Origin of the sequence: Methanobrevibacter sp. YE315 (assembly GCF_001548675.1) — an archaeon.
Lineage (GTDB): Archaea > Methanobacteriota > Methanobacteria > Methanobacteriales > Methanobacteriaceae > Methanocatella.
Genome location: NZ_CP010834.1, coordinates 1,005,858 through 1,928,603, shown reverse-complemented (window position 1 = coordinate 1,928,603; position 922,746 = coordinate 1,005,858). Strand labels below are relative to the sequence as shown.

924 protein-coding genes, 14 tRNA genes, 1 other RNA gene and 2 pseudogenes (2 of these 941 running past the window's edge) are annotated in these 922,746 nt (G+C 33.9%); 592 read left to right on the top strand and 349 right to left on the bottom strand.

The window, feature by feature from the left end; all coding sequences use genetic code 11:
* Positions 1-87: the beginning of a hydrogenase formation protein HypD gene (gene hypD / locus TL18_RS08940; RefSeq protein WP_067045492.1), read on the bottom strand. The gene continues 960 nt to the left of window position 1, outside the view; 87 of the gene's 1,047 nt are visible here — the first part of the coding sequence; the start codon lies at positions 85-87; its stop codon lies off the left edge, out of view.
* 91 nt (positions 88-178) lie between these two features.
* Between hypD and TL18_RS08935 the strand changes: the two genes are divergently transcribed.
* Genes TL18_RS08935 through TL18_RS08920 form a run of 4 tightly spaced genes read left to right on the top strand, consistent with a single transcriptional unit; the run spans position 179 to position 5,769 of the window.
* Positions 179-1,843 (top strand): cytidylyltransferase domain-containing protein, encoded by a 1,665-nt coding sequence (locus tag TL18_RS08935; RefSeq protein WP_067044445.1) that lies wholly within the window; start codon positions 179-181, stop codon positions 1,841-1,843.
* An 11-nt stretch (positions 1,844-1,854) separates the two neighbouring features.
* Positions 1,855-2,907, top strand: coding sequence for an N-acetylneuraminate synthase family protein (locus TL18_RS08930; protein WP_067044442.1), 1,053 nt, complete (start codon positions 1,855-1,857; stop codon positions 2,905-2,907).
* Positions 2,908-2,918: 11 nt separating this feature from the next.
* Entirely contained in the window at positions 2,919-4,340 is a 1,422-nt protein-coding gene (locus TL18_RS08925; RefSeq protein ID WP_067044438.1) for a sialyltransferase, read from the top strand.
* Complete coding sequence (locus TL18_RS08920) at positions 4,333-5,769, top strand: lipopolysaccharide biosynthesis protein (protein WP_067044436.1); 1,437 nt, start codon at positions 4,333-4,335, stop codon at positions 5,767-5,769. Before TL18_RS08925 ends, TL18_RS08920 begins: the two co-directional genes overlap by 8 nt.
* Here TL18_RS08920 and TL18_RS08915 read toward each other — a convergent pair.
* The 6 genes from TL18_RS08915 to TL18_RS08890 all read right to left on the bottom strand — a co-directional run bounded on the left by TL18_RS08915 (position 5,766) and on the right by TL18_RS08890 (position 12,765).
* Positions 5,766-6,257: a DapH/DapD/GlmU-related protein gene (locus tag TL18_RS08915; RefSeq protein ID WP_067044433.1), complete on the bottom strand. Its 492-nt coding sequence runs from the start codon at positions 6,255-6,257 to the stop codon at positions 5,766-5,768. The two genes, TL18_RS08920 and TL18_RS08915, sit on opposite strands and share 4 nt — an antisense overlap.
* Before the next feature lie 26 nt (positions 6,258-6,283).
* Complete coding sequence (locus TL18_RS08910) at positions 6,284-7,819, bottom strand: hypothetical protein (RefSeq protein ID WP_067044432.1); 1,536 nt, start codon at positions 7,817-7,819, stop codon at positions 6,284-6,286.
* Positions 7,820-7,887: 68 nt separating this feature from the next.
* Positions 7,888-9,054, bottom strand: a complete 1,167-nt coding sequence (locus TL18_RS08905) for a glycosyltransferase (protein ID WP_067044431.1) — start codon at positions 9,052-9,054, stop codon at positions 7,888-7,890.
* A gap of 1 nt (position 9,055) precedes the next feature.
* On the bottom strand, positions 9,056-10,528 hold the full coding sequence (locus TL18_RS08900; protein ID WP_231483607.1) for a glycosyltransferase family 39 protein: 1,473 nt from the start codon (positions 10,526-10,528) through the stop codon (positions 9,056-9,058).
* Between the two features lie 150 nt (positions 10,529-10,678).
* Positions 10,679-11,521, bottom strand: coding sequence for a UbiA family prenyltransferase (locus TL18_RS08895; RefSeq protein ID WP_067044429.1), 843 nt, complete (start codon positions 11,519-11,521; stop codon positions 10,679-10,681).
* Positions 11,518-12,765: a glycosyltransferase gene (locus TL18_RS08890; RefSeq protein ID WP_067044422.1), complete on the bottom strand. Its 1,248-nt coding sequence runs from the start codon at positions 12,763-12,765 to the stop codon at positions 11,518-11,520. Before TL18_RS08890 ends, TL18_RS08895 begins: the two co-directional genes overlap by 4 nt.
* 106 nt (positions 12,766-12,871) lie before the next feature.
* Here TL18_RS08890 and TL18_RS08885 point away from each other — a divergent pair, with 106 nt between their 5' ends.
* From TL18_RS08885 to TL18_RS08875, 3 genes are all read left to right on the top strand, one after another.
* On the top strand, positions 12,872-13,966 hold the full coding sequence (locus TL18_RS08885) for an inositol-3-phosphate synthase (protein WP_067044421.1): 1,095 nt from the start codon (positions 12,872-12,874) through the stop codon (positions 13,964-13,966).
* A 189-nt stretch (positions 13,967-14,155) separates the two neighbouring features.
* Positions 14,156-15,868 carry a sodium-extruding oxaloacetate decarboxylase subunit alpha gene (gene oadA / locus TL18_RS08880; RefSeq protein ID WP_067044420.1) on the top strand — a complete coding sequence of 571 codons (1,713 nt, stop codon included), beginning with the start codon at positions 14,156-14,158 and terminating at the stop codon, positions 15,866-15,868.
* A gap of 167 nt (positions 15,869-16,035) precedes the next feature.
* Positions 16,036-17,034 (top strand): NADH-dependent flavin oxidoreductase, encoded by a 999-nt coding sequence (locus TL18_RS08875; protein ID WP_067044419.1) that lies wholly within the window; start codon positions 16,036-16,038, stop codon positions 17,032-17,034.
* Positions 17,035-17,064: 30 nt separating this feature from the next.
* Here TL18_RS08875 and TL18_RS08870 read toward each other — a convergent pair whose 3' ends face one another.
* The gene (locus TL18_RS08870; RefSeq protein WP_067044417.1) at positions 17,065-17,736 is read right to left on the bottom strand and encodes an isoprenylcysteine carboxylmethyltransferase family protein; all 672 of its coding nucleotides are present in this window, start codon (positions 17,734-17,736) and stop codon (positions 17,065-17,067) included.
* Positions 17,737-17,896: 160 nt separating this feature from the next.
* Positions 17,897-18,613, bottom strand: a complete 717-nt coding sequence (locus tag TL18_RS08865; protein ID WP_067044415.1) for a DUF4012 domain-containing protein — start codon at positions 18,611-18,613, stop codon at positions 17,897-17,899.
* Between the two features lie 280 nt (positions 18,614-18,893).
* Here TL18_RS08865 and TL18_RS08860 point away from each other — a divergent pair, with 280 nt between their 5' ends.
* Both TL18_RS08860 and TL18_RS08855 read left to right on the top strand, forming a co-directional pair.
* Positions 18,894-19,898, top strand: coding sequence for a M48 family metallopeptidase (locus TL18_RS08860; protein WP_067044413.1), 1,005 nt, complete (start codon positions 18,894-18,896; stop codon positions 19,896-19,898).
* 10 nt (positions 19,899-19,908) lie between these two features.
* Entirely contained in the window at positions 19,909-20,166 is a 258-nt protein-coding gene (locus TL18_RS08855; protein ID WP_067044410.1) for a hypothetical protein, read from the top strand.
* On the opposite strand, the gene queC is transcribed toward TL18_RS08855, so the two are convergent.
* Together queC and larC are read right to left on the bottom strand one after the other, a co-directional pair.
* On the bottom strand, positions 20,163-20,840 hold the full coding sequence (queC, locus tag TL18_RS08850) for a 7-cyano-7-deazaguanine synthase QueC (RefSeq protein WP_067044409.1): 678 nt from the start codon (positions 20,838-20,840) through the stop codon (positions 20,163-20,165). The two genes, TL18_RS08855 and queC, sit on opposite strands and share 4 nt — an antisense overlap.
* Positions 20,837-22,006 carry a nickel pincer cofactor biosynthesis protein LarC gene (gene larC / locus TL18_RS08845; protein WP_067044408.1) on the bottom strand — a complete coding sequence of 390 codons (1,170 nt, stop codon included), beginning with the start codon at positions 22,004-22,006 and terminating at the stop codon, positions 20,837-20,839. The genes queC and larC overlap by 4 nt, the downstream gene beginning before the upstream one ends.
* Positions 22,007-22,070: 64 nt before the next feature.
* Here larC and TL18_RS08840 point away from each other — a divergent pair, with 64 nt between their 5' ends.
* From TL18_RS08840 to TL18_RS08830, 3 genes are all read left to right on the top strand, one after another.
* Positions 22,071-23,147, top strand: coding sequence for a phosphatidylglycerophosphatase A (locus TL18_RS08840; RefSeq protein WP_067044406.1), 1,077 nt, complete (start codon positions 22,071-22,073; stop codon positions 23,145-23,147).
* 2 nt (positions 23,148-23,149) lie between these two features.
* Positions 23,150-23,932 carry an adenosylcobinamide-GDP ribazoletransferase gene (cobS, locus tag TL18_RS08835; protein ID WP_067044404.1) on the top strand — a complete coding sequence of 261 codons (783 nt, stop codon included), beginning with the start codon at positions 23,150-23,152 and terminating at the stop codon, positions 23,930-23,932.
* 245 nt (positions 23,933-24,177) lie between these two features.
* Positions 24,178-24,717: a tRNA (cytidine(56)-2'-O)-methyltransferase gene (locus TL18_RS08830; protein ID WP_067044402.1), complete on the top strand. Its 540-nt coding sequence runs from the start codon at positions 24,178-24,180 to the stop codon at positions 24,715-24,717.
* On the opposite strand, the gene TL18_RS08825 is transcribed toward TL18_RS08830, so the two are convergent.
* Complete coding sequence (locus tag TL18_RS08825) at positions 24,714-25,808, bottom strand: DUF763 domain-containing protein (protein ID WP_067044399.1); 1,095 nt, start codon at positions 25,806-25,808, stop codon at positions 24,714-24,716. The two genes, TL18_RS08830 and TL18_RS08825, sit on opposite strands and share 4 nt — an antisense overlap.
* Positions 25,809-25,966: 158 nt before the next feature.
* Between TL18_RS08825 and TL18_RS08820 the strand changes: the two genes are divergently transcribed.
* A complete protein-coding gene (locus tag TL18_RS08820) occupies positions 25,967-26,701 on the top strand; it encodes a peptidylprolyl isomerase (protein WP_067044396.1) in 735 nt (244 codons plus the stop codon).
* Between the two features lie 9 nt (positions 26,702-26,710).
* Here TL18_RS08820 and TL18_RS08815 read toward each other — a convergent pair whose 3' ends face one another.
* Positions 26,711-27,202 carry a fumarate hydratase C-terminal domain-containing protein gene (locus TL18_RS08815; RefSeq protein ID WP_067044393.1) on the bottom strand — a complete coding sequence of 164 codons (492 nt, stop codon included), beginning with the start codon at positions 27,200-27,202 and terminating at the stop codon, positions 26,711-26,713.
* 135 nt (positions 27,203-27,337) lie between these two features.
* On the opposite strand from TL18_RS08815, the gene TL18_RS08810 reads away from it, so the two are divergent.
* Genes TL18_RS08810 through TL18_RS08785 form a run of 6 tightly spaced genes read left to right on the top strand, consistent with a single transcriptional unit; the run spans position 27,338 to position 31,943 of the window.
* Positions 27,338-27,604 carry a ferredoxin family protein gene (locus TL18_RS08810; protein WP_082706485.1) on the top strand — a complete coding sequence of 89 codons (267 nt, stop codon included), beginning with the start codon at positions 27,338-27,340 and terminating at the stop codon, positions 27,602-27,604.
* Positions 27,605-27,612: 8 nt separating this feature from the next.
* A complete protein-coding gene (locus TL18_RS08805; protein WP_067044390.1) occupies positions 27,613-28,731 on the top strand; it encodes a 2-oxoacid:acceptor oxidoreductase subunit alpha in 1,119 nt (372 codons plus the stop codon).
* A 1-nt stretch (position 28,732) separates the two neighbouring features.
* Entirely contained in the window at positions 28,733-29,596 is an 864-nt protein-coding gene (locus TL18_RS08800) for a 2-oxoacid:ferredoxin oxidoreductase subunit beta (protein ID WP_067044387.1), read from the top strand.
* 9 nt (positions 29,597-29,605) lie between these two features.
* The gene (locus TL18_RS08795) at positions 29,606-30,154 is read left to right on the top strand and encodes a 2-oxoacid:ferredoxin oxidoreductase subunit gamma (protein WP_067044383.1); all 549 of its coding nucleotides are present in this window, start codon (positions 29,606-29,608) and stop codon (positions 30,152-30,154) included.
* An 8-nt stretch (positions 30,155-30,162) separates the two neighbouring features.
* Positions 30,163-31,281 carry an ADP-forming succinate--CoA ligase subunit beta gene (sucC, locus tag TL18_RS08790; protein WP_067044381.1) on the top strand — a complete coding sequence of 373 codons (1,119 nt, stop codon included), beginning with the start codon at positions 30,163-30,165 and terminating at the stop codon, positions 31,279-31,281.
* Positions 31,281-31,943 carry a flavodoxin family protein gene (locus tag TL18_RS08785; RefSeq protein WP_067044378.1) on the top strand — a complete coding sequence of 221 codons (663 nt, stop codon included), beginning with the start codon at positions 31,281-31,283 and terminating at the stop codon, positions 31,941-31,943. The genes sucC and TL18_RS08785 overlap by 1 nt, the downstream gene beginning before the upstream one ends.
* On the opposite strand, the gene twy1 is transcribed toward TL18_RS08785, so the two are convergent.
* The gene (twy1, locus tag TL18_RS08780; protein WP_067044375.1) at positions 31,918-32,835 is read right to left on the bottom strand and encodes a 4-demethylwyosine synthase TYW1; all 918 of its coding nucleotides are present in this window, start codon (positions 32,833-32,835) and stop codon (positions 31,918-31,920) included. The genes TL18_RS08785 and twy1 overlap by 26 nt on opposite strands.
* Positions 32,836-32,986: 151 nt before the next feature.
* Here twy1 and tpiA point away from each other — a divergent pair, with 151 nt between their 5' ends.
* On the top strand, positions 32,987-33,655 hold the full coding sequence (gene tpiA, locus TL18_RS08775) for a triose-phosphate isomerase (RefSeq protein WP_067044371.1): 669 nt from the start codon (positions 32,987-32,989) through the stop codon (positions 33,653-33,655).
* A gap of 18 nt (positions 33,656-33,673) precedes the next feature.
* Positions 33,674-34,888, top strand: coding sequence for a phosphoglycerate kinase (locus tag TL18_RS08770; RefSeq protein ID WP_067044367.1), 1,215 nt, complete (start codon positions 33,674-33,676; stop codon positions 34,886-34,888).
* Positions 34,889-34,932: 44 nt separating this feature from the next.
* On the opposite strand, the gene thiE is transcribed toward TL18_RS08770, so the two are convergent.
* Both thiE and thiM read right to left on the bottom strand, forming a co-directional pair.
* Positions 34,933-35,553 (bottom strand): thiamine phosphate synthase, encoded by a 621-nt coding sequence (gene thiE, locus TL18_RS08765; protein WP_067044364.1) that lies wholly within the window; start codon positions 35,551-35,553, stop codon positions 34,933-34,935.
* The gene (gene thiM, locus TL18_RS08760) at positions 35,550-36,416 is read right to left on the bottom strand and encodes a hydroxyethylthiazole kinase (protein WP_067044361.1); all 867 of its coding nucleotides are present in this window, start codon (positions 36,414-36,416) and stop codon (positions 35,550-35,552) included. Before thiM ends, thiE begins: the two co-directional genes overlap by 4 nt.
* Positions 36,417-36,532: 116 nt before the next feature.
* Between thiM and TL18_RS08755 the strand changes: the two genes are divergently transcribed.
* The 19 genes from TL18_RS08755 (at position 36,533) to TL18_RS08665 (ending at position 52,832) form a co-directional block, all read left to right on the top strand.
* Positions 36,533-36,606, top strand: a tRNA-Thr gene (locus TL18_RS08755).
* A 115-nt stretch (positions 36,607-36,721) separates the two neighbouring features.
* Positions 36,722-36,796, top strand: a tRNA-Pro gene (locus TL18_RS08750).
* A 4-nt stretch (positions 36,797-36,800) separates the two neighbouring features.
* Positions 36,801-36,874: transfer RNA gene (locus tag TL18_RS08745), tRNA-Tyr, on the top strand.
* 118 nt (positions 36,875-36,992) lie between these two features.
* Positions 36,993-37,064 (top strand) — tRNA-Asp (locus tag TL18_RS08740).
* Between the two features lie 28 nt (positions 37,065-37,092).
* Positions 37,093-37,166, top strand: a tRNA-Lys gene (locus TL18_RS08735).
* Positions 37,167-37,208: 42 nt separating this feature from the next.
* A complete protein-coding gene (locus TL18_RS08730; RefSeq protein WP_067044358.1) occupies positions 37,209-37,442 on the top strand; it encodes a DNA-directed RNA polymerase subunit H in 234 nt (77 codons plus the stop codon).
* 244 nt (positions 37,443-37,686) lie between these two features.
* Positions 37,687-39,231: a DNA-directed RNA polymerase subunit B'' gene (locus TL18_RS08725; RefSeq protein ID WP_067044354.1), complete on the top strand. Its 1,545-nt coding sequence runs from the start codon at positions 37,687-37,689 to the stop codon at positions 39,229-39,231.
* 20 nt (positions 39,232-39,251) lie between these two features.
* Positions 39,252-41,057 (top strand): DNA-directed RNA polymerase subunit B, encoded by a 1,806-nt coding sequence (gene rpoB / locus TL18_RS08720; RefSeq protein ID WP_067044351.1) that lies wholly within the window; start codon positions 39,252-39,254, stop codon positions 41,055-41,057.
* Positions 41,058-41,083: 26 nt separating this feature from the next.
* On the top strand, positions 41,084-43,849 hold the full coding sequence (locus TL18_RS08715) for a DNA-directed RNA polymerase subunit A' (RefSeq protein WP_067044349.1): 2,766 nt from the start codon (positions 41,084-41,086) through the stop codon (positions 43,847-43,849).
* A gap of 8 nt (positions 43,850-43,857) precedes the next feature.
* A complete protein-coding gene (rpoA2, locus tag TL18_RS08710) occupies positions 43,858-45,051 on the top strand; it encodes a DNA-directed RNA polymerase subunit A'' (protein WP_082706452.1) in 1,194 nt (397 codons plus the stop codon).
* A gap of 8 nt (positions 45,052-45,059) precedes the next feature.
* Positions 45,060-45,359: a 50S ribosomal protein L30e gene (locus tag TL18_RS08705; protein WP_156064668.1), complete on the top strand. Its 300-nt coding sequence runs from the start codon at positions 45,060-45,062 to the stop codon at positions 45,357-45,359.
* A gap of 6 nt (positions 45,360-45,365) precedes the next feature.
* Positions 45,366-45,797, top strand: a complete 432-nt coding sequence (locus TL18_RS08700; protein ID WP_067044346.1) for a NusA-like transcription termination signal-binding factor — start codon at positions 45,366-45,368, stop codon at positions 45,795-45,797.
* A gap of 165 nt (positions 45,798-45,962) precedes the next feature.
* On the top strand, positions 45,963-47,432 hold the full coding sequence (locus TL18_RS08695) for an MFS transporter (RefSeq protein ID WP_067044344.1): 1,470 nt from the start codon (positions 45,963-45,965) through the stop codon (positions 47,430-47,432).
* A 288-nt stretch (positions 47,433-47,720) separates the two neighbouring features.
* Positions 47,721-48,146 (top strand): 30S ribosomal protein S12, encoded by a 426-nt coding sequence (locus TL18_RS08690; protein WP_067044341.1) that lies wholly within the window; start codon positions 47,721-47,723, stop codon positions 48,144-48,146.
* Between the two features lie 13 nt (positions 48,147-48,159).
* Positions 48,160-48,720, top strand: a complete 561-nt coding sequence (locus tag TL18_RS08685; protein WP_067044337.1) for a 30S ribosomal protein S7 — start codon at positions 48,160-48,162, stop codon at positions 48,718-48,720.
* 28 nt (positions 48,721-48,748) lie between these two features.
* Entirely contained in the window at positions 48,749-50,947 is a 2,199-nt protein-coding gene (locus tag TL18_RS08680) for an elongation factor EF-2 (protein ID WP_067044334.1), read from the top strand.
* 147 nt (positions 50,948-51,094) lie between these two features.
* A complete protein-coding gene (gene tuf / locus TL18_RS08675) occupies positions 51,095-52,336 on the top strand; it encodes a translation elongation factor EF-1 subunit alpha (RefSeq protein ID WP_067044331.1) in 1,242 nt (413 codons plus the stop codon).
* Between the two features lie 67 nt (positions 52,337-52,403).
* A complete protein-coding gene (rpsJ, locus tag TL18_RS08670) occupies positions 52,404-52,712 on the top strand; it encodes a 30S ribosomal protein S10 (protein ID WP_042691424.1) in 309 nt (102 codons plus the stop codon).
* Between the two features lie 36 nt (positions 52,713-52,748).
* A tRNA-Ser gene (locus TL18_RS08665) sits at positions 52,749-52,832 on the top strand.
* Positions 52,833-52,848: 16 nt separating this feature from the next.
* Here TL18_RS08665 and cobK read toward each other — a convergent pair.
* Genes cobK through TL18_RS08650 form a run of 3 tightly spaced genes read right to left on the bottom strand, consistent with a single transcriptional unit; the run spans position 52,849 to position 56,454 of the window.
* Entirely contained in the window at positions 52,849-53,634 is a 786-nt protein-coding gene (cobK, locus tag TL18_RS08660; RefSeq protein ID WP_067044328.1) for a precorrin-6A reductase, read from the bottom strand.
* Positions 53,631-56,060, bottom strand: a complete 2,430-nt coding sequence (locus TL18_RS08655; RefSeq protein WP_067044325.1) for a cation-translocating P-type ATPase — start codon at positions 56,058-56,060, stop codon at positions 53,631-53,633. The genes cobK and TL18_RS08655 overlap by 4 nt, the downstream gene beginning before the upstream one ends.
* A gap of 4 nt (positions 56,061-56,064) precedes the next feature.
* Positions 56,065-56,454, bottom strand: coding sequence for a UPF0146 family protein (locus TL18_RS08650; protein ID WP_067044323.1), 390 nt, complete (start codon positions 56,452-56,454; stop codon positions 56,065-56,067).
* Positions 56,455-56,522: 68 nt separating this feature from the next.
* Here TL18_RS08650 and rimI point away from each other — a divergent pair, with 68 nt between their 5' ends.
* On the top strand, positions 56,523-56,975 hold the full coding sequence (gene rimI, locus TL18_RS08645; protein WP_067044320.1) for a ribosomal protein S18-alanine N-acetyltransferase: 453 nt from the start codon (positions 56,523-56,525) through the stop codon (positions 56,973-56,975).
* Here the strand turns inward: rimI and TL18_RS08640 are convergent.
* Complete coding sequence (locus TL18_RS08640; RefSeq protein WP_067044317.1) at positions 56,949-57,452, bottom strand: zinc ribbon domain-containing protein; 504 nt, start codon at positions 57,450-57,452, stop codon at positions 56,949-56,951. The two genes, rimI and TL18_RS08640, sit on opposite strands and share 27 nt — an antisense overlap.
* Before the next feature lie 283 nt (positions 57,453-57,735).
* Here TL18_RS08640 and TL18_RS08635 point away from each other — a divergent pair, with 283 nt between their 5' ends.
* The gene (locus TL18_RS08635; protein WP_156064665.1) at positions 57,736-58,617 is read left to right on the top strand and encodes a hypothetical protein; all 882 of its coding nucleotides are present in this window, start codon (positions 57,736-57,738) and stop codon (positions 58,615-58,617) included.
* Between the two features lie 79 nt (positions 58,618-58,696).
* Entirely contained in the window at positions 58,697-59,941 is a 1,245-nt protein-coding gene (gene prf1 / locus TL18_RS08630) for a peptide chain release factor aRF-1 (RefSeq protein WP_067044311.1), read from the top strand.
* Here the strand turns inward: prf1 and TL18_RS08625 are convergent.
* Positions 59,938-60,189 carry a hypothetical protein gene (locus TL18_RS08625; protein WP_067044307.1) on the bottom strand — a complete coding sequence of 84 codons (252 nt, stop codon included), beginning with the start codon at positions 60,187-60,189 and terminating at the stop codon, positions 59,938-59,940. The two genes, prf1 and TL18_RS08625, sit on opposite strands and share 4 nt — an antisense overlap.
* A 519-nt stretch (positions 60,190-60,708) precedes the next feature.
* Here TL18_RS08625 and gdhA point away from each other — a divergent pair.
* The 4 genes from gdhA (at position 60,709) to TL18_RS08605 (ending at position 64,942) form a co-directional block, all read left to right on the top strand.
* Positions 60,709-62,043 carry an NADP-specific glutamate dehydrogenase gene (gene gdhA, locus TL18_RS08620; protein ID WP_067044304.1) on the top strand — a complete coding sequence of 445 codons (1,335 nt, stop codon included), beginning with the start codon at positions 60,709-60,711 and terminating at the stop codon, positions 62,041-62,043.
* A gap of 279 nt (positions 62,044-62,322) precedes the next feature.
* A complete protein-coding gene (locus tag TL18_RS08615) occupies positions 62,323-63,738 on the top strand; it encodes a sodium:alanine symporter family protein (protein ID WP_067044302.1) in 1,416 nt (471 codons plus the stop codon).
* A gap of 129 nt (positions 63,739-63,867) precedes the next feature.
* Positions 63,868-64,422, top strand: coding sequence for a hypothetical protein (locus TL18_RS08610; protein WP_067044299.1), 555 nt, complete (start codon positions 63,868-63,870; stop codon positions 64,420-64,422).
* Between the two features lie 121 nt (positions 64,423-64,543).
* On the top strand, positions 64,544-64,942 hold the full coding sequence (locus TL18_RS08605; RefSeq protein ID WP_067044297.1) for a PaaI family thioesterase: 399 nt from the start codon (positions 64,544-64,546) through the stop codon (positions 64,940-64,942).
* A gap of 338 nt (positions 64,943-65,280) precedes the next feature.
* On the opposite strand, the gene TL18_RS08600 is transcribed toward TL18_RS08605, so the two are convergent.
* A complete protein-coding gene (locus TL18_RS08600; protein WP_067044294.1) occupies positions 65,281-66,084 on the bottom strand; it encodes a hypothetical protein in 804 nt (267 codons plus the stop codon).
* Positions 66,085-66,261: 177 nt separating this feature from the next.
* Entirely contained in the window at positions 66,262-67,176 is a 915-nt protein-coding gene (locus TL18_RS08595; protein WP_067044292.1) for a hypothetical protein, read from the bottom strand.
* 402 nt (positions 67,177-67,578) lie between these two features.
* On the opposite strand from TL18_RS08595, the gene TL18_RS08590 reads away from it, so the two are divergent.
* The 10 genes from TL18_RS08590 to TL18_RS08545 all read left to right on the top strand — a co-directional run bounded on the left by TL18_RS08590 (position 67,579) and on the right by TL18_RS08545 (position 80,443).
* On the top strand, positions 67,579-68,349 hold the full coding sequence (locus TL18_RS08590) for an ABC transporter permease (RefSeq protein ID WP_067044289.1): 771 nt from the start codon (positions 67,579-67,581) through the stop codon (positions 68,347-68,349).
* 10 nt (positions 68,350-68,359) lie between these two features.
* Entirely contained in the window at positions 68,360-69,985 is a 1,626-nt protein-coding gene (locus tag TL18_RS10780) for an ATP-binding cassette domain-containing protein (protein ID WP_231483605.1), read from the top strand.
* Between the two features lie 212 nt (positions 69,986-70,197).
* On the top strand, positions 70,198-72,909 hold the full coding sequence (locus TL18_RS08580; protein WP_067044287.1) for a CDP-glycerol glycerophosphotransferase family protein: 2,712 nt from the start codon (positions 70,198-70,200) through the stop codon (positions 72,907-72,909).
* A 46-nt stretch (positions 72,910-72,955) separates the two neighbouring features.
* A complete protein-coding gene (locus TL18_RS08575; protein ID WP_067044284.1) occupies positions 72,956-74,245 on the top strand; it encodes a nucleotide sugar dehydrogenase in 1,290 nt (429 codons plus the stop codon).
* Between the two features lie 21 nt (positions 74,246-74,266).
* Complete coding sequence (locus tag TL18_RS08570) at positions 74,267-75,136, top strand: hypothetical protein (protein ID WP_067044281.1); 870 nt, start codon at positions 74,267-74,269, stop codon at positions 75,134-75,136.
* Between the two features lie 4 nt (positions 75,137-75,140).
* Positions 75,141-76,202 (top strand): SGNH/GDSL hydrolase family protein, encoded by a 1,062-nt coding sequence (locus TL18_RS08565; protein ID WP_067044277.1) that lies wholly within the window; start codon positions 75,141-75,143, stop codon positions 76,200-76,202.
* Positions 76,203-76,281: 79 nt separating this feature from the next.
* A complete protein-coding gene (locus TL18_RS08560) occupies positions 76,282-76,725 on the top strand; it encodes a hypothetical protein (RefSeq protein ID WP_067044274.1) in 444 nt (147 codons plus the stop codon).
* A gap of 102 nt (positions 76,726-76,827) precedes the next feature.
* Complete coding sequence (locus TL18_RS08555) at positions 76,828-79,500, top strand: CDP-glycerol glycerophosphotransferase family protein (protein WP_067044271.1); 2,673 nt, start codon at positions 76,828-76,830, stop codon at positions 79,498-79,500.
* Between the two features lie 45 nt (positions 79,501-79,545).
* Positions 79,546-80,064 (top strand): nitroreductase family protein, encoded by a 519-nt coding sequence (locus TL18_RS08550; RefSeq protein WP_067044268.1) that lies wholly within the window; start codon positions 79,546-79,548, stop codon positions 80,062-80,064.
* Between the two features lie 88 nt (positions 80,065-80,152).
* Positions 80,153-80,443 (top strand): hypothetical protein, encoded by a 291-nt coding sequence (locus TL18_RS08545; protein WP_067044264.1) that lies wholly within the window; start codon positions 80,153-80,155, stop codon positions 80,441-80,443.
* On the opposite strand, the gene TL18_RS08540 is transcribed toward TL18_RS08545, so the two are convergent.
* Positions 80,432-81,001: a phosphatase PAP2 family protein gene (locus tag TL18_RS08540; RefSeq protein ID WP_082706451.1), complete on the bottom strand. Its 570-nt coding sequence runs from the start codon at positions 80,999-81,001 to the stop codon at positions 80,432-80,434. The genes TL18_RS08545 and TL18_RS08540 overlap by 12 nt on opposite strands.
* A gap of 73 nt (positions 81,002-81,074) precedes the next feature.
* On the opposite strand from TL18_RS08540, the pseudogene mtrA reads away from it, so the two are divergent.
* Positions 81,075-81,620, top strand: a pseudogene (mtrA, locus tag TL18_RS08535) (tetrahydromethanopterin S-methyltransferase subunit A); the annotation flags it as partial.
* Between the two features lie 317 nt (positions 81,621-81,937).
* On the opposite strand, the gene TL18_RS08530 reads toward mtrA, so the two are convergent.
* The 7 genes from TL18_RS08530 to TL18_RS08500 form a co-directional block, all read right to left on the bottom strand.
* Positions 81,938-82,549 (bottom strand): orotate phosphoribosyltransferase-like protein, encoded by a 612-nt coding sequence (locus TL18_RS08530; RefSeq protein WP_067044256.1) that lies wholly within the window; start codon positions 82,547-82,549, stop codon positions 81,938-81,940.
* Between the two features lie 12 nt (positions 82,550-82,561).
* On the bottom strand, positions 82,562-83,518 hold the full coding sequence (locus TL18_RS08525) for a Gfo/Idh/MocA family protein (protein ID WP_067044253.1): 957 nt from the start codon (positions 83,516-83,518) through the stop codon (positions 82,562-82,564).
* Between the two features lie 14 nt (positions 83,519-83,532).
* Positions 83,533-84,402: a hydroxymethylbilane synthase gene (gene hemC, locus TL18_RS08520; RefSeq protein WP_067044250.1), complete on the bottom strand. Its 870-nt coding sequence runs from the start codon at positions 84,400-84,402 to the stop codon at positions 83,533-83,535.
* A 348-nt stretch (positions 84,403-84,750) separates the two neighbouring features.
* A complete protein-coding gene (locus tag TL18_RS08515) occupies positions 84,751-85,542 on the bottom strand; it encodes a hypothetical protein (protein ID WP_067044248.1) in 792 nt (263 codons plus the stop codon).
* A 144-nt stretch (positions 85,543-85,686) separates the two neighbouring features.
* The gene (gene cfbE, locus TL18_RS08510; RefSeq protein WP_067044246.1) at positions 85,687-87,105 is read right to left on the bottom strand and encodes a coenzyme F430 synthase; all 1,419 of its coding nucleotides are present in this window, start codon (positions 87,103-87,105) and stop codon (positions 85,687-85,689) included.
* A complete protein-coding gene (locus TL18_RS08505; RefSeq protein ID WP_067044243.1) occupies positions 87,098-88,957 on the bottom strand; it encodes a bifunctional NADP phosphatase/NAD kinase in 1,860 nt (619 codons plus the stop codon). The genes cfbE and TL18_RS08505 overlap by 8 nt, the downstream gene beginning before the upstream one ends.
* A gap of 2 nt (positions 88,958-88,959) precedes the next feature.
* On the bottom strand, positions 88,960-89,421 hold the full coding sequence (locus TL18_RS08500; protein ID WP_067044240.1) for a pyruvoyl-dependent arginine decarboxylase: 462 nt from the start codon (positions 89,419-89,421) through the stop codon (positions 88,960-88,962).
* An 83-nt stretch (positions 89,422-89,504) separates the two neighbouring features.
* Between TL18_RS08500 and TL18_RS08495 the strand changes: the two genes are divergently transcribed.
* The 4 genes from TL18_RS08495 (at position 89,505) to TL18_RS08480 (ending at position 93,077) form a co-directional block, all read left to right on the top strand.
* Positions 89,505-89,858: a hypothetical protein gene (locus TL18_RS08495; RefSeq protein WP_067044238.1), complete on the top strand. Its 354-nt coding sequence runs from the start codon at positions 89,505-89,507 to the stop codon at positions 89,856-89,858.
* A gap of 166 nt (positions 89,859-90,024) precedes the next feature.
* Entirely contained in the window at positions 90,025-90,423 is a 399-nt protein-coding gene (locus TL18_RS08490) for a translation initiation factor IF-5A (RefSeq protein ID WP_067044235.1), read from the top strand.
* A 38-nt stretch (positions 90,424-90,461) separates the two neighbouring features.
* The gene (gene speB / locus TL18_RS08485; RefSeq protein ID WP_067044232.1) at positions 90,462-91,328 is read left to right on the top strand and encodes an agmatinase; all 867 of its coding nucleotides are present in this window, start codon (positions 90,462-90,464) and stop codon (positions 91,326-91,328) included.
* A 411-nt stretch (positions 91,329-91,739) separates the two neighbouring features.
* Positions 91,740-93,077 (top strand): NCS2 family permease, encoded by a 1,338-nt coding sequence (locus TL18_RS08480; protein ID WP_067044229.1) that lies wholly within the window; start codon positions 91,740-91,742, stop codon positions 93,075-93,077.
* A gap of 44 nt (positions 93,078-93,121) precedes the next feature.
* Here TL18_RS08480 and TL18_RS08475 read toward each other — a convergent pair whose 3' ends face one another.
* On the bottom strand, positions 93,122-93,400 hold the full coding sequence (locus TL18_RS08475) for a helix-turn-helix transcriptional regulator (RefSeq protein ID WP_082706450.1): 279 nt from the start codon (positions 93,398-93,400) through the stop codon (positions 93,122-93,124).
* Between the two features lie 135 nt (positions 93,401-93,535).
* Here TL18_RS08475 and TL18_RS08470 point away from each other — a divergent pair, with 135 nt between their 5' ends.
* The 6 genes from TL18_RS08470 (at position 93,536) to ade (ending at position 99,325) form a co-directional block, all read left to right on the top strand.
* Positions 93,536-94,006 (top strand): hypothetical protein, encoded by a 471-nt coding sequence (locus tag TL18_RS08470; protein ID WP_067044226.1) that lies wholly within the window; start codon positions 93,536-93,538, stop codon positions 94,004-94,006.
* 8 nt (positions 94,007-94,014) lie between these two features.
* Positions 94,015-94,569 carry a hypothetical protein gene (locus tag TL18_RS08465; protein ID WP_067044223.1) on the top strand — a complete coding sequence of 185 codons (555 nt, stop codon included), beginning with the start codon at positions 94,015-94,017 and terminating at the stop codon, positions 94,567-94,569.
* Between the two features lie 3 nt (positions 94,570-94,572).
* Positions 94,573-95,532: an SHOCT domain-containing protein gene (locus TL18_RS08460; RefSeq protein WP_067044220.1), complete on the top strand. Its 960-nt coding sequence runs from the start codon at positions 94,573-94,575 to the stop codon at positions 95,530-95,532.
* 13 nt (positions 95,533-95,545) lie between these two features.
* Positions 95,546-96,295 (top strand): zinc ribbon domain-containing protein, encoded by a 750-nt coding sequence (locus TL18_RS08455; RefSeq protein WP_067044217.1) that lies wholly within the window; start codon positions 95,546-95,548, stop codon positions 96,293-96,295.
* Positions 96,296-96,383: 88 nt separating this feature from the next.
* Entirely contained in the window at positions 96,384-97,604 is a 1,221-nt protein-coding gene (locus TL18_RS08450; RefSeq protein WP_067044214.1) for a TIGR00300 family protein, read from the top strand.
* A 2-nt stretch (positions 97,605-97,606) separates the two neighbouring features.
* Positions 97,607-99,325: an adenine deaminase gene (ade, locus tag TL18_RS08445; protein WP_067044211.1), complete on the top strand. Its 1,719-nt coding sequence runs from the start codon at positions 97,607-97,609 to the stop codon at positions 99,323-99,325.
* On the opposite strand, the gene TL18_RS08440 is transcribed toward ade, so the two are convergent.
* Positions 99,322-99,948, bottom strand: a complete 627-nt coding sequence (locus tag TL18_RS08440) for a DUF447 domain-containing protein (protein WP_067044208.1) — start codon at positions 99,946-99,948, stop codon at positions 99,322-99,324. The two genes, ade and TL18_RS08440, sit on opposite strands and share 4 nt — an antisense overlap.
* A gap of 91 nt (positions 99,949-100,039) precedes the next feature.
* Between TL18_RS08440 and TL18_RS08435 the strand changes: the two genes are divergently transcribed.
* Entirely contained in the window at positions 100,040-101,050 is a 1,011-nt protein-coding gene (locus tag TL18_RS08435) for an SIS domain-containing protein (protein WP_067044205.1), read from the top strand.
* Positions 101,051-101,084: 34 nt separating this feature from the next.
* On the opposite strand, the gene TL18_RS08430 is transcribed toward TL18_RS08435, so the two are convergent.
* On the bottom strand, positions 101,085-101,687 hold the full coding sequence (locus TL18_RS08430) for an Hsp20/alpha crystallin family protein (RefSeq protein ID WP_067044202.1): 603 nt from the start codon (positions 101,685-101,687) through the stop codon (positions 101,085-101,087).
* A gap of 278 nt (positions 101,688-101,965) precedes the next feature.
* On the opposite strand from TL18_RS08430, the gene TL18_RS08425 reads away from it, so the two are divergent.
* The 3 genes from TL18_RS08425 to TL18_RS08415 all read left to right on the top strand — a co-directional run bounded on the left by TL18_RS08425 (position 101,966) and on the right by TL18_RS08415 (position 106,080).
* The gene (locus TL18_RS08425) at positions 101,966-103,276 is read left to right on the top strand and encodes a hypothetical protein (RefSeq protein WP_156064659.1); all 1,311 of its coding nucleotides are present in this window, start codon (positions 101,966-101,968) and stop codon (positions 103,274-103,276) included.
* A gap of 64 nt (positions 103,277-103,340) precedes the next feature.
* Positions 103,341-104,309, top strand: a complete 969-nt coding sequence (locus TL18_RS08420; RefSeq protein ID WP_067044196.1) for a hypothetical protein — start codon at positions 103,341-103,343, stop codon at positions 104,307-104,309.
* A 796-nt stretch (positions 104,310-105,105) separates the two neighbouring features.
* Positions 105,106-106,080, top strand: a complete 975-nt coding sequence (locus TL18_RS08415; RefSeq protein WP_067044193.1) for a hypothetical protein — start codon at positions 105,106-105,108, stop codon at positions 106,078-106,080.
* A 69-nt stretch (positions 106,081-106,149) separates the two neighbouring features.
* On the opposite strand, the gene TL18_RS08410 is transcribed toward TL18_RS08415, so the two are convergent.
* The 4 genes from TL18_RS08410 to TL18_RS08395 are packed head-to-tail and all read right to left on the bottom strand — an operon-like array spanning position 106,150 to position 112,378.
* Positions 106,150-107,499, bottom strand: coding sequence for a tetratricopeptide repeat protein (locus TL18_RS08410; protein WP_067044190.1), 1,350 nt, complete (start codon positions 107,497-107,499; stop codon positions 106,150-106,152).
* Positions 107,496-110,846: a UvrD-helicase domain-containing protein gene (locus TL18_RS08405; RefSeq protein ID WP_067044187.1), complete on the bottom strand. Its 3,351-nt coding sequence runs from the start codon at positions 110,844-110,846 to the stop codon at positions 107,496-107,498. The genes TL18_RS08410 and TL18_RS08405 overlap by 4 nt, the downstream gene beginning before the upstream one ends.
* Before the next feature lie 9 nt (positions 110,847-110,855).
* Positions 110,856-111,125 carry a zinc ribbon domain-containing protein gene (locus TL18_RS08400; RefSeq protein ID WP_067044184.1) on the bottom strand — a complete coding sequence of 90 codons (270 nt, stop codon included), beginning with the start codon at positions 111,123-111,125 and terminating at the stop codon, positions 110,856-110,858.
* Between the two features lie 56 nt (positions 111,126-111,181).
* Positions 111,182-112,378, bottom strand: a complete 1,197-nt coding sequence (locus tag TL18_RS08395) for a tetratricopeptide repeat protein (protein WP_067044181.1) — start codon at positions 112,376-112,378, stop codon at positions 111,182-111,184.
* 179 nt (positions 112,379-112,557) lie between these two features.
* Between TL18_RS08395 and TL18_RS11040 the strand changes: the two genes are divergently transcribed.
* The 13 genes from TL18_RS11040 (at position 112,558) to TL18_RS08330 (ending at position 121,121) form a co-directional block, all read left to right on the top strand.
* Positions 112,558-113,748, top strand: a complete 1,191-nt coding sequence (locus tag TL18_RS11040; protein ID WP_156064656.1) for a hypothetical protein — start codon at positions 112,558-112,560, stop codon at positions 113,746-113,748.
* A 1-nt stretch (position 113,749) separates the two neighbouring features.
* Positions 113,750-114,526 (top strand): hypothetical protein, encoded by a 777-nt coding sequence (locus tag TL18_RS08380; RefSeq protein WP_067044175.1) that lies wholly within the window; start codon positions 113,750-113,752, stop codon positions 114,524-114,526.
* 66 nt (positions 114,527-114,592) lie between these two features.
* A complete protein-coding gene (locus TL18_RS08375) occupies positions 114,593-114,784 on the top strand; it encodes a hypothetical protein (protein WP_067044172.1) in 192 nt (63 codons plus the stop codon).
* Positions 114,781-114,951: a hypothetical protein gene (locus tag TL18_RS11035; RefSeq protein WP_156064653.1), complete on the top strand. Its 171-nt coding sequence runs from the start codon at positions 114,781-114,783 to the stop codon at positions 114,949-114,951. Before TL18_RS08375 ends, TL18_RS11035 begins: the two co-directional genes overlap by 4 nt.
* Positions 114,941-115,192, top strand: a complete 252-nt coding sequence (locus tag TL18_RS08370; RefSeq protein WP_067044167.1) for a hypothetical protein — start codon at positions 114,941-114,943, stop codon at positions 115,190-115,192. The genes TL18_RS11035 and TL18_RS08370 overlap by 11 nt, the downstream gene beginning before the upstream one ends.
* Positions 115,193-115,216: 24 nt before the next feature.
* Positions 115,217-115,480 (top strand): hypothetical protein, encoded by a 264-nt coding sequence (locus TL18_RS08365; protein ID WP_067044162.1) that lies wholly within the window; start codon positions 115,217-115,219, stop codon positions 115,478-115,480.
* On the top strand, positions 115,470-116,066 hold the full coding sequence (locus TL18_RS08360) for a hypothetical protein (protein ID WP_067044160.1): 597 nt from the start codon (positions 115,470-115,472) through the stop codon (positions 116,064-116,066). The genes TL18_RS08365 and TL18_RS08360 overlap by 11 nt, the downstream gene beginning before the upstream one ends.
* Positions 116,066-116,710 (top strand): hypothetical protein, encoded by a 645-nt coding sequence (locus TL18_RS08355; protein WP_067044157.1) that lies wholly within the window; start codon positions 116,066-116,068, stop codon positions 116,708-116,710. The genes TL18_RS08360 and TL18_RS08355 overlap by 1 nt, the downstream gene beginning before the upstream one ends.
* A 3-nt stretch (positions 116,711-116,713) precedes the next feature.
* A complete protein-coding gene (locus tag TL18_RS08350) occupies positions 116,714-117,694 on the top strand; it encodes a collagen-like protein (protein WP_067044153.1) in 981 nt (326 codons plus the stop codon).
* A 5-nt stretch (positions 117,695-117,699) separates the two neighbouring features.
* A complete protein-coding gene (locus TL18_RS08345) occupies positions 117,700-118,836 on the top strand; it encodes a hypothetical protein (protein ID WP_067044150.1) in 1,137 nt (378 codons plus the stop codon).
* Positions 118,836-119,882 (top strand): Ig-like domain-containing protein, encoded by a 1,047-nt coding sequence (locus TL18_RS11140; RefSeq protein ID WP_197031823.1) that lies wholly within the window; start codon positions 118,836-118,838, stop codon positions 119,880-119,882. Before TL18_RS08345 ends, TL18_RS11140 begins: the two co-directional genes overlap by 1 nt.
* Positions 119,883-119,886: 4 nt before the next feature.
* Positions 119,887-120,846: a collagen-like protein gene (locus TL18_RS11135; protein WP_197031822.1), complete on the top strand. Its 960-nt coding sequence runs from the start codon at positions 119,887-119,889 to the stop codon at positions 120,844-120,846.
* An 8-nt stretch (positions 120,847-120,854) separates the two neighbouring features.
* Complete coding sequence (locus TL18_RS08330) at positions 120,855-121,121, top strand: transcriptional regulator (protein ID WP_067044147.1); 267 nt, start codon at positions 120,855-120,857, stop codon at positions 121,119-121,121.
* Between the two features lie 6 nt (positions 121,122-121,127).
* Here the strand turns inward: TL18_RS08330 and TL18_RS08325 are convergent, their stop codons facing one another.
* The 3 genes from TL18_RS08325 to TL18_RS08315 form a co-directional block, all read right to left on the bottom strand.
* On the bottom strand, positions 121,128-121,367 hold the full coding sequence (locus TL18_RS08325) for a hypothetical protein (protein WP_067044144.1): 240 nt from the start codon (positions 121,365-121,367) through the stop codon (positions 121,128-121,130).
* A 117-nt stretch (positions 121,368-121,484) separates the two neighbouring features.
* Positions 121,485-121,997, bottom strand: coding sequence for a DUF1802 family protein (locus tag TL18_RS08320; RefSeq protein ID WP_067044141.1), 513 nt, complete (start codon positions 121,995-121,997; stop codon positions 121,485-121,487).
* A gap of 35 nt (positions 121,998-122,032) precedes the next feature.
* Positions 122,033-122,593, bottom strand: coding sequence for a hypothetical protein (locus tag TL18_RS08315; RefSeq protein ID WP_231483604.1), 561 nt, complete (start codon positions 122,591-122,593; stop codon positions 122,033-122,035).
* A 124-nt stretch (positions 122,594-122,717) separates the two neighbouring features.
* On the opposite strand from TL18_RS08315, the gene TL18_RS08310 reads away from it, so the two are divergent.
* Complete coding sequence (locus tag TL18_RS08310; protein ID WP_067044138.1) at positions 122,718-124,121, top strand: hypothetical protein; 1,404 nt, start codon at positions 122,718-122,720, stop codon at positions 124,119-124,121.
* Here the strand turns inward: TL18_RS08310 and TL18_RS08305 are convergent.
* The 5 genes from TL18_RS08305 to TL18_RS08285 form a co-directional block, all read right to left on the bottom strand.
* Positions 124,095-125,066, bottom strand: coding sequence for a Dam family site-specific DNA-(adenine-N6)-methyltransferase (locus TL18_RS08305; protein WP_067044135.1), 972 nt, complete (start codon positions 125,064-125,066; stop codon positions 124,095-124,097). The genes TL18_RS08310 and TL18_RS08305 overlap by 27 nt on opposite strands.
* Positions 125,067-125,070: 4 nt before the next feature.
* A complete protein-coding gene (locus TL18_RS08300) occupies positions 125,071-126,210 on the bottom strand; it encodes a DNA adenine methylase (RefSeq protein ID WP_067044132.1) in 1,140 nt (379 codons plus the stop codon).
* Between the two features lie 5 nt (positions 126,211-126,215).
* Positions 126,216-126,482, bottom strand: a complete 267-nt coding sequence (locus TL18_RS08295) for a MarR family transcriptional regulator (RefSeq protein ID WP_067044129.1) — start codon at positions 126,480-126,482, stop codon at positions 126,216-126,218.
* A gap of 236 nt (positions 126,483-126,718) precedes the next feature.
* Complete coding sequence (locus TL18_RS08290) at positions 126,719-126,979, bottom strand: hypothetical protein (protein ID WP_067044125.1); 261 nt, start codon at positions 126,977-126,979, stop codon at positions 126,719-126,721.
* 209 nt (positions 126,980-127,188) lie between these two features.
* A complete protein-coding gene (locus TL18_RS08285; RefSeq protein WP_067044122.1) occupies positions 127,189-127,599 on the bottom strand; it encodes a hypothetical protein in 411 nt (136 codons plus the stop codon).
* A 262-nt stretch (positions 127,600-127,861) separates the two neighbouring features.
* Between TL18_RS08285 and TL18_RS08280 the strand changes: the two genes are divergently transcribed.
* Positions 127,862-128,260, top strand: a complete 399-nt coding sequence (locus tag TL18_RS08280; protein WP_067044119.1) for a hypothetical protein — start codon at positions 127,862-127,864, stop codon at positions 128,258-128,260.
* Positions 128,261-128,324: 64 nt separating this feature from the next.
* On the opposite strand, the gene TL18_RS08275 is transcribed toward TL18_RS08280, so the two are convergent.
* Positions 128,325-131,201 (bottom strand): DEAD/DEAH box helicase family protein, encoded by a 2,877-nt coding sequence (locus TL18_RS08275; RefSeq protein WP_067044116.1) that lies wholly within the window; start codon positions 131,199-131,201, stop codon positions 128,325-128,327.
* A 4-nt stretch (positions 131,202-131,205) separates the two neighbouring features.
* Positions 131,206-133,068: a site-specific DNA-methyltransferase gene (locus TL18_RS08270; protein ID WP_067044113.1), complete on the bottom strand. Its 1,863-nt coding sequence runs from the start codon at positions 133,066-133,068 to the stop codon at positions 131,206-131,208.
* 218 nt (positions 133,069-133,286) lie between these two features.
* Between TL18_RS08270 and TL18_RS11235 the strand changes: the two genes are divergently transcribed.
* Genes TL18_RS11235 through TL18_RS08235 form a run of 3 tightly spaced genes read left to right on the top strand, consistent with a single transcriptional unit; the run spans position 133,287 to position 135,672 of the window.
* Positions 133,287-133,781, top strand: a complete 495-nt coding sequence (locus TL18_RS11235) for a hypothetical protein (RefSeq protein WP_231483603.1) — start codon at positions 133,287-133,289, stop codon at positions 133,779-133,781.
* 11 nt (positions 133,782-133,792) lie between these two features.
* Positions 133,793-134,731, top strand: coding sequence for a hypothetical protein (locus TL18_RS11230; protein ID WP_231483602.1), 939 nt, complete (start codon positions 133,793-133,795; stop codon positions 134,729-134,731).
* Positions 134,732-134,745: 14 nt separating this feature from the next.
* Entirely contained in the window at positions 134,746-135,672 is a 927-nt protein-coding gene (locus tag TL18_RS08235; RefSeq protein WP_231483601.1) for a hypothetical protein, read from the top strand.
* A 236-nt stretch (positions 135,673-135,908) separates the two neighbouring features.
* Here TL18_RS08235 and TL18_RS08230 read toward each other — a convergent pair whose 3' ends face one another.
* Positions 135,909-137,372 (bottom strand): zinc ribbon domain-containing protein, encoded by a 1,464-nt coding sequence (locus TL18_RS08230; RefSeq protein WP_067044110.1) that lies wholly within the window; start codon positions 137,370-137,372, stop codon positions 135,909-135,911.
* 119 nt (positions 137,373-137,491) lie between these two features.
* Here TL18_RS08230 and TL18_RS08225 point away from each other — a divergent pair, with 119 nt between their 5' ends.
* From TL18_RS08225 to TL18_RS11225, 3 genes are all read left to right on the top strand, one after another.
* Positions 137,492-137,890, top strand: coding sequence for a hypothetical protein (locus TL18_RS08225; protein WP_067044107.1), 399 nt, complete (start codon positions 137,492-137,494; stop codon positions 137,888-137,890).
* Positions 137,891-138,321: 431 nt separating this feature from the next.
* A complete protein-coding gene (locus TL18_RS08220; RefSeq protein ID WP_067044104.1) occupies positions 138,322-138,867 on the top strand; it encodes a hypothetical protein in 546 nt (181 codons plus the stop codon).
* 119 nt (positions 138,868-138,986) lie between these two features.
* Entirely contained in the window at positions 138,987-139,799 is an 813-nt protein-coding gene (locus TL18_RS11225; protein ID WP_231483600.1) for a pseudomurein-binding repeat-containing protein, read from the top strand.
* A 48-nt stretch (positions 139,800-139,847) separates the two neighbouring features.
* On the opposite strand, the gene TL18_RS11030 is transcribed toward TL18_RS11225, so the two are convergent.
* Complete coding sequence (locus TL18_RS11030; RefSeq protein ID WP_156064650.1) at positions 139,848-140,006, bottom strand: hypothetical protein; 159 nt, start codon at positions 140,004-140,006, stop codon at positions 139,848-139,850.
* 273 nt (positions 140,007-140,279) lie between these two features.
* On the opposite strand from TL18_RS11030, the gene TL18_RS08210 reads away from it, so the two are divergent.
* Positions 140,280-141,494 carry a tetratricopeptide repeat protein gene (locus TL18_RS08210; protein ID WP_067044101.1) on the top strand — a complete coding sequence of 405 codons (1,215 nt, stop codon included), beginning with the start codon at positions 140,280-140,282 and terminating at the stop codon, positions 141,492-141,494.
* Positions 141,495-141,500: 6 nt separating this feature from the next.
* On the opposite strand, the gene TL18_RS08205 is transcribed toward TL18_RS08210, so the two are convergent.
* Positions 141,501-142,037, bottom strand: a complete 537-nt coding sequence (locus tag TL18_RS08205) for a hypothetical protein (protein ID WP_067044098.1) — start codon at positions 142,035-142,037, stop codon at positions 141,501-141,503.
* 383 nt (positions 142,038-142,420) lie between these two features.
* Between TL18_RS08205 and TL18_RS08200 the strand changes: the two genes are divergently transcribed.
* The 5 genes from TL18_RS08200 to TL18_RS08180 all read left to right on the top strand — a co-directional run bounded on the left by TL18_RS08200 (position 142,421) and on the right by TL18_RS08180 (position 146,080).
* Positions 142,421-142,618 (top strand): hypothetical protein, encoded by a 198-nt coding sequence (locus TL18_RS08200; protein ID WP_067044095.1) that lies wholly within the window; start codon positions 142,421-142,423, stop codon positions 142,616-142,618.
* A gap of 134 nt (positions 142,619-142,752) precedes the next feature.
* Complete coding sequence (locus TL18_RS08195; protein ID WP_067044092.1) at positions 142,753-143,001, top strand: hypothetical protein; 249 nt, start codon at positions 142,753-142,755, stop codon at positions 142,999-143,001.
* Positions 143,002-143,014: 13 nt separating this feature from the next.
* On the top strand, positions 143,015-143,827 hold the full coding sequence (locus tag TL18_RS08190) for a hypothetical protein (RefSeq protein WP_067044089.1): 813 nt from the start codon (positions 143,015-143,017) through the stop codon (positions 143,825-143,827).
* The gene (locus tag TL18_RS08185) at positions 143,817-145,226 is read left to right on the top strand and encodes a phage terminase large subunit (RefSeq protein ID WP_067044086.1); all 1,410 of its coding nucleotides are present in this window, start codon (positions 143,817-143,819) and stop codon (positions 145,224-145,226) included. The genes TL18_RS08190 and TL18_RS08185 overlap by 11 nt, the downstream gene beginning before the upstream one ends.
* Before the next feature lie 56 nt (positions 145,227-145,282).
* Positions 145,283-146,080, top strand: coding sequence for a zinc ribbon domain-containing protein (locus TL18_RS08180; protein ID WP_067044083.1), 798 nt, complete (start codon positions 145,283-145,285; stop codon positions 146,078-146,080).
* Positions 146,081-146,213: 133 nt separating this feature from the next.
* Here TL18_RS08180 and TL18_RS08175 read toward each other — a convergent pair whose 3' ends face one another.
* The 10 genes from TL18_RS08175 to TL18_RS08135 all read right to left on the bottom strand — a co-directional run bounded on the left by TL18_RS08175 (position 146,214) and on the right by TL18_RS08135 (position 154,525).
* A complete protein-coding gene (locus TL18_RS08175; protein WP_067044080.1) occupies positions 146,214-146,624 on the bottom strand; it encodes a hypothetical protein in 411 nt (136 codons plus the stop codon).
* 276 nt (positions 146,625-146,900) lie between these two features.
* Positions 146,901-148,916 carry a hypothetical protein gene (locus TL18_RS08170; RefSeq protein WP_067044077.1) on the bottom strand — a complete coding sequence of 672 codons (2,016 nt, stop codon included), beginning with the start codon at positions 148,914-148,916 and terminating at the stop codon, positions 146,901-146,903.
* 9 nt (positions 148,917-148,925) lie between these two features.
* The gene (locus TL18_RS08165; protein WP_067044076.1) at positions 148,926-149,426 is read right to left on the bottom strand and encodes a hypothetical protein; all 501 of its coding nucleotides are present in this window, start codon (positions 149,424-149,426) and stop codon (positions 148,926-148,928) included.
* 32 nt (positions 149,427-149,458) lie between these two features.
* Positions 149,459-150,022, bottom strand: a complete 564-nt coding sequence (locus TL18_RS08160; RefSeq protein WP_067044075.1) for a hypothetical protein — start codon at positions 150,020-150,022, stop codon at positions 149,459-149,461.
* A gap of 11 nt (positions 150,023-150,033) precedes the next feature.
* Positions 150,034-150,171, bottom strand: a complete 138-nt coding sequence (locus tag TL18_RS11025; protein ID WP_156064647.1) for a hypothetical protein — start codon at positions 150,169-150,171, stop codon at positions 150,034-150,036.
* Positions 150,172-150,390 carry a hypothetical protein gene (locus TL18_RS08155; protein ID WP_067044074.1) on the bottom strand — a complete coding sequence of 73 codons (219 nt, stop codon included), beginning with the start codon at positions 150,388-150,390 and terminating at the stop codon, positions 150,172-150,174.
* A complete protein-coding gene (locus TL18_RS08150) occupies positions 150,371-150,673 on the bottom strand; it encodes a hypothetical protein (protein WP_067044073.1) in 303 nt (100 codons plus the stop codon). The genes TL18_RS08155 and TL18_RS08150 overlap by 20 nt, the downstream gene beginning before the upstream one ends.
* A 98-nt stretch (positions 150,674-150,771) precedes the next feature.
* Complete coding sequence (locus TL18_RS08145) at positions 150,772-151,146, bottom strand: hypothetical protein (protein ID WP_067044072.1); 375 nt, start codon at positions 151,144-151,146, stop codon at positions 150,772-150,774.
* A 601-nt stretch (positions 151,147-151,747) separates the two neighbouring features.
* Complete coding sequence (locus TL18_RS08140; protein WP_067044071.1) at positions 151,748-152,926, bottom strand: site-specific integrase; 1,179 nt, start codon at positions 152,924-152,926, stop codon at positions 151,748-151,750.
* A 750-nt stretch (positions 152,927-153,676) separates the two neighbouring features.
* On the bottom strand, positions 153,677-154,525 hold the full coding sequence (locus tag TL18_RS08135; RefSeq protein WP_067044069.1) for an alpha/beta hydrolase fold domain-containing protein: 849 nt from the start codon (positions 154,523-154,525) through the stop codon (positions 153,677-153,679).
* A gap of 412 nt (positions 154,526-154,937) precedes the next feature.
* Here TL18_RS08135 and TL18_RS11275 point away from each other — a divergent pair, with 412 nt between their 5' ends.
* Positions 154,938-155,069, top strand: coding sequence for a hypothetical protein (locus tag TL18_RS11275; protein WP_255354673.1), 132 nt, complete (start codon positions 154,938-154,940; stop codon positions 155,067-155,069).
* Positions 155,070-155,367: 298 nt separating this feature from the next.
* Here TL18_RS11275 and TL18_RS08130 read toward each other — a convergent pair whose 3' ends face one another.
* Both TL18_RS08130 and TL18_RS08125 read right to left on the bottom strand, forming a co-directional pair.
* Complete coding sequence (locus TL18_RS08130; protein WP_067044067.1) at positions 155,368-156,171, bottom strand: alpha/beta fold hydrolase; 804 nt, start codon at positions 156,169-156,171, stop codon at positions 155,368-155,370.
* Between the two features lie 139 nt (positions 156,172-156,310).
* The gene (locus TL18_RS08125) at positions 156,311-156,823 is read right to left on the bottom strand and encodes a hypothetical protein (RefSeq protein ID WP_067044064.1); all 513 of its coding nucleotides are present in this window, start codon (positions 156,821-156,823) and stop codon (positions 156,311-156,313) included.
* A gap of 251 nt (positions 156,824-157,074) precedes the next feature.
* Here TL18_RS08125 and TL18_RS11020 point away from each other — a divergent pair, with 251 nt between their 5' ends.
* Positions 157,075-157,224, top strand: coding sequence for a hypothetical protein (locus TL18_RS11020; protein WP_156064644.1), 150 nt, complete (start codon positions 157,075-157,077; stop codon positions 157,222-157,224).
* A gap of 182 nt (positions 157,225-157,406) precedes the next feature.
* On the opposite strand, the gene TL18_RS08120 is transcribed toward TL18_RS11020, so the two are convergent.
* The 3 genes from TL18_RS08120 to TL18_RS08110 are packed head-to-tail and all read right to left on the bottom strand — an operon-like array spanning position 157,407 to position 160,365.
* Positions 157,407-158,429: an NOG1 family protein gene (locus tag TL18_RS08120; protein ID WP_067044061.1), complete on the bottom strand. Its 1,023-nt coding sequence runs from the start codon at positions 158,427-158,429 to the stop codon at positions 157,407-157,409.
* An 8-nt stretch (positions 158,430-158,437) separates the two neighbouring features.
* Positions 158,438-158,995, bottom strand: a complete 558-nt coding sequence (locus TL18_RS08115; protein ID WP_067044058.1) for a TIGR00296 family protein — start codon at positions 158,993-158,995, stop codon at positions 158,438-158,440.
* Positions 158,995-160,365, bottom strand: coding sequence for a TldD/PmbA family protein (locus TL18_RS08110; RefSeq protein ID WP_082706446.1), 1,371 nt, complete (start codon positions 160,363-160,365; stop codon positions 158,995-158,997). Before TL18_RS08110 ends, TL18_RS08115 begins: the two co-directional genes overlap by 1 nt.
* 170 nt (positions 160,366-160,535) lie before the next feature.
* Here TL18_RS08110 and TL18_RS08105 point away from each other — a divergent pair, with 170 nt between their 5' ends.
* Entirely contained in the window at positions 160,536-161,744 is a 1,209-nt protein-coding gene (locus TL18_RS08105) for a GMC family oxidoreductase N-terminal domain-containing protein (protein WP_067044052.1), read from the top strand.
* Between the two features lie 4 nt (positions 161,745-161,748).
* Here TL18_RS08105 and pyrI read toward each other — a convergent pair whose 3' ends face one another.
* From pyrI to hisA, 5 genes are read right to left on the bottom strand one after another with little or no spacing between them, the layout of a single operon-like run.
* Positions 161,749-162,228: an aspartate carbamoyltransferase regulatory subunit gene (gene pyrI, locus TL18_RS08100; RefSeq protein ID WP_067044049.1), complete on the bottom strand. Its 480-nt coding sequence runs from the start codon at positions 162,226-162,228 to the stop codon at positions 161,749-161,751.
* Between the two features lie 6 nt (positions 162,229-162,234).
* Positions 162,235-162,729: a flavodoxin gene (locus TL18_RS08095; protein ID WP_067044046.1), complete on the bottom strand. Its 495-nt coding sequence runs from the start codon at positions 162,727-162,729 to the stop codon at positions 162,235-162,237.
* A gap of 21 nt (positions 162,730-162,750) precedes the next feature.
* Entirely contained in the window at positions 162,751-163,773 is a 1,023-nt protein-coding gene (argC, locus tag TL18_RS08090) for an N-acetyl-gamma-glutamyl-phosphate reductase (protein WP_067044043.1), read from the bottom strand.
* A gap of 12 nt (positions 163,774-163,785) precedes the next feature.
* Positions 163,786-164,250: an adenylyltransferase/cytidyltransferase family protein gene (locus TL18_RS08085; RefSeq protein WP_082706444.1), complete on the bottom strand. Its 465-nt coding sequence runs from the start codon at positions 164,248-164,250 to the stop codon at positions 163,786-163,788.
* A 4-nt stretch (positions 164,251-164,254) separates the two neighbouring features.
* Positions 164,255-164,992 (bottom strand): 1-(5-phosphoribosyl)-5-[(5-phosphoribosylamino)methylideneamino]imidazole-4-carboxamide isomerase, encoded by a 738-nt coding sequence (hisA, locus tag TL18_RS08080; protein WP_067044040.1) that lies wholly within the window; start codon positions 164,990-164,992, stop codon positions 164,255-164,257.
* A 152-nt stretch (positions 164,993-165,144) separates the two neighbouring features.
* Here hisA and TL18_RS08075 point away from each other — a divergent pair, with 152 nt between their 5' ends.
* The 12 genes from TL18_RS08075 (at position 165,145) to TL18_RS08020 (ending at position 179,380) form a co-directional block, all read left to right on the top strand.
* Entirely contained in the window at positions 165,145-165,849 is a 705-nt protein-coding gene (locus tag TL18_RS08075) for an ABC transporter ATP-binding protein (protein ID WP_067044037.1), read from the top strand.
* Positions 165,850-165,853: 4 nt separating this feature from the next.
* Positions 165,854-168,124, top strand: coding sequence for an ABC transporter permease (locus TL18_RS08070; protein WP_067044034.1), 2,271 nt, complete (start codon positions 165,854-165,856; stop codon positions 168,122-168,124).
* Between the two features lie 76 nt (positions 168,125-168,200).
* Positions 168,201-168,422, top strand: a complete 222-nt coding sequence (locus TL18_RS08065) for a hypothetical protein (RefSeq protein WP_067044031.1) — start codon at positions 168,201-168,203, stop codon at positions 168,420-168,422.
* Between the two features lie 156 nt (positions 168,423-168,578).
* Complete coding sequence (locus tag TL18_RS08060) at positions 168,579-170,276, top strand: ATP-grasp domain-containing protein (protein WP_067044028.1); 1,698 nt, start codon at positions 168,579-168,581, stop codon at positions 170,274-170,276.
* A 270-nt stretch (positions 170,277-170,546) separates the two neighbouring features.
* Positions 170,547-172,805 (top strand): ABC transporter permease, encoded by a 2,259-nt coding sequence (locus tag TL18_RS08055; RefSeq protein ID WP_067044025.1) that lies wholly within the window; start codon positions 170,547-170,549, stop codon positions 172,803-172,805.
* A gap of 74 nt (positions 172,806-172,879) precedes the next feature.
* Positions 172,880-173,365, top strand: a complete 486-nt coding sequence (locus TL18_RS08050; protein WP_067044023.1) for an isoprenylcysteine carboxylmethyltransferase family protein — start codon at positions 172,880-172,882, stop codon at positions 173,363-173,365.
* Between the two features lie 10 nt (positions 173,366-173,375).
* Positions 173,376-173,825: a hypothetical protein gene (locus tag TL18_RS08045; protein ID WP_067044021.1), complete on the top strand. Its 450-nt coding sequence runs from the start codon at positions 173,376-173,378 to the stop codon at positions 173,823-173,825.
* A 17-nt stretch (positions 173,826-173,842) separates the two neighbouring features.
* Positions 173,843-174,307: a DUF2124 domain-containing protein gene (locus TL18_RS08040; RefSeq protein ID WP_067044018.1), complete on the top strand. Its 465-nt coding sequence runs from the start codon at positions 173,843-173,845 to the stop codon at positions 174,305-174,307.
* Between the two features lie 19 nt (positions 174,308-174,326).
* On the top strand, positions 174,327-174,776 hold the full coding sequence (locus TL18_RS08035) for a hypothetical protein (RefSeq protein WP_067044015.1): 450 nt from the start codon (positions 174,327-174,329) through the stop codon (positions 174,774-174,776).
* 114 nt (positions 174,777-174,890) lie between these two features.
* Positions 174,891-175,265, top strand: coding sequence for a helix-turn-helix transcriptional regulator (locus tag TL18_RS08030; RefSeq protein ID WP_067044012.1), 375 nt, complete (start codon positions 174,891-174,893; stop codon positions 175,263-175,265).
* A gap of 18 nt (positions 175,266-175,283) precedes the next feature.
* Complete coding sequence (locus TL18_RS08025) at positions 175,284-177,923, top strand: cation-translocating P-type ATPase (protein WP_067044009.1); 2,640 nt, start codon at positions 175,284-175,286, stop codon at positions 177,921-177,923.
* An 89-nt stretch (positions 177,924-178,012) separates the two neighbouring features.
* A complete protein-coding gene (locus tag TL18_RS08020; RefSeq protein WP_067044006.1) occupies positions 178,013-179,380 on the top strand; it encodes an MATE family efflux transporter in 1,368 nt (455 codons plus the stop codon).
* On the opposite strand, the gene TL18_RS08015 is transcribed toward TL18_RS08020, so the two are convergent.
* The 7 genes from TL18_RS08015 to TL18_RS07985 form a co-directional block, all read right to left on the bottom strand.
* On the bottom strand, positions 179,377-179,991 hold the full coding sequence (locus TL18_RS08015; RefSeq protein WP_067044004.1) for an ABC transporter ATP-binding protein: 615 nt from the start codon (positions 179,989-179,991) through the stop codon (positions 179,377-179,379). The two genes, TL18_RS08020 and TL18_RS08015, sit on opposite strands and share 4 nt — an antisense overlap.
* Position 179,992: 1 nt before the next feature.
* Positions 179,993-180,940 (bottom strand): ABC transporter ATP-binding protein, encoded by a 948-nt coding sequence (locus TL18_RS08010; protein ID WP_067044000.1) that lies wholly within the window; start codon positions 180,938-180,940, stop codon positions 179,993-179,995.
* A gap of 9 nt (positions 180,941-180,949) precedes the next feature.
* Entirely contained in the window at positions 180,950-181,804 is an 855-nt protein-coding gene (locus TL18_RS08005; RefSeq protein WP_067043997.1) for an ABC transporter permease, read from the bottom strand.
* The gene (locus TL18_RS08000) at positions 181,797-182,789 is read right to left on the bottom strand and encodes an ABC transporter permease (RefSeq protein ID WP_067043994.1); all 993 of its coding nucleotides are present in this window, start codon (positions 182,787-182,789) and stop codon (positions 181,797-181,799) included. The genes TL18_RS08005 and TL18_RS08000 overlap by 8 nt, the downstream gene beginning before the upstream one ends.
* A 69-nt stretch (positions 182,790-182,858) precedes the next feature.
* Positions 182,859-184,478 (bottom strand): ABC transporter substrate-binding protein, encoded by a 1,620-nt coding sequence (locus tag TL18_RS07995; protein ID WP_067043991.1) that lies wholly within the window; start codon positions 184,476-184,478, stop codon positions 182,859-182,861.
* Between the two features lie 276 nt (positions 184,479-184,754).
* Positions 184,755-185,369: an ABC transporter ATP-binding protein gene (locus tag TL18_RS07990; protein ID WP_067043988.1), complete on the bottom strand. Its 615-nt coding sequence runs from the start codon at positions 185,367-185,369 to the stop codon at positions 184,755-184,757.
* A 1-nt stretch (position 185,370) separates the two neighbouring features.
* A complete protein-coding gene (locus TL18_RS07985) occupies positions 185,371-186,318 on the bottom strand; it encodes an ABC transporter ATP-binding protein (protein ID WP_067043985.1) in 948 nt (315 codons plus the stop codon).
* A gap of 148 nt (positions 186,319-186,466) precedes the next feature.
* On the opposite strand from TL18_RS07985, the gene TL18_RS07980 reads away from it, so the two are divergent.
* Entirely contained in the window at positions 186,467-187,030 is a 564-nt protein-coding gene (locus TL18_RS07980) for a GNAT family N-acetyltransferase (RefSeq protein ID WP_067043982.1), read from the top strand.
* Here TL18_RS07980 and TL18_RS07975 read toward each other — a convergent pair.
* Positions 187,025-187,741: a 4Fe-4S double cluster binding domain-containing protein gene (locus TL18_RS07975; protein ID WP_156064641.1), complete on the bottom strand. Its 717-nt coding sequence runs from the start codon at positions 187,739-187,741 to the stop codon at positions 187,025-187,027. The two genes, TL18_RS07980 and TL18_RS07975, sit on opposite strands and share 6 nt — an antisense overlap.
* A gap of 316 nt (positions 187,742-188,057) precedes the next feature.
* Between TL18_RS07975 and TL18_RS07970 the strand changes: the two genes are divergently transcribed.
* The 9 genes from TL18_RS07970 to TL18_RS07930 all read left to right on the top strand — a co-directional run bounded on the left by TL18_RS07970 (position 188,058) and on the right by TL18_RS07930 (position 198,249).
* The gene (locus TL18_RS07970) at positions 188,058-189,683 is read left to right on the top strand and encodes an ABC transporter substrate-binding protein (RefSeq protein WP_067043976.1); all 1,626 of its coding nucleotides are present in this window, start codon (positions 188,058-188,060) and stop codon (positions 189,681-189,683) included.
* Between the two features lie 54 nt (positions 189,684-189,737).
* Positions 189,738-190,727 (top strand): ABC transporter permease, encoded by a 990-nt coding sequence (locus TL18_RS07965; protein ID WP_067043973.1) that lies wholly within the window; start codon positions 189,738-189,740, stop codon positions 190,725-190,727.
* Complete coding sequence (locus tag TL18_RS07960) at positions 190,720-191,577, top strand: ABC transporter permease (RefSeq protein WP_067043969.1); 858 nt, start codon at positions 190,720-190,722, stop codon at positions 191,575-191,577. The genes TL18_RS07965 and TL18_RS07960 overlap by 8 nt, the downstream gene beginning before the upstream one ends.
* 56 nt (positions 191,578-191,633) lie before the next feature.
* Positions 191,634-192,140, top strand: a complete 507-nt coding sequence (locus tag TL18_RS07955) for a GNAT family N-acetyltransferase (protein WP_067043966.1) — start codon at positions 191,634-191,636, stop codon at positions 192,138-192,140.
* 588 nt (positions 192,141-192,728) lie between these two features.
* Positions 192,729-193,598 (top strand): tRNA pseudouridine(38-40) synthase TruA, encoded by an 870-nt coding sequence (gene truA / locus TL18_RS07950; protein WP_067043963.1) that lies wholly within the window; start codon positions 192,729-192,731, stop codon positions 193,596-193,598.
* Positions 193,598-194,791, top strand: coding sequence for an MFS transporter (locus TL18_RS07945; protein WP_067043961.1), 1,194 nt, complete (start codon positions 193,598-193,600; stop codon positions 194,789-194,791). The genes truA and TL18_RS07945 overlap by 1 nt, the downstream gene beginning before the upstream one ends.
* 39 nt (positions 194,792-194,830) lie before the next feature.
* Positions 194,831-196,153 carry a non-hydrolyzing UDP-N-acetylglucosamine 2-epimerase gene (wecB, locus tag TL18_RS07940; RefSeq protein WP_067043958.1) on the top strand — a complete coding sequence of 441 codons (1,323 nt, stop codon included), beginning with the start codon at positions 194,831-194,833 and terminating at the stop codon, positions 196,151-196,153.
* Positions 196,137-197,225: an ATP-grasp domain-containing protein gene (locus tag TL18_RS07935; RefSeq protein WP_067043955.1), complete on the top strand. Its 1,089-nt coding sequence runs from the start codon at positions 196,137-196,139 to the stop codon at positions 197,223-197,225. The genes wecB (TL18_RS07940) and TL18_RS07935 overlap by 17 nt, the downstream gene beginning before the upstream one ends.
* A 1-nt stretch (position 197,226) precedes the next feature.
* Positions 197,227-198,249 carry a hydantoinase/oxoprolinase family protein gene (locus tag TL18_RS07930; protein WP_067043953.1) on the top strand — a complete coding sequence of 341 codons (1,023 nt, stop codon included), beginning with the start codon at positions 197,227-197,229 and terminating at the stop codon, positions 198,247-198,249.
* 33 nt (positions 198,250-198,282) lie between these two features.
* On the opposite strand, the gene TL18_RS07925 is transcribed toward TL18_RS07930, so the two are convergent.
* Positions 198,283-198,849: a CDP-2,3-bis-(O-geranylgeranyl)-sn-glycerol synthase gene (locus TL18_RS07925; protein WP_067043951.1), complete on the bottom strand. Its 567-nt coding sequence runs from the start codon at positions 198,847-198,849 to the stop codon at positions 198,283-198,285.
* Between the two features lie 144 nt (positions 198,850-198,993).
* Here TL18_RS07925 and tes point away from each other — a divergent pair, with 144 nt between their 5' ends.
* The 7 genes from tes to TL18_RS07890 all read left to right on the top strand — a co-directional run bounded on the left by tes (position 198,994) and on the right by TL18_RS07890 (position 203,702).
* On the top strand, positions 198,994-200,499 hold the full coding sequence (gene tes / locus TL18_RS07920) for a tetraether lipid synthase Tes (protein WP_067043948.1): 1,506 nt from the start codon (positions 198,994-198,996) through the stop codon (positions 200,497-200,499).
* A 90-nt stretch (positions 200,500-200,589) separates the two neighbouring features.
* Positions 200,590-201,072: a homoaconitase small subunit gene (gene hacB, locus TL18_RS07915; RefSeq protein ID WP_067043945.1), complete on the top strand. Its 483-nt coding sequence runs from the start codon at positions 200,590-200,592 to the stop codon at positions 201,070-201,072.
* Positions 201,073-201,084: 12 nt separating this feature from the next.
* A complete protein-coding gene (locus TL18_RS07910) occupies positions 201,085-201,705 on the top strand; it encodes an HVO_0476 family zinc finger protein (protein WP_067043942.1) in 621 nt (206 codons plus the stop codon).
* A 10-nt stretch (positions 201,706-201,715) separates the two neighbouring features.
* On the top strand, positions 201,716-202,996 hold the full coding sequence (locus tag TL18_RS07905) for a tRNA (N(6)-L-threonylcarbamoyladenosine(37)-C(2))-methylthiotransferase (RefSeq protein ID WP_067043939.1): 1,281 nt from the start codon (positions 201,716-201,718) through the stop codon (positions 202,994-202,996).
* Positions 202,997-203,195: 199 nt separating this feature from the next.
* Positions 203,196-203,396, top strand: coding sequence for a histone family protein (locus TL18_RS07900; protein WP_042691314.1), 201 nt, complete (start codon positions 203,196-203,198; stop codon positions 203,394-203,396).
* A 158-nt stretch (positions 203,397-203,554) separates the two neighbouring features.
* Positions 203,555-203,626: transfer RNA gene (locus TL18_RS07895), tRNA-Val, on the top strand.
* A gap of 3 nt (positions 203,627-203,629) precedes the next feature.
* Positions 203,630-203,702 (top strand) — tRNA-Phe (locus TL18_RS07890).
* A 90-nt stretch (positions 203,703-203,792) separates the two neighbouring features.
* Here TL18_RS07890 and deoC read toward each other — a convergent pair.
* Positions 203,793-204,521 (bottom strand): deoxyribose-phosphate aldolase, encoded by a 729-nt coding sequence (gene deoC / locus TL18_RS07885; RefSeq protein WP_067043936.1) that lies wholly within the window; start codon positions 204,519-204,521, stop codon positions 203,793-203,795.
* Positions 204,522-204,576: 55 nt separating this feature from the next.
* On the bottom strand, positions 204,577-206,241 hold the full coding sequence (locus tag TL18_RS07880; RefSeq protein WP_067043933.1) for a tRNA uridine(34) 5-carboxymethylaminomethyl modification radical SAM/GNAT enzyme Elp3: 1,665 nt from the start codon (positions 206,239-206,241) through the stop codon (positions 204,577-204,579).
* A 101-nt stretch (positions 206,242-206,342) separates the two neighbouring features.
* Between TL18_RS07880 and TL18_RS07875 the strand changes: the two genes are divergently transcribed.
* Both TL18_RS07875 and TL18_RS07870 read left to right on the top strand, forming a co-directional pair.
* Positions 206,343-206,609 (top strand): PRC-barrel domain-containing protein, encoded by a 267-nt coding sequence (locus TL18_RS07875; protein WP_067043929.1) that lies wholly within the window; start codon positions 206,343-206,345, stop codon positions 206,607-206,609.
* Between the two features lie 16 nt (positions 206,610-206,625).
* Positions 206,626-206,931 (top strand): DUF2098 domain-containing protein, encoded by a 306-nt coding sequence (locus TL18_RS07870; protein ID WP_067043927.1) that lies wholly within the window; start codon positions 206,626-206,628, stop codon positions 206,929-206,931.
* 13 nt (positions 206,932-206,944) lie between these two features.
* Here the strand turns inward: TL18_RS07870 and TL18_RS07865 are convergent, their stop codons facing one another.
* Complete coding sequence (locus tag TL18_RS07865) at positions 206,945-209,020, bottom strand: DEAD/DEAH box helicase (protein WP_067043924.1); 2,076 nt, start codon at positions 209,018-209,020, stop codon at positions 206,945-206,947.
* A 122-nt stretch (positions 209,021-209,142) separates the two neighbouring features.
* Between TL18_RS07865 and TL18_RS07860 the strand changes: the two genes are divergently transcribed.
* From TL18_RS07860 to TL18_RS07785, 16 genes are all read left to right on the top strand, one after another.
* A complete protein-coding gene (locus TL18_RS07860) occupies positions 209,143-209,406 on the top strand; it encodes a thioredoxin family protein (RefSeq protein ID WP_067043921.1) in 264 nt (87 codons plus the stop codon).
* A 32-nt stretch (positions 209,407-209,438) separates the two neighbouring features.
* Entirely contained in the window at positions 209,439-210,515 is a 1,077-nt protein-coding gene (gene cbiD, locus TL18_RS07855) for a cobalt-precorrin-5B (C(1))-methyltransferase CbiD (protein ID WP_067043918.1), read from the top strand.
* A gap of 18 nt (positions 210,516-210,533) precedes the next feature.
* Complete coding sequence (locus TL18_RS07850) at positions 210,534-211,619, top strand: glycosyltransferase family 4 protein (protein WP_067043915.1); 1,086 nt, start codon at positions 210,534-210,536, stop codon at positions 211,617-211,619.
* On the top strand, positions 211,616-212,482 hold the full coding sequence (locus tag TL18_RS07845; protein ID WP_067043912.1) for a shikimate kinase: 867 nt from the start codon (positions 211,616-211,618) through the stop codon (positions 212,480-212,482). The genes TL18_RS07850 and TL18_RS07845 overlap by 4 nt, the downstream gene beginning before the upstream one ends.
* A 177-nt stretch (positions 212,483-212,659) precedes the next feature.
* A complete protein-coding gene (locus tag TL18_RS07840; RefSeq protein ID WP_231483598.1) occupies positions 212,660-212,947 on the top strand; it encodes a chorismate mutase in 288 nt (95 codons plus the stop codon).
* Positions 212,940-213,137 (top strand): 30S ribosomal protein S17e, encoded by a 198-nt coding sequence (locus tag TL18_RS07835; RefSeq protein WP_067043908.1) that lies wholly within the window; start codon positions 212,940-212,942, stop codon positions 213,135-213,137. The genes TL18_RS07840 and TL18_RS07835 overlap by 8 nt, the downstream gene beginning before the upstream one ends.
* Positions 213,138-213,326: 189 nt before the next feature.
* On the top strand, positions 213,327-214,547 hold the full coding sequence (locus tag TL18_RS07830) for an aspartate kinase (protein ID WP_067043907.1): 1,221 nt from the start codon (positions 213,327-213,329) through the stop codon (positions 214,545-214,547).
* A complete protein-coding gene (gene dapA / locus TL18_RS07825; protein WP_067043906.1) occupies positions 214,544-215,437 on the top strand; it encodes a 4-hydroxy-tetrahydrodipicolinate synthase in 894 nt (297 codons plus the stop codon). The genes TL18_RS07830 and dapA overlap by 4 nt, the downstream gene beginning before the upstream one ends.
* 12 nt (positions 215,438-215,449) lie before the next feature.
* Positions 215,450-216,271, top strand: coding sequence for a 4-hydroxy-tetrahydrodipicolinate reductase (gene dapB, locus TL18_RS07820; RefSeq protein ID WP_067043905.1), 822 nt, complete (start codon positions 215,450-215,452; stop codon positions 216,269-216,271).
* A gap of 9 nt (positions 216,272-216,280) precedes the next feature.
* Positions 216,281-217,330: an aspartate-semialdehyde dehydrogenase gene (gene asd / locus TL18_RS07815; RefSeq protein WP_067043904.1), complete on the top strand. Its 1,050-nt coding sequence runs from the start codon at positions 216,281-216,283 to the stop codon at positions 217,328-217,330.
* Positions 217,331-217,560: 230 nt separating this feature from the next.
* Complete coding sequence (locus TL18_RS07810; RefSeq protein WP_067043903.1) at positions 217,561-218,901, top strand: hypothetical protein; 1,341 nt, start codon at positions 217,561-217,563, stop codon at positions 218,899-218,901.
* Positions 218,902-219,353: 452 nt separating this feature from the next.
* Complete coding sequence (locus tag TL18_RS07805; RefSeq protein ID WP_067043902.1) at positions 219,354-220,124, top strand: SDR family NAD(P)-dependent oxidoreductase; 771 nt, start codon at positions 219,354-219,356, stop codon at positions 220,122-220,124.
* 205 nt (positions 220,125-220,329) lie between these two features.
* Positions 220,330-221,139: a winged helix-turn-helix domain-containing protein gene (locus TL18_RS07800; RefSeq protein WP_067043899.1), complete on the top strand. Its 810-nt coding sequence runs from the start codon at positions 220,330-220,332 to the stop codon at positions 221,137-221,139.
* Positions 221,136-221,906 (top strand): winged helix-turn-helix domain-containing protein, encoded by a 771-nt coding sequence (locus TL18_RS07795; protein WP_067043894.1) that lies wholly within the window; start codon positions 221,136-221,138, stop codon positions 221,904-221,906. Before TL18_RS07800 ends, TL18_RS07795 begins: the two co-directional genes overlap by 4 nt.
* Before the next feature lie 161 nt (positions 221,907-222,067).
* The gene (gene thsA, locus TL18_RS07790) at positions 222,068-223,678 is read left to right on the top strand and encodes a thermosome subunit alpha (RefSeq protein WP_067043891.1); all 1,611 of its coding nucleotides are present in this window, start codon (positions 222,068-222,070) and stop codon (positions 223,676-223,678) included.
* 46 nt (positions 223,679-223,724) lie between these two features.
* Positions 223,725-224,729, top strand: coding sequence for an adenosylcobinamide amidohydrolase (locus TL18_RS07785; RefSeq protein ID WP_067043888.1), 1,005 nt, complete (start codon positions 223,725-223,727; stop codon positions 224,727-224,729).
* A gap of 32 nt (positions 224,730-224,761) precedes the next feature.
* Here TL18_RS07785 and TL18_RS07780 read toward each other — a convergent pair whose 3' ends face one another.
* The 3 genes from TL18_RS07780 to xseA all read right to left on the bottom strand — a co-directional run bounded on the left by TL18_RS07780 (position 224,762) and on the right by xseA (position 227,543).
* Positions 224,762-225,919 (bottom strand): KamA family radical SAM protein, encoded by a 1,158-nt coding sequence (locus TL18_RS07780; protein ID WP_082706440.1) that lies wholly within the window; start codon positions 225,917-225,919, stop codon positions 224,762-224,764.
* Positions 225,920-226,068: 149 nt separating this feature from the next.
* Complete coding sequence (gene xseB / locus TL18_RS07775) at positions 226,069-226,287, bottom strand: exodeoxyribonuclease VII small subunit (RefSeq protein WP_231483596.1); 219 nt, start codon at positions 226,285-226,287, stop codon at positions 226,069-226,071.
* Positions 226,287-227,543 carry an exodeoxyribonuclease VII large subunit gene (gene xseA, locus TL18_RS07770; RefSeq protein ID WP_067043879.1) on the bottom strand — a complete coding sequence of 419 codons (1,257 nt, stop codon included), beginning with the start codon at positions 227,541-227,543 and terminating at the stop codon, positions 226,287-226,289. The genes xseB and xseA overlap by 1 nt, the downstream gene beginning before the upstream one ends.
* A gap of 128 nt (positions 227,544-227,671) precedes the next feature.
* Between xseA and TL18_RS07765 the strand changes: the two genes are divergently transcribed.
* Both TL18_RS07765 and pyrE read left to right on the top strand, forming a co-directional pair.
* Positions 227,672-227,902 carry a PRC-barrel domain-containing protein gene (locus tag TL18_RS07765; RefSeq protein ID WP_067043876.1) on the top strand — a complete coding sequence of 77 codons (231 nt, stop codon included), beginning with the start codon at positions 227,672-227,674 and terminating at the stop codon, positions 227,900-227,902.
* Positions 227,903-227,911: 9 nt separating this feature from the next.
* A complete protein-coding gene (gene pyrE, locus TL18_RS07760) occupies positions 227,912-228,436 on the top strand; it encodes an orotate phosphoribosyltransferase (protein WP_067045462.1) in 525 nt (174 codons plus the stop codon).
* Positions 228,437-228,469: 33 nt separating this feature from the next.
* Here pyrE and TL18_RS07755 read toward each other — a convergent pair whose 3' ends face one another.
* The 4 genes from TL18_RS07755 to TL18_RS07740 are packed head-to-tail and all read right to left on the bottom strand — an operon-like array spanning position 228,470 to position 230,907.
* Positions 228,470-228,976 (bottom strand): molybdenum cofactor biosynthesis protein B, encoded by a 507-nt coding sequence (locus TL18_RS07755; protein ID WP_067043873.1) that lies wholly within the window; start codon positions 228,974-228,976, stop codon positions 228,470-228,472.
* A gap of 14 nt (positions 228,977-228,990) precedes the next feature.
* Entirely contained in the window at positions 228,991-229,314 is a 324-nt protein-coding gene (locus TL18_RS07750) for a winged helix-turn-helix domain-containing protein (protein ID WP_067043870.1), read from the bottom strand.
* Positions 229,315-229,327: 13 nt separating this feature from the next.
* Positions 229,328-230,119, bottom strand: a complete 792-nt coding sequence (locus TL18_RS07745) for a winged helix-turn-helix domain-containing protein (protein WP_067043866.1) — start codon at positions 230,117-230,119, stop codon at positions 229,328-229,330.
* Positions 230,116-230,907 (bottom strand): winged helix-turn-helix domain-containing protein, encoded by a 792-nt coding sequence (locus TL18_RS07740; protein WP_156064638.1) that lies wholly within the window; start codon positions 230,905-230,907, stop codon positions 230,116-230,118. Before TL18_RS07740 ends, TL18_RS07745 begins: the two co-directional genes overlap by 4 nt.
* A 241-nt stretch (positions 230,908-231,148) precedes the next feature.
* Between TL18_RS07740 and TL18_RS07735 the strand changes: the two genes are divergently transcribed.
* The 4 genes from TL18_RS07735 (at position 231,149) to TL18_RS07720 (ending at position 234,686) form a co-directional block, all read left to right on the top strand.
* Entirely contained in the window at positions 231,149-231,655 is a 507-nt protein-coding gene (locus TL18_RS07735) for a ribonuclease VapC (RefSeq protein ID WP_067043863.1), read from the top strand.
* Positions 231,652-232,767, top strand: coding sequence for a DUF2117 domain-containing protein (locus TL18_RS07730; protein ID WP_067043860.1), 1,116 nt, complete (start codon positions 231,652-231,654; stop codon positions 232,765-232,767). Before TL18_RS07735 ends, TL18_RS07730 begins: the two co-directional genes overlap by 4 nt.
* A 16-nt stretch (positions 232,768-232,783) precedes the next feature.
* Positions 232,784-233,758, top strand: a complete 975-nt coding sequence (locus TL18_RS07725) for a methanogenesis marker 2 protein (RefSeq protein WP_067043858.1) — start codon at positions 232,784-232,786, stop codon at positions 233,756-233,758.
* A 463-nt stretch (positions 233,759-234,221) separates the two neighbouring features.
* Positions 234,222-234,686 (top strand): hypothetical protein, encoded by a 465-nt coding sequence (locus TL18_RS07720; RefSeq protein ID WP_067043855.1) that lies wholly within the window; start codon positions 234,222-234,224, stop codon positions 234,684-234,686.
* Positions 234,687-234,753: 67 nt separating this feature from the next.
* Here the strand turns inward: TL18_RS07720 and TL18_RS07715 are convergent, their stop codons facing one another.
* Entirely contained in the window at positions 234,754-235,491 is a 738-nt protein-coding gene (locus tag TL18_RS07715) for a thermonuclease family protein (RefSeq protein ID WP_067043852.1), read from the bottom strand.
* Between the two features lie 125 nt (positions 235,492-235,616).
* Between TL18_RS07715 and TL18_RS07710 the strand changes: the two genes are divergently transcribed.
* The 11 genes from TL18_RS07710 to TL18_RS07665 all read left to right on the top strand — a co-directional run bounded on the left by TL18_RS07710 (position 235,617) and on the right by TL18_RS07665 (position 245,254).
* Entirely contained in the window at positions 235,617-237,164 is a 1,548-nt protein-coding gene (locus tag TL18_RS07710; RefSeq protein ID WP_067043849.1) for a methanogenesis marker 3 protein, read from the top strand.
* The gene (locus tag TL18_RS07705; protein ID WP_067043846.1) at positions 237,136-237,606 is read left to right on the top strand and encodes a methanogenesis marker 6 protein; all 471 of its coding nucleotides are present in this window, start codon (positions 237,136-237,138) and stop codon (positions 237,604-237,606) included. Before TL18_RS07710 ends, TL18_RS07705 begins: the two co-directional genes overlap by 29 nt.
* An 8-nt stretch (positions 237,607-237,614) precedes the next feature.
* The gene (locus TL18_RS07700) at positions 237,615-238,070 is read left to right on the top strand and encodes a methanogenesis marker 5 protein (protein ID WP_067043843.1); all 456 of its coding nucleotides are present in this window, start codon (positions 237,615-237,617) and stop codon (positions 238,068-238,070) included.
* A gap of 4 nt (positions 238,071-238,074) precedes the next feature.
* Positions 238,075-239,316 (top strand): methanogenesis marker 15 protein, encoded by a 1,242-nt coding sequence (locus TL18_RS07695; protein ID WP_067043840.1) that lies wholly within the window; start codon positions 238,075-238,077, stop codon positions 239,314-239,316.
* Positions 239,317-239,338: 22 nt separating this feature from the next.
* The gene (locus TL18_RS07690; protein ID WP_067043838.1) at positions 239,339-239,899 is read left to right on the top strand and encodes a methanogenesis marker 17 protein; all 561 of its coding nucleotides are present in this window, start codon (positions 239,339-239,341) and stop codon (positions 239,897-239,899) included.
* 67 nt (positions 239,900-239,966) lie between these two features.
* On the top strand, positions 239,967-240,833 hold the full coding sequence (locus TL18_RS07685) for a radical SAM protein (RefSeq protein WP_067043835.1): 867 nt from the start codon (positions 239,967-239,969) through the stop codon (positions 240,831-240,833).
* A gap of 292 nt (positions 240,834-241,125) precedes the next feature.
* Positions 241,126-241,278, top strand: a complete 153-nt coding sequence (locus tag TL18_RS11015; protein ID WP_156064636.1) for a hypothetical protein — start codon at positions 241,126-241,128, stop codon at positions 241,276-241,278.
* A gap of 230 nt (positions 241,279-241,508) precedes the next feature.
* Positions 241,509-242,429, top strand: a complete 921-nt coding sequence (locus TL18_RS07680) for a manganese-dependent inorganic pyrophosphatase (RefSeq protein ID WP_067043833.1) — start codon at positions 241,509-241,511, stop codon at positions 242,427-242,429.
* Between the two features lie 251 nt (positions 242,430-242,680).
* On the top strand, positions 242,681-243,610 hold the full coding sequence (gene mtnA / locus TL18_RS07675; protein ID WP_067043830.1) for an S-methyl-5-thioribose-1-phosphate isomerase: 930 nt from the start codon (positions 242,681-242,683) through the stop codon (positions 243,608-243,610).
* Between the two features lie 523 nt (positions 243,611-244,133).
* On the top strand, positions 244,134-244,562 hold the full coding sequence (locus TL18_RS07670) for a hypothetical protein (protein WP_067043826.1): 429 nt from the start codon (positions 244,134-244,136) through the stop codon (positions 244,560-244,562).
* Between the two features lie 368 nt (positions 244,563-244,930).
* Entirely contained in the window at positions 244,931-245,254 is a 324-nt protein-coding gene (locus tag TL18_RS07665) for a hypothetical protein (RefSeq protein WP_067043824.1), read from the top strand.
* Between the two features lie 14 nt (positions 245,255-245,268).
* Here the strand turns inward: TL18_RS07665 and TL18_RS07660 are convergent, their stop codons facing one another.
* Positions 245,269-246,273, bottom strand: a complete 1,005-nt coding sequence (locus tag TL18_RS07660; RefSeq protein ID WP_067043821.1) for a class I SAM-dependent methyltransferase family protein — start codon at positions 246,271-246,273, stop codon at positions 245,269-245,271.
* 36 nt (positions 246,274-246,309) lie between these two features.
* Between TL18_RS07660 and dph5 the strand changes: the two genes are divergently transcribed.
* Positions 246,310-247,101: a diphthine synthase gene (gene dph5 / locus TL18_RS07655; RefSeq protein WP_067043818.1), complete on the top strand. Its 792-nt coding sequence runs from the start codon at positions 246,310-246,312 to the stop codon at positions 247,099-247,101.
* Between the two features lie 171 nt (positions 247,102-247,272).
* On the opposite strand, the gene TL18_RS11010 is transcribed toward dph5, so the two are convergent.
* Positions 247,273-247,422, bottom strand: a complete 150-nt coding sequence (locus tag TL18_RS11010; protein ID WP_156064633.1) for a hypothetical protein — start codon at positions 247,420-247,422, stop codon at positions 247,273-247,275.
* A gap of 137 nt (positions 247,423-247,559) precedes the next feature.
* Positions 247,560-248,495: a 3-hydroxyacyl-CoA dehydrogenase gene (locus TL18_RS07650; protein WP_067043815.1), complete on the bottom strand. Its 936-nt coding sequence runs from the start codon at positions 248,493-248,495 to the stop codon at positions 247,560-247,562.
* A gap of 93 nt (positions 248,496-248,588) precedes the next feature.
* On the opposite strand from TL18_RS07650, the gene TL18_RS07645 reads away from it, so the two are divergent.
* The 4 genes from TL18_RS07645 (at position 248,589) to TL18_RS07635 (ending at position 250,774) form a co-directional block, all read left to right on the top strand.
* The gene (locus TL18_RS07645; RefSeq protein ID WP_067043812.1) at positions 248,589-249,047 is read left to right on the top strand and encodes a hypothetical protein; all 459 of its coding nucleotides are present in this window, start codon (positions 248,589-248,591) and stop codon (positions 249,045-249,047) included.
* Positions 249,048-249,184: 137 nt separating this feature from the next.
* Positions 249,185-249,343 carry a hypothetical protein gene (locus tag TL18_RS11125; protein ID WP_197031821.1) on the top strand — a complete coding sequence of 53 codons (159 nt, stop codon included), beginning with the start codon at positions 249,185-249,187 and terminating at the stop codon, positions 249,341-249,343.
* Between the two features lie 84 nt (positions 249,344-249,427).
* Positions 249,428-250,348, top strand: a complete 921-nt coding sequence (locus tag TL18_RS07640; protein WP_067043809.1) for a hypothetical protein — start codon at positions 249,428-249,430, stop codon at positions 250,346-250,348.
* Between the two features lie 3 nt (positions 250,349-250,351).
* Positions 250,352-250,774 (top strand): hypothetical protein, encoded by a 423-nt coding sequence (locus tag TL18_RS07635; RefSeq protein WP_067043806.1) that lies wholly within the window; start codon positions 250,352-250,354, stop codon positions 250,772-250,774.
* On the opposite strand, the gene TL18_RS07630 is transcribed toward TL18_RS07635, so the two are convergent.
* Positions 250,766-251,509: an archaeosine tRNA-ribosyltransferase gene (locus TL18_RS07630; protein WP_067043803.1), complete on the bottom strand. Its 744-nt coding sequence runs from the start codon at positions 251,507-251,509 to the stop codon at positions 250,766-250,768. The genes TL18_RS07635 and TL18_RS07630 overlap by 9 nt on opposite strands.
* Positions 251,510-251,693: 184 nt before the next feature.
* Between TL18_RS07630 and hdrC (TL18_RS07625) the strand changes: the two genes are divergently transcribed.
* The 9 genes from hdrC (TL18_RS07625) to TL18_RS07585 all read left to right on the top strand — a co-directional run bounded on the left by hdrC (TL18_RS07625) (position 251,694) and on the right by TL18_RS07585 (position 257,279).
* Complete coding sequence (gene hdrC, locus TL18_RS07625; RefSeq protein ID WP_067043800.1) at positions 251,694-252,662, top strand: CoB--CoM heterodisulfide reductase subunit C; 969 nt, start codon at positions 251,694-251,696, stop codon at positions 252,660-252,662.
* A 21-nt stretch (positions 252,663-252,683) separates the two neighbouring features.
* Positions 252,684-253,571, top strand: coding sequence for a CoB--CoM heterodisulfide reductase subunit B (gene hdrB / locus TL18_RS07620; RefSeq protein ID WP_067043797.1), 888 nt, complete (start codon positions 252,684-252,686; stop codon positions 253,569-253,571).
* Between the two features lie 191 nt (positions 253,572-253,762).
* Positions 253,763-254,029, top strand: a complete 267-nt coding sequence (locus tag TL18_RS07615; RefSeq protein ID WP_067043794.1) for a DUF749 domain-containing protein — start codon at positions 253,763-253,765, stop codon at positions 254,027-254,029.
* A complete protein-coding gene (locus TL18_RS07610) occupies positions 254,026-254,553 on the top strand; it encodes a DUF2096 domain-containing protein (RefSeq protein WP_067043792.1) in 528 nt (175 codons plus the stop codon). The genes TL18_RS07615 and TL18_RS07610 overlap by 4 nt, the downstream gene beginning before the upstream one ends.
* Positions 254,554-254,562: 9 nt before the next feature.
* Positions 254,563-255,252, top strand: coding sequence for a metallophosphoesterase (locus TL18_RS07605; protein ID WP_067043789.1), 690 nt, complete (start codon positions 254,563-254,565; stop codon positions 255,250-255,252).
* Between the two features lie 109 nt (positions 255,253-255,361).
* Positions 255,362-256,273: a 2-phosphoglycerate kinase gene (locus TL18_RS07600; protein WP_067043786.1), complete on the top strand. Its 912-nt coding sequence runs from the start codon at positions 255,362-255,364 to the stop codon at positions 256,271-256,273.
* A complete protein-coding gene (locus TL18_RS07595) occupies positions 256,254-256,643 on the top strand; it encodes a CBS domain-containing protein (protein ID WP_067043783.1) in 390 nt (129 codons plus the stop codon). The genes TL18_RS07600 and TL18_RS07595 overlap by 20 nt, the downstream gene beginning before the upstream one ends.
* A gap of 174 nt (positions 256,644-256,817) precedes the next feature.
* Positions 256,818-257,134, top strand: an RNA gene (gene ffs, locus TL18_RS07590) — signal recognition particle sRNA.
* 61 nt (positions 257,135-257,195) lie between these two features.
* Positions 257,196-257,279, top strand: a tRNA-Ser gene (locus TL18_RS07585).
* Positions 257,280-257,281: 2 nt separating this feature from the next.
* On the opposite strand, the gene TL18_RS07580 is transcribed toward TL18_RS07585, so the two are convergent.
* From TL18_RS07580 to TL18_RS07570, 3 genes are read right to left on the bottom strand one after another with little or no spacing between them, the layout of a single operon-like run.
* Positions 257,282-258,196: a cation diffusion facilitator family transporter gene (locus TL18_RS07580; protein ID WP_067043781.1), complete on the bottom strand. Its 915-nt coding sequence runs from the start codon at positions 258,194-258,196 to the stop codon at positions 257,282-257,284.
* Positions 258,189-259,307, bottom strand: a complete 1,119-nt coding sequence (locus tag TL18_RS07575) for a pyridoxal phosphate-dependent aminotransferase (protein ID WP_067043778.1) — start codon at positions 259,305-259,307, stop codon at positions 258,189-258,191. Before TL18_RS07575 ends, TL18_RS07580 begins: the two co-directional genes overlap by 8 nt.
* A 53-nt stretch (positions 259,308-259,360) precedes the next feature.
* On the bottom strand, positions 259,361-260,920 hold the full coding sequence (locus TL18_RS07570; protein ID WP_067043775.1) for a radical SAM protein: 1,560 nt from the start codon (positions 260,918-260,920) through the stop codon (positions 259,361-259,363).
* 505 nt (positions 260,921-261,425) lie between these two features.
* Between TL18_RS07570 and TL18_RS07565 the strand changes: the two genes are divergently transcribed.
* From TL18_RS07565 to fwdF, 4 genes are all read left to right on the top strand, one after another.
* A complete protein-coding gene (locus TL18_RS07565; protein ID WP_156064630.1) occupies positions 261,426-264,317 on the top strand; it encodes an Ig-like domain-containing protein in 2,892 nt (963 codons plus the stop codon).
* Positions 264,318-264,437: 120 nt separating this feature from the next.
* Positions 264,438-264,896 (top strand): phosphopantetheine adenylyltransferase, encoded by a 459-nt coding sequence (locus tag TL18_RS07560; RefSeq protein ID WP_067043769.1) that lies wholly within the window; start codon positions 264,438-264,440, stop codon positions 264,894-264,896.
* Between the two features lie 82 nt (positions 264,897-264,978).
* Entirely contained in the window at positions 264,979-265,170 is a 192-nt protein-coding gene (locus TL18_RS07555; RefSeq protein ID WP_067043766.1) for a 4Fe-4S binding protein, read from the top strand.
* A 9-nt stretch (positions 265,171-265,179) separates the two neighbouring features.
* Positions 265,180-266,190 carry a tungsten-dependent formylmethanofuran dehydrogenase subunit FwdF gene (fwdF, locus tag TL18_RS07550; protein ID WP_067043763.1) on the top strand — a complete coding sequence of 337 codons (1,011 nt, stop codon included), beginning with the start codon at positions 265,180-265,182 and terminating at the stop codon, positions 266,188-266,190.
* Between the two features lie 19 nt (positions 266,191-266,209).
* Here the strand turns inward: fwdF and TL18_RS07545 are convergent, their stop codons facing one another.
* Together TL18_RS07545 and TL18_RS07540 are read right to left on the bottom strand one after the other, a co-directional pair.
* Entirely contained in the window at positions 266,210-266,392 is a 183-nt protein-coding gene (locus TL18_RS07545) for a class III signal peptide-containing protein (protein ID WP_067043760.1), read from the bottom strand.
* Positions 266,385-266,591 carry a class III signal peptide-containing protein gene (locus tag TL18_RS07540; protein WP_067043757.1) on the bottom strand — a complete coding sequence of 69 codons (207 nt, stop codon included), beginning with the start codon at positions 266,589-266,591 and terminating at the stop codon, positions 266,385-266,387. Before TL18_RS07540 ends, TL18_RS07545 begins: the two co-directional genes overlap by 8 nt.
* 185 nt (positions 266,592-266,776) lie before the next feature.
* Here TL18_RS07540 and TL18_RS07535 point away from each other — a divergent pair, with 185 nt between their 5' ends.
* A complete protein-coding gene (locus tag TL18_RS07535) occupies positions 266,777-267,943 on the top strand; it encodes a hypothetical protein (protein ID WP_067043754.1) in 1,167 nt (388 codons plus the stop codon).
* A complete protein-coding gene (locus tag TL18_RS07530; RefSeq protein ID WP_067043751.1) occupies positions 267,943-268,659 on the top strand; it encodes a metal-dependent hydrolase in 717 nt (238 codons plus the stop codon). Before TL18_RS07535 ends, TL18_RS07530 begins: the two co-directional genes overlap by 1 nt.
* On the opposite strand, the gene rqcH is transcribed toward TL18_RS07530, so the two are convergent.
* Positions 268,656-270,662, bottom strand: a complete 2,007-nt coding sequence (rqcH, locus tag TL18_RS07525) for a ribosome rescue protein RqcH (protein WP_067043748.1) — start codon at positions 270,660-270,662, stop codon at positions 268,656-268,658. The two genes, TL18_RS07530 and rqcH, sit on opposite strands and share 4 nt — an antisense overlap.
* Before the next feature lie 84 nt (positions 270,663-270,746).
* Here rqcH and TL18_RS07520 point away from each other — a divergent pair, with 84 nt between their 5' ends.
* Entirely contained in the window at positions 270,747-271,019 is a 273-nt protein-coding gene (locus TL18_RS07520; RefSeq protein ID WP_067043745.1) for a hypothetical protein, read from the top strand.
* Here TL18_RS07520 and TL18_RS07515 read toward each other — a convergent pair.
* Positions 271,014-272,831, bottom strand: a complete 1,818-nt coding sequence (locus TL18_RS07515) for a DUF2070 family protein (protein ID WP_067043742.1) — start codon at positions 272,829-272,831, stop codon at positions 271,014-271,016. The genes TL18_RS07520 and TL18_RS07515 overlap by 6 nt on opposite strands.
* A gap of 110 nt (positions 272,832-272,941) precedes the next feature.
* On the opposite strand from TL18_RS07515, the gene TL18_RS07510 reads away from it, so the two are divergent.
* From TL18_RS07510 to TL18_RS07500, 3 genes are all read left to right on the top strand, one after another.
* On the top strand, positions 272,942-273,463 hold the full coding sequence (locus tag TL18_RS07510) for a FumA C-terminus/TtdB family hydratase beta subunit (RefSeq protein ID WP_067043739.1): 522 nt from the start codon (positions 272,942-272,944) through the stop codon (positions 273,461-273,463).
* A 95-nt stretch (positions 273,464-273,558) separates the two neighbouring features.
* Positions 273,559-273,888 (top strand): hypothetical protein, encoded by a 330-nt coding sequence (locus tag TL18_RS07505; RefSeq protein WP_067043738.1) that lies wholly within the window; start codon positions 273,559-273,561, stop codon positions 273,886-273,888.
* Positions 273,889-275,043: a TIGR03576 family pyridoxal phosphate-dependent enzyme gene (locus tag TL18_RS07500; protein ID WP_067043735.1), complete on the top strand. Its 1,155-nt coding sequence runs from the start codon at positions 273,889-273,891 to the stop codon at positions 275,041-275,043.
* On the opposite strand, the gene TL18_RS07495 is transcribed toward TL18_RS07500, so the two are convergent.
* Both TL18_RS07495 and TL18_RS07490 read right to left on the bottom strand, forming a co-directional pair.
* A complete protein-coding gene (locus TL18_RS07495) occupies positions 275,033-275,950 on the bottom strand; it encodes a biotin--[acetyl-CoA-carboxylase] ligase (protein ID WP_067043732.1) in 918 nt (305 codons plus the stop codon). The two genes, TL18_RS07500 and TL18_RS07495, sit on opposite strands and share 11 nt — an antisense overlap.
* Before the next feature lie 17 nt (positions 275,951-275,967).
* On the bottom strand, positions 275,968-277,461 hold the full coding sequence (locus TL18_RS07490; RefSeq protein ID WP_067043729.1) for an acetyl-CoA carboxylase biotin carboxylase subunit: 1,494 nt from the start codon (positions 277,459-277,461) through the stop codon (positions 275,968-275,970).
* A 71-nt stretch (positions 277,462-277,532) separates the two neighbouring features.
* Between TL18_RS07490 and TL18_RS07485 the strand changes: the two genes are divergently transcribed.
* From TL18_RS07485 to TL18_RS07325, 34 genes are all read left to right on the top strand, one after another.
* Positions 277,533-278,162 (top strand): METTL5 family protein, encoded by a 630-nt coding sequence (locus TL18_RS07485; protein ID WP_067043726.1) that lies wholly within the window; start codon positions 277,533-277,535, stop codon positions 278,160-278,162.
* Positions 278,163-278,393: 231 nt separating this feature from the next.
* A complete protein-coding gene (locus tag TL18_RS07480) occupies positions 278,394-279,266 on the top strand; it encodes a cation diffusion facilitator family transporter (protein WP_067043724.1) in 873 nt (290 codons plus the stop codon).
* A gap of 250 nt (positions 279,267-279,516) precedes the next feature.
* On the top strand, positions 279,517-280,344 hold the full coding sequence (locus tag TL18_RS07475) for a putative RNA uridine N3 methyltransferase (protein WP_067043721.1): 828 nt from the start codon (positions 279,517-279,519) through the stop codon (positions 280,342-280,344).
* Positions 280,345-280,689: 345 nt separating this feature from the next.
* Entirely contained in the window at positions 280,690-281,700 is a 1,011-nt protein-coding gene (gene rpl3p / locus TL18_RS07470) for a 50S ribosomal protein L3 (RefSeq protein WP_067043718.1), read from the top strand.
* A 2-nt stretch (positions 281,701-281,702) separates the two neighbouring features.
* Complete coding sequence (gene rpl4p, locus TL18_RS07465) at positions 281,703-282,467, top strand: 50S ribosomal protein L4 (protein ID WP_067043714.1); 765 nt, start codon at positions 281,703-281,705, stop codon at positions 282,465-282,467.
* A gap of 21 nt (positions 282,468-282,488) precedes the next feature.
* Positions 282,489-282,749 (top strand): 50S ribosomal protein L23, encoded by a 261-nt coding sequence (locus TL18_RS07460; protein WP_067043712.1) that lies wholly within the window; start codon positions 282,489-282,491, stop codon positions 282,747-282,749.
* A gap of 12 nt (positions 282,750-282,761) precedes the next feature.
* The gene (locus TL18_RS07455) at positions 282,762-283,487 is read left to right on the top strand and encodes a 50S ribosomal protein L2 (protein ID WP_067043709.1); all 726 of its coding nucleotides are present in this window, start codon (positions 282,762-282,764) and stop codon (positions 283,485-283,487) included.
* Between the two features lie 15 nt (positions 283,488-283,502).
* Positions 283,503-283,913 carry a 30S ribosomal protein S19 gene (gene rpsS / locus TL18_RS07450; RefSeq protein ID WP_067043707.1) on the top strand — a complete coding sequence of 137 codons (411 nt, stop codon included), beginning with the start codon at positions 283,503-283,505 and terminating at the stop codon, positions 283,911-283,913.
* Between the two features lie 12 nt (positions 283,914-283,925).
* Positions 283,926-284,390, top strand: a complete 465-nt coding sequence (locus TL18_RS07445) for a 50S ribosomal protein L22 (protein ID WP_067043704.1) — start codon at positions 283,926-283,928, stop codon at positions 284,388-284,390.
* Entirely contained in the window at positions 284,390-285,148 is a 759-nt protein-coding gene (locus tag TL18_RS07440; protein ID WP_067043700.1) for a 30S ribosomal protein S3, read from the top strand. The genes TL18_RS07445 and TL18_RS07440 overlap by 1 nt, the downstream gene beginning before the upstream one ends.
* Before the next feature lie 34 nt (positions 285,149-285,182).
* On the top strand, positions 285,183-285,389 hold the full coding sequence (gene rpmC, locus TL18_RS07435; RefSeq protein WP_067043697.1) for a 50S ribosomal protein L29: 207 nt from the start codon (positions 285,183-285,185) through the stop codon (positions 285,387-285,389).
* Positions 285,390-285,728, top strand: a complete 339-nt coding sequence (yciH, locus tag TL18_RS07430; protein WP_067043694.1) for a stress response translation initiation inhibitor YciH — start codon at positions 285,390-285,392, stop codon at positions 285,726-285,728.
* A gap of 84 nt (positions 285,729-285,812) precedes the next feature.
* Complete coding sequence (gene rnp1, locus TL18_RS07425) at positions 285,813-286,091, top strand: ribonuclease P protein component 1 (RefSeq protein ID WP_067043691.1); 279 nt, start codon at positions 285,813-285,815, stop codon at positions 286,089-286,091.
* Positions 286,092-286,102: 11 nt separating this feature from the next.
* Positions 286,103-286,420, top strand: coding sequence for a 30S ribosomal protein S17 (locus tag TL18_RS07420; protein WP_067043688.1), 318 nt, complete (start codon positions 286,103-286,105; stop codon positions 286,418-286,420).
* A gap of 5 nt (positions 286,421-286,425) precedes the next feature.
* Positions 286,426-286,824, top strand: a complete 399-nt coding sequence (locus tag TL18_RS07415; protein WP_067043685.1) for a 50S ribosomal protein L14 — start codon at positions 286,426-286,428, stop codon at positions 286,822-286,824.
* Between the two features lie 9 nt (positions 286,825-286,833).
* Entirely contained in the window at positions 286,834-287,184 is a 351-nt protein-coding gene (rplX, locus tag TL18_RS07410; protein WP_067043682.1) for a 50S ribosomal protein L24, read from the top strand.
* Position 287,185: 1 nt separating this feature from the next.
* Positions 287,186-287,914: a 30S ribosomal protein S4e gene (locus tag TL18_RS07405; RefSeq protein WP_067043679.1), complete on the top strand. Its 729-nt coding sequence runs from the start codon at positions 287,186-287,188 to the stop codon at positions 287,912-287,914.
* Complete coding sequence (locus TL18_RS07400) at positions 287,911-288,423, top strand: 50S ribosomal protein L5 (RefSeq protein ID WP_067043677.1); 513 nt, start codon at positions 287,911-287,913, stop codon at positions 288,421-288,423. The genes TL18_RS07405 and TL18_RS07400 overlap by 4 nt, the downstream gene beginning before the upstream one ends.
* A 9-nt stretch (positions 288,424-288,432) precedes the next feature.
* The gene (locus TL18_RS10770) at positions 288,433-288,576 is read left to right on the top strand and encodes a 30S ribosomal protein S14 (protein ID WP_069574686.1); all 144 of its coding nucleotides are present in this window, start codon (positions 288,433-288,435) and stop codon (positions 288,574-288,576) included.
* A gap of 11 nt (positions 288,577-288,587) precedes the next feature.
* Positions 288,588-288,980 carry a 30S ribosomal protein S8 gene (locus TL18_RS07395; protein WP_067043675.1) on the top strand — a complete coding sequence of 131 codons (393 nt, stop codon included), beginning with the start codon at positions 288,588-288,590 and terminating at the stop codon, positions 288,978-288,980.
* 8 nt (positions 288,981-288,988) lie between these two features.
* Entirely contained in the window at positions 288,989-289,525 is a 537-nt protein-coding gene (locus TL18_RS07390; RefSeq protein WP_067043673.1) for a 50S ribosomal protein L6, read from the top strand.
* Positions 289,526-289,539: 14 nt separating this feature from the next.
* On the top strand, positions 289,540-289,869 hold the full coding sequence (locus tag TL18_RS07385; RefSeq protein ID WP_067043671.1) for a 50S ribosomal protein L32e: 330 nt from the start codon (positions 289,540-289,542) through the stop codon (positions 289,867-289,869).
* A gap of 131 nt (positions 289,870-290,000) precedes the next feature.
* Positions 290,001-290,456 carry a 50S ribosomal protein L19e gene (locus TL18_RS07380; RefSeq protein WP_067043669.1) on the top strand — a complete coding sequence of 152 codons (456 nt, stop codon included), beginning with the start codon at positions 290,001-290,003 and terminating at the stop codon, positions 290,454-290,456.
* A gap of 2 nt (positions 290,457-290,458) precedes the next feature.
* The gene (locus TL18_RS07375; protein WP_067043667.1) at positions 290,459-291,040 is read left to right on the top strand and encodes a 50S ribosomal protein L18; all 582 of its coding nucleotides are present in this window, start codon (positions 290,459-290,461) and stop codon (positions 291,038-291,040) included.
* A 2-nt stretch (positions 291,041-291,042) separates the two neighbouring features.
* Positions 291,043-291,684, top strand: coding sequence for a 30S ribosomal protein S5 (rpsE, locus tag TL18_RS07370; RefSeq protein ID WP_067043665.1), 642 nt, complete (start codon positions 291,043-291,045; stop codon positions 291,682-291,684).
* Positions 291,685-291,696: 12 nt separating this feature from the next.
* The gene (locus TL18_RS07365; RefSeq protein WP_067043664.1) at positions 291,697-292,155 is read left to right on the top strand and encodes a 50S ribosomal protein L30; all 459 of its coding nucleotides are present in this window, start codon (positions 291,697-291,699) and stop codon (positions 292,153-292,155) included.
* Positions 292,156-292,170: 15 nt separating this feature from the next.
* The gene (locus TL18_RS07360) at positions 292,171-292,608 is read left to right on the top strand and encodes an uL15m family ribosomal protein (protein WP_067043662.1); all 438 of its coding nucleotides are present in this window, start codon (positions 292,171-292,173) and stop codon (positions 292,606-292,608) included.
* Positions 292,609-292,649: 41 nt separating this feature from the next.
* Positions 292,650-294,008, top strand: coding sequence for a preprotein translocase subunit SecY (gene secY, locus TL18_RS07355; protein WP_067043660.1), 1,359 nt, complete (start codon positions 292,650-292,652; stop codon positions 294,006-294,008).
* A gap of 44 nt (positions 294,009-294,052) precedes the next feature.
* Positions 294,053-294,613 carry an adenylate kinase gene (locus TL18_RS07350; RefSeq protein WP_067043657.1) on the top strand — a complete coding sequence of 187 codons (561 nt, stop codon included), beginning with the start codon at positions 294,053-294,055 and terminating at the stop codon, positions 294,611-294,613.
* Between the two features lie 10 nt (positions 294,614-294,623).
* Complete coding sequence (locus TL18_RS07345; RefSeq protein ID WP_067043654.1) at positions 294,624-295,202, top strand: DUF106 domain-containing protein; 579 nt, start codon at positions 294,624-294,626, stop codon at positions 295,200-295,202.
* A gap of 117 nt (positions 295,203-295,319) precedes the next feature.
* Positions 295,320-295,586, top strand: coding sequence for a 50S ribosomal protein L34e (locus TL18_RS07340; protein ID WP_067043651.1), 267 nt, complete (start codon positions 295,320-295,322; stop codon positions 295,584-295,586).
* Positions 295,586-296,107, top strand: coding sequence for a (d)CMP kinase (gene cmk / locus TL18_RS07335; protein WP_067043648.1), 522 nt, complete (start codon positions 295,586-295,588; stop codon positions 296,105-296,107). Before TL18_RS07340 ends, cmk begins: the two co-directional genes overlap by 1 nt.
* Positions 296,108-296,329 carry a 50S ribosomal protein L14e gene (locus tag TL18_RS07330; RefSeq protein ID WP_067043645.1) on the top strand — a complete coding sequence of 74 codons (222 nt, stop codon included), beginning with the start codon at positions 296,108-296,110 and terminating at the stop codon, positions 296,327-296,329. It begins immediately after the preceding gene.
* A 73-nt stretch (positions 296,330-296,402) separates the two neighbouring features.
* Positions 296,403-297,368: an RNA-guided pseudouridylation complex pseudouridine synthase subunit Cbf5 gene (locus tag TL18_RS07325; RefSeq protein WP_067043642.1), complete on the top strand. Its 966-nt coding sequence runs from the start codon at positions 296,403-296,405 to the stop codon at positions 297,366-297,368.
* A gap of 88 nt (positions 297,369-297,456) precedes the next feature.
* On the opposite strand, the gene TL18_RS07320 is transcribed toward TL18_RS07325, so the two are convergent.
* Both TL18_RS07320 and TL18_RS07315 read right to left on the bottom strand, forming a co-directional pair.
* Complete coding sequence (locus tag TL18_RS07320; protein WP_067043639.1) at positions 297,457-299,232, bottom strand: DUF2207 domain-containing protein; 1,776 nt, start codon at positions 299,230-299,232, stop codon at positions 297,457-297,459.
* A 14-nt stretch (positions 299,233-299,246) separates the two neighbouring features.
* A complete protein-coding gene (locus TL18_RS07315; protein ID WP_067043636.1) occupies positions 299,247-299,804 on the bottom strand; it encodes a LemA family protein in 558 nt (185 codons plus the stop codon).
* 211 nt (positions 299,805-300,015) lie between these two features.
* Here TL18_RS07315 and TL18_RS07310 point away from each other — a divergent pair.
* From TL18_RS07310 to TL18_RS07210, 21 genes are all read left to right on the top strand, one after another.
* Positions 300,016-300,100: transfer RNA gene (locus TL18_RS07310), tRNA-Ser, on the top strand.
* Between the two features lie 183 nt (positions 300,101-300,283).
* Positions 300,284-300,733, top strand: a complete 450-nt coding sequence (locus TL18_RS07305) for a 30S ribosomal protein S13 (RefSeq protein WP_067043632.1) — start codon at positions 300,284-300,286, stop codon at positions 300,731-300,733.
* Between the two features lie 62 nt (positions 300,734-300,795).
* Positions 300,796-301,335, top strand: a complete 540-nt coding sequence (locus TL18_RS07300; RefSeq protein ID WP_067043629.1) for a 30S ribosomal protein S4 — start codon at positions 300,796-300,798, stop codon at positions 301,333-301,335.
* Positions 301,336-301,346: 11 nt separating this feature from the next.
* Positions 301,347-301,739 (top strand): 30S ribosomal protein S11, encoded by a 393-nt coding sequence (locus tag TL18_RS07295; RefSeq protein ID WP_067043626.1) that lies wholly within the window; start codon positions 301,347-301,349, stop codon positions 301,737-301,739.
* 15 nt (positions 301,740-301,754) lie between these two features.
* Positions 301,755-302,558: a DNA-directed RNA polymerase subunit D gene (locus TL18_RS07290; protein ID WP_067043623.1), complete on the top strand. Its 804-nt coding sequence runs from the start codon at positions 301,755-301,757 to the stop codon at positions 302,556-302,558.
* Entirely contained in the window at positions 302,558-302,923 is a 366-nt protein-coding gene (locus TL18_RS07285) for a 50S ribosomal protein L18e (RefSeq protein ID WP_067043620.1), read from the top strand. The genes TL18_RS07290 and TL18_RS07285 overlap by 1 nt, the downstream gene beginning before the upstream one ends.
* 13 nt (positions 302,924-302,936) lie before the next feature.
* On the top strand, positions 302,937-303,359 hold the full coding sequence (locus tag TL18_RS07280) for a 50S ribosomal protein L13 (protein ID WP_082706436.1): 423 nt from the start codon (positions 302,937-302,939) through the stop codon (positions 303,357-303,359).
* Positions 303,360-303,377: 18 nt separating this feature from the next.
* Complete coding sequence (locus TL18_RS07275) at positions 303,378-303,779, top strand: 30S ribosomal protein S9 (RefSeq protein ID WP_067043602.1); 402 nt, start codon at positions 303,378-303,380, stop codon at positions 303,777-303,779.
* A 48-nt stretch (positions 303,780-303,827) separates the two neighbouring features.
* Positions 303,828-303,998 (top strand): DNA-directed RNA polymerase subunit N, encoded by a 171-nt coding sequence (locus tag TL18_RS07270; RefSeq protein WP_067043599.1) that lies wholly within the window; start codon positions 303,828-303,830, stop codon positions 303,996-303,998.
* An 81-nt stretch (positions 303,999-304,079) separates the two neighbouring features.
* A complete protein-coding gene (locus TL18_RS07265) occupies positions 304,080-304,262 on the top strand; it encodes a DNA-directed RNA polymerase subunit K (protein ID WP_067043597.1) in 183 nt (60 codons plus the stop codon).
* A 137-nt stretch (positions 304,263-304,399) separates the two neighbouring features.
* A complete protein-coding gene (gene eno, locus TL18_RS07260) occupies positions 304,400-305,644 on the top strand; it encodes a phosphopyruvate hydratase (protein WP_067043594.1) in 1,245 nt (414 codons plus the stop codon).
* Positions 305,645-305,665: 21 nt separating this feature from the next.
* Positions 305,666-305,860, top strand: a complete 195-nt coding sequence (locus TL18_RS07255; RefSeq protein ID WP_067043591.1) for a 4Fe-4S dicluster domain-containing protein — start codon at positions 305,666-305,668, stop codon at positions 305,858-305,860.
* A gap of 12 nt (positions 305,861-305,872) precedes the next feature.
* Entirely contained in the window at positions 305,873-306,475 is a 603-nt protein-coding gene (gene rpsB / locus TL18_RS07250) for a 30S ribosomal protein S2 (protein WP_067043587.1), read from the top strand.
* A gap of 9 nt (positions 306,476-306,484) precedes the next feature.
* Positions 306,485-307,333, top strand: a complete 849-nt coding sequence (locus TL18_RS07245; RefSeq protein WP_067043584.1) for an MEMO1 family protein — start codon at positions 306,485-306,487, stop codon at positions 307,331-307,333.
* A gap of 9 nt (positions 307,334-307,342) precedes the next feature.
* On the top strand, positions 307,343-308,305 hold the full coding sequence (gene mvk / locus TL18_RS07240) for a mevalonate kinase (RefSeq protein ID WP_067043581.1): 963 nt from the start codon (positions 307,343-307,345) through the stop codon (positions 308,303-308,305).
* Positions 308,306-308,309: 4 nt separating this feature from the next.
* Positions 308,310-309,110, top strand: a complete 801-nt coding sequence (locus tag TL18_RS07235; protein WP_067043578.1) for an isopentenyl phosphate kinase — start codon at positions 308,310-308,312, stop codon at positions 309,108-309,110.
* A gap of 3 nt (positions 309,111-309,113) precedes the next feature.
* On the top strand, positions 309,114-310,160 hold the full coding sequence (gene fni, locus TL18_RS07230; RefSeq protein WP_067043575.1) for a type 2 isopentenyl-diphosphate Delta-isomerase: 1,047 nt from the start codon (positions 309,114-309,116) through the stop codon (positions 310,158-310,160).
* 3 nt (positions 310,161-310,163) lie between these two features.
* Positions 310,164-311,507, top strand: a complete 1,344-nt coding sequence (locus tag TL18_RS07225; protein ID WP_067043572.1) for an RNase J family beta-CASP ribonuclease — start codon at positions 310,164-310,166, stop codon at positions 311,505-311,507.
* A gap of 14 nt (positions 311,508-311,521) precedes the next feature.
* Positions 311,522-312,502: a short chain isoprenyl diphosphate synthase IdsA gene (idsA, locus tag TL18_RS07220; RefSeq protein WP_067043569.1), complete on the top strand. Its 981-nt coding sequence runs from the start codon at positions 311,522-311,524 to the stop codon at positions 312,500-312,502.
* Between the two features lie 165 nt (positions 312,503-312,667).
* On the top strand, positions 312,668-313,489 hold the full coding sequence (locus TL18_RS07215; RefSeq protein ID WP_067043566.1) for a nicotianamine synthase family protein: 822 nt from the start codon (positions 312,668-312,670) through the stop codon (positions 313,487-313,489).
* Between the two features lie 299 nt (positions 313,490-313,788).
* A complete protein-coding gene (locus tag TL18_RS07210) occupies positions 313,789-314,574 on the top strand; it encodes an ADP-ribosylglycohydrolase family protein (protein WP_067043563.1) in 786 nt (261 codons plus the stop codon).
* Between the two features lie 10 nt (positions 314,575-314,584).
* On the opposite strand, the gene TL18_RS07205 is transcribed toward TL18_RS07210, so the two are convergent.
* Both TL18_RS07205 and TL18_RS07200 read right to left on the bottom strand, forming a co-directional pair.
* A complete protein-coding gene (locus TL18_RS07205; RefSeq protein WP_067043559.1) occupies positions 314,585-315,973 on the bottom strand; it encodes a carbon starvation protein A in 1,389 nt (462 codons plus the stop codon).
* 77 nt (positions 315,974-316,050) lie between these two features.
* Entirely contained in the window at positions 316,051-316,839 is a 789-nt protein-coding gene (locus TL18_RS07200) for a TrmB family transcriptional regulator (RefSeq protein ID WP_067043557.1), read from the bottom strand.
* Positions 316,840-316,960: 121 nt separating this feature from the next.
* Between TL18_RS07200 and hcp the strand changes: the two genes are divergently transcribed.
* Complete coding sequence (hcp, locus tag TL18_RS07195; RefSeq protein WP_067043554.1) at positions 316,961-318,268, top strand: hydroxylamine reductase; 1,308 nt, start codon at positions 316,961-316,963, stop codon at positions 318,266-318,268.
* A 3-nt stretch (positions 318,269-318,271) separates the two neighbouring features.
* Positions 318,272-318,601, top strand: a complete 330-nt coding sequence (locus TL18_RS07190; protein ID WP_067043551.1) for a cupin domain-containing protein — start codon at positions 318,272-318,274, stop codon at positions 318,599-318,601.
* A gap of 84 nt (positions 318,602-318,685) precedes the next feature.
* On the opposite strand, the gene TL18_RS07185 is transcribed toward TL18_RS07190, so the two are convergent.
* From TL18_RS07185 to TL18_RS07170, 4 genes are all read right to left on the bottom strand, one after another.
* On the bottom strand, positions 318,686-319,498 hold the full coding sequence (locus TL18_RS07185) for a class I SAM-dependent methyltransferase (RefSeq protein ID WP_067043548.1): 813 nt from the start codon (positions 319,496-319,498) through the stop codon (positions 318,686-318,688).
* A 2-nt stretch (positions 319,499-319,500) separates the two neighbouring features.
* Entirely contained in the window at positions 319,501-320,508 is a 1,008-nt protein-coding gene (locus tag TL18_RS07180; protein ID WP_067043545.1) for an aldo/keto reductase, read from the bottom strand.
* A 162-nt stretch (positions 320,509-320,670) separates the two neighbouring features.
* A complete protein-coding gene (locus tag TL18_RS07175) occupies positions 320,671-328,131 on the bottom strand; it encodes an Ig-like domain repeat protein (protein WP_067043541.1) in 7,461 nt (2,486 codons plus the stop codon).
* Positions 328,132-328,418: 287 nt separating this feature from the next.
* The gene (locus TL18_RS07170; RefSeq protein WP_067043538.1) at positions 328,419-329,423 is read right to left on the bottom strand and encodes a lipopolysaccharide assembly protein LapB; all 1,005 of its coding nucleotides are present in this window, start codon (positions 329,421-329,423) and stop codon (positions 328,419-328,421) included.
* Between the two features lie 119 nt (positions 329,424-329,542).
* On the opposite strand from TL18_RS07170, the gene TL18_RS07165 reads away from it, so the two are divergent.
* Positions 329,543-331,213, top strand: coding sequence for a glutamate--tRNA ligase (locus tag TL18_RS07165; RefSeq protein WP_067043535.1), 1,671 nt, complete (start codon positions 329,543-329,545; stop codon positions 331,211-331,213).
* Between the two features lie 8 nt (positions 331,214-331,221).
* Positions 331,222-331,686: a hypothetical protein gene (locus TL18_RS07160; protein WP_067043532.1), complete on the top strand. Its 465-nt coding sequence runs from the start codon at positions 331,222-331,224 to the stop codon at positions 331,684-331,686.
* A gap of 95 nt (positions 331,687-331,781) precedes the next feature.
* On the opposite strand, the gene TL18_RS07155 is transcribed toward TL18_RS07160, so the two are convergent.
* The gene (locus TL18_RS07155; protein ID WP_067043529.1) at positions 331,782-332,111 is read right to left on the bottom strand and encodes a HEAT repeat domain-containing protein; all 330 of its coding nucleotides are present in this window, start codon (positions 332,109-332,111) and stop codon (positions 331,782-331,784) included.
* 82 nt (positions 332,112-332,193) lie between these two features.
* A complete protein-coding gene (locus TL18_RS07150) occupies positions 332,194-333,708 on the bottom strand; it encodes a hypothetical protein (protein WP_067043526.1) in 1,515 nt (504 codons plus the stop codon).
* Positions 333,709-333,960: 252 nt separating this feature from the next.
* On the opposite strand from TL18_RS07150, the gene TL18_RS07145 reads away from it, so the two are divergent.
* The 5 genes from TL18_RS07145 to TL18_RS07125 all read left to right on the top strand — a co-directional run bounded on the left by TL18_RS07145 (position 333,961) and on the right by TL18_RS07125 (position 338,211).
* Positions 333,961-335,196: an LL-diaminopimelate aminotransferase gene (locus tag TL18_RS07145; protein ID WP_067043524.1), complete on the top strand. Its 1,236-nt coding sequence runs from the start codon at positions 333,961-333,963 to the stop codon at positions 335,194-335,196.
* Positions 335,197-335,895: a DUF6882 domain-containing protein gene (locus TL18_RS07140; protein WP_231483594.1), complete on the top strand. Its 699-nt coding sequence runs from the start codon at positions 335,197-335,199 to the stop codon at positions 335,893-335,895.
* Between the two features lie 7 nt (positions 335,896-335,902).
* The gene (locus tag TL18_RS07135) at positions 335,903-336,493 is read left to right on the top strand and encodes a DUF6891 domain-containing protein (RefSeq protein ID WP_067043516.1); all 591 of its coding nucleotides are present in this window, start codon (positions 335,903-335,905) and stop codon (positions 336,491-336,493) included.
* A 1-nt stretch (position 336,494) separates the two neighbouring features.
* A complete protein-coding gene (locus TL18_RS07130) occupies positions 336,495-337,088 on the top strand; it encodes a hypothetical protein (protein WP_067043512.1) in 594 nt (197 codons plus the stop codon).
* Positions 337,089-337,191: 103 nt separating this feature from the next.
* Positions 337,192-338,211 (top strand): adenylosuccinate synthetase, encoded by a 1,020-nt coding sequence (locus TL18_RS07125; RefSeq protein WP_067043509.1) that lies wholly within the window; start codon positions 337,192-337,194, stop codon positions 338,209-338,211.
* A gap of 41 nt (positions 338,212-338,252) precedes the next feature.
* On the opposite strand, the gene pyk is transcribed toward TL18_RS07125, so the two are convergent.
* Positions 338,253-339,656 (bottom strand): pyruvate kinase, encoded by a 1,404-nt coding sequence (gene pyk, locus TL18_RS07120; RefSeq protein WP_067043506.1) that lies wholly within the window; start codon positions 339,654-339,656, stop codon positions 338,253-338,255.
* Positions 339,657-339,866: 210 nt separating this feature from the next.
* On the bottom strand, positions 339,867-341,051 hold the full coding sequence (locus TL18_RS07115; protein ID WP_067043502.1) for a coenzyme F420-0:L-glutamate ligase: 1,185 nt from the start codon (positions 341,049-341,051) through the stop codon (positions 339,867-339,869).
* Between the two features lie 179 nt (positions 341,052-341,230).
* On the opposite strand from TL18_RS07115, the gene TL18_RS07110 reads away from it, so the two are divergent.
* From TL18_RS07110 to TL18_RS07075, 8 genes are all read left to right on the top strand, one after another.
* Entirely contained in the window at positions 341,231-341,443 is a 213-nt protein-coding gene (locus TL18_RS07110) for a hypothetical protein (protein ID WP_067043499.1), read from the top strand.
* Between the two features lie 172 nt (positions 341,444-341,615).
* Positions 341,616-344,636 (top strand): non-ribosomal peptide synthetase, encoded by a 3,021-nt coding sequence (locus TL18_RS07105; protein ID WP_197031820.1) that lies wholly within the window; start codon positions 341,616-341,618, stop codon positions 344,634-344,636.
* A 1-nt stretch (position 344,637) separates the two neighbouring features.
* Positions 344,638-349,674: a non-ribosomal peptide synthetase gene (locus tag TL18_RS07100; RefSeq protein WP_067043493.1), complete on the top strand. Its 5,037-nt coding sequence runs from the start codon at positions 344,638-344,640 to the stop codon at positions 349,672-349,674.
* 5 nt (positions 349,675-349,679) lie between these two features.
* Positions 349,680-350,963, top strand: coding sequence for an ATP-grasp domain-containing protein (locus tag TL18_RS07095; protein WP_067043490.1), 1,284 nt, complete (start codon positions 349,680-349,682; stop codon positions 350,961-350,963).
* 18 nt (positions 350,964-350,981) lie between these two features.
* Positions 350,982-352,256, top strand: a complete 1,275-nt coding sequence (locus TL18_RS07090) for an ATP-grasp domain-containing protein (protein ID WP_067043487.1) — start codon at positions 350,982-350,984, stop codon at positions 352,254-352,256.
* 12 nt (positions 352,257-352,268) lie between these two features.
* Complete coding sequence (locus TL18_RS07085; protein ID WP_067043484.1) at positions 352,269-353,543, top strand: ATP-grasp domain-containing protein; 1,275 nt, start codon at positions 352,269-352,271, stop codon at positions 353,541-353,543.
* Entirely contained in the window at positions 353,543-355,213 is a 1,671-nt protein-coding gene (locus TL18_RS07080; RefSeq protein WP_197031819.1) for an MATE family efflux transporter, read from the top strand. The genes TL18_RS07085 and TL18_RS07080 overlap by 1 nt, the downstream gene beginning before the upstream one ends.
* 16 nt (positions 355,214-355,229) lie before the next feature.
* Positions 355,230-356,087, top strand: coding sequence for an HIRAN domain-containing protein (locus TL18_RS07075; protein WP_067043478.1), 858 nt, complete (start codon positions 355,230-355,232; stop codon positions 356,085-356,087).
* A gap of 11 nt (positions 356,088-356,098) precedes the next feature.
* Here TL18_RS07075 and TL18_RS07070 read toward each other — a convergent pair whose 3' ends face one another.
* Entirely contained in the window at positions 356,099-356,713 is a 615-nt protein-coding gene (locus TL18_RS07070; protein WP_067043473.1) for a class I SAM-dependent methyltransferase, read from the bottom strand.
* A 49-nt stretch (positions 356,714-356,762) separates the two neighbouring features.
* Here TL18_RS07070 and TL18_RS07065 point away from each other — a divergent pair, with 49 nt between their 5' ends.
* A complete protein-coding gene (locus TL18_RS07065; RefSeq protein ID WP_067043469.1) occupies positions 356,763-357,701 on the top strand; it encodes an ABC transporter substrate-binding protein in 939 nt (312 codons plus the stop codon).
* A 73-nt stretch (positions 357,702-357,774) separates the two neighbouring features.
* Entirely contained in the window at positions 357,775-358,605 is an 831-nt protein-coding gene (gene fdhD, locus TL18_RS07060) for a formate dehydrogenase accessory sulfurtransferase FdhD (RefSeq protein WP_067043466.1), read from the top strand.
* A 17-nt stretch (positions 358,606-358,622) separates the two neighbouring features.
* Here fdhD and TL18_RS07055 read toward each other — a convergent pair whose 3' ends face one another.
* Positions 358,623-359,375, bottom strand: a complete 753-nt coding sequence (locus tag TL18_RS07055; RefSeq protein ID WP_067043462.1) for a HesA/MoeB/ThiF family protein — start codon at positions 359,373-359,375, stop codon at positions 358,623-358,625.
* Between the two features lie 249 nt (positions 359,376-359,624).
* On the opposite strand from TL18_RS07055, the gene TL18_RS07050 reads away from it, so the two are divergent.
* From TL18_RS07050 to TL18_RS07030, 5 genes are all read left to right on the top strand, one after another.
* Entirely contained in the window at positions 359,625-360,425 is an 801-nt protein-coding gene (locus TL18_RS07050; protein WP_067043459.1) for a class II glutamine amidotransferase, read from the top strand.
* Entirely contained in the window at positions 360,418-361,821 is a 1,404-nt protein-coding gene (locus tag TL18_RS07045; protein ID WP_067043456.1) for a hypothetical protein, read from the top strand. Before TL18_RS07050 ends, TL18_RS07045 begins: the two co-directional genes overlap by 8 nt.
* Before the next feature lie 14 nt (positions 361,822-361,835).
* Positions 361,836-363,224: a glutamate--cysteine ligase gene (locus tag TL18_RS07040; RefSeq protein WP_067043453.1), complete on the top strand. Its 1,389-nt coding sequence runs from the start codon at positions 361,836-361,838 to the stop codon at positions 363,222-363,224.
* Between the two features lie 18 nt (positions 363,225-363,242).
* Positions 363,243-363,443 (top strand): MoaD/ThiS family protein, encoded by a 201-nt coding sequence (locus TL18_RS07035; RefSeq protein WP_067043450.1) that lies wholly within the window; start codon positions 363,243-363,245, stop codon positions 363,441-363,443.
* A gap of 157 nt (positions 363,444-363,600) precedes the next feature.
* Entirely contained in the window at positions 363,601-364,572 is a 972-nt protein-coding gene (locus TL18_RS07030) for an ABC transporter substrate-binding protein (protein ID WP_067043447.1), read from the top strand.
* Positions 364,573-364,611: 39 nt separating this feature from the next.
* Here TL18_RS07030 and TL18_RS07025 read toward each other — a convergent pair whose 3' ends face one another.
* Positions 364,612-365,238, bottom strand: coding sequence for a DUF447 domain-containing protein (locus TL18_RS07025; RefSeq protein WP_067043444.1), 627 nt, complete (start codon positions 365,236-365,238; stop codon positions 364,612-364,614).
* Positions 365,239-365,323: 85 nt separating this feature from the next.
* On the bottom strand, positions 365,324-367,420 hold the full coding sequence (acs, locus tag TL18_RS07020) for an acetate--CoA ligase alpha subunit (RefSeq protein WP_067043441.1): 2,097 nt from the start codon (positions 367,418-367,420) through the stop codon (positions 365,324-365,326).
* 329 nt (positions 367,421-367,749) lie between these two features.
* On the opposite strand from acs, the gene TL18_RS07015 reads away from it, so the two are divergent.
* Positions 367,750-368,670: a DUF2121 domain-containing protein gene (locus TL18_RS07015; protein ID WP_067043438.1), complete on the top strand. Its 921-nt coding sequence runs from the start codon at positions 367,750-367,752 to the stop codon at positions 368,668-368,670.
* 12 nt (positions 368,671-368,682) lie between these two features.
* The gene (locus TL18_RS07010; RefSeq protein WP_067043435.1) at positions 368,683-369,606 is read left to right on the top strand and encodes an MBL fold metallo-hydrolase; all 924 of its coding nucleotides are present in this window, start codon (positions 368,683-368,685) and stop codon (positions 369,604-369,606) included.
* Here TL18_RS07010 and aroC read toward each other — a convergent pair.
* Positions 369,603-370,697: a chorismate synthase gene (gene aroC, locus TL18_RS07005; RefSeq protein ID WP_067043432.1), complete on the bottom strand. Its 1,095-nt coding sequence runs from the start codon at positions 370,695-370,697 to the stop codon at positions 369,603-369,605. The two genes, TL18_RS07010 and aroC, sit on opposite strands and share 4 nt — an antisense overlap.
* A gap of 114 nt (positions 370,698-370,811) precedes the next feature.
* Between aroC and hemB the strand changes: the two genes are divergently transcribed.
* The 4 genes from hemB to TL18_RS06985 all read left to right on the top strand — a co-directional run bounded on the left by hemB (position 370,812) and on the right by TL18_RS06985 (position 375,285).
* Complete coding sequence (gene hemB, locus TL18_RS07000; protein ID WP_067043429.1) at positions 370,812-371,813, top strand: porphobilinogen synthase; 1,002 nt, start codon at positions 370,812-370,814, stop codon at positions 371,811-371,813.
* Positions 371,814-372,692, top strand: a complete 879-nt coding sequence (locus TL18_RS06995) for a triphosphoribosyl-dephospho-CoA synthase (RefSeq protein ID WP_067043425.1) — start codon at positions 371,814-371,816, stop codon at positions 372,690-372,692. It abuts the gene before it with no gap.
* Positions 372,693-372,967: 275 nt separating this feature from the next.
* A complete protein-coding gene (locus TL18_RS06990; RefSeq protein WP_067043422.1) occupies positions 372,968-374,512 on the top strand; it encodes a phenylalanine--tRNA ligase subunit alpha in 1,545 nt (514 codons plus the stop codon).
* On the top strand, positions 374,512-375,285 hold the full coding sequence (locus TL18_RS06985; protein WP_067043420.1) for an exodeoxyribonuclease III: 774 nt from the start codon (positions 374,512-374,514) through the stop codon (positions 375,283-375,285). Before TL18_RS06990 ends, TL18_RS06985 begins: the two co-directional genes overlap by 1 nt.
* A 21-nt stretch (positions 375,286-375,306) precedes the next feature.
* On the opposite strand, the gene TL18_RS06980 is transcribed toward TL18_RS06985, so the two are convergent.
* Both TL18_RS06980 and TL18_RS06975 read right to left on the bottom strand, forming a co-directional pair.
* On the bottom strand, positions 375,307-375,999 hold the full coding sequence (locus TL18_RS06980; RefSeq protein ID WP_067043417.1) for a TIGR02253 family HAD-type hydrolase: 693 nt from the start codon (positions 375,997-375,999) through the stop codon (positions 375,307-375,309).
* A gap of 36 nt (positions 376,000-376,035) precedes the next feature.
* Positions 376,036-376,719: a DNA polymerase domain-containing protein gene (locus tag TL18_RS06975; protein WP_067043414.1), complete on the bottom strand. Its 684-nt coding sequence runs from the start codon at positions 376,717-376,719 to the stop codon at positions 376,036-376,038.
* A 200-nt stretch (positions 376,720-376,919) separates the two neighbouring features.
* Between TL18_RS06975 and TL18_RS06970 the strand changes: the two genes are divergently transcribed.
* From TL18_RS06970 to TL18_RS06940, 7 genes are all read left to right on the top strand, one after another.
* Positions 376,920-377,264 carry a hypothetical protein gene (locus TL18_RS06970; RefSeq protein ID WP_067043411.1) on the top strand — a complete coding sequence of 115 codons (345 nt, stop codon included), beginning with the start codon at positions 376,920-376,922 and terminating at the stop codon, positions 377,262-377,264.
* A 62-nt stretch (positions 377,265-377,326) separates the two neighbouring features.
* The gene (locus TL18_RS06965) at positions 377,327-377,791 is read left to right on the top strand and encodes a hypothetical protein (protein ID WP_067043407.1); all 465 of its coding nucleotides are present in this window, start codon (positions 377,327-377,329) and stop codon (positions 377,789-377,791) included.
* A gap of 10 nt (positions 377,792-377,801) precedes the next feature.
* The gene (locus tag TL18_RS06960) at positions 377,802-378,041 is read left to right on the top strand and encodes a hypothetical protein (RefSeq protein WP_067043404.1); all 240 of its coding nucleotides are present in this window, start codon (positions 377,802-377,804) and stop codon (positions 378,039-378,041) included.
* A gap of 193 nt (positions 378,042-378,234) precedes the next feature.
* Positions 378,235-378,609: a 30S ribosomal protein S8e gene (locus tag TL18_RS06955; RefSeq protein ID WP_067043401.1), complete on the top strand. Its 375-nt coding sequence runs from the start codon at positions 378,235-378,237 to the stop codon at positions 378,607-378,609.
* Between the two features lie 129 nt (positions 378,610-378,738).
* A complete protein-coding gene (hypE, locus tag TL18_RS06950) occupies positions 378,739-379,758 on the top strand; it encodes a hydrogenase expression/formation protein HypE (protein ID WP_067043398.1) in 1,020 nt (339 codons plus the stop codon).
* 10 nt (positions 379,759-379,768) lie between these two features.
* Positions 379,769-380,167 carry an RDD family protein gene (locus TL18_RS06945; protein ID WP_067043395.1) on the top strand — a complete coding sequence of 133 codons (399 nt, stop codon included), beginning with the start codon at positions 379,769-379,771 and terminating at the stop codon, positions 380,165-380,167.
* Between the two features lie 27 nt (positions 380,168-380,194).
* A complete protein-coding gene (locus TL18_RS06940) occupies positions 380,195-380,833 on the top strand; it encodes a hypothetical protein (protein WP_067043392.1) in 639 nt (212 codons plus the stop codon).
* On the opposite strand, the gene TL18_RS06935 is transcribed toward TL18_RS06940, so the two are convergent.
* Both TL18_RS06935 and cas4 read right to left on the bottom strand, forming a co-directional pair.
* Complete coding sequence (locus tag TL18_RS06935) at positions 380,834-381,298, bottom strand: thermonuclease family protein (RefSeq protein WP_067043389.1); 465 nt, start codon at positions 381,296-381,298, stop codon at positions 380,834-380,836.
* A gap of 6 nt (positions 381,299-381,304) precedes the next feature.
* Positions 381,305-381,991: a CRISPR-associated protein Cas4 gene (cas4, locus tag TL18_RS06930; protein ID WP_067043386.1), complete on the bottom strand. Its 687-nt coding sequence runs from the start codon at positions 381,989-381,991 to the stop codon at positions 381,305-381,307.
* A 59-nt stretch (positions 381,992-382,050) separates the two neighbouring features.
* Between cas4 and TL18_RS06925 the strand changes: the two genes are divergently transcribed.
* Positions 382,051-382,911 (top strand): radical SAM protein, encoded by an 861-nt coding sequence (locus TL18_RS06925; RefSeq protein WP_067043383.1) that lies wholly within the window; start codon positions 382,051-382,053, stop codon positions 382,909-382,911.
* Between the two features lie 32 nt (positions 382,912-382,943).
* The gene (locus TL18_RS06920; protein ID WP_067043380.1) at positions 382,944-384,227 is read left to right on the top strand and encodes a DEAD/DEAH box helicase; all 1,284 of its coding nucleotides are present in this window, start codon (positions 382,944-382,946) and stop codon (positions 384,225-384,227) included.
* Here TL18_RS06920 and TL18_RS06915 read toward each other — a convergent pair whose 3' ends face one another.
* From TL18_RS06915 to TL18_RS06900, 4 genes are read right to left on the bottom strand one after another with little or no spacing between them, the layout of a single operon-like run.
* Positions 384,228-385,031: a winged helix-turn-helix transcriptional regulator gene (locus tag TL18_RS06915; protein ID WP_067045456.1), complete on the bottom strand. Its 804-nt coding sequence runs from the start codon at positions 385,029-385,031 to the stop codon at positions 384,228-384,230.
* A 59-nt stretch (positions 385,032-385,090) separates the two neighbouring features.
* Positions 385,091-386,497 (bottom strand): single-stranded-DNA-specific exonuclease RecJ, encoded by a 1,407-nt coding sequence (recJ, locus tag TL18_RS06910; protein WP_067043377.1) that lies wholly within the window; start codon positions 386,495-386,497, stop codon positions 385,091-385,093.
* Positions 386,498-386,502: 5 nt separating this feature from the next.
* Positions 386,503-386,772 (bottom strand): signal recognition particle subunit SRP19/SEC65 family protein, encoded by a 270-nt coding sequence (locus TL18_RS06905; RefSeq protein ID WP_067043375.1) that lies wholly within the window; start codon positions 386,770-386,772, stop codon positions 386,503-386,505.
* Between the two features lie 9 nt (positions 386,773-386,781).
* Complete coding sequence (locus TL18_RS06900) at positions 386,782-387,546, bottom strand: uroporphyrinogen-III synthase (RefSeq protein ID WP_067043372.1); 765 nt, start codon at positions 387,544-387,546, stop codon at positions 386,782-386,784.
* Positions 387,547-387,709: 163 nt separating this feature from the next.
* Here TL18_RS06900 and TL18_RS06895 point away from each other — a divergent pair, with 163 nt between their 5' ends.
* The 5 genes from TL18_RS06895 to TL18_RS06875 all read left to right on the top strand — a co-directional run bounded on the left by TL18_RS06895 (position 387,710) and on the right by TL18_RS06875 (position 389,675).
* A complete protein-coding gene (locus tag TL18_RS06895) occupies positions 387,710-388,174 on the top strand; it encodes a flavodoxin (protein WP_067043369.1) in 465 nt (154 codons plus the stop codon).
* A gap of 26 nt (positions 388,175-388,200) precedes the next feature.
* Positions 388,201-388,716, top strand: coding sequence for a flavodoxin family protein (locus TL18_RS06890; protein ID WP_067043365.1), 516 nt, complete (start codon positions 388,201-388,203; stop codon positions 388,714-388,716).
* Between the two features lie 97 nt (positions 388,717-388,813).
* On the top strand, positions 388,814-389,050 hold the full coding sequence (locus TL18_RS06885; protein ID WP_067043362.1) for a hypothetical protein: 237 nt from the start codon (positions 388,814-388,816) through the stop codon (positions 389,048-389,050).
* 53 nt (positions 389,051-389,103) lie between these two features.
* Complete coding sequence (locus TL18_RS06880; protein ID WP_067043359.1) at positions 389,104-389,289, top strand: hypothetical protein; 186 nt, start codon at positions 389,104-389,106, stop codon at positions 389,287-389,289.
* Complete coding sequence (locus TL18_RS06875; protein WP_067043356.1) at positions 389,289-389,675, top strand: type II toxin-antitoxin system VapC family toxin; 387 nt, start codon at positions 389,289-389,291, stop codon at positions 389,673-389,675. Before TL18_RS06880 ends, TL18_RS06875 begins: the two co-directional genes overlap by 1 nt.
* A 31-nt stretch (positions 389,676-389,706) precedes the next feature.
* Here TL18_RS06875 and TL18_RS06870 read toward each other — a convergent pair whose 3' ends face one another.
* From TL18_RS06870 to TL18_RS06860, 3 genes are all read right to left on the bottom strand, one after another.
* The gene (locus TL18_RS06870) at positions 389,707-391,233 is read right to left on the bottom strand and encodes a hypothetical protein (protein ID WP_067043353.1); all 1,527 of its coding nucleotides are present in this window, start codon (positions 391,231-391,233) and stop codon (positions 389,707-389,709) included.
* 124 nt (positions 391,234-391,357) lie between these two features.
* Entirely contained in the window at positions 391,358-392,686 is a 1,329-nt protein-coding gene (gene wecB, locus TL18_RS06865) for a non-hydrolyzing UDP-N-acetylglucosamine 2-epimerase (protein WP_067043350.1), read from the bottom strand.
* A gap of 185 nt (positions 392,687-392,871) precedes the next feature.
* Positions 392,872-394,302: a flippase gene (locus tag TL18_RS06860; protein WP_067043347.1), complete on the bottom strand. Its 1,431-nt coding sequence runs from the start codon at positions 394,300-394,302 to the stop codon at positions 392,872-392,874.
* A gap of 302 nt (positions 394,303-394,604) precedes the next feature.
* Between TL18_RS06860 and TL18_RS06855 the strand changes: the two genes are divergently transcribed.
* Positions 394,605-395,639, top strand: coding sequence for a glycosyltransferase family 2 protein (locus TL18_RS06855; protein WP_067043344.1), 1,035 nt, complete (start codon positions 394,605-394,607; stop codon positions 395,637-395,639).
* A 99-nt stretch (positions 395,640-395,738) separates the two neighbouring features.
* Here the strand turns inward: TL18_RS06855 and TL18_RS06850 are convergent, their stop codons facing one another.
* The 3 genes from TL18_RS06850 to TL18_RS06840 all read right to left on the bottom strand — a co-directional run bounded on the left by TL18_RS06850 (position 395,739) and on the right by TL18_RS06840 (position 398,510).
* Positions 395,739-396,794, bottom strand: coding sequence for an NAD(P)-dependent oxidoreductase (locus TL18_RS06850; RefSeq protein ID WP_067043341.1), 1,056 nt, complete (start codon positions 396,792-396,794; stop codon positions 395,739-395,741).
* A 30-nt stretch (positions 396,795-396,824) separates the two neighbouring features.
* Complete coding sequence (locus tag TL18_RS06845; protein WP_067043338.1) at positions 396,825-397,532, bottom strand: IspD/TarI family cytidylyltransferase; 708 nt, start codon at positions 397,530-397,532, stop codon at positions 396,825-396,827.
* A 144-nt stretch (positions 397,533-397,676) separates the two neighbouring features.
* The gene (locus TL18_RS06840) at positions 397,677-398,510 is read right to left on the bottom strand and encodes a phosphorylcholine transferase LicD (RefSeq protein WP_067043335.1); all 834 of its coding nucleotides are present in this window, start codon (positions 398,508-398,510) and stop codon (positions 397,677-397,679) included.
* A gap of 310 nt (positions 398,511-398,820) precedes the next feature.
* Between TL18_RS06840 and TL18_RS06835 the strand changes: the two genes are divergently transcribed.
* The 5 genes from TL18_RS06835 (at position 398,821) to TL18_RS06815 (ending at position 404,465) form a co-directional block, all read left to right on the top strand.
* Positions 398,821-399,528 carry a class I SAM-dependent methyltransferase gene (locus TL18_RS06835; RefSeq protein ID WP_067043331.1) on the top strand — a complete coding sequence of 236 codons (708 nt, stop codon included), beginning with the start codon at positions 398,821-398,823 and terminating at the stop codon, positions 399,526-399,528.
* Positions 399,529-399,547: 19 nt separating this feature from the next.
* Entirely contained in the window at positions 399,548-400,624 is a 1,077-nt protein-coding gene (locus tag TL18_RS06830) for an alanine--glyoxylate aminotransferase family protein (protein ID WP_067043328.1), read from the top strand.
* Positions 400,624-401,952 carry an adenylyltransferase/cytidyltransferase family protein gene (locus tag TL18_RS06825; protein WP_067043325.1) on the top strand — a complete coding sequence of 443 codons (1,329 nt, stop codon included), beginning with the start codon at positions 400,624-400,626 and terminating at the stop codon, positions 401,950-401,952. The genes TL18_RS06830 and TL18_RS06825 overlap by 1 nt, the downstream gene beginning before the upstream one ends.
* A 12-nt stretch (positions 401,953-401,964) precedes the next feature.
* Positions 401,965-402,786: a phosphorylcholine transferase LicD gene (locus tag TL18_RS06820; RefSeq protein WP_067043322.1), complete on the top strand. Its 822-nt coding sequence runs from the start codon at positions 401,965-401,967 to the stop codon at positions 402,784-402,786.
* Positions 402,787-402,977: 191 nt separating this feature from the next.
* Positions 402,978-404,465: a sodium-dependent transporter gene (locus tag TL18_RS06815; RefSeq protein WP_067043319.1), complete on the top strand. Its 1,488-nt coding sequence runs from the start codon at positions 402,978-402,980 to the stop codon at positions 404,463-404,465.
* A gap of 73 nt (positions 404,466-404,538) precedes the next feature.
* Here TL18_RS06815 and TL18_RS06810 read toward each other — a convergent pair whose 3' ends face one another.
* The gene (locus tag TL18_RS06810) at positions 404,539-404,739 is read right to left on the bottom strand and encodes a hypothetical protein (RefSeq protein WP_156064621.1); all 201 of its coding nucleotides are present in this window, start codon (positions 404,737-404,739) and stop codon (positions 404,539-404,541) included.
* A gap of 131 nt (positions 404,740-404,870) precedes the next feature.
* Between TL18_RS06810 and TL18_RS06805 the strand changes: the two genes are divergently transcribed.
* From TL18_RS06805 to TL18_RS06770, 8 genes are all read left to right on the top strand, one after another.
* Positions 404,871-405,185: a flagellar protein, FliL gene (locus TL18_RS06805; protein WP_231483593.1), complete on the top strand. Its 315-nt coding sequence runs from the start codon at positions 404,871-404,873 to the stop codon at positions 405,183-405,185.
* Between the two features lie 6 nt (positions 405,186-405,191).
* Positions 405,192-405,476, top strand: a complete 285-nt coding sequence (locus TL18_RS06800) for a hypothetical protein (protein ID WP_067043310.1) — start codon at positions 405,192-405,194, stop codon at positions 405,474-405,476.
* Positions 405,477-405,561: 85 nt separating this feature from the next.
* Positions 405,562-406,290, top strand: a complete 729-nt coding sequence (gene purC / locus TL18_RS06795) for a phosphoribosylaminoimidazolesuccinocarboxamide synthase (RefSeq protein ID WP_067043306.1) — start codon at positions 405,562-405,564, stop codon at positions 406,288-406,290.
* On the top strand, positions 406,291-406,557 hold the full coding sequence (gene purS / locus TL18_RS06790) for a phosphoribosylformylglycinamidine synthase subunit PurS (protein ID WP_067043304.1): 267 nt from the start codon (positions 406,291-406,293) through the stop codon (positions 406,555-406,557). It abuts the gene before it with no gap.
* An 8-nt stretch (positions 406,558-406,565) separates the two neighbouring features.
* Entirely contained in the window at positions 406,566-407,210 is a 645-nt protein-coding gene (gene purQ, locus TL18_RS06785) for a phosphoribosylformylglycinamidine synthase subunit PurQ (protein ID WP_067043300.1), read from the top strand.
* 7 nt (positions 407,211-407,217) lie between these two features.
* Positions 407,218-407,934: a uroporphyrinogen-III C-methyltransferase gene (cobA, locus tag TL18_RS06780; protein ID WP_067043297.1), complete on the top strand. Its 717-nt coding sequence runs from the start codon at positions 407,218-407,220 to the stop codon at positions 407,932-407,934.
* Positions 407,935-407,938: 4 nt separating this feature from the next.
* Positions 407,939-409,723 (top strand): glutamine--fructose-6-phosphate transaminase (isomerizing), encoded by a 1,785-nt coding sequence (gene glmS, locus TL18_RS06775; protein ID WP_067043294.1) that lies wholly within the window; start codon positions 407,939-407,941, stop codon positions 409,721-409,723.
* A gap of 394 nt (positions 409,724-410,117) precedes the next feature.
* Positions 410,118-412,241: an Ig-like domain-containing protein gene (locus TL18_RS06770; protein ID WP_067043291.1), complete on the top strand. Its 2,124-nt coding sequence runs from the start codon at positions 410,118-410,120 to the stop codon at positions 412,239-412,241.
* On the opposite strand, the gene TL18_RS06765 is transcribed toward TL18_RS06770, so the two are convergent.
* Positions 412,238-413,449, bottom strand: coding sequence for an MnmC family methyltransferase (locus TL18_RS06765; RefSeq protein WP_067043289.1), 1,212 nt, complete (start codon positions 413,447-413,449; stop codon positions 412,238-412,240). The genes TL18_RS06770 and TL18_RS06765 overlap by 4 nt on opposite strands.
* A 267-nt stretch (positions 413,450-413,716) precedes the next feature.
* Here TL18_RS06765 and tgtA point away from each other — a divergent pair, with 267 nt between their 5' ends.
* The 8 genes from tgtA to TL18_RS06725 all read left to right on the top strand — a co-directional run bounded on the left by tgtA (position 413,717) and on the right by TL18_RS06725 (position 421,745).
* On the top strand, positions 413,717-415,696 hold the full coding sequence (gene tgtA, locus TL18_RS06760; protein WP_067043286.1) for a tRNA guanosine(15) transglycosylase TgtA: 1,980 nt from the start codon (positions 413,717-413,719) through the stop codon (positions 415,694-415,696).
* A gap of 4 nt (positions 415,697-415,700) precedes the next feature.
* Positions 415,701-416,369 carry a class I SAM-dependent methyltransferase gene (locus TL18_RS06755; RefSeq protein WP_067043283.1) on the top strand — a complete coding sequence of 223 codons (669 nt, stop codon included), beginning with the start codon at positions 415,701-415,703 and terminating at the stop codon, positions 416,367-416,369.
* A gap of 292 nt (positions 416,370-416,661) precedes the next feature.
* A tRNA-Gly gene (locus tag TL18_RS06750) sits at positions 416,662-416,735 on the top strand.
* Between the two features lie 9 nt (positions 416,736-416,744).
* Positions 416,745-416,818: transfer RNA gene (locus tag TL18_RS06745), tRNA-Gly, on the top strand.
* A gap of 143 nt (positions 416,819-416,961) precedes the next feature.
* Complete coding sequence (locus tag TL18_RS06740; protein ID WP_067043280.1) at positions 416,962-417,999, top strand: hydroxymethylglutaryl-CoA synthase; 1,038 nt, start codon at positions 416,962-416,964, stop codon at positions 417,997-417,999.
* A gap of 12 nt (positions 418,000-418,011) precedes the next feature.
* The gene (locus TL18_RS06735; protein ID WP_067043277.1) at positions 418,012-419,169 is read left to right on the top strand and encodes a thiolase domain-containing protein; all 1,158 of its coding nucleotides are present in this window, start codon (positions 418,012-418,014) and stop codon (positions 419,167-419,169) included.
* Positions 419,170-419,503: 334 nt separating this feature from the next.
* Positions 419,504-420,820, top strand: a complete 1,317-nt coding sequence (locus TL18_RS06730; protein ID WP_067043273.1) for a hypothetical protein — start codon at positions 419,504-419,506, stop codon at positions 420,818-420,820.
* 310 nt (positions 420,821-421,130) lie between these two features.
* Positions 421,131-421,745 (top strand): hypothetical protein, encoded by a 615-nt coding sequence (locus tag TL18_RS06725; RefSeq protein ID WP_067043270.1) that lies wholly within the window; start codon positions 421,131-421,133, stop codon positions 421,743-421,745.
* Positions 421,746-422,133: 388 nt separating this feature from the next.
* Here TL18_RS06725 and TL18_RS06720 read toward each other — a convergent pair whose 3' ends face one another.
* The 4 genes from TL18_RS06720 to TL18_RS06705 form a co-directional block, all read right to left on the bottom strand.
* On the bottom strand, positions 422,134-423,420 hold the full coding sequence (locus tag TL18_RS06720; RefSeq protein WP_231483592.1) for a DUF3100 domain-containing protein: 1,287 nt from the start codon (positions 423,418-423,420) through the stop codon (positions 422,134-422,136).
* A 123-nt stretch (positions 423,421-423,543) separates the two neighbouring features.
* Positions 423,544-424,437 (bottom strand): phosphate uptake regulator PhoU, encoded by an 894-nt coding sequence (locus tag TL18_RS06715; RefSeq protein WP_067043264.1) that lies wholly within the window; start codon positions 424,435-424,437, stop codon positions 423,544-423,546.
* A gap of 561 nt (positions 424,438-424,998) precedes the next feature.
* Positions 424,999-425,532: a flavodoxin family protein gene (locus TL18_RS06710; RefSeq protein ID WP_067043261.1), complete on the bottom strand. Its 534-nt coding sequence runs from the start codon at positions 425,530-425,532 to the stop codon at positions 424,999-425,001.
* Positions 425,533-425,581: 49 nt separating this feature from the next.
* Entirely contained in the window at positions 425,582-426,556 is a 975-nt protein-coding gene (locus TL18_RS06705) for an alpha/beta hydrolase (RefSeq protein ID WP_067043259.1), read from the bottom strand.
* A 106-nt stretch (positions 426,557-426,662) separates the two neighbouring features.
* Between TL18_RS06705 and TL18_RS06700 the strand changes: the two genes are divergently transcribed.
* Positions 426,663-427,103 carry a cyclophilin-like fold protein gene (locus TL18_RS06700; protein WP_197031818.1) on the top strand — a complete coding sequence of 147 codons (441 nt, stop codon included), beginning with the start codon at positions 426,663-426,665 and terminating at the stop codon, positions 427,101-427,103.
* Between the two features lie 94 nt (positions 427,104-427,197).
* On the top strand, positions 427,198-428,235 hold the full coding sequence (locus TL18_RS06695; RefSeq protein WP_067043256.1) for an aldo/keto reductase: 1,038 nt from the start codon (positions 427,198-427,200) through the stop codon (positions 428,233-428,235).
* Positions 428,236-428,259: 24 nt separating this feature from the next.
* On the opposite strand, the gene TL18_RS06690 is transcribed toward TL18_RS06695, so the two are convergent.
* On the bottom strand, positions 428,260-428,661 hold the full coding sequence (locus TL18_RS06690) for a pyridoxamine 5'-phosphate oxidase family protein (RefSeq protein WP_067043253.1): 402 nt from the start codon (positions 428,659-428,661) through the stop codon (positions 428,260-428,262).
* A 215-nt stretch (positions 428,662-428,876) separates the two neighbouring features.
* Between TL18_RS06690 and TL18_RS06685 the strand changes: the two genes are divergently transcribed.
* From TL18_RS06685 to TL18_RS06670, 4 genes are all read left to right on the top strand, one after another.
* The gene (locus TL18_RS06685; RefSeq protein WP_067043250.1) at positions 428,877-429,251 is read left to right on the top strand and encodes a helix-turn-helix domain-containing protein; all 375 of its coding nucleotides are present in this window, start codon (positions 428,877-428,879) and stop codon (positions 429,249-429,251) included.
* Positions 429,252-429,389: 138 nt separating this feature from the next.
* A complete protein-coding gene (locus TL18_RS06680) occupies positions 429,390-430,760 on the top strand; it encodes an MATE family efflux transporter (protein WP_067043247.1) in 1,371 nt (456 codons plus the stop codon).
* Positions 430,750-431,166, top strand: coding sequence for a MarR family winged helix-turn-helix transcriptional regulator (locus TL18_RS06675; protein WP_067043244.1), 417 nt, complete (start codon positions 430,750-430,752; stop codon positions 431,164-431,166). Before TL18_RS06680 ends, TL18_RS06675 begins: the two co-directional genes overlap by 11 nt.
* A 90-nt stretch (positions 431,167-431,256) precedes the next feature.
* The gene (locus tag TL18_RS06670; protein ID WP_067043241.1) at positions 431,257-431,811 is read left to right on the top strand and encodes a flavodoxin family protein; all 555 of its coding nucleotides are present in this window, start codon (positions 431,257-431,259) and stop codon (positions 431,809-431,811) included.
* 24 nt (positions 431,812-431,835) lie between these two features.
* Here TL18_RS06670 and TL18_RS06665 read toward each other — a convergent pair whose 3' ends face one another.
* Positions 431,836-433,044 carry an MFS transporter gene (locus TL18_RS06665; protein WP_067043238.1) on the bottom strand — a complete coding sequence of 403 codons (1,209 nt, stop codon included), beginning with the start codon at positions 433,042-433,044 and terminating at the stop codon, positions 431,836-431,838.
* A 105-nt stretch (positions 433,045-433,149) separates the two neighbouring features.
* Between TL18_RS06665 and TL18_RS06660 the strand changes: the two genes are divergently transcribed.
* The 4 genes from TL18_RS06660 to TL18_RS06645 all read left to right on the top strand — a co-directional run bounded on the left by TL18_RS06660 (position 433,150) and on the right by TL18_RS06645 (position 435,898).
* Positions 433,150-433,563, top strand: coding sequence for a helix-turn-helix domain-containing protein (locus TL18_RS06660; RefSeq protein ID WP_067043234.1), 414 nt, complete (start codon positions 433,150-433,152; stop codon positions 433,561-433,563).
* 70 nt (positions 433,564-433,633) lie between these two features.
* Positions 433,634-434,200 carry a flavin reductase family protein gene (locus tag TL18_RS06655; protein WP_231483591.1) on the top strand — a complete coding sequence of 189 codons (567 nt, stop codon included), beginning with the start codon at positions 433,634-433,636 and terminating at the stop codon, positions 434,198-434,200.
* A gap of 32 nt (positions 434,201-434,232) precedes the next feature.
* Entirely contained in the window at positions 434,233-435,123 is an 891-nt protein-coding gene (locus TL18_RS06650; protein ID WP_067043228.1) for an ABC transporter ATP-binding protein, read from the top strand.
* Entirely contained in the window at positions 435,116-435,898 is a 783-nt protein-coding gene (locus TL18_RS06645; RefSeq protein WP_067043225.1) for an ABC transporter permease subunit, read from the top strand. Before TL18_RS06650 ends, TL18_RS06645 begins: the two co-directional genes overlap by 8 nt.
* A 130-nt stretch (positions 435,899-436,028) precedes the next feature.
* Here TL18_RS06645 and TL18_RS06640 read toward each other — a convergent pair whose 3' ends face one another.
* The 5 genes from TL18_RS06640 to TL18_RS06620 are packed head-to-tail and all read right to left on the bottom strand — an operon-like array spanning position 436,029 to position 439,195.
* Positions 436,029-436,469, bottom strand: a complete 441-nt coding sequence (locus TL18_RS06640; RefSeq protein WP_067043222.1) for a cupin domain-containing protein — start codon at positions 436,467-436,469, stop codon at positions 436,029-436,031.
* Positions 436,470-436,510: 41 nt separating this feature from the next.
* On the bottom strand, positions 436,511-437,368 hold the full coding sequence (locus TL18_RS06635; RefSeq protein ID WP_067043219.1) for an aldo/keto reductase: 858 nt from the start codon (positions 437,366-437,368) through the stop codon (positions 436,511-436,513).
* A 21-nt stretch (positions 437,369-437,389) separates the two neighbouring features.
* Entirely contained in the window at positions 437,390-437,896 is a 507-nt protein-coding gene (locus TL18_RS06630; protein WP_082706424.1) for a flavodoxin, read from the bottom strand.
* A 14-nt stretch (positions 437,897-437,910) separates the two neighbouring features.
* On the bottom strand, positions 437,911-438,762 hold the full coding sequence (locus TL18_RS06625) for an SDR family oxidoreductase (RefSeq protein WP_067043216.1): 852 nt from the start codon (positions 438,760-438,762) through the stop codon (positions 437,911-437,913).
* 4 nt (positions 438,763-438,766) lie between these two features.
* Positions 438,767-439,195 carry a MarR family winged helix-turn-helix transcriptional regulator gene (locus TL18_RS06620; protein WP_067043214.1) on the bottom strand — a complete coding sequence of 143 codons (429 nt, stop codon included), beginning with the start codon at positions 439,193-439,195 and terminating at the stop codon, positions 438,767-438,769.
* Positions 439,196-439,306: 111 nt separating this feature from the next.
* On the opposite strand from TL18_RS06620, the gene TL18_RS06615 reads away from it, so the two are divergent.
* The 3 genes from TL18_RS06615 to TL18_RS06605 are packed head-to-tail and all read left to right on the top strand — an operon-like array spanning position 439,307 to position 440,880.
* Positions 439,307-439,915, top strand: coding sequence for a flavodoxin family protein (locus tag TL18_RS06615; RefSeq protein ID WP_067043212.1), 609 nt, complete (start codon positions 439,307-439,309; stop codon positions 439,913-439,915).
* A gap of 19 nt (positions 439,916-439,934) precedes the next feature.
* On the top strand, positions 439,935-440,474 hold the full coding sequence (locus TL18_RS06610; protein ID WP_067043209.1) for a DapH/DapD/GlmU-related protein: 540 nt from the start codon (positions 439,935-439,937) through the stop codon (positions 440,472-440,474).
* Positions 440,475-440,484: 10 nt separating this feature from the next.
* On the top strand, positions 440,485-440,880 hold the full coding sequence (locus tag TL18_RS06605) for a nuclear transport factor 2 family protein (protein WP_067043206.1): 396 nt from the start codon (positions 440,485-440,487) through the stop codon (positions 440,878-440,880).
* A gap of 417 nt (positions 440,881-441,297) precedes the next feature.
* Here the strand turns inward: TL18_RS06605 and TL18_RS06595 are convergent, their stop codons facing one another.
* Positions 441,298-443,049, bottom strand: a complete 1,752-nt coding sequence (locus tag TL18_RS06595; protein WP_067043200.1) for an MATE family efflux transporter — start codon at positions 443,047-443,049, stop codon at positions 441,298-441,300.
* A gap of 562 nt (positions 443,050-443,611) precedes the next feature.
* Here TL18_RS06595 and TL18_RS06590 point away from each other — a divergent pair.
* Entirely contained in the window at positions 443,612-445,381 is a 1,770-nt protein-coding gene (locus tag TL18_RS06590) for an FUSC family protein (protein ID WP_067043197.1), read from the top strand.
* A gap of 246 nt (positions 445,382-445,627) precedes the next feature.
* On the opposite strand, the gene TL18_RS06585 is transcribed toward TL18_RS06590, so the two are convergent.
* Positions 445,628-446,074 (bottom strand): GNAT family N-acetyltransferase, encoded by a 447-nt coding sequence (locus TL18_RS06585; protein ID WP_067043194.1) that lies wholly within the window; start codon positions 446,072-446,074, stop codon positions 445,628-445,630.
* 96 nt (positions 446,075-446,170) lie between these two features.
* Entirely contained in the window at positions 446,171-447,181 is a 1,011-nt protein-coding gene (locus tag TL18_RS06580) for a 7-cyano-7-deazaguanine synthase (RefSeq protein ID WP_067043191.1), read from the bottom strand.
* Between the two features lie 383 nt (positions 447,182-447,564).
* Here TL18_RS06580 and TL18_RS06575 point away from each other — a divergent pair, with 383 nt between their 5' ends.
* The 9 genes from TL18_RS06575 (at position 447,565) to TL18_RS06535 (ending at position 481,235) form a co-directional block, all read left to right on the top strand.
* Positions 447,565-448,878, top strand: a complete 1,314-nt coding sequence (locus TL18_RS06575; protein WP_067043187.1) for a GMC family oxidoreductase N-terminal domain-containing protein — start codon at positions 447,565-447,567, stop codon at positions 448,876-448,878.
* Positions 448,879-448,886: 8 nt separating this feature from the next.
* Complete coding sequence (gene thiS, locus TL18_RS06570) at positions 448,887-449,087, top strand: sulfur carrier protein ThiS (protein ID WP_067043184.1); 201 nt, start codon at positions 448,887-448,889, stop codon at positions 449,085-449,087.
* Positions 449,088-449,119: 32 nt separating this feature from the next.
* The gene (gene thiI / locus TL18_RS06565; RefSeq protein WP_067043181.1) at positions 449,120-450,271 is read left to right on the top strand and encodes a tRNA uracil 4-sulfurtransferase ThiI; all 1,152 of its coding nucleotides are present in this window, start codon (positions 449,120-449,122) and stop codon (positions 450,269-450,271) included.
* Positions 450,272-450,302: 31 nt separating this feature from the next.
* Complete coding sequence (locus tag TL18_RS06560; protein WP_067043178.1) at positions 450,303-450,731, top strand: hypothetical protein; 429 nt, start codon at positions 450,303-450,305, stop codon at positions 450,729-450,731.
* Positions 450,732-450,961: 230 nt separating this feature from the next.
* Positions 450,962-452,449 carry a sodium-dependent transporter gene (locus TL18_RS06555; RefSeq protein WP_067043175.1) on the top strand — a complete coding sequence of 496 codons (1,488 nt, stop codon included), beginning with the start codon at positions 450,962-450,964 and terminating at the stop codon, positions 452,447-452,449.
* A 23-nt stretch (positions 452,450-452,472) separates the two neighbouring features.
* A complete protein-coding gene (locus TL18_RS06550; RefSeq protein WP_067043172.1) occupies positions 452,473-453,330 on the top strand; it encodes a methanogenesis marker 8 protein in 858 nt (285 codons plus the stop codon).
* 556 nt (positions 453,331-453,886) lie between these two features.
* Positions 453,887-454,729 carry an aldo/keto reductase gene (locus TL18_RS06545; protein WP_067043169.1) on the top strand — a complete coding sequence of 281 codons (843 nt, stop codon included), beginning with the start codon at positions 453,887-453,889 and terminating at the stop codon, positions 454,727-454,729.
* A gap of 190 nt (positions 454,730-454,919) precedes the next feature.
* Positions 454,920-479,540 (top strand): non-ribosomal peptide synthetase, encoded by a 24,621-nt coding sequence (locus tag TL18_RS06540; protein WP_067043166.1) that lies wholly within the window; start codon positions 454,920-454,922, stop codon positions 479,538-479,540.
* Between the two features lie 12 nt (positions 479,541-479,552).
* Positions 479,553-481,235: an MATE family efflux transporter gene (locus TL18_RS06535; protein ID WP_067043163.1), complete on the top strand. Its 1,683-nt coding sequence runs from the start codon at positions 479,553-479,555 to the stop codon at positions 481,233-481,235.
* A 166-nt stretch (positions 481,236-481,401) separates the two neighbouring features.
* Here the strand turns inward: TL18_RS06535 and TL18_RS06530 are convergent, their stop codons facing one another.
* Positions 481,402-481,698 (bottom strand): STAS domain-containing protein, encoded by a 297-nt coding sequence (locus tag TL18_RS06530; protein ID WP_067043159.1) that lies wholly within the window; start codon positions 481,696-481,698, stop codon positions 481,402-481,404.
* 260 nt (positions 481,699-481,958) lie between these two features.
* Positions 481,959-483,782 (bottom strand): PP2C family protein-serine/threonine phosphatase, encoded by a 1,824-nt coding sequence (locus TL18_RS06525; protein ID WP_197031817.1) that lies wholly within the window; start codon positions 483,780-483,782, stop codon positions 481,959-481,961.
* 462 nt (positions 483,783-484,244) lie between these two features.
* Here TL18_RS06525 and TL18_RS06520 point away from each other — a divergent pair, with 462 nt between their 5' ends.
* From TL18_RS06520 to TL18_RS06500, 3 genes are read left to right on the top strand one after another with little or no spacing between them, the layout of a single operon-like run.
* Positions 484,245-484,646 (top strand): hypothetical protein, encoded by a 402-nt coding sequence (locus tag TL18_RS06520; RefSeq protein WP_067043153.1) that lies wholly within the window; start codon positions 484,245-484,247, stop codon positions 484,644-484,646.
* 3 nt (positions 484,647-484,649) lie between these two features.
* Positions 484,650-485,816, top strand: coding sequence for a hypothetical protein (locus TL18_RS11305; protein WP_369814545.1), 1,167 nt, complete (start codon positions 484,650-484,652; stop codon positions 485,814-485,816).
* Positions 485,817-485,873: 57 nt separating this feature from the next.
* Positions 485,874-486,812, top strand: a complete 939-nt coding sequence (locus TL18_RS06500; RefSeq protein ID WP_067043140.1) for a DUF1848 domain-containing protein — start codon at positions 485,874-485,876, stop codon at positions 486,810-486,812.
* A gap of 63 nt (positions 486,813-486,875) precedes the next feature.
* Here TL18_RS06500 and TL18_RS06495 read toward each other — a convergent pair whose 3' ends face one another.
* Positions 486,876-487,208 carry a multidrug efflux SMR transporter gene (locus TL18_RS06495; protein WP_067043138.1) on the bottom strand — a complete coding sequence of 111 codons (333 nt, stop codon included), beginning with the start codon at positions 487,206-487,208 and terminating at the stop codon, positions 486,876-486,878.
* A gap of 116 nt (positions 487,209-487,324) precedes the next feature.
* Positions 487,325-488,293 (bottom strand): LytS/YhcK type 5TM receptor domain-containing protein, encoded by a 969-nt coding sequence (locus tag TL18_RS06490; protein WP_231483588.1) that lies wholly within the window; start codon positions 488,291-488,293, stop codon positions 487,325-487,327.
* Between the two features lie 451 nt (positions 488,294-488,744).
* Here TL18_RS06490 and TL18_RS06485 point away from each other — a divergent pair, with 451 nt between their 5' ends.
* From TL18_RS06485 to TL18_RS10755, 4 genes are all read left to right on the top strand, one after another.
* Complete coding sequence (locus tag TL18_RS06485; RefSeq protein ID WP_067043132.1) at positions 488,745-489,194, top strand: MarR family transcriptional regulator; 450 nt, start codon at positions 488,745-488,747, stop codon at positions 489,192-489,194.
* Positions 489,195-489,273: 79 nt separating this feature from the next.
* Positions 489,274-489,753 (top strand): bacterioferritin, encoded by a 480-nt coding sequence (locus TL18_RS06480; protein WP_067043129.1) that lies wholly within the window; start codon positions 489,274-489,276, stop codon positions 489,751-489,753.
* Entirely contained in the window at positions 489,743-490,519 is a 777-nt protein-coding gene (locus TL18_RS06475) for an MBL fold metallo-hydrolase (protein WP_067043126.1), read from the top strand. Before TL18_RS06480 ends, TL18_RS06475 begins: the two co-directional genes overlap by 11 nt.
* Before the next feature lie 525 nt (positions 490,520-491,044).
* A complete protein-coding gene (locus TL18_RS10755; RefSeq protein WP_082706420.1) occupies positions 491,045-492,160 on the top strand; it encodes a TMEM175 family protein in 1,116 nt (371 codons plus the stop codon).
* Between the two features lie 17 nt (positions 492,161-492,177).
* On the opposite strand, the gene TL18_RS06465 is transcribed toward TL18_RS10755, so the two are convergent.
* Both TL18_RS06465 and TL18_RS06460 read right to left on the bottom strand, forming a co-directional pair.
* Entirely contained in the window at positions 492,178-492,690 is a 513-nt protein-coding gene (locus TL18_RS06465; protein ID WP_067043123.1) for a nitroreductase family protein, read from the bottom strand.
* Positions 492,691-492,699: 9 nt separating this feature from the next.
* Positions 492,700-493,206, bottom strand: coding sequence for a flavodoxin family protein (locus TL18_RS06460; protein WP_067043121.1), 507 nt, complete (start codon positions 493,204-493,206; stop codon positions 492,700-492,702).
* 105 nt (positions 493,207-493,311) lie between these two features.
* On the opposite strand from TL18_RS06460, the gene TL18_RS06455 reads away from it, so the two are divergent.
* The 3 genes from TL18_RS06455 to TL18_RS06445 all read left to right on the top strand — a co-directional run bounded on the left by TL18_RS06455 (position 493,312) and on the right by TL18_RS06445 (position 494,883).
* On the top strand, positions 493,312-493,683 hold the full coding sequence (locus TL18_RS06455; RefSeq protein ID WP_067043117.1) for a helix-turn-helix domain-containing protein: 372 nt from the start codon (positions 493,312-493,314) through the stop codon (positions 493,681-493,683).
* A gap of 32 nt (positions 493,684-493,715) precedes the next feature.
* The gene (locus TL18_RS06450; protein WP_067043114.1) at positions 493,716-494,465 is read left to right on the top strand and encodes an NADPH-dependent F420 reductase; all 750 of its coding nucleotides are present in this window, start codon (positions 493,716-493,718) and stop codon (positions 494,463-494,465) included.
* A gap of 67 nt (positions 494,466-494,532) precedes the next feature.
* The gene (locus TL18_RS06445) at positions 494,533-494,883 is read left to right on the top strand and encodes a carboxymuconolactone decarboxylase family protein (RefSeq protein ID WP_067043111.1); all 351 of its coding nucleotides are present in this window, start codon (positions 494,533-494,535) and stop codon (positions 494,881-494,883) included.
* Between the two features lie 18 nt (positions 494,884-494,901).
* Here TL18_RS06445 and TL18_RS06440 read toward each other — a convergent pair whose 3' ends face one another.
* A complete protein-coding gene (locus TL18_RS06440) occupies positions 494,902-495,816 on the bottom strand; it encodes a CPBP family intramembrane glutamic endopeptidase (RefSeq protein ID WP_082706418.1) in 915 nt (304 codons plus the stop codon).
* 176 nt (positions 495,817-495,992) lie between these two features.
* Here TL18_RS06440 and TL18_RS06435 point away from each other — a divergent pair, with 176 nt between their 5' ends.
* The 4 genes from TL18_RS06435 to TL18_RS06420 all read left to right on the top strand — a co-directional run bounded on the left by TL18_RS06435 (position 495,993) and on the right by TL18_RS06420 (position 500,026).
* On the top strand, positions 495,993-496,259 hold the full coding sequence (locus TL18_RS06435; RefSeq protein WP_067043108.1) for a DUF6110 family protein: 267 nt from the start codon (positions 495,993-495,995) through the stop codon (positions 496,257-496,259).
* 21 nt (positions 496,260-496,280) lie between these two features.
* On the top strand, positions 496,281-498,428 hold the full coding sequence (locus tag TL18_RS06430) for a heavy metal translocating P-type ATPase (RefSeq protein ID WP_067043105.1): 2,148 nt from the start codon (positions 496,281-496,283) through the stop codon (positions 498,426-498,428).
* Between the two features lie 86 nt (positions 498,429-498,514).
* Positions 498,515-499,264 carry an ABC transporter permease gene (locus TL18_RS06425; RefSeq protein WP_067043102.1) on the top strand — a complete coding sequence of 250 codons (750 nt, stop codon included), beginning with the start codon at positions 498,515-498,517 and terminating at the stop codon, positions 499,262-499,264.
* A gap of 9 nt (positions 499,265-499,273) precedes the next feature.
* Complete coding sequence (locus tag TL18_RS06420) at positions 499,274-500,026, top strand: ABC transporter ATP-binding protein (protein WP_067043099.1); 753 nt, start codon at positions 499,274-499,276, stop codon at positions 500,024-500,026.
* Between the two features lie 3 nt (positions 500,027-500,029).
* On the opposite strand, the gene thiD is transcribed toward TL18_RS06420, so the two are convergent.
* The 3 genes from thiD to proS are packed head-to-tail and all read right to left on the bottom strand — an operon-like array spanning position 500,030 to position 502,852.
* Entirely contained in the window at positions 500,030-500,764 is a 735-nt protein-coding gene (gene thiD / locus TL18_RS06415; RefSeq protein ID WP_067043096.1) for a bifunctional hydroxymethylpyrimidine kinase/phosphomethylpyrimidine kinase, read from the bottom strand.
* 3 nt (positions 500,765-500,767) lie between these two features.
* Positions 500,768-501,439, bottom strand: a complete 672-nt coding sequence (gene cofC / locus TL18_RS06410) for a 2-phospho-L-lactate guanylyltransferase (RefSeq protein WP_067043093.1) — start codon at positions 501,437-501,439, stop codon at positions 500,768-500,770.
* Positions 501,440-501,448: 9 nt separating this feature from the next.
* Positions 501,449-502,852, bottom strand: coding sequence for a proline--tRNA ligase (gene proS / locus TL18_RS06405; protein WP_067043092.1), 1,404 nt, complete (start codon positions 502,850-502,852; stop codon positions 501,449-501,451).
* 127 nt (positions 502,853-502,979) lie between these two features.
* On the opposite strand from proS, the gene TL18_RS06400 reads away from it, so the two are divergent.
* The 4 genes from TL18_RS06400 to TL18_RS06385 are packed head-to-tail and all read left to right on the top strand — an operon-like array spanning position 502,980 to position 505,379.
* Positions 502,980-504,023: an NAD(P)-dependent glycerol-1-phosphate dehydrogenase gene (locus TL18_RS06400; RefSeq protein WP_067043089.1), complete on the top strand. Its 1,044-nt coding sequence runs from the start codon at positions 502,980-502,982 to the stop codon at positions 504,021-504,023.
* Positions 504,023-504,460, top strand: coding sequence for a UPF0179 family protein (locus tag TL18_RS06395; RefSeq protein ID WP_067043086.1), 438 nt, complete (start codon positions 504,023-504,025; stop codon positions 504,458-504,460). Before TL18_RS06400 ends, TL18_RS06395 begins: the two co-directional genes overlap by 1 nt.
* Positions 504,460-505,146 (top strand): ribose-5-phosphate isomerase RpiA, encoded by a 687-nt coding sequence (gene rpiA, locus TL18_RS06390; RefSeq protein ID WP_067043083.1) that lies wholly within the window; start codon positions 504,460-504,462, stop codon positions 505,144-505,146. The genes TL18_RS06395 and rpiA overlap by 1 nt, the downstream gene beginning before the upstream one ends.
* A gap of 8 nt (positions 505,147-505,154) precedes the next feature.
* The gene (locus TL18_RS06385; RefSeq protein ID WP_067043081.1) at positions 505,155-505,379 is read left to right on the top strand and encodes a hypothetical protein; all 225 of its coding nucleotides are present in this window, start codon (positions 505,155-505,157) and stop codon (positions 505,377-505,379) included.
* 46 nt (positions 505,380-505,425) lie between these two features.
* Here the strand turns inward: TL18_RS06385 and TL18_RS06380 are convergent, their stop codons facing one another.
* Positions 505,426-508,137 (bottom strand): right-handed parallel beta-helix repeat-containing protein, encoded by a 2,712-nt coding sequence (locus tag TL18_RS06380; protein WP_067043078.1) that lies wholly within the window; start codon positions 508,135-508,137, stop codon positions 505,426-505,428.
* A gap of 398 nt (positions 508,138-508,535) precedes the next feature.
* Between TL18_RS06380 and TL18_RS06375 the strand changes: the two genes are divergently transcribed.
* Positions 508,536-510,284 carry a right-handed parallel beta-helix repeat-containing protein gene (locus TL18_RS06375; RefSeq protein WP_067043075.1) on the top strand — a complete coding sequence of 583 codons (1,749 nt, stop codon included), beginning with the start codon at positions 508,536-508,538 and terminating at the stop codon, positions 510,282-510,284.
* 58 nt (positions 510,285-510,342) lie between these two features.
* The gene (locus tag TL18_RS06370; RefSeq protein WP_067043072.1) at positions 510,343-510,747 is read left to right on the top strand and encodes a secondary thiamine-phosphate synthase enzyme YjbQ; all 405 of its coding nucleotides are present in this window, start codon (positions 510,343-510,345) and stop codon (positions 510,745-510,747) included.
* Between the two features lie 158 nt (positions 510,748-510,905).
* Here the strand turns inward: TL18_RS06370 and pheT are convergent, their stop codons facing one another.
* On the bottom strand, positions 510,906-512,564 hold the full coding sequence (pheT, locus tag TL18_RS06365; protein WP_067043069.1) for a phenylalanine--tRNA ligase subunit beta: 1,659 nt from the start codon (positions 512,562-512,564) through the stop codon (positions 510,906-510,908).
* 22 nt (positions 512,565-512,586) lie between these two features.
* The gene (locus TL18_RS06360) at positions 512,587-512,943 is read right to left on the bottom strand and encodes a hypothetical protein (RefSeq protein ID WP_067043066.1); all 357 of its coding nucleotides are present in this window, start codon (positions 512,941-512,943) and stop codon (positions 512,587-512,589) included.
* A 146-nt stretch (positions 512,944-513,089) separates the two neighbouring features.
* Here TL18_RS06360 and TL18_RS06355 point away from each other — a divergent pair, with 146 nt between their 5' ends.
* Positions 513,090-515,804 (top strand): valine--tRNA ligase, encoded by a 2,715-nt coding sequence (locus tag TL18_RS06355; protein ID WP_067043063.1) that lies wholly within the window; start codon positions 513,090-513,092, stop codon positions 515,802-515,804.
* A gap of 62 nt (positions 515,805-515,866) precedes the next feature.
* Here TL18_RS06355 and TL18_RS11270 read toward each other — a convergent pair whose 3' ends face one another.
* The gene (locus TL18_RS11270) at positions 515,867-516,430 is read right to left on the bottom strand and encodes a sugar O-acetyltransferase (protein ID WP_067043060.1); all 564 of its coding nucleotides are present in this window, start codon (positions 516,428-516,430) and stop codon (positions 515,867-515,869) included.
* Between the two features lie 494 nt (positions 516,431-516,924).
* Between TL18_RS11270 and TL18_RS06345 the strand changes: the two genes are divergently transcribed.
* The 17 genes from TL18_RS06345 to TL18_RS06265 all read left to right on the top strand — a co-directional run bounded on the left by TL18_RS06345 (position 516,925) and on the right by TL18_RS06265 (position 535,863).
* A complete protein-coding gene (locus tag TL18_RS06345; RefSeq protein WP_067043058.1) occupies positions 516,925-518,235 on the top strand; it encodes a hypothetical protein in 1,311 nt (436 codons plus the stop codon).
* 46 nt (positions 518,236-518,281) lie between these two features.
* A complete protein-coding gene (locus tag TL18_RS06340; protein ID WP_156064618.1) occupies positions 518,282-521,233 on the top strand; it encodes a hypothetical protein in 2,952 nt (983 codons plus the stop codon).
* A gap of 329 nt (positions 521,234-521,562) precedes the next feature.
* Positions 521,563-522,882 (top strand): 3-phosphoshikimate 1-carboxyvinyltransferase, encoded by a 1,320-nt coding sequence (gene aroA, locus TL18_RS06335; RefSeq protein ID WP_067043052.1) that lies wholly within the window; start codon positions 521,563-521,565, stop codon positions 522,880-522,882.
* Positions 522,879-523,508 (top strand): endonuclease III, encoded by a 630-nt coding sequence (gene nth / locus TL18_RS06330; RefSeq protein ID WP_369814520.1) that lies wholly within the window; start codon positions 522,879-522,881, stop codon positions 523,506-523,508. The genes aroA and nth overlap by 4 nt, the downstream gene beginning before the upstream one ends.
* A 141-nt stretch (positions 523,509-523,649) precedes the next feature.
* Positions 523,650-524,597 carry a cysteine synthase A gene (gene cysK / locus TL18_RS06325; protein ID WP_067043046.1) on the top strand — a complete coding sequence of 316 codons (948 nt, stop codon included), beginning with the start codon at positions 523,650-523,652 and terminating at the stop codon, positions 524,595-524,597.
* 59 nt (positions 524,598-524,656) lie between these two features.
* Entirely contained in the window at positions 524,657-525,376 is a 720-nt protein-coding gene (gene cysE / locus TL18_RS06320) for a serine O-acetyltransferase (protein WP_067043044.1), read from the top strand.
* Positions 525,373-525,747, top strand: coding sequence for a transcriptional regulator (locus TL18_RS06315; RefSeq protein WP_067043041.1), 375 nt, complete (start codon positions 525,373-525,375; stop codon positions 525,745-525,747). Before cysE ends, TL18_RS06315 begins: the two co-directional genes overlap by 4 nt.
* 73 nt (positions 525,748-525,820) lie before the next feature.
* Positions 525,821-525,892 (top strand) — tRNA-Cys (locus TL18_RS06310).
* A 31-nt stretch (positions 525,893-525,923) separates the two neighbouring features.
* Positions 525,924-527,270, top strand: coding sequence for a cysteine--tRNA ligase (gene cysS, locus TL18_RS06305; RefSeq protein ID WP_067043038.1), 1,347 nt, complete (start codon positions 525,924-525,926; stop codon positions 527,268-527,270).
* Positions 527,271-527,531: 261 nt separating this feature from the next.
* On the top strand, positions 527,532-528,830 hold the full coding sequence (locus TL18_RS06300) for an O-acetylhomoserine aminocarboxypropyltransferase/cysteine synthase family protein (protein ID WP_067043034.1): 1,299 nt from the start codon (positions 527,532-527,534) through the stop codon (positions 528,828-528,830).
* Between the two features lie 66 nt (positions 528,831-528,896).
* A complete protein-coding gene (locus TL18_RS06295) occupies positions 528,897-530,105 on the top strand; it encodes a cysteine desulfurase family protein (RefSeq protein WP_067043030.1) in 1,209 nt (402 codons plus the stop codon).
* Positions 530,106-530,107: 2 nt separating this feature from the next.
* Entirely contained in the window at positions 530,108-530,482 is a 375-nt protein-coding gene (nifU, locus tag TL18_RS06290) for a Fe-S cluster assembly scaffold protein NifU (RefSeq protein ID WP_067043027.1), read from the top strand.
* A 55-nt stretch (positions 530,483-530,537) separates the two neighbouring features.
* Positions 530,538-530,903, top strand: coding sequence for a desulfoferrodoxin family protein (locus tag TL18_RS06285; protein ID WP_067043024.1), 366 nt, complete (start codon positions 530,538-530,540; stop codon positions 530,901-530,903).
* 282 nt (positions 530,904-531,185) lie between these two features.
* Positions 531,186-531,701 (top strand): hypothetical protein, encoded by a 516-nt coding sequence (locus tag TL18_RS06280; RefSeq protein ID WP_067043021.1) that lies wholly within the window; start codon positions 531,186-531,188, stop codon positions 531,699-531,701.
* Between the two features lie 16 nt (positions 531,702-531,717).
* Positions 531,718-533,979 (top strand): DHH family phosphoesterase, encoded by a 2,262-nt coding sequence (locus tag TL18_RS06275; RefSeq protein ID WP_067043018.1) that lies wholly within the window; start codon positions 531,718-531,720, stop codon positions 533,977-533,979.
* A gap of 13 nt (positions 533,980-533,992) precedes the next feature.
* Positions 533,993-534,877 carry a zinc ribbon domain-containing protein gene (locus TL18_RS06270; RefSeq protein ID WP_067043015.1) on the top strand — a complete coding sequence of 295 codons (885 nt, stop codon included), beginning with the start codon at positions 533,993-533,995 and terminating at the stop codon, positions 534,875-534,877.
* An 8-nt stretch (positions 534,878-534,885) separates the two neighbouring features.
* Positions 534,886-535,863: a zinc ribbon domain-containing protein gene (locus TL18_RS06265; protein WP_067043012.1), complete on the top strand. Its 978-nt coding sequence runs from the start codon at positions 534,886-534,888 to the stop codon at positions 535,861-535,863.
* On the opposite strand, the gene TL18_RS06260 is transcribed toward TL18_RS06265, so the two are convergent.
* Complete coding sequence (locus TL18_RS06260; RefSeq protein ID WP_067043010.1) at positions 535,860-536,156, bottom strand: winged helix-turn-helix domain-containing protein; 297 nt, start codon at positions 536,154-536,156, stop codon at positions 535,860-535,862. The two genes, TL18_RS06265 and TL18_RS06260, sit on opposite strands and share 4 nt — an antisense overlap.
* 221 nt (positions 536,157-536,377) lie before the next feature.
* Between TL18_RS06260 and TL18_RS06255 the strand changes: the two genes are divergently transcribed.
* The 8 genes from TL18_RS06255 (at position 536,378) to rrp42 (ending at position 542,239) form a co-directional block, all read left to right on the top strand.
* Positions 536,378-536,923: a zinc ribbon domain-containing protein gene (locus TL18_RS06255; protein WP_394326519.1), complete on the top strand. Its 546-nt coding sequence runs from the start codon at positions 536,378-536,380 to the stop codon at positions 536,921-536,923.
* Positions 536,924-536,993: 70 nt separating this feature from the next.
* On the top strand, positions 536,994-537,704 hold the full coding sequence (gene rnp3 / locus TL18_RS06250; RefSeq protein ID WP_067043004.1) for a ribonuclease P protein component 3: 711 nt from the start codon (positions 536,994-536,996) through the stop codon (positions 537,702-537,704).
* Entirely contained in the window at positions 537,694-538,050 is a 357-nt protein-coding gene (locus TL18_RS06245) for an Rpp14/Pop5 family protein (RefSeq protein WP_067043001.1), read from the top strand. Before rnp3 ends, TL18_RS06245 begins: the two co-directional genes overlap by 11 nt.
* Positions 538,051-538,266: 216 nt before the next feature.
* Positions 538,267-539,046, top strand: a complete 780-nt coding sequence (psmA, locus tag TL18_RS06240) for an archaeal proteasome endopeptidase complex subunit alpha (RefSeq protein WP_067042998.1) — start codon at positions 538,267-538,269, stop codon at positions 539,044-539,046.
* Positions 539,047-539,079: 33 nt separating this feature from the next.
* Positions 539,080-539,781 carry a ribosome assembly factor SBDS gene (locus TL18_RS06235; RefSeq protein ID WP_067042995.1) on the top strand — a complete coding sequence of 234 codons (702 nt, stop codon included), beginning with the start codon at positions 539,080-539,082 and terminating at the stop codon, positions 539,779-539,781.
* A gap of 20 nt (positions 539,782-539,801) precedes the next feature.
* Positions 539,802-540,722, top strand: coding sequence for an exosome complex RNA-binding protein Rrp4 (gene rrp4, locus TL18_RS06230; protein ID WP_067042991.1), 921 nt, complete (start codon positions 539,802-539,804; stop codon positions 540,720-540,722).
* Positions 540,723-540,745: 23 nt separating this feature from the next.
* Positions 540,746-541,441 carry an exosome complex exonuclease Rrp41 gene (gene rrp41, locus TL18_RS06225; RefSeq protein ID WP_067042989.1) on the top strand — a complete coding sequence of 232 codons (696 nt, stop codon included), beginning with the start codon at positions 540,746-540,748 and terminating at the stop codon, positions 541,439-541,441.
* Positions 541,442-541,453: 12 nt separating this feature from the next.
* Complete coding sequence (gene rrp42 / locus TL18_RS06220; RefSeq protein ID WP_067042986.1) at positions 541,454-542,239, top strand: exosome complex protein Rrp42; 786 nt, start codon at positions 541,454-541,456, stop codon at positions 542,237-542,239.
* Here rrp42 and TL18_RS06215 read toward each other — a convergent pair.
* Genes TL18_RS06215 through TL18_RS06190 form a run of 6 tightly spaced genes read right to left on the bottom strand, consistent with a single transcriptional unit; the run spans position 542,236 to position 546,311 of the window.
* Entirely contained in the window at positions 542,236-542,865 is a 630-nt protein-coding gene (locus TL18_RS06215; RefSeq protein WP_067042982.1) for a molybdenum cofactor guanylyltransferase, read from the bottom strand. The genes rrp42 and TL18_RS06215 overlap by 4 nt on opposite strands.
* Positions 542,866-542,883: 18 nt before the next feature.
* Positions 542,884-543,645 carry a hypothetical protein gene (locus TL18_RS06210; RefSeq protein ID WP_067042979.1) on the bottom strand — a complete coding sequence of 254 codons (762 nt, stop codon included), beginning with the start codon at positions 543,643-543,645 and terminating at the stop codon, positions 542,884-542,886.
* Between the two features lie 16 nt (positions 543,646-543,661).
* Entirely contained in the window at positions 543,662-544,225 is a 564-nt protein-coding gene (gene cbiT / locus TL18_RS06205) for a precorrin-6Y C5,15-methyltransferase (decarboxylating) subunit CbiT (RefSeq protein WP_067042976.1), read from the bottom strand.
* Positions 544,226-544,774, bottom strand: a complete 549-nt coding sequence (locus TL18_RS06200; protein WP_067042973.1) for a UbiX family flavin prenyltransferase — start codon at positions 544,772-544,774, stop codon at positions 544,226-544,228.
* 9 nt (positions 544,775-544,783) lie between these two features.
* The gene (locus tag TL18_RS06195) at positions 544,784-546,010 is read right to left on the bottom strand and encodes an HD domain-containing protein (protein WP_067042970.1); all 1,227 of its coding nucleotides are present in this window, start codon (positions 546,008-546,010) and stop codon (positions 544,784-544,786) included.
* A gap of 1 nt (position 546,011) precedes the next feature.
* Entirely contained in the window at positions 546,012-546,311 is a 300-nt protein-coding gene (locus TL18_RS06190; RefSeq protein ID WP_067042967.1) for a hypothetical protein, read from the bottom strand.
* A gap of 200 nt (positions 546,312-546,511) precedes the next feature.
* On the opposite strand from TL18_RS06190, the gene TL18_RS06185 reads away from it, so the two are divergent.
* Together TL18_RS06185 and TL18_RS06180 are read left to right on the top strand one after the other, a co-directional pair.
* Complete coding sequence (locus tag TL18_RS06185) at positions 546,512-547,729, top strand: ammonium transporter (RefSeq protein WP_067042964.1); 1,218 nt, start codon at positions 546,512-546,514, stop codon at positions 547,727-547,729.
* A gap of 12 nt (positions 547,730-547,741) precedes the next feature.
* Entirely contained in the window at positions 547,742-548,080 is a 339-nt protein-coding gene (locus TL18_RS06180) for a P-II family nitrogen regulator (RefSeq protein ID WP_067042961.1), read from the top strand.
* 127 nt (positions 548,081-548,207) lie between these two features.
* Here the strand turns inward: TL18_RS06180 and TL18_RS06175 are convergent, their stop codons facing one another.
* Positions 548,208-548,816 (bottom strand): S24/S26 family peptidase, encoded by a 609-nt coding sequence (locus TL18_RS06175; protein ID WP_067042958.1) that lies wholly within the window; start codon positions 548,814-548,816, stop codon positions 548,208-548,210.
* Positions 548,817-548,825: 9 nt separating this feature from the next.
* A complete protein-coding gene (gene aroD / locus TL18_RS06170) occupies positions 548,826-549,500 on the bottom strand; it encodes a type I 3-dehydroquinate dehydratase (protein WP_067042955.1) in 675 nt (224 codons plus the stop codon).
* Positions 549,501-549,637: 137 nt separating this feature from the next.
* Here aroD and TL18_RS06165 point away from each other — a divergent pair, with 137 nt between their 5' ends.
* Genes TL18_RS06165 through TL18_RS06150 form a run of 4 tightly spaced genes read left to right on the top strand, consistent with a single transcriptional unit; the run spans position 549,638 to position 552,649 of the window.
* Entirely contained in the window at positions 549,638-550,363 is a 726-nt protein-coding gene (locus TL18_RS06165) for a hypothetical protein (protein ID WP_067042952.1), read from the top strand.
* A 12-nt stretch (positions 550,364-550,375) separates the two neighbouring features.
* Positions 550,376-551,239, top strand: coding sequence for a succinate--CoA ligase subunit alpha (sucD, locus tag TL18_RS06160; protein ID WP_082706414.1), 864 nt, complete (start codon positions 550,376-550,378; stop codon positions 551,237-551,239).
* On the top strand, positions 551,239-552,441 hold the full coding sequence (hmgA, locus tag TL18_RS06155) for a hydroxymethylglutaryl-CoA reductase (NADPH) (RefSeq protein ID WP_067042947.1): 1,203 nt from the start codon (positions 551,239-551,241) through the stop codon (positions 552,439-552,441). Before sucD ends, hmgA begins: the two co-directional genes overlap by 1 nt.
* A 1-nt stretch (position 552,442) precedes the next feature.
* The gene (locus TL18_RS06150) at positions 552,443-552,649 is read left to right on the top strand and encodes a hypothetical protein (RefSeq protein ID WP_067042944.1); all 207 of its coding nucleotides are present in this window, start codon (positions 552,443-552,445) and stop codon (positions 552,647-552,649) included.
* On the opposite strand, the gene TL18_RS06145 is transcribed toward TL18_RS06150, so the two are convergent.
* Genes TL18_RS06145 through TL18_RS06135 form a run of 4 tightly spaced genes read right to left on the bottom strand, consistent with a single transcriptional unit; the run spans position 552,646 to position 554,995 of the window.
* Positions 552,646-553,284: a DUF116 domain-containing protein gene (locus TL18_RS06145; RefSeq protein WP_067042939.1), complete on the bottom strand. Its 639-nt coding sequence runs from the start codon at positions 553,282-553,284 to the stop codon at positions 552,646-552,648. The two genes, TL18_RS06150 and TL18_RS06145, sit on opposite strands and share 4 nt — an antisense overlap.
* An 8-nt stretch (positions 553,285-553,292) precedes the next feature.
* On the bottom strand, positions 553,293-553,745 hold the full coding sequence (locus TL18_RS06140; RefSeq protein ID WP_067042936.1) for a hypothetical protein: 453 nt from the start codon (positions 553,743-553,745) through the stop codon (positions 553,293-553,295).
* Between the two features lie 37 nt (positions 553,746-553,782).
* Positions 553,783-553,938, bottom strand: a complete 156-nt coding sequence (locus TL18_RS11115) for a hypothetical protein (RefSeq protein WP_197031816.1) — start codon at positions 553,936-553,938, stop codon at positions 553,783-553,785.
* A gap of 40 nt (positions 553,939-553,978) precedes the next feature.
* Complete coding sequence (locus TL18_RS06135; RefSeq protein WP_067042933.1) at positions 553,979-554,995, bottom strand: hypothetical protein; 1,017 nt, start codon at positions 554,993-554,995, stop codon at positions 553,979-553,981.
* A 120-nt stretch (positions 554,996-555,115) separates the two neighbouring features.
* Here TL18_RS06135 and thsA (TL18_RS06130) point away from each other — a divergent pair, with 120 nt between their 5' ends.
* The 22 genes from thsA (TL18_RS06130) to argH all read left to right on the top strand — a co-directional run bounded on the left by thsA (TL18_RS06130) (position 555,116) and on the right by argH (position 575,757).
* A complete protein-coding gene (gene thsA, locus TL18_RS06130) occupies positions 555,116-556,756 on the top strand; it encodes a thermosome subunit alpha (RefSeq protein WP_067042930.1) in 1,641 nt (546 codons plus the stop codon).
* Between the two features lie 578 nt (positions 556,757-557,334).
* Entirely contained in the window at positions 557,335-561,852 is a 4,518-nt protein-coding gene (locus tag TL18_RS06125; RefSeq protein WP_067042927.1) for a transglutaminase domain-containing protein, read from the top strand.
* Positions 561,853-561,995: 143 nt separating this feature from the next.
* Entirely contained in the window at positions 561,996-562,709 is a 714-nt protein-coding gene (locus TL18_RS06120) for a metal-dependent transcriptional regulator (RefSeq protein WP_067042924.1), read from the top strand.
* A gap of 93 nt (positions 562,710-562,802) precedes the next feature.
* Complete coding sequence (endA, locus tag TL18_RS06115) at positions 562,803-563,318, top strand: tRNA-intron lyase (protein WP_067042921.1); 516 nt, start codon at positions 562,803-562,805, stop codon at positions 563,316-563,318.
* A gap of 98 nt (positions 563,319-563,416) precedes the next feature.
* On the top strand, positions 563,417-564,514 hold the full coding sequence (locus tag TL18_RS06110; protein ID WP_067042918.1) for a tryptophan--tRNA ligase: 1,098 nt from the start codon (positions 563,417-563,419) through the stop codon (positions 564,512-564,514).
* Positions 564,514-565,131 (top strand): stage II sporulation protein M, encoded by a 618-nt coding sequence (locus TL18_RS06105; protein WP_067042915.1) that lies wholly within the window; start codon positions 564,514-564,516, stop codon positions 565,129-565,131. Before TL18_RS06110 ends, TL18_RS06105 begins: the two co-directional genes overlap by 1 nt.
* Before the next feature lie 41 nt (positions 565,132-565,172).
* Positions 565,173-566,369, top strand: a complete 1,197-nt coding sequence (thrC, locus tag TL18_RS06100) for a threonine synthase (RefSeq protein ID WP_067042912.1) — start codon at positions 565,173-565,175, stop codon at positions 566,367-566,369.
* 249 nt (positions 566,370-566,618) lie between these two features.
* Positions 566,619-566,819, top strand: coding sequence for a histone family protein (locus TL18_RS06095; protein WP_067042909.1), 201 nt, complete (start codon positions 566,619-566,621; stop codon positions 566,817-566,819).
* Positions 566,820-567,291: 472 nt separating this feature from the next.
* Entirely contained in the window at positions 567,292-567,660 is a 369-nt protein-coding gene (gene rpl7ae / locus TL18_RS06090; protein ID WP_067042906.1) for a 50S ribosomal protein L7Ae, read from the top strand.
* Between the two features lie 32 nt (positions 567,661-567,692).
* Positions 567,693-567,899 carry a 30S ribosomal protein S28e gene (locus TL18_RS06085; RefSeq protein ID WP_042692817.1) on the top strand — a complete coding sequence of 69 codons (207 nt, stop codon included), beginning with the start codon at positions 567,693-567,695 and terminating at the stop codon, positions 567,897-567,899.
* A 14-nt stretch (positions 567,900-567,913) separates the two neighbouring features.
* A complete protein-coding gene (locus TL18_RS06080; protein ID WP_067042904.1) occupies positions 567,914-568,075 on the top strand; it encodes a 50S ribosomal protein L24e in 162 nt (53 codons plus the stop codon).
* Positions 568,072-568,524, top strand: coding sequence for a nucleoside-diphosphate kinase (gene ndk / locus TL18_RS06075; protein WP_067042901.1), 453 nt, complete (start codon positions 568,072-568,074; stop codon positions 568,522-568,524). The genes TL18_RS06080 and ndk overlap by 4 nt, the downstream gene beginning before the upstream one ends.
* Positions 568,525-568,561: 37 nt before the next feature.
* Positions 568,562-570,352, top strand: coding sequence for a translation initiation factor IF-2 (gene infB, locus TL18_RS06070; RefSeq protein ID WP_067042898.1), 1,791 nt, complete (start codon positions 568,562-568,564; stop codon positions 570,350-570,352).
* Positions 570,353-570,387: 35 nt separating this feature from the next.
* A complete protein-coding gene (locus tag TL18_RS06065) occupies positions 570,388-570,771 on the top strand; it encodes a 30S ribosomal protein S6e (protein ID WP_067042895.1) in 384 nt (127 codons plus the stop codon).
* 62 nt (positions 570,772-570,833) lie between these two features.
* Positions 570,834-572,048: a translation initiation factor IF-2 subunit gamma gene (locus tag TL18_RS06060; RefSeq protein WP_067042893.1), complete on the top strand. Its 1,215-nt coding sequence runs from the start codon at positions 570,834-570,836 to the stop codon at positions 572,046-572,048.
* Between the two features lie 11 nt (positions 572,049-572,059).
* The gene (locus TL18_RS06055) at positions 572,060-572,452 is read left to right on the top strand and encodes a PIN domain-containing protein (protein WP_067042890.1); all 393 of its coding nucleotides are present in this window, start codon (positions 572,060-572,062) and stop codon (positions 572,450-572,452) included.
* Positions 572,453-572,488: 36 nt separating this feature from the next.
* Entirely contained in the window at positions 572,489-573,067 is a 579-nt protein-coding gene (locus TL18_RS06050) for a DNA-directed RNA polymerase (protein WP_067042887.1), read from the top strand.
* Between the two features lie 2 nt (positions 573,068-573,069).
* A complete protein-coding gene (gene spt4, locus TL18_RS06045) occupies positions 573,070-573,246 on the top strand; it encodes a transcription elongation factor subunit Spt4 (RefSeq protein WP_067042884.1) in 177 nt (58 codons plus the stop codon).
* Between the two features lie 10 nt (positions 573,247-573,256).
* Positions 573,257-573,766, top strand: coding sequence for a GTP-dependent dephospho-CoA kinase family protein (locus TL18_RS06040; protein WP_067042881.1), 510 nt, complete (start codon positions 573,257-573,259; stop codon positions 573,764-573,766).
* Positions 573,767-573,784: 18 nt separating this feature from the next.
* Positions 573,785-574,105 carry a 30S ribosomal protein S24e gene (locus TL18_RS06035; protein ID WP_067042878.1) on the top strand — a complete coding sequence of 107 codons (321 nt, stop codon included), beginning with the start codon at positions 573,785-573,787 and terminating at the stop codon, positions 574,103-574,105.
* Between the two features lie 9 nt (positions 574,106-574,114).
* Positions 574,115-574,267 (top strand): 30S ribosomal protein S27ae, encoded by a 153-nt coding sequence (locus tag TL18_RS06030; RefSeq protein WP_067042875.1) that lies wholly within the window; start codon positions 574,115-574,117, stop codon positions 574,265-574,267.
* Positions 574,268-574,335: 68 nt separating this feature from the next.
* Complete coding sequence (argH, locus tag TL18_RS06025; protein WP_255354666.1) at positions 574,336-575,757, top strand: argininosuccinate lyase; 1,422 nt, start codon at positions 574,336-574,338, stop codon at positions 575,755-575,757.
* A 248-nt stretch (positions 575,758-576,005) separates the two neighbouring features.
* Here argH and TL18_RS06020 read toward each other — a convergent pair whose 3' ends face one another.
* From TL18_RS06020 to TL18_RS06010, 3 genes are read right to left on the bottom strand one after another with little or no spacing between them, the layout of a single operon-like run.
* A complete protein-coding gene (locus tag TL18_RS06020; protein WP_067042873.1) occupies positions 576,006-576,194 on the bottom strand; it encodes a hypothetical protein in 189 nt (62 codons plus the stop codon).
* 30 nt (positions 576,195-576,224) lie between these two features.
* Positions 576,225-577,244, bottom strand: coding sequence for a 7-cyano-7-deazaguanine synthase (locus TL18_RS06015; RefSeq protein ID WP_067042870.1), 1,020 nt, complete (start codon positions 577,242-577,244; stop codon positions 576,225-576,227).
* Positions 577,245-577,841, bottom strand: coding sequence for an NAD(P)H-binding protein (locus TL18_RS06010; RefSeq protein WP_067042867.1), 597 nt, complete (start codon positions 577,839-577,841; stop codon positions 577,245-577,247).
* 95 nt (positions 577,842-577,936) lie between these two features.
* Here TL18_RS06010 and TL18_RS06005 point away from each other — a divergent pair, with 95 nt between their 5' ends.
* From TL18_RS06005 to TL18_RS05955, 11 genes are all read left to right on the top strand, one after another.
* Complete coding sequence (locus TL18_RS06005; protein ID WP_067042864.1) at positions 577,937-579,085, top strand: aldo/keto reductase; 1,149 nt, start codon at positions 577,937-577,939, stop codon at positions 579,083-579,085.
* A 43-nt stretch (positions 579,086-579,128) separates the two neighbouring features.
* Positions 579,129-580,415, top strand: a complete 1,287-nt coding sequence (locus tag TL18_RS06000; RefSeq protein WP_067042861.1) for an O-acetylhomoserine aminocarboxypropyltransferase/cysteine synthase family protein — start codon at positions 579,129-579,131, stop codon at positions 580,413-580,415.
* A gap of 87 nt (positions 580,416-580,502) precedes the next feature.
* On the top strand, positions 580,503-581,333 hold the full coding sequence (locus TL18_RS05995) for a hypothetical protein (RefSeq protein ID WP_067042858.1): 831 nt from the start codon (positions 580,503-580,505) through the stop codon (positions 581,331-581,333).
* 255 nt (positions 581,334-581,588) lie between these two features.
* The gene (locus tag TL18_RS05990) at positions 581,589-581,780 is read left to right on the top strand and encodes a hypothetical protein (protein ID WP_067042855.1); all 192 of its coding nucleotides are present in this window, start codon (positions 581,589-581,591) and stop codon (positions 581,778-581,780) included.
* Positions 581,777-582,280 (top strand): hypothetical protein, encoded by a 504-nt coding sequence (locus TL18_RS05985; protein WP_067042852.1) that lies wholly within the window; start codon positions 581,777-581,779, stop codon positions 582,278-582,280. Before TL18_RS05990 ends, TL18_RS05985 begins: the two co-directional genes overlap by 4 nt.
* A 720-nt stretch (positions 582,281-583,000) precedes the next feature.
* On the top strand, positions 583,001-583,744 hold the full coding sequence (locus tag TL18_RS05980) for an SDR family NAD(P)-dependent oxidoreductase (RefSeq protein ID WP_067042849.1): 744 nt from the start codon (positions 583,001-583,003) through the stop codon (positions 583,742-583,744).
* A 124-nt stretch (positions 583,745-583,868) separates the two neighbouring features.
* Positions 583,869-584,663, top strand: coding sequence for a tetratricopeptide repeat protein (locus TL18_RS05975; protein WP_067042846.1), 795 nt, complete (start codon positions 583,869-583,871; stop codon positions 584,661-584,663).
* 163 nt (positions 584,664-584,826) lie between these two features.
* Positions 584,827-585,567, top strand: coding sequence for an SDR family NAD(P)-dependent oxidoreductase (locus TL18_RS05970; protein ID WP_067042842.1), 741 nt, complete (start codon positions 584,827-584,829; stop codon positions 585,565-585,567).
* Between the two features lie 66 nt (positions 585,568-585,633).
* The gene (locus TL18_RS05965; protein WP_067042838.1) at positions 585,634-586,677 is read left to right on the top strand and encodes an NAD(P)-dependent alcohol dehydrogenase; all 1,044 of its coding nucleotides are present in this window, start codon (positions 585,634-585,636) and stop codon (positions 586,675-586,677) included.
* A gap of 144 nt (positions 586,678-586,821) precedes the next feature.
* Positions 586,822-588,627: an ABC transporter ATP-binding protein gene (locus TL18_RS05960; protein WP_067042835.1), complete on the top strand. Its 1,806-nt coding sequence runs from the start codon at positions 586,822-586,824 to the stop codon at positions 588,625-588,627.
* A gap of 1 nt (position 588,628) precedes the next feature.
* Positions 588,629-590,422 (top strand): ABC transporter ATP-binding protein, encoded by a 1,794-nt coding sequence (locus tag TL18_RS05955; protein WP_067042832.1) that lies wholly within the window; start codon positions 588,629-588,631, stop codon positions 590,420-590,422.
* A 107-nt stretch (positions 590,423-590,529) separates the two neighbouring features.
* Here the strand turns inward: TL18_RS05955 and TL18_RS05950 are convergent, their stop codons facing one another.
* Positions 590,530-591,330: a DUF169 domain-containing protein gene (locus TL18_RS05950; protein WP_067042829.1), complete on the bottom strand. Its 801-nt coding sequence runs from the start codon at positions 591,328-591,330 to the stop codon at positions 590,530-590,532.
* 148 nt (positions 591,331-591,478) lie between these two features.
* Between TL18_RS05950 and TL18_RS05945 the strand changes: the two genes are divergently transcribed.
* From TL18_RS05945 to TL18_RS05925, 5 genes are all read left to right on the top strand, one after another.
* Positions 591,479-591,919, top strand: a complete 441-nt coding sequence (locus tag TL18_RS05945) for a hypothetical protein (RefSeq protein ID WP_067042825.1) — start codon at positions 591,479-591,481, stop codon at positions 591,917-591,919.
* Positions 591,920-592,183: 264 nt separating this feature from the next.
* A complete protein-coding gene (locus tag TL18_RS05940) occupies positions 592,184-592,618 on the top strand; it encodes a hypothetical protein (RefSeq protein ID WP_067042823.1) in 435 nt (144 codons plus the stop codon).
* Between the two features lie 280 nt (positions 592,619-592,898).
* Entirely contained in the window at positions 592,899-593,756 is an 858-nt protein-coding gene (locus TL18_RS05935; RefSeq protein ID WP_067042819.1) for a DUF1002 domain-containing protein, read from the top strand.
* Positions 593,757-593,946: 190 nt separating this feature from the next.
* Entirely contained in the window at positions 593,947-594,351 is a 405-nt protein-coding gene (locus TL18_RS05930) for a hypothetical protein (protein ID WP_156064615.1), read from the top strand.
* 34 nt (positions 594,352-594,385) lie between these two features.
* On the top strand, positions 594,386-595,054 hold the full coding sequence (locus tag TL18_RS05925) for a zinc ribbon domain-containing protein (RefSeq protein ID WP_067042813.1): 669 nt from the start codon (positions 594,386-594,388) through the stop codon (positions 595,052-595,054).
* A gap of 131 nt (positions 595,055-595,185) precedes the next feature.
* Here the strand turns inward: TL18_RS05925 and TL18_RS05920 are convergent, their stop codons facing one another.
* Positions 595,186-595,575 (bottom strand): hypothetical protein, encoded by a 390-nt coding sequence (locus TL18_RS05920; RefSeq protein ID WP_067042810.1) that lies wholly within the window; start codon positions 595,573-595,575, stop codon positions 595,186-595,188.
* An 890-nt stretch (positions 595,576-596,465) separates the two neighbouring features.
* Between TL18_RS05920 and TL18_RS05915 the strand changes: the two genes are divergently transcribed.
* The 4 genes from TL18_RS05915 to TL18_RS05905 all read left to right on the top strand — a co-directional run bounded on the left by TL18_RS05915 (position 596,466) and on the right by TL18_RS05905 (position 597,545).
* Entirely contained in the window at positions 596,466-597,053 is a 588-nt protein-coding gene (locus tag TL18_RS05915; RefSeq protein ID WP_369814544.1) for an acyltransferase, read from the top strand.
* 16 nt (positions 597,054-597,069) lie between these two features.
* Positions 597,070-597,231 carry a rubredoxin gene (locus tag TL18_RS05910; protein WP_067042807.1) on the top strand — a complete coding sequence of 54 codons (162 nt, stop codon included), beginning with the start codon at positions 597,070-597,072 and terminating at the stop codon, positions 597,229-597,231.
* A gap of 74 nt (positions 597,232-597,305) precedes the next feature.
* A complete protein-coding gene (locus tag TL18_RS10750; protein ID WP_082706412.1) occupies positions 597,306-597,425 on the top strand; it encodes a rubredoxin in 120 nt (39 codons plus the stop codon).
* Between the two features lie 9 nt (positions 597,426-597,434).
* The gene (locus TL18_RS05905) at positions 597,435-597,545 is read left to right on the top strand and encodes a rubredoxin-like domain-containing protein (RefSeq protein WP_067042804.1); all 111 of its coding nucleotides are present in this window, start codon (positions 597,435-597,437) and stop codon (positions 597,543-597,545) included.
* A gap of 13 nt (positions 597,546-597,558) precedes the next feature.
* Here the strand turns inward: TL18_RS05905 and TL18_RS05900 are convergent, their stop codons facing one another.
* Positions 597,559-598,155, bottom strand: coding sequence for a YigZ family protein (locus TL18_RS05900; RefSeq protein ID WP_067042801.1), 597 nt, complete (start codon positions 598,153-598,155; stop codon positions 597,559-597,561).
* Between the two features lie 67 nt (positions 598,156-598,222).
* On the opposite strand from TL18_RS05900, the gene TL18_RS05895 reads away from it, so the two are divergent.
* A complete protein-coding gene (locus TL18_RS05895; RefSeq protein ID WP_067042799.1) occupies positions 598,223-598,528 on the top strand; it encodes a hypothetical protein in 306 nt (101 codons plus the stop codon).
* 20 nt (positions 598,529-598,548) lie between these two features.
* Here the strand turns inward: TL18_RS05895 and arfB are convergent, their stop codons facing one another.
* Genes arfB through TL18_RS05880 form a run of 3 tightly spaced genes read right to left on the bottom strand, consistent with a single transcriptional unit; the run spans position 598,549 to position 600,336 of the window.
* Positions 598,549-599,241, bottom strand: coding sequence for a 2-amino-5-formylamino-6-ribosylaminopyrimidin-4(3H)-one 5'-monophosphate deformylase (gene arfB / locus TL18_RS05890; protein WP_067042796.1), 693 nt, complete (start codon positions 599,239-599,241; stop codon positions 598,549-598,551).
* 9 nt (positions 599,242-599,250) lie between these two features.
* Positions 599,251-599,733, bottom strand: a complete 483-nt coding sequence (locus TL18_RS05885; protein ID WP_067042794.1) for an RNA-binding protein — start codon at positions 599,731-599,733, stop codon at positions 599,251-599,253.
* A gap of 54 nt (positions 599,734-599,787) precedes the next feature.
* The gene (locus TL18_RS05880) at positions 599,788-600,336 is read right to left on the bottom strand and encodes a type II toxin-antitoxin system antitoxin SocA domain-containing protein (RefSeq protein WP_067042790.1); all 549 of its coding nucleotides are present in this window, start codon (positions 600,334-600,336) and stop codon (positions 599,788-599,790) included.
* 260 nt (positions 600,337-600,596) lie between these two features.
* Here TL18_RS05880 and TL18_RS05875 point away from each other — a divergent pair, with 260 nt between their 5' ends.
* From TL18_RS05875 to TL18_RS05860, 4 genes are all read left to right on the top strand, one after another.
* Positions 600,597-600,827 (top strand): LSm family protein, encoded by a 231-nt coding sequence (locus TL18_RS05875; protein ID WP_067042787.1) that lies wholly within the window; start codon positions 600,597-600,599, stop codon positions 600,825-600,827.
* Between the two features lie 60 nt (positions 600,828-600,887).
* A complete protein-coding gene (locus TL18_RS05870) occupies positions 600,888-601,076 on the top strand; it encodes a 50S ribosomal protein L37e (RefSeq protein ID WP_067042784.1) in 189 nt (62 codons plus the stop codon).
* 153 nt (positions 601,077-601,229) lie between these two features.
* Complete coding sequence (locus TL18_RS05865; protein ID WP_067042781.1) at positions 601,230-601,640, top strand: hypothetical protein; 411 nt, start codon at positions 601,230-601,232, stop codon at positions 601,638-601,640.
* 6 nt (positions 601,641-601,646) lie between these two features.
* Entirely contained in the window at positions 601,647-602,036 is a 390-nt protein-coding gene (locus tag TL18_RS05860; RefSeq protein WP_067042778.1) for a hypothetical protein, read from the top strand.
* Positions 602,037-602,043: 7 nt separating this feature from the next.
* Here the strand turns inward: TL18_RS05860 and TL18_RS05855 are convergent, their stop codons facing one another.
* Positions 602,044-602,379, bottom strand: coding sequence for a hypothetical protein (locus tag TL18_RS05855; RefSeq protein ID WP_067042775.1), 336 nt, complete (start codon positions 602,377-602,379; stop codon positions 602,044-602,046).
* Positions 602,380-602,524: 145 nt separating this feature from the next.
* Between TL18_RS05855 and rnc the strand changes: the two genes are divergently transcribed.
* The 9 genes from rnc to TL18_RS05810 all read left to right on the top strand — a co-directional run bounded on the left by rnc (position 602,525) and on the right by TL18_RS05810 (position 610,548).
* On the top strand, positions 602,525-603,196 hold the full coding sequence (gene rnc / locus TL18_RS05850) for a ribonuclease III (protein WP_067042771.1): 672 nt from the start codon (positions 602,525-602,527) through the stop codon (positions 603,194-603,196).
* Positions 603,197-604,663, top strand: a complete 1,467-nt coding sequence (locus TL18_RS05845; protein WP_067042768.1) for a homoserine O-acetyltransferase — start codon at positions 603,197-603,199, stop codon at positions 604,661-604,663. It begins immediately after the preceding gene.
* Between the two features lie 496 nt (positions 604,664-605,159).
* A complete protein-coding gene (locus tag TL18_RS05840) occupies positions 605,160-605,393 on the top strand; it encodes a helix-turn-helix transcriptional regulator (protein ID WP_067042765.1) in 234 nt (77 codons plus the stop codon).
* 9 nt (positions 605,394-605,402) lie between these two features.
* On the top strand, positions 605,403-606,134 hold the full coding sequence (locus TL18_RS05835; RefSeq protein WP_067042762.1) for a DUF4013 domain-containing protein: 732 nt from the start codon (positions 605,403-605,405) through the stop codon (positions 606,132-606,134).
* Positions 606,135-606,143: 9 nt separating this feature from the next.
* A complete protein-coding gene (locus tag TL18_RS05830; protein WP_067042760.1) occupies positions 606,144-606,977 on the top strand; it encodes a DUF4013 domain-containing protein in 834 nt (277 codons plus the stop codon).
* Positions 606,978-607,042: 65 nt separating this feature from the next.
* On the top strand, positions 607,043-607,960 hold the full coding sequence (locus tag TL18_RS05825; RefSeq protein ID WP_067042757.1) for an ABC transporter ATP-binding protein: 918 nt from the start codon (positions 607,043-607,045) through the stop codon (positions 607,958-607,960).
* Positions 607,961-607,969: 9 nt separating this feature from the next.
* A complete protein-coding gene (locus tag TL18_RS05820) occupies positions 607,970-608,695 on the top strand; it encodes an ABC transporter permease (protein WP_067042752.1) in 726 nt (241 codons plus the stop codon).
* A gap of 70 nt (positions 608,696-608,765) precedes the next feature.
* Complete coding sequence (locus TL18_RS05815; protein WP_067042749.1) at positions 608,766-609,038, top strand: zinc ribbon domain-containing protein; 273 nt, start codon at positions 608,766-608,768, stop codon at positions 609,036-609,038.
* A 64-nt stretch (positions 609,039-609,102) separates the two neighbouring features.
* A complete protein-coding gene (locus tag TL18_RS05810; RefSeq protein ID WP_067042747.1) occupies positions 609,103-610,548 on the top strand; it encodes an asparagine synthase-related protein in 1,446 nt (481 codons plus the stop codon).
* A 28-nt stretch (positions 610,549-610,576) separates the two neighbouring features.
* Here the strand turns inward: TL18_RS05810 and TL18_RS05805 are convergent, their stop codons facing one another.
* Entirely contained in the window at positions 610,577-610,996 is a 420-nt protein-coding gene (locus TL18_RS05805) for a hypothetical protein (RefSeq protein ID WP_067042743.1), read from the bottom strand.
* A 134-nt stretch (positions 610,997-611,130) separates the two neighbouring features.
* On the opposite strand from TL18_RS05805, the gene gatC reads away from it, so the two are divergent.
* The 15 genes and pseudogenes from gatC to TL18_RS05730 all read left to right on the top strand — a co-directional run bounded on the left by gatC (position 611,131) and on the right by TL18_RS05730 (position 622,959).
* Positions 611,131-611,346 carry an Asp-tRNA(Asn) amidotransferase subunit GatC gene (gene gatC / locus TL18_RS05800; RefSeq protein WP_067042740.1) on the top strand — a complete coding sequence of 72 codons (216 nt, stop codon included), beginning with the start codon at positions 611,131-611,133 and terminating at the stop codon, positions 611,344-611,346.
* Between the two features lie 11 nt (positions 611,347-611,357).
* Positions 611,358-611,843 (top strand): amino acid-binding protein, encoded by a 486-nt coding sequence (locus TL18_RS05795; protein ID WP_067042737.1) that lies wholly within the window; start codon positions 611,358-611,360, stop codon positions 611,841-611,843.
* Positions 611,844-611,852: 9 nt separating this feature from the next.
* Entirely contained in the window at positions 611,853-612,872 is a 1,020-nt protein-coding gene (locus tag TL18_RS05790) for a homoserine dehydrogenase (RefSeq protein ID WP_067042733.1), read from the top strand.
* A gap of 29 nt (positions 612,873-612,901) precedes the next feature.
* The gene (locus tag TL18_RS05785; protein ID WP_067042730.1) at positions 612,902-614,113 is read left to right on the top strand and encodes a cofactor-independent phosphoglycerate mutase; all 1,212 of its coding nucleotides are present in this window, start codon (positions 612,902-612,904) and stop codon (positions 614,111-614,113) included.
* Complete coding sequence (locus TL18_RS05780) at positions 614,113-614,745, top strand: flavodoxin family protein (RefSeq protein WP_067042727.1); 633 nt, start codon at positions 614,113-614,115, stop codon at positions 614,743-614,745. Before TL18_RS05785 ends, TL18_RS05780 begins: the two co-directional genes overlap by 1 nt.
* Before the next feature lie 614 nt (positions 614,746-615,359).
* On the top strand, positions 615,360-616,718 hold the full coding sequence (locus TL18_RS05775) for an MATE family efflux transporter (RefSeq protein ID WP_067045436.1): 1,359 nt from the start codon (positions 615,360-615,362) through the stop codon (positions 616,716-616,718).
* Positions 616,718-617,125, top strand: a complete 408-nt coding sequence (locus TL18_RS05770) for a GNAT family N-acetyltransferase (protein WP_197031815.1) — start codon at positions 616,718-616,720, stop codon at positions 617,123-617,125. The genes TL18_RS05775 and TL18_RS05770 overlap by 1 nt, the downstream gene beginning before the upstream one ends.
* Positions 617,126-617,135: 10 nt before the next feature.
* Positions 617,136-617,915 carry an alpha/beta hydrolase family protein gene (locus TL18_RS05765; RefSeq protein ID WP_067042721.1) on the top strand — a complete coding sequence of 260 codons (780 nt, stop codon included), beginning with the start codon at positions 617,136-617,138 and terminating at the stop codon, positions 617,913-617,915.
* 43 nt (positions 617,916-617,958) lie between these two features.
* Positions 617,959-618,318: a hypothetical protein gene (locus TL18_RS05760; RefSeq protein WP_067042718.1), complete on the top strand. Its 360-nt coding sequence runs from the start codon at positions 617,959-617,961 to the stop codon at positions 618,316-618,318.
* Positions 618,319-618,387: 69 nt separating this feature from the next.
* Entirely contained in the window at positions 618,388-620,004 is a 1,617-nt protein-coding gene (locus TL18_RS05755) for a glutamine hydrolyzing CTP synthase (protein ID WP_067042715.1), read from the top strand.
* 94 nt (positions 620,005-620,098) lie between these two features.
* Positions 620,099-620,347, top strand: a pseudogene (locus TL18_RS11210) (prepilin peptidase); the annotation flags it as partial.
* Positions 620,348-620,563: 216 nt separating this feature from the next.
* Positions 620,564-620,965 carry a peptidase A24 gene (locus tag TL18_RS11205; RefSeq protein ID WP_231483707.1) on the top strand — a complete coding sequence of 134 codons (402 nt, stop codon included), beginning with the start codon at positions 620,564-620,566 and terminating at the stop codon, positions 620,963-620,965.
* Complete coding sequence (locus tag TL18_RS10740) at positions 620,966-621,400, top strand: class III signal peptide-containing protein (protein WP_082706408.1); 435 nt, start codon at positions 620,966-620,968, stop codon at positions 621,398-621,400.
* A 154-nt stretch (positions 621,401-621,554) separates the two neighbouring features.
* Positions 621,555-622,274 (top strand): hypothetical protein, encoded by a 720-nt coding sequence (locus TL18_RS05735; protein WP_231483580.1) that lies wholly within the window; start codon positions 621,555-621,557, stop codon positions 622,272-622,274.
* 4 nt (positions 622,275-622,278) lie between these two features.
* Positions 622,279-622,959: a TIGR00289 family protein gene (locus TL18_RS05730; RefSeq protein ID WP_067045431.1), complete on the top strand. Its 681-nt coding sequence runs from the start codon at positions 622,279-622,281 to the stop codon at positions 622,957-622,959.
* Position 622,960: 1 nt separating this feature from the next.
* On the opposite strand, the gene TL18_RS05725 is transcribed toward TL18_RS05730, so the two are convergent.
* From TL18_RS05725 to TL18_RS05715, 3 genes are read right to left on the bottom strand one after another with little or no spacing between them, the layout of a single operon-like run.
* On the bottom strand, positions 622,961-623,500 hold the full coding sequence (locus TL18_RS05725) for a nucleoside monophosphate kinase (protein ID WP_067042704.1): 540 nt from the start codon (positions 623,498-623,500) through the stop codon (positions 622,961-622,963).
* Positions 623,501-623,506: 6 nt separating this feature from the next.
* Entirely contained in the window at positions 623,507-624,244 is a 738-nt protein-coding gene (locus TL18_RS05720) for a phosphopantothenate/pantothenate synthetase (RefSeq protein WP_067042701.1), read from the bottom strand.
* A gap of 12 nt (positions 624,245-624,256) precedes the next feature.
* Positions 624,257-624,637 (bottom strand): hypothetical protein, encoded by a 381-nt coding sequence (locus TL18_RS05715; RefSeq protein ID WP_067042698.1) that lies wholly within the window; start codon positions 624,635-624,637, stop codon positions 624,257-624,259.
* Positions 624,638-624,972: 335 nt separating this feature from the next.
* Between TL18_RS05715 and TL18_RS05710 the strand changes: the two genes are divergently transcribed.
* The gene (locus tag TL18_RS05710) at positions 624,973-626,019 is read left to right on the top strand and encodes a ribonuclease H-like domain-containing protein (protein ID WP_067042695.1); all 1,047 of its coding nucleotides are present in this window, start codon (positions 624,973-624,975) and stop codon (positions 626,017-626,019) included.
* A gap of 1 nt (position 626,020) precedes the next feature.
* Positions 626,021-627,523, top strand: a complete 1,503-nt coding sequence (locus tag TL18_RS05705; RefSeq protein ID WP_067042692.1) for a HEAT repeat domain-containing protein — start codon at positions 626,021-626,023, stop codon at positions 627,521-627,523.
* On the opposite strand, the gene TL18_RS05700 is transcribed toward TL18_RS05705, so the two are convergent.
* Positions 627,518-628,276 (bottom strand): flavodoxin domain-containing protein, encoded by a 759-nt coding sequence (locus TL18_RS05700; RefSeq protein WP_067042690.1) that lies wholly within the window; start codon positions 628,274-628,276, stop codon positions 627,518-627,520. The two genes, TL18_RS05705 and TL18_RS05700, sit on opposite strands and share 6 nt — an antisense overlap.
* Positions 628,277-628,413: 137 nt before the next feature.
* Between TL18_RS05700 and TL18_RS05695 the strand changes: the two genes are divergently transcribed.
* Positions 628,414-629,445 carry a M42 family metallopeptidase gene (locus tag TL18_RS05695; protein WP_067042687.1) on the top strand — a complete coding sequence of 344 codons (1,032 nt, stop codon included), beginning with the start codon at positions 628,414-628,416 and terminating at the stop codon, positions 629,443-629,445.
* A 43-nt stretch (positions 629,446-629,488) separates the two neighbouring features.
* Here the strand turns inward: TL18_RS05695 and tsaA are convergent, their stop codons facing one another.
* Positions 629,489-629,974, bottom strand: coding sequence for a tRNA (N6-threonylcarbamoyladenosine(37)-N6)-methyltransferase TrmO (gene tsaA / locus TL18_RS05690; protein ID WP_067042684.1), 486 nt, complete (start codon positions 629,972-629,974; stop codon positions 629,489-629,491).
* A gap of 346 nt (positions 629,975-630,320) precedes the next feature.
* Here tsaA and TL18_RS05685 point away from each other — a divergent pair, with 346 nt between their 5' ends.
* Genes TL18_RS05685 through TL18_RS05670 form a run of 4 tightly spaced genes read left to right on the top strand, consistent with a single transcriptional unit; the run spans position 630,321 to position 631,246 of the window.
* Positions 630,321-630,527: a molybdopterin-binding protein gene (locus tag TL18_RS05685; RefSeq protein ID WP_067042681.1), complete on the top strand. Its 207-nt coding sequence runs from the start codon at positions 630,321-630,323 to the stop codon at positions 630,525-630,527.
* A gap of 48 nt (positions 630,528-630,575) precedes the next feature.
* Positions 630,576-630,782, top strand: coding sequence for a molybdopterin-binding protein (locus tag TL18_RS05680; RefSeq protein WP_067042678.1), 207 nt, complete (start codon positions 630,576-630,578; stop codon positions 630,780-630,782).
* 25 nt (positions 630,783-630,807) lie between these two features.
* Entirely contained in the window at positions 630,808-631,014 is a 207-nt protein-coding gene (locus TL18_RS05675; RefSeq protein WP_067042675.1) for a molybdopterin-binding protein, read from the top strand.
* A gap of 25 nt (positions 631,015-631,039) precedes the next feature.
* The gene (locus tag TL18_RS05670; RefSeq protein ID WP_067042672.1) at positions 631,040-631,246 is read left to right on the top strand and encodes a molybdopterin-binding protein; all 207 of its coding nucleotides are present in this window, start codon (positions 631,040-631,042) and stop codon (positions 631,244-631,246) included.
* A 156-nt stretch (positions 631,247-631,402) separates the two neighbouring features.
* Here the strand turns inward: TL18_RS05670 and TL18_RS05665 are convergent, their stop codons facing one another.
* Genes TL18_RS05665 through TL18_RS05655 form a run of 3 tightly spaced genes read right to left on the bottom strand, consistent with a single transcriptional unit; the run spans position 631,403 to position 633,141 of the window.
* A complete protein-coding gene (locus TL18_RS05665) occupies positions 631,403-631,840 on the bottom strand; it encodes a molybdenum cofactor biosynthesis protein MoaE (RefSeq protein ID WP_067042669.1) in 438 nt (145 codons plus the stop codon).
* Between the two features lie 48 nt (positions 631,841-631,888).
* Positions 631,889-632,422 (bottom strand): nicotinamide-nucleotide adenylyltransferase, encoded by a 534-nt coding sequence (locus tag TL18_RS05660; RefSeq protein ID WP_067042666.1) that lies wholly within the window; start codon positions 632,420-632,422, stop codon positions 631,889-631,891.
* 11 nt (positions 632,423-632,433) lie between these two features.
* Complete coding sequence (locus tag TL18_RS05655) at positions 632,434-633,141, bottom strand: hypothetical protein (RefSeq protein ID WP_067042663.1); 708 nt, start codon at positions 633,139-633,141, stop codon at positions 632,434-632,436.
* Positions 633,142-633,268: 127 nt separating this feature from the next.
* On the opposite strand from TL18_RS05655, the gene TL18_RS05650 reads away from it, so the two are divergent.
* The 8 genes from TL18_RS05650 to TL18_RS05615 all read left to right on the top strand — a co-directional run bounded on the left by TL18_RS05650 (position 633,269) and on the right by TL18_RS05615 (position 642,480).
* Positions 633,269-633,931: a hypothetical protein gene (locus TL18_RS05650; protein WP_067042659.1), complete on the top strand. Its 663-nt coding sequence runs from the start codon at positions 633,269-633,271 to the stop codon at positions 633,929-633,931.
* Complete coding sequence (locus TL18_RS05645; protein ID WP_067042656.1) at positions 633,932-634,465, top strand: DUF367 family protein; 534 nt, start codon at positions 633,932-633,934, stop codon at positions 634,463-634,465.
* Positions 634,466-634,649: 184 nt separating this feature from the next.
* Positions 634,650-634,796 (top strand): 50S ribosomal protein L40e, encoded by a 147-nt coding sequence (locus tag TL18_RS05640; RefSeq protein ID WP_067042653.1) that lies wholly within the window; start codon positions 634,650-634,652, stop codon positions 634,794-634,796.
* Positions 634,797-634,900: 104 nt separating this feature from the next.
* A complete protein-coding gene (locus TL18_RS05635) occupies positions 634,901-635,653 on the top strand; it encodes a geranylgeranylglyceryl/heptaprenylglyceryl phosphate synthase (protein ID WP_067042650.1) in 753 nt (250 codons plus the stop codon).
* 64 nt (positions 635,654-635,717) lie between these two features.
* Positions 635,718-636,791, top strand: coding sequence for a DNA double-strand break repair nuclease NurA (locus TL18_RS05630; RefSeq protein WP_067042647.1), 1,074 nt, complete (start codon positions 635,718-635,720; stop codon positions 636,789-636,791).
* Positions 636,785-638,287, top strand: a complete 1,503-nt coding sequence (locus TL18_RS05625) for an ATP-binding protein (RefSeq protein WP_067042644.1) — start codon at positions 636,785-636,787, stop codon at positions 638,285-638,287. The genes TL18_RS05630 and TL18_RS05625 overlap by 7 nt, the downstream gene beginning before the upstream one ends.
* A gap of 202 nt (positions 638,288-638,489) precedes the next feature.
* Positions 638,490-639,731: a DNA repair exonuclease gene (locus tag TL18_RS05620; protein WP_067042641.1), complete on the top strand. Its 1,242-nt coding sequence runs from the start codon at positions 638,490-638,492 to the stop codon at positions 639,729-639,731.
* 1 nt (position 639,732) lies between these two features.
* Positions 639,733-642,480, top strand: a complete 2,748-nt coding sequence (locus tag TL18_RS05615) for an AAA family ATPase (protein ID WP_067042638.1) — start codon at positions 639,733-639,735, stop codon at positions 642,478-642,480.
* A 21-nt stretch (positions 642,481-642,501) separates the two neighbouring features.
* Here TL18_RS05615 and TL18_RS05610 read toward each other — a convergent pair whose 3' ends face one another.
* On the bottom strand, positions 642,502-642,897 hold the full coding sequence (locus TL18_RS05610; protein ID WP_067042635.1) for a nuclease: 396 nt from the start codon (positions 642,895-642,897) through the stop codon (positions 642,502-642,504).
* 120 nt (positions 642,898-643,017) lie between these two features.
* On the opposite strand from TL18_RS05610, the gene TL18_RS05605 reads away from it, so the two are divergent.
* The 3 genes from TL18_RS05605 to TL18_RS05595 all read left to right on the top strand — a co-directional run bounded on the left by TL18_RS05605 (position 643,018) and on the right by TL18_RS05595 (position 646,237).
* A complete protein-coding gene (locus tag TL18_RS05605) occupies positions 643,018-644,304 on the top strand; it encodes a Mur ligase family protein (RefSeq protein ID WP_067042633.1) in 1,287 nt (428 codons plus the stop codon).
* Between the two features lie 64 nt (positions 644,305-644,368).
* Complete coding sequence (locus TL18_RS05600; RefSeq protein ID WP_067042629.1) at positions 644,369-645,559, top strand: hypothetical protein; 1,191 nt, start codon at positions 644,369-644,371, stop codon at positions 645,557-645,559.
* Between the two features lie 24 nt (positions 645,560-645,583).
* Positions 645,584-646,237, top strand: coding sequence for an NTP transferase domain-containing protein (locus TL18_RS05595; RefSeq protein ID WP_067042626.1), 654 nt, complete (start codon positions 645,584-645,586; stop codon positions 646,235-646,237).
* Here TL18_RS05595 and TL18_RS05590 read toward each other — a convergent pair.
* From TL18_RS05590 to TL18_RS05580, 3 genes are read right to left on the bottom strand one after another with little or no spacing between them, the layout of a single operon-like run.
* Positions 646,229-646,903, bottom strand: coding sequence for a DUF169 domain-containing protein (locus TL18_RS05590; RefSeq protein WP_067042622.1), 675 nt, complete (start codon positions 646,901-646,903; stop codon positions 646,229-646,231). The genes TL18_RS05595 and TL18_RS05590 overlap by 9 nt on opposite strands.
* Before the next feature lie 24 nt (positions 646,904-646,927).
* On the bottom strand, positions 646,928-648,163 hold the full coding sequence (locus TL18_RS05585) for a PD-(D/E)XK nuclease family protein (RefSeq protein ID WP_067042619.1): 1,236 nt from the start codon (positions 648,161-648,163) through the stop codon (positions 646,928-646,930).
* Positions 648,164-648,174: 11 nt separating this feature from the next.
* A complete protein-coding gene (locus TL18_RS05580) occupies positions 648,175-650,619 on the bottom strand; it encodes a DEAD/DEAH box helicase (protein WP_067042616.1) in 2,445 nt (814 codons plus the stop codon).
* 379 nt (positions 650,620-650,998) lie between these two features.
* Between TL18_RS05580 and TL18_RS05575 the strand changes: the two genes are divergently transcribed.
* Complete coding sequence (locus TL18_RS05575; protein ID WP_082706406.1) at positions 650,999-653,863, top strand: DEAD/DEAH box helicase; 2,865 nt, start codon at positions 650,999-651,001, stop codon at positions 653,861-653,863.
* A gap of 5 nt (positions 653,864-653,868) precedes the next feature.
* On the opposite strand, the gene TL18_RS05570 is transcribed toward TL18_RS05575, so the two are convergent.
* A complete protein-coding gene (locus tag TL18_RS05570; protein ID WP_067042614.1) occupies positions 653,869-655,008 on the bottom strand; it encodes an aldo/keto reductase in 1,140 nt (379 codons plus the stop codon).
* A gap of 434 nt (positions 655,009-655,442) precedes the next feature.
* On the opposite strand from TL18_RS05570, the gene TL18_RS05565 reads away from it, so the two are divergent.
* The 11 genes from TL18_RS05565 to TL18_RS05515 all read left to right on the top strand — a co-directional run bounded on the left by TL18_RS05565 (position 655,443) and on the right by TL18_RS05515 (position 662,932).
* The gene (locus TL18_RS05565) at positions 655,443-656,519 is read left to right on the top strand and encodes an NAD(P)-dependent alcohol dehydrogenase (protein WP_067042610.1); all 1,077 of its coding nucleotides are present in this window, start codon (positions 655,443-655,445) and stop codon (positions 656,517-656,519) included.
* Between the two features lie 63 nt (positions 656,520-656,582).
* Positions 656,583-657,257, top strand: coding sequence for an NADPH-dependent F420 reductase (npdG, locus tag TL18_RS05560; RefSeq protein WP_067042606.1), 675 nt, complete (start codon positions 656,583-656,585; stop codon positions 657,255-657,257).
* 159 nt (positions 657,258-657,416) lie between these two features.
* Positions 657,417-657,713 (top strand): putative quinol monooxygenase, encoded by a 297-nt coding sequence (locus tag TL18_RS05555; RefSeq protein WP_067042603.1) that lies wholly within the window; start codon positions 657,417-657,419, stop codon positions 657,711-657,713.
* A gap of 140 nt (positions 657,714-657,853) precedes the next feature.
* On the top strand, positions 657,854-658,231 hold the full coding sequence (gene hypA, locus TL18_RS05550) for a hydrogenase maturation nickel metallochaperone HypA (RefSeq protein WP_067042601.1): 378 nt from the start codon (positions 657,854-657,856) through the stop codon (positions 658,229-658,231).
* A gap of 18 nt (positions 658,232-658,249) precedes the next feature.
* Positions 658,250-658,903 (top strand): hydrogenase nickel incorporation protein HypB, encoded by a 654-nt coding sequence (hypB, locus tag TL18_RS05545; RefSeq protein WP_067042598.1) that lies wholly within the window; start codon positions 658,250-658,252, stop codon positions 658,901-658,903.
* Positions 658,904-658,927: 24 nt separating this feature from the next.
* Positions 658,928-659,959, top strand: coding sequence for a DUF354 domain-containing protein (locus TL18_RS05540; protein WP_369814519.1), 1,032 nt, complete (start codon positions 658,928-658,930; stop codon positions 659,957-659,959).
* 54 nt (positions 659,960-660,013) lie between these two features.
* Positions 660,014-660,086: transfer RNA gene (locus TL18_RS05535), tRNA-Ala, on the top strand.
* A 38-nt stretch (positions 660,087-660,124) separates the two neighbouring features.
* A complete protein-coding gene (locus TL18_RS05530; RefSeq protein WP_067042596.1) occupies positions 660,125-661,207 on the top strand; it encodes a hypothetical protein in 1,083 nt (360 codons plus the stop codon).
* 10 nt (positions 661,208-661,217) lie between these two features.
* Positions 661,218-661,676, top strand: coding sequence for a DUF1890 domain-containing protein (locus TL18_RS05525; RefSeq protein WP_067042593.1), 459 nt, complete (start codon positions 661,218-661,220; stop codon positions 661,674-661,676).
* On the top strand, positions 661,677-661,991 hold the full coding sequence (locus TL18_RS05520) for a DUF1894 domain-containing protein (protein ID WP_067042590.1): 315 nt from the start codon (positions 661,677-661,679) through the stop codon (positions 661,989-661,991).
* Positions 661,988-662,932 (top strand): methionine synthase, encoded by a 945-nt coding sequence (locus tag TL18_RS05515; RefSeq protein WP_067042587.1) that lies wholly within the window; start codon positions 661,988-661,990, stop codon positions 662,930-662,932. Before TL18_RS05520 ends, TL18_RS05515 begins: the two co-directional genes overlap by 4 nt.
* Before the next feature lie 4 nt (positions 662,933-662,936).
* Here TL18_RS05515 and TL18_RS05510 read toward each other — a convergent pair whose 3' ends face one another.
* Together TL18_RS05510 and cobM are read right to left on the bottom strand one after the other, a co-directional pair.
* The gene (locus tag TL18_RS05510; RefSeq protein WP_067042583.1) at positions 662,937-664,517 is read right to left on the bottom strand and encodes a hypothetical protein; all 1,581 of its coding nucleotides are present in this window, start codon (positions 664,515-664,517) and stop codon (positions 662,937-662,939) included.
* 83 nt (positions 664,518-664,600) lie between these two features.
* Positions 664,601-665,353: a precorrin-4 C(11)-methyltransferase gene (gene cobM / locus TL18_RS05505; RefSeq protein WP_067042580.1), complete on the bottom strand. Its 753-nt coding sequence runs from the start codon at positions 665,351-665,353 to the stop codon at positions 664,601-664,603.
* Between the two features lie 98 nt (positions 665,354-665,451).
* Between cobM and TL18_RS10735 the strand changes: the two genes are divergently transcribed.
* From TL18_RS10735 to TL18_RS11110, 4 genes are read left to right on the top strand one after another with little or no spacing between them, the layout of a single operon-like run.
* Positions 665,452-665,847: a hypothetical protein gene (locus TL18_RS10735; protein ID WP_082706404.1), complete on the top strand. Its 396-nt coding sequence runs from the start codon at positions 665,452-665,454 to the stop codon at positions 665,845-665,847.
* Positions 665,844-666,341, top strand: coding sequence for a class III signal peptide-containing protein (locus tag TL18_RS05500; RefSeq protein ID WP_067042577.1), 498 nt, complete (start codon positions 665,844-665,846; stop codon positions 666,339-666,341). Before TL18_RS10735 ends, TL18_RS05500 begins: the two co-directional genes overlap by 4 nt.
* Positions 666,342-666,356: 15 nt before the next feature.
* Complete coding sequence (locus TL18_RS05495; protein WP_067042573.1) at positions 666,357-666,734, top strand: carboxymuconolactone decarboxylase family protein; 378 nt, start codon at positions 666,357-666,359, stop codon at positions 666,732-666,734.
* Positions 666,735-667,103: a hypothetical protein gene (locus TL18_RS11110; RefSeq protein WP_067042570.1), complete on the top strand. Its 369-nt coding sequence runs from the start codon at positions 666,735-666,737 to the stop codon at positions 667,101-667,103.
* On the opposite strand, the gene TL18_RS05485 is transcribed toward TL18_RS11110, so the two are convergent.
* The 4 genes from TL18_RS05485 to TL18_RS05470 all read right to left on the bottom strand — a co-directional run bounded on the left by TL18_RS05485 (position 667,100) and on the right by TL18_RS05470 (position 670,850).
* The gene (locus TL18_RS05485; RefSeq protein WP_067042565.1) at positions 667,100-667,861 is read right to left on the bottom strand and encodes a TatD family hydrolase; all 762 of its coding nucleotides are present in this window, start codon (positions 667,859-667,861) and stop codon (positions 667,100-667,102) included. The genes TL18_RS11110 and TL18_RS05485 overlap by 4 nt on opposite strands.
* A gap of 1 nt (position 667,862) precedes the next feature.
* A complete protein-coding gene (gene uppS / locus TL18_RS05480) occupies positions 667,863-668,627 on the bottom strand; it encodes a polyprenyl diphosphate synthase (RefSeq protein ID WP_067042561.1) in 765 nt (254 codons plus the stop codon).
* A gap of 17 nt (positions 668,628-668,644) precedes the next feature.
* The gene (gene mtxX / locus TL18_RS05475; RefSeq protein ID WP_067042557.1) at positions 668,645-669,361 is read right to left on the bottom strand and encodes a methanogenesis marker protein Mmp4/MtxX; all 717 of its coding nucleotides are present in this window, start codon (positions 669,359-669,361) and stop codon (positions 668,645-668,647) included.
* Positions 669,362-669,470: 109 nt separating this feature from the next.
* Positions 669,471-670,850: a 2,3-diphosphoglycerate synthetase gene (locus TL18_RS05470; protein ID WP_067042553.1), complete on the bottom strand. Its 1,380-nt coding sequence runs from the start codon at positions 670,848-670,850 to the stop codon at positions 669,471-669,473.
* 55 nt (positions 670,851-670,905) lie between these two features.
* Here TL18_RS05470 and TL18_RS05465 point away from each other — a divergent pair, with 55 nt between their 5' ends.
* The 7 genes from TL18_RS05465 to hdrA all read left to right on the top strand — a co-directional run bounded on the left by TL18_RS05465 (position 670,906) and on the right by hdrA (position 678,180).
* On the top strand, positions 670,906-671,619 hold the full coding sequence (locus TL18_RS05465) for a UPF0280 family protein (RefSeq protein WP_067042550.1): 714 nt from the start codon (positions 670,906-670,908) through the stop codon (positions 671,617-671,619).
* A 224-nt stretch (positions 671,620-671,843) separates the two neighbouring features.
* Positions 671,844-672,131, top strand: coding sequence for a UPF0058 family protein (locus tag TL18_RS05460; protein WP_067042547.1), 288 nt, complete (start codon positions 671,844-671,846; stop codon positions 672,129-672,131).
* A 147-nt stretch (positions 672,132-672,278) separates the two neighbouring features.
* On the top strand, positions 672,279-673,049 hold the full coding sequence (gene comA / locus TL18_RS05455; protein ID WP_067042544.1) for a phosphosulfolactate synthase: 771 nt from the start codon (positions 672,279-672,281) through the stop codon (positions 673,047-673,049).
* Positions 673,050-673,081: 32 nt separating this feature from the next.
* Complete coding sequence (locus tag TL18_RS05450) at positions 673,082-674,335, top strand: methanogenesis marker 16 metalloprotein (protein WP_067042540.1); 1,254 nt, start codon at positions 673,082-673,084, stop codon at positions 674,333-674,335.
* An 8-nt stretch (positions 674,336-674,343) separates the two neighbouring features.
* Complete coding sequence (gene hdrC / locus TL18_RS05445; RefSeq protein ID WP_067042538.1) at positions 674,344-674,949, top strand: ferredoxin:CoB-CoM heterodisulfide reductase subunit HdrC; 606 nt, start codon at positions 674,344-674,346, stop codon at positions 674,947-674,949.
* Positions 674,930-675,874, top strand: a complete 945-nt coding sequence (gene hdrB / locus TL18_RS05440) for a ferredoxin:CoB-CoM heterodisulfide reductase subunit HdrB (protein ID WP_067042535.1) — start codon at positions 674,930-674,932, stop codon at positions 675,872-675,874. The genes hdrC (TL18_RS05445) and hdrB (TL18_RS05440) overlap by 20 nt, the downstream gene beginning before the upstream one ends.
* Positions 675,871-678,180, top strand: coding sequence for a ferredoxin:CoB-CoM heterodisulfide reductase subunit HdrA (gene hdrA / locus TL18_RS05435; protein WP_067042532.1), 2,310 nt, complete (start codon positions 675,871-675,873; stop codon positions 678,178-678,180). Before hdrB (TL18_RS05440) ends, hdrA begins: the two co-directional genes overlap by 4 nt.
* A 22-nt stretch (positions 678,181-678,202) precedes the next feature.
* Here the strand turns inward: hdrA and TL18_RS05430 are convergent, their stop codons facing one another.
* The 3 genes from TL18_RS05430 to comD all read right to left on the bottom strand — a co-directional run bounded on the left by TL18_RS05430 (position 678,203) and on the right by comD (position 679,615).
* Complete coding sequence (locus tag TL18_RS05430; RefSeq protein WP_067042529.1) at positions 678,203-678,463, bottom strand: winged helix-turn-helix domain-containing protein; 261 nt, start codon at positions 678,461-678,463, stop codon at positions 678,203-678,205.
* 119 nt (positions 678,464-678,582) lie between these two features.
* Positions 678,583-679,119, bottom strand: coding sequence for a sulfopyruvate decarboxylase subunit beta (comE, locus tag TL18_RS05425; protein ID WP_067042526.1), 537 nt, complete (start codon positions 679,117-679,119; stop codon positions 678,583-678,585).
* 4 nt (positions 679,120-679,123) lie between these two features.
* Positions 679,124-679,615 (bottom strand): sulfopyruvate decarboxylase subunit alpha, encoded by a 492-nt coding sequence (gene comD / locus TL18_RS05420; RefSeq protein ID WP_067042522.1) that lies wholly within the window; start codon positions 679,613-679,615, stop codon positions 679,124-679,126.
* Between the two features lie 156 nt (positions 679,616-679,771).
* Between comD and cofH the strand changes: the two genes are divergently transcribed.
* Both cofH and TL18_RS05410 read left to right on the top strand, forming a co-directional pair.
* A complete protein-coding gene (gene cofH / locus TL18_RS05415; protein WP_067042519.1) occupies positions 679,772-680,890 on the top strand; it encodes a 5-amino-6-(D-ribitylamino)uracil--L-tyrosine 4-hydroxyphenyl transferase CofH in 1,119 nt (372 codons plus the stop codon).
* A 15-nt stretch (positions 680,891-680,905) separates the two neighbouring features.
* The gene (locus TL18_RS05410) at positions 680,906-681,493 is read left to right on the top strand and encodes a thymidylate kinase (protein WP_067042515.1); all 588 of its coding nucleotides are present in this window, start codon (positions 680,906-680,908) and stop codon (positions 681,491-681,493) included.
* 53 nt (positions 681,494-681,546) lie between these two features.
* Here the strand turns inward: TL18_RS05410 and priS are convergent, their stop codons facing one another.
* A complete protein-coding gene (gene priS, locus TL18_RS05405) occupies positions 681,547-682,524 on the bottom strand; it encodes a DNA primase catalytic subunit PriS (protein ID WP_067042512.1) in 978 nt (325 codons plus the stop codon).
* A 121-nt stretch (positions 682,525-682,645) separates the two neighbouring features.
* On the opposite strand from priS, the gene TL18_RS05400 reads away from it, so the two are divergent.
* Complete coding sequence (locus tag TL18_RS05400) at positions 682,646-683,161, top strand: hypothetical protein (RefSeq protein ID WP_067042509.1); 516 nt, start codon at positions 682,646-682,648, stop codon at positions 683,159-683,161.
* On the opposite strand, the gene priL is transcribed toward TL18_RS05400, so the two are convergent.
* On the bottom strand, positions 683,162-684,490 hold the full coding sequence (priL, locus tag TL18_RS05395; protein WP_067042506.1) for a DNA primase large subunit PriL: 1,329 nt from the start codon (positions 684,488-684,490) through the stop codon (positions 683,162-683,164).
* A 136-nt stretch (positions 684,491-684,626) separates the two neighbouring features.
* Positions 684,627-685,691 carry an NAD(P)-dependent alcohol dehydrogenase gene (locus TL18_RS05390; protein ID WP_067042503.1) on the bottom strand — a complete coding sequence of 355 codons (1,065 nt, stop codon included), beginning with the start codon at positions 685,689-685,691 and terminating at the stop codon, positions 684,627-684,629.
* 445 nt (positions 685,692-686,136) lie between these two features.
* Here TL18_RS05390 and metG point away from each other — a divergent pair, with 445 nt between their 5' ends.
* From metG to TL18_RS05365, 5 genes are read left to right on the top strand one after another with little or no spacing between them, the layout of a single operon-like run.
* The gene (gene metG / locus TL18_RS05385; protein ID WP_067042500.1) at positions 686,137-688,128 is read left to right on the top strand and encodes a methionine--tRNA ligase; all 1,992 of its coding nucleotides are present in this window, start codon (positions 686,137-686,139) and stop codon (positions 688,126-688,128) included.
* Positions 688,129-688,139: 11 nt separating this feature from the next.
* Complete coding sequence (locus TL18_RS05380; RefSeq protein ID WP_067042497.1) at positions 688,140-689,717, top strand: DUF530 domain-containing protein; 1,578 nt, start codon at positions 688,140-688,142, stop codon at positions 689,715-689,717.
* A 7-nt stretch (positions 689,718-689,724) separates the two neighbouring features.
* Positions 689,725-690,189, top strand: coding sequence for a hypothetical protein (locus TL18_RS05375; RefSeq protein ID WP_067042494.1), 465 nt, complete (start codon positions 689,725-689,727; stop codon positions 690,187-690,189).
* A 36-nt stretch (positions 690,190-690,225) separates the two neighbouring features.
* The gene (locus tag TL18_RS05370; RefSeq protein ID WP_067042492.1) at positions 690,226-691,239 is read left to right on the top strand and encodes a glycosyltransferase 4 family protein; all 1,014 of its coding nucleotides are present in this window, start codon (positions 690,226-690,228) and stop codon (positions 691,237-691,239) included.
* Positions 691,240-691,247: 8 nt separating this feature from the next.
* Positions 691,248-691,919, top strand: a complete 672-nt coding sequence (locus TL18_RS05365; RefSeq protein WP_067042489.1) for a 2,5-diamino-6-(ribosylamino)-4(3H)-pyrimidinone 5'-phosphate reductase — start codon at positions 691,248-691,250, stop codon at positions 691,917-691,919.
* A gap of 143 nt (positions 691,920-692,062) precedes the next feature.
* On the opposite strand, the gene TL18_RS05360 is transcribed toward TL18_RS05365, so the two are convergent.
* On the bottom strand, positions 692,063-692,527 hold the full coding sequence (locus TL18_RS05360) for a DUF2115 family protein (protein ID WP_067042484.1): 465 nt from the start codon (positions 692,525-692,527) through the stop codon (positions 692,063-692,065).
* Entirely contained in the window at positions 692,524-693,189 is a 666-nt protein-coding gene (locus TL18_RS05355; RefSeq protein WP_067042480.1) for a histidinol phosphate phosphatase domain-containing protein, read from the bottom strand. Before TL18_RS05355 ends, TL18_RS05360 begins: the two co-directional genes overlap by 4 nt.
* An 89-nt stretch (positions 693,190-693,278) precedes the next feature.
* Here TL18_RS05355 and TL18_RS05350 point away from each other — a divergent pair, with 89 nt between their 5' ends.
* The 5 genes from TL18_RS05350 to TL18_RS11105 all read left to right on the top strand — a co-directional run bounded on the left by TL18_RS05350 (position 693,279) and on the right by TL18_RS11105 (position 696,753).
* On the top strand, positions 693,279-694,502 hold the full coding sequence (locus tag TL18_RS05350) for an FprA family A-type flavoprotein (protein ID WP_067042477.1): 1,224 nt from the start codon (positions 693,279-693,281) through the stop codon (positions 694,500-694,502).
* A 41-nt stretch (positions 694,503-694,543) separates the two neighbouring features.
* Positions 694,544-695,050, top strand: coding sequence for a flavodoxin (locus TL18_RS05345; RefSeq protein WP_067042474.1), 507 nt, complete (start codon positions 694,544-694,546; stop codon positions 695,048-695,050).
* A gap of 59 nt (positions 695,051-695,109) precedes the next feature.
* Positions 695,110-695,952 (top strand): pantoate kinase, encoded by an 843-nt coding sequence (locus TL18_RS05340; protein WP_231483576.1) that lies wholly within the window; start codon positions 695,110-695,112, stop codon positions 695,950-695,952.
* Positions 695,945-696,457, top strand: coding sequence for a class I SAM-dependent methyltransferase (locus tag TL18_RS05335; protein ID WP_067042467.1), 513 nt, complete (start codon positions 695,945-695,947; stop codon positions 696,455-696,457). The genes TL18_RS05340 and TL18_RS05335 overlap by 8 nt, the downstream gene beginning before the upstream one ends.
* Before the next feature lie 131 nt (positions 696,458-696,588).
* The gene (locus TL18_RS11105; RefSeq protein ID WP_197031814.1) at positions 696,589-696,753 is read left to right on the top strand and encodes a hypothetical protein; all 165 of its coding nucleotides are present in this window, start codon (positions 696,589-696,591) and stop codon (positions 696,751-696,753) included.
* A gap of 9 nt (positions 696,754-696,762) precedes the next feature.
* Here TL18_RS11105 and TL18_RS05330 read toward each other — a convergent pair whose 3' ends face one another.
* Positions 696,763-697,338 carry an N-acetyltransferase gene (locus TL18_RS05330; protein WP_067042464.1) on the bottom strand — a complete coding sequence of 192 codons (576 nt, stop codon included), beginning with the start codon at positions 697,336-697,338 and terminating at the stop codon, positions 696,763-696,765.
* A 229-nt stretch (positions 697,339-697,567) separates the two neighbouring features.
* Between TL18_RS05330 and TL18_RS05325 the strand changes: the two genes are divergently transcribed.
* From TL18_RS05325 to TL18_RS05290, 8 genes are all read left to right on the top strand, one after another.
* Positions 697,568-698,362: a 2-amino-3,7-dideoxy-D-threo-hept-6-ulosonate synthase gene (locus tag TL18_RS05325; RefSeq protein ID WP_082706402.1), complete on the top strand. Its 795-nt coding sequence runs from the start codon at positions 697,568-697,570 to the stop codon at positions 698,360-698,362.
* Positions 698,363-698,370: 8 nt separating this feature from the next.
* A complete protein-coding gene (locus tag TL18_RS05320) occupies positions 698,371-699,501 on the top strand; it encodes a 3-dehydroquinate synthase II (protein ID WP_067042458.1) in 1,131 nt (376 codons plus the stop codon).
* A gap of 9 nt (positions 699,502-699,510) precedes the next feature.
* Positions 699,511-700,068 (top strand): RNA 2',3'-cyclic phosphodiesterase, encoded by a 558-nt coding sequence (gene thpR, locus TL18_RS05315; protein ID WP_067042455.1) that lies wholly within the window; start codon positions 699,511-699,513, stop codon positions 700,066-700,068.
* Positions 700,069-700,072: 4 nt separating this feature from the next.
* Entirely contained in the window at positions 700,073-701,437 is a 1,365-nt protein-coding gene (gene cca / locus TL18_RS05310) for a CCA tRNA nucleotidyltransferase (protein ID WP_067042452.1), read from the top strand.
* A gap of 4 nt (positions 701,438-701,441) precedes the next feature.
* Positions 701,442-702,809, top strand: coding sequence for an MATE family efflux transporter (locus TL18_RS05305; RefSeq protein ID WP_067042449.1), 1,368 nt, complete (start codon positions 701,442-701,444; stop codon positions 702,807-702,809).
* 214 nt (positions 702,810-703,023) lie between these two features.
* On the top strand, positions 703,024-703,575 hold the full coding sequence (locus TL18_RS05300) for a DUF2284 domain-containing protein (protein WP_067042446.1): 552 nt from the start codon (positions 703,024-703,026) through the stop codon (positions 703,573-703,575).
* An 8-nt stretch (positions 703,576-703,583) separates the two neighbouring features.
* A complete protein-coding gene (npdG, locus tag TL18_RS05295) occupies positions 703,584-704,270 on the top strand; it encodes an NADPH-dependent F420 reductase (RefSeq protein ID WP_067042443.1) in 687 nt (228 codons plus the stop codon).
* Positions 704,271-704,280: 10 nt separating this feature from the next.
* Positions 704,281-704,766, top strand: a complete 486-nt coding sequence (locus tag TL18_RS05290) for a hypothetical protein (RefSeq protein ID WP_067042440.1) — start codon at positions 704,281-704,283, stop codon at positions 704,764-704,766.
* 135 nt (positions 704,767-704,901) lie between these two features.
* On the opposite strand, the gene TL18_RS05285 is transcribed toward TL18_RS05290, so the two are convergent.
* Positions 704,902-705,525, bottom strand: a complete 624-nt coding sequence (locus TL18_RS05285; protein WP_067042437.1) for a CatA-like O-acetyltransferase — start codon at positions 705,523-705,525, stop codon at positions 704,902-704,904.
* A 74-nt stretch (positions 705,526-705,599) separates the two neighbouring features.
* Between TL18_RS05285 and TL18_RS05280 the strand changes: the two genes are divergently transcribed.
* The gene (locus TL18_RS05280) at positions 705,600-706,934 is read left to right on the top strand and encodes an FAD-dependent oxidoreductase (protein ID WP_067042434.1); all 1,335 of its coding nucleotides are present in this window, start codon (positions 705,600-705,602) and stop codon (positions 706,932-706,934) included.
* Between the two features lie 20 nt (positions 706,935-706,954).
* Positions 706,955-707,932 carry an Mrp/NBP35 family ATP-binding protein gene (locus TL18_RS05275; RefSeq protein WP_067042431.1) on the top strand — a complete coding sequence of 326 codons (978 nt, stop codon included), beginning with the start codon at positions 706,955-706,957 and terminating at the stop codon, positions 707,930-707,932.
* Here TL18_RS05275 and TL18_RS05270 read toward each other — a convergent pair.
* Both TL18_RS05270 and msrA read right to left on the bottom strand, forming a co-directional pair.
* Positions 707,919-708,314 (bottom strand): hypothetical protein, encoded by a 396-nt coding sequence (locus TL18_RS05270; RefSeq protein WP_067042428.1) that lies wholly within the window; start codon positions 708,312-708,314, stop codon positions 707,919-707,921. The two genes, TL18_RS05275 and TL18_RS05270, sit on opposite strands and share 14 nt — an antisense overlap.
* 5 nt (positions 708,315-708,319) lie before the next feature.
* Positions 708,320-709,228 carry a peptide-methionine (S)-S-oxide reductase MsrA gene (gene msrA, locus TL18_RS05265; protein ID WP_082706400.1) on the bottom strand — a complete coding sequence of 303 codons (909 nt, stop codon included), beginning with the start codon at positions 709,226-709,228 and terminating at the stop codon, positions 708,320-708,322.
* Positions 709,229-709,339: 111 nt separating this feature from the next.
* On the opposite strand from msrA, the gene TL18_RS05260 reads away from it, so the two are divergent.
* Together TL18_RS05260 and TL18_RS05255 are read left to right on the top strand one after the other, a co-directional pair.
* Positions 709,340-709,540: a hypothetical protein gene (locus TL18_RS05260; protein WP_067042425.1), complete on the top strand. Its 201-nt coding sequence runs from the start codon at positions 709,340-709,342 to the stop codon at positions 709,538-709,540.
* Between the two features lie 5 nt (positions 709,541-709,545).
* Positions 709,546-709,812 (top strand): hypothetical protein, encoded by a 267-nt coding sequence (locus tag TL18_RS05255; protein WP_067042422.1) that lies wholly within the window; start codon positions 709,546-709,548, stop codon positions 709,810-709,812.
* Here the strand turns inward: TL18_RS05255 and TL18_RS05250 are convergent.
* The 4 genes from TL18_RS05250 to TL18_RS05235 form a co-directional block, all read right to left on the bottom strand.
* Entirely contained in the window at positions 709,804-710,082 is a 279-nt protein-coding gene (locus tag TL18_RS05250) for a hypothetical protein (RefSeq protein ID WP_067042419.1), read from the bottom strand. The two genes, TL18_RS05255 and TL18_RS05250, sit on opposite strands and share 9 nt — an antisense overlap.
* On the bottom strand, positions 710,083-710,526 hold the full coding sequence (locus tag TL18_RS05245) for a hypothetical protein (protein ID WP_067042416.1): 444 nt from the start codon (positions 710,524-710,526) through the stop codon (positions 710,083-710,085).
* A gap of 2 nt (positions 710,527-710,528) precedes the next feature.
* Positions 710,529-711,017: a hypothetical protein gene (locus TL18_RS05240; protein ID WP_067042413.1), complete on the bottom strand. Its 489-nt coding sequence runs from the start codon at positions 711,015-711,017 to the stop codon at positions 710,529-710,531.
* Between the two features lie 197 nt (positions 711,018-711,214).
* The gene (locus TL18_RS05235) at positions 711,215-712,159 is read right to left on the bottom strand and encodes a ketopantoate reductase family protein (protein ID WP_067042410.1); all 945 of its coding nucleotides are present in this window, start codon (positions 712,157-712,159) and stop codon (positions 711,215-711,217) included.
* Between the two features lie 203 nt (positions 712,160-712,362).
* Between TL18_RS05235 and TL18_RS05230 the strand changes: the two genes are divergently transcribed.
* From TL18_RS05230 to TL18_RS05220, 3 genes are all read left to right on the top strand, one after another.
* On the top strand, positions 712,363-713,799 hold the full coding sequence (locus TL18_RS05230) for a GNAT family N-acetyltransferase (protein WP_067042407.1): 1,437 nt from the start codon (positions 712,363-712,365) through the stop codon (positions 713,797-713,799).
* A gap of 258 nt (positions 713,800-714,057) precedes the next feature.
* Positions 714,058-715,791 (top strand): Na+/H+ antiporter NhaC family protein, encoded by a 1,734-nt coding sequence (locus tag TL18_RS05225; RefSeq protein ID WP_067042404.1) that lies wholly within the window; start codon positions 714,058-714,060, stop codon positions 715,789-715,791.
* 211 nt (positions 715,792-716,002) lie between these two features.
* Entirely contained in the window at positions 716,003-717,565 is a 1,563-nt protein-coding gene (locus tag TL18_RS05220) for a DUF11 domain-containing protein (RefSeq protein WP_067042401.1), read from the top strand.
* Between the two features lie 50 nt (positions 717,566-717,615).
* On the opposite strand, the gene TL18_RS05215 is transcribed toward TL18_RS05220, so the two are convergent.
* Positions 717,616-718,323 (bottom strand): PD-(D/E)XK nuclease family protein, encoded by a 708-nt coding sequence (locus TL18_RS05215; protein ID WP_067042398.1) that lies wholly within the window; start codon positions 718,321-718,323, stop codon positions 717,616-717,618.
* Positions 718,324-718,391: 68 nt separating this feature from the next.
* On the opposite strand from TL18_RS05215, the gene TL18_RS05210 reads away from it, so the two are divergent.
* The 3 genes from TL18_RS05210 to TL18_RS05200 are packed head-to-tail and all read left to right on the top strand — an operon-like array spanning position 718,392 to position 719,738.
* Complete coding sequence (locus TL18_RS05210; protein ID WP_067042395.1) at positions 718,392-718,892, top strand: hypothetical protein; 501 nt, start codon at positions 718,392-718,394, stop codon at positions 718,890-718,892.
* A 27-nt stretch (positions 718,893-718,919) separates the two neighbouring features.
* Positions 718,920-719,462, top strand: coding sequence for a flavodoxin family protein (locus tag TL18_RS05205; protein WP_067042392.1), 543 nt, complete (start codon positions 718,920-718,922; stop codon positions 719,460-719,462).
* A gap of 33 nt (positions 719,463-719,495) precedes the next feature.
* Positions 719,496-719,738: a 4Fe-4S binding protein gene (locus TL18_RS05200; protein ID WP_067042389.1), complete on the top strand. Its 243-nt coding sequence runs from the start codon at positions 719,496-719,498 to the stop codon at positions 719,736-719,738.
* A gap of 41 nt (positions 719,739-719,779) precedes the next feature.
* Here TL18_RS05200 and TL18_RS05195 read toward each other — a convergent pair whose 3' ends face one another.
* Together TL18_RS05195 and TL18_RS05190 are read right to left on the bottom strand one after the other, a co-directional pair.
* Entirely contained in the window at positions 719,780-720,583 is an 804-nt protein-coding gene (locus TL18_RS05195; protein ID WP_067042386.1) for an NAD(+)/NADH kinase, read from the bottom strand.
* 165 nt (positions 720,584-720,748) lie between these two features.
* Positions 720,749-721,045, bottom strand: coding sequence for a putative quinol monooxygenase (locus TL18_RS05190; protein ID WP_067042383.1), 297 nt, complete (start codon positions 721,043-721,045; stop codon positions 720,749-720,751).
* Positions 721,046-721,381: 336 nt separating this feature from the next.
* On the opposite strand from TL18_RS05190, the gene TL18_RS05185 reads away from it, so the two are divergent.
* The 3 genes from TL18_RS05185 to TL18_RS05175 are packed head-to-tail and all read left to right on the top strand — an operon-like array spanning position 721,382 to position 723,538.
* The gene (locus tag TL18_RS05185; RefSeq protein WP_067042380.1) at positions 721,382-722,074 is read left to right on the top strand and encodes an iron-sulfur cluster assembly scaffold protein; all 693 of its coding nucleotides are present in this window, start codon (positions 721,382-721,384) and stop codon (positions 722,072-722,074) included.
* Between the two features lies 1 nt (position 722,075).
* On the top strand, positions 722,076-723,077 hold the full coding sequence (locus TL18_RS05180) for a GGGtGRT protein (RefSeq protein WP_067042377.1): 1,002 nt from the start codon (positions 722,076-722,078) through the stop codon (positions 723,075-723,077).
* A 41-nt stretch (positions 723,078-723,118) separates the two neighbouring features.
* On the top strand, positions 723,119-723,538 hold the full coding sequence (locus TL18_RS05175; protein WP_067042374.1) for an NUDIX domain-containing protein: 420 nt from the start codon (positions 723,119-723,121) through the stop codon (positions 723,536-723,538).
* 92 nt (positions 723,539-723,630) lie between these two features.
* On the opposite strand, the gene TL18_RS05170 is transcribed toward TL18_RS05175, so the two are convergent.
* Entirely contained in the window at positions 723,631-724,428 is a 798-nt protein-coding gene (locus tag TL18_RS05170) for an amidohydrolase family protein (protein ID WP_067042371.1), read from the bottom strand.
* Positions 724,429-724,537: 109 nt separating this feature from the next.
* Between TL18_RS05170 and TL18_RS05165 the strand changes: the two genes are divergently transcribed.
* Positions 724,538-724,927, top strand: a complete 390-nt coding sequence (locus TL18_RS05165; protein WP_067042368.1) for a zinc-ribbon domain-containing protein — start codon at positions 724,538-724,540, stop codon at positions 724,925-724,927.
* Here the strand turns inward: TL18_RS05165 and TL18_RS05160 are convergent, their stop codons facing one another.
* Positions 724,928-725,578, bottom strand: a complete 651-nt coding sequence (locus tag TL18_RS05160; RefSeq protein ID WP_067042365.1) for a hypothetical protein — start codon at positions 725,576-725,578, stop codon at positions 724,928-724,930.
* A gap of 245 nt (positions 725,579-725,823) precedes the next feature.
* Here TL18_RS05160 and TL18_RS05155 point away from each other — a divergent pair, with 245 nt between their 5' ends.
* The 9 genes from TL18_RS05155 (at position 725,824) to TL18_RS05115 (ending at position 735,947) form a co-directional block, all read left to right on the top strand.
* Positions 725,824-728,403, top strand: a complete 2,580-nt coding sequence (locus TL18_RS05155; protein ID WP_067042362.1) for an Ig-like domain-containing protein — start codon at positions 725,824-725,826, stop codon at positions 728,401-728,403.
* A 217-nt stretch (positions 728,404-728,620) separates the two neighbouring features.
* On the top strand, positions 728,621-730,519 hold the full coding sequence (locus TL18_RS05150) for an Ig-like domain repeat protein (protein ID WP_067042359.1): 1,899 nt from the start codon (positions 728,621-728,623) through the stop codon (positions 730,517-730,519).
* An 83-nt stretch (positions 730,520-730,602) separates the two neighbouring features.
* Positions 730,603-731,574 carry a malate dehydrogenase gene (locus tag TL18_RS05145; RefSeq protein ID WP_067042356.1) on the top strand — a complete coding sequence of 324 codons (972 nt, stop codon included), beginning with the start codon at positions 730,603-730,605 and terminating at the stop codon, positions 731,572-731,574.
* On the top strand, positions 731,571-732,014 hold the full coding sequence (gene dtd, locus TL18_RS05140) for a D-aminoacyl-tRNA deacylase (RefSeq protein WP_067042353.1): 444 nt from the start codon (positions 731,571-731,573) through the stop codon (positions 732,012-732,014). Before TL18_RS05145 ends, dtd begins: the two co-directional genes overlap by 4 nt.
* A 74-nt stretch (positions 732,015-732,088) precedes the next feature.
* A complete protein-coding gene (locus tag TL18_RS05135; RefSeq protein ID WP_067042351.1) occupies positions 732,089-732,982 on the top strand; it encodes a hypothetical protein in 894 nt (297 codons plus the stop codon).
* Positions 732,983-732,991: 9 nt separating this feature from the next.
* Positions 732,992-733,573, top strand: coding sequence for a zinc ribbon domain-containing protein (locus TL18_RS05130; RefSeq protein WP_067042348.1), 582 nt, complete (start codon positions 732,992-732,994; stop codon positions 733,571-733,573).
* A 9-nt stretch (positions 733,574-733,582) separates the two neighbouring features.
* A complete protein-coding gene (locus TL18_RS05125; RefSeq protein WP_067042346.1) occupies positions 733,583-734,725 on the top strand; it encodes a toxic anion resistance protein in 1,143 nt (380 codons plus the stop codon).
* A gap of 39 nt (positions 734,726-734,764) precedes the next feature.
* The gene (locus tag TL18_RS05120; protein ID WP_067042343.1) at positions 734,765-735,184 is read left to right on the top strand and encodes a hypothetical protein; all 420 of its coding nucleotides are present in this window, start codon (positions 734,765-734,767) and stop codon (positions 735,182-735,184) included.
* Between the two features lie 49 nt (positions 735,185-735,233).
* Positions 735,234-735,947, top strand: a complete 714-nt coding sequence (locus tag TL18_RS05115; RefSeq protein WP_067042340.1) for an alpha/beta hydrolase — start codon at positions 735,234-735,236, stop codon at positions 735,945-735,947.
* Here the strand turns inward: TL18_RS05115 and TL18_RS05110 are convergent.
* Entirely contained in the window at positions 735,937-736,413 is a 477-nt protein-coding gene (locus tag TL18_RS05110) for a GNAT family N-acetyltransferase (RefSeq protein ID WP_067042337.1), read from the bottom strand. The two genes, TL18_RS05115 and TL18_RS05110, sit on opposite strands and share 11 nt — an antisense overlap.
* Positions 736,414-736,462: 49 nt before the next feature.
* Here TL18_RS05110 and TL18_RS05105 point away from each other — a divergent pair, with 49 nt between their 5' ends.
* From TL18_RS05105 to ung, 3 genes are read left to right on the top strand one after another with little or no spacing between them, the layout of a single operon-like run.
* Positions 736,463-736,933 carry a pyridoxamine 5'-phosphate oxidase family protein gene (locus tag TL18_RS05105; RefSeq protein ID WP_067042335.1) on the top strand — a complete coding sequence of 157 codons (471 nt, stop codon included), beginning with the start codon at positions 736,463-736,465 and terminating at the stop codon, positions 736,931-736,933.
* 19 nt (positions 736,934-736,952) lie between these two features.
* Entirely contained in the window at positions 736,953-738,032 is a 1,080-nt protein-coding gene (locus TL18_RS05100; RefSeq protein WP_067042332.1) for an acyltransferase, read from the top strand.
* Between the two features lie 22 nt (positions 738,033-738,054).
* Positions 738,055-740,160 carry a uracil-DNA glycosylase gene (gene ung / locus TL18_RS10725; RefSeq protein WP_082706398.1) on the top strand — a complete coding sequence of 702 codons (2,106 nt, stop codon included), beginning with the start codon at positions 738,055-738,057 and terminating at the stop codon, positions 740,158-740,160.
* 84 nt (positions 740,161-740,244) lie between these two features.
* Here the strand turns inward: ung and TL18_RS05090 are convergent, their stop codons facing one another.
* Together TL18_RS05090 and TL18_RS05085 are read right to left on the bottom strand one after the other, a co-directional pair.
* Positions 740,245-740,841 carry a hypothetical protein gene (locus TL18_RS05090; RefSeq protein WP_067042329.1) on the bottom strand — a complete coding sequence of 199 codons (597 nt, stop codon included), beginning with the start codon at positions 740,839-740,841 and terminating at the stop codon, positions 740,245-740,247.
* A 25-nt stretch (positions 740,842-740,866) separates the two neighbouring features.
* Positions 740,867-741,433 carry a hypothetical protein gene (locus TL18_RS05085; protein ID WP_067042326.1) on the bottom strand — a complete coding sequence of 189 codons (567 nt, stop codon included), beginning with the start codon at positions 741,431-741,433 and terminating at the stop codon, positions 740,867-740,869.
* A 119-nt stretch (positions 741,434-741,552) separates the two neighbouring features.
* Between TL18_RS05085 and TL18_RS05080 the strand changes: the two genes are divergently transcribed.
* From TL18_RS05080 to TL18_RS05050, 7 genes are all read left to right on the top strand, one after another.
* Positions 741,553-742,170, top strand: coding sequence for a TetR/AcrR family transcriptional regulator (locus tag TL18_RS05080; protein WP_067042323.1), 618 nt, complete (start codon positions 741,553-741,555; stop codon positions 742,168-742,170).
* A gap of 1 nt (position 742,171) precedes the next feature.
* Positions 742,172-742,783 carry a GNAT family N-acetyltransferase gene (locus tag TL18_RS05075; protein WP_067042320.1) on the top strand — a complete coding sequence of 204 codons (612 nt, stop codon included), beginning with the start codon at positions 742,172-742,174 and terminating at the stop codon, positions 742,781-742,783.
* Entirely contained in the window at positions 742,784-743,515 is a 732-nt protein-coding gene (locus TL18_RS05070) for a flavodoxin family protein (protein WP_067042317.1), read from the top strand.
* A 104-nt stretch (positions 743,516-743,619) separates the two neighbouring features.
* Complete coding sequence (locus TL18_RS05065) at positions 743,620-744,069, top strand: MarR family winged helix-turn-helix transcriptional regulator (RefSeq protein ID WP_067042314.1); 450 nt, start codon at positions 743,620-743,622, stop codon at positions 744,067-744,069.
* Positions 744,070-744,088: 19 nt separating this feature from the next.
* Positions 744,089-745,480, top strand: a complete 1,392-nt coding sequence (locus TL18_RS05060) for an MFS transporter (RefSeq protein ID WP_067042311.1) — start codon at positions 744,089-744,091, stop codon at positions 745,478-745,480.
* 35 nt (positions 745,481-745,515) lie between these two features.
* Complete coding sequence (locus tag TL18_RS05055) at positions 745,516-746,907, top strand: MFS transporter (protein ID WP_067042308.1); 1,392 nt, start codon at positions 745,516-745,518, stop codon at positions 746,905-746,907.
* A gap of 111 nt (positions 746,908-747,018) precedes the next feature.
* A complete protein-coding gene (locus tag TL18_RS05050) occupies positions 747,019-747,348 on the top strand; it encodes a hypothetical protein (RefSeq protein ID WP_067042305.1) in 330 nt (109 codons plus the stop codon).
* An 86-nt stretch (positions 747,349-747,434) separates the two neighbouring features.
* Here the strand turns inward: TL18_RS05050 and TL18_RS05045 are convergent, their stop codons facing one another.
* Positions 747,435-747,941 (bottom strand): YgjV family protein, encoded by a 507-nt coding sequence (locus TL18_RS05045; RefSeq protein ID WP_067042302.1) that lies wholly within the window; start codon positions 747,939-747,941, stop codon positions 747,435-747,437.
* Between the two features lie 94 nt (positions 747,942-748,035).
* Between TL18_RS05045 and TL18_RS05040 the strand changes: the two genes are divergently transcribed.
* Positions 748,036-749,490 (top strand): NAD(P)/FAD-dependent oxidoreductase, encoded by a 1,455-nt coding sequence (locus TL18_RS05040; protein ID WP_067042299.1) that lies wholly within the window; start codon positions 748,036-748,038, stop codon positions 749,488-749,490.
* A gap of 24 nt (positions 749,491-749,514) precedes the next feature.
* Complete coding sequence (locus TL18_RS05035) at positions 749,515-749,847, top strand: hypothetical protein (protein WP_067042297.1); 333 nt, start codon at positions 749,515-749,517, stop codon at positions 749,845-749,847.
* Between the two features lie 30 nt (positions 749,848-749,877).
* Here TL18_RS05035 and TL18_RS05030 read toward each other — a convergent pair whose 3' ends face one another.
* Positions 749,878-750,498: a hypothetical protein gene (locus TL18_RS05030; protein ID WP_067042294.1), complete on the bottom strand. Its 621-nt coding sequence runs from the start codon at positions 750,496-750,498 to the stop codon at positions 749,878-749,880.
* A 148-nt stretch (positions 750,499-750,646) separates the two neighbouring features.
* A complete protein-coding gene (locus tag TL18_RS05025; protein ID WP_197031813.1) occupies positions 750,647-751,135 on the bottom strand; it encodes a hypothetical protein in 489 nt (162 codons plus the stop codon).
* A gap of 157 nt (positions 751,136-751,292) precedes the next feature.
* Here TL18_RS05025 and TL18_RS05020 point away from each other — a divergent pair, with 157 nt between their 5' ends.
* Positions 751,293-752,702, top strand: coding sequence for a peptide MFS transporter (locus TL18_RS05020; protein ID WP_067042291.1), 1,410 nt, complete (start codon positions 751,293-751,295; stop codon positions 752,700-752,702).
* A 309-nt stretch (positions 752,703-753,011) separates the two neighbouring features.
* Here TL18_RS05020 and TL18_RS05015 read toward each other — a convergent pair whose 3' ends face one another.
* The 8 genes from TL18_RS05015 to TL18_RS04980 all read right to left on the bottom strand — a co-directional run bounded on the left by TL18_RS05015 (position 753,012) and on the right by TL18_RS04980 (position 761,457).
* Positions 753,012-754,397: a DHA2 family efflux MFS transporter permease subunit gene (locus TL18_RS05015; RefSeq protein ID WP_067042288.1), complete on the bottom strand. Its 1,386-nt coding sequence runs from the start codon at positions 754,395-754,397 to the stop codon at positions 753,012-753,014.
* Between the two features lie 65 nt (positions 754,398-754,462).
* Complete coding sequence (locus TL18_RS05010; RefSeq protein ID WP_067042285.1) at positions 754,463-754,996, bottom strand: MarR family winged helix-turn-helix transcriptional regulator; 534 nt, start codon at positions 754,994-754,996, stop codon at positions 754,463-754,465.
* A 144-nt stretch (positions 754,997-755,140) separates the two neighbouring features.
* The gene (locus tag TL18_RS05005) at positions 755,141-756,100 is read right to left on the bottom strand and encodes a PLP-dependent cysteine synthase family protein (RefSeq protein WP_067042282.1); all 960 of its coding nucleotides are present in this window, start codon (positions 756,098-756,100) and stop codon (positions 755,141-755,143) included.
* A 594-nt stretch (positions 756,101-756,694) separates the two neighbouring features.
* Entirely contained in the window at positions 756,695-757,315 is a 621-nt protein-coding gene (locus tag TL18_RS05000) for a cytochrome c biogenesis CcdA family protein (protein ID WP_067042278.1), read from the bottom strand.
* Complete coding sequence (locus tag TL18_RS04995) at positions 757,316-757,741, bottom strand: thioredoxin family protein (RefSeq protein WP_067042275.1); 426 nt, start codon at positions 757,739-757,741, stop codon at positions 757,316-757,318.
* A 51-nt stretch (positions 757,742-757,792) separates the two neighbouring features.
* Positions 757,793-759,181 carry an MFS transporter gene (locus TL18_RS04990; RefSeq protein WP_067042272.1) on the bottom strand — a complete coding sequence of 463 codons (1,389 nt, stop codon included), beginning with the start codon at positions 759,179-759,181 and terminating at the stop codon, positions 757,793-757,795.
* 117 nt (positions 759,182-759,298) lie between these two features.
* Positions 759,299-760,450, bottom strand: coding sequence for an MFS transporter (locus TL18_RS04985; RefSeq protein WP_082706394.1), 1,152 nt, complete (start codon positions 760,448-760,450; stop codon positions 759,299-759,301).
* A 47-nt stretch (positions 760,451-760,497) separates the two neighbouring features.
* Positions 760,498-761,457 (bottom strand): phosphatase PAP2 family protein, encoded by a 960-nt coding sequence (locus tag TL18_RS04980; protein WP_082706392.1) that lies wholly within the window; start codon positions 761,455-761,457, stop codon positions 760,498-760,500.
* A 129-nt stretch (positions 761,458-761,586) separates the two neighbouring features.
* On the opposite strand from TL18_RS04980, the gene surE reads away from it, so the two are divergent.
* Positions 761,587-762,402, top strand: a complete 816-nt coding sequence (gene surE, locus TL18_RS04975; protein ID WP_067042263.1) for a 5'/3'-nucleotidase SurE — start codon at positions 761,587-761,589, stop codon at positions 762,400-762,402.
* 90 nt (positions 762,403-762,492) lie between these two features.
* Positions 762,493-765,360: a carboxypeptidase-like regulatory domain-containing protein gene (locus TL18_RS04970; RefSeq protein ID WP_067042260.1), complete on the top strand. Its 2,868-nt coding sequence runs from the start codon at positions 762,493-762,495 to the stop codon at positions 765,358-765,360.
* A 21-nt stretch (positions 765,361-765,381) separates the two neighbouring features.
* On the opposite strand, the gene TL18_RS04965 is transcribed toward TL18_RS04970, so the two are convergent.
* From TL18_RS04965 to TL18_RS11100, 3 genes are all read right to left on the bottom strand, one after another.
* The gene (locus TL18_RS04965; RefSeq protein WP_067042256.1) at positions 765,382-766,050 is read right to left on the bottom strand and encodes a class I SAM-dependent methyltransferase; all 669 of its coding nucleotides are present in this window, start codon (positions 766,048-766,050) and stop codon (positions 765,382-765,384) included.
* Between the two features lie 91 nt (positions 766,051-766,141).
* Positions 766,142-767,269: an MFS transporter gene (locus TL18_RS04960; protein WP_082706390.1), complete on the bottom strand. Its 1,128-nt coding sequence runs from the start codon at positions 767,267-767,269 to the stop codon at positions 766,142-766,144.
* Positions 767,270-767,431: 162 nt separating this feature from the next.
* On the bottom strand, positions 767,432-767,932 hold the full coding sequence (locus TL18_RS11100) for a hypothetical protein (RefSeq protein ID WP_197031812.1): 501 nt from the start codon (positions 767,930-767,932) through the stop codon (positions 767,432-767,434).
* 713 nt (positions 767,933-768,645) lie between these two features.
* Here TL18_RS11100 and TL18_RS04950 point away from each other — a divergent pair.
* Positions 768,646-769,491 (top strand): hypothetical protein, encoded by an 846-nt coding sequence (locus TL18_RS04950; RefSeq protein ID WP_067042246.1) that lies wholly within the window; start codon positions 768,646-768,648, stop codon positions 769,489-769,491.
* Positions 769,492-769,775: 284 nt separating this feature from the next.
* Here TL18_RS04950 and TL18_RS04945 read toward each other — a convergent pair whose 3' ends face one another.
* From TL18_RS04945 to TL18_RS04935, 3 genes are all read right to left on the bottom strand, one after another.
* Complete coding sequence (locus tag TL18_RS04945) at positions 769,776-770,192, bottom strand: hypothetical protein (protein WP_067042243.1); 417 nt, start codon at positions 770,190-770,192, stop codon at positions 769,776-769,778.
* A 116-nt stretch (positions 770,193-770,308) separates the two neighbouring features.
* Positions 770,309-770,512, bottom strand: a complete 204-nt coding sequence (locus TL18_RS04940; protein WP_067042240.1) for a hypothetical protein — start codon at positions 770,510-770,512, stop codon at positions 770,309-770,311.
* A 131-nt stretch (positions 770,513-770,643) separates the two neighbouring features.
* Positions 770,644-771,444 (bottom strand): DUF4013 domain-containing protein, encoded by an 801-nt coding sequence (locus TL18_RS04935; RefSeq protein WP_067042237.1) that lies wholly within the window; start codon positions 771,442-771,444, stop codon positions 770,644-770,646.
* Positions 771,445-772,046: 602 nt separating this feature from the next.
* Here TL18_RS04935 and TL18_RS04930 point away from each other — a divergent pair.
* The 3 genes from TL18_RS04930 to TL18_RS10990 all read left to right on the top strand — a co-directional run bounded on the left by TL18_RS04930 (position 772,047) and on the right by TL18_RS10990 (position 772,924).
* Positions 772,047-772,304: a HEAT repeat domain-containing protein gene (locus TL18_RS04930; RefSeq protein ID WP_067042234.1), complete on the top strand. Its 258-nt coding sequence runs from the start codon at positions 772,047-772,049 to the stop codon at positions 772,302-772,304.
* 93 nt (positions 772,305-772,397) lie between these two features.
* On the top strand, positions 772,398-772,784 hold the full coding sequence (locus TL18_RS04925; RefSeq protein ID WP_067042230.1) for a hypothetical protein: 387 nt from the start codon (positions 772,398-772,400) through the stop codon (positions 772,782-772,784).
* A complete protein-coding gene (locus TL18_RS10990; protein WP_156064609.1) occupies positions 772,781-772,924 on the top strand; it encodes a hypothetical protein in 144 nt (47 codons plus the stop codon). The genes TL18_RS04925 and TL18_RS10990 overlap by 4 nt, the downstream gene beginning before the upstream one ends.
* Before the next feature lie 214 nt (positions 772,925-773,138).
* Here the strand turns inward: TL18_RS10990 and TL18_RS11265 are convergent, their stop codons facing one another.
* From TL18_RS11265 to TL18_RS04915, 3 genes are all read right to left on the bottom strand, one after another.
* On the bottom strand, positions 773,139-773,261 hold the full coding sequence (locus tag TL18_RS11265; RefSeq protein ID WP_255354665.1) for a hypothetical protein: 123 nt from the start codon (positions 773,259-773,261) through the stop codon (positions 773,139-773,141).
* Between the two features lie 154 nt (positions 773,262-773,415).
* Positions 773,416-773,652: a hypothetical protein gene (locus TL18_RS04920; protein ID WP_067042227.1), complete on the bottom strand. Its 237-nt coding sequence runs from the start codon at positions 773,650-773,652 to the stop codon at positions 773,416-773,418.
* Between the two features lie 90 nt (positions 773,653-773,742).
* Positions 773,743-773,922, bottom strand: coding sequence for a hypothetical protein (locus TL18_RS04915; RefSeq protein WP_067042224.1), 180 nt, complete (start codon positions 773,920-773,922; stop codon positions 773,743-773,745).
* A gap of 61 nt (positions 773,923-773,983) precedes the next feature.
* Here TL18_RS04915 and TL18_RS04910 point away from each other — a divergent pair, with 61 nt between their 5' ends.
* The 3 genes from TL18_RS04910 to TL18_RS10985 all read left to right on the top strand — a co-directional run bounded on the left by TL18_RS04910 (position 773,984) and on the right by TL18_RS10985 (position 774,943).
* The gene (locus TL18_RS04910) at positions 773,984-774,232 is read left to right on the top strand and encodes a hypothetical protein (protein ID WP_067042221.1); all 249 of its coding nucleotides are present in this window, start codon (positions 773,984-773,986) and stop codon (positions 774,230-774,232) included.
* 50 nt (positions 774,233-774,282) lie between these two features.
* A complete protein-coding gene (locus tag TL18_RS04905) occupies positions 774,283-774,663 on the top strand; it encodes a hypothetical protein (RefSeq protein ID WP_067042218.1) in 381 nt (126 codons plus the stop codon).
* 115 nt (positions 774,664-774,778) lie between these two features.
* Complete coding sequence (locus TL18_RS10985; RefSeq protein WP_156064606.1) at positions 774,779-774,943, top strand: hypothetical protein; 165 nt, start codon at positions 774,779-774,781, stop codon at positions 774,941-774,943.
* Positions 774,944-775,207: 264 nt separating this feature from the next.
* On the opposite strand, the gene cas1 is transcribed toward TL18_RS10985, so the two are convergent.
* Together cas1 and cas2 are read right to left on the bottom strand one after the other, a co-directional pair.
* Positions 775,208-776,203 (bottom strand): CRISPR-associated endonuclease Cas1, encoded by a 996-nt coding sequence (cas1, locus tag TL18_RS04900; protein ID WP_082706388.1) that lies wholly within the window; start codon positions 776,201-776,203, stop codon positions 775,208-775,210.
* A 1-nt stretch (position 776,204) separates the two neighbouring features.
* Complete coding sequence (cas2, locus tag TL18_RS04895) at positions 776,205-776,480, bottom strand: CRISPR-associated endonuclease Cas2 (RefSeq protein WP_082706386.1); 276 nt, start codon at positions 776,478-776,480, stop codon at positions 776,205-776,207.
* 299 nt (positions 776,481-776,779) lie between these two features.
* Between cas2 and TL18_RS04890 the strand changes: the two genes are divergently transcribed.
* From TL18_RS04890 to TL18_RS04875, 5 genes are all read left to right on the top strand, one after another.
* Positions 776,780-777,115, top strand: coding sequence for a hypothetical protein (locus tag TL18_RS04890; protein WP_067042212.1), 336 nt, complete (start codon positions 776,780-776,782; stop codon positions 777,113-777,115).
* Entirely contained in the window at positions 777,112-777,273 is a 162-nt protein-coding gene (locus tag TL18_RS10980; protein ID WP_156064603.1) for a hypothetical protein, read from the top strand. The genes TL18_RS04890 and TL18_RS10980 overlap by 4 nt, the downstream gene beginning before the upstream one ends.
* A gap of 91 nt (positions 777,274-777,364) precedes the next feature.
* On the top strand, positions 777,365-778,819 hold the full coding sequence (locus TL18_RS04885; RefSeq protein WP_067042209.1) for an ATP-binding protein: 1,455 nt from the start codon (positions 777,365-777,367) through the stop codon (positions 778,817-778,819).
* Between the two features lie 538 nt (positions 778,820-779,357).
* Complete coding sequence (locus TL18_RS04880; protein ID WP_067042205.1) at positions 779,358-780,440, top strand: tyrosine-type recombinase/integrase; 1,083 nt, start codon at positions 779,358-779,360, stop codon at positions 780,438-780,440.
* A 117-nt stretch (positions 780,441-780,557) separates the two neighbouring features.
* On the top strand, positions 780,558-781,586 hold the full coding sequence (locus TL18_RS04875) for a hypothetical protein (RefSeq protein ID WP_067042203.1): 1,029 nt from the start codon (positions 780,558-780,560) through the stop codon (positions 781,584-781,586).
* A 700-nt stretch (positions 781,587-782,286) separates the two neighbouring features.
* Here the strand turns inward: TL18_RS04875 and TL18_RS04870 are convergent.
* On the bottom strand, positions 782,287-782,841 hold the full coding sequence (locus tag TL18_RS04870) for a manganese efflux pump MntP family protein (RefSeq protein WP_067042201.1): 555 nt from the start codon (positions 782,839-782,841) through the stop codon (positions 782,287-782,289).
* 166 nt (positions 782,842-783,007) lie between these two features.
* Between TL18_RS04870 and TL18_RS04865 the strand changes: the two genes are divergently transcribed.
* A complete protein-coding gene (locus TL18_RS04865; protein WP_067042195.1) occupies positions 783,008-784,255 on the top strand; it encodes a hypothetical protein in 1,248 nt (415 codons plus the stop codon).
* A gap of 86 nt (positions 784,256-784,341) precedes the next feature.
* The gene (locus TL18_RS04860) at positions 784,342-785,373 is read left to right on the top strand and encodes a hypothetical protein (protein WP_067042193.1); all 1,032 of its coding nucleotides are present in this window, start codon (positions 784,342-784,344) and stop codon (positions 785,371-785,373) included.
* 22 nt (positions 785,374-785,395) lie between these two features.
* Here TL18_RS04860 and TL18_RS04855 read toward each other — a convergent pair whose 3' ends face one another.
* The 5 genes from TL18_RS04855 to TL18_RS04835 form a co-directional block, all read right to left on the bottom strand.
* Positions 785,396-786,040, bottom strand: coding sequence for a zinc ribbon domain-containing protein (locus tag TL18_RS04855; RefSeq protein WP_067042191.1), 645 nt, complete (start codon positions 786,038-786,040; stop codon positions 785,396-785,398).
* Between the two features lie 61 nt (positions 786,041-786,101).
* Complete coding sequence (locus tag TL18_RS04850; protein WP_067042188.1) at positions 786,102-786,542, bottom strand: hypothetical protein; 441 nt, start codon at positions 786,540-786,542, stop codon at positions 786,102-786,104.
* A 47-nt stretch (positions 786,543-786,589) separates the two neighbouring features.
* A complete protein-coding gene (locus TL18_RS04845; RefSeq protein ID WP_067042187.1) occupies positions 786,590-787,978 on the bottom strand; it encodes an MATE family efflux transporter in 1,389 nt (462 codons plus the stop codon).
* A 1-nt stretch (position 787,979) separates the two neighbouring features.
* On the bottom strand, positions 787,980-788,444 hold the full coding sequence (locus TL18_RS04840) for a MarR family winged helix-turn-helix transcriptional regulator (protein ID WP_067042184.1): 465 nt from the start codon (positions 788,442-788,444) through the stop codon (positions 787,980-787,982).
* A gap of 1 nt (position 788,445) precedes the next feature.
* Complete coding sequence (locus TL18_RS04835; protein ID WP_067042182.1) at positions 788,446-788,895, bottom strand: flavodoxin; 450 nt, start codon at positions 788,893-788,895, stop codon at positions 788,446-788,448.
* 101 nt (positions 788,896-788,996) lie between these two features.
* Between TL18_RS04835 and TL18_RS04830 the strand changes: the two genes are divergently transcribed.
* Positions 788,997-789,869: a hypothetical protein gene (locus TL18_RS04830; RefSeq protein WP_067042179.1), complete on the top strand. Its 873-nt coding sequence runs from the start codon at positions 788,997-788,999 to the stop codon at positions 789,867-789,869.
* On the opposite strand, the gene TL18_RS04825 is transcribed toward TL18_RS04830, so the two are convergent.
* From TL18_RS04825 to TL18_RS04725, 21 genes are all read right to left on the bottom strand, one after another.
* Positions 789,839-790,822, bottom strand: coding sequence for a glycosyltransferase family 2 protein (locus TL18_RS04825; RefSeq protein ID WP_067042177.1), 984 nt, complete (start codon positions 790,820-790,822; stop codon positions 789,839-789,841). The two genes, TL18_RS04830 and TL18_RS04825, sit on opposite strands and share 31 nt — an antisense overlap.
* Before the next feature lie 16 nt (positions 790,823-790,838).
* Positions 790,839-792,638 carry a glycosyltransferase family 39 protein gene (locus TL18_RS04820; protein WP_067042167.1) on the bottom strand — a complete coding sequence of 600 codons (1,800 nt, stop codon included), beginning with the start codon at positions 792,636-792,638 and terminating at the stop codon, positions 790,839-790,841.
* Between the two features lie 98 nt (positions 792,639-792,736).
* Entirely contained in the window at positions 792,737-793,420 is a 684-nt protein-coding gene (locus TL18_RS04815) for an amino acid ABC transporter ATP-binding protein (protein ID WP_067042164.1), read from the bottom strand.
* 9 nt (positions 793,421-793,429) lie between these two features.
* The gene (locus tag TL18_RS04810; RefSeq protein ID WP_067042161.1) at positions 793,430-794,080 is read right to left on the bottom strand and encodes an amino acid ABC transporter permease; all 651 of its coding nucleotides are present in this window, start codon (positions 794,078-794,080) and stop codon (positions 793,430-793,432) included.
* A 31-nt stretch (positions 794,081-794,111) separates the two neighbouring features.
* Entirely contained in the window at positions 794,112-794,936 is an 825-nt protein-coding gene (locus tag TL18_RS04805; RefSeq protein WP_067042158.1) for an amino acid ABC transporter substrate-binding protein, read from the bottom strand.
* Between the two features lie 130 nt (positions 794,937-795,066).
* Positions 795,067-797,292: a CDP-glycerol glycerophosphotransferase family protein gene (locus TL18_RS04800; protein WP_067042155.1), complete on the bottom strand. Its 2,226-nt coding sequence runs from the start codon at positions 797,290-797,292 to the stop codon at positions 795,067-795,069.
* A gap of 20 nt (positions 797,293-797,312) precedes the next feature.
* A complete protein-coding gene (locus tag TL18_RS04795; protein ID WP_067042153.1) occupies positions 797,313-799,925 on the bottom strand; it encodes a CDP-glycerol glycerophosphotransferase family protein in 2,613 nt (870 codons plus the stop codon).
* 166 nt (positions 799,926-800,091) lie between these two features.
* Positions 800,092-801,195: an acyltransferase gene (locus TL18_RS04790; RefSeq protein WP_067042151.1), complete on the bottom strand. Its 1,104-nt coding sequence runs from the start codon at positions 801,193-801,195 to the stop codon at positions 800,092-800,094.
* An 86-nt stretch (positions 801,196-801,281) separates the two neighbouring features.
* Positions 801,282-802,877, bottom strand: coding sequence for a DUF2142 domain-containing protein (locus TL18_RS04785; protein WP_197031851.1), 1,596 nt, complete (start codon positions 802,875-802,877; stop codon positions 801,282-801,284).
* 10 nt (positions 802,878-802,887) lie between these two features.
* Positions 802,888-803,310, bottom strand: coding sequence for a GtrA family protein (locus TL18_RS04780; protein WP_067042139.1), 423 nt, complete (start codon positions 803,308-803,310; stop codon positions 802,888-802,890).
* A 3-nt stretch (positions 803,311-803,313) separates the two neighbouring features.
* Positions 803,314-804,243, bottom strand: coding sequence for a glycosyltransferase family 2 protein (locus TL18_RS04775; RefSeq protein WP_067042136.1), 930 nt, complete (start codon positions 804,241-804,243; stop codon positions 803,314-803,316).
* Positions 804,244-804,343: 100 nt separating this feature from the next.
* Positions 804,344-806,728, bottom strand: coding sequence for a glycosyltransferase (locus TL18_RS04770; RefSeq protein WP_067042132.1), 2,385 nt, complete (start codon positions 806,726-806,728; stop codon positions 804,344-804,346).
* Positions 806,729-806,737: 9 nt separating this feature from the next.
* The gene (locus TL18_RS04765; RefSeq protein ID WP_067042129.1) at positions 806,738-809,125 is read right to left on the bottom strand and encodes a CDP-glycerol glycerophosphotransferase family protein; all 2,388 of its coding nucleotides are present in this window, start codon (positions 809,123-809,125) and stop codon (positions 806,738-806,740) included.
* Between the two features lie 93 nt (positions 809,126-809,218).
* Positions 809,219-809,986: a sugar phosphate nucleotidyltransferase gene (locus TL18_RS04760; protein WP_067042126.1), complete on the bottom strand. Its 768-nt coding sequence runs from the start codon at positions 809,984-809,986 to the stop codon at positions 809,219-809,221.
* Between the two features lie 13 nt (positions 809,987-809,999).
* Positions 810,000-810,968 carry an NAD(P)H-dependent glycerol-3-phosphate dehydrogenase gene (locus TL18_RS04755; protein WP_067042122.1) on the bottom strand — a complete coding sequence of 323 codons (969 nt, stop codon included), beginning with the start codon at positions 810,966-810,968 and terminating at the stop codon, positions 810,000-810,002.
* Between the two features lie 60 nt (positions 810,969-811,028).
* On the bottom strand, positions 811,029-811,421 hold the full coding sequence (locus TL18_RS04750) for a hypothetical protein (protein WP_067042120.1): 393 nt from the start codon (positions 811,419-811,421) through the stop codon (positions 811,029-811,031).
* A gap of 16 nt (positions 811,422-811,437) precedes the next feature.
* Complete coding sequence (locus TL18_RS04745; RefSeq protein WP_067042118.1) at positions 811,438-811,863, bottom strand: universal stress protein; 426 nt, start codon at positions 811,861-811,863, stop codon at positions 811,438-811,440.
* 125 nt (positions 811,864-811,988) lie between these two features.
* Positions 811,989-812,756: a DUF4013 domain-containing protein gene (locus TL18_RS04740; protein ID WP_067042114.1), complete on the bottom strand. Its 768-nt coding sequence runs from the start codon at positions 812,754-812,756 to the stop codon at positions 811,989-811,991.
* Between the two features lie 490 nt (positions 812,757-813,246).
* On the bottom strand, positions 813,247-814,089 hold the full coding sequence (locus TL18_RS04735) for a CPBP family intramembrane glutamic endopeptidase (RefSeq protein ID WP_067042111.1): 843 nt from the start codon (positions 814,087-814,089) through the stop codon (positions 813,247-813,249).
* Positions 814,086-814,763, bottom strand: coding sequence for a TetR/AcrR family transcriptional regulator (locus TL18_RS04730; RefSeq protein ID WP_231483674.1), 678 nt, complete (start codon positions 814,761-814,763; stop codon positions 814,086-814,088). The genes TL18_RS04735 and TL18_RS04730 overlap by 4 nt, the downstream gene beginning before the upstream one ends.
* 220 nt (positions 814,764-814,983) lie before the next feature.
* Positions 814,984-815,523, bottom strand: a complete 540-nt coding sequence (locus TL18_RS04725; RefSeq protein ID WP_067042098.1) for a glutathione peroxidase — start codon at positions 815,521-815,523, stop codon at positions 814,984-814,986.
* Between the two features lie 102 nt (positions 815,524-815,625).
* Here TL18_RS04725 and TL18_RS04720 point away from each other — a divergent pair, with 102 nt between their 5' ends.
* Entirely contained in the window at positions 815,626-816,717 is a 1,092-nt protein-coding gene (locus TL18_RS04720; protein WP_067042095.1) for a cation diffusion facilitator family transporter, read from the top strand.
* Positions 816,718-816,756: 39 nt separating this feature from the next.
* Positions 816,757-817,128 carry a hypothetical protein gene (locus TL18_RS04715; protein WP_067042092.1) on the top strand — a complete coding sequence of 124 codons (372 nt, stop codon included), beginning with the start codon at positions 816,757-816,759 and terminating at the stop codon, positions 817,126-817,128.
* 19 nt (positions 817,129-817,147) lie between these two features.
* Here the strand turns inward: TL18_RS04715 and TL18_RS04710 are convergent, their stop codons facing one another.
* The 22 genes from TL18_RS04710 to TL18_RS04605 all read right to left on the bottom strand — a co-directional run bounded on the left by TL18_RS04710 (position 817,148) and on the right by TL18_RS04605 (position 838,698).
* Positions 817,148-817,438 (bottom strand): hypothetical protein, encoded by a 291-nt coding sequence (locus TL18_RS04710; RefSeq protein WP_067042089.1) that lies wholly within the window; start codon positions 817,436-817,438, stop codon positions 817,148-817,150.
* A complete protein-coding gene (locus TL18_RS04705; RefSeq protein ID WP_067042086.1) occupies positions 817,435-817,725 on the bottom strand; it encodes a hypothetical protein in 291 nt (96 codons plus the stop codon). Before TL18_RS04705 ends, TL18_RS04710 begins: the two co-directional genes overlap by 4 nt.
* A 25-nt stretch (positions 817,726-817,750) precedes the next feature.
* On the bottom strand, positions 817,751-818,878 hold the full coding sequence (locus TL18_RS04700) for a hypothetical protein (RefSeq protein ID WP_067042083.1): 1,128 nt from the start codon (positions 818,876-818,878) through the stop codon (positions 817,751-817,753).
* A gap of 19 nt (positions 818,879-818,897) precedes the next feature.
* Positions 818,898-819,242, bottom strand: coding sequence for a zinc-ribbon domain-containing protein (locus tag TL18_RS04695; RefSeq protein ID WP_067042080.1), 345 nt, complete (start codon positions 819,240-819,242; stop codon positions 818,898-818,900).
* 199 nt (positions 819,243-819,441) lie between these two features.
* Entirely contained in the window at positions 819,442-820,335 is an 894-nt protein-coding gene (locus TL18_RS04690) for an SseB family protein (protein WP_067042071.1), read from the bottom strand.
* 18 nt (positions 820,336-820,353) lie between these two features.
* Positions 820,354-820,962, bottom strand: a complete 609-nt coding sequence (locus TL18_RS04685) for a hypothetical protein (protein WP_067042066.1) — start codon at positions 820,960-820,962, stop codon at positions 820,354-820,356.
* A gap of 9 nt (positions 820,963-820,971) precedes the next feature.
* Entirely contained in the window at positions 820,972-822,024 is a 1,053-nt protein-coding gene (locus TL18_RS04680; RefSeq protein WP_067042064.1) for a zinc ribbon domain-containing protein, read from the bottom strand.
* Positions 822,017-823,471: an AAA family ATPase gene (locus TL18_RS04675; protein ID WP_231483672.1), complete on the bottom strand. Its 1,455-nt coding sequence runs from the start codon at positions 823,469-823,471 to the stop codon at positions 822,017-822,019. The genes TL18_RS04680 and TL18_RS04675 overlap by 8 nt, the downstream gene beginning before the upstream one ends.
* Before the next feature lie 70 nt (positions 823,472-823,541).
* On the bottom strand, positions 823,542-825,449 hold the full coding sequence (locus TL18_RS04670) for a helicase C-terminal domain-containing protein (protein WP_067042059.1): 1,908 nt from the start codon (positions 825,447-825,449) through the stop codon (positions 823,542-823,544).
* A 211-nt stretch (positions 825,450-825,660) separates the two neighbouring features.
* Positions 825,661-825,987 (bottom strand): hypothetical protein, encoded by a 327-nt coding sequence (locus tag TL18_RS04665; protein ID WP_067042056.1) that lies wholly within the window; start codon positions 825,985-825,987, stop codon positions 825,661-825,663.
* Between the two features lie 11 nt (positions 825,988-825,998).
* Entirely contained in the window at positions 825,999-826,283 is a 285-nt protein-coding gene (locus TL18_RS04660) for a hypothetical protein (RefSeq protein WP_067042053.1), read from the bottom strand.
* A 248-nt stretch (positions 826,284-826,531) separates the two neighbouring features.
* Complete coding sequence (locus TL18_RS04655; RefSeq protein ID WP_067042047.1) at positions 826,532-829,669, bottom strand: C1 family peptidase; 3,138 nt, start codon at positions 829,667-829,669, stop codon at positions 826,532-826,534.
* 127 nt (positions 829,670-829,796) lie between these two features.
* The gene (locus tag TL18_RS04650; RefSeq protein WP_067042039.1) at positions 829,797-830,195 is read right to left on the bottom strand and encodes a zinc ribbon domain-containing protein; all 399 of its coding nucleotides are present in this window, start codon (positions 830,193-830,195) and stop codon (positions 829,797-829,799) included.
* 11 nt (positions 830,196-830,206) lie between these two features.
* Entirely contained in the window at positions 830,207-831,034 is an 828-nt protein-coding gene (locus TL18_RS10720) for a tetratricopeptide repeat protein (RefSeq protein ID WP_197031850.1), read from the bottom strand.
* 323 nt (positions 831,035-831,357) lie between these two features.
* Positions 831,358-831,792: a hypothetical protein gene (locus tag TL18_RS04640; RefSeq protein WP_067042037.1), complete on the bottom strand. Its 435-nt coding sequence runs from the start codon at positions 831,790-831,792 to the stop codon at positions 831,358-831,360.
* A 24-nt stretch (positions 831,793-831,816) separates the two neighbouring features.
* A complete protein-coding gene (locus TL18_RS04635; protein WP_156064601.1) occupies positions 831,817-832,209 on the bottom strand; it encodes a hypothetical protein in 393 nt (130 codons plus the stop codon).
* 50 nt (positions 832,210-832,259) lie between these two features.
* Entirely contained in the window at positions 832,260-832,685 is a 426-nt protein-coding gene (locus tag TL18_RS04630; RefSeq protein WP_067042025.1) for a hypothetical protein, read from the bottom strand.
* 20 nt (positions 832,686-832,705) lie between these two features.
* Positions 832,706-833,302 (bottom strand): hypothetical protein, encoded by a 597-nt coding sequence (locus TL18_RS04625; protein WP_067042023.1) that lies wholly within the window; start codon positions 833,300-833,302, stop codon positions 832,706-832,708.
* Positions 833,303-833,319: 17 nt separating this feature from the next.
* Positions 833,320-833,874, bottom strand: a complete 555-nt coding sequence (locus TL18_RS04620; RefSeq protein WP_067042018.1) for a zinc ribbon domain-containing protein — start codon at positions 833,872-833,874, stop codon at positions 833,320-833,322.
* A gap of 176 nt (positions 833,875-834,050) precedes the next feature.
* Positions 834,051-834,872, bottom strand: a complete 822-nt coding sequence (locus tag TL18_RS04615; RefSeq protein WP_067042009.1) for a hypothetical protein — start codon at positions 834,870-834,872, stop codon at positions 834,051-834,053.
* Positions 834,873-834,876: 4 nt separating this feature from the next.
* On the bottom strand, positions 834,877-835,680 hold the full coding sequence (locus TL18_RS04610; RefSeq protein WP_067042007.1) for an AAA family ATPase: 804 nt from the start codon (positions 835,678-835,680) through the stop codon (positions 834,877-834,879).
* Between the two features lie 9 nt (positions 835,681-835,689).
* Positions 835,690-838,698 carry an ATP-dependent DNA helicase gene (locus TL18_RS04605; RefSeq protein WP_067042005.1) on the bottom strand — a complete coding sequence of 1,003 codons (3,009 nt, stop codon included), beginning with the start codon at positions 838,696-838,698 and terminating at the stop codon, positions 835,690-835,692.
* Between the two features lie 365 nt (positions 838,699-839,063).
* Between TL18_RS04605 and TL18_RS04600 the strand changes: the two genes are divergently transcribed.
* Positions 839,064-840,269, top strand: coding sequence for a restriction endonuclease (locus TL18_RS04600; RefSeq protein ID WP_067042003.1), 1,206 nt, complete (start codon positions 839,064-839,066; stop codon positions 840,267-840,269).
* 30 nt (positions 840,270-840,299) lie between these two features.
* Here the strand turns inward: TL18_RS04600 and TL18_RS04595 are convergent, their stop codons facing one another.
* Genes TL18_RS04595 through TL18_RS04575 form a run of 5 tightly spaced genes read right to left on the bottom strand, consistent with a single transcriptional unit; the run spans position 840,300 to position 850,574 of the window.
* Positions 840,300-842,909, bottom strand: a complete 2,610-nt coding sequence (locus TL18_RS04595; RefSeq protein WP_067042000.1) for a hypothetical protein — start codon at positions 842,907-842,909, stop codon at positions 840,300-840,302.
* 15 nt (positions 842,910-842,924) lie between these two features.
* Entirely contained in the window at positions 842,925-844,778 is a 1,854-nt protein-coding gene (gene drmB, locus TL18_RS04590) for a DUF1998 domain-containing protein (RefSeq protein ID WP_067041998.1), read from the bottom strand.
* Positions 844,779-844,780: 2 nt separating this feature from the next.
* Positions 844,781-848,656 (bottom strand): DISARM system helicase DrmA, encoded by a 3,876-nt coding sequence (gene drmA / locus TL18_RS04585; protein WP_067041995.1) that lies wholly within the window; start codon positions 848,654-848,656, stop codon positions 844,781-844,783.
* On the bottom strand, positions 848,657-848,944 hold the full coding sequence (locus TL18_RS04580) for a hypothetical protein (protein ID WP_067041994.1): 288 nt from the start codon (positions 848,942-848,944) through the stop codon (positions 848,657-848,659).
* On the bottom strand, positions 848,931-850,574 hold the full coding sequence (locus tag TL18_RS04575; protein ID WP_156064598.1) for a hypothetical protein: 1,644 nt from the start codon (positions 850,572-850,574) through the stop codon (positions 848,931-848,933). The genes TL18_RS04580 and TL18_RS04575 overlap by 14 nt, the downstream gene beginning before the upstream one ends.
* 214 nt (positions 850,575-850,788) lie before the next feature.
* Here TL18_RS04575 and TL18_RS04570 point away from each other — a divergent pair, with 214 nt between their 5' ends.
* Positions 850,789-851,517, top strand: coding sequence for an Eco47II family restriction endonuclease (locus tag TL18_RS04570; RefSeq protein ID WP_067041989.1), 729 nt, complete (start codon positions 850,789-850,791; stop codon positions 851,515-851,517).
* Here TL18_RS04570 and TL18_RS04565 read toward each other — a convergent pair.
* Positions 851,514-852,512, bottom strand: a complete 999-nt coding sequence (locus TL18_RS04565) for a DNA cytosine methyltransferase (protein ID WP_067041986.1) — start codon at positions 852,510-852,512, stop codon at positions 851,514-851,516. The two genes, TL18_RS04570 and TL18_RS04565, sit on opposite strands and share 4 nt — an antisense overlap.
* A 139-nt stretch (positions 852,513-852,651) precedes the next feature.
* Here TL18_RS04565 and TL18_RS04560 point away from each other — a divergent pair, with 139 nt between their 5' ends.
* From TL18_RS04560 to TL18_RS04540, 5 genes are all read left to right on the top strand, one after another.
* Positions 852,652-852,819, top strand: coding sequence for an AbrB/MazE/SpoVT family DNA-binding domain-containing protein (locus tag TL18_RS04560; RefSeq protein ID WP_156064595.1), 168 nt, complete (start codon positions 852,652-852,654; stop codon positions 852,817-852,819).
* A 1-nt stretch (position 852,820) separates the two neighbouring features.
* Entirely contained in the window at positions 852,821-853,969 is a 1,149-nt protein-coding gene (locus tag TL18_RS04555) for a Ger(x)C family spore germination C-terminal domain-containing protein (RefSeq protein ID WP_067041980.1), read from the top strand.
* A gap of 9 nt (positions 853,970-853,978) precedes the next feature.
* Positions 853,979-854,548, top strand: a complete 570-nt coding sequence (locus TL18_RS04550; RefSeq protein ID WP_067041977.1) for a hypothetical protein — start codon at positions 853,979-853,981, stop codon at positions 854,546-854,548.
* Between the two features lie 56 nt (positions 854,549-854,604).
* Positions 854,605-855,015 (top strand): hypothetical protein, encoded by a 411-nt coding sequence (locus TL18_RS04545; RefSeq protein WP_156064592.1) that lies wholly within the window; start codon positions 854,605-854,607, stop codon positions 855,013-855,015.
* Between the two features lie 281 nt (positions 855,016-855,296).
* Entirely contained in the window at positions 855,297-855,623 is a 327-nt protein-coding gene (locus TL18_RS04540; RefSeq protein ID WP_067041973.1) for a hypothetical protein, read from the top strand.
* A gap of 388 nt (positions 855,624-856,011) precedes the next feature.
* On the opposite strand, the gene TL18_RS04535 is transcribed toward TL18_RS04540, so the two are convergent.
* The 8 genes from TL18_RS04535 to TL18_RS04500 all read right to left on the bottom strand — a co-directional run bounded on the left by TL18_RS04535 (position 856,012) and on the right by TL18_RS04500 (position 862,774).
* On the bottom strand, positions 856,012-857,877 hold the full coding sequence (locus tag TL18_RS04535) for a DUF2075 domain-containing protein (RefSeq protein ID WP_082706380.1): 1,866 nt from the start codon (positions 857,875-857,877) through the stop codon (positions 856,012-856,014).
* A gap of 1 nt (position 857,878) precedes the next feature.
* Positions 857,879-858,193 carry a nucleotide pyrophosphohydrolase gene (locus tag TL18_RS04530; RefSeq protein ID WP_067041971.1) on the bottom strand — a complete coding sequence of 105 codons (315 nt, stop codon included), beginning with the start codon at positions 858,191-858,193 and terminating at the stop codon, positions 857,879-857,881.
* A gap of 379 nt (positions 858,194-858,572) precedes the next feature.
* On the bottom strand, positions 858,573-858,740 hold the full coding sequence (locus TL18_RS04525; protein ID WP_231483670.1) for a hypothetical protein: 168 nt from the start codon (positions 858,738-858,740) through the stop codon (positions 858,573-858,575).
* 145 nt (positions 858,741-858,885) lie between these two features.
* Complete coding sequence (locus tag TL18_RS04520) at positions 858,886-859,776, bottom strand: zinc ribbon domain-containing protein (protein WP_067041966.1); 891 nt, start codon at positions 859,774-859,776, stop codon at positions 858,886-858,888.
* A 41-nt stretch (positions 859,777-859,817) separates the two neighbouring features.
* A complete protein-coding gene (locus tag TL18_RS04515) occupies positions 859,818-860,396 on the bottom strand; it encodes a 4Fe-4S single cluster domain-containing protein (RefSeq protein ID WP_067041963.1) in 579 nt (192 codons plus the stop codon).
* 26 nt (positions 860,397-860,422) lie between these two features.
* The gene (locus TL18_RS04510) at positions 860,423-860,653 is read right to left on the bottom strand and encodes a DUF2997 domain-containing protein (RefSeq protein ID WP_067041960.1); all 231 of its coding nucleotides are present in this window, start codon (positions 860,651-860,653) and stop codon (positions 860,423-860,425) included.
* A gap of 8 nt (positions 860,654-860,661) precedes the next feature.
* A complete protein-coding gene (locus tag TL18_RS04505; protein ID WP_156064589.1) occupies positions 860,662-861,126 on the bottom strand; it encodes a hypothetical protein in 465 nt (154 codons plus the stop codon).
* 40 nt (positions 861,127-861,166) lie between these two features.
* Positions 861,167-862,774 carry an AAA family ATPase gene (locus TL18_RS04500; protein ID WP_067041955.1) on the bottom strand — a complete coding sequence of 536 codons (1,608 nt, stop codon included), beginning with the start codon at positions 862,772-862,774 and terminating at the stop codon, positions 861,167-861,169.
* 342 nt (positions 862,775-863,116) lie between these two features.
* Here TL18_RS04500 and TL18_RS10715 point away from each other — a divergent pair, with 342 nt between their 5' ends.
* Both TL18_RS10715 and TL18_RS10710 read left to right on the top strand, forming a co-directional pair.
* The gene (locus TL18_RS10715; protein WP_082706376.1) at positions 863,117-863,779 is read left to right on the top strand and encodes a zinc ribbon domain-containing protein; all 663 of its coding nucleotides are present in this window, start codon (positions 863,117-863,119) and stop codon (positions 863,777-863,779) included.
* A gap of 84 nt (positions 863,780-863,863) precedes the next feature.
* Positions 863,864-864,448, top strand: coding sequence for a zinc-ribbon domain-containing protein (locus TL18_RS10710; RefSeq protein WP_156064586.1), 585 nt, complete (start codon positions 863,864-863,866; stop codon positions 864,446-864,448).
* A gap of 260 nt (positions 864,449-864,708) precedes the next feature.
* On the opposite strand, the gene TL18_RS04485 is transcribed toward TL18_RS10710, so the two are convergent.
* Positions 864,709-865,119: a hypothetical protein gene (locus tag TL18_RS04485; RefSeq protein WP_067041952.1), complete on the bottom strand. Its 411-nt coding sequence runs from the start codon at positions 865,117-865,119 to the stop codon at positions 864,709-864,711.
* 130 nt (positions 865,120-865,249) lie between these two features.
* Between TL18_RS04485 and TL18_RS04480 the strand changes: the two genes are divergently transcribed.
* Complete coding sequence (locus tag TL18_RS04480; RefSeq protein ID WP_067041949.1) at positions 865,250-865,894, top strand: Ada metal-binding domain-containing protein; 645 nt, start codon at positions 865,250-865,252, stop codon at positions 865,892-865,894.
* A gap of 100 nt (positions 865,895-865,994) precedes the next feature.
* Here the strand turns inward: TL18_RS04480 and TL18_RS04475 are convergent, their stop codons facing one another.
* Complete coding sequence (locus TL18_RS04475; RefSeq protein WP_067041948.1) at positions 865,995-866,687, bottom strand: endonuclease/exonuclease/phosphatase family protein; 693 nt, start codon at positions 866,685-866,687, stop codon at positions 865,995-865,997.
* A gap of 67 nt (positions 866,688-866,754) precedes the next feature.
* On the bottom strand, positions 866,755-867,417 hold the full coding sequence (locus TL18_RS04470) for an ion transporter (protein ID WP_369814543.1): 663 nt from the start codon (positions 867,415-867,417) through the stop codon (positions 866,755-866,757).
* Between TL18_RS04470 and TL18_RS11260 the strand changes: the two genes are divergently transcribed.
* Positions 867,353-867,484 carry a hypothetical protein gene (locus tag TL18_RS11260; protein ID WP_255354686.1) on the top strand — a complete coding sequence of 44 codons (132 nt, stop codon included), beginning with the start codon at positions 867,353-867,355 and terminating at the stop codon, positions 867,482-867,484. The two genes, TL18_RS04470 and TL18_RS11260, sit on opposite strands and share 65 nt — an antisense overlap.
* Before the next feature lie 202 nt (positions 867,485-867,686).
* Here TL18_RS11260 and TL18_RS04465 read toward each other — a convergent pair whose 3' ends face one another.
* The 4 genes from TL18_RS04465 to TL18_RS04450 form a co-directional block, all read right to left on the bottom strand.
* Positions 867,687-868,022 carry a hypothetical protein gene (locus TL18_RS04465; RefSeq protein ID WP_067041945.1) on the bottom strand — a complete coding sequence of 112 codons (336 nt, stop codon included), beginning with the start codon at positions 868,020-868,022 and terminating at the stop codon, positions 867,687-867,689.
* A complete protein-coding gene (locus TL18_RS10975) occupies positions 868,009-868,182 on the bottom strand; it encodes a hypothetical protein (protein ID WP_156064583.1) in 174 nt (57 codons plus the stop codon). The genes TL18_RS04465 and TL18_RS10975 overlap by 14 nt, the downstream gene beginning before the upstream one ends.
* A 492-nt stretch (positions 868,183-868,674) precedes the next feature.
* On the bottom strand, positions 868,675-868,842 hold the full coding sequence (locus TL18_RS11300) for a hypothetical protein (protein WP_369814541.1): 168 nt from the start codon (positions 868,840-868,842) through the stop codon (positions 868,675-868,677).
* 178 nt (positions 868,843-869,020) lie between these two features.
* Positions 869,021-869,395, bottom strand: coding sequence for a hypothetical protein (locus TL18_RS04450; protein ID WP_067041938.1), 375 nt, complete (start codon positions 869,393-869,395; stop codon positions 869,021-869,023).
* A 393-nt stretch (positions 869,396-869,788) separates the two neighbouring features.
* Between TL18_RS04450 and TL18_RS04445 the strand changes: the two genes are divergently transcribed.
* Positions 869,789-870,013, top strand: coding sequence for a hypothetical protein (locus tag TL18_RS04445; protein ID WP_156064580.1), 225 nt, complete (start codon positions 869,789-869,791; stop codon positions 870,011-870,013).
* Here TL18_RS04445 and TL18_RS04440 read toward each other — a convergent pair whose 3' ends face one another.
* The 9 genes from TL18_RS04440 to TL18_RS04405 all read right to left on the bottom strand — a co-directional run bounded on the left by TL18_RS04440 (position 870,014) and on the right by TL18_RS04405 (position 895,835).
* Entirely contained in the window at positions 870,014-870,964 is a 951-nt protein-coding gene (locus TL18_RS04440) for a lipopolysaccharide assembly protein LapB (RefSeq protein ID WP_067041933.1), read from the bottom strand.
* 272 nt (positions 870,965-871,236) lie between these two features.
* Positions 871,237-878,586 carry a Cna B-type domain-containing protein gene (locus tag TL18_RS10970; RefSeq protein WP_067041931.1) on the bottom strand — a complete coding sequence of 2,450 codons (7,350 nt, stop codon included), beginning with the start codon at positions 878,584-878,586 and terminating at the stop codon, positions 871,237-871,239.
* The gene (locus TL18_RS04430) at positions 878,576-878,899 is read right to left on the bottom strand and encodes a Cna B-type domain-containing protein (protein ID WP_067041929.1); all 324 of its coding nucleotides are present in this window, start codon (positions 878,897-878,899) and stop codon (positions 878,576-878,578) included. Before TL18_RS04430 ends, TL18_RS10970 begins: the two co-directional genes overlap by 11 nt.
* Positions 878,900-878,950: 51 nt before the next feature.
* Positions 878,951-879,463: a Cna B-type domain-containing protein gene (locus tag TL18_RS04425; RefSeq protein ID WP_067041925.1), complete on the bottom strand. Its 513-nt coding sequence runs from the start codon at positions 879,461-879,463 to the stop codon at positions 878,951-878,953.
* 42 nt (positions 879,464-879,505) lie between these two features.
* Entirely contained in the window at positions 879,506-891,622 is a 12,117-nt protein-coding gene (locus tag TL18_RS04420; RefSeq protein ID WP_082706372.1) for a Cna B-type domain-containing protein, read from the bottom strand.
* A gap of 847 nt (positions 891,623-892,469) precedes the next feature.
* Positions 892,470-894,134, bottom strand: coding sequence for an AMP-binding protein (locus TL18_RS04415; protein WP_067041919.1), 1,665 nt, complete (start codon positions 894,132-894,134; stop codon positions 892,470-892,472).
* Positions 894,131-894,286 (bottom strand): hypothetical protein, encoded by a 156-nt coding sequence (locus TL18_RS10965; RefSeq protein ID WP_156064572.1) that lies wholly within the window; start codon positions 894,284-894,286, stop codon positions 894,131-894,133. Before TL18_RS10965 ends, TL18_RS04415 begins: the two co-directional genes overlap by 4 nt.
* 28 nt (positions 894,287-894,314) lie before the next feature.
* Positions 894,315-894,887, bottom strand: coding sequence for an XRE family transcriptional regulator (locus tag TL18_RS04410; protein WP_067041914.1), 573 nt, complete (start codon positions 894,885-894,887; stop codon positions 894,315-894,317).
* Between the two features lie 156 nt (positions 894,888-895,043).
* Positions 895,044-895,835 carry an ion channel gene (locus TL18_RS04405; protein ID WP_067041912.1) on the bottom strand — a complete coding sequence of 264 codons (792 nt, stop codon included), beginning with the start codon at positions 895,833-895,835 and terminating at the stop codon, positions 895,044-895,046.
* Between the two features lie 103 nt (positions 895,836-895,938).
* On the opposite strand from TL18_RS04405, the gene TL18_RS04400 reads away from it, so the two are divergent.
* From TL18_RS04400 to TL18_RS04390, 3 genes are read left to right on the top strand one after another with little or no spacing between them, the layout of a single operon-like run.
* Positions 895,939-896,628, top strand: a complete 690-nt coding sequence (locus TL18_RS04400; protein ID WP_067041909.1) for a hypothetical protein — start codon at positions 895,939-895,941, stop codon at positions 896,626-896,628.
* Between the two features lie 9 nt (positions 896,629-896,637).
* On the top strand, positions 896,638-897,210 hold the full coding sequence (locus TL18_RS11285) for a sugar O-acetyltransferase (RefSeq protein WP_067041902.1): 573 nt from the start codon (positions 896,638-896,640) through the stop codon (positions 897,208-897,210).
* Positions 897,211-897,270: 60 nt separating this feature from the next.
* Positions 897,271-897,981: a thymidylate synthase gene (locus TL18_RS04390; protein WP_067041896.1), complete on the top strand. Its 711-nt coding sequence runs from the start codon at positions 897,271-897,273 to the stop codon at positions 897,979-897,981.
* Between the two features lie 17 nt (positions 897,982-897,998).
* On the opposite strand, the gene TL18_RS04385 is transcribed toward TL18_RS04390, so the two are convergent.
* The 12 genes from TL18_RS04385 to TL18_RS04330 form a co-directional block, all read right to left on the bottom strand.
* Positions 897,999-901,949: a C1 family peptidase gene (locus TL18_RS04385; protein WP_067041893.1), complete on the bottom strand. Its 3,951-nt coding sequence runs from the start codon at positions 901,947-901,949 to the stop codon at positions 897,999-898,001.
* Between the two features lie 133 nt (positions 901,950-902,082).
* Positions 902,083-903,063, bottom strand: a complete 981-nt coding sequence (bsh, locus tag TL18_RS04380) for a choloylglycine hydrolase (protein ID WP_067041890.1) — start codon at positions 903,061-903,063, stop codon at positions 902,083-902,085.
* Between the two features lie 9 nt (positions 903,064-903,072).
* Positions 903,073-904,482: a nicotinate phosphoribosyltransferase gene (locus TL18_RS04375; RefSeq protein WP_067041888.1), complete on the bottom strand. Its 1,410-nt coding sequence runs from the start codon at positions 904,480-904,482 to the stop codon at positions 903,073-903,075.
* Positions 904,483-904,560: 78 nt separating this feature from the next.
* Positions 904,561-905,106 (bottom strand): rubrerythrin, encoded by a 546-nt coding sequence (rbr, locus tag TL18_RS04370; RefSeq protein WP_067041871.1) that lies wholly within the window; start codon positions 905,104-905,106, stop codon positions 904,561-904,563.
* A 95-nt stretch (positions 905,107-905,201) separates the two neighbouring features.
* Positions 905,202-905,747, bottom strand: coding sequence for a rubrerythrin (gene rbr, locus TL18_RS04365; protein ID WP_067041868.1), 546 nt, complete (start codon positions 905,745-905,747; stop codon positions 905,202-905,204).
* A gap of 140 nt (positions 905,748-905,887) precedes the next feature.
* On the bottom strand, positions 905,888-906,724 hold the full coding sequence (locus tag TL18_RS04360) for a DUF4013 domain-containing protein (protein WP_067041865.1): 837 nt from the start codon (positions 906,722-906,724) through the stop codon (positions 905,888-905,890).
* 121 nt (positions 906,725-906,845) lie between these two features.
* Entirely contained in the window at positions 906,846-907,562 is a 717-nt protein-coding gene (locus TL18_RS04355) for a DUF4013 domain-containing protein (protein ID WP_067041862.1), read from the bottom strand.
* Positions 907,563-907,690: 128 nt separating this feature from the next.
* Positions 907,691-908,662, bottom strand: a complete 972-nt coding sequence (gene mch / locus TL18_RS04350) for a methenyltetrahydromethanopterin cyclohydrolase (RefSeq protein ID WP_067041858.1) — start codon at positions 908,660-908,662, stop codon at positions 907,691-907,693.
* A 171-nt stretch (positions 908,663-908,833) separates the two neighbouring features.
* A complete protein-coding gene (locus TL18_RS04345; protein ID WP_067041855.1) occupies positions 908,834-909,568 on the bottom strand; it encodes a Cna B-type domain-containing protein in 735 nt (244 codons plus the stop codon).
* Positions 909,569-909,655: 87 nt separating this feature from the next.
* Positions 909,656-910,156 (bottom strand): nitroreductase family protein, encoded by a 501-nt coding sequence (locus tag TL18_RS04340; RefSeq protein WP_067041852.1) that lies wholly within the window; start codon positions 910,154-910,156, stop codon positions 909,656-909,658.
* Positions 910,157-911,713: a ClC family H(+)/Cl(-) exchange transporter gene (locus tag TL18_RS04335; protein ID WP_067041850.1), complete on the bottom strand. Its 1,557-nt coding sequence runs from the start codon at positions 911,711-911,713 to the stop codon at positions 910,157-910,159.
* A 2-nt stretch (positions 911,714-911,715) separates the two neighbouring features.
* Positions 911,716-912,195, bottom strand: coding sequence for an MGMT family protein (locus tag TL18_RS04330; RefSeq protein ID WP_067041848.1), 480 nt, complete (start codon positions 912,193-912,195; stop codon positions 911,716-911,718).
* A gap of 101 nt (positions 912,196-912,296) precedes the next feature.
* On the opposite strand from TL18_RS04330, the gene TL18_RS04325 reads away from it, so the two are divergent.
* Both TL18_RS04325 and TL18_RS04320 read left to right on the top strand, forming a co-directional pair.
* A complete protein-coding gene (locus tag TL18_RS04325) occupies positions 912,297-914,009 on the top strand; it encodes an ATP-grasp domain-containing protein (RefSeq protein ID WP_067041846.1) in 1,713 nt (570 codons plus the stop codon).
* 163 nt (positions 914,010-914,172) lie between these two features.
* Positions 914,173-915,882 carry an ATP-grasp domain-containing protein gene (locus TL18_RS04320; protein ID WP_067041844.1) on the top strand — a complete coding sequence of 570 codons (1,710 nt, stop codon included), beginning with the start codon at positions 914,173-914,175 and terminating at the stop codon, positions 915,880-915,882.
* 42 nt (positions 915,883-915,924) lie between these two features.
* On the opposite strand, the gene TL18_RS04315 is transcribed toward TL18_RS04320, so the two are convergent.
* A complete protein-coding gene (locus tag TL18_RS04315; protein WP_067041839.1) occupies positions 915,925-917,616 on the bottom strand; it encodes an ATP-grasp domain-containing protein in 1,692 nt (563 codons plus the stop codon).
* A gap of 66 nt (positions 917,617-917,682) precedes the next feature.
* Entirely contained in the window at positions 917,683-919,374 is a 1,692-nt protein-coding gene (locus TL18_RS04310) for an ATP-grasp domain-containing protein (RefSeq protein ID WP_067041835.1), read from the bottom strand.
* A 485-nt stretch (positions 919,375-919,859) separates the two neighbouring features.
* On the opposite strand from TL18_RS04310, the gene sstT reads away from it, so the two are divergent.
* Complete coding sequence (gene sstT / locus TL18_RS04305) at positions 919,860-921,110, top strand: serine/threonine transporter SstT (protein ID WP_067041832.1); 1,251 nt, start codon at positions 919,860-919,862, stop codon at positions 921,108-921,110.
* Between the two features lie 146 nt (positions 921,111-921,256).
* On the opposite strand, the gene TL18_RS10960 is transcribed toward sstT, so the two are convergent.
* Together TL18_RS10960 and TL18_RS04300 are read right to left on the bottom strand one after the other, a co-directional pair.
* Positions 921,257-921,409, bottom strand: coding sequence for a zinc-ribbon domain-containing protein (locus TL18_RS10960; RefSeq protein ID WP_156064569.1), 153 nt, complete (start codon positions 921,407-921,409; stop codon positions 921,257-921,259).
* Positions 921,410-921,492: 83 nt separating this feature from the next.
* Positions 921,493-922,746 carry the 3' portion of an Ig-like domain repeat protein gene (locus tag TL18_RS04300; RefSeq protein ID WP_156064566.1) on the bottom strand. The gene runs 1,245 nt beyond the window's last position, so 1,254 of the gene's 2,499 nt are visible here — the last part of the coding sequence; the start codon falls outside the window, past its right edge; its stop codon occupies positions 921,493-921,495.

Here is a 922,746-nt window from a genome sequence, read left to right as displayed (position 1 = left end):
TTCATGGGAGCCACATACGTGCATTATCTTTACAGGAGTGGCTAAATCGTTTATTCTTCTTAATAACTCTTGTGACATATTTTTCATATCCATATTAACACCGAAGATTTAATATTATATTATAAATATATTTAGTATTGGATTAATTAAATTTTATTGTAATTTTCAAGGGATAAATATGTTGGATAATAATAAAATTTTAGTAGTTATTCCTGCAAGAGGAGGTTCAAAGGGGATTCCTCGTAAGAATATCCGTTTATTGAATAATAAACCTTTAATCTCTTATGCGATTGGAATTGCAAAATCATCCCAATATGTGGATGATATTGTGGTAACTACTGATGATTCTGAGATTGCATTAATTTCCGAAAAATTTGGAGCGGGTGTTATAAGACGTTCCGAAGAATTGGCCAGTGATGAAATACCGCTTGACCCGGTGGTTTATGATGCAATGATTCAAAAAGAAAAACTTGCTTTTGATGAATATGATATTGTAATTACTTTACAACCTACTTCTCCATTAATCAAATCTTCCACGTTAGATAAGGCTATTGAAAAATTTGAAGACTTTTCCATTGATAGCGTAATTTCTGTCGTTGATGATAGGCATTTAAGTTGGGGATATGATGAGGCTAATGAAAGATATTTCCCAAATTATATAGAAAGAGTCAACAGACAGTATTTGCCAAAATCTTTTAAAGAAACTGGGGCAATCCTAGCTACACGTAGGAATTTTGTGCATGAAGATTCTCGTTTGGGTACAAATTTGGATTTGGTTGAAGTATCCCGTGAGGAAAGTGTTGACATTGATAATTATGAAGATTGGTGGGTTGCGGAAAACTATCTTCAAAAGAAAAAAATAGCAATTGTTGTTAATGCATATAATGAAATCGGCACAGGTCATGTCTACAGGTGCTTGTCAATTGCATCAAAATTGGTATTTCATGAAGTTTTATTCTTATTGGATGAAAAACATGAGTTGGGTATTAATCTTATTAAGAATAATAATTACTCCTTTAAAACTTATGAGGATGAAGAGGACTTGTTGAATATATTAAAGGAATATTCTCCTCAAATTGTTATTAATGATATCTTGGATACAAGTTATGAGTATATGTCATTATTAAAAAGTGACGGATATTTTGTTGTTAATTTTGAAGATTTGGGTGTTGGCACTGATTTGGCCGATGTTGTCTTTGATGCATTGTATGAACATGATGCAGGCGAACCGAACATTTTCACAGGCCATAAGTATTATATCCTGAAGGATGAATTTTATTTCCAGCCTGAAAAGATTATTTCCCAAGAGGTCAAAAATGTTTTAATTACATTTGGAGGAACTGATCCGAATAATTTCACAGAATTTGCTTTGGATTCAATTTTAGCAACTAATTATGAAGGCCGTATTAATGTTGTAGTAGGATTGGGTTATTCTGATTTGGATAAACTTATTTCAAAATATGAGTCAAATCCTTTAGTTCAAATTTATAAAAATGTTTCAAACATTAGCGAATTCATGTTTAAAGCGGATATAGTGTTTACTTCTGCAGGAAGAACCATGTATGAGATATGTTCTTTAGGTATTCCGACAATATGCTTGTGCCAAAATGACCGTGAAAAATCTCACGTATTTGGAAACTCAAGCAATGGATTTATAAATATGGGCTATGGTGTTGATGTAACCCAACAGGAACTGATTGATGAATTCGTGAACCTTGTCAATGATTATCATTTAAGAGTTGAAATGAGCGAAAAGATGTTGTCTATTGACTTGAAAAACGGATTTGAAAATATATGGGCAATAATTCGTGAAGAGTATAGGAAATTTGAATTAAATGGATAGTAGGTTTTACTATGGATATATTTATCAAAAAACCATTTTTAATTGGTGAAATTGGTGTAAACTTTTATGACATTGCTGAAAAAGAAGGAATTTCAGATATGGATGCTGCAAAGCTCATGATTGATGAAGCAAAATCCTGCGGTATTGATGCAGTTAAATTTCAAACATATAAAGCCGAAACAATTGCTTCCCGTAATTCTCCGGCATATTGGGATTTATCTGAAGAGCCAACTACCTCTCAATTTGAATTATTCAAAAAATTTGATAAATTTGGTGTTGAAGAGTACAGGCAGCTCGCACAATACTGTAATGAAGTTGGAATTACTTTTTTATCCACACCTTTCGATTTTGAGTCTGTAGATTATCTTGATGAATTTCTTGATGTCTATAAGATTTCTTCTTCTGATTTAACAAATATTCCTTTTATTAAATATATTGCAGGTAAAAACAAACCAATCATGATTTCAACTGGAGCATCTACTCTAAAAGAGATAAAAAATGCAGTTGCTGCAATTGAAGAGGTTTCTGAAGTGGATATAGCTATAATGCATTGTGTTTTGTCTTACCCTACATCTTTTGAAGATGCTAATCTGTTAATGATTAAGGATTTGGCTGAACATTTTCCAGATTATGAAATAGGATATTCTGATCACACAAAACCTGATGAAAATATGATGGTTTTAACTACCGCTTATAATTATGGGGCAAACATAATTGAAAAGCATTTTACTTTAGATAAAACCTTGAAAGGTAATGACCATTATCATGCAATGGACCCAAGTGATGTAATCAAATTCAAAAATAATGTTAAATTCATATCTAAAATTAATGGCCGTAAAAATAAACAGCCTCTGATTTGTGAATCTTCCGCAAGAAAAGAAGCAAGAAGATCTGTTGTTGCATTAAGGGATATTAAAAAAGGTGAATTAATTTCCATGGAGAATGTTACATTTAAAAGGCCGGGCACAGGTATTTCTCCAGCGGATATAGATAATGTCCGGGGTAGAAAAGCTATTGAAGATATTTCGGAAGATACGTTAATTTCTTATGAAATGCTATCATAATTGGTGTTTTGATGTCGTTTAGTGTTAGTGATGTCTGCAATGTGTTTTTCAATTTGGAAGAAAAATACAATTTAAACTATCAGGAAATTCAGGGATGTTTTCCTTGGCAGTTAATCAGAATGTACCTCTATTATGACATCACTAGACGGACTAATACCTTTGGTGCACCTCAACAGCAATCGTTATCCCTTTTTGATAAGATAAAATCATTTGTTCCGTTTGTTAAAAATAGTTTATTCCATAATCCTTTCAGTGGCTCTCAACAGAAGGACATATTAATTTTTGACCATCCGCGAAAAGTGCTTTTTAACGGAGAGTATAAAGACATATATAGTTATTTTTTGGTTGATTTTTTAAAGGATTCTCGCTCCTTTGAAGTGTTGGAATCACCATATCTGAATGAGCATTTCACAAATAAGCAAAATTATATAAAGTATACTGATAGGATTCAATTGGGTTCATATATCTATAAAAAGTTTCATAAAATCGAATTTTCATCTGATGAAAAAGAATTAATTTCCAATATTGAAAATGATTTGGAAAATGAATTCAACATAAAAATAAATCTCTCAGATATTTTAAAAATGCATATATTGAATTTTCAATATGACTATAAAAAATACACAGAATTGTTTAAAAAGAGAAAACCCAAAAAGATTTTCGTTGTTGTAGCTTACGAAAATCAGGCTATAGTTGCAGCCGCAAAAGATTTAAAAATCGAAGTAATCGAGTTGCAACATGGAACAATATCAAAATATCATCTAGGTTATTCTTATCCATTAAAAACAAGATCCGATGATGAAATCAAGTATTTTCCAAATAAAATTTTAACATTTGGTGATTATTGGATTAATGATGAATATTCTCCAATTTCTAAAAAAAATATAATTCCAATCGGATTTCCATATTTTGAAGAACAATCAAGGGAGTATATGGATATCAAATCAAATCCGAACCAAATATTGTTTATCTCTCAAGGAGTTATCGGAAGATACATGGCAAATCTTGCATATGAAAGTGCAAAAAAACTAGAAAATTTTAAAATCATCTATAAGCTGCATCCCGGTGAATATGAAAACTGGAAGCAAAATTATCCTGACCTTGTTAAAGCCAGCAATTTAGGAAATTTCGATGTAATCGATAATAGCCAAACCCCATTGTATAAGTTATTTGCAGAATCCAACTATCAGGTCGGAGCATTCTCAACAGCCATTTATGAAGGATTGATGTTTAATTGCAAAACATTCATCTTAAACGTTCCGGGCATTGAATATTTGGATGATTTAATCGAAAGGGGATATGTCTTTAAAATCAATGATGTTTCTGATTTAGTTGATAATTTAAATGAATTTGAACCAAGCAAATACGATAAGGATTTCTTTTTTAAGAATTTGGATAAAGAATTATTGAAAGGTGTGATTGATAATGGATGAATATGTCCAGTTTATTAAAAGGATTGGGATTGTAGGTATTGCAAATATCCTGATTTCCCTTAGTGGATTAATATTTATTCCAATTATCACAAAAAACTTCTCCACAGCGGATTATGGGGTGTGGGCTCAGGTCAATACTCTTGTAGCGCTGGTTCCAAACATCGTGAATTTGGGGCTTCCATATACTATGGTTAGATTTTTAGCCGCTGAAAAAGATAAGGAGATAATTAAACAGTCCTTCTATTCCATGATGCTGCTGGTGTTATGTTCAACAATGATAATGATTTTGATATTTTCAATTTTCTCAAATCAAATTGCTAATGCGCTGTTTGACGGAAATATGCAGATAATGGCAATTGTTACAGCCATATCATTTTTTGCATGTATCAATTTGATGTTATTAAGCTATTTCAGAACTTTTCAAAAGATCAGTTTTTATTCAGCATTTTTAGTGTTGCAAACTTATATAGGTGTAGGGTTATGTATTGTGCTTACTCTAATGAACTATCCTCTTGAAGTTGTTGTTTTGGGTTTGTTGTCCGGTTATTTATTGGTGTTTATAGCTATGGCAATTTTGATTATTCGTGAATTGGGCTTTACAACCAAATTCAAAAGCCTGTCCGATGAATTGAAATTTGCAATACCGACCATTCCAAATAATGTTTCTTCATGGGTTGTTGATTCAAGCGATAAATTTGTCATTGGTATTGTGATTGGTTCTGCTGCAGTTGGATGCTATTCTCCAGGATATGCATTGGGAAGCATTCTTTTAATGTTTTTAACCCCATTTGCAGTTTTGCTTCCTGCTGTATTGCCAGAATATTTCGAAAAAGGGGACATGGGTAAAGTCAATACATTTTTAACCTATTCCATGAAGTATTTTTTGTTGATTACAATTCCTGCTGCTGTTGGAATGAGTTTGCTTTCAAAGCCTTTGCTTTATGTTTTAACAACAGAAATTATTGCCAATCAAGGTTACATGATTACTCCTTTGGTTGCTTTGGGAGCAATATTTATGGGAATTTATGGTATTGTCAATAACATCATCATTTTGGAGAAAAAAACAACAATTTTGGGTTATATTTGGATTAGTGTAGCTATTTTAAACATTATTTTAAATATTATTGCTGTTCCTTATATTGGAATCTATGGTGCAGGTATTTCCACATTTGTCTGTTATTTCTTTGCATTTGCCGTAACTTTAATATATTCTAAAAAATATGCTGATCTGCCATTTGACTTAAAATCTTTAGTTAAAATTTTAATTGCCTCAACCATAATGGGAATTTTTGTAAAATTGGCAAATCCTAATGGAATAATTAATATTTTAATCGTAATTGTTATTGCAGTCATAATCTATTTTGCAGCATTGCTGCTGCTAAAAGGAATTGATAAAAAAGAGATTAATCTAGTCAAAAGCATGATTTAATGGAATTTTTTTTCCTTTTTTAATTTTTCATAGTGTTCTATGTCACGGTACTTGAAGGTTTTAGCGGGATGGCCCCCAACTATTGCACATTTTTCGATATCATTTACAACAACACTTCCGGCTTGAATAATTGCTCCTTCGCTAATTTTTACTCCAGGCAAAATGATGACCCTATTTCCAAGCCAGACATTGTCTTCGATTATCACATCTTTTGAAATTACTGTGTCATCATAAGGTATGGCGTTTCCATTATCATAGTTGTGGATGCTTGTTATTATCATGCAATCAATGCCTGAGTGGAAATTGTCTCCAATAACTACGTTGCCGAATCCTTGTATTTTCATTCCATTAAAATTAACATTGTTGCCTAAAATAGTATTCGGTGTAACATAGCTTTCACCATTTACTTTGAGGTTATCGCCACATTGTTTAGCAACTCTTTTACATCTATGGAGATATAATTTTTTCTTAATATTGTTGATAATCATGATATCTAAAAAAATAAAAAAAGAAATTAAATTTCTGAAGAACAATCTGCAGCGTAGTTGTTAAGTAAAACAGCACATTTGTCGATTGTTTCAGAATCTAATTTAATTGTAGTAGTTTGGATCTTGTTTAATAATTCTTCAATGAATAAATCTTCATCAGTCAATGGTAGATTTATAACAACAACTTCATTGTTTATGAAGCCAACTAAAGGTTCTACAAAACAGTTCCTGATATTGTTGTCATTGAGGAAGTTTATTAAATCCTCACCTAAACTTAAAGCTTTTTGCTTGATTTTGTTGTCCTGTGAAAATTTAGCTTGTTTGGTTGTGTATCTAAATCTCCTGCTATTTCCAGAGACTGGTACTTCTTCAATTTTATCTTCATCTAATTCACTAGACCCGATTAGATTCAAGTTTTCATTTTCTGACTCTAATCTAAGTTTAGGATTATATTTTTGAGAAAGTAATGCATAAATTCCAGTTGGACCTACAACAACGTGATTAATACCAGAATTGGAAGTAGGAGTTTTAACATTATAGAATACGTAATACTCTTCAGGAAGTGTTAACAAGTGTTCTCTGATAATTCTTGTTCTTTCTTCACTTTCTTTGAAGTCTTTAGTTTTATAAATTCCATAACATAAGATAATTACTCCTATAAATAAAGCAACAACACCGACACCACTATTAATGACTAAAATTTCAATTATACTTAAAACAAAAATAATTACTCCTATGATGATAACAGCATTATTTGTGTTTAGATTTTGGAAATCAAAGTTGAAATCTTCACCAATAACCGCATAATCATTAGGTACTACTGGTCTTTCATTAGGTTCTTTAAAACTAATTCTTTCAAGCAAACTTTCTTTAGTTGAAGCTTTTTGATTTTCAGGATAATATACTTTCATTCCTTTTAAGAATTCATCTTTAAGGAAATTCTTTAGGATATTATAGTCATTAGTTTTTGGAACAGCAAATTCTTTACCAAATCTTGATAAAACGGGTTCTGGAATAGTGGTTCTTGCAGTTTTAGTGGCTGCTTCCTCTTCTTCTTGCAGTTCTTTTTCTCTTTTCTCATCATCAGCTATTTTTAGCATTTGATCTTCTGAAAAGAAATTTTCAAGTCTATTAGTAATTGATTTAAAGGAGCGTCTGTTATCTTCTGTTTTTAATTCTTCAGATGTTGGTTCATTAGATTGGGTTTCATTTCTAATGGTCTGAATCTCTTTACGTCTTTCTTCAAGATAGTTATCTAATTCTTTATTTAATTCATCATCTAAATATCTTAAAGATCCGCCACAGCTATCGCATTCATAATCAAGTATGCTATCGCTACTTTTGATTTTGTATTTTAGTCCGCAATCTTGACATTGTACAATATATGAATTGTCATACTTGAATGAATCGATAAATGATGATTTGGACTCAGTTTCTTCATTAGAATACTCTTCCAGGTATTCTAAGTCCCCTGCACATGAAGAACACTCGAAGGTGGTGATATCATCATCATCGTCGAGTTGGTATTTTGCACCACAGTTCTTACAGCATACAACTTTCATTTTATCCTCTTTAATTACTTTATTATGTTATATATTTTTAAGTTTTTTTTATTATATATGTTTCTAAATTATTGTAAAAATTTTTTGTAGATTGATTCTATTTGCTGTTCGATTATATCCCAATTATATTTTTTTTGGATTAATTGCACACCGTTGTATCCGAATTTTTCACATAAGCCTTCATCTTTAATTAATCTGGAAATGCAGTCAGATAAATTATTTTCATCAAAATCACATACGAGCCCCACATTATCATCTACCCAATCAGAAATGTGGTTGTTTTTTGTTAGAATTAATGGCTTTTTACATGCCATTGCCTCAAGACCGCTGGTTGTAAATGATTCATATCTGGAAGGCATAACAAATATGTCACAGTCAACCAACGCTTCTTTTTTAGCTTCACCAACCAGGACTCCAGGAAATATTACTTTATCTTTTAGATTGTATTCCTCTATCAAATTTTCGAGATGATTTAAAAAGCCATAATCTCCGCCAACAATTGCTAATTTAATCTTTTCGTTAGGAATTTTGTTAAAACTCTTGATTAGCAAATCCAATCCCTTTATTTCATGGATTCTTCCTAAAAACAGTATTATCTTTTCATCATCTTTGATGCCATATTTGGTTTTGAATGCTCCTTTTTGGGGCAGCGCTTTATACTCATCAAGGTTTATTCCAAGAGGCACAATTTCAATTTTTGATTCTTCAACGCCCATCTGCAAATATTGCTGTTTTTCCACATCAGTTAATGCAAAGACTTTATTTGCATCATATAAAATATCAAAACCCCAGATTTTATCAAATATTTCCTTTAATTTTTCTTTTTGAAAAAAAGGCAGAACAGAACCATGAGCCTGCAAAACATATGGGATATCATTTTTTTTAGCATATCTGTGTGTTGCAATCGCAAGTGAATGCCTATGCTCATGGATATGGATAATATCAAAGTTATTTATGGTTTTTCTTAGATAATTTGGCAAATTAATCGGAGTATCAATGGTTAAGTTATTTTTTATGTTATTTGATGCATTTTTAAAATAAAAAACATTTATTCCATCAACATTGACATTATAGTTGTCCTTAAACTTCAATCTTTCCTGACAACTATCTGTGGTATATACGCTAACATTATGTCCCTTTTCAACTTGTTTTTTCGCAATTTGATAAGAAGCATTTACCACTCCTCCTGCTGAAAAACAAGGGGCAAATGATGGCACTACATGCAATATATTCATTTTAAACACTTGTTTTATTATATAGGTAGAATTTGTCAATATTTGTTATTTCAGTGTAATTTGTTAAATTATCTAATTTTTGATTAGAGATATAATAACTGACATTACTTGAATCAATCGTTTTTTGGCTTCCGCTCGGTATTCCAACAGTGTTTTCTCCTAACCACCAGCTATATGGTCTAATATTGTATACCCCAATTAACTTGTCTTTATAATCAGGGTCATGATCTATAATATACTGTGAAATTTCTTCTGTAGCGGAATACTGGTTTGTTGGTTCAAATGTCGCTGTAAAAGCAAATCCTTGTATTATGAATAATGCAATTAATAAAATTGGAATAATATTTTTATTGATTTTAACATGTTTGTGAATAAGATTTATTGCACTGAGAACAAAGAAAATCAGTGCTGGAAATGTTGGGATTATGTACCTGTTTACCTTAATTTCATAATAGCTAAGGAAAATAAGATTTGAAAATATCCAGGCCAACATGAAATATCCGTCTTTATGCGGGGAATCTTTACCAATCAGATATAATGAGATAAGAATTAATAATGTTGTTATCACTGAGCTTATCCTGGTATATGTGATAATGGCTATTAAAACCAATACTGCAGGGATAATATCTTTTTTCTCTAATTTGAATTCCCGCTCATATAACCATAATCCTGCACCAATGATTAATATTACAAATATGGTCCATGAAAGTATGGTTGGATTTTCCAAAACAGGATTTCCATCAAATACCGTATGTGAATTTGAAATAAAGTTTGGCAGATTCACTACATAATAACCTACTTCAGGATTATATGCCGGGTCTCCGTCTGATCCTTTTTTACCGATAATTCCATTTGAAATCTGACTTCCAGCCGCAAACTGGCCATGGCCCATGATTAAAAGTATTCCTAAGATGATTATGCCCAACAACACAGCAAATATAATTCCTTTTTTAATGTATTTTAGATCTTCAGAATCAATTGTAAATCCCTTTTCCAAAACATAATAAAGTAAAAATGCAGGTATTGTTAAAATTACAGTGTATCTTGTAAAAAATCCAATCATTATTAAAGGAATTACATATGCGTAAAATTTAGGATTTTCCTTAATAGCAATCACTGTAAATAAGGCAATCCATATTATTATTCCTGTTGCGGGAATATCTAATGTACCATTTGCAAGCCATGTCAAATAAAGTGAAAATGTTGAATAGAGTATAGTTCCTGTTAAGCTTAATGTATCATCAAAATACTTTTTAAACAGTAGATAACAACCAATGTTTCCGATTATTGCAAAAACTCCAGTCACAATAAATATTGATAACTTATCTACAAAACCGAACATGAAAAATATTGAAGTCAAAAAGCAAATCAATGGGGATAAATATATGTTTCCGGTGGAATGTATGTTAGTTCCAGTATAGTAAAGTGCATTCAGCAGGTAAACATAAACATCAGAACAGGAAACACCAATCATATTATTGAAATTGATGTAATATCCAACTAGTATTGTACTAAAAATTGCTATAAATATTAAATAATATTTATCTCTTTGTTTTATATCAAAATCTTCAAACATTATTTATATTTCTTTAATATATTGTATAAATATTAAATGGTATTTTGACTAGAAGGACCCGAATACAAATGCCACAAATGCTATCAACATACCTATTTTTAAATTTTTAGAGGCTTTTGCAGCAGTCTGTCTGTCTTGTGATTTTAAAATGGAAATTCCAGAATAAAGGAATAAAATTACTGCAATAATTATCACAAATAAGTAATAAACCCCAAAAATATGATTGTAATATAGGATAGGACATAATGCACAGTCAACAATAATTAAAATTGTAGCTATTACTGCAGGAATCCTTTCACCTATTAGAATAGGCAAGGTTTTTGCACCTTCAGCCCGGTCTCCTTCAATATCCTCAATATCTTTTATGATTTCACGGGCTGTTGTCATTACGAATGCAAAGAATCCCAAGTATATTGAAGTTAATATGATGTCGGAGGTATTCAATGAAAATCCACCAAATACAAATCCAAAACCTGTCATAAATCCTACAGCCAAGTTTCCAATTAGAGGTGTGGATTTTAGTTTGTAGGCATATAGATAAAGAATAACGTCTGCAATAAGCACAATAACAAAAGGAATCCAATTATTTGTTAAATAGCTTATGAGAAATCCACATATTGTCCCGGCTAAAAATAAGAGATAACCATAATTTCTTCCATTCTTCAAAGAAATCCTTCCGGAAGGAAGGGGTCTTTCAGGTTTATTAATTAAATCAATGTTATAATCAAAATAATCATTGATTACATTTCCCGCAGCAGTTTCGAAAAACACGGTAATCATTGCAAGTATTATGGGGATGCTTATTGTCCTATCAATAATTGCTATTAGAATAATTGATATTGCACCCATTATTGCATTTCCAGGTCTTAAAATTTCAATATATGGATTCATGTTATTTCCTCTAAGATATCGGAAAATTTCTTTGCAGTGTTCTCCATCGAGTATTCTTCTACAAATTCATTTCCAGTATATTCCAATTCATTATTAATATATTTTTGATAGTAATCATAAATAATTTTTTTACTTTCTTCAACTGTGGATACGTGGTAACCAATATTTGTTCTTTCAATCAGTTCCTTAAGAGAGCCTTCTTTATATCCCAGTGATAGCACGGGCTTTTTAGATGCCATATATTCATAGATTTTTCCAGGAATAAACATTTCTTCATTCTTATTTATCCAAGAAATTAATAAAAGAACATCTGAGTTTGCTTGGTTTTTCAACACTTCTTCGTGGCTAATCTTTCCATTGATTTTTATATTTGAAGGAATATTATATTTTTCAGATAATTCCTTGAGGTTTGTTGTGTCTCCATAGAAATTGATGATTATTTTATCTTGAGGAATTTTATTTTCACTGATTAATTGGCTAATCGCTTCAAATAGTATTGAAGGATCTCTTTTGCCACCATAAAGTGAACCTGCATACATTAGTGTTAATTCATTGGTTTTATGGGTTTGTGTTATATTTTTAAAGTCTTCTGGATCATATCCTGAAACAATTGGAACAATCCTTTTTGAGGGATGCAAGGTTTGCAGGACTTTTTTTGCAAGGGGTGTTGTGGTTGTTAACACATCAACATTCTTGAATGTATTCATTTCCAGTCTTTTTTCAAAATGATTTCTAATGAAAGTATGGTTGATATATGGATTCAGATTCCATAGGTCCCTTAAATCCGCAATCCAGGGAATATCATATTTTTCTTTTAAATCATGTGCGATTAAGTGTGATGTAATCGGAAATGATGATGAGATTATTCCGGATATGTTTTCTTTTTCAATTATTTCACAACAGGCATTAAATGCAGGGGTTTTCCAGTATTTCATGCCATCAGGATAAGCGAACACTTCTCCCGCGATTGAAATGGCTTTGGACATGAGTTTATTTTCTTTATTATCTGATGTGGTTTCCCCATCTCCTTTTTTACTAGGCATGAATTTTGAAAGCATATTTTCGTATTCTGTTTCAATAACTTGAACATTATCGAATTTCACAGTGGAATGAGATGTTTTTGGAACAATAACTATAGGTTCAAATCCGTATTTCGGTAAATATTTTGAAATTCCCCTCAGTCTTTTTGAGGCTATTTCATTTGTATAGTTGTAATAAAATGCAATAAATAAGATTTTCTTCATTTTAATTATTTCCTTAAACAATAATTATATAAAGTATATTAAATAACATAGTATTAGTATTTTATTTATATTAAATTTATTTTAGTATTATGAAGCTGGTGTTATTGTGAACAAAATAAAAATAGCTATTGTTGGAATAGGAAACTGTGCTAGTTCTCTTATTCAAGGAATTCATTATTATGATGGTAAAAAACCAGAAGATGCAATTGGGCTTATGCATTGGGATATTGGAGGTTACAAACCTAGTGACATAGAAGTGGTTGCAGCTTTTGATGTTGATGCAAGGAAGGTTGGAAAGACTATTGATGAGGCAATTTTTGCTAAACCGAATTGTACAACTGTTTTCCAGAAAGATATTCCTAAATATGATGTTAAAGTAAGTATGGGTCATGTTTTAGATGGTGTTGCTGAACATATGGCTAATTATGATGATGATTATACTTTTGTTGTAAGTGATGAAGACCCTGTTGATGTAGTTGAAGTTTTAAAAGAAAGCGGCGCTGAAATATTAGTAAATTATTTGCCTGTAGGTTCCGAAGAGGCTGCAAGATACTATGCTCAATGTGCTCTTGATGCTGAAGTTGCATATGTGAACTGTATGCCTGTTTTCATTGTAAGCGATGATGAATGGGATGCAAAATTCAAAGAAAAAGGAATTCCTATTGTTGGTGATGATATTAAAGCGCAAATTGGTGCTACTATTACACATAGAACACTAGCTAGTTTATTTATGGATAGGGGTGTAAAATTAGACAGGACCTATCAAATTAATACAGGTGGTAACACTGATTTCTTAAATATGCTCAATCGTGAAAGATTGGATTCCAAAAAAGAATCTAAAACCGAAGCTGTTCAATCAGTTTTGAATGAAAGAATGGATGACAGGGATATCCATATCGGACCTAGTGATTATGTCCCATGGCAAAATGACAATAAATTATGTTTCCTCAGAATGGAAGGTCGTACATTTGGTGATGTTCCAATGAACATTGAACTCAGGTTAAGCGTTGAAGATTCTCCAAACTCTGCAGGTTGTGTAATTGATGCTGTCAGATGTTGTAAAATTGGTTTAGAAAGGGGTATTGGTGGACAATTAACTTCTATTTCTTCATATACTATGAAACACCCTCCAATCCAATTTGATGATGATGAAGCATATGAAAATGTTGAAAAATTCATTTCTGGCGAATTAGAAAGATAATTTTTCAATTTTTTTTACTTTTTTTTATTTCAATTTTCTGTATTTTTTTAATATTTTTTTTAAGTTCTTTTTGAATATGTTTGATATTTGATAATTTGGTAATAATTTATATAATACAAAAAACATATATTAAAGTTGGATAATTTATGATTATTATTTAAATAAAATTTAAGAGAGGTGTAATATCAAATGGCAAAAGTAAGAATTACAGAAACAGCACTTCGTGATGCTCACCAATCATTACTTGCAACTAGGATGAGAACAAGAGATATGGTTCCTATTGCAGAAGAAATGGATAAAGTTGGGTATTTCTCAGTAGAAGCCTGGGGTGGAGCTACTTTTGATACTTGTATAAGATATTTAAATGAAGATCCATGGGAAAGATTAAGGCAATTAAAATCAGAATTTAATAAGACTCCAATCCAAATGCTTTTAAGAGGACAGAATTTAGTTGGCTATAAACATTATCCTGATGATATTGTAACAAAATTCGTAGAGAAGTCATATGAAAATGGTGTGGATATTTTTAGAGTTTTTGATGCTTTAAATGATATAAGAAACATGGAAAAAGCTATTAAAGTTGCTAAAGATCAAGGCGCCCATGTACAAGGAACCATTAGTTATACTATAAGCCCAGTCCATACTTTAGATGATTTTGTTGATTTAGCTAAGAATCTTGAAGCTCTCGATTGTGATTCAGTTGCCATTAAAGACATGGCCGGTTTAATTACACCTACAGCAGCTTATGATTTAGTTTCAGCATTAAAAGAAGAAACTGATTTGCTTGTAGATTTGCATTGTCATTGTACTAGTGGTATGACTCCTATTAGTTATTATGCAGCATGTCAGGCTGGAGTAGATATTCTAGACACTGCAATTTCACCTTTAGCATGGGGAACAAGTCAACCACCAACAGAAAGTATGGTAGCTGCTTTACAAGGAACTGACTTCGACACAGGACTTGACTTAAAATTATTGGCTCATATTAAAAAATACTTCGATGACATTAAAGAGAAATACTTAGGTATTCTTGACCCAATTTCTGAAAGTATCGATGCAGATGTTTTATTATACCAAATTCCTGGAGGAATGCTATCAAATCTTATCTCTCAACTCAAAGAGCAAAATGCACTTGATAGGTATAATGATGTTTTAGAAGAGATGCCTCGTGTTAGAAAAGATATGGGATACCCGCCTCTTGTAACTCCAACAAGTCAGATTGTTGGTATTCAGTCTGTAATGAACGTATTGGGTGGAGAAAGATACAAAACAGTGTCAAATGAAGTAAAAGAATACATGAAAGGAATGTATGGTAAACCACCATCACCTGTAGATGAGGAAATTTCCAAAAAAATCATTGGTGATGAGGAAGTTATTACCTGCAGACCTGCAGACTTGTTAGAACCTGAATTCGACAAATTCAAATCTGAAGGTATGGAAAAAGGTTTTGTCAAATCTGATGAGGACGCATTAACCTATGCTTTATATCCTCCTATCGCTCCAAAATTCCTTAAAGGTGAAGCTGAAGAGGAAGAACTTAAACCGCCTCATGCATTCAGTGATGATGATGCTATTGGAATTCCAACCCAATACAATGTTGAAGTTGATGGGGACATGTATGAAGTTAAAATCATGCCTACCGGGTTCATGGAAATCGAAGAAACTGCTGGAGGCAATTTCCAGCCTGTTGAAGGTGGAGTAACATCATCAATGCAAGGTATGGTTATTAAACTCAACGTTAATGTTGGAGACAAAGTTACAAAAGGATCTACTATCTGTGTTATTGAAGCTATGAAGATGGAAAACGATATCCAGTCAGAAGTTGATGGTGTTGTTAAAGAAATCTTTATAGAACCTGGTGATGCAGTCAGTGCAGGTGATACTTTAATGGTAATCAAATAGATTACCTCTATTTTTTCTTTTTTTCAATATTTTAAAACTAGGCTTTCAAAAAAATAAATAATAAAAAAATTTAATTCTTTTTCTTATTGTGCCATATTTAATTTCCTTAAATTTTATTAATGTGTTCGTTTTAAATAAGTATAAGAGTTGTTATTTGCTGTGGTAATATGAAGGATATTTTTGATGAAGTTCAATTTGGTAATTTAAAACTTAATAGTCGTATTGTAAGAACAGGTACTTGGGAAACTGAAACTGCAGAAGGGGGATTTTTAACTCCGGATATTTATGACAGATATGAAAAGATTGCAAGTAGCGGAACAGGTTTAATCGTATCTGAAATATTTGCATTGGACCATAAGGATAGGTTTTTCCCTTATTCCACAAATATGAACTACAGGGGTTTTATTAAAGATTATCAGATGGTAACAGACATTGTTCATAAATACGATGTTCCTATTTTAGGCCAGCTTGCATTCTTTTATTATGATGATGGCGTAAATCAAAAAGTTGAAGCAAATGACATCACTCCGGAAGGGATAAGAAAATTGCAGGCTGAAGTAATAATGGCTGCTAAAAAATTCTCATTTTCAGGTTTTGATGGAATTCAGATAAACATGGGCAATAATTTTTATCTTGCAAGATTCATGAATCCGTATTTCAATCAAAGAGATGATAAGTATGGGGGAAATACTGAAAACCGTGTGAGGATTTCATCAGAAATAATCAAAGTAATTAAAAAAACAATGGATATGCATGTAAGTTGCAGAATTAATCCATGGGATGTTAGGAAAGGGGGAATAACTGCTGATGAAAGCATTAACATAGCTTGTGAACTTGAAAAAGCCGGTGCAGACAGCATCCAATTAACTGCACGTACAATATCCCAAATTTATGACAAAGGAGTAAAACATCCATTTTTAGTTTATGTTGATGATTTGATTGATGCTGTAGACATTCCCGTTGTGTTAGGAGGATCTCTTAGGGATATGGACTCTATCAATGATGTTTTAAATAATTCTAACGTTGAATTCATATCCATGTCAAAACCATTCGTGGCCCAAGCGGACTTTTTAGCAGACTGGAAAGCAAATGGTGAAGGGGTGGCAATTTGTCAAAGCTGCAATAATTGTTATTCTAAAAAGACCAGTACTTGCTTCAAATATTAAAATAATGTTTTTAGTTAGATGGGAATTTTTTTACCATATGAAAGGGATGATTTTATATTTTACCTTTTCTTTATATTCAGAATATCCCTCTAATTCATTTTCCAATACTTTTTCTTCATTTCTTATTCTAAAAAAGATGATTATCGGATAAGTTAGCATAATAATAAATGAAAAAAGTGAATCCAATACCAATGGCATTGATAAAAATAAAAAGATTGTGGAGGTATACATTGGATGTCTGACAAGTCCGTATAATCCGCTGTCAATTACTTTTTGATTTTCAGTTACTTCAACTGTACGTGAAAGATACATATTTTCCCTTAATACTTCGCCATACATGATATAGCTTAATAAAAAGATTATTGAAGCTATCATGATTATTGTTTGGGGAAGCTTTATCCATCCAAATCTAAAATTTAATCCGGCCACAATAAATGCAAATAAAAATATTGCTCCACTAATTAAAATCACAATTTTCTGTTCATTTTCTTCTTCTTTGGCATTTAATCTTCTTTTTAAAAGGGCTGGTGATTTAATAAACATGATAATTCCTGCAATAAACATTGGAATAAATAATAAAGCTATGAATAACCACCCGTTTGGATAATTTAAAGTTCCTGCGGGTATAAATAACAGCAAAATGATTATTATTAAACCTAAAAAGAATTTAGATATGGCTTGAAAAAATAATTCTTTATCCATTATATCACTAGAGTTTCCTTTGCTATTATTTTATATTTTAATTTTTTTAAATTTTAAGCAATGTTTTAAACATTAAAATAAGCATGAAATAATTCTTGAAATTGAATAGTTGTAGTTAAAATAATAAAAAAAGTCTTTAAAGAATAAATTCTTTAAAGAGTTATGAAATGTTTTCAAATCCTTTAGTAGCAAGCAGTCTTGTAAATGAACCTTCTGGTTTCATGATAATGTTTCCATTGGAATATTCTTTTAAAGCAGCTTCTACCATGGTGCTCTTTTTGATTGGATCTTTACTTGCATTAGAAAGAGCTTTTACTAATACCATAACTGCATCTGCTCTAGACATATTTCCTTGAACATGTTCATTTCCAGGGTAACCATTATATGCATCGTTTTCACGAATGATGTCTGTTGCACTAAGGTTTTTCACAACACCATCTACTTTTAGTGGTCTTATTGAGTCAATAATATGATCTAATCCTTCATCATAAACAAGAACCACTGCATCAGCATGTAAATGTGTATTTGCTTCCAGAATTTCTTCTGCATTCTGCATTCCACCATCTACTCCGTCCCATAGACAATCGTGGAACATCATACGCCCACTCAGTCCTCCGGGTGCCGATTTTGTAGGGTGTGACATCTCACCAGGATAGATTGGTGTGTAATTTTTTAGGGTTCCATTTTCTAAATGAACCAAATATGCCATATCCACTCCACCATTTGGTTGTTCATATTTATCCGAAGCCAAGACTAATATGTCCTTGTTTTCTTTTGTTAAATCAGGACCTCCAAACAGTGTGCCAAAAATCACGGCCAGTAATCCGATAATAATTACAATAAGGATGGCAATTATTAGTTTTTTTGATCTTTTCATTTTTAATTCACTCGCCCAAATTTAAAAATCATTTTCAGAAATTTTAATTATTTATTATTAAATATAATTTAAGATTGAACAGGTAAAAATTAAACTGTCATATCATATATTTGAAACTTAATGTTATATATATCTTTAACAATTTTACGTATTTGCTTTAAAAGCATATGGTTATGAATCTGATATCAATATTTTTAATCTAGTTGCTCTAGTTTATTTTTCAGTCAAAAAAGGTTTTTAAACACAATTTTAATATACGGTTTGAAATATATAATTTATCATGGCAAAAAATGACAGAAGTGGTGTTAATCCATTTACGGGAAAAAAGCATTTCGATATTGTTAATGACGATAAATTCCTCCAACAATCATATAATGAATATTATGCAGTTATTAATAAATCGCAATTATTGGATAATACTCCCGAAGGGCAATTGGTGAGAAACGTTGCAGTGAATCTGATTAATGCAGTTCAAAATTATTTGGCCAATATTGGGAGATTGGATTATATAGAGAATTATTATGACTGGGATTTCCATTTGGTTGCAGATAAAACAGTAAATGCTTTTTGTATGCCTGGGGGTAAAATTGTAATGTTTTCAGGCATTTTATCAGTGGCGAATACCGAAGAAAAAGTTGCTTTTATTTTAGGTCATGAAATGGCTCATGCACTTTTAGACCATTCAAGAACAAGAGCTAGTGCACAAACTGCTCATAATGCAATTACTTCTGCTGCATGGGTTGGAAGTATTGCTATGGACCTGTTTGGTCTGGGTGCTATCGGTAATTTAACAAGAGCAGCTACAAATCTTGCCAGTATGGGATCACATTATCTATTGTTGAATCCATGGGGCAGAGACCAGGAGCTTGAAGCGGATAGATTGGGAATGTTGATAATCCATTGGGCAGGTTATGATATTTCACATATTCCGGCATTTTGGGAGTCAATGTCAGCTAAAAATTCTAATGAGCACGACTTTTTTTCAACTCACCCGTCAGATTCCAAAAGAATAGCTGCTATGAATGATTTGATAGTTGAAATTGAAAATCAAAAAGACTTTTATTCATCTCCTGTAATTGATAACAGTTTAAAACCTAAAAATGATGATAATAAACCTCAAGGAAATGTTAAACGCTGTCAAAAATGTGGAACACCCTGTGAAAGCGATGCAAAATTCTGCACAAATTGCGGATCGGAATTTGTGGATGAATTAAGATGTCCTAACTGCGGAGCTTCCATTGAAAAAGACAGTTCCTTTTGTATAAATTGTGGATTTAAACTTTAAGGGTTTTATCATGGAAAATGATGTTTATAAATATGTTAATCGATCTTCATACAGGGTTAAGGTTTTAAAATCTTTAGGTGAAGATGCAAAAATGCCAAATGAAATAGCCTCTGATAGTGGAATATTGCCTAACCACATATCTAATGTATTGAGACAATTGAAAGAAAAGGATGTTGTCGAATGCATTAATCCAGAAGTCAGAAAAGGCCGCCTTTATAGGTTGTCTGATGAGGGATTGGATATTCTAAAAGAATTGGAACAGGATTAGATTTCATATTCACTTTTGTCTTTTATACCCATGTTCTCGAAAGCCCGTTTCCTTCTCATACAGCTTTCGCAGACACCACATTGTTTATCTGTCCCTTTATAGCATGAATAGCTCAATTCCATTGGAGAATCAAATTCGATTCCTAGTTTCACTATTTCCTCTTTATTCAAATCAATGGCAGGTGCTTCAATTTTAATATTGTCAGGTGAACCGGCATCAATCAGTTCATTGAATTTTTCTAAAAATTCCTTTGAGTTGTCAGGGAATGTTGTTCCTTCTTCACCATTCCATCCGACAATAATGATTTCGGCCCCGATACTTTCTGCATATGACAATGCGATTGATGTAAAAACAGTATTTCTTGCAGGAACCCAAACGCTAGATGCGCTTTCCTTACTTTTTTCTAAATTGTCCAAATCTTCAACATTTAATTCAGGAATGTCTTCATCAGTAGTTAAACTTGAATTGCTAATTTTTGCCAACCAAGGAAGGTCAATAACTTCATGTTTCCAATTCATCTTATTGCAAATCTCTTTTGAAGCTTTTAACTCTCTTTTGAAACTTTTTTGACCATAATTAAAGGTTATTGCATGAATCTCATATTTATTATGGAATATGGATGTTGCAACAGTACAATCCAAGCCCCCTGAAAAGACTGAAATGGCTTTTTTCATTTAATCAACTCTTTGATTTTTCTCAAAGGCAAATCCAAATCTTCAGCTATTTTTTTCAAATCTTCGTATTCGGGTCTTTTTGATATTATCTCACCATTCACATATCCGATCTTATAGGTGACTTCATATTCTTTGCCTTCAATATTAACAATATTTTTTTCAAATTCCCGTTTAGCTATTCCTCTATGCAAGTTTGGCGAAATTCTTATTCCAAGGCTTCCTGTTTCCTTAAAAATGCAATCGATGATTTGCTCTCTTTTTTGCCTTTTTGAAATTACTGTTAAAAGGCTGCCTTGGCGATTTTTCTTCATTATTATGGGGGTGATTGAAACATCGCTTGCTCCCTTTTCCAGAAGTTTTTCAAATAAATATCCGATTTCTTCCCCTGTTAGATGATCTATGTTTGTTTCAATAACATCGACACTATCTGTTTCATCAATATCCGAACTTTCCATTATTCTTAAAACGTTAGGGTGATTGAAATCTTTTTTTCCAGCGCCATAGCCTACGTTGCAAGGTTTTATAGTTGGAATGAATTCCTTTATTTCATCACATATTTCCATATAGATTGCAGCGCCGGTTGGTGTTGCAAGTTCACTGTCAACAGGTCCGCCAACCATTTTCGCACCTTTTAGAATTTCCACAACCGCAGGCACAGGAACAGGCAAAACTCCGTGATCCGTTTCAACTCTTCCACCTCCAACAGCTATTGGAAGCCCTATTATTTTTTGTTCATTCAGGCATAAATCATAATATGCATAAATGGCACCTATTACATCTGCCACTGCATCACTAGCGCCCACTTCATGAAAATGAATATCATTCAATGTTTTCCCGTGAACTTTACTTTCCGCTTTTGCAATTCTTTCAAATACTTTAAGGGATTTTTCCTTAACTTTATCATCTATGTTTAATGATTGGATTTTTTCAACAAATTCGGGGTAGTTTATAGGGTCTTTATTTTCAAGCATTTCAACTTGACAAAGTGTGGATGAAACTCCTTTCTTTGTTATTTTTTCAAATTTGACATTAACTTTTCCAAATTCAATAGCTGATTTTTCCATGATTTCTTTCAATTTATCTGCATCCGCCCCCAAATCGACTAATGCACCGATTAACATGTTTCCAGCTATTCCACTTCCTTGTGGGTCAATAATTATTGTCATAATGTTAAGTCCTTTTAATCTTTTAATATAAAATTTAAATTAAATAATTAATATATATTATCACATGAAATTCAATATCATCAAAAAAGATTATGGGATTTGCATTAATAACCCAAATCATTTTTTGGCATTTAGTGATTTCACTGTAAGTGATGGAATTGACATTATTGAGAATGTCAATATATTAAAGGCAAAAAACGAATTCAAATCACTTGCAAAAAAGGCAGAAACATTCAATCAATCTGAAGGCTCTTATATAGCACAGGCAAATGTTTCTTTGAATTATTTTAAAAATTCCTATGATGACTTAACCATTTTTACGTTTATGGATAATGATGTCGTCATAGAAGAGTTTACAGAGCACTTGAAGGTTGCTAATTCCCATAAGAGTTTCATGGATGCAAGAATAAACATAAGCCATGTTGTCTACATCGACAAGGTATTGTCTCCAAAAGATTTGCTTAAAATATTCAAGATAGTGACTAATATTAAAGCAAAAACTCTTGCAAATTGGGCTTTGCCCATTCATATTCAAAATATTTTGAATACCGATGATTTTTTAGCTGTTCTGTCAAATGTTCCACAATCTGTGGGTGACAGCTTGGATATCAATAATGCGGAGTATGATGATATTGACTTTGATGAATTAAAAATTAGGATTGAAGAAGCCATTGAAATAAGTTTGGAAGATGCGTTTAAAAAATTGGAATTGACATTCGGGATTTTAGACTATTTTGTGGCTGAAGGAATTCTAATCGGTGATTTGGTCGAGGCTGGAATGGAGCTTGTAGAAGGCACTGAAGTTACCCAAGAGCTAAAAGATAAGATGAAAGCCCAGATTCTTAAATCACTAACAGATATTAATGTTATCACGCTTTTAGTTGCAGCAATGAGAACCGAGCATGATTTGTCAGGCAATAGGATTAGGGAAGTTGATGTAAGCGATGATCCCGCCCATCTTTACACTGATGAAGTGTTGGGATTGGCTATTGCAAATCAAATTGCAGGAACTAAAGCGACATTTAATTTCAAAAGATATGATGAGGCAAAACCTGGAATCATATACGGTTTGCCGCCGATGCTTGATGATATTTTCGCAGGTTTAATTGCAGGATGCATGTCAAAGATATTCGAGGAATGATTATGGAAGATGATAGTTACTTTGAAGATGAAGAATTTTCACCGATTAGATCTATTTTAGGTCTTTTGACCTTTTCAACAATATTGCCGATTAATGTTTTCACATCAATTGAGTATATGACCAAGTTGACCTGGTGCTGGCCGTTTTTACATCTGTTCATCGGTATTTTGGCAGCTGTTTGCGGTTATGTATCATTGGATTTACTTCATCTTAATCCATTTTTCACAGCAGCAATTGTTTATGCCTTTTTAATGATAATTACAGGTTACAATCATTTGGATGGCGTAATGGATATGGCTGATGGCGTGATGGTTCACGGAGAACCTGAACGTAAAATTGAAGTGATGAAAGACTCTTCAGTTGGTGCAGGCGGTGTTGCAACTTTGTTTTTAGTTGCAAGCTTGACTATTGCAGGGTTATGCAACATTTTAGATTATCATTTCATATATGGGATTATCGTCTGTGAAATGGCTGCAAAGACTTCATTGTTAACTACTGCGCTTCTTTCAAAACCATTAACTCCTGGAATTGGAAGCTATTTTATTAAAGAAACTACTTTATCTAATTATATAGCTTCAACATTCATTGTTGCTTGCATAGCTTATCTATTGGGAGGTCTTGTCGGTGTCGTTGGTGTTTTGGGAGCCATCGTTAGCGGAATTATGATAGCCAGCATAGCAAGAAGGAACTTTGTTTTAGCAAATGGTGATGTTTTAGGAATGAGCAATGAGGTAGGTCGTTTGTTTTCATTGTTATTCATGGCGGTTGCATTATACTTTATTTAGATTAATTAATGTTATAAAATCAATATTGGGCTTTTAAAAAGCATTAGTTTAAATAGTTTGATTTCTAAAGTAGCATTGATGAGATTTACCACATTTTTAAGATTTTTTGAAATCTTTTTTAGTGTTTCATTTCATATTTTTGATTTATGATGGTATAATTCACCTCCTTTGATATTTTTCATGTGGTTTCTCATCATTTTGAGAAATTATTATATATTTTGTAGTTTAATTTAATAACTGATAATATGAATGTAAATGTTTTAAGATTAGACCACAGATTAAAAAGGGATACTCGTATCACAACTCATGTATGTTTAACTGCTCGCGCATTTGGAGCTAGTAAGATTTACCTTGCAGGCGAAAGGGACAATAAATTAATGGATAATGTAAGGGATACCGCTTCAAGGTTTGGAGGGGATTTTGAAATTGAGTACAGTGAAAGTTACATGGGTGTTATTAATAAATGGAAATCTGATGGTGGAAAAGTAGTGCACTTAACAATGTATGGATCTCAGGCTCATGAAGTAGCTCCTGAAATAAGGGAAGATGGTTCTGATATCTTGATTATTGTTGGCGGTTCTAAAGTTCCTGGAAAAGTTTATAAAGCTGCTGATTGGAATGTGTCCGTTACAACACAACCCCATTCTGAAGTATCATCATTGGCAGTATTTCAACATTTGTTGATGGATGGCAAGGAATTTGATTTGGTATTTGAAAATCCTGTGCTTGAAGTAATTCCAACTGCTCATGGAAAAACCGTTAATATTCATAATGAAAATCGTTAGGAAATAAAGTCATCCAACCTTTTTATGGCTTTTAATTTTTCATCTTTTTTTATACGTGCCTGGTCAAGGGCATCTCTGATTGTTTGGATTGAATTATCATAAACTTCCCTATCAACGGGATACGGAAAACCGTCTTTTCCCCCATGGGTGAAACTATATTTTACAGGGTCTTGCCAGCTTGCAGGTTCGCCATACACCAAATCGGATATCAATGCAAGAGCTCTTATTTTTTTAGGACCAATTCCTTTAAGCAAAATCAATTCTTCATAATTTTCAGGTTGTATCTCATATGCTTTTGTCAGGATTTCAAACTCTTTATCGGAAATATCCATATCTAAAACAGGGTGGTGTTGGGGCATTGTGAAATCCTCTAAAAGAAGTTGGTTGTCTTTTCTTTTGAAATATTGTCTTAAATGGTTTGGATTATCATTAATCAAATCAACGCTGATTTTTTGAGCCTCTTCACTATCTTTTGAAGACATGTTTAATGTGTTTGGTGTTTTCTTATCGCAGGATATTCCGCTATGTGGGTCGTTCAATAAGTTTTCCACTTCACATCCAAGCCAGTGATATCTTCGGGCATACTTGTTTTCAGTGTTCAGTCCTTGTTGGACAACAGCCCAGTCCCCCTTTTCACTTATAAAGAAATTATGCTGGTATAATGTATATCCGTCCTGAATACATGAGTTGTCAATTTTTGCCGATAATTTGCTTGTTTCAACCAGTTTTTCGGTTGTTTTGGTTTTTAAATTAAAGATGTCTCCTGCATGTTGTATCCCTTCGGGAGTTTTCCTGGATTTCGCACCTTTGCCTCCAGTTAAATAGATTCCGTGTTCTTCGGGGTTTAATGATGCTTTTAAGGCTCCAAGTGTTGTTGTTGTAGTTCCTGATGAATGCCAATCGAAACCCAAAACGCAAGAAAATGCCTGAAACCAGTAAGGATTTGAAATTCTATTTAAGAATTCCTCTAAACTATACTCTTCAATAATAACTGATGCTAAAGCCCCTGATAAGTCAACCATTCTTGTAAATAACCATTTTGGAGGGTGTCCTCCATGGAGCGGTAAATTTACTACTCCTTTTCTTTTCATGTTTTATATGTTTATTTTTAATTAATATTATTTTTTCACTGAGAGCATTTGAAAAGTATTTATAAACAAAACTTTAATAAGTAATGGTTACTATAAATTATTAATGTTATATTTATTAACAAATTATTTAATCAAAATTATTAAGGAGCGTAATTATTATGGCTATAGATAACGGAGATTTTGTAAGAGTAAATTTTACTGGTAAAATTAAAGAAACTGATGAAGTATTCGATACTACTTATGATGAAATTGCACAAGAAGCTGGAATTTTCGATGAAAACAAAACTTACAAACCAATCCCTATTGTTGTAGGTGGAAACCATTTATTGCCTGCTATTGAAGAAGCTATCACCGGTTTAGAAGAAGGTGAAACCAAACATGTTGAAGTGGACTCAGATAATGCATTCGGTCCAAGAAATCCAAAAATGATTCAATTAGTGCCTATGAAAGAATTCAAAAAACAAGGCATGACTCCTTTCCCTGGTATGAAAATCACTGCTGAAGGCCAAACAGGTAAAATCTTAACCGTAAACGGTGGAAGAGTAAAAGTAGATTTCAATCATGAATTAGCAGGAAAAGACTTAGTCTATGATGTTGAAGTAACTGAAATTATCGAAGATGAAGCAGATAAAATCAAAAGTATGATTGAGTTACATTATTCTAATCCAAATGTTGATATAGAAAAGACTGAAATTGATATTGCTGATGGTGTTGCAAACATTAAATTAGATGAAATGTCCAAATTCGACCAACAATCTTACATGGACATTACCTTTGCAAGATTCAGAATAGCTAAAGACATTTGGGATAACATTGATGAAATTACTAAAGTCAATTTCGTTGATGAATTCGAAAAAAGAGAAGAATCTGCTGATGAAGAAGATGAAGAATAATTCTTCTTCTTAAATTTTTTTTCCTCTGTGGATTGCAACAATCCCAGGGATATTTTCTACTTTTAATTCAAACATGGCTTCCATGCCTTCATGCTCAAATAAAACACACTTTTTTTCTAAAACTTTGCTTGTGAGTAATGCTGCAACGGGCGGTGTTATAACAAAAATAGAATTGTTTTCATTTAAGGACTGTGCGGTTTCATCACTCAACATTCCTTTTCCAATATGAATCTTAACGCCGGACTTGCTCAGTTCAGGTATTGTTGACTCAATTTCTTCTTTGTTGCTTGTTGTCGGGGCTATTCCAGCTTCGCTGAAAGCAGTATGCATAATCACTGCACCTTTCAAATCAAAGGGAACTTCATTTTTCTCAATCAGGTTAACAAGTTGTGGAAGTGCCGCATCGCGACCGGTATATATTGTTCCCGAAATTGTGATTTGATCTCCTACATCGATGTCGGATAAATCATCATCATGGATGGGTGTAGTTAAATGCTTCATGAGTTATTATTTCTTTTTAATAATTTTAAAATTTTTTGAATTTGTCAAGATTTTTAATAAGATATTTAAATGTTTATTAACAAATATACTACACATTCTAGCTTAATTTATCAAGAAGTATTAGGAGATTATAAATTGATTATTATTGATGAAAATTTGTGTAAAGGATGTCATCTTTGCTTATTTATGTGTTACAAGAATGTATATGCTATATCTCCTGAAATTAACAAAAAAGGAGTACAATTGCCTTTCACTAAATTCGAGGAAAGATGTACTAAATGCGGCACTTGCGAAATCGCATGTCCGGATCAAGCGATTACTGTTGATTTGCCTGAAAACTGGTGGATGAACAATGAGAAAGATATTAACTTTAATCCTAATTTCACAAAAGGGGAAAAGTAGGTGTTAAAATGGCTGAAGAATTATTTATTCAAGGAAATGAAGCATGTGCTAAAGGAGCAATAGCTGCAGGTTGCAGATTCTTTGCAGGTTATCCAATCACCCCATCTACAGAAGTTGCAGAAACTTTAGCTCGTGAATTACCGAAAGTTGGAGGGTCATTTGTTCAAATGGAAGATGAAATTGCTTCTGCCGGAGCTATTATTGGAGCTTCATGGGGTGGAGCTAAAGCAATGACAGCAACCTCCGGCCCAGGTATATCATTAATGCAAGAAAATATAGGTTATGCATTCATGAGTGAAACTCCAATAGTTGTCGTAGATGTTCAAAGAGGTTCCCCTTCTACCGCTCAACCAACTATGGCTGCGCAAGGTGATATGATGCAAGCCCGTTGGGGTTCACACGGGGATTATGAGCCAATAGCATTATCTCCTTCAAGTGTCCAAGAGTTCTTTGATTTTACAGTTAAGGCATTTAATTTAGCTGAAGAATATAGAGTTCCTGTTTTCGTCATGGCTGACGAGGTTATAGGTCATATGAGAGAAAAAATAGTCATTGAGGACAATATTGATATTGTTGCAAGAAAAAGACCTGAAAAAAATGATGATTACTTGCCGTTTGAAAATATCGAAAATGGAACTACTCCAATGCCAGCATTTGGTGATGGATTCAATATACATGTAACCGGGTTAACTCACGATGAAAGAGGTTATCCTGACACTAACAACCCTGAAACTCATCATAATCTTGTTCAAAGAATTTGCGATAAAGTCTTAAACAATAAAGATAAAATCTGTTCTCTCAGAAGTGAAAACTGTGAAGATGCAGATATCATAATTGTCTCTTACGGCGCTCCGGTCAGATCTGTTGTTGAAGCAGTGAACAAAACAGATAAGAAAGTGGGTTATATCAAAATTGATACTCCATGGCCTTTCCCAGATGAACAAATCCAAGAATTAACCGCAAATGCAAGCGATGTGCTTGTTGTAGAAATGAATCTGGGCCAAATGTATTATGAAGTTGACCGTGTAGTTAAAGATAAAAATGTTCATTTATTAGGGGTTATTGGAGGATTATTACCAACTCCTGATGAGATTTTAGAAAAAATTGATGAAATAGGAGGAAACTAAAATGTCTGATGCTAAACAAAATAGATTTCTCCCTTATTTAAGAGAAGACAGATTGCCTCATATTTTCTGTCCAGGTTGTGGGAATGGTGCAATAATCAATGCATTCTTGGCAGCTATGGAAAAAGCGGAAATGGATTTCGATAATATTGCAATGGTTTCTGGAATCGGCTGTTCTTCAAGAATTCCGGGTTATCTGAAATGTGACTCATTGCACACCACTCACGGAAGGGCATTAAGTTTTGCAACCGGTCTTAAAACAGCCAATAAAGATTTGGATGTTGTTGTGTTTACTGGTGACGGTGATGCGGCTTCTATTGGGGGCAATCATTTAATTCATGCAGCTAGAAGAAATATTAATCTTACTGTAATCTGTATCAATAATAATATTTATGGTATGACTGGTGGTCAGATAAGCCCTACATCTCCTAAGGGCAGTTTCGGAACAACCGCCCCATATGGTAATCTTGATAATCCATTTAACTTGGCCGAACTCGTTGCGGCTGCAGGTGCAACTTACTCCGCAAGATGGACCACAGTCCAAATTGAAAATTTAGTGCTTTCAATCAAAGCAGGATTGCAAAACCCTGGATTTTCATTTATTGAGGTTGCAACCCAATGTCCAACTTACTTTGGTCGTAAAAACAAGCTTAAAACTCCTACTGCAATGGCAGCTGTCATGAAAGCAAATACAGTGTTCAAATCCGCTGCAGATAGGATGAAACCAAAAGAATTAGAAGGAAAAATTGTAGTTGGCGAATTTGCCAATACTCAAAAAGATGAATTCACAGAAAATATTGACAAAATAAGTGTGGAAAAATTCGGTAAGAAAACTCTTATCAATTCTGCATATGAAACAGAGCTATAGGTGGATAAAATGAGAACTGAAATTAGAATTTGTGGATTTGGAGGTCAGGGAATTATTCTTGCAGGTATTATTTTAGGTAAATCTGCAAGCCTTTTTGACGGTAAAGAAGCTGTTCAAACCCAATCTTATGGTCCTGAAGCTCGTGGTGGAGCTTCTAAATGTGAAGTTGTTATTAGTGATACACAAGTTGATTATCCAAAAGTTCAAAGTCCAGATATTTTAGTTGCTATGTCTAATGAGGCTCTAATTAAATATATTGTGGATTTAAAGGACAATGGAACTTTAATTGTTGATCCCGGAACAACTGATGTGGAAGATGTTAGGGAATTTATAGATGAACACAATATTAAGGTTTATGAAGCTCCTGCAACCAAAACAGCTATTGAGGAAATTGGTCTTAAAATTGTAGCGAATATTGTTATGGTTGGAGCTATTACAAAAATTACTGGTGTCATATCCAAAGAAGCAGCTGTCAAAGCTATTGAAGTCAGCGTTCCTAAAGGAACTGAAGAGAAAAACATCAGCGCTTTTGAAGCAGGATATGCTCTAGGGGAATAGGTGTTAAAATGAGATTTTTTGAAAATGTAGCAAAAACAATTTTTCATGATGAAGGAATTCCAATTTTAGAAGGTCACGTTGCTAATTATCCTGAAGAAGCAATGGCGATTTCTTCAGAAATGGGCGTCCCTGTCGTTATTAAAGCACAGGTTTTAACCGGTGGAAGAGGTAAAGCAGGTGGTGTAAAATTCGCAAACAACCCTGGTGAAGCATTGAAAGTTTCTGAAGAAATTTTAGGAATGGAAATTAAAGGCGAAAAAGTAAAACACTTGTTGGTTGAAGAAAAAGCCGAAATCTTGCATGAATTTTTCATAACCGTTTCTGTTGATAGAGGCGCTAGAAGACCGGTTATTATTGCAAGTAAAGAGGGTGGAGTTGAAATTGAAAACCTAGCTAAAACCAACCCGGAAAAGATTATTAAATATTATCCAAATCCTTTACTTGAATTCTTACCTTATGAAGCACGTGAAGTTGCACGTAAAATGGAAGTGCCGTCTGAATTGATTTCTCCAATGGGAGACATTATCTGGAAATTATATAACGTATTTACCAAATATGATGCTGATACCGCGGAGATAAACCCATTGGTTTTAACTCCAAAAGGATTAATTGCGGCTGATGCTAAAATGGTTGTTGAAAACGATTCATTATTCAGACATCAGGAATTAGTTGAAAGAATGCACTATAAGAAAAAAGCAGTGGACTTTGTTCAATTGGACGGTGATATTGCTGTTATCGGTAATGGTGCAGGTTTGACTCTAACTGCTATGGACATGATTAAACTTAATGGTGGCGAACCAGCAACATTCCTAGATATCGGTGGTGGAGCTTCCGAGCATATCATTAACCAAGCTTTAAGTATCGTATTGAACTATGAACGTGTTAAAGTGGTTTTCCTAAACGTTTTAGGAGGAATCACTAAAGCAGATGACGTTGCTCGTGGTGTTATTAAAGCTTTAGAAAACGTTGAACGTGATGTTCCTATTGTAATCAGATTAACTGGTACTAATGAAGCGGAAGGCCAAAGAATATTGGAAGAAGCTGGAATCCCATATGAAACTTCCATGGAAAAAGCCGCTAAAAAGGCAGTTGATCTTTGTAATGAATTAAAAGCAGCAGGTAAATAATGAAATTTTTTGCTATTAATGGTTCTCCAAGACCTAAATGTAATACAGCACAGCTTTTGGATAAAGCTTTGGAAGGCGTTAAATCAGTATTTCCCGATGCAGATGCAGAAAGGATTAACCTATATGATTTTCCGTTTCATGGCTGTAAGAGTTGCTTTGCATGTAAAATAGTCAACGGGAAGCATTATGGCAGATGTGTTCAAAATGATGATTTAAAACCTATTCTAGATGAAATTGTTGAAGCTGATGGCGTTATATTAGGTTCACCAATTTACTTTAGTGATGTAACTGGAAATATGAGATGCTTTTTGGAAAGATTCATGTTTCCATTTGTTGCTTATAGTAAAATTGAAACTGTTGAACATAAGAAAATGCCGATAGCTTACATTTACACCATGAATGCATCTGAAGAAGTTTCACATCAAATTGGTTATCATGACCTTCATAATCACTTTGAAATGGGTTTAAGCATGGTATTTACCAAACCCGAACATTTATATGTTTATGAGACTTATCAATTCAAGGACTATTCAAAATATGTTTCAGATGCTTTCGATGAAAAAGAAAGAAGACAAATTCGAAAAACTCGTTTTCCTAAAGATTTAGAAAGTGCATTTGAAATTGGTAAAAAAATAGCTATTCAAGCAGAACAACACGACTGATTTCAGATTCATTGACTATTTCTTTGCCACACCCTTCACCTATTTTTTTTGCAAATTCCTTAACCTCATCAAATAAAGGCATATTGTCCATAGTTAGCCTTTCGCGAGATGAACCAACGCACATATATGCTTTAACTTCTACAAAATCAGGGTCTGCTTTTTCAATTAATTTGGCATAACCTTCGGGATTTTCCATATTCTTTCCACGAACACAGGTATTCCTTATACATGTGCGGGAGTTAAAACTAGCTAATGTTTCAAGTGATTCGTTTAAATTGTTCCAGGCATTGTCTATTCTTGGCCTGCATACATTATTAAATATTTTCTCACTTGGAGCATCCAAGGAAAGATATAACTGGTATGGATCATTTTCAAGGTTTCTTAGCCTGTCCACACATTGGCCATTGCTCACCACGAATGTTGTAAAATCCCTTCTGTTAAATTCCCCAATCAGTTCATCGATTTTAGGATAAAGGGTAGGTTCTCCAGCAAGCGAAATAGCGGCATTGGTCGGGTTTTTAAGTTCCTCCAATTTCTTTCTGTTTGCTTTGCTGTTTCCATAAAAACCACATAACAAATTGTTTTGAGCTTTAATGGCTTCGTCGACTATGGTTTTTGGGTCATCATATTCCTCATCTTCCCATGTTGTTTGGGTATATGTCAAATCCCTCCAACAGAATTCGCATTCCTGTTGGCAATTTGGGACTGCAGGGGACATCTGGAGACATCTATGTGATTGAATACCATAGAATTTTTCTTTATAGCAAACTCCCTTGTCTACAATACTTTGCCGAGTCCAATGGCAGGTTTTAACTGCAGCATGACCGTGTTTGCCCACAAACCTATATCCGCTTTTTTCCAGTTTTGCTATTTGATTTTTATTGAATGACATAAAACCATTTAAAATTTTGATTTTGATGATATATACATATTTTTATCAGAAATGTATTAGGCAAAAATCGAGTTCTTATCAGTTTTAATCAAAAATTTATTTAATAATGTTATTCAAATAATATAATTAAAGAGTGATTTGTGGGATTATTATGGACACACCAATTGTGATATTGAATTATAAAACTTATTTAGAATCAAGTGGTATAAACGCTTTAGAACTTGCACATGACTTGGAAAGTGCTGCTAGCGAATCTGGAATTACAATGGTTGCAGCTCCTCAGGCAGCAGATATTTATAGAATTAGCGAAGAAACATCTCTTCCTATTTTTGCACAGCATATTGATCCAATCTCTCCAGGAGGACATACAGGTTCTAACCTAATTAATACATTAATCGATGCAGGAATAAGCGGTTCATTAATTAATCATTCAGAAAATAGAATGAAATTGGCCGATATTGATGAAGTGATTAAACAATGCAAGGCAAATGAAATCGAATCTTGCGTATGTACAAATAATATTGAAACTTCAAAAGCGGTCGCCACTCTTGCACCTACTGCAGTGGCAGTTGAACCTCCTGAACTTATTGGTACAGGAATACCAGTATCCCAAGCTCAACCGGAAGTTGTTGAAGACACTGTTAAAGAAGTTAAGGAAATCAGTAAAAAAGTTAAAGTTTTATGCGGTGCGGGAATTACAACTGGTGATGATATGAAAGCTGCTATGGATTTGGGTGCTGATGGAGTGTTGCTTGCATCCGGAATCATTAAGGCAGAAAGTCCAAAAGACGCATTACTTGATTTAGTAAGCAAATTATAAACGTTTCTGAGTGAGAATATGGCGGAATTTAATACAATTGATGATTTTGATGTTGAAAATAAAACAGTGCTTGTTAGAGTTGATATTAACTCACCGGTAGATCCTAGTTCTGGACTTATTTTAGATGATACCAGATTAAAGTTACATGCTCAAACAATTAAAGAATTATCTGTTAAAGGGGCTAAAGTAGTTCTTCTTGCGCATCAAAGCCGTCCTGGAAAAAATGATTTTACAACTTTATCACAACATGCCGAAGCATTATCAGATATTTTAAATTTAAGAGTGAAATATATTGATTCACTATTTTCTAATTCTGCAAAAGAGGCAATCCAATCCTTAAAACCACATGAAATTCTTTTACTCGAAAATGCACGTTTCTTTTCAGAAGAATCACTTTCCAGAACTCCGGAAGAGCAATCTAAAACATTGCTTGTAAGAAACTTGTCTCCATTTGTTGATTACTTTGTTAATGATGCATTTGCAGCGGCCCACAGGTCTCAGGCTTCCTTAGTGGGTTTTACAGTAGATACTCCTTCCGCCGCCGGCCGTGTCATGGAAAAAGAATTGACAGTTATTCAAAGTGCATTGGATGATGTTGAACATCCTTGCGTATTTTTGCTTGGTGGAATGAAACCTGATGATTCAATTGATGTAATGGAAAATGTTTTAAGCAATGGAACTGCAGATTCTATTTTAACCACAGGTATTGTTGGAAACATTGTTTTATGGGCTTCAGGTGCAGATATAGGTGAAGTCAATCGTGAATTCATTACCAATAAGGGTTATGCAGACATGGTTGAAAAATCAAAAGATCTCATTGAAAGATTTGGAGACAAGGTTAAATATCCTATTGATGTTGCATGTGAAATCGACGGTGAACGTGTAGATATTGATGTTGGTGAAATTCCTAATGAAGCTATTTTTGATATTGGTGTCAATACAATTGCAATGTATGCAAATGAGATTAGGGATGCTAAATACATATTTGCCAATGGTCCTGCCGGAGTATTTGAAGATCCTAAATTTGCAATGGGAACAGAAGATTTAATCAATGCAATGGCAAACTCCGAAGGTTTTACATTAATCGGAGGAGGGCATATTGCTGCTGCTACCGCCGGTCTTGGCCTAGAAGATCAAATGGGACATTTAAGTAGTGGTGGTGGAGCTTGTATTAGCATGCTTGCCGGTAAAAAGTTAGCTGCTGTAGAAGCTTTGAAAAATAGTAAAAAGTAATTTCTTACTTTTTTATCTTTTTTTTTATTTTAAAAAAATAATAATTAGCTATTAAATATTTTTAATAGCTCTTCGGATGATTTTTTCGGATTATCGGAACTCATTATTGCACTTACAACAGATAATCCTGCAATTCCAGTATCCAGTAATTCAGAAGCATTATCCAATGTAATTCCCCCGATTGCCACAACTGGAATTTCAATTGAATCAACAATTTCTTTTAGATCTTTTTTTGTAATTTTAGGAGCATCATCTTTAGTTGCAGTTGGAAATACTGCTCCAGTTCCTATATAGTCAGCCCCATCTTCCTGAGCTTTTTTAGCTTCTTTGATGGTGGCTGCAGAAACGCCTAAAATTTTATCATGCCCTATTAATTTTCTTGTAACGTCGCATGGCATGTCGGACTGTCCGACATGGACTCCATCTGCATCGATTGCTAATGCCACATCAACCCTGTCATTGATTATTAACGGGACATCATATTTTGTTGTAATTTCTTTTACCTTTAATGCTAAATTATAAAAGTCTAAAGTCTCCGCTGTCTTTTCTCTGATTTGTACAACGCTTACTCCGCCTTTTATTGCTTCTTCAATTGTTTTTAAGAATTTGTCTACATCGTCACTTTTGTCAGTAACGAGATAAAGGGATAAATCTATGTCTTTCATAATATCATAATGTTTGATTCATTTATTAAAGTTTCACTGTCGGTTTTGTAAAGATAATCAATTAGGTAAGTTCTGAATGAACCTGTTCCTTCGTCATTTTCTTCCACTTTCGCTCTTGCTTTTTCACCAGCAATGGTCATTGCCAAAATTGCCACAAGAGTTCCTTCTAATGGTGTTGAACCCCCAATGCAGCTTCCGACTATTGATGATAGCATACAGCCGCTGCCAGTTATTAAAGGCATCATATCATCTCCGTTATCGATAGCTATTGTAGTTTCGCCATCTGTTAAGATATCAATAGGGCCGCTGGCTAATATCACTGTATTTAATTTGGAGGCTAATTTGCAGATTAATTCTCCATTTGCTTTTAGATTTTCTTTTGTAATGAGGTCATCTGCATTGACATCTACACCTTTAGCGGTGTTGCTTTCATCTAGAACTCCCACTAATTTGGCGATAGCTTTAATTTCACTTATATTTCCTCGAATTGCAGTAATATTATACTTATTAATTAAATCTAATGTTGTGTTATTTCTAAGTTTTGTTACTCCGACTCCAACAGGATCTAAAACAATAGGGGTGTTTGTTTCATCTGCTTTTTTACAGCTTATTTTCATGGCGTTGATTTGTTCCTTACTTAATTTTCCTATGTTTATTACTAATGCATCCGCTATTGTTACAACTTCTTCAAGTTCTTCTGCATCCTCTGCCATGAAGGGAGATCCTCCAATTGCAAGAACTGCATTTGCACAATCGTTGATAGTAACGGAATTTGTTATACAATGAGTTAATGCATTCTTTTCTTTGATGTTTTTTAGAGTTTCATTGATTTTTCCAAGTAATTCATCTTCAGCATTTGTCATGATTATTAATTATAAAATTGTTGATATTTATATTTTAATATTGATTTCCTTTATTTATAGTAAAGTATTTAAGTGACTTGTAACATATTTAATTTTGTTCTATAATATCAACTTTTGCCTCGGTGGCTCAGTCTGGTAGAGCGCGAGACTTGTAATCTCGTGGTCGCGGGTTCAATTCCCGTCCGGGGCTTTTAATTTGTATTTTTAATATGAATTTTTTTTAATATTGTCTGAATTATAGTAACATTTATATATTGGTTAAGACATATTTCTATTAGTATGTTATCTACATACTTTTTGTATGTGGGTCCGTAGGGTAGCTTGGTCGATCCTTTGGGCTTTGGGAGCCTGAGACTCCGGTTCAAATCCGGGCGGACCCATTTTCCCGCCTTAGCTCAATTTGGCAGAGCGTTGGACTGTAGATCCAAATGTTGCTGGTTCAAGTCCGGCAGGCGGGATTTCAATTTATTTATTTGAAATCATATGTATTTTCTGAAAATATGCCAATTTTCCAAAACATTTATATATGATTAAAATTATAGTAATTGATAGTGTATATTTATTTAAGTGTTCCTTGCCCTGGTGGTGTAGGGGCTATCATGTGGGCCTGTCGAGCCCGCGACTCGGGTTCAAATCCCGGCCAGGGCGCTTAAATGCTTAAATGTTTATATCGTATAGGCCTGTAGCTCAGTCTGGCAGAGCGCTTGGCTTTTAACCAAGCGGCCGCGGGTTCAATTCCCGTCAGGCCTGTTTCTAATTTTATATTTTAACTTTTCTATCGGAGGAAAAAATTTGAAAATTGATATTCAAGACCATATGCTTGTACCAAAGCATGAAATCATGACTGAAGAAGAAATTTCTGAAGAATTTAGTGATGTTGATTATGATTTTAAAGATCTTCCTAAAATCAAATCTTATGACCCTGTTGTAAAGGCCATAGGTGCTGAAGTGGGTAACGTATTAAGAATTACTCGTGAAAGTCAAACTGCAGGAGTATTTGTAACTTATAGGATTGTAGAAGACTGATATTTAAATATAATTTTAGAGTAGTGAAATTTATATTATAGTATAATTTCTGTATTTTTTTCTTTTTAGAAATTCATTATAATATTTGAACTTAGTTTGAGAGGAATTATCTTAAAGGAGATAGTTAGGAGTAAATTAAGAATAATGATTAAATGAATTGGTTAATATTAGGGTTATCCTAATTATTTTATATTATTTTTATTTAGTTAATTATTTTTATTGCGTACGTAATTGGAGGATGTCCATGACAGAGAATAACTGGAAATTAGTTGATGCATTTTTTGATAAATATGATTTAGTGGATCACCATATTAAATCATACAATGATTTTGTAAATAATAGGATTCAAAATATCATAGATATTACTGAACCTATTACTTTAGATGATGGTAAATACACTTTAAAAACTGGTAAAGTACGTATTGAAAAACCATCAAATAAAGAAGCAGACGGTTCTAGTAGTGAAATTGACCCGACTGAAGCTAGACTTAGAAATTTAAATTATTCTGCGGACATGTATCTTGAAATGGCATTAAATGAAGAAGGAGAAGAAAATCCTTTAGAAGAAGTTTATATTGGTGAATTGCCAGTAATGCTCAAATCTGATATTTGCCATCTCAACGGCCTTAGTCCAGAAGAATTAATTGAAAAACATGAAGACCCTCAAGATTTAGGTGGTTACTTTATTGTCAACGGTTCTGAAAGGGCTGTAGTGACAATGGAAGAAATTGCTCCGAATAAAATCATTCTTGAGCGTATTGATAATGTTGAAGACAGACATGCAAAAGCAGTCGTTACTTCTATCAAAAGTGGTTTCAGAGCTAGAATTACTTTAGAATATAAAAAACCTCGTAAAAACGGTGTGTTTTTAAGAATTTCTTTCCCATACCTTCCAGGTGAAATTCCATTAGTTATTTTATTAAGGGCTCTTGGTTTATGTACAGATGAAGAAATTATTACTGCAATTTCCGATGATAATAATTTCCAAATGATGGTTGCAGACGACCTTCAGGTTTCATCCGAGTCTTTAAAACTAGACCAAAATGAAATGGACGGTATGACCTTTGAAGAAAGAAGGGAATACATGCAAATTGCTGCTATTAAATATATAGGAAATAGAGTAGCTAAAAACATGCCTAAAGATTATCGTTTAAAACGTGCTAAAGATGTTATTAATCGTTATTTATTACCTCATATGGGTACTGATGAGGACAGATGTTACGATAAAGCGATTTATTTAGCAGAAATGACCGAAATGTTATTAGAAGTTATTGAACAAAAAAGAGAACCTCACGATAAGGACCACTACACTAATAAAAGACTTAGAGTATCCGGAGACTTAATGGAAGATTTATTCAGAGTAGCTTTCACTAACTTGACAAGAGATATGAGCTATCAACTTGAAAGAAGTCTTTCACGTGGTAAAGAACTTTCCATTAAACAAGCTGTTCGTAGTGATGTTTTAACTGAAAATATCAAACATGCTATCGCTACTGGAAACTGGGTTGGTGGAAGAGCTGGTGTAAGCCAATTATTAGATAGGACTAGTTACATGGGAACCCTTTCTCATTTAAGACGTGTTGTATCTCCATTGACTAGAAGCCAACCTCACTTTGAAGCAAGAGATTTGCACCCAACTCAATTTGGTAAAATATGTCCAAACGAAACTCCTGAGGGACCTAACTGTGGTTTGGTAAAGAACTTAGCTTTATTGTGTAATATTTCCGAAGGTTCTGATGAACAAGAAATTAAAGATGTTATTGAAAGCATGGGTGTATTAGTTGATTAGTTACTTAGGAGGGAAATTTTTTGCAGAAATCTAAAATTTATATAAACGGTGAACTTTTAGGGTCTTGTGAAGATCCTGTATCTTTTACCCAAGAAATGAGAGAAAAAAGAAGAAACGGTGAAATCTCTCATGAAATGAATATTACTTATTACGAAGATAATAATGAGATTTACATATTTAACGATCCTGGTAGAGCAAGAAGGCCATTAATCATTGTTAAAGATGGAGTTCCTCTCCTTAAGGAAGAACATTTAAATAAAATAGCTAATGGCAAATATAAATGGGATGATTTAATTAACAACGGTCTCATTGAATATTTGGATGCTGAAGAAGAAGAAAATTCATATATCGCAATGTCCTTAGCTGAAGTAAATGAGGAACATACTCATTTAGAAATTGACCCTGCTACTATGCTTGGAATTTGTGCCGGAATTATTCCATTCTCTGACCACAACTCTTCTCCAAGGAATACCATGGAAGCAGGTATGACAAAACAAGCTTTAGGATTATATGTTTCCAATTATGCATTACGTACTGATACCAGAGCTCATTTATTACATCATCCTCAAACTCCAATCGTTAAAACACGTATTATCGATTCAACTAATTATGATTTAAGACCATCTGGTCAAAACTTTGTAGTTGCGTTAATGTCTTATGAAGGATATAACATGGAAGACGCAATGGTTATTAACAAAGCAGCATTAGAAAGAGGATTGGCAAGATCATCTTTCTTCAGAGCTTACGACACTTCAGAAAAAAGATATGCTGGAGGTCAAGTTGATAAGTTTGAAGTGCCTGATAAGAACATTAAAGGGTACAGATCAGAAGAAGCTTACAGAAACTTAGACGATGATGGTGTTGTAAATCCGGAATCCTATGTGGAATCTGGTGATGTATTGATTGGTAAAACTTCACCACCAAGATTCTTAGAAGAAGATTTCGGTACTGTTGCTGATAGAAGAAGAGAAACTTCTGTAACCGTAAGACACGGAGAAAAAGGTATTGTTGATGCAGTACTTTTATCCGAAACTGTGGAAGGTTCAAGATTGGCTAAAATCAGAGTAAGAGATACCAGACAACCTGAATTTGGTGACAAATTCGCATCAAGACACGGTCAGAAAGGGGTTGTCGGTTTAATATTATCTCCTGAAGATGTTCCATTCACAGAATTTGGTGTAGTTCCAGATTTAATAGTTAATCCTCATGCGATTCCATCCAGGATGTCTATTGGTCAGGTGCTTGAAATGGTTGCAGGTAAAGCAGGTTGTCTTGAAGGGGAACGTGTTGACGCAACTCCATTCAACCAAGATCTTGAAGATGAAATCAAACAGCAACTTCTTGACAATGGATTTGAATCTGCAGGATGTGAATCCTTATATAGTGGTGTAACCGGTGAAAGGTTAGATGCTGAGATTTTCATTGGTGTTGCATATTATCAAAAATTACACCACATGACTACTGATAAAGTTTACGCTCGTTCAAGAGGTCCTGTACAAGTGCTTACTCGTCAACCTACTGAAGGTAGGGCACGTGAAGGTGGTTTAAGATTCGGAGAAATGGAAAGAGACTGCCTTATTGCACATGGTGCTGCTTTAACCTTAAAAGAAAGACTTCTTGATGAGTCTGACAAGTATGAAGCAATTGTATGTGAAAATTGTGGTATGTTAGCTGTATATGATAAGAATAGAAATAAAAGATACTGTCCAATTTGTGGAGATGTAGAAACATATCCAGTTGAAATATCATACGCATTTAAATTATTATTAGACGAACTTAAGAGTTTATGTATTTTCCCTAAATTAATTTTAGGAGACAAAGCATAATTACAGTTATTAAAGGAGCCAATACATTGAAAGGATTTATCAAAAAAATTAATCAAATTAACTTTGGGCTAATGTCTCCTGAAGATATTCGTGCTATGTCTGTTGTGACTGTTGAAACTCCAGATACCTATGAGGATGATGGTTTCCCTATTGAAAAAGGTTTAATGGATCCTCGTTTAGGTGTTATTGACCCAAGTTTAGTATGTAGAACTTGTGGTTTCAGAGGTGGGGACTGTCAAGGACATTTTGGTAGTATTGAACTCGCAAGGCCTGTTATTCATATTGGTTTTGGTGATGTTATTCACAAGATTTTACGTTCCACTTGTAATGATTGTGGTCGTGTTCTTTTAAATGATGACCAAATAGCATATTTCACTGAAAAAATCAACGAAGCTATGGATAACAAAGAAAGCCTTAATAATATCTTAAAAGAAGTTTACAGAGTTGCTAAAAGGGAATTAAAAACAATGCCTGAAGAGGATGAAGAAGTTGATATGAAATACTGCTGTCCTCATTGTGGTGCACCTCAAGAAGCTATTAGTTTAGATAAACCAGTTACTATCCGTCAAGGAGATTACAAATTAACAGCTTCTGAAGTTCGTGAAAGACTTGAAAGAATCACTGATGAAGATTCTTTTGTTTTAGGTGTAAACCCTAAAGTGGCAAGACCAGAATGGTTAGTATTAACAGTATTGCCTGTTCCTCCAGTAACTGTAAGACCATCCATTACATTGGATACTGGTGAAAGATCTGAAGACGATTTAACTCACAAATTAGTTGATATTTTACGTATCAACCAAAGATTGTTAGAAAACATGGAAGCTGGAGCTCCTCAATTAATCGTTGAAGACTTATGGGAATTATTACAATATCACGTTACAACTTACTTTGATAATGAGGCAAGTGGTGTTCCACCTGCAAGACACAGATCAGGAAGACCACTCAAAACCTTAACCCAAAGGTTAAAAGGAAAAGAAGGAAGGTTCCGTTCTAACCTTTCAGGTAAAAGGGTTAACTTTTCAGCTCGTACAGTAATTTCTCCTGACCCGAACATTAGTATTAATGAGGTCGGAGTTCCTGAAATGATTGCAAAAGAAGTAACCGTGCCGGTTTATGTAAATGAATGGAACATCGAGGAAATGAAACAATATATCATCAATGGTCCTGATGTTCACCCTGGTGCAAACTATGTAATCAGAAAAGACGGAAGAAAAATCAGAGTACGCACTGAAGAAACTAAAGAGTTAATCTTAGAACAGTTAGAACCTGGTTTCATCATCGAAAGACATTTAAAAGATGGAGATATGGTTCTATTCAATCGTCAACCTTCTCTTCACAGAATGAGTATGATGGCACACGAAGTAAGAGTTTTACCTTACAAAACTTTCAGATTAAACTTATGTGTATGTCCTCCATACAATGCGGATTTCGATGGAGACGAAATGAACATGCACGTATTCCAAACTGACGAATCTCGTGCAGAAGCTAAATCATTAATGCGTGTTCAAGAACACATCTTATCCCCAAGGTTCGGTGGACCAATTATCGGTGCTATTCACGACCACATTTCAGGTGCATACCTTTTAACCCGTGACGGTGTTGAATTCACTGAAGAACAAGCTTTACAGATTATCAGAAAATCTCACTTAAAAATACCAACATTCAAATCAGGCCAATGGATTTTAAAAGATGACCCTGATTATGGTGAAGAAACTTATATTTATAAAGAAAAAGGTGAGAAATGGACTGGTAAAGAATTGTTCTCTTTATTATTACCTAATGACTTAAACTTATCTTACAGTGCTGAAATTTCTAAATGTCCTGTTGTATATCCTGAAGAAGATGCTACTGTTGTTATTAAAAACGGTATTCTTGTGCAAGGGGTAATTGATGAATCTGCTTATGGTTCATTCTCAGGTAAAATTTTAGATAAAATTGTTAAAGAATACGGTCCTGGAAGAGCAAAAGAATTCTTAGACCGTTCCACTGATTTAGCTATCTGTGGAATCATGAAAACCGGAATTACTACTTCTTTAAATGATGAAGAAATTCCGGAAGAAGCTCAAGCCCGTATTAATGAGCACTTAGAAAAGAAAATGGATGAAGTAGATAAACTTGTAGAATCTTATGAAGAAGGATATCTCCAAGCTTTACCTGGTAGAAGTCTCGAAGAGACTTTAGAGATGAGAATCATGCAAGTTCTCGGGGAAGCTAGGGACATGTCTGGTAGTATTGCAGAAAACTACCTTACCATGGGTAAACAATCTCCTGACGATCCATATGACCATGTGATGGCTGTTGAAAACCACTCTGTAGTAATGGCACGTACAGGTGCAAGAGCATCCATGTTGAACCTTACTCAGATTACTGCTTGTGTAGGACAACAAGCGGTTAGGGGTGGACGTATCGAAAGAGGATACCTTGGTAGAACTTTACCTCACTTCAAGAAAGGTGAGTTAGGGGCTAAAGCGAAAGGATTTGTACACTCAAGTTATAAATCTGGTCTTGACCCTATTGAGTTCTTCTTCCACGCAATGGGTGGAAGAGAAGGTCTTGTAGATACCGCGATTCGTACAGCACAATCAGGTTACATGCAAAGAAGATTAGTTAATGCATTACAAGATTTACAGGTTAAACCATCCGGACTTGTAACTGATAACCAAGGCAATGTTATCCAAACCATGTTTGGAGAAGATGGAGTTGATCCAGCTAAATCTGACTTTGGTAAACCAGCTAACTTAGACAAGCTTATCAGTGAAATAAGAATGGAAAGTGGAATGGAAGGTAAGTAGGTGTAACTATGGAAGATGTTATTATTAAAGTAAAAGAGGTTATTGCTCAACTTAACGAAGAAGAAAATCTTGATATAGCTTTTCCAGATAGTTATATCGACGAATTAGCTGAAAAATATATTCAAAGAGAGTTAACCGATGATGAATTAAAAGAACTCATTAGGAAGCTCAAACAGGCCTATGACCGAGCTCACGTTGAAGCTGGCGAGGCTGTTGGAACAGTAGCTGCTCAATCTGTAGGAGAACCTGGTACTCAGATGACTATGCGTACTTTTCACTACGCGGGGGTAACTGAGTTAAACGTAACTTTAGGTCTTCCAAGACTTATTGAGATTGTTGATGCTAGAAAAGAAATTGCTACTCCAACAATGGATATTTACTTTGATGAAGAAAGACGTAACGATGAAGAATTTGTTAGAACTTTAGCAAACAAGATTGGTAAAAGTACTATAAATGATATTCTTTCAGACTTTAACTTAAACTATGGGACCATGGAAGTTGAAGCAGTTTTAGATTCTAAAAAAATTGAAGAAAAAAGGCTTGATAGGGAAGAAATCAATGCAATCATTGAAAAAACTTTCAAGAAAGCTACAATCAATGGAGATGAAATAATTATACCATCTCAAAAATCCGATTCTAAATCTGATTCTAAGTTTGTGATTCGTGAACTTCGTCTTTTAGCAGACAAAGTACGTGACTTGCAAATTAGTGGTATAAAAGGTATAGGAAAAGTTATCATTCGTAAAGATGATACAGAATGGATTATACATACTGAAGGGTCAAACCTCAAAGAGATTCTTGACATGGAAGGTATTGACCATGTAAGAACTACCACTAACAACATTCATGAAATTGGTGAAGTTTTAGGTATTGAAGCTGCTCGTCAATCTATTATTAACGAAGCTCAAAATACTCTTTCAGAACAAGGTTTAAGTGTTGATGTAAGACACATTATGTTAGTTGCAGATATTATGACTTCCGAAGGTGTTGTTAAATCTATTGGAAGACATGGTATTAGTGGTGAAAAATCAAGTGTTTTAGCCCGTGCAGCTTTTGAAGAAACTGGTAAACATTTACTCCGTGCAAGTATTCGTGGGGAAGTAGATGATTTAACAGGTATCATCGAAAATATTATTATTGGACAACCAATACCTCTTGGTACCGGTTCAGTCGGTGTCAAAATGGATTATAAAAATGAATAGGAGGCTAGATGATGGACGTAGATAGAGGAATCAGGGTTGCTGTTGACACTGGTGATGTAACATTAGGCTCTGAAAAATCAATTCAATCTTTAAAATTAGGAAAAGGACAACTTGTTGTTGTTGCTGCTAACGCTCCTAAAGAAATTCTTGAAGATGTTGAATATTATGCAAATCTTTCCGAAATTCCATCCATTGTATATGATGGAACTAGTGTAGATTTGGGTTCTGTTTGTGGTAAACCATTTACTGTTGCTACATTAATCGTAAACGATCCAGGAGATTCTACAATATTAGACGATTTGAGGTAGATTTAAGTGTCTATTAAATTTAGTGCAAATGAAATTAGATACATAGCTCTTTTCGAAAATATGACTGGAGCAATGGTTAAAGATTGCATTATCGATGATGAACATGGTAAAGTTACCTTTGTTGTAAAAAATGGTGACATGGGACTTGCTATAGGAAAAGGCGGAAGTTCCGTATCTAAAGTTCAAAGAGCTGTAGATAAAGGTGTTGAGATTATCGAATTGGATGATGATCCAATACAATTTATTAAAAATTGTTTATCCCCTGCAAAGTTACAATCTGTTAAAGTAAGTCAAAAGCAGTCTGGCGAAAAAATTGCTATTGTTACAGCAGACAATACCAACAAGCGTATTGCTATCGGTAAAAATGGGATTAATATTGAAAGAGCTAAATTATTAGCAGATAGACAACATAATATCGACAATATTATATTAAAATAGCTTTCGAGCTATTTTTTTAATTTATTTTTTTTATTTTTAACTGTAAGATATCATTTTTTTAGATTAACTATTAATGTTTAAATATTTTTACTCCACATATGATATAAATAAGGATTACGGGATGAGTTTATTCTTAATTGATTTTCTAGTGGATTGGTTTGTTTTATGAATTTGGATTTTAAAAGTGTTGATTGGAAATCACAGGTATTTATTCTTGTTATTTTAGCTGCTCTAAATCAACTATCCACAAGTATGGTTACTAATGTGAGTACTGTTTTATTGCCTGAGATATCTTTAGAATTGGGAATTACGGTTTCAACATTAAATTGGATTACCATAATCTTTTTTATTTCATCAATTTCTGTAAGCATCCCCCTTAGTAAAATCATAAGTCAGTATGGGGTTAAAAGATATACAAAATTAGCTATTTGCGGTTTGATTTTAGGTTTGGTGATTTCTGCATTTACTGTAAATACTGAAATCTTTCTTCTATCTAGAGTTATTCAAGGAATTAACTGTGCAATTTTGTACTTCAGTATTTACATGATGATTATTTTAGAGATACCTGAAGATAAAACGGGTTATGTATTGGGTATCGTCGGATCTGCAGGATATATTGGTATGACCATCGCACCGTCACTTGCGGGGATAGTTTCATATTATCTTTCTTGGAGATTCGCATTTTTAATGATTGTTCCCTTATTGGTTTTGCAATTGTTTTTAGCTCACTATCTTACAGATGAATGGACAACCGAGAAAAAGCCAGTTGATAATGCAGGTTCAATTCTTTATGTATTATTGATTATTTTCCTGATTTATGGCCTTTCAAATATTTTTAGTGGAGGGGCGATGTTCATGATAGTGGCAGTTGTTTTATTGGTAATTTTTGTCATGTTCGAGAAAAAAAGGTCGCATCCTGTTTATAATCTAAAGCTTTTAAGAAATGTTCAATATGTAATCGGCAACTATTCTGCGGCAGTAGGGTATTTTGTCACTTTCATTGCAACTTATGTTTTAAGCTTGCATTTACAGATAGTTATGGGAATTGATTCCAGAGCTACCGGTTTGATATTGTTTATTACTCCCGTTTTAATGGTATTTGCTGCACCTTATGCAGGTAAATTGTCTGATAAGTATGATTCACGTGTGATTTCAGCTATAGCCATGGTTGTAATTTCTTGTTCTTTAATTATTTTCGCATTTCTAGAATATGTCCCGTCCTATATGATAATTTTGGGCGTTATTCTTCAGGGTATTGGTCATGGACTGTTTTCATCACCAAACAACAGATATGTTCTCACATCAGTTGATGTTGAGGATTTGCCTGATGCAGCTTCCTTTTTATCAACTGTAAAAGAAATGGGTAAACTTTTCAGTACAACAATATTTAATGTTATTTGCGTATTGTTTGTTGGTCAGATGGAAGTCTCACATAATGTTCTGGGCTTAATCGAATCTTCCAGATGCATGATGTTTGTTTGTTTGATAATGTCTGTATCTTGCATAATATTATTGGGCATTAGCAAATATTACTTTGAAAGAGCTGAAAATCCAGAAATTATTAATATAATGAAGAGGTTTCTTCCTGCTTGGATTTTAAAGAACTTTAAAATTGACTCTAATAAAAATTCATAATCTTGAATTTTTGCGCATGTTTATATTAAAAATAAATACCTTTATAAAGGGGTATGTATATAAATTATCATAAGATATCTGTACTTTTTTATAACATGACTATGTGTGCTTTTTGTCATTGTTTTTAATAATTATTTCAAGATATCTTCATTTAGATAAATTATTTTATCTAATTAATTATTATTACTGATTTATATCTTTGAATTTAGATTGTACTATAGCTTATAGTATAAATCGCAGCGGTGGATTCTTAGATATGTTTTTAACAAAAAATTCGAGGAAAAAATTATGCCAGGACTTTTTGCTGCAAAAAAACTTAAAAAAAATAGACAAAATTTTAAGTGGAAAGATGTAGATTACAAAAGAAGAGCTTTAAGATTAGACGTTAAAGCGGATCCTCTTGAAGGAGCTCCTCAAGCTAGAGGTATTGTAATCGAAAAAGTAGGGATAGAAGCAAAACAACCTAACTCTGCTATTCGTAAATGTGTACGTGTTCAATTAATTAAAAACGGAAAACAATTAACTGCTTTCGCACCAGGTGACGGAGCTATCGGTTTTATTGATGAGCACGATGAAGTAATGATTGAAGGAATTGGTGGACCATCTGGAAGATCCATGGGAGATATTCCTGGAGTCCGTTGGAAAGTTTCCAAAGTTAATAACGTAGCTTTATCAGAAATGGTAAGTGGAAAAATAGAAAAACCTGTAAGATAAGGTGGTTATGTTTATGAGTAAATTATTTGACAAATGGGATCTCGATGAAGTAAAAGTTGAGGACTTAGGTTTAGTAAAATATATCTGCTTAGATGAAACTTTAGTTCCACATACTTCTGGTAGACATGTAAAAAGACAATTCGCAAAATCTAAAGTATCTATTGTTGAAAGATTAATGAATAAAATCATGAGAACCCATCTCAACTCCGGTAAGAAAAATAAAGCTTACAATATTGTAAGAGAAGCTTTAGAAATCATTAACAAAAGAACTAAAAAGAATCCAGTTCAAGTTTTAGTTACTGCAGTTGAAAACACTGCACCTCGTGAAGAAACTACCCGTATTAAATACGGTGGTATTGGATACCAAGTTGCTGTTGATATTTCTCCACAAAGAAGAGTTGACCTTTCCTTAGGTTTCTTAACTAGAGGTACTTTACAATCATCATTCAAAAACAGGAAATCTGTTGCTGAATGTTTAGCTGATGAATTAATTCTTGCATCCGAAGAAGATTCAAGAAGTTTTGCTTTAAGAAAAGCTGAAGAGAAAGAAAGAGTTGCTAAAGCAGCACACTAATCATATTTATGTTTTTTAGGTGGTTATTTTGAGTAGAAGAGACAAAATGATTGCAAAAATCAAAGAATTAATGTATGAACCTGATCAAATCAGAAACATTGGTATCTGTGCTCACATCGATCACGGTAAAACCACTTTATCTGATAACTTACTTGCAGGTGCAGGAATGATTTCCGAAGAACTTGCTGGTGATCAAAGATTCTTAGATTTTGACGAACAAGAACAAGCACGTGGTATTACTATCGATGCAGCTAACGTATCTATGGTGCACGATTACAAAGACAGTGAATACTTAATTAACTTAATCGATACTCCAGGTCACGTTGACTTCGGTGGGGACGTAACCCGTGCTATGAGAGCTGTAGATGGTGCAGTAGTTGTAGTTTGTGCTGTAGAAGGTATCATGCCACAAACCGAAACTGTATTCAGACAAGCATTAAAAGAAAACGTAAAACCAGTTTTATTCATTAACAAAGTTGACAGATTAATCAACGAGTTAAAATTAGAACCTGAAGAGTTACAAAACAGATTCTTGAAAATCTTCATGGAAGCTAACAAATTAATCAAAAACATGGCTCCTGAAGACAAAAAAGATGAATGGAAATTAGATTTCACTGATGGTAGTGTAGCATTCGGTTCAGCATACCACAATTGGGCTATCAATGTTCCAACCATGCAAGAAACTGGTATCAACTTTAAAGATATTATTGATTATTGTAATGCTGACAATGAAAAAGAATTAGCTAAAAAAGTACCGTTATCCGATGTATTATTAGGTATGGTAGTAGAACACTTGCCTTCCCCTAAAGAAGCTCAAGTTTACAGAGTACCTAACATCTGGGATGGAGACATTGAATCTCCTGCTGGTGACGGTATGGTCAAAACTTCCCCTGACGGACCTTTAGCAGTAATGGTTACCAACGTATCTGTAGATAAACACGCTGGTGAAATCGCTACTGGTAGGGTATACGGTGGAGCTATTGAAAAAGGTACTGAAGTTTACATGGTAGGATCCCACGGTAAATCCAGAGTACAACAAGTAGGTGTATACTTCGGACCTGAAAGAGTTAACACTGACAAAGTTCCTGCTGGTAACATTGTATATGTAGCTGGTGCAAAAGGAGCTATTGCTGGTGAAACCTTATGTTCTCCTGAACACAAAATCAAAGAGTTCGAAGGATTAGAACACATCTCTGAACCTGTAGTTACTGTTGCTGTAGAAGCTAAAAATACTAAAGATTTACCAAAATTAATTGAAGTATTAAGACAAACCGGTAAAGAAGACCCTACTGTCAGAATCGATATTAACGAAGAAACTGGTGAACACTTAGTTTCCGGTATGGGTGAGCTTCACTTAGAAGTTATCGGTTACAGAATCAAAGATAAAGGTGTAGATATCACAACTTCTGAACCTATTGTTGTATACAGAGAAACTGTAAGACAATTATCTCCACAAGTTGAAGGTAAATCTCCTAACAAACACAACAGATTCTACATTACTGTTGAACCTATTGAACCTGAACTCTTTAATGCAATCCAAGAAGGAGACATTAAAGAAGGTAGAGTAAAAGGTAAAGAATCAGCTAACGACTTCATGGAACATGGTTTAGATAAAGAAGAAGCTAGAAGAGTATGGGCTGTTCACAACAGAAGCATATTCCTTAACATGACTCGTGGTATTCAATACTTGGATGAAGTAAAAGAACTATTACTTGAAGGATTTGAAAATACCTTAAAAACCGGTCCTTTAGGTGAAGAAATTTGTATGGGATTAAAATTCAAACTCCATGATGCAAAACTTCACGAAGACGCAGTTCACAGAGGACCTGCACAAGTATTGCCTGCAATCAGAAACGCTATTTTAGGTTCCATGATGCTTGCAGAACCTTCATTACTCGAACCTATGCAAAAAGTAGTTATTGACACTCCTAATGATTACATGGGTTCATGTACTCGTGAAATCCAAAACAGAAGAGGTCAAATTGTAAACATGGGTCAAGAAGGAGACATGGCAAGAATTGAATCTAAAGTGCCTGTAGCTGAAATGTTCGGTTTCGCTGGAGACATCAGATCTGCTGCTGAAGGTAGATGTTTATGGTCTACCGAGATTGCTGGATTTGAACCGCTCCCACGTGAGATGCAAAATCAAATCGTAAGAGAAATCAGACAAAGAAAAGGCTTATCCGCAGAACCATTCCCTGCAAGCCACTACTTAGGTGATTTATAAAATTAAAATTTTTTAATTTTTATATTTTTTTATTAAAATTTATAAAAAAACATTATCTATTTATATGTTAAAGTATAAAAGTAACATTTAAGCTATCATTTAAGCTTATAGATATTGTTTGTTAATATTACAAAAGAGGTTATTATAATGGCAAAAGAAAAAGAACATCTTAACTTAGCATTTATTGGACACGTTGACCACGGAAAATCCACTTTAGTTGGACACTTATTATTAAAAGCTGGTGCAATCGCTGAACAACAATTAGATGACGGTGAAAACAAATTCAGATTTGTTATGGACAAATTAGGAGAAGAAAGAGAAAGAGGAGTAACTATCGATTTAGCTCACCAAAAATTCTCCACTAACAAATACGATTACACTGTTGTAGATTGTCCAGGACACAGAGACTTCGTTAAAAACATGATTACTGGTGCATCCCAAGCTGACGCTGCTGTATTAGTAGTAGATGCAAAAGATGGTGTAATGCCACAAACCAAAGAACACATGTTCTTATCCATGACTTTAGGTATTAAACAAATCATCATTGCAATCAACAAAATGGATATGGTTGATTACAGTGAAGAAAGATTCAACGAAGTTAAAGAAGAAGTTGGAGTTTTACTCAAATCTATTGGTAGAGATCCTGCTACCGTACCTTTCATCCCTCTTTCCGCATTTGAAGGAGACAACATTAAAGAAAAAAGTGACAACATGACCTGGTACAAAGGCGGAACTCTCATGGAAGAATTAGACAAATTAACTCCACCTGAAAAACCTGTAGACTTACCATTAAGAATTCCTATTCAAGACGTTTATTCCATTACTGGTGTAGGAACTGTACCTGTAGGAAGAGTAGAAACCGGTATCATGAAAAAAGGTGAAAACGTTATCTTTGAACCAGCTGGAGCTTCCGGTGAAGTAAAATCTATCGAAATGCACCACGAAGTATTCGAAGTAGCTGAACCTGGTGACAACATCGGTTTCAACGTAAGAGGTGTTGGTAAAAACGATATCAGAAGAGGAGACGTAGCTGGACACACTGCTGATGCTCCTACTGTAGCTAAAGAATTTACCGCACAAGTTGTTGTATTACAACACCCTGGTGTAATTACCGTTGGATACACTCCTGTATTCCACTGTCACACTTCCCAAACTGCATGTACTTTCTTAGAATTAACTTCTAAATTAGACCCTGCTACTGGTCAACCTCAAGCTGAAAAACCAGACTTCATTAAAACTGGTGACGCAGCTATTGTACAAATCAAACCTACCAAACCTATGGTTATGGAAGAAGCTAAAAACATTCCTCCAATGGGTAGATTTGCTATCAGAGATATGGGTCAAACTGTTGCTGCAGGATTATGTCTTAAAGTTACCCCAGCAAAATAAGTTTGTAAACAATAACTAGAAAGTAATTTTTTACTTTCTTTCTTTTTGTTTTTTTGGAGGATAATACATGAATCAAGCAAGAATTAAGCTTACAGGAACCGACCCAGAAAAATTAGCATATGTATGTGACCAACTTAAAAAAATTGCTGAAAGAACTGGTGTTGACTTATCTGGTCCTATTCCATTACCTACTAAAAAATTAGTTGTACCTACAAGGAAATCTCCTGATGGAGAAGGTAAAGCTTCTTGGGAAAAATGGGAACTCAGAATTCATAAACGTTTAATCGGTATTGGAGCTGATGAACGTGCTATGAGACAAGTTATGAAAGTTAACGTTCCTGATAATGTAAGTATTGAAATTGAACTTAAAGGTTAAATATTTAGATTCCTTTCTAAATATTCCTTTTCATCTGCCGAGATAGTCTAGTCTGGTAAGGCGCAGGACTTGAAATCCTGTGAGGTCATCCTCGCCTGGGTTCAAATCCCAGTCTCGGCGTTATTTAATCTATTTTTTAAAAAAAGTTTTTTAATTTGAAATCTAATTCATCTAAATTAGATACTATATCTTTTTTATTCACTTCTTTTATTTGTGGTCTTTGTATCATGATTATTGAGATATCTTTTTTATTGGCCGCTTCTATTTTATCGATTACACCGCCAATTTCACCGCTTTCCTTTGTAATCATAACGGATGCATCATATTTTTCAATCAATTCGATATTCTCTTCTGTACTTGCGGCGCCGGTCATTGGAATTATATGGCTCGGATCAATATTCAATGATTCGCATTTCTCAAGTGAGCTTTCTACTTTTAAAATTCTTGGGTAGAACCTTTCAACCGGAACGTTTTTAAGCACGTCTTCCATGGTGTTGGCTCCTGCAAAATGCAATACATTTCCTTGATTGAATTCATGGGCTATTAATTTTCCTGCATCAATAAAAGAATTTACATAATGGATGCGTGATGTATCCATATCCTCAAGGTTGGTGGTGGGTCTCTCAAAGCGAATATATGGCATTTTTAACTCATTTGCTATGCTGGCGCTGGTTTGGGTAATATGTTCTGCAAAAGGATGTGTTGCATCGATTAAAATATCAATGTCACAATCTCTTATTATTTGCATAATTTCCTCTTTTGGAAGTGGACGGGCTATTGTCTTGTCACTTCCACCCTCACGAGCTAATTTAGCACCATATTCTGTTGTTGTGGTTGTTAGAATATATGCATCATAATTATCTTTAACATGTTGAATTATATTGATAGAGTCTTTAGTGCCGCCTAATAGTAATATTCTCATTTTATCACTTTATCTAATATTTTTTGGGCTATCAATATTGTTGAAGCCACAATTAGGATTATTATCCAATCAAACAATCCAATAGCTGAAGTTCTGAATATTATTTGTAGTTGTGGAATGTATATTATTAACAATTGAAGTATGAATGACAGTATGATTCCTAAATATAGGTATTTGCTTGATTTTTCTGAATTTGCCCTTCCATTAAATGCATTTAATAGTTGATAAACTACAAATAATGTAAATGCAACTGTCATTGCTGTTTTAATAGGAGCTCCTTTTTGTATCTCATAACTGAATACACAAATTGTTCCAATTGCCATTACAAGACCTAGGATGAATATTTGAAGCAATGTGTTTTTGGTTAGGATGTCGCCAACTTCCGGAGGTCTTTTCATGATGTCCTTTTCAGCCCCTTCAATACCCAGCATCTGTGCCGGAGGTCCGTCCATTACAATGTTTAACCATAATAATTGTGCCGGATTAAATGGAAGCGGCAGATTTAAAAGGGAAGTTCCAATAATTGTTAATATTGCTCCAACATTGGTGGAAACTTGGTATTTTACAAATCTTTTGATATTGTCATAGATTTTACGGCCGCCTTCAATGGCCTTTACGATAGTTGCAAAATCATTATTTTGCAAAATCATATCTGATGCTTCTTTTGCAACATCGGTCCCGTTTCCCATTGCAACCCCAATTGATGCTTTTTTAAGTGCAGGAGCATCGTTTACTCCATCACCGGTCATTGCAACAATATTTCCTAATTTTTTAAGAGTTTCAACAATTCTCATCTTTTGATTAGGTTTCACTCTTGCATAAACTTGGATGTCTTTTACAATATCCAGATATTCCTCATCGCTAAGTTTGTCCAGTTCATCTCCGGTTATTATTTCACCGGTTGTAAGGATTCCTAAATTTTTAGCTATTGCACAGGCTGTTTTTTCATGGTCTCCTGTAATCATGATAATGTCAATTCCTGCATTAATGCAGTCATGCACGGATTGTTTTGCATCTTTTTTTGGAGGATCTATTAAACCCAATAGTCCTGTGAATGTTAAGTCTGATTCGGCATTTTCACAATCATTTATTTTATATGCAAATCCGATTACTCTTAGTGCACGCCCACTCATTTCACTAATTTTTTCAACTAGCGTTTCCTTTGTTTCAGTATCAATAATTTCAATAGTTCCATCTCTATCTATGTATTTGCATTTATCTAGAATTATTTCTGGTGCACCTTTTGTTAAAGCAATATAATTTTCACCATCTAATCTATGTATAGTAGTCATCATTTTACGATTACTGTCAAGTGGGATTTCACCTACCCTTTCAAGTGATGAATTATTTTCTACGCAATACCTTAAAATTGCACCATCGGTCTGGTTTCCAATAATGTTATCGTTGTTTATAGTGGCATTGTTACATAATTTGCCGATTAAGTGTGTTTTATCCTTATTTGTATAAAAACTCTCGACTACGGTCATTTTATTTTCAGTCAAGGTGCCTGTTTTATCACTGCAAATGATTGTGCATGAACCTAAAGTTTCAACAGATAAAAGTTTTCTCACAATTGCTTGGGATTTTGCCATTTCAGACATTCCTAAAGCAAGGGTCAATGTTAAAACAGCAGGAAGCCCCTCAGGAATTGCCGCAACAGCTAGTGAAACTGCAGTCATAAATGTTTCGACAATTTCAACGCCCTTAAAAAGTTCCAAAATAAAAATAGCTATACACACAACAATTGCTATTGCAGATAGGGTTTTTCCAAGTTTTCCAACACGTTTTGCAAGAGGAGTCTCTTCATCGTCTTCTTGGATGATGTCGGCGATTTTACCAATTTCTGTCCTCATTCCAATATTTTCTACAATACCAATTGCGTTTCCAGAAATAATATTGGAATCCATAAAAATTTTGTCGTTTATTTGTTTTTCAACCGCTTCTGACTCTCCAGTAAGTTGGGATTCATCACAGCTTAAACGATGGGTTTCAATTAAAATTGAATCAGCAGGCACTTTGCAACCTTCTTCTAAGATTACAACATCCCCTATTGTTAAGTATTTGGCATCAATTTCTTTAATTTCATTGTCTCTTTTTACAATAGCCTTTTTAGTAATCAATCCTTTAAGACTTTCAATTGCCTTTTGTGATCTGTATTCTTGGATAAATCCCATAATGGCATTTAACAATACTGCAAGGATAATTACTCCTGCATCAATGTAGTCTCCAATTGCAAAAGCAGCAATAGCTGCAATAATTAAAAGTCCAAGCAGGATATCTATGAATTGGGATAGAAATAGTATTATCAGTGGTGTAGGCTTCTTTTCGGCTATTTCATTTAAACCGTATTTTTGCTGCCTTTTTTGGACTTCATTTTCGTTAAGCCCGTTAAGAGATGTGTTGTATCTAGATAATATTTCGCCCATCATGTCACCTTAAAACATAGAAGCTTGCCTTATTGAAATTTTTTAATTTCATTTTAACTTTACCCGTATTTAAATCTTCGTTTGTTAATGGCTTAATAATAAGCTGGCAGTTTATTTTTTCAGCCAATTTTACTAAGTATGGTTGAAGTTCACTTGGAGGTCTAATGGAATAAATAATATCCATATCCTCGTATAATTCTAAATTAGGATTTGTAATATCATCTTTAATTACAGTGGCGTCTGCAGGTTGAATATCGGTTTTGATAAGTGTGATATTGTCTTCTTTTTGTAAAATTTCTGAAATCGCATTGAATTTTCCAACACCAATCTCAGCTATTTTCACGTTTTGATTTTTTGTTTCATTTATGATGTAATCTGCGAAATCTTGCCACATAGTTTTCCTCAAATTAATATTAATTATCCAAACTATTAAATACATTGTTTTGTATAATATTTTTTTGTATGAAAGTTAGAAAGTTTGTTCCAACAGATTTAAAAAGGGTTTTTGAAATAGAAAACATGTCATTTAACCAATCTTATGGAATAAACATGTTTCAACAGTTATATGAGATGGGCATTGGTTTTTTAGTTGCTGAAGAGGACAACTATGTAATTGGTTATGTGATGTTTTGGATAAAATATGAAAACCAGGGACATATTATTTCAATAGCCGTCGATAAAAATTATAGGCGTTTGGGTGCCGGAACTCATCTTTTAGTTAAGGCTATCGCTATTTTATCATTACTGAACCTAGAAACCATATATCTTGAAGTCAATGAGAATAATGTCGGTGCTGTTGAATTCTATAAAAATTTTAATTTTAAAATAGATAGGACTGTTCCAGGCTATTACGAAAATGGCGACGGGGCAATAATAATGTATCTGAAATTAAGGGAAGGTAAAGTTTCCCGCTAACATTTGTGAATAGTTTGTAAACGCTTCTGCAGGTATATTTCCAGTAGCAAATAATATTCCAATTAGAATAATATAAAATCCAAAGATTGCCAATTGTATGTGGCCATGTTTTTTGGTTGTAGGATCTTTTCTTGTTGAAAGGTAAATTGCAATGATTAATCCTAAAATTCCACCTAGAATTGAGAATATGTATCCGAATAATATTAACCAAGTGTTCATGCGGGATGGTTTTTCAAGTGAGGAATTATTAATACTCTCTTTTCTGATTATGACTGGATTTATCCCCTTCTGATTTTTGAAAATTAACGGAGTGCCGCATTTAACGCAAAAGTCCGCTTCATCTGGATTTGAAAATCCGCATAAGGGGCATGCGTTTTTAGCCGCTTCGATTTTTGTAAATTCATATCCGCATTTTATACAAAAACCATAAATGTCGTCACTTGTTGAGCCGCATTGAGGGCATCTTCTTAAAACCATATTATCACTTAATTATAATTAATTAAAAATAATTAATAAAGTTTTGTTTTACAAGTTCGTATTTCTCCATTGATTTTGAATTTTTTAAGATATTTTTTACATTGAAATGAGATAATTCCCGATAATTATATTAGACTGGGCTAATATATATTCAAATTAGATAGCACGGATTATTTGAGAATTAATGATATTTATGATTGAAAAAATTGAAATTACCCAAAGATTTAATTTTAAACGCCTTAACCGTCATTATGAATGTTTTACTATAGATTTTGGTAGCAATATGGCTTATTATAAGATTTCTGAGCGGGGTAGTGGCGATAAGTTTCTTGAAGAGAGTTCACTGTGTGATGATTCATGGATTGATATTCTGGTTGGCCTAAGGCGCAATATGACCAGCAAAATTCATAATTTCAGCAATGAAAAAGCTGATGAATTTCTTTATAAATTCGAAAAACTGAACTTATTTGATGATTTTGAATCTGAAGAGTTCACATATTTTGAAAAATTGGAGCTGATTTATTCATGTAATGTTATCATTTATTCTACAAACGAATTTGTTGAATACAGCTTTAAAAATAATTTTCCTAAAGATTGGATTGAATTTGGACAGCTCTTAAAAGAATTCTTTGAATTTGATGTACTGCATTTAAACTATCAAAAGCAATTTGCCACACCACTGTATCATGATATTAGAAAAGACGGTGTTTATGATGGTGATGTTAAATTAAATCTTAAAGCAATCGAATTTGGTCATTATAAAGCATATCCTTATGACATACCGAGACCTAGGATAATAATTAACTTTTCAGATAAAACCATTAAGGGATATATTGATAAGGATTTGTCTGAGGATGATGAAAACTTAATTTTGGAACTGTTGGAGAAGTATCATGTTTATTTGTGGATTTTTGATGAGTATCACTGCAAATCCAATGCTCGTGATCCGGATGATCTGGAAGGATATGACTGGTATTTAGAAATGGTTTTCAATGGGGATGTTATTTGGCATTTATTTGGCTATAATGAGTATCCTGACACTTATGTTCATTTGGCTCGTGAAATAATTGAAATAACCGGAATGGATTTGCTTGAGATAAACACTATTTCCGATGAGGATATGAAATTATTTAATAAATTTGGAGATAATATTTTATCCAAATAGCTATTTTTTTCATTAATTATTTATATTTGTATTTATAAAACTATATCTATTATATTAATTTAATTTTTATAGGGATAACATGGCTGAAGTATCATCAAAAGAATTATATGAATTTAAAAAAACATTAAAAGAATTATCAAATAAAAGAGGTAGAGGTACAGAGCTTGTTTCCGTTTATATTCCACCAACTAAACAATTGAGTGATGTTGGAAAGCACATGAGAGATGAAATGGGTCAGAGTGCTAACATTAAGAGTAAACAAACAAGGAAAAATGTGCAATCTGCTATAGCAGTAATACTGGAAAGTATTAAGTTATACAAACAACCTCCAGAAACTGGTTTGGTATTGTTTGTTGGTATGATTCCTAAAGGAGGTCCGGGAACTGAGAAAATGGAAAAATACATTATAGAACCTCCTGAACCTGTCACAACATACTGGTATAAATGTAATAATGAGTTTTTCCTTGAACCTTTGGAATTCATGATTGAAGAACGTGATGTTTATGGTGTTGCCGTTATTGATAGGAATGAAGCAACTTATGCTACTTTAAAAGGTAAAAAGGAAACTATTCTTGGTCATCTAACCAGTGGTGTTCCTGGTAAGCATAAGGCCGGTGGACAATCACAAAGAAGGTTTGACCGTGTAATCGAAGACCTCGCTCACCAATTCTTAAAACGTATTGGGGACCATATGAATGAAACATTTCTGCCTTTAAAAGATGATTTGAAAGGAATTATTATTGGAGGTCCTGGTTTTACAAAAAAAGATTTCTATGATGGGGATTATCTTCAATATGAACTTAAAAATAAGGTTATATCTATTGTAGATACTTCTTATACTGGTGAAGAGGGTATCCGTGAAGTTATTGCCAGAGCTGCTGATGATTTGGAAAACCTTGATGTGATGCATGAGAAAAAACTGGTTCAGCAATTTATTCAGGAACTAAGAAAAGAAAAGGGATTATGTTCCTATGGTGAAAGCCAAGTTAGGAATAACTTGATTATGGGTGCTGTTGATACTTTACTTTTATCTGAAGATTTGACAAGCATGCGCAAGACATTCACTTGTTCTAATTGTGGTTATGAAACAGATATAACTGTTAAAACTCAAGCTGAAGCAGATAATCTTAATGAAAAATGCCCTAAATGTAATGAGATTTTAAAAGAATCTTCTTCTATGGATCTGGCCGATGAGTTTGTTGAACTTGCCGAAGAAATGAATACTGATGTTGAATTTATTTCTACCGAAACTGAAGAAGGAACTCAAATTTACAGGGCGTTCGGTGGAATTGCCGCAATTTTAAGATATTATGTCGATTACTAATTATAGTGATTTGGAGATTTGTCCAGATTTTCTATAATACTATTTTTCTTTTTTTGTTTTCCTAAGGAGTAATAATCATTTAATCCTTCTTCTTGTCTGATTTTATTAATCAATTCAAAAAATAGGTGTTTGCTAATTCTAATTTCTTTGTTTATTTCAACATATAATGAGTGCATGGTTCTATTTTTATTCAAATAGCTGTTCTTTAAATCGTCATATTGGGTTTGTGTTATCTTGTTGGCGATCATTTAACTCATCCTATTTTATTATTTTGTATATTAAAATTTAAAATTTGATAAATTTTGTATTCTACTTTGTTAATTATAGTATATAAAAAGATATGCTTTTTCAAAATGTATATAATTTTGTTTATTTATTATGGCCCAATATATGTTTTTGTTCTAAATTTCTTTCTCAAATGGAGCATTTTCTTGACAATTTTAGTTTTCCATATTCGGAATATTTTAGTTGGAAGGTGTTTTCCGATTTGTACATTAATTAATTATTTTAGTTAGACATTTTGGATTAATATTTAAAAAGCATTATTAATTTGATTAGTTTTAATTGAATATTTTATAATTTGTTTAGGATAAATTTATTATTTTATGAAAAATATTCGAATATTTATGTAAAAATTGAAAAATATTTAAATATTATAAGATGCATATAATTAATTATATTGTTAAATATTACTGAAAAGTCAGTAAAAAATTTGAAAATTTAATGATATCAAAAAATAAATCTAAATGCAATTTGGAGGAATATTTTTGTCATACGTAGATGAAGTAATTGAAACCATTATTGAACAAAACCCTTCAGAACCAGAATTCCATCAAGCAATTCGCGAAGTATTGGAATCTTTAAGGGTTGTAATTGAAGAAAACGAAGATGAATACAGAAAAAATGCACTTCTTGAAAGATTAACTAATCCGGAAAGACAAATTAAATTCCGTGTCCCTTGGGTAGATGACAACGGACAAGTACAAGTTAACACCGGATACCGTGTACAATTCAACAGTGCAATTGGACCTTACAAAGGCGGATTACGTTTCCACCCATCCGTTAATTTAGGTATTATCAAATTTTTAGGTTTCGAACAAATTTTCAAAAACTCCTTAACAGGTCTTCCAATTGGTGGAGGAAAAGGTGGATCTGACTTTGATCCTAAAGGAAAATCCGACAGAGAAATCATGGCATTCTGTCAAAGTTTCATGACTGAATTATGCAAATACATTGGAGCTGATACTGATGTGCCTGCAGGAGATATTGGTGTAGGCGGTCGCGAAATCGGTTTCTTATTCGGTCAATACAAAAGAATTAGAGGTTTATACGAAGGTGTATTAACTGGTAAAGGATTATCCTTCGGAGGTTCTCTTGCAAGAACTGAAGCAACTGGATACGGATTATTATACTTCACTAATGCAATGTTAAAAGCAAATGATGTTGATATTGCTGGAAAAACCATTGTTGTATCCGGTGCAGGTAATGTAGCAATCTATGCAATTCAAAAAGCTCAACAATTAGGCGGTAATGTAGTAACCTGTTCCGATTCATCAGGTTGGATTTACGATCCTGAAGGAATCGATGTTGAGTTATTAAAAGAAGTAAAAGAAGTAAAACGTGAAAGATTAACTGCATATGCTGAAGCAAGAGAAAGCGCTGAATACCATGAAGGTAAAGGTGTATGGACAATTAAATGTGACATTGCATTACCATGTGCTACTCAAAACGAATTACAATTAGAAGATGCTAAAATCTTAGTTGAAAATGGCGTAATTGCTGTTGCTGAAGGAGCAAACATGCCAACCACTATCGAAGCTACCGAATACTTACAAGAAAATGGAGTATTATTCTCACCTGGTAAAGCTTCAAACGCTGGTGGAGTAGCTACTTCCGCACTTGAAATGACCCAAAACTCAGAAAGATTATCCTGGTCATTTGAAGAAGTTGATGAAAGACTTCAAAGAATCATGGAAGAAATCTTTGCAAATGTTGCAGATGCTGCTGAAGAATATGGCATGGATAAAAACTATGTTGCAGGAGCAAACATTGCAGGATTCAAAAAAGTAGTTGACGCTATGAACGCACAAGGAATCGTATAGATTTCCTTGTTTTCTTTTTTCTTTTTTTATTATCATCGTTTCTTTTTTGTTATTTATTAATTTGATTTTTGATGTTTTTTTAGAGTTTAAGACAATACAAAACTTTATTTTCTTGAAATTAAAGATTTAAAAAGTCTGATTTATTGTTATAATTATTAATAATATGAAAATTAAATCATTAACTGTATGGTTTAAGTTACAACTTCCCATATTATTCATTATTAAATATTATATTTGGAAAAAGGTTGTTGAGTATAAGAATTTTCAAACTGAGATGCCATGATAGATGTAGTTAATATTTTAAATCAAATGGATAGTTTTATGTACTACCCTTACCTGATAGTCTTCTTGATATTGGTAGGTTTCTTTTTTACTGTTCTGACAAAAGGAGTACAGATTAGATTGTTTGTTGAATCTCTCAGAATCCTTCTGGAACCTCCTGAAGAGGAGGGTAGTGTATCTTCCTTTCAGGCAATGTTGGTATCTACCGCTTCACGGGTGGGAACCGCTAATATTGTAGGAGTGTCGACAGCAATCTGTCTTGGCGGCCCTGGAGCTGTTTTTTGGATGTGGTTTATCGCTATTAGCACAGCATCCTCTGCATTTATAGAAAGTACTTTAGCCCAGATTTATAAAAGGAGAGATTCTGAAGGCCGATTCTTTGGGGGTCCGGCATATTATATTGAAAATGCTTTGCAAAAACATAGAGTGGCTGTTTTGTTTTCCATATTTCTAATCATTACATATGCCGTTGGATTTAATATGTTATGTTCTTTTAACCTGCAATCAACATTTATGGATTATCCCTTTTATAATCCGTCTGTAACTCCGGCTATTGTAGGCGCATTGCTTGCTATTTCGACTGGATATTGTATAATTGGTGGTGGTGAAAGAATAGTCAGTTTTACTAGTGTAATCGTACCGTTTATGGGTATTGCTTATGTAGCTATTTGTTTAATTGTAATTCTATTCAATTTTAAAAATATACCTTCAATGTTTTTCATGATTTTTCAAGATGCATTTGATTTCAATTCTATATTTGGTGGTGTGACTGGATCATGTATGGTTTACGGAATCAAACGAAGTGTATTCTCTAATGAAGCGGGAATCGGTTCGGCACCGAATGCCGCTGCTTCTGCGAATGTTTCCCATCCTGTAAAGCAGGGTTTGGCTCAAATTTTATCCGTGTATATTGATACATTGTTTTTATCCACGGCTACTGCATTAATGTGCCTGTCCACTGGGGTGGTGCGAAGTTCAACTGTTGCAGGCGCACCATATGTACAAAATTCGATTCAAACGATTTTTGGTAGTGCCGGCCCCATATTTATCATAATTGCGATGGTGCTGTTTGCATTCACGACATTGATAGGAAATCTTTATTATGTTGACAGTGCTTTGTTTTTTTTGAATAAGGAAAAGGAACCTTCAAAAAGAGTCATGAGTATAGTTCATTTGGCATGTGTTTTAGTTATTTTTATTGGGGCTACTCTTCCAATGGATGCTGCTTGGGCAATGGCTGATATTAGTATGGGTGGCATGATAGTAATCAACCTGCCGGTATGCATACTTCTCAGTAAAATTGCTATTGGCTGCATGAAAGATTATGAAAAGCAGAAAAAGGCCGGAAAAAACCCGGTTTTTAAAGCAAAATCAATAGGCCTTAATGAAGACACGCTGGACTATTGGAAGTGAGATTTCATCCCATCTGATTTATTATTAAAGAATATAATAAAAGTTTTTTTTTATAAGATACTATTAATTTCAGACGATTTTTTTTAAAAGCATAAATAAGTTATTGATTATAAATTAATATGATTTAAAATGTTTACATATCCTAAAGTATTAAGACCCAAAGATTTAAAAAAGATTTCCAAATACCCTTGTGATGACCAGATTAAAGAAGCATACATTAAATATTTGACAAATTACTCTTTTAATGAATTTGTCAGTTTCTGTGAGGATAATGATGGGGATTTGGAAGAGTTGATTTTCAAATTCACGGATTTGCAGTTGGAAAAATTCGAGCCGAATTCCTTGGTTTGGATTTCTCATGTATTAATCAACTTTCTGATTTACTTCAACGTCAATTTGGATTACGGGAATTATTATGATGCCTATGCTTCAGTCCTTCAGTTTTCCGTTCTGTATTTTGCCATGAACATGCTGGTTGAAAAGATATCCTTTGAGGAAGTTGAATTTCCGGAATATTCCAGAATCTGTTTTGAGAAATTTTTTAACGAATGCCCTGATTTTAGATTTAATCTGAAAAATGATTGTTACTTGGCCCATAAATCATTCAATAATGATTTTGATTTTACTGCTGACGAATTCTACGTTAAAGTTAAAGAGCATTTTGATGAATGTAATTATCAATAAGTTTGGAATAGTCTTTTGAGCTATCTTTTAATATCTGATTGATTTATTATGTGCAAGTTATTGCAAAATCAATATAAAATATTTTATTCAATGAACGCCAATAAATTATTAGGTAGGTATTATGTCTAATTTTAATTCATTAGAAGAAGCAAGAGATTTTTTTTATAAAGACAAATTCGCAGTAACCACAGGTATAACATTAGATGAGCTTACAAATGAAGAGGCTGTTTGTAGTTTAGAATTAACTGAAGATCATAAAAATGCATATGGTGGAGTAATGGGTGGTGTAATATTCACTTTAGCCGATTTTGCATTTGCAGTAATGACAAATCAAATTCATCAGCCAACCGTTGCTCAGCAGGTAAGTATTAATTATCTTTCTGCTCCAAAAGGCAATAAATTGATTGCAAGAGCAAAATGCCGAAAAAGCGGGCGCACTTCTTCAATAGTTAATATCGATGTAAGTGATGATACTGGAAGGGATATTGCTCAATTTATAGGGACTGGTTTTAAGTTGTAATTGGGGTTTCATTCCTTAAATTCCCATATTTTATTTATTAATCTTTTTTTTGGGATTTAAGTTTTATTTTAGTCTTTTTTCATGATTCATATTTGATTTTTCACAGCAGATATAATCAAAACCATTTAATTTATATTGTATGAAAGGATAATATATAAATGACTAATTAACAAGTCGTGAAAAATCTTGATTTCAGAGTTGCTGCCGTGGCTCTGAAATTTTTTTATAAAATGTTGATAGTTGTGATTGCAAACATTATATAAAATTAGGTCTTTTTTTGAATAGTTTTTTTAAAATAGGAATATTGGTGAAGGTTGTTTTAACGGGATATTTGTAATTTAATAGAAAAATCTGTTTTTACGTTTATTTTTTATAAATAATTTGTTAATGAAATCTAATTTTTCAATAACAGTTAAATTATTTAATATTTCATCAATTTTATTAAATGATAAAGTTTCATTCTGCACGTATTCATATTTGAATATATTGCTTTTATATGTTGAATAATTAAGAGTATCTTCCTCAGTATAAGATCCTAAAAAGTCTTTTGTAAAGAATACATTATTTCTAATTGTTCTAATCGGATTTCCTTGTACATGAGTATTTGAATGGATTATTGAAGCTGGAGGTATATAACTATGTGAACCAATTATCGCTCCAGAACCAATTTGTGTACCTTTAGAAATGAATACTTGATTACCTATCCAGACATGATCTCCAATAAGGACGCTTTTTGAAAAATTAACCCTATTTTTACTGTCTAAATCATATTCAGGGTATAATTCACTAGTTTTAATAGTCACTGCGCTTCCAATAAGACAATCATCGCCAATAATGAGATTTTGGTGTTCTTCAACATATAATTCAGAAACACCAAATTTATTGTTTTTGCCTATAAATAATGTTGAGTTGTTTCTTATGACTATGGTTATACGATAATGAAGTTGAGAATATGATAAATAAATGATAGAATTACTTCCACTGAATGAAATATTTGCATTTGTAAGATTAATATCTCCTTCACATACTAAAATATTATTCACACCACCAAATTTGATGGTAGTGTTAGTTAAATTGGGTTCACCGAATATTTTATTATCTTTTAAATTTACAATATCTTCCTGACTTCTAACAAATTCCATATAATCATATCCCTTCTTAATTTAATTAATTTTTATTAATTTCATACCAAATAACTTTATTTCAATATTTATTTAGTTTTTTATATTTATTAAACTATTGATAATAATTGTTTATAACTTCTTACTGTAAATATGGTTATAAAAATTAAGATAAGAAAAATTTGTATTTTTTTTAATTTATTTTAATAAATTATTTTTGAGTTGATTGTCTTCTGATTCTTCATTATTATTTAAATATTGCTTTGCATACTCTTTTATTATTCTTACAGATTCAGCTGTTGAAATAGGTCCATGTGGTGAGCTTTTAACTTCTCTGTACGCATGAATTATAAGATTATCTTTGAAATAAGGTAATTTTTTAATATCATTGATAAATGGTATGCAATGATTGTAAAGATCATCATCAGATTCAACATTCAAATAATAGGTAATTGGCGGAATGTATTTTTCTTTTTTGAATAATTTAATCATATCTATTCTATAACCTATTTTTTTTATGATTTGAGATTTTGTCAAACCTGGAAACTCCTTGTATAATATTCTAAATAGATGATTAATGTGGAATTCATGATAATTTAAAATATTCATTTGAGGATTATTCACTAGCACCTTTGATCCTTTTATAAGGGTTCCAAGCCCAGTTGATGTAAATCCTCCTCCTGAACTGCTGTAAAATAAAATATTGCTATGATAAATTCCCTGATTTTTACATATTTTTTTAATAATTTCCGAAACAGTTTCAAGATACCATTGGTTTTTATCACCTACTAACCATCCTAAGGTTATCCGTTCATCATAAAAGAAGATTGGATCAGCATAAGCGATAAATGATTCTTCAAAATATTTGTACCAAGACCATCTCTGGATAAATGGTGGTTTTTTATATGTTCCATCTGATGTCTGCACATTTCTTCCATGTGCACCAGGTCCACAACAGATTAAATTTTTATTAGTTGAAGATAACCTCATAACAAGGCAGTATCTAATGCCTTTGTAATTAATGTCTAATCCAAAAGGTTCATCTAATGGGAAATCATATGTTTCAATTTCATCAAAATCTACTTCAATAACATTTTTGACTAAATTTTTCATTGTTTATCACGGTATTAATTTAATTCACTATTTAGTTAATAATTAAATGGTGTTTTCATGTGAAAATCCCTTTTAGCATTAATAAATTTAATATTTTAAGAATATATATGTCGATTATTCTATATAATCAATTCGGAAACTATTTTTAAATATTATAAAATTTGTTTGTTTATTTTTGTTTTCATTCTTTTTCACAAATTTTAAATTATTTTTTCATGAATTTTTTTTGATTTAAATATTTGTAAATAGATTTTTCAATTTAAAACTTTAGTAATGTAATAAGTATATTTGTGTGTTTTTGAAGGAATTAGTATAAAATTAGACAAATATTTAAATATTTAATTTAAGATAATTATTGATATACAAAATTTTTATTTATTAAATATTTAATAGTGGGCTTTTATGAGTTTAAGTAATAAAGTTAATTTTTTTCTATTTGAAGAAATAGTTAAAAAGAATTTCGCATCAAAATATAAAGATTCTGTTTTAGGAATTATGTGGAGTGTATTAAAGCCATTATTGGTAATGACTATATTAACTATAATTTTCTCTACAGTTTTTAGCCGTAAAATTGAGAACTTTCCTGTATACTACTTATCTGGTAAATGTTTATTTGATTTCTTTACTTCTGGTGTTGGTGTATCTATGAATGCTATTAGAGGTAATAAAAATATTTTAGAAAGAACTGCAGCGCCAATGAACGTTTTTGTTTTGGGGGGAGTTATTTCAGAATTTTTAAATTTCATTATCTCATTGATTATTCTTATTGCTGTTATGATTGTTACTAAAGCACCTTTCCACTTCAATACAATTCCTTTATCAATCATACCAGTCATTTCATTAATCATGATGACAATTGGTATTGGATTTATATTATCTATTTTATATGTTTATTATACAGATGTTAAACATTTATGGAGTGTAGTAACCATGATTTTAATGTATGCATCTGCATTGTTTTACCCAATGGAAATTATTGGAGAACCATATCATCAATATATGATTCTTAATCCGCTCTTTTGGGTTATAGATCAATTTAGGCATTTTGCTGTTTGGGGAACTATTCCTGACTTATTAAACATATTTAATTCATTATTGCTTTCCTCAATAATTTTAGTATTGGGAATTATTGTCTTTAAAACACATAAAAACAAAGTTGCAATGAAATTTTAGAGGGTTTTAAATGAATAAAGATGATAAAAATATAACTTTTAGGAAATCAATTAATCAAGATTCTATTAATAATCAAGACAGTCAAAGACAAAGAATTAAAAAAAAATTAATGGATAAATATAACATCAATGATAAAGAAGCTGAAGCGGTATTAGTGCGTCTTGAAAAAATGGAAGAAAATAAGCGTAATGAAGAAATTCAAAAACCGCCTCTTGAAGTTGAAGATAAGAAAATTGAAACTAAAAAACAGAATGCTCCAAAATTGAATAAGCCAATTAATGATGATGTTGATGTAATCGTTCCTCAACATGTTTTAGATAGGGAAAAACAAAAAGAAGAACAAAAGAGTAAAGTTTCTGATTCTAGGAAAATTAGGAAGTCAGGTCCCGAAATATCTAATGGAAAACCTAATAATGATGTTGTTTCTGATGGGGATGTTCCTAAGAAATCTGTTCCTAAGAAAGTTGTTTCTGATGGGGATGTTCCTAAGAAATCTGTTCCTAAGAAAGTTGTTTCTGATGGGGATGTTCCTAAGAAATCTGTTCCTAAGAAAGTTGTTTCTGATGGGGATGTTCCTAAGAAGGCTGTTCCTAAGAAAGTTGTTTCTGAGGATGTTGTTTCTGAAGATGAAGTTGCTAAGGATGTTAGTTCCAAGGATATTGTGAGTGATGACCCGGTTCCTCCTAAAAGAGGGTTAAAAAAGAAACTTGGCAATCTTTTACATTCTAAAGATGATGCTCCAAAATCTAAAGAAGTTTTACAAAATATTGATGATGATAATGTTAATTCGTTAGATGAAAGTAAAGATAGTGAAAATGATGTTGATTCCATAGTTTCAGGTATTGTTCCGGGTTATAGTTCTGATGTTTCCATTGAAGTGAGTCATGTTGATTTAAGTTTTGATGTTGCTACAGATAATATTGATACATTAAAGGAAAGTTTTATTCGTACAATTAAAAGAAATAAATCTAAAAAATTCAAATTTAAAGCCTTAAATGATATTTCTTTTAAGATATATCAAGGTGAAAAAATTGGTATTATCGGATATAATGGTGCGGGTAAATCTACTTTATTAAGGGTTATTACTGGAATTTATACTCCTGATAACGGTGAAGTTGTAACTAGAGGTAATATTTCACCATTACTATCTTTAGGTGCAGGTTTTGATAGGAATTATTCCGGACGAAAAAATATTTATTTAAATGGTGCTGTTTTGGGTTATAGCAAAAAATTCTTGCAAGAAAAAGAAGCAGAAATAATTGAATTTTCTGAATTAGGAGAATTTATTGATCTTCCAATAAGAAACTATTCATCTGGTATGATTGCAAAACTTGGGTTTTCTATTGCTACTATGGTGAATCCTGATATTTTAATCATTGATGAAATCTTATCTGTTGGGGATGTGAATTTTAAAAGGAAAAGTAGTGATAAAATCAGATCTTTAATGGATGGAAAAACTACAGTTGTACTTGTTTCTCACTCTATTCCACAAATTAGGTCATTATGTAGCAGAGCAATTTGGATTGACAAGGGGGAGATTAGAGAAATTGGCGATGCAAATGAAGTATGTAACCATTATCTTAAAGATTCCGAAAAAGCAAGCAAAGAACAATTAAGAAATATTCAATTTAGATAATTTTTTATTTTTGAATATTTTTTTATTTTGTGAATGTTAAAAATATTCGTCTTTAATTAATTCTAATTATATCTTTTCCATCTTTGTTTATTTTTTTTCAATATTTTTTAAAATAAATGTTAATAATTTAATTTTTTATTAAATTTATTTTTTTTTATTAAAATTGCTCGATATACAAATTTTTATATATTATATTCATTAAATATCTTTATATGGACGATAATGATAATTCTTTTATTTTTTCAATTGTGATGGCGATTTACAATACGCAGGAATATTTAAAAGAAGCAATTGACTCTATTATTTATCAATCTTTAGATTTTAAAGAAAATACTCAGTTAGTACTTGTCAATGATGGGAGCGAAGATGATTCTTTGGATATTGCTTTAGAGTATCAGAAAAAATTCCCCAATAATATTGTGGTTTTATCTCAAGAGAATCAAGGTCAGGCTAGTGCTCGTAATAATGGTTTAGATTATGTTAAAGGTAAATATGTAAATTTTTTCGATAGTGACGACAAATTATCTGAAACCACATTGGAAGAAGTAAATAATTTTTTCAAACTCCATGAAGAATCTATTGATGTGGTTACAGTTAAAATCATTGAGTTTGAAAGAAGCACTAAGGCTCACCCTTTAAATTTCAGATTTAAATGTGATCGTGTCATTGATTTAGTAAAAGAACCTGGGAATCCGCAGTTATCCGTTTCAAGTTCATTTATTAAAAATTCTGCGATTAATAATCAGAGATTTAAAACCAATCTTGTAGGTTCTGAAGATACTAATTTTATTAATAGGATTTTATTAGAAAAGAAAGCATATGGTGTTTTGGAAAATCCTACTTATTACTATAGAAAACGTATGGATAATTCTTCTTCAGTTGATTCATACATTGATATGGTAGGTTTTTATACTGATAGATTAAAGTACCATTTTATGGATTTAATTCAATATTGTTTGGATAAAGAAGGTGAAGTTCCAGAATTTATTAAATATACTTTAGCTTATAATATACAATGGATGGTAACTCCTGAAGTACCTAACTTTGATTATAAATATCAAGCTGACGTATTTATGCAGTATTTCAAAAAAGTTTTAAGTTATTTGTCTATCGATGCGTTAAACTCCAAATTGATTAGGGGTCCTGCTCTTCGTAATTACTTAATTTCTAAATATAATGATGATATACATTGTGATTTTGATTTAAAAAGGCACGATGTGTTCATTCGAAGTAAAAATAGACAATTAGATAGATTGGGTGCTCATCAATTTTGGATTGATATTGTTGAATTAAAGGACAATCATCTTAATATATCTGGTGCCTTAAATTCATTATTTGACTCAGATCATATTTCTATTAAAGCTGTTAGAAAGGATAAAAATGGAAATACGTTTATTTATGGTGCAAAGAAAGTTGACTATACTGCTAGATCAAATCTTTTATTTTTATCTGAAACTATTCAATATAAGTATAATTTCGATCTTTCTGTTCCATTAGATGAGGATATAGAATATGAAATTGGAATTAAAGTCATGTATTATAAAAATGGTAATACTCTTGATTTTAAAAAAGGAAATGTGGTGACTAAATTTTTAAGCATTGGATTTAGAAGACATTCACCTATCTCAAAATACTGTAATTATTTCGTAAAAGATTCAAAAATTGTCTATTTTGAAGATAATAAGTTCTATGTTGAGAATTATAAATATTCTAAAATGATTAGTCATGAAAAGAATACTTTGAAAACAATAAAAGAAGCCAATATTCCAAATTTTATGAATATTTTATGGATAAGGGGCCTAGCATTACTGCTATATCCAATTTTCAAATATAAAAATAGGAATAAAAAGACTTATTTATTCATGGATCGTGTTGATAAAGCGGATGATAATGCGGAACATTTGTTTAGATACGCTCTTAATCAAAATGATAATATAAATAAATATTATATAATATCTGAAGATTGCAGTGATTATTCTCGTGTGAATAAAGAGTTAAAGAATGTTGTTAAGTTTGCTTCATTAAAACATAAGTTACTATTCTTATTTGCAGATAAGGTTATTTCATCTAATCCCGATGATGGTGTTGTAAACCCATTTGTTGTTGAAGGGAAAACTTTAGTTTATTCTAATTCTAGTGAAATTCCAAAATATTACATTAGGCATGGTGTAACTCAAGGAAATATGTCTACTTGGTTAAAAAAATATGATAAAAATATATCCTTGTTATTAACATCTTCATCATTGGAACGTGATTCATTCTTTGATGCAGGTTATGGTTATGATAAGGATAGGATTCAAGTTTTAGGTCTTCCAAGATTTGATAATTTGAGAAATGATAATGTTAAAAAACAAATTCTCATCATTCCAACATGGAGAAATTATTTGGTGGGAAGTAAAGATATATTTTTAAAATCTCCTTACTTTAATTCTTTAAATGAGTTATTGAATGATGATGATTTGATTGATTTTGTTGAAAAACAGGGATATGAAATTGTATTGAAGCCTCATCCTAATTTAGAAAGAACAATAAAAAATACAAATGAACGATTCATTGATTTATTCGATATTCATGATAAAATTAGGGTATCTAACGAGGGCGATTATCAAAAACTATTTAGGGAATCAGCTATTATGATTACTGACTTTTCATCTGTTTTCTTTGATTTCGGATACTTGAAAAAGCCAATTATATATTATCAACCGAATGATGATCATCCATTTAAAGGTGGTTATTTTGATTATAATACTATGGGATTCGGTGAAGTTACTAAAAATTTATTAGATTTAAAATCAAAAATTAAATATTATATTGAATCTGATTGTAAAATTGAACAAATTTATGAAGATAGGATCAATAACTTTTTTGATAATATTGACAGAAATAATTGTAAAAGAGTATACGATTGGATAGATAGTCATTAAGTTTGTTAAAAATAGGATATTAAATTATTTGAAGCGGAGTTATAAAATGTTCAGCGATTTAATCAATAAGAATAAAAAAATTGCGGTTGTGGGACTAGGATATGTTGGTTTGCCACTAGCTAAATTATTATCTTCAAAATACGATGTAATCGGTTTTGATATTAGCGAATTTAAAATCGAAAGTTATAAAAATGGAATTGACATGATTGAAGGTGATGATTTAAACGATTTTGATATCCACTTCACTAGTGATGAAAAAGAGTTGTCTAATGCCAATTTTTTCATAGTTACAGTTCCAACACCAATTAAGGAAGATAATGAACCTGATTTAAGTTTCATCAGATCATCTACCGAAACTGTTGCTAGGAATATGCCTAAAAATTCAATTGTTGTATATGAATCAACTGTTTATCCTGGTGTAACAGAAGATGTTTGCATTCCAATCCTTGAAGAGGGTTCCGGATTTAAATGTGGTGAAGACTTTAAAGTCGGATATTCACCTGAAAGAGTAAACCCTGGTAAAAATAATCAGAAAATAGAAGATATCACTAAAATCGTATCTGGAATGGACGAGGAATCTTTAGATATCATTGCTAATGTTTATGATTCTGTTTTAAATAATGGAATATTTAGGGCTAAATCTATTAAAATTGCCGAAGCCGCTAAAATAACTGAAAATATCCAACGTGATGTCAATATTGCATTGGTAAATGAGCTTGCTAAAATATATAATTCAATGGGAATTAATATTAATGATGTAATTGAAGCGGCAGGAACTAAATGGAATTTCGTTAAATATCAACCAGGTCTTGTTGGAGGCCATTGCATTGGTATTGACCCTTATTATTTGATATATCAATCTGATAAATTGAATTGTGATACTGATTTAATGAAAACCAGTAGAAAAATCAACGAATCCATGATTGATTATGTTCATGACAATATTGTCAATACCTTGGCGGAAAATAATATCGACATTAACGAAGCCGACATATTAGTATGTGGTGTCACATTTAAGGAGAATTGTAATGATATTCGTAATAGTAAGATAATTGAAATTATCAAAAAATTAGAAGAGAGTGGTGCGAATATTGAATTGAATGATCCTAATGCGATTCCTGAAGAGTTAGAGAGAATACATAACCTAACTTTATCCGATGAGTTTAATAATAAGTTTGACGCGATTGTAATTGGTGTAGCACATTCAGAATATCAAAATTTGGCTGTAAATGATTTGGAAAATATATCTAAAAATAATATCATATTATTTGATTTAAAAGAGACTGTTCGTGAAGAATTTGATAATAAAGATAATATTGTATATTGGTCTTTATAGATTCTAAAATGGGGTGGAGAAATGAGAGTAGATATTCTTTACAAGTCGGTTAATGATAAGAGTCCGTATGTATATAAATTGAGAACAAATGCACCTACACTGAAAATATTTTATGGATTGGAACATGTGGTTAAGGGTTCTTTCCCACATGTGGGGGTTACTGCTAGAGAGGGCCTTTTAGTCATGTATAAAAGGGTTGAAGATAAATCTTGGATGCCCGTAAATGCTTATTCTCGAAGTTCTCCAGCAGTACTTAACATGAAGTATCTTGTTGGTGACAATGTGTATTATGATTTGTTGATTTATGCACCAATTTTGGGAACTTTATCTGATTTGTATTTGGATGTTCCAGAGGGTTCTTCAATAGTGAGCATTGAAGAAAATAATATAGATAAAATAATGATTGCTGGAGGAATTCATAGTTTTGGTATTGGTTGTACAACATCTAGCATGTTATTTTCAAATATTATTGGTAGAAAGACAAATTCTCTAGTTAATAATTATTCATTTAATAAAAGTGATTTTCTTAAAGCATATCATTCAAATTATTTTAAAGCAGATAAAAAGTTTCGAAAGCATGATATTTGCATTTTAGAAGTTGATTCTTATTCTCAAAAAAAAGAAGATGTTGAAAAATATTTGGTTGATGTTGTAAATTTCTTCAAGACAAAGGTTAATAAATTAATTTGTTGGTATGCATTACCCCCAAATAGGCAATCAAGAAAAGATTTGATTAGAAAACTATTAAAAGAATATGAAGGGGAAATCATAATTGAAGATATTTCCTGCATCTATAGTGATAAATACTCTGACATGTGTGTTTACAGTAATAGATTTATTAATGACACAGCAAATGTGTTTATTTATAAAAAATTAAGCAAATGGTTGTAATTTTATGGAATATTTAACATCAATTCATGATAAATTAGAAAAAATTAATGAGGATTCTATTGATTATATTGATATCTTCGAGCACCCGGAATATATTTATGGAACTATTAATTTTGCTTCATCAAGAACAGATTTTTCAAAATTTCCAATTAAAACACATATGGAAATTAAAAAATTTGGTAATTCAGCCATTAAAGAGATGGCCGATTTCCATAATAGTGCTTCAGGGACTAGGTTACGTTTTAAGACAAATTCTAATTGGTTAACTTTTAAAATTCAGTTGCGTAGGAAATGGGGATATAAAAAGTTAGTTAATTGGAATGCAATGGGTTTTGATATTTATGAAGTAAGTGATGATGGGAAGTATAATCATGTTGGAGTGTTTGGTCCTAACGATGGGGAAAATATTTTTGTAGAAAGAATTAGAGCTCCAAAAAGCGGTCAAGTTTGTGTCTTTTTACCAAATTATAATACTATCGAAGAATTTTTCTTAGGAATAGATGAAAATTCTTCTATAGAACCTTTTGATTATCCTGATGAAAAAAGATTACCCGTAGTATTTTATGGAAATTCTGTAACTCAAGGTGCAGCAGCATCCAGAAGTTCGAATTCATTTCCAAATGTTGTAAGTAAAAGGTTAAATAGGGATATAATTAATTTGTCTATCTCTTCAGCTTGTCGAGGAAATGAAAATGTTGCAGACACAATTGGGAAAATTAATTGTCATAGTATTGTAATTGATTATACCAGAAACGCAAGTAGTTTGAAAGAATTTAAAGAAATGTATGAACCATTTTATAAAAGAATTCGTAGTCATCATCCGGATAAAAGAATTGTGCTCATGACTTCAACATCATTTAATAAGAAAAAACTTTATTTTGCTTTGGATAAGCATGTTTGTGAAGTTTATGAAAAAGCAGTTGAACGCGGTGAAAATACTAAGTTGTTATATCAGACTGAATTATTCGATGAAGAAGATTATGACTGCGTATCAGTAGATGAATCTCATTATATTGATTGGTCAATGTATAGAATTGCTGATAAAATTTGTGAACTTATTGATTAATTGATAAATTTTTGATGAAGGTTTATAAAATAGATATCTATTTAATAGATTAAATATAAAATAATATTTGGTGCATTTTATGTCAAAAAAATATATTTATTTAATAATTTTATTATGTTTGATAGCGGTAGCGGGTGTAGCTGCCTATACTTTTACCACATCTAATTATTTTACTGTGGGATCTAGCCAGGTCAAAGTGCCTAACGGTTATGCTATATTAAAACAATCTGAACATGGTGTTAAATTAGTAAATGGTGACTCTAAAATTACTATTTATCAAACTAATAATGATACTGACAAATCTATCAAGGAGTATACTCAAAGATATAAAAAAAATGAATTAAGTATAAAAGAGGAAAAGGTGGGTAATGCTAAAGTAACAAAAATAATACTAAAAGATCCAAAGACTAATAAAACAAAGATTACTCATTTCTTCTTTGATAAAGATAATAAACCATATCATATCTTCATAAGAGGAAAGTATAATGATGATGTTGTTAAATCAATAATAAATGATTTATGATAACTTTTAATTTTTTTAAAAGTTATTATTTTATTTTTTATAAATTTTTTATGACTTCTTTTAATTTTTATATGGGTTCTCAATTTAGGGGGTTATGTTAATTTGGATTTCAAATTTTCTGTTGTGATGGCAGCATATAACTCTGAAAATGAAATTGGTGAAGCTTTAGATTCAATTATAAATCAGAGTTTGGATTTTAAAGATAATATCCAAATCATTGTTGTAAATGATGCAAGTCAAGATGCAACAAGTGATGTTGTGCAAATCTATCAAGAAAAATACCCTCAAAATATAATTTTAATCAATAATGAGACTAATCAAGGAGCTGCAGGTTCTAGGAATATTGGTTTATCCAAAGTTCAAGGGGAATACGTTAATTTTTTAGATAGTGATGATACCCTCTCAAAAAATACATTTAAAACATTATACGATTTTCTAACAGAGCATGATGATGTCGATATTGCATCCATTCCTATCTACTTTTTCGGTGATAAGAGTGGAGGGCATGTTTTAAATTATAAATATGAAGAAACTCAGGTTATAGACTTATTGGAAAATCCGGATTATATTCAGCTTTCCGGTGCTTCATCTTTCTTTAGGGCATCGAAAATTAAAAATCATAAATTTGATGATATTTTAGAAATTTCTGAAGATCCATTATTTATTAATCAAATCCTTCTAAAAAATCCTAAATTGGGCGTTATATCTGGTTGTAAGTATAACTATAGGAAAAACAATGTTAAAACTTCTCTTGTTTCATCTTCTATTTACAGAAAGTCGTATTTTACTTCAAGAATGGATAACTATTTTTTAAGAATCATTAAGGATTCATTGGAACTTTATGATGAAGTTCCTAAGTTCATTCAACATTTGGTTGCTTATGATATGTATTGGATGTTCAATATTAAGTCTATTGATGATTTGTTAAGCGAAGAAGAGTTCAATATACTATTCGATAAATTAATTGAAATTTTATCCTATGTTGATGATGATGTTATTTATAATATGAGATTTGGTCTTGATTTACTTAAAACACACATGTTGATGGTTAAGCATTATAAATGGGATTATCTGAATAAGAATTTCTCCAATTTTGTCATAGGGGACTCTTTACGTGATGAAATTTTGGAACATTTCGCCTTAAATCAAATCAGAATAGACTTCTTTGAGTTTAGAAGTGAAAATGAGATATATATTTCAGGAATCTACAAAACATTTTTCCATACTGAAACTGATATTTTCGCTGTTTTAGATGATAAAGAAGAGATTCCTGTTTCTGAAGTTGAATTCCCTCAAAGAGATTCAGTTTCTCTTAATAGAACTTATGCTCATAATCATAGTTTTGAAGTTACAATCCCTGTTGCAAATAGAATATCTTTCAAAACAAATGAAACAGATTTAACTATAGGTTTTAATCGTACTTCTAGAATTTCACATATTTCAAGATATAAATTATCAAAAGATTATTTGGCTATAGACTGTGAAGACCATATTCAAGTAATCAATAAAACAACAGGAGCTGTTTTAAAAAATGAATTTGCTACCTTAAAATCAATGTGGAACCATAAATGGAGAGGGTGGAGAACCGCAATTCCATTAAGGATATTATACTTTTTAGCATATCCTTTTTTTAAAAATAAGAGGATTTGGATTTTCGGTGACTTGCCTAGAAGTGCAGATGACAACGGACTGAAATTATTTAAGTATGTCATAGATAATGATGATTCGGATGTTAAAAAGTATTTTGTTGTTCAAAAAACAGATGAGGAATATAATTACTTATCTGATTTTGGCAAAATTAAAAGATTGCTAGGATTTGGAAAAGCAGTGCCGGAATATGAAAAAGTTGAAAAGATAGGGCCGGTTATTCCTTATGCATCTTTAAAACACAGATTGTATTCATTATATGCGGAGCTGATTATCACTTCACATCCAGATAATTTTATTATTTATCCATTTTGGGGTAATTTCACACATTTGGCAGGTTTTGTTAGATCAAAAACCGTATTTTTACAGCATGGTGTAACTTTGCATGATGTTTCCCATTGGCTTAATAGGTTTGATAAACATTTAGAAATGTTGGTAACTGTTTCTAGAAAAGAGCGAGAATCATTTTTCAATGGAAATTACGGTTATTCTGAAGATGTTGTTAAACTATGCGGGTTCCCAAGATTTGATTATTTGGAGAGATTGGAAGATAAAAAAGAAATTGTAATCATGCCTACCTGGAGGCGTAAGTATAATGCAGTTTCCGAAAGCGAATTTATGGAGTCCGAACTCTTTGAAAACTTCAACAGCCTTTTAAATGATGAAAGCTTAATCAATTTCCTGGATTCAAAAGGTTATAAATTGGCATTTAAACCTCATCCAAATTTAAAAAAATTCATTGATACCTTTACAAAGCATCCTTTGGTAGAATTCACTGATAAGTCATATGCAGATATCTTTAATCATTCTTCAATGTTAATCACTGATTTTTCATCAGTAGCATTTGATTTTGCTTATCTTAAAAAGCCTTTGATTTATTATCACTATGATATAGATGAGTTTCATTTTGATCTTGACAAGGCATATTTCAAATATGATACTATGGGCTTTGGACCAATAACAGTTACTCCCGATGAATTGAAAAGCAAAATAATGGATTTGGTCAATAAAGATTGTGAAATGGACGATTTGTATAAAGCTCGCGTTGATGACTTTTTCGAATATACTGACAGAAATAACTGTAAACGTACATTGGATGAAATTAAGAAAATTGATAATTATTACTAATTTACAAATCAATCTTTTTATATAAGGAGATTCTTATTTTTAATCATGACATTAATAGATTTAATGCTTAAAAGAAGAAGCACTAGAAAATTTAGTGATGAACCGGTAACTAAAGATGAATTGGATAATATATTGCAGGCTGCTCTTCTTGCACCAACCAGTATGAATAGAAAACCTTGCAATTTCATGGTTGTTGAAAGGAAAGAAACCTTAAAGGAATTGTCAAAATGTAAAAATCATGGTGCTGATTTAATTGATGGTGCCGATAAGGCCATTGTTGTTATTGCGGATACTCTAATTGCGGATACTTGGATTGAAGACTCTTCAATTGCATTGACATATATGCATTTGATGGCAACTGAACTTGATTTGGGCAGTTGTTGGGTTCAAGTTCATTTAAGGGATAAGGATGGTGAAAATTCTGAAGAGGTTGTTAGGGATATCTTAAAAATAGATTCACATTATAGGATTGTTGGTATTTTGGCAATCGGTCATTCAGAAAATATTCCACAGCCTCATTCATTAGCCGAATTGGACAAGTCCAAAATTCATTTTTTAGTTTAGCTACTTTTAACCCTTGAAAAGTTACAATAACTTTAAATATATTTTTTTATAGACTAGATTTAATAATAGATTCAAGGAGATTTTTAAGATGCACGTAAAAGATTTATTGGATGATTTGGGATTAAGGCTTAAATTACCTCAGCATTGGTATTCCACAGACATCAGTAACGAATTCGAAGATGCTGAATTAATTCAAAATGATGACATTGTTAAAATTCAAGTGGAAGGCGAAAAAAATACAAAAGTAATTGTCATTGATGTAAATGATGGCATGAGTGTTGTTACAAAATTCCCTGATGGAAAGGTTATTGGAGTAAAATATCTTGACAATAAGGATGATTTTGAATATATCGGCCATCCTTCCGAATTATACTTTTAATTTCAAAATGACAACACCACTTAAAATACCCACCATCATTCCAGTCAATACATCTAATGGGTAATGAACACCACAGTATACTCTTGAAAATGCAATTAATATACTAAAAATAACTAAACCTGCAACTATCAATTTATTTTTCCGGAATTCATAAATCAAAACTGTGGCAACGCTTAATGTTGATGATGCATGGCCTGAAGGAAATGAATTTGGTTCTGTTGGTGTAACGAGTTGATGAACATTGCTTAATGTTAAAAAAGGTCTTTGTTCAACAATTGCTAATTTTAAACATAATGTAATAATTCCAGATAATATGAGGGAATATAAACATAATTTTGCTATTTTTAAGTATTTTTCTTTTTTATAATATTTGGTTAATATTATTGCAATGATACATAATACCAATAGGCCAGCAAATCCTCCGATATTGGTAAGATGAGGCATTATAAAATCAAATAACGGATTTTGTAAATTATTGTTTATCAAATAAAAAAATTGATAGTTTAAATTCATAATTATAATATATTTTTTGAAATTTAAATAGTATGCTGCTATCACAATTACAGTTTCAAAATATTTAAATATACTTAAAATATATTTTTAATCAACAAAATTTTAGGAGGATTTACTCATGGCTGACAAAAAAGCTCCTGCAGATGGCTGGCCAGTTATTAGTGGAGATTACATTGTGGGGGATCCTGAAAGTCCAGTAGCTGTAACAACCCTTGCATCACATATCGAAGCTGAATTAAGCGGTGCAGCAATTGCAGGACCATGTAAAACTGAAAACTTAGGTATTGAAAAAGTTGTTGCAAATATCATTTCTAATCCAAATATTAGATTTTTAATTTTAGCCGGTGCTGAAGTACAAGGCCACATTACAGGTCAAAGTATTCAAGCATTGTATGACAATGGTGCAGACCCGGACAAAAAGAAAATCATCGGTGCTACTGGAGCTATTCCATTTGTTGAAAATGTTCCTCTTGAAGGTATTGAAAGATTCCAACAACAACTTGAAATTGTTGATTTAATCGATACTGAAGATATTGGTGCAATTCAATCCAAAATCAACGAATGTGTTGAAAAAGATCCTGGTGCTTTAGAAGAAGACCCAATTGTAATGGAAGTCGATGAAGAAAACGAAAAAATGGTAATTGTTGACCAAGAAGCTGAAGAAGAAGCTGAAGATTAATTTCAGCTTTTTTTAATTTTTCATTTTTTACAAATTAACTTTTTTTCTACTTTTTAATATACTAACTTATAATCCTTGTTTTTGATGTTTTTAGCAATAATTTATATTAATGTCTTTATCCATGTGTATTTCAATACATGGATTATTGATTTTATCATTATGCGTTAATATAATTAAAGTAAAATTAAATTTAATCATGTTTTTCAATAAAACTTTTATTTTAAATAATGCATGATTTTATTTAATTGATGGTGTCAGGTTTACTTGAAATGGTTAAAAATAAAAAAATAGAATGTAGTAGATTATAATCTACTAACTTTGATTAAAGATTCGACAGGCACTCCTTCAATTTCAGAGAGTCCTGCTTTATCGATTAATACAGTAACACAGGTTGGTTCTCCGCCCAGGTCTTTAACTGTATGAATTACTTCTTTCACGGTTTTTCCACTGGTGATAACATCATCAACTATGACAACTTTTTTGCCTTCAACAGTTCCGAAGTTAGTACTGATTGTACCTTCGTCATCTGTTTCGTCATTGTCTTTTCTGTGTTTATTTGGGTGGAATATAGCTAAAGATGTGTCAAGTCCAGTCATGTCTTCCATAAAGTCGGCCATAACGGTTGCAAATGGAACGCCGCTAACAGCGATACCAACAACAGTATCTGCATCTCCATGTGATAATGCCATATCACTTAATGCACCTGAAACATAACTTAAACGAGTGGAATTTCCACCAATACTTTTCCAATTAATTGCAAAGTCAACTGGGGCGTCAATTTTTTCTTCAGTTGCTTTTTGGAGTGTTAACCATCTAGCAGTATCCATACTCACATTAAGTTCATCAGCGATTTCACCAGTTGTGAATCCGTGTTGTCTTAATTCTTGTGCTTTTGCGATTAATTTTTCTTTCACATTATCACCTAGTTATAATAATTCTTCAAAACTAATTGGTTTATGTTCTTTGGATGATCTATTTGCAGCAATAACCATTTTAAGAGCTTTAAGTCCATCTTCACCAGTAATTTCTGGTTCCATATTATTAACTACTGCATTTAGGAAGGATTTTAATTCACCTTTGAGAGGTTCTTCATGTTTAATTTGGATATCTTGAGCAAATTTACCATAAACTTCTATGCTCTGCTTGATGTAGTCTACAGAAATGATTCCTGCAGTACCTGTAAGCTCTAATTCTCTTCTTTTATATGGAGTTAACCAGTTCACTTCAATTATTCCAGTAGATTCATTATCAAAACTAACCATTATTTCAGCATGGTCCTCAAATTCACTGTCATCAAAGCTGGAATTCATTGTTCCGTAAACTTGTGTAACTTCCTCTTCAAATAAATAATTCATTATATCTAAATCGTGAATAGCTAAATCTATTGAAACACCAACATCCTTTATTCTTGGTGGGAGAGGTCCTACTCTTTTTGCGAATGCTGATACAATGTCGCCTATTACTCCATCATCAATAAGTTCTTTAGCTTTTTGAACAGCAGGATTGAATCTTTCAACATGTCCAGTTGCAAGAAGAACATTTGCTTCTTTAGCAGCTGCAATCATTTCTTCAGCTTCTTTCAATGTGAATGCTATTGGTTTTTCAACTAAAACGTGTTTGCCATATTTTATTGCTTCCATTACTACTGCATGGTGGAATGTAGTTGGAACACACACGCTTACAGCGTCAATTTCTTCATTTTCAAGTAATTCACTGTATTCGGTATAACCTTTAGCACCATATTTTTTCTCAATTTTTTTAAGTGCTCTTTCGCTTACATCGCTTACAGCAACTAAATTTGCTTCTTCCATTTTGTGATAGACACGAACGTGGTTTTCACCCATCGCACCTACCCCAATAACTCCTACGTTAACAGTCTTCAATTAAATTCCTCCGTCTAAACATAATCCTGGAAAAGCTCTCCAATACGTCTGCCAAGTTCAACCGCATCTCTTATAGAGCCTTTTTCCGTTTGTTTTTTAAGGATTTCTCCTTCTTTAGTTAATAATATTGAATAAATATTGAATTCTTTGTCTTTCATTTGAGCTATGGATCCAATTGGCCATTGGCAACCAATACCAAGCTCTTCCAAGACCTTTTTTTCTGCAAAAACTTCTTGCATTGAGATGTAATCATTTAATTTTTTGATAATTTCTTTTTTATCAGAGTCTTTTCTTGTAATAATAGCTAATGCACCTTGTCCTGCTGGAGGAGTGATATAATCTAATGGAAATACATTTTTGATGTATTTTGTAAGATTTAATCTTTTAAGGCCCGCTTCAGCCATTATTGTCGCATCCAAATCCTCTTCCAATGCTTTTTTGATTCTGGTTTCGATATTTCCCCTGATGGGTTTGAGTTCAAAACCTTTATCGTAATGATTACAGAATGCTTCTCTTCTAAGGCTGCTAGTGCCTAATTTTGAATCAGGTCCAAGTTCATCCCATGATTTTGAAGAGATAAGCACTTCATGAGGAGATTCACGTTTTGGAACCGCTACAACTTCTAAATCTTCATCCAATTCAGTTGGCAAATCCTTAAAACTGTGTACTGTAAAATCAACTTCTTCTTCTAAAAGAGCAATATCAAGTTCTTTGGTAAATAATCCTTTTGAATCCATATTGTATAATTGAGAAGTAGTGATTTTATCTCCTTTAGTTTTAATAATTTGCACATCAATGTTTTCGCCGGTTATTTTGCTTAAATCAGCACATACCTGATTTGTTTGGGCTAAAGCTAATCGACTTCCACGTGTTCCAACAATCATTTATTATCTCCAATTTTTGAAATTTTTTTATAAGATTTGACTTATAAATTTTGTTACATTATTAACTTTTGAATTAATGTTTATTAAATGTTTCAATTTTTGGTCTTTTTCAATTATTTGTGGGAGTTTTTCCTTTTCATGCTAATGTTTAAGTAAGTTGACATTAATTAAATTCATAGAATTTACATAAATGATTAACCAAAAAAATCAACATTTCAATTGTTAGATTTTATAAATTAAGCAGGCGCTTAATTTAAGTATTTTTCAATAATGTATAAATCAGAGTTACAATCATTTAAATTAAAAAATAGAATGGACAATCAATAGATTTTAAAAATAGGTGAATATTTATTCTATATAGAACCTATTATGGGATTTATTGTTTCGAATACTTTGGATAAGCTCTATTTTATCATCAATATCAGTCATTGAAGCTAATTTTTCATCAATTTCATCAAAACTAAGGACCTCTCCTTCATTTGAATAAATCCATTTTTCATCTTCAGATTTCATATATTTTTCAGTATGTTTTTTTGTAAAATTGTTTGCTGTAAGTTTATCAAAGAATATTCCTTTTTTGATTTCTTTTACAGGATTTCCTCCCCAAATGGAATTTGATGAAATCTTTTTATTTGAAACAACAGATTTGGCTGCGACAATACTTCCAGAACCAATTTGGGTTCCTTTTAATAGCATTGCATCCTGGCCAATCCAGACATGGTCTCCCAGGTAAACACTTTTTGAAACATTAATCCTTTCTTTATTTTCAATATCAAAAATCAAATGAGGATCTGCAAGCCTAACCCAAATTCCAAATGAAAATAAACAATCTTTACCGATTATGATGTTCTTTTCTTCACTTAGAAGGAGATTTAGTTTACCATTCATAGAGACACCCTCATCGATGAAAAAAACAGAATTATTAAATAAAGAAATATTCAAAAAATAACCGGACCGTTGGGGAGCTAAATAGATTAATGAGTTATTTCCATGGAATTTTAAGTTTGAATTTCTTAATGAAACATTTTTTTCGCATATTAACACATTATTCCGTCCATTGAAAATGATATTGCTGTTTTTCATTGCTGGTTCATGGCCTAATATACGATTGTAATTTTCATCAATTTTTATTATATTCATGATATCCTCATTAAAATTGTTATTAAAAAGTATGTTGATAAAACTATTTATATCTTTTTTAGAAAAAGGCTTTTTTTAATTCTCTTCAATGTTTTGAACTGCGGTAAGCTTGTGATTTCAAAAATTTTAAATTAATATTTAAATTTATCTTTGTGAAAGTTTTCTGTAATCTGACCGATATATAAAAAGAAGGTTTTTATTATTCTCCAAAGCAATATCATAGACATCTTCATAATTCCTGATGAGTTTGCATTTCTTGGAAATCTTTTCAGAAATGGAGCGGCCAACATCTCCAGTGAGTATAATGTCACAGGTTAATGTGTCTATGAATTCACTTAATTGCTTTTCATCAATTTCTTCACAGGTAATCCCATAATCCCCTCCAATAGCGACGTAATAGTCATCCAGATTATTAATCATATTAATTGACTCTTTTATGGCGGTGACATTTATACCTGGATTGATCTCCTCGATAATTATGGAATTGCCGATTAACTTTTTATTGGTTCTGCCGGGAATCCCCTTGTAGTTTTTAATTCCATTCATTATGGTATCGGCATCAATTTCCAAACTTAATGCAGTCAGGATTACTCCCAATACATTGCTAACGTTATGCTTTCCGGGTGCAAATGTTTTTAAAGTTAATTTTCCATTAATGATATTGTCATTTATTGTTTTAACGCCATTGTAGGTGATGTCAATGGTTGTTTCATCTAAAGTGTAGTTTGCATTGTTCAAATAAAGATTTGCAGTTTCATCACTTAAAGAGAATGTATTTGTCTTTTCATGTTTTACGTCTGAATAGTATTTGTCATATGCTTCTTTTTCACAAACAACTACATTGCATCGGAATACTTGTTTTTTGGCCTGGGATGCGCTGCTTCTACCTTTTGCTATCGGATAGTCTTCTACAATATTGAGTAGGAGTCCGACATCCCCAATACCGCTCACGCCTAAGGATGATTCAAATATTGCACTGTCGTATTTCCTTAGATTTTCACTTTTCACGATTCCCTCTGAAATCTGACAAACTGGATTGGCGATTTTATATGCCAAATCAATGGTTTCCTTAATGTTTGCAGGTGTTATTGAGATATTGCGTTTTAAAATGTATCTGTTTTCATTTTCAAACAATAGTGCGCCAAGGCTTGAGAGTATCAGCGGATTTTTTTCAATTAAAACCTCTTTAAGCATAAAAACAGAGGAGGTTTTTCCCTTCACTCCCGTAATTTCAACTTTTAATATGTCATCCCCCCAATCTGAAAGCAATTCCTTAATTATTTCATGATGGGTTTGGAAAGTGTAATTCAAATCAGGGTTATATGATTTGATTTCTTCAAAGGTTAGGGGCATGTGTATAGGGTAGATAACGTTCATATCTCCTTTGAAATTAGATAAGTCTTCTAATTTAACTAATTCAACATTATAAATTTCCAGCATCCTTGCATCAATTGAATTTAAGGTATTGTAGATGTCGTATGCAAGGACATTTTTTCCTTTTTTTGCTAGACTTATAGCTATTTTCACTCCGCCATGGGTTAAATCGATTACTAGGTTATTCATTGTTGCACCCAGTGTTGTGCTGTATTCCACCTTCATTTAATTTGTCTTTAACTTTTTCGTAGAAGTATTTGGTAGAGGTTCTTATGAAATAAGCATCCTTATCAGATTTTTTGAATTTAATCTCTTCTTCATATTCTGCCACTTCGTTGATTTGACCATCCATTACAAATGCCGCACGTTTACCTTTTTTAAGTAATTTTACAGTTATTTCACTATTGTCGGATACGACAAACGGTCTTGCTCCAAGTTTGTATGGACAAATTGGAATAATGACGAATCCTGCAACTTTCGGATCAACAATCGGTCCTCCTGCAGACATCGCATATGCTGTAGAACCGCTAGGTGTTGAAACAATCAGTCCGTCTGCCCTTACTTCTTCAATAATCTCTCCATCTACTTGAATTTCAAAATGAAGCATTTTTGCAGGTTTGTCAGTCATAACAACTACTTCATTCATTGCAGTATATCGATGGTTTTCATGTGATACAACAAGTCTGGTCCTTTTTTCTTTATAGTAGTCTCCTTTCAAAATATCATTCAATGCATCGAATGTGTGTGCAACTTCAATTTCTGTTAAAAATCCTACTGTTCCCATGTTAATTCCAAATATCGGGATTTCAGGCTTCATTTTTGATTGTGCTCTAAGGAGTGTTCCATCTCCACCTAAAATCACTGCCATGTCACAGTCGAAGTCGAAAAGGTTTTCACAAAGTTGGCTGTAGTCTATATTTAAGTTAATGTCATCAAGCAATTCCGCAGTTTCAGGATAGTCCTCTTTAATTTTAAGAATGATACTGTCCAAGTCAGGGTTTTCCTTTAATTTAACTAATTCATATGCTAATTGCTTTTCTATTATCACTTCGCGGCCGCTTGTCAAAAGATATTCGATTACTTTTGCAGCCAATAAGATTGGTCTTTTCTGGTCAATTCTTGAAATGACTCCGATTTTTCCGATAATATCAGTCTGGTTGTCATTTAGAATATCAATCATTTGTTTATGTAATATTTTATTGTTGGCTGCAACCACGATAGTTTTTTCATAAATGCTTAGTGTATTGTTAAGCTTTTGACCGTATTTGTTGGTGATTATTCCTCCGGCTTCTTCCAGGATTAATTTTGATGCTGCAATATCTATTATTCTACTGCCCCTCAAATCTAGAAATGCATCATATTTTCCGCTTGCAACATATGAAAGCTCCAGCACTACACTTCCAAGAACTCTCATACGTCTTGCATTATCAACTAATTTTGAGGCTTGGCTTGTTCCGCTTTTTGTAAATCCTCCCAATGTCATATCGCTGATGTTGATAGTGTTACTTGGAGATACTTTTTCATTATTCAACCAGCACCCTTTTCCTTTTTCTGCTTCAAAAAAGTTACCGTTAGCAAAATTGCTTATAAATCCTAATTCCACATCATTTAAAGTGGCTAATCTTCCTTGTGTCACGCCTGCAACAGCAATTGAAATACCGTAAGCCGGAATTTCTTTGATTGCATTATTTGTTCCATCAATAGGATCAACTAAAAATAGGAATTTCGGAATTTCATCTTCCTCCAGATCTTCACGTCTTAATTCCTGTGTAAGTGTAATGCTTCTTTTGGTTCCGCGACCTAGTTTCAACTCCCCAATCTCTTCACTGACAATGTATGAGAGTACTGGGGCATTTTTCAAAATATTTATAAGTTTGTCTTCAGCTATTGTATCAATTAATGAGGTTGGAGTACCATCTGCACCCATTTTTATCTTTTCGCCAGATTCAGGTTTTCCAACATAGGGTCTGATATCTCTACTTACTTCACGAATCATTTCATAAGCCAAATCTGTTGCTATTTGTTTGTCTTTTGCATCCATTTTTATCCCTCAATAATTTCATCATTCAAATAAACTACTGATGCAACAACTGATGCTATTTTTTCTACAGTAGTTGTGGCTGATTCAATAATTAAATCTTTTATTTCAACGCCACGTTTATTCATCATATATTCAACCATCATTTTCGCTTCATCGATTAAATCATCAGGGTTTTCATTAATTCCGTTTGTTTCTACAACACAACCTAATTTTTCACCAATAGCTACTGCAATAACTGCGGTTATATTGTCTCCAGGGTTATCTGAAGTGATTTCTGATAAAACACAATTTACCATGGCTCCAGATTTTAATTCAGGTAATTCATTTATTTCTGTATTGCCTGCAAGCATGCTGGATACTTTTATTAAATTAACGTCTCCGATTCCGGCATCTGTAAGGGCATTATCAAATGCATTTAATTTTGTGGGCCCTTCATCTTTCCCAGTTACAATAGCTATTTTCATTTTATCACTAAATTTAAATTTGTAATTAATCTTTTAAAAAGATATTTAAATAATAAAAATGTAAATTAATTTAGGTGTGCCTAATGATTTTTAATAAAACTTTATCTATCTTTATTTCCGCATGTTTTTTCATGTTATTGATGCTTATAATATCCTCAATTACTGCAATGTTTTTTAATGGGGGTTCAATTCCATATATAGGATTGGTATTTGTTGTAATATTCTATTTCATTGCACGTGCTTTTTATAATTATCTAAGAAATGATGATTATTATACAAACACCCGCAATCATTCAAGCGACAAGCCCGGTGAAAGTTATATTATGAAAGGTGAAAGAGATAATAAAAAAATGTTTGTCGTTGTTTGGGTTATTTTCATTTTAATATTGGCGGCCATTTCATTATGGTTATATTCATTTAACAAGGGATTAGTGTGATTTTCCCGTTCATCTAATTTTTTTTAAAATTAATTTTAAATTTATATTGATAATTCTTATTTTAAACGAATACTTTATATAAAATGGAAAAGATAATTTATATTAATCTAATAATATTCCTTATTATCAGATTAAAAACCGGTTTTTATATTATGGAGGAAAATTAATGTCAACAAAAGTTGTAGAAATTAAAACATTAAAAGTTGGAAAATATATTGTTTTAGGAGGAGAAGCTTGTAAAATCGTAAGTTACTCTACTTCATCTCCTGGTAAACACGGAGCTGCAAAAGCAAGAATTGAAGCTATCGGTGTTTTCGATGGTCAAAAAAGAAGCCTTGTAAAACCTGTAGACAGTAAAGTAGATACTCCAATCATTGATAAAAGATTAGGACAAGTTATTTCTATCCAAGGCGACACTGTTCAATTAATGGATATGGAAAATTACGATACTATTGACTTACCAATGCCTGAAGATTTAAAAGACTCAATTGTTGAAGGTATTGAAGTAGAATATATTGTCGCTTTAGGAAACATGAAAATAATGAGAACTAGAGGATCTAACTAGAGATTCTATTTCTCTTATATTTTCCTTTAAGATGAATTATGCTATTAAATACATATGAACCATGGAAATTTGCATTTTCTCAAGAAACTGAGAATTTAAAAGAAAATTCATTTGGAATAATCGGAGTTCCATTTGATAGTACTACTTCTTATCACTCCGGTGCACGTTTAGGACCAATTGTTGTAAGGGAAGCATCATTTGGTTTTGAAAAATACAATACTGTTTTTAATAAAGATTTAAACGCTACTTTTTATGATTTTGGGGATATTAATGTAGTTCCTGGAAATTGTGAAAAAACATGTGAAATTGTTGAAGAAACTGTCAATGAATTAATCAACTTAAATATTAATCCAATCATTATTGGCGGAGAACATTCCGCATCAATTGGAGCTATCAAAGCATTGTCCGAAAAGTATGGCAAATTAACCGTAATTCACTTGGATGCCCATAGGGATCTTGCTTTTGAATTTATCGGTGAAAAATATTCTCATGCATCTGTAATGAGGAGAGCTCATGAAATTGGTGCTGATTTGGTTCAGATTGGAATAAGGTCATCTTCTAAAGATGAAGAGGAGTTTGTAAAATCAACTTATAACATTCAGACATTCAAAAACAAGGATGTTCATAAGCATATGGATGCAATCGAGTATTATTTGACAAATATCGAAGGTCCAATATATATTTCAATCGATATGGATGTTGTTGACCCGGCTTTCGCCCCAAATGTGGGAAACCCTACTCCTGGAGGATTGTTCATATCCGAACTTGAAACCATTCTTGAAAATTTGACTCGTAAAGATGTCGTTGGTTTTGACGTTGTTGAAACAGCTAGCGATAGATTGGGTGATTCCACTGCAGTTGTTGCCGCTAAACTCATATATGATTTTTTAACATTGATTGAATAATTTTTTAAATTCATATCTGATTTAGATTTTAGGTATTTAATTTTAATGGATTATTTTTGTTTTAGGTTTAACTAAATAATATTGCTTTTTTTAGTTTAAACTAACTTTTTATCCGTTAATTTTATATATAACCTGTTATTTATTAATATTTAAAGGTAAAATCATGATTGGTGGCAAATAAATATAATATTTAAATCCAATATTGTCGATTTGTTAAAGCATGCTTTGACAATATAATCGAATTTATTTTACTTTATGTTTTGTTGCCATTTTTTAAAGGAATAATGTAAATTAAATTTTACATTATTTCTTTGTTTTTGAGTAATATTAAATTGTGTAGTTAAATTTAATACTGTTTTCTTTTATAAATAATACTATCAGATATATAGGTTTTTTCTGATGAGGTGTTATATGTTGGATAATATTTTCAAATTTAAGGAAAATGGTACAGATGTAAAAACTGAAGTTATTGCAGGTATCACAACATTCCTTGCTATGGCTTATATTTTAGGTGTAAACCCAACAATGCTAGCTGATGGGGGAATGCCTGCTACTGGCGTATTCTTTGCTACTGCTATTTCTTCAGGTATCGCTTGTATAATTATGGGGCTAGTTGCTAAATATCCAGTTGGATTAGCTCCAGGTATGGGACTTAACGCATTGTTTACATATACTATTATATTGGCAATGGGTAATCCTTGGGAAACTGCACTTGCAGCAGTATTTGTTTCAAGTATAATCTTTTTATTAATCACTATTTCTGGTTTAAGGGAAGCTATTTTAAATATCATACCAGTTGACTTAAAACTTGGTATCGGTGCAGCTATAGGATTCTTCCTCGCATTCCTTGGTCTTAAAGGTGCGGGAATTATTATTGATGATCCCTCAACCTTAGTTGCAATGGGTAACTTACTTTCCGCTCCTGCGCTTTTAGCTTTAATAGGCATCTTGATTACATTGATTTTCTATGTTCAAAAAGTGCCTGCAGCTGTATTCTTCGGTATGGTAATAACTGCTTTCATTGGATTGGTAATGTCATTATTTGGTTTTGGAGCTGGAGACATGTTAATGCCAGCAATTCCTCAACAAATAATTACAACTAATTTCGATTGGTCCTTATTCGGAGGATTTTTAAGAGGATTCGGACATTTGTTCTCGAATATACCGAATTTAATCATGATGGTATTCTCATTGGTATTTGTAACATTCTTTGATACTACTGGAACATTGATTTCCTTAGGAAGACAATGTGGATTTATCGATGAAAACGGTCAGGCTGTAGGTATCGAAAAAGCATTCTTAAGTGATGCGGTTGGTGGAATCATCGGTTCTGTCGTTGGTACAAGTACTGTAACTGCTTATGTAGAAAGTGCAACAGGTATTGGAATGGGTGCTAAAACCGGTTTGGCAGCAGTTGTAACTGGTATATTATTTATACTTTCAATTTTCTTTGCTCCAATTGTATTATCTTTATTTACATCATCTGTAACAGCAGCAGCTTTAGTGATTGTTGGTATTTTGATGATCGGTCAATTAAAAGATGTACAATGGGACAGTATAGTAATTGCATCCGCAGTTTTCATGACAATTATCATGATGATTTTATCCTATTCAATCTCATTAGGTATTGCATGGGGATTCGTAATATATGCTGTTGCAACAATCGCTACAGGTAAATATAAAGAAATGAGCTGGGGTATTTGGGTACTGGCTATTGTATTTATTATATACCTGTTCTTTGGACTTTAGACTCACTAATGTGAGTTTAAACCCTTTTTTTTATTTTTTTAAAATTAGTCGTTATAATCTTTTTCTACTTTGTCAAGGTAATATTTGCCTTTATCTGTAATGCTATAGAATCTGTATCGTTTATCTTTTTCATTAAGACATTCCACTAGTTCCGCATCTTTCAATGTCTTTAAATATTTTGATACATGATTGCTATTGTCATCAATATCCTTACTGATTTTGGATGGAATCTTATTTTCTTTTTCTAAAGACTTTAAAACTTTTATCCTTTTTTTGGAACGTGCAAGTAGGGAAATGATGCTCATATCATCTTTTTTCTCCATGTTCTTGAATTTAAATTTTAGCTATTTAATAGATATCTATATGATATTAGCATGCTAATAGCAATGTTTATATTATGTGTCTAACATATTTATCAATACGATTGAGGTGATAAAATCAACAAAAAGATAATTGTCTTGTTTCTCATTTTGGTGGCTGTTGCATTAATTTTTATAATGCCCATTAATTCAACCTACGATTTTGAGGGCATATTTGAAATCGATTTGCCTCCTGGCCGGGAGTATTGGAATGTGGCGTGGTGTCATGATAATGGAGCATTGGGCTGTAAAAACGAATACTGGGAAAAGGATGCAGGTTGTGAAATTAATGGGGATGAGGTCGTTGTTTATTATTATAATAATTCATTAATTGATGAGACTGAATCAAATGCATACCAGCATGCAATCAATGTTTTAACAAAAACGTATTTGTATTATGTATATCAAAATGATGGAAATTTAATCATATTAAAAAATGATCTTGGGATGAATGCTGTTCCTCCTTATCTTGTTGGTAAAGTAAGCGAGGATGGGAATGAGGTTGTTTTTGTTGGTGGACATCAGCTCGATGATTTAAAAAAATATGCGGATTCCGTTGAATTCAGATAGGTGATAAAATGTTAGTTCGTAATTTAGATTTTTTATCAATACCAAAAGAGTTTTCTAAAGTGGAAATTGAAATTTATGACAATAAATCAATCGCTTTAGTTTATATTGAAAATAAAGGATATTCTCTAGTATTAAAAGAAAATGGGGAAGTCGATTCAGTATTTTTACTTAAAACAGATATTCTTCCACATAATGTTAATAATCATGCAGATAGGGAAGATTTTATTAATGTAATTAAAATGTTGCTCGATAAAATTTACAGCGTGTCTGACATTAAGGAATATGAAAAACAACACCAAGAACATGTATTTTTAAGGTTAATGGACATGTTAACCGAAGGGGATAGCGTAGAAAAGATTAATGAAGACAATTCCGAAACATATAAAGATATTGAAAAAGGGTTCATGAAGTTGGAAATTGATATTATGGATAATAAAATCAATGCACTTAACTCATCAATAGCTAATGTTTCTAATAATTTACAGGCTGCCGTTGATGATATTGAAGAGAATAAATGGGGAAATAAGATTAGAAAGTCAATTGACCAAAACAACTGGGGGTAAATTATGGTTAAATGTCAAAAATGCGGAGCAGAAGTTATTGGTTCTGATTTTTGCTTCAGCTGCGGTGAAAAAGTGGAGAAATATGAAAGCGATTCTAGCATTTGTCCAAAATGCGGTACTAAAAATGGTCAAAATACTGTTTTTTGTAAAGAATGTGGTTATCAATTAAATAATGGCGGGGGTGCAGGAGTATCCTATAAACAAAAAGAATGGCAAGCCAGGCATGATGAAATTATTAAAAGATATGATAAGCTTGCTGAAGAATTCGGAATTAAAGATGAAGATTACTTTTTGACAAGTGTAAAAAGATTTAACAAATTAGAACAGACAACAACAAAACACCAGTTAACAAACGATGTGGTCGATACTGCTTTATTCGGCATTCCAGTAAATAGATTACTTAGAAGAGATTTAGGTAATGAAACAATTATTGATGGATTTTTCTTAATTAAGGAAGATAAATTTGTCTTTATGGAAATTGATAATCGTGATTGGGAAAAAGTAAATGCAGGAATAAACAATTTTTACTTTGATAAAATTGTATCAATGAGAGTGACAAAAAGACTTGGTGATGAAAGTAGATACGAAGATATTACCAAAAGAGCTTGGACATCCCCAAATGACATTAGAAGAGCTATTCAAAATGATATCCAATCACTTAAAGCAACACGTTTCAAGGACATGATTACAAACAATGATAGTGCAGACATGTTTGATAGATTATTAATAAAATTGGTTGATAATACTTCATATGAAATCAGACTTCCAAGTTATAAATTTGGTCAAAACTTAATTGATCTATTTGAAACTTTAAGGGGAAAACCACAAACTGTTGTAGTTCAGAATCAGACTTCTGAACCATCAAAAGCACAACAATTAAAAGAATTCCAAGAATTACTTGATTCTGGGGTAATTACTCAAGATGAATTTAATCAATTAAAACAAAATTTGCTATTTAATTAAGGGGTGTTTTCGCATGGTTAAATGTGATAAATGTGGAGTTGAAGTTGATGACTCTTTTGAATTATGTCCTAATTGTGGAAATAATCTGAAAATTTCAAAAGAGGATGAAGAATCACAATCACAGAATGTGGTTTATGGGAAATGTGAAAAATGTAATTCAGATTTGCCTGAAAATGTTATATTTTGCCCATCTTGTGGTTCAAAAGTGATTCAACCTTCCAAACCTAAAGAATCTGATTTAAAAGTTTGTAAAAATTGTGGTCATGTCGTTGAAGATGAGACTACATTCTGCACAGAATGTGGGGCAAATATTTTCACAGGTAAAATTGGTGAATATAAGCAAGGTGCTGAAGCCAATAATAATTTTAAAGAAAAAATTAATTTCAATGCAATAATTTTACCAACAATCGTATCATTGGTTGCTGCAATAATTTTGTCCTTGATAGGTTTATTAATTGGATTTTCATGGTTTTCATTTATTTTAGCTACTATTCTGAGTGTAGGATTTTTTGCTGGAACAATTGATAATGAAGCCAATGCTTGTATTTCAGGTTTAATTGTAGGTCTCATTTTGGGAATAATCGAAAATCCTTTAGTTGAATTGATGTTCGGTGCATTTGTCGCCGGTTTTTATGAAGGATTCTTCGGCGGTCATTTTCTGATTTTAATTTTAATTGGTGCAATCATTGCATATGTTTCAAATGTGTTTTTTAAAGAGTATATCATGGATATTGCTATGAAAATTGGCATTCCTTGGATATAACTTTTTTCTCTTTTTTTATCATAACAATATCATTAAATATCACCGAAACCAAAATTATAATATTAACTAAAAAATGGAGCATAGTGTTATGAACAAAAGAATTATTGAGCTTTCAGGCCATATTATTGACTCATTGACTTTAACTAAAACAATGGGCATAATTATGGACAAAGGCGGGGAATTTGATATATTGGAAATCGATGTTGGACGTAAGAAATCAGATATAAGCCATGCAAAAATCGAAGTTTCAGCCAGTTCTCCCGAATTATTAGAGTCTATTCTAGATGAATTATCAGTACTTGGTGCATCAATTGATGATATTAAAGAAGTAAAACTTGTTGCATCAACAAAAGATAAAGTTGCTCCTGAAGGTTTTTATTCATCATCTAATCACACTACTCATATTTTCTATGATGGGGATTGGATTCCTGTTGAAGAAATTGAGATGGATTGTTTGGTCGTTGTTGATGAAGATGAAAGAAGAGCTTTTGTTAAACCAATAGCTGATGTTAAAGCAGGCGATAAAATAGTTGTCGGGCTTGAAGGTGTAAAAGTTACACCACCTCACAGATCAAGAGAGGAACAGCAAGTATTTGAGTTCATGAACAGTGAGGTATCCTCTGAAAAACCTTTAATGAATTTGATTAATGGTATTGCTAAGGAAATGAAGGAAATCAAGGCAAAAGGAGGAAAAATTGGAATTGTTGGTGGGCCGGCTATTGTGCATACAGGTTCTGGCAAATTCTTGGCATCACTTGTTAGGGAAGGTTACATTGATGTAATCCTGGCTGGAAATGCTCTTGCTACTCATGATATCGAGTCAGATTTGTTCGGAACTTCTTTAGGTATTGAAGTTGAAACAGGTAAGATTGTAGCTCATGGCCATACTCACCATATGAGGGCAATTAACAGAATCAATCAATCAGGTTCAATCAAAAATGCAGTTGAAGATGGCACATTGACTGGCGGAATCATGTATGAATGTATTAAAAAAGATGTTCCATTTGTTCTTGCAGGTTCCATTCGTGATGATGGACCACTTCCGGATGTTATAACCGACACTGCAGAAGCTCAAAAGTTAATGAGACATTATGCTCAAGAAGTTGACATGGTAATTATGATTGCAACAATGCTTCACTCAATTGCAATGGGTAATTTGCTCCCTTCAAGAGTTAAAAGTATTTGTGTAGATATTAATCCATCCACAGTAACTAAATTATCTGATAGGGGAAGCGCTCAAGTTGTAGGTATTGTTACTGATATTGGAACATTTTTACCACTTCTTTATAATGCTTTACATGGGGAATGAAAATGAAGGAATTTACAGCTTATATCTATGATGTTGTCTCTAGCACAATTCGTCCTGTTAGAATCAAAATAGAAAACGGAATCTTTACGGAAGTAGCTCCAATTACAGTTAATGAGGAAACACTAGTTGATGTTAAGGGATTGCTGCTTCCAGGTTTCATAGATTCTCATATTCATATAGAAAGTAGTATGGTTTCACCAGCACAATTCGCTAAGATTGCCGTACGTTACGGTACTACTTCTGTTGTATGCGACCCTCATGAAATAGCTAATGTTTTGGGAATTGAGGGTATTGAAGCAATGATTGAAAATGCAAATGCCGTTCCTTTTAATTTCTATTTCACTGCACCTTCTTGTGTGCCTGCTACTTCATTTGAAACTTCCGGTGCTATTTTAGATTCCTCTGATGTTGAGTATTTACTTAAAAAAGATGAGATTGTTGCATTAGGGGAAATGATGAATTTTCCGGGTGTTATAAATGGGGATGAAGAAGTTCTAAAGAAATTGGAATTGGCGAAAAAGTATGAAAAGCCGATTGATGGTCATGCACCATTGCTTTCTCGTGAAGATTTGGATAAATACATTGCACATGGTATAAGTACTGACCACGAATGCAGCAATGTTTTGGAAGCTCTCGAGAAAAAGATTAAAGGTATGAAAATTATGGTTCGTGACGGTTCATCCGCTATGGATATGGAAGGCCTTTTCAATATAGATGAAGGCAAATTACTCATTGAAAATCCGGATGCTTTGGGTAGGATTTTCAAAGATATATTTGAAAGAAAAATATATTCTCCAATCTTTGATTTTATAGTTAGTGATGATAAACATCCAAACGATTTAATCAACGGTCATTTGGATTTATCCATCAAAAAAGCAGTTAATTTAGGAATTGATATCTTAAAAGCCATTGATATGGTAACAATCAACCCTGCATATCATTATAATTTAAATTGCGGTATTATAAGGGAAGGTAGACAAGCAGATTTTATAATTGTAGACAGCATATATGATTGCAATGTCTTAAAAACATATGTTGGCGGCGAATGTGTGTTTGATGGGGAAAATGTTCTGTTTGATGTTCCTGAAATCGAAGCTTCCAATTCAATAAATGCATCTAAAAAGCTTCCTAGTGACTTTGATGTGCATTATGATGGAGATGAATGTGAAGTCAATGTTATTGTGTGTTCCGATGGTGATTTATTAACTAAAAAAGCGACTGCAAAATTATATGTTAAGGATGGTATTGTCCAACCTGATATCTTTCAGGATGTTTTAAAGATATCTGTTGTAGAGCGTTATGGTGGAAACACAGTTTCTAATGCATTCATTAGAGGATTTGGTCTTAAAAAAGGAGCTATTGCATCATCTGTTGCTCACGATTCCCATAATATCATAGTTGTTGGTTATAGTTCTGACATGATGGCAAAAGCAGTCAATCAAATTATTGATGATAAAGGAGGCATTGCCGTTGTGAGCGAAGACTTCAGTGATTCATTACCTCTTCCGATTGCAGGACTCATGAGTAATGAGGACGTATATGATGTTGCTCATAAATTAGGTGTTTTACATCAAATGACTAACGCTTTAGGTTGCGAACTCCAATCTCCATTTATGACAATGGCATTTATGGCATTACTAGTTATTCCATCAATTAAGATTTCAGATAAAGGTTTATTTGATGGAGATTCATTTGAATTTATTGATGTTATTAAAAACTAAGGTTCATAACCTTTTTTTATTAACTCTTTTTTTATTTCTTTCATGGCCTGTATATCCTGTTTGTAGCCAACTTTTTTTACCACGCGATTAGCTTCTCTAAATCTGTTAAGATAATATTCCTTTTGTTCTTCGCCGACCATATCAAAACGTGTTAAGTTGGATAAGGATTCGATAACATAGCCAAACCCTCTGTTCATAGCTTTAGTAGGTTTATTAATTATAATCTCATTAACCTTTGATTTAATGACGATTGCTTCATCTTTCTTTTTAATGGGATCGCTTTGTTTAACGGCTTCAATAAACTTGATTGATTCACATTTAAAATAAGCTTCAGCACATTTTAAAGAGTTGTCTTCATTGAAATATTCGGGAGGCAAATTTCCAAGAGTGGATTTGGTAAATATTTCAGGATCATGGGTAATATTAACAATGAACTCTTTTTGAAGGAGAATGTTGTCCAGAGTGTGGCTTCCCTTGAAAATCCTGTTCAATATCATGTTTTTATCTAAGCATATCACACCCATTGGCGCCGCATTTTTCACATTTTCAGAATTAATAGTTGTAATTACGGTTTCGTACTGCCTTCCTTTTTCCATTCCTAATGAAGCTAAATCTATTTCCATGTTATCATTTTTAAGCCTTTTGTTTAAATAACATTTTTATATATTTTATTACATAAATATAATTGTTTATAAATGTTAAGGAGTTTTAATCATGAACTATAAAATGTATGATGAAATGATGGAGCAACCAGAATCACTTAAGAGAACTTTTGAAAGTGAGCTTCCAAAAATGGATGATGTTTCGAAGTTGGTTATCGGTGCGGATAAAGTTTATCTAATTGGTTGTGGCAGTTCTATTTCAACTTGTTATAGTGTTAGGGATGCAATTAGAATGTCAAGTACAAATCTTGATATTGAAGTTTATGCAGGTTATGAGTTTTATTATAATAAAAAATTGGTTGAAAATGAAAATTCCATAGCAATTTTCACATCACAATCCGGTGAAACTGCAGATACTTTAGCATCTTTAAGAAAAGCAAATGAATATGGATTGCATACAGTTTCAATCTCAAATGAACCGGATAGTTCCATGATTAAAGAAGCAAAAACTCCTATTATAACAAGAGGTGGAACTGAAACAGCAATTTTAGGTACAAAAACTTATGTAACACAATTGGCTTGCCTTTATCAGATTCTATTTTCAGCCAGTGATTATGAAAATAAAACAGAGCTGTTATCCCAGTTATCCGAAATGTATAAGATGTTGGAAAAACTTCTTGTCATAACCGAAGATGAAAATAAAAAATTGGCTTATGAGTTTAAAGATGAGGATATCTTTTATTGTTTAGGCAGCGGACCTAATTTCGGTCTTGCGTATAAATTGGCCATGACCATGCTTATGGAAGGTGCAATTAAGCATGCTTGTCCTGAATATTCCGCGGAATTCAGGCACGGTTTAATCGAAAGAGCAGAAAAAGATGTTCCAATAATATTTTTAAGGTCCGGTTTTGAATCAGATGAAATCACTGATAAGGCCATCGAATTTTCAGCAAATCTAGAGCTAAAATCTATTATTTATGAATTAAAAGATTTTGCTGATGTGGATAAATTATTATCCCCATTCATTTTTGTAATTCCTCTAGAATGGTTTGTATATTATTTAGCACACTATAATGGTGAAGATCCAGGTGCAACAAGGCACATTGGTAAAGTTAGATATTAATTTTTTTAAAATAAAAAAAGATGAAATGTAGAATTTATTCTACATTTACTTTATGTTTTGGTATAATTAATTTTGGAATGGTTATGGTAACAATTCCACTTGAGAATTTTGCAGTAATGTTTTCAAGGTCAATACTGTTCTCAAATCTTACAGTTTTACTGCATTTACCGGATTTGATAGCAGATACAATTGATTCAGCTTCGTCTTCTTCTTCAAATTCATCAATGAATGCTTTGAAAGTGGTTTCGATAGTGATGTCGTTGTCACCTGCTTCGATTAAAACATCTTCTTTTTCTACACCAGGTACTGCAGCTTTGATGTGGTAGAAGTCTTTGGTTTCTACTAAATCAATGTCGATTGTTTGTACTGTTGCTTGTTTGTAATCACTATATTTTTGATCTGCGGTTTTTTGCATGTTTTTGATGTTTTCTTTGAATTCATCTATGTTTTTGTATAATTCATTAATAACATTGTCCGCAAAAGCTTTTCCTTTTTCTTTTCTTTCATCGAACTTTTCTTTAGTTTCTTCTTTCTTTTCATCAAATTTTGTTTTTTCTTCGTTGATTTTTTCGTCAACTTCAACTTCTTCTTCTTCTTTTTCAGTGAATTCGGTATCAATAGTTTCTTCGTCTACCATATTTTTCACACTCCTACTTGATGAATATCAGTAAGTATGTTTTATTTACTTTTTGTAAGTATATAAATTTTTGTATAGTTACTACTTTTCTCGCTGTATTTTTACAACTAATAATCTGAACTTTTTGGCAAATAAATGTTACAATTGTTCGTATGAAAACGAATGAACTGGTTTTGTATAGTTACCAATCGAAAATATTTATTTTAAAATAATGTACCAAATAATTTATTACTTATTTTATATAAAAAATATAATAAATAATATAATAAAAAATATGAATGATTATTATGGGAATTACTGATTATATTAAAACTAGACTATTGAATAATCGTGTAGAGCAGTACAATACAAAACGTAGCTATTGGGGGGAGGATGAAAGGCAGCCTAAAACTGATGGGATAAATACTGGTCTTGACTTGCCTGATGCACTTCCACCTGTAATTAATAAGACAATAGCTAATGCACGTTATGCTGTAAAGCTTGACGGTTATACTTCAGGAATTTTGAAAAATAGGATTGATAAAGCTAATGTTAATATGGTTCTTGTGGATAAGGAAAATAAGTTATCTCAAGAGCAGAAATTAACTTTAATCTTATGGGCAAGAAAAATTGACATCAGCCAAATTGCTAAAAATATTCTGCAAGGTGGAATGGTTGATGGGGAAGGTCTAATTAAACCTGTGCAACGTTGGGATAAATCTATAGGTAAATATATTAAACCTATATTTTTGGAAATCGGTGCTAAAGGTTATGGATTAAAGAAAGAATTTAATGATGATAATGAAGTACAGTTATATCTACATAAGATGCCCGAAGATGTTGTTGCGGGATCTCCTGAAGAGTTCGCTAATTATGTTAGTGTTGAAGAAGGAACATTAACGGTCAAGTACGAACCTGAAGAGGTTATTAACTTCATGTATAATGAGATTTATTGTGAAGCTCAAAGTATTATCCTAAATTGCCTTGATGATATATATCACAAATGTAATTTGGAGAGAAACCAAGTAGAGAGAATTAATAAGGATAATATTATTGAAGTTAAGCCTGCAATGGATGCGAATGGCCAGCCTTATATTACTGAACTTTCATCCACTGCTAAGGAAAATCTTTATGCTGATTATGGAACTACTGCTGGGAGTAATGTAGCTATTGTGCCTCCTGGAATAGAATCTAAAATCTTAGGGGGTAACAACTACCAATCTGACTATACGAGGCAAACTGAAATCTTTAGAAATAATATTTTAAGAACTTTTGTAACTCCTCAGTCTCAGGCAGGTAATGAAAAGTCTAATCAGAATGTGGCCGAGTACATTAACGATTCAGCTATCACTGGGTTTATTGTTAATGTGGCCAACGACCAGAAATGGGTGTTAAAGTATTGCAATCAGCTATTGAATATGCAATTGGAGTTAATGGGTATTAGTGAAACTTTAGATATTTATTTCAGCTATTCAAGAGATGATGTTTTAAGATACATTATGGAACTGTCTTCTGAAGGTGATGAGATTTATAAGAACTATCTAAGTAACTTTGAAGAGGAACAGCCTGTTGGTGAAAGGATTGTAACTGAAAGTGGTGTTGAAGTATAATAAAGATTTATATAAAATAAGTAATAAAATATATAATAAATAATATAATAAAAATGTGATAATAATGAGGCATGAACTTTTTGAAGTCGGATCCTATGACTATTCCGACCTGGACGATAGACTCGACAAACCTGTTGAATGGACTGAAGATGATCTTAAGCTAATAGCTGAAAACTACCGTGGAGGAATTCCACTAACTTCAGAGCATGACAATATCTACGTTGGTATTGGAAATAATATTGAATATGAAGAAGGTAAGCTATTCATTGAAGTTCCGGACGAATTGGATATGGAAGGAAAAGGTCTATCTCCTAAAGTTGATGTCTTATTAAAAGATAAAGGAGATTCATTTGGAATTGATACTATGAGCTTAATAGATGTTGGTGTAACTAAAAGTCCAAGAAAAATTACCTTGTTAAATTCAGATATTGCTGGTGATGGAAGTGCAACTGGAAATCCTAATCCTGAACCGCCTGCTCCACAGCCACAACCTCAAACACCTACTAAAGATACAAATGTAGCTACAACTTTATTATTGGAAAAGCTGCAAGGTAAGGATGCTGAGATTGGAAAGCTTCAGGATGAAATTAATAATTTGAAAGAAGAATCTAAGAAGTATGATGAGATTAAAAAAGCTATTGAAGAAAATAAGGAATTTATAGATTCTAAAGATGATATTCTAAAAGAATTATCTGAATTAAGAAAAGCTGAAAATGAAAGGAAAATAAAAGAGTACGAAACTAAATATAACTTTAATTATAATGAAAACGCTCAGGATAAAGAGATAATTGATAAGCTATTATCTGGTGATGTTGATATGGAATTAATGGAAAAACTGGCTGAAAGAAGAATTAAAATTGAAGCTAGTAATGATGGTTCAACTCCTGGAGGAAGAAATCCTGAAAACTCTGGTGATGTAGAAGAAACTGGATTTACGGGCAGCACTGGAGATGAGGATGCGCCTTCCTTCACGACACGTGAGGAATATAATAAAATTCTAAAGGATATGGGATTCAACCGAACTAGAATATAGCTATGATGGTGTTTTCTTACTTTTTCACCGGAGCTATACTTTCATTGAATCGCTCGTTATATAATTAAGGGGGAAGTGTTTTGTGTGTTTTCACTCTCCCTTAAAAATCTTGCATTGAAACCCTTAATGCCTAATTAAGGGGGGACAAGCCCCCCTTTAATTACCCACGAATGCCAATGCAAGGACGAATGATGTTAACAAAACTTAACCCACGAACCGACCGCTAAAGGGTCGGTTCTTAAATTTGATAAATTCATCTATGCCAAATCCATGAACTCGGAATGGGGGACAAGCCCCCATTCCTCGGAGTCGACAAACTAATATTTTCAAATCCATAAACTCGGAACAGGGGACAAGCCCCTGTTCCTCGGAACCTGACATGGCTATTATTGTTAGGTCTATAGTATTGGCCTTTCGCTTCGCTCAAGGCGTCCAGTCCGACCTTCGGTCGGACGGAACATAATGAAAATCTTGATTATTTTAAAAATGGTTTTTACATTGTTTGCCTTACGGAACCGACCGGCGAGGGTCGGTTCCTCCATACAGTATATGCTCGCCAATCCTATTCACCCAGGCCTCCCACACACGCCTCCCTTCGGTCGGCGTGGGGTCGGCCTGGGCGAATTGGCTCGCTTAAAACGTGGGCATGTCTGTTTGAATTAATCCAAATAATTAATTATTTTGCCAATTTTCATAGAAATTTTTATTATCTGAGAATAATAAAATGTAAATATATTGTTAATAAATATGTTGGTTTTAATTACAAATCAATAAACATAGGTGAGAAGGGATTTCAATGTTTTTAAATGACAAAGAAAGAGTGATAAATGAAGGTGAAGTTTATATTAATCCTATGAATATTATTTTAAGTACTTTAGAAAAAAAGGGCAGTCTTTTTATTACTTGTTTACAATTAGGATTTGAAATTAATGATATTGAAGAAATGTATGAATTAGGTCAACAATCTTCAAATGAAGATTATGAATATTTTTATAATAAAGTTAATGCTATTGAAAAAAAGTTTGGTTTTGAAATTTTACAATATGATACTAACACTCCTGCAATAATAGATAGTTTCCAAGGGTATAATCATTTAGATTTAACTAAATTTAATTTTAATCCAAATTCTGTAATTTATATTCAGCAAAATAGGAAGGAATATAAAGTTACAAATATTTTTAAGTCTCATGATTCTAAAAAAATATTTTTATCAATTAATCAAGAAAATAATTTTAATAGAGGAAATTCAAGATCTAACTTTAGAAGTAGCTCAATACCTCTCACTTTTAGGAATGAATCAAATACTCCAAATGAAATATCAATTCCAAGGCCTTTGTCAAGAAAATATGATTTTACTGTGGGTGAATTTAAAACAATAATTAATAATTTGGATCCTGATACTCAAATATATGTATTAAAAGAGGGTAAGGCTTATGCTTTTGGTGTAGTTATGCATTATGATTATAATGCATTTGATTTATTTGGAAGGGATAATCCACAAGAAAAATTAATAATTGAAATTGATATGATGGGTGATGAAAGTAGATATAATCAAATTAAAATTGGCAATAGTTATTTCATTGATTTAGGTAATTTTGAATTATCTGATATTGCTGACAAATTAAAAAGACGAGGAATAATTGATGATGGTTTTTTTGAAGCAGGTAATTTTTACTATATTGGTCAAAACGAGTATGAAACTGTGAAATATTATTTAATGGAATTAGTAGAACGTGCAGTTGATAGTTATTATGCGAGTGATTGCTATTAGGAATGATTAAGTTCTGGATGATACAATACATTCAGACAATTTAAACTATTATTATTTACTATTAAATAATTAAAGGCGCATAATATTTATTTTATCCTGTTCCACAAATGGGGCTGTTGGATCAATTCTTAAGATTTCGTCATAACATTTTAAGGCGTCTCTTTTTCTACCCAATTGAGCCAATGTTACTGCCTTTTCACGAATTAAATAGATATTTCTAGGGTCACGTGAAATTTCATCTTCTAAAAATATATACATTTGTTTTAAACAATTTTCAGCTTCTTGTATGCGTCCTAGTTCAAGTAATGAACGACCTTTGTAACCTAATACTCTGAAATCTGGATCTTTTGTTTTTAGGACTGCATCAAAGCATTCAACTGCTTTATCATGAAAACCTAATCTTCCGTAAATGTCACCTTTCATTTTTAAAACAATTGTGTTTTGACTTCTAAGTTTTACATATTCATCTGTTATGTCTTGTAAACTATGTGCTACTTTTATTCCAAATCCAGTATGGAAATCTACAAAGAAGTAATTGTTTTGAACTAAGTAATTTAACACTAATGGAATCAAATCAAGGCTAAAATTAAGGAAAACGAATTCTTTATTCTTGTTATAATGTGCTGAAAATATTTTATATCCTTCTTGTGAGTCTTTTACTGCTTGCGAAAGCATTGGTAGTATATTTTGATTATTTCTTTCCAAAAATTCATTCATCATTCCGATGAAGTTATATGTTCTAAAAAAGTAAATTGCTGGATATTCTTCACTTGATATGTCTAAGTATTTTAATGCTTGTTCAAATGATTCATTTGATATTTTAAAATTTTCTTTAGCAGCATTTGCACAACCTTTATAAAAATGTCCGAGTCCATTATTAGAATCAATACTCAATGATTTATCAGCTGCTTTAATCGCCTGATTATAATCAGAGGTTATGTAATATAAGCTTGCCAATTTAGCATAATATTCGGCATTACCATTATAATTGCTTTCAGCATCCCTATATAATTCAATAGCAAGTTTATCTTCACCCATAGCCAATCCAAATGCAATCATGTATCTTGCTTCAAGATTTTCTTTTATTTTTAATGATTTATCAACCATTTTTGCATGTTCATCAAAGCGATGCAACTGTTTTAAGATTAATGCCTTTAAATTATAATAATTGTAGTTTTCCGGATCTTCTTCAATTGCATCATCAATGTATGTTAATGCAAGTTCATATTCATTAATTTGGTATAATCTCTGAGCTTCTCGGAAACTATTAGTAATAGTTACATTAACATTGCCTGTTCCTCCAACAGTCCGTGTTGGTGTTGGTGTTTGTTTTCCATCATCTAATTTTATTCCACATTCGCTGCAGAATTGGGGATTTGTTCCCCTTAATTCTGCTCCGCAACTCCAACAGAATTTCATAATTTTTGACCACACTCTGGACAGAATTTCATACCTGCCTCTAATTTATTTCCACAATTAAAACAAAACTTGGCTCCACTTTCTTGTTTAGGAGGTAATTTTATATCTGGTTTTTTCCCTTTACAAATCATGGCATATTGACATTGATCACAATGTTTATCTTTTGCTGATGAAAAATTACAATCTCCAATATTTTGAGCGGTGGTTTTAATGTCTTGTGCAAGTTCGTCTATTTCAATTTGATTGATTGGAATAGGTTTCGCTTCTTTGGATTTAATTGCATAAATTTTTAATTCCCCAATATCTAAACCAGCATATCTATGATTTTCATCACTTAACCCTAAAATATAGGTATATAATTGTTTGGTATACTTTTCAAGATACTTGTTAGCAGATTTAGTGTTTTTGTAATCTAAAATTCCAATTTTTCCATCCTTGGTTTTATATATTAAATCAATTACTCCATTTAAACTATAATTATCTTTTTTAATGTAAAATGGAACTTCACAATCAATGATTTCTAAATCTTTTCCTTCGTTGTGGTAGTAATATAGAATATCTTCTGTGATTCTAGCTAATTTCTGAGAATCATTTTCATTAGGAGTTTCTTCTAATTTAGATTTGTTAAATAAATTAGTTACAGTTGATATTACCTTTTCATCACCAATATAAACATTGTCATTTTCTTTAATGAGTTTGTTAATTACTTCAAATGCTTTATGTATGAATATACCATCACTCATACGGCGAGTGTCAGTTGTTTTAAGACCAAAATCATTTGCAAGCCTATATTTTAAAGGACATGTTTGATAATTCATTAAAGATGTGAAACTTAATTGCACGGGTTCTTCTTCAACTTCATCTTTTTCACACACGGTAGGTTCAATGATTTCAAAATTATTTCTTAACGGTTTACAATAATCATTGGAGTCAATGAAATGTTGTATTTTTTCATTACCCTTTGGAACTAAGTCAAAGTATTGTTTTTTAGTTTTAATATCTAAATTAGAATCAAGATATTTAAATGCTTTATCGAATAAATCCTCAGATCCCTCAGGAGAAATGTTTGATAAGATTAAAGTGTCTTTTGCTCTTGTTATTGCAACATAAACAATACGTTCTTCTTCTTCATCATGAGCCATTTGTTCATGTGTCTTTTCATCAATTAAAACACCATTCTCATCTAATGTTTTCCCAAATGGTTTATATTCAAGACAAGGATTCGGGGAATAATAAACCGGTCTTATTTTACCACCAATAAATGCATAACCACTTGGAGGATTAGGATCTTTAAACTTCATTGGAAACTTGCCCTCACTTAAAGATGCGACAATGACGACTGGGAATTCTAAACCTTTAGATTTATGAACTGTCATTATTTGAACCCCTTCACCTTCAGCATATGCACCATATTCATCAATATTATGATATAAGAACCAGAATGCACCTGCTAAATCTTTAGGATTTCTAACTTGTTCATAATTAAATAATGTATTGCTTAAAAGAGCAATATTTTCAACTTGATGTTTATTTTCATCAGCATTAATAAATTCTTCATCCAAATAATCAGTAATTGTTAGAAGTTGCAGATATAAATTTAAAATACTTGGTTTCTCTTCCCATGGAATATCTTCATTCAGGTAGTCATTTTTAATATTTTCCAAAAGATAAAAGAATGTTAAATCATCAGTATTTGTAACTCCCCATTTTAAGAGATTTTGATGATTTATCATAGGTCTTGAAACACGTCTAAATATTTCCGCTTTAATATCATCATCTCTATTTAGTACTCCTGTAAACTTAGAAACTCTGCTTTTTTTACCAGTCATTTCTAAATAAACTTCTTTTTCTGTAGCAATAACTTCTGCTTCAAAATTATCATGGACAGAGTTTAAAATGTCTTTTGTTTCATCGGAAAGGTTAACTAATGTTTGATTGAAGTTTTCACCAGTAAATGCTTTTAGATTTAACCAATCAAGTTCCCAACCATTAAAAATAGGACTATGTTCATCATCATCTTGGATAATGTAATATAATAAAGTTAATATTGATTTAATCTCATCTCTTTCAAGTAAATCACTTCTACCTTTAACTTGATATGGGATATTATTTTCCTTAAGTTTTTCAATTAATGGATTAATACAGTTATTTTCACTTGTAACTGATCTGGCTAAAATTCCAATTTCAGAATAATCATCAATTTTATTAGTGTTTTTTAAATTTAAAATTAAGCTAACAAGTTGTTCTGCTTCTGAGTTGTTATCATCACTTATCATATAGTAAATATCTCTTGAAACATTTCTCGCACCATCAGCATCACTTTTACTGGAATGCTTAATCTTTTGGTCGTAAATATATTTTTCTGAAAAATCAATAATCTCATTAGTTGAACGATAATTGGTTGATAAATCCATTTTCTCAACATTATCTCCGTGATCGTCATATAATTTCTTAAAGTAGTTTTCAATTGAACCTCTAAATCCATAAATACTTTGTTCAACATCTCCCACTACCATAAATGAATCTGCATTCTCCATTAATGTGGCAAATATTTTCATCTGTACAGGGTCAGTATCCTGGAACTCGTCAATTAAAACATTTGTAAATTGAGTTTTTGGATTTAACTCTAAATGTTTCAATGTATTTACTTGCATTAAAGAAAAATCAGTCAAATTCTCTTCTTCAAGAAGTTGTAGATATTTAGGATAAGATTCAGCTATTTTTAAATATTTTGCATTATAATATGATTTTTTAAGCTCCTTATCATCATGTATTTCATTAAATGGAAATTTTCCATCGTTCTCTTCCATATAATTTTTTACAAAAGTAAGATACTCAACACTCATTGGCCTAGTTTCTTTAATGTATTCAGTTAAACATCTTGTATCAACTTTAAAAGTTGTGTATTCATTATATTTTCTAACAATATCTCTAACATCACGTGGTTTAACAGTAAATTCATCAACAAAACCTAAATCTTTCAGGTGCTTTGAAATAAACATGTTATTTTTCTCATTTAAATCATCATCAATAACATCAAAACCAATAGCTCCACTTTCTTGTAGGATTCTTGAACAGAATCCGTGGATGGTTGAAATTTGCATTAAATCAATGTCACTTTTTGCAATATCATCTTTTGACAGCCTATCTTTAAGTTCATCAGCTGCTTTTCTTGTAAAAGTGATTACTAGCATACTTTCAGGAGCAACTTTTTTCTCATTTAAAAGATATTTTACTCTTTCAATAATTACTCTAGTTTTTCCAGCACCGGGTCCTGCTTCAACACTTAATGGATTAGGACCATCATAGTATACAATTTTTTCTTGTTTTGGACTTAATTTCACCATTGAATCACCCTATAATACATTACCGCATTTAATACAGAATTTTGAAGTTTTTTCATTTTCATAACCGCATTTATTGCATTTACTTTTTTTTAAATCATTTCCACATCTTATACAAAATTTAGATCCCAAAGGAATTCTTTTTCCACATTTTGGACATCTTTTATTTAATTCATTGAATAAATCATAATTGCAATTTGGACATTTAGTTGAACCTTTTTGAAGTTTAACCCCGCATGCAGGACATTCATCAGGAATCCATAATATCTTTTCAATTTCCATATTTATCACGTTTATTAAATATAAAAATTTATCATTCCGTATTTATACTTTTTTAATTATAATGCAGCTAATGGATTAGATTTAAAAAATTCTAATACTCCTTTAGCAGTTAAATCATTTTTATCATAGTTTAATGCTTTTTTAGCACAATATTTAGAATCACGATATTTCTCAATTGCAAGTAGTGATGCGGCTTTTAATGCCCAAGCTTTAGAAGCACGTTCATTTATTCCAATTGTTTTTTCCATACAGGATATTGCTTGTTCATATTGTTGCAGATGATAATGGATCAATCCTTTATTAAACCAAACATCAGAAAAGCAGTCAAAAAGCAATATACATTTATCATATTTAGCTAGTGCTCCTTGCAAGTTATTATTAGCTAATAGAGTTTCAGCATCATCACATAGAGAGTCCATTTCAGAAATAGAAATTGAATATTTTTTATAATGCTCGTTTAAATAAGAAATGTTGTCAAGATCAAATTCCAATCCTAACATGTTAAACAATTCTGGAAGATATTTATGATCAACATTTTGTGTATTAATTGCTATGGCGCCACATTCTAATGCTTTATCATAATTTTTAAGAATTAAATAGACTCTAGTTTTGTTAAACCATAACCAAAAATCATCATATTTCATTATGCCTGATTGATTATAATAGTTTAATGCAAGTTCATAATCATATGTTCTAAAGTATAATTCCGCCATCACATTTAAATAGTCTGTTTTATTTCCATCCCTTTTTAACAGCAAATCACAACATCTAAGGGCATCTTCTTCAAAGTTGGGGGATTGTATATATAATTGTGCAGCTTCAAATAATTCATCTTCATTGTCTAAATTGCGCTTATGAATGCCGGTGTTTAAAAACAATAAAGTTTTAGCTTTTAAAATTTCTAATCTACATACAATATCGTCAGGAACATCTTCATTTATGAGAATATTATCAATGTGGTTTGGAATAATAGAAGGAGCTTCTAAAACAAATAAATTTTCACACATCTCTGTTGCTTCTTTATATCTATATAAATTAACTAAAATGCCAATCTTTTCATTAATTAAATCCAAATCTAAACCAGAACCAATTGCTAAATTTCTATTAATTTCATTTAATCTATTTACATCTTCTACAATGGTATTAAAATTAAATACAAATAATTCTAAATCACAATCTGGACAAAATATTAATTGAGGCCCAATAACTTTTACATCTGTGTTTTCACAACGTGGACAAAAGTAATCAACCATCTTTCTCACCTTTTTTAAAAATTACTGCTAAGATAAATGTGATTATAATATAATTTGTATAAATCATATGTATATAACATTTCCCAAAATAATTTTCAAATCTCAAATAACTATCATTAATGTCAATATTACTTTTTTTATTATATAATTTATATAAAAAGGATAATAAAATATTAATCATGACATTACAGAAAAAATTACAAATCAATATTATCATGAGCAATTACAACCAACGGAGCGGTAGCTATTCATCCAGTTATGATTATATCTTTTTGGATAATTTAGCCAGCAGTGCATACTCCAATTATTTCAGAAGTGATTTGAAAAATCTGAAAATCAAAACCACTAATGGTACTGAATGTCAGGTATTATATATTTCTGCTTATGAATCACAAGGCGCAGCGATACTTGCAAGAGTTCCTGTTGGCCAAATCTCACAAACCACAAAGCTATTGCTGGATGTTTATGACACATCAACAACCTTCAGTAGCACATTATCAACTGGTAATGAAGTGTTAATGTTTGATGCAAACTCTGATACATACTCACAATTTTTCATGAACTACTCAGGTTTAAGTATCAACAATGACTCAACAGATGGAGGTCATTTTTTAAGAGCTAGATTCGTCCCTAACCTTGACGGAACCTCTCCAACTGATTTAATCACAACATTTGCTTCAGGTCAATCTTTAAGCAACAATAGGGTTACTGTTGCTAGATTTAAACGCATTGGTGGTAATGTTGATGTTAATGATAATGCAACATATCATGGTTCAACTTTTGGAAATGTCATGATGCAAGTTGATGGCAGTCTCACAACTTATGGAGTAGATACGAAAGGCACAATATGCTACTGGGCCGATGAGGAAAAGGACTATTGTATGTTTAATGGTGCTAAGACTTTAGTAATGGCCAGTTCATTTGATGCTTATGCTTCAGGAAGTGATGAGGAAGGAAATTATAAACAATATCATCGTCACGGCCGTGTAGGTACTGGAACCTCAAACAGCTCAGATTATCTGGAAGGATTCAGCAGAAACAATACTGGTAAGATTTATGAAACTGATTATGCTGAAATTCAGATCTCACCAACGTTTTATGCTACAACTGATTTCGAAGATTTCAATTATGTTGATCTAAAATGGTTGTTAGTATTTCCATCTCCATTGTTTGCAGCCAATTGCATTCCAACAGTAACAGTAACAAAAAGAGATAAAACTGGCATTCGCCTATATAAAGGAAGTCATGAATACACTAAGGCCTACAAAGGCTCAATGTTAATGTGGAACGCTAATGATAATGACATGGACGATACTGGACTTCATATTCCAGATAAAATAATTAACCATAATTGGGATTGGGTGTTTTAAAATGATTATTGATTATGATGTAAATTCAACAATTGGACATGGTCGTGGATATCCAACAGGCCTAGAACATACAGAGAAAATGGATATAATAGCTTGCCTTCTTGATGAGGGCGAAAGAACATATGTTAATGATGAACATACTGCTTGGATTTGTTCAAATCAATGTGCAGTCGGAGATATGGTAACTTTAGATATGTCTTCGACTATGGAGCATACAATAGTTAGGAAAGCTCAGGCAGGTGAATTGGCTTTCGGTTATCTTTTAGGTAAAGTCCAGGTTAAGACTTCAGGATTAACATTGGTTGCTGTGGCCGTGTTAGGTGATGTTTTCAGATTGAAACTCAAAAGGCCAGTGGCTGAAGATATATTGCCTAATACAAGAATTTACATTGACAGTGACGGTGAATGTAATCCTATTGAAGGCCATGACTTAAGGCTATTGTCAATCGTTAATCTAACGGAAAATGAACATACGGATTATATTAGGGTCTATAGACAAATGTCTGAGGTTGAAATGTATCCTGAATCTCAGAACTGTATTGATCTTGGAGATTGCAGTTTCGAACAGGATGAGATAACTCATGTTGTTAATATGATTGTACCATCAGAATCCAACATTATGGCGCAGGCCAATTATGTTAAAGATGCAGATGGGGTTACTTATTGTGAGCTTCCGGATGTAGCTATTGTTAATAATGTAAGGTTCGTTTGGGAAGACAACAAGTTATACATGGAATGGGAAGGTTGTGATGATGGCCAAAATGTATATTTTATATAAAATAAATAATAATTTATATAATAAAATATATAATAAAAAATATAATATTATTGGTGGGGGAATAACATGACTATAAGGAAACTCGTAGGAACTTTGGAAAATAAAGGACCATACATTGACGCTTCAACAGGCCATTGGTTTTACTGGAATGGAACTAGATACGTCGATAGTGGTTATCCTTATGCTGTTAAACCCATAATATCATTTAAAATCGAAGATGGGATCTTATACTACTCAATAACTTGGGAGGCACAATGAAATACATCAAATACTTTGAAACGTTGGAAGAATACGAATCCTGGATAAACATAGAAGAAAACGCTGAAGAAGTTTACAGAACTGAAGAAAAGATTTGCGTTGATGGCGTTATTCTAAGCCATACATACAAAGATTATGAAGAGGAGGTAAATGAGAATGATTTATGAATTCTTAGAAAAGAATAGAAAGGACATTGACATATTGACATCATTTCTGGTCACAATAATTCCAATCGTCATGTTATATTCAGAAGCATTAGGTATTAACGAGAATACCATTCCTTACTGTATCCTTATGATAATATTGGGTGTAGCTAGCCATTATGCAAGCAGGATAAGAGGCGAAGGAGATGTTGAAGACGCAAAACAGAAAGCTAAAAGAGTTTTGGGTTATCCTGAAAAACAATAGGCTTCTCTGGAGGATATTGTTATCATGAACAAAATAAAAAAGAAGATATTTATTTGCAACTTTACCAAAACAATTTCAAGTGCCGTTTTAACAGCGATAGCTATCAACATCATAATGACCAACGCCACAAAGTATAGTTTAATCGAAGGACTATTGCCATTTGCATTAGCCATTGTCATTGTTGCATTAATTGACATTTATGAATATAGATGTGAGCGTGAAGACCAGATAAATTTGAACGAACTTGAAGATAGAATCAAGAAATTGGAGGGCAATGATGAAAGGTAAAATTCTGATTGCCGTTCCAACATTCGAGAATATCAAACCAGAATGCTTTAAAAGTATTTATGGATTGAGAAATCCGGAAAAGTATAATCTCTTCTTTGATTATATGAACGGTTATGACTGCGCACGTGCAAGAAACGAAATAGCAAAGCTGGCAATTAAATATGACTTTGACTATGTGTTAATGATAGATTCAGATGTCAGTGTACCTAAAGATACAGTAGTTAAGCTATTGGAATGTGAAACTGACATTGCTTTAGGCTGGTACTACAAGAAAAGAACAACAACAGATCAAACTGTCATCTTTGATTTTGGCAAGGACTACACTGACAAAAACATGATCTATGGCGAAACATTATGGAAAGCTAACGATCCATTCGACGTTAAAGGTGGTGGCCTTGGAATCGCTCTCGTTAATGTTAATGTCTTCAAGAAAATGCCATATCCATATTTCAAATATGTAATCTACGGCAATGACACAGTACTGTCAGAGGACTTGTATTTCTGCACAGAAGCTAGAAAATACGGAATGAATATCAAATGCAATCCGCACGTTAAAGGCAATCACATATATGAGGTGAGTGTTTAATGCAAGACCAAATAGTTTTATTGGAACAAAGAAAAGAAGTCACAACATTTTTACTCGATGATGGAGATGTAACATCAAAAGATGTCGTTACAGAAACAGGCCAAAGCATAGGCTATGACTATACAAACAAATTATATCCTGAAGACACTGTTACAATCTCAGACAAATCAGAAATCGGAAAAGAAATGGTCAAGAAATTCACTGGCGATAATGATGAAATACCGATAGGCATTATCGTTAATGATCCGACAGTAATGGATAATGGCCAAAGAAAAGCTAGTGTGTTAGTGTTAGGCCAACTATACAGACTCAAACTAGCCAGTGGTGTTACAGATATTTCACCAGCAGATAAAATCAAACTAGGTGAAAACGGAGCAGTTAAAGATTCTTCCGGTGAATATTTAGCATTACATCCGGTGGACGATTCTGATGAATACAAGTATGTTAATTGTTTTAAATTAGCTAGTGGTGCTAAAGGAGAAAAAGGAGACACTGGCGATACGGGAGTCACTGGTCCTGCAGGAATATCAACAATAATCAAAGGCTCATACAGTAGTCTTGAAGAATTGGAAGAGCATGTTCCAAATCCTCAAGTAGGTGATGCTTACTTAATTGATGGTGAACTTTATGTATGGGAGGAATAAGAAATGACTTGGAGAGATGTTGGAAACTTAAGAGGTGAAATGGGAGCAACAGGGCCTCAAGGAGCTACTGGTGATACTGGCCCTGCTGGAGCACCATTCACAATTTTTAAAACATACGCAACAATAGCATTAATGGAAGCTGACTTTGCTAACGTTCCAGACGGAAGCTTTGTTGCAATCCAATCTAACGTTGAAGACCCCGATAACGCTAAATTATATCTCAGAGGAAATTCTGAATTCACATTCATAACAGACATGTCCGGAGCTACAGGTATTCACGGAGATACTGGAGAAACTGGTCCAGCAGGTAAAGCAGGCGCTCAAATATTCATGTATCATAGTGGTAGAAATAGCAGCTTATCTTCAGCAGAGTGTCCAGCTCAACCAACATTGTATGGTGGGTTTTATGTATCTGATTTATTGGCAGATAATCCTTGGGCAACAGAAGTAAACCTTGGAGATTGGGTTATAACAAGGAGTGAATATAATATATGTCACATTGCATGTATAAGTGACGGTAAAGCATTAGTTGACCAATACTTTGATTTGAAAGGACCTAAGGGAGCTACTGGCGATACAGGCGCATCCGGTGCTAAAGGTGATACTGGAGCTAGTGGTCAAAAAGGAGACACCGGAGATACTGGACCTGCAGGGCCAAAAGGTGATACTGGTGATGCATTCACATATCAAGATTTCACACCGCAGCAACTTGCGGGATTGAAAGGTGATACTGGTGATACAGGACCACAAGGAGTTAAAGGAGATACCGGAGACTCTGGTGCTAAAGGTGATACTGGAGCTAGTGGTCAAAAAGGAGACACGGGGGACACTGGCCCTGTTAATCTTGCAAGCTCACTAGATACAACAGACACTACCAATGCCATTAAAAACGCACCGGTAGCCATAGCTATTGAAAATATCCAAACTGCTATTGGAACAATAACATCCACCCAAACTTCAAACTTGAATTTACTCGGGAGCTGATTAACATGACTTTCACCCCTCCCGACCTTTCTGAGGTCATGACTAATGAACAGACAATGAATTCAAGATTAACAATATGCAGAAACGATTTAAGAGCTATTCTAACAAAAGAAGAAATTGGATATACAGAAGGCGACGGTGTAATTCCATTGATTAGGAAATTGCCGGTTCCACAATTGGCAAGCATTAAAGTAAACCTTGTGGATAAATTCTCAACAGGCAATAGCTTAACAGCTACTGTTTCAGCTACAGACAATCATGGAGACCCTATGCCAAATGCAGTTATTACTGTATATAGACTTGATCCAGATGAGTTTACTTATCCAAATCCCGTTTCTTTAGGAACAGTAACAACAGGCAGTAATGGTAGTGTTAATGTCAATGTGCCAATGCCTAATGATAAAGGATATTTCTATGTTCAGGCCAGAAACGGAAACATTTCTGGAGGCGACTATGGAGTATACTGTACAACGGCAATTAACAGTTCTGATTTAAGCTCGTCATCTCTACGAAGTAACTTATTTAGTGCTAATGGAGTAGGGGCCAGTTCTGGTTTTGACATAATGGAATTTGATGATGATGAGCCAGGACAAGTTGATATAATACTGGAAGCTCACAGCGGATATTCAGGAAACTATTTTGGAATTACATTGCCCGGGCTTGGAAGCTATACTAAATCCTCATTAGACGGCCATAAGTTTTTTATGATAGCGTCTGACTTAGGTAATGATACTAAAACCAGATTCATCGCTCTTGGAATGGCCTTCAATATTGATTCATGGGCTAATTTTGGATTGGGTGGTGCAGGTAAGTATTGGTATGGAGACGGAAGTGGAAGTGCAGGCTATGTCCAGTGTTTTGAAAATACTTCATACATGTCAACACAAACCAATGGAAATCCTGAGTCTCCAAATAAAAAATTATATATTGTAGATTGTTCTTGGGCATTCCATCCATGTGTTATTGATGAATACACGGATGATCCAACGGTGGAGTATCCTACACAATTTGTAAGGCATGGGGACTGGAACTGTTCAAGGGATGGCTTTCCTTCAGGAACCTGCTATCCTTCAATAGTATTCAACATGCCAGACCAATATTCATACAGAAACTTTAGATTCTACGGTGCGGGAGTGATATAGTGAGCATAGCTAGTAATGTCATTGAGGAAAATAACAGACTTGGAACAGCAAGAACATTGATGAGAGAGAAATTAGCTGCCAATAGAATTTACTACAGCAATTCAGACAGTGTAATACAATTGGTGAGAAGATGGAATCTGATATATGCTGATGTCAGTTTCAATACGCCTTCATCCGGCGATATTTATCAGGGGGCGCAAGTCAGTGTTGGGGCAACAATAACAGATCCGTCAAATGATAATCCTATTTCCGGAATGCCTGTAACAATAGTTTCCGGAGGACAAACATATAATGTCGTAAGCGGTAATGACGGCGTAGCTGCAGTAACATTAACGGTTGGGGAAGTGGGTTCAACATTTTCCGGAACAGTATATGCTGGTAGAGGCAGCGACAGCTGGAGCTTTGAAGTTCCGCCCTTCCCATCATTTTCAGATTATTCCTGGGATGGTAACACTGGCGCTTATGATATAGTCAAATATCCTTCAGACATTTCCCATACCTTCGAAGTCGTGGAAGTGGATTACAGTGAATATTATAACTTAGCAAAGCAGACAGTGGCAGCTAGTGTGGTAATGGCAATACCTAAAGTATACTCTAACGGTATTGATGCAACCAATGGAATACATATCGAAGTAGGCCTTATTCAGAAAAAGGACAGCAATCAAGGATGGGGAGATGTAATAGCCTTAGTTAATTCAAAGTCATTAAGCCATTATAGGGATACAAAGATCTTAGAACTGGGAGCTTATGCTGGAAAGCATGGGTCAAAATATTCCAACTCTGATCATGTAGTGCGTGATTTGGATGTTAAATCATCTCAACTAACATTAGATTCCGTACAGTACTATTTCGACTTGTACTATGATAACGGATATTTCAAAGCTACAATAAGAAGAGGAGTTAATACGACCTATTCATATGAAGCAGACATTAGCGATAAAATAACATTCGATACTTTTTATCCGGCCATAATGATTTATGAAGCTGGAGGACACGTCCAATGGGAAAGCACATATATTGAACCATGGACACATGAGGAGGAATAAAAAAATGCCAGATACAGAATGGATTGCACTTGGAAGAGTTGTAGGAGATACAGGAGAAAAAGGCGACACTGGTGATGCATTCACATATGAAGACTTCACACCAGAACAATTAGCTAGTTTGAAAGGTGAAACTGGAGATGCTGGACCGGCAGGGCCAAAAGGTGATACAGGTGATAAGGGAGATACTGGTGCGAAAGGTGATAAAGGCGACACTGGTGAGACTGGAGCAAGTGGACAAAAAGGAGAACAAGGACTTAAGGGAGATACTGGAGACACAGGACCTGCTGGAGATACTGGACCGGCCGGGGCGACTGGGGACACTGGAGCTACTGGTGCTGCTACTACTATTAAAGGCTCGTATAATACTTACCAGGAATTAATCAATGCACATCCAACCGGTAATGATGGCGATAGCTATATAGTAGACGGCTCTCTTTATGTATGGTTTAACAATGCTTGGGAAAACGTAGGAAACATAAAAGGAGATACAGGAGCTACCGGCCCTAAAGGTGATACCGGAAATAGCGGAGCTAAAGGCGACACAGGAAATTCTGGAGCCAAAGGTGATAAAGGAGATACCGGACCTCAAGGCCCTAAAGGTGATACAGGTGAGGGTAGTGATGAGGAAGCTGGATGGAAACTGCCAGTCGATCAGATATTAACAACAACCACATTACCAACAGGCGTTAGTGCAGGTTATCGTGTAGCTATTGTCACAAGCTCTGTCATGACCATAAAAGAATATAACGGAAGTTCCTGGGATACTGAATCTCTTGATTCATATTCAGTGATACCATTAAAACATTCAGGAAGTATACAAATGTATTTGGCCAAATCAACAGGGCCAGTATATATGGGTGTTGAATATGGAGTCTTCGGTAAATTCAGATTCATGACACAGGCAGCATATGATGCATTAAGTAGCTATGATAACGATACAATTTATTTTGTAAGAAGTTCATAAGTGATAGTATGGAATTATCAGATGAAATGTTAAAAGAAATTAGTTATGTAAAAATTTCTACTTATAGAACAAAAGTAATGAAATCTTTAGATGGTGATGTTAAAATACCAACGGCCATTGCTAAAGATTCAGGGATTATGACAAATCATATTTCAAAAGTATTATCTGAACTAAAAGCACATGAATTGGTTGAATGCATTAATCCAGAAGTTAGAAAAGGAAGATTGTATAGGCATACAGATAAAGGTGAGCAAGTAGTTAAAAATTTAGAATAAAAATATTTAATTCTTTTTTAGAATTAATCTTGCATCTTGCCCATCACCATAAACAGTTTTAAGTTGGTATTCATCAGAACAACTTTCTTCAATCTTCTTTTGGATTTCTCCAAGTTTTTCAAATGAATCCATTAACTCACCATTAATAACCACATCAAAAGTGTAATCGTCTATTTTAGAAATATCAATTCGTGGGTCTTCTGCAATTGTGTTTATTGTATCATAGATATTTTCTAAATTTTCCATAATATTTCACTCCTATTATATACATATTGAATTTTAAGTTAATAAATACTTTTTAAATAATCTAATTAAGGGAGTATATGTTAAAATAAAGTATGGGTGATGGTTCAAATAATATATTTAAATTGAATCTTCAATAGCTTTAAATTCTTTATCTGAAATAACTGGTGTTCCTTTTAATTCAACATCTTCATTAACAGTTGCCCATACCATGCCTCTGCTTCTTTTTAACATGATTGGAGTATCTAATTTATATACACGTAATAACCAAACATATGGTTTTTTGTTGTCCATATGAGATACGACATGTTCTCTAGTCCAAATATGGAATTTATTTAAGGCACCAATTCTTGATTTAGATTTCTCAGAAGTTTTTACTACTTTAGCATAATACTTAACAAGAGTTTTTTCACCGTCACGTTCAGGTAATAAATTTTCATCTACGAATTCTTTACATTCATCTCTAAAACAATCAGGCACTATTTTCTTGTTAGCATAGCTATGGGTAGGATATAACAAGAATTCTGAATCTTCATATGTATTATATGATCTAATTAATATAGATTGTTTTCCAGATCCTAATGCTTCGACTGTTGCGTTCCATTCATTTAAACATTTTTTTGTAGTTGTCATATTTTATACTTATTATTTTCTAAGTATAATTAATTTTAGGATGTGGATTTAAATTTAGTGAGTATTTTTTCAAAATCTTCCATAGGTCTCAAATCAGAATCATACATTACATAATTATCTAAATAACCAAGATTTTCAATTTGATTCTTTTCAATCATGTCTTTAAAAGTGAACCAGCCCAATAATTCAACTGTGTTAGTTTCACGATATAATCTAACAGAAATAAATATGTCTTTAGGATGAGATTTTGCTTGTTCAACCATTTCTAAGGTTCTAATATGGAAATCCTCAGTTCTTGTTTTAACATCTATCTTTAAAGAAATTGTATTGTTTTCTAAAAGAAAATCATAGTCGTCACGTTCATCAAAATTGGTTGAATCTTCTTTATAGTTAATGTTATTGTCATTAAAAAACATTTTAACGGCTTTTTCACCTAATTTGCCTTCAAACATTTTTTGACGTTTATTACTCAAACCACCTTTATGAAAATCATGTCTATTAGATGTATATCTTTTTGATTTATTTGCATAATCATATGCTTCATCAAATAAGTCTTTAGGAATTTCATATTTGTCTTTTAAAATTATTTTAATCACCTTATAATCATATATTTTTACTGTTTTATTTATTAAATCTTATTAATTGCATATTAAAAACATACTAATCGCTTATTATTATTGTCTTATCATTATTTTGATTATTTTTAAAAGAATTAATAGTATGACTAATTTGTACATACTTACAGAAGAAAGGGCAAAACCAAATGTATTAATCAGAATCCTAGAAATTTATTCTAATAAATTTGGTAAACAACTAAAAAAGGGTCAATTAAAAATAATTCCAAATATTAACTCTGGAAGTGTTTTTAATGAGGAATATTTAATTGAAAATGTTGAAATTGGAGGTATTGATAAAGTTATCTTAAAAATAGCTTCAGGTAATTCAAGCTTTGTAGATTTTTTAGTTTTTGAACAATCTTCAGCACCAAAAGAATGTTCTGTTAATAATGAAAATGATGGTAATAATTTGAAGTTACTTATAGAAGAAACAAAAACTAGTGATAAAGAATCTAGGAATACTGGAGTTTATCAGAGAATGAGTAAATTTGTTTATGCAGATTATTTTTATCCTAACACTCCAAAAATCATGTTATACAATATTGCGGAACGTGATGATGAAAAAATACCTTCTGACACAAGTGTTTTTGGAACAAATATGTTATTAACACAAAATGTTGAAATTATAGGTAAATCATTAAAACATTTTAATAAATTCAATAGCATCGACGAATTAATTAATTATAAAAATGGTATGCGTCGCCCTCCAAAAGGTAATGTTCCAATTCTCATAACTAAAACAAATGATTCAATTAAAATATCTGGACGATTGTCAAAACCAGCAGATGCTGGAAATATTGGGCATGACCCAAATATTGGAGCATTAACTGCTATTAGTAAAACATTGAGATGTTTGGGTTGGAATAAAGATATTATTATTACTGATCATGGAGTTAAACAGGATTATGTTGATAGAGCAAGATCAAATAAATTCTTTAATATTGCATCAATTTTAGACCTTCAACTTGAAGGAATCAATTTAAGTAAAAATAAAGTAAGCTTAAAACAATATTGGCATTATGAAAGAAATTCCGAAAAGAATGGAACAATCTTACTCCATTTAATTGGAATTACTGACGCTCCTCGCACTGAAGCAATATATGAGAATCATGCAGGTTGTGAAAGAGGATACTTCTATACACCTGATAGAAAAGCTATTGCATTACCTAAAAAAGATAAAAATGGAGTTAATCTTTATTTACCAGATTTAATTTTAAAGAATGATGAAAATAAAGAAATATTATTGATTGAAGGAAAACAATCCGGCACATTAAATCAAGGTTTAGAAGAGATTAAACACTTTGAATCAATAGAAGATGAATTTATTAAGAAGTATTATCCAAGCTATTCAATTACTAGATGGGTTAGCACATTCGGAGAAAACATTTATCAAAATGGATTAAATCCAAAAGTATTATTCCATTTAAATAAAAATGGAACTTATCTTTTAAATGATAATGCTCCGAAATGGTTAGTCGACCTATTCAAAAGGGTAATTAATCACTAATACTTCTGTATTTTTTTCTTTTTCTCTATTTTTTTTATGATAATTTGAATTACTATAATCAGAATTGATATCTAATGCAGTAAACTCATTTACTTCAATCCAATCTAATAACAATTCATTTTGTTTTCCATCGTGTACTGTAACATTGGATAATGCAAAATTAATTCCATTATTGTCCAGTTGGGACAATACTTTTAATAAATTTTTTTCCTCTTTAATTGTCCAGTTTTTAAATCCTCTGTTCCCGTCATTGTATGAACCTGTTGTTATTAAATAAGGCGGATCACAATAAACAAAACTGTTTTCTGTTAAAATAGAATAATCTAGTTTTGTAAAATCTTTATTTAAAAAACAGATGTCTTTTTCATGAATTACGTTAATGTACTGTATTAATCTGTCTTTCATGTTTTTAGTAAATGCGCTACGATTAGTTCCATGAGGATTATTGTATTCTCCACTATTATTGAATCTAAACTGATAATTAAATGAGAATGAAATTAATACATATAAATCTAGAGGGAATTTTTCTTCAGATTGATTATATTTGTCTCTAAATTTAAGGAAACCCTCTTTTTCATCTTTTCTGATATTATTATCTTTAATTGTAGTTTCAATATAATTTATAATGTCATCACATGAATTGTCTTGAAGATATTTAAATAAGTCAACTAAAGGAGTTAGCTGATCATTGTAGATGATTTTAGAAGCATCACTATTTATTCCAACATTAAATCCTCCTCCAAACATGTCTAGGAAAATATCATTGTTTGTAGGAAATGCTGTGAATAATTGTGGAAGTATTTTATGTTTTCCACCAATATAATTAAAAGGACATTTTAAGAAATCCTTCTGTTTGAATTTCACATCTCCAATTGGAGTTAATTTATTTTTAGGTTTTTTTAAAGAATTATTTTCTAAATCAAATGATGATTGAACGGTTTTCATAATTTCACCCTAAAGTAGTTTGAATATCTTTTTTACGCCTAAATTTATTCTTATCATTAATTCTAGGATTTTCAACATCTTTTTCTACAAAAAACAATAATTCATGCAAATCTTTTTTTAATTGTTTTTTCTGACTTTTAAATTTACGGTACTCAATAGGTTTAGCTAATTTATAGGTTTCTGATTTACCATGCTTTCTGAATATTTCTTCTATTTCTTCAATAGTTAATATTCCATCAGTACTATAACTCATTATAATGTATTGGAAGTCAGCATTTTCAATTATGTCATCTAGAGCATCATACACGTTTCTTTTACGGCAGAACATTGAAATTTGATCTTTATAATTTCGCATTCCAGAAACACCCTTAATTTCAGGATAATCATATTTAGCAATGGTTTCTAAAACATGGTAGTTTGGAGGATATTGTCTTGTATTATATGGAGGATCAAGATATAGGATATCTCCTTTAATTTCTCTTATTAAATCATGAGCATTTAGGTTATAAGATTTATTATCTCTCTTGTTATCTAAAATGTTTAGATTTTGTATTTTAAAGGGATTATATGTTCGTTTATCCCATGTTTTCAGATAAGCTCCATAAACTCCGGCAATATTGGAATAATAAGGAACGGTTTCAATTAATACTGCTAATAAATAATAATATTCGTCTTCAGTAATAATTTTATTTTCAAACCATTTATTTAACAATATTCTGATTAAATCAATTCGTTTTCCAGTTTCAGGTTTGAAATACATTCTATCACAATTATCAGATGATGGAGTGTAATTGTTATAAATGAATAATTCCTCATCTTTGATATTATGTTCTTTTTGAAGAATGTCCGTAGGAGTATTTTCTAGATAATTAATAATATCGTCATAATTATTTAAATTAAGTTCATTTTTAAGATTATCGAATGTAGGAAAGCTATTATTGTCAATTGTTGCTCTTTGTAAAACATATGAAAAGAATAATAAATCATTGGAAATTATTTGATAATCTTTTTTAAAATACCTTGCTACTGATGCGGTTCCTGAGAAGATATCACAAAAAACCATATCCTCATAATAAGGTATATTCTCATTGATAAAATCTTCAATGTTCTCTAACAGCGCAGTTTTATTACCTATGAATCTCATTATATCTAATCCTTACGTAAAATGTTTATAACTTCTTTTCCAGTTTCAGTTATAACGTACATTCTACCTTTTGCATCATCTTCATTTAGACATAAAACAAAATCATTTTCTTTTAAATCTTTTAATAAAGCACTGACGTGATTTAATCGTATATCTGTTTCTTTAGATATTTCAGAAGGAAGTTTAAAATCATCATATAATGTTTCTAATACTTTATATCTGTTTTTTGAAGATTTAATATATGCGACTTTTCCAATAATTTCTTTTTTCATGTCTAATATTTTTATAATACATTATTATATAATTCATAGTATATAATTACTATGTTTTTAATACATTATTATTATGAAGACATTAATATTTTCTTAATGAGAACAAGATTTCGATGTGGTCCAAATATTATTTTAAGCTAGAAATGATGTATTAAACTTATGAAATTAAAATTAAAAAAAGTAGAGGATTCAGAAAATGAAACTATTATATGATTATGCTAGTTATCAATTTTGTATTAATCTCCATAATATATGCTCTCCATTTCAAGAATATAATTCTCAAATTCTTCAATTTCAGGTTCTTCATCATCAGCCATGTATAACCAGTCTTTAAAGTCCCCTTCAGTATTAAAGTTTTCAATTAACTCTTGGTATCTTTTGTAGTTAGTTGTATTTTTTTCATAAGGGTTTGGTGGGAGTTCATGTTTCCATTCGCCATTTTCGTGCTGATAATGAATTGGATTTTCAACACCTTCATAAAAATCTGTTGCTTCCATCATGCCTCTAAAATAAATATCTTTATCTAATTTATGAATAACATAAAATACACAAAGTCTATTATCATCTTCAATATATCTTATATTTGATTCTGCACTAATAGTACCAAACCTCTTTAAGTTTTGTTTAAAATAAGGTTGAAAGAAATAATAATCATATTTATGGGAAAGAAGTTATGCTCTTTGTTATATGATTAATTCAGGATTATTTAATCATTATATTTAATTGTTGATAAATAATTGAGAATTAATTCTTCAGCATCTAATTCTTCAAATGCTATTTCACAATATTGGCCTGATGAAAAACTACCAAAATGTCTTTTTGCAAAATGCATATTGAAATCTTTATCGATAGTAATGCCATAATCACCTAATCCATCTTCACCAAAAGCAATAGCAAGATATAATCCATTATCATTTAAAGCTTCTTCAATTCTCTTTTCAAATATGTAATCATCGTCCTCATCGTCATCTGTTTCGTTTTCGTAAAAAAGTTCATAACAATCAATAAATCCATCTTTGTCCTTTCTACCTAGACCTACAACAGCGTCATCACTGTCATAAGGACATTCACGCATTACATTATCGATTGTTTCATATATATTAATCTTTTTTGACATTAGAATACCTCGAGTCTTTGATATAATATTTAATTGCGAATTAATCTCATGTTATATATTGTTCCTCTCAACTTTAAAGTAAGCTAAGAGTGATATTAATTATAGGTTTTGGTGTAATAGGTTATAATGGTTATTATTTGTGTTCATGTTAAATGCAATATTGTTATAAAATCATAAAATTACAAGTTGAAAGCAATAATGCCTCAGATTTATATCAAAAAGCTTTTATGTCTCTTTAATCAACTATTAACTAGTGATTATTATGACTAGCGAAAAAATAAGAACATATGATGAACTTGATGTTGATGAAAAAGAAGTGATTGACAGTTTCAGACAAATGAAGTTATTGTATGATCATGCAAGATTCAAATATCATAGAATTCAGGTTGAAGATTTAATTAATGATTATGAAACATTGATTAAATTACGTGAAGAGATTCAAGCAAAATATTTTTCAATCTATGAAGATTTAATCAAAGAAGAGTTAATTGAAGGTGAACTGGACGCTAGTGTCTGGGGAATCACAAGAGAACATGAAAATGAAACTTGGGGTTCTGAATTAAGGTTAATGAGTGATATTAAAATTAATTTTGATATGGCTATTAAAATGATTGAAAGTGGTGAAGCGGAACAATCTATTATTGATGCTGAAAATTGGTAATGATGAATTAATAGATATAACTCTGAAAAAATAAAAATAAATGAATAAAAATTATTTATTCATTTTAAAAATTATCTAATGTTGAATATCCTTTTGCTTTTTGCTCAGTTACAATTGTATATTCAAGAATTTCTTTAACGGAAGCTCCATTAATGCTATGGGTGTAGAAAGTGTTTTCACCTAACAGAACATATTTCCATTCAGAATACATACGATTTTCTGGTGATAATAAATTAATTTTTTCTATCATATCCAGTGTAGCTATTCTCTTCCTTTGAACATTTGGCGAATTTTTATCTTTATCTGCTTTGGTTTCAACAATATAAATCACGTCCCCAATTTTTACAATGAAATCTGGATAATATCTTGCAAGTAGGCCATCGTCTCGAATATATGTAAAAGTTGCAAAAGTATGGTAATATTCATTAATCTTTGTAAAAGCTTCAACTTCACCGTCAATATCAAGTGTTTCAATGAAAGCTTTTTCTAATCCGCCACCGTGTGAAGGGAAGGATAATCTTTTATAAATACACTTAGTAACATCTATAGAATAATTTTCTCGCATACGAAGTTCATCAACACTAGAAAATTTAATCTCTTGCACAATAGCTTTTGTAACATCAACATTTTGATGAATCTCTTGGATACATTTACTAATTTGTTTTATGATGTGACTAATTATACTGTTTTCAGACATCAATAAAATACGCCAGTTTTCATTTTCCATTGGATTAAAAGGTTCATTAAATAATTTATTTCTAATGTAATTATCAATCAATCCCATTAATTCTGCTTGGTTTATTTGCAACATAGGAAAAGCTTTGTTTTTCTTACCAATATTCTGGAACATGGAAGTAACATTAGATATTATTTTAGATAAAAATTCATTATAATTTTCTACAGTAAAAATATCAGCACTAACCCTATATTGTCCAAATTTTGTTCTTACGGTAATCTCTTGTGATTTAAATTTCTCTCCACCTTCACCTTTAATAATTTGCAGTTCAGATAGGGGCACATCATATGGTTCTAGATTGTTTAGTGATAATTTATCATTAGTTAAGATTTCTTCACTTTCTTGGATGATTATTGGCCAATTAAAGTCATACTCTTCATAATTTTCTCTTAGGCCAACAGTAATCATGTCCCCTAATACTCTTGGTTTACCCTCTCTTCCAGTATCTTGAACAACAAGTCCTTCTAATTTATCATAATATTCTATAAATCTTGGATGTTCAACAATACTTAATAAATCCAAGTAATTATCAGGTTCTCTATGTTCCTTTAAAAGTTTATGCCTACTTTCAGCTTTGATGTCTTCATATTCTCTACCTCTCCACATTAATCTTAAACCTCTGCCAATAGTTTGTTCAAGTAAAATGTCTGACTCAGTTGATCTCAAAGGTACAATAACACAAATGTTGTTCACATCAAAACCTTCTTTAAGCATCAAAACAGATATTATTATTTTTGGTGTTTGGTAACTATCTATATTGAATAATCTTTGTTTTATTCTTTCCCATTCATCTTCTGAAACTTCTCCTTGTTTATTAGAATGTATTTCAAGAATATCTTCCTCTTTTAATCCTTCATTTATAAAGAATTGGGTAACAAAGGGGGCTACATTAGTGTCTTCACAGACAACTAACATTTTAGGATATTTGTCTTTATCAAACCCAACAAATTCATTTTCTAATATTTTCAATTTTGTATATCCTGCTCTAAGCATCAATCTTTGACCATTTGAAAGTCCTATTACTTTTTTATTAGCATCTCTTTCAGCTTTGAAGTCTAATTCTTTTATAGTTGCAACTTCTTCACGTTTATCAATTGCAATCATCTTAACTAAACCATTATGAATTGCTGTTTTTAAATCAAAATCTACAATAACATGTGGGAAGTAATGTTGTGTTCCACGATTTGTTTTGTAAGGAGTTGCAGTAAAATCAATTTGAATGAATTTTTGACCTTTAGACTTAGAAATTCTTTTTAAACTTCTTTGCCATTGTTTTTCTTTTTCTTTTTTAGAATTATAAATATGATGTGCTTCATCATTAAAAACAACTAGATTATCTAATGCAGACAAGTATTCTAATTCTCCACCTTTAATAAAATTATTGTCCAATACAGTTAAGTCATTTCCACTAGTTTTCCCAGGGGAAACAGGTAATACATTTTGTATAACTTGTGTGGGATTTTCTAAGGGATTATCAACTATTATATCATCTTTTTCATCTCTTAAAAACAAATGCCAATTGGTTATAGCTATCATTCCATCGCCAGTGACTTTGCTAGATATTTCTTCTTTTTTAAGAACGGAAGATTGTAAAAAACCAAATATTTTGTTTCTATATGCTTCAGGTATGAATAACTCTTGAAATCTTTTAAAATCAGATGTTTCAAATTCTCGAATCCCATTTTCATTTTCTTTACCGAGAAATGCATCCAATAATCTATTATAAACAATTAATCCTGGTGCTACGAGTAAAAAGTTTTTAGAAAAATTTCCTTCATTCAAATAATCACTTGCATTTAAATATTGCCAAATCAATAATGCATGCATTACCCAAGTTTTACCAGTTCCAGTTGCCATTTTCACTGCATACATGGGATGTTGGTATTTATCGTCCCCTAATTCATCTAAATCTAGTTCTTGAAGTAATTCTTCATCAGTGCTAAAATATAAATCTTTTACATTTTTAACACATAACACTTCATGAAGATAAATAACATTTAAAATAGCTTGTTTTTGCCCTTCATGAAAATTAATATCTCTAATATCACAGAATGTGGGGAAAAACCAATATCTTAATAAATCTTGTGTTACAGGTGATACTTTTTCATAAAAAGTACCATTTTTCCAAGCTTCATTAACCTCTTCACTTAATGACTTTGCCATTTTTAAAGGTGTTCTTCCTGTTCCTTTTGATTTTTTAGCCATTGAATTACTCTCCTATTCTAATTGTAGTGGCACTTTCAAATCCAAACACATCAACAGCTTTTACACATATTGTCCTTTTTGCATTTATTTTAGGAACATTAATTCTTGCACGTCTAATAACTCTATAAGGATCATTATCATTAGCTGTATTTTCACGGTAATCTTGCCATTTGCTCCTAAATACTTTTCCATCATAATCCGGATCAATACTCCAATATTCAATTAATGCTAATGGATCATTACCTATTATTTCTGATAGTTTCTTTTTATTTGAATCATCTAAAGGTAATGCTTCAGGGGACAACAACACATAATTATCTAATTCAACAGTTAATATTTCTAATTCATCATTATAATGTTCAACTACTGGTTCTTTAACAGTTAGATATTGTAATGATGAAAATCTCAAATTACCAGTTTTAATTAACTGTTTGGCTTTTGTTTTAGTTTTTAATTGTTCTAATAAATCAGGAGGAATGACTAAAACATTTAATTTTTTATCATTCAAATCAGATATTATTTGGCCGATGTTTTGAACAAAATTCCACCCTAAAACAACAACATTATCCCATCCACCTTGATAAGTATTTCTTAATTTTTGAGCTTTAATGAGAGTATTATAACCAGTTAATTTAGATGGTGAATCAACAAGGACTAATGTTTTCTTATCTTTAATATAACCTAAATTAGTTCGAGATTCATTATCATTAAATGGTAAAGCACCATATAAACTCATAACTACATGTGATAAATCACGTATAGTTCTAAATTCTGATTGTTCATATTGCTCTTTTTGATAATCACCAATAGATTGGTATAGGAATGGATTTGCTTCTTGGTCAATCAATCTTTTACGAGTAATCATTGTTGCAGGTTTGCCTAAATCAGACATAATCCATCTTCTATTATTTTTTTCAGCAACAGCACCAGTAGTCCCAGTTCCCATGAAAAAATCAGCGATTATATCTCCTTCATTACTATGTCCTAGTATGATTCTTTTCAATAAACTTTCGGGTTTTTGTGTAGCATATTTAAGATTTTCATATGCAGTGGGGCTTAAAATTTTTTGAACGCTGCTATCTGTCCACCAATCATCTAGACCTGCTCCTTCGTCACTAAGTGAATAAGAATCACCTTTAACTGCAGTTAATCCTCTTTGTAATGTTTTTTCAGAATAAGGTCTATATTGTTTATTAAAAGTCCATTTATCTCCATTAACATACCATAAAATATTATCGTGCTTTCTTGGATAATGGGATTTAGGAGCTCCTCCTCCGCCATACCCCCATATAATTTCATTTTTAAAATGATCTTTACCAAATATATCATCTAATAGTAATTTAACATAATGTGAAACGTGCCAATCAACATGAACCATGAGGGAACCAGTTGGACTTAATAATTCTTTCATTAATAATAATCTAGGATAAATCATTTCCAAATAACTAGCAGTTCCATTTTTCCATGTATCTTTATATGCAAATTGCTCAATAACAGTTGGTTTTTGTTCAATTTCTGTATTTGGGAGTTGTACTTTTGTCCTATAATCCGCTTTGGAGTCATAGGGTGGGTCTATATAAATCAAGTCTACTTTTCCTCGCATTGAAGGAGTTGTTTCATCGCCTGCTAGTAATGCTTGCATGGCTAATAAGTTATCTCCATAAATTAATTTATTAAACCATTGGTCTTCATTAATTTCTTTTATTTCTTCTTTAAAATATCCACTTTGGTCTTTTGATGGCAACACTAACTCATTAGTTTGTAAAGTTAATCTACTATCATCGGACAATCCTTCTAATATTTTATTTGCTTCTTTTCTACCTTTTTTAATAATCTTCGGTAGTTCTTCAATTAAAGAATTTGCCATTCTATCACCCTTAGTTTAGAAGTAAATTTTCTTAATATATTACTATTTATAAGTTATGCACTATTTATGTTTATTTTTATTTGAATTGTAATTTAATGATGAAATTTTTAAGTTAGGGAATATTGTTGTTATTAAATTTTTAAAAAAGTAGCTATTATATATAAATATTTATATATTATAAATAATAAATTATATAATAAATTAAGTGGAGGACATTTATGCCAGATTCAATTGTTTTACTTGAAGAAAGAAAAGAAGTCACAACTTTCCTTCTAGATGAAGGTACAATCACTGCAACCACCGTAACAACCCCGACTGGGGAAACTCCTGGTTATGAATATGCAGGAACTAAAATTAAAGTTGACGATGCAGTTACATTATCTGCAAACTCAGACATCGGAAAACCTACCGTTAAAAAATTCTCCGGAGGAGAAGGTGAAATTATTTTAGGTATTGCAGTTAACGATCCAGTTACAATGACTGGTGGAAAAAGAAAAACAGCTATTCTTGTATTAGGTCATTTATTCAGATTAAAATTAGCTAGTGGATTATCCAACATTGCTGTTAATGATAGAATAGCTTTAACATCTACTGGAGCTATCAAATCCGATGATGGGGAATATATTGCAATGCATCCAGTAACAAGCTCAGATGATTACAAATACATTGAAGTATTCAGGCCATACGATATTGGAACCACAGGTTCAACTTAAGGTGATAATTAATGATTACAAAAGGAAATAATACTAAAGTGCAAAACGAGGTAATAGCTCAAACCATTACTGATGAAACCGCAAAAAGATTGAAGTTAGCTAGATTGTTTCCTAAACAAGAAATCAAAGAGAACTCCGATTACTACACATATTTCAGACAAAACATCAATCTTGATGAAGCTATCAAAAAAGGATTGCTCGGCGAGGCCAAAGACATTGCTCCAGGTGCATCCCTGCAAGAATTAAACATTAGAAAACCAGTAACAGACACTATCAGTATTGATACTGTTGGTGGTGTCCTTAATGTTAATAAAGACGTGTTTGATTCTGATATTGTTTCATTTGAAGATTTATTAGGTGATGTAGCTACCGTTATTGCAAATCGTATTGAATATAACATTTACGATACAATAATTAGCTCTCCAAATGTTCCGCAATATAATACTACTCAAACTGATGATACTATGGATGCTTTCGGTAACTTTGTCATTAAAGCACAAGAAGCATTCAAAGGCAACGCAGGGGCTGGTGCTGATTTAACAATAATGGCAGAGTCTTACAAAACATTATCATACGTTAAACAATTAGCATACAGTTCTAACAAGTTAGTTCGACCTGTTGAAGACATTAAAGAATACTACGGTATTGATAACATTGATCTTTTAGGAACTACACAAGCTGACGGTGGATCATTAATAGGTGAAAAACAATATATTGGTTTTGATCTTAGAAATGCTCCATTAACAGTATTGTATTCCAAATCCTCTGGAACTACTGTTGCACCTATTACAAGTGATGAGAACATTGCAGACTTTTATCCTATTATTGAAATCATGCGTAAAGACATCTATGATGAGTTACCTCAATATACCAAATTATTTATACAAAGTAAAGTGGGAATATTATTAAATAAACCTGGACTTGCTTTGAAAGGTACTTGCAGACCATAAGGAGGAAATGTTAAATGTTAACCAAAGGAAATGATGCAAAAGTACAAAATGAAGTAATGGCACAAATTGTTGCTGATACTTCTGCTAAATGGATGAAATTCACCAGATTGCTCCCAAAGCAAGAAATTCAAGAGAACTCACAATATTACACTTACATGTCTCAAAGAGTCAATATAGAAGAAGCTATTCAAAGTGGTGTACTTGGAGAGGCTAAAGATATTGCTCCTGGCGCAACACTTCAGGAATTAAACGTCAGAAAACCAATCAGTGAAACTATCAGTATCGACACTATAGGTGGAGTATTGAACGTTTCAGCCCAAATGCTTGATTCCAATTTAATAAGCGTTAATGACATGTTACAAGACGTAGGAATTCTTATAGGTAGGAGTATTGAAAAGGCAGCTATTGACATGATTATGAATTCATCTAAAGTAGCTACCTACAACTTTGAAAGTGGTGATGATACTGGTATGACTATCTTGAAAGCCCAAGAGAAATTCAAAGAGTCAGCAGGTAGTTATGCTAACTTAAACAGTATGGCAGTAAGCTACAAATCATTAACAACCTTGAAATCAGACATATTCTCAAGCAACAGAAAAGTCGAACCGGTAGAATTAATCCAAAGCTATTATGGAGTAGACAACATTGATATCCTTGGAACTGCTGTATGTGATGGAGGTTCTGAAATGGGTGACAAAACCTACATCGGTATGGATTATATCAATCCTGGAATGAAATTATTATACTCCAGAACTACTGGGACAACCGTTGCACCTTTAGGTCCTGATGGTGAGATGTATGATTTCTATCCCTTGATTGAATTCATGAGAAAGGATATTCGTGATGAATTGCCAATGTATACAAAGCTATTCATACTTTCAAGTGTGGGGGTGTTAATGAATGCGCCTAACAGAATCATCAAAGGTAATTTCAGAGCATAAAAACCATATTTAATCTCCTAAATATTGCCCTTTCGTAGGAGGTGCGTGTAGGGATAAAAGAATATAAAATCTCAAAGGACTATGATTAGTGGAGTTTTAATTGCTTTTCTTCACTAACATCTTCTGCTAAGAGTTTTTAACTCAAAATTCCTTGGCAAGCTGGGATTTTGACCCTCTCCCAGCTTCAAACTATTTTTATATGTTATAATAATTCCTATACTCTTTTAATAAACTAATTAATAAATCATAAAATTTTTGTATTCTAACATGTCCATTTCGAATTTTGTGACTAATTCTGTTCCACAATCAGGACATGATTCTTCACCATTATGATAATCTTCTCCACAATCTGGACAATACATCACACCTTCATCCAATAAAGGATCTTCAAAAACAATTGTATTCATCAAAATTTCAACAACAAAAGCATTTAGAGGTTCTGATAAATCACGTATTCTCCTTACTCCTCCAAACATACCTCCCGTATTTTCACATAAGTAAACTGTACCATCATCATCAACCTCAATTCCATAATCTCCAGCTTCATCTCCAGTGTAACATTGTGGACTTAATCTTAAATTATAATCCCCTAAACCAGATTGTATTCCAACAGTTACAAAGTCATCGTCATCGATTTCATATTCATAAATCGCACCGCCAACAGACCCTTTATGTGCATATACAGTGTGTATGTATATACCATCATATTCACTCTCAACAGTGGGTCCAGCGTAAAAATCAGGCATACTCACACGAGCCATAGTGCTATCTAAGTTTATTTTTTTATCTTTAAGTTCTAGATTGACATCATCCATACTGGTATATTTTGGTTTGAATTCAAGAGTATTAATGTAAATGTCTTCATCACTTTCTTTATCAAGTAAAACTTCTCCGTCCTCAGGAGAGTATATTCCAACTTGTGAAACATCTTTATCAGGATTCTTTCTAATAACAAAAATACCTTCATCTTCTTCTAATTCAAAATATAATTTTCCTCCATTATTCAAAACCATATTTAAAATGCTATAAATTCGCCTCCAATAAGGAGTTCTTTCTTTATTTAATTCCTTTAAAATTTCCTTTTCTTGTCTGATATCAAAACATTTGTCATTTACGAAACATAATATCTCAGTTTTAAGATCAACTAATTTTGTCAAACTCACTTCTTTATCATATCCTTCGCTTACACTACTTGTTCGAATATCTGCATTATCTATTAATGAAAATATATGTTCTTTAATTATATCTCCATCAATTGCATCTTTAAAATCATGATGTGTTAAATAAATCCTATCGTCAGATGTTTGAGTTTTTAATGTATATGCATAGTCTACATTTAAATCCTTATCAAGATAAATTCCATATCCTCCCATATAACCTTTATATCTGTCATAATATTCATCATTCAAATTTTGTGATGCAACTGATGTTGGCGGAGTTGCATTTGGGTTTCTACCTACAATTCCTTTGATAAAACTCGGATCATCAAATATAAAACAGGGTTCATCAGAATCAGCATTATAGACAAAAAATCCAAGTTGAAAATATGATTTACAATATTTATTCAATGCTTCTTTAATATAATATAAATTATCAGTTATTGGCCATGTAGATCCATCATTATTAAATCCTACATTAAAGTGGATATAAGTATTATTTATCCTTTTAACAAGTTTTCTCAAGTCAATCTGTTTTTCCATACTGTCACCTAATTAACATATATTACATACAATTCATAAAACTTTTGTTATTGCATAACACCATGATTTTAAAAAAAATATTTAACAAAGTAGCTATAATATATAAATGAGGCTATAAAATGAAATTATTTCTAGATAATGAAAATTCATATGTAACAACAATAACAGTCAAAGGTAAAGAAATAAACCTGCTGTTAATTGAATCCAGCGTATTAATTGATTCATCACAGATAGCTATGATATTTGACAAAAAAGAAAAGACAGTAGCAAGTAAAGTTCAGAAAGCTAAGCTGGAGAAATACGAAACAGATAATATAAAGATATTAAAGAATTACGGATTGATGAATCCTAATGCGGTTAAACCTAGGCCATTCTATGATTTAAGACAAATGTTGGAAGGGCCAGCTTATTATTATTTCAAACAGACTGATGAAGTGGATCTCATTGATGTTATTGTTAGTGTAGCTATTGGAAAACACCGTGAGTGGATTCACAACAGAGACATTGATAAATATTAACTGACATTAACGGTAACCATTAGCTATTAAAAACCTATTTTTAAAAACTATTTCATATATATCACAGTTTAAAATCAGAATTGAATTGTGAAAACCCTTCCGTTAATGTTAATGTGAGTTCATTAAATTAATAGCTATTGATTGGACTTTAAAATTATTTAACCTGAAACATAGAATCCACCAACTTTTAAAATATTATAATTTCATTAACGGAGATGCAATTGTTAATATTAATGTAGAAATAAACGAAACTACAACTTATTTTCTCCCTATATACCTATTGCGACTCACTTCGTTCGTCGCAACATGTCCAAGAGAGTTGGACGGCATATTTTTAATTCAATGATAATGTTTATATACTTATAAAAACATACTATATGTAAGTACATATAAAATGTAATTACATAATTAGTTAAGAAGGAGGTATTAAAATGACAGATGATAAATTTGATGAGTTAATTCAAAAGCAAGTGGAACGTGAAAACAAAATGAGACAAGTGCGTGAAGATTTCCTTGATGAAATGGGGGAGCTTCCTAAAAAGCAAATAACAGTCAAGATATTCCCGAATACTCATAGGGCATTAAAGGTAATAGCTGCATCAAAAGACACTACTATAGAAAAAGTAGCTACAGCAATCATAGGTGATAAAATATCTGATTTGGACATTGTTAAATATGTTAAAATGTCATTTGATAATTCCGAAAAAATATATGGGTGGCTAAAACGAGTAGACATTGACAATACCGCTTATGATATCAACGATAAGCTTTTGGATAAAGGAAATCCAAGAAAAAGAATTAATGTTAAAGTAGATTTTGAAACTCACAAAAAATTAAGAGTCGTATCCGCTATTCAAGACAGATCACTGGATAAAATAGTTGGCTCTATTATTGAATATGAAGTGGGTGCTGAAAATAATATTGACACTGTTAAATTGATGAATGAAATACTAGAATCCGTGGAAGATAAAGAATAGATATTATAAAAGTTTCTGTAGTGTTTTTCCACCACTATTTTCATTATACTCTGCAGATTCTTTATCTTTCACCATACATTCCAACAAATTTATTATCTTGTTTATATAAATAATATAATATGTCAGATAATAAATCTATTAGTTGGACAAACTTCTGCCAAGCTATGAATTCCATAGCATACTGGCTACTCCAAAACAAAAAGAAATATAAGAAACGTGACCATTACCAAATATTAACATTAAAAGGTAGTTGTAACGATATAGAAAAGAAAGCAAAGAAATTAGGAAACGATAAACTGGTATCAATGTATACAATGGCCTTAATCAAAGATAACAAGTCATTAGATTTCCTTCCAAACTATGTAACATTAAAGAACGGAGAACAAATTGATAAAGCTGAATATGTAGATATGGCCATAAGGACAGAAGCCTACATTAGAGCAAATAAAAGACTTCCAGCTATTGTATACAGGATGTCCAAACTTCCAGATTACAAAGATTCCACAATGAAGTTGTTTATCAATGTATTTAACTTCAAAGGAAATACAATAGATGAAGCATTAGCTATTATAGCAAAGAAGAAATTATATAGTAAATACTTTGATTCACAAAAAACAGACAAGAAAACAATCAATGATGCCAAAGCCGGAAAAGGTTCCAATTGTGTAGACTGGGGACAAGTCTATTATAGAATAGCTAAATCATTAGGATATGATGTACAATTTGTCCACGTTAAATGCCGGGTAAGTGGAACAGGCCATATCAGATTAAGATTAAAGCATAAAAAACATACTGGAGGTAATTGGATTAATCGTGATCCTGCAGCAGTAGCAGATACAACTTCAGGAAATGTTAGATCAATTTGGTGTGAAGATGGATATCTTATAGCTTATGATCCATCCTGGATATTCACAGATTTGTATAGTAGTTAACGTTAATGTTAACTCTTTTTCTTTTTTATTTAAAAATTAACAAATATTTTAGTATGTTCTCAATACTAATTTCTTTTCAGATATTTTAACATTAATATCATCAGATACAGTAACAGTAGAACCGTTTCTATCTTTAAATTCAACTATAAAATCATTAGGTAATTTTTCAACAATTTCTTTTAAAACTTCAATATTCAACTCTGACATACATAATTGTTATATCTAAACTAATATTAAAATATGTATAATAGTATGTTATTTCTGTGTTAATTCATTTTTATTTTGATGTCGAGGGTTAGTTATTAAAAACTAACTTTCTGAACTCCTTGCATATATATCGCAGGGTAAAGCAAGATTGATTCATGAAACCGTTGGCGTTAATGTTAATGTCTAATGTATTAAATTAAAATAAGAACAATTCACATATGTTTAATACAGATTATAATCAAATATTTAAATACTAATTACAAGGGTGTTATTATGGGATTATTTAGTAAAAGTCCTGAAGAAAAAAAACTAAAATTTATTAAAAAAGCATTGTCTAGTTCTAATAGTGGAAATCATTTTAAAGCAATACAAGAGTATAAAAAAGCTTTAGAAATCGATCCAGATGACCCGGAATTGTTAAAAAGTATTGCTCTGGAATATTCATGCATGAACAATTATAGAGAGACATATGAATATTTAGACAAATATACAACAATTACAAATGATAAAGAAATGTTGGAGTTTAAATTTTCAACAGCAGTGATAATGGAAGACAATGAAAAGATTATTAAAACTACTGATGAACTATTTGTTTTTGAACCTGAAAATATTGATTATTGGTATAACAGAGGACTTTCATTCATGGCTTTAAAAAATTATAATGAAGCTAAAAAATGTGGTGAGGCAATAAGGAATATAGATTCAAAAAATCCACAAGCATATAAATTATTAGGTTGGGGAGATCAAGGTTTAGGAAATATAGAAGAATCAAAAGAACATTTTTGTAAACTGCTTGAAATAGAGAATAATGATGCTGAAACAATAAAACGTATAGCTAATGATTATCAATTAGATGAAGAATATGAAACCGCATTGTATTTTTATGAAAAAGGAATAGAGTCAAATCCTAATGATGATGAATTATGGACAAAAAAATCTTATATGTGTTTTATTTTAAAGGATTACGACGAATCAATAAAATGTTTGGATAAGGTAATGGAAATTAAACCAGAATATACTTTAGACATGTTAATAACTAAAGGAAATGTTTATATTGACAAAGAAGAATATGAAAATGCTATTGAATGCTATGATAAAGCATTAGCAATAAATCCAAATGATTTTGATGCTTGGAAAATGAAAGGAAAATGTTCTATGGAATTATGTTTTGCTGCTGAAGATGGTTCTGTTGAACAAGATAACTATCATAATGCTGCATTAACTTATTTCGAAAAAGCAAGCAGTATAAATCCATATGATATAGAACTATTAAATGATAAAGCATTTATCTATGGAAGAATGGGTAATTGTCAAATGGCAATAATGACTTTTGAGCAAGTTTTATCTATTGATGAGAATAATATGTTCGCATGGTATTGGATGGGTAAGAACTATGACCTTATAGGTGACCATGTTCAAGCGGAACAATGTAGGAATATAGCAAGGTCTATTGATCCAGAATTATATATTCAACTAACACAAATGTAAAATTAATTAATAACATTGAATACTATTCGCAATAACTTTTAAATCATTAATACAATCATAATCTACTTGTTTTAATGTATTTAAAGTTATTCGAATATCTTTTTTTAAATTAAAATCAAAATATATTGTTGATTTAATTATCCCCATCGGCGAATTATTTAATGCCTGTAGACACACTTTTTTTGGTCCAAAACCATCAATATATTTCACAGCGTAAAAACCTAATCCTCTAATATACTCTGCATATGTTCTTTCAAAAATATCTTTTTGATAATTAATTCTACTGTAATGTGTAACTTCAATCATTATGTCACATAAACCATCATCTTTAGCAAGTGCAACAACACAATCAGGAGCATTAGGAGGTATATTTGCAATTAAATAACCCTCAGGATAATTTAATGAAATTCCTCCTCTTTCAATATAGTTTTTAGAACTAAATTGATTATGATGGATATTTGAGTTATTAATGTTATTATTTGGTTTTTTACTGCCTGCACTAGCTTTAATTAATGCTTTTGCGAGTTTATTTAATTTTGACATAGAATACTCCTGAAATTGTCTTTATAATTTTATACACTTATCTATTAATTATGACTTGGCAATGATATATAATTTGTTAATAAAACAATCTATCTAATATTAACATTTAACTATTCGAAATTTACTTTTTTAAACTCTCGCATATATATCGCAGTCTAAAATCAGATTTAATTTCCAATATGGCGTTCGTTAATGTTAATAGCATCACATTTAATTAAAAGAAAAAAGTAGCTATTAATTTTATGGACTACAGTATTCATTATTCTATGGGTGGTTATGGTAATGAAAAATTAATAATTTTTCTATGAATTTAATAGTGATAATTTTATATAATTGAAATAATAAAATATTATATTAATTATTATATACAGGTTGTAATAGCTATGGCCAATATAAATAATACATCATCCTACATGGATGAAGATAAAAAGCAAATTATCAAAGAGTCCAATTATACCTTTAGAGATGCTCTTGAAGTTTCATCTTATCTTATTGAAGTAGGCAAGTTCGAAAGATTCTACAAAGAAATGCAAATCCATGACTTGCAAAAGGAACTTGATGAAATGGGCGATGATGAATAACTTCAAAAAATAAATCTCACGTATATAACTCTTAAAAGAAAACTATTTTTCATAAGCAAAAGTAATATTTATTATTACTTTTATATTTTTTTTATAATAAAATTTTATATATAATACATAATATATTATTTATTATGTTACCAGAAAAAACCAACATCAGTGCAAGAGTTGAAATAACACTCAAAAAAATAGTAGAAGAATCTAGTTTTACACACAAAGATGCATACGAACTTGGAGCCATGCTAATAGCCATCGGTGATGCACAGGAAACAATAACACTAATACATAACAATCCTAATTATCAAAAGATTATGAAACAAACAGAGTACAGATTAATTGAAGCTAGAAAACAAGAGCTTGAAAAAGAATTAAAAGATTTATAGGAGAACCGTCACCATGGGGAGAGGAAATTCAGATGTCATTTTCTTTTTAGAACAGCACGAACGGGAAATAATAAACTGCTGCAAGAAGGCAATGAGCAACAAGGAAATCATAGAAATGTTAAAAACAAAATATGATTTTGAAGTTCCGGAAACTACCTTTAGAAGATTCAAAGCAGGATTAAAACTAACTAAAGTGGATTTCCTGGAAACACTTCTGGATGAAATCCAAGTAATGAAAACTCAAGGGGCTACTGATGAAAGCGTCAGAAGGTGGTTGGACGATGAACACAACTTTGAAGTAAGTAGGGCAACATTCTCCAGATTCAAAAAGAAATATCATCTAACAGATAATGAAAAAGACCCAAGAGCAAAAAACAAGGAAGCATTAACGGACAGAGCTATTACTCAAAGACAAATTACTGACAATAACGTTCATCAGGACAATATTGATTTAGCTATTGATACAATACTTCAGCAACAAGTCACTGACATCAAAACAGGACTTGACAATCTTGACAAGATTACCAAAAATGCTGTAGGTATTGAAATTGACTTTGCAAAACTGGATCAGGAAGTAAGACATAATGCCAATGAAAAAAGTTTGGCCAGATACTTAATTGATCTTACAGAATTAAAAATCAGATATCTGGAATTGTCAGTCAAAGCATTTGAAGCTAAAAACAGATTATTCAAAGATGAAATGGACAGACTATTCAAAAACCGTGTGTTAGAGTTAGAGGATAAAAAAATTGAAATCTCACAGAAGGACATCATGAATGAAATAGAAATCCTTGCTAAACAAATTGATGATAACAATGTACAATGAAAATGATGAATTCTATTTAGATGCTAGAGATAAAGCTATTCTTCAGAAATGCGTATATGAAAATCCATACATACCATTCAATCCATTTCCAAAGCAGGCTGAGATGATACTGGCCACAGAAAAAGAAGTCTTGATTGGGGGTGCTGCAGGAGGTTCCAAATCAACAAGTCTGTTAATGAGAGCATTGTTCTATGTTCAGGATGATGCCAATGAATACCATGCGTTAATCTTGAGACGTACATTATCTGACTTGAAGCGTAAAGGAGCTTTAATTCACAAAGCTAGTCAATGGCTTAACAGAAAAGAGATTCAAAGAGACCCAGCTATTAGGCCAAAGTGGGATGGAACAGAACATTCATGGACATTTCCAAACGGTAATTCATTAACATTTGGATATTTACGTAACATTAATGACTTGGATACATATCAAGGTTCAGAATATCAATTCATTGGAATTGATGAGCTAACACAACTTGAAAGATTCAAATATATCTATATGAGGTCAAGGGTAAGGAAAACTAAGGACAATAAACTTCCTACACAGTTAATGTGCTCTAGTAATCCTGGTAAGCGTGGAAACAAATGGGTACGTGAAAGATTCATAGAAAAAATAGACACTGACATTCAGGACAAATCACAAATAAGATTCATCAGTTCCAGCTATTTGGATAATATCTATTTGGATAGAAAAGACTATGAAGAATACTTAATGGGATTGGATAGAGTCACAAGAGAACAGTTAATGAACGGTAACTGGTATGCTTCAGTTAAAGGTCAGCTATTTGATGAATCAGACTTCCACATAATCTCTCATGATGAATACATGAAAATACCAATCATAAGAATTATTAGGTATTGGGATCTTGCTGCAACTGAAGTGCTGAATGATGATAAACTGAGAGGAAGTGACCCAGATTATACTGCGGGAGTATTGCTAGCTAAAGATCTATCTGGAAATATTTACATCTTAGATTCATATGAATTTCAGCTTGAGTCACGAAATTTGATCAATGAAATTCTCAATACTGCAGCACGTGACAAGTCAGATGTGCAATATATTGAACTCGATGGAAGTACGGGTAAAAACTTTGGATTACTGATAATTGATGAGTTAAACCGAAGAGGGTTCACTACAGGTGCTGGTAACTCAAGAGAAAATAAAATTGATAGGGCAAGAAGAGTTTCGGCCGATATTCAAAAGAATGGAATTTTCCTGGTTGGAAAGGATAGGACAGGGTTTACGAAAAAGTGGGCGATGGAATTTTTAGAAAAAATTACAGCTTATCCTAATGAAGCTATTCATGATGATTGTGTGGTAGCGTTTACAGGAGGATATGAAAAAATAGTTTCTGAAGTTCAAACTCAAAGAGTTAATGTTGATAGGTGGTATTCCACATGACATTCAAACCCAAAGAATTTATGAAATAAACACAATATAAATATTTAGGTGATGATATGCAAAAATCAATAAATCTAATGGAATACTTAGATGAAATCATTGGCGATATTGATGAAACTTTATTATCTACTTCTACGGTATTTGATAATGATGAACCTACAGAATCAGTAAATAATGATTTAAATTCTCTTAAAGAAGCATTAGAAGAACATGATAAAATATTTTTAGCAATGGGTGATTTTGGATATGATGACTATTATGAGGACGAACCATCTTTTATATTTGGTGAAGATGATGTTCTTGAGACTTCTGAATTTGCTGATGAATACTACGATAAATATAAATTCAGTGTTGCAGGATATGGAATTTATCTTGATAAGGATTTAAATATAGAATATGGTTATTTTACAATATCACCTCCCCCATCTGGTCATGGACCTGGTGATACAACATTCCACGATTTTAAAGATGCAAAAGATGAAGATATAATTAAAGCAAAAATATATTATGAATTACGAGGGTATGATAATGGGGAAACAGATTATGCTCCTAATATAGATTTAAGTAAATACGATCCTAGAAACAATCCTTTTAACCTAAAAATTCAAGAACTTACAATTCCCATATTTTGGTTAGTACAGGATAAATCCTTTGATAATGAAGAAAAAAATATTATTTTAGATGCAGTAATTGAATATGCACAACGTCTTAAAGGATTATGCATTGAAGAAAATTCTACTGTAGCCAATGAAATTGTTGGAGAATGTCCTAATTGTGGAAATGAAATAAGTAAAGGGACTAAAAACATGGTTGCTATAAAATGTTCTCAATGTGGACATACTTTTTGGTTCTGATTAGTCTATTGGGATTATAATCTAATTCTGTATTTCTATGAATACATATTCAATGAAGCTATTCATGATGATTGTGTAGTGGCATTCGCAGGAGGATATGAAAGTTAATGTGGATAAATGGTACTCCACATAACTATTCGTATTTTTTTGCTCGTTTCTTTAATATTTTTAATATATTGTTTTCTCTAATTTTTAATTCATGAATTATTGTTTCTGTGTCAGTTATCTCTTTAGATATTACATTAAAATCCAATCCAACCTGCACATCTTCAGGATTTAATATAGGTTCACCTCTTGCATTCTTTTTTGGCACTCTTTTTAATCTTCTGTCAATAGCTATTATTTCAGTATATCTTTCCTGTTGTATTTCAGACAGTATCTTGAAGTAGTCTCTTTTTCTTTGATTTAGACTTTCTAATGTATTCAACTCATAAGATATCTGTTGATTTAATTGTTTGAGTTTTTGATTTAATGGTATCCAGAACTCGCATGTGTTTTTGTTTTTGCAGATTTCATGATTTGGATAACAATCACATCTAAACATTTTTATCAGCTCGTTATTCTAAAGTAACTTAGTAACCTAGTAACTTATCAAAATATAGTAACTTTGTAACCTTGTAACTTAACAATCCCAACTACTTTTCACTACCATAGGCCCTCTCACCTAGAGGGTCAAGTTACTTCAAAATGTAAAAAAATAAAATGAATTTTAATAGCTTTAATTTAAAAATAAAGAGCTATAAATCCTTGGAATTTTTTCACTGAAGTAACTTGGGGTCTCAGGTTACATTTTTTTGCAAAAGTTACATCACACGTTACTTTATTGATTGACCTCCTTTTCACTTAAATTAGGATATAGGAAATTTAAAAACTTATCAAACCTAACAACCATCACCTTTGTGGATTCGGGTATTCTGACAGTTTTATATTCCCAACCCAGCAATTCAGCAATACTCTTTATGTTATAGCACACTTCATTGGCATTTTCCAATGCCTTTCTAAGACCGCTTGTAAAGCAGACATAGTCAAGGCCGTCCCGTCCATGATGTAACACCATATAAGGTATTAGACGCTCATTGATAATGTTAAAAACACGTTCGTAAAAGTCATTTGAGTCTTTAACGGAATCAGTGAAGTAGTCATGATATTTTATCGGATATCCGTCTTCTGCTGAATATACTTTAATGCTTTTGTTGTGTTTGTTAATCTCTTCAATGAAAAACATTCTTAGATATTCAATTTCTTCTTCATCCAATCCTTCAGGAGTTACTGATTCTGTGAATGTCAATAGCCAGTCCGGACATTCACGGCCACAGGTTGTGTATGCTCTTAAGATTAATTTATTGCTTAGTTCTTGCCACGGTAGTCTCAACAATTCTATATCCTCATTTATTTCATTCACTACAAAGTCCGCAAGATACTTCAAATGATGAAACAGACAATCTTTAGGAGAGTCCATTTGGAAATGTGCCATGAATTCCTTTTTTTCATCATCTGTTTTTTTCTCACTGTGAGTATACATTAGTTGAACAAATCTTCTTGTTAACCCTTCAACATTTGGAAGTGGGCTATTGGATGTGAATGACAAGGTAGATAAGGCAAGGATAATAGCTAAGTTCCTTCCTTCATATCTGCGTCTTGCATTTGTCCTTTCCACACATGTTTTCAATGTTTCTGTGCAGCTTTTGCAATTGAACACACCAACAGGTTCGTTGATGATCTTTCCAAAAGTGGATTTGGATATTTGAGCACCAATTCTTGGAACGGTATCGAATTCAGATCCTCCAATATCGGTTTCACTATCCGGTTCACCATAAAAGTAAGTCCCAATACGGGCAAGAGTTGTTTTACCACTTCCGCCCTTTCCAAAATGAAACATATAAGGAATCAGGTTCTCTAATGGTAACCCCATCTGTTTTTTGGCAAATCCGAAAGGAACTATCATTGCATGCTTTAAAGTTGTTGCTAGCTTTCCTTCTTGACCTATGAAATAATTTCTTAAATCTTCAATCAAATCCAATGCCATATTCATTTTGTTAATGTCAGTGTCATTCAATTCAAATTCAACTATTGTCAGGCTTTTGGTTTCGTTGTTATAGTAGAAACCTGGTGTTTCTATTTCGTTTTTGATTATTGCCAAATCGTTTTCAATAGCTATTTGAATTATTCCTGGAAGTACTTCCTTGAATTGGTAACGTGAGAGAACATAACCATGTTCCACTAAGTATTGTTCCATTTCAACAATGTTCATGTCTTTAGTGTGGAAATGCCCTCCTTCTATTGTTCTCCATTCAATGCTGAATGTTCTTCCAGCTTCACTTATAGGATTGTCATGTATGATAATCTGCAACGGATAACAAAGCAATACCCTTGTATAATCAGCCACTTCATTTCCTTTTTTCCATTCTATAGTCTGTGTAGTGACTTCATTCTTTCTGTAGTCCATAACGATATATTTGTTGGAGCCAGTTTGGAGTTTGTAAATCTTATTGGTATCATATGGTATGATTGCCCTGTTCAATTCACGTCCTACCAATATGCTGGTCTTTTTGTCATAGTTATCTGATATGAATCTCTCAATGCCTTTAATTCCACTGTTTGGATTTTCTTCACCAAGATAAATGTCCTCGAAGAGTTTAATGATTTCATCCAATGTTTTCTCATGAGAAGGAAGGTGGTTGTATAATTCTCTAAGAATCTTTTCAACCACATCGGGGTCTGTACCCTGCAAATAGAAAGCACTGATTATGTTTTTAAAGTATGTAAACTCATAATCTGGTTTATAAACATTACCAATGGCTTTTTTGATTTGTATAGCTGAACTTCCTTCACTCATTTTAATTACCTATACTTTAACGTCCCTCACAATGAAACTGTAGAATGTGTAGGTTCCAGATCTTTCTTTTACTTGGATTGTCATCTCACTTAATCTGTTTACGAATTCACGGTATTCGGAAAGATCAACATTTCTTAGAATATTGGATCTGCCAACTGAACCTGCATTTTCCAATTCAAGAATGCTGGTTAAGAAATCAAATAACACACTTCCTTTTCTAACGTTTTTGTGAATGTCTCCATCATTTTTAAGATTAACATTGATTTCAACATATAATTGGTCAGCATCTTGGAAGATGTATAGTTTGAATCTGTTAACTGTTTTTTCTTCACCGTCATCATCGAAAGTGAATGATGAAACTGAAGCCATTTCAGGTCTGCCGGTGATTAATGTTCCATCTTCGAAATCTTTCAATTCTGCTTTTTCATATCCGTCTGGAATATCTACAATTTCCTCATAATCTAGTTCTGTACCTGTAAATATAGTTTGTTTAGTGTTTTCGAAACTCATTTTAATTATCTCCTAAAAATATTAAAGAGGATTTAGCTATTATCCTCTTTTAAAAATTTTGACTGGGTTGGTGCTATCACTTTCTCAGCTGACATTTCCTCTGCTGACACTTCTCCGGCTCCTATCAGTTCAGCTATTGCACGGTTGGTTGCACGTGTTTTTGCTGTGGACATGATAGTGTGGTCTGAGACTTTGTCTTTTCCTTTTTCAGACCTTGAGCATAATGCATCTGATTCTACGCTACGACCGTTTGGTAATGTTGCTCTAATGCAGTAGTAGGCTTCTTTTATTCTACCTGTTTTTGTTCTTTCAATGTCACGGTCAACTATTTCGGTATCAACATTGAACGCTCTTGAGAGTTTCTGCCATGCTGACTTTTTCTTGAAGTGTCTTTTCACTTTAACGTAGTTTCCACTTTCATCTTTTTCTTTAACAATTATTTCTTGGTAATCTGTGTCATTTAATAATCCTTTACATAGTTTTTGATAAGCGTCCCATTGTTCAATAGCTACATCGACATTAGGGACATTGTCTTGGGTTATTAATCCAGTTTCTTTAGGAACTTCTGGATTTTCTATAAGTTCTGCTTTTACCATTTTATCACCTTTTATAATACTCCGAAGCTTGCGGTTATAATTCCAATCCATCCAATAGCTATGGCAAATATAATGCTTCCGATGAAAATCATTTTTGGATTAGGGTTAATAGGTTCTTCTTTTGGATATAGTCTTGCTGGTTTGGACATTTAAATCAATCCTCGCCTTATACTGATGTCAACAATCCAATTCAAGTTGATTATTGAATGTCTTCCGCTTTTTCTACGTATGACTACTGTTTTATCATCTAGGAATTTGAGTTCATCAGATTTGGTCAGTGAATAATAACATTCTTCATCAATAGATGCAAATGCAATGAATAATCCATCAACAAGATTTTGCTGCATCTCAAGAATTGTTTGTTCCATATTTTTTCTCCCTTTTGTTTTTCCTGAATCCAACAATGTATGATTCACCTTTTATGAATTTGATGAATGCAGTATCTCCTTCAGTTGCATATTGGATTAATGACAATAGCTTGTCGTGTATTAGTGTTTGGTATGCTTTTTTTCCACCATCCACTAATACGATACCGTCATCGTCAATATAGAGGATTTCATGTTCAACATCTCCTTTGGCAACTTTAATCTCACCATTGTGAGTTAGGATGCCATGGTAATTTTCTTTGAATTGATTTTGAGATTCAAACATACTATACCACATCGTCTATACAGTATCCATGAAAATTGCAGTCAAAGGTGCAGTTTTCACAGTTATTCAAATCAGCTTCAGGATAAAAAATGGAAATATCAGAGATTCCCATATTTCTCACCTAATACATCAATTCTTCTAAGAAGTCTCCACATCATTTCCCAATCTTCTCTTGGGATTATTACATGAGGTTTACCGTTTATTTCTTTTTCTATCATGTTTTGGTCAACTCGTTTTGTATTGTTATTTGAAATTCGACAGTCTAAGGAATTAAAAATTATATTTACTTCTTTATTTTTCAATCCCGTTTCTAATTCTTCGATTTCATACATCTCGAAGAAATCTTTTTCATTGCTGATGTTGTCCTGTTCACATACTTCAACGATGACTTCACTCAGTTTTTCAAAACTCATCGGGGAGTAGATGGTTTCCTTCAGCAATGGTTTTGATATCCATTTTCTTAATTCGTACATGCTTTGATCAACTCTTTTTTTCAAAGTCCATGCAAAAATCAAAGGGGGTTGAAATGTTATAAAATTAAATAATAAAAATAGAATTCTGTCCAATTACCAGAATATTTAATGTAAAATAAATATTGCCCAATTTGTGGTAATATTTATATATTTATTGAAATATATTAAATAACTGGGTTAAGTTTTGAACAGTAATTATTTTAAACATGTTTTGGTCGACTCGTTTACTATTTTTATTATTCATTACTAACCCCTATAATTGATGCTTATAGACTACTATTTTTTTTGACTTTTCAATCACATCCTTTTAGACACCATTTTTTTTATAATGCCTATGTTTGATCCTTACCTAAAAAAATTTTCTTCGCAATGAGAACAATTTTACGAAGTGGGGTCAATTTTCTTAGGTGAAGGCAATTATTAGTTTTGGTATTTTGAATATATAAACATTACTATTCTTATTTCAATGAATAACATTCAGAAAAAAGAGTTAAAGTATATTAAATTGTACACCATCAAAAATAAAACACCGATGTTTTTAAAATTGGTGTTTAGAAAAAAATAAGAAAAATTGTTGAATGTATAAAATTCAACAAAAAAATCATGATGAGCCTTCCTCATATTTCCTTTTAAGGAAGTCCAGGTCGGCTCTCATATCTGTCAATTCGTTTCTTAATTCATTGTTTTCCTCTTCCATTTGAACATATTCGGGTGAATAGATATTGTACTCTCTAACGTCAGTCATTATCAAAACACCTTCAATAGCTTCAATGTACTCTCGGAATAATGCATCTTCATCCTCAAAAAAGTAAACATCATTGACAGCACCGTTACTTTTGCCCTGCATTACATTGATTGAATATGTATCCATTCCATGCTTTTTAAGATTGGTTGCATGGTACTTACGAAGCATGTGTCCTCTTAAACGGTTATATCCCTTAATGCCTTCCTCAGGTCTTCCGCCAACAGTGCCTAAATTTAAAGCATCATTCAATTGGCCGAATTTCATTGTAAAGTAATGTGTAGATATTTTAAATAGCTTATCATGAGGTTTTAATTCTGTTTGGCCATTTTCAGGGTTATCTTTTAGCTTTTCATTTCTAAGTTCAAGATATGCCATGATGTATCGTGTTGCTTCATCGGTATTGAAGGTAATGAAGAATTTTTTTGTTTTGCTTCTTCTGCTGTTCCATGTAGGAATCAGCTGTCCTTCAAATTCTTTCATTTTGGCTATTGCGGTCATTATATCATCATCTTCGTCATGATATCTTTTTGTTGCATCAAGGAAATTCTGTATGGTAAGATTTCTTGCATCTACTTTACTCATGCCGCTGCTTACTAAAAATAATATTAAAGCTTTCATCAATGGTTCAGCTATTTCAACAGCTTGTTGTAATATTTCACGTGTTGGAAGATCTTTAGCTGTAATAGGTTCTCTCATTAATGCATTCTTGTCATTGAAAGGTGGCAGCTTATGTATTTCTATATCGTTGTGATGATAGAATTGTTTAACCAGTTTAAGGTAATGTTTAGCGCTGTTTAATGTTAGTGTTTCTTTGCAGTAGTTCATGTAGGCTGTTAATCTTTTTTTGAGTTTTGTTTTTTTCCAACGAACGCCTGCTTCTTCTTCAGCATCTGCTTCATCCAGTAGCTCTTGTAGATTTTTGCCTTGAAATCTGCAATAATGAGCTAATGTGTATTTCATGCCATGGTATGAACTCTGTGAGAGTCCACGGGTGGCTACATACTCTCTTATTAAAATTTCATTTATATCTGTCATTTTTGGTCAACTCGCTATACAGTAAGTATATTATATATTTCTGTATTTTATATAGTAAAAACTTCTAGCGAGAGCATTTGGTAAGTATTCAAAATTTTGTATATTCACCGATTGTAAGTAAATTTTTAAAAATATACTTACTTGCAACATGAAATTTTGTAGTACCTAACTAACCAAAAAATAGTTACTATACAATTTTTCGATGACCTACTTTTTGTTACTATATAAAGGTTTCGATTAAATTCACTAAAAGTTATTAAAAAGTAATTTTGTTTAATCTTTCAATTTTCATAGTTATGATGCTTTATTTTTTTGAATTCCTAAATTATTTTATTGATGTTGTAAATAATGGTTGTTGAATAGTTAAAATTGGATTATATTTATTTTAATCGGTTGTTGATGTTTGGTGATAAATTATGTTTTTCATATTTTTCTGTTAAAATTGCTTTAAAATAGGGTAAGTTATATTTTTTGAATATTTCTTTTGAAAAAATTAATGGTTAAAGTGTTACATGATGTAATACTTATGTTGTAATAGGTTTTAAATCATTGGTTTTGTTGAATTTATCCAACTTCTTTTAAGCGCATTTGAATCCTTAGGATTAATGTTGCGATTAATATTTTAATTACTGTTTTAATGATTTTTACCCGTTTTTTCTAATAGTCTGCCATTAATGTTGTGAGTGTAACGTTAAGTAATGCAGTGACTATTTTTTTCAATGAATTTTTAAAAGTTCATTTAAGTGATATTCATTCATTCAAATATTCCTGTATTTCCTTCACAACCTGATTTGATTCAGAAATTGGAAATACGGGATAGATGTGGAACATTTCTTCGCCGATGCTCAATTTCGCATCGATGCCGTCTTTTTTCAGTTTCTCGGCAAATTTTTTAATGTCATCTAAAAACAGTTCTGCACCACCTACAAAAATCAATGTGTCTGGCAAACCAGTATTGTCTCCAAAAATTGGGCTTACCCTATAGTCCTGAGTATCCCAATCTCCTGCCCAAGTTTTGCCGATTTCACGAAGCCCGACATCTCCTAAAGTCGCATCCTCTTCGCTGTTATAGGGGGTATTGGACATTGAAATATCAACCCAGGGGGAATATGTTATAATCCTATGTGGTTGAGGAAGATCCGTGTTTTTAATATACTGGCAAAATGAGTAGGCAAAGCCGCCTCCTGCAGAGTCACCCATCAATATCAAATTCTTTCTTGAACTCAGCTTTTCATATAATGGAGTTAAGAGGTCATAAGTTTGGTTTGCCTTATTGTGTGGAGCAAGAGGATAAACTGGTGCAACTACATATGCATTAAGCTTCTTTGCAAGTTTCCTGCAGTGTAACAGTTGGAAAATGTTTATTTCAAGCACATACGCACCGCCATGGATGTATAGTATAGTGTTTTCAGCGTTTTCATCTCCAAAAGTGAAAACTTCACATCCTTCCATGTCTTTGCTTTTGAATGGGCGTTTTGGTACTTTTGTTTCCGGAGGATTTTCTATAAACTTATCTGCTTCTTCTTTTGAATCCATATATTTCAGTTTGGTTGCCCTTAAAACGGCTTCTAGTATTTTTGCAAGCAATGATTTTGACATCTTGTTTCACTCCAATAATATATTCTATAACGTGTCATTTTTCCTGTTTGAATATTTTTTTGAAATGAATTATATATAAATATGTTGATTTTATTATACATTTAATCAAAATAATTATAAAATATAATTCAATAATTATAAAAATTAGTAAATTTCTTTAAAATATATAATATTTTAGCAAATAATTCGATTAAACATTTTTTAGAATAATAAATAATCTTTAAAAATTGTTGATACTTTTATAAATAAATTCAAAAATTTTCAACTGATAAAATTCTATCAAAAAAATTTTCATAAAATATATGGACTGATATGAAAAATTCCGAAAAATACGACTCTGTAAAATTATAATAATTTAAAAAGATTAAAATTTAAAAAAATAATGAATTGTTAAACAATTAACTTATTTTAAATGCTTTTAAGGTTTGACAATATTTGGTTCTGCTCAGCAGCTCATTCAATGTGGAACTATGTTCAAGGATGTATTTTTGGCTTTGAAGTAAGTGGACACACCGGAATGCCTGCTTTATTCTCATTTACCTAAACAAAATATTCACTATTTTCCGGAAACGCTTTTGGACCCGAATCAGGTTTAATAACTACAATAGTCTTTTCAGCGGCAATTCTAATATTTTTCTTTTATCCAAAGATAACAAAATCTAAAAATTAGTATTAGCATATTTGATTTATTATGAAAACATTCATCAGTCTAACCAATCGGTCATTGTGATATTATGCTAATAAATTTTTTTCATTTTAATTAGTGGCGTATCATTGACAAGTAATGCCAAAATCTCGTTGAAGTGAATGTTTCAGTACAAACATTCGTTTTAAACATCAATCTATTGATTTAGGAAGTCTTTAATAACCTTTTGGAATTCTTCACTCTGTTCTGCAAAAGCCAAATGGCCCGCATCTTTAATCAATTCGAATTCAGCACCATCTATTCCATCTGCCACTTCACGACCTAATTCAGGAGGATTAATGCCATCATATTCGCCACCAATAACCAATGTCTTGCATTTTACCTTATCATAATCATTTGAATTGTCAAAGTCGGCCAAAGATGCATCTTCTGCAGCCTTTTCCTCTTCATTCAATTCATAGCTTTCTTCACCATTTAATATTTCATCAATATTAAATTCGCCATTAAGAGCTTTTTCATATGATTGTGGTGCAAGACTGGCCTTTAATATGACGCCCATCATTTCTTCCTGGCTAACTTGGGTGATGTCAAGATTTGCTTCCTTTAAAAGTCTTGCAACAGAGGAAGTTTTGCCGTTTGGCTTAGTGCATGCCAAAACCAAATGATCTATATCATCACATTTTACTTCAGCTGCTCTAAGGGCAATGTATGACCCCATGGAATAGCCTAAGACATCAGCTTTTTCCAAGTTCAATTCACTGATGATTTCATGAATGTCATCTGCATGGTCATCAATTGTATATTCCTTAGGACGTGTTGATTCACCATGGCCTCTTGTATCGATTGTAATTACCCGATAATCATCTTTAAACATGTCTCTTATTGGGTACATAGTAGTTTTATCACCTGTAAGTCCATGAATCAGCAATAATGCATTTTCACCCTCTTCTGTATCATCTACACAAATTTCAATACCATTTATGCTTAAAAACTTTTTCATAGTAAAAACTCCTTTTTTAAAATGATTATTTAATAAAGTACCTAATGAAATGGTTTGTCGGTTTAACTTTAAATATTATAAAAATAAGGAAAGAAAATCATTGAAATAAAATTTCAACAATATTTCCTTTGAAAATTAATTATTCTTTAGCTTTTATGTCTAAAGTTTCTTTTTCAATGTCAATTCTTTCATCTAAAAGAGCTGAAACTTCATCCATTTCATCTTTAACAACTGCAAGATCTTCTTCAATTGTTATTAATTCAGCTACTTTTTCCATATCTTTTTCAAGATTTTTGATTAACTCGTTTTTAGCCTTTTGCATTTTTAATTCGGTGTTTAATAAGATTTCTTCGAATTTATTTTCTGCTTTGAATAAGATGAGTTCAATAGGTTTTTCTTCATCTTCTACAATTTCTTTATCTACTGCATCTAATAATCTAATAATGTCCTTATCTGCTTTATCTTCAGCTTTATAGATTTTTTTAATGGCTTTTTCAATATGGGATGATATTTTTTTATCAGTATATGCTTCTTTTAAGTTTAGTTTTCTTTCTTCACGGTTAATTCTTGCTTGTGCTTTTTTTTCTTCGAATTTTACTTTTCTTTCATCATGTTTTACTACAAGTTTTTCTTTTGTTTCTTCTAAACTCATAATTTCACCATTAGTTTATTAGACAATTGGGTTTTTATGTATGGTAGTTTATAAATCTTTTCATTTTAGTCGCGTTTCAATGATTAGCATTCATCAATATTGTCTTGAAGTGATAAAATGTATTGTTAATCATGATTGTGCTTTTTATTTAGTTTTATTTCTTTATTTGGTGTTAGATTGTAACATTAAGGTTTGAATATTAAATTATTTATATTAAATGTAATAAATATAATACATAGGAGGTACGTGGCATGTTTTTATTTTTATTGAAAATAATTAATCTTTTAGTCATCGTTTCAATATTGGGATTAGTAATTAAAAATATTGAAGCACACAGAAGAATAATAATGGGGCTTGTTGGAGTTGCATTAATATTTGCTATTTTGAGCTTCATATTCTAGCTGTTCTCGAATAATTTGAAATAAATTTAATGTTTAATATTAGACTTTAATGTCATTGTTAGCCTATTGTATGGATGGTTACATGACATTAATCTCATACTGTTTTTTATGGTAATGGTTAAAATTTAGATTCAAAGTCATTATTTAAATCTTTAAAAAAAGAAAGTGAAAATGATAATTTTTTAGTAGTAATCATCATCTTCTTCTTCAATGCTGCGGTCTATTTTTTTTATAGTATCAATCTTTTTGTTGATTTCCTCAATACCTTCGCCTTCGATTGCAGAAATGAAAATTGAGTTTTCTTCATCGTCAATATATTGGTTAAGGTATTCCCTATCTTCAACTAGGTCCATTTTGTTAAATAAGTATATTACAGGAATTTCTGAAAATATCTTTTCAATTTGTTTTAAAAGATTGTACTGGTTGTCCAAGTGGAATCCACATGTTTCAGATGCATCAAAAATGAATAGAATTGCATCAGCCAGATGTTCAAGAGCTACAATAGCATTCATTTCAATATCATTCATTTCTAAAACAGGCCTATCAAGCAATCCTGGTGTATCGATGATTTGGATATGCTTCCAGTGTCTTTCTGTGTGGCCAATTTGTATACCTTTTGTTGTGAATGGATAGTTTGCAACTTGAGGATCTGCACTGCTGAGTTGTCTGAGCAATGTTGATTTTCCCACATTCGGAAAACCTGCAATAACTATTGTAGTGGCATCAAAGTCTATTGTCGGCATGTTTCTTAAGTTTTGTTTTGCAAAGTCCAGGAAATCCAAATCCTTTTTGATTTTATTCACAACAGATGCAATCCTTCCATAAGCCTGTTTTTGTATTGCTGTTGCTTTCTCAGATGGATTTTTCCTAATCTTTGCACCATATTCTTTTTCAAGTTGTGTCAATATGCCATAAGCCCAATTAAGTGCTCCAAGAGCTTGTTTCATATCATCTACGCCTACAGTAATATCAATATAATCCTGATAGAAAGGATGCAATTCTTCGATTTCCGGAACAGCATCTATAATTGATTTTAATTTATCTTTGATAACCTGACAGGAGGTCACTACTCTTCTCTCTTCAATTCTTTTACCTTTCAAGTGTTTAGGTATTTTTTGACTCCTGATTAAGTCAGCCTGTTTTTTACCTCTGCTGAATCCCTTGTCAAGCAATTCCTGTGGAGTGGGTATTGTTGGTATCATCATTTTAATCACTATTTGAAAATTTGTCCTTGGAATTTATACACATCACAGCTTTCATCCATCCAACTGTCTGCACTTATTCCTGCTTTCATGCATGTATGTTCTAAAAACTCTTCAATACCGAATTTGTTTTCAGTTGCTACTTGTGGGAGCAATAAACCTCTTGAATACCCTTTTTGAATTATTAGTCCGTCACGGCCTATTTCAATTTCTTCAAAGTATTGGTCTGGAACGGCTACTATAATCAGCTCGGGTTTTGTCAGTACGGTAACTTCAAAATCAAGGCTTTCAAATTCATCCATTGTTACTTGAGGAAATCTTGGATCGTTTACTGCAGCGGCAATTGCGACTTCCATTGTAGCATCAATTGCAGGCAAAATAGGTTCGGGATATCCAATGCACCCCCTTAGGTAATTGTTTTTATTCAATGTTACAAAAACGCCTAAGTTTTCGTCAAGTTCTATCGGATAATCTTTAGGCTTTTCCATTTTCTCTCCATTTTCCAAATAATATTTAATTGATTGTTTAGCTAAATCTAACAAATAATTTCCAGCGTTATCACTTATCATTATCCCATTCCTCCAACTAATGCATTTAAGATTCTGGTATGTGGTCCGCCATCACCTACTGGTGCGGTTTGCCCATCCTTACCGCAAAATCCGACACTTAATTTAAAATCATTTCCAATAGCGTCAATGTTTTTAAGAGTTTCTAAGATATTTCCAGATAAAGAAACATCTCTTAATGGTGTTTTTATTTCACCTTTTTCGATTATATAACCTTCAGCAGCGTTAAATTGGAAAATTCCTTTACCTGTATCAACTTGGCCCCCTCTTGAACCTTTAAGGTAAATTCCATCCTGAATGTCTTCGATTAGTTCTTCAAAAGTATTGTCTCCAGGCTGTAAATATGTATTGCTCATTCTTACAATAGGTTGGTCAGCTATTAGTGACCTTGCATTTCCAGAGGATTTCATACCTAATTTGGATGCAGTTTCTCTGGAATTTAGAAGGGAGACTAATTTGCCTTCTTTTACTAATTGGTTTGGGGCAGTTTTAACTCCTTCCACATCATAAGGGTAGTATCCGAATCCATCTTTTAAGCTTGCATCATCGAAGATATTTACGATGTCTGATGCGATTTGTTCTCCCATTTTGTCTTTTAGGATTGAATCGTTTTGCAATATCAAATCTCCTTCTACGGCATGCCCTAGTGCTTCATGTATTAGGACGCCTGTTAATTCGGGATCGGCTATGACTGGGAAGTTTCCTGAAGGTGCAGGTTTTGCATCAAGTAATCTAACGGCTTTTTCACCTATTTTTCTTCCAAATTCTTCAATGTCTGTATCTGCAATCACTTCAAATCCTTTTACTCCACCAATGCTTCCATGTCCAAATTGTATGATTTCTCCATTTGTTGCAGATGCATTTAAAGCCATTCTTACTCTACTTTTTTTTACTTGAATCTCACTGCCTTCGCTGTTCATAAACAATTCATTTATCTCACTATCTCCATAGCTCACGGTAGTGCTGTTTACTTTTTCGATAGCTGCTGAATCATTTGCTTGTTTCATCATGTCTTTTTTCTCTTCGATAGAAATATCTTTAAACGGTATTTTCACGTCCACTGCAACTTTATCTTTAATTGGTTCTGTTTCACTTAATTTAACATCTCCTTTAAGTGAGTTTGAAAATTTAATGGCAGTATCGGTAATTTCATTTATTTTAGATAAGTCTGTGGTATATGCAAAGCCCCATGCTCCATTGTTTAGCACTCTTACTCTGGCTGCTAAGCTCATTCCGGTGTTGATTTCATCTACATCACCATCTTTCATTAGTATGGAAGTGTTTTCTCCAATTCCGGTTCTGATATCGATGTAATCTACTTTTGGGCTGGTTTGTGCAATAACTCTTTCGAATAAATCAATATATTCTTCCATTTTATCACTCATAAGATTAATATAATATTATATTTTTGAATTACATATGTAATAAAAGTTTTTTAATTTATCAATTCAACTAGTTTTATGTGTTAGTTTTGTGAAAAATAATAGTAGATTTTTATAATAGGAAGTATAATATAACACATGTTAATATTTTTGGTGATTGAATGATTGTTATTGTGGGCAGTGGTGCTGGCGGTTCAATATTGGCTCGTGAGCTTGCATTGGATGGAAAGCCAGTTACAATTTTAGAAAAAGGACCTTATATAAACTCAAAAGACGCTTTTAATTATTATGACAAATACTCAGAAGATGTTGATTTGCTAACAACTACCTGTATTGGCGGTTCAACAATAGTATCGATGTCAAATATGGTACGTGCTCTTGATGATGAATTGCTTGACTATGATATTGATTTGAGTGAAGCATATGAATATGTTGAAGATTTGGTGGGTGTACATCAACTGGATGATTCCCATATTGGAAAAGGCACTCAAGCATTTCTGGATGCGGGCTATGAACTGGGTCTCAATACTTTAAAAATGCCAAAAGCTATTCGCGAAGAGGATTGTATCCAATGCGGAAAATGTGCTTTCGGTTGTCCTGCAGATGCAAAATGGTCTGGAAAAGACTATGTGGATGAAGCAGTTGAAGCGGGTGCAACATTGATATGTGAAGCGGATGTAAAGGAAGTGCTGATTGAAAATGGAAAAGCCGTTGCCGTAAAATATGTCAAAGATAATAAAGAAGAAATCATTAATGCTGAAAAAGTAGTATTGTCTGCCGGAGCAATAAACTCTGCATTAATATTAAGGAATTCTGGAATTGATGAAGCGGGTAGGGAATTATTCTTCGATCCGTTTGTAACTGTTGGAGGATACATAAAAGACATCAACTTTAACACAGAAGTTCAAATGGCAGGTCTTGTAATCGGTGAAAACTTCGTATTGTCCCCTCATTTTTCATCATTCATCCGTGCAAATATCCCCGATGATGATGTAACCGATAAGGACATACTTTCAATAATGGTTAAGACTCCAGATGAATGCAAAGGATATGTGACCGATGACGGGGATGTCGTTAAAATTAATACTATTCAAGATATCAGATATCTTGCTGAAGGAACAGCTACTGCAGGTTTTATTCTAGAAAAAGCAGGTGTTGACCCAAAAACTATCGGTTCAACAGTTTATAGGGGAGCACATCCCGGTGGATCAGCAAAGATTGGTGAAATCGTAGACAGTAATCTGGAAACAGAAATAAATGATTTATTTGTCTGTGATGCAAGCGTATTGCCGATATCTCCTGGAAAACCACCAATATTAACAATACTTGCATTATCTAAAAGATTGGCGGATTACTTAAAAAAAGAATAGAAGATTATTCGAATTGTTTATCGATATCTTCTGTTTTTATTAATTTTTCACAATAATGGCATCTAACAACTGGGGGATATTTGTTAACCACATTGAAAATTGGTGTAATAGGTTCACTTTCATAATTTGTAATGCATTTTGGGTTTGTACACTTGATAATTGAGGAAATTTTTTCAGGAAGTATAATCTTATCCTTTTTGACGGTTTCATAATTCCTAATAATGTTGATTGTAGCTTTTGGTGCAATTAATGCTACCTGATTAAGTTCCTTATGGTCCAATTCCCTGTTTTCAATTTTTAAAATGTCCTTTCTACCAAGTTCTTTGGAAGATACATTCATGGCTATTGTAACATTTATAGTTTCGGAATCTGGAAGACCTAAAATTTTAAGGATATGTAGAGATTTGTTTGCAGTGATATGATCGATTACTGTTCCATTTTCAATAGCTTTAATTTTTAATTCTGATTTGTTGGTTTTAGTCAATTTAATCTACCTTGTGTACATTTTTAAATCTTTCATTTCTATAATTGCTTCTGTATCGTTAACTAACTTTTCAGGGCTTTTATTTTTAGTTGCAATTGTGAATGTTTCTATGACTCTTGCTCCACGCATTTTAACTTTTTCTTCAAGTCTTTCGATGTTTGAATCTCCACGATTGCTGTCCATAGTAGCAAATAGGATTACATCTTTTCCAGTTAAATTGCATCTGTCGATAATTGTCAAAATTGCTGGAGTTGGATTTCCAGTCCAGGTTGGTGTTCCAAAGATTATTGTATCATAATCTGTTATATCAACTTTTGCAGGAACAATGTCTGTTTTACTTTCTCTAAATGCACTAATTGATGCTAAAAATTTATTTTTTAACCCTTCACGATTTTTTAAGTCATGAATTTTCACTAGGCTGGCTTTTAAATTTTTTGCTAATGTTTTAGCTACTAATTCAGTAGTTCCACCCTGTGAGTAATAAATTATTAATGTAGGCATTTTTTATTCCCCCTATCTTTTTTAAGGATGTAGGCCGAAGTGTGTCAATCCCGCGCGTTCATCTATGCCAAGAAGGATATTCATGTTTTGAATAGCTTGACCAGATGCACCTTTAACGAGATTATCTATTGCTGAAAGCATAACAAGTCTTCCAGTTTCATCAATTTCAAATCCTCCAATGTGTACAAAGTTGGATCCTCTAACTGAGCTTAAATGTGGAATTTCTCCTTCATCCATAAGTTTAATGAAGTATTCGTCACCGAATTCTTTTTCGTATATTTCTCTAATTTCTTCCGGAGTAATGTTTAAATATTCTTCTTTTAAGAAACTATGGCTTGTGGTTTGGATTCCTCTGTTAACTGGAACTAAATGTGGGGTAAATGAAACTTTCACATCATCAAATCCATGTAATTCCTGTTGTATTTCAGACATATGTCTGTGTGAAGAGATTTTATATGGATTTACATTATCTGCAATGTTTGGATAATGGGTTGTGCTTGATGGGTTTACTCCTGCTCCGCTTACACCGGTTTTTGAATCGATAATGATTCTGTCAACCAAATCATTTTTAACTAACGGGTATGAAGATAGGATTGCTCCGGTTGGGAAACATCCTGGGTTGGCTACCAGTCTGGACTTTTTAATTTCATCTCTGTATAGTTCAGGAAGTCCGAATGCACCTTTGTTCTCTTTGTCAGTATGTTCCATTCCATACCACTTTTCGTAGACTTCTATATCTCTGTACCTGTAGTCTCCGCTTAAGTCAACTACTTTTGCACCAGTTTCTAAAATATCTGGAACAATTTTCATTGATGCTCCATGAGGAGTTGCAGTAAATACAACATCTGCATCAAGTTCTGATGGACTTTTGTTTTTAAATACAAGTCCTGAATCTCTAATGTGTGGATGTATTTTGTGTGCTGGAGTACCATCATATTGTCTTGAAGTGATATCGGTTATTTCTACTTCAGGGTGGTTTAATAACATTCTCAATAGTTCTCCACCAGTATATCCACTTGCTCCTATAATAGCTACTTTAAACATTTTATAATCTCCTTAATCTTCACAGTTGTCCAATACTTTTCCTTCAAAGTTGGTTTTTTTAATTTTTTTAATAATTTTACAGCTGCTGTCAAGTTCATCTTTATGGTAAACTTTAACACGTTGGACACGAGCCTTAAGACCTCTTTTATCTACTGCTTTTTGTAGTTTTTCAACATTATGGGTTTGGTCTGGTCCAATTGCTATAATGTCAGGGTCGATTTCTTCTACAATCTTAAAGATATCCCCTTCTTCGTTACCAAGATAAGCTTCATCAACGGGTTTTAACATTTTAATTAATTCTAAACGTTGGTTTTCTCCAATAATTGGGACTCTTTTTCTTTTTTCTACGGTGGAGTCTCGTGCGACAACAACATAAAGTTTAGAATTGTATCCTCCAAGATTTTTTGCTTCTTCCAAGTACACTCCATGTCCCGGATGGAGCAAATCAAAAGTTCCGCTCGCCATTACTTTTTTCATTCAATTACCTCTTTTGGTATTTTAAAGCTTCTGTTAAATCAATTTTATCTTTATAAAGTGCAGAGCCTATTACAATACCTTCCACACCACTTTCATTTAATTTTTTAATATCATCTATTGTTGTAATTCCGCCGGAATAGACAATAGGCAAATCAACAGATTTTTTAAGCTCTTCTACAGGTTCTGTGTAAAATCCACCCAAAAGCCCTTCAACATCCACGTTTGTAAATAAGATGCTTCCTGCACCGTGCTCCTTGAACTCCTGTGAGAGTTCAGCGGGACTTTTATCAATCTTTTCCTGCCATCCTTTAATGACTACTCTGTTGTCCTTGCTGTCAAGTGAAATCATAATCCTATCGGATCCATATTCATTTGAGAGTTCTTCGATGGTTTCAGGATGTTGAATTCCCATTGTCCCGATTATCAGCCTTTCAATGTCCAGGTCCAATAGTTCGCGTGCGTATTCAACACTCCTTATTCCGCCGCCAAGCTGAATTGGAACAGAAACTTCTTTTAATATTTTCTTAATGATATCGAAGCTGGCAACACCATTGATTGTTCCGTCAAGGTCAATTACATGGATGTTTTTTGCTCCCAAATCTTCCCAGTGTTTTGCAACAAGTTCAGGGTTTTCTATTTCTACCATTTCGCTTCCCGGTTCGCCTTGAACAAGCTGAACACATTTTCCGTTCTTGATGTCAACTGCAGGCATTATTAACATTTCATCTTTTTTAAATGACATTTGGATTTTTCCTGTAAAATTTCATTATAATATACTTTTTGTTTTGAGATGTTTTATATGTATTGGATTAAAATATTTAGGCATACCTAAATTTTATATACTTTAATTAATATATTAGTAAGTGGATAATTAAATATAAGAAGGCAATATTAATGAGTACAATAATTGAATTTAAAAATGTGAATAAGGAGTATAGGTCCGGAGATCACATTTTGAAAGCTATGGATAATGTGAATTTTACAATAGATGAGGGAGAATTTGTTGTAATATTAGGACCGTCCGGTGCGGGTAAATCCACACTTTTAAACCTTTTAGGCGGTCTTGATAGTGTTACCTCTGGTCAGATTATTGTAAATGGAAGTCATGTTGAATCATTCAATGACAATCAGCTAACTGAGTATAGGGCAAAGAATGTTGGTTTTATTTTCCAGTTTTATAATTTGATTCCAAATTTGACCTCTCTAGAAAATGTTGAATTGATGAAAGACATTGTGGATGTGGATATTGACGGTTTGAATGTTTTGGATTCCGTTGGCCTGAAAGACCATGCAAGTCAGTTTCCAGCACAGTTATCTGGTGGGGAACAGCAAAGGGTGTCTATTGCAAGAGCCGTTGCTAAACAGCCTACAATGCTTTTATGTGATGAGCCAACAGGAGCTTTAGATTCAAAAACAGGTGTTTTAATCTTAAATCTGCTTCAGGATATGAGCAATAACAATGATACTACAGTAGTCATTGTTACACACAACGCAATTTTAGCCGAAGCAGCAGATAAAGTAATCAGGATTAAAAACGGCCAAATTGAAAGTATTGCTGTAAATGAAAATCCAAAAAAGGTCACTGATTTAGAATGGTGAGCTTATGCTTTTCAAAAAGATGTTGAGAGACATCAGGAAGCATAAAACACAATTCATATCTATTTTTTTAATGGCATTTTTAGGCGTATTTGTGTTTGCTGGTGTCGGCGGAGAATCAGTTGGTCTTGAAGTAAATGTGAATGATTATTACAATGAAACAAACTTAGCGGATGGTTGGATTTACTCAGCTAATTTGGATGATGATTTTGTAGATAAGGTAAATAATCTGAGTCCGACTACCCAAAGTGAAAGGCAATTAGTTCTGGATTCGGTTGCAGACTTCTCAAATGATCCGGAAATAAAGCTGCATTTTGTCGAAAACAACACTATATCAAAATTCTATTTAATGGATGGTGAACCGTTAAACATTAGTGATGATGATGGTGTATGGTTGGATAAAAGTTTTGCAGATGCAAAAGATTTGAAAGTGGGAGACAATATCACTTTTGAGTTTAATGGGTTTGAAATTGAAAAGGAAATTAAAGGGGTAGGTTACTCTCCGGAATATGTTTATCATGCTTCAACTTCATCAGTTATTCCTGATTTTTCTAAAATCGGTTTTGCTTATATGTCTTATAAGGCATTTCCGATGAGTGATGTTCCATATAATGTTTTAAATGTAAAATTCAGTGGAACTCCGGATGATTACAGTGATTTATTATCTGAAAAATTAGATGGGGATTACAATTCATTTGTTGAAAAATCAGAACATACCAGTGTTAGTCAGTTTTCAGAAGAAATGGATCAGCATCAGATGATGGCGGGCATTTTCCCTGTTGTGTTTATTTTAATTGCAATGTTAATCCTTTTAACAACAATGACAAGAATCATTGCTCATCAAAGAACTCAAATCGGTATCTTAAAGGCTTGCGGTTTCACTGACAAATCAATAATGATTCATTATATTTCATATGGATTCTGGTTAGTTTTAATCGGTTCCATTCTAGGATTGGTTATCGGCCCAATGACACTGCCTAAGCTATTCTATCCATCAATGAGTTCAACATATATTCTGCCATCATGGAAACCTGCATGGAGCATGGATTTTGTTTATGTTGCAGCGGCAATGGTTATAATGTCACTTTTAGTGTCATATTTTGCAGTTAAAAGCATTTTCAATGAAAATCCTGCGGATACAATAAGGCCAAAAGCACCTAAAGTTTCATCTTCAGGCTTTGTTGAAAAGTTAGGGTTTTGGAAACATCTTTCATTTAATGCACGTTGGAATTATCGTGATGCAAAAAGAAATAAGTTTAGGGCATTAATGACCATTATAGGCGTTATTGGATGTACTGCACTCTTAATATCCGCATTTGGTATGTATGATGGGATGAATGATTTAAAGGAATGGGAATTTAACCAGATTAATCATTATGACTCTAAATTGGTTATTGATGAGGAAGCCACCATGTCTGAAATTGATGATGTTGCCAGTGAAGTAAACGGTGATAAGCTAATGGAATCTGCTATTGAAATAGAATCGGATTCAGCAAAGAAATCAGGTTCGCTTTTGGTTTTAAACCATACTGATTTGGTAACTCCTACAGATTATAATTGGAATAAGATTGAGATAGCCGATGATGAGGTTTCAATTTCACAAAAAATGGCTGACTTGTTGGATGTAGGCGTTGGTGATACTGTTAAATGGCATATAATGGGTTCGGATAAATGGATAAAAACAAAAATAGATAAGATACATGCCGATCCAACATCACAGGGATTCATAATGTCTAAAGATAAATTGGAAGATTTGGACTTGAATTATACTCCAACAAGCATTGTAACTGAAGAGCATATCGATGAGAACTATTCGGCTATTAAAAGTGCTAACTCCATGAAGGATATGACTTCTAGTTGGGATGAGCTAACAGAAGCAATGTGGTTGCTGATATACATTCTGATATTCTTCGCATCCCTTTTGGCGGTCGTTGTTCTTTATAATCTAGGATTATTATCATTTACAGAAATTGAACGGGAAATAGCAACATTAAAGGTTTTAGGTTTTAAGACAGGGTCTTTGAGAAGGCTATTGTTGACCCAAAATTTGTGGTTCACAGCGATTGGGTTTATATTGGGTGTTCCTATTGGTTATTACATATTAAAGATAATGTGGGAGTCTTCAGGCGATTCATTTTATGTTTTGCCTTCAGTCACTGTTACAAACCTAATTTTGACTGCTGCAATAACATTCACTTTGTCAATACTTGTTAACCTGATGTTTTCACGTAAAATCAAGAATCTGGACATGGTGGAGTCATTAAAAGGTGTTGAATAAGATTTCTTATTCACCCTTAATTAGTGACAAAATCTTTAAAAATGCATGATTTCAATTTATTAATGAAGGTGATTTGATGGTTGAAATTACTGCTGATTCAAAATATATGGATCTCTTAAACACTTATCCTCTGCTTAAACGGGATTTGGCTAGAAAGAATTGGAAGTTTGAGTTTTTGGTAACTCCAATGGGCAAAATTTCTCTATGGGAAGCCAATCTTGCTGAAGTTAGTAAACATGCTGAAATGAGTGTTGAGGAAACGGTTTCTTTATTTTCCGAGTTGATTAACTCTTATTAAAAGATAAAATGATTCATTTTAAGTTTTTTGGATAAAATTGGCCATTCGAATATAATAAATAAAAAAAATCGTCAATTGAGAAATTATTGTTTAATTTAATTAAATTTATTTATATCTTTATATAAACTTAATTTTATAATACAGTTAGGTGTTAATATGAGAAATATTATTGTCGTTGATTGTATATCTACAGGAATTAATTTTATTGGAGATATTATTAATAGGGGTTTTAATCCAATTGTTTTAGAACTGAAGTCCGCTGCTGATCCGGAATTATATCAAGCAATGCTTAAACATAATTATGATGAAATAAATGAAAAATTTGACATGATTTATGAAAAGGATACTTATGAAGAAACGCTTGAAGAGGTTCGAAAAGCAGATCCTGTATTGGTATTGCCGGGCAATGAACATGGTGTTATATTAGCATCCAAATTGTCTAATGATTTGGGCCTTTTATGCAATCCTATTGAAAATCTGGATGCAATGACATTAAAAAATGAAATGCATAATAGATTGGCTGAAAAGGGACTTCGTTATATTAGGGGAAAACCTGTTCGTTCTGTAGATGAGGCTATCAAATTTTATGATGATGAATCTTTAAGTGAAGTGGTTATCAAACCAGTATACAGTGCGGGTTCTGACGGTGTGCGCATTTGTACAAATAGGCAGGAAATGATAGACTCCCTAGATGATGTATTCAACAGGAAGAATTATTATGGTGATGACATCGATGAAATCTTAATTCAGGAACGTATTAAGGGTGAGGAGTATATTGTGAACACTGTTTCTTGTCAGGGATTTCATCGCGTAACTTTAATCTGGAAATATCATAAAGTAAAAACCAATGAAGGGGCCATAATCTATGATACTGTAGAAACCATTAATGAATTGGGTATTGCTGAAGCTGAAATGGTTGAATATGCTTATAAGGTGGCAGATGCACTTGGTATTGAATATGGGCCAATTCATGGTGAATATATGATTGATGAGGAGGGTCCTGTACTTATTGAAGTTAATTGCCGCCCATGTGGTGGACATATGCCTGCTAAATTTTTAGATAGGATTTCAGGTCAACATGAGACTGACAGTATTCTCGATTCCTATTTGAAACCTGTTCGTTTCTTTGAAAAGGTAAAACAAAGATATAGGCTGCAGGCTCATGGGGCATTAAAAATGTTCATTGTTCCAGAAGACATTATAGCCAAATCTGCACCTATGGTAAGTATTAGTCCTAACCTAAAAAGTTTCTTCAAAGCCGATTTTGCTGAAATGGCCAAAGAAGGAATATTTTATGTTAAAACTGAGGATTTGGATTCAAATTGCGGCATCATTTACTTGGTTAATGAAGATAAAAGTTTGCTAAAAGATGATATCAGTTTTTTAAGAAGCTTGGAGAAATATGCTTTTGCATTGGTTTTAAGTCCTGAATTAGAAAAAATTAAAGATTTGGATGAAGACAAATTAAAGAATGACCTTAAAAATGTGGCAGATTCCATTGAAGATTATGGAACCGGACTTTTAATAACAGACCAATTTTTAGATACTGATAGTATCCATCAAGTTGCTATAGAAGACCTTGCTAATGTTAATGATGAATTTGATTATGTAATAGTTAATTTAAATAAAAGTATAGTTGAAAAACGGGATGATCTTACTGTGGAAGTTCTTTTGGGTATTTTAAAACGTATTAAAGTTGGGGGAATCGTTTTTGTTCCTGAAACCACATATGAATATGTTCCAGGTCAAAGAAAAGGTATTGAAGCATTAATGTTGGATTTGGATTTGAGAATTGAGGTCCCTCCTTATGGAATTGATGCTGGCGTTATTGCTTCAAAAAATGTAATTAGTTAATGCTGCAATTGTATTAACTACTTATTAATTTTAGAAAAAGAGTTTCTTTATTTTGGGAATAATTAAACTCTTATTAATTTCTTTTTTTTATTTTTTAATGACAGTTTCATGTATATTCTTATTTTAAATGAGTTTAGTTTAATCTTATGTGTGATGTTAATGTAATTTAGCTATGGTTATCTTCAATCATTTTATCATGATGCTGATTTAATGAATCGCCTTATAAATTAAAAAGAGGTTTTTTATATTTCATTTTTCTAATATTATATCATGTCATTATCTAAAAAAATGCTGAGAGATATTAAGCTCAACAAAACACAGTTTATTGCAATATTCATGATGGCATTTTTAGGTATTTTCGCTTTCACTGGCATTTGTAGTGAATACTATGGATTAGAACAGACCAGTGATAGTTTTTATGATGAAACAAACCTTGCTGACGGTTGGATTTACGATATTGATTTTGATGATGCTGATTTGGATGAAATAAGAAACATCACTACCGAAGCTGAAAGGGTGTTTGTAGTTCAATCGGTTGGTGATTTTGATAATGACCCGGATATTACTCTGCATTTTGTTGAAAACAACACGATTTCCAAGTTTTATCCAAGTGAAGGTTCCGATTTTGATATAGATGATGAAGACGGTGTTTGGCTAGATAAGCGATTTGCCGATGCTAAGGATTTAGGAATTGGAGATAACATAACTTTCGAAATAAATGGGATGGAACTGGAAAAGGAGATTAAAGGAATTGGTTATTCTCCGGAATATGTTTATGAAGCATCACCTACTTCAATAATACCTGATTTTGGAGATTTAGGATTTGCATACTTGTCTTACAAGGCATTTCCAACTGATGTTAAGTACAATACATTGCTTGTTAAATATAACCAATCAGATAGTGACTTTAAAGAAAAATTGAATGATTCAATCGAATATCTGTCATTTACAAAAAAGGAAGACCATTCTAGTGTAGCTCAGTTTCATGAAGAAATGACTCAGCATAAAATGATGGGAGATATTTTCCCGATTTTATTTATTCTAATTACATTCTTAACACTTTTAACAACAATGACACGGATTGTAACTCTTCAGCGCACTCAAATAGGTATTCTGAAGGCTGTTGGATTTAGGGATAATATAATAATATTGCATTACATATTATATGGATTCATACCAGTTTTGATAGGATCCGTTCTGGGTTTGATTACCGGACCTATGGTAATTCCACAAATGTTTTATCCAACAATGAGTTCACGTTATACGTTGCCTTTTTGGGAACCCGGTTTTGACATGAGTTTTGTATATATTGTCATATTGCTTGTTGTTTCATCCGTTATTGTAACATATTTGACTTGTAGAAATATTTCAAAGGAAAATCCTGCAAATACAATGAGGCCAAAGGCTCCTAAAACTGCATCAGCGGGGTTAATTGAAAAATCAAAGCTTTGGAAACGTTTAAGTTTTAATTTCAGATGGAACTGGAGAGATGCAAAAAGAAATAAGTTCAGGGCATTGATGGCAATAATTGGTGTTATGGGCTGTGTAGCATTGTTAATTGCGGCATTTGGTATGAATGACAGTATGAATGATATCAAAACCTGGGAATATGAGGATATAAGTCATTTTGAATCAAAATTGGTAATAGCCAACAATCCCTCCTTAAGCGAGTTGGATGATATTTTGGATGATACAAACGGCAGTTTTATCATGCAGATGCCGATTGAAATTAAGGCAAATGATATGGAAGACACGGTTTTGGTTTTAGCATCGAATAACACGGATTTAATATCTTACACGGACAGCAATAAAAATCCTATTGAAATTAAGGAAGGCAAGGTTTCTATCTCAATTAAACTTGCAAATAAGTTTAATCTGAGCGTTGGTGATGAGATCAAATGGCATATTGTTGGAAGTGATGATTGGATATCTTCAAAAATCGGCCAGATTCATGCAGAACCTGTTTCACAAGGTTTAATAATGTCTCCGGATACTCTTGAGGATGAAGGTTTGAATTTCACACCAACAAGTATTTTAACCACTGAAAAATTTGACAACGATTCTGATTCAATCAAATCAGTTACAACCCTGGAGTCAATGGAGGACAGCTGGACTGAAATGACCTCTTCAGTCATGATGATGGTTTCTGTTGTAACTGTCGTTGCGGCCGTTTTAGCTATTCTAGTTCTTTATAATTTGGGAATCCTATCATTCACAGAAATGGAGAGGGAAGTTGCAACCTTAAAAGTATTGGGCTTTAAAACCAACTTCCTTAGAAGATTGTTATTAACTCAAAACTTGGTATTTACAGCCATTGGATTTGTATTGGGAATTCCATTGGGATTCTACTTCATGACTCTAATGATGGATGCTGCAGGCGAATCCCTATATTATGTTCCGACATTAACTTGGGGAAATATTCTTTTAACCGCTGCAATAACTTTTTCAATTTCAATTATTGTTAATCTGATGTTTTCAGGCAGGATTAAGGATTTGGATATGGTTGAAGCACTTAAAGATGTTGAATAGTGGTTGCGTCAAGAACAAATAGTATTAATTTTTATATAACTTATTTTAATATTAAAGTCATAGAAGGTGATAACATGATTAGGGATATCATCGGATATGTACTTGGATTAATTATTTTCATAATTGGAATTCCTTTTGTTATGTATTTAGCTTCAGGAAGTCCAAGTTTAGCACAAATTACTTCAATCCAATGGATTTTATTTATTTTATTAGCTATTTTTGGAATTGGATTAAGTATTTGGTCAATTGTTTACATGAAAAATGTGGGTAATGGCAATCCGTTTGATGCATTTAATCATGAAGTGGCGCCAAGGACTACTTCTTTGATGATTGATGGGCCTTATGGAATCTGCAGAAACCCAATGCTTTTAGGAGTATTTGTTTATCATATTGGTGTTTTGATTGCATTGTTTTCTTTCGGAGCTTTATTAATTTTCGTAATCGAAATTATAATAATGAATGTTCAAGTTAAGAGGGAAGAGCAACGCCTAATGAAAGATTTTGGAAAACAATATGATGATTATATGAAAAAGGTTAATAGATTCTTGCCAAGATTATGAGGTGGTTATAATGAACAAAAAAATATTGATTGCAATTTTAATTGTAGCTGTAGCTTTTTTAGGATTTATTTCAGTATATGCGGATAATAACTCTTCTGGTGATGCGAACAGAACAACTTTGAATGTTTCTTCAGAAGGACCTATTAAACTTTCCAAGCTTGTAAATGAGATTAGAACTCATGAATATTACAAAGGTTATGACAACGAAACACTTGCATGGATGGAATCCTTGGGGGAAAAATATGTATGGGTTTCTAATGATGGATTTGTAATCATGGATAACGTATGGGATTCCAATAAGATTCCTTCAGCTTATGTCTGCGATGCATATTTCCGGGAAATATTCTCATGCAAAGTATTGGAAAATCATACATTAGTTAAGGGCAATCATTCCAAAGATGTGGTGCTTGTAAATAATGTTGAATTCATCAAACAGGAAGATTATTATTATGAGGTTTAATTTATTGAGGTGAAAAAATGGAAGATGTATATGAATGGAAAGGATTAAACGGACAGCTTGTAACATTTAAAAAAGAGGTTGGGGATGCTCAAAAAATTACTTATATTGGATCTCCAGGAGTCTGCACTCCATTTGCAGAGTTTCTATCTTATGCAGTGAGAGATAAAGAAAACCATTTCATTCCTTTATTGGATATTGATGAATGCCATGAATTTGAATCCAAGCCATATGCTATGGTGCTTAAAGATGAAGTATCTGACCCTCACGACTCTGATGTTGTTGTCTTGTTGGGAGGCCTGTCAATGCCTAAATATGATGTGGATACTGAAGAGTTAACTGCATTAGTCAAAGACATTTTAAAGGAAGATGGCATGCTTATGGGTGTTTGTTTCATGGACATGTTTACTAAAGCGGGCTGGCTGGAGAAGGTCGATTTTGATTGTGTCATCGATGGGACATTAATAGGTGTGGTTAAAAAATAGTCATTGTGAGGTTTTTGAAATGAAAAATAAAAGTATTATTGCAATCGTAATTTTACTTTTAGCTATTTTATCATTAGTTTTAGTCTATTCGATTGATGATACTAATGGTTCTGAAAATAGAACAGATTTGGAAGTCTCATCTGAAGGCCCATATCCTTTATCCAGGGTTATTGAAGACATCAAAACTGGATCTTATTATGAAGGATATGATAATGAAACACTTGCATGGATGGAGTCATTGGGAAACAAGCAGGTCTTTACGGGTAATGGCACAATTGTTGTAATGAATAGCTATGATGCGGGTAAAATTCCATCAAAGTTTGTTACCGATGCATACATAACGGTCTCTATTAAATGCACAGTATTGGAAAACCATTCTTTAGGTGATGTCAAGTATCCTAAGGATGTTCTGCTTGTTAAAAACGTAGATTATCTTGGTGAAGAGATTCATTACCTTCAAGGTAGCTAATTTAAGCTTTTTCACCATTTATTTTTTTACAATAACATATCACAATATCATGATATGACAACATTTAAATACATAAACATATCATAATATCATTATATAATATATGTGATGACTATGGAAAATAATAATCTTGAAAACAACAATGAGGATATGTGTGAAATATTCGACTCTCATGAAGATGTTGTCAGTCGTGTAAAAGAGCGCATACCTGACGAAACTGAATTCGCTGATTTATCAGAATTCTTCAAAATATTCGGAAACCCTACAAGATTAAAAATTATTTCTCTACTTTGCATAGAAGATTTATGTGTTTGCGATATTTGCGAAGCGCTTGATTTGAATCAAACCACAGTTTCAAATCAATTAAGAATATTGCGCGCAAATAATATTGTCAAATATCAAAAAGAAGGTAAAATGGCAAGATATTCACTTACCGACCTTCATATTGAAATGATTTACAAAGTAGGTTTGGAACATATATTAGAATAATTTTTAATTGGTGATAATATGGTAGAGAATAGATGTTATGATGCGGATTGTACAGATGAAAACTGCCACAATCCAGAACACTTCAATTACATCTGTTTGGATCCAAACTGTGATGAAATTCACTGTGAAAACCCAGATCATTATGATAAACAATTATTAAGAGATTATCAAAAAAGCACTGATTTAAGCGTTTATGACCACAGAGAAGAAATTGATTACGATGAAGACGTGGATATAAATCTATGTGCTTGTCCAGATTGCGCAGATGATGACGATCATGACCATGTTCACGACCATGGACATTCTCATGACCACCATCATGACCATGAGCATGAGCATCATCATGATCACGAGCATGAGCATTCTCATGACCACCATCATGACCATGAGCATGAGCATCATCATGACCATGAGCATGAGCATCATCATGACCATGAGCATGAGCATCATCATGACCATGAGCATGAGCATCATCATGACCATGAGCATGAGCATCATCATGATCACGAGCATGAGCATTCTCATGACCACCATCATGACCATGAGCATGAGCATCATCATGATCACGAGCATGAGCATTCTCATGACCACCATCATGACCATGTTAAAGAGGATGTTTGCCATGATGATGATTGTGGCTGTCATGACCATGACCATGACGATGATGTTGAATTTAGTTTATGCGCTTGTCCAGATTGTGCAGATGACGATGACCATGGGCATGACCACGGTCACGAACATGCACACGGTGATGGGGAATTGTTAGCTGAAGGAAAACCATTGATTGCAAACAGACCGATCCAAATCATCGTTGCAAGCGGTATTTTATTTGTTCTAGGCCATATCTTTGAATGGTTATCATTTGACCCTACAATCGTAACTATAACATATATGATTGGTGCAGTAATTGCAGGCTATGAAATAGCTATTTTAGCATATAAATCATTAGTTAACAGACATACTATTGGTCCTGCAATGTTAATGTGTATCGCTTGTGTCGCATCATTCATTATTGGACATCCTGAAGAGGGTGCTGCGGTTACTTTCCTTTATTATATTGCAGAATTTTTAGAAGACTATGCCGAACATAGAGCCAAACGTTCAATTAAGTCATTAGTTGAAATCGCTCCAGATACTGCAAGAGTAAAAGTAGGGGATAAGGAAGAGATTAGGAATGTTGACGAAGTGGATATCGGCGACATTGTCATTGTAAAACCTGGTGATAAGGTTCCTTTAGATGGTGAAGTTATTTTGGGTTCCTCTTCAATTAACCAGGCTTCCATTACTGGTGAAAGTGTTCCAGTTTTAAAAGAAGTCGGGGATGAAGTATTTTCAGGAACTGTAAACGAAGACGGATATCTGGAAATTAAGGTAACCAAGGCGGCAAAAGATTCAGTTATCTCAAAAATCGTAACTTTGGTTAAAAGGTCACAACTCAACAGATCTGAAACAGAAACTTTAGTCGAAAAAGTGGCTAAATATTATACTCCAATCATGATGGTTGCAGCAGCATGCGTTGCATTTATTCCGCCATTTTTATTTGGTCAAAATCTGGTTGATTGGGTTTATAAAGCTCTTTCACTGCTTGTAATTTCATGTCCATGTGCATTTTTAATTTCAACACCTGTCGGAATGGTGTCTGCAATTACTTCCGCCACAAGGAATGGTGTCATTATTAAAGGAAGTACTTATGTTGAAGAAATGCGTAATGTTAAAGCAGTAATCTTTGATAAAACAGGTACTTTAACTGAAGGAAAATTAGTATTTAGTGAAGTTAAAGTTTTAGATGAAAATTATTCAGAGGATGAAATCGTCAAAATCGCATCTGCTTTGGAATTCCAATCTTCCCACCCAATCGCTCAGGCAATTGTAAACTACGCTGATGAAAACAACATCATTTTTGATGCTATCGAAGACTTTAAAAATGTTCCTGGTAAGGGAATTGTTGCTAATATCAATGGCGAACAGTTCTATGCCGCCAATGAGTCCTTGATTGAAGGAAGCTCCTTTGACATTTCAAGAGAGGATATAAATAGATATTCTGCTGAAGGAAAAACTGTTGTTTTCATTGGAAATGCTGAAAAGGTTATTGGTTTGATTACAGTATCCGATAAGATTAGGGCTAATGCTTCTGAAGTCATTGCCGATTTAAAGGATAAGGGTGTTGAAACCGTAATGCTTACCGGGGATAATAAGATGGCGGCCAGAAAAGTCGCAAATGAAATTGGCATTCAGCATGTTTTCTCCGATCTGCTTCCTGAAGACAAACTGAATATATTGGACACTATTAGAAATAAATTTGGAGATGTCGCTATGGTTGGTGATGGTATCAACGATGCGCCGGCTTTAGCACGTGCAAATATTGGTATTGCAATGGGTGCTGCAGGTTCTGATGTAGCTATCGAAACTGCAGATATCGCATTGATGCAAGACGATATTTCTAAACTACCATATCTATTTGCTTTAAGCCATAAGACAATGGGTATTATTAAACAGAACATCACTGCAGCTATTGCAGTTAAATTATTATGTGTTGTACTTGCAATTTTGGGTATTATCACATTGATGATGTCTGTTGGTTTCGGAGACTTAGGTTTAACATTGCTTGTTATCTTAAACTCCTTTAGAATTGGAATGGTGAAAGATCCACTATTCTAATCTTTTTCTTTTTTTATATTTTTGAGTAATTAAAATCTTGAATTTTTTAATAATTAACTTTATATTTTAATAGTTTTTAATTATAATCTATGTTAAGCAATGATTCATCAAATGTAGATATAATGTTGGGTAATCCTAAAAAAGCATTGATAAAAATGTCTATACCATTGATTATTTCACTGCTTATCACTAGTTTTTATAATTTAATTGATGCTGCATGGGTGTCTGGACTTGGAGCCGATGCACTTGCGGGTGTTGGATTTTTCACACCAATATTCATGATTCTAGTTGGTTTTGGAAATGGTTTGGGCTCAGGTGCGGCTTTTGCAATTTCAAAATATGTCGGCGAAGAAAATAAATTAAAAGCGGACAATGCATCTGTTCATTCTATTATTATAGATATTATCGTTTCATTAATCGTAACTATTTTATTGCTTGTTTTTTTAAATCCAATTTTAAATGCAATGGGTGCAGGCCAAACAATCGGATACGCTACAGATTATGGGATTGTAATTCTTTTAGGGTCTGTTTTTATAATTCTTTCTAATGCATTATACGGTATTTTTAGAGGTGAAGGTGATACTACTCGTCCGATGTATGCAATGATTGCATCAGCTATTTTAAACATGATTTTAGACCCAATTTTTATCTATACTTTAAATCTAGGTGTTAAAGGTGCAGCTATTGCGACAATCATTTCAGCAATATTTGTGATTTTTATTCTGATTTATTGGTTTTATATTAAAAAAGATACATATTTGAAGCCTAATTTAGCTAATTTCGATTTTAAAAAAGATATTTCAATAGATGTCATTAAAGTCGGCATTCCTGCAAGCATCCAACTTTTAAATAATGCATTTTTTGCAGCTGTCTTTTCCGCGCTTTTGGCTTATGTCGGTTCAACCGATTCGGTGGCGGTTTATTCAACTGGCTGGAGAATCGTGACTATTGGAACAACACCCCTATTAGCTATCGGAACAGCTTTGATTAGTGTCATTGCCGCCAATTATGGTGCCAAAAACTATAAGAATATCCAAATAGTCCATAGATATGCCATGAAAGTATCTATAATAATCGCAATATTTGTAGCTATTTTGACTAATGTCTTTGCAGGGGATATTGCTTCTATTTTTGCTTCATCAGGGAGTAGTGCCAGGATTTTAGGAGAACTTACCAGTTTTCTCTCATGGATTGTAATATATTATCCAACAATGGCAGTTGGTGTTGCTTCAACTTATGTTTTTCAAGGTATTGGAAAAGGAATTACTGCGATGTTTCAAACAATAATGAGGGAGACAGGTTTTACAATATTTTTCGCGGTTTTATTAGGTGTTGTTTTAGGTTATGGTGTATGGGGAGCTTGGATGGGTATTGTTTTGGGTGAAGTTGTTTCAAATAACATTACGATGATTTGGGCGGATTGGCAAATTAAAAAATTAATGAATATTAATGGTTAAACACCATTAATATCTTTTAAATAAATTACTTCATCACAGATTGTATCTACAAGAGGCATATCGTGACTTACAAGTAGCATTCCCATATTTCTTTTTTTCACAATATCAATAACTGAAGTTATGATTTGTACTTGTGTGATTGCGTCAAGCATTGTTGTCATTTCATCAGCTATTATAAATTGTGTTTTTGGGTTAAGGGCTCTTAATACGGAAAATCTTTGAAGTTCTCCTCCAGATAGTTCTTGTGGAAATCTGGTAAGCCAACTTTTTTGAATACCAAATTCTTCTAAAAGAGCATCATCAGGCATCCAGGATTCTTCTAGAACAGCAGACATTTTCCATTTCGGATTCATTACTTTCTCAGGATGTTGAAAAATTAACTGAACTGGACAATACTCTTTTAAAGGCAATTCTTTACCATCTAATGTAACGTTTCCTTCATACTTAGTAACATAACCGGAAAGTATTTTACATAATGTAGATTTCCCACTGCCGCTGTCGCCAACCAAACCTGTAATTTTAGTGTTGTCTAGCTGTATGTCAATATCCTTTAATATGTATTCTTTAGATGAAGGATATTTGAATGAAATGTTTGTTGCTTTAAGTTCCATTTTATATTCCTCCTTCATATTTAAAGCATCTGACTTTTTTGTTACCCAAGTCAATTAATTCAGGTCTTTCTTGTTTGCATCTGTCAAATCTCATTTCGCATCTGTCGTAGTATGGGCACCCAACTGGGATTTCTCCGTGTAGTGGCTGGTGTCCTTTTGTTAGTTCGAATCCGTTTGCTGGTAGTGCCTTATAAAGTGCTTTTGTGTATGGATGTAGCAGGTTTTCTCCGTCTCCAGTGAAGTCTTCTTTTAGTGCGATTTCGATTACGTATCCTGAGTAGAATATTCCTATTCTGTCAGCTACTTCTAGTGCTGCGTGGATGTCGTGTGTGATGAGTAGTACTCCTATTCCGTCTTCTTTCATGTGTTTGAAGTGGTTTAGTGTTTCTTCGACTGTTTTTTGGTCGAGTCCTGGTGTTGGCTCGTCTGCTACAACTAGTCTAGGGTCGGATAGTAGTGCTGTTGAAACAAGTACTCTTCTTGCCATCCCTCCTGATAGTTGGAATGGGTACATGTCATCTACTTCTGATCCTAGGTTGTAGTGCTCGAAGATTTCTCTTTGTTTTTGTTTTTTTGCTTTTTTCTCTTCGTCACTTTCGGTGTGTCCGATTGCTTGGTCTGATATTTTCATTAGGGGATCTAGGAAGTTCACGGATTGTGGCACGAGTACTATGTCTTTTCCTCTGATTTCTTCTTTGTCTTCTTGTGATAGTTCTTTGCCTTTGTATTTGATTTTCCCGTTTAAGTTAGCGTTTTCTGGTAGAATTCCGAATATTGCATGTGCGAGTAAGCTTTTTCCTGATCCGCTTGAACCCAATACTGCCAATATTTCACCTTCAGATATATCCAGGGTTAAATCGGTGATAACTTTTAAATCCCTTTGATTTAAACCTTGAGTATATTGAATAAATGAAATTGAAACATTTTCCACATCTAATAATTTCTCCATTTTATCACCTTATTCATTAGCGCTTGTTGGGTCTAATAATTTTTTAATGTTTTCTCCAGCGATATCGAATAATAATACTAAGATTAACAATGCTAATCCTGGGAACAATGCCAACCACCAGTCACCGGTTGCAAGGTATTTCATTGATTCTGATAAGATAATACCAATTGCAGGTTCATGAGGTGATAAACCGAATCCTAAGAAGGTTACACTTGCTTCGTGCATGATTGCATGAGGGAAAATTAAAATTGTTCCGACAATAATCTGTGTAATAACTAATGGCAATATATGCTTTCTTGCAATCCACAATTTTGATTTTCCAAACCTTTGAGATAGTTTCACATAATCAGAAGTATTAATCTGTTTAATTTCAGCTCTTAATACTCTTGCAAGGCTAGTCCAGTGAGTTACTGCAACACCCATTGTGACACCGAATGCTCCACCACCTAAAGCAATTGAGATTAATATAATTAATAGAATATGTGGAATTGATAAGAACAAATCAATTAACCAAGACATTAATGAGTCTAAATATTTGTTTATACTTCCCATAAGTGCCATTGCAATTGCAATAATACTGCTTAATATTGATGCGCCTGTTCCAATTTGAACACTTAATCCTAAACCTTTTAAAGTACGGGTAAACATGTCTCTACCCATCCAATCAGTTCCAAATAAATGTTCAAAACTTGGTGGTTGATTCATTATTCTGAAATTTGTTGTTATATCATTAGAATTGATGAATAAACTTGAAATTACTACTAATAGTAATATTAAGACTGTTAAAGCAATGGTTAATAGTGTTTTTTGCCTCAAATTCATTCTTGAAAGGGGATTATAACTTTTTCTATTAGGATTAACCATCATCTTCACCTTCCTTAATTCTTGGATCAACAAAGTTGTAAACAATATCTGCTATTAAATTACCGCAGTAAACAAATATTGCACTAAAAATTACAATTCCCAAAAGTAATGGCACATCACTTCTAAGACCTGCGGACACCGCTGCTTGTCCAATTCCAGGATATGTAAATATCTGTTCAACCAATACGGCTCCACCAAATAATTCTGAAAATCCTAAAAATTGTAATGTGATTGCAGGAAGTAATATATTTCGTATTCCATGTCTTTTTATAATATCCCAACCCCTCTCACCTCTTGCTTTTGCAAATAGGAAGTAATCGCTGTTCATTACTTCAATTAATTTATCACGAGTATATAAAGTAATTGAAGCCACTCCAACAATACTTAATGTGACCATTGGCAATATTAGACGGTTTAACCATTCCCAAAATGTAACATGTTCACTTAAAGTTCCTATTGGAACACCTAATCCACTTGGGAACCATCCTAGATATATACTAAATACCATAAGCATTATTAATGCTATCCAAAATGCAGGTGCGGATTGTAATATGTAACAATATACTTTTATTGCTTTGTCAATTATTGTATCTTTTTTAAATCCTGCTACAACTCCTAATAAAAATCCTAAAACTCCAGAAAATATCCAAGAAGTTATCATTAATACTAAAGATGCAGTAAATCGTTCTTTAATCACATCAATTACAGGTATTCTAAAAATTAATGAAGTCCCTAAATTTCCTTGAAGAACATTCCCTAACCAATTAAACATTTTAGTTGTAATTGGTTCATTCACTCCCCAGTAGGCTTCTAATTTTGCGATTTGATCTGCAGATATGATTACATTACTGATATATGTTTTTACAGGATTGATAGGAGAAAAATCAATTAGTATGAAACTTAATAAAATGACAAAAACAAGTAATATAAAAAATCTCACGATTTTTTTTCCTAAAAATTTTAACAATTTTTCATAATTAATCATATAATAACTCCTAAAAAGGGAAAAAGAGAATGAGTTAAATATGAATTCAACTCATTTTAATTTAAATTTTTATTTTTCAATAGATGATACACGATGCCAATCACAGATGTTGGAGAAGATGTCTCCACCGTGTGGTTGGATAAGTGCAGTGTCTTCGGATATGTCTAAACTTTTATCTACGAAGTATCCGTATTTGATTTCGCCAACCCATAACCATGCTGCATCACCTTTAGGTGAAATACCAGTGTTTCCATCCCAAGATACTGCAGACCATTCAGCGAATGAAGCATTACGTTCCATTCCCATTGCTGTATCAATGTGTTTATCAACAACACTGTTATTGTAGTGTCCAGGGTTACCAACACCATCTACGAAACTTTGACTGTAGTATTTACCTTTCATATCTGATGGGTCAGTGGAACCGTATCCCCATACAACAAGGTCACTGTATTCATGCTTATAGATTTCATCCCATTCAGCACCGGTTGCATTAACTTCAATTCCAAACTGTTTTGCTTGTTCAGCAACCATAACTGCAATTGCTTGTCTTTCTGGTGCAGATGCGGAGTAGTATACGTTAATAGATGCTTTTGTACCATTTTTTTCTACAATTCCATCGCCGTCGGTATCTTTCCATCCAGCATCACTTAGGATTTGTTTAGCTTTTTCAACATCACCGTCTTGGATTGTTGCGTCTTTATTAGCCCATGGTAATGTATGTGCAATACCATCATAGTTAGGTACTCCAATACCATTTAATGCTCCTTGAGCAATTTGAGTTCTGTTGATACCATAATTCAATGCTTCTCTTATGGCTTTATCAGCAGTAATATTGTTTCCAACTGGTGCATCATCTATTTTTTCACCAGTATTGTTAGTGATAGGGAATGACATACCTCTTACGTCAATAGTATCGAGTAATTTCATGTCATATCCATCAACGGTTTCGTTAGCGAATGCTAAAGGTACAGCAGCTACATCAACTTCTTTATTTTTAGCAGCATTAAATGCAGCTTCGTTTTGTTCAAATAAAATTGTTAACTTATTAAATTCAGGTTGTTTTCCATAGTAATCAGGATTTTTCTCTAAGATTACTTGTTGACCTTTATCCCATTGTACAAATTTATATGGTCCTGAACCAACAGGATTTGATCCATAAGTTTCATTGTTGTATGAATCGGAAGGTACAATACCTAAATATGCAAGTTTATCGACAAATGTTGAATCAGGAGTATTTAATTTAAATTTAACAGTATTTTTATCAACTGCAGTTGCATTTTCAAATGAACCAAAGTCTAATTCACTTGTTCCATTATTTTTAGCCATATTATATGTAAATGCAACATCTTCAGCATCTAATGTTGTGTTATCAGTAAATTTAACGCCATCTCTGATTTTGACGGTATATTCTGTAAAGTTGGCATTTGATTCCCAACTTGTTGCCAAATCATTTTTATAGGTCATATCTGGTGTCATTTTTAACAGTGTTGATTGTATCAAAGGTTCTGCTAAGTAGTTCCACCCAAGAATCGGATCAAAACCAGATTCAGGTTCTCCTCCGTGACTATAAGCAGCAACTACAAGTTCATCGTCAGCTCTTTGTGTAGAAGAACCGCCCATAAGGACGGCTCCAGCAACAATAGCTATTATGGCTACTGCTGCAATCCCAATTAAAATCTTTTTATCCATTTTTTGTCTCCATTAAATAAAAATTAATTGTCATAATTATTTGTTTATTTTTATTACTATAATTAATAACAATTGATAATAATTTATTATTTTATAACTATTTAAATATTCCTAAAAAAAGTATTACTATTTCATTAAATCTATAAAAAAAGTATTAAATGTATAATTTTTCATGATTTTTTAGAACATATTTTATTACTAATTTTAAATTTAGTTAATTATATGTATTAAAATTTAATTTTGGTGTGGTTGTTTGTTTAATAAAAAAGATAAATTTTAAATATTGTTGATATCCTTTAGATATATTCTATCATCACAGATAGTGTCAACTAAATCCATGTCGTGACTTACAAGTAAAAATCCCATTTTTCTTTCTTTTACTATTTTTAATACGGAATCTAAGATTTGTACTTGAGTAATTGCATCAAGCATTGTTGTCATTTCATCAGCTATTAAGAATTTTGTATTTGGATTTAATGATCTCATCACTGAGAATCTTTGAAGCTCTCCACCGGATAACTCCTGTGGAAATCTGGTAAGCCAACTTTTTTGAATACCGAACTCCTTTAAAAAATCATCCGGCACATCCCAGGATTCTTTTAATACTTGATCCATTTTCCATTTCGGATTCATTACTTTTTCAGGGTGTTGATATATTAGTTGGACCGGTTTAAATCCTTTTGTAGGGAGAGGATTTCCATCAAATGTTACACTACCTTCATATTTTGTAACATATCCTGAAAGTATTTTGCATAATGTTGATTTCCCGCTTCCACTGTCTCCAATTAATCCAATTATTTTATTATTGTCCAATTCTAAGTTAATGTCTTTCAGCAAATATTTTTTTGCAGAAGGATATTTGAATGAAATGTTTGTTGCTTTAAGTTCCATTTTATATTCCTCCTTCATATTTAAAGCATCTGACTTTTTTGTTACCCAAGTCAATTAATTCAGGTCTTTCTTGTTTGCATCTGTCAAATCTCATTTCGCATCTGTCGTAGTATGGGCAACCTTCAGGGATTTCTCCGTGTAGTGGCTGGTGTCCTTTTGTTAGTTCGAATCCGTTTGCAGGCAGTGCTTTGTAAAGTGCTTTTGTGTATGGATGTAGTAGGTTTTCTCCGTCTCCTGAGAAGTCTTCGGCAAGTGCGATTTCAATTACATATCCTGAGTAGAATATTCCGATTCTGTCAGCTACTTCTAGTGCTGCGTGAATGTCGTGTGTGATGAGAAGTACTCCTATTCCATCATCTTTCATGTGTTTAAAGTGGTTTAGTGTTTCTTCGACTGTTTTTTGGTCGAGTCCCGGAGTCGGTTCGTCTGCAACTACTAGTTTGGGATCGGATAGTAGTGCTGTTGAAACAAGTACCCTTCTTGCCATTCCTCCGGAAAGTTGGAATGGATACATGTCATCAACTTCAGGTCCTAGGTTATAGTGTTCAAAGATTTCCCTTTGCTTTATTTTTTTCTGCTTTCTTTCTTCGTCACTTTCGGTGTGTCCGATTGCTTGGTCTGATATTTTCATTAATGGGTCAAGGAAGTTCACGGATTGTGGCACGAGCACTATGTCTTTTCCTCTGATTTCTTCTTTGTCTTCTTGTGATAGTTCTTTGCCTTTGTATTTGATTTTCCCGTTTAAGTTAGCGTTTTCTGGTAGAATTCCGAATATTGCATGTGCGAGTAAGCTTTTTCCTGATCCGCTTGAACCCAATACTGCCAATATTTCACCTTCAGATATATCTAGGGTTAAATCGGTGATAACTTTTAAATCCCTTTGATTTAAACCTTGGGTATATTGAATAAATGAAATTGAAACATTCTCCACATCTAATAATTTTTCCATTAAATCACCTAATGAATTTCAAATGATAAGTTTTAAATATTAATTTGTATCTTATTAATATTAAAGTTATTCAAAATTTACAAAAAAGTATTACTAATTGGATAAATTTTTTTACATAAGTAATACTTTTTTCTGATTGGTGTTTGCCATGAATGTTACTATTAAAGAATTAAGTAAAAATTCAGAACAGATTAAAGATGTTCAAGAATTTTTATTTAAAATGATAAAGAAAGAATTTGGCTATGATTATGTTCCGGAGTGGCATCAGGACATTATAGAAATTGATGAATATTATATCAATCCCGAAAGGAACAATTTTTATGTTGCATATTTTGAAGAAACTGGTGAAATCATAGCTACAATTGGTATAAGATCTTATGATAAGGATTTTCCAGAATTCAGACATCTTTACTCAAAAGACACTACTTCCAGTATTTGGAGGTTATTTGTTGATGAGAGATGTAGGCGTTGTGGTTTAGCTTCTAAAATGTTTAGTGTGGCTGAAAATTTTGCAAATCAGGTAGGTTACAATGACATTTATTTGCATACTCACAAAAATTTAGATGGAGCTCTTGAATTTTGGACAAAGATGGGTTTTGTTGTTGCATTGGATGCAAATGATGAATTGGAAACAGTCCATATGGATAAAAAAATTCAAGGTTTGGAAATTAATCCTTCAGATAATACTATGTCTTATGCTGTAAAATTATAGTTTTTTTATATATTTTTGTGTATGTGGACATGCAAAGATACATTTTCCACATACGGTATCTGCTTTTCCTAGATTTTCTTCTGAAATTTTCAGAGCATATTTTTCACATTTCTTATCATCATAAAAGTCATTTCTCTTAAGGTTATAATTCCAGTTTAATCCGCTTATGGCTCCTCCAAAGCATGCGTCCTTACATTCCATGCATTTTCCGCATTTTGATTTTAAAATTGGTTTTCCGATATCTAAGGGAGCATCTGTCAGAACTGATGATAATCTTAGGGCTGATCCGTAATTTTTTGTGGTAAATAATGCCGATTTGCCAATCCATCCAAGGCCCGCACGTGTTGCTATTGTTTTATGGGGCAATTCAAATGAATTAAACTCACCAAAATCACTTCCCAATCTCTTTTTTGTTTGTGCATAAGCATTAAATCCTTCATCGATTAAAAATTCTTCACATTTCATCCCAAGTTCATCTAATCTAGAATTCAAACTAATCAATTCTTTAAGATATTCCGGAGTGGGGGCATTTTGCATATTTCTTATTATCTCTTTTGGATAGGTTATATAAAAAACAACTCCATTGTTTAATCCATTTTTCGGTGTAAAATTTGTTATATCAGCAAAACCTACTTCCGTTGCACCGTTATTCAAAAGATAGTTTTTAAGTTCAAGAGATAGATTCATGGCCGAATATTTGCGATTAATCATATTTATAGTTAATTAAGTATTACTTTTTAGTGTGTCATTTATTTTAGTTTTGTATTATTTTAAAGTTTTATCATATAATATTTTCTTAAAATGGCATTTAATAATTTAAGGGTTCATTCATATTTTTAGTTATTTTTTATTATTTTTTTCATATTAAAATCAAATTTTAAAAGTAATAAATATCTTTTTATATTTATGTGTGTAATATATTACATAATATTAAAATAATTATAAATAGTATTACTAATCACTTATTATTATGTAAAAAAGTAATACTTTTATTTTAATAGGGTATTTAATTTTATGGTGAAAAGTTATGGATAAAAAAACAATGATGATTATTGGTGGTATTGCTGCTGTTCTTGTTGTTGTTGGTTGCGCTTTAGCATTTATGGGAGGTTCACATGATGAGGATCCTACCCATTTGACTGTAGCGGCACACAGTAACATTAAAGAACCTGAAGCAGGTTTCAGCCCTCTTGTTGGATGGGGTTGCGGACACCAAAACTACAATCCTTTAGTACAAAGCTGTTTATTTAAAACAGATAAGAATGGAAGTATTGTTCCAGACCTCGCTACTGGATATTCAATCAGTGGTGATGGGAAAACATGGACAGTAAATGTTAGAGATGACGTTAAATTTTCAGATAATTCCACTTTTGATGCAGAAGATGTAGCATTTACATTCAACACTGCAAAAACTACTGAATCTGAATTGGATTTAACAAATATTGCAAACGTTACTGCAGTAAATAAAACTACTGTTAAATTTGATTTAGTTGAACCTAGATCAACATTCATTTATGATTTAAGATATGTTGGTATTGTTCCTTCTGATTCATATGACAATACCACTTATGGTGAAAACCCAATCGGTACCGGACCATATGTATTGGACCACTGGGATAAAGGTCAACAAGCAATATTCAAAATAAACGATAATTATTATGACCAAAAACCTTACTTTACTCAAATTACCTTATTATTCCCTGAAGAAGCAACTTGGTTAGAATTGGCAAAATCCGGTGATGTGGATGTAGTTCCTGTAGCAACTTCCGCATTGAACCAAACTGTTGATGGATACCAATTTGTTGAAAAATCAGCTGGTAGAGCACAAGGTATATCCTTCCCTTATCAAAATGACACTGGAGAAACTTGGAACGGAACTGTCAAAATCGGTAATAATGTAACTGCTGATAAAGCAATCAGAGAAGCATTAAATGTCGGTGTAAATCGTCAAACTATGTGTGATGACATATTTGCAGGTCACGCTAGTCCAGAATATACCAGTGTAGATACAAGAGCTTACGCAAACCCTGATGCTAAAGTCAAAGATGGGGATGTCGCTCAAGCTAAACAAATTTTAGCAGATGGTGGATGGAATGATACTGATGGTGATGGAATCGTTGAAAAAGACGGTGTAAAAGCATCATTTGATTTATACTACCCACCAGATTACCTTGACAGACAATCTCTAGCAACAGTATTTGCTGAACAAGCAAAAGACATTGGAATTGAAGTAAACTTAGTTGGTGCTGACTGGGATACTATTTATAATAACATGTACTCTTCAGCAGCAGTAATGCAACAAACTTCTCCAGACCCATATAAATCCATCTATCAACAATATCACAGTAAAGACGCTGATGGATTCTACATGAACCCAGGCTTATACAACAATACTGCTTCCGATAAATTGATGGATGATGCAATGCACTCCAGTGACCTAAATGCAGCTAACACATTATGGTCTCAATCCGCTCTCGCTAACGGCGGAGGTTGGGGTCCTGCTGGAGATGCTCCATTTGCATGGTTAGTAAACTATGACTACAACTACTTCATTAAAGATGGAATTGACATTGGTCAGCAACCTGACGGTTTAGGAAATGATATATTAATTAACATCTGTGAATGGACTAGAACCAATTCCACAGCCAATTAAATATTTCTTTTCCTTTTTTATTTTTTTTAAAAATTTTCAAGGGGGTTTATTTGTTTGAACAAAAATCAATTATTAAAGTTTTTCGGCTACAAGTTGGTACGTTTTATAATATTAATAATTGTAGTTGCAATTTTTAGTTTTATACTATTAGATTTATCCCCTATCGATCCAGTTAATGCTTATTTAAGACAAGCTGCAGTATCAGAAGCACAAAGGCAAATTCTTCAGGAATATTTCGGTACTAATGTTCCGTTAACCACTAAAATTTTCCATTGGTTAGTTGACCTTGTACATTTTGATTTAGGAACTTCCTTAATATATCGTGCACCTGTTATTGATATTATAATTGACAAGGCTTCCGCTTCCATTGTATTGATGGCTATTTCATGGTTATTAAGTGGAATCATCGGTTTTGCAATGGGTGTTGTTGCCGGTAAGAATAAAGGATCATGGATTGATAAAGCGGTGAAAGTTTACTGTTATGCAATTCAATCCGCACCATCTTTTTGGGTTGGAATGCTTGTTTTAATGGTATTCGCTGTTTATTTAGGATGGTTCCCAATAGGATTTGGTGTTCCAATTGGTGTAAAGAGTACTGACGCCACATTTATGGAGTGGGCATCAAGATTGGTATTGCCTACACTAACATTGAGTCTAGTTGGTTTAGCGCCGATTGCAATGTATACACGTAATGAACTGATCCAAGTGTTATCCTCTGATTATGTATTGTTTGCAAAATCAAGAGGTGAAAAAGGTTGGGATTTAGTAAAAAATCATGGAATAAGAAATATTCTGTTACCTGCTGTAACATTACAATTTTTATCTTTCAGTGAATTATTTGGAGGGGCAGTGCTTGTAGAACAGGTATTCTCATATCCTGGTGTTGGGCAAACTGCAGTAGCCGCTGGTCTTAACAGTGATGTGCCTCTATTTTTAGGAATTGTAATATTCAGTGCAATATTTGTATTTGTGGGTAACTTGCTTGCGGATTTATCTTACTATCTAATCGATCCAAGAATCAAGGAGAGTGAATTTAATGATTAAGAAAAGGCAAACTGATGATAAAAAACAGTGGTTTTTATACCCTGCAAATCTCAGGACTAAAACCCTTGTCATTATCGCTCTTTCAGCATTAGTTATTCTAGTAATATTTATTTGCGGTTTTTTTATTAGAGATATTCCGACAAGTTTCATTAGTGCTAATCAAATGCCTTCATTTGAGCATATTTTCGGTACCGATTGGATGGGACGGGATATGTTTCAAAGAACCGTTGCAGGTCTTGGATTAAGTATTATGGTAGGTTTCATTGCATCAGTAATAAGTACATTTATTTCTATTATTCTCGGATTATTCTCAAGTTTCAATAAATTTGCAGATGAAGTTGTTGCAGGTATCATTGACTTGTTCGGTTCAATACCTCACATCCTTTTAATCATTCTTGTTTCCATCATGTTTGGTGGAGGAGTTATTGGTGTTGTTATGGGTGTTGGACTAACACATTGGACACCGCTTGCAAGAGTTTTAAGATCCGAAGTAAAGGAAATCAGAACAAAGGAATATATTCATTTAGCAGAAAATCTAGGTAAATCAAAGGTGTGGATTGCAACTAAACACATTCTCCCATTAATCGTTTCCCAGATTATAGTTGGGGTGATTTTAATGTTCCCTCACGCGATTATGCACGAAGCAGCAATTACATTTTTAGGATTTGGTTTACCTCCTCATGAACCTGCTATTGGTGTTATTCTGTCTGAGTCTATGCATTATCTATCTTCTGGATATTGGTGGTTGGCATTCTTCCCTGGTATGTCATTATTAATTGTTGTGTTATTATTTGATTTCATTGGGGAAAATGTTGAGAAATTGCTTAACCCGGAAACTGCTCAAGAATAAGGGAAATTTTAATAATTTCTCTATTTTATTTTTTTTTAAAATTTTTAAGTGATATTATGGATTTTACAATCAAAGAACTAAATGATGATCCTTTAGAAATTGAAAATGTAAAGGATTTCCTATATGGTCAAATAAGAAAGGTATATGATATCGGGCCCACTCCCGAATTTCATTATGATATCGATGGGATAGATGAGTATTATATTAAACCTTCTCGCAATGCATTTTTTGTAGTTTATTACGAGGATAAAATTGTTGCAACGGCAGCTATCCGTGCTTATGATAAGGATTATGAGTTTTTTAGAGGGATTTATTCAAAAGAGGATACTGCAAGTGTTTGGCGTTTAATGGTTGATGAAGAATATAAAAGACGTGGAATAGCCAGGAGTCTTGTAAATGCAATGGAAGAATTTGCAAAAAAAGTAGGTTATACTAGAATATATCTGAATACTCATAGGTATCTCGATGCTGCATTGGCTTTTTGGGAATCAATGGGTTATGAGATAACTGTCGAGGAAGATGACTATGATGAAACAAATCATATGGTGAAGGTTTTGAATTAAAATCAGTCTCTTTTAATGTTTAGTAGTATTATTTTATAAAAAAGTATTACTTATTATATAATTCACTTATTTTCTTCTATTTCTTAATTTATCATTAATTAATTCTTAAAAATTAATTTTAAGATTAAATAAGTCTTTAATCAATTGTAACTTTTTAATTTAGATTTTTTAAAAAATTCTAATTACTTTTAATCAATAATGAAAAGTATTACCGTATTCAAATAAACGGATTTTAATCAGTGAGTGTCAGTTTAATGTAATATTTGACTTTAATTCCACATGATAATCATGTTTATTTGCCTATTTTAGATTAAAACTATTGTTTGAAAAAAATTGTATTAAAAATATTTATATAGTTATTACTATTAATTATAAATTGGATTATACAATTTTCTTTGAATAATTCAGAAAAATGAAATTAACATTAATATAGCTACTCCATATCTATTAAATTATTATTTAATTGTATAATTTGTATAAATAAAGTCATATAACCATAAATAGCTATTCTTTAATAGCTATTTACCCTCCTCTTTTTCAAGTCAATTTCTTAAACTTTATTTGATATTATTTTAAAATATTATAGTGATGAAAAGAACAGCACTAAAAATCGGATATATCGGGACTAATTTTCATGGTTTTCAAAGACAACCCAACTTAAGAACAGTCGAAGAAGAGTTAATCTATCATTTGCGTAAACTTGACTACATTGATGACTTAAAAAAGTCCAGATTCAGAATAGCTGGAAGAACTGATGCTGGCGTTCACAGTTTAGGTAATGTCATTAGCTTTCAGTCTGAAAAGGAAGTTAGGGTCAATGAAATCAATAATTCCCTTCCTGATGATATTCAAATATTAGCAAAGGCGCCTGTACGTTATGCATTTAAGCCTAGATATGCCCAAATGAGACAGTATAGATACATGCTATTCCAAGATTTGGATATTGACAAACTCCAAGAGTGTGCTGAAATATTTAAGGGAACTCACAATTTCACGAATTTTACCAAGAGGTTCCAAAAAACCACCACAAGGACAATCGATGACATTAAAATCACAAAAGTTGATTTGAACGATTATCACAAAAAGGAATTCCCTAACCTTCATGATACCCTTTCTCCGATATTTGTGGATATTTATGGCGAATCATTTTTATGGAATATGGTAAGAAAAATGATGAGGGTATTTGTTGATGTGGCTATTGGAAAAATGGATTTGGATGATGTGGAAAGATTATTAAATCCTGGAGAAGATGAGCCAAGAGCCTACATCAAAGTCATGGAAGCCGAATATCTAATTTTGATGGATATTCAATATGATGGAATCAGATTCACTTATGATGATTATGCATGCGAAAGATTCAGACGTAATCTTGTCGATTCATTGTCCGATTTACAAAAAAGATATGCTATTAGAGAATCAATGGTAAAAAGTTTACAGGATTTGCATAAGGGGAAATAATGAATACTTTGGAAGATAATCAAGATAGGATATTTACAAAACCTTTTTTCTTAGTTTTTGGAGCATTGCTGTTTACAGCCTTGGTAATGTATGCTCTAATGTCTACTGTTGCTGAATATGCTACTGCAATGGGATCAACTGCAACTATTGCAGGTCTTGTTTCCGGAATATATATTTTTGGAGGACTTTGTTCAAGAATATATTCCGGAAATGCTCTGGAGAGAGTCGGATGGAAAAAGACTGCACTGATTTTCATGAGCATTCATTTTTTAGCTTGTCTTTTGTATTTTGTTGTAAGCGATGTCACATTGCTTTTGATTGTCAGGTTCATTCATGGGATAGGTTTCGGAGCATCGGCTAATGCAATTGTCACAATCGCTACTGCAGTACTTCCTAAAAAGCGTTTTAGTGAAGCTTTCGGTTATTTCATGCTGGGAACAACAATTGCTGTTGGATTAGGTCCATTCATCTCAGGATTTCTCTATGATACTGTGGGAGCTCAAGGCTGCTTTTTGGTAGCAAGCATATTCTGTGCTCTGGCATTGATTTTCATTTATTTTGTGGATGTCAGCAAAAAGGATCCAGGTGTCAACCGCCAAAGACAAGTTGAAAAAACTGAAGAAAAAAATTATAAAGGCATTGAAAAGGTCTTGGAAATCAAGGCAATACCTGTTTCACTTTTCACCGCCCTGACAAGTTTGGGGTATATTTCAATTTTATCATTCAACAGGCTTTATGCTGCTCAGATTAATTTGATAACTGCATTTTCATGGTTTTTCATAATATATTCAGTAGTTTTGGTTCTATCAAGACCTATTGCGGGTAAAATCCAGGATAATCATGGCGATAAGTTAATTTGTATTGTTGGAATAATCGCCCAATCAATTGGCCTTTTATTGATTGCATGGATTCCTTCTTATCTTACAGTTTATATTTGTGCAGTATGCTGCGCTCTTGGATTCGGTACATTGAATTCAGCATGTACTACTATCGTAACACGTAACGTGTCTGAAAGCCGCCGTTCATATGCAGTATCAACATTTTTCATTTTCTGTGATGCAACAATGGGTTTTGGCCCGGCATTGCTTGGAAGCTTTGTATCCGCTAGTTCCGGCTATGCACCAGTATTTTTCATATCTTCATTTATCACATTACTTGCATTGCCGATTTGTTTATATGCGCTGAAAAATTAAAAAAAATTTTTAAGTTATTTTGATAAATATATTAACATTATGAAAATAGCAACTGTTTTAGGAACTAGACCCGAAATTATAAAGATGGCGCCTATTATTGATGAAATTTCTAAACGAGGCATTGACCAGATTATTTTACATACCGGTCAGCATTATGATAAGGAAATGTCCGATAATTTCTTTAAAGATTTAGAGATTCCAACTCCTGATTATAATATTCATGTAGGTTCTGGGACCCATGGAAAGCAAACTGGACTGATGATGCAAGGCATTGAAGAAGTTCTTTTAGATGAAAAGCCAGATATCGTATTAGTGCAAGGTGATACCAATGCTGTTCTGGCTGGAGCGCTTGTTGCAGCTAAATTGCATATTGCAATAGGTCATGTGGAAGCTGGATTAAGGTCTTTTGACATGACAATGCCCGAAGAGGTAAATCGCAGAGCTGCAGATGTATGTTCAACAATGTATTTTGTTCCAACAAATGAATCAGCCATTAATCTTTTGGCCGAAGGTTTTTCAAGAAAAAATCTTTTTGTTGTAGGAAACCCTGTTGTTGATGCTTGTTTTAGACATTTGGAAATTGCTCAAAAAAGAGGATTTGAAGAGGAATCACTCAAAAAGTTAGATATTGAAAATATGGATAACATTTTAACTTTAACAATGCACAGGGCGGAAAATGTCGATGACAAAACAAGAGTTACCAATATCATTGATGCACTTAAGGAATTGGATGATATGAATATCATTTTCCCGATTCATCCAAGAACAAAAAATACACTAGAAAACTTTGGCTTATTTGATGAGTTAAATGATTTACATCACGTTCATATTATAAAACCTTTAGGCTATCTTGATTTTTTACTTTTAACTTCAAATTCGACTTTAATATTAACTGATTCTGGAGGTCTTCAGGAAGAGGCAATAACATTGGATGTTCCTGCATTGACTTTAAGGTATAATACTGAAAGGCCAGAAACTGTAACTGCAGGGGGAAATATTCTCGTAGGTTCTGATAAACAGGCTATTGTTGATAATGCCAGAAAAATCCTTGATGATAAGGATTTTGCAGATAAGATGAGGAATGCTGTCAATCCATATGGTCAGGGAAATTCAGCAGAGCTGACTGTAGATGCAATGGAGAAATATTATGCTGAGGGTTTATTGGATATTAAAGCTCCCGAAGACATAATGACTTCATTTACAAGGAAAATGATAAAGATTACTGAGGATATATCAGTTGAAGAATTTGAAAATAGGGAAAATGCGCTTGTTCACATGGCCTTTGATGGGGATAAAATGCAGTTTCCTAATGATGAATTAAATTTAAATGGTATGATGATTACTTATGACAAAAGAGAATGATTCAATTTTAGTATTTGAGTATTTTACTGCTTCAGGAGAAAAAGACAAATGTATTATTTCAGAAGCTGAAGCATTAATATTTGCACTTTTAGAAGATTTAAAAGAATTTAATGTTGATTTAGTTATCAATGAATCTTATGATGGCATTGTGAAAGATTATGCTAATGTCAATCCGATTCTAATCAATCAGGACATCATTTCCTGGCTTGAAGAAAATGCGGCACAATTTGATAAAGCCATTTTCATATCTGCCGAAAATAATAACAACCTTTACAATATCACTAAAATATTTGAAGAAAATAACGTAAAAATATATAATTCTTCAGCTGAAGCTTGCTTAAAAGCATCTGACAAATCTGAAACTTATGAGGCATTATACAATATTGTTCCCCAACCAAGATCATTCAGATTTAAAATAGACCCAAAGGGATATTGGAAAAGGGCAATTGAAAATTTGCATGAAAAATGGCAAGCAGAAGATCCATTAACACCTCTCAAACTAATCATAAAACCATTGATTGGTGTTGACTGTGAGGATATTGTCGTGATTGAAAGGATTGAAGATTTAACTTTGGATTTGGATAAGATTTTCGAACCGGGCTCCCGTATTCTTGTTCAGGAATATATTGAAGGAACCGATGTTAGCGTTAGCTTAATATCAGATGGTAAAAAAGCGATTCCTATAAGTTTGAATGAACAGTTTGTAGAACTAAAAGATGATAAGGGAACCTATCTTGGTGGAAAAATTCCTTATGAAAGCAAATACAAAGATGAAGCATTTGAAATTGCAACAAAAGCCGTTGAAGCCATTGACGGAATGAAAGGATTTGTCGGTGTTGACTTGTTGATTAATGCCGATGAAAAAGACATCTATTCAGTTTATTTATTGGAAATCAACTCAAGATTCACAACACCATATGTTGGTTTAAATAAGATTGCTAATTTTAACATTGGAAAAACCGTCATTGATTTGATTGACGGAAATGTGGATATTGATGATTTGGATATTTCTCTAGATGGTGAAGTGGAGTTTAGAAAATCTGGAGATTCCTTGGAAATCAGGAGAATATAATATGAAGGTAGCAGGATTTGATATTGGCGGTGCAAACACTGATTTGGCAGTCATCGACTTTGATGGTGATAATATTAAGAGCATTGAAGTTGATTTTGCATATCTTCCTATGTGGTGCAAAAATGATGATTTATCAAGAGTATTAATTGAGTTAATTGAAAATATCTGCCCAATGTCTGAAATAGATGCTGTTGGCATTTCCATGACTGCAGAGCTTGTTGATGCATATGACACAAAAAAAGATGGAGTTTTGGATGTAGTTAAAAAATGTGAAGAAACTTTTGATTGTCCTATTGCCTATGTCGGAATCGACGGAATGTTGTCTAAAGAAGAAATTGAACAGACTCCTTTAAAGGCAGCAGCCGCAAATTGGATTGCAACAGCCCAAATCGCAACTTTGATATCAGATAATTGTATTTTTATTGATACTGGAAGCACTACAACAGACATTATACCAATTAAGGATGGAAAGGAATGTGCAATCGGTAAATCCGACTTTGACAGGTCGGCTACCGGTGAGTTGGTATATACTGGAACATTAAGGACCAATCTGGCAACTTTCCTTGATAAAATTGAACTTAATGGAAAAGAATATCGTGTGGCCAGTGAACTTTTTGCACAAACTGCTGATGTATATACTGTTTTAGACTTGATAAGCGAAGAAGATTATGTCTGTGATACATTTGATGGTGAAGGCAAATCCAAAATGGATTGTGCTAAAAGGATAGCTCGTGTAGTATGTGCTGATTTGGAAATGATAACCATGGATGACGTTGTTGAGATATCTAAATTCATTCATCAAAAGCAAGTTGAACAGATTGCAGATGGTTTAAAACAAGTTGTTGAAACTCAAAATTTAGATTTAATTGTCACAACAGGCCTTGGAAAAGATATTCTTGATAAAAAAGCAGCAGAACTTTTAGGTTTGAATGTTAAATCCATGGGGGATATCTTAACGGATGAAGAATGTGTTGTAGCTCCTGCAGTTGGAACTGCAGTAATGATGAACAGATATTTAAATTAAAAGATATTCTCTTTTAATTACTTTTTTTTAAAATCAGTACCAAACGTCTTTCAAACCAAGTAGATAAGCGCCAGTATTGGCTAATAAGTGAATGATTAAGGTTAATACGATTGCTATTACTACAAATGAAAGACTAAGTTTTACAACGAATGAGACTAGGATAAGTGCAACTATCAGAAAGTCAAGCTGATCTAAAATTGGAGCAGGTTTTCCACGACCAATTCCAAGTCTTCTTTTTAAGAAACTACCTATTGCATCACCTAATAATGCTCCAAAACCAAGTAAGAATCCAATCAATATTCCATTGGGGATGCTTGTTACAATTGGGGTAGTGATATACTGTCCAAATTCTGCAATTATCTGAGGGGCAAGGAATCCTTGAATGGCTCCGGTTATGATTCCGATGATGGTTCCTCCAATTAACCCTTTCCAAGTTACTCCATCTCCAATCCAGCGAACGCCATGACTATCACTTTTTCCAAGGTCAACTGGCAGGCCTCCACCGAATAGTAATCCAGCACCATTTGAAAAATATGCCGGAAGAATAAAGTAAAGTACTGCAATACAGGTAATTAATATCATTCCCAAATCATTAGCCATTTAATTTTTCCCCAATTTATTTTACTACTATTTTGTTAAAACTAGTATATATTAATTAAGTTTAAATATTACATTAATTTAAATATATAATATTATGTAAGTTTGTACTAATGATGAAAACATTATTAGTAAAAGGTGATTTTTTTGAAAATTAAAGGTACAAAAAGTTTATGCCCAGAGTGTGGCAAACCTATCGAAGCGGAAGTTTATGATGAGGATGGTAAGATTTTCATCAAAAAAACTTGTGATGAACATGGGGAATTTGTTAACACTTACTGGAGTGATGAGGAATTGTATAATAATGTAAAACAATATGTTCCATCCGTTACTCCTGTTGAAAATCCCTGTGTTGATAATTTGGGAACTTGTCCAAGCAATTGTGGGTTATGTTCTAAACACGAAACATCCACAGTTTTAGGATTGATTGATGTAACTAATAGGTGTAATTTAAGATGTCCTGTTTGTTTTGCTAATGCGGCTGCTGCAGGGTACCTATATGAACCTACTAAAGAAGAAATAAGGCAAATGCTTAAGAATTTAAGAAATCTAAAGCCTAATCCATGTCCTGCTATTCAGTATGCAGGTGGTGAACCTACCGTTAGAAAAGACATTGTAGAACTTATTGAAATGGCTAAAGAAGAAGGTTTTACTCATGTTCAAATAGCTACTAATGGTATTAGACTGGCTAAAAGGGAAAATTTGGCTAAACAATTAAAGGATGCTGGTCTAAACACTGTTTATCTCTCTTTTGAAGGTGTAACTCCAGAACCTTATATTGCAAATAAAGGTAGGGATTTGCTTCCAGATAAGCTTCAAGCTATTGAAAACTGTAGAAAAGCAGGTTTAGGTGTAGTGCTTGTTCCTACATTAGTTAAAGGAGTAAATGACAATCAAGTCGGAGAAATTATTAAATTCGCATTTGACAATAATGATATTATTTATGGAGTCAATTTCCAACCAGTATCATTTTCAGGAAGAACCCCTGCCGATCAGGTAGAAGAACAAAGAATTACAATTCCTGACTTCATAAAAATTATTGAAGATGAGACAGATGGTCAAGTACCGACTAGTGCTTTTTACCCACCATCCTGTGTTGAACCAATTGCAGAATTCATATCCCTGCTTGATGGTGAAGATTCCGCTAAAGTTACCTTGAATTGTCATGAGCATTGTGGAATTGCTACTTACGTATTCAGAGAAAAAACCGAAGGGGAGGGTAAAGATAAATTAATCCCTATTACAGATTTCATTGATGTTGATGATTTATTTGCTAAATTAGATGAATATAATGATAAGCTTAAAAAAGGCAAGTTCGGTTCCCATAAAAGAGTTCTTGCAGGATTAACTGGAAATCTCCCTAAATTAGTTCATCCAAGCAGATCACCTAAAGATTTGGATATTACCAAAATCTTATTAAACGTGTTTGCTAAAAGGGATTATGAGGCTTTAGGAGAATTTTCCAAAGATGCAATGCTTATCTCATGTATGCATTTCATGGATCCTTTCAACTTTGATGAGGATAGAGTTAAAAAATGCGTTATTCATTATGCAACACCGGATGGTAGGATTATACCATTCTGTACAATGAATTCAATTTATCGTGAAAGTGTTGAAAGAGAATTTTCAACACCATTTAACAAGAAAGATTAAATTATTTATAAAAATCACCTTAACTTAATTTTGTATTTGGGTTTATCCCAAATACTCGTTTTTTTAAAAATCAATTTTACAGTGATAATAATGGATATTATTAAAGGAAAAACATGGACTTTTGGGGAAAATATCGATACTGATGTTATTATTCCCGGAAGATATTTGAGGACATTTAATCCTCAAGATTTGGCTGATCATGTACTGGAAGGCGAACGTCCGGATTTCACGGAAAACGTTCAAAAGGGAGATATTATCGTTGCTGATGAAAACTTCGGCTGCGGTTCATCAAGAGAACAGGCTCCAGTAGCTATCAAAACAGCAGGGGTCAGTGCAATTGTCGCCAAATCGTTTGCAAGAATTTTTTATAGAAATGCGATTAATATTGGTTTGCCGGTTATCGTAAGTGATATTGAAGCTAAAGATGGAGATATTATAAGCATTGATTTATCCCAAGGAACTTTAATTAATGAAACTACTGGTGAAACTAAAACTTTCGAACCATTTAAGGAGTTCATGTTAAGCATTTTGGAAGATGGCGGATTAGTAAACCATTATTTAAAAGATGATTAGGGAGGCACGAAAATGGAATGTCCAATTTGTGGTTCTGATGATATTGAAATTTTAAATTCGAAACAGAAATCCTCTAAGAAAAAATTAATTGAGGAATATTTATTGAAATGTGAAGACTGCGGTCATGTTTTTAAAGACATTATCTCTTTAAAAAAGCCTAAACCTTATAGGTTAATTATTTCAGAGCAGGATAAATCTCATAAGACAACTATTAATTTATCACCTAGTGATGAATTGGAATGTGGAGATATTTTGCTTTCTGATTTGGGGCAAGTCGAAGTAACTGGTATTGAAGTTGGCGATAAAAGAGTTAAAAAAGCCAAAATTGAAGATATAAATACCATATGGTCTACTTCAGTTGAAATTCCTGCACGCATAGGTTTTTCTGTTGATTTGCATGGTGAAGTGGATTCATATAAACTTGATTTGGAAAGGGACTTCGAAATCGCTCCGGGGGATATTGTTAAAATTGATAAGCATATTGTGAAAGTGCATGTTATCAAAACACAGGAAAGAAAATTAACTTCCGGTTTTGCAAAAGCATCAGTCATCAGAAGAGTTTATTCCAAACCGGTTAAATTCAACAATTATGACTATGATTTAACCAAGGATATTGTTAAAAAAACATCATAGAGTGAAATTAATGAAAGTATTTATTGAGTCATATGGCTGTACATTCAATAAGGCTGATGGACAAATCATAGCGGGTATTTTGCAGGAAGGAGACATTGACATTGTTGATTCTGTTGAGGAAGCAGATGTTATTATAGTGAATACATGTTATGTTAAATTGCCTACTGAAAATAAGGTCACTTATAGAATCCAGAAGCTCCAAGAGGATTTTCCAAATAAAAAAATCATTATTGGAGGATGTATGGTTGAAATTGATCCTGAAAAATTGGATATGATTGGACCTAACTGTTCATGGATAGGGCCTCATCAATTAAATAAGGCTGCAGAAATAGTTAATGCAACTTATTGTGGTGAAGTTATTCGTGAATGCGGATTTTCAAAGGAATCCAAAGTGGGTGTTCCTAAATTAACTGACGATAGTCTTATTCATATTATTCAGATTTGTGAAGGTTGTTTTGGTGCATGTACTTTTTGCTGTACTCGTTTTGCTCGCGGACCATTGAATAGTTACCCTATAGCCGATATTAAGGAAGAAGCAAAAAAGGCAATTGAAAATGGGGCTTGTGAAATTCAGCTCACTGCACAGGATACTGCGGCATTTGGTCGGGACAGTGGTGAAAAACTATCAGATTTAATCAAAGAAGTGGCCAATTTAGATGGAGATTTCCGTGTTCGTGTTGGAATGATGCATCCTAAAAACATTTTAAATGATGTTGATGATATAATCGATGCTATGAAACATCCGAAGGTATATAATTTCATACATTTACCTGTTCAAAGTGGAAGCGATAAAGTTTTGGCTGACATGAGGAGGGGCCATACAATAGACCAGTATCGTGATATTGTATCAAAGTTCAAAAATGAAATTCCAGGCATCGCCTTGGCTGTAGACATTATTGTTGGTTATCCAACAGAAAGTGATGATGATTTTGATTTAACTGTTAAATTGCTTGAAGAGATAAAACCTAGTTTAATTCATTTATCAAAGTATCAACATCGTAAAGGGGCAATCTCATCTTCACTTAAGGAAATTCCGCATGAAGTTATGAAAAAAAGATCAAAATTTTTATCTGAAATTAAATCAAAAATAACTGAAGATGAAAACAGAGAATTGATTGGTTCCGTCCAAAATGTGCTGGTTGTTGAAAAAGGTTCTAAAGGTGGATTTATTGCTAAAACTGATTCATATATTCCTGTAATTATTGGTGATGTTGAGTTAGGTACTTTTGTTAAAGTTAAAATAACTGAAGCAACCGCCACTTATCTTAAAAGTGAATTATATGAAGAATAAATTTTTATTTTTATCTATATTCTTATTTTTATTTCATTGTTAATTTTTATCCTTTAAAGTTTAATAATTCTGATATTTTTTTCCAAATTTCGAAAGCATATTCTAACAGGTGATAAGTAATAATATAAGCGATTAATAAGCATTTTTACCGATACCTTTATATACTATTGCATACTATCTTTTAATTGGAGGTGTAATAATGAGTGAATTACCAATCGCACCAGTCGGTCGTATCTTAAAAAATGCTGGCGCACAAAGAATTAGTGACGATGCAAAAATTGCATTAGCTGAAGCATTAGAAGAAAAAGGTGACGAAATCGCACAAAAAGCTGTTAATTTCGCACGCCACGCTGGTAGAAAAACTGTAAAAGCTGAAGATATCAAATTAGCAATCAAATAGATTTTCTAATTAGTTATTTTCTAAAAAAAGCTTAAATAATAAAAATCTATTGGCCATTTTCTTGGTCAATTTTTTTTATTTTTAAAATTACCCAACTTGTTCTGTTCAACTAAGAAAAATTTATATATTACTTTTACCTAATTATAGTATGTTGTATAGGACCGGTGGTCTAGGGGTATGATTCCTCTTTGACGTGGAGGAGATCACGAGTTCGAATCTCGTTCGGTCCATATGCCATGGTAGTTCAGATGGGAGAACGCTAGACTGAAGATCTAGATGTCGCTGGTTCAAGTCCGGCCCATGGCATTTATTTTCTAACTATTTTTCCATGATTTTTTTAAAATTAGAGTTTTTAATTATATTCAGACGTGTTTTTAATGGTGATGGAGTTTTTATCTATTTTTTAGTTAGTGTAATAGGTTTTGGTGTTACTTGTGTATTTTCCCTCAACTCTTTATACCTTTTGACAATTTCGTAACCTTCGTTACTTCCTATAATGTCTGCACCAGCAGTTAATATTTCATTTGCGTATTTATAATTGTTTATGCCGCCATAAACTTCTATTTTGATTTTCGGTGCATGTTTCTGGATTATGTTGATATCGTTAACATTTTCGAAAAGGTGGTTTGGTGATACGAATCCGGAAGCAGTTTTAACGTAATCTGCCCCTCCATTTTCTGCCACTTTAGCGGCGTTTGCTTTTTCATAGTCTTCTAATGCTTTTGTTTCTATGATGACTTTCAGGATTTTATCGCCGATTGCTTCTTTAATCTTTCTGATTTCATCTTCAAGCAAGCTGTATTTTTCATCTTTCAAATAGCTTAAATTAATGACTACTTCAAATTCGTCAGCACCTTTTTCAAGCAGTTCTTTAGCTTCATCTACTTTGCTGTTTGTGTCCTCGAAACCTAATGGGAATCCAATGACACTTCCAACTTTAATGTTGGTGTCTTTTAAAGTTTCTTTTGCTAATTTAACGTATGTTGGTGAAACAACCACTGAATTGAAGTTCAATTCCATTGCTTTTTCAAGGAATTCTCTCATTTCATTTTCAGTGATGATGTTGTTTAAATTAGTATAGTTGATGAGTTTTGCCAATTCTTTTGAATTTTTTATATTGTACATAGTAACCACTCTCTTAATTAGTTAGTATTTATACGAACATTATATTTAAATATTTTTATATTATCTCTTTTTTCATATATGGTCCTACCTTCTCATAACCGAATTTGCGATAATAGTTTCTAGAACCGATTCCACTTATTATGGCAATTTCTTCTTTACCATTATCAATAGCTAGGTTTTCAGCTTCTTTAAGGAGCCTTTCTCCAAATCCTGTATGTTGGCCGATTTTAGGATTTTTATCTCCAATTTTAATCATGTTTCCATAAACATGCAATTCCCTTACAAGTGCGGTTTTGTCACTGATTTCTTCTCTAAAGTGATTTTTTGAAGGGAATCTCAGCCTTAAAAATCCCGCAATGCTTTCTTCGTTATAATCTTCAATAGATAAGAAATTCTCCACACCTTCACAGGCAACATATGTTTCCCTGAATAGTTGGAAGTCATCCAAATCATAGTCCTGGGTTGTTTTTTTGTGGCCGATTTCACGGCAGCGTATGCATTGGCAGCTGATTTTTTCTTCATCTAACCTGTTGTAAACAAGTTCTCCCAAGTTTGATTTTTTGACGCCAGCTTCTATTAAGGTTGATGGTATGTCTCTTTGGATTCTCATAGTTCTGACCCATTTTGGGAGTATCTTCTTGATTTTAACAATCAAATCCACAGCCTCTTCATCGGTATATGGAGCATATTTGCCATCAAGCCAAAGATCATATAATTCACTTCCCTTTGTAACGAGGCAAGGGTATATTTTAAGCATGTCCGGTTTATAGTTATCATCGCTGAATAGCTGTTTGAACATTTTCAAATCCTGCTTTTCATCAGAAAACAAACCCGGCATCATATGCATTGCAACTTTAATTGCAGAATCTCTCAAAAGTTGGTTTGCTTCAATTACATCTGCAAGAGTATGTCCTCTTTTGATTTTAGTGTACAGTTCATCAGATAATGTTTGAACTCCAAGTTCAACTCTTGTGACTCCAAAATTAAGCATTCTATTGATATGGTCTTTTTTACAGTAGTCAGGGCGTGTTTCAAAAGTCATTCCAACACATCTGACTTTTGAGTTTTCATTTGCGGTTTGAACATCATCGATTAATACATAATCGCTTGGAGGATATGTTTTCAAAATTCCCTTTTCAAATGACCTTATTTCATCATAATCTAGGTTATATTCATAGTTTGTTGGTTTGTTTTCAAGTATTAAGCCGAAATCTGTCATTGCTTTTAGGCATTGTGATACAAACCATTCTTGATAACATAAATCCCTTGAAGGAAATGTTCCGCCCATTATAATCAATTCGACTTTGTCTATTGGATGGCCAATCTTTTTCAATTGCTTTAACCTATTGAAACATTGTATATATGGGTGAAATTCGTACATTCTACCTCTAAGCGCTGCTGGCTCTTCACCAGTGTAGCTAGGAGGTGCAATATCACTTTCAGGACAATAAAAGCATCTTCCATGAGGGCATTTATGTGGATGGCACATAACTGCAACAATCGCAACGCCGGACATTGTTCTTGTAGGCTTTTTCTTTAGAATTCCAGAAACAATCTCCTTTTCTTCAGGTTTCGCATATTCCAAAATATCTGCATTGCTCATAAATTTGGATAATTTTAAGTCACGGCAAAGCTGCCTTTTTTCAACTTCAAGGTCACGTCGAGTAGATATCTTTCCATTTATGATGTTATCTATAATTATTCGACATGCTTTTTCCATTAGTTTCACCATTGATAATTAATAGTTAATCTTTTATCATTCGTTTTATTTAAATACTTAATTATTTATATATAATTACATAACTTATTAAAGGTGAAATTATGCAAATTAGAGAATTTTTAGGTTCTACTGTTTTAGATAAAAATGCATATGAAGTAGGTAAAGTTGATAATTTGGATTTTGATCCAGAAACCGGTAAAATTGGTAAAATATCATTAACTTTACAAAAAAATATATTTTCTAAAGACGAATTAGAAATAGATTTTGAAGATGTTGCTACTATCGGAGCATATGTTATTTTAAACAAAGAAATTCCAAAAGAAGCTGAAGCAGAAACTGTTGAAGTTGAAATCGAAGAAGAAGAATAATTAAATAGGTTTTAAAATGGTTTTAGATGCAAGAGACATAGAAATTCCTCTCGAATCCCATGTTCGTTATGTCGAAACAGGAACTATTGGAAAGGTAATCGATGTAAGGACTAAAGACGGTGTAGAGTGGGTCATGTTAGATAAAACCAATTTATGGTATCGCTCAAAATTAGTCGAATTGCTTGATGAAAAGGATATTAAAAAATCCACTTTTTATGATAAAGAAAGCGATGGTGAAGTTGATATTGAAGCGATGAAAGAAAAAGCTAGAGCTTTAGAGGACTTGGAATTAGATTCTAAAGTTGCAGAGGGTGGAGGTTAATTCCACCTTTTAATTATTTATAAAATAGACTAATTTTTTCGGCAAGTTTAGGTCCAATGCCCTCGACTTTTTGCAATTCACTTTCAGAAACACCACTCAAATCATTTCCAAATACATTTACCAGAGTTCTTGCTCTTTTTCTACCGAGTCTTTTAACGCCAACAACCAGTGGGATAATATCTTTTTTTACACCATAATACAATCTTGCGGATAGGAAATCAAAGTCCTGCAAGTTTGAATAATTTCCCAATACTTCTGATGTATTTTTGGCGAATTTGACAAGGCGTGATGCTTCATAAGCAGACCTTCTTGTTGATGCTGAATAAACGTGATACTTGTTTTCAATTTCATATTCACTTCTTTCATTAATCCATTCAATCAATGAAACTGTGGTCGCTTCAGGATTTCCAATGTCTACGGCAAACAGTCCTGATTCGGATAATTTATCTCGCACAGGATCTTTTGATTTTCTTCCTTTAAATGTTATCAATGGCAAATCAGGTGTCTCGGATAAAGCATAAATGAACTCTTCAACATTTATTTCATTAATGCTTGAAATATATTCTTTGATTTTAACTGCTGTTTCAACAGTATAATTGGATTTAGCTATCAAATTACCGAAATCAGTTGTTTTAAGACCTTCGGGTGTTGCTCTGATTATTCCGTTTTGCAGCAGGAATTCCAATGCGCTTTCCAATTCATATCTTAAGCTATCTTCAGCAAACATGGACATTGACGGGTTATTCTTCATCTGATATCCGTATAATGTCCTTCCGAAGAAATCTGTTAAGTCATCAAGATTTTTGGAAAGTGATGATGCAATCTGGGCTATAATCTGCCTGTATATCGCATCCTTATTGTCAACCAATTTTGAATTTGTCTTCTCAATTTCCCCTTCAACATAATAATCCTGCAGGTTGAAAGCTTCATCCATGGTTTTTGCAATAAGATAGGAATATCCCACATCATCGTATTGGGGTCTGCCTGCCCTACCGGACATCTGTTCATAATCGAAAACAGGGATTGGCTGCGGTCCATTATTGGTCCAGCGGGTATGGTCTCTAATAATGACAGTTTTTGAAGGTAAATTAACACCATACATTAAGCTAGGTGTTGCAGTAATCATTAAAATATTCCCTTTTCTGAATTCATCTTCAATAATTTCTTTCTGTTCATTGAAAAGCCCTGCATGGTGGAATGCTACACCTTTTTCAGCAGCTTCAGCCAATTTTACACAGGTGCTTGTTGGAAGGGATCCTTTCTTTTTTGGAACTTCCAAGAGCTTGTCTGCAACTTCCTTGAACCTTTCCCTTTGCTCCTTGTTGATTTTTTTATTAATCTTTTTAGCGACGTATGTGGCCAAACTTTCTGTAAATCTTCTTGTGGATACGAAAGCCAATGCTTGGGATTTGTCTTTAATGGCCTTTTCAATTACTTTTACAATCACATCATTTTTATTCTTTGTATTGAACATTTCTGCATCCAATACTTCTTTATTCAGTGGAACTGGCCTGTAATCGTGTTCAACGCAGGTTCCTTCAAGCCAACCTTCAATCTCATCTATATTTCTTAATGTGGCTGAAAGTGCAATAATTCTCATGCCGGGATTTATGATTTTGGCTCTTGTTATTGCTGCTTCAAGTGTTGGACCTCTTGTAAATTCCCCGATCATGTGAAATTCATCGATGATTAATGTATCAACATCCCTGAGGGTATTCCATGAAAACCTTGTTAGGGCATCGAAAGACTCAAAAACCATCACTGATAAATCGGAATTAGATGGATGTTTTCCTACATTAATCCCATGTTCCTCAAATGCCTTGAACTCTTTTACTTTTTCATTTTGAATTGATAGGAGGGGTGCTGCATAAACAGCCTTTCCACCATTTAAAACTGTTTTAAGAGCTGGTAAAATTCCCAGAACTGTTTTTCCACTTGCAGTTGGGATGCAGATTATGTAATTTGAAGTATCATCCAAATATCCAGATTCAATGACTGCTTTTTGAGCCGGATTAAATTCTTTAATGTAGGGATAAGCGCTATTAATTATTGTTTTTATATCATCATCTAAATTTTCCATTTCAATCATTTAATTTTTATTTTTTTTATTCATATTAAATATTTCCGAGAGCATTTGTAACCTATTTCATAAGTAAAAATTATATATGACAAAATTATAAAATAGTTACAAATATTATAAGGAGATATATCATGGCAATTAAAGTAGAAGTATTTTCAACTAATTCATGTCCTCATTGTCCTGCAGCTATCGATGCTGCTCTAAAAGCAAAAGATAAACTAGGCGATGCAATCGATGTCGAAGTGCTCAAAATCGATGAAAGCAAAGAAAATTATCAAAAAGCTATCGACTATCAAATCATGGCAGTTCCTACTATTGTTATTGATGGCGATGTGGTTTTTGTCGGCGCACCTAGTGATTTTGAATTGATTGAAAAATTAGAATCTATGTTATAGATTCGCTCTTTTTTTATTATTTTTAAATTAAAATGACTAATGATAATTATATTGGCGTTACAACTGGTACTGTAGCTACCGCATGTTCTCTTGCAGCTTTAGATGCAATTTTAGATAGTCCGGATATTGCATGTGTTAAAGTTGAAACTCCAAAAAAGACATTAGATATTATCATTGATGAATGCAAAGCGATTTCTTCTTCTAAAGCATATGCAATAGCTCATAAGAATCCTTATAATGATCCTGACGTTACTGTGGATTTGGCTATTGTTTCCACTGTTGAATTGTTGGATAAGACTGATGAAGAGTCCAAAATCATTATAACCGGAGGTAAGGGAGTTGGTTTAATAACAAAACCGGGTCTTCAGATTCCGGTTGGGGATTATGCAATCAATCCGGTTCCTCGCCGTATGATAGTTAAAAATCTGGAGGATAAAATTCCTGAAGGGAAAGTTGCCCGCGTTGTTATTTCAATTCCTGAAGGTGAAGAAATTGCTAAAAAAACCATGAACCCTAAATTAGGAATAATCGGGGGAATATCCATTCTTGGAACTACCGGAATTGCAAGGTCAATGTCCAGTGAAGCATATAAAAATTCGATTGTTACACAAATTGATGTGGCACTTGCATCAGGATTTGAAGATTTGGTATTTGTTCCAGGTAATATTGGAGAAAAATTGGCCTTAAAAAAATTAGATATTTCAAAAGAACAGATTATTCAAACAGGAAACTATGTGGGGTTCATGTTTGAAGAAGCTGAAAAACGTGGAATCAGGAAATTCACTTTCTTTGGTCATATCGGCAAACTGATTAAAGTTGCTGGAGGAATATTTAACACAAAACATGCTGTAGCTGATGGAAGGCGCGAAATTATGGTTGCTCATGCTGCATTGTGTGGTGTTGATAGGGATAATCTCCAGAGATTATTTGATTCAAAGACAACTGATGACATGATGTCTATTTTGTATGAACTTAATGTTTCAACTGAAGTTTCTAACAGTATTGCTCAAGCAATCCGTGAAAGATGCAAGCAACGCTTTGATTTGGATTTAAATGTTATTTTGGTTGACATGGAAGGAACTTATTTAAATAATAATTTCATTAAATAAGTATAGAGGTTTAATTTTATGAAAATAGCTATGGTTGGTCAATTCCCACCTCATTTTGGAGGTGTGGGGGTTCATATTCACACTTTATCTAAGGAATTAGTTAAACAGGGGCATGAAGTTTACGTAATTACCTATCCTCACAAGGAGATTAAGGACATTGATGGGATTCATGTCATTGGAACTTCAGGATTGAATGTTCCGGGTATTCGAGGATTATTGTTTAAGATAAATGCTAAGAAAGCTTTAAAAAATCTTTTAGAGGAAGTTGACATTGATATTATTCATGGACATTATCTGTTCCCGGCAGGTGCTGCAGCTGTAGAAGTTGGAAAGGAATATGGGATTAAAACATATGTTACAGCACATGGTTCAGACATGTTTGAATTATACAAGTCACATCCTATAGTAAGGCCAACTTTACATAAGGTATTGCGTGATGCGGATGTTGTTCTTGCAGTCAGTAATGCATTGAGGCATGAAATCATTGCAACCGGCGTTGAAGGTATATCCGCCAAGACCAGACTTTCATGGAACTCCGTTGACATTGAAAAATTCTCAACAAATGGGGATGATTCATTTAAAAAAGAAAATAAACTTGAAGGTAAGCCTATTGTTCTTTTTGTCGGTAATTTAATCAAAAGAAAAAATGTTGATTCTCTTTTGGAAGCTAAAAAAATCTCAAACAGCGATTATTATCTTGTTGTTGTTGGCGATGGGCCTTTATATAAAAAATTGACTCGAAAGGTTGAGGAGGAACATATTCGTGATGTGATATTTACAGGTTCCAGAACCGATGTTGAGGATATCATTCCAAGCTGTGATGTTTTGATTCTGCCGTCCTTTTCAGAAAGTTTCGGTTTGGTCTTGATTGAGGCATTGGCCTGCGGAAAACCAGTAATCGGAAGTAATGTTGGTGGAATCACTGAAATAATTACCGATGATGTTGGATTGCTTGTAGATCCTAATAATATTCCATCTATAGCTGATGCAATCGATAGAATTGTAAATAACGATGATTTCAGATTGGCATTATCTCTTAATGCAAGGGATAGGGCTATCGATTTTTCAAAAGTCAATATTCCTTATGATGAGGTCAAACCATGAAAATGAATGTCAGGTCACCGGGATCTGCAACAATAATCAACGCTATTGCAACAGGTTTCGGTTCAGCTTTCGGAATAGGATTGGACATTAAATGCGAAGCTAAAACAATAGATAATGGCATAGAGTGCTTTAATGATGTTGGCGCGGATAATACGTTAATGGAATTGTGCGTAGAAAAGGTCTTTTCTCATTATGATATTGACAAATCAGAATTTGGTGTTAATATAAAAACTGAATCCAGTTTGCCTATGGCATCAGGATTGTCCAGTAGCAGCGCTTCATCAAATGCTATCGTTAAAGTTGTATCTTCAATTGTTTGCGAAGAATTCGATTTCAAACCTCTTGATGATTTGCAGATTATTAACATGGCGATTGATGCTTCATTAGATGCAGGTGTTACAATAACAGGCTCTTTTGATGATGCAACCGCTTCATATTTCGGAGGAGTTGTTATAACTGATAATAAGAATAGGGAATTCATCATAAAAGAGAAAATGGAGGATTATCCTATTTTAGTGTATATGCCTAATTATTATTCAAAATCCGGTGATTCAAATCCTGAAAGAATGAAATTGTTGGCTCCTCTAGTCGAAACTGCATTCTCTTTTGCAGTTGAAAAAGATTATTTCAAGGCCTTAAATTTAAATGGATTAATATATTCGGCCACTTTAGGTTTCGATTCATCAATTGCGATTGACGCATTGGAAGCTGGAGCTATTGCATCGGGGTTATCTGGTACAGGTTCTTCTTTTGTTGCCGTTGTTGGTGAAGAATCAATTGATGATGTAAAGGATTCCTGGAGCAAATATGAAGGCAGAGTCATTGAAACCAATGTGGACAATATCGGTTGTAGTTTAATATAATTGGATTGTTTTAGCCAGTTTCATCAGGAATAAATTAATTTACTATTTCTATCACTATTAAACATATAGTTTATATACTAGGATTAATAATAAATTATATTATTATCATTATTATCAATTGGTGATTTTTTGAAAAGTGATTATGAAATGTACTCTTTTAAAAATAAAAAAGAAGCTATGGAACTTCTCGAAGAATCCAGAAATCGTATTGATGAAATCGATAATGAATTGTTTGATTTAATTTCTCAGAGAACCTCTCTTGCAACTGGGATAGTTCTTTCTAAGGAATATCTTGGAATGCCAATTTATGATAAATCTCGGGAAGAAGAAATTCACAAAAAGATTGAGAGATTAGCTGAAGAAAATGGTCTTGATGTTGATATTACTAATCAAATCGTAGATATGCTAACTATTTTAAGTAAGAATAAGCAAAAAGAAATTTTAAGGAGGAATGTTAATGGGTAATATTAGAACTTCATTTGTTAAACGTTTAGCAAAAGAACTTATTGAAACTCATAAAGGTGTTTTCACTACTGATTTTGAAGAAAATAAAAAATTAGTACAAGAATACTCTACTGTAAGTACTAAACATTTAAGAAATAAAATTGCAGGATATGTTACAAGGCTTGTAAGGTTAGAACAAACCCAAGAATAAGCTTTTTTCATATTTTCTTACTCTTTTTTTATTTAATATTTTTTTAATTATTTGAAATTTTCAACTTTTTTTAAATCATGTTCATGTTATAAAGTTTATTAATATGGTTGTATAAAAATATATATGTATAATTTGTTTATTCAATATTTAAACAAATTTTCATGAATTTTTAAGAAATAGGTGAACTTAATGGATTTAATAGTAGTAAAATTTGGCGGAACCTCGGTTGGTGATGGTTCTAGAATTAAAAAAGCGGCGCAGTCCGTGGTAAATGAGTATATGAAAGGCAGTCAGGTAGTAGTTGTAGTTTCAGCTGTTAACAAGGCTACTGATGAGCTCATTGGATTATCTAATGAAGCTATTGGCAGTAGTTTAACAGACAAGCAGAAGGCAGAAATTATGGCTATGGGTGAATTAACTAGTGCTAGATTATTCTCAGCAACTATTGAATCTTTAGGTGTAAAGTCAGAATTTATTGACCCATACAATGAATTATGGCCTATTGTTACCGATTCAAATTCTTTAGAAGCAAAGATTGATTTAAATACAACCCATAAAAAAATCGAAGGAATCAGACATTTGATTAATCAAGGTGTTATTCCTGTCGTTTGCGGATTTTTAGGAAAAGGGCCTAGCGGTGAAATCACAACCTTGGGAAGAGGTGGAAGTGATATTACTGCATTTTTAATTGGGCACTGTTTAGATGCTAATGAGGTGATAATTGTCACTGATGTGGATGGTGTGATGTCTACTGATCCTAATAAAATTGAAGATGCGAAATTATTAGAAACTATTTCTGTTGAAGAATTGAGGGATTTGGCAACTCATGGGGCACAAGTATTGCATCCACATGCATTAAAATATAAAGATCCATTAATAAGTGCAAAAATAATCAATTTCGCCCATGGGGACTTAACTTCAAAGGGAACTCGTATTGTAGGACCTTTTGAGGGTGAAATGTTAAAATGTGTCACTCTTTATAAAAATCCTATTTCACTTATAGCTATTGTTGGAGAAGCAATGCTTAAACATGTTGGTTTAATGGCTAGTTTAACTGGCGCTCTTGCTGACGAAGGAATTAATATTTTTGGTATCTCCGCGGGCCAAAATTCAATCACTGTTTTTGTAGATAAAACAGATTCTAACAAAGCATATCATTTATTACATCAATTAGTTGTTGACATTGATGCGTTAAGTTCCTTATCACTTGGAAGAGACACAGCAATGATAACTTTTGTTAGTCCGGATATTATTGAAACCCCGGGTATCATATCAGATATTACAGAACCACTTAGAAAAAGTAACATTAACATTTTAGAGATTACTTCATCACAAACTGCAGTTGTTTTATTTGTCGACTGGGAAGATGGTGAAAAAGCACATGAATTAATTAGCGAGGTTTTAGAATGAATTTTGAAGGAACATATGTTGCAATGGTCACCCCTTTTACAAAAGAGGGAACTTTAGATGAGGAAGGATTTAGATCAAATATAAACTATTTAATCGATAAAGGTGTTAACGGATTGGTTGGTGCTGGAACCACCGGTGAATCAGCTACCATGACTCATGAAGAACACCACCGTGTTATTGAAATTTTAGTTGACGAAGTTGACGGAAGAGTTCAAACTGTAGCTGGAACAGGCAGCAATGCTACTTCAGAAGCAGTATCTCTTACTAAATTTGCTTGTGATGTAGGTGCTGATTCAGCATTGTTAATCACCCCGTACTATAATAAACCACAACAACATGCTTTGATTGACCATTACGGCACTGTAGCTGAATCTTGTGACATTCCAATTATTGCATATAATGTGCCATCACGTACCGGAATCAATATTGATGTGGACACAGTTGTGGAGTTAGCCAAAATCGATGGTCTTGGAGCAATTAAAGAAGCTAGCGGTAGTGTTGATAAAGTTTCTGATATTTACAAAGCCCTTTCACATGAAGGTCTTGAAGACGATTTTAAAATTCTTTCAGGAGAAGACTCTTTAACATTACCAATCATGGCAGTGGGTGGAACAGGTGTAATCAGTGCATCTGCAAACATCGACACAAGAAGGATGGTTTTAATGGTTGACAGTATTTTAAACGATGACTATACAAGAGCAATGGAGCTTCACTATGAAATGGTTGAATTAATAAGAGCTCTCTTTATTGAAAGTAATCCAGTTCCTGTAAAAACTGCAATGAATTTAATGGGACTTCCTTCCGGACCTTTAAGAAAACCTTTATGTGACATGAAAGAGGAAAACTTAGAAGTTCTTAAAAAAGCATTAAAAGATTCTGGATTAATTTAAGTAGGTATTATTATGATTAAAGTAGCAGTAACCGGGGCAGCTGGGAGAATGGGCTCCGGTATTATTAGAAAAATCACTGAACAGGATGACATGGAAGTAGTTGCGGCTATTGAAATGCCAAATACTCCTCTTGCCGGTAAAGATGCAGGTCTTCAGGCAGGTATTGATGAACTTGGTGTTAAAATTGTTGGTTCTGAAGATTTAGAAGAAGCTTTAAAATCATCTGGTGCTGAAGTGTTGGTTGATTTTACGATAGCTCCTGCAGCTGTTGAAACAATTAAAACAGCCACTGCTTGTGGTGTGGATATTGTTGTTGGAACTACAGGATTTACTGATGAACAAATGGCATCTAACGTTAAAAATGTTGAAGATAATAATGTAGGTGCAGTTATTTCATCAAACATGGCTATTGGAGTAAATGTATTTTTCAACACATTAAAGAAATTGGCTCCTCTTTTATATGATTTTGATATTGAAATTATTGAAGCGCATCACAATCAGAAAAAGGATGCACCATCCGGAACTGCAATGACTGCATTTGAAGTAATTGCGGCTGAACTTGAACGTGACCCTGAAGAAGTAGGTATATTTGGAAGAAAAGGTCTCGTCGGCAAAAGAACTTCAGAAGAGATTGGAGTTCATGCTATCCGTGGTGGAGATATTGTTGGTGACCACATAGTAATGTTTGTAGGCGATGGTGAAAGATTAGAAGTTAAACATCAGGCTCATACTAGAGAAGTTTTCATAGCTGGTGTAATCAGAGCTATCAGATATGTTCCTACTGCTCAAAAAGGTGTTGTAAGCAGTATGAATGATGTTTTAGGATTAGAATAGGTGAGATTTATGGTAAACGTTGGTGTACTTGGTGCAACTGGTATGGTTGGTCAAAGATTTATTCAGTTACTTGATAACCATCCAGATTTTGAGGTTACAGCATTAGCAGCATCATCTAGATCTGCAGGTAAAAGATATGAGGATGCTACTACTTGGTATTTGGATAGTAAAATGCCTGAGTCTGTTAGAGACATTAAAGTCATTGATACTAATCCGGAAGAAATGGATAATGATGTAGATATTGTATTTTCATCCCTTCCAACTGAATTTGCAGCAGATGTTGAAAAGAAATTCGCTAAGGATTATGTTGTTGCAAGTAATGCTAGTGCTCATCGTATGAAAAAAAATATTCCATTAGTGATTCCTGAAGTAAATCCTGAGTATTTAGACATGATTGATGCTCAACAAAAGGAAAATGATTGGGATGGATTCATTGTAACCAATCCTAATTGTTCAACTATTGCGTTAACTTTAACATTAAAACCTATTGTGGATAATTTTAATGTTCAATCTGTTAGAGTCTCAACCATGCAAGCTGTGTCCGGTGCAGGTTATAATGGTGTTCCTTCTATGGCTATTGTTGATAATTTGGTCCCATACATTGGCAGTGAAGAAGAAAAAATGGAGAGCGAAACCCTTCATTTGTTAGGTTCTTTTGATGGCGATACCGTAAACAATGCAGATTTCAAATTAAGTGCATCTTGTCATAGGGTGCCTGTTATTGATGGTCATACTGAAGCGGTATTTATTGAGTTGGATGATGACTTTGACATTGAAGATGTGAAAAGTAGTATGGCGAACTTTAAAGCATTGCCACAAGAACTCAATTTATTCTCAGCTCCTGAAAATCCTGTAATTGTCAAAGAGGAAAATGACAGGCCACAACCTAGAATGGACAGAAATGCAAGTAATGGTATGGCTGTTACTGTTGGTAGGTTGAGAAAAGACCAAGCATTTGATAATAGTTTCAAATATGTATTAGTTGGACATAATACTATTCGTGGTGCTGCTGGAGCATCTATATTGAATGCTGAATTAATTAATGATAAAATACTCTAATTTTATCAATTTATTTTTTTTATTTTTATTAATTTTTTTTATTTTTTCTATCTGTTTTCTAATTCTTTCTAATTTTATTTTTAGATTAATTTAAGGGTTTAATTTAAATAGTATGAAATAAATAATTTATATCAAGGAATTATATTGTACAATATATCGGAGTTTTCAAATTCATAATTTTTTAATAATTTGAAATCGATATTGGGAAAAAATTTTAACTAAGGGATAGAATGGAAATAGGAATTGATGCTGAAAAAGATACTTTACAATCTTTAATTCGCTCTTGCCTATTGGAGTTAAATAAATTAAAATTAGATTTGACAGAGCTTGAAGTAGAGCGGGCTAACGATAATACTCCGTTAAGGATAAAAGAGCTTGAAAAAGACATTGTAGAGAAAGAGAAAGAAGTTTCTGTGATTAAATTTAAAGCAGAAGACGAAATTAACCTTTTGAAACGACAACTTGATGAAAAAGACATTTTGATCAAGAATCAAGAGGACAGAATTTATGAATTAGATTATGTTAACAATTCTCTTGATGAAATTAAAGAATATTTTGCAGAACAGTTAAGGGATTACAAAAAAAAAGAATTGGCTGATGTCAATGAAAGATTAAACGAATCCTTTAGAAGCATGGCTGAAAAAGATGCTGAAATTAACTCTCTTTCAAGAACCATTGACGATTATAAAATCAAAGTTATTAAACTTGAAAATAATGTAGAATCTCAAACACAAATTTTAGAACTTGAAAAACAACTTGAATTTAAAAATAAGGAGATTCTTATTAAGGAAAATGAACTTTCCAAAAAAGACACCGAGATAGATATATTAAAAGAGCAAACAATCCCTAAAGATGAATATATCTCTCTACAGACTCAATTCGAGTCAGAAATTAATGCTATGGACGCAGAAATTTTTAACTTAAAACAAGATTCCATCCCTAAAAAAGAATATGATGCTCTTCAAATCAAATTCGATGAGGAAATTAAAGATTTAGGTAATCAGATTACTACCCTTAAAGAAAATTCTATCCCTAAAGATGAATACCTTTCTCTTAAAAATCAATTTGAAACTGAAATTTCCGCACGTAATAGTGAACTTGAATATATCAAAGAAAAATCTGTTCCTAAGGAAGACTACATTTCTCTTCAAACCAAATTAGAAAATGAGATTTCTGCCCGTAATAGTGAGCTCGAGTATATCAAGGAAAGATCCATTCCTAAAGAAGATTATATCTCTCTTCAGAATAAATTTGAAACTGAGATTTCTGCCCGTAATAGTGAGCTCGAGTATATCAAGGAAAGGTCCATTCCTAAGGATGAATACATTTCTCTTAAAACTCAATTACAAAGTGAAATCACTGAAAAAGATAATGAACTTCGCTATTTAAGAGAGCAAACTGTTCCTCGTGAAGATTATATTACTCTTGAAAACGAGTTAAACAGGAAAAATGATAAGATTAAAAGGTTAGAAGAAATTAACACTTTCTTTAATGAGCTTCAAGAAGAACAAGAAGCTTATGAAACCTTAGAATCAACTCCTCCATTCAGGTTGGAGAAAAAATCAAGGTAGATTATTCTACCTCTCTTAACTTTTTTTATTTTTCATTTTTTTCTTGTCATATCTATATGCCATATCTGATTTTAATATTTTTTTAATAAACCTTTAAGATAACTTATGGGCCATCACATTATTCTCATGGAAATATAAATTTCCATTAAAATTATTGGGGCATACATTAATAATTTGTGATACTATTTGTCATTACATTTTTTCATTTATTATGCAACGGGGTTTAAAATTTTTAACAGGATTTAAAATTATTATCATTAATTTAAATTTTTTACATTTTTTAAAAATTTTGTTATTATATTTATTTTTTTTTAAATAATTGTCGTGTTTATTCATTAAAAAAAGAAAATTATATATCTATTGTTTAATATAATTTATTTCAACGAATTAGAAGTTATATTTTTAAAATTTTTTGACGGTATGACTTGTAATTTTATTAGGATGTGTTATAAATGAAAAATTATTTCGACATAAAAGATAAAGTAGCTGTAATTACTGGTGGATCTTCTGGTTTAGGATTTCAAATAGGTAAAGCATATGCTGACCAAGGTGCAAAAGTTGTTCTTTTAGCAAGAAGAGAAGACAGATTAAAAGAAAATGTTGAAGAAATTAAAGAAACTTATGGTGTAGATGCATCTTATGAAGTTGTTGATGTAACCGACTATGCAAATGTTGAAGCAGCAGCTAAAAACATTATTGATGAGTATGGAAGAGTTGATATTCTTGTAAACTGTGCAGGAAGAGGATTCATGGCTCCTGTCATTGAACAACCTGTTGAAGAATGGGATAAGGATATAGCAATCGACTTAACCGGAGTATTCTACTGCTGCAAAGCATTTGGGGAATACATGGTTAAACAAAACTACGGTAAAATCATTAACATGGGTTCCATCCACTCCAGAGTGGCATTGACCGGCGGATTAATTACAGGTTATGTTGCTGCAAAAGGAGGAGTATTCAACCTTACAAAAACATTAGCAGCTGAATGGGCTCCATATAACATTACTGTAAATGCAATCGGACCAGCATACTTCGAATCAGAATTAACCGCTGATGTTGTCGGCGATGAACAATTTGACATGTTAATTAAAGCATTCTGTCCTATGGGCAGATGGGGAAAAGAAGGAGAATTAGATGGAATTGCAATATATTTAGCATCTGATGCATCTAGTTTCTGTACTGGTCAATTAATTAATATTGATGGTGGATGGACTGCAATTTAAGCCCAGTTTCCAATTTGTCACCTCGGGTATTTAAGTTGTTACTATATTTTAAAACAAGTCTTTTCATCTATATTCCAATATTTTAGGAGGATTATCTTATTGATAATTCTTCTTGAATATTCTTTTTTTTAAAAAATTTTTTATATCTTTATTTTTAATAAATATTATTATAATTAATTTTTTTTACATTTATTGAGTGATAAAATTGTGTGATGAAAAAGGCTGCATTTCGAAGGATATTCAAAAACAGATTAAATTTTTAATTAATTCAGAAATCCGTTTAAAAATTTTAGAATGTTTATTCTCATCATCACAGACTATAAAGTCTATTCAAACCCAAACCAACTTAAATTTAAGTTCCATTTCAATTAATGTAAATGATTTAGAAAAGAATGGATTTATAACAATTAAAAACGATGTTATAAGTCTGACAAATAACTGTAAACTCTTATTGATTAACATCTATAATCTAAATGATACAATTAACTTAATCGATGATAATAAGGATTTTCTGAATACACATATCGTTAAAAACTATCAATTTAGAGGTTTATCTAACTTATCACAATTAAAAGGATGTAAATTAATTGAATCAACAACATATGATGTATTCAAAACTACTAGAATAATAAAGGATCTTGCATTGTCTTCTAAATCCAGCAAAACAATCTTTCCTTATATGCATCCACAACTAATTGAAATGCTCGATTATTGGGCTGAAAATGACGTGGATGTTAAACTAATTTTGGATGAAAAGGTATCACATCTATTCCGCGATGCGATTAAGGAATACGGTTCTCTAAAAGGGAACATTTCCGTTAAAACAATCTCAAGAAAAATAGAATTCGCCTTAGCGGTCACAGAAAATAAGATGTTTTTGGGATTATACAAAGATGATGGAAAATTCGATTATAATGCAGTGTATATCTCTGAGGATTTGGAAGCCATTAACTGGGCAAATGATGTATTCAGAGAATATGAATATATGAGTGAAGACTATGAGGTTATTAAATGACTTTTGATTTGATGAGATTTATATTGACATCGGATATGCGTTTAAGTCTATTGCTTGAATTATTCGATAGTGAACAAAATGTTGAAAGTCTTAAAGCTAATTTAAATAAGAGTCATGGCTCTGTTTTAAGAGGATTGAAGGAGTTAATAGAAAAAGATCTTGTTTACAAGTCTGAAAAATCATTTTTCTTGTCTTCAACTGGATTCTTAATAACTTTAAATATAATTTCCATGTTTGATAATGCTTGTTCTATTGAAAATAATGCCGATTTTTTTAAAAAGCATTGTATTGATAATTTGGGAAATCCTTTTTTTAAAAGCTTATACATATGGAAAAATGGGGTGTTAATAGAATCTACCCGTGCGGAATTTGTCAAGACAGTTAATGTATACTCTGAAAAAGTATCCCAGTCCAACAATATTAATGTTATTTTGCCGGTATACTCAAAAGTTTTTATTAATATATTCATTAAATCATTAATTAAAAATGATGGAACCTTAAATTTAATAACAAATGAAATTATTTTGGATTTGATTAAAGAAAACGATGTTGAAGGCATATTTCAAAAATTGGTAAGTGAAGAAAAAATTAATATTTTCATATCTGAAAATGATTTTAAGGTGTTTTTCACAGCTACTGATGTATTTTCGTCTTTATTTTTGTTTTTTGATGAGAATCACTTTGATGATGGGGAAATGCTTTTGATTGAAGATAATATTGAAAATTCATTGGCGCTTTTTGATTCTTACAGGGACTTGATTAAATAATCTTTTTCTTACTTGAATTTACTTTATACCATAAAGTATTTATATAACCTTAAACTCATGTATTAAGTAGAAAGGTTTAGTCAACACTATAACTCATTTTCTCATGTTGATATTTAAACTGATCTAATTATTTTATGAAAAACTAAAAAAGGTGATTATTAATGGCACAAGGACAACCAATTTTTATTTTACCTGAAGGTACTAACAGGTCTGTCGGTAGAGATGCACAAAGAAATAACATTTTAGCTGGTAAAGTATTAGCTGAAACTGTAAGAACTACTTTAGGTCCAAAAGGAATGGACAAAATGTTAGTTGACGGACTTGGAGATATTGTAGTAACCAACGATGGTGTTACTATTTTAAAAGAAATGGATATTGAACACCCAGCAGCAAAAATGCTCGTAGAAGTAGCAAAAACCCAAGAAGATGAAGTTGGAGATGGAACTACTACTGCAGTTATCATTGCTGGTGAATTATTAAAAAAATCCGAAACTTTACTTGACTCTGACATTCACCCAACTATCATAGCTATGGGATACAGAAAAGCAGCTGAAAAAGCACAAGAAATCTTAGATGAAATCGCAATTGAAGATGTCGATTCTGAAACTTTAATGAAAGTAGCTATGACTGCTATGACTGGTAAAGGAACTGAAGCAGCACGTGAACCATTAGCAAAATTAATCGTAGAAGCTGTAGAAGCTATTGCTGATGAAGATGGTGTTGACACTGATAACATTAAAATCGAGAAAAAAGATGGTGCTGTTGTCGAAGAATCCAGCTTAGTTGAAGGTGTAATTGTAGACAAAGAAAGAGTACACCCAGGTATGCCAACTGAAATCAAAGACGCAAAAATCGCATTAATCAATGCTCCTTTAGAAGTTAAAGAAACTGAAATGGATGCAGAAATTACTATTACTGACCCTGCTCAAATGCAAGCTTTCATTGAACAAGAAGAAAAAATGGTTAAAGATATGGTAAACAAAATCGTTGATGCTGGTGCAAACGTATTATTCGCACAAAAAGGTATCGATGATTTAGCACAACACTACTTATCCAAAGCTGGCGTTTTAGCTGTAAGAAGAGTTAAAAAATCAGATATTCAAAAATTATCCAGAGCAACCGGCGCAAGTGTCATCACTAACTTAGATGACTTAACCGAAGAAGATTTAGGTATTGCTGGAACTGTAGAAGAAAGAAAAATCTCCGGCGAAGAAATGATCTTTGTAGAAGAATGCAGTGGTGCAAAATCCGTAACCTTATTCGTAAGAGGAAGTACCAAACACATTGTTGCAGAAATCGTAAGAGCAATCGAAGACGCAATCGGTGTAGTAGCAGCTACTGTTGAAGATGATAAAGTTGTTGCTGGTGGAGGAGCTCCTGAAATCGCAATGGCTAAAAAACTCAAAGATTACGCAGAATCTATTTCTGGAAGAGAACAATTAGCTGTAAACGCATTTGCAGAAGCTTTAGAAATCGTACCAAAAACCTTAGCTGAAAATGCAGGTTTAGACAGCATTGACTCCTTAGTAGATTTAAGAGCTGCACAAGAAAACTCTTTCTACATGGGATTAGATGTATTCACTGGTGAAGTTACAGACATGAAAGAAGCTGGAGTAATTGAACCTAAACGTGTCAAAAAACAAGCTATTCAATCTGCATCTGAAGCAGCTGAAATGATTTTAAGAATCGATGACGTAATTGCATCCACTAAAGGCCCTGAAGACATGGGTATGGACCCATCCATGGCTGGCGGAATGCCTCCAATGATGTAGATATAAAGAAATTTTTATAATTTCTTTTATTCTTTTTTTATTTTTTATGTATTCAAATAGACTTATTTTTAAGACATCCCTAGATGATGAAGTATTTTATTTAAATGACACTATTTTTGTTAAATTCAATGTTAAGCGTAATGGAATTTCCACATCCAAGTTGAACGGTGGGTTTTCTTCAGATTTTCAAAGTGTTTTTAACCATCATTTGTCACAGGAAAGTATTGATTATTTGGAAAATCATGATTTGAAAGATTACTTGATTCAACATTGCCTTCAAGTAAATATTGACCCTACTTTCTCTACAGGTTTGACCACATTGGCCGAAATGGAAAATGTAAGCATTGTAACTAAAACATATAAAAATCTTGATGTCACTGCAATAACTACAGCAGGCGTTAGAACTAATGCTGCAAGAGCAGGTGATCCTGCAGCTTATTATGAAGAAAACGGGAAATTCGGCACAATAAATACAATAATTCTTATTAATGCTAATTTGGCGTATGAAACATTGCTTGATGCATTTATGAGCGCAACTGAAGCAAAAACAGTTGCATTGAATGACTTGAAAATTCCTTCACAATACTCAAATGGATATGCCACAGGAACAGGAACAGATGGTTTATGCGTTTTTTCCAATTTGGAATCTGACAACTTTTTGACAAATGCTGGAAAGCATTCTAAACTGGGTGAAATGATTGGACAATGTGTAGCTGAATCAGTTAAAAAAGCTATTAAAAAACAAGTTTGGATTAGCTCAAAATCACAGTCAAATGCATTGGTCAGATTAAATAGGTATACATTAGACATCAATGAATTCTATGATAATTTAAACTGCGATAAAGAGGAATTTATTAGGCTTCTGCAAAAAGAGATGAAAAAACAGGATAATGTAGCCATTACCAGTTCAGTTTTAAATCTAATCGATGAAGTCGAATGCGGTTTGATTAAAAAAGAGGATGCTTTAATGTTGGCGGGCAAAATTATTGAAAATTGCAACAGTTATCCGATAAAAAAATTATTGGAGCATTGGATTAATAATTTTGTTTAAACTCATTTCTGTGAAATCCAATTTCCTTTTGATTATTTGAAATCTTTTGTAAATGTTTTATTTTCCCATGTTGTGAATTTATATCCGTTTTCATCATATTCGATATTCTCTATTGGAACTAAAGGCACTTTACCAAGACCTCCGGGTGAGTTGTATACATAGGTGGGTTTACACATTCCGCTTGTTCTGCCTTCTAAATGTTTCATAATCTCCAGACCTTTTGAGATATCAACTTGGAAGTGTTTAGTACTTCTAACCTCTTTTGGATGGAACAGATAATATGGGATTACGCGACAGTTTTGCAGTTCCTCATTGGTCTTTTGAATGCAATACTTGTCGTCATTGATATTGTGCAACAGCACCATTTGGTTTCTTACAAGCACTCCATGGTCGACCAATGTGTCGATTGCCCTGACTGCTTCAGGAGTAATCTCGCAAGCATGGTTGAAGTGTGTTGAAAGTTGAACTTTATATTTTCTAAGTAGGGTAGCTAGTTCATCATCAATTCTAAATGGAAGTGTCACCACTGTCCTTGTACCGACCCTTATTACTTCAACATGGTCGATTTGAGATAACTTATTGAATATGTATTCTAATCGATTATTAGATAACATCAATGCGTCTCCTCCAGTGACCAATACTTCTCTGATTGTTTGATGCTCTCTTATGAAGTCTATTGATTCGTCAATGTATTCTTTAGAAGTGTTCTTATCAGATTTGCCTATTAGTCTGCGGCGTTGGCAGTGCCTGCAGTACATCGGACAAGCGTTAGTGACATTAATAATTAATTTGTTAGGATATCTTCTGGTGATTTTTCCTGATGGATTTGACTGCTCTTCGTTCATTGGATCTAATTGACCGTCTTCGTCTAATTCTCTAATATCCGGAATGGATTGTAATTTTATCGGACAATTCGGATTATTGAAATCAATCAATGAAAAGTAATATGGGGTTATTGCAAATCTATGCTTTTCGCTAACCTTTTTTATGTTCTCGAATTCTTCCTGTGTAAGATCAGCATATTTCAAAATCTCTTCAGCATCACTAATACGATTTTTTAGTTGCCATTTCGGATTATTCCAGTCATCCTCGCTTGCATTTAATTCTTTTAAAATCTTATTTTTATTATTTTCATATAACTTTCTAGAAAACTCACTAAATCCAGTTCTGACTTTTGATTTATGCTTCATATCATCAATAGCTATCTCATCAAGTTCATCTGATCGAATTAATGATTTTTTTCTATTTGTGTTTATGATACCTACCCCGTTTTTATAGTTTTTTTATTGCTATTTTCATATTTTTGTTCATTTTAAAATATATTATTTTTCATGATGTTTCATTCATTAAGATTGAAATTTTCTATTTCCCCACTATCCTGAACAATTTTAGCAATAGCTTCTTCGGCATTATTTAGTTTTGTGTTGCATATTTTGACCAGCTGCATCGCTTTTGTAAATTCATCAATGGCATCGTCTAACGGCACATCACCATTTTCTAATCTGTTTACAATTTCTTCTAGCTTTTCCAAACTTTCTTCAAAACTTAATTCCTGCATCATATCACCTTTGTATTAACGGTTCCGTCATCAAATTCAATATCCAATTCATCTCCAGTTTTAACATCTTTTGCACTTGAAACAACCTTATTGTCAACTTTAGCTATTGAATAACCTCTTTTCAATGTCAAGAGAGGATCTAAAATTTTCAGTTTATCCACATTTCTGAAAAATATTTCTCGTTTAGCTTTAGTTACCTCTTCAGGGTCTCTCAAAACGGACCTTGACTCGATTTTAATCAATTTGTTTCTATTTTCAGAAATGATGTCCTTGGATGTAAAGTTTAGTTTACCTATTAGGTTGTCCAAATGCATTTGCTTAATTTCATAAATCGATTCTGGGTTTTTAAAAATCTGCTTTTGTGAGATATTGTCGATTTTTCTTTTATTTTCAATAAATTTATCATTAATGCTTTTATTAACTCTTTGGGATAATTGATTAACTTTATATTTGACTTCACTTATTTCAGGCACAGCGATTTCAGCGGCCGCTGTTGGTGTTGCAGCTCTTTTATCCGCCACATAATCTGATATTGTCCAGTCAATTTCATGTCCAACTGCACTTATGATAGGTATTTTACAATCATATATTTCACGAGCCACAATTTCCTCATTGAAAGCCCATAAATCCTCAATGCTGCCTCCGCCTCTGCCGACAATCAGAATGTCCAAGTCAAAGTTTTGCGCATACCTTATTTTATGCACAATTTGGGGTGCGGCGTTTTCTCCCTGCACTAGCGTTGAAAAAACATAGATTTCACATATTGGATATCTGCGCTTGATGGTTGTGATAATATCACGTATTGCAGCACCGGTTTGCGCTGTAACGACTCCGATTTTTTTAGGATATTTAGGTATTTCCTTTTTATGAGCATTATCAAATAATCCTTCTCTTTCAAGCTTTTTCTTTAGTTGTTCATAAGCAATATGCAGATTTCCAATTCCATCTTCGGTAATTTTAGTGGCATATAATTGATATTTCCCGTCCCTTTCATAGACTTCAATCTTTCCTTTAATAATTACTTTCATGCCGTTTTCAGGTTCAAACTTAAGGAATCTGTCTTTCATGCTTTTAAACATTACACCAGGAATTTGGGATTTTTCATCCTTCAGGGTAAAATAACTATGTCCGTTGCTATATGTTTTGTAATTAGAAATTTCTCCTTTAATAAGAATATTTTTCAAATTAAAATCCATTTTCAACTTTTTATTAATATAGGCATTAATTTGAGATACCGTGAATGTTTCCTCTCCCATATATTCACCTTAAAATCAATAATGTTATTATATTGTTTATATTTAATACAGTTTTTCATCAGTTTAAAAGTTTTTCTAAGGAAAATATTTTTAAATTGAAGATACAATATAAAAAATAGGTGTTTTTTATGAGAATCAAAGATGAATTATTTGGTAAAGAAGTTCTCGATAGTGAAATTCAAATTGTTGGAAAAGTCGCCGATGTTATTATGGATAAGGAAAGTTATGAAATTACTGATTTGGTAATTAAAAAATCCGGTTTTTCCGAACAGATTAAAGCTAGCGAAAATATTGTCCCAATGGAACTTGTAAAAGCTATCGGTGATAAGATTTTACTTAAAGGCGAAGATGATATTTAATTGATAAATATGCTTTCAAAGGAATATTTAATTGATTTATTAAAGGAAAATGAAGTATTTTTAGAGGGTGATTTTACATTATCTTCTGGAAAGAAAAGCAATTACTATATTAACATGAAAAAGGCCATTACAGAGCCTGAAATTTTATCTACAATTTCTAAACTGATTACTGAAAAAATCAAGGATGACGAAATTGACAAAGTTGCAGGTCCTGCTTTAGGTGCTGTTCCTATTGCTACTGCAGTTTCTCTTGAATCTGGATTGCCATTATTAATGATTCGTAAAGAAAAGAAAGGATATGGTACTTCCAAACTGATTGAAGGTGAACTTTTAGAAGGTGATGATGTCATCGTAGTTGAGGATGTTTCAACTACTGGAGGATCTCTTTTAAAGGCCATTAAAGCTATTAAGGATAATGGCGGTAATGTAAAAAGGGCTTTTGTGGTCGTTGATAGGGAAGAAGGTGCCATTGAAGAGTTCAAAAAAGAAGGAATAGTATTGGAACCTTTGATTTCTGTCAGTGAATTTTTTTAATTTTAAAAAAAAGATGATGAAAAATTAATTTCATCATTTTTTAACATGATGGACAAAATGAGGAAGTTCGTCAATAATTATGCCAAGTGCTGTTTTAACAGCATTCGGAGAACCGGGCATGGAAAAAATAACAGTTTTTTTATAAATTCCAGCGGTAGCTCTTGAAAGTAATGCTGCAGCACCAATTTCCTCATATGATTTTGCCCTAAACATTTCTCCAAAGCCATCTAATTTTTTTTCAAAAAGTGATTCAACTGTTTCAACAGTTATGTCGCGAGGATCAAGGCCTGTTCCTCCTGTTGTTAAGATAACATCAATATCCTCTAGAATCATGTTTTCAATAGAATTCACTAATTCGTCTTTTTCATCAGGAATCAAATCTCTAGATTTTAAAGTGTATCTTGATTCTAATTCTTCTGCCATGTATTGGCCTGACAAATCGGCCTTTTTAGATTTTCTACTATCACTGAGAGTGATTATTCCACATGTAATATCTTTAGAGGATTCTTTTTGATGTTGTTGAGATGATTCACTTTTCATTTTTTCTACCTTGTCTATTCGTTTTCAATAAATTCTTTAATTAATTTATATTCGTCTAAACAATTAAATAATTTTTTACTTGGATAGTATAGTGTACAATTTTTAAACTCCTCCTTTTCCACATATTTGTGTTCGTAGATTATTTCAATGTGGTATGTTATTGTTTTGTAATCTAAGTTCAACATATTTGACAATTGGTTAATATTATATGGTTTAGTGAGAATTTGATCAATTATTTTTGTTGTAGTTTTGCCGCCTTTTCTACCAACTATCAAATTAATTAGTTCCTTATTTTTTATTTTCCATATGCCCATATTTTTGGTCGTTATAGTCTTCATATTAATTTCATCCTCAAATATTTGAATATAGATTAAATGCCCATTTTAGAGCATTTTCATCTCTGGCAATTAATATTTGAGAGTCATCGTAGTGCCCATCCTTAAAAAACAGGGTCAATGACATAAAATCATCAGAATATGTTAAAAATATTTTTATGTTCTTTTTAATGGACCTGACAGTTACCTTTTTGTTTTTTAACAATGATTTGTTGAATGTTGCATTGTTTTTGATTGAATGCAGAATTTCTTCACTGATGATTAATTCCAAACTTTTCAACGTGTTTTCATTTAGCAATCCGATTATGTGTTCGAAATGGTTTTCGGAATATATGGGAAGAATTATCCTTAATTTCGATGCATCTGAAATCAATTCAATGTACTTGTTAAATGCATTAGACAAATCGCTTGTGGTTGAATTAACATATGTTGCATCCTTTAAAAGATAGATGTTTTTTAACATTTCTTCAGGTATATCCGATAAATCATGGTTGTTCCAGAACATTTTACTTTTGTTAATAGAATTCCAGTTTTCTATCAGTTTTATCAGGTTTGTAGTTAGCAGATATCCATTGGAAGTCAATTCGTAATATTTTTGAACTTTTTTAACTAGATTTATGTTTTCCAGTTCTTTAAGTCCATGCAATATTGTTGCTGATGGTTTTTTCAGTTCATTTCGCAGTTTTTCTAAATTTTTTGAATTCTCATAAAGCGTTAATAATAATTTGGTTCTCATTTCAGAGGTTAAAATGTACTTCACATGTTTATATTCTTTGTTTAATTCATTTCGGGTCTCTAGATTAGTCATTCTGTCACCTCGTTTTTTATGTCTTCAAATAAATTCAAGGCCCAATCCTGAGATTTTTCATTGTCTGAAATTAGAATCCTATTTTGATCAAAGCTGCCGTCATTTTTAAATAGGCCCAGGCTCATCGATTCATCACAAATGGTCAGATACAATTGCGGATTTTTTTTAACAATATCCACTTCCAGTCTGTTTTGCCTTAGGGCGTCTCTTCTCACTTGTCGGGTAATATGTGTCATTATGGCCCGGTAAATGTCTTTTGGCATTATTAATTCCACATGCCCCTCATTTTTTAGGATATTTTCAATCAATTGTGGATAGTCTGGGTGCATATATGGAAATATCGCTTTTAGGGAGTTTGTTTCAATCAATTGTTTTTTAATGGTATTGTGGGTTTTGTATATGTCAATCGGTGTTGTTTCAATTAGTTTTGAATCTTTCAAATCATTGATGTTGTTTATTGATTCGATGTTCAACTGATTAATGTTGTGCTTTCCCCAAAATGATTCGTAATCACTTATCAAATCAGCACTGTTTTTAAAATCCATCAGTGTTTTAAAGTAAATCTCGCTCATTGGATTGATGTAGTACTTGTTTTTAATCTTTTTAATGTGGTTGTTCTGCTCTAATTTGCTGATGTTGCTTGATACGGAACTATATGTGATTTTCGTATTTTTCACTATTCCTCGCACATTGTTTGGGTGATTGTTCAGTTCACTTAGAATTTTTAGTCTAATTTCTGATTTTGCAAGAAATTTGATATCCTTATTAAATTCAGTATGAATATTCATTTTTCAGCTTCCTCCATTTTTTTAATTCATCAAAAATATTAAATTTTTCAATGAATTTTGTATAATATCAGATTATTTCAACTAAATTTAAATAGATTTTTCCAAATATGTCCCAAATCTTGCCAATATCTGTTCTAAATCTCTTTCAAAGTTATTCAGTAAATATCCAAGAGTTTTTCCATATTTTACCCAGATAAAAAAATAACTAAAATTTATTAGTTTATAAAATTAATATATGAATATGGAAATTTGTTATGTATTGGATGCATCAGCGTTTATTAATGGATTTAAATTAAATTCATATAATAATTTCACAGTTCCCGAAATCACCGCTGAAATCAAGGATTTTGAATCCAGGCTGGTTTTTGACATGGCCCTTGAAGACGGCAAACTGGTCATACAAGAAGTACCATCAAAGTATATAACTTGTGTCAATGATATTATATCTGATTCTGGTGATATTTTAAGGTTATCATTGCCTGACAAAAAACTGATTTCACTTGCCTACATGTTCAAACAGGAAGGTAAAAACGTTAAGGTAATCAGTGACGATTACACTATTCAAAATACTTTAAAAATCATGGAAATTCCATATTCAGGAATTATAACCGACGGCATCAAAGAGATTTACAACTGGAAAAAGGTTTGTGAGGGTTGCAAAAAGGAATTTGATGAGGACTATCCCTTTGATGATTGTGAAATTTGTGGATCTAAAATATTTAAAAAGAGAATCAGGGTGAACAGATGAGGATTGGTATTGTAGTTCATGGTCCAAACATTATTGACTCAGGATATGCGTTAAAGTTAATCGAATTGCTTAAAGAGTATGGTGATGTCTCAGTCAGGCTTGGGGGAACAATGGGAAGAACTGCTGTCATTGATGCAAGTCTAGAAAATGTAATTGACATTTCAAAGAAACTGGTTCCAAGTGATTCCCTGAAAATATTTCATGATGATAATGTTGATATGATTTTTCTTTTGAATTATGGAAAATCCGATGTTACTGGCCAAGTGTTCGGTTATAAGGTGTATAATCATTATGCTGAAAAGATAACTGACAATGACATTCCAGTAATCCAAATAGAAAGGCCAGGTGAGGAAGACGGCAGCATCATTCCTTGGAATAATGATTCGAAAATAGTTAAGGAATTGTCTCAAAAATTGAATCTAGCCATTGTCACACCTGAAGAGGTATATGATAATCATATAAGGCAGGATAATCCTGGCTTCAATCAAAGAATTGTTCATGGCGTAAGTCCTGGTGAGAATATAATGGTTAACAGTGTTGTCATCGGAAAAACAAATTCGGACAGGCTCACCTTAATTGCAAAGGACAATCGCATTGTTGATATTGTTGGCGGTGAACTTAAGGTTCATGGCCTTGAAAAGCTAGGTGATGTTGATCTTGATTCGGCAATTATTAAAACTGGTCTTTTAAGGAAATCCAAAGTCACACCAAGGGTTATTTCAACCGATAAGCCACGTGATTTTAAAATTACATTTTTGGATCATGCCGGTGAAGACGTCTACAGATTTAGAGATTCTAGTGTGGTAATCACTGTTGGCGATGATACAACTCTAATATCTTCAGACATTCTATACAGATTTGATATACCTATAATTGGAATAACTGATGGGGATTTGGACAAGGTCGTTGAAGATGGATTTAAGGTTAAAAATTCTATCATCTTTGAGGTTGAAAGCGGTTTTGATGACATCGTTGGCCAAGATATTAAAAGAATAATCTTTGAGGGCAAACGGGAATCATGCAGTTACTCAAACATCGATGAAGTTAAAGACAAAATTGTTGAAATAATAAATAATATTAATTGCAAATACAAAATTAGTTATATTGAATAAGTGGGATGTGTAATCTTTGGATTTTAAAAATCTTGTTCGTGAAATTCAGGAATTTAAAGGAGTATCACGCAAAAGCTCCATTGACAATGTGATTTCCCTTTTAAAGGAATCATATAATGTTTCAGGCAATGTCGTCATAGACATTGGTGATGATGCTTCAGCTATTGACATTGGAAATAATCAGGTAATGCTTATCGCCGCAGATGGAATCTGGGGAGACATCATGAATGTAAACCCTTACTGGGCAGGATACTGCTCTGTTCTTGTAAATGTAAATGATATTGCGGCAATGGGTGGAAAACCATTAGCAATGGTAAATATAATGTCAATAAGCAATGACGATATTTATGAAGATTTATTAAACGGAATCAAAGACGGATGTTTGAAATTCGGCGTTCCGATGGTTGGGGGACATCTGCATCCGGATGCTGAAGTCGATTCTTTGGGTGTGGCCATTGTTGGAATAGCCCAAAAGGACAAAATCATAACTAGCTTCGGGGCGGAAGTTGGAGACAAAGTCATTGTAGCTATTGATTTGGATGGAAAACCTCATGAGATGTTCAGCCTGAATTGGGATACAACATATGATAAAGATGCACAAATCGTACGCGACCAGATTACTGCAGTCCAATACCTTGCAGAACATGATTATATAAAATCCGGAAAGGACATTTCAAATCCGGGAATTTTAGGAACATTGGAAATGCTGCTTGAAACATCTAACAAAGGTGCGGTAGTTAATCTTGAGGATATTCCAAGAAATGAAAATGTTGAATGGGTTGATTGGCTTAGATCTTATCCGGGCTCAGGTTTTGTTTTCACAGCTTCAGAAGAATACTGTGATTACATTAAGGAATACCTTTCAAGATATTCAATTGAGGCCAATGTTGTCGGAGAGGTAACAGATTCCAATTCACTTTTATTAAATTATAAAGATGAACAGGCGGAAGTATTCAATCAAGACAGAAATCCGGTATTTATCTTTAGATAAATTAAAGTTCGATTTGTTTTTTGGATTGATTACTTGTTTAAACGTGCTTAGGTTGATGGTAAGGTATAGTCTTTTGAAACCTTATGATTTTTGCTGAAAATATAATTTCAAAACAATATTTTTCCATATAACCTAAATAAATTATTTTTGAAAACTACCTGAATTTTCACTTGTCCTGTGGAGAATAGGGATTTAATTTAATTTTTTTTATAATGGTGTGCAATAACGATAAGAATTTTATATAATTTTTATCATTAAACTATTTTAAAAACACCTTAATTATCAAATAATTCTTTTATATTTTTTATTTTTTTATTTAACTTGCTTATTTTTGGTATTTTTGTGTTTATAGGTGCAAGTGGGCACTTACACTCGAAAAACTTTATATACTACTGTTTTTATATAATTAAACTGTACGAGGACAGTTAATTTCCCTGTATCCAAAAAATTCGGAGGAATCAAAATGAAATTCAACAGCAAAATTCTATCAATAATGGCAATATTTTTAGTACTTATCTCAGCAGGTGCTGTATGTGCAGCTGACCATGCTGGACAAACAATCGGAAACGACAAAATAGTAATAAGCGCAAACAATCTCAACAACGTAACAAACACAACAAACACAACTGACCTTATGAACGGAACAAACTCCACCCATGATAAATTCATCATCCCACCTGATGCAAATCATGACGAACAACACCCATACAAAAACGAATCAGCTCCTGCAAGATACATCATCCCACCTGATGCAAATCACGATGAACGCCACCCATACATGGGAAACGTATCTCATAACACAACCCACAAAACTGTTAATGCAACTGTACAACACAGTCCAGTCCACCAACACGCTACTGGAAACCCAATCTTAGCATTATTAGCAGTATCCGCAGTCTTAGGAGCATGCTCTCTCAAAAGAAGATAGGTAACTTCCCCTACCTATCTTTTTTTATTTACTTTTTTTTTAAAAAATTTATTTGATGAATCTTATTTTATGGATTGCAGACTTTGCACGGCTGATATCCTTGGCTTATCGCATCATTTCTGCTGTTAAAGTATACTCTGTTGTGCTCCGCTGTTTTTTGACCCCATTTGCATGTGTTCTTATGGAATTTTCCAGAGTTGGAGTTGCCGATATAACTTCCTGAATCGCCGGATCCAGAATCGCTGTCGGTTTGAGTATTTGAATAAGTGGTATGTGAGTTTGGGATGTGGGTTGAATCGCCTGCCCAGTTAAATGGATAGAATTCGCTTGGAGGTATGTACATTACTTCTGCAAGGCCCTCTTTTAAAAGCATCTCATTTAGGTTTTTTCCATCAACAATAACGACAGCCAATGTTCGTCCGTATTTGTCGCTGTGTTTTGAATCATCAACATCCAATCCGATTTTTTTATTTAAGCAGAATTTCTGAACAAAGTTTTTTGAAGCGATATATCCTTCAACTCCCCGTTCAGGTGTATTCACTCCAACAAAACGTACTTTTTCACCACTATCCAGATAGATTGTATCTCCGTCAACAACTTGTGTGCAAACGCCGTATCTTTCAATATGGCAGTCCGTATCTTCGTATTTGTTTAAGATTTCTGAATTGGACAAATCATGGTATTTTGAAAATGGAATGTTGTGTGAAAAGCCGGTTCCTGTATATGCACTGGCTATGGATATCACTCCAAGTCCTATAATCAGAATAATTAGTAAAGAAATAATATGTTTTTTATTAAATTCCATGATTTTCACCATTACTTAATTGTTATTAGTATGTGTTAATAAATCTTTTCCAAATCAAATAAATAATTTTAATATATAATAAACTAATAAATATATAATATTAAAAATTCTTATTAGGAGATTGTATGTTAATTAAAATTAATGGAGAAGAAATGGATGTAGCAGATGCTTCAACAATCCAAGACGTGATTGATGAAACTGATGCTCCATATACTCCTGGCAGTATTGTCTGTCTAATTAAGGGTAAAAAGGAACTGGAGAAAAATATTAGCAAATATAAAATCAAAACTAATAAAGGTTCCATTATTATCCAATTAGATGAATCTGAGGAAGCAAAGCCGCTTATTGATGTTTGGAAAAATCAATATAGTCAATTCATTGATTTGGACATCAGGTGGTCTACTCCTACTGAGGTCGCTATTGGTCCAATAGTGACTGATTTGGAACCAACTTCCGACGAATACAAATACTATGAAGGAGATGTAGTTTTAAGTTTGTCTAGTTTTAGTAATGAGTCTACTCATTTAATAATGCTTAAAGGGAATACAACTAATGTTTATAGTGTGCCTCCTTATAATAAGGGTATTTTTGCCCGTGTCATTGGTGGTAGGAAAACTTTAGAGAACTTAACTGATGATGATAAGGTTACGGGCATTGAGCCAATCATCGAAAGAAGCACAACAACAGACAGTTATTCAGTATCCGATTTAAGCACTGTTCTGGAAGAAGGAAATGAGCTGTACACTTATATTTCCTTTGAAATAGATGAAAGTTCACCTGTCTGTGTTGAACACTTATTCTCACTTGTAAAGGATAGGAGAATTAAAGTCTCTTTTGATAGCGAATCATTTATAGGCTTTTATGACCTGCAGGGTATTGATAAGCCAAAAGAACACACCACTCAAAGGACTAGGGGAACAATAACCGTAAGAAACGATGGTGTGGGTGTTGGAAAACTGTTTATCTATCGTGAAAATAGAGTATTGTCTCCGAATCACACTACTGTAGGTAGAATTGTCAACGGTATGGAAATAATTGATATTGCAAAAGAAAATGACTTTGTAACAGTAAAATCCGAACAGCAAAGATTAATGTTGTTAAATAAAACTCAAAAAGAAGCTACTGAAATGTTGTCAGCAGTTGGTGTTGAACATCTCATCGATGGATTGATTGATGATGATGCGATAATCGTTGAACAGAATCCTAAACATACAATTGATATCCTAAAAGAAGGAAATGTAATTACTAAAGCTGTTAAGAAAGAGGAGTTATGTACAATTAAGTTTGTCGATAACGCACCTAGATCTGTAAGGTACTTTAAATTTTTATCAGGTCTTTTAGAAAATCCTGTTGGCAAAATTAAAGTTCATTTTGCAGTTCCTGGAATGCACATTGTTATTTTTGAAGGGGATAAGAAGTTAGCTAAAGGTTTAATTCCTGAAAATAACCCAGTTGATAATGTTATTAGAGGTCAAATTGGTATTACAAATATGGCTTCAAAAAGCGCTGGTCTGATTGGTATTAGATTTGAGGATAATACAGAATTTGGACCAACTGCTGAAAGTTTTGAAGCAACAAATATTATTGGGGATATCACTTCTGATTATGACCATCTTGAAAAATTAAAAGAGGGAGTTGTAGTATATGTCACAGAATCTAACCATGAGTCCTGATTTGGGTAAAGAAGATTGGGATCCTGATGTAATTACTCGTATGATTTTTATTGGGCCGGGAGCTCATGTAAGTGAACAGCAAATAGTCAGTGAGTTTCATATGCTTGGCTTACCGCTTACCATTAAAAATACTTGCTATGGTTCTATGATTAGCGGCAAAAGCGAGCATGTTTACAAAGCTATTGAGGAGATTAGAAAACTAGATCCAAATCACATTTTCACTAAAGAAAGAGGATTTGCTCCAGGTGACCCTAGGAGATGTAGAGGTCATAGGTTTGGTCCTAGAGAAGGTTTCCATCAAATGGAAAAGGAATATAGAATACTTGGTTTTGTTTCTGAGGCTTTAGAGAATCCTAAAGAAGTCGAATTGGAAGAGAAAAAACCAGTTAGCGTTGACGAATTTAAAAAAATCATGAATGAATGTTTAGAAAATAAAGAGTAGGTGAAAATATGGTTAAAATAGCTATTTATCCTCCAAATTCATTAATATTGGCAGATTTACTTGAGAGAAAAGGTCATACTCCTTTAGTTCTTCAAAAACAAATTAGACAAAAGATTAAAGATCCGGAGATTGATTCTCCTCCAATGAATATTACAGAAGATGATCCAATTAAAGGACTTAAATATGCAGCTATTGAGGTTCCTTCTGGTGTTCGTGGTAGAATGGCAATTATTGGCCCTCTTATAGACGAAGCAGAAGCAGCAATCCTTGTTGATGGTGCACCATATGGTTTTGGTTGTATCGGTTGTGCAAGAACTAATGAACTATCAATATTTTTGCTTAGAACAAAAGGCATCCCTGTTTTGGAGCTTAATTATCCTACCAATCAGGATGAAACTTATGTCATGTTAAATGATATTAACGAATTTGTAGATTCTCTTGAAGAAACTGGCGAGGAGGAATAATAATATGGTTAAAATTGCTTTAGTTTCATGTGGAACAGAATATAGTGGAATTCAAAAGGAAATTGAAAAAGCGGCAAATAAGTTCGGTGCTGAAATTGTTCTTCCTGAAATTGATTTGGATTACATTGATGAGTCTTATGAGAAATTTGGATTTTCAGCTCAAAGTTCAAGTTTGAAATTAATGATTGCAAGAGCTATGGCTATTGTTGAAGGCAGATCCAAACCGGATGCAGTATTTATTGCAACCTGTTTTAGATGTGCTGAAGCAGCATTAGTTAGAAATGAAGTCAGGAGATTTATCCAAAACAATACACGTATTCCTGTAGTTACTTATTCATTTACTGAAAGAACAAAAGCAGATGAACTGTTCATCCGTATGGAAGCATTGGCTACTACTGTAACTCGTAGAAACATTCTTGCTCGTGAAAAACAAGAAGGACTTACTCTTGGTTTAGACTCAGGTTCAACCACTACAAAAGCTGTACTTATGGAAAACAACCAAGTTATTGGTACCGGATGGACAGCTACTAAGGACATCATTGAATCTGCAAAAACAGCTGCTGCTGAAGCATTTTCAAATACTGATTATGGATGGGATGATGTAGACGGTATTGGAACTACTGGTTATGGTAGATTCACTATGGGTCAGGAATTTAATGCAGAACTCATTCAGGAAGAATTGTCCGTTAACGCAAAAGGTGCAGTATATTTGGCTGATTGCCAAAAAGGCGAAGCTACAGTATTGGATATTGGTGGTATGGATAACAAGGTTATTACCGTTAACAACGGTATTCCGGATAACTTTACCATGGGTGGTATCTGTGCAGGTGCATCCGGAAGATTCTTGGATATGACTTCCCGCAGATTGGATGTGGATATTACAGAACTCGGTCCGTTAGCTGTGCAAGGTGACTGGAGAAAAGCTATGTTGAATTCATACTGTATCGTATTTGGTATTCAAGACCTCGTTACCACACTTGCGGCAGGGGGTTCTAAAGCTGATGTTGCTGCTGCAGCATGTCACTCCGTTTCTGAACAAGTTTATGAACAACAATTGCAAGAAATTGACATTCGTGAACCTTTAATCCAAGTGGGAGGAACTAGTTTAATTTCAGGTCTTGTAGAAGCAGTAAGTGAAACTTTAGGTGGAATTGAAGTTATTGTTCCTGAATATTCCCAACACATTGGTGCTGTAGGAGCAGCCCTTTTGGTTTCTGGAATGGGACACAGACAAGATAATAAATAAATATTTTTAAAGGGTTGATTTGATGTTAGTTGAATGCTATGATGAAAGAGGTGCAGAAGTTTATGAAATCATCATCAAACAGATCTTTCAGGATTTAGTTTTGGGAGCTTCCGTTGATGATTTGAAAGCTTATGTTAATCCAGATGACCCTGTATTTGTTTTAGCTATTAAAATGAGAAAGACTTCTACTGCAGTTAAATTTGAGGATGTAGCTAATTTGTCCTATGATAAGGCCAACGATAAAACTATGATTTTGATTGATAATGAGAACTATCTTCCAAACATCCTAAAGATATTATGGATGGAATTTTCAAGGGATGAAATCTATCAGCCTAATAGGTATCAGCTTGAACTTAATGGGGACCATACAGATTTAAAATCAGTCGTTGTTGATGACCCTCATTCTAATTTGCAAAGGCGTATTTACGATGCAATCTTTAGAATATTGCCGGAAGGCTTTAAAATTATTAAAGATTTGTCTACTGAAGATATTGTAACTGTTGTAGCTACTGACGAGTTAATTAAAGATGAATGGATTGAAAAAGCTCATGAGTATATTGACGAATTGAACAACGGCAAATAGAAAGGTTTATATATTTGTTCGTATCAATACAAAATAACAGGAGTTATATTTTAGGAGTAGTGGTATTATGAATGAACATAAAGGTTCAAGATTCGCACATATTACAAGAGCACATCCATGTTTTAATGAAAAAATGCATGATAAAGTCGGAAGAGCACACGTACCAGTTGCACCAAAATGTAATATCTTTTGTAACTTCTGTACAAGGGATATTAACAATGAAGAAGACAGACCTGGTGTTACAAGCTGCATAATGAAACCTGATGATGCAATTACTCACATTAATGATGTTACTGCAGATGGTCCTATTGCCGTTGTAGGAGTAGCCGGTCCCGGTGATTCACTTGCCAATGAAGAAACATTTGAATTCTTTGAAAAATTAGCCACTGAACAGCCGGATTTAATAAAATGTATGAGTACTAATGGTCTTTTACTACCAAAGTATGCTGATAAGCTTGCAGAACTTGGAGTAAATTCCGTTACCGTAACCATCAATGCAGTTGATCCTGCAATCGCTGAAAATATCTATTCTTTCATCAAATACGAAGGAAAAGTTTACAAAGGCAGGGAAGCTGTTGAAATCTTAATCAAAAATCAATTGGAAGGTGTTGAAAAGGCAGCTGCTAATGGTCTGGTTGTTAAAGTTAACTCAGTTTTAATTCCGGGCGTAAACGATGAGCATATTGTTGAAATTGCCCGTGAAGTTGAAAAACGTGGAGCGGCCATGATGAATGTATTGCCTTTAATTCCATTGGGAAAAATGAAAGACTTGGAAAGGCCTGACTGTATGATGATGGAAAAGGTCAGGGAAGAAGTTGAAGAGATTATTCCAGTATTCAGGGCATGCACCCAATGCAGGGCGGACGCTTACGGAATACCTGGTAAAAAAAGCGAAGATCATCATTTAGGAATGACACCACAAAGTCATTACTAAACATTCTTGATATTTTCTATTTTTTGCGTCTGTAAATTTTTACAGACTCATTCTTTTAATATTTTTTTTTCATTTTTGTTATTTAATTTTTAATTTAGGATTTTATTAGTTCTTATCTTCAGAATATTGCATTATTTTTCGTTTTTTTATTATTTAAAGATGTAAGTGGGCACTTGCACTCGAAAAACTATTTATATGTCTTTTAATAAACTAAATTGTAAGTGTGGTATGTTGCAATAAAGTTTAAAGCAACATATGTAATATTTATTAAATTATGATTTGAGGTGTAATTATGATAAACTTAATAAAAATACATGGAAACTGTGAATATTATAAGTTTGATGAAAATTTTTCCGACAATGGAAGATGTTCCAATTGTCCAGTAATAGATGGCCTATCTCCTGTTGATGTAGGATGTGAATGCTTCACAAGCAGGATGATGTAGGTACAATATTTCATATAAAATGATTGGAGGTGAAATAATGTATATTTAAATAATAATGTTTGAAAGCGAATGTTTATTGATATTTGCTAAGTTCTTTTTTTCTAGTTTTTTATACTAATCTAATTTTTTATACTAATCTAATTTTTCATAGTAATATTAAATAGAGATGAAAATTAAATAATTAACTGATATTAATTTTATTTTTATCAATTTTTTGAGGAAACGATAATATGGTTAAAACTTATGTTTTTGGACATAAAAGTCCCGATAGTGATTCAATTACTTCTAGTTTAGTAATGGCTAACTTGGAAAATGAATTAGGAAATACTGATGCTAAAGCCTATAGGTTAGGAGGCATCAATAAGGAAACTGAATTTATTTTAAATTATTTGGATATTGAAGCACCAGAACTTTTAGATGCTGTTGAAGATGATGCAAATGTTATTTTGGTAGACCACAATTCCCCTGCAGAATCTGTGGATAACCTAGAGAATGCAAAAATATTGAAAGTCGTAGATCACCATAAACTAGCTTTAGAAACTTCATATCCTTTATTTTTAAGATTTGAACCGGTAGGCTGTACTGAAACTATTTTATGCAAATTATATGAAGAAAACGGTGTAGAAATTACAAAAGAAATAGCTACATTAATGTTATCTGCTATTATCTCTGACACTTTGCTTTTGAAATCTCCAACTACCACTGAAGACGACAAAGTTGCAGTTGAAAAACTTGCAAAAATCGCAGAAATTGACTATGAGGAATATGGTCTGGAAATGCTTAAGGCAGGAACAGATTTAAGTGATTTCTCAATTGAAGAAATTCTATCTCTTGATGCAAAACAAATTGACTTTAAAGATGTGAAATCAATTGTAAATCAAGTCAATACTGCTGACATCGATGAAGTCATGGAAATGAAAGAAGAACTTGAAGAAGAGATGAATAGGATAATTGATGAGGAAAATTTAGATTTATTCATGCTTTTGATAACTGATATTGTTAACAGCAATTCCCAGGTAATTGTACTTGGGGAACAATCAAGTCTTGTTGAAAAAGCATATGACGTCGAATTAGAAGATAACACTGTTTTACTTGTAGGTGTTGTTTCACGTAAAAAACAAGTAGTCCCTATTATGACAGATAATGCATAATTATTTTAGTATTACTAAATAATGAGGGTTTCTTACATTTTTAAGTAAGATTTATAAATGATTAGTTTATAAATAATAAGTAGATGTATTTTTAATACATCTCTAATCAATCCATTTCGGATATTAAATTAGACGGGAAAGCATAATTATAAAACCTTTAATTGTATTTTTATACATTAAAAAAATTAGAAACTAACGTTAATTATGCTTTCAAACTTTTTAAACTTTTTTTTAATAGATTAGGTGTTATTATGAAAACACTTGAATGGGAAGATAACAAATTAAAGCTTATTGATCAAACAAAACTTCCTGATGAATTGACCTATGTTTATTGTGATAATTATCAGGATGTTATTACTGCAATTAAGGACATGATTGTTCGTGGCGCTCCAGCTATTGGAGTATCTGCTGGCTTTGCAATGGCATTAGCAGATATGGAAGGTGTTGACTTGGAAAAAGCAGCTGAAGAAATTAAGGCTGCAAGGCCAACTGCCGTAAACCTATTTTGGGCAGTGGATAGGGTTCTTAATAGTGAAAATGCTTTAACTGAAGCCTTAAAAATGTATGAAGAAGATATGGCCACCAATAGGGCTATTGGAAAATTCGGTGCTGAAGTCATTGATGAAGGCGATACTATCCTAACCCACTGCAATGCAGGCGCTCTTGCATGCGTTGACTATGGAACCGCATTGGGTGTAATCAGGGCAGCACATGAACAAGGCAAAAACATTAATGTAATCTGTGATGAAACCCGTCCGCGCGGACAGGGAGCCAGCCTAAGCGTTTGGGAAATGCAGCAGGAAAACATTCCAGTTAAATTGATACCTGATGTTGCATCAGGATTTTTAATGTCACAGGGCAAGATTGACAAGGTTGTCATCGGTGCTGATAGAATCGCCCGAGGCGGTGTTGTAAATAAGGTCGGATCTTTCATGGTTGCTTTAGCCGCTAAATATCATGATATTCCATTTTATGTAGCAGCTCCATACTCCACTTTTGACAATGAAATCGATATTTATGATACTGTCATAGAAGAAAGGGATGGTGATGAAGTAAGGTATTATGGAGGGGCAAGAATCTGTCCTGAAGGAACCGAAGTCATAAATCCTGCATTTGATATAACTCCAAAAGAGCTGATTACAGGAATTATTACTGAAAAGGGAATAATTGATCCGATTTAGACAATAATTCTTATTTTTTTTTCTTTAAAATGAATGTTTGATTGTGAAAGTTTCACTTCAAACCAAAAACCCAGTAAAGATTAAATTGCGCATGTTTTTAAAAGAGACCAATTTCCAACAATGTTTTTCAAAAACATGAAAATTATATGTTTTAGTTGTATTTCTAGTTGTATTTATCCTAGTTTTCATATTATCTAAATATTTCAGTTTATAGTTTTTAATAAGTTTATTGGGAGTATTTCCAATCGAATAACTGATTTTAGCATATAATTAATATGTGGCATATATTATTTTGTTGTAATGCGAACAATTATTCTTAAAGTTTTATTTGATTAAAAACATTCAATTTAAACTTTAAACTTAAAAAATAGTTATTATAGTCTTTATTTAGCTATTTAAGAATGCAAGTAAGCACTTACATGCGAAAAACTTTATATATGGTCTTTTAGATAATAATAAGTAGATGATGAAATGTGGAAAAAATATTTCACAGTCATTATACTAAATAAAAGGGATTATTATTATGAGAAAGATTATATTTACTTTACTTTTGATTTCTATTGCCTTAGCAGGCTTTAGTTTTGTTTGTGCTAGCGATGTGGATGCTGGCACTTCTGACGTACTTATCATTCAAGATGACCAACCTATTGTACCGGATGTTCAACCTATCGTTCAAGACCCTCAACCTATCGTTCAAGACTCTCCAGCTGTACTCCAATCAACTAAAAAACCTGATTTATGGAGTTACCTTAAAGACTTAAGTTGGACTCATCATGAAAGAAACCCTAGAGGATTATGCGATGATATTTCCTTAAGACCAACCCTCTATGGTGGAAGTGGTTTCCACAGCACTCTTGGCGGAAGCATTGGTGGTGGAAGTGCAAATAACTTCTACACTACTTTTGGCGGAAGCCTTGGTGGCGGTGGATACGAACACTACTACTTATGTTAGATATTTAATATCTAACTTTTTTCCTATTTTTTTTATTTATTTCGCTTTTTTTTTTAAAGAAACTACTTTTTATGGTTCAATTATTTTTTAAAGTTCAAATCAATTCTTAATTTTAAGGGTTTGTAAAAAATTTGTTCCGTTTATACTTTTTTTTAAGATTATATTGTTGTTATAACTTTGTTTGTCTAATTTATTAGATGTTCGATGGCCAATAAGTATCATTGGATTAGATATTGAGAAAATAAGATATTATTAATTTAAATCTATCAATCTATAACTATTTAAGGAATTACTTTTAAATCATATAATAACATTGGGGATTTCTACTAAAATTGAAATTCTTAAATTGGGAATTAGGGGACATTATTATGGAAATTAAATATGATAAAGATTCAAAGTTACCTCCTTTGATAGAAGATCTAGTTGATGAATTATTAAAAGACGATTTTGTACATTTCAAAATATTATGTGCTAACGAGGTCCATCATTTTCATAAGGAAGATGATACCATTATCCAGTTTGAAGTGACATATATGAAAGAAACCAGAAGTAATGGTGACATGCTATATATTGCTTATCCTGATATTTTCAGAGCAAAATTATACAGGGATGCGGCACAATATCTTGAAGATGAAAAGAAAGCTGATGCTTTCGATAATGTTGATTGGACCGGAAATAGGATTATCTTCTAAATTTAATCCTATTCTTATTTGTTTGTAATTTTCCCGTCAATGGCTACATGCCATTCATCCGGTGAAATTGATTTTACTTTACGGCAGTTAAGTATTTCTACTTTTTTATTTTGCTTTTCACATTCTTTTTCCAGGCGTTTTATTCCCTGTTCATATGAATCGGAGAATTCATAATAGTTTATTGTCCCGCCATCTTCAATTAGATTTATTGCAACATCAAGGAAAGTATAGGCGAGGCCTGGAAGATTCATTATTATTCTATCAAACTTGGTTTTAAACCCTTCGCTAACTTCCCTTACATCTCCGCAATAGGTTTTGATAGAACCTTTTAATTTGTTTAGACCGATATTTTCATTTAGATATCCAATGGCCGCTTCGTTGATGTCAACTGCGGTAATTTCCACATTTTTGTTTTTTGCAATTACAATTGGAAATGGCCCTATTCCGCAGAACATGTCAAGAATCTTTTCACCATCTTTAACGCTTTCCATCACTCTTTTTCTTTCAGTTGCAAGCCTTGGTGAAAAATAGACTTCACGAACATCCAATTTTAAGCGGGCTCCATGCTCTTTGTGAATAGTAAAGGAGTCATCCTCTCCTGCCAAGAATTCCAAATCACGAATGCGTATTGTTCCTTTAATCGCACTTCTTTTCATATAAACCGCTTTTCTTTTTGTAAATTTGAATGCGGCATCTCCGATTATTTGCCTTTTTTCGTATAAATCATCTGGAATCTCTAGAATAACGATATCTCCGATTGTGTCAAATGATGTTTTCAGGTTTTCGATTTCTGAAGGGGTTAATTCATCTTCGAGCAATTCAGAAAAGCTGTGGGCAACTTTTTTCATCGGTTCCAGTTCAATATCTACAATTTCATAATCGTCAATATCTTCGTTTATTGGAATATATCCGAAATCATCACAGGCTTTAATCCTATATTCCATATTCATTATACCCTTTTCCATTAATTTTATGCGAGTATCATTTAACTGTTTTAATGGAACTTTTACACATTTCATAAAGTTTTTTATGTTTAAATTATTATATAATAATATATGTTTTATTTAGTGGGTTTGGGATTATTTGATGAGAAAGACATATCCCTTAAAGGATTGGAATGTTTAAAAAACGTTGATAAGATTTATGCTGAATTTTTCACTTCAAGGTTGTTCGGTTCAAGTTTCGATGCTATCGAAGAACTGATTGGACAAAAAATTGAGGTTCTGGTTAGAAATGAAGTGGAAGAAGAAAGCAAGTTTATCGATGAGGCTAAAACTTCTGATGTTGCTTTGATTACTGGTGGAGATCCTTTAATTGCAACCACCCATAGTGATTTTCTAGTTCAATGTTCTAAAAAAGGAATAGATTATGAAGTTATTCACGGATCATCAATATTGTCTTCAGCGCCTGCCATTTCCGGTCTTCAAGGCTATAAATTCGGTAAGGTAACTACAATTCCCTTCCCAGATTATAACTTTTATCCAAAATCTCCTTATGAAGCGATTGAAGAGAACTTGAAGATGGACATGCATACTCTTGTTTTGCTTGATATTCAAGCTCATAAAGACCGGTACATGACTGTTAATCAGGGATTGGAATATTTGATGAATATACATGATACCTTGGAGCGTGAAGGGTTGATTAGTGAAGATACATTGGCTATGGGCATTGCACGTGTAGGTTCAAAAGATGTCTGTGTAAAAGCAGGTAAAATCAAAGAATTGCTTGGTTTTGATTTTGGAGGGCCCCTACATTGTATTGTAATTCCATCCAAACTTCACATTGTTGAAGCGGAGTATCTTGTAGAAATCGCTGGTGCAGACTCAAGCATTCTTGATGATGTTTAATTTTTAAAAATAAGGGGAGAGTGGAAGTAGTATTTTTGATACTACTTCATGAGTTCATTTTTTAAATTTTTACCATTTAAAAAAGGCCGAGTGATTTTTAGTTTAGATATGTATATTAATTCACATCGTATATTATTTTTATTTTAAATATTTATAAATCTTTCTATTTTTTTAAAAATTAGTAATGATAACAATCTTATTGTCGAGTTTTCGTAAAATAAAGGGGGGAGTGGAAGTAGTTGTGTTTTTCCTACTTCCGTAATGAAACATATTCCACATTTTGGAGATTATAAAATGGTTGATGTCTTCATTATCAGACATGAAATTTTCTTCACATCGTATAATACTTATATTTTAATATTATATAAATGTTTTTATTTGATAATTTCAAATTTCAATAAAATTAGTTGAAAAAGGAATTGTATTGGATTTTGGTAAAAAAAGAATAAAAAAGGATTTTAATATTCGTAAAACCCTTTTCCAGCATTGATACCGGTTTCGCCAGCATCGATTTTTTCTTTAAGTTTTAAAGCAATTTTTCCCTGGGTTGTCTCAGGGTCTTTAGACCTAGGATCCATAATGATAATGTTGTAGGCAGTTACGAGTCCCACAATATCAAGAATCTGGAACGGTCCATTTGGAGAACCGGTAGCAAGTCTCCAAGTCAAGTCAATTGTTTCAGGGTCTGCAACTTCTTCAGCCCATAAGGCCTGTCCTGCGGATAGGAACGGAACAAGCAATGAATTAAGCACATATCCTGGCTGTTCTTTCAATACTTTTATAGGGACCATGTTGATGTCTTCTGCAAATTGGACGATTGCATCAAAGTATTCCTGTTCGGTTCCAGGGTGTGGCATTACTTCAGCAGTGTTTTGAGCCCATATGTTATTTGCAAAGTGGAATGCAAGATATTTCTCAGGCCTTCCTGTGTGTTCTGCAAATTGGCTTGGAAGTAAGGTGGATGAGTTTGTCACAACTATTGTTTTTTCTGGAAGATATTTTGCTAATTCTTCGTAGAATGCAATTTTTTGAGCAGGGTCTTCTGCTATTGCTTCAATTACAAGATCTGCATCATCTGCTGCTTCTTCATAACTTGTAGTTAGGGTTAAACTATCAAATGCTTTTTGAGCTTGCTCTTTTAGGGCATCTATTTCTTCTTCACTTAAGTCAGCTTTTTTACTGAATCCTCTGCAGTATGCAGATTTGTCAGTTTTCATTTGTTCGAGGCTGCCTAAATAGATGTTTAGCAATCTTTCAAATTTCGGTTTGGCTCTTTCAATTGAACCTTCACTTCTTAACCAAACAGTTACATCAAATCCGCAAAATGCAGACTGGTAAGCGATTTGACTTCCGAGTACGCCTCCTCCGGCGACAACGACTTTTTTGATACTCATTTTTATACCTCTTTTTAGTTGTATATTTGGCTTTGTATTTTTTAATATATAAAATGATAATCTTATTAAAGGGGAAATACATAAATAGTACTGATGAATGTATTAAATAATTTACAAAAAAGAAATAATTCTTTAAAATCAAAATTAAGGCATGAACAATTAAAATATGGAAATTATTCTTTTAAAGTATCCAATAAAGAATTATTACTTGTTTTAGATGCTTATAAAACTGAAAAATCCCTTATTAAAGCGGCATCAAGTGTGGGTGTTGATAAGAATATTGCCTTAAATTCATACATTCAGGGAAGGGATGGAAATCCCAAATTCCGGCCTTTTTATCTGGCAATAAATGATATTAATGGAGTCGAAGTTTCAACTCATAAGGATATTATATCACAGGTTGAGGAAATTGAAAACTCTTATAATCTTATCGCATTTGATGATGCATGGGTTTATACAACACATCTTGACGGTGAAAAGATTTCCATTATCTCAAGTGATTTGGACAGTTTAAAGAAAAAAGTTAAGGATAGAAATCTTCCCTTAGTGTAGAAAATCATTTATCAACTTATTTTATATATCTAATTTTTGCAGTGTTTTTTCAAATAGTTCAATATTAAAATTCAGACATCAAACTGCTCTAAAAATGCACTAAAACATTTATTAACCAGTATGCACAATCTAATTGTATGTCTAAAAACAAACGTGTAACCATCAGCATCAATAATGACGTTGATTTGAATTTTCGCAAAATTGCCTCCAGTAAGATGTTATTCAAAACAGGATGGTATTCAAAAGCTGTTGAGGAAGCAATGTTGTTATGGATTGAAAAAGAGGATATTAAATAATTTTTTTTCTCTTTTTTTCTTTTTTTAATCATTAACTATTTAAATTAAGCCAATCTATTTATTATTATAGAGTGGGTGTCAATAATGGAAAGTGATGAATTTAGAACTGTTAGAGTTTATACCAAAAAATACACTAGTAAGGATAAAGAGGGTAACACTGTTGAAAAGGAATCTCAACAAAAGCAAGTCAGTCTTAAAAAAGAGGACCCTTTTGAAGATGATGATTTGGTAAAAGTGTTGTCTCAAGAAGATTATGAAAAATTACTTGACAATCAATTTTCCGATGCTAAACTTGATGAATTTTACCATACCATTGAAGCGAAAGATGCGGAAATTGCAAATCTACAAGACCAAATTCAAACTCTTAAAGTTTCATTTTTTGATGATGTAGGTTCCCTTAAAGAACAAATCAGCGATAAGGATGAACTTATCAGGGCTAAAGATGAAATTCATGAGTTAAACAAAAAAATCACCAAAATTGATGATGAAAGAGTTGCTATTTTTAAAGAACTTGATTATAAAAACAAGATGATTTTAGCATATAATGTAGAGCTAAACAAATCCATTTTGAATGCCATTAATGTTGTCATCGATGAGGCCAGGGATAATATCAACAGAAGAAATGCTGAGCTTGTTGAAGGTTTGGAGAGATCCATTGAAAAATCCAAACATGAGGTAAACGAGAAGAATAGAGCTATAGCCTATGATATAAAAACCACTGTCGAAGACATGAATGAACAGATTAGGAACACCAGCACTCTTAAAATGGTATTAAATAAAAGAAAAATCAATTTAAGGGTGCCAGTTGATGATTTGCTGAAACCTTTCGAGTTCGACTTTGACGTTGAACAGTTGCTTGCAGGACAGGCATTGGAACTTGATGCCGCTGAAATTTTAAAGGAAGTAATGCCAAAGCTTCCAGAACCTTTCTCTAAATATATTGACACTATGGAAGATGAAGAAGTGCCTGAAACAATTGAAATCAAACCTAAAGATGAGGATTAATTCATGAAAACCTTTAATACGGGCAAAATCACTTTCGAATATCCGATTGAATGGGATGTGGAAAAAGCAGATATCTTATCCAATCCAGATTGCATTGCAACTCTATCTAAAGGCCAGGATAATTTAATAAATGCAGTCATGTTTCCGACCGCCACAAACCTTGATGACTATAAGATTTTCATGGAAGATGCCATTACTGATGATGGCGGCGTGATAATCGCTTCGGATTTTATCCAAATTGCAGGCAAGGATGCCATTAAGCTCCATGCAAATATGGACACGCCTGAAATAAATTTTGACATCCATACTTATGTGTTCATAGAAAAAGGAGACATTTATATTTTTGAACTTCGAACTTTAGACATCTCAGGTGAATCTGAAAGGGAGTTCAAGAACATAGTTTCAACATTTGAAATCTTAAAATAGCTGAGTGTATTCAAGCAGGTAATCCATGTAGTTCCTATCGAGTATTTTTAAGGTAGAGATGTTTTGCGGTGTAGTGCCGGAACGTTCCTCTACAAGATTTCTCAAAGATCTGTTTTTCATATGGGCATGGATTTCACGGATTACGAATTCCATATTTTCAAGATTTTTTTCTTCAAGTTCCTTTTGGGAAATGTTTTCATAAATCGGATAAGCGTTCAAATCATAGGATTTTGTCGGTGTTTGAAGGACATTTAAATGACTGTAGTAATTGGCGCTGTCTGCTAAAAACCCGTCGATTCCCATGTAGGTCAAGATTGGCATAAATGAAACTTCAGTAAATGAAAAAATGAAATAGTCGGTTTTTTTGGCTTCTTTTTTAAGGGATACAATCACATCAACCAACTCTTTTGGATTTGTAAGTAATGCATCACAGTTAGCTATTATAAATCCGTTGTATCCGATTTCTTCCAGTTCCTTTAAACATTTAACTCTTAAATCAATATATTTGGAACCTTGGATTACAGCAATATCATAGGAATCAACGTTTTCTCGGGCCAATCGCAAGGTTTCATTCACGTTGAATTCTGCAATTTCACGGTCAATGTTATGTGCTGAACCTTCGCTTGGGGCTATTTTTAATTCATCCTTAAAAAATATTTTAGGTGTAAGCTCACCATCAATTTTCCCAATTCTTCCAGGTCCGTCATGTGATTTGATTTCGAATTTTTTTATCATTTATGTCTACCTATTTTAATGTTTATTTTACTTTTTGTTTTTTAGGTTAATAAAAATTTTTCATTTAGTGTAATCTTTTAGGTTACACAAGCTAAAATTTTAGTAACCTTTATATATAGTCTTTTAAAGAATATTATTAAGGATTTGAGGAAATAGTCCAATGATTATCCGAGGTGTGTTTTCAATGTCTATAATAAATCGTCTTAAATCCTTATTTAAAGGAGATAATGAACAAGAAGAGCAAGACATCAGCAATGATGTATCAAACACATCTAATGATGTCGAAGTTACATCTTCCGAAATTGTAAATGATGATGTTGTCTCCACTACTGAAGCTGCCATTCCTGATGAACCTGTAGCTGAAGAAGAACCTGCAGACGACAAAAAAGATTTAACTTTCAAAAAAGACGTCGAAACTTTAGTGGAAGAAGTTGATGAAAAAATCCACGAAATAAAGGAAACACCTTTAGAAGAAAAAGTTGAAAAACTTCATGAAGTCGAAGAACATATCAAAGAGGATGTTAAGACCATTGAAGAAGATGTTAAAGAGAAAGTTGAAGAAAAATTAAACAAAAAAGAAACAGAGAGAGATACTATGACTTTATTGACTGATAAAGAATTATTGACTGATAGTAATCGTGATCCAGATTTCACTGCTGAATTCATTGATTCTGGAATTGAAACTGTAAAACATTGTTTCCAATGTGGTACCTGTAGTGGTAGTTGCCCATCTGGAAGAAGAACTCCATACAAAGTAAGACAAATTGTCAGAAAATGTTTATTAGGTTTAAAAGAAGAAGTTATCACTGATGACGCTTTATGGATGTGTACTACCTGTTACACCTGCCAAGAAAGATGTCTCAGAAGTGTTAAAATTGTGGAAATCATCAAAAAAGCACGTAACATCGCTGCACATGCAGGTTACATGGCAAAACCACACAAAATGACTGGTGTATTTGTAATGAATACTGGTCACGGTGTACCAATTAACGATGCTACTAAAGCTTTAAGAACCAAAATTGGTCTTCCAGAAATTCCACCAACAACACATGCTTTCCCAGAAGCATTAGATGAAATTAAAACAATTTGTAAACTTACCGGTTTCGATGAATTAATTGGTTACGACGAAGCAACCGGTGGATTAAAAGAATAGATTTATGAGGAGAGTTATATTATGGAAATTGCATACTTCTTAGGTTGTATCATGAACAACCGTTATCCTGGTATTGAAAAAGCTACCAGAAAATTATTTGAAGCATTAGATATTGAATTAAAAGATATGGAAGGAGCATCTTGTTGTCCTGCTCCTGGTGTATTCGGTTCTTTTGATGAAGAAACCTGGGCTACTATTGCTGCTCGTAACTTAACTATTGCTGAAGACATGGGTGCTGACATCATGACTGAATGTAATGGATGTTTCGGTTCATTATTCGAATGTAACCACATGTTAAAAGAAAGTGAAGAGAAAAAAGCTGAAATTAACAAAAACTTAGCTGAAATCGGCAGAGAATACAAAGGTACTGTTGATGTAAAACACTTCGCTCAAATTTTAAGAGACGATGTTGGTTTCGAAAAATTAGCTTCATTAATCGAAAAACCTTTAGACTTAAATGTTGCTGTACACTATGGTTGCCACTTCTTAAAACCAACTAAAACTATTGGTATTGAAGAAAACGCAGAAGACCCAGATATCTTAGATGACCTTGTAGAAATCACTGGTGCAAAATCCATTGACTACAAAGACAAAATGATGTGCTGTGGTGCTGGTGGAGGTTTAAGATCCAGAGATTTAGATGTAACTACTAGTTTCACTAAAGAAAAACTCGATCACATGACCGAAGCTGGAGTAGACGCAATTGTTAACGTATGTCCTTTCTGTCACTTACAATTCGACCAAGGTCAAATTGAAGTTAACGAAAGATACGGAACTGACTTTGCAATTCCTGTTTTCCACTTAGCTCAATTATACGGATTAGCAATGGGATTATCTGCTGATGAGTTAACTTTCGATGCTCAAAGAATTGACGCAACCCCTGCTATTAAAAAAGCTTTAGGTGAATAAATTTAAGGATTTTTAATCCTTTTATTTTTTTTTATTTTAGGCACTGAAAACACATTTCGGTTATAGTTATCATTTGATAACTATTTTTTTTATGATTGATTTTTTTTGTTTGTTAATATACGAATAATTTGTAATCATATTTATATATCATTAGTTTAATAAAATAAATTATAAATTATAGAGGTGTATTTATGTTTGTAGCGACATTAGATGGAATATTTAAATATTCTGACCTTCCAGAAGAATATGAACCTTATGTACAATTCAAAGCAACAATTGATAAAAGAGAACTTAAAGCTAGTGATGAAGTGGCTATTTTAAATATTGCCGGTACTTCAACTCATCATGTTTTATTCTTAGATTCATACGAAAATACTGCTGAAATTGAACAGGAATTAAAAGAAGCAGATGCAAAAATAAACCATACTACTTTAAAAATAATAGGTGGACATTTATGAGCTTACCCTCTGAACAGAATTGGTTAGTTCTACACCATCTTATCAAAGATTTAACTGAAAAGGGATATAAAATCCCTGATGGAATTAACCCTGAGATGGGATTAATCAGATCTTCAATTAGCTCATATAAAAGAGATCCTTCTCATCCAGATTTAATCAATGGTTTAGCGAATGCTGAAATGTCTTTAAATAATATTCAAAGAAATCTTCTAATCATTGCAGAACAAGAAGGCGATGAATATGTTGACCATTGGCTTGACTTATTGAAAAGAGTCATGCATGGAGAAGAAGTATTTGATTTTGCAAAATCAAGGTCAAAATTTCTTGTTAACTCCCCTCCAGGTTTAATAACCGGAAGAATTAATTTAAGAGTTCCTCTAGCTGAAGAAAGAGTTCAAGAAATTGCAGAATGGAACGGTCTTATCATTGAATTTGATGATGATGTGACTGTCCAATTGCATGGTGATAAAGAAGACCTTCAGGTAGGTTTAAAAGAAATGGGATCATTCTTTTTAGAAGATTAAGGTGATTTTATGACAAAAATTTTAGCGATTAGTGATGCACACGGCGAAGAAAATGAAAATTTGTATGCATATTTGAATAATAATGATGTTGATTTAGTTTTAATTCTTGGGGATTTAACTAATTTCGGTCCTTTAGATTTTGTTGAAACCTTTATTAACAAGATTGCAGATTGTGGCGTTGACGTAATAGCTATTCCAGGTAATTGCGACCCTAACGGAATTTGCAATGCCATTAATGATGTGGCATTCTGTCTCCATAACAATATTGTTGCATATGGGGATGCAATATTATTTGGATTTGGCGGTTCCAATCCCACCCCATTTGACACACCCGGTGAAATGGATGACGACAAAATTTATAGGGCAGTCTATGATTTGTTAGCTAATTATGATTATGTTTACAATACTGAAATTCCTAAAGTAAGGATTTTAGTTACTCATGCTCCACCTTTCAACACTGATGCTGACAGAGTTTCAGACGGAGAACATGTGGGCAGTCCTGGAATTTTAAAATCCATTCATGAATTTGAACCGGAAATCAATCTTTGCGGCCATATACATGAAGCAAAATCTCTTTCAAAAATCGGAACTACTACCGATGTAGCAAATCCTGGTATGCTTAAAGATAATGGTGCTGTTTTAATAGATATTCAAGATGGCTCAAATTATGATATAAATATCATTTCATTAGATGAATAATCATCTATTATCCTTTTTTTCTTTTTTTTCTTAATTTAAATTAAATAACAACTTTTATAAAATATTAATTTTATATACTAAACCATATCCATACTAAACGGGGATTATTATGATTTGGGTTACTGGAGAAGTTGATGGCAAAAAATACAAGGAACCATTTTCTAAAGGGATAATGTCTCGTTCATTAAACGTTGCAGATATTGGATCTCAAAGAGCATATGAAATAGCTAGTGATATTGAAAATGAATTAATCATGAATGATATTAGTGAAATTCCTAGCTATGAATTAGCTGGTGTTGTTTTAAATCATCTAAAAAAAGTCGATTCTAGAGTTGCAGATAAATATGAAAATTGGAGGTCCCTTAGAATTTCTAAAGAACCACTTATCATATTAATCGGGGGAGCCTCAGGAGTAGGTACCTCTTCCATGGCGTTTGAATTGGCTAACAGGCTTAGATTAAAGAATCTTATCAGTACGGATATGATTCGTGAAGTAATGCGTAAGATAGTTTCTAAGGAATTAAGTCCTGTTATTCATAAATCTAGTTTTGATGCTTATGAAAGCATGAGAACACCATCAATTAGGATAGATTCTGTCATAGAAGGTTTTATTAGTCATGTTGATGTTGTTAATGTTGGCATAGAAGCTATTATTGAAAGATCAGTAAAGGAAGGGATAAGTACCATTATTGAAGGTGTGCATATTGTTCCAGGATTCATTAGAAAGGATTTAATCGAAAATAATAATATAATTATGTTCACCTTAACTGTTGATGATGAGGAATCTCATAAGCAGAGATTCTATTCAAGATGTAGGCAACCTTGGGTTAAACGACCACTCGAAAGATATATGGATAATTTCGATTCAATAAGAAAAACTCAAAAATTTTTAGTTGAACAAGCTAAAATTCATGATACTCGCATAATTGATAATGTGGAAATGAATGAAACAATAGATATCATGGTAAATGATATTCTCGAAAAATTCGGAGGCAAAGACAATGTTGAACAAGAAAGTTAAAGAAATAATGACTTCTGATGTGATTACAACAACACCTGATGTTGATGTTATATGCGCATTTGAAAAATTGATGAAACATAAAATCAGCTCTCTTCCAGTAGTGGAAGACGATAAGCTTGTGGGCATTATTACTGCAACAGATGTGGGCCATAATTTGATATTGGATAAGTATGAATTAGGCACAAGTGTTAAAGAAATAATGATTAAACCTGTAGTTACAGTTTCTCCAGAAGATTCTCTTGAAGAAGCTGTTAAGATAATGAAGGAAGGTGTTTCCTCTTCAGGCATATTAAATCAACTCCCTGTTTTAGAAAATGATAAATTAGTAGGTATTATTTCTGATGGAGATATAATACAAGAGATTTTATAATTTAATTTATTATTTTTCTCTTTTTTTTAATTTAAAGGTTTTATAATTAGTTACTATAATAATATTTTTTTCTAGAAAATCTTGATTTTTAATTTTTAATTTATTTACTGTAATTATTTTTATTTCCAAGATTAGTTTTTTGATAACATTTATATAATATTAAATCCAAAAATTAGATTGGCTAGACTGGAGGGTTAGGGGTCCTCTGTAAGCACACACCCCCTTTGGTGCAGTCGAAGTTCAAAAGGCGGCTTTTCAAGAGGATATAAGCCTAGAAAAAACAGCATAGAAACCTCGTCCTGCAGGATTGGTGGTGGTGAGATTTTTACTGGAGGGTAAAAATAAGTCATCTTCGATATAGGAACGGGTCAGGCCCGGAAGGGAGCAGCTTTACTATTAACATTTCAATGCTTGTAGAATCCCGGGGTGGAGTTGAGTTTTTTAGATCACTTATATTTTTAAGATTAGTCCACTTTTGAACATGCCATTTATATAAATAATTAAGTTTATAAATAAGTTTTAACATATAATTTATTATACTGTTTTTTAATTGTCGGGATGGCCCAGCCAGGTACGGCGTCGGACTGCTAATCCGATGATCTTATGATCACCCGGGTTCAAATCCCGGTCCCGGCGTTTTAATTATATGATTCATCTATTTCTTGGGCATGGTTATATTCTAATCCGATTGGACATGCATGAACTGTAGCTGATTTTATGATTGGTATTTTGTTTACAATATTGTTCTGTACTATGTGAATGATTTTATGAGCTTCATCAACAGTCATGTTCCCGTCAACTTCAATATGCAGTGTCACTGTTGCATAAGAACCTAAATAATCCACTTTAATGTTGTGGGCATTATGTGCATTTGGAGTTGAATTGGCTATTCTTTCAATTTTTCTGATTAATTTTTCTGATGGGATTTTGCCCATGATATTATCAATATTTTCTTTTCCTATTTCATAGGCAGTTTTTAAAATCAATAATCCAATTATCAATCCTACAATCGGATCAAGTATTGGAAATCCTATATTGGAGACTATTACACCAACCAAAACGGCAATTGATGAGAAAATATCAGTCTTTTGATGTTTTCCATCAGCTATTATGGCGGGGCTATTAATTTCCTTTCCAATACTTATAATATAATTACTGATTGCATAATTTACGAAAATTCCAAAAACGGCCATTATTGCGGCATAAACATCGGGAATGGTGATAAGTGATGGATTGATTATTTTAACTATTGCTCCGGTAATTATTTCATAGGAAACCATTGCTAAAAATAATACAATAACCAAACCGCTTATGGCTTCTGCACGGCCATGGCCAAGAGGATGCTCTTTATCTGCAGGTTTTTGACCTATTTTAAAGCCAATAAATGCAATGATTGAAGTTGCAACATCGGATAAGGTATGGGCTCCTTCAGAAACCAATGCATAACTTCCAGACATTAATCCAACAAGTATATTAAAAAAGGTCAAAAAGCAATTTGCAACAATGGCTACTATCGCCGCTTTTCTCCCGCCTTTATATCTCAATTCATCCATTAACTACACGCTCTTCTAAAATGTCCATGGCTTTTTCAATGTTTTCATAGGAATTTGCATAAGACATACGTACATGATTCTTACCGTTTGATCCAAATGCTATTCCCGGAACAGTGATTACGCCTTCTTTTGCTGCTTTCAATACGAAGTTCTCATCTTCAATTTTTGGGAATACGTAAAATGCACCTTCAGCATTCACAGTTTCATATCCCATGTCGTTTAAACGGGTAACTATTAAATCACGTCTTCTTTGGAATTCATCAACCATCTTATTCACTTCATCTTGAGGGCCGATTAATGCTTCGTAAGCGCCCCTTTGTGAAGTTGTACTTGCACATGCAATGTTGTATTGGTGTATCTTGAGCATTTCTTCGATATAATTCTCATTAGCGGTCAAATATCCTATTCTAAGACCAGTCATTGCATATGTTTTTGAAAATCCGTTTAATGTAATTACATTATCACTGTATTTTGCAGGTGAATAATGCTTTTTATCATAAATTATCTTTTCGTAAATCTCATCGGATATGATTAAGAAATTTTTATCCATTGATAAGTCAGCTATTGCCTTCACATCTTCTTTTTCCATAACTGCTCCAGTTGGATTTGATGGTGAATTTAAAACGATTGCTTTTGTCTTATCGGTTATTTTTTCTTCAACATCTTCTGCTTTTATTTTAAATTCATTTTCCATTGTGCAGTCAACGGGAACGATTGTTCCATCAGCTATTTTTACACAAGCTTCATATGACAGAAAACCTGGATCTGGAAGAAGTACTTCATCACCTTTTTCTATGAATGCTTGGGCACATAGGAATAATCCTTCACTAGCACCTGCAGTTACAATGATGTTGTCCGGATTTGTATTGATTCCATTATCATTTTTAAATTTCTTAACTATCTCTTCTCTTAATTCAATGTATCCTTTGTTAGGAGTATAATGTGTATCATTTTCATCGATTGAATTTTTCATAGCTTGCTTAATGTTTTTAGGGACATCAAAATCAGGTTCGCCAATTCCTAAGTTGATTGCGTTAGGATTTGTCACTTCAAACATTTTTCTTATCAATGATAATTCAATTGTTTTTGTTCTATTTGCTGGATTAATCATAAATTTTGCCTCTTGTATATTATATATAATTATTATAGTAAATTTATTTTTTTCTAGAAATTATTTTCACATGCACCACAGTTATAGCATGGACCGATTTCACACCATGGTGTTTGCTTCAAATTTCTCAATCGTCTGTTTTCTATTTTTAGAAATCTTTCATTCACGCCCACATCAATATTGTTCCAAGGTAGTGTATCATCAATATTATATTTGGGCATATGTTCTTTCCATTCTTTCAATGTAGGCTGTTTTGTTAAAGATTTCTCAATAATTGCACCAATGTCCCTATTTCCACAAGACAATATATACTGAACCAATCCTTTTTTAGGACTTTCGCACTTTATGTTATATTTTTTCATTTCCTTCTTAATATATCGGGTTTTGTTTTTTATATCTTTAAAATCATAAGGCTCCCATTGTAGAGGAGTGTGGGGTTTTGGAATAACAGGATTGATGCTAAATTTCACATTCCGAATGTTAGTGTGCATATTAGCTATCTTTTTCATGTACCTGCAAAGTTCCTCAATGTCCTCTTTAGTTTCTCCAGGTATGCCAATTAAAAAATATAATTTAATTTTAAAATCCAATTCAATTGCATTTTTTATTACTGTAAAAATTTGCTCTTCCAGTATCTCCTTATTTATGACTTTTCTCAATCGGCCGATTGATTCTGGTGCAAGGGTAATTGTTTTGAGTCCACTTCTCTTGAGTGATTCTAATGTTTCTTTTGTAATAGATTCAATTCTTAAAGATGGTGTTGAAATCTGAAAGCCTTCATTTTCCAAACCTTGTATTAACTTTTCCAAATCACCATAATCTGAAACCGCAGCACCTATTAATGTAACCTTATTCAGTCCGGTATTTTCACGGTTCTTTATTGCGAGGTCAATTAGTTTTTTATAGTCTGTCTGCCTCATGGGTCTGTAAAGATAACTTGACATGCAGAATCTGCAACCTCGTGTACATCCCCTTGAAACATTTAGCATTATTGAGTTGTTGAAAATTGTTTGATATTCCTCGTCATCGCTTTGGCTGATTATTGGTTCAGTGATATGGTAGGCATTGTTCATGTCGTCCACAATATTTATTTTTGTCTTGTTGTTATATTCGGGAATATAAATTCCGGGCAAGTCCAAAAATTCTTCAAGGCTTCCGGCTTCTGTTTCAAGATATGTGTCTAAAAATTTATCCAAAATATATTCACCCTCACCTATTATGAAAATATCAATATAATCTGAAAGTGGCATGGGGTTTGCGGTTGCGCATGGACCTCCTGCAATAATGAGAGGATCATCTTTTGTTCGGTCTTTTCTTTTCAATGGTATTTCTGCCCTTTTAAGCATGTCTAATACGTTAAAATAGTCTTCTTCAAATTGAAGAGAAAAGCTTAATATGTCGAAATATTTGCTTGGAGTATTTGATTCAATTGATTTTGTGCTAGGAAAAATTATCCGTTCACATAAAGTGTTTTCCCGTTCATTAATCTGATTATACAATATATTGTAACCTAACGAGGACATTGCTGTGCGGTAAATATTTGGATAGGCTAATCCTAGCTTAATATCGATTTTTTTATGATTTTTTTTATAAATATTTTTTTCATACAGCATTGAATCAACTTTTTTTGCTTTTTTTACTTTTTTTATTTTTTTGAATTTAATTGGTTATTTTTAATTTTATATTCTTGAATCGAGTTATTTTTTCTAATTGACTTAAAAATTCATCTATTTTTATTATTGAAAGAGAATTTTCATTTATTTCAATTATAAAAGCTCATTAAATTTAAATTTTATTTTTTATTTGATTGTTCTTTATTTTGATTAAATTCAAGCTATTTTATCTTATATAATTGAATTTCAATATAATTTTTCTTTTAATTTAAATTAATACATGGTTTTAGCTTATTTTGATTAATTTGATTGTTTTTAAACTCTTTTTTAAATTTTAAAGTTTTAAAAACATTTATATAAGATAAAATTATATATCTTTATCCACTCATTATGAATTACTATATTTTAGTATATATCATATTTTACTATAAAATTTTCGTAATGAGAACCAAGAGGTGGAAAAATTTCGATAAAAAATAGGGCATTATTTATTTCTGCTGTTGTTTTGGTAATTGTCTGTTTAATGGGAGTTGTTGCTGCAGCGGATTTGGGTAATGTTTCAAATACAGAAGATTCAAATTTAATATCAGGTGATGCTCAGGCATTGTCTGCCGAAAATAAATTAGAAGTTTCTAGCGAGGATTCTATCTCAGAGACTATTTTAGTTAATTCTCATGATGATGATTTAAATAGTTATTCTAATACTGCTGTTTTAAAAAGCTGTTATGAGGATAATTGCGGGCAAGTTCAATCTTCCAATAATAGTGTAGGCTCTGATAAAATTAGTGTTTCTAGCGGAAAAAATGTTTTATCCGCTTCATCAAGCAAAGATAGTTCTCTTGCAGCTACTGCAAAAGTACCAACAAATTTAACAGTATCTGATACTCATTATGGAAAATCAGCTACATCTTTCAAAGTAACTTTGAAAGATGAGAAAGGTAATGCGGTTAAAAATCAAAATATCTCTTTGACAGTTAAGGCGCATACCTATTATGCTGTTACAAATAGTGCTGGTGTTGCATTAATAAAAACTGCTGCATTGCCTATTGGAGCTTATAATGTTGCAATAACTTATAAAGGTAATTCTAACTACAGAAACTCTTATCTTGCAACAAAAGTTAATGTTTTATCATCTGTTATTGGTAATGATATTAAAAAATACTACGGATATGTGTCTGTTTATAAGGTACAATATTGGAAAGATAATGATCCATTAGCAAATACTAATGTTTCATTAACCATTCACGGTGTAACATATACAAAAACCACTGATGCGAATGGTAGGACTACATTAAATGTAAATTTAGCTCCAGGTACTTATTCCATTGATACAGTTAACCCGTATTCATTGGAAAAAGCATCTAATACTGTTATATCTAAAAAAGATGGTTCAGTTCTAGAACATGCTGCTGATACCTATCTAACCCCTAACACTCAGTCTAAATATACTGTACTCTTAAAATCAAACCACAACACCATACTTACAGGCAAAACCGTTATTTTCACATTCAACAATAAACAAGTAGTCACTAAGACTGATAATGAAGGAAAAGCAAGATTTTCCATTCCTAATCTTTCTATAGGCACTTATAAAATTAGTTATAAATTTGAAGGGGATCATTTATTTGGTCCGGGTTCTGGATCCGGAACACTACATGTTAGGAATCCAACAACAAAACTCCAGTCTTCAGCTTTGAAAATGGAATATGGTGATGGATCCAAATTTGCAGTTACAGTGAAAGATAAGAACGACAAACCTTTAACTAACCTTGATGTGAAATTTACACTTAACGGAAAAACATATGCTCAAAAGACCAACTCCAAAGGGGTTGCCTATTTGACTGTAGGTAATTTAAAACCTGGTACTTACACTGTTAAATTCCAGGCAGGTGTTTATGGTAATGATAATTATAATAGTGGTTCAAACACTATCACTATTTCTAAACAAACTGTGTTAATATCCGCGGGTAACTTATTCATGAACTATAAAGATGGTTCTTCTTATAATGTCACAGTTAAAACCAAAGACGGTAAGCCTCTTAAAGGAGCTACTGTTAAATTTACAATTCATACAGTGACTTATCCTAAGGTAACTGATGCAAACGGTAAAATCATATATAATATCGGTCTTGTAATCGGTTATTACCCGACTGTTGCAGTTGTTGATGATGATTATCATACTTCTGCTACATTAAAGGAATATGTAATAGTTAATGGAACTAAATTTGTAGCTCAAAATACTTATGTAGCTTCTGGAAGCAGTGCCACTTATTCAGTTCAGTTGTTGAATTATAATGACAAGCCAATTCAAAATGCAAATGTTGTATTTAAAATGGACGGAAAAACTTATAATGCAAAAACTGATTCAAATGGTAATGCTAAAGTTAATTTAGGTGTTTTATCTAAAGGCGTGCATAGTATTACTTATACTCATGAAAAATATAGTGGTACATCTAAAATTGAAGTTTTAGATACCGTTACAATTAGCCAATTGATTGCCGCATCTAAAACAGTTAAATCCTATATTGAAGCAAATTACAAATTGCCTACTTCAGTTAAAGTAGGAACAAATACCTTAACTACTGCACAGTATTTATACTTGGCTTCAAAAGCAATTATAAATTTAAAAGCAGGTAAAACTACTGCAATTCCTATTATAAAGGTTGGTAATCCTAAAAATCCGATAGTCGCATATTCTTTAGGTAATCTTTATAATTATCTTGCTGTTGCTAATAGTGTTGTGAAAACTGCTGATTCTACAGGTGTGATGCCTAATTCAGTACCTTCCAGTCTTGGAACAATTGGTTATGAAGGTGTTGTATATGCTTTCGCACGTGTTGTTGCATTTTATGGTAATGAAAAAGTAATGCCATCATATGTTGCTATTAAGGCTTTATATGGTGACAGTTCAGCGGTTTCAGGAATTCCAAACACAATCTCTAATTTAGCACCGTACTTAGCAGCGTCCACTAACTGTCAAGTTAATAATGCTCAAATTAAAGCGTTAGCTAATAAATTAACTAGTGGATTAACTAGTGATGCAGCTAAAGCCAGAGCAATTTATAACTATGTCAGGGATTATATTTCATATAGTTTCTATTATGATACCAAATATGGTGCCGCAGGTACATTAAGTGCAAAAACTGGAAATTGTGTAGATCAAGCACACTTGTCAGTAGCATTGTATAGGGCAGCTAAGCTCCCTGCTAGATATGCGCACGGTACATGTACATTCAGTAGTGGAAGTACCTATGGTCACGTATGGGCCCAAGTATTGGTCGGAAACTATTGGATTGTAAGTGATACAACTAGTAATAGAAATTCGTTAGGAACTATAGCTAATTGGAATACGAACTCTTATAGTCTTCACGGCTATTATTCAAGTCTTTCATTCTAATTAACTATTTTTTATTTTTTTAAAATTTTTTTTTAAATTATTTATTTTTCTCTTTTTTATAGCTAATATTTTATAATAGTTTTAATAAATGTTTAATTAGCAAACTATTAGGACAATATTATGAATTCTAAGAAATATAATAAAGTTGCTGTTGGTGGAACTTTTGACAAATTCCATGATGGTCACAAAAAATTATTATCAACCGCTTTTGAACTTGGTAATAAAATTGAGATTGGTGTAACTTCTGATGAATTTGGAGGGTTAAAAGGAGATATAGATTCCTGTAAAGAAAGAATGAGTAATTTAAAAGCTTTTTTTTCAGATAAATCTAATTTTGAAGTTATTCCATTAAATGATCCATATGGGACCACTATTTTCGATAGCGATTTTGAAGCTATTGTTGTTAGTGAGGAGACAGAACCTACGGCAGTTGAAATTAATGAGATTAGAATTTCAAAAGGTATGAAACCCCTTGATATTGTTGTTGTTAGTTTTGTTTTGGCCTATGATGGTAATCCTATATCTTCAACACGCATTAGGCGTGGAGAAATTAATCAAAGTGGGAATATCATTGAATAATCGGAAAAAATAATTTATATGTTCATTAAAGCATTTAATTGGCATAAAATTATTTTTTTCAGGTAAATTTTGAGGTGGTTATATGGCAGTTAAAATTGACTCTAACCTATGTGGACATATTAATGACTGTCCTGTACAAGGGTTATGTATTAAACTTTGTGAACAAGGTGCAATTATTGAGGAGAATGGGGATGTAGCTATTGTCCCTGAAAATTGTGATGATTGCGATCTTTGTATACAAAATTGTCCAAATCAAGCCATATCTAAAGCATGAGGGAGTACAATGTTTAATATAGAGAGAGATGGTGATGAATACCGTAATTTACGTTATAAAGATGTAAATTGTGTTGGTTGTGGAATTTGTGTTGATGTTTGCCCAACTTCTTCTTTAAAGTTAGGACCTATTGTTCCTATAGCTCGTGGGTTAATTGAGATGGATTTAGTTTCCGTCAACCAGGATTCTTGTGTATTTTGCGGGTTATGTTCAGTTGCTTGCCCATTTGATGCTTTATCTTTATCTATTGACGGTGAAGATATTAAAGAAAACAAATCTTATCCATTATGGGAAACTGAAACAGATGTAGATGATGAAGAGTGTATGTACTGTGGCAGATGTTATTCAATTTGCCCTAGGGATTCAATATTATTCGAAAGAAGACTTCCGAACCCTGCCGATTTGGTTAGAGGGGAAATAGATATTGATGAAGAAAAATGTATTTACTGTTCATTCTGTGCAGATTTATGTCCTGCTGGAGCAATTTCAATTAAGAATATTCCAACATCAACTGTGGATGTTTTAAATAATTCTATTGAAGTTGATTTGTCTAAATGTATTTTCTGTGGAGTTTGTAAGAGAGTATGCCCTGAAGATGCAATTAAACAAGTCTGTTCTACATGCATGTTAAAAGATGAAATCGAAATTCCAGAAATTACTGGTAAAACATTCATTTCTGATGAAACCTGTGTAAAATGTTCATGGTGTTCTGAAATTTGCCCTGTTGATGCAATTACAGTAACTAAACCATTTACCGGTACACTTGAATTAGTTGAAACTGAAGAAAAAGTATGTAAGGGCGATTCTTGTCATGCTTGTATGGATGTTTGTCCATGTAATGCAGTAAGTATTGTTGATGGAAAATCTGTTACTAATCTTGATTTCTGTAACTTATGTGGTGCTTGTGTTACTGCTTGTCCACAGGATATCAGAAGTTTAACTAGGGACAGCATGAAATTAACCAATATTAATTCTGAATCATGGACTGAGATTTTAAATTCTAGTTTAATTGGAAAATAGAGAGTTATTCTCTCCATTTTCATATTTTATTTATTAAATTTTCTTTTTCGATTTTTAACAAATTTTCAATGTTTTTCTGTGTATTTTCAGTTATATTTGATATATAACTTCCTACAAGGAGCACTACGACGATTATCCCTCCGATAATCAATATTAATTCAGCACTTCCCTGCCCTTTGTTGTCTGTTTTTATTTTAAACATGAGTCCTATTGTCGAGTATGGTATTTCTAACATCTATTATGTCATCCTTGGCTTTTAGGCTAACGTCACTTGTCTCCATATATGATCTGTATATGGTTAAAGCTAATAGTGCTATAACTAGTACTCCTCCAAACAGCAAAATGTACTCTGCGGCGCCCTGGCCAGATTTTTCTTTGATGATTTTGGGAATGTTTTTCATGATTTTTCACCAGTTATAAATTGGATTTTTTACTATATTAATATTACTATTTTAATAAAAAGTATTACTTTTTGACTTTTTTCATCGTATTTTCGTGTTTTTTTCCATTAGGTTTATAAATAGTGAGTTAGATATAATATAATAGTTAAATAATTGAGTGATAATAAATTTATTAGGGTGAAATCGTGGGAAATACAATAAAATTAGTTTCAGGTTTTATTTTATTTGTAATTGGTGTTCTCATTGCATATGAGACAAGTGTATATAACTTATTAGATATCTTGTTAATAGTTGGTTTAATCATCTCTATCGTTGGAGTTATATTGATTGTCAGCTATTTCGTTGATAGTAACGCAGATAAGACTACTAATATGATTAAAGAATTTTTAGAATCTGGTGAGATTAGTTCTCCTTCATTTGGTGGTTTTGAAAGGAAAAATGATAATAAATCTAACGGACCTTTAAAAGTTCGCAGAGATTTTAATGAATATGATGATGTGAATTATGAGGATTTAGTTATTGAAGAATATCCTGATGCAGCTCCTAAGGAATATTATGATGATGTTTTTGAAGATAATCCTAAAGCTGTCTTAAACGTTGTTCAAAGGGAAGAAAGAGACGTTGATTTTGATAAACAATTAGTTTTCACCCCTCACTATGGAAAACCTTTAAAAGTAACTAGATCTCCTAAAAGACGTCAAACTGATTATTTTGTTGAAGAAATTCCACCATTCGTTGTTGAAAATGACAAATCTGATGAGATTAGACGTGCTTTATCAGAAGAACCTGTAATCGAAGAACCTGTTAGTATTAGGCCGGAGGTTGTTGCTGAAAGTGTTCCGGATAGAGATATTAAAATTGATATTAATAACCCTGAAAGTTTACCGGTTCCAAGTTCACTTAAAAGTTTTGTAATTTCCGATAGCGGATTACTCACTTCTCAAGAAGCTTTTGAACAATTAGCAAACACTGTCAGAAAAGAAATCATGTTGGAAATTCCTTCATTAAATGATTTATCTGATAAATTCTTATCCCATGTTCCAACAAGTTATTCTAGAGTAATCATTGATGAATTTGATGTTTCAGACATGTCATACATGTTTTTAATATCATCTCTTTTAAAACAAGGAGTTCATATTAGAACAGTTCCTAAGGTGCACAGTGTTAACTTAATCACTGACGATTCACATGCTATGATTATCTCTGACGGAGCAAGCGACGTGGAATATGGTGCAGTTTACGATGATAGGAATTCCATTTCTAGCATCAGAGCTAACTTTGAGAAAACTTGGAATATCGCATCTAATTTAGATGAAAATATTATCATGGGCGTTTCCGGGGGCTCAGCTTAATGGAAATCAGATGGTTAGGTCATTCCGCATTTGAAATAATTAGTGATGAAGTAAAAATTTTGATTGACCCGTTTATTAGTAATAATCCTAATTGTCAGGTTCCAGTTGAGGATTTAAATCCAGATATCATATTGCTTACCCATGGTCATTCAGACCATTTTGGTGATGCTTTGGAAATATCAAACAGAACTAATGCTCCTATTGCATGTATTCACGAAATTTCACTCTTTTTAGCTAAACAAGGGATTAGGAACATTAGTGCTAATATTGGAGGTTCTTTCATTTTCAGAAATGTTAAGTTCACTATGCTTGATGCAAAACACTCTTCAGACATTGATGTGGTCGAAGAAACAGTTCCTGGGGGAAGCGCAGCAAGCTTTTTAATAACATTTGAAGATGGAACTAAGATATTCCATGCGGGTGATACTGGATTATTTGGTGATATGAAAGATATTATCGGTGCAATTTATAAACCTGATGTCGTCATGGTTCCTATTGGTGATAAATTTACCATGGGTCCTTTTGAAGCGGCATTAGCTACAATGTGGTTAAATCCAAAAGTGGTTATCCCGATGCATTACAATACATTCCCACCAATAGAACAGGATCCTGCAATTTTTGCAAATTTTGTCGGTCAATTCAATCCTAACATTGATGTTGTGGTAATGAATCCTGATGAATATTTTGAATTTAATCCTGAAGAGTATCAGGATTAATTTTTTTCATATTTTTTTCTTTGGTGATATTCTTCGTCAATGTCACATTTTCCAGATGGCAAAACTCTGATAATGTCATCAAGAGTCAATAAGTCATTTTCATTAATCTTATTCAATATTTTTTTAGCTATCGCTTCTTTTTTTGTAAAACCAGGTTTTAATACAACATAATTTTCACAATGTGCATCAACAGCATCGATTGGCCCTACCATTACTCGTTTTCCTTCATAATCAACGATTCCAATAGCTAATTTTACTCTTGCACCCCTTATGAAATTACGGTGGCCCCTTATAACAAAAGATCCTTTAGCCAAATATTCTCCTGCTTCAGGTGTTTTGGAAACTTGGTCAGGATGCACCCAGAATACGTCTTGAGATGTGAAACCCATTGACCAAGCAGATGAAAAAGATGCCGCAAACTCCCCTGATTCTTTTAGGAGATTGTCATTTAATTTAGCTCCGTTTAATTTTATGGCCGTGGAACTTGCACCATGTATATCTGCATGCAAATAAATATCATTTGGTTCTAGATATTTTTTGACAATGCTTTCATTGCTGTTTGCATCTCTACCTCCAACCACAAGAACATTGTCTGAACTTAAGAACCATCTTAATTTTTCATACCATTTGAGATTCTTTTTAACTCTCTTTTTAGGCACGGATATGTGTTCCATTGCAATATCCTTTTTAGCCTTAATGTCTTCTAATTGTTTTTTTGTATTTTCAATAGCTATTAAGGCGCCTTTGCTTTTACGTTTGGCTTTTTTAGCTTTTTCGTAGTAAATTTCAGCATTTTCAGGAATTGTCAGTTTGGGATCGATAATCAACTTTGTATTGTCTATATCCAGGGTTAACACGCCCATCTTGTCGATTGATTCATAGATTTGGGCTTCATTCATCCCGTCTTCCTTAGCTTTTTTTAATATTTTTCCAATTTCTTTGTAAGAATAGTCCTTTCCTCTTGCTGAGTTTACAACATTTATGATGTTTTCTATAGTGGTGTAATTAGAATAGATAACTTCCCCTTTATGTTGACTATCTTCGATTGTCTTTTCAAAATTATCAAGTGTTTCTTGTTGTAAACGCAATCGTTTTTCAAATTTATTTACTTTCTTATTCCAGGCTGCTTCTTTAATATCCTTGATGTCAGTATTTACCTTTTTTGAATAATACTCATCGCATGCTTCATTGAAATTATCATAATAAGTTTTCTCAAAATCCTGATACTTTATTAAATCTAGAGGAACAACATCTTCTTTTCTATCGTTTTTGGCAATTTGGGGTTTAATGGATCCTTCTTTCAAATCGCTGAACAGTGATTTAAGGCTATTGTAAATTTCAGATGTCTGCTCTTTAGTCAATTCGCAAGTCTGCGTATTTTTGTCTAACTCAATTTTTTCATTTGCCCTTTCAATGATTTCTTCAGCATACAAGCTTCCAAGCCCGTTCATTGCAAGTGTTCTGACTACGTCCATATCGGAAGTTTCAAATAGTTCTTCAAGTTCCTCTTCGGTGATTGTGATAGGATTAATTCCTCTTTCTTCGGGAAATGCATATTCTCTTTTTGAACTGATGTCTCTGTCAGACCATTTTTTACGTTTCAACGGCAATATGATATTGTTTTCATCATCCAAAAGGATTATGTTTCCCTTATCAAACAATTCGACAATGATTGTGTAATGTTTGTCTTTTTTAACCTTTATTACAACAACCCTATCGAAGTTATGCTGGGTAATGCTTTCAACATGAGCTCCTTTAATTCTTTTTCTTAAAAGCATAGGAAATGTAGGTGGTGTAGTCGGATTTTCAAGCGGATATTGGCTTATATGTATTCTGGAGCCGCATTGCATTACCAAATCAACTCTTCCGGTCCCCGGAACATGGAACCTCATTACTACAATATCTTTTGTAGGTTGGAATGATTTGTCAACTCTTGCTCCACTTAATAATCTATTTAATTCATCACTTATTGTATAGATGTCAACATTTGACATGGATTTCATAATTTACCACCTTTTTTTCAATACCTTAATATATTATAACTAACTAAAATTATATTAATATATTTAATTTAATGGAGGATATCAATGGACATTACTATTAAAGTTACAACTATTCATATTATTGCAGCCCTTATATCTGCTCTTTTATCAGCCGGTTTGACTCTTGGTTGGTTTGGATTTAAAAATGATATATTTGCTTTTTTCATTGCAGTAATTATATTGTATTTTGTTGGCCAATTCTGTCAAAAGATAGCTGGCGATGAAATTTCCGGATTTTCCCAATGGTTATGGGATGGAATTTCACCATTCTACTTTACATGGGTTATTGCGTATACATTATTTGTAATGTATTTATAATCCGCCAAAGAATATCCATATAAATACTATTAATAATGCGGTTATTAATAAAACTGGAGCTATAATTTTACTTACAGCCACAACGGAACTTATTGTTGAGATTAATTCTGTTGAATTTTTTGGTCCGAATGTGTTGAGGTTTTTAATTTTTTCAGTTCCAGTTCCAACTTCTACTTTTTCTAAATCTTTTATTGCTTCTACAATACTTAATCTAACGTATTCTATAATTTCTGGTCTTTTTGCAATTCCAATAGGATTGTATCCTCTTGAAAGTGTATTAACAGTATGAGTATCAGTTGTCATCACTTCTATTTCATCAATATCCAGGTCATTAACGGAATCGATAATCTGTTGTCTGAATCCGATTTCCATGTTATTTGAATCAAAAAGGACATATGCGGTTCTTTGGTTTCCTACTTCAATAACCATTGTTTTCAAGCCGCTTTCACCGATTCCTTCATGTTTGCCTAGTGTTTTCATGTTATCTTCGTAGCAGCCTACTTTGATATCAAATTTGTCCTGATTAGGATTGATGGTATCGATTACGTCAATTAATTGGAATACTTCAGAATTTCCAGGAAGGACTTCCCCACTTTCAGGGGTAAATGAGTTATGACAGTCCACAATGATTGAATTTTCAACATTGCATTTGCTTCTGCTTTGGGCCATCATTGTGAGTCCTACACCAAATTCGATGTCATCGACGGCTTCAGGTGCAAAAGTGGATAATATTACCATTCCATCATTAAAGAATTGAACGCCAATATTCGCTTTTTCAGAGTTATACCTTACAAAACGGCTGGCAATTGGGGAGTATTCAACTTGTTCCAAACCATTTCTTACGGATTGTTCTATTTTATCAATTTCAGAAACCGCAATAGGATTGAAATCGTGGGTAGATGGTCCATGTGCAACCATTGTAAAGTGGTCAAACTTGTTTGCAAGAATTGTTGGCATATTGGAACCTCCAAGGTCACCTAATGGTCCCGGATGGACTGACGGTGAAATAAACAATGCCTTAATCCCATTTTCAGTTTTAAAGCTTACAAATGTAACAATGGTATCTATGGCTTCACTCATATTTTCGAATAACCCTTCAAGGGAATTTGATCCTTCATTCATATGTGCAATGAATAAACTTAATAGGTCTAAAACACCGATTCCAAGATTTTTGCTGAATGGTGATGCAATAATTTTAATGAATGCATAAATTGCCATGACAAAAATTATCGCAGCAACGATTGCTTTAAATGTAATCTGCAAAATTTCAGATCCGATGAAACTGGTATCTATAAATAGGAATGTAATTAAGGTCAGCATTGCCAAAATAAGTGCAGGTTGTATTAATCCCGCTGTTGCAGCTATTGTAAATCTTACTTTTGAGGTGGCCCAGAAAACTAAAGTATTAAATCCGTAGATAATTACGCAACCGAACAAGATGGAATTTAAATAAATATCGAATTTGAAAATTTGGGTGATTACGCATCCCAAAATAATTATAATTCCCAATATGGTCATTGAAAGACCGGACAGGAACATTGAATGTTTAATCTTTAAGTTAATTCCATGAAGGCTACTAATTACCTGCTGGTTTAAAGCCCCACTCATGATTGATGTTATCCCAAGAACCAAAAATCCATATATTCCTCCGTAGAATATTTCTTCCAAAATGCCTATAGGATTCAAATCGATTAAATAGATAGTTGAACCAATAAGAAAACTTAATATGGACATTCCGATTATGGAATATTTAGTTTCGGGCAATGTAGTAATATATTTTGATAAGCCTGCAACGCTACTCATGCTTGACATGTTTTTCCTCTTAATTATTTTTTAGCCATTAAATTTATTAAATCTAAAAATTTTATATATTTATAATTATATTTTTTTTAATAAATAATTATTACTAATAAGGTGTGTAAATGGAAAGAAAATTAAATGTTCCAATAACTAGTGAAAGTTTAAATGAGTTAAATGCAGGTGATGTTGTTTATTTAACAGGAAATATCTTAACTGCAAGAGATCAGGCACATAAAAGGATTATAGAAGAAGGCGCTCCATTAGATATTGGGGGTGCAGCTATTTTTCATGCAGGTCCAATTATAAAAGAAAATGAAGATGGCTATGAAATGGTAGCTATCGGTCCAACCACATCCATGAGAATGAATCCCTATGAAAGTGATGTTCTGGACATGGGTCCTAAAATAATTATAGGTAAAGGTGGAATGGATGATACTGTTAGGGAAGCATTAGTCAGGAATAAAGCCATTTATGTGGTTGCTACTGGAGGATGTGCTGCCTTATATGTTGATGCTGTTGAAGAAATCGAAAGTGTGGACTGGTTAGATTTAGGAATGCCTGAAGCGATGTGGAATTTAAAAGTAAAGGATTTTGGCCCGCTTATAGTGGCAATGGACAGTAACGGAAAAAGTTTATATGATTAATTTCCCACATTAAAAAGGAATACTTATATATAATTTATTTCATACTATATTTTATTCAAAAAATTTTTTAGAGGTAATATGAGGAAGTGTTTATTATGGCTGATATTAATGAACTAGCTGAGAAAAAATTAAAATCAAGAATGACAAAAATCAGAAAATGCAATAGGGATCCTGCTGAAAAAGAGAAGTTTTCAGAAAAATTCGGAACTTCTTTTGAAATTGAATTCCAAAATAAGAATCCCGACAAACTTACCGATGGTTTAACCATTATCACAAATCCAAAAGGTAAAGTTTTATTTGCAGATTATTTCTATCAAATTCCTGAAGATGAGGAATATACTAGCATACCAGTTACTGATAAACAGTTAAAAGCTATTTTAGAATTCTTTGACGATTATAAATTAGAATTGGATAATCTTGATTAAATGATAGTTGATAGCTCATTAGATGAAGTCAAAAAGAGGGAAAATGCCCTTTCAATAATTAAAAATATTGTTGAAACTGAAGGCAGATCTTCTTTATTTGATTTAACCGGATTATCTGGAGGATTTATTGCAAGTCCTTCTGAAATTAGCTTATTGGAAACATATGTTGGCCCGGCTATTTTTGAAGAAGCTCTTCAAGAAGCAGGAATTCAGCATATGGGTGGTGAAAAAGTCATTGCTTTAAATAGGACTTCTTCCGGTATTTTGGCAACAATTTTGACATTAGTTAACAAAGGTTCAAATGTTGTGCATTATCTGGCTGAACTGCCTGCACATCCATCTATTCCAAGAAGTTGTAAGTTGGTTGGAGCTGATTACTCAGAAACTGACGTCTTTGATGAATTTTCAATTCCTGAAAATACTTCTTTAGTTGTTGTCACCGGTTCTACAATGGATCATAAGGTGATTGATGAAGAAGAATTTAAGAAAGTTATTGAAATGGCTCATGAAAGGGATATTCCAGTAATGGTTGATGATGCATCAGGTGCAAGGCTTAGAACAGTGATATTTAATCAGGCTAAAGCCTGTGATTTGGGTGCAGATATTTCCATCACAAGCACCGATAAATTAATGCCAGGTCCTAGAGGAGGGCTTATGGCAGGTAGACAGGAGTTAATCGACAAAATCAAAGTTAAAGTTAATCAATTCGGTCTTGAAGCTCAGCCTCCTGCGGTTCTTGCAATGTTGAATGGTATAAAAAATTTTAATGAAGATAATCTGATAAATAGTTTCTCCAGAAAAGAAGAGTTATATGAATTATTGTCTAAAAAATTTGATAATTTTGAAAAAACACCTACAGGAGTCATGATTTCTCCTGAAGGGTTATGCAATGAAATTGACGCAAAACATGATTTGTCCGATACAGATTTGGCATTTGTGTTTTCATTCATTTTATTGAAAGATTATGGAATTATTACAATTCCTCCGGTTTCAATGCCGGGTGCATCTGCAACAATAAGATTTGATTTATCTACAAAAGATGCTTTTAATTTAGATTTAAATGATTTAAATAAAAAAATAGAATCTTCATTTGATAAATTACAGTCAGTAATTGCAAATGAAGAAAAATGTAGGGAGATTGTATTTACTTCTTGATTATACATTCTCCAGAAATTACTTTTGCTAAGCTTCCGTCGATTTTTTCAACGACCAATGCTCCTTCTTTACTAATGCCCAATACGTAGGCATCGTAATATTGGTTGAACGGTTCTCTAACTTCCACAATTTTTCCAATAGAGTATGAACGTTTTCTCCATTCTTTCAATATTTCCTCGTATCCTTCATGGTCGAAGAGTTCACTAATTTTTTCGAATTCTTCCAGGAATATTTGAATTAGAAGATTTTCATCTCCAGTTCTTCCAAGCTCCTCTTTAAGTGTTGTTGTTCCGCTTTGCAAATCTTCAGGGAACTGGTCAACATCGAGGTTGGCATCAATACCGACACCAATAATCACGTTTTCAATAGTGTTGAATTTGGCTATTGCTTCTGTTAAAATTCCACAAACCTTTCTATCCTTAATCATAATGTCATTAGGCCATTTGATTTCAGGATTTTCAATACCAATTTTCTCGAGGGTTTTTGCCACTGCAACTCCGGTCGCTAAAGTTATAAGAGGGAGTTTTGAATGGTCAACATGAGGATTTAAGATAATGGATAACCATATACCACCTAAAGGTGATTCCCATGATTTTCCGGATCTGCCTCTTGCACGGGTTTGTTTTTCTGAAATAACAACGCTGCCGTCTTCAATTTCATTCATTGATAGGAATTTCGCTACAGTATTTGTTGAACTTACTTCATTGAAAACATATAAGTTTCTTCCAATGTATTCGGTTTTAAGATTTTTTGTAATTTCTGAGGCTTTAATATATTCTGTTTCTTGTTGTCCAATTTCCTTTACCAAGTTTGCAAAGTCATGGATGTCAACTTCTTTTATTTCATCAATAGCTTCACTAGAAAGTTTCCCTTCTTTTTTTATTAAGTTGATTATTTCTTGTCTCATTGACGAATCTCCAAAATTTATTTCTTTTGAATTTTTTTATGTTTAGCCATATTTTGATAAGATCCAACTGCAGCAGAAATTGCTGCTATTTTTTTGCTAGGCATGAATGTGGATTTTAATCTGTTTACATAGTCTAAATCTTCAGCCATTACATTTTCCATTTCAGCTTCAATACCTTTTTTATAGGTATCAATAAAGTGGGTGTTCAAATCACCAGAAAGGAAATTAGGATTTCTTAAAATCGCTTTATGGAATGGTATTGTTGTTTTCACACCTAATATGATATATTCGCTTAATGCTCTTTTCATTCTATTAATTGCATCGTTTCTGTCTCTTCCGTAGGTGATTAATTTTGAAATCATTGAATCGTAGAATGTTGGAATGGTATAATTCATATAGACACCACTGTCTAAACGTACACCCGGACCTCCAGGGGATCTGTAACCTGTAATTTTACCAGGATTCGGTGCAAAGTCGTTAAGTGGGTCTTCTGCATTAATACGGCATTCAATTGCATGACCGTTTATTTGAATATCCTTTTGTTCGTAGCTTAACTCATCACCATTTGCAATTTTTATCTGTTCTTTAATCAAATCTGTATTGGTGATTAATTCAGTGATTGGGTGTTCTACTTGAATACGGGTATTCATTTCAAGGAAGTAGTATTGGCCGTCATCATACAGGAATTCAACAGTACCTGCACTTTTATATCCTATGTATTCTGCAGCCCTAACAGCACTTCCACCCATTTGTTCTCTCAATTCTTCGGTCATAATTGGGGAAGGTGCTTCTTCTAAAAGTTTTTGGTGCCTTCTTTGAATTGAACATTCCCTGTCGCCTACATGAATCACATTTCCATGTTCATCTGCCAATAATTGGAATTCAATGTGGCGTGGCTTTTCAAGATATTTTTCAATGAATACTGTGGAATCACCGAAATTTGTTGAAGCTACTGATTGTGTGGATTCAATTGCACGTACTAGTTCATCTTCTTCGTAAACTGCACGCATACCAATTCCCCCACCTCCTGCAGAAGCTTTTACAATTACAGGATAACCAATTTGAGCGGCAATATCTTTTGCTTCTTCAATATCTGTTACGCCTTCGGGAGTACCTTCAATTACAGGGACGCCCGCTTTTTTCATTAAAGCTTTTGATGTAATTTTATCTCCCATTTTATTAATTACATCTCCGCTCGGTCCAATAAGTTTAATTCCATTTTTTTCACATTCTTCTCCGAATTTGGAGTTTTCAGCTAGAAATCCGTAACCTGGGTGAATAGCATCAGCACCAGATTCAATTGCAATATCTATGATTTTTTCAATATTCAAATAAGATTTGGCTGGTGAAGGATTTCCTAATGGATAACTTTCATCTGCATAATTTGTATAAAGAGAAGTGGAATCTGCATCAGAATAGATTGCTACGCTTTTGATGTCAAGTTCACGGCAAGCTCGCATAACTCTAATTGCAATTTCTCCTCTATTTGCAATTAATACTTTTTCAAACATTTGAAAACCTCGAGAAATTTTTTCTTAATAATATAATTATATATTAAATGATATATTAAATATTTGATTAGATGAAAAAAATTACTCGTAAAAAACATTTAGAAATGAGGCTTCAAAACATTCCGTCTCATCCAAAACCGAAAGTTGGTCTTGAACAGTATACCACTCCATCCATCATAGCCTCCGATTTGATTTGGAATGCCTTTGGCTTAGGGGATATTGAAGGTAAGGATGTTTTGGATTTGGGTTGCGGTACCGGTGTATTCGCAATTGGTTCTGCATTAATGGGTGCCCATTCATCAATTGGTGTGGATATTGATGGTGATTCTATTGATTTGGCTATCGATGTTTCAGGAAAATTGAAATTGGATAACGTAGATTTCATTGTCAGCGACATCTGTGATTTTAATAATGGTTCAAATGTAGATACTGTGTTTCAAAATCCCCCTTTCGGGTCTCAAAAAAAAGCGGATAAGGGTCAGGATCTGAAATTTGTAAAAAAAGCAATAGAATTAGGGCCTGATGTTTTATATTCATTTCATATGGCGTCTACAGAGGATTTTTTAATTAAGTTCTATGAGGATAATGCTTTGGAGATTTCTCATATTTTCAGATATGATTTTCCAATTCCTAAAATCTATGATTTTCATTCAAGGGAAAATCAAAATGTGAGTGTAATCGTGTTGCGGGCAGAATTGTAATTTTGTATAATACATTTTTTTAGAATTATCCATGTAATGAATTATTGTCATTCTTTTAAACTATATTAATAATAAATTTTAAAAATTATTATAAGTTAGTGAGAAATATATCAAATTTTGTATATGAATGGAATATCTTGTTAAAGTTGAATATTGTTTTTGCATATAATGTAAAATATTACATATATTCTATAGGAATCTTATTACAGTTATATATTATGGGGTTATTCAGTGGAAAAAGATCGTAGTAAAGCGGGAAAAAAGGCATCAACGGTTGCAATAGTTTCAAATTGTTTATTGACGGTTCTGAATATCGTTGTGGGATTGATGGGTGGAAGTTACGCATTAGTTGCTGAAGGGATGCATACATTCACAGACGTTATAACTTCCATTATTGCATATATTGGGTTTAAAGTAAGCCAAAGGCCTGCTGACGAAAGATTTCCTATAGGTTACGGTCGTGCGGATGCAATAGCGGGACTTGTCATTGTAATCTTCTTAACATTCATTAGTTTTGAAATTATGGATATGGCATACCATAAACTGGTGGATCCAAGTATGATTACGGTGCCGGATAACTATGTGGTTATAATGGCTATTCTAGGCATAATTCTAAACTTTGTTGTCAGCAGATATATCATTAAAATCGGAAGAGAAATTAATAGCCCTGCGATTGAAGCTGATGGGCAACATCAAAGAGTAGATATATATACGTCAATAGCCATTCTGATTGGTGTTGTTGTTGCAAGAATGAGTTTTCCAATACTCGATCCAATTATTGGTTTTCTTATTGGAGTTTTAATCTTAATAACAGTATATGTCATTGGTAAAAAAAATTTATTGAGAATAATGGGTGCTGTTCCGGAAAATAAAGAATTAGTTTCAAAAATCAAAAGCATAGTTGATGACACAACAGGTGCAAGAAATGCTCATAATATCAAAATGGATAACTTCGCATCATATATAATCGTTGCATTGGATGTGGAAGTCGATGCTGATTTGACGGTTAAGGAAGCGTATGAAATTTCATGCCAGGTTGAACAAAAAATTCTGGAGTTGCCTGAAGTAAGAGATGTCAGCGTTAAAACTTGTCCGAGCAATTAAAATCATGATTGAATAAATTTTTTAAAGATCATTTTTCCTAGTTTTTACTCAAAAAAACAATACATTTATATAGTGGGTAACCTATACTTTATATTAATATATTCTCTGAGTATAAAAAAGTTGGTAGCATGAAAAGAAGCTACGGATATTATAAGTGATATAATATTTTGTAAATGTGTAAGTCTATTTAGTGATAGCTATATAAATGTAGGGTAATCTTTATATACTTTATTTTATATAATGTAAGGTAATGTATAAAGATGAGCTATCTATATTTATTCCAAATTCATTTCTTTCTGAGTCTAAAGACCTTAAAATTCGTACTTATAAGGTGGGTATTTTAGGAAGAGCTTTAGCTATTTTTCAAGCAGATAATGTGGTTATTTATAATGATGACCATATGAAAAATGAAGAAGGAGAGATGGATGAATCTTTTATTGCTGAAATTTTGAGTTATATGAATACTCCTCAATATTTGAGGAAACAAGCATTTCCTATAAGGCCAGAATTAAAGCATGTAGGTATTCTTCCACCGCTTAGGACTCCTCATCATCCTGTTAATAGTCAGCCAGACGTGGGTGATTATAGACAAGGTTTCACTGTTAAGAGAAATAAGAAAGGAACTTTTGTTGACATAGGTATGGATAAACTTGCATTCTGTAAAGAGCAACTTTCAGTCAAAAGAATTTTTGACTTTAAGATTACTAAGATTGCTAAGAAAGAAGTAATAGTCACACCTGATAAACCAGATGACGTTTACTGGGGATATAATGTAATGTCCTCTAATAAGAGTCTTAAAAATAGCTTAAAATTAATTAAACCTGATCTTGTTGTTGAAACTACAAGATATGGAGATTATATTGATTCTATTTTTGATGAATTAAAACCTAAAGTAGATGAATGTAAAAGTATTGCTATTTTATTTGGTGGCCCTTATTCTTCAATTCAAGAAGATGTTTCAAATCCAAATTGGGAGTTATTTAAAGTAAATACTATTCCTAATCAGGGTACTGAAACCGTTAGGACTGAAGAGGCTGTTGTCGCTACACTTTCTTTATTTAACTTTATGAGATTTTAATTCTCTTGATTTATTAGTTTTTATCACTGCTAATAGATAACTTGCTCAACTTTTTATACATTGATATTTTTAGGACTCACCTAAAAATTATCTTAGCGCAGAATGATTTATACATTAAATATGTTCTCAATTGTGCTTCAATTAGATTAAACTCAATGGAATATATTGAAATTTAATATTTATCTAGTTATAAGTCTTCTTATAGCTATTTATTAATTCGATGGAATTATATTTATTATAATTTTATCAAACTTCGTTAATAGTTATTTAATTAGCTATTAATCTGAAAAAATTAAATTGATTTAAAAAAATAAGGAAAAAATATTAATTAGGAGGTTAAATTAAATGGTAAGACATCACCAGCCAAGAAAAGGGTCTGTTGCTTTTAGTCCAAGGAAAAGGGCAGCAAAAGAAACCCCTAGAGTAAAATCTTGGCCTCAAATTGATGAACCAAAATTACTCGGCCTCGCAGGTTATAAAGTCGGTATGACTCACGCTTTAGTCACTGATACTGATAAAAACTCTCCAACCAACGGTATGGACATTTTCACTCCAGTTACTGTATTGGAAGTACCTCCGGTCGTAGTAATGGGAATTAGAGCTTATGAAAAAACTTCTCGTGGTTTGAAAGTAATCACCGAAGTTCTTGCAGATAATTTAGATGAAGAACTTTCTAGGAAAATTTCCCTTCCTAAAGAGTACAATAAATCTGAAGCTATTGCAAAAATACAAGGTGCATTAGAAAACACAGAAGAAATTAGAGTCTTAGTACACACAAATCCAAAAGTAACTAGCGTGCCTAAGAAAAAACCGGATATATTTGAATGTGGTATCGGAGGAGCAAATCCTGAAGAAAAATTAAACACCGCATTAGAATTATTAGGTAATGAAGTTAAAGCTAGTGAAATCTTCAATGAAGGCGAATTTGTTGATGCGATTGCAACTACAAAAGGAAAAGGATTCCAAGGTGTAGTCAAAAGATGGGGAATCAGAATTCAATACGGTAAAGCAGTAAGAGCAGGTAAAGGTAGACACGTTGGTTCTATCGGTCCTTGGACACCTAGAAGAACTATGTGGACTGTTGCACAAGCAGGTCAAATGGGATACCACAAAAGAACTGAATTCAATAAAAAAATCTTAAAAATTGCATCAGCTGATGAAGTTGATCAAATTAACCCAGACGGTGGATTTGTAAAATACGGTCTTGTTAAAAATGATTATGTTTTAGTTAAAGGTTCTCTTCCAGGACCATCTAAAAGATTAGTAATCTTAAGACAACCTATTAGACCTAATAATAAAGCTGAGGATATACCTCAAATTAATTACATAAGTACAAAATCTAAACAAGGGGTATAATCATGAAAGTTAATGTTTATTCTATTAATGGGGAAGTAAAAGAAGAAATCGAACTTCCAGCTATTTTTGATGAAGTTTACAGACCAGATTTAATCAAAAGAGCTGTACTTTCTGCACAATCTGCTAGGGTACAACCATGGGGTAATGACCCAATGGCAGGTAAAAGAACTTCCGCTAAAGGATGGGGTTCAGGTAGAGGTACCGCAAGAGTACCAAGGATTAAAAATGGTTCAAAAGCAGCTTTCGTACCAATGGCTATTGGTGGTAGGCAAGCACATCCTACTAGAGCTGAAAAAAATCATCACGAAAAAATCAACATAAAAGAAAGAAGATTTGCAATCAGATCTGCTGTTGCAGCAACCACTGATAAAGAGATTGTTGAAAACAGAGGCCACAAAGTTGCAGAATTAGAACAAGTTCCTATTATTGTTGAAGATGAGATTGAAGCAGTTAAAACTACTAAACAAACTCGTGAAATCTTCCAAAACTTAGGAGTTTATGATGATATCATTCGTGCTAAAGAAGGTAAAAGGATAAGAGCTGGTAGAGGTAAAACTAGAGGAAGAAAATACAAAAAAGTAAAAGGACCTCTCGTAGTTGTTGGTGAAGATAATGGTATTTCTTTAGGTGCTAGAAACCACGCTGGTGTAGATGTTGTGGTTGCAGAAAACTTAAATGCTGAATTATTAGCACCTGGTACTCACGCTGGAAGGCTTACTATTTACACTAAATCAGCTGTTGAAAAGTTAGGAGGTTTATTCCAATAATTTGGAAAATAGGTGATTATCATGGACGCATATTCAATTATTCTTAAACCTCATGTTACTGAAAAAACCATGAACTTAATTGATCAGAATAACGAAATTACTTTTATCGTACGTCGTAGCGCTAACAAAAAGCAAATCAAAAGAGCTTTTGAAGAGTTATACGAAGAAAAAGTAGCTAAAGTTAATACTCATATCAATACTAAAGGTCAAAAAGTAGCATATATAACACTTGTTGAAGAAGAAATGGCAGAAGAACTCGCTGTCAGAATAGGAGTATTCTAAGGAGGAATTTGAATGGGAAAACGATTAATTCATCAAAGAAGAGGAAGAGGAACTCCTGCTCACCGTGTTGCTTCTCATCGTTTTAAAGATAAAATCAAATACAGATCTTACGATGCATTAGAAAAAGAAGGTAGTATTAAAGGTAAAGTCATCGACATTGTACATGACCCAGCAAGGACCGCTCCTATTGCAGAAGTAAAATTCGAAAATGGTGAAAAGAAATTCATATTAGCACCTGAAAGCATTCAAGTCAACGATGAAATTGAATGTGGTATTTCTGCTCCAATCAAATTCGGTAATACATTACCGCTTGCTGAAATTCCTGAAGGTACTCCAATTTATGATATTGAAAACACTCCTGGAGACGGAGGTCGTTTTGTAAGATCTTCTGGAACTTATGCTAATGTTGTTACTCATGATGCTAACCAAACTGTTGTTGAATTACCATCAGGGGAATTAAAATACTTAAATCCTAACTGCCGTGCTAGTATTGGTGTAGTAGCTGGTGGAGGAAGAAAAGATAAACCATTCCTTAAAGCTGGTAAAAAATGGCATGCTTATAAAGCTAAAGGTAAGAAATTCATGACTGTAAGAGGAGTAGCAATGAATGCTGTTGATCACCCTCACGGGGGAGGTAACAGACAACATCCTGGTCGTCCTACAACTGTTTCAAGACATGCACCACCAGGAAGAAAAGTTGGTTCAATTGCAGCTAAGAGAACAGGTTTAAAAAGATAGATAGAGGGTGTTTCATTGGCAAGAAAAGTATTTAAATATAAAGGTTATACTCTTGAAGAATTACAAGCAATGTCTTTAGAGGAAGTAATGGAATTACTCCCTGCAAGACAAAGAAGATCTTTAAAGAGAGGATTCTTACCAAGACAACAAATTGTTTTGGATAAAATGAGAAAATTAAATAAAGAAGGAACTAAAGATGGCCGTCCTGTTGTAGTTAGGACCCATTGTAGAGACATGATTGTTATACCTGAAATGGTTGGAACCACTTTCGGTATTTATGATGGTCAAAATTTTGTAGAAGTAACTATTGAACCTGAAATGATTGGTCATTATTTCGGTGAATATGCACCAACCAGAAAAAGAGTTCAACACGGAGACCCAGGTATGGGTGCTACTAGATCATCCATGTTTGTACCACTTAAATAAGGAGATTAGAACATGGCTAACAAATATGCTTATAATAAAGAAGTTGATGAAGCAAAAACTGCACGTGCTATGGCAAAATCTCTTAAGATTTCTCCAAAACACTGTGTTGAAATTTGCAGCGCAATCAGAGGAATGGAAGTAGAAAAAGCAAAAGCTTACTTAGAAGATGTTATTGAAATGAAAAAATCAGTTCCTTTCAAAAGACACAATAAAAAAGTTGGTCACAGAAAAGGTCAAGAAGGTTGGCCTTCCGGTAGATACCCTGTAAAAGCTGCTGAACAAATTTTAAAAGTCTTAGAAAATGCAGAAGCTAATGCAGAGTACAAAGGTATGGACACTGAAAAATTATTCATTGAACACATTTCTAGTCACAGAGGTGTTGTTATCCCTGGTTACATCCCAAGGGCATTCGGTAGAATGACTCCATTTAACACACCAACTACTCATATTCAAATTGTATTACAGGAGGCTAACTAATGATAGAAAAAGATTTTGTCACAGAGGGCCTTAGAAGAACCAGAATTGACGAATATTTAGAAAAAGAACTTGAAAGAGCCGGATACGGTGGTATGGAAGTTCAAATTACCCCTTTAGGTACCATGGTTGTTGTATATGCTGAAAGACCGGGTATGGTTATTGGTAGAGGTGGTAAAAACGTAAGGACTATTACCAACACTCTTAAAACTGAATTTGGTTTAGACAATCCTCAAATTGAAGTTAAAGAGGTTGAAGTTCCTGAACTTAACCCTAAAATCATGGCTTACAAAATTTCTAACATGTTACAAAGAGGTATGCACTTTAGAAGAGTTGCTTATTCAACTATTCGTAGAATTATGGGTGCTGGTGCTCAAGGTGTAGAAGTAACTATTTCTGGTAAAATCAGAGGTTCTAGATCTGCTGTAGCTAAATTCGTTGAAGGATACATTAAAAAATGTGGTGAACCTTCAACCAGATTAGTAGAAGAAGGTTTTGCTACTGCACAATTAAAACCTGGTGTATTAGGTATTTATGTTAGAATTATGCCTCCGGAAACTGTATTACCTGATTCTGTCGAAATCCTTCCTCCAAAAGTCATCATTGAAGAAGATGGTGAAATTGTTGAAGAAGAAATCGATGTTGAAACTGAAGAAATCATCGAAGAAGAAGAAATCATTGAGGAAGTTGAAGACCTCGACGAATTAGAAGAAGTTGTTGAAGAAAAGTCTACTGAAGAAGTAGAAAAAGACGATAGTTAAATTTCAATTTAATTATCTTAAAAGAGTTGGAACAATGGCGATTTTAAGAAGTAAAGAAATTTGGGACATGGAAGTTGATGAGATTCAAGAAAAATTAGTTGAACTCAGAACTGAATTATCCAAAAACGTTTCTAAAAGTGCAGCTGCTGGGGTAAATGAAAACCCAGGTAAAATTAGAGAATTAAGAAGAACAATTGCTCGTGTTCTTACAATATTGAATGAAAAACAAAAGGAGAATTAAATGTCAAAAATTTGTGATGTATGTGGGCTTCCAGAAGAACTTTGTGTATGTGAAGAGATTGCTCGTGAAGTTCAATCTCTAAAAGTTTTTACAGTTAGAAGAAGATTCGGAAAACTCATGACTATTATCGAAGGTATAGATGAACACGATATAGATATCAAGGAACTCACTAAAACTCTTAAGGCAAAATGTGCTTGTGGAGGAACTGCTAAAAATGGTCAAATTGAACTTCAAGGAGATCATAAAGTTAAGGTAAAAGAAGTTTTATCTGATATGGGTTTCTCTTCTGATACTATTGAAATTCGTGAATCTAAGAAGAATAATAAAAAAAGGAGATAATTCATCTATTCGATATGTTTTTCAATAAAATTTTGTAATTTTCTGCATTATTTATTGTAAATGTTATATTAAGAGATTGGGAAAATGATTACTTCAGATAACTTAGTTCATCATGAATTCATTGGATTGAAGGTTCATGCCACTAATGTGAAGAATAAGTCTCTTAATTTAAAAGGAACAATTATTGATGAGACAAAGAATACCATTAAAATTGAAGGAGAGGACAATACTGAGAAAATGATTCCTAAAAATGGAACATTATTCGTATTTGAACTTCCTGACGGGGAAAAAGTTGAAATTGATGGTAACATTTTGTCAATTCGTCCTGAAGATAGAATAAAAAAAAGGTTTAAAAAAATATAAATGGTGATAATATGGTTGGGCTTAACGTTCAAGAACCAGAAACTACATGTGATGATCCTAACTGCCCTTTCCACGGTACTTTGCCTGTAAGAGGTCAAGTCCTTGAAGGTGTTGTTGTCAGTAACAAAGCAGAAAGGACCATTACTGTTGAACGTAGTTACTATAAATTCATTAAAAAATATGAAAGATATGAAAAGAGGAAATCTAAAATCAACGTTCACAAACCAGATTGTTTAAGTGTGAATGTTGGTGATTCTGTAAAAGTTGCAGAATGCAGACCATTAAGTAAGACTAAACATTTTGTTTTAGTTGAAGTTAAAGGAGAGTAATTATTATGAAACCATTAACCTCAAGTGTTACTAAAGCATTACCAATTGGAGCAACCCTCCAATGTGTTGACAATACCGGTGCACGTGAAATCGAAATCATTTCCGTAAAAGGATTCAAAGGTGTAAGAAGGAGACTCGACGTTGCTGGTGTTGGAGATTTAGTTGTTGCTTCTGTTAAAAAAGGAACTGCTGACATGAGAAGAGAAGTTGTCAATGCAGTAGTAGTTAGACAAAAAAAGGAATATAGACGTGCTGACGGTCTTCGTGTTAAATTCGAAGATAATGCAGCTGTTATTATTACTCCTGAAGGAATTTTAAAAGGATCTGAAATTAGAGGTCCTGTTGCTAAAGAAGCAGCTGACAGATGGCCTAGTGTAGGTAGTGCAGCAAATATTTTAGTATAAGGTGAAAAAATGTCAAAACAACCAAGAAAACAAAGAAAAGCTCTTTATAATGCTCCTGCTCACGCTCGTGGAAAACATTTGAGTGCTTCTTTAAGTAAAGATTTAAAAGAAAAATTAGGAAAAAAATCTTTACCAGTCAGATCAGGAGACAAAGTTAGAGTTGTCCGTGGAGATTTCAAAGGACATGAAGGAGAAGTTCTTAGTGTAGATTATGGTTCATACAAAGTAACCATCGAAGAAGTTACTTTATCCAAACCTGATGGAACTGCTACTTTTCTCCCAGTTGACCCATCTAACTTAATTATTATTGATGCAGATTTAAAAGACGATAGAAGAATTAAAAATAAAGGAGATAATTAATATGGCTAAAATGGGATCTAGAAAACATCTTAAAAGATATAAAGCACCAAAATCTTGGCCTATTCATCCTAAAGAAGATACTTGGACTGTAAAACCTTCCGCAGGTTCACATTCCATTAATGATTCTATTCCATTAACATTAGTTATTAGAGATGTTTTAAAATTAGCTGACAATGCTAGAGAAGCAAAAAGAATTATTAACTCTGGTAATGTCTTAGTTGATGGAAGAGTTGTTAAAGATTATAAATTCCCAGTTGGATTTATGGACATTGTCGAAATTCCAAAAACTGAGGAAGCTTATAGAGTTCTTTTAGATAGAAAAGGAAGATTACAATTAGACTTAATTGATGATAGTAGTGCTAAATTATCTAAGGTTGTTAATAAATCTACCATTAAAGGTGGAAAAACTCAATTAAACCTTCATGATGGTAAAAATGTTATCATTGATGAAGATGACTACTCTGTTGGAGATGTTATTTGTTTAAAAGTACCTGAACAAGAAATTGTTGAAGCATATCCTTTACAAGAAGGAGCTACCGTTCTTGTTACTGGTGGTAAACACACTGGTGAATTAGGTACCATATCTGAAATTATTGAAAACAAATCTTCCAATCCAAATACTATTATTATTGAGAATAGTTCTAAAGATGAATTCTTAACTTTAAAAGATTATGCATTTGTAGTTGGTAACGATGCACCAGCAATATCTTTATTGGAGGTTAATAAATGAACCCAATGAATGAAGTACGTATCGAAAAAGCTACTGTAAGTATTGGTGTTGGTGAAGCAGGTGAAAAATTATCCCGTGCTATTACCCTTTTAGAACAAATGTTCGATCAAACCCCAGTTAAAACTTACTCTAAAGTAACTAATCCTGAATGGGGTATTAGGAAAAAACAACCAATCGCATGTAAATTAACTTTACGTGGAGAAAAAGCAGATAAAGCTATTGATATGGTATTAGAAGGTATTAGTAGAAATATTAAACCTACTCAATTTGATGCTCAAGGAAACCTTTCTTTTGGTATTAGAGAACATATTGATATTCCAGGTATGAGATATAATCCTGATATTGGTATTTTTGGTATGAATGTTTCTGTTACTTTTGAAAAACCAGGTTACAGAATTTCTAAAAGAAAAATCCAACAAAAGAAAGTTCCTCAAAAACATAGAATTTCTAAAGAAGAAACTATGAAATTTATGGAAGAAAACTTCAAAGTTAATTATGTAACAGAATAAGGTGATATTTTGCCAAGAAAATACGGAAAAGCTGCTAAAAAATGTAGTCGTTGCGGAGACCATTCTGCTATGATTAGTAGATATGGATTAAACTTATGCAGACAATGTTTTAGGGAAATTGCCCCTAAAATAGGATTTAAAAAATATAATTAGAGGTTATAAATATGAGTCTTATGGATCCTCTTGCTGATGCTTTAACTAATATCAGAAATAACGAATTACAAGTTAATGACTCTTGTGTTATTTCTCCTGCGTCTAAATTAATTGGACAAGTGTTAAGCACTATGCAAAAAGAGAATTATATTGGTAATTTTGAATATATTGATGACAACAGGGCAGGAAAATTCATAGTAGAATTAGAAGGTAACATTAACAAATGTGGTGTTATCAAACCTCGTCATGCTGTTAAGAAAGATGAATTTGAGAAATTTGAAAAAAGATATTTGCCAGCAAAAAACTTTGGTATTTTAATCGTCACAACTCCTGAAGGAATTATGACTCACTATGAGGCTAAGGAAAGAGGAATTGGCGGACGTTTGTTGGCTTACATGTATTAGGTGATAAAATGGTAGTAGCTGCAGCTATAAGGGAAGAAATTGAAATCCCTGAAGGCGTTGAAGTTATAATTGAAAATAATGAGGTTTCTGTAAAAGGACCTAATGGAGAAGACTCCAGAAAATTTACTTATCCTAATGTAAGTATTAAGGAAGAAGATGATGTAGTTGTTTTAGAAACTGCATTCCCAAAAAAGAAAGACAAAGCAATGATTGGAACCACTAGAGCACACATTAACAATATGATTACCGGTGTAACTGATGGTTTCACATACCACATGAAAATCGTTTTTGCTCACTTTCCAATGACTGTGAAAGTTCAAAATGATGTAGTAGTAATTGATAATTTCCTCGGGGAAAGACACCCAAGAACTGCTAAAATCGTCGGCAGTGCTGAAGTAGCAGTAAAAGGTGATGAGGTAACAATTACAGGTATTAATAAGGAACATGTTGGTCAAACTATGGCTAACTTAGAACAAGCGACCAAAATTAAAGGAAGAGATCCTAGAGTATTCCAAGACGGAATATATTTAACTAGCAAGGAATAAGTTTGGTGATTTAAATGGCTAATAAAAGATTTAAAAGACAAGAATATGCTCGTTATAAAAAACTTGGAATCAAATGGAGACGCCCTAGAGGTAAAACCAGTAAAATGAGAAGATATGAAGCAGGAAAACCTGACATGCCAGCTATTGGTTACAGAACCCCTAGAGCTATTAGGTATTTACACCCTTCAGGATATAATGATGTTCTTGTTCATAATATGAAAGAATTAGAAGACTTAGACCCAGCTACTGATGCTGCAAGAATAAGCGCTTCTATCGGAAAAAGGAAAAAAGATTTGATGTTACAAAAAGCATCAGAACTCGGAATTAAAGTTTTAAATAAATAAATTAATCATATTTATAAGTCAATCGATTCCGGGGTTTTTAATGAATTGTATTGACTGTAAAATAAAATTAAAAAGGGAATTTAGATTTTATCTAAATTAATCAGCTAGGCTGAATATGGAGGATTATATATATGAATCTTACAACTCAAAGAAGATTAGCTGCTAGTATACTCAAAGTAGGGCTTAATCGTGTATGGATCGATCCGGAAAGATTAGAAGAAGTATCCATGGCGATTACTAGAGAAGGAGTAAAGCAGTTAATTAACGACGGAGCTATTAAAGCAAAACCTGAAAAAGGTATTAGTAGCTATAGATCTAAAAAAATTAAAGAACAAAAAGCAAAAGGTAAAAGAAAAGGTAGAGGTAGTGTAAAAGGAGCTAAAAAAGCACGTACCCCTAAGAAAAAAGCTTGGATGACTACTATAAGGGCTTTAAGAAAAGATCTTAAAGAAATGCGTGAAGAAGAAATTATCGATGCTACTACCTATCGTAAATTATACAAAATGGCTAAGGGTGGCGCATTCAGAAGTAAATCTTACATGAGAAACTACGCCCGTGACCATGATATGATTAAAGGAGATGAATAAACATGGCACATGGAACTAATTATAAAGTAGCATTCAGAAGAAGAAGAGAAGGTAAAACTGATTATGCAGCTAGAATGAAATTAGTTGATTATGACAAATCTCGTTTAGTTGTTAGAGTTTCAAATTCTCATGCAACCGTTCAAGTTATTGATTATGCTCCTGAAGGAGATATCACTGTTGCTTCTGCTGTAAGTAAACAATTAGCTAGTTTCGGTTACTTAGGTCACACTAATAACATTTCAGCATTTTACTTAACCGCTTATCTCTGTGCTAAAAGAGCTTTAGCTAAAGGTGTTGAAAGTGCGATTTTAGATATTGGTTTAAAATCTCCAATTAAAGGATCTAAAGTATTTGCAGCTCTTAAAGGTGCTGTTGATGCAGGTTTAGATATCCCTCACGGCGATTTCATTTTCCCTGAAGATGAACGTATCAGAGGAGAACATGTTGCAAATTATGCTGAATCCTTAGATGCAGAAGAAGTTGCTGAAAAATTCTCAAAGTATTTTGAAAGAGGACTTAATCCTAAAGATTTACCGGAAAACTTTGATGAAACTATTAAGAATATTGATGAGGCAGAGGTATAACTATGAGTTTTAATATTGATGAATGGGAACCTAAAACTAAAATGGGTAAATTAGTTAAAGATGGAACCATTACTGATATCGATGAAATCTTTGAAAAAGGTCTTCCAATTATGGAATTAGAAATAGTTGATGCCTTAATTCCAGATTTAGAAGAAGAAGTAATGGATGTTAACTTAGTTCAAAGGATGCATAAATCTGGTAGAAAAGTTAATTTCAGAGTAATTGTTGCTGTTGGTAACAAAGACGGATACGTAGGATTAGGCCAAGGTAAAGCTAAAGAGGTTGGTCCTGCTATTAGAAAAGCTGTAGACAACGCTAAATACAACATTATTAAAGTAAGAAGAGGTTGTGGAGATTGGGGTTGTGTTTGTGGAAGAGAACACACAGTTCCTTTCAAAGTACAAGGTAAAACCAGTAGTGTAAGCGTTACCTTAATGCCAGCTCCTGCAGGAGTCGGTTTAGTAATCGGTGATGTTGGTAAAACTATCTTAAAACTTGCTGGTATTCACGATGTATGGTCACAATCTTTCGGACAAACCCAAACTACTGTTAACTTTGCTAATGCAGTATTCGATGCTTTAAAAGAATTAAGTAATGTTAAAGCTACCAAAGAAGACCTCAAAAAAATGGGAGTTAACTACTAGATGGTGATTACTATGTTTTTGGTTATTAGAGTTAGAGGAACTACCGGTGTCATTAAAAATATTGCTGACACATTAGACATGTTAAGACTTAACAGAATCAGCCACGCAGTAATCGTTGAAGAAAATCCTAGTTATGAAGGTATGCTTCAAAAAGCTAAGGATTACATCACCTGGGGTGAAATTGATGCAGAAACTTTAGCTGCTATCATTGCTAAAAGAGGTAGACTCCCAGGAAATGTAAAAGTCACTGATGAATACGTTGCTGAAAATACTGATTACAAAGACATTGCTGATTTAGCTGAAGCTTTAATCGATTCTAAAGTTAAATTAGCTGATGTTGGAATTAAACCTGTATTCCGTTTACACCCTCCAAGAAAAGGATATGAAGACATCCGTTTATCTGTAAAAGAAGGTGGATCTTTAGGTTACAGGGGAGAAGAAATTAAAGATCTTGCAAAAAGAATGCTTTAAATCAGGTGTATATTTATGATTAGAACAAAACGTAAAATTAACAAACAAAGAGGTTCTAGATCCAACGGTGGAGGATGTACCAAAAAACGTAGAGGTGCAGGTAACAAAGGTGGAAAAGGAAAAGCCGGTATGGGTAAACAACACTGGACTTGGACTGTAATCCACGACCCTGATCACTTTGGTAAACATGGTTTCAAAAGACCTCAAAAAATGATTAAAAAAGTTAATGCTGTTAATTTAAGTTACTTAGAAGAACAAGCTGATGATTTAATTGCACAAGGAAAAGCATCCAAAGATGGAGATGCAATTGTCATTGATGTAACTGAATTAGGTTTTGATAAAGTTTTATCTAAAGGTAAAATTTCCAAAACTTTCATAATTTCAGCTCCTAAGTTTTCCGCAGCTGCTATTGAAAAAATTGAAGAATTAGGAGGAGAAGCTATAGAATTATAGCTTTTTTCTCTATTAATAATTAATTATTATAGGGGAATAAAATGTCCGCGCTAGAAGTTTTAGAGCCAATATTTAAAGTTGTCCCGGAAGTTAAATCTCCTGTTCACAGAGAAGATTTTAACGAAAAACTTAAATGGACAGCTCTTGTTTTAGTTTTATACTTTATATTAACTCAAATTCCATTATATGGTTTAATTCCGGGAGCTATTGATTCATTTGCTCAATTAAGAGCAGTTATGGCTGGAAGTTTCGGTTCAATCCTTACATTAGGTATTGGTCCGATTGTTACAGCATCCATTGTTTTACAATTATTAGTGGGTTCAAATCTTTTAGAATTGGATTTGTCATCCCATAAAGATAAATCTCATTTCCAAGCTACTCAAAAAATACTTTCTATTGTTTTCACTGTATTTGAAGCAAGTGTTTTGGTATTAACAGGTAACTTAACACCTATTGACAGTTCATACACATTTATTTTGATTCTTCAACTTGTTATTGGTGCATTAGTTATTATTTACCTTGATGAAGTTGTTTCAAAATGGGGATTCGGTAGTGGTATCGGGTTATTCATTGCTGCAGGTGTATGTCAACAAATTATTGTTGGTACTTTCAGTATTTTGAATGGTTCTGATGGTTTATTTGCAGGTATTCTTCCTAAATTTATCCAACTATGTGCTGCAGGTCGTCCTGACTTCAGTATATTGATTCCATTAATCGCAACTATTATTGTATTCCTGGTTGTTCTTTATGGAGAGGCCATGAGAGTTGAAATTCCTATTTCCCATGGTAGCGTTAGAGGTCATGGAAGAATTAGAGGATCTGTCGGTAAATATCCTTTGAAATTTGTTTATTCAAGTAACATGCCAGTTATCTTAACAAGTGCTTTACTCGTTAACGTAACATTGTTTGCAAACATTTTCCAAAAAATTGGTTTCCCAATTTTAGGACGCACAGAGAACGGTAAAGCGGTGGATGGTATTGCTTGGTTATTATCCACTCCTAAGTTACAAATGTTTGTAACTGAACCGCTTCATGTACTTGTATATGCAATATTTTTCATTGTATGTTGTATTTTATTCTCATACTTGTGGGTAGAAATCAGTGGATTAAATGCTAAAAAGATTTCTGAACAACTTTATAACTCAGGTATTCAGATTCCTGGTTTCAGAAGTAGTAAACGTCAATTATATAAAATTTTAAAGAAATATATTCCTGCACTCACTATTATCAGTGGGGTCTATGTAGGACTTATTGCATTCCTTGCAGATTTAACCAGTGCTTTAGGTGGAGGTACTGGTGTATTGCTTACTGTAGGTATTCTTCATAAGCTTTATGAAGAAATGGCAGAGGAACAACTCATGTCAGCAAATCCACTTCTTAGAAAATTCTTAGGAGATTAAATATCTTCTATTTTTTTCTTTTTAACAAATAAAGAGGGATTAAATTGAAATTAGTAGTATTAACAGGTATTCCAGGTTCTGGAAGTACAACATTACTCAAAAAAGCACTTGAAGAAGTTGATTATGTACACTTAAATTATGGTGACATAATGACTGAAATTGCTATTAAAGAGGGTCTTGTTGAAGACAGGGATTCTTTAAGAAAATTACCAGCTGAAACACAAAAAGAAATTCAAGCTAAAGCTGCTAAGGAAATTAAAGAAAGATCTGAAAATGATAATGTTATTGTGGATACTCATTGTACAATCAATACTCCGGCCGGATTCTTACCGGGCTTGCCAATTTGGGTTTTAGAACAATTGCAGCCGGATCTTTTCATATTGATTGAAGCAAACCCTGATGAAATTATTTACAGAAGATTAAATGACGAAACTCGTCAAAGAGATGTTCAAAAAGCTAAGGATATCAAGTTACATCAAGAAATGAACAGAGCTACTTCAATGGCTTATGCAACTTTAACTGGAGCTACTGTTAAAATTGTCGAAAATCATGATAATCATTTAAATTCTTCAGTTTCCAAATTAGTGAATGTATTAAATTTATAGAGGTATGATTATGGCTGATTTATTGGGACCAGTTTATGGTGTATTGAATTCCATTTTCAATCCGATATTAGCGATGGATCCGAATCCAACTAACCCTGCTTTAACTGTTTTGATTATTGCGTTCATCGTTTCTTTGATAACTACTGTTGCTAATAAATATTTAGTTGATCAAGATGAATTAAATGAAAGACAGGCAAGTATGAAAGAGTTTAATAAAAGATTAAGAGATGCTCAAAAAAGAGGGGACGGGAAAGAAATTGCAAAACTTCAGGCTGAACAGGCTGAAATGATGAAAGATCAAACAGCTATGATGACTGAACAGTTCAAACCGATGTTTGTAACTTTCGTTCCGATTATTTTGATATTCTTTTGGATGAGATCTTCTGCAATAAATGATTTAGTTATTATATTGCCTCAAACCGTATATTGGATTACTTTAACTCCAATTTGGCACGCATTAGGAAGTGTAATGTACGGTGGTAAAGCTACTATCCCTTATGGAATTGGTTGGTTATTATGGTATATGATTTGTACCTTTGGTATGAGTCAGATTTTAAGAAAATATTTAGGATTCAAACAAGGGTTCTAAATTTGCCTAAAAACTATACATTTATTAATAATGAGAAAAATATATTATAGTATTCTATTTTGAATACGCTATTACACAATTATTAAATATTTTATTAAAAATTATTAAGGTGATTAAATGCCTGCAAATAGGTTTAGATCAAGATCATATAAAAGAATTCATAAAAACACTCCTGGCGGAGCTAATGTTTTAAGATATAAAAAGAAAAAACCATCTAAGCATGTTTGTGCTGAGTGTGGTGCAGTATTACATGGAGTTCCTCGTGGACGTCCATATGAAATTGGAAAATTATCAAAAACAGCAAAAAGACCTAACCGTCCATTTGGTGGGTACTTATGCTCAAGTTGTGCTCGTAAATATTTCAAAAACGAGGCTAGAAAATAATGATAATTACAATCGGCGGATTAGCGGGAACCGGAACTACAACACTTGCTGAAGTGTTGAGTGACGAATTAAACATTCCGTATATTTCTGCAGGTTTCATTTTTAGGGAAATGGCTGCTGAAATGGGAATGAGTGTTCTTGAATTCAGCGAATTTGCCGAAGGTAATGATGATATTGATAAAGAAATTGATAAAAGGCAAGCTGAAAAAGCTAAATCTTCAGATAATCTAATAATCGAAGGAAGATTATCAGCCTTCTTTGTTGAAAATGCTGATTTAAGAGTTTGGTTAATGACTCCATTTGATGTTCGTTCTAAAAGAATAGCTCAAAGGGAAAACAAGTCTGTTGAGATAGCTAAAGGAGAAATTATTCTCCGTGAAAAAAGTGAGGCTTTAAGATATAAACTTATCCATGACATTGACATTAAAAACATGGATATTTATGATTTAATTATAAATACTGATAGCTTTGACCCTGAAAGCATATCAGAAATCATTACAACAACATTAAAGGTGATATAAATGGCATCAATCGAAGTAGGTAGAGTATGTGTTAAAACTGCTGGTAGAGAAGCAGGCGAAAAATGTGCAATCGTTGAAATTATCGATGAAAACTTTGTAGAAGTAATTGGTGAAGCTGTTAAAAACAGAAGATGTAATATTGCTCACTTAGAACCAACTGCAGATTCTATTGATGTTTCTGGCGATGCTGAATCTATCAAAGCAGCTTTAGCTGACTTATAAATGAATAATTAAAACTATTATTCATATCTTTTTTTATTTAACTATTTTTTTATTAATATTCAAGGTTTTTTTCATGAAGTTTGATATGGTAACTAAATCAAAAAGTTTTACTTCATCTGATTTTGGATGTAAGCCTGAAGAAAGGGAAATGTCTGAATATATTTCTAAAGGTGTTATCAATTTGGATAAGCCATCCGGTCCGACTTCTCATGAAATCGACTCTTGGATTAAAAGAATTTTACCGGTTGAGAAATCTGGACATGGCGGAACATTGGATCCTAAGGTTACCGGAATTTTGCCTGTGGGATTGGATGATGCAACAAGGGCTATTCAGTTATTGTTAACTGCTCCTAAGGAGTATGTTTGTCTTTTAACTTTCCACCAGGATGTTCCAGAAGAAAGGATACGTGAAGTATTTGCCGAATTCACTGGTAAGATATTCCAACTTCCACCTGTAAAATCTGCTGTAAAACGTGAATTGAGAACACGTAACATTTATTATTCAACAATTTATGAAATTGAAGGCCGTGATGTTTTATTCAGGATAGGATGTGAAGCTGGAACTTATGTTAGAACTTATTGTCACAATATTGGTGAAGCATTAGGCGTTGGAGCCCATATGGCAGAACTTAGAAGAACCCAAGTAGGTTCTTTCAATGAAAAGAATAATCTCGTTACACTTCAGGATGTAACTGACGCATACCATTTCTGGATAGAGGATGGTGATGAATCATTCTTGCGTAAAGCCATCATGCCGATGGAACGGGCTGCTGATTATTTGCCTAAAATCGTTATTAAAGACTCCGCAGTTGATGCAATATGCCATGGTGCGGACCTTGCATGCGGAGGTATTGCAGAATTGGCGGATAATATTCAAAAAAATGATATCGTTGCAATTGAAACTCTTAAGGGAGAATTAGTTGGAGCAGGTCATTCATTATTGAATTCCAATGAAATTTTAGAATCAGATTCCGGTTTTGCTGTTAATGTTTCTAAAGTGTTCATGAAACCTGATACATATCCAAGATTCTGGAAATGATATTGTTATTTCTAATCAGTTAACTATTTGTTAATGTAATTGCTATTTTTTTGTTAAGTTTTAAAAAAAAGAAAAGGGAATGGAAAAGCTAGAAAGCTCCTCCACCTCCACCACCTGATCCTCCTCCGAGACCACCGAATCCACTGGAGTCGGATGATGGGTTAAGTGTAGTTTCACTAGTATGGTAAGCGCTATCCATCAGACCATATCCTCCGTAATAATGGTACATGAATATTCCATCGTCATAATCGGATATGTTCGGCACTTGAAGTTTCATGGATTCGTAGACTTCATCAGCTACTCCAAGCGCGGTACCATAAATCAAGTACTTTTTCCATACAACGATTGATTCTGGAGGGTGTTCTTCAATTAAACTGTTGTCCTCTAAGAATTTCTTGAAATTATCCCATTTGAGGTAGAAGACTCTACCCTTTTCAGTCCATCTTCCAAAGATGTCTTCATTAAGAAACATCATTGCCACTGAGAATATTATTAGAAATATTCCGGCGATGATACAGTAAAATCCGTTTAAAAGATTGGTTATGAAACCTAATATAAGGATAATTATTCCAAATATCAATCCTCCGAACATTATAAAACTGCTGATAGTCGAACCGGTATCATCAAAGTAGTACGGTGCATTCGCTTTTTTTTCAACTGAATTTTCCCATTTTTCGATTTGATTGACAAACCATTGCGCTTCAGATTCTGAAGATAACCTGTCATTTAATCTGGAAAGATTCAATGAATTATCGTATGCGAAATGTGACAATGTATTAAATACGATTTTCTCGCTGCGACTCAATTCATTTTCCTTTTCATGATTAAATGTTAATATCAAATCTTTTGTTTCAGTGTTAGGGTCAACTTCAGTATATAGTTTTAGGATTTTCCTGTCAATCAGGTTCATGATGGATGATTCAAATCCTTTCATATTTGGTTTTCCAATATTGACTTTATTTTCAATAAGTGCATTAATTACCTCTGGAGGATCATTTGTAGGCAATTCTCTTTCATAGATTCCATCATAATCCACTTTTGGCTCTCTACCGTATTTTAGGTATGTAAATGCTGCGCCAATCGGGCTGAGAATTGACAGTAATGCCAAGCCTAAATATGTTGTGTTCCAGAAATTTCTCCCGTTCACACTATCGTTTAGGTTTTTCATTGCCATTTCCCTACCGTTTTGATTAACATGCTTTGCATAAGGCGCATTATCATCAAAATCTTCAATTGGCATTAAAAGAAGCAATTCATAGAATTCTCCTTTAGGAATGGATGTGGATATGGCAGTTATTCTATCTCCAGTTATTCTGCTTGTATAGTTATATTCCTGTGGATTTAGGAAATATTCATTACCTTCTTTTCCCGGTACGAAAATTGTGGCGTCTACAGATCCGACACCGACATCCCAATCTTCTCCCCATAGTTTGTATTGGAGTCCTCCAACATCATTAAAAAGAGTAACGACATTTTTCAAATCATAGCTGATAAAAACAGATACGGAGCAATCCCTTATTTTTTTAGTATGGGCTGCATCAGAATATAAATAGATTTTCAGACGTTTTTTACCGTCCTGGTCAATTTCCTTCAAAACAGGATAAGCGCCCTCTGCTTCTACATGGATATTCCCTATACTCTCTCCTGATTTTAAAGGAATATCCCTATAGACTCCATTGAATTCCCCATCAAATGTATAATCCAGCTGTTCTTCTACATGTAGAAGGCCGTTTTTTTCAACAGTCAACTCGATAAATGCTTTCTCTATGCTGTAACTCTTATCATCATCAGCTGAGACTATGGTCAATGTTGAAAATAATATCAGGAGGAATATGATTATACAAAATGTCTTTTTAACATTCATGTGGTATCCTCAATTTAAAATTTAACTTCAGGGACTGCTTTTTCTGCTTCAGGTGCTTCAAAGAATGATTCTTCTTTAAAACCAAACAAACGTGCAATGATGCTGCTTGGGAATTGTTGACAAGCATTGTTGTATTTTAAAACCACATCATTATAGAACTGTCTTGCATATGAAATTTTATCTTCGGTTTCAGTTAATTCGGATTGTAACTGTTGGAAATTACTATTTGCTTTAAGTTCCGGATAATTTTCAGCAACAGCAAACAATGATTTTAAAGCGCCAGTCAATTGGTTGTCTGCAGCACTTGCTTCTTCTATAGATGAAGCGTTCATTACGCTGGTTCTTGCTTTTGTCACTTCTTCAAGAACGCCTTTTTCATGAGCTGCATAACCTTTAACGGTTTCTACAAGGTTTGGTATTAAATCGTTTCTTCTTTTAAGTTGAACATCGATTTGTGCGTAACTGTTTTTCACGCGGTTTCTAAGTCCAACGAGGTTGTTGTACATGTGAATTAGTGTCACGACAACAAATATTATTAATATAATGACTACTATTATAATAATCCAATTCATTTTTTCACCTATTAATAAATATAATGATAATTTAAAATATACTTTGCTTTTTTATGTTTAATGTCCGGCAAATTATAATTATATTTGCAAAATAATTAATTTTTTAAAAATAGGGCTTTTAAACAATACCTTTATATATGTGTAACTAAATATATTATGTTATCATATTATTCTAGACAATATGATGTGCAAGTATTGCTAACTATTTTATGCCGAGATAGTCTAGCCTGGTAAGGCGCGAGACTGGAAATCTCGTGGGCGTTCAGCCCTCCTGGGTTCAAATCCCAGTCTCGGCGTTTATTAGTTTTTAACTATATTTTTTTATATCATTAAAAATACTTGTTAAACTGATATTTTTGCACTCTTAGCTTAATAAGCTAAGTTTATGATTTGTTGAAAGAACTGTGTTTTGCTAGTCAAAACATTCGAATCTATAATTTTACGTCTCGTAGGTTCGCTCTATAAATGGAGGTTATTTAATGGAAGACGATTTTAAGCATTTAGTGCGTATTTCAAGAAAGGATGTAAATGGTAATAAAACCATTGAACAAGCTTTAACCGAAATTAAAGGTGTTGGAATATCTTTATCTAAAACTATGTGCCGTACTTTAGACTTAGATTTAGACTCTAAAATTGGATACATTGCTGACGAAGATGTTTTAAGAATTGAAGAAATTTTAGAAAACCCACAGAAATTTGACATTCCTAGCTGGATGTTAAACCGTAGGGAAGACTATGAAACTGGTGACGACATTCACTTAATCGAATCTGATCTTGACATGACTTTAAGAGATGATTTGAACAGAATGAAAAAGACCAGAAGTTACAAAGGTAGAAGACACGAAGTTGGTTTACCTGTTAGAGGACAAAGAACCAAATCTACTTTCAGAAAAAGTTCTTCAGTTGGTGTAAAACGTTCACGCGGATAGACATGAACTTTTTTTTAAAAAAATTAAATATTTAAATTCAATTTTATTAAGGAGATGTTTTAATGGGACAACCTAGAAAAGCAAGGAAAAAGTATAATACACCACCACATCCTTGGAACGCGGAAAGAATTAAAAATGAAAATAAATTAATGACTAAATACGGTTTAAAAAACAAAAAAGAAATTTGGAAAGCTGATACTTTAGTCAGAAGATACAGTAGGGAAGCAAGATACTTACTCGGTTTTTCTGCTGATCAAATGCAAGAAGAAAAATTACAATTATTAGGACACTTAGCTAGAACCGGTGTTTTGCCTGAAGGTGCTGCTCTTGAAGAAATCTTAGATTTAAACGTTGAAGATATCTTAAGAAGAAGATTACAAACTATTGTATACAAAAAAGGTTTAGCTCGTACTCCTAAAGAAGCAAGAATGTTTGTTGTACATGGACACATTGCTTTAGCTGGTAAAAAAATCAACTCACCAAGTTATGTGGTTTTAAAAGGTCAAGAAGATGAAATCGGTTTCTACCGTTCTTCACCTGTAGCTAAACAAATTGAAGAATACAACAATAGCAAAGCTAATAAAGCTAATACTGAGGAATAAAGGGTGTAACTATGGCAAAAGATGAAAAATGGGGTATAGCTAATATTTACTCATCATTCAATAACACTATTATTACTGTAACAGATATTACTGGTGCTGAGACTATTTCTCAATGGTCTGGTGGAAGAGTTGTTCGTGCAGACAGACAACAAGCTTCACCTTTCGCAGCTATGGCTGCAGCAACCAGAATAGCTGATGATGCTAAAGAAAAAGGATTTGTTGGCTTACATATTAAAGTAAGAGCTCCTGGTGGAAATGGACCTAGAAGTCCTGGACCTGGTGCACAAGCTACTATTCGTGCTTTAGCAAGAGCTGGAATTAAAATAGGAAAAATAGAAGATATTACTCCTATTCCTCACGATGGTACTGGAAGACCTGGTGGTAAAAGAGGAAGAAGAGTCTAAGCGGAAGGGTTTAATATGGAGATAGAATTAAAGAGTCAAAGCAATGATGAAATTGTATTCATTGTTCGCGATGCAGAAGTGCCTTTTATCAATGCTATAAGAAGATGTGCTATGGTAAACGTACCTAAAATAGCTATCGAAGATGTGAATATTATCAGAAATGATTCTGCAATGTTTAATGAGGTACTCGCTCATAGACTTGGTTTAACTCCTTTAGTTTCTGATCTTGATGCTCTTGAAGGTTTATCTTTACCTGAAGATGATGACTGGGAAGAGTTTTCAAATGGTATCATGTTCAGTTTAAATGAAGTGGGACCTAAAGTAGTTTATTCTAAGGATTTAATATCTTCAGACTCAAAAATTAAACCAGTATACGATACCATTCCTTTAGTTAAACTTAAAGAAGGCGAAGAACTCAATATTGAAGCTGTTGCAAAAGTAGGTTACGGAAAAGAACATGCTAAATGGATGCCAACTACTGTTTGTGCATACAAGCAATATCCGGAAATCACTTTCAATGATGATATTGAAATTGATTATGATTGTGCTCAAGCATGTCCTAGAGGTGTTTTAAAATCTGACAGAAGGTCTAAAAAGATTAAGATTTTGGACATTGAAAACTGTACCATGTGTAAAAGCTGTGTTAGAGCTTCAACTAATGGATACATTAATGTAGGGTATCGTGAAAATGATTTCATATTTAGAATTGAAACTGATGGATCAATGCCTCCTAAAGAAGTTTTATTAAAAGCTTGTGAAGTATTAGGTGAAAAAGCAGATAAGTTTATCAGATTTAGTGATGAAGGAGGAAGTAAATAATGGTTAAAAAAGTTATAAAAACAAATCCTAACCTTATTGAACTTATTAATAAACTTTATGAACAATCAAGAAGTGAAGATGCAGCTATCTGGAAGGATGTTGCAGAAAGACTTTCCAGGTCTAACAGAAGAACCGCTGAAGTCAATTTGTCTGACATTGCAAGACATGCTGAAGCTGGTGAAACTATTTTAGTACCGGGTAAAGTTTTATCAAACGGTGATTTAACAGAAAAAGTAGATGTAGTAGCATTAAAATTCTCAGCTAAAGCACAAGAAAAAATCGAAAGTGCTGGTGGAGAATGCATCTCAATTGACGAGATAATCGAATCAAATCCTAAAGGGTCAAACATTAGGATCATGGAATAGATAGGGTGTTATTATGATTATTGATGGAGAAGGATGCGTTTTAGGAAGATTAGCTAGTATTACTAGTAAAAATCTTTTAGAAGGCGAAGAAGTAGTTATTCTTAATGCTGAAAAAATTATGTTAACTGGTAACAAGGATTGGGCTTATGCTAAATACAAACAAAGAGTTGACAGGGCAAGTATTTCTAACCCTCGTGACTTAGGTCCTAAATATCCTAGAAGACCAGATGATATATTTAGAAGAACTGTAAGAGGAATGTTACCTTTCAAAAAAGCTAAAGGTAAAACTGCATTCAAAGGTTTAAAAGCATTTGTTGGTGTACCAGCAGAATATGCAGATGCAGAACTCACTTCAGTTCCGGAAGCAGAATACAAAGATCTTAAAAAAGGTATTGAATTAGGAGAAATCTCCAAACTTTTAGGAGCTACCTTTTAGATAAATGGATGTGTAATTATGGTTAAAGTTATTCATACTAGTGGAAAACGTAAAACAGCTATCGCAAGAGGTACTGTTCGTGAAGGAACCGGTAAAGTTAGAATTAACAGAGTTCCTTTAGAACTTTATTCTCCAGAGCTTGCTAACTTGAAATTACAAGAACCATTAATCTTAGCTGGTGACTTAGCTAATGAAGTGGATATTAATATCCGCGTTTTTGGTGGAGGAGTAATGGGTCAAGCTGAAGCTGCACGTATGGTAATTGCAAAAGGACTCGTCCAATGGTCACAAGATATGGATTTAAAAGAAAAATTCATACAATATGACAGAACCATGTTAGTAGGTGACCCAAGACGTTCAGAACCTAAAAAATACGGTGGTCCTGGTGCAAGAGCACGTAAACAAAAAAGTTACAGATAATTCTTCTGTAATTTTATATTTTAATTAAAATTAAAAAAGATGATATAAATGATTCCTATTAGATGCTTAAGTTGTGGAAAACCTGTTTCAGCTCTTTTCGATGAATACAATAAAAGAATTGCAGCTGGTGAAAAGTCAAAAGATGTTTTGGATGACTTAGGGTTAACTAGATACTGTTGTAGAAGAATGTTAATTTCTCATGTCGAAACATGGGAATGAATTTTTCAATTCGTAGGGATATTTTTTAATTAAAAAATATAATCTTGGTAAAATATATGCCTAAAAAATGGAGTAATATTCATGAATGTTGAAAAAAAATTGACAAGGTTTGAAAGAGCTAGACTTCTTGGAGCTAGAGCAATCCAAATATCTATGGGTGCTAAGCCTTTAGTCGAAATTAAAGATTCTTTAGATCCGATTGATATAGCTTATGAAGAACTTAAAGCTGGAGTTTTACCATTAGATGTTATTAGAGATGAATAAATAGTTTTTTCTATTTATTCCTAATATTTATTTAAAAAAAATAAAAAATACCAACATAACTCTATAAAGAAACTTACTGATTTTTTAAAGAGTATAGATTATATGGTAATAAATTAAATGGCACTGAGGTGTTTTTTTTGGTTAGTATAATAGAAGACGTCCAAGTTCGAAAGATTTTGGACAGCAGAGGAAACCCGACTATCGAAGTAGATGTCGTTACTTGGAATAGTTCAGGTAGAGCTGCTGCGCCTAGTGGAGCAAGTACTGGTTCAAGAGAAGTAGTACCATTCCCTAAAGGTGGAATTGATGAAGTTGTAAGTGAAATGGAAGATATGATCGCTTCTGAACTCATCGGTATGGATGCTGAAGATTTGGCAACCATCGATGAAGTATTGAGGGAAGTTGATGGAACTGATAATCTGTCTGCTATCGGCGGTAACACTACTGTTGCAATCTCAATGGCAGCGGCCAAAGCTGCAGCTGCATCTTACAATATGCCATTATATAAATACATTGGTGGAAATTTAGTAAACGAATTGCCTTTCCCTCTTGGAAACATGATGAATGGCGGAGCGCATGCGGGCATTAATGCACCGGATATTCAGGAATTTTTGGTTGTTCCTGTTGGTGCCAGCAATGTCATGGATGCAATTTTTGCAAACGCTTCAGTTCATAAAAAACTAAAAGAACTGATTCAAACCAAGGATTCAAATTTCACTGGAGGCAAAGGTGATGAAGGAGGTTGGGTTCCTAATATCACTAATGATACCGCTTTGGAAATTCAAGCTAAAGCTTGTGAAGAGGTTGGTGATGAATTAGGTATTGAAATCAGACCTTCTTTAGATATGGCTGCATCCGAATTATGGGATGCAAAAGAGCAAAAATATATTTATGCTCAAGATGGTATTAAAAGAGATACCGGTGATCAAATCGATTTCGTAAAAGATATTATTGATACTTATAATATATTTTATGTAGAAGACCCATTTGATGAGTCTGACTTCGATGGATTTGCTCAATTAACTGCAAAAGTCGGTGATAAATGCCTTGTTTGTGGAGACGATTTGTTTGTAACAAATAAGGAACTCCTATCAAAAGGTATTGAAATGAATGCTGCTAATGCAATCATCATTAAACCGAATCAGATCGGTTCATTATCCGAGACTTATGCAACTGTAAAATTAGCTAAGGAAAATAACATAGTTCCCGTAGTATCTCACAGATCCGGTGAAACTACCGATGAAACCATTGCTCATTTGGCAGTAGGATTTTCATCCCCTATGATTAAAACCGGAGCTATTGGTGGGGAAAGAATTGCTAAACTAAACGAGCTTATTCGTATTGAAGAGGAACTCCCAAATCCTCAGATGGGAAAATTTTAAAATTGTTTTGGGGAAAATAAAATGGCTAAAGTAACTATTGATTATGATAAATGTGATGGTGCTGACTGCGCAGAATGCGCTGATGTCTGCCCAATGGAAGTATTAGTTCTTGAAGGGGACAAAATAGTAATTACTGACCCTTCAGAATGTAGTTATTGTGAAGTATGTATGGATGTATGTCCTAACGAATGCGTTAAAATTGAAGATGAAGATTAAATAGGTGAAAAAATGGCAAATGACGAACTTTTAATAGATTTAGATAATTATTTAGCAGCAGGTTTACACATTGGAACTCAACAAAAAACCAGTGATATGGAAAAATACATATTCAGAGTAAGATCCGATGGTTTATATGTATTAGATATTCAAAAAACCGATGAAAGAATCAGACAAATTGCAAAACTTTTAGCAAAATATGACCCAGATGATATTTTAGTAGTAGCTACCAGACAATACGGTCAAGCTCCTGTTAAAAAATTCGGTGAAATTACCGGTGCAAAAACCATTCCTGGTAGATTCATTCCTGGTACTTTAACAAACCCAAATTATGCTAAATTTATTGAACCAAAAATTATTGTCGTAACTGACCCAAGATCAGATGCACAAGCAATTCTCGAATCCAAACAAAACGGTATTCCTGTAATTGCATTATGTGATACTGAAAACTTGCTCAGTTTTGTTGATATTGCTGTACCTGTAAACAACAAAGGTAGAAAAGCTATTGCTTTAGTTTACTGGTTACTTGCAAGACAAATCTTAAGAGAAAGAGGAGACATTCCTGAAGACGGTGACTTGGATATTGATTCAACTGATTTCGAACTTAAATTTTAAGTGAGTTAAATGTTAAGAAAACCTGCTGTAGCCGGATTATTCTATCCGGAGGATGCTTCAAATCTAAAAAGGCTTATTGAAAGTTGTTTTTTAGATGAATCCGGTGTTGGTTTCATACCGGAATTGAACAGTTTTGATGGGAAAGATTACCCTATAAACGTTATGGTCCCTCATGCAGGTTATCAATACTCTGGCGCAATAGCTTCTCATGGCTATTGCAAAATCGTTCAAAATGGTTTTCCTGAAGTTTTCATAATATTAAGTCCAAATCATACTGGTTTAGGTAGTGAAGTTTCTGTTTTCAATGAGGGGGAATGGATTACTCCTCTGGGAAATGTTGAGGTGGACAAAGAGTTTGCAGATGAAATAATATCCTCTTCGGATTTTGCATCTGCCGATTTTTCTGCTCACATTCGTGAACACAGTATTGAAGTTCAGCTACCGTTTCTTCAGTATTTTTCTTCTGATTTTAAAATTGTTCCCATAACTATGGGTTCCCAAAGCTTTCTAGCTTCAAACGATTTAGCAAAATCCATATTCGAAGCAGGAAACAAATTGGGCAAATCATATGCAGTTATTGCAAGTACGGATTTGTCCCATTTCAATAATCAGGAAAAAGCAAATAAGGTCGACGGCTTTGTTTTAGAGGATATTGAAGAGATGAATGAATTCAAATTATTCGAAGAAGTGATTCAATACAATATTACCATGTGTGGTTACGGGCCTGTAATGACTACAATTGTCATCTCTAAAATGGCAGATAAAAACGAATCTGAAATTCTTGCATACCAAACAAGCGGTGATGTGACTGGCGATTTTAGTTCGGTTGTAGGTTATGCTTCAGGTATTTTTAAGTAAGGTGTATTCATGATAGCTAAAGCTTCTGCTCCGGCAAAAACAATTCTATTCGGTGAACATTCAGTCGTTTATGATGAACCTGCAATTGCGGGAGCGGTAAATAAAAGAGCTTATATTACAATTAGAGAATCAAACAATGAAAAATCCATTTTCAAAGCACCTGATATAGGATTTGAAGCTGAATTACTCTCACGTCAGAAAAAATACATTTTAACAAAAGGAAAACCAGGTATTATTAGATATATTTTAGAATCTCTTTATAGAGCACATGACCACAGTCCAATAGAGGTCACGTTATCTTCAAATGTTCCTATTGGTTCTGGATTAGGTTCATCAGCAGCGGTTACAGTGGCTATGCTGGCTGCATTATACAGATATCATAACGTTCGTTTCAATAAAAAGTCTTTAGCCCATGATGCCCATATGGTTGAACAGGCTGTTCAGGGAGTGGCCAGTCCTTTGGATACATTGGTATCCACCTATGGAGGATTGGTTTATCTGTCTAGAAACAAGAAAGTTGAACATTTTAAAGTCAATTTCAACGCTCCTTTTGTTGTTGGATATACAACAAAGCATGGAAATACAGGCAAAATGGTTAAAGATGTTAGAAATCTGAAAAACAGGAATCCTAAAATCATAAATCCTGTCATTACAGCTATGGGAAATCTTACCAATTATGCTAAGCAGGCTATTTTGAAGAAAGATTTCAACAAGGTTGGAGAATTGATGAATATCAATCATGGATTTTTGGATGTTTTGGGAGTAAACACTTTAGAACTTTCACGTATGGTATATAATGCAAGGGAAGCAGGAGCTATTGGATCCAAAACCACTGGCGCTGGTGGTGGAGGTAGTATTATTGCACTTTGTCCTGGAAGAGTTGATGAAGTGGCAAGTGCTATTGCTCGTGATGATAACATTTTAAAAATTAGATTTACTAAAAGAGGGGTTTCTTCAAGGGTTTACAAGTGATTTTATGATTATTTTAAAAATTGGCGGGAGCATTCTGACAAACAAGGATTCCTCAGAAAGTGAAGTTGATGCTGGGAGTCTTGAAAGAATCGCTCGTGAGATAAAATCCTCCCTGGACAATTCTTTTAAAGAGTTAATAATAGTCCATGGTGCCGGTTCATTCGGACATCCTCCTGCTAAGAAATATAAAATTGGTGAGGCATTCGACAAATCTGAGTTTCCAGAAAAAAGAATCGGTTTTTGCGAAACTCAAAATGCCGTTAAGAAATTAAATATGCATGTCTGTGAAGCATTTATCAAGGAAGGTCTGCCTGTTGTGGCAATTCCTGCTTCAAGTTTCATGACAGCAACCAATAAAAGAATTACTCACGGCAACTTGGATTCATTTAAAAGATATCTTGATAAAGGATTTATTCCCGTAATCTATGGGGATGTTGTTTTAGATGATGAGTTGGAAATCTGCGTTATTTCAGGCGATCAGCTCATTCAATATCTGGCAGTGAATCTTAGCCCTGATGAAGTCATTCTCGGAACTGATGTGGATGGCGTTTATAATAAGAACCCTAAAACACATGATGATGCTATATTCTTTGATAAGTTTTCATCCCTCGAAGATCTGGATACCTTGGAGGGCACAACCAATGTCGATGTTACCGGTGGAATGGTTGGAAAAATCAAAGAATTGTTATATTTAGCAGATTTAGGAATTGAATCTAAAATAATAAATGCTGAAGTCGAAAATAATATTTTTAAAGTATTGGAAAACGAAAAGGTCAAAGGAACTATAATTTCAAGGGGAAATTAATTTATGATTTCAGATAGAAAATTAGAGCATTTATTAATTTGTGAAAATTATGATGTTGAATTTAAGGATAAAACCAATGGATTTGAAGATATTGAATTGATCCATAATGTGTTGCCTGAAATTGACAAGCAGGAAATTGATTTATCAACTTCCGTTTTTGGTAAAAAATTAGATTCACCTTTATTCATAACAGCTATTACAGGAGGCCATCCTTCTGCAAAAGCAATCAATAGACAGTTGGCAATTGCTGCTGAAAATAATAATATTGCTTTAGGTGTCGGATCTCAAAGAGCAGCTTGTGAACACCCTGAATTGGAAGATACTTATACTGTTGTTCGTGAAAATGCGCCTAATTGTTTATTAGTTGGTAATATTGGAGCACCTCAATTGAACTTGGCTGAAAAAGCGGTTGAGATTTTGGATGCTGATATATTGGCCATTCATCTAAATCCTCTTCAAGAATCAATACAGCCTGAAGGTGATTTGGATGCAAGAGGATACACTGACTTGATTGCTCAAATTACTGATGCAGTTGACATTCCGGTGCTTGCCAAAGAAACAGGTTGCGGCATTTCAGCCGAATCAGCTAAGATATTGGTTGAAGCGGGTGTTGACTTTATTGACATCGAAGGTGCTGGAGGAACCAGCTGGGCGGCCGTTGAAACATACAGATCTGATGACAAATATCTTGGGGAGATATTCTGGGATTGGGGTATTCCAACTGCAATCAGTACAGTTGAAGTAACTAATGCAGTGGATGTTCCTGTTATTTCTTCTGGAGGTATCAGAACAGGTCTTGAAGCGGCTAAAGCTATTGCTCTTGGAGCTGATGCTGTTGGTATGGCATTACCATTCTTAAAAAATTCTGATTCACAGGAAAAATTAAACAAATTTATTCAAAGATTTAATGATTCATTAAGGATTGCAATGTTTTTAGTTGGAGCTAGCAACATTGAAGAATTGAAACAATCTAATTTAGTTATTCGAGGAAAAACAAGGGAATGGCTAAACGAAAGAGGTATTAACACAAAAAATTATTCAAGGAGATGAAACATGAGCGTTGAAGTAATCGCTATTGGTGGATACCAGGAAGTTGGGAAAAACATGACAGCGGTCAAAATTGGTGAGGACGTCATCATTTTTGATATGGGTATTCACTTGGACAGGATTAGTATGCATGAAGATACTGATATCGATAGAATGCATAGTTTAGATTTAATTGAACGGGGGGTTATTCCGGACGATACATTAATGAAGGATGTTGATGGTAAAGTAAAAGGAATAGTCTTTTCACACGGTCATTTAGACCATATTGGTGCTGTTGCTAAATTGGCACATAGATATGACGCACCATTAATTGGAACACCATATACTGCTGCGTTAATTGAAAAGCAAATAAAAGGAGAACGTAAATTCAAGGTAACTAATCCGATTAGGCCTTTGAATCCTGGAAACAAATTAAAGCTTTCAAAAGACATTACATTGGAATTTGTCCAATCAACTCACAGTATTCCACAAGCAGTATTTCCGGTATTGCATACTCCGGAAGGAATTATTATTTATGCTTTAGACTTTAAATTTGATAATCATCAAAAGGTGTCACCTCCTCCTGATTATAAAAGATTAAAGGAATTGGGCAGGAAAGGTGTGCTTGCTTTAATTGTAGAAACAACTAATGCTAAAAATTACAATGAGGTAAAGACTCATTCTGAGCGTATTGCACGTAATATTCTTGAAGATGTGATGAAAGGACCATTGCAAGAGAAAAATGGTATGATTGTTACAACATTTTCATCTCACGTAGAACGTGTTCAGGCTATTGCGGATATTGCTAAAAAAAGCCATAGGGAAATATTTTTCCTTGGAAGGTCAATGGAAAGGTTCTGCGGTATTGCGCAAAAATTAGGAATTCTAAAGCTTCCTAAAAATGCCTGCATTTATGGATCTCCAAAAGCTGTAAATAAGGCATTAATAAGGGCTGATGAAGATAGGGCAAACTATTTGCTTGTTACTACAGGACACCAAGGAGAGCCTGATGCATTGCTTCCAAGAATTGCCAATGGAAGAACTCCTTTTAATATCAAGAAAGGAGACAACATAATTATCTCCGCACCGATTATTCCAAACCCGACAAATGCTGCAAATAGGCATATTATGGAGAGAAGGTTAAAGGTTAAGGGTGCAAGAATTTATCCAAATGCTCACGTTTCCGGACACGCTGGAAGAGAAGACCATCGTGAATTCTTGCGTATGGTAAAGCCACAGCATATTATTCCAGCACACGGAGATTTATCAATGCTTGCAGCTTATGCTGAACTGGCTGAAGAAGAAGGATATAGAATAGGTTACGATATTCATATTTTAAGAAATGCACAAGCACAAGTTTTTAAAAGTTAGAGAGGTGAATGAATATGAGTGATGTAAAAGAAGTATTAGGGAATTATTCAACAGAAATTACTAAAACAATCGAAGAAGAGCTAGCAACAATTACTCCCGATAATCTTGCAGAAGCATCAGTTTACCTTACTAGAGCAGGAGGTAAAATGTTAAGGCCTGCTTTAACATTAATAACTGCTGATGCTGTTGGCGGTACTCAGGAATCTGCATTAAAGTCTGCTGCAGCCATTGAATTGATTCACACATTTTCTCTTATCCATGATGACATTATGGATCAGGATGACATGAGAAGAGGAATGCCTTCAGTTCATAAGGTCTGGGGTGATGATGTAGCTATATTGGCAGGGGACACCTTATTCTCAAAAGCTTTTGAAATAATTATTGGTACTGAAGGAACTAGTTCAGATCAAAATAACAAAGCTTTGGCTACTGTTGCGGATGCATGTGTGAAAATTTGTGAAGGTCAAGCGTTAGACATGGGATTTGAAGACAGGTTTGATGTTACTGAAGATGAATATATGGAAATGATTTTCAAAAAGACTGGTGCATTGATTGCCGCTGCAACCAAAGCTGGAGCCATTATGGGTGGAGCATCAGATGAAGTCATTGATGCAATGTATGAATATGGTCGTTTAATTGGTCTTGCTTTCCAGATTCAGGACGATTACCTTGATTTGGCTTCAGACGAAGAGACTTTAGGAAAACCGATTGGTTCCGATATTGGTAAAGGTAAGATGACCATTATTGCAATTAAAGGTTTGGCCAGTGATGATTCGGGAAGATTGCTTGAAATCTTAAAAGCTGAAAATAATTCTCAAGATGAGATAGATGAAGCAATTGAAATTTTAACAAATTGTGGTGCTATTGAATATGCTCGAAATCTTGCACTAGAATCTGTAGATAAATCCAAAGAAGTACTCGAAATATTGGATGATTCTTCATCTAAACAGATACTTATTGACATTGCAGATTTTGTACTTGAGAGAAGTGCATAAATTTTCTCTCACTTTTTTTATTTATTGATTCAATCGCTAATGTAAATTAATTTTTACTTTATTTTTTTAATAAAATTTTCAGATATTAACATGTTATTTTTGCTTGAAATTAAATAAAGTTAATAAGAATAAATATCAAAGATTTAATTATCAAATGGTGATTCTATGAGTTGTTATAAATATTGGGGAAAACTTGAAGAAATCGCAAACAAATTATCTAGTTACGGTGATTTGGATAAATACGGCGATTCTGCCCTAGATGACGTTGACATTAATGAAATAATCGAGATATTGGATGATGTTGAAATCATTGCACATGATAAAACAATTGATTTTGACTCAGCAAAACATATTCTTGATGACGAAAAGATGAACAGGGCCTTAAAGCTGATTAGAAAGTTTTATGTTTATGTCGGTGCCAGACTTGAAACGGAAAATGCATTGAAAATTTTAGAATCCGACAATCCAACAGAAACATTGGATTCCTTCCATTTCTATGACCGTTACATTGGTCTGATTGAAAATGAATCACAATTGGCTAAATTCAATCAAGAAAAAACATTTGTATTTTTAGGCTCAGGTCCTTTGCCATTAACACTGATAATGTTCAATAAGGTTTTCGGCTGCAAATGCATTGGAATCGAACAGCTTGAAGACGTTGCTGAATTGTCCCGTAAGGTTTTAAAAAGATTGGATCTCGATAAGGACATTGAGATAGTTGTTGGTGATGAAAAGGTCATTGAAAAATTGGATTATGATATCTTGATGGTTGCAGCTCTTGCTGAGCCAAAAGAAAGGGTATTTTCAAACATCTGGGAATTTGTTGACGAACAGACTCCAGTTATCTACAGGACCTATACCGGTATGAGAGCTATTCTATATGCTCCTGTTCTTGATAAGGACACTAGAGGTTTCCACAAGGAGGTAATGGTTCTTCCAACAGGAAATACTAATAACACTTCAGTTTTAATTAGAAAAATAGTTTAAATTTTAATTTCGGATTCCATGTCAAAACATGGAACCCATTTGTATATTTAGATTTTTGTGAAGTAATCGACTGGAATTCTATAGTTTAAACTAACAATTAAATTTGTGCCGGATGTTCACACTAGATATGCGTCCTAGAAATCCCAGTATTTTGATAATTGTTCTAATTATCATTCCTTATTCTATTTTAGGTAATATTTATCTTTTTTCTTTCATTTCAAAGCAATTTTTAAGTTTAAAATTAATTTTTATAAATTAAAACAATAATTTTATTAAGTATTTTAACACAATATATTATCATGAAAGGAATTATAGGAGCTATTTGCGGAGATATAATCGGATCAACTCATGAGTTCAATCCAGGTAAAACAAAAGATTTTAGTCTATATAACAGAAAATCAATATTCACTGATGATACTGTAATGACTCTGGCAATTGCAAATTGGTTGGTTGAAGACAAACGTTCTAAAGATGTTCTAATCAGGAATTTGCAGTATTTTGGCAATTTGTATCCTAATGCCGGATATGGCGGAATGTTTATGCAGTGGATACAGGAGGAAGACCCCGAGCCTTATGGCAGTTGGGCAAACGGTTCTGCTATGAGAGTGTCCCCTTGTGCATGGGTGGCGGAATCCTTAAAAGAAGCTCAGGATTTGGCATATATGTCTGCGGCTGTAACTCATGACCATCCGGAAGGCATTAAAGGTGCTCTTGCCACATCAGATGCGATCTATCTGGCAAGGTGTGGTGCCGATAAGGATGAAATCAAAACTCATATCGAAGTAAGATATGAATATGACTTAAACCGCACGGTGGATGAAATAAGGCCTTATTACAGCTTTGATGTATCATGTGCAGGAAGCGTTCCCGAATCAATCATCTGCTTTTTGGAAGGGGATTCGTTTGAAGATGTAATCAGAAATGCGGTTTCACTTGGAGGAGATGCCGATACGCAGGCAGCAATAGCTGGAAGCATAGCATCCGCTTATTATGATGTTCCTAAAAAAATTGCATACAAGGCTATTCATCGCCTGGATTATACTCTATTAAACGTTTTCATTGATTTTGAAGAAAAGTTCATGTAGGAACTTTCTTCTATTTTTTATATTTTTTCATAAAGACAATGGTTATAACCAATGTTGCAATGACTGAAATCACATTGGCGATCATTGAAGGCAATCCCAAACCTTCAGGAGCTTGCAATATGTATCCAAAAGTAATTAATGTACATACTATTGCAGGGGCTAATGTAATGATGTAAGGTTTTTCTTTTTGAATCAGATAAATTGTGCCCGCAAACAATACTGCTGTCGCGATTATTAATTGGGCCCATGCAAAGTATCTCCAGATTAATGTAAAGTCAACAAAAGTCAATGCGAATGACGCAATGAATAAGGGCACCGCTAATTTTAACCTTGACTTAATGTTTTCCTGGTTAATATTGAACACGTCGGCAAAAGTTATTCTTGAACTTCTAAGTGAAGTATCACCGGTAGTGATTGGACAGATTACCACACCGATAACCGCTAGAATCACTCCAAGCGGACCGAGCAGGGCCAATGCCATTTCATGTACGGCTACGGATGGTGTTGCACCATAGATTACCGCAAGCTGTGGTTGGCCGTGGAAAAATGCCATTGCAACGGCTGCCCAGATTAAAGCTGTTATACCTTCCAGAACCATTGCGCCAAAAAATACAGGTCTTGCATCATTTTCATTTTTCATGCATCTGGCAACAATAGGGGATTGGGATGCGTGGAAACCGGAAATGGCTCCGCATGCAATTGTAACGAATAAATATGGGAAAATTGTTTTATCAGTAAGGTATAGTCCTTGTGTTGTGAATTCCGGAATGGTGTATGCAGGATTGAGAAGTAAAGCTCCTATCATAAACACAGCCATAAGCAGGAATAATGCTCCAAAGATAGGGTAGATTTTCCCGATAATCTTATCGACCGGAAATACTGTTGCGATTAAGAAATAGATAAAGATTATTACAATCCATATGAATGCATCCACATTTGTTAGTTTTGCAAGCAAATCTGCAGATCCTGTAGCAAAAGTGGCTGCAACAAGAACGCCTGTAATGATAATGATAAATGCGATAAATTTCTGAACTGTGTTTCCAAGATATTTGGCAATAATGTTTGGCATTGTTAACCCGTCATTTCTCAAGGACATGAATCCTGAGAAGAAGTCATGTACGGCTCCAATGAATATTGTTCCAAGTACAATCCATAAAAATGCGGCTGGACCGAATAATGCACCTTGTATAGCTCCAAAAATAGGACCCAGTCCGGCAATATTTAAGAAATGAATCAGAAAATTCTTCAAACGGGATAGTGGTACGTAATCAACGCCGTCATTTATCTCATATGCTGGTGTTGTATTATTCTCATCAACGCCAACAACTTTTTCAATAAGTTTACCATATAAAAAATATGAACCGATCAGTGCTAAAAAACAAATTAAGAAACTATACATGTAACATAATTTTAGAGGTTAAATTATTTAAATTTTAAGCAAGACTTTGGAATCCTATCCTTTTTTTGAACTTATGTTTAATCTCTTTTATTATTCTGCTTTTTGGATTTCATCTTATTCAGCTGATTCATGAACCTTTCATCATAGTTTCTTGCAACGTCCTCGTATTTGTTCCAGATTCCAATAGCTGTCTGGGGGATAACGTTTCTCTTGTCCTCTGTAAATTTGGTGTAGGTGTGCATCATCTCTTTTGAATCTGAAATCAGCACTTTTACAAATGGAATGTCGGCTTTTTGGATGGGGATGTCGTTTTCCTTAAAGAATTCAATGATGTCAAATTCTTCATTGTTGATGTAGCATGTCGGTGAAGCCAGTATGTTCACATTCAATTTTCGCCTTTTTTTAAATGCTTTAACCAGGGCTTCCCCTTCGCCTTCGAAAAGGAATCCTATTCTCATGTTGATTGAACTTTTTGCACGGCTGATGATTTCTATTTCCTGTGAGATGATTTTGTCAACGCCGTATATTCTCCAGATTGGTGCTTGAACCTGGCTCATACCGTTCTCATATATGTAGGTTAATCTTGTTATTGTGTCATCTATTTCCGAGTTTATTTTTTCTTTTTCTCGGCTTAGCACTTCGACGGGGGATTTGACGTTATATGTCAGTGGTCTTCCGTCTTCGACTTCAATAAAATTCTTTTTAACCAATCCTTTAAGCACATCATATATTTTGCTTCTTGGAATATCTGATTTTTCAGCTATTTCGGCTGCATTTGATGATATCAATGAAGTGAGTGTTACGTATGCCTGTGCTTCATACATTGTAAGTCCGATTCCTTTAAGTATTTTGATATTTTCGTCCATGTTTAATGTTTTGTTGTAGATAATATATAAATTTGTTACTTTTCACCCTTGAAAAGTGACAAAATACTTATATACTAACTGACTGAAATCTATAATTAACAATAATTAAGAGGTAATTAAAATGGCAGACGGCTTAGATATGTTTTGTTATCAATGTTCCCAAACCGCTAAAGGTACTGGTTGTACTGTAAAAGGTGTTTGTGGTAAAAATGCAACTGTAGCAAGATTACAAGATAATTTAATCTTTACTATGAAAGGAATTAGTGCTTATAACTACAATGCAAATGTTTTAGGAAAATTCGACCCTGAAATTGATGCATTTTTAACCAAAGGTTTATACACCACTTTAACCAACGTCAACTTCGACACTAACGACTTAGTTGCATTAGCTCTTGAAGCAGGTAAAGTCAGCGTAGATGTAATGAGATTGCTAAAAGATGCTCACATTGAAGCTTACGGCGAACCACAACCTGTAGAAGTGAAAGTGGGTGCACAAGAAGGACCAGCTATCATTGTAACCGGTCACGACTTGAAGGCATTAGAAGAATTATTAAAACAAGTGGAAGGGACTGACATTAAAGTTTACACTCACTCTGAAATGTTGCCGGCTCACGGATACCCTGGACTCAACAAATACGAAAACCTGGCAGGTCAACTAGGTGGAGCATGGCATGACCAAAGAACAATCTTTAAAAAATACAATGCAGCAATCGTTGGAACCAGCAACTGCGTATTGCCTGCACTCGATGCATACAAAGAAAGAATGTTCACAATGGATGTGGCAAAACTTGAAGGCGTAAAAACAATAGAAGATTATGACTTTTCAGAAGTTATCGAATGTGCAAAATCCTTAGGATCTTTAGAAGCTGAAGAATTAACCACAATCACAACCGGTTGGAGTGCAGGAGCTATCGTAGAGCATGCAGATGCAATCAAAAAATTAGTTGAAGAAGGCAAAATCAGAAGATTCTTCGTTGTAGGAGGATGTGACAAAGCAGCAAAACACAATGACTACTACAGAGAATTCGTTCAAAACTTGCCTGAAGACACTGTTATCTTAACCTTGGCATGCGGAAAATACAAGTTCAATGATTTGGATTTAGGAGATATTGAAGGCATCCCAAGATTATTGGATGTAGGTCAATGCAATGACACTATTGTTGCAGTTGATGTGGCAGTAGCATTATGTGAATTGTTCGACATGGAATTGAATGAATTGCCATTGACTATTGTCCTCAGTTGGATGGAACAGAAAGCGGCCGCAGTACTCTGGGCTTTACTCTACTTGGGCAAAACCGACATGTGGATCGGACCGGTACTTCCTGCTTGGGCAAATGAAGACATATTAAATGTCCTGGTTGAAAACTACAACTTAACTCCAACAACCGGCGATGCAATAGCCGACATAAAAACCATAATGGGGGAATAGTTCATGAACGAGGATATTAAGGCTAAAGCTTTAAATATCCAATCCTTATTGGATTATCAAAAGGACAGTGTAGTAAGCCGTGAAGTAATCAAAAAAGAGTTGGGTACAGTCACATTCTTTGCCTTTGACCAAGGTCAGGGATTGTCTGAACATTCAGCTCCCTTTGATGCAATGGTTCAGGTCATTGACGGTGAAGCGGAAATCACAATTTCAGGTGTAAAAAATACCGTAAAAGCAGGTGAAATTATTATCATGCCAGCTAATGACCCACATGCACTTCAAGCTGAAAACAGTCCATTTAAAATGATTTTAACCATGATAAAAAGTGATTAATTTCATTTTTATATTTTTTTTATTTAATTTAATACTATTTTTTAACAAATCTCTCTTAAAAATTAGAAACATGGATTGTGGTGGTTATTTTTTCCACCATATTAAAATCCAATCCGCTTTGTCTTTGACATTATAATATTTTTTTGTTTCCTCATCATAGGAAAGTATTCTTTTTAAATAACTCTTTAGAAGTTCCTTTTCTTCATCATCATATAAATCCAGCCTGAATTTGCCATTGTCCATAGCTTCTTCAATGCTGTCATATTCACGGTAATTATTCAGGTCAAACCTTTCGACATTTGCGTAAATCCCCAAATTAAATAGGATATTGAAGAAATAGTTGTAATCCGGGAAATCTTCTGTTTTAATTCCTAGTTCCTTGTCGAAATCCTTTTCGATTTTCTTGTTTTCCGGTCCGAAAACAGTTATGAAGACGTATTTGTTGGCTATTTTATCCAATTCAAGCAACACTTCATCAATCGGTATGATTCCATTTAGAGATCTTGAGCAGATTACGACATCAACATCTCCGATATCTTCATATCGTATTTCCTCAATAGGCTTTAGAATGGTTTCAATATTGTCAATGTCATTGTCACTAGCCCTTTTTTCCAGATATTCCAACATTTTGGTTGATGAATCAAGTCCAATTACCTTTTTTACCCTTTTGGCTATTGGGATGGTAACTGACCCTTCACCGCAGCCCACATCCAAAACGGTATCGTTTTCATCTAAAATCAGGCTGTCAAATAACGCATCCTGATAATCATCTTTACGGGTTCTTTTGTAAAATCCGGGTGCAGCCTTGTCCCAATCTTTATTCTTTTTGTTTGCCAATCTTTCAGCCCAGAAACTCACCCAATCGACATCATTGGGGTTTTCAATGTATTGCTTCATATTCACACCTTTGTCTTTCCGGTCAGGACGTTCTGGTAGTCTTCATAGTTTTCCTTTAAGAGTTCAGGGATATCCAGTTCATATGGGCACTTGTCTACACAGGAATAGCATTCTGTACAGTCCAGTGTATGTTTCATCATTTCCTGGGTTTTTTCATCTAAATTTGGTTCGGTCGGAAATCTTCTAATCCAAAGTGACATTCTTCCGCATAGGCTGATGTTTATTCCTTCAGGGCATGGCATGCAGTATCCGCAGCCTCTGCAGAAATTAGTTCCGAGTTCCTTTTTGTCCTTTTCAATGAGGGCTCTTAAATCATCATCCAAAACGGTGTTTTCATCGTATGATAAAAATTCATTGAGCTCTTCTAGCTTTTGGATTCCCCAAATCGGCAGGACATTGTCGAATTGGTTTAGGAATGCGTAGCTTGCTTTTGAGTTTTTAATCAGTCCTCCGCCCATTGCCTTCATGGCAATGAATCCTACATCCAATTGTTTGCATTTTTCAACTAGTTGTATTTCCTCTTCACCGCTCAAATAGGAGAAAGGATATTGGAGTGTTTCGTATAGTCCTGAATCGAGCGCTTCATGGGCATGTGTGATTTTGTGTGTAGTTATTCCGATATGTTTTACCAGACCTTGCTCTTTTGCATCAAGCATTGCCTTGTATAAATCGTCATCTTCCTTTGGGCAGAAGGAGATGTTGTGGAACTGATGCAGGTCAAGATAATCGGTCTTCATGTTTTTAAGTGATGTTTCCAGATCGCTCCAGAAGTCTTCCACAGTTTCGGCTCCGCTTTTTGTTGCAAGATAGATGTTTTCCCGAACATCGCTCAATGCACGTCCAATCTTTTCTTCGCTGTCTGTGTAGAAATGTGCAGTATCGTAGAAATTTATCCCGTTTTCATATGCGGTTTGAAGAATTTCGATTGAATCGGCCATGTTTCGTCTCTGAATCGGCAGTGCGCCGAATCCGTTTTTGTTTACTTCAAGATTAGTTTTTCCAAGCCTCATTTTAAACCATCCCAAACTTCACTCTTTTTGGATTCATGCTAAATCCCATAATATTTGGTATGTTAAAATGAGATAATAAAATTATTTGATTTATTGGAATTTTTGTAAAAAAAGAATAGGATTAGAAGATGAATATGCATCTTCTAACTTAAATTTTAAAATTTATTTTCTGTTTTTTCTGCAAGGGGCAAATCCAACTGCAAGCAATGCCAGAAGCAATGCCAATATAGGATTTCCTGTTGCAGTTGTCTTTTCAACATTTGAAGATTCAATAGTTCTGTTGTGTTCATCAGTGCCGTTGCCTTCTACAGTAATGGTCAACTCAAATTCCATCGCTTCGTATTTGTCGTCACCTGAGTAGTATACTTTGATGTCGTGTTTTCCTGGGGATAACCTTTGAATATCAAAGATCGCTTTGCCGTTTTCTACCGGTGCAGTGTAGTTTTCACCGTCAACGGTAATTGTAACTGTACCTGTTGCATCTTCAGGAAGAGAAATGACAATCTTGCCGCTGTCATCACTTGAAACATTCTGAGCGGATACGTCAGGTTTGACTTTGCTCACTGTAAACGAAATGGTGGTCTCGGATGGACCGTAGTTATCGTCACCTGAATAATTGATCTTGGCTGTTTTATCGCCCGCACTCAAATCAGGAATGTCAAAGACCGCTTTGCCGTTTTCTACCGGTGCAGTGTAATTGGCACCATCCAGTTCTACGGTGACTGTGCCTGTCGCATCTTCCGGCAGGGTTACGGTAATTGTCTCATCTTCGCCCACTTTAATGTCACTTGAATCGACATCAATGGTTGCGTTTTTGGAACTGACTGTAAACTCGTCTGATTTGGTGACGCTTTCATAGTTATCATCACCGTTATAGGCAACAGTTACAGGATATTTTCCAGCCTTCAGATTGTCGAGGCTTAAGGTTGCCCTGTTATCTGATTTTAAAACGTTTGAAAACGCAGCAAAGAGTATCTCTTTGGACTCACCATTGAGCTCAAGTGTCTCGGTAATGCCGTTGACAGTGACATTGACAGTTCCCGGAACGTCGCTTTTAATGGTTATGACTTCCACCTCACCACAAGTGATGTCGGATACCTCCAAGGAAAGGCTTGGTGAGAACTTGGAAACAGTAAACATGGCAGAATCATCAGACTCTTTGGTCTTATCGTCTGCATAGTTGATTATAGTGATTGTGTAGTTTCCGGCATCCAAACCACTAATTGTAACCTCATCGTCAGCAATTATTATGTTATCTTCAGATACTGGAGTTCCATCGCTATTCTCAACAATGACACCGACATTGCCTGTTCTGTTTTCGATTGAGTATCTGACAGTGACATCCTCGCCGTAGTTTGCATTGTCGATAGGCTCGATTGTAACTTTTGATCCGGCTTTGGAAACAGTGACAGTGACAGTGGTATTGGATGCAGCATATTTTTCATTTCCTGAGAAATTGATGTTTATGACTGCTGAGCCTTCGCCGCAAGCCACTATTACACCATCAGAATCAACAGTTACTGCATCAGGATTGTTGCTTGTGAAAGTCACATTTCCTTTGGCATCGCTAGGATTTAAGGAATAGTCTACTTTGGACTCATCAGCAACATACATCTCTGAAGCGGCGCTTGCACTGATTTCTGTAGGTATTTTGGTCACTGTTATTGTTACTGTGGTGGAGTTTGGTGCATATACTCCATCTCCGCCAACACTGACGGTTATGGTTGCATTGCCTTCGCCAACGGCAGTAACCTGGCCATCATCCACTTTGACGATGGACTCATCGCTGGAAGCAAATGTGACATCTAAGCCCTCAGGGGTTGTTGTAGCAGTTATTGTGCTGCTTTCACCAACCATCAACTCTAAGGATGAATTGTCAACAACAACTTTGGCATCGTTTAGTGTTACTGTAACTGTGATTGTCTTGCTTTGCGCTGCCGCATACTTCTCATCACCTGCAAATGAAACGGTGACTGTAGCATTGCCTTCGGTTATGGCAATGATATTGCCGTTTTCAACCTTGACAATGTTTTCATCACTGGAAACGAAGGTTAGATTGCCTGCATCTGCAGGAGTCAGATTCGCCACATCGCTGACCATTTCATTCACTTTCAAATCGAGAGTGTCATTGGTTAAGTTAATTTCTGTAGCGATTTTACTTACTTTTACAGTGACATTGGTGGAATTGACAGCGAAGGTAATGTTATTGCCGACAGTTAATGTAATGACGCAGGTACCTTCACCGACAGCAGTGACAATACCGTAATCAGTGACAGTAGCAACAGACTCATCACTTGAGACATATTCAATATTCAAGAAACGAGGAACTGCTGTAGCGTTAAGGTCATACCGGTCATCAACCTTCAAGTCAACGGTATCATTCTCAACGCTAACTCTGGCATCCCTTAATGAAACATTAACAGTAATTGTTTTGTTTAAGGCAGCCGCATACTTATCATTACCCTCAAATGAGACGGTAACAGTAGCAGTACCTTTACCTTGAGCAAAAATCATGCCCTCGGAAGCTAAGACAATGCTTTCATCACTGGAAACAAAGGTTAAATTGCCTGCTTCAGCAGGTATCAATTTCGCAACATCATCAACCCACTCATTTACTTTCAAATCGAGAGTGTCATTGGTTAAGTTAATTTCTGTAGCGATTTTACTTACTTTTACAGTGACATTGGTGGAATTGACAGCGAAGGTAATGTTATTGCCGACAGTTAATGTAATGACGCATGTGCCTTCACCGACAGCAGTGACAATGCCGTAGTCAGTGACGGTAGCAACAGACTCATTACTTGAGACATATTCAATATTCAAGAAACGAGGAACTGCTGTAGCGTTAAGGTCATACCGGTCATCAACCTTCAAGTCAATGGTATCATTCTCAACGCTAACTCTGGCGTCCCTTAATGAAACATTAACGGTTATTGTTTTGTTTAAGGCAGCCACATACTTATCATTACCCGCGAATGAGACGGTAACAGTAGCAGTACCTTTACCTTGAGCAAAAATCATGCCCTCGGAAGCTAAGACAATGCTTTCATCACTAGAAACATAGGTTAGATTGCCTGCCTCGGAAGGTGATAATTTCGCAACATCACTAATCCACTCATTCACTTTCAAATCGAGAGTGTCATTAGTTAATGTAATCTCGGTAGGTATTTTGGATACTGCGACTTTTACGGAAGTTGAGTTTTCTGCGTATACGCCATCTCCGCCGACACTGATGGTTATGGTTGCATTACCTTCACCAACAGCAGTGACTTGGCCGTTGTCCACTTTGACGATTGACTCATCACTAGATGTGTAGGTTACATTTAAACCATCAGGTGTTGTTGTAGCAACTATTGTACTGTTTTGGCCAACCAATAAGTCCAATGAGGACTGATCAACATCAACTTTAGCATCATTAAGTGTCACGGTAACTGCGATTGTCTTGCTTTGCGCTGCCGCATATTTCTTGTCACCGGCAAATGAAACTGTGACAGTGGCATTGCCTTCAGCAACGGCAATAATCTTGCCGTTTTCAACCTTGACAATGCTTTCGTCGCTTGATGCGTATGTCAAGTTGTCAACTGGTGCGTCGGCAGGTGTTAATGTTGCGCCTGCAGGGGTTTCCCCCTTGACTTTTAACGCTACGGTTTCATTGGCGATATTGATTTCGGTAGGTATCTTTGTAACTGTCACATCTACAGTGGTTGAGTTTTTGACGTATGCCATGTCATCACCAACGCTGACTGTAATCACGGCAGTTCCTGCACTGACTGCTACAACTGTACCATTTTCATCAACAGTTGCAACGGATTCGTTGCTGGAAGCAAATGTCACATTCAAGCCCTCAGGAGTGGTAGTTGCAATGATTGTATCATTGGAACCGATATTCAGCTCCATGGTGTCATTGGCAACGCTTACGGATGCATCCTTAGGCCCTACGATAATGAGAACCTCAGTGGAAGCGTTGTTGTAATTGTCATCGCCGAAATACTTGATTGTGGCTGTGGTATTTTCGATTACTCCCGGAACATTGAAAGTGGCAACGCCGCTCACAATAGTTGCGCAGTACAGACCATCACCAACATAGGCCCTGGCTTCACCGGTAGCGTTTGCAAAACCTGTGACAATAATAGTAGCATTATCACCAAAACATATAGGATCGCAGGTGGCCTGAAGGGTTAAATTGTCCTTAACCTTAATTTCAATAGTTTGATGAACGTTTTCTATTGATGCAGTCACTCTGGCGGTTCCTACCTTATCTGGAGCGTATGTGATTGTCTCTCCGAATTGTGTGACGTTTTTGTTAACGTTTCCGTTGGTTGCAGTGACTGTCAGGTTGACAGGCATGAGAAGGGAAGTGTTTGTGTACTTGCCTTCGGTTGTGCCTGCATTGTTGTTATAGACAAACAGGTCAAAGGTAATGTCGGTTGGGTCTAGGCTTGTGAGGACATCTGGGTTGGCAGTGGCATTCAGATACAGCCAGTTATTAGGGTTTATATTAACTGTGTTGGGCTGCACTGCATAGTCGGTTGCATTATTTCCAAACCAATTGAAATCGATATTGGAAGCATCATCATTTTTAACGAAATAAATTTCACTATTACAATCATTATCTAAAAAGATATTATTATTAATAGTCAAATTGTAATTTCTACCGTCGTTGTAAAAATAGATAAGACTATGACCTGCATTGTTATTTACAAAAATGTTGTTGGAAATCTGACCATTAGAACAATCAGTATCCCAACAAATAGCACCACCAATATCACTTGCAGTGTTATCCACAAAAATACAACCAGAAACACTACCATAATCACTAGCTCCCCAACCAATAGCACCAGCGTTATACCTAGCACTGTTATTCACAAAACTACAACCAGAAACATGTGCATTATTACAAAATGTCATTAAAAGAGCAGCAGTATTACTTGCATTATTGTTAACAAAACTACAATTCGAAACATTCGCATTAGCACTATTATCCCAATAAATTGCACCAGCGTTATACCTAGCACTGTTATTCACAAAACTACACTCAGAAACAACACCATCCGCACTACCTTCCCAATAAATAGCACCACCATAATTACTTATGTGGCCATTTTTGAATGTAATATTCTTTATTATTACACTTTGAGAGCCTTCAATCTTGAATATTCTTGATTGGCCTTTTGCATCGATTGCATATCCGTTACCGTTGATTGTGACATTCCTGTTTCTTATAACTACACCTTCAGTGATTGTGTCCAGATCGTTGTAGGTGTAGTTGCGTGTCAGATTGATGACTGAATTTGCACTGGAATTGTCTATTAGTTCCTGCAATAGGTCGAAGTCCCCTTTTAGAGAAAGTTCAACTGTCTGTTTTGCATTCGCTATTTGTGCGGTTACGCTACCGGTTCCGGAACTTGCTGGAGTGTATGTGATTGTTTCACAGAATGTTGTGACGTTTTTGCTAACTTTTCCTTTGGTTGCTGTGACTGTCAGGTTGACCGGCAGGAGAAGAGAAGAATCATACTTGTCTTCAGGCATTTGTGAAGTATTGTTGTAAACAAACAAATCAAAGGTAATGTTTGATGAGTCCAAAATTGAAAGTTCATTTGGACTGGCAGTGGCATTCAGATACAGCCAGTTGTTAGGCTCAATAGTATCTGTTTTTGGATGTGCTGCATAGTCGGTTGCGTTGTTTCCAAACCAATTGAAATCGATATTGGAATCAGCAACAGTTTGATAGGAAGAAATTTCACTAGGACAATCATTATCTAAAAAGATATTGTTGTTAATAGTTATTTTTTTACCATCATAAACATTGCGGAAATAAATAACATTTTCCCATGCATAGTTACTTACAAAACTACAACCGGAAATACTACAATTATCAGCATCATTCAAATAAATAGCACCCCCATCACCATAAGATGCAGTGTTGTTCACAAAACTACAACCGGAAATACTACAACTATCAGCATCATTCAAATAAATAGCACCACCACCAACTAAACGTCCATTGGCGTGGCCGTTTTTGAATGTAATGTTCCGTATTGTTATATTTGTGGATTGGAAAAGGGCGAATATTCTTGATTTGCCTTTTGCATCGATTGTATATCCGTTACCGTTGATTGTGACATTGCTGTTATTTATCAGTACACCATCATCCATGTTGTCCAAATCATTGTAAGTGTAGTTGCGTGTCAGATTGATAACTGAATTTGCACCGGCATTATCTATTAGGTCCTGCAATAGGCCGAAGTCCCCTAGGGGAATTTCAAAGGTCTGTTTTGCATTCGCTATCTGTGCTGTTACGCTAGATTTTCCATGACCTGTTGGAATGTATGTGATTGTTTCACCGAATGTTGTAACGTTTTTGTTAACGTTTCCGTTGGTTGCAGTGACTGTCAGCTTGACAGGCATGAGAAGGGAAGTGTTAGCGTACTTGCCTTCGGTTATGCCTGCAGTGTTGTTATAGACAAACAGGTCAAAGGTAATGTCGCTTGGGTCTATGCCGGCAATTCCGCCATGGCTAGCAGTATCATTCATATACAGCCAGTTATTAGGGACAATATTAACCGTGTTTGGCTGTGCTGCATAGTCTGTTGCATTGTTTCCAAACCAATTGAAATCGATATTGGAAGCATCATCCATACGATAGAAAGAGATTTCACTAGCACAACTGTTATTTAAGAAAATATTGTTGTTAATAGTCAAATTAGAACCAGTCCAGTCGAAAAAATATATAATAGAATCACTTGCATTGTTGTTTACAAAAATGCTGTTGGAAATCTTGCCATTAGAAACCATGTTCCATCGAATAGTATTACCATTACTTGCAGTGTTGTTCACAAAACTACAACCAGAAACCTGACCATTAGTACCATCCCAATAAATAGCAGCACCATCACGTGTATGTGCAGTGTTGTTCACAAAACTACAATCAGAAACCTGACCATTATCACCATTCCAATAAATAGCACCACTATCATAAGCAGTATTGTTCTCAAAACTACAATCAGAAACCTGACCATTATCGCCATGCCAATAAATAGCACCACCATCATGAGATTCATGGCCGTTTTTGAATTTAATATTCTGTATTGTTACATTATCTGAGTTTTGAATCAAGAATATTCTTGATTGGCCTTGTGCGTCCAAAATTGCGGAATTACCGATGATTGTAATATCCGTCTTATCGATTTTAATCTCACGATTCCAGTCATTGTAGTAGGTGCCCGGTTTGAGATAGATGGTGTCGCCGGAATGGGCTTGATAAATAGCATCTTGAATAACGCTGAATCTGTAATCACTGACAGGAATAATGTCTCCAAGCGGTTCTTTGCCGTTTGTAGCACCCAACTTATCTTGAGAAACATTCTTTTCATCAGATGCGGAGTTGATTGCCGAACCATTTCCTTTTGAAGTCGAATCGAAAGCTGATTCCTCAATTTCAGCCTCCAGGGGTTCGCTTTGATAGTCTCCGCTGGCCTGTGAAACCTCATCACTGTAATCCTGCGTTAGGTTGGCATCTAAAGTATCCTGAGCTGCAACAGAAGTCAAACAGATGAAAACACTTAATACAATTAAAATGCTGATAAACAGCTTTTTCTTGTTAATCGTTTTATTCACATCCATTTAAAAAATTAAAGTTCAACAACAAATTACATTTTTAAGTTCGACTACAAATTTCTAGATTATATAAAATATTCAAACCTATCGGCCGGAAAGGATTTAATCATATTGCAAAATCTGGACCGAACATGAAGACTTTTCAGATATCCAACGATTAAAACTTTGCCTCTTGACCAAATTATCCAAGTCAATTAGATTTAAACTTTATATCAATTTTATTTCTGTTATATAAAATATAAAAATTTTATAGATTTCTAAAAAAGTTTTGATGAAATCATCAGGCGACACTTTCAGTATCCATTCATTTTCAATATGGCATAAAGAATCAGTATGACCGCCAAAATCATAATCGAGGTTTTCGCAGAGAAGAACATTGTCCTTCTAAATTCCTCATCTTTGACTTCTCCCTTTTTCATTATCCTTTCCTTTTCAAAGGAGCATTTCTGATAGATGGATTCAATGTCTTTCGGAAGCCTTCCATGTTCATTCAGCATGTTGATGGTTTTGTTCAGGTATTTGACGGCTTCGGCATCATCGCCGAGATTCACGCAACAGAATGCTGCCTTGTAGTTGAAATTGGTGACCAGTTCAAGGTCATCCTCGACTTTGCTTTCGTAGCTTAAACAGTTTTTATAATTTTTCAATGCTTCCTTGTACTCTCCAAGCTCAAAAAGTGCATCTCCCTTTGCATTAAACCCGACTAATGTATCTTCTTCCTGCAAAGACTTGTTTAAATATTCAAGGGCTTCTTCATTCCTTCCGTTCTTCTGAAGCATTTGGCCTTTGTACAAGTCAGACTTCTGGTTGCTTCCAAACTGATTTTCATAATTGTTTAAAAGTCTCAATGCATCCTCATAGCGTTTGGCCTGTATCAGCAGTTCAATTTTACTCATTAAGACTTCCTTTTTAGAAATGCGCGGCTCTTCAATTTTGGAATAATTCGCATAGTTTTTATATGCTTTATCTATGAATTCCAATGATTCATCTATGTTTCCCTTGTTGAACCTTGACATTGCCTTGTCACATAACACATTAACAGATTTTGGCTGCCTTTCCAGATACGCATCAAAGTACTTTTCACCGTAATCTCCGCTGTCATGGCTTTCATCATAATATTGATAGTATAATCCTTTCTCTTCAAGTGCAGGCAGATGGTCTGCATCTATCAATAAATCTAAAATAAGTAAGTATGATTCGACATCATCTTTTCCATGTCTTTTTCTGGCTATTTTAAGAGCTTCACTAAAGTTATCATCTTCAATATATTGCTTTGCTTGGCTAACGGCATCACTCATCTTATCAACCTAAGTTTCTTTTATCTACTCCTAATAGCTACTCTCGTTAATATTATATATCTTCAATTAAATAAATAATATTGCTTATTTTTATTAAATTAATTAAATGTGATGATTAAATGAATGATTTAGAAAAGATTATTTATAAACATGCCCTGTTGAATGCAGCCAAACATAAGGGAAGTGCAAATCCCGGTGCTGTAATGGGTTCAATCATGTCAAACGAACCGGAACTTAGAAGCAAGGCAAAAGAGATAGGTCCAATGTCAGGCAAAATTGTAGCAATGGTAAATGCGTTAAGCCCAGAAGAGCAAGCCTCAGAAATGGAAAAGTTAGGTGTGGAAGTTCAAGACAAAAAGCCTAAAGCTAAAGAAGTCGGCTTGCAGGAGCTTCCTGGAACTCATGAAAACATCGTCTTGAGATTTGCTCCGAACCCAAGCGGGCCGCTTCATATCGGACACTCAAGAGCTGCAGTTCCAAATGCGGAATATGTAAAAAGACACAATGGTAAATTGATTTTAAGAATTGAGGACACAGATCCGAAAAGAGTCTATGAACCAGCATATGAAATGATTCCTGAGGATTTGGAATGGCTTGGAATCAACGCAGATGAAGTGATTTACCAGTCTGACAGGTTTGAAATCTATTATGACTATGCCCGCCAATTGATTGAAAGCGGCGCAGCCTACATGTGTACCTGTGACGGTGCAACTTTTAAGGAGCTTAAGGATAACTGCAAAGCTTGCCCATGCCGTGACAACAGCGTGGAGGAAAACCTTGAATTATGGGAAAAGTTCGATACAATGGAAGCCGGCGAAGCGGTTTTAAGGGTAAAGACAGATATCAACCACAAAAATCCCGCCATTCGTGACTGGGTTGCAATGAGATTGGTCGATGAAGAGCACCCTCGCTTAGGCACCAAATACAGAATATATCCGATGATGAACTTCTCTGTTGCAGTTGACGACCACTTGATGGGATTGACTCATGTTTTAAGGGGAAAGGACCATCTGGCAAATACTGAAAAGCAGAAATACCTGTATGATGCTATGGAATGGGATACCCCTGAATACATCCATTATGGAAGGCTTAAAATGGAGGATATTGCATTGAGCACATCCAAAGCCATGGCAGGAATTGAAGACGGAACCTACTCAGGATGGGATGATCCAAGGCTTGGAACATTAAGGGCCATTGCAAGACGTGGAATTGACCCAAGAACAATCTATAACCTAATCACAGAAATCGGTGTTAAAATGGCGGATTCAGCAATCAGCTGGAAAAAGATTTATGGATTAAACCGCAACTTCCTGGAGCCAATAGCCAACAGATACTTCTTCTGTGAGGACCCTGTGGAAATTGAAGTCGAAAACTATGAAGACGGTGAAGTCATAATCGAAAGGCCGTTGCACGCTGACCATCTGGACAGGGGAAACAGGCTATTGCCTTTCAATGGAACCGCTTATCTGGCGGCTTCAGACATCAATGACGGAATTTTCAGATTGATGGATGCAGTCAATGTTGAAATCAGCGGAGATAATATTGCTTATCATTCCACATCATTTGAAGATGCAAGAGCGGTTAAAGCAAGAATCATCCAATGGGTTCCAACCGAAGACAATGTGAATGTAAAAATAGTCATGGATGATGCATCCATTAAGGAAGGTTTAGGTGAAAGCGCACTTAAGGATTTGAGTGTCGGTGATGTTGTCCAGTTTGAAAGGGTTGGATTTGCACGTTTGGATGAAGTTAAAGATGATGAATTAATATTTTACTATGCACATAAATAGGTGATCAGATGACAATGTTTTCAAATGGTTTTTCTACATTAGTAATGCCGAAGGATTTTGAGCCTATTGCAACTAAAGATGAATTTAATGACATGTATCTGGTAAATACTAAAATCCCAATGTCCATTAAATTCTCAACAACCCCCACCCTGGTTGGCCTTCCGGCTATAAAGGATGACATTGAAAAAAACATAAAGACCAATGAAAAGATCAATTTGATAGCATCTGATTTTCTCCCGATTGACGATAAGATTTACTATATGGTCGTATCTTCATTTTCTGATGGTGAAAATGAGGTGCGCCGCAACGAATTCCTATATGTGGAAGACAACAATCTCTATATTTTCGAATACACCTATCCTTATGCTGACAGGGAGTTGGATGACTTCTATTTGGGTGTAATCCGTTCATTGAAGATAGTCGTTCCAAAATACATAGTTGAAAACGGAAGCTATAGGATTAACAAGGAATGAATGATTAATGAATTTTGGGGATTTTTTGGCTAAAAATCCATCCCCCTAAAATTCTTTATATGTTAATATTATTTTTAAGTGTAGTTTTTGAGGCATTATTCAAAATCAGATATTCTTTTACCGGCAGCTGACCGGATTGTTTTGTTTGAGTCGTTTTTTGCAAGGTCTGTTAAAACAGTCTTGTCGCTTATTTTTTCGATTGCCGCCAATCGGACTGTTTTGTTTGAGTCGTTTTTTGCAAGGTCTGTTAAGACAGATTTGTCGCTTATTTTTTCGATGGCTGCCAATCTTACTTTTTTATTGGTGTCGTTTTTGGCAATTTCAGCTAATTTTTCAGGATTATCCAATTTTTGAACTTCCAGCATTCTCTCTTTCCAGTCTCCATGCTGCCATTTTGATTTTTTAAATCTGTCAAAAAATCCCATAAAATCACACTAGCTTCATGATAAAAAAAGTATTGTTAAATGATTGTCAAGATGAAATTAAAAAAAGGTAGTAAAAAGATATTTAGTATATCTTTTTAACATCTTCCGGTTTGATGGTTATGTTTTTACGTCTGTACCTGACAGAGATGTCATCTCCATTGATGGCATAAACTTGGCTTGAATAGGTTTCGCCTAAATGGTTAAATATGATTTCATCTCCTCTTTTGAGTACAACTTCATTATTGTTTAGATTAATTTTTATATTGTCCTTTGAAGGTTTGTTTTTGATAGCTCCGATTTTTTCTTCAGCAAGTTCAGGTTCTGGAGCAGGAGTTTTTGCCATATTGAAGACTTTGCGGGTGTTTTCTTCTCTTAATCTTTGCTCATCGTCAAAGCTAGGAATGTCATCGAATGTATCATCATAATCAATATGGGTTTCATTGATGATAGGTTCAAATTCATCGAATTCATTCACATTTCTGATGTAGGACTCTTCGACTTCTCCAAATCCTTCAGTTTCAGGGGTTTCTTCCTGTTCAAAGACCAATTTTTCTTTAACTTCCTTGAATATTTTAGAACCTTTAATCTTATTGGCAAGTTTATCTAAATCTTTTCTGTAATCTAGATCCATGTCTTTTTCTTCTTCGTTATAAAGGGTTGAATCTTCAATTGGAGCTCCAAATGAATTATCTTTGCTTTCTCCAATTTTGCTTGGACTTTTAAGGGTTGGTTCTTTGATTTCCTCATTTGGAATGTCTATTTCATCATCTTCAGCGTCCAATAACACGTCTGTAATGTTTGTTTCTTCAGAAATGCTTTCGATTTCTTCTTCACTTTCTTGGGAAGCTGAGGTGATCGCTTCTTCAATATCCTTTTGGGTGGTAATTGGAGTTTCTATTTCAGGGGTCTCTTCGATGATTTCACTGGATGGTTCTTCACTGATGATTTCTGAAATCTCTTCTGGAGTTTCATTGAGCAGTTCTTCGATAGTGTCATTTTCATCGATGATTTCTTCGATTAGTGGTTCATCAATCTTATTTTCTTGTTTTTGTTTAATGCTTTCCTTAATTTCAGTTAAATCGTCATCTTCAGTGATTTTTTGTGATTCTTTTTCTCTTTCATTATCTTTTCTTTTGGATTCTTTAATCAATTCATCGATAGTGAATAAATCTTTTAATTCGGTTTTATCTTCTTTATTTTGAGTCATAATATCCATCTGGCTTTGTTTAATTGGTTCTTGAAATTTTTTTACTTCATTTCCATAATTGATAAGGACTTGATTTTCAGATTCGTATTCAAATCTTTTAAATTGTTCGTTGTTTGCTTCTGGAACAATGTAAGCATCATCTTTTGGTATGGAAGTTCTGTTTCCATATAATGATTTGTTTGCTGAATGTTGGGATGAATTTCTACTTAAAATATTATTGCTTTTTTCTTTCCTTGATGAAATGATGCCGCTAAGGCCTTTAGTACTTGAAATGATAGGATTTTCGCTAGTTTCCAGTTCGTCATCTTTATAGTGTAATTTAACCAGTATTATCGCAATCATACCGATTAACGCAATTGTTATCCAAATTAATATAGTAATTCCGTTCATAGTTTCCCAACATTTTATAGTTTATATGTATATGTATGTAATATTCCTTAATTTAAATATTTTTATAATTCCCATTATTTTGAGTAAAATTGTTTATTTTATAAATGGAATTATCAAATTCATATTATAAAATCGGATAAAATTAATATGCTAAAATGAAGTTTTTTTTAGTAAAATTTGAATAATGAGATATTTTATATATTGTTAAAATAAAATATAAATTAGATTAATAATTTATTATGAGGATTAATCATGGTTGTTAAAATTAATGAAAACTATCTTAAATTAAAAAGTAGCTATCTTTTTGTTGAAGTGGCTAGAAGAGAATCTGAATTCGTAAAAGCAAATCCTGATGCAAATGTAATTAAAATGGGTATCGGGGACGTAACAAAACCTTTAGTCCCTGCTGTTGTTGAAGCTTTCCGCGATGCCGTTGATGAGATGGGGGATGCCGAAACATTCATGGGATACGGTCCAGAACAAGGTTATGAATTTTTAGCTGAAGCGATTATAAAAAATGATTATGAAAAATATGGAATTTCCTTAGACACATCAGAAGTATTCATAAGCGATGGAGCTAAGTGTGATACAGGTAACATTCAGGAAATATTCGGCATTGACAATAAGATTGCCGTAACCGATCCTGTTTATACAGTTTATGTTGACACCAATGTAATGGCCGGAAGAACAGGAGAAATGGGTGACGATGGAATGTATGAAGGATTGACATATCTCAAATGTAATTCTGAAAATAACTTTGTCCCTGAATTGCCGTCCGAACCGGTGGATATTATTTACTTATGCTATCCGAACAACCCGACAGGTACTACATTAACCAAAGACCAATTAAAAGTATTCATCGATTATGCAAAGGAAAACAAAGCAATTATTTTATTCGATGCAGCTTATGAAGCATTCATAAATGAAGATAATGTTCCTCACACTATTTATGAAATTGAAGGTGCAAAAGAGGTAGCTATCGAATTTAAGAGCTTTTCAAAAACTGCAGGTTTTACAGGAACTCGTTGCGCATACACTGTTGTGCCTAAGGAATTGATGGGATATGACAGCCAAGGCAATGAGGTTGAAATCAATCCGTTATGGAACAGAAGACAAACCACTAAATTCAATGGATGCTCTTACCCAGTGCAAAAAGCTGCTGAAGCAACCTACACTGAAGAAGGTCAAAAACAAATCAGGGATGTTGTAGACTATTACATGGAAAATGCAAAAGTGATTCGTGAAAGCTTATCTGATTTAGGTTTAGAGGTCTACGGTGGGGTAAGTTCTCCATATATTTGGGTAAAAGCACCTAATAACATGGATTCCTGGGCTTTCTTTGACTTATTATTAAACGAAGCTAATGTAATCGGAACTCCAGGTTCCGGATTTGGTCCAAGCGGGGAAGGTTATTTAAGACTCACTGCATTCAATACATTGGAAAATACTAAAGAAGCAATGGATAGGATTTCAAAATTAGAATTTTAGGTGTTAACATTGAAAGTTATAGAAAAGGAAATAACTATTGAAGAAGGCGATTCATTTAAAATGGTATTATCCAAATATGGTGCTTTAGGTCTTGACAAACAGGAAAATCTCTCAGATTTAATCGGAGATACTAAAGGCGAGTTGGATTTAGAAAACGGCTTTGTAACCTTCGGCGATATTAAGATGCCTGTTCAGATTTTAGGATTCTATTCCGATGAATTGAACCAATGGTCCTGGGCATGGGACAATGAGGACATCTTCGGTGAAAACTTAATTAAAGCGGCAAGCAAAATTAAAGCTGTTGGGGATGAATTCGAAATTGTAGAGTTTAGCGCACCCATAATCCAATTAGATTATGATGCATGCCATTCAATAGCAATGACCGCAACCGCCTTTTTGAATTATGATGCTTATTATGCCGTTTCAGAAGATGGATTGGATATCTTTGTAGCTGTTGAATCTGAAGACATCAAGGAAGACAATTCCCTTTTAAAATTCAGAAATACCTTTTACAATTTCCAGAAAAATTTCAAGATTTATCCTAAAATCGCTTTTGAGGCATATACCAAACTCAAAGGGTACATATATAAGCCTCATGACGATTTTGCAGTAGCAAAAATTGGTGAAAGTAGGATAATTGTTGGTTTCACCGAAAGAGGAAATATCACACGTATATTGATGTATGATGAAGAGGAATAGTGGTAAAATGAATCCGGATTTAGTTGAAGAAATCGAATATATGAAGGATTTGCTTGCTAAATCTGGTTTTTTCTCATCCGATGAAATAATTGAGATATTGGAAGACCAATTTATTGAGGAAGATATTGACTTTACCGATTGTGAAGTTTCTCCAAATGATTATTCCTGTGAGAATTTTTCCAGATTGGAGAAGGTTTTTAACGGATTGGTATCTGAAAACATTGTAGCTATTCACAATTGCGGCTATGATATTGAGGAAGGTGTCGGAGATGCATTTGAACTTTTCGTCCATTTGAATAATAATAAGTTCAATGCAGAAGGCTTCTGTTTTTACACCTTCGAGGATATTGAAGAAGCAGTCTTTGAAAATAAGTTAAGAATTACCTTCGGTGATTTTGAAAACAGTGAAGAAAAGGCATTGGAAATTGGAAAAATTGTTGCTGAACATTTGAAAAATGAAGAGTTTAATATTAATTGGGACGAAACTGTTAACAACCAAATTGAGATTAATCCGTTTATATGGGACAAATCATACGATGATGAAAAAGAATATGAAATTGAAGGAGCTTATGAGGTTTTTGTAAATAATAGGTGTTAAAATGAATACGGAATCTTTAAATTTAATTCGTGATGTGATTATTAATTCAGGTAAATTTACTTCAATCGAAATATCCCAGGATTCTATTTATTTAGGATTCAAGGATGTTGAACTAGGAATTCCTAAGGCTGACGAAGGATTCTCATTGACTGTTCGTTTTGCTGAAGATTCTTTTATAACAGCATTCTATAACAATATTTGGGATATTGAGTTTCTATCCAAGTATAATTATAAAAGCCAATTATTAAGCGAAGACGTCCTTTTCAATATTAAAGATGTCAAATTCATTGATTTTGAATATCTCAATACATTTTTCTACAATTTCAAAAAGGAAAAGACAATTACCGTCATGGACGATTTTGATATTCACAATATTCGCAATGACTTTTTCATGTTAGTTGAAACTAATGAAATAGCCCTTGTCGTTGGTGGAAATCAAATGGATTTCTTTTCACCATTCGAGAGGTTGGATGATTCTTCACTGCGTGAACTTTCAAACCAATGGGTTCTTTATCTTTTGAAATATCATCAAAAAAGGAATATCATTAAAGATCCGATGTGTGAAGACCATCCGTTGTTGTTTGATGAAAAATAATTTTTCCATCATTGGAAAAAGCTTTTTAATTATGAATTATATAGTTAATATGGTTGGAAATTTTACTGATTTCCAAAAAAATTGATGTTTAAGGAGTTATTAAATGACTTGTAGTATTCTAGTTGGCGGAGCATGGGGTGATGAAGGTAAAGGAAAATGTATTACTTACCTTTGCGATGCTGATAAACCAGATATAATTGCTCGTGCAGGAGTAGGACCAAATGCAGGGCACTCTGTTGAATTCAACGGAGAAAAATATGGTTTAAGATTAACCCCCTCCGGTTTTGTACATACTGGCGCTAAACTCATGATTGGTGCAGGAGTTTTAGTGAATCCGGATGTATTATATAAGGAATTTGAAGATTTAAAAAAATATAATGTAAAAGAAAGAATGTGTATTGACCCTAGATGTGCTATTATTAATGAAGATCACTTATCCAGGGATAAGAACTCTGAATATCTGTCTAAAAAGATAGGAAGTACCGGTTCAGGTTGCGGACCTGCAAATTCTGACAGGGTAATGAGAACTATTGAGATAGCTCGCGATATTCCGGAATTGGAGGAATACCTTACTGATGTGTCTTTAGCATGTAATGAAGCTATTGATAATGGTGAGGAAGTATTTATTGAAGGTTCTCAAGGATTTGCTTTATCTCTTTATTATGGATCTTATCCATTCGTAACTAGTAAGGATACCACTGCTTCAACCTTTGCTGCAGATGTAGGTGTTGGACCAACTAAAATAGATGAAGTCATTAATGTATTCAAATCTTACATTTCCCGTGTTGGAAGCGGACCATTCCCGACAGAAATGACTCAAGAGGAAGCTGAAAGACAAGGTCTTGAAGAATATGGTGTTGTAACCGGTCGTCGTAGAAGAATTGGTTACTTTGACATGGAGCTTGCAAAAGAATCCTGCAGAATCAATGGTGCAACTCAAATTGCTTTAACTTGCGTTGACAAATTGTTTGACTGTGCCCGTGTTCAAGACTACGGTGAATTATCCGCTGAAACTAAAGCATTCATAGAAGATATTCAAACTGAAACCGGTGTGCCGGTTACTATTATTTCAACAGGTCCTGATTTAAAGGACACTATTGATTTAAGAAAAGAGTTGTTATAACTTCTTTTTTTTCTTTTTTTATTTCATACACTAAACAAGGATTATATTTCTTCAATTCTTAGATAATTAGTTTTTTTCGCCTCGCCTAATGGAAATCCTCCAGTAACCACTATCAAATCTCCTTTGTTTAGGCCTAAGTGTTTTTGAGCAATTATTTTCGCATTCTCAACCATCTCATCAGTGCTTTCATATATTTCTGTAACGACTGGTTTAACGCCAAAGTTTAAAACAACTTTCTCTGCAATGTGGTTGGAAGGACAACATGCCAGAATTATTGTGTTTGGTCTAAAATTGCTGATGCTTCGAGCTGTAAAACCGGTCATGGTGGTTGTGACTATCGCTTTAATGTCAGAAAATTCAACGGCACCTACAACTAGTTTGGCAATTGTATCGCTAACGCCGATTGTTCCTTTGTAAGCGACATGTTTTGTATAATCAATAGTGGATTCTACATATTTGCATATTCTATTCATTATTTCAACTGATTCAATCGGATGTTTTCCAATGGTGGTTTCTCCGGAAAGCATAACGCAATCAGTTCCATCTAATATTGCATTAGCCACATCCGATACCTCTGCTCTTGTAGGTCTTGGATTTTCATACATGGAAGCCAACATTTCAGTGGCGACAATAGCAAACTTGCCCTTTTCACGACATTTCTTAATAATGCTCTTTTGAAGCATCGGCAGCTTTTCCATTGGAACTTCCACTCCCAAATCTCCTCTGGCCACCATAATGCCGTCAGATTCATCAATTATGTCATCTATATTTCCGATGCCCTTGTGGCTTTCAATTTTTGAAATAATAAGTGCATCTCCTCCGGATTCCTCGATGATTTTACGGGCTTCAATCACGTCTTCTTTAGTGGTCACAAATGATAATGCCAGATAATCACAGGAGTGCTGTGCTGCAAAGGCGATATCCTTTTTGTCTACTTCACTTATAAAATTTAATTTCAAATCAACTCCAGGAACATTGACTGTTTTATTATCCTGAATCTTGCCATTGCCTAAGGCTTTCAATACAACAAAATCATCCTTCTTATCAATGACTTCCAATTCAAGCAAAGCGTTATCTATCAGCACTTTGTTTCCTATGTTTATAAAGTCTATGGCCTCGCTATGATTGACTCCGAATTCCTTTTCATCACCATGTATGCAGGTCTTACTCATCTTGATGGTATCGCCTTCATGAATGGTAATGCCCCCATCGTTAAATTTCAGTGTTCTGAACTCAGGTCCTTTAGTATCATACATAATGGCGACAGGAACGTTGGTTTCTTTACGTACTCTCCTAATAACGTCAATTGTTTTCAGTATATCTTCTTCGGTGGCATGGCTAAGATTAATACGTGCACAGTCCATACCATTTTTAACCATTTCACTCATAACCTCAACAGAATCAGATGCCGGACCTATACTACATATAATTTTTGTTTTTTTCATATTATCATCTTAAAATAACTTTCTTTTAATTATACACTAATCTGAAAAGGATGGAGATTATCACATCTCTAACTAATTAATAGTTAAAATGATGAAAGTTATATAGTTTGTGAAATGTGGCCGTAGATGAATTAGAATGAGTATTAATTCTTTATTTGTATCTTTTTGAAAAATAGTTTTAAAAATAAAAAAAGGGAAAGGTTTCGAAATTTAGTCATTTGCTAAATTATCGAAGTAACCTTGGATAAATATAACTGGTGTTCCTTTATCTCCGGAACCGCTGGTCAAGTCACATAATGAGCCGATTAAATCGGTCAATACTCTTGGTGTGGTTCCTTCAGTAATCATTTGTCCAGTCAAGTCTTTATCTTTGTGTCTTATTTCTTCTTTAATAGCTTCTTTTAATTCATCGCCTTTCAAGTCAGCGAATTTATTGTCAGAAACATATTTTAATTTGATTTCATTTGGATATCCTACTAATCCGTCAGTATGTGCTGGTGAGACAACAGGGTCTGCCAATTCCCAAATCTTTCCAACAGGATCTTTGAATGCACCATCACCGTAAACCATCACTTCTATCTGTTTGCCGGTAAGGTCTATTAATCTTTTTTGCACTTCTCTGACTAATGTGTCGCCTGTTTTTGGGAATAGTTTTAATTTTTCTTCTGTTGCTTTGTTGGAACCAAGCAATCCGTAGTCAGGATTACAACCGGAATCTCCGATAGGTTCAGTTAAGACCTCGTGCAATCCGTATACATGTGCTCCTTTTTCTTTGAGTAATTTTGTGGTTTTTTCTCTTGTATGGATATCACAAGTTAAAACATCAGTGTTATAATCAAGAATTGTTTTTACATCATTGGAGAAGACAAATTCAACTTCACAGTCTTCGCTTTCGATTAATTCTCTGTAGAAGTCAATCATGTTTATTCCAGTGAATGGATGTTTCCATGAACCGAAGGTTTCATAGTATTCCTCTTCAGTTATGACACTTCCTAAATTGTATTCACTTTTATCTAGAATATTTTCATCTAAAATACCGTTTCCCACTTCATCTGCAGGGAAAGATGTTAAAAGAGTAATCTTGTCCATTCCTCTTGCAATACCTTTTAGAATAATGGAGAATCTGTTTCTACTTAAAATAGGGTTTGTTACTCCAATGTTTTTAGATGGGAATTTTTTTTGTAAATCTTGTGCAACATCATCCACGGTTACGTAATTTCCTTCTGATATACCTACAACCGCTTCTGTAATTGCAACGATATCTTTGTCTTTGAATTCAAATCCTTCACTTTCTTTTGCTTCCATTAATGAATCTACAACTATTGTGGCTAAATCATCGTTTTCTTTAATGATAGGTGTTCTTATTCCACGTACAACTGTACCAACACATCTCATGTTTTATAACTCCTATATGACTATAAGTGTTGTTGAATAAATTTCAACCTATATACTTTATATTTTTTATAATTATATAAATGTTAAGATTTCCTTTCATTTTTGACCTAATAAATCAAATCATATATATTAAAGTTTATGCAAATATTAATATATCAAAGTTAAATGGAGGGAAAAATATGAATTCTATTATTGCAGCTATATTATCCTTTTTCATTCCTGGTTTAGGTCAAGCTATCTCCGGGGATTTAAAGAAAGGTATAATCCTGTTTGTTGCAGCAATTGTTGTAGGTGCTCTTGCAGCTTTAGTATTCAGAAGTTGGTTTGTTAGCATTATCAACTTGCTAATTTCATTGTATGCTGCTTATGACGCATATCTGATGAATCAATAGGAAAATTGGATAAATTTTCTTTTTTTAATTTTTTTTATTAATTTTTTTTGAATTGTAAAATATTAGGGCATAAACAATCAATTCTTTCATAATCAACTATTTTTTCTAGTTTATGTTTCAATCAATAAATTTAATATATTTGTTAAATAGACTTTTTTATAAGGTGTTTATCATGGAATCAGTAGTAAATCTATTTAGTAATATGGTGCGTATGTATCCTGATAAAATTGCTTTAAAAGATAAATATGGTTCTTATTCTTATCATGAGCTTGACATGATTTCTAATGGTATAGCTCATTTCATTGTTAATGAATGCAATAATCAAGGAATTGACCTTGAAGCCAATATTGAAGCGGGAAAGGATGGTGAAAGGATTGGTATATTGCTTCCACGTAAAAAATTATTTGTCGCTACTTTATTGGGTATTATTAAAGCAGGATGCTGTGTTGTTAATGTTAATCCTGAATTTCCTAATCAGAGGAAAAATTACATTATCCATGATTCTAATTGCAGATGCATAATCTCCTCTTTGGATATTGATAAAACAGGCATTGAGGGCAATATTTTCGATATTGAGGATATTATCGGAAAGGATGAAAATTATATTAAAGATCCTATAAACTTATCAAATCTGGAAAATGAGGGGATGATTGCATATACTTCAGGGTCCACTGGAGTATCCAAAGGGGTTGTTCATAGACAGAAATTCTTTTCCATTTCAAATCTTAATTGTTGGCAGGACTTTTATGAATATACAAAAGATGATAATTTCGCATGCATGACAGGATTCTCTTTTACAATAGTATACTCTGAGTTATTAACACCAATCATCAACGGATCAACTTCATATATTCTGGATGAAGAAGAAAAATTGGATATTCCGAAAATTGTCAATATCATTCAAAACCATGGCATTACAGTCATGTCCATGCCTTCAAAGGTCTTGAGATACATTTCAAAAACATATCCTGATTTGAGCATTAAATTTGTTTATAGTGGAGGTGAAAAACTCCAGAACATTGAAACAAACAACTTTTTAGTTCTTGAGAATTATGGCTGCTCTGAGTGCGGATATGTGCTTAGTAATCTGATGAAAGAGGATGATTCACCGAGAGTTTTAGGCAAACCTGGTCCGTTTTGGAAGACATATCTGGTTGATGAAGACGGAAATGAAATCACTGAAAGCGGTGTTGTAGGAGAATTGTGTGTCTCTGGTGAGGGAGTATCCAAGGGATATCTGAACCTTCCGGAAGCGACCGAAGAGAAATATGTTGACTGTCCGTTTAGCGATGATGATATAATGTTCAAGACAGGAGACCTGATGTCCTTGGATGAAAATGGTCTTTTTGAGTATCACGGTAGAAATGACTTCATGGTTAACATTAATGGAATACGTGTGGAATTGGCTGAAGTTGAAATAGTAATTCAGGAGGATAAAGCTATTTCAGAAGTTGTCTGCACCCTTGAAAACATCCATGGTGGAGATAATTTAGTTTGCTATTTCGCCACAGAACACCCGATTGATGATGAAAAGGAATTTGTTTCAGCTATTAAAGATAGAATCGCTGAAAAATTACCTGATTATATGATTCCATCCATTTTTGTAAAATTGGATAAACTGCCAAGAAACATCAACGGAAAAATTGACCGAAGCAATCTTCCGGAAATTGATGTGTCCGCACATAAGGAAGAATTTGAAAAACCTACTTCAGAATTCGAAATTTTATTGGCAAATGCATTTTCCAAGATTTTAAGCATTGATGTCGAAGATATCAGTATTAATGATAACTTTTATGACCTGGGAGGTAATTCTGTACTTACTATGGAGTTATTGGATTATTTGAAAATGCATGAAATCTCTTCAATGGATATCTTTAAAGGACAATCCATTAAAGGCATTGTAAATCTTGTCGAATCAAAAACTTCAAAAAATAAGGAAAATCTATCAGCAAGGGAAAAAGAAGAAATGGCAAAATCTCATGATTTAACTCCATTCCAAAGACGTTTGCTTATAGATCAATCCTGTGAGTTCAATTCAACAGTCTGGAATATTCCTTTCCTGTTTTCATTAGATGAAGAGGTTGATGCAGAAAGGCTCAGGGAAGCATTACAAAAAACAATAGACAATCACCAAGTACTGTCCACAACTCTTGAAATTGATGGGGAAGCCCATATCAAGCAACGTTATATTGAAAATTTATTGCCTAAAGTTGCAATAGAAGAAATGACAGAAAAAGAGCTGGAAGACATTCTTCCTGATTTGGTAGTTCCGTTTAATATTTTTGGAGGTCCTTTAGCCAGATTCAGAATATTCAAAACAGAAAAAACCTGTTATCTATTCATGGATATCCATCACTTGATAGGCGACGGAACATCCTCAAACATTTTCTATAAAGACATTGTCTCTGCATACAGAGGTGAGGAACTGCCTGAGGATTATTATTTCTCATTTATTAAAGACATGGAGATTATTCATGAATCTTCCGACTATGAAAAGGCGGAAAAATATTACTTGGGCAAATATGGTGACCTGTCTAGTTGGGCATTATCTCCTAGCCATGATTTATCTGATGAAGGTTATGGTGTTGAAATTACAGGAATATGGCCTGCCGGATTGAGCGTTGAGGATATTGAAAAGGCAGAAGAAAGATTCAAAACTTCTAGAAACGTGCTTGCTGTTGTTGCAAGCCTTAAAGCATTAAGTGCTCAATCAGGTAACAGCAAAGTCCTTGTTAACTGGGTATACAATAACCGTAATAACCATGACTATGACAATACCATGGGATGTTTAATCAAGAGCCTGCCGGTAGGTTTGGACTTGAATGATTATGAAAATGATGAAGAAATCTTAAAAGAAATTAAAAATCAGGTTATTAACGGTATTGCCAACAGCAGTTATGAATATTTGTCTATAAACTATGAATCATTTACCACTGATACATTATTTGTAAATTACCTTGGAAAATTGCGTAATTCCGAAGGATTCCAATATTTCAAACCTGAATTGATGGAAGTGCCTAGAGAACGTGATATAGCTAAGATGAGAGTAGCTATTGCAGTAATGGAAGATGAAAACGATGAGATTCTCACGGGTGTTGAATATTGTTCCAGCATGTACTCTAAGGAAAATGCAGTTGAATTCCATGAATTGTTGAATAAAGAGTTTATTTCTTTAGTCAAAGAAGGTGGATAATATGGAAGAATATTTGTTGCTCCAATCCCAATTAGGAATCATGGCCTATTGTAATCTGTATCCTGATTCAACATATTACAATTTGCCTTTTATTGTGGAATTGTCTTCAGACATTGACCTTGAAAGATTATCTGAAGCCTGGAAAAAATTGTTTTTGTTAAGACCGGTATTCAGAACAAGATTCAGGATTAATGATGATGGCCGTTTTCTGCAGTTTGTTGATGATGAAATGGATATGCCTGTTAAAATCAGGCAGTCTAGCCATGAGGAATTAATGGATTACATTGAAAATGACTTTGTTCGCCCCTTTGACTTGTTGGGGAGCGAACCTTTAACCAGAGTTGAATTGGTAAATACGGAAAAGGGACCTTATTTATTATGGGATATCCATCATATTATTTCAGATTATACGGTTATAAATAAAGTAATACTGCAGGAAGACCTTTCACAATTGTATGAGACAATGACCCTGCCGGAAGAGGAGTACACATTATATGATGCAGTAAATGATGAACAGGAATCATTCTTAACCGAGGAATATAAGTCATCAAAGGATTATCTTTTAAAGAAATTTGAAAAATCCAATTTCATTACATTGGGAAATGAACTTGCCGATAATTTTGGGGAAATGATATGGGCGCACTCATATATTGACATTGAGCAATGCGATAATTGGTGTAAGGAAAACGGCATCAAACCAATAATGTTGTTTCAGGCCGCTTTTTCCCATGTAATGTCTGTAGTTACTAGAAATGAGGATTTTGCTTATTGGACAATTTATCATGGGCGTTTTGATCCGAAATTATGGCGCTGTTATGGAATGCATGCAAAAAGCATTCCTATAAAGAATGTCAATTCAAAAAATGTTAAAGTCATCGATTATTTAAAAGATTCCTACAATGAAATGAAATCTGCCATGGTGCACAGCAATTATCCGTTTACCCATTTTTGTGGAGAGATGGGGGTAAGGCCTAAATTATTCTTTAATTTTGTGGCTAAAAAGGATGTGAATTATGATGTTTTAATCGGAAATCATAAATTTCAGTTAATACATCTTAAACGAAATGATGCTAACGATGCGATTACAGTTCAAATTGGTTTAAGGGATTCCAACTATGAAATAAGGGTTGAATCTGGAGAAAATGTTTTGCCTATAAGAGGGCTTAATTTGTTAAGTGAATCAATTGCCAATGTAATTCATAATATGATGATGTTGCCTAATGCGGAATTAAGCGAGATACCTCTGATTCCATTAGATAACAAGGATGTGCTAAAAGAAATTATTGAATTGGGCAAAGGAAAAGAGATGCCTATTGATAAGGATGATAATATAGTTTCTGCATTTCAGCAAAATGCAATAAAACAACCGGATGCTGTTGCAGTCAATTACGATTCCAATGAATTCACATATTCTCAGATTGACAATATTTCCAATGCGGTTTCTTCTGTTTTGGCTGAAAAGGCCAATATCAAAAAAGGGGACGTGGTTGGAGTTTATATCTCACGAAGTGAGAGGATGATAACTTACCCGCTTGGAATAATGAAGCTTGGTGCAATATTCTTGCCTCTTGATATTAATTTGCCTCAAAAACGTATCGAGACAATGTGTAAAGATGCGGGTGTTAAAGCCATAATAGCCGATTCGGATATCGAAAGGAAAAATATTGGAGAGTTTAATGATATTATTTTAGATGAAAATGATTTTGAATTTGATAAAGCCGTTGAGGAATTCACTCCGGACATTCAACATGAAGACGGAGCAGTTATCCTATACACTTCAGGGTCAACCGGTAAGCCTAAAGGCGTAAAACTGATACATAAAGGTCTTATTAACTATTTCAGATGGATCACGGATGAGTTTGAATTAAATGCCAATGATAGATTATCCGCTTTTGCTTCATTTGGTTTTGATGCTCATTTAATTGATATCTATGCTGCGTTAACTAGCGGAGCATCAGTTTATGTAATGCCTGATGAAATAAGGAAAGACATAAATCTAATCCTTGAATTTTTGAATGAAAATAAGATTACTGTTGGCTTTTTCACAACAAGAATAGCTTATCTGCTTAATGGTTTGGACCATAATCTTAGGGTTGTTCTTTCTGGCGGTGAAAAGTTGCATCCACTTAAAGTTGAAAACTATAGGTTTATAAATGGATACGGTCCGACAGAATGCAGTATCTTTTCCACATGTTATGATGTTGTTGGTGAATCTGACGGCAGTATAATCGGAAAACCGTTATCAAATTATCAGCTGTTTGTTGTAGATAAGAATTACAATCTTCTGCTCCCTGGTCTGGTTGGTGAACTGTTGATTGGGGGAAATGGCGTATCTGCAGGTTATATAAATGTGCCTGAAGTTAATAAAGAACGATTCATTAATTTCAATCCTAATGATGAGATTAATTTGAAAGTATATAAAAGTGGAGATTTAGTATACCTGAATGAAGATGGTGATATCGTTTTCATTGGAAGGGATGACAAACAGGTTAAATTGAGAGGATTCAGAATTGAGCTTGATGAGATTGAAGAGACTGCATCAATGTTTGCGGGTATTGATGATGTTGTAGCCGATGTTAAAAATGATGTATTGTGTATTTATTATTGTTCTCAATTCCATATTTCCAAAGAATCATTTAAGAAATATCTATCTGAAAATCTGCCGGAGTACATGGTTCCTAGTTACTTTAAGCAACTTGAAGAATTGCCTTTGAATATTAATTCCAAAGTTAATCGGGATTTGTTGCCGAACCCTTCATTTGAACAGAATAAAGAATTTGAACCGCCTGAAGGATTATTTGAAAAAGCGGTTGCTTATGCATTTTCAAAAGTATTGAATATTACTAACCCTATTGACCGTAATGATGAATTTTCAAAATTAGGTGGGGATTCAATCAGTGTAATGATGCTGATAGTATCATTGAGGGCAATGAATATTGACATTACTGTTAAGGAAGTTTTAGACAGTCAAAAAGTCTGGAAAATCGCTGATAATGCCAGATATAAGGTATCTGCTCAAAGGATATCACAAGAACGATATGTGGGGGATGTTGATTTAACCCCTATTGTTAAGTATTTCTGGGATTTGGAACTTGAAAATCCTTCTTATTTCAATCAGGCAATGCTGTTTTCTGCATCACAGAGGATTGATGTTGATATTCTTGAAGAGGCAATGCGGACTATTGTTGATCATCATGACATTTTAAGGACAGTAATCAGAGATGGAAAAATGGTCATTGATGATGTTGATGAACATGAGTATTTCACAATAGAAATTTGTGAGTCCCTTGATTATCCTAGTGAAACAGAAAGGATTAATCGTGAAATAGACCTATTCAATGGACCTTTAATAAAATTGGCAATATTCAGGCAAGAAGATGAAGATAGATTGTACATTGCCATGCACCACCTTCTTGTTGACGGCATTTCCTGGAGGATAATTACTGAAGATTTGAACTTAGTTTATGCACAGATATTATACGATGAAAAAATCAGATTACCGATTAAGACAGGCTCTTATCAGGATTACGCTTTAGCTATTAACAGATATGCTTCCAATGAAGATTTGATTAAACAGGAAAGTTATTGGGATAATGTGATAAGTCAAATTAAAAAAGGAAGATATACTGACACCACATCAAAGAGAGTCATGAAAAAATTAGCTCTGAAATTCAACAAACAGAAAAGTTTAATGATTTTGTCCGATTGTTCCAGACAGTTCAATACTTCAATAAATGCAATATTTATTTCAGCTATTTTCAAAGCATGGAAAAAAGTCATGGGCGAAAACGAACTTTCATTTAGAGTTGAAGGGCATGGAAGGGAATACTTTGATGATGATTTGCTGATTGATAGGACTGTCGGCTGGTTTACAACATGTTATCCTGTATTCCTAAAATCCGATGCTGAAGATATGGAGGACATTATTAATTATGTTGGGGATAATCTATCGAACATTCCGCAAAATGGATTTGGTTTTCCTATTTTAAAGGGCATCAGAACCAAAAAAATACCTTTATTCACTTTCAATTATCTTGGTGAAATGAATAAGGTCAGTACCGGTGAAATGTTCGTTCCTAATTATCAACAGAATCTGGCAGGTTTTATCGGATCAGAAAATAATTACGGTTCAGATGTTAATCTGAATGGTTATTCTCTAAACCATGAAACTCATTTTGAATTGGAGTACAATAGTCAAAGATTCAGCGACCAGACCATGCTTGAATTCAAAAAGGAATTCACTAATGCTTTGGATGAAATCATATATTATAAAAAAGACATTATTTATGAAAATGACATACATTCTTTCTCAAATCATCCGGATAAAAAGAATTTATTCTTTATCCATCCAGCTAGTTATGGAAGCGAATTCTTCTATCATATGTCCGAGAAAATCAAGGATGACTATTCATTTTTCGTAATAGAACACTATAATATCACTCATAAGGAAGATAAAATCACCACTCTTGAAGAGCTGGCTAAGAAATATATTGATATTATGAAAAGTGTTCAACCAGAAGGGCCTTATTATTTAGGAGGGGTCTGTTTTGGAGGTGCAGTATCTTATGAAATGGCGATTCAACTTACAGAGCAAGGTGAAAAAGTTGAAAAGCTCATCATAATGGATGCCCATAATATAGCTGATGAGAATCTTCAGAAGTTAATAATTCAAGACCAAGTTCTACATGCAAGGGAATATCTAAATGATGAATTCGTGAGCGATGATGAGAACATGGAAGATATTGTTTATAATGTCAGATTGACTACAAAAATATGGCTTGATTATAAGCCGGGCTATTATTATGGCGGTGAAGTTCTCTATTTCAGAGCTAATAAAAAACCTGAAGAGGATTTATCGATTGCAGCCGATAAAATGTACGATTATGTATTAGCAAGAAGGGCAGGAGGTTATGACGGAAGAATACCGGAGGATAAACTATCAATAATTCAAATACCAGTAGAACACAATGACATTATATCTCAGGACGCATTGGAATATATCGTTCCCGCTATGAAAAAATTTATTTATGGGGGTTAGGACTCATGAAAAAGGAAAATATCGTTGTAATTGAAGCCACTTCATCAAGCATTAATTATATTCATGAAATAGAGAAGTTAGGATATCATCCTGTTTGCGTTGAATTATACTGCGATGAAGAAGAAAGGGAAATGCAAAGGGGTTTACATGATCTGCAATATGCGCTGATAACCGATAATCCAGATATTCTTTTAGCCGATGAAAGCTATGAAAAGACATTTGAAATGATAAAAGAATTGGATCCAATATTAATAATTCCCGGTTCTGATTCAGGCATTGTTTGGGCGAATAAAATGTCTTATGAATTAGGATTGCCATGCAATAATCCAGCAATCCTTCAAAAAATGATGAATAAAAGATGTATGCAGGAATCACTTAAAAAATCAAACTTAAGATACATAAAAAGTAAAGCAGTAACTTCACTTAAAGAGGTTGAGGAATTTATTTCAGAAACAGACTCCTCTAAATACGTTATAAAATCTGGAATAGGTCAGGCTTCAATTGGTGTTTGCATATGTAAGAATATGGATGAAATAATTGAAGCTATGAAGGTCAACAAAGATTTGGATGTATTGGATAACGATGAAATGATTATACAGGAATATATCGGTGGTGATGAATATATTGTCGATTCTGTCTCATGCAATGGTGTGAATAGAATCACTGCCGGATATAAATATGAAAAAATCCAAATTGAAGGTGGAGCTGCAATTTATGATTATTCGATTTCAGTAGATGAAAGCGATCCTTTGTTTAATGAAATTATTGAGTATCACAAGAAAGTTATTCCCGCAATTGGAATTGAATATGGTGCAATACATGGGGAATACAAAGTCGACGACAAGGGACCGGTACTCATGGAAGTAAACTGCAGGGTATCCGGAGGTTTACAGCTTTATTCAGTGGAAAATAAGGCTTGGGGAGAAAACCATGCCGGCGCTGCTCTGGAGGCATACTTGAATTTGGATGAATTCCAGGAAAAATTAAATAATGAATTGGAAATTTATCAGTATTATGTCAATAAAGATTTAATCATGCCGGAGGAATGTTTTGTTCTGGAATCTCATGTAGAAACTGTTTTTGAAGAGTTAGATTCATTTAATTATTCTGTATCCTTTGGAGAAAATAAAGTTTATCCAAAAACTGTGGATTTGTCCACTGCTGCAGGTTTAGTTCACTTAACTAATAAGGATTGGAATAAATTAATGGACGATGTTAATTTTGTTCGGAAAATGGAAAAAGAGGAAATTGATAAAATCTTCACTATAAAGACGGAAAATAATGCATAATGAAATAGAGGGTTATAATTGGCAAAGAAGAATATTGTGGTAATTGAAGCCACTTCATCCGGTATTAATTATATTCATGAAATAGAGAAGTTAGGATATCATCCGGTTTGCGTTGAATTATATCGTGGTGAAGAGGAAAAAGAGATGCAAAGGTTTTTGCATGATGTGCAGTATGCACTGGTAACTGATAAGAATCCTGATATTCTTTCAGCCGATGAAAGCTATGAAAAGACATTTGAAATGATAAAAGAATTGGATCCAATATTAATAATTCCAGGTTCTGATGCAGGTCTTGTTTGGGCAAATAAGATGGCATATGAATTGGGATTGCCTGGAAACAAGCCAGAACTTTTAATTAAAATGACTAATAAGCGATGCATGCAGGAATCACTTAAAAAATCAAACTTGAGATACATAAAAAGCAAAGCCATCACATCATTTGAGGAAGCTAAGGAATTCATGTCTGAAAATGATTTTTCTAAAGTCATCATAAAGCCTAGCATCGGTCAGGCTTCGGTTGGAGTTTGCTTATGCGAAAATGACGATGAGTTAAAACATGCAATAGATTTAAACAAGGACATTGAACTGTTTGATAATGATGAAATGATTATACAGGAATATATTGAGGGTGAAGAATACGTTGTTGATTCAGTCTCATGCAAGGGCATCAACAGAACCATTGCAAGATATAAGTATAAAAATGTCCCAAATGTAAGTGAGGCTGCAACACGGGATTATTTAATAAGCGTTGATGAAGATGACCCTAATATTAAAGAGATTATGGAATATCACAAAAAGGTAATCCCAGCTATTGGAATTGAATATGGGGCGATACATGCCGAATACAAATTTGACAGCAAAGGGCCTGTGCTCATGGAAGTAAACTGCAGGGTGAATGGCGGAATGCAGATATATTCGGTTGAAGATAAGGCTTGGGGAGAAAGTCACGCGTGTGCGGCTCTTGAAGCGTATTTGGATTCAGATAGATTCCATGAAAAATTAAATAAAGAATTAAAGATTAATAATTATTATGTAAGAAAATATCTAATCATGCCAAAAGAATGCTTTGTTCTTGAATCTCATGTAAATGATGTTTTTAAGGATTTGGAATCATTTAATGTGGCTATAGAATTTGGAGGCAATAGGTTTTATCCAAAAACTGTAAATTTATCTACCATCGGAGGCATAATTCACCTAACACATGGAAACAAGGATAAATTGATGGAAGATGTTGCTTTTATCCAGAGAATGGAAAAAGAAGAAATTGAAAAAATATTCACGATTGAAAAATAAGAGGTTTATATTATGGAAAAGGGAAATATTGTGGTTATAGAAGCCGTTTCATCTGGAGTCAATTATATTCATGAAATTAGGGAGCTTGGCTATAATCCGGTTTGTGTTGAATTATACCAGCCGGAAGAAGAAAGGGAACTGCAAAGGTTTTTGCATGATGCACAGTATGAATTAGTGACTGATAAAAAACCTGATATTCTTTTTGCTGATGAAAGCTATGAAAAGACATTTGAAATGATAAAAAAACTCAATCCAATATTGATAATACCTGGCTGTGATGTAGGTCTCATTTGGGCGAATAAAATGTCTTATGAATTAGGATTGCCATGCAATAATCCAAACCTCTTTAAAAAAATGATGAACAAGAGATGCATGCAGGAATCACTTAAAAAGGCAAACATACGATACATAAAAAGCAGAGCAATTAAAACATTCGAAGAAGCAAAGGAATTCATGCTGGAAGCCGACTGTTCCAAGGTAGTCATAAGGCCTAGTGTTGGTCAGGCTTCAGTTGGAGTTTGCATATGTGAAACCGACGAAGAAATAGCTGAAGCAGTAAACCTCAACAAAGACATACACATGCTGGATAACGATGAGATTCTTATACAAGAATATATCGGCGGTGAAGAGTATGGTCTTGACTCCGTATCATGCAAGGGTGTAAACAGAATCGTTACTGGATATATAGAAAAGAAAATCGAACTTGAAGGCGGAGCTCCAATATATGAATACATAATAACTGTTGATAATGATGACCCTGTGTTTAAGGAAATTATGGAATATCACAAAAAGGTAATATCCGCCATTGGAATTGAATATGGAGCAATACATGCAGAATACAAAGTGGATGAGAAAGGACCTGCCCTCATGGAAGTAAACGGCAGGGTAAATGGTGGAATGCAGGTCTATTCTGTGGAACGTAAGGCATGGGGAGACAGTCATGCAAGTGCTGCTCTTGAAGCATACCTTGACTTAGATGAATTCCATGAAAAACTCAATAAAGAATTTAAAAGGGATTACTATTATATCAAAAAAGATTTGATTGTACCTAAAGACTGCTTTGTCATTGAAAACCACATGGAAGAAGTTTTGGGCCAATTGGAATCAGCAGATATAATCATTGATTTTGGAAAAAATAGATTTTACCCAAAAACTGTTGATTTATCTACATCAGGAGGCATAATTCACCTGACAAACAGAAACAAGGATAAAATAATGGAAGATCTTAAGGTTATCCGGAAAATTGAAGAAGAGGATATAGAAAAAGTATTTACAATTAAAAAATGATGAGCAAAAATAAAAATCTAAATAATATATTTCTGAAGTTTTTAATTCCTTCAATATTGACCGCCGTTGCAATTTCACTCAACGAATTTGTAGATGGGATTGTAGTGGCGAATCTTTTAGGAAATGATGCATTGGGATTGCTTAATCTAGCAATGCCCATATTGCTTTTATATGCAATGTTTGCAATTGTAGTTGGAATTGGGGGCAGTGTTAAATATGCATCATTTATCGGTGAATTAAAAAAGGAAAATGCCGGCGGAGTTTTTTCTCTTGCTTTAGTTTATTCTGTTGTTGTCTCTTTAATCTTCATTATATTGGCAGTTTTTTTTAATACGGAAGTTTCTAACTTTTTAAGCAGCAACGTCAATTATGGAGGGCATTATTATTTGTTAGTCAAGATAATGCTTTTAAGTGCGCCCATTATAATTATAACTCAATCAATCATCTATTTCCTGCCGGTTGCGGGAAAACCGGAATATGCTACATTGATTATTGCCGTTTCCAACATCATAAACCTAATGTTTGATTTCATATTTATTCGTGGGTTTTCAATGGGTGTTGAAGGCTCTGCCCTTGCTACAACTGTTGGATATATTATAGGTGCTATAATAATCATCTTGTTAATCAAAATGAAAAAAGCATCCATCATAACATCTAAAGTTTCCAATATTGACTGGGGTCTGTTTATTCCAATATTCCTGATTGGGTTGCCTTCTGCAATCGGACAACTGTCATTTGTAGTTAAGACATTTTTTGGTAATTATATTTCTTCATTTTTTGCAGGAATTAGTGGTGTAACTGCTTTTTCTGTCTGTATTCAAACAATGTCAATGACTGGGATTATAGTTTCTGGATTAGTAAGTACTATAATACCTATTGTAGGATTTTTATATGGGCAAAAGGATTTTCATGCTATTAAAACAATTTTGGATATGGGAATGAAAATTCAAATAGTCTTTTCAATACTTTTCTTTTTATTATTAGAACTATTTCCGCAAGCAGTATTGGCAATGTTCAATGTTTATGAACCAAATTTAGCTGCCATGACCGTTAATGGGCTTAGAATATTTTCTGCATTATACCTGTTTAGAGGAACAATCGTATTGTTCATTTCATATGCTCAAATTATAGGAAGAAAGATTTATAGTATTTCACTTAGTATACTGGATGGTTTTGCTGTGCTGATTATTCTGACATACATATTGGCTCCATTCATGGGTCTTAATGCATTATGGGTCTCATTTGCACTTAGCGAACTCCTGATATTAATTGGAATAATTGCCGTTAACTGGTATATTGATAGAAAATCCCCTAATTTGGAAGGGTTCTTTTTGGTTGAAAAAGTTGAAGATGAAGTAAATAAAATAGTGAATTTCGATGAGACATACAGTAAAGATGATTTAGGTGAAATGGCTAAGTTTATTGAGGAAAATAATTTAGATCAGTCTGTAATTGATGATTTGGATGTTATCATCAAAGACATGTTGGAATTCATTAATGGTTCTGGAGAGAATAAGAAGGGCTGTCTTGAAATACAAATCAAAAAGGATGATGATTTCGTTGCTAGAATCAGAAGCATTGCAGAACAGCCTACTATTGAAAAGGATAATGTTAAACAGGATAATTTGATGGGAATGTATTATACATGGTTGCAATCACCTTCAAATTAATATTTTTGGTGATATGATGGGAAATCAGCCCAATAAGGATCTGAACTATTTGGATTATTCGCAGGATGCAATCGAAGGCAATACCGTTCAGACCACGTTCAGGTTACAGGAAATCTCAAAGTCTGATAAGGCCTTGAAATTAAAGGAAGAAGGTAAGTTAAAAGAGGCATTAAGCCTTATTGATGATGCTCTTAAAGATGATTCCAAGAATTTTGAGAATTGGAATGTCAAAGGACTTATTTTAAACGGCTTATCCGATTTTGAACAATCCGTAAAATGTTTTGATAATGCTTTAAGGCTCAATGATTCTGATTTTATAAGGAAAAATAAAGCGAATGCCTTATACAATTTTGCCAAAATCACATTTTTCCCGGATATGGATTACGAAAAGGCTATGGGTCTAATTGATGAAGCTTTGGAGTGTCTGCCTGATGATGAGGATGCATCCGAGTACTGGTTTTTGAAAGCGGAAATATTTGAAAGCCTGGGCCAGCCCATTGAAACAAGAATATATTACCTGAAGGCTGAAGGCGAATTTGAAAAGGCTGATGAGATATCCACCCAGAGGGAATTTTTAAAAGATAATGAGGATGTATTGATAACTGTTTCAGGAACTAATTTTTTTAAGGGATTGGAACCATTTGAAAAAGGAGTTATAGTGAATTTAGTTAAGCAGCCGGACAATGAGCACGATAGTGATGCAATAGGTGTCTTTTTGGCTGATGAGCAGATAGGTTATGTTGCAAATAGTCCATATACATTGATTGACGGGGTTAAAAGCGCCAGTGAAATCAAATTCATTGAGGACAATCAGAAAGCCGAAGTATTGTTTATTTTCTTAGAAAGATATGTAATTTTAAAACTCATTGATTGATCTTTCAATACCTATTTTTGTGCAATTACGGCCATGATGTAGTCATTTTCTTTAACGTTGCTTTCAACGCTTTTAAAACCTGCATCGAGAAGATATTTCTCCAGTTCGGGTGCTGTATAAACGCTCATTCCTTCAACTGTTGCCAGCCATTTTTCATCGTCGGGATGGTTTCCGTCTGTTCCCTGTCCAATCAGGAACTGTCCGCCAGGCCTTATTATGCGATATACTTCTTTGAATGTTTCGCCAATCTCTGGCCAGAAATAGATTGTTTCAAAAGCGCTAACCAGGTCATAGCTTTCATCTTCAATTGGCATATCGCTGACATCCGCTTGAATGACTTTGCATCTTCCGCTTTCAACTGCAGACTTGTTTCTTTTGATGCTTTCACCCACTGAAACTTCAGAGTAGTCGAGGCCGTCCACATTTTTGGAGGTCAGCTTAAGGAATTTTTCAATATTGACTCCTCCTCCGCAGCCGATATCCAATATTTCATCGTCATTGTTAACATTCACTAAGCTGAAAGCGAATTCAGAGATTTCCTTGTGGTTTTCATTCATGTTTTCAATTGTTTGAATTCCTTCATCGCCATGGGGTTTCATACATTGGTCAATCTTTTCAGCTACCATAATCAAAACCTTTAATTAATTTTGTAATATATAATTAATTGGTGATTTAATGGATAATAAAATTATTGGAATTATTATTGCAGTTATAGCTATTGTTGCTGTTGGAGCATTTTTCCTTATGGGAGGGGGAAGCGATACTGTAACAATAGGTTATTTGCCGTCAGATCATGATGCAGCACTTTTTGTTGCTGATGCACAAGGCAAATTTCAAGAAAACGGCATTAACACTAAGTTAGTCCAATTCAACAACGGTGGTGACTTGATGACTGCCATGGCTAGTGGTGATGTTGATGTTGGTTATGTTGGAATCACACCGGTGTTATCATCAATCGAAAAAGGTGTTCCTGTAAAGGTAATTTCAGCTGCTCAAACTGAAGGCAGTGGAATTGTTGTTGCTAAAAACTCAGACATCAGTTCTGTCAGCGATTTAGCGGGTAAAAAAATAGCTACACCTGGTGAAGCTTCAATTCAGCACATGTTGCTTACTTATTACTTGAAACAGAATGGAATGGATATTAAGGATGTAAAAGTTTCAGCCATGAAAGTTCCTTCAATGAATGATGCTTTAAAAACTGATAAGATTGATGGAATGATTACTTTTGAGCCTTATGTATCAATTGCTGAGAAAAACGGGGCTAATGTTTTAGTTGATTCTTCTGAAATCTTGCCAAATCATCCATGTTGTGTAGTGGTGGCTTCTGATAAGTTTATAAATGAGCATACAAATGAAACCAAGACTATTTTGGAAATCCATAAAAATGCAACAGATTATATCAACAATAATACTGATGAGGCTGCAGGCCTTTTGCCTAAGGATATAGTTTCTGATGTGGAAGTTGAGAAAAAGGCTTTATCCGGATTTTCATTGATATCCGGTTTAGATGATAAATATAAACAGGATGTTATGGACTTTATGAATTTGGAAGTCGATTTGGGCGTCTTGAAGAAACCGATTTCTCAAGATAAAATATTCTGGGAAGGTAGTTAAATCTATTTTAACTACTATTTTTTTTAAAATTTAAATATAACAATTGTTAATATTTTTTATTGAGGTTGTAAAAATGGATTTTTTAAGACAAACTGAAGTGATTCAATGGAAGGATGGTAAATATTTCACAATAAAGGAAAATAGCGTTGATGATGAGTATACATATTTGTTCATTGATTATTTGCCTCCCCGTAAGTTTTCGACTTATCCTAAGGATTTGGAGGATTTTGCCATAGGATACTGTTTGGGTGAAGGATTAATTAAAGATTATTCTGATATTGAATCCATAAGTCTTGATGGTACGAATGTATTAGTTTCAACAAGACTTACACACAATCCTGAAGAGGATAGGGAACAGGAGGGCATTGTTCAGGAGAGAAAAGGAAACTGTGAACATGCCTGTGTATGTAGATTACTTGAATATCAGGGAGTGAACTCAGACAATGCTGGAGGGATAAGATCCGAGTTAAAAAGCATTGAACCAAATGTGTCTGATTTTACAATCAATGCAACACAGATAATCAAGGATATCAAACATCTAACCGACGAAGCAAGGATATGGCAGAAAACAGCTGGAGTCCACGTTGCCCAATTGAAATATGAGGATAAAATTATAATCCGTGAGGATGTAAGTCGTCATGTTGCTGTCGATAAGGTGATTGGTGCAGCTTCAAAAGAGGGGTATGATTTTTCCAGATGTTATATTTCATATAGTGGCAGGATGCCCGCTGACATGCTGATTAAAGTAATCCGCGTTGGAATTCCGATAATCATATCAAATGCGGCACCGGCATCGTCAGGCATTGATGTGGCGCGAATGGGCAACATCACAATGGTTGGTTTTGTTCGGGATAACAGGTTTACGATTTTTACTGCTCCCGAAAGGATAAATTTGGATAAATAATTAAATTTATCCACTTTTTAGATTTCATCAAAACTGAAGGTGGATAAGTCTAACAAATCAAAAGTCAGAATCTTCGGTGCTACGGTGACTTTTCCAATTCCAGTTATAATTTTATAAGCTTCAAAAGCTTCAAGACATCCAATTAAGTTAGGTGTTGGTCCGATTACTGGTGGAACGCCTGAAGTGACATTTTTTAATTCTTCGATTGTTTCATCGTTTAACTCTTTTCCAAGTGAAGGTAAATTAAACATTTCTTCATAACTTGGAGTATTTGGTAAAAATACGCTAATTTGCCCTAAGGTTCCGTGAATTGCACCATGGATATATGGGATTCTTTTTTCTTCTGCTTTTCTTGATACAATCACTCTGGTTAAAACATTATCTAGTGCATCTATTACAATATCAGAATCTTTGATGACTTTTTCAATGTTTCTTTGATCTATATGCTCATTGAATGTAGTTGTTTTGACATAGGGATTGATTAATCTTACTTTTTCTGCCGCTACGCTACTTTTGTCAAGGCCCAATTCTGTTATTGACGCTAATGTCTGTCTATTTAAGTTTGATAAATCGAATGCATCTTGGTCTACTAAAACTAGTTCTCCCACACCCATTCTGGCAAGCATTTCTATTGTTTCTCCACCGATTCCGCCACAGCCGATAACTGTAATTTTTGCATTTTTAAATTTCTCTTGTTCTTCTCTTGTTACAATACTCATTTGACGTGAAGCTATTTCCCAATAGCCGTCTCCAATATATCTTGTTGGCATTTTTTCACCATTTGCGTTTGTTTAATCAATTATATAACAATAGTTATTTTTTTCTATAAATACAATTAGTATGGTTAAATATATAAATTTTTTCAAAATTCCATTGAATTTTTATTAAATTAGGATTTTTTTGTTAGTTGAAATTTAGGAAGATGTTCATTTTAGAAATATTTATATAACAATAGTTATATATTTTTAATAGTTACAAGTAACATTGTAATGTATTAAATATGAATGGGAGGATAATCAATGTGTGAGATTTTTTGTTTTAATTCAAATAAGCCAAAACAATTAAATACATGTCTTGAATGCTTTTATAATCACTCTGAACAACATCCGGACGGATGGGGTTTAGCAAATATGCAATCCAATGGATTTGTCATAGATAAAGAACCTGTTAAAGCCACATGTAGTCAGCACTTAAAAAACATATTGTCCAATCCTGTTGTAAGTAAAAATGTTTTTGCCCATATCAGATTAGCCACAATGGGCGAAATTGTATCTCCCAATTGCCATCCATTTATTGAGATGGATGATAGCAATAGGTCATGGATGTTAATCCATAACGGGACAATATTCGATTATCCTCCATTAGATAAATATAAAGAATTCGAAAGTGGGGATACTGACTCTGAAAGAATATTATTGTATATAATCGATAAAGTTAATGAATTTGAAAAGGATAAGGGAGCTCCATCAACAATTAAAGAAAGATTCAATCTGCTGTCAGACCTTATTGCAGATTTATCAAAGAATAACAAGCTCAATTTGATGATTTATGATGGGGATTTAACTTATATTCATTCCAACATGAAGGAGTCTCTTTATTATTTAAAAAGCGATGACAGTTTTCTGGTTGCGTCCACGCCGGTAAATGACGAAGAGGGATGGATGCAGGTGGAACTCAATAAATTATTCGGATTAATTGACGGGAATATAATTTTTGAAAGTGAAGAACATGAAAATGAGTATATTTTAACTAAAGAGCATGAGGAATACATACAAAATTTCATGGATTCGCTTAAAAAAGGGGATAAATTTTATGGTTGAAGAGATTACTCAAAAGATGATAAGAGACAGATTGCATAGTCAATTTATTAAACCAACATATCAAAAGAAAAATTTCATAGGAATTGAAATTGAAATTCCAATAATCAATCTTGACAAAAAGGCTGTGGATTTTGATATTGTCCACAAGGTCACTTCTAAATTTCAAAAACAATATTCTGATTTTAAAGAAGATGGGGTAGATTATGACGGGAATGTATTTTCCCTAAAAAACGATAAAACAGATGATATTGTTTGCTATGACTGTTCATATAATAATATTGAATTTGCTATGGGTCGTGAAAGGGACTTGTTTAGCATTAATGAGCGGTTTATAGATTATTATTCTTTTGTAAAGGAATCATTTGAAGAATATAATCATACATTAACTGGAATGGGAATAAATCCTTATAGAAAATACAATCAGGATAAGCCAATTCCTTCCGAAAGATATCTGATGCTTTATCATCACTTAAAGTCATTTACAAGATATAAAAATCTTCCAATGCACTTCCATAACTACCCTGAATATGGAATGTTCTCATCAGCATCACAGGTGCAATTGGACGTCTACAAGGATGATTTGGTAAAAACGATTAATGTATTTTCAAAAATTGAACCAATCAAGGCATTACTGTTTTCAAATTCCGTATTGTTCGATGAAAATAAGCATGTAACCTGCTTTAGGGATGCATTGTGGGAATACTCAACTCATGGAATTAACCCTCACAATATTGGAATGTATGATGTTGATTTCAAGGATATTGATGATCTGGAAGCATACTTGGAATCATTAAACATCTATTGTGTGATTAGAAATGGATCTTACATTAATTTTCCGACAATGAACTTGCAGGAATATTTTAAAAAGGAATCGGTCCGCGGGGAAATATATCTGGACGGCAAGTATGAACAAATTGACATAAAGCCATCTATTGATGATGTTGAATACTTAAGGCCATTTAAATTTATCAATTTAACGTTTAGAGGAACCGTTGAGTTTAGAAGTGTATGTACTCAGCCAATTAGGGATTCTATGACTGTGGCCGCATTTCATTTAGGTCTTAAAAATAGGCTAGATGAATTGGATGAGCTGATTAGCAATGATAATGTGATTTATCACAAAGGGTATACTGCAACGGAACTTAGAAAATTGTTGATTCAAGAAGAAATACCTGCATTTATCAATAAGCAGGATTTATGTGGATTGTCAAAGGATATTGTTGATTTGGCAAATGACGGTTTGATTGAAAGGGGAATTGGTGAAGAACTATTCTTAAAACCATTATATGGTCGTATTAAAGAGCATACGAATCCTGGAAAAACTGTCATTGAATCATTGCACAAAGGAGAAAAATTAGAGAAAATAATTGAAGATTATGGAAGTATCAATATTTAAATCAAGGGATGAAAATGGATTTAAAAAATTTAATTAGGTTATCAGATGATGAAATATTGGAAGGATCATTCGGTATTGAATGGGAAAGTTTAAGGGTTAAATCCGATGGCAGATTAGCGTTAAGTCCTCACCCTTCTGTTTTTGGCGATAAATTGACTAATCCTTTTATTACCACAGATTTTTCAGAAAGCCAAATTGAAATAATAACTCCCACTTTTGATAGCATTGAAGAAGCCTTTGATACATTTTCATTATTATCAGATATTGTGAATTCATACCTTCCTGATGATGAATATCTATGGTTTCAATCAATTCCATGTATTCTTCCTTATGCCAATCAGATTCCGATAGCTCAATATTCAAAAGAAGGTGCAAATTCTCAAAAATATAGGGAAAACCTTGCCTGCAAATATGGTGTTAAAAAACAAATGATTTCAGGCGTTCATTTTAATTTTTCATTCAGTGATGAATTCATTGAGAAGTTATATGGAGCATCTGATTCAAATCTATCATTTAGGCTGTTTAAAGATGAAATCTATTTGAAAATAACTAGAAACTATCTTAGATATTGTTGGCTGATTATTTATCTGACTGGTTGTTCCATCGGCTCACACAAATCTTTTTCAGCTGACTGTATTCACTTGATGGATGCAAAGGATGAGTATGGAAGCTTTTATTCTACACAGGGTCCTTCATTTAGAAATGCATCATGTGGCTATAAAAATTTGAAGGATTTGTATCCAAGCTACACCACTGTGGATGAATTTGCTCGTGATGTTAATGATTTCATCGAAAATGGTGATTTGTCAGAAGCTAAGGAATTATATACTCAGATAAGACTAAAACCTAAAAATCCACAGGATTTATTGAATTCTCTTAAAGAGGATGGGATTGAATATATTGAGGTCAGAACTTTAGATATCAATCCATTTTATAAATGTGGCCTTGTAGAGCATGATATGAAATTTTTGCATTTGTTTTTAATTTATATGCTTGTTAAAGGTGAATCTAATTATGTTGACTGGCAAAAAGAAGCCAATATCAATGTAGAAAGGACTGCTGAAAAGGCATATGATGAAAATATGAGATTATTGAAGGATGGTGAGGAAATCACTCTTAAACAATGGGCATCTGATTTGATCAATGAAATGTATGGGATGTGTGAAGTTTTAGAAATTAGCGGATTTGATACATTGAAATTAATGCATGACCGTATTTTAGATGATGAACTGACCTATGGAAAAAGGATGTTGAAATTAATAGAAAAAGAAGGCTACATCAATGCTCATATGAAGTTGTCTATTAATAATAAAGAGACTAGTAAGGCGTTAATGGATGAAATTGACATAGATGAGTGCAGTAAACTTAAAAAGTATTTGCCTATAGCTTTAGTGGGTAATTAAATTATTTATGGGGATAATATGGAATTTACATTAAAATTTAAGCAAATCGATGAACAAAGAGATTTAAAAGAGAATTATACTATTAAAGATTTATTGGATGATTTGGAGTTATCTGCTCAAACCATTGTTGCAAAACAGAATGGGGATTTGACTATTGAAGATAGTGTTATTGAAGATGGTGATGAAATAAATTTAGTTCAAATCATTTATGGTGGATAGCTCTTTTACGGATAAATCAAAAGGTTTATAAATAATCTATTTAAATAAAAAAGTAAGGGATTCAAAATATAACAATTGTTAATTAATGTAATATATTTATATTAATACTCGAATAATTAATAATTGTAATTAATTTAATTACTTAACGGTGAAAATAATGAATAAAAAGATTACATTTATTTTAGTGTTAGCACTCGCTGCATTTTTAGTAATGGGTTCAGCTAGTGCAGGTCTTTTTGACTTTTTAGGTGGGGGAGACGACACTGTAAAGATAGGTTACTTACCTTCAGACCATGATGCAGCATTATTCGTTGCAGATGCTAAAGGTATGTATAAAGACAATAACATCACTGTAGAACTAGTTCAATTCAACAATGGTGGTGACTTGATGACTGCTATGGCTAGTGGAGAAGTTGATGTTGGATATGTAGGTATTACTCCGGTTTTATCTTCAATTGCAAAAGATGTGCCGGTTAAAGTTATTTCTTCAGCTCAAACTGAAGGATCAGGTATTGTTGTAACCGATGCATCAGGAATTCATTCTGCACAGGATTTAAAAGGAAAATCAATTGCTACTCCTGGTGAAGCATCAATTCAACATGCTTTGCTTTCATACTACCTGACCAAAAACGGTTTAACAATTGATGATGTTAATGTGTCAGCTATGAAAGTTCCTTCAATGAATGATGCATTGAAAACAGGCCAAATTGATGGTATTTGTACTTTCCAACCATATGTAAGTATTGCTTCAAGTCAAAACAATACTCATGTATTGGCTGATTCAGCTCAAATCTTGCCTAACCACCCATGTTGTGTAGTTGCAGCTTCCGATGATTTCATCAAAAATCATAAAGACGAAGCAAAACTCATTGTGGAAATCCACGAAAATTCAACCAACTACATCAATGAGAATGTCAAAAACGGTAATGCTAGTGAAATAGTTAAACTCTTACCTGAAGACATCGTTTCAGACCCTGCGTTAGAAGCAAGATCTTTAGCTACTTTCCCATTCATTTCAGGTATTGATGACAGCTTTAAAGCAAATGTTGATGCATTCCAAAAACTTGAAGTAGATATTGGGCTTTTAGATAAAGTTATTACTCACGATAAAATCTACTGGGAAGCATAGTTAAGTTAAACTATGCTTTAATTTTTTCTTTTTTTAAAATCAGTTTTTTTCATATTCAGATTTCAAATAATCCATTGCTCTTTTGGTTTTTTCATCTGAAACCTTATTGATTACTCTTTGATTTTCAATTAACTGGTCCATGTAGGCTTTTCTTAGATTTTCATCCACAATCTTGTACCTTGCGAAGTTTACTAAAGATTCAATTAGTGCTGACATTCCCCTGTTGAACGGCTGGACGTATTCGTCGTTTATGACGACTTTCCTGATTTTCCCGGTTATGAAATAGATTTTGTTGTCGCCTTTGATTGGGAAATTTTCAGGGGTTTTAATCTCCACATCCACAACATCAACAATAATGTAAGCGGGGGTGTTTTTAATGATAGCTATTGCATCATCATTGGTATAATATTCATCGTCTAAACAATCTAGTGTGGCATAGGTGAAAACCAATGGATCTTGTGTGATGTTAACTACATATTCATTAGTATCTAGGATGTTTTTCAATGTTTTTGACCCTTCAAAGATGTGGCAGTGAACCTTGTCATCTCCCAAGTACTGAAATGCAAAGGCACCGGCATTCTTAACACCGTCCTTATTGATTGTAGTTGTTATGCATTCATATTGCAGATCTTTTTCAATTCCAAGTTTGGATAAATCGTAATTCATTCAAATCCCTTTTTTTTAAAATAAGTACAGTAAATAAGTTTTATAATCAAAAAAAGAAAAAAGAGATAATTTCTCATGCGAGAAATTATAATTTGATTTTAATATCGAGTGCACTTGAGCCTTCTTCGTAAACGAAGATAGGGTTGATGTCAAGCTCGGATATTTCTGGGAAGTCTAAAGTTAATCTGGCTACTCTTTTAATAGCTTCTTTAACTTCTTCAACATCGCAAGGTGCTTCACCTCTGTATCCTGCAAGTAATTTGGATACTTTGGTCTTTTCGATTTGTTCATCAATTTCTTGTGAACTCATTCCTTTTGCGAGATTGAATTCTACGTCTTCAATAAGGTTAACGTAGATTCCACCCATACCGAATGCAATCATTGGTCCAAATTGTTTGTCACGAATCATACCAACAATAACTTCTTCACCGGAATCCATCATTTTTTGCACTTCCACACCATCAGGCACAATATCAGGGTGTGCTGCTTTTGCATTTGCCATGATTTCATCGAATGTTGCTTTTGCTTCTTCAGCGCTGTTGATTCCAACTTTTACACCACCAATATCTGATTTGTGTAAAATTTTGTCTGATGCGATTTTAAGCACAACTGGGAATTCCATTTCTTCTGCAAGTTCTGCTGCTTCATCGGCACTGGTTGATAATTTGATTGGTGCTGCTGAAATTCCGTAAGCTTCAGCTACTGCATATGCTTCACTACCAAGCAAGGTGTCTCTTCCATCGGCTTTCACTTTATCAAAGATTGCAGCTACTGCATCCTTATCAACATCTGCCACGTTATCAACGACATCGTCATATACTCTGTCTTCTAATTTCGCATATCTTGTCATTGCTTCAAGAGCGGTTACTGCAGTTTCAGGGAATACGTATGTTGGTACACCGTTTTCTCTTAATGCTTCATTTGCAGCTTCAAATGAAGGACCACCCATGTTCACTACAATAATTGGTTTGTTGAATTCTTTTCTTTCTTCTAAAATTGCCTGTGCAATTCCGTCAGGGTCTGCTGATGCAGTTGGACAAACCATAACAATTAAACTGTCAACTTCATCCTGGCTCAATACGATTTCTAATGATTCTTTGTATCTGCTTACCGGTGCGTCTCCCAATACGTCAATAGGGTTTTTAGCACTTCCTTCTTCAGTTACACATTCTTTTAATCTGGCAGTGGTTTCTTCATCGAATTGGACAAGTTGCAATCCCACTTTTTCCATTGCGTCTACGGTAAGCACTCCTCCACCACCTGCGTTGGTAATGATAGCCACATTGTCTCCTCTTGGGAGTGGTGCTTTGGAGAATGCTAAACCTAAGTCGAATAATTCTGCCATGGTTTCTACACGCATAATTCCGGATTGGCGGAATGCTGTATCAAATGCAAGGTCACTTCCTGCAAGCGCTCCTGTGTGGGAGGATGCTGCTGCAGCTCCTGCTGAACTTGAACCGGATTTGAGTACGATAATTGGTTTTTTGTGTGCAGTTTCTCTCATGGTTCTTACAAAGTCCTCGTCATCGGAAATGGATTCTAAGTAACAGATAATTACATTGGTTTCGTCATCTTCAGCCAGATATTGTAATAATTCGATTTCGCTTACTCCAGCTTTGTTTCCTAAACTAATAACTTTACTGAATCCGATTCCAGAAGTTACACTCCAATCGATGATAGCTACCATCATAGCTCCACTTTGTGAAATAAATGCCATGTTTCCGGTTGGTGGCATCATTTGTGAAAATGATCCGTTTAATGGTGTGTGTGAATCAGTAATTCCTAAACTGTTTGGTCCAATAATGTTTATACCGTATTCTTCACCAAGCGCTGTTAATTCAGCTTCTAATTTAGCACCTTCTTCACCTACTTCTTTAAAACCAGCGGTAATAACTACCATGTTCTCTACACCTGCTTCACCACATTCTTTAACGGTTGGGTTTACAAATGCTACTGGAATGGTAATAATTGCTAAGTCTACTTTTTCAGGTATGTCTTTTATATTTGCGTATGCTTTTTTACCAAGAATCTCTCCACCTTTAGGGTTGACAGGATATATTTTGCCTTCAAAACCGTCGTTTATAAGGTTGTCGACAATGATGTATCCTACTTTTCCAGGGGTGTTGGATGCTCCAATAACAGCCACAGATTCGGGTTTAAACATTCTATTGAGATCGATCATAAGTTTTTCTCCTTATAATTTTTGTTTTTATTATCATCATTTATAATGATAAATAATTAACAATTATTATAATATAATATATGTTATGTTATTATTTAAATATATTGTTTATATTTTCAATTATAGTATATTAAATTGGTCAATTCATTAAAAAAATAGTTTCTGTTACTTTAATAGGTTATTAATAATGAATTAAAAAAAATCTTTAAATTTAAATTTTTTTCTATGATTTAATTTTTGCTTCTTAAACTATATAATGTAGGATAAACAAAAATATATATCAATTAATAAATAGTTGATATTTTTAAATATCAAATTCAGGAGATATTATGAGCTTAATTATTGCTTACATAGGAAAAAAAGGATGTGTAATGGCTAGTGATAAAAGAAAGATAGGTTATTTCGGTGATAAACAAAATTTAAAGACATTGGAAGAGGAACTTTACAGTGGAGCTATTGACAACGATGAAGATTTTCTAAATAGGGCATCTGAACTAGGGATTTCAATTAAGATTACGGATGATGCGAATAAATTAAAAGTTGTTGGAAATACTATCCGTGGTGAAGTGAGTACTAAAGGAACTTTTGAAACTAGAAGAAGAAGGATTTATGGAACAACTAACGGTTATCAGATTATTGAGTTATTAGGTTCTGAAACTGAATCACGTAAGGCTGGCGAGAAAGGCATTGTCATTTTCGGTAATGTCTATGCAAAACAGCTTGCAGAACCTTTGATTAAAAGAAAAGTGAAAGCATCACAAAGCTTAAGGTATATGGGCGAAGTGTTCGAATCCATATTGGCTGAAGTCGCTTCAAAAACACCTACTGTTGGTGATAAATTTGATGTTTTAATGCAACAGCCGGTATTTTCTGTATCAGAGGCTCAAAAGCACTTAAACATTACTATTGATAATGATATTAAGGTATTGACCAAATTCAGACAAGAATTGACAGAACAATTGGTTCAACAGAGCTTGGCTATTGACATGGCAAGTAAAATCATCAGTAAAGGTGATGTAGGTCGTGTTGTCTCCATTGATGGAAACATGTTGCATGTTCAGCTAAATGACAAAACCCAGGCTATGGATGGGAATTGGAAACAATTGGCTGCTCCCGGCCAAAACGTTTTGATGTTTACTGAAAGTGATAATGTCAAGATCGGAGACAAAGTCGTTATTGAAAATGAAGATTTGTGCCTTAAAAAAGATAAATCCTCTCTAAAATGTGATATAATTTTATGTTCATTATGAGAGGGGATTTAAATGAAGATTACATTTTTAGGTAGTGGTGGCGGACGCTTTTCTGCCATTTCTCAAAGAAGAATGACTGGAGGGTTCAGGCTTGATAATGTAGGTGGTAAGAATTATCATGTTGACCCTGGTCCAGGAGCGCTTATCAGAACTTATCAATTCGGATTTGATCCCCGTAATTTAAGTGGAATTTTTGTTTCTCATGCACACACAGACCATTATAATGATGCGGAAATCCTCATTGAGGCAATGACCCGAGGAATGACTAAATATAATGGGACCATTATTGGAAGTGAAAGTGTTTTGGAAGGCTATGATAAATGGGGGCCATGCATTTCATCATACCATCAGTCCAAATCAGATAAGGTTGTTTTAAAGCCGGATGTTGTAAATGAAGTCGATGCTATTAAAATCAAAGGTACCAAAACAGAACATGGCGACCCTGCAGGTGCCGGTTTTCAAATAGATTACAACGGATTCAAATTGTCTTATACTTCTGATACAGGTTATTTTGATGAATTGGCCGATTATCATGAAGGCGCAGACATTCTGATTGCTAGTGTGTTAAGACCGGGCAACCGGCCTATTCATGGACACATGTGCTCCCGCAATTTCATCGATTTGATTAATGAGGTCAAGCCAAAAGTGGCCGTCATGACACATTTGGGTCTTAAGATGATTTCCAACAATCCTGTAGTTGAAGCCAAAAAGATTTCCAAACAGACTGGCGTTAAGACAATAGCTGCATTTGATGGTTTGTCATTCAATGTTAATTATAACAATCCGAAGAAATTCAGGCTAATTTCACTTAAGGATGTTGAATCCTCAATGCACAGCACCAGCCATGCATTGTTTAATAGCGGAAGAAAAAACTCATATCAAACTTCTTTTAAAAATAAGGAGTTTGACGAGCTTTCAATAATAAAAAAAAGTTAAATTTCAAGATTTGTCGGATGGATGAATCCTGAGCGGATCATGTGGTCTGCAAGAATGATTGCAGTGCTTGATTCGGCCACAACTGTCACTCTTGGACAGATGCAGGGATCATGCCTTCCCTTAATTTCTATTTTTTCATTTTCCATTTTTTCTAAATTGATTGAATCCTGGCATTTTGAAATGGATGGAGTAGGCTTAACGGCTATTCGTGTGATTATTGGCATTCCATTGCTCATTCCACCAATAATTCCGCCTGAATTATTAGTTTTTGTTGTGATTTTAACATCTTCAATTTGGTATTCATCATTGATTTCAGAGCCAGTTTTTTTGGCCACATCAAATCCAAGGCCGATTTCAACACCCTTGACAGCGCCGATGTTCATAAGGATTCTTGCCAAATCGCCATCTAACCTTTCGAAAACAGGTTCACCAAGACCTGCAGGCATGCCTACAGCTATTGTTTCGACAATGCCTCCGACAGAATCTCCTTCCTGTTTTTCGGATAGAATCAGTTCTTCCATTTCTTTGGCTGCTTTAGGGTCTGCACATCTGACCGGATTCTTTTCGATGTTTTCCTTTATTGCATTAAAATCTTGAGGCTCTGCTTTAATGTCTCCAATTTGTGTCACGTGGGAAATGATTTCAATGTTTTGGGTTTCAAGAAGCTTTTTAGCTATTGCACCACCGATGACATGTCCGATAGTAACCCTGCCGCTTCCACGGCCTCCGCCGTTGTAGTCGTAGTTTCCGTATTTCATCATCCAGCCGTAGTCCCCATGGGACGGACGAGGGGTGTTTTTGAACATGGAATAGTCTTTGGAATGTTGGTTTTTGTTAAAAATCACTCCAGTAATCGGTGTTCCATCGGTCTTTCCTTCAAAAATTCCTGAAAGAATTTGAACTTCATCAGCTTCTTTTCTTGGAGTTGTTACGCTGCTGGTTCCAGGTTTTCTTTTATCAAGCTCTTTTTGAATATCTTCAGCTGTTAGTTCAAGGTTTGCGGGGCATCCATCAACAATAGCGCCGACTGCTATGCCATGGCTTGACCCGAAACTTGTTATTCTAAATTTTTCCCCAATTGAATTTGACATTTTTAGCCTCTTTTTTATATCTATTGTTAATATTATTTTTTAAATCATTTTTAAGTTTTTTTGATTAACATCAATTTAAATATTTTTAAGTCAAATATTTAATTAGTGATTATTATGGAATTTCCAACTACAAGAATGAGAAGACTTAGAAAAAATGCTAAGATTAGAGATATAGTTCGTGAAACTAAACTTCAAAAAGAAGACCTGATTTATCCAATCTATTTTAAGGAAGAGCTTCAAGGTGATGAGAAAGAAGAAATCTCTTCTCTTCCTGGTGAATTCAGATATTCTCTAGACAGCGGAGTAGAATTTGCAAAACAGCTTGAAGAAAAAGGATTGAAGTCTATAATTGTATTTGGAATACCAAAAGAAGAAACCAAGGATGAAATCGCATCTCCTGATTATTCAGCAACCGGAATTGTTCAAAAGGCAATCAGGAGACTTAAGAAAGAAACTGATTTGGTGGTTATCAGCGATGTCTGTTTATGCCAATACACTTCCCACGGTCATTGCGGAATGATAAGGCAAAACGATGATACCGATGATGGAATTGAAATTCTAAACGATGAATCCCTGCCTTACATTGCTAAAGTTGCATTGTCCCATGCTGAAGCGGGTGCAGATATTGTAGCTCCATCAGACATGATGGACGGAAGGGTAGGTGCAATTCGTGAAACATTGGATGAAAACGGCTATTATAATGTAATGATAATGTCATATTCAGCCAAATACGCTTCCGCGTTCTATGAACCGTTCAGGGTTGCAGCATGTTCATCACCTCATGCAGGAGATAGGAAATCCTATCAGATGGATCCCGGCAATGCTGTGGAGGCAATCCGCGAATGTGAACTTGACGTTATCGAAGGATGTGACTTTTTGATGGTAAAACCTGCACTTCCATACCTTGATGTGGTTCGCATGGTAAAAGATGAGTTCATGCTGCCGTTGGTAGCATATAATGTAAGCGGAGAGTATTCAATGTTGATGGCAGCAATCGAAAAGGGATATTTGACAGAACGTGCCATTTTAGAATCTTTGCTTTCAATTAAAAGGGCTGGAGCCGACTTGATAATCACTAATTTTGCACCATATCTACTATTGAATGAGTTGATATAAATGGAAGCATCAGAAATAGCAAAAATCGCACAAATCGCCTCTGCTTTGGAGGTAAGCGGATATCCAAAACCTGGAAATGTTCACAGAACCCGTGATTATGATGACATGGTCTTTGAAGACTTTGTAATAAGTGGAATTGTAATCGGAGATACAATCCGTGAAGCATGTACTGATGTCGATATTGAAAATCCTCAACTTGGCAGATACATCCTCCAGGCCGTTGCCGAAACTGATAGGTGGATTAAAAACAACACAAACCTTGGAATCGTCATGATGACAACACCGATTGCCGTTGCTGCTGCAATAAGCGATTCATTTGATGAAATCCGTGAAAACGTTAAGGTATTGATGGCAAATACCTCAGTTGATGATGCATGTGACCTCTATGATGCAATCAACATCGCAGATGCCGGAGGTATGGGAGATCAGGACGAGTATGATGTTGCAAGTGACAATGCCAAAAACGAGCTTAGAGAAAACAACCAGACAATGTATGATGTTTTAAAGATTTCCGCTCCATGGGACATGCTGGCACGTGAGATGACTTCAGACATGCCTGCAGTATTTGAAATTGGATATCCCACATATCATGAATTGGTTCGCGATAAATCCAAAAATGATGCTTGCGTATTGACATTCCTGACAATTTTATCTCAGGTTCCGGATACTTTGATTTCAAGAAAATACGGTTCAGATGAGGCCTTGAAGATATCCATGATGACTAGGGATTTGCTTAATTTGAAAGATGAGCCTGATTTTGCAGAAAAACTCAGTGAATTTGATGATTATCTGTTTAAAAACAAGTACAATCCTGGAACAACTGCAGATTTGACTGCAGCTTCAATATTCGTAAGCTATCTGAAATCTAATTTTGAATAGATTTTAAGCGTTAAATGTCCAAAATGCCACCGGGCTAGAGTAGGAAATTATAGGATAATCTTTTTTGTCTCTGAAAAGAATCATAAAATCGAAATAATTGATATCATTCCTCGTAAAAATAATTATATCATGTTTTGATGTAAATTAGCATTTGAAGTATCATAATATTATTCTAATTAGATTTTTTTCTATTTTTTTTTAAATTTTACACTACTTTTATAAATCACTTAAAACATATATTATTATATTATTAATCTATAATTTATGGTGTTTAAATGAGTGAGGATATTAAAAAAACCATTAATGAATTGCATATTTATGAAAAGAAAGTTTTAAAAGAGCTTGAGGCAAATCCGGATGTAACTCCGGAGGAAATAGCTGAAAATCAGAATATGGACATCAAGGCTGTCATGAGTGCGGCAGGATCTCTTGCCTCAAAGGACATAATCGAAGTTGAAAAGGATGTTGAAGAGGAGATTTCCCTATCAGATGCAGGTTTGAAATTTGCTCAAGAAAAGCTTCCTGAACGCAGAATACTTGATGTATTGGTCGATAAAAAAGAGATACACATGAAAGATTTGTCCGATGAAACAGGCGTTGACAAAAAAGAAGCCAACATTGCCATCGGATGGTTGCGCCGTAAAAATTGGGCTCAAATCGATAAGGGCGTAGTCAAAGTAACAGATGTCGGAGCAGACAGCAAAGACAAGTTAGGCGAAGACGAAGAATTGCTGAACCACCTGACTGAAGCTGGAAAAATCATCAAAGACAGATTATCCGACGAGTTGTTGGACGGATTCAAAAAACTGAATGACAGAAAGAATATTATAAATATTAAAAAGAACACCTCACATTCTTTTAAACTTTTAGATAAAGGTGAAGCTATTCTTAAAGAAGGCTTTACAATTAAAGAGCAAGCTACTCAATTAACACACCAGCAATTAAAAGACGGCGAATGGAAAGACTTACAGTACCGTCCTTATGATATTAATGCAGAAGCCCCAGTTATTTTTGCAGGTAAGAAACATCCTTTGAGAGTCATCATTGACGAAATCAGGGAGATATTCTTGAACATGGGATTTTCAGAAGACAACGGGGAATTTGTGGAATCTGCATTCTGGAACTTCGACTCACTTTTCCAGCCACAGGACCACGCAGCCCGTGAAATGCAGGACACATTCTACCTCAAAAATCCGTTGACTTGCGATTTGCCTGATATGGATCTTGTAAAGCTCACTGCCGAAACCCATGAAACAGGTGCGGATACAGGTTCTATCGGATGGCAATATGACTGGAGCGAGGATATTGCAAGACAAAGCGTTTTAAGAACACATACAACCGGAATATCCACCAAACATTTATACAATCATGAACCTCCAATCAAGATGTTTTCCGTTGGAAGGGTATTCAGAAGAGAAACCTTTGACTACAAGCATTTGCCTGAATTCCATCAGGTCGAAGGTCTTGTATGTGATGAAGGAATCAGCTATCAGAACCTTTTAGGTACCTTAAAGGAATTTTATAAGAAGTTAGGATTTGAAGTAAGGTTCAGACCGGCTTATTTCCCTTACACTTATCTATCCACAGAAACTGAAATCTATCTGGAAGAAAAGGAATCATGGATCGAGCTTGGAGGGGCTGGAATGTTCAGGCCTGAAGTATTGAAACCTTTAGGCATCAACCAACCTGCACTGGCTTTCGGTTTAGGTATTGAAAGATTGGCCATGATTAGATATGATGTGGAAGACATCCGTATGCTTTACAAAAGCGATATCAAATGGCTTCGTGAATTGCCTATTGACAGAGGAGTCAGGTTATAATGTCAATCAAGCTGGTTTCTTGGAATGTGAACGGCATCAGGGCAGTTTCCAAAAAGGAAGAATTTTGGGACTGGTTTGAAAATACTGATGCAGACATCATTAACTTTCAGGAAGTAAGGGCAACCCAGGATAAGATTCCAAAGAAATTAGCTGACGTCGATGGATTTCACAAATGCCATAACGAGGCTGAAAAGAAAGGATACAGCGGCGTTTCCACATATTCCAAAATCGAACCTGTTGAAGTCGTTAAAGGTTTGGGCGTTGATGAATTGGATTTGGAAGGAAGGGTTTTAAGAATCGAGTATCCTGATTTCATCTTATACAACATTTATTTCCCAAACAGCGGTATGGAAGCCAAAAGGCTTGATTTTAAGGTTGCCTTCTGCGATGCATTGTTGGAACAGCTTGTAGAGCTTAAAAATGATGGCAAAAATCTGGTTATTACAGGCGATTACAATATTGCACACAATCCGATTGATGTTTACAATCCTAAAAACTGCGAAGGAAAATCCGGGTATTTGCCTGAAGAGCGTGCATGGCTTGACCAGCTTGAGGAAGCGGGCTTTGTCGATACCTTCAGGATGTTTGATGAGGGTGAAAACAACTTTACATGGTGGAGCTACAGAACCCGTGCACGCGAAAGGAATGCCGGCTGGAGACTGGATTATTTCTATGTAAACGAAGAAATTAGGGATAATGTAAAGTCAGCTGAAATATTATCTGACATTTTCGGTTCTGATCACTGTCCAGTTACTTTGGAACTTGAATTTTAAAAAAATAGTGGTTATTGATGATTATAATATAGTATTAACATCACCAATGTCGTCAACAACTGTAATATCTAACTGTTCTCTTTTAATGTATTCCCTGTCTTCTTCAGTAACGTCGGAATTGACGAGAATCGCACTTAATCCAGCATTTACTGCACCCAGTGCATCTGCTTTGAATTTGTTTCCAATCATCACTGACTTTTCAGGGTTTCCTTTCATTTTTCTAAGCGCAACATCAAAAATCAGTTTGTCAGGTTTTTCCTTACCGACCTCTTCTGATGTGATTACTGCCTCAAAAAATGAGTGTACGTTTAGCCTTACTAGTTTTTCCCATTGCTTGATGGTAATTCCATTGGATATGACTGCTAGACGATATCCTTGGCTTTTGAGGTAAATCAATGTATCGATTGTTTCTGCATAAGGTCTTAAAAGCGCCATCTTAACGTTGTGGTAGGTAATCATTCCAAGTGCCACAAGCATAGGGTCTTCATGGCCTAAAACAACTTGTGTCAAAACATTGAAGTGTTTTCCATAATTGGATCCTTTTTCACGGATAATTGTTTTTAAAACACCATATGCCTCATCCTTATCCAAAGGTAATCCGTTATCTACCATCAATCCAATAGCTGCTTTTCTTGCAGTTTCAGCAAAATCTGAAGTATCTAGTAATGTGCCATCTATATCAAAGAAAACAACACGGTCATCATGGTCTATCATATACTATTTATTATTACTTTAAAATTATTTAAATTTTTAGAAAAAAGCATCCAAACTTTGCTGGACTTCACCGCGTGCCATGTCTTCCAGGTCCTTTTTTGTATATCCGAAGGAATACATTATCCTTTCAATGGCGGGAATCAGCTGATTGTTGATGTAATAGTCCTTGTCATATGTATATCCTTCGCTGTATTCGTAAGGTACTGCACGTTGACTGATAGACCCTTTTCCTTTGACGATTATATATTGGATGATGGTTCCGCGTGTCACTTTAATGCCGTGCTCCTCTATTTTCCTTGCAGCCACTACATGGGGCCCTACCTGCTTGTACTGGTCAAGGGGCTTGGTGATTTGGGTGTGTATAATCAGTTCCTTTCGCTCGACATCGCCTTTTTTGATTCTTTTCAACACCTTTTTAACTTCTTCAATAGCTTTATCAGAATCCCCTTCTCTTAGAATAGCCATTAAAACTGCTTCCTGTGTCTTTTTGACGATTGGAGCCCAATCTCTTCTAACCAGTTCCAATCCTTTAGCTATAATCTCTCCGTCTTCGATTACGGCATATCTTTTTTTGCTTACAAAGAATCCTCTTCTGTAAAACCCTTCATATTCCAATTCCATGCTTTCCGGAAGTGTGGAGTTAAGGTATTTTAAGAATTTTTGGGCTTGGCTTTTGATTTCAGCTTCAAGTTCCAGTTGTTCGGTTGTTTCTTCAATCAATTTTGACACCTGAATGTGGTTATGAATATTTTGTTTTTGTTAGTTATAATATTTTACCAAATCACTTTTTCAAATCAAATCCAATTTTATTGCTTTGATATTGCTTTAATTACATTATAACCATTTTTAATTACTTTTCAAACGCTCTTGGGGCTTATATATCTAGTAGATAAAATATACTATGTGTGAGGTTTGATATCATGAAAAAGACATTGATTTCAAGTTATGATGAGATAAATGACATTTTTAAAGGAAAAGTTGAAAATGAAAACGGCATATCTGCTGATTTCAGCATAGCTGATGGAATATTTTTGGGAATCGACAAGAATCATTTTCCAAATTCAATATATGTCAATGAGGCATCTAAGGTCTTTGACATTCCAAAGGAAATCCTGGAAAATTCCAATGTTAAGATTTTCATTGACTGCGACAGCATCTTTTTGGATTTTAACATGTTCATCGAGGATTTGAAGATCTTTTCGGTAAAATGTAAAAACAGGTTTGGAATTCCCAACATTAATTTTGTGATTGATAGTAACTACTGATGTTACTATCTTTATATAGGACTTATTAATAATATTATAATACTAATTGTTGAGGTTATAGAATGGTTAGAATTAATTATTGTCCATCTTGTGGGAATGAATTATCCGGAGGAAGCTTCATCTGTCCGGCATGCAGCTTGGATATTGAGGAGTTATTCGGCAGAAACCATTTGCTTGTAAGCAATAGGAAGGATAATTCCATAGAAATGCATGATACAGACATTAATGATATCATGGATGGTGCAGAAATCATATTGGAAGATAACGATATGGAATCCGGTGATGAAATAGTGATTGTTGTTCCTGAAAATAATGATGAAGATGAAATAGTAATTGATTTGAATGAACTGGGAATTGACTTTGAAAGTTTGGATGAGGATGTCAATATCATAGTTCAGGTTGAAGGGGTTCATGATGCAAATGATTTTTTTGTAAACGGGGAAATGGTCATCGATGAAGCTAATGAATGGCATTTTGATGATGATCCCTATGGTATTGTTTATTATGAATTTCCAAAATTAGATTAGGTGTTTTTTAATGAATAAGGAAGTTCCATATTATACTTTGGATGAAGAGGGCAATGTTGAGTATAGCGCTTCAAACGGGCAAGCCTATATCGATGATGATGATTTGAAGGAATTATTGATTGACCTTTTGGGCGATGATGTTTCACAGGAGGACATCCAGAAAATTTTGGATGCCGCTTCAGATGAGAATATCACCGAAGAGGATTTTGATAAGTTGATTGATGAATTTATTTTGAAAAATAAAAGGTAAAATCCCCATTTTTATCTTTAAAAATAAAACATTTATATATAATGATAAATTAATATTTTATTATCATTATTCTTTAAGACTCTTTTTTGCTCTCAAGAATTAAGCTATTATAAATCTTGCAAATAGTTTAATTGAAAAGGGCCTTATTGACAGCGATTATTAATTTATTAATTTATATTTATTAGGTGAAATAATGGCAATTTCTCAAGGAAAATCAACTAGAAGTCCATCCGGTGCAAGAAATGTTGCAAACCGTGGAAAAAGGAAAGCTGAATTAGGAAGAGACCCAGCTGAAACTAGATTAGATGAAAAAAAATTAAGAAAAATCAGAACCCGTGGCGGAAACGAAAAACTCAGATTAGCTACCGGTAATAAAATCAACGTAACCGACGCTAACGGCAAAACCCAAGTTGTAGAAATTCTCAACGTAATTGAAAACACCGCTAACCCTAACTACGTAAGAAGGAACATCATTACCAAAGGTGCTATTGTGGAAACTCCTGAAGGTAATGCAAAAGTAACATCCAGACCGGGTCAAGATGGTGTTATCAACGGAATTTTAATTTAAAGAATTTTTCTTTAAATTCTCTTTTTTTATCTATTTTTTTAAACACTTTTTATCACTTTTTTCATTATTATTAAATACTTGTTATTACATAAATTATCTTGTTATATATTATTGAAATTAGGAGATAAAATGTCAGAAGATAAAATTAATATGAATCATGGAGCTGGCGGAGAAGTCATGGCTAACCTTATTGCTAGCACAGTTTTAGATAATATTACTAAAAAAAGTGTGAATGGAGGTATTAGCTTAGATGACTTGGATGATGGAGCATCAATCCCTTTAGGGGATTATGAAATTATTTTTACAACTGATGGTCACACAATAGATCCATTGTTTTTCCCAGGTGGAGATATTGGTAGAATTTCAGCAGCGGGAACAATTAATGACGTTTCCGTAATGGGTGCTCAGCCTTTAGCTATCTCAAATGCAATTATCATGCAGGAAGGATTTCCGATTGAAGATTTGGATAAAATCATGAAATCCTTAAATGAAGCTTGCGAAGAAGTGGGAGTTGCGGTAATTACCGGAGACACCAAAGTAATGCCTCAGGATAAGCTTGAAGGCATTGTCATGGTCACAACAGGTATAGGAATAGCTAAAAAAGGCGAAGTGGTTCGTGATTCCGGTCTTGAAGTGGGTGATAAGATTATTATCACCGGTAGCCTTGGAGACCATGGAATGAGTCTGATGTCATTTAGGGAAGGATTTGGTTTTGAAACCGATTTGAAATCAGATGTTGCTCCTATGTGGAATATAATCAAAAGAGCTTTGGAAATTGGCGGAGTTACAGCCATGAAAGATCCTACACGAGGCGGTTTTGCAAACGCCATTAATGAAATGGCATCCAAAGCAGGTGTAGGGGTTGTGCTTGAACAGGATGCGATTCCGATTCGAGAGGAAGTTCATGCTGTATCTGAAATGTTAGGTATTGATCCATTTGAAGTAGCTAATGAAGGTAAGGTTGTTATGGGAGTTAAAGCCGATAAGGCTGAGGAAATCCTTGAAGCAATTAAAGGCGAAAAATATGGTGAAAATGCGGCTATTATTGGTGAAGTTGTTGAAGGAGATTATGTTGTTGTTAACACTCCAATAGGTGGTGAAAGAATTTTAGAAGCACCTATTGCCGATCCTGTTCCTAGAGTTTGTTAGGGTGATGAAAGTGGTAAGTATATTTACAAGAAGAGTTATTGCGTATGTAATGGATTTCTTTGTTGTTTCAGCAGTAATGTGGATAATATCATTTTTATTGAATTTTGCATTGTCTAGTTATGCTTTCACAATATTCCAGGTATTCACCTATGTTGTCCCAATTTTAATATTCGTGTACTTTGTCATGTGTGAAAAAATCTATGGCGCTACCGTTGGTAAATCTATAATGTATCTGCAGGTTAGATCCAGAAACGGAGCTTGGATTTCATGGCCTCAAGCTATTGTGCGTAATATTACAAAGATATATTGGTTCCCAATTATTTTTGACTGGGCAATTGGTAAAATATTGAATACTGACAGATTATTAAACACTATTACTAAAACTGTTGTTATTGATGAGCTTAGATAAGCTCACAATTAACATTTTTTGATTAAGATGATTAAGAAAGTTCAAGTGCTTTGGTATTTAAACAAAGAGGATTTGGAAAACTATTGCATAGATTTTAAGGAATATAAGTCACATAAGCTGGAAGGCTATGAGATAGTTGATGTGGACGAGGATTTAATCTACGATTTATGCGATAGGGATCCTGATAGATTGGAGCCTGTCGGTTATTTCAAAAACAAAAAAGAGATTGAGAATTTTGTATCTGATTATATAACCAATAATGAATTCGAATTGGAAATAGGCTCTAGCGAACTTAATGATAAGATTAAAGATGCTTTAGAAAATACTGATTTTTCCGGTGAGGACTATTACATCTCCATCGGCGAGGGCATCGGATGTGAAGGAAATAGGATTGCATGCTGGTTCGATTCACTTAAAAAAGAGTATAGCAGTTCTTCAAAAGATAATGTTTGGGTTCTGGCGGTTACCGGCTATGACCCTTATGATCTGCCTTTGACAGGCAGGGCGCTGTCATTTGTCTTGGCGGATATTTTAAATTTAAACGAATCTTCACTTGATAACCTAATTCCAAATAAGGGCCATATAAGTGTTGACGAATGGAATGAGATACTTGAAAAAGTATATAAGAAAAACAAAATCTATTTGGGTTTGAATAGAGTTGTCTGATTAAACTTCTCCTTTTTTAAATTCGCTTGGTTCAAAGTAGGATATGTTGGCCAGGTTGTTTGCTATTAGTTCCTTATTTATGTCTGCGTTTTCTGTGTATACTATAGCTATTGTGCGCCCATATTTGTCTTGCGGCTGCTTGTCGTCGATGTCCAGGTAAACTGTTTTTCCAAGACATTTGTCTTCAACGAATTTTTTTGCCTGGCTGAATCCGGGGTCGCTGTTTGTTATGTTGACTTGTGTCAGCTGAACCTTTCCGATGCCGTAAACCTCAATCGTATTGCCGTCGATTACCCTTAGGCATTTTCCTGCCTTTTCATAGTGGACTGTCCTGTTGTCGATTGTCAATGTTCCGGTTTGGTTTTCCTGTGTGTTTGAATCTTCTAAAAAGAGATTTGCCACTGTCAGTATGCTTGTTATTATAAAAGCTATTAGCAGTATTATTGAAATGGTTTTTTTGTTCATTTTAATCTACTTTGCATGTTCACAGTCATCATTAAATCTGCATGATTTGCATTTTCTCGGATTTTTGGTTGGTATGAATGGTTTTGTCCCGTCGAATAGCCCTTGCATTCTTTCTATTGTGAATCTGATTTCCTTTTCTATTTCCGGTGTGAATATTTCAATCCAAAACAGGTTTTCAGTTCCTCTTTCTCTTAAGGCACCTTTGATTTTTCGCTCATCGCCGGTCATGTCCTTGTATGCAAGGCAGTATGCTCTTACCTGATTCATTGTTGAATTGTATGGTGTTCTTCCAGGCTTGTCATCGATTATTACAATTTCATCAGGTTTCATCCAGATTTCATCAATATAACCTCTTATTCCGTAACTTGGAGATATTACAAAGCATTCCCGAGACATTGATGCCTTTTCCTTTGACGCTTCAACGGCTTCCTCAAATGTTGCAGGTGTGGCATCCTGCTTGAAGATGTCTTCCAGCTGCTGGTGGATTTCGCTTCCATGTGTCATTGCCACTGTAGGCGCGGTTTCAATGCCTTTCATGTATTCGAGATATAGCTGGTACTCGCAATATCCTTGCTGGTTCAGCCAGCTAATCGGGAAATTGTTTTTCCCTTCAATTATTTGAAGACCTTTTATTGAAGGGTGCTGTTTAATGTCATATTCCTTTTCAAATCCGGTTATATTTTTTTGTTCCATATTCTATTCTTTGTTTGTTAAACTATAATTACTTATCTTTAAAGATACAATATCCAATTATGCATTATGTCACATCTAAAAGTCTGCTGTCTGCTAAAAATGGAATGAATCTGTATAGGGGTTGCACTCATGGTTGCATATACTGCGATTCAAGAAGCGACATCTACAATATGGGCCATAGCTTTGAGGACATTGAAGTTAAGGAAAATGCCCTTGAGCTGCTTAAAAAGGAACTCATAAAACGCCCAAAATCCATGATAGGAACAGGTTCAATGACAGACCCGTATGTTCCGCTTGAAAAAAATTTGGAGTATGTAAGAAAATCCCTGGAGCTGATTTATAGATACGGATTTGGATTTACATGCATCACAAAGTCCGATTTGATTTTAAGGGATTTGGACCTGCTTAAAAAAATAAATGAAAAATCGAAAGTTGTTGTACAGATGACAATAACAACGGCCGATGATGGGCTGTGCAGGATTCTGGAGCCCAATGTCTGTCCGACATCAAGAAGGGTTGAAGTTCTAAAAAGGTTTGACGAGGCCGATATTCCAACTGTCGTCTGGCTTTCCCCGATTCTTCCACATATCAATGATGATGAGGAAAACATCAGCAGGATCTTGGACTATTGCATAGAGACCAATGTTTATGGAATAATCTGTTTTGGAATGGGCATGACTTTAAGGCAAGGCAACCGCGAGTACTTTTATGAAAGGCTGGATGAAAGTTTTCCAGGCTTGAAGGATGAATATATCCGGAGATATGGTGACAGCTATTCAATTTCGTCTCCAAACAACGATAAGCTGATGAGAATCTTTCAAAAGAGAACCGAGGAAAATGGGATTTTAAACAATCACAATGAGATTTTCGATTATCTGCATGATTTTCCTCAGGATTCCGTCCAATCCACGCTGATGTAAATTTTTAAATATCTAGTTTTTTAAATATTAACATGATGAATTTCAGTGATTTGAACATTTCAGATGATATCAGGAAAGCTATTGACAAAATGGGATTTGACAAGGCAACCCCAATTCAGGAAAAGGCAATACCTGTGGCTTTAAAAGGCATTGATATAACTGCACAGGCACAGACCGGTTCCGGTAAAACAATAGCTTTTGCAGTTCCTGTGCTTGAAAAGATCTTTATTCCGGACAAGTCTCCCCAAGCCATTATCCTGTGTCCGACAAGGGAATTGTGCATGCAGGTGGCTGATGAAATGACAAAGCTTGGAGCAAATATTAAAAAACTTAAGATATTGGCAGTGTATGGGGGCCAGCCAATCGGAAAGCAAACAAGAGTATTGAAAAAGGGAGTTCACATTGTTGTTGGAACCCCCGGCCGTGTAATCGACCATATTCAAAGAGGCAACCTGGATTTGATTGGTGTTGAAAGTGTCGTTCTGGATGAAGCGGATGAAATGCTTGAAATGGGTTTTAGGGAGGATATTGAAGAGATTTTGGAAACTACTCCTCGCCAGAGACAGACCTTGCTTTTTTCAGCAACCATACCCAAAGAGATAAGAAAAATCGCTGAAAAATATCAGAAGAATCCCAAATTCATTAAGATAGCCAATAAAAAGCAGAATATTCCAAAAATCACCCAATATTCATATAGGTGTGATGCTAAGGATAAGTTTGAAAACCTGACCCGATTGATTGAGGCATATGACATTAAATTGGGATTAATATTCTGCAATACTAAAAAAAGCGTTGATTTTGTAAAAAAACACCTGAAAAAAGAGGAGTATTCCGTTGATGCCCTTCATGGGGACATGACCCAAAAGACAAGGGACAAGGTGATGAACAAGTTCAGGAACGGCAACATAAACATTCTGGTTGCCACAGACGTTGCAGCACGGGGCCTTGATGTTGATAATGTGGGATTTGTTGTAAACTATGACGTTCCACAAAACCTTGATGACTATATCCACAGGATAGGAAGAACCGCACGTGCCGGAAAAACAGGCTATGCGTTTACATTGGTTGCTCCAGACGAAATGTCAAGATTTAAGAATATCCAGAAGTCAGACAAGACAAATATTGTTGAAAAGGAAGTCCCCACGCTTAGGCAAATAGACGACATTAAAAATAAACTGATAATTGAGGAAGTCAAGAAGTCCATAAAGAATGATGATTTGGACAATTATGTTGAAATAATAAAAAACAGCGCAACTAATGATTCTAGTGTTGAAGAATTAGCTGCGGGATTATTAAAAAAGATAAGGGAAAATTAATTATTTTCCACCATCAATAATGTTGTATTTGATTTTTTCAGCTTCAAGTTCGCGGGTAAATGCTTTGCTCATATCACCGACGCAAATGGCAAGAACATTCAATCCTTTACGGGCCGCATTAGCTGTTGCTTGTGGCGCTGCGTATTCGATATCTATCGGCAAGCCTAATTTTTTGACTACAGCACGTGAAACTGTACCTGCTACAGCAATCTTATCGATTTTTTCTCCGCTGTTGGTTCCTTTGTCATAGACATTTTTAATCAGTTCCAAATCACATGCTTTGGATCCGCCGTTTTTGATGGTTGGAACATTGATGACTGTAACTTCGCCAACGCTCATATCGATAATTCCGGTAAGATTGGTCAATGAGACATCCATTTCCGCTTCAGCATCCTCTAAAACGATACCTGTTGCATTTTCCTCTTTTTTATGAGCGTATAATACACCATCTTCCATAAAAAGACCAACGACATCATCTTTTTTGAGGTCTTCTTTTGCAATTGCGGGCCAGATGGTTTTATAATGGTTCATTGTTTCCAGAACTGCATCTGAATATTTCCTTAAGCTTATAGCATCTTTTTTAACTTTATCAATACCTGCTTGAGTGATTTTATAAGGGGACCTGCCGTCCTTTGAAGTGATGTAACCCAACTCGATTAGTGTTTTGATGTTTTCGGATACTGCTTGAATAGTAATTCCTAGTTTGTTAGCCAAATCTTTTTGTTTAAGGTGAGGGTCTTGTTTTGATATTTCACTCAAAATTTGAAAGTGAGTTAATGCGCCTCTCTTTTTAAATGCCTTCATCATATTCATTCCTCAATGTATATTGATTATTATTATATTTTATCTTTATATTATATATATTAATTTGTTATTTTTCCTTCTAATTCATTGTTAAAACGTTCAAGGAAATCTGATTTTTTATCAATTGGTATGTATGCTCCGCAAGCCATTGCGTGCCCTCCGCCGGTTCCTCCAACTTCTCCGGCAATTTTACGGATTATATTTCCGAAATGAATTCCGTCATAGGAAAGCAATCTTGAACATCTAAGCGAAACCTTAATCCCGTCGCTGTCGGTTTGTGTAAATCCTATGATAGGTTTTTTCCAGTCGCAATAGCCCAGAATCATTCCGGTTATTGTTCCAACGATTTCAGGTTTGATTCCATCACCGTCGAAGTACTGCAGATTGTCCATCTCAACAATGTTGGTTTCATCGCCTTCAGCCACTTTGGCAATTGCTTGGGCTAAATTGCGCCTATGGTCAAGGCTTACAGCTTCAAGTTCATCAAGGGACTCGAATCTGTCCCCTTTCAGGACTTCCATTGCAATCTTTTCCTCATGGTTTCTTCCGCACGCATTCATTGCAGTCGAAAATTCTGAACCGTCCCTTAAAAAGCTGTGTTCATCTTCTTTTAGGAAAGTATATGAATCGCCGATGATTAGTTGGGGAACGTATCTGACATACCTTCCGGGAACAACTTTTGAAATCATTTCAACAAGGCGTTGGTAAAGTCTGGCCTTTTCTTCCATTGTCAATTCATTCAAGGTTTTCCTGTTGTGTTTTTCATCAATTTCCAGCTCTTCTAAAATAGCCATGGTTTCTGTGGTGTTGTTTGTAATAGGCAATCTGACATCGCTGAAGTATGAAAGCGCAACAAATAACGGTCGGGTATTTCTTCCGTAAATGTTGATGTCGCTTTTGATTACTCCAAGATATCCTCCATCGATTGCATCCTGCTGGATGATTTTATTCAAGCCTTCGAAATGTCCGGTTTTTGTATTCTGCATATCTCCAATTGCGGATAGAACTCCAATCCAGCTCAAGTCAGTATATCCGAATTCCTTTGCAAGGAAATAGCATAATCCTCCGCCGCAGACATAATATGATCCGTCAATGCCGTGGTGCATCGGATTGATTTCCAGGTAGGTATAATCCTTGTCATTCTTGTAATCCAGATCCCTTAATGGAGGGTGGTGGTCTAGGACAATTATCTTCTGGCCTTTTTTGGCTTTTCCGGTAATGTTTTGACCTGAACCCAAATCGGAAAATATTGTCAGGTCATGGTCAAGCTCGATATCGTCCAGAACATCCAGGTTCACGAATTCTATGTCATGCTCTTTGTTCTGTCTGTCTAGTATGGTTGATAGTATTGCACCTGAACAGATACCGTCACAGTCGATATGTGAGTAAATCTTGATGTCGTCACTGTTTTCGATAATCTCTTTTGCCTGGAGGTATTGTTCGTGCATCAATTGTGGTATTTGCATATTAATCAGTTTCTTATTTCCTTAATTTTTGAACTAACTTCTCTTATTAATTCCAGTTTTGTTCCTTCCCATTCGACAAGCACTCTTCCTGATTTTTCATACCATTTTCCAGGGTATGCACGTTCTTTGTCGATATTATAGGAAAGGCCAAGCCTTTTCAATGCTTTTTCAATTTCATTTAAGGTGGGGTCTTTCACGGCATCTGCCTTTGAGATTTTACGACCTTCACTTAAGGATAACTTCTCGTTTAAATATTGTGGCCATATGGTAATCATATCTAACACCTACTTTGATTTTAAAGTTTCAAATAATAGTTCCATCATGTCCGGAACAGTATAAGTATCTGGGTAAATGTGGTCAATGTCATATTTTTCCAAAGCTCTTGCAGTAATCGGACCTATGCAGACTGTCAATAGGTTTTCTGAAAGCAGTTTGGCTATCTTTTCTTTGTCGTCAACGATTTCGAAAAAGTTTTCAACAGTTAAAGGGCTTGTGAATGTGATTGCATCGATTTTTTTATTTTCGATTTTGGAAATCAAATCCTTTACTGCATCATCATCCATCGGGAACAGGGATTTGTATGCTTCAGCCAGGATGACCTCATTTCCAAGCTTTTCAAGTTCTTCCGGAAGGACAGGTCTTGCGGAAGCGGTTCTTGGAATTCCGATTACCTGATTAGTGATTTTCCTTTTTTTGAACTCTTCAATAAGGCCCTCGGCTGTGAAATCCTCAGGCATCAAATCAACGGTCAGGCCGTTTTTTTCAGCAAGCTTTCCTGTTTTGTTTCCGATAACAGCCAATTTGCAATCCAGGCTTTTTAGAAAATCAGGATAGAACTTGTTCAGTGAAACTATGGTTGTTGGGGATGTGAATATAATCCAGTCAAGTTCATCTTTTCTTTTGACTAACTCTTTTAAGGATTCGCTGTTTACAGGCTCCAAATCAAGTGTTGGTGCCAAAACAGGTATTCCTCCCAATTTTTCTACAATTTCACAAGCCTTTCGAGCCCTATCCTTCGGCCTTGTTATTGCAACGACAGGTTTTGACATTTTATATTACCCTCATTAATTTATAATGTTTTATATTTTGTTTTAATTCGTTTATATTATTTGTCAATTTGATTTTTTTTATAAAATTGGTTGGAATTTTTGATATGTTTGAAACTATAAACAATTATATGATATTAAAATCTACCTTTAAATAGGTGATATTATGAGTAATGTTTTAGTCGCATATTTTTCAGCCAGCGGGGTTACAAAAGGAGTAGCGGAAAAGATAGCTGATGAAAACGGATATGACATATTTGAAATTGTTCCGGAAGAAATCTACACACCTCAGGACCTGGATTGGACAGACAAAAATTCCAGGTCAACCATTGAAATGAACGACAAGGAATTCAGGCCACCAATCATCGAATCATGTGACGTAAGCGGATATGACACAGTAGTCATCGGTTTTCCGGTATGGTGGTATACTGCACCTTCAATCATAAATACCTTCATTGAAAGTGTAGATTTAAGTGGAAAAACAATCAAGGCCTTCTGCACTTCAGGAGGATCCGGAATCGACAAATGCGTAAGTGATCTGCAAGCCACATATCCTGAACTAAATTTTGAAAAAGGAATGAGGTTCAGGGGTGACACTTCAAAAGCAAAAGAATGGATTGAAAACCAATAAATAATACTAAAAAGAAAGTGTTAAACATGTCTAAAAAAGTTATTGTGTTAAGTTCATCACCAAGAATTGGGGGAAACTCAGATACATTATGCGATGAGTTTGTAAGAGGAGCGCTTGATGCGGATAATGCGGTTGTAAAATACAACCTTGAAGAAATCAGATTCCACGCATGCAAGGCATGCATGAAATGCAAAACCCCTGAAATGAAGTGTTTCCAGGAAGACGGCCTTGCAGAAGTCCTCGACAAGATGATGGAAGCGGACGTAATCGTATATGCAACTCCAATATACTATTATTCAATGTGCGGAACCCTTAAAAGGTTCTTCGACAGATGCTATCCGATATTCAACCATCTTGAAAACAAGGATTATTATATCATAACCGCTGCAGGTTCTTCAAACGGAAATGCGTTGACCGGAATCAGGGATTTCATCAGCTTTTCCAAAAATCCAACAGAAAAGGCAGTCTTTACAGTAATCGGTGATGCAAAATCCCAACCTGAACTGCTAAAAGAAGTTTATGAAGCAGGATTTGACTGCTGAACTTTTTTTCTTTTTTTTATTTTCAATGATATTTTTTCAGATCATATCACTATTTTTATTAAGTTAGGAAATTATATTATAGTTAGGAAGTGTTTCAATGGTTAGTATAACAAAGATTTATGACAAATTTCAAACTGTTATTCCTCTTGAAATCCGAAATGAATTTAATCTGGACAAATCATATAAGGTTGAATGGAGAATAAATGATAATGGAAAAGTCGAATTGGATTTTATTAAGGATTTAACATTGGATGAAATGATTGGTAAATATTCTGCAGTGGAGGATATTGATTCTGTTAAATTGAAACATGAGTTTAAAAATAACAGATTCTGATTTCATGAAAACATTTATGTGGTTAGGTGTTCAATATAAAGTTAGGTGATACTATGAATGTTTTTAATTATAAAAAAAGAAAAATATCTTCACCTAAAATTACAGGAAAACATAAAATGTATCGTAAAAAAACACCACAAAATAAAACATGCCTGGACGATTTTGTTGGAAAATTCAAGGCAAATGAGAAAATAAATAGTGTAGATTTAAAAAAAGACTTTAAAAGGGGAGTGTTTTAATGATTTTTTTAGACACTACTTTTGTTGTGGGGTTATTTGTATCAAATGATGATTGGCATGAATCTGCAGTTAAGGTCTATGATGAGATAAAGAATGAAAAACTGGTAATATCTAATTTAGTCATTGCCGAAACAGTCACAATATTAAAAAATAAACTCAAAACAAAAGATATTTTAGAAATCTACAGAAATCTTCCAAATTTTTTTTATGTAGTTGATGATAGTTCGTTATATGATGAAGCAATGAATGAATTTGTAAGATATGATTCTACGATTTCATTTTTTGATGCAATGTATGTAGCAATAATGAAAAAAGAAGATATTCTTAAGATTGCTAGTTTTGATAGTGATTTTGATAAAGTGGATAATCTGATTAGATTATCATAAAAATAGAAAATTAGGAAAGAATTAATCTTTCCTATCCTTTAAAAGGGTTTGACTTATCGTATTTTTGGCCATTGACTGTTAGGGTATGGTCACCATAATCGATGTTTCCTGAAACTTTTAGGTTGGAAACGGCACTGTCGCCGGTCAATGTCCAGGTTGAGCCGTCAGCAACATTTACTGTTGTGTTTCCGGTTGAGTTGATGACACCTTTAAATTCAGTGTTTTTCATGGTCCAGTTAAGGGAGCTTATTGCATCAACAATAACGTTTCCGCTTATTTTTTCGTTGTTTGTGTTGACTTCAGCCACACCGCCATTTGATCCTTCATTTCCCCATTGGTTCTGGCCGGTTATCTCTAAAAATACTCCGCTGCCAAAGCTCAATTCGGTATTGTCCAGATCAATAACGCAAGCGGTGTTTGTTACATGAAACATAGGTGCTTCACTGTTAACTGATGATTCATTAGGGATTGTCAATTTGGAGTTTGAAGCTTTAAAGTGGCTTGTTCCAACACTAGCATCTCCACTCATACTTTGATAGATGAATACTCCACCCAAGTCAACGTATGCATCTCCATCCTGACGGTTTCCTTCTCCGTATCCTTTAAGGTCACAATCTTCGAGTTCAATGGAGTTTTTACCTTCAATACAGGCTATCTGGGATACATAAGATGTACCTTTGGTATTTTCCAGGGTAATGTTTCCTGTTGAGTAGATTAAAGGTGAACCCCTTCCGCTTGATTTGCTGACTCCTGTGTTTATGTCTGAGTTTTTGACATGCACTTGGCCTTCACCCCTGTCTGTTGCAAGAGCGGCACAGCTTTGGCCGTCGGTGTTGATAATGACATTTTCCGCATTGATTATTCCGTTATAGGTTGCATCCAGGCCTCTTGATTTATCGGAATGTGTTGTGATTTTAACATTCTTAATTGTAGCCTGTGTGTTTCCTGCAACTGTAGCTTCACCAGGGCCTCCGCCGTTTCCGTCAGGTTTTTCAGGTGGTTGTCCGCCGTCTCCGCCTTGGCCTTCTGCGCCGTTGCCCATTGCTTCAGGTGGTTGTCCGCCGTCTCCGCCTTGGCCTTCTGCGCCGTTGCCCATTGCTTCAGGTGGTTGGCCTCCTTCACCGCCTTGTGATGAACCGCTGCTTGCATTGGCATTGGTTACAAAAATACCGTTGGATCCTTTTGAGTTTGTATTGATTTCAACATTTGAAATGTCTAAAGTACCGTTGGTATTGACCAGAATGGCCGAATTGATTCCGTAAAAGTCCGCGTCATCGCCTGTGGATGCAGTGTCTCCTGTTTTGTTTATTATAGAATTAGCAAGTTTTAATGTTCCACTATTTTTAACAAGAATGGCATTTAAATCAGCACTGTCTGTGTGATATAAGCCATTATTTTCATCTAAGCTTTCAGAGTCAACAACAAGGTTTCCTCTGTCCTCCAGTGCATTTGCATCAATGCTTGTTGAAGCATTGCTGGATGAATTTGTGAGTGCGAAAGCGCCAGCACAAACTATTAATAGGATTGCAATAATTGCAATGAGGTATTTTTTGTTCATGAAAATAATAACTCTAATATTGTATTTAAGGATATCTATGTTTAAATTGTATTGTTAGTTTTCTATCTAGATTAATTTTTCCAATCATTTAATTGAGTTATTTCTAGAAAAATGTTATGATAACTTAGTTATCATCATATTTATCATAAATTATTATCATTCCATTTAAGTTTAATTCATCTAGCGGAAATCTCATTTTATCTCCATCAAATACCATATGGATTAATGCATTTTCATTTAATTCAAATTCATTTACAGTAATATCTTCATTTATTTGAGTCATTTTTCTTGTAAATGAAGTCATTATTTCTTCTGGTGCAGTAATATTTAAAACACCTTCATCATAGTAGTTTTTAATAGCTAAAACAGTTTTTTTAGCAGCATCTCCTTGACCATATGGGTTCACGGCATTTTTCATTTTTTCCGCAAAATCTTTGTCATTTAAAATTTTATTTGCATTCTCTAAGATTACTTTTTTATCTGACCCAACTAGGATATTTCCTCCAGCAGTCACTGTTTCGGGTCTTTCAGTGTTATATCGCAATGTTAATGCAGGTACATTTAATGTTATTGCTTCTTCTTGTAGACCTCCAGAGTCAGTTAATATTAATGTTGATTTAGAAATTAAAAGTAAGAAATCAAGATATCCAATGGGTTTTACAATATGGATATGTTCTAAATTTTTCAAATCATCAAATAACCCAAATTTTTCTAGCATATTTTTTGTTCTTGGATGAATTGGAAAAATAACATTCATATCAGTTAATTCTTTTAAAGCTGCAATGATTTCAGCCACTCTTTCTTTAAAGTCTACATTTTCTGCTCGGTGCATTGTTAGTGTTAAAATATTTTCCATATTTTCCATATCTAAGTTTTTAAGAGATTCCTCTTCAAATCCTCTCTTTTTAGCAATTTCTAGATGTCTAAAACATGCATCTACAACTGTATTCCCAGTTATGATTAAGTTTTTCCTGGAAAAACCTTCAGATAATAAGTTAATTGCAGAATTTTCTGTTGGAATAAAATACATTGTTGAGCAGATGTCAGCAACTTTTCTATTAATTTCTTCAGGCATTGTCATATCAAATGATCTTAATCCCGCTTCAACATGACCTACTGCAATATGTAATTTACCGCAAACAAGAGCGCCTGCAAGAACTGCATTTGTATCGCCTTGAACAAGGACAATATCTGGTTTTTCTTTCAACAATATTTCTTCAATACCTTCCATCATACGCCCAGTTTGTCTACCATGAGTGCCAGATCCAACATGGATATTATAATCAGGAGTTTGAATTTCCAAATCTCTAAAAAAATTATCTGACATTTCTTTATCATAATGTTGGCCAGTATGTATAATTATTTGTTCAATGCCGTTCTTATTAATCTCATCGATGATTGGAGCCATTTTAATTATTTCTGGTCGTGTCCCTAATATTGTTGCAATTTTCATAATTATCACTTCAGGTATTATTGGTTAAAACAATTCTTTGATATATCTTAATGTTATAATTTAATTTAGATAATTTAATTTTATATATGTATCTAGTTTAAAATTAAAGAAACAGTAAAATTTTTAGGATTTTTTATGATATTGCTGTCCCCCCATGTAATATAAGGGGTGAATGTTTTTTATTTTTAATTTTTTCCTAAAATTTCGTTTATTATATATTTATCACTATCATCAAAGAGTCTTAATAGATAAACAACTGCAAAATAAATTATTATACCAACAGGGATTGCAACCCACATATTTAAGTTTAACATGTAAAGTGCAATTCCTAAAATGCCTGATCCAATAATGATTTTAATTAAATCAGAATATAATTTCTTGTTAGGTCTGTGTCCAAGTTTATAAATTGCATATGCTTGCATAATAACGATTAAGACATCACTTAAGACAGTAGTAATGGCTGCCCCATTATATGATAAATATGGAATCATAAAGAAGTTTAAGACTATATTGAATACTGCAGCAATTGCATAAATTTTAGTTACTGTTACCTCTTTATGGGATGCATTTAAAAGTGTGTTTGCTGCGCCACTGATAAATAATAAACATACTGTCCAAATTAAAATGGATAAAACGGATGAAGCAGCATCATATTTATTTCCATAAATCAAATTTATAATATCGGTTGAGTAAAATACAGTTCCAACAGCGAGTGGAATAATTATAAGCATTAAATATTTTATTGATTTTTCAAAGCTTATTAAAAGCATTGATTCATCGTTTTTAAAGAACTTACTCATAACTGGGAAAATTACTGCTATATAAACTGAGTAAAATAAGTTCAAAACTGCGATTAATTTATATGTTGCATTGTAAATTCCTGTAGCATAACTTCCCACCATGTTTGTTAGCATTACTACATCTATAGAGTAATATATTGTGTATAATAAACCTGTGATTGCAAATGGTATTGAAATTAATGTAATACTTTTACAAAATGTTCTATCTAATTCAAATTTTGGTTTTACAATGTGTTTATTTAGAACATAATATTCATATAATAATGCAACAAAATTTGCAATAATATATGAAATAGCAATTCCAATAAGCCCTAAATCACCAAATATTGAGATTAAAATAAATATTAATGTTAATAGAGTTACTATGGTATTTCCAATTCCTTGATATTTTCCTTCTTCAAATGCTTGAAAAGATCCATTTAGTAGACCAATGTATGATTTAATAATCATTTCAATTGTAAAAAGCAAGGTAACAGTTATAACAAGTTCATCAGATTTCATTAAAATTAATATTACTAATGTCAATATCATACATCCAATTGAAAAAATACTTTTCAAAGGAATTGCATTTCCAAGATATTTTGGAGCAGAGTCATAATCTGTCGAGATATGTCGGACAACCTGAGTGTTGATTCCTAAATCTACTGTGATTGCTAAAATCCCAGTAAATGAAGTAGCAAATCCAAAAATACCATAATTACTAACTCCCAAGTATCTTGCCATCAAAATTGTCCAAATAAAACCACAAATACTTGCAATAATTTGTGAAATTAGCAACCAACTCATATTTTTGAATATTGTTTGTACTTGACTCATGTAATCCTCTTTTAAAAATAGTATCAATTTTAATATTTATTTTTATTTTATATAATGGTTTCATAGTCATTCTTAAATCTAAAGATTTTTAGGGAAACAGTTATTTAATTAATTCCATTATCATTATACTATTATTTTTGAGCATGTTTTGATTTTCGTATGGTTTTTAACATAATTTATGAACAAAAATCTGATAAATTATCAAAAACTTAAATCTAAATTTTTAAGAATTCTTTCTAATAGAAAAAAATAAATTATTCATAAGACAAATATAAAATAAATAATGATATAAAAGGTGTATTATGTATTATTTAACAATGATTATTCCAGTGTTTAATAGTGATGATTGTATAAGCGATGCAATCAATTCAGTTATTAATCAAACAATTGGTTTTGAAAATATTGAGTTAATTGTTGTTGATGATTGTTCTACTGACAATACTAGAGACGTAATAAACGATTATGAAAAAAGATATCCTAATGTTAAAGGAATTTTTTTAGATAAAAATAATGGCGGTGCAGGCATTCCTAGGAACATTGGAATAAAAAACGCTTCTTCTAAATATTTAATGTTTATGGATGCTGATGATGAATATGAAAAAGATGCTTGTGAAGTATTCTACAATAAAATTGTTGAAACAAATGCTGATTTTGTATATTCTAATTGGACATGGGTAGCAGGCGATAAAACTTCAAAAACGTCTCATCAATGTTTAAGTGAAACACAGGAATTTACTTTTGAAAATGGGGAGAATATTAAAGAATATTATAAATATTATAGGGGCGGTATGTGTGCTGCCATATATAATAAAGAATTTGTTATAAGTAACGATATTAAATGTCATAAAGAACTTGGTGAAGATGGTTATTTTTCATTAAACTCATTTTTTCATGCTAAAAAAGTTGTTTTTTTAGATTATTTTGGATATTATAATAAATTACGTGAAAGTGATGAAAAACCATCAATCACTAATGTTAGAGATGAAAAAATGTTTTGGTCAAGAGTGAGATCAATACATTTATTTAATGATTTATTAGAGGAGTATGGTGCGCATAATAAACAATTTCTATTAAAAAGAGAAATTAAGGTCATCTTATATCAGGTTTATATGATTAGGCCGGGTGTAACTAATAAAAAAAGAAAAGAATTTTTTAAAGTAATTAATAATTTAGAAAAAGAGTTTAATATAAATAAGTTTAATAATTTTATTTTCGATTTTTTAAATTATTTTGTTATTAATGAACATTACACTGTTGCTATATTAATGTCAAGAACTTTAGGATATATGTTTAGTAAACCTAAAATCCGTAAAATTTTACGAAAAATTAATATGTGAACTCTTAAATTTTTATTTTTTGAAGTTTACCTTTAATTGTTTTTCACATGGAATTAGTTAAAAAGTGAATAGTAGGAGCGAACAAAATTAACTTTTAAGTTAGTGTGCAACATCACTATTTAGATAGTTAATTGTTCTTTCAAATCCTTCTTTAATAGAATATTTAGGATTCCATCCCAGTTCATCTCTAATTTTTTCTGAGGTTATTAAACAAAATTTAAAAGTTTTATAATCGTATCCTTCTTTTTCTTCTTCAATATCAAACACTAATTTTGATTTTTTTTCGGGACATAAAGTTATAAGTGTCTCAGCTAATTCTTTAATTGAAATTTCATTTTTGTTATTTACAGCATTATAAACAATGTCTTTACTTTCTAGAATGATTTTAAACATTGCACTTATGGCATCACTGATATAAGTATAGGTTCTTAGTGAAGATCCATCACTAAGCAATACAATATCTTCGTTATTGAGTAGCATTTTTAGAAATTCCGTGTGAACCATTCCTCCGTTAATGTTCATTCCGGGACCGAATGTTTGCCCTAGTCTTACAATTTTTGTATCTAGTCCATATTCCTCATTGAATCCTAAACACATATTTTCAGCAGCTTTCTTACTTTCAGCATATGAATTTCTAGGTATTAATTGATTAATTAGTCCAATATCATCTTCTTTAAAATATTTTTGATTTGAAATATTTTGACCATAAACTTCACGTGAGGATATGAATAAAAATTTTTTTGTTTTATGTTCTTTTGCAAATGTTAATGCATTTGCTGTTCCCACAGTATTTGCAAGATTTGTTTCTACAGGTTTTTCTCTCATAAGGGGTGGGCTTGCAGGACTTGCTGCATGAATTATATAATCTACATCTCCATCATATTTTATTGGTTTAAGGATATCTTGAACAATTGGATTGATATACTCTTTATTAACTATTTCCTTGTTTAACCTATTCAAATTTCGAATCAGTGGGATTATTTTGATATTAGCTCCATATTCTTCATTTAATTTTATTAAGGTGTTTAGAAAGTAACTTCCAATTAATCCAGAAGCTCCAGTAATCATAACTGTTTGGTTATATAATTTTCTTAATCCATTATTTTCTTCAATGATTTGATTTAAATCTTCATCAATTATTTTATTAAATATCATTTTCCCACAGCATTTTTAGTTATTTAAGAATTAGAATTCCATATCCTTTAATAATAATTCAGCTATTTTTAAATCAGCATCTGTTGTTATTTTAAAATTCAAATTACTTCCCTTAATCATTTTAATTGGAACATCATAGAATAAGCATATATCTGATGTTCCAGTAATTTTTCTCTTTTGTTCTTCATTAAGACCATAAAGCATTTTTATAAATTTTTTTAAGTTAAATGCATCTGGGGATTGTCCACAAAAGAGTGTACTTCTAACTGGAATATTGTCTACAGTATCCCCATCTTCAGATTGGAATATTGTATCATTAACGGGGCTAGATGTAGCGCAAGTGCCATATTTTTTAGCACATTTAATGCTATTTAGGATTATTTCATCGCTTACAAATGGCCTAACACCATCTTGAACAACAACTATATCGTCATCTGAGATGTTATTCTCCTCAATTTGTTTAATAGCATTACAAATAGAATCGATACGTTCTTTTCCACCTTCAACTAATTTAATTTGTTCATAATCATCAATATGTTTTTTTAAAAGTTGAATCATTAAATCTTTGTAACTATCATCTACAGTAAGGTAAATATGATCAAAACAATTCACATCTATAAATTTTTTAATGGTATACATGATTATGGGGATTCCATTTATTTCATAATATTGCTTTGGAATTGTTAGATTCTTGATTCTTGTTCCAAATCCTGCTGCCAAAATTATAACATAATTCATAAAATCACACATTAATTTGCAATTATTTGTTTCTTAAATCTATATTTAAAATTATTTAAATATTATTAATAACATATGAATTCACTATTCAAAAGACTTTTTATCTTTTCTTTATCATTTATTAATTTAAGTTATAAATTAAGTTTAATATTTTCCAAAATCAATTTTTTCAGGGGCTGGACGGAATCTTTTTTCTTCTGGAGGTAATTCCATATAATCATTATAGAGTCTTGTTAATATTTTATCATAATCGTTTGGAATATTAACTTCAATGTCTTCAAATTTTGCTTTTTTTGGAGGTAAAAAATCTTTTGATTCATAAATTGGCATGAAGTGCATTGATGGAAAATCGCAATATTCGTTGCATTCAATATTTTCATATTTTCTATATGTTTTTATGCATCTTTTTTTAAGTGTCATGGAAGAAATGGGGATAATTTTTAAGATATAATGAGCTATTTGTTGTATAATCTCTTTTATTTTAGATTCATTTTTATATTTAATTATTGAATAAATAACCATTTGGTTAAGTGTAAATGAGATCCATCTGTGAATGAATCGTTTAATTTTATTTTCTGGGATATTATCCATAATAAAAATATCAATATAAATATTTGGAGTATAATCTACTTGGTCCCCCCACCAATCTATAAAAGCAGTACCTTTAAGTATAAATTGAGGCCAAGTATGATGATAATTTTTTTCATTTAAAACATTAAAAATCCCATATTTATCATTTTTTTTGTTTTGCATTATGTTATCTAATCTTTCGAAGTCTCTTCTATACATTATAACATCAATGTCATCATCCCAAGGAATAAATCCACCATGTCTGACCGCTCCTAATAAAGAACCTCCAATTAAAAAGTACATTATTTTGTTTTCTTCACATATTTTAACAAAGTCTTTTAACATCATTATTTGAACTTTTTGTAAATGTTTAAGCGTTTCATCATCATATCTTTTTGATTTGAACATGAAATTTCTCCATCTATTAAATTTATAGTTTACAAGCTATTTTTCTTGTTTAAATTTTTTATCATAGTTATTTAAATTATTTAAATTATTAATATATAAATAATTGGAACTGTCAACATGATGGATATTATTGATTTTCATCTAAGAATAACAAATATTGAATTAAAAAATTGCAGAAATGAATAAGATAACTATTTATTTTAGAAGATTGTGATAATAATTTTTTTGAATTTTATTTAATTTCATGATAATTTATTTAAATTATTTCAGAGATATATTATAATAATTATTTAATTTGTGAGTTGTTATTATGTCTAGATTATATGGAAATAATGAAGATATTAGTCCTAATAAAGTAAAAGATTTTTTCAATGATAGGGCTAATCGTGATTTGGAAAGTGAATTTTCAATTGTTTTGTTTCAAGATAAAGAAAATTCCGCACAAAGGCACGAAGAAGAAAAAAAGTTATTTTATGAACATATTGACTCTTCTGGTAAAAAAATTTTAGAAATTGGATGTGGAGTTGGCCGTTGGGTTGAAGCATTACATGACAAATGTGAATCATATTTAGGTTTAGATTTTTCAGAAGAACTTTTAAAAATAGCTGAAGAATCTTATGATTATGAAAATTGTAAATTTCAATTAATGTCTGCTACCGATATTAAAGTAGATGAGCTAGTTATTCAACCGCCATTTGATATAGTTATCTTCAGCGGATTTTTAATGTATATTAATGATTCTGATTTGGAAATTATCATGGATGAAGTGAACTCTGTTTGTGGAGAGGATAAAAAAGTTTTTGCAATGGAGCCGATTTCTTGCATGGAATCAAGATTAACTCTTAAAGATTTTTATTCCGAAGGTTTAGAAGCGGATTATAATGCTATTTATCGTACTGAACAAGAATATCGAGAAATATTTAATAAATTAAATTGTGATAATATCTTTTCAGATTACCTTTTTGATGATTTAAGTGACCATACTGAAACTAAATACATGTTTTTTGTAATTGAATAGGGTTAAAGGAGATTTTTACATGTTAAATTTTGCATTAGGTCCAGTTATGAGCAGTGATTTAATTCTTAATATAGGAGCTCAACAAACTCCTTATTTTAGAACACCTGAATTTTCTAAAATTAATCTGGAAAATGAACAATTGATGAAAGAATTAGTTTTTGCTGATGAAGATGCGAGAGCTATTTTTTTAACAGGATCTGGGACTTCAGGTATGGAATCCACTGTGATGAATGTCTTCAATGAAAATGATAAGGTTTTAATTGTAAATGGTGGTGGATTTGGCCAAAGATTTGTTGATTTATGCGAACTCCACAATATACCTTGTGATGACATTAAAGTTGATTTTGGATCTTGCCTTACAAAAGAGATGTTATATGAATATGATAATGAGGATTACACTGCTTTTATAGTTAATATTTGTGAGACAAGTTCTGGTGTTCATTATGATATTGACATGATAAGTGATTTCTGTGAGAAGAACAATCTTTTATTAGTAGTTGATGCAGTTAGTTCTTTTTTAGCAGATTATATCAATATGGTTGACCATAAGGTTGATGTGATTATAACTGGTTCTCAAAAAGCTCTTGCATGCCCTCCAGGTATTGCAATTATAGTTCTATCACCTAAAGCAATTGAAAGAGTTAATAATAATACTTGTAAATCAATGTATTTTGATTTTGAAGACATGTTGATTAATGGTGTAAGGGGTCAAACACCATACACTCCTGCAATTACAATTATATTACAACTTAATGCCAGATTAAAACAGATTAAAGATGATGGTGGATCAGAAGCAGAAATAAAAAGAATATCTGATTTAGCTTGTGATTTTAGAACAAAAATAGAACAATTTCCATTTGAAGTTAGATGTAAATGTTTATCAAATGCAGTCACTACCGTTCATTCAAAGGAAATTCTTGATGTTAATCTTGTTGAAATATTAAAAAATGAATATGATATTTGGGTTAGTACCGCACGTGATGACCTTTCAAAAGATATGATATTTAGAGTAGGTCATATGGGCGATTTAACAAGTGAAGACAATGATAAACTAATCGATGCACTTAAAGATATACAAAAAAGAGGCTTATTTTAATGATTAAAGTAATTACTTATGGGACTTATGATTTATTCCATTATGGTCATCAAAGACTCTTAGAACGAGCAAAGGATTTAGGAGATTATCTTATTGTAGGTGTTACTGCAGATGATTTTGATAAACAAAGAGGGAAAATTAATGTTCACCAGTCCTTGATGGAAAGAATAGAATCTGTACGTGCAACTGGCCTGGCTGACGAGATAATTATTGAAGAATACGAAGGTCAGAAAATTGATGATATAAAAAGGTTTGATGTAGATATTTTTACAGTAGGCTCTGATTGGGTTGGTCATTTCGATTATCTAAAAGAATATTGTGATGTGGTTTATTTACCAAGGACTGAAGGTGTTTCAAGTTCAGATATCCGATCTCAAAAAAGAAACATTAGTTTGGGTTTAGTTGGAGATGGAACAGTATTAAAAAAATTTTATGACGAGTCAAAATATGTTAATGGGATTGAAGTAACTGAAATTTGTATTTATAACGATGAAGAGAAGAAATGTTATGAAAATGAAGATGTGAGTATAATTGATGATTATGATAGATTATTAGGAAATGTTGATGCAGTTTTTATTGTTTCACATCCTTCAATGCATTATCAGCATATTAAAAAAGCTTTGGTAAATGATGTCCATGTTCTCTGTGAATCTCCAATTACACTGGATGAAAATCAATTTTCAGAACTTCTGGGTTTATCTCAGAAAAATAATTTAATTTTAATGGAATCAATTAAAACTGCTTATTCTACCGCTTATGATAGGTTATTATTATTAATTAAAGGTGGAAATATTGGTGATGTTTATTCTGTTGATTCAACTTGTACTAGTATAAGACAATTTAATGAAAATTCTTGGAATAGTATTTCTGCATGGGGTCCAGTTGCGTTATTACCAGTATTTCAGATTCTTGGGACAGATTATGATGAAAAACATATAAATTCATTACTTTTAGAAGGAAAAGATAATTTTGATTTGTTTACTAAAATTGATTTTAAATATAAAAATGCTGTTGCATCTATTAAAGTGGGGAATAGTGTTAAATCAGAAGGTGAGTTGATAATTTCTGGAAGTGAAGGATATGCCTATGTGCCAGCACCATGGTGGAAAACTGATTATTTTGAGTTAAGATATGAAAATCAGGAGGAAAATAAGAAATATTTCTATCAGTTAGATGGTGAAGGTATCAGATATGAGCTTGTGGCTTTTGCAAAATCCATTGAACTTGGAAAATTAATTGGTTATGTATCTCCAGAGGTGTCAAAGGCCATCTGTAAAATAATGGAAGATTTTGAAAATAAAGAATTAAATATCATTAAAAAATATTGATTTGGTGATTTAATGGAAGCTCATGATGATGAAACACTCCAACATATCAAAGATGTAACCCTTTTAATTTTAAAAGATTTTAAGGAAATTTGCGAAGAAAATAACTTAAAATATTATTTATGGTTTGGAACAGAGATTGGAGCTGTCAGACATCAAGGTTTTATTCCATGGGATGATGATATTGATATTGTAATGTTTAGAGAAGATTATGAAAAATTCTTAAAAATAATGGAAGAAAAAAACTGTGAAAAATACACGGTTTTAGATTCTAGATATAATGAAGAATATTTCTTCCAATTTGGTAGATTGTCTTTAAATGGGACTCATTGGGTTGAATTCTGGGATAAATTTGTATCATTTGATTTGGGCATGCATATAGATTTATTCATTCTCGATAAACTTCCTAATAATAATATCAAAAGATTTTTCTTCATGCGTATATGTTTAATATTATGTAAATTTTATGCAATTTCCACAATCAAATTTGATGAAGGATCTAAGATTGTTCAGTTGATTGTCAATACATTGCATCCAATCTTTAATGTTATTGGTTTAACACCGAGTTATTTCCAAAAAAAATTGCCTAAATTATTCAGGAAATATGAAAATAAAGATTGTAAATATTATGCGGATTTAACATTGAATTACTTATCTTATTTCAAATTATCTGATTTTGAACCTTCTAAAGTAGTTCAATTTGAAGATATTCAAGCAACAATTCCGAATAATCAAGATGCTACATTGGGCCAGATATATGGAGATTATATGACTTTACCTCCAGAAGAAGATCGCTTTTGGCATAATTTACATGATATTGATTTTGGTGAGTATTAGAAAATATTCTATTTTACAATCATTATAGTATAGTGCAATTTTATTTTAGTGAAGAGGAATATAATATTGTTTTTTAAAATGAAATTTTTAAAACTTTTTTTTTAATTAATATTTCATATTTTCTAAAAAGTAACATTTTTAATATTTAAAGTACAAAAATCTCTACTATAATTTATAGGAAAATTGAAATTATGGCAGATAAAAACGAATGGGGCAGTAACCTTTCATTTATTTTAGCAATGATTGGTTCTGCAGTTGGTCTTGGAAACATTTGGAGATATCCATATGTGCTTTATTCTAACGGTGGGGGAGCATTCTACATCCCTTATATTGTTGCAATTCTCTTAATGGGAATGCCTTTCCTGATTTTGGAGTATGGTGTTGGATATAATTTCAAATCTTCTTTTGCAAAGGCAATCAGAAAGATCAATTCCAAATGCGAATATTTGGGATGGTTTTTACCGGTTGCAGTATTTATGATTATGATTTATTACTCAGCTATTCTCGGTTGGGATGGAATCTATATGCTTTTGAGTTTCACTAAAGGTTGGGGAGCAGATCCGAACACTTTCTTTGCGACTACTCTTTTGCAATCTTCCGAATCTTATATGGGATTGCTCAATTTCATTCCTCTCATTGCTGTTGCAATGCTTGTCGGTTGGGTCATTATTTGGTTTATTTCTCACAGGGACCTTGAAGAGGGTTTAGGAAAAGTATCAAAACTCCTGGTTCCTCTGCTTTTTATCATCATGGTTGTCATTGTTGGATTTTCAATTACATTGCCTGGTGCTTCAATAGGTTTGGCGGAGCTATTCAACCCCGATTGGTCACTTTTAGGCCATTTTGAAATATGGATGGCTGCTTTTGGTCAAATCGTATTTTCCCTAAGTTTGGGAATGTCAATCGCATTTACCTATGCAAGCTACACCAAGGACGATGCCGATTTGATTACAAATACCATTTCAATTGCGCTTGCAAATTCATTGTTTGAAAACTTCGCGGCATTAGGAGTGTTCTCCATTTTAGGTTACATGTCATTGCAATCAGGAACTGCAGTATCCGAACTGGTAACTCAGGGAACAGGTCTGGTATTTGTTGCTTATCCTACTGTGTTTAATGTATTGGGCCAATGGGCCGTCGTTTTAGGACCATTATTCTTCCTGACAGTCTATCTTGCAGGCCTTACAAGTATATTATCTACTGTTGAACCGTTGTCCTTTTCAATTCAAAATAAGTTCGGTCTTTCAAGGTCAAAAACAATGACAATATTGTGTGCTGTCGGTGCAGCCATTTCAATGATTTATGCAACATCATTCGGAGGGTCACTGCTTGGTTTTGTGGATACATTCATCAACCAGATTGCATTGTTGTTCGGTGTTATTGTTGAGTGTATTGTTTTTGCCTGGATATTTAAAGCCGAAAAATTGGTCAATTTCTTGAACAGTAAAAGCAAAACCATTAAACTTGGTAAATGGTGGCTTATTATCGTAAAATATGTTTTACCAATCGTTGTAACTATCATATGGATTGGCGGAATGATTGATGTTTTCAATAATGGGACTATGGATCAATTGAACTTCACAATTGTCTCTGCAATTCTTTTATTGGTGGCTTCTTTGATATTCACTATTCTTCCGGCTAAAAATCCAGATTGGGATAAAACTGAGGATAGGATATGAGTGTTATAGTTTAATCTATAACATTTTCTTCTTTTTGATAATTGCTTTGATATATAAAAAGTTAATTAATTTATTAAGTTAAACTTTTGTTATCATTTCTTTCTTTTGGCTCTAAATTGATGGTTATTACATTGTCTGAGTCTTCATCAATTGTTTCATTACTATTTTTTGTAATCTTCTCATTAGATTCTGCTTCAGTATAGTAAACGCCAATGATTAAACCCAAAACAGCTAGTGAAAATATTAAGATAATCATGATGTTTTTCATTTCCATAAATATAATATTAATTTAGGGCATATATAAACGTAATAGAAAAGTATTTTAAGGGCCATATTCATAAGTTTAATGAAAGTTTAGAGAGGTGAAATATGAAAAACTCTATTAAAATTTTGTTAGGAGTAATCGTGGCATTATTAATTGTTGGCGGTGCTTTTGCATTAAATTCAATGAATAATGGTCCGGACATACAAAAAGACAATAGTTCAACAGATGTTGGTAGAGGTGATAATATGACATCTTCAAATAATGCAAACGCTTCACTAGATAATGATAGTGATATTGTAAGCGAGGAAATTAAATTTAACGCACAAAACGGCGAAGGATACTACCGTGAAGTAACTTACAGAGACGGGGGATTTCGCCAATTTGATGTGGAAACCGGTGAGCTTATCGGTTCTTCATACAGTTCCGACCAAAGCAAACTTCCGAGCTTGGAATGATTTAAAATGATTTTAAAGGACATATTGGATCATTTTGAAATCACCGAATCATTTCCCGATTATCTTTTGGAACAATCCTTCAATAAAGTGTTTTTAGATGGGGATTTTTCAAAGGAAGGAAATAACTATAAAATTGTAGCTAAAACAAGAAAGAAAGTCACTCATATAATGGTTCTAAAACCTGATGATGAATTTCCATTAACTGTCATATCCGAACTTCCTAACGGATTGTTAAATGGGATGAAATTCGGTTTAAATGAAGGTGATGTGACTTATATCAGTGAATTGTAGCTACATTCTTTTTTTTATTTTTAAGTATTTTTATATAATATTAAAAACTAAAATTATATTATAATAATTTAATTTTGTTGATATCATGGACAAAAAAGAGTTAATTAATTGCGGTAAAGTAAAAAGCGTATATAATTCTACAAATGATGATGAGGTCATTATTGAGTTTAGAGATGATATGACTGCTGGTGACGGTGAACGTAAAGAAGTAATGAACAACAAGGGGGCATATAATGCAATTATCTCTTCTAAAATCTTTAAGGTATTGGAAGAAAACGGCATTGAAACCCAATTCATCGATTTGCCAGAACCTAATGTCATGATTGCAAAGAAACTTGAAATGATTCCTATTGAAGTCATTGTCAGAAACATTGCTACAGGAAGTTTAATCCGTAAATATCCTATTGCAGATGGTAAAAGATTAAACCCGCCTATTGTCCAAATGGACTATAAGGATGATGAGTACCATGACCCTATGCTTAATGATTCCATAATCAAAGCTTTAGGAATTGCTACACAGGAAGAAATCGACATCCTAACTGAAAAGGCATTGAAAATCAATGAGGTTCTAACAGCTTTCCTGAAAGATGCTGGCATTATTTTAGTTGATTTTAAAGTCGAATTCGGTAAGGATAAAGACGGTAACATCCTTTTAGGTGATGAAATTTCTCCTGATGGATGCAGATTATGGGACAGTCAAACTTTAGACATGTTGGATAAAGAATTATTTAGAAAAGGAAAAGACAGCGAAGTTATGGATGCTTATATAGAAGTTTATAATAGAATTATTCCTGATGATGAAAAGGTGATTTAGATGTTATTCGATATTGAAGTGAAAATATCTTTAAAAAGTGGTATGTTAAACCCTGAAGCTACTACAATTGAAAGGTCTCTTGAATTGCTTGGTTATGATGTAAATAATGTTAAAACTGTTGAAATCATCAAATTCCAAATGGAAGGCGAAGACCGTGAAGCAATAAGGGAAAATGTAGTTGACATGTGTGAAAGATTACTTTGTAATCCGGTTATTCATGATTATAAGATTAATGTTATTCCACAGAATATGGCTTGTGGCAAATAGGTGTAAAAATGAAAATTGGAGTAATAAGATTTCCGGGAACCAATTGTGACAGGGATGTTGCACAGGCTATTGAATTGGCCGGTCTTACACCTGAGTATATTTGGTGGAGTGAGGAAAAATTAACAGATTATGATGGTATTGTTATTCCTGGAGGTTTTTCATACGGGGATTACTTAAGAGCAGGTGCAATGGCATCCATCACCCCTGTAATCGATGGAATCAAAGAATTGGTAAAAGAGGAAAAACCTGTTTTAGGAATCTGTAACGGCGCTCAAATTTTAGGAGAAATTGGTCTCGTTCCAGGAATTTTCATAACAAATGAAAATCCTAAATTCAATTGTGAGTGGGTTGACTTGAAAGTTTCAACCAATAGGACTCCTTTTACAAAAGCATTCAATAATAATCAGACCATTGCTCTTCCTATTGCTCATGCTGAAGGCAGATTTTATACAGAAAATATTGATTTGTTGAAGGATCAGGATCAAATTGTATTGCAGTTCGAAGGCAAAAACCCTAACGGGTCCATGGAAGCTATTACAAGCGTATGTGACGAATCAGGGCTTGTATGTGCCATGATGCCTCACCCTGAAAGGGCTTGTGAAAAGATTTTCGGTTCTGATGATGGTTTAAATTTCTTTAAAGGATTTTTATAGTGATATAATGGTAGTTTATTTGATTGGTGCAGGACCTGGAGATGCTGATTTAATAACTCTTAAAGCTGTAAAAGCTTTAAATAAAGCTGATGTTGTATTATATGATTATTTGGCTAATGAAGAAATATTGGCTCATGCTCCTGATACTGCAGAAAGAATATATGTCGGTAAAAAAGCAGGAGAACATTACAAGACCCAAGATGAGATAAATGAGTTGATTATCCAACAGGCTAAAAAACATGAAAATGTTGTAAGGCTTAAAGGAGGAGACCCATTTGTTTTTGGTCGTGGAGGAGAAGAAATATTGGCTTTAATGGAACATGATATCAAATTTGTAGTTATTCCAGGTGTAACTTCAGCTATTGGAGCACCAACTTCTCTAGGACTACCTGTAACTCACAGAGCGGTTGCAACTTCAGTTACTGTTGTAACAGGTCATGAAGACCCAACAAAAGAGGAAAGTCAAGTTCATTGGGATTATACAGCTGATACTTTAGTAATTTTAATGGGAATAGGAAATATTAAAGAAAACACAGCTGAAATTATGAAATATCGTTCAAAAGACACTCCCGTTTGTGCAATTGAAAGTGGTACATTGCCTGATGAGAATATTGTATTCGGAACTTTGGAAGATATTTCAGATAAAAAAATCAACACTCCTGCAATTTTGATTATTGGAGATGTTGTAAAACTTTATAAGGATATTTATGAGTATCAAAGGTGATTAGATGTGTGGAATTGTTGGTTGTATTTTGAAGGATGAAGAAGATGTAGCGCCAATCCTTTTTGACTGTATTTCAAAGCTGGAATATAGGGGCTATGACTCAATTGGATTAGCTACTTTTTTCGATGGTAAAATCCATATTAAAAAGGATAAGGGAAAAATTGAAGAAGTGGATAAGAAATTAAATCTCACTGATATGCCTGGAAACTTTGGTATAGCACATGTTCGCTGGGCAACACATGGAGACCCGTCCAAATTAAATTCACACCCTCATGTTGATGAAGACAAAACCGTTGCAGTCGTTCACAACGGTATTATCGAAAATTATTTGGAAATTAAGGAAAAACTGATTCTTGAAGGTCATGTCTTCAAATCTGACACTGACACTGAAGTCATCCCCCATTTGATTAAGAAATTCATGGATGAAAAGTTTGATTTGGAGCATGCCGTTAGAAAAACAATTGAAGTGATTGAAGGAGCATATGCGATTGCAGCAATTTCCATAAATGAACCTGATAAAATTGTTGCAACACGTAAGGATTCCCCGCTGATTGTTGGAATTGGGGAAAAAGGATATTATCTCGCTTCAGATTCACCGGCTATCTTGAAATATGCCCGTGATATAATATATCCGGAAAGAGGTGAAATCGTCATCATAGACAGGGACGGTGTTGTTGTTCATGATGAATTCGATAATGTGGTCAACAAAGAAATTGACACAATCAACTGGACTCCTGAAATGGCTGAAAAAGAAGGCTATGATCATTTCATGATTAAGGAGATTAATGAACAGGCAATTGCCGTTAGGAACACTCTAACTCAAAAGGATAACATTCAAAACATCATTGACGATGTTGGTGACATTCAAAGGATATGCTTTGTAGCTTGCGGAACATCATATCATGCATCATTAACAGGCAAATATCTTATTGAATCCCTTGCAGGAGTTCCTACTGATGTGATTTTGGCTTCAGAATTCAAATATTCAGCAAATACCTTAAATGATAATACTTTAGTTATTTTCATTTCTCAATCAGGTGAAACAGCAGATTCACTTAAGGCATTGGATGTTGCAAATCAGACATCAAAAACTTTAGGTATTGTAAATGTGGCAGGTTCTTCCATTACCAGAAGGGCCCAATATGTAATTCAAACTCAGGCAGGTCCTGAAATTGGAGTTGCGGCAACAAAGACCTATGTGGCCCAGTTAACATCAATCTATCTGTTTGCGGCATTGCTTGCTAAAAACAATGAACTGCTTAAGGAGCTTGACAAGGTGCCTGATTTCATTGATGAGTCTCTTGAAAATGTCGAATTTATTAAAGACATTTCAAAAAGATACAATTACGCACGTGACTTTTTCTATTTGGGAAGAGGCTATTCATACCCGACAGCACTTGAAGGTGCATTGAAACTTAAGGAAATCACTTATATTCATGGTGAAGGTTATGCTGCCGGTGAATTGAAACACGGTCCTTTAGCTTTAATTGATGAAGGAATCCCTGTTGTTGTTATCATTCCACCGGGAGACAATTATAGAAAGACCATGAGTAATTTAGAGGAAGTAAAATCCCGTGGAGCTAATGTGCTGGCTATTGGGGCTGATGATGATGAATCCCTCAGGGCAAAATCCAATGATGTTATTGCAATAAATTCAGAAGTCAAAGAAATTATTGCACCGTTGGTATACATCGTACCTTTACAGTTAATCGCATATTACATTACTCTTGAGAAAGGTCACGACCCTGATAAACCTAAAAATTTAGCAAAATGTGTAACTGTTGAATAAGGGTTTTTTTAACCTTATTTAATTTTTTCTTTTTTTAAGTATTATTCCTCAGTTTTTTAAATAAGGATTTGTTTTATCTTATTTTTTCGATTTTAAGCAGTTTAATTTTGTTTTATTTTATTTTGCTGTTTTTTCAATAATATTACTTGAAATGCTTTTTCATCTGTTTTTAAGACTTTTTAATGGTTTTATTGAATTTGAAATTTTTGATTTCAATGGATTTTTTTCTTTTAATAATAATTTCAATTAATTTAACATATTTATTATATTTTTTAACCTATAATTGCTTATTTTTACTTATTTAACATTATTTGAGCTTTTTTTCAAAATAAAAAGCTTTTTATACAAAAAGCTTGATACCATTAAATAAGAATGTTAGATGGAGTTAACGTTTATGTTTAATAAAAAATTAAAGATTGTGTTATTATTACTAGTTTTCATATTATCTATTTCTGCAGTTTCAGCTGCAGACAACAATGGAACTGATGATGTGATTGCTAGCGATTTGGATGATGAACCACCATCGATGGTTCCTCAAGATAGTTCAACAAATGAACAAGTTTCGTCAGAAGAATCCTCTTATTCTATGCAAGCTAATAATGTTACAATGTATTATAAGGGAACTAATAAATATTCAGGCGTTTTGACTAAAAACGGAAATCCTTTAGTTGGGGCTCCTGTTAATTTCTGGGTAAACGGCACTACCTATACAAAAAATACTGATTCAAACGGTAAAGTCACATTTGCTTTGTATAACTTAAAGCCGGGCACCTATATGGTTTCAATGGCTTATGGTCATTCAGCTACTTCTAAAAATACTATTACAGTAAAACATGTAGTTTCAGCAAGTAATGTTGTTGCATATTATAAGGCAGGTTCTACATTCACTGCTAAATTTTTAGATAGCACAGGAAAGGCTTTAGCCAATACTGACATTACATTCAAGTTTGTTGGATCTAACAGTTATACCAGAAAAACCAATTCCAATGGTGTTGCTTCAATAGCCCTTAATATGCTTGTTGGAACTTATACTATTAATTCCATACATCCTAATGGGGATATGGTAACCAATACAATCAACGTCAAGCATGCGGTTACAGCAAAGGATATGACTGTATGTAAGGGCGCTGAGTTCACCGCTAAATTTTTAGACGGTACAGGTAAGGCTTTGGCCAATAAGGATATCACATTCAAATTTGTTGGGTCAAATTCTTATACCAAAACAACCGATTCCAATGGTGTTGCTTCAATAACTCTTAATATGGCACCTGGAACCTATACCATTAAGTCAATACATCCGGGCGGAGATACAATTTCCAATAAAATCACTGTTAAGGATTCAATTGTTTCAAGTGATTTTGAAAAGCATTATTTGAGTGCCAAAGTATTCACCGCCAGATTCTATGGTACAGACGCCAAACCATTGGCAAATTCAAATGTTAGATATTACACTAATCAGGACTATACCATAAAAACCGATGCAAACGGTTATGCTAAAATTTCTGTAAATTCATTTCCGGGGACTTATTCCATTCAATTGATTAATCCGGTCACTGGAGAGAAAAAAACAAACAAAATCAAGGTATTGTCTCCTATAGATGCTCCTGCAACAATAACCACTTTTGCGGGAACAAATACAAAGTATAAGCTTACCTTGTACGTCAGCGAATCTTTAGCCAAAAACAAAAAGATGAATATTTATGTTGATGGAGTTAAAAAGACGGTTACAACTGATGACAATGGTGTTGCAACTTTAACTTTCAAATTTGATAAGAAAGGAACCTATTATATTAAACCTGTCGATCCAAGGACAGGCTATCAGTTCAGTACAAAAGTTACAGTCAATCGTGCTACCATTGTTGCTTCAGACGTTGTGGCCATTGAAGGCATTACTACTAAATTCACTGCCACCCTTTTGAATCTAGACGGCAGTGTTGCAAAAAACACTAAAATGAAGATAACAATCAATAATGTGGCAAAGACTCTTACAACAAACACCGATGGTGTTGCTACTTATAGCTTCAAGCTCAATGAAGGCACATATAATGCAGTATGTGAAGATTTGAAAACGGGTTATAAGTTAACCAAAAAGGTCTATGTTTTAGGTAAGGGGACCAATGTTTATGATGAAAATGGTGTTTCTCTTGATGGAAAAACTATTTTAGCTATTGGTAGGCCGTCAACAGCAAGTGAAGAGTCAAAATATGGTTATACTTTCTATAAGGTACAGTTAACAAGAACATGTTCATACTGTGGAAGCCATAATCTTTATTGGAGCATTTTCTTTGCAGGTAATGAATATGATAACTGGGGCCGTTTCCCTGCAACCGGTAACATGGAAGGGGGAAGTGCCGAAGGTATTATAATCTGCGCTGACTGTGACTCTGACTGGTCCATTTATGGACATAACCACGGTGGTGGCGGTGGAGATTTAACTGCTTTGACTACTCCGGTAAAAACTACAAAACAGGACGCTTATGACCTTTTAGCAGGAGATTATGTTTATATAAAAGATTAATAATTTCCTGATTTAACTTTTTTTAATCTTTTTTTCATATCCAGAATTCTGTTTCTGGAGTTGTTTTTTTCATCCTGTATTTTAGAGTAATTATTTTCGCATTCAATAATATAATAAGCTTCTTTTGATGTTGTTGATGGAATGTTCATTTTTTCCAAGTTACGCTCAACGCGTCTTTTCAGTTTTTCATCATCCATTTCGTCGCCTAAAAATATTGGTGTCTTGACGGCCGAGGATATTTTTGTGTTGTGGCGTGCAGCATGCCTTTCTTCTGTTCTGTTATTCAAAATAGTTTCACTGCTGCTGTTTAAATTAGGGTCTCTGAATGGTATTCCGACATCGGAAAGCGCAATCCTAATCTCATCATTCTTTGGAAGGGCGGTATCCAACATTAGTGGATTGGGACTGGCCAGTGTTCCGCCTTGTTTTCTTCCAAAAATAGGGCCTTGGCCAATGTAAAAGTCAGCTTCAATGAATCCTGCTCTAACTGGTGCTGATGAGGTATAGGTTGCAACGATTCCATCGTCCTTTATTACCCGTCTGAATTCCTTAAAAAATTCAATTGAAAACAGTTCCGGAGCCATATTTTGACTGAACGGATCCAGAAATATTGCATCATATGAATCGTCTTTTAGTTTCTGCACGGTCTGTCTTGCATCCTCAATATAGACGTTGATGCTGATGTTTTGTGGAATTTCGCCTTTTTCCAATTCCAATGTCGCATAACCTTGTTTTATCAATTCATTTTCAATGGCCTTTTTTGTAATATCATGTTCCTTAATGGGGGATGGGACCAACAGGCCGCATGCAAGTGTTGCTTTTGAGATTTCCACCATGTCTATGGTTAGATTTTTATCGGAGTTCTTTAAAAAATCGGATATTGCGGCAGATGTGTTGTATCCCAGTCCTGCGCAGATGTCCAAAATCGCAATATCATCTTCATAGTTGAACTTCATCGGCTTGATAAATTTCTCAAATGACTCACTTATTGCACCTGTAGATGTATGAAGTGTTTCAATTTTGTTATTTATTTCTTTTGAATTAATAGAATAAGATCCATCATCAGTTAAAACAAAATAATCGTTGTAAGTATCAAAAAAATTAAGCCTACTTTCATTATTTCGACTACTTCTTTCTTTACTAAAATATTCATTCACCAAATCAAAAATATCATCGTTAATAATTCTGGCACTATTTTCGTAACTCATCTTATCTATAATAAATTTAGTTTTTTTAATATTTATTGATTATTTTTAATTTGCCACAATTTTCGACTCTCAGCTATTTTTAATGATTTGATTTATTTTTTTAATTGTCATATGAGCAAAATTTATATAATTTCTAATTAAAATTTAATTTAGATAAGTAGTAACTCCATTTTTTGGAGATGATTTTTTTTAAAAAAGAATTATTTTTGCCTTTAATATTTTATTTTAGGCATATTTATTATTAATAATACAATTAAGGTTATATAAATGTTTGAAATTAAAGCAAAAGATAATATGGGTCGTGTTGGAGTTTTAAAAACCAAACATGGTGATGTAAGGACTCCCGCATTGATGCCGGTTATTCATCCGCGAAAGCAAGCAATAGAAGTCGGCAAATATGGTGCTGATATTGTTATTACAAATGCATATCTAATTTATAAAGATGAAGAACTGAAGCAGAAAGCCATTGATGAAGGTTTACATAAGTTAATCAACTTCGATGGCCCAATAATGACCGATTCAGGTTCATTTCAGTTATCTGTTTATGGTGATGTGGAAATAACAAACAAGGAAGTAATAGAATTTCAGGAATTAATCAAAACTGACATCGGAACTAGCCTGGACATTCCGACAGCTCCTTTTGTTGAAAGGCAAAAAGCTGAAAGCGATTTGGAAATAACTCTGGAAAGGGCAAGGGAAGCAGTCGAATTCAAAAAGGAACAGAATATGGAAATGCTTTTGAATTCCGTTGTTCAAGGTTCAACTTTCCTTGATTTAAGACGTGAATGTGCACGTGAATTGTCCAAACTCGATGCTGATTTGTATCCAATTGGAGCGGTTGTTCCTTTAATGGAATCATATCACTATAAGGATCTTGTTGATGTTGTAATGAATTCAATGAAGGAACTGCCTGACAATACCGCACGCCATTTGATGGGTGCCGGCCATCCGATGATATTTGCATTGTGCGTTGCAATGGGATGCGACCTGTTTGACTCAGCAGCCTATATCCTATATGCTGAAGATGATAGGCTTTTATCAACAAGAGGCACATTCAAACTGGAAAACTTGCAGGAAATGCCATGCTCTTGTGAAGTGTGCGCCAAATACACTCCTGATGATTTAAGGGCAATGCCTAAGGAACAGAGAAGGGATCTGATTGCCAAACATAATCTATATGTTTCATTTGCAGAGTTAAGATTAATCAGGCAAGCCATATATGATGGCAACTTGATGGAACTCGTTGAAGAAAGATGCAGAGCACACCCTGCACTGTTGGAGGCTGTAAGACAGCTTGGAAACTATTCAAGTGATTTAGAAAAATATGACCCTAGAAGCAAAAAATCAGCATTCTTCTACACAGGCCCTGAATCCTTGTGCAGAAGCGAAGTGTTAAGGCACATGCAGAAATTGCGTGAAATGCCTAAAAAACGAGATTTGATAATACTTCCTCCAACAAGAAAGCCTTACTCAAAATTCATCTCCGGAAAACTGGGGGAATTTTATATTTATGGAGCTGAACAGGAAATAGATTTGGATAATACTGACTTTATGGTTTTGGATGTTCCGTTCGGATTGATTCCACTGGAAATTGATGAAGTCTATCCTTTAAGTCAAAATGATGCGCCAAAAACACGTGATGTTGACAGCATAGAATTTGTAGAGGATTTCATATCTGAATTTGTAGAATATTATGAGCAGGTATTGATTCATTCAAAAATAATTAAGGATCTTGATGTTGGCCTTTACAACAAATGCACTGATTCAAATGAAATAAGATACAAAAAGGATGATGTCAAAAAGATAAAGGCCATTGCAGATTATCAATTTGGAGTTGGTGCCGGAGAAGCACTCTTTACAGGAAACATCAACATTGAAAAAAGTAAAAAAACAGGAAAAATCAGACATATCTATGACGGCAAAACATTGATTGTAAATATGAGGGCTTCAGATTCATATTTGATTTTGTCAAAAGAAGGTGCAAAAAGGCTTCACAATGCAATGCCATATCCTAAAAATAGGGTTGTTGTAAATAAGGATTCAGAACCGTTTGCACTTGACGGTAAAAGCGTATTTTCCAAATTCGTTGTCGAATGCGATGAAAATATCAGGGCAAAGGATGAAGTATTGATTGTAAATGAAGAGGATAAATTACTTGCTTATGGAAAATCACTGTTAGGAGCCTGTGAAATTGAATCATTCAATACAGGACAGGCCATTAAGACACGTAAAGGAATGAAAAAGTGATAATATGAAAGATAATGATAAAGTTAACACAGGCCACAATATTGAAGATAAGGAATTAATAATAAATGCAAGAAAACCCGTCGGTGAATTGGGCCATCAGATATTGGACAGAATGAATAAATCCCATGAATCAATGGCACAATGGGGAGTCAGTCACTTTCAAATTAACGAAGACAGCAAAATATTGGACATCGGATGCGGCGGCGGAAGAAACATTGAACGTTTCGCAGAACAAATCTCTGAAAACGGAAGGGTTGTTGGAATCGACTATTCAGAGGTAAGTGTTGACAAATCAATTGCATTGAATAAGAAGTTTATTGATGAGGGAATCGTAAACGTTTTGCAGGGTTCCGTTTCTCAAATGCCTTTTTACGATGAGACTTTCGATATTGCAACCGCTTTTGAAACTATTTATTTCTGGCCAGATTTCATAAATGATTTAAAAGAAGTAAATAGGGTTCTTAAAAAAGGTGGATTCATATTCATTTGTAATGAAGCAGTATATAGGGAAGGTGAAATGGATAAATATGATGATCTTGTTGAATTATTAGACATGAAAATCTATTCAGAAGATGTTTTGGAAGAATCCCTTAAGACTGCGGGCTTTGATGATTTCAAGGCTTATATCAATGATGAAAACGATTGGATTTGCGTGACAGCTAAAAAGATCTAATGTAAAAATTCGGATAATAATGTAAACAGTATTTGAAATATGGGTTTGTCGATTTCACTGATGCTTGTTAGTATTTGTGCTTTCTTTTGGACAATCTTAACTGTCCAATATATGGATCCATATAAAATCTATGTCTAGCCATGTCCGTTTCGATTATAGTGTACTTTGCTGTAATCATTTTGGTTAGAACAGTTGATTCTGAGGATAAACTTATTATTAAACAAATAACCGGTAAATAATGCAAAGATTTATATATTATTAAAACATAAGTTTATTTGTTGTTACTTTTCATGCGGTGTTAGTCCAGCCTGGTTAAGACTCTAGCCTGCCACGTTAGAGACCCGGGTTCAAATCCCGGACGCCGCATTTTTTTATGCAGTCGTGGTATAGTCTGGTTATTACTTGGGCCTTCCAAGCCTACAACCCGGGTTCGAATCCCGGCGACTGCATCTTGGATAATTACTTTTTTAAAAATTCTTATTTTGTTTAAATAATCCTTTTTTTTAGTTAATTTTATATAATAATAAATATAAAATATAAATAATTAAATTAATTTTTAATTTGGTTAAGATTATTATTTTATGGTGATTTAATGGTAGGAATAGTAGGATATGGGGCGCATGTTCCCTCATATAGGATTAAGGTAGAAGAAATTGCAAAGGTATGGGGTGATGACCCTGTAGCTTTATCAAATGGATTGGTTGTTAATGAAAAATCCGTACCTTCTGCCGATGAAGACACTGCAACCATTGCAGTTACTGCTGCTAGATACGCTCTAGCAAGAGCTCAAATTGACCCAAGCAAGATTGGTGCTGTTTATGTAGGTTCAGAATCACATCCATATGCAGTAAAACCGACTGCTTCCATTGTAGCTGAAGCGGTTTGTGCAACTCCAAAGTTGACTGCAGCTGATTTGGAATTTGCATGTAAAGCAGGTACTGCTGGTATTCAAATGTCTATGGGTCTTGTAAAATCAGGAATGGTAGAATATGCACTTGCTATTGGTGCTGATACATCACAAGGAGCTCCTGGAGATGCTTTGGAATACACTGCATCTGCTGGTGGAGCAGCTTATATCATCGGTGAAAAGGATACTCTTGCAGACATCAATCACACATGCAGTTTCACAACCGATACACCTGATTTCTACAGAAGAGAAGGCCAAGACTACCCATCTCACGGTGGTCGTTTTACAGGAGAACCAGCTTACTTCAAGCATGTATTAAGCGCTGCAAAGATGCTATTCGAAGAAACTGATTCCAAACCTGAAGATTATGATTATGCTTGTTTCCATCAACCTAACGGTAAGTTCTACTTAAGAGCAGGTAAAAAGTTAGGTTTCACATCAGAACAAATCAAACAAGGATTATTAACTCCAAACATTGGAAACACTTATTCTGGTGCTGTACCTTTAGCATTGTCCAATATTTTGGATGTTGCAGAACCTGGAGATAATATTTTCGTTATCTCTTATGGATCAGGTGCAGGAAGTGATGGTTTTACAATAACTGTTAAAGATGAAATTGTTGAAAGAAGAGAATTAGCTCCAAAAACACAGGAAATCATTAATGATAAAACATACGTTGATTATGCTGTTTATGCTAAATTCAAAGGTAAAATTAAAATGTAAGGGGGCTTAAATATGAGAGATGTTGCGATTATAGGAGTTTCACAGACAAAATTTGGTGAATTATGGGATTCCTCTTTTAGAGACTTGATTGCTGAAGCCGGTGTAAAGGCACTGGTTGACGCAGGTATTGATGGTGATGATATTGAAGCAATGTTTGTTGGAAACATGTCCTCAGGACTTTTCGTAGAACAGGAACACATTGCAGCTCTTATTTCCGATCACGTAGGTCTTAATCCAATTCCAGCAACAAGAGTTGAAGCTGCTTGTGCTTCTGGAGGATTGGCTTTAAGACAAGGTATTATGGCAGTTGCATCTGGTTATCATGATGTCGTAATTTCTGCAGGTGTTGAAAAGATGACTGATGTGGTTGACGCCACTCCAGCTATTGCTACTGCATCTGACCAGGAATGGGAAGCACAGCAAGGAGCTACATTCCCATCATTATATGCAATGATTGCAAAAAGACACATGTACGAATACGGCACTACTCGTGAACAATTGGCACAATTTTCAGTAGTCAACCATAAGAATGCGGCTAAAAATCCAAATGCCCAGTTCCCATTTGAAATCACCGTAGATAAGGTAATAAACTCCACTATGGTGGCAGATCCATTAACACTTCTTGACTGTTCCCCTGTAAGTGACGGAGCAGCAGCTGTTGTAATGGTGCCTGCTGAAATGGCAAAGAAATACACTGACACTCCGATTTATGTAAAGGCTTCTGCACAAGCTTCCGGAACATTAACATTACACGACAGAAAAGATATCACTACCATTGAATCTACTAAAGTGGCTTCCAGAAAAGCTTATGAAATGGCAGGAGTTACTGTAAAGGACATTGACGTGACTGAAGTGCATGATTGTTTCTCAATCAACGGACTTTTAGCTGTTGAAGACTTAGGATTTGCCGAAAAAGGTAAAGGTGGAATAGCTATTGAAGAAGGACAAACTGAAATTGATGGTGATTTCCCAATCAACTCTTCAGGTGGTCTTAAGGCACGTGGACACCCATTAGGTGCTACAGGTATTGCTCAAGCTGCTGAAATCGTATGGCAACTTAGAGGAGAAGCAGGCGGACGCCAAGTTGAAGGTGCAGAAATCGGTATGACCCACAACATTGGAGGAACCGGTGGTACTGCAGCCGTACATATTTTCGGAAGAGATTTATAAATCTCTTTTACTTTTCTTTTTTTTATAATAATTAATACTCCCGCTTTGATGCTAAGCTGGGGATGGACAACTTCTGCAAAAGTTCAGGGAGACATTACTGAATCTGGGCATTTGCATCAATATTATCTTTGTAAACCTCATTTGCAAAAGCCACAGGCGTTTTATATAATCTTTCAGAGAATCATGTTCAAAAACTCCAATTGAAATATTTCTATTCAGAAGACAAGTGAAACACTTTGAACACATTTTATTATGGTGTCGTATATTTTATACAAATATATACTTTAATGTTTATTTTTTTTGATTTCAATGTGAAAAGTATAAAAGGTACTAAATGAATAATATTATTATGGAATCAAGAAAATTTGGCATATTGATAATTTTTATACTCTCTATTTTAACAATTTCTTGTGTCAGTGCGGAGGATTTAAACAATACTGATTCAGTAATGTTAAGCCAGGATTTGAATCAAAGTGTAATGCTGCATAATTCAGATATGGATAATGAAACAATCCTTGCTTCAGGTTCAAACGTTAGTGAAACGCTTTCAGAGCCTCCTTCAGCACAGAACAATAAACCAGAGGGGATATATGGAATTGTTGATTTCGGTTCAAATGTAATCGGATTGAATATATATGATGTGCATAATAATGAAGTAACAAAAAAGATTTCTCTGGCAGAATCTTCTGTTGTCTCTTCCTACACTCAAAACAACAAGTTAACTCCCGAGGGCATTGAAAAGCTAATTTCCATACTTGAATATTACAGTGAAGTAATGCAATCAAATGGGGTAATAAAGGATTACGTTTTTGCAACAGCAAGCTTAAGGAAAATAGATAATCCTGACGAAGTGGTAACCGCTGTAAAAAATAGATTGGGCATTGATATTCATGTTATAAGTGGTGAAAAGGAAGCAGAACTTGGTTTTAAGGCAGTTAAAGAAATGGACCTTACTAATGATAATGGATTGTATATAGATTTGGGTGGGGGAAGTTGTGAAATTATTTATTTTGTAAACAGGAATCCCTCAATAGTGGCCAGTATGCCTTTCGGGTCAAACTCAGCCTATAATGAATTTGTCAACGGAACTTTTCCAAATGAAACAGAAAGACTCAATATTCAAAACATGACATTAAGCGAGTTAAAAAAATTGGACATCAAAAATACAAATCCAATTAATGATTTATATGGTACTGGAGGCACTGTTTATGCCACCAAGCTGATGTTGAATTCACTTGGCTTCATAAATGAGGATGAAACTGTCATTCCTGTTTCAATGTTGGATGAACTGTTGGATAATATCAAGGATGATACAGAAGAAAACCGTCAAAAAATAATTGATGTTGTTCCTAGTAGGCTTAATACCCTAATACCTGGAATCATTATTGTCAAAACGATTTTGGAGTATTATAATATGGAAAATCTACATTACTGTACTGGGCAGATTGATGATGCGGTCTTATTTGAGCTCCTTGAAAATGAAAGTTCTAAGGATGTGCCTGTTGATCCGTCTTCAGAAAATGTGTCTTCCAACAGCAGTTCTGAAATAGTAAAGGTTTCATCTAAAATTATTGCCAATCCAACAGGAAACCCTATTGCAATGTTGGTGCTGGTGCTGTTTTCACTTGTTATTTCATGCCGTAAAAGATGAACTTTAACTTTCAATCGGAAATGTTAAAGAGGTAATGTTATAAAAGAAGTTTCAGATTCATCATATATTAACAATAAGTGGATAGGGCCTAACAACCCTATAATTTATTTTTTCTTCTATTGCTTTCTAGCTAAATTCTTATTTGAGATATTTGTTAATTTTACTAAGTCATGCTATTCTTGCACTATTGGATAAAGATTATAATGCTGGCGTAGTGAAATTAAAGTATATTTAAATAATTGTATGAAATTCTTTACATATTCTAAAAAAACTTTATATATTAAAAATATATAATAATGGGGGCAATATTATGAACAGAAAGATAATATTATTGGTTTTAAGTGTTTTCATTGTTGCTTTTGCAGCTGGAAGCGTAATTGCTGCCGATGCAAAGGAAAACACTGAAATAAAAATGTTGAATGAAAAAACATTGAAGAATGGAGACAATATTGAATTACAACTTGTAGATGCACAAGGCAATCCAATTGCATCTCAAAAACTAAACATCAGCTTTGAAGCAAACGGAAAATTTGAAAACTACTCAGTGGTCACTGATAAGGATGGAAATGCGTACCTGGTTTTATATAATGAAGAACTGGGTGTTCATAAAGTAATTGTCAATTACACAGGCAACGAAAAATATAATCCATGCAAACTAGAAGAAAATATTACAATAGTTGAAGGTTCCTCCACTAGTGAAGACACTGAATCCAATTCAACTGCCAGCACAGTGCAATATGATAATGCAACTGCTAAAAATTCCACTTTAAAAGATAATGAAACATTATTCTATTGTGCTGAATACAACTTCTATTACAATTCCGATGGAGTTATTGTAGGCGGTCAAAATGACGGTGCCGATGCATATGAAATTTATACTTCATATAAGGAAGCTGAAAGAAAAGGAAGCTTCTTTTTAGAATAACTTCATTTTTTTAGAGCTATTTAAATAGCTCTTTTCTTGTTTTTTTTAATATTATAGAGTTATAGAGATCATTTTGACAACTGATTTTGTTTAATAGTTAATGAATAAATTTCACAATAATTGCGTATAATCTCGGATATATTATGCAAATTACTCCACAAAACTTGTTAAAAGGAATTTCAAGCTTCACGACCCTGATTCTCCATTAGTGATTGGTAAGGTTAAATGATGAAGTGGTAAAAGAGGTCAGGGAGCCTAGTTATATTGAAACTTATGAAAAAGTCGTACCACTTACACATACTTTTCAATCAGTTTTGTTTTAAAATTGTATCTGAAGATGTTTATTGAAAAATAGGAAAACTAACCGGATTAGAATAATGAAAATAGATTAAATCATGCCTGTTGCAAATAAAACCAGATTTGCAATACTTGCAGAACCAAGGTAAGTTCCAGAAATTACAATTATTGCTATAATGATTCCTTTCCAACCAATCTTCTTAAACTCTTCCCAATCGTTACCGATTGCAATACCGACATATGCTAAAAATGCAGTGCATATTGTAGTTAATTCAATTTGGGAAACATAAGGAATTATGATGTCTGAGGTTGGAACTCCAGGGATGGCTAAAAAAATACCGATTAAACTTATATAAATGATTGATGATATGTCCCATGGAATTATCCTCTCAAGGCACATTCCGATAAGGGTAATAATTGAAATTATTAGCATTCCGATGAATACATCAAGCAAAGGGGTATGGTAACCTATGAAATTTCCAACTGTGACAATGATTGAGAACAGTACAAGAAAAGTGACCCATCTTTCAATCTTACCTGAACTTAAATCCTCAGAAGTGGCATATTTATCATCTTTCACTCCTTCAATAGCATATTCATCATCAATGGTTTTCCCCTCACCTTTACCTATGATTGGAGATAGCCATTTATACAATTTTTCTGCAAGAGGCAAGGAAATGAACATGCACATGTAAATGCCTAAACAAAAAGAAAGAATGTTGCTGCATCCTGCAAAGGCCTCCAATTGGGTAGCCATAGCAGGGTACATATGCACCAATGGAACCAACGCTGCAGCATTCATACTTGCACTTCCTATGCCTGAAGCCATTGCAAAGGCATATGAATGGTAAGGTATGAGGGAAATGCTTATGCTTGCCAAAAAGCTGATATATGGAGTGCCGATAATGGATCCTATTACAAAAATGGCTAAGACTCCCCGTGTCTCAGGGGATTTGAAACCATAATTATCGATAATGATTCCCAAGTTCGGTTCACGGCAAATGGAACTTGCCATACCGATTACTTCTCTTCTAAATCCTAAAAGCAAAGCAACAGGCAATGCTATAAGAGTACCTAAATCCCCCAAAAGCTGTAAAATCAAGGCAGGGCCGACATTAAAAATAATATCAATAGATTGTCCACTTGAAATAGCTAATTTAGCAATTAAGGCTCCTATAAATAAAACCATAGCTCCTTCAGCTACTTTTGATTGCTTCTCACCTACAAATTTTATAGGTTTTGCTAAAAAAAGAGCCAAACCCATAATTAGAGCATATATTAAAGGCAATAATAAAACACTTATGGTATCAGTGATTCTAATCTCTTTAACTCCAATGGCCATTGAGATGACAACTAGAACAAGACAGACTATATGCAAGTTATATTCCTTCCATGGGGGTCGTTTCTTAATTGCCCTATCAGTTTTTCCCCTAAATGTCTCTTGTGGTTTATTATTTGATATAAAATCTCCTCCTAAAAGAAAAGAAATTTGGCATTGTTTTTAAATTTTTTCTCTAAATGAACGTGGAGTTGTTGGTCTTGGAATATCCTTATGAAATTCAGCAGCCAAATCCATAATTTCCACTGAGATATCACCCATTCTTTCGAATGATTTCACTACACGTGATATGTATATATAATAATTAGACATTTCAATATCCTCAAAAGAAGTTTCAACCATCTGATTAGCGATAAGATTCATAGCTTTTTGTTGAGTTTCATGGATTTTTTCTTCTGTATCCTTCAAATTTCCACGTGATTCGATATTACCATTAATAAAGGCATCAGTTGCATATGAAATTGATTTTTGTGCGTATTTATGCATTTTTTTTAATATGCCTAAAAGTTCATCATCGACGGGGGACTTCTCATTAATGACAAATTTGGCAATATGGCCAGAATAATCTCCAATGCGTTCATAATTGTATGCTGCTTCGCTGAATAATAAAATTTTAGAAAGTTTGGAATGAGGATCAACATCAATGATAGTTTCAACAGAGGAACGAACTTTTTCATACATATTATTTGTGGTAAAATCCAGTTTTAAAGCTTGTTCTGCCAATTTCTTATCATTATTCAAAATAGCATCAAAAGACATCTGAACCTGTTCTTTAACATGCTCGCTCATGCTGCTTAGCATGTTTTCAATTAAAAAAAAGGCTGAATGTTGTTTTATATTAAAAATGGGATTTGAAGAACCATATATTTCATCATATTTATTCAAATCGATGACATAAGCCCTTTTGACAATATTTTCTTCAATTAACGGTTTAAGCAATTGAGTAACATATCTGCGACTGATTTCTAATTTTTCAGCAATTTCATCTTGAGTAGCCGGTTTATCATAAAAAATAACATCCAAAATATCTTCTAAAGTCTTATCGCTCCGTGCCATTGGAAATCATCCCCATCAATTAAATTTAAAATATTAACTTCAAAGAAATTTTATTGTGAATGCAAACATATTCATATTTGCATATAATAAAAACAATGATTTTACTCTATTTAAACTTTGCTAAAATGTGAATTTTTATTCATAAAATGTGAATTAAATTAAGTGAAAAACATATTTCAAAAATCATGATTTCCGATAATGAGAATTAAAAATAATGAAAATATATTTAAACGAAATAAAAAGACATGGGAGTTTCAACATGTTTTCATTGGAAGAATTATTGCATTTCAAAAAAATTATCAAAAAAAGATTTCCATGTTGCAGTTTAAAATATGATTCAAATAGTAAAAACCCGTTGATGTTAAAGTTATTATTTTTAGGATTATACTTTAGGCATTTTTTCTTTAATACTCTTATATGTGATATTTTCACATTTTTCATGTTCCGTATGTCACAGTGTAAGAGAATTCATATTCCAAATAGGAATCGTTAATGTTAGGTTAGCTATTGGAAATGCCGTGAACGGATTCATTACATGATATTAAATGAAAACATTAACTGTTATAAGCTTTTTCCAAGCCTGTAAGCTTCATCGGGATATCTGGAAAATTTTGTCATTGACGGAGTTCCGCAGCCGTAACCTAAAACTCTACCGCAGTCAGTCAAATTAAGATATCTGAGCAATGTATCATAGTGAGCTTCAAGAGCATCAAATGTCCAGTCATCTGAATTATACGCAACTGTCAAAAGCGCAGATTTCATGTGCTTTTGCTGGATTGAGAAATTTCTTGAACAGAACCTGTCAATTAATATTTTAAGTTGGGCAGACATTCCGTAATAATATAGTGGAGTTACAAAAACGAGCATATCTGCATTTAATATTTTTTTTCTGAATTCATCCATATCATCACTTAAAGAGCATTCGCCTTCATATCCGCAGTGTACACATCCTATGCATGGTGAAATGTCTGCATGAGCGGCATCTATTTCATCAACATTGTGACCTGCTTCGATTGCTCCTTTAATGAAACTGTCAGCCAGCATATTTGATGAGCCTTTTCTGTTTGGACTTCCTTTCAAAACCAATATTTCCATATTAAAACCTCAAAATTAAAAAAAATAAAGTTAGTGTAAAAAAAACTAACTATAAATTTTCACGGTAAAACTCTACAATTTTTTCAAATGGAATCACGTCTGTTTTATAATAGAGATCTGTGTGAACCGCATCAGGTATAATCATCAGTTCCTTGTTGTCTCCAGTTAATTTGGCGAATTCGTCTTCAGAGAAATATCTGGAGTGGGCATTTTCGCCGTGAATTATTAAGACGGCTGACCTGATCTCATCGGAGTATGCAATTATAGGCTGTGAAATGAATGACATGCATCCGGTCATGTTCCATCCGTCATTTGATCCGGGAGACCTTGGATGGTAGCCTAACTCTTCAATGTAAAAGTCATGATAGTCCTTTACGAATTGAGGCAAATCGTCAGTGACTTCTTTAACCACTCCTCCCATTCTTGCATATTCCCCATTTTTGTAGTCTTCGGTTCTCTGACTGTTCAGGGCAACTTTCATTTCATGTCTTGCATCGGCAGTATCCGCTTCATCATTGTATCCCTTTGCAATTTGGCGGGTCATGTTGTACATTGTGGATGTTACTGTCGCTTTGATGCGTGTATCAAGGGATGCCGCATTCAATGCCATTCCTCCCCATCCGCATATTCCGCAGATTCCGATTTTATCTGCATCCACTTCGTCATTGGTTGCCAAAAAGTCAACTGCAGCCTGGAAATCCTCGGTGTTGATGTCGGGGGATGCCATGAAGCGAGGTTCGCCTCCGCTTTCGCCTGTAAATGAGGGGTCAAAAGCTATTGTTAAAAAGCCCATTTCAGCTAATGTCTGTGCATAGAGTCCTGAAACCTGTTCCTTAACGGCACCGAATGGTCCTGCACATGCAATGGCCGGCAACTTGCCATCGACATCCAATGGCTTGTATAAGTCTGCAGCCAAAGTTATTCCATAACGGTTAATGAATGTTACTTTTTCATGATGCACCTTGTCGGATTTGTCAAAGACCTTGTCCCATTCTTCAGTCAATACTAGATTTTCACATTTCATGATTATCACTTGATGTTAGTTTCTTAAACAAAATATTTAAAGGTTGTATTTGTCAAAATTAGTTATGTAATAGAACAATGCAAAATATAAAAATAAGGGGTATATTATGTCTTTATTTAAAAAAATTACTTTAATCATTATAATTTTAAGTTTGATTGCTTTATCTGCAGCCAGTGCAAAGGATATGGATGATAATATGATTAAAATAAAAGTAAATGATGATGTCTTTGATGTTGAGTTGGAAAACAATTCCGCAACACAGGAACTGCTGAAGGCATTGGAAAAAAGCAATGTCACCGTAAATGCAACAGATTACGGAAATTTTGAAAAGGTCGGGGATTTGGGTTTCTCTCTACCGACAAATGATGAAAACTTCAATACTTCTCCTGGAGACATTGTGCTGTATCAGGGAAATCAGATATCATTGTTTTATGACTCACATTCATGGAGTTACACAAAGATAGGAAAAATACAAAATGCAGATTCAAATCAGTTAAAAGATATTCTGGGCACCGGAGATGTGGTATTGGAGTTAAGTTTAAAATAGATATTAAGTCGGCTTTAATCAGTTAGATTAGGAAATAACCTTAAAGAAAATGAAATAAGTTCCTTTATTTAATTAAGGATTGCTGCGTGGTAATATGAAATATGTTAAGTTGGGAAATTCGAATTTGAAGGTCAGTAAGGTTTGTATGGGATGCATGGGATTTGGAGACCCGAATAACGGAATGCATACCTGGACGTTGCCCGAAAGGGAATCCATTGAAATCATCAGCCAGGGGATGGACAGTGGAATAAACTTTTTCGATACCGCTATAGGCTATCAAAACGGAACTTCAGAGCAGTACCTGGGAAAGGCGATTAGGGAAAATGCCGTAAGGGATGATATTGTCGTTGCCACCAAATTTCTGCCGAGATCTGAAGAGGAAATCAAAAACAATGTTTCAGGCCAAAGGCACATCCATAATTTTGTTGAAAAGAGCCTTGAAAATTTGGGCCTTGACTACATTGACCTCTATATTTATCATATGTGGGACTATAATACTCCAATGTATGACATTCTCGAAGGCTTGAATGAGGTCATAGATGAGGGAAAGGTAAGATATATAGGGATTTCGAACTGTTTTGCATGGCAGCTTGCAAAGGCAAATGCGCTTGCGGAATCTGAAGGATTTGCAAAATTCGTCTCTGTTCAGGGTCATTACAATCTGATTTTCAGAGAAGAGGAGCGCGAAATGATTCCTCTTTGCAAAACCGACAACATTGCAACAACCCCTTACAGTTCGCTTGCTTCAGGAAGGCTTTCAAGGCTTCCAGGTACTGAATCAAAAAGGCTCAATGAGGATTTCTATGCCAAACTGAAATACGAGTCAAGCGAATCCAAGGATTTGGAGATAATCAAAAGGGTTGATGAACTGGCACAAAATTATGGCGTTTCAATGACTGAGGTCTCTCTGGCCTGGCTTTTGACCAAGATCACTTCCCCTATTGTCGGGGCAACCAAAACACATCATGTTGAAGGTGCGGTCAATTCAGTGGATCTGGAATTGTCCGATGATGATATTGGCTATTTGGAGGAGCCATATGTTGCACACGACCTTGTGGGGGTCATGGCAGACAATAAGGTTACTGCCAGTGATGATGATAGGGTATGGGCCAAGCACACTAAAGTGATATAATTCAAAAAGTAATGATTATATTTATTAGAGGTCAAACTCCTCATCAGGATCCAAGAGGAATTTGATTTCGACATGACCATCTTCCAGATAGAAATGGCCGAAGTCCCACTGCCTTAAGTCGTATTCATTGGCTATGGTCGGACTGGCGGAACGAACTTCCTTAGTCAGTTCGTCATCTTCAACGATTTTTGCGATTCCGTCATAGCGCATGATTTTGTTTCCGTGCCATGCCAAAATTTCAACATGAGGATTTTCCTGAATCTGTTTAAAGATGTTTTTATGGGTTCCTGTGGAGAAGAATATCTTATCGTCATAGACTGTGAAATAGCTGAACGGACGGCCTTTTGGCTGTTCTCCATCGACGGTCAGCACATAGAAAACTCTGGCATCGGCCAAAAATTTAATTACTTTCAATTGGTTGGACATGTTTATCACCTCGTAAATTTTTTCTAGATAAATCGAATCTAGTTAGTAATAAATTATTAGAATGAGCATATAAACATTTTGTATTAAAAAAGTAACTAAAATCATTTTTTAATCAAATTAATCTATTACATTAATTTTAGTATCTTTTCAGTAACTAAAAATATTAAATATTAAAGTTCATAAAAATACATTCAGTGACAATTACGGTGATTTTGATGGGGATGATGGATGAGGAAAACTGCCCGGTAAACCAAACATTAAAGATAATCAGCAAGAAATGGCATCTTCATATAATCCGGGATTTGTTCTACGGAAAAAAGAAGTTTTCTGAGTTCAAGGAATCAAATCCAAAGATTACCAATAAGGTATTGGCCGATACCCTGAAAGACTTGGAATCCAAAGGAATAATTGAAAAGACTAATTTTGAGGAAAATTTCAAGTCAACTGAATATAGTTTGACCGAGAGGGGAAAAAGGCTCAATAAGGTAATATATGAACTGGGAATGTTTTCAATAGAAGATGAAGCATATCCTTCACAAGAAAAGGAAGAGTCTATTCAGATACTAAAGTCAAACCTGAAGATTGATTAGGCAATCATCATCTAAAAAGTGAAATTGCCGTATGAAATTTTTTTAAAAAAGGATTTTGAATTTCAATCAGTATCAAAACATTTATATATGACACTTGCATATACAAGTATACAGTTGCATATACAAGTGAGGTAAATCATGGAAAAGAATGAAAACATAGAAATGATTACGGGAGATCCGAAAAAAGCGATAAACAAATTGGCATTGCCAATCATTGCCAGCATGCTGTTGATTTTTGCAAATAACATCATTGACAGCATTTGGGTAGCAGGATTGGGTGCAGAGCCACTGGCAGCACTTGGATACATTACACCATTATTCATGGTTTTGATAGGAGTTGGAAACGGAATAGGTGCCGGTGGTAACTCATTGATATCACGATATATCGGAGCTGAAGATAAGCTATCAGCAAATAACGCAGCGATTCACAATTTGATTTTAGGAATAATACTTTCAATATTAGTTTCAGCTATTTTATTGATATTTTTAGAGCCGTTACTTAATGTAATGGGGGCATCAAGCGTTCTAAATTACGCAATGGAATATGGAATTGTAATATTCACATTTGCTTTTGCAATATTGCTGCCGCCAATAATTGGAGGTGCATTCAGAGCGGAAGGGGACATAAAAAGGTCAACAGTTCCAATTGCACTGACAGCAATAATAAACATTATCATTGACCCGATTTTCATCTACACATTGAATCTTGGGGTTGCAGGGGCAGCGTGGGCAACAGTCATTGCAAACATTATCGCATTGGCTGTGATGCTTTACTGGATGTTTGTAAAAAGGGACACATTCCTTAAATATTCACGTGAAAACTTCAAAAATGACTTGAAAATGTACAAAGACATTTTGGTTGTCGGTATTCCTGCCAGTCTGGAGCAATTGATTCTATCCGCATTGACAATTGCAGTCAATTTCATGCTCACACTTGCTTCAGGTCCTGTAGCAGTAGCCGTCTATACCGCTGGCTGGAGAATAATAAGCATTGGTATGCTTCCGGCAATAGGTATAGGAACTGCCGCAATATCCGTGGCGGGAGTGGCCTATGGATCTAAAAAATACGAAAATTTAAGGGTTACATTAAGGTATGCTGTTAAAATAGCTTTCATTGCTTCATTAGTAGTATGTATTTTAATTAACATATTTTCCAATCAGATTGCATTCATATTTTCATATTCAGAAAGCAGTGCACAATTGGAACCGTTGATTGCAAGCTTCCTTCAAATAATGTGCCTGTTCATTCTGTATGTTCCATTCGGTGCAAGTGCAGGTAACATATTTCAGGGTGTTGGGAAAGGTACAATATCTTTTATCTTAACAGCAATAAGGGAATTCCTCTTGGTATTGATTTTCTCATATGTCATGGGATTTGTCTTCAACATGGGGGAATATGGAATTTACTACGGAATGCTTGTAGGGGGAGGAATAGGATCTCTTATCGCATATGTAGCAATAGAGTTATACATTAACAAACTGATTAGAGGTAGAGACAATGATGGATGATGAAAACGTTCCATCCCCTCCTTTCATTTCATTAATCTATAGGAGTCATGCCAAATACATTAATGAAATCCTTAAGGAGGATGGATTAAGCTTCGGACTTCATCCTCTGTTGGTGAAAATCTATAAGGAGGAAGGAATAAGTCAGGAAGAACTGGCGGAATTTTTCCACTTAAGTGAAAGTACAATTACAAGAAACGTCAAGAAGCTTGAAGAAAAGGAAATCATAGCAAGAATTAAAGATAAGAGAAAAAAGATAATCAAGGTAACTGCTAAAGGCGGAAAAATTGCACGAAAGATCATGGATTATGATGAAAAATGGGACGAGATACTTAAAAAGAATTTGACTGATGAGGAGTATGATGATTTTTTAAAGATACTCAGAAAGATATGTGTGGATTTAATATAAAACCACATAATAATTTCATTTTTTGGTTACTTTTTCAATACAAAATCTATTTATAAATAATTTGATTAAAATATTAATTGAGGTATTATCATGAAAGTTTTGGGAATCAATACAAGTCCAAGAAACAACAGTAATGTGAGATTTGCCCTTGAAACAGCTTTGGAAACTTCCGCAGAAAAAGGGGCTGAAACAGAAATCATCGATGTAAACCCTTTGACAATTTCTCCTTGCCAGGCTGATAACTACTGCAAGGCAAACAACAGCGAATGTGGTTTAAACGATGATATGGCAGATATCTACAAAAAGATTGAAGAGGCCGACGGAATCATTCTTGCAAGCCCAATCTATTTCTTTGATGTTACAGCTCAGGCCAAGACACTCATCGACAGATTGTACTGCTACTTCGGCAATGAGGAGTTTGCTAAACTGTTCTCAACCAAAAAGGTTTCAATTATTACAACTAACGGTGGGGCACCATTGGAAGCCTTTGAAAGCTCATTGAATACTCAAATGCAGGCATTTGGAGCTTTAGGATTCCAGGCAGGAGACATCATCGCTTTAGGAGGCAACATGCTTCCAGGTGAGATTCAGGAAAAAGAAGACCAACTTGAAAAAGCAAAAGAAGTGGGTAAAAACATCATATAATTACCCAACATTTATTTTTTTTATTTAAACGCCCAGTTTTTCGTCCATCTCATTGAAGGATTTTCTAGACAATAGCCATACAATTAATGCTATTATTGATATGGCTGCTGATCCGGTCATCACATATTCCCAGGAACCCAAGGACCATAAAAGTGATGCCAGTGCACTTCCGATAGCTCCAAAAATGAAATTGCTTACTACAAACACTGTATTCAGTCTGCTGCGCTCTTCATTCGACAGGTTAAACAGTCTTGCCTGGGCCAAAACGGAAACTCCCTGCACAGCTATTGAAAAGACTCCTGCAATAATGATTATGGCTATTATGGACTCCTTGAATATCAATCCCAAAATCATTGAAATTGCACTTGTCAAAACAAATATTCCCAATGCCGGCACGCTCAATCCTTTATCCTGCAGTTTTCCAAGGCCAACTCCAAATACTGCTGCAGTAAGTCCCGCCAGACTGACAAGGCCTATCTGGAAAGTATCGTAATGGAAAGGGTCTCCGGACAGCAGGAATGTCAGGGATGTCCAGAACATGTTGAAGGCGAGGCCGAATATCAGTCCACTGTGCAGCAGTATCTTGGGAAGCACCTTATACAGTTTAAAGCTTGTAAATACGCTTGCAATAAGTCCTTTATATGATGTAAGCTTGTTTTTCTGTGGAATTTCAGGCAGAACATAAATGATTGCCAATACCATAATCAGGTTTAGAATGGCAGCAATAACATAAACTGATCTCCATCCCCACAATCCTGCAAGAATTCCGCTTGCAAACCTTGAAAACAATATTCCGGTCGTTATTCCGGAGGACACTATTCCAACAATTCTTCCTCGCTCTTCAGGACTGCTTAAATCCCCGGCCAAAGGCAATATGATTTGTCCGGATATTGTGACAACACCCATGCTGAACAGGGACAGGGACAGTATCATGAAGGAGGGGGATACTGCACAGGAAATCAAGGTCAGCACGGTTAGACCCATCACTATTGTAATCAGTCTTTTACGCCTTACATAGTCTCCCAACGGCACAATCAACAATATACCAATTGCATAACCGATTTGGGTTGCGGTAACAAGCAATCCTCCATTGACCGCAGGCAGGCCAAAACCTTCCATGATTGCTACCAGCAATGGTTGGGCCCAATAAAGATTGCCTATTGCAAGACCTGAGCATATGGCAAATAGAACCGCAAGAAATGTTGTCATTTGCACTGAGTCATTGTTTTCCATATTATCACTTGATTACCTATTTCATAATTTCACTATTTAAATATAAAGTGGCATCAATGCCATTTAAAGTAAAAATTAAATGATGGAACTCATATATTAATTAGCATGACTTTAAATCCAAGGAAATTGGAATATTATGAGCGGAAATATGAAAGAAATCCTGTTGAAGAGGCAGTCAAATATTTAAGCAACAAATGGACTCTTCATATCTTAAGGGATTTGTTTTTAGGAAAATGCCGTTTCAATGAATTTAATGCAAACAGAAAGTCATTGGACAATAAATCACTGTCAAGATGCCTTAAAACGATGGAAAATAACGGTTTGATATATAAAGTCATTGATGAAAACGATTCCAGAAATACCCAGTATTTTTTAACGGATAAGGGAAGGTCATTCAACAGGGTATTTTATGAACTGCTTTTGTTTGCAATCGAAAACGATGAGGACAATGAGTTTTATTCCGATTATGAAAAGGATGAATTGAAGGAGATGTATAAGGAAATTTTGGAAATAGCTTAATTTCAATTTCTTTTTGTAATGCTCTCCTTTATTAAATATGAAATGAATAGATATTAATATGAAAGTAAATATGAAACCGCGCTCAATGATGTATCCCGCTCCAGCCGTTGTTGCATCAGCGTATGATGAAGAAGGCAATGCTGACTGCTGCACACTCGCTTTTGCCACAATGTGCTCTCATCGTCCTCCGGCAGTAATGATAGCTATCAACACCACATTAAAGAGAAAAACCCTTAAAAGCATCCATTATTCTAAGGAATTTTGCTTGGGTTTTCCGAGCCTTGAGCATGTGGCCGAAATAGATTATATGGGCATTGCATCAGGTTATGATACCAACAAAATAGAAGATGTGAATTTCACATATGCAGATGCAGAAATGGTCAACGCACCAATCATTAATGAATTCAAGGTTTCTCTTGAATGCAAGGTAATTCATGTTGCAGAAGTCGGGAGCCACACCCAAATCACTGGCGAAATAGTTAATGTCCGGGCAGATGAGGATGTTTTGGATGAAAAAAGTAGGATAATCCCTGAAAAGCTAAATCCCGTTGTGTTTGATGATGTGACTCATAGTTATTATGAATTTGGCGAGCGAATAGCAAAGGCGTTTAAAGTAGGTTTGAAGTTTAGAAAATAGGTGTTGGACAAAGGGTGTTGTGAGGTGTTTTTATGTCTGTGATTAAAATTGACAATCTGACAAAAGATTATGGCAATCACAGGGGAATATTTGATTTGACCATAAATATCAAAAAAGGTGAGGTATATGGTTTTCTTGGACCCAATGGGGCTGGAAAATCTACAACAATGAGGCATGTCATGGGATTCAGCAAACCGGACAACGGGAGCATCACAGTCAATGGTTTGGATTCATGGACGGAACAGGTAAAAATAAAGGAAAATATCGGATATTTGGCGGGCGAGATTTCGCTTCCAAATGACATGACAGGGCTTCAGTATCTAAGGCTGATTTCAAAAATGAGGAAAATGAAATCCTTTGATTATGCGGAGGAACTGCTTGAATATTTTGAAATCGATCCAAATTCAAACATTAAAAAGATGAGCAAAGGGATGAAGCAGAAAATAGCTATCGTTGCCACATTCATGCATGATCCTGAAGTGATTCTTCTGGATGAGCCTACAAGCGGGCTGGACCCATTGATGCAGGAAAGATTCATAGAATTGGTCAGAAAGGAACAGCAAAAGGGGAAAACCATCTTCATGTCATCGCATATTTTTGAAGAAATCAGCAAGGTATGCGACAGGGTAGGCATAGTCAAAAATGGGAATCTAATCAAGGAGCTTGAAATGAGCAGTTTGAGAAATAATGAAGAGAAAACCTACATTTTAAGGTTTAAAAATGATGATGATGCAAAAAGAATAATCGAATTGTACCCCGAAGCCAATTTAAACAATGATGAAACAATCATAACAATAAACGATAATGATATCAACAGGTTCATTAAGGATTTGTCGACCTGCAATCTGGCATATCTGAAGGAAAAGGAGGAGTCCCTTGAGGAATACTTCATGAAATTCTATGAAGGTGATGTTGATGATTAGCATTCCATATCTTAAACAAACCATCAAATCAAATTTGTTGTTGTTTTTGGGATTCACTGCCATATTATGCGCTTTTCTGACAGTGATATGCAATATTTTCACCCCAACATCAATGAGTGGAATAGAAACCGCCGTCAATGGGACATTCGCCTCAAATATAATAACCGGAAATACCTTTGTGGAGTTTCTGTCCAATTCGTTTTACGCAATTATGGCTATACTGTTCCCGATGCTTTATTCCATTATTGTGGGCAATAATCTTATTGCTTCCAAGGTTGATGACGGCAGCATGGCAAATTACCTGTCCACACCGGTATCCAGAGGCAAAATTGTGGTTTCCAGTGCCCTTTATCTGGCATTGTCATTGGCATTGATGTGGGTCATTGCAAGCATAGTGGGAATAACAGTGGCTGAAATCGTCCAGCCTGACTCTTTGGACATCGACACGTTTTTGATGCTGAATGTCGGTGCGTTTCTATATCACTTTGCAATAAGCTCCATTTGCTTTGCGGCATCCTGCATATTCGACAGCTCTAAAACTTCACTTGTCATCGGCGGAGGTATACCTCTGTGTTTCTTCATAATTAATTTGCTAGTTAAACTTTCCGAGGACCTGGAAGTCCTGAAATATGCTACTTTGACTACATTATTCAATACGTCAAACATCATTGGCGGAAGCGATTATATTGGTGATTTTATTCTTTTGGCAGTGATTGGAATCGTATTGTACGTAATTGGAATAGAAGTCTTTAAAAGGAAAAGTCTACCGTTGTAATGTGTTTAAAAAGAGTTAAGTATATTATTTAATAGTATAGATCAGCATGAACTGCATCGCATAATCGTTAATTATCTGAGCAGTTCTTGCTGACTTCTTAAATTACTCGAAATTCCAGTATATTAGCTATTCATTCTTTTAATTTACCATAATATTCATCATCAACGGCTTCCAGCCATTCGTTGCTCGCATCTTCACCCGGAACTTCGACTGCAATATGGCTAAACCATGAATCCGCTTTTGCTCCATGCCAATGCTTTACATTTGGTGGAATTGTTATTACGGTTCCCGGAACAAGGCTTACCTGGTCTTTACCATCTTCCTGATACCATCCTTCGCCTGCTGTGCAGATTAGTATTTGTCCTCCGCCGCTTTTTGCCTTATGGACATGCCAGTTGTTCCTGCATCCCGGTTCGAATGTGACATTTGCAACGAATACTGCAGATTTTCCAAATTCATTCAATGGATTCAGGTAGGAATTTCCTATAAAATACTGTGCAAAGGCGTCATTGGGCATGCCGATTCCAAATGTGTTTTCCTTGTCAAATTCCTCTTTGTCCAGATATTTCATGTTATAACCTCTAAAAATTTAAGATTAAACTAATGAATAGTTTAATCGTTTGCATGCACGTCAAATGCATTCATCAGCATCTCGCCGACACCTGGTGCGTCAGGGTCATGTGAACCCTTTCCTGTGTCCAGGGCACGAATCTTGTTGATTTCACTGTCTGTTAATTCAAAGTCAAATATTTCCATGTTTGATTTGATTCTTTCAGGGTTTGTTGATTTCGGAAATACGATGATTTCCTCCTGGTTTTCAAACCTTAAAATAACTTGGCCTGCATTCTTGCCGTATTTTTCTGCAATCTCTAAAATAGCCGGTTCATTTAACAAGTCTGCATTTCCTTGACCTAACGGTCCCCATGCCTGGATTTTAACATCCAATGGTTTTAAAATCTTTTTCAGTTCATTTTGCTGCATGTATGGGTTGAATTCGACTTGGTTTACTGAAGGGATTGAATCAAAGTCAGGCACCCATTTGTTCCATAGTTTCGGTGTCATGTTGCTTACACCGATTGAACGTATTTTTCCTTCCTCTTTAGCCTCTTCAAGGGCTCTCCATCCTTCGTCAACTTTGCCGTAAGGCTGATGGAGCAGATATAAGTCCATGTAATCGGTACCTAACTTTTCCAGAGACAGGTCAATGGCTTTTTTGGCATCCTCATATTCATAGTCCTGAAGCCATAATTTGGAGGTTATCCAGATGTCTTCCCTTTCAACTTCACTGTCTTTTACAGCTTGGCCAACTTCCTGCTCATTGAAGTATGCTGTTGCTGTGTCAATGTGCCTTATTCCAGAATCGATTGCTGTTTTTACAAATTTGTATGTGCTTCCGTCTGCAGGGATTAAAAATGTTCCGAATCCTATTGCAGGTATTTCCAATCCGTCATTTAATTTAATGTATTCCATTTTATCACTTCAACCTTTTTCTTAAATCCAACTTTCAACTTTTGATTTTGAGTTATTGACCCGTGAACCGGTAATTGCAAGCCCGTCAAGGACCTCTGCACCTTCACAGATTTCCTTTAATTGTCTTGGAACACCGGACAGCCCTGATCCCTCATGGGTTGTAAACGGCCGGATTATTTTGCCGCTGTAATCAAGTCCTTCAAGGGCTGTGAAAAGCTCTTCAGGCATTCCTCCCCAATAAACAGGAGCTCCAACATAAATCACCTCATAGGATGAAATGTCGGGAACCGCTTCCTTGATTGGGGCGTCATGATTTGCTGTTCTCACTTTTGCTTCTTCAATGCATTCATAATAATCCTTTGAATATGGAACTAAAGGCTCGACCTTAAAGATATCTGCACCTGTCAAATCCTGAATAAATTCGGCAATCACTTCGGTATTTCCCTTTTCAATATATTTCAATGATCCTCCGAAATAGTTTTCGTCTGCTCTGCTGAAATAGATTATCATGCTTTTTTTGTCTTTCATTTAATTTCCCTCCATTATTGTAAAGTTAATTCGTATCTTCCGCTGGCTATTGATGCTATTACTCCGCCGTCAACCAATAAGTCGATTCCGGTTATGAATGAGGAGTCATCATTCAACAGGAATTCCGCCGCTCTTGCAATCTCTTCGGAGGTTCCAACCCTTTTTGCAGCTGAGGAGTTTATCATTTCTTGATAACCTTCGCCTGCAGCTTCAAATTCGTCATATGCAAGTGGGGTCACGATGATTCCTGGGGAAATTGTATTTATTCTTGCTCCAGCATCCGCCCAGCTTGTTGCCGCTGCGGTTCTGACTCTTAAGTGGTTGGCTCTTTTAGCCACGACATAAGCAACACCAGAGTTTGTCATTGCTTCATTCTTGATGAATTCGATATCTTTCAACTCTTCAGTTGGTGTCAACGCAATTTCCTGTTCGATTTCAGGGGTTAAGTTCATCATGTAGCCGGTTTGGCTTGAGATAATCAAACCTGCGCCACCTTTTGCGATGTATTTTGCAAATATGTCGATTGCAGCAGAGGTTGCCACCAGATCAAGGTTTATGATGTGTTCGGGACTTGCCTGGTTGGGTGATGCGCCTGCAGTGTCAATGAAGTATTTGACTTTGCCGAGTTCTGCTGCTTTTTTGGCAAACTCTTCGATTGATTCGCTGTTTAGTGCATCCACAATTTGAGTTTCCACTGCATAACCGTTGTATCTTAGCTCTTTTGCTCTTGTTTGCAGATTTTCCTCGCTGATATCACCAAGAAGTATGATTCTGTTTGTGCTTATTCTTTTTATGATTGCTGTTCCCATGCTTCCTGCACCAAGCAATGCTACAACTTCCCTGTCTTCGTTTAAATTGAATTCCATATTTTCATCTCCATACTATTTTAAATAAAATTTTTTTGAGGGTTTCAAGTTCATCATCAGTTATGTTGGATGTGACTTCATTTTCCCAGCTTTGAATTATTTCAATGAGTTCGTCTGTCTTTTTGATTCCTTCATCCGTGATTTCAACCAGTTTTTTTCGTCTGTTTTCGGGATCCTCCTTTCTTTTGATATATCCGCAGTCTTCAAATTTCCTTAAAAGCTTTGCAATATATGCTCCGCTCACCTTAAACAGTTCAACCAAATCATGTTGGGTGCTGTTGCCTACAAATCTTATTCTCAAAAGAACGGACAGCTCCTTTAGGGTCATGTTTTGGTCCTTCAGATTGGATTCATAGTATTTGCCGTAGCTTGAAATCAGTTCCTCAACATAATGGTAAATGAATATGTTTTCCGGTTTTTCATCAAATGTCATAATATCTAAACATATTTTGTAGCCACTTATATAAATAGTTAACCATAGTTAACAGTTAACTATATATAACAATTAGGATATAGTAAATACTAAATTCCGGAGGTTGATATCATGAAAGTATTGTTGGTAAACGGAAGCCCAAACAGGGAAGGCTGCACTTATGTTGCCCTAAAGCAAATCCAAGATACACTAAAAACAGAAAACATTGAATCTGAAATATATCGAATTGGACATAAGGATATCAGAGGATGCATTGACTGCAGGAAATGCAGCGAACTTGGGCAGTGTGTTTTTGACGATGAAGTAAATGAATTTGTTAAAAAGGCCGAAGAGTATGATGGATACATATTCGCTGGCCCGGTCTATTACGGGACTGTCAATCCGACATTGACAAACTTCATGACTAGGGTATTTTTCTCTTCATTTTTTGGAGGAAAGAGAATATTTCGCCTGAAGCCCGCAGCAGCCGTTGCAAGTGCAAGACGGGCCGGAACAATGACTGCAATAGACACCATAAACAGATTCTTCACATGGGCTGAAATGCCGATAATAAGCTCAACATACTGGAATGTAATCTACGGCACCAAGGCCGAAGAGGCCCTTGAAGATCTTGAGGGTCTTAGAACAATGTCTGTACTTGCCAAAAATATGGCATGGTTTTTGAAAATAAAGGAATTGAGCCTCAGGGAAGGAATCCCATTACCTCAACCAACAAAATAATATTAAAGGAGAAATCAAAATGGAAAGAGTAGATCTAGATGAAATCACACAGGAAGAATTGGAGCTGTCAATAAAACAGTCAAAATTGCTGTTCAAATTCAACCATACGGAACCCTTTACAGAAGAATATGTGAGGCTGCTAAATGAACTGCTTGACGGCAACATCGGAGAAAACAGCACAATCACTGCACCCTTTGCTGGAGCGGCATTCAATAAAATGAAAATTGGAAACAATGTGTTTATCAATAACAATTGCCTTGCAATGGCTAGAGGAGGAATCAACATTGAAGATGATGTAATGATTGCGGGAAATGTGCAATTGCTGTCCAATAATCACGACGAATACGAAAGGCAGGTGCTTCTCTGTGATGAAATCAATATTAAAAAGGGAGCATGGATTGGTGCAGGGGCAAGCGTTTTGCCTGGTGTTACAATCGGGAAATATGCGATTGTCGGAGCAGGAGCAATCGTGACCAAGGACGTTCCTGACTATGCGGTCGTAGTGGGCACACCTGCAAAAGTGGTTAAAACTCTAGATAAAGATAAATTCCCGGAATAAAGGCAAGATTATGACAAAAGTGGAAGTTATAAACAAAAAGGCGCTGAAAGAAAGCGAAGAGGAAGTGCTTGAGCGCTTCAAGGAATTTCAAATGGCAATGATAGAAAAGGATTCCGTTAGACTTGATGAAATAATGAGCGAGAACTATACATTGACGCATATGTCTGGCAAGACACAGACTAAGCAGGAATACATTGATGAAATCATGGATGGAACGCTGAACTATTACAAATCAACAATCAACAATCCACAAATAACAATATTGGATGGAAACAAAGCTATTCTCAAGGCGGATGTGACTCTTGATGCGAAAGTATATGGGATGAAGGGAACATGGACGTTGCATTCCACACAATCAATGGAAAAAATAGATAACAAGTGGTATATGAGCAAATGGGACAACTAATGTTGATTTGTTAAAGTCATTCTTTGTTGGTTTTTGGATAAGACTGTGTGTGAATCCGTAATTTAGGAACAGATTCATAAAGTAGTTGATAATTTAGGTACTTTTTTGCATTATTTGTTTGTAATGTATGGAACAAATTTCAATAAAGGTAGTAGATAATTTGATATGTATTTATGCAAATTACTCCACAAAACTTGTTAAAAGGAATTTCAAGCTTCACGACCCCTATTTTCCATTATTAGTTGGTAATGTTAATGCTGGAGTGGTAAAAGAGGTCAGGGAGTCTAGTTATATTGATAGACAGCAAAAGCTGATTTTATTGGCTCTTTTTTGGAGCGTTTTTTTGGGGTTTTCCTTTAAAAGGTGATGTAATTTATATATCTCCAAATACATTTTCATTTTTATAAAACTTTTAATTTATACATTATTTATCAATATATATGATTTGTTGAATCCCAATATTACATCATGGTCAAATTTACATTCCATTTTGGATAGCTTTGCCATATTGGCTGATTTCATCAAATCTTCATTTGAAAAGGGATTATACCTCATTCCATCCGTAGTGAATGTAATATTAAGGTCCTTATCTATTAGCCTAATTGTAATGTCTATGTCATCGATATCCGTTTTTTCAAAAATATCGTTACATATGTCGTTTATCGAATTTGAAATGGTCACCGAATCCTCTTTTATATATTTTTCTATGTAAAGTAATATTTCCTTGGATTCTTCATCGAGATATTTGTCGACATTGTCCTTAGTTTCCCTATTATATGTCCATGTGATTAGTTTTGAATTTTGAATCATGAAAAATCTGTTTATCTTGTCATTGTATTTGTTTTTAAGTCGAATTGTGTAAATGAGGTATATTATTATAGGGATAGATTCAGCCATAATTATTGAAAACCAAATGCCTATTCCACCGATCATCCTTGTTAATATTAACGCACCGACAACAGCAAATAAAAATTCCTCTAAAAATGTAATAACAGATGAAATCTTATTTTGTTCAATCGCTTGAGCATAATTTGCCAAAAGATAGGACATGCAGCGGCCAACAAGGGAAAATGCGGTTATGCGAATGGCCAATGAAACCACTTGGGCATGATGAGGATCAACAACATTGAATAATTTCAGCAATATTTCTGGATAAATGAAGAATAATATGCTTACCGGCACAGAAATGAATAACAAGTGCCTCATTGAATGTAGGATAATGTAACGCACAGCCTTCCCATCCTTCTCCTTATGCAGCACTGTTACAATAGGGGACATGGTTTTCATGATTCCTGATAGAAATATGTAAACGAAAGTTTCGCTGTTGTCATATACTAAAAATGCCAGAAGTCCTGCAACACCAAGATATGTGGAACATAAGTATGTCAATATGCTCATTTTCAGGGCGAAAAATATTTTTCCGATAACTTCAGGCGTATTGAGTATGAATTCCCTGATTGTAATAATTATATCATTGATTTTGTATTTGCCCAGCGAGATTAATCTGTATGAACCTTTCTTCTTAAATAGGTATGTGGAAACATAGATTGCACCGACAAGATATCCCAATACGGATGCCAAAGCGGTATATTCAATTCCCAAACCTAATCCTTTCAAAAATAATATGTCAAAGAATATGTTTAAGATATTTGATAACAATACTGCATAGAAAGGCATTTTTGGAAATCCGTCTGAACGAATGAAAAACGAAATGACAAGGATATAACAATTCAGAGGGAAATAAAACATCAATATCAATAAATATTCTTTGCTGAGGTTAAAAATCTCTGCGGGTGTATTGAAAAACATCAATATATTGTCAATGAAAAGAAATATTGCCAGAATGTATATTATGGATACTAGACAAATTCCTAAAATTGATATGGTAAAATAGAAATTCGTCTTTTCATGTTTTAGCTGTGATTGAGCCCTTAATGCCAATAGGTTACCTCCCTGACCAAATAAAATATAGAATATGCCGGTAATGTAAGTCATAGGGGATGCCAAATTAATTACTGATAATTGTGTAGAGCCTAATATGAAACCTATGATAATCACATCAATTACCGTACAGATCTTTTCAGACATCACCATTAAAAATGTGGGTAATAACAACTCATTATATTTCTTTCGTAAAAAAGTATATTTTCTTTCCAGTTTGGCTTCCATATGCAACACCAAGTTCTTACAGGAATCTTATCAAAATCTCATGATTTGGTATCATAAAGTTATCTTAACAATGCAAGAATGCCCCAAATTCTCTGAAGTTGGGGATGAATTGCAAGTTATGTATACTTATTATATTATTGTTATTTCTTTAATATTTAATTGACCCAACGATGACTGGGCTGCTTTTTTACTGTTGATTATATATCCTATTGATATAATTGCATCAATTTGAATATATATTATATTTAAAATTTAAGATTTAATTCGAGTGCCTTAAAACTAAAATGGGCAATGTTGATTAGGATTAAAAATAAATTTTTTAAAGTTGGCACTGCTTTTTCATTAGGATTTAAACACGCCATTGACATTAACGGCGATGATTTTGTGTTTAAATAATTTAACATATCAATTTCCAAAAAATTAAATAACAACATAAAATAAATTTTATGATAATGTTGATTGAAAAGTAAGTGTAAGCGGCACGCTTTTTTTCGAGTTTAAATTATTTTTCTGGTGATTTTTCCTAATCGTATTTGGTTATTGAATGGATGTGGTGCGTTAGATGGATAAGGGTCAAAAACGAAAAATATTCATGTTTTCAGCATTGATTGGAGCAATGCTTTTTTACATGATCTTTTTTGGAAGGAAAAATGCTTCAGTAGGAGTAATGATTATCATAGCAGCATTTATGAATCTAAATGAGGACCTATCATATAAGCCGGGGTTATCTTTTGTTAAGGTTTTAGGTTTATTGCTGATTATGGGAATTGTTTCATATCTGAACAGTCCGATAACGATTGTTAGTTGTATTTTGACGTTTTTAGTTGTTTTTGGAACTACACTCTCCTCATATCACCTGTTTAGAAGTGATATTTACATGCCGTATCTGTTGTGTTATTTCATCATGTCGGCAAATCCGGTGACGCTTGAAAATTTGCCTTTGAGGCTCATGGCATTGGCTTGTGGAGCGATATTCATAGTTGGATTAAATATTGTCATTAATAGGGATAAACACCATAACCTATCAAAGGAAACATTGGATAATCTTGTTGAAGAGCTGAACAGGGCAATTGATTTGAAATTGGATGGCAAGGATGTTTCTATGGACAGTTTTAAAATAGCAAAGGAGTTTTATTTATCTTTGTTTCATCGCTTTGAATATAAATACTTCCCAAGTCCAAAACAGCAATCCATTCTCAATATTGTAAAAGCGTTCCAGTCCGTTGGATATCTCCTTTCTCTAAGTGATTTATCCGATGATGAATTAAGATACATTAAAAAAGTCCTGTCTGAAATTAGGGAGATTAAAATCGAGGAAGTCTTTGAGGAAATCGAAATTAAGACAATGGGAATGAAGCATATTTTATTGAATCTGGAAATCATTGTCAATGAACTGAATAAGGATTTAAGCGATGAGTTTACAATTCCGTATAAAAAGACAATAATCCAATTATTCAAACCATTCAATAGAAGGCAGTTCAACTTCCGTTCCGTCAAATTTGTATTCGCATTTAAAATGGCAGTGATAATGTTGCTATGGGAAGTATTAACAATGCTTTTCAATTTGCCATTTACTAAATGGCTGTTTTTTGTAACAGTTTCAATGATGGTGCCATATATTGATGATATGGCATATACTGCTCGAAAACGTATTCAGGCAACATTTTTAGGGATTTTTATTTTTGCAATTCTCCTGATTTTCCTGCCAGTTATTCCAATATCCAAAGGGGCTGTGATTTTTATTGTTGTTGTCAGTTGTCTGTTTGTCTTCGTTTGGAAAATTAAGGATAGGTTAATTAGGAACACGGCGACAACACTAATGTCTGTAATGACTTCATTATCGTATATTGCTGCTCCGGATGCTATCGCATTAAAAATATTGTGGGTAATTGTTGGGGTAGGTGCGGTTTCATTGTTCAACTTTAAGTTTTTACCTTATTCGGTTGAAAAAGAAACAAGAAACAATTTGGAAATTTGCTATCGCCTCAATGAGAAGTCAATTGATTTAATCAGGCAAAAATGTCATGGAGGCAATGTAGAGAACAAAACAACCCTATTTGTCTCTGAAAGCATTGTCCGTGAAAACATTCAAGTGAATGATGATAATAAGGAATTATACAATCTGCAATTCATGATTTCAAATTTATGTAATTTTATTTTATCTTATCTTGACGTTAATGGATGTTCTGATGAATTGAACAATAATTTATTGGATATAATAGATAAAGATGCTGATGCCAATGAGGATTTGGATTCAAAAGAGAGTGTAATGGCATGGTCAATGAGATATGCAATTGACATGTTTAAAAAGGAGAAGGAATTGGTATTATAAAATTAGGTGGGAAATGATGAGCTATTTTTTTGGATAAAATGGCTTTGCAAGCGTGGATTATGAACAAGCCAGTCAGATGGTGGATTTGTATATGAATGGGGGTTTCAACCAATCTGACAGCGTTGATAAGTAAAATTTTTCAATTTCGATAAGTGGTACAACTATTTCATAAGCCATATTGATTATCATCAAAGATTAATTTAAATAATTTTTAGTTAGATTATTTAATATGTCTATTGGTTGAAATTAAAATTCTTTTTTCATACAAATAACCACATCATCATCAGTAAATTGACCAAAATTATCTATTACTTGGTAATCCAATTTTTTATATAATTTAATTGCTGCGAAATTCTTTTTTCCGGTTACTATATAGGAATATTTGAAATTATTTGCCATCGCTAATTTTTCCAGGGTCCTGATAAGACAATAAGCTATTCCTCTTTTGCGATATTCCTTTTTCACAAATACCCTTTTGAATTCAACAGAATCCGCATAGAATATTCTATAGCTGGCACAGGCTACTGGATTATTTCCATCCAATGCCAATATTACAATATGAGGATTTTTGAACTCATTGTAACTTTCATATTTTCGCAAATCCTCTCCGATACGTTCAAAATATCCTTTATCCAATTCATATACAAGATTCTGAAATCTTTCATCCTTTTCATCAGTAAGAACAGTTTTCATATTATTCATTGGGTTTTTGTAGAACTTAATAATTTCAATTAATGCATTGTCATTTCATCACTTCTTTTATTTTATTTGCCTATGGGCATTCTTCACCTAAACATTTCTTCTTAATTTAGGCAATATTTCCATGAAAGAATATAATGCATCATCATAAGTTTTAAAGTCATTTCCTTCAATCAGACCGTTTTCATTGACAATAATATTTTTTGTTTCAATCTTTTCAGGGGATTTATTGATTATCTCACCATCCAATATCTTTTCGCTGTTTTCTAAATTGATGCTAAACGGTAATTTATACGAAAATGACCCGTCATTATACTCGATTTTAATGTATTCATCATCATCGATTTCAGACAAATTTAAAGCGACTTTTTCAAACCCTTGCCTTTTTAATTCATCGCTGATTAAAGAATATTTATGGTCATTAAATAGTTCATTTAATTTATCCACTTCACATATAGCGTACTTTCCTAAATCCCTCACTTTCACTATTTCACAAGAAGTGTTTTCCAAGATATAATCTTCACAGCAGCTGATTCTTGAAATCTTTTCTTTGGTGGTCGGGGTGTCTGTAGGAATTCTTGTTGCAAGGCAAGTTGTGGATCTTGAAAAGGGAATATCATGTTTGTTTAAATATTCATGAATTTCTTTGGATGTCAGTTTGGCATCAATGAAAGGTGTTTTAAACCCTTTTTTATAAGTTACTAAAATTCCCGGACGGTCAATAACCAAATCACTGATGTTGTTCCCATCGCAAATAAAATCATATCCCCTTTCGTGGGCTGCTTTCTCAATTTGGGAATACATTAATGTCCTGCAATTATAGCATCTTTTAGAGTCATTCAATAAAAAATAGTCTTTTTGATAAAAATCGATGTCAATTATTTCATGTTTTATGCCAAAGGATTTGGCAACATTTTTAGTATTTTCAACAAAACCGGTTGGCAATAGATGATTATCAATTGTTATGGCTAAAGTCTCTGCCGCAACTTTTGAAGATAGGTAAGCTATTAATGTAGAATCTGCACCGCCTGAAAAACCGATAGCAACTTTTTTATCTTTTAAAATATCTTTAACAATGTTAATTTTTCTTTCTAAGCTCATAGTATCCTCTTTTAAAATATTTAAGAGCATCAAGTGATGCTCTTTTTTTATTATTTTTCCAATATTTATTAAGGAGTTGATTTTATAATCTAGAGTTCATTTTAGCTTTTTAGATTATAAAACGGTTGACTTGAATATTTCAATCCAAGTTTTAAAGACCTACCCGAGCTCATGGAAAAAAACAGAATCCCTTCGAAATATTAACTATATAACAATAGTTATTTTTTCCAATAATATTAATTGTGTAATTTTGATATATAAATGTTTTGTAATTGGAAATATACTCCATTTAATTTTTGAACAATATATCACATTGATTAGAGATGTTTAGAAAAACTTATATAACTAAAAAATAATATAACAATTGTTAATTATGGAGGATGATGAAAATTTATGATGTTATTGTAATAGGAACCGGGGCTGGAGGATCAACTGTGGCTAAAGATTTATCCTTAAAGGAAAGAAAGGTTCTTATTTTAGAAAAAGGCAGCAAACAAAAAGATGGAAGCTATGTCGAACATATGAAAACCAAAAAAATTCATTTGAAAAATAATCTTTCCGATGAAGATAGGAGAGTTTATGAATTTTTGGATTATCCTCTTGAATTAACAAACATTGAGGAAATTGGAGGAACCACAACAGCATCCATAGGAAATGCCTGTTTTTCATGTAGCGGATGTTATTCAAACTCTATAATGCAACAGTTTGAAGATAAAAATTTAAACATCTTTGAAGAACTCCTGGAAGCAAGCGGTGAGTTGAATGTCACTTATTTTCCAAAACATCTATGGGGGAACTCAACACGATTGATTGCAAAGGCAGGTGATGAATTGGGATACATTGTTGAGCCGATGCCGAAATTCATAAACTTTGAAAAGTGCAATCTCTGCGGTAAATGTGTCAACGGTTGCATCTTTGGTGCAAAGTGGGACGGGACACATTTTATAAATCAGGCTATTGAATATGGTGCGGATATAGTTTGCGATTTTAATGTATTTGAAATTTTACACGAAAACAGCCAGGTCGTGGGTGTTGTTGGAATTAATAAAAACAACGAAAAACATATTTATAAAGCAAAAAAAGTAGTTCTTGCAGCAGGAGCGCTCAATACTCCAATAATATTGAAAAACTCTGGTGTGAAAAATGTAGGGGGCAATATATTTTTTGATATCTTCACAACTATTGGAGGATATCTGAAAGATGCAAATTTAAAAAATGAGCTGTTAATGGGAATCAAAGCAGAATTCGGCCCATACTTTTTATCACCTCACTATTCAATGCAATTGCTTCCTTTAATGAAGAAAAAGGGTATTGAAGCTAGTGAAAAGGATGTCATTGGATTAATGCTTAAATTTGCAGATACATGCATTGGAACTATTGATAAAGAGGGAAACATTGAAAAAACTCTAACTAAAGTTGACATTGATTTAATAAAAGCGGGTTATCAAAAAGCAATTAATATATTGTTAAAAATGGGTGTTCCTGTTGAATCAATTGTCACAACATCTCTAAAAGGAGCCCATCCTGGGGGGACAGCGGCTATTGGTGAAGTTGTAGACAATAACTTTGAAAGCGAAATCAAAGGTTTATATGTTGCAGATGCTAGTGTAATACCTGAAGCTCCCGGAAGACCGCCAATATTGACAATAGTTGCAATAGCCAAAAAAGTGGCAAAAATAGTCAATCAAAATATTTAAGTGATAAAATGGAATACAAATTAAAATTTAAAGATATAAATGAAACAAGACAACTTAAGGAAAATTTTACAATAAAAGATTTATTAAACGAATTGGAAGTATCCTCCCAAACAACTGTCGTAAAGCAAAACGGTGAGATTACGATAGAAGAAACTGTTATAAATGAGGGAGATGAAATTCAATTGGTTCAGATTATTTATGGCGGATGACTGTTATAACATGCAATTAATGAGATGAAAAAATGAATTATGATTTGATTATCGCAAGATATGGAGAAATAGGTGTTAAAAGTTCCAAAATTAGGGCACGCTTTGAAAGAAAATTAGTAAAAAACATTAAAGCAACTTTTGAATGTAAAGTTGAGAGAAATCAGGGAAGAATATATATTTATCCAAAAGATTTCGATGAGGCTATTGAGAAATTAAATAGGGTATTTGGTGTTGTATCATATTCCCCTGCAGTTTCAACACGAACTGCCTATAATGAAATTGATAATGTATTGGCTTCTTATGCTGAGGATTTAATGTCTGAAAATATGTTAGACAAAAACACTAAATTTGCCATTAAATGTCGCCGTGTCGGGTCACATGATTTTTCTTCACAGGAGATGGCTGCACGCTGTGGAAATATTGTTAGAAATGTTGTTGATGCTCCTGTTGATTTGTCTAATCCTGATTTGACAATCTTTGTGGAAGTCAGAGGAGATGACACCTATATTTTCCATGAAAAAATAAAGGGGCCTGGAGGCTTGCCTTTAGGAACCCAGGGTAAAGTAGTCTGTCTGGTTTCAAGTGGAATAGACTCTCCAGTTGCAGCATATCTGATGATGAAGAGAGGCTGTGAAGTTATTGCGCTCCATTGTAATAATGATCCATTTTCTGGCCCGAAAGTTACTGAAAACTTTAATCTGTTAATTGATCAGCTTGATAATTATTCAAATGGTGCTCCGATAAAAAGAAGGGTCATTGATTATGGGGAATATTTGACTGCTGCTAAACAGAATGCACCAGAGAAAATGACCTGTGTTTTATGCAAATCCGGAATGTATAAGATTGCTGAAAAATTGGCTCAAAAATTAGGGGCTGATGCAATCGTTGATGGCAGTAGCTTAGGTCAGGTTGCCTCACAAACTCTACCAAACATTTTGGCTACCCGTTATGGTGTGGACATACCGATATTATCACCATTAATGGGGCTTGATAAACTGGAGATAACGGAAATTGCAATAAAAATCGGAACATTTGAAATCTCAAAGATTGATGATGGCGGATGCAGTGCAGTACCAAGATATCCTCAAACACATGCCGATTTGGACAATGTAAAAAAAGCATGTGAAGATATGAATCAGGAAAATGAAATTGAAAAAGCTTTTGAAAATATTCGAAGATTATAAATTAATAGAATTAAAATTATAAGGTGATTAGTTGTCAGATGAAAATCATGAAAATAAAGTCTATAATATTCTCATAACCAAGGGAAATGATCCGGATAATCAATATGGGTTTTATAAGGAAAGAATTGATAGTCAAAAAAATTTTTTGTATAATGAATATAATACTTTAGATAATGATTTAACAGATGAATTATTTAAGGAAATTGATGTAATCATATTATTATTTGGTCTTTATCATAATAATCAAGAGACATTTAATGAATTGATAAAAAAATCAAATGAATTTAATATTCCTTTACTTTTAGTTCGTTTTTTTGGCATGGAATTTATTCTAAAGGAATTAGAAGAAAAATCTGATGCAGTAGTCGGATGGAATCCTCATTGTATTGTAAATGCAATCGAAACACTTGTAAATGGTGAGGATTGGGTAAAACCTTGTGATATTGAAGAAGAATATTAATTTAAGTTTTTATTTTTTCAGTACATGAAATCTTTTTTTAATATGTACATAAAAATAAACTAAATTATATTCAATCATATATCTTTTTACTATGAATATATTAAAATGAGAATTTTTTATAGTAATATTTTTAAAATAAGCAAAACTTTTAAATATTAAGAAATATAACAATTGTTAATTAATAGAAAAATAATTTTCCTTAAAATTGAAACATAAATTAATCTGATATTATGTCTAATAAAAATGAATGGAACAGCAATCTATCATTTCTTTTAGCAATGATAGGTTCTGCAATAGGGCTTGGAAACATTTGGAGATATCCTTACGTACTTTATTCTAATGGAGGTGGAACTTTTTATATTCCATATTTTATAGCTATTTTATTGCTAGGTATTCCTTTTTTAATTTTAGAATATGGTGTTGGATATAATTACAAATCATCATTTGCAAAAGCTATTACACAAATTAACTCTAAATGGCAATATCTAGGTTGGTTTATACCAGTTACTGTTTTTATTTTTACAGTTTATTACTCAGTAGTCCTTGCATGGGACGGACTTTATGTAGTTTTAAGTTTTTCTAAAGCTTGGGGTTCTAATCCTAATGCATACTTTGCAACAACACTTTTACAGTCTTCACAAAATTTCACAGGTTTATTGAATTTCATTCCATTAATAGGAATTGTCATAGCAATTGTATGGATAATTATTTGGTTTATTTCACATCGAGGATTGGAAAAAGGGATAGGCAATGTTTCTAAAGTATTAGTTCCATTATTATTTATTGTAATGATGGCTCTAGTTGGATTTTCTTTAACTTTGCCTGGTGCAGCTATTGGGTTAAATGAATTGTTCAATCCTAATTGGCAGTTATTGACAAAGTTTGATATTTGGATGGCTGCATTTGCTCAAATTATATTTTCTATTAGTCTGGGCATGTCAATTTCATTTACTTATGCAAGTTATATTAAAGAGGATACGGATTTAATTACAAATACCCTAATAATAACTTTTGCTAATGCAATATTTGAAAATATTGCTGCTTTAGGAGTATTTTCAGTTTTAGGTTATATGTCTCTGCATTCAGGAACTGCTGTTCATGATTTGGTAACGCAGGGGATTGGTATTGTATTTATTGTTTATCCAACAGTATTTAATATATTAGGTCAGTGGGGTTTTATTTTAGGACCATTATTCTTTTTAACAGTTTATTTAGCGGGATTTACAAGTATTTTATCCTCAATTGAACCATTATCATTTTCAATTCAAAATAAATTCAATATCTCAAGATCCAAAACAATAACATTTTTAATTATTGTTGGAGCGCTCTTGGCTATGCCTTTTGCAACGTCATTCGGTCAAACTTTACTTGAATATGTAGATACATTCATAAATCTTATAGCATTACTATTGGCCATATTTTTTGAATGTATTATTTTCGCTTGGATGTTTAAAGCTGAAAAATTAATTGACTTTTTAAATTCCAGAAGCAAAACATTTAAACTCGGCAAATGGTGGTTGATTATTGTAAAATATATTCTTCCAATGTTTATTTTAATTATTTGGATTGGAGGAATTATAGATGTTGTACCTAACTGGACTTTCAGTCAGTTGATTTTATCAGTTTTATGTGGAATATTTTTGTTGGTTACAACTTTAATTTTTACAATCTTGCCAGCTAAAGATGAAAATTGGAATGAAAAACAGGAGAGAATATGAACAGTAATGAATAGGTGATTTATATGGTTGAAGACAGACATGTAATAGAAGCACTCGGAAAAGTGCGTGTAGTAATCGAAAATGGTGAAATAACTGAAATTGGACCCTCTTCAGGCGTTAAATACTGTCCAATGTTTCATGCAATGCATGGAGTAAAGGAATTAAACGAGGAATTCATACGCAAAAACATCAATTTCAGAATCAAAGACTTTGGAATGTGCACACCACAAAGAATAATAGAAATGGATGATTCCATTACAGTAGGGATATCTGAAATTTTAAAAACCAACATGGAATTGGGAAACATTGATTGTGTTGTAGGAGCTTGTGAAGGAGCTGGAACGTTAGTCATGGTCAATCCTCGTGTTGTACAGGGTGTTGGCGCAAGAGTATCTGGTATTATAAGCACTACTCCAATTCCTGAAGTAATTGAAAAGTTACAACAAAAGGATTGTATAATTTTAAACCCAGATACTGCTGAGTTAAATCAATTAAAAGGATTAAGATTGGCTTTAGATGAAGGATACAAAAATATTGCAATAACAATACTTTCTTCACCAATGGTTGAAGAAATTAGAAATTATCCTATAGATGATGATGTAAATGTGTATATTCTCGTTGCACATACAACCGGAACAAGTCCTGATGATGCTAAAATGCTATTTGATAATGCAGATATTGTAACCGCTTGCTCATCAAAATCCATTTCAGATTATACCGATAAATACAAACCTTATTATTATGGATTGAAAGTTCCGATATTCTGTGCCAGCGAAAAGGGACGTGAATTATTGGATAATAGACTTAAAAAGATAGGTAAACCTTTATCCAATAATAATTATCCACGAAATAAGGATGATATTTCATATGATTTAATTTAAAAGAAATAAGTGAAGTTTAAAAAGGCCTTTAGAAGAAATGTTTACTTCTGCTTCCTATTGCTCATCTTAATAAATTATATTCGAGAATGCATTGAAATATTGCCGAAGTTGTTCCAAATATTTTTGCTACGACTTTTTGACTTCATTATAATGTTTTCATTCCTAATTATAAACTTAGCTTTTATATAGTCCTGTTTGCTTTTGTATAATAACTTTTCAATAAATTTGAATTCTGCCAACAAACCAATATGTGGCTTATTTTAAATTATAACAGTAATTAAAAAGTGTTTTCTAAAAACAAAATATTCGGGAGGTGAATTGCACATTTATTGTGTGTTATCTTTTCGAAATATATAAAGTTATATTTTTATTTTAAAATATATACATTTTGTAAAAGTTTATTACTGATTTATGTATATACTATTAAATATCAAAGGTAGTTTTGGTGATATATTTAATGAAATCGCTTGTGAATCTGTAGAATCCATAGCTTCAAATAATATAAAAACTTATGATTTTACCTTTTTTAACACAGGGCATTAAGGAGGAATTATTTTTGGAATATTTTAAATTGAATAATGGGGAGAAAATACCTGCTTTAAACTTTGGTGTTTATGAAATAGACATTGATAAAACTAAAGAAGCTGTATTAAAAGCATTAGATATTGGATATAGGGCAATTGATAACGCACAAATATATTATAATGAAAAAGAAGTTGGAAAAGCCATTAAGGAATCGGATGTTCCTCGAGAAGAGATATTTCTAACAAGTAAAAATTGGGTAAGTAATGCGGGCTACGACAAGACAATTAAAGCATTTAATAAAACATTGGAAGACCTGCAAACTGATTATCTTGATTTACTTTTAATTCACCAACCTTATGGAGATTATTATGGGTCATACCGGGCATTGCAAGACTTACAAAAAGAAGGAAAGGTAATATCTATCGGTTTATCCAATTTTTATCCGGACAGATTGATTGACTTGGTGATGAATAATGATGTTTTACCACAAGTAAACCAGGTTGAAACAACTCCGTATTTCCAACAATATGAAGCTAATGAGGTTATGAAAAAATTAGGAGTTTCACATCAGGCATGGGGACCGTTTTCAGAGGGTATGGATAATCTTTTTGAAAATCCAATACTCAAGGAAATAGCTGACAAATATTCAAAAAGTACTGGACAAGTAATTTTAAGATGGCTTATTGACAGGGATATTTCCATTGCATGCAGATCTGTTCGTGAAGACAGAATGAAAGAAAATATTGATATTTTTGATTTTAAATTATCAAAAACAGATATTGAAAAGATAAAAGAAATAGATAGGGGTGAGAGTCCTTTCATTGACCATACTGACCCTGAAACTGTTGAAGAATTTAATGAAGAGATAATTTAAGACAGATTTAGTTAATTATTTTTTACATTATTTTCTTTTTTTAAATCTATTTATTCCCTTATTTTTTTATATTGCTATTTTGATTTAACTTATTCGAATCTTTTTTTAATAAAATTTGGTTAAAATAGTCAAACTTTATTTTAATCAAAAAATATATTTATTAATAGTTAAACGGTGAGATGGGATAAATATGATTGATAAAAATATAAATTATAACAAATATTTTTTAAGACTTGTCAAAGATTTTGACGAATCAACAATGCTTAGCCCTGATTTAAATGGGGTTAAAAAACCGGAATTAAATAAAAATGAATTAAAAATAAAAAAAGACAAAATTGCAGAATTTTGCAAACAGAATTCAATTTCTGAAAATATACTTTTTTTAGCTGGTACTTCATTAGCATTGAATAAATTTAATTTTTCCAATAAAAATTTAATTTTTCATGAAAATAATATAATTTTCACAACTGATTTTGAAAATAGGGAAATATCCATTAAAGATTATTTAATGCACATCCAAAACGATTACCTGGAAAATCTAAAATATTCTAAATTTTCAATTGACAAAATAATTGATGGATATGAACTCCATCCAGAATTCTATTACGCTTTCAATAAAGAATTGAATTTCAATTCTTTCAAATATAAATATAATTTTTATCTCAATATCCAAAAAAATGGTGAAGAATTCATATTATCCGCTTATTATAATGACCAATTATATTCTGACAAATATGTCAATCTTTTCTTAAAAAGTATTATAACAATCATAAATCAATTTTTATCAATCGACATTACCAAATCAACATTATCTGATATTTCTCTTGTTAAAGAAAATGAAAATATTCAATTTAAAGAAATAGAAATCCCATTCATCCACAAGCGTTTTGAAAAACAAGTCCAAAAAACTCCGGATAACATTGCACTTATTTCAAATGGTGAAAAATTAACTTACCGTGAACTCAACGAAAAATCCAATAGGATTGCCAATGCGCTTATCAAAAAGGGAATAAAACCAAAAAGCAATATTTTGATAATGCTTCACCGAAGCAGTGATTTGATAGCGTCCATTATAGGTACTCTGAAAGCAGGATGTGCTTTTGTTCCGATTGATCCTGAGTATCCTCAAGAAAGAATTAATTATATTTATGAAAACAGTCATGCGAATTATATTATCACTGAAAAATCCGGGAAAAATTCCTTGAGTATTGAGGAGTTAATTTGCAACGGAAATACTGAAAGTCCTAATGTCGATATTGAACCCGATGATTTGGCTTATATAATCTATACTTCAGGGTCTACAGGAAATCCTAAAGGAGTAATGATTAGTCACAAAGGAATGTGTAACCAGATAACAGGAAACCCTATGAAAGATTTTGACAGCATTTTGACTATTTCAACAATTTCATTTATCATGTCCTTAAGGGATATTTTAACTGGAATAACTAATGGAATTAGATTGATATTTGCCAATGATAAAGAAGTTAAAAACATTCCTGATTTGATTGAATTAATCAATAATACTCAACCTGAAGCCGTGACAATGACTCCTTCAAGATTTTTATCTTACTTGGAAATCGATGAATTCTGTGATTCAATTAATTGTTTTAAAGCATTCATTATGGGTGGAGAAGTTTTTCCTGCAAAAAAATTTTACTCCCTTGAAAAATACACGGATGCCACCATATTTAACGCTTACGGGCAAAGTGAGGGCAATTTCTTATCTCCAGTTCCTTTAAATATAAATGATGACGTCAACATCACCATAGGCAAACCATTAGAAAATTCCATAGCTGATGTTAGGGATATTGACGGAAAACTGTTGCCTGATGGAGTAATGGGTGAATTATGCTTTGGAGGACCTTCCATTGGTAAAGGATATTATAATTTAGACCAGACTAATGAGACATTTATTGAAATCAATGGAATTCCGTACTGTAGAAGTGGAGATTATGCGATTAAAACACCTGATGGGGAATTTATTTTTAAAGGAAGAAAAGATAATCAGATTAAACTACGAGGATTAAGAATAGAAATCGAAGAAATAGAATCAAACATCTCCCAATATCCTCATATAAAAGAAAATATTGTTTCAATTAAAAAAATTAATGATGCAGATCATTTGTGTGCATATTTCACCGCTGAACATGAAATTGATATCAATGAACTTAAAGAATTCCTAAAAGAAAGATTGACAAAATACATGGTTCCAACAGTGTTTATGCAGTTGGATGAAATGCCAAAAACACCAAACGGAAAGACAGACATAAAATCACTTCCTAAACCAATACTTAACCTGGAATTAGTGCCTCCGCAAACAGAGCTGGAAGAAAAATTATTCGATATTGCATCAGAAATTTCAGGAACTACTGAATTCGGTGTAACCGATGACTTATATGCCATCGGATTTACTTCATTGACATTGATGAAATATGCATCAAGAATCTATGAGGAAATGGGATTCAATATAAACATTTTTAAATTACTTGACAACCCAACAATTAGAAAGATTGTCGATTTAATTGAAAATGCTAAAGACACAGGTGATTTAAATAAGATTATAGAAGATTCTAAAAATTCAATGTATATTCCATTGACTGAAAACCAGTTGGGGGTTTACTACGAATGCATTCAGAACCCTGACGTCCCACAATATAATCTTCCGAACATCATTAGATTTGACAAGTCAATTGATGCTGAAAAATTAAAAGAAGCAGTCATTAAAGTAATTGATGCATATCCTTATCTTAAAACCAGAATTGTCATGCATGGTGATAAGCTAATGCATAAACGTGATGATTCAATTGCCATCGAAGACATTCCAATCGTTAAAGTGCCAAACATCAGCGATGAGGAAATTCAAAATCTCAACACAAAAAAATTCGAGCTGTTGGGTGGGCAGCTATTTAGGGCTAAGATATATGAAACTGATGATGAAGTCATATTATTCATAGACATACATCACCTGATAACCGATGGGGAATCCATTATTAAGTTATTTAGAAACTTTGGCCATGCCTATGAAGGTAAAGAAATCAAAAAAGAGGCTATTGACGGATATGCCAATGCATTGATTGAAGCAGAAAATGAAAACAGTGAAGAATACATTGCTTCTGAAAAATATTTCCATGATTTGTTAACTCAGGAAGTTGATTCAACTATTCTTACTCCTAACTTAAATGGAAATCCGGATAATGGAAAACTAGATTTCGTATCCAAAAACATCAACCCTCAATTGATTAGGGAATTCTGTGCCGCTGAAAGGATAAGTCCTAATGTCTTATTTATGGCCAGTACAATATTGAACTTAAATAAATACACATTTTCAGACAAAACATTAATAACAACCATTTATAACGGCAGACCAAGTTCTGATTACTATAATACACAGGCATTTTTAGTTAAAACTCTGCCAATACTTTCCATCAATGAAGACAGGAACATTCCCGTTAAAGAATTGTTAAATCAAACTGATGAAATCTGGAAAGAAACCATTAGGCATTCTGATTTCCCATATACAAAGATTTCAAATGAATTCCAATTAAAACCGGAGTTCATGTACACTTACAATAATTTTGATGAAGAAATAATCACCATAAGCGGTAAGGATTATCAGTATACTCGTCTGGAAACTATCGAAACCAATTACAAAATAACATTTGATGTCAATGAAAGTGAAGACAATATTGAATTGCATTTATTATATAATAATCAGTTATACACTGAAAAATATGTTAAAAGATTCTTAACCGGTGTTTTAAATACGGTAAATCAATTCATCAATGAGGATATTGAAAAATTAAGAATCAGTGAAATTGAACTGAATAAAAATTATGAAATACCTACTTTCACTCCTGTGGAAAATCCATTCATCCACAAACGCTTTGAAATGCAAGTTGAAGCAAATCCGGACAACATTGCTCTTGTTGCTGAAGATGCAACATTAACCGCTGATGAACTTAACAAAAAAGCAAATCGTATAGCAAATGCTTTGATTAAAAAAGGAGTAAAACCAAAAAGCAATGTTTTGGTAATGCTTCACAGAAACAGCGACCTCATAGCATCAATCCTTGGTATTCTGAAAGCCGGATGCACATACATCCCGATTGATTTGGAATACCCTCAAGACAGAATCAACTATATCTATGAAAACAGTCAAGCCGACTACATCATTTCAGATGAAGCTAAGGAGAACTCATTAGACATTAAAGAATTGCTCAGGGAGAAAAATACTGAAAATCCTAACGTTGAAATTGCTCCTGATGATTTGGCATACATGATTTATACATCCGGATCAACTGGAAATCCAAAAGGAGTAATGATTTCACACGAAAACATCTGTAATGAAGTTGAAAACCCAAAATCTGAATATGAAAGCCTATTGTGTATTACTACAATATCCTTTGACGTAGCTATGGATGACATATTCACATCCCTTGCAAACGGAATTAGGCTCATATTTGCAAATGACAGTCAAATCAAAAACATTCCGGAATTGACTGAATTAATTAAAGAGCATGAACCTGAAGTTGCTGACTTCACTCCATCCAGATTGGCTTCACACCTTGAAGTGGAAGAGTTTTGCGAAGCAGTCAAATGCCTGAAATGCCTGTACCTCGGAGGAGAGCAGTTCTCAACCAAGGTGTATGAAAACTTCAGGAAATGCTCCGATGCAATCGTATACAACAGTTACGGACCAACAGAAACCACAGTTACATCAAACAACAAGAAAGTAACTGACGTAAATGACATAACCGTCGGTTATCCGTTATACAATTATGTTACTGATGTGCGTGATATTGATGGGAAACTCCTGCCTTATGGAGTAATGGGTGAACTGTACATCGGTGGTGTCGGTGTAGGTAAAGGATACTACAACATGCCTGATAAAACCGAAGAGGTATTCCTAACCATTAACGGCATTCCATACTACAGAAGCGGGGACTATGCCATTTCAAGGCCTGACGGTGAAATAGAACTTCTAGGAAGGATAGACAATCAAATCAAATTAAGAGGATTAAGAATAGAAATCGGTGAAATCGAATCCAACATTAATAGATATCCTTCTGTAAAACAAACCGTCGTTGTAATTAAAGAAATTAACAACAATGATCATTTATGCGCATATTATACTGCGGATGATGAAATTGATACTGCTAGCTTAAAAGACTTTTTAAAAGACAAATTAACCAAGTATATGATTCCTACCGCATACATGCAGTTAGATGAAATGCCACAAACACCAAACGGAAAAACAGACCTAAAAGCGTTGCCTGAACCAAAATTGGATTTAGAAAACATAAAAGCAGAAAATGAATTGGAAGAAAAACTCTTCGAGATTGCAGCAGAACTTGTGGATACTGATCAGTTCGGTGTAACCGACGATTTATACGCAATTGGATTTACATCATTGATATTAATGAAATTCAACTCATTAATCTATGCGGAAACTGGTGTTAACATAGATATGTCAGTTTTATTCAACGACCCGACCATCAGAAATCTCGCATCACAAATCAAAGACAGTGATAAGGATTCTGATTTAGAAGAGTTCATTGAGTTGGCCGGCAAATTGGATTATTTCCCATTGACTGAAAACCAGTTGGGGGTATACTACGAGTGCATGCAAAATCCTGATGAAATCAGATACACCATGCCGACAGTCATAAGATTTGGCAGCGATGTAAAAGCAGATAAATTAAAAGAAGCTGTAATTAAAACTGTTGAAGCTCATCCATACATCAAAACCAGAATCATAACTACAGAAGACGGTTCACTAAAACAGCAAAAGAATGACGATGCAGAAATTGATGAAATCGAAATTGTTAAAGTTGACTCAATAAGCGATGATGAAATCATCAAAAATGATGTTAAAAACTTTGCTTTAATTGAGGGACAACTATTCAGATTTAAAATATACGAAACACCTGATGAAACAGTATTGTTCTCTAATTTCCACCACATCATTACAGATGGAGTATCACAAATCAACATCTTTACAGACATAGCAAAAGCTTATGAAAATAAAGAGTTATCACGGGAAATAGTAGACGGCTATGTCTACAGCCTTATTGAAGAAGATGCTAAAAATACTGAGAAATATGAAAAGTCTAAAGAGTTCTTCGATGAAAAACTATCTCAAGAAATTGAATCCACAGTTTTAACTCCAAACATTAATGGAAATCCGGATGAGGGAGAATTAAAAACAATTATTCGAGAAATTGATTCAAAATATATTAAGGAATTCTGCAATGATTATTCATTGAGTCAAAATGCATTGTTCCTGTCAGCTCTCACATTGACTTTAAATAAATACACATTCAGTGATAAAACATTGATAACAACTATCTTTAATGGAAGATCCAACCCATATTTCTACAATACTCAAGGATTTTTAGTAAAAACACTTCCATTAATATTCAACAATGAAAACAGACAAGAAACTATTAAAGAATTTATTACAGGCATTGACAATGTATGGAAAGATACAATAAATCATGCTGAATATCCATATACTCATATTGCAGAAAATTACCAATTAAAACCAGAATTCTTCTTCTCATATCAAGAATTCTTCAAATCAGAGGAGATTACAATAAACGGTAAAATCTATGAGGAATATGAATTAAGTTCTGATGATATCTATAATCTAAATTATAAAGTTAATTTTGACCTTTTCGTCTTTGAAGACAATATTAAATTTAAATTGGATTATAATGATCAATTATATAGTGAGGAATATATTCAAAAATTCTTAGATTCATTTAATCTGGTTTTAAATCAGTTTATTGAAAATGACATTAACAAATTAATGATTAGCGAAGTGGAACTGGAAAGTGAAAAAGAGTTGCCTACTTTCACTCCTGTGGAAACTCCAATTATCCACAAGCGCTTTGAGAAACAAGTCGAAGCAGAACCAAATAATATTGCTCTTGTTGCTGAAGATGCAACGCTAACTGCAGATGAGCTTAATAAAAAAGCAAATCGTATAGCAAATGCACTGATTAAGAAAGGAGTAAAACCGAAAAATAATGTTTTAGTGATGCTTCACAGAAACAGTGACCTCATTGCTTCAATCCTAGGTATTCTGAAAGCCGGATGTGCATATATCCCTATCGATTTGGAGTATCCTCAAGACAGGATTGATTATATCTATGAAAACAGTCAAGCAGACTACATCATTTCCGATGAAGACAGTGACAATGCATTGAACGTTAATGAACTGCTCAAAGAAACAAATGTAACAAACCCTGATGTTGAAATTACATCAGATGATTTGGCGTACATGATTTATACATCAGGTTCAACAGGAAATCCGAAAGGAGTAATGATTTCGCATGAAAACATTGCAAATCAAGTGCAAAACCCTAAATCACAATATGGAAGCTTGTTATGTCTTGCAACAATATCATTCGACGTATCAGTAGATGATATCCTGACTTCCCTTTCAAACGGATTGAAATTGATATTGGCAAGCGATACCCAAATCAAAAACATTCCTGAATTAATAAGATTAATTGATGATGAAAAACCTGAGGTATCAGAAATCACTCCGTCAAGACTTGCATCATATCTTGAAGTGCCAGAATTCTGCGAAGTAATAAGCTGTCTGAAATGCGTATTCCTTGGAGGAGAACAGTTCTCAACCAAAGTATATGAAAACTTCAAAAAATACTCCGATGCAGTCGTATACAACAGTTACGGACCAACAGAAACCACAATCACATCAAACAACAAAGAAGTCACAGACAGCAATGACATAACTGTTGGGCTTCCTTTAGAAAATTATGTTACTGATGTACGTGATATTGATGGAAAACTCCTGCCACAAGGTGTAATGGGTGAACTGTACATTGGTGGTATTGGTGTAGGTAAAGGATACTACAACATGCCTGACAAAACCGAAGAGGTTTTCCTAACCATAAATGACATCCCATACTACAGAAGCGGAGACTATGCTATTGAAACTCCAAATGGTGAAATAGACATTCAAGGAAGAATAGACAACCAAATCAAATTAAGAGGATTAAGAATAGAGATTGGTGAAATCGAATCAAGCATCAACAAATACCCATCAGTAAAACAGTCTGTCGTTGTAATCAAGGAAATCAACAACAATGACCACTTATGCGCTTATTATACTGCTGATGAAAATGTTGAGCCAAGAAGCTTAAAAGACTTCCTAAAAGACAAATTAACCAAGTATATGATTCCTACTGCATACATGCAGTTAGATGAAATGCCACAAACACCAAATGGAAAAACAGACATAAATGCATTGCCTGAACCAAAATTGGACTTGGAATATGTTGCAGCTGAAAATGAAACTGAACAAAAACTCTTTGAAATTGCAGCAGAACTCATCAATACTGATCAGTTCGGTGTAACTGATGATTTATACGCAATTGGATTTACATCATTGATATTAATGAAATTCAACTCATTAATCTATGCGGAAATGGGTGTAAACATAGACATTTCAGTGCTGTTCAACGATCCGACCATCAGAAAGCTCGCATCACAAATCAAAGGCATTGATAAGGATTCTGATTTAGAAGAATTCATTGAGTTGGCCGGCAAATTGGATTACTTCCCATTAACTGAAAACCAGTTGGGTGTATACTATGAGTGCATGCAAAATCCTGATGAAATCAGATACACCATGCCGACAGTCATAAGATTTGAAAGCGATGTAAAAGCAGATAAATTAAAAGAAGCCGTAATTAAAACTGTTGAAGCTCATCCATACATCAAAACCAGAATCATAACTACCGAAGACGGTTCACTAAAACAAAAGAGAAATGATGGTGCTGAAATTGATGAAATCGAAATTGTTAAAGTCGATTCAATAAGCGATGATGAAATCATCAAAAACGATGTTAAAAACTTTGCTTTAATTGATGGACAACTATTCAGATTCAAAATATACGAAGCCCCAGATGAAACAGTATTGTTCATTGACTTCCACCACATCATTACAGATGGAGTATCACAAATCAATATCTTTACTGACATAGCAAAAGCTTATGAAAATAAAGAGTTATCACAGGAAATAATAGATGGATATGTCTATAGCCTTATTGAAGAAGATGCTAAAAACAGTACCAAATATAGCGAATCCAAAGAGTTCTTTGATGAAAAACTATCACAGGAAATCGAATCCACAGTCCTGACACCAAACTTTAATGGAAATCCAGATGAAGGCAATATAAAAACTCTCTTGGATGAGATTGATTCTGCTGAAATCAAGGATTTATGTAATAAATATTCACTAAGTCAGAATGCGTTGATTTTGTCTGCCCTTACATTGACATTGAATAAATACACATTCAGCGATAAAACATTGATAACAACTATCTTTAATGGAAGATCAAACCCATATTACTACAGTACACAAGGATTTTTAGTAAAAACACTCCCATTAATATTCAACAACGAAAACAGACATGAAACTATCAAGGAATTCATCAATGGCATTGACAAAGTATGGAAAGATACAATAAGTCATAGTGAATATTCCTATACACGCCTTGCAGAAGATTATCAATTGAAACCGGAATTTTTCTTCACTTATCAGGAATTCCTGGATGCGGATGGAATCGTAATCGATGATAAAGATTATCAGGATTATGAGTTATCAGATGACAACCTGCTAACAACCGCATATAAAATTAATCTAGATTTAAATGCATATGATGACAAGTTTGAATTCTATCTCCAGTATAATGACCAATTATATAGTGAAGAATATGTTAAAACTTTCATAGATTCAATGAAATTTGTTTTAGAACAGTTTGTCAATACAAATATTGAAAAGCAAAGAATCTGCGATATTGAACTGGAAAGTCAAAAAGAGTTGCCTACTTTCACTCCTGTGGAAACTCCAATTATCCACAAGCGCTTTGAGAAGCAAGTCGAAGCAAAACCTGACAACATTGCTCTTGTTGCTGAAGATGCAACGCTAACTGCAGATGAACTTAACAAAAAAGCGAATCGTATTGCAAATGCGCTGATTAAGAAAGGAGTCAAACCTAAAAATAATGTTTTAGTGATGCTTCACAGAAACAGTGACCTCATTGCATCAATCCTAGGTATTTTGAAAGCAGGATGTGCATACATTCCAATCGATTTGGAGTATCCTCAAGACAGGATTGATTATATCTATGAAAACAGTCAAGCAGACTACATCATTTCCGACGAAGACAGTGATAATGCATTGAATGTCAAAGAATTGCTCAAAGAAACCAATACATCAAACCCTGATGCTGAAGTTGGTCCTGATGATTTGGCATATATGATTTATACATCAGGTTCAACAGGAAATCCGAAAGGAGTAATGATTTCACATGAAAACATTGCAAATCAAGTGCAAAACCCTAAATCACAATATGAAAGTTTGTTATGTCTTGCAACAATATCATTCGACGTATCAGTAGATGATATCCTGACTTCCCTTTCAAACGGATTGAAATTGATATTGGCAAGTGATACTCAAATCAAAAACATTCCAGAGTTAATAAGATTAATTGATGATGAAAAACCTGAGGTATCAGAAATCACTCCGTCAAGACTTGCATCCTATCTTGAAGTGCCGGAATTCTGCGAAGTAATAAGCTGTCTGAAATGCGTATTCCTTGGAGGAGAACAGTTCTCAACCAAAGTATATGAAAACTTCAAAAAATACTCCGATGCAGTCGTATACAACAGTTACGGACCAACAGAAACCACAATCACATCAAACAACAAAGAAGTCACAGACAGCAATGATATTACTGTAGGTTTCCCATTGGACAATTATGTTACTGATGTGCGTGATATTGATGGAAAACTCCTGCCTAAAGGAGTTATGGGTGAACTGTACATCGGTGGTGTCGGTGTAGGTAAAGGATACTACAACATGCCTGATAAAACAGAAGAGGTATTCCTAACCATCAACGATATCCCATACTACAGAAGCGGAGACTATGCTATTGAAACTCCAAATGGTGAAATAGACATTCAAGGAAGAATAGACAATCAAATCAAACTCAGAGGACTGAGAATAGAAATCGGTGAAATCGAATCCAACATCAACAAATACCCATCAGTAAAACAGGCAGTTGTCGTAATCAAGGAAATCAACAACAACGACCATTTATGCGCTTATTATACTGCTGAGGATGAAGTTGACTCCCGTAGCTTAAAAGACTTCCTAAAAGATAAATTAACCAAGTATATGATTCCTACCGCATACATGCAACTTGATGAAATGCCTCAAACACCAAACGGTAAAACTGATGTGAAAGCGCTGCCTGAACCGAAATTGGATTTAGAAAACGTAAAAGCAGAAAACGAATTGGAAGAAAAACTCTTTGAAATTGCAGCAGAACTCATCAACACTGATCAATTCGGTGTAACCGATGATTTATACGCAATCGGATTTACATCATTAATATTAATGAAATTCAACTCATTAATCTATGCTGAAATGGGTGTAAACATAGACATTTCAGTACTGTTCAATGACCCAACAATCAGAAAGCTCGCATCACAAATCGAAGACAGTGATGAGGATTCAGATTTATCTGAAATCATTGAATTGGCAAATAGCATGGATTACCTGCCGTTGACTGATAATCAAATTGGCGTATACTATGAGTGTATGCAAAGTCCTGGGGAAATCAAATACACAATGCCGACTACCATGAGATTAGGTAGTGATGTTGATGCGGAAAAATTAAAAGAAGCAGTAATCAAAACAATAGATGCTCATCCATATCTCAAAACAAGAATTCTCATCAATGATGAAGGAGAGCTGAAACAGAAAAGATGTGATGATGTGGAAATGGATGAAATAGAAATTGTTGAAGTGGATTCAATAAGTGATGAAGAAATACTTGAAAATGATGTAAAGGCATTTTCCCTTTACGGTGAACAGTTATTCAGAGTCAAAATATATAAGACACCTGATGAAATAGTGCTCTTTACTGATTTCCACCACTTAATCACTGACGGTGTATCACAGATTAATTTCTTTGATGACATTGCAAATATTTATGAAGGAAACGAAGCAAATGCTGAAATTGTCGACGGATATGTTTACAGCCTTCTTGAGGATAAGCATAAAAATAGTGATGCCTACGATAAAGCTAAGGAATTCTTCGATGAAAAACTATCACAGGAAATCGAATCTACAGTGTTAACCCCTAACATTAACGGTAATCCGGATGAAGGCAAACTGCAAAGTGTAATTGAAACAATCGATGCCAATGAAATTAAGGAATTCTGTAATCGCCATTCATTCAGTCAAAACTCATTGTTCCTCTCAAGCCTTATATTAACCTTAAACAAATACACATTCAGTGACAAAACACTGATAACAACCATTTTCAATGGAAGATCCAATCCGCAATACTATGATACACAAGGTTTCCTGGTTAAAACACTCCCATTAATATTCAACAACGAAAATAGGGAAGTGACAATTAAAGAATTCATAAATGATGTTGATGAAGTATGGAAAGACAGCATGACTAACAGTATTTACCCATACACAAGTATTGCAGAAGCTTATCAATTGAAACCGGAATTTTTCTTCACATATCAGGAGTTCTATAATTCAGAACCTCGCATGATAAATGGAACAGTTTATGAAGAAAGAGAATTGGTTGCAGATGACCTGAATACAACAGAATATAAGATAAACTTCGATGTTGATGTTTCAGAAGAACAAATAGACTTTATAATTCAATACAATGACGAATTATATACAGAAGACTACATCAAAACATTTATAAACTCCATGAAACTCGTTTTAGGCCAATTCATGGAAAATGACATTAATGAAATGGTGATTTGTGATGTGGAACTTGAAACCACCAAAGAAATACCTACATTCAGCACTGTGGAAACTCCATTTATCCACAAACGCTTTGAAAAACAAGTTGAAACAAACCCAAACAGCATTGCACTTGTTGCAACAGATGCCACATTAACCAATGAGCAACTTAACATCAAGGCAAACCGTATAGCCAATGCTCTCATAAATAGAGGTGTTAAAGCAAAAAGCAATGTTCTGGCAATGCTTCCAAGGGACAGTAACCTCATAGCGACCATAATAGGTATCATGAAGGCAGGATGCACATTCATCCCAATTGACTTGGAATATCCTAAAGAAAGAATTGAATACATCTACGAAAACAGTCAGGCCGATTACATCATAACAGCAGATGGAAAAGCAGACAATGCGCTGGACATCTATGATCTGCTTGAAGAAAGAAATACATCAAACCCTAATGTTGACATTACTCCAGATGATCTTGCATACATGATTTACACATCAGGATCAACAGGAAATCCAAAAGGAGTAATGATTGGTCACAAAAACGCATGCAACCAGGCTGAATCAAACCCTAAATGTGAATATGACAATCTATTAAGCATTGCAACAATTGCATTCGACACATCCCTTGAAGATATCCTGACAGGAATCACAAATGGCATCAAAATAATATTTGCAAACGATTCCGAAATCAAAAACATCGTGGATTTAATCAAATTAATCAAAGAACACAAACCGCAAGTAATGGAATTCACCCCTTCAAGATTAATATCCTATCTTGAAGTAGAAGAGTTCTGTGAAGTGATTGACTGCGCCAAATGTATAGTCATGGGAGGAGAACAGTTCTCAGCCAAAGCATTCAACGGAGTTAAGAAATACTGTGATGCTAAAGTTTACAACAGTTACGGACCGACAGAAGCAACAATAGCTTCCAACTATAAGGAAATAACCGATCCTGAAAACATTACAATCGGAAAAGCCCTTAAAAATTATGTAACTGAAGTAAGAGACATTGATGGAAAGCTTCTGCCTAAAGGAGTAATGGGTGAACTGTACATTGGTGGTGTCGGTGTTGGTAAAGGATACTACAACATGCCAGACAAAACCGAAGAGGTATACCTAACAATCAACAATATCCCATACTACAGAAGCGGAGACTATGCAATAGAACTTCCTGACGGAGACATAGACATCAAAGGAAGAATCGACAATCAAATCAAACTCAGAGGATTGAGAATAGAGATAGGTGAAATTGAATCAAGCATAAACAAATTCAAAGATATCAAAAATGCCGTTGTTGTAATCAAGGAAATCAACAACAACGACCACCTATGCGCATATTTCACAGCTGAAAAAGAGATAGATACCGATTCACTGAAAGAATTCCTAAAAGAAAGATTAACATATTACATGGTTCCAACAGTATTCATGCAATTGGATGAAATTCCACAATTGCCGAATGGTAAAACAGATACCAAAAAATTGCCTGAACCTAAGTTAGAGCTTGAAAACGTAAAACCTGAAAATGAAACTGAACAGAAATTGTTCGACATCGCATCAGAGCTAATCGGGACCGATGAATTCGGTACGACCGATGATTTGTATGCCATAGGATACACCTCCTTGACATTAATGAAGCTGAACACATTAATCTACAAGGAAATGAATGTGAACCTTGACATATCAATTTTATTCAACAGCCCAACAATCAAAAAGTTAGCGGAAAAGATTCTGGACAGCGATGATAACACTTCCAAACTGAATGATTTTGTTGAAATGTCCAGAGAAATGGAATACTTCCCATTGACAGAAAATCAGCTGGGTGTATACTATGAGTGTATGCAAAGTCCTGGTGAAATCAAATACACAATGCCATCAGTTACAAGATTCGATGATGAAATTGATGCTGAAAAATTAAAAGAAGCTATCATTAAAGTTATTGAATTCCATCCATATCTTAAAGCAAGAATTGTATCAGATGATGGAAGCATAAAACAGTACAGAAACGATGATGCTGAAATAGATGAAATCGAAATAGTTAAAATCGATTCAATAACCGATGAGGAAATCATCAAAAACGATGTAAAAGCATTTCCATTAGATGGTGAACAGATGTTCAGATTCAAGATATATGACACTTCTGATGAAATCGTACTCTTCAGTGACTTCCACCACATAATCACAGACGGAGCATCACAAGGTCTCTTATTTGAAGAAATAGGAAAAGCCTATAACAATGAAGACATTGAACCGGAAATCGTTGACGGATATGTCTTCAGCCTTATTGAACATGACCTTCAAAACAGCAAAAGATATAAAACAGCCGAAAAATTCTTTGACAACAAGTTATCACAGGAAATCGATTCCACTGTACTGACTCCCGACCTTAATGGAAATCCTGATGAAGGAAAACAGGAAACTGCTACCATAAGGATTGACATAAACAAAATTGATGAGTTCTGTCTGGAAAATTCAATCGGGCACAATTCACTATTCATGTCTGCAATCATATTGAACCTGAACAAATTCACATTCAGCGATGAGACACTAATAACAACAATATTCAACGGAAGAGCCAATCCGAATTACTTCAATACCCAAGGATTTTTAGTTAAAACACTGCCTCTGATTATTAAACATGAAAACAGACAACAAACAATTAAAAAATTCATTAAATCAGTTGACAAAACATGGATTGAATCAATAAACAACAGCATATATCCATATACAAAGATTGCTGGTAAATATCAGTTGAAACCTGAATTCTTCTATTCCTATGATGAAGGTTCCGATTCTGAAAGTCTAAAAATTGATGGCAAAGATTTTGAAAACTATGAACTTGATGATGGCAATGGAATAATGGAATATAAAATAGACCTTAATGTGTTCAATTATGGTACAGCTATTGATATAAACGTATCATACAATAATCAATTATATTCTAAAGATTATATTGAAAAATTCCTCGAGTCAACCAGGACAATTCTAGAGCAATTTGTATCTAATGACATTAAGACCATGAGAATTTGTGATGTTGAACTTGAAACAACCAAAGAGTTACCAACATTCACTCCAGTTGAAACTCCATTTATCCACAAACGCTTTGAAAAACAAGTTGAAACCAAACCTGACGAAATCGCACTGATTTCAAATGAAGAAGAGTACACTTACAAGGAATTGAATGAATTAAGTAACCGGGTTGCCAATGCATTAATCAAACGTGGAGTTGAACCAAGAAATAATGTTTTAGTAATGCTTCCAAGAAACAGCGACATGATTGCATCAATACTCGGTGTTTTAAAAGCAGGATGTGCATATATCCCAATAGATTTGGAATATCCTAAGGAAAGGATTGAATACATCTATGAAAACAGTCAGGCAGACTACATAATATCCAATGAAACTCATGACAACTTCTTAGACATCAAAGAACTGCTTGAAGAGGAAAACATCGAAAATCCAGATGTTGAAATTACACCAGATGACCTGGCCTATATGATTTATACATCAGGTTCAACAGGAAATCCAAAAGGAGTAATGATTTCACATGAAAACATCTGTAACGAAGTTGGAAATCCAAAATCAGAATACGAAAGCTTATTATGTATTACAACAATTTCTTTCGATGTAGCTATGGATGATATATTCACAGCACTTGCAAATGGAATTAAACTCATATTTGCAAACGATTCAGAAATCAAAAACATACCAGAACTAACTGAATTAATAAATAAACATAAACCGGAAGTTGCAGATTTCACACCGTCCAGACTGGCGTTACACCTTGAAGTGCCTGAATTCTGTAAAGCAATTAGCTGCTTGAAATGCCTCTTCCTCGGAGGAGAACAGTTCTCAACCAAAGTATATGAAAACTTCAGAAAACACTCTGATGCAATCGTATACAACAGTTACGGACCAACAGAAACCACAATCACATCAAACAATAAGGAAATAACAGATGTCAACGACATAACCGTTGGGTACCCACTATACAACTACGTCACTGACGTACGTGATATCGATGGAAAACTCCTGCCTTGCGGAGTAATGGGAGAACTATACATTGGAGGTGTCGGTGTAGGTAAAGGATACTACAATATGCCAGATAAAACAGAAGAAGTATTCCTGACCATCAACGATATTCCATACTACAGAAGTGGAGACTACGCAATCTCAAGACCAGACGGTGAAATAGAACTCCTAGGAAGAATAGACAATCAAATCAAACTCAGAGGACTAAGAATAGAAATTGGTGAAATCGAATCCAACATCAACAAATTCAATGATATCAAAAATGCCGTTGTCGTAATCAAAGAAATAAACGATAACGATCACCTATGCGCCTACTTCACAGCTGAAAAGGAAATTGACAAAAATTCATTGAAAGAATTCCTAAAAGAAAGACTGACATATTATATGGTTCCAACAGTATTCATGCAGTTGGATGAAATACCACAAACACCAAACGGAAAAACAGACATAAATGCATTGCCTGAACCTAAGTTAGTACTTGAAAATATAAAGCCTGAAAATGAAACTGAACAGAAATTGTTCGACATTGCATCAGAGCTAATCGAAACCGATGAATTCGGTACGACCGATGATTTGTATGCCATAGGATACACCTCCTTGACATTAATGAAGCTAAACACATTAATCTACAAGGAAATGAATGTGAACCTTGACATATCAATTTTATTCAACAGCCCAACAATCAAAAAGCTAGCGGATGAGATTTTAGGCAGTGATGATAACGCTTCCAAACTGAATGAGTTTGTCGAAATGTCCGGAAAAATGGAATACTTCCCATTGACAGAAAATCAGCTGGGTGTATACTATGAGTGTATGCAAAGTCCTGGTGAAATCAAATACACAATGCCATCAGTTACAAGATTCGATAATGAAATTGATGCTGAAAAATTAAAAGAAGCAGTAATAAAAGTAATTGAAGCACATCCATATCTTAAAACTAAAATTGTATTCTCAGATGATGGAAGCATAAAACAGTACAGAAACGATGATGCTGAAATAGATGAAATCGAAATCGTCAAAGTCGACTCAATAACTGATGAGGAGATTATCAAAAACGATGTAAAAGCATTTTCATTAGACGGCGAACAAATGTTCAGATTCAAAATATATGACACTTCTGATGAAATCATACTCTTCAGTGACTTCCACCACATAATCACAGATGGAGCATCACAAAGCATATTATTTGAAGAAATAGGAAGAGCATATAACCTTGAAGACATTGAACCGGAAATCGTTGATGGATATGTCTTCAGCCTTATTGAACATGACCTTCAAAACAGTGAGAAATATGAAACAGCCGAAAAATTCTTTGACGACAAATTATCACAGGAAATCGATTCCACTATACTGACTCCGGACCTCAATGGAAATCCTGAAGAAGGAAAACAGGAAACCGCTGGTATAAACATTGACATAAACAAAATTGACGAATTCTGTCTTGAAAACTCAATCGGACACAATTCACTGGTCATGTCTGCAATCATATTGAACCTGAACAAATTCACATTCAGCGACAAAACATTGATAACAACAATATTCAACGGAAGAGCAGACCCTAATTACTTCAATACCCAAGGATTTTTAGTAAAAACAATCCCATTGATTATCAAACAGGAAAACAGAGAACAAACAATTGAAGAATTCATCAAATCAGTTGACAAAACATGGATTGAATCAATAAACAACAGCATATATCCATACACAAAGATTGCCGACAAATATCAGTTGAAACCTGAATTCTTCTATTCATATGATGAAGATTCCGACTCTGAAAGTCTTGAAATGAGTGGTAATGACTATGAAAACTATGAACTGGACGACGGCAATGGAATAATGGAATATAAAATAGATTTAAGTGTGTTCAAACATGATACATCTATTGAAATAAGCATATCATACAATGACCAATTATATTCCGAAGGATATATTGAAACATTCCTAAATTCAACCAAAACAATTCTAGACCAATTTGTAACTAATGACATCAATACCATGAGAATCTGTGATGTTGAACTTGAAACAACCAAAGAGTTACCAACATTCACCCCATTAGAAACTCCATTTATCCACAAACGCTTTGAAAAGCAAGTGGAACTCAAACCTGACGAAATCGCACTGGTTTCAAATGGAGAGGAATACACTTACAAGGAATTGAACGAAATGAGTAACAGGGTTGCCAATGGATTGATTAGACGTGGAGTTGAACCAAGACACAGTATTCTAATCATGCTTCCAAGGACCAGCAACCTAATTGCATCAATAATCGGTATCCTGAAAGCTGGCTGTGGATTTATTCCAATCGATATGGAATATCCTAAGGAAAGAATCGAGTACATATACGAAAACAGTCAGGCAGATTATATAATATCAAACGAAACTTATGATATTACGTTAGACATCAAAGAACTGCTTGAAGAGGAAAATATCGAAAATCCTGACATAGAAATCTCTCCTGACGATACTGCATACATGATTTACACCTCTGGATCCACTGGAAAACCTAAAGGTGTAATGATTGGTCATGAAAATGCATGTAACCAAGTTGAAGCAAATCCAAAGGCAGAATACGATAATCTGTTAAGTATTGCGACAATAGCATTCGATACATCTTTGGAAGATATCTTAACCGGTATCACCAACGGAATAAAAATAATCTTTGCAAACGATTCTGAAATCAAGAATGTCGTTGACTTAACACAATTAATCAAAAAGGAAAAACCGCAAGTCATGGAATTCACTCCATCAAGACTGTTATCCTATCTAGAAGTTGACACGTTCTGTGAAGTGATTGATTGTGCAAAATGTATTGTGATGGGAGGAGAACAGTTCTCAGCCAAAGCATTCAACGGAGTTAAAGAATACTGTGATGCTAAAGTTTACAACAGTTACGGACCGACAGAAGCAACAATAGCTTCCAACTATAAGGAAATAACCGACCCTGAAAACATTACAATCGGAAAAGCCCTTAAAAACTATGTAACTGAAGTAAGAGACATAGATGGGAAACTACTTCCAAAAGGTGTAATGGGAGAGCTATACATCGGTGGTGTCGGCGTAGGTAAGGGATACTACAACATGCCTGAAAAAACCGAAGAAGTATACCTGACAATAAACGATATCCCATACTACAGAAGCGGAGACTATGCAATAGAACTTCCTGACGGAGATATAGACATCAAAGGAAGAATCGATAACCAAATCAAACTCAGAGGATTGAGAATAGAAATCGGAGAAATAGAATCCAACATTAACAGATTCCCGAACATCAAAAATGCTGTTGTTGTAATTAAAGAAATCAATAACAGTGAGCATTTATGTGCTTACTTCACTGGAGAAGAAAAAATTGACATCAAACTCTTAAAACGTTACTTGCAAAACAAGTTGACTAAATACATGGTTCCAACTGTCTTCATGCAGATTGATGAAATGCCTCAAACTCCAAACGGAAAAACAGACATAAAAGCATTGCCTGAACCTTCACTGGCACTTGATTTCGTTCAACCTGAAACTGAAACCGAGAAAAAAATATTTGAATTAGTTTCATCACTTTCAAGCGCTAAAGAATTTGGTATAACCGATGATTTGTACTCCATAGGATTCACATCATTAACATTGATGAAGCTGAATTCATTGATATACAATGAGACTGGCGTTAACATTGAGATAACTGACTTATTCAATAATCCAACAATACAAAACCTTGCAGATAAGATTGACAACAACATTAACATACAGATTGATGTCGAAGAGCTTATCAAAACCGCAGAGGCAATGGATTCATTCCCATTGACATCAAATCAGTTAGGTATCTACTATGAATGTGCACAAACCGATGAAATCAAGTACACAATGCCTTCAGCCATTCGTTTCGACAGCAATATCGATCCATTTAAACTCAAACAGGCAATAATTGATACAATTGAAGCACATCCATATCTTAAAACAAGAATAATCACTACTTCTGAGGGTGAATTAAGGCAAAAAAGATGTGATGATGTCGAAATTGAAGAAATTGAAATTGTAGAAGTTGATTCAATTACCAACAGGGAAATGATGGACAACGATATCAAGTATATTCCATTGGATGACAATCAGCTATTCAGATTCAAAATCTATAAAACTCCAGCAGAAACAGTACTGTTCTTTGACATCCACCATATAATTACAGACGGAGTTTCAATAGACCTTCTTTATGAAGACATACTCAGCCTGTACAATGGAGGAGATATCAATGAGGAAATTGTAGACGGATTCGTTTACAGCCTAATTGAAACAGAACTTAGTGAAAATGAAGTTTCAAAAGAGTATTATAAAGATAGGTTTGCTCAAGGATTTGAGTCTACGGTTTTAACTCCTAACATTAATGGAAATCCGGATGACGGTAAGATTAAACTCATCTATGATTCTATTAATTCCAACTTTGTAAGGCTGTTCTGTCAAGACCATTCAATAAGTCCAAATGTGCTGTTCATGAGCGCTACAATTCTGGCTCTAAACAAGTTTACATTCTCAGATAAAGCACTGATAACAACAATCTTCAACGGCAGGTCCAACTCAAACTACTTCAATACGCAGGGAATGCTGGTAAAGACACTTCCAATCATGGTCGGCAGTGAAAACAGGTCAATGATGGTTGAGGACTTCATTAAGGTGGTAGATAAATCCTGGAAAGACGCTTTAGTGCACAGCAATTATCCATATACCAAACTTTCCGAAGAATATCACTTAAAACCTGAATTCTTCTATGCATATCACGGAGCATTCGAAACAGACCAACTGGAAATGGATGGAAATACCTATGCCATGGAAGAGCTTGACGGAACCGTAGCAACAGACTACAAAATTAACCTGGACATTTATGATGATGGGGAAAACATTGGAATTTTCATCGAGTACAATGACCAAATCTATACTGAAGATTATGCTAAGGAATTCCTGAGGGCAATAAAATACATATTAGTACAATTCTTCGTGAATGATATGGATAAATTGAGAATTGAAGACATTGAGCTTGCAACCAACTTAATGCTGCCTGAATTTGAAGAGGTAGTCAACCCATTCTTACACAGACGTTTTGAAGCACAAGTGGATGAAAAGCCAGATGAAATTGCACTTGTTGCAACAGATGAGACACTATCCTATGATGAGCTTAACAAAAAGTCAAATCGTATAGCAAATGCATTGATTAAAAAAGGCGTCAAGCCAAGAAGCAATATATTGATTATGCTCCCTCGTAACAGTGACTTGATTGCTTCAATAATCGGTGTATTAAAAGCAGGTTGTGCCTTCATACCACTTGATTTAAAGTTCCCTAAAGAAAGAATTGAGTACATCTATGAAAACAGTCAAGCAGATTACATAATTAATGTAGATGGTCTTGCACCAAATTCACTATCTATTAAAGAATTGCTCAAAGAAAGCAATGTTGAGAATACTGATATTGACCTTACTCCAGATGATCTGGCATACATGATTTATACATCAGGGTCAACAGGCAATCCAAAAGGTGTAATGATTAGTCATGAAAATGCATGTAACCAAACTGAAGCTAACCCTAAATGTGAATACAGCAATCTATTAAGTATTGCAACAATCGCATTTGATACATCTCTTGAAGATATTCTGACAGGTATAACCAACGGAATAAAAATCATCTTTGCAAATGATGATGAAATAAAAAGCATCGCTGAGCTAATCAAACTGATTAAACGTGAAAAACCTGAAGTAATGGAATTCACACCTTCAAGATTGTTATCCTATCTTGAATTTGAAGAGTTCTGTGATGTGATTGATTGTGCAAAATGTATCGTTATGGGAGGAGAGCAGTTCTCAGCCCAGGCGTTCAATGGAGTAAAAAAATACTGTGATGCGGCAATATATAACAGTTACGGACCAACTGAGGCTACAATTGCTTCAAACTATAAGGAAATAACTGATCCTGAAAACATTACAATCGGTAAAGCTTTAAGAAACTACATAACTGATGTAAGAGATATTGACGGAAAACTCCTGCCTAAAGGAGTTATGGGTGAGCTGTACATAGGTGGTGTCGGTGTAGGTAAGGGATACTACAACATGCCGGATAAAACAGAAGAGGTATATCTGAAAATTGATGGTATCCCATACTATAAGAGTGGAGATTATGCAATTGAACTTCCTGATGGAGACATTGACATTAAGGGAAGAATCGACAACCAAATCAAACTCAGAGGACTGAGAATAGAAATCGGAGAAATCGAATCCAACATATCCCAATTCCCTAATATCAGACAGAATATTGTTGTAATCAAGAAAATCAGAAACAATGAACATTTATGCGCATACTTCACAGCAGATGAAAAAATCGACAAGGATGCACTCAAGGCATACTTAAGTGAAAGACTTACACAATATATGGTTCCGACAGTCTTCATGCAGATTGATGAAATACCTCAAACCCCTAACGGCAAAACAGATGTAAAGGCATTACCTGAACCTAAATTAGAATTAACATATGTCCCTCCTAAAAACAAGCTAGAGCAAACAATCTGTGCAATATACTCATCCATACTTGACATAGAGATTGTTGGTGCAGAAGATAACTTCTTTGAAATAGGAGGAACCTCACTTATCGCATCAAAACTAATCATTGAGCTACTCAAACAAGACTATGCCGTGAAATATGATGACATCTTCAAAAACCAAACTCCAAGAAAATTGGCTAGTTTCCTTTCAGGTGATGAAAACACAGATGATTTGGATATTGGCATTATTGAAAACTACGATTATGGTGAAATAAATAATCTTTTAGAGAAAAATACCTTTGAAAACTTTGCCAAAGGTAAAAACCTGGAGTTAGGCAATGTATTGCTGACTGGGGTGACTGGTTTTCTGGGTGTTCATGTGTTATATGAATACATCAAGAATGAAGAGGGAACCATTTACTGTATGTTAAGAAAAGGCCAATTCGATTCCTGCGAAGAGCGTTTCATAGATTTATTGAATTACTACTTCGACGAAGACTTCAGCGACCTTATTGGATCACGCATAATCCTAAGTGAAGGCGACATAACCAACTTGGATGACTTTAAAAAGTTAGAAAATTATCCAATTGACACAATAATCAACTGTGCAGCCATTGTAAAACACTATACTCATGACGATTACATCTTTAGGGTCAATGTTGATGGAGTAATCAACGGACTTGAATTTGCTGAAGCAAACAACATCACTTACGTGCAAATATCAACAACCAGTGTTTTGGATGAATACACTGAAGATACGGGCCTCAGCAATGTGCATTGTGATGAAAAAACGTTATACTGGGGACAAGACTTGTCCAACAAATACCTTAACAGTAAATTCCTGTCAGAAAGAATGGTGCTTGAAAAAGCTTTATCTGGTTTGAATACAAAAATAATAAGAGTAGGAAACCTTATGGCACGTCACTCTGATGGAGTATTCCAGAGAAATTATGACACAAATGCATTCCTGAATGGTATCAAAGCCCTCAAGAATCTCAAAGCTACCACTCCAGCAATATCTGAAGAAATAGTTGAACTAAGTCAAATAGATTATGTGGCAAAAGCAATACTTGCTCTTGCAAGAACTCCGAAAGAATCCATAGTATTCCATGCAGTAAGTGACAAATTAATACCGACCAGGGACATCATTGATGCTTTAAATTCATTCGGATTTGGTATCGAGGAAGTCACCCATGAAGAGTTTAGAAAAATCTATGAGCAAAACATGGACGAGAATATCCAGGGAATTATTACAGCTGATTTAACCATAGATGACTTCGACATTGAAGAGACTGGCGAAAATGAATCCCACGAAAGTGATACAGGTGAACTTGTCAAAATGGATTTAACCCTTGACATTCTTAACACTTTAGGATTTAGCTGGCCTGAATGTGATGAAGGATATCTTAAACGATTCATCGAATATTTGATTGAGGTACATTATTTTGAGTAAATAGGTGATTCAATGAAGAATTTCAAAATTGCTGACAGTAAATTTAAGGAATTATTATTGCCAACATTACTTATAGTAATGGCTTTGAACATTAGCTCAGTTGTCGACAGCTTTTTCGTAACGTCATTTTTGGGTGAAAATGCTGCTGCAGCTATTGAAATATTGGAACCTGTAATATTATTAATAACAGTTTTCGAATGGTTATTTGGTCTTGGAGGACAAATTTTAGCATTGAACAAAAAAGCGGAATTTGATACTGAAGGAAGTAATCGTTACTTTACAGTGTCCATTGCATTATCATTCATTGGCTCTTTTATAATGGCAATTATCTGTTTATTTTTTATGGATCCTCTAGCCACAATATTACGGGCAACACCAGCTACAAAACCTCTTGTATTACAATATTCCACATTTTTATATGCCTGTTTTATCGTATCCACGGTTTCTGGAGTACTTACCCAATATATCCGTGTGGATGGCCAGCCAAACTTCGCATCAGTAGTAATTATCGTGGCCAATATAATCAATATAATCCTCGATTATTTATTCTTATCATCAGGAATGGGCATGAGTTCCGCTTCACTTGCAACATTTATCGGATATACTGTAGGCCTTTTAATATGTTTATTATACATCCGCAATCCAAAAAGGACATTCAGGTTTTCCCGTGCGGCTCTTGCCTTTAAAACATTCATTAAAAGCAGTGCAGAAATGATAAAAGTAGGTTTTCCTAGTGCAAGTATGGGTATTTTCGACATAATATTCGTTTACATTATGAACTCTTTCATAGCTGTAACATTAGGTGATGCAGGATTGGCCACCTATTTGTTATGTATGGATTTACTGGTAATTGCAAGTATTATTGATGTTGGAATTTCAGAAACATTAACTTCAATCGTTCCGATATATTATGCAAAGCACGATTATGCTAATCTAAATCATTTAATTAGAAATTCTATCATCATTTCAGTAGCTTTTGCAATAATTCTAACACTGTTGATATGGATATGGCCTGAAGGATTCCTCGCCCTTTATAACTTCAACCATCTGGACATTGCTGAATTTGCAAAAAATGCGATTAAATTATATTCATTCCTCTTCCTATGCTCAATACTTCCTAGCTTATTTATATTCTATTACGAAGCTATTGAAAGGTCTGTGCTCTCAACAGTGCTTTCAGTTCTTGAAACACTTGTACTGCCATTGATTTCAGTGTTCGTATTGTATGAGTTAATAGGATCCGATGGAATATGGCTAGGATTTCCTGTATCTTGCATAATTACAATGATTATCACAGTCATTATTGTTAAATTGATTCAAAAAAGAGAACCGAAATACAGTGGTCTGTTCTTCATTGAAAAGGATTTGGTCAGTAAAACCCAAAACTTCGTTTTGACAGACAATGATTTGAAAGCAAGAGAAGAATGTTTGCAACATCTAAAAGGTTTGAATGCTGATGAGGAATTCTGTGCCAATGTCAACAAGATTTTTGACGTGATTCTTGATACAAATCCCCATGGCACATATATTGAAGTGTTAGTCATTGATTATGATGACAATATCCATGTTGACATTAAATACGATGGAGAAAAGGAAAATCTTGAGCACATAAAACATAGCTTCCCAGAAGGCCTTTTAAAATATGCCGAAGTTTTGGGATTCAATACAATAGAATATGTAATGGATAAGAACTAAATATTTTTTTGCCATTACATTTTTTGTAAACTTTGAGAAAAAGGTCAGGATGGAGCATGCTACTGGATTCTTCATTCATTAGGATTTTAATTAGCTAAACTACATAAGGGCAATTTTAAACTGTCAATAGATTATTCTGAATGAGGAGCATATCTCCCTTTAACTTTTATTCCAAATTCAATACATTATCAAAGCCAGAAATTACAAGAATCTCTCTAATAGCATCATTAACTTTAATTGTATAAGGAATGTTTTTAGGTTTTAATTCTTTTCCAATGATGAGTAAAACTCTTAAACCTGCACTTGAAATGTATTCTAACTCTGTAAAATCAATTATTAATGAATCAAATTTGCCCATTTCGTCCATTATTTCGTTTTGAAAGTCAGGTGAAATATTTGTATCGATTTTACCTTTAACTGATATTGTTAATTCTTTTTCATTATATTGCTTTATCAGATTCATGTAAATCACATATTTCTTAATTATATTATTAATTATGGCCGATTTTATAATTTAAATTTTTTTAATATAATCTTGAAAATCAAGGCATTATCAAATCATACTTTAAATGGGGGGTGGTGATGTTGTAAGGGAATATTCGTTGGACCGGTTTTTGCTAAACTGGGAATTCCATAACATGCAGCTGTCCAAAACAAAATGAAGTATAAGAAACATTACCATTGGCTAGATACTAACATTTAAAAGTAGTTGCAGCAATCAGGTTATTTATGTCTGTCTAAAAGTACGAGGGTCATGTCATCAAACTGTTCTTCAGTTCCTTTAAACCTATCAATGTCTTGCAGTAGGTTTGTAATTACTTTATTTTCAAAAGTATGATTATTTAAAAAGTCAATAACTCTGTCTTTTCCATAAAATTCATCATTTGAATTTTTTTCATCAGTTATTCCATCAGTATAAACTATTATCCCTTTGGAAATATTAATTTTTTCGGTTATGAATTCATAGTCACTCATAATTCCTAAGCTGATGCCGTTATTGACTTTTAAAGCTCTGAATTGTCCGTCTTCCATAACCAAAGGAGAATTATGTCCTGCATTGGAAAAAATAATGTCTTTTGTTTTATTATTGTAAATTCCTAACCACAAAGTAACAAACATGCACTCTGTATTGTTTTCACATAATTGGTTGTTAAGCATATATAATGCCTTTGAAGGATCAGTTTCACTCTTCAATATTTGCCTAATTATTGATTGGGTGATTGTTGAAAGCAAAGCGGCAGGCACTCCTTTTCCAGATGCATCTCCAATTATGATGGCAACATTGTCTTCATCTATTGGATAATAATCATAAAAATCTCCACCCACCTCTTTTGCAGGTTTTGAAAATCCATAAACCGTATAATCTTCATTTTCAATGCTATGGGTTGGCAAGTTTGATTTTTGAATTCTTTCTGCAATGTTGAGTTCTGCTTTTATTTTTTCTTTTTCACTTTCAATTTTATGAATATTTTCTATATACTCATTAGTATAGTTAATTAAATCAGTATAACTGCGGGCTAACATTCCAATTTCATCTTCGTTATTCAAATAATCAGAATAAATGTCTATTAATCCTTCGGATTCGATTTTATCTCCTTTTTTGACAAATTTTTCAATTTTCGAAAATGATGTTATCGGATAAATCACTTCGTGTTCCACATACCTCAAAACAGCAATGGACGGGATGAAGAATATAATTAATAAGATATCTATGAATACCATAATTGATAACTTAACTTCATTAAATCCAATAAGAAAGATTTCATCGATGTCTCTAATTAATACCGGGTCTAATGAAACTAACATTCCAAGAATTACGATAAGCATTGTTGTTAAAAGGAAAATATTCATTATCTTTTCAGGTATAGAAGTGAATGTTATTTCATATATCTTTGCTGTTATAGGTTTGGTGGTGTATAAAAATATTAAAGATGTGAGAAGTATAACTTCAATTACTGAAATTGTTTCGCTTATGTTAAAGTAGTAATCTGTAATTAGAATTATCAATGTAGAGATTGCTAGAATAATTCCAATTCCATAATATAGTTTTTTGTTTAATTTTCTTTTAGACTTTTTAGGAATATGGACAAAGTCAATTCTTTTAGAAATCCATATTCCAATTATTCCAAATAGGAATCCTGAATTGATAAAATTAACATAATATCTGATTCCGATTTGCATGTTGAGGGGAATTGTTTCCGGATACATTAAATTAAATAGTTTTTTGTTTATCAATGCAAATAATAGTGAACAGACTATAACTATTCCTAAAAATAGGAGGATATTGGATGTGTTGTTTAATCTAGGTTTATTGACTGGAGGTCTTGATTTAATGGGTTCATACCATATTTTATAGGCCAGGTATGAAATTCCTAGGCTGACGATTTCGGATGTTGCTGTTAATCCTAGATTATATCCTCTGATTAAGTCACATAATGTATTTCCCAAAACAGAACCTATGGCACCATAAGGTCCAAATAACAATCCTGAAATGACTAAAAGGCCTACATGGGGAGAAAAGCCCTCACCGAAATTTTTGCCCATCATAAAATAATAGGAACCCAAATTAAAGATTAACATTAATATAAAAGGCACTATTATTTTTTTTATTTTTTTATTCATCTTAACACTTTTTTCACATCTAATTTGAATTCATATGTTAATTAATTTTATTCTCATTGTTATTATATTTTTAAGGGGGATGTGCTGAAAATAATCCGTAAAAATTTGTTTTTTTTTTAATTGTATACTGATAAAAACTATAAATTTTATGAAAATTTTTAATTATAGGATTTAAAAATTAAAATACCTATATTATATGGAGAAGTCAATAATCATTGAAGAAGGGGTTTAAAACATATAAATAAGTTTTAAAAAGATTTGATTTGAAATTGAAGTATTGTGATGAGAGCAATGATTTACTAAAAATCATTTAAGTTTTTAAAGTTTTGCATTCTAATAATAAGTTTTATTAAAAATAATATACGTATATATTAATAATATATAGAGATGAGGCAATATGATGAAATTCAAAACGTTAATATTTTTTCATTAATGCTTTTTATTTTATCAATAACTGTCGTTTCAGCGGCGGATTTAAATGATACTGATGTTGATGGGCAGTTAATTGTTAATGAGGGAAATTATTTAGAAATTAATGAGAACTTAAGTTCTCAAAATCATGATAATAATGAACTATGGGGCAGTGATCCTGGACCCGGCACATTTGATGACCTTCAAAGAGAGATAAATGCGGCTCCTAAAGGATTCACTTTGGATTTGTATAGGGATTATAATGGACATTACGGTTCCAGAATCCAGCTTAATAAAGATTTAACTATTGATGGACACGGCCATAAACTTAACGGTTTAAATGAGGGAGGCTGCAGTGCATTTTATTCAAGCAGCTGAGTCATATACTTAAAGAATCTTGTAATATGTAACTGTAATAATGATTATACTGAAAATGGGGGCGCAATTGCCATTACCGGTTCTGCAAAATACATTATTATCAATTGTACATTTCGAGATAATAAGGCAACTAAAAACGGTGGAGCAATATATAATGGAGTACAGCGTTCTTCAATTTCTATTATAAATTGTACATTTATAAACAATAAAGCGGAAAAGGAGAATGGTGGAGCTATATATGGTATTGGAGATTTCCATATCGATGATTCATATTTCTCTTCAAATTCTGCGAAAGAAAATGGAGGTGCGGTTTATGCTAAAGGTAGTGATTATACAGGTTTATCTTACGCATGGGTACACGGCTGTACCTTTGAAAAGAATTCTGCTGGAAAAGAAGGTGGGGCGATTTATCAAAATGTTTATCTTTACATTTACAACTCAACTTTCAAGTCCAATACTGCTGAAGATTATGGCGGAGCTGTAAGAGCTGATTGGGTATGTGTTAACGATGACAATTGGGCTACTGAACCTATCTCATTTTTTATTGACAACCAAGCAAAAAGTTGTGGCGGTGGAGCCATATATAGTAGAAGCGATGCAGATGTATACTGCTCATATTTCAAGGGAAATAAGGCGAAAACAGATGGCGGAGCAATTGATACTTCTTACCATTGTAATGTACATAATTCCGTATTCGATTCAAATAGGGTAGAAGGAGCATTAATTGAAAGATGCTGGGGAGGAGCCATAAACTCATGGCAGGAAACTAATTCTTATAACTGCAGATTTATAAATAACTATGCGGAAAATAGTGGTGGGGCAATACATGCGAAAACTGCGAGTTTATGGGGTCCTGCTTCTTATTTTGAGAATAATGTGGCATATAAGTTTCAAGGCGGTGCAATATATACAGAGTCATTTAAAGAGGATATTAAAAGCGGAATATTCATTGGCAATAAGGCTGGTGAGGGTGCAAAAACCAGTGATGATGGTGGTGCAATTTACATTTCCGATGAAAAGATGGATGTTCTTAGCATTTCAGGTTGTGTCTTTTTAAATAATCATTGTACTGATGAAGGCGGAGCGATTTATGTAGACACCGTTAGTTTAGATGCCCAAAATAATTCAGTTGTTATGAACATAATTGATTTATCAGAATTTGATGCATGATGCCGGTAAAAACAAAAATAAAAAATGTGATGCACACCAAATATATTATGTGATAAGATGATAATAAACGTTGGCGGAAGAACAGATATAGTGAACTATTACACTCCATGGCTATTGAACAGGCTTGAAGAGGGATATGCATATTCAAGAAATCCATTTGCAAAGGAGAACGTATACAAGTTAAGTTTAAAGCCGGAGGATGTGGATTGTATTCTGTTTTGCTCTAAAAACTACCAACCTATATTGGAGCATATAAGTGAGATAGATGAAAAGTATCATATTCTGTGCCAATATACAATTACCTGCTATGGCAAGGATGTAGAACCGAAAGTTCCGACAATAAATCAATCCATAAAGACATTGGAAAGATTATCGGATATTGTTGGCAGCAATAAAATCCTATGGAGATATGATCCGATACTTCTGACTGAAAAATACACTGTTGAAAAACATTTGGAAACTTTTGAGTATATGGCTGAAAAGATTGCACCATTGGTTTACAGATGCATCTTCAGCTTTGTGGATATGTATAAGAAAGTTGAAGAGAACATGCCTGAGATAATTCCACTCACTGAAAAAGATAAGGAAAGATTATTGAAAGGAATTGGAGAGATATCAAAAAAATATAATCTTTATACTCAAACATGTGCAACAAACGAAAGCTATGGGAAATATGGCATACATGCTTCAGGATGTACAACTAGGGAAATATTGCAGCAGGCACATAATGTAGTTTACAAAAATGTTAAAGGAACCGGAATTAGAGAAAACTGTCATTGCATTCCATCAAGGGATATTGGTGATTACAATTCCTGTTTAAGTGAATGTAAATATTGCTACGCCAACAGAAAACCGGATATCCCCAAAAAAGTTATAAAACTGCATGATGAGAAATCACCATTGTTGCTTGGACACCTAAAAGAAAATGATAAGCTAATTGAGACAGAGGTAATAAGTTATATTGAACAGAATCAAACAACATTATTTGATTTTTAAATGATTAAAAGAAGTAATGCACCATTGGGTTTTCCAAAGCAAGTTTCAAATCTAATATGGTTTTTAGTGAATGGCCATATTTGAGAATAAATTCAGCACTCCTACTCCAATAATGATTAATAAAAGCCCAATGATTGCAGCCCAATCAGGTGTTTGCTTAAACGCAATAATGCCGACAAGTGTCACAAGCACTATTCCTAATGCTGACCAAATGGCGTAAGCAATTCCTATAGGTACTGTTTTTAAGCAGTTACTAAGGCAATAAAATGAAAGTATATATAGTATGATTGATGCTATGGTTGGTAAAAGTTTACTAAATCCATCAGAAACTTTTAATAGTGTTGTAGCACTTGTTTCAAATATAATGGCAAGTAAAAGAAAGATTATATTATTCATTTTAGATAACTCCTATTCTATTAAACTTTTTTCTATTAACAATATTTAATGATTAGTTAATGATAAAACTGCCTATAAACTAAAGATTAAAAAAAGTCCGCCAAACGATGAAATTATTACAATTTATTTTTAATATCACTTAATTCCTGCTCTAATTTATCAACTTTATCTTTATATTCTTTTAATTCTTGTGACATTTCAATTATCCTATCTGTGTTTACATCAATTATATCACTATTGACTGAGATTTTATCAGTGTTGTCATCAAGGGTTTGTTTTAATTCCTCGCTTATTTGCACTTCCTCTTTTTTCTCACCTAAGAACATGGTAAAGAGTATCATTCCAAGAACGGCACCGAATGTCATTGGAGCATAAAGGGCATTGGCGATAATGATTCCATCTGGTTGGGGGGTTAATACAGTTACTAGAAACATGTCAAATCCACTATATAAAAGCATTAGAAGTGCGGCTTTATATGACCTTAAGAATTCTCCGTTGTTCCATATATAGACGAGACTTCCAACAATGCCTGCCATTATTGTTGCAACACCACATGCCAAGGCAGTAGGGCCCCCCAGGCTATATCTCCAGAGTCCGGATATTATTCCTACAGGTATTCCGACATATGGTCCTCCAAGCATTGAGGATATCATTACAATTAATCCTCTTGAATTGGCGGGAATTCCATTGACATTCATGGTGAAATATGATGCAAGAATTCCTAGAATGGAAAATATGATAATCTGCCAGATTATGGTTCTGCGAGAATTATCGCCTCTAAGTATAGCTTGAAAACTTTTAGATTTAGTGGCAAGGTATGTTAAAATCAGAACTACAGATAACATCCTAAACATTTCTAGAAATGGGGCCCATAATGATTCACCATTAGTGGATTTATTAAAATAGGAAATAGTAAGGCTTAACAAACCCATAATAATCAGATAACCGATTTCATAAACTGATCCATCGGTTAATTCTTTAAGTTTCGTGAGCCTAGTCGAAATAAAACCTAAAATTATGATTGCTGAAATGATTGTAACAAGGTCATGTAAAGCTGATGCGCTTAAATGCTTAACAATAATCATATAAGCAAATAGATTAATAAACAAGGCGATATTGAAAACTAACAATATTGAAAGTAATATTAGAATCTTTTTATCGCCAGTGAGTTTATTTTTAAGATTAGAGAACATATTATCTGATTATATATTGGGGATATGATTTATATCCTAAATTATAGAATGTTGGTTATCAAATTTTCAAATTTTTAAAGTTATATATTACTATTTATTGATTTTTGTAGTAATATATTTTATTTATATAATGTTGACTATTTTTCTTTTTTTAAAATTAGCATAACAGTTTAGATGTTTAAAATTTACTCATTAAACTATCCATAACCTTTGAAATCAGATTTGGTAGTTAAAGAGGATTATCACATGGATTCTCAAAGTAATTTTTAAATCTCAAATGATGATGTTATGTCATATTTTAAATCTATAAAAGTCCAATAGTTATATTGAGGTGGATTGAAAAATGGCAGATTTAAATTTTGATCATGAAAGAATAATGTTTACGCCTGCTTTGCTCTACATTGACTACATTAATTTGCATTTTAAGTACTATCTAAAAAAGAAACATGAGGATATCACTCCTTATGACTTTACGTATCTTGCTAATATTTTCTACTATCCGAACTGTTCCCAAAAGGATTTGGCGGAGTTATTGTTTGTAAGCGAATCAAATGTCGCCCAAATAATTAAGAGACTTGAAAAAAATGGATTGGTAAAACGGGATGTTGATGAGAAAAACAAAAGCCGGAGAATTTTAAATTTAACAGAAAAAGGAAAGGAAATTCATTTCAAATTACTAAAAGAAGCTTATGAAGGTGAAGCCAAATTCTTTGAAAATTATTCTCCAGAAGATGTTGAAAAATTCAAAAAAATGCTATACGATTATTCTCAACTGGCTATTAATTCATACTAAACTTTTATATATTATTTCAGATAAACCTTAAAATTAAGACTTAAGACTCTTAAGTCATTAATGTTTTAGGTGATAAATCATGTCAGATAAAGAAAAAACAATTGAATTTTTACAATTCTTAGTAACTGGTCTTGCTGCAAACTCATTTGGACACAGAATCCAATCAAAAATATTTGCAGGCCTAGGCTTCCAGTCTCTTGGAGACAAATATACAGCACATGCAACAGAAGAGCTGGATTTCGTCGAACAGTTCATGGACCGCATCCTTGATTTAGGAGGCGAACTCAAGCAAGAAGCAGCACCTGAAGCACCAGTATTCACAGACATTGTAGAATTCATTGAACATGACTACAACGTATCCGTTGAAGGAATTGCCTATTTAAATGATGTAATGGAATCCGGAATATTGGATACAACAACCTATGATTTAATGAAAGTATATCTCAAAGACGAAGAGGAAGACATGTACTGGTCAGAACAACAACTAGACCTCTGTAAAATGATTGGAAAACAGAATTATCTAACACAACTGTTAATCAATGATCAAAATGGAAATTAAAGCTATCAAAACATATGAAAACGGTTTCATGAAACAGACCTTCGCTTTCGGCGGAGAAGAAGGCATGGATAAATTCGACGCTTCAGTAAAATACCGCTCAAGCATTCAAAACTACCTGATTGACACAGGTGATGAAGTAATCCTTGTAGATACCGACATGCCGAGTGAAGCGCCGCAGATGGAAGTTGATGAAAACACACCTCTGTCAATGGGTGAGCGAATCAGCGACTATCTTACAGCACTCAACAATCTGGGATATAAGCCAGAAGACATAACAAAGATTCTGATTACCCATAAACATGCAGACCATACTGGCGAGTTAAGACAGTTTCCAAATGCAAAGATATATCTTTCTAAAACAGAAGCCGAAGAATTGAATCTCACAGGAGACAACATCATCCCTGTTGAATTCAAGGATGGATCATATCATAACTTTGAAAAATCAGAAAGGATTGTCGATGGAGTATATCTTATTGAAGCCATTGGCCATACAACAGGCAACAGTATTGTCATTGCAGAAGATGGCGGACTGTTTTATATGTTTCATGGCGATGTAACCTATACCGATGAGGCATTGTATGAAAATAAGCTGTCAATTGTTTTTGAGGATGTTGCAAAGGCAAGGGAAACCTTGGACAATGTCAGGGAGTTCATTAAAAGCAATCCTACAGTATATTTGTCCACACATACTCCATTAGGTCATGAAAACCTTGAAAATAAAAAAGTCATTGATTTGGAAAATCCTCCGCAAAGTATTTATCCATAAATACTTTCTTTTCTATTTTTTATTATGGGCAGTCATTGAGATGTCTAAAAACTAATTTATTTTCATATCCAAATCTAAAATTACTGTTGTTAATGTAAAACCAACTGTTAAATGAAAAGAAAAAATAGCTACTTAATTATAATATAACTTGAAATTTAAAATATTAATTAAGTAATTATTTGGAGAGGAGTCAAATATGAAAGGACATGCGATAGTTGTCATACTTATGGTCTCTCTACACTACTTTTTTTAGAACTTATAATAATTAAAGATTTTCATTCGTTTAAACAAAGCTAATTCTTAAAACTTTCATTTTATGATATGTTGTTGACATTAACGCCAATGATATTGAAAATTAAACTTGATTCAACTCCAGCATATACAGGGTTTTCCAAAGCAATTTACAAATCCCAAATGGCTGATGTTAATGCCAAATTTTAAATTTGTAAGTCATTTGCTAAAATGGACATCTCATGATTGGGTGATGGATAATTACTTTTAATACCAAAAATATAATAGATTAATATGAAAACTCAAAGGTTTGAAACATTCTTTGACGCAGTCATTGCAATTATCATTACTGTGCTTGTTTTAAAACTGGTTCAGCCTGCTGCTCCAACATTTGATGCAGTGGGTGATTTGATTAGTTTCTATGTGGCGTATTTTGTTTGCTTTTTGATGATTTTCAATATATGGCATGGAAACCATAATCTGTTTCAAAAGATTGATGAAATAGACAATAAGTCCCTGTTTTTTTATGGTCTGCTTCTTTTTTCAATGTCGCTGCTTCCATATTTTTCCGTATGGCTGACCTTGAATCCCCGTTCCATTGCCAGTGAAACAATGTTCGGATTGAATTTCCTTTTCATGCAGGTCATGTATCTGCTGTCAGTGAATGCAATTGCCAAAGCAAATCCCGGAATCGTTTTGGTTGATTTTAAAAATATCCACACTTATCTTTCTACAATCATTATCCTGATAGGATTTGCATTGACCTATACGATTTATCCTCCAGGAATTGATCTTTGCTGTGTTGTTGCAGTTGTCTATGCAACTTTCAGCCACAATACCATCAAACATGAAATTGTCGACAGTGAAAGATTCGAAGCATTGATTGATGCAATCATTGCCATTGTGCTGACAATCATTGTTTTGGAAATTACCATGGCTCACAGCGGGAACTGGCAGGCGCTCTTTGATTTGAAATTGGAATTTGTAGCATATGCAATCAGCTTTCTTCTATGCTTCAATTATTGGCTTTATAACACTAATTTGTTTAATTTTGTTAAAAGAATTGATTACAAGGTCATTTGGACAAGCGGAATTTCTCTTTTCATACTTTCATTGGTTCCGTATCTTACAAAGTTTGTGGCCGAAAACTTTTATGCGTTTGCGCCGCAAGCATTGTATGGGGCGGAATATCTGGCAATTACTGCATCTGGAATCTTCTTGAAAAGATATCTCATAAAAGCGGATTCGGACAATGAGGAACTCATAAAGGTCTATGACAATTATTCCTTTTTGATGGTATTTGCCATTGTAATGATTGGAATGGTTATAGGTTATCTTTGGTGGCCTCCGGCAGTAATTCTGTCATGTCTGATTACAATACCTCTTGGATGGGTGATGGTTAAACTTTAAGAGGGGGATGTAAAATTTTACAAGTAGCTTACCATATCTTCAATTGGAATTCTTGAATAATGGACTGAATGGGGTTTTGACCTTTTGTCGGGATATCCAATAGGCAGCAATGCCACCGATTCCAGATTTTCCGGAAGTCCAAACACTTTATCCAGCACTCTTTTGTCATATCCTCTAACCCAGCAGGTTCCTAGTCCTAGATCCTGTGCTTCAAGCATCATTTGTGTAATAGCTATTGTTGCATCAACCACTCCGGAGTCATGTCCGTCAATGGCTTTCCATGACACGTTGCGGTCCCAACAGATCAACAAAACCATTGGGGCATTAAAGCAGAATGGCGTTACTGCCTTTGCCTGCGCCAGTGCCTCGTCGCTTTCAAGCACGAATATCCTTTGCGGCTGGAAGTTTGCGGCTGTAGGTGCAACCCTTCCGGCTTCAAGAATCTTATCCAACTTTTCCTGTTCAATCTTTCTTTGGTCAAAGAGACGAACTGAATGCCGGTCCTTTGCCAACTGTAAAAAATCATCCATATTATCACTTCATTTTATATTAGCGCCAATTTCCCGTGCTTCATCTTCTTTGCCTGCACCTAAAACTGTGCCGTGGTCTTTCCATCCCAGCAGGTTAACAAATATGGCATAGAAATCAAGGGCAAACTGATAGTTGTCACCGCGTGCGGTCATGATTAATGCAGTTTCCTTTACAAAATTTTCAAAGCCTAGTCTGTGCATTTCAGAATATAATCTGTCGATAACAACCTTAAGCTGTCCGGTGATTGTTCCCCAGAACTGTGGGGATGCAAACACTACCACATCAGCCCATTCAAAGGCTTCCTTAACTGTTTCCATATCGTCCTTTTGAACGCATTCGCCGCCGTTCTTGCTGCATTTCTCACAGGCAAGACATCCTTTTATATTCATGCTGTTGAGATACAAGCTGCTTACTTCATTTCCAGTCCTTTCCGCTCCTTGGCTAAATGCATTTATTAAAGATGCTGTTTTGCCGTTTTTGCGGGGGGACCCGTTTAGTATGAGAATCTTTTTCATGATAATCCCTCTGTTATTTTTAGTTTATATCCACCCAATAATAAAATTGTTAGTAATTTTAAAATGACTTAAATTTTAAAAGGTTCATTAAACAAATTTAATAATATGGAAACAGAAGATATTTGTCCCGTTGGAGATACTTTGGATTTGTTCAACAGAAAGTGGATATTCTGCATATTGTCCAATATTTTCTATGGCGCAAAACATTTTAAGGAATTCAAGGAACTCAATCTGGATATAAGTAACCATGTACTGTCCCAAACGTTAAAATACATGGTGGAAAATGGATTAATCAGTAAGGTTCAGGACGGAAACAAAACCATATATGATTTAACAGAAAAGGGGTTTAAAGCAAATAAAATCATATTTGAACTTGCATGCTATTCTTTAGATGAGTTAAAATACTCTTCACTAGAGGATAGTGAAAAAATTGAAATAAAAGAGAGTTATAAAAAAACATTAAAACTAACAGAATGATTTCTCATTCAAACAGATATTGAGGTTATAAAATGAAAATAGGTATTATTGGAGTCGGAGCAATTGGAGGCACAATTGCCGGAAAACTTGCAAAAGCAGGACATGAGATAAAAGTGGCAAATTCAAGAGGAAAGGAAGCTGTAAGGGAGTTTGCAGATGAAATTGGAGCAATTCCATCAGACCTTGCAGAAATTTCAGATGACATTGAAGTACTGGTTCTCTCTGTTCCCTATACTGCAATTGATACAATGCCTGAAAGCGTTTTTGCAAATTTAAATGATGATGCATTTGTAATCGACACTGGAAACTTCTATCCTGAGATGCGTGATGAAGCAATTGAAGGTCTTGGAAACGGGGAAGTGGAAAGCCTATGGCTTTCAGAAAAAATTAAAAAACCCGTAATCAAATCATTCAATAATCTATTGGCATATTCTCTTGCTGAATTGGGAGTTGGAGAAGGGGAAAGCGGAAGAATAGCCATGCAGGTTGCCGGTGATGATGCAATGCAAAAGGAAATTGTCATGGCTTTGGTAAATGAGTGCGGTTTTGATCCTTATGATTGCGGAAGTTTGACAGAATCATGGAAAATGCAGCCTACATCTGCAGGATATTGTTGTGATTATACAATTGACGAACTTAAATCAGTTAAGGAAAAATCCGAACAAACTCCAGAAAGTGTAGCAAAAAATAGGCAATATGTAATGAGTAATTTTGCAGAACTGACAGGTGAGGATTATAGTCATGAAAATGTAATCAGGATTAACAGGAAGTATAATATTTAAATTAATTATATATAATTTAAAAATGAAATAATTAATTAACTAATATATTTTTGGAGAGGAATTTGATATGAAAGGCGATGTATATTACGGTAAAGGTATCAGAGAATTAAAAGATGAATATCCTGATTTGTATGAGTTAGTATCTGACATTAACGAAACTGTATGGGATGGAAAAGTCTTAGATTATAAAACTCAAAAATTAATTGCAATCGGTATTACCGCTTCTCGTGCCGATCCTAGAGCTACCAAAAAACAAATTAGAAGTGCTATTGAAGTTTTGGGCATTACTAAAGAAGAAATTGTGGATGTTTTAAGAGTGGTATTGTTGACATCCGGTATGCCTGCATTTTCCAAATCACTTCAAATATTAAATAGCGTTACCGAAGCTATTGAGGAAGATAGGGAAGATAAGGCTTAAATCCTTCTCTTATTTTTTTTAAAACAATTGAATTATCATTTGAATAACAAAGAATGCTATGAAACATATCATTCCAGCATTTAGGAATATGTCTTTTAGTGGAATTTCTGTTTTTATATTTTTATGATTTGTTTCAAGATATCTTATAAGTGCAATCAAACCGATTAGGAATGTTATTGCCATTATAATTAAATAAAGCAATATAATAGTTAAATCGGTCGGATTGATATTTGTTGTTAATGCATTTGCGCTGTTCACTAGGAATAAGCTTACAACGGACCCCATTATGTTGACAATAATATGTAGAATTATGGGGTAGGTTATTTTCCCGGTTTTTATATAAACGTATGCAAAAAAGCTTCCAATCAATGCGGCATAGAAGAATTGATTAAGATTTCCATGGAACAATCCGAAAAGTACTGCAGAAAGCAGTATTGATGTTGTAACGCCGTATTTTATGGTTCTGTCTATCAATAATTTCCTGAATATGAACTCTTCAAAAATCGGGCCGATGATGCTTATTAATAAAAGATTTAATATGATGTCTGTTGTTTCAATCAGGTTCTGTATAGGATTGGATATGCTTTTTTGAATTAGAACGCCAATCCCTGCTGTTAGAAGCAGCCCAATGATGTTTCCAATCCACATTAAGGTAAATGTGATACATAGGTATTTCAGTAATGTTTTAAAATCTATTTTGCTTTTTTCAATCTTTTCAGAATCTAATTTTTTCATTAAGTATAAAAAAATCGGCAATGGAAGCAGATAATTGCAGATAGCGCTTATTATTGAAAGCACATTAATATCATCAAGGGGAATCAAGTTCAAGCCATTAATGACATTGATTATTATTATTGCTATAATCATTGCTGATATTGCATAGATCAGGTAATTAAATCCGATTTTTGAAAAGAATTTTTTGTTTGAATTCAAGTTTTCACCATTCCTTTATATCAATATTGTTTTTTGGTAAATAAATTTAATCGTAATAAATTTAGTCATTCCTAAAATTTATATAATACCTTTTATATAATATTAAGTGGGATTAAAATATTTTTAGGTTTGCCTAAACTATTTTAATTTATTAATAAATTCGAGGAGTATTAAAAATGAGACATGATGAATTTTTCGATAAATGTGTAGAACACAAACATGTTTTACTTTTTGCAGCAGGAATAGCAACTGCAGTAGTAGGTAAAAAAGTTTTAGAATCAAAAACTGTAAAAGATGCGGCAACTAAAGGTATGGCAGAAGTTATGTCCATTAAAAAAGATGCAGAAGAATGTTTTGAAGACATGAAACAAAATGCAGAGGATATTGTCGTTGATGCTAATGCAGAAAGTAAAAAAGAAATTTATGTAGAATCTGAAGAATAAATCCAGTTTCAGGGTTATAAAATGAAATATCAAGTAATGTATGATAACGGGCCTCGTTTAAGGATTCGTTCAGGCCAATGGGCCTTCACTAAAAAGGAAGGTTACGGGCTGGCTTCATTACTTTTAAATCAAAGCTTTATACATGAGGTACATACCTCCCATAGGAATGGAAGTATTTTGATATACTATGATGAGGGTATTGAGAATAAACAAAAGATATTCGATATTTTAGATAAAATTACTATGGACGATTTATTTGAAGCAGAACCAACACAAATTCAAACTTCAAATGAAATAACAAGCAATTTTTATTTAAAATTAACAAAAATGATTTTTCGCAGAGGAATTTATAAATTATTCCTACCAATACCCGTAAGAAATGCTTTGACTATTTATCATGCTGCAGAATACATCTGGCATGGTCTGGATAGTTTAACCAGTTTCAATATTGACGTTGCTTTGCTTGACGGGGCGGCGGTTACAGGAGCATTATTGCATAAACATTATAAACCTGCCAGTTCTATGATGTTCTTATTGTCAATCTCCGATGCATTAGAGGACTACACATTACAAAAAGCCAAAAGCACTTTAAAAGATAGTTTAGCTTTAAACATTGACACTGTATGGGTAGTAGGAGATGATGGTGAGGAAAAACAGTGTCCTCTTGTTGATATTGATAAGGGAAGTAAAGTTAAAATTCATATGGGTGATGTAATACCTGTTGATGGAAAAGTAATTGAAGGAGAAGGAATGGTTAATGAAGCTTCAATGACTGGAGAGCCATTGGCCGTTCATAAAATGCCTGGCAAGACAGTCCATGCGGGAACCGTCATTGAAGAAGGTAATTTAATCATTGAAGTTTATTCTATGAATAAGGAAACAAGATTGAATAAAATCATTGATCTGATAGAAAATTCCGAAGAGTTAAAGGCTGAAACTCAAAGTAAAGCAGAAAAACTCGCCGATTCGATTGTTCCATATAGCTTTATTGCAACGGCTTTAACTTACTTGATTACTGGAAATCCAACAAAAGCATTATCTGTCCTGATGGTTGATTTTTCATGTGCAATTAAGCTAACGACTCCGTTATCTATTATTTCAGCAATGCGTGAAGCATCTGATAATAGAATGATGGTTAAAGGAGGCAAATTCCTTGAAAACTATGCAAATGCCGACACTATGGTATTTGATAAAACAGGAACATTAACAAATGCAACTCCAAAAGTTGTTGACGTAATTCCGATGTCTAGAAGATACAAACGTGATGAAATCTTAAGGATGGCGGCATGCATTGAAGAGCACTTTGCACACAGTATTGCCACAGCTATTGTAAAACAAGCTGAAGAAGAAGGTCTTAAACACGAGGAAGACCACAGTGAAGTTGAATATATTGTGGCTCATGGTATTGTAACTGAATATGAAGGCAAACGTGCTGTAATTGGTTCAAAACATTTCCTATTCGATGATGAGAACGTTAAAGTAACCAAAACTCAAGAGAAAAAGATAGCCAAAAAGGCTGAAGAACATTCTGTTGTCTATTTGGCTCTTGATGGAAAGCTTGAAGGAATTATCTGCATTGATGATCCTGTACGTGAAGAAGCAAAATATGTTATTGAGGAGCTTAAATCGTTAGGCATCGAAAATATCATAATGCTTACAGGAGACAGTGAAAGCGGCGCCCGTGCAGGAGCAAAAGCATTGGGCATAACCGAATACAGATCACAAGTGCTTCCTGAAGATAAATCTAAAATAGTTGAAGAACTCAAAGAAGAAGGCAAAACTGTAATCATGGTTGGGGATGGAATTAATGATTCTCCTGCTCTTGCGGCAGCAGATGTGTCCGTTTCCATGAAAAACTCATCTGACATTGCTCGTGAAGTTGCAGACATTTCATTATTGTCTGATGATTTGCATGACCTTGTAACTCTTAGAAAATTAAGTGTTGGAATGTTAGATAAGATTAATACCAATTACCATAATATCGTTGCAGTGAATGGTAGTCTTCTTGTTTTGGGTGTTTTAGGTGTTATTCCACCGTCAACATCTTCAATGATACATAATTTATCTACAATGCTATTTGGTGCTTTAAGTACTAAGTCTGTTCTAGGTGACGAGGATTATAATAGAAGTATAGAAGTAGAGGCTATTGAAGTAGCTGATGCTTCTTAATTTTCTTTTTTTAATTTTTTTTTTAAAGTTTTTATATTAAGAAACACATAATTGTTTATGTATAATAATTTTGTTTAAGTGATGAAATGTTTGAAAATTATAAGAATAAATTCATTCCATTGATTTTACCTATTGTCCTGATATTGTTCTGGTATGTTATTACTGATGGATTGGAGTTATTTTCTTCATATATATTGCCAAGCCCTGTTGATGTGGTAAATTCCGCTTGGGTAGTGATACAAAACGGCAGACTCTTAACAAACACCATTGATACATTATACAAAGTGTTTGCAGGTTTAATTTTAGCATCTGTTGTAGCTATTCCAGCAGGAATATTGCTTGGTTGGTATAAGACTTTAGAAGATTTATGTACTTTTGTAATTAGTGTTTTAAGACCGATTCCTCCGGTTGCATGGATTCCATTTTCAATTTTGTGGTTCGGTATAGGCACATTCCCTGCTGTATTTATTATTTTCATGGGTTGTGTGTTCCCTATTCTAGTCTATACAATTGATGGTGTTAAAAGAACAGATAAGGTATTGGTTGAGTCCGCTCAAACACTTGGAGCAAATGACTGGAATGTTTTAAAACGCGTAGTAGTGCCTTCTGCAGTTCCATATATTGTTTCCGGTTTAAAAGTTGGTATCGGTATTGCTTTGATGTGTACCATCTCAGCGGAAATGATTGGGTCCAGCAGCGGTTTAGGTTATATGATTTTAACTGCAACAAACCTTTTTGACACTGGTACAACAGTTGTTGGTATGATAGTGATTGGTTTGATTGGACTTGTATTTGACTTTGTATTCAGCAAGGCTCAAGATAGGATATTTTGGTAGGTGTTTTACATGTCAATTGAAGTTAAAAATATTTATAAAACTTTTAAAAGCAAAAAAACAAATCAATTATCAGTTTTAGAAAATATTAATTTGACTATTAATGATGGTGAATTGATATGCCTTTTAGGACCATCCGGTTGCGGTAAAACAACTCTCTTAAGATTGATTGCAGGTCTTGAACAGCCTACTTCCGGTGAAATTGTAGCCAATGGTGAAGTCGTCAAAAAACCGTCTGGTGACAGGGCGGTTATTTTCCAACAGTATTCATTATTCCCTTGGCTGACTGTACTTCAGAATGTAACATTCGGTTTGGAAATGACAAATAAAGGTTCAAAAGCTGAAAATATTGCTGCCGCTGAGAGATACTTGACAAGTGTCGGATTAATTGACTTTAAAGATAGCTATCCTCATGAACTTTCCGGTGGTATGAAGCAAAGGGTTGCAATTATTAGATCCTTACTTAATCATTCACCAATATTGCTTATGGATGAGCCGTTTTCTGCGGTGGATATGCAAAATAGACATAGTCTTCAAGAACAGCTCATTGGGGTTTGGAAAAGATTTGAAAATACAATTGTTTTTGTAACTCACGATGTTGATGAAGCAGTCTATTTGGCTGATAAGATTGTTATCTTAGATAAAAATCCGGGCAGAATTGCAAAAATTGTTGAAGTAGATATTGAAAGGCCAAGAAAAAGGGAATCACCTGAATTCATTGCTCTTCAAGAATCTATTGTTGACCAATTGAATATGGAAGAATAATAGTTATAGCTTAGCTATTAATGTTCCATGATTTCCATTTTTTATTCCTTCATACACGTAATCTAATGCTTTCAAGATTGATGTATGGAGGTCATTGTTCTTTGCAAGATAAGCGACAATTGCTGAGGATAGATTACACCCTGTACCATGCAGGTTATCCGTTTTTATTAGTTCCTGTTTTTTGATGGTAATCTCATCGTTGATGTTTATTGTATTTATGCCGTCTAGGTGTCCGCCGGTAATGATGTTGTCGCATATTATTTTTTCAGAAGCTTTAATTGCATCTTCTTTGGTGTTAATCTTTAAATCTGTTAGTTTTTCGGCTTCGGCAATGTTTGGTGTGGTCAATATTGAATTTGGAAGCAGATATTTGTTCATCGCTTTTGCAAGATCTTCTCTTGTCAAATCTCCGCCTGAAGTTGCAACCATAACAGGGTCAACAACCGCCTTTAGATTATATTCTTTAATCTTTTTTGAAACAAGTTTTATGATTTCCGGAGAATAGAGCATTCCTGTTTTGATAAATTCAACATCATATGCGTCAAGTACGGAGTCAATCTGTTCGGAAATATAATTTTCACTGATTGGCAATGTTGAGAAGAATTTATAGGGATTTTGTGCAGTCAGTGCTGTCACGATTCCTGTTCCGTAAACCCCAATTGCCTGAAATGTTTTCAAATCGGCAAAAACACCAGCACCGCCTGACGGATCAACGCCTGCAATGGACATCACAATCATTTATTAGCTCCTTGTAACCTTCAATCGTTCACTTCCGCGGTAAGGCTCAACATTCACTTTAAGTTCCTTCAAGTATTTTCTGGTATGGGTATTTTTTCCATGAATCATTATTTCTCCCAAATCTTCAGTGGTATTTACATCTAATGCCATAAAGAATGAATCATGGACCTGAGGATTTAGATTTTTCTTTTCTGCAACTTTAACATGCTCTTCATAGCTGAATCCTTCAAATCTGGTGTGAATTGCTAAAGGTTTCATAATTATCATATTGGTCCCACCACCTTTTGATGGAACAATGATAAAATCTAGGCTTTTAGAAGCTTCAATTAGCATTGCGATGTTGGTTTTTCCAATCAGCGGAATATCGGATGGAACAATAATGATCTTTCTTGCTTTTCCTTTACAATATTTCATTGCTTGTTTCAATGCTTTGTTTAAGTTTGAATTGTCATCTTCAAGGATGGTCACCAAGTTCAAGCTTTCAGCATATTTCAGCACTTCCTCATCTCTGCTTATGAGAACAATCTTGTCAACATACTTTTTTAGGGTGTCAGTCACATCCTGAAGCATTACTTTTAAAAGTTTTTCTCGTTCATCTTCAGATAAAAAAGGTGATAAACGGGTTTTTGCATTTTTGAATTTAGTTACTGGAATTATTGCGTATATATCATCCATTTAAATCACTTAATAAGTTTTGGCAATTAAGGCAAGGTATTTTGCATCGTTATCGCTGGCTATGCATTTTCCTTCAGAGATTTCTTCCTGAATACCTAGGATGTCATAACCGGTTTTTTCTTCGATTTCTTTTCCTATTGATTCATCACCGCACCAGTTGAATTTAACAACATAGCCCGCTTCAACAAGTTCAGGGATTTCTTCTATGTTTTCTGTAAATTTGACATGTTCGTCTTGGAAGTTCCAAGCCATTTTTGATAGGTTTTCATCTGATTTGTCCAATAATTCGAGAACATTTGCAGCTAAATTCTCATCTAATGGAAGCTCAATTTTTTCGCCGTCATCCCTTCTCATGGCTATTGTAATGTTATTTTCCAAATCTCTTGGTCCCAATTCTAATTTCAATGGAGTTCCTCTCAATTCCCAATCGTTGAATTTCTTACCCGGGCGGATGTCCCTGTCATCAAGGTTAACCCTTAAGCCGGCATCCTCTAGTTGAGCTTTAATTTCACTGCATTTAGCAAGAACTTCCTCTTTTCCTTTTTTGAATAAAATTGGTATAATTGTAACTTGGTTCGGTGATACTTTTGGTGGGAGGCGAAGTCCTTTTTCATCTCCATGAATTCCAATAATTGAAGCTATTACTCTGTCAGACACTCCTGCACAGGTCTGGTAAACATATTTGTGTTCTCCGTCCTTGTCTTCAAATGTTATGTCGAAGGTTTTTGCAAATGTCTGGCCTAAATTGTGGATTGTACCAACCTGCAAGGTTTTTCCGTTTGGCATAATCACGTCAAAAGCCATTGTATAGTCTGCACCAGGGAATTTATCCCATTCCGGCCTTTTGGAAATCAAGTATGGAATATCCAAATCGTCAAAGAATTCTTTATAAATTTCAATAAAGTCTTGAATTTGCTCATCTGATTCTTCACGGGTTGCATGAGCGGTATGTGCTTCTTTAAATGTTGTAATTTCCCTTACACGTATTAAAGGTCTTGTGTGTTTAGTTTCATATCTGAATGTATTAACAATCTGATAATATTTGATTGGAAGGTCAATATGGGTTCTAATCCATAAAGCGTACATTGGATATATTGCGGTTTCACTTGTAGGCCTTAAAGCAAGATGCTCATTTAATTCGGTCTGTCCGCCTTTTGTTACCCAGTACACTTCATCTTCAAATCCTTTTACATGGATTCCTTCCTTTGCAAGTTCGGTTTCAGGAACAAGCATAGGGAATAATACTTCATCATGATCTTTATCTAATAATTTTTTAATAATGTTCATTGAATGTTTTCTTATCTGAAAACCGTATGGCATCCACACTGCCATTCCCTTAATAGGGTATCTTGAATCAGTAATATTCGCATTTTCTAAAATATCATGAAACCATTCATCAAAATTTTCCACCATATCACCTAAATAAATTTTATAACATTAATTATTTTGTTTTTAATAAGTATTAAATTTAATCAAAAGAAAGTTTTTTAAATTATTTTATTCATATATATTAATGTATAATTTAATTTTAGGGGATATTATGAGTAATAGGAAAATACAAATGCCTCGTGAAGTTTACATTGACCCCGGTATTATACACAATACTGCCGAAATATGTAAATCTTTGCATTTAGATAAAAAGTTTTTAATCGTTACCGGTTCACATACGTTTGAGGTAGGTGCCAAACCAGTAATAGAAAGCTTAGAGAAGAGTAATCTCGATTATGATGTAATAAAAGTTGAAAATGCTTCAGAAGAATCAATTTCTGAAGTTGAAGAACTGATTACTCCAGATACCACAGTTTTGGGTGTCGGCGGAGGAAAAGTTATCGATGTGGCTAAATTGTCATCATTCAATCAAGACGTATACTTCATATCCATGCCAACAACTGCTTCACATGACGGTATTGTATCTCCTATGGCATCAATAAAAAATCCTAATACTTCAATATCCGTCACTGCACACTCTCCGATAGCGGTTATTGCAGATTCAGAAGTCCTTGCACAATCTCCATTCAGATTGCTTGCAGCGGGTTGTGCTGATTTGATGGCTAATTTCACAGCTATTAAGGATTGGGAATTGGCTCATCGTTTAAAAAACGAATCCTTCAGTGAATCAGCTGCGGCATTATCCATAATGTCTGCTCATTTGATTACCGATAATATTGCCAATATCAAACCTAATCTTGAGCCAAGCGCCCGCATTGTTATGAAGTCACTATTCAGCGGCGGAATGGCAATCAGCATTGCAGGTTCTTCACGTCCGGCAAGCGGTTCAGAACATTTATTCTCCCATGCTTTGGACAAGATACTTGATAAGCCGGCATTGCACGGTGAACAATGTGGTATCGGTACAATAATGATGATGTATCTGCATGGTGGGGATTGGAAAGCAATTCAAGGCGCTTTAAAGGCAGTGCAAGCACCAACAACAGCTGCTGAAGTCGGCATCAGTGATGATGATATTATTGAAGCATTGGTCATGGCTCATAAGATTCGACCTAACAGATACACAATTTTGGGGGATAATGGTATTTCTCGTGAAGCAGCTTATGAATTAGCTTATAAAACAGAGGTGATTTAATGATTACATTAATTGGTAAAGATTTGGCAAAAGAAGGCCAGGAATTTGTTTTTCTAGGGCCTGCTGAAGACTGTGAAAACTGTAGATTTAAATCATCATGTGTTGGCAATTTAGAAAAGAATAGAAAATATGTTATTGTTGATGTAAAAGATAATGAACAGAAATGTCCAATACATGCAGAGGGCGCAGTTGTCCCTGTTGAAGTTGATAGAGCAAAAATTACATTGTTAACAGATTCAAAAAGTATTTTTGAAGGATCAACATTTACATATAATGCTCCTGATTGTGATGAAAACTGTGATTTTCATGATGATTGTTTCCCGGAAGGCTTGCAGGAAAATGATAAGTGCATTGTCTTGAAAAATGAGGGAAAACATAAAGATGAATGTAAAAAAGGTTACAAACTTAATAGACTTACTTTGGGATTTGTGATATGATGAAAAATGCAAGTAGCAATGATTCTAGCAAAAAGAATGCAGGCTATAAAGCTGCAGAATATGTAAATGATGGAATGGTTTTAGGACTTGGTACAGGTTCAACAACCCATTATTTCATTGAAAAAGTCGGTATGAGAATCAAAGATGAGGGAATTAGTGTAAAAGGTATTCCAACATCATTCCAATCATTATTAATTGCTAAACAGTGGGATATTCCTCTCACCACTTTGGAAGAAAACGACATTGACCTGTCAGTTGACGGTGCTGATGAGGTCGATGCTGAGTTTAATTTAATCAAAGGTGGAGGGGCAGCTCACACCAAAGAGAAAATTGTCGATTATGCAGCAAAGGAATTCATTGTCATTGTAGATGAATCAAAAGTTGTCGAAGAGTTAGGCAATTTTCCAGTGCCTGTTGAAGTTTTGCCTGATGCATCCCGCATGGTCATCAAAGAGTTAGAGGATATGGGTGCTGAATGCGAAATAAGAATGGCGCAAAGAAAGGATGGTCCTGTAATCACTGACAACGGCAATTTCGTGATTGATGCCAAATTTGATAAAATAGAATCACCGCAACATTTGGAAATAGATTTAAATACAATTCCAGGTGTTGTAGAAAACGGAATCTTCTCACAAATGGTTGATAAAGTCATTGTCGGAACTCCTGAAGGCACTAAAGAGTTATAGGTGATAATATGCCGATTCCGGGTGGCATGCCCTTTTATGATTTAAAGGATTTGGGTTATAAAATCGCTTTCATATTTGGAGCGTTGATTATAATTTATGGTGTTTTATGGTTGCTTGCTGAATTGCATGTTATTCCAGCTATTGTATTTGTAATATTTCCGCAAATTGTTCTGATTTTAATTGGAATAGCAATTATTTATTTTGCATATGACCATAAAAAGAAATATTACTGATTTTAATTTTTTTAAAAAAAGAAAATAAAAGAGATTATTTAATCTCTTAATTTTTTACTATTATTGTAGCAGTTGCGTTTGTACCTGCAAAGTATCTACTTCCAGCATAAGTTAAAACTGCTTCATAATTTCCAGGACTTGTTAATGGTAGTTCAAAGTTAGCTACACCTTTGGAATCAGCTACTGCACTATATGTTTTACCATTTATTTTCAGTTTAATGGTTGTTTTAGCAAGAGCTTTTCCTGAAGCGGATTTTAAAGTAACGCTGTAGGTTTTAGGTGTTTCTGCAATAGTGTAAGTTTTTCCAGGAGCTGTTAAAACAGATGCTTCTTGGGTGATTGTGATATTAGTAACTTTAGTAATTGGACTATATTCGTCATCACCAGCAAATGTAATTGTTACTTGCTTGATTCCAGTTGTTTTGGAAGTTAATTTAACGCTTGCAGCTCCAGTTGCACTTGTTTTAACGGTTTGATCTACACCATCGAAGTTAACTGTTACTTCTTTGTTTGCTAAAGGATTGTTTTTTGCATCTCTTAAGATTAAATTGTAGGTTAATCCGTTAGCTATTTTTTGTAGGTATACGGTTTTGTCAACGGATACTATTTTGGTTGCAGTTTTATCAGAGTATACTCTTTGAACATTATCTACAGATTGATATTTTTGTTCAGCTTTTGCTAAATAGGTTACAAATGTTGGTGGGAATGGTAAAAAGTCTAAATTATATTTATTTTCACCAATAGTTACATTATAGTAGTTTCCTCCAAGTAAAATACCAATTCTGCTTCCTGCAATGGTGTTGTTGAAAATTGCTTCGTTTCCAGATCCATATGCAGTAATTCCACTAATTTTACAGTTGAGGATTGTGTTATTGTATGCAAGGTGTCCTTTGGAGTGCATCAAATAAATTCCTTCTTTTGCTCCAGAAATGGTGTTGTTGAAGATTATTGCATTTGGTCCGGTTCCGTGTCTTACATCAATACCATGGTTTAAAGCATCAGTAATTGTGTTTTCAGTAATAACTGCATTTGCAGAACCGAAGTTCATTATTCCGCTGGTATAAATGTCATGAATATTGTTTCTACTTATGATGCTGTCTTTTGAGGATTGTTGGAAGATACCCCATGATGCACCGGAAATGTCACAGCCGGTTATTATTAAATTGTTATTTGAACCAGCATAGATTCCACAAGTTTTATATTCATTGGTCATTGCCCCAACGTCGTTTGGATTATATGATGGATATTGTGCTTTAATGTTAAAACCGCTAATTACAGCAGAGCTGGTATTCATCACATATAATACAGAGTTATAAGCTACTGCATATCCACCATCAGCAGTTGAATTTTTGATTTTTTCAGGCACATTATCTAAGTAAGCGCTATTGTTTGAGAAATCAATGTTTTTGCATCCAATGATGGTTGCATTGTTTCCGAAAACTTTAATGTTTTTGTCAATGTAAAGACAGATGTCATTAAATACTGCGTTTTTAGAGAATGTAATTGAGTCACCGTCTTCCATTGTGTTGATTAAGTTTTGGATTTGTTCGTTAGTCCATCCTTTGTAAACTGCATATTTGGTTCCGGTTTTCTTCATGATTTGATTGTAGTTAATATTGATGTCTGCAGGAGTTTCAATCTCTTCATATGGGACATAGTTTGGTGAGTTTGAGGAACTGTCACTGTGAGTACCCATTATGTCTTCTGCACTTTGATAATCACTTTTAGCTTCCGCAACATAGTATACGAATGTTGGAGGGAATGGTAAATTATCTAAATCATAAGTATTTTCTTTAACAATGATGTTGGAGTATCCTCCACCAAGTAAAATTCCAATTCTTGATTTTTTCATTTTATTTTTGTATAGTTTTATGTCAGAAGATCCATAACAGCTAATTGCACTTAAACTACAGTTAATCATGGTGTTATAGGATGCCATGTGTCCTTTTGAATGCATTAAATAGATACCTTCTTTGGAACCAATAATTTTATTTCCTACGACTTTAACATTCGGTCCGGTTCCGTGTCTTACATCAATACCATGATTTTTAGCGTTCCTTACTGTATTTTCTCTTATGTTTGTATTTGCTGAACCAAAGTTTAAAATACCTGTTACAGCCTGATCTCTAATTGTATTTTTTATTATTGTTCCATTTGCACAGTATTGTAAATATAATCCCCAGGATGAACCTCTGATTACACAATTGGTTATATTCAAGTTATTTGCATTCATTGCATAAACTACAGCATTGGAATAGGCAGGTCCTGCAGTTTCGCTACCGCTGTGTGCACCACCAACTATGTTTAAACCGTTGATTGTGACTCCATCAGCTTTTACGATATAAAATGTAGCGAGGTTACCTATTGCATATCCACCTTCACTTGTTGGCTTGTAGATTATTTCAGGAGTGGTATTTTTAGAGGGTGTATCGTAACCGACTATTGTTGCACCATTTCCGTTTATTGTAATGCTTTTGTTAACATAAATACATACATTTCTATATTTTCCATTTTCGAAGTTTAATGTGTCTCCATCGGACAGACCATCAATTACCGCTTGGATTTCATCACTTGTTGATCCAACTCTTATGGTCTGTTGTGATGATAGTGTATCATCGTTTGTCTGACTTATTGTTGCTATATCATTGCCTTCTTGTAATGGATTATTATTTGTTGATTCTTCGGCGAAAACCGCACTAGAACTTACTATTACAACAAAAACTAATAAAATAGCTATTATTAAGCTCTTTTTATTCATTTTATCACTCATTTTTTTAATTTCAAAATAACTTTTTTTTAATCATAATGCTTATGAAATATCGATAAGCAATACAGTTTATATTGTGTTTTTCATCATATTTAAATTAAAATGTCTTGATTTTCTGATATAACATTGTTATTAATATTTTTATAGTAATTAAAAGTAGGAAACTGTTTCTTTTTTAATATATTTTAATAAACTTTATATATTAATTTAAATTAATTATTAATTGTATAATCAATATTACAATTAATTTCTTTCGATGTGATTATGTAATATTTTTATTACGAAATATCAATGAAATTTTATCAATATTTTCATGATTTCACATTGCATTTTCTTATGAAATTGATTAAATTCAAGGTATTGATTATAATGCATTTAGGAGAGGTTATATGAATAAAAAAATTATTAATATTTTGTTCATATGTTTAATCAGTTTATTCCTGGTTTCGGCAGTTAGCGCAGCTGATGAATCTCAAGCAAATGGAATTGTTACTTCATATGATAATACCGTTTATCAGATAACTTCTGATTTAACAAATGAGAATGTTCAGTTCATGTTTGATAATGCTATTGATGGAGATACATTTGAATTCACAGACAAGAAATATGATGGTGTTTCCTTGGTTGTGGATAAAAAGTTAAATATTGTCTCTAAACAGAATTCTGTAGTTCATACATCAAATCAGTTAACTGATAAAGCTAGAAGTTTGGGAATAACTGATACTTTCGGATTTTACTTTACTCCAAATAGTGGCGGAAGCGTTTTAACAGGCATTAAAATCATTGCTTCCAATAGTGATTATGGGATTATTGTAGATTCATCAGACAATACAACAATTAAAAATAACATTATTGATGGTGGAGATAATAGCATTTTGGTTAAAAATGCTGGTGGAATCGATATTTCAAACAATAATATTTCCGCTGCCAACGTTAATGGAATCCAATTACAAAATGTAAAAAATTCATTAATTTCAGAAAATGAGGTTTTCAATACTGGAAGGTCAGGTATTGAAACTTCTGATATATATTACTGCAATATAACCAATAATACTGTTCATCACAATAAATTCAATGGAATCTCGTTGTTCAATATATCTCAAGGAAATATTATAAAGCATAATCAGGCTTTTGAAAATCCTAATGGAATTTATATCAATTCCATATCAACAGATGATGTCATAAATGCAAATACATTCAATTATAATCGTCGTTATACTGATTATGAATTGGGAGCATTTGAATCAGGTAATGGTTTATTATTTGGTGAAGACTTTAAAACTGCTAAAGAAGGAAATCCTTCAAGATTGGAAGTTAAATATAATGTATTGGCTCATAATGAAGGTTATCAGGCAAAGAATAATCCGGACTTACCTGTATTTAAGCTAGGTGATAATTGGTTTGATTCAACTGATGATGAGAATACCTTTGTTTGCCCAATGCTTATTGCCGGAATCATGAAAATGGGAACTTTCTCCGTTAAAAATGGTATTGGTCTTCAGATGTATGATACAAACGGAAACCCCGTAAATGAATTTGGAACCTTTGACACTACTGTAAATGTTGATGGAAATCAGTATACTGCAAGATTTGTAAATGGTAAAGCTACCATTGATGCAAATCTGGATGATGATAAGGAATATGATATTGAAGTAATGGTTGGCGGAGAGCCAGTTAAATACACATATAAAACAGCATCCGGTGAAAAAGGTACAAATCAGGATTCGCAAACATCTGTCATTCCTGATGGAAAACATGGCATGGATGGATCTAAGGCGAATGAATCCGCAAACTCAAACAGTAACGGAACATCAAAAGGCAGCAATATTTCACAAAATGGAACTTCCACCAGTGCCCATTTCGCAAATTCAAACAGTACTAAAGTTTATGGTAGAAATGCTTCTGGTGAGCTTCAAGACTCATCAGATAATGGTGAAAGTGCATTAACTAACGGTAACATTAATGCTGGTGATTCCAGTGTGGGTGAAGCATCCCAAGAAGGAAAAGCATATGAAGTTGTTCCTCCAAGCAAAATTTCAAAAAAAATTAATGATACATCAGGTCTTGTAGTATTAAGCATTGTTGTCATAATGGCAATGTTAATCTATGGATACTGGCGTAAAAGGGATGAATACTAAAATTTTCATTTCTTTTTTCTTTTATTTTTATTAAGCAGTATTTACAAATTAATTATCAATGACAATTAAATCTAATTCTTTAAAAATCAATACGCATAAAAGTTTCGAAATTGTAGATATCACTTCCCAGATTAATGAATTAATTGATATTGAAGAGGGAATCATCTCTATTTTTTCCAGACATTCTACCTCAGCTATTGTCGTCAATGAAAATGAAAAAGGATTATTGGCTGATTTGGAATTCATGTTAAATAAGGTGGTTTCAGATAAATTCAGCTATCAGCATGACAGGATTGATGATAATGCAAGATCACATCTGAAGTCATTTTTGCTTTCTTCAAGTGAATGTCTGCCTATTAAAAATAAGAAATTGGATTTAGGCAAATGGCAATCCGTTTTTTTCATAGAATTAGATGGACCAAGAAGCAACAGAACAGTAACTTTGACAATGGTTGGTGAATAATTGAAAAAATGGACAATAATTTTAATAGCAATTATAATTATCCTATTAATTTTCATACTTGTTTTCAATAATTATGATGTTTCACCACAGGTGAGCAATTACTCCCAGATTGAAGTTGACATGAGGAGATTGTGGTATTAAAAAAAGAATTGGGGAGTTCAGTTATTATTGAACTCAATTTCAAATGCGATTACAGGGTATTCCAAAGTGAAGTTTGTGATAACCTCTGGTGATACTTCACCAAAGAATCCTTTGATTGTACCGTTTAAAGCTTCGCCGGTAACATCTGCTGCCCTTCCTTCGATGAAGGTTTTGTTTTCGCTGTCAGATATTTCCATTGAATAGCCCAAGTTTGATAAAACACTGCTTACAACAGATTTGATTTCAGTAAAGTTTGCAGTTGAATGGCAAATCAAGCCAGCTAGTTTTTTAGAAGCGACAGTTTTATTCTCTTTGGTTTCATCCAAGTATAATACATCTCCGATTTCAAATATCTTTTGCGGCAAATCTTCATGTTTGTTGTCTTCTAAAAATTCCATCAGGCTGTTGATAAGGCTGGTTCTGATCATGGTTCTGTCAATGGTAATCGGCCTTGCAACCTGAACGTGCGGTTCTTCGGGTTGATTCATTTTTGTGTAATGTGCCTCTTCGTTTGTAAGCATCAGACTCATTACTTCCTGGAATCCAAGCGCAATCATTACTTCACGGATAGTGCTTTCAGCTTTAAACCAGTTGTTTTCATAAGCTACAGTATTGATGTCTGGCAATTTCGCAACGACATCATTGATGTGGTATTGCACTGCAATGTTTTCAACGATATCGACTTCATGTAGGATATCTACTCTGTAGGCAGGAATAATGGCTTTGACTTCATTATCATCAATGATTTCTGCGTCAAAACGAGCTTTTAGCAATAATCCTTTAATGTCTTCTGCAGTGAGGTTGGTTCCACCAATCAATTCGTTAGCTGTATCAACATGAACGTTCATTTCCTGTGGAGTTAAATCAGGACTGACAATGGTTTTATCAGCATATCTGACTTCCATGGATTTTATTTGGCCTCCGACTTCTGCAAAAGAGGAGCAGATAATGTTCAATGCCTGGTTAACTGCCCTTTCATCAGTTCCAGTCACGTCAACGATAATGTTTTTTGTATCTTCCTTAAGTTTGGTCAACTCTCCGTTGATGATTGGAGGCATGGATAGGACATTATCATCCTTATCTAAAATCAATGGATACTTATCGAAATCCTGGATTAAATGAGCATAATCTTTACCTTTGTCATGTTCGGTTAGTATTTCATCTGGAGTCATTTCACTATCTTTTTCTAAAGGAACAAACGCATTTTCATCTTTTGGAGTTGCAATGTACTTAAACGGACCGTTCACGACATCTGCATTGTGAATACCGATAGCCACTTTTTTTCTGTCCCTTCCAATTACCCAGTGGAGGTTTTCCTGGAAGTCCATAACGTATTTGAGTTTGTCACCAGTAAAATCAACATTATCAATTTTAGCAAAACCAATGTAAGGTCTGATATTTGCCACGTCTTCATCAACAGTAACATATTCTCCAGATTCTTCAACTTCATAGTCTGGAAAACCGATTTCCTGGCCGATAAATCCTTTAAAAGATCTAGCTACTCCTTCCACAGATAGATTGTCAGGTCTGTTAGGGAAGAATTCGACTTTGATTTCCTCATCATCATAGTCTTCAATATCACTTGACATCATAGGCAATGTGTCTATCAATTCGTCTTTTTCCATATCTATTCCTAAATCTTTTAAATCTTGATATTTGAATGTAATAACTGGCATTTAATAACTCCATTAATTATTTTTAGAATCCGAAAAGTATAATGAAAAATAGAGATTCACAAACAAAGTGAAGTGCTCTATGTTCTAATATGCCCATATCGCGTATGAAAACGGTATGGGTTACATCTATTACAAAATGAATGAGGGCTGCTAAAATTCCTACAGTCGGTGATAGGAACACTATTGATAGGATTATGAAATGGAATCCTGCTTCCATTATTTCATGTATTACCCAAGTTTGCCAGGTTGAATGTGTTGTCTGGTCTATTAAACCTCCTAGCAATATGTAAAAGTTGTTGAAAACCTTCCACATTAATGTTGTGTGCAATACATCGCTGAGAGCTAATACAATAGCAACATAAAACCATAATAAATGCATAATCTAACAGTCCTTTTTTTTATTTGATAATATTAATAATTTAATTTTTTTATATAATATAGTTAACTATCTTACTTAATATTTTTAAATAATAAACTACATATCTAATAATATTATTTTTATCTATACTTATTAGGAGAAAATTTATGTCAAACGAAGAGATTCCTAAAGACTATGACTTTAAAAAAGAAAAAGCATGGGAGAAAAAATGGGAAGATGAAAACATCTACAAATACATTGGAGATGGATCTCGTCCTAGATATGTAATCGACACTCCCCCACCATACCCAACAGGAGCAATTCATTTAGGGCATGTTCTAAATTGGGTTTATATGGATATGGACGCAAGATACAGAAGACAAAAAGGATTTGATGTCTTATTCCCACAGGGATGGGACTGCCACGGTCTTCCAACTGAAGTGAAAGTTGAAGAAACTTATAATATTAATAAAAATGATGTTTCAAGAGCTCAATTCAGACAATATTGTATTGACTTAACCACTAAAAACATTGCAAGCATGAAATCAGATATGAGAGCAATGGGTTATTCACAGGATTGGACTCGCGAGTTCGTAACAATGACTCCAGAGTACATGAAAAGAACACAATATTCATTTTTAAAAATGTATGATGAAGGATTGATTTATCAGGGTATTCACCCTGTAAACTGGTGTCCTCGTTGTCAGACAGCTATTGCTTTTGCAGAAGTTGAATACGGCGACAATACCACATTTTTAAACTATGTTAACTTCCCGCCTGCTACTGAAGATTCTTATGATGATATAGTGTCTTCACAGGCATCAGGAAAACAAGCTGACCCAAAAACCGAAGGTATTTTGATTGCAACTACCCGTCCGGAATTGATGTCTGCATGTGTAGCGGTTGTAATCCACCCTGAAGATGAAAGATACACTCACCTTTTAGGAAAATACGTTGAAGTTCCTCTTTCACATCAAAAAGTAAAAATTATTGCAGATGAAGAGGTAGATCCTGAATTCGGTACAGGTGCAGTAATGATTTGTACTTTCGGGGATAAGACTGACGTAAGCTGGGTTCAAAAATATGATTTGGAAATCATTAATGCAATTGATGAAACCGGTACATTAACCGCAGCTGCCGGAAGATATGAAGGAATGGACTTGCAAAGCTGTAAAAAACAAACCATCGAAGACTTGGATGCTGAAGGTTACTTATTAAAACAGGAAGAAGTGGATCAAAATGTAGGGCAATGTTGGAGATGTAAAACCCCTATTGAAATTCTTGTTAAAAAGCAATGGTTTGTAGCTGTTCGTGACTTAATCGAAAAAACCAAAGTAGCGGCAGATGAAATGAAATGGGTTCCTGACCACATGAAATCCCGTATGCTCAACTGGGCAGATTCAATGGAATGGGACTGGTGTATCTCAAGGCAAAGAATATTTGCAACCCCAATTCCAGTATGGTACTGTAAAGACTGTGGAAAGGTAATTTTACCTGAAGTTGAAGATTTGCCAATCGATCCAACAGTAGATAAGCCAAAACACGCATGTGAATGCGGTTGTGAAGAGTTTATACCTGAAGAAGATGTTCTTGATACTTGGATGGATTCATCAATTTCACCGTTATCCATTGCAGGATGGCCTGATGAAGATTATGTTAATCATTTTCCATCAAATCTCCGTCCACAAGGACACGACATCATCCGTACATGGGCATTCTACACCACCCTTAGATGCATAGCATTAACCGGACAAAAACCGTTCGATGACATTGTAATCAATGGTATGGTATTCGGTGAAGATGGAAATAAAATGAGTAAATCAAGACCTGAGTTTGTGGTTGGCCCTGAAGAGGTTATTGAAAAATATGGTGCAGACCCTTTAAGAACCTGGGCGGCTAACAGTGTACCTGGATCAGATGTAATATTTGACTGGAAAGACATCAAGCATGGATTCCGTTTCTTAAGAAAATTCTGGAATGCTTTCAGATTTATCAGCATGCAGATTTTTGATGAAGAAGTGTCATATGAAGACGTTAAAGATAATTTAGGACCAATTGACTTATGGATCTTATCAAAACTCAACAACTTGAACAAAACAGTTGACCAGGCATTTGCAGACTACAACTTTGCAGAAACAATTACATCAATTGAAAGGTTCTTCTGGCATGACTTCTGTGACGAATACATTGAAGCAGTAAAATACAGATTATACACAGACGTGTCCGATGAATCAAGGCGTGCTGCAAAATACACTTTAAGAACAGTTGTTGAAACTTCTCTTAAATTATTGGCTCCAATCGCACCATTCTTTACAGAAGAAGTTTACCAATACTTCTCCGATGAATCAATTCACACAACTTCATGGCCTGAAGTTTATGAAGAATTAATCAGTGAAGAAATGGAAACCAAAGGAGAAACAACTGTTGAATTAATCGATGAAGTAAGAAGATTCAAATCCGCTTCTAAAATCCCATTGAATGCGGAATTAGCTGAAGTAAACGTTTATACTTCCGATGATTCATTGGTTGAAATCTTCAAAGAATTTGGAGACGACATTGAGGGTACTTTAAAAATCAAAGACTTGGCAATTAGCCAAGGAAAACCTGAAGTTCATGAAAAAATCATTGAAGTTGAACCGGACATGTCCCAAATTGGACCAACATTCAAAAAGGATGCTGGCAAAATCATTGGTTACTTAAAATCAACTGACATTGACGAAATCGGTTCTGTTTTAGAGGAAAACCATGAACTTACAGTCGGTGATATTGTAGTGCCTGAAGATATGTTAAATATCAAAAAAGAGATTGTTGGAGCATCCGGTAAGAAAGTGGATATCCTCCAATCCGAAAACTTAGATATGATTGTTGAAGTAATTAGATAATTACTTCTCAAATCTTTTTTTATAACACAAATTTGTTGAAATATAATTTGTTAATATTTTGCTTATAAATCATTTTCAATTTCTTTAATAACTTTTGCAGGAACGCCTACCGCCAGAGAATTGTCAGGAATGTCCTTGTTGACGACCGCTCCGGCACCGACAACGACATTGTTCCCGATTGTAACTCCCGGAAGAACGGTTACATTTGCTCCAAGCCATACATCATCTCCGATTCTGATTTCACTGCCTTGTGCCAAATGATCCCTGCGGCCCTTCGGTGTAATTGGGTGGCCAACTGTAGTTATTGTAGAATTTGGCCCAATCATCACATTGTTCCCGATATAAACCTCTTTAACATCCAAAATGGTTAGATTGAAGTTTCCACTAAAATTATTGCCGATGAATATGTTTTTTCCATTATCGCAGCTGAATGTCTTAGCTATCCAAACGTCGTCACCGACAGAACCGAGCATTTCACATAAAAAGTCATATTGCTTCTGCCTGTCGCCGTCATCAATTGAGTTGTAGATTCTGCAGTTTTTTATTGCATTCTGTTTGATTGCATCTACCTCTTCATCATCGTAGCAGTATTCAAGTCCTGCTTTCAGTTTGTCAATTTCTTTCATATAGGTATCTATATTATTTATCATATCTATATTTATCAATAGTTAGAATGAATCAGCCTGCACTTTAACATTATGCTCAGGCTTAATCCGGAGAGGTTCAAAAAGCGAAAAATAATCTATTTTTTGTATTTTGCAATTGTAAAATTGTTAAACTTAATGCAAAATGTATGAATCTGGCGATAATTAAATAAGGCACAAATTATCATGGCAATTTTAGATGGAACATAATATGATAAAAATTAAGTTGGAGGCATTGCAAATTTTCACCAGAAATTAAATTTCTAAAAATTCTTAAATTACTTATTTTTTCCAATAACGATGCAAGCAAGCACATACTTGCATAATATTTCATATATTTTTTTATTTAAAAAAATAAAATGCATGCAAGTCCTTACATGCAAAAATATTTAAATAAAATGAATTTTTAAATTAAAAATTAAGTAGTTTTATTTGGAGGTTTAAAATTTATATTCAATTCTAAACTCAATCTATTATTGCTAATTTCTTGCATATGTCTATTTCTTTGTACATCCTGCATTTATGCTGCTGATGTTGACAGTGAATCAGCAAATAACTTAAGCCCTGCTGTTTCAGATGATGTAATAGATATTTTACCAAATGCAACACTAGATGAAAATCCAAATCAAGACACATGCAATATGACAGATTCTGTTATTGCAAATCACAACTCGCAGTACATAAACAAAACTTATTTTAGCCATAACTCCAGCAAGCATGATTTTGACAGAGGAAGTCATCATAATCACAAAATCCAACTGAATAATTCTGATTTTAAAATAAATGATAATTCTAAAATAAAAATGGATAATGATTGGACAATATCTGATCATAAAATCCACAAATATGATATGGGGGGTGGATTTACATTTGATGACTCTCAAGCAATGGCAAACAATGAAAAAACCCTGATTGGTACAAATATTGTCAATGTTTTATGTTTAAATGACACATGTTCATTCTGCAATGTTAGCCAATGCAATAAGGTAACAAAAAAATTAGATTTTTGCTGCTGTGGAAAGGTTAATTGCCATTGTCATGATTCAGATGATTGTGTTGACAATATACTGGGCATAGGCAATCACATTGATGATGATTTTGAATGTATATGCGATTTCTATACTCAAGCCAATGTTATTAATGATGCTGTAGTCAGATTCCAGAATGAAGAGGAAAACATCACTGATGTTTTAATCTTCAACCACACCCAAAATTCAAATCTAAGGAAGGGTGTAAATGTTACGAGGGGATACTCCGCACATCCAAACATCGATTTGTGCAGTGCCTTGGCAAATTCAGAATACGGCATGCTTTCACAATGCAATTGTAATGGATTGGATATAGACAGTTTACACAGTCAGGATTTGGATATTAAAGACTATAATTTAGAATATTATATGTTTACAAACCCAGACATAATTATCAAAAGAGAAAATACAGCCCTATTGGCGAAAGCCAACATCCTAATTTTTAACAACAATATCAACTATTTCTTGAAAACCTTTGATGTGAAAACTACCATTCATTGGATAACTCTTAATAATTCTTTTTCAACCGATTGTAAAATCCCTGAATCATTGACTGTTAGACACATCATCGAAGATAATTATGCCTCATTGAATATAGCTACTTTTTTACAAAGAACCGTTTCACTAAAAGAATGTGAAATATATTATTTTTATAATGACCAAGCAGTGAATTTGCCGGACGATTCTGCATTGATTTTGTCCGGCGATGAAAGTGTGGATGCCATCATATTTCTTTTGGAGGATTTGAAAAATGTTTAGTTTGAAAAAATCGATTATTTTATTTATAGTATGCATATGTCTTTTGATGTGTGCATCCTGTGCATTTGCAAGCGATCCGAACCAGACTTGCAATCTTGCAGATGCAGGGGATTTTGAAATGAATCTGGATGTTGAAGAGGGATATTCCAGTGCAGATGCATCTGGAAATGTCGTACTGGAAATCAGTCAAACTGACTTAGAAAATGATGTAAATATGACTGGAAATGTTGTGGAAGAGGAATTCAGCCCGGAAATTATTCCCGCCACTTACAATGATTTGTGCCATGACATTGAAAACTTAAAACCTGGTGATGTTTATGATATCAAAAAGGACTACATTATTGAAGATTGCGACAAAGACTTGTCAAAAAATCGTATAATAAACATCAATGCAGACAATGTTGTAATCAACGGTAATGGACATACCATAGATGGAAATAAAAACAGAGGATACTTTGCAATATTTAATGTAACAGGAAATAACGTGACAATAATGAATTTGAACATCGTTAAGGTTAGAGCATGCAATCTTGAATACCAAGGTTCCTACTGGAATCACTATGGTGCGGACTATACAAGGGTGGTAAGCCCTATAGAATGGCATGGGGACAATGGTGTCCTATCAAATTGCACATTTGACGACAACAATGGTGAGGACGGTGGAGCATTATACTGGATTGCAAACAACGGCCTGATTGATAACTGCTATTTCAATCTTAACGCTGCAACACGTGGAGGTTCAATCTTCATCAGCGGATACAACAACACAATCCGCAACAGTATCTTTAAAGATTCATTTTCATTTTATTTGGATGGAATTTTCTTTAAAAACTTCGATGAAAAAGGAGAAGTAATGGAATTTGCATTATACAATTGTTCTTTTGAAGACTATAGGGGATATATGAATGATTTTCATGTTGAAGGACCATGCAGAATAACAAGCGACAACAAAGTGGTTTATCCTATAGTTCCGCCGGAATCATACAATGAATTGCGAAATATCATTACAACATTAAAAGAAGGCGATGTCTACAATCTTACTAGGGACTATTATTTCGACTATAATTGCTGTTATTATCAAATCATGCCAAACAATGTTACAATCAATGGTAACGGACATAAAATTTATGGAAGCGTACCGGCAGGATTTCCTTTGATTTGGGTTAAGGGAAACAATGTTAAGGTATTCAATCTGACTTTTGATTTTAATGATTTGGACAACTATGGTGCAAGTTTTGTCTACTGGATTGGAAATAACGGCACTCTTGCAAACTGTACATTCATTGGAAACCAAGTAACATGCGGTGGAGCAATAACCTGGAAAGGAAATGACGGAATTATTGACAACTGCGCTTTCATAAACAACACTGCGAAAGTTGCTGCAGGTGCAATCTTTATCAGCGGTGAAAACAACAAAGTTTCCAACTCTTTATTTATAAACTGTTATTCAAAATGGAATGATGAAGCAATATATGTTGACCATAAGCGTAAAGATCTTACTTTTGAAAACATTGCATTCTATAATCTAAAATTGAATCTTTTTGACGAGGGAAGTGTAAACTGCGATATTGATATGGAAGATATTTCACCGGTCAATTATATATACGTTGGCGGCGAGTGCATTGAACTCAGCGAATTGATTTATCATTCCATTATTGACGGCGGATTAATACAGTATAATGACAAAATTTTATATTATTCCGCCTATTACAATGATACCGGAGATTTTATATTTACCATAATCAGGGATTATGCCGAATATGATATAAGTTATTTACAGAATTACTATTTCAACAACATCTCCAACTACTCTTACAATGCCATTTTCAATAAATTGAAAGATAATGATTATGAAAGCAAATTTACAATAACCAAAAAAGCATATGTTTCAAACGGATCTGATTACTTAAATTTATTGAAAAACTTTTATAAAGGAAAAACATTGATTCCAATCTATGATGTTTTAAAGGAGGATGCGGCACTTACCAAAACAATGGCGAAAAAAGATTCTTTTACTTTGGCATTGGATATGATATTTACAAAATCCCTGACAATAAATTGTCCTAACGCATGGAACTTGACTTTATCAAGCTTTGATGTGCTCAATATCGAGGGTGCAGGATCAAAAATCAGAGGTCCATTTGATTCTAGCGATGATGAAAAATTTATAATAATGTCTGAAAAAAATGTATTTGCTGCGCAAAATATAACTTTTGAAGGTTTCAATACAGTTATTGAAAATATGGGAGGACAATGTATTCTTGACCATGTAAACTTCAACAAGAACAAAATGGATTATTTCTTCGAGAGGGATTGGGGAGCAGCAATACTTAACACAGGAGTAATCACATGTATCAATTGTTCTTTTACAAACAACTATGCCAAAAACGGAGGAGCAATATTTAACCAAGGATTATTGACTGTACAGAATTGTCTTTTCGCAAATAATGAGGCATATGGTGAAGGTAATCACATCTGTGTCGGTGACGGTGGTAAAGTAATTTATAATGGTAAATTAATCACTTCCGATTCACAATGTGCATTTGTACACATTACTCAGAGTATGTCTTTAGCTGCAGGTACATTACTTACAGTGACATGTGTTGTGGCAAGTTTTGTCACAGGTACTTTAGTTGGTGTATTAACTGCTAATCCTATAACTGGCGGTATAGCAGGTTGTGCAGTTGGTGCTCTTTTAGGTAGTGCATGTGCAGGATGGATTATTTCCGAACATTTTGATGTCAATTATGACAGAACAAAAACCATATTAACTTTAGTACTTGGATCTGCAGGAGCAGGAGCATTAGGTGGAATTGCCGGAGGATTTGTAGGTGCACAATGGGCTGCAGAAGCACAATGGATAGCAGAAAATGGTGGCCCTGAAAATGCATGGGTGGAAATCAGTACAAGCGGATTGGACCCTTATGTAACTGGAGAAGTTTTAGGTGCAGGATTATCCGGTGCTATTGTCGGAATAGTATTTTACTTCACCAATTAGGAAAGTGACAATTCACTTTCCTACTTTGGAGAAATTGTAAAGAATTTTTCCAAAACAAATATTGATTGAGGATTGCACCCCAGCATGAGGGTATACAGTGTGGTGTGATTGCTCAAATTTCAATCTTTTATCTTTTTTTGTAAAGAGTGCCTGCCAAAATTAGTTTTTGCGGGCCTTTTGATTTTTTTTAAAGAATTATTCAAAGCTCAGCACAATCCAAAAAAACTTTCATCAACTTTCCAAAAATTTAATTAATTATCCCAAACAAACTTTACTATAGAAAAGTTTGGAGAGAAACGATAAGTTTAATATCTTTTTTGTATGATAGAATGATTCTTAAGGTAAAAAATATTTCAGAAATTGGTGGTGAAGTAAAGGCACCTCCTTCTAAAAGCTATTCTCACAGAGCAGTTATTTTGGCCAGTTTGGCAAAGGGAACTTCTAAACTATATGATATGTTATATTCGGAGGATACTTTAGCATCAATTAGGGTCTGTCAGGAATTAGGCGCTCAAATAAGTAGGGCTGATGATTATCTGGAAGTTGTAGGAACTGGTGGAAAGCTCCATAATTCATGTGAAGGTCAAATTGATTTGGCAAATTCCGGAACTACCTTAAGGCTAATGACTTCAGTTTCGGCTTTAAGTGACAATGAAGTTATTCTAACAGGTGATGAATCCCTGCAAACCAGACCAATGGGATTATTGATGGATGCTTTAAAGCCTTTGGGTGTTGAAGCTGAATCCTTGAATAATAATGAAAAAGCACCAATTCTAATTAAACCAGGTTATTTTGGTGGAGAGACTAATATCTATGGAAATGTTAGTTCACAGTTCATTTCATCAATCATATTGTCTTCACCATTATCTGAACAGGGTGTTACTTTGTATGTATTGCCTGAATTTAAATCAAAGCCTTATGTTAATATGACTTTGGATATTATGAGAAAATTCGGCGTTAAAGTTTTAAAGGGATACTATTTAAAACATGAAACTTGCAATCAGGAACACCAAAGCTGCAGAATCGATGAATTCAAAGTCAAAAAACAGGATTATGTTGCCTGTGAGTATACTGTTGAAGGAGACTATTCATCTGCATCATATCTGCTTGCATTAATAGCTATTAACGGTGGAAAAGCCATAATCAAAAACTTATTCAGAAATTCAAAGCAAGGTGATAAGTTTATTTTAGACATCCTCCAGCAAATGGGAGCGACCATTGTTAGGGGTGAAGACTATGTTGAAATTGCTTCAGATGGTAATTTAAAGGCTATTGATGTTGATTTATCAAATGCTCCTGATTTATTAATTACCGTTGCAGTATTGGCTGCTATGGCGGAAGGCACAACAAACATTACTGGTGTTGCTCATGCAAGGGTAAAAGAAACTGATAGGATTGACACTACTTGCCGCGAACTGGAAAAATTAGGCTGTAAATTAATTGAAAGAGAAGATGGAATGAGCATAACAGGAGGAGTTACATCCGGCATTGTTGATTCACATGGCGATCATAGATTGGCTATGGCATTTTCCTTAATTGGACTGAAGCATGATATCCAAATTACCAACGGTGAAGTGTTTGATGTTTCATTCCCTGATTTCATTGAAGCGATGGCGGAACTTGGATTTGAATTGGAGTTGGTAGAGTGAATAAGGAAGAGCGCGTAATTAGATTGATTGAAGAACTGGAAAATACTTTTGAAATAAGGACATTTCTGGACCATGACCCTTATAAAGTTTTAATTAGGACAATTCTGTCTCAAAGAACTCGTGATGAAAATACAGATCAGGCCACTAATAATTTATTTTCCAAATATAAGGACATCTATGAAGTTGTCGATGCTCCAATCGATGATATAAAAGAGTTAATTCGTCCTGCTGGTTTTTATAATGTCAAAGCAGCTAGAATTGTTGAAGTTTCACAGATTTTAATCGATGAATACGGTGGGGAAGTTCCTGATACTGTTGAGGAATTGGTCAAGCTTCCAGGGGTTGGCAGAAAAACAGCGAATTGCGTTATGGTTTTTGCTTTCGAGCTTCCGGCCATTCCGGTTGATACTCATGTGCACAGAATTTCAAATAGATTGGGTTTGGTCGATACCAAAGATCCGGAGGATACTGAATTTGAATTGTCCAAGATTGCTCCAAGGGATTTATGGATTAAATTGAATGATTTGATGGTTCAGTTTGGGCAAAATATCTGTAAACCGATTTCTCCGCAATGTGAAATTTGTCCTTGCACTGACATTTGCGATTATTTTAAAGATAATCCTTAATATTTTTTTAGTCATACCAAAACATTTATTAATCAAAACATCGTATATAACAATAGTTATAATAACACTTGTTATATAACTTTAGAATAATTTTTTTAATATACTATTAAAAACATAACTAATTAATAAGGAGATAAAAATATGGTAAATATTCCAGAATTAAAAAGAGGAGTATTGGATAGCATTACTGATGCAATAGGAAATACTCCAATTGTAAGATTAAATAATTTAACAGAAGGATTAGAAGCGGAAGTTGATGTTAAGATTGAATCATTCAATCCAGCAAACAGTGTTAAAGACCGTGTTGGAGTGGCAATGATTGAAGATGCAGAAAATAAAGGCTTAATAAAACCTGGAGACACAATCATCGAACCGACAAGTGGAAATACCGGTATAGGATTAGGTTTTGTTTCAGCTGCAAAAGGATACAAGTTAATTTTAACAATGCCTGATACAATGTCTGTTGAAAGAAGAAAACTTTTAGCAATTTTCGGAGCTGAAATTGTATTGACACCAGGTTCTGAAGGAATGGGTGGGGCTATTGCAAAAGCAAAAGAATTGCATGAAGAAACTCCAAATTCCATTATCTTAGGCCAATTTGATAATCCTGCCAATGTGGATATTCACTACAGGACTACAGCTCAGGAAATCCTAAGAGACACAGAAGGCAATGTAGATATTGTCGTATCAGCTGTAGGAACAGGTGGAACAGCTACTGGAATTGCAAAAGGCCTAAAAGAAAAACTTCCTGATGTTAAGGTTGTTGCAGTAGAACCAAAAGAATCACAAACCTTAGGTAAAGGAGAAAAAGGACCTCATAAAATTCAAGGTATTGGTGCAGGTTTTGTTCCGTCAATTTATGATGCGGATTTGATTGATGAAATCATTCCTGTTGCCAGTGAAGATGCGGGAAAAACTTTCCTTGCACTTGCTAAAAAGGAAGGTATTTTCACCGGTATATCATCAGGTGCTGCGACTTGGGCTGCATTGGAATTGGCTAAAAGGGAAGAAAATAAAGGTAAAAGAATAATTGCTATATTACCTGATGCAGGGGACAGATATCTCTCTGTAGATTGGTTATTTGAATAAGATTAATTATATATACCATATGTTATATAAGTAATGTTATATAACTTTGGAGTTTCAAAATGCTTGACCAGTTGAGAAGAGAAATAGATGCTATAAAACAAAAAGATCCTGCAATGCGTTCAACAGTGGAGGCATTCTTTTGTTATCCTGGATTCTATGCGATATTATTCCATAGAATCAATCATTATTTATGGAATCATTCATTAAAGTTTCTTGCAAGGTTTTTCTCAACCTTGGCTCGTCTTCTCACAGGTATTGAAATACATCCCGGCGCACAATTGGGTGAAGGTGTATTTATAGATCATGGAATGGGAATTGTAATTGGAGAAACAGCAATTGTTGGGGATGATGTATTAATATATCAAGGAGTAATCCTCGGTGGTACCACCACCAACAAAGGCAAAAGACACCCGACAGTTGAAAAAGGAGTTATCATAGGTGCAGGTGCTAAAGTAATGGGTAACATTACAATTGGTGAATATGCTAAAATCGGTACCGGTGCGGTAGTCCTTAAAGATGTTCCTCCAGAATCCACCTGTGTTGGTGTTCCAGGAAGGATTGTTAAATGTAAAAATCAAAGCCATGTTGTTGATTTGGAACACAGCAAATTGCCGGACCCTGTTGCAGCCGCAATCAGACGTTTAGAAAAGCAAATTCATGAAAACGAAAAACTCATTGAAATTCTGCTTGAAAAGAATGGATTGCCGATACCTGATGATGAACTGGATGAGGATTATAATTTCGAAGAATTATTTGGTTATTACGGTGATAAAAAATGAAACCTCCTTGTGAAATTGTTGTATGGTATGTAATTCCTGCTATTAGATCAGAGCTAGCAAAAGAGTTATTAAACTTAGGAATGAAACAGAAAGATGTTTCAGAACTTATGGATATTACTCAACCTGCAGTATCTCAATATATAACAGATAAACGTGGTAGCGGAATTAAACTTGATGAAAATGTCAGAGCTATGATTCATGATTTTGCTCGTCAGTTATCTGAAGGTGAAGCTACTAAAGCTGATTTAATACCAAGAACTTGTAAAATTTGTAATAATGTTAAAATAGTTGATGTTTTAGAACAACTTAATATTGATAAATCCCAACTTGGCGATGATTGTCAATCTTGTTTAGGTTCTGAAGTAAATTAGGGAAATATTGGGAATAATAGTAAACTATTTAAACTATTAATAACCAATATTTTATTATACTTTAATATTAAGTGGCAAGTTTACCGAGTGGCTTAGGTGTGTGGCTGCAGACCATAATACGGGGGTTCAAGTCCCTCACTTGCCTTTTCTATTACTATTTTTCTGAGGTTATTTTTATGGATGTTTATTCAACTTTAACTCGCAGTAAAGAGACTTTTGTAACAATTAATAATAACAGAGTTAACTTATTTGTTTGCGGGCCTACTGTTTATGATGATGCTCATATTGGGCATGGAAGAACCTACATTTCATTTGATACAATCAAAAGATATTTGGAATATAAGGGCTATGCCGTATTTTATATCCAGAATATCACAGATATTGATGATAAAATCATTAACAGATCAAAAGAAAGTGGAATTCCAGCACAGGAGTTAGCCCGTAAGTTTGAAAAAAGATACAAAGAAGACATGAGCAAATTGAATGTCAATGGTGTAAATTTATTTGCAAGAGCAACAGATCATGTTGATGAAATTCTAGACCAAATTCAAAGATTAATTGATAAGGGTTTTGCTTATGAAACCGAAGATGGTGTTTACTTTGAAATAGATAAATTCCCGGAATTCGGTAAATTATCAAACAGAAATGTTGAAGAGTTGGAATCTCACAGAGATTTAGCTGATACAACCAAGAAAAATCCACAGGACTTTGCACTTTGGAAAAAACGTGTTGGAGTGGATGAACCTGTATGGCCATCTCCATGGGGAGACGGAAGGCCTGGATGGCACATTGAAGACACTGCAATTACCGAATACTACTTCGGACCACAATACGATGCCCACGGTGGAGGTTTGGATTTAATTTTCCCACACCACGAAGCGGAAATTACTCAAATGGAAGCTGTAAGCGGTAAGGCTCCGATGGTAAAATTCTGGTTGCACACAGGATTTTTAAATGTAAACGGAGAAAAAATGTCAAAATCCTTAAACAACTTCATCACTATTCGTGAATTGCTTAAGGATTATTCTGCTGAAACTTTCAGATTCTTTGTTTTATCTACTCATTACAGAAGCCCTATTGACTTTTCAAAGGATTCACTTCATCAATCTGAAAAAAGCTTGGATAGAATCAGAAAGTACTATGAGCTTCTTGATGTTGAAGTCGGTGAGGAAACTTATGAATCAGATGTGTTAGCTCCTCATAAGAAAGAATTCTTTGACAGCATGGATGATGACTTCAATACTCCAAAGGCCATTGCAGCTATCTTTGGATTAATCAATGATACTAAAAATGAATTGGATAATTTATCAGATTCTGATAAAGTGGCCATTAAAGCATTTTTAGATGATGCTGCTCATATTTTTGGTATTAGCTTTGAAACTGAAGAGGTTAATGCCGGATCAGATGATTTGCTTAATGTAATTTCTGAAGTCAGATCAGAGCTTCGAGCTAACAAGCAATATGATTTGTCTGATAAAATCCGTGACAACCTACAAGCGTTAGGTTATGAAATTAATGATTAAGGGATTAATTTAATCGTCCCTTATTTTTTTCTGTTTTTTTATATAATCATAGTTTTTTTGAGTATGTTTTTTTAACATTTAGGGAAATCTTTATATAGTATGATAACACATGTTATAATTGTATAACATAAGTTATAATCTATTTTTCCATTAATATTTAGGTATACCAAAACATTTATATATAAAAAATAACTATTGTTATATAGTAAATATAACACGTGATATATTTTTACTGAAATCAATTTATTAAGGTGATAATTAATGACAAATAAAAATTATGGATTAGCAACATTAGGTGTACGCGCAGGACAACAACCAGACCCCGTAACTGGGGCTCAAGCAGTTCCAATTTATCAAACTACTTCGTATGTATTTAAAGATTCAGATGAAGCTGCAAGGAGATTCGCCCTTCAAGAGTTTGGACAAATTTACTCCAGACTTACAAACCCAACCAGCGATGTATTTGAAGCAAGAATTGCTGCAATCGAAGGTGGTAATTCAGGTATTTCAACATCAAGTGGTCTTGCAGCAATCTCATATGCAATCTTAAATGTAACAGAACCTGGAGATAATATTGTCTCTGCAGACAACCTTTATGGAGGAACATACCAATTGTTCAACTATACCTTCAAGGATCTTGCAAGGGAGGTCAAATTTGTAAACTCACAGGATTTGCAGGCTTTTGAAGACGCAATTGATGAAAAGACAAAGGCAATCTATGTTGAATCAATCGGAAATCCAAAACTGGATGTGCCTGACTTTGAAGCATTAGCAGAAATTGCACACTCTCATGACATCCCATTGATTGTAGACAATACAGTTGGTGTAGGATTGGTTAGGCCATTGGAACATGGCGCAGACGTTATTGCAGCATCAGCAACCAAATATGTTGGAGGCCACGGTACTGCAGTTGGAGGATATATTGTAGATTCAGGTAAGTTCAACTGGGGAAACGGCAAATTTGCAAATTTCACCAAACCGGACCCAAGTTATCATGGATTAGTATTTTGGGATGCATTCGGTGATGTTCCTGAACTTGGAAATCTTGCATTTACTGTAAGGATAAGAGCAAGACTTTTAAGAGACTTGGGTGCAACTCAAGCACCGGTTCACAGTTTCATATTCTTGCAAGGGCTTGAAAGTCTTGACGTTAGGGTAAAAAGACATTCTGAAAATGCACTTAAAGTGGCTAAATTTTTAGAATCTCATCCGAAAGTTAAATGGGTAAACTACCCTGGATTGGAATCACATCCAACCTATGAAATCAACAAAAAATACTTGAAAGATAACTTTGCAGGAATCTTAGGATTTGGAGTTGAAGGGGGAGAAGAAGCAGGTCGCAAAGTAATTGAAAAACTCGAACTGTTCTCTATACTTGCAAATATCGGTGATGCAAAAAGCCTAGCAATACATCCTGCAAGTACAACCCACCAGCAATTAAGTCCTGAAGAGCAGGAAGCAACTGGTGTAACACCTGACTTTATCAGGCTTTCAATTGGTTTAGAGGATGTCAATGATTTAATTGATGATTTAAGTCAAGCTTTAGATAGTTTAGATTAAAATAACTATCTATTCACTTGAATTATTTAAAATTTATTAATATTAATAAAAATTGGGAGATAAAGAATGTATTTGGATAATTCAGCAACTACACAGGTCAGCAAAGAAGTTTTTGAAGAAATGAAACCTTATTTCACAGAAGTGTTTGGAAATCCTTCCACTCTATATGGATTTGGTCGTGAATCTAAAAAAGCGTTAAATCAAGCCCGTCAAAGAGTGGCGGATGCAATCAATGCAAATCCGGATGAAATTATTTTCACAGGCGGAGGATCAGAATCTGATAACTTGGCAATTAAAGGTATCGCTTTCAAATTCCTCAACGAAGGTAAACATATAATCACAACAGAATTTGAACACCCTGCCGTAAAGGAAACTTTGAAATTCTTGGAGTCATTAGACTTCAAAGTAACATACCTACCAGTCTATGAAAATGGTATAATAAAAATCGAAGACTTAAAAGAAGCAATAACTCCTGAAACAATTCTAATTACTATTATGCATGGTAATAATGAAATTGGTACAATTCAACCAATTGAAGAGATTGGTAAAATTGCACGTGAAAAAGGAATTACATTTCACACCGATGCGGTTCAAACATTCGGCAAGATTGAAGTTGATGTTGAAAAATTGAATGTTGATCTTCTATCTTTATCTTCTCATAAAATTAATGGTCCTAAAGGTGTTGGAGCATTATACATTAAGAAAGGAACTCGTGTTGTCCCGCTTATCCATGGAGGGGGACAAGAAAGAGGTATTAGAGCAGGAACTGAAAACGTTGCAGGTGTTGTTGGATTTGGAAAAGCTTGCGAGCTAGCTAGTGAACAATTAGATGAACATTATGTTAAATTGTCCTCCATTAGGGATGAACTAATTGAAAAGGTATTGAACACTATTCCAGAATCTTATGTAAACGGTGATATGGAACATAGACTTCCAAATCTTGTTAACTTCAGATTTAAAGCAATTGAAGGTGAATCATTAATTCTCTTGTTGGATGCTAAAGGATATCAGGCTTCAACAGGATCAGCATGTTCATCCAATAAGTTGGAAGCTTCTCCAGTATTGACCGCTTTAGGATTGGACCCTGTTGATGTGCATGGATCTTTGAGATTGTCCTTAGCTCCCGAAAGTGATAGTTTTGATGTTGATGAATTTGTAAATATTCTTGCCGATGCAGTTGCAAGATTAAGGGAAATGTCACCTTTATGGAATCAGGAATTGGACTATAATGGTGTAATGTGTAGAAAACACGGTGATGACTGTAGGATGTGTTAATTATGGATTATTCAGAAAAGGTAATGGACCACTTTGCAAACCCTAGAAACTGTAGAAAAATGGAAGATGCAAACGGTGTCGGAACAGTTGGAAACCCGACATGCGGAGATTTGATGACAATTTATATCAAAGTCAATGATGATAAAGTGATTGAGGACATATCATTTCAGACTTTTGGTTGTGGAGCAGCAATTGCAACCAGCAGCATGATTACAGAAATTGCAGTTGGCAAAACATTGGATGAAGCTTTGCAAATTTCCAGAAATGATGTTGCGGAAGAATTAGATGGTCTTCCACCTATAAAAATGCATTGTTCAAACCTTGCCGCAGACGGTCTTCAGGCAGCTATAGAAAACTATTATGAAACCAATCAATAATAATAAATACTTTAAGAAATAAACTAACTTTAACATTTAATGGAGATGTTTTATTATGGCAAAAATATTAAAATGTGAAGAATGTGGAAGTATTATCCAAGTTTTAGCTGTCGGCGATGAAAATGCATGCAATGACCACATGCTTGCAATTCCAGTACAAACTGAAGGAGAAAAATCTCCTAAACACAAACCAGTTGTTGAAATTGATGGTGATAAAGTAACCGTTAAAGTCGGTGAAGCTGCTCACCCAATGGATGATGATCACTACATTCAATTTTTAATTGTTGAAGCTGGTGCTGAACAATATGCAAAATGCTTCAAACCTGGAGACGTTGCAGAAGCAACCTTCACTATTGAAGCAGCTGATGATGTTGTAGCATACGCATTCTGTAACTTACACGGACTCTGGTCCAGCGAATAAGTTTAAAATTCATTTTAAACTTCTTTTTTTTATTTATTTTTTCATGAAAATTTCTATTGCATATTTTACCGGATATACCTTTTTTTTGTAAATACAATTAATTTTGAATCTGATTTTCATCAGAAAATATTAAATGTATAATATGTTGTTCAGATTGATGAAAAAATAAGAACCTAATGTGGGAAATATTTCATGGGAATCAGAGGTAATTTTGCATAAATTATTTGTATAATTATTTTCATATTTCTATTTGTGAGAATGTAAAAGAGTAGGATAATCATCATGTCTAGCTATAGCAAATTAATAATTTTTATAATTGTTTTGATTTTTATTTCAGCAGCTATTGTGTTTATTGATAGTTCGGTAGATAACATTAACAAGACAATGCCTGAAATCAGTGATTTAATTGAAAAAGGCGATAATGCCTACAATGATGCTGTTGAACTAGTGAATAATAAAAATTATGATGAATCGATGAGTAAAGCAATATCTGCAGGAAATAGTTATAATGCTAGTTTATATAATCTGCAAGTCATTAAAAGCAATTATTCCTCGGATATAAATGATGTTCAAAATAGGTATATTGATATAGTTATAAAGGAATTGGAACTAAAGATTAATGCTGCTGATAAATTAAAAGAAGCTATTGACTGTTTTAAAGTTAATTCTAATTCCACTGGAACAAGTTATGCTTCTGAAGCGAACGATTTAATTTTTGAAGCTAGTAACTATCAAAATGAAAGGGATACTATAGTTAAAGAGAATCCGAAAGTGTTCAAGCAAGATTCTATTATATAAGTAAGAGGTTTTAAATTTGAAAGCTAAATGTCCGAAATGTAAAGGAATTGGTTCAGTTGTAGTGGACTATAAAGAATGTGATGCCTGTGGCGGAACAGGTTTTGAAGAAGATGCATTCGATATCGGCAATCATTTTAAAGGTGTTAACAGCAATGCAAAAGCAAAATTTGACTTAGGTGGAGAAGAAGATATTCCATGTGAAGTATGCAACGGAAAAGGACAAGTGGAAGTTTTTGAAGAGTGTCCTTATTGCCATGGAACCGGTCAAATCAATGTTTGTCGTGATTGCGGTAAGATAATTGATGAAAAATATGACATATGTCCTGATTGTGAAGAGAAAAGAAAGGTTGAGAAAATGAAATTTGATGAATTTGAAGCTCGCCGAAAAGCTGCTAGAGATGTATATGTTTTAGATTCACTATGTCAAATGAAAGACATTGATAAAAACAAATTATATAAAGGTAAAATTACAAGAATTGAAAGATATGGTGCTTTTGTTAGTTTAAATAATAATGTTTGGGGACTTATGAGAGGTGATGTCTCCGAATATCACGTAGGTGAAGAGGTCATAGTATTTATCACTTCAATTAAATCAAGGGAAGGTAAAATTGATTTTGCACCGGCATATGTTGACGCTTATAATCTCAAAAGATTAACCAAATCCATTCCAAGAACTTTAATTGACCAGCTTGAAAAGAAAAAAGGTCAAATCGTTAGGATTGACGGTGAAGTCCAGCAGATCCAACAGACTTCCGGACCTACCATATTCATTATCAGCGATGAAAGCGGAACTGCTGAAATAGCTGCTTTTGACAAGGCAGGTGAAAGGTCCTATCCTGAAATTGAACTCGGCGATGCAGTTCAGGTTTTAGGGGAAGTCAATGAACATGGTGGAAAAACACAAATTGAATCATCTTCAATGACCAAACTTGGTGAAGAAAATACTCGTAAGCTACATAAGTTAATTGATGATGCTTTAAACAAGAAAGCTGAACCTCAACATGTTGATTTCTTGGTCAAAAGTGATGTTTTAAATAGGCTTAAGCCAAAGATGAGGGAAGCTGCTCGAAAAATCAGAAGAGCTATACTTGATGGCAGGACCATTTTAATCAGGCACCACAATGATGCCGACGGTATCTGTTCAGGTGTTGCAATGGAAAAGGCCATTATTCCATTGATTGAAAAATACAACCCGAGCAATGACGCTCAGTATTACTACTTTAAAAGGTCTCCAAGTAAAGCCCCATTCTACGAACTTGAAGACGTAGTTAAGGACTTGTCATTTGCTTTGGAAGATCAGGAAAGGCACGGTCAGAAATTGCCTCTCATCGTACTTTTGGATAACGGATCTACTGAAGAGGATATTGTCTCATTGATGCAGGCCAAAATCTATGATATTGAAATTGTCGTAATTGACCACCACTCTCCTGGCGAATTATTAACAAAAGACGAAAGGGATGGAGAAATCTACGGTGCAACCGTAGCAGTTGATGAATTTGTTGATACTCATGTAAACCCTTATTTGGTTGGTGGAGACTCTCAATTGACAGCAGGAGCATTGGCAACCGAAGTTGCACATCTCATTAATCCGAATGTAAAGGATTTGATTATGCATTTGCCGGCAGTTGCCGCTTTGGGAGACCGTGCAGAATGTGGAGAAGTTTATCAATATTTGCAACTTGCAGCTGAAAAGGGATTTACCAAACAGCATATATTGAAGATTGCTGAATGTGTTGATTTTGAAGCTTACTTTTTAAGATTCATGAATGGTAGAGGAATAATGGATACTATTCTTGCCGTCGATAATTTTGATAAGCATGAAAAGATGATTGATGCATTATACAAAGAATACCAGAAAAGAGTCGATACACAACTTAAGGCAACTATTCCGAATATTAGAAAGACACAATTGGAAAACGGAATTTACTTTAATCTAATAGATGTTGAAAAATATGCACACAAGTTTACATTCCCAGCTCCAGGTAAAACATGTGGTTTTGTCCATGATAGGATAATTAAGGAGTTAGGTGAGGACAAGCCGATTGTTACATTAGGACATGGGCCTGACTTTGGAGTATTCAGGGCAACTGATGCAGTAAATGAGCAGTATGGATTCAATGTAAATGACATTGTAACTGTAATTGCTGAAAGAGTCCCTCAGGCCGGTGTAGATGGAGGAGGCCATGAATGTGCGGGATCTATTAAATATATTGAAGGATTAGGTGAAGAGGTTTTGTATAAGGTAGTTGAAGAAATTCAATCTTTATCTAAAAAATAACTGTTGATAGAATATGGCTTTAGAAAATTATTGCGGAAAATGTGGTAATAGAATACTTCCAAATGAACCTTATTGCCGCAATTGCGGTGCAAAAACAAACAACAATTCCAAAAATGATGTTCATGTTTTCACCATTCCCATATATAATATAGGTTTCTTTAATTTTAACATTGATTTTTCACCATATCTGGAAAGTAAAAGAAGCGATTTTAAATATGAAATCTGTTCTTGTGGCTATATTAATAATGTTGATAATGAATTTTGTTATATGTGCGGAGCCAAACGTAAGGAAAGCAGGCTAGCCCGTATTCTAAAAAATAGGTCCAAACCCAAATTTTCAATGGATAATGTATTGTGTGAATGCGGTGCAATTAATTCTCGAGAGAATGTTTATTGTGAAATGTGCGGCAAGAAATTGCTTGAGGATAAAGATGATTCCCATGACAACTATAGTAATTTCAGTTTAGAATTTAAAGATCCTATATTTTGCACATGTGGTGAGGAGAATGAGAAATTCGCTCTGTTCTGTAAAAATTGCGGGCTTCCATTAAGAAATTATGGCGTATTGAATGATGTGTTCATATTATGCACTTGCTCAACAATAAACGAAGTAACCTCAAGTTTCTGCATTGAATGCGGAACCAATCTAAAAAAGGAAAATTCATTGATTGCATGTGTTTGCGGACATAAAAACCCGATTACTTCTAAATTTTGTCAAAATTGTGATAGGCCTTTAAATCCTCAAAGACTTGTCAAATCCAAAATCATCTGTTCCTGTGGCGAGATTCTTGAGTGGGATTCTGAATTCTGCCATAACTGCGGTAAGAATATCAAAAGTGCGGTTCTATTAAAGAATTCATTTAATACTGTAAAAAGTCTTAAAAATAGGTTTAGGTAGTGATTTTATTGAAGATTTGTGATATTTGCGGAAATTACAACCTTAAAGAAAATAATTATTGCACTCATTGCGGCAATAAATTGATTACAGAACATTTTTGTCCTTTTTGCAGTGAATCTAATCCTGATTATGCTACTTACTGTATTAAATGTGGAAGGCAAATGAATCCGTTATACATTGATTCTTTTGATGTGTTGTTCAGTGAATTTAATGAAAACCTATTGTCGAATGCCAGCATAGGGGATGTGGAATATAATAAATTATTGTCTGAAATTTTCCTCAGGGCAGAACACTTTGAAATTGAAGGAAATACTATAAAAGATAAGATACTGAATTTTGCAGGCATATTTACCCAATGCTATCCAAAATCAAGAGGATATGAGAGAGGATTCATATTTTTAGGAAATAAAATTTTTTACGATGACCGATTGGATGATTCAGTTCAAATAGCAACCATCATTCATGAATTGGCTCATTATCTTTTATTTACTATTGTTGAATCTTTATTATGTGAAATATTCCATGTCAAGACTTCTTCAACATTGCAGAGTTTTGTATGGTACTTTTTAACATTGCCTGAATTCAAGATAATGAATGAGTATTGCGCACACACTGTTGAAGGTAGATTCATTCCCTACGGCTATCAGAATTACGGATCATTCAATGTGCTGGTTGAGGATACCAGTTTGGACAGTGAATCTATTGAAACCATGATGATATTTGGAAATACTTTTGCAAATGAAATCATCGTTTATCTGGAAAAATATTTGGATGAAAGGTTGCGTGAAGAAATAAAATTACAGTATAAAATGGATTTAAAAACTCCGAATTTTGATTCTATATTTATTGAAACTGGTGAATGTTTGCCATTGGTTGTTAAAAATAGTATGTTATTAAAGATTTTGTATGAGATATTTGAAGAAGCTTCAAGTTCTGAGGCTCGAAAAGAGTTAGAAAGTATTAAAGAAGGTATAGAAGTAAATTAATTAGCTTTTTCTTTTTCCTCTTTGTCTTTAATAGTTTCTAATACATCTTTACCGGTGTCGGTTAACCTATATAATCTGCCTTTACGAGCTTCTTCGTTTATACATTCAACAATATCTTTGCTTTTTAATTCACTTAGAACTTTTGAAATGTGGTTAGTTCTAATTCCACTGTCTTTTGCGATATTAGTCGGTATTTTGACTTCATCGCCAATGGATTTTAAAGTTTTTTCTCGGTATTTAGAAATTTGAACATAGGAAGTTAGTTTCAAAAGTTCATCGTTTTCTTTTACCATAATAAGATATTATATATTTTATACTATAAAATGTTTTATAACATCTTATTAGTTTGATATAATTACTTTAAACACCTATTAAAATTTTTTAGATTACCATTAAGTTATTATGCAAGTTGTGTTAAAAATAGTAATAGTAACATTGGATATTGGATAAAATGAAATGTAAAGAATGTGGTTTTGAAAATAAAAGTACTGCGAAATTTTGCACTAAATGCGGGGTGTCATTGGTTAATACAACTAATGAAAATACGCAAAATAGTTCAAATAGCACTAAATATGTGATTATCGCTTTAGTCATTATTATAATAATCCTTGTTGCAACTGTAGGTTATTTTGCATTGGCTAATAATTCTAATGCGAATGCTGATACTTCTAGTAAGAACCCTGCCACTTCCCAGGTTTCATCTTCACAGGGTTCCAGTGGAGAGGTTTCTACTGAAAGCGTTTCTTCTTCAAGTAGCCCATCCAAATCTTGGGTAAATATAGGCAGCTATTCGGGTTCTGGTTCAGGTTCACAAGTCATTGATGTGCCCGCAGGTGAAATAAAGGTAGAGCTTTCTGCATATCCTATTAAAAATTATGCTACAAATCACTTGTATGTTTCAGGTTCAAATGGACAATCCGGTGGGGTTGATTGGGGTTCAACAAGTGCTGTTGAAACAAGGTCAGATTCCTTTTCCTATTCGTCCTCTTCATCACAAACATTTACTATTGACTATTATGAAACTGTAGAGTGGCAAGTTAATTTTTATAGGTATCAATAAATGATTTTTAATCATTTATTTTTTCATTTTTTAAAAAGTTATTAATATATAGAATAATAAATAATCTAGTATGTTTTTTGATTTAAATATTAAAGGAAGTAGCTTGAAAGATAATATAAGAATAGCTAATGAAGCTTCCAGATATGGTTGGAATCATATTAATTTTTCATATAATCAAAACGAATTTTCACAAGCGCTTGATTTTAATGATGAGTTAAAAAACACTTTGGAGGATATAATCGATTTTGATTTTACCTTGGAAATCAGTTCATCCAACGTTAATGAAATTAGAAAGATTGTAAATAAGTACAGGAGCAAATCCTCATGCATTTCTGTTGTTGGTGGTGATTTAAAGGTCAACCGTGCTACTTTGGAGAATGTTAAGGTGGATATATTATCAAGGCCTTATTTGAAAAGATATGACTGTGGCATAAATCATGTGCTTGCAAAAGAAGCCGTAAGAAATAATGTTGCGATAGAATTATGTTTTAAGGATATATTGAGGAGTTATTTATCACACAGGTCAAAAATACTTTCTAATTTCAAGGATATCTATACATTATATAGGAAATTTGATTTTCCTTTGGTTTTATCCACAAGAGCAGAATCTGTTTTTGATATTAGGACTACTTACGATTTTATTGCATTTTTTAAACAGACAGGTTTAACAGATGATGAGATTTCCAAATCATTCAAAAGCTCAAAGGACATCCTTGAATTTAACAAAAATAGGGATCAGATGATTTTTAGAGGCGTCAGGAGGGTTGACGATGAAGCTTAGAGTATTGCCCCCTACCCTTAGAAAAAACAATAGGTATCTGACAGTTGATGTCAAAACAATTTCAGAGATATCCAAAGATGATTTGGTGACAATAATTTGGGATGCCTGTATTCGTTTTCAAGGAGAGCTTGAAACATCTAATTTTAATTTATGGGTAATGAAATTCTTTGAAATGGAAAAAGAAGAGGATTATTATCATTATAAGGCCATTATTCGATGTCAAAGAGGATATGTTGATGAAGTCAGATCAGCATTGGCTTTGGCAAATATGTATAGTGGCAATAGGATTGCCCTTACAACTGTCGGATTGTCCGGAACAATTAAATCTTCACAAAAATATATTTAATTACTTTTTGTTAGTTTAAAATAGAAAACTTTATAAATAATATATTAATATAAATATCTATTGGATTTATGGAAAAAGAATAAAAAAATTATTTTAATCAGCTACAATGTAGTAATTAAAATTAAAATTCACCTTTTCATGGAGATTTGGTTTTATTTTTTTATGTAGTCGAATTTAAAATTTATAAATATTTATGAAAAATGTGAGGTATTATTTATGCAACCTTTACAAAACGCTGGATATGATAGAGCAATTACTGTATTTAGCCCAGATGGAAGACTTTTCCAGGTTGAATATGCAAGAGAAGCTGTAAAAAGAGGAACTACATCTATTGGTGTAAAAAGTTCTGAAGGTATTGTTTTAGCTGTTGATAAAAGAACCACTTCAAGTTTGGTAGAAGCTTCATCAATCGAAAAAATCTTTAAAATTGATGAACATATTGGAGCAGCCACTTCAGGTCTTGTAGCTGACGCAAGAGCTTTAGTCGAAAGAGCTAGGGTCGAAGCTCAAATTAATAAAATCACCTATAGTGAACCTATTCGTGTAACTAGTTTATCTAAAAAACTATGTGATATGTTACAATTATACACTCAAAATGGTGGTGTAAGGCCTTTCGGTTCTGCATTAATCATTGGTGGAGTATATAATGGAAAATGCAAATTATTCGAAACTGATCCTAGTGGAGCATTAATCGAATATAAGGCAACCGCTATTGGTTCAGGAAGATCTGCTGCAATGGAAATATTCGAAGAAAAATACAAAGATGATTTGACATTGGAAGATGCAATTAACTTAGCATTAGTTGCTATCAATGGCGCTACAGATCATGAAACCACTTCAAAAAATGTTGAAATTGCAATTATTAAAATTGAAGATGAAAAATACGTTAAACTCCCTCAAGACGAAGTGCAAAAGTACATTGATGAAGTGCTAGTCGAAGAAGAGGAAGAAGAAGAGGAATCCGAAGAAGATTTAGATGAAGAAATAAATGATTAAATTTTTTCTGATTATTAGTTAGGGGATGTTTCAATGGTTAATGTTGATGAAGCTATTATCGCTAAATATGAATACTGCGGTGAACACTTTGAAATATTGGTTGACCCTGATTTAGCAGCTGATTATAGGAATCCTGATGGTCCGGATGTTGCCATTGAAGATCTTTTAGCTGTTGAAGAAATTTTCAAAGATTCCAAAAAAGGAGATAAGGCTTCTGATGAAGCTATGAATAAAATTTTTGAAACTACAGATCCTATTGAAGTTTCTAAAGTTATTCTTGAAAAAGGGACTGTTCAGTTAACTGCAGATCAAAAAAGGAAAATGCAAGCGGACAAAAGAAGGCTTGTCATTAATAAAATTGCTAAAGAAGCGGTTAATCCTCAAAATGGTTTACCTCATCCGGTTCAAAGGATTGAAAATGCTTGTGATGAGGCAAAAGTTAAGTTTGATCCATTTACTTCAGTCGACCAACAAGTACAATCAGCTTTAAAAGCCATCAAACCGTTAATTCCAATCAGGTTTGAAAAAATCAAAGTTGCTGTTAGACTTCCTGGTGCTGCTGCTGGAGGCGCTTATTCCATTATTCATGGATTTGGTGAAGTTATAAACGAAGAATGGCAACAAGATGGATCTTGGATTGGCATTGTTGAAATGCCGGGAGGTCTTCAAGATTCCTTTGCTGCAAAAATGGCTGAAATTTCAAATGGTGAAGCAGAAACTAGAACTATTAAATGATTTAAACTTATGGGATTATTATGATATATGTGGAAAATAAAGATTTAGTTATTCCTGGTCAGATTTTAGCTGACGATGAATACTATTCAGGAAGAGGTACCTTTAAAGAGAATGGTAAAGTTTGTTCTTCTTTAATGGGGCTTGTTTCTTTGAGGAATAAAAAACTTAGAGTTATTCCTCTTAAAAGTAAATATGTTCCTAAAAAAGGAGATGTTGTAATAGGTAAGATTAATGATGTCAGATTCTCAATGTGGGATGTCGACATTAATTCACCTTATTCCGGAATTTTACCTGCTTTTGAAGTGTTTGGTCGTGAGAAAAAAGAACTCAACAAAGTTTATGATGTTGGGGATGTTCTATTTTTAAGAGTTGTCGATGTTGATGAGATTAAAAAGGCAAAACTCGGTTTAAAAGGAAGAGGCATGGGTAAATTTAAAGGAGGAATTATCGTAGATATTGCTCCAACTAAAGTTCCTAGATTAATTGGTAAAAAAGGTTCTATGATCAACATGATTAAAGACAAAACCAATTGTAAAATTGTTGTTGGTCAAAACGGTCTCGTTTGGGTAAAAGGTGACGAAGACATGGAACAACTTACCAAAAACATTATTCATTTAATTGAGGCTGAAGCTCATACTTCTGGTTTAACTAACAAAATTAAGAACAAATTATATTTAGCTATCGATGGTGAATTACCACCTGAAGAAGTTAATGAAGAGGAAGAGGAATTTGTTTTAGAAAAACCTAAACTTCAAAATTTTAAAGAAGAATTAGAAGAAGAAGAATTAGAAGAAGAAGAAAAAGAAGAAGAGAAAAAAGAAAAAAGTGATAAGCCTAACATAGCTGAGGTTATTGAAGAATTAAAAAGAAAAAATAAAAAAGACGGTTCCTTATCTTATGGTGATAACTCAAATAATTCTTTTATATTGAATAATAAATAATTCTTCACGATTAAGAGGTTGATATGATGTCAGAATTTATTAGAAAGGATGGTAGGAAATTTGATGAATTACGTCCTATCAAAATTGAAGCAGGAGTGCTTGAACGTGCTGATGGTTCAGCTTACTTGGAAGTTGGTGGAAATAAAATTTTAGTAGCTGTTTATGGTCCTAGAGAATCATATATCAGAAGATTACTTGAGCCAAACACTGGTGTAATCAGATGCAGATACAATATGGCTCCATTTTCAGTAGATGACAGGAAAAGACCAGGGCCTGATAGAAGATCATCTGAAATTTCTAAAATTACAGCTGATGCTTTAAGACCAGCTTTAATGTTGGAAAACTATCCTCGTTCAATGATTGATATTTATATAGAAGTAATAGAAGCTGAAGGTGGAACTCGTTGTGCAGGTATTACAGCAGCTTCCGTTGCACTTGTTGATGCAGGAGTGCCTATGAAAGATATTGTTGTAGGTTGCGCTGCAGGTAAAGTTAATGATGAAGTTGTACTTGATTTATCTGAATACGAAGATAAAGAAGGTCAGGCTGATGTTCCAATAGCTATGATGCCAAGAACAGGCGAAATTACCTTATTGCAAAGTGACGGTAATTTAACTGAAGAGGAATTTGCAAAAGCTATTGACTTAGCTATGGAAGGATGTCTTAAAGTTAGTGAAATTCAAAAAGAAGCTTTAATGAAAAAGTATTCTACAGAATAGTGAGTGGATAATATGGATATAGTACCAGAAATTACAAGACAAAGTATTACTAACCTTGTCAAAAACGATAAAAGAGAAGATGGCAGGGGATTAACTGAATATAGGGATATTTCTATTGAAACTAATGTTATTTCTAAAGCTGAAGGTTCTGCTCGCGTAAGACTTGGTGGAACTCAAGTTATGGTGGGTATTAAACCACAACTTGGAAGCCCATTCCCAGATACTCCTGATTTAGGAGTTTTAATGACCAATTGTGAAATGTTGCCGATGGCTGATCCTAATTTTGAACCAGGACCACCTAGTGACGATTCCATTGAACTTGCACGTGTGGTTGACAGAGGTATCCGTGAAAGTGAATTGGTGGAATTAGACAAATTATGTGTTGAAGAAGGAAAACACGTTTGGATGTTATTCATTGATTTGCACATTATCGACAACTGCGGAAACCTTTTCGATGCATGTGAATTAGCTGTTATGGCTGCACTCAAATCAACAAAATTGCCTGTTGCTGAAATTGTTGATGAAGAAGTAGTCATTAGTGAAGATGAAACCTTTGATTTACCAATCAACAACGAATTAGCATTATGTACCTTCGTTAAAATTGGTGATAAAATGGTTATTGACCCAACATTGGATGAGGAAAGAGTATCCAGTGCTCGTTTAAATGTTGGTGTTACAAAAGAAGGTCACATCTGTTCCATGCAAAAAGGTGGAAAAGAACCATTTACTAAAGATGAAATTCTCTACTGTGTAAATACTGCAGTAGGTAAAGTAAAAGAGTTAATAGAATATCTTTAAATGTCTTCCGGACGATTAAGATTTCTAAATTCTTTTTTTTCTATTTTTTTATTATCAATCAAAACAAATTTAACATCTATTTTTTCTATCAGTCCTTTAATGTGCAAAACATCCTCCCTAACCAATTCTTCAATTTTAGGAATGATTTTCTTACTGTAAATTGAGTGCAGTGGTTCTGATGTTTTCAATTTATTTTGTTCATCGTGAAAAGGAACGATAGCTTGATAATTATTATCTAATTCAGAAAAAATAGTTTTTATGTATTTTTCAGATACATAAGGGCTGTCACATGGCAATATTAATGCATAATCACTTTTTATCTGTTCAAGTCCGGTCATAATTCCAGGCATAGGGCCCTTATTTTTTATTTTGTCTTCTAAAAATGTGATGGTATATGAGTATTCTTCGGGATTGATAAATTCGTTATATTTGTCAACTCTGGTCTTATCATTTAAAACGATTATTGCTTCATCAATCTGGTGGTTTAAAGTAGAAAGGATGTGTTTTATCATAGGTTTATCTTGAATAATCATTGATCCTTTGTCGCGACCCATTCTTCTACTTTGCCCTCCACATAAAATAATGCAAGATTTAATATTTTCATTATTTTCAATTTCACTACTCATATTAAATCTCCGGATTTTCTATTCTTTCACATAGACATCGGCATTTTCGTCAAATGGATTGGTACGGATAATCAATGCAATCATGTATGGGTGGTGTTTGTCCAGATATTTTAGGTAGTACACCCATTCATGGACTAATTTATCATATACCCTTTGCATGTCCCCATTCAAGTGTCCGAAGTCAGTCTCATTGACTAATGCTAAATCTTTTCTGTGTTCTAATTCTTCATCTAAGTGGAGAATTGCATTAATTAAACCTGTAAATTCCTCTTTTTCAAGCAAATTCGGGTTGTTAATTAAGTTAATGATGAATTCTCTTTTATTAACAAGCAATTCTCTCAAGTTTTCCAAAAATTCTTCTCTCTGTTCGGGTGCAATATCTGCTCTAAAGTCAATGCTTTTGTCTTTTAGTTCAGCTAATTTATTTTCGTAATCTTTTTGACTCCAGTTTTTAATTAATTTTAAATTTTCAGTATCTGTTTTGTATTTGTTTACAGCACTTAATTGTTTAATTAAGTCATTACCGATTTCTGAAAAGAATGTACTCATGAGCATGTCTAATTTTTCAAGCATAGCTTCTTTTTCTTTTCTTTCAATAATTTCATCAAGTAAAAATGCTACAACAAGTATATCAACAGGAATAAAACCCAAATGGGTCCAGATGTATGATATAATATGTTCGGCATCACCCAATACGAGGTAATTTGATCCATAAATGATAATTATCAAAACAACCATTAACAATGAAAATTTAATTTTCCAACGTTTATGTTCATCCATTTTTTAATCTCCAATTTTATCTTTTTTTAGCAGTAATGATTGCTATTGGATTTTCACTAATCATTAAAACTCCACGATCAAGAACTCTTCCATTAGAAACATTAACTTCCATTATTTTTGGATTGTATCCTAAATCTTTGAGTTTATTGATTGCTTCAACTTTTGTATCAACCAAAATAGCTGTGATTATGATTCTTCCTTTAGAATTTAATTTTTCATGAACTATGTCCAATATATTTTCGAGTTGTCTGCCACTGCCCCCAACAATGGCAATATCTATATCGTCAATATCTTTTAAGGCATTCGCTCCATCATCGTTAATTAATGTGACGTTGTCTCCAAGACCAAAATTTTTAAGATTTTTAGAGGTTATCTCAATAGCTTCGGGATTTGTATCGATGGATATTACTTCACGTGCTCTTTGGGAAAATTCGCAGGTAATTCCACCGGTTCCACACCCGCAATCAACAACCTTGTCTTCTGGTGTAACTCCAGATTTATAAAGGATTATTGCCCTTATGGCTTCTTTTGTAGGTCCCGGTACATCACAGGATTTAATAAAATCCCCATCTTCTAACATCTACTCCCACCTTTTAAATAAGTTATTTTCAATTTTCAGAGAGTCCAATATTTTGCCGACAATGAAATTGATTTGGTCCTCAACGGTATCATGTGTTGAGTAAAAACCAGGCATTGCAGGCAATATTATAGCCCCCTCTTGTGATAATGTTAGCATATTTTGTAAATGAATGCTTCTGAGTGGGGTTTCACGAGGAACAATAACTGTAGGCCTTCTTTCTTTTAGGCTCACATCCGCCACTCTTGTTATTGTATTTGCTCCATAACCATTAGCGATTGATGATAATGTTTTCATGGAACATGGCACTATTGCCAAAGCATCCGCTTTAAATGATCCGCTGTTGATAGAAGCGGTCAGGTCATTGAAATCGTAATGAGTGTCTGCAAGCTTGATTACATCTTCAACTTTATAATCGGTTTCTGATTCAATGACAATCTTTGCAGCATCACTAATCACTAAAGAATTTTCAATGTTCAATTCTTTTAGAGCTTCCAAGAGTCTTATTCCATATATTACTCCGCTTGCTCCTGTAATTGCAACTACTATCATAAATATCTCCTAAAATAGTTTAATCTGATCGTAATGTATTCCGTGGAATTTTTCACGATCAATTTCCGGTAAATCAAGGTAATTTTCCAGTTTGAATTTTTCAAATTTCGGTTTTTCATTCTCATCGACATAAACGCTGATGTCTGGTATATTGAATCTTGCCTTACTCAATGCACCAATGATATTTGAAATTTCAGTCAATGGATATAGTTTTCCATCAACATTAACCTGTGTTTTCATTTCATCAAAACGAGGATATTCAGCGATATTGATAAACACATAATCTTCATCTATCTTGTAATCTTCAGCTATTTCTTTTTCTGCTTTTCTTATGGCTTTCTGTTCAATCTTATACATTTTTTCAGGATATTTGAAGTTATCCAATCTGATTGTTTTAACTCTTTTCATAATGTTTCTATTATCTAATCTGGACATTATGTCATTGGCAAATTCATTTTCGCAGTGTCTAAAGATTCCAATAATGTCTGCATCATCATATTTGTATATGTCTTTTTCATTGATTATTTTTTCATCTATTATTTTTTTAAGAGCTCTTCTAAACATTGAATTGACAATACGGGTTGTATGGTGCTGATAAACGCTAGGATACATGAAATATCTAGCGACAAGAGCTCCTTCAGCGGCCTGAACCCCTTTGATGTCTAAAATCAATCCGTCTTCAAGTTTTAAATTTGAAATGATTCTTTCATAATCAATTACTCCATAGGCCACTCCTGTATTGTGTGAATCTCTTAAAAGGTAGTCCATTCTATCCACATCAAGCTCTCCTGAAACGATTGGACCCAGATAGCCTCTTCCATTGATTATGTCTACAATTTCATTAACGTCAAATTTTTCTTCGAGCAAATCTCTCATTGATGTTTTTGTGATTACGTATTTGGTTAATTCTTCATGGGGAACAGATAAAACCCCTTCTGAAACATGTGAAAACGGTCCGTGGCCGATATCATGCACTAATGCTGAAGCTCTAATCAGTTCAGTTTCATCTTCTTTCAAACCAAGCTCTTCGGAAAGTTTTGATCCAAGGTTCATTGTTCCGATGGAGTGTTCGAATCTGGTATGGGTGGCTCCAGGGTAAATCAGGCCTATTAAACCTAATTGCTTAATTCTTCTTAAGCGTTGGAATTGCGGCATGTCCAGAATCTTTACTTCAAAGTTGTTTAAGCTTATGTCTCCATAGACGCTGTCTCTGATGAATTTTTTCTTTTCAACCATTTTACCAATCTCCATATCGATTAAAACTCCAATCGTTAAGCGTATTATTAGTGTCAGGTATGTCGCTGCCGTTATAAGTGTGGTTACTTGATGTGTTTGTATAGTTTACTACAACTTTTGGAATGATGGTTGGAACTTCATCTATATATTTAGGTTCGAATGAATCATTTTTAATTGGAATCATTTTATATGAAGTAGTATCTTCGGTTACTGTCAAATTGGCAAATGCAGAGCTAACGCCGAATGCAATTACAGCAATTATCAAAAATACTATTAAATTAGCTTTTACGGAGTCTTTCATATTAACACTTATTTTAATTTATACTATTTGATATTTTTTTTAAGCTATTATTTAATATTTTTGAAAAAATAAGCCCATTTTCCTTGTTTTTTTTATTGATTTCATAATGTTTATATATGATTAGGTACATACCATTATATCGGAAGTATACTTCCGACAGTTTACTTCCGATTGATTAAAATATATAGAGTTATGATAATATGGATATGTTTAGTGCTGGTGATACTGCATGGATTCTTGTTTGTACATTACTCGTACTGTTAATGAGTATTCCTGCAGTAGCATTTTTTTATGGAGGATTAAGTAAAAGAAAGAATGTTTTAAATACAATGTTTTTAAGTTTCATTGCGTTTTCAATTATTAGTGTAATATGGGTATGCTTTGGTTACCAGTTTGCATTTGGAAGTGATGTTAGTGGATTAATAGGTTCACCAACCAATTTCTTCTTACAGGGAATTGGATTGAATGATTTAAACGGTACAATTCCAACATTATTGTTTGTAATGTTTCAGTGCGCATTTGCAGGTCTTACCTGTGCAATTATGTCCGGTGCGCTAGTTGGAAGGATGAAAACCAAAGCATGGGTAATATTTGTTCCGATTTGGGCGTGCCTTGTATATATCCCAATTGCCCACTGGGTATGGGGTGGAGGCTGGTTAATGCAGATGGGAGCACTTGACTTTGCAGGAGGTGCTGTAGTTCACATTAACTCAGGAATTTCCGCTTTAGCAGTTGCATTAGTGTTAGGTAAAAGGAAAAATGATGCATTAATTCCTCACAATTTAGCTTATGCAGTACTTGGTGCTGCACTACTTTGGTTTGGTTGGATGGGATTCAATGGAGGATCAGGCCTTGCTGCAGATGGACTTGCAGCAAATGCGATAATTGTATCTAATGTGTCTGCAGCAGTCGGTCTTATTGTCTGGACAATAATAGATGTTATTAAAGTTGGAAAACCAACAATTTTAGGTGCGATATCCGGTGCAGTAGCAGGTTTAGTTGGTATTACACCAGCTGCTGGTTTCGTTGATGTTTTTGGAGCTTTAGTCATTGGTGCAATAGCTCCTATTATTTCATACTATTCAATTAATTATTTAAAACCAAAACTTGGATATGACGATGCATTGGATGTATGGGGCATTCACGGTATGTCCGGTGTATGGGGGGCACTTGCAACAGGAATATTTGCTGTTCCGGCAGTTGGTGGAGTAGCAGGATTGATTGCAGGAAACCCTAATCAGGTAGTAGTACAGATTATAAGCATAATAGCCACAATGATTTATTCATTTGTAATAAGTTACATAATAGCAAAAGTACTGGATAAATCATTAAATGGTATTAGAGTTGAAGAGTATGAAGAAATTGGAGGTTTAGACTCTCACCTCCACAAAGAATCCGCTTATAACTTTAATCTATAGGGGGAATAATAAATGAAAAGTATTATTGCGATTATCAGACAGGAAAAGTTTGAGGATGTAAAAAGGGAATTGGTAAACGTTGGCTGTGAAGGAATGACAGTTTCAGAAGTAAAAGGAAGAGGAAGTCAAAGAGGAATAAGAGAATCCTATAGGGGATCAAACTATTGTATTGATTTAATTCCTAAAACACGCATAGAAATTGTTGTAAAAAGTGAAGAACTTGATTCACATGTAGAAGCAATTAAAAAAGGAGCATTCACCGGAAACATTGGGGATGGAAAGATTTTCATTCAGAATGTGGAAAATGTAATTAGAATAAGAACTAACGAAGATGGGGATAAAGCAGTGTAGAATATTTTCCAATATGCATAAAACCAACAGATATGACCTATCTCTATAATTCCCCATTTGGAAAATGGTGCAAATCGCATTATTTTCCTTTTATACTTTTTTTAGTCAAATCATTAAGAAATCACCATCAATATGAAATCACAACACCATTAATGTCAGATATGTCAACCCAGGTTTCAATGCCCTTGACTTCATATAATTCGCCGTTGATGTATTCGTAGGAAATGTTTTTATTGTCGCTGACTAAATGAATCATATTTTCATCGATTTCGCTGACTCTTTTTATAATCGGCCCGTATTCATCTGATTCGGCTACAACAATATCTCCAACATGGATATTGTGGGTTTTATTCAATAGAACATCTTGTCCGTCTTGAAGTGTTGGAAGCATTGAGGTTCCATCAACATGGACAATAACAGGTATCTGATTAGGACCCAAACTTGAATCGATGTTGATTTCAGGATTTTCAATACCATAATAACTGCAAATGTCGGAAATTCCATTTTTAAGTGTCTCTGTGTCGGATATGCTGTCATTCATTACATTGAAAGTATAATTGCAGATTTCCGAATTCAAACTGGCAGTATCAATGTTTGAAATGGTATGGGTTGTAACAGTAACGTTTTCCCCATCGAGGTAAACATCTACAGAATCTCCGCCGAGGTTTGTAAATGTGAATAATCCTATAATAATCAAAATAAGTATTATTAAAGCTAAAATAATCTTTTTAGCCATTTTAACCACCTAATCCATTATATTTAAATCCATATTCAGCAATGCTCTCATTGTTTCAATATCGATTTGACCTGGTGCTGTTGCATCCCTTCCGGCGGCAAAAGTTATCGGTGAATCAAATTTTGACGCCATAACTCTTGTATAACTGCCCAAATCTCCCATGGAAATAGCTATTGTATCTTTGCAATGGGAAAGAACGGCCAATATGGTTAATGTGTCTTCCAGATCTTGTGGCATGAAAGCAACTTTTGCAATATCTCCAAGTTCCTGTTCCTTTTCAACAATATACAAAATTTCATTAAGTTTAGGTGTTTTTTTAAAATCATGATAGGAAACGATTGTTTTTACGCCGGTATCATGAATCTTATTAATGTATTCATCATCAGATTGAAGTTCAATGTCTACATAGTCTACTAAATCGCAACATTCGTATAAAATTTCGAATCTTTCTTCTTCACTGCCTTTAAAGAATCCGCCTTCATTGCTGATTCTATTGGTAGCTATCATTGGAAAACTGATTTCTTCAATTGTCTTTTTGATTTCATTGATATCAGGATTCTTCAAACCGTCAATTCTAAATTCTAAAATATCGGCTCCTTTTCCAATGCAATCATTAGCTACTTCAATTACTTGTTTGCAGTTTTCTTCAAGTATTGGAATTGCAATTTTTGTCTGTGAATACATTAATTATTATATTAGTCTATTGTTATTATTATATTTTCTTTAAAAACTCGTATATTTATATAAATTAACTAACAAATAATATATCAATAAAATTTTATATTTTATTTATTAATTAATTGATTATACAAGGTGTTAATTTGAAAATTTCAGCTATAGGTGCTGATATATCAAGAAATGATGTATCCTGCAGTACTATGCTAGTAGAAACTATTGAAAAAAACCTTTATAGAGTTAAAGAATTGGGTGCAAGGGATGTGGCTCTAACAAATGTTACCGGCGACGATGTTGTTATTAGTGCATTTGTGGAGGATGACTTGCTTGAATCCATTAATGAAGGTATTGTTAATATTTTAAAAGAGAGTGCGGAAAACTTCGGTGATTTGTCAGGAATTTCATCAACTCCGGAGGGTGCTGGTGAAGGTATTTCTTATGCTGAAGCAAATATAAGGCCTGACAGATATCCTGATGCCATTGTCTTAGGTTTCGATACTTATGGGGGTGAACCGTTTGTTGCTGATGTTGCGAATTCCGCAATTGATGCTGCTAAAGGCATGAAAAATCTAACTGATGTGTCTGATTATATCGAACCGAAAACAAAGAAAATACCTGGTGTGGGTTATGTTTCGCCAGAAACTGATGACCCTGTTGTTGTGGCGACAATTGAGGATATAGAGTCTGTTGGAGTAATAGCCAGCGCAATGATTGGGGCTGCACTTGGAAATAAGAATGTTTATTTAGTTAAAAGAGGGACAACTTGTAATGTATTGCCGGGTAGCGTAATATTTTCCGCTACTGCATTTATGAATGGAAATGTAATAGATTTAGCTGTTCCATTTGAAAATAAAACTAGAATATTGAGATAGGAGATATTAATTATGATTTTATTAAATGAAGATACAAAATGTTTAGTTCAAGGGATAACTGGTAAACAAGGTTCATTTCATACAGAACAAATGTTAAAATACAATACTAATATTGTTGCAGGAATCACTCCTGGAAAAGGCGGTCAAAAATTTTTAGACAAAGTTCCAATTTTCAATTCAATTGAAGAGGCAAAAGATGAAGTCGATATCAATTCTTCAATCATTTTTGTTCCTGCAAAATTTGCGAAAGATGCTGCTTTTGAAGCAATTAGACACTTGGATTTGGTTGTTATTATTTCTGAACATATTCCAGTACATGATAGTATGAAAATCATGGCATATGCAAAAGAAATGGAAACAACAGTCATTGGTCCAAATACTCCAGGAGTTATCTCTCCAGGTGTTGGTAAATTGGGTATTATGCCTACTCATATTTTTAAGGAAGGTAATGTTGGCGTAATTTCAAGAAGCGGTACTTTAACTTATGAAATTGCAAGTGAACTTACCAATGCAGGAATAGGTCAAAGTACAGCTGTCGGTATTGGAGGTGACCCAGTTACCGGTGACAATTATGTTGATATCTTAAAAAGATTCGAAAAAGACGATGATACCGATGCAGTTGTTTTAATTGGTGAAATTGGAGGAACTGCAGAAGAAAGGGCAGGTAAATTCATTGCAGATGAAATGTCCAAACCTGTCGTATCTTATATTGCTGGAAGAACTGCTCCTCCTGGTAAAAGAATGGGACATGCAGGAGCAATTATTCAAGGAAATTCCGGTACTGTAGAAAGTAAAACCAAAGCTTTGAACGAAGCCGGTGTTGAAGTAGCTATCAAACCGTCTGAAATTGTAGATTTACTTAAAAAGGTTATGTAATGTCAAACGAAGAAATTATTAATAAATTGTTAAACGGCGAGATGAAACTTTATCAGGTTGATAAAGAAGTCCCAGCCAAACAGGCAACTGATATTAGAAGGGAATTTTTAGAAAGAAAATTCAACATAGATTTAAAGAACATTTCCAATTACACTCTTGATATGGAAAGGGCATCAGCAAGAAACATTGAAAATTCAATCGGTGTTCTACAGCTTCCAATGGGAGTTGCAGGCCCATTAAAAATCAATGGTGAATACTGCAAAAGGGAAGTGTTCATTCCTCTTGCAACATCTGAAGGAGCATTAGTCGCATCAATCAACAGAGGTGCTTCTACCATTACAGCTTCTGGTGGAGCAAATGCAAGAGTGGTGTCTGATATCATGACCCGTGCACCTGCCATTAAATGTGAAGGGGTTAGTGATGCATTAAATATCAAACAATGGTTTATTGATAATTTCGACGAGTTAAAAGAAATTGCAGAAAGTACAACTTCTCACGGTAAATTAATTAAAATTGATCCTATCTTAATTGTTGGAAACTATGTTTATCCTCGTTTTGTTTTCTCTACTGGGGACAGTATGGGGATGAATATGGTAACTATCGCTTCAGAAAAAATATTGGATAAATTAGCTCAAGAAACTACTGCAACTCACCTTGCATTAAGTGGTAATGTTTGTGTTGATAAAAAACCTGCTGCTATAAATATTGTTGAAGGAAGAGGAAAAAGCGTTATAGCAGACATATTGATTCCAGAAGATATAGTATCTAAAAAATTAAAGACTACTGCCGAAGCGATTGTTGAAGTGAATACAGCTAAAAATCTAATTGGTTCTGCTGCCTCAGGCAGTATGGCATTCAATGCTCATTATGCAAATATGGTTGCAGCAATATTTTTAGCAACCGGCCAGGATGCGGCTCATGTTGTTGAAGGATCATTGGGCATTACAACAGCAGAAAATAGAAATGGAGATTTATATTTTTCAGTTAACTTGCCTGATTTGCCTGTAGCTACTGTTGGTGGAGGAACAAGTCTTGAAGTAGCTCAGGAAGGATTGAATATTTTAGGCGTTGCAGGTTCAAATAAAGCTCGTGAATATGCAGAGATTGTTGCATGTACTGTTTTAGCTGGAGAATTATCTTTACTTGGAGCATTAGCTGCTGGGCACTTGGCAAGAGCTCATCAGGAACTTGGAAGAGGATAATATGGATGATTTTTTAGATGATTTGTATCCGGAAATAACTCTTGAGACTGATGATATAATAATGACTATTGCTGTGAAAAAGGATTATTCTCAAATAGAAAATCTAAATGATAGAAAAAAAGAGTTTTTAAAGGATTTAAGGGAGTTTATTGATGAATTCGATGAAACTCCTGAATCTCTAGAGTTCATGAGATATTATGAAGATTAATATTTGGAATCTATTTTTTCAAATACTTTTTTAACATTCACTTTAGTTTCATAGCATCCTGTTTTTTCAAGCAGAACACCTTGCGGACAAAAGTCAGAAAGAAGCATCATCATTTGGTTTAAATCTTCATGGCAGGCCACGCCAAGCACGGCTTTAAACTTGTTTTCTTTAACAATCTTTTTAACAAAGCTTGATCCAGGTACAATATATAATTTATAACCTAAAGGTTCGGCTTTTTTCTTAATGACACCTATGGAACATAATCCACATTCAGTACAATTCAAGCCTTCTTTTTGAAGTGTTGCCGGACAATCCCTATGCCTTAAACAATGTGGCAGGAATATTAAGGTTTTTTCAGCAGGAATCTCTTTAAATTTTTCTTTATTAACGTCATCTCTGACCTGTATGGCAATATTATCGATAAGATGTTCATCAAGATTTAATAGGTTAGCTATTGTTTTAAAGGGTGAATATAATAAGTCAACTACGAACAATACAAATCTAGGGAATTTTATCTGATTTTTTTTAGCAATAAAAAGACCCAATATAAACACGACAATGAATAGGATAACAACAAGTATTGCTAAAAAAACCACTAATTGTCCTAAAAATGTATAAAATGATTCTATAACCAATTTTTCACCTAAAATTCTTCAATTGTATAATCAACAAAATCTTTATTCAACTTAACGCCTGTAGGTGTTTTTTTTATTTCAAGTCCTGATAAACTGTCGCAGGAGCACAGTACATTTTGTTCAGGGTGTGTACCTGGTGTAATATTGCAATTTAAGTTTACTTCCTCTCCGATTGATATAACAGTTTCTAAACGTTTTGTGGATGGATGATCTTTATTTAAAATTACTAATGGGGATGATTCTTCACGACTCAGATACGCCTGGGACCTTATAGCCCTTTTGTCTTTTTTAAAGTTTGAAACGGCTATTATGTCATCAGGTTCTAAAAATTGGACAATTTCTTCATTATCCTGTGTTGCTATAAACAGCATCTTATTCTCATAGGATACTTTAACAACGCCCACCATTCCTGTTTCACCTTCAAGGAACAGTATTTCGTCATTTTCAAAATCAATATTCATAAAAATCACTAAAAAATAAAGAATAGAGTAAAAGAATTTACTCTACAAGATCTACGTTATCACTTTGGCAGGACGGACAAACTACTTTTTTTCCGAGACCTTTAAAAGTGTTGCCACAATCTTTGCAGTGATATTTTTTTGTTTTCAATTTTTTTAAATCGATATCGGCCATTGGCCCTCCGCTAGAACACATTCAAAATCACCTTGTTATATTATATATTATTATATATTATTTAATATTTTATAATTTTTTGAATATTATTTATTTTTTCAAGAATATTCTTGTCATTGGTCAAATCAAAAAGAAGCTCATAGAAATACAATGCCTGATTAAATGCATGTTCGCTATCATATTTGTTTGCAAGTTCATTCAGTGTTTTTATGACAAATGGATTTGCATCAACCTGGATGTTCTTGTTTTTTAGTAAGGATACGCATTCGTCCCTTGTCAAATCTATGTTCTGCCCTTTGGATTTGATGTATTGGAGTTCCTTATAAGCAAGCGGACTCAACTCATATTTCATGCTGTAGTTAAATAGCCCTGCAGCAGTTTCAAGTTCATTTTCTTCAATATAGAAATGGCCAAGGTTCCTATAGCATCTTGCAATGTCCTGAGGGTAGTATGCATATTCCAGAGCTTCTGTTGTATACATGAAAAATTTATTGAAGCTTGGTGTTTTTATTTTGTATATTTCGGATAATTCCAATAGTATTCTAGATGAAACGGGATTAATTTTCAAAGCTTTTTTAAGATACACTTCACTTTCCTTCAAGTTATTGGTTTCCAAAAGTAAAAATCCATAAGCATAATACAAATCTATCAAAGGTTGGTTATTTGGTATATATCTAACTTCTTTTTTAGCACCAATATACCTATTAAATATTTCTTCTTCCAGAGGATTTGTGAAATAGTGGTACTCGCTGACTTTATCGTCTTCAAACATTGGCGGCAATGTATTAATGAAACTTTCAAGAATGCTTAATGCAGTTTCATATTCCCCATTTTCAATATACGGGAATGATTCTTCTAAAATATCAATGATTGGAGTCTCTTCTTCGGATATTCTAATAAATTCTTCTTTTTCATCTTCGCTTAAGCAATCCCACATCATACGTGAAATCTCTTTAATGATTTCTTCATTGTAGGGGTGATCTTTATATTTTTCAATTTGGGATGATAGGTATCTTCTGTTTAATTCGCTGTTTTCACCTAGATTAGATTTAATTTCATTAATTATTTCATCATACATTAAAACACCTAAAGTTAGTTTAATAAGTAATCTTTTTATATAACCTCTAACTCATACTATATATGTATAAAAACTTAGTTTTATATTATTTTATTTAAAAAATTTAAAGGTGATTATGAAATGGCAAATCAACCAATTTTTATCCTTCCGGAAGGGACTGAAAGATATTCAAAAAGAGATGCTTTAAGAATGAATATCACAGCAGCAAAAGTTTTATCAGGTATTGTTAGAACTACATTAGGTCCTAAAGGTATGGATAAAATGTTAGTTAATTCATTAGGTGATGTAACCGTAACTAATGACGGTGCAACCATCATGAGTGAAATGGATATTGCACAGCCTGCAGCTAGAATGCTTGTAGAAACAGCTAAAAAACAAGAGGATATCGTCGGAGATGGAACCACCTCTGTTGTTGTAATCGCAGGTGAATTATTGGCTAAAGCTGAAGAATTATTGGAAGACGGAATTGCAACTTCTGTTGTTGTAAAAGGATACAGAAATGCAACTGAAAAAGCAGTTGAACTTTTAAAAGAAATAGCTATGGATGCTGATGATAAAGAAACCCTTAAAAAAGTTGCTGTTACTGCAATGAGTGGTAAAGGTTCAGATTACGCTAAAGAACATTTGGCAGACCTTGTTGTTGAAGCTGCATTAAGAATCGAAGAAGACGGCAAATCTGACATTGACAATATCAACATTCAAAGAGTATCTGGAGATTCTGTTGAAGATTCATTCTTGGCTGAAGGAATTGTTATTGATAAGGCTCCTGTATCTAAAAGCATGCCTAAAGATGTTAAAGATGCAAAAATTGCTATCATGAAATATCCTATTGAATTAAAAGACATGAATACTGATACTAAAATCGACATTACCAGTCCTGAACAATTTGAATTATTCTTGAACAATGAAGAACAAATGATTAAAGATTTAGTGGCCAAAATTATTGATTCCGGTGCTAATGTGTTATTCTGTCAAAAAGGTATTGATGACATGGCAGAACATTACTTAAGAAAAGCAGGAATCATGACTTATAAAAGAGTTAAAAAATCTGATATGGAAAGAATTGAAAAAGCTACTGGTGCAAAACTCGTAACTGACATTGAAGATTTATCAGCTGATAAATTAGGTACTGCTGGTCACGTATATCTTGATAAAATATTTGATCATGAATTGACTTTCATTGAAGAATGTGACAATCCTAAAGCTTCTTCCATCGTATTAAGAGGAAGTACCCGTTATGTGACTGAACAAATTTCCAGAGCTATTGATGATGCTTTAGGTGTAGTTGCAGCTACTATCGAAGAAGGCAAAGTTCTCATCGGTGGTGGAGCTTGTGAAATTGATTTGGTAAAACAGTTAAGAGATTACGGTGAATCTGTAAGTGGAAGAGAGCAATTAGCTATTTTAAAATATGCTGAAGCTTTAGAAGTCATTCCAAGAACCTTAATCGAAAATGCAGGTTTGGACACTATCAACTTGATTGCTGATTTAAAAGCTGCTCACGAAGAATCCAATGTCATCGGAATCAATGTGTTCACTGGCGAAGTTGAAGATATGAAAGAAGCTGGAGTTATTGAACCTTTAAGAGTAAAAATCCAAGCTTTACAATCTGCTGGTGCTGCAAGTGAAATGATTTTAAGAATTGATGACATGATTGCAGCAAGAAACGCATTGAATTCAACCGGACCTGATGAGTCAGGAAATGATAACAGTGGTATGCCTCCTGCACCAGGTATGGGCGGAATGCCACCAATGATGTAAAATTTTAATATTTTACATTTTTTCTTTTTTTTCAATTCACTAAATTTTAAAAAAATTAAATTTTGATGTGAATATCTTTATTTTTAATTTGTTACATTATTTCAAATTGAATTTAATCTTAATGAAATTTTTTTAGTTTTTTTGCCTCAAAATACTTCATAATTAAATATTTTATAAAATTTTCATTTTTTTTGTTATACTTGCTTATTTTTATTTATACTTGATTAAATAGGTTGTTTTTTAATCTAACTTTATTGTTTTCAATGTTTTTTAATTAAATAGTTTTTTATTATATGTTATTTTATATAAAAACCATTAACATTGATGTTTACATTTTTATATATTGAAGTTACTTTAAATATTATTTCATATCATTTTACACTTTTATAGCCTATTTTAACTATATCCTTACTTAATATTTTATTTTCATAAAGTTTTAACCTTATTTTTAAAAATTAAACTCATTTAATGCGATTTAGTAAATAAAAAGGTTTATATAAGATATTTAAAATAAATATTGATGAAGTGAGATAATAGTCTCATGGTTATATTATCAATTGTTATGGAGGTAAAATATTTTGAACAAACAATTATTACTCACATTGCTAATGGTGTTCACTGTATTGTTGTCAGTCAGTGCCGTTTCAGCAAGTGAGATAAGTGTTACAGATTCGCATACTGCTAACTTAGTAGATGACACAACAGATGTCTCAGTCCCAATGGAGAAAATCGCTGATTCATCAGTGCTTTCTGTATCTAGTGTTTCAAATGTTGATAATGATTCATCTAAAGTTTCTCTATCAAGTAAAGAAGTTTTAGGATCTGATTATTCAAATACTTTATCAACTAACTCGGAAAGTAATGATTTAAATGATACTATTGGGGTTGCCTTTGCTTCTGGTGAAGGTAAAATTTCTTCAGGTATTTCAGATAGTATCAAAGCAAAAGATGTTACTAAATATTATAAGGGAAGCACTCCTTTTAGTGCAACATTTTATGACAGTAACGGTAATGTTTTAGCAAATAGAAATGTTAAAATTACTGCATGTGGTGTTGACCATACCGTAAAAACAAATTCAAGAGGGATTGCTTCATTAGGTATTCACGAAAAACCAGGAACATATCAGATTATTTCAGTAAATCCGGTAACTGGTTATAAATTAACTAATACATTTAAAATTTTATCTACAATTAGTGCTGCTGACGTATCTAAAGTATACGCTGATACAAGGAGTTTCGAAGCAACATTTGTTGATAGTAATGGTAAACCAATAGCTAATCAAAATGTTAAGTTTAATGTCAATGGTAAAACATATACTGTAAAAACCAATGCTAATGGTTTGGCCACACAATCATTATCCAATCTCCCAGGTGGTACTTTTACTATGACCTCTTATAATGTCGACGGTTTGACTAAGAAAAATACTATTAAAGTATATAATCATGTCGATACTAAGTTGGTCACCAATATTTACGCATTCTATGCGGGCGATACTGCTAACGTTCAAGTTAAATTGCTCAATTCCTTCGGTTATGCACCCACTACAGGCAAATTAGTTACTTTAACTGTAGATGGAAAAAAATATAGTGCAAAAACTAATGCTAACGGTATTGCAAAATTCACTTTACCTAAATTAGCTAACGGAGGATATGTTGCAACATATGCCTTTGCAGGCGATGAACATTACAGAGCATCTAGCGCTCAGAATAAAATTTATTTCCTTCCAACCAAAACTTTATCCCTCAATGTTGATGGAAAAACTGTGTTTGGTAAAGGATCAGGTTCTTCATTTGCAGTGAAATTGACTTCTGGTGATGTACCGATTTCAAATCAGTATATTAATTTCATTGTTAAAGGTCAAACATTCATTAAAGTTAAGACCAATAGTAAAGGTATTGCATCCATACCAATTAATTTGGATGTTGGTAGACACACCATCAAATATTCTTTCAACGGCACCTCTGATATGAAGGCCGTTACTGGTGATACTGTAGTCACTGTCAAAGAGAGAGCTGAAACTAGAATTATTTGGAAAAGCGATTCTACTTTCGATGTGGGAACCCAACAGTTTAAAGTTGCATTAAAAAATACTGACGGTGTGGGTATTGCTAAAAAGACAATTACTTTGACTGTTAATTCTAAAACTTATACTGCAACCACTAATTCAAATGGTTTTGCTACATTCAATGTAAACCTTCCTGCAGGCACATATACTGTTACATACAAGTTCAGTGCTGCTGGTGATGAAGATTATTCTGGACGTACCGGTACTACAAAAGTCACTGTTAAGAAGAAGAAAGAAACTAGGATTCTTTGGAAGAGTGCTACTTCTTTCAATACAGGAACCCAACAATTTAAAGTTGCATTGAAAAATACTGAAGGTATAGGCATAGCTAAAAAAGTCATTGCTTTGACTGTTAAATCAAAAACTTATACTGCAACCACTAATTCAGAGGGTATTGCTACATTCAATGTAAACCTTCCTGCTGGTACTTATACTGTTACATACAAGTTTGACGGTACTAAAGATTCGACTTATTCCGGACGTACAGGTACAGTTAAAGTCACTGTTAAGCAGAAAGCTGAAACCAGGATTCTTTGGAAGAGTGCTACTACTTTCAATACTGGAACCCAACAATTTAAAGTTGCATTGAAAACTGCTAATGGTGTGGGTATAGCTAAGAAATCTATTACTTTGACAGTCAATTCCAATACTTATACTGCAATCACTAATTCAGAGGGTATTGCTACATTCAATGTAAACCTTCCTGCTGGTTCTTATACTGTTTCATACAAGTTTGACGGTACTAGTGATCCAAATTATTCCGGACGTACAGGTACTACTACAATAAAAGTTGCTAGAAAATCTCTTAGCGGATACGGATATTGGGTATTCGGTGCAGACATGAGAAATGTCGATTTAGGCAGTTTAGCATCTAAAGGAACTACTGATATTTTCTTAAACTATGCAGCTATTAGCAAACATGGTCAATCAAGTGTTGAATCATGGATTGCAAGTGCAAACAAAGTAGGAATCAATGTTCATATTTGGATGCAAGCATTTTATGACGGCTCATGGATAAACCCAGTTAAAAATGGTCAACCTAACACTGCTTACTTCAATACAAAGATTAATGAAGCAAAAAATTATGCTAAAATTAAAGGTGTAGCAGGAATTCACTTTGATTATTTAAGATATCCCGGTAATGCTTATAAAACTAGTGGCGGTGCTGCAGCTGTTACCCAATTTGCAAAACAAGCTGCTAGTGCTATTCATGCTGTTAATCCAAATCTTATAGTTTCATGTGCAGTAATGCCGGAAACTACCAGTAATGTTTATTATTACGGTCAGGACCATGCTCAACTAAGTAAATATATGGATGTTATTATTCCAATGATTTACAAAGGAAATTATAATCAAAATTCAAAATGGATTGCCACAACTACCAAATGGTTTGTAGATAATTCAAATGGTGCTGTGATTTGGTCAGGTTTACAAGGATATGTATCTGATGATGATGTTTCTAAATTACCTGTTTCCCAATTAAAAACCGATGCGCAAAATGCATTAAACGGTAAAGCAAAAGGAGTTGTTGTATTCAGATGGGGTGTAACTAACTTTATTGATTTTAAGTCAATAGATGGTGATAGTGATACCTCAACTTCATTAACTCTTGCAAAGATTGTAGCAGCTGCAACTACATTAAGTAACAATATCAAATCTGTGGATTCCATTCCAACAAAAGTTACTATTGATGGAGTAGATTACTCTATGCCAAGATTCCTATACTTAATGACCAGAGCTGTTGCTAATATTAATCAAGGTAAGACTTCGGCTATTGATTTAGTCCCAGCTTCCGCTCCTGCAAATCCGTCTGGAATCAGTAATGAGGCAACTTTATCTAAGGCAGACTATGTTGATGTTGCACAAAGAGTAGCAAACTTCATTGTAAATAATGAGCTAGCTCCAAATTATGCTAGTTCAACTGTAGGTACAATTAAATATCAATCTTTAGTTGATACATTTGCTAGAGTTTTAGCATCATATAAAGCAAATAATAAATTGCCAACTTCTATTAAGGTTAATCCTACTTCAAGACCTTCTCCCAGTCCAGAGCCTGTCCCTCCCTCTGGTGAAACAGTAGCTCTTAAGGATATAATATCCGCTGCTGGTGTAATCAAAACTTACTATGAGAAAAATACTAAATTACCCAGTTCAGTAGAGGTTGGTAGTTTAAAAGTTACAATGCAGAAATTTTTGTACTTGTTAACTAAAGCCGTTTGCCAACTTGATGAATCCAATACTGGAGCTGTTCCTCTTGTTACTAAGATTTTGGCACCAGATTCTCCATCTGGAGATGAAATTGGTTCAGCAACCTTGCCTAGAGCAGGATATGTTAATACTGCTTCAAATGTAGCTAGTTACATTGAAAAGAATAATCAAGCACCTAACTTCGCTTCATCTGATGTGGGTAACATTATCTTCACAGAATTGGTCGATGCATATGCACGTATCGTAGCATTTTATGGAAGTAATAAAGAATTACCTACCTATGTAACAGTCCGTTACTCCGAAGGAGGATCCGTTGATCCTGTTGATGAAAAGGGTACTGGTTTAAATGAGAAAAATACAATCACTAATTTGAAACCATATTTAGTGGCTACTACTAACTGTCAAGTAAATAACACTAGTATCAAGAATATAGTTGATTCATTAACTAAAGGATTAACTTCAGATTATGATATTGCTAATGCATTATATAAATATGTAAGAGATTCCATTAGTTATTCCTTCTATTATGATACTAGGTACGGTGCTGTAGGTACATTAAATGCAAAAACTGGAAATTGTGTTGATCAAGCACATTTATTAGTGGCTATGGCTAGAACTGCTGGTTTGCCTGCTAGATATGTTCATGGTACATGCCACTTCAGTAGTGGAAGTACTTATGGTCACGTATGGGCTCAAATCTTAGTTGGTGATATGTGGACACTCTCAGATCCGACCAGTTCAAGAAATTCATTTGGAAATGTAGTAAATTGGAATACAAATTCATTTTCATTACATTCAATTACTTCAAGTATTGAATTCTAATTTCCTACATCTTTTTTTTATTTTTTAAGATTCAGATTTTCATTTTTCATGCCATATCTATTTTTAAAAATATTTTAGGTATACCAAAACCTTTTATACTTTAAGCAATAAATATTACACTAATTATAATTAAGGTGAACATTATGGCTGAGGATAAGATCAGTGAAAATATTGAAGAATATTTGGAAGTTCTCTATCGTAATGGAAGTAATGGGGAACAGGTTTCTACTACTAAATTATCAAAAGAATTGGGTATTGCACCCGGTAGTGTAACTCAAATGCTTAAAAAATTGGAAAATTTAGGTTATATTAGTTATACTCCATATAAAGGAGCTACTTTAACTGATGAAGGTTTGAAGATAGCTCAAAAAATTACAAGAAAACACAGAATTCTAGAAAAATTCCTAACTGATATCTTAAAAATCAAGGAAGAAAACGTACATGAACAAGCTTGTGAGATGGAACATTCTTTATCTGATGAAGCTGAAAGAGCATTGTGTACTATGTTGCGTAATCCTGATTTATGTCCTGACAATAATGCGATACCTGCATGTGATTTCGATTTTGCTAGTTGTAAGCAATGTTATTCCCTCTCTGATTTTGACCAAATCATTAATAGGAACTTCAATTTATTGTCTATTTCTGAATTAACATCTAATGCTAATGGTGTTGTTTCATTTATCAGGGGCAATGATGAGCTTTTAGATAATGTTTCTGATTTAGGTATCAAGGTTGGTATGAATTTAAATTATGAATATGATGAAAATCGTATAGGTAATCATTATTTAGTTGAAATTGATGATAAAGAGTTAAATATTCCATTAGAAATGGCTAATAATATTTTTATTAGAATTTAACTTCTTTTTTTCTTATTTTTACAAAAATTTATATAAGATTTACTTCAAAGTTATTAGCATTAAATATAATTTATTTCTTTTTGCGGTGTTTTAATGCGAGGTAATTTATCTAATGAAATTGTATCTATTAAAATTGAAGAAGGAAGTAAAAGGCCAATAGCTTTGCATGAAAAAAGTAAGTTTGGTAAAATTGAAGCAGATACATTAAATCTTTCTTTAATCGAAGCTTGTTATTTATTGGAAAAAGGCCGTTTGGATATTTTTGAAGATGATATTGAATGCAGCATCGGATATATCATAGACCTTTTGAAAGAACAGGACCTTTATGGAAAGTATATTGTTTATCGTGATTTGAAAGACCGTGGATTTGTAATCAAGACAGGCTTTAAGTATGGATCCGAATTTAGATTATATAATCGTGGAGGGGGTCCGGGTCATAGTCACTCCGATTATCTGGTAAAGATTCTATTTGAAAATTATGATATTAATGCACTTGATTTTGCAAGTTATGTAAGGGTTTCACATGGAGTTAATAAGAAACTTCTTTTGGCTATTGTTGATGAGGATTTTGATATTACCTATTATAATATTGAGTGGACCAGACCATAATTTAAATTAAAGAAATCCATTATATTTTTATAAAATATTTTAATTACTATAATAATAATTAGTTGTATTGTTAATTTAACGAAATTGTTGGTGATAATGTGGCAGATTTAATTGATCCATGGGCATCATTCAGCCTAGATTATGATAAGTTAGTTAATCAGTTTGGTATTGGGAAAATTTCAGACATAATCGATGATATAAAAAACCCTCAAAAGCTAATGAAAAGAGGGGTAATCTTTGGACATAGGGAATTTAATGAAATCAATAATTTGATTAATCAAAATAAGGATTTTGCAGTTGTAACAGGCATGATGCCAAGTGGTCAAATGCACATTGGTCATAAGATGGTTGTGGACCAGTTAATATGGTACCAAAATAAGGGTGCAATGTTATCGCTTCCAATCGCTGATTTGGAATCTTATGCAGCTCGTGGCATGAGCTTTGAAAAGGGCCGCCAGATTGCCGTAGACGAATACCTGACCAATTGGATTGCTTTAGGTTTGGATTTGGAGAAAAATAATGTAAATGTTTATCTTCAATCTCAAAATAAGCAATTGCAGGACTTGGCCTTTAAAGCTTCAAGCAAAACTAATTTCAATCAACTTAAGGCCATTTACGGATTTACTCCGTCCACAAACATCGCTCACGTACAGGCGCCGTTGGTTCAAGTTGCCGATATTTTGCTTCCTCAAATTGAGGAATTCGGAGGTCCGAAAAAGGTTGTTGTTCCAGTAGGAATCGACCAGGACCCTCATATCAGATTAACCAGGGACATTGCTCAAAAGCTTCATGAAGAGTTAGGATTCCTAACCCCTGCTTCAACATATCATAGGTTTTTAACCGGCCTGACCGGTGATAAGATGAGCAGTTCCAAGCCGTCAACAGCAATTTACCTCAATGATGATACAAAAGATGCTGTCAAAAAAGTTAAATCAGCTAAGACAGGCGGTAGAGAAAGCTTGAAAGAACAGCAGGAATTAGGTGGAGAAGTCGATAAATGCGTTATTTATGAGATGCTGTTGTATCATTTCATAGATGATGATAGTGAACTTGAAAAGATAAGGCAGGACTGCTTGAATGGTACTTTACGTTGTGGCGATTGCAAAGTAAGGACTGCAGAGCTGATGGAAGAGTTTATGGAAGATTTGAAAGTTAAACAGATTGAAGCAAAAGAAATCGCTAAAACCTTGATATAATGTTTAATGAATTCAAACGGGCATTCACTGAAAATAAGCGAGCCATCTACATTGCAATAGTCATTCTTATCGTGTCGATGGTTCTTGGTTACTTTTTTGAACCCTATCTTTACAAATATCTCAATCCCGTTGTTGAAGACCTGACTCAAAAGGTCCAATCTGGTGTTGTTAAATTAACATTTGCTGATATCTTCTTAAATAATTTCAAAATAATCTGTGAAATGTTTATTCTAGGATTGCTGTTTTGTTTTTCAGCAGTGATATTGTCATTTAATGGCTTTTTTGTAGGCTATTATGTGGCTTTCTCAGGTAATTTATTTGAAGTATTGCTTTACATTATCCCTCATGGAATATTTGAATTGTCTTCATGTGCTTTGGCTTGTGCCAGCGGTTTTGTTTTGTTTAACTTCCTTTATAAATTTTTGAAAGCATTATTGATTCAGGAAGATGGTTCTTTTAAAAATAAATTGGCAAATTCTTTTGATTCCAGTTATGATAAACTAAAACAAGCATGTATATTATTTGTTACTTCTGTAATTTTATTAATAATTGCAGGATTTGTTGAAGCATATTTGACAATCCCTATTGCAGAGTTTGTTATTGGAGTTTTAGGTTAAATTTTTATAATAATACTATTAAAAAATATTAATGTGATTTTATGATAAGATGTGTTTCTTGTGGAGAAGAATATGATGACGATGAAGTAATCTACACTTGTGAAAAATGTGGATCTGTACTTGAACTCGTCAATGAAATTAATGTTTCTAAAGACATTTTTGATGGTAGAAGAGATAATTTATGGAAATTCAAAGAGTGCATTCCTGTAGATGAAGCAAAAATTGTTTCTCTTGATGAAGGTGGAACTCCGTTTTGCAAATGTGATAAATTAGGAGATGAACTTGGCGTAAATCTATATGTTAAAGTGGAAGGTTCCAATCCTACTGGAAGTTTCAAAGACAGAGGAATGACTGTTGGAATGACTAAAGCAATGGAATTGGGCGTTGATACAGTTGGTTGCGCTTCAACAGGTAATACTTCCGCATCATTATCCGCTTATGCGGCTCGTGCAGGCTTAAGATGCATAGTATTTTTACCTTCTGGAAAAGTTGCTTTAGGAAAACTTGCTCAAGCAATGTTCCATGGCGCTGAAGTAATGTCAATCAATGGAAACTTCGACGAAGCATTGGAAGCCATGACTGCTCTTGCATTAGAAAAACATCTTTACTTATTAAATTCCATTAACCCATACAGACTGGAAGGACAAAAAACCATCGGTTATGAAATCGTTCGCGATTTAGGATGGCAAGCCCCTGATAGAATCATTTTGCCGGTTGGAAATGCAGGTAACATTTCAGCTATTTGGAAAGGTGTAAAAGAGTTCTATGATGCAGGATTCATTAAAGATTTGCCTATGATGACAGGTATTCAGGCTGAAGGTGCATGCCCAGTAACTAATGCATTCAGAAAAGGGGATAAAAGAGTAGTTCCTGTTGAAAATCCGGAAACAATTGCTACTGCTATTCGTATTGGTGCTCCAGTAAGCGATATCAAAGCATTAAACGCAATTTATGATTCAAACGGTTATTCTGAAACCGTAACTGATGAGGAAATCTTGGATGCTCAAAAATTGCTTGCAAGAACAGAGGGTATTGGTGTCGAACCGGCTTCAGCAGCTTCAATTGCAGGTCTTAAAAAACTTGTAGATGAAGGTGTAGTTGATAAAGGTGAAACAATCACATGTGTTGTTACAGGACACTTATTGAAAGATCCTAACACTGCTATTAATGCATGTACCCAACCTACTGAGGTTGATGCGGATATAGACACCTTAAGAAGAATTCTTATGAACAAATAGATTTAAGTCATTTAAATCTTTTTTTCTACTTTTTTTGCTTTTCAATTTTTTATTTTTCTTATATAATTCACACTTTTTTTGATTAAGCAAGTCTATGAAAAACATTTTTGAATATATTAATGTCGGTTTTCATGTTATAATAGTTTAGTTTTTTATGCTGAAATTTTTAAAAATCAGCTTTAATGAACCAATATATTTATATATAAGCAAATAAAAACTATTATTATCAAAAAAATGAGGTGTATAATTATGAGTGAATTACCAATTGCTCCTGTAGGAAGAATATTAAAAAATGCTGGTGCACAAAGAGTCAGTGATGACGCAAAAGTTGCTTTAACCGAAGCAATCGAAGATTACGGAAACGAAATCGCAGCTAAAGCTGTAGGCTTTGCTCGTCACGCTGGTAGAAAAACTGTAAAAGCTGAAGATGTAAAATTAGCAATCAAATAGATTTGCAAATTGATCATTTAGATAGTAATTTATTTACTATCTCTTTTACACTTTTTATTAATTAATCATTAAGAACTTTATAGTTCTAAAATTACTTATTTTGCCTTATTTTTAAAAACATTTATATACTATACTAACCAATTTAATATTGTCTAGTTCTCTAGAATTATTTCATTAATTACTAAATTTTTATTTTTAGTTTTGCTAAAAATTATATGAAATTCAGAAGTATTTGTATTGAAAGTCTAATCCCTCTTATTTTTTTTCCGGGATTATATTTAGTGATATATGAATTATTCAAGAATTAGTATTATTAAAAACTATATTAAATTATTCATCTATTGAATAATTTGAGTAATTTCTATAGTTAAAAAATAATATAACTATATATAATTACATTATATTATGATTCAAAAGAATTATAATATCTGCCGATGGATGGCATAGCCAGATGAAAAAGGAGGTATATTTTATGGCAAACATTTATGTAAAATTTGACACACCTGAAGAATTAGCTAAACAAGCTGAAGAAGCATTAGAAACCGCACAATCTACTGGTAAAGTAGCAAAAGGTACTAATGAAGTAACTAAATTTATTGAAAGAGGAGACGCAGCATTAGTCGTTATCGCAGAAGATGTTGATCCTGCTGAAATCGTTGCACACATCCCTGTTTTAGCTGACGAAAAAGAAATTCCTTACGTTTACTTACCTACCAAAGAACAAGTTGGTGGAGCTGCTGGATTAACCGTTGGAACTGCATCTGCATGTATTGTAGACGCTGGTGATGCTGAAGCTGCTGTTGCTGAAATTGCTGAAAAAGTTGCTGAATTAAAAGAATAGATAAATTCTTTTAATAGATAACGGTGATTTACATGGAAGAAGGTACTCCTGCTGAAGTCATTGAAGTTTTAAAAAGAACTGGTATGACTGGTGAGGTAATGCAAATTAAATGCAGAATCCTCGATGGTAGAGATAAAGGAAGAATTTTAACAAGAAACATTATGGGCCCTGTAAGAGAAGGCGACATTTTAATGTTACTTGATACAATTAGAGAAGCTAAAGAAATTAGAACTCCTTAAGAAGGTGTAAGAACATGAGAACTTGTTCATTCTGTAAAAAAGAAATAGAAGAAGGTACTGGAAAAATGTACGTCAAAAGAGACGGATCAATTTATTTCTTTTGTAGCAGCAAATGTGAAAAAAATATGATTAAACTCGGAAGAGTTTCAAGAAAGGTTAAATGGGTTAAAGAATGATTCAAAAAAGTTTTGTAATGATAAAGCCAGACGCTGTACAAAGACGTCTTATGGGTAAAATTTTGTCTCGTTTTGAAGAAAAAGGTCTTCAAATAGTTGCTTGTAAATTAATTCAAATTGATGAAGAATTAGCAAAAACTCATTATGGGGAACATGCTGAAAAACCGTTTTTCCCTAGTTTAGTTGAATACATCACTTCTTCACCATCATTAGCTATGGTAATTGAAGGAGAAGAAGCTATTACCACTATCAGAAAATTAGTTGGTGCAACTAACCCTTTAGAAGCAGATCTTGGAACTATTAGAGGAGATTACGGTATGCATACAGGTAGAAACATTATTCATGCTTCAGATGCTCCTGAATCTGCAGAAAGAGAAATTGGTCTTTTCTTTAATGAAGACGAAATTTGTGATTATCAAATTGTTGATAACGATTTAATTTATGAATAGATTTAAATTTTAAAAATTTATTATCAAAGACGATATTATGAAAATCAGATCCCCGATTGTATCAGTTTTAGGACATGTAGACCATGGAAAGACTACATTGTTGGATTATATTAGAGGCAGTACCATCGCTGATAAAGAGGCAGGCGGTATTACTCAACACATTGGTGCTACTGAAATCCCTAACGATACTATTGAAGAAATCTGTGGAAATTTTATATCAAAATTAACTATCAAAGATTTAATACCAGGTTTATTCTTCATTGATACTCCTGGACATGCAGCTTTTACTAGTTTAAGAAAACGTGGTGGAGCATTAGCTGATTTAGCTGTTTTAATTGTGGATATTAATGATGGATTTAAACCACAAACCTATGAAGCTTTGAATATTCTTAAAATGTATAGGACTCCATTCATTGTTGTTGCCAATAAAATCGACATGATTTTTGGTTGGGAAGCACATGAAGGCGTTTCCTTTAAAGAATCTTTCAATCAGCAAGCTCAAAGTGTTAAAACCGAGTTAGACACTAAAGTCTATGAAATCGTAGGTACCCTTCACAAAGAGGGTTTCCAATCCGAAAGGTTTGACAGAGTCAGTGATTTTGCTTCACAGATTAGTATTATTCCTATTAGCGCTAAATCCGGTGAAGGTATAATTGAAGTTCTTGCAATGCTATTGGGTCTTGCTCAAGAGTATTTGACTGAACAATTGGAAATTAATGAAGATGCCCCTGCTAAAGGTACTGTACTGGAAATTAAAGAAGAAGTAGGATTAGGTCTTACTATTGATAGTATTATTTATGATGGTGTTTTGCGAACTAATGATGAAATCGCTTTAATCACTTCTTCAAATGAGGTTTTAACAACTAAAATCAGGTCTATTTTAAGGCCGCTCCCATTGGAGGAAATGAGGGATTCTAAAAAGAAATTCCAGAAGTTCGATGAGGTTGTTGCTGCTGCAGGTATTAAAATTGCGGCTCCAAACTTGGATGATGTTATTTCCGGTTCACCGCTTAGAGTGTTAAGTGATGACGTGGATGTTGAAGAAGAGCTCTTAAAAGAGATTGAAGATATTACCATAAGTACTGAAGATGAAGGTATTTTAGTTAAAGCGGATACATTAGGTTCTCTCGAAGCTATTGTTAAGTTGTTGAGAGAATTGGACATTCCTATTCGCGAAGCAAATATTGGTGATGTAAATCGTAGAGATATTATTAATTCATCCATAGCTTTGAATGAAAATGATGCGCATGGTGCTATTATTGCTTTTAATGTAAGTGTTCATCCGAATTCAGCTGATGATCTTAAAAATTCTGATGTTAAACTCTTCGAAGGAGATGTCATATATCAGATTATTGAAGATTATGAGGCATGGATCGATGAAATTGAAAGAGCCAAGAAAAAAGCATTCTACAATGCCATTATCAAACCTGCAAAATTCATGGCTTTACCTAAATTGGTTTTCCGCCAAAGTAAACCAGCTATTGTCGGAATAGAATCCATTAGTGGAACAATCAAACAAGGTCAAACTTTGATTAACAAGAATGGAGAATATGTTGGTGTAATAGCCAGTATGGAAGATAAAGGTGAAACATTGCCTGATATTTCTAGAGGTCAAAGGGTGGCTATGGCTATTAAGGACGCTATTGTCGGAAAACATTTTGATGAAGGGGATGAATTATACGTTGATGTTCCTGAAAAACATTATAAGTTTATTGAAAGGGAATTTAAAGATAAATTAACTGAAGATGAATTCGAGACTCTTTACGAATTTTTAGAAATTAAACGTAAAAAAGATCCTGATTGGGGTAAATTTGGTCTTTTTGAATAATAAATTATTGTTATAAAAAACTAAGGAGGAATACCATGGCATTTAAAGTTGTTGTGTCCCAAAAAGCTGAAACTCATCAATTCGAAATCGATGAAACTAAAGCTCTTAACGGATTAGTCATCGGTGATGAATTTGATGGTGGAATTGTTGGTTTAGATGGTTACACTTTAAAAATCACTGGTGGTAGTGATAAAAATGGTTTTACCATGAAAAAAGATGTTTCAGGTACCAGAAGAATCAAAAGTTTATTAACTGGTGGTATCGGTTATCATCCTAAAGCTGATGGTGTAAAAAGAAGAAAAACTGTTAGAGGAAACACTATCGCTGAAGATATTGTACAAATCAACACTGTAGTTACTCAAGCTGGAAGCAAATCAATAGCTGATATTCTTGGTGCTGGTGAAGAAGAGGAAGAATAGTTTTACTATCTTTCTTATTTACTTTTAAGTGAATTAAAATTTATAAAAAAAGGTGGTTATCTGTGAACGTACAGTCAGATGTTAACATAGGTTTAGTTGGTCATGTAGACCACGGTAAGACAACTCTTACCAAAGCATTATCAGGGATATGGACTGATACTCACAGTGAGGAAACAAAAAGAGGTATTTCAATTCGTTTAGGTTATGCGGATATTGAATTTAGAAAATGTCCTAATTGTGATGAACCGGAATGCTACACTACCTCTGATAAATGTGAAATCTGTGGGACTGAAACTGAATTAATTAGAAAAGTGTCTTTTGTCGACGCTCCAGGTCACGAAACTCTTATGGCAACTATGTTATCTGGTGCCGCAATTATGGATGGTGCAGTGTTAGTAATTGCTGCAAATGAGACATGTCCACAACCACAAACTAAAGAGCATCTCATGGCGCTTGATGTAATCGGTGTTAAGGATGTTATTGTAGTTCAAAACAAAATAGATATTGTTTCAAAAGAAAGAGCTATTGAAAGTTATAATGAAATTAGGGAATTTGTTAAAGGTACTTGTGCTGAAGATGCTTTAATAATACCTGTATCCGCTCAACAAGGTGCGAATGTAGATATATTAATCGAAGCTATGCTTAAGCAAATTCAACCTCCAGAAAGAAATATCGATGATACTGCATTAATGCATGTAGCAAGGTCATTCGACATCAATAAACCTGGTTCAGGTGCTGATAAGATTAAAGGTGGAGTTATTGGAGGAACCTTGGTTCAAGGTAAATTCAAACTAGGCGATACCATTGAAATTAGGCCAGGCCCTACCAATGAGGGCAAAAGAATCACCTTAAAATCTGAAATTATCGGTCTTGAAGCTAACGGAAAACAAGTTGAAGAAATTGGCCCTGGAGGTCTCGTAGGTATTGCAACCAAATTAGATCCATCTCTAACCAAATCAGATTCATTGTCCGGAACCGTTGCTGGTGAAGAAGGAACTTTACCTGATGTGTTGGATTCTTTCAAAATGGAAGCTAATTTGCTTGACCGTGTTGTAGGTACTAAAGAAGAACGTGATGTTGCTCCAATTAAAATTAAAGAACCTTTAATGATTAATTGTGGTACTACAACAACCATTGGTGTTGTAACATCTGCTAAAAAGAATGATGTTGATGTTGTTCTTAAATTGCCTGTTTGCGCAAGCCCAGGCGATAGAGTAGCTTTAAGTCGTAGAGTCGGAGCTCGTTGGAGATTGATTGGTTACGGTATTATTAAATAGAGGGAAAAATAATGGACTCTAAAGAAGTTGTAATTGATACCAATTTTTTTATGGTTCCTTTTCAGTTCAATGTGGATATAATCACTGAACTTGAAAAATTATTACCTTCTTATAAATTAACAACTCCAAGCTTTGTTATCAATGAATTGAAGGGTTTGAAAAAAAACAATAAAGGAAAAATAAGGTTAAATGCAAATTTGGCCTTAAAGTTAGCTAATTCTTCAAAAGTTGAAATAAAGGATATTTCATTACTTGAAAATGAAACTGTGGATGATGCGTTACTTAGAGTTTCAGAAGTTTTAGCTACGAATGATGTTGAATTAAAAAATCGTGCAAAAGATAAAGGAATTACTGTTGCATACTTAAGACAAAAAAAATATATTGCTGTTGAAGGTAAAATATAATATTAATTAAACTTATTAAATAAATGAGGGATTATTTTGTATTATAAAACAAAAATTGAGGATACTGTAAGAATACCACCTTACAGATTTGAAAATCCTCTCAAAGAAGTCGCTATTCAAACTTTAAACGAAACTTACGAGGGTCGTTTAGACAAAAAACTTGGTTTACTCATTTGTGTTAATGATATTGTTGAAATTGGTGAAGGAAAACTCATCATGGGTGATGGAGCTGCATACCATAATGTTGTTTTCGAAGCAATTTTCTTTAAACCAGAACAACATGAGATTTTTGATGGTGAAGTAATTGATATTGTTGATTACGGTGCTTTTGTAAGAATCGGACCTATGGATGGTTTAATCCATGTTTCCCAAGTAACTGATGATTACATTAACTATGATGCAAAAAGAGGCGCTTTGCTCGCAAAAGAATCTAACAAAACCTTGGATGAAGGAGATTTAGTTAGAGCTAGAGCAGTTAGCGTTTCCATTAAGGATGAATCTACCAATAATATCGAAAATAACAGGAATTCAAAAATTCCTCTTACAATGAGACAAACTAATTTAGGTAGATTCGAATGGATTGAAGAAGCCAAACAAAAGAATAAGAAGGGTTAATAATGAAAGCATGTACAGTTTGTAAAATGATTTCAAACAAAGACCACTGTCCTAGCTGTGGAAGCCCAACTTCCGATAATTGGAGCGGTCTTTTAATTATAACTGATCCGGAAGAATCCAGAGTCGCTAAAGAATTGAACATTGAAATTCCAGGCGAATATTGTTTAAGGGTAAGATAGAGGGTTTTTTGTGTTACGTTTAGATGCAGAATTAAATAAAGATATAATAGCTGAGCTTAAAAAGCCGTTAGGCAAATTATATCCTAACTTCGAAGATGCAATTGATGAAATCAAATCTTCCGAGTTTTTAATTTCTGTTGGTGATGCGACTTTTGGTAATCTTACTGACTATAAATTATATCCGAATATTGGTATAATTGATAATTTAATTCAAAGAAAAAATCATACTCATGAAATAATACTTGCAGATCATATTTTAAAAGCTGATAATCCTGCGGGAACTATTACAGATGATCTATGGGAAACCATAGGCCAAGCTCTTGAATTATCTAACAATGGCGAATGTTATGTAATTGAAGTAGCGGGGGAAGAAGATCTTGCAGTTCTTCCTTGCATCTTAATGGCTGATCCTGAAGCTACCATTTTATATGGTCAACCAAATGAAGGTTTGGTGCTTTTAAAAGTGGCTGATGTTAAAAATAAAGCTCAAATGCTTATTGACGGATTTATTGAAGAATAAATTAAATGAGGTTTTATCATGGAAATTGAATTTATTGAAGAAAAAGAAAATAAATTATTTAATAGAAAAGAAATTAAATTTTACGTTGATTATGATGGTGAAGCAACTCCTAAAGTATTAGACATCAAATCAAAATTAGTTGCTTTATTAAACACTAAAAAAGATTTAATTGTTGTTGACAATGTACAACCACATTACGGTGAACCTAAAGCTATTGGATATGCTAAAGTTTATGACACTGTAGATGATTTAGAATACATTGAAACTAAACATGTAATCGCTAAAAACGAAGAACCTGAAGAAGAACCTGCAGAAGATGCAGAAGATGCAGAAGAATAGGTGATTTAAATGGTAAGAAAATCTGATTTATATGAAGTTGATGGAGACAAAATTGTAAGAAAAAACCAAATTTGTCCTCGTTGTGGTGAAGGTGTATTCATGGCTGACCATGGTGACAGAGTTGCTTGTGGTAAATGCGGATACACTGAAATGAAAAAATAAGATTTCTAATCTTAATTTCTTTTTTTTATTTATTTTTATTTTTAATTATTTTTTAAGAAGGGATTCTTTTGGATAATATTAGAAATGGTCGTTTTAAGACTGGAATGACTGATGAAGCAGCGGAATATACTTCATCTCTTGAAGCAGATAAAATTATTTTTGAAGCAGATATTAAAACTAATTTTGCACACACTTCAATGCTAAAACATGAAGGAATTATTGATGCAGAAATAGCAGATAATATTTTATGTGCACTTGATAGTCTTAAAGAAGAAGGTTACGAAGCATTAGTCTTTGATCCTTCTGTTGAAGATGTTCACATGGCTATTGAGAATTATGTGACTTTTAAAATAGGACCTGAAGCAGGTTTTATGCATACCGCCAAATCACGTAATGACCAGGTTGCATGTGATGTCAGATTAGTTTTAAGGGAAAAGATTATTGAAATTCAGATTGGCATTTTGGAATTTATGGAAGGATTAGTAGAAATGTCCGGCGAGCATTTGGAGGATGTTTTCATCGGATTTACCCACTTGCAACATGCTCAGCCAATTACAATTGCTCATCATTTAATGGCTCATGTACAAGCGCTTAAAAGGGATTATGAACGTTTAGCCGACACCTATAAGCGTGTTAATCTAAATCCATTAGGTTCAGCGGCTATGGCAACTACCAGTTTCCCGATAAATAGGCAGTTGACTACTGATTTGCTTGGATTTGATGCATATCTTGAAAATTCCATGGACGGCGTTTCAGCAAGGGACTTCATCGCAGAAACAGTATTTGATTTGGTCTCTCTGTGCACAACATTATCTAAAATCTGTGAAGAGTTGATATTATGGAGCACTTATGAATTCGGCGTTATTGAAATGGCCGACGAATACTCATCTACTTCTTCTATTATGCCTCAAAAGAAAAACCCTGATGTAGCTGAACTTGCAAGAGGCAAATGCACAATTGTCAACGGTGAACTTGTAACAATTCTGACAATTCTTAAAGCTATTCCATACACCTATAACAGGGATCTGCAAGAGATTACTCCTCATTTATGGAATGCATTGAAGGTTACTCAGGATACTTTGTCCGTTGTAACTAAGATGCTGCTTTCTGTTGAGTTCAAGACAGAAAGATGCGCTGAACTCGCAGGCAAAAACTTTGCAACAGCAACCGATTTGGCAGACATTATGGTTCGTGAGAAAAAAATACCATTCAGAACAGCTCATAAAATCGTTGGAAGGATAGTTAATGAAGCTAGTGCCAATGAAATGGCTGAAGAGGATATTACTTCCAAGTTTATTGATGAAATTGCTGTTGATTTAGGTTTTGATGAGTTAAATCTTGAGGATGATTTGATACAAAGAGCTTTAAATCCTGTGGAAAATGTTAGAATAAGGGCTGTTCCTGGAGGTCCCGCTCCTGAAATGGTTCAAATAGCTCGTGAAAACATCAAATTGTTTTTAGATGATGAATTTGAAAAGCATGGAATTTAATTGATTCCATTTTTCAATATTTTTTTTAAAATCGAATTTGTTTAGGTATACCTAAACTTTATATAGTAAAATTAACAAACAATTAATTACTGATATAATCTTTTTTGGTTATTGAAGTATGATTGACGAAAGAGGTATTTATAGAAAACTTATTAGTTATTCCTCAATGATTCAATAAGTAGAGCTCAGCTTCTATTTATATCTCAATCGTAAATCATTAACTTCTTTTAAGAAAATTAAGTTAAGGGTTATTCGTCTTTTTCATTTTGAGATTCCAAATAACTTTCATGAATCTCATCTGCTAGTTCTTGGTTTCCTTCAATAATAGGTCCAGTATAATCGCAATCATAGCAAACCCACTGTGACCAATTTTGAGGTATAATCCATTTTACATTCTTAGATCCGCATCTAGGGCAAATTTTAAACATCATGGTAATTAGTATTGAATAAGTTATTATTAAGTTTAGCTATTTAGTTTTATAGAAACTCCAAATTAGGTCCAACGCTTCACCGGGCTCAAGTGCTCCTGAACGGGTTTCCCTTAAGATTCTTTGTATTGAAAATTTTTTCATGTATGGGAATTTTTTGTGCACTTCATAAAGCAGTGGACATCCGAATCCCTTAAACTCACTCAAATTATATGTTCGTATTAAGGATTTCATCTCTTGCTTGGTGATGCTTAAACTTGCTGGAAGGTTCAAGCGATATAATGAATCGTCCTGTAAATTTATGCATTGACTGCCAGTTGCAAGCATATCACCATATATAATTATAGGGATTTTTCTATTTTTTGCATATTCCTTTACAAGGTCGCTAGTATTTTTGGAGCATCTTCCACATGGATGAAGCTTGCCTGTAAATGACTCTTCAATCACCTGTGAATAATCGCTTTCAATATATTCATGAAATATATCCAGCTCTTCACATATGATTTTAATGTTTCTCTTGAATTGATTTGGTAAGATTATGGTTCCTGGATCAACTGTAACTGCAATTGGATTGAATCCAAGTTTTTTAGCTAAAATCAGTGAAAAGCTGCTGTCAACACCACCTGAAAGAGCAACAACTGCTTCAACATTTTCAGACTCTTCAAATTCATTTTCATCAATGTAATTTTTAAAGTTAAAGCTATAAATATTAGATAATTTGGCATTAATTGTTTTTTCCAAGTTTTTTAAGCCGGTTAAGTCGGAATTCAAATTATGCACGGTTTTTTTAGCCAGTTTCAACTTGTATTCCTTGTTTAAAAAATCACCATAGGACTCGACATGAATGCTTTCAAGGCCTAACTTTTCACGCAGCCTGCCAATTACCCAACCGCCCTTTCCAATAATTGCTGATTTATCCGGTCGGTCTTCAGTAATAATCCATAGCTCATTGGTCTTTTTGTTGAAATAAAGGTCTTCAATAAAAATATTCACTTTTTCATGACCTATTTCATCTCTTATGCTATTGACTTCATCCAAAATGAATTCTTTAGTATACATTTAACTCATATCTTGTGTAATGCTTATGTTTTCGTGTGAATATAATTCAGGATTTTCAATCATTTCTAGAATAATCTTTTCAGCTGACCTGTATGTGGAAACATATCCTTTAGGTGTTTCTCCTTTTTTGGTCAAGACATTGTTTTCCTCTTCAGTAAATATCATATATCCCAATCTTAGGATAGTATAGTCAAGATTGCTATTTTCTATTATGTCGGCTGCATTTCTGTTTGGAATCTGCTCTTTTTCATTGTCCAGATTGAATTCATCCCCGTTTCCTTCAGCCAACTCATTGTAAATTCCGACAACATTCATGTAGACCAGTCTTTTGACGTCCAATTCAACAAGATTTCGTGCAATGACAGGCTGGTCAGAGCCTGAAACGGCAGATATTACGATATCGCTATTTTCTAAGGCTTTATTTAAGTCTTTTATATTAGTAGCATCAATGCTTTTCGCAGTTAGCCTATGATTATCTTCATATATGTTGGCTGCAGATTTTGATATCAATGTTAATTTATAATTGGGATTTGAAAGCAGCTTAGCTGTAAACGGTATTCCAAATTTTCCAGTTGCTCCAATAATTGCAATATTCATTATTTCACCTTTTAAATATTATTTTGAATTTTTTAATATAAATATTAAATATTTGTTTACATAAATAAATGTAGAGATAATTTTGAGGGAAATTGATGCGATATAGAACGTTAGGAAATACGGGTCTTGAAGTATCTGAAATAGCTTTTGGAGCTGAATTTTTAGTAGAAAGACCTTATGAGGATGCAGAAGAACTTGTTCGTGCATGTGAAGAAAACGGAATTAATTTTTTGGATTGTTGGATGAGTGAACCGGATGTGCGTTCCCATTTGGGCCGTGCAATTAAGGATACTCGTGAAAATTGGATTATCCAAGGCCATATTGGTGCAACATGGCAAAATGAACAGTATGTCCGAACACGTGAAATGGATAAGGTCATTCCGGCATTTGAAGATTTTATGGAACGCTTTCAGATTGATACATTGGATTTTGGAATGATTCATTATGTTGACCAGATTGAAGACTATGAAAACATTATGAACGGTCCGTTTATTGAATATGTTCGCAAACTAAAGGAAGACGGTACAATAGCACACATTGGATTAAGCACCCATAACCCCGATATCGGGATATTGGCTGCAGAAAATCCTGAAATCGAACTTTTGATGTTTTCGATTAACCCTGCTTTTGACATGTTCGATTCAATGGATGATATTGAAGAATATAGGAAAGAAAATGCCTATGATGGGGAATTTTCAAGCGTCAATCCTAAAAGAGATGAAATCTATAGTTTATGTGAAGAAAACGGCACTGCATTAACAGTGATGAAAGGTTTTGCAGGTGGAAATCTGCTTTCTGATGAAACTTCTCCATTTGGCGTTGCATTAACCCCCGTTCAGTGCATTCATTATGCATTATCTCAAAAAGGAGTTTCAAGCATCTTTGTAGGTGTAAAAACTGTCGATGAGCTTGAAGAATCCTTGAAGTATTGCACTGCAAGCGATAATGAAAAGGAGTATGCTGAAGTTTTAAAAAATGCCCCTAAACATTCCTTTAAAGGACAGTGCACTTATTGCGGACATTGTCAACCATGCAGTTCAGGAATTGATATAGCAATGGTAAATAAACTGTTTGACCTTGCTAAAAACCACGACAAGGTTCCACCAGGCGTTCAAGAACACTATAATAACTTGAAGTATAATGCAACCCAATGCATCGCCTGCGGGGAGTGTGAACTCAGATGTCCTTTTGAGGTGCACATTGTAGATGTGATGTTGGATGCACAGGATTTGTTCGGGTTTTAAAAAATTTTTATATTAATTTTTACAAAAATATAACGTGATTATTATGGCATATGAAATTAAAAATAAAAAAAATATTTCTACAATTGGCGTACACGCCGGTCAGGAAGAAGTTGATGAGACTGGTTCAAGAGTAACTCCAATTTATCAAACTACTTCTTATGTATTTGAATCATCTGAACAGGCTGCAAATAGATTTGCTCTTAAGGAAGGGGGAAACATTTACACTAGACTTACAAACCCTACAACTGAAGCTTTTGAAAAAAGGATGGCAGCTATTGAAGGAGGAACTGCAGCATATGCAACTGCTTCCGGAATGTCAGCTATCTTTTATGCAATCATTAACTTGACTCAAGTGGGGGACAATATTGTTTCTGCAGATAACCTGTATGGCGGTACTTATGAGTTATTTGAAAACACATTGGAAGAATTGGGTCGTACAGTAACATTTGTTGACTCCCAATCTCCTGAATTGTTTGAAGAAGCTATTGATGATAAAACAAAAGCAATATATGTTGAATCAATTGGAAATCCAAAATTGGATATTCCTGATTTTGATAAGTTGGCAGAAATAGCTCATTCCCATCAAATCCCATTGATTGCAGACAATACCGTTGGGATAGGATCTGTCAGGCCATTTGACCATGGAGCAGACATCATTGCATCATCTGCAACTAAATACATTGGAGGTCATGGTACAACTCTCGGTGGAATTGTCATAGAAAAAGGTGACTTTGACTGGATGAACGGAAAATTCCCGACATTGTCTGAGCCTGACCCAACATATAATGGATTGGTATTTGCCGAAACATTTAAGGGTTCTGCTTTTACAACAAGAATCAGAGCAGTTATCGGAAGGGATACTGGTGCAGTGCCTTCTCCGTTCGGTTCATTTTTGCTCTTGCAGGGTCTTGAAACATTAGGACTTAGAATTGAAAGGCATGCATCAAATGCAATGGCTGTTGCAGAACACTTGGAAGCTCATCCTAAAGTGGCTTGGGTAACTTACTCAGGTCTTGAATCTAGTCCAAACCATGAAGTCGCTAAAAAGTATGCAGAAAAAGGATATGGTGGAATAGTTTCATTTGGTCTTAAAGCAGGCTATGAAGGAGCTTTGAAATTCATAGAAAGTGTAGAACTGCTTTCATTTTTAGCAAATATAGGTGATGCCAAATCATTGGTTACCCACCCAGCATCAACAACACATTCTCAGTTATCAGCCGAACAGCAATTGTCTACAGGCGTAACTCCTGATTTGATTAGATTCTCTGTAGGTATTGAAGATATTGAAGATATTTTGGCCGATGTGGATCAGGCTTTAGAAAAAATTTAGACTGGAAGTTCTTTGAACTTTCCAAATTATTTTTTTAAGTAACTCTTATTAATCACTATTTTAAAATATTTAATTGAGATGGTTTTTATGGCAGTTGATAATCAATTGGTTATTTTTATTGCGGAAATTTTAATTTTAATCGCAGAAATTCTTCTATTTTCAGGTTTATTATATGCCATAAACAAAATCTACAATTATTTAAAACGAAATTCTGATAGAAAAATATTTAATTTAAAAGAATATTTGCCAGAAGAGGAAATACATACATTAAAACAGGTATCTTACTTAATAATGATTACTTTATCGTTTATTAATATTATCTATGTGATTCTGTTCTGGTATACAGATATGGTTTTATTTGCATTGTTTGATTGTTTTGTTTCATTGATATGTTGTTTAGTCATCGATAAATCAACTTTTAAACATAAAATATTCTTCCTTTTATTGTTCCCATTAGGGTCCATGACATTTTTAGCTTTTGGATGGGAAGGATCACCATATTTATATGTTAGTGCACCATTTATTATCATATTATTTGTTATTCACATGCCACTATTCTTGTTCATTATTAAAGAGTATTATACTAAATTCATTCATTATACTGAATCTAATGGGCTTGGAGTATCCATATTGCTCTTGTTTACAGTAGTATTTGTTAGTTTAATTTTCACTGCTGCTGTAGAACATGTTGATTTGATTGATTCGTTGGTTATGGTTTCCAATGCGTTTACAAGTAATGGTTATACCGTTTTGGGAACTTCAACGTTAGGTAAATTGAACAGTGTTTTATTGGTTTGGGGAGGTTATATATTATCTGGTGTCGGTACCGCCACTTTAACGGCCGCTCTTTTAACAAGACATTTCAATAAACGTTTTGATGAGTTAAAAGAATTGATTGATCAAAACAAGGAAGATTAGTAATAGGTTGAAAAGTAGTGTTTTAGGAAATACCAATAGATCATATATTTTTCTCTACTGATCATAGCAGAATCAAGAAATCTATTCCAAAAAGATAGGTTAAAAAAGTCAATGTTGTAAAATATTCTATAATTTATATTATTTGATATTAAATTATTAGTAATCTTTTTCATATGCTAAAAACTGAAAATCTTTCAGTAAATTATATATGTAAATGTTCACAAAAATTTTATTATATTTTGTGAGGTTTTTTTGATGGATAATGTAATAGGAGTTTCTTTTAAAAAAATTTTTAAAGAATCTCGAATCCAATCACTGAAAAAGAGAGGTTTGGATACAATTGTTTATGCATCAGAAATCTTGAAATATGTACCTTCAATAACCATCACAAAAACGGGATCAAATCAATTTTTTAATAATGTAAAAAATATGGTGGTTTTAAAATGAATATGAAAAAGATATTAGCTTTTGTTTTAGTAATATTTGCGGTTTTCTGCTGCTTGAATGTAGTAAGTGCAGGAATATTTGACTTTTTGGGAGGAGAATCTGAAGCAACCAATGAAACATATACCCTTGACGGATTTTCTTTAGTCTTACCATCAAATACTTCCATTACTAACTTCACTTGGGACGGAAACGGTTTTACTGTAAATTCATTCATCGTAAGTACTCCTGATACTTCTTTCTTTGTTGATGTTACAAGAGGTGACGGGGCTGTAGATACAGCTGAAGAATTTGCACGTAACTGGGTTAATGATGGTGCTTCCCTTAAAGGAGACCATGGTAACTGGACCATAATTGATGTGAATGGTGTTCCATCAGATGATGGTAACTCAACAAACTCTGGTTATATTTTAGCTTACCATGACGGTACAACACTATATGAACTCCAAGGTGACGATTTAGATTTCCTGAAAAGTGTTGCTGATACATTTAAAAAAGCATAGATTAAATTTATGGGGTTGTTAACTGATTTTAACAACCTATTTTAAATTTTACAAATTTTTCATATTTGACATTATTTTGAACATTGAACGTAGTTTTTACCACTGATTTTTCCATATTTTTGCTAATTTATTATCTATGAATGTTTCATTTTAAAAAATATATTAAGCATATATTTCATACGAAAAACAGTTATTTTCCAAATGCATTCTTCACAATATTACAATTAGAAAAATATAAAGTAATAATAAAATATTATTTCATTTAACCATCAAAAAACAGTTTTTTAAGAGATCCTGGAAACAAGTTTTGAAGTCTTATTCGCCACCCATTTATTCAAGTTCTTTTTGAAGGTCTGTAATCTGCATTTCCTTGTAGAATCTTTCGAACCTTCCGGTTTCAATGAGAGGCTGAAACTTCAAGAGCATCTCTATATTTTGAGTGGCAATAATTAATCTTATTTTAAACTTTAATTAAAAATTAATTTTTATAATTTTGTGCAAGTTTTCTTATTTTTATTATATTTTTTGACAATATTTTTTTATTAAATTAATATAAAATGATAATATTTATAAAATAATTGGGGTAAACGACATATTTTTTAAAAAATTCTGAATGTTATTTAGAGTTATGTAAAAAATATTATGAATATTTAAATACATGGATTTACAAAATGTTAAACATAAAATCATAGGATTTTATGATTAAAGAAGGTGAAATAAATGGGTAAACTAGATGGAAAAGTAGCAATCGTTACTGGATCAACCTCCGGTATGGGTCGTTCTACAGCTAAATTATTTGCTGAAGAAGGTGCAAAAGTTGTTGTAACTGGAAGAAACGAAGAAAGAGCAAATGCTGTAGTGGATGACATTAAAGCAGCTGGTGGAGAAGCATTCGCAGTTATTGCAGATATGGCTGATGTTGACGACATTAAAAAAATCTTTGATGAAACCATTGAAAAATATGGAACAGTCGACATTTTGTTCAACAATGCAGGACTTTTAAGCGTAACTCCTCTTTTGGAAATTACCAAAGAAGAATGGGACAAAGTATTTGCAGTTGATGTATACGCTCCATTATACTTAACACAATTGGTAGCTCCTGTAATGAAAGAAAAAGGAAAAGGTGTTGTAATTAACACCTGTTCAGTAGCATCTTACGCTGCACACTTTGGATTTGTAGGTTACATCTCATCCAAACACGCTATTGCAGGTCTTACCAAGTCCATGGCATTCGAACTTGGTCCAGAAATAAGATGTAACGGTATTGCTCCTGGTGCTATCCACACCGCTATGGTAGATAGTATCGGAGGAGTGGAAGCATTGCAAATGATGGTTGACGGAGCTCCTATGAAAAGGGTTGGTCAAGGAGAAGACATTGCTGCATTAGCATTATTCCTTGCTTCTGACGAATCTGAATTCGTAGACGGTCAAATCATCAGATGTGACGGCGGATTTGAGTGTTAAGTTTTTTAAAGTAGTTGGATTTTTATCCGCTACCACTATTTTTATTTTTTTTATTCTTTTTTATATTGGGTGTTTTTTTAGTCTAATTACATGTGCTTTTTCAATAATTTTTGCGGGTGATATCATGAAGGATGACAAAAAAGATTTTGAGGATATTGGAATTAATAAAAGAAGGACAGATAGAATCTATTTTGAATCCCCTAATGTTCAGACAATATATAATCGTATGGAATTCATAAAAAATGAGAATAAGTCTCTTTTAAAACGAATATATTCAACAGAATTAAAACAAAAAATCGACAGTATCGATGTTGAAGAATTGAAGGAGGAATCAATCAATAATATTTATGATTTTATCGATGATGTATTGCAGATTAAAGACGGTTATATTTACAATACAGAATTGCCTGAATTTATAAAAGATTACTCAAACAATATGAAATTTGCTTTAAATAGGGATAAGACTTACATTTTAAAGGCTAAAAGAAAATTAAAATCAGATAATTATGGATCTAGTGTCAGGGCTATTGAACTTTGTGATAAGGCGATTGAAGTAAATTATTTTAATTGGGAAGCATATTACCTTAAAGGAATTGCATTAATCAATATAGATAAATATGATGATGCTATTGATCAGTTAATCAAGTCTTTAGCTTTAAATGAAGATAATCTTGATGCCAGATTGCACATTGCATTTGCATACTTGTTTAAGATTGAATATGCCAAAGCAATTGCATTATTTGATTCTGTTTTAAAGGTCGATGAAAATTCATTCGATGCTTTGAAGGGAAAAGCATATACATATTATTATTGGGAAAAATATGATAAGGCAGATGAATTTTTCAAAAAAGCAAATTCAATTAAAATCTTAGATGATGACTCTAAGGATATGTGGGATGTCTGTTTAGAAAAATTATAATCAATTTTACTTTGTTTAGAATGATATGTATTATATTATATATCGATTATTTATCTGAGATTTTTTTCGTTTAACTGGATATTATCCATTATTGGTGCAGATTCATTAAGTTTAAAAATATTTAATCATATAATTCATATTATCGAATATATGAGGTGAAACAATGGCAAAAAATGCAATTATTACAGGCGGTTCCAGAGGAATCGGAAAAGCTATGGCTTTAAAACTTGGTGAACTTGGCTACAATGTAGCAATCAACTACAGAAGTGACTCATCTAAGCAGTTAACTGAAGATTTGATTGAAGAAATTAAATCAGAGTATGGTGTGGAGGCTATTGCAGTTCAAGCGGATGTAAGTAAATTTGAAGACTGCAAAAAATTAGTTGAAGCTACTGTTGAAGCATTTGGTGAAGAAATTGATGCATTAGTAAACAACGCAGGAATTACCAACAACAGCAACTTCATTGACTTGCAACCAGAACAATATGAAGCTGTAATTAACACAAACCTCGTAAGTATGATGCACATGTGTCACTTAGCACTTCCTTACATGGTAGACCGTGACACTGCAATTGTATGTACAGCATCAGTAGGTGGATTAACAGGTGTAATCAACCAAGCTGACTACTGTGCTGCTAAAACTGGTGTAATCGGATTATGCCGTGCACTTGCTTTAGAATTTGCTCCAAGAAAAGTAAGAGTAAACTCAATTGCTCCTGGTATGATTATGACCGACATGCTTCGCGGCGTAAATCAGGATGAATTAAATGCACTTGCTGCAACAATCCCTCTCGGACACATTGGTGAAGTTGAAGAAATTGCCGGTGCTTTAGAATACATCTTAACTGCAGATTACTTAACAGGACAAGTAATTTCTCCTAATGGTGGATTTGTATTACAATAAGTTGTTTAACATTATCAATATCATTGAATTATAATTTAATGAATAAAATTAAAATGAGGAATAAAAATGGCTGAAACAATGAAAGCTTGGAGAATTAATGAATTAGGAAAACCTCCTGTATTGGAAGAAGTGCCTATACCAGAACCTGGATTTGGTGAAATCTTAATTAAAATGAAAGGTGCAGGAATGTGCAGAACTGACCTTGAAGTTATTGATGAAGGTTTCATTACAGTTCCATTCGTAGGACCATTCACCTTCGGTCACGAAAACGCAGGAACTGTTGCAAAACTTGGACCTGGAGTCGACACTGTTGAAGTAGGACAAAATGTCATTGTAGACACATTACATGCATGCGGTAAATGTCAATACTGTCTTTCAGGCCGTGACAACTTCTGTGAAGTTGCAAGCGCACGTGGTCTTAAAGAAGATGGAGGAATGGCAGAATACATGATTGCTGATGCAAGGGAAGTTGCACCTTTAGGTGATCTTGACCCTACAGAATATGTGGCATTGGCTGATGCAGGTTTATCTCCATATGGAGCTGTTCAAACCGCAAAACCGTTCATTCCAAACAATGGTACTGCAGTGGTTATCGGTGTAGGTGGACTTGGATTCTACTGTTGTCAATATTTAGCGTTAACAACCTCTGCTCGTGTTATCGTAGTTAACAGGTCTGCTGATAAGATGGCTAAAATGACCAACTTTGGTGCTGATGAATTGGTTGTTTTAGATGATAATGCATACGACAAGATTATGGAATTGACTGATGGTAAAGGTGTAGATGCAGTATTTGACTTTGTAGGTAGGGACAACACTTTGGAACTTGCTGCACAAATTACCAAAGGATTAGGTCTTATTTCCATTTTAGGTCTTGGTGGAGGAACACTCCCTGTAAGCTGGACTACTGTAAAACCTGGTGTTATGGTAAGATTAACTCAAGGTGGAACTATCACTGACCTTTACGAAATTATGGATCTGGCAAAAGCTGGAAAAATCACAGTTCAAGCTCAAAAATATCCATTCAGTAAAGTTCTAGAAGCTCTTGATGACTTAAGAAATGGAAGAGTTGAAGGTAGAGCTGTCATTACCTTTGAAGAATTCGACGAATAAATTATTAAGGACTTTCATGTCCTTTTTTTATCTTTTTTTTAAAATAATGATTTCTTTTGATTGTTTGTTTAACCTATTTTAGTGAAAATATTTAAATTAATTAAAATCTAAAGGTACATTTAAGAAAATAAATGTAGGAAAATCATGAATTTAACTAAGACACTAAAGACCATAGGAAAATTACTCAGCCCATTAAAAAAGAGCATAATTCCACTTTTTCTCATTGTTGCATTCCTATTGATTGATGTTTACTGTAACCTGACTCTGCCCGCATACACTGCAGATATTGTGGATATTGGTATTAAAAACACTGATTTCGATTACATAATAAGTGTAGGAACCATGATGATGATTATGGTTTTAATAGGTGTCTTGGCCACAATTGGACTTTCATACTTCTCAAGTAAAGTGTCAGCGGCTTATGGAAGAGATTTAAGGAAAATAAGCTATGACAAGATTTTAAAGTTTTCAAATTTTGAATTAAATAAGATATCAAGGGCGTCTCTCATTACACGTAACACCAATGACGTATATCAGATACAGATTTTTTTAGGCTTATTCTTTACAACAATATTGTTTTCACCGATATTGGGTATAGGAAGTATTCTCAAGGCAATGGAACTTGGAACCAATCTGTTATGGATTATTGGAGTTACATTTGCAGCAGTAATCATACCATTTGCCATAATATTTGTAAAAACCATGCCCTACTTCAACGTAATGCAACAACTGACCGATAAGATCAATCAGACATCAAGGGAAATATTGATAGGGCTTCCGGTTATTAAAGCATTTGTAAGACAAGATTACGAAGAAAAAAGATTTGAACAAACAAATAAAGAGTTCAGATTAGTGAACTTAAGGGTTTTCAGAATCCTCTTAGTTTTAATACCTGCAATGACCATGATGTTGAATCTGATGATTGTTCTTATCCTGTATTTCGGTGCATATGATGCAATCAGAGGGGAAATATTAACAGGAACAATCATAGCATTCATACAATATGCAACACAAATCGTAATGGCATTCCTGATGATGGGCGGATTTCTGGTAATGATTCCAAGAATTTTAGTATCCGGAAGGCGTGTTGCTGAAGTGATAAACACTGAAATATCCATCAGTGACGGGCCTATTGACAAGATTGATGATAACCCAACTATCGAATTTAAGGATGTTACTTACATTTATCCAGGAAGCGAAAAGGAAATACTGAAAAATATCAACTTTAAACTGGAAAAGGGAAAGACCACTGCAATAATAGGCGGAACCGGAAGCGGAAAATCCACAATTCTAAACTTGATTCCCCGTCTTCAGGATGTAAGCGGTGGTGAAATATTAATCAATGATAAAAACATTAAGGATTATAAGCTATCCGTCCTTAGAGAGAGAATTTCCTATGCTCCTCAAAAGGCAATTCTTTTTGAAGGAACAATAAGGTCAAATATGCAGATAGGTAAAGAAGATGCAACTGATGAAGAGATTAAAAAAGCATTGGCCATGGCGGAAGTGGACTTTATAGAAAGTTTGGATGATGAGGTTTTGCAGGGAGCATCCAATTTCTCAGGAGGACAGAAGCAACGTCTTCAGCTGGCAAGATCAGTACTGGCCAAACGTGACTTTTACCTCTTTGATGACTGTTTTTCAGCACTTGACATGAATACTGAAGCGAAAGTGAAGGAAAACATAAAAAGCCTTAAGGAAAACTCATCAATGCTTATCATTTCACAGAGGATTTCAACAATCATGGATGCCGATGAGATAATCGTGCTTGATGAGGGAGAGATTATTGATAAGGGCAGCCATGACTACTTGAATGAGAACTGCAAAATTTATAGGGAAATTGTATCTTCCCAAATAGAGCAGTCAAAAGAGTTATTGTATGATGAAGAGGAATCCTCCAACTTTATCATAGATGCTGATTATATTAGAAAAACTGCAGGAGGTAAATGATATGGCAAGAAAGCCAAGAAGGGCGCCTCCTGAAAAGCCGGCAAATACAAAACAATCCATAAAAAACATATTCAGCCTTCTGGTAGGATATAAGTTAAAGTTAACTTTAACAGTTATTTGCGGAATCATATCAACAGTATTTTCGGTAATTGGCCCTCTCTTAATCGGATTTGCCACAACTGCAATATTCGATGGTATAAGGTCCGGAAATATGAATATGGAATATATAATCAATCTGCTCATAACAGTCGTAATTCTGTATGTTGTAAGTGCAGTTTTCTCATATCTTCAAAGTTATCTTCTGCTTGACATTACAACCGACATAAGCTATAATCTAAGAAAAGATTTAATTGAAAAGGTTACTCATCTCTCGATGGGCGATTTGGATAAGAATACTAGGGGAGATATACTGTCAAGAATTACAAACGATGTGGATTCACTCCAGTCAGGAATCGTTCAAACATTCAACCAATTATTGACAGGTGTAGTTACAATAGTCGGCGTTACAGCAATGATGCTATCCATCAACGTATGGCTGACACTTGCTACAATAGTATTGGTTCCAATCTCATTTTTCATTATATTCAAGGTTACCAAATTCTCACAGGATTACTATTTAAAGCAATTGGAATACCGGGGCAGGCTCAACGGACAAATTGAAGAGTCATTTACAGGCCATGAAATCATCCGTTCATTCAACCAGGAAGAGGAATCCATGAACATTTTTGATGAGGAAAATGAAAACTGGTATGAACAGGAATGGAAATCCAAGTTCTTCTCAAGCCTATCAGGCCCTCTGGTACATTTCATTTCCAATCTGCAGTATGTAATAATATCAGTTCTTGGTGCGGTGTTTGTACTTCAAAATGCAATAAGTGTCGGTGACATTTTGGCATTTATCCAGTACTCCAAAAACTTCACAACCCCAATCGAACAGATTACAAGAATCATGAACATGATTCAAACCGCAATGGCGGCAAGTGAAAGGATATTTGCATTCCTAGAAATAGATGTCGAAAAAAATCCATATGAAGAACAAATCAAAGAGATTAATGAAGAAATCAGCTTTGAAAACGTTAACTTCGGATATTCTGAAGATGAACTGGTAATAAAGGATTTGTCATTTAAGGTTAAAAAAGGAGAAAAGATAGCTATTGTAGGTGAAACCGGAGCGGGTAAAACTACAATCGTAAAGCTTCTAATGAGATTCTATGATGTAAACAGCGGTGAAATAAAAATTGATGGAGTAAACATCAACAGATACGATAAGCACAGCATCAGATCCCTTGTAGGAATGGTGCTTCAAGATACATGGCTGTTCAATGACACAATCTTCAATAACATTCGCTACGGTAAATTGGATGCCACTGATGAGGAAGTCATAGCCGCTTCAAAAGAGGCTCATGCAGATCATTTTATAATGCAAAACCCTGAAGGATATGAAATGATGCTCAATGAGGATGCAGACAATATTTCCCACGGTCAAAAACAGCTTTTGACAATTGCAAGAACAATCCTTTCAAACAAGCAGATACTGATTCTAGATGAAGCGACTTCATCAGTTGATACAAGAACAGAAAAATTAATTCAAAAGGCTATGGATAGCTTAATGGAGAATAGGACCAGTTTCATCATAGCCCATAGGCTTTCAACCGTTAGGGATGCAGATAAGATAATTGTAATTGATGACGGTCACATTATTGAGCATGGAACTCATGAAGAATTGCTGGAACAAAAAGGATACTATTACAATACCCTGAATAGTCAAAATAGGATGATTTCCTTTGAGGAATAGTAGGATAATCAATTGTGGTAATGGTTTTGATTAAATAGACAATCATTTATTGTCTATAAAAATAGAAAAAGCTGTTGGAATTGCTCCAACCAGCGATTTTTGAATGTTCATTTGAACTTTTGCCACAGTTCGGTTTGAAGAACGCTTTTTTTGCTGACCTCTTCTAATTTTAAAAACAGTTTCCAAGGCATTGACAGGTGCATATACTCATTTGGGATGAAGTGTTTTGTTTTTCTTTTGCCTGCAAAGTCAATCGGACTGAGAATAGGTTTTGGATCTTCGCTTTCAGCCTCTTTGAATGTGAAGCTGCCTATTGCCTGACATGATGATGCCTGTGGAGTTAAAAGATAAGCCCCTTCTGTTCTAAATGATGTGTTAATCTGGATTAATGCAGTCAATTCTACAGGATTGACAGTAAAAATAACAGACAGTGGGATTTCACCATCCTCCAAATTTTCAAGGCCTTTGAATATCACATAGTCCTCAGTATCATAAATAGGGCGGTTTTTGATATTTGTTTTTGCTGTTTCAAAATCAGTGAATATTCTTTCGCCTTCCCTGAACATTTCCCTTGTGTGTTTTTTCATATAACCCAATTTGGTTTCATATTCCTCCCTGTTGGGTGCTGATTCAACACCGCAGGAGAGAAATGTTGCCTGAAAGTCAAGTGCATCCTCATCCTTAAAGCCATCTCCCCAGCCAAAACCTGTAGCAAGCCCTCCGCAGGTGATGTTTTCACGACCAAAGCAGCTGGTCTTTCTCTTAGCTATTGTTTGTGCAATAAAACTCATTACACATCCGCCTTTTCCCTCTTTAGGCCCTATTGCATTTTCCGGTTTGGTGTTACTTTTGATTAGTACTATCGGTGGAAATCTGAAATCCATTTCTTCTGTGATATTGCTTTGCATATTAACTACCTCTAATGATAATTTTATATTTTAGAATTTATATTGATTTTGAAAAAATCTTTATTTGTAAAAACTTGAATTGAAAACCTAAAAGTTTATATAATTAAGGATATAATTTTATATGCTAATTAGATAATGGGGGTTTTTCATGAAAAAAATGTTAATTTTGATGTTAACCTTAATAATTGTGCTTAGTTCGGTTGCAATGATTAGTGTAAGTGCATCTGATGATTCCAATGCAAAATTAGGGGATTTATCATTACCTAAAACATGGATTGATAGAAATATTTCTGAAGTTAATGGAAGTTCAAGCTTAGTTGCATTTTCACAGAACCATTCATTGGAATTCGGTGTTGATTTTAACACTAATATAGATTCTAAGAATTTAACAGAAGTTGATAGAAATCTTTATCAGGATGGCAACACTCTTTTAGAAGTTGTTAACATAGATGGCAAGGATTATCACGTTTTTGTTAAATGTAATGGAACAAATAACATCTCTTCTCAGCCTGAAATATTACAGGAAGCCAATTATGAGTTATTCAAGTTTAACAAGCTCAATGATTGCAATCCTATTGAAATATCCTAGATGATTTTTAAGGTTGAATAAAATTCTAAAAAAATATCTTTTTTTACTATTTTTTATTATCCTTTTTTAAAATTATTTTCCAATAATGTCATTTTCACCAAATGATATTTATTAATGAAAGCAGGGCGCAGTAAAATCAGGCCATTATGATTTAAGCAGATAATTGTGATTTGTTTGTGTTATTGCAGGACTAGCTATTGGAAATCTGTGTTGATGAATCCATAATAGAGACATTAATCTAATAGAAAGGAATAATATATTAACATGACTTTCATGAATGATGGTGCAAATATAAAACAGTTCCAATTGGTCAGATTCATAAATGAAAATTCCAGTGATGATCATGTGATATCAAAAATTTCAATTCTGCTTCGCCGAGATAAAATAGAAGCCCCATATTATATGGATACCAAAATCAGGATGTCTTCATGTATTGATATGGAGGATAACGGAATTATCCATGCAATGAACATATTAAACCATAATAGAATGTATAATTTAACTGAAGATAAGTATAATGAAATCAAATCATTAATTATTGATTCATTCGATAGCAATCATGAATCAGATCAAGTGAAAATCTTTAAAGAAGACAAAAGGCTAAAGATAGTTCTGATGTCTAAAAATGATGATGAAATAAGGAATCTTTTTGAAAACTATCATGAACTTTTTGATAAAATAGATAATCTGATTGATTAGGATATGGATCGGGAACTTATGGAGAAACTCAATAACAACATTGTATGCAGCATGCAGAATCTTCAAATTTATCTCCAACGTTTGACCTTAAAATCCCTTTTTTATTTGTAAATGACAATAATAATATTTACTAATGTTTCCATATTTCTTATTTATAGTTTATGGGCATTTGAAAGGGGTATTTTTCAAATGCAGGTAATAATTTAGTGTATATTCAAAGTGAAAGATTTAAATACTACTTCTGATAATCTTTAATAGGAATTTATAAGAGGTGATAAATATGCGTAAGATTACTATAGCAATATTAGCTTTAATCCTTGTTGGCATGTTAATCCCAGCAGGATTCTCAACTGATTCCAATGTTGTAATAACTTATGGTGAAACTACCTATTCAAATTCAAACTATAAATCATTTGTAGACACATTTTTCTCAAATCAAGCAAATGTAAATGTAAATAATGTTGATACAAAAATTATTACTGCCGATCAAGTAAATAAAATATCTGGCGGAATAACTGGTAAATATTATAACTCCAATCAAATATTGTCCTCAGCGCTTGTGGATTTAAACGACAATAGTGATTTGAAAGTCAGCGTAGACAAATCAAAAATCACTACAATAACAGGTGACATGTACATTTCAGCCTTAAAATCAGCTGGAATTACAAAAGGACACGTATATGTGACAAGCCCTGTAGAAGCAACCGGTGAATCTGCTCTTGCAGGAATAATGAACTCCTATGAAGTAGTGACTGATGTTGAAATCCCAGAAACCGTTAAACAAGCAGCAAACGATGAAATTGTCACCGAAGCTGAAATTGTAAACAATTCCGATGTCAGCGCTGATGAATTGGCAAACTTGGTAAATGAAGTAAAAGATGAAGTATCAAGCGATAATGTTACAGATCACGACACAATTGTTAATATAATTAGCAATCATGTTGAAAACAATAACATTAACATAACAAACAACGATATTGAAAACCTGGCTGATTCAATTGAACAAGTGCAAAACGTTCAAGGGGATGTAAACTACTACAAAACTCAAGTAAACGAGTTTTTAGGTGAAAATTCCACCAGTGGATTTTCAATTGACAGTTTGTTTGATTGGATTAAATCATTTGTGAATGGGATTTAATTCCATTCTTTCTTTTTTTTTAAAAAAATAAATAAAGTGAAGTTATTAAACTCCACCTGATGTTAAAATTGTTATTATGTTTAAATAACAAAATTAAAGTTGTTATTATTCTTTTTTATTAAATTTTTTTATAATAATTTTTATATACATTTACTAATATAATTAAAATTGTTAGTAAAAGGTGAGTATGGTGAGAGAAACTAAATATGTTAATCTTTTTAGATCAGAAGGTGTTTTTGAATTTATTTATCTAGGAGATGGATTTAAAATAGAAGCAAAAGATTGGAATGATTTAAAGTTTAAATTAGCATTTAAAAATATAACTCTCCAAGAAAAAACCTCCGAAGAACTTAACAAGAAAACTGTAAGGCAAGTAAGTTCTGAGAAAAAGATAAAAAATTCTAAAATTGAAGCTGATGACAGTAATATTAGTAAACAAAAGCCTATGGTAAAAAACAAGGATTACATAGAATCAGAAGATGATGTAAATTTTGGTAAAATTACACATGTTGATTTAAAAGGTGGTGTATACACCACTTGGGGCCCTGATAATAGTAAAAGGGCTAAAAAATTACGTAAAAGTATTATAAGATAATGTTTGATTTATTTTAATAACAAAGGTGCTTTAAATGACTGTTAAAAAATATTGTCCTGGTTGCGGAAATGAAATAACTGATGAAGACATTGAATTTTGTACAGAGTGCGGATGCAGCTTAACTGGTAAAGTTAACAAAATAGATAATAGTTCAAACGGATTTTTCGATAATCTGATTGATAAAACAAGCTTTTCAATAATTGTATTTGCATTTATCATATTTGGAGTGTTCCTGTTTATAGGATCATTAATATGGTCATCATTCATGACTGCTGGAATTATTGATTTCATAACATACTGCATACTGACTATAGCATTTGCAATATTCTTTGCAGGATTGTTTGTCGGATACTTTGGGTGTAAGGATAAATCTTACGTCATTCCAAACTTTTCAGTTTTCATGGGAAGTATTTATGCGGTGATTTTAACAATCTTTGGATTGGTATTTACTTTTTCAATGGGTTTAATTTCAGCTTTAAGTTCTGTTTTCTCATCCGGTTCATCAGGTTCATCAAGTTCCTTAAGTTCTTCCGCTCCATTAAGTCCCTCATACTCTTCAGGCATGTCTCAACCGACAGTTCAAACAAGTACTTCAGCTCTGGATTTGAGAACTGCTTTTGAAGTAATAGTGTTTATCTTAGCTATTCCTATTGCAGCATATTTCGGAGTATATTTGGGATACTATCTAAAAGAAAATATTTAAATTTTCTTCTTTTTTTTTATTAGATTATTAAATTATCATTAAATCAAGTCTATTAAAATAATTCTAAAAAAAGTTTTAAATTTAAAAAAAAAGAGTTTAAAAAAATAAATAAAAGATAGGTTTTTACCTACCTATTTTCTTTTCATTGTGTAAACACCAATAACAGCAAATACAGCTAATAAGATTAAGATTGGGTTACCAGTAGCAAATTTAGCTAAAGAATCTAAAGGACTGGTTGAATTAGTTGAGTTAGTAGTTCCATTGGTTGTTATGTTAGTTGTATTTGTAGTGTTTGTTGTGTTGTCTACAACAGTATTGTTAGTTGTATTGGTTATATCGCTTGCAGGTTCAGCAGTAGTGTTGTCTACAGCAGCAGCATCACCAGCTGCTCCGCCATCTATAGCAGCATCATCTTGACCTTCGTCAGTTGCAATGCTAGTGTCTTCAGCACAAACAGCGCTTGCAGAAATTACAACTAAAAATATTGCCAAAATTGCAATGACATTTTTATTGAATTTCATATAATCTCCTCCTATCTTGAATATGAATTAAATAATAATTTTTATTTTTTGGGATACTTGAATCATATCTTCAAAGTATGTTCATATATTCGTAATATTTGATATATAAATGTTTTCGAATGTAAGTGCCTACTTGCACGATAAAATTCAAAAAATTAAATAATCAACAAGTTGTTTTGAAAAATAAATATTTTACAATATCTAATCAATATTTAAAGGTCAATATTATAATTTAATGGATGCGGATAAAGTCATCATCTACCAGAGATATATAATCCATCATTGACTGAACATCAGTAATCTTTGTCTACATAATGTTTTTAATCGTATTTGAAGTTCTTGCTTTTTCTTAAATCAATATAAGATGCCGTTTCATTGTTGGAAGGTGATTTGGTGGTTCAAGCATTTATTGGCTGGTGGTTTTATTCATTCCGGAATAATATCTGATTATTGGTTGGGTCCGTTTGCAGTTGTATTTTTCAGTATGGATTTGACTAAAAAGTTAAAGGGGCTACTTTTCACTCAACATTTATGGAGAGTTGGGGTAAAATCTTAAAAAATATTCATAAATTAACCATTTAGTATATATACTAATTAAAAACATAAATTAATTCATTAAGAAATTAATTTTAATTAAATGAAGGTTTGATAATATGGTTAGATTTTCACAAACTCTGGGTGATAGGCAATCAAAGAAGCAAGAACCTTATGAGCAATTCAATGCTTATGAAAGACAATCTCATGCAGTTAAAGAAGACAGGTTGTACAGTCAACCTCCAAGACAATCCTATCAGCAAAAACCTGCCTACCCAGATGATGATTTCTACAGGCAATTCCAGGAAGATCCGACCGATATTGCTTATGAAATGCCAATATTTGAAAAGGAATCCATCAAACCTGATTATTCAAAACCAGAATTAAATTTCCCTGCTGATCAAAACATTCAATTCGGGGTCGAATACTCTCCAAATTCAAAGCCGCCGGTAATCGGTAAGAACTACACCATAAGGTCAAATTCCATTATCTACAATGATGTGGTTATTGGTGATAACTTCAGGACAGGACATAATGTTGTCATAAGGGAAAACACCAACATTGGAGATGATGTATTAATCGGAACAAACACCGTTATTGAAGGCGATGTTATCATTGGAAATGATGTCAGCATCCAATCCAATGTATATATTCCAACCAATTCTGTAATTGAGGATAATGTATTTATCGGACCTTGCGCTTGTTTTACCAATGACAAATATCCTGTAAGGATAAACTATGAACTTCAAGGACCTAAAGTTAGACGTGGTGCCTCCATTGGTGGTAACACTACATTCCTGTCCAATGTGGAGATTGGAGAAGGATCCATTGTTGCTGCCGGAGCTATTGTAATACACTCTGTTCCACCATTCTATTTGGCTATTGGAACACCTGCACGTATCAAGCCACTTCCTGATCATTTGAAAGTTCCTAACAGATTTTAATAAGGAGATTGTTCTTATGGCCCATTATAAATGTAAGATTTGCGGTTACACTATCGACGAAGACGACTATGAAGAAGGTTTAAACATCCCCCAAGGGACCAAGTTTGATGAGTTACCTTCCTCTTTTAAATGCCCTAAATGTCGAATGCCAAAAGCCATGTTTGAAAAAATAGATTAGTTTTATATATCACAAATGATTAAAATATATTTAATTAAATATACGATTTAGTATAATTTAAGGAGATTGTTAGAATGGCAAAATTTAAATGTAAAATTTGCGGATATGTAACTGAAGAATTCGAAGAACTTCCAGAAGACTATAAATGTCCTATGTGCGGCGCTACTGCTGATATGTTTGAAAAAGTAGAATAGGTGTCTCAGATGGCTTACGTTTGTAAAGTTTGTGGATACGTTCTTGAAGAAGATGAATTACCTGAAGACTACACCTGCCCTGTATGCGGTGTACCTGCAGCAAACTTTGAAGAACAATAAGTTCTTCAATTATTTATTTTTCTAAAAACTGTTTATTTTTAAAATCAACACTAATTTTTCCAGAGTATTTTTCAAATATCTTTACGATATCTCTGTTGTCTTTTGATACAATATCATAGCTGACCTTATCAGTATAATTTTTATCGATGACTTCCAGGCTGTTGTTTCTGACCTCGGTATCTGTTATTTTAATATCTGAATACTCGAATACGATTTCATAGACTTCATATTCTTCAATCTCAAGTATTTCAGCTTTGCCAATGGCTTCCATAACTGATTTTGAATATGCACGCACAAGCCCTCCGGCACCAAGCTTGATTCCGCCAAAGTATCTTGTGACAACTGCAGTTACATTGTGAAGCTCGTTTTTCCTTAAAACATTGATCATCGGCTTTCCGGCAGTTCCGCCAGGTTCTCCATCATCATCAAAGCCCTCCCCATCACTTACAATATAGGCTGTGCAATTGTGTGTTGCATCAGAATACTGTTCATTAAGCTCCTGAATGACCTTTTTGGATTCGGCTTTGGTTCTTGTTGGAAACAAAGAACAGATGAACTGTGATTTTTTCACATTTATTTCGCTTTGAATTGGGTTTCTGATAGTTTTCATTGTATCAATATCTTTTTATATAACATTAAACATATTATTGTTAATTAATTTTTTGAAGGTGGTAATATTGTCAAGTAAATCTGCTACATTTATAGTAATTTTTATAGTGGCTATTGTCGCTTTTTGTTTGGCTAGCGTTTTTGCAGCCATGACAGGACCAATATCAATCTTGCCTAATGGAACTGATTCAGAAAATACATCAAATGATGTTTCAAATGTTCCAGTTGACAGTGGAAGTGATGATAACAATTATTATCAAGATTATAGTGAAAGTTCTTCCTCAAGTTCTGATGTTGAAACTACTGTCGATTCTAAACCAACGGATAGTCCCAATGTTGAAACTACTGTTGATAATAATTATACTGGATTGTAATTTCTATTTTTCTTTTTTTTTTAAAAATCCAATAGCTTCTCGACATCAAGTATTACGGATGCAATAGCTAAATTGAACAGTCTTTCTCCGTACTCTTCATCGACATAAACCCCGTTTTCTTCAACGTCTCTTGCACCTTCGTCGATGTTCGGATCATCTCGGCGTGCCTGTTCGAATCCATATAGACCAACTTCTTCATATTCGTTAACATTTGCCTGATTTTCAACTTCATCTTCGTTGATGATTCCTAGAACTTTTGCCATTGACAGTTCGCCGCTTCCGCCATGAGGGCCTTCTGATGAGATTACCTTGTTGTTGAATATGATTGCCATATCTGTCTTGTCTTCAATTTCCCATAATTCTGTCATGAGAGGGATATTGCCTCCATGTGCATTTACGATAACGACCTTTTCAACATTTAGGAATTTTTTAGCAGAATTGAGGGTATTTATAACATTCTCTTTCAGTGTATCAAGGGAAACATGAATGCCATGGTCTATAGTGTCCAGTTCATAGGCTGGAAATATTATTCCTAAAAATTTGGCGCCGGTTTCAAGAGATGATTGAAATGCGATATGAGCTGCGATTTTGGCGTCGGTATCTATTGGGAGTGCTGGGCCGTGATTTTCCAGGTGGGAACCAAGTGCGATAATGCCGACTTTGTGGACTTCGGGATTTCTGATTTTTCCTGCCCTGTATCTTAATTCAGCCATATCGATCACCTATAATTCAAAGTTCCAGATGTCGTCACCGACATAATGTTTTGTTTCCACGGCTTTTCCTGAATCGTTTTCAACCATTTCTTCACCGCTTATTAAGCTTACTCCGATAGCCAGTGGCTTTCCATGGGTTTCGTCTATGATTAGAACAATGTCTCCCGGTTCAACGCCTTCGGATGTCGCTACGATTCCCGGACTCATTATGTCTGCACCATTGCTTACAAATCTGATGGCTCCCATGTCTACGGTCACGGTTTTGGCTTCAATTTCATTGGCAAGCGCTGCCTTAAGTGTTGGAAATGGTTTGTCGTCAATCAGAATGATGTATGGTTCTCCGTCTACCAAGATGAATGAATTAGGTTCTGCTTCAAGTATCTCTATATTTTTTTTGCCTTGAAGTAAGTTGCCGTATTCACCTAATTCAGCCTTTATTTCTTTTATTTTCTTTTTTTTCAAGAAATTTCTTTTTTTAACTTTTATAGCCATGTTAACCCCAATATTTTTTTAATGAATAATATTTTGTATTTTAAATAAATAAATTTATTTGTTTATTGGTTTAATTTTTTTCATTGAATATTGATTGTTTCTTGAAAATACGTATCTGTAATCTATATTTTCACCAAAGTCGGCAATAATCAGTGGAGGATCTTTTATCGCATATTTTATGATGGTGCTTGCATTGTTGCCGCTTAGCCGTTCAATGCTGAAGTCGATTATTTCAAGCTCTTTTCTGCTGAATTTGAATGTGGGTATTATGGTTAGGTAGTATTTGTGGATGGTTCTGTGGTAGTAGGGTTCCTTTCTTAAAAACAGCTGTTTTTTTGAAATCAGTTCGCTTGTAACCTCGTGGAAATGTTTTGGCTTTATTCCCTTTTTTGATTTGATGTAGGTTTCTTTTGTAAGCAATGTGCCGTAGAGCTCGTAATAGTTGAAATCGATGAAGTATAATATGCTGCAGAGCACTGTTTTTCCTAAATTGGGCCTGTTGTACGTTTGGGACAGGATGTACATTATAAGGTCAGCATATTTCTCGCGGTTGAATTTCATGGTGTTTGCCTGTGATGGTTGGTGATAGTATTTTTCTTGCATGTTCTTTTTAAAGAAAGTCTAAGAGCATTTGAAAAATAATTTAAATAGGGGAAGGTTAATAATTAGTATTGCAATTATTTTTTTATTCTTTTTGCCTAAAATAAGGCAACATTTATATAGTAGGTAATTTATAATTAATAGTATTAGTTTTAATTAGGTTTTGTCTTATCTTAACTTGATTATATTATGTCTAATAGCGAGTATTACTTACTCAATTCATACTAAAAAAAACTAAAATTTTGATAATATAAGGTGATATAATGAGCGGACAAAATGTTCAAAGACCACTTGATGCATTAGGAAAATCTGTAGATGCTCCAGTTTTAATAAAACTCAAAGGAGATCGTGAATTTAGAGGTATACTTAAGAGCTTTGATTTACACATGAATTTAGTTCTTAATGATGCAGAAGAGTTACAAGACGGAGAAGTTACCAGAAGACTCGGTGTTGTGCTCATAAGAGGAGACAATATTGTTTATATTTCACCATAAATATTATTCAATACTTATTTCGAGATTATATTTTCAATGAGAAAGTGAGGAGGTGTATCAATGTCAAAGGGAACTCCATCAATGGGTAAGAAAAATAAAAAGACCCATATCAGATGCAGAAGATGTGGTAGAAACACTTACCATATACGTAAAAAAGTCTGTGCTTCCTGTGGATTCGGTAAATCTAAAAAATTAAGGAGATACAGCTGGCAAAATAAAAAACCAACTACTAGACAAAGGTTAGTATAGTTGGCAAAAGACTTGAAGATTAATTAATTAATCTTCTTCAAACTACTTTTTTTAATTACGAAATACTTAGATAATCGCTTTTTTTAGATAACTTTATATAACAATTGATATTATACTAAATTTAATCATGACTAAATTTTTAGGAGGTCTTTTATGAGTGACTTGAAGGACATAGCTAAAGAAAATGAGGTAGATTTGGAAAACTGTGTTGTTTTCATAAGAGGCAAGGACGATATTCTGGCCGTTGACATTTCAAACGCCGGAATCAGACAAAGAAGTGATGATACAATGGGATTCACATTCTCACTCAGCCCAAATGAAACATTGAAACTAGAAGAATATTTTAATAAGTTTGCAACAGGAGAAAAATTCTACTTTGACATTTCACAAACTGGCTACAGGCCCGTTTATTACAGGGGACTGTCTCCAATCAACAAGGAAGTCAGCAGTGAATATCACCCGAAATTCAACATTACATTGTTTGCGCAAAAAGCAATTGTCGAGCCTGAAGATTCCTATTTTGAACCGACATGTGCTTGTTGTGAATTCTGCCACATAGGATAGATATGCATGTTTAATTCAGAGTTTTCAAACTACATTACATTAACAAACAGAAAAACAAAAGAATCTATTAAACTGGATCAAAGAAGAGTCAAAATCAGAGAAAACGAAAATGGTTTAATGGCTTTAAGCTATATTGCACCTGTATTTGAAGCAATGGATATAGAGGTTTTTTTCAGTGACATGATTGCTTCTGAAAAATTAGATATGGACATTGGGGATACCGGTGCATTTAGTGTAAGCTTTAGAGGAATTGTTGAAGGAAAAGGGAAAAATTTCCCTCAAAATCTGGACCATAAGATTATTCTCCTGCAGGAACCTACCTGCCTGGATTATAGGATGAACGTTCAAAAAACTGGTTTTTCAAAGTTCAAACCGAAAAACATAGTTTCCGAATAATCTTTTTTTAAAGTTCGCTTTCAACAGCATCCCATAAGTCAACAGCCCAACCTTGGGAACCGTCAATTACCATATCGAGCAGTCTTACTTTACCGTCTCTAAATCGGAATAGCCTATAGTCTTGCTGTGGTTTTTTGGCACTTCCTTCCTTATTGCAGTCAAGGTACAGGCCTTCATCATAATTTTCTTCGAAATCACCAGCTTGAACAAAGTCTCCAACGAGGGAATATCCGTTCTTGACTGTTTTGTCTAATTTGTTTATTGTCTTTAACCATCCGCCTTGAGCCCTAAATTTTATGTCTGGGTCAATTTTAGTTATTTCTTCTTGCCAATTAATCATCATGTTACCAAATCCTTTTTATTCTTATTTTGATTTTCATTGACATATAAATAAAAAGTAAGAGAGCATTTGAAAAGAAATATGATTACTTATATATAATTAGAATTGCAAAGTAATAATAGAATATCTAATACTTTGGGCTTTACATATGAATTTATTTGAAAAATTTGATATAAAAACGGAGAATGAACATCTATATGAAATAGCGTTTACGCATGGTTCCTATTCAACAAAATACAGATTAAATTACAATTATGAAAGATTGGAATTCTTGGGGGATTCAGTTTTAAGTTTAATTGTATCAGATTATCTGTATGAGAAATATCCTCAATATGAAGAGGGAAAATTAACAAAATTGAGGGCGAATTATGTTTGCCAGTCTGCGTTAATTTATTACTCACATGAATTGGAATTGCATGAATATCTTAGAGTAGCTGCCGAAGAATCGAATCTAACTAAAAATGAAATACTTTCCATAACTGCAGATATCTTCGAATCATTTTTAGGAGCTATATTCTTGGATCAGGGAATGGATTTCGCAAAGGAATTTGTATCTAAAATCATCTTCAAATACATCGATGAAAATAAGATATTCTTTGCAGATTATAAATCAGCAATGAAGGAATATGGCGATGCCAAAGATTTGGAAATAAGCTATGAAGTATTGAATGAGCAAGGCGTACCCCATGATAAAATATTCACAATATCAATTTTAATAGATGGACATGAAATGGGTATTGGAAAAGGTAAAAATAAAAAAGAGGCTGAACAAGCAGCTGCCAAAGTAGCTATTGAAAAATTAAATATTAAGGTGTTTTAAATGAATAAGGAATCTGTTGGAATTGTTGAAACTAAATATCTTAATATACATGAACCAATTGATTTGGATAGTGGAAAAGTTCTTGAAGAAGTTACCATTGCTTATGAAACGTATGGTGAACTCAATAAAGATAAATCTAATGCTATTTTAATTTGTCATGCTTTAACTGGTGATGCTCATGCAGCAGGTTGGCATAAAGGAGATAAAAAACCTGGCTGGTGGGAGATAGTGATTGGTCCTGGAAAAGCATTGGACAGCGAAAAATACTTTATAATCTGTTCCAATGTATTGGGTGGATGTAAAGGAACAACCGGCCCAAGTTCAATCAACCCGGATACAGGTAAAGAATATGGTCTCGATTTTCCGGTAATCACAATTAGGGACATGGTTAATGTTCAAAAGAAATTGGTTGATCATTTTAATATTAAGCAATTATATGCTGTTATTGGCGGGTCCATGGGAGGAATGCAGGTTCTTGAATGGATGGTATCCTATCCTAAAATGATGAAAAAAGCAATCCCGATAGCCACAGCAGCAATGTCCTATCCTCAGCAAATCGCATTCAATGCTGTTGGTCGTCAGTCAATATTTTCAGATCCTTGCTGGAATGGTGGAAACTACTATGAATCAGGTCAAATTCCAAGAAACGGATTGTCTTTGGCTCGTATGATTGCCCACATTACCTATTTGAGTGATGAATCAATGGATATCAAATTTGGACGTGGCCTTCAGGATAAGGATGAAATCAGTTATGACTTTACTGTTGATTTCCAAGTTGAAAGTTACTTGAAATACCAAGGGGAATCATTTGTAAAGCGTTTTGATGCTAACAGTTACTTATATATCACAAAGGCCGTTGACCTGTTTGATTTGTCCATTAATGATTCTTTAATTGATGGACTCAAAGATGTTGAAGCTAAAATTGAAGTGATTTCAGTTGATACTGATTGGTTATATCCAACAGAGCAAAGCACTGAAATTGTAACAGCCCTGAACGCTAATGAGGTTGATGTGTCATTTTCAGAGATAAAATCCAATTATGGTCATGATGCATTTTTACTTGAAAAAGGGCAATTGAACTATATTTTCTCAAATTTCCTATCAGACAATGTCGTTGAAGACCTGATGATGGAACATGTAGCTACAATCAAGGAAGATGCAGATGTTGTTGCAGCAGCTAAATTAATGTTGGATACACATGTAACTCATATTCCTGTAGTGACTGATGAAAATAAGTTGATTGGTATTGTTACAAGCTGGGATTTATCTAAATCTATCGCTACCAACTCTAATAGCCTGAAAGATATAATGACAACAACTGTCAAATATTGTAATGCCGGTGACAATATAGAAGAAGTCGCTCGCATAATGCGTAAATTTGATATATCCTGTCTTCCGGTCGTTGATGAGGATATGGTAGTTTTAGGTCTTATTACAGTAGATCAAATTAGTAATTTACTTAGTTAAATTACTTCTATTTTTTTTATTTTAATTTTTTTGGTGTTATCCTATTCCATTTTTTTGATTTTTCCAGTTCCAAGCAGGAGGTAAAATGGAGGAATAGGTTGATAATATTATAAATTTAAATCGAGTTTTTTCCCGCTTGGAACCTATTTGTAACATAATGTGTTAATGTAATGTTACATATGTTAAAGATGGATTACCTCATATATAAATCTTTCGTTTTTAGTTTTTAATAAAATAATAATTTATTTTTGTTTAATTTTTAATTTAACAATGAATTATAATTTAATTTTTTAAATTAATATTAAAAATTATATTTATAATATTTTAATAGATAATATTTATTTTTAATTGATTTTATTAGTTTTAAATTATTTAATTAAAAACCGTAAAGTTTATATACCATGTAATTTAACATTAACATAAGTAATTAGATTTTAACATAATTACTTTGTCACTTAAATACTTTTTGCAAAAATGAATTAATTTGTGGGATACTATGAGGACCATGATTAAATATTTAAGACAAGAGCTCAAGATGAGCCAAAAAGAACTGGGGGATAAAGTTGGAGTCACCCGACAAACCATTAATGCACTGGAAAATGGTAGGTATAATCCATCTTTATTTTTAGCGTATGACATAACCCAGGTTTTTAATAGAATGATGTTTAAAGGAGATAGAGAACAATACTTCGTCATGGAAGATATATTTATTTTCGATGATTACTATTAGGTGATAAAAATGATTTTAGACATATACAAAGATGCATTTGAATATTCAGCAAAGAACTTGGTAACACTATTTGTATTAGGAATATTCTGCTTGTTTAGTTTCTTATTGATACCAATTTTCTTGATTACAGGATACAATTACAGAGTTATTAATACAGCGGTACATGGAGTTATAAACGGAAAAGATCCTTTACCTGATTTCGATGATTTGATAAGCATGTTCATCGATGGATTGAAAGTTGTGATTGTCCAGATTCCATATTTGCTCGTGCCATTCGTTATATTTGTGATATTTGGAATTATTTCAGGACAACTAACTGGAATTCTATCAAATGCGATAATGATTATTGGATGTTTGATTACACTTGCTGCCATTATTGCGGCATGTTTGATGAGCCAAATGGGAATATGTCATATGGCATATAATGACGGTTCATTTTCAAAAGCATTCGCTTTAAGCGAAATTAAAGAGGTCATAGATGAAATAGGATGGTCCCAATGTATTGCAACATACTTAGGATTGATAATTATAACTTTAGTCATATCCTTTGTCGTTACCCTAATTATTGCAATAATATTTGCAATATTTGGAGTTTCCGGAGCGGCTTTAGGTGCTGATGCGGGAGGAATATTCGGTTTAGGTTTAGTAATTAATTCACTCGTATCAATGTTCATTGTTGGACCATATCTAAGCATATTCAATTCAAGATCAGTTGGATTATTATATACAATGCAGATTTAAGGTGATTTGATGGCAAGCATAACTGACAATGTGGTGGAAGGATTAAAATATCCTTTTAATGATGTAAAAAAGGTTTTAGGTTTTGGCGTTATATTCGCAATTCTCAATCTGATATCATTATCAATTAGTTATAATTCCTTCGATATTTACAGAACACTGGTACATCTGACAGAGAATGTTCCAGGTTCCGTATCATCTCTAAATGTTTCACAGTTGCCTATTACTGATATCAAATTTGTAATAGGTCTGACAGTCGTCAGCTTCATTATTTCATTATTCATAATGGGATATAAGTATAATATTGTCAAATTCTCAATAGAGGACAAAAAGGAACTTCCGGGAATGATGGACATATTGAACGTCTTCATCAATGGAATAAAATATTTCATTGTGACTTTGGTATATAGCATTATTCCAATAATAGTAATTGGAATAGGATTAGCAACAGGCGATTCATCAATATTTCTATTGTTAACATTGATTTCAATGATATTGTTTGTGGTTGTGTTTTTCTTCATGATCATGGCACTGAACAATATGATTGCACATGACAGCATTAAAAAGGCATTTGACTTTAGGGAAATAATCGACAATATCTCTAATCTCGGATGGGGCAAATATGTTGGAATAATCATATTTACATTGATTGTATACATGATTATCATGGCCGCGGCAGGTTTCATATTAAGCATGCTGGGTGTGATGTTTGCAGCAACTGTCAACAATCAGGCATTGGCAGTATCAGCCTTTGTAACAGTAATTGAAGGATTGTTCGTCACTTCCTATTGTGAAGTGTTCTACAATAGGGTTTGCGGATCAATCTACAGAGAAGCGATTAAATAGTTAGAATGTTTTTTTAAACATTCAATTTTATTTTTTTTTAAGTGATTTTAAGGGAGTTTTTGGGTATGGCAGACTATGTTATCGAAACAAATAATTTGTCAAAAATATATTCCAATAATAAGGTTGTAGATTCAATCAATATGCATGTTGAAAAAGGAAAGATCTATGGACTTTTGGGCAAAAACGGGGCTGGAAAAACCACAACCATGTGCATGCTTTTAAATCTCACGCATCCAAGCAGTGGTGAAATATTCCTTTTCGGAAAAGACCCTGGAAGGGATTCAAATGAAATCTATTCCAGAATAGGTTCCATTATTGAAACTCCGGGATTTTATGAAAACTTAACTGCCTATGAAAATCTAAAAATCATTGCCAAATTAAGGGGTGAGTATAATCCAATCAATATTAATTCAGTCCTTGAAATGGTTAGTTTGGGCAATGTGAATTCAAAGAAATATAAGGATTTTTCATTGGGCATGAAGCAGCGTTTGGGAATAGCTGCAGCCATTATGCATAATCCTGAACTGTTGATTATGGATGAACCGATCAACGGTCTTGATCCTTTTGGAATTAAGGAAATCAGAACATTGCTTAAAAGACTGTCTCATGAATTTGGAATAACAATTCTGATTTCATCACATATACTGAGTGAAATAGAAAATATTGCAGACGTCATAGGATTTATGGATGGGGGTGTTTTGATTGATGAAATTTCAAAAGAAGAGCTTTTCAATAAATTGAATAAGTTTGTAGAATTTGAAGTGTCAGATATTGATTTGGCAATCAAGATTCTAATTGAACTGGGACTTAAGGAAAATATTGATTTCACAATCAATCAAGGAGTTATCTGCTTATATTCTAACTTGGATTTAAGGGATAAGTTTAATGAATTGTTTGTCAAAGCGGGAATCGATGTAAAAAAGGTAAATCTGTGTGAAGAAAATCTGGAAGACTTTTTTACAAGATTCGTTTCAAATAACTAGGGTGATAATATGTTGACTTTTATTCAAATGGAATTTTTAAAACTCAAAAGATCAAGGATATTTCTATTAAGTTTGATGGGAGCTATTTTGCCTCCGTTGCTGATGTTTATAGCGGTAACTTCCTTTGACGAGGGACATAGCTTTGAAATGCTGTTTACTAATGTGAATATGTACATGTCTGCAATATTTGCAGTTCTTATCTTTACAATAATCATATCCTACCTGTTCGGCAGGGAATACAATGAACATACATTAAAGACAATGCTGACAATCCCTGTATCTAGAGAAAAGTTTCTTGCAAGTAAATATCTCATGTTTTTAGTATGGATTGTGATTTTGACAGCAGTTACAAGCTTATCAACACTCATATTCGGCTTTATTGCAGGTCTTGAAGGATTTAGCCTAAAGCTGTTTGTGGATAGCTTTGTGCAGCTTCTATTTGCAAATGTCTTATTGTATCTGACATTCTCACCTTTTGTGTTCATTTCACTTTTTATAACAAATATGGTTCCGGCAATGGTTGGGGGAGCAGGCCTTACATTGGTAAATCTGATGGTTTATGGCCAGAATTGGGCACCATATGTTCCTTGGGTATGCCCGTATCTGATTGCATCCGGAGAAATTGCGGAGTATAGTGCGGGAATAGGAGTGTCTTATGGAGTTATTCTGGCAACTTTCCTAATCGGATTGGCCATTTCATATATCTACTTTACAAAGGCCGATGTTTCACTTTAAGATTAGTTATCATATGCTCTTCAAGTTAATTTAAATATAATAGAATCATATAGTAAGTAATGGTGATAATATGAATGATTTCGAAAATCAAAAGTTTTGCCAGTCCTGTGCAATGCCGATGACCGAAGATCTTTTTGGAACTAATGCGGACGGTACAAAAAATGAAGATTATTGCATGTACTGTTTTAAGGATGGCGAATTCACTTCAGACATGACAATGGATGAGATGATGAATTTCTGCATTGATAAGATGGTTGAAGTTCATCCTGAAATTGACAAGAATGAAGCTAGTGCAATGATGAAGGAAGTATTTCCTAAACTAAAAAGATGGGCAAATGATTAATCGGCTCACTTTTTTTCTTTTTTTTAATTAAATTTTAAGTATTATTGTTTTATAATATTATAATATGTGTTCAATAGTTGGCCTGCAAGGCAATGTTAAAGCAGATAGTATTATACAAATGTTAAAGAGCTCTAAAAATAGGGGTCCGGATTCATCAGGTCTTTTTTTAGATGAAATCCACACTGACATCAATTTAGATGAATTCGATGATGATAATGTTTATCCTGTAGGTTTTGGCCATAATCTACTTTCCATCTATGATCTGGATGACAGACAATCAAAGCCCCAACCGGTATCAAACGGCAATCTTACATTGGTTTTCAACGGTGAAGTCTATAACTTTAAAACAATCAGAAACTTGCTTTCCAAGGTCGGCGTTGAAAATGAAATACTGTCCGATGCGGAAGCATTGCTTTACTTAATCGATTTTTACAACAAAGGGGATTTGGTTAAAGCCATTCAGATGACAACCAAATTAATCGATGGCGATTATGCCTTTGCTGTCTGGGATGGGCAAAACTTGGCCATAGCACGTGATCCTCTTGGAGTCAAGCCGCTATTTTACGCTCAAAATGGCGAACTAAAAGGATTTGCATCTACAAGAAATGCTTTAAAGGAAGTCGGGCTCAATGAAATTGAAACCTTAAAGCCAGAACACATCCTATTTAACTGGAAGGATATAGCTCCAGCGCAACCTATTTATGAAAAAATCTTTGAAGGCGACGTATCTAAAATAGACAAGATGTTAAGATTAAGTTTACTTAAAAGAATTGAAGGATTACGAGAGGTCGGTGTAATATTTTCGGGTGGTCTTGACAGCTCATATCTGGCTCTGCTTTTAAAAGAGATTTCAGAAAACATTCCCTTAAAAATTAAATTGTATGCGGTAGGGGCCGAAGGCTCAAAGGATGTGGAAGCGGCAATATATGCTTCAAAATTCTTGAACATGGACTTGGAAATTTGTGAAGTGACAGAGGAACTTGTGCGTGAAGCCTTACCTGAGGTAGTTAATGCAATCGGTGACGATAATCTGATGAAGGTAGGAGTTGGTCTTACAACCTATTTTGCAACAAAAATGGTTAAAGAGGATGATATTAAAGTAGCCATTTCAGGACAAGGCGCCGATGAGCTGTTCGGAGGATATAAGCGTTATCTGAAAAGCTTTGTAGATGGAACGCTTAATTATGATTTGAGGGTGGACATGTCAAACATGTACCATGTCAACTTGGAAAGGGATGATGCATGCTCAATGCTTAATGGCGTTGAGTTGAGATTGCCGTTTTTAGATAAGAAACTTGTTGAATTGGTATTAAATATCCCTGACAATAAAAAGATTGTTTCAATGCATGATGATATGAGAAAAAGCATTTTGAGAAAACTGGCTTTTGAAGAAGGTCTTGATTATGAGATAGCCTACAGGCCTAAAAAGGCTGCTCAATATGGAACCGGCATTGATAAAATATTGAGAAAGAAGATTATAAAAGATACAGACCTTTCACAGTTTATATAAAATAAAAAAAGAGGTGTAAAGGATACACCTATTTTAAACATTTGTTGATGCAAGAGGCATCGGAAGCTGCAATTGTAATTTGTTGGCTACCGTCATCTGTTACAAATTTGAATACCGGAGAATTGGTAGTAGGGCTTTTTGGAGTGTAAATTCCAGCATGGCCTTCGAGTGTTTTATTATCGAAGTTTGGTCCCGGATCCAATGAGGTAATTCTTGCTCCAGCATCACAGGTGTCAACAGTAATGTTTAGAGTATCTCCTTTGTCATTTTTAAAAAATTTCTCAACCACTGTGAATACTGTTTGATGACTTTCATTACTGTTTACTTCATTATATCCGTCAGGAATATTGAAAGTATATCCTCCAATGTCTTCACTAGCCGCACAAGCAATGCCTATGCTTGAAATAGCTATTATTAAAAATAGTCCAAAAACATATATTTTTTTCATGATATCACCTTAAGGTAATTAATTGTATATTACTATTTAAATATAAATTGCATATACTGGCCCGATATCTTTAACTTTATTAATGTTAAAAAACATAATAAATATATTATTAATTATTAGGGAGTTCATATTAAATGTCAATCGAAAAAGATGCAGAAGAGATTATTGAAAAGTTCTCAAAAATTTTAGAAGATATTCCGGATTCTGATGAAACCTGGTATATTACTGATAATTTAAATTTAACACGTAATGATGTGCCACATGAGAAAAACCCTGAAAAAATATTAAGAAATGCTAACATTGATAAGGAAGGAAATCTCATTGTTAAAAGGGCTGATTGGACAAATTAAGGGGGATTTATATGAGAATAGATTTAGTTCTAGAACTTTTAGATGCTCCAGGCCAATTACTTAAAGTGTTAGAGCCAATAAGTGTATTTGGTGCTAATTTAGTAACTGTTATCCATAAAAGGGATTATAAAAATGACAGCGGTAAAGTTCCGGTTCAACTTACACTGGAAGGGGAACTCGAAGATCTCAAGAAACTTGTAAACAAGTTTGAAGAGTTAGGATTTACCATCATTGAAATGGACGGTATTGTTAAAAAAGAAAAGGTTACCACTATCTTCTTTGGCCATGTTATTGACCAGGACTTAAGGGACAGCATGGACAGGATTAATGAACTTGAGGGTGTCAATATCGTTGCATTTGATATCAAATTGAATGGTGAAGATAAATCAACATCTTTAATTAATATTGAAGTTGATGTGGGTAAAAAACAAACTGTATTTGATAAAATTGCAGAAATTGCAGAAGAAAAAGATTTATTAGTGATTAATGAAGTTTAAGTGATTATTATGGATGAATGTAAAGTCATTATCATGGGATTTGGTTCAGTAGGTCAAGGTGTGGCCAATGCACTTTCCATGAAAAAGGATTTAATATATGAAAAGACTGGCGTGGCGGTTAAGGTTGTAGCTGCTGCCGACTCATCTACATCTGCAATATCACAGGATGGATTGGATGAGAAATTACTTGTCGAAACTAAAAATAATGAAGGAAAATTATCAGCATATCCTGAATTCGGATCTGAAATAAACGGTTTGGACGTTTTAGATGCTGTTGAATACGATTGTCTTATTGAAGCAACTCCTACTAATATCGTTGATGCACAGCCAGCACTTTCCCTAACATTAAAGGCATTTGAACAAGGAAAAGATGTGGTGACCTCAAATAAAGGGCATTTGGCTTTGAAATTCAAAGAGGTTGTCGGTGCGGCTGAAGAAGCTGGCGTCGAATTTAAGTATGAGGCCAGTGTCGGCGGATCAATGCCTATCATTAATTTCACAAGAGATACCTTGGCATCCTGTGAAATCAAATCAATCAAAGGTATCCTAAACGGTACTACAAATTATATCTTATCAAGAATGACCTCAGAGGGTTCAGAGTATGAAGTTATTCTTAAAGAGTCACAGGATTTGGGAATAGCAGAAACAGACCCAACACAAGATGTTGAAGGTATTGATGCAGCTTGTAAAACTGTTATTTTAGCCAATTCCCTTTTAGGAATTGATGCGACATACAGTGATGTTAAAGTTGAGGGTATCTCAAAGATTAATTCAGAAGCTATTGAACTTGCTAAAAAAGATGATTTCCTAATCAAGTTGATAGCTGAAGTTTCTCCTGATAATCTGCAGGTGTCTCCACGTTTAGTTAAAAGGGGAAGCTCTTATGATGTAAGCGGAACTCTGAACATGGCCACCATCAAAACTGATTTGGCTGATGAGGTATCTGTAATAGGACTCGGAGCAGGATCTCTTGAAACTGCTTCAGCAATGTTGACTGATTTAATTAGTATTTTAAAAAATAAAAACTAATTAATTTTTTTTTTACTTTTTTTGATAACATGAAATACGTAATATTTATCCCAGATGGATCCAGTGATTATCCTGTAGACGAATTAGACGGCAAAACTCCTTTAATGGTAGCAAATACTCCAAATATTGATAAATTGGCTCGCGGAGGTTTTGGCGGTTTCACAAATAACGTTCCAGAACAGTACACTCCCGGGTCTGATGTTGCAAATATGAGTATTTTCGGATACAACCCTGCAGATTTCTATACTGGTAGAGGACCATTGGAAGCAGGTAGCGAAGGTATTCCAACAACTCCAAAAGATGTGATATTCAGATGCAATACCATATTCAGTGAAAATGGTGAAATGGATGACTTTAATGCAGGTCATATTTCAACTGAGGAAGCTGATGAATTGATGAAAGGCTTGAATGAGTATTTCACTGAAAAATACCCTGATTTTAAAGGCAAATTCTATACAGGCGTAAGCTACAGGCATTTGTTTATCTATTCATGTGATAGTGTTGAAGATGCAGAAATATTGTCAGGCATTCAAACAATTCCGCCTCATGATATGGTGGGTGAAAAATTAGTCGATAACTTGTTTGGAGAATGCGAACTGGCTCAAGAAATCCAGCAAATCATGTTTGAATCAAGAGAATACCTTAAGGATGTTGAAGTCAACCAGAAAAGGGAAATACCTGCCAATATGGTATGGCTATGGGGACAAGGCGTAACACCTAAATTGCCTAACTTTGAAGAAACCTATGGAATTACAGCTTCAGTAATCACAGGTGTTGACTTGCTTAAAGGAATTGGAAACTTCGCGGGCATGAATATTGTTGATGTTCCTGGAGCTACAGGGTACTTCGACACTGACTATGAGGCTAAAGGAAAGTATGGAATTGAGGCCTTAAAAGAAACAGATTTATTATTGATTCATATTGAAGCTCCTGATGAAGCGGGTCATGCTCAAAATACTGAAGAGAAAGTCAGGGCCATTGAAAGAATTGATGAATTTATTGTCGGTCCGATTATCGATAGTTTGGAAGGTCAAGACTTCAGAGCGGCGATATTGCCGGACCATCCAACTCCAATTAGCGTTGGAACACATACCCGTGATAATGTGCCTTTAGTAATCTATGATTGTTCTCGTCAAGGCGATGAGTGTGAATCATTTGATGAGGAAGGAGTCAAAAAAGGTTCACTTGAATTCAAAAAAGGCCACTTCTTGGTTAAAAGATTGATTGATGGTGATTATTAATGAAAGTAATACTAGTAAACGGAAGTCCAAATAAAAAAGGCTGCACTTACACAGCCTTAACAGAAATTGCAAAAACTTTAGAAACCCATGATATCGAAACAGAAATATTCTGGATTAAAACAAAACCAATTACAGGTTGTATTGCATGTGGAAAATGTTCTGAATTGGGCAAATGCACATTTGATGATGTTGTAAACGAATTCGTAGAAAAGGCGTATGATGCAGATGCATTCGTATTTGGCTCACCGGTTTATTACGCAGGTGCAAACGGTTCTATGACTTCATTTTTGGACCGTGCATTTTATTCAAACTCCCATGGTTCAGGTGCTGAAGCTTTTAAGCATAAGCCTGGTGCTGTAGTCTGCTCTGCAAGACGTGGAGGAACCACTTCAACTTATGATCAGCTAATCAAGTACTTGGGAATTTCCCAAATGCCTATTATTTCATCTTTTTACTGGAACATGGTTCACGGAAACACTCCTGAAGAGGTAATGCAGGATGAAGAAGGGTTAGGTACTATGAGGCAATTAGGTCATAATATGGCATTTTTCTTGCAATGTCTTGAAGCTGGAAGCGAAAAAGGCTTAACACCAACTGAAGAGCCTAAGCCACGTACAAACTTTATAAGGTAATCTTTTACCTTTCAATTCTTTTTTTAGTAAAAATAGTTTTAAATTAAGATGAGGATAAAATCCCCATCCTTTTTATATTATACACTAAGTTCAAGTCATGAACTAAACATCATGGATGTTTAATATTGATATTGTTGGTACAAATATTTAAAATCTTCTATTTTCTATTTAAACAATTATTAATTCAATATTTTTATTTTCAATCAATTTTTCACAATAAAATCAATTTTACACAATGAATTTCTATTTAATTTAAATAATATCTGAAGCATATCCTAATTTCTAAATGTCAAAAAATTTATATTGTACATTATGGTATGATGGAAATGAAAATGGAAATTGTACACTCATTTTGGAGGTCAAGTCATGTTAGAAGATTTTCTAGTAGCTTTAGCATATCTTGTTTTAGCTATGTATTATCTTCACTTGACTATACTAATATGTCGTAGTTAAGGGTTAATTGTTGAATTTAGTTAGTAGTTTATAGGATGATATCGCAATGTTGATTGACTAGTTTTCTCGGCATTTATAGTTCAACAATTAACTGATACAAAAGTTCATATGCATTCATTTTAATATTATTATTTAGAATTATTTTTTCTGATATTATGAACATTAATAATTTATTTAAAACTCCTGAAGGCTATATATACTCAAATAGGGCATTGCTTGCATTGTTCATTCCGCTTTTAATAGAATATGGTTTGGAATTCTGTGTAGGATTGGCCGATTCTATAATGGTTGCATCATTAGGTGAAGCGGCAATTTCAGGAGTTTCATTAGTTGATTTTTTAGTTCAGCTTCTTATCTTTTCTTTTTCAGCTCTTGCAACAGGAGGTGCTGTTGTAGCTGGCCAATACTTAGGAGATAATCAAGTTGAAAAGGCACAAAACTCCGCAACACAGCTGGTATGGTTTTCAACAATCTTATCCACTGTTTTGATGATTGCGGTAATCATTTTAAGGCAGTTTCTAATTGGGATTCTGTTCGGCCAGATTGAAGCGGATGTCTGGCAGAATGCTGAAATGTATTTGTACATTGTAGCATTGTCAATTCCATTTTTAGCAATCTATAATGCCGGTGCGGCCATTTTCAGAACAACCAATAATGCAGCTCTGCCTATGCAGATATTGCTTATTTGTGATGTTTTAAATGTCATAGGAAATGCATTCTGTATTTATTATTTGGGATGGGACGTCAGGGGCGTAGCTATTCCAACTGTCATATCAAGAGCCCTTTCAGCAATCTTGATATTGTACTTTGTTGCGGATGACGACTATAAACTGCATATCAAAAGGACTCTAAAGCATAAGTTCGACTTTAAAATCCTTAAGAAAGTGTTGCAGGTCGGCATTCCATATGGTGTTGAAAACGGACTATTCCAGTTGGGCAGGGTTTTGGTTTTAAGCCTGGTTTCAACTTTCGGAACAATGGCAATAGCTGCAAACTCTGTTGGATATGCTGTTGGAGTGTTTTCGGTTTTGCCTGGATTTGCAATTAATCTTGGATTGACTGCAATAATCTCAAGATGTGTCGGTGCTGATGACTATGAACAGGCAAGATATTATAACAAGAAGTGTCTGATTATCGTTGTCGTTTCACATATTATCATCAATCTCCTGATTTTTGCAGGTCTGCCTTTGATTTTGGGCGTTTACAATTTATCTGCCCGGACTGCAGCAATGACAACGGAAATGGTAATATGGCACGGCATATTTTCAATCGTAATCTGGCCTCTTGCATTCACATTGCCTGCTACATTCAGGGGTGCGGGCGATTCAAAGTCAGTGATGTACATCAGTTTGGCAGTAATGTTTATATGCAGGATAGGTTTATCTTATGTTATAGCAGACTGGATGGGAATCGGTGTATTCGGAACATGGATTGCCATGTTCATCGACTGGTATGTAAGGGCAGGAATTTATGTTTATAGATATTTCTCAAATAGATGGACAGAATACAGGGTGGTATGATGAGTGAAATAGAATACAAGGAAATTCACGAATTTACAAAAGAAGATTTGCAGGATTTGTTCTTATCGGTGGAATGGTCTTCAGGTCATTTTCCAGAAAAGCTTCAAATAGCAATGAGAAACTTTGAAACTGTAATCTCCGCATGGGATGGGGATAAGCTGGTTGGAATGATCTGCGCGATGGATGATGGAATAATGACAGCTTACGTCCATTATCTGCTCGTAAGACCTGAATATCAGGATAAGGGAATTGGAAAGGAACTTGTTTTAAGAGTTAAAGAGATTTATAAGGATTATCTGCGCATTGTTGTAGTGGGATATGATGAGGAAATTGGATTTTATGAAAACTGCGGATTTGAAAAGGCCGATGATGCAAGTCCGCTCTTCATAACAGATTTATGGACATGAAGGTGTAATGATGGTTTTGTTTAGAGGAGACATTAAGTGCAAAAGCCTGCAGAGAAGAACATCGATTAGCGTGATATTGCCGTCAGACAATATTCATTTCCTGCAGGATGCAGAAGAGATTGTTCCACAACCCTATAAAACATTGTACCTGCTTCATGGGTTGTATGGCAGCGACGACATATTCCTTGCAAACACCTCTATCCAGAAATTTGCGGAAGACCATGGCATAGCTATTGTAATTCCTTGCGGGGACAACAGTTTTTATCTTGACAATGAAAAAGCTCATGCCTATTATGGAGAATATGTCGGTCAGGAACTTTTGGATATTACAAGAAACATATTTCCGTTATCGGATAGGAGGGAAGACACATTTATTGCAGGTTTTTCAATGGGAGGATACGGAGCTATCAGGAATGGTTTGAAATACTCTCAAAACTTCTCAAAGATTGGAATGATTTCAGCAGCATTGATTACTGATGAAATTGTTGATTATGTATCTGATAGCAATGTTTTGCGTTCAAGGGAATTTTATGAATCAGTTTTTGGCGATTTGGATAAGATTAAGGATTCTGATAAGGATCCGAAATATCTGATTGAAAATACTGAAAATGTTCCGGATATTTTCATGGCCTGCGGTGAAAATGACTTTCTAATAGATAAAAACGTTGACTTTTATGATTTTTTAAAGTCTAAAAACGTTAATGTGGATTTCATTCAGGCTCCGGGAGAGCATACCTGGGAATTCTGTGACAAATACATTAAGGAATTTATAAAAACATTAAATTTATAATCATTTTATTAACAATATTCTAATATGGTTGGGGGTGTTGATAATGAGATGTCCTAATTGCGGCAACATTTTGGATGAAGATAACTATTGCAGTGAATGTTGCGAATTTTTCGATGAAGAAAACGATTCATATGAGTTTGAACAACAGGATTTTAATTCAATGGTGAATAATGGAGACAATATCTGTTTGAACTGTACTTTTTGGTCTGTAAGCCCATATGGAAGGGCTCATGGAATGGTATGTAGGAAAGGCCAATTTTCCAACGGTCCGGATGATTCATGTGAGCTGTTTGTCCAAGAAAGGGATTTTGCAAACTATGGTGATGAAGGTCAGTTCCAGTTTGACGAAACGGATAGGACCATTAAAAACAAACTATTTTCTTGGGAAAATGGTAGATATTAATTCCATATATAAACGAAATTAAATTTTTATATATCATAAAATACTAAAATTATAGTGTAATTTTTATTTATGGAGAGGATTTTTCTGACAAAATATATTATTATAACTGGTGGGGTAGTTAGTTCCATAGGTAAAGGTATTACCTCTGCATCTATGGGAAGAATTTTAAGATCTTATGGTTTAAAAGTTTCAGCTATTAAAATAGACCCATATTTAAACTGGGACTCTGGGACACTGAACCCGTATCAGCATGGTGAAGTATATGTAACTCATGATGGTATGGAAACCGACTTGGATCTTGGTCATTATGAAAGATTTTTGGATGTTGAACTCGATGGTTTAGCTAATATTACTACAGGTAAAGTTTATGAATCAGTCATAGCTAAAGAAAGAGAAGGAGGATATCTTGGCGAATGTGTACAAGTTATTCCGCACATCACTAATCGTATCAAGGAAATGATTAGGGAAAACTCTGAAAGCGCTGATTATGATGTGGTTTTAGTTGAACTTGGTGGTACTGTCGGAGATATTGAAAGCCAACCTTTCCTTGAAGCATTAAGACAACTCAGAAATGAGGAAGGTCGTGAAAATGTTATGTTTGTCCATGTTACATTTATCCCCTACCTAAATGCAGCTGGAGAATTCAAAACAAAACCAACCCAACACTCTACAAAAGAATTAAGAAGTGTAGGTATAAATCCTGATGTTATAGTATGCAGATCACAAGAGCCAATCGACGATGCCTTAAGAGGAAAAATCGCTCACTTCTGTGATGTGGACTATGAAGCTGTTGTAAACACTCCCGATGCAGGCACAATCTATGAAGTTCCTTTGGTTCTCGAAGAGCATGACATCGGTAAGTTCATCGTTAACAGAATCGGATTGGGCATCGAACCGGATTCCTCTAAATTGGATGAATGGAGGGAAATTGTCAAATCCCTAAAGATTAATGAACCTGTTGTTAATATTGGTATTGTAGGTAAATATGTTGAACTTGAAGATTCATACATCAGTATCAGGGAATCCTTGCTTCATGCAGCGGCAAGCATTGGCGTTAAGGCTAATATTATTTTCTTAAGCTCAGATGTGGAAGAGTTGGATCAAGATGTTATGGATGAATTGGACGGTATTCTAATCCCTGGAGGATTCGGAGAACGCGGTTTTGAAGGTAAACTGGATGCAGTTGAATACGCAATCGAAAACGATGTTCCTTTATTTGGAATCTGTCTTGGAATGCAATGTATGGTAACTCAATTTGCAAGAATCAATGGTTATCCTGGTGCAAATAGTTCTGAATTCGATGATAATCTGGAATTCCCTGTTATTGATATGATGGAAGAGCAAAAGAAAATCAAAAACATGGGTGGAACAATGCGTTTAGGATCTTATGACTGCAAAATCGTTGAAGGCACTAAAACTTTTGATGCTTATGGTGAAACCGACATTGAAGAACGCCACAGGCACAGGTATGAGGTTAACAATGATTACAGGGATGATTTGCAAGAAAAAGGTTTAATAATTTCTGGAACCAGTCCTGATAATTTCTTAGTTGAAATTGTAGAATTGCCGGATCACCCATGGGCTATTGGTTGCCAGTTCCATCCTGAATTTAAATCAAGACCTAATAGGCCTCATCCATTATTTAAATCATTTTTAGAAGCTATTTATGAGTATTCTAAAAATTAATTTTTCTTTTTTTATTTAATTTTATAATCTAAAATCAATTTGATAAGCTTATTTTCTATCTAATTAATATCATTTGAATTTAAATAATAAGATTATGAATTTAAGCATCATATTTTTTATTCAAATAATAACTACAATTGTTTTTACTATAATGGCTTCATTTTATGACTTGAAAAGGAATATTGTTCCGGATAAATTAAATTTTTCATTGATGTTTTTTGGACTGATATCAAACTTGATTCTTTCATTAATTTCAAATAACATTAAATTCATTTCAGCTTCATTTATTTCAATGGTTATTACATATATCGTAACATATCTTTTATGGAAATTAAATATATGGGCAGGAGGGGATGTAAAATTATTTACAGCCATCGCCACAGTAATACCATCGGGCATTAATATCGAATTTTTAAATCTTTTTCCTAAATTATCCATATATCCGTTTTCATTCAGCGTAATAGTTAACAGCATTCTGGTTTCATTTCCATTTCTTTTGATTTTTTTAATCCATCTGATTATTAAAAACAATATATTTAATCGGAATATTGATTTGTTAGTGAATATATTCAATATAAACAGTTTAAAATTCATCATTGATTCGACATTCAATAAATTGATATTGGTTAAAGATTTAGAAGAAGGAATGATTGTTAATGATTATTATTTTGATGATGAACATATAATCGAGCTGATAAATGACATCAATGGCAATCTGAAGGTCTACAAAGCCAGCAATTCAGATTTCAAATATTATTTCAAGTCTCAAAGTGCCGGCGGAATAACAAATAAGGATATGTACTTGCTGAAAATCATGAATTCCCAAAATTTTATTTCAGATGAAATCTCAATAAAAGCTTCATTCCCGTTCACGCCAGCAATATTGTTCGGATTGATAATAGCCATTTTTTATGGTGATATTATGATGATAGCCGTAAATAATTTTCATTTGGTGATGTAATTGATAAAGGAGTCTCGAGGACAAATTTCATTTGAATACATGATGATTTTTACAATTTCCCTGGTAATATTGATTGTTTTCACATTGCCGTTAACTGAAGAATCAATTAAAAGCACGATGGATATTTCGGATGTGTTAAATGCAAAATCAGACTTATCTAAAATTTCCCAGGCAATAAAAGAGGTTTACGGTGAAGGCCAGGGATCAAAACACACGGTTAAACTCCATGTTTCAAAAAAGATAAAGGTAAATGTCGCAGAAAACCATATTTCGTCAACAATACCACTTAAAAATAATCAGAATAAGAATATCTATGAGCATTTCAATTCAAATCTCGAAAAAACATCCCTGGTTTTGGGTGAAGGTGAAAATATCATAGTCGTTGAATGGCCGGTTAACAGTAATTGCATGATAATTTATCAAAAATATTATTGATTTTATGATAAATTATTTTAATAATCATATGTTAAATATAATATATTATTAACTGGCTGTGAATTTTATGGATGTTATAACGACAATTATTTACCTTATTTTGTTTATTATTTTAATGGTATTTGTTTTTTCGATTGGAATGTTGAGAAATTACATGCCTAAAAAGGAAATTGTTTTGGTATTGCTTGTCGCTTTTTTAGTTGGTTCAATTGGAGGGGCATTTTTCCTGGATCCGATTTATGATGAACTGCCTAATTTTGCAAGCATGATTGAAAAAAACATACCTAATAATGAAGAGACATTATATTTGGATTTATCATCTTCCGTTAATGTGAAGGAATTGAGGGAAAATCTATCTGCTACTGAAGGTTTCAAATCATTTGAGGAAACTTCGGTTACGATTCCATTATGGAGTTTTAATGAACAGGAACAAGCTTATTTTGAGGATATTGTAGGAAATATCGATTCGAACTATGGAAATTACACTGTAAATTCCACAGGGGAAATTGAGATTAGTCTTATTAATAATTATTCTTCTGCAGATGCTTTAAAATCCTTTTCTGATTGGTATCAATTAGTTTATGGAGGTACCTTATCTTATGCTCAGGTTCACGCCGTATTGGTTGTGGATTCATCTGCTTTAGATACATTTGAGCAAAGCCTGCTTTCAAGAGGAATAGTTGCATCCCATATTGAGGGTTCAGTTCAAAACAGTATAGAAAAAACAAATTCATCAATGCTTTCCAACACCCAATTTACAGTCCTATGCGGATGTTTGGGAGTAGTTGTGGCTGTTTTGGGAATCTATATAGATTCTGTAGTCCCTGCATATAGAAGATTCAGAAAATTCTTAAATGAAAAACGTAAACGGTAATTCTATGAATGTTGCGGTCTTGTTTTCAGGTGGAAAAGACAGTACTATGGCATTATTCAATGCCTTAGAATCGAAAGAAGATGTAAAATATCTTCTTTCAATGAAATCAAAGAATGATGAATCATACATGTTCCATGTCCCAAATATTCACATTACCGATTTGCTCTCACAAGCACTTGATATTCCGATAATTTCAGTTGAAACTGATGGCATTAAAGAAGAGGAACTTGAAGATTTGAGAAGTGCATTTGAAAATCTTAAAAGTTTAGGCGTTGAGGCCATATATACCGGTGCACTTTATTCCGTTTATCAAAAATCAAGAATTGAAAAATTGGCGGATGAAGTCGGATTGAAGGTATTTTCGCCATATTGGCATGTTGATGAATTGGAATATATGAGAAAAATAGTCTCTCTCGGTTTTAAGATTATCATTTGTGGTGTTGCAGCATGGGGTTTGGATGAATCCTGGTTGGGCAGGGTCATTGATGATGATGTTATTGATGAGCTTGTAAAACTCAATGAGAAGTATTATTTGGACATAGCTTTTGAAGGCGGAGAGGCTGAAACATTGGCTATTGACGGACCTATTTTCAAAAAAAGAATTAAAATCTTAAAATATAAAAAGGAATGGGATGTTGATAGTGGTGTGTTTATTATAGAAGATGCGATTTTAGAGGATAAATGATTTATAAATCAAATTCCTTCAGGAACTCGTTGATTTTTTCACCGAAGCTTTCCAAATCGCTTTCGTTAATAATCATTTTATCTGAAAGTGCAATAACATTTCCAATGCCGAAAGTTAATTCAGATTCATCTCTAGCTTTAAATACAGCATAATCTGTTGAATCGTCTTCTCTCATTCTCTTTTTTAACCTTTCAAAACGTAGATTGGAATTTGCAAAAATTGATAAGATAAAGAATTCTTCAAAGTTTTCTTTAAACATCTCCACTTCATGATGGCTTCTAATCCCTTCGACAATTATTATGTTCTCGATTCCATCATCCAAAAGTTTTTTGATCTTTTTAATTGTTAATTCAGAAACAATATATTGGCCGTATTCAGCTCTTAAGTTTTTAGCAGTTTCTTTAGAACCTTCTCCTCTTTTTTTAGCTTCTTCTCTAACAATATCTCCCATACTTACGATAATCGCTCCTTTTTCACATGCGATGTCAGAAACTACACTTTTCCCGGAACCTGGCATCCCGGTTATTCCAAATACTTGCATTTATATTCACTCTTTTATTTTAATTTGTTCTAATGATTCTTTAAGATTTTCTTCATTGTCAAAGTCATTAACCAGTTCAATTAATATTTGCTTATCTTGAGTTTTCAAATCTTCAGCGATTTTTGTCATGAAAGGTATTGCTCTTACAATATTGTCCATAATGGAAACATCAGACATTTTTGAAGTTCTTGAAAGCGGATTTAAATCTATAGTAATGATGTTTTTTCCATTTTTCTTCAATATTTCTGCTCGGTCTCCATCTTCAAGAGGGATTAATATTGTGTCCGCTACGTAAATTCCTGTTTTACTGGCTGAAGCTCTATTGTTTTCGATTTCATCGAAATATTCCATTTCATCTTCAAGGCTTCCCAAAATGTTTTTGTAGCCGTGATCTTTATATAATTGTGTGATTAATCTAACTCGTTCATTAGTTCTATAAAATAGATTTATCTCAATTTTAGCTTTAATGGTATTCGCAAACTCAATTATTTCATCAATAGCTAATGCAGTTGCATTTCCATTAACTGAGATAACAGGATTATTGGATAATAGTAAGGCTGCAACGGCAACATACATTGCTCTTTTTGCAGGGTAAGTGGTTTTTTCACCAATCAAATAGTCGAAAGCTTCGCCTCTTCCATGTGCAATCAATGCAGAATCCGCTAAGTATCCTGCTTGTGATGCTTTAACCATTTTATCTCTTAAAAGTAAAGATTCATATCGAGGGTGTGATTTTGGTATCATATTTTAGTCTCCTTATTTTAAATCAACATTCATCTGAGCAAAATATCCTAAAGATGTTGTTATTATTAAAGTCATTATTGCCATGGATAATATATGTGGAATATAGTTTTCTAGAATTGTTGGGTTGTAATTTGGCAGAATTGTAAAAATCAAATCGCAAATGAAATGAACTATAATAAAAATTATTCCAACTATTATTCCTTCAATAACTTCATTGCTTTCTATATTTCGTATATAAAGTATTCCAAAGAATCCTATTATAATTATCATTGTTATTAGCCCAACTATGTTCACATAAGCTAAATTATCCGTAAAAACGGGATTGAACATTGAAATAATATATGATAAAATCCATATCAGTATCCCGTATATTATAGCTAATTTGAGTTCCATAGTTAAACCTTAAACAAATAATTATATGTTTTATTTATAATTTTAAAAAAATATAAAGTTTTCTAAGTTGATAATAACAAATGATTTTAATTTAATAAAAAAATAGTTTTGGGATGGTTAGGTAGATAATGAAATTAACTACCTAACAACTTGTTTTTACAAGCTTTTAGAGAAATGAATTTTAAAATTTGGCTGTTTAATCTATCTCTCTGGCTACTTTGTAGCCAATTATATTATTTGGTTGTTGGTATATATAAATGTTATTATAATTTAAAAAAAATCAAGTATACTTTACTAAAAAAGTATATAATGCTTAATTTATAAAGTTTAATTGAATGACTAATGATTATAAATTTGAAGAATATCTTAGAAATGCATTATCTAATTCAATCAGTTCTTCAAACCCTTCAGAAGATACAAAACAAAAAGCTAGAAAGTTATCAAGTTCCTATTTCCAGGATTTAAAGGAAAAGCTTCTGATAGAATATGAAAATAAGTCTTTAAGCGACATTATGGACTGCAAGGTTTCAAAGACTTCTTTTGGGGATGCATTAAAGATAACTAAAACAGAAAGGATTGATTTTAAGATTGAGGACAACAATTTTAAAAATCAGATTAACAGTAATCTTAAGCTGTTGCCGAAAATAGGGTTGAAAACAGAGGAAAACCTAAAAAGAAAAGGATTCACAACAATAGAATCCCTTGAAGGCCATGATAAATATTGCGATATGGCTTCCAAGTTCATGAATCGCATTGACGATATGTCATTCAAGGAAACTTTTGATTTGTTGGACAATAATAGATATTCAAAAAAATGCAGGGACAATTTGATTAAATGCATAAGCATGACAGATGTTGAAAACTTCAAGTTCATGGATATTGAAACCAAAGGACTTTCAAATGTCCCCATAATACTGATTGGCATTGCAGAGATAAAGAACAATAAAATCATTGCATCGCAATACTTCTTGAGGGACTACTTTGAAGAACCCAATATCATTGAAGCTTATATGTCACATTTGGATGAAAGTTCAATACATGTTACATTCAATGGAAAAACTTTTGATGTACCTTTTATTAAAAATAGATGCAGGTATAATGGAATCAATGCAGACCTTGACATGGTGCATCTTGATTTAATGTATTTTGCAAAAGGCTTATGGAAAGACAAACTTCCAAATTGTCAGCTTCAAACAATCGAAAAGGAGATTTTCGGAATTGAACGTGAGGAAGATGTTCCGGGACAGTATATTCCAGGTTATTATGATACTTATTTATCAAAAAGCAATATAGGTCCGGTTGTGCCCATAATAGAGCACAACTGCCAGGATATTATTTCACTTGCGAGTTTTTTAGAGAGAATGTATGAGGAAGTAAATTAGCATGGGATTATTTGATAGATTTAAAAAAGATGATAAAAAGGAAAAAAAGGTCAATCCTGATGAAATGGAAATCGATGAAGATCAATTGATCCTAAAAAAGATAGCCACAACCAGCAAGGATAGGATTGAAAGGGCAGCGGCTGCCGATAAAATTACAGACCAATTTGTAGCCCTTGACATGTGCAAAACCGTAAAGGACAGAGCAATTAGATTGATTGCTGTAAACAAATTGAAAGATAAGGACCTGTTGCTGGACGCAGCTGAAAACTCACAGTTTTTTGATGTAAGGAGCTTTGCATGGGAAAGGCTGGGTGAAAACAACAAATCAATCGCTGAAATTGTCATTAACACTAAAAAAAGTCCTCATGTAGATGCGATTTTCGAAAAGATTGTCGATGAGGAAACTCTTGAATGGATTGCAATTGAGGCAAGTGATAGAAATTACAGAAGATTGTCACTGGAAAAAATAAACGATGCTGATGTGCTATACGACTTGGTTTTCAAATCATCTGATGCATCCATTAGAAAATCTGCAGTTTTAAAAGACTCGTTTGTAAGTGAAGATATCCTCAAAAAGGTAGCTATTGAAGATAAGGACGAATCAGTCAAAAAGGCAGCTGTAAGCAAAATTAAAAATGAAGATGATCTGGCTGAAATCGCTAAAAATGAAGATAATGCAAAAGTAAGGTCATTAATTTTTGATAAGATAACCAACTCCGAAATCCTAAAAAACATTGTTTTGAATTCTGAAAAAGCAGATGTTCGTCTGGATTTGGTTAGCAAATTGGATGATGAGGAACTTCTTGAAGAAATAGCTTTAAATGACCCTGATAAGATTGTAAGAAGTGAAGCAGTTAAAAAAATAAATAATGAAACTGCACTGCTTAAAATATTGTCCAGTGAAGAAGACAGGTTTGTTCGCCAAATTGCAGTCAACAACCTGACAGATCCTAAGGAATTAATTAAAATAGCCTTGGAAGATGAAGACCAGTTTGTAAGAAATCATGCAATTACAAATCCTGCCATTGTTGATGAAGATGATTTCAAATACGTTGCAATCAATTCAACACATGAGGATATTGCAAGCGAAGCGTTAAATCACATTTCCGATGAAGATTCATTCATAGACATATTGAAGAATGCAAAAATCGACAGCATCAGGAAATCCACTTTAGATAACATTAATGATTTGGAAACATTAATAAGAATAGTTCTTGCAAATGAAGATGAAGAGTTTTCACTTAAGGCTTTAAACAAAATTAAAGTTCAATCATGCTTATATAAGATTTATGAACAGGGTATTTCTGAAAATATATCTGTAAGGGCAGTTTCCCTATTAAAAGATCAAAAGAAGCTAACCTATATCTGTGAAAACGACCCTTCATGGAGGGTTCGTGAAGCTGCCGTTAAAAAAATAGCAAGCAAAAAGATATTAAAGGATGTTTCAATCAATGATGAAAGCGAATATGTACGGAATGTTGCAAAAAAGAGATTGAATTTATAGGTAAAATTCAGGCTCTTTTCTTTCACTGTTTGCTTGTTCAAACGCTGGTTTTTTACTTTCAAACGCTTCTCCAGTAAACATACGTGCGTCTTCCTGACAGATATGTATGCATGCTGTACATCTTGAACACAAGTCAAGGTCGGTATCTACAGGGTCTTCTTCAGGAATTGCATGTTCAGGGCATATTGAAACACAGTCGTAACAGAATGCGCAGACTGTTTCATCACAGCTTATTACAAATGGTAACTGTTTATAATCTGTGTATGGTCTGTTTCCAGGAATTTCGCTTTGCAGGGATTCACCGGATTCTATTTTTTCAATACATTTCTGTGCAAATTCATTAATCTTTTCAATATCTGAACTGTCAGGTCTGCCGACTGCAACACCATCAAATATGGAATGATGGCTTATGGTTGATGCAGCTGCAATGACATCAAAGTTGTTTTCCTTTAAAATGTCCACCAATTCAAGCAATGCATCGGTTACATGGGCATTTCCATAATTTACAACGGCGATTGCTTTGGTATTGTTTCCAGTTAATTTTGATAATCTTTCGCTTGCGGTTTTCGGTATTCTTCCAGCAAAAACAGGCATTCCTACAATAACAATATCGTTTTCGCCAAACTCTCTTTCGCTGTCAAAATTCAATAAGTCACAGTTTTCTTTTTCCTGTTTGAAATTGCCGGCTATTTTTCCAACAACTTTTTTGGTTGTACCGGATGGACTAAAAAATACTTTTATAATTTTTTTCATACTCTCACCTATTATTAATATTTATATGATTGATTCACTTAATGATTTCTGATAACAATTTTTTTTGCAATGAACAGTTAATTAAATATTAATACGAATTATTTAATAATATAAAATATATATGAATTATTGGTGATATGATGGAATTAATGAAAGAGCTATCTTTAGCACCGGGAGTATCTGGGTCTGAAGAGGAAGTAGCTAAAATTATTGCACGTGAATTAGAAGGTGTAGCTGATAAAATCGAAACAGACAGTTTGGGGAACTTAATTGTTACTAAAAAAGGTGAAAAGAAAGCCCCTTCTGTAATGTTGGCAGCTCACATGGATGAAATTGGACTAATGATTAGATACATTGATGATAATGGTTTTATTAAATTCTCAAAAATTGGTGGAATCAACGACCAAATGCTTATGAATCAGACTGTAACAGTTCACTCTTCAATAGGAGAACCTCTCATAGGAGTAATCGGTTCAAAACCACCACACGTAACAACTGCCGAAGAAAAAAATAAAGTTGTTAAGTATGATGATATGTTTATTGACATTGGTGCAAAAGATAAGGAAGATGCAGAAAAAATGGTAAGAATTGGGGATAAGATGACCTTCAATTCTTTATTTGCAGAATATCCTAATGATTTGGTTATGGGTAAAGCTTTAGACAATCGTGCAGGCTGTTATGTTATGATTGAAGTTTTAAAAAGAGTTAAAACAAGAGCCACTGTTTATGTTGTAGGTACCGTACAGGAAGAAGTGGGTCTTAAAGGAGCAAGAACCTCTGCATTCAAATTAAATCCCGACATGGCTATTGCACTTGATGTAACTTTATCAGGTGACCATCCTGGAATCAAGCCAGATGAAGCGCCTGTTGTTATAGGTAAAGGTCCGGCTGTTATTTTATCAGATGCAAGTGGAAGGGGTATTTTGACCCATCAATCCATTAAAGACATGCTCATCAATGCCGGTGATGAAAATGATATCCCATACCAGTTAGAAGTGAGTGATGGTGGAACAACTGACGGATCTGCAATTCATTTGGTCCGTGAGGGTATCCCGACCGGTGTGTTATCTGTTCCTACACGTTATATACACACTCCGGTCAGTGTGTGCAGTATGGAAGATGTTGAATCAACAATTCAACTGATTACTGAAGCTATAAATAAATTATAGCTTTAAACTTTCTTTTTTTTTGTTTTTGAATAATTTAAATAAGTTATTTGAACCTGTCATCCGCTTTTTGTGACTTTGCCTTTTGATGTTTTGTTTCAAACCATCCTATACTTAACTCATCAATTGTATCTTCGTATAATTGGGGAACGTATGGTTTTATGTCTAAAAGTGGTGTTCCGTCAAGGATATCCACGTTTTCAACATGTACAGTATTTCCTTCAACTTTAATTACTTTAACAACGCTCATTCCAATGCGATTTGGTCTTTTCGGTGATCTTGTTGCAAACACTCCGTGAGTGTCATTGTCCATGAACGGCTTAACTTCAAGCATGTATCCTTCGACTTTATGAAGCAGATATATTAAATGAATATGTGAGAATCCTTGAAGGTCTTTTAAACCATCAATGTATTTGTCTTTAATTTCTATTGTTCCTTTAATCCCTTTTGCCCCGGTTGGCTGAATTGGCATTCCTTCGATTTCTGTAAATTCGGTATGTATTGTACCAATTGATTCCATTTCGATTTTCATAATATTTATTTTCGATTTGTTTTTTAATAAAATTTTCTAATTCCTCAAATATTCAGAATGTTGAAACAATATGAATTTCGATAAAATTAGTTATAAATTTATATAATTTATTATATTTTTATTTTAAATATTATATAATATTATTTTTTAATATATTCATTTATTATTTGTTTATAGTATAAAATAATTTATTAAAATTATTTTAAAATTTAATTTCTTATTTTTTTATGTCGATATGAAGCATTTTCTGTAATCGTTTTCAAAAGGTTTATTTTCATAAAAAACGAAACATTTATATACAATTCGATGCAATATTATGATGTCGAAAATATATTGATGTGAAATTATGAAACTTAGTGCAAGAAATCAATTAAATGGAAAAATTACAAATGTTGAACTTGGTGCTGTAATGGCTAACATTAAAATTGAAATATCAGAACCTGATGTTATCACTGCAGTTATTACTAAAGAGTCTGTAGAGAAATTAGGTTTGTCTGAAGGCGATGATGTATGTGCAATCATCAAATCAACTGAAGTAATTATAGGAAAATAGTTAAATATTAAACAATATAATATAGTATTACAAAGGATGTGAAAAAAAATGCAACTCAGTGCAAGAAATCAATTAAATGGTAAAATTACAAATGTCGAACTCGGTGCTGTAATGGCTAACATTAAAATCGAAATATCCGAACCTAATGTTATTACTGCAGTTATTACCAAAGAGTCTGCTGAAAAATTAGGCCTCAAAGAAGGTGATGATGTAGCAGCTATCATTAAATCTACTGAAGTAATCATCGGAAAATAAATTTAATATTAAGGAGGATTATAGAATGGAAATTAGTGCAAGAAATCAATTAAATGGTAAAATTACAAATGTCGATTTTGGTGCTGTAATGGCTAACATTAAAATCGAAGTAACCGAACCTAATGTTATTACTGCAGTTATTACCAAAGAGTCTGCTGAAAAATTAGGCCTCAAAGAAGGTGATGATGTAGCAGCTATCATTAAATCTACTGAAGTAATCCTCGGAAAATAAATTTAATATTAAGGAGGATTATAGAATGGAAATTAGTGCAAGAAATCAATTAAATGGTAAAATTACAAATGTCGATCTTGGTGCTGTAATGGCTAACATTAAAATCGAAGTAACCGAACCTAATGTTATTACTGCAGTTATTACCAAAGAGTCTGCTGAAAAATTAGGTTTAAAAGAAGGCGATGATGTAGCAGCTATCATTAAATCTACTGAAGTAATCATCGGAAAATAAATTTAGGTAATTTTGGGATTTAATATCCCAATAATCCTAATAATATTAAAATAACAAATATAATTATTCCTGCTTTTAATAATGTTTTTAAGTTTTTAATAACAGCATAGATTATCAAGAATAATATTATTAATCTTATTATATGAAAAATCATTTTTAACCACCTGCTAAGATTGTTTTTGTACCTTCATTTGAAATTTCTTCTTTTTTAAATTCTACTTCGTATTTTACGGTTTCAATAACTTCTTTTAAAGCTTCGAGGGTTTCTCCCCTGTGATTGCCTAAAACCGCAACTAAAAATAACATATCTCCTTTGTCGAATTCACCGATGTAGTGGATAACGGATATTTCATGAACATTGTATTTAATTTTTGCATTGTCAACTATTTTTTCAATTTCTTTTTGTGTTTTTTCTTTATCAGGAGTGGTTAAGATCAACTTTTCCAAGTTCATATTTTCTTCTTTTCCTCTGACAATGCCTTCAAAAGTAAAAATAGCTCCTGAATAATCAATTTTAGTACTTTGTTTTAATTCGACGATTAAATCAGCCATTGTAACTTTATCTTCATTTGATTCAATAACTCTGACAGTCATGTTTATCTCTCCAATTTAATATTATATTTCATGTATAAATAACTATTGTTATATGTCACTGATTTCCTTAATGGACAAATTTTTCAATCTTTCTATTCCATCAATTTCATTAATCAAATTAACAGTTGCTTCTGGAACTAATTCCTGCCAGTTAGAATCCTCTAAAATTCTTTTTCTAACCTCTGTTCCGGATAAATGCAACCTATCATAAAGTGGAGGCTGTCTAACTTCATAACCCTCTTCTGAAAACAACTGTTTTACTAATGAATTTCCTGAATAAACGATGGAAAAAGGTGGAGTCAACATTTTAACATGAGAAACCCAAATGGCATTAAAATTAATGTCCTGCATTGGTATTATGTAATATCTGGATGAATCGACACCCGCTTCGCATAATGCCTGGCTCATCATAACAATCCTTTCACCTGCTGTGAAAGGATCCTTTAATTCATGGCTTAACTGGGCACTACCGATACCAATAATGATTTCATCTACCTCATCTAATATTCTTTTTATTACCTGCATATGTCCATTGTGGACTGGCTGCATTCTTCCAATTAAAATTCCACGAATTTTATCCATAATATCACATGTTAAGGTTGTAATTTATCTAGACATCTAATTAAATTTAATGCAGTTTGATTTTTTTGTTCAGCAGAATCTGTAATGGATGTTTCCATAAGTAACGTATTGATTCCTTTTTTAGCTATTGGCTTTGTAACTTTTTGAGGGCTTGTTCCTTCATCAAACTTAAAGTCAACAAGGCCTACCTCATCAGATAAAGCTGTAATGTAGGAATTGATTTTATCGTTTCTTTGAGAAAGAGGGAATATGAAGTTTGAATATTCATAATCCGGATTTATCTCGTGAACATCGATTACAAGGAATGGTTTATCTTTAACAATATTAGGTACAACAAATTTATTTGCCAATTCCTCGCCTGCAGGTCGGGTATCTGCACGTGAAGTTAAATTATCTTTTGTTTTAACGAAATAGATTACATATTTTTTAGTTAAATTATGATCCCCATTTTCAGAAGTAATATTGTGTATGGTATTGTTAATTGCATTATGAATTTCGTGTTCTCTTGGGTGAACTCCCAAAATTATTCCGACAGTCTCGTTTGAAGAGGTATTTCCTGCAACAATCTTATAAACTGTACCATTTGCATTTTGTCCGACAGTGGTAACGGAATACGAATTCTCCGGGGCATCAATAATTGAGTGTAAAATCACTGCTGTGTTAAATAATACAATTGCAATTAATATCACAAGCAAGATTTTATATTGTCTTTTATTCATAAATTGACCTTATTATTTCTTTTAAATTAATTTTGTTGTTATTTATTAAAATACTTTTGTAATTAACTAAAATTATATTAAATACTTTTAACTAAAAATAAATTATTAAAATTAAGGAGTTTTCTTAATGGAAAATAAAAATATTATATTGATAGCAGTTGCAATCATAGCCGTCATTGCAGTCGGCGTTATTTTTGCTACTGGAATATTGAATGGAGATAATTCAGTAACTACTCCATTCAAAACAGAGTTTATGGAAGGAACTTTCGCTGGAAATGTAACTCTTGCAAACGGCACTCAAAAATTCATGCATTCCTATGAAGATAAGCAGCATAATGTTGTTTATAACATTTCTACTGTCGATAATTCCTCCGCATTGATGGAAATCTATGAGCTTCAGGGTGTTACAAATCCGGATGTGAGAAACTTTAACGGAAATGATTGGAACATCTACTTTACCCAAGCAGCTCCAACATTGAATAACACTTCTGCAGTTTCAAATGAAACCATGAATATTATCATTGCAGAATGTCAAAAGGAAAAGCAGGGTTATTTGGTTTACATGATTATTGGAGATAAATCAGATATAAATACTACTTTAAATACTTACGGCGAAGGTTACATCAAGTATATGGAACCGTTGCTTAAAAGCATAACCTTAAAAGAAAGCAAGAATGTTCCGGCTATCAATGAAGAGTTTGGTCTTACAAAAGAACAATTCAACGAACAAATAAACTTGATTCGCCAATATAAGGCAGGAAACGTTTCAGCTTTAAGTGGAGCTCAATAAATGAAGATTACAGTTTTTCATGCAGATGAGTGCGATAGAAAAAAATGCACTTCCATTAAAATGGAAAAAATGGGCAAATGCAGGCTGGTTTACAACATCAACAAGATTCCCAGCGGCGCAATTGTTCTAAATCCATATGCTGAAAAGGCTGTATCCTATGAGGACTATAGGTATGTTCACAGAAGAGGAATCGTTGGTCTTGACTGTTCATGGAATGACGTTAACAAATCAAAGAAATTCTTCTCCTTGTCAAAATACCATAGATCCCTTCCATTTTTAATAGCCACAAATCCTGTTAATTATGGAAAACCTTGCATATTATCCACTGTTGAAGCAATTTCGGCTACATTATACATTACCCGTTTTAAGGATGAGGCCCGCCAACTTATGGACGGTTTTAAATGGGGGCATACATTTTTGGAATTGAATCATGACTTGTTGGAAAGTTATAGTGAAGCGGATACAAGTGCTGAAGTGGTGCAGATTCAGAATGAATTCCTGTCACAAAATGGCATTGATTCAGAGGAGGAATAGGGATATCCTATTTCAATTATTTTTTTATTAGTGGAATTTTCCTAGATTTAGGTCTATTTTACTAAACATTTAAATACTATTAAGTTAAAATAATTTATTAATAGTTATGAAAACTGAAATGTTGTTTTTAATTTCATAACACTTTATTATTATTAATTTTCATGATTACAAGGAGGAGTTATTAATGGCAAGATTCGAAGAAGCAGAAAACAGAATGTTCAATGTAAAAATCTGCTTAAAATGTAATGCTCGTAACCCTGCTGGTGCTACTACTTGCAGAAAATGCGGTTACAAAGGTTTAAGATACAAAGCTAAAGAACCAAGAGGATAGATTTATTCTCTTACTTACTATTTTTTTATTTTCACACTTTTTTTATATGCATCTATTTTTTAAAACAATTAATTTAATATATTATTTTCACTAAATCTTATTTTATGAAAGATGTTGAAAATTATATTAGGGATATTTTAAAAACTAGAAGCATTCATTTTACCTTAATTGATCCTGATGAGCAAACACCTGAAGAAGCATTGGATATAGCTACTCAAGCTATTGAAGGCGGAACTGACGGAATAATGATTGGAGGATCAACCATAAACGGTGAAGATTTGGATAATACCTGTAAAATTTTATCTGAAAATATTGCAGTACCTATTATTATTTTCCCTGGAAATACTAGTAGTGTAAGCACATATGCGGATGGAATTTTCTACATGAGCTACATTAATTCTACTAATCCATACTGGATTAACGGCGCACAAGCTCTCGCAGCACCATCAGTTAAGGCATCAGGCATTGAAATTTTACCAATGGCTTATATGGTAGCAGAACCTGGTGGAACTGTTGGTTGGGTTGGAGATGCAAAGTTAGTTCCAAGAAACAAGCCAAAAATCCCAGCAATTTATGCAATGTCTCATGAAATGTTCGGATTCAAATTCTTCTATATTGAAGCAGGTTCTGGTGCAGATCAACCTATTCCGCCAGAAATGATTGGTTACACAAGAAAAGCTGCTCAAAATATTATTTTAGTTGTCGGTGGTGGAATCCGTGATGCTAAAGCGGCTTACATTGCAGCTAAAGCTGGAGCGGACATTGTTGTAACAGGTACTGTTGTTGAAGAAGTTGATGATGTAAAAGCTAAAATTCAAGAATTAACCGGAGCTATCAAAAAAGCTTCAATGGAGTAGTTTTCAACTGCTCTCACCATTCTTTTTTTTATTATATCTTAACATAATTATTGAGTGTGATATTATGTTAAATTCATTATATGAAAAGGCCATCGCTAAAAGAGGATTTATCCAAGATTTAGATTCACAGACCAATATTGAATCTCAGCTTGAATTTAACTGGTTTAGTAGAGCAATTAACGAAAGTGCTGATGATTTCTCTATCGCTGCAGGTGACGGAAGCTTCAACAAAAAGAAGTTCTTGACAATTAACTTTTGTGCAGTTGGTGCGGAATCCATAATCTACGATGGCAAAATCAAAAAGATAGATGATTCGGATATTTTTGAGATATCTCACGTTTCTTTTTTAGATGAGCTTTTAGGAAACTATATGGCCATTTATGAACTTAAATGTGCTTTAAGGGCTATTAAGGATTATGATGTTGATTATTATATGTTAGATGGTTCTATTTTAGGAGATTTGCAAAATGCATTTCCAAGAGGTGCTAAACTACCTTCTAAATTAAGGGATAATTTGGATTCTTCATTATTGAATGAGTTTGAAAGAAGACTTGACTTGAAAAACTCTGGATTGGTATTTCCTGATTTGATTGACTCATTGAAGTTATTGGAAATGCCGAAAAATGAAAATTCAAATAAACAGGAGGAGACTAATCTGCATTTGGCGTCAATTGAAAAGATTATTCTTCTAAGGGAAATATTGAATTATAAAGAAAGGATAATTTCAATTTCAAAAACATCATCAGATAATGAATTGTTCGGATGGAATATTCCTGATATAGCATTTTTGGATAAGTTTACCAAAAAGCAAGGAATTTCAAGAATCAAATATAGGAAAGTTTTCGAAAAGGCGGCTTTTCCATATCATAAAGAGTTCTTTAAAGAGTTGACTTTCACGGTATTTTACATACGTCTGCAGGATAACAAAAATGTATTGAAGGTTGAATTGCCTTACAGAGCTTCAGAAAAGGAAGTTCTGGATATAGTTGAAAAAATAAATGTCCTATCAGTTCAAGGTTACCCTTATTTGCTCAATAAGGCTCACAATGATGTAGTTATCACTGATAGGAATATGAAGGAATTATTGAAGATAGCTAAGATTTATGAAACAACAAACAGGGAAGTGATGTCATGGTAGTAGGAATTTGCATTGGGGAAACCTCATTAACAGAAGTTACATTCATCTCAAATCAAATGCCTAAAGTTGGAGAATATGTTACTATGGAATATGACGGCAAACTAGTTTTGGGGATGATTGAAAACTTAATCCGTGGAAACGATGCTTTAAATGTGGATATCAATGATTTTAAAGCTATTCAAAAAATATCAAGAATAGGCGTTGAAGACAATTACATTCGCGGAAAGGTAAAGATTCTTGGAGATGTTAACGATGATTTAAAATTGCCAAGAACACCCGTAGTTCCGGGTACTGAGATTAAATTGGCTGATGCAAGTATTTTAAAGGAAATATTCAAAGTAAAACATCCAATTAAACTGGGTTCACTTGTAAATCAAAGTGATGTTGATGTTAATGTTGATGCTAACCCTATCCTGTCAAGACATCTTGCAATTTTGGCCATGACTGGTGCAGGTAAATCAAATACAGTATCCGTCTTAATAGATCAGTTATTGGGTTATAATATTCCTATATTCGTATTTGATATGCATGGGGAATATAAGGATGCCGAGTTTCCAAATGGGGATGTAAATGTAATCAAACCAAAAATCAACCCTAAATACATGAATTTCTATGAAATCAAAAAATTAGTCAATATTGGTGGAAACAGCTTTATTCAGGAAAGGCACTTTAGAAGAGCATTTAAACAGGCTAAAAAGATGATTAGTGATGGTGTTGCCCATACCAATAATTTTTTACAAATCATTTATGACATTTTGGAAATGGATTCCAGGGAGGAAGGTTCAGACAAGCAAATCGTAGACGTAATGAATAAGATTGATGATTCTATGGATAAGTATTCTAATCTGTTCGATAACAATGCTGGAAACATATTATCCAGTATTAAAAAAGCGCAGGCAAATGTATTGGACTTGAGTCAAGTGGATGAATCTGTAGCCAATGTGCTTGTAAGTCATATCTTGAGGAATTCACTTCAAAGAAGTAAAGATGCAGCTCACAATGGAGATAAGGATAAGCTGTTGGATAATTCCGTATTTTTCATTTTAGAAGAAGCGCATATTTTAGCCCCAAATAAAAGAGACTCCGATTCCAAAAGGTGGATTCAAAGAATTGCAAGAGAAGGGCGTAAATTTGGTTTGGGATTGTGTCTGGTAAGCCAATCTCCAAAAACAGTTGATCATGATGCATTGTCTCAAATGAATAACATGATTATTCTAAGGCTTGTCGAACCTGAAGACCAAAGGCATGTCCAATCAGCTAGTGAAAGTCTATCTCAGGATTTAATAAACCAGCTTCCTTCATTAAATGTTGGAGAAGCTATTGTTTTGGGTTTAATGACTAGAGTACCAACATTAGTTAAAATTGACAAGTTTAAAGGTCGCCGCCATGGTGATGATATGGATATAGTTTCCCATTTTATCCGTTCCATTGAAAAGGAGGAAGAAGAACTAAAAAAGGCCGAAAAAGATATTTTAGATATGGGCTATGATTATTAGTTCTTTTTTTATTATTCTTTTTACTCTTTTTTATTTTATTTTTTTTATAATGAATTTTTATATTTTTAAAACAATTTTTATTTGTTTTCAATTGCTCTCTTGGAAAAATATTAAATATACAATCAGATATAATATTATTCAATTAAATACTGTTATAAGTGTTTAAATTGGTTATATACAAAAAAATTAAAAAGGTAATATAATGAAATTTGCACATTTAGCAGATACTCATTTAGGTTATCGTCAATTTGGTTTAGTTGAACGTGAAAAAGACTTTTATGAAGTATTTGAAAAGGTTATAGATAGAATAATTGAAGAAAAAGTGGATTTTGTAATACATAGTGGAGATTTGTTTGAAACTGCAAGGCCATCTCCAAATGCACTTTTGGTATTCCAAAAAGGATTGTTAAGACTAAAAGGTGCAGGAATCCCTATGTATGCAATTGCAGGAAACCATGATATGGTAATGCGTAAAGGAGCAATTCCTCCACAAGTGATATTTAAAAAATTAGGTTTAAAGGTAATCAGCCCTATTAACACTAATTATACGCATGGTGATATTTTTATTGCGGGCCTCCCATATTTCCCATCATCACAAAGCAAAGTTTTAAAATCTAAGCTAATGGAATTATCTAAAAAGGCGGCACGCTATGACAAGTCTATTTTAGTATTGCACCAGGGAATTGACAAGTATTTCGGTTACCAATACGAGTTGGAAATTGGAGATATCCCAGATAACTTTAATTATTATGCGCTTGGACATATCCATAAATATGTCAATGATTCTTTTGGTGAAGGAAGGCTAGTTTATCCTGGATCAGGCGAAATTTGGAAAACAACTGAAATACCTGACTATAAGGAAAACGGAAAGGGTTTCGTTTTGGTCGACTTTGATGGTTCAAAACCACTGGTCAAACGAGTTAAAATAGATATTCCCCGAGAATTTATTAGGAGATCTCTTGATTACAATAACTTGGACAGCGGTATTGCAGGCATCAAAGAATTAATTAAAGACTTTGATAAACAACCTATTTTGGATTTGGAAATTCATAATGTGGAATCTGATACAAATATAGTTTATGAAATGATTAATGATGAGCTAAGCGATTTGGCATTGATGATTAGACCAAAATTTATCATGGCCGGAGAGGAAAGCATTGATGAAATTCTTAAGCAAAATGATTCTGTTGGTCCTAAAGAGTTAATCGTTGAACAATTGGAAGGTTATGGAAACAGTGATGTTAATCAGCTGGCTGTTGATTTGTATGATTTCCTCTCAAAGGATAAGATTGAGGAATCAAGAGACTTAATTAATCAATTTTATAACGATTATTATAGCAGCAATAATGATGATATAGAATTCAAAACAGAAGAAATTGAGAGAGATGAAACACCTCAAGAGGAATCAGAGGATGTTCAAACAACATTAAATGAGGGGTTTTAAAATGATTTTCACTAAATTAAAGTTAATTAATTTCAAATCTCATGAAAACACAATCATTAAATTCGATAAGGGGATTAGTGTAATTGTTGGTGAAAATGGTGCTGGTAAGTCCACAATTTTAGAGGGCATTAGTTTTGCCTTATTTAAACAGCATACAGGAAAGAAAATCGATGATTTGGTTAGGAATAATGCACAATCAATGTTGGTTGAATTGGGATTTACTTCCAATGGCAGGCAATATAAGATTATCCGTGAGAAAAAATCTAATTTAACATCATCAATATATAAGAAAACTTCAGCTGATGGAGATTATGTTCATATCTGCAGCGGAGATAAAGAAGTGGCTAATGAAATTCGCCAGATTTTAGACATTGACTCTGATTTGTTCTTAAATGCAATTTACATAAGGCAAGGCGAAATATCAGAGTTGGTTGATAAGACTCCTGCTGAAAAGAAAAAGCTAATCGGCAAATTATTGGGTATAGATTCACTTGAAAAAGCTTGGAATAATTTATTGCCATTGATTACTGATTATGAAAATGAACTCTCAGAACTTAAGGGTAAATTGTATAATTCTGATGAATTGAAGGAAAATCTTGAAAAGAAAAAAGATGAATTGAATTCCTTAAAAGAAAGAGGTCATGAATTAGAAAAGAATATTGAAGAAGTCAATGAGTTGCGCGATGAAATTTCTGAAAGCAAACGTAATATGGAACGTGAAAAGGAGATTTATGAAGCCCAATCAAATAATTTGATTTCTGAAGAAAAAACTTTATCTAAATTGGAAAATGACAAACGTACAGTTCAAGATGATTTAGATAAGATCAACAATGCTGAAGAAGAAATCGAAAGATTGGAGAAATATGTATCTAAACTGGATACTTATCTTGACTTTGAAAAATCCGTAACAAGCATTCAAAACTTGAAAGAAAAAGAAAAAGAAATCAATGAAAAGATAGATTCTATTAATCGTCAAAAAGAAATCATTGCTGATAATAAAGAGAATTATAACAAATTTTTGGTTTCCGATGAGGAAATTTCTAAATTGGACGAGCAAAAGCTGTCACTCGAAAAAGAATTGGCAACAATGGCTAAACTTGAAAAAGATAAAAAGGATTTCTTAAAACAAATTGAAGATGAAAGAAACGATATTGATAACTTCTTTTCAAGAGCTAAAGAAAAATTGCATGATAATGGTTTAGATCAGGATATTGTCGCCGGAATTGATAATTTTACCCAGATTGAAAATGCAACTAATGATTTCCTTGATGAAACTTCTACAAAAATCAAAGATTTAGGTAAAGACATCATATCTAAGAATGAGGATATTGTAGTATTCAAACAAAATATCAAGGCTTGTGAAAGACCATTAGAGGAATTGGGTGAAATTGATAACAAATGTCCGGTATGTCAATCAGACATTGATGAAAATAAGAAAAAAGAGTTAGTGGACCAATATTCTAATGACATTGAAACAAATAAACGATTAATATCTGAAAATGAGGAAGCTGTACGTTTACTCACTAAAAATAAAGAAAGCTTTGAAGAAAAATATGATATTCTGCTTGACTTGTCAAAGAACATCATTGAATATAAACAAAAATTCAATCATCTGCAAAGCGAAATATACAAATTGAATGAAATTGATGAAAAACTTGAGTCTAAAGAATATATTAGCAACAAATTAGGCGAAATCATACTTTTAATCGCTAATAAAAAATCTGAACGAGAGTCATGTCAAGAATCTTATGACTTATATAATCAAGCACAGGGAGCTTTGGAAGTTTTGGGTAGTGTAACCGAGCTTCAATATCAATTAAATCAAATCAACAATGAAATTGATAATCATGTATCCAGCATTAAATGGGTCATTGAACAGGATCCTCACTTGAGCGGTGATATTAGTGAAGAAGAGCTTCAAGATCGTATAAATGATTTGAAACAGAAAAATGAGGAATTTAACCAACTCAAGGGTTTTGTTAAAAATAAACAATCTTATTTAACTCAATTGGATTCAATTAAAGAGGATATTGGAATGTCTATCAATCAGATTGACATTATCAAAAATAAGATTAATGCATCTGTTTATGATGAGGAAAAATACGAGCAGATAATCTATCGTTCCGATATGTATGAAAGAAGGTATAATACATTTAATAATGAACTTTCTGAAATTAAGGGTAGGGCTCGTGAAACAATTGTATATGTTAAAGACTTGACTGAAAAAATAGAAAAGGCAGATAAGTTCCAACAAGAATACAATGATGTTTCCGATTACATCAACCTATTGAACCATATTAGAAGTTTATATAGTAAAAATGGTATTCAAAAAGATTTGAGAAATATTTCAAGACCATTAATCCAGAAATATACTAAGGAATTCTTCAACGAATTTAATTTCAACTATTCTGATTTGACTCTTGATGAGGAATATGACGTGACCGTTTATGGTCCTGAAGGAAAATCATCTATGAGCATGGTTAGTGGCGGTGAAAAAATAGCTATCGCATTGGCTTTAAGGTTGGGTATTACTCAAGCCATGTCCAATGGCGAATTGGATACTATTTTGTTGGATGAGCCTACAATTCATTTGGATAACTCTAGAAAACATGAATTGATTAACTTATTAAAGGAAATGTCTCTATTGCCACAAATGATTATCGTAACTCATGAGGCTCAGCTTGAAAATGCTGCCGATAATCTAATAAAAGTAGAAAAAGTTAATGGAATTTCAAATGTAATAGTTTAATTTACATTTAATTCCTTTTTTTTATATTACATCAATTGAATCTTTGATAGAATCAATTATGCAGTTGGCATTCCATCCGACAATGGTTGCGGCCTTTTCTTCCAATATTTCAGGCACTTCTTCAACGCCGTATGGCCTTACCAAAACAATTGGTATGTTATATTTCTCAGCTGCCTCTAAAAGATCATGGAAGGTATCTTTATTATCTTTGTAAAGACCGGATAATAGGATAATTCTATCTACCTTTTTGTAGAATTCTTCGCCGGCTGTTGAATAAGAAGATGAAATGGATTCTTTCCATAAAAAATCAGTTTTTGAGTAAACCTTTTCAACAAATTGTCTGTATTCTCCTTTCAGGTCAGTGCCGTTACTTATGATTAAATTATAAATTTTGTCATCTCTTTCATCTTCAAACATTTAATCACCTTGCTTTTATATAATAGTAATTAGAATATATAATTTTTTGTGTTACAAAATATTTATTAATTTTAAAATATTAAGTATTTATATAAATTATTTTTTAAGGAATTATTTTTTATGAAAGCAGCAGTTATTGGATTAGGTGTAGAAGGAAAAAAAGCATTAAACTCTCTTATAAACCATGGATGGGAGATTTATGCTACTGATTTAAATATTAACGTTGATTTATCTGGCTTGAATTTACCAATGTTGTCTATGAATATGATTGATGAAAATCAGACAGTTTCAATTGTGGGTGACGGTATAACTGTGGATTTGGGTTTTACAAACCCTTACGCCATTGAACAGTGTGATGCAATAGCCATTAGCCCCAGCATGTTTGGCGGGTCATTTGCAACAAAATTATTGGAAAACGGTTTTCTTTTAAGTGATGTTTTAGATAAACATAAAGATATTTTCACAATTGGAATAACAGGAACAAACGGCAAGACCACTACTGTCCACATGTTAAGGGAAATCTTGGAAAGCGCCGGCAAAAAGGTATTAGTTGGCGGAAACGGTGGGGGAGGATTTTCAGGCTATTATGATTTAATCCTTGAAGCCAATGAAGGAGAATATGACATATTATTGGTTGAAGTATGCGATATGACCCTTGATTTTTGCAGATACTGCTTTGATTTTGACATGATTGGGCTTACAAACATCGGCAATGACCATATGGATGTTCACAAAACCATTGCAAACTATAAAGATTCCTTAGTAAGATTTTTCTCAAATAAAGAGATATTTACTGCATTCAATCAAGATTTCAATGCTGATTTCAAAGAATCCGCTTCAAAAACAATTCCTTATTTTGAATATCAAGATGAATTAAAATTATTCGGTAAATTCAATTTGCTCAATGCGGGCTTGGCAACTGCCATCGCAAGAGAATTAAAGATTCCTAAGGATATTATCAGGTCAACACTTGCCGAATTTAATGCTGTTGAAGGCAGATTAAACGTTTATAAAATCAATAATGCATCAGTTTATGTTGGAAAAACTGATAATTCGGACGCATTAGCTTCTGTATTGACTGAAAAGGATTTTTATGCAATATTTCTTGGAACCCCTCGTCGCAATGAGGTGCATCGTTTAGATATTTTGGATGTTGCCGTCAAATATAATCCTGAAGTCATTGTATTGTTCCCAGGTTTGGATGATACATTGGATATTGCAATTTATAGGCTAAATTCCTTGGGTTATATGGGAAATATCATTACTGTCAACACTCTTGATGAAATTATTGAGTTGGTTGCAGAGTATTCGCATGAAGATGCAATATTAATAGGCGGTAATGGTCAAGATACAATTATAGATATTCAAGAAAGAATTAAATTAATCTCTGAGAAATTGTCTAGATAGATAATAATATTTTTATATAATGTTTAATTAATATATTAATAATATAATTACTTAGGTGTATTTAATGACTCGCAGTTGGAGAAAACTTTCAATAACAATATTCATTGCATTAATTTTTTTATGCATTCTATTCATGGTATTTGGTGCTGTAAATAGTACTCCATTAACAGCTCAATCAGTTGTTGATGAATATCAGCTACCAATTGGTCAATCAATGTTTGAAAATGATTCGATTTTAGGAACAAGAGATCCTATTGAGCTTCCGTTTTTAGCTAGTCCGGGATCTATAATTCATCAAATATTAGCTCTTGATTTACAGGGCATTCTGATGTCTTTATCGACAGGTTTTGTCCCAATGGACTTTTCATCTATTTCCGGTTCGGGTATAGATTCCTATGGGCATGTGGCTAATGTTGAAGGGCCAGGATTTTTAACTTTCGAAGGCGATAAATTGGCCGTAAAAGCACCTGATAATTATGTATGGGGATATAGTGATACCTACAAATATCTAAATAAAACTGAAACCGGTGTTGATATTGTAGAAAATGGAACTGTTATTAAATCAGTTCCAGAATCTGAAATTAAGAATTTAAATTTCTCCAGTCAATATTTTGACAATGAGACAATCAGAAGCTGGTATAATTATGATGCTTCTGTTGGGTCAATTTTTACACTTGAAAAAGGAATGTCCGATTTTTCTGATGGAAGAAACGACATCAGTTCAGCTGATGTGCCAAAAATATTCGGTCAGGATGTAGTGGATTATGCTGCTGAGTATCCAACTGGTTCTCCTATATTGTTATATTCCGGTAATTATACTGAACAACCTGGTGAAGTTTATGGTACCTCATTAGGTTCCCACCCTGAATACGGAGATGGAACCCGGGAAATAAATGCAAGACAGTTTGTCGAAGCATGGAACGGAACAGTTATCCCACCTAACTCCACTAGTAGTGGTAAAGATTATGTATACTTTGAATCTGCAAATGATGCACAAGCACCTGGTGGAAGTGCAGCACACGGTGTATGTCCTCCTGCAAGAGCTTTAAGGGCTGCAGTCACTGCTGAAGGATTTGATTTACCTGTAGGTATGTGCTGGGATGAAGATGCAGTATTGTTCGGATACAATCCGGCACAAGGTATTTTAGTATATAATAACCACGATTACCCAGTCAAATTAAATATGTGGGTTGAAGGTGAAGGTACTGGTATGGGTATCTATGCACAAATTATAAGATATATTCCAAATGAGTGAATATATCATTCTTTTACTTTTTTTATGTCAATCTCAACTATCATTACAGCCGCTGGAAAGAACTCCAGAATGAGAAGAGATCAGATTTCTCGAAACATCGAATTAAAAAATAAACTTATTTTGCCCTTTAAAAATAAGACGGTTATAGAGACAACAATTGATAATGCATTATCTGCAAATGTAGATGATTGTATTGTGGTACTTGGCCATTATTCTAGTGAGATTAAAGAAGCAATTTTTGATAATTATAAAGACTCTGTAAAATTCATAGAAAATAATCCTGTTGATGTAGGTTTATCAGTATCTCTTTTCAATGGATTGTCAAATACCGATTCTGAATTTGCATTATGCATAACTGCCGACCAACCGACAGTATCAACAGAAACATTCAATAGGATGATTGAAGTTAGTCAGAATTCACAAGACCCTTACAGGACAATATCAATTTTAAGAAGAAGAAAAACAGGTCTTTTAGACACTGCTGAAGGATTGGGGATGCCTTTCGTTGCACCGCGTGAAAATTTAATGAAATATTTGGAAAATGAGGATGATAACCTTAATCCGATTTTAAGGAAAATATTTGCGGACGGCTATATGTTTTATGGAATAAAAGAAAAAAATGAAGAAGAATTAATTAATATTAATCATTATGATGATTATTTAAAGCTTTTAGATTGATTCTAAACCTGAAATAACCTCTTCGATTTTAGCTTTACTAATACCAACGGTCATTTCATTGTCTTTAATATCAGCCGCTTTTCTGGAACCATCACAACCTAAAGTGAAATTAACTCCTTCGCTTAGGTATGGATTTGCAAATGCGTCTCCACATAGTGATTGGATACCTGCAAATGATGGGTTGATCTTTTCACCAGTTTTGTAAACGATACTTTGAGCAAGTTTCATTCCGCCAACTGGTTCAGTTATGACTTGGATAACGTCTGCTTCAAAATCAGCTTCATCCAATGGAGCATATATGATTCCCCAACTGATGTCTTTGATAATTGAAAGTTTGCTGGTTAAATTTTTAGCGGTTTCTAAATCTTGGAATCTGCCTAATGAGAAATATTTTTCTCCATTAGCTAATTTTTCAGGCATATCTCTAAGTCCTATAGCACCTGCTCCTCCCAAACACATTTGTTGGTCAATAGTTGAATAGAATGTATCTCCTAAAGAAGCTTTTCTAACCATTTCACAGTGTCTGATTTTTTCGTCGATTAAATCGATGCCATCAGGCAAGTCATCTTCAGTTTTAATTAATTTCATTGCAACAGGTTTTGCATCGAGCTTAATTTTACTTTCGATAACTTCACAATATTTTTTATTTGTTTCTAAATTAGTCATACAATCGCCTAATATTATATTGTTTTAAGGAATTTTAAAGTCTTTTGTTTTAACACTGTTATTTTTACAGAATGTCTTAAAATCGCATGCACTGCAAGTTCTTTCATCGGAATCTGCTTTCCAGGAGTCCTGTATTTTACACCCGTTCATTTCTTTAATCAATGAATTCTCAATATTGGCCACAACGCTGTCGAACTTTAAAAGAGCATTATCCTGTTCTTTTTCATCAACATTGATTATCCTGATGGATCTCTCAATTTTAAAGTCATTGCTTAATTCAGGGGCTTTGTCTTCTTCCTGCCATTTTTCAATTAGTCTAACATCATTTTCATATTCATATCCAACATCAGTTAAATTGTTGTTCAATTCGTCTTTAATCAAGACCAAATCCTCTTTTGATGGAACCAATTCATTTAAATAGAAAATAATTCCGGCAACTATTGGCTTTGCATCCTCTTGTTTTGACCTAAGCCATGAATATGTTAGTATCTGCTGTTTATGAGTCTCCCATTTGTCTTCAGCTTTGGAGTCAATCATTTTTAAAGGAGGCCTTTTCATTCCCTTATAGTCGATAATTATTTCATAGTCATCTCCATCGCTGAATTTTGAAATTCTTTTTTGAAAATCAGAATCCTTTTTAAGGAATTCAATTATTTTATTGTTAAAATTATCCAAAGTGCTTTGTTCTAAGCTTTTATTAATTTTCATAGAGGTTAATACATCAACAACTCCATTAATACCATAATAATTGGATCTGCTTGTATGCTCGTTGTAATCGGGCATTTTACGAATGCCTTTGATTAAAAGCTCTGAAGAGTCAATTAATGGGAATAAATGTTTTCCCCAAATGTTTATGGCCCTTTCAGCTCTGGCACTGGCCAATTTCTGGTGGTCATGCTCATTCAAATCGTCAATTGTCAAATCCTTGTCCGGCTGATTCAATATGCTGAAAAACAAATCTTCATCGTGAGGATAAAGTCCTCTGACCTGCAATCTCAAGTCTATTAGCTCTTCAATCGGTCTGATATCTCTTTTCCAGTCCCATGGGAATTGTGTCTGTTCCTGTTTCCATTGTATGTATGCTTCTTCAAGCACTCCGTGAATAAATTCTCCGAACCATCTCTGGACAGGTTTTGAAGGAGGCAATGTTCCCTTATTCTGATATCTGTACTGCAAATTGCATGTTAAAAATGACAATAGGTCTCCGGTTAGGCTATATTCCGGAATCATGTATGATTTAGATCTTGACGGTAACTTCATAATCAAACCTCCTATATAAGATAAATCTCATTAAATCCAACATATTCTTCATCCCTGCTCCATCCAAGAGCGACATTCGGTATATCATAATGATTGTTTTTATTGGTATAACCTTCAATAGCTGAGTTAAGGCCAACCAATAACAAAACACTTTCAGCTCTTGAAAATGCAACAAAATACAGTCTTGTTAAGTCATCAAAAGATCTGTCCTTTTCACTTCTGTCATTTTTACCAATTGAGCTGTATTGTCTTATAGTGTCTTCAATGGTAGCTTCATCCTTGAGGGTTTTAGGAAATCTCAATCTTTGAGTCTTGATATTATTGGTTTTAAACCTGGAGCCTACATCAACAACGACCAATGGGAACTCCAATCCCTTGGATTGGTGGATTGATAAAACATTCACCCTATCATCAGGCAGAGTTTCAAGCAGTGATTCATCAATGCTGACTCCTCCGGTTGATAATGGGATGAAAATATTCCAGATGGCCTCAAGCACGGAATCTCTTTCCTGTTTCGGACTTCTAAATGAGATATTTGAATGGTAATCATTGAAAAATCCGGTTTGAGTAATTGATTTGGTAATTGCCTCCAGATATACGATTCCTTCAACATCATCCTGCAATTCTTCAATCCAAGTTGTTATTTTATATGCAAGTTCCATAAGACTCGCTGATTTTGGCCATTCATCATATCCCCTTGGCCTTCTAATCTGCCATGATGTAACGAATTGTGATAATGTAATAGGTTCTCTTGGCTCAGGATTTAGTTTTATATATTCTTGGGCTTTCACTCTCCAGCGTCTCATGTTTCTCTTGGCCAGGTTTGGAATTGTCTTATCTGAATTTTGGAAGCTGGATTCGGGGTCTATGCATTCTAGAATTAAACCGCAGAACACTCCTACAACATCAATGTCTTGAAGGTCAATTCCTCTTGGATTGAACATTTCAATTGGATTATTAAATCGTTTGAGATTTCTTCTTAAAAAGTATAAGAATGAACGCTTTCCGTATTGGAGCTCTTTTGGTGAGTATGAAAGGATTGCAATATCTGAAGCGGAACCGTAGTCGCTATCCAATTTGAGTGTTATCTTCTTGACTTCTTTTCCTTCTCTTATTTTTTGACTTTTTATTTGCTGCAATCTTGCAATGCTGATTTCGCCATTCACTTTTTCATAATATTCCTTGTCCAGAACTTCTAAAACTTTTAATTGGCATTCTCCTTTATTCACCAATTTATTTATTAATTTAGCCAAATCCACTGCAAGCATTTCAGGGTTATTCCTGAACATTCCTAAAATAGGCATTTTATCCTTTTCAAAATCAGGAGCAATAATTTTTGGCTTGTTTTCCACTCTTGCGTTTTGATATTCCTTGTCAAGTTCTGCAAACTGATTGCAGTGTTCAATAATGTTTTCTGTTGAACGGTAGTTTGTTCTTAAGTTGATTTCTTCAACATCAATGCCTAACCTTTCTTTGATACGTTTTTGATAATTTGTAAACAGATCTACTGTCGCTCCCCTAAACCGGTAAAGGGACTGGTCATCGTCACCTACAACGGTTATGTTTCCATCATTTTCAAGCGCTGATTTTGCTATTGTAAAGTAGATGTCCTCCTGAATCAGATTGGTATCCTGATATTCATCAATCAATACAATCTTTATTTCATCCATAAAGGTTTTTAAATCGCCGTTTTTTAGTTTTTTGAGGAACTTTGATTCAAGCATTGCAAAATCAATTGTATTTCTATTTTTAAGGGTTGTTTCATATTCTTTTATGCATTCAAGTGCAAGGCGAGCGCCGCTTCCCTTCTGTGTTTTTTCATACAATTCATTGAAGTCTACTTGGTCATAATAGATTCTATTTTTAATTTCAATGAGAATTTCGCTTAGTTTAGAGGGTTCTTCAATTTTTTCCTTTCCGCTTAGTTCCTTCAGGTATTCAACCAGCTCCTTGTTAAGGTATTTTTCACCATCAATAAGGATTTTTATCATTGCAGAGTTTGCAACAAACTCTTCAATAACAATTGCCTGATTTTCCCCAGGTTTTTTATAGTCTCTAAGTAATTCTTCGGCTATGCTGTCTGTTGTACCGATGTTTATCTGGTTAAAATCAATCCTATCTATTTTTAGGATATTTTCAAAGTTATCATCATCCATGTTATCTATTAGATAATTTTTAATCTCATCTCCCCAACCGAGTATTCTGGAGTATAGTTCATCGGCAGCTTTTCTTGTAAATGTTGTGGCCAATATCTCATTAGGATTAACGTCATCGACAAAAATGTATTTGAGTATTTTAAGAACCATTACTGTTGTTTTTCCAGATCCTGGACCGGCTACAATGAAAAGGGATTTGTTGGGTGGTGATAATATTGCTTTTTTCTGGTCCTGATTTGAAGAGATGTCTCTTTTTAATATATTCACGACAACATCTTCAAATTCCTCATATGAAATCATTTTTTCCCTCTAAATTTAATATATTTTAATTTTTATTAATATGTTATTAATAAATTAATTGAGAGAGCATTTGAAAGGTACTAAAGGTTTCAAAGAATTGCTCCATTTTCAACTATTCATTCTTGATTTAAAAAAATCAAGGTATTTTTGTATTATGGGTGTAAAATGAATTTGAATGAATGTAATTTTGCCATTGAACAAGTTATATATATTTTAAGCGTCAAATTTCTTTTTATGGAAGAAATTAATTTTCTTCCGTAATATGCATAAATAAGTTAGAGACAATTTTGTTTCTAACTTACTCTTTTTGAAATACACGAATAGTTTAAATATTATTTCAACTTAAATATAATTATTGATTTTTATTTTAGCTGATATTATGTCTGAGGTTAACAATATTGACATGTTTAAAAATGATGTGAGATATAGGGAAAATATCGCTCATATTGAAACAATACCAGCTAAAAAAGCTAGTTTTAAAAAGGTCGATAATTTAGATGATAAAATAATCAGCTATCTTGATTCAAAAGATGCAAAGCTTTATAAACATCAGGCAGATGCATATGAAGCCATTAAAAACGATGAAAACGTTATTATAACAACTCCAACAGCATCAGGCAAAACGTTGGCATTTAATTTGCCGATTATGGAGACCATGATAGGGGATGAAAAGGCAACTGCCCTTTACATTTATCCTGCAAAGGCCCTGTCCAATGACCAGTTGCACGTTTTGGAAGATCTGGAAAGGGAATTGGACATTAAAATCAATCCCCGCACATATGATGGGGACACGCCAAGAAATGAAAAGAAGGGTATCCGTGAAAAATCAAGGATTGTCTTAACAAATCCATACCAGCTGCACCTAATTTTATCATGGCACCACCAATGGTCAAGATTTTACAAGAATCTTAGATACATAGTAATTGATGAGGCACATTACTATAAGGGTGTTTTCGGATCAAACGTTGCATTTTTAATCAAAAGGTTAAAGAGGATAGCTAACTTTTACGGTTCATATCCACAGTTTATCCTGTCTTCGGCAACTTTGGCTAATCCGTTGGAATTGGCGAATAGATTGACAGGTGAAGAGTTTTTATTAATTGATGAGGACACATCACCAAGCGGTGAAAAGGACTTTATTTTATATAATCCATTTAAAAATTATGTAAGAAACAAGGTTTATACCCAAAATACTCCATCGGTTCACATGGAAACAGAAAACATATTCATGTACTTGATGCTGAAAAACATCCAAACATTGTGTTTTACCGTTTCAAGAAAAACCACAGAACTCATTGCCATGTGGGCTAAAAAGGACATGACTCAAGTGAAGGGTAAACTGGCCCATAGAATAGCCGCATATAGGGCAGGCTATCAGGCTCAGGAAAGGCGTGAAATAGAAGAAGGCCTTAAAAGCGGAAAATATTTGGGAGTTACATGTACAAACGCACTGGAACTTGGAATAAATATAGGCTCACTTGATGCAGTTATCATTTCAGGTTATCCCGGAACAATGATTTCAACTTGGCAACAGTCAGGAAGAGCTGGAAGAAGCAATCAAAAATCAATTGCTATTCTAATCGCTTTTGAAAACCAGTTAGATCAGTATTTCATGAACAATCCTAAGTTTTTCTTTGATAAGCCACATGAAAATGCAATCATTGACTTGTCCAATCCAATCCTGCAGGAAGCTCACCTGTTGTGTGCTGCTAAAGAATTGCCTATAAAAATAGGGGAATGCGAAAAATATTTCGGCATCGATGAGGAAATATTGGATGATTTGGTTTCTAAAAAATACCTTCATGAAAACCACAGGGGAGACTATATGTATCCCTATGATGATAATCCTGCAATGGACCATTCACTTGACCAGATTTCCTCTGAAGAATTCAAAGTAATGAATAATGGAAGGCTTTTGGAGACAATGGAACGTTCCCAGGTTTATAGGGAAGCGCATGAAGGAGCCATTCTAATTAATAAGGGAGACACATATGTTGTCAATAGCATTAATTTGGCCAGGGGTTATGTGAACGTTTCACAGCAAACCGTGGATTACCATACTATGGTTTTGAACAAAACCGAGATTAACATTAGAAAGAAATTGTCCAAAACCAAATATGGAAAACTAACAATCAACTTCGGTGAGCTAACCGTAAGCGAAGATTACTTCAAATATAAGAAAATGCACTTTTCAAAACCTATTGGAACATATCCTCTGGATTTACCTCCTTTAAAGTTTAATACAAAAGGGTTATGGTTTACAATTCCAAAAAGAGTAAAGGATACTTTGGATGACATGTTTCCAAATGAAGAAGAGGTATTCCAAGGGGGGCTTCATGGAGCAGAACATGCACTTATCGGTCTATTCCCGCTCCATACAATGTGTGACAGGTTTGACATAGGTGGATTATCAACCAACTACCATGAGGATACGCAGGAAGCAACAATCTTTATTTATGATGGTTATGAAGGAGGAATAGGCATCTGTGAAAAGGCGGTTGATGTTTTTGTTGATCTTTTAAATTCTACAATTGATTTATTGAACAATTGCTCTTGCCAAAGCGGATGTCCATCATGCATTTACTCTCCGAAATGCGGAAATGATAATAAACCGCTTCACAAAAATGCCACAAAGTATATTCTTGAATATATGAAAAAACTGATTTCCAAAGATGTTGAAGGCGAAAAGGAAGAGGTCATCGTTGAAGAGATAGTTGAAAAATCAAGCGAAATGGATGAAGCATATGAATTATATGAAAAGCAGGATTATTCAGCTTCAAAAGATATCCTGAACAATATTTTATCTAATGATAAGCATAATGTTGATGCGCTAGTCCTGATGGCACAAATATTATTTGACCAAGACCAAAGGGATATTTCTTTGCTGTTTACAAGAAAGGCATTGGCTATTGATAAGGCAAATGAAAAGGCCAATGAACTGGAAGTTTTGCTGACGGATAGGTCTTCAAAAAAAGAGGAAATAGTTTTGGATTCTATGGATGATGTCGATACGTTGTATGAAGAGGCATATGATTTATACGAACAGGGCGATTTGGATACCTCGGCCGAAATTCTTGAAAAGATAATAGGTTTCGACGATAGAAATCCAGAAGTGCTTGCCTTAATGGGGCTGATTTATTATCATTCTGGAATATTTCCGAAGGCGGTAGAATATTACAGAAAAGCCAGTAAAATAAATAAAGATGGTGAAATGGTCAACGAATTGAAGATAAGGATTTCTTAAGGAGATCATCCATATGGACTGAAACCCTCTTCGAAATGTTTGCAAACTTTTTTTAATTCTTTAGAAATATCAATTTGCTGAGTGCAAAAGTCAATGCAGGTTCTACAATCATCACAGGCACTGGCAGGTACCTTTTCATCAGCTAACTTATCGAAATATAATTTGTAGATGTTGGATTCGGGCTGGTTTTTGCTAGTATTGTATAGATGGAAGTATTCTTGAATTGGAATCATTTCAGGACAAACATCAATGCAGTATCCGCATTCGCTGCATGGAACGGCGAGTGTTGATTTGAGTTTTTTTGCCATTTTTTCAAGAAATTCTTGTTCTTCATTGCTTAAAACTTCAAAATTTTCGTATGTGTTGCAGTTATCCATTAAATCATCCATTTTGTTCATGCCGCTTAGAACAATTTTGACATGATCAAGTGATGCGCAGAATCTAATTGCAAGGCTGGCTATCGTTTTATCGGGATTAAACTCCTCAAAATCATTTCTTATTTCATCAGAAGGATTTACAATAACCCCTCCTTTTAGAGGTTCCATAACATAAACATCCAGTCCATGTTCAACGCACAGGTCATAGCATTTATGGGCTTCAATTGATGGGTCTTCCCAATCAAGATAGTTGAGCTCAAGCAAGGCCACATCAAGGATTTCACCATATTCGTCAAGGACTTCCTTTAATAAATCTGATTTTTCATGGAAACTGATTCCAATTTCTTTTGCAACACCTTTTTCTTTCATTTTTTTAATGTATTCAAAGGTATTGGCATTCATTGCATTTTTAAGCCATGGAACATTAATATTGTGAATTAAAAATACGTCAAAATAATCGATTCCAAGCCTTTCAAGCATTTCATTTACAAATTTGTCGTTGTCCTCTTCGCAGGTTAGTGCCCAGGTTGGCATTTTATCACAAATTTTAAATGATTCACGAGGATATCTCTCAACGACAGCCTTCCTGATTGCCACTTCACTCATTCCATTGTGATAAGCGTATGAGGTATCAAAGAAGTTAAAGCCTTTTTCCATGTAGATATCGACCATTTGGTCAAATAAGTCCTGGTCGATTGATGTTGGGTCATTTTCATCGGTTTTCGGAAGCCTCATGCAACCAAAACCGAATTTTGATTTGTAAGTCATAATGCTATCTCCAATATAATTTTTAATTTGTAAAATATTTAAGTATTGTTAATTGCAAAATTAATGAATTAACAACTTTTAATATTTTTTGTAGGTTTTTATTCATTTTCATATTCTTTTTGACCATATTCATTAAAAAAATTTTCTTTGTTTAGTTTTTTGATATTTTTTTTTTGATATCATTCTATTCGTTATGAAGTCATTGTTATATCGATTAATAAATGTAATATATATTGGACATTATTTAATTGATTTTGTAAATTTGTTAAATATTATGGAAATTGTTTTAAACATTACTAATTATTTTTTAACAAATAGAAAAATTTATAAATATTATTCAATTAAAATAGGATTAAGTCAGTATTTATTATTAACATCATTTTTATTAATAATGTTAATTTTGAATAGTGGCTTAATTTTAGAGGTGACAAAAAATGGCAACTTTTAAAGGATTTGCAATGAAGAAAATAGGAGAAACCGGCTGGGTCGAAAAAGAAGTTCCTGAATGTGGACCAATGGATGCAATTATTAAACCTACTTGTGTATCCCCATGTACTTCCGATATTCACACAGTATGGGAAGGCGCAATCGGTGAAAGAACTGATATGATTTTAGGACACGAAGCAGTTGGTGAAGTTGTTGAAGTAGGTAGTTTAGTTACCAAATTTAAACCTGGGGACCGTGTAATCGTTCCAGCTATTACTCCTGACTGGGATGATGAAGCAGCACAAAGAGGATTCCCTTCACAAACAACCGAACCTCTTGGTGGTTGGAAATTCTCCAACTTCAAAGATGGTGTATTCGGTGAAAGATTCCACGTAAACATGGCAGATGCAAACCTAACATTCATACCAGACGGATTATCCGATGAAGGTGCAGTAATGTTAACCGACATGTGGTCAACCGGTATGATGGGATCAGAAAACGCTGACATTCCATTAGGTGGATCAGTACTTGTTATCGGTATTGGTGCAGTAGGTCTTTCAGCTATTGCTGGTGCAAAATGTTTAGGTGCAGGTAGATTATTCGCAGCAGGTACCCGTCCAGTTTCCGTCGAAGTAGCTAAAAAATACGGTGCAACCGACATCATTAACTACAGAGAAGGACCAATCGACGAACAAGTAAGAGAACTTACCGACGGCGCAGGTGTTGACTCCGTAGTTATCGCAGGTGGTAACTTAGAAAACACATGGGCTGAAGCAATCAAATCTGCAAAAGCAGGAGGAACCGTATCCAACGTAAACTACTTAAGTGGTGCTGACAACGTATTAATCCCACGTGTAGAATGGGGTTGCGGTATGTCTAACATCAACATTAAAAACGGATTATGTCCTGGTGGAGCAGTAAGGATGGAAAGACTTGCTGACTTAGCATTAGCAGGTAGACAAGACCCTGAATTATTAGTTACCCACAAATTCAAAGGCCTTGAAAAAATCGAAGATGCTCTTTACTTAATGAAAGAAAAACCTAAAGACTTAATCAAACCTGTAGTAATGTTAGATCTCGACTAAACATGTTTTATGTAATGATTAAATTCATTACATATTATTTTCTTTTTTTTTAAGGTGATATTAATGAAGGTTAGTGTTATCGGCGGAACAGGTCCACAAGGACTTGGAATCGCAGAAAGATTGGCTATTGCTGGTGTTGAAGTAATTGTTGGTTCCAGAAAAGAAGAAAAAGCATTGGATGTTGTTGCAAAAGCTAAAGAAGAATTAGCAGACTATGATTTAAATATGGTTGGAATGGCAAACGAAGATGCTGCAAAAGCAGGAGATGTATTAATCCTCACAGTACCTTTAGCCGCTCAAAAACCTACTGTTGAAGGAATCAAAGAATTCTGTACAGACAAAATAGTCATGGATGCAACAGTACCATTAGAAACCGCAATTGGCGGAAAACCATTCAGATTCGTTGACCTAATGGAAGGATCAGCTGCTGAAAGAACCGCTAAGATTCTTGAAGGTACTGGTGCAAAAGTAATCTGCGCATTCTGTAACATTTCAAACTCACACCTCTCAAACATCCCGGAAGAAATCGACTGTGACTGTTTGATTGCAGGTGATGACAAGGAAGCAAAAGAAATCGCAGCAGAAATAATTGACAAGATTCCTGGAATTAAGACAATCGACTGTGGAATACTTGAAAAAGCAAGAATAATCGAGAAAATCACTCCATTATTAATTGGATTAAACATTAAATACAAATCCCATTATGGTGGTTTAAGAATTACTGGAATTAAATTTTAAGAATGTTTTCGTGTGAAAGTAGATAGAATAGATAATTATTTATTGCACTCTCAACCTTTGTAATCTTTCAAATTCACAAATAATGTCTATTTTATCTATCTTTCATTTTTAATAAATTTTAATAAGAGTAAGATATAAATTATTAAACAGGTGGAAAATATGATAATTGTTTTAGCAAAAGCTATTCCAAATGATGAATCTGCAAAAGAAAAGGTCATTGATTTTGCACAAGATTTAATCACTAAATCTAAATTAGAAGATGGGAATGTAGATTATAATTTATTTGCAAACACTGGTGACGGTTCATTGATGTTTGTAGAACAATGGGAATCCAAGGAAATTTTAGGAAAACATTTACAAACTGAACATTTCCTTAATTTCGGTAAAAACATTGATGGATTACTTGCTGCAGATCTTGAAATAAACGTTTTTGATGCAGACGCTACTGATTTATAATTTGATTGGTTAATTTTTTAACCAATATCTTTTTTTTAATTTCAATATTATTACTTCAATATTACTCAAATATTAAATACTTTTATAAATTAACAAAACAATATTTATAATATTAATATTTATAGTAAAGGAGTAGTAAAATGCACGAATTATCTATGGCTCAGGGTATTATTAATGCAGTACTAGATACTGCTGAAGCAAATAATGCAACTGAGGTTAATGAAGTAACTGTTGAAGTCGGTAGGTTAGCCATGATTAATCCCGAACAATTACAGTTCATATTAGGAGTATTGATTGAAAATACTATAATGGAAGATGCAGAAATTAATTTTGAAGAAATTCCTGCTGAAATCAAATGCTATGATTGTGACTTTAACGGTGAAGCTATTCTTGATGATAAAGACCATTACGCACCGATGGTTAAATGTCCAAAGTGCGATAGTCTCAATGTAGAAACCTTAAACGGTAAAGACATTGTTGTTAAAAATATTGTTATAGAAAAACCTGATGATGCTTAAATTATAGGAGATGAAAAAATGCACCAAATAGCAGATGTAGAAGTAGCAAAAAACATTATGGACGCTAATAAAAAATTAGCTCACAAAAATTTACATAAATTAGAAGATAATGGGATATTCTGTGTTGATTTTGTCGGAGCAATCGGTTCTGGTAAAACAACTCTTGTAGAAGAAATTATTGATAATACTGATTATAAAATAGGCGTTTTAGCCGGGGATGTAATATCCAAATTTGATGCAGGACGTATTGAAAAGCATAATGTTCCTGTCGTCGGTTTGAATACAGGTAAAGAGTGCCACTTGGATGCACATTTAGTAGGTCATGGACTTGCAGATTTACCATTGGATGACTTGGACATGGTTATCATTGAAAACGTCGGTAACTTAATCTGTCCTGTTGACTTTGAACTCGGTTCACATTTAAGAATTGTTGTTGTAAGTGTTACTGAAGGTGATGATACTGTAGAAAAACACCCAATCATTTTCCAAACTTCCGATGTGGTTGTAATCAACAAGGTGGACCTTGCAGATGCAGTAGGTGCAGATGCTGATAAAATGGTCTGTGATGCTCAAAAATTAAATCCAAATGTGAAAGTTATTAAATCAAGCTTAAAAGAAGGAATAGGCTTAGATGAAATCATTGCAGCTATTGAAGAAGCTATGAACAGTTAATTTTAATTTAATGTGGTGGTTCTTATGAAAGTATGGATAGATATTTCAAATGCACCTCATGTTAGGTTCTTTAAGGATGTAATTAAATACTTGGAGGCTGAAGGTGAGGATGTAATTGTTACAGCAAGGCAATTTGGTGATATCCATAAATTAATGGAAATGTATGATATAGACTTCATATCTGTCGGAAAACATGGTGTAAGTCTTTATGATAAGTTGAAGGAAAGCACTTCAAGAGTTTATAATCTTGTCGATGTTATACATGATGAAAAGGTGGATGTTGCCCTTAGCAAGCATTCTATAGAGCTTCCTAGAATCTCATTCGGTTTAGGAATTCCTAGTTTGTACGTTTTAGACAACGAACATGCCCTTGCGGCCAACAAGTTAACATTGCCTTTATGTGACAGAATAATTACTCCAAAAATCATTGACATGTGGAAACTAATGAAATTCGGTGCAGACCCAAACACTATCATTTCTTATGACGGAACCTCCGAATTAATGCATTTTAAAAGTTTCAAATACAATGATAATGTATTTGATGATTTAAATCTTAATTTAAAACATCGTAAAACAATTCTAATGAGGCCTGAACCTTCACTTGCATCATATCTTGATGCGGATTGCAGAAAATCAGTCTTATCTCCTATTGTTGATGAGTTGAAGAATGTGGCGAATATCTTGATTTTGCCAAGATTTAAAGAACAATCCGAAATTTTTGAAGGAATAGATAACGTTTCAATCTTAAAACCTCCGGTCGATACTTCAAGCTTAATCAAAAAATGCGATTTGGTCATTGGAGCCGGTGGAACAATGAATAGGGAAGCCGCAATATTGCAAACCCCTGTAATTTCATGTTATCCTGGTGAAACTTTATCTGTTGATCAGTACTATATCAACAAGGGTTTGATGTTCAGGTCAATTGATACTGATGAGGTTATCAATAAGGCATTGGATTTTATTGTTAATCCTCATGAGAAAATCGATGTTGAAACTGATGACTTGTTCCAGGTAATTATTGATAATTTATATGATTTGGCAAAAAATGGTAAATAGTTATTTATATTAAAATAATCTAATATTTTATTGATAATTAAATTAATTTTTTATGGGCTGGTAGCTCAGATGGTAGATCGTCGCCTTGGCATGGCGGAGGCCCCGGGTTCAAATCCCGGTCAGTCCATTTATATTTAAAAATAAAAAGAGAATTGTGATTAAATTATGTTATTAATTGCTCAAAACCATTTTCAATTAATTGTAGAAGTTGCAGCAATGCTTTTTGTTACATTAGTATTTTGTCTTAACTTAATACCTTTGTCACTTAGTGTAGTAACCTTTTTATCATTATTCATAATGGGAGGTTTCACATTAGTTTTCGGAGCAGATATTGCGCTTCTTGTGATTTCTTCAAGTCAAGCAGAATTTACTCACCCGTTCGGTCCAATAGCATTATTGGGTGCTGTCACTGCATTAGCTTCACTGAAAGTGATGAAAGAGTCGGGCGTAGATATACGGCCTTTAAGAAGATTTGTAATATTGTTCCTTATTGGAATCACCGTTTTCGGTGGATTAATGCACAGGTCATTTTTAATATTATGGATATTAGGTTTATTCTTGGGTTACTTAATTATTTCAGAATCCTTCAGGGAAAAATCAGTATTCACATTAAAAAGGGTATTGTTATTTATTGGTGCTGCCGGAGCAGGATTTCTTCTTTTAGAAGCTGTAGCTCGTGTAACAGGCATGACAATCTTTTCACCACTCTTAAGGTTAGGTAGGATTGAGCAATACTCCTTATCAAGTATTAAAATGGTATTGAATAACCTGCAATTAATTGGACATAATGCAAGAGCATCCTATTGGGGTGCGGAAGGAACGGCATTTGCTGAAGGTTATATTACGTTGCCGATGCAATTGGTTTTATTCTTTGGATTGCCATTCCCAATGTTCTTTGGTGTGCTAGTTAACCAAAAGGATACAATTGACTATATGCTTCCAGGTATTTTCGGTTATGGTTTCGACTTTGGAATTTTAGGGCTTGTCGCTTTGATTGCATTCGTACTGGGAACTATAATCATAGGTTTTAAAATATTGACAATGTACAGAGAGAAAAGAGAGAAAAATAATAAGAAGTATCTTGGAAGAGAAGTATTGTTAACTGGTGCCTTAGCAGCATTCTGTGCACAAGCTTTAATAGGATTATTCGTATTTAACAGATCCATCAACGGTATGGCATTATTGACATTCCTGTTTATCGGTACATTGATTTTAGCTAATGTTGTTACATTGAAATCACGTTCATAGAGGTAGTAATATGAAAGCTTTAATATTGCTTGGATGTCCTGAAACTCCAGCTCAGACTCCAATGGCTGTTTATGTGTATAATAAATTAAATAAAATGGGTTATGATACTGCAATCGCTGCAAATCCTGCAGCTTCTAAATTAGTAAAGATATCTGATCCTGAAGGTTTTTATAATCTTAATTTAATGGATTTGGAAAGAACTTTAGGAGATATCAATGAAGGAGATTATGATTTATTGGTTGGTTTTGTCCATAAGGATGCGGCAGCATCATTTTTCGTAACCTTTGAACAGATTCTTCAAACCAAATCTCTTGCACTTGTTTTCTCAAGAGATGCGGATGAAGTGGCTGAATTTGTAAGCATGATTGAAGAAAGCGGAAGCAATGCCAAAATTGTTTCTGTAAGAGCTTTCCATAATCCTTCTCCAATTAAAGTTAAATTTGATAAAGCTATAAAGGAGTTTGAATAAATGTCATTCTGTTTAGATACATATCTTCAACAATCCGATAACTATGAAATTCATGCGGCAAGAGCAGGTTTTAAAGACTGTGCAATGATTATCAGGTATAAAGCTGAGGATATAGTTTACATCAAGCCTGGTGATGAAGTTTTGGGCGTTAGAGTTATTGGTATCCCACCAATTCCAATTGGATTTGACCATGAAAAAGGAACTGTTTTTCTACCTTATACTAAACCTTGCCATGGTACTTCTGTAGTTGAACTTCCAATTGATGAAGAAGAAGTTGAAAAAATAAGGAAGCTAGATACCGGTAATAAAAAATGAAATCAACTGTTGTAGGTAGTTTTCCGGCTGAGGAAAGCTCACCATCTAATTTTAAGGATAAGCTGTTAAAGGCTTTTGGTTCATATGATCCGTTCAAAGATGCAATTAAGGCTAGTGTCATTGCTCAACTTGATGCAGGAGTGGATATAATCTCAGATGGTCAAGTTAGAGGTGACATGGTTTCTATTTTTACAAAATACATTCCTGGAATGAAGATTGAGGATGGAAATACATTCATTGTCGGAAAAATCAGAAATCCAACCCAGGAAATTTCCATTAAAGACTTGCAGTATGCCAAAAAGGTGATGAGGGAGTATTATGGAGGTCAAATTCCGGAAGGCTGCGGAGTGAAAGGAATCATTACAGGCCCTAATACAATTGTTCATTCATCCAGAATTCAGGCTTTTTATAAAAACAAGGAAGATGCAATCATTGATTTGGCACATTCATTGAAATTTGAAGTTGATGCAATAGCCAAAAAAGTAGAACCCGTCTATATACAGGTTGATGAACCTTTCTTGTCTACAGGGATGGTTGATATGAAAACTGCCCGTGAAGCTATCGGCATTCTTAAAGATGGACTTGAAGTTCCTTTGGCGATGCATGTATGTGGTCTTTTGAATGATGCATTTAAGGATTTGACCACATTTGATATTGACATTTTAGATATGGAGTTTGCGGGAAACAACGTTAATCTCGGTGTTCTTGAGCAGAATGCTTCATTGCTTAAAAATAAGAAAGTAGGTTTTGGCTGTGTTGATTCATCCGTCAATGAAGTCGATAATGTTGAAGATGTTGAAAACTTAGTCAAAAAAGCTATTGATATTGTTGGCAAGGATAATTTACTTTTGGATCCTGATTGCGGATTGAGAAGAGCTCCGAAAGATGTTGCATTTGAAAAGTTAAGATTGATGAATGAAATTAGGGACAAATATAATTAAAAAATTATTTTTTAAGGTATTTTCTTAGTATTGAACCTATTTTTCTAAGAGGTTTTGTAATCTTCCATGAATTTGATGAAAGCAATGTGTTTACTTGGGCTTTTAATCGCTGGTTTTCCTGATACAGGACAGTAGCAGACTCATTATCATAATAAGACAATACACTCTTATCACTTGATAATGTAACACTTTCTGGTGCTCCTGGAACAGTACTCATAGAGTAGATGATAAAGTTGTCGAATCGCATGCTACTTCCATCGTTTAATCTGAATCCGATACGGAGGTTGCCTGTGAATGTTCCTGTCCAGGTTAAATCTGATTTGTAGACATTATCAACATAGTAGTTGATGCGGTCGGTTAGGACTTCGACTTTTACATGATAGGATTTCTTGTTCTGTGATACTATCTGGAATTTCTTGTTGACTGTTGTTGTTCCGTTTGTTACATGTATGAATGCGTTTCCGTATGGGTTTTCGACGTCGAATTCGAAGCTGAATGGTGGTGTGTATTGTAGGCATTGTGTTAGATTGGTTGCGGTTCCGGTTTTGTCTGCGAGGTAGAATCCAGCGGAACTTACATTACAACTCATTGTTCCTTCATTGTCGATTATGATACGGTTGTAGTGGTTGTAGAATTTGCCGTCTTGGAATAAGCAGTCTTTTATTAGGTGTTTTGTGTTGCAGTTTTGGTTTACTTGGGCTTTTAATCGCTGGTTTTCCTGATACATTTCTGAGTCTTCAAGCTCATCGTAATAGGCCATCATATTTTTAGATGTTATTCCATTTGCCAGCATCCTACTTTCAGGACTGCCCAACGGTTTATGGGCGTCAATGTAATTAAACACGATTTTTATATGGTTGCTTTTATTTTCGATTTTTGGAAGTTCATTGGTTTTTTTTATGAAGTCCAGATATTGGGTGTTGATGTCCCTATTGCTGCAGTTGAATATGATTGTTGCTTTTGGGATGTAATTTTCTTTTTTCATCAGTTCGATAACATCAAACCTATGTTTGAATCTATCCCAAATTTCCTCATCGCTTAGTCCTGGAAAACAGTATGGCTTAACTCTTTCATAGCTAACATGATTCTGGAATTCCAACTGGGGGATGTCTGCAAGTGCGGTAGAATCCCTAACCAGTGTTGCCAGTTGAAGTGAAGTGAAACCGCCCATTGAACTTCCATAGAAAATTAGATTTTCCTGTTTCAAATCCAAGCGGGATATAAGTTTAACGACGATTATTCCTATGTTTTCTAAAAAGTATTCATCGGTTGTTCCAACGCCCCATGAACCTTTTGATTTTAAGTTCAAGTAGCGTGTAGGGTCATTGTACCAAATTGAGGATGCATCGAATTTCCAACCGTGCCTGTGGAAAAATGGTCTTCTGGTATCATGCTTTGAATGATTACCCATGGCTCCTGCACCTAAACAGATGACTTTGTCGGTGTTGCTCTTAAAATGGACTAGAAATTCGTATTTTGTTCCTCTTAAGTTCACGCATAATCCAAAGCGATAATCGATTGGAAAGTCAAAAGTGGACAATTCCTCAAAATCTATGTTTATAATTTGGTCGACTAGTTCGTACATGTTGCTTCCTTAATTAATTCTTTTTTTTAAATATTTTTTATTCAAAATCTATTTTTTCCTAGTTTTAGGATTTAAGTTAAAACTTACCTATATTCATGTTTAAAGTTTTTGTCATATAGCTTAGATGCATTAAAATCTCCAGGGTCTAACACATCTCCCACTACAATCATTGCAGTCTTTGTTATATTGGCATCTTTAACTTTTTGTGCAATATCTGCGAGGGTTCCTCTAATTATTTCTTGGTCTGGCCAAGTTGCCTTTTTAACTACTGCCACGGGAGTAGTTTTTTCATAACCTTCAAGCAATTCATCAACTACCTTATCAATCATACCGATACCCAAAAAGATGCACATTGTCGCATGATGCTTTGAAAAACTGGCTATGCTTTCACCATCAGGCTTAGGTGTTCTTCCCTCAGGACGGGTAATGATGACGCTTTGTGAAATTTCAGGTAAAGTTAATTCAGCTTCCAAAACGCTGGCTGTACCGAATAGTGAACTTACGCCGGGAATAATCTCATATTCAATGTCATGTTTTTTAAGTTCGCGAATCTGTTCGCCGATGGCACCATATATTGAAGGGTCTCCGGTGTGCACACGAGCAACAAGTTTACCTTCGTTTACGGCTTCAGTAATGATTGCATCAGTTTCTTCCAAATTTAAATATGCGCTATTGTGAATAACGCAATCCTCTTTTGCAGGACATAAAACATTTTTATTTACAAGTGAACCTGCATAAATGATTACATCAGCCTTTTCAATTACGTTTCTTCCTTTTACTGTTATTAAATCAGGATCTCCAGGACCTGCACCAATGAATATAACTTTTCCTTTCATAATATATTTTTTAGTTTCAAGTATTATTTAATAATTATGTATCAAAATTGAGCTTAAATTTAAGTAAACTTTATTAATATTAAAAATAATTAAAAATTATGGACGAAAAAGGATTTATTTCAGTTGAATATTTATTTTCATTATTTATTATTTTAATAATAACCTGTGGGTTATTATTTTATGCATCATCGACTATTTCTTCAAGTTTGAATATTGAAAATAGTGTGTCTCATAGGCTCATTTTGGATAATGTTGCATCCGTAATCAATCAGGTAAATTCGAATGGGATTGGCTATTCAAAATACATTAAGTTGCCCTCCGATAGAGGATACTTTGAAATGACGGTCGATAAGTCTAAATTGACGATAGAATATGACGGCAAAAAGGGTGAGACAATGCTTCCGCTAATAAATATTGATTCGAAATACAAAATGGTTAGCGGAAGGGGATATTACATTTCAAAAACGGAAGACGGAAAAATAGTGATAACATGATGGATAACAAAGGACAAATATCGGCAGAGCTTTTATTCCTTTTCGGGACATTGATTGTCGTTGCAATGATTTCTATTGTATTTATTGCAGGTGAAAACGAATTAAACATCGCAATGAGCGCTGCACGCAATGGCGCTATCGAGGGGCTTGCAACCTCTTCAAGCGCAATCTATCCAGCGGATGCCTATAGGCTGTATTCCAATTCTAAAATAAACATATTGAATCCCTATTCTGTTGAAATTGTTAATATTTCCTATTCGGAGCTTGGCATGGATGCCAATTATGGTAAAAAGAGAATACAATTCAAGGTCTATGCTAAAACCTCAGAAAGATTTGATAATGAGGAATTGATTTCGATAGGTGATAGGATAAACTACAATTTAAGAAAATCCATTGCGGTCAGTTTCAACACGACCCAGGCAACCAATAAATTGTATAACCCGGTTTTTTCACCCCATTATGTTTACACGACAGCTAATGTTAAATGGGTTTAAGGATATAATATAATTATGAACAGGTATGAAAAAGGAAAAGAAGTATTGGAATCAATTCAGGAAAGACCTTTAGAGGAAATTTTTGAAGTAATTGATGATATTGCTCCGGACATGTCCAGATTTGTTGTTGAATTCCCTTATTATGAAATATACACAAGAAAAGAGGTCGATTTAAAGACCAGGGAATTGTGCACTGTTGCAGCATTAACAGTTCTTGGAACAATCCCTCAGCTTAAAGACCATATAAACGCGGCACTTAATGTAGGAAACTCCACTACAGAGATAGTTGAAATAATTATGCAGATGAGTGCATATGCAGGTTTTCCAAAAGCCATTAACGGCATTGTGGCTGCAAAGGAAGTGTTTGCAGAAAGGGATTTGCTGAGTGATTAGATGTATAGCGAAGAAGAAAAAAAGCAACTGATGCAGGATTTAGTTGAAATGGAAACTTTCAAAGCCGATGTGGGGGATGAGGGAAAAATCCTACAGGAAGACTTGAAGGAATATTTCATCAATGGAAATGGTGATAAGGAAGATCTGATTTTAAGATTGGAACTTTATTTTTATGCATTCAAATTGTTTTGCAGAAAACAAGCTAAAATTAGCAATAATCAGTTTACAATATTCTTGAATGATTCAATTCTTAAATGGAACCTGATAAAATTGGTTATGGATGATTTAACTGATTTTGAATTTGAAATTGAAGCAGTAAATGAAAATAATGATGTGCTGATTAATTTGAATTTCACGCTTCATTACTAAATTTTAAAAACATGGCGGGCATTTTTGGTGGTAACTTCATCAACTGTGCCGACATCAATATTTTTTATTTCAGCTATTTTATAAACTGCATTAACAACATTTGCAGGTTCGTTTCTTTCTTCTTTTGTCATTGCAAGAAACGGGCTGTCAGTTTCAGTTAGGATATAGTCCAAATCGATTTTTTCAATTAAATCTTGATGCTGTTTGGAATAGCATAGCATTGTAGAAAAGCTCATATAGGCGTTTCCCATATTCATTATTCTTTTTGCGGTTTTTAGGCTGCCTCCATAGCAATGGAAAATAAAATAAGGAATGTCCTCGTATTCGGGTACAATATTGACGGCCTTTTTTTCACAGTCCCTTACATGCATCACGATTGGAACTTTGTATTCATTTGCAAGTTCTAAAAAGTCGGTAAATATTTCTTGTTGTCTTTCACGCAATGCCTTATCAGTAACGTAATAGTAATCCATTCCAACTTCGCCGATTGCCACAATATCATCAAGGTATTTATCTATATTGTCATGAGCAATTTTTATATCCTCTTCAGTTGCATTCTGTGAGCTTACAGGGTGAAAACCAAAAGTAGGATAAATAAAATCTTTGTAGTCTTTTGAAAGTTGCAATACGTCCATGTTGCTGTCATTGCTGTAACCTGAAGCAATCACATAATCTAGCTTTTCCTGCGCCCTTTTGATAACATCCTCCCGGTCATCATCAAATTCCTTAAAATCAATATGGCAATGAGTATCTATCATATTAAGCCCCAAATCTTCTGTCTCTTGCCTGGTATGAACGGATAGCTCTTATAAAATCAACTTTTCTTAGTTCAGGCCATAATGTCTCACAAAAATATAATTCTGAATATGATGATTGCCAAAGTAAAAATCCGCTTAAGCGCTCTTCGCCGCTGGTTCTGATAATTAAATTAGGGTCGTCAAGCCCGGCGGTATATAGATTTTCGCTTACAAGCTCTTCGGTTACATCATCAACTGTAATCTTTCCGGCTTGCACATCTTCAATAATTTTTTTGAAGGAGTCTATAATTTCCAGACGTCCGTCATATCCAATAGCTAAATTTAAAAATCTCTTATTGTAATGCGCTGTTGCTTCTTCAGCTTCTCTGATAGCTTCTTTAACCTTGTCCGGAAGCAATTCGGTTCTACCAACCACTTTTACTTTTACTTCGTTTTTGTGTATTCTTTCGTTGTTCACTAGTTTTTTGAAGTTTATGAAGAATAATTCCATCAATCCATCAACTTCGTGCTTTGATCTGTTGAAATTTTCTGTTGAGAAAGCATAGGCAGTAATGATTTCTATTCCAAGTTCAATGCTCCAATCGAGAACCTTTTCTAAGGTGTCTACACCAACTTCATGTCCTTTTAAAACGTCAACATTTCCTTGGAGCTTTGAATATCTTCTATTTCCATCCATAATTATAGCTACATGTTTGGGCATCTTTTCCGGAACCAAATCTCTTGAGATGTACCATTCATATATTCTATAAAGTATATTTTCTGCCATTTTCATCACTTAAATAATTAGAAATTATCTAAACTATTAGCTAAAATTAAACTGCGAACATATCCATCGATACTTTGATCTCTACTAGTATCAATATAAATCTTGTTCATTCCAAAGGTTATTGCACCGTAACTTGGCCAGGAGTTAAGTAAAACTAATGTTCTGAATATTATGTTTCCAACTCTTCCGTTTGGAGCAACAATTATGTTACATTTTGCGTTTATTGCTTTTTCAACTAGGATATAATAATTTTTAACTTCTTCAGAGGTTTCGTTTTCGATTAGTTTGGTTAATTTTTTACTTTCCGTAATTGATTTTGATACTTCTCTGCCTCTTCCGAAATCATCTTCCCTTCCTTCTGCAAGAACTGCTATTTTTGGGGTTTTTCCAAGTCTTTTATAAAAGCCAATACACTCTTTGACGATTCTGAGTTTGTCTTCGACGGTTTCTCCTTCATCAATTCCAACTGGTGTTAATAAGAACTCATATTCGTCTCCGTTAACATAAGTTGCCCTTGTAATATCAGGATATTTTTCGTTTAGTTTTTTCATGATGTTAGATGCAGGAAGTGACCCTCGAACCACTCCATGTATTTTATCATCTAAAACAGCCTTAACTAAGTCTTCATCACTATATATTAGTTTTAAATTTGTTTTTGGGTGTTTTTCTTTAAAAATATGACATGCTTGTATTATATTGTCATTTTCTCCAACACCGATAGCTATTGTCTTCATTAGTTAGTAATATGTATTTTCCTATATAAATTAATTATTGTATTTTTAAAAATTTTACAATATAAAATTAAAAAAAAGAATTATTAAAATAAGATAGGGGTTTCTTATTTTAATTTTTGCCATTGAAGCTTTCAATTGCTGAGTCAACAATTTTCAGCACGGAATCAGCCAAATCAGGATAGGAATCATTTATTGGAACTGGAATGTTGTCGCAATAAACAACTTCTAGGCCTGCAGCGATTGCATCTTTAGTTGCAACATCAACGGCAGCTGCCTTAAGTTCACTAAGCATAACATCTGCTTTGTCCATATATTTAGCCATGTCTTCACGTAAAAGGGGCCTATTGGATAAATGTGCTGTAGTTCCAATTATTTTGCAGTCGTAATTGCTTTCAAGATAATCAACCAACTTGTCTTTGATTGCCTCAGGAGCTGTTGTTGCAAACAGTACATTTTTGCCGGATATGTCATCTAAAGGTTTTGGTCTAAATACTGTTGATATGACGGTTGCTTCGGGATTGATTTCATTTACAAACTCTTCAATTGTTCTGATTTTTTCATCTGAACACATTGGCTCTTCACACATTGTTAAGATTACCAAGTCTCCAAGCCCTACTCTGTATGGTCCAAAATATGTGGTCAAGTTTTCAATTGGCTGATTTGCTCCAATCAATACAATCTTCTTGTCGGTTTTTATTGGAGGTATTGCTGCTCCGCTTCCTTCAAATATTGCGAATTTGGATTCGACTTCATTAGCAAGGCGAGCTCCTTTTTTCATATTTGTTAAAAACACTTCACCTGCCATTCCTCCGCCACAGCGTCTGCAGCCTATGGTCAATATTCTGCTCATCAAAGCGTCTTCCCAATGGTCACTGGCTGCGTGAACACCTTTTTCAGATTGTTCAAGCAAGAATTCTGCTGATATTTCCAGTTCTTCACCGTGAACTATTTCAGGTTCTTCCGGACCGCCTCTGCCCATGGCTATTACGCATGGTTCATATCCATTTTTATCAATTAATCTTGATACAAAACCGGAAACTGCAGTTTTTCCAATACGTTTGCCGGTTCCTAAAATTGTAATTGAAGGCTTTTCCATAATGTCATATTGGGATGTTGGTTCAAATTTGAAATCCGGCCCCTCATAACTTATTCCTTCACCTAAAACACGGCAGGCTATCTTGAACCTTTTAGGATAGTCAAGTATCGGTTCGTCACTTAAATCCATAACAGTATCTATATCATATTTTCTAATCATTTCTACAATGATATCATAGGGGATATCTTTATCTTTTGCAAATTGCACAGGAACTCCAAGTTTTTCAGAATAGGATTCTTCTGATTCATCTCTAAGTTTCTCTGTTCCTCCAATAAAAACAGCACCTTCGACATCAATGTGTTCTAAATTGTTTAGTGTATCTATTGCTTCTTGAGTGACGGGTAGATAATGTTCACCATCAACTAAACAGAGCATTTTATTTAGAGCTTTCATGATAATTAATATGTTTTAATAATATTTATAAGATAAACAAATTTAATAATTAAACATGAATCATTCTGAAATAAATTTAGAGGAAACACATATTAGATTAACAACTGATTTAGTTAGTCACGAATTAAAAAAATATATTCAATCAATCAGGTATGATTTAAAGGAGTATATTTCTAGAAACAGTGATTTCCTGTTATCCTTGGAACCAATTGAAACTGAGGGGGATTTGCCGTTGATTTGTGAAACAATGGTTAAGGCTTCAAATATTGCTGATGTTGGTCCAATGGCATGTGTTGCAGGTTCAATTTCAGAATTGTCTTTGAATTATTTGATAAATCTTGATTCCAAATATTCAATTGTTGAAAACGGTGGGGATATTGCCCTAATCAATGATGAAAAGGTTTTATGCGGAATCTATTCAAATAATGAGATTCTTAAAAATAAAATAGCATTCGAAGTAAAGGCAAGGAAAAAACCGTTGGGGATTTGCACATCTTCAGGCAGGATTGGCCATTCAATCAGTTTTGGGGATGCTGAAAGCGTAAGCGTAATTTCCAAATCGGCCGCAACGGCTGATGGTCTTGCAACTAAAATCGCTAATGAAGTTAAAGGTTCTGATAGTGAAGACATGCTTCAAAATGCATTGGAATTCAGTGAAAACTATAAGGAATTTTTCGAAGGTGTTCTAATCATTTCTGGAGATCATGTCGCAACTATGGGCAAATTGCCTAGAATAGTTGAAACGGATGAATTCAATGTTGATTTGTAATTCCTGTGTTTTGAAATAATCATCATAATTTCACAAGTAAACAATTATTTGGGCTTTTTTTAAATGCAGGTTATAATAATTTTAAAGAAAACTTGTCTTTTAAATCATTGTGTTTTATTTCGAATGCAATATTTAAATATGATTAGTTATAATATTAAGAGTATAGAAAAATCGAGTTAATTTTTTAACTAAATGAAATTAGTTAATGTTTGGGTTAGATATTTATGTATAAAGACGAAATGATACAATTACATCAATTTTTAGTATATGTTTTAAAGTATTTAGCTGAAGATGACCAAATTACAAATGATTGCAGTGAATATATTACCCTTAAAATAAGCCCTCATCATATTCATAAAACCAAAGCTGAGCACAAACATGCGATTTTTGTTTTATGTAAAATCATTTCACAAGTGATTGCTGATAAAGAAGACAATTCTATTCCAGAAAATGTTCGCAATTCACTTTCCGATTTAGTTACAAGATCTGAAAATGAAATGAAAGCGGATTAATTCGCTTTTTTTTAACTTTTTTTATTGGTTTTTTTATAACTATAGTTATGTTTTTTGATAGTTCTACAAAAGCAAAATGTTAAAAATAGGTTTATACAATTATATTAATAATTATACTTTCTAAATTAATCTAAAATGAGTGATAACTTGAAATCATTTGAATTTTTATCAATAGACAGACAAGAAAAACCGAGAACTTCCGGTTTAACAATGGTTTTGGACAAAGGATTAGGCCTTGAAACTGCAGACAGCCTGATGAAAATTTCAGGAGATTATGTCGATTATCTGAAATTTGGATGGGGAACATCAATAGTCCATGAGCAGGATATAATCAAGGCAAAAGTCGAAATGTACAAATCCCATAAAATCACCCCATATACCGGAGGAACCTTATTTGAACTGGCCTACATGAAAGGAAAACTTGAGGAATTCTTCCAGGAAGCTCATGAATTGGGTTTTCCGGCCATTGAAATATCAGATGGTTCAACAAATATTCCCACAGAAAACAAATTGAACTGCATCGAAAAGGCAAAAGATGATGGTTTTGAAGTATTGTCTGAAGTTGGTAAAAAAAATCCTCAATTGGATAAGGAATTAAGCTTGGATGAAAGAATAGAACAAATGGAAAACGAATTAAATGCAGGCTCCTCCCTAATAATTGTAGAAGCCCGTGAAGGCGGAAAGAACATTGGAATCTTTGACAAATCAGGAAATCCGAAAGAGGATGAAATAGATTATATTCTAGAAAAAATAGATAATAAGAAAATTTTATGGGAAGCGCCAAATAAGGACCAGCAAGTCTTTTTCATATTGAAATTAGGAAATACTGTTAATTTGGGAAATATTTCAAGTGACGATATCACTTCTCTTGAAACATTAAGGAGAGGCTTAAGGGGAGATACTCTCGGTAAAATCTAATCAAAAAGTTAGCTATTGAAAGAAGGTATAAAATGACTAATAATAAAAGCATTGGCCAGATCAATAAAAGAATTGAAGACGGCGAAGCCAATATTTATACGGCAGAGGAATTTAAAAAGCTCATTAAAAAAGGAGATGCACCAAGTTTTGATGAGGTTGATGTGGTTACAACAGGAACTTGCGGTGTGATGAGCGGCACTGCAGCTATTTTAAACTTCATTATTTCCCAACCTGGAGAATTCATAAGGGCAAATGAGGTTTACTTAAATGGAGTTCCGGCTTACGCAGGACCTTGTCCTAACGAATGGCTGGGTTCAGTGGATGTGATTCTTCACGGAACAGCCCACTCTATTCATGATGAAAACTATGGTGGAGGATTCTTGCTAAAAGACATACTTGAAGGCAAAAAAATAGATGTCAGGGTAGAAAGTGCAGATGGAAAGACCATTGAAAATACAATAACAATTGATGATATTACAAGAGCGCAAATTGTTGGAGCGCGTATGGCGTTTAAAAACTATACTGCCTTTACAAACCCGAACAAGGAAGCTGTTTCATCAATCTTTGCAGCAATTCCATTGGAAGGAAACTTGAGGGGATTGACATTTTCAGGATGCGGAGATTTGAATCCGTTGCAGAATGATATTCCTCAAAATGTAATTAAAGAAGGAACTAAAGTTCTGTTAAACGGAACACAGGGATACGTTTTAGGCAATGGAACAAGGTCAAGTGCTGAAAAACCGAATTTAATGTTATCTGCTGATTTAACTAAAATGGACCCGTATTATTTAGGCGGTTTCAAAACAGGCCAGGGCGGAGAAGTTTATGATACGGTAGCCATTCCGATACCTGTATTGAATGAAGAAATTTATAATAATTTGCTTGTAACCGATGACAAGGTTGATATTCCGGTTTCAGATATCAAAGGACGTCACTTGCCTTTAGATGAAACCAATTATGCTGAATTATGGGCAGATAATGATTTAAGGCCTCAATATGATAGGACAAAATGTTCAAAATGCGATTCATGTATTGTTGAAGAAATCTGTCCAACAAATGCATTTAAAAATGAAAGATTGAACCTTACTTACTGTTTTGGCTGCGGAATGTGTGCCAACTACTGCCGCCATGATGCATTCGACATGAAAACCGGCAGTGTTGATTTGAATATTAACGATAATGATGTTACAATTCCAATCATCTGCAGACAGTCAGATAGATTAAGAGCAAACAAATTATCTCTAAAATTAAAGAAAATGATTCAAAATCAAGAGTTCAAATTATAGGTGATTATATGCAAAAGATTACCGATTCACCAATTGATTTTGCAGAAGACATAATTGAAGATGTTAAAAACTCAAAAGAGGATGGGGTTTTAAAATGTGTGCAATGTGGAATGTGCACATCAACATGTCCTGCAGCACGCCACAGTGACTATAATCCACGTGAGATAATCGAAAGAGTATTGGACGGAGACATGTCAATTTTGGAAGATGATTGTATCTGGAACTGTTTTTACTGCTATACCTGCCATAGCGTATGTCCTGTAGGAAACAGCGTATGCGAAGTAAATCAGATTCTAAAACAGTTTGCAATAAAAAATGAAATAGGTTATGACAAGCTCTATGAATACATGGGATTTGCAGATTCCTACTTTACGGCAGCTATTGGTGCAATTCCCGAGATATTCTTCTCAGATATTGACCGTGATGTTCCGGGCTGGTGGGATTTCAGACAAAATTTAGATGAAATCAGAAAGGAATTGGAATTGGACCCTCCGTTAATGCCATCAAAGGAAGTTATTGATGAAGTAAGCAAAATATTAACGATTACGGGTTTTAAAGATAAAATAGAAAAGATAAGAGATACTCAGGAGGCAGATTATGAAGAACATTCCTGATAAAGATATTCTTTTATTTAGAAGCTGTCTTGTAAGCGTTGAATATCCCGGTGTGGAAGCATCAACAAAATTTGTCTTTGATAAATTAGGAATAGACTACGCGATTTCAGAAAAGCAGACCTGCTGCACTGGTTTGGGCCATTATTCCGATGTCTTTGACCAAATCGATACTACAGCTATTGGGGCACGCAATTTCAAAATCGCACGCGAAATAGGTCGCCCTAATCTTGTAATGATGTGCGCAACTTGTTACGCAATCAATAAGAAATCTGTAAAATTATTAAACAAGAAAGATGATTTGAGAAATCATATTAATAAATTATTTGACGATAACGGATTATCACACTTAAAATATGAAAAAGATGATTTAAAGCCTACCGAAAACATTTTTCATGTTGTAGATATCTTATATGGCAAAAAGGATGAAATTAAAAAGCATATAAAATATGATTTAAGTGATTACACCATAGCAACTCACCACGGATGCCATTATTGTAAAGTGCACTACGAAGACACTATCGGCGGTGTAAGGGATCCAAATATCATGGATGAGCTGATTGGGGAATGCGGATGCAAAACAATAGGATGGTATGATCACAAACGTGCAACATGCGGAACCGGTTTCAGGCAAAGGTATTCAAATCCAGAGCTGTCATTTACAGCAACAGCTGATAAGATGAACGCAATTGGAGATGAAGATGTTGATATTTTAGTACATTTATGTCCAAATTGCCATATCCAATTCGACAGGTATCAACATTTAATAGGTGAACGTGAAGGCAGAAAATTCAAGGCAATACACCTGAATATAGCACAATTTATAGCGTTGGCTATGGGTGGCGACTTGGATAAAGTAATCGGTCAGAAAGCACATACTGTACCGATAAGTTCGATTATCAAGGATTTAAAGGAGGTTGAAAAATGAGGGATGATTTAAAAGTTGGCGTGTTTTTATGTGAATGTGGAGGAAATATTGCAGATGTAATTGATTTGGATGAAGTAAGGGATTCTCTAGATGTTGAATTCATTGGACAATTTGAAAACTTATGTTCATTAAATGGACGTAAAATAATTCGTGATGCAATATTTGACTATGATTTGGACCGTGTTGTCGTAGCGGCATGTTCTCCGATAAGTCATGAAAAAACATTCCAGGACTATGTAAAGCCCCTTAATCCTTATCTGATGGACATGGCAAATATCAGGGAGCAATGCTCCTGGGTACATGATGACAAGCAGAAGGCAACCCACAAGGCCATTACATTGATCAACGCATCCATTGAAAAGGTAAAGCAGTCTGATGCAGTTGACCCTATATATTGCCAAACCCCGAAAGAGGTTGCTGTAATAGGCGGCGGAATCGCAGGAATGAATGCAGCATTATCCCTTGCAAAGCAGGGAACAAAAGTTACCATTATAGAACAGTCTCCTTCAATTGGAGGGCACATGGCAAAAATCGGAAAGGTTTTCTCACCTGTTAAAATCGCTGAAGAATGTGGGATGTGTCTTTTAAATCCGATACTTAATGAAATTGTTTGGAATGACAATATTGAAGTTATAACCAATGCAAAGGTAATTGAAGCCGAAAGGAGAGCGGGAACCTATAACTTAATTGTCGAAAAATCTCCAAGGTACGTTGATGTAGATAGGTGTATGGCTTGCGGCAAATGTGCTGAAGTCTGTGAAGTAGAAGTTCCTAATGATTGGAATGATAATCTGTCTATGAGAAAGGCCATCTACAGGCCATTCGGGCAGTCATATCCCGAAGCTTACGTAATTGACATGGATAATTGCGACAAATGCGGAAATTGTTTTAGGCAATGCAGCATGAAAGCCATTAGGCTTAAAGGAAAACCTGAAAAAATGCTCTTGCAGGTCGGTTCAATAATTGTGGCAACAGGACATAAGCTATTTGACATGGAAAAACGTCCAGAATACGGATATGACAGATATGATGATGTAATAACCCAATCTGAATTGGGGCGTATTACTGGAGTTAACGGGCCTACAAAGGGTAAACTTCTTAAAGCCAATGGTGAAGTTCCAAAAAGAGTTGTAATGATACAATGTGTCGGATCTCGTGATGAAAAGCCTGACGGCCATAGATACTGTTCCAAGATATGCTGTACTGTTGCACTTAAGAACGCCAATATCATAAAGCACAAATATCCTGATACTGATGTTTTAATCTGCTATACTGACATTAGAACCCCTGGAATGTTTGAAAAATATTATAAGCATACCCAAGAAAATGAAGTGAGGTTTTTAAGAGGCCGTCCCGGTGAAGTAGTCAAGAAAGGAGATAACTTCATTGTACGTACTGAAGACACATTAAAAGGTGAATTTGTTGAAATTGAAGCTGATATGGTTGTGCTTTCAACTGCTATGGAACCGTCAGAAGGTACTCGCGAAATTGCTAAAATACTGAATCTCGGCACAACCGAAGACGGTTTTATTAAGGAATCACATCCAAAGATAAAGCCGGTTGCAACTGATGTGCAGGGAATATTCGTATGCGGCACAGCCCATGACCCGAAAGACATCACTGATTCCATTATGCAGGCGATAGCCTCAGCATCAAAGGTCAGCGAATATAACTACGGCGGTGTTGAAATCGAGCCCTTCATTGCAGAAATCGATAAGGAAAAATGCATACTTTGCGGTGAATGTATCAGCAGATGCAAATATAAATCCATGAGCATACAGGATGATGAAGTTTATATTGACCCGATGAGCTGTACTGGATGTGGAAAATGCCTTATTGGATGCAATCAAAGGGCAATTACTGTCAATGGTAATATCGACGAGAAGATATTGTCTACAATTAAGGGTGTCCTTTCCAAAAAACAAGAGGGCGAACGCATGATTCTGGTATTCCTGGACAATATAGGATATACTGCCGCGGACAATATTGGGGTAAACAGGTTGTCCTATCCTGAATCAATCCATATCATCAAGGTCATTTCAGTAAATAGGGTCAGACCAAGACATATCAGATATGCTCTAGATAATGGTGCTGACGGTGTATTTATCGGTGAGTTCCCTGGAGATTTGATGTATGATGAAGTGGAACGCAAAATCCAAAGGGTTAAAGATAGAATTGAAGAATTGGGTGAAGATCCTGAAAGGGTTACATTTTCAAAAGTATATATTCCTTATTTCTCAGGCCTTGCTCGCAAATTCATAGAATTCGATAAAAAGATTTCTGAATTGGATGAGGCTGAATCGTAGCTAACTTTTGAACTTAGATTCATTATATTTTTTTAAGTATTTCCTTTCCTAAATCTGTGCATTTATATAACCTTCCTTTTCTCACTTCTTCATTAACACAGATTACTAGGTTTTTCTTTTTCAAATCGGAAAGGGCTGCTGAAACTTGGCTTGTGCTTATGTTGATTTCCTTTGCTATTTCAGATGGCATTTTCAATTCGTTGTTTATAGCTTTTAGGGTTTCCGTTCTGTAGGGAGATATTTTGATGTAGCCAAGAATTTCATACATTTCTTTTTCATCCATATGTATAATTGTTTAATTTTAATAAAAATCTTTATATATCAATTATGTTCCTTTACATTGTTTTAATCATAATTTAATAATATTTATTAGACATTTAAATTTGAACATTGGATGAATGATTATAGAATGCCCATAAATCTATTTTTAATTGTTACTGGGTCCAAATCAATTATAGGTGCTTTTGAATTTCCTGCTTCAGTATTATATACAATAAAACTTGCATCATCACTTTTTATGAACTCTTTTAAGTTAATGTCCTTGAAATCAGCGCTGTTTGCAAATCCAACACCTTTTCCAACAGAAACCAAATCCAGCAATTGAGCATAGGTGTCCTGATTTCCGGTTGAGCCGTATGCTCCATTATCTATCACTATCCATGTTAAATTGCGTGGATTGTTTGCAAACACGGTTACAAGTGAACCCATATTCATTAAAAGTGAACCGTCACCGTCAATTACGACGATGTCTTTGTCCGGTCTTGCTAAAGCCAATCCCAGACCAATTGATGAAGCAAGGCCCATTGATCCAATCATATAGAAGTTTTCATCCCTGTCTTGTATGTCATACAATTCTCTTGATGGAAATCCAATATTGCAAACAACCAATTCATCATCAATGTGTTTCATTATGTCTTCAATCGCTTCCCTTCTTGCCATATTATCACCAGTATTTGATTTCTAAAAGTATGCTGACGGGTTTTCCTTCTTCAACTGACAAATCCCATCCGTCTATAATATCTTCATATGCCCCTTCCGGATTTCCAGGTTTGAAAAATTCGAAATCCATAGCTTCAAGTATTCTTGGTGTTGACTGGCCCATTGGAACTTGTCCGCAAATGCTTTCGCCTTCTGTTCCTCTGTGGCTCATAATCATGAGCAACGGCATTTCATAAAGTTCAGTCAATGACTTTAATGCATTGATTGAGTTTCCAAGCCCGGAATTCTGCATTAGAATGGCCGGCTTTTTACCTCCAAGATAAGCGCCGGCACATATTCCTATTCCTTCCTCTTCACGGGTTACAGGAACATGTATTATCTCCTCATCATCATCAATCATATTTAGTATCTTTGATAAATTGACGCATGGAACACTTACTATAAAGTCGATTCCCGCATCCTTAAGCCCATCATAAATAGCTTCACTACTATCCATATTATCACATCTAGATTATAATAATAATTTTATTTATGTTATTTAGTATAAAAATATATTTAAATCATTTTAATTCAATTTAATTAATGTAAATTTTAATACTTTAATTTTAATTAATAGTAACCTTTTTATTTAACTTAAAAGTAATATAAAATCATGTTTGATAAACTACCCATTTCTTCTCAAACAGAAAGGATTTTAACAAAATCCCTGGATGAAGCAATCACTGTTGAAGAAGCAAATCATTTAATGAATATTAAAGGAGCTGATTTATACCCTCTACTAGCAACTGCGGATTACTTAAGGCAAAAAATCGTTGGAGACAACGTAACATTCATTAATAATTGTAATATCAACTTTACAAATATATGTAGGGTAAGATGTGGTTTTTGCGCATTTGGAAAGGATGCCGATGACCCTGAAGCTTATATTTTAAATGATGAACAGATTTTGGAAAAGGCACAGGGGGCTGTTGAAAATGGTGCCCGTGAATTCACATTGATGGGTGGAGTGCTTGAAGATGCGGATATTGATTATTATGAACATCTGCTTACATTATTGAAAGACAATCATCCTGATGTGGCAATACATGGATTTTCACCGACAATGGTCAGGGATGCCTGTCTGGTTTCCGGAATTGATGTTGCAGAAGGTTTTGAAATACTTAAAAAGGCGGGTCTTGATACTTTGCCTGGAACCGCAGCTGAAATATTGACAGACAGGTCAAGAGAGATAATTTGTCCGGAAAAGGTAAGTGTAGCTGAGTGGATTGACATTGTAAAGACAGCTCAGGAAGTTGGAATACCTGGATCTGCCACCATTATGTATGGGCACGTAGAAACTTTGGAGGAAAGGGTAGAACATTTGGACATTATTCGTAAAATTCAGGAAGATACTCATGGTTTCACAGAGTTTATCCCAATGACATTCATGCACGAATTCTCTCCAATATTTTTGGAAGGCCAATCTGATTTAGGTGCCACCGGAACACAGGATTTAAAACTATATGCCGTTTCAAGATTGATGTTTAGAGATTTAATACCTAATATTCAAGTGTCTTGGGTGAAAATGGGTTTCAGATTTGCTCAGGTATCACTCACAGCTGGTGCAAATGATTTGGGAGGTACTTTAGGTGGTGATGAATTGTCAGAAGCTTCAGGAGCGCCTGATGGAGTCGATGCATCAATTGGTACTTTAAGCAGAATGGTAAGGGATTTGGGTAGAAACCCAATTGAAAGAAACTCCAAGTATACTGAATTTTATCCGATTGATTGATTAATTGGTGTAGGTATGAAGAAGTTTGTTGTTTTTGATGGATTAGATGGATGCGGAAAAGATACTCAAGTTAAATTATTGGCTGAAATGTATCAAAATAAAGGGCGAGATGTTGTTATTCGTTCACATCCCTGTTCAGACAATAAATTTGGCAGAAAATCAAAACAGGCTCTTTTAAAGACAGGTAAAATTAATCATATCAAAGCAACCATTTATTACGGTCTGGATGCAATCAGGTCAGTTCAAATGTATTGCTATGATAAAAAAACTGATATCGTAATCTTTTCAAGGTATACATTGGCAGTGGCTTATCTTCCAGATGGGATTAACAGCATTGTTTATAAAATTGTTTCCAAGGTTCTTCCAAAATCCGATTGTATGTTCTTTTTAGATGTAACTCCTGAAGAATCCCTTAGAAGAATTAAATCACGTAATGAAGCAGAAGAGATGTTTGAAAACATTGATGCACTTAGGGAGACACGTGAAAAGACAAAAGTCGCTACATATGAATGGAATATTATTCCAGCAGATGATGCTCCTGATGTTATTTCTCAAAAAATTATTAATATATGCTTAGAATCAGATAAAAAAGCAGTTGAATAAATATAAAATGCCTATATTGAAAATTTAACTTTTTTTTTAAAATAAGATTCATACTAGGAATCTTTCCTTTCATATACGAATTTAGGGACTGCTTTATCAAATGGGTCAAAGGTTTCTCTGTTTTCTACTTCCATGCATTTCATACTTACTTTTGAGTGAAGTGATGATGGCAGTCTTAAAATTCTTTTCAAATCAATTGAAACTTTCGCATCGATTGTTGCCAGATTTACACGAGCCATAGCTTCAACAAGATTCTTATAACGTCTTGGACCGATGTCCCGTTTGAAATAGCCCCAATCATTATTTTCCAGGTGATGTCTTGAAGCAATTATATCCTTCATTAGCTTTGTATTAATTCCATCAATCTTTTCATTTCCGACTAAATGCTGTATATTGAATTTGACTTTGTCGGTAAATATCTTTGAGTAGCCTACCGGAATGGTGAAGTGTTCAAAGTTAAAGCTCTGGTTGGATACTTCAGAATTCATGAATTGGGATTTTGGAACTTCCGCACCCGCAGCATATTTCAGAACTTCAGACCTGAGCTCACTGTTTGCAGTCATCATTTCTTCATCCAGAATCCTGATGTGATATCCCCTTCCTGAATAAACCAGATGTATATCTTTTAGTCCCAAATCGGATTCCAACGTGTCGATTAGTGAGTTCACAATTTCTAAAGCTTCACCGAGACAAGTTTCGCATACACCATCACATTGGCATGACCTAATAGGAATGTCTTTTGCATCCACATCAAAAATGTATTCTGCTTTCAGCCAGTCTTCTCTTCTTTTTGGATTATTGTAGAATGCTACAGAGATATATGCTGCAAAAGGAGATTTGTATCTTAAGAATTTTCTTAAAGATTCCGGACCTTTAAATACTTTATATCTATCGTTAGGTCCTCTACCGTTATGGTCAAAACCGAATTCTCTTTTCTTTAAATCATTAACAATGAAATCTGGTAAATCTTTGGGTGACCATTCTTCACGGTAATATTGCCTTCTTTCCTTCAGGCTAGCTTTAGAAAACATGTTTAATAATTACTTTTTTAAAGTATTTATTTTTAAGGTAAGTGTGCATTTTCAAGGTAATGTTTTAGCACGTTTGTCCATTTCAATAATTTTATTAAATATTATTTTGAGATATAACTTCATGGAAGAAGTAGTTGAAGTAATTGGCGTGGAACATTTAAAAACAGTTTTATCAAGCTTGACACCTGAAGAGATTGTCAAGCCCGCTTTTGATAATTGGGTGGTTGGTATAAGAACAGGCCATACTGTATTAAATTTGGAAAACGGTAAAGTTTATGGTCTTGGAATAGAGTTAAACCAGCTTCCGCTTGCCGATAATATTTATATTGAATTGTTTACAATCAAATCTCATGAAGAACCGATAAGTGAAGAAGAATTCTTTTCAAAAAATGAATATGAGGAATTTCTGGAATTCAGCAGCGATGACCCTTGCGAGTATATTCCTGATATAATAACTGAATTCTGCGAATTGAAAGGCATTGACGAATATGAAAGAAAAATCGGTCTTTTGGCCTATAATTTTGAAAAGGAAGAGCAAGCCAATTATAATATGTGGGAATCAAAAATCTTAAATAGGTATTATGATGCAATTCATGAAAATCACAATCCCTTTGAATTTTCTCAAAGCAGTATGTGATTATTCTTTTGCCTGGTTGTCAAGTTGATATTTTTTGCGTCCATAGCAGGATAACGGATTGTTTATTCCTTTGCAGGATTTGTCGGGATGGCATAAGTTAGGCAAGTGTATTTTTATTTTCTCACAGCTCATCGGTGTATACCATTTTGTTTCGCCTTCGTGGTTGATGTCAACCTTTTCATGCATTCCAAAGCCTAGTTTTGATATGATGTTTATTTTTTCCTGTGGCTGGTCCTCAAATAATGGGGGAGTACAATTGTCTGCTGCATCAAAAATCAGAGGCAGGATTTCGTTTTCGGTGATTGTTAAATCGGGATCCATATCAGACACTTTTACGCTTTCTTCGGATGCGAATATTCTTGGATATAATCTTGCATATGATGCAAATGATGTTAAAAGAAGCACGATAGCATCGTTACGCCCACCTGAAGACACTCCTTCGACTGTTGATTTGATGCATGGTGGAAATGCATCTGGATTTAATTTTCCAGCTTCAACGCTGCCGTATATTCCTCCACTGCCGGCGTAATACTGATTATATTTGCTGATTTCTTCTGGAATGAATTCTTTTAGTTCTTCACCAATATTTAGGATTGCTGGGTGAATTTCGATTCTTGCAGACATTTCCTTAATTCTTTGAATGTATTCTTCTGTCTTCTGCATTATAAGTCTTGAAAGAATCTGTTCTTTGACGCTATCCCCAATCAGTATGTTATACATTCTTTCAGGGCTTCTGTCATGGAATTTGTCTGAAAATCTTTCCAAAAAGTCATCTTGTTGAAGTATGATATCCCCGTTATTTATTAATAAATCGGTCAATTTGAGTTTTTTAGTTGCTATAACCTCTTTTAGGGATTTCCAATTTATGGATCCGTCAACTTTTACCTCATCAAGAACCTCATCTATTATTTCAGCCCTTGTCATTGGAGGTATTTTAGCAAGCCTTTCCAAAATAAGTGTGCCCTGTGATTCAATGAACAGTCTTGTTTCACGAGAGCCGGTATTGAATTGAATGGCTATAGCTTGGCATAATATATGGAATGTCACAACATCTTGTGCAAACAAATCCTCATTTGTCAGGTATTCAAATTCGGATTGTGAAAAATTTTTGTTGTTCTTTTTCTCAATAGCCCATTGTATGCGTTTTAAAGCCAAGTCATGGTATGATTTAGGAATCAGGGAATCATCTGATATTTTTTGATTGGTTGTATGGGTAATGATATCAATCAAGGTTTCATCTTCATCAAATATCTGATTTAAATCTCCATAATTTCTAATGATTCCTCTTCCTTCATCGGATAATGGGTTGATATATGAGACTTCAGTCATGTTTTTAACTTTTTATTTTATCTATTAAATAGGTATCTCATTTATAAAATCAGTATTGTATTGGTTTTGAAAAAAAGAAAAGTTAGATGATATTCATCTTAAAAAAATAAAAAAAAGCTATAATTGAATTATAGCCTTATTCTCCTAGAATTACTGCAGGTTTGATTAAGTCACGTGGTTTATCCCTCATGATTATCATAGCTTCATACAGGTCATCGAATTTGGTGAATCTGTGTGTAATTAGTTTACTGGAATCAAATCTTCCGTATTCAATTAATTTTACGAGTTGTTCCATTCTAGCACGTCCACCTGGACATACTCCACCACGTATTGTTTTGTCGGCAAGTCCTGCTCCCCATGCAAGTGCAGGTAGCGGAATGTATTCTGCACCATCATAGTGGTTTACATTACCTAATATTCCTCCGACTTTGAGGACTTCAAGTGCTTCTCCAACAGTGTTTGCATTTCCACCTGCAACAACTACTTTGTCTACACCTTGACCGTCAGTCATGTCCATAATTTGTTGTACGGTGTCTCCATCGTGATAATCAACAATTTCAGTTGCACCATATTCTTTTGCGACTTTCACTGACACTGGTCTGCTTCCTACAGCAAGAATTCTTGATGCACCCATAAAGTGTGCTCCTGCTACACCCATAAGTCCTACAGGACCAATACCAAATACGGCTACGGTTTCACCCGGTTTGATTTCAGCAAGTTCTGCACCGTAAAAACCGGTTGTCATCATATCGGATATCATTACTGCTTGGTCAAGTGAAACGTTATCTGGCAAGTGTGCCAAGTTACCGTCAGCTTGGTTAACGTTATAGTGTTCAGCAAATGTTCCATCCTTAAATGTAATGAAGCTCATTCCGGTACCCATACCGTAACAGTGTTGACCGAATCCTTTTTGTCCCGGAACGGTAAGCCAGTCCGGTGTAATTGCCGGTACGATTACTCGGTCTCCAGGTTTGAAGTCTTTTACATGGCTTCCAACTTCTTCAACAATACCGGTTGATTCGTGTCCGAGAATACGGTTTGGAGCATCGCTCATGTATGCATTTCCCCATACAATATGTACATCAGATGTACAAGGTGCAAGCGCAATTGGTTTTACGATTGCATCGTATGGTCCACATTCAGGTTTGTCTTTTTCAACCCAATCCATTACATCTTGATCAATTCTTGCAAGACCTCTCATGATTTTATCTCCTTTTTAGTTATTAAGTTGATTAATCCTTGTTTAAATTTCAGAAGAATTCAGTTTTAATCAACATTAATCTTATATCTTAAATGGAGTTTATTTAAATATTGCTGTATTAGTATTGAACCTTGATTTAGTCTTTTATATGCATTTTTCCAGCAATTCATTTTTAGAAATAAGCATAAACGATGTTGCAATCGAATTTGATCATACAAGCATTAAAAAATAGCTCATTAATTCATAAATGGTAAAAAAGTTTGAAGTAATATATTTTTGAAGGGGTTTTGATGAAATTCTATTTGAGATTGGTGCCGAATTTATTAAAACTAAGTTTTTTTCAAAACTCAATTTTTCATGTTTATAACACTGTTAAAAATAATACTTTATTATATATAATTTACATATTTATATCATGTTTAAAAAAGATAAGGGGATTATATAAATGTCAAAAATTTTTATTTCATGTGCATTACCTTATGCAAATGGGCCATGTCATTTAGGACACATTCGTTCAACTTATTTGCCTGCAGATATTTATGCAAGGTACAATCGTATGGTTGGAAATGATGTTTTACTTGTTTGTGCGACAGATGAGCATGGAACTCCAATTGCAGTTAAGGCGGATAAGGAAAATAAAAAACCGATTGAAATTTCAAAGAGATACCATGATATGATTGTAAAAGATGTAGAGTCAATGAACATATCATTGGATAATTTTACAAGAACTACTGATGAAAAACATTATGAAATTGCTAAAAATTTCTTTAAGGATTTGTATGATAATGGATTTATCTACAGAGAGGATATCCAACAGTTATACTGTCCGAACTGTAATAAATTCTTGCCTGACAGATATGTTGAAGGATTATGTCCGGTTTGTGGATCAGAAGCAAGAGGAGACCACTGCGAAAAATGTGGAAGGGCACTAGACCCAACAGAACTCGATGAACCTCATTGCATTACCTGCGGAACCACTCCAGTTATTAAAGATACTTTCCAATATGCATTTAAATTATCTGATTTTGAAGATGACTTGAAGGATTATATTCAAAACAATGAAAATCTTCCGGCCAATGTTAAAAATTATGCATCCAACTGGTTAAATGATGGACTAAACGATTGGATTTTAACAAGGGATATGGATTGGGGTATTCCAGTACCTCTCGAAGAGGCCAAAGGTAAAGTATTGTACGTTTGGATTGAAGCATTCTTAGGTTATATCTCATCAGCATCACAATGGTCAGAGCAATCCGGCAAGAAATGGGAAGAGTATTGGGATGACTTTGTAGTTCATTTCATTGGAAAGGATATCATTTACCACCATTCAATATTCTGGCCGGGTCTTTTAAAGGCATATGGATGCAAATTGCCAGATATGATTTATGCTGGAGAATTCTTATCTCTTGAAGGAGAAAAAATGTCCACAAGTAAGAATTGGGTTATTTGGATAGCTGATTTCGTAAAAGATTATGACCCTGACCTTTTAAGATATTACTTGACTATCAACGCTCCTTTAAATAAGGATTCAGACTTCTCATGGGACGATTTCCAAAGAAGAAATAACGATGAATTAGCTGATGTAATTGGTAACTTCCTACATAGAACATTTACATTCACCCGTAAGTATTTTGACAGTAAAATCCCTGAATACGCCAATCCGTCAGCTGAAGATGAAGAGTTCAAAAAAGCAATTGAAGAGTTACCTGCAATTGCAGGTGAATATATCTCTAAATTTGAATTCAGAGAAGGTTTGCTTGAAATATTTAAAGTAGCCAAAAAAGGAAATAAATACTTCAACGATCAAGAGCCATGGAAAGCCGTAAAAGAAGACATGCAAAAGGCGGCAAATTGTCTTTATTTATCAAACCAATTAGCAAAAACATTAGCCTACACATTAAAACCATATTTACCAACCAAAGCTGATGCAATAGCTAAAATAATGAATATTGATGATTTATCAGAGTGGAAGGATGCAAGCGTTTTCCTTCCAAGTGGTTATGAAATCAACAAGGCAAAACCTTTATTCAAAAAGATTGATGATGAAGTGATTGAAGCTGAAAAAGCGAAATTACAAGAAAACTTAAAAGAAAGTAGTGAGGATGAGAATATGAGTGATTTAATTAGTATTGATGATTTTGATGAAGTTGTAATTAAAATAGGACAAGTTTTAGAAGCGGAAAAAATAGAAAAATCTGACAAATTATTAAAACTCCAGGTTGATATCGGCGAAGAAAAACCAAGACAAATTGTTGCAGGACTTGCAAAATTCTACTCTCCAGAAGAATTGGTTGACAGAAAAGTTTGTGTTGTAGCTAACCTGCAACCGGCAAAACTATTCGGAACCTTATCTCAAGGTATGATTCTTGCAACCGGTGGATCCGGTGCATTGTTATCTCCTGATGAAAACGGGAAAGTAGGCGAAAGAATCCAATAGATTAGATTAAAATGCAAGAGTCTGTCCTGGTAAATAGAGCCGAGAGCTATCTGAAAGAAATTTCAAATGATTCGATTAGCTTAGAGAATATTGAAGATTTTGAAAATTTCAAAAGCCTTTACTTTAAATTAGATGACAGACTAAACCATTTGCAAAAATTAAAGGATGATATGGATGCACAGGGGTACACAACCCCTTTCACTGCCTTAAATAAATATGGGACCAAATCCGTTTCTGATGTGGTGGTGGAAGAAGTTGGAGAAAGCAGTCGCCATAATCAGATTTTTAGAATGAAGGCAAATGCCAAGAAAAATATTTTAGATAGGGTTAAATCAGCAATTGATTCACATAAGATAGCTATCGGTAATTTGAATCAGTTCGGATATTTGAAATGCAATTCCTGTTATAAGAAATATACTATTGATGAATATAAACAAATGGAATCCAAATGCAGCTGCGGCAGTAAAGGATTTACATTTAAAATCAAAAAGGAAGCTACATACAGGGTTGAAATTATACCTTATTTGCCTTTATCCGGTAACTATATGGTTTTAAGAAGTGAATTGTGTGGCTATGGTAAGGAATCCTTTAAGAAAGTTTTGAACATACTTAAACAAGAGCGTAAAGGTGTTGTAAATACTGTTTCTCTTGTTATAAAATTCAGAGATAAAAATAATCGCCTAATTAGAAAGAACATTACTTTAGGTTCTGAATTCGTTAACAGCTATGAAGAGGAAGTCAGACGAATATATGGTACCAATGTAAGAATTGAAGTTTTAAGACTTAATAGAACCAAACCCGCAATAATTGATGATAAGCATGCAAGAACTGCACTGGCCCTTGCCTACGTCAGATATGCTGAGGAAATAATTGAAAACATTAAAGAGGATATATTAAAAAGAAACTTGACTGATTTTAAAAGATTAAATAAGTATTTTGAGGTTATTTCCGAATATGAAAATCAAACTCCGGACTACATTGACAAATATGATTTGGATGCAATCGATTCTTGGAGAAAATCAAAAATTGAAGAGGAATTTATAAAATTCGGATACTTTGATAAGTTTGGAAAGATGAAAAGGTCTCTTAGACGTGATTTGAAAGTGAGAGATAATATCTATAAGAACACTTTTGTAAATATTGCAGCTACCTTAATAATTTGGGACATCTTCAGATATTACCTGACAACTTCCAATAATTCACGCAGAATTGAAAACGGACCATTCCCATATATACGGGTTGAATTGGATAGGGAACAAAGAAAGGTATTCCAGATGGACTATACTGACATAATTGAAACTTTAAATAATTTTACTGATATCAAGATTATTCCTGTTCCTGAAATGGACTTGCTTTTATATGAGAAATTCCAATTTGAAAAGCAGATTAGAAATTCTAATATTCAATTTAATTATGTTGCGCTTGGAGCTGCTTTGATATATGAAAATTCAAATATTCCTCTTGAAAACATCAGCAATGCATTCAATATTAATGAATCCAGAATAAAAAAGGAAATTAAGCATATTGACCATATTAAAAATCCGAAAAGCGATAAATCAAAGAGATTTTTAGAACTAATTAAAAAATAGTGATTATATGGATGAAGATGTCACAACTGTTCATATGTCAAAAACGTTAACATCTGCAATGATTGTTGATTTAATAGAAAAGTATCCTAGTCTGGTTGAAATCACCTGCCCTCCCAGTGTGTATGATAGAACCTCTTCAACATATATTGATGCATTAAGTGAGCTGCATATTAAGGTTAAGAAGAAGTATAACTGGGGAGCCAAATCAAAGACTAACGGCGCGGAATTTGAAGTTTTAAGATTGTCTAATGAAGGTTTGTCTGCAAAAGAAATATCTCAAGAAATGGGCATTACGCTTAATAGGGTTTATTACCTGCTTAAAAAAAGCGATGCCACTTTTGATAATAGGAAAAGAAAACATGATCACAGTGAGGTAAAACGACTTCAAAGTGAAGGATTATCTGCAAAGCAGATAGCTGAGAAATTAGATATGCCACTTAGAAGTGTTTACTATATTTTAAACAAAAAATAATTACTTTTTTTAATAATGAGTGTCATATAATTTAATATGATGATTTTACCACAACTTCCTTTATATGCCATAGCTTTAATCTGTGGTTTACTATCTTTTTTTGTAACCAGATTGACTATGCCCAGAATTATTAAAAAACTTGAAGATGCTGACATTGTCGGAAAGGACATTCACAAGTCATGGAGGCCCGTTGTTGCTGAAATGGGCGGATTTGGAATATTATTTGGTTTTATAATTGGAATGTTTTCCGGAATATATATGCATGACATATTGACAGCTAAATTATGTATAGTTCTGATTGTAATATTGTTAGTGGGTATTATTGGAATCGTAGATGATTTGCTTGCCCTATCCTCAAAGGAAAAGTTCTTCTTGCTGTTCCTGGCAGGTCTTCCATTGATTTGGGCAGCACCTCCGAATGTAGGTTTATTGTATCTGATTACTATTCCAATAGCTTTATCAATCGGATCTAACTTGACAAATATGCTTGCAGGTTTAAACGGAATCGAATCTGGTTTGGGTGTCATTTCAATGGCATCATTGACAATTGCATGTATCATTTTGGGAAAGTATGATGTAACAATCATTTCCATGAGTATGCTTGGTGCATTAATCGCATTCTTGTATTATAACAGATATCCTGCAAAAATCTTCCCTGGAGATACAGGTACACTGATTATTGGGGCAGCTATTGTTTGTATCGCATTTATTGGAAGGGTAAAATTGATTGCATTCATTGTTTTAATGCCGAATATTATTGATGCAGCTTTAAAATTCTATTCTGCCGGTTTTATGAACCGTCAACAGCAAAAACCAACACAATTAAATGATGAAGGAAAATTGGTCAGGCCGGAACAGGGTTTCAAATCATTAATCAGATTGATTTTAAGAAAACCAATTTCTGAAAAGGATGCGGTAAAAATAATCTGGGGTATCGGTTTAGTATTCGGATTGCTCGGTATTATTGTTGCATTGATGATGCCGGGAATGATTGAAAACCAAACATTAATGAACTTTTTACAAATAAAAGAAATGTTTTATCATATTTAGGTGAGCAAATGAGGCCTTATGTAATATTGAATGCAGCAATGACTTTGGACGGTAAGATTGCAACAGCTACTGGTTCTTCAAATATCTCCGGCAAAAAGGACCTTGAAAGGGTTCATGAGCTAAGAAAAGAATGCGACGGAATCATGGTTGGAATTGGAACCGTACTTGCTGATGACCCAAGACTTACAGTCCATAAGATTGATGCAAAACCGGAGGATAATCCTGTTCGTGTTGTAGTTGACAGCAAATGCAGGACTCCAATCGATGCCAGAATTACAAATTCTGATGCAAAAACCATAATTGCCTGTGCAAATGAATATAAGGATGATTTTAAACAGTCTGAAAAATATGAAACATTCAAAAGTCGTGGAGTGAAATTCTTTTGGAGCGGAAGTGAACGGGTTGATCTTGTTGCATTAATGAGCTATCTGCATGAGGAAGGAATTGAAAAGCTAATGCTTGAAGGAGGGTCTACCTTAAACTTTTCAATGATTAAGGCAGGTTTAATTGATGAGATAAGTATTTGTGTAGCTCCAATGATTGTTGGGGGAGCAAATGCAAAGACTTTCTTTGACGGTGAAGGATTTGACCTTATGGATGAAGCAGTAAAATTAGAGTTAATTGACTCATATCAATTGGAAAAAGATTTAATCTTAAAATATAATGTTTTAAATGACTAATTTTTTAATTAAACTAAAAATTGTGCGATATTGTAAAATTGCTTTTGAAAACAAGAAAAAATAGTTAAATAAACATATATATCTTTTAAACACCTGTAAAGCCATTGTTTAGGAGAAAATGTGTGTAGCTATATTATTTTTTACTAGAACAGTCCGCTAAAACCCACAGTTTTACATACGCAATATCTGCAAAGTGACTTTTTATCATGAATATATTTCATGCGGCCTTTGCAGTAGTAGTCCCCATTGAAATAATATACATCATCCTTTTTATCTTCACTATATGGATGAAGCGGCCTTTTGGCTATCAGTGCCAGGTAGAGTGAAATGTTTTCGGTGAATCGTTTGTTTTCATCATCACCACCCGAATACCTGTCAAAATAAAAGCCGATGTCAGAACGTATATTTCTTATAATGTCATCGTTTATTTCAAAATCCTCTGAAATTTCCACACTATAGATATCATCATACACACTGGAGTTATATTTTGCAAGTTGTTTGGTTAGAGGATCCCTATATCTTTCATCAGTAACTTTATTCCTTAAATATTCAATAGGATAATCCTTTAAGTTTTCACGAATAATTTTTAGAAGTTTGGATGCCTTCATAAAATACCTTTATTTTTTAAAAGTTCACGGGGATTATCAACAAGAGCCTTCATTGCTTCGTCATGAGTTAATCCTGCTCCTAAAGCAATTTCATATGACTTTTCAAATGTAATCAGGTCACTTGGTGCGTGGGTGTCTGTATCGACAAGCAATTTGTTTCCAACTTCACGGGCAATGTTAGCAACATGACCGTTTCCAAGGCAATGTCCTTTACGGGCTGAAATCTCTAAATAAATGTCATTTTCCTTTGCAAGTTCTGCTTCTTCAACAGTTATTAACCCAGGATGGCCTAATATATCAACATTTTCTGATTCAACTGCAGCTCTGTTTGTTCCAGGGGTTACAGGTTCATTCAATGTTTCTCCATGCACTACAACAATTTTGGCACCTAACTCCTTTGCTCTTGCAGCTATTCCATCAATGGATTCGCATGGAGCATGGGTAACTTCAGCACCTAAAACAACGGTAATGTCCCAGTTTGCATTGATGTCGTCAATTGCATCTTGAATTGCCGGGATTGTATCAACATTTGACCAGTCAACATGGTCTGTAATAGCTATTGCCTCATGGTCTAATTTTAAAGCTCTTCTTGCAAGTTCGGATGGCAGTAATTCTCCGTCACTGAATAAACTGTGCATATGTAAATCAATTCTTTTATTCAAAATATAACCTCTTAATATTAAATATAATATTTTATATAATACCTAGAATATATATTTATACAACTTAAAATATTTTTGAGGTAGTAAATATGAAAGCAAAAGCTGTAAAGATGGCAGATGGTGTTTATTGGGTTGGCGTAATCCATTGGCACAGTAGAACTTTCCATGGATATGGAATTCCAGGTACTACTTATAATGCATATCTAGTATTTGGTGAAGAAAAAACCGTATTGATTGATAATGTTTACAGGGGAATGTTTGAACAATTCGATGCAAGAGTTAAGGATGCTTTTGAGCAAGAAGGAAAAGAATTCAAAATAGACGTATTTGTTCAAAACCATTCTGAAATGGATCATTCCACATTTTTAAGAGAAACTATTGCTAAATATAATCCTGATGCAGAAATTTATGCCTCTGCAAATTGTATTAAATTTTTAGAAGCACAATATCACAATTTCTCAGATTTGGAAATTAATGCTGTAGCAACCGGCGACGAATTGGATATCGGTGGAAGAACCTTGAAATTCGTATCCGCACCGATGCTTCACTGGCCTGATAGCATGTTCACTCTGCTCGCTGAAGAGGGAATCTTATTCTCAAATGATGCATTCGGACAGCATGTAGCTCATTCCAAAAGGTTTGATGAAGACTATAATGTAGAATACTTGCTTAGGGAAGCGCAAAAATACTATGCAAACCTTGTTACTTTAGGCTCTCCAATGCTTAGAATGAAATTGAATGAATTAACCGAAACTGGTTTAATCAATGAGATTAAAATGATTGCACCCTGTCACGGTCAAATCTGGAAAAATCCTGCACCTATCGTAGAAAAATATACCGAATGGGGTTCAGGCGTATGCAAAGACAAGATTACTGTAATTTTTGACACCATGCACCATTCAACCGAAAAATTAGCATATCAAATCGCTGAAGGTATAATGAGCGAAGGTGTGGAAGTTGCAATGTACTTTATGCAGGAAGACGGTCCTGATGATGTGATTACAGATATTTTGGACTCTAAAGCCATTGCATTAGGTGCTCCTACAATGATGAACAAGCCGTTCCCAAGAATCGGTAACATGATGTACTGGCTGGATTGTGTAAACTTCAAAGGAACCGGCAGTGAGAAAAGTGCATTGATATTCTCATCCAAAGGATGGGGTGGTGGAGCTATTGCAAAACTCCAAAGAGATTTGGAAGAAGCAGGGTTCACCGTAACCGATACATTGGATGTATTGTTTGTACCTGATGAGGATGTTTTGGCTGAAGCATTTGAAAAAGGTGCCGAACTCGCACGTTCTATTAAAGAATAATCTTAATTATTCTTTCTTTTTTTTTATTTGAGGTTTTTTGTATGTCTGATATTGTTATCTATTTTTCAAGAGCTGGTGAAAATTACTTCGGTGGAGAACTTAAGAACATTGAAAAAGGAAATACTGAGGTGATTGCTGAGTTTATACAGGAATTTACCGGTGCCGATTTGTTCAAGGTTGAACCTGAAGTTGAATATCCTGAGGATTATATGGAATGTATCGAAATCGCTAAAAAGGAAGAGCAAATGAATTCAAGACCTAAAATTAAAGAATCTTTGGAAGGTCTTGAAGGATATGATACTGTTTATATTGGTTTTCCAAATTGGTGGGGAACACTTCCGATGCCGATGTTCACTCAGTTGGAACAGCTAGATTTCACCGGAAAAGTTGTTAAGCCATTTGTAACCCATGAAGGATCTGGCTTTGGAAAAAGCATTAAGGATTTATCTAAATTATGCGTTGGTGCAGATATAAAAAAAGGTCTTTCAATTCCAGGCTCAGAAGTTTATAATGTAAAGGATACCGTAGGATTGTGGATTGAAGAATGATTCGCGTATTGATGTAATATTCAATAACTATTAAATATTCATTTAACTTACTGATTATTATGAGTGTTTTTGTTCCGGGACATATTACTGGTTTTTTCAATATTGAAAATCATGATTCCAAATTGAAAAACGGATCTTGTGGAGTCGGGTTTCTAGTATCTGATGGTGTCAGGACTACAATTCTTGAGTCCGACAGTTTTGATTATGAAGTTAATCAGGGCGATGACACAATAATAAGGGAAATATTAAATATTCTGAACCTTGAAAGCAATGATTTTAAGATTGTACAGGAGATTGGCCTTCCAATCGGTGCTGGTTTTGGAACATCTGCCGCTTCGGCATTAAGCTTGACTCTGGCTTTAAATGAATTTTTGGATTTGGGATATCCTAAGGATTTGTGTGGGCAAATAGCTCACATGGCTGAAGTTAATTTGGGTGCAGGTTTGGGTGATGTGATAGCACAAACTGGTCACGGTTTGGTTTTAAGGACAAGGCCTGGTGCTCCGGGAATCGGTGAGATAGAATCCTTTGAGCATGATGTTTATATTGCCTGGAAAACCTTCGGTGAGATTGAAACCTCAAGCATCATTCAAGATCCAATTCATAAGAAAGCTATTTCTGATTCAGGCATTAAATATTGGGAACTTTTCAAGAAAGACCCAAGCTTAAAAAATTTCCTTGACTTTTCAAATAGATTTGCCAATGAAACAGAATTAATGTCTGGTGAAGTCAAAGAATTGGTTTATTATTTTAATTCTTTGGACAATATTTTAGGTAGTTCAATGGCAATGCTTGGAAATACGGTATTTGCATTCGCATATAATGAAGATGCATTCAAAACTTTAAACATTGAAGGCTTGCATATAGATAAACTTAACAATGTTGGGATTGTTCATGATTAAACTCAGCTATGATGTTAAAAATTACAGGAATGATCTGCTCGATTTGGTTGAGTCAGGCGATACAGTTATCGAACTGGGTTGCCATACCGGTGGGACAACCAGATTGCTTCCAAGTGACTGCAATGTGATAGCTATAGACAATTCACCGGAGGCAACCGATGAAATGGCAAAGTTGGATGTGACTTTTATTTCAGGTGATGTCCGCTTACATGAAGTTATTGCTGAAGTTTTTAAGATTGCTCAGTCATGCGATGTGCTTGCAATCGATTTGGGTGGAGGATATCATCCGGATACTGTTTTTAAAGTCTTTTATATATGGTCATCTACTTTTAAGCCAAAACACACGGTAATCAGAAACCGTGGAATTTTGGAATTTTTTAACTCCGCAATCGGAAGTGATGAGAAAATCATTAGCGAGGAAGGTTATCTTGAAACCTATCATGATTCAGGTATTCCTCCATTAATTAAAGAATTCGACTTGTGGACTCCAAAACTGAAAAAATAGTTAACTTTAAATAATATGGTTTTTTTTAAAACAATTTTTCACTCTTAAATCAATTTAGCAGCGTTTAAAAAGCAAAGTTTATTAATAATAATTCTTAGATTAATATTTAGCTGAATATAAGAGGTATTATTATGGCAAAACCTATTGGTGATACTCCTGAATTGTATGGGGATGAAGCAACAGAATTTTTAAATCATATGCTTGATCCACCTACAGAAAAACAGAAAGAACTAGCTAAAAAAATGAAAGAGCAAAGAATTGTTTATTTTTGGGATGAACCTCCTGAAAATAGATAGTTATTTAATTTATTCTAAATCTAAATAAATGTAAAATCTTTTTGTTGGGTCTCGTTGAGAAATGAAATCTATATCTTTCACTTTTTCACTATCCTTGTTTAAATGTTCAAATCCGTTTTTTGTAACATAAAAATTAAAAGCTTTCGCATAACCTTCGACAACAATGAATTTGAATCCTATATGATTTTTAGAGATTTCCTTTAGACTATTTAATATATTCCTTAATATATGGCTACCTAAACCCTCACCTGAAAATCTTTTGTCAAGTGCTAACCTTCCAATTTTAACTGCAGGAACATTTCTGTTTTGTGATTTTACTCCTAATTTTCCTTTTATTTTCATTTTAAGATTTTCATCGTTAATGTTTTTTAATATTAATGTATCAGTTAAAAGAGAAACATATCCAATTATTTTTCTATTGCATACTATAATTTTTGTTGTATTGGGATTTGCATTTTGTTGTTTAAACGCATCATTTTTTAAAAAATCATTTAAATCATAGTCACCACAATCAAAATTACTTAAATCATGATTTTCATTCAATGTCTCAAAATAATAATTTTCTTTAATTTCTTCGATGTTCATGAAGCATAATATAAATTATTAGTTTATTTATAATTTGCTTATTTATTGTTAAAATATTATTTTAACATTGTAAAATTATTTTTATAGATAATAATTGATTTTTAGAAGTTTTTTGTATTGTTTGTGAAATTATTTTTTTAAAATCTTAAAAATAATGTCAAAATTGGTACAATTAATATTTATATATCAGTATATCGAAAAATATAATTCATAAGTATAACGAGGTTAAATAATGATAGGTAAAAAGATTCGTTTAGAAAGAATCATTAACAGAAATACAAAAAGAACAGTAATCGCACCTATGGACCATGGTGTATCAAGCGGTCCGATTCCAGGAATCATTGACATGGATGAAACCGTTGAAGAAATCGCCCAAGGAGGGGCTGATGCGATTTTAATGCATAAAGGAATCGTAAAACAAGGACATCGTGGTTACGGTGAAGATATCGGTTTGATTGTACATTTATCTGCAAGTACTTCCCTTGCGCCAGATCCAAACGATAAAGTAACAGTTACAAGCGTTGAAAAAGCAATTCAACTTGGTGCAGACGCTGTTTCAATCCACGTAAACCTTGGAAGTGAAACCGAAAGCCAAATGTTGCAGGAATTAGGTGCAATAGCAGAAACCTGTGACTACTGGGGAATGCCGCTTCTTGCAATGATGTACCCAAGAGGACAAAAAGTGGAAAATGAGCATGATGTGGAATTCGTAAAACATGCCGCACGTGTAGGATCCGAACTTGGAGTAGACATTGTAAAAACCAACTACACAGGAGACCCTGATTCATTCAGTGAAGTTGTAGAAGGAGCAATCGTTCCTGTTGTCATTGCAGGCGGCCCTAAAGTTAGCACTGATGAAGAGTTATTGCAAATGGTAAAGGATTCCCTTGAAGTTGGAGGGGCAGGTGTTGCATTTGGACGTAATCTTTTCCAAGCTGAAAACCCTGGTAAAATTACAAGAGCAATCTCAGAAGTTGTTCACCATGATTTAGATGTTGAAGAAGCTTTGGAATTCTTAAAATAGGTGATTGAATGCAAAATAAATTCGCTTGGATAAGCACTCCTGACGAAGAATGGGAAGATAAAAAAGAAATGATTACCACTGCATTGGAATCAGGAATAGATTATGTTTTGGATTTTGATGATATAGAACAGATCAGAAAACTCGGCAATGTAAAAATAATTGCAAATAATGATGATTCAGATATATATTTGGTAGGTATTAACGGTGAAGGAGACGGCTTTCTTGAATTGAATGATGATTTCACTGATTCAACAGATATTGCAAATGCAAAGAAAGCAAAAAGCGAAGGAAAAACCGTATGTGCATATATAAAAATCACAGATAAGGCTCATGAACAACTGGCTGTTAAATTAGGTTCAATTGTAGATTATATTATTCTTGTTGGCACTGACTGGACAATAATTCCACTTGAAAATATTATTGCAGACCTTCAAAAAGAGGATGTGGAAATTATTGCGGCTGTTCGTGATTTGGATGGTGCAAAAGTTGCTTTGGAAACATTGGAACATGGAACCGACGGTATTATCTTTGAGGCAAATGATTTCAATACAATCAAGAAAATAGCACAGGAAGTTGTTGAAGCATCACAAGCTAAATATGAGTTGAAGATAGCTACTGTGACTAATGTAAAACCGTTAGGATCCGGAGACAGGGTATGCGTTGATACAACAGACATGATGAAACCTGGAGAAGGGATGCTGATAGGTTCCTATTCAAAATCAATGTTTTTAGTGCATTCAGAGTCTCTTGAAAGTGAATATGTTGCTTCCCGTCCATTCAGAGTAAATGCAGGTCCAGTTCAGGCATATGTAATGGTTCCTGGAAACAAAACCAGATACCTGTCAGAACTTGTGGCAGGAGATGAAGTGTTGATTGTCAATACTGAAGGTGAAACCAGAACAGCATATGTTGGAAGAAGCAAAATCGAAAGAAGGCCATTGATTTTAATTGAAGCTGAATATGAAGGCCAAACCATCAGAACACTCCTGCAAAATGCGGAAACTATCAGGATTGTCGATGAAAACAACAATCCATTATCAGTAGCTGATGTAAAGGCTGGAGATAAGGTAAAAGTATACATTGAATCTAATGCACGTCACTTTGGAATTGCTATTGACGAGACAATTATTGAACAATGAGGTTATGATATGTCAGAGGTACGAGCATTTTTAGCTATAGATTTAGATGATGATTTAAAACCAGAGATTAATAAGATTATTAAAGAATTTAAACAAATCGATACAAGAATCAAATATGTGGAATTAGCAAACCTTCATTTAACCTTGAAATTCTTTGGAGAAATCGATACTTCCGGTTTAAAACTACTGGAAGAGAAAATAGCCAATGTCGTATCTGAATTCAAACCTTTTGATATCAAAATTAAAAGTTGTGGAGCTTTTCCGAACAACAATCATATAAAAGTTATTTGGGTCGGCATTGATGATGATTCAATAATCAGGCAACTGCATGATAAGCTTGATAAGGAATTTGTCAAATTGGGCTTTGAAAAGGATAAGAAATTCTCAACACATTTAACCATTGGCCGCATGAAATCAGCTAAAAATAAAGCTCAGGTCAAATCAACCATTGAAGAATTCAGTGATGTTGAAATTGGTGAGATGACTGTAAACAATATTATCTTAAAGAAATCTAAGCTAACACCTTCCGGACCGATATATAAAGATTTAAAAGTATTCGAATTGTGATGTCATGGATTATAATTTAATATTAACTGATATAAAACCAACAGTTGATGAAACAGAAAAAATCACAGAGGTTTCATCTAAAGTCATTATCTATCTGCAGAGTTTATGTGATGAGGAAAGCCTCAATGCAAAAGTTGCTTTGGTAGGTTCCGTTGCCAAAAACACTGCACTTAAAGGCAAATCGGATATTGACATTTTCATTGCATTTCCATTGGATACTGATAAGAAATATTTAAAGGAAAAGGGATTGGAATTGGCTCATAAGTGCTGTGATGAGTTTAATGCTGTTCCGGAACATCATTTTGCTTCTCATCCTTATGTAACCACTTATATTGAGGATTTTGAAGTGGATATCGTCCCGTGCTATGCAATCGAAAACGGAAATCAGCTCAAATCAGCAGTCGACAGGACAATTCTGCATACCAGATATGTCAAGGCCAATTTGAATGAAGGTCAGGAGGATGAAGTATTGCTTTTAAAGCGTTTCATGGCAATGACTGGAACTTATGGCTCTGAATTCAAGGTCGGTGGCTTTGCAGGTTACTTATGTGAGTTACTGATTATTTATTATGGCACTTTTGAAAATACTTTAAAAGAGGCAATCAACTGGAAATTTGGACACACCATAGATTTGGAAAGCTATGGCACATCAAAGAATTTTAAAGACCCATTGATTGTAATCGATCCGACTGACAAGAATAGAAATGTAGGTGCCGCTTTAAGATTGGACAGATTGGCAGAATTTATTCAGTCTGCCCGCAATTATATTTTTTCAGACAATAAGAAAGATTATTTTTATCCATTGAAAAGAGATTTGAATAAAAACGATGTTTTAGGTCAATTTGAATCAAGAAACGGTGAAGTTATAGCCATCAGCTTCAGGATTCCGGATATTCCTCTTGATACTTTACATCCTCAGCTCAGAAAGACAACCGAAGCTCTTGAACGCAAATTGAATGATGAGGAATTCAATGTCTTTAAGGCTGATTACTGGAGCGATGAAATTTTTAGATGTGTAATTCTTCTTGAGATGGTTTCATCAAAACTGAATGACATTAAGGTGAATGTCGGGCCGAAAGTGTTCATCAATCAGGCCTGTGAGAATTTTGCAGCCAAATACGGCCGTGAAAACTGTTATGTTCAAGGGGATTATCTTGTTCACACACAAAAAAGAGAATTCAATAATGCTTTAGGTCTAATTGAGCATATTTTTACTAAAGAACATATAAACTTAATTAAAGTAGGCAAAAACCTTAAAAGGAATATAATTGAGACTTATGAATTTATAGATATCGATGAAATTGAAAACGATGAATTTTTAGAATTCTTGGATGACTTTGTAAATCCGGGCCAGCACATTGTAAGGTGAAGTAATGGCGCAAAATAAAACCGAAGAAATAGATTTGATTGTAAACCATCCTAAAAAAGCAATAAACAAGTTAGCATTTCCTATCATTGTTAGTAACCTGTTTATGACTCTTAACAATATTATTGATGGTATTTGGGTTGCAGGATTGGGTCCGGAACCTCTTGCGGCCGTTGGTTTTGTAACACCATTGTTCTTTGCATTTGTTGGAATTGCAAATGGTTTGGGGGCAGGTTCTAACAGCCTAATAGCCAGATGCATTGGCGCTGAAAGGTATCATGATGCTGGAAATAGTGCAATTCACTCCATAATGTTATGTTTCATTGTTACTGCCGTTTCCACAATTCTAATTCTGGTTATCTTAAAGCCTCTTCTTTTAATGATGGGTGCACGTGAAGTAATAGGTTATGCTTTAGATTATGGGTATATTGTTCTAGGCGGTGTTTTTTCATTATATATCCCTGCGATGCTTGCTGCAATTTTCAGATCTCAAGGGGAAATTGAGCGCGCATCATATCCTCTAATGCTTACAGCAATAATTAACATGATTCTAGACCCAATTTTCATTTATGTTTTAGGATGGGGTATTACAGGTGCAGCTATTGCGACAGTTCTTGCAGCGACACTTGCAATGCTTCCTATGATCTATTGGATGTTTTATAAAAAGGACAGCTTTTTAGAAATCAGACTAAAGGAATATAAAAGAAACTTATCAATCTATAAGGACATTTTAGTTGTTGGAATTCCAGCCAGTCTGGAGCAGTTCATTCTTTCTTTTGTATCAATCCTGATGAATTACTGGTTAAGCATATTGTCAGGGACTATAGCTGTAGCGGCATATACTGCAACTTGGAGACTGGTTTCAATTGGAATATCTCCTTTAATCGGTATTGGGGTTGCTGCTTTGACTGTTGGTGGGGCAGCATACGGTGCCCGCAATTATGATAATCTGAAAACCGCTTTGTTTTATGGTGCGAAATTAGGTTTGATTTCATCAATAATTATTTGTTCAATTTTCTTCATATTTGCAGAGCCGTTGTCTTTTATTTTCTCATATTCTGCAAGCAGTTCCGTATTGGCTTCAAGGGTTGTTGAAGCTTTGCGCATTCTCTGTTTCTTTATATTGTTGATGCCGCTTGGTATTTTGGCAGGTAACATTTTCCAGGCAATGGGAAAGGGAACAATGTCTCTAGCCTTAACAATGCTTAGGTCATTCATTTTGGAAATACTCTTTGCAGGTTTATTTGCATTCGTATTCAATATGGTGGATATAGGAATATATATTGGTATTGTATGCGGCATGTCTCTTGGTTCCATTATCGGATTCATTCATGTAAACGTTTATCTGAAAATACATAGGGACTATTTTAATTGATTTATTATATTTATAAAATTTTGTTCAAATTTTTTCATTATAACTTCTGAATGTAAAAATAATATGTTATTGAATTTTTTTCATATTTTATTAAATATTTTTTAATAAATTTAAAAATTATTGTAAAATGATTATTAAGATTATGACAATTGTCAATTTTGGATATTAAAATTTTTCAAAAGTTTTATAATATGCTTTTTTAATATTATTAATCATGTCAGAGATTAAAAAACTCACAGTTGATGTTGATGTTAAACAATTTTATGACAAGTATGTTGATTTTGAGGAAATATCAAAATTATGTATAGAAGAGCAGGAAATGTTAGGATACAACTGGAATTATCCTCCATTTGATTTTGATGTGGAAGATATATGGAATTCTTACAATAAGCTTAAAATAATAGCTTTCAAGATTGATTTTTCAGCTGAAGAACTAGAGCATACTTTCTCTGATGATGAATTGGAATTCGTTTTAAAAAGATTTGAAAGGCTTAAAGTTAAATTAATGAATGAAATTTACATGCTTGAAAACGAAAACTCCTTAGGACTATTTTTAGGCAAGTGCAACTTATGTATGAGATGTACAAGAGAATTTGGAGCGCCTTGCAAAATGCCATTTAAAATGAGATACTCATTAGAGTCTTTAGGAGCCCATGTCGATAAAACTGTTGAAGACTTATTCGGATATAAGATTCTTTACGCTCATGATGGTAAATTGCCGGAATATCTGATATTTGTAGGCGGTTTACTTTATGATAAAAACTAGGTGATAAAATGATTGTAAGTGTAATAGGTGGAACAGGACCACAAGGACTTGGAATTGCAGAAAGATTAGCTATTGCTGGTGTTGAAGTAATTGTCGGTTCCAGAAAAGAAGAAAAAGCATTAGACGTTGTTGCAAAAGCTAAAGAAGAATTAGCAGACTATGACTTAAACATGGTTGGAATGGCAAACGAAGATGCTGCAAAAGCAGGAGATGTATTAATCCTCACAGTACCTTTAGCTGCACAAAAACCTACTGTTGAAGGAATCAAAGAATTCTGTACTGACAAAATAGTCATGGATGCAACAGTACCATTAGAAACAGCTATTGGTGGAAAACCATTCAGATTCGTTGACCTAATGGAAGGATCCGCTGCTGAAAGAACCGCTAAGATTCTTGAAGGCACCGGTGCAAAAGTAATTTGCGCATTCTGTAACATTTCAAACTCACACCTCTCAAACATCCCAGAAGAAATCGACTGTGACTGTTTAATTGCAGGTGATGACAAAGAAGCAAAAGAAATCGCAGCAGAAATCATCGACAAAATACCTGGTATAAAAACAATCGACACAGGTATTCTTGAAAAAGCAAGAATCATTGAAAAAATCACCCCATTGTTAATTGGATTAAACATTAAATACAAATCCCATTATGGTGGTTTAAGAATTACAGGAATTCCTGCACTCGACAAAGACTAATTTGATTAATATGGATTCATTTGAGGCGTTGATAGGTAAACACATTGATGAAGTTGCCTTAAATGAATCGCCAACTTTTTTTATTGCTTCATTGGAGTATTTTTACAAGAATTGCGGCAGGCGCTATCCCGCCTCGAAATTCAAGCTTGCCGATTTGGACTATTTTAACCTGATTGAATTTGCTGACCTTTTTAAGCATGAATCTGTCTTGATTATCTGGTATAATGAAGATGGGATAATAACTGATCTGGAGCTTTATTACTTAAGCAACGATTTTGACGTGTTGTTTAAGGACTATTACTATATCAAAAAGGCCATTGAAAATGGTGAGGCTCATAGATTAACTGAAGGGGACACACGGTATTTGGGTGCAGCCAGATTGAATGAGAAGGTAAGACAGCCTAATAGTGAAAAATTAGCAAATAAAAGGGAATTGGTTCTTAAAAAGAAATATCTGCAAAAAATTATTAATGAATTGGGATATAAATGCAGATAATCTTTCAAATTTATCTTTTTTCATTCTAAAAGAAACTATTTAATAACATATTGTTCAAAGTGAGAAGTCCTATATTCATTCAATAATCATTGCAATCGTTTCAGTTCTGCTGTTCTTTTTTGGGATTGCTGTAGTTTAGAATCTGTCAAATTCCTTTTGTGCATTCTCATAGAAATATCCTAGTTCACGCCCATTTACAAATATGTGGCTTACTGTTATGGAAACGCTCATTTCATAGTCATCGTTAACCTTTCCCCAGGTTACAAGCGGTTGGATGGCTTGCCCGTCAACTACACAGTTTGTAATCATATCAAAATCAACCCAGGGGATGCATGAGAAGTTTGCAATATTTTCAAAGTCCCTCTTTTCCATTTCTAGAGTAAATCCTTCCTTTTTGCCACTTAATATATCTTCGGATTGATTTTTTACATAATCATGCCATTCCAGGATGCTGTCAAACTCTTGAGGAACTATAACTCTCATTTCCATGTAAATTTCGTTTTCGTCATCCATTATTGGACTGACACCATCAAGATAATCATATTCAATTGCTTTTTCATCAATTATTCTTCTTTTAAGTTCCGGGACTGAATTTACGGCATTCATTAAACAGCCTAGACTCATTATGAAAAATGACTTATTGTTTTTTTGACACCATTTCCATAACTTTTCTACATTAATTCGGGCACTCATTGAGTAACGAGTTGATTGAAAATTAATGAAGAGATTATTATTTAAATCAAATTCTATTTCTTTCATTTAAAAACCTAAATCTTTTTATATTATTTATTTATATATATTCTATTGTATAAATCATATGTGGTTTTGTTAAAATGAAAGTAGTAATTGTAGGTGGAGGAGCTGGAGGAATTTCCACAGCTTCAAATATACGTAAACTTGATGATGATATTGAAATTACAGTTCTCACTAGAGACAATAAGGTAGCATATTCTCCATGCGCCATTCCTTATGTATTGTCCGGTACAATCGAATCATTTGATGATATTGTAATGAGAACTCCTGAAGATTATAAAAAGAAAAATATAGAAGTTATTGTTGAAGTAGAGGTAACTGAAGTCGATAGTAGGAAAAAAACTGTTACTTACCAGCAAAAAGATGGTAAAGACATAACTATTGACTATGATAAGTTGGTTCTTGCAACCGGAGGAAATCCATTTGTCCCTCCTATGGATGGTGTGGACTTGGAAGGTGTATTCAGAATCCGCAATATCGAAGATGGAAAAAGAGTTAAAGAAGCTATGAAAGATGCTAAAAGTGCTATTGTTACTGGTGCTGGTTTAATTGGAATTGAAATTTCATATGCACTTAAAAAACAAGGATTAAATGTTATTTTAAGTGAAATGCTACCTCAAATTGTTCCAAGGTCTCTTGATAAGGACATGTCAGATATCCTAGTGAAATATCTTGAAATGGAAGGCATCCAAGTAGTTTTAGGAAAACCGATCACTAAATTGATAGGTGATGGAAAAGTAGAAAAAGCATGCTTCGGTGATGAAGATATTTACGATGCCGACATGGTCATTATGGCTACAGGTGTTAGGGCCGAACTTGATCTGGCTAGAATGGCCGGTTGTGAAATCGGAAGATGGGCTATTCTTGTAAATGACAGGATGGAAACTTCAGTTGAAGACGTTTATGCTGTTGGAGACTGTGTTGAGTCTAAAGATTTAATTTTAGGTTCAAATACTATTTCTCAATTAGGTACTACTGCAGTCCGTGAATCAAAAACTTTAGCCCGTACTATCTGCGGTAAAAAATCCAGATTCAATCCTGTTTTAAATTCAATGGTTTCCAAAGTTGGAAATTTGGAGTTTGGTGCTGTTGGTTACACCACAAGTTTTGCTCAGCAAAACAGAATCAGACCAGTTGTGCAGAAGGTACAGGCACTTACTAGAGCTCGTTATTATCCAAACGCAAAACCAATGGATATCAAAGTTATTTGTGATGGAAACGGAACCATTATAGGTTGTCAAATCATAGCAGAGGAAAGGGTGGCTGAAAGAATTGATACAATGACATTGGCCATTACCGAAGGCTTGACCTGCTTTGATTTAAGCAATATGGAATTTGCTTATGCACCACCTGTTTCAATGGTTACAGATCCTTTAATACTTGCTGTTGAAGAAGTTAGTAAAAAATTTAATTAAATTATTAGGGAGATGATAAAATGGCAGAGCACGGACATGGTCATGGCCACGGAGGCCAAATGACACCTGAACAACAAAGACAGATGATTGAGCAAGAAATAAGATTGGCAAAAAATCTTGGTCAAATCAAACATAAAATCGTTGTAATGAGTGGAAAAGGTGGGGTTGGAAAATCCACTGTTGCAGCCAACATTGCTGAAACCTTACAGAAGTTAGGTTATAAAACCGGTATTTTAGATGCGGATATTCACGGACCGAACATTCCTAAAATGTTAGGTTTGGATTTATATGGCGAGGCATTTGGTGAAGTTCAGTTTGAAGCATTTAAAGAGATTACTGAAGCCGGTTTAGCTCAAAAAACCTTTGAAAACGATGAGGAAAAGTTAGCTTACATAGAATCAGTCAAAGAGGAATACAAGAATTCAATGTTTCCGGTTGTATTGCCAAGTGGTCTGAAAGTGATGTCCATGGCATTCCTTTTGGAAAGCATAGACACTCCAATCATTTGGAGAGGACCTCAAAAAACCGGTGCAATCAAACAATTGATTTCCGATGTATACTGGGGACAGCTTGATTATCTAATCATAGACAATCCTCCTGGAACAGGAGATGAACCATTGACAGTTCTTCAAACCATTCCTGATGCTGATGCAGTCATTATGGTCACCACACCAAATGTAGTATCACAGGAAGATGTTTTGAAATGCGTAAAAATGGTTGAAATGATGAATATCTCTCAAATTGGTTTGGTTGAAAACATGGCATATTACATCTGTCCACATTGTGATGAAAAGCTCCATATTTTTGGAAAAGGAAATGGTGAGGCATTTGCCGAAGAAATGGAAATCACTTATCTTGGTGATTTGCCGATTGAAGAAAATGTTTCCAATTCACCTAATAAGGATGGTGTCATTGCTACAATTGACCCTGATGATGAGGTTTCAAAAAGATTTGTTGAAATCGTAAAGGATATTCAGGAAAATTTCATAAAAGACTAATATTTATGATATAGCTTACTCGGGCTATGTTAACGATGTATCCTAAGAAATTAGGATCTTCTTTTAATTTTTTAAAGTAATCTAATTTTTCTATTATATACTCTTTGTTTTCATCCATTACATTGAATGAGAAATACTGCATTCCTATTTCATATTCTTGGGCATCTGTAAAAATAGGGACCAGATATTCTCCGTCATTTGCATATGGTATTTTGACTGGCTTTGAATCTTCTATTGAGATTATGAATTCCTTATCTTTGATATATTCTTTTATTTCATTTTCGGTTTTCTCAATAGCTTCATTATTCTGGTTTTCACCATGCATGTATATCATGTTGATATTGTTTTTTAGCTCAGGGTGTTTTACTTCTTCAATTTTCATTGTATCTATCTTTGGTTTTTATTGTTATTTAATTTTTTTAGATACTCATCGACTTCATCTTTCGGTATGAATTTCAGTGCCGCTGAGTTAATGCAGTATCTTGCAGACCCTCCTGGTCCATCGTGGAAGAGATGGCCAAGATGTGAATTTGCCTTTGCGCTTCTGACTTCTATTCTTGTTGTTTCATGTGAAAAGTCCCTGTGCCTTATGATCTTGTCATCTGAAATGGGTTTTTTAAATGCCGGCCAGCCGCATCCTGAATCGTATTTGTCATCAGATGAGAATAAAACTTCACCGTTTACGGCATCCACATATACACCCTCTTCAAAAAAGTCATCGTACTTGCCGCTAAATGGTGCTTCTGTCATAGAAAGCTGTGTTATTTTATACTCTTCAGGGGTCAAATGGTCGAATTCTTTATCGTCTATTAAATTTAAATCAACATGGCAATAGCCCTCTGGATTTCTTTCCAGATATTTCTGGTGATAGCTTTCTGCCGGGTAAAAGCTGCCTATTGCACGTGCTTCGACAACAATGTTTTTTTCAGATTCCCTCTGCTTTTGTTTTAGAAAGTTCAGGACGATGCTCTTTTGGGATTCTTCCTGCCAGTAGATACCAGTCCTGTATTGTGTTCCAATATCGTTTCCCTGTCGGTTTTTGCTAAATGGATCAATAATCTTGAAAAAGCTTTCCAGAATATCTTCAAGTGATATTATCTCCGGATTGTAGGTTACCTTTACGGTTTCTGCATGTCCTGTTTTTCCGGTGCATACCTTTTCATATGTCGGCGCAAGGTCAAGGCCGTTAGCATATCCGACTTCAGTCTGATTTACTCCTTTCAATCTTGAAATGAATGCTTCAACTCCCCAAAAGCACCCTCCGGCCAAATAGATTACTTTTTGAATTTTAAACATAATTATTAGTATTATTTTTTACTATTTAAAGTTTGATTCTATCTTGAAACCTATTATACATAAAACTTTTTTATTATTAAGTTCATATTTTATAATTGGAGGAATTACCTAATGTTTTACAGTACAATAATGAAAATTGATTCAATTGATAGATTAAGGGATATTAGAGATGCATTACTTGTTGAACAAGGTATCAACCCTACTCGTCAAGGTGAACAAGCTATTAAAGTGGTTGTTGAAAGAATTGATGAAATTCAAGCTACTTTAGATAAATCTGCTACAAAAAATTTAAACAGAAACAGAAATAAGTGATTTTTGTGATAAGGCTAGTGACAAGCGGAAGACGTTTACTTAGGAAAAGAATGTATCATTCGCCACATAAACGTCATCGAAACTCCCAATATTATCGTGAAAATAAAAATCTTGTTAAACATCATCAAGACAAGTTTAAAACCATGAACGGACCTCAAATAAAACGTAAAAAAAGACCTAAACGTGAGGTCATGAGCGGATTTAAAATGTCTTATAGATACAAATACTACAATAAGGATATTGTAGAAGAAGAAATTGAAGAATCAGAATAATTCTTCTAATAACTCTTTTTTTGAAATAAATCTGTTTTGTGAATGGATATCCAAAACAATTCCTGAAAAGGCTTCGTCATTTTTTGCAAGTGCCCTGAACAATTCACAGGATACTTCACAAGGCTTGTAATCGGTCAGTTCCAAGTATTCAAAGCCTTTTTCATATTCATCCAAGTTGGAAAAGACAATTATCCTGAAATCCTCAAGGCTACCGCATACAAGAAAGTCCCTTTCATGACCTTCACCAATTGTTGGGCATATGAATTTCATTTAAAAGCTCCCGTTTCTGTCCATATTGAAGTTCTGTGAGTGAGGATTTATCACAAAACCCTGGAAATATTCATCCTCTTCAGCTATTTTTGAGATGTCTTCAGAGGTTAAGGCTTTCATCTCCAGTTTGTCCAGGAATAATTTGGATATTTTGGCGCTTCCAACCGCATATTCCCTTATGTCTGTAAAGACTGGAATGATGTATTCCTTGCTTGATTCGGTCAATGTTAATTTAACAGGCCTATCAAGCTCATCAACCATTGTAAAATAGATTTCTTCAGGATATGTATTTAGAATATTGTTCTTTACGCTTTCAAGCTCGATTGCATCTTCGCTTTTGAGCTTTTTGACCATATCCGCATATACCTGAATGTATTCTTTCATTTGGCTTTTGGAAGCCTTTACATTATTTTTTTGATAATCTTCGTAATCTTTAGGGTTCATTTTCATTCACAGCAATCATGAACATCTTCGCTACCAATTACAAAGTCCCATTGAGGTGCATTAATGGCAAGTCCAATGAATTCTTCATCTTCTGAATAATCAGCAACAATCTCACTGCCGATTTTTGTATCGCATACGAATTCATTTTCTTCGAATTGTTCTTTAAAGATTTCAATAGCATTTTTAGCTTCTTCCTCATCTGTGAAAACTGGAATTACAAACTCTTCTGCATCATCCTCTTCTTCGCTGATAATCAATGCAACGATTTCCTTTTCTTCACTGTTTGCATTGGATACGATGATGAATTCCTCGTTGAATACCATGTGTTCGATTTCATGATAGATTTCACCGATTTCTTCGATCTGTTCTTTGTTTTCTTCTTCAAAGGAATCATCGAGCTCTTCTGAATCGCCTAAAGCAGCTTCGATTTTTTCATTTAAGTCATCGTCAAGTTCTATAAATTTTTCTATTAATTGTTTAAGTTCACTCATAGTTTCACCGTAATTCGATAATCATTAAAAAAAGTTCTTTTTTAAAAACAAATGAACATTCTCTTCCTAAACACCACTAAAGGAATACAAACGAATGCTCATTTCAACCATCACCATTGTTCATATTATAAAAAAATAGTATATAACAATATGAACAATACTATATTTGATTTTTACATATATATAGTTTAAGGTAATTAGAATTCATTTTCAATAGCTTTTATTAGGTTATAGATTATTTTGTTTGTACTCACATCAATACTGTTTTTCTCGCCAAGCTCAATAACTTTGCCATTTAGGGAATCGATTTCTGTTTTTATTTTCCTTTGAATATCCTGATGGGTTGATGAATAATGATTATAAGTATCTGGAACCAGTTTTGAATAGAATAACTTCCTGTAATCATCCGGACTGTCCCATAATGTTTCATATCCGGATGCCTTAATGACATCAAATATCTCATCGATAATCCGGTTCATGATTTCGATTGTGTAGTCATTTTCGGTGAGCTTTCCATATGTGACGTCCAGAATTGCCCCAAGGGGATTTAATGAACAGTTGTAAAGCATTTTTGCCCATAGGTATTTATCAATCTCATCTGTGACTTCACAGTTTATTCCGGATGCGGTAATCATTTCAGCTATTTCGGTCAGTTGTTCAGGGTCTTCCTTTTGAAGTGATCCAAGCAAAATAGGTTCTGTATATACTGTAACTTCACTGATATGTCTTTCAGGTCTTGTAAAACCTGTGATTACCCGTGCAACGAATACCTGTTCTTTTGGGAAATATTTCAGATAGTAGTCATCGTTTCCAAATCCATTCTGGAAAATGATTATCTTTGTGTCTTGTTTGAAAATTAATCTGTTTTCATTTAGATTTTTGGCAATTTCCGCATTTGCCGTTGTTTTGCTTGCAATGAATATATAGTCAAAGTAATCTTTTGGAATGTCAGCATAACTTTCAAAAACCGGGACATTTTCGAATGAATAATGTGTAAATAGTCCTGTTCTTCTGATTCCATTCTTTTTAATGGCTTTTGCAGTTTCACCGGTTGCATAAATCGATACTTCTGCTCCCTGTGAAATTACTGAACTTGCTATTCCTAATCCAACTCCGCCTGCCCCTATAAGTAAAATGTTCATGTTTATATTTTTTTCATAAGTATTATTTTAATTTTTCATTTAAAATTTTGGAGTTTCAACATTAATATTTATTTATTTTGGTATTACTAAAGTTTATTTATTTTTTTTAGTTAAAACTAAATTCACAATAGAATAATTTAAATATAGGGAAGTTTAATATAGATTTAATTAAATTAATCGCTTTTTATGGAGTAATGGTGTAGATGGATATTATCCTCAAAAATGATAATTCGCAAAAGGCATTTTTAAGTGAAGATACTTTCGAAGTAGTTTCGATTCTCAAGGACAGTTACGGCTACATTCTTGATTCAATGCAGGAGGAAGGTCTCATTTTAAAGTATCCCAAATGCAATCTATTTAAGGAGCTGGTCTTCAATAAGCAGGTTGTAGGCTTCTGCACTTATGATTTTTCAAGGGAGTTCATGACCGCAGCCTTAAGCAATATTTATGTGCTTCCGGAGTTTAGAGGAAACGGACTCTTTTTAAAAGAGCTTGAAAATACGATGAAGGACCACTACAAACCCAGTATCATGGAGCCAACACGCCTGGTTGTTGAAAGGTTGATCGATTATGGCTTTGCTAAAAGAGTCAATGATGATATTGTTGTAAGTGCCATTGAATTCATTGTTCCGGGCAGCCATGTCCTGTCAAATTCGGACTATGACAATGATGAGCTGTCAACTCACTTTTATGATTTGGAGATGTGCTGCAGTTTCCATGTCCTTGATTTGGATAAGGGAATTATTGCCTATAGCTCTCCTTTAAACCATGATATTATTCATTATGATTGCATTGAAAAAAGAAAAAACATAAATGATGATTACTTTTCCAATATTAAGGACTTATTTGCAGATAACGATGTTGAACTGATGAAGGTCATATTGGATTTGGAAGAACGTTTGCCGATAAAGAACTACACCCTTGAGGAGATTATCGGCGGAGATGATGAGTTTTCCGAATATATCCAGTCACTGATCGATGATGGTCATGTCACCTATGAAAAGGCTTTTGAAATTAAGCAACAAATCAGGGAGGAATACGAATCAGGAATGATTTTAAACGAATCCCTCTTAATCAGATTGGCTTATCTGTTTGACAGTAATTTGGAGCCGTCTATTAAGTCTCATGACGACATTTGCCCATATTGCAGCATGCCAATAGACAGTCACGACAGGTTCTGCCATTTTTGCGGCATTAATCTCGATTATGATATCGATGAAATCCAGGAAAATCTAATCAGATTTATCAACACTTCCAAAAGCGATTTCGAGGAAGATATCAGATTTATAATGTATAAGTTCTTAAAGCTGATTAATGAAAAAATCGAAATAGACTATGCAATCTTTACAATTGAAAATAATTACAACATCTCCTGGAGCAATCTGAGATACTGCCTGGAGGAATACGGGTATTTCCTAAATGGTTCAATTACAGAAAAGGGCTATGAATTTTTGGACAGTCATCCGCTGCACTTTTGGGAAAAATATCATATGGATATTGTAAACTACACTGATTTTGAAGACTATTTTTATAAACATCCGGAAATAAATCCTATTGATAGATGTTTAAACTATTTAGAAAAATTTGAAAATGATGAATATATTTCAGAAATTATTTTAAATATTAAATCAAATTTATAATTTTGAACTCCTTCATTAATTTGCATTAATATATCATCATTTTTTAGAATAATTTTCTATTTTTTAAAATAGACAATAAATTCATTGTTTATTGATTAAAATATTTATAAATATTTTTATATCATTAAAAACAAAATAAAATGTGTACTTAATAAGTTAAAATATTCTAAAATTTAGATTTGACTTATTAATTATTTCATAAGATTAATAAACATTAAATCAATCTTTTTAATAAATGTATAGGAAAATGGTGTGATTATGAAATTGAATAGAAGTATGAAATTGGGATTAATTGTAGCTATTTCCATAATAGCCTTATTCGTTTTATCATTATTAATCTCCCAGGCACCAGCAGGTTCAGATAATTCTGTCCGTTTTGGTATTTTAACACTATTGCCACCTCTTGTTGCTATTGGCTTAGCGTTCATTACCAAAGAAACGGTCCTGTCTTTATTTGTAGGTGTTTTTGTTGGGGAATTCATGTTATGTGTTAATGATTTAAACATTGTTTCAACTGCAGTGAATGCTTTTTTACAAATGGGTTCTCAAATAATTGCATGTATGGCTGACCCATGGAATGCAGGTATTATTCTTCAATGTTTGCTCATTGGAGGTATCATCCAATTGGTAACCAAAATGGGTGGGGCAAAAGCTCTTGCTGATGCTTTTGCAAAAAGAGCAGATACTCCTAGAAAAGCTCAGTTATTCACCTGGATTTTAGGATTATGTGTTTTCTTTGACGATTATGCAAACTCATTAATTGTCGGTCCTATTATGAGGCCTGTTATGGATAAACTCAAAGTATCCAGAGAAAAATTAGCATTTGTAGTTGACGCAACCGCTGCTCCTGTAGCTGGTATTGCAATCATATCCACTTGGATTGGATTAGAAATTAGTTTAATTGCTGCCGGTTTCAAATCTGTTGGAGTAACTAACGTAACTGGTTTTGGAATATTTTTACAGACTATTCCATATAGGTTCTATAACATCTTTATTTTAATATTCATTGTTATTTCTTCTTTAACTTTATATGAATTTGGTCCAATGAAAAAGGCAGAACAGGCTGCTCGTCAAAGAAAAGACGATGAAGAAATCATTGTTCCTGAAGCACCAGGATTTGATGAAGTAAAACCTGTTGATGGAATTAAATTATCCGTATGGAACGCAATCATTCCAATCGGTACATTGATTATCGGTGCACTTATCGCATTTTACTGGAGTGGATACACAACAATTTTAGGTGGAGAAGATCAGGCTCTCATTACCTTGATGAAAACATCCCCATTATCATTTAATGGGATTTTCCAAGCATTGTCCGCTTCCGACGCGTCTGTTGCTCTTTTCCAGGCAGCACTTCTTGCTTCAATAGTTGCTATTGTCATGGCCGTTTGTGAAAAAATACTCACTGTTGAAGATGCAATCTCCGAATGGATTGGGGGTATGAAGACAATTGTTATTACCGGTGTAATCCTGCTTCTTGCATGGTCATTAGGAGGAGTAATCGGTGATATCGGTACTGCAGATTATCTGGTTGGAGTACTGAAAAATACCCTGCCGCAATTCATCGTACCCGCCTTGATTTTCGTATTGGGCGCATTGATTTCATTTGCAACAGGTACAGCATACGGTACAATGAGTATCTTAATGCCTTTGGCTATTCCGCTTGCATGGGCAGTAAGTACTGGTGATATGGGATTCACAATTGTCTGTACCAGTGGAGTATTGACCGGAGCGATTTTTGGAGACCACTGTTCACCGATTTCAGATACAACAATCCTTTCATCTATGGGAACAAGCTGTAACCACATTGACCACGTAAGGACACAAATATACTATGCGGTATTTGTTGCTTGTGTAGCAATATTCATCGGTTACATCCCTGCAGGTATAGGAATGCCTTGGTACATCTGTATTCCAGTAGGTATTATTGTAATGTTTATCGGACTTAGGCTGCTCGGTGAAAAAGTTGACTTTGAAGAAGTTGAGGCATAGTCCTCGCTTCAATCTATTTTTTTAAACATTTTTTTACTTTTTTTTTGAAATTATTGCTCAATTTTCCCTTTTTTCATTGTTAATAACAATATTTAAATATTTTTCAAAGGATAAATAGAAATAGGTAAATCTTTACTTTACTTGGCTAACTAACAACATAAAGGGAGCTGAGAAAACGAAAAGCAAAAAGTTAATTATTATATTGGCGATAATGATTTTTTTAAGCCTAAGTGCAGTAAGCGCAACAGAAACAGATGACGCTTCATGCAATCTCACTGCAACTGATGAAGATGCTACCAGTGGTGTAAGTAATAGTATAATTAATTCATATTTTGGTAATAATCATTCTGAATCTTCTGTTTATTCTGAAGGGAACTATTCTCCTGCCGGCGACACAGTTGAAGTTGTTCCGCCCATATTAAAAATCAAAAAAACAGCTAACGTTACAGTTGTTGGAAACAATACCTTGGTTGAATTTACCATAATAGTGAACAATACAAGCATAGTGGATGCAACTGATGTAGGTGTTAAAGATGGATTGCCTTCCGTATTCGAATTTGTCAATGCTACTGAAGGCTATGATACATTATGGAATGAATGGATTATCAACTGCATACCTGCCGGAGAATCCGTTACATTTACAATCATTGGAAGATCATCAGAAATCTTTAATTATACAAATTATGCATATGCTCTTTGCAATGAAATCGATACCTATGTTGTGGATACATTCAAAGGCCAAATCGTTCCTACTAACCTGACAATTGTCAAAAGTGCAGGATCCAATGTGACTGTTGGTGAAAACGTTACATTCACGATTACAATAACCAACAATGGCCCAATCAATGTCACTGATGTCAGCATCACCGATGCATTGGACAGCACATTCAGATTTGATGGTGCAAGCACAAGCGTTCCATGCATTGTTTTTGAAAATGAACTGGTTTGGAATATCGGTGATATTGCAAGTATGGCAAGCAAAACCATTACATTCAATGTCACAACCATAGCTGTCGGAAACTTCACAAATGAAGCGACAGTAACTTGCCGTGAAAATTCAACCGGCAAATCCGACAGGACTGATGTAACCGTTAATCCTGGAGCATCACTTGTTAGGGGCGAAAACGTTACAGTGACTTACGGTGATGACATAATTATTGATTATAACAGTACTAATGCTACTGGCATTACCTATGCCATCTTTGATGATAAGAATAATTTGATATTTGGTGATACTGTTGGTCCTAATGGGTCTATTGCAGTTGATTGGTTGGCCGCTGGAAAGTATACAGTTAATTGGACCAGTGTTGTTGATGGCAATCATACTCTTTCAACCGCCACTTCCACCATTACTGTGAATCCTGCTCCTTCCACTGTTCAGGCAGAGGATATTTCAGTAAATGTCGGTGATTCTATTGTTGTTCATGTTACCAGTGAAAATGCTACAGAAATAACATATGAAATTATCGATGGGGATGGAAATGTTGTAGATGATGGTGCTATTCGACCTGGAGAGGATATTGTCCCTCCAAGTTTGCCAGCCGGCAAATACGTAGTTAACTTGACTGCTTTAACTGATTCAAATCACACTTCTTCAGCAAACACTTCCACAATTGAAATAGCCGACGGGAAAGAGCAAAATGCAACTTCACAAGCAGAGGATTCCAAACCTCCTGTGGGAAGTGCTTTGACTCTTCATGAAACAGCAAATCCTATATTGGCATTGTTGATGGCTTTGGCGCTCTTGGGCATAAGAACTAAAAGGAAAAAATAAAATTGAAACACTTTTAGGAGTTTTTCAAAAACTCCTCTTTTTTTCAATTTTTAATATTCATCACATATTTCTTTATATGTACAATACCTGCATAAGAACTGTCTGTTTGCGGGAAAATTCTCATTGTTTATTTCGTTTCTCACATGATGGAGAGTATCGACAGCTTCATTGATTTCACTTTTGCACAAATATTTTCGCTTGTTTTCTTCATCACAAACATCCAGCAATCTCAAACGGCCATTTTTGGTAAAGAACACCCCAACCTTAGAAACGCTTTTTCCAAACACATTTTCGACAAGCAGTTTGTAATAGCATAGCTCCAGGCGATATTTGGAAAAGGAACTTGATTTTGAAGTTTTATAGTCAATGACAACCAGTTCGCCATTTTCATCCTCCAGAATAATGTCGCATATTCCTGAAAACCTGTTTTCCTCATCCAACAGATACTCTTCCTGGCAAAACAGTTTGTAGTCGTTTTCAACAAAGACTTCCTTAAAAAAAGAGCTTAAATTATCAACATGTTCAGCCACATCATATCCTATATCCTCCTCATGAACTATTTTTAAAAGTTCATTTTCAATATTGACGCCTTCCAAGTCATCTCCGAATTTATCGGCGAACTTTTCAGCGATTAAATGAACATCACTACCCAATGCCATATATTTGTTTTCTGGAACTTCAATTTCATCAATATATTGAAATTTAAATTCAAGAGGGCATTTAAGATATGTGTTGACTTTTGATTTTGATAATTTCATATTTATTCATTTATCTAATCAATTTTAAATACTTTAAGTTAAATAATAATATAATAGGTGAATATATAATGAAAAAATTATATGCATTACTAATTATTTTGATAGTAATTTATGTTGGAGTTAATTTAGGTTCTAATGCTTTCCATTCTCAACATACAGAGGAAGTTACAAATGACACTCTTCTTGCAATAGGCGAAAGCAGTTTTGTAAAGATAAGCAATTTTACAGACACTAAAGTAAATGACACTATGGTAAGCTTGGCAGATGAAAAAAACGGAATTGTCATAAATATAAGTGAAATAGATGATTCGCAAAATATTGAAGACATTGTCTACAATGCAGTTGCAAATGTAGGATACACATCAAACCAGACCATAGATCAAAATGGTGTAACAACTTACTTTTTGTACAATGAGGATGTTTATTCATACAATGCAGACATTTACTTTAATAAAAATGGTAAAAATTATTTAATCAGTGGAGCCGATATTCCTTATGAAAACAGCGACTACTTTATAAACACTTGTAAAGGAATCATTGATTCATTAAATGTCACTTCATCTGATTAGTCATATAAATATTAGGAGAGTAGTTAAATGAAAATTGTAGCACTTCAAGCAAGTCCGCGCAAAGGCGGAAATTGTGATGTATTGATGGATGAAATGATTAAAGGTATTGAGGAAAACGGCGGAGAAGTTGTAAAGTTCTACTTGGAAAACGAAGAGATTGCTCCATGCAAAGCATGCATGTACTGTGCTGAAAACCCTGAATGCGTTCGTGCGGATGATGGAAACAAAATCTTGGATGAACTTGTAGCTGCCGACGGCGTAATATTTGCAACACCTATATACTATGGACAAATGTCAGCACAAGGAAAACTGATGATTGATAGGTTCTATAGTATTGGACAAAACCCTGATAAAAGTTTATCTGGAAAAGCCGCATTGATATTTACCGAAAACCAGCCGGAAGGAACCTATGAAGGTTATATTGAAATGACAAAATTCTCACCTTTCACTTTCATGGGATATGAAGTGATTGGTCATGTGGATGCTGGTAGTGCAGGTCCTGCCGGAATTGTGGCAGAAGAACAGGAAGACAAATTAAAAGAAGCTTATGAGTTAGGTTTAAAATTCTAAACCTACTTTTTTCTATTTTTTGGAGACTTGTAAATGGGTCTTGGTTCATTGTTCAAAAGAAATAAGAATAAAAATAAAAAAGAGGAGGAAATCGCTGATAGCCACATCGACATTAACACTGAAGAGTGTGGCGGATGTGAGAAATGCAGTATTGCCTGTCCAAACAATGTCTTGATAATTGTAGATGACGTGTCAATGGTCCGCGATCCACAAGTCTGTAAAAGCTGCAAGGTATGCATGGCGATTTGTCCTAATGATTGCATTACAGTCAACTGATTGTAAATATTATTTGTTTTAAGTTTGTTTAATCTAAATATTCAATTGATTTTCTCGCGTATTGTATCGATGAAGCTTCTGTCTTCAAGTTTGATTATTTTTGTAAGCTTATCTGACTTTCTGATTTTGATTACATCCCCATTGAACACCTCAATTGGGTGTCCATCATATAAAACAAAGCTTGCGGTGTTTTCCCTAAGTTCAGTTATTTCAATCTCAACTGTTGAGTCATCTGACAATATGATGCTTCTGTTGATTACGGTATGCGGGGCTATTGGTGTTAATGTTAGGATTTTTGCTGTCGGATCTACGATTGGGCCTCCGCATGATAGGTTGTATGCTGTTGAGCCGGTTGGTGTGCAGACCAAAATCCCATCGGCAGTATAGGAATTGATGAGCTTTCCGTCAACAATTGCATCAAATCTCACGACTCCAAATGTATTTTTTGATATTCCAACTTCGTTTAGGGCTTGAGGAATCTTTTCGATTTCACCGTTTTTCCTGATTATTTCACCCTCAAGCATCATCCTTTCTTCTATATGGTAATCATCGTTTAAAATTTCAGTCAATGCTTTTTTAATATTTTCAGGATTGATTTCAGTCAAATAGCCTAAAGTTCCGGTATGTATTCCGATTATAGGTTTTTCGCAGGATAGTCTGGCGGATTTGAGAAATGTTCCGTCTCCTCCAATGGAAATTATCAGGTTGCATTCATAAATATCATCTGTAATTTCTATTTTGAGTTCCTCTGAAATCTTAATTAGTTTTTCCTTTGTTTTTAGGGAATCAGGATTGTTGTTGTCAGTATTGATGAATATCTTCATGATTATAGTTATAAAGCTCATGTTAAATAATTTTTTCTTAAAACATTTCACCACTTTATATTAAGAGAAGGCTCAATAATATTTACAATTAGATTAAAAATAGCTGTTTTAATTCATTGATTTTCTAAATTAATAAAAATAAATAAAAAAAGTAGAGTTTTTAATGTAGGTAATCTACATCAATAGTTAAAATTTGATTTCTTTAGCACCAATAACTTGGATATCCATATTTTCAACAAATTCTCCACTTTCTTCTCCAAAGTTCAGGAAGTGTGGTGAACCCATATGTCTTTTGAGTGCTTCAGGACTTTCCCATTTTTCAACAAAAGTTAATGTGTCATTTTCACAAGACTGTAGCAATTGATATTCAATGTTGCCTTCTTCTTGTAAAGTTTCATATACTAACTCATCGGCAAGTTCTATGATACTGTCTTGACATCCTTCTTTAGGTTGAATTTTCGCTAATACTAAAATGAAATCCATATTATTCACCTAATTTTTGATATGATTTTTTTAATACTTAATGTTTATCCTATATAACGATAGTTTTCAAGAAAGTTCAGAAATTTTAAAAAGAGTTTCTGATGGAATAAGTTATAATCATCTGATATATTTTAATTTTGAAGTCCGAAACCTACAAAAATTATATTTAACAAATTTTTGTTTAAATAAAATAGTTTTTAAGTGTTTAATTATGATTTAAACCACTAATATTATTTTTTAATCGAAATATTGATGCCAATCAATCAAAAAGTTTTCCAAAAATACATTAATTAAAAAATAAATATATAAAATCAGTAAAAATTTTGGAGAAAAAAGATGATATATTCAACAGAAATTGAAAATATGTGTCTTGTTCGCAAAGGTGCAAATCACGATCCTGCACCAATTCCTGAAGAGGGAAAGTGGGTTAAAGCAAAACAGATTGGAGACATTTCCGGCTTTACTCATGGTATTGGCTGGTGTGCACCGCAACAAGGATGCTGCAAATTAACATTGAATGTTAAGGAAGGTATTATTGAAGAGGCATTGGTTGAAACATTAGGATGTTCCGGTATGACCCACTCAGCTGCAATGGCAGGTGAGATATTGGTTGGAAAGACAATCCTCGAAGCGTTGAACACAGATCTGGTCTGTGATGCCATCAACACAGCAATGCGCGAATTATTCTTACAAATCGTTTATGGAAGAACCCAATCTGCATTTTCAGAAGGGGGCCTTCAAATCGGTGCTGGGCTTGAAGATTTGGGAAAAGGTCACAGAAGCCAAATTGGAACAATTTATTCAACAAAAGAAAAAGGTCCAAGGTATCTCGAGTTAACTGAAGGCTACATTACCGAAATCGGGCTTGACAGCGATAATGAGATTATAGGTTACAAATACATTAACCTCGGTGTCATGCTGGATGCAATAAAAGATGGTGTTGACCCGTTGGAAGCCATTGAAAAGGCAAGAGGTCAATATGGAAGATTCGACGATGCAGTCAAAAAAATAGATCCAAGGAGTGAATAATATGAGCTTATTTGAAAGTTATGAAAGAAGAATAGACCAAATCACTCCAGTGCTTGAAAAATATGGAATCAAAGACCTTGAAGAAGCAAAACAGATTTGCCTTGACAAAGGATTTGATCCGTATGAAATTGTCAAAGGTGTTCAGCCAATATGTTTTGAAAATGCATGCTGGGCATACACTCTTGGAGCTGCAATAGCAATCAAGCAGGGATGTGTTAAGGCATCCGATGCCGCTAAAGCTATTGGTGAAGGTCTCCAGGCATTCTGCATTCCTGGTAGTGTAGCTGATGACAGGCAAGTGGGATTAGGTCATGGAAATTTGGCATCAATGCTTTTAAGCGATGAAAGCGAATGTTTCGCATTTCTAGCAGGACATGAAAGTTTTGCAGCAGCTGAAGGAGCAATAGGAATTGCAAATTCTGCAAATGAAGTGCGTGAAAAACCGTTAAGGGTAATCTTAAACGGCCTTGGAAAGGATGCCGCATTGATTATTTCAAGAATCAACGGATTCACCCATGTTGAAACTGAGTTCGATTACTTTACAGGGGAAGTTAAAGTAGTCAAGGAAAAGGCATATTCCGACGGTGAAAGGGCAAAGGTAAGATGCTACGGTGCCGATGATGTGCGTGAAGGTGTTGCAATCATGCATTTGGAAGGCGTTGACGTATCAATTACTGGAAACTCAACAAACCCAACACGTTTCCAACACCCGGTAGCCGGAACATACAAAAAGGAATGTATCCTACAAGGCAAAAAGTACTTCTCAGTTGCTTCAGGCGGTGGAACCGGAAGGACTTTACATCCTGACAACATGGCAGCAGGACCTGCATCCTATGGTATGACAGATACTTTGGGAAGAATGCACTCCGACGCTCAATTTGCAGGTTCATCATCAGTTCCAGCTCACGTGGAAATGATGGGACTGATCGGTATGGGAAACAACCCAATGGTCGGAGCATCTGTAGCAGTTGCAGTGGCCGTTGAAAAGGCAATGAAAGAATAGGGGATTCATTCCCTTTAACTTATTTTTTTTAGGTGTTTTATATGTCTACATTATGGGGATTGACAGTTAGAGGAATCTGTGAATTTAACGGTAAGATTCTGCTTTTAAAAATCAGACCTCATTCTGCTCATGATGCAGGAAGATGGGAAATTCCAGGTGGTAAAGTTAAGAAATGCGAATTTTTCGATGAAGCTTTAAAAAGGGAATATCTTGAGGAAACCGGCCTTGAAGTTGATGTGGTTTCACTTTCGCATGTGGTTAGAAGGGATTATACTGCCTGCAAAACCTCTGAAGAGGTCAAATCAATTCAGCTGATTATGAAAGTGACTTGCGATAGTGATGAAGTAACAATCAGTGAAGAGCATGATGACTATGGCTGGTTCAGTTTAGATGAAATTGAGGAAATGATTTCTGAAAAGTTATTGACACCTCCTGCTGTTGAGGCTTTTAGTGAAAAATGAGTTTTTTTTTGAAATATATGCAAAAAGGAGATAAAAACTACATATTAAAAGCCAATCATCACTTTTCAGATTTTGGATTGCAGTGTCAATATTTATTCTAATTTTAATAGTTTTGCGGCATTCTCATAAAGTATTTGGGAGCGTTCCCTTTCTGTCAAGTCAATTTTATTGAAGTATTCCATTTCACTGACAGACTCCCACATCGGATAGTCTGTACCCCACAATACTCTATCGGCACCATATGCATGAATCAAATCCAGCGCTGTTTCAGGTGTTAGTGCATATAGGCTGGAGCTTATGTCAACATAAAGGTTTTTAAATCCAGACAATTGTCTTGTTGCCTCTTCCCACATGCTCCATCCTGCAAAATGAGCTCCGATAAATGTAATGTCAGGGAATTTCTCTAAAAATGGCCCAATCTGTTCCGGATTTGAATAATTGTATCTGAAATCGCCGCAGTGAACAAGCATAGGTACTTTTCCCTTGCTTACAACTTCACCAATCCTGAATGCGCGTTCACCGTTCATCGGGAACTGCTGAAAATCAGGATGCAGTTTAACTCCTTTAAGGCCAAGTTCAATCAGATAGTCAAAATCGCCTTCGATGTCATCACTGTCCGGGTGGAGAGTCCCGAATCCTGTGAACAAATCCGGGTGTGCATTGACTGCTTCGGCAATGAATTCGTTTATTGATTTGACCTGCTTAGGGGTTGTTGCAACTGAGTGGACTAGGTAATGTGTTACTCCAACTTCGCTGCCGTCCCTTATCAAGTCATCCAGTTTGCCGTTCAATGACATGTCCAAATCATAAAAGTCTTTAATTCCAACAACAGCCTTATCTGCGATTTTATCAGGATAAATGTGACAATGTGCATTTACAATTTTTTGCATATAGTTAAACCACCTTATAATACTGTTATAATATTTAATTCTCTTAGTATAAAATGTTTAATTAATGAGATACATATTAACTAATATAATATTTTAAAATGTGATTCTTATGAAGTTCTGTCGTGAATGTGGTTGTGAAAATCTGGATGAGGCAAGGTTTTGCAAAAATTGCGGTTTTGAATTCAGCTCATTGCCTCCAATTGAAAATAAGCCAAATGGGGATGTTAAGGTAGTTGCAAATCAGAATAGGGATTCAATCATTTCCAAATTATTCTATAAAACTGACAAATACACTGGCGAGTTAAGGTTTGCCAAGGCAAAATCAATAAGCATTGCCGTATTCGTCATAATGTTTTTTGTCGAGGTGGGTATTGTCTGGAGTCAAGGAAGCATTATCCTAATACTCTTGTCTTCAATTATTTTCGGCTTGATTTTTGCAGTTCCAACATATATTATCGGATATGCTCTAGGATGGGCCATTGATAGATTGACACATTAATCAGTACAGTTTTTCACCGGTGTACAGGTTTTCTTCAGTGTAAATTCTGATAAGCCTATCGATTAAGTCATCATACATCAATCTGTGACCTACTGCTCCTCCTTGTGGGGTTTGTACATTGTTTAAGGATGTATCTGAAAATTCCCCGCAGTTGTTAATGATATACCACATTCCGTGAGGGGTGTAGATGAACAGCTCTCCTTCACCTTTGTCAAAACCCTTTTTGAAGCTGTCCTGCGGATCATATATCTTTGTGGAATGAACCGCCAGCCTGCTTAGATTCTGCTCAGGCCTTGTTCCACCCTTTTCAAACAGCATCTTAAGCCATTCATATGACTGGTCAATGAGATTGGCCTTTTTGATTGGATCTTTGAATGCCTCTTTTACCTTGTTTTGCCTTTTTTCCAGGGTATTTGTTATGCCCAGTATCTCCTCGACTTTGCAAACATCCTCTTCAAGGCATCTCCATCCTTCAGGCCTTCCGGTCACCTGGACATTTCCTTCGACAAAGTCCATCCTTTTGAATTTTCTGAAATACGGTTTTACCTTTGCAAATTCCTCATCGGGTATTCTTTTGTTCAGTCCGTAAAGATAGCCGTATTCGTTAGCGTCATAGCATTTTGTTTCCAGTTTTAATTCATTGTCTGCCATAGTATCATGCCTTGTTTATCTATTGATTCTTTTTAGATATATTAATTTTCGTTAAATTTTTTTCACATAATCTTATAAAATATTATAAATTTGCATGATTTTAAATTTTGATTGAATAAAATTTAATAAAGCTAAATATTTATGATGAAACCTTCATAAAAAATTTAAATTATATATAGTTTATTTTATAGATAACTAATTATTCAGTTAAACAATTATTTTGAAATTTTAACGGGTTGTTGAATATGGATTTTAAAAAGATAACGCTAGTGGCATTTGTGCTGCTGGCCATTTTAACAATTGGCGCTGTTAGTGCAAGCGGTGATGTCATACCCGATGAACTGGCAGCTAGTGAAGAGGGGGACCTGATTGAGGCTCCTATTAATGATGATTTGTTGAATTTTGATGGTGCTGATTTTGATGTCGGTGCTGATGATGAGGATGATGAAGACGATGAGGATGATGAAGACGATGAGGATGATGGAGAATTATTCTCCCCTCTTTTGGTATTTATAGGTAATGTAACAACAGGAGAGCATCCGGATGGTATGGTATCACTGGTTACAGATGATTTCATCTATATTTATAACATCGACCACTTTTCAGACCTTGAAGGAAATGTCACCCTTAATTTTGACAGTGGAAAATATGTTTACGAACTCTCCGGTGATGATTTTGAAGTTTCATATGATGAAAGCAATGAATTCATTCGTGAATGTTGGATGGGATTAACAGATGATGTTAAACAATTAATCCTTGAACATCAAAACGAAAACCTAACAGTCACATACGATTATACAGGCAATGGCGAAAGCTTCTCAACATCCGTAAAACGCCTTATAAAAGATGAGGCTTCATACAGGATAAACACCATAGATGAAATGAGTTGCCTATTCGGATTTGAAATTTCAGACACCATATTGACCAATGATGAGGACATTGCAGTAAATATATCTTGTTATGACAGCAATTGGATGTTGGCCCACAATGATTTGGGTGGAGGAGAAATCCTTGTATATGTGGATGACAATGAAGTTGCAAGATATGATATGCATCCTGACTTGGTTTCAGATTCACCAAGAAGCCAACTTTTAAAATTATCCGATTTGGGAATTTCCTCAAGCGGAACATACAACGTTAAGATTACACAAATACCAGATCTTTATGATGAAGACGAGGAAGAGCACGACGTATATATGGTTGCTGATGAAACCGAAATCATCTCCCAGGACATTACAGCAAACTTGAATCATGAACCGTTCATCTCAATTGATGCAGAGGATATCGATTATGGTGAGGATGCCGTAATCATTGCAAATTTATATAGTGATGTTCCGGGAAATGTCTGGTTTACCGTAAATGGTGTATCTGGAAAATCTAAAATCACAAATGGCGTTGCAACCTACACAGTTTCCGGATTGAAAGCAGGAACATATAACGTTTCAGCACGCTATGGAGGTAACTACAAATATGATGCTCAAACAATCACAACTGCATTCAACGTTAATAAACTTAATCCATTCGTATCAGTATCACCTGTGATAGTCAGATACGGTCAAGATGCTGATATTAATGTTAATTTGGCCAGCGATGTTCCTGGCAATGTTTGGTTTACCGTAAATGGTGTTACCGATAAGGCAAAAATCACCGACGGCGTTGCAACCTACACAGTTTCAGACCTAAAGTATGGAAGGTATAATGTTGATATTTCCTATGGTGGTAACTACAAATACGCTAAAAGTACAATAAACACCACCATTAAGGTGAATAAGAACTTGCCGATTGTGGCAGTCAATACAACAGATGTCGGCTATGGTGAAGATGCTGTAATCAGTGTAAGTTTAGCGAAAAATGTGCCTGGAAATGTATTGATTACCGTAAACAATGAAACCAAAAAGGAAAGAATCACCGATGGTGTTGCAACAGCAACATTCACAGGATTGAAACGCGGAACCTATGGTGTTGAGGTTAGCTATGCAGGTAATGTAAATTACATTGCACAAACAAAAACCGCAAGCTTCAATGTCGGTAAGGGAAATCCAATCATATCAGTAGATGCTCCTGATATGGCTTATGGTGAAGATGCCATAATCAATGTTAATTTGCACAGCGATGTTCCAGGAAACGTATGGGTTACAATAAAGAAAGGTGCTGTAATCATTAAGGATATTGGTAGGAACAGAATCATTGATGGAAAAGCCGTTTTCAAAGTTTCAGACCTAAAAGTAGGATCATATAATGTAGTAGTTCTTTATGCGGGCAATGTTAACTATAATGAACAAACACTAAAATCCACATTAAATGTGATTAAGGCAGACCCTATCACTTCAGTATTGGTTGAAAACATCAAAGTTGATGAGGATGCTGTAGTAACTGTGAAATTTGCAGATAATGTCCATGGTTTTGTAAAAATTACAGTTAATGGAAATACTCAAAGAGTTCTGATTGTCGACGGTCAAGCAAGCGCAACTTTCTCTGGCCTTAAGGCTGGAACCTATGTTGTAAGTGCAGTTTATGCGGGAGCTACAAACTTCAATGCCCAAACAGCAAACGCAACATTTAGCGTGAATAAGATTGCACCTGGCTTGTCAGTAACTCCTGTTACAAAAAGCGGAACAACCACTTTCACAGCCAAAATCGCGCAAGATGCTCCAGGTAACATAAAATTCATTGTTGATGGAGCCACATACAAAAATAGGATAGTAAATGGTATTGCAACTTTAACACTTTCCGATTTGGCAAGTGGAAGCCATACAGTTATAGTAAACTATGCCGGAAACTACAAATACTCTGCACAGACCAAAACAAAAACTTTCACAATATAGATAGGGAATCAGATTCTCTATTCTTTTTTTTCTTTTTTTATATGGGTAGATTGGAATTCTTTTTTTGATTTTTGTAATAATTTTTATTTAATCTCTATTTTTTTTATTAAAATGTAATATATCATTCACTAAATTCAACAAATTAACTATATATATGTCCTTTGATAGATTTATTTTCATATTTAACTTAAAAATAGGTTTAAAAGGTGTAATTTCTTTGAAATTTAATAAATTATTGATAGTCAGCTTGTTTTTGCTGGCTATTTTAACAATAGGGGCTGTAAGTGCAGCTGATGAAAACATTACAGAATCAACGGGAGATATTTTATGCACGGACAATTCCCGGGATGTTTTAACCGTTGATGCTACAGATAATAGTGAACTTGAAGCGTCCCCTGCTGACTTTGCTGAACTTGATAGTTTGGTGGCAAATACTGCTAGCGGGAAAACATTGATGCTAGAAAAAGATTATATAAGAACAACAGATGGTGGAATTTATGTTTCTGAAGCCATTACTATTGATGGACAAGGACATACTATAGATGGAAATTCAAAATCAAATTTTTTCTTCACTATTAATAATAAAAATGTGGTATTGAAAAATATTAATTTTATTAATGGTGGACCGAATAGTGTTGTTGGTGGTTCTAGTAGTGGAAGTAGAGGTTTTTCAATATACAATTGTTCTTTTGCGAATTGTACAGGTTTTTCTTCTCTTTGGTATGGAAATGCTTATAACTGTTCTTTTGTGAATTGTAATGATACTTTAGGTTCTGGTGGTGGTGCTATTTATTATGGTAATGCTTATAATTGTTCTTTTGTGAATTGTAAAGCTACTTCAGGTTCTGGTGGTGCTATTTATTGTGGTAATGCTTATAATTGTTCTTTTGTATATTGTTATGCTTCTTTGTCTGGTGGTGCAATCTGTAATGGTAATGCTATGAATTCTTATTTCAGTAATTGTTCAACCAAAAGCAGTAATGCAGCCATCGTTGGGGGAACAGCCACTAATTGTACTTTCGTAGAGTGTCAAGCTTCAGCAGCAATCAATTCAGTCAGAGCAAATGACATTACTTATGGATCTTATGCTTATATTTATGTCTATGGGGAAAGCAATGCAGGTTATGTGAATGTTACAGTAAACGGACAAACCAAAAAAGTAACCCCTTCCTCCTATGGATCTTATGTTTCTTTCGCAGGTTTGGCTGTTGGCACATATCAGGCCAAAGTGACCTATTCCGGAAGCGCATACTTTGATGCTCAGGAGCTTCCATTCACCATTACTGTGAATAAGGCGTCAAACCCAATCAAGTCAGTTGCACAGCCTGCCACCAAAGTCGGCTATGGTGAAAATGTCACAATCAAGGTGGACATGCTGAATGGGAAGATTAACGGTAACGTGTGGTACAGCATTTCTGATAAAAACAAAACCAAACTCATCATAGACAAGATGAGCATCAATAAAGGTGTTGCAACAACTTCAATTCCAAGTCTAAGCATGGGCAAGTATACTCTCCACGTCTATTTTGCGGGAAATGCACATTACAATGCTCAAACCATCAAAAAGACCTTCAATGTGGTTAAAGGAACTCCAATAGCTTCAGTCAATGTTACCAATTGGGCAATCGATTCAGACCCAACAATCAAAGTCAAAGTCAACAATGTCAACGGAAACATCTGGTTCACAGTCTCAGACGAAAACAAGACCAAAATCTTAACAGACAAAATCCATATCGAAGACGGATGGGCAATCGCTTCCATTCCAGGACTTACAGCAGGCAAATATTACCTGCACATATATTATGCAGGAAATGTACATTATAATGCCCAAAAAATGAAGTCCAGTTTTGAAGTGACCAAGATTTCACCTGAAATGACAGTTTCAAAGACTACTGTGAACGGACAAACTGTTCTTACCGCTACTGTTCCAAATGATGCACGCGGAAACATTAACTTTGAGGTTAACGGAAGCTCATACAAAGCCCAAATTGTTAAAGGTGAGGCTCTCGTAACACTGCCGGACATGGAGCCGGGAACCTACGAGATCACATCCAGCTACTGCGGTAACTTCAAATACCTTCCGGAAACAAAAACATGTACAATAAAAATCAAATAGAGGATTAATTTCTCTATTCTTTTTTTCTTTTTTTCAATACCAAATCAGTAAGATATTTTTATATAAAAAACTAATATTTATTCATGGTTAAAGTAAGTATTATAGGTGCAACAGGTGTTATAGGTAAGAATGTTGCATTTACGTTGGCAAGTGAAGACACAGTTGATGAGATTGTAATGTTTTCAAGGCCTCAAAGTCTTGAAAAGGCAAAAGGCGAAACTTATGACATGTATGATGCTCTTGCTGCAGAAGATATTGACTGTAAGCTTACTCCTTCCTGCGATTACAATGACCTGGCAGGTTCTGCAATTGTCCTTATTGCTGCAGGCACTCCCAGAAAGGAGGGCATGAAAAGATTGGATCTGGCTGTTCCGAATGCGAGGATAGTTTCCCATTATTCTGAAAAGATAGCTGAATATGCACCGGATACTATTATTCTAGTGGCAACCAATCCAGTTGATGTGATGACAACTGTCGCACTTAAGGCATCAGGATTTAAGAAGAAAAAGGTCATAGGTGTCGGAAACCACTTGGATTCTTTAAGGCTGAAAAACTATTTCTCAAGGTATCTTGACATAAACAGCTCTGAAGTCCACACAAGGGTAGTCGGTGAGCATGGAGATCATATGGTTCCCCTTTTAAGTTCTACAACAATAGGTGGTATGCCTTTAAAGTATTTCATTGAACATGTGGATGTTGATGTTATTGGGCTTGTAAACCAATTGAGAAATGCTGGAAATACAATCATTACCAAAAAGGGAGCAACAGAGTATGGTCCTGCCTTTGCTATTTCAAACCTGATTTCAACAATCATTACGGATTCCCATAAGGTATTGACAGTAAGCTGCTATCTGGATGGTGAAATTGCAGACGTCCATGATGTCTCTTTAGGTGTTCCGGCTGTCATTTCAAAATACGGCATTGCAATGATTGTTCCGATTCACATGAATGATTTTGAGAATAATGAATTCATTAAGGCTTCCGAAATTCTTAAAAGGGCAACAGACGAGGTTTTCGAACATATTGGAGAGGAAATCCGCACGGTGGAAAAATGAAGTTGGTTGTTCAAAGGGTTTCAAATGCTAGTGTTGAAGTCGATGAAAAAACCGTCGGCAAAATCGATGGGGGTTTGATGGTTTTGGTAGGATTCGGCGAAAACGACACTGAAAGGGAAGCTGATTACCTTTCAAAAAAGCTTGTTAAGCTTAGGATTTTCCAGGATGAAAACGGTCGCATGAACAAATCTGTAAAAGACATTGGAGGAAAATTGCTTTTGGTTCCTCAATTCACGTTATACGCCCATACTAAAAAGAACAGACCATCCTTTCACAAGGCATTGGCTCCGGATAAGGCAACAGTCTTATTTGACTATTTTGCACAAAAGTGCAGCGAAGAGGTTGATGTTGAAACCGGCGAGTTCGGAGCATACATGAAGGTCTCTCTCCTGAATGACGGGCCTGTAACAATTCTTCTTGAAAAGGAATTTGATGAATAGTAACAATTTAAATACATATGTTTAAAAATTATAAAATCATATTAATATTTAGATAATCATTGGAGAATTGAACGATGTCTAATGAAAACTCTAGAATTCAAGAGATTAGAAGATTGACAACACCATTTACATTCAAAAATTCAAAGGCCTATGATTCAGATGGCAATTTGATTAAATGTGTTGAAAAGCTCTCGGATATAAGATTTCCAATCGAGCCAAAAGAGGGTATTCTAACCGATGATGAAATTCTCAAATATGCTGCCGACTCAAAGGCGGCTTCAAAAATCAGGCTTGAAAGGGGTGCGGGCAGCATATCGGACGTATTTACTATTAATGATTTTCTTCCATGGTATTTGGGACTGTATTATATTCTTGTAATCTGCTTTGCAATTCCATTTATATACTGGGGAAACAAGCTTGTCATGTTTATATTTTTGATATTGTCAATCCTTCCGTTAATTTATCTGTATAAAATAACCAATTCAACCAGTTACATAAAAACAAAAGCCAAACCAATTGTTGATAATCCTGTTCACACTGATTCGACCCGTAAGAAAATTGAGATTGAAGGCCTTGAATCACTTAAGAAATATGAAAAGGAAATTAACAATCTAAATGTATTGTTCGATGTTAAGGAGGAAGTGGTAAGAAAATTAATAGAAAAGCGATTTTCTCCTCCACAGATTACTTATGATAGGTTCATTTCAATTATAGACAGTTGTCATAAGTTATTCTACTCACAGTCCGATGCTGCATTAAACATTATTCATTTGGCTGCTGAAGATACTCCTAGGGTTGAAGATGAACTACAAAAAAAGATAAATACTATGAAAACTATTATTAATCAGATTGAAGATTTGACTAATGAATTGGTCATTAATATTAATTCAGATGAAGAATCCAAAGAAGATGTTAAAAGCTTATTGGATGAAATGGAAAGCTTAATTGATTCAGTAAAAGAATATTAGGTGTTTAAAATGACTAAAAATTGTCGAAAATGTGGGGCACAGGTTTCTGACGATGCGAAATTCTGTCCGGATTGCGGATATGATTTCACTTCATTTAGCAAAAAGGAAAACTCCAACGGCAAGTTTAACTTCAGCATGCTGTTTGTAATCCTGATAATTGCCATATTAATCATCGGTTCAATATGGATTGTGACATCCGATTTTGGCGGTGATGATAAAAATAAAACGCAAAATGATGATGTTGACAGGGTAATTTTAACAATCACTGATGTCAACGGTTATTCAGGAACTTCAGGAAAAACCAGCTATACAATCTATACTGAAGCGTTGTTTGACCGTGTTCCCTCAGATATGAAGGGATACAATGTTAAGACAACATATTATGATAAGAACAATACTGTAATAGGCAGTGAAATAGAAAGCTTGGCTCATATATATTATGAATCCAATTATGCGTTAAGCTTCGGACACTATACAACATACAGAATGCCGAATCCCGACCATGTTGTTGTTGAAATAATCAAGGACGGAAAGACAATTGACAATTACACTTCTCAAATTGATCAAGGAAAAATAAAATTTTTAAACTAAGGTGATATGATGGCTGAATTTTCATTAAACGTTGATGAAATAAAAGACGATGTCGAAACAACTATAAAAGAAGAAGAAAAAAAATTGGAAAACTCAAATCTTAAAAACCAAGCTCAAGACAATGCTACTGCAATATTTGAAACTGATTTAAACAATCCTCAAGCAAGGGAAGCAATATTAAAACCATTGGACAATTTCGGTTTGAATGATATGACCAAATCAGCGGCTCACAATGAGATGTTGGCTACAAGATTCGTCGATTTGACCAAAGGCGGAAAAGAGGCAGACAGCATAGGTGAAAACTTAATCGAGTTGAACAAGCAAGTCAAGGATCTAGACCCAAGCAGAGTGGACTTTGCCAAAAAAGGCGTATTGGGAAATCTGGTCAATCCTGTCAGAAAATACTTCGCTAAATATGAAAAGGCTGAAGTTGCAATCTCAGACATTGTAGCATCCCTTGACAAAAGCAGCAAAGTTCTTCAAAACGACAACGTAACCCTTTTGAATGAAGAGAATTATCTAAGGGAAGTTACCAATAAGCTTCTTGCAGATATAGAACTTGCAAAGCAGATGGACCAATCAATCGAATCACAAATTCAGACTGCTGAAATAGAAGGCGTTGATGAGGATAAGATTTCATTTGTTCGTGAGGAAATCCTATTCCCTCTCAGGCAAAGAATCATGGACATGCAGCAGATGATTGTTGTAAATCAGCAAGGAATCGTATCACTTAATGTTATCAGAAGAAACAATAAGGAATTGATTAGGGGTGTCAAACGTGCACAAAACGTAACCGTTTCAGCTTTAAGAACAGGTGTGATGGTTGCAAGTGCGCTTTATGATCAAAAAATCGTAATGGATAAAATCAACATCCTGAACTCAACAACTGAAAACATTATTGAATCCACTTCACACATGCTCAAGGAACAAGGAAGCGAAATCCAAAAGCATAGTGCAGAGACCATGATTTCACCTGAAGTATTGAAGGCATCATTTTCAGAAGCGCTTCAGGCTATTGAAGATGTCAGCACATACAAGGAACAGGCTCTTCCTAAAATGAAAGAGACTATTGACATGTTCACTGATTTAGCAAATGAAGGTCAGAAAGTTGTTGATAAAATTGAAACCAGCAATGAAAACATTTTAGAATAGTAGGTTTAATCACCTACTTATAAAATTTTAGGTTTAAAAATGAGCACTATAGAAAAAATATTAAAATCCTGGTGGGTAATATTTTCGGCCATTTCATTTTTGACAGGTATCGGATTCATATACATTGGATTTAAGCATAACAATAAAAATTGGGTTATTGAAGGTATTGTCTATGAGATTCCATGGATTATGGGAACTGCATTGGTTAATGTAGGTTCATTAGGCAGCATCTATGCCACTTTGTGTATTGTTTTGATGTTTGTAGCTATAGTGAGGTCAATTTGGGTTGCAGTTAAACTTTGTGATGTATATGACAATCAGGAAAGATATAGGGTTCAGACCACTATCGTCAATAATTCAAATCTCGCATCACAAAATGACAGCTTTCCAGTCATACCTGCATGCTGCGCAGGTTTGATTTTAATATTTATAGCATTTGGTATAATAAGCACTTTCTAAGCCAAATGTATACTATTTTTTATATATTACAATTTTCAAAATATAATACATGAAAAGAAAAATCATAATCGCAATAATCGCTATTTTTATCATTATTCTAGCGGCAGGAGCAATCTACTTTGCAGATTACAGTCATGCTGAAAAAACAGCTACCGATTGCTTAAAGGACAACGGCAATGTTACTGTAGTTAAGACTTCCAACGCGCTGTTGTTCGACGGGCCGGGAAATGACACCGCATTAATATTCTATCCTGGTGCAAAAATAGAATCCACTGCATACGCTCCACTGTTAATGAATCTCTCAAAACAGGGAATTGATTCATATCTGGTTGAAATGCCACTGAATTTCGCATTTTTTGGAGCCAATAGCGCCGATGACATAATAAGCAATTCCAGCTACAGCCATTATTTCATGGCAGGCCATTCCTTAGGAGGTGTGGTGGCATCATCATATGTAAATAGCACCAACAATACTGATGGATTGATATTGCTTTCGGCGTATCCGACCAGTGAGATTTCAAAACCAGTCTTGTCAATTTACGGATCACAGGACAAAGTAATGGATATTGAAACATATGAAAATTCCACTAAAATGTTTAAGGCAAACTTCACTGAGGATGTAATAGAAGGGGCAAATCATGCCCAGTTTGCATATTACGGAAATCAGTCAGGTGATGGAATAGCAAATATTACCGCCGAAGACCAGCAGAATCAAACAATAAATGATATTTTAAGATTCATTAATGGCATAATTAATCATTAGCTAGTTTAAGGAGTTCTTCACCCGTCAGGTGGAATACGTTCCAATCCTTTTGTTGGGCGCCTAAGGACAGGTAGAAATCAATGCTCGGCTGATTCCAGGATAGGCATGTCCATTCAAACCTTCCATATCCCCTGTCCACAACTATTTTTGCCAATTTTTTAAGCAATGCCTTGCCGTATCCTTTTCCACGATATTCAGGATCTATGAAAAGGTCTTCAAGGTGCAGGTTGACATTTGATATGTATGTTGAAAAGCTTAAGAAAAACAATGCAAAGCCAATGACTTTGCCGTCTTCAAGGGCAAATATTACCTCTGCCTGTCTTTTGTCGAAGATCCATTTTTCCAGTTCCTCTTGTGTAGCTGTCACTTCATCCAATCTGTTTTCATATTCAGCTAATTTCTTGATGAATTCCAAAATCAATGGTGTATCTTCCCTTTCGGCATCTTTAAATGTCAACTCTGTCATGTTAATCATCTCTTAAAATATTTGTATAAGTTGCATCTTATATAATCATATGTTCAGACAGATGAGAAGGCAAAAGCAGGAACTTTCAAAAGAGGAATGCATTCAAATATTGAAAGAGGAGCCTCGTGGAGTTCTGGCTTTGTTGGGTGATGATGATTATCCTTATGCTCTTCCGATGAGCCATGTCTATGTTGATGGCAAAATATATTTTCATGGAGCCAAAGAAGGCCACAAAAGTGATGCGGTAAAATCCCATTCCAAGGTTTCCTACTGCGTAATGGATAAGGGAGTAAAGAAGAAGGGCAGCTGGTGGTACACCTTCAAAAGCGTTATCGTGTTTGGAAAAATCAAAACATTATCAGATAAAGAAGATAAAATTGATAAACTAACTCATCTGGGGGATAAATTCTTCCCGACACATGAAGAGACAGTTGCTGAAATCAATAGGCTTTTGGAGAGAACTGAAGTCTTTGAAATTACAATTGAGCATATGAGCGGCAAACTCGTTAGGGAAAAATAACTGGATGTAGGCAAGGACAATGAACAAGAGCAAACGAATATTTTATTATGATGCGTTAAGGGCAATGGCAATCATAGGAATAGTTTTCTGTCACGCTTCTATTTCATTTGTCTCACAATGCATTAACAGACCTGACTTTTATATAGCTGCATTCTTTGACTGCTTTAGGGATTTTTCAATACCGATTTTTGTAATGCTGAGCGGAGCGCTCCTGATTAACAGAAGAGATTCTCTGATTGATTTCTTCAAAAAAAGATTGTCAAGGATTTTCATTCCATTCATATTCTGGGTTGTAATGTCTGTTCTCTATTCATTTTACTATATAGACCACGGCTTCAGCTTAAGCAGGGCTATCGATATATTTTTTGGAACTGCCAACACCATGGGTGTTGCATATTGGTTTGTCTGGATGATTATTATAGTGTATTTTCTGATATTCATCATCAATAAGACCATTGAATGGGGAAACGGAAAAGTCGAAGGGTTCGATTGGAAATTCATTTTGATTCTAACAGCATTGTCTGTAGCTTTCATCGCATTGTGCGATTTTGATTTCATAAATCCTTTCACTTCCAGAATAACTTATTTCTTGTCGTTCATAACATATATTATCATAGGATACTTTGTAGCCAACAATGACTATATAGGAAGCAGTATTTCAACAAAACTGATGGTCGGCACTACATTTTTACTGTCAGTTGGATTGTACTCATACTACATATTCGGCTTTGTTGTTCCAAGGTCTATTCTGGCAAACCGTTTCGTATATATGAGCTATTTCAATCTTTTGATACTTGCGATGTCAGTCAGCATATTCCTGCTGTTCAAGTATCTTTTCAAGCTGAAACTTTTCCAGAACTTCGAAAACAGTAGGTTAGGTTCTTCAATCACATGGATAAGCAAATACAGCTTTGGGATTTACCTTTGTCATTATATAATCTTGCATAGGTTAAAAGTGATTTTAGTAAGCTTTTATGCAAATCAGAATCCTTTAATATGGATACCAATTTTAGTAATCATAACATTGGTTATTTCTTTAGCTGTTCTGTACGTTTTAAACAGGATTCCATTCTTAAACAAGTTCACGGGAAAATCTTAAATGGATTTAGGGGGATATTATTATGGATAAGGAGTTTTTATTTTCGATTATACTGCCGATATATAATACTGAAGAATATATTGGGGAAAGCATAGATTCAGTCATTTCACAGACTCTGGACTTTGAAGAAAATGTTCAGCTGATTTTGGTTGATGATGGAAGCACAGACGGCTCCTTAAAGATAGCTCTTGAATACCAGGAAAGATTTCCAGATAACATAGTCGTCATATCGAAGGAAAATCAGGGTGTAGGTGCCGCCAGAAATACCGGTCTTGAATATGTTAAGGGCAAATATGTTAATTTCCTAGATCCGGATGATTACTTTTCAGGTGATGTTTTAAAAAGCGTCAAGGAATTTTTTGATGAAAACGGTGATTTGATTGATTTGGTTTCAATAAAGGTCATGCAGTTTGAAAGGGTCAATGGTGATCATGTCTTGAATTTCAAATTCAAGGAGGATAGGGTCATTGATTTAACTCTTGAGCCGGACAATCCCCAATTGGCCGTCAATTCATCATTCATTAAACATGAGGCATTTAAGGATTTGAGATTCAGAACGGACTTGGTAAGCTCAGAGGATACCAATCTGACCTGCAAACTCTTGCTTGACAAAAAGGCATTTGGAGTATTGAAATCACCTATCTATTATTATAGAAAAAGAACTGATAAATCTTCATTGATTGACACTTCACTTTCCAAAAAGGGATTTTTCACAGACAGGATGAAAAACCATTTTATGGATGTGATTGACTATTGTATTGATAAGGAGGGTGAAGTGCCTTTGTTTATCCAGTATACACTGGCTTACAATATTCAATGGACTGTTAGATCTAAAATACCTGAATTTTTCACAACAGAAGAAACTGAAGAGTTCATGTGCTGGTTTAATCGGGTAATCAGTTATTTGTCAGTTGAATCATTATCCAGCAGGAAGCTTATTAAAAAGGATTCTTTGAGAAATTATTTAATTTCAAAATTTAATGGTGACATTCATGAGGTTGTTGATTTGAAAAGAAACAATGTCTTAATGAAAAGTAAGGACACTATTCTGGACAGATTAGATTATCATAATTTGTATGTTGTCTCAATCGATTTAACGGATGATCTTATCACCTTCACAGCTTCATTCAATTCTATGTTTAATTCAAAAAATCTGGTTTTCGAAGCTATTGTTGAATATGATGGGGGAAACGTTGAACACTTTATAGCCAAACCCTCAAAAACTTATTTTAGGGATAATGTTTCCTATTTTTCACAGACTGTTCAATATATTAACTGTATTGATATTGAAATCCCATCCGATGAATGCATTGACAATATTAAAATCGCAGTTAATTATTATGCTGAAAATCATGTCATAACACGGCATCCGCCTGTTGTGCTTAAACAGAGTGATAATCAATTTGAGCTCGTAGATAATTTAATCATTCCAAAAGATAATATAGTTTGGAAACATAAAGTAGTTCCTATGATAGGCAATGATTGGGATTTGGCTTTGGAGGAGGAATTTCAAAAGGATTACTTTAAAGGAATAATGGATTTCATCAATGGAGAATATGACAGCAAAACAATTTATCCTCCATATGAGGATATCTTCAATGCATTTAAGCTGACACCATTAAAAAATGTTAAGGTAGTCATATTAGGCCAGGATCCGTATCATGAGGAGGGCCAGGCACATGGACTTGCGTTTTCAACACCTGAAGGTAGGCCAATTCCAAAATCTCTTAATAATATTTTCAAAGAGATAAATGATGAATATGGTTATCCGATTCCGGAATCAGGCTGCTTAGAAAAATGGGCAAAGAATGGTGTATTTCTGTTGAATACAGTTTTGACAGTTGAAGATGGCAATGCCAATTCCCACAGCAAATGCGGATGGCAGACATTTACTGATGAGGTAATAAGGATACTTAATAGCCAAAATCAGCCTATAGTATTTTTGCTTTGGGGAAAACAAGCTGAAAAGAAAAAGAAACTTATTACAAATGAAAATCACCTGGTTCTGATTACTTCCCACCCTTCACCGTTTTCAGCATGGCGAGGATTTTTGGGTTCAAATCATTTTATAATGGCCAATGAATTTTTAAAGGAAAACAATGTGGAAGAAATAGATTGGAGATTGTAGTCATTTAACTCTGTATTCATGTATAAGATATTAGATGCCCAATTATCCTTAAATACGTCTCATGTTATAGATGAGTGCATGTTTTTAGTTGATTATTCCATAGCTGAAGCCATTAGTACCTACTGATACAAATGAATGATGGCCATTATCACGGGGATAGTCATACCTTTGTGACTCAATTGCGTCAATAATCTTGTAGTTTTCAAATTCCTCATTTAATATTTTATAAAATTCGTCATGGGAATATTTGCTTGGTGATGAACTTTTAACGACTTCTTCTATCTGAGGTGTTATTTCAGATCCTTTCCAGGCTATATAATAGAATTCCTCACCTGCAGAAAACCATAATTTTGAATTTGTAGTATTGTCCATTCTGTCATGAGCGGTAAAATGAATGGCGTCATGGCCGGAAACATTTACCTTTTTGAATTGGTTGTGCTCTATGAAATATCCGTACAGCTCCATTATGTTGGGATTGACGTATCTGACTGTAAATACATTGATATCGTAGTCATATTCATACATATTGAAATCGCTGCTGTAAGGGTTTTCGTATTCCGGAGGAATTTTGAACTCTTCATATCCTACATTGGCAGTAGTCCAATTGGAAGAGTCTATTGCATTAACCCATCCCATCAATAGGATGGATGCCAATAAAAGAAGAATGATTTTCTTAATCATGGTAATAGTATGTGTTTAATGATATTTAAATTACTATTTCGTAATCGGTTTTCCTGTTGTCGCGCATTCTGGAATCCATATCGACCAGGTCATAAACCAAGGGGTTGGAAATAAGCATAGACCAGATTTCGAAAGTGACTCGGACAAACTCATCGTTCAATCGGATATGGTCATTAACGATAGGGCATTTGTATGGAAATTCGCTTTCATCGAATATCAGATGGAATTCCCCTTTCTTGTTGATATGTGGAATGAGTGGAAAAGTTCTGCATTGGATTGGCCTGATGGACCTGTCGCATTTTGGAGGATTGACGCATTTGACCAGGTAGATTTGGCCTTTCCATGAATGTGGATATTTGATTTCGGATGAATCCATGAAATAGAGTTCGAATTCATCGCTGTCTTCATACATCAGTTCCTCTCCGGGAAGCAGATAAAGGGCCAGTTCCTCATTTCTATAGTCTTCCGCGTCATAAACGCAGCAGACTTCACCGCATAATTTGCCGCAATCGAAATCAACGGGAGTAACCTCATCAAGCCTCTCATATATTTTTCTTATTGTTTCTTTCATTTCTTCGGCTGTAATTTCCATATTATCTACTTTTTATATTGATTCTAATCAATTATATATTTTAACTAACAAGCGTTAGTTTTATATAATTTGAAATTCTAAAAGTAATTGTAAACTAACAACTGTTCGCTAGTGATAACATGACAAAAGATAAGATTCTTGAGATTTCAATAAATCTGTTCTCGCAATTCGGATATGATGGGGTTTCAATAAGGCAAATCGCCGGTGAAGTCGGAATCCGCGAAAGCTCAATATACAATCATTATCCAAACAAGCAATCAATACTAAATGCCATCTTGGACTATTACATTGAAGAGATGGTTCGAGATGAAATACCAATCGAACAGGCTGCAATAAATATGGATAGAGGATTTGACTATTTCTACAAGGCAGGCTGTGACGCATTCCTCTCAAAGCTGCATGAAGACAAGATGATGAAAATAACAAGGCTGTTTTTTATTGAATCCTATCACAACGACGAAGTGAAAAACTTTCTGAAAAACGCCATCATCGAGGCGCCGGTCTATGGCTGGATTGACCTGTTTAACATGATGAAATCAAAAGACTTGATAAGACAGGACTGCGATGTAAAGCAGCTTTCCGAATCATTCTTCTATTATGGAATGTTTCTGCTCTATGAGCATTTCATCATCAACTATCCCGAAGATGACGAAAAGTTCCTCAAGGAGTTTTTGCAAAAGACACAGAAGCATGCAAGAATAATTTTCGATTCAGTAAAAGTGGAAGGTGGGTATTAGATTGAAATTAAGGCTTGAAAGAGAAGAGGATTATCTTGAAGTGGAAAAGCTTGTCAGAAATTCGTTCTGGAATATATATCGCCCTGGAGCATATGAACATTACATCGTGCACAATTTAAGAAATGATGATAGATTTATCGGTTATTTGGCTTATGTCATTGAAAAGGATGATATGATAATAGGCCACATCAACTATTCGCTTGGAAAAATCAGCTATGAGGACGGATTTGAGGATGCGGCCATTTTAGGTCCGATAGCCATTGATGAAAACCATCAAAATCAGGGATTCGGATCTCAGCTTATAGAATATACTTTAGGATTGGCTGAAGAGAAGGGCATTCCATTTGTCTTTGTTGTTGGCGATGAAAATTACTATTCAAGATTTGGATTTGAAAGCGCATCAAAATATAATTATTATCTGGAAAATACTGATTCAAATGAGGAAAATCCCTTTTTCATGATTAGAATTTTCGATGAAAGTAAAATCAGCAATGATTTGGGAATATTCCGCAATCCCGATGTATTCAATGTAGATGAAAGTGAAGTCGATGAATTTGACAAGCAGTTTGAATATAAGGAAAAACTAGTGCAGGAAGGTCAATTAGGTGTTTAAATGAAATGTGTAATTATTAACGGTTCACCGAGAAAGAAGAATACTTGGTCTGTAGTGGAACAAGTGAAGAGCAATCTGGAAGCTGAGTTTGATGAGATTCACTTGATGAAGGAAAAGATTCCAATGTGCAACGGATGCTTTAAATGCATCTTGGAAGGGGAAAACAGATGCCCCCACTTTGACAAGATAAACCCTATTATAGAAAGTATAAGGAAATCAGATGCAATAATAATTGCTTCTCCGGTTTATTCGATGAACGTGTCTGCACTGTTAAAGAACTTCTTTGACCATACGGCGTATTTATATCACAGACCGGAGTTTTTTGACAAAAAGGCATTGGTTGCCGTTACGACTGCAGGTGCCGGTCAGAAAAAGGTGGCCAGTTATATTGATGAGACATTAAGGCATTGGGGAGTAAACAAGGTTTATAAGATATCTATTGCCTGCGGCGGAAAAGACCATCTTGAAACCAAAAAGATTGATCAGATAGCAGGCAAGTTCAGAAAAGACATGGAGTCAGATAAGTTGAGCAGCCCGAAATTCGTGGATGTTTTTTACTATAATCTATGGAGGGCAATGGCATTATCAGATGACCCTTTGAAAGCAGATAAGGAATATTGGTTTGAAACAGGTCTTGTCAACCATGATTTCGCTCCGCAAGTCAAATTGAATGTTTTCAAAAAGGCTTTTTCCAAAATACTGTTTTTCATTTTAAGAAAAGCCATCAAATAGGCTTTTCGCTTTATTTTTTTTCACATTTTAATTGTTTAAAAATTAACTGTTCACTTCGAAACATTTATATCTGATATGATATAAATCATTAATCAGGTGAAAAAATGGGAGATGAAAGCTTTCAGGGGATATTTGACAATTCCCCTTTTATAGCCTGGATACACAATATTTCAAAAAACCAGATGAAATATCTGAATTCAAAAATTCAGGATATGGATTTGGGTCATGAAATGAGATATATCATGGCAGTTTATGATAATCAGGGATTGTCTCAGGACGATTTAGTTCGCATTTTTGGTCAAAGCAAGGCAAGCATTGCAAAATCAGTCAAAAAGCTTGAAGACCAAGGATACATCAAAAGGGAAATCAATCCAAACAACAGGCGAAAATACATGTTAAAGACCACTTCCAAAGGAGAGGATTTGGTTCCTAAAATCAGAAAAATATCCAAAGACTGGGAAAAGGAAGTTGGAATAACACAGGACGATAAGGAAATAATTGAAAGAATTAAGGAAATAGCTATCAATGGAATGAAATTGGTGGAGGATTTATAATTTTAACAAGAGGGATAATATGAAGTTTGATAATGAAACATCTGTAGTTCTAGTATCATTTCTTACATCATTTTTTGCAGTGTTTTTAGCTGCAGGCATAGTCATAGGTGTGCCGTCAATTGCAAGTGAATTTGCAATGAATAATGTCGTTCAAAACTGGATAATAACAATTGCCCTGCTTGTTGTAGCGGTATTTACGCTTCCTGCAGGACAGCTTTCCGGTAAATTCGGTGTCAAGAAATCATTAATAATTGGTGTTGTGATTTTCATAGTCGGTTCGATAGGTGCATGCTTGGCATTTTCCAGCGAATCATTTTTATTTTTCAGGGTAATTCAAGGTATAGGCGGAGCATTTTCCAATGTTTCTGCAATGGCAATGGTAGTACAAGCAATCAACCCTAAAAACAGAGGTAAGGCTTTGGGATTAACTGTTACTGGGGTATATTTGGCAGGTTCACTGTCTCCTGTAATCTGCGGATTTTTGGTTTATAACTTTGGCTGGAGGTCCATGTTCTACTTTACAATTCCATTTTTCCTAGTCTGCATTGCGCTTATGATATGGAAGATTCCGGGAGATTGGAAGACATATGAAAACGATAAGATCGACTCCATAGGTTATCTTATATATGGAATAGGCATTTTATTGTTTATATATGGATTTACAAGTCTGATGAACTTTATGGGACAAGTTTGTGTGCTTATAGGATTTATTTTACTGGTTGTATTTGGATATTATGAAACTAGAACTGTCAGTCCGGCATTCAACATGAGGCTGTTTAAAAACATGAAGTTCACTTCATCCAATATTGCGGCTCTCTGCAGTTATCTTGCAGTGGCGGCGCTCACTACAATCTTGAATTATCATTTCCAGTATGTCAGGGGATGGAACGCTCAGATGTCAGGACTGATATTGATCATTACTCCTATCATCATGGCATTCATGGCTCCTAATTCAGGAAAACTATCAGATAGGATACATCCTCAAAAATTGGCGGCTATAGGAATGACCATTGCAACATTTGCACTGTTTATCTTAATATTCCTGGATGCAAACACTCCAATTTATCTTATAGTGCTGGCAATGGTATTGCAGGGTATAGGTATGGGACTGTTCACATCACCAAATACGAATGCAATCATGAGTTCTGTTCCGCCAAAAGAAACCCCGAATGCATCTGCGGCACAGTCAGCTATGAGGACAATTGGCCAGACCATGAGTTTGGGTTTGCTTACACTGGTTTTTGCTTGGATCATGGGCACTTTGCCACTTGAAACAAAATATGCAGGCATGATTGTTCAAAGTTCCCAAATTGTTTGCATAATATGTACAGTCATATGTATAATTGCAATTTTAGCATCTTTGGTTGGCGTAAAATCAACCGATGAATTTAATATTGAACAGGCAGGTTAATTATTATTTAATGGATTTTATTAAGAGGGATTATTATGAAATTTGATTTAGAAACAATTGTAATAGCGGTGTCATTTATCACTTCGTTTTTCGCTGTATTTTTATCAAACGGGATTATTATAGGAGTACCGGCTATTGCACAAGAGTTTGCAATGAATAATGTTATCCAAAATTGGGTTCCGACTATATTTTTCCTTGTGGTGGCTCTCTTTACAGTCCCCGCAGGACAGATATCAGGTAAATTTGGTGTTAAAAAATCTTTGCTTGGAGGCGTACTCCTTTACTTATTCGCTTCCATCGGTGCGGTGCTTTCATTTTCTACAGAATCATTTTTGATTTTCCGTATTCTTCAGGGAGCGGGCGTAGCATTTTTAAATGTTTCCGCAATGGCTATGGTTGTACAGGCTGTCAAACCTCAAAATAGGGGTAAGGCATTAGGATTCACTGTTACAGGTGTTTACCTGGCAACTTCATTATCTCCGGTAATCTGCGGATTTTTAGTACACAACTTAGGTTGGAGAGCAATGTTTTACTTTGTAATTCCTTTCCTTATAGTTTGTGTATTGCTCTTGGCATTTAAAATACCTGGAGAATGGAAAACCTATGAAAAGGACAAAATCGATACTGTCGGTTCAGTATTATATGCAATCGGTATCCTGTTGTTTATCTATGGATTTACAACATTGACAACAAGCACAGGTCTGATTTTAACAATTGTTGGACTGGTTGTATTAGTAATCTTCGGAGCTTATGAGCTCAGGCAGAAATCACCTGTATTCAACATGAACCTATTTAAAAATAAAAAGTTCACATCTTCCAATATTGCCGCTTTATGCAGCTATTTGGCGATAATGGTGGTTACTACAATCTTGAATTATCATTTCCAGTATGTCAGGGGATGGAACGCTCAGATGGCAGGTCTGATATTGATTATTACACCTATTATCATGGCAATAATGGCTCCTAATGCAGGCAAGCTTTCAGATAGGATCCATCCGCAGAAACTTGCAGCTACCGGAATGGCGATTGCAGCTGTTGCATTGATTATATTGATATTCTTAAATAAGGACACTCCGCTTTATTTGGTGGTTTTAGCAATGATTCTCCAGGGTATAGGTATGGGACTATTCTCAAGTCCAAACATGAATGCAATCATGAGTTCCGTTCCGCCAAAAGACGCCCCAACAGCTTCAGCTTCACAGGCAACAATGAGAACAATAGGCCAGACCATGAGCCTAGGTCTTTTGACATTGGTATTTGCTTGGGTAATGGGCAGTTTGGAACTGGCTCCACAGTATGCAGACATGATTGTGCAGGCTTCTCAGATAATATGTATTATTTGTGCCGTTGCATGCATTTTAGCCATTTTCGCATCCTTGATAGGAATCAAATCCAAAGATGAATTCAATACACAAAGGCCAAATTAGTTAGCCGTATATGGCTAATTAATTTTTTTTATTTTTTTTTTCGAAAATATTTTTAAATAATATAAAGAAATATATATTTAACAAGAAATGATTTTATGAGTGGTTTTATTTATGGCAAATCAAAAAATGGAAATTGAATTAACCCCTGAACAAGCTGAAAAAGTTGAAATATTACAATCAAACGGCATCAGCGTTGGTGAAGCTATTGACATGCTTTTTACTATTAAGGATGACATAAACAGTCAGGATTTAGAATCTCACTTTGATGATATTGACAATGAATTGGAAGTATTTTTAAAATTGAACGACGATTCAATTGCTTATGAAAATAAACGAAAAATATTGGAAAGCGAATACGGACCTGCAGCTGAAACTTATGAAATGAGAGCTCAAAAGGCGAAACGCAGTATCAGCTGGGCTAAAGACTTCTTTAATTTCTAATTATTTTAATCTGATTATTCCAGATTCAATAGAATAAACTAAGTTATTCGTATAATTTAGTTTGTCTTTTTTCTTTTTTTAAAAAACTAGTTTTTAATCAGTCTTATCAGTGAAACCAAACCGATTATTGCTGTGATGCTTTCAATTGCAGCTGATGAAAAATCATAGATTGCAAGGAAATACACAACATAGATTGCACTGTTAATAATAAAGCTTGCTTTAATGGTTTTAATTGATTTCAGATAGTAATTGCATAATGTTATCTCAACAATTGCAATAATAGGCAATAATCCGACTATGCCCATCGTATTGACCAGACAACCAATGACTATTGAAATGATAAGGAAAAATATTGTCCATTTGAATGTCAATTTATCATAATACACCATTGCATTTCTAGAAGCGGCAATGGCCATTGTGGTTACTCCTGTCCAGGACAGGAAAAACACAGAGGAAATCATTAATATGAAGGCATTTAGAAATTGGTATTTGTAGGCTTCCTTTTCATCATTAACCCACATGCTTAGGATGATGAAGATACCTGCTATTAAAGATATAAAATTTCCTATGATGATATTAATTGCAAAATCCATGTAAATCAATTCAAAAAAATAATTTCTTTCTATTATTAATTTTTAGATAAAAATTTATATATTTTTTTACAAATATTAAATCCGAGGTTAGATTATGGATTACGATGTCATTTATATTGGAAGTGGAAATGCGGCATGGCAAGGAGGCCGATTTTTAAGAAAAGCAGGCCTTAAAATACTGATTGTTGAAGAAAGCCTATACGGTGGAGCATGTGCAAACAGGGGCTGCAACTCTAAGGCCCTGCTTGATGCGCCTTATGAAATAAAGGCATTGACAGAAAACTTTGAAGGAGTTGGAAAATCAGGCAATTTTGATGTGAACTGGTCTGATTTGATGGAACTGAAAAGGCAGCGCATTGCAGGCATGTCCATATTTCTGGACGGCAAGTTCGATGAATACGACCTGGATGTGGCTCACGGAAAAGGTGTTATCATAGACGAGCATACCGTTCAGGTAGGACAAAGGAAGTTTACAACCGATAAGATTGTGATATGCACAGGTCTAAAACCGGTAATTCCAGACATCAAAGGAAAGGAATATCTGCATGACAGCACTGACTTTTTAGACATATCAGAACTTCCAAAACATACAATAATCATAGGTGCTGGTTTTGTTGGCATGGAATTTGCATCAATTCTTGCCGAAGCGGGCCTTGAAGCCGATGTAATAATAAGGGGAAACATGGCACTTAAATATTTCCACCAGCCATATGTCCAAAAGATAATTGAAATTCTAAAGGAAAAGAACATTCGTTTCCATTTTAACCAAAGCGTTAAGGAAATTATAAAAGATGACAATGTCATAATCGATAATCCGGAAAGCAAAGTTCTCAATGTAACAAGTGCAATGAATTCCGATGAATTTTTAAGAGACCCTGAATCAAAAGTTGACAACAAGGCATATGAAAATGCATTCACCGTCAATTGTGAAAGCGGACTCAGCCTGACAGGGGATTATGTGATTGCTGCAATGGGCCGTACAGCCAATGTGGAAGACATTGGCCTTGAAAATGTAGGATTGACCTATACCAATAAGGGAATCAAGGTAAACGGACATCTTCAAACAGAAGTCCCTAACATCTATGCCTCAGGAGATGTGGCAGATACGGGCATTGCAAAGCTCGTAACCGTTGCAATACACCACTCAAAATACCTTGCAAAAGAGTTGCTGGGCGAAGCTGATGAAATTACTTATCCTGTCGTTCCTGCAGTTGCATATACAATACCTAGAATTGCCACAGTTGGTGTTCCGGCATATATTGCAGAAAAAAGCGATGAATATGAAGTTCACACTATAAAGTACGGCAGATCATATTCTCTTGAGCTTAAAAATGACAGGACCGCCGAGGCAAAAGTCATTGTTGATCGTGATTTAAACATTGTGGGTGCTGAAATATATGCTGCAGAAGCCGAAAACGTCGCAAACATGTTTGCATTTATCATCAACAAAAAGATTACTCTTGAAGAACTTGACTATATGATATATGCATTCCCTTCAAGCAGTTCAGTCTGCTTGTATAAGCTGCATAATATTCATTATAAATTCTAAACTTGAATAATAGAAGGTGTTGAAATGAGTGAAGATAAGATTACATATAATGATGTAGAGGAGTATGGGTCATTATTCACACTAGCACCACCATTCCTGCTTGAAATGTTTGCTAAAAAGAATACTGATCTTGTTTCAAAGTTCGAATCGGTAATAGAATCATATATGGACAACCTGACCGATGATCAAAGGATGAAACTGGATTTGGTTTTAAGCAGTGAAATCGAGCATCTGCAAGGGATAATGGCTGAAGCTTACAGGATAACAAATAAAAAACAGTATCACATTCTGGCCAATCCAAAATACAGCCAATTCATTGAAGAGAATCTGGAAGGGATTCGCAGATTGATTAAATAGTTTTGGAAATGTTTCCAAACTATCATCTGTTTAGAACAATCCTTCAAGCAATTGTTCTTCGGTTTTGTAAAAGTCAAATTTTATCAGATTCATCAGGATTTGCGGAGCTCTTATCAGTTGGGTTGATGCAGACAGTGGCAGATGGATTTTAGTTGCTCCCTGTTCAACACAGATTCTTAAAGTTTCAGGCAAATCTTCTGATTGTTCTTTGCTGAGTATAACTGTATTGTCTTCTAAACTTACATTATTTTTAACAGATTCATTTGCTATCAGTTCCTGCAAATAAAAACTATCAGGTTCACCATCACCTGTCAAATTATCGATGATGTTTTCATTATTTTTAATAGTTAATTTGAATATGTCTCCTGAGTCAATGAAGTACACTTCACCGACATCAAGGGTGTTTTCCAGGAGGGTTCCGATTTTAAATGTATTGTCAATTTCTTTGGTCTGCTCGCTTTTCCCTTCAGGCTTGTCTTTAGGTGTAATATATAATTCGCCAAAATCAGGTGTGTAATCAATTGCTGATTTATACAGGATTGTTTTATCCTCTTCTTCTTCACCAGCTATTTTTTTTAAAAGACGAATGATTTCTGTATTTTGTTTTTCAATATTTTTGGTTATTTGGATTAGTTCGGATAAATCTGACATGTTTAGTAGTCTGTATTTTGTAATTATTATAGTTAGTTGTTGTGGTGTTTGAATTGGTCTTGAGGTCTTCTTTTTTAAAATAAATTCAGAGGATTTTCCTAGATTGAAACAGTCATTTCAATTTTTAATCTTTAAATTATTTAATAATTCATTTCCGGCTCCATTGGTATGCAATTCGTGGAGATCCGTCAGCCACATATATGGTTCCGCATTTTCGAAAACCGTTTTTTTCAATCTGCTTTTGCATAATCTTGTTGCTTTTATGTGTGTCTATTCTGATATTGTCTGAAATTCCTTTGCAATAATCTATAACACATTTAAAAATACCGTGAAGTTTCCCGTCACTTGCTATCCTATGGACGGTTACATATTCATCATCGTTCACCCATTCGCCGTCTTCAATATATTGATAAGTCGGTTCATCTCCGCTGAAAAGTGCAAACACTCCATGGGGGCTTTCATCGTCACATATTAGAAGGCAGACTTCATTTTCAATGTCATGCTCAATCAAATCTCTGCTGGGGTAAAAATGACCCCATTGATTCGGATTTCCAGATTCAATCATGAAATCCTGTGCTATGGCATAGATATCCATTATTTCATTCACATCATCGATAACAGCTTTTCTGATATTCATAATATCCCCTATCATGCATGGGTGGAATTTTTTTTGCCCACCTATCTAAGCACCCTCTGCGATTAGCATGTTTTCCATGCAGGCACCGAAATATTTAATTAATAATATATATCATTTTTTACAATATATAATAGTAGAGACGGCAAGAGGTAATAAGATGAAACATCCTATGGGAATGTATGTGATATCTATAGCGGAATTATGGGAGAGATTTAGTTTTTATATCATTTGTAGTATACTTGTATTGTTCATGTCAGATGTATTGCATTTTTCAATACCCTTCTGTACTTTTCTCTATGGAATAATAATCGGAGGAACTTACTTTTTCCAATTGATTGGAGGATATCTCTCCGATAAGTTTTTAGGAAATAGGAAAACAATTATAATTGGCGGAATATTCATGTTTGCCGGCCAGTTAATTTTTTCATATGTTGCAAGTCTCTTTTATCTGACTGCTGATGTTCCGGTTCATTCCACATTCTTATTTACATATCCTGAAATCATTTTCCTAATCGGCGCTCTCATAACCTCTATCGGAGCCAGCTTCTTTAAGGTTAGCATAACCTCTTTCGTAGGTCTGTTCTATCAGGATAATGAGGACCTTTTGGATTCCGCATATACAATGTTTTACATGTTCATCAATATCGGAGGACTTTTTGCTCCGCTGATTGCAAATTTTGTTGTTGGAGTGCATAACCCTTCCTTATACCAATATGGATTTATGATTGGTGCAGCAGCCGTGCTGATTGGATTAATAATGTTTATAGGTCTCAATAAGTATTTGTGTTTGCCAAACGGCGAACCTTTAGGTATTCAACCTTTTTCTAAAACTCAAAAAACCGTTGGCAATGAATCTGATTCAAGTGAATTGACAAAAATTGACATTGACCATTTGAAGGTAATAGGTCTAATCCTTATAGTTATTGTTGTCTTTTTCATATGTTTCGAGCAACTGTTGACATCAATTTTGGTTCTAACCATGGATTATGTTTACAATATTGTTCCATTTACCAACTTTGCTTTGAACCCTCAATTTTACGTGACATTAAATCCTTTCTTCCTTATACTGCTCAGCCCTATATTCATTAAGTTATTGGCAGTCCTTTCAAGCAGGGGCAAGGAACCTTCCTCAATCTCAAAGTTAGGTTGGGGTATGCTCTTTTTAGCCTTTTCATATTTCCTTCTTTCAATACCATTTATGAGTATGGCTGAAGGCATGAAAATGAACATGTCATGGATTATAGTATTCAATTTCTTCATGGTGATTGCAGAGCTTTTGGTAACTCCTATTGCTTTAAGTCTGCTTTCAAAACTGTCTCCTGCAAAGTATTCCACAATGATGGTTGGAGTGCTGTATGCTGCAACCGCTGTTGCTGAGGTGATTGCAGGTTCGTTTGCAAGTGCATTTCCCGAAAAAATCGGCCAGACCACAATGCTTTTAAGCATCATACCTATCACAAGTCCGGTAGCATTCATGTATGTCTTTGTAATTATATCAGGTATTTGCGGTATCGTTTGGCTATTGCTTAAAAATAAGATTAAGACATTAATGCATGGAGTAGTATGAATATTAAAAATACTCTCTTTAAGGTTCAATTTTCATATTGAACTTATTTTATTTTATATATAATTTATATTAATTTTTCCTTTATTTTTCAAGTATTTAAATGCAAGTAAGTGCTTACTTTCGAAAAACTTTATATGTGATGACTCTAAATCTATTTTTAAGCACGATTATAATTTAAAATTCTTAAAAAACATATAATTTTTATCTTTAATAATACAGAAATTTTGAATTTCTGTTCTTGAGCGTAGTTCTAAGAAAAGATAAAGAAATGAACATAGGAAAAAAGAGTAAATAAGTAGGGGAGTTTAATTAAACTTCCTCTACTTCTACATTGTCGTGTACATACAATAATACAATCACTAACATTACAACAGCCAGAATAGCCATCACTAATGAAGTTTCTCCAAATGCGGTGACAGATATTGCATTGTTATTAATGTTGCCGCCTGCAAATATTGCCATTAACACAACAGCAATTGCAGAACCGATTGCACCGATAATCTGTCTTACAGTAGTATTTATCGCAGTTGCATCTTCAAGGTTACCTGATACAACACTTATGGTCCATGTTACACATGGCATTAAACCTAAACCTGCACCGACAGCCCTTATTATTTGAGTAAGCATCATGTAATTGATACTTGAGTTTATATCATAAGTCATCATAATCAGATAACCGACAATAGTGAATAAACAGGAAGCAATCATTACTTTTCTCACTCCAATCTTGTAGGCCAGCATTGATCCAAGGAAGTTGAATATAATCATGATTATTGTTGCAGGAAGCAATACAAGACCTGATTGGGTTGCTGTATGGCCAGCCACGTTTTGAACGAATAATGGCATGATAACATTTAATCCGCACATGGTGAAATACAGTATTGCAGACAGTAAGGTTCCATAGAAGAAAAACTTGTGTTTCAAGATTCCTAAATCCAAAAGAGGATATTCAATGTTGAACTGGCGGTGTGAGAATAGTGCTAATGTTATTACACCAATAACAATCGGTAAAATCACATGCACAAAACTTAACCCGTTTGCAGCGATATTTGAAAAACCGAACATTATTCCAACACAACCGATTGAACACAGAATCAGTGAAATGAAATCCAAATCATATGTTGCATCGTTTTCCAATTCGAATTTGACTCCGATAAAGGATATTGCAATTAAAAGAATAGCTATTATTATGAATACCAGAAATATCATTCTCCATCCGATCGTATCGATAATGTATCCTCCGATGGTTGGCGCCAATGCAGGAGCTATTCCTATAATAAAACCGAACAACCCCATAAATTTATGCCATTGCTCTTTTGGAATAATCCTAAGAATAACGATTTGGGTAATAGGCAATATTATACCAGATCCGATAGCCTGAATTATTCTCCCTATAATTAAAACGTCAATGTTAGGAGCAATGTAGGATATGATTGATCCTAATAGGAATAAACCTAAACAAGTAATGAGTATTGTTCTTATTTTATATCTGCGTGCAATAAATGCAGATGTCGGAATCATCACACCTAAAACAAGCAGAAACGATGAATAAATCCACTGCACAGTAGTTGAGGGAACATGAAAATCTGCCATAATTCCTGTCAAACCTGTTGTAACAACCGTTTGTGCAGTACTTAAAATTGTTGCTGTAATGAGAAATACAATTAAAGTAACATTTTCTTTTGTTAAATCCATACAAATCCCCTGATTAGTAAATTTATGAATTTTTGAATAATTTATTAATCAAATAGCAAGTATCGCTATTTCTCGTTTTCATTAATCATATTAAACCAAAACATATCCTCGTTGCTGCTGTTGAATAATTCCTTGATTAGATTATTTCTTTTTTGGGTTGTTTTTTCGAATTTTTTGGGATTGTCTTTTTTAATGTCTTTTAAAATTTCATAAATTATTGAATTTAAATAGCTATCAAATTCCTGTTTCTGATTGTTGTCTAAACAATCGAAAATGTTATAGTCAACTGAAGGTTCTATAATGACATTTTGTCCTTTTTCAGTTAATTTAACTAGTAAAACACGTTTATCTTCCATTGAAGGTTCCTTGACAATAAAACCGTTTTTTTCCAATTTTGTCAAAAGGGAGTTCAATGCAGAAACGCTTATTCCCAAAATGATGGCCAAATCTTTAGTAGGTATATTATCTTTTCTTTTTAAGATGGCCAAAACCCTTCCCTGACCTCGGGAAATGTTATTCATTTTGGATTGGTTTGTTTTACTTTTCTGTTCCAGAATTTCATTAATAAAATACAATTTATGAAATAAAATTTCGTTCATTGATTATCACATTTTGAAATAATTACTCAAAAATTTATTACAAGTACTTGCAATAAATATATTTAATAATTTAATATTATTTAAAATTATTTTAAAATTGGAATAATCATATGAGATTTTGTTGAATAAAAAAAGAAAAAAGATTTAAATTACTTCAAAATCAATAAGATTTATTTTATTTGAAAGCAATTTTGGATCTTCGTCGATAGGTTCGGATAGTTTTGTTGTAATGTATTTTTTGTTGTCATCCGGAAAGACGGTGGCTATTTTCAAATCATCTTTATCGGATAATACGCTAGCTAAAAAGTTAGCGCCGCTTGAAATACCAATTCCCAAACCGAATTCCTTAGCTATACGTTTGGACATGTTGATGGCATCACAATCATGAATAAGTACAATGTCATCAATTAGATTCTCATCAACGATTCCAGGAATAAAGTCATCGCCTATTCCTTCAATCATATGACTTCCTTCCTCCATTCCCATTTTAAGGATTGATAATGTGCTTGGCTCTAAAGCTATTATTTTGGAGTCAGGGTTATTGTCTTTTAATCTTTTGCCGATTCCCATAAGGGTTCCGCCAGTTCCGATTCCTGAAACAAAGGCATTGACATCAGGAATCTTATCAATGATTTCCTGGCCGGTAGTGTTATATTGGGCTTCGACATTTAATTCATTATCAAATTGGAGTGGTTTATATGCACCTATTTCATCAGCATATTCATCGACAAGTTCTAAAGCTTTTTTAAATCCACCATCTTCTTTTGATACGAGGTGAACATGGGCACCGTACATTTCAATTAGTTTTCTCCTTTCAAGAGACACCCAATCAGGCATGAAAATATGGACATCATGACCATAAAGGGCACCGATAGCACTGAATGCAATACCTGTATTTCCACTGGTAACTTCGATGATTGGCTGGCCTTCTTTTAGGTTGCCCCTTTCTTTTTCTTTTTGAATAATGTATAATGCAATTCTGTCTTTAATGCTTCCTGAATAATTGTAATATTCTATTTTAGAATATATGCTTCCTTTTTTGCCTTCATATTCATAATCGATTTTTATCATTGGTGTATTTCCAACTAAATTTCCAATATTCATAACATTCCATCCAATTTAATAATATAACATTATAACATTTGTTTTAAGTTATAAAATACTTTTTTGATTTTAGGCTGATTTTTATATTTAAGATTTATTCTTTTAATTGATTTAAATATGTTATTTTTTAATTTAACTAATTCTAATATCTTTTTTTATCATTTAAAGATGCAAGTAACCGCTTACACTAGAAAAACTTTATATACTATTGAATTAATACTATTACTTAGTTGAAATTAAAATAAGATAGTTTCGACTAAATATTTTTCTCCAAAATTAAATAAGATGAAACAAAAACCCAAATATCCTTAATAAAGGATGGATTCCACAATTTAGATAAAAAGTATGTCTCCCCATACTTTTTATTCCATATTTTTTATTAATTTTTAACGTGGCCCATTTAATGGGCCGGTTATTTTAAAATATTTTTTGTGTAATCTTTGAAAAATAAAAAATTTAGGCATACCTAAATATTTATATAGGATAAAAAATAAGTATTAATTAAAATTGAATGGCGGAGGTAAACAAAATGATAATCGGAATTGAAAACTTGAAAGAAAAGATTAAAGATGAAGAAAAATCAGATGACTAAAACTAAATCAACACCTTAAAAGACTCCCAAAGCAAGTAAATTGCACTTATAATAATTAAAATTGCAAATATTTTTGGGATGTATTTGGTTTTTGTTATTAACCTTTCCAAATTGATTTTTGAGATTATTAAACTTAAGATAAACAGGGTTAAAGCAAAGCCGAGGCAATATAAGATTAAATTAAAAATAGCATATAATCCGCTGTTGGTGCTGACAAGTAATGAAATAAGAGAAATCAGATAAGCACTATAACAGGGAGCCCATGAAATAGAGGTTAAAAAACCTAAAATAAATGAACCAACAACACCATCTTTGTTTTTTGGAGTTAAAGCTTTAAAGCTGAAAGAATAATCAACCAACATCAGGATTCCGATAACCAAAAGCAGAATTGCCGAAAGGATTCTGATATAGGCGATGTAGCTGTAGACTATTGAAGTGAAGAATCCAGTCAGGAATATGATAACTACAAAAATACTGAGCAAACCTAAAGTAAAAGATATTATCTCACTTTTGGACTTGGATTTTAGGCTGAATGCCACGAAAATAGGAATAATCGGTAAAATACATGGGGATAATATTGAAATTACGCCGGTAAAAAATGAAATGAAAGGGATTATTTCCATTTAAATCTCCTTAATGGATTGTAAAAATTCATCACTGTCCACATATCCTTCGATTTTATTAATCAATTTACCGTCAGAATCTATAAACTGGATAATAGGAGTTCCAAAGACATTATATTCAGCAGCTATGTTAGGATTTTTGTTGATGTCAACCAGAACAACAACGAAGTTTTCATTCAATTCTTTTTGAACATCACTATTTGACAGAACATCCTTTTTTAACATGTCGCAGTAAACGCAGCTTTCCTGATCAAATATGATAACTACGGTTTTATTTTGACTTTGTGCAACATTGAAAGCAGAATCAATATCAGTAGTTATATTCAATCCTGGAATTGTTGTGTTTTCAAAATCAACAGAATAAACTGCGGATGATACTGTCAAAACAACAAAAATTGCCATTAAAATTAAAAAATTTCTTTTCATAAAAAATATTCTAAAAATCACTATTAATAAAGTTTTTTCTTTAATGATTTCTTACTGGTTTGCTTTCATTGTGGCTATCTGCTCGTCGCGGCTTTTTAATTTCAGGGTGAATAAAAATGCGATGAATGCCACAATAGCACCTAAAAACAAGCTTATTTTATAACCTGTAATTCCTGAAAATGATGCTATTATTCCTCCGATAAGGGCACCGCCTATCAATTGGCCTGCACTGGATAACATATTTACAATAGCTTGTCCTGCACCCCTTTCATAAGGTTTTGCTTCACTTAAAACTATGTATCTTAAAGGAGCTCCGATGATTGTTACAAGGCCTACTCCGATTAGACATCCTGCTATAATGAATAATATGAAATTGCTTGGGTAAATTGCAATAATCAGGAGGCCTACAGTTAAAAGCAATGTTCCAATAGCCATGATTTTTCGTGACCCTGTGGAATCCAAGATTTTTCCGAGTATAGGTGCGGCAACGGCATTGACTCCCAAAATAGGAATCAGCATCAGGCTTGCGTACTGGTCATTCAGACCCATTGAAAGAATAACAAGGGATGGAATGAATATTGCAGAAGAGTAGATTATTCCATAGGCCAATGTTTCAATACAGGCGATACTTATGTCCTTGTTTTTCAGCATATGTATAGCTACAATGGATTCTTCCGCTTTTTTTTCAACTTTAAAGAAAATTGGGATTAGAATAATGAACATGATTAAAAATGGAAGCACATTTAAGGACAATATGCTGTTTATGAAGTTGCTTGAGTCAATCTGATTCAATCCATATGACAGGAATATCGCAAGCAGGCTCAGTATTACGATTCCCAAATAGTCTATTTTAAGCTTTCTGCTGTTTTCCATATCGGGAAGGATATGCCATGCAAAAATCACAAGAAATATGCTGATTGGAATGTTTATTGTAAAACACCAGTTCCATCCAAATGGAATTAATGCAGCTCCAACAAGAGGTCCGCCAATTGCAGAAATTCCGAATACGCTTCCGAGAATTCCTAATGCTTTCCCACGTTCTTCTAATGGGAATTCATCACCAATGAATGCTCCACCGACAGGGAAAATTCCTCCACAGCCAAAACCCTGTATGATTCTTCCTAAAAATATGGATTCGATATTCATGGAAAATGCAATCAGACATGACCCGATTCCAAATAGCAGAACATCCAAGATAAAAATCTTTTTACGACCGTAAAAGTCTGAAAACTTCGCCATTACTGGAGAACCGATCATGAAAGTGATTACAAAGAGTGTAAATATCCAGCTTGATTCTCTGCTTGTCAGGTGAAAGCTCTGTTCAATGGAAGGCAGTACCGGACCTATTATTCCCGTATCCAGTGAACCCATGAATACGCCTATCAGGAACAGAATCAGTATTAAATTCCTGGTTTTTGTATCTAAAGTTTTTTGTTTCATTGTATTATCATTTTTTAGAATTTATTCAATAAAAATATTATATGCCTTTACAATTTCCTATATTTTTAATATTATATAAACTTTGCAAGATATTTTTCCTTAAGAATAAATTATATTTTATTGAATGTTTTCACAGGATTCGGGGTATTTTTTAATTCTGTATCTGACAAAAATAACTGAAAAGAGCAAGAATATGATAGGCAGTGTGAAGAGAAGATGTATATTCATATAGCTGACTATAAATGCTCCTATAAGAATACCTATTGTTCTGTTGAAGTTGTTGATGAATAAATAGAATCCGTTGGCAAATTCTGGTGTATCTTTCAGGGCTGAAGTAATCCAGAATTGGGCGATTGTATGCATGGATCCATCTAGAAAACCGAATGCCATTAAAGTTATGAATGTCAGGGTTGGAATTTCGATAAGCATTCCCATCGTCAGGATAACGGCTGCAAATGCGATTGGATATATTAAAACGGCAAATTTTGAATTTTTTATTAATAGATATCCGAATAGTGTTGTTCCGATCATGGAAGCGAATCCGTTGAATAGCAGGAAGATTGATAAGGTCAGCTCTTCGCTGATATGGGTTAATGATGATAGGATTACTGCAAAATAATTGTATATTGTACTTACTGAGATTCCTAAAAACAATATGAAAATTACAGTAACAATGAATTTTGTTGAAGTAATCTCATGAAACTCAAATTCAGGCCTTTTGATTTTACCGTCCATCTTTGGGAAAAATAGCATAATGATAATCAAGGCTAAAACGTTAATCAAAAAGAGCCATACGTTTACAATTGGATATCCATATCTTATAGATATATAAGTGGAGATTGACAGTCCAAGTATTGTTCCTGATGAAACCCCTAAGATTACCCTGTTTGTATTTTTTAGAGATATTTCAGACATTATGGTTAAGGCTATGCTTATTACTGAAGAATAGAAGAATGCAGGGATTACCCTAGCGATCAATGCCAAATAAAAATTGCTTATGAAAATCTGTGAAAAACTTGATATTGAAAAGATAATGAGCGATATGACAAAAAATTTCTTCCTTTCAAATTTTGAAATGTATTGTGGTAGGAATAAACCGGTAATGGCTAGGATAAAAGCAAACAAACCGACAAACAAGCTTGCATATAAAAATGGCACATGGTAATACGCGCCGATTTCAGGTATCACTCCAGATATGCTGAGGAAAGTAGACGTTGAAAACGCCATAATGAACAATGACAATATCAATAATCTAGTTTTCCTTTCCATATTTAAATTATTTATTTTATCCAATATAATGCTTACGATAGGAATGCTTATTTGCCATTTAGGTTATTTTTTTGAAACAGTTTAATGATTGTAGGATATATCAATATTATAAATACCATTACAATGAATGTTTGAAGGAAATTTCCTAATGCGCCATTTCCCATCAGTGGACAGATAACATTTATAATGAACTCCAATGAGATAAAGCCAAATATGCATCTTGCAGCTTTTGCTTCCATGGTTCCGTCAGTTGCAAATTTGATGAATCTTCTCTCGATTGGCCAGCTTATGAATGTACCCACGGAAATTCCCGCATTTCTAAAAGTGTCTATTGTCAGGACTGCCGGATCAACTATCAATCTGCCTGCAGAGTCATAGTCAAGAGGATATGATTTTGTCAATGCAAAGGCAACAATCATGATTGAAATTATTATCCCAACAACTGAAATGATGATGTCAAGGTTTGGCATTTCGTCAAGACTATCGAAGAGTTTGGAAAATATTATAAGTACAATCAATGTGAAGAGAAAGCCGAAAATTACATCCAAAACTGAATGTACTCCCAGATAGTTGCGGCTAAATGCAACAAGTATCAAGGAAACGATTAAAGCAATATTTAAGTATTTGCCGAATTTGCCCCTTAAGGCGGCCCCTCCGAATAATACTGTGGCGGTGGTTACATGTCCGCTTGGAAATGAATATCCGGTAGCCGTTGCAATTGCTTCGGATACAGGTTTGATTCTTGAATCAAGTATCCATGGGCGATATACGCATGCGACAACCTTGGCAAGACCGTTCACCAGCTCCCCACCGGCCTGGCCTAGAAGAAGATATTCTCCTAATTTCTTATCCAGGCACCAATAGACTATTGCTATTAGGATTGTTGCAGTAAGGGTTTCTCCGAAAATGGAACACGCTACAAAAAATGAGTTAAAGGCTCCATGGGCTATCTGGTCTCTAAAAAACTGTATTAACAATAATGGGTCAATCAAGATATTAATTTTCATCACCTGTTATTTGATAATATTTTAATTCAATTATATAAACTATATGCAAATGCAAAGTCCTGAATTAAGAAATATTTTTTAACTAAAAGAATTTAAGATATTAATAACAACATAATTTAAGTTGATAACATGAACATTCTTATATCTAATGATGACGGTGTTTTCGCACCAGGGATTTTGGCTGCAAAACAGGCTGTAGATGACTTGGCTGACGTTACTGTTGTAGCCCCAGATAAGAATAACAGCAGTGTTGGCCGACGGATATCACTATTCAAGCATCTGAAACTTGACCTTTGTGAGCTTGAGGACGGAAGTCCAGCATATTCAGTTTCAGGAAGTCCTGCAGACGCGGTGATTGTCGGTGCAGATTACGTAATGGATGAAAAGCCAGATTTGGTCATAACAGGAATAAATTCTGGCGTTAACATAAGCTGTGACATCACCACTTCAGGAACAGTCTGTGCGGCATTGGAGGCAGTTAGCCTGGGAATTCCCGCCATTGCAGTTTCCTTATTTGTGGATCCCAAAACTGCCTATAAACAGGATGAAAACGGCGAATGGTACGTGGAATATGATTTCACATTAACAAAGAAAGTGTTGCATGATTTGGTTTCAAGGATAATTGATGAAGGTTTTCCTGAAGGCGTTGACCTGTTTAACCTGAATGTGCCGTCAAACTATGAATCTGAAGAAGTTAAAATTACCAGCCTGTCACATAAGATGCTTGATAAGGATGTCATTGACAATACAAATATTGAAAAAAGGGAATTGTTCAACTATCCTTTGGATGAAAACCAAAGCAGTGATGATTTAATCATGATTACATCTAATCTGGTTCAGGAATATGAGGAAGGCAGTGACGGACATGCTCTAATTGTCGAAAAAAGGCCAAGCCTAACACCCCTAAATGTCAATATGACAAGTCAAGAGTTAAAGGATTGGTGAAAAATAATTTTTATACATTTCACTAAAAAACAGAGCAAAAGAGCTTTTTTGAATAACTTTTATATATTTTCTTATTCAAAATTTTAAATAATGTTAAAGAAAATTTATGTTGCTTTTTTGATACTGGCTGTAATGCTCTTTTCCATTAATATGGTTTGTGCCGGAAATTTCACAGATTTAAGTCAGCAAATCAGTGATAATGGTCATGTTATTCTAAATGAAGACATTGTGTTAAATCAGAATGCCTCCAATGAGGAAAACGTCTACAAGGAAGGAATTTCAATCAATAATATGGAAATTGATATTGATGGGAACAATCATGCCATTTATGGAAAGGATTCAAATTCAAATCAAGTCAGAATCTTCAATATTATAAAAAGCAATGTAACTTTATCAAACATGATAATCTCTTCAGCTGCTTTTAAAGGCTCTGGAGGAGCTATTTTTTTAGATGCCGATTCTAATTTAATCTTAAAGAACGTAACATTTAAGGATAATTCCGCTTATGGGATATATGGTGAAGGGGGAGCAATATATTCAAAAGGCTATATTTTCATTTATGACTGCAAATTTGAAAACAATTCCGCAACAGGCGCTGCGGGTGCCGTTTATTCAAGTTCAGTATCCTACATAAATAATTCTAAATTTGTAAGCAATAATGCTAACTGGTATGGGGGAGGAGTTTTTTCAAGTTATCTGATGGAACTCTGCTCATGTTCTTTTGAAAATAATAGTGCATACAGCGGAGCTGTGCTACATTATACACTACAATATGATAATATAATCGACCACATTGAATTTAATGATTGCAATTTTATCAATAATGCCGCTAATGAGGGCGGTGTGGCATCCACTTCTTCATTTAGAAACATAATATTCAACCGATGCAATTTCACAGGAAATCATGCAAATAGGGGAGGAGTATTTTATAAATGTTCTTTATCAAGAACATTTGCTCGCGAATGCATATTTGAAGACAACTCCGCTAAGGTTGGAGCGCTTTTCTATGAAGATTCTTTTGATGGAGACGATTATGAGATATTAGGTTTCTTTGCACTAGAGGATAGTGTTTTGAAAAATAATCATGTATCAGACAAGGCATCCGTATTCTATGGAAAATCAAGTAATTTCTGGGTAAACAATACCATATTCGATAATAATGCAAATAAGGCAATCTATAACGGTAAAGGAAATATCAGCGTAATGAATTCCATAATTTCAAATTACGGATCAGATTTCATCACCCAATTTTTAGGCGGAAACATAACCCTTGTAAATAACACATGGGACGTTTCCAATCCCAATTATGATGAAATCATGAGGATTACCGGCAACTCAAATGTATTCAATGAAAAAAATTACACAGAATCAATACTCGATTTGAATGTTGACTCCGTTAAACGTGCCTATTATACTAATATGGATTTGGACTGCTGTTCTATTTATGTCCGCATAAACGAAACTGATTTTGCAATAGCCCACAGGCGTGATGGTGGTATAAATAATTTCACACAGTTCATTGAACACGATGAGGATTATATCAAATATTTCAAACCAACTGCCGAATATTTCTTCTTGACCAAGATCTATACAAATGGTTGGGTCATTGGAACAGGCGGTTGGGATGATGCAGTTTACAATGAAAAGATAGAGGCAATTGCAAGCGATATGGTTAAAAATGAATACATAGACCCTGATGCATTGCAACTGATTTATGAAATAAAAGAGAGTGTTGACTGCGGACATCTGCTTATTGTTGCCCCTAATGGGACTTATGGGAATGTGATGTATCACATTAACAATGACAATAAATCCTTTTATGAAATAGGTGTTTTAGGTGATAACAGCTTCATCGTTTCTCCAAACGGTCCTGATTACAGGCGCCAAGGCTCTTTGGATAACCTGACAAATCCTGTTGAGACATGCGTTTATTTAGCTTCAAATGATGAGTATGGCTATTTGAGGCATTGCATTCAGGTTCATCACATCAAGTTAAGCGATAACGGATTTTCAGATTCAGTATATCTTTCCAATGAGGACGGTCACTTAATAAACCAAAGCAATGCATTGTTTGCCGATTACTTCTGGTTTAAAGAAAATTTCACTGCTCCGGAGGACATACCGATATGCCTTGATTACATGTATATTGGAACTTTTTACGATTTAAACAGGACAGTTGTTTCACAAAACGCTACCCGAGGTTATAACAGTGACTATGTATTCACAGCCCAATTATTGAATCGTGATGGTGATGCATTGGTAAATACAGCTGTAAATGTTAGCGTCAATGGAAAATCCTCAGAATATGTTACAGACGATAATGGAATTATAGAGATTCCTTTCACTAAATTGACCACTTCCCAGAATATCGTATTTACAAATCCCGCTACAGGCGAGGTAGTTGAAAATTTAATTGAAGTCGTTCCAAGATTGGTTGGATACGATGTAGTTATGGATTATAACGATGGATTCAAGTATCAGGTGAAAGCCTTTGATGATTCTGGAAATCCTGCAGGTGAAAATCAGGTCGTAACAATCAGGCTTGACAAAAAAACCTATGAAATCACAACAGACTCTGAAGGTTTGGCCACTTTCACAATTCCAAATACATTAATGCCTGGAACATATACTTTGGAAGCGACTTATGCCGGTCAAACAATTAACAATACCATTGAAGTTAAAAAATCAGGCCAAACATATGATAATGAGCCTGAAAAACCGTCATATGAATCAGGCAAAAACTGGGCATTTGGTGATAAAACAGATTCATTCAATCATAATGTCAAATTAGTCAAAAACAGTATTGGTAACGATTTAAAAGGCATTTATGAAAATCTTGATTTTGGAATAATCTTCTTTTTGGAATTGCTTTGCATATGCTCAACAGGTCCAGTATTATATTTATGCGGTTTTGGTGTTTTTTCATTGCTATTTATGTTGATGGCTTTTTTCATTTAATGCCTTAAAATTAGATAATTATTATTTCTGAGCGACTGCACAAATCCAGCTTGCATCTTCTCCAGTAAATGAATCTTTAGACTCTTTAATGTATATTTTTATATTGGAAAATCCCGCTTCTTGCAAATGTTCTTCCAATTGATTTTCAGAATATATGTTCATATCCAGCAGTTCAATCAGTTCCTTTTGACGTTCGTCATTTTCTTTTGGAAGGGCTTCATTGGCTATGAATATTTTCCCATTGTCTTTTAGGACTCTTCGAACTTCCTTCAAATCATTAGTGAAATCAGGCCAGAAGTAGACTGTTTCAAATGCGGTCACGATATTGAAACTGTTGTCGTCGAATGGCATCTCGGAAACTGACCCCTGAATAATTTCACATCTGCCTTCGCAAATTGCACTTTCATTCAACAAAGTTGATTTTTCGCAGGCCACTTTTGAATAATCTAGACCATATACCTTATTGTCAGTAATATGACAGAACCTATCTACATTAACTCCCCCACCACAGCCAATATCTAGGATAATGTCAGTGCCGGATATTTTTAAATGCTTCAGACTCCACTTGGCCAATTTCTCATGATTGACATTCATCTTTTCTATTAGTCTATCACCCAATTCGCCTTGGGGGTTTCTGGCATTGATTAATAATTCAGGTTCCTCTATGATTTTAATATCTTTAAGATTCATTGTTTTATCTCAAAATTTTTCATATTGTATAGTCTGATAGCGGGTAAGTTTTCACATTTGACATTTAGATATTTTAAATTAGATTATAAGGTTATCTGGCATCAGGATTGGTTTTGATTCTGATGAGAACAAATGGTATTGCTAAAATCATCATAATCATAGACCCATAGAATATGTATACTATATCAATAATATCAATAATTGCGCTGCCGATCATGGTTCCTATAAAAATTGACAAATTGCACATCAATAGGAAAATACCGTTGGCAAATTCAGGTGATTCGCGGGCGGATGATGTGACCCAATATTGTGTAACTGTATATGCGGACCCGTCAAACAGTGAGAAAATCAGTAATGTACAAAATTCATAAAAGGGGTATCTGGCAAAAAATCCTACAATAAACATCACTACTGTAAAGCCTATAGGATAGAACAGAACTGCTAAATTACCGTTCTGATTAACTAAATGTCCGGAAAGTACTGTTCCGACCATGGACAATAATCCCATTATGAATAAGGTGGTGAATACCATTCCAGCATCCATATGAGTTACCTGGTCTAAGAAGGTCGGGATATAGTTGTAGGTGATACTTATGCCAACCACCATAAAGAATACAAACAGTATGGAATATAAAAATAATTTGGATTTGGCATGGCTTATTTGCAGGGATACAGGTTCCTTGTTTCCCTCAAATTTAGGAATAAACAATACTGTTGCAATAATGGCAATAATGTCTATCAAAACAAACCACAGCATGCAAATTTGATATCCGTAGGCAAGCCCTAAATAGGAAGTGACCGAAAGGCCCAATATGCTTCCGGCAGAAATACCTAAAACAACCCTGTTTGTATAGTCAGGATTGATTTTGCCGACAATTGTCAGGGAAGCACTAACCGCTATAGGATATAATATTGCAGGAATTATTCTAAAAATCAAAGCAGCATAATAATTTGTCATGAACAGTTGGGCTAAATTACAGATAGCCGTAATAACTAATATGGACAGTATGACCTTTTTCTTTTCATATTTGGAAAAAAGTGCAGGTGTTATTAAACTTGAAATTCCCAATGATCCCGCAAAAATACTAGCATAAAGGCTAGCCCAGTAAATTGAAACGTTGAAATACAGTTGTATGACTGTGATTATTCCAACCAAGCTTAATAATGTGGACATTGCAAAACACACAATTGACAATGACCATACTGTTTTTTCAGACATCAATAAAAAATTCTATTGTCAATATGATATAAATTTTATGTTACATCAAAAAATTTTGTTTTGAATCTTTTCAATTGAAAAATAAGTGGAAAAAAATTTTAAAATCAGTGGGTTAGTGTCCCACCATCAATTTTTAAAAAAATAAAATAAAGGACCGTAGTCCTATTTCCATGGGTCGTAGTATATCAATCGGTCATATTCATCGGGAGGAGCTATATTTTCAACAATATGATAGTAGTCTATCACCACAAAATAAAGCCACCAGGCTTCACGCTCACTAATTCCCAATTCATGCATAAAGATTTCTACAGAACCCTCATCATTGAAGTTCATAATAACTTCGCCGGCAAAATAATACAGGTCATGTTCAACCCAGGCGTTATTATCTTCATCATAATATGCATGTTCGTAAACATTATATGGTTTTTTGTCATCTGTAAGGAAATTTTCTATACCATATTCCTCAAGATCATATGGAAATTCATCATCTGCAGAACTATTCTCTGCACAGGATTCATTGACATCATTTTGTGCTGTAGCGTTCGCAGGAGAATTATCAATACCATTTTGCTCAATATCATAAGGCGCTGTATCATTTGCAGTACAATTATCTACATCACATGCAGATACGCCTGCTATGCCCATAAAGGCAATTAGTACCAAACATATAGTTAATATTATTTTATTCATTTCTTTTCACCTTTGATGATTAGTTAGATCGGTCACTTTGCTTTCTTTTGTGGTCTAATTATTTTTTTTATTGTAGTTATATACCGTATTTCTATTGAATATCATTGAATTCGTCTACGGCAAATCGAATTTTTAAATCATCACTGAAATATTTTTAATCGGGCATTAAAACAGTTAGGATGCATTCATAATATTGCTATCCTATCTATCTTTCAGTCCTTCAAGAATTACGTACTGTGTGTACTTTAACTTGACAACCATACATGGGAGAACATCATATATAAATGTTTCCGAATGCAAGTGCTTACTTTCATTATTTAAAGATTGTATAATGCTTAATTTCATAATTAAAAAATTATTAATTGAAAATATTATCAATAAATGAATTTCAGTTTATTTAAAGCAAAAAAATGAAATATATTTCAAAAAATATAACACGAAAAATGAAATCAATATTTTGAAAATCAAATGAAAAATCTAAGTTGGTCTCTCTGCCAAACGATTAATATTTGAACAAAAAACTAATTTTACATATGTTTTAAAGCGTTAGGAGAACATTTGAATATTTATATTGAAAACATTCACTTCAAACTTAAACAATGAAACTCTAATTATAAATAAAATAATATTAATAACAATTAACACACATAATATATATTAATAATATTGTAGAGGGGGTTAAAAACATGGAAACTAAAATTATAATCATAATAAGTATTCTAATTGTAATTATATGTCTATTAGCAGGAATTCTCTTTATAACATTGCAAGAGCCAGTAGATTATGAAAGAATTGAGATTACACCAAACGGAACAACCATAGAAATTCCTACCGAAAAAGCAAAATTTGAAGGTGAAATGAATGATACAGGCGCTAAAATGTGGTCTTTCAAACAAGGAAGTTTGATAACATATAATAGTGAAGAAGCGGCAAATGCTAAAGGAATATCCGCATTAAGTGGAGCTTATGGTATTAAATCCATTGAAGATGTTGTTTTAACTCATTTTGAAAAATGTGAAAAAATTGATGGATTTACTGTTTATACACTAGATGGCGGAAAATTAGGTATGAATAACAGAAATACAATGTATTGCATAATTATAGGAAATGATACAACCCACGACAATATCGTTATAACAGTTGATAATAAAGATATGGCATTATATATGGCAAAATCAGTACAATACAAAGCTCCATATTCAAATACCCTAAATAACGTTACTAACAACATTAATAATTCTAATAATAATTCTAATTTAGTAAGATTTGTTTGGGATGATGGAACAGTTGAATATTTCCCTCCAGGCACTATTTTAAACCTTCCTGATGGTAATGATTATCGTCTAAATGCTGATGGAAGTCTAACAAAACTACCAACTAGTCATTCTAGTTCACCTAGCTCTAATGACAATGGTAAACCTGAAATTACTATTGAAACAACTGATATTCCTCAATACGATAATATTCAGGAGGTTTATGATACGGGCGGTTATAGTTCTGATAGCAGCCATATAGAAACAACCTCAGGTTAATATTCCACATATTAACCTTTTAAAGATTTTTTAAAAAAAGAATAATTTATATTCAAATGATTAAAATTCTTTTTTGATTAATTTTAATATTCTAATCAGATGTAAAAAAAAGTTTCTAATAAAAATTGTATTTGAAAATTAAAGATGTCAAATATGATTTTAGCACAAATAATATATTGGCTCTAAAAAACACATTACTAAAAGGTGCTTACCAGTAATCATTTAAAAATGTATGGAGGTGTTTATTTTACTATTTTCAAAACACCATGTATCCATTCATCTATTCATACTGCTAATGGTTCAAGATTATTCAACTTATTAAACTCTTTCAAAATATTCAAATAAGAATTGAAATCACCATTAGTGGTAAAATCTTCCTCAATATAAACAAGATACTCTACACCATCAATCTTAACCTTTTCCTGAACACCACAAAAATCACCTTTAGTATCCACATATTTATAGATATTTCCATCTAACTTTTCAACAATTAAACCATTACCATTTTGAAAAGCGTCTTTATTAAATTCCATTTCATCAACAGTTAAATACATGTTATTATTTTCTGTTTTTTCAGACATTCCTGCAATGAAATCTTCAAAACCTGATGGTGCTTTGAGAAAATCAACATTTGCAGAATATGTTGCTCCCATTACCAAAAATAGTAATGTGATTGTAATTATTATTTCTTTAATTTTCATTTTTCCCACCTTATTTATAATCTATATTGTTAATTATGTGAGTGCATTGTTTTAGAAGTTAATGTAATTTTTGTTTTGAATATTTGCCTTGAAAACTTCTAACTAATATTATTTTTTTAACTTAACCAGTCAATTTCATCATAATCCAAAATTTCTACTTGAGCATCATTTTCATAGATTGCTCCATATTCACAAGCAATGAATTTTTTAATTGCTTGCTCACGATTGGTTATTGGAATTTTTTCACCATGCCTACCTTTTTTATAGAAAATAGGTTTCTCGGTTGTCATCAAAGTTTTTAAACAACTTTCAAAACTCATTTTTATCACCACCATATATCTTCGGTTATTTGCGAACACCATCACAATATCCAGTAGGTTTAAATGTGAACCCTAATTTTAGGAAATGTTTTTTGTTTTGAATAATCGTATTGAAAACATTCATTTAAAACTTATTTAATTTTTTCATACTCGACGGTTTCGATTTTCTTCACTTTCATAAGATCAGCATCATCATAACCTTGAATTATATTTGAGTATAACAGTCCCAGGGAGTAATTGGCTATACTTTCCAGTATCGGAATAACGATACAGATATAAACTAGAAAACCAACATAAGGAATCGCTATTACAAATGATGAAACAAAAGTAACGACATTCAACAGTATTGCCATCACGATTAACCATTTAATTATGTTAAGAATACCTATTCTTCTGATATCCTCTATTACTTTATTGATCCTTAAGGCTTCATGTAAACTGTTAAAGTAAGCTAATCTGGCTTTTGCAAAGAATAATAAACATTCAAATATGAGGTATACAATAAAAATAAGCACCAGCAGAAGCCCAACAGCTGCTAAAAACTCAGGTATCCTAAAGTTATAAATCAGATCTCTGATTGCAGGCCCTATTGTTTTTAAAGCAAGTAAAAATAGAGCAGCCGGAACAATCATGTAGACTATTCTTAAGGATAATACTCTGATTGAATCATATATGTTATTCACTAAATTGAAAGAAGGCATCATTGCTGATTGACTTGAACCCATCTTGACAATTGATAAAAAATATCCCGGCACAAGCAATATAAATAAGAAAAATGCGATTACTCCAATTGCTACAATATAATCATTATCTGATATTATGCCGATTGGAATGACAGCAATCAGAATAAAAAACAGGAAAATTATAGGCAATTTTTTAATATTTCTGAATGGATATTTGAAGGAATTTGTAACTAATTTTGTTAAATCCATAATAAAACTCCCCTATGTTGAATATTGAATTTTTTTTGATTAAATTGTTCATTTATAATGCTATTAATGCTTTTGAATTTTGTACTTGAAACATTCATTTAAGACAATAAAATTCTATATCAGTATTATTTTTACTTACTTAAAAAGCTTTTGTTAAAATCATTTTATCTAAAGATATTTTTGAAGACTTTGGACTAGATCAAATGAAAAGTTAAATGATGATATGTTATTTTCTTTTTTGTTGGAATCGATGATATCCCGTTACTTTAAGCTTATCCCCCTATAAGCAAGGATACAATCAAGAGTGCAATGAGTTTTGAATATTTAAATGAAAACATTCGCTTCAAACATTAATCAACTTTTTAATTTTTTATTATATTCTTTTTTTTCAAGAGTTATCTTGTATAATTTTTATTTCACTGTTTTTTCCTGGATGAGATTTCTTCGATTGTTTCCATAATTGCTTTTGTGTTAATTATTATCTTTGAAACTATATTTGAATTTGGTGTAAAAAACATTTTACTTATTGAAAACATAAAAGCATAATTTAATAAGTAGTATATATAAAAAGAATGAATAAAGTATATTTGGAAGTGATTTGAATGGGTTTACTAGATAGTTTAAGAAAACCAAAATGGCAAAGTAAAGACTGGAAAAAAAGATTAGAAGCTGTTAAAGAATTGGATGACCAAGAAATATTGATAGATCTTGCTCAAAATGATCCTGATAAGGATGTTCGTGCAGCAGCTGTTAAAAAAGTCAATGATAAATCAGTTTTACTTTCCATCACTGAAAATGATCCTGATCAGGATGTTCGTGAAGCAGCTGTTAAAAGGTTAGCGATGAGTATGTTTAATTAATGTTTTGAATATTTACAATGAAAACATTCACTTCAAACACTATTTGAATATGGGTATTTAGCAAATTTAACTCATGAAGGTGTTAGCAATTATTTGGTAGGGGAAGAAAATCATATTAATTTTAATGATGCGAAGTTAGTAATATATCCAGGGGATGAATTAGTAGCAACACATACCCACTTGAGTAAAGTCCCTTTTAATTATAAAGATATAAAGACCTTTTTTAAGAATGGTTCGGAGGTGTATATGAAATATTTAGTAGTTCATACACCCGAGGATATTTTCATCGCAGAATTTACTGAAAATTCTTTTAAAAATAAAGAAGAAATCATTCAAACCTCTAAAGAAGATTATAAAGATATGATGAGTAGAAATATTAAATTTCAAAGTGATGCATTTGCTGCTGAGGCTCTTTGGGATAATTATTTAAAGAATGAAGTACTAAATAAATATGTAGAATTTAGGAGAATTCGAAAATGAAAAAAGATAACCAAAAAATAATACCTCCTAAAGAATTAGGAATTCACTTTGATGATCGGAAAGTTTATGAATTAGATAAAAAACTTTTCAAAGGTGAAATCACTTTTGAGGAATATTGTCAGGCTATTGATCAAGCTTGAATTACATTATTAATTTTTTTTATTCTTATTTGTATTTTGTGGGTCACCAACATAACACATATTAATGTTGAGGTGGCCTTTTTTAATAAGACTTTTTTTAAATAAGTTCCAGGAAGTGTTAGCTCATGCTATCTACAATACTATTTGTTTTAAAACAATTACTGCCTTTGGTTTTGAATATTTACAATGAAAACATTCACTTCAAACGAAATGACTATAATGTCTTTGTCTTAATATGGAATGATTTGAAAAACCACATTCTCCAAGTACAATGCACTTTCATTAATTCATTCTTCCCACTATCATCAGTGACAGTGAACTTAGTTTCATATTTCAAAGGCAATAATTGTTTTAAAACAAATAGTATTGTGGATAGCATGAGCTAACACTTCCTGGAACTTATTTAAAAAAAGTCTATTAAAAAAGGCCACCTCAACAGTAATATGTGTTATGTTGGTGACCCACAAAATACAAATAAGAATAAAAAAAAGTTATAATTTAGATTCATCAATAGGAATAGGATTATCATGAGTACCAAAAAAATCCGGTAATTGGTCTAATCGAATGCAAAATTGTTCTTTCCATTCATTATATTTTTTAGGATCTTCTTGCCACAATTTTTTCACATGAGCTTTTTGTTCTTCATAAGATAACTCTTCCATTTCCATAACTTCAGCAAGATTGCCCCAATCCCCATAACCATATTCTCCATCAAGATCAGCAATCATTAACAATACACCCTTCAGATTGTATAAAAAAACAAAATAATTCTCTACAGTTATTTATTATAAGATTTAATATATATATTTAACTTCAAATCATATAAACATTACTTCCATATCATACTTATCTAATACAGTTTGGTATTGTTTAAAATACCTCTCAATATCATCATTAATCATAGAATTAATGTTATTGACATGAGCAACATTATTTCTATCATATTTATGCCCATATTTTTCTTTAAAATCATTAAGCATACCTTTTTTAATTTGCAATACCTCCTTTTCGATATCATCGAAATTATTTTTATTGTTTTTAATACCATTATTCTTAACAATGAATGTTCCTAACTCATTTGTTGTTACACCATATTTAGTTTTGAATATTTACAATGAAAACATTCACTTCAAACTATATGGGTATGGAGATTATGTGAATTATATCCGTATTCCAAAAGGTACAAAAATTCTTTACATTGAAGGAGCCACACTTACACAAAATGAATTTGAAGTGTTGTTGCCCCCTGATATTGAATTACATTTAGTGGATGAAGTTTCTGATAAATTATTGAAGTGGACATTATAATTAAATATATATACTGAGGATAACAAATTATATATAAAGGAGGATAACAAATGCAATTAAGGTCATTAATTCGTGATGAGGAATTTTTGGAAAATGTACCTCAAACTTTGATGAATGAATTAATTTCAATCAAAGATCTTATTCCAATTAGGATATCATCAATGGTTATGGATTATTGTTTTGAGTTCAATTTAAGAAGGGTGCTTGTTATTGAGAATAATAAGTACTTAAAAGAGAATTTCCAAAATGAAAGAATAGCTTGTAGGAAGTTATCTCCTATAGAATCTAGGGAGTATAGCAATGAACTTGCATTAGATTTTATTAGAAAATATCCTCAATTTAAACCTATAATCAGTCATGTTAGAATTAGGGATGAAAATTTTAATATAATTGAGGAGATTCCTATTGATCAGTATTTAGCTGAAAATTAATTTTTTATTTATTCTCATTTGTATTTTGTGGGCCACCAACATAACACATATTAATGTTGAGGTGGCCTTTTTTAATAGACTTTTTTTTTAAATAAGTTCCAAGAGGTGTTAGCTTATGCTATCTACAATACTATTTGTTTTAAAACAATTATTGCCTTTGAAATATGAAACCAAGTTCACTGTCACTGATGATAGTGGGAAGAATGAATTAATGAAAGTGCATTGTACTTGGAGAATGTGGTTTTTCAAATCATTCCATATTAAGACAAAGACATTATAGTCATTTCGCTACTTTTTTCCACCTGAACATTGGTTTTGAATATTTACAATGAAAACATTCACTTCAAACACTATAAATTTTTCCTTTAAATAGCTATTTAACACTTTAATATTTATCCTTTAAAAAACTTTGTGAGGACATCGTTTTCACCCCCAAATATGAGGGTGTTTTCCTCAAAATCTAAGAATCCAAGGCCAACTTCAAGGGTTATTTTCACCAATTTTGAGGACATGAATTTTCAAGCCAAAAACCCCCTAGTTTTCCTCACCATCGAAGGTAAAATCCATTGAATTTTTTACCCTTCAGCAACACATGAACCAAATCCTCACTTTGCTTTTGAATCAAATCCGAATAGCTGACAGCTTCATCTTCATATGTTATTGTTGAGTAGATTTTGCCCAATATCTTTTCAACGATTAGTTTTCTGGCTTCCAGTTTAATTGTATTGTTTCGCCTATCCATATCATCAACCGTAATTCTTTTTTTATTTAGTAAGCCAATCACAGTTTTATCTACAATCTGCTGTCTGAACGGCTCTATTAAATCAAATGTCAGACTGGTTCTACCATACATATCAAAGTGCAGAAAGCCGCAGTATGGATCCAAGCCGTTTACAAGAATGCTTTTTGTTATTTCACTTGCAAGTATTGCATAACCGTAATTCAGCATTGAATTCATTAAATCTGTCGGCTTTTTTGTGCGGGAATCAAATCCGATTTCACAAGGAATGAAATATTTGACTCCAGACCAGTATTCATTTGATGCCTTTCCTTCCAGACCCATTATTCTCATTCTGATGTCTTCATTGTTTCCCTTAAAATTCAGTTCTGAAAGTTGGCTGATGCATTCATCGATTTTTGACCTGTGATTGAATACTCTTTTCAGCTGTTTGTTTTTGTTCAATGTTGTTAATGTCGCTTTCTGATTTTTCATTTTTGAAATGATCAGTTCCTTTGAAATCCTAAGGCCTAACTTGTTTTCGCTTAATTTGTATTGCTCCTTTTTAAGGGCTACATTTCGCCAATCGGGAGATTCCAATGTATAGGTAAGTTGGCCTCGTGGACTGATAGCAATCAGTTTAATGTTGTTTTCTGCTATCAGATTCAGCGCATCAAAGGTCACATATCCTTTTCCTATAACTGTAATGTCCGTTACTGTGCTTGCCTTGATGGAATCAAGGATTTCATCCTTTTCATGTATGACAATCTGATTGTCTTTCTTATGTATGGACTTGTTGTATCCGTCAATTATTAGTTTCATCTCAATACACCCTGTATAAATCGCTTTTGAATTTTATTTCCCTTCCGCAATTCTCTTTTTTCAAATAGCAATTTTGGCAAATTGGAATTACCAGAACACTATCTTTTTCCTTGATGATTTCATCAATACTTTTCACTAACGTCTCACGTTCACTATTCTCCAGTTCTCCTGCATATAATGAACCTTGAATCTTTCTAAGTCCAAAATGCTGAAGGATTCTTTCAATCTTTTCTTGGTTTGTTTTGAATTTGCAATCAAAGCTGGCTATCATATACATGAACTTATTTATATTATTCTTTCAGATTAAGTTTTATTTCTTAAAAAGATAACTATAAATACTATGTTTTTTTCAAAACAATTATTCATAGCTACAACAATTTTTTAAAGCTATTACAATTAAGTTAAACTTAAATAAGATGAATACAATAGAAACAATTAAAATTCAAGCAGTCCTGTGGTGAATCAAATGGCCAGTATAGATGATATTGAATTGATAATTAGGGATTTGGTTAGAATTAATGAAACGTTAGTAACGAATTTGACTCAAAGCTGCTTTGCAGTGACTGGGAAAATACTGTGAATACATTAAATGAGTTAAGTGACGAGAAAAAGGAATTGATGGAATCCTTGGAAAAATCAGTCAATGAATTTTTCAACATAAACCAGAATCTCATTAACAGAAAACTCAAGATAACTTCATTTTCACTAATTCCCTCATTTATCAACTATGAATTCAAATTCAATATACCGAGGACAGTGAATAAGTCATCAAGAGAATATTTCTGCTATAAATCATTAATGGATAGGCTAGTTAAGGAATATGATGTTATAACACTTAAAAAGGATGGTTATTATATTTTAGACATCACACGATGCTTGAACATTAAAAAATTATTTGAGGTGAAAAAATGAGCGGAATAAATACAATGGAATTCATGAGATTTTTTGTAGAACAGGGTCATACTTTTCAAATTGCATTGATGGGAAATGGGGACGTTGTTGAAGAGTTCATAGAAGTAAACAAGGATAATTTTGAGGAATATGCAAAAAGAATTAAGGAAAAAACATGAAATGGTATGAACTAGTATGATTAATCATAATAGTATTTATATATAACTAGAAATATAAATAAATATAGTTATTATTTGAGGAGGACAGGTAATGAACGATTTACAAAAGAGATATATCAGAAATCAAATCTTAACAATGCCAATGAAAGTAAATCAAGAGTTAACACATAAGAACAAAAAATTCAATCAACGTTCAGATTATGATAATATTATTAGGTATATTGATAATTTTCTAGATGGAGAAGGCATGAACAGATTTCTTGTTTTGCCGGGATTGCGTGATGTTGGAAAAACGACAATACTATTTCAGGCATATGAATATCTTCTAATGGAAAAAAACATTAACCAACAGAATATTCTGTATCTTTCTTGTGATCGGTTAAAAAGAACTGGAGAGGCAAATATTTTTGATGTAGTTAATTATTATTGTAAAACATTCCATAACTCAATCTTTGAAACATTATCGGAACCAGTTTTTATTCTCATTGATGAAGCGCAGTATGACAAGGAATGGGCTTTAAATGGGAAATTGATATTTGATGGATCTAAAAATATTTTCATGATTTTCAGCGGTTCATCTGCATTAAAGCTTTCCAATAATCCGGATGCTGCAAGAAGATTATTAAATATTCCAATTTACACCTTAACATATTCACAACATTTAAAACTGAAATATGGAAATTTTAAAAATGACATTTCTGATTCAATAATTCAGATGATTTTTGATGGTGAAACACAAAACAGTGCAGAAATAGAGAGAAGAATGATTAATATCTATTCAAATTTCCAAAACTTTGATGTATCTGAATGGAAGAATTTCCTACAATTTGGAGGCTTTCCTTCATCATTCTATCAAAATACCAATGATATAAATAAAAAAATTGTTAATATGGTAGAAAAAGTTGTAATGACTGATATGAACAATATTGAAGGCATTAACGGCAATACACATAATCTTGCTTTTCAAATTTTGAATTATTTGGCTTTTCAAAATCCTGGTGAAGTCTCAATAGGTTCCCTGTCAAATCTCTTTGATGCAAAAAAGCAATTAGTCACTAAAGTATTGAATATTCTTGAAAAAACACAGCTGATATTTCATATTGGACCATTTACTTCATCAGTAAAGAGAACAACAAAGCCTAATGAATATTTTTTTGCTACACCCAGTTTGAAACACAATCTTGCTTTAGATGTAGGCAATGCCCTACTTGAAGATGAACCGGCATATTTCGGAAAGCTACTGGAAAATTATGTAGCTTCAAGTTTCCATGATTTAGACAATAAGAGCACCATCTCGTATAAAACATATTATGATGACAGCAAGAGGAAAAGCAGTGATAAAAACGTTGATTTTATTGTTCAAAGGGGATTAGAAAAGCCTATTCCGATTGAGGTAAGCTGCGGTGATAAGGATAAAAGTCAAATTAAGCGTGCAATTAATGCATATAACTCCTCTCATGGAATAATCATCTCAAACACTACGTCAAATATTGTCAAAACTGATAATATTATATGCATTCCTCCTGAAATATTTGCTTTCATGTAGATTAAAGGCATTGTGTCAACTCATGATGATGTACTTTTAAATGTCAACTTTGATTTAATTTTCATGGGTTACATTGATAAATCTATAATGCATAAGATCAGTGTAAGAACACTTAAAGTAATGCAATATAATTTATCACGCAGATGAAAGATATTTTTTTAAAATATTTTTCATCTGTCATCATATACCTATATTTTTTTATAATTGAGGATTACTAATTTTTTTGTATATTTTTTTTATGAAGTAAATTGTCATTAAGTTTCAAATCCAAAATTTTTATTACTTTTAACATATATTAATATTACAAATTCAAAAATTGGCGAAATCACCATATTTCAACCAACTGATGTATATGTTCTACTACACTTTCTACACTTCCCAACAAACTCCCAAATTATCGAAATTTTATATATAAAGTAAACGTATATTTTATGTAATAATATACATTAATAGAGAAAAGATACGAAGTCTTTATATACTAAAAAAATCAATAGTAAAACAAGGGTTAGGTATTAAAAATTTAGGGGGCAAAAAGCTTATGATTGAAGTTGATGAGCTAACGGACTACCTAGATGAATACTTGGAAGAAAAGCAAGAGGTAAAAAACTTAACTGATGAAACAATACGCAAACAAACATTCAACATATCCAAATTCATAGAATACCTGGAAAATGAGGGAGTGGATGAATTAAACAGCACCAACGTTAAAAAGCAACTGAGGCATTATCGTAGATACTGTTTAAAACAGCGTGGAAATAAGAGAACCACAGTCAAAACATATATGATGAACATTCTGGAATTCATCAACTCTGAAGATGTTCAGGAAGAAATCAACCATGAAACCATTAAAATGAAGGATATCATTGAAGTCAAAGCCGAAGATCCGGAAACCGCTAAAAAAAGAATAGAAAAAATCAGTTTGACAAGGCCACAGGCCGCCTTTTTCCTAGATACAATAGAACAGAGCGGCAATATAAGGGATTACGCCATCTGCAGGACTTTCATAGATTCAGGAATGAGGCTGAAAGAACTGGTTCTCTTAAATAAAAGTGATATTCAGGTCCCTTTAGATGAAAAAGGATTTTATATCTTGCCTGAGGATTCAAATGAGTTTATTGATGTATACTTGCGTGCAGAAACCACAAAAGGTGAATTGAAGGATCGTACAACTTTCATTACCTATGACACTCTTGTCAGCTTAAATGATATGATGATGGATCGCATCACAAAACTTAGAAAAAATACAAATGACCTCTATAGGCCAGTAATTCAACGCAACAAAGCAGCACAAGAGGCAACACGTGAAGAACTATTTACCAACATCAAAGGCAATCGTATTGGAAAACGTGGAGTTCAAGATATCATTAAAAAGCATGCTCGTGAATGTGATGAAAGGATTGATGCCGAAGGAATTGATTGTCCTGTAAATTATGGGAGAAATGTTAGCGTGCATATCCTCAGACACACCGCTTTAAGCCATTATGCAGAGATTTTGACCGTTGCTGAGGTTCAAACAATTGCAGGACATTCCAACAGTCAAACAACTGATAAATATATTCATGTTGACAGAGAACAAATGAAACAAAAATTGAAATTAAATAATATGAAATTTACTATTTAAATTTCATATATCACTTTTTTTTAACACTCCATATCCTGATTAGATTAATTTAAATAGTATTTAGTTTAATATAATATTGATAATAAACTATTTTAAAGTTAATTACATTGAGGGATTATGAATTTTAAAAAGGAAATATTATTGATAAGCTTTATATTAATATTAATTTCGCTATTTGCTGTTTATGCATCGGATATTGCTGAAAACAATTCAGATATTCAGCTGCTTTTGGATAATACTGATGAATCAGACTTGATTGGGTGCTGTTCTGTAGTTCTGCAGATGGATGGAAATGAGAGTATGATTTCCTTTAGGCGTGATGCCAAAACATATGCAGATATTTTCATTGAAAAGGTAGATTGGCACGGAACACCCGCTATCAAGCAATATAAAACCGATGGAGAGTATTTCTGCCAAGTAATCATTACCGATGACGGTTGGGTAGTTGGATGTGGCGGTAAAGATGATGGTGTTTATAATGAAATAATTGAAAATATCACCGCTCAGATGATTACTGAAGAGAATAATATCTCTGAAGGCCATTTACAGGAAATTCAGCAAATCAAAGCATTATACAAGATTGGTCATGTTGTAATTAAAGATCCTGACGGTAATTATGGTGTTGCAACCGCAAATAGTTTTTATACAGGAAAATTGAAACCTGGAGAATATGTTTCTATTCCGAATAGGGAAGGTTACATAAGATATGGTAATCTTACATTAAATAACGGTGATAAAGTCAAGGAAATGACCGATTTGGCAGCTTCTGACATGTTTGGACTCACCAGAAGAGATATAAGCACTTTTCATTTCTATTCAAATGATAATTTTACAACCTATAGAAATATAACTGACATTTATATTTCCAATGATGACGGTTCCAGATTCAATATGGCATGTAGAAACATGGTTGATAATGTTTATATCAATGGAAAAGTCATAAATGCTTCAGATATTCCTATTGCTCCTGAATATAAGGATATTGGAAACATTACTTTCGAAAAGGATATTCCTAATAGGGTTCAAATGTATTACTGGTGTACAATGATTTTTGGAATTCTGGCAATTTTTGTAGCAGTTTTGCTTGCCACTAAAATTTCATTAACTATTGTCAGATTTATTAAAAATAATCGTCATCGTCGTTAGTAAAATTTATTAAATTTCATGAATTTTATTAAAATTCACTAAATTTGAAGAAAAAGTCATATATCAATAGCTTGATATATATGGAGCTATTGATTTATGGTACTTTCTAAATATTACTTGAGTATTAGTAGCATAATATGTACATTAAGTATTTCCATATTTACAGATTTATATATTATATATATTATTTAGTTATCTGTAAATAAGGATATATCTATTAATAGTATTATAATAATTATCTGTAAATTACTATAATATATAGTGATAGATATAATACATATTTTCCCATAATAACTATTTTTATATATTAATCTATTAATAGTATTTAAGGTATAATATACGGAAATACTATGCCGACTAATGTAATATCACACTAACAGTATTTGCAGTAAAAATAAAGCTTATATGAGCTTTGTTTTTAATCATATTATCTAAATGACCTTTATTTATCATATTTACCATTATATTAGATTATAATGACTTAACTATCTTAGAACGATTAAATCAAGATAAATAAAGTGCAAGGAATGGGTTGTTTTAATGAAATTTATAAAATTTAATAAAATTCATGAATTTTAATAATTTCCGAAATTCTGGGAAATATAAAAAATTTCAAAACATACCTAAATTAGTCATGCCATCTATATTTGTTGGTTGAAATTCAATGATTTGTGAAAATTTTAATAATTTTTGGTGAAAATCAGAATCCTAAAAGAATCTTAATGCCGATTAATATAAGGATTACACCACCGACAATCTGGAATTTGTCACCAACAAAGTGTCCGATTCTTTTTCCGATATAAACGCCCACTATACTGAATAGGAATGCAACAATACCAATAATAAATGATGAAATCAAAATAGAATCTTTTAGAAGAGCAATGGTAATTCCAACTGCAAATGCATCAATACTTGTTGCGATTGCAAGCAAAGTCACTTCCTTAAATGAAAACTGATCAGTAATCTCGTCCTCATCATGGGATAGGCTTTCCCTAATCATATTTATTCCAATGAGGAGAAGCAAAATAAATCCTATTATGGATGCTAATGATTCAACAATGGATGAAATAACATTTCCACAGAAGTATCCTAAAATAGGCATTAATGCTTGAAATCCACCAAAAAATATGCCGTAATATAGGATTTGCTGTTTTGTAAGATTTTTTTGAGTAAAACCCTTAGTCATTGATACGCTAAACGCATCCATTGCAAGAGCAACAGCAACTAATGTAATTGAAATAAGATTTAGGGACATTGCATTAAAATATGTAAATTATTTTATTTATAATTTAATTTGTAAAATTTTCTCAGGTAATAAAATCAACTATTATTTAATAACTCTAAATGTTTATATAATTTGTAATATAAATTTTATAAATGGAATATATTTTTACAGATATTTCATATAGAGGTGAGATTCAATGGATTATAAAAGAATATCAATGTTTTTAATTCTTTTCGCACTTCTTATAGCAACAACCAGTGTTGCTTTTGCATCCGGAGATGCAGATATCGTTGATGATGAATCCAATATCATATTTGATGATGATATTGCTGATATTGCAGGTCCTGATGATTTAGATGATTCTGATGATTGGGATGATGACTCTGAAGATGATTTAGATGATTCTGAAGATGATTTAGATGATTCTGATGAGGATTTAGATGATTCTGAAGATGATTGGGATGATGACTCTGATGAGGATTTAGATGATTCTGAAGATGATTTAGATGATTCTGATGAGGATTTAGATGATTCTGAAGATGATTTAGATGATTCTGATGAGGATTTAGATGATTCTGAAGATGATTGGGATGATGATTCTGATGAGGATTTAGATGATTCTGAAGATGATTGGGATGATGATTCTGATGAGGATTTAGATGATTCTGAAGATGATTTAGATGATTCTGAAGATGATTTAGATGATTCTGATGAGGATTTAGATGATTCTGAAGATGATTGGGATGATGATTCTGATGAGGATTTAGATGATTCTGAAGATATTCCTATTTACCTTAAAGAATTAATAGATAATTTCAAAAAATGGATATCTGAAAGAGATGAAAACTTCACACGCCTTATAAAAGATCTTAAAGAAAATTATGGCAGCAATTCTAATGCGGGAACTGTTATTGTAGATGGTAAAACTCTTGACGCATATAAAAACTATGATTATTACAATAAAGTTACACAAGACTATATAAAATATACAGGTGAAGATGCAAATCAGTGTGAAACTCCACAGATGGCTTTCGATCAGACAATCATTGATTTAATTAAAAATCAATCTGTAAACATTTTGCCGAATAGCATTCCAAAAGAGGCATCAGGATTTGTTGAAGAGCTCATCAATAACACTAATCAAATTGATAGTCAAATATCATCAGATTCTAAAAGCAGTAATATGATTTCATCAGATCCAACAATAAATGATGCTGTCAAATCCGTTTCAAGGAGCAATGCTCCGGCATCCGTTATCAATGTTGTATCTCAAAGCGTAAATGAAAGCGCTGGTGCAGATGATGCCAATAGCACTGACAATAATCTAAAAGATAGTGAAGAAAAAGCTGCAGAAGATAATTCTTCACTAATCAATTATGGAATTATTGGACTGATACTGATTGCAATTGTCTGTATTTTTGCAGCATATAAGAAGTTTAATTAGGAAATATTATTTCCTAACTTTTTTTATTTTTTTCAATATTATTTAAACAATAAACTTTTTAATACTTTTTTTACTAAATTATTACCATGAAGGACTTATTTGATTTTTGCAAGTTTGGCGATTTGAGGCTCAACAGTCGAATCGTAAGAACCGGCCTATGGGAATCCGAAAGGGAATCCTACGGCAACTTTACCCCAGAGATGTATGACAGATATGAAAATATAGCTGCAAGTGGGGTTGGACTAATCATTTCCGAGGTTATTTCATTATATTCAAGAGATGTCTTCAGCAAATATTCTCTGACCTTGAACTATAAGCAGTTTGTTCGTGAAGCACGGGACTTGACTGACCTTGTGCATGTATATGGCGTGCCTATATTTGCCCAGGTCGGATTTGTCCAATATCACAAGCATGCCGAGCACAATATAAATGTCAGTGATATTTCCCTGGAAGACATTAGAAAGATTCAGACAGATTTTATAATCGCAGCTCAAAAAATCGATTATGCGGGCTTTGACGGAATTCAGATAGGTCTTGGAAACTATTATTTTTTAGCACGTTTCATCAACCCAAACTTCAACACACGCAGTGACAAATATGGTGGAAACACCTTCAATCGCTTAAGAATCGTTTTGGAGATGGTTAAAGTCATTAAGGAAAATACAAAACTCCATATCAACTGCAGATTGAACGCCTTTGACGGCACCAATATGGGAATGAGTATTGATGAAACCATTAAAATCGCACAATTGCTTGAAGAGCATGGCGTAGATTCACTTCAAATTACCCGTCCGCGTTCACCTCAGTTCTTTACTCAGGAAAACAAGCAGAAAAATCCGCTCATTGAAGCAACTGAAAAGATTATTGACAATGTGGATATTCCCGTTATATTGGGCGGAGGTTCCAACAGCCAGAATCAAATCAATGACATATTGAATAAGACAAATATAGATTTCATTTCAATGCAGAGGCCTTTTGTTGCAGATCCAAGCTTTTTGGTTGATTGGGCAGTAGAAGGCAATGGAAAAAGCATATGCAAAACCTGCAATAACTGCTATTGGAAAAAAACATCAACATGTCACATTTACAAAAAAGCTCAATTGAACATCGGATATTAAAAAAAGAATAAAAAGTACTCAATTAGAATGTTTGAGTACCGCTTGTTATGGATAAAGAAACTTCCTGAGTGTCTAAAAGATGTCCTGATGAATCATATAAATTGATTTTTGCATGATCAGGATAATATCTATAAGCATCTGCACTTGCAACATCAACATATCCAGAAGAATCAATAGTTACAGGAACCATATTGCCGTTATTTAAAGCAGACCCATCTCTTGAGTAAAATATTTGAACTTGAACACTTTTACCGGCATGCTCCGGTCCAATAAGTATGTGTGCATAAGTTTTATCAGACAATTCACTTCCTGTAGAGAAGCTTCCCCCTCTAATGGTCATTGGTGCAGCTTGACTAGAACTGGATTGTGAAGATGAACCAGGACTAACTGAAGAACTTGTTGTCTGTGAATTTGCATTGTTTGAACCTTGGCTGGAAGTGTCATGATTGGCCAGTCCTATGTATGCAAATACTCCTGCAAGTACAACTGCAATTATGACTAAAGCAATAATGATGATTTTGGTATTCTTTTCATTATTAGCCTTTTCTCCACTCATTGAATTAATCATGCTTTCATGACTAATTGTCTTGTTTTTCAATGGTGTTCCGCATTTTTTACAAAATTTTGCAGAATCATTGTTTTCAGTATTACAGTTTGGGCAATTCATTTCAATTACACCTTTTACTAATTACAGTTGATTATTAATATGTTATTCACAATATTAAAAATTATTCATTGTATTTTCGAAATTGCCCTATGAAATTTTCAAGTTCCTCTTCAATCTGAAACAATGGAATGATTGGCTTGTATGTTAGAAGCGAATTTAAGGCAATCAGGAAGGGTATGGTTTCGCCTATATTCAGATTTGAGAATTCCAAATCCTGATAGGTTACCCTGAAGTTTCCGTTCCGGTGCTGGTCCAGTTTTAGGCCTTGTGGTATGAAGTTGATTTGCTCTTTTTCAATCAGCTCTTCCAAAACCTCCGTGCCTTTTAGAATATCCTCAAATTCTATTTTATCCTTATTCAAAAGGGGTTCTACAAAATCAAAGCGGATATCATATTCATATTTGGAAAAATTGTTTCTAAAGTAATTGTCAACCATAAGATAATTAATGAAGAGTTCATGGTTTTTGATTGAATACTTCTTGTTGTTTAGAATGAATTCCATGTTTAAATATTAAGTTAAAAATAGTATAAAAAACTAGTTCATTGGAACTAGTTTTCATGTGGTGCGTATTTTCTGATTGATATTTCCTTGAATCTTTTGATGAATATCTTTGCCCAGATATATCCTGCGGTTCCTCCAACGAAACATCCGAATACGATACCTGCATAAATTCCTGTCACTCCCCATCCGAACATGAAACAGAATATGTATGCAAATACGCTTTCAAGGATTAATGATCTTAAAAGGGTAATCAGAAGGGAATATATTCCTTTTCCAACTCCCTGAAACATCATTGAAGACATCATACCTTGGGGAACAGCCAGAACAAATAGGCTCAGGACAGATATTGCAGTTGCAATTTGAGGAGACAGGGTTGCGCTGGCCTGAGTATACGAGAACATGGTGGCAATTTGGGCTGAAAATATGAACATTAACGCTCCAAGTATGATTGATATAAGGAATCCCAATTTGATAGAGTAGGAATGTGCTGTCTGCAGGTTTTCGTAATTGTGGGCACCGTATGCAACACCGGAAACAGTCAGAACGGCAGTTCCAAGACCTATCAATGGAATCATTGACATCTGAACTATTCTCATGGATGCAGTATATACGGCTACGGCGGTTGTTCCTGCCGCAATAACAAGCATTGAGTTAATGATAATCGCAAGGGCTGAAAATACTATGTTTTCCAATGTTGAAGGGATTGCAACCTGCAATGTATCAAGCATCAGGCTGGTTGAATAATTGAAGTTTTTAGGTGACAAATCCAAATAGAGGTCCTTTTTTCCCCAAATCCAGTAGCTCATTACCAAACATGAAAGTGATGCTGATATTACTGTTGCCCATGCGGCGCCTGATATTCCCATGTTTAAAACATATATGAATATTGGGTCCAGAATGATATTCATGATTGCAGTAACTGCAATTGCTATTGTTGCTCTTCTCATATCCCCTTCGGACCTGAATATTGCGGATGCCACACCTGAGAATACGAAAATGAACAGGAATCCGAATATTATATAGCTGTAGTCCATAGCGTACTGTATAGTGTGTCCAGCACCCATAAACTGCAAAATCGGAACCATGAATCCTTCTATAAGAATGGTGAATATTGCGGATACTATCACTGACAAAAGGATACCGTGCAGACCTGCATTATTTGCCTGACTATAGTTTTGAGCGCCGATATACCTGGCTATCAATGAGTTTGCACCTGCTCCGATTCCGTTTCCAAGCCCAATTAATACCATAAAGAGCGGTGTGATGAACCCGATTGCCGCAAGCGCGTCGGCTCCAAGGCCGGCTACCCAAATGCTGTCTGCAAGATTGTAAAGCATAATCAGCAGCATGGAAAGCATCATAGGAAGGGCTAGTTTTACTATTGCTTTTTTAGGATCTCCTGTAATCATTTCGATATTCTTGCTTTTCTTAGCCATCTTACTCCCCTTGATTCAATTCTATTGTTTTTATTGCTATTTCCTTCAATACTTTTTTCAACAGTTCCTTATCAACGTAACCTTTTTCCTTAATGACCTCATCTTCCCAGGTTTTCAATATCTTAATTGTTTTATCCAGTGTGTCTTCACCCGCATCAGTCAATGATAGTTTGTTTTGGCGTCTGTTGTTCTCATCAATTTCTCGGGTAATCAATCCCATTTCCTCCAGCTTTCTGACTGACCTTGCAACAGAACCCTTATTGATGTTGAATCTTTTGGATATTTCCTCCTGGTTGCAGTTGCACCTGTTTGAAATCTCAAACAAGAGGTATAGTTGTGTTGAATTAATTCCGAACTCTTCGAGATGATGATTTAAATAGATGGATTGGCCTCTTGCAATTATTGATATTAGCTTTCCCACAGGAATCTGTGAATCATCAATTGAGTTTAACACTTCAAGTGACATTTTAATCTATGAATCCGTCTAATGAATATTCGTTCTTTTTGACTTCTTTTGTAAGCAAAGCCAAGGTATTTTGAGGCTTGATTGAGTATTCTTCCATTTGTTTTAAACCTGTTTCAAAACCTCTTCCTCCTGCAGTCATGAAGAATTTGACGTTTTTGAATTTTCCTTCATTTTGCTTCAAATAGGATATTACCGGTGTGGAAGCTTTGCCAGCCCATACCGGAGATCCGATATAAACCACATCATAATCATCAGGGTCGAATTCAAGCGCTTCAATATCAATGATTTTTTCGGATATTGCATCTTTTCCACCACGTGCATAACCTATTTTTCCCTGGTAGTTTACTTTTGGTTTAATTTCTTCAATGTCTGCGTCTACGTTTTTGGCAATGTCTTCGGCCAATTTTTTAGTAATGTTTGTTCTTGAATAATAAGCTACTAATGATTTCATACTTTTATTATTAAGGGCTCATCATATATAAATGTTGCTTTGACAACAATTGTTTATGCAACAATTAAATTATATATTCAAAAAGCAATAAACTAATAATTATGGAAAAACTGAAAATAGCAAAAGTAATCTCAACATTCACAAATCCCCCAATAATCTGCATACCGCTATTCTTTATCATTTGTCTAGTCTTATCATTTGAAAACGGAGCATTTGACTTTTCAAAATTTATTGTTTTGGAGCTTATTTCATTGATATTCGCTTCAGTTTTGCCTATGGCAATTATTGTATATTGGGCAAAAAAGCTCAATACCGACAGTGACATTTCCAATCGAGAAGACAGATTCACACCATTGATTGTTGGCATAGTATCTTATTTTATCGGGTTTTTGCTTTGTCTTATTTTACATCTTGACAATTTCCTTACAGTCCTGCTTTTATGCTATTCAATAAATACAGGTGTTGTACTTTTGATTACAACCAAATGGAAAATAAGCGTTCACACAACAGGTTTGAGCGGTCCTGTCGGCGCTTTGATATTATTGCTTGGACCTATAGGAGCATTGTTCGGATTGCTCTATCCACTTCTAATCTGGTCACGTGTAACCCTTGAAAAACATACATTGGCACAGGCCATTGCCGGCGGAGTACAGGGATTTTTCCTCACAATCGTTGAAATGTATCTGTTTTTCATAGTCTTTGGACTTAAAACAGTACCGTTAACTCCACTTATGGACTGCATCTGGTATATGCTGGCGATAGTGGCCACACCAGTCATTTTAGGAATCCTAAGCTACACAGACATTAACAACAGGATGTTTTACATATTTGTAATAATAGCAATGGTCATATTTTTGGCGTTTGCACCTTTAAGCGCATTCGTTGTATTTATGCTTGTTTCTATTGCAAGCGTTTTAATAAGCATTTATGCCGGAAGCGATTTTCAGTGGTTCAATGTTTTGAAGTCTTCATAGTCTTTAGATACTATTATGTCTTCGAAAAACTTTTTCTTTACCGGACCCAATGTATTCAAAAAGTCGTCATAATACTGACTTGATTTAATTTCACAGTAGTCCATTTTAATCAAGTTGTAAAGCGGGATCTTGCATTTTTCTTCAATGTCTCTTAAAGCAAAACGAGGACCATTGATTTTATAGGCAAGCAAATCGAACTTATACATCTCATACCATTCATTTTCAATGAAAATTCTCATTAATTCCTGGCCTGCAGGGACGGTATCCAGAAACTTACAGTCAACGACATGAGTGATGGAAGCGTCATGCTTTCTTCTATAATATAGATGCCTTTTTATGATGGAAATCCTTTCTGCCTTAAGATATACATAATAAAAGAAAGGCATATCTTCAAAAAATATTCCTTCGGGAAATCGTGCATCGATATCCCTTAAAAATGAGGATTTGTATATCTTTTGACACACTCCAACAGACAAGTCAAAAATGGATCCCGGAGTTTCATCCGGTGAGAATACTCTGTTTTCGAAACTCTCATCAAAGGTGGACATGTCAAACCAGTCGTTTGGATAGATTTCACCGGTTTTGTCATCATAATTTATCATCTGATAGAATGTCAAATCCGTATCTTTTGATGAAGCTTCACAGTATGCGATTTCCAAAGCATTCGGATGATACCAGTCATCGCCGTCAAGATACATCACATATTCTCCTTCGGCTATCCTTAGGGCATTGTTTCTTGAAGCGCCTGGGCCCAGGTTTTCCTGATTGATTAATTTTATTCTTGAATCGTCAAACTGATTGATAATATCTAAAGTATTGTCTGTTGAGCCGTCATTTACAATGATAAGTTCAAATTCATCAAAACTTTGGCTCAAAACGCTTTCAATGGCTTTACCAATATAGTTTTCCTGGTTGAAGACTGGCAGTATTACGGAAATCTTAGGGCTGATCATGGTTTGATAATCCTCCTTAATATTCTAATTCAGGTTTCTTTTCAAATAAGCTCACACTTCCGGATACCTGCAGCCTATCCAAATCCTTATGTCTGACGTAATGTTTTGTAAGGAAATAATCATCACTCGGCGTTCCATAAAATACCGAACTGTTCAGTTTCACATCCTTGTGCAGATACCAGGTACCGTATCTCATACAATATTCATTATCAGTTGATATATTCTTGTTGATGTAATCAGGGTCATGTGTTTTCAGATAATAGCAGACATTATCCAAGTCGTCATCAAGAATTGGCATTTTAGTTCCCCTATCAAATGTTATGGAATGTGCCATCAGGAGAACTATGCCTAAAATTATTATGATTTTCAGGTATCTATTGCGTCTCTGGTTTGAAAATTCGAATGTAGGGTTCCTTGTAAGCCTATAAATAAATGAATCCCGGTTTTCCAAACCATTCAATAAGGTTTGTGATATGCAGTCCAACGCCCAAACAGTAAAATAGACAAGCGGAGGTATGCATGAAATCAGATATCTGTATGTCTTAATGTTTATAAGGCTAAAGAATATGAAATAAACTAAAAACCAGGCAATGCATAGGAAATCCATTGAATAAAATTTCCTGTTGATAGGCAGCTTATCCAGAATGGAAAATACGACAACCATTTCGACCAGCATTACCATATTTGCCAGCAGATGATTGTATGTCAATGAATAAATGAATATTAAAGTCAATGGAATAAGAGAAATCAATAAGTATTTTTCAAAACTTTCGCCCTTAAATGATTTTTTGCTTGATATGATTTCATTAAGAGTATCCTTATTTGCTATAAAGTTCATTATTCGTATTGCAACGGCCAGAACAACAAATATTATTATGAATTTCGATAGATCAACACCTAAAATCTGCAGTGAACCGAAGTTTAGCATGCGTATGAAATTGAATATGTAAAATGTTGAGTTATCTGTGTAACCGGGGGTTGTCTGATACTTGTAATCATCGTTGAATCCTCCAACAGATTCGGAAATCTGTGTAATGAAGGTCAATCCGGATCCAAATGAGCTGATAAGTACGCATATTAAAATGAATAGAACTAAAGCTATCAGCAATCCCATCATGATGTATTTAAATTCGGAACTATTTAGATAGTTATGGGCGTTTTTGCGGAATTCTTCCCTATCATACAGGAAAGTGTCGATAACATTGAAAAAGTCATTTTTACTTAAAAAATACAATAAAAGCAGTGGAAGTATAAACAATGCTGAATATCGTGTAAATATGCTCAACACAGCCAAGGGGAAGCATACCATATAATATTTAGGATTTTCATATACCGCCAATATCAAAAAGATGATAACCCAGATTGAAATGCTTATTACAGATACATCAAGTGTCCCATCGGCCCAATAGGTTAATATTAAATTAAAACTGCCGAAAAGAACAGCCCCAAATAATGAGAATATCTGATTGAACCTGTATTTTAAAAGAATATACATACTTAGATTAGCCAGTATTGAGAAAAATCCTGTCACAATAAAAATTGATTCCTTTCCAAGCCCAAATTTAAATAGAACTCCAGTCAAAAAACAGATTACGGGCGATAAATAAAGTGTTGAAGTGTTATGTATGTTTTCACTTAAACCGGAGTAGAATAAAGCGTTTGTCAGATAAACCAAAACATCAGATTTAACATCTACTACCATATGATAATCTATTGAAATTACGGTTACAATAATGCTGAAAAATAATAAAGCAATTAAATAAATTGTATCCTTTTTTCTTAAATTTAAATCATATATTAAATCATTAACAAACATATTACCCTTAAAAAAGATTTATACTATGATTTATTTCCTTTATGATTTAAAATGTTTTCTAATAAAAAAAGAGTTGATTTAAAGATAAAAAGTTATCTTTAATCGTTAAATTTACCCAAGAATTCCTGCATTCTTTGGTTGTTAGATGAAAATACCTCTTCAGGTGAACCTTCTTCTACAATTACGCCCCCGTCCATGAATATGATTGTATCTGATACATTGCGCGCAAAATTCATTTCGTGGGTAACGATAACCATAGTCATTTTTTCAGCAGCCAACTGTTTGATTACAGTCAAAATCTCGCCTGTAAGTTCAGGGTCAAGCGCTGAAGTAGGTTCATCAAAGAATAGTATGTCAGGATTCATTGCCAGTGCTCTTGCAATTGAAACCCTTTGTTGCTGACCACCTGAAAGCTCACATGGATAGGCGTTTTCCTTGTCTTCCAAGCCCATCTTTTTAAGCAAATCACGGGCATGGTCATAAACTTCTTCTTTGTTTCTTTTTTGAACTTTTAAAGGAGCATTGGTTATGTTTTTCATTACGGAATGATGTGGAAACAGGTTGAAATTCTGGAAAACCAATCCAAAAGTTCCGTCAAAGTTGATTACACCGCTGTCTTCATGATCAAGTCCTGTTATGCATCTGAGCAAAGTGGATTTTCCTGATCCTGAAGGGCCGATGATTGCCAATACTTCACCTCTTTCAACTTTAAGTGAAATGTCTTTTAAAACGACATTGTCGCCAAAGCTTTTTTTAAGATTTTTAATTTCAAGTAAACTCATAATACCCCTCTAATCATAATAACTCATTCTGTTTTCTAGGTGTTCCATTACAAATGCAACCAAGACATTGAAAACGTAATAGAATAAACCTGCAACGAGCAATGCCGCAATTGATGCGTCGGCTGCTGCAATCTGTTTAGCTACTGTAAACATTTCCGGAATTGCAATTACAAATGAAAGAGAAGTATCTTTTACAAGAGTAATCACTTCATTAGTTACTGAAGGAAGAATTATCTTAAATACTTGAGGTAGGATAATTATAAAGAATGTTTCAAGCCTACTATAACCTAACACCTGTGCAGCTTCGTATTGTCCTTTAGGAATAGCTTCAATCCCCCCTCTATATATTTCAGCGAAATAAGCTGCATAATTAATGGTAAATGCAATGATAACTGCAATAAACCTGTAATCACTAGATAGGCTCATTCCAAATACATAATATGGTGCGAAAAATACTACGATTAACTGCAACATCAATGGTGTACCCCTCATGATTGAAATATAAATCTTCATCAGCCATCTGATTGGTGCGAAGCTACTCATCCTTCCTGCGGCAACAAGTAAACCGAGAGGAAGGGCGAATAGTAATGTAAGCAGGAATATTTCAATGGAAGTAACCATACCCCCAAGTAATTGTGAAATTACATTACCTATTATCATATAACTAATTCTCCCTTCTTAACTAATCAATTTATGGTTGGATCAAAGCGTCTTGAGAAATACCATATTTTTCTGCGATTTTAGCAACAGTACCGTCTTTAAACATTTCGTCTAAAGTAGTTTGTACTTTGTTTTTCAAATCATCGTTTCCGAGTTTGAATCCGACACCGTATTTTTCGGTGGTGATTGATTCATTTAAGATTTTGAAATTATCAGCAGATTCGTTTTTGTTTTTAATATCGTATTCTGCAACACCAATATCCATAGCTATTGCGTCACATGCACCGGATTCTAAATCCATGAATGCGGTGTTATAGTCTGCTACTTCAGTTAAAGTACCGAAAGTGTCAGCAATGGTTTTGTTGTCGCCTTGAAGAGCTGCTAAAGCAGATGAATCTTTTTGTACTTCTACTGTTTTGCATTTTAAGTCATCGATAGATGAAATGTTTGAATCAGATTTTACAACAAATATTTGTTTGTTGTCGAAGTAAGCATTAGACCAAGTGTAGTTGTCTTCTCTGCCGTCAATGGTAAATCCGTTCCAAATACAGTCGATAGAACCGGAATCTAATTCTGCGTCTTTAGCATCCCAATCAATAGGTTGCGCTTTGAATGTCCAATTGTTTCTTTCACAAACTTCTTTTGCTAAGTCTAAATCGAAACCAACATAGCTTCCATTAGCATCTTTGTATCCGTAAGGTGGGAATTCTGCGTCAAAACCAACAATGAAAGTGTTTTCATCGTTTGCAGTAGCATTGTCACCACCTAAAAAGTCTAAAAATCCTGCGCTTACACTAGTTAACATCATTAAAGAGATAACTACTAAAGCTAAAATAAAACCTATCTTTTTATTCATTTTAAAACACCAAATAGTTATAACTACATGTAGAATATAATCTACATTATAAATTATATAATTTGGTATATTTAAATCATGTTCATTTAATTTCAGAAATATAGACAAAATTTAAAAAAATAGTTGTTATTCAATCCAAAAATGAAATGAATTTTTCACATACAACATCCTGAGAGTACTTGTCTAAGATAGCATCATAATTTGATTTCAACTCTTCGCCAGGTATATTGTGAATATCTGAAATCTCTTCAGATAACCATTCAAATGATTCGACATATGAATTTGGAATATTTTCCATCACTTCCAAAGATCCGGCATTTTCCATACAGAATACCTTTTTGCCGTTTAGGATTCCTTCCAGATATGTCATTCCAAAACTTTGAACTAATGTCAAATCACATACGAAATCATGCTTGCGGATTTCATCAATCGGGAAATTGGTGTTGTTCTTATAATGGATAATATTCTGCAGATTCCTTTCATATAATTCATCCAAAAATTCGTCGACGCAATTTCCAGAACCGTAAACATCAATGATGATGTTCTTGATGTTGTTTTTCTTCAGGTATTCTCCAAATTCAAATAGGTTGTCAATATCCTCTTTTCTTTCAGTACTGATTCTTAAAAGATAGATGCCTTTATATATCTCTTTTTCAGGCACCGGCTTTATTTTATCTCTATCAATGACTTTTGATGATTCCAGCGCATTTCCAGTGACAATATATGAATCATAATTTGCATAATCATGAAGGCGTTCAAATTCCAATCTGTTGTTCTCGGTTACAAAAACCGCCTTGGATAACCTTTTGTTTTTAAGTTTTGATATCAATCCAGGATACATAACATCAACCACATCAGCAGATGCATGGAAGAAATATAGTTTATTTTTGATGAATTCGGATTTCGCTTCCTCCAGGTATAGATGCAGGGTGTCTCTGGTTGAAACGACAGTATGTGATTTAATGTTTTTGAGAAGCTTTTTCAATCTGTATGATGAATATGGATTAATGGCTTCAAGATTGGCTTCATGTCTTAAATAACCATATTTCGGGATGAATTTAAATGGGAATGTCTTCACCCTACCCTTTCTTGAATCAACATCAAAAGCATGATTGAAATTGATACCGTTAGGCAATTCAGATATCGGTGGCTTTTTGAATAATGAAAACATCTCTACAAGATAGCCATGATTCACTAAACCTTCAGCCAAGGCTTTTGTTGCGTTAACGGTTCCTCCAAAGCCATAAAAATTATATCCTAAAAAAGTAATCTTATTCATTTGAATATCATAAAGATAATCATATAACTCTTCAATATGGGAATTGCCGTTATTGAAGCTGTTCTTGTCAAATATATCAAAAATCGGATTGATCTTGAAGTCCTTTTCCTTTAATGCTTTGATTAAATCATCACTGGTCCTGATTGCATGTTCGTTAAGTTCACCAAATTCAACATTGAACTGTCTTTTTTCATAAACATGATCCAAATCAGGCTGGTATAACAGCACAGGTTTATCTAAAAATGTAAAATCAAAGGCTATTGAAGAATAATCCGTAATTAACAGTTCTGATTTAAACATTTCATCATTAACCTCAACATCATTTTCGTTGAATATTTGAATTTTTTCGTTTTCACAGGAATAGATGTCTTTAAACATTCCTTTTTTATAATACCTGTGAAGACAGACTTTCAAGTTTAGATTGCGTGAATCTAGATAATCCTTCAGCTGATTTGATTTTAAGGTATTGATTAAATCATCGGCCATTTCATTTCTATTATCGTTGTAGTATCTCCATTCTACAAACCACAGTATCTGGCCGGCACTTTCAGATTTCATCTTTCTTGAAAATTCGCTATCATATTTGAGAGGATATTTCACGTATTTCAACTGATATTGCTTGAAATTATTTTCCTCTTTCAAAATATCCATCTCATTTTCATCGAATACACAATATCTGAATATTGAATTGTTAAAGGATTCTCCGGTTATCTTTGATTTGACTAGAGAACCTGATTCATTTGGAATAATGATGATTGATTTGTTAATCTCAGGATCATAAGCCCATTTATGATTCCTGTTGGGGGCGACCTCATCGGTTGAATCGGATATGAACACCAAATCTGCACGGTCATATAATTCGATGTGCTCTTTTGAGTTAAACCATATGACATGGTCCTTTTCATTGTCTTTAAGGCCATCATATAGCTTTAAGTTAACCCCATTGCTTTTTAATATGATAAACTTGTCTATTTCATCATCCTTTTGGAGGCAATATTTCCAAAAGCTGAAAATGTTGCTGTTGGCAACAGTTTCGTTTTTTCCTCCAAAAATCCAAATATATTTATTATTTTCCATAAATCTCACTATAAATCTAATTAATGCTTATAAACCCATTCATAAACTCTTTTTGAATTGTTCTTATCCGTATATTTGAAGAAATTGTCAACTCTTAATTTGTATTCCTCTTCCATCTCACAATCATTATCAATATATTTTATAATCTTATCAATCAGCATGTCCTCATCACCGATTGTATCACCAAAGTTCATTATTGATTCATCGGCCAATGGAGCCTCAATATCAAAATGATGGTCTCCTCCGTGCTCGTACTGGTAATATATAATTGGCTTTTTAAGATATGCAAAATCAAATGCAACAGAGGAATAATCAGTAATCATCAATGAGGAATCACATAGGATTTCATGATGCTTTGTAACATTGTCTATTTTGACATAGTCATTTTTATCGAAACTGTCGATGAACTCATACATTAACGGATGAGGCTTCAGGATTATTTCATATCCTTTTTTCTTCGCATACTCAATTAACCTTTCATTATTGATTAAACTGTTGAATCTTGCATAATATTCAGAATTAATCAGTTGATAGCTATTTTTAATATAATTCCTCCAGGTTGGCATTATGACAATCTGCTTTTTGAGATGGGCATTTGTTAAATTGTCGTATCTTGGAAAACCAAGAATCTTAACAATATCCTCATCGAAATTATAGTTTTCACTGGTAAATTCCTTGCAGTCATATTCTGAAACGGCCAAAACAAGCTCCAGATTCTTGTCAAATTGTGTCATCCAGCTTGACATGTCGTATCTTGCAACTCCATGCTGCAGGAAATAGTTTTCCCCGGTTGACAAACCGGCGTATAATCTCATATCAAAATCCTTAAATGGATTGTTGGTTACCGGTGAAATTTGGGACTGCATGAACTTTTCGGTAAACATGAACAGGAATTTATGTTTCACTGAACCGAAAGGAACAATCTTACTGCCGTAGGACTTTCTTAATCTTTTGTAGTCTTCACAGTTTTTTTCGATGACAAAGTATTTTTTAACGTCGTCTTTGATGTTGGCAGCATACCTGAAGAAATGCTCGCCATTATCGCAGGACAGATTAATCCTATCTGAAAACAGCCAAATCTTGCGGTTTTTCATAAATATATATGCAATGAAATAGACAATCCTATAAAACAATGCCCTAATCCTATGATTGAATGGGATATTGGACAGTATAATCTTGATTAATGCCTTTATCTCATAATAAGATGCCCTGAGATAGGAATGAGGCCTAATGTACAATACGAATTTTTTCAAAAGTACTATCTGATCGTTCTTTCTGAAGTAATTTCCATGCTCTGATAAAAATACGTATTTTCTTGAATTGACTTTGCAGTCCATTTCTATCCTTTCATCGTTTTCCTGATATATTACCCTAAGGGATATGCTGCATGATTCGTCATGCTCTACTGGTATCTTCAAATCAAAGCTGTAATAGTAATACCATGGAATGGAGAGCATGTTTTGGGTTTGCCTATATGTGTTTGGATATTCAACCTCTTTTGCCTCATAAATCTCTTTGATTGTTTTTCCGGACTTGATTGCCTCAACTGAAATGAATCTTTTATCGCAAGTGCTGGAAAATGTACCTGAAATATGCAAAAATCCATCTCTAAGTTTTACAATATCAAAATAGATGCTGCGGTTATGCAGCAAGTCAATTATATATGAATCTGATTTCAGATAGATTTCCTTTCCTTGTGTTTCAACGTGAAACTCGTCATTTTTAAGATAAATCAGAAAATCCCTTGATGTTTTCTTTAATGTGGTATTCAATGAAATGTTTCTCTCATCCAATTGGTTTAAAATATTCAACAGCTCATCCCAGAATCGGCTCCTTTCGGTGGGATTTGTGAAAATCTCTTCAATGTCGCTTATGCTTATGATATCTTCAAGATAATGGAGCATAGTGTTTTGAATGAAATATGGAACTGTATCCTCCTTTTCAATGGAAATGTCTATCAGCTTATTGTAGAACAATTCGAAGGAGTCAAATATCTTTTCTTTAATGGTATCGTTATCCTCCGGATTGGTGAACCTTTCACGGGCATAATAGGTTTCATCCTGGACAATCCTATACCTTTTTTCCTTTAAGAGAATCTCGTTGATAAAGAGTGTATCTGCCCTTTCGATATCTGTGAATCTTAAACCGCCTATTGTACTTTTCCTGATAAAAGCGCTGAAAACATCGGTCTGTATTAACAGTTCGTTTTTCCTCAAGTCCACATACTCTTCACTGTCCTCTTCAAACTTGAACTTTAATGGGTATGCTTTTTCGGTATCCAGATATTCAATAGGCAATGTGATGATTTCAACATCATCTTTTTGGAATGTCTCGTTTATCTTTTTCAATGCGTTTTTGGAGATGACATCAATAGGAAGCATGAAATTGATATAATCTCCATCAGCATGATTTAATGCATTATTATAAGCGGAATAAATGTTATCCTCATCATTGGATAATATGATGATGTTTTCAGGGTATTCATTTGCATATTTTTGGGCAATATTTCTGGTCTCATCTTCACTTTGCCCATCGACAATAATCAATTGAACATTATCTTTAAAATCGAGGCTTTGACTAATCAATGAATCAATGGCTTCTGATAAATAATCCTCAACATTATGAGTATACATTATAATGCTAAAGGATTGATGTTCATTTTGAATTGAAATTAAAAATACCCCCTCTGTTATATAATACTTTAACTTATTACTTTGATAATATTTATAGATTATTTATTTTAAACATTCAGTTAATTAAAGATGAATTTTAATAATGTTAAGATTAGAAAAATCACGGTTAATGTGCGCCGCTTATGTGTTTTAAAAGAGGCAGCTTACTTAATATGAATGTAATCAACCATGAAGTTGCACAAATGAACAGCAGAACTAAAGGCAATATTATAGGATTTCTTGAAAATATCGCAAAATAATGGTCGCTGATGTAGAATAGCGGATATAATATGAAATAATGTGTTAAAAACATTCCGTAGCTGCAGGTACTAATGGACAATATGATCCATGAAACGTATTTGTTTTGCTTAAAGAAGTTATAGATTTTGTTTTTAATGTCGTCAAAGGAGTTATTTTCACAATAGTCGCTGAAGTATTTTATGAACAGGAATAACCCGACCACCTGTAAAGTGGATACTATCCTTTTATAGCCGTAATACATTAGCTTATGGGTTTCACAGCTTGCGATGTAGGTATATCTCAAATTGATGATTGTAAATATTAGAAATATTGCCAAACCGATCAGGCACATGGCCTTGTCGCTCAGTTTGAATTTTTTCGCTGACAGGTAATATCCCAATGGAATAAAACCTATAAACCCTGCCAATGTCTCTTTCCAGCCCAGGGTATGTGTAGCATCGATGTTTGCTAAAATGTCAATAGGCTGTTCCCTTAGGAATATGATAAATATGAACCATATTATAAGCATGTATTCCAATCCCTGAATGTCATATTCCTTAACGAATGAGTTTATAATCGGTAAAAGAAGATAAAGACCAATCAGCATCCAGACAAACCAATACTGATTATAAAAGAGCAGTCTGCAGTATTCATGGAATGTGAATGGAAATCCTAAGAATTTCATTTTGCACAATGGAAGCAGAAGTGACCAGAATACGAAAGGTATCAGGATTCTGGAGAATCTCCTTTTCATGAAATCCTTTAGGTCATAATCCCTGTTAAGAAGCAATGCTCCGCTTATCATTAAAAAAAGTGGAACTCCCAGCACACCGATGTCAATGTAGAATGCTGCTGTAAACCATCTGAATGAAGCTGCAGGTGCATATTCACAGAACTGTCTGCATACATGAGCCAATATTACGCAAATGATTGCCATGGACCTCAATACATCCAAATAAAAAATCCGTTTTCCTGAACTGTAAGCACCCATAAAAATTCTCCACTGACTATGAATTTATTTTTGATTATATTTATAACTAATTATCCCTCTTTAAATATGAAAAAATGTTAATAATGCTAATAATATTTGGTTGCAAAGGATATTACCATCGCTGCTAAAAATCCGACAATGCAGACCATTGCATATTTGTCAAACTCAAAGTCGGTATCGCATTTTCTATTTATTCCACATATTATAGGTATTAATGCAATTATAGGAATGAAATATCTGATTGAAATTCCCAGATTGGTTTTTCCAACATATGACCAGCTGAGCAGCTGAACAAAACAGGTTCCGAAATAGACCAGTAGGAATATTGCAAAAGCACCCGCTCTTGTCTTCAAATCGAATTTAGCATTCTTCGGATTTGCAATAAGCACCAGAACCAAAAATATCTGAAGCGCTAATGTTATTAGATTATATTGGTCCCTGTACTGAGGATATGGGCCCGGAGTGAAAAAGTTAAACAAGCCATTGACCAGATTAGGCAATTCATCGTTGAAGATTTTAGCTAAAAAATTCATGAATAGGCTTGGATGATTAGTCATATATGCTGTCTGCATGGTCATATTCATCTTATGAACAGATCTCCATGAATGCATTATTGTAGGCGCACTGTATCTGCTCCATAAAAGGCCTATTGCTGAAACGGCTGCAATACATAAAACGATATATATCAAAGCATTCTTATCCTTGAAGTTTTTCCTTGGAACAAGGAATAACAGGAATATGAAAGCAAGATAAGGCAGTTTGCAGAGTCCAAACAGCAGACATATGGCTGAAAATATGATTATCTCCTTATTTTCAAGACTATCAGGTTCGGATTTGTACATATAAATGAAGTAGGCAGTAGCCAAAATTCCCAATCCAAAGAGCATCGAATCGATGCTGACCGAAGCCGCCTGAAACATTGCAATAGGTATGCATGCTACGGCAAGAAGAGGAATCTTCAAACAAGGTGTTTTTTTAACTGCATATGAAACCAATACTGCATAACATAAAAGGTTAGCTATTCTTCCAAGCCACAGCATCCAGATTACATTCAAATCAAGCAGTTTTGCAATTAAAATTCCAATTGCCTGAGGGAAGTAGCCATAGAATATGTTCTGCTCAAATGCGGACGGTGTTATTATGCTTGTCCAATTGATCTTATCCGTATCGTGTGTGGTTTCAAAAACCGTCAGTCCCCTGTCATTTGAGAAGAAATTTGAGCTTTCAATTGTCTTGAATCCTATTTGAGTTTCATTACTCATGTAATGACCATTAGTATCATATGTTCTTGTCAAGCCCACATCGCTTCCGGTCCAGTGAGGAAACAGAACCCCCTGAGAGGTGATTTCGGCTCTGACAAAATGTTCAGGCTCGTCACTGACGCAGGCAATAGGGACAATCAATGAACATACAAGTCCAAAACAAACTATTACAACAAAAGCAACCTTATATAAATCCTTTTCATCATTATTTGCCTGATAAAAGAGTATGCACAAGCATCCCAATACTGCCACTATAACGAATGTGACCAATTCAAATTTCGGATGGGAGATATTTGCGGATGAAATGGTTGAAATACCGGCAACTATTATTAAAACCAGATATATCAACAGGTATTTTTTTGATTCAAGCAATATATCCTTAATTTCCGTTAAATTTCCCCTTGAAATATTTCTGCTCATGTCAACTCCTCTAAATAAAATCCCTTCCATAAAACATGACTCTTCTTGCAAGGAAATTCCAGAACAATACTATAATTGCTGAAATAATCTTTGAAACCAAATAGTAAAGCCCTACAATATCTGTAAAGAAATATAAAAGTATCTCTGTAAACACCAAACCGATTGTGCTGATTAGTATGAACAGATTGAATTCCAAAACCTTGTTGTCAATGTTGTCCTGGTTGAAAACCCATTTTGTGCTCATGATATAGTTTACGAGCACTGAAATGATGAATGACAATACTGCTGAAATCAGATAATAGATTCCGCATATGTCACTGAAGAAATATAAGAAGAAGAAATCCACAACAAATGCAGTTCCTCCAACAAAGATATATCTGAACAATTGCAGGAAAATGTCATCTGTCGGTTCTTTAAATAGTTTATTAATCAATTTTCATTCCTCTTTGTTAATCTCATTCAATAAAATCAAGTGATGTTCAAGGTTTTCAGAATGCTGCCTTTTAAGAACATGCAGAATAACGCCTGTAAAGAATGTTAATGATGCAATGATTACAACAGTGGATATGACAATCAATGTAGGTATCTTAAGCACATATCCTGTTGAGAAGTATTTGAAAAGTATTGGGAAAAAGTAGATTCCTGCAATAATTAAAAGTATTAATGAAACAGCTGAAAAGAATATGAGTGGTCTTTCATCCCTAATCAAAGCAAAAATCATCATGATTACTTTAAATCCGTCACGATAGGTATTCAGTTTTGATTCGCTTCCTTCAACACGATCCTTATATTCAACGGGAATTTCCATTATCTTAAAATTGTTCATCAATGCAAATACGCTCATTTCGGTTTCAATTTCAAATTCTCTTGATGAAATCGGAAATGACTTGACGAAATTGTAGCTGAAAGCACGCATTCCTGTCATTATGTCATGCAGGTCGCTTCTGAAAAACAGATTGATGAATCTTCTGACCAATTTGTTTCCGGTGTTGTGAAAAGGCCTGTCATTTTCTTCAAAATAAGTGGATGACAATCTGTCTCCGATTACCATATCTGCTTTACCGCTTAGTACAAGTTCCTCAAATTCAGGTGCCGCTTCAGCAGGATATGTATCGTCTCCATCCACCATGATATAGCAGTCAGCCTGAATGTCGCGGAACATGGATTTAACCACATTTCCCTTGCCCTGCTTATATTCATATTTGACGATTGCTCCGGCATCCTTTGCAATTCTATCAGTTCCATCAGTAGAATTGTTGTCATATACATAAACATCTGCATGAGGCATATATTTCTTAAAATCAGTCACAACTTTCTCAATAGTTGCAGATTCGTTATAACAAGGAATAATAATAACTGTTTTCATCAAATTTCAACCCGATAAGTAATATTTAAATAAAACTAAAATGTTATGTCTAACTATTTGTTTATCATAATATTTATAATATTATTAGAAAGACAGTTCATCAGCCATCAACCAATAAGTAGAAACTGTCGAGTATCTCTTCATTGTATTTTGCGTAATCGATTTCCAGAGTTTTTATATTTCCATTTTCAAACTCACGCATTCCCTCAAGTATTCCGTCTTCTGAGTTTTCAAAGATGTTTCCGTTATAGTCCCTTAACCATTGAAGGCCCGGAACGTCACAGGCTATCACAGGAACGCCTAATGTATCCGCTTCCATTGCAACAATACCCCAACCCTCATAATATGAAGGCAATACAAACAGATCGCATTTTGCAAGAATAGGCATCGGATTTGAAATGTTTTTAACAAGAACAACGTTGTCTGAGTAATCCAAACCGTTTACCAGTTCTATTGTATCCTCATAGAGTTCACCGTGGCCTCCGATTATAATAAGTTGGGTTTCAGGATTGTCCTTACAAAACCGGTCAAATGCTTTTAAAAGGCGTTCATGACCCTTTTCAGGTGAAAACCTGCCTATTGTTATGAACTTTTCACACGGCCTATTCAGGGCATTGAAGATGGATTCGCTATTCGGATAAACTTCAGTTGCCTCATCAAGAACAAGGTCCATTTTGGAATTGGCTGTTATCTGGTCGTAATTGTTGAAGTTATGGATTATTCGGATATTGTCCTTTCGGCCGCTTATTTCAGCTGTAGGTTCAATCAGATCCTTTGAAACTACTACAACATTATCCGCTGATGAGTAAGCTTCCCTCAAGATATTCAAATTCTGATTGTCCCTTGTCCTTTTCTCCTGAATCATATTACTGTGAACCCATACTGTCCGTTCGGTGTCTGCATGGGCAAAAATCAGAAGCTCCTTTTTGTTGTATCCGTCAAAGTTTATAACTTCTTTAATGTTAAGATTGCCATACTGCTTATCATATGACCTTTTGAATAGCCTATGAAGTGGTTTTGTTAGTTTTGCATCTTTTTGTGATGACATGAACTTGTCAAAATCATTTTTTTCAGATATTGTTGGGGAAATCGGGAACCTGAAAGGCAAAAACTCAATTTCCTTTGGGAATCTTTTGAAGATCTCCTCATGGTTTTCTATGATGTTTTCATCCCATGGCAGATATGATATGAAATAGTTATATCTCTCCAGGTCAATGTTTTCCAAAAGATTGATTAGTGAAGAGGTGATGCCGTTATTCAATAGACTTCCTGCATAAATGAGAATATTTTCCTTTACATTTTCAATTCTCTTTTCCAGGCAGACATTCTCATTGTTGAATATGTGCCTGCATATATACTTGGCAGAGTCAATCCGGTCATATCTGCTGAATTCTGCTCTAAATTCAGCATCATCATATTCCTTAGGCGAATTCAACTGGTCTATCAAATCATCAATCGTTTGAACTTTCGGGAAAGGCAGCCTATCCATTGAAAAATACAGTCCCCTGTAATCCTGATAGTCGCTTTCATCAAAATTGAACAGGACAATCTTGCGTGATGTATTTGCAAAATCAAAAAGTACGCTTGAATAATCGGTAATCAGCACATCCGCCATATTCAATATATCATAGGTTTCATAACCTTGGGGAAATGGCCTGATATGCTTGAATTTATCAAAATCAATTTTAGAAGTCGTATAAACGTGCAACTTGACAAACATAATCTGGTCATCACTTAATCTGCTATCGATTTTTTCCAGAAATCCTGTCATGTCGCTTTGCTTTTCATAATCCCTATTGATAAACAAACCCTTGAAAGTAGGCATATATACAGATATTTGATAATCGTCAAGGTTGAACTTCATCCTGAACTCTTTGCGTTTTGAATCATCGAAAAAGACGCTGTTTCTTGGATATCCCTCCATCAGAATCTTTCCAGGATATATCTTTTCAATCATATAGGAATTCATCATCTTTTCCTTCATATACTCATTAGGATATAATAGATAATCAGAAGAAAGCAAAGTATGCTGAATGTTAGCTATTCTGTGCTGTTCGGATACGTTGTCAAAGCCCATGACCTTTAATGGAGTTCCATGCCATGTATTAATGAATATCTGACCTTCTTTTTTAACATATTTTGGCCTGATGCCCGAATCGGTGAATATGTATTTTGCCTTTTCAAGGATTCTTGTTGCGGTTGATTCCTTAGTGATGACTTTATGAATATTCAAATCGTAATTGCCTTTAAGCTCTTCAATTTTGGAGAAAACTTCCTTTTCGGCATATACATAAATCTTCAAATTTCCGTATGCTCCGGTTGAAAGTTCCTCAGCTATTCGAAGGATATTTCCTGTAAAGTCATGCCCGTCTCTTGATTCCAAATAAACAATATTTTCATCAATAGAATCATCATAGTATGAACGGTAAATATATGAATTAACCAAATCTTCCTTTTTATGCTTGATTTTATTTTTTAATCCCATATTACCATCTCATCTCTTAAAAAGTGAATAAAATTCATTTACTGCATCAGCATTATATTCTTCAGCATCTATTGTGAGGAGGTCAATTTTTTCATTCATGAAATCGTTCAGTCCTTTGAGAATTCCTTGCTGTGAATCTTCAACAATATGTCCTCCATATTCCTTCATCCATTGGGTTCCGACAATATCGGTTGCAACAATCGGAATATCTAGGGAATCCGCTTCCATTATTACTATCGGCCAGCCTTCATAGAATGATGAAACGATAAACAAATCGCATTTCGCCAAAATCGGCATTGGGTTAGAAATGCTTTTAACAATGCATACGTTTTGCCTGTGCCTCATATCATTTACTATGTCCAATGTATGTTCATACAGGTCTCCATGACCTCCGATAATTATCAGTTTTACTTCACTATGCTCATCTGCAAATTCATCAAATGCCTTGAGAAGGCGTTCATGACCCTTTTCAGGTGAAAAACGGCCAATTGTGATGAACTTTTTACAATCGCTGTTTAGGATATCATATAATGAATCCTCATCCGGATAGACTGATGTTGTCTCGTCCAGTTTTAAATCCTCTGCGGCCCTGTCCTGTATTGTCCTGTAATTGTATATGTTGTGGACGATTTTGATGTTTTCATCATTTCCCTTTATTTTGCCAGTCGATTTAACCAGATCCGGGGATACGACGCACACATGACCAAATTGATTATAGATATACTTCAAAATATTTATGCTGTGCTTATTTCTCATCTCTATTTCCTGAAGCATATCATTATGCACGAATATTGAATTGTTCAAGCCACAATTGGCAAATATTGTTGAAACGTCATTATTGTAACCGTCAAAATCGATTACCGCTTCAAAGTCAAGAGCTTTAAACTGATTCTCAAAGGTTCTCTTGAACAATCTTTTAAGATCATCGCTGCACTCCAAATCTGCAGTTGCAGTAACAAATTTGTTCAAATCCATCTTTTCAGATACGGTAGGCATATAATTATAGCTTATCGGAAGGAATTCAACATCCTCAACCATATTTTCAAAGATATCCTCATGGTTTTCCTTTATATATTTATCCCAGGACTTGAACGTGATGAAATAGTTATAGTTTTTCCGGTCCACATTCTCAAGCAGATTCATCAGGGAAGATGTGATACCATTTTTCATAAGGCTTCCGCCAAAAATCAGAATGTTCGGGTTGTCATTGTCAATCCTTTCGACATTGCATGTGTCCTGTTCATTGAATATTTTCCTGCAGAGACGTTGGCAGGCATCAACGCGTTCATATTTACAGAATTCACGTTTGAACTGCTCATCATCATATTCCTTAGGACTGTTCAGCTGACTGATTAAATCATCGACAGTCTGCACCTTAGGAAACGGCAGTTCATCAAGTGGGATATATGTTCCCCTATAGGACATATAATCCTCTTCATCATAATTAAATAGAATAATCTTGCGAGCAGTATTTGCAAAATCGAAAAATACGCTTGAATAATCAGTAACCAACACATCAGCCATGTTCAGTATGTCATATGTTTCATAGCCTTTAGGAAATTCTCTGATATGTGAAAATGCTGAAAAGTCAATTTTTGACTGGTTATAGGGATGGAACTTTACAAAAAGGATTTGATTTTCTTTCAGTTTCATGTCAATTTCTTTTAGAAAACCTGTCACATCGTCCTTTTGCTCTTCATCCTTTCTATCGCTTACAGTTCCTTTGAAGGTGGGCATGTAAACGAATATCTCCTTATCTTCAAGGGACAATCTTTTCTTGAATTCATCTTTCAGGTCCGGATTTAAAAATACTGTGTTTCTCGGATATCCTTCAAGCAGGATTTCGCCGGGATAGATCTTTTCAATCATATATGCATTAAGCATTACTTCTTTCATGTAATCATTGGGATATATCAGATAATCACTGTTCAGAAGGGATCTTTGTATTATTCCAATATTAGGCTGCTCCGGAGGATTTTCGAAACCCATCAGTTTCAATGGGGTTCCATGCCAGGTGTTGACCATGATTTGACCTTTCTTTTTGATGAATTTAGGTCTTATGCCTGAATCGGTGACAATATACTTTGCCCTTTCAAGAATCTTGCATGCTTCATACTCATCGGTGATGATTTTGCGTATATTCAGATTATAGTTTTTCTGGAATTCAATTATTTTGGCCTTTACTTCTTCATTTGCAAAAACATATATCTTATAGTGGCCATATTCGCCTTTAGATAACTCTTCAGCAATTCTAAAAATGTTTCCGGTAAAGTCATTACCGTTTCTTGACTCTAAGTATACTCTTTTTTGGTCAATACATTGATTATAATAAGCATCATAAATTTTAGAACTTTCATAACAATCTTTAAAATTATGAAGTTTATCGATTAGGCCCATAATATCATATTAGTTGTAATGATTAATAATAGTTAATGAAAAAATGGAAAATAATCCTTATTTTTTCATTTTATGTTATCGTTTTAAAAAGAATCAGTTTTCGAATTCATCAACCAAACTGTTTGCTGTCTTCCAATCGTTGTGGTCATCGATTTCAGTCCATTTGAGCCCATTGGTCAGAACGTAATCTATTGTTGTGTCATTTGAAAGGGTCCTGTATGCAAAGTCATAATAGTTTTGAGGGTCTTCATCGATTAAAATCTGAAGTATCTCGTTGAAGCGTGGGATATCGCCTTTTACGACCTTTGAAACGCCAATGAATTCACCTGTTGATGATGGAATGTCAATTCCCTTTCCGATTTCTGCAATAGTGCCGTTTGCGATGCTATTGTCATCATTGACCTTAACGTCTTCCAGGATAAGTTTGAAGGATTCCTCGTTCAGTTCCTTGAAATTGTCGACTATCATGCTGGTATTTTCTGTTTCGGCTATTCTTGTAATGATTTCAGGGTCAACTACATTGTCCCCGTTTATCAGGATGAAATCATCCAAAGGCCCGTTTTCTATATATGAGCTTGCAAGATAGGTTGAAACAGAGGTGTTTGTAACGTCATAGTCCTCATTTTCAATGATTTTGATGTTGACGCCCAGTTTCTCTTCAAGTTCCGGTGCAATATCATAAACCTTCTTTTTGTTATATCCGACAATCAGTATGAAATCAGTTATTCCTGCGTTCATGCAGTTTTTAATCATCCTTTCAAGCAGGGTAACACCATTTATTTCAAGAAGCGGTTTTGGAATATCCTTTGTAAGCGGCATCAGCCTGGTTCCCATTCCCGCAGATAAAATCACAGCAATCATTAATAAACACCTTCTATTCCATTTTCTCCCATAATCCCTTAAAAGCATGAATAGGAGATATATTTTCTATTATCACTTCATAAACAAAATCCACAATCGGGCTTTCGATATTGTTGTTTTTACATATGTCCTTTACGGCTCTCACTGAATTTTTGCCTTCAAATACTATTCCGCTTGCGCTTTCATCTATAATCAGCCTTTGGCCATAGAGTATTCCAAGGGTATGGTTTCTGCTTTCGCTTGATGTTGAAGTTAAAATCAGGTCGCCGAATCCGCAGTATTCATGAACGCTTTCGGCCTTTCCGCCAACAGCTTCAATTATCCTGATTGTATCGTTGAAACCCTTAGTCAAAATGCCGAATCTTGCGTTTTCATTGACGTTCATACCTTCGCAAATTCCGTTTGCTATTGCATTGATGTTTTTCAGCACGCCGCAAAGCTCAATTCCCTTGATGTCATCGATTAGCTTAACCTTGAACTGCTTTGTTTCAAGGACATCCTTTACTTTTCTGGCATTTTCAGGATTTTTTGATGCTACATTAGTTACGGTCGGCAAATTCAGGATTATTTCTGATGCGAAGTTGGGTCCTGAAAGGGCAACATAGTTTTCATCAAAATATTCGCATATCAGATTTCCCATTGTCTTTAATGAGGGGTATTCGATTCCCTTTGCGGTTGTAACTATGATTGCATCCTCTTTGACCGCTTGCTTCAAAACACTTAATGTTGATCGGAAGGCTGAAGAAGGTATTGTCAGAAATACTATTTCGCAATCCTTTAAATCATTGAAATTATTGACTGGAATGATATTGTCATTCAATTTAGTGTTCGGGTAATATTCTGAGTTGAACCCTGTCTTTTCGATTGAATCTGCAAGTTCAACTCTTCTTACATACAAATAAACGTTATCAACATTTTGAGAGATTATCTGAGATAGGGCAGTGCCTAGACTACCTGCACCAATAACTGCGACATTAGTCATTTATTTTCACCAATCAGTTTATTAAATAAAAAAATAAAATTGAAAGTTTATTTTAAACTTCTAATAGGAATATCCGTCGTCGATTTTGAAAGCCTTGTTGGAATGGGATTCCTTAAGGAACACAGTTCCATTGAATGTTGCATGGACGGTGTAGTTTCCATTGTCAAAGCCTTGAATCTGGATGTATCCTCTTCCGAATTCGTCGGTTGTGACGTTAAACTTATGAGCCCAACCTGAATCATCGAGGATTTTCAAGTCAACGACCTGGCCTGGAATGACGTTTCTGTAGTTGTCCTTAAGTATTACGCCTATATAATCTCCATTCATTATTGTAGTATTGCAGTCTATTTCGACTTTGGTTTCTGTGGTATTCATGGAGATATATGCAAATGCCACAATGGATACAACCATTATTGCTATAATGGCTATCAAAGCTGTTCGTCTTATATCCATAAATTACACTCCTCAATTAACTGTTATGAACCAGTAAAACATCAATATCAGCTGTCTTTAGAACCTTTTCGGCCACGCTTCCAATGATGAATTTGTGAAGGCCGCTTTTTCCGGATGCTGAGATAACTATCAATTCAACGCCTTCCTCGTTTGCAACTTCATTTATTGTTTCAGCAGGAAAACCTGTTTTTACCATGGTTTTGATATTATATCCTTCCGGGAATTTTTCTTTCATGAGCGCAACGCTGTCTTTTGCCTCTTCAAGCATTCCTTTGTTAACTTTTGCTATATTTTTTCTGCTTTGAAATGCGCTTGTTGTCAGTTTGCCTGCAACGGACAAGATGATTATCTCCCCATCATCGGCAATCAATTTTGTTACTCTGTCAATTTCCTGGTCTGCATATCCTGATCCATCGGTTGGAAGTAAAATCTTTTTGTACATTTATATACTCCTTATATAAGTTGATAGTATATTTGTCTTTAATAGTTAATAATGTTTATTTAAACAATTTATCACCAATAGAACATTTCACAAATATCGGGTTTGAACAATATTACAATTGCAATCTAATGTAAATTAGCAGTTTGTTTCATTTTAAATATTCTATAAACAGAACCTATGCCCCAATATTGAGTAGTGAACAACAATAAACCTAAAAATACTTTAAAAATATAATCAATAACGAAAAATGGAGTTTCTATGTCTATCAGCAATGAAAGAAACGTCAATAAAAGTATAATTATGGTATAATGTTTTGTATATTGTCTCCACCCAATTACATCAATAGTTTTTTTAATATTGATTAGATTAAATGCATCCCTAAATCTGCCGGTATCAGCTAATTTAGCCAATGCAATTTCCATGAAAAACATGGTGAAATAAAATACTGCAAAATCAAAAACAATAAAAATAGCTGTATTTACAAGATCATGATTAAATAATAAAGTCACTGTTTCAAAAAAATCCAACAACAAATCTTCAACATCAACTACTGGAAAATTGAATAGTAAAGATACGAACCAAAAAAACAACGATTGAACACTAAGATACACAATAAAAACAACACTTGATTTTAATCCCAAAACAATGACGTCTTTGATTAATATTTTAGGCAATCGTTTACCCTTTTTTATTACATCTTTAGTGATAGCCATCCCATATCCTGCTATGAAAATATATGGTATCATTGACAGATAAAGCGCATATGGTATCCTCATTTCCTCAAAAATTTCCATTAAAATGCAAAACAAGTAGAATAAAGCCAAAATAATTAATAGAAATGGTATGTTATTTGTTGTATAGCTCCATATATCTTTAATTATATCCAATGGCATGATTTCCTCCAAAATCCATAATCCTAAAAGTAATGAAAAAAAACTTTTAAAAAATCAAATCCTTGAAATAAGGCTTAATAAAATGTATTATTTTTATTAATATATAAAATTTTACCCGATACGTGTTTTCTTTTCAACCAGCACTGCATTTTAACCCTTCACCGCAACAATTCCATAATAATTCTGTTGCTAAAACTGCGAGCATTCCTCAATCTGTTGGCGGCAACAATAATGTTATGGTGTTATTATTGTTGATTTTGGTGATTATTGGAATTTGCGGTTTAGTTTATCATCAAAAAAATAAATAAGATTTTCCTGTTAACAACCTGAAAATTTTATATTTTTTTCTTTTTTTAATTTCTTGGTTATTTTTATTGAAATGCTTTTTTGCTTATAGTGCCAATGGCAAGTGTAAGCGGCATCTATCGTGATGCCTTTGGTTTTTCTTGCCACTGGATTTTATCCTTTTCATGGGATTAAAAAAGGCCATTTATTCCTGATTGTAGCTGTATTCAAGTAGCCTTCCGACATGACGGGTTTCGAAGAACATGTCTTTTTTAGCCATTATTATGATAATTGTAAGCACTGTTATTACTATTGTCTCCAGGCATTTTGTCTCTGGAGTTAATGCTATTTTTTCCTGCATGAAATTGACGAAGAAATGGAATATCATGCAAGCTAATATAGAACGGTCGCTTTCAAGATAGACCCATGTAATGACAAATCCCATTGGGATTCCGCTTACAAAAAAGTTGATCACATAAAGAGGATTAACCATAAGTCCTGCTTGATAGGTTCCCTGAATGAAGATTAAAGGGAAATGCCATAAAGACCATAGCACTCCAAAAATCATGGATTCCCAAAACCAGTTCATATAGTTTCCAATAGAATCTTCACAGTATCCTTTCCATCCGACTTCCTCAATTATGGAAGCAATAGTAATGGTAATGAATGCTCCTGCTATTCCAACACCTGTAAAAGAAAAGTTTTCAGTGAATGAAAACTGGCTGAGTGGCTGTCCAAAAAGCAGTGACAAGAGAATGGAACAGACTATTACAATCGCAAATATTATTACGGCCCAAACTACATTCAGCCATTTTACTTTGTAAAATCCTACCATCTTATTTTTAAAGTCTTTCTTAAGCATATCTGAGCCTGAGGCCATAATGAAAACTGTAGATACAATTGCTGGAGCCATGAGGCCTATAAGCATGAGTACTGGACTGATGCTTTCCGGTAAATATATTGCTGGAATCCAGAATATCCAGGTAAAGATATAGGCCAGAGCAAAAAAGAGAACCGGTTTATATTTGTAGTTTTGCGTACTGTTCATTTGACCGCCTCCATATCAGTCTTATCAATCAGATTGTAAATGAAACTCATTGTTCCTTTCTCTGCCCCGAGAAGTTTTTCTGTCATGTCTATAAAGACAGAGATATCCCTTTCACTGAATGCACCTTCATTAAAGGTACCGTCGCTGATGACAAGAAGCATCCTAACACGCTCAGGTATATTGTCGCATTCAAAGATGCCTTCATTTACTCCCTCATTTACAACTTCGGATAAAAGCGGAGTGACAACGGCAATCAATTTTTTTCTGACTTTATGGTGCATTAACACGTTTTCCGGCTGGAAAAGAGCGTTTTTTATTGGCTGTTCTGCTTGGGTTGGTTTTATTGATGCAACTATTCCGACTATTTTTTCAGGTACCGGAATATCCATCGCGATAATCTGCTTTGCCATTTCAGCCTCACTTTCGATCATCATGTCTATGACTTCTTCAAGCATCTGCTCTTTGCTTTCGAAATAGTAGTAGTATGTGCCTTTAGCTATCTGTGCTTTTTCTATGATTTCGTCAACGGTAGTATTCTCATATCCCTTTGTGAGAAACATATCATAAGCTATCTTTAAAAGCTCTTTTTTCCTTTTTTCTCCTTTTTTCATATTTGCCTCCAAAAATGACCATCGATTGATTTTTATATTATAATTGACCTCTCTGATTGTCAATAATTTTTCGACTGTTAGTCGGTTTTTATTGATTTAGATTCTATTATGAAAATCATCATATATAAATATTTTCATAAAATTTAAAATACACCCTATCGACTAAATATGGCTGGCAATAACAATAATGTTATAATAAAAAGAGTAAAGCGATATAATCAGTTTTAAAGTCTAACAAAAGTATTTAAACAATATAAAAAAAATAAGGGGTAAAAAAAGTGGATTACAAGAGTTCAGTTATGGCCTCTTTTACATCCTCCAGATCTTCTGTCGGCTCGAACCTTCTAACGACATTTCCTTTGCGGTCAACGAGAAACTTGGTGAAATTCCATTTGATGTCGTCATTGTCCTTGTAGTGCCTGTCGACTGCCTTGAGAACCAGCTTAAGTTTTGTTGCACCCTTTCCTGTAATGTCCTTGAATGGCTGTTCCTTTTTTAGATATTCATATAATGGTTCTGCGTTTTCGCCGTTTACATCAATCTTGTCGAATATTTCATAGGGAACCATCCATTTAAGACGGCAGACTTCGGTAATCTCTTCTGTTGTTCCTGGTGCCTGGCCGCCGAACTGGTTGCATGGAAAGTCCAAAATCTCAAAACCCATTCCGTTGAATTCAGAATAGATTTCATTCAGTTCAGTGTATTGCGGTGTAAAGCCGCATTTTATCGCAGAATTTACAATCAAAAGTACCTTGCCTTTATATTTGCTTAAGGAAACCATGTTTCCCTCGCCATCCTTTACTTCAAAATCATATATGGACATGTGATATCCTCCTTGAATTTAATTTTAGATTGTACATATTTAAAAGTTATGTAAAAAAAATAATGCAAACGTTTTAATTTTATCAGGAATAAATATAACATTATGACTAGGCAGGATAAAATCGTTAAAACAAGTATAATTGGAATCGTCGTCAACCTCATACTGGTTGCATTCAAGGCAACAATAGGGATACTCGTAAATTCAATCGCAATCACTTTGGATGCAGTCAATAACCTAACCGATGCGCTTTCATCAATAATCACAATCATCGGAACCAAGCTTGCGGGAAAAGCACCTGACAAGAGCCATCCCTACGGATACGGGCGTATCGAATACTTCTCATCTGTAATCATTGCAGCCATTGTCCTGTGGGCGGGAATTACCGCGCTTATGGAATCATGGCCTAAGATATTCAATCCCGACGTAACATCCTATACGACAGTTTCACTGATTATAATCGCAGTTGCGGTAGTCGTAAAATTCCTTCTTGGACGTTATGTGAAAGGTGTAGGCGAATCAATCAATTCACAGGCGCTTGTCGCTTCCGGAAGTGATGCATTCTTTGATGCAATACTGTCTTTTTCCACATTGCTTGCAGCAATCATTTCAATATTCTTCCACATATCCCTTGAAGGCATTTTAGGGGTGATAATTTCACTTGTAATCATCAAGGCAAGTATTGACATGCTAAGAGAAACAATAGACAGCATGATTGGTGAGAGGGTCGATTCAGAATTATCCAAAAAAATCAAGGATTCAATATGTGAAGTTCCAGGCATTTATGGTGCATATGACCTGACCCTTCATAATTACGGGCCCGAACAGATGCAGGGATCAGTTCACATTGAAGTGGACGATTCGCTTTCCGCACTCGATATCCATACATTAACAAGAAACCTAGCCTATAAGATATATGAAGAATTCTCAATCATACTAACATTCGGAATATATTCCAGAAACGATAAATACAAGGATATCCGTGAGGATCTGGAAAAAATAGCCGATGAATATGAGGAAGTCATTGAGATTCATGGATTTTTGGTCTCAGAGGAAAAAAAGTTGGCCACCTTTGACATCATTGTCGATTTCGATGCTGACCGTGAAAAAATAAAAGGGGAGATAATCTCTAAAATAAAGGCAAAACACCCTGAATTCGACTACTTTATAATTGACGACTATGATGTGTCAGATTAATATACTAGTTAATAAATAATATTAATTAAAGGTGTTATTATGAAAACTCAAAATATTATATTGATTGCAATTGCTGTTCTTGTAATTGCATTAGTTGCTGTTGGAATCTACAGCTTTACAGATGGGAATGCTCCCAATTTGAATGTTTCCAACAACAATACAACCAAATTTATCAATATCGGCACCATAAATGGAAACAATACTACCAATACCACTAATGTTACTGTTGTAGGCGACAATTCAACCCGCAACGTTTCACAGGAAAACGGTACAACAGTCTATAAGGTATACGTTCCACAGACAGATTCATATGTGCCTGTAATAGGTGAAAAATATGATAATGAGGTTCACAGATGGTATACCTACGATAAAGATGGTGTAAGATATTACAATACAAGAATTAACCACTAATTCTTGTTTTTTTCTTTTTTTAAATGAAAACCGCACTGATTAGATTGTCCCTGTATGTTGTTTCATCCTTCAGGGATTCTATGTGGTGTATTACGTTCAGCTTCAAATCTTCCAGCTTGATTCTTGTTTCCAGGTCATTGAAGTCAACGTCAAAATGAATGATGTATTTTATGTACATGTCATAGTCGAAGATAATCCAGTCCGGTCCGTTGATGTCTAAAAGCTGAACGGACCATTTTGACATGATATTATTGATTTTAAGCGTAGTTTCCTCCACGTTAAAATCTGAATCAAGAGTTATTTCCTTCATTGATATAAGTCCTCTGAACCTTTTTGAGGCAAGTCTATCTGTATGTCCTCCTTGTTGAAGACTCCAAAGGCTGTGAGTTCCTTTTTGAGAATGGACATTGACTGTGAAACTTCCTCGTTTTCCACTGAAATTATGGCGACGTTCAGCCATTCGTCATCTTCGGAAAGATAGATGCATGGCTCAAAGAGTTGGAATTTGGAAATGAGAGTTAAAAGCAGGTCGTTGATATCGGCCTTTTTGCCGGTATGCTCAAAGTTCAATTGTAAAATCCTTTCTTCAATATTCATAGATTAAGTTATGTTTTCAATATATTTAAAAATTGGTTTCATACATTTCAAGTTTGTCCCTGTTTTGTGAGGCCGCAGAAAATCCTTCAGATACGATAAGCCAGATTGCCTTTAAAAACCCGATGTCGGTCAGTTTATTGCAGTTTTCAAGGGCAAGCATTTCATAATTCGGTTCGTCAATAACATCCTTCAGGAACTGGTCTTTTATGTCTGAGCGCAAATCCCAGTCGATATAAGATTCAAGGATGTCCTTTATTGACACTGAAAAGTTGTTTCCGATTGATTTGGTGATTTCAATCTCATCAGCAGTCATCTCGCCGTCAAGGGACTTTTCAATCTGGATGAATGATGAATAGTCCTGATATCCATATAATGTAAACCTTCCCTCACAGTTATGGGCAGAATACTCATCTATCAGTTGTGTAAACGGTGAATATGAAAGTATGAATACAGCTATTGATTCAATCAGGCTGTTTTTGGAGCAGTCAAGAAGAGTGCACAATATTTCAGTCATTATTTCCTTCAATATGAAATGGGCGAGTTCATGGATTAACGTGGTAATCTGAAGAGAAACGGTTTGCCTGTCATCAAGGGTTATCCTGTTGAAGCTGAAGTATCCGAGTTCCTGGCCGTAGGACTTGAAGTCGACTTCCACAAATGACTTGGCATAGAGCAATATCTTATCGAAAAGCTTCAAATCATCCAAAAGAATCTCATTTGATCTAATCAGATTGTCGAATGTGGTGATTGATGACTTTTTGATGTTTCTTAAAATCCTATTATAATCCTTGGTGCTGAAGTCAAACTCATCTATTCTGTTTTTGTTTTCCTGTGTGAAAATCTCTTCAAAGCTATTGAATTCATTTGATTTGATAAATTTAAACTGTGGATCTGATTTTATAAGCTTAATGTCAACATCCTTAATATGCTTTAGACTGACCAGACATTCCGGGCAGAAATTCTCCTCTTCATGGTATTTCCTAAGGCATTTCGGACAGTATTTGGTCGGCTCGATGTAATATGCTTTGGATTCGCAAAAGTCATATTGGCTTTTTACCAGACTATGTAACTGCGGATGAAGTAAATCATCTATCATCCTCTGCTTTTCAACATCCGGTGTGGAATATTTGGATAATGTTTCAAGACCGATCATATTATACCCACTTAATGTTTCAGTATCCCATAAACACATACATAATAGACAGTACCCATATCACAACGGTTAATATCAAAATGTATTTTCCGTGCTTTTTTGCTTTTTGCGAATCATTTCTGGTCATCAGATAGACTGCGAAAATCAATCCGAATAGGGGAATCAGGATTGCGCATATATAACCCAATACAATCGATAGCGTATGGCTTTTTTCAACTGGATGTACTGGGTATGTCTGAGGGGTTGTCTGTGTAAATCCATTCTGGCCGCTTTGGGCGAAATTATCCAAACTTTTGCCGCAGCTTTTGCAGAATTTTGCTTCATCTACCAATGCTTCTCCACATGAAGGACAATATTTTGTCATTTTATCACCTATACATCTACATTAACATATTCAATATATTATGAATCAAATACCCAATCAATTTAATGAATATTTCGTTTTATTTAAATTAATTGATTCAAGTAAACCTATTGAATTATTATGCCTAAATTCATTATTTTGACAGTTTAATTTTACTATGATTATAAGTATATATCATCTTCATATTATAATTTTGTGCCTAGGGTATTTTGAAGATATAAAAGATTGATTCATATAACCGGTCGTCATTGGCATACCTTTCAAAGCCAAGGGAATATCTCAAAAGAACTGATCTTGGAATCAGGACATTATCGGATTCAGGATTGATAATCAGACCGTCCATGTCCTCGGTCAAAAGGAAATTTACCAAAGTCGCAAGGTTTACAATCTGTGAATACATGTGTTTTGATGTGTTGACGCTTTTCATCTTCTCTTCGGACGTAAACAGTGTCGCATAGGTACCGCCCACATTGTCAGTGTACATTGAAGCGACCGGACCTATATCCTTAAGTGATATGATGTCTCCGCTTAAATCCAAATCAGAAAGCATCAGTGCCATCAATCGGGAATTGGCCATCTTTTCAAAAAGGCTTTCATAATCTCCGATGTTTGAGGGATTTGAAATGAACCTTTCAAGGTCCTCATTGTCAATTGACCTTTTCAAATCGATGAGCTCTTCTGTTGAGTATGGGTTATTTGTAAAAAAATTGGTTTTCGGAATATTTGTAATTGCCAATATGAACTCCTTTTTGAATAAATATTTTTCAGAAGCAGGATTCAGGACATATCCTTCAATATCGGTTGTTTTTAAAATGTTTTGATATAATTCAAAGGGGTTTTTAAGAATCTGGATATCATCAGATGACTTGTAGAATTTGTGAAACTCATCCAGATCGGTAAATAATGGTGTGATTTCGGCTTCCTCGTCATGATATATTATGAAATTCAACGTATTGTTTTCTCTTTTAGCCGGAATGTAGAGATTGGAATATCTGAATTCGTTGATAAGCCTGAAAGTCAAATCTTCGGTCAGCCTATTGTCATTTGAATATATGTCCTCAATTACTGTCCTTAGGTGTTTGTGATTAGTCATCAATGATTATTATGTAGATTATTTGTTATAATACTTGTCCATCTTCTCATTGATGACAGACCTTAAAGCCCTTGCGTTATATGTCCTGAAAGCCAGGGCATCATCCTTGAAGGTCAATACGACAAATTCTCCGAATTCGGTTTCCTGAGTGCCCACATATTTGATTTCATCAAAATGAAGTGTGAACTTTCCTGAAATGACCAGTTCCTCATCCAATATCACCAGTTCAGCTACAACCCATGATACGTCATCCTTAAATATTCCGGTAAGCAATGCCCCGGCACCTGCAAGCACCAGTCCTGTGCCGAGTGTTGATCCGATAAGCCCCACTGTTGCCGCAGCGCCGATAAGTCCTCCTGCAGTTCCGACAACTTCAGGGGAAAGCAGTTTGGAGACCTTTTCCTTTGATGTGGAGTCAACCGGAAACTCAATTTTGGACTTGTTGTGCTGTCTGATATATTCAAGGGATGAACCGTACGGCTTTTGAGGCAGTTTAGGTTCCTCCTTGACGAATATTGTGTTTGCTGTTTCTTCAACAAGGCCTTTGGTAAACTTGATTGTTTCCCTAATCAGGGGCTTTTTTTTGGAACTTTTTGTTTTTCTTCTGACCGGTATCTCATCGCTCATTTTATCCACCTAATAATCCTTTACAGAATCAATCACATAATCGAAATCATGAAGGAAGTCTGAAACGTTCTCCTTATTGTCGTCTTCATTAAGGCTCAAGACTAGTTCATTGACCAGCTCGTCCATTTTCTCTACAAGATTTTCAAGAATCTCCATTCTGGAATTGATTTCGTTTTCGATTTTTGCATTGTCTTCGGAAGCCAGATCAAGGATGTTTGAAACCGCATCAGCATGCTGGTAGAACATCCTGTTTGAGTTTTCAACTGATGTCATGAACCTGTCGTAAGTCAATTGAGGAGGTGTGAAACGCTTTTCAATCAGCTTGCGGGCGTTTTTCTCTTTGATTTCATACATTATCTTCAGTTCATTGAGCTTTGTCCTGTAATGGTCAAACTCATGGAAATTGGATTCTGATTTTTCAACCTTCACCTCTTTCTTATGTCCTGCAGGCTGGGTCTTTTCTATGAGTTCCTTTACAGGCTCTGCGGTTGTAAGCCTATGTATTCCATATCCTGCAAAGAATGTTGGGGTTGCAACCAAAAGACCCAATAGGGCAAAGGCGAAAACGCCAGGAAGGCTGAATACAGCGCCTAATGATGCGAAAAGCAGGAATACCAAAACTGTTATTGTCTTTGTTTTGGATAATGTGTATTCCCCTGTTTGCTTGTCCTGCCAGTAGAAGAACAGGTGTTTTAAGTCTGTCAATAAACCGTAATTGTTGTTTTCAACTACAGCTCTTGGCAATCTGTCTGATTCAAGCAATTTGCCTGCTGATGTTCCTATCACATAAACCAGAGCGGCTATTACAACAGCAAATATTATTATTGATGGTGAGTTGAAAACCAGTGTCATGAACAGCAAAAACACCAGAACCGCCGCCACTTTTGATTTTGACAGGACATAGTAGCTGTCCTGATAATCATAGAATATCTTATGAACTAGGGTGTTGTTTGATTTGGTAATCTCATAAACGTTTCTAAATGAAGTTGATTTGCACTTTGGGCAAAAATTTGCACTGCCATTTACTTTAGATCCACAATTATTACAAATTTTATTAGTCATTTTCAGTCACTAGAAAATCCTCGTATGTCAACGTATTTAATTCTTCATCCGTAATATTCTCTTTTGGAGCTAATCTGTTTGCTTGATTAGTTATAACTTCTTCAAATAGGTTCCTAACGGCTCTTCCATTAGCAAAGTTCGGTGACCTATTTTCATATAATCTTTTAAAGTAGTCCTTTATATACTTATCGGCTCCGGCATCCAAAGTGAGGTTTGACTCCTCACACATAAGCCAGAATATGTTGTACAGCTCCTCATCATTATAGTCCTCGAAATAGATGAATTTGTTGAATCTGGACTCGAGACCGGGATTTGAGTACAGGAATTTCTCCATCAGTGCAGGATAGCCTGCAACAATCACGATCAAATCGTCACGATGATCTTCCATTGCCTTAAGTAAGGTATCTATTGCCTCCTGGCCGTAATCGTTTTCGCTTTTTGATGCAAGTGCGTATGCCTCGTCAATGAAAAGTATTCCTCCAAGTGCGGATTTTATGACTTCCTGGGTTTTGATAGCAGTCTGTCCCACATATCCTCCAACAAGGCCTGAACGGTCGGTTTCTATAAGGTGGCCTTTTGACAATAAGCCCATCTCATGATAGATTTTGGACAATAATCTTGCGACTGTGGTCTTACCTGTTCCGGGATTTCCGCTGAAGACCAGATGAAGGCTCATCGCAGGCTGCTTGATTCCCCTTTCCTGTCTTAACTTTCTGATTTGAACGAGATTGATTAATGAGTTCACGTCCTTTTTGACCTTTTCAAGACCTACAAGCTTGTTTAGTTCATCAAGGTATTCCTCAAGTGAATGTGATTCCTCTTCACTTTCCGGTGCGTCTTTTGAGATTGGCCTTTCAATCGGATTCAGGTCAATGTTGTACTTTTCAAGCTTTGACTCAAGGTTGGCAATGAACTTCTGATACAGGTCCAGAACGTCATCATTAAGCTCGTTGTCAACTGTAATGAAGAACTTTCCGAATACCTTATAGCATGAAAAGAGCTCGTTGCAGCTGTTTAGATTATGCATGTCAAAGTTCTGTCCGTATTCGTCAAGCTCATGAAGGCATTTGAACGACAACGGCAAATCGCAGTCCGCCTTTATGTCTGCAAGGTTTGATATGTCCTCTTTTGTGTAGGTGGTGTTCAATAGGGTGTTGATGAATTCCAGTTCGTTGTCTGTGATTTTGCCGTCACCAAGACCGAGATATGCAAAATACTTGAACAGGTCATCCAGAATCAGGCTTTCAAGCGTCACGTCCAGATCCGCAATTGACGGGCAATATGCTGAAAATATGTTCAGTGTCTTTACCAGAAAATTCAGATTTGACAGGTAATTGGTCAGATAGTCCATATGAACCTTTTCGACTTTGCCGCCGCAATTTGAGCATGTATTTTGAGAGCTATCCAGGATTCTACCGCAATTGTTACAAACAGTCCACTCTAACATAGATGATACCTTACACTTTTTTTAATAATATATAATTTTAATTTAGGATAAATAAGTTGTGTTTAAGATTTTATAGATAGCCCATTTCGGCAAGCTCATTTAATCTCTCTTTAAAGTAATCGAGATGTTTTGATTCAATCCCCGAATTCAGAAACCTCATGATGATCTGGACTTCCTGCTCATACAGTTCAGCTTCATGATACACCTTCGATAGGTTCAAATAGGGATAATCGTCATTTATGAACAGATCGTTTTTAAGAAGTCTTCTGAAGAAATAGAATGCCTTTTCATAGTCCCTGTCATTAAGGTAGGAGTTTCCCAATTCTATGAGTCTCTGCTTTTCCGTGTTGTCAGCGCAGTAGTCCTCTATTGCCTCTTTAAATGTATCCGGAAGGAACCTGTTTGCAGGATTGGTCCTGATATATGATTTGAAGCGGCTGTCAATGACATATGTTCGGCAGTAGTCGTTTTCATCCCTCATTCCCCGGCCATGGGTCTGGACCATATTGAGGCATGTCTTGTAGTCATACCATTCGGGGTCAATCACTGTCCTTTGGTTGACTTGCTTGTCTCCCCAATCTGGATATGGAATCTTATACATTATCTGGAAGCGGCACAAGTCATCGGGCAGGTCCACTCCTTCTCCCATTGACGGCGATACAAGAACCAATGGTTCTTCTGATTTGATGAATGTCTCCAGCTGTTCAGCCCTGTTTTTGGAGTCATGGCCAATCAGTCTGGAATTGTCCAGCTTGTCAATGAGATAGTTCATGCATTTGCTGCTGACGGTATGTATTATTCCCTTTTCGTTTTTGTGCTTTTCGAGGATTTCATCTATTGGCCCGATGGTCTTTGGAGCATTGGCACTTATGAAGTTTCTTGAAAGATTATAGCCCTCATGTGCAAATATCTGATTTCTCTGGATGTCAAATGGGCTTTTTCGCCTGATTTGATATATCTCATCATGGCTTATTCCAAGCCATTCGGCAAATAGATTACAGTCAAGAATTGTCGCGGACATGAAAAGGACCACATCAGCGTACTTAAACAATGTGTCCTTGGCATAACTGTTTACCTTCAATGGCTTGAACTGGGCAATCTCAGAAGAATCGTCAAAGTCGAAAATCCAGGTTTTCGGGTCAATAACCATATGGTCAGTGAATCGTTTGCAGTCGTTTATCTGATGCTTTATGAATGCAATCTTTTCTGCCAATTCCTCATTTTGAAGCGATTCAAGCTTGTCAAGCTCTTCAGTGTATTCGTTTTGGATTTTGTCTATGAATCTCATCCAATGTGAGTAGTTTTGAAGGTTAAGCTCTTCAATCATCTCTTCGGTTAAATCAAAGTCAAGATACTCCTTCAAATCCTCTTTTGAAAATTCAAGTGTCAACTGGTCCATCAGCATTGACTCCAGGTTATGGGCCTCATCACAGATTAATAGATCTCTTTTTTGAAAGTCCTTGACGTAATTGAGCTCCAAAAACAGGTATGGATAGTTTGAAATGACGGATCTGGCATTCAATGCCAAATATTTCTGGTAATAGTAAGGACAGGTGTTGTCTTTTGTTATTTCATTTGTCCTGTTTTTAAGAGAATACCTGCAGTCATGGCCTTCGGTTATGCACTTGCCTTCGCTGCACGGCTTTGGGACAAGTGCATTCTTATATTTAAGGCAGTTGAAGTTCTGTCTGCCCTTGACGACCTGCAGATTGTTGAAGTCCCTCAGGTACTGGTCCTGGAGCTGCTTGGTGATGGTTAAAATGTATGAAGACTCGCAAATCGAAGCCAACGTTGCGGCTATCGCAGATTTGCCGGTTCCTGTTCCTGCTTCAAGGACAATATACTTATAGCCACTTTCAATCGCTTCAAGAATTTCCGATACTGTTTCAAGCTGGCCCTCTCTAGGATTGGTGAAGGGAAAATGCATTTGTGCTTTTGGATTTATTCCAGAGTAGTCGCTATATTGCCAGCCTGTCATTACATTATCATATATGAATTGGCATATAAATACAATTTTAGTGAGAGCATTTGAAAAGTAATCTTTGAGGCAAATCCTGACTGCAACATGAAAATAAGAGTTTTTTAAAAAAAAAATAGTTTATTCAAATTTTAGATGGTTAAAGATTTGTTCCATGTGGTTTATGGCATCGAATACATCGATTGGTGTTAAATCAGCGTATGGTTCATAATCAGCTTTTTTTTCTTAATTGTGATAATTTTGACAATTTATACCCAATAATATTTTTGCCAAAATCCTTTAAAGCATTTCTAACTTGAACATGTTCACTAATTCTTTCTTCTTTTGGCTTAAATTCATTTATTGGGATGGGTCTGAAATTCATAACATCATCAAGCCATAATTCGCAAAACAGGTATGAACTGAAATAAGCCCTATTGATTATTGTAGAATTTATGCTTCTGTCATCACAACCATCTGGAATCAACCGACTTTTTAAGCTTAAAAGCTTTAAGGTTAGCAAATATAAATGAAATTGAGGGCATTTTCTAATATCCATATATATTCCTCCTATAACCAAATATTTACTGTTCTGTTAAAGTTTTCAATATTGTTGACTTTTGAAAATTCATCCATATGGTCACATATTTCCAAAAGAATCTTGTCCAATTCCTCTTGAGGGGTCCCGTTAACCTTTTCAAAACAATAGATATATTCCTGAGTGTCAATATCAGGTATTTCTTTTAAGGTCATCTCACCCAAAACATCATACCCTTTAGCAAAATCGGAAATTTCGCTTGTATACAATTTTTCGGCAGGTTCCATTCTTTTCCTAAAAAGATCCAATTTTGTCACCAAATTATCTCCTTGTTCGCTCTAATTCATATAAAATCTAAATTTTCCCGATGGGAAAAAGTACAATTATATATTTAGTTTCTTTAAATATAAATTTAATGTTTAAAAATTCTTTAATATTAAAAATAACATGTTTACATCAATATTTCATTCTAAAGCCAATTTTGTGAAATGAAAGCAATTTGAAGATGTGCACAAAATTGTGTCAAAACCTGAATTAAAAAAAGTAAGAAATAATAATTGAAAGCCTATTCAATTATTATTGTTTCGTTTAAAGTTTGTGTTTTTCCATTGCTGTCTGTGAACTCTACGGTCATCTCATGTTTTCCAAGGAACTTTTCGATGATTTCAAAGATTACCTGCAACATGTCATCGCCTGTATCACCTTCAAAGACAAGAATGCCATCAATCCAAACCTTCAGATGCCCATTTGTCAGATTGAAGTCGAATAGATCAATCAAATCCTTCAGATAGACAAAGCTTGAGTGGCAGATAAGCTTCATGTCGGATGCGCGATATAATGAGTATGCATGTCCTGCGGCTTTTGGGCCGTATCCTGCAGGCATTCTCCAGCTCTTTGAGGAAACCGGATAATGACCTTTATTGTCATCATCATCATCTGTGCCGTTGTCAGCTAGTACGGTAAGTGTGTTTATGACGCATTTGCCGTTGAAGACCGTTTCGATTGCATAAACTCCAGGCTCAAGAAGCGGCAATTTGAATGTTGCGATTCCATCGGCATCGCTTTTGGCGGTCAGGATGTATTCGCCGACCAGGACAGTGACGATTGCATCGCTTTCGCCAACATCCACGACAAACGGCTTGTCTTCGGAGAAGTATTTCTCGATATCCTCAGTAATGAATGACTCGTTCATTGTGTATACCTTTATGCAGGCCACAATACCTCTTGAGACTAGATCGTCAACCTTACCGCCCATGCTTACATATGATGTTGCGTTTTCCAAGTGAAGCCTTGTTAACTGAAGGAAAGGCACGCCATTCGCCTCTACAGTTACTGTAAAGATGTCACCTTCCTTGATGCTGATTGCCTTGTCAAGGACTGTGGTATGGTATCCCATATATGATGATTTTCCGCTCTGGGAGTAGAGCACATTGCCGTTGACTGCAACATATATGGCATAGTCTGTGCATTCTTCATTGAAGTATGTTCCGACGGCTGATATCCAGTCATCGCCGATGGATTCATATTCATTGGTATAGTTGAGAATCTTTGTGTAATTTGCTAAAAAGCCATCGAAGCCTGCAATGTCATACTCATATGCCTTGTTGTAGACATCCGTATTGTTTATGATGTATCCAACTGCATTCTCTATTTTAATGACATCATCATAGTATGAAAGGTAGAAATATCCATCATCTCCCCAGCTTTCGCCCCAGCTGTTCTTGCATATCCATGCGCCGTCACCAGGTGGGGTTATGCGGAAAGATTCCTTTGGGAATGCATCGTCCCAGCCGACCACAGCCACAAAATGATTTCCCTTGGATGCGTTATTGCAGTAGCTCGCATTTGTTTTCGGATTGAAGTACTCTGATCTTGGGTCTGCCCCATTGACATATATTGTCAATGCGCCGTAATTTAGCAGGGCCTCCTTGACCGCATCCGTATTATTGGTATCGACCAATGCCGCATCGAGAATATGATAGCAGTTTGGAGTGAAGAGTATTGGAGAAATCTTACCCAACTCGTCATATGTATCATATTCGGCATCAACGATTCCAAGCCAGCTTAGATAGTAGGAAAGGCCCATGGATAGGGTTCCCGCTTCGGACGTATATGGATTTCCATAAATGGAATACATGAGCATAGTATTTTGAACATTGTTTTCAGAAAGGTCCAGTGTCATGTTTGTGGCAATGAGGAACGCCGATTCTACAGCGGCGTTTGCGCCGAATGCCCAGCAGGCACCCATGGAACCCTGGTCCTTGACAGGGGTTACGGCATTGAAGTCTCTCAAGTCAAAGTAAGGGTCAGTGACGCTTCCTGTGATTTCGATAGGATTGAGTATGATCTCATTTCCTGGAAGGTCTGAAACATAAACGTAGTTGACATCATCCAAATCGAAGGTATCGGGATTTTCCTTGGCAACAGTGACATTTTTGTAGTAAGAGCCGTCCTTTGAAAAGACTCCATGGATGGCTTCGCCGTTATTCAGGAATTCTGAATCTTCCACTTCAAAATAGGTGTCATAGGCATAGATTGCCCCGCCATAATCCGCTGAGTTGTTCTCGAAATTGGAGGTTGCGATTTCAACATTAGAATTATCGACAAGCATCGCTCCGCCAACCAAGAACAATGCCTGATTTCCTGTGAAATTGACATTCTCCAAAGCTACGCTTGCATTTGATGCGTAAACAGCTCCTCCGCTATAATCTGCAAGGCAGTTGAGGAAGGTTGAATAAGCGATTGCGATATTGCCTCCAAGCTGCAGCACGGCACCTCCGAATTCGGATGTGCAATCCTCAAAGAGTGTCTGGTTGATGAAGGTAAAGCCATCCGGAAAATATCCAACGCTGTTGACGTCGGCATATATCGCTCCGCCGTTTCTGGAAGCGGTGACGTTGATGAATACGCAATTCTCAATTTCTGTGTATTGGCAACCCTTGAATGCAACGGCACCGCCAGTGGCATCCGCATGCAGGTTGATGAATCTTGTGTTTTTGATTTGGTTCCTACCGCCGTCGTTATAGACCGCAGTTGCATATCTTGAAGTGAGATTGGCAAAAACGCAGTTCGCGACAGTGATTATGGAATCGGATCCCTTGATGAGGGACCAGCGAATCGGCTCATCATTGATGAAGAGGGAATCGTCAACTGCGACTTTGCTCTCCATTGAAAAGATTGCTGAGCCATCAGGGGCGTAATTATTGATGAACATGTCATTGACGCTATAATAGTCGCTACGGAATGCGTATACCGCACCTGCGCATTCATTGTTGGAATTGTTTACAAAGGTTACATGCTCTGTGGCCAATTCACAATTCGCAAGGATGAGCGGAGCGTCTACGCAGTTTGTAAACGTAAGGTTTGTTATATAAACCGTTCCGTTTGTAAACTTGAAGGCACCCGCAGCATTCTTCCCGTCAATCACATGGCCGTTCCCGTTTATGGTAAAGGCAAATCCGTCTTCCATGTTCACCTGAACATAGGGTCCGTCGCCTTCCATGAACTCATAGTCATCGGTCAAATCCAGGATGCTTCCTGACTGTGAAATTGCATCAGTCAAATCGGAATATGATTTGACTTGCGCGTCAGAAAGCATGATTGAATCGTCAGCACCTGTCTGATTTGCATCGGCGGCACTGACAAAACCGACAGAGACAAACAATAGAAATATTAGCAATAAAGATATCTTATTAAATTTCAATGTTGTTCCTCCAGTTTAAGTTATGATTTCAATACATATAATGTTTTTTCATTATAACTTTGACTTGAAGGATTCATTGATTGTGATAAAAATATTCAAAAAAAGAAGGGTTTAGGTAAACCCCTGATTAATAGTTCTCGCCAATCCATCCCTGGTTGTTCGGCCATCCGCACACGTCGCAGTATCCGTCGTCATCCATTTCGGCACCGCATTCCGGGCAGCGTGGGCTTTCCCTTTCCTCAACAGTTTCAACAATGATGTTTTCCTCATTTGGACAGTCCTCGCATTCCCATTCGTTGCCTTCCCAGTCAATGTAGGATTCGCAGTACTCGCAATAGAAGACTCCTTCGCCCGTATCCGAGCCGCATTCGGGACATTCATAGAACCGGTTCTCAATATCCAGTTCCTCGCCGCAGAACGGGCATTCATAGGTGATGTCATCCTCATAAAAAGTGGCTGAGCAATATGGGCATATGTTACTTCCCCATTCATATTCAAATTCCTCTCCGCAATGTGGGCATTTCATAATAAAACCTCCTACATGAGCTTTGCTATGACATATTTGTCAATGTATGTGAACATTATCCTTGCCTTCTGGTTGTCTTTAATAATGTCCTTGATTTCGCTTGCGCTTTTGGCCTTGCCTGTCAATGTGTTGGCTGAGTTGGCAACATATCCTGCAGTTTTGCCGCCTATATCAACCCTGATTGCATCGGGGTCATTAACATTATCCGGCTCCCTGATGAGATCCACTATTTCACCGTCGTTCAAAAGCTTGTGGTCATGGTAGAACCCGGTTCCCGCAATGCAGATTAGGTTGTCATCGGTGTTTTCCAATAGTTTTGTTTGATTTTCGACCATTTCCACCTTATCGTAGAGTTTTGCTGCAAGTAGATAGCAGATGTATCCTTCCTTTTCCTTTCCCATGGACTCCAGGATATCGCCTTTGGTTATGAGAAATCCTTTGCGGTCCTCATCGTCATCAGTAATCTTCAGAGCCTGATTTATGTATTTGATGGCCTTGTCGAGGCTGTGTTGCCTTTCGCATTTGGCAATCTTTTCAAGGAGCCTTGCCTTGTTGTTGACAACTACCTGTGAGTGATGCATATCCAGTGACCTGTTGTAGTATATCAGGGCATCCTCATAATTTCCCAAATCCTCGTGGATGATTGCCCTGACGTTGTAGCATTCAGAATCGGTATCGTCTGCTGCAAGAGCGCGCTTGATTGTTTCAAATGCCTGCAAGTATCTGCCCTGCTGCCTTAGTTCCCATGCCTCGTCGGTAATGATTTGGGCTTGTGTCTTTTTTGGTCTTCTTGGAGGCTGTGAGTCATCATCCTCATCATCTCCGTCGATGTATCCCATATAGGGGATGTCCGGAACGCCGATGCTGTCTCCCCAGTCTGCAGGATCTCCCACTTTCCACTCATCCATCTTTATCACCAGCCTACTTGAATTAATAATATGTTGTGTTTATCCTATAAAAAACTTATTGATTTCACTATTGTCTTTTTTCTATTAAAAAGAATTGAAATTCCCACTAAATAAGTTTTTGATTATTAAATTAATAAATAGCATAATAATGGTAATGATAATAATAAATAAATTATTTATTCAAAAATAAAAAATGATGACGGATAAAAATAAAAAATCCATCATTACAACTCAATATTTTATATAATAATATATTAAACTGGAATTGGTTTAACATTATTAATTTTATTAAATTCTAATAAATTGTCTCTAATATTATATCCATGATTATCTATTTCATCAATTGAGCAAGTAGTCTGAATAACATATTGTTTTCCATTATGTTCAATACATTCAATATAACCACAAAGCTCAGTTTCTCCATCTACGAACGTATAAATATTATTTTCAAAAGGATCAGATATATAATTATCATTATCCACAAAAAATATATCTTTATATTCCTTTGAATAATCATAAATAATTAACCCTTCGCCTTTACCGTTCATAAAGCCTTCACTATGGTCATGATTGAATTCGTATTCTAAATGAATAAATCCATCAGGAATTTTAAAATCATTTATATTAACTGCAGAAACGGCACCAATTGTTAAAATAAATAAAATTAAAATTATTAAAATTTTTTTCAATTAAAACCACCTTTAATATAATCTCTAAACAGGAGTTGGTTCTACCTTGTTAAGTTTATTAAATTCAATAAGGTTATCATATAATTCTGTAGGAACAGAACTTACATCATTGGTTCTTAAAAATGAAACAATCAAATATGTATTGCCATCTTTTTCTATAAGCTCCTGGTATCCACAATAACCCGCATCAGTATACACATAAATATTATTGTCATAATATTCACAGGTATGCATATCATAATTTCCAAACCAAATGTTTTTTAATCCATTCCAGTTATAAATATTTAAGTTTTGAGAGTTATTGTTTTGAAAGTTATAACTACCATCATTAGCTTTACCCATAGATTTAAAACCTTCTGGGGTAGTAAAATCATCAGGGTTTACAGCTGAAACACTGCCAATTAAAAAAATTAGCATACATAGGAATATAATAATTATTTTTTTCATTGTCACACCTTTTTAATAAGTTAAATAGTTAATGGTTTAACATTATTTAGTTTATTGAAATCTTCTAAATTATCCTGAATATATCCGCTTTCAGATTCAAGATTATCAATTAGAATTGTTGAAATCACAATGTATTTATCTCCTTTATAGTCAACTACTTCTAAAAGACCACATAAATTATTTTCATTATCTGAAAAAACATAATAATTATTTTCGTAGTATTCAAAAGCGTAAAGACCATGATTTGTTAGGAAAAGTTGTTTTGAAGCTTCATCATATTCATAAACAATCATGCCCTGACCCATATCATTAATATAACCATCACCATCATCCATTTTTTTAAAATTGTCCGGATACTTAAAATCATGGACATTAGCTGATGCTACAAATCCCATTGTAAAAATTAATATAATTAATACAATGCATATTTTATTAATAAATTTCATTTTTTAAATCTCCATTATTTTTATATTCCATAATATCTTTGTAAAACATATGCCTCATCACGTTCTTTAATTTGTTTACAAGCATCTGTGTATGTAGGTGGGAAATATTGTTGGATACTTGAAGCATTTAAATTACCAGTTTTATTCATATTTTTCAATGTTTTTAAATCATAAGGATTACTACTGTGAACCATAATATCTGGGTATTGGTTTACTTCAGGTATATAAACACATTCAACAGGTTTTACACCAGGATGTGCTTTAATATCTGAAACATCATACAATGGTGTTTGATGCGGTGCTACTTCTCTTGATTTATCAACAGGATTATAACATGTTATAATATAATTTGTGCCATTTACGGTACATTTCATAATACTTCCATACATATCTTCTTTTTTAATTCCATTTGGATTTGAGTCTTCTTTTACTTCTAATTTATAACCATTACTAAGATTATTTACATATGTTTCGACGCCAGATTCATTACTCTCAAGAGTATATTCATTAGGAATAATTATTTCTGTTTTGTTCATATCCATTAGCATTACTGCACCCGCAATAACTATTATTGCTGCTGCAATTAATACTCCGATTATTATTTTTTGATTTTTCATAAAAAACACCCTCTAATTTATTCTTCAAAATCAATTAATTTTGTTCCACAACCTGGACAGAATCTAGGATTATTTATTAATCCATGTCCACATTCACTGCAATATTTATCATATTTTATTCCGGAATTTTTTATTGTATTATTGTTAAAAGATTTCATTACAGCTTGTTCAGGCTCAGTCGGTATTGTTAATAAAAATGCGCAGAATAAACCATAAATACATAAAATTAATTGAAGTATATCAGCTAATAGCATTGTTTCAACATAACCATCATAAAACATATAACTACTAGGCATATAATCAGTAACTGTAATAAATAATGAACTTATTCCAACAAGGAGAAACAGTAAAAGAATCACAATTGAAATTATTGCAAGAGCTTTGCTGTTTTTTATTGTTTGATTTGGTATAATTAAAAAGATACAAGGAAAAATCAATATCAAAACATCCCCAATTCCTATGGCAGGATGTCCAATTGCCCAGAACAAAAATCCAACTATAATGCCAACAACACCAAAAATTGTCTTATTTTCATATGTAATTTCTGATTTTAATTCTTCTAAACTATTCAATAATAACTCCCCCTCCTTACTAGAAAAATAAGTATTAATTAATATTTATTTAAGTAATAAATATTATATAAAAGTTGTTAATAAATAGATGTAAACCTATATAAACTAATTTAAAAAAAGTTCAATTAATTATTTAATGTAATCTCACCATAATTACATTCAAATTAGTAAAATAATCATTTCAAATAATTTTCAATGAAATTATTAAACGCCATATTATCTACAAAACCCGCACTATAGACAATTCCTGCCCGTTCATATCTTCTGTGATGAGTCTGAAGACTTGATTCATATGATGCATCCAGTTCCCTATCATGTTTTTCATGTGCCAGGCGTTTGCATATTGACGGAATCATATTGGAACATCTGTAGGATCTTCCTCTTGACCTTTCACGATTTGGTTCATATTTATCAGATATTGAAACTACCCTGTAGACTATTCTTGAATTGTTTAAAAATTCCCTAATATCTAAAAACTCAACATTATCTTTATTTTTCTGGTAGTACTCTTCATATATTAACGGTAAAGCTATTATCACTGTTTCCAGGGGTTTAGCCGCAAGACCGTTCAGCATTTTATCCGAATATTTGGATAGGACTTTATCCAACAGAAACAGTTCATGTTCAAGTTCATCATTTAACTTTTCGTTTTTGATTTTAAGATTATCTACAACTTCAACAAGTGTGCATTTACTTGAAGTCTTGCATAAAAAATCTCCTTTAAACTCAATGAGAAAAATGAAGAAGTTATCGCCTTCCTTTTTATACCATATAGCATCTGTTGTTTTTGGAGTGATTCTCAAATTGCCTTCTTTAAAGATACTGCATGAATGACAAATATCATCTAAGGCATACATCTTGAACTCATTTTTCCCATTATCCATTGGAAGAATAGATACGCCTTTTGAGTTTTCGGCAATTTCATGGGCCTTTTTGTAGAATTGCGGGAAAGAACCAAGAAATTCAACAAATTGAGCTTCCTCTTTTGTTAATGGCATTTTCTTACCCCTTAAACAGTATTTTTGCTTTTATTTTGTCAAGTTCATCATAAGCTTTTGTGAGATTTTCGTAAACTTCGCCCATGTTTTTAGGGTAGATTTTCTTGAAGCTGAATTTACCGTTTGCAGTTTTATGAGTTAGATAAAAATTGGTCTCGTTAAGTAAATCATAATAGTGTGCATAAAGAGAAATTGCCTCAATAAACATCGAACTGTTGGAGTTTAAATATATATGAATGTTTAAATCTCTGACAAGCAAAACCAGGATTTCTGCAAACTTGATTTGCCACTCAGGATGAAGGCTGGCTTCCGGCTCGTCAATGATTAAAAAAGAGTTTTCCTTTAATCTATTGTTTTTCAAGAGAAGCACTATTATTCCTATTTCCTTGATTCCTGACGAAGTAGTTTTTAAGCAATCATCATTAATGATATTCTGGATTTTGGCAATATTTTCAGATTCAATTGTTTCATCAGGTTCTTCTAAAGCTTCTTTGATGTGGATAATGTGGTCAACTCTTAAGATATCCAAATCTTTAAGATCTAAAATTGAGATGTTGTCAATGTAGAAAACCTCTTGAGGACTTAAATTGCCTTCAAATGTAACGTTATTATCATTAATTTCTGATAAACCTTCACTATCCATAAGATACTCAAAAGATTCATCATCATTCTGCGATTTGAAATAGCAGTATAAAAGTTTGGATATTGTTGACTTGCCGCTTGAGTTGACACCACCAATCACATTGATTTTGGAAATGTCAATGTCTGCATTGCTGATTGGACCTACATCATTTATTTTAAGTTTCATGGATTCACCTTAACAAATTATACTAAATTTACAATACTTGCAGAAATTACTTTCTTTTTTAGGAAATTCTTCTGAATTAATTTTTAAAGCTACATCATTTAATTTATCTAATTGAGTATTTATTTTTTCATCTGTAACTTCAACCTTATTCTGATAGTCTGTTTTTACAAAATGAGTTATTGCCTCATTAATTTCATAATCCTTAAAGTCAGCAAGTTCCTTTAAAGCTGATGCATAAATATACAACTGCTTTTCATAGTGAGCAATTTTATTAACGTCATGTTCTGCGTTTTTATAGTCCAGGATTCCGATTTCCGTGTCGGAAATCTTATAAATCAAGTCGATTGCTCCATTTAGAATATAGTTATCTCGCTCTATTTCAAATGGAAGCTCCGTTTCCAGGACTTCCCTGTTTATTGAATATGTATTGTAATAATCCTGAACTGATTTTCTAATCTCATCAAATTTGTCTTCATTTTCCTCTAAATCAAACAGTGATGTGAAAACCTCTTCGGTAATCTTATTCAGCTCCTCATCTGAGACTTCGTGATTTTCCTTCAGTTTCAGATTGACCTTTTCCATTATTTCGTGGAAAACCGTTCCTAAATTTGTTACATTTTCGCTTGAAACCCTAAATCCGAGGTTGTAAATCAGGTTATACATGAATGGGCATAGGTTATAGGTTGAATAGCTTGAATAGTTCAGTTTAAGTTTTTCATCCTCCTGAACTGGAGCGTGTTTTTTTATTATAACTTCAGACAATGCATCTTCATTTAATGGTTTTAAGGATTCTTTGATTTTATTTATTTCATCAGGAAGTTCTCCGCAGCATGACAATATCAGTAAATCGGCTGCACGTGTCATTGCAACATAAAGAATATGTGCCTCTTCAGCTTCATCCAGCCTGTTTTCCTCTTCAATCAGGCGATTGTCATATTCTTCAATAGATAGTTCGACTTCATCATCGATTGGAATGTCTTTATATTTTAAAAATCTTGTAGGAGTGTAGAATGTTTCTTTACCGTTAATGTAATTCTTTTCACGGTTCGGATCTTTGATTTTCATTGGAAACTTATCCTTCTGGAGTGTTGCAACGATAGTTACCGGAAATTCAAGACCCTTTGATGCATGGATTGTCATCAGCTGCACTCCGCCCTCATTGGAATAATATGAACTGTAATCACCAATCATCCTATTTAAAAAGTAAAATAACCCTTTAACATCCGTTTGTGATATGATTTCTTCATAGTTGTATATTGTCTGGGTCAATGCTGCTAGGTTATTGACTTTTGTTGTGTTTTCATCAATATCGGTGAAATAATCACTTAAGGATAACAATTCATAATATACATCAAGACATGTCAGTGATTCTTCCAAATGTATTTTATCTCTTAAGTCTTCTAATTTTTGGAAAAATTCTCTGTCTTTATCATTGCTGATTTTGGATAAATCCACTACTGGCTTTTCAACTTGATTGAAGATTTCATATAATGTATCCTGGTCTTCGTTTTTTCTGATGTTGTGAACTGCTCTAACTTTGTTTCTTCCTTCTTTTTGGCGGATTTGATTTTCAATTCTTAAAAGCTCATCATGGTATGAATCCTGAAGCTCAGTCAGGTACTGTTTAGTTTCATCTGCAAGTGACCAGATTGTATCCTCCTCATCATCTGTGCAGAATCCTTTAAGGTTCAGCTCTTTTAATTCATCCTGTGAAGAAACATACAAGTTATCTGTTCTTCTAGTAATATACCACAGCAAAAGAATGACAGATTTGACTTCAACCTGATCTTTCAAGTCTGCCTGGCCGCGTATGGTGAAATTGATGCTGTTTTCATCCAGCAGTCTGATTAATTCCGGAATTGTTTTGTTGTAATGCTTTCTGTAAAGTACTGCAATGTCTTCATAATTTACATCTTTGTTATGTTTTAGGTACTGGATTGTGTTGAAAATCTGATTTGCCTCATCTTGCGGTGATTCGACTTTTATGAATAATGAAGGATTGGTATATCCTAGATTGTAGCTGACCATGTGCTTCTGGGAATAGTCCTTTCTGTACTCTTCAATGAACTCTTCAGTCAATTCGACTATATCTTCAGTTGAACGGTAATTGGTGTTAAGACTGATTAGTTCATGAGGTGCATTTTCACATAATTCCTTAAAATAATCGCTGTAGGAGCTTCTAAAGGCGTAGATGTGCTGGTCAACGTCACCGACTGCAGTGAAATAGTCTGAGTTTTTTCTTAATATTTCGAAGATTTTAAATTGCAATGGATCAGTGTCCTGAAACTCGTCAATTAGAATGCAGTTGTATGGAGTTTCCGGATCCTTTTTGAGTTCTTTTAGAGTTTTAAGCTGTAATGTGTCATAGTCGACATAGTCAAATTCATCCAGAAGCTTGAGGTAAATTGGGTATGATTTTGCAATCTGCAGGTATCTTGCATTATACCAGTCATCCTTTAAATCTTCATCTTCGACTCTCTTTTTGGAAAAGTGATTTAAGGAGCTGATGAAATCTATGTAGTTTTGTGAAATTGGTCTTGTGTCTTTAATGTAATCTGTTAGCTCTTTTGAGTTGACATTAAAACATGTGTACTCCCCAAATTTGTTAATTACTGAAGAGATTTGGTAATCTAGTAGAGTGTATTCCTTTGTAAATCCTAATTTGTCTTTGAATTTTTGAATGAACAATGCCTTCTTTTCTGAGGAGTCATCGTCAATTAGATTTAAAAATTGGTTTTTGGTCTTGAGGTATTCCAGGCAGAATGAATGGATAGTGGAGATTTGCATTTTTGAAATGGTTTCGTCTGAAAGAGAGGTTTTGAGTTTGTTTTTTAGGTTTTCGGCGGCTTTTCTTGTAAATGTGATTACTAGAAATTCCTCTGGGTTGACGCCGCTTTCGATTAGATGAATGATTCTGCTTACAATGACTGTAGTTTTGCCTGAGCCTGGGCCGGCTTCTACTAAAAGAGTTCCTTTTCCAAAATTGATTACATCTTCCTGATTTTTGTTGAATTCCATTATGATACCTCTATACAACAATATTGTGTTAAAATTATTTATATATTATTTAATCATAGCTACTTTTTTGAAAGTTTAACATAATTGACCTAACATTTACAGTCGACATTAACAGATGAAAAAAAGAATGATTAATGATATTTTTTTATTATTCTAAAATAAAGTTTAGAATAGAGATAAGCCATAAGTAATATTGTTAAAGATAATTTGAAATTGATGGCTTATTTCAATATTTTTATGAATATCTTTTAAATTGATTTCATATCAAAAATTGCTCTGACCTTGTAAAATTGCTTTGAGAAAATATTTATGGTATTTACAATAAATTTTATTATAATATTATATTCTAATAAGGTAAGATTACTATGAAAATAAACTTTAATGAATTGGACGGTGCCGATTTAATCATTGATTGTATATATGAAGGTGGAAATCAAAAGAATCTCGCTGATGATCCATTATCTAAAATATTTCCAAAATGTGGAAATATGGGAGGATTTAGAAAAGTACACCGTGATGATGACAGAAGCAAACCAGCATATGTAATATTATACACAACAATGTCTGAATTAGAATGGCCAGATTATCTTGATGAAGAAACAGGAATCTTTAGATATTTTGGAGATAATAGAAAACCTGGAAGAGAAATCACCAACACAAAACTAAAAGGAAATGAATTATTAGAAAGTATATTTGAGACATTAAATTCAAAAGAAAATTTAGAAGACATTCCTCCATTTTTCGTTTTTAAAAAAACTGGAACTGGTAGAAACGTCCAATTTTTAGGTTTAGCAGCACCAGGTAACCAAAACATCTCCCCCGATCGTGATTTAGTAGCTTTTTGGAGAACAATGGATGGAAAAAGATTCCAAAACTATGAAGCTTATTTTACAATATTAGACACCGGTGAAAAACCAATAACTCAAGAATGGTTAGTTAGTTTAATAGAAAACCATGAAAATAATTTAAAATATGCTCCTGATGTCTGGAGAGAATATATTAAAAAAGGAAGAGATGGAATTCACGCTCTTAAATCACCACGAATTCAAGATATACCTTCAAAACAAAAACAATTAGAATGTGATAGTGAAGGAGAAAAATGTCTAGAAATTATTAGAAACCATTACAAAGATAATCCTCAAGGTTTTGAAGCTTGTGCATGCGATTTAATAAGTAAAATGGATTCAAATTTTATTAATTTTGAACTAACCCGCCCTTGGCGAGATGGTGGTAGAGATGCTTACGGAAAATATCAAATTTTTACTGGAGGAAAAGCCAATTATCCGCTAATTATTGATTGTTCACTTGAAGCGAAATGTTATTCATCGAATACTGGTGTTAATGTAAGAAATATGTCAAGATTGATTTCTAGAATAAAGTATCGTCAATTTGGAATACTTGTTACTACAAGTTATGTGAATAGCCAAGCTTATAGTGAAGTTATTGAAGACGGACATCCAATTTTGATTGTTACTGCTTCAGATATTGCAGCCATTCTTAGAATAAATTCCATTACTAGCGATAATATTGAAACTTGGCTAAGAAATATTGATCAAAATGATGAAAGATGATTTAAGTCATTATATGCTTATTTAATAAGTTTATTTAATATAATCCTCTGGATTATTAATTATCTCAAATGATGGAGCATCATGTTTAATTTTAACTTTTTCAACTGAATCAATTTGAAACTTATTAAATAATTCTTTTTCTTCATTTAAAAATTGTTTAAACTCTAAATTTAAATCATCAAGATCTTTACCGAGTTTTGAAGATTCAGTTTTTAAAAAATTTTTTCTTATACGCTTTAACAATTTAGATGCAGTAAAACATTTACTAGCTCCCAAATTAGTAAGTGCAAATTGAGAATATGTACTTGAAACCCATTTATAGATTTTTGGAATATCATCTTTACCGTGTGGACGTTCTGCTTCATAAATATTAATAACACCTTCAGTTGTTTCTAAAGGTTGTGGTTCATCTAACCAAACATCCATTATATACTTTTCTCTTTCAGCCGTAAGCCCTAAACCACTTAATTCTTTTGCTAAATCTAGTTTAATTGAATCAAGATCTTTTGAACTCCGTTTAAATTCATCATGAGCAATATTATTTAAAATTTCAACCCATTCAAACATATTTTCTACTAGATTCTTAAATCCATGCCATTTAAACTTACCTTCATGCAAAATTATGTCTTGCCCGTTTTCAATGACAAATTTGAAAAAAATATGGCCAATAGAATGATATCCCCCTTCATTAATCATAATTTTATTATTAACTAAATCCCCATAATTTTTATATTCAATTTCAAAATCAACAGGTTTGCCCCCTTCATCAAGAATATAAATTATTGTATTGAACTTAAGAAACATACTTTGACCATAACTATTCAAAATTAAAATAGCGTTATCATTCTTACGTAATTTTGAATAATTGAACCTTTTAAACATTAAACTATAACTATTATAAATAAAATCAAGCTCATGAATCTTATTTAATTCATCATAGTACTCTTGAGGAACTTCAACATCTCTCAAACAATATTCAAGTAAATAAGGAGCTTTTTCATCTTCAGATAATAAATAAACAGGTTTTAAACCATTTGCAGTAAATCTATTTTTTTTATATACTTCAAAACGTTTATGGTTATTTGGACTGCAAATAATATCCAATTTTTCAATTTGTGAAGAAAAAGCATTATATTTTGGTTGTGGAAATATAGTAGAAATAGCATAAGTAATTGTAGTATCTTTAATATCATCATCCAAATCTGACCAACTACTGACCAAAATATCATTCTCACCCAAATAATCTTCTAAAATACGTTCTGTTCCCTTAATATCATATTTATGAACAATAACAACCAATTCATCCTGAGAAATATTTTTATTTTTTATTAATTCAACCAATGATTCAGCAATTGGATTCTTTCCAGTTCCATGGAAATCATATACCTCATCAAAAATACCCATTAATGATTCCCACTTATCCAAATCAATATTATAAATTAAATTAAAAAGATATTCAAAAGTAACATTCCTATTCAAGACCCTATAATCATTATGCGCACCTTTTATATATAATGGAGTCTTCATTAAATCTTTTAAAGAATCCATAATTTTTTTATCATGAGGAAAAATTTCATAAAATATTTCAAATGTAGATTCAATATCTAATAAGACTTCACATTCAATAAACTCAATATCAAATATAGGTATGATTTTTTGAATATCTGAAAAACATGATGAACAAAAAGAATGTTCATCCATGCTCAAATCTTTTATTTTATTAAGAACTATAGAGTAATCCCAAGTATGTGGAACGATATTCCAATTTTTAAGAAAATAATTTTCTTGACCAATATTATGAGTATTTCTTTGATTTAAATCAACAGAAAATAACAAAAGGTCAGAATCCATTTTAAATAAGTCATATATTTTGTTTCCCTTACCAAATCTATTCTTCCCATAAAGTGCATCAATATCTGTAGCAATTATTAACTCAGGAGATATTACATCAATCAAATCAATAATATGCGAAGATAATATGGATTCATTAATAAAGAATAATTGATTATCCACCATATCTTTATTAATATCATCAATTGAATGAATAAAACAATAATCAACATCAAAAAAGCAAGGAATTAAATCAAATTTATTATTAAAACATAAATCAATTGAATCAACAAAATTTTTATTTAAATTTGCGTTATTGAGATTTGATTTGATAAAAACATCATCTACATCAATTATTGGAACATTGTTATTATCTTTAGGATTATTTATTGAATATAATGAATTTAATATATTTGGGAGACTAGAATCGCTAAATTCATCGTTTTGAAAATAAATTGGATTTGTAAATATAACTATTTTACTACCAGGATTTTTGAATAAAAATTGAGATAATAAAATTGGAATGAATTTTACAGACTTCCAAGGCCAGGTAATAATATATTTACCATCAAAATCATTCAATACCCAATTAACATATGATTTTTCAATTTTATTTAATTTAATCTCACTAAACTGAGGAAATAAAAAATTACCTTTAGAATCATTAATTAAAATCTTATTTCTAAAATAACAACCACAAGAGTCACATTTAAGAATATTTTCATTAATATCCAAATGTTTTAAGTGACTATTATCAACAACATCAAAACAATTTGGACAAAACTGAATATTAGTAAAATATTTCCTCATTTAAACACCTACAACTTAAATAAATAAATGCCTATCCAATAATGTATTTCTATGCTCACAAGAAGTCTCAGAAATAAGTAAACAATTATGACAAGCTGCACCATTAACTTTATTTTTACCTATTTCTTCATTATAGCATAATGGATCATTAGAACAAAACAATAATGCATTCATAGCATTTTTTAAAACAATGTCAAAAGATTTTACTGTTTCGACTAAACCTCCCATTCCACTATCTTCTCCAGGAGAAGTATTATAAATCAAAATACCCGCATTATCGCCATTTATATAAATTCTTTCTTTTAAAGAAGTTGAATTATAACCACAGGATAACGAAAGACTATTAATCAATGCATGTGATAATGTATGCCACCAAACAAATAAAGGAACCTTAATTTCTTCCCTATCTCCTGCATCAATATGTCCAATAACATTTTCCCATTTCTCAATTAAATTTTTATCCAAATCCAGATATTTTAGTGGATTATACTCTGAAGTAATGAAAATTCCTTCACCCACTCCTTCATAAGCAGGATACCAAACTCCATCCTCATTTTTATGACCTGAAGAGACATATTCATTTTTAATATTTCCCGGCTCATCATCATCAGAATCGAGCCAAGGTTCTCTACGGTAAGACAGCTGTGCAGTTACTGTTTTTAATTTGGAAATTGGGGAAATTTTAATAGGGAATTTATTATCCAACCATTTTAAATCATAATTAATGAAAGAATGTTTAACCATGCTTGATTCAGAAATCTCATCCATGTTTAATGTATATAACTCTTCGTTTAACGCTCCTTTAAAATCAACACCATTTATAATGTCTAAAATTAATTTTTTAAACTCTTGAAAACGTTGATTAATATTTTCATCATCACTATTCACATATTTACCATTATTTTTTATGATAAATTTTTTTTCAAGAAGATAATCTGTTAATGTATTTAAATCTTCTTTTTCTAAATCCTGTAAAAGATTTAAAAGTGAAACAAAATCTTTTGATTGGGAAATGAATGACTTTAATAACTTAAAACCAGGATTATTAAATAATCTAACAATTGGATCATCATATTTTGGCATTTTTAATAACGTAATAGTATTAGGCACTCTCAAGGATGTTGATTGTTTTTGAACAATTTTCATATAATGATTACAATCGCTTTTCTTAGAATCATCAGTAAAATCAGCAAAACTCACCTTAACTCCCTTACGTTTATCAAGAGGACCTTGTTTTTCTGGATATCTACCTGTGCATTTAAATGGAACATTAAGATAAATTTCATCCATTGTTTTGGTTGTATGACAAACTGGACATTTAATCACAATATCTGAAAAACTACCTCCCTTATCAATCCATTCATAATATTTTGGACGACAAGAATTATTAGAACCATGGACAGCATAATCCCATGGAATATCATCCAAATGTCCATCACAACATGCTAAAACAAAACGTACATTGGTAGAAGGGTCTTCTCCACATATTGGGCACCGATTATTTTTTGAAAATACAGAATTATATAATATAGTTCCAATACCATCATGTTTATCATTACAAATCTTCCATGTAGGAAAAACATATGTTTTATAACTCCCATTCCCTTTTTCAGAGTTTTGACTGGAATTAGACGGCATTGAAAATAAATGAATTTTGCTCTCATCAGTTATGCTCTTAATAACACTACTCAACCTAATTTCATTGTCAAATTCATTTTTTCTTAAAAAATCATCATTATATCTTTCTGAACCAAGACAATGATTAATTTGTGGAATTAATCTAGTTCCATTTTTACTTTCTATAAGAGCTCCTGGACCATACATTAAAACAAATTGTGATTCCCTAATTTCTTGTATATCTCTAACCATATTTACACCCAGAATTCCAATGTGTCTTCAATATCTCTAAGAGACATTGGAGCATTTTTATATACAACTTCTAATTCATCAATTTTATCATGTGCTGGGTCACCTAAAACAACATTTTTTGAAGGAGGATGGAAGTTGCTAAATTTTTCATAATATTCCAAAATGTTACCGCCATTATTCATTTTCGTAACTAGGTTTTTCCAATTAGACACACCTTCATCAATTTTTGTTAAAATATTCTGAATTTCTTTATCAGAAAATTTCATATTACTTAATCTTTCCGCAGTACTTTCTTTAAATAATTCAATATACTCATTAGAACAATTTGAACTAATATTTTCAGGTTTGTCATCTAAATTAAATTCAGTACCCCCAACATTCCTTAAAAATGATACTAAAGAAGGTCCTAAACCTCTCAACAAACACCCCTCTGAAAATGGAGAAACGGATATTGGTTCTACTTCCCGATTTATTCTAGAATGGTATGAAGAAAATAATTCATAATGATTTAAATCTCTCGGACGACCTGATCTTAATAAGTCTATAATTAAACCCCCATGATTACGACCAATACGTCCTGTAGCTTGTATATAATCACCAGTTGTTTTAGGTTGTGCATTCATAATCATAATTGATAAATGAGAAATATCTACACCTGTACCAAACATAGAAGTAGTGAAAATAGCATTATAATTTGGAGGTTTATTATCCCCATCCCGTTCTAATTCATCTAAAATAATTGGTAAATTAGTTGAATCAATACGGCTTGACAACTCTAAATTATCATCTTCAGGTTTTAATTTCCTAGTAAATGGATCATAAGAAATATTTTTAAGTCTTGATAAAATATCATCTTTATATAATGCAACACCACTACCTAACTCTTTAATTGCATTATAATAGCCTACGATAGTCCAATAATACTTGAGTTTATCATTTTCCAAATTATCATTAGCAACACTTAGCAATCTAGAGTACAATCTAATTTGATGAGTAAAATGTCCAAATCCTGAGGAATAAATACCCATATAAACTCTACCACGATTGTTTTCATCCCACATATTGCCATATTCATTAGAAAAATCTTTAACAAAAAAGCTATCTGAAATATCTAATCCATAGGGTGGGAATTGGGATACTTTTTTGGAAAATAACAATTTTACTTGTTTTTCAGCATTATTAATTGTTGCAGTAGAAGCAATATATTTTGGATTACCTCCTTGCTTTTCAATAATTGCATTAACCATATTTTCATAAAGTCCAAAAAGACTGCCCAATGGACCATTCATCAAATGCAGTTCATCTTGAATAATTAAATCTGGCGGAAGCAATGATTTAATTTCAACAAAATCATCTTTAACACGTCCAGAATGATTTTCAGGCAATAGCTCATTACGATAATAACCATAATATTTATGATATTTATTAACTACACCAAATATTGATCCCGCTCTTGGTTCAAATGCAAATCTAGCTATTTTATCGGCAGTACTAACAATTACTGTAGGACATCTATAATAAACATGTTCATCAATCAAATAAGCGGGAATAGGTATTTTAGAATTATTTTTAAAAGGACTTTCCAATATTCTTAAATAATTACCATCAGGAAATTCTACATCATTACTTGATAATGGAACTCCTTCTTTCCAATCATGATTTAATGAACATTTAGGATTTGTACACCATATTTCATAATCAGTTTCAGGTCTTTGACGTCCACCAACTTTTCCTTGACTTTTAATATAACCCGGAGACATTTTATTTAATGAAACGGGTTCATAACAATCATAAATATAGTCAATCAAATCTTCATACTCATCATGTTGAACTTTACGATTAAAACATATTGAAATAGTAAAATAACCCTTTTTATTAGTTTTGTCAGTGACTTTAATCTTTCCAATAAAATTTTCTCGAATTTCGTCCATATTCTTCTGAATCTCATCTTTACTATAATCCTTACTGTAAACAACAATATGGACATGATTTTTAATATCAGTTAATCCTTCCTCAGGAATAGCTAACCACGATCCACAAACAGGACACTTCATAACTTGAGCAGGATTTCCATAACCTTCAGAGCCTTCAGATTTCAATATGTCAATAGCCCCAATGTCCTTTTTATTTAAATGTAAAGGAGTAACAGAGCCTCCTACCCACATACCAACAGAAAATCTTACAGAACCATAAATACAATCTTCTGAAATCGTATTTGAATTTCTCCAACCAATTTTACCATAAGACTTATAAACTCTCAAATATTCTGCAGCAGTAACCATTCTTAGAGTTCTTCTAAATTGTTGAACGGTGAGTAACCTTAAGGTATATCTAGATATTATTGAAACGCCAGCACCAGTTTTTTCTTTATTTAAACCATGTTTAGCTTTTAACCTTCTTAATGCCATAGTAAATGCCATTATACCTAAATATGCTTCGGTCTTACCGCCTCCAGTTGGAATCCATAACAAGTCAAGAACGGATTTGTTTTTTGAATCTTTATTCCATATTGATTCTAGATTAATTAGAATAAAAGCTAATTGGAATGCTCTCCATTTAAAAGCATCTTCATCACATTCATCACTTAAATAAACATTCACCCCAGTGTTGATTCCTCGTTTCCATTCATCTTGGAGATTAATAGTTTTATTTGCAAAACAAAAAGCCAAATAAACCAATTCTTCTGACTTAATTAATTCAATACCTTCCTTAATACGAGATAATGCTTCTTTTTCATTATCAATTATATCTTTAGAAATTTTAAGATACTTATCTTGTAATGATTTCCGTTTAGAAACATTTTTATTTATCCAATCTGAATAAGAACTGTATAACTTTAATAAATTATCATATAATTCATTTTGTGTCAGATATGCTAATTTATTAGCTCGTAATTCTAAATTGTTCTCTTTTATATCAAACTCAGGCAAGTTAATAGGATATAATGGTAAAAATTCCGTCCTTATAGTTGGTTCAGTGAAATCTTGAGAATTATCAATTGCAGATTCATCTGGCCAAATTAAATTTTTAAGATTCTTAAATTCATCATAATAATCAATATCCTTCCAAATCACAGAACATAAATGTCCAGTAGCCAAAACTTGTTTATTTCTATATAAAAAATCTAATTCATCACTAGACTCTGCAAAAGTATCCATGCCAACGAGTTTTTTTGAATCTTTTAAATTTACTCTAATTGAGGGTTGGAACAAACAATCTTGTGTTTCAGGACGAGATTTTTTCTTGTTAGTTGTTACAATCAAGTTGTTTATTAAATAAATTGAAATATGGGATTTATTTTCATTTAATTCCTGACGTTTAATAAATAAATTAATTGACCCATCATCAGATTCATACACTGGTATTTTTTTACCATTTTTAAATGAATCATCTACATTAACCTTACGTACTTCACCGAACGATTCTCTTTTCCACAGTATATCGTCAGATTGTCTTTTACTCAAAACACCATTTAATGAAAATCCTTCTTCCGAATCATTGTCCTTAAAATATCTTCCCCAAGTAACACAAATATCCAATGATATATCTTCTTGAGAATTTACCATAAACGAAAGACCAAAAGACCTAATTTGAGAATTAGGGTTTAAAATTGGAGAATTATTTCCCAAAACATTATCTATTCCAGAATTTGAATCATCAGATCCAACATAATCAATATCATTAATATTTTCGGAACCTAAGTCATCCATAGTTCTTTTATCTTTAATTGGAGGTTTCCAATTCATTGGAATCACAGTACCGACAAGATATTCAGTTGCAGGATTATATTTTACAACCTCATTAATGTTAAAACGAGGCCCCCGCATCTCATCAATAACTCCCATTATCATTTCTTTTCTTAATTCACGGTCAGACATCTAATTAACCTCACTCAATTCTTTATAATTTAAATTTCGAATGTTTTTCACTAATGGTTCCATTTTAGATTTCGAAACTGTAATCTGAATTTGTGATTCAAAATGTTCATCTAAAGATTTATGAATAATAATTTTAGAAATAAATTTTGAGTAATCATCTAATAACTCAATAATATCCAAAAATAAATCTTTTTTATCCAGATTAGATTCTAAAATAACTTTACATGACTCTTTAGAATCTATTTTATAAAAAATTTTATCCTGTGTTGTAATCTTAACCCTCTCCATTATCACAATATAATACTGTTTTATCAAATCCAAAATTATCTAGAAAATCAGTTAAAACATCTATTTTAATAATCTTAAAGTCTAAAATAATCTTAAAAAAATTATTATTCAAATTAAAAAGATTAAAATTATTTATTTCCAATGCATCATTAATTGAATTTAAATTTTTAACAAAATCCCCCATTTCTTTTTGATTTAATACTGTTTTTAAATATACTGAATTATCAACACAATAACACTCTTTTTTTGTAAATATCTTATTTAATTCCTCTTGAATAACTTCATTACATGCCTTATTAAATACTTTTGGAAAATGATTTTTTTCAATAGTTCTGTTATTGATTCCATCTATCAATTCATCCCTTATTTTCCAACAAACAGATTCATCTAAATCAAAAGAAGTTATATTATTTCTAAAATCGTCATTCAATTCACCTTTAGAATTCAATGTTTTTCTATTTAATATTTCTATTATCTCAAAAACATTTACTGCATTTTTTTTAGAATTAGATTTTTCATTAATCTTCTTTTTAATTTCTTTATTAATCCGTTTATTGTATTTACCTCCACCTAATTTAAGTTTACCTGATAGAACCTTATATTCAACTTGATTTTTTATTTCAAATCCTTCAGCATAAGATAAATTATTTTTTAAAAGAGTAGACTCAAAATCAGATAATTTATCTCCCTCACAAATCATAGTCCTTTCATTAATTAAGTCAATATATGATTGCATTGTTTCTAAAAAAAGAGTATTTAATTGATATTTTGGTGGAACAAAAGAACTTTGGGTTGAAGTTTTCTCTAAAAAACCATTTTCATCAAACATTCCATATTTATCAAAAAGATTCAAATAAAATTTTATATCCAAAGTATTCTCTGCTAATATTTCAAGATAATATCTGTTTAAAAAAATATCTGTTGCTTTAGACAAGAAATAATCCATTAATTTCATTGAATAACAATCGGCACAAATTTTAGGATTATCACCAACAAGATTTTTTATTATTTCATTGTTTTCATAGCTTTTAGCTATCAGATTATCACAGGAAGGGCAAAAGTTAGGATCTTTTGAAAATTTATATAAAATTTTAACTTTAACTATTTTTAAAAAAGAAGTATATTGTGGATTAACAGTAATATGTTCCATGAAATTACGGATATTTCTTAATATATGTATGCCTCTTTTTAATTCACCAAAATTAATATATTCCACATTATCAATTAAAATTATTTCATTTTTATCTTTTAGAGAAAATATTTCCTTATCTGACAATAAATCATAGTTAATTGGCATTATTAAAAATATTTTGTTCAATTCATCTTTTGCAAAATGTATTGCATCTTTAACTTTAATTTGATAATTTAAATGTGTAGTTAATTTAATGGCATTAAAACTAGCAAAATCCTCTATTTCTCTACCTAAACCAAAATAAGTAAAACCTTCATTATTGAAAAAATAAATTGAATGGCCAACATCTAAATTGTAAAAATGAATTTGTGAATTAAAAATTGGTTGCTTAGTTTTAGGATGTAAATGTTGATAATCCATTCTACCTCGTAAATAACAAGAAAAATATTTTCTTAATCGAGGAAAATACTCGTCATAATCAACTAATTCAAAATCCATAATATTCACAACATATAACCTATGTTTATATAGATGTATATTTTTCATTGAATATAACTTTTTATAAAAAATACTTTGATAAATAAAGTATACTTACTATTTCAAATTATATTGGGACTTTTTAGAAAATAAGAAAAAATAAATTTTATAAAACTATTTAAAGCAAAACCAAAATAAAATAAACCATTAGCAATATTTACTTTGAAGTGATAAAATGAACAAATATGTAACTTTTGTTTCAGATGAAATATTTCTAGAAGAAGTAAAAAAAGTTGTAGATGCCTATGCAACTGATGAAGATTTATCAAAACACCCTTGGGAAGTTTTAAGTAATAGTAGAGAAACCATCGACCAATTTAAAACATTATTTGATATTTACTCCAATAGATTCAGTTTAAGTGATTGGATTAATTTTGAAATACCTAGACAACATGATAAAACTGCAAGTAATCGTGTTGGTGATTTCCACCAAAATCTTTTAGGACGTGTTGATGGATGGGTAAATCTTGGAAGGGGAGACCCGTCAGGAATGGACTTGAAAAAAGAAGATAACACTATATGGATTGAATTAAAAAATAAATATAATACAATGAATTCAAGTTCTTTAAGAGATACTCGATTTAAATGTGAAGAACTAGCTGAAAAATATCCAAATGCTAAAATATATTGGGCTTATATAGTTTCACAAAATTATGAATCATTTGATAAAACTTGGGTGTATAGAGACAATAAAGAAAATGTTGTACATGAAGTAAATGACAATATTAGAAATATTGCTGGAAAAGATGTTTATACATTAGTTACTGGAGATGAAACTGCTTTTGAACAATTATTTGATGCCCTTCCAAAAGCAATAAATGATATTAAAAAGAACAAACACATTTTAACCCCAAAAGACCAAATAGTATTTGAAAAATACAAACAACTAATATTTAAAGATTAAACTAAAGTTGTTTGACCTTCTTTTCTTTTATTTTCACCGTTTAATGCTTTAATCACTTCAAGACCAACTGCTTCAGCAACTTTAACTGGCACCGCATTTCCAATTTGTTTATATTTAGATGTTATTCCCCCTTCAAACTCCCAATCATCTGGAAATGATTGTATCCTTGCATATTCTCTTACAGTAAATGGCCTTACTTCCTCCGGATGACATCTTTCTGTCTGTTTTTGACATGGAGAAGTTGTTAATGTTAAACATGGTTCGTCCCATGAGATTCTTCTTGCCATTCCACGTTTTCCACCACCAGAATAAAAGCTTTTACCCATATATTCTTTTTGAACATCTTCTGGAAGATCAACCCAACAACCACCAGGAGGAACTAATTCAAGAACCTCTTTTTTCTTATCGGAGTATTCGGTTCCTTCAGATTCTGGAACATCTTTAAGAGCATCCCTGAGGACAGGATTTCCTTTGACTTTTTTTGGATAGTTAAAGATTACGCCTTTTTTTGTTCCTACAAGAAACATTCTTTTTCTTTTTTGAGCTACACCATAATCTACGGCATTTAGCACTTTATATTGGACATCATAACCTAATTCATTTTCCAATACATTTACTATTGTTTCCATGGTTCGTCCTTTGTCATGTCTGACTAATCCTTCTACATTTTCAATTATGCACATTTTTGGATTAGTTTCTTTTAGACATCTTGCATAATCAAAGAATAATGTTCCTCTAGTATCGTCAAAGCCTAATTTTTTACCTGCGTAAGAAAATGGCTGGCAAGGTAGTCCTGCCACAACTATATCTGGATGATATTTAGTAAAGTCAACTTCTTTTATATCTGCATGAAGTACATTCCAGTCAGGTCTATTTTTATGTAATGTTGCAATACAATCTTTGTCTATTTCAACAAGTAATTCATGCTCTAGACCTGCTTTTTCAAATCCAAGTGCCAATCCACCTGCACCTGCACATAATTCTATTACTTTCATATTATCACATCCATACAAATACAAATTATATTATGTATTACATAGTATATAATATCTACCCAATGATATTTAAGTGTTACTTTTTTAACTACTAAAATAAATCAAAAGTGTTATTTAATATAAAATGAAAATTAATATTATGAAAATTAATGAAGAAACAAAAGTAAGAAATCAAGGTGAGATTTCACTCATTACAACAATACCTAAAACATATGTAAAAGCATTGAACATTGAATCCGGTGATACATTAGAGTGGATATTAGATACTGAAACAGAACAATTGGAATTAAAAATAATAAAGAGATAATATGTATGAATTTGATATATTTAACACAGAAAATTACTTTAGTGATTATGCAAGAAATAAATATGAGCAACTTTATAATGAAATAAGAAACCAGCCAGAAGATTATATTCTTAATGTTGATGAAACTAAATATTTTGATTATTTATTGGAAAAATATGAATCCGATTTAATAACGTTTTATTTTGACAAAGGAAGCATAGACTCAACTAACAATATCCTAACATATTACCTACCTTTCGGAGGAAACAAAGAAATATTAAAATTTAGACCCAACCATTATTCATTCACAGTCACAGTATTCATTAATGAAAATTGTGTTTGTTTTAATATTCCATACACCGATGCTGAAATGATTAGAAATTATAAAGATCAACAAGAAAGGAAAATTAAAAACCAATATAAAAACTTAGAGAAAGAGATAAATGAATATAATTCTTCATTACCAATTAGAATATCCAACATTTTTAAAGAATACAAAACTGAAATAATTAAACATAGGAATGATTTAAAATCTCTCGGAATTCCATTAAGAAACAAAAATGAATCACAAACTTATGCCGTGCCAATCTTTAAAAAAAATAAACCGTTACCTTTTAAACACAAACCAAACGAAAATGAATTAGAACCTATAATCACTCCAGAAGATTATAATGAAATATTAAAAATAATTTATAATTATGGCAAATCATTAGAAAGATTACCTTCAACATATACTGGCAAAAATGAAGAAGAATTAAGAGATGAATTTATATCAACACTAACCCCCATTCTTAATGAATCAGTTACTGGAGAAACATATAATAAAAAAGGTAAAACAGACATTTTAATAAGGCATGAAAATACTAATATTTTTATTGCAGAATGTAAATTTTGGAGGGGAATTAAATCCTATTGTGCCGCAATTAATCAATTATTAAGTTATTTAACATGGAGAGATACAAAAACTGCATTAGTAATATTTGTCGATAACAAAAAGATTGATCCTGTCCTCAAACAAATAAAAATAAAGACAAAAAAACACAATAACTACCTTAAAGAACATGAATCCTCTGGAGAATCATGGTTCAATTACACATTCCATCTAAACGGGGATAAAAGTCGCAAAATAAAACTTGCAGTTTTAATATTTCATATGCCTGCTGATACTTAAGGTGAAAAAATGGATTTAAATATAATTTCAATTATTATAGATATTATTCTGACAATTGTTACTGGGTTTATGGCTGTTGCAACATATAAAATGGCTCAGTCAACAAATGAATCTGTTGAAGAAATGAAGAAAACACGTGTTGAAGCTAATTCTGCTGAAGTAATAATGTATTTTAATGTGGAAAATAATAGAATGTATTTAATTGTTGAAAACATAGGGAATACAGTTGCTAAAGACATATCTATTGAAGTTGAACCTGAATTAAAAGATTCGCATGATAAAGATTACGAACATTTAAAGGAAATTTCATTTTTACCACCAAATTACCAAATTAAAGCTTTCTTTGATATGGGGTTTGATTACTTAAAAAAAGAAGATAAACCAGTTAAATATAAATTCATTATTTCTTTCACAAACATTTATAATGATATAATAAAAAGAGAATATATCAGTGATTTGAGTTATATAAAAAGTGTTTCTTATCTTACATCAGAATCAGATTCTGTAGAAATGTCTTTAACTAAAATTAAAGATGAACTAAAAGATACAAATAAGTACTTAAAAAAACTTAATAAATAAGAAGTTATTATTAATAAAAATAAGATAACGAAATAAAATTATTTATATCGCATAATATGGAACCAAGGAGAGAAACAATGATTGAAGGGCATTACACTCAAAAATTAAATGGAAAATGTCCCTATAAGCTTGTTTACTTTGAAGCTGATTTATTAAGAAATATTATTGATGACCCGCGATATGTTATCAGCAACAATTCTTTTAAATATAATATAAATATTACAGAAGAGTATGACAATACAGAAACACTTGATGAAAAATTTAAATTTATTTTGGATAATGTGGGTCTCGGATTTGATGAAAACAATGAAAGAATTTTTGCAGTACTTTTAAAAGAACTATATGATTTACATCCTGAAATGCAAGAAAGATTCAGTGTTTACGAAGTTAAAAAGAAAACATATATTAATCCATCATATATAAAATCTATGAATGATGGGGAATGGCCAGACCCCCTCTGTTTTTAGTGCAATATTATATCAAATAGAACTAATTAACAAATTATGCTTAGATAATGACGTTACATTATTTAAATCAGATTATAATAAAAAACCACCAATTGAATTTAATATTTTAGTGTTATCTACTCGAAAAGAATACGGAAATTTTATTAAAATATTTGACATAATGCTTTCAGATAACCTCAACAAAAAATTTTTTTGAAGGGAAATTAGATTTAATTGAATTTACTAATGAAGATGGAACAAAAAAGAAAGAAAAAGGAACCATATCTCTATTTAAAGAATGGTTGGGTGAAATTGGAGTATCTCAAGACACCATCAAAAAAACCATAAAGGTTATTAATAAAGTAAGAAGCGAAAGATCTAAACCTTCCCATAACATTAGAGATAACGAATTTCATATAAAATATCTTCAAAAGCAAAATAAAATTGTATTGGAAATATATAATATATTTAGAGTACTAATTGATGAATTATCTGAAATAAATCAGATTAAAGTCAAACATCCGAAATGGTATGTTGAAAATAGAATAGCTATGCAATCCCTAGAGGAGATTAAAAATAAAGATAATAAGAATTATCAATTAAAGATTTGTCAATCAAATGAATTATAAATTTTTTCTCTTTAATAATAAAACTATTAAATTATAAATAAATTTGAGTATTGACTTTAATATGTGTCAAATATAATAAATTTTCTTTAAAAATTAAACTTAAGAAAAATAAAAAAGCAATTTCTCCAATGAAAAGTATTGATCTTTAAAATTAGAATAATAAATCGATTCTGTATCTCTTGAAGAGCAATTATACCCTGAATGGCCAATGCTAAAAGAAAAATAATAACCTCTCCCAAAAAATCCAAATACAACCTATCCACGAGCATAATGATAGATTAAATTCTTGAAGGAAAAATTGATTAAATTGAATCCGCTTGATGTAATCTTTGGTAAAAAAAAATTCAATGATTTTGGTATGATAAAATATATTAAATCTAAAAAATATTTACTTATTAAATCTTTCCTTAAAATAAGCCTGAAGCAACATATCCTCACAATAAACATAACACCCCTTCATTCCGCGAGTCATTAATGTACGATAGGTATTCTTTATTATCTCATCTGCAACTTCTAAAGCTTCTTCAGGATTCTCCCGATACATCTTTTTAATCCCAAAAAGTGACTTGTCAGTTCCGGCACGCTCATTGAAATCTGTTACAATATGTTCACCATCAAATCTCATATCTTCCCCAATTATAACACCAACGTAGTCAAACTCCAACCCTTGTGATGTATGGATACACCCTATTTCATTTACTGAATCCTCATCAATAGCCCAGGTATCGGAATTTCCCAGATTCCAGCTCATTGAAAAGTCATCGATTACAATATCATGAACATCAGTATTGTTTTTACCTTCCTTTATCCAGTTCCAGCAGTAACCGGCCAGCAGTCTGGCATTATTATCAGTATTTTTTTCAAAAATCAAATCTCTCAATTCTGAAGGTGAATCCATAACCCTAAAATCATAGTCAAAGTCAAAGCCGTCAAAGTTTGCAGTCTCTTCAATCTCCAACACATCATTCAACCATGACAAATAACCTTCAGATCCATTGCATCTGAATTGTGATTCCAGTTTAATATGCTCAACTTCAGCATCAAAATATGAAGCAAACTCATAAATAGCTTCAACACTGCCATAATCCTTCAGAGATATCTTTTGATGCCTGTCAATGAAAAACACACTAAATTTAGAAGCATTAATAATCTCTTTAACCTGATTTTCACCCATATTGGAAAACAAACCGGATTTTTCATTCAGACGATGAGCCTCATCAACAATTATTGCATCAAACTCATTAGCTTCAGAAGTTGTAAATGAACCTGAACCCTTAAACAGATTTTTCAAATAGCTTAAGGATCTTTTCCCGCCTTTCAATTTTTCAAAAAACACGTTTCTCGGAGCGGAATTCTTAGTGACATACAATGATATCATGTCGTCAGCCATCAAATCAACAAGCAAATTGATAGCAACAACAGACTTGCCCGTTCCAGGACCTCCTTCAACAATCAATACCCTCTTTTTATCATCAATATAAGACTCACGAGCCATTTTAACAGCTAATTCATAAGCAATTTTTTGCTCATCAATCATGATGAATTCCTTATTTCCGTCAAGCATGCTTGAAAGGGTATCCTGCAACTTTTTTGATGGCCGGATTTTCCCATTGTCGATTCGAACCAAAATGTCCGAATTGTCACCATATTTGATATATTTCTTAATGAAATTCCTTAATTTCAAAGCATCCCTTTTACCGTACAATGGCGCTTCATCAAAATAAGGCTTATAGATTTCATCGGTTAACGGATCATCATCACTGAAGTCATAATTGTGCAGATATGCGCATGGATAAAGGCCGATTTCATCCTCATCAACTGTTTGGTTAAAGTTTTTTATTAAAGAGGCATAAGACCAAACTTGATAAGACGGATGTGTAGTTTCCCTTAAACCCCCTCCTAAAATGGTTTTAACGACACCATCCTTTCCATCGACTTTATATGCTTCAGACCATTGCTTGAGCTCAATTATTACAACAGAATCATCTTGAAATTGATTCAATCCAGTTATTATAAAATCTATTCTTTTCGATGTTGTTGGAATCGTAAACTCAATAGCTACACCACAGTCATCGGGAATTTCTTTATCTTCTAAAACCCTATACATATACTGCATTGAGTTTTCCCAGGACATAATCTGTGATTTTCCGGACTTGCCAATCTTTTGTTGATACATTTCATAAATCTCATCAGTTATTGAACCTGAAAAGACCGAATCGACAAATTCTGCTTTTGTAGCTTCATAAACAATCATGTTAAAACTCCGTATACTTTGTTGCATTGCCTTTTGACTTATCAACAGGATACTTTATGGCATTTTTCTCCATTTTATTTAGAATGATTTCTTTAATATCCAAATCTAAGCTATCTGCCATATATATACAATAAATCAAAACATCTGCAAGTTCTTCTGAAACTTCACTAATTTCATATTCTTTTCCCCACTGGAAATGTTCTAGAAGTTCAGCTGCTTCAATTGAGATTGATTTGGCTAGGTTTTCTGGAGTGTGGAATTTTTTCCAATCTCTTTCTTTTTGAAATTTAATTATTTCATTATATAATTCTTCCATAAAAGTGACCTTTTAATTTTTACACAATATTTTATCTATTTAACAATATTTACTTTTTATTATAATAAATTTGATTGATTTAAATGATGTGGATTTTTCATTAAGGCTATGTTTTTTAAAATAAAAGAGTATTTAAAATACCGATAGCTATATGAAAACCTTTTCAAATGTGAATTTAGAAAGGAAAAAGGTAACATTAATGTAAAAAAAAGAGTATGTAAAATTTTACAGGTTTGATTTTTCTAATAACATAATATATGATTATGAAATATTATCAAATTATATAAAAAATATAAAAGAAATAATGAATTTTATTAATCCAATTTACAATCAAATAGTTTTTTTGAAGAGTTATATACGAGAGATATATTTTTTGAAGTTATTCATCGTCATCCATTTCATCAAGTTCCTTTTGAAAATCGTGGATTTGCATTTCCTTGTAGAATCTTTCGAACTTACCAACTTCAATAAGATAAGCTGAAACTTCAAGAGCATCGCTATAGGTATAATTGGACTTTTTGATAATCTGCTTTTTAGCTTCATCCATGTAGGATGAGGTATTATTTATATTGGCCAGCTATTACAACCTGTATATAATAATTAATATAACCTTTTATTATTTTTATCATTTGGCCATATAATAAAATATTTACAACAATGTAAATTTTATTAAATAGAATAAGTATTTCAAATTAAAAATCAAGTTTACGTGATTTATGATTATTATTTATACCAGATGCAGATGAATCTGGTTTATTTAAATCATTAACATTTCCATTTGAGTTTGATTCAGTGAATTTAACTCCACAATATACGCAAAATTTATGATCCAACTCATTTTCTTCTTTACAGTTTGGACAGATTTTAAATTTATGATTTTCATTTAAACCTACATTCTGCAAGTTAGCACCGCAGGATATGCAAAATTTATTTCCTAACTCATTTTCTTCTTTACAGTTTGGACAGATTTTAAATTTATGATTTTCATTTAAATTTACATTCTGTAAGTTAGCACCGCAGGATATGCAAAATTTATTTCCTAACTCATTTTCTTCTTTACAGTTTGGACAGATTCTAAACGTATGAATTCCATTAGACCTTATAATCTCCGTATTTCCATTTGTTGACTGCACAATATTAATACTGCTATTTGAGGTCATAATAACTGTGTTTTCATTTGACTGTACATTATCCTGATTCTCAGCAGATTCAAAAGTATCCCCATTAACATCTGACTGTACATTATCCTGATTCTCAGCAGATTCTAAATTATCTGTATTTTCATTTGATTGTTCATTATTAGAATTTACATTAAAATCCAATACACGAGCTTTATGAGATCTTTTTTTTACATTATTAATATTTGGAGAATTAATGACATTTTCATGCTCAAAGGAGACTAAACCTTCCAATTTATGAATAATATGAGGTTTTAATTGTAAAAAAGTAGCTAACTCGTCAATTGATGAAAAAACGATACCTTTCTCTCTGGCTTCAACTACTTTTCTAGCCATATCTAAATCAAAGCCCGGCAATTGAGATATCATTTCCTCAGAATCTTTATTAATGTTTACAGTGCTCATACTATAATCCTCACGAATAATTTTAACAATTCACATTATCATCATATGTCATCAAGTAACAAATCCAGTTTTTCCTTATCATAAATTCCCAAAACCATTACTTTCCCATCATTTTTTAGATGAAATTCCAATTTATTTTCTTTATTTATATCATCTATAGAATATCTGTCCGTTAAGAAATGATAATCTTGGTTTGAAGAACCAACCAATGGTTTTTTTAAAGTTTTTTTAGACAAATCAAAAGGACCGTCTATCAGCAAATCAACATGATTTAACAGATTAAGATAATCCTGATTATTTGAGTTTTTTAAGTAATCTAAAGTGTATCCAGTAAATACTGTAATCGACAAACCATGGCCTTTAAGAATAGCCGCCAAGGCGCTTAGTTCCTTTGCCTGATCAAATGGTTCGCCACCGGAAAATGTCACACCTTCAATTTTTAGATTTGATAAAACTTTAGATGATATCTCTTCAACAGTGTACAATTGATTATTTGAGTTCCAGGTTTCAGGAACATTGCACCCCCTGCATCTGATTGAACATCCTTGAAGGTAAATGCAATATCTTAAGCCAGGACCTTCAACTCTTGTATTTTCAATGAACTCATATACATTAATCATAATTTAACACTTGATTTTGAAATGATTCAGCCATTATTCAAATAAACGTTTTCAGTTTCTTCTTCACTCGAAGTTTCTTCAGTTTCCAAAGTTTCTGTTACAAAATAATCGTCCAAAAACTCTGAATCGATAATGGTTGCGCCCAATAAATCTTCTAAGGTCTCAAGATGTTTCATACATTCTTTTCCTTTAAATCCTATAGATTCAGCAGTTATTTTTCCATCAGGAGAAATCTTTATTTTATATTGTTTAGCCATACTTCCACCTAATTTACGCCTACGGTCAAAACAATGGATTCATCTTCCAGAACTTCTTCATTATCCAAAGTCATTTCGTTTGTTTCTTCCAATTTAGTCTTTACTCTTTCATATACCTTTTGCTGAACAAGACCAGTATATATATTAAATATATTTTCAACATGTTCTATAGATCTCTTACTTCCAGTAACTCTACATGCAACGGCTTCAAAACAATTTTCCTCCTTATTAAAACGGAATTTTATTTTCTCATTCATTTGACCTTTACCCGGAAGCATTACATTGTTAAATAAGTTTTTTTCATTATCAGGCAATGTTTTTTCATATTTTTTAATTGCTTCATCCAATAATTCTTTATTTTTCATTCCTGTTGGAATAACTAATTCATCATACACATGTAATGAATCATCATTCAGAACATGCCTAGCAAATAAATCAGCACCCACGTATACTGGAACTAATGGTAGAGCCACCAATGTTATAATCAAACTCACAATAACCCCTCCATTCAAATTAGAAATCTAAAAGTCTTCCTCCGGAAGATGTCTCATCACCAGCAGAATGAGAATCCCTATCTTCCTGTATAGTGGCAGTAACCGCTCTCATCTTAGACCATTCCCTTAAGGCAAGTATTTGCTCTTCCTGAGTAACTGACAGCGGTACAGTATTTTTTATGGCATAGTCAAAGTCAGCTACAGTAACCGCCCTATTTTCATAGAAACTTTCAAACAAAGCAGAAATTACAGCTTGTTCTATCTCAGAACCGCTGAATCCATCACTAATTTCTGCCAAATGGGATAATAAATTATCATCAATAACTAAGTCACCTTTAACCTTATCTGAAGTTAAACGGCTATTTAAGTGAACTTCAAAAATCTTTTTACGTTCTTTAAATGTTGGTAAATCAACAAAGAAAATTTCATCGAAACGTCCTTTCCTTAAGAATTCAGGAGGCAAAACATTTATATTGTTTGCAGTAGCTACAATGAATACAGGTTTTTTCCTCTCCTGCATCCAAGATAAGAATATTCCGAAAATATGACTTGAAACTCCGCCGTCATTGCCTGCACTGACTCCGCTGAATCCTTTTTCTATCTCATCAATCCAAAGTATTGAAGGAGCAACGGATTCTGCTGTTTGAATTGCCATTCTCATATTCTGCTCACTGCTTCCGACAATTCCATTAAACATTCGGGAAATATCCATTCTGATTAACGGAAGACCCCACATTGAACTGATTGATTTGGCTATTAAACTTTTTCCACAACCGGGAACACCAGTTAGTAAAACTCCTTTAGGTGCAGGGAGATTATATTCTTTAGCTGAATCCAACCAAGAGCCGTCACGCTTGGCAAGCCAATTTTTAACGTTTTCAAGTCCTCCAACTTTATCGATACTCACTACATCATCAATAAATTCAAGCAATCCTCCTTTTTGGATTAGCTGTTTTTTCTCAGACAGCACTATAGGAATATCATCTGCAGTTAAAGAATTGTTATTGACAATAGCTAATGCAAATGCATTTTCAGCTTCCTGTAAAGTTAACCCCATAGCTGCCTTAACCATTTTCTCCTTATCATCGCCAACCAAATCTAAGGAAATTCCTGAACTTGTATTAAGTTCCAGCATACTATCCAAAACTTCTTCTATTTCTTCATATGTCGGCAGATCATAATCAACCACTGTGATTAATTTTTCCAGTTCTGTAGGTAAGACAAGTGTTGGAGATAGAAATATTATATTTTTAGCTATCTGGCCTTCTTCCAGGTCATTAGCTAAATCTCTGAGTTTTCTTATGATTGGAGCATTATTTTGATTATGAGAATCTTTAAAATAAATATGAAAATCCATAAAAATAAAAACGGATGGGTTAGAATATGTCTTAATAAAATCTAATGCATTTATTGGATTGGAAGTATTATCAATGACTTTGTTATTTTCAATATTGCAAATGCCTTCGGTTATTTTCCAAGTGAAAACTTCACGACTAGTTTTAATTAAATTAATATCACTGACTATGCTTTCTATATCTTCCAAAACACGATCTTCCTCATAAGTTGAAATATAAAGGTATGGAAACCTTGCTCTTAACAAATTAGATAATTCTATTTGAAAATCCACGTTATCGCCCTTTAATTTTTATTATTATTACTTTTTATAATTATTAATTAATATATTTATTCTAAACTCAATAAATGGATATTACTAAAGATTTTACCCATTAAACGCATATTTTTGCGTTAATTCTGGCATGAATAAAAATGTATCATCGTTTCGGTTAATACCATGATAAACATATATTAGATACTTTTATATGATATAGAAACATAATAATAACTACTAATATATTCTTGTTAGAACTATTTACAAAATGGTAAATATCAGTATTGTGAATACTTTACATGTACATCATTTTTAAATTATAACCTATAATTTTCTCTATTAAAATTAGGAATTGATTAAATGGCAAATAAAATATGTCCACGTTGCGGAACAGAACAGGATGAAAAATTTAAGTTCTGTAAAAACTGTGGAGCTTTACTTTCTAGTGAAACTAACGAAAATATAAACATTACAGATGAAAATAATTACAGTGCAAACGAAAAATCACCTTTCGATGATTTCATTAAAGAAGAAAAGGAGTATTCAGAAGCATTTATCAATGAAGACATTAATACTGGCAGTAGAACAACCGGGAATGCTAATAACAAGGATAAAGCAAAAATATGTCCTATGTGCGGGGAAAAAGTTGAAAATGAAAATTTCTGCAGCCACTGTGGAACCAAAATTAATGTAAGAGTCAAAAGATGTGTTAACTGTGGAACTGTAATCAACTCAGCAGCTAAAATTTGTCCAAACTGCGGATATAACATTATCCAAAAAGTACCTATCCTTGCAGCTGCGCTATCATTTATTTTTCCAGGATTAGGTCAGCTTTACAATAATCAAAATCATAAAGGGATAATTCTTATCATAGCTAATGTAATTTCTCTAATACTTATTTTTATAGGAATCGGATTTATTTTCATGCTTATAATATGGGTATATGCAATTTATGATGCATTCATGTCTGCCAAAGCCATTGATAGAGGAGAACCTACTGAAGACAAACTTTTAGGATTTTAACCAATGCGTGGTTGAAAATTACAATTATAATTTAAAATATGCATAACTATATTTTCCCATTATTATTAAATGGAGGAAAGAATCATGAAAACATGTCCAAACTGCGGCAGTGAAGTAATAGATAATGCTAAATTCTGTAATAATTGCGGATCTGAAATCAATCCAGATGAAACAAACAATAAAAATTCTCAAAACACATGCCCTAATTGTGGTCATGAAGTAGGCACAGGAATGAAATTCTGTGAAAACTGCGGCACTAAAATAATCCCAGACCAGGATGACATTAACAAAACTACATTCTGTTCTAATTGTGGCACCGAATTGAGCAGTGATGCGAAATATTGTCCAAACTGCGGAATATCACCAACAGAAAAACCAAACTATGGTCAAACTCAAAGTATTGTTAAATCAAATAAAAATCCCCTACTTGCAGCAATATTATCATTTTTACTCCCAGGATTAGGACAAGCTTACTTGGGGTTAATGAAAAAAGGAATAATATTATTCGTTTTAGCAATAATTGGTGGCTTTTTAATGTCAATAGCTATTGGTTATTTAATATATCTCATTGCTTGGGGTTATGCAATGTATGACGGATATAATTCCGCTGAGAAAATGAATAATAATGTTGAAGTAGAAGATACAATAGATTTACATAATTTATTCTAATTTTCTCCTATTGTTAATATAACCTTATTAGAAAGACTGTGTTTACAAAATTCTCAAACTTTGAAAAGTCCTACTTGTGTTGCCTATAGAATAATGAATATTACACCCAATATATTTAATCCTAATTTTTTTACTTTTAATTTAATGGAATGGTTTTGACATTAACGGTTGGCGTTTTGCTTTTGGTTTTAGTTTTTGAAGTGGAGTATTGCAATGGTTTCTGGATGTGGTTTTTCAATAGCTGATGGTGAGTGTTAATGTTATTTCAGTTTAAATAGTGAATTATCACAGTCCAAGTACTCGGCAGTGCCTGCATGAGAGGAATTTGTAACCCTGATTGTTTTCGGCTCCTTTAAAATGATATTGCCTGGACTGAGATATATTATCCTTTCGTCCTTTTTAAGCAGGAGATTTGTGCTTGCGCTGAAAATTGTCTGACCTGACTTAAAATGGTCAATCAGAAGTACGGACATTTTATTCCATTTTTCCCCGGATGTGATGTCTGACTGTGATATTAAGTCCCATACTGATTGCGAAAAGACCTTGCCTACAAACGGCTGAAATTTAGGGTTTTGAGTGGAAACTAACTTGTAATCCTCATTTTGCTTTTTGAATTCACAACCATCAGCTAAATATTTTGCACTCACTACTCCTTTTTTAACAAAATCCACTAAAACCACATCCAGTTCTGATTATATACACATTTATTACACATGATATTTAATTTTTGCCAAAGTTAAAATAATTCTTAAATAGTTATAAAACCAATATATTAACAATGAATTCTAGGAAAAGATTATTATGAAAATCAGCATGAAAAAGGCTTCTGTTACAATTCTTTTGATGATTCTGCTGCTTACAACAATCAGTGCAGTTTCAGCATCCATGTCAATTGAAGGAGGAAGCTTTTCAACCGACGGAGGTCTTGAAGACAAAACATATGCATCCATCAATGTCGGAGCAGAAAATGCAGGAAAGGATGTTATTATACAGATTTTCTACTCCCGTGACGGTTCAGCGCTTAACAACGGAAACATGGTTCCCGTAACCGTCAATTCAAACGGCTATGTCGAAGTTTCAAGTGCAGACGCATATAAATATTTCCCTGACCATGCCAAAATCAAATTATATGACAAGAATGAACATCTGCTAGACAGCCAGGATGTGGATTTATCCCCTACAAGCGGACTGCAGACATTCGGATCATATACTGACTATTCAAGCTCATCATCCAGCGGAACTGGTGGGTCTTCAGGCGGCGGCAGCACCAACTCATACCACAGCGGAACATCAGACACCTATGTTGGAAACAGCAATACCGGAAAATTCCACGCACCCGGATGCGGCAGCGTTGATAAAATGAAACCGTCAAACAAGGTTTATTTCTCAAGTCGTGATGAGGCAATAAGCAGCGGATATACTCCTTGTAAACGTTGCAATCCTTAATTTTTGTGTCATTGCGACACTATTTTTTTATTTTTAAAAATAAAATAATTTGACTTATCTTCTTTATAAATTTTTTAATTAAACTTTATCAATTTAGAGATTAAATTTCAAAAATCATTGGTAAATGGTCACTAAATTGGAGCCATTTCTCTTCCTCACCGATTTCCAATTCTTTGATTCTATCTGGTGCTGCGTATACATGGTCCAAGTGGAATGGTTTATCTAAATGCCTATACATGTAGAATGTTGCTTGGGATTCTTCACCTTGTTCTTCATTACTTAAATAATGATATGTATCCACAAGCCCCATTTCCCCTAATTTTTCTTTCATTTCAAAAACGTTGCGAGCATGAACATGCTTTAACCTTGCATCACAATTAAAGTCCCCGCAGATAATCATGTCTTCATTAAAAAATCCGGAATCTTTATGAAGCTCATAATATCTGGTAATTTCTTTGGGATATTCAGGAGTTTTGTTCTTTTTATTTGGATTTGTCCAGATTCCCAAAAGATTAAAGGAATTGTTAACCCTAACTGGGATGAAGTATCTAAGTCCATTATCCTCCAAGTCAACTAACTCCATATCTACATTATCACGAGCAAAAATCCCCAAACCTTTGCTTTTATCTACTCCAACCCAAAAATGATTGGAAGCGAATTCCTTATATTCTTCATTTTTTGATTCTAATGGATTTCCACACTCTTGTATAACGTAGATATCTGCTTTTTCTTTCATAATTTCATTAAACAATTTATGAAATTTACCATTGCAGTTCCAGGTTACGATTTTCATATAAATACTATAAATAATGTTACTAATATATTTTAATTGAAAGGTGAAAATGACCTAAAAGGAGATTTCATTTAATCTCTTTTATCAGTTCCTTCAATTCATGAATCTCTTCTTTGAGCTCCTCATTTTCCTTGTGTAAGTTTTCAATCTCGCCTTTAATGTACTCGTCCTTGTTCAAAAGGCGGTCAGTCAAAAATGATGAGATGGCTGCAGTAATAGTTGAAAATACGAACACTCCAACGAAAAGCAGGACTATTGCGATTATCTTTTCGGAGAATGTCTGCGGTGTCACGTCACCGTATCCGACTGTCGTAAGTGTTACGATTACAAAGTAGAAGTCGTCAAAAGCACCATAACTTGGCCCGTAGAGATAAAGGAGTATTGTGAAAACTGCAATTATCAGGACGATTGTTGCAATAATCTTGTCGAGGTATGTTTTTTCAAAGAATCTTTGAAGTGAATTTGAAAATCTCTTGAAGAGCGCGAATATCCTGAGGAATCTAAGGACTCTCAGGTATCTCAAAATCCCTGCCTGCGGTATTATGATCGGAAGAAGGGTGTCGAACGGTATTGATGCAATCAGGTCTATCCAGTTGCTTGCACTTTTTAGAAAAATAGATTTCGGCCTTGAAAGGTAGAGTATATAGAACCATTGGGCGAGAAGAATGATACAGACGATAAAATCGAATCTTGTGATGAACACTGCGATTTCTGATGGAAGGGAAAATATCATTTCTATTGAAATCAGTACAATGTCCAGTATTGTAATGGCCTGTATGGCAATCCATATTGCATAGCGCTTGTTTACTTCGTTTCCAAAAAGCTTCAAGATTTCACCTATACAGTTACTTTGGATGTTGATTTTAATAAAAGTAACTAATCACTGCCCTCCTTCATATATGATTGGAAAGCATCATCATCTGCAAATTTCAGCTTTTACAATATCAGTGGTTATTAGCTTTATAAGATGAAAATCTCTTTTTTTAAAAACAGTTAAAATTAAAGCTCTTCAATAAAAAGGCTGTTGCCGCATTGCCAGGCAAATGCCTCCTGGCCCAGAATATCATTGTTTTCCCGGAACCATTCCTTAAATATCATTTCGGGTGATGCGGAATCTGCAAACAAGGTTATCAGCAGCTCATCAAAGGACCTTTTCCTATAATGGGCCTTTGCCTCTGTGATATAGAAGTTTTCAAAGCCGCTTTTGATGAATTCATCTGTCAAATCATCGAGTAAATCATCTATTTTTAGGGCAATCAGATTGTCGTTTTCATATCTGTACAATGGCAGGTGGAATACGTACTTCCTTCTTAATTCGATTTTATGACATATCATTTAAATCAATTTTAACTCCAATTTCAGAAAAGATTTCTTTAACCATATCTTCATGAGTCATATTTTTTTCTTTCAATTCCTTTTCAAGATTTTGCATGAATTCCATTTCATTAACAGTTAAATACGGGAATGTTGTTCTGATTATTGGTATTTCATTCATTTTAATGGCCTCTTTGTCAATTTAATATTGAATCTTGTATTATTTATATATTTCATCAGCAAAATTTCCCAATTAACTGATAGATGACGATATTTCGTAAATTCCAAATCATTCAGTTTTAAACTTGTCGGAATCAATAATGCTCCTTTATCACCGAGTTTTGGGAAATGATTCCCAAGATTAATAAGTTTTTTAAATGTTGAATTTGAAATCATGATCCTAGATTAGACTTTGATATTTATAAAGTAGGCAGTTATTTTTGACTTCAATTTTGTAAATCGAGACAATTTTTTCTTTAAATAATATAAATATGAATTTAAATAAGAATTTGCTTCATTAAATAGTTATTTTCTAAAATTATATGATTTAAAAATAAATTAATCATTTTAAGGATTACTGGCATGTCTACCTGCCATATTATCTTTTGACTGGTTAGTTAAAATAATTTGAATTATTAAAACTGCCTTGAAATCCCATCTGAACTAAACAGTCTCATAAATTTTCCGCAATATCTTCCCCAAGGTCTGTCAAGCGGTAAAGCCTTCCGCGTTTTGCCTCTTCATTTATGCATTCCGCAACGCCTGATTCCTTAAGCTCGCGCAAAACCTTGGAGATGTGGTTTCTCCTGATTCCGGTTTCTGATGCAATCTGTGTCGGCATCTTCACATCGTTTTGAAGTGACTTGACCGCCTTTGCCCTATAGGAGGATATATTTATATAAGCATATTTTTTTAATGTTTCATCATTAATAATAACACATCCTAATACTACTATATGCACAAGTATTATATAAATTTTAATATCGATCCAAAAAAAAGAGTTGTAAAAAAAGCGCAGGCTACTGTCTGAATTTCCTTGAATCAAGCTTCAGGTTCTTATATGCAAGATCCTTATCGGTTTCGCGCCATTCAAGATTCTCGTTTAAGGCCTTCTTTTTTAGGACCTCAAGGCTGTGGGATTTCAAGCCGGACCCGCGATAATGCCAGTAATCGCCGCTTTTATATACGTTGAGAAAGCCTGTCTGATTGTTCCTGTCCGCATCAAGTGACTTTTCGGCGAGGTCCTTATCCAGAACCCTCCATTTCAATCCGTAAAGGCTTACCAATACCTCAAGCTCCCTTAAGGTATTCGCCTTCAGGGACTTTTCCCCGAACTGGTATTCCCAGCTCATGTCATCCAGCTGGTAGACGTTCATGAATCCTGAAAATTTCATGGTTATAACTATATTTTCATTCAATATAAATTTTTCAATCTGAAAGCAATAATTGATTAAAACTTATTAAATTACTTCAAAAGATATCATTAATCCCAATTCACTGATTGAATAAATTTAAATACTTCAATGGACAGATTAGGTATTATGAGTAATCTAAAAAATAGTCAGGATGACTATGAATATCCCCAATATACAGATTACGTTTTTAAAAAGACGGTTCAGAAGTATGCCAATGGCGTTTTGAAATTTTTGAATATACCCTATAAAATCCAAAACATCATACCATGACTGATAATGGAATGTCAAAAAAACTCCCAACAGACGATGACATAAGCCGATTCTAATGAAAAAATTGCAATAACATACGTTTTAGACATATTAAGCGCAAACATGCTTGATAATAATGAAAAAAACAGACTGATGGAGAAAACCAAGATGTTAATAAATCCAAGAGACGAATACTACAAAAACCAAGGAATAAAAGAAGGAAAACTGGAAGGAATAAAAGAAGGAAAACTGGAAATTGCAATAAAACTATTAAACAGAGGAATGCCAATGAAAGAAATAACAAAACTGACAGGACTAAACGAAACACAAATACAAAATGCAAAGTAACTACTCTGCCAGCTCATCCATTACCTTTTCCATTTCACTCAGATCCATTTCCAGTTTTCTCATTGCATACATCTTGCCGTTGAGGGCGGTAATATACATCTTGTCGACGGTGAAATGGTTTTCAAGCAGAAAGTCGAATGTTTCAAGGGCATCATGGTAGCATTCAAGCTCATTCAATATCAGTCCCTTTTCAAGAAGCTGACCCTTTTCAAGTTTCACCGCACGCTTCAGGCTTTCGGCTGCAACGTCAAGTTGGAACTCATATTCACACAGGCCCTTGCCGTAGTATGCATAGTCATTGTTTAATGCTTTTGCCGATGCATTAAAATACATGAGTGCATCTTCAAACTCATTTAATTTAAGGTGTGTTGTAGCAATTTTATTGTACAGTTTAAAAAGAATTTTTTCCTTACCTATAGATGGGATAAGCAGTGCTTTTTTGTAATTCTTTAATGCCTTTTGGTATTCGCCCTCGGAAAAATACTCATCGGCAGCATAAATGTTCTTCTTCAATTTCGGAAATGCATCAATTTCCTCTTTGGACTTCTCCAAAAGGGTTTTATTGTATTTTTCATCCTCGAAATCCGAAGACACAACAACTGCACGCAGGTAATACCTCAATGATTTGACAAAATGCTTCTGGCAGAAAAGCGCACGGGACTTGCCAATCAGTGCCTCGCCGTATTCATCATCATAAAAGAGAACCTCATCAAAACATTCTATCGCCTTTTTGTATTCTTCACCTTCAAGAAATCCTGTGCCCTCATCGAGAATGTTTCTGATTTCGATTTCCTTTAGGATATGCCTGCTTAAAAATGCCTTGTTGAGATTGGATTCATCTATTCTTTCTTTGAACCTGTCGCTTTCATCCATCCAATCCGTAGAGACTCCCTCGATTTCAAATCTTACTCTACTTCCATTTCTTTCTACATTTACTTCTTGCGGAATCATTGTTAATATATTAAAATGTGATAAGATAAATAGGTTTTGATGCTATGGGAACGCTTTCACATTGTGAAATCGGTTCTAAAGCTTACTAAAAAAAAATATCCTATAATAAAAACAGTACTTTTAAACGGGAAAAGTATCTCCATCTAAAAAAAATTATTTTAAAATAAGAAAATACATTTGATTATATATGCGTAAAAAATTGCTTGACTTTTAAAAAAAATAAAAAAGATAACTAGATTTTGAAATCTAGTTACGTGTTTTAATTTTCATCATTATTCTTGTTTTTTCCTTAACCAGCAACTACCAAATATAGTTAAAACGGCAGCTAAAAGATATGCTATCGGATTACCAGTTTCCTTGAGGGTCACTGGAGGTTCAGGAGTAGGTTCTGGTTCTGGTACAGGTTCGGTTTTGTTGGTAACCTCTACGGTAGCGTTATCGTAATTGTTATCCAAATTGGTTTCATTAACGCTTGTGGTTACATTAGCATAGTTGGTAATCATTCCTTCGGTCAATACTTCACAGAGTATATCCAAAGTGACTGATTCGCCTTTTGCCAATTCGCCGATGTCCCATCTGCCAGTTGATGCATCGTAGGAACCTTTGGAAGCTGAGTAACTTATGAACCTTACGGAAGATGACAGTACGTCATAAGCCACAACATCTCTTGCTGGGCTTGGTCCATGGTTAACAACCTCAATAATCCAGTGCATTTGATCTCCCACGTAGTAGGCTTTTTTGTCTGATGATTTTTTGAGTTCTAAATCACAGATTTCGGAAGCTTCAGTGGTATTGTTAGCTTTGTTGTTGGTTTTATTTGAATCAGGAGTTGAAGTTTTAGCTTCAACAGGGTTTGTAATGTTTCCAACGCTCAATACCTCGGTTACTATTGTGAGGGTTGCACTTGCATCACCATCAAGTTTGCCGATTGTCCATATGTTAGTAGTCTTATCGTATGTGCCTTCAGTTGCAGTGTATCCGGTGAGTTTCAGGGAGCTTGGAATGTCCTCTAATACTTCAACGTCCAATGCTGCACTAGGACCGTGATTAATTACTATGATAGTCCATGTTAATTCTTCACCAACATAGGCCTTTTTGGAGCTTACGAGTTTGATGATTTCCAAATCACAAACAGGTTTCACTTCAGTAGTGTTGTTTGCCTTGTTGTTGGTTTTATTTGAATCAGGTGTTGTAGAGTTGACAACGACTATATTGGTTTTGATTCCTTCGCTTAGGACTTGGGTCAATAAGGTAATTGAAACAGGATTGCCGGCGTTCAAATCGCCAATTGTCCAAATCACGTTATTTCCGTCGAGTCTGCAATTTTTAGGAACTTCAACCAGTTTAACACCGTCAGGCAATGTGTCGACTGCAACGACATCGCGTGCGATGCTTGGGCCATTGTTCACTACGGTTATGGTCCATTCAACAAAATCGGTTACATTGACTTCTGTTGCATTAACCATTTTAGTAATCTCTAAATCACAAATCGGGTTAACATTAGTTGTATTGTTTGCTTTGTTGTTGGATTTGTTTGAATCCGGAGTTGTACTGTTTGCGGAAACGACGTTGGTTTTGATGCCTTCTGTTAAAACTTTTGTAATTAATTTAAGAGTTGCAGATGCATCCATTTCCATATCGCCGACTGTCCAGATGCCGTTTTCATAGTCTCCGACTGATGGGACGACATCAAGTAGTTCAATGCCTTCCGGCAGGAGCTCTTTTACAACAACATCTTTTGCAGTACTTGGGCCGTTGTTTTTAACGACAACAGTCCACTCGACAACATCATTTACATAAACTTCGGTTGCATTTACGAGCTTGGTGATTTCCAGGTCACATACAGGATAAACATCGGTTGTATTGTTAGCCCTGTTGTTTGATTCGTTTGAATCCGGAGTAGTACTGTTTACAATAACAATATTGGTCTTGTTTCCTTCGGTTAGGACTTGAGTCAATAATGTTAATGAAATTCTATCATATGCTGGTAAAATTCCAATAGTCCAAATTACAGTATTTCCTTCAAGCCTGCAATTTTCAGGAACTTCAACCAATTTAACACCGTCAGGCAATGTGTCTTTTGCAACTACATCGCATGCGGCGCTTGGGCCGTTGTTTTTGACAGTAATAGTCCATTCAACAATGTCGCTTACATTTACTTCAGATGCATTGACTAATTTGACGATTTCAAGATCACAGATTGGATTTGCAACGGTAGTGTTATTTGCCTTATTGTTGGATTCATTGGAATCCGGAGTTGTTGAATTTACGACAACTACGTTAGTCAAAGTACCATTAGTCAAGACTTTGGTTACCAAAATAAGAGAAACTGGAGAATCGATATCTAATTCGCCTATCTCCCAGATCCTGGATTTTTCATCAAAACTTCCCGCTGATGGCGCTGCACTGATGATCGCTAAACCATCCTGTAAAATCTCTCTTACAACAACATCCATAGCAAGTGATGGGCCTTTGTTAACGACAGTTACATTCCATTCAACAGTTTCATTGACGTTAACACTTGAAGCGTTTACCAATTTGGTGATAACCAAATCGCAAATAGGCTCAACAACTGTAGTATTGTTTGCTTCATTGTTGGATTCGTTTGAATCAGGAGTAGAGCTGTTCACTACAACAATGTTAGTTATGTTTCCTTCACGGGTTACTTTAGTGATTAATTCTAAAGCAGCCCTTTTATTTACATCCAAATCACCTACATTCCAGATAAGATACTTGCCGTCGAATGTGCATCCTTGAGGGACGCTGAATTCGAGGCCATCCGGAATGGTATCATATACAACAACGTTTTCTGCTTTGCTTGGACCGTGGTTTACAACCTCGATAGTCCAAACTACAGTATCGTTTACATAAACTTTAGCAGGGTTAACTGATTTTGTAATTTCCAAATCACAAATAGGTTTAACTTCAGTAGTATTGTTACCTGTCTTATTATCTGTTTCGTTTGATGAGGCATTGACAGTGTTTAAGATAGTGCCGTTGGTCAAAGCGGTGAATACCACAGTGAAGTTGGCGCTACCGCCGGCAGTCATATTGCCATCGTAAACGAAAACGTAATCAGATTCTTTAGACCATTTGCCTGTAGAATCAATGTAAGAATTATATTTTAACTCTTTTGGTTTGAAGATCTCTGTGACTTTAACGTCAGTTAAATCACAGTCGCCGGTATTGGTTACGACAATAAGGAACCTTACAGTATCATTGACGAATACGACATTATCCAATGTGATTTTTTGGACAGTCATATTAGGCCTGTAGACTGTAGTAGTATTGTTTCCTGTCTTGTTATCTGTTTTGTTTGAAGAGGCATTGACAGCGTTTAGGAAAGTGCCGTTGGTCAAAGCGGTGAATACCACAGTGAAGTTGGCGCTCTCACCAGCTGTTAAAGTGCCGTTGTAAACGTAAACATAATTACCGGTCATAGACCATTTTCCAGTAGGATCAATATAATCATTATAATCTAATTCGCCAGATTTAAATATTTCATAAACAGTGACATCAGTTAAATCACAATCTCCAGTATTAGTAACAACAATTAAGAATTTGACAGTATCATTAACGAATACGACTTTGTCAAGAGTGATTTTCTCAACAGTCATATTAGGTTTGTAAGGAACGTGAGTGTTTGTAATGGTATAATTTCCGAGAGTGCTGTTGGTTACAGTTGAATTATATTTATCAACTTCTATTTCAGCAACAGTGTAGACAATCTTTTTGCCGTCTTTGTAGACAGGAAGGTCTGTGAAATTGCCTTTCCAGTTGTTGGCCTGATTTAAAACAACACTATCGATAAGTTCAACACCATTATATAACTCGACAGTAATTTCATTAGGTCTCAATTTATCCTTATCATCACTGTCATTCCAGACTTTAGTAACGTTAACACTTGTGTACTCAACAATACGTGTGTTGGTAATAGTGTAATTAGACAAACTAGCGTTAGTTACAGTGGAATTATAGTACTCAACTGTTAACTCTTTAATAGTGTAAACAATTGCACTACCATTAGCATAAACAGGTAAATCATTGAAACTAGCAGTCCAAACATTACCAGTTCCGCTCAAAGTAACATTAGCAGTCTCATTACCATTAGCAAGTAACACGAAAGTCACATTTTGAGGTCTGAAACCATCATGATCATCACTATCATTCCAAACTTTAGTAACATTCACACTTGTGAACTCAACAATACGTGAGTTAGTAATAGTGTAATTAGACAAACTAGCATTGGTTACAGTGGAATTATAGTACTCAACTGTTAACTCTTTAATAGTGTAAACAATTGCACTACCATTAGCATAAACAGGTAAATCATTGAAACTAGCAGTCCAAACATTACCAGTTCCGCTCAAAGTAACATTAGCAGTCTCATTACCATTAGCAAGTAACACGAAAGTCACATTTTGAGGTCTGAAACCATCATGATCATCACTATCATTCCAAACTTTAGTAACATTCACACTTGTGAACTCAACAATACGTGAGTTAGTAATAGTGTAATTAGACAAACTAGCATTGGTTACAGTGGAATTATAGTACTCAACTGTTAACTCTTTAATAGTGTAAACAATTGCACTACCATTAGCATAAACAGGTAAATCATTGAAACTAGCAGTCCAAACATTACCAGTACCACTTAAAGTAACATTAGCAGTCTCATTACCATTAGCAAGTAACACAAAGGTAACATTTTGAGGTCTGAAACCATCATGATCATCACTATCATTCCAAACTTTAGTAACATTCACACTTGTGAACTCAACAATACGTGAGTTAGTAATAGTGTAATTAGACAAACTAGCATTGGTTACAGTGGAATTATAGTACTCAACTGTTAACTCTTTAATAGTGTAAACAATTGCACTACCATTAGCATAAACAGGTAAATCATTGAAACTAGCAGTCCAAACATTACCAGTACCGCTCAAAGTAACATTAGCAGTCTCATTACCATTAGCAAGTAACACAAAGGTAACATTTTGAGGTCTGAAACCATCATGATCATCACTATCATTCCAAACTTTAGTAACATTCACACTTGTGAACTCAACAATACGTGAGTTAGTAATAGTGTAATTAGACAAACTAGCATTGGTTACAGTGGAATTATAGTACTCAACTGTTAACTCTTTAATAGTGTAAACAATTGCACTACCATTAGCATAAACAGGTAAATCATTGAAACTAGCAGTCCAAACATTACCAGTACCGCTCAAAGTAACATTAGCAGTCTCATTACCATTAGCAAGTAACACAAAGGTAACATTTTGAGGTCTGAAACCATCATGATCATCACTATCATTCCAAACTTTAGTAACATTCACACTTGTGAACTCAACAATACGTGAGTTAGTAATAGTGTAATTAGACAAACTAGCATTGGTTACAGTGGAATTATAGTACTCAACTGTTAACTCTTTAATAGTGTAAACAATTGCACTACCATTAGCATAAACAGGTAAATCATTGAAACTAGCAGTCCAAACATTACCAGTACCGCTCAAAGTAACATTAGCAGTCTCATTACCATTAGCAAGTAACACAAAGGTAACATTTTGAGGTCTGAAACCATCATGATCATCACTATCATTCCAAACTTTAGTAACATTCACACTTGTGAACTCAACAATACGTGAGTTAGTAATAGTGTAATTAGACAAACTAGCATTGGTTACAGTGGAATTATAGTACTCAACTGTTAACTCTTTAATAGTGTAAACAATTGCACTACCATTAGCATAAACAGGTAAATCATTGAAACTAGCAGTCCAAACATTACCAGTTCCGCTCAAAGTAACATTAGCAGTCTCATTACCATTAGCAAGTAACACGAAAGTCACATTATCAGGTCTGAAACCATCATGATCATCACTATCATTCCAAACTTTAGTAACATTCACACTTGTGAACTCAACAATACGTGAGTTAGTAATAGTGTAATTAGACAAACTAGCATTGGTTACAGTGGAATTATAGTACTCAACTGTTAACTCTTTAATAGTGTAAACAATTGCACTACCATTAGCATAAACAGGTAAATCATTGAAACTAGCAGTCCAAACATTACCAGTACCACTTAAAGTAACATTAGCAGTCTCATTACCATTAGCAAGTAACACGAAAGTCACATTTTGAGGTCTGAAACCATCATGATCATCACTATCATTCCAAACTTTAGTAACATTCACACTTGTGAACTCAACAATACGTGAGTTAGTAATAGTGTAATTAGACAAGCTGCTGTTAGTTACAGTGGAATTATAGTACTCAACTGTTAACTCTTTAATAGTGTAAACAATTGCACTACCATTAGCATAAACAGGTAAATCATTGAAACTAGCAGTCCAAACATTACCAGCTCCACTTAAAGTAACATTAGCAGTCTCATTACCATTAGCAAGTAACACAAAGGTAACATTTTGAGGTCTGAAACCATCATGATCATCACTATCATTCCAAACTTTAGTAACATTCACACTTGTGAACTCAACAATACGTGAGTTAGTAATAGTGTAATTAGACAAACTAGCATTGGTTACAGTGGAATTATAGTACTCAACTGTTAACTCTTTAATAGTGTAAACAATTGCACTACCATTAGCATAAACAGGTAAATCATTGAAACTAGCAGTCCAAACATTACCAGTACCGCTCAAAGTAACATTAGCAGTCTCATTACCATTAGCAAGTAACACAAAGGTAACATTTTGAGGTCTGAAACCATCATGATCATCACTATCATTCCAAACTTTAGTAACATTCACACTTGTGAACTCAACAATACGTGAGTTAGTAATAGTGTAATTAGACAAACTAGCATTGGTTACAGTGGAATTATAGTACTCAACTGTTAACTCTTTAATAGTGTAAACAATTGCACTACCATTAGCATAAACAGGTAAATCATTGAAACTAGCAGTCCAAACATTACCAGTTCCGCTCAAAGTAACATTAGCAGTCTCATTACCATTAGCAAGTAACACGAAAGTCACATTATCAGGTCTGAAACCATCATGATCATCACTATCATTCCAAACTTTAGTAACATTCACACTTGTGAACTCAACAATACGTGAGTTAGTAATAGTGTAATTAGACAAACTAGCATTGGTTACAGTGGAATTATAGTACTCAACTGTTAACTCTTTAATAGTGTAAACAATTGCACTACCATTAGCATAAACAGGTAAATCATTGAAACTAGCAGTCCAAACATTACCAGTACCACTTAAAGTAACATTAGCAGTCTCATTACCATTAGCAAGTAACACGAAAGTCACATTTTGAGGTCTGAAACCATCATGATCATCACTATCATTCCAAACTTTAGTAACATTCACACTTGTGAACTCAACAATACGTGAGTTAGTAATAGTGTAATTAGACAAGCTGCTGTTAGTTACAGTGGAATTATAGTACTCAACTGTTAACTCTTTAATAGTGTAAACAATTGCACTACCATTAGCATAAACAGGTAAATCATTGAAACTAGCAGTCCAAACATTACCAGCTCCACTTAAAGTAACATTAGCAGTCTCATTACCATTAGCAAGTAACACGAAAGTCACATTATCAGGTCTGAAACCATCATGATCATCTGTCATCGTCCCAAACTTTAGTAACATTCACACTTGTGAACTCAACAATACGTGTGTTGGTAATAGTGTAATTAGACAAGCTGCTGTTGGTTACAGTGGAATTATAGTACTCAACTGTTAACTCTTTAATAGTGTAAACAATTGCACTACCATTAGCATAAACAGGTAAATCATTGAAACTAGCAGTCCAAACATTACCAGTTCCGCTCAAAGTAACATTAGCAGTCTCATTACCATTAGCAAGTAACACGAAAGTCACATTTTGAGGTCTGAAACCATCATGATCATCACTATCATTCCAAACTTTAGTAACGTTCACATTCTAGTGAAATTAACAATACGTGTGTTGGTAATAGTGTAATTAGACAAACTAGCTGTTGGTTACAGTGGAATTATAGTACTCAACTGTTAACTCTTTAATAGTGTAAACAATTGCACTACCATTAGCATAAACAGGTAAATCATTGAAACTAGCAGTCCAAACATTACCAGTTCCGCTCAAAGTAACATTAGCAGTCTCATTACCATTAGCAAGTAACACGAAAGTCACATTATCAGGTCTGAAACCATCATGATCATCACTATCATTCCAAACTTTAGTAACATTCACACTTGTGAACTCAACAATACGTGAGTTGGTAATAGTGTAATTAGACAAACTAGCATTGGTTACAGTGGAATTATAGTACTCAACTGTTAACTCTTTAATAGTGTAAACAATTGCACTACCATTAGCATAAACAGGTAAATCATTGAAACTAGCAGTCCAAACATTACCAGTACCACTTAAAGTAACATTAGCAGTCTCATTACCATTAGCAAGTAACACGAAAGTCACATTATCAGGTCTGAAACCATCATGATCATCACTATCATCGTCCAAACTTTAGTAACATTCACACTTGTGAACTCAACAATACGTGAGTTAGGTAATAGTGTAATTAGACAAGCTGCTGTTGGTTACAGTGGAATTATAGTACTCAACTGTTAACTCTTTAATAGTGTAAACAATTGCACTACCATTAGCATAAACAGGTAAATCATTGAAACTAGCAGTCCAAACATTACCAGTTCCGCTCAAAGTAACATTAGCAGTCTCATTACCATTAGCAAGTAACACGAAAGTCACATTTTGAGGTCTGAAACCATCATGATCATCACTATCATTCCAAACTTTAGTAACGTTAATTCTAGTGAAATTAACAATACGTGTGTTGGTAATAGTGTAATTAGACAAGCTGCTGTTGGTTACAGTGGAATTATAGTACTCAACTGTTAACTCTTTAATAGTGTAAACAATTGCACTACCATTAGCATAAACAGGTAAATCATTGAAACTAGCAGTCCAAACATTACCAGTTCCGCTCAAAGTAACATTAGCAGTCTCATTACCATTAGCAAGTAACACGAAAGTCACATTATCAGGTCTGAAACCATCATGATCATCACTATCATTCCAAACTTTAGTAACATTCACACTTGTGAACTCAACAATACGTGAGTTGGTAATAGTGTAATTAGACAAACTAGCATTGGTTACAGTGGAATTATAGTACTCAACTGTTAACTCTTTAATAGTGTAAACAATTGCACTACCATTAGCATAAACAGGTAAATCATTGAAACTAGCAGTCCAAACATTACCAGTACCACTTAAAGTAACATTAGCAGTCTCATTACCATTAGCAAGTAACACGAAAGTCACATTATCAGGTCTGAAACCATCATGATCATCACTATCATTCCAAACTTTAGTAACATTCACACTTGTGAACTCAACAATACGTGAGTTAGTAATAGTGTAATTAGACAAGCTGCTGTTGGTTACAGTGGAATTATAGTACTCAACTGTTAACTCTTTAATAGTGTAAACAATTGCACTACCATTAGCATAAACAGGTAAATCATTGAAACTAGCAGTCCAAACATTACCAGTTCCGCTCAAAGTAACATTAGCAGTCTCATTACCATTAGCAAGTAACACGAAAGTCACATTATCAGGTCTGAAACCATCATGATCATCACTATCATTCCAAACTTTAGTAACATTCACACTTGTGAACTCAACAATACGTGAGTTGGTAATAGTGTAATTAGACAAACTAGCATTGGTTACAGTGGAATTATAGTACTCAACTGTTAACTCTTTAATAGTGTAAACAATTGCACTACCATTAGCATAAACAGGTAAATCATTGAAACTAGCAGTCCAAACATTACCAGTTCCGCTCAAAGTAACATTAGCAGTCTCATTACCATTAGCAAGTAACACGAAAGTCACATTATCAGGTCTGAAACCATCATGATCATCACTATCATTCCAAACTTTAGTAACATTCACACTTGTGAACTCAACAATACGTGTGTTGGTAATAGTGTAATTAGACAAGCTGCTGTTGGTTACAGTGGAATTATAGTACTCAACTGTTAACTCTTTAATAGTGTAAACAATTGCACTACCATTAGCATAAACAGGTAAATCATTGAAACTAGCAGTCCAAACATTACCAGTTCCGCTCAAAGTAACATTAGCAGTCTCATTACCATTAGCAAGTAACACGAAAGTCACATTTTGAGGTCTGAAACCATCATGATCATCACTATCATTCCAAACTTTAGTAACATTCACACTTGTGAACTCAACAATACGTGAGTTGGTAATAGTGTAATTAGACAAACTAGCATTGGTTACAGTGGAATTATAGTACTCAACTGTTAACTCTTTAATAGTGTAAACAATTGCACTACCATTAGCATAAACAGGTAAATCATTGAAACTAGCAGTCCAAACATTACCAGTTCCGCTCAAAGTAACATTAGCAGTCTCATTACCATTAGCAAGTAACACGAAAGTCACATTTTGAGGTCTGAAACCATCATGATCATCACTATCATTCCAAACTTTAGTAACATTCACACTTGTGAACTCAACAATACGTGAGTTGGTAATAGTGTAATTAGACAAACTAGCATTGGTTACAGTGGAATTATAGTACTCAACTGTTAACTCTTTAATAGTGTAAACAATTGCACTACCATTAGCATAAACAGGTAAATCATTGAAACTAGCAGTCCAAACATTACCAGTTCCGCTCAAAGTAACATTAGCAGTCTCATTACCATTAGCAAGTAACACGAAAGTCACATTATCAGGTCTGAAACCATCATGATCATCACTATCATTCCAAACTTTAGTAACGTTAATTCTAGTGAAATTAACAATACGTGTGTTGGTAATAGTGTAATTAGACAAGCTGCTGTTGGTTACAGTGGAATTATAGTACTCAACTGTTAACTCTTTAATAGTGTAAACAATTGCACTACCATTAGCATAAACAGGTAAATCATTGAAACTAGCAGTCCAAACATTACCAGTTCCGCTCAAAGTAACATTAGCAGTCTCATTACCATTAGCAAGTAACACAAAGGTAACATTTTGAGGTCTGAAACCATCATGATCATCACTATCATTCCAAACTTTAGTAACGTTAATTCTAGTGAAATTAACAATACGTGTGTTGGTAATAGTGTAATTAGACAAGCTGCTGTTGGTTACAGTGGAATTATAGTACTCAACTGTTAACTCTTTAATAGTGTAAACAATTGCACTACCATTAGCATAAACAGGTAAATCATTGAAACTAGCAGTCCAAACATTACCAGTTCCGCTTAAAGTAACATTAGCAGTCTCATTACCATTAGCAAGTAACACGAAAGTCACATTTTGAGGTCTGAAACCATCATGATCATTGTCATCGTCCCAAACTTTAGTAACATTCACACTTGTATACTCAACAATACGTGAGTTAGTAATAGTGTAATTAGACAAACTAGCGTTAGTTACAGTGGAATTATAGTACTCAACTGTTAACTCTTTAATAGTGTAAACAATTGCACTACCATTAGCATAAACAGGTAAATCATTGAAACTAGCAGTCCAAACATTACCAGCTCCACTTAAAGTAACATTAGCAGTCTCATTACCATTAGCAAGTAACACGAAAGTCACATTATCAGGTCTGAAACCATCATGATCATCACTATCATTCCAAACTTTAGTAACATTCACACTTGTGAACTCAACAATACGTGTGTTGGTAATAGTGTAATTAGACAAGCTGCTGTTGGTTACAGTGGAATTATAGTACTCAACTGTTAACTCTTTAATAGTGTAAACAATTGCACTACCATTAGCATAAACAGGTAAATCATTGAAACTAGCAGTCCAAACATTACCAGTTCCGCTCAAAGTAACATTAGCAGTCTCATTACCATTAGCAAGTAACACGAAAGTCACATTATCAGGTCTGAAACCATCATGATCATCACTATCATTCCAAACTTTAGTAACATTCACACTTGTGAACTCAACAATACGTGTGTTGGTAATAGTGTAATTAGACAAGCTGCTGTTGGTTACAGTGGAATTATAGTACTCAACTGTTAACTCTTTAATAGTGTAAACAATTGCACTACCATTAGCATAAACAGGTAAATCATTGAAACTAGCAGTCCAAACATTACCAGTTCCGCTCAAAGTAACATTAGCAGTCTCATTACCATTAGCAAGTAACACGAAAGTCACATTATCAGGTCTGAAACCATCATGATCATCACTATCATTCCAAACTTTAGTAACATTCACACTTGTGAACTCAACAATACGTGTGTTGGTAATAGTGTAATTAGACAAGCTGCTGTTGGTTACAGTGGAATTATAGTACTCAACTGTTAACTCTTTAATAGTGTAAACAATTGCACTACCATTAGCATAAACAGGTAAATCATTGAAACTAGCAGTCCAAACATTACCAGTTCCGCTCAAAGTAACATTAGCAGTCTCATTACCATTAGCAAGTAACACGAAAGTCACATTATCAGGTCTGAAACCATCATGATCATCACTATCATTCCAAACTTTAGTAACATTCACACTTGTGAACTCAACAATACGTGAGTTGGTAATAGTGTAATTAGACAAACTAGCATTGGTTACAGTGGAATTATAGTACTCAACTGTTAACTCTTTAATAGTGTAAACAATTGCACTACCATTAGCATAAACAGGTAAATCATTGAAACTAGCAGTCCAAACATTACCAGCTCCACTTAAAGTAACATTAGCAGTCTCATTACCATTAGCAAGTAACACGAAAGTCACATTTTGAGGTCTGAAACCATCATGATCATCACTATCATTCCAAACTTTAGTAACGTTAATTCTAGTGAAATTAACAATACGTGTGTTGGTAATAGTGTAATTAGACAAGCTGCTGTTGGTTACAGTGGAATTATAGTACTCAACTGTTAACTCTTTAATAGTGTAAACAATTGCACTACCATTAGCATAAACAGGTAAATCATTGAAACTAGCAGTCCAAACATTACCAGCTCCACTTAAAGTAACATTAGCAGTCTCATTACCATTAGCAAGTAACACGAAAGTCACATTTTGAGGTCTGAAACCATCATGATCATCACTATCATTCCAAACTTTAGTAACGTTAATTCTAGTGAAATTAACAATACGTGTGTTGGTAATAGTGTAATTAGACAAGCTGCTGTTGGTTACAGTGGAATTATAGTACTCAACTGTTAACTCTTTAATAGTGTAAACAATTGCACTACCATTAGCATAAACAGGTAAATCATTGAAACTAGCAGTCCAAACATTACCAGTTCCGCTCAAAGTAACATTAGCAGTCTCATTACCATTAGCAAGTAACACAAAGGTAACATTTTGAGGTCTGAAACCATCATGATTATTGTCATCGTCCCAAACTTTAGTAACATTCACACTTGTATACTCAACAATACGTGAGTTAGTAATAGTGTAATTAGACAAACTAGCGTTAGTTACAGTGGAATTATAGTACTCAACTGTTAACTCTTTAATAGTGTAAACAATTGCACTACCATTAGCATAAACAGGTAAATCATTGAAACTAGCAGTCCAAACATTACCAGCTCCACTTAAAGTAACATTAGCAGTTTCATTACCATTAGCAAGTAACACGAAAGTCACATTATCAGGTCTGAAACCATCATGATCATTGTCATCGTCCCAAACTTTAGTAACATTCACACTTGTATACTCAACAATACGTGAGTTAGTAATAGTGTAATTAGACAAACTAGCGTTAGTTACAGTGGAATTATAGTACTCAACTGTTAACTCTTTAATAGTGTAAACAATTGCACTACCATTAGCATAAACAGGTAAATTAGTGAAACTAGCGTTCCAAACATTACCAGTACCACTTAAAGTAACATTAGCAGTTTCATTACCATTAGCAAGTAACACAAAGGTCACGTTAGCAGGTCTGAAACCATCATGATCATTGTCATCGTCCCAAACTTTAGTAACATTCACACTGGTATAATTAACAACACGAGTGTTAGTAATAGTATAATTAGCAAGACTGCTGTTAGTTACAGTTTTATTATAATTAGCAACAGGCAATTCATCAACAGTATAAACAATCTCTGTACCGTCACTGTTAACAGTTGGTAAATCAGTGAAATTACCGGTCCAAACGTTACCGGTACCGTTTAATACCTTTCTGGCATATTCAATACCGTCAGCATATAACACAAAGGTTACGTTTTGAGGTCTGAAGCCATCATGATTATTGCTGTCATTCCAGATTTTAGTAACATTGATTGTTATCTTATTGTAGACAGTCACATTAGCACTGGAATTGGTCTCGTTGGTAATATTTGACTTGGCTGTCACATTATTTATCAAAGTACCGTTGGTTAATGTTCTAAACCAAATCGTAAATGTAGCATTTTCACCAATGCCCAAATCATTTAGATATGTGAAAACATCACCTGACTTGTTCCATAATGCCTTATCCGTGTGGTCAAAGTATTCCAATTCGGAACTGTTATAAATCTCGTTTACGGTTACATTTCCTAAGACACGATTACCTGTGTTGAATACAGTAATATTGAATGCAACAATGTCTTCTACATATAAGATTCCAGTACCATTCAATGAATCTTTTCCAACTGTCATGTTAGGATCATAATTGTCAACGACGACTATGATTGTTTCATTGCTGATTTCTGTATAATAGGTTGTTTCATTATACCATGCTTTGATAAGATATACTCCAACACCCAAATCAGAAACGTCAATTGAGATACTTCCATCAATGTCAGTTCTTGCAGAGCCGTTTCTAATAAATGCGCCGGTTTCATTATTATATATTTCATAGTATATAACCTGATTATCTTCCAAATCATCAATGTATATGTTGGTTCCGTTGAAATTTGAATATCCTAAAACAGGTATTAAATCTTCATTAGGTGTTGTCCTGTCCTCCAATACTCCGTTATGATAGAATGGGAATGTGATGTTTCTTATTGTTATAGCACTTTCACCATCACGGTTATGTATTGCATTTGCAATATTGTCTCCACCTATATGGCTGAATTTAACAATTTTTTCATCATCCACATCATATACAGTACCATTTTCAGGAGCTGCAAGAAGATAATAGGAATGTGCCTGGTTATCATAGAATCTTGAGTCATGTATGCTTAAGCCTGTTGTGTCTCCTACATAAATTGCTGAACCGTTAGTTGCAGTGTTGTTGTAGAAATCGGCCTGAACATCGACATTATTTGAACCGGTTATTAGGAAACCGCCTCCAATACCGTTACCGTCGGCTATATCTCCTAATGCATGATTGCTGATGAATGTTGAGTTTTCAACAGTTACCTCATAACCATTAATAACATCTGCAAAACCGCCTTTTGGAGCGGTATTGTTATATCCATAGATTTGGTCTAATTTCAAGGTTTCATAATCAGCGCATATTCCACCACCGTTTGATCCAGCATGGTTTGATGAAATATTGTTGTTGGTGAAATAAGTGATTTCATCTCCATCCTCACCTGATACATATGCCGCTCCACCACTTGTGTGGGCTTCATTAAATGTAAAGTTGTTGTTGGTGAAATTTGTATCTTGTCCGAATACGCTGGCTCCACCACCGAAGTTAGCATCATTATCGGATATTCTGTTGTCTGAAAATGTACAGTTATTTCCAATAACATAAATTCCACCACCGAAACTTGATGCTTCATTAGAAGATATTGTGTTATTTATAAAATCACATTCATGACCATTGACTGAAATTGCACCACCTGCACCCTGAGTTACATTGTTGTTTGTAAAAATGGAATTCTCAACAGTGACATTGTTTCCATGAACACTTGTTGAACCACCAGCATCTATAGCGGTGTTGTTTTTGGATGTAATGTTATCAAAATGAGCATTATCACCACTAACGTAGGCAGCACCGCCCTCAAAAGCGTTACAATTTGATATATCCACATTTTCAAAAGTACAATTGTGACCATTGACAAATAATCCACCACCATTTACTGTAGCATTATTATTGTCCAGGATACAATTCCTAACAGTATTGTTATCACCTTCAATATAAGATGAACCACCGTTTCTAGCTGTGTTATTTACAGAAGTTACATTTTTAAATGTGTTATCCTGTCCAATAACATAAACTGCCCCACCTTGTTCGGTAGCGTGACAGTTGGATAGAGATACATTTTCAATGGTACAGTTGTCACCTCCAATGTTCAATCCGCCACCACGTAAAGTAGCGTTGTTATTGTCCAGGTTACAATTTGAAACTGTAACGTTGTTTCCTCTGATAAATGTAGAACCTCCACGGTAAGCGGTATTGTTGTTTGAGTGGACATTATCTACCAAGATGTTGTCACCTACAATATCAAATCCGCCACCAAGACCAGAAGTGTCGTTTCTGCTTTCATTGAAGTTAGCTCTGTTGTTGTTCAACTCACCATTGAGTACTTTAACATTTGAACCGTTGATGAATGCGGATCCTCCACGTTCGGCGCTGTTTTTATCAGCAGTGATACCATTTATTGTGGTACCGTTGGATAATATGTAAAGACCTCCGCCCATGAGTCCTGCATGATTGTCGGATACGTTAATGTTGTTTACTGTACAATGGTCACCTGCAATGTTCAGACCACCACCACGCAAAGTAGCGTTGTTATTGGTCAGGTTACAGTTCTCAACAACAGTGTTGTCACCACGAATGAAAGTGGAACCTCCACGGTAAGCGGTATTGTTGTTGGAATGAGTATTGTTAATGTAACAGTCATTACCAACAATGTCCATACCACCACCAAGACCAGATGAATTAGGATTGCTTGCATTGAAACGAGCCTCATTCTTATTAAACTCACTGTCTAAAACATGCACACCAGTACCATTGATGAAAGCACCTCCACCACGCTCAGCACTGTTATTATCAGCAGTGACATTCTTAAATGTTGTTCCATCTGAAACTACATAAATACCACCACCCATAAGACCAGCATAATTGTTGGAAACCTCAACATTTGTAACATTACAGTTTTCACCAGCAATGTTCAAACCACCACCACGCAAAGTAGCGTTGTTATTGTCCAGCTTACAGTTCTCAACAACAGTGTTGTCACCACGAATGAAAGTGGATCCACCACGGTAAGCGGTATTGTTGTTGGAATGAGTATTGTTAATGTAACAGTCATTACCAACAATGTCCATACCACCACCAAGACCAGATGAATTAGGATTGCTTGCATTGAAACGAGCCTCATTCTTATTAAACTCACTGTCTAAAACATGCACACCAGTACCATTGATGAAAGCACCTCCACCACGCTCAGCAGTATTGTTATCAGCAGTGACATTTGTAAATACAATTCCATCGGAAATTACGTAAATACCACCACCCATAAGACCAGCATAATTGTTGGAAACCTCAACATTTGTAACTGTACAGTTTTCACCGGCAATGTTTAAACCACCGCCTCTAAGGGTAGCATTGTTACCGTCAAGTTTACAGTCAATTATTTTAGTGTTATTTCCACGAACGAATGTTGATCCTCCACGGTAAGCTGAGTTATTGAGTGAAGTAATATTTGTCATATTACATCCGTTACCGACAATATCTAATCCACCACCGATACCACTGTCTTCAGTACCGTTGTTGATTGCTTTATTGTTACTTAATGTACAATTATCAAGAATGATGTTGTTACCCCTAATGTAAGCTCCACCACCGTTTTTAGCTGTGTTGTTGTCAGCTGTGACGTTGGTAAATACTGTACCGTCAGCAACCACGTAGATACCTCCACCAAGACCTGAGTCTGTAGTGTTGTTGTCGAACGCATTGTTGTTGGATACATCAACATTGACGAATGTACAACCGTTACCGGCAATGTCCAATCCACCACCTCTTAATGTAGCGTTATTACCGTCGAAAGTGGAATCTCTCACAGATGTATTGTCACCACGAATGAATGCTGCACCACCAAGGGATGCATTGTTGTTATTTGCGGTTACATTGAGAAGTCTACAGTTGTCACCTAAAATGTCCAGTGCTCCACCGCGACCGGAAATTTCACTGCCGTTGTTAATAGCACTGTTATTGTTGAAGATGGAATCTTGTAAAAGGATATCATGACCTTCAATATAAGCGGAACCGCCTCTTGATGCATTGTTGTTCACTGATGTTACATTTATGAATTTGGCATCATTTCCTATAATCCAAATAGCACCACCATCGGTACCTGCACTGTTGTTGGATATATTACTGTCCTTAAAGGTACTGTTATGACAGAAAATCGCAAGACCTCCACCTTCATGGAAAGCAGTGTTGTTGAGGAAAGTACAATTTTCCACATTAGTATAATCCAATTGATAAAAGTCAACAGCTCCTCCCCTGTCGGCGGTGTTGTTGATACAGGTACAGTTGGTCATATTGATACTGTATATATCAAAGATGTGGATCGCTCCACCTTCGGACCTATTTTCATCACGATTTCCTTTAGCATTATTATTATTGAATGTACTATTAACGAATTTAAGATTTAATTTCATGGCAAGATCACTAACAACAGCTACATCCATTGCTCCACCATTACCATTGGCAGCAGTGTTATTTTCAAATGTGGAATCATAAACATTGAATGCTCCTCTTAATGCACCACCATAACCCCCTACATTCCTTTCAAATGTGGAATTTGTGATGTTCATTACTGAGTTACAACACCAGATAGCTCCCGCACCGAAGTCGATATCCTCCTGCCTATCAACTAAATTGATAATGGTATTTTCAACAAATGTTGAGTTGATAACTACCCAATCATGTCCGTAATAGTTATCAATTGCTCCACCACTTATATCAGCTGTATTGTTGATGAAGTTTGAATTGCTGATAGTACCTCTGTCAGCATTTGGGCTAATGTAGATGGCACCACCGTGACCATCTTTATCACCTTGATACAGGTCACCTGTAGTTCTGTTGTCAACATGATTTTTTGTGAAATTACAGTTATCTATGAGGAAATCATGTGAGCCATCATCAATGAAGATGCCTCCACCGTTATATGATGTGCCATTTACAAAATTACAGTTTGTAATTTCAACATCATGACAATTTCCTGCAAAGTAAACTGCACCACCATTACACTGTTCCGGATCATAGTTGTTTTGGAATAAAACATGGTTTTCTGTGAAGTTTGAATTGGAAATGATAATGTTACCACAACCGTTTCCAACACGAATAGCACCACCATTAGCGTCAGTTACCCGACCATTCCTGAAATCGATGTTTCCAAGGGTAACGCCATTAATATTCTGCTGAATATCGAATATCCTTGAAAGTCCCCCTGCATCCAAAACAGTGCCGTCTTGACCGATGATTGTAATAGGTTTATCGATTCGTATACCCTCATTTCCTATATCATTTGTATAAGTGACATCATTTAGAAGAATAACATCTCCAGCCTGTGCATTATTGATTGCAGTTTGAATATCTGAAAATCTGTTACCTGTTACTGCAGTAATTTCAAAGCTGCCATCTATAACAGTTGAAGTGCCATTGTTCGAATATGTAGCCCTATATGTATAGCTTCCTTCAGGAAGATGACCATAATTACATATGAATACTCCATTCTCATCGGTCACTCCACTGACTTCGTAAATTACGCCGCTTGAATCGCTGATTTGAACTGAAACGTTTTGATTAGAGCCTTGGACGATAGGCCATGTTGGAATATCATCTTTATTCCTATATGATGAACCGTCCCAGAACTTAAGGTTACTTGTCTGAGCATTTCCCCCAATAACATTAGAATAATCTGATTTAATAGTTAATTTTAAGGATAATACTCCCTCAGTAACCGTAAAACCGTTCTTATCCTTGAAAGTACAGTCAGAAATTTGACTGTTTGCATTATTGGAATAAATTGCATCACCATATTGCGCGGAATTACCCTCAAAATTACAATCATTTACTTTAACATCTGAAGCGTCAATATAAATTGCACCGCCATACGGATTCCATATACCTCTATTATTAGTAAAATTACAGCCATCTATATTAGTATTTGTAGCGGCAGAATTCACACTTATAGCTCCACCATATGGCCCCATAAAATTTTCAAAAGTACAATCTTCAATATTACAATTGGAATTTCGAATATCAACTGCTTTGCAATTCGCTTCTTGACTATCAAATGTATTTGTAAATTTTATGTTTTTTATAGTAATTCCACTAGCCTCTAATATGAATATATTCCCCGGTGCAATGATAGATGAAAAACTATCAGGATTACTGCTAGTTCCCCCACTAATTACAATATTAGGAATATTAATATTGATTCTATAATTCCAAGGTTCCCAATTATTAGTTGTAATTGATTTATTACCCAAATAAAGGGTATCTCCAGCTTGAACTTGTCCAGAATTCAAAAATTCTTGAAGGTCATTCAGAGTTGAACCAGTGAAATCAACATTAGCAGCTAAAATCTCATCATCGTTACTAACTTGTAGCTTATCCATCGCAGATTCACCCGACAGCGAATCCGACATGTCGTCACTCGTAGTCGTCAATGTCATATTATTCATTGTCGGATCTTGCGATGCATTAACTACTCCTACTAAAGATACGAACAAGAATAATATCAAAATAAATAGAATTGGTTTTTTCATTTCGATATTATCTCCTCCATTATGAACACAATTTTTTACTTACCCATATAATAAATCAAATTTATTATACCAATTTAATCAACTGATTAAATCATAAAAGAATGTAAAGTAATTATTACATTTTAATGAAAAATGTTTATAATTATTCGGTTTTTGTAAAAAAGTGTTTATATTCCTTTAAACGCCAAATTACAAAAAATTCTTTTACATTAAAACATTAAAGAAAAATAATATATAAAGTTTACAATTTAATTCAGGCCAAATAATTAATTAATTCATATAAAATTAAGATAAATACCGAATATTGTCTAAAAAAATAATAATCAAATTGAACAAAAAGATACATTTTTAAAAAAAATTAAATAATATTAAATGTGAAAATTAAGCGTTTTTCAGGCAGCAATACAAAAATAAACTGAAAATTAAAAAATTCAAATTTGAGGCAAAAGGGATATCAGCCCCTCTTAATGCATATAATAATACATGATAGCAACACTTTAAAAATAGTCGCATTATAATATATTATAATTCAATTTGATAAAGAAACTATTAAAAATTAATGAAATACGAATAATAAAAAGGTTTTAAGAATTCTCGATTTTAGATTTAAACGGCTTAAACTGATTATTTAACATCACTCTTCAAATATCTAAAAATCGCAAAAAGTAATACGCTAATTTTTAACCGACATAAATAAACTTCATTGAAAACGATTGCTTCTTCTTGCTTTAAACAATTAATATTTTTGAATGCCTAAAATAACGAAGTTGTAAATATATTACTTTTTTTTAGTTCTGAATTAGGCAATATATACAAGATTTAATAAAAAAAATAAGTTGAAGAGAAGTTATAATTCTCCTCTTTGGCGACGTTCTTCCAATAATTTAAGACCTAATTCGCCCAGTTTGTATTTTTGAATCTTACCGCTTGTTGTAAGCGGGAACTCATCAACGAAAAACACATATTTAGGCACCTTATACCTTGCAATGGATCCTATGCAGAAGTCACGGATATCCTGTTCGGTTACATCATCAAAGCCGTCTTCCTTGATTATGAATGCGCCGACGATTTCACCGTATTTCTCATCAGGTATTCCTCCGACCTGAACGTCCTGCACGCATTCGTGGGTAAAGAGGAACTCTTCAATCTCACGAGGATAGATGTTTTCACCGCCTCTGATAATCATGTCCTTGATACGTCCGACGATTGAGTAGTATCCATCCTCATCGACTGTCGCAAGGTCTCCTGAGTGGAGCCATCCGTCAGGCTCAATAGCTTCGGCGGTCTTTTCAGGCATGTTGTAATATCCTTTCATGACATTGAAACCTCTACACATTATCTCACCGGTTACGCCAGGCCCTACCTCTTCACCGGTTTCAGGGTCAATGATCTTAACGTCGATATGAGGGAACTTGCGCCCTACGGTGTTGATCTTTTTCTCGAATGAATCGGCGGCATTGGTTTGTGTAAAACCAGGACCCGCTTCGGTAAGCCCGTATACGCTTGTGATTTCCTTCATGTTCATCTTTTCGATTGCATCCTTCATGGTTTCGACAGGACATGTTGAACCTGCCATGATTCCGGTACGAAGTGAGCTCATGTCAAACATCTCAAACATAGGATGGTTCATCATGCCGATAAACATTGTAGGAACACCATAGATGGATGTGCACTTTTCCTTCTGGATTGATGAAATGGCCAGAAGAGGGTCATATTCCTCTAAAACGACCATTGTTGAACCGTGAGTAATGACTGCCATAACCCCTAAAACTGTACCGAAACAATGGAAAAGAGGAACCTGCAGGAGCAGCCTGTCCTTTTCTGTATAGTTCATGTTTTCCCCGATGTAGTATCCGTCGTTTACGATGTTACGTGAAGTGAGCATTACCCCTTTAGGGAAACCTTCTGTTCCTGAGGTGTACTGCATGTTGATGACATCATTCTGGGTGACTGAGTCCTTTATCTTTTGATATTCCTCTTCGTCATAGCTCATACCCAGCAATAATAATTCATTGGTATTGTACATTCCGCGGTGCTTTTCCTGGCCTACATGGAAGATGTATTTTAGATTTGGGAACTTTTCAGCTACAAGATGGCCTCTTGCACAGGTTTTGAGTTCTGGCACAAGCTCGTTTATGATGTCGAAATAGCTTGTGTCCCTAAATCCGTCAGTCATTGCCAGCGCTTTCATGTCAGACTGTCCGACGACATATTCCAGTTCATGTGACTGGTAAGCTGTGTTGACTGTCACTATTGCAGCACCGATTTTTGCAACTGCAAACATGTATGTGAGCCATTCGGGAACATTTTTAGCCCATATTCCCACATGGTCTCCTTTTTTGATTCCTAAAGCCAGCATTCCTTTTGCCAGATTGTCAACTCTTTCGTTGAATTCTTTATAGGTAAATCTTAAGTTTCTGTCCGGATAAACGATAAATTCATGATCAGGTTGTCTTTCAACCACTGTTTCAAAGAACTTCCCTAATGGGAGTTCGGTAAATAATTCACTCATTGGAAAACCTCCATTTTTTCAGTTTCTGCATTTTCAAGACCAATAAAACATTTGTGCAAACCCAACAGCAAACCGCGCAAATCCAATCCAAGAGTGAAAAATCTAAACGCATCATTACTTCTTTCCTGTTGTTTTATAACTCTTTCAAACATTTTATCAAGTCCTCTCTATCATATTGTTCTAGTATGGAGTGTATAGCACTGCAAGTATCTTTGCCTTGTCTTCACCGGTTGCGTGAAGGTGGTGCGGTACTACTGAATCGTAAAAGATTGTGTCGCCTTCTCCAATAGTGTATGTTTCATTTCCATAGATTACTTCAATTTGCCCTTCTAATACATAAATGAATTCTTCACCTTCGTGGGAAGATAATTCCTTTTCTCCTTCTTCATATTCAATGTCAATTAAGAACGGGTCTATGTTTCTGTCGATTTTTCCTGCTCCTAAGGAGTGGAATTCAAGGTTTGTTGCGTTTGTCACATCTTCCCTTCCAGAGAAATAAAGGGAGTTTTCGGTTTTTCCGCCTCTAGTAACGACAGGCCCGAGTTCAGGGGTGTCATCCAGGAATGTGCCTAAGCGCACGCCAAGAGCCCTTGCCATTTTTGTCAGTGGTGTGAGTGATGGAATTACTTCACCTGCTTCCATAGCTTTTAAAACCTCAAGCTTTACGCCACTTCTCTCGGCAAGTTCTTCGATGCTAATATTCTGTCTTTCTCTAATGTCTTTGATTTTTTTTGCAAAGTCTTCATTTGTCATATATTTCACTCATTTTTGGATTTTTTTACTTAAAAGATTTAAGTATATATAACTATATTCAAAAAGATATTTAAAAGTATCTTGAAATTAAACAAAATTCCAATTTCAAATCAAAAAATAAACAAAAAAGGAATAATCCTATATAAATGGAACAAATCATTTTTTAAGAAGCTCATCAATCTTTTCATGAAGCTTCTGGTTTTCGATATTGGCCAGTTCCAATCGTCCGTTAATGTCTGCAAGCTCATTTTCAAGCTTATCCACTTTTTCAGACAATTCTGCAAGGCCGTCTTCAACATCAGAATCGATATTCAATATCTTATCCGTGAAATATGATGAAATCGCACCTGTAAATGTTGAGAATATGAAGATTCCCAATATAAGAAGCACAAGGGAAATGAATTTTGAAAACTGGGTATTCGGAGTGATATCCCCATATCCGACTGTTGTCAATGTGGAAAGGACAAACCATAGGCTTTCGAATATATTCAAGCCAGGATCCAGGAAATACAATGTAAATGTGAAAATGATTACTACAAAGATAATCCACCTTAAAAGAATATCCATCTTGGTATTTTCAAAAAACAGGTTCAAGTTGGAGAAGTATTTTCCAAACGTTTTGGAGTACCTGAATAAGTCGAAAAGCCTTGTCAGCAATAAAAACCTTAATAATATGAAAACCGGCAAAACCAATTCAAATGGAACGGAAGCTATAAAATCAAGGATATGTTTTTTGATAAATCGCTTTTTGTTTTTTGCCTGGTAGAATTTATAAAATATGTTGAAAAGCAGAATAATACAGACAAATACGTCAAATACGGTTATGAAACTTATCAGATGAATTGAAACATTGGAAAACAGTGAAATAACTATCAATATGAGATCTGAAAGAATTAAAAAGTCCATAATCGTATATAAAAAGCTTCTAACCTTGAGACTTAATGCCATAGTTTACCTCATATAAATTATTTAATAAAAGTGGATAATAAGATTTTAGGTTTTATGAATAACTTTAAAAATTCATGAGGCCAAAATATCAATCAGGTGAAACATGCAAAAGAAAACAAAAATAGCTATAGTCGTTTTACTGCTTTTGGTTATAGGCGGTTTTGCTTTGTATGAATTTACAAACCAGATAGAAATCACCTACAAATCATGCGATGAAAATGACTTGGGAAGCGTTGAAAAGATCATATACGGAAACGAAAGCTCAAACCACACAATAGCTTTGATTACAGGAATACATCCCAGGGAAACATTGTCAATAGAGCCCGAAATCAAGGCCGCAAAAGAGTTTGTAAAAAGAAATGATGACGTTAAGGTCATACACTATCAAGTAAACGTGACAAAGGATCCTGAAGATTACCAGAACGGGCGTGCCAACGGCGAAAGCCTTGTTCATGACTATGTAAACCCTGACGTTACAGCTTCAGATGCCGACTGCGTAATAATAAGCCATTCCCACATCCCGGAATACGGTGAGGGATACTATCTGGCAACCCCTGAAATGGACAATGCATCAGTAAAGATTGCCAAAACAATTAACAAAACCGGAGAGTTCGGATACTATCCAGTGACAGGAAATGAAACATACAAGTCAACTTCAGCAGTGCTTGTCTCAAAGCCTATTGCCCAGGCGGGATATCCTACATTCGTATATGAGATTCCGGAAGACATAACTGACTTTGAGGCGACTCTCAAGACAATGAAGCTATTTGAACTGATGGTTAGATACACATGAGGTGTTAAGATGAAACTAGAAGAATATTTGGATTATGTTAAAAGCTGTAAAAGGATTGTTGGCGGTTCCAAGGAACATGAGTTCATGACTGAAAAGCTTAATGAGGCATTAGTCATTACCCATAAAATCAACTGTGAGTATCACACTCCTGAAGAGATTCAGGAACTATTCGCCGAACTTACAAACACCCAAATAAACCCTACATTGAGAGTGATGCCTCCCTTCAACACTGATTTCGGCAAGAATATCCATATCGGCGAAAACGTGTTCATAAATTCAGGCTGCAAGATGCAGGATCAGGGTGGAATCTACATAGGAAATGACGTGTTAATCGGCCATAATGCCTGTCTTTTGACATTGAATCATGCTTTTGAACCTAGCAAAAGAGTTGATATGTACCCTAAACCCATACATATTGAGGATAAGGCATGGTTAGGTTCCAATGTTACAGTATTGCCCGGCGTTACAATCGGTGAGGGAGCAGTAATAGCTGCAGGAGCCGTTGTGACAAAAGACGTCAGCCCCAATAGTGTTGTCGGCGGCATTCCCGCAAAACTTATTAAAAAAATTGATGACGAATAAAAGTCATACTTTATATTAGATTAAAGACATAGATATGAATAATTTAAAGGGACTGTTATTATGTTAAGTATTAATCAATGTTACTTAGATTTCGTGGAAAAAATCTTGAAGGAAGGAAAGGAAACTTATAAGGACTCAAATCACCATTTGGTTGAAAGTTTAGGGAATTTCTATATAATCGACGACCCTATGGATTTGAAATTCAGGGCAAAGTATCAAAACTACACAACAGAAATGATGCTTGACGACATCAAATCCGGAAAGTTCGACATTGAAGGATGCCCAATCAAAAGCGATGCGCTATACCAATATGTGCAATCCGTAGAAGACCCTGATATCATAAACAACACCCAAGGATTTGTCTACACTTACCCTAACCGTATCTTCGCACATTTTGACATTAATCAATTTGAAAGCATGAAAAAAAGAATCCTGACCGCTACCGGTTCAAACCGTGCTGTAGCAGTTACAATCAATCCAATCGAAGATGCTGAAGAAGAAGATATTCCATGCCTTCAATTCCTCCAATGCCTTGTGCGTGACAATGAATTGACAATCCACTGTATTTTCAGAAGCAATGACATTTTCGGAGCATTTTACTCAAACATGTTTTTCATTGCCTACTTGGGTCTTAAAATGAAAGAGGAAGTCAACAAGGAAATCGTCGGTGAAAAATTGAACTTCGGTGGAGTGCATTATCACTCAACATCCGGACATATCTATAATACTGACTTAAAAGCAGCCCGTAAATTAATAAAAGCAAATAAATAAGGTTTTTTTAAACCTTATTATATTACCCTGATTTTATTTGTAACAGAATCCTTTGCAAAAGAGGTAATTATATCGTGATAGCCTCTGATTAAACTGTCATCTGCCACCACTATAAATGTTGCGATTCCGTTACTGTTTGTCTTGACGACATATGTGTTGCCGTTGAACTTGATTGTGACATCCTTGTTTCTCAAGACATCACCCCTGATTTTGGCGTTGACCAGCTTTATGGAAAATGTTGCATTGGTTCCCTTCACCACATTCAAATCGCTGGTTTCGATAATATGGTTGACTGTAACCATATTTGAAACTGTAAAGCCTTTATAAACTGCAGAAATTTCGTATTTTCCAGGATTCAAACTGATTTTCAAGGATGCGTATCCGTAGCTGTCGCTGTACCTGTAATAGGTCTGGCCGTTTACATGGAACTCCACTTTTGCATTTGAAACAGTATTTCCAAGGTTGTCCATGACTCTGACTGTATAGGAGTCTCCAGATCCGAAATACATTTCCAAATCGGCATTTTCACTGATTCTTGGAACAATTTTGACGTTATGTTCCAAGACTTCTCCGGTTACGGTATTTGTCACCATAAAGAGATAAGTGCCGGAATCCAGTTTGATGCTGTGGCTTGCCCTTCCGACTGATGAGTCAGTAGTGTATGTATATATCTGGCCGGAAACTGTAATTGTAACCTGCTTATTCAAAAGCTTTGCACCGTTTGAATTCAGGAAATAGACAAAATAGTTGGCGTTATAGGTATACTGATCTGCGTATGGGCTGATTGTTGATAGTACATTGATGGTTTTTGACGCTTCAGATTCCAGGTACTTACCTCCGCCGGGACAGCTTATGTCAATCTTATAGCTTCCAAGGTTCAGATTGGCCAATGAAACTGTCGCAACACCATTTGCATTGGTCTTGACCCTTTTTGTAATTCCGTTTACTGTAAAGTCAACGTTCTTATTGGAAATAGGCTTTTTGGCCTTGTCGACCAATGTGATTGAATAGGAGTTTGAACTACCATAATATTTCTTCATGTTGCTTGCTTTGATGTAAGTCTGCAGATAGTCTATTGTAAAGGAATCTGTCACATTGCTGCATTTGAATTCAGACGGATTCATATAGGCCATGACATTGTACTTTCCATAGTAGCAGTTGTTCATCTCCAGAACTCCCCTGCCGTCTACAACATCGCACTGATAGTTATGTTTATTGATGATGAAATATGCTGTTCCATCAACGTTTCTGGTTAATATGACATTTATTCTCGCATCCAAGACATTAGTCTTGATATTCAAAAACATTTCATCCTTAATTTGAGTAACATTCACCTTGATTTTTGAAGTTGGGCTTGTATAGCCGCTCTGGCTGAATTTTGCAGTAATCGCCTTTTCGCCTACGGTTGTGAATATATGGGCAAGTTCACAGTATCCATCGACTACATTGCAGGTAACTGTCTCATCTTCAACCGTGAAAGTGACTTTTCCTGTTTTGACCGGATTTCCATAAGAATCTTTCACATTTGCTGATATCAGCCATGGTGTATCTCCCTCATTTACGGATAATGTAATCTTTGGGACTATCTTATTGAGGATTGTGAACGCCTTGATGCATGCAACCTGTGATGCATATGTGTGAGTTGAATATGACCATGTCAAATCATATAGGTCCTTCCAGGTTTTGCCGTCATAGCTGATGTAGGATATGCCTTCTTTATAGAGCTGTTTGTTAAGTGAAACTTCTTCTGAAATCGGAACGCCCGCTTCATTGTCAACGGTTATCTTAAATACGACTTCAAAAACATCACCCTTATTTATCTGGATGAACTTATTAAGTTCTATTGTAGAATAGCTTGAAGGGGATTTTCCTGACTGGGTGAGAACCTTTTGGCCATTGACATATATGTATACGATCCAGTCGGTTGCCTTTTGGAAATATGTTGAAACGGCAGTAAGGTATTCATTGTCTGTTGCGGTAAACCTGTTCTTATACCATACTACATTTGATGAATTTATAAAGAAATCTGTCCTGCCTGGTATATCATATTGGTAATTCTTATCGTATTTGATAGTATCGTTTAAAATAAACGTATAAGTGACATCGGATTTGTTGACTTGTGCCAATTTAGTGTCATAATATGATACATAATAATAACCATTTTCACCGCTTGAAGTTCCCCAGCTGTTCTTGATAATCCATGCCCCATCACCAGGGGGTGTTGACTTGAAGTTTGATTTTGAATAGGTGTCATCCCATCCGACAATTACGACTGCATGATTTGGAGTGTTTCCACCATCATAGTAATAATTCTTCTGGTTCTGGATGAATGAACCACTCCAATAGATGCTTGTTGCAACACCTCCGCAATTCCTGATTGCCAACTTGATATCATTGTTATCAGTATAATCGCTGCGTTTTAGGAATAATACATTTTGAATATGATTTAGACTATTATAAACAGGAGAAATTGTGTTTATCGGAGAATATTCATCCTGGCTTTCAAGAACAGGACCCAGCCAGCTGGTCAGATATCCTATGCCCATATCATCATATCCACCGTCATTAGTAGCCATGTTCCATCCATAGTCGGAGAATTTTGACATTAGATTTATCATGTTGTTTTCGGAAAAGTCATAATTTTTGCTCATAGCCTTGAGGATGCAGGATTCCAATGAACCGATGGCCGCAAATGCCCAACAGTTTGAACCTTTTTCCTGATTTTTAACGCTTGTAACCTGATTTAAATCTCTTAAATCATATTTTATAGGAATATACTCAGTTGAAGGTGATTTTTTGATAAGAAGAGTATAATCCCCACTGCCAATACTTAAATCAACATCATCGGTCTGATATGCATTGTTTTGATATTTCGCCTTATTGTTTGAAAATGAGTTTCCAAGTCGAGAATCATAAATTGAATCATAGAATATGTCGCTTAAAAGACAGTAAACCGCACCGGCAGTGTTTTGGGCCTTGTTATTTATGAATTTATTATAATAGATATTGAATATGTCGGCGCCGTCAACATATAGCGCTCCACCGTTGTTTGCTGTGTTATTGTTGAAATTGGAATCTCTAAGAGTGAAATAGCGATACATCAGATAGACTGCCCCTCCGTCATATTTTGCCCTGTTGTTTTTAGCAGTGCTGTTTTTCAATGTAAGATTTGTGCTAAGGGAAATTATTCCCCCTCCAAAGGTAGCGCTGCAGTTTGTCAGAGTTACCCTGTTTGCAATGAACTTCAAGGAGTCGCTCACGTAAATTGCACCGCCAGCATCACTTACGGAATAGTCATTCAAGAAGTTTGACTGGAAAATGGCTCCATCCACATTGTTTTCACATGCAATGGCTCCGCCGAACAGCTGCGCATGATTATCCCTGAAAATGGAATTGGAAACAGATAGAGTACCCTTGCTCATATATATCGCACCGCCATATTTGGCGCTGTTATTCAGGAAGGTGCAGTTATACACTTTTACAAGCGAATTCGAATTTGTAGAGCTTATGGCTCCTCCGCCTGAAGTGGAATATGAATCCTTAAAGATCACATTTCTTGCATTTATATCTCCATTGTTGGAGATGACTGAGGATGTCAATGTCAAATCCTTAATAACAATTGAGCTTTGAACAGTGAATCTTGCATTTTTAATAATTGTCCTATCGCAGTTTTGACCGAGGAATGTTACATTATAGATGTTTGAATACCTATTTCCCAAATCATATTCACCGTTTTTCAGATGAAGAATGGAATTGTCACGGATTCTATCCCATGTCAGGTACTTATATGGATTATTAATTGACCCGTCTCCATTGTCGTTTTCAGCATTCGGATTAAAATAGTATGAAGCTGATAGGTTACCATCATTATCATTTAGCTCAAGCATTGTCTGGTTGTCGGCTGCAAACGTTGCCGGAATGGCAAACATAAGCGCTATAAACAATATAATTATGAATTTTTTCTTCAAAATAACACCCTCATTTTAAACAATTATTATTAAATTATATAGGATATTATTATTTTGAGCAAATATAATATAAATAATAGATGGTTTTAGGAAGTACAATATATATTTATGAAAAAAAAATAAAAAAAAGAATTTAATTAATGAAGTTAATCTGCTCTTCATTAATTAGGGTATAATTGATCAAATCTTTAGAATCCAAATCTTCACTGCCCAATTTGACGGCTGTGATTTGGGAATTTTTATATGTCCTATAATACAGCACTCCATCATTTGTATTGTAGCATGAAGAGTATATTGTATATTCAAACAAATTCGGATCATCAATAAAAGTGCATCCGTTCTGCTGTTCGACAGATCCCAAAATATGGAAAAACTGTCCAACGCTACTGACTTCATCCATATCAGAGTATGAATTTGCACGTGTAAATGCAACTTTTGCAAATCTTGAAGATGAAGACAAATCACCAGGAAGTCCTATTGCACCCATTCCCCTTGAGTATTCATCCAAATCAATATCACTTGAAAAGGTATTTTCAGGATTTTTTGTAGACAGACTTCTATAATTATTTAGATAGAACAATTGCTTATCAAATGGAGGATTGTTTGTCAAAACTCCAACAGGATTATCATAAATTTTCAACCCATCACTCAACGGTTCAACAACAATTGATTCGCCGCTATTATCGGAAAGCATCCAATGGAGCGGGGAAAGCGGGAGCTCATCTGCAAAATTGATATTTACCAGATTGATTTTCTCAAACAATTTACGGGCTTCACTGACACTTGCGGCACAACCGAGTATATATGGAATTAATTCAAAAGGAGTTATATTGACCATGCCTTCTTTAAATTCATTATATACTGCATTACCTGCAAAGTTCAGCCCGGCAATAGCTAATCCTTTTTCATTGCATGCATCATAATATAATGGATATCCGTCAACACCTGCAGCAATACCTATTATTGCAAAATGGGATTTGATATCATCTATTTTCCTAAATTTGAATTCATAGTTTCTGGGAGTTATTGTAACCCTCTCGTTATATGAAATTTCATAATCAAAATTTCTGCCGAAATAATGGTTTTCGGTTATATAATTACTTGCTGTACACATCTTACCACCTCATAAAAAATTTGAATAATTTTGTGCTCTTGACTTTACATCAGAAAACTTATCTTCAACCACCAATTCACCGTTTTTGAAAACTGTGCGAAGCAAATCATCACCTTCGCTGTCAATCGGAACTGTCCTGAATGAATTGTTTTCACAGACCAGTTTGAATCTTCCTGTTTTGGATTTTTTACTTGAATCAAGCGGGTTTTTGAATATGTCAAACCATTCGCCGTCACGCAATTGGGCGGAACACTTGAATGCATTTCTCTGGGTATCACGATTGACTGCAGTGTGCAGGCCACCGCCCATACCGAAGATAATGTTTTGAGCCGCCCAGCCGTTGGACTTCATTGCAAAGAGTATGTCACGTATTTTCTGATAGTTCAAACCGTCACCCCACAAAAGCCCGATATTTGAATCGAATACCTTATAGCCCTTATCGGTCAAGTAAGAGCCGAAACCTTTTTCCAATATGTTCAAACAGTCTATTGTTGTAGAAACAGGCTCTCCGCTGTCCGGTCTGAACACGACCTTGTTTCCTTCAATTGCTAAAAAATCATTGATTGCCCTGTTCAGTCTGCTGTCCGGGCTTCCCGCTTCAGTAAGGAAGTTCCTGTAGTTGTATGAATCGATAACCATTGACAATATTCCATTTTTGGCCTTGTCAATGACATTCAGAATTTGGTCTATTTCACCTTCAGGACCTAATGAAGTCATTACGCTATGTTCTGTAGCCTGAACGGAAAATCCATAGAGGTTTGAGTCATTGTAGTAGTTTTCTGGTATTGTCAGTGCAGGAATTGTGTCAGTTCCTGAAAAGCTTAAAAGATGAGCGGATCCTGAAAGCATTGATGATTCTGTTGATGTGGCTCCACGATATCCGAAATCATGAAGCATAAAGTCAAGGTTATCCTTGGCAGAACCTGTGACTTCAAGATAGAAGTTTGCAAGCTTTCTGACCTCTGCTGACAATGTTGCAACGGTTGATGGATACCATACTTGAAGTAAAAGAGATTCCAAATAATTCACAAGCCAGAATGACTTTTTATCAGTGTTTTCAACTGTCATCAATACATTGCCCACTCCAACCGGTGTTCCTTCAGCAACCGCCTTTATTTCAATCGGCAGATAACCGTCATGCTCGTCTAAAATGTATTGCCAGCCTTTTCTGTTGAAAATGCCTTCGCCGATATGGGCAGATATTAGTTCATCCGCTTCATCTATCTTTTCCTGGCTTAAGACCGGACCTTCCAAATATTTCTTTATTATATACTGAAGTCCATAAAAAATAGTCTTGTTGAACTCAGCACCCACTCTACTTTCAAGGTACGAATAGATTTTTTCGGTTCCTTTAGGGTAGAAATAGTGATGGGTTACCTTATAACTATCTGTTAAAAGACAAATATTATTTTCAATCATAATATCACTTTTTAAGATAGTTATTAGATTGTTATATAATATATATTTTACTAAAAAAAAGAAAAAAGGAAAAAAGATCTAGATATAGCTAGTATCTTGTTTTCTGAAGTGAGCTTGTGGGTGATCGCATAACGGACATACTTCTGGAGCATCGGTTCCATAATGGATGTATCCACAGTTATTACATTTCCATGCAATTTCTTCATCTTTCTTGAATACTTTACCTGCTTTGATCTTATCTGATAAAGCGTTGTATCTGTCTTCGTGTGCTTTTTCGGTAGCTCCTGCTGCATCGAACAAGTCTGCGATGTCATCGAATCCTTCTTCACGTGCGGTTTCCGCGAATTCTTTGTACATTGAAGTCCATTCTTCATGTTCACCGGCAGCTGCATCAGCAAGGTTGCTTTCAGTATCAGGTACTTTGCCGCCATTCAAGAGTTTGAACCAGATTTTTGCATGTTCTTTTTCATTGTCAGATGATTCTTGGAAAATGTCTTTGATTTCCACATAACCATCTTTTTTAGCTTGAGATGCGTAAAATTCATATTTTACACGTGCTTGGGATTCTCCAGCGAGAGCCGCTTTCAAATTTTCTTCGGTTTTAGTTCCTTTTAAATCTGCCATTTTATTCATCTCCGTAGATTACAATTTAAAATAATCATATATAAATATTTGGTAATCATTCAGTAACTAAAAAAAAAATAAAAAAAGTAGAGAGCTTATTTAAAGTTGGTAGCTCTTTCTTCAAAGTGTGCTTTTGGAAGTCCGCATACAGGACATTTTTCAGGTGCGTTAGGGCCTGAGAATACAAATCCACAGTTTTCACATTTCCATTCAATGTCTGCTTCTTTGTTAAATACTGCATCGTTTTCAACATTAGCGAGTAATGTTCTGTATCTTTCTTCGTGTTCTTTTTCGATTGCTCCTACTTTTTCAAATAAGAATGCAATCATTGGGAAACCTTCTTCTTTAGCGGTTTCAGCGAATTCTTTGTACATTGAAGTCCATTCTTCGTTTTCACCGTCAGCAGCTGCGTTGAGGTTAGCTACTGTGTCAGGAATATCATCATCGTGTAAAATTTTAAACCAAATTTTAGCGTGTTCTCTTTCGTTTTTGGAAGTTTCCATGAAAATATCATGGATTTGAACGTAGCCTTCTTCTTTTGCTTTAGCAGCAAAATATTGGTATTTGGTATGTGCTTGGGACTCACCAGCAAAAGCTGCTTGTAAGTTTGCTTCAGTTTTTGTACCTTTTAAATCAGACATAATATACATCTCCATTAAAATAACTCAACTAAAATGTTGAATATTCATTCTAATATAGAATAATATTATATATAGCAATTATCATTTAAAAAATTTTTTAAAATATTTAAAAAAAAAGAAAAAAAGAATAGCTTAAAATCTTAAGCTATATCAGAATATAGTAACCCGGTAACTCTTTGGGTAAAGAATGCAAAGTATGGAGTCACTACAATGGAAAGAATTGACAATTCCGGAATTTTACCGTATATTGCTCCTAAAATAGTTTCAATTACAGCCACGACAATTATTGAAAAAAGAATTACACCAATCACTTTGCCGACACCTATTCTTGAGATGTCCCTTGCAGCTTCAGGAATATTTATCGCTTCGCCTAAACTGCCTGTATTTGCCAGTCTTGCTTCGCCCATGGTCTGGAGGAATGCGAATATGATAAATACAATAATACCAATAATTGCAGTAATAGTAAATGAAGTGATTAATGCAGATTGAGTAGCACTAGAAATGGAAGATAGTGCCGGAGCAGATGAATTTGCAATTGCTGTTGCATTTGCAGAAGTCACAGTAGCTTCTTGAATAAAGTTCATAATATTTCCAGGAACATTTGTAATCAATGCAATGATTCCAACGATTATAGCTGGAATAATCATGTATACAATGCTCACGATAATCATTTTAATACCAGTGATCAAATCATTTTTCCAATCAAAGCTAGGGGCTTTTTCATCAAAGTCTATACCTGATTTAATAATGCCTATCTGATAACCTGTTATTATCAATGCAATTATAATTGCAATTATAAAAAGAATTGCAGTAATAATGAAATATAAACTAGAATCATTAATTGCAGCGAATATGGTGAAAAATCCTCCTCCAACTAACAATCCCATGACAAACAACAATACGATGTAAATCGCGAGTTTATCTAAATTTTTTGATGGGAAAATGAATGCTTCTTTAATAATATCCAATATTTCCATAATTATACACCTTTTTTTAAATTAAATACTTTAAAAGTACATATAAAGTTTAAACATGGAAATATATAAAGTTAACTAAAAATAGACAAAATAATAAAAAAAGAAAAAAAAGTAGATTTATCTATGCAGATGCATATAATAAACCTATTCCTTTATTATAGAACAATACAATAAATCCGCCTAATAAAATCATTCCAATAATAAATCCGATATATGGAATAATTGCAAGTAAACCTAAAATAAAGGACAAAATTAAAATAATGATTAATGCAATGATTACGAATAGGATGATATTTAAAATTCCGATTCTTTTAGCATCTTCAAATATTTGGCCAAAGCTGAAAGCGTCACCCATATTACCAGTATCAGCGAATTTAGCAATTGCAACAATTTCTAATATTGAAAATATGATGACTACTATTATTGCTAATATTGTACCTACACCTATTCCGACACCTGTATGATTAAGACCAGCACCCACTAATCCAGAGAATACACCTAAAATCATAGCAATGATGACAGGAATAATGTAGTAGACAATTCCAATGATTAATACTTTGATTCCGTCAACTAAATTTGTAACAGGATCAATATCAGGTATTTCATTTGAATGTTGAATACCTTTCTTAATAACTTGAAGACCGTATCCTGAAAGGATTAATGCAAAAACGATAGATACAAGAATTGCAAGTAACATTAATATACTATTATCAATTCCAAAGGAGCCAAGAACACTATAGAATCCTGCAAGTAATGTTAATACTCCTACTATTAAATATTTTTTAATATCCGAAAACGGATATGCAATAGCATCTGAAATAACTTCTATTACGCTCATTTTTTCACCTATTATATTTTTTAAATAAAAAAACACCCCATTTAAAGTGTCATGATAATATTAAACTTAATACTATTTAAATTAATTGGTTAAATTGAAAAAAAAGAAAAGAAAAAAGATGAATAAAATTATTCATCTACACCAAAGGATTTTTTGAGTAAATCTGCGTTTACAAATCCTTCTTTATAAATTTTACCGGTGGTTAAATCATTGATTACTACTTCTGCAGGAGCAAACATTCCCTTATCGATTTGGTAGAAATCAAATCCTGCTTCTTTAAATACATCGAAGAATGGTTTTCCATATCCGTCAGCAGCAGAGGATGGTAATTGAGCTGCTACATCAGCAATGTCATCTCCTTCTTCAGATTCAACATAGTAGTAAGTTCTTCCACCGAACAATACTGCATCGTTGGTTTTACCCATTGCTTTTAATCCATCTGGGTCGACCGGTGCGATTGGTGCAATACCTGCAGCATGTTTTACTTTGGTAACATCAAACTTGATGAATTCTAACATTTTGTATGTTCCGTTTTCAACAACTCTTCCGGAAATTTGAATGGATCCGACAAGAGAGGAAGTAGGAGCTACAAGTAAGTATACATTTTTAACATCAACATTACATTCATCAGCAATATATTGAGCAACGTCCTCACCAGGCAATACATCAGCTTCTAAAGTTAAAATTGCTAAATCTGCTTCTTTGTCTTCGTATCCAATTTCTTCATAAGTTTCAGCAGGTTTTAATGCGATTGCTCTTGCAGGACCGGAACCTAATGCAAAGAAATCTCCTACAGATACAGACCAACCTGCTTTTTGAGAACCTAAGGTTGAAATGGAAGGGGCGTCTGTTTTAATCTTTACTGAAGGAAGTGCGAATTTTTCAGATAAATCTCCAGGAATTGAAATTCCAACATCTGCAAGTCCACCAAGACAGACTTTAGTATAAAGTTCTCCTGCTTTAAAACTTCCATCTACGTTTACACCACAATCTAAAACAGTAGCACCATTTTCTAAAGTTGCAACAGCGATGTTCAATTCATCTGCTTTTTCAATCATTACATCTACGGTTTTTTTTGCTTCAATGTTTACACTTACCATAGTTTAACCTCATTTATAATTCTAACTTATAACTTTTAAGTTACTGAATAAAAATATATTTTTATTCTTATTTATATTTGCCTAAAAAGTTTTAAAAAAAAGAAAGAATTGAAATTATTAAAAAAAAAGAAAAATATTGTAGATGAAAAAAATCATCTACCTTCTATTCAGTTATTTTTTCCCACGTGAAAATGGAACAAATGCTACAGCTACAAGCACAAGTACCAATGCTGCGATTGGAAGACCAGTATGAAGCAAATGTTTTTTAGTAACAACCGGTTTTTTAACAGGCTTTTTGATATCCTTAGATGGGACATTACTTTTATTGCCGTCGGTATTGTTTTTGTCAGGTTGAGTGCTGTTATCATCAGCAGTTTGGTTACTGTCATCAGTAGCGTTATCGTCTGCAGTGGTATTTTCTACATTAGCAGTATTATTGTCATCTGCAGTGGCATTATCTGCTTCAACAACAGGATTATCACCAGTAGCACCTAATTTTGCTTCTGAAGCGCAGTTTGTAATTACAAATCCGTTATCTGCATTTCCACTAATGGAGGTTGAATAACCGGATACATCAGCAGTTACTTTATAATTTCCATCATTCTGTACTTTAAAAGCACCGGACCATCCGTTTTCATTATTTAAAATGATAGTATCGACAACAGCACCATTTTTTATAAGATTGACCTTAACTTGTGCTGGCCTATCACTAGCTTTGCCTGAATCATCCCAAACAATTTTAACTTTTATGTCTTTAGATTTTGATACGGTTTGAACATCATTTACAGATTTTGCATCAACAACGGATCCACTATCAGCAGAAAAGTTTTCTGCCGCTGAAATGAAACTTACAGATGCAATCAAGAAAATTGCAATGCATAATATTGTAAATATCTTCTTATTCATGATTTACAACACCTCCTAAAAATATTAGCTAATTATCATATTAACAATACACTATATAAACTTATTGAAAAAAATTCAGCATTATGATTAAAATCTGTCAAAATGTACTTTTGATTTGTCATACCTTAAATTAACTTCACCCTGCCTTTCGGGCCATCCCACACATATGACAGAAAATGGAATGCAGTAATCCGGAATTTGCAGATATTCCTTCAATTTAAGTGTCCTATCTTCAATCGGATGAAAACCCAACCAAACGGCACCCAATCCCTCATGAGTTGCCTGAAGCAGAATATTCTCATTACAGGCTCCAAGATCCTGTTCAATCATCCTTATAACTTTTGCCTGATTAAGATTTCCCAACGTAACAATCAAATGTGAAGCACCTGCTGCAGGTTTTGCAAATCTGTGCATTTTAGAAATGGCTTCCTTATCCTCCTTTTTGGAAACAACAATAAACTCCCAGGGTTGTGAATTGCATGAAGAAGGGGCCTGCATGCCTGCCTTCAACAGATTTTCAATCAATTCATCCGGGACTTTCTCATCTTTGAACTTGCGAACGCTTTTCCTTTTAAAAATTAGACTCATTCAACCACCAAACAACTCCTCAATCTCTTCGCGAACAAACGGATAGTCATTGACATCACTCAGAATATGAATCTGGTCTCCGTATTTGATATGGAAATCCTCGCTAGGAATAACATACTTGCCATTCCTTATAACAGACACTACAATGGCATTTTTTGGAAATGGAATATCCTTAATTTTAAAATTAATGTAATTGCAATCCAAAGGCACCAAATACTCTGATAAGACATGTTTGGATGGTTTTTTAACGAATTCCCTGTTTTTATTCATAAGCAATCTGTCATATAATGATTCATAAATAGGTTCGTTTCCAAGAAGGGTCGGAACCACATAAGCTATCAATGATACGATAATCATAGCTATCAAGGACTCAGTTGAGCCGCACATCTCGGCTATCAGAACAACCCCTGTAATAGGGGATCTTACAGTGGCGGCAAAAAATCCCGCCATTGAAATAACAACGAACTTGTAAATCAAATCATGCTCAAAACCGAATATCGGCACAACTGCAGATCCGAATGCAGCTCCGATATATGCTCCCAATACAAGTATCGGCAAGAATATGCCTCCTGGAGCTCCTGATGAGAATGAAAACATTGAAAACAGGTATTTTAAAACCAAAAGGAAAACGATAACGCCAAGTGAAGGCATTGCAATGTCCAGCATGTCCATCATGAAGTGCCCGCCGTCGCTTATTTCAGGAATGGTGAGAGCTACTACACCTGAAACCAAAAATACCAATACGAACTTAAGCCATGACGGAATTTTAAGATTATTCACGAAATCACTTGATTTAACCATTCCTATATTGTAAATGTAGCCTAAAAGACCGATCAATACACCTAAAACAATCAGCAGCCAATAGCCGTCTAAAGGAATGTTATGAATAGGAAAGGTTAATGCAGTGGATTGACCAAAGATTATTTTTGATATGAAATCCGATACGATGGCAGATACAAGTGCAATAAACACAAGGGTTTTGTCAAATCCATGATTAATCTCCTCAAGGACAAACAATACACCTGCAAGAGGAGCGTTGAATGCAGCTGTAATACCTACTGCAGAACCGACCAAAATCAATCTTAGCTCATCCGTTTTGGATCCTTTGAAAAGCTTAGCAACACCCTTTCCGGCCATACCACCAATCTGAACGGATGGACCTTCAGGACCCAGTGATAAACCGCCTAGAGCTGTCAAAACTCCAGATACGATTTTTGAAAAAAGCACTTTTGCCCAATTCGCTTCCATGTGGCCCTTTATCTCTGCATAAACTTGAGGTATTCCGCTTCCGGCCGAATCGACTTCCCATTTTGTCAGCCAGTCAACCAAAAGCCCCATAATGGCAAGGGCAATAAAAAATAGAATAGTATAAATTAAATTTCCATTAATTACAGCAAGATAATCTCTTAAAACATGTTCTGAGCCATAAAGTAAAAAACGGTACAAACATACCATCAATCCTGCAAATATACCGACCATTACTCCTTGAACGGTTAAACGGAAAATATATTTTGGATTTTCAGCCACAGATTTTAAAGTTTTTTCAAGATATCTCATTACTATCTAATTTGTTTTAAATCATATAAATCATTTTCAAAATCCTTTACAAAATAGCGAATATTTTTTCTGCCTTTTGTAATGATTTCATGGCCTTCCCCAATAAGTTTTTCTTTTTGAAATTCGATTCCACCGGGATATTTTGGATTTAGTTCCCCATCGGTCTTTAAAGTTCTCCAGAATGGAATCTTACCCGTATCTCTCTCATCACTTGCCTGAGCTGAAAGGCTTATGAAAATTCCTGCAGTCATTGGGCATGTAAAATCAGATTTATATTTGTCGGCTAGAAATTCCCTAATCTGAACAGCTGTAATCACTTTGCCTTCAGGAATTTTAGACATCAATTGACTATATTCTATCGGTGGCGCAATAAGCATGTTTTTTCCGCCATATCTTTCAATTGACTTTTCATCATCAATCACGACTATTTTCGGCATGTCTTTAGAGTCTTGCAATTTTTCATTAAAGCTTTTGCGGGCCATATCATCACCTATATTTTACAGTACCCTATAATCTAAAAAGTCAAATATATAAACATTTTTACTGATTAACTTTAAATTAAATATTTTACAGATATTATATCATGTTGGGCAGCGCTGATAAGAAAAACATCATTATTGTGGAATGCAGGTCTACTGGAATCAACTTTATTGAAGATATCGTCAATAGAGGCTACTATCCAGTTATACTCAATCCAAAATATGGAGATAGTGAAAGGGGCGATGCACGTGATGAAGCATCGAAAAATGACCTTAAACATGTTAATTATAAATTTGATTTTATTGACGAGAAGGATACCTATGAAGAGACCCTTGAACTTGTCAGGAAATATAATCCTCTTTTGGTTCTTCCAGGAAACGAAAAGGGAGTAAGACTTGCAAGCAGATTAGCGAATGACTTGAACTTGATATGCAATGATATAAAAAATCTTGATGCAATGACCTATAAAGATGAAATGCAAAAAAGAATTGCTGAATATGGCCTTCGCTCAATCAGAGGAAAAGTTGTTAAGTCAATTGAAGAGGCAATAGAATTTTACGATAATGAAAACCTAAAGCAAGTCGTATTGAAGCCAAAATACAGCTCCGGTTCAACTAGCGTGAGAATGTGTGCCAACAAAGAAGAAATGATAAACACATTAAAAGACACATTTCACAAATTCAATTCATTTGGAGAAGCCCTATCAGAGATTCTGGTTCAGGAACGTATCGTCGGGGATGAATACATTGTAAATACAGTATCCTGTGCCGGAGAACACCGCGTAACATTAGTATGGAAATACCATAAAATACAGACAGCAGACGGAGCCATGGTATATGATACCTGTGAAAGCGTAAATGAATTAAATCTTGGCGAAGCTGAAATGATAGAATATGCCTATGATGTAGCAGATGCCCTTGGAATCGAATACGGACCTGTGCACGGTGAATACATGATTGATGAAAATGGACCTGTCCTCATTGAAGTGAACTGCCGCCCATGCGGAGGACACATGTCTACAAAATTCCTGGACAAGATTTCAGGACAGCACGAAACAGACAGCATACTGGACGCATATCTTAAACCAGCCAGATTCCAAGAAGAGCTTAAAAGGAAATACGAGTTATACAATTACGGAGCCTTGAAATTCTTCATCGTGCCGAAGGATATGGTGGCCACATCCACACCGATGAAAAACATCAGCATTGAATTAAAGAGCCATGTTGAAACTGCAATGGACAACCTTGATGAAACAGATAAAAAAACATACTTCAAGACAGATGACGTGAGCAGCGCCTGCGGCATTGTTTATTTGGTTCATGACGATTATAGCGTTATCCAAGACAACATCAACTATTTAAGAAACATTGAAAAGCACGCATTTTCATTAGTTTTAAGCGATGAATCCGACAAGGGAGATGTTAAGGAACCAATTGACATTGATAAATTCAGGCAATTAATTGAAAAAAGCGACATTTACGGAACTGGACTTTTCATAACAGATGAATATTTCGAAGATATTGACATACTTCAGGTCTCTCCGGACAGCCTAAACGATATTGGAAGCGAATTCGATTATGTAATCCTTAATCTAAATGAAAGCATGGTTAAAAACGACACAGAAACCCTCATAAAAATCTTATTAAGCAGCATTGAAAAAGTAAAAACAAGCGGAACAATCATAATTCCAAAATCAACCTACCAACACTTCAACAGTGGAAGAAAAGGCGTAGAAGCATTGATAAAACTGCTTGACCTTAAAATCGAACTGCCACCATACAAAATCAAAAACACAATTGTAGCATCAAAAAGATAGCTGCAATACCCTATTTTTTTAACACCATCCTTTAACTGCACTAATAGATAATCTTTGCAATAAATCAATGAGATAGTAAACATATCAATAAATTAAAGATAATACTCTCAATATTTAATGTAATAATTAGATTTAAATTAAATATATTATAGATATAGGAATCATGTTAAACAGAAAAAGGGAAAGTATTGTTATTGTAGAATGCAGGTCTACAGGAATTAATTTTATTGAGGATATTGTCAATAGAGGCTACCGCCCTGTTGTGCTCACTCCGAAATACGCAGATAGCGAAAGGGGAGATGCACGTAAGGAAACATCAGAAGATGACCTTAAAAGTATTAAGTATGATTTTGATTCTATTGATGAACAGGACACCTATGAAGAGACCCTTGAACTTGTCAGGAAATTCAATCCTATTTTGGTTCTTCCAGGAAACGAAAAGGGAGTAAGGCTTGCAAGCAGATTGGCGAATGACTTGAACTTGATATGCAATGATTTAAAGAATCTCGATGCAATGACCTATAAAGACGAAATGCAAAAAAGAATTGCTGAATATGGCCTTCGCTCAATCAAAGGAAAGGTCGTTAAGTCAATTGAAGAGGCAATAGAATTTTACGATAACGAAAACCTAAAGCAAGTCGTCCTAAAACCAATATACAGCTCATGTTCAGCAAGTGTCCGAATGTGTACCAACAAAGAGGAAATGATAACCACACTAAAAGAATTATTTAAAGAATACAATGTCTATGGAGATCTTTTATCAGAGATTCTGGTTCAGGAACGCATCAACGGAGACGAATACATTGTAAATACAGTTTCCTGTGCTGGAGAACACAGGGTAACATTAGTATGGAAATACCATAAAATACAGACAGCAGACGGGGCTATAATATACGATACCGCTGAAAGCGTAAATGAATTAAATATTGGCGAAGCTGAAATGATAGAATACGCCTATGATGTAGCAGATGCTCTTGGAATCGAATATGGGCCTGTACACGGCGAATACATGATTGATGAGAAGGGACCTGTCCTCATTGAAGTAAACTGTCGTCCATGCGGAGCGCACATGTCTGCAAAATTCCTGGACAAGATTTCAGGACAGCACGAAACAGACAGCATATTGGATGCATATCTAAATCCGAAACGCTTCCATGAAAAACTTAAAAAGAAATATGAGTTATACAATTACGGAGCTTTGAAATTATTCATCGTGCCGAAGGATATGGTGGCCACATCCACACCGATGAAAAACATCAGCGTTAAATTAAAAAGCCATGTTGAAACTGCAATGGACAATCTCGATGAAACAGATAAAAAAACATACTTCAAAACAATTGATTTAGACAGTTCCTGCGGCATTGTTTATTTGGCTCATGAAGATTATAGTGTAATCCAAGACAACATCAACTATTTAAGAAACATTGAAAAACACGCATTTTCATTAGTTTTAAGCGATGAATCCAACAAAGGAGAAGTTAATGAACCAATTGACATTGATAAATTCAGGCAATTAATTGAAAAAAGCGACATCTACGGAACCGGACTTTTCATAACAGATGAATATTTCGAAGATATTGACATACTTCAGGTCTCTCCGGACAGCTTAAACGATATTGGAAGCGAATTCGATTATGTAATCCTTAATCTAAATGAAAGCATGGTTGAAAACAACACAGAAACCCTCATAAAAATCTTATTAAGCAGCATTGAAAAAGTAAAAACAAGCGGAACAATCATAATTCCAAAATCAACCTACCAACACTTCAAAAGTGGTAGAAAAGGTATAGAAGCATTGATAAAACTGCTTGACCTTAAAATCGAACTGCCACCATACAAAATTAAAAACACAATTGTAGCATCAAAAAGATAGCTACAATCATTTCTATTTTTTTATGACCTTATTCCATGCAGATTAATTTTTTGAAGCGATGACCATATTTTTCAGATTATGTAAAGGCAACTCCAATTTCAAATCGAAAACCTTAATAAGAGCTTCAGCACCAATACGGCCATGAGGAATGAATTGATAAGTACTTTCGGGAATGAAAATTATTCCTCCCACCTTGACCCTGTCAATTATCCTTAAGAACAGGTATGCAATCATGTCATCTTTTAAATCAACCAGACTTTTATTCAGATTAACGACGACACAGTTAAACTCTCCCTTAACCTCATCAAGGTCATCAGGAGAAACCTGCAGTACATTATCCACATCAAAACGTTGATCAGTTACAAAAAGAGTAGACCCTAGGCCTCTAACCCTCTCTAGAGTTGATTTAACCTCATCTAATGCTTCATCATCATCGACAATGATTTTTTTATCAGAACCTTCACTTAAAACCAAATCAAAAGCATATTTTTCAACGCTTCTCAAAAAGTCGAGGTCTTTCTGGAGCACATAGCCGTCTTCATGAACCAAATAAACTGTTCCTCCAGTTGTTTCGAAGTCCTGTGTTTTTACAAACAGTTGTGTATCTCCATTAATTTCCTGAGTGGTTTTGTAATGACTTTTTAGCCTATTACTGATATATTTCATTGGAGAAGACTGAGCAAGAATATCTTTTGGGACAATGAACAATTTCAAAGATCCATGAGCATATAACTTATATCCCCTATCACGTTCGTAAAAAAAGTTTTCAGGGTTCAAATAGGCATCAAGAATGCTGTCGGTTTCATGCTGACCGGAAATCCTATCCAGATACTCCGCATCCATGTTTCCTCCAGCTGGACGGCAGTTAACCTCAATCAAAACAGGGCCTTTTTCATCAACCATATACTCACCATGAACCGGACCATACCTTATGCCCAATGCATCAGCAACATCATAAGCATATTCAACTATTTCCGCTTCACCTAGACCCAATTCATAAACAGTGTTAATGGAATCATAAATGTGTCCTCCTTCGGCTGTTTTAACCTTATTGTACTTCCACATAAGAGTTACACGATGATTGCCATCACATGAAACGGTATTGACAAAATACTCCTCACCATTAATGCGCTCCTGAACAACCATTTCTGTGACCTCCTCCCCGTACATGTTTACATCGTTAAACCGTTCAGTAAGGGATTTAATCATTTCCTCCTTGTTCAGACATATTCTCACACCAACTGATCCTGCACTATATACAGGCTTTACAACAACTTCATCAAAGCCGGATTCATCATAATACTCAATAGCTTCTTCAACAGACTTGACAACACGGCCCCTGATATGCCTAAGACCGCTTTCAGCAATTTTTTCCTGCATCTTATCCTTGAAAGTCATGGCATCGAGATTTTCAATAGGATTGCATTTAAGGCCTAAATCATTTGCCAATCTGGTAGCATAGATAACACCATATTCGGCACCAGCAAGAACAAGTAAGGGGTCATATTCACGAATCATTTCAAGAGTCTCTTCATAAGTATCCTTTACATGAACCAAATCATAGTCCACATCAATTTTAGAATATGCCTCCTTAAACATAGCGTCATATCCTACATTGTCCTCATTATCCAAAACGTCCATATCCAAGATTACAGGACGAAAATTCCTATTTGCAATATCCCTAATAAAATTAAATCCTGTTGATACAGGTTCCACAACAACAATATTTCTCATGTATACCCCTTCTTATTATACAATATAATTTATAAATTCTATAGTATAAAATTTATGAAAAATATGTTACCTTTTTGAAGCTATAACCATTCTTTTCAAGTTATGCAGTGGCAATTCCAATTTCAAATCGAGTACCTTGATTAAAGCCTCAGTACCTATTCTTCCACGAGGAATGCATTGATAAGTACTTTCAGGAATGAAGATTAATCCTCCCACTTTGACCTTGTCAATTATCCTTAAGAACAGGTATGCAATCAGGTCATCTTTTAAATCCAGGAGACTTTTATTCAGATTAACGACGACACAGTTAAACTCTCCCTTTACATCATCAATGTCATCAGGAGAAACCTGCAGTACATTTTCGATATCCAAAACTTGCTCAGTAACAAAAAGAGTAGAACCAAGAGCTTTGACTCTATCCAAAGTTGAATAAACATCATCCAACGCTTTATTTTCGTCGATAGTGATTTTTTTATCAGAACCTTCACTTAAAACCAAATCAAAGGCGTATCTTTCAATGCTTCGCAAGAAATTAAGGTCTTGCTGGAGCACATAGCCGTCTTCATGGACCAAATAAACGGTTCCTCCAGTTGTTTCAAAGTCCTGTGTTTTGACAAATAATTTTCTATCATCAATCATATCTTGTGATGTTTTGTAATGGCTTTTCAGCCTATTGCTGATATATTTCATTGGAGAGGACTCAGCAAGAATATCTTTTGGGACAATGAACAATTTCAAAGACCCATGAGCATATAACTTATATCCCCTATCACGTTCGTAAAAAAAGTTTTCAGGGTTTAGATAAGCATCAAGAATGCTGTCGGTTTCATGCTGACCGGAAATCCTATCCAGATATTCAGCATCCATGTTTCCTCCAGACGGGCGGCAGTTAACCTCAATCAAAACAGGGCCCTTTTCATCGACCATATACTCACCATGAACTGCACCATACTTAATACCCAATGCATCAGCAACATCATAAGCATATTCAACTATTTCCGCTTCACCTAGACCCAATTCATTAACAGTATCAATAGAATCGTAGATATGTCCTCCTTCAGCGGTTTTTACTTTAGTATACTTCCACATAAGAGTTACACGATGATTGCCATCACAAGAAACGGTATTGACAAAATATTCCTCACCGTTGATGCGTTCCTGAACAACCATTTCTGTAATCTTATCTCCATACATGTTTATTTCATTAAATAGATAATTAAGGGAATTGATCATTTCCTCTTTATTTAAGCATATTCTAACGCCCACAGAGCCTGCACTATATATCGGCTTTACAACAACTTCGCTGAAGCCTGATTCATCATAATATTCAATAGCTTCTTCAACAGACTTGACAACACGGCCCCTGATATGTCTAAGACCGCTTTCAGCAATTTTTTCCTGCATCTTATCCTTATAAGTTATTGCATCAAGATTTTCAATGGGATTGCATTTAAGACCTAAATCATTTGCCAATTTGGTAGCTATTCTAACGCCTCTTTCAGCGGCGGGAATAACCAATAAAGGGTCATATTCCCTAATCATCTCAAGAGTTTCTTCATAAGTGTCTTTTTCTTGAATCATCTCAAAATCAGCGTCAATTGAAGCAATACACGCATTGACCATTTTTTTATATTCCATATGTTCTTCATCATCAATTACGTTTAATTCTAAACCAATAGGATTATAGTTTCTATTGATTACATCCTGAATAAAATTAATTCCTGTTGAAGCAGGATCAACAATAACAATATTTCTCATATTCTATCCTCCATATCCAGAAGTTTGTATGATGCAAAATAAATATAACAAAGTCCTTTAAACCTTTCGGAGTTGATTTGACATAATCTAATGTCTTATCATCATCAGTGATAATTATTTTATCATAACCCTTACTTAAAACTAACTCAAATGCATATCTTCAAGGATGCATAAGAAATCCAAATCCTTTTGATGGATAGACATCTCAATGAATCATATAATCACTTCCATTGGTTGTTTTATTCCTTTGTTTTGACAAATCGTGCTGAATGACAGTTATTTCATGGGAAGTTTTGTAAATGGCTTTTTAACTATATTTCCCATATTATTTCCTCTTAAATATAGAATACAGTTAAAATATGAATTTCCCAATCAGATTAATCAATTTAATTTAGCCTGAATTCAAAATCCAATTATTCTAAAAAAAGTAATATTTAAAATAATGTAGAATAAAAATAAACACAGATAAGTAAGGAAAAATTTACATGGCAAATATAATAGAAAAATGGACTCAAACTAGCTTGATATTGAAAATAGTTATCGGCATAATTATTGGAACAATATTAGGAATCTTTTTACCAAAATTGTCAGCGATAGGACTGTTAGGGACATTATTTGTAAGCGCTCTTAAAGCTATTGCTCCCATTCTAGTATTCGTACTGGTAACCTCAGCCATATCAAAGGCAAAGACAGGAATCGGATCCAGATTCAAAACTGTAATTTACCTTTATTTCTTCAGTACCTTTTTTGCGGCGCTAGTGGCTATTATCGGCAGTTATCTGTTCCCGGTATCCATACCTCTTTCAAACGTGGCAAGTGCCAGCGTTGCAGCTCCTGAGGGCCTTTATGAAATTATTTCAAATATGCTTTTAAAGATATTCGAAAATCCCCTGCATTCACTTGTTGAAGGGGATTATTTATCAATCCTATTCTGGTCCATTGTTATAGGAGCGGCTTTAAATAGTGTTGCAAATGACACCACCAAAGATGTTTTAAGCGACATTGCCGATGCCATTACTAAAGTAGTATGGTCAATAATACAATTCGCCCCTATAGGAATCTTAGGTTTAGTATTCACATCAGTTTCACAAAGCGGCATCGGAATCTTTACACAGTACGGCGAGTTGATTCTGCTTTTAGTCGGATGCATTGCTTTTGTTATGTTTATAGTAAATCCAATGCTTACCTTCATTACATTAAAGCGAAATCCATATCCTTTAGTGTTCACATGCCTTAAGGAAAGCGGCCTTACAGCATTCTTCTCAAGAAGTTCAGCGGCAAACATTCCCGTCAACATGAACCTTTGTGAAAGATTAGGCCTTGACAAGGATTTCTATTCAATCAGCATTCCTCTAGGCTCAACAATAAATACTGGTGGAGCGGCCATAACAATAACTGTAATGAGTCTTGCCGTGTGCCACACATTAGGAATTCAGGTGGCATTGCCATTGACACTCATACTATGCCTAATTTCAATTTTAGGTGCATGTGGAGCGTCAGGTATTGCAGGAGGGTCACTGCTTCTGGTTCCAATGGCATGTTCATTGTTTGGAATCAGCAATGATATAGCTATGCAGGCTGTTGCAGTCGGATTCATCATCGGAGTTATTCAGGATTCATGTGAAACAGCCCTAAATTCATCAGGAGATGCACTGTTTTCAGCTACAGCAGAATATCGGGACAGGGAAAAAAACGGAGAGCCTGTTAACTATTTGGGAGAATTTGCCAAAGATTAAAAATCAACTTTTTTGATACCTATATTTAAAAAAATATCTATAAATTCGCCGATAAACAACAAAAAATATTGCACCCTCGCTTTGCGCAATTCATCAACGAATTAAAATAAGTCTGAGCATTCTTGCACCATTATATAGAATCATCATTATTTAATGCGTTCACCATGATAATATGACATTTTCAAAGAGGTATTATCTGGAAGCCAGCTTCCCCCATCAAAATCAGGGTCATAACCACAGTTTTCACAGTAAGGCTCATTGTCCGCAAGTACGGATCTGCAGCTTGGACAAATCTTCATATCACTTTTCCTCCCATCAATTATCTTGTATTAATCCTGTTAATAATTGTGTTACAATAACTTAAATCCTTTTCCATGTAAGATTATAAGGAAATAAAGTTGATTAGAACTTCACCAAGGGTTTCCAGATTTAATGTGACATATAATGTAAATTGGTTAGGTTGGTCCCGTTTATAGTCAAAATCAATAATCATTGTTTTACCATCTTTAAAGCAGTTTATTGTCAGTATGCACAAAGTCTCATTATTTCTATCTGTGATGATGATCTTTCCATCAGGACCTATTTCCTCTGTCCATTTGATATTGTACAAAGATAACACAATGCACTGATTTTTTGAAGTCTTGTAAGTTCCTAGCTTAAAGTCTAATCTGACCTTTACTTTTTTAACTGCTTTTTCATTGCTGTTTTTGAAAGTAGCTGGGTATTTTTTAATATTTTTAGCATTATTGTATGATTTTTCATTTGGAAGAATTTTTGCTTTTTGCTTGTTGACAGTTATCTCAACTGCTTTTGATGCAGGATTATAATTAACATCACCATCAAATCTAATTTCAAGGCTCTTAATACCTGATTCTTTTAGTATTTTTGGAGTTAATTCTATAGAAGCTATGCCTTCCGCGTCAGTGGTTGCATATCCGATATCTTTGCCGTCCAATATAAATTCCACTTTTTTGCCACTGACAGGATTTCCATTTGCATCCTTCAGTTCAATTGAGTATGTTCCTCCATAATCAACTGTGTATGCTTTGTTTGTAGCAGCAATATCAGTATCCTGCTTTAAGACACTGAATTCGACCGGTGCAGTTGAGATATATTCATTACCGTCATATGTAACATTGACAGTATAGTTTCCGGCATCCAATCCCGGAATCTCAATTGTACCGATTCCATCGGAAACATCTGCGCTGTAGGTTTTGCCATTAACTACAACAGAGATTTTACCGTCATTGAATGGAACATTTTTTTCATAAGTTACGTTTGCAATAATCCTTACGTTTTCTCCATATGTAATATTGCTAGCATTTAAAATTAGATTTCCTAAACGTAATTGTCTTAGGTCTTCAGGGGTTACATTATTCAATGTAAGTGTTGCATTATCTTTCAGGCTGATATAATTTGTTCCCAAAGTTGCAGTATTATCTCCAAATTGGGAATTGCTGATTGTCAGGTTTCCGTAATTAATAATAGCTCCACCGTCTTCAGCATCATTATCATTGAAGATACATGAATCAAAATAAACATTTGCAACATCCAAATAGATTGCCCCACCATTTTTTGCATGATTGTTCTCGAAAAATGAATCTTCAAACTGCACGCTGTAGTTAGTTACAAGATA

Bases quoted from the DNA above. Each gene is read 5' to 3' on its own strand.
- TL18_RS08935 (WP_067044445.1), top strand. From the start codon at position 179: ATGTTGGATAATAATAAAATTTTAGTAGTTATTCCTGCAAGAGGAGGT.
- TL18_RS08930 (WP_067044442.1), top strand. From the start codon at position 1,855: ATGGATATATTTATCAAAAAACCATTTTTAATTGGTGAAATTGGTGTA.
- TL18_RS08925 (WP_067044438.1), top strand. From the start codon at position 2,919: ATGTCGTTTAGTGTTAGTGATGTCTGCAATGTGTTTTTCAATTTGGAA.
- TL18_RS08920 (WP_067044436.1), top strand. From the start codon at position 4,333: ATGGATGAATATGTCCAGTTTATTAAAAGGATTGGGATTGTAGGTATT.
- TL18_RS08915 (WP_067044433.1), bottom strand. From the start codon at position 6,257: ATGATTATCAACAATATTAAGAAAAAATTATATCTCCATAGATGTAAA.
- TL18_RS08910 (WP_067044432.1), bottom strand. From the start codon at position 7,819: ATGAAAGTTGTATGCTGTAAGAACTGTGGTGCAAAATACCAACTCGAC.
- TL18_RS08905 (WP_067044431.1), bottom strand. From the start codon at position 9,054: ATGAATATATTGCATGTAGTGCCATCATTTGCCCCTTGTTTTTCAGCA.
- TL18_RS08900 (WP_231483607.1), bottom strand. From the start codon at position 10,528: ATGATTGGTGTTTCCTGTTCTGATGTTTATGTTTACCTGCTGAATGCA.
- TL18_RS08895 (WP_067044429.1), bottom strand. From the start codon at position 11,521: ATGAATCCATATATTGAAATTTTAAGACCTGGAAATGCAATAATGGGT.
- TL18_RS08890 (WP_067044422.1), bottom strand. From the start codon at position 12,765: ATGAAGAAAATCTTATTTATTGCATTTTATTACAACTATACAAATGAA.
- oadA (WP_067044420.1), top strand. From the start codon at position 14,156: ATGGCAAAAGTAAGAATTACAGAAACAGCACTTCGTGATGCTCACCAA.
- TL18_RS08875 (WP_067044419.1), top strand. From the start codon at position 16,036: ATGAAGGATATTTTTGATGAAGTTCAATTTGGTAATTTAAAACTTAAT.
- TL18_RS08870 (WP_067044417.1), bottom strand. From the start codon at position 17,736: ATGGATAAAGAATTATTTTTTCAAGCCATATCTAAATTCTTTTTAGGT.
- TL18_RS08865 (WP_067044415.1), bottom strand. From the start codon at position 18,613: ATGAAAAGATCAAAAAAACTAATAATTGCCATCCTTATTGTAATTATT.
- TL18_RS08860 (WP_067044413.1), top strand. From the start codon at position 18,894: ATGGCAAAAAATGACAGAAGTGGTGTTAATCCATTTACGGGAAAAAAG.
- TL18_RS08855 (WP_067044410.1), top strand. From the start codon at position 19,909: ATGGAAAATGATGTTTATAAATATGTTAATCGATCTTCATACAGGGTT.
- queC (WP_067044409.1), bottom strand. From the start codon at position 20,840: ATGAAAAAAGCCATTTCAGTCTTTTCAGGGGGCTTGGATTGTACTGTT.
- larC (WP_067044408.1), bottom strand. From the start codon at position 22,006: ATGACAATAATTATTGACCCACAAGGAAGTGGAATAGCTGGAAACATG.
- TL18_RS08840 (WP_067044406.1), top strand. From the start codon at position 22,071: ATGAAATTCAATATCATCAAAAAAGATTATGGGATTTGCATTAATAAC.
- cobS (WP_067044404.1), top strand. From the start codon at position 23,150: ATGGAAGATGATAGTTACTTTGAAGATGAAGAATTTTCACCGATTAGA.
- TL18_RS08830 (WP_067044402.1), top strand. From the start codon at position 24,178: ATGAATGTAAATGTTTTAAGATTAGACCACAGATTAAAAAGGGATACT.
- TL18_RS08825 (WP_067044399.1), bottom strand. From the start codon at position 25,808: ATGAAAAGAAAAGGAGTAGTAAATTTACCGCTCCATGGAGGACACCCT.
- TL18_RS08820 (WP_067044396.1), top strand. From the start codon at position 25,967: ATGGCTATAGATAACGGAGATTTTGTAAGAGTAAATTTTACTGGTAAA.
- TL18_RS08815 (WP_067044393.1), bottom strand. From the start codon at position 27,202: ATGAAGCATTTAACTACACCCATCCATGATGATGATTTATCCGACATC.
- TL18_RS08805 (WP_067044390.1), top strand. From the start codon at position 27,613: ATGGCTGAAGAATTATTTATTCAAGGAAATGAAGCATGTGCTAAAGGA.
- TL18_RS08800 (WP_067044387.1), top strand. From the start codon at position 28,733: ATGTCTGATGCTAAACAAAATAGATTTCTCCCTTATTTAAGAGAAGAC.
- TL18_RS08795 (WP_067044383.1), top strand. From the start codon at position 29,606: ATGAGAACTGAAATTAGAATTTGTGGATTTGGAGGTCAGGGAATTATT.
- sucC (WP_067044381.1), top strand. From the start codon at position 30,163: ATGAGATTTTTTGAAAATGTAGCAAAAACAATTTTTCATGATGAAGGA.
- TL18_RS08785 (WP_067044378.1), top strand. From the start codon at position 31,281: ATGAAATTTTTTGCTATTAATGGTTCTCCAAGACCTAAATGTAATACA.
- twy1 (WP_067044375.1), bottom strand. From the start codon at position 32,835: ATGTCATTCAATAAAAATCAAATAGCAAAACTGGAAAAAAGCGGATAT.
- tpiA (WP_067044371.1), top strand. From the start codon at position 32,987: ATGGACACACCAATTGTGATATTGAATTATAAAACTTATTTAGAATCA.
- TL18_RS08770 (WP_067044367.1), top strand. From the start codon at position 33,674: ATGGCGGAATTTAATACAATTGATGATTTTGATGTTGAAAATAAAACA.
- thiE (WP_067044364.1), bottom strand. From the start codon at position 35,553: ATGAAAGACATAGATTTATCCCTTTATCTCGTTACTGACAAAAGTGAC.
- thiM (WP_067044361.1), bottom strand. From the start codon at position 36,416: ATGACAAATGCTGAAGATGAATTACTTGGAAAAATCAATGAAACTCTA.
- TL18_RS08725 (WP_067044354.1), top strand. From the start codon at position 37,687: ATGACAGAGAATAACTGGAAATTAGTTGATGCATTTTTTGATAAATAT.
- rpoA2 (WP_082706452.1), top strand. From the start codon at position 43,858: ATGGAAGATGTTATTATTAAAGTAAAAGAGGTTATTGCTCAACTTAAC.
- TL18_RS08705 (WP_156064668.1), top strand. From the start codon at position 45,060: ATGATGGACGTAGATAGAGGAATCAGGGTTGCTGTTGACACTGGTGAT.
- TL18_RS08695 (WP_067044344.1), top strand. From the start codon at position 45,963: ATGAATTTGGATTTTAAAAGTGTTGATTGGAAATCACAGGTATTTATT.
- TL18_RS08690 (WP_067044341.1), top strand. From the start codon at position 47,721: ATGCCAGGACTTTTTGCTGCAAAAAAACTTAAAAAAAATAGACAAAAT.
- TL18_RS08685 (WP_067044337.1), top strand. From the start codon at position 48,160: ATGAGTAAATTATTTGACAAATGGGATCTCGATGAAGTAAAAGTTGAG.
- tuf (WP_067044331.1), top strand. From the start codon at position 51,095: ATGGCAAAAGAAAAAGAACATCTTAACTTAGCATTTATTGGACACGTT.
- rpsJ (WP_042691424.1), top strand. From the start codon at position 52,404: ATGAATCAAGCAAGAATTAAGCTTACAGGAACCGACCCAGAAAAATTA.
- cobK (WP_067044328.1), bottom strand. From the start codon at position 53,634: ATGAGAATATTACTATTAGGCGGCACTAAAGACTCTATCAATATAATT.
- TL18_RS08655 (WP_067044325.1), bottom strand. From the start codon at position 56,060: ATGGGCGAAATATTATCTAGATACAACACATCTCTTAACGGGCTTAAC.
- TL18_RS08650 (WP_067044323.1), bottom strand. From the start codon at position 56,454: ATGTGGCAAGATTTCGCAGATTACATCATAAATGAAACAAAAAATCAA.
- rimI (WP_067044320.1), top strand. From the start codon at position 56,523: ATGAAAGTTAGAAAGTTTGTTCCAACAGATTTAAAAAGGGTTTTTGAA.
- TL18_RS08640 (WP_067044317.1), bottom strand. From the start codon at position 57,452: ATGGTTTTAAGAAGATGCCCTCAATGCGGCTCAACAAGTGACGACATT.
- TL18_RS08635 (WP_156064665.1), top strand. From the start codon at position 57,736: ATGGCTTATTATAAGATTTCTGAGCGGGGTAGTGGCGATAAGTTTCTT.
- prf1 (WP_067044311.1), top strand. From the start codon at position 58,697: ATGGCTGAAGTATCATCAAAAGAATTATATGAATTTAAAAAAACATTA.
- TL18_RS08625 (WP_067044307.1), bottom strand. From the start codon at position 60,189: ATGATCGCCAACAAGATAACACAAACCCAATATGACGATTTAAAGAAC.
- TL18_RS08615 (WP_067044302.1), top strand. From the start codon at position 62,323: ATGATAGATGTAGTTAATATTTTAAATCAAATGGATAGTTTTATGTAC.
- TL18_RS08610 (WP_067044299.1), top strand. From the start codon at position 63,868: ATGTTTACATATCCTAAAGTATTAAGACCCAAAGATTTAAAAAAGATT.
- TL18_RS08605 (WP_067044297.1), top strand. From the start codon at position 64,544: ATGTCTAATTTTAATTCATTAGAAGAAGCAAGAGATTTTTTTTATAAA.
- TL18_RS08600 (WP_067044294.1), bottom strand. From the start codon at position 66,084: ATGGAATTTGTTAGAAGTCAGGAAGATATTGTAAATTTAAAAGATAAT.
- TL18_RS08595 (WP_067044292.1), bottom strand. From the start codon at position 67,176: ATGAAAAATTTAGTCAAAAATGTTATTGAAGTAGATTTTGATGAAATT.
- TL18_RS08590 (WP_067044289.1), top strand. From the start codon at position 67,579: ATGAGTTTAAGTAATAAAGTTAATTTTTTTCTATTTGAAGAAATAGTT.
- TL18_RS10780 (WP_231483605.1), top strand. From the start codon at position 68,360: ATGAATAAAGATGATAAAAATATAACTTTTAGGAAATCAATTAATCAA.
- TL18_RS08580 (WP_067044287.1), top strand. From the start codon at position 70,198: ATGGACGATAATGATAATTCTTTTATTTTTTCAATTGTGATGGCGATT.
- TL18_RS08575 (WP_067044284.1), top strand. From the start codon at position 72,956: ATGTTCAGCGATTTAATCAATAAGAATAAAAAAATTGCGGTTGTGGGA.
- TL18_RS08570 (WP_067044281.1), top strand. From the start codon at position 74,267: ATGAGAGTAGATATTCTTTACAAGTCGGTTAATGATAAGAGTCCGTAT.
- TL18_RS08565 (WP_067044277.1), top strand. From the start codon at position 75,141: ATGGAATATTTAACATCAATTCATGATAAATTAGAAAAAATTAATGAG.
- TL18_RS08560 (WP_067044274.1), top strand. From the start codon at position 76,282: ATGTCAAAAAAATATATTTATTTAATAATTTTATTATGTTTGATAGCG.
- TL18_RS08550 (WP_067044268.1), top strand. From the start codon at position 79,546: ATGACATTAATAGATTTAATGCTTAAAAGAAGAAGCACTAGAAAATTT.
- TL18_RS08545 (WP_067044264.1), top strand. From the start codon at position 80,153: ATGCACGTAAAAGATTTATTGGATGATTTGGGATTAAGGCTTAAATTA.
- hemC (WP_067044250.1), bottom strand. From the start codon at position 84,402: ATGATTGTTGGAACACGTGGAAGTCGATTAGCTTTAGCCCAAACAAAT.
- TL18_RS08515 (WP_067044248.1), bottom strand. From the start codon at position 85,542: ATGAATATAATAAAAATTGATGAAAATTACAATCGTATATTAGGCCAT.
- cfbE (WP_067044246.1), bottom strand. From the start codon at position 87,105: ATGAATAACCTAGTAATCGATTTAACCCATGGCGGAGTGAAAATAGCT.
- TL18_RS08505 (WP_067044243.1), bottom strand. From the start codon at position 88,957: ATGGATGCAAAAGACAAACAAATAGCAACAGATTTGGCTTATGAAATG.
- TL18_RS08500 (WP_067044240.1), bottom strand. From the start codon at position 89,421: ATGAAAATAGCTATTGTAACTGGGAAAGATGAAGGGCCCACAAAATTA.
- TL18_RS08495 (WP_067044238.1), top strand. From the start codon at position 89,505: ATGATTTTTAATAAAACTTTATCTATCTTTATTTCCGCATGTTTTTTC.
- TL18_RS08490 (WP_067044235.1), top strand. From the start codon at position 90,025: ATGTCAACAAAAGTTGTAGAAATTAAAACATTAAAAGTTGGAAAATAT.
- speB (WP_067044232.1), top strand. From the start codon at position 90,462: ATGCTATTAAATACATATGAACCATGGAAATTTGCATTTTCTCAAGAA.
- TL18_RS08480 (WP_067044229.1), top strand. From the start codon at position 91,740: ATGTTGGATAATATTTTCAAATTTAAGGAAAATGGTACAGATGTAAAA.
- TL18_RS08475 (WP_082706450.1), bottom strand. From the start codon at position 93,400: ATGGAGAAAAAAGATGATATGAGCATCATTTCCCTACTTGCACGTTCC.
- TL18_RS08465 (WP_067044223.1), top strand. From the start codon at position 94,015: ATGTTAGTTCGTAATTTAGATTTTTTATCAATACCAAAAGAGTTTTCT.
- TL18_RS08460 (WP_067044220.1), top strand. From the start codon at position 94,573: ATGGTTAAATGTCAAAAATGCGGAGCAGAAGTTATTGGTTCTGATTTT.
- TL18_RS08455 (WP_067044217.1), top strand. From the start codon at position 95,546: ATGGTTAAATGTGATAAATGTGGAGTTGAAGTTGATGACTCTTTTGAA.
- TL18_RS08450 (WP_067044214.1), top strand. From the start codon at position 96,384: ATGAACAAAAGAATTATTGAGCTTTCAGGCCATATTATTGACTCATTG.
- ade (WP_067044211.1), top strand. From the start codon at position 97,607: ATGAAGGAATTTACAGCTTATATCTATGATGTTGTCTCTAGCACAATT.
- TL18_RS08440 (WP_067044208.1), bottom strand. From the start codon at position 99,948: ATGGAAATAGATTTAGCTTCATTAGGAATGGAAAAAGGAAGGCAGTAC.
- TL18_RS08435 (WP_067044205.1), top strand. From the start codon at position 100,040: ATGAACTATAAAATGTATGATGAAATGATGGAGCAACCAGAATCACTT.
- TL18_RS08430 (WP_067044202.1), bottom strand. From the start codon at position 101,687: ATGGTAGACGAAGAAACTATTGATACCGAATTCACTGAAAAAGAAGAA.
- TL18_RS08425 (WP_156064659.1), top strand. From the start codon at position 101,966: ATGATTATTATGGGAATTACTGATTATATTAAAACTAGACTATTGAAT.
- TL18_RS08420 (WP_067044196.1), top strand. From the start codon at position 103,341: ATGAGGCATGAACTTTTTGAAGTCGGATCCTATGACTATTCCGACCTG.
- TL18_RS08415 (WP_067044193.1), top strand. From the start codon at position 105,106: ATGTTTTTAAATGACAAAGAAAGAGTGATAAATGAAGGTGAAGTTTAT.
- TL18_RS08410 (WP_067044190.1), bottom strand. From the start codon at position 107,499: ATGAAATTCTGTTGGAGTTGCGGAGCAGAATTAAGGGGAACAAATCCC.
- TL18_RS08405 (WP_067044187.1), bottom strand. From the start codon at position 110,846: ATGGTGAAATTAAGTCCAAAACAAGAAAAAATTGTATACTATGATGGT.
- TL18_RS08400 (WP_067044184.1), bottom strand. From the start codon at position 111,125: ATGGAAATTGAAAAGATATTATGGATTCCTGATGAATGTCCTGCATGC.
- TL18_RS08395 (WP_067044181.1), bottom strand. From the start codon at position 112,378: ATGGTTGATTACTTTTGTCCACGTTGTGAAAACACAGATGTAAAAGTT.
- TL18_RS11040 (WP_156064656.1), top strand. From the start codon at position 112,558: ATGACATTACAGAAAAAATTACAAATCAATATTATCATGAGCAATTAC.
- TL18_RS08380 (WP_067044175.1), top strand. From the start codon at position 113,750: ATGATTATTGATTATGATGTAAATTCAACAATTGGACATGGTCGTGGA.
- TL18_RS08375 (WP_067044172.1), top strand. From the start codon at position 114,593: ATGACTATAAGGAAACTCGTAGGAACTTTGGAAAATAAAGGACCATAC.
- TL18_RS11035 (WP_156064653.1), top strand. From the start codon at position 114,781: ATGAAATACATCAAATACTTTGAAACGTTGGAAGAATACGAATCCTGG.
- TL18_RS08370 (WP_067044167.1), top strand. From the start codon at position 114,941: ATGATTTATGAATTCTTAGAAAAGAATAGAAAGGACATTGACATATTG.
- TL18_RS08365 (WP_067044162.1), top strand. From the start codon at position 115,217: ATGAACAAAATAAAAAAGAAGATATTTATTTGCAACTTTACCAAAACA.
- TL18_RS08360 (WP_067044160.1), top strand. From the start codon at position 115,470: ATGAAAGGTAAAATTCTGATTGCCGTTCCAACATTCGAGAATATCAAA.
- TL18_RS08355 (WP_067044157.1), top strand. From the start codon at position 116,066: ATGCAAGACCAAATAGTTTTATTGGAACAAAGAAAAGAAGTCACAACA.
- TL18_RS08350 (WP_067044153.1), top strand. From the start codon at position 116,714: ATGACTTGGAGAGATGTTGGAAACTTAAGAGGTGAAATGGGAGCAACA.
- TL18_RS08345 (WP_067044150.1), top strand. From the start codon at position 117,700: ATGACTTTCACCCCTCCCGACCTTTCTGAGGTCATGACTAATGAACAG.
- TL18_RS11135 (WP_197031822.1), top strand. From the start codon at position 119,887: ATGCCAGATACAGAATGGATTGCACTTGGAAGAGTTGTAGGAGATACA.
- TL18_RS08330 (WP_067044147.1), top strand. From the start codon at position 120,855: ATGGAATTATCAGATGAAATGTTAAAAGAAATTAGTTATGTAAAAATT.
- TL18_RS08325 (WP_067044144.1), bottom strand. From the start codon at position 121,367: ATGGAAAATTTAGAAAATATCTATGATACAATAAACACAATTGCAGAA.
- TL18_RS08320 (WP_067044141.1), bottom strand. From the start codon at position 121,997: ATGACAACTACAAAAAAATGTTTAAATGAATGGAACGCAACAGTCGAA.
- TL18_RS08310 (WP_067044138.1), top strand. From the start codon at position 122,718: ATGACTAATTTGTACATACTTACAGAAGAAAGGGCAAAACCAAATGTA.
- TL18_RS08305 (WP_067044135.1), bottom strand. From the start codon at position 125,066: ATGAAAACCGTTCAATCATCATTTGATTTAGAAAATAATTCTTTAAAA.
- TL18_RS08300 (WP_067044132.1), bottom strand. From the start codon at position 126,210: ATGAGATTCATAGGTAATAAAACTGCGCTGTTAGAGAACATTGAAGAT.
- TL18_RS08295 (WP_067044129.1), bottom strand. From the start codon at position 126,482: ATGAAAAAAGAAATTATTGGAAAAGTCGCATATATTAAATCTTCAAAA.
- TL18_RS08290 (WP_067044125.1), bottom strand. From the start codon at position 126,979: ATGGAAGCAACAGATTTTTATGAAGGTGTTGAAAATCCAATTCATTAT.
- TL18_RS08285 (WP_067044122.1), bottom strand. From the start codon at position 127,599: ATGTCAAAAAAGATTAATATATATGAAACAATCGATAATGTAATGCGT.
- TL18_RS08280 (WP_067044119.1), top strand. From the start codon at position 127,862: ATGACTAGCGAAAAAATAAGAACATATGATGAACTTGATGTTGATGAA.
- TL18_RS08275 (WP_067044116.1), bottom strand. From the start codon at position 131,201: ATGGCTAAAAAATCAAAAGGAACAGGAAGAACACCTTTAAAAATGGCA.
- TL18_RS08270 (WP_067044113.1), bottom strand. From the start codon at position 133,068: ATGGCAAATTCTTTAATTGAAGAACTACCGAAGATTATTAAAAAAGGT.
- TL18_RS11235 (WP_231483603.1), top strand. From the start codon at position 133,287: ATGCCAGATTCAATTGTTTTACTTGAAGAAAGAAAAGAAGTCACAACT.
- TL18_RS11230 (WP_231483602.1), top strand. From the start codon at position 133,793: ATGATTACAAAAGGAAATAATACTAAAGTGCAAAACGAGGTAATAGCT.
- TL18_RS08235 (WP_231483601.1), top strand. From the start codon at position 134,746: ATGTTAACCAAAGGAAATGATGCAAAAGTACAAAATGAAGTAATGGCA.
- TL18_RS08230 (WP_067044110.1), bottom strand. From the start codon at position 137,372: ATGGAAAAACAGATTGACTTGAGAAAACTTGTTAAAAGGATAAATAAT.
- TL18_RS08225 (WP_067044107.1), top strand. From the start codon at position 137,492: ATGAAATTATTTCTAGATAATGAAAATTCATATGTAACAACAATAACA.
- TL18_RS08220 (WP_067044104.1), top strand. From the start codon at position 138,322: ATGACAGATGATAAATTTGATGAGTTAATTCAAAAGCAAGTGGAACGT.
- TL18_RS11225 (WP_231483600.1), top strand. From the start codon at position 138,987: ATGTCAGATAATAAATCTATTAGTTGGACAAACTTCTGCCAAGCTATG.
- TL18_RS11030 (WP_156064650.1), bottom strand. From the start codon at position 140,006: ATGTCAGAGTTGAATATTGAAGTTTTAAAAGAAATTGTTGAAAAATTA.
- TL18_RS08210 (WP_067044101.1), top strand. From the start codon at position 140,280: ATGGGATTATTTAGTAAAAGTCCTGAAGAAAAAAAACTAAAATTTATT.
- TL18_RS08205 (WP_067044098.1), bottom strand. From the start codon at position 142,037: ATGTCAAAATTAAATAAACTCGCAAAAGCATTAATTAAAGCTAGTGCA.
- TL18_RS08200 (WP_067044095.1), top strand. From the start codon at position 142,421: ATGGCCAATATAAATAATACATCATCCTACATGGATGAAGATAAAAAG.
- TL18_RS08195 (WP_067044092.1), top strand. From the start codon at position 142,753: ATGTTACCAGAAAAAACCAACATCAGTGCAAGAGTTGAAATAACACTC.
- TL18_RS08190 (WP_067044089.1), top strand. From the start codon at position 143,015: ATGGGGAGAGGAAATTCAGATGTCATTTTCTTTTTAGAACAGCACGAA.
- TL18_RS08185 (WP_067044086.1), top strand. From the start codon at position 143,817: ATGTACAATGAAAATGATGAATTCTATTTAGATGCTAGAGATAAAGCT.
- TL18_RS08180 (WP_067044083.1), top strand. From the start codon at position 145,283: ATGCAAAAATCAATAAATCTAATGGAATACTTAGATGAAATCATTGGC.
- TL18_RS08175 (WP_067044080.1), bottom strand. From the start codon at position 146,624: ATGTTTAGATGTGATTGTTATCCAAATCATGAAATCTGCAAAAACAAA.
- TL18_RS08170 (WP_067044077.1), bottom strand. From the start codon at position 148,916: ATGAGTGAAGGAAGTTCAGCTATACAAATCAAAAAAGCCATTGGTAAT.
- TL18_RS08165 (WP_067044076.1), bottom strand. From the start codon at position 149,426: ATGAGTTTCGAAAACACTAAACAAACTATATTTACAGGTACAGAACTA.
- TL18_RS08160 (WP_067044075.1), bottom strand. From the start codon at position 150,022: ATGGTAAAAGCAGAACTTATAGAAAATCCAGAAGTTCCTAAAGAAACT.
- TL18_RS11025 (WP_156064647.1), bottom strand. From the start codon at position 150,171: ATGTCCAAACCAGCAAGACTATATCCAAAAGAAGAACCTATTAACCCT.
- TL18_RS08155 (WP_067044074.1), bottom strand. From the start codon at position 150,390: ATGGAACAAACAATTCTTGAGATGCAGCAAAATCTTGTTGATGGATTA.
- TL18_RS08150 (WP_067044073.1), bottom strand. From the start codon at position 150,673: ATGTTTGAATCTCAAAATCAATTCAAAGAAAATTACCATGGCATCCTA.
- TL18_RS08145 (WP_067044072.1), bottom strand. From the start codon at position 151,146: ATGTACGAATTAAGAAAATGGATATCAAAACCATTGCTGAAGGAAACC.
- TL18_RS08140 (WP_067044071.1), bottom strand. From the start codon at position 152,926: ATGACAGATATAAATGAAATTTTAATAAGAGAGTATGTAGCCACCCGT.
- TL18_RS08135 (WP_067044069.1), bottom strand. From the start codon at position 154,525: ATGTCAAAATCATTGCTTGCAAAAATACTAGAAGCCGTTTTAAGGGCA.
- TL18_RS11275 (WP_255354673.1), top strand. From the start codon at position 154,938: ATGCTTTTAAGGTTTGACAATATTTGGTTCTGCTCAGCAGCTCATTCA.
- TL18_RS08130 (WP_067044067.1), bottom strand. From the start codon at position 156,171: ATGAAAAAGTTTTTAAGCATAAATGGTATTGAAATTTGTGTAGATGAT.
- TL18_RS08125 (WP_067044064.1), bottom strand. From the start codon at position 156,823: ATGAGTTTAGAAGAAACAAAAGAAAAACTTGTAGTAAAACATGATGAA.
- TL18_RS11020 (WP_156064644.1), top strand. From the start codon at position 157,075: ATGTTTTTATTTTTATTGAAAATAATTAATCTTTTAGTCATCGTTTCA.
- TL18_RS08120 (WP_067044061.1), bottom strand. From the start codon at position 158,429: ATGATGATACCAACAATACCCACTCCACAGGAATTGCTTGACAAGGGA.
- TL18_RS08115 (WP_067044058.1), bottom strand. From the start codon at position 158,995: ATGATAAGTGATAACGCTGGAAATTATTTGTTAGATTTAGCTAAACAA.
- TL18_RS08110 (WP_082706446.1), bottom strand. From the start codon at position 160,365: ATGGAAGAATATATTGATTTATTCGAAAGAGTTATTGCACAAACCAGC.
- TL18_RS08105 (WP_067044052.1), top strand. From the start codon at position 160,536: ATGATTGTTATTGTGGGCAGTGGTGCTGGCGGTTCAATATTGGCTCGT.
- TL18_RS08095 (WP_067044046.1), bottom strand. From the start codon at position 162,729: ATGCCTACATTAATAATTTATTACTCACAGGGTGGAACTACTGAATTA.
- argC (WP_067044043.1), bottom strand. From the start codon at position 163,773: ATGTTTAAAGTAGCTATTATAGGAGCAAGTGGATATACTGGTGGAGAA.
- TL18_RS08085 (WP_082706444.1), bottom strand. From the start codon at position 164,250: ATGAAAAAAGTAATGGCGAGCGGAACTTTTGATTTGCTCCATCCGGGA.
- hisA (WP_067044040.1), bottom strand. From the start codon at position 164,992: ATGTCATTTAAAAAAGATGAAATGTTAATAATGCCTGCAGTTGACATC.
- TL18_RS08075 (WP_067044037.1), top strand. From the start codon at position 165,145: ATGAGTACAATAATTGAATTTAAAAATGTGAATAAGGAGTATAGGTCC.
- TL18_RS08070 (WP_067044034.1), top strand. From the start codon at position 165,854: ATGCTTTTCAAAAAGATGTTGAGAGACATCAGGAAGCATAAAACACAA.
- TL18_RS08065 (WP_067044031.1), top strand. From the start codon at position 168,201: ATGGTTGAAATTACTGCTGATTCAAAATATATGGATCTCTTAAACACT.
- TL18_RS08060 (WP_067044028.1), top strand. From the start codon at position 168,579: ATGAGAAATATTATTGTCGTTGATTGTATATCTACAGGAATTAATTTT.
- TL18_RS08055 (WP_067044025.1), top strand. From the start codon at position 170,547: ATGTCATTATCTAAAAAAATGCTGAGAGATATTAAGCTCAACAAAACA.
- TL18_RS08050 (WP_067044023.1), top strand. From the start codon at position 172,880: ATGATTAGGGATATCATCGGATATGTACTTGGATTAATTATTTTCATA.
- TL18_RS08045 (WP_067044021.1), top strand. From the start codon at position 173,376: ATGAACAAAAAAATATTGATTGCAATTTTAATTGTAGCTGTAGCTTTT.
- TL18_RS08040 (WP_067044018.1), top strand. From the start codon at position 173,843: ATGGAAGATGTATATGAATGGAAAGGATTAAACGGACAGCTTGTAACA.
- TL18_RS08035 (WP_067044015.1), top strand. From the start codon at position 174,327: ATGAAAAATAAAAGTATTATTGCAATCGTAATTTTACTTTTAGCTATT.
- TL18_RS08030 (WP_067044012.1), top strand. From the start codon at position 174,891: ATGGAAAATAATAATCTTGAAAACAACAATGAGGATATGTGTGAAATA.
- TL18_RS08025 (WP_067044009.1), top strand. From the start codon at position 175,284: ATGGTAGAGAATAGATGTTATGATGCGGATTGTACAGATGAAAACTGC.
- TL18_RS08020 (WP_067044006.1), top strand. From the start codon at position 178,013: ATGTTAAGCAATGATTCATCAAATGTAGATATAATGTTGGGTAATCCT.
- TL18_RS08015 (WP_067044004.1), bottom strand. From the start codon at position 179,991: ATGGAACTTAAAGCAACAAACATTTCATTCAAATATCCTTCATCTAAA.
- TL18_RS08010 (WP_067044000.1), bottom strand. From the start codon at position 180,940: ATGGAGAAATTATTAGATGTGGAAAATGTTTCAATTTCATTTATTCAA.
- TL18_RS08005 (WP_067043997.1), bottom strand. From the start codon at position 181,804: ATGGTTAATCCTAATAGAAAAAGTTATAATCCCCTTTCAAGAATGAAT.
- TL18_RS08000 (WP_067043994.1), bottom strand. From the start codon at position 182,789: ATGATTAATTATGAAAAATTGTTAAAATTTTTAGGAAAAAAAATCGTG.
- TL18_RS07995 (WP_067043991.1), bottom strand. From the start codon at position 184,478: ATGGATAAAAAGATTTTAATTGGGATTGCAGCAGTAGCCATAATAGCT.
- TL18_RS07990 (WP_067043988.1), bottom strand. From the start codon at position 185,369: ATGGAACTTAAAGCAACAAACATTTCATTCAAATATCCTTCTGCAAAA.
- TL18_RS07985 (WP_067043985.1), bottom strand. From the start codon at position 186,318: ATGGAAAAATTATTAGATGTGGAGAATGTTTCAATTTCATTTATTCAA.
- TL18_RS07980 (WP_067043982.1), top strand. From the start codon at position 186,467: ATGAATGTTACTATTAAAGAATTAAGTAAAAATTCAGAACAGATTAAA.
- TL18_RS07975 (WP_156064641.1), bottom strand. From the start codon at position 187,741: ATGATTAATCGCAAATATTCGGCCATGAATCTATCTCTTGAACTTAAA.
- TL18_RS07970 (WP_067043976.1), top strand. From the start codon at position 188,058: ATGGATAAAAAAACAATGATGATTATTGGTGGTATTGCTGCTGTTCTT.
- TL18_RS07960 (WP_067043969.1), top strand. From the start codon at position 190,720: ATGATTAAGAAAAGGCAAACTGATGATAAAAAACAGTGGTTTTTATAC.
- TL18_RS07955 (WP_067043966.1), top strand. From the start codon at position 191,634: ATGGATTTTACAATCAAAGAACTAAATGATGATCCTTTAGAAATTGAA.
- truA (WP_067043963.1), top strand. From the start codon at position 192,729: ATGAAAAGAACAGCACTAAAAATCGGATATATCGGGACTAATTTTCAT.
- TL18_RS07945 (WP_067043961.1), top strand. From the start codon at position 193,598: ATGAATACTTTGGAAGATAATCAAGATAGGATATTTACAAAACCTTTT.
- wecB (WP_067043958.1), top strand. From the start codon at position 194,831: ATGAAAATAGCAACTGTTTTAGGAACTAGACCCGAAATTATAAAGATG.
- TL18_RS07935 (WP_067043955.1), top strand. From the start codon at position 196,137: ATGACAAAAGAGAATGATTCAATTTTAGTATTTGAGTATTTTACTGCT.
- TL18_RS07930 (WP_067043953.1), top strand. From the start codon at position 197,227: ATGAAGGTAGCAGGATTTGATATTGGCGGTGCAAACACTGATTTGGCA.
- TL18_RS07925 (WP_067043951.1), bottom strand. From the start codon at position 198,849: ATGGCTAATGATTTGGGAATGATATTAATTACCTGTATTGCAGTACTT.
- hacB (WP_067043945.1), top strand. From the start codon at position 200,590: ATGGATATTATTAAAGGAAAAACATGGACTTTTGGGGAAAATATCGAT.
- TL18_RS07910 (WP_067043942.1), top strand. From the start codon at position 201,085: ATGGAATGTCCAATTTGTGGTTCTGATGATATTGAAATTTTAAATTCG.
- TL18_RS07905 (WP_067043939.1), top strand. From the start codon at position 201,716: ATGAAAGTATTTATTGAGTCATATGGCTGTACATTCAATAAGGCTGAT.
- TL18_RS07900 (WP_042691314.1), top strand. From the start codon at position 203,196: ATGAGTGAATTACCAATCGCACCAGTCGGTCGTATCTTAAAAAATGCT.
- deoC (WP_067043936.1), bottom strand. From the start codon at position 204,521: ATGTACAATATAAAAAATTCAAAAGAATTGGCAAAACTCATCAACTAT.
- TL18_RS07880 (WP_067043933.1), bottom strand. From the start codon at position 206,241: ATGGAAAAAGCATGTCGAATAATTATAGATAACATCATAAATGGAAAG.
- TL18_RS07875 (WP_067043929.1), top strand. From the start codon at position 206,343: ATGCAAATTAGAGAATTTTTAGGTTCTACTGTTTTAGATAAAAATGCA.
- TL18_RS07870 (WP_067043927.1), top strand. From the start codon at position 206,626: ATGGTTTTAGATGCAAGAGACATAGAAATTCCTCTCGAATCCCATGTT.
- TL18_RS07865 (WP_067043924.1), bottom strand. From the start codon at position 209,020: ATGATTGAAATGGAAAATTTAGATGATGATATAAAAACAATAATTAAT.
- TL18_RS07860 (WP_067043921.1), top strand. From the start codon at position 209,143: ATGGCAATTAAAGTAGAAGTATTTTCAACTAATTCATGTCCTCATTGT.
- cbiD (WP_067043918.1), top strand. From the start codon at position 209,439: ATGACTAATGATAATTATATTGGCGTTACAACTGGTACTGTAGCTACC.
- TL18_RS07850 (WP_067043915.1), top strand. From the start codon at position 210,534: ATGAAAATAGCTATGGTTGGTCAATTCCCACCTCATTTTGGAGGTGTG.
- TL18_RS07845 (WP_067043912.1), top strand. From the start codon at position 211,616: ATGAAAATGAATGTCAGGTCACCGGGATCTGCAACAATAATCAACGCT.
- TL18_RS07840 (WP_231483598.1), top strand. From the start codon at position 212,660: ATGGAACTTCTCGAAGAATCCAGAAATCGTATTGATGAAATCGATAAT.
- TL18_RS07835 (WP_067043908.1), top strand. From the start codon at position 212,940: ATGGGTAATATTAGAACTTCATTTGTTAAACGTTTAGCAAAAGAACTT.
- TL18_RS07830 (WP_067043907.1), top strand. From the start codon at position 213,327: ATGGATTTAATAGTAGTAAAATTTGGCGGAACCTCGGTTGGTGATGGT.
- dapA (WP_067043906.1), top strand. From the start codon at position 214,544: ATGAATTTTGAAGGAACATATGTTGCAATGGTCACCCCTTTTACAAAA.
- dapB (WP_067043905.1), top strand. From the start codon at position 215,450: ATGATTAAAGTAGCAGTAACCGGGGCAGCTGGGAGAATGGGCTCCGGT.
- asd (WP_067043904.1), top strand. From the start codon at position 216,281: ATGGTAAACGTTGGTGTACTTGGTGCAACTGGTATGGTTGGTCAAAGA.
- TL18_RS07810 (WP_067043903.1), top strand. From the start codon at position 217,561: ATGGAAATAGGAATTGATGCTGAAAAAGATACTTTACAATCTTTAATT.
- TL18_RS07805 (WP_067043902.1), top strand. From the start codon at position 219,354: ATGAAAAATTATTTCGACATAAAAGATAAAGTAGCTGTAATTACTGGT.
- TL18_RS07795 (WP_067043894.1), top strand. From the start codon at position 221,136: ATGACTTTTGATTTGATGAGATTTATATTGACATCGGATATGCGTTTA.
- thsA (WP_067043891.1), top strand. From the start codon at position 222,068: ATGGCACAAGGACAACCAATTTTTATTTTACCTGAAGGTACTAACAGG.
- TL18_RS07785 (WP_067043888.1), top strand. From the start codon at position 223,725: ATGTATTCAAATAGACTTATTTTTAAGACATCCCTAGATGATGAAGTA.
- TL18_RS07780 (WP_082706440.1), bottom strand. From the start codon at position 225,919: ATGAAGCATAAATCAAAAGTCAGAACTGGATTTAGTGAGTTTTCTAGA.
- xseB (WP_231483596.1), bottom strand. From the start codon at position 226,287: ATGCAGGAATTAAGTTTTGAAGAAAGTTTGGAAAAGCTAGAAGAAATT.
- xseA (WP_067043879.1), bottom strand. From the start codon at position 227,543: ATGGGAGAGGAAACATTCACGGTATCTCAAATTAATGCCTATATTAAT.
- TL18_RS07765 (WP_067043876.1), top strand. From the start codon at position 227,672: ATGAGAATCAAAGATGAATTATTTGGTAAAGAAGTTCTCGATAGTGAA.
- pyrE (WP_067045462.1), top strand. From the start codon at position 227,912: ATGCTTTCAAAGGAATATTTAATTGATTTATTAAAGGAAAATGAAGTA.
- TL18_RS07755 (WP_067043873.1), bottom strand. From the start codon at position 228,976: ATGAAAAGTGAATCATCTCAACAACATCAAAAAGAATCCTCTAAAGAT.
- TL18_RS07750 (WP_067043870.1), bottom strand. From the start codon at position 229,314: ATGAAGACTATAACGACCAAAAATATGGGCATATGGAAAATAAAAAAT.
- TL18_RS07745 (WP_067043866.1), bottom strand. From the start codon at position 230,119: ATGACTAATCTAGAGACCCGAAATGAATTAAACAAAGAATATAAACAT.
- TL18_RS07740 (WP_156064638.1), bottom strand. From the start codon at position 230,907: ATGAATATTCATACTGAATTTAATAAGGATATCAAATTTCTTGCAAAA.
- TL18_RS07735 (WP_067043863.1), top strand. From the start codon at position 231,149: ATGGAAATTTGTTATGTATTGGATGCATCAGCGTTTATTAATGGATTT.
- TL18_RS07730 (WP_067043860.1), top strand. From the start codon at position 231,652: ATGAGGATTGGTATTGTAGTTCATGGTCCAAACATTATTGACTCAGGA.
- TL18_RS07720 (WP_067043855.1), top strand. From the start codon at position 234,222: ATGAAATTCAACAGCAAAATTCTATCAATAATGGCAATATTTTTAGTA.
- TL18_RS07715 (WP_067043852.1), bottom strand. From the start codon at position 235,491: ATGGAATTTAATAAAAAACATATTATTTCTTTACTAATTATTCTGATT.
- TL18_RS07710 (WP_067043849.1), top strand. From the start codon at position 235,617: ATGTTAATTAAAATTAATGGAGAAGAAATGGATGTAGCAGATGCTTCA.
- TL18_RS07705 (WP_067043846.1), top strand. From the start codon at position 237,136: ATGTCACAGAATCTAACCATGAGTCCTGATTTGGGTAAAGAAGATTGG.
- TL18_RS07700 (WP_067043843.1), top strand. From the start codon at position 237,615: ATGGTTAAAATAGCTATTTATCCTCCAAATTCATTAATATTGGCAGAT.
- TL18_RS07695 (WP_067043840.1), top strand. From the start codon at position 238,075: ATGGTTAAAATTGCTTTAGTTTCATGTGGAACAGAATATAGTGGAATT.
- TL18_RS07690 (WP_067043838.1), top strand. From the start codon at position 239,339: ATGTTAGTTGAATGCTATGATGAAAGAGGTGCAGAAGTTTATGAAATC.
- TL18_RS07685 (WP_067043835.1), top strand. From the start codon at position 239,967: ATGAATGAACATAAAGGTTCAAGATTCGCACATATTACAAGAGCACAT.
- TL18_RS11015 (WP_156064636.1), top strand. From the start codon at position 241,126: ATGATAAACTTAATAAAAATACATGGAAACTGTGAATATTATAAGTTT.
- TL18_RS07680 (WP_067043833.1), top strand. From the start codon at position 241,509: ATGGTTAAAACTTATGTTTTTGGACATAAAAGTCCCGATAGTGATTCA.
- mtnA (WP_067043830.1), top strand. From the start codon at position 242,681: ATGAAAACACTTGAATGGGAAGATAACAAATTAAAGCTTATTGATCAA.
- TL18_RS07670 (WP_067043826.1), top strand. From the start codon at position 244,134: ATGAGAAAGATTATATTTACTTTACTTTTGATTTCTATTGCCTTAGCA.
- TL18_RS07665 (WP_067043824.1), top strand. From the start codon at position 244,931: ATGGAAATTAAATATGATAAAGATTCAAAGTTACCTCCTTTGATAGAA.
- TL18_RS07660 (WP_067043821.1), bottom strand. From the start codon at position 246,273: ATGAAATGTGTAAAAGTTCCATTAAAACAGTTAAATGATACTCGCATA.
- dph5 (WP_067043818.1), top strand. From the start codon at position 246,310: ATGTTTTATTTAGTGGGTTTGGGATTATTTGATGAGAAAGACATATCC.
- TL18_RS11010 (WP_156064633.1), bottom strand. From the start codon at position 247,422: ATGTCTGATAATGAAGACATCAACCATTTTATAATCTCCAAAATGTGG.
- TL18_RS07650 (WP_067043815.1), bottom strand. From the start codon at position 248,495: ATGAGTATCAAAAAAGTCGTTGTCGCCGGAGGAGGCGTACTCGGAAGT.
- TL18_RS07645 (WP_067043812.1), top strand. From the start codon at position 248,589: ATGAATGTATTAAATAATTTACAAAAAAGAAATAATTCTTTAAAATCA.
- TL18_RS11125 (WP_197031821.1), top strand. From the start codon at position 249,185: ATGTCTAAAAACAAACGTGTAACCATCAGCATCAATAATGACGTTGAT.
- TL18_RS07640 (WP_067043809.1), top strand. From the start codon at position 249,428: ATGGAAAGTGATGAATTTAGAACTGTTAGAGTTTATACCAAAAAATAC.
- TL18_RS07635 (WP_067043806.1), top strand. From the start codon at position 250,352: ATGAAAACCTTTAATACGGGCAAAATCACTTTCGAATATCCGATTGAA.
- TL18_RS07630 (WP_067043803.1), bottom strand. From the start codon at position 251,509: ATGATAAAAAAATTCGAAATCAAATCACATGACGGACCTGGAAGAATT.
- hdrC (WP_067043800.1), top strand. From the start codon at position 251,694: ATGTCTATAATAAATCGTCTTAAATCCTTATTTAAAGGAGATAATGAA.
- hdrB (WP_067043797.1), top strand. From the start codon at position 252,684: ATGGAAATTGCATACTTCTTAGGTTGTATCATGAACAACCGTTATCCT.
- TL18_RS07615 (WP_067043794.1), top strand. From the start codon at position 253,763: ATGTTTGTAGCGACATTAGATGGAATATTTAAATATTCTGACCTTCCA.
- TL18_RS07610 (WP_067043792.1), top strand. From the start codon at position 254,026: ATGAGCTTACCCTCTGAACAGAATTGGTTAGTTCTACACCATCTTATC.
- TL18_RS07605 (WP_067043789.1), top strand. From the start codon at position 254,563: ATGACAAAAATTTTAGCGATTAGTGATGCACACGGCGAAGAAAATGAA.
- TL18_RS07600 (WP_067043786.1), top strand. From the start codon at position 255,362: ATGATTTGGGTTACTGGAGAAGTTGATGGCAAAAAATACAAGGAACCA.
- TL18_RS07595 (WP_067043783.1), top strand. From the start codon at position 256,254: ATGTTGAACAAGAAAGTTAAAGAAATAATGACTTCTGATGTGATTACA.
- TL18_RS07580 (WP_067043781.1), bottom strand. From the start codon at position 258,196: ATGGATGAATTGAGATATAAAGGCGGGAGAAAAGCGGCGATAGTAGCC.
- TL18_RS07575 (WP_067043778.1), bottom strand. From the start codon at position 259,307: ATGATTAATCCAGCAAATAGAACAAAAACAATTGAATTATCATTGATA.
- TL18_RS07570 (WP_067043775.1), bottom strand. From the start codon at position 260,920: ATGCTGTATGAAAAAAATATTTATAAAAAAAATCATAAAAAAATCGAT.
- TL18_RS07560 (WP_067043769.1), top strand. From the start codon at position 264,438: ATGAATTCTAAGAAATATAATAAAGTTGCTGTTGGTGGAACTTTTGAC.
- TL18_RS07555 (WP_067043766.1), top strand. From the start codon at position 264,979: ATGGCAGTTAAAATTGACTCTAACCTATGTGGACATATTAATGACTGT.
- fwdF (WP_067043763.1), top strand. From the start codon at position 265,180: ATGTTTAATATAGAGAGAGATGGTGATGAATACCGTAATTTACGTTAT.
- TL18_RS07545 (WP_067043760.1), bottom strand. From the start codon at position 266,392: ATGTTTAAAATAAAAACAGACAACAAAGGGCAGGGAAGTGCTGAATTA.
- TL18_RS07540 (WP_067043757.1), bottom strand. From the start codon at position 266,591: ATGAAAAACATTCCCAAAATCATCAAAGAAAAATCTGGCCAGGGCGCC.
- TL18_RS07530 (WP_067043751.1), top strand. From the start codon at position 267,943: ATGGAAATCAGATGGTTAGGTCATTCCGCATTTGAAATAATTAGTGAT.
- rqcH (WP_067043748.1), bottom strand. From the start codon at position 270,662: ATGAAATCCATGTCAAATGTTGACATCTATACAATAAGTGATGAATTA.
- TL18_RS07520 (WP_067043745.1), top strand. From the start codon at position 270,747: ATGGACATTACTATTAAAGTTACAACTATTCATATTATTGCAGCCCTT.
- TL18_RS07515 (WP_067043742.1), bottom strand. From the start codon at position 272,831: ATGTCAAGCATGAGTAGCGTTGCAGGCTTATCAAAATATATTACTACA.
- TL18_RS07510 (WP_067043739.1), top strand. From the start codon at position 272,942: ATGGAAAGAAAATTAAATGTTCCAATAACTAGTGAAAGTTTAAATGAG.
- TL18_RS07505 (WP_067043738.1), top strand. From the start codon at position 273,559: ATGGCTGATATTAATGAACTAGCTGAGAAAAAATTAAAATCAAGAATG.
- TL18_RS07500 (WP_067043735.1), top strand. From the start codon at position 273,889: ATGATAGTTGATAGCTCATTAGATGAAGTCAAAAAGAGGGAAAATGCC.
- TL18_RS07495 (WP_067043732.1), bottom strand. From the start codon at position 275,950: ATGAGACAAGAAATAATCAACTTAATAAAAAAAGAAGGGAAACTTTCT.
- TL18_RS07490 (WP_067043729.1), bottom strand. From the start codon at position 277,461: ATGTTTGAAAAAGTATTAATTGCAAATAGAGGAGAAATTGCAATTAGA.
- TL18_RS07485 (WP_067043726.1), top strand. From the start codon at position 277,533: ATGAAAAAAATTACTCGTAAAAAACATTTAGAAATGAGGCTTCAAAAC.
- TL18_RS07475 (WP_067043721.1), top strand. From the start codon at position 279,517: ATGTATAAAGATGAGCTATCTATATTTATTCCAAATTCATTTCTTTCT.
- rpl3p (WP_067043718.1), top strand. From the start codon at position 280,690: ATGGTAAGACATCACCAGCCAAGAAAAGGGTCTGTTGCTTTTAGTCCA.
- rpl4p (WP_067043714.1), top strand. From the start codon at position 281,703: ATGAAAGTTAATGTTTATTCTATTAATGGGGAAGTAAAAGAAGAAATC.
- TL18_RS07460 (WP_067043712.1), top strand. From the start codon at position 282,489: ATGGACGCATATTCAATTATTCTTAAACCTCATGTTACTGAAAAAACC.
- TL18_RS07455 (WP_067043709.1), top strand. From the start codon at position 282,762: ATGGGAAAACGATTAATTCATCAAAGAAGAGGAAGAGGAACTCCTGCT.
- TL18_RS07445 (WP_067043704.1), top strand. From the start codon at position 283,926: ATGGCTAACAAATATGCTTATAATAAAGAAGTTGATGAAGCAAAAACT.
- TL18_RS07440 (WP_067043700.1), top strand. From the start codon at position 284,390: ATGATAGAAAAAGATTTTGTCACAGAGGGCCTTAGAAGAACCAGAATT.
- rpmC (WP_067043697.1), top strand. From the start codon at position 285,183: ATGGCGATTTTAAGAAGTAAAGAAATTTGGGACATGGAAGTTGATGAG.
- yciH (WP_067043694.1), top strand. From the start codon at position 285,390: ATGTCAAAAATTTGTGATGTATGTGGGCTTCCAGAAGAACTTTGTGTA.
- rnp1 (WP_067043691.1), top strand. From the start codon at position 285,813: ATGATTACTTCAGATAACTTAGTTCATCATGAATTCATTGGATTGAAG.
- TL18_RS07420 (WP_067043688.1), top strand. From the start codon at position 286,103: ATGGTTGGGCTTAACGTTCAAGAACCAGAAACTACATGTGATGATCCT.
- TL18_RS07415 (WP_067043685.1), top strand. From the start codon at position 286,426: ATGAAACCATTAACCTCAAGTGTTACTAAAGCATTACCAATTGGAGCA.
- rplX (WP_067043682.1), top strand. From the start codon at position 286,834: ATGTCAAAACAACCAAGAAAACAAAGAAAAGCTCTTTATAATGCTCCT.
- TL18_RS07405 (WP_067043679.1), top strand. From the start codon at position 287,186: ATGGCTAAAATGGGATCTAGAAAACATCTTAAAAGATATAAAGCACCA.
- TL18_RS07400 (WP_067043677.1), top strand. From the start codon at position 287,911: ATGAACCCAATGAATGAAGTACGTATCGAAAAAGCTACTGTAAGTATT.
- TL18_RS07395 (WP_067043675.1), top strand. From the start codon at position 288,588: ATGAGTCTTATGGATCCTCTTGCTGATGCTTTAACTAATATCAGAAAT.
- TL18_RS07390 (WP_067043673.1), top strand. From the start codon at position 288,989: ATGGTAGTAGCTGCAGCTATAAGGGAAGAAATTGAAATCCCTGAAGGC.
- TL18_RS07385 (WP_067043671.1), top strand. From the start codon at position 289,540: ATGGCTAATAAAAGATTTAAAAGACAAGAATATGCTCGTTATAAAAAA.
- TL18_RS07380 (WP_067043669.1), top strand. From the start codon at position 290,001: ATGAATCTTACAACTCAAAGAAGATTAGCTGCTAGTATACTCAAAGTA.
- TL18_RS07375 (WP_067043667.1), top strand. From the start codon at position 290,459: ATGGCACATGGAACTAATTATAAAGTAGCATTCAGAAGAAGAAGAGAA.
- rpsE (WP_067043665.1), top strand. From the start codon at position 291,043: ATGAGTTTTAATATTGATGAATGGGAACCTAAAACTAAAATGGGTAAA.
- TL18_RS07365 (WP_067043664.1), top strand. From the start codon at position 291,697: ATGTTTTTGGTTATTAGAGTTAGAGGAACTACCGGTGTCATTAAAAAT.
- TL18_RS07360 (WP_067043662.1), top strand. From the start codon at position 292,171: ATGATTAGAACAAAACGTAAAATTAACAAACAAAGAGGTTCTAGATCC.
- secY (WP_067043660.1), top strand. From the start codon at position 292,650: ATGTCCGCGCTAGAAGTTTTAGAGCCAATATTTAAAGTTGTCCCGGAA.
- TL18_RS07345 (WP_067043654.1), top strand. From the start codon at position 294,624: ATGGCTGATTTATTGGGACCAGTTTATGGTGTATTGAATTCCATTTTC.
- TL18_RS07340 (WP_067043651.1), top strand. From the start codon at position 295,320: ATGCCTGCAAATAGGTTTAGATCAAGATCATATAAAAGAATTCATAAA.
- cmk (WP_067043648.1), top strand. From the start codon at position 295,586: ATGATAATTACAATCGGCGGATTAGCGGGAACCGGAACTACAACACTT.
- TL18_RS07330 (WP_067043645.1), top strand. From the start codon at position 296,108: ATGGCATCAATCGAAGTAGGTAGAGTATGTGTTAAAACTGCTGGTAGA.
- TL18_RS07325 (WP_067043642.1), top strand. From the start codon at position 296,403: ATGAAGTTTGATATGGTAACTAAATCAAAAAGTTTTACTTCATCTGAT.
- TL18_RS07320 (WP_067043639.1), bottom strand. From the start codon at position 299,232: ATGAATGTTAAAAAGACATTTTGTATAATCATATTCCTCCTGATATTA.
- TL18_RS07315 (WP_067043636.1), bottom strand. From the start codon at position 299,804: ATGAATTGGATTATTATAATAGTAGTCATTATATTAATAATATTTGTT.
- TL18_RS07305 (WP_067043632.1), top strand. From the start codon at position 300,284: ATGGAAGACGATTTTAAGCATTTAGTGCGTATTTCAAGAAAGGATGTA.
- TL18_RS07300 (WP_067043629.1), top strand. From the start codon at position 300,796: ATGGGACAACCTAGAAAAGCAAGGAAAAAGTATAATACACCACCACAT.
- TL18_RS07295 (WP_067043626.1), top strand. From the start codon at position 301,347: ATGGCAAAAGATGAAAAATGGGGTATAGCTAATATTTACTCATCATTC.
- TL18_RS07290 (WP_067043623.1), top strand. From the start codon at position 301,755: ATGGAGATAGAATTAAAGAGTCAAAGCAATGATGAAATTGTATTCATT.
- TL18_RS07285 (WP_067043620.1), top strand. From the start codon at position 302,558: ATGGTTAAAAAAGTTATAAAAACAAATCCTAACCTTATTGAACTTATT.
- TL18_RS07280 (WP_082706436.1), top strand. From the start codon at position 302,937: ATGATTATTGATGGAGAAGGATGCGTTTTAGGAAGATTAGCTAGTATT.
- TL18_RS07275 (WP_067043602.1), top strand. From the start codon at position 303,378: ATGGTTAAAGTTATTCATACTAGTGGAAAACGTAAAACAGCTATCGCA.
- TL18_RS07270 (WP_067043599.1), top strand. From the start codon at position 303,828: ATGATTCCTATTAGATGCTTAAGTTGTGGAAAACCTGTTTCAGCTCTT.
- TL18_RS07265 (WP_067043597.1), top strand. From the start codon at position 304,080: ATGAATGTTGAAAAAAAATTGACAAGGTTTGAAAGAGCTAGACTTCTT.
- TL18_RS07255 (WP_067043591.1), top strand. From the start codon at position 305,666: ATGGCTAAAGTAACTATTGATTATGATAAATGTGATGGTGCTGACTGC.
- rpsB (WP_067043587.1), top strand. From the start codon at position 305,873: ATGGCAAATGACGAACTTTTAATAGATTTAGATAATTATTTAGCAGCA.
- TL18_RS07245 (WP_067043584.1), top strand. From the start codon at position 306,485: ATGTTAAGAAAACCTGCTGTAGCCGGATTATTCTATCCGGAGGATGCT.
- mvk (WP_067043581.1), top strand. From the start codon at position 307,343: ATGATAGCTAAAGCTTCTGCTCCGGCAAAAACAATTCTATTCGGTGAA.
- TL18_RS07235 (WP_067043578.1), top strand. From the start codon at position 308,310: ATGATTATTTTAAAAATTGGCGGGAGCATTCTGACAAACAAGGATTCC.
- fni (WP_067043575.1), top strand. From the start codon at position 309,114: ATGATTTCAGATAGAAAATTAGAGCATTTATTAATTTGTGAAAATTAT.
- TL18_RS07225 (WP_067043572.1), top strand. From the start codon at position 310,164: ATGAGCGTTGAAGTAATCGCTATTGGTGGATACCAGGAAGTTGGGAAA.
- idsA (WP_067043569.1), top strand. From the start codon at position 311,522: ATGAGTGATGTAAAAGAAGTATTAGGGAATTATTCAACAGAAATTACT.
- TL18_RS07215 (WP_067043566.1), top strand. From the start codon at position 312,668: ATGAGTTGTTATAAATATTGGGGAAAACTTGAAGAAATCGCAAACAAA.
- TL18_RS07210 (WP_067043563.1), top strand. From the start codon at position 313,789: ATGAAAGGAATTATAGGAGCTATTTGCGGAGATATAATCGGATCAACT.
- TL18_RS07205 (WP_067043559.1), bottom strand. From the start codon at position 315,973: ATGTATAGTTTCTTAATTTGTTTTTTAGCACTGATCGGTTCATATTTT.
- TL18_RS07200 (WP_067043557.1), bottom strand. From the start codon at position 316,839: ATGGACGAAAATATCAAAATACTTAAAGGAATCGGACTTACAATGTAT.
- hcp (WP_067043554.1), top strand. From the start codon at position 316,961: ATGGCAGACGGCTTAGATATGTTTTGTTATCAATGTTCCCAAACCGCT.
- TL18_RS07190 (WP_067043551.1), top strand. From the start codon at position 318,272: ATGAACGAGGATATTAAGGCTAAAGCTTTAAATATCCAATCCTTATTG.
- TL18_RS07185 (WP_067043548.1), bottom strand. From the start codon at position 319,498: ATGAAGCAATACATTGAAAACCCCAATGATGTCGATTGGGTGAGTTTC.
- TL18_RS07180 (WP_067043545.1), bottom strand. From the start codon at position 320,508: ATGAGGCTTGGAAAAACTAATCTTGAAGTAAACAAAAACGGATTCGGC.
- TL18_RS07175 (WP_067043541.1), bottom strand. From the start codon at position 328,131: ATGGATGTGAATAAAACGATTAACAAGAAAAAGCTGTTTATCAGCATT.
- TL18_RS07170 (WP_067043538.1), bottom strand. From the start codon at position 329,423: ATGAGTGATGCCGTTAGCCAAGCAAAGCAATATATTGAAGATGATAAC.
- TL18_RS07165 (WP_067043535.1), top strand. From the start codon at position 329,543: ATGAATGATTTAGAAAAGATTATTTATAAACATGCCCTGTTGAATGCA.
- TL18_RS07160 (WP_067043532.1), top strand. From the start codon at position 331,222: ATGACAATGTTTTCAAATGGTTTTTCTACATTAGTAATGCCGAAGGAT.
- TL18_RS07155 (WP_067043529.1), bottom strand. From the start codon at position 332,111: ATGGGATTTTTTGACAGATTTAAAAAATCAAAATGGCAGCATGGAGAC.
- TL18_RS07150 (WP_067043526.1), bottom strand. From the start codon at position 333,708: ATGAACGGAATTACTATATTAATTTGGATAACAATTGCGTTAATCGGT.
- TL18_RS07145 (WP_067043524.1), top strand. From the start codon at position 333,961: ATGGTTGTTAAAATTAATGAAAACTATCTTAAATTAAAAAGTAGCTAT.
- TL18_RS07135 (WP_067043516.1), top strand. From the start codon at position 335,903: ATGAATCCGGATTTAGTTGAAGAAATCGAATATATGAAGGATTTGCTT.
- TL18_RS07130 (WP_067043512.1), top strand. From the start codon at position 336,495: ATGAATACGGAATCTTTAAATTTAATTCGTGATGTGATTATTAATTCA.
- TL18_RS07125 (WP_067043509.1), top strand. From the start codon at position 337,192: ATGACTTGTAGTATTCTAGTTGGCGGAGCATGGGGTGATGAAGGTAAA.
- pyk (WP_067043506.1), bottom strand. From the start codon at position 339,656: ATGAAAAAAACAAAAATTATATGTAGTATAGGTCCGGCATCTGATTCT.
- TL18_RS07115 (WP_067043502.1), bottom strand. From the start codon at position 341,051: ATGAGATGTGTTGGTACAGTTGTACGTGGAATAAGAACACCTATCATT.
- TL18_RS07110 (WP_067043499.1), top strand. From the start codon at position 341,231: ATGAATTCTATTATTGCAGCTATATTATCCTTTTTCATTCCTGGTTTA.
- TL18_RS07105 (WP_197031820.1), top strand. From the start codon at position 341,616: ATGGAATCAGTAGTAAATCTATTTAGTAATATGGTGCGTATGTATCCT.
- TL18_RS07100 (WP_067043493.1), top strand. From the start codon at position 344,638: ATGGAAGAATATTTGTTGCTCCAATCCCAATTAGGAATCATGGCCTAT.
- TL18_RS07095 (WP_067043490.1), top strand. From the start codon at position 349,680: ATGAAAAAGGAAAATATCGTTGTAATTGAAGCCACTTCATCAAGCATT.
- TL18_RS07085 (WP_067043484.1), top strand. From the start codon at position 352,269: ATGGAAAAGGGAAATATTGTGGTTATAGAAGCCGTTTCATCTGGAGTC.
- TL18_RS07080 (WP_197031819.1), top strand. From the start codon at position 353,543: ATGAGCAAAAATAAAAATCTAAATAATATATTTCTGAAGTTTTTAATT.
- TL18_RS07075 (WP_067043478.1), top strand. From the start codon at position 355,230: ATGGGAAATCAGCCCAATAAGGATCTGAACTATTTGGATTATTCGCAG.
- TL18_RS07070 (WP_067043473.1), bottom strand. From the start codon at position 356,713: ATGGTAGCTGAAAAGATTGACCAATGTATGAAACCCCATGGCGATGAA.
- TL18_RS07065 (WP_067043469.1), top strand. From the start codon at position 356,763: ATGGATAATAAAATTATTGGAATTATTATTGCAGTTATAGCTATTGTT.
- fdhD (WP_067043466.1), top strand. From the start codon at position 357,775: ATGGATTTTTTAAGACAAACTGAAGTGATTCAATGGAAGGATGGTAAA.
- TL18_RS07055 (WP_067043462.1), bottom strand. From the start codon at position 359,375: ATGCCAACAAGATATATTGGAGACGGCTATTGGGAAATAGCTTCACGT.
- TL18_RS07050 (WP_067043459.1), top strand. From the start codon at position 359,625: ATGTGTGAGATTTTTTGTTTTAATTCAAATAAGCCAAAACAATTAAAT.
- TL18_RS07045 (WP_067043456.1), top strand. From the start codon at position 360,418: ATGGTTGAAGAGATTACTCAAAAGATGATAAGAGACAGATTGCATAGT.
- TL18_RS07040 (WP_067043453.1), top strand. From the start codon at position 361,836: ATGGATTTAAAAAATTTAATTAGGTTATCAGATGATGAAATATTGGAA.
- TL18_RS07035 (WP_067043450.1), top strand. From the start codon at position 363,243: ATGGAATTTACATTAAAATTTAAGCAAATCGATGAACAAAGAGATTTA.
- TL18_RS07030 (WP_067043447.1), top strand. From the start codon at position 363,601: ATGAATAAAAAGATTACATTTATTTTAGTGTTAGCACTCGCTGCATTT.
- TL18_RS07025 (WP_067043444.1), bottom strand. From the start codon at position 365,238: ATGAATTACGATTTATCCAAACTTGGAATTGAAAAAGATCTGCAATAT.
- acs (WP_067043441.1), bottom strand. From the start codon at position 367,420: ATGATCGATCTCAATAGAATGTTTAAACCCGAATCTGTGGCTGTTATT.
- TL18_RS07015 (WP_067043438.1), top strand. From the start codon at position 367,750: ATGAGCTTAATTATTGCTTACATAGGAAAAAAAGGATGTGTAATGGCT.
- TL18_RS07010 (WP_067043435.1), top strand. From the start codon at position 368,683: ATGAAGATTACATTTTTAGGTAGTGGTGGCGGACGCTTTTCTGCCATT.
- aroC (WP_067043432.1), bottom strand. From the start codon at position 370,697: ATGTCAAATTCAATTGGGGAAAAATTTAGAATAACAAGTTTCGGGTCA.
- hemB (WP_067043429.1), top strand. From the start codon at position 370,812: ATGGAATTTCCAACTACAAGAATGAGAAGACTTAGAAAAAATGCTAAG.
- TL18_RS06995 (WP_067043425.1), top strand. From the start codon at position 371,814: ATGGAAGCATCAGAAATAGCAAAAATCGCACAAATCGCCTCTGCTTTG.
- TL18_RS06990 (WP_067043422.1), top strand. From the start codon at position 372,968: ATGAGTGAGGATATTAAAAAAACCATTAATGAATTGCATATTTATGAA.
- TL18_RS06985 (WP_067043420.1), top strand. From the start codon at position 374,512: ATGTCAATCAAGCTGGTTTCTTGGAATGTGAACGGCATCAGGGCAGTT.
- TL18_RS06980 (WP_067043417.1), bottom strand. From the start codon at position 375,999: ATGATAGACCATGATGACCGTGTTGTTTTCTTTGATATAGATGGCACA.
- TL18_RS06970 (WP_067043411.1), top strand. From the start codon at position 376,920: ATGAAAAAGACATTGATTTCAAGTTATGATGAGATAAATGACATTTTT.
- TL18_RS06965 (WP_067043407.1), top strand. From the start codon at position 377,327: ATGGTTAGAATTAATTATTGTCCATCTTGTGGGAATGAATTATCCGGA.
- TL18_RS06960 (WP_067043404.1), top strand. From the start codon at position 377,802: ATGAATAAGGAAGTTCCATATTATACTTTGGATGAAGAGGGCAATGTT.
- TL18_RS06955 (WP_067043401.1), top strand. From the start codon at position 378,235: ATGGCAATTTCTCAAGGAAAATCAACTAGAAGTCCATCCGGTGCAAGA.
- hypE (WP_067043398.1), top strand. From the start codon at position 378,739: ATGTCAGAAGATAAAATTAATATGAATCATGGAGCTGGCGGAGAAGTC.
- TL18_RS06940 (WP_067043392.1), top strand. From the start codon at position 380,195: ATGATTAAGAAAGTTCAAGTGCTTTGGTATTTAAACAAAGAGGATTTG.
- TL18_RS06935 (WP_067043389.1), bottom strand. From the start codon at position 381,298: ATGAACAAAAAAACCATTTCAATAATACTGCTAATAGCTTTTATAATA.
- cas4 (WP_067043386.1), bottom strand. From the start codon at position 381,991: ATGGAACAAAAAAATATAACCGGATTTGAAAAGGAATATGACATTAAA.
- TL18_RS06925 (WP_067043383.1), top strand. From the start codon at position 382,051: ATGCATTATGTCACATCTAAAAGTCTGCTGTCTGCTAAAAATGGAATG.
- TL18_RS06920 (WP_067043380.1), top strand. From the start codon at position 382,944: ATGATGAATTTCAGTGATTTGAACATTTCAGATGATATCAGGAAAGCT.
- TL18_RS06915 (WP_067045456.1), bottom strand. From the start codon at position 385,031: ATGAAGGCATTTAAAAAGAGAGGCGCATTAACTCACTTTCAAATTTTG.
- recJ (WP_067043377.1), bottom strand. From the start codon at position 386,497: ATGCAAATACCACAATTGATGCACGAACAATACCTCCAGGCAAAAGAG.
- TL18_RS06905 (WP_067043375.1), bottom strand. From the start codon at position 386,772: ATGATTACCATATGGCCACAATATTTAAACGAGAAGTTATCCTTAAGT.
- TL18_RS06900 (WP_067043372.1), bottom strand. From the start codon at position 387,546: ATGTCAAAACCTGTCGTTGCAATAACAAGGCCGAAGGATAGGGCTCGA.
- TL18_RS06895 (WP_067043369.1), top strand. From the start codon at position 387,710: ATGAGTAATGTTTTAGTCGCATATTTTTCAGCCAGCGGGGTTACAAAA.
- TL18_RS06890 (WP_067043365.1), top strand. From the start codon at position 388,201: ATGTCTAAAAAAGTTATTGTGTTAAGTTCATCACCAAGAATTGGGGGA.
- TL18_RS06885 (WP_067043362.1), top strand. From the start codon at position 388,814: ATGGTTAGTATAACAAAGATTTATGACAAATTTCAAACTGTTATTCCT.
- TL18_RS06880 (WP_067043359.1), top strand. From the start codon at position 389,104: ATGAATGTTTTTAATTATAAAAAAAGAAAAATATCTTCACCTAAAATT.
- TL18_RS06875 (WP_067043356.1), top strand. From the start codon at position 389,289: ATGATTTTTTTAGACACTACTTTTGTTGTGGGGTTATTTGTATCAAAT.
- TL18_RS06870 (WP_067043353.1), bottom strand. From the start codon at position 391,233: ATGAACAAAAAATACCTCATTGCAATTATTGCAATCCTATTAATAGTT.
- wecB (WP_067043350.1), bottom strand. From the start codon at position 392,686: ATGAAAATTGCAACAATATTAGGGACACGACCAGAAATAATTAAAATG.
- TL18_RS06860 (WP_067043347.1), bottom strand. From the start codon at position 394,302: ATGAGTCAAGTACAAACAATATTCAAAAATATGAGTTGGTTGCTAATT.
- TL18_RS06855 (WP_067043344.1), top strand. From the start codon at position 394,605: ATGTATTATTTAACAATGATTATTCCAGTGTTTAATAGTGATGATTGT.
- TL18_RS06850 (WP_067043341.1), bottom strand. From the start codon at position 396,794: ATGATATTTAATAAAATAATTGATGAAGATTTAAATCAAATCATTGAA.
- TL18_RS06845 (WP_067043338.1), bottom strand. From the start codon at position 397,532: ATGAATTATGTTATAATTTTGGCAGCAGGATTTGGAACAAGAATCAAG.
- TL18_RS06840 (WP_067043335.1), bottom strand. From the start codon at position 398,510: ATGTTCAAATCAAAAAGATATGATGATGAAACGCTTAAACATTTACAA.
- TL18_RS06835 (WP_067043331.1), top strand. From the start codon at position 398,821: ATGTCTAGATTATATGGAAATAATGAAGATATTAGTCCTAATAAAGTA.
- TL18_RS06830 (WP_067043328.1), top strand. From the start codon at position 399,548: ATGTTAAATTTTGCATTAGGTCCAGTTATGAGCAGTGATTTAATTCTT.
- TL18_RS06825 (WP_067043325.1), top strand. From the start codon at position 400,624: ATGATTAAAGTAATTACTTATGGGACTTATGATTTATTCCATTATGGT.
- TL18_RS06820 (WP_067043322.1), top strand. From the start codon at position 401,965: ATGGAAGCTCATGATGATGAAACACTCCAACATATCAAAGATGTAACC.
- TL18_RS06815 (WP_067043319.1), top strand. From the start codon at position 402,978: ATGGCAGATAAAAACGAATGGGGCAGTAACCTTTCATTTATTTTAGCA.
- TL18_RS06810 (WP_156064621.1), bottom strand. From the start codon at position 404,739: ATGGAAATGAAAAACATCATGATTATCTTAATATTTTCACTAGCTGTT.
- TL18_RS06800 (WP_067043310.1), top strand. From the start codon at position 405,192: ATGATTTTAAAGGACATATTGGATCATTTTGAAATCACCGAATCATTT.
- purC (WP_067043306.1), top strand. From the start codon at position 405,562: ATGGACAAAAAAGAGTTAATTAATTGCGGTAAAGTAAAAAGCGTATAT.
- purS (WP_067043304.1), top strand. From the start codon at position 406,291: ATGTTATTCGATATTGAAGTGAAAATATCTTTAAAAAGTGGTATGTTA.
- purQ (WP_067043300.1), top strand. From the start codon at position 406,566: ATGAAAATTGGAGTAATAAGATTTCCGGGAACCAATTGTGACAGGGAT.
- cobA (WP_067043297.1), top strand. From the start codon at position 407,218: ATGGTAGTTTATTTGATTGGTGCAGGACCTGGAGATGCTGATTTAATA.
- glmS (WP_067043294.1), top strand. From the start codon at position 407,939: ATGTGTGGAATTGTTGGTTGTATTTTGAAGGATGAAGAAGATGTAGCG.
- TL18_RS06770 (WP_067043291.1), top strand. From the start codon at position 410,118: ATGTTTAATAAAAAATTAAAGATTGTGTTATTATTACTAGTTTTCATA.
- TL18_RS06765 (WP_067043289.1), bottom strand. From the start codon at position 413,449: ATGAGTTACGAAAATAGTGCCAGAATTATTAACGATGATATTTTTGAT.
- tgtA (WP_067043286.1), top strand. From the start codon at position 413,717: ATGTTTGAAATTAAAGCAAAAGATAATATGGGTCGTGTTGGAGTTTTA.
- TL18_RS06755 (WP_067043283.1), top strand. From the start codon at position 415,701: ATGAAAGATAATGATAAAGTTAACACAGGCCACAATATTGAAGATAAG.
- TL18_RS06740 (WP_067043280.1), top strand. From the start codon at position 416,962: ATGGTAGGAATAGTAGGATATGGGGCGCATGTTCCCTCATATAGGATT.
- TL18_RS06735 (WP_067043277.1), top strand. From the start codon at position 418,012: ATGAGAGATGTTGCGATTATAGGAGTTTCACAGACAAAATTTGGTGAA.
- TL18_RS06730 (WP_067043273.1), top strand. From the start codon at position 419,504: ATGAATAATATTATTATGGAATCAAGAAAATTTGGCATATTGATAATT.
- TL18_RS06725 (WP_067043270.1), top strand. From the start codon at position 421,131: ATGAACAGAAAGATAATATTATTGGTTTTAAGTGTTTTCATTGTTGCT.
- TL18_RS06715 (WP_067043264.1), bottom strand. From the start codon at position 424,437: ATGGCACGGAGCGATAAGACTTTAGAAGATATTTTGGATGTTATTTTT.
- TL18_RS06710 (WP_067043261.1), bottom strand. From the start codon at position 425,532: ATGGAAATATTGGTTTTGAAAGGAAGTCCAAACAGAAAAGGCTCATCA.
- TL18_RS06705 (WP_067043259.1), bottom strand. From the start codon at position 426,556: ATGAAATGTGAAAATCTAGTATTGACTGAAGAATGGGACAAGGTCTTT.
- TL18_RS06700 (WP_197031818.1), top strand. From the start codon at position 426,663: ATGTCTTTATTTAAAAAAATTACTTTAATCATTATAATTTTAAGTTTG.
- TL18_RS06695 (WP_067043256.1), top strand. From the start codon at position 427,198: ATGAAATATGTTAAGTTGGGAAATTCGAATTTGAAGGTCAGTAAGGTT.
- TL18_RS06690 (WP_067043253.1), bottom strand. From the start codon at position 428,661: ATGTCCAACCAATTGAAAGTAATTAAATTTTTGGCCGATGCCAGAGTT.
- TL18_RS06685 (WP_067043250.1), top strand. From the start codon at position 428,877: ATGGGGATGATGGATGAGGAAAACTGCCCGGTAAACCAAACATTAAAG.
- TL18_RS06680 (WP_067043247.1), top strand. From the start codon at position 429,390: ATGGAAAAGAATGAAAACATAGAAATGATTACGGGAGATCCGAAAAAA.
- TL18_RS06675 (WP_067043244.1), top strand. From the start codon at position 430,750: ATGATGGATGATGAAAACGTTCCATCCCCTCCTTTCATTTCATTAATC.
- TL18_RS06670 (WP_067043241.1), top strand. From the start codon at position 431,257: ATGAAAGTTTTGGGAATCAATACAAGTCCAAGAAACAACAGTAATGTG.
- TL18_RS06665 (WP_067043238.1), bottom strand. From the start codon at position 433,044: ATGGAAAACAATGACTCAGTGCAAATGACAACATTTCTTGCGGTTCTA.
- TL18_RS06660 (WP_067043234.1), top strand. From the start codon at position 433,150: ATGACTTTAAATCCAAGGAAATTGGAATATTATGAGCGGAAATATGAA.
- TL18_RS06655 (WP_231483591.1), top strand. From the start codon at position 433,634: ATGAAACCGCGCTCAATGATGTATCCCGCTCCAGCCGTTGTTGCATCA.
- TL18_RS06650 (WP_067043228.1), top strand. From the start codon at position 434,233: ATGTCTGTGATTAAAATTGACAATCTGACAAAAGATTATGGCAATCAC.
- TL18_RS06645 (WP_067043225.1), top strand. From the start codon at position 435,116: ATGATTAGCATTCCATATCTTAAACAAACCATCAAATCAAATTTGTTG.
- TL18_RS06640 (WP_067043222.1), bottom strand. From the start codon at position 436,469: ATGAAATATCTGGACAAAGAGGAATTTGACAAGGAAAACACATTTGGA.
- TL18_RS06635 (WP_067043219.1), bottom strand. From the start codon at position 437,368: ATGGAATACATTAAATTAAATGACGGATTGGAAATACCTGCAATAGGA.
- TL18_RS06630 (WP_082706424.1), bottom strand. From the start codon at position 437,896: ATGAAAGACAAAAAAAGCATGATAATCTATTTCAGCAGAGCAGACGAA.
- TL18_RS06625 (WP_067043216.1), bottom strand. From the start codon at position 438,762: ATGGAATTCAATTTAAACGAAGACAGGGAAGTTGTAGCATTGCTTGGT.
- TL18_RS06620 (WP_067043214.1), bottom strand. From the start codon at position 439,195: ATGACATTTGATGAAAAACCGGAAAACATATTCATTTACCATTATGTT.
- TL18_RS06615 (WP_067043212.1), top strand. From the start codon at position 439,307: ATGAAAGTATTGTTGGTAAACGGAAGCCCAAACAGGGAAGGCTGCACT.
- TL18_RS06610 (WP_067043209.1), top strand. From the start codon at position 439,935: ATGGAAAGAGTAGATCTAGATGAAATCACACAGGAAGAATTGGAGCTG.
- TL18_RS06605 (WP_067043206.1), top strand. From the start codon at position 440,485: ATGACAAAAGTGGAAGTTATAAACAAAAAGGCGCTGAAAGAAAGCGAA.
- TL18_RS06595 (WP_067043200.1), bottom strand. From the start codon at position 443,049: ATGGAAGCCAAACTGGAAAGAAAATATACTTTTTTACGAAAGAAATAT.
- TL18_RS06590 (WP_067043197.1), top strand. From the start codon at position 443,612: ATGGATAAGGGTCAAAAACGAAAAATATTCATGTTTTCAGCATTGATT.
- TL18_RS06585 (WP_067043194.1), bottom strand. From the start codon at position 446,074: ATGAAAACTGTTCTTACTGATGAAAAGGATGAAAGATTTCAGAATCTT.
- TL18_RS06580 (WP_067043191.1), bottom strand. From the start codon at position 447,181: ATGAGCTTAGAAAGAAAAATTAACATTGTTAAAGATATTTTAAAAGAT.
- TL18_RS06575 (WP_067043187.1), top strand. From the start codon at position 447,565: ATGAAAATTTATGATGTTATTGTAATAGGAACCGGGGCTGGAGGATCA.
- thiS (WP_067043184.1), top strand. From the start codon at position 448,887: ATGGAATACAAATTAAAATTTAAAGATATAAATGAAACAAGACAACTT.
- thiI (WP_067043181.1), top strand. From the start codon at position 449,120: ATGAATTATGATTTGATTATCGCAAGATATGGAGAAATAGGTGTTAAA.
- TL18_RS06555 (WP_067043175.1), top strand. From the start codon at position 450,962: ATGTCTAATAAAAATGAATGGAACAGCAATCTATCATTTCTTTTAGCA.
- TL18_RS06550 (WP_067043172.1), top strand. From the start codon at position 452,473: ATGGTTGAAGACAGACATGTAATAGAAGCACTCGGAAAAGTGCGTGTA.
- TL18_RS06540 (WP_067043166.1), top strand. From the start codon at position 454,920: ATGATTGATAAAAATATAAATTATAACAAATATTTTTTAAGACTTGTC.
- TL18_RS06535 (WP_067043163.1), top strand. From the start codon at position 479,553: ATGAAGAATTTCAAAATTGCTGACAGTAAATTTAAGGAATTATTATTG.
- TL18_RS06530 (WP_067043159.1), bottom strand. From the start codon at position 481,698: ATGAATCTGATAAAGCAATATAATGAAAAAGAATTAACAATATCAGTT.
- TL18_RS06525 (WP_197031817.1), bottom strand. From the start codon at position 483,782: ATGATGGGCAAAAATTTCGGTGAGGGCTTTTCTCCCCATGTAGGCCTT.
- TL18_RS06520 (WP_067043153.1), top strand. From the start codon at position 484,245: ATGAGGCAATATGATGAAATTCAAAACGTTAATATTTTTTCATTAATG.
- TL18_RS06500 (WP_067043140.1), top strand. From the start codon at position 485,874: ATGATAATAAACGTTGGCGGAAGAACAGATATAGTGAACTATTACACT.
- TL18_RS06495 (WP_067043138.1), bottom strand. From the start codon at position 487,208: ATGAATAATATAATCTTTCTTTTACTTGCCATTATATTTGAAACAAGT.
- TL18_RS06490 (WP_231483588.1), bottom strand. From the start codon at position 488,293: ATGATTATTGTTAAGCATTTAAGCGCATCAGCTTTACATGACCTTGTT.
- TL18_RS06485 (WP_067043132.1), top strand. From the start codon at position 488,745: ATGGCAGATTTAAATTTTGATCATGAAAGAATAATGTTTACGCCTGCT.
- TL18_RS06480 (WP_067043129.1), top strand. From the start codon at position 489,274: ATGTCAGATAAAGAAAAAACAATTGAATTTTTACAATTCTTAGTAACT.
- TL18_RS06475 (WP_067043126.1), top strand. From the start codon at position 489,743: ATGGAAATTAAAGCTATCAAAACATATGAAAACGGTTTCATGAAACAG.
- TL18_RS10755 (WP_082706420.1), top strand. From the start codon at position 491,045: ATGAAAACTCAAAGGTTTGAAACATTCTTTGACGCAGTCATTGCAATT.
- TL18_RS06465 (WP_067043123.1), bottom strand. From the start codon at position 492,690: ATGGATGATTTTTTACAGTTGGCAAAGGACCGGCATTCAGTTCGTCTC.
- TL18_RS06460 (WP_067043121.1), bottom strand. From the start codon at position 493,206: ATGAAAAAGATTCTCATACTAAACGGGTCCCCCCGCAAAAACGGCAAA.
- TL18_RS06455 (WP_067043117.1), top strand. From the start codon at position 493,312: ATGGAAACAGAAGATATTTGTCCCGTTGGAGATACTTTGGATTTGTTC.
- TL18_RS06450 (WP_067043114.1), top strand. From the start codon at position 493,716: ATGAAAATAGGTATTATTGGAGTCGGAGCAATTGGAGGCACAATTGCC.
- TL18_RS06445 (WP_067043111.1), top strand. From the start codon at position 494,533: ATGAAAGGCGATGTATATTACGGTAAAGGTATCAGAGAATTAAAAGAT.
- TL18_RS06435 (WP_067043108.1), top strand. From the start codon at position 495,993: ATGAGACATGATGAATTTTTCGATAAATGTGTAGAACACAAACATGTT.
- TL18_RS06430 (WP_067043105.1), top strand. From the start codon at position 496,281: ATGAAATATCAAGTAATGTATGATAACGGGCCTCGTTTAAGGATTCGT.
- TL18_RS06425 (WP_067043102.1), top strand. From the start codon at position 498,515: ATGTTTGAAAATTATAAGAATAAATTCATTCCATTGATTTTACCTATT.
- TL18_RS06420 (WP_067043099.1), top strand. From the start codon at position 499,274: ATGTCAATTGAAGTTAAAAATATTTATAAAACTTTTAAAAGCAAAAAA.
- thiD (WP_067043096.1), bottom strand. From the start codon at position 500,764: ATGATTGTGATGTCCATTGCAGGCGTTGATCCGTCAGGCGGTGCTGGT.
- cofC (WP_067043093.1), bottom strand. From the start codon at position 501,439: ATGGATGATATATACGCAATAATTCCAGTAACTAAATTCAAAAATGCA.
- proS (WP_067043092.1), bottom strand. From the start codon at position 502,852: ATGGTGGAAAATTTTGATGAATGGTTTCATGATATTTTAGAAAATGCG.
- TL18_RS06400 (WP_067043089.1), top strand. From the start codon at position 502,980: ATGAGTAATAGGAAAATACAAATGCCTCGTGAAGTTTACATTGACCCC.
- TL18_RS06395 (WP_067043086.1), top strand. From the start codon at position 504,023: ATGATTACATTAATTGGTAAAGATTTGGCAAAAGAAGGCCAGGAATTT.
- rpiA (WP_067043083.1), top strand. From the start codon at position 504,460: ATGAAAAATGCAAGTAGCAATGATTCTAGCAAAAAGAATGCAGGCTAT.
- TL18_RS06385 (WP_067043081.1), top strand. From the start codon at position 505,155: ATGCCGATTCCGGGTGGCATGCCCTTTTATGATTTAAAGGATTTGGGT.
- TL18_RS06380 (WP_067043078.1), bottom strand. From the start codon at position 508,137: ATGAATAAAAAGAGCTTAATAATAGCTATTTTATTAGTTTTTGTTGTA.
- TL18_RS06375 (WP_067043075.1), top strand. From the start codon at position 508,536: ATGAATAAAAAAATTATTAATATTTTGTTCATATGTTTAATCAGTTTA.
- TL18_RS06370 (WP_067043072.1), top strand. From the start codon at position 510,343: ATGACAATTAAATCTAATTCTTTAAAAATCAATACGCATAAAAGTTTC.
- pheT (WP_067043069.1), bottom strand. From the start codon at position 512,564: ATGCCAGTTATTACATTCAAATATCAAGATTTAAAAGATTTAGGAATA.
- TL18_RS06360 (WP_067043066.1), bottom strand. From the start codon at position 512,943: ATGCATTTATTATGGTTTTATGTTGCTATTGTATTAGCTCTCAGCGAT.
- TL18_RS06355 (WP_067043063.1), top strand. From the start codon at position 513,090: ATGTCAAACGAAGAGATTCCTAAAGACTATGACTTTAAAAAAGAAAAA.
- TL18_RS11270 (WP_067043060.1), bottom strand. From the start codon at position 516,430: ATGAAAGAAATTGACAAACTGAAAGCAGGACTTGAATACTGCTACGAT.
- TL18_RS06340 (WP_156064618.1), top strand. From the start codon at position 518,282: ATGTGTGCATCCTGTGCATTTGCAAGCGATCCGAACCAGACTTGCAAT.
- aroA (WP_067043052.1), top strand. From the start codon at position 521,563: ATGATTCTTAAGGTAAAAAATATTTCAGAAATTGGTGGTGAAGTAAAG.
- cysK (WP_067043046.1), top strand. From the start codon at position 523,650: ATGGTAAATATTCCAGAATTAAAAAGAGGAGTATTGGATAGCATTACT.
- cysE (WP_067043044.1), top strand. From the start codon at position 524,657: ATGCTTGACCAGTTGAGAAGAGAAATAGATGCTATAAAACAAAAAGAT.
- TL18_RS06315 (WP_067043041.1), top strand. From the start codon at position 525,373: ATGAAACCTCCTTGTGAAATTGTTGTATGGTATGTAATTCCTGCTATT.
- cysS (WP_067043038.1), top strand. From the start codon at position 525,924: ATGGATGTTTATTCAACTTTAACTCGCAGTAAAGAGACTTTTGTAACA.
- TL18_RS06300 (WP_067043034.1), top strand. From the start codon at position 527,532: ATGACAAATAAAAATTATGGATTAGCAACATTAGGTGTACGCGCAGGA.
- TL18_RS06295 (WP_067043030.1), top strand. From the start codon at position 528,897: ATGTATTTGGATAATTCAGCAACTACACAGGTCAGCAAAGAAGTTTTT.
- nifU (WP_067043027.1), top strand. From the start codon at position 530,108: ATGGATTATTCAGAAAAGGTAATGGACCACTTTGCAAACCCTAGAAAC.
- TL18_RS06285 (WP_067043024.1), top strand. From the start codon at position 530,538: ATGGCAAAAATATTAAAATGTGAAGAATGTGGAAGTATTATCCAAGTT.
- TL18_RS06280 (WP_067043021.1), top strand. From the start codon at position 531,186: ATGTCTAGCTATAGCAAATTAATAATTTTTATAATTGTTTTGATTTTT.
- TL18_RS06270 (WP_067043015.1), top strand. From the start codon at position 533,993: ATGGCTTTAGAAAATTATTGCGGAAAATGTGGTAATAGAATACTTCCA.
- TL18_RS06260 (WP_067043010.1), bottom strand. From the start codon at position 536,156: ATGGTAAAAGAAAACGATGAACTTTTGAAACTAACTTCCTATGTTCAA.
- rnp3 (WP_067043004.1), top strand. From the start codon at position 536,994: ATGTTTTTTGATTTAAATATTAAAGGAAGTAGCTTGAAAGATAATATA.
- TL18_RS06245 (WP_067043001.1), top strand. From the start codon at position 537,694: ATGAAGCTTAGAGTATTGCCCCCTACCCTTAGAAAAAACAATAGGTAT.
- psmA (WP_067042998.1), top strand. From the start codon at position 538,267: ATGCAACCTTTACAAAACGCTGGATATGATAGAGCAATTACTGTATTT.
- TL18_RS06235 (WP_067042995.1), top strand. From the start codon at position 539,080: ATGGTTAATGTTGATGAAGCTATTATCGCTAAATATGAATACTGCGGT.
- rrp4 (WP_067042991.1), top strand. From the start codon at position 539,802: ATGATATATGTGGAAAATAAAGATTTAGTTATTCCTGGTCAGATTTTA.
- rrp41 (WP_067042989.1), top strand. From the start codon at position 540,746: ATGATGTCAGAATTTATTAGAAAGGATGGTAGGAAATTTGATGAATTA.
- rrp42 (WP_067042986.1), top strand. From the start codon at position 541,454: ATGGATATAGTACCAGAAATTACAAGACAAAGTATTACTAACCTTGTC.
- TL18_RS06215 (WP_067042982.1), bottom strand. From the start codon at position 542,865: ATGAGTAGTGAAATTGAAAATAATGAAAATATTAAATCTTGCATTATT.
- TL18_RS06210 (WP_067042979.1), bottom strand. From the start codon at position 543,645: ATGGATGAACATAAACGTTGGAAAATTAAATTTTCATTGTTAATGGTT.
- cbiT (WP_067042976.1), bottom strand. From the start codon at position 544,225: ATGTTAGAAGATGGGGATTTTATTAAATCCTGTGATGTACCGGGACCT.
- TL18_RS06200 (WP_067042973.1), bottom strand. From the start codon at position 544,774: ATGATAGTAGTTGCAATTACAGGAGCAAGCGGAGTAATATATGGAATA.
- TL18_RS06195 (WP_067042970.1), bottom strand. From the start codon at position 546,010: ATGGTTGAAAAGAAAAAATTCATCAGAGACAGCGTCTATGGAGACATA.
- TL18_RS06190 (WP_067042967.1), bottom strand. From the start codon at position 546,311: ATGAAAGACTCCGTAAAAGCTAATTTAATAGTATTTTTGATAATTGCT.
- TL18_RS06185 (WP_067042964.1), top strand. From the start codon at position 546,512: ATGGATATGTTTAGTGCTGGTGATACTGCATGGATTCTTGTTTGTACA.
- TL18_RS06180 (WP_067042961.1), top strand. From the start codon at position 547,742: ATGAAAAGTATTATTGCGATTATCAGACAGGAAAAGTTTGAGGATGTA.
- TL18_RS06175 (WP_067042958.1), bottom strand. From the start codon at position 548,816: ATGGCTAAAAAGATTATTTTAGCTTTAATAATACTTATTTTGATTATT.
- aroD (WP_067042955.1), bottom strand. From the start codon at position 549,500: ATGTATTCACAGACAAAAATTGCAATTCCAATACTTGAAGAAAACTGC.
- sucD (WP_082706414.1), top strand. From the start codon at position 550,376: ATGATTTTATTAAATGAAGATACAAAATGTTTAGTTCAAGGGATAACT.
- hmgA (WP_067042947.1), top strand. From the start codon at position 551,239: ATGTCAAACGAAGAAATTATTAATAAATTGTTAAACGGCGAGATGAAA.
- TL18_RS06150 (WP_067042944.1), top strand. From the start codon at position 552,443: ATGGATGATTTTTTAGATGATTTGTATCCGGAAATAACTCTTGAGACT.
- TL18_RS06140 (WP_067042936.1), bottom strand. From the start codon at position 553,745: ATGAATATTGATTTTGAAAATGACGAAATACTGTTCCTTGAAGGTGAA.
- TL18_RS11115 (WP_197031816.1), bottom strand. From the start codon at position 553,938: ATGTGTTCTAGCGGAGGGCCAATGGCCGATATCGATTTAAAAAAATTG.
- TL18_RS06135 (WP_067042933.1), bottom strand. From the start codon at position 554,995: ATGTATGATGAAATAATTAATGAAATTAAATCTAATCTAGGTGAAAAC.
- thsA (WP_067042930.1), top strand. From the start codon at position 555,116: ATGGCAAATCAACCAATTTTTATCCTTCCGGAAGGGACTGAAAGATAT.
- TL18_RS06120 (WP_067042924.1), top strand. From the start codon at position 561,996: ATGGCTGAGGATAAGATCAGTGAAAATATTGAAGAATATTTGGAAGTT.
- endA (WP_067042921.1), top strand. From the start codon at position 562,803: ATGCGAGGTAATTTATCTAATGAAATTGTATCTATTAAAATTGAAGAA.
- TL18_RS06105 (WP_067042915.1), top strand. From the start codon at position 564,514: ATGTTTAATGAATTCAAACGGGCATTCACTGAAAATAAGCGAGCCATC.
- thrC (WP_067042912.1), top strand. From the start codon at position 565,173: ATGATAAGATGTGTTTCTTGTGGAGAAGAATATGATGACGATGAAGTA.
- TL18_RS06095 (WP_067042909.1), top strand. From the start codon at position 566,619: ATGAGTGAATTACCAATTGCTCCTGTAGGAAGAATATTAAAAAATGCT.
- rpl7ae (WP_067042906.1), top strand. From the start codon at position 567,292: ATGGCAAACATTTATGTAAAATTTGACACACCTGAAGAATTAGCTAAA.
- TL18_RS06085 (WP_042692817.1), top strand. From the start codon at position 567,693: ATGGAAGAAGGTACTCCTGCTGAAGTCATTGAAGTTTTAAAAAGAACT.
- TL18_RS06080 (WP_067042904.1), top strand. From the start codon at position 567,914: ATGAGAACTTGTTCATTCTGTAAAAAAGAAATAGAAGAAGGTACTGGA.
- ndk (WP_067042901.1), top strand. From the start codon at position 568,072: ATGATTCAAAAAAGTTTTGTAATGATAAAGCCAGACGCTGTACAAAGA.
- infB (WP_067042898.1), top strand. From the start codon at position 568,562: ATGAAAATCAGATCCCCGATTGTATCAGTTTTAGGACATGTAGACCAT.
- TL18_RS06065 (WP_067042895.1), top strand. From the start codon at position 570,388: ATGGCATTTAAAGTTGTTGTGTCCCAAAAAGCTGAAACTCATCAATTC.
- TL18_RS06055 (WP_067042890.1), top strand. From the start codon at position 572,060: ATGGACTCTAAAGAAGTTGTAATTGATACCAATTTTTTTATGGTTCCT.
- spt4 (WP_067042884.1), top strand. From the start codon at position 573,070: ATGAAAGCATGTACAGTTTGTAAAATGATTTCAAACAAAGACCACTGT.
- TL18_RS06035 (WP_067042878.1), top strand. From the start codon at position 573,785: ATGGAAATTGAATTTATTGAAGAAAAAGAAAATAAATTATTTAATAGA.
- TL18_RS06030 (WP_067042875.1), top strand. From the start codon at position 574,115: ATGGTAAGAAAATCTGATTTATATGAAGTTGATGGAGACAAAATTGTA.
- TL18_RS06015 (WP_067042870.1), bottom strand. From the start codon at position 577,244: ATGTATACTAAAGAATTCATTTTGGATGAAGTCAATAGCATAAGAGAT.
- TL18_RS06010 (WP_067042867.1), bottom strand. From the start codon at position 577,841: ATGAATATTGCAATTATTGGAGCAACTGGAAAATTTGGAATACCGTTT.
- TL18_RS06005 (WP_067042864.1), top strand. From the start codon at position 577,937: ATGCGATATAGAACGTTAGGAAATACGGGTCTTGAAGTATCTGAAATA.
- TL18_RS06000 (WP_067042861.1), top strand. From the start codon at position 579,129: ATGGCATATGAAATTAAAAATAAAAAAAATATTTCTACAATTGGCGTA.
- TL18_RS05995 (WP_067042858.1), top strand. From the start codon at position 580,503: ATGGCAGTTGATAATCAATTGGTTATTTTTATTGCGGAAATTTTAATT.
- TL18_RS05990 (WP_067042855.1), top strand. From the start codon at position 581,589: ATGGATAATGTAATAGGAGTTTCTTTTAAAAAAATTTTTAAAGAATCT.
- TL18_RS05985 (WP_067042852.1), top strand. From the start codon at position 581,777: ATGAATATGAAAAAGATATTAGCTTTTGTTTTAGTAATATTTGCGGTT.
- TL18_RS05980 (WP_067042849.1), top strand. From the start codon at position 583,001: ATGGGTAAACTAGATGGAAAAGTAGCAATCGTTACTGGATCAACCTCC.
- TL18_RS05975 (WP_067042846.1), top strand. From the start codon at position 583,869: ATGAAGGATGACAAAAAAGATTTTGAGGATATTGGAATTAATAAAAGA.
- TL18_RS05970 (WP_067042842.1), top strand. From the start codon at position 584,827: ATGGCAAAAAATGCAATTATTACAGGCGGTTCCAGAGGAATCGGAAAA.
- TL18_RS05965 (WP_067042838.1), top strand. From the start codon at position 585,634: ATGGCTGAAACAATGAAAGCTTGGAGAATTAATGAATTAGGAAAACCT.
- TL18_RS05960 (WP_067042835.1), top strand. From the start codon at position 586,822: ATGAATTTAACTAAGACACTAAAGACCATAGGAAAATTACTCAGCCCA.
- TL18_RS05955 (WP_067042832.1), top strand. From the start codon at position 588,629: ATGGCAAGAAAGCCAAGAAGGGCGCCTCCTGAAAAGCCGGCAAATACA.
- TL18_RS05950 (WP_067042829.1), bottom strand. From the start codon at position 591,330: ATGCAAAGCAATATCACAGAAGAAATGGATTTCAGATTTCCACCGATA.
- TL18_RS05945 (WP_067042825.1), top strand. From the start codon at position 591,479: ATGAAAAAAATGTTAATTTTGATGTTAACCTTAATAATTGTGCTTAGT.
- TL18_RS05940 (WP_067042823.1), top strand. From the start codon at position 592,184: ATGACTTTCATGAATGATGGTGCAAATATAAAACAGTTCCAATTGGTC.
- TL18_RS05935 (WP_067042819.1), top strand. From the start codon at position 592,899: ATGCGTAAGATTACTATAGCAATATTAGCTTTAATCCTTGTTGGCATG.
- TL18_RS05925 (WP_067042813.1), top strand. From the start codon at position 594,386: ATGACTGTTAAAAAATATTGTCCTGGTTGCGGAAATGAAATAACTGAT.
- TL18_RS05920 (WP_067042810.1), bottom strand. From the start codon at position 595,575: ATGAAATTCAATAAAAATGTCATTGCAATTTTGGCAATATTTTTAGTT.
- TL18_RS05910 (WP_067042807.1), top strand. From the start codon at position 597,070: ATGGCCCATTATAAATGTAAGATTTGCGGTTACACTATCGACGAAGAC.
- TL18_RS10750 (WP_082706412.1), top strand. From the start codon at position 597,306: ATGGCAAAATTTAAATGTAAAATTTGCGGATATGTAACTGAAGAATTC.
- TL18_RS05905 (WP_067042804.1), top strand. From the start codon at position 597,435: ATGGCTTACGTTTGTAAAGTTTGTGGATACGTTCTTGAAGAAGATGAA.
- TL18_RS05900 (WP_067042801.1), bottom strand. From the start codon at position 598,155: ATGAAAACTATCAGAAACCCAATTCAAAGCGAAATAAATGTGAAAAAA.
- arfB (WP_067042796.1), bottom strand. From the start codon at position 599,241: ATGGCTGAATTAAGATACAGGGCAGGAAAAATCAGAAATCCCGAAGTC.
- TL18_RS05885 (WP_067042794.1), bottom strand. From the start codon at position 599,733: ATGGCTATAAAAGTTAAAAAAAGAAATTTCTTGAAAAAAAAGAAAATA.
- TL18_RS05880 (WP_067042790.1), bottom strand. From the start codon at position 600,336: ATGCAAGAAAAATACTATCACCAACCATCACAGGCAAACACCATGAAA.
- TL18_RS05875 (WP_067042787.1), top strand. From the start codon at position 600,597: ATGAGCGGACAAAATGTTCAAAGACCACTTGATGCATTAGGAAAATCT.
- TL18_RS05870 (WP_067042784.1), top strand. From the start codon at position 600,888: ATGTCAAAGGGAACTCCATCAATGGGTAAGAAAAATAAAAAGACCCAT.
- TL18_RS05865 (WP_067042781.1), top strand. From the start codon at position 601,230: ATGAGTGACTTGAAGGACATAGCTAAAGAAAATGAGGTAGATTTGGAA.
- TL18_RS05860 (WP_067042778.1), top strand. From the start codon at position 601,647: ATGTTTAATTCAGAGTTTTCAAACTACATTACATTAACAAACAGAAAA.
- TL18_RS05855 (WP_067042775.1), bottom strand. From the start codon at position 602,379: ATGATGATTAATTGGCAAGAAGAAATAACTAAAATTGACCCAGACATA.
- rnc (WP_067042771.1), top strand. From the start codon at position 602,525: ATGAATTTATTTGAAAAATTTGATATAAAAACGGAGAATGAACATCTA.
- TL18_RS05845 (WP_067042768.1), top strand. From the start codon at position 603,197: ATGAATAAGGAATCTGTTGGAATTGTTGAAACTAAATATCTTAATATA.
- TL18_RS05840 (WP_067042765.1), top strand. From the start codon at position 605,160: ATGAGGACCATGATTAAATATTTAAGACAAGAGCTCAAGATGAGCCAA.
- TL18_RS05835 (WP_067042762.1), top strand. From the start codon at position 605,403: ATGATTTTAGACATATACAAAGATGCATTTGAATATTCAGCAAAGAAC.
- TL18_RS05830 (WP_067042760.1), top strand. From the start codon at position 606,144: ATGGCAAGCATAACTGACAATGTGGTGGAAGGATTAAAATATCCTTTT.
- TL18_RS05825 (WP_067042757.1), top strand. From the start codon at position 607,043: ATGGCAGACTATGTTATCGAAACAAATAATTTGTCAAAAATATATTCC.
- TL18_RS05820 (WP_067042752.1), top strand. From the start codon at position 607,970: ATGTTGACTTTTATTCAAATGGAATTTTTAAAACTCAAAAGATCAAGG.
- TL18_RS05815 (WP_067042749.1), top strand. From the start codon at position 608,766: ATGAATGATTTCGAAAATCAAAAGTTTTGCCAGTCCTGTGCAATGCCG.
- TL18_RS05810 (WP_067042747.1), top strand. From the start codon at position 609,103: ATGTGTTCAATAGTTGGCCTGCAAGGCAATGTTAAAGCAGATAGTATT.
- TL18_RS05805 (WP_067042743.1), bottom strand. From the start codon at position 610,996: ATGAAAAAAATATATGTTTTTGGACTATTTTTAATAATAGCTATTTCA.
- gatC (WP_067042740.1), top strand. From the start codon at position 611,131: ATGTCAATCGAAAAAGATGCAGAAGAGATTATTGAAAAGTTCTCAAAA.
- TL18_RS05795 (WP_067042737.1), top strand. From the start codon at position 611,358: ATGAGAATAGATTTAGTTCTAGAACTTTTAGATGCTCCAGGCCAATTA.
- TL18_RS05790 (WP_067042733.1), top strand. From the start codon at position 611,853: ATGGATGAATGTAAAGTCATTATCATGGGATTTGGTTCAGTAGGTCAA.
- TL18_RS05785 (WP_067042730.1), top strand. From the start codon at position 612,902: ATGAAATACGTAATATTTATCCCAGATGGATCCAGTGATTATCCTGTA.
- TL18_RS05780 (WP_067042727.1), top strand. From the start codon at position 614,113: ATGAAAGTAATACTAGTAAACGGAAGTCCAAATAAAAAAGGCTGCACT.
- TL18_RS05770 (WP_197031815.1), top strand. From the start codon at position 616,718: ATGAGTGAAATAGAATACAAGGAAATTCACGAATTTACAAAAGAAGAT.
- TL18_RS05765 (WP_067042721.1), top strand. From the start codon at position 617,136: ATGGTTTTGTTTAGAGGAGACATTAAGTGCAAAAGCCTGCAGAGAAGA.
- TL18_RS05760 (WP_067042718.1), top strand. From the start codon at position 617,959: ATGAGATGTCCTAATTGCGGCAACATTTTGGATGAAGATAACTATTGC.
- TL18_RS05755 (WP_067042715.1), top strand. From the start codon at position 618,388: ATGGAGAGGATTTTTCTGACAAAATATATTATTATAACTGGTGGGGTA.
- TL18_RS05735 (WP_231483580.1), top strand. From the start codon at position 621,555: ATGCCTAAAAAGGAAATTGTTTTGGTATTGCTTGTCGCTTTTTTAGTT.
- TL18_RS05730 (WP_067045431.1), top strand. From the start codon at position 622,279: ATGAATGTTGCGGTCTTGTTTTCAGGTGGAAAAGACAGTACTATGGCA.
- TL18_RS05725 (WP_067042704.1), bottom strand. From the start codon at position 623,500: ATGCAAGTATTTGGAATAACCGGGATGCCAGGTTCCGGGAAAAGTGTA.
- TL18_RS05720 (WP_067042701.1), bottom strand. From the start codon at position 624,244: ATGATACCAAAATCACACCCTCGATATGAATCTTTACTTTTAAGAGAT.
- TL18_RS05715 (WP_067042698.1), bottom strand. From the start codon at position 624,637: ATGGAACTCAAATTAGCTATAATATACGGGATACTGATATGGATTTTA.
- TL18_RS05710 (WP_067042695.1), top strand. From the start codon at position 624,973: ATGACTAATGATTATAAATTTGAAGAATATCTTAGAAATGCATTATCT.
- TL18_RS05705 (WP_067042692.1), top strand. From the start codon at position 626,021: ATGGGATTATTTGATAGATTTAAAAAAGATGATAAAAAGGAAAAAAAG.
- TL18_RS05700 (WP_067042690.1), bottom strand. From the start codon at position 628,276: ATGAAAAAAATTATAAAAGTATTTTTTAGTCCATCCGGTACAACCAAA.
- TL18_RS05695 (WP_067042687.1), top strand. From the start codon at position 628,414: ATGATGGAATTAATGAAAGAGCTATCTTTAGCACCGGGAGTATCTGGG.
- tsaA (WP_067042684.1), bottom strand. From the start codon at position 629,974: ATGAAAATCGAAATGGAATCAATTGGTACAATACATACCGAATTTACA.
- TL18_RS05685 (WP_067042681.1), top strand. From the start codon at position 630,321: ATGAAACTTAGTGCAAGAAATCAATTAAATGGAAAAATTACAAATGTT.
- TL18_RS05680 (WP_067042678.1), top strand. From the start codon at position 630,576: ATGCAACTCAGTGCAAGAAATCAATTAAATGGTAAAATTACAAATGTC.
- TL18_RS05675 (WP_067042675.1), top strand. From the start codon at position 630,808: ATGGAAATTAGTGCAAGAAATCAATTAAATGGTAAAATTACAAATGTC.
- TL18_RS05670 (WP_067042672.1), top strand. From the start codon at position 631,040: ATGGAAATTAGTGCAAGAAATCAATTAAATGGTAAAATTACAAATGTC.
- TL18_RS05665 (WP_067042669.1), bottom strand. From the start codon at position 631,840: ATGACTGTCAGAGTTATTGAATCAAATGAAGATAAAGTTACAATGGCT.
- TL18_RS05660 (WP_067042666.1), bottom strand. From the start codon at position 632,422: ATGGATAAAATTCGTGGAATTTTAATTGGAAGAATGCAGCCAGTCCAC.
- TL18_RS05655 (WP_067042663.1), bottom strand. From the start codon at position 633,141: ATGAATAAAAGACAATATAAAATCTTGCTTGTGATATTAATTGCAATT.
- TL18_RS05650 (WP_067042659.1), top strand. From the start codon at position 633,269: ATGGAAAATAAAAATATTATATTGATAGCAGTTGCAATCATAGCCGTC.
- TL18_RS05645 (WP_067042656.1), top strand. From the start codon at position 633,932: ATGAAGATTACAGTTTTTCATGCAGATGAGTGCGATAGAAAAAAATGC.
- TL18_RS05640 (WP_067042653.1), top strand. From the start codon at position 634,650: ATGGCAAGATTCGAAGAAGCAGAAAACAGAATGTTCAATGTAAAAATC.
- TL18_RS05635 (WP_067042650.1), top strand. From the start codon at position 634,901: ATGAAAGATGTTGAAAATTATATTAGGGATATTTTAAAAACTAGAAGC.
- TL18_RS05630 (WP_067042647.1), top strand. From the start codon at position 635,718: ATGTTAAATTCATTATATGAAAAGGCCATCGCTAAAAGAGGATTTATC.
- TL18_RS05625 (WP_067042644.1), top strand. From the start codon at position 636,785: ATGGTAGTAGGAATTTGCATTGGGGAAACCTCATTAACAGAAGTTACA.
- TL18_RS05620 (WP_067042641.1), top strand. From the start codon at position 638,490: ATGAAATTTGCACATTTAGCAGATACTCATTTAGGTTATCGTCAATTT.
- TL18_RS05615 (WP_067042638.1), top strand. From the start codon at position 639,733: ATGATTTTCACTAAATTAAAGTTAATTAATTTCAAATCTCATGAAAAC.
- TL18_RS05610 (WP_067042635.1), bottom strand. From the start codon at position 642,897: ATGTTTGAAGATGAAAGAGATGACAAAATTTATAATTTAATCATAAGT.
- TL18_RS05605 (WP_067042633.1), top strand. From the start codon at position 643,018: ATGAAAGCAGCAGTTATTGGATTAGGTGTAGAAGGAAAAAAAGCATTA.
- TL18_RS05600 (WP_067042629.1), top strand. From the start codon at position 644,369: ATGACTCGCAGTTGGAGAAAACTTTCAATAACAATATTCATTGCATTA.
- TL18_RS05595 (WP_067042626.1), top strand. From the start codon at position 645,584: ATGTCAATCTCAACTATCATTACAGCCGCTGGAAAGAACTCCAGAATG.
- TL18_RS05590 (WP_067042622.1), bottom strand. From the start codon at position 646,903: ATGACTAATTTAGAAACAAATAAAAAATATTGTGAAGTTATCGAAAGT.
- TL18_RS05585 (WP_067042619.1), bottom strand. From the start codon at position 648,163: ATGAAGTTACCGTCAAGATCTAAATCATACATGATTCCGGAATATAGC.
- TL18_RS05580 (WP_067042616.1), bottom strand. From the start codon at position 650,619: ATGATTTCATATGAGGAATTTGAAGATGTTGTCGTGAATATATTAAAA.
- TL18_RS05575 (WP_082706406.1), top strand. From the start codon at position 650,999: ATGTCTGAGGTTAACAATATTGACATGTTTAAAAATGATGTGAGATAT.
- TL18_RS05570 (WP_067042614.1), bottom strand. From the start codon at position 655,008: ATGACTTACAAATCAAAATTCGGTTTTGGTTGCATGAGGCTTCCGAAA.
- TL18_RS05565 (WP_067042610.1), top strand. From the start codon at position 655,443: ATGGCAACTTTTAAAGGATTTGCAATGAAGAAAATAGGAGAAACCGGC.
- npdG (WP_067042606.1), top strand. From the start codon at position 656,583: ATGAAGGTTAGTGTTATCGGCGGAACAGGTCCACAAGGACTTGGAATC.
- TL18_RS05555 (WP_067042603.1), top strand. From the start codon at position 657,417: ATGATAATTGTTTTAGCAAAAGCTATTCCAAATGATGAATCTGCAAAA.
- hypA (WP_067042601.1), top strand. From the start codon at position 657,854: ATGCACGAATTATCTATGGCTCAGGGTATTATTAATGCAGTACTAGAT.
- hypB (WP_067042598.1), top strand. From the start codon at position 658,250: ATGCACCAAATAGCAGATGTAGAAGTAGCAAAAAACATTATGGACGCT.
- TL18_RS05540 (WP_369814519.1), top strand. From the start codon at position 658,928: ATGAAAGTATGGATAGATATTTCAAATGCACCTCATGTTAGGTTCTTT.
- TL18_RS05530 (WP_067042596.1), top strand. From the start codon at position 660,125: ATGTTATTAATTGCTCAAAACCATTTTCAATTAATTGTAGAAGTTGCA.
- TL18_RS05525 (WP_067042593.1), top strand. From the start codon at position 661,218: ATGAAAGCTTTAATATTGCTTGGATGTCCTGAAACTCCAGCTCAGACT.
- TL18_RS05520 (WP_067042590.1), top strand. From the start codon at position 661,677: ATGTCATTCTGTTTAGATACATATCTTCAACAATCCGATAACTATGAA.
- TL18_RS05515 (WP_067042587.1), top strand. From the start codon at position 661,988: ATGAAATCAACTGTTGTAGGTAGTTTTCCGGCTGAGGAAAGCTCACCA.
- TL18_RS05510 (WP_067042583.1), bottom strand. From the start codon at position 664,517: ATGTACGAACTAGTCGACCAAATTATAAACATAGATTTTGAGGAATTG.
- cobM (WP_067042580.1), bottom strand. From the start codon at position 665,353: ATGAAAGGAAAAGTTATATTCATTGGTGCAGGTCCTGGAGATCCTGAT.
- TL18_RS10735 (WP_082706404.1), top strand. From the start codon at position 665,452: ATGGACGAAAAAGGATTTATTTCAGTTGAATATTTATTTTCATTATTT.
- TL18_RS05500 (WP_067042577.1), top strand. From the start codon at position 665,844: ATGATGGATAACAAAGGACAAATATCGGCAGAGCTTTTATTCCTTTTC.
- TL18_RS05495 (WP_067042573.1), top strand. From the start codon at position 666,357: ATGAACAGGTATGAAAAAGGAAAAGAAGTATTGGAATCAATTCAGGAA.
- TL18_RS11110 (WP_067042570.1), top strand. From the start codon at position 666,735: ATGTATAGCGAAGAAGAAAAAAAGCAACTGATGCAGGATTTAGTTGAA.
- TL18_RS05485 (WP_067042565.1), bottom strand. From the start codon at position 667,861: ATGATAGATACTCATTGCCATATTGATTTTAAGGAATTTGATGATGAC.
- uppS (WP_067042561.1), bottom strand. From the start codon at position 668,627: ATGGCAGAAAATATACTTTATAGAATATATGAATGGTACATCTCAAGA.
- mtxX (WP_067042557.1), bottom strand. From the start codon at position 669,361: ATGAAGACAATAGCTATCGGTGTTGGAGAAAATGACAATATAATACAA.
- TL18_RS05470 (WP_067042553.1), bottom strand. From the start codon at position 670,850: ATGAAAGCTCTAAATAAAATGCTCTGTTTAGTTGATGGTGAACATTAT.
- TL18_RS05465 (WP_067042550.1), top strand. From the start codon at position 670,906: ATGAATCATTCTGAAATAAATTTAGAGGAAACACATATTAGATTAACA.
- TL18_RS05460 (WP_067042547.1), top strand. From the start codon at position 671,844: ATGTATAAAGACGAAATGATACAATTACATCAATTTTTAGTATATGTT.
- TL18_RS05450 (WP_067042540.1), top strand. From the start codon at position 673,082: ATGACTAATAATAAAAGCATTGGCCAGATCAATAAAAGAATTGAAGAC.
- hdrC (WP_067042538.1), top strand. From the start codon at position 674,344: ATGCAAAAGATTACCGATTCACCAATTGATTTTGCAGAAGACATAATT.
- hdrA (WP_067042532.1), top strand. From the start codon at position 675,871: ATGAGGGATGATTTAAAAGTTGGCGTGTTTTTATGTGAATGTGGAGGA.
- TL18_RS05430 (WP_067042529.1), bottom strand. From the start codon at position 678,463: ATGGATGAAAAAGAAATGTATGAAATTCTTGGCTACATCAAAATATCT.
- comE (WP_067042526.1), bottom strand. From the start codon at position 679,119: ATGGCAAGAAGGGAAGCGATTGAAGACATAATGAAACACATTGATGAT.
- comD (WP_067042522.1), bottom strand. From the start codon at position 679,615: ATGGATAGTAGTGAAGCTATTTATGATGGGCTTAAGGATGCGGGAATC.
- cofH (WP_067042519.1), top strand. From the start codon at position 679,772: ATGTTTGATAAACTACCCATTTCTTCTCAAACAGAAAGGATTTTAACA.
- TL18_RS05410 (WP_067042515.1), top strand. From the start codon at position 680,906: ATGAAGAAGTTTGTTGTTTTTGATGGATTAGATGGATGCGGAAAAGAT.
- priS (WP_067042512.1), bottom strand. From the start codon at position 682,524: ATGTTTTCTAAAGCTAGCCTGAAGGAAAGAAGGCAATATTACCGTGAA.
- TL18_RS05400 (WP_067042509.1), top strand. From the start codon at position 682,646: ATGGAAGAAGTAGTTGAAGTAATTGGCGTGGAACATTTAAAAACAGTT.
- priL (WP_067042506.1), bottom strand. From the start codon at position 684,490: ATGACTGAAGTCTCATATATCAACCCATTATCCGATGAAGGAAGAGGA.
- TL18_RS05390 (WP_067042503.1), bottom strand. From the start codon at position 685,691: ATGAGAGGTCTTGCAAGAATTGATCAAGATGTAATGGATTGGGTTGAA.
- metG (WP_067042500.1), top strand. From the start codon at position 686,137: ATGTCAAAAATTTTTATTTCATGTGCATTACCTTATGCAAATGGGCCA.
- TL18_RS05380 (WP_067042497.1), top strand. From the start codon at position 688,140: ATGCAAGAGTCTGTCCTGGTAAATAGAGCCGAGAGCTATCTGAAAGAA.
- TL18_RS05375 (WP_067042494.1), top strand. From the start codon at position 689,725: ATGGATGAAGATGTCACAACTGTTCATATGTCAAAAACGTTAACATCT.
- TL18_RS05370 (WP_067042492.1), top strand. From the start codon at position 690,226: ATGATGATTTTACCACAACTTCCTTTATATGCCATAGCTTTAATCTGT.
- TL18_RS05365 (WP_067042489.1), top strand. From the start codon at position 691,248: ATGAGGCCTTATGTAATATTGAATGCAGCAATGACTTTGGACGGTAAG.
- TL18_RS05360 (WP_067042484.1), bottom strand. From the start codon at position 692,527: ATGAAGGCATCCAAACTTCTAAAAATTATTCGTGAAAACTTAAAGGAT.
- TL18_RS05350 (WP_067042477.1), top strand. From the start codon at position 693,279: ATGAAAGCAAAAGCTGTAAAGATGGCAGATGGTGTTTATTGGGTTGGC.
- TL18_RS05345 (WP_067042474.1), top strand. From the start codon at position 694,544: ATGTCTGATATTGTTATCTATTTTTCAAGAGCTGGTGAAAATTACTTC.
- TL18_RS05340 (WP_231483576.1), top strand. From the start codon at position 695,110: ATGAGTGTTTTTGTTCCGGGACATATTACTGGTTTTTTCAATATTGAA.
- TL18_RS05335 (WP_067042467.1), top strand. From the start codon at position 695,945: ATGATTAAACTCAGCTATGATGTTAAAAATTACAGGAATGATCTGCTC.
- TL18_RS11105 (WP_197031814.1), top strand. From the start codon at position 696,589: ATGGCAAAACCTATTGGTGATACTCCTGAATTGTATGGGGATGAAGCA.
- TL18_RS05330 (WP_067042464.1), bottom strand. From the start codon at position 697,338: ATGAACATCGAAGAAATTAAAGAAAATTATTATTTTGAGACATTGAAT.
- TL18_RS05320 (WP_067042458.1), top strand. From the start codon at position 698,371: ATGCAAAATAAATTCGCTTGGATAAGCACTCCTGACGAAGAATGGGAA.
- thpR (WP_067042455.1), top strand. From the start codon at position 699,511: ATGTCAGAGGTACGAGCATTTTTAGCTATAGATTTAGATGATGATTTA.
- cca (WP_067042452.1), top strand. From the start codon at position 700,073: ATGGATTATAATTTAATATTAACTGATATAAAACCAACAGTTGATGAA.
- TL18_RS05305 (WP_067042449.1), top strand. From the start codon at position 701,442: ATGGCGCAAAATAAAACCGAAGAAATAGATTTGATTGTAAACCATCCT.
- TL18_RS05300 (WP_067042446.1), top strand. From the start codon at position 703,024: ATGTCAGAGATTAAAAAACTCACAGTTGATGTTGATGTTAAACAATTT.
- npdG (WP_067042443.1), top strand. From the start codon at position 703,584: ATGATTGTAAGTGTAATAGGTGGAACAGGACCACAAGGACTTGGAATT.
- TL18_RS05290 (WP_067042440.1), top strand. From the start codon at position 704,281: ATGGATTCATTTGAGGCGTTGATAGGTAAACACATTGATGAAGTTGCC.
- TL18_RS05285 (WP_067042437.1), bottom strand. From the start codon at position 705,525: ATGAAAGAAATAGAATTTGATTTAAATAATAATCTCTTCATTAATTTT.
- TL18_RS05280 (WP_067042434.1), top strand. From the start codon at position 705,600: ATGAAAGTAGTAATTGTAGGTGGAGGAGCTGGAGGAATTTCCACAGCT.
- TL18_RS05275 (WP_067042431.1), top strand. From the start codon at position 706,955: ATGGCAGAGCACGGACATGGTCATGGCCACGGAGGCCAAATGACACCT.
- TL18_RS05270 (WP_067042428.1), bottom strand. From the start codon at position 708,314: ATGAAAATTGAAGAAGTAAAACACCCTGAGCTAAAAAACAATATCAAC.
- msrA (WP_082706400.1), bottom strand. From the start codon at position 709,228: ATGTTTAAAATTCAAAAAGTAATCTATTTGGCCGGAGGGTGCTTTTGG.
- TL18_RS05260 (WP_067042425.1), top strand. From the start codon at position 709,340: ATGTTTTACAGTACAATAATGAAAATTGATTCAATTGATAGATTAAGG.
- TL18_RS05250 (WP_067042419.1), bottom strand. From the start codon at position 710,082: ATGAAATTCATATGCCCAACAATTGGTGAAGGTCATGAAAGGGACTTT.
- TL18_RS05245 (WP_067042416.1), bottom strand. From the start codon at position 710,526: ATGAACCCTAAAGATTACGAAGATTATCAAAAAAATAATGTAAAGGCT.
- TL18_RS05240 (WP_067042413.1), bottom strand. From the start codon at position 711,017: ATGAGTGAACTTAAACAATTAATAGAAAAATTTATAGAACTTGACGAT.
- TL18_RS05235 (WP_067042410.1), bottom strand. From the start codon at position 712,159: ATGAACATTTTACTTATAGGGGCAGGCGGAGTTGGATTAGGAATAGCA.
- TL18_RS05230 (WP_067042407.1), top strand. From the start codon at position 712,363: ATGGATATTATCCTCAAAAATGATAATTCGCAAAAGGCATTTTTAAGT.
- TL18_RS05225 (WP_067042404.1), top strand. From the start codon at position 714,058: ATGAAATTGAATAGAAGTATGAAATTGGGATTAATTGTAGCTATTTCC.
- TL18_RS05220 (WP_067042401.1), top strand. From the start codon at position 716,003: ATGATTTTTTTAAGCCTAAGTGCAGTAAGCGCAACAGAAACAGATGAC.
- TL18_RS05215 (WP_067042398.1), bottom strand. From the start codon at position 718,323: ATGAAATTATCAAAATCAAAAGTCAACACATATCTTAAATGCCCTCTT.
- TL18_RS05210 (WP_067042395.1), top strand. From the start codon at position 718,392: ATGAAAAAATTATATGCATTACTAATTATTTTGATAGTAATTTATGTT.
- TL18_RS05205 (WP_067042392.1), top strand. From the start codon at position 718,920: ATGAAAATTGTAGCACTTCAAGCAAGTCCGCGCAAAGGCGGAAATTGT.
- TL18_RS05200 (WP_067042389.1), top strand. From the start codon at position 719,496: ATGGGTCTTGGTTCATTGTTCAAAAGAAATAAGAATAAAAATAAAAAA.
- TL18_RS05195 (WP_067042386.1), bottom strand. From the start codon at position 720,583: ATGAGCTTTATAACTATAATCATGAAGATATTCATCAATACTGACAAC.
- TL18_RS05190 (WP_067042383.1), bottom strand. From the start codon at position 721,045: ATGGATTTCATTTTAGTATTAGCGAAAATTCAACCTAAAGAAGGATGT.
- TL18_RS05185 (WP_067042380.1), top strand. From the start codon at position 721,382: ATGATATATTCAACAGAAATTGAAAATATGTGTCTTGTTCGCAAAGGT.
- TL18_RS05180 (WP_067042377.1), top strand. From the start codon at position 722,076: ATGAGCTTATTTGAAAGTTATGAAAGAAGAATAGACCAAATCACTCCA.
- TL18_RS05175 (WP_067042374.1), top strand. From the start codon at position 723,119: ATGTCTACATTATGGGGATTGACAGTTAGAGGAATCTGTGAATTTAAC.
- TL18_RS05170 (WP_067042371.1), bottom strand. From the start codon at position 724,428: ATGCAAAAAATTGTAAATGCACATTGTCACATTTATCCTGATAAAATC.
- TL18_RS05165 (WP_067042368.1), top strand. From the start codon at position 724,538: ATGAAGTTCTGTCGTGAATGTGGTTGTGAAAATCTGGATGAGGCAAGG.
- TL18_RS05160 (WP_067042365.1), bottom strand. From the start codon at position 725,578: ATGGCAGACAATGAATTAAAACTGGAAACAAAATGCTATGACGCTAAC.
- TL18_RS05155 (WP_067042362.1), top strand. From the start codon at position 725,824: ATGGATTTTAAAAAGATAACGCTAGTGGCATTTGTGCTGCTGGCCATT.
- TL18_RS05145 (WP_067042356.1), top strand. From the start codon at position 730,603: ATGGTTAAAGTAAGTATTATAGGTGCAACAGGTGTTATAGGTAAGAAT.
- dtd (WP_067042353.1), top strand. From the start codon at position 731,571: ATGAAGTTGGTTGTTCAAAGGGTTTCAAATGCTAGTGTTGAAGTCGAT.
- TL18_RS05135 (WP_067042351.1), top strand. From the start codon at position 732,089: ATGTCTAATGAAAACTCTAGAATTCAAGAGATTAGAAGATTGACAACA.
- TL18_RS05130 (WP_067042348.1), top strand. From the start codon at position 732,992: ATGACTAAAAATTGTCGAAAATGTGGGGCACAGGTTTCTGACGATGCG.
- TL18_RS05125 (WP_067042346.1), top strand. From the start codon at position 733,583: ATGGCTGAATTTTCATTAAACGTTGATGAAATAAAAGACGATGTCGAA.
- TL18_RS05120 (WP_067042343.1), top strand. From the start codon at position 734,765: ATGAGCACTATAGAAAAAATATTAAAATCCTGGTGGGTAATATTTTCG.
- TL18_RS05115 (WP_067042340.1), top strand. From the start codon at position 735,234: ATGAAAAGAAAAATCATAATCGCAATAATCGCTATTTTTATCATTATT.
- TL18_RS05110 (WP_067042337.1), bottom strand. From the start codon at position 736,413: ATGACAGAGTTGACATTTAAAGATGCCGAAAGGGAAGATACACCATTG.
- TL18_RS05105 (WP_067042335.1), top strand. From the start codon at position 736,463: ATGTTCAGACAGATGAGAAGGCAAAAGCAGGAACTTTCAAAAGAGGAA.
- TL18_RS05100 (WP_067042332.1), top strand. From the start codon at position 736,953: ATGAACAAGAGCAAACGAATATTTTATTATGATGCGTTAAGGGCAATG.
- ung (WP_082706398.1), top strand. From the start codon at position 738,055: ATGGATAAGGAGTTTTTATTTTCGATTATACTGCCGATATATAATACT.
- TL18_RS05090 (WP_067042329.1), bottom strand. From the start codon at position 740,841: ATGATTAAGAAAATCATTCTTCTTTTATTGGCATCCATCCTATTGATG.
- TL18_RS05085 (WP_067042326.1), bottom strand. From the start codon at position 741,433: ATGGAAATTACAGCCGAAGAAATGAAAGAAACAATAAGAAAAATATAT.
- TL18_RS05080 (WP_067042323.1), top strand. From the start codon at position 741,553: ATGACAAAAGATAAGATTCTTGAGATTTCAATAAATCTGTTCTCGCAA.
- TL18_RS05070 (WP_067042317.1), top strand. From the start codon at position 742,784: ATGAAATGTGTAATTATTAACGGTTCACCGAGAAAGAAGAATACTTGG.
- TL18_RS05065 (WP_067042314.1), top strand. From the start codon at position 743,620: ATGGGAGATGAAAGCTTTCAGGGGATATTTGACAATTCCCCTTTTATA.
- TL18_RS05060 (WP_067042311.1), top strand. From the start codon at position 744,089: ATGAAGTTTGATAATGAAACATCTGTAGTTCTAGTATCATTTCTTACA.
- TL18_RS05055 (WP_067042308.1), top strand. From the start codon at position 745,516: ATGAAATTTGATTTAGAAACAATTGTAATAGCGGTGTCATTTATCACT.
- TL18_RS05050 (WP_067042305.1), top strand. From the start codon at position 747,019: ATGGCAAATCAAAAAATGGAAATTGAATTAACCCCTGAACAAGCTGAA.
- TL18_RS05045 (WP_067042302.1), bottom strand. From the start codon at position 747,941: ATGGATTTTGCAATTAATATCATCATAGGAAATTTTATATCTTTAATA.
- TL18_RS05040 (WP_067042299.1), top strand. From the start codon at position 748,036: ATGGATTACGATGTCATTTATATTGGAAGTGGAAATGCGGCATGGCAA.
- TL18_RS05035 (WP_067042297.1), top strand. From the start codon at position 749,515: ATGAGTGAAGATAAGATTACATATAATGATGTAGAGGAGTATGGGTCA.
- TL18_RS05030 (WP_067042294.1), bottom strand. From the start codon at position 750,498: ATGTCAGATTTATCCGAACTAATCCAAATAACCAAAAATATTGAAAAA.
- TL18_RS05025 (WP_197031813.1), bottom strand. From the start codon at position 751,135: ATGAATATCAGAAAAGCTGTTATCGATGATGTGAATGAAATAATGGAT.
- TL18_RS05020 (WP_067042291.1), top strand. From the start codon at position 751,293: ATGAAACATCCTATGGGAATGTATGTGATATCTATAGCGGAATTATGG.
- TL18_RS05015 (WP_067042288.1), bottom strand. From the start codon at position 754,397: ATGGATTTAACAAAAGAAAATGTTACTTTAATTGTATTTCTCATTACA.
- TL18_RS05010 (WP_067042285.1), bottom strand. From the start codon at position 754,996: ATGAACGAAATTTTATTTCATAAATTGTATTTTATTAATGAAATTCTG.
- TL18_RS05005 (WP_067042282.1), bottom strand. From the start codon at position 756,100: ATGAATATTGGAAATTTAGTTGGAAATACACCAATGATAAAAATCGAT.
- TL18_RS05000 (WP_067042278.1), bottom strand. From the start codon at position 757,315: ATGGAAATAATCCCTTTCATTTCATTTTTTACCGGCGTAATTTCAATA.
- TL18_RS04995 (WP_067042275.1), bottom strand. From the start codon at position 757,741: ATGAAAAGAAATTTTTTAATTTTAATGGCAATTTTTGTTGTTTTGACA.
- TL18_RS04990 (WP_067042272.1), bottom strand. From the start codon at position 759,181: ATGAAACAAAAAACTTTAGATACAAAAACCAGGAATTTAATACTGATT.
- TL18_RS04985 (WP_082706394.1), bottom strand. From the start codon at position 760,450: ATGGAAAGGAAAACTAGATTATTGATATTGTCATTGTTCATTATGGCG.
- TL18_RS04980 (WP_082706392.1), bottom strand. From the start codon at position 761,457: ATGAAAATTAATATCTTGATTGACCCATTATTGTTAATACAGTTTTTT.
- surE (WP_067042263.1), top strand. From the start codon at position 761,587: ATGAACATTCTTATATCTAATGATGACGGTGTTTTCGCACCAGGGATT.
- TL18_RS04970 (WP_067042260.1), top strand. From the start codon at position 762,493: ATGTTAAAGAAAATTTATGTTGCTTTTTTGATACTGGCTGTAATGCTC.
- TL18_RS04965 (WP_067042256.1), bottom strand. From the start codon at position 766,050: ATGAATCTTAAAGATATTAAAATCATAGAGGAACCTGAATTATTAATC.
- TL18_RS04960 (WP_082706390.1), bottom strand. From the start codon at position 767,269: ATGTCTGAAAAAACAGTATGGTCATTGTCAATTGTGTGTTTTGCAATG.
- TL18_RS04950 (WP_067042246.1), top strand. From the start codon at position 768,646: ATGGAAACTAAAATTATAATCATAATAAGTATTCTAATTGTAATTATA.
- TL18_RS04945 (WP_067042243.1), bottom strand. From the start codon at position 770,192: ATGAAAATTAAAGAAATAATAATTACAATCACATTACTATTTTTGGTA.
- TL18_RS04940 (WP_067042240.1), bottom strand. From the start codon at position 770,512: ATGAGTTTTGAAAGTTGTTTAAAAACTTTGATGACAACCGAGAAACCT.
- TL18_RS04935 (WP_067042237.1), bottom strand. From the start codon at position 771,444: ATGGATTTAACAAAATTAGTTACAAATTCCTTCAAATATCCATTCAGA.
- TL18_RS04930 (WP_067042234.1), top strand. From the start codon at position 772,047: ATGGGTTTACTAGATAGTTTAAGAAAACCAAAATGGCAAAGTAAAGAC.
- TL18_RS10990 (WP_156064609.1), top strand. From the start codon at position 772,781: ATGAAAAAAGATAACCAAAAAATAATACCTCCTAAAGAATTAGGAATT.
- TL18_RS04920 (WP_067042227.1), bottom strand. From the start codon at position 773,652: ATGATTGCTGATCTTGATGGAGAATATGGTTATGGGGATTGGGGCAAT.
- TL18_RS04910 (WP_067042221.1), top strand. From the start codon at position 773,984: ATGAATGTTCCTAACTCATTTGTTGTTACACCATATTTAGTTTTGAAT.
- TL18_RS04905 (WP_067042218.1), top strand. From the start codon at position 774,283: ATGCAATTAAGGTCATTAATTCGTGATGAGGAATTTTTGGAAAATGTA.
- TL18_RS10985 (WP_156064606.1), top strand. From the start codon at position 774,779: ATGCTATCTACAATACTATTTGTTTTAAAACAATTATTGCCTTTGAAA.
- cas1 (WP_082706388.1), bottom strand. From the start codon at position 776,203: ATGAAACTAATAATTGACGGATACAACAAGTCCATACATAAGAAAGAC.
- cas2 (WP_082706386.1), bottom strand. From the start codon at position 776,480: ATGTATATGATAGCCAGCTTTGATTGCAAATTCAAAACAAACCAAGAA.
- TL18_RS10980 (WP_156064603.1), top strand. From the start codon at position 777,112: ATGAGCGGAATAAATACAATGGAATTCATGAGATTTTTTGTAGAACAG.
- TL18_RS04885 (WP_067042209.1), top strand. From the start codon at position 777,365: ATGAACGATTTACAAAAGAGATATATCAGAAATCAAATCTTAACAATG.
- TL18_RS04880 (WP_067042205.1), top strand. From the start codon at position 779,358: ATGATTGAAGTTGATGAGCTAACGGACTACCTAGATGAATACTTGGAA.
- TL18_RS04875 (WP_067042203.1), top strand. From the start codon at position 780,558: ATGAATTTTAAAAAGGAAATATTATTGATAAGCTTTATATTAATATTA.
- TL18_RS04870 (WP_067042201.1), bottom strand. From the start codon at position 782,841: ATGTCCCTAAATCTTATTTCAATTACATTAGTTGCTGTTGCTCTTGCA.
- TL18_RS04865 (WP_067042195.1), top strand. From the start codon at position 783,008: ATGGATTATAAAAGAATATCAATGTTTTTAATTCTTTTCGCACTTCTT.
- TL18_RS04860 (WP_067042193.1), top strand. From the start codon at position 784,342: ATGAAGGACTTATTTGATTTTTGCAAGTTTGGCGATTTGAGGCTCAAC.
- TL18_RS04855 (WP_067042191.1), bottom strand. From the start codon at position 786,040: ATGAATTGCCCAAACTGTAATACTGAAAACAATGATTCTGCAAAATTT.
- TL18_RS04850 (WP_067042188.1), bottom strand. From the start codon at position 786,542: ATGGAATTCATTCTAAACAACAAGAAGTATTCAATCAAAAACCATGAA.
- TL18_RS04845 (WP_067042187.1), bottom strand. From the start codon at position 787,978: ATGGCTAAGAAAAGCAAGAATATCGAAATGATTACAGGAGATCCTAAA.
- TL18_RS04840 (WP_067042184.1), bottom strand. From the start codon at position 788,444: ATGTCACTTGAAGTGTTAAACTCAATTGATGATTCACAGATTCCTGTG.
- TL18_RS04835 (WP_067042182.1), bottom strand. From the start codon at position 788,895: ATGAAATCATTAGTAGCTTATTATTCAAGAACAAACATTACTAAAAAA.
- TL18_RS04830 (WP_067042179.1), top strand. From the start codon at position 788,997: ATGGAAAAACTGAAAATAGCAAAAGTAATCTCAACATTCACAAATCCC.
- TL18_RS04825 (WP_067042177.1), bottom strand. From the start codon at position 790,822: ATGATCAGCCCTAAGATTTCCGTAATACTGCCAGTCTTCAACCAGGAA.
- TL18_RS04820 (WP_067042167.1), bottom strand. From the start codon at position 792,638: ATGTTTGTTAATGATTTAATATATGATTTAAATTTAAGAAAAAAGGAT.
- TL18_RS04815 (WP_067042164.1), bottom strand. From the start codon at position 793,420: ATGAGTTTACTTGAAATTAAAAATCTTAAAAAAAGCTTTGGCGACAAT.
- TL18_RS04810 (WP_067042161.1), bottom strand. From the start codon at position 794,080: ATGATAATAGGTAATGTAATTTCACAATTACTTGGGGGTATGGTTACT.
- TL18_RS04805 (WP_067042158.1), bottom strand. From the start codon at position 794,936: ATGAATAAAAAGATAGGTTTTATTTTAGCTTTAGTAGTTATCTCTTTA.
- TL18_RS04800 (WP_067042155.1), bottom strand. From the start codon at position 797,292: ATGGAAAATAATAAATATATTTGGATTTTTGGAGGAAAAAACGAAACT.
- TL18_RS04795 (WP_067042153.1), bottom strand. From the start codon at position 799,925: ATGTATACTCATAATGTTGAGGATTATTTATCAGAAGCCATTGATTCA.
- TL18_RS04790 (WP_067042151.1), bottom strand. From the start codon at position 801,195: ATGGGTGCTTACAGTTCAGGAAAACGGATTTTTTATTTGGATGTATTG.
- TL18_RS04785 (WP_197031851.1), bottom strand. From the start codon at position 802,877: ATGAGCAGAAATATTTCAAGGGGAAATTTAACGGAAATTAAGGATATA.
- TL18_RS04775 (WP_067042136.1), bottom strand. From the start codon at position 804,243: ATGAAAACAGTTATTATTATTCCTTGTTATAACGAATCTGCAACTATT.
- TL18_RS04770 (WP_067042132.1), bottom strand. From the start codon at position 806,728: ATGGGATTAAAAAATAAAATCAAGCATAAAAAGGAAGATTTGGTTAAT.
- TL18_RS04765 (WP_067042129.1), bottom strand. From the start codon at position 809,125: ATGGGCCTAATCGATAAACTTCATAATTTTAAAGATTGTTATGAAAGT.
- TL18_RS04760 (WP_067042126.1), bottom strand. From the start codon at position 809,986: ATGATTGCTGTGATTTTATCTGCGGGAATGGGAACCAGGCTGATGCCG.
- TL18_RS04755 (WP_067042122.1), bottom strand. From the start codon at position 810,968: ATGACTAATGTCGCAGTTATTGGTGCAGGTAGTCTAGGCACTGCCCTA.
- TL18_RS04750 (WP_067042120.1), bottom strand. From the start codon at position 811,421: ATGGATATAAGACGAACAGCTTTGATAGCCATTATAGCAATAATGGTT.
- TL18_RS04745 (WP_067042118.1), bottom strand. From the start codon at position 811,863: ATGTACAAAAAGATTTTACTTCCAACCGATGGATCAGGATATGCAGAC.
- TL18_RS04740 (WP_067042114.1), bottom strand. From the start codon at position 812,756: ATGCCATTGGATATAATTAAAGATATATGGAGCTATACAACAAATAAC.
- TL18_RS04735 (WP_067042111.1), bottom strand. From the start codon at position 814,089: ATGAACAGTACGCAAAACTACAAATATAAACCGGTTCTCTTTTTTGCT.
- TL18_RS04725 (WP_067042098.1), bottom strand. From the start codon at position 815,523: ATGTCCATATATGATTTTGAAGTAAAGGATGGCGAGGGAAACATGGTT.
- TL18_RS04720 (WP_067042095.1), top strand. From the start codon at position 815,626: ATGACTAGGCAGGATAAAATCGTTAAAACAAGTATAATTGGAATCGTC.
- TL18_RS04715 (WP_067042092.1), top strand. From the start codon at position 816,757: ATGAAAACTCAAAATATTATATTGATTGCAATTGCTGTTCTTGTAATT.
- TL18_RS04710 (WP_067042089.1), bottom strand. From the start codon at position 817,438: ATGAAGGAAATAACTCTTGATTCAGATTTTAACGTGGAGGAAACTACG.
- TL18_RS04705 (WP_067042086.1), bottom strand. From the start codon at position 817,725: ATGAATATTGAAGAAAGGATTTTACAATTGAACTTTGAGCATACCGGC.
- TL18_RS04700 (WP_067042083.1), bottom strand. From the start codon at position 818,878: ATGATCGGTCTTGAAACATTATCCAAATATTCCACACCGGATGTTGAA.
- TL18_RS04695 (WP_067042080.1), bottom strand. From the start codon at position 819,242: ATGACAAAATATTGTCCTTCATGTGGAGAAGCATTGGTAGATGAAGCA.
- TL18_RS04690 (WP_067042071.1), bottom strand. From the start codon at position 820,335: ATGACTAATCACAAACACCTAAGGACAGTAATTGAGGACATATATTCA.
- TL18_RS04685 (WP_067042066.1), bottom strand. From the start codon at position 820,962: ATGAGCGATGAGATACCGGTCAGAAGAAAAACAAAAAGTTCCAAAAAA.
- TL18_RS04680 (WP_067042064.1), bottom strand. From the start codon at position 822,024: ATGACTAATAAAATTTGTAATAATTGTGGATCTAAAGTAAATGGCAGT.
- TL18_RS04675 (WP_231483672.1), bottom strand. From the start codon at position 823,471: ATGTTAGAGTGGACTGTTTGTAACAATTGCGGTAGAATCCTGGATAGC.
- TL18_RS04670 (WP_067042059.1), bottom strand. From the start codon at position 825,449: ATGACAGGCTGGCAATATAGCGACTACTCTGGAATAAATCCAAAAGCA.
- TL18_RS04665 (WP_067042056.1), bottom strand. From the start codon at position 825,987: ATGGATATTAGAAAATGCCCTCAATTTCATTTATATTTGCTAACCTTA.
- TL18_RS04650 (WP_067042039.1), bottom strand. From the start codon at position 830,195: ATGAAATGCCCACATTGCGGAGAGGAATTTGAATATGAATGGGGAAGT.
- TL18_RS10720 (WP_197031850.1), bottom strand. From the start codon at position 831,034: ATGGGATACATCGACGGAGATGATGAGGATGATGACTCACAGCCTCCA.
- TL18_RS04635 (WP_156064601.1), bottom strand. From the start codon at position 832,209: ATGCTAATTTTTTTAATTGGCAGTGTTTCAGCTGTAAACCCTGATGAT.
- TL18_RS04630 (WP_067042025.1), bottom strand. From the start codon at position 832,685: ATGAAATTTATTAATAAAATATGCATTGTATTAATTATATTAATTTTT.
- TL18_RS04625 (WP_067042023.1), bottom strand. From the start codon at position 833,302: ATGAAAAATCAAAAAATAATAATCGGAGTATTAATTGCAGCAGCAATA.
- TL18_RS04615 (WP_067042009.1), bottom strand. From the start codon at position 834,872: ATGCCATTAACAAAAGAGGAAGCTCAATTTGTTGAATTTCTTGGTTCT.
- TL18_RS04610 (WP_067042007.1), bottom strand. From the start codon at position 835,680: ATGAAACTTAAAATAAATGATGTAGGTCCAATCAGCAATGCAGACATT.
- TL18_RS04605 (WP_067042005.1), bottom strand. From the start codon at position 838,698: ATGGAATTCAACAAAAATCAGGAAGATGTAATCAATTTTGGAAAAGGA.
- TL18_RS04600 (WP_067042003.1), top strand. From the start codon at position 839,064: ATGAAAATAAACTTTAATGAATTGGACGGTGCCGATTTAATCATTGAT.
- TL18_RS04595 (WP_067042000.1), bottom strand. From the start codon at position 842,909: ATGAGGAAATATTTTACTAATATTCAGTTTTGTCCAAATTGTTTTGAT.
- drmB (WP_067041998.1), bottom strand. From the start codon at position 844,778: ATGGTTAGAGATATACAAGAAATTAGGGAATCACAATTTGTTTTAATG.
- drmA (WP_067041995.1), bottom strand. From the start codon at position 848,656: ATGTCTGACCGTGAATTAAGAAAAGAAATGATAATGGGAGTTATTGAT.
- TL18_RS04580 (WP_067041994.1), bottom strand. From the start codon at position 848,944: ATGGAGAGGGTTAAGATTACAACACAGGATAAAATTTTTTATAAAATA.
- TL18_RS04575 (WP_156064598.1), bottom strand. From the start codon at position 850,574: ATGGATTTTGAATTAGTTGATTATGACGAGTATTTTCCTCGATTAAGA.
- TL18_RS04570 (WP_067041989.1), top strand. From the start codon at position 850,789: ATGAACAAATATGTAACTTTTGTTTCAGATGAAATATTTCTAGAAGAA.
- TL18_RS04565 (WP_067041986.1), bottom strand. From the start codon at position 852,512: ATGAAAGTAATAGAATTATGTGCAGGTGCAGGTGGATTGGCACTTGGA.
- TL18_RS04560 (WP_156064595.1), top strand. From the start codon at position 852,652: ATGAAAATTAATGAAGAAACAAAAGTAAGAAATCAAGGTGAGATTTCA.
- TL18_RS04555 (WP_067041980.1), top strand. From the start codon at position 852,821: ATGTATGAATTTGATATATTTAACACAGAAAATTACTTTAGTGATTAT.
- TL18_RS04550 (WP_067041977.1), top strand. From the start codon at position 853,979: ATGGATTTAAATATAATTTCAATTATTATAGATATTATTCTGACAATT.
- TL18_RS04545 (WP_156064592.1), top strand. From the start codon at position 854,605: ATGGAACCAAGGAGAGAAACAATGATTGAAGGGCATTACACTCAAAAA.
- TL18_RS04535 (WP_082706380.1), bottom strand. From the start codon at position 857,877: ATGATTGTTTATGAAGCTACAAAAGCAGAATTTGTCGATTCGGTCTTT.
- TL18_RS04530 (WP_067041971.1), bottom strand. From the start codon at position 858,193: ATGGAAGAATTATATAATGAAATAATTAAATTTCAAAAAGAAAGAGAT.
- TL18_RS04525 (WP_231483670.1), bottom strand. From the start codon at position 858,740: ATGGATGAAGCTAAAAAGCAGATTATCAAAAAGTCCAATTATACCTAT.
- TL18_RS04520 (WP_067041966.1), bottom strand. From the start codon at position 859,776: ATGAGCACTGTAAACATTAATAAAGATTCTGAGGAAATGATATCTCAA.
- TL18_RS04515 (WP_067041963.1), bottom strand. From the start codon at position 860,396: ATGATTAATGTATATGAGTTCATTGAAAATACAAGAGTTGAAGGTCCT.
- TL18_RS04510 (WP_067041960.1), bottom strand. From the start codon at position 860,653: ATGGCTAAACAATATAAAATAAAGATTTCTCCTGATGGAAAAATAACT.
- TL18_RS10715 (WP_082706376.1), top strand. From the start codon at position 863,117: ATGGCAAATAAAATATGTCCACGTTGCGGAACAGAACAGGATGAAAAA.
- TL18_RS10710 (WP_156064586.1), top strand. From the start codon at position 863,864: ATGAAAACATGTCCAAACTGCGGCAGTGAAGTAATAGATAATGCTAAA.
- TL18_RS04480 (WP_067041949.1), top strand. From the start codon at position 865,250: ATGAAAATCAGCATGAAAAAGGCTTCTGTTACAATTCTTTTGATGATT.
- TL18_RS04475 (WP_067041948.1), bottom strand. From the start codon at position 866,687: ATGAAAATCGTAACCTGGAACTGCAATGGTAAATTTCATAAATTGTTT.
- TL18_RS11260 (WP_255354686.1), top strand. From the start codon at position 867,353: ATGATACAGACGATAAAATCGAATCTTGTGATGAACACTGCGATTTCT.
- TL18_RS04465 (WP_067041945.1), bottom strand. From the start codon at position 868,022: ATGATATGTCATAAAATCGAATTAAGAAGGAAGTACGTATTCCACCTG.
- TL18_RS10975 (WP_156064583.1), bottom strand. From the start codon at position 868,182: ATGAATGAAATACCAATAATCAGAACAACATTCCCGTATTTAACTGTT.
- TL18_RS11300 (WP_369814541.1), bottom strand. From the start codon at position 868,842: ATGCCGACACAGATTGCATCAGAAACCGGAATCAGGAGAAACCACATC.
- TL18_RS04450 (WP_067041938.1), bottom strand. From the start codon at position 869,395: ATGAAATTTTCAGGATTCATGAACGTCTACCAGCTGGATGACATGAGC.
- TL18_RS04445 (WP_156064580.1), top strand. From the start codon at position 869,789: ATGCTTGATAATAATGAAAAAAACAGACTGATGGAGAAAACCAAGATG.
- TL18_RS04440 (WP_067041933.1), bottom strand. From the start codon at position 870,964: ATGATTCCGCAAGAAGTAAATGTAGAAAGAAATGGAAGTAGAGTAAGA.
- TL18_RS10970 (WP_067041931.1), bottom strand. From the start codon at position 878,586: ATGACAGATGATCATGATGGTTTCAGACCTGATAATGTGACTTTCGTG.
- TL18_RS04420 (WP_082706372.1), bottom strand. From the start codon at position 891,622: ATGAAAAAACCAATTCTATTTATTTTGATATTATTCTTGTTCGTATCT.
- TL18_RS04415 (WP_067041919.1), bottom strand. From the start codon at position 894,134: ATGAGTGAATTATTTACCGAACTCCCATTAGGGAAGTTCTTTGAAACA.
- TL18_RS10965 (WP_156064572.1), bottom strand. From the start codon at position 894,286: ATGTTTGAAAGAGTTATAAAACAACAGGAAAGAAGTAATGATGCGTTT.
- TL18_RS04410 (WP_067041914.1), bottom strand. From the start codon at position 894,887: ATGACAAATGAAGACTTTGCAAAAAAAATCAAAGACATTAGAGAAAGA.
- TL18_RS04405 (WP_067041912.1), bottom strand. From the start codon at position 895,835: ATGGCATTAAGTCTCAAGGTTAGAAGCTTTTTATATACGATTATGGAC.
- TL18_RS04400 (WP_067041909.1), top strand. From the start codon at position 895,939: ATGCAAAAGAAAACAAAAATAGCTATAGTCGTTTTACTGCTTTTGGTT.
- TL18_RS11285 (WP_067041902.1), top strand. From the start codon at position 896,638: ATGAAACTAGAAGAATATTTGGATTATGTTAAAAGCTGTAAAAGGATT.
- TL18_RS04390 (WP_067041896.1), top strand. From the start codon at position 897,271: ATGTTAAGTATTAATCAATGTTACTTAGATTTCGTGGAAAAAATCTTG.
- bsh (WP_067041890.1), bottom strand. From the start codon at position 903,063: ATGTGTACAGCAAGTAATTATATAACCGAAAACCATTATTTCGGCAGA.
- TL18_RS04375 (WP_067041888.1), bottom strand. From the start codon at position 904,482: ATGATTGAAAATAATATTTGTCTTTTAACAGATAGTTATAAGGTAACC.
- rbr (WP_067041871.1), bottom strand. From the start codon at position 905,106: ATGGCAGATTTAAAAGGAACTAAAACCGAAGAAAATTTGAAAGCGGCT.
- rbr (WP_067041868.1), bottom strand. From the start codon at position 905,747: ATGTCTGATTTAAAAGGTACAAAAACTGAAGCAAACTTACAAGCAGCT.
- TL18_RS04360 (WP_067041865.1), bottom strand. From the start codon at position 906,724: ATGGAAATATTGGATATTATTAAAGAAGCATTCATTTTCCCATCAAAA.
- TL18_RS04355 (WP_067041862.1), bottom strand. From the start codon at position 907,562: ATGAGCGTAATAGAAGTTATTTCAGATGCTATTGCATATCCGTTTTCG.
- mch (WP_067041858.1), bottom strand. From the start codon at position 908,662: ATGGTAAGTGTAAACATTGAAGCAAAAAAAACCGTAGATGTAATGATT.
- TL18_RS04345 (WP_067041855.1), bottom strand. From the start codon at position 909,568: ATGAATAAGAAGATATTTACAATATTATGCATTGCAATTTTCTTGATT.
- TL18_RS04340 (WP_067041852.1), bottom strand. From the start codon at position 910,156: ATGAGTCTAATTTTTAAAAGGAAAAGCGTTCGCAAGTTCAAAGATGAG.
- TL18_RS04335 (WP_067041850.1), bottom strand. From the start codon at position 911,713: ATGAGATATCTTGAAAAAACTTTAAAATCTGTGGCTGAAAATCCAAAA.
- TL18_RS04330 (WP_067041848.1), bottom strand. From the start codon at position 912,195: ATGGCCCGCAAAAGCTTTAATGAAAAATTGCAAGACTCTAAAGACATG.
- TL18_RS04325 (WP_067041846.1), top strand. From the start codon at position 912,297: ATGTTGGGCAGCGCTGATAAGAAAAACATCATTATTGTGGAATGCAGG.
- TL18_RS04320 (WP_067041844.1), top strand. From the start codon at position 914,173: ATGTTAAACAGAAAAAGGGAAAGTATTGTTATTGTAGAATGCAGGTCT.
- TL18_RS04315 (WP_067041839.1), bottom strand. From the start codon at position 917,616: ATGAGAAATATTGTTGTTGTGGAACCTGTATCAACAGGATTTAATTTT.
- TL18_RS04310 (WP_067041835.1), bottom strand. From the start codon at position 919,374: ATGAGAAATATTGTTATTGTTGATCCTGCTTCAACAGGAATTAATTTT.
- sstT (WP_067041832.1), top strand. From the start codon at position 919,860: ATGGCAAATATAATAGAAAAATGGACTCAAACTAGCTTGATATTGAAA.
- TL18_RS10960 (WP_156064569.1), bottom strand. From the start codon at position 921,409: ATGAAGATTTGTCCAAGCTGCAGATCCGTACTTGCGGACAATGAGCCT.